General features: G+C 71.7%; 774 protein-coding genes, 11 tRNA genes, 3 rRNA genes, 1 other RNA gene, 12 pseudogenes and 3 riboswitches (2 of these 804 cut by a window edge). Of the genes and pseudogenes, 363 read left to right on the top strand and 438 right to left on the bottom strand.

Features of this window, described 5'->3' with window-relative positions; all coding sequences use genetic code 11:
• Positions 1 to 303: the 3' end of a D-2-hydroxyacid dehydrogenase family protein gene (locus tag GFH48_RS25785; RefSeq protein ID WP_153290525.1), read on the top strand. It extends 657 nt beyond the left edge of the window; the window shows 303 of its 960 coding nt (coding positions 658–960); its start codon lies off the left edge, out of view; it ends in the stop codon at positions 301 to 303.
• Between the two features lie 24 nt (positions 304 to 327).
• Here the strand turns inward: GFH48_RS25785 and GFH48_RS25780 are convergent, their stop codons facing one another.
• The gene (locus tag GFH48_RS25780) at positions 328 to 930 is read right to left on the bottom strand and encodes a DUF2087 domain-containing protein (protein ID WP_153290524.1); all 603 of its coding nucleotides are present in this window, start codon (positions 928 to 930) and stop codon (positions 328 to 330) included.
• A gap of 205 nt (positions 931 to 1,135) precedes the next feature.
• Between GFH48_RS25780 and GFH48_RS25775 the strand changes: the two genes are divergently transcribed.
• Positions 1,136 to 1,453, top strand: a complete 318-nt coding sequence (locus GFH48_RS25775) for a chaplin (RefSeq protein WP_153290523.1) — start codon at positions 1,136 to 1,138, stop codon at positions 1,451 to 1,453.
• Positions 1,454 to 1,553: 100 nt separating this feature from the next.
• Here GFH48_RS25775 and GFH48_RS25770 read toward each other — a convergent pair whose 3' ends face one another.
• The 7 genes from GFH48_RS25770 to chpG form a co-directional block, all read right to left on the bottom strand.
• Positions 1,554 to 2,420, bottom strand: coding sequence for a tyrosinase family protein (locus GFH48_RS25770; RefSeq protein WP_153290522.1), 867 nt, complete (start codon positions 2,418 to 2,420; stop codon positions 1,554 to 1,556).
• A complete protein-coding gene (locus tag GFH48_RS25765) occupies positions 2,404 to 2,829 on the bottom strand; it encodes a tyrosinase family oxidase copper chaperone (protein ID WP_153290521.1) in 426 nt (141 codons plus the stop codon). Before GFH48_RS25765 ends, GFH48_RS25770 begins: the two co-directional genes overlap by 17 nt.
• Before the next feature lie 353 nt (positions 2,830 to 3,182).
• Positions 3,183 to 3,767, bottom strand: coding sequence for a vitamin K epoxide reductase family protein (locus tag GFH48_RS25760; protein ID WP_153290520.1), 585 nt, complete (start codon positions 3,765 to 3,767; stop codon positions 3,183 to 3,185).
• Positions 3,767 to 4,264: a DUF5949 family protein gene (locus tag GFH48_RS25755; protein ID WP_153290519.1), complete on the bottom strand. Its 498-nt coding sequence runs from the start codon at positions 4,262 to 4,264 to the stop codon at positions 3,767 to 3,769. The genes GFH48_RS25760 and GFH48_RS25755 overlap by 1 nt, the downstream gene beginning before the upstream one ends.
• A gap of 289 nt (positions 4,265 to 4,553) precedes the next feature.
• Positions 4,554 to 4,676: a chaplin gene (locus GFH48_RS39765; protein WP_265590198.1), complete on the bottom strand. Its 123-nt coding sequence runs from the start codon at positions 4,674 to 4,676 to the stop codon at positions 4,554 to 4,556.
• A 202-nt stretch (positions 4,677 to 4,878) separates the two neighbouring features.
• Positions 4,879 to 5,181: a hypothetical protein gene (locus GFH48_RS25745; RefSeq protein ID WP_153290518.1), complete on the bottom strand. Its 303-nt coding sequence runs from the start codon at positions 5,179 to 5,181 to the stop codon at positions 4,879 to 4,881.
• 549 nt (positions 5,182 to 5,730) lie between these two features.
• On the bottom strand, positions 5,731 to 5,970 hold the full coding sequence (chpG, locus tag GFH48_RS25740) for a chaplin ChpG (RefSeq protein WP_153290517.1): 240 nt from the start codon (positions 5,968 to 5,970) through the stop codon (positions 5,731 to 5,733).
• 549 nt (positions 5,971 to 6,519) lie between these two features.
• Here chpG and GFH48_RS25735 point away from each other — a divergent pair.
• The 9 genes from GFH48_RS25735 (at position 6,520) to GFH48_RS25695 (ending at position 16,904) form a co-directional block, all read left to right on the top strand.
• On the top strand, positions 6,520 to 6,804 hold the full coding sequence (locus GFH48_RS25735) for a hypothetical protein (RefSeq protein WP_153290516.1): 285 nt from the start codon (positions 6,520 to 6,522) through the stop codon (positions 6,802 to 6,804).
• Positions 6,805 to 6,845: 41 nt separating this feature from the next.
• Entirely contained in the window at positions 6,846 to 8,039 is a 1,194-nt protein-coding gene (locus GFH48_RS25730; protein ID WP_153290515.1) for a glycosyltransferase, read from the top strand.
• Positions 8,036 to 9,523, top strand: a complete 1,488-nt coding sequence (locus GFH48_RS25725; RefSeq protein ID WP_153290514.1) for an exopolysaccharide biosynthesis polyprenyl glycosylphosphotransferase — start codon at positions 8,036 to 8,038, stop codon at positions 9,521 to 9,523. The genes GFH48_RS25730 and GFH48_RS25725 overlap by 4 nt, the downstream gene beginning before the upstream one ends.
• Positions 9,524 to 9,725: 202 nt before the next feature.
• Positions 9,726 to 11,234 carry an O-antigen ligase family protein gene (locus GFH48_RS25720; RefSeq protein ID WP_228121396.1) on the top strand — a complete coding sequence of 503 codons (1,509 nt, stop codon included), beginning with the start codon at positions 9,726 to 9,728 and terminating at the stop codon, positions 11,232 to 11,234.
• Positions 11,231 to 13,141, top strand: coding sequence for a murein biosynthesis integral membrane protein MurJ (murJ, locus tag GFH48_RS25715; RefSeq protein WP_228120932.1), 1,911 nt, complete (start codon positions 11,231 to 11,233; stop codon positions 13,139 to 13,141). The genes GFH48_RS25720 and murJ overlap by 4 nt, the downstream gene beginning before the upstream one ends.
• Positions 13,142 to 13,241: 100 nt before the next feature.
• On the top strand, positions 13,242 to 13,931 hold the full coding sequence (locus tag GFH48_RS25710) for a polysaccharide deacetylase family protein (RefSeq protein ID WP_228121394.1): 690 nt from the start codon (positions 13,242 to 13,244) through the stop codon (positions 13,929 to 13,931).
• Positions 13,931 to 15,064 (top strand): glycosyltransferase, encoded by a 1,134-nt coding sequence (locus tag GFH48_RS25705; RefSeq protein ID WP_153290511.1) that lies wholly within the window; start codon positions 13,931 to 13,933, stop codon positions 15,062 to 15,064. The genes GFH48_RS25710 and GFH48_RS25705 overlap by 1 nt, the downstream gene beginning before the upstream one ends.
• The gene (locus tag GFH48_RS25700) at positions 15,061 to 15,780 is read left to right on the top strand and encodes a YveK family protein (RefSeq protein ID WP_228120930.1); all 720 of its coding nucleotides are present in this window, start codon (positions 15,061 to 15,063) and stop codon (positions 15,778 to 15,780) included. The genes GFH48_RS25705 and GFH48_RS25700 overlap by 4 nt, the downstream gene beginning before the upstream one ends.
• Positions 15,777 to 16,904 (top strand): GNAT family N-acetyltransferase, encoded by a 1,128-nt coding sequence (locus tag GFH48_RS25695; protein WP_228120927.1) that lies wholly within the window; start codon positions 15,777 to 15,779, stop codon positions 16,902 to 16,904. The genes GFH48_RS25700 and GFH48_RS25695 overlap by 4 nt, the downstream gene beginning before the upstream one ends.
• Positions 16,905 to 16,943: 39 nt before the next feature.
• Here GFH48_RS25695 and GFH48_RS25690 read toward each other — a convergent pair whose 3' ends face one another.
• From GFH48_RS25690 to GFH48_RS25675, 4 genes are all read right to left on the bottom strand, one after another.
• On the bottom strand, positions 16,944 to 18,350 hold the full coding sequence (locus GFH48_RS25690; protein ID WP_194280668.1) for a glycoside hydrolase family 26 protein: 1,407 nt from the start codon (positions 18,348 to 18,350) through the stop codon (positions 16,944 to 16,946).
• Positions 18,351 to 19,013: 663 nt separating this feature from the next.
• A complete protein-coding gene (locus GFH48_RS39945; protein ID WP_322747004.1) occupies positions 19,014 to 19,928 on the bottom strand; it encodes a chaplin in 915 nt (304 codons plus the stop codon).
• Positions 19,929 to 20,047: 119 nt separating this feature from the next.
• The gene (locus GFH48_RS25680) at positions 20,048 to 20,239 is read right to left on the bottom strand and encodes a chaplin (protein WP_261995009.1); all 192 of its coding nucleotides are present in this window, start codon (positions 20,237 to 20,239) and stop codon (positions 20,048 to 20,050) included.
• Between the two features lie 334 nt (positions 20,240 to 20,573).
• Positions 20,574 to 20,987, bottom strand: coding sequence for a rodlin (locus GFH48_RS25675; protein WP_153290509.1), 414 nt, complete (start codon positions 20,985 to 20,987; stop codon positions 20,574 to 20,576).
• A 250-nt stretch (positions 20,988 to 21,237) separates the two neighbouring features.
• Between GFH48_RS25675 and GFH48_RS25670 the strand changes: the two genes are divergently transcribed.
• Together GFH48_RS25670 and GFH48_RS25665 are read left to right on the top strand one after the other, a co-directional pair.
• Entirely contained in the window at positions 21,238 to 21,648 is a 411-nt protein-coding gene (locus GFH48_RS25670) for a rodlin (RefSeq protein ID WP_153290508.1), read from the top strand.
• Positions 21,649 to 22,069: 421 nt separating this feature from the next.
• A complete protein-coding gene (locus GFH48_RS25665; RefSeq protein WP_153290507.1) occupies positions 22,070 to 22,477 on the top strand; it encodes a rodlin in 408 nt (135 codons plus the stop codon).
• 57 nt (positions 22,478 to 22,534) lie between these two features.
• On the opposite strand, the gene GFH48_RS25660 is transcribed toward GFH48_RS25665, so the two are convergent.
• The 4 genes from GFH48_RS25660 to GFH48_RS25645 form a co-directional block, all read right to left on the bottom strand.
• The gene (locus GFH48_RS25660; protein ID WP_153290506.1) at positions 22,535 to 24,454 is read right to left on the bottom strand and encodes an AMP-dependent synthetase/ligase; all 1,920 of its coding nucleotides are present in this window, start codon (positions 24,452 to 24,454) and stop codon (positions 22,535 to 22,537) included.
• Between the two features lie 177 nt (positions 24,455 to 24,631).
• Positions 24,632 to 26,353, bottom strand: coding sequence for a VWA domain-containing protein (locus GFH48_RS25655; RefSeq protein ID WP_153290505.1), 1,722 nt, complete (start codon positions 26,351 to 26,353; stop codon positions 24,632 to 24,634).
• 162 nt (positions 26,354 to 26,515) lie between these two features.
• The gene (locus GFH48_RS25650; RefSeq protein WP_153290504.1) at positions 26,516 to 27,379 is read right to left on the bottom strand and encodes an ABC transporter permease; all 864 of its coding nucleotides are present in this window, start codon (positions 27,377 to 27,379) and stop codon (positions 26,516 to 26,518) included.
• Positions 27,376 to 30,030 carry an alpha/beta fold hydrolase gene (locus GFH48_RS25645; RefSeq protein ID WP_153290503.1) on the bottom strand — a complete coding sequence of 885 codons (2,655 nt, stop codon included), beginning with the start codon at positions 30,028 to 30,030 and terminating at the stop codon, positions 27,376 to 27,378. Before GFH48_RS25645 ends, GFH48_RS25650 begins: the two co-directional genes overlap by 4 nt.
• Positions 30,031 to 30,146: 116 nt before the next feature.
• Here GFH48_RS25645 and GFH48_RS25640 point away from each other — a divergent pair, with 116 nt between their 5' ends.
• Positions 30,147 to 30,557 carry a GNAT family N-acetyltransferase gene (locus GFH48_RS25640; protein WP_153290502.1) on the top strand — a complete coding sequence of 137 codons (411 nt, stop codon included), beginning with the start codon at positions 30,147 to 30,149 and terminating at the stop codon, positions 30,555 to 30,557.
• A 3-nt stretch (positions 30,558 to 30,560) separates the two neighbouring features.
• Here GFH48_RS25640 and GFH48_RS25635 read toward each other — a convergent pair whose 3' ends face one another.
• Positions 30,561 to 31,970, bottom strand: coding sequence for an APC family permease (locus GFH48_RS25635; RefSeq protein WP_153290501.1), 1,410 nt, complete (start codon positions 31,968 to 31,970; stop codon positions 30,561 to 30,563).
• Positions 31,971 to 32,397: 427 nt separating this feature from the next.
• Between GFH48_RS25635 and GFH48_RS25630 the strand changes: the two genes are divergently transcribed.
• Positions 32,398 to 33,243: a hypothetical protein gene (locus GFH48_RS25630; protein ID WP_153290500.1), complete on the top strand. Its 846-nt coding sequence runs from the start codon at positions 32,398 to 32,400 to the stop codon at positions 33,241 to 33,243.
• A 61-nt stretch (positions 33,244 to 33,304) separates the two neighbouring features.
• On the opposite strand, the gene mmsA is transcribed toward GFH48_RS25630, so the two are convergent.
• From mmsA to iolC, 5 genes are all read right to left on the bottom strand, one after another.
• Entirely contained in the window at positions 33,305 to 34,816 is a 1,512-nt protein-coding gene (gene mmsA, locus GFH48_RS25625) for a CoA-acylating methylmalonate-semialdehyde dehydrogenase (RefSeq protein WP_153290499.1), read from the bottom strand.
• Between the two features lie 14 nt (positions 34,817 to 34,830).
• The gene (iolD, locus tag GFH48_RS25620; RefSeq protein WP_153290498.1) at positions 34,831 to 36,744 is read right to left on the bottom strand and encodes a 3D-(3,5/4)-trihydroxycyclohexane-1,2-dione acylhydrolase (decyclizing); all 1,914 of its coding nucleotides are present in this window, start codon (positions 36,742 to 36,744) and stop codon (positions 34,831 to 34,833) included.
• Complete coding sequence (gene iolB / locus GFH48_RS25615; RefSeq protein ID WP_153290497.1) at positions 36,741 to 37,565, bottom strand: 5-deoxy-glucuronate isomerase; 825 nt, start codon at positions 37,563 to 37,565, stop codon at positions 36,741 to 36,743. The genes iolD and iolB overlap by 4 nt, the downstream gene beginning before the upstream one ends.
• A 7-nt stretch (positions 37,566 to 37,572) precedes the next feature.
• Complete coding sequence (locus GFH48_RS25610) at positions 37,573 to 38,469, bottom strand: Cgl0159 family (beta/alpha)8-fold protein (protein WP_153293103.1); 897 nt, start codon at positions 38,467 to 38,469, stop codon at positions 37,573 to 37,575.
• A gap of 296 nt (positions 38,470 to 38,765) precedes the next feature.
• Positions 38,766 to 39,716 (bottom strand): 5-dehydro-2-deoxygluconokinase, encoded by a 951-nt coding sequence (gene iolC, locus GFH48_RS25605; protein WP_153290496.1) that lies wholly within the window; start codon positions 39,714 to 39,716, stop codon positions 38,766 to 38,768.
• A 122-nt stretch (positions 39,717 to 39,838) separates the two neighbouring features.
• Here iolC and GFH48_RS25600 point away from each other — a divergent pair, with 122 nt between their 5' ends.
• Complete coding sequence (locus GFH48_RS25600) at positions 39,839 to 40,768, top strand: sugar phosphate isomerase/epimerase family protein (protein WP_153290495.1); 930 nt, start codon at positions 39,839 to 39,841, stop codon at positions 40,766 to 40,768.
• A 394-nt stretch (positions 40,769 to 41,162) separates the two neighbouring features.
• Positions 41,163 to 41,363: a helix-turn-helix transcriptional regulator gene (locus GFH48_RS25595; protein WP_153290494.1), complete on the top strand. Its 201-nt coding sequence runs from the start codon at positions 41,163 to 41,165 to the stop codon at positions 41,361 to 41,363.
• A 234-nt stretch (positions 41,364 to 41,597) separates the two neighbouring features.
• Here the strand turns inward: GFH48_RS25595 and GFH48_RS25590 are convergent, their stop codons facing one another.
• Together GFH48_RS25590 and GFH48_RS25585 are read right to left on the bottom strand one after the other, a co-directional pair.
• Complete coding sequence (locus GFH48_RS25590; RefSeq protein WP_153290493.1) at positions 41,598 to 42,632, bottom strand: zinc-dependent alcohol dehydrogenase family protein; 1,035 nt, start codon at positions 42,630 to 42,632, stop codon at positions 41,598 to 41,600.
• A gap of 42 nt (positions 42,633 to 42,674) precedes the next feature.
• The gene (locus GFH48_RS25585) at positions 42,675 to 45,056 is read right to left on the bottom strand and encodes an MMPL family transporter (RefSeq protein ID WP_228120924.1); all 2,382 of its coding nucleotides are present in this window, start codon (positions 45,054 to 45,056) and stop codon (positions 42,675 to 42,677) included.
• A 348-nt stretch (positions 45,057 to 45,404) separates the two neighbouring features.
• Between GFH48_RS25585 and GFH48_RS25580 the strand changes: the two genes are divergently transcribed.
• From GFH48_RS25580 to GFH48_RS25570, 3 genes are all read left to right on the top strand, one after another.
• The gene (locus tag GFH48_RS25580; protein WP_228121392.1) at positions 45,405 to 46,004 is read left to right on the top strand and encodes a TetR family transcriptional regulator; all 600 of its coding nucleotides are present in this window, start codon (positions 45,405 to 45,407) and stop codon (positions 46,002 to 46,004) included.
• 670 nt (positions 46,005 to 46,674) lie between these two features.
• Positions 46,675 to 46,914: a heavy-metal-associated domain-containing protein gene (locus GFH48_RS25575; protein ID WP_153290491.1), complete on the top strand. Its 240-nt coding sequence runs from the start codon at positions 46,675 to 46,677 to the stop codon at positions 46,912 to 46,914.
• A 267-nt stretch (positions 46,915 to 47,181) separates the two neighbouring features.
• Positions 47,182 to 49,473, top strand: a complete 2,292-nt coding sequence (locus tag GFH48_RS25570) for a heavy metal translocating P-type ATPase (RefSeq protein ID WP_153290490.1) — start codon at positions 47,182 to 47,184, stop codon at positions 49,471 to 49,473.
• A 564-nt stretch (positions 49,474 to 50,037) separates the two neighbouring features.
• Here the strand turns inward: GFH48_RS25570 and GFH48_RS25565 are convergent.
• The 4 genes from GFH48_RS25565 to GFH48_RS25550 all read right to left on the bottom strand — a co-directional run bounded on the left by GFH48_RS25565 (position 50,038) and on the right by GFH48_RS25550 (position 54,997).
• Positions 50,038 to 51,327 (bottom strand): citrate synthase, encoded by a 1,290-nt coding sequence (locus GFH48_RS25565; RefSeq protein WP_153290489.1) that lies wholly within the window; start codon positions 51,325 to 51,327, stop codon positions 50,038 to 50,040.
• Between the two features lie 254 nt (positions 51,328 to 51,581).
• Positions 51,582 to 53,876, bottom strand: coding sequence for an SF1B family DNA helicase RecD2 (gene recD2, locus GFH48_RS25560; protein WP_153290488.1), 2,295 nt, complete (start codon positions 53,874 to 53,876; stop codon positions 51,582 to 51,584).
• A 75-nt stretch (positions 53,877 to 53,951) separates the two neighbouring features.
• The gene (locus GFH48_RS25555) at positions 53,952 to 54,152 is read right to left on the bottom strand and encodes a DUF397 domain-containing protein (protein WP_153290487.1); all 201 of its coding nucleotides are present in this window, start codon (positions 54,150 to 54,152) and stop codon (positions 53,952 to 53,954) included.
• 8 nt (positions 54,153 to 54,160) lie between these two features.
• Positions 54,161 to 54,997: a helix-turn-helix domain-containing protein gene (locus GFH48_RS25550; RefSeq protein ID WP_153290486.1), complete on the bottom strand. Its 837-nt coding sequence runs from the start codon at positions 54,995 to 54,997 to the stop codon at positions 54,161 to 54,163.
• Between the two features lie 204 nt (positions 54,998 to 55,201).
• Between GFH48_RS25550 and GFH48_RS25545 the strand changes: the two genes are divergently transcribed.
• From GFH48_RS25545 to rbsD, 6 genes are all read left to right on the top strand, one after another.
• The gene (locus GFH48_RS25545) at positions 55,202 to 55,606 is read left to right on the top strand and encodes an ATP-binding protein (protein ID WP_153290485.1); all 405 of its coding nucleotides are present in this window, start codon (positions 55,202 to 55,204) and stop codon (positions 55,604 to 55,606) included.
• Positions 55,607 to 55,820: 214 nt separating this feature from the next.
• The gene (locus GFH48_RS25540; protein ID WP_153290484.1) at positions 55,821 to 56,912 is read left to right on the top strand and encodes a LacI family DNA-binding transcriptional regulator; all 1,092 of its coding nucleotides are present in this window, start codon (positions 55,821 to 55,823) and stop codon (positions 56,910 to 56,912) included.
• A complete protein-coding gene (locus GFH48_RS25535; RefSeq protein ID WP_153290483.1) occupies positions 56,909 to 58,453 on the top strand; it encodes a sugar ABC transporter ATP-binding protein in 1,545 nt (514 codons plus the stop codon). The genes GFH48_RS25540 and GFH48_RS25535 overlap by 4 nt, the downstream gene beginning before the upstream one ends.
• On the top strand, positions 58,443 to 60,395 hold the full coding sequence (locus tag GFH48_RS25530) for an ABC transporter permease/substrate-binding protein (protein ID WP_153290482.1): 1,953 nt from the start codon (positions 58,443 to 58,445) through the stop codon (positions 60,393 to 60,395). The genes GFH48_RS25535 and GFH48_RS25530 overlap by 11 nt, the downstream gene beginning before the upstream one ends.
• A 90-nt stretch (positions 60,396 to 60,485) precedes the next feature.
• Complete coding sequence (locus GFH48_RS25525; RefSeq protein ID WP_153290481.1) at positions 60,486 to 61,385, top strand: ribokinase; 900 nt, start codon at positions 60,486 to 60,488, stop codon at positions 61,383 to 61,385.
• A complete protein-coding gene (rbsD, locus tag GFH48_RS25520; protein ID WP_153290480.1) occupies positions 61,382 to 61,771 on the top strand; it encodes a D-ribose pyranase in 390 nt (129 codons plus the stop codon). Before GFH48_RS25525 ends, rbsD begins: the two co-directional genes overlap by 4 nt.
• A 120-nt stretch (positions 61,772 to 61,891) precedes the next feature.
• Here the strand turns inward: rbsD and GFH48_RS25515 are convergent, their stop codons facing one another.
• The 3 genes from GFH48_RS25515 to GFH48_RS25505 all read right to left on the bottom strand — a co-directional run bounded on the left by GFH48_RS25515 (position 61,892) and on the right by GFH48_RS25505 (position 64,670).
• Positions 61,892 to 62,752, bottom strand: a complete 861-nt coding sequence (locus GFH48_RS25515; protein WP_153290479.1) for a hypothetical protein — start codon at positions 62,750 to 62,752, stop codon at positions 61,892 to 61,894.
• Between the two features lie 230 nt (positions 62,753 to 62,982).
• Entirely contained in the window at positions 62,983 to 63,396 is a 414-nt protein-coding gene (locus GFH48_RS25510) for a hypothetical protein (RefSeq protein ID WP_153290478.1), read from the bottom strand.
• A gap of 254 nt (positions 63,397 to 63,650) precedes the next feature.
• Positions 63,651 to 64,670, bottom strand: a complete 1,020-nt coding sequence (locus tag GFH48_RS25505; RefSeq protein WP_153290477.1) for an ArsR/SmtB family transcription factor — start codon at positions 64,668 to 64,670, stop codon at positions 63,651 to 63,653.
• A 335-nt stretch (positions 64,671 to 65,005) separates the two neighbouring features.
• Between GFH48_RS25505 and GFH48_RS25500 the strand changes: the two genes are divergently transcribed.
• On the top strand, positions 65,006 to 65,428 hold the full coding sequence (locus GFH48_RS25500) for a DUF937 domain-containing protein (RefSeq protein ID WP_153290476.1): 423 nt from the start codon (positions 65,006 to 65,008) through the stop codon (positions 65,426 to 65,428).
• An 82-nt stretch (positions 65,429 to 65,510) separates the two neighbouring features.
• Here GFH48_RS25500 and GFH48_RS25495 read toward each other — a convergent pair whose 3' ends face one another.
• The 3 genes from GFH48_RS25495 to GFH48_RS25485 are packed head-to-tail and all read right to left on the bottom strand — an operon-like array spanning position 65,511 to position 68,673.
• Complete coding sequence (locus GFH48_RS25495) at positions 65,511 to 66,314, bottom strand: sugar phosphate isomerase/epimerase family protein (RefSeq protein ID WP_153290475.1); 804 nt, start codon at positions 66,312 to 66,314, stop codon at positions 65,511 to 65,513.
• A gap of 59 nt (positions 66,315 to 66,373) precedes the next feature.
• Positions 66,374 to 67,525 carry a dihydrodipicolinate synthase family protein gene (locus GFH48_RS25490; RefSeq protein WP_153290474.1) on the bottom strand — a complete coding sequence of 384 codons (1,152 nt, stop codon included), beginning with the start codon at positions 67,523 to 67,525 and terminating at the stop codon, positions 66,374 to 66,376.
• On the bottom strand, positions 67,522 to 68,673 hold the full coding sequence (locus GFH48_RS25485) for a Gfo/Idh/MocA family protein (protein ID WP_153290473.1): 1,152 nt from the start codon (positions 68,671 to 68,673) through the stop codon (positions 67,522 to 67,524). Before GFH48_RS25485 ends, GFH48_RS25490 begins: the two co-directional genes overlap by 4 nt.
• Positions 68,674 to 68,986: 313 nt before the next feature.
• Between GFH48_RS25485 and GFH48_RS25480 the strand changes: the two genes are divergently transcribed.
• On the top strand, positions 68,987 to 70,057 hold the full coding sequence (locus GFH48_RS25480; protein WP_153290472.1) for a LacI family DNA-binding transcriptional regulator: 1,071 nt from the start codon (positions 68,987 to 68,989) through the stop codon (positions 70,055 to 70,057).
• 439 nt (positions 70,058 to 70,496) lie between these two features.
• On the opposite strand, the gene GFH48_RS25475 is transcribed toward GFH48_RS25480, so the two are convergent.
• Entirely contained in the window at positions 70,497 to 71,924 is a 1,428-nt protein-coding gene (locus GFH48_RS25475; protein ID WP_153290471.1) for an alkaline phosphatase family protein, read from the bottom strand.
• Positions 71,925 to 72,393: 469 nt separating this feature from the next.
• Here GFH48_RS25475 and GFH48_RS25470 point away from each other — a divergent pair, with 469 nt between their 5' ends.
• The 6 genes and pseudogenes from GFH48_RS25470 (at position 72,394) to GFH48_RS25445 (ending at position 78,548) form a co-directional block, all read left to right on the top strand.
• A complete protein-coding gene (locus GFH48_RS25470) occupies positions 72,394 to 73,341 on the top strand; it encodes a bifunctional helix-turn-helix transcriptional regulator/GNAT family N-acetyltransferase (protein WP_153290470.1) in 948 nt (315 codons plus the stop codon).
• 28 nt (positions 73,342 to 73,369) lie between these two features.
• Entirely contained in the window at positions 73,370 to 74,170 is an 801-nt protein-coding gene (locus GFH48_RS25465) for a sugar phosphate isomerase/epimerase family protein (protein WP_153290469.1), read from the top strand.
• A 300-nt stretch (positions 74,171 to 74,470) separates the two neighbouring features.
• Complete coding sequence (gene hemC / locus GFH48_RS25460) at positions 74,471 to 75,406, top strand: hydroxymethylbilane synthase (RefSeq protein WP_153290468.1); 936 nt, start codon at positions 74,471 to 74,473, stop codon at positions 75,404 to 75,406.
• 104 nt (positions 75,407 to 75,510) lie between these two features.
• Positions 75,511 to 75,642 (top strand): annotated as a pseudogene (locus GFH48_RS25455) (LysR family transcriptional regulator); the annotation flags it as partial.
• A 330-nt stretch (positions 75,643 to 75,972) separates the two neighbouring features.
• Positions 75,973 to 77,805 (top strand): glycoside hydrolase family 3 protein, encoded by a 1,833-nt coding sequence (locus GFH48_RS25450; protein ID WP_153290467.1) that lies wholly within the window; start codon positions 75,973 to 75,975, stop codon positions 77,803 to 77,805.
• 110 nt (positions 77,806 to 77,915) lie between these two features.
• Positions 77,916 to 78,548 carry a hypothetical protein gene (locus GFH48_RS25445; protein ID WP_153290466.1) on the top strand — a complete coding sequence of 211 codons (633 nt, stop codon included), beginning with the start codon at positions 77,916 to 77,918 and terminating at the stop codon, positions 78,546 to 78,548.
• 20 nt (positions 78,549 to 78,568) lie between these two features.
• Here the strand turns inward: GFH48_RS25445 and GFH48_RS25440 are convergent, their stop codons facing one another.
• Positions 78,569 to 80,011 (bottom strand): S28 family serine protease, encoded by a 1,443-nt coding sequence (locus GFH48_RS25440; RefSeq protein WP_153290465.1) that lies wholly within the window; start codon positions 80,009 to 80,011, stop codon positions 78,569 to 78,571.
• A 141-nt stretch (positions 80,012 to 80,152) separates the two neighbouring features.
• Positions 80,153 to 80,542 carry a hypothetical protein gene (locus GFH48_RS25435; protein ID WP_153290464.1) on the bottom strand — a complete coding sequence of 130 codons (390 nt, stop codon included), beginning with the start codon at positions 80,540 to 80,542 and terminating at the stop codon, positions 80,153 to 80,155.
• A gap of 178 nt (positions 80,543 to 80,720) precedes the next feature.
• Between GFH48_RS25435 and GFH48_RS25430 the strand changes: the two genes are divergently transcribed.
• The gene (locus GFH48_RS25430) at positions 80,721 to 81,197 is read left to right on the top strand and encodes a hypothetical protein (protein WP_153290463.1); all 477 of its coding nucleotides are present in this window, start codon (positions 80,721 to 80,723) and stop codon (positions 81,195 to 81,197) included.
• Positions 81,198 to 81,208: 11 nt separating this feature from the next.
• Here GFH48_RS25430 and GFH48_RS25425 read toward each other — a convergent pair whose 3' ends face one another.
• A complete protein-coding gene (locus tag GFH48_RS25425) occupies positions 81,209 to 84,928 on the bottom strand; it encodes an ABC transporter ATP-binding protein (protein WP_153290462.1) in 3,720 nt (1,239 codons plus the stop codon).
• 351 nt (positions 84,929 to 85,279) lie between these two features.
• Between GFH48_RS25425 and GFH48_RS25420 the strand changes: the two genes are divergently transcribed.
• Positions 85,280 to 86,215: a serine hydrolase gene (locus tag GFH48_RS25420; RefSeq protein WP_153290461.1), complete on the top strand. Its 936-nt coding sequence runs from the start codon at positions 85,280 to 85,282 to the stop codon at positions 86,213 to 86,215.
• A gap of 614 nt (positions 86,216 to 86,829) precedes the next feature.
• Positions 86,830 to 87,636, top strand: coding sequence for an endonuclease I family protein (locus tag GFH48_RS25415; RefSeq protein ID WP_153290460.1), 807 nt, complete (start codon positions 86,830 to 86,832; stop codon positions 87,634 to 87,636).
• A gap of 52 nt (positions 87,637 to 87,688) precedes the next feature.
• Here GFH48_RS25415 and GFH48_RS25410 read toward each other — a convergent pair whose 3' ends face one another.
• The 4 genes and pseudogenes from GFH48_RS25410 to GFH48_RS25395 all read right to left on the bottom strand — a co-directional run.
• Positions 87,689 to 87,850 carry a UTRA domain-containing protein gene (locus GFH48_RS25410; protein ID WP_153290459.1) on the bottom strand — a complete coding sequence of 54 codons (162 nt, stop codon included), beginning with the start codon at positions 87,848 to 87,850 and terminating at the stop codon, positions 87,689 to 87,691.
• Between the two features lie 133 nt (positions 87,851 to 87,983).
• Positions 87,984 to 89,669, bottom strand: a complete 1,686-nt coding sequence (locus GFH48_RS25405; RefSeq protein WP_153290458.1) for a thiamine pyrophosphate-binding protein — start codon at positions 89,667 to 89,669, stop codon at positions 87,984 to 87,986.
• Entirely contained in the window at positions 89,666 to 90,658 is a 993-nt protein-coding gene (gene speB / locus GFH48_RS25400; protein ID WP_153290457.1) for an agmatinase, read from the bottom strand. The genes GFH48_RS25405 and speB overlap by 4 nt, the downstream gene beginning before the upstream one ends.
• A 430-nt stretch (positions 90,659 to 91,088) precedes the next feature.
• Positions 91,089 to 91,430, bottom strand: a pseudogene (locus GFH48_RS25395) (sodium:solute symporter family transporter); the annotation flags it as partial.
• Positions 91,431 to 91,769: 339 nt separating this feature from the next.
• On the opposite strand from GFH48_RS25395, the gene GFH48_RS25390 reads away from it, so the two are divergent.
• Positions 91,770 to 93,344, top strand: a complete 1,575-nt coding sequence (locus GFH48_RS25390; RefSeq protein WP_153290456.1) for a PucR family transcriptional regulator — start codon at positions 91,770 to 91,772, stop codon at positions 93,342 to 93,344.
• A gap of 139 nt (positions 93,345 to 93,483) precedes the next feature.
• Positions 93,484 to 94,272: a phosphatase gene (locus GFH48_RS25385; protein ID WP_153290455.1), complete on the top strand. Its 789-nt coding sequence runs from the start codon at positions 93,484 to 93,486 to the stop codon at positions 94,270 to 94,272.
• 75 nt (positions 94,273 to 94,347) lie between these two features.
• Here the strand turns inward: GFH48_RS25385 and GFH48_RS25380 are convergent, their stop codons facing one another.
• The 4 genes from GFH48_RS25380 to GFH48_RS25365 all read right to left on the bottom strand — a co-directional run bounded on the left by GFH48_RS25380 (position 94,348) and on the right by GFH48_RS25365 (position 98,208).
• Entirely contained in the window at positions 94,348 to 95,319 is a 972-nt protein-coding gene (locus GFH48_RS25380) for a cation diffusion facilitator family transporter (protein ID WP_153290454.1), read from the bottom strand.
• A 42-nt stretch (positions 95,320 to 95,361) separates the two neighbouring features.
• Positions 95,362 to 96,249, bottom strand: a complete 888-nt coding sequence (tesB, locus tag GFH48_RS25375) for an acyl-CoA thioesterase II (RefSeq protein WP_153290453.1) — start codon at positions 96,247 to 96,249, stop codon at positions 95,362 to 95,364.
• A 46-nt stretch (positions 96,250 to 96,295) separates the two neighbouring features.
• Positions 96,296 to 97,453 carry an acyl-CoA dehydrogenase family protein gene (locus GFH48_RS25370; RefSeq protein WP_153293102.1) on the bottom strand — a complete coding sequence of 386 codons (1,158 nt, stop codon included), beginning with the start codon at positions 97,451 to 97,453 and terminating at the stop codon, positions 96,296 to 96,298.
• Between the two features lie 158 nt (positions 97,454 to 97,611).
• Positions 97,612 to 98,208, bottom strand: a complete 597-nt coding sequence (locus tag GFH48_RS25365) for an SACE_7040 family transcriptional regulator (protein WP_153290452.1) — start codon at positions 98,206 to 98,208, stop codon at positions 97,612 to 97,614.
• Between the two features lie 99 nt (positions 98,209 to 98,307).
• On the opposite strand from GFH48_RS25365, the gene GFH48_RS25360 reads away from it, so the two are divergent.
• From GFH48_RS25360 to GFH48_RS25315, 10 genes are all read left to right on the top strand, one after another.
• Positions 98,308 to 99,924 carry a carboxyl transferase domain-containing protein gene (locus GFH48_RS25360; protein ID WP_153290451.1) on the top strand — a complete coding sequence of 539 codons (1,617 nt, stop codon included), beginning with the start codon at positions 98,308 to 98,310 and terminating at the stop codon, positions 99,922 to 99,924.
• A gap of 13 nt (positions 99,925 to 99,937) precedes the next feature.
• Entirely contained in the window at positions 99,938 to 101,866 is a 1,929-nt protein-coding gene (locus GFH48_RS25355; RefSeq protein WP_153290450.1) for an acetyl-CoA carboxylase biotin carboxylase subunit, read from the top strand.
• On the top strand, positions 101,863 to 102,828 hold the full coding sequence (locus tag GFH48_RS25350; RefSeq protein WP_153290449.1) for a hydroxymethylglutaryl-CoA lyase: 966 nt from the start codon (positions 101,863 to 101,865) through the stop codon (positions 102,826 to 102,828). Before GFH48_RS25355 ends, GFH48_RS25350 begins: the two co-directional genes overlap by 4 nt.
• 11 nt (positions 102,829 to 102,839) lie before the next feature.
• On the top strand, positions 102,840 to 104,000 hold the full coding sequence (locus GFH48_RS25345; RefSeq protein WP_153293101.1) for an acyl-CoA dehydrogenase family protein: 1,161 nt from the start codon (positions 102,840 to 102,842) through the stop codon (positions 103,998 to 104,000).
• Between the two features lie 208 nt (positions 104,001 to 104,208).
• A complete protein-coding gene (locus GFH48_RS25340; protein ID WP_153290448.1) occupies positions 104,209 to 105,264 on the top strand; it encodes an ABC transporter substrate-binding protein in 1,056 nt (351 codons plus the stop codon).
• Positions 105,265 to 105,304: 40 nt separating this feature from the next.
• Positions 105,305 to 106,159 (top strand): siderophore-interacting protein, encoded by an 855-nt coding sequence (locus GFH48_RS25335; protein ID WP_153290447.1) that lies wholly within the window; start codon positions 105,305 to 105,307, stop codon positions 106,157 to 106,159.
• A gap of 193 nt (positions 106,160 to 106,352) precedes the next feature.
• On the top strand, positions 106,353 to 107,795 hold the full coding sequence (gene desA / locus GFH48_RS25330; protein WP_153290446.1) for a lysine decarboxylase DesA: 1,443 nt from the start codon (positions 106,353 to 106,355) through the stop codon (positions 107,793 to 107,795).
• Complete coding sequence (locus tag GFH48_RS25325; protein WP_153290445.1) at positions 107,779 to 109,071, top strand: lysine N(6)-hydroxylase/L-ornithine N(5)-oxygenase family protein; 1,293 nt, start codon at positions 107,779 to 107,781, stop codon at positions 109,069 to 109,071. The genes desA and GFH48_RS25325 overlap by 17 nt, the downstream gene beginning before the upstream one ends.
• Entirely contained in the window at positions 109,068 to 109,616 is a 549-nt protein-coding gene (locus tag GFH48_RS25320) for a GNAT family N-acetyltransferase (protein WP_153290444.1), read from the top strand. The genes GFH48_RS25325 and GFH48_RS25320 overlap by 4 nt, the downstream gene beginning before the upstream one ends.
• Positions 109,613 to 111,385: an IucA/IucC family protein gene (locus GFH48_RS25315; protein WP_153290443.1), complete on the top strand. Its 1,773-nt coding sequence runs from the start codon at positions 109,613 to 109,615 to the stop codon at positions 111,383 to 111,385. The genes GFH48_RS25320 and GFH48_RS25315 overlap by 4 nt, the downstream gene beginning before the upstream one ends.
• 56 nt (positions 111,386 to 111,441) lie before the next feature.
• Here the strand turns inward: GFH48_RS25315 and GFH48_RS25310 are convergent, their stop codons facing one another.
• A complete protein-coding gene (locus GFH48_RS25310; RefSeq protein WP_194280666.1) occupies positions 111,442 to 113,028 on the bottom strand; it encodes a beta-N-acetylhexosaminidase in 1,587 nt (528 codons plus the stop codon).
• 106 nt (positions 113,029 to 113,134) lie between these two features.
• On the opposite strand from GFH48_RS25310, the gene GFH48_RS25305 reads away from it, so the two are divergent.
• Positions 113,135 to 114,010 carry a DUF4429 domain-containing protein gene (locus GFH48_RS25305; protein ID WP_153290441.1) on the top strand — a complete coding sequence of 292 codons (876 nt, stop codon included), beginning with the start codon at positions 113,135 to 113,137 and terminating at the stop codon, positions 114,008 to 114,010.
• Positions 114,011 to 114,076: 66 nt separating this feature from the next.
• On the opposite strand, the gene GFH48_RS25300 is transcribed toward GFH48_RS25305, so the two are convergent.
• Positions 114,077 to 115,642: a purple acid phosphatase family protein gene (locus tag GFH48_RS25300; protein WP_194280885.1), complete on the bottom strand. Its 1,566-nt coding sequence runs from the start codon at positions 115,640 to 115,642 to the stop codon at positions 114,077 to 114,079.
• 164 nt (positions 115,643 to 115,806) lie between these two features.
• On the opposite strand from GFH48_RS25300, the gene GFH48_RS25295 reads away from it, so the two are divergent.
• Both GFH48_RS25295 and glmS read left to right on the top strand, forming a co-directional pair.
• A complete protein-coding gene (locus tag GFH48_RS25295; protein ID WP_148008533.1) occupies positions 115,807 to 116,064 on the top strand; it encodes a hypothetical protein in 258 nt (85 codons plus the stop codon).
• 13 nt (positions 116,065 to 116,077) lie between these two features.
• A complete protein-coding gene (gene glmS / locus GFH48_RS25290) occupies positions 116,078 to 117,895 on the top strand; it encodes a glutamine--fructose-6-phosphate transaminase (isomerizing) (protein WP_153290439.1) in 1,818 nt (605 codons plus the stop codon).
• Between the two features lie 125 nt (positions 117,896 to 118,020).
• On the opposite strand, the gene GFH48_RS25285 is transcribed toward glmS, so the two are convergent.
• Positions 118,021 to 118,590: an acetate uptake transporter gene (locus tag GFH48_RS25285; RefSeq protein ID WP_153290438.1), complete on the bottom strand. Its 570-nt coding sequence runs from the start codon at positions 118,588 to 118,590 to the stop codon at positions 118,021 to 118,023.
• Positions 118,591 to 118,801: 211 nt separating this feature from the next.
• A complete protein-coding gene (locus GFH48_RS25280; protein WP_153290437.1) occupies positions 118,802 to 119,329 on the bottom strand; it encodes a universal stress protein in 528 nt (175 codons plus the stop codon).
• A gap of 315 nt (positions 119,330 to 119,644) precedes the next feature.
• Here GFH48_RS25280 and GFH48_RS40160 point away from each other — a divergent pair, with 315 nt between their 5' ends.
• The 5 genes from GFH48_RS40160 (at position 119,645) to GFH48_RS25255 (ending at position 123,595) form a co-directional block, all read left to right on the top strand.
• Positions 119,645 to 120,295: a hypothetical protein gene (locus GFH48_RS40160; protein ID WP_407698658.1), complete on the top strand. Its 651-nt coding sequence runs from the start codon at positions 119,645 to 119,647 to the stop codon at positions 120,293 to 120,295.
• 378 nt (positions 120,296 to 120,673) lie between these two features.
• A complete protein-coding gene (locus GFH48_RS25270) occupies positions 120,674 to 121,915 on the top strand; it encodes a helix-turn-helix domain-containing protein (RefSeq protein WP_153290436.1) in 1,242 nt (413 codons plus the stop codon).
• 194 nt (positions 121,916 to 122,109) lie between these two features.
• The gene (gene orn / locus GFH48_RS25265; protein ID WP_153290435.1) at positions 122,110 to 122,712 is read left to right on the top strand and encodes an oligoribonuclease; all 603 of its coding nucleotides are present in this window, start codon (positions 122,110 to 122,112) and stop codon (positions 122,710 to 122,712) included.
• A gap of 107 nt (positions 122,713 to 122,819) precedes the next feature.
• Positions 122,820 to 122,892 (top strand) — tRNA-His (locus GFH48_RS25260).
• Between the two features lie 166 nt (positions 122,893 to 123,058).
• Positions 123,059 to 123,595, top strand: a complete 537-nt coding sequence (locus GFH48_RS25255) for a GNAT family N-acetyltransferase (RefSeq protein WP_153290434.1) — start codon at positions 123,059 to 123,061, stop codon at positions 123,593 to 123,595.
• 195 nt (positions 123,596 to 123,790) lie between these two features.
• On the opposite strand, the gene GFH48_RS25250 is transcribed toward GFH48_RS25255, so the two are convergent.
• The gene (locus tag GFH48_RS25250; RefSeq protein ID WP_153290433.1) at positions 123,791 to 124,621 is read right to left on the bottom strand and encodes a serine/threonine protein kinase; all 831 of its coding nucleotides are present in this window, start codon (positions 124,619 to 124,621) and stop codon (positions 123,791 to 123,793) included.
• 241 nt (positions 124,622 to 124,862) lie between these two features.
• A complete protein-coding gene (locus tag GFH48_RS25245) occupies positions 124,863 to 125,918 on the bottom strand; it encodes a LacI family DNA-binding transcriptional regulator (RefSeq protein WP_153290432.1) in 1,056 nt (351 codons plus the stop codon).
• 423 nt (positions 125,919 to 126,341) lie between these two features.
• Between GFH48_RS25245 and GFH48_RS25240 the strand changes: the two genes are divergently transcribed.
• The 4 genes from GFH48_RS25240 (at position 126,342) to GFH48_RS25225 (ending at position 131,143) form a co-directional block, all read left to right on the top strand.
• Positions 126,342 to 127,670, top strand: coding sequence for an ABC transporter substrate-binding protein (locus GFH48_RS25240; RefSeq protein WP_153290431.1), 1,329 nt, complete (start codon positions 126,342 to 126,344; stop codon positions 127,668 to 127,670).
• On the top strand, positions 127,667 to 128,695 hold the full coding sequence (locus GFH48_RS25235) for a carbohydrate ABC transporter permease (protein ID WP_153290430.1): 1,029 nt from the start codon (positions 127,667 to 127,669) through the stop codon (positions 128,693 to 128,695). The genes GFH48_RS25240 and GFH48_RS25235 overlap by 4 nt, the downstream gene beginning before the upstream one ends.
• Positions 128,692 to 129,603 (top strand): carbohydrate ABC transporter permease, encoded by a 912-nt coding sequence (locus GFH48_RS25230; RefSeq protein ID WP_153290429.1) that lies wholly within the window; start codon positions 128,692 to 128,694, stop codon positions 129,601 to 129,603. The genes GFH48_RS25235 and GFH48_RS25230 overlap by 4 nt, the downstream gene beginning before the upstream one ends.
• A gap of 106 nt (positions 129,604 to 129,709) precedes the next feature.
• A complete protein-coding gene (locus GFH48_RS25225; RefSeq protein ID WP_153290428.1) occupies positions 129,710 to 131,143 on the top strand; it encodes a GH1 family beta-glucosidase in 1,434 nt (477 codons plus the stop codon).
• A 222-nt stretch (positions 131,144 to 131,365) separates the two neighbouring features.
• Here the strand turns inward: GFH48_RS25225 and GFH48_RS25220 are convergent, their stop codons facing one another.
• The 3 genes from GFH48_RS25220 to GFH48_RS25210 all read right to left on the bottom strand — a co-directional run bounded on the left by GFH48_RS25220 (position 131,366) and on the right by GFH48_RS25210 (position 135,194).
• Complete coding sequence (locus tag GFH48_RS25220; RefSeq protein ID WP_153290427.1) at positions 131,366 to 132,853, bottom strand: glycoside hydrolase family 18 protein; 1,488 nt, start codon at positions 132,851 to 132,853, stop codon at positions 131,366 to 131,368.
• Between the two features lie 254 nt (positions 132,854 to 133,107).
• On the bottom strand, positions 133,108 to 134,481 hold the full coding sequence (locus GFH48_RS25215; RefSeq protein WP_153290426.1) for a sensor histidine kinase: 1,374 nt from the start codon (positions 134,479 to 134,481) through the stop codon (positions 133,108 to 133,110).
• Positions 134,478 to 135,194, bottom strand: coding sequence for a response regulator transcription factor (locus GFH48_RS25210; RefSeq protein ID WP_153290425.1), 717 nt, complete (start codon positions 135,192 to 135,194; stop codon positions 134,478 to 134,480). The genes GFH48_RS25215 and GFH48_RS25210 overlap by 4 nt, the downstream gene beginning before the upstream one ends.
• 109 nt (positions 135,195 to 135,303) lie before the next feature.
• Between GFH48_RS25210 and GFH48_RS25205 the strand changes: the two genes are divergently transcribed.
• Positions 135,304 to 135,840: a hypothetical protein gene (locus GFH48_RS25205; RefSeq protein ID WP_153290424.1), complete on the top strand. Its 537-nt coding sequence runs from the start codon at positions 135,304 to 135,306 to the stop codon at positions 135,838 to 135,840.
• 22 nt (positions 135,841 to 135,862) lie between these two features.
• On the opposite strand, the gene GFH48_RS25200 is transcribed toward GFH48_RS25205, so the two are convergent.
• Both GFH48_RS25200 and GFH48_RS25195 read right to left on the bottom strand, forming a co-directional pair.
• Entirely contained in the window at positions 135,863 to 136,732 is an 870-nt protein-coding gene (locus GFH48_RS25200) for a spermidine synthase (RefSeq protein WP_153290423.1), read from the bottom strand.
• A gap of 54 nt (positions 136,733 to 136,786) precedes the next feature.
• Positions 136,787 to 137,188, bottom strand: a complete 402-nt coding sequence (locus tag GFH48_RS25195; RefSeq protein WP_403232563.1) for a hypothetical protein — start codon at positions 137,186 to 137,188, stop codon at positions 136,787 to 136,789.
• Positions 137,189 to 137,515: 327 nt separating this feature from the next.
• On the opposite strand from GFH48_RS25195, the gene GFH48_RS25190 reads away from it, so the two are divergent.
• Positions 137,516 to 139,021 carry a hypothetical protein gene (locus GFH48_RS25190; RefSeq protein ID WP_153290422.1) on the top strand — a complete coding sequence of 502 codons (1,506 nt, stop codon included), beginning with the start codon at positions 137,516 to 137,518 and terminating at the stop codon, positions 139,019 to 139,021.
• Between the two features lie 228 nt (positions 139,022 to 139,249).
• On the opposite strand, the gene GFH48_RS25185 is transcribed toward GFH48_RS25190, so the two are convergent.
• Complete coding sequence (locus GFH48_RS25185) at positions 139,250 to 139,846, bottom strand: histidine phosphatase family protein (protein ID WP_153290421.1); 597 nt, start codon at positions 139,844 to 139,846, stop codon at positions 139,250 to 139,252.
• A 270-nt stretch (positions 139,847 to 140,116) separates the two neighbouring features.
• On the opposite strand from GFH48_RS25185, the gene GFH48_RS25180 reads away from it, so the two are divergent.
• The 7 genes from GFH48_RS25180 to GFH48_RS25145 all read left to right on the top strand — a co-directional run bounded on the left by GFH48_RS25180 (position 140,117) and on the right by GFH48_RS25145 (position 147,019).
• Positions 140,117 to 141,154 (top strand): phosphatase PAP2 family protein, encoded by a 1,038-nt coding sequence (locus tag GFH48_RS25180; RefSeq protein WP_153290420.1) that lies wholly within the window; start codon positions 140,117 to 140,119, stop codon positions 141,152 to 141,154.
• Positions 141,081 to 142,271, top strand: a complete 1,191-nt coding sequence (locus GFH48_RS25175; RefSeq protein WP_407698720.1) for a hypothetical protein — start codon at positions 141,081 to 141,083, stop codon at positions 142,269 to 142,271. Before GFH48_RS25180 ends, GFH48_RS25175 begins: the two co-directional genes overlap by 74 nt.
• Entirely contained in the window at positions 142,262 to 143,956 is a 1,695-nt protein-coding gene (locus GFH48_RS25170; protein WP_153290419.1) for a hypothetical protein, read from the top strand. Before GFH48_RS25175 ends, GFH48_RS25170 begins: the two co-directional genes overlap by 10 nt.
• Complete coding sequence (locus GFH48_RS25165; protein WP_153290418.1) at positions 143,953 to 145,287, top strand: AAA domain-containing protein; 1,335 nt, start codon at positions 143,953 to 143,955, stop codon at positions 145,285 to 145,287. Before GFH48_RS25170 ends, GFH48_RS25165 begins: the two co-directional genes overlap by 4 nt.
• A gap of 104 nt (positions 145,288 to 145,391) precedes the next feature.
• Positions 145,392 to 145,769, top strand: coding sequence for a hypothetical protein (locus GFH48_RS25160; protein ID WP_153290417.1), 378 nt, complete (start codon positions 145,392 to 145,394; stop codon positions 145,767 to 145,769).
• Positions 145,770 to 146,013: 244 nt separating this feature from the next.
• Positions 146,014 to 146,955: a bifunctional DNA primase/polymerase gene (locus tag GFH48_RS39310; RefSeq protein WP_228120921.1), complete on the top strand. Its 942-nt coding sequence runs from the start codon at positions 146,014 to 146,016 to the stop codon at positions 146,953 to 146,955.
• A tRNA-Lys gene (locus GFH48_RS25145) sits at positions 146,946 to 147,019 on the top strand. The genes GFH48_RS39310 and GFH48_RS25145 overlap by 10 nt, the downstream gene beginning before the upstream one ends.
• Before the next feature lie 68 nt (positions 147,020 to 147,087).
• On the opposite strand, the gene GFH48_RS25140 is transcribed toward GFH48_RS25145, so the two are convergent.
• Complete coding sequence (locus GFH48_RS25140; RefSeq protein ID WP_153290416.1) at positions 147,088 to 148,782, bottom strand: M6 family metalloprotease domain-containing protein; 1,695 nt, start codon at positions 148,780 to 148,782, stop codon at positions 147,088 to 147,090.
• Between the two features lie 336 nt (positions 148,783 to 149,118).
• On the opposite strand from GFH48_RS25140, the gene GFH48_RS25135 reads away from it, so the two are divergent.
• Complete coding sequence (locus tag GFH48_RS25135; RefSeq protein ID WP_153290415.1) at positions 149,119 to 151,137, top strand: putative bifunctional diguanylate cyclase/phosphodiesterase; 2,019 nt, start codon at positions 149,119 to 149,121, stop codon at positions 151,135 to 151,137.
• 14 nt (positions 151,138 to 151,151) lie between these two features.
• Here the strand turns inward: GFH48_RS25135 and GFH48_RS25130 are convergent, their stop codons facing one another.
• The 3 genes from GFH48_RS25130 to GFH48_RS25120 form a co-directional block, all read right to left on the bottom strand.
• Entirely contained in the window at positions 151,152 to 152,255 is a 1,104-nt protein-coding gene (locus tag GFH48_RS25130) for an LLM class flavin-dependent oxidoreductase (RefSeq protein WP_153290414.1), read from the bottom strand.
• A 480-nt stretch (positions 152,256 to 152,735) separates the two neighbouring features.
• Positions 152,736 to 153,467 carry a maleate cis-trans isomerase family protein gene (locus tag GFH48_RS25125; protein WP_153290413.1) on the bottom strand — a complete coding sequence of 244 codons (732 nt, stop codon included), beginning with the start codon at positions 153,465 to 153,467 and terminating at the stop codon, positions 152,736 to 152,738.
• Entirely contained in the window at positions 153,464 to 154,279 is an 816-nt protein-coding gene (locus GFH48_RS25120; RefSeq protein ID WP_456114899.1) for a maleate cis-trans isomerase family protein, read from the bottom strand. The genes GFH48_RS25125 and GFH48_RS25120 overlap by 4 nt, the downstream gene beginning before the upstream one ends.
• Positions 154,280 to 154,711: 432 nt before the next feature.
• Here GFH48_RS25120 and GFH48_RS25115 point away from each other — a divergent pair, with 432 nt between their 5' ends.
• Complete coding sequence (locus tag GFH48_RS25115) at positions 154,712 to 155,644, top strand: D-2-hydroxyacid dehydrogenase (protein ID WP_228121387.1); 933 nt, start codon at positions 154,712 to 154,714, stop codon at positions 155,642 to 155,644.
• A gap of 29 nt (positions 155,645 to 155,673) precedes the next feature.
• The gene (locus tag GFH48_RS25110; protein ID WP_153290411.1) at positions 155,674 to 157,095 is read left to right on the top strand and encodes an amidase; all 1,422 of its coding nucleotides are present in this window, start codon (positions 155,674 to 155,676) and stop codon (positions 157,093 to 157,095) included.
• Here the strand turns inward: GFH48_RS25110 and GFH48_RS25105 are convergent.
• Positions 157,076 to 157,570, bottom strand: a complete 495-nt coding sequence (locus tag GFH48_RS25105; protein WP_153293097.1) for a DUF3830 family protein — start codon at positions 157,568 to 157,570, stop codon at positions 157,076 to 157,078. The two genes, GFH48_RS25110 and GFH48_RS25105, sit on opposite strands and share 20 nt — an antisense overlap.
• Positions 157,571 to 157,679: 109 nt before the next feature.
• On the opposite strand from GFH48_RS25105, the gene ehuB reads away from it, so the two are divergent.
• The 6 genes from ehuB to GFH48_RS25075 all read left to right on the top strand — a co-directional run bounded on the left by ehuB (position 157,680) and on the right by GFH48_RS25075 (position 161,965).
• Positions 157,680 to 158,612 (top strand): ectoine/hydroxyectoine ABC transporter substrate-binding protein EhuB, encoded by a 933-nt coding sequence (gene ehuB / locus GFH48_RS25100; RefSeq protein ID WP_153290410.1) that lies wholly within the window; start codon positions 157,680 to 157,682, stop codon positions 158,610 to 158,612.
• Positions 158,609 to 159,328: an ectoine/hydroxyectoine ABC transporter permease subunit EhuC gene (ehuC, locus tag GFH48_RS25095; RefSeq protein WP_153290409.1), complete on the top strand. Its 720-nt coding sequence runs from the start codon at positions 158,609 to 158,611 to the stop codon at positions 159,326 to 159,328. The genes ehuB and ehuC overlap by 4 nt, the downstream gene beginning before the upstream one ends.
• Positions 159,329 to 159,362: 34 nt before the next feature.
• Entirely contained in the window at positions 159,363 to 160,013 is a 651-nt protein-coding gene (gene ehuD / locus GFH48_RS25090) for an ectoine/hydroxyectoine ABC transporter permease subunit EhuD (RefSeq protein WP_153290408.1), read from the top strand.
• Positions 160,003 to 160,788, top strand: coding sequence for an ectoine/hydroxyectoine ABC transporter ATP-binding protein EhuA (gene ehuA, locus GFH48_RS25085; protein ID WP_153290407.1), 786 nt, complete (start codon positions 160,003 to 160,005; stop codon positions 160,786 to 160,788). The genes ehuD and ehuA overlap by 11 nt, the downstream gene beginning before the upstream one ends.
• Positions 160,789 to 161,004: 216 nt before the next feature.
• On the top strand, positions 161,005 to 161,763 hold the full coding sequence (locus tag GFH48_RS25080; protein ID WP_153290406.1) for an IclR family transcriptional regulator: 759 nt from the start codon (positions 161,005 to 161,007) through the stop codon (positions 161,761 to 161,763).
• Positions 161,764 to 161,891: 128 nt separating this feature from the next.
• A tRNA-Lys gene (locus GFH48_RS25075) sits at positions 161,892 to 161,965 on the top strand.
• Positions 161,966 to 162,028: 63 nt separating this feature from the next.
• Here the strand turns inward: GFH48_RS25075 and GFH48_RS25070 are convergent.
• From GFH48_RS25070 to GFH48_RS25045, 6 genes are all read right to left on the bottom strand, one after another.
• A complete protein-coding gene (locus GFH48_RS25070; RefSeq protein WP_153290405.1) occupies positions 162,029 to 163,321 on the bottom strand; it encodes a M18 family aminopeptidase in 1,293 nt (430 codons plus the stop codon).
• Between the two features lie 705 nt (positions 163,322 to 164,026).
• Positions 164,027 to 165,697 (bottom strand): long-chain-fatty-acid--CoA ligase, encoded by a 1,671-nt coding sequence (locus GFH48_RS25065; protein ID WP_153290404.1) that lies wholly within the window; start codon positions 165,695 to 165,697, stop codon positions 164,027 to 164,029.
• 25 nt (positions 165,698 to 165,722) lie between these two features.
• Positions 165,723 to 166,229: a DUF3592 domain-containing protein gene (locus tag GFH48_RS25060; RefSeq protein WP_153290403.1), complete on the bottom strand. Its 507-nt coding sequence runs from the start codon at positions 166,227 to 166,229 to the stop codon at positions 165,723 to 165,725.
• Between the two features lie 134 nt (positions 166,230 to 166,363).
• Positions 166,364 to 166,987 (bottom strand): lytic polysaccharide monooxygenase auxiliary activity family 9 protein, encoded by a 624-nt coding sequence (locus GFH48_RS25055; RefSeq protein ID WP_153290402.1) that lies wholly within the window; start codon positions 166,985 to 166,987, stop codon positions 166,364 to 166,366.
• A gap of 119 nt (positions 166,988 to 167,106) precedes the next feature.
• A complete protein-coding gene (locus GFH48_RS25050; protein ID WP_153290401.1) occupies positions 167,107 to 168,297 on the bottom strand; it encodes an SPFH domain-containing protein in 1,191 nt (396 codons plus the stop codon).
• Positions 168,298 to 168,437: 140 nt separating this feature from the next.
• Positions 168,438 to 169,880, bottom strand: a complete 1,443-nt coding sequence (locus GFH48_RS25045; RefSeq protein ID WP_194280665.1) for a peptidoglycan-binding protein — start codon at positions 169,878 to 169,880, stop codon at positions 168,438 to 168,440.
• 183 nt (positions 169,881 to 170,063) lie between these two features.
• Here GFH48_RS25045 and GFH48_RS25040 point away from each other — a divergent pair.
• The 3 genes from GFH48_RS25040 (at position 170,064) to glxA (ending at position 174,470) form a co-directional block, all read left to right on the top strand.
• Positions 170,064 to 170,137 (top strand) — tRNA-Lys (locus tag GFH48_RS25040).
• 401 nt (positions 170,138 to 170,538) lie between these two features.
• Positions 170,539 to 172,536 carry a glycosyltransferase family 2 protein gene (locus GFH48_RS25035; RefSeq protein ID WP_153290399.1) on the top strand — a complete coding sequence of 666 codons (1,998 nt, stop codon included), beginning with the start codon at positions 170,539 to 170,541 and terminating at the stop codon, positions 172,534 to 172,536.
• On the top strand, positions 172,533 to 174,470 hold the full coding sequence (gene glxA / locus GFH48_RS25030) for a radical copper oxidase GlxA (protein ID WP_153290398.1): 1,938 nt from the start codon (positions 172,533 to 172,535) through the stop codon (positions 174,468 to 174,470). Before GFH48_RS25035 ends, glxA begins: the two co-directional genes overlap by 4 nt.
• Positions 174,471 to 174,561: 91 nt before the next feature.
• Here glxA and GFH48_RS25025 read toward each other — a convergent pair whose 3' ends face one another.
• Positions 174,562 to 175,578 carry a glycoside hydrolase family 6 protein gene (locus GFH48_RS25025; RefSeq protein ID WP_153293096.1) on the bottom strand — a complete coding sequence of 339 codons (1,017 nt, stop codon included), beginning with the start codon at positions 175,576 to 175,578 and terminating at the stop codon, positions 174,562 to 174,564.
• A gap of 246 nt (positions 175,579 to 175,824) precedes the next feature.
• On the opposite strand from GFH48_RS25025, the gene GFH48_RS39750 reads away from it, so the two are divergent.
• Entirely contained in the window at positions 175,825 to 175,959 is a 135-nt protein-coding gene (locus tag GFH48_RS39750) for a hypothetical protein (RefSeq protein ID WP_265590177.1), read from the top strand.
• Positions 175,960 to 176,316: 357 nt separating this feature from the next.
• Here GFH48_RS39750 and GFH48_RS25020 read toward each other — a convergent pair whose 3' ends face one another.
• The 12 genes from GFH48_RS25020 to GFH48_RS24960 form a co-directional block, all read right to left on the bottom strand.
• The gene (locus tag GFH48_RS25020; RefSeq protein ID WP_153290397.1) at positions 176,317 to 176,982 is read right to left on the bottom strand and encodes a class F sortase; all 666 of its coding nucleotides are present in this window, start codon (positions 176,980 to 176,982) and stop codon (positions 176,317 to 176,319) included.
• Between the two features lies 1 nt (position 176,983).
• Complete coding sequence (locus tag GFH48_RS25015; protein WP_153290396.1) at positions 176,984 to 177,607, bottom strand: hypothetical protein; 624 nt, start codon at positions 177,605 to 177,607, stop codon at positions 176,984 to 176,986.
• A gap of 91 nt (positions 177,608 to 177,698) precedes the next feature.
• Positions 177,699 to 178,478: an HAD-IIA family hydrolase gene (locus GFH48_RS25010; protein ID WP_153290395.1), complete on the bottom strand. Its 780-nt coding sequence runs from the start codon at positions 178,476 to 178,478 to the stop codon at positions 177,699 to 177,701.
• A gap of 313 nt (positions 178,479 to 178,791) precedes the next feature.
• Positions 178,792 to 179,874, bottom strand: a complete 1,083-nt coding sequence (locus tag GFH48_RS25005; RefSeq protein WP_153290394.1) for a 2-aminoethylphosphonate ABC transporter substrate-binding protein — start codon at positions 179,872 to 179,874, stop codon at positions 178,792 to 178,794.
• A gap of 107 nt (positions 179,875 to 179,981) precedes the next feature.
• Positions 179,982 to 180,779: an ABC transporter permease gene (locus tag GFH48_RS25000; protein WP_153290393.1), complete on the bottom strand. Its 798-nt coding sequence runs from the start codon at positions 180,777 to 180,779 to the stop codon at positions 179,982 to 179,984.
• On the bottom strand, positions 180,766 to 181,638 hold the full coding sequence (locus tag GFH48_RS24995) for a 2-aminoethylphosphonate ABC transporter permease subunit (protein ID WP_153290392.1): 873 nt from the start codon (positions 181,636 to 181,638) through the stop codon (positions 180,766 to 180,768). Before GFH48_RS24995 ends, GFH48_RS25000 begins: the two co-directional genes overlap by 14 nt.
• Positions 181,631 to 182,686, bottom strand: a complete 1,056-nt coding sequence (locus tag GFH48_RS24990; RefSeq protein ID WP_153290391.1) for an ABC transporter ATP-binding protein — start codon at positions 182,684 to 182,686, stop codon at positions 181,631 to 181,633. The genes GFH48_RS24995 and GFH48_RS24990 overlap by 8 nt, the downstream gene beginning before the upstream one ends.
• Positions 182,683 to 183,375: an HAD family hydrolase gene (locus GFH48_RS24985; RefSeq protein WP_153290390.1), complete on the bottom strand. Its 693-nt coding sequence runs from the start codon at positions 183,373 to 183,375 to the stop codon at positions 182,683 to 182,685. Before GFH48_RS24985 ends, GFH48_RS24990 begins: the two co-directional genes overlap by 4 nt.
• A gap of 5 nt (positions 183,376 to 183,380) precedes the next feature.
• Entirely contained in the window at positions 183,381 to 184,505 is a 1,125-nt protein-coding gene (locus tag GFH48_RS24980; RefSeq protein ID WP_153290389.1) for a TIGR03364 family FAD-dependent oxidoreductase, read from the bottom strand.
• Positions 184,506 to 184,648: 143 nt separating this feature from the next.
• The gene (locus GFH48_RS24975; RefSeq protein ID WP_153290388.1) at positions 184,649 to 185,407 is read right to left on the bottom strand and encodes a GntR family transcriptional regulator; all 759 of its coding nucleotides are present in this window, start codon (positions 185,405 to 185,407) and stop codon (positions 184,649 to 184,651) included.
• A 116-nt stretch (positions 185,408 to 185,523) separates the two neighbouring features.
• Positions 185,524 to 186,624: a hypothetical protein gene (locus GFH48_RS40155; protein ID WP_407698657.1), complete on the bottom strand. Its 1,101-nt coding sequence runs from the start codon at positions 186,622 to 186,624 to the stop codon at positions 185,524 to 185,526.
• A 329-nt stretch (positions 186,625 to 186,953) separates the two neighbouring features.
• Positions 186,954 to 188,372, bottom strand: a complete 1,419-nt coding sequence (locus GFH48_RS24960; protein WP_153290387.1) for an ROK family transcriptional regulator — start codon at positions 188,370 to 188,372, stop codon at positions 186,954 to 186,956.
• Here GFH48_RS24960 and GFH48_RS24955 point away from each other — a divergent pair.
• Both GFH48_RS24955 and GFH48_RS24950 read left to right on the top strand, forming a co-directional pair.
• Positions 188,371 to 189,486 carry a Gfo/Idh/MocA family oxidoreductase gene (locus tag GFH48_RS24955; RefSeq protein WP_153290386.1) on the top strand — a complete coding sequence of 372 codons (1,116 nt, stop codon included), beginning with the start codon at positions 188,371 to 188,373 and terminating at the stop codon, positions 189,484 to 189,486. The genes GFH48_RS24960 and GFH48_RS24955 overlap by 2 nt on opposite strands.
• Positions 189,483 to 189,947 (top strand): heme-degrading domain-containing protein, encoded by a 465-nt coding sequence (locus tag GFH48_RS24950; RefSeq protein ID WP_153290385.1) that lies wholly within the window; start codon positions 189,483 to 189,485, stop codon positions 189,945 to 189,947. The genes GFH48_RS24955 and GFH48_RS24950 overlap by 4 nt, the downstream gene beginning before the upstream one ends.
• A gap of 350 nt (positions 189,948 to 190,297) precedes the next feature.
• On the opposite strand, the gene GFH48_RS24945 is transcribed toward GFH48_RS24950, so the two are convergent.
• The 4 genes from GFH48_RS24945 to GFH48_RS24930 form a co-directional block, all read right to left on the bottom strand.
• Positions 190,298 to 191,155 carry a fumarylacetoacetate hydrolase family protein gene (locus GFH48_RS24945; RefSeq protein WP_153290384.1) on the bottom strand — a complete coding sequence of 286 codons (858 nt, stop codon included), beginning with the start codon at positions 191,153 to 191,155 and terminating at the stop codon, positions 190,298 to 190,300.
• A 199-nt stretch (positions 191,156 to 191,354) separates the two neighbouring features.
• Positions 191,355 to 192,065 carry a YidC/Oxa1 family membrane protein insertase gene (locus GFH48_RS24940; protein WP_153293095.1) on the bottom strand — a complete coding sequence of 237 codons (711 nt, stop codon included), beginning with the start codon at positions 192,063 to 192,065 and terminating at the stop codon, positions 191,355 to 191,357.
• Between the two features lie 132 nt (positions 192,066 to 192,197).
• A complete protein-coding gene (locus tag GFH48_RS24935; RefSeq protein ID WP_153290383.1) occupies positions 192,198 to 192,548 on the bottom strand; it encodes a DUF6412 domain-containing protein in 351 nt (116 codons plus the stop codon).
• Positions 192,549 to 192,720: 172 nt separating this feature from the next.
• Positions 192,721 to 193,506, bottom strand: a complete 786-nt coding sequence (locus GFH48_RS24930; RefSeq protein ID WP_228120919.1) for a class E sortase — start codon at positions 193,504 to 193,506, stop codon at positions 192,721 to 192,723.
• 346 nt (positions 193,507 to 193,852) lie between these two features.
• Between GFH48_RS24930 and GFH48_RS24925 the strand changes: the two genes are divergently transcribed.
• From GFH48_RS24925 to GFH48_RS24895, 7 genes are all read left to right on the top strand, one after another.
• Positions 193,853 to 195,328, top strand: coding sequence for a glycoside hydrolase (locus GFH48_RS24925; RefSeq protein WP_153290381.1), 1,476 nt, complete (start codon positions 193,853 to 193,855; stop codon positions 195,326 to 195,328).
• A gap of 124 nt (positions 195,329 to 195,452) precedes the next feature.
• Positions 195,453 to 196,472, top strand: a complete 1,020-nt coding sequence (locus tag GFH48_RS24920) for an SEC-C domain-containing protein (protein ID WP_153290380.1) — start codon at positions 195,453 to 195,455, stop codon at positions 196,470 to 196,472.
• A 177-nt stretch (positions 196,473 to 196,649) separates the two neighbouring features.
• On the top strand, positions 196,650 to 198,230 hold the full coding sequence (locus GFH48_RS24915; RefSeq protein WP_153290379.1) for an ATP-binding protein: 1,581 nt from the start codon (positions 196,650 to 196,652) through the stop codon (positions 198,228 to 198,230).
• 118 nt (positions 198,231 to 198,348) lie between these two features.
• On the top strand, positions 198,349 to 201,291 hold the full coding sequence (locus tag GFH48_RS24910; RefSeq protein WP_153293094.1) for a Z1 domain-containing protein: 2,943 nt from the start codon (positions 198,349 to 198,351) through the stop codon (positions 201,289 to 201,291).
• A 47-nt stretch (positions 201,292 to 201,338) separates the two neighbouring features.
• Positions 201,339 to 202,319, top strand: coding sequence for a NaeI family type II restriction endonuclease (locus GFH48_RS24905; protein WP_153290378.1), 981 nt, complete (start codon positions 201,339 to 201,341; stop codon positions 202,317 to 202,319).
• 2 nt (positions 202,320 to 202,321) lie between these two features.
• Positions 202,322 to 203,080: an NgoMIV family type II restriction endonuclease gene (locus GFH48_RS24900; protein ID WP_153290377.1), complete on the top strand. Its 759-nt coding sequence runs from the start codon at positions 202,322 to 202,324 to the stop codon at positions 203,078 to 203,080.
• Positions 203,081 to 203,090: 10 nt separating this feature from the next.
• Complete coding sequence (locus GFH48_RS24895; RefSeq protein ID WP_153290376.1) at positions 203,091 to 203,594, top strand: very short patch repair endonuclease; 504 nt, start codon at positions 203,091 to 203,093, stop codon at positions 203,592 to 203,594.
• Here GFH48_RS24895 and GFH48_RS24890 read toward each other — a convergent pair.
• Entirely contained in the window at positions 203,587 to 204,276 is a 690-nt protein-coding gene (locus GFH48_RS24890) for a hypothetical protein (protein WP_153290375.1), read from the bottom strand. The two genes, GFH48_RS24895 and GFH48_RS24890, sit on opposite strands and share 8 nt — an antisense overlap.
• A 218-nt stretch (positions 204,277 to 204,494) precedes the next feature.
• Between GFH48_RS24890 and GFH48_RS24885 the strand changes: the two genes are divergently transcribed.
• The 3 genes from GFH48_RS24885 (at position 204,495) to GFH48_RS24875 (ending at position 208,491) form a co-directional block, all read left to right on the top strand.
• The gene (locus GFH48_RS24885) at positions 204,495 to 205,172 is read left to right on the top strand and encodes a hypothetical protein (RefSeq protein ID WP_194280664.1); all 678 of its coding nucleotides are present in this window, start codon (positions 204,495 to 204,497) and stop codon (positions 205,170 to 205,172) included.
• Between the two features lie 77 nt (positions 205,173 to 205,249).
• Complete coding sequence (locus tag GFH48_RS24880) at positions 205,250 to 206,665, top strand: ParB N-terminal domain-containing protein (RefSeq protein ID WP_153290374.1); 1,416 nt, start codon at positions 205,250 to 205,252, stop codon at positions 206,663 to 206,665.
• Positions 206,662 to 208,491: a DEAD/DEAH box helicase gene (locus GFH48_RS24875; protein WP_153290373.1), complete on the top strand. Its 1,830-nt coding sequence runs from the start codon at positions 206,662 to 206,664 to the stop codon at positions 208,489 to 208,491. Before GFH48_RS24880 ends, GFH48_RS24875 begins: the two co-directional genes overlap by 4 nt.
• Before the next feature lie 54 nt (positions 208,492 to 208,545).
• On the opposite strand, the gene GFH48_RS24870 is transcribed toward GFH48_RS24875, so the two are convergent.
• Positions 208,546 to 209,679 carry a DNA cytosine methyltransferase gene (locus GFH48_RS24870; protein ID WP_153290372.1) on the bottom strand — a complete coding sequence of 378 codons (1,134 nt, stop codon included), beginning with the start codon at positions 209,677 to 209,679 and terminating at the stop codon, positions 208,546 to 208,548.
• A gap of 175 nt (positions 209,680 to 209,854) precedes the next feature.
• Between GFH48_RS24870 and GFH48_RS24865 the strand changes: the two genes are divergently transcribed.
• On the top strand, positions 209,855 to 210,574 hold the full coding sequence (locus tag GFH48_RS24865) for an HNH endonuclease (protein WP_228120917.1): 720 nt from the start codon (positions 209,855 to 209,857) through the stop codon (positions 210,572 to 210,574).
• Between the two features lie 11 nt (positions 210,575 to 210,585).
• Here the strand turns inward: GFH48_RS24865 and GFH48_RS24860 are convergent, their stop codons facing one another.
• Positions 210,586 to 211,218, bottom strand: coding sequence for an ATP-binding protein (locus GFH48_RS24860; RefSeq protein ID WP_153290370.1), 633 nt, complete (start codon positions 211,216 to 211,218; stop codon positions 210,586 to 210,588).
• A 217-nt stretch (positions 211,219 to 211,435) separates the two neighbouring features.
• Between GFH48_RS24860 and GFH48_RS24855 the strand changes: the two genes are divergently transcribed.
• Positions 211,436 to 212,281, top strand: coding sequence for a helix-turn-helix domain-containing protein (locus tag GFH48_RS24855; RefSeq protein WP_153290369.1), 846 nt, complete (start codon positions 211,436 to 211,438; stop codon positions 212,279 to 212,281).
• Complete coding sequence (locus GFH48_RS24850) at positions 212,282 to 212,503, top strand: DUF397 domain-containing protein (protein ID WP_153290368.1); 222 nt, start codon at positions 212,282 to 212,284, stop codon at positions 212,501 to 212,503.
• Positions 212,504 to 212,522: 19 nt separating this feature from the next.
• Here GFH48_RS24850 and GFH48_RS24845 read toward each other — a convergent pair whose 3' ends face one another.
• On the bottom strand, positions 212,523 to 213,212 hold the full coding sequence (locus GFH48_RS24845; RefSeq protein ID WP_153290367.1) for a hypothetical protein: 690 nt from the start codon (positions 213,210 to 213,212) through the stop codon (positions 212,523 to 212,525).
• 255 nt (positions 213,213 to 213,467) lie between these two features.
• Here GFH48_RS24845 and GFH48_RS24840 point away from each other — a divergent pair, with 255 nt between their 5' ends.
• On the top strand, positions 213,468 to 213,770 hold the full coding sequence (locus GFH48_RS24840; RefSeq protein WP_153290366.1) for a hypothetical protein: 303 nt from the start codon (positions 213,468 to 213,470) through the stop codon (positions 213,768 to 213,770).
• A 58-nt stretch (positions 213,771 to 213,828) separates the two neighbouring features.
• Here the strand turns inward: GFH48_RS24840 and GFH48_RS24835 are convergent, their stop codons facing one another.
• Positions 213,829 to 214,812, bottom strand: a complete 984-nt coding sequence (locus tag GFH48_RS24835) for a GlxA family transcriptional regulator (protein WP_153290365.1) — start codon at positions 214,810 to 214,812, stop codon at positions 213,829 to 213,831.
• Between the two features lie 265 nt (positions 214,813 to 215,077).
• Here GFH48_RS24835 and GFH48_RS24830 point away from each other — a divergent pair, with 265 nt between their 5' ends.
• A complete protein-coding gene (locus tag GFH48_RS24830; protein WP_153290364.1) occupies positions 215,078 to 215,545 on the top strand; it encodes a hypothetical protein in 468 nt (155 codons plus the stop codon).
• A 30-nt stretch (positions 215,546 to 215,575) separates the two neighbouring features.
• Positions 215,576 to 216,109 (top strand): levansucrase, encoded by a 534-nt coding sequence (locus GFH48_RS24825; RefSeq protein ID WP_153290363.1) that lies wholly within the window; start codon positions 215,576 to 215,578, stop codon positions 216,107 to 216,109.
• On the opposite strand, the gene GFH48_RS24820 is transcribed toward GFH48_RS24825, so the two are convergent.
• The 3 genes from GFH48_RS24820 to GFH48_RS24810 form a co-directional block, all read right to left on the bottom strand.
• Positions 216,072 to 216,557 (bottom strand): hypothetical protein, encoded by a 486-nt coding sequence (locus GFH48_RS24820; RefSeq protein ID WP_153290362.1) that lies wholly within the window; start codon positions 216,555 to 216,557, stop codon positions 216,072 to 216,074. The genes GFH48_RS24825 and GFH48_RS24820 overlap by 38 nt on opposite strands.
• Before the next feature lie 200 nt (positions 216,558 to 216,757).
• Positions 216,758 to 218,263, bottom strand: a complete 1,506-nt coding sequence (locus GFH48_RS24815; RefSeq protein ID WP_153290361.1) for an MFS transporter — start codon at positions 218,261 to 218,263, stop codon at positions 216,758 to 216,760.
• Positions 218,264 to 218,328: 65 nt separating this feature from the next.
• The gene (locus tag GFH48_RS24810) at positions 218,329 to 219,696 is read right to left on the bottom strand and encodes a DUF445 domain-containing protein (RefSeq protein ID WP_407698656.1); all 1,368 of its coding nucleotides are present in this window, start codon (positions 219,694 to 219,696) and stop codon (positions 218,329 to 218,331) included.
• Positions 219,697 to 219,937: 241 nt separating this feature from the next.
• Here GFH48_RS24810 and GFH48_RS24805 point away from each other — a divergent pair, with 241 nt between their 5' ends.
• Entirely contained in the window at positions 219,938 to 221,269 is a 1,332-nt protein-coding gene (locus tag GFH48_RS24805; RefSeq protein WP_153290360.1) for an SGNH/GDSL hydrolase family protein, read from the top strand.
• 16 nt (positions 221,270 to 221,285) lie between these two features.
• On the opposite strand, the gene GFH48_RS24800 is transcribed toward GFH48_RS24805, so the two are convergent.
• Genes GFH48_RS24800 through GFH48_RS24785 form a run of 4 tightly spaced genes read right to left on the bottom strand, consistent with a single transcriptional unit; the run spans position 221,286 to position 224,916 of the window.
• Positions 221,286 to 222,203: a DUF1707 SHOCT-like domain-containing protein gene (locus GFH48_RS24800; protein WP_153290359.1), complete on the bottom strand. Its 918-nt coding sequence runs from the start codon at positions 222,201 to 222,203 to the stop codon at positions 221,286 to 221,288.
• A 9-nt stretch (positions 222,204 to 222,212) separates the two neighbouring features.
• A complete protein-coding gene (locus GFH48_RS24795) occupies positions 222,213 to 223,202 on the bottom strand; it encodes an ABC transporter ATP-binding protein (protein ID WP_153290358.1) in 990 nt (329 codons plus the stop codon).
• 6 nt (positions 223,203 to 223,208) lie between these two features.
• Complete coding sequence (locus GFH48_RS24790; RefSeq protein WP_153293091.1) at positions 223,209 to 224,099, bottom strand: ABC transporter permease; 891 nt, start codon at positions 224,097 to 224,099, stop codon at positions 223,209 to 223,211.
• Positions 224,100 to 224,115: 16 nt separating this feature from the next.
• A complete protein-coding gene (locus tag GFH48_RS24785) occupies positions 224,116 to 224,916 on the bottom strand; it encodes an ABC transporter permease (protein ID WP_228120915.1) in 801 nt (266 codons plus the stop codon).
• 748 nt (positions 224,917 to 225,664) lie between these two features.
• On the opposite strand from GFH48_RS24785, the gene GFH48_RS24780 reads away from it, so the two are divergent.
• Entirely contained in the window at positions 225,665 to 227,938 is a 2,274-nt protein-coding gene (locus tag GFH48_RS24780; RefSeq protein WP_153290356.1) for a transglycosylase domain-containing protein, read from the top strand.
• 23 nt (positions 227,939 to 227,961) lie between these two features.
• Here the strand turns inward: GFH48_RS24780 and sugE are convergent, their stop codons facing one another.
• From sugE to GFH48_RS24765, 3 genes are all read right to left on the bottom strand, one after another.
• Positions 227,962 to 228,282 (bottom strand): quaternary ammonium compound efflux SMR transporter SugE, encoded by a 321-nt coding sequence (gene sugE, locus GFH48_RS24775; RefSeq protein ID WP_148008600.1) that lies wholly within the window; start codon positions 228,280 to 228,282, stop codon positions 227,962 to 227,964.
• Positions 228,283 to 228,312: 30 nt separating this feature from the next.
• Positions 228,313 to 228,380: riboswitch (guanidine-III (ykkC-III) riboswitch) on the bottom strand.
• Between the two features lie 49 nt (positions 228,381 to 228,429).
• Positions 228,430 to 228,732: a GroES family chaperonin gene (locus tag GFH48_RS24770; protein WP_052454563.1), complete on the bottom strand. Its 303-nt coding sequence runs from the start codon at positions 228,730 to 228,732 to the stop codon at positions 228,430 to 228,432.
• 97 nt (positions 228,733 to 228,829) lie between these two features.
• Positions 228,830 to 229,168, bottom strand: a complete 339-nt coding sequence (locus GFH48_RS24765; protein ID WP_153290354.1) for a DUF3618 domain-containing protein — start codon at positions 229,166 to 229,168, stop codon at positions 228,830 to 228,832.
• Positions 229,169 to 229,303: 135 nt separating this feature from the next.
• On the opposite strand from GFH48_RS24765, the gene bcp reads away from it, so the two are divergent.
• The 3 genes from bcp to GFH48_RS24750 all read left to right on the top strand — a co-directional run bounded on the left by bcp (position 229,304) and on the right by GFH48_RS24750 (position 231,173).
• Positions 229,304 to 229,771 carry a thioredoxin-dependent thiol peroxidase gene (gene bcp / locus GFH48_RS24760; RefSeq protein WP_153290353.1) on the top strand — a complete coding sequence of 156 codons (468 nt, stop codon included), beginning with the start codon at positions 229,304 to 229,306 and terminating at the stop codon, positions 229,769 to 229,771.
• Positions 229,772 to 229,979: 208 nt separating this feature from the next.
• Positions 229,980 to 231,032 (top strand): HNH endonuclease signature motif containing protein, encoded by a 1,053-nt coding sequence (locus GFH48_RS24755; RefSeq protein WP_228120914.1) that lies wholly within the window; start codon positions 229,980 to 229,982, stop codon positions 231,030 to 231,032.
• A gap of 54 nt (positions 231,033 to 231,086) precedes the next feature.
• Positions 231,087 to 231,173, top strand: a tRNA-Leu gene (locus GFH48_RS24750).
• A gap of 49 nt (positions 231,174 to 231,222) precedes the next feature.
• Here the strand turns inward: GFH48_RS24750 and rdgB are convergent.
• The 4 genes from rdgB to GFH48_RS24730 all read right to left on the bottom strand — a co-directional run bounded on the left by rdgB (position 231,223) and on the right by GFH48_RS24730 (position 233,431).
• Positions 231,223 to 231,825: an RdgB/HAM1 family non-canonical purine NTP pyrophosphatase gene (gene rdgB, locus GFH48_RS24745; RefSeq protein WP_153290352.1), complete on the bottom strand. Its 603-nt coding sequence runs from the start codon at positions 231,823 to 231,825 to the stop codon at positions 231,223 to 231,225.
• Between the two features lie 34 nt (positions 231,826 to 231,859).
• Positions 231,860 to 232,252, bottom strand: coding sequence for a hypothetical protein (locus GFH48_RS24740; RefSeq protein WP_153290351.1), 393 nt, complete (start codon positions 232,250 to 232,252; stop codon positions 231,860 to 231,862).
• Between the two features lie 120 nt (positions 232,253 to 232,372).
• Positions 232,373 to 233,107 (bottom strand): ribonuclease PH, encoded by a 735-nt coding sequence (gene rph, locus GFH48_RS24735; protein WP_153290350.1) that lies wholly within the window; start codon positions 233,105 to 233,107, stop codon positions 232,373 to 232,375.
• A gap of 90 nt (positions 233,108 to 233,197) precedes the next feature.
• The gene (locus GFH48_RS24730; protein ID WP_153290349.1) at positions 233,198 to 233,431 is read right to left on the bottom strand and encodes a glucose PTS transporter subunit EIIB; all 234 of its coding nucleotides are present in this window, start codon (positions 233,429 to 233,431) and stop codon (positions 233,198 to 233,200) included.
• 204 nt (positions 233,432 to 233,635) lie between these two features.
• Between GFH48_RS24730 and GFH48_RS24725 the strand changes: the two genes are divergently transcribed.
• Positions 233,636 to 234,925 (top strand): PTS transporter subunit EIIC, encoded by a 1,290-nt coding sequence (locus GFH48_RS24725; RefSeq protein ID WP_153290348.1) that lies wholly within the window; start codon positions 233,636 to 233,638, stop codon positions 234,923 to 234,925.
• Between the two features lie 221 nt (positions 234,926 to 235,146).
• Positions 235,147 to 236,412: a PTS transporter subunit EIIC gene (locus GFH48_RS24720; protein ID WP_153290347.1), complete on the top strand. Its 1,266-nt coding sequence runs from the start codon at positions 235,147 to 235,149 to the stop codon at positions 236,410 to 236,412.
• Between the two features lie 65 nt (positions 236,413 to 236,477).
• On the opposite strand, the gene GFH48_RS24715 is transcribed toward GFH48_RS24720, so the two are convergent.
• On the bottom strand, positions 236,478 to 237,230 hold the full coding sequence (locus GFH48_RS24715) for an MBL fold metallo-hydrolase (RefSeq protein ID WP_153290346.1): 753 nt from the start codon (positions 237,228 to 237,230) through the stop codon (positions 236,478 to 236,480).
• A gap of 260 nt (positions 237,231 to 237,490) precedes the next feature.
• On the opposite strand from GFH48_RS24715, the gene GFH48_RS24710 reads away from it, so the two are divergent.
• Positions 237,491 to 237,958, top strand: coding sequence for a type II toxin-antitoxin system PemK/MazF family toxin (locus GFH48_RS24710; protein WP_153290345.1), 468 nt, complete (start codon positions 237,491 to 237,493; stop codon positions 237,956 to 237,958).
• A 250-nt stretch (positions 237,959 to 238,208) separates the two neighbouring features.
• Here the strand turns inward: GFH48_RS24710 and GFH48_RS24705 are convergent, their stop codons facing one another.
• The 7 genes from GFH48_RS24705 to clpS form a co-directional block, all read right to left on the bottom strand.
• On the bottom strand, positions 238,209 to 239,159 hold the full coding sequence (locus GFH48_RS24705) for a PLP-dependent cysteine synthase family protein (RefSeq protein WP_153290344.1): 951 nt from the start codon (positions 239,157 to 239,159) through the stop codon (positions 238,209 to 238,211).
• Between the two features lie 17 nt (positions 239,160 to 239,176).
• On the bottom strand, positions 239,177 to 239,455 hold the full coding sequence (locus tag GFH48_RS24700; RefSeq protein WP_153290343.1) for a MoaD/ThiS family protein: 279 nt from the start codon (positions 239,453 to 239,455) through the stop codon (positions 239,177 to 239,179).
• A gap of 146 nt (positions 239,456 to 239,601) precedes the next feature.
• Entirely contained in the window at positions 239,602 to 239,703 is a 102-nt protein-coding gene (locus GFH48_RS39940) for a putative leader peptide (RefSeq protein ID WP_322747002.1), read from the bottom strand.
• Between the two features lie 79 nt (positions 239,704 to 239,782).
• Positions 239,783 to 240,205: a Mov34/MPN/PAD-1 family protein gene (locus GFH48_RS24695; RefSeq protein WP_153290342.1), complete on the bottom strand. Its 423-nt coding sequence runs from the start codon at positions 240,203 to 240,205 to the stop codon at positions 239,783 to 239,785.
• Positions 240,206 to 240,314: 109 nt separating this feature from the next.
• Positions 240,315 to 241,775: an amino acid permease gene (locus GFH48_RS24690; protein WP_153290341.1), complete on the bottom strand. Its 1,461-nt coding sequence runs from the start codon at positions 241,773 to 241,775 to the stop codon at positions 240,315 to 240,317.
• 323 nt (positions 241,776 to 242,098) lie between these two features.
• Positions 242,099 to 242,704, bottom strand: coding sequence for a DUF2017 domain-containing protein (locus tag GFH48_RS24685; RefSeq protein WP_153290340.1), 606 nt, complete (start codon positions 242,702 to 242,704; stop codon positions 242,099 to 242,101).
• A gap of 68 nt (positions 242,705 to 242,772) precedes the next feature.
• On the bottom strand, positions 242,773 to 243,090 hold the full coding sequence (gene clpS / locus GFH48_RS24680; RefSeq protein WP_148008615.1) for an ATP-dependent Clp protease adapter ClpS: 318 nt from the start codon (positions 243,088 to 243,090) through the stop codon (positions 242,773 to 242,775).
• Between the two features lie 173 nt (positions 243,091 to 243,263).
• Between clpS and GFH48_RS24675 the strand changes: the two genes are divergently transcribed.
• Positions 243,264 to 244,592 (top strand): nicotinate phosphoribosyltransferase, encoded by a 1,329-nt coding sequence (locus GFH48_RS24675; protein ID WP_153290339.1) that lies wholly within the window; start codon positions 243,264 to 243,266, stop codon positions 244,590 to 244,592.
• Positions 244,593 to 244,947: 355 nt separating this feature from the next.
• Positions 244,948 to 245,532 carry an isochorismatase family protein gene (locus GFH48_RS24670; protein ID WP_153290338.1) on the top strand — a complete coding sequence of 195 codons (585 nt, stop codon included), beginning with the start codon at positions 244,948 to 244,950 and terminating at the stop codon, positions 245,530 to 245,532.
• Positions 245,533 to 245,568: 36 nt separating this feature from the next.
• On the opposite strand, the gene GFH48_RS24665 is transcribed toward GFH48_RS24670, so the two are convergent.
• Positions 245,569 to 245,910 carry a hypothetical protein gene (locus GFH48_RS24665; protein WP_153290337.1) on the bottom strand — a complete coding sequence of 114 codons (342 nt, stop codon included), beginning with the start codon at positions 245,908 to 245,910 and terminating at the stop codon, positions 245,569 to 245,571.
• A 121-nt stretch (positions 245,911 to 246,031) separates the two neighbouring features.
• A complete protein-coding gene (locus GFH48_RS24660; RefSeq protein ID WP_153290336.1) occupies positions 246,032 to 248,380 on the bottom strand; it encodes an immune inhibitor A domain-containing protein in 2,349 nt (782 codons plus the stop codon).
• A gap of 532 nt (positions 248,381 to 248,912) precedes the next feature.
• Here GFH48_RS24660 and GFH48_RS24655 point away from each other — a divergent pair.
• The gene (locus GFH48_RS24655; protein ID WP_153290335.1) at positions 248,913 to 249,209 is read left to right on the top strand and encodes a hypothetical protein; all 297 of its coding nucleotides are present in this window, start codon (positions 248,913 to 248,915) and stop codon (positions 249,207 to 249,209) included.
• An 86-nt stretch (positions 249,210 to 249,295) separates the two neighbouring features.
• Here the strand turns inward: GFH48_RS24655 and GFH48_RS24650 are convergent, their stop codons facing one another.
• A complete protein-coding gene (locus GFH48_RS24650) occupies positions 249,296 to 250,078 on the bottom strand; it encodes an RDD family protein (protein ID WP_153290334.1) in 783 nt (260 codons plus the stop codon).
• Positions 250,079 to 250,172: 94 nt separating this feature from the next.
• On the bottom strand, positions 250,173 to 251,768 hold the full coding sequence (locus tag GFH48_RS24645) for an RDD family protein (protein ID WP_153290333.1): 1,596 nt from the start codon (positions 251,766 to 251,768) through the stop codon (positions 250,173 to 250,175).
• A gap of 256 nt (positions 251,769 to 252,024) precedes the next feature.
• On the opposite strand from GFH48_RS24645, the gene GFH48_RS24640 reads away from it, so the two are divergent.
• Positions 252,025 to 252,573 carry an SsgA family sporulation/cell division regulator gene (locus GFH48_RS24640; RefSeq protein WP_153290332.1) on the top strand — a complete coding sequence of 183 codons (549 nt, stop codon included), beginning with the start codon at positions 252,025 to 252,027 and terminating at the stop codon, positions 252,571 to 252,573.
• Positions 252,574 to 252,666: 93 nt separating this feature from the next.
• On the opposite strand, the gene GFH48_RS24635 is transcribed toward GFH48_RS24640, so the two are convergent.
• Complete coding sequence (locus GFH48_RS24635) at positions 252,667 to 254,073, bottom strand: FAD-binding oxidoreductase (protein ID WP_153290331.1); 1,407 nt, start codon at positions 254,071 to 254,073, stop codon at positions 252,667 to 252,669.
• A 92-nt stretch (positions 254,074 to 254,165) separates the two neighbouring features.
• Between GFH48_RS24635 and GFH48_RS24630 the strand changes: the two genes are divergently transcribed.
• Entirely contained in the window at positions 254,166 to 255,794 is a 1,629-nt protein-coding gene (locus GFH48_RS24630) for a tetratricopeptide repeat protein (protein ID WP_153290330.1), read from the top strand.
• A gap of 79 nt (positions 255,795 to 255,873) precedes the next feature.
• Here GFH48_RS24630 and hppD read toward each other — a convergent pair whose 3' ends face one another.
• Positions 255,874 to 257,028: a 4-hydroxyphenylpyruvate dioxygenase gene (hppD, locus tag GFH48_RS24625; RefSeq protein ID WP_153290329.1), complete on the bottom strand. Its 1,155-nt coding sequence runs from the start codon at positions 257,026 to 257,028 to the stop codon at positions 255,874 to 255,876.
• A 122-nt stretch (positions 257,029 to 257,150) separates the two neighbouring features.
• Here hppD and GFH48_RS24620 point away from each other — a divergent pair, with 122 nt between their 5' ends.
• The 7 genes from GFH48_RS24620 (at position 257,151) to GFH48_RS24590 (ending at position 262,591) form a co-directional block, all read left to right on the top strand.
• Entirely contained in the window at positions 257,151 to 257,621 is a 471-nt protein-coding gene (locus GFH48_RS24620) for an Lrp/AsnC family transcriptional regulator (RefSeq protein WP_153290328.1), read from the top strand.
• A gap of 15 nt (positions 257,622 to 257,636) precedes the next feature.
• The gene (locus GFH48_RS24615) at positions 257,637 to 258,284 is read left to right on the top strand and encodes an ABC transporter permease (protein ID WP_153290327.1); all 648 of its coding nucleotides are present in this window, start codon (positions 257,637 to 257,639) and stop codon (positions 258,282 to 258,284) included.
• Entirely contained in the window at positions 258,277 to 259,560 is a 1,284-nt protein-coding gene (locus tag GFH48_RS24610) for a betaine/proline/choline family ABC transporter ATP-binding protein (protein WP_153290326.1), read from the top strand. The genes GFH48_RS24615 and GFH48_RS24610 overlap by 8 nt, the downstream gene beginning before the upstream one ends.
• On the top strand, positions 259,557 to 260,453 hold the full coding sequence (locus GFH48_RS24605) for an ABC transporter permease (RefSeq protein WP_153290325.1): 897 nt from the start codon (positions 259,557 to 259,559) through the stop codon (positions 260,451 to 260,453). The genes GFH48_RS24610 and GFH48_RS24605 overlap by 4 nt, the downstream gene beginning before the upstream one ends.
• A complete protein-coding gene (locus GFH48_RS24600) occupies positions 260,450 to 261,436 on the top strand; it encodes a glycine betaine ABC transporter substrate-binding protein (RefSeq protein ID WP_153290324.1) in 987 nt (328 codons plus the stop codon). The genes GFH48_RS24605 and GFH48_RS24600 overlap by 4 nt, the downstream gene beginning before the upstream one ends.
• Before the next feature lie 205 nt (positions 261,437 to 261,641).
• A complete protein-coding gene (locus GFH48_RS24595; RefSeq protein WP_153290323.1) occupies positions 261,642 to 262,325 on the top strand; it encodes an ArsR/SmtB family transcription factor in 684 nt (227 codons plus the stop codon).
• Between the two features lie 77 nt (positions 262,326 to 262,402).
• Positions 262,403 to 262,591, top strand: coding sequence for a hypothetical protein (locus GFH48_RS24590; RefSeq protein WP_381929646.1), 189 nt, complete (start codon positions 262,403 to 262,405; stop codon positions 262,589 to 262,591).
• A gap of 44 nt (positions 262,592 to 262,635) precedes the next feature.
• Here the strand turns inward: GFH48_RS24590 and GFH48_RS24585 are convergent, their stop codons facing one another.
• From GFH48_RS24585 to GFH48_RS24565, 5 genes are all read right to left on the bottom strand, one after another.
• Positions 262,636 to 263,424: a S16 family serine protease gene (locus GFH48_RS24585; RefSeq protein WP_153290322.1), complete on the bottom strand. Its 789-nt coding sequence runs from the start codon at positions 263,422 to 263,424 to the stop codon at positions 262,636 to 262,638.
• A gap of 68 nt (positions 263,425 to 263,492) precedes the next feature.
• Positions 263,493 to 264,134, bottom strand: coding sequence for an IclR family transcriptional regulator (locus GFH48_RS24580; RefSeq protein ID WP_153290321.1), 642 nt, complete (start codon positions 264,132 to 264,134; stop codon positions 263,493 to 263,495).
• A gap of 580 nt (positions 264,135 to 264,714) precedes the next feature.
• A complete protein-coding gene (locus GFH48_RS24575; RefSeq protein WP_153290320.1) occupies positions 264,715 to 266,514 on the bottom strand; it encodes a DEAD/DEAH box helicase in 1,800 nt (599 codons plus the stop codon).
• A gap of 116 nt (positions 266,515 to 266,630) precedes the next feature.
• Positions 266,631 to 266,864, bottom strand: coding sequence for a type II toxin-antitoxin system death-on-curing family toxin (locus tag GFH48_RS24570; RefSeq protein ID WP_153290319.1), 234 nt, complete (start codon positions 266,862 to 266,864; stop codon positions 266,631 to 266,633).
• A gap of 40 nt (positions 266,865 to 266,904) precedes the next feature.
• Positions 266,905 to 268,341, bottom strand: a complete 1,437-nt coding sequence (locus tag GFH48_RS24565; protein ID WP_153290318.1) for an MFS transporter — start codon at positions 268,339 to 268,341, stop codon at positions 266,905 to 266,907.
• Positions 268,342 to 268,568: 227 nt separating this feature from the next.
• On the opposite strand from GFH48_RS24565, the gene GFH48_RS24560 reads away from it, so the two are divergent.
• The 3 genes from GFH48_RS24560 to GFH48_RS24550 all read left to right on the top strand — a co-directional run bounded on the left by GFH48_RS24560 (position 268,569) and on the right by GFH48_RS24550 (position 269,799).
• Positions 268,569 to 268,643 (top strand) — tRNA-Cys (locus tag GFH48_RS24560).
• Between the two features lie 326 nt (positions 268,644 to 268,969).
• Positions 268,970 to 269,116, top strand: a complete 147-nt coding sequence (locus GFH48_RS24555; protein WP_153290317.1) for a hypothetical protein — start codon at positions 268,970 to 268,972, stop codon at positions 269,114 to 269,116.
• 320 nt (positions 269,117 to 269,436) lie between these two features.
• Positions 269,437 to 269,799, top strand: coding sequence for a DUF6479 family protein (locus GFH48_RS24550; protein WP_194280663.1), 363 nt, complete (start codon positions 269,437 to 269,439; stop codon positions 269,797 to 269,799).
• 131 nt (positions 269,800 to 269,930) lie between these two features.
• Here GFH48_RS24550 and GFH48_RS24545 read toward each other — a convergent pair whose 3' ends face one another.
• The 11 genes from GFH48_RS24545 to GFH48_RS24495 form a co-directional block, all read right to left on the bottom strand.
• Entirely contained in the window at positions 269,931 to 271,109 is a 1,179-nt protein-coding gene (locus GFH48_RS24545; RefSeq protein WP_153290316.1) for an SUKH-4 family immunity protein, read from the bottom strand.
• A gap of 352 nt (positions 271,110 to 271,461) precedes the next feature.
• The gene (locus GFH48_RS24540) at positions 271,462 to 271,629 is read right to left on the bottom strand and encodes a hypothetical protein (RefSeq protein ID WP_153290315.1); all 168 of its coding nucleotides are present in this window, start codon (positions 271,627 to 271,629) and stop codon (positions 271,462 to 271,464) included.
• Positions 271,626 to 273,932 (bottom strand): xanthine dehydrogenase family protein molybdopterin-binding subunit, encoded by a 2,307-nt coding sequence (locus GFH48_RS24535; RefSeq protein WP_153290314.1) that lies wholly within the window; start codon positions 273,930 to 273,932, stop codon positions 271,626 to 271,628. The genes GFH48_RS24540 and GFH48_RS24535 overlap by 4 nt, the downstream gene beginning before the upstream one ends.
• Positions 273,929 to 275,488, bottom strand: a complete 1,560-nt coding sequence (locus GFH48_RS24530) for a (2Fe-2S)-binding protein (protein WP_153290313.1) — start codon at positions 275,486 to 275,488, stop codon at positions 273,929 to 273,931. The genes GFH48_RS24535 and GFH48_RS24530 overlap by 4 nt, the downstream gene beginning before the upstream one ends.
• A complete protein-coding gene (locus GFH48_RS24525) occupies positions 275,485 to 276,378 on the bottom strand; it encodes an FAD binding domain-containing protein (RefSeq protein WP_153290312.1) in 894 nt (297 codons plus the stop codon). Before GFH48_RS24525 ends, GFH48_RS24530 begins: the two co-directional genes overlap by 4 nt.
• A gap of 281 nt (positions 276,379 to 276,659) precedes the next feature.
• Positions 276,660 to 278,324: a beta-N-acetylhexosaminidase gene (locus tag GFH48_RS24520; protein ID WP_153290311.1), complete on the bottom strand. Its 1,665-nt coding sequence runs from the start codon at positions 278,322 to 278,324 to the stop codon at positions 276,660 to 276,662.
• 7 nt (positions 278,325 to 278,331) lie between these two features.
• Complete coding sequence (locus GFH48_RS24515; protein ID WP_153290310.1) at positions 278,332 to 279,177, bottom strand: carbohydrate ABC transporter permease; 846 nt, start codon at positions 279,175 to 279,177, stop codon at positions 278,332 to 278,334.
• Positions 279,174 to 280,118 (bottom strand): carbohydrate ABC transporter permease, encoded by a 945-nt coding sequence (locus GFH48_RS24510; RefSeq protein ID WP_153290309.1) that lies wholly within the window; start codon positions 280,116 to 280,118, stop codon positions 279,174 to 279,176. Before GFH48_RS24510 ends, GFH48_RS24515 begins: the two co-directional genes overlap by 4 nt.
• A gap of 4 nt (positions 280,119 to 280,122) precedes the next feature.
• Complete coding sequence (locus tag GFH48_RS24505) at positions 280,123 to 281,454, bottom strand: extracellular solute-binding protein (RefSeq protein ID WP_194280662.1); 1,332 nt, start codon at positions 281,452 to 281,454, stop codon at positions 280,123 to 280,125.
• A 234-nt stretch (positions 281,455 to 281,688) separates the two neighbouring features.
• Positions 281,689 to 281,985, bottom strand: a complete 297-nt coding sequence (locus GFH48_RS24500; protein WP_010986534.1) for a DUF3039 domain-containing protein — start codon at positions 281,983 to 281,985, stop codon at positions 281,689 to 281,691.
• Positions 281,986 to 282,145: 160 nt separating this feature from the next.
• Positions 282,146 to 282,721 (bottom strand): YqgE/AlgH family protein, encoded by a 576-nt coding sequence (locus GFH48_RS24495; protein ID WP_153290308.1) that lies wholly within the window; start codon positions 282,719 to 282,721, stop codon positions 282,146 to 282,148.
• A gap of 280 nt (positions 282,722 to 283,001) precedes the next feature.
• On the opposite strand from GFH48_RS24495, the gene murA reads away from it, so the two are divergent.
• The gene (gene murA / locus GFH48_RS24490) at positions 283,002 to 284,348 is read left to right on the top strand and encodes a UDP-N-acetylglucosamine 1-carboxyvinyltransferase (protein WP_153290307.1); all 1,347 of its coding nucleotides are present in this window, start codon (positions 283,002 to 283,004) and stop codon (positions 284,346 to 284,348) included.
• Between the two features lie 147 nt (positions 284,349 to 284,495).
• On the opposite strand, the gene GFH48_RS24485 is transcribed toward murA, so the two are convergent.
• The 6 genes from GFH48_RS24485 to GFH48_RS24460 all read right to left on the bottom strand — a co-directional run bounded on the left by GFH48_RS24485 (position 284,496) and on the right by GFH48_RS24460 (position 291,812).
• Positions 284,496 to 284,777 carry an HU family DNA-binding protein gene (locus tag GFH48_RS24485; protein ID WP_148008648.1) on the bottom strand — a complete coding sequence of 94 codons (282 nt, stop codon included), beginning with the start codon at positions 284,775 to 284,777 and terminating at the stop codon, positions 284,496 to 284,498.
• A 452-nt stretch (positions 284,778 to 285,229) separates the two neighbouring features.
• Positions 285,230 to 286,651: an NAD-dependent malic enzyme gene (locus tag GFH48_RS24480; protein WP_153290306.1), complete on the bottom strand. Its 1,422-nt coding sequence runs from the start codon at positions 286,649 to 286,651 to the stop codon at positions 285,230 to 285,232.
• A gap of 438 nt (positions 286,652 to 287,089) precedes the next feature.
• Positions 287,090 to 289,540 carry a HelD family protein gene (locus tag GFH48_RS24475; RefSeq protein ID WP_153290305.1) on the bottom strand — a complete coding sequence of 817 codons (2,451 nt, stop codon included), beginning with the start codon at positions 289,538 to 289,540 and terminating at the stop codon, positions 287,090 to 287,092.
• Between the two features lie 83 nt (positions 289,541 to 289,623).
• On the bottom strand, positions 289,624 to 290,406 hold the full coding sequence (locus GFH48_RS24470; RefSeq protein WP_153290304.1) for a zf-HC2 domain-containing protein: 783 nt from the start codon (positions 290,404 to 290,406) through the stop codon (positions 289,624 to 289,626).
• Positions 290,407 to 290,444: 38 nt separating this feature from the next.
• Entirely contained in the window at positions 290,445 to 291,041 is a 597-nt protein-coding gene (locus GFH48_RS24465; RefSeq protein WP_153290303.1) for a sigma-70 family RNA polymerase sigma factor, read from the bottom strand.
• A gap of 183 nt (positions 291,042 to 291,224) precedes the next feature.
• The gene (locus tag GFH48_RS24460; RefSeq protein ID WP_153290302.1) at positions 291,225 to 291,812 is read right to left on the bottom strand and encodes a CGNR zinc finger domain-containing protein; all 588 of its coding nucleotides are present in this window, start codon (positions 291,810 to 291,812) and stop codon (positions 291,225 to 291,227) included.
• Between the two features lie 201 nt (positions 291,813 to 292,013).
• On the opposite strand from GFH48_RS24460, the gene GFH48_RS24455 reads away from it, so the two are divergent.
• Positions 292,014 to 292,568 carry an anthrone oxygenase family protein gene (locus tag GFH48_RS24455; protein ID WP_153290301.1) on the top strand — a complete coding sequence of 185 codons (555 nt, stop codon included), beginning with the start codon at positions 292,014 to 292,016 and terminating at the stop codon, positions 292,566 to 292,568.
• On the opposite strand, the gene GFH48_RS24450 is transcribed toward GFH48_RS24455, so the two are convergent.
• From GFH48_RS24450 to GFH48_RS24425, 6 genes are all read right to left on the bottom strand, one after another.
• A complete protein-coding gene (locus GFH48_RS24450; RefSeq protein ID WP_153290300.1) occupies positions 292,517 to 293,677 on the bottom strand; it encodes a uroporphyrinogen-III synthase in 1,161 nt (386 codons plus the stop codon). The two genes, GFH48_RS24455 and GFH48_RS24450, sit on opposite strands and share 52 nt — an antisense overlap.
• A 100-nt stretch (positions 293,678 to 293,777) precedes the next feature.
• The gene (locus GFH48_RS24445; RefSeq protein ID WP_153290299.1) at positions 293,778 to 295,157 is read right to left on the bottom strand and encodes a nitrate/nitrite transporter; all 1,380 of its coding nucleotides are present in this window, start codon (positions 295,155 to 295,157) and stop codon (positions 293,778 to 293,780) included.
• A 182-nt stretch (positions 295,158 to 295,339) separates the two neighbouring features.
• Entirely contained in the window at positions 295,340 to 296,677 is a 1,338-nt protein-coding gene (locus tag GFH48_RS24440) for an acyltransferase family protein (RefSeq protein WP_153290298.1), read from the bottom strand.
• Positions 296,674 to 298,884, bottom strand: a complete 2,211-nt coding sequence (locus GFH48_RS24435; protein WP_153290297.1) for a glycosyltransferase — start codon at positions 298,882 to 298,884, stop codon at positions 296,674 to 296,676. Before GFH48_RS24435 ends, GFH48_RS24440 begins: the two co-directional genes overlap by 4 nt.
• Positions 298,884 to 299,804 carry a hypothetical protein gene (locus GFH48_RS24430; protein WP_228120912.1) on the bottom strand — a complete coding sequence of 307 codons (921 nt, stop codon included), beginning with the start codon at positions 299,802 to 299,804 and terminating at the stop codon, positions 298,884 to 298,886. Before GFH48_RS24430 ends, GFH48_RS24435 begins: the two co-directional genes overlap by 1 nt.
• 1,004 nt (positions 299,805 to 300,808) lie before the next feature.
• Positions 300,809 to 301,789, bottom strand: a complete 981-nt coding sequence (locus tag GFH48_RS24425; protein ID WP_194280661.1) for a LysR family transcriptional regulator — start codon at positions 301,787 to 301,789, stop codon at positions 300,809 to 300,811.
• A 152-nt stretch (positions 301,790 to 301,941) separates the two neighbouring features.
• On the opposite strand from GFH48_RS24425, the gene GFH48_RS24420 reads away from it, so the two are divergent.
• The 6 genes from GFH48_RS24420 to GFH48_RS24395 all read left to right on the top strand — a co-directional run bounded on the left by GFH48_RS24420 (position 301,942) and on the right by GFH48_RS24395 (position 309,921).
• Positions 301,942 to 303,363, top strand: a complete 1,422-nt coding sequence (locus tag GFH48_RS24420) for an MFS transporter (protein ID WP_228120910.1) — start codon at positions 301,942 to 301,944, stop codon at positions 303,361 to 303,363.
• A gap of 118 nt (positions 303,364 to 303,481) precedes the next feature.
• Positions 303,482 to 304,777 carry an ABC transporter substrate-binding protein gene (locus GFH48_RS24415; protein WP_153290295.1) on the top strand — a complete coding sequence of 432 codons (1,296 nt, stop codon included), beginning with the start codon at positions 303,482 to 303,484 and terminating at the stop codon, positions 304,775 to 304,777.
• Positions 304,774 to 305,742, top strand: a complete 969-nt coding sequence (locus tag GFH48_RS24410) for a carbohydrate ABC transporter permease (protein WP_153290294.1) — start codon at positions 304,774 to 304,776, stop codon at positions 305,740 to 305,742. Before GFH48_RS24415 ends, GFH48_RS24410 begins: the two co-directional genes overlap by 4 nt.
• Positions 305,739 to 306,560, top strand: coding sequence for a carbohydrate ABC transporter permease (locus GFH48_RS24405; RefSeq protein WP_153290293.1), 822 nt, complete (start codon positions 305,739 to 305,741; stop codon positions 306,558 to 306,560). The genes GFH48_RS24410 and GFH48_RS24405 overlap by 4 nt, the downstream gene beginning before the upstream one ends.
• An 11-nt stretch (positions 306,561 to 306,571) precedes the next feature.
• The gene (gene yicI, locus GFH48_RS24400; protein ID WP_153290292.1) at positions 306,572 to 308,908 is read left to right on the top strand and encodes an alpha-xylosidase; all 2,337 of its coding nucleotides are present in this window, start codon (positions 306,572 to 306,574) and stop codon (positions 308,906 to 308,908) included.
• Positions 308,908 to 309,921 carry a LacI family DNA-binding transcriptional regulator gene (locus GFH48_RS24395; RefSeq protein WP_194280660.1) on the top strand — a complete coding sequence of 338 codons (1,014 nt, stop codon included), beginning with the start codon at positions 308,908 to 308,910 and terminating at the stop codon, positions 309,919 to 309,921. Before yicI ends, GFH48_RS24395 begins: the two co-directional genes overlap by 1 nt.
• Positions 309,922 to 310,366: 445 nt before the next feature.
• On the opposite strand, the gene ssrA is transcribed toward GFH48_RS24395, so the two are convergent.
• The 5 genes from ssrA to ftsE form a co-directional block, all read right to left on the bottom strand.
• Positions 310,367 to 310,755, bottom strand: a transfer-messenger RNA (tmRNA) gene (ssrA, locus tag GFH48_RS24390).
• Positions 310,756 to 310,874: 119 nt separating this feature from the next.
• Entirely contained in the window at positions 310,875 to 311,417 is a 543-nt protein-coding gene (gene smpB / locus GFH48_RS24385) for an SsrA-binding protein SmpB (protein WP_037739423.1), read from the bottom strand.
• A gap of 102 nt (positions 311,418 to 311,519) precedes the next feature.
• The gene (locus GFH48_RS24380) at positions 311,520 to 312,686 is read right to left on the bottom strand and encodes a S41 family peptidase (RefSeq protein WP_153290290.1); all 1,167 of its coding nucleotides are present in this window, start codon (positions 312,684 to 312,686) and stop codon (positions 311,520 to 311,522) included.
• Positions 312,687 to 312,754: 68 nt separating this feature from the next.
• Positions 312,755 to 313,672, bottom strand: a complete 918-nt coding sequence (gene ftsX / locus GFH48_RS24375; RefSeq protein WP_153290289.1) for a permease-like cell division protein FtsX — start codon at positions 313,670 to 313,672, stop codon at positions 312,755 to 312,757.
• 31 nt (positions 313,673 to 313,703) lie between these two features.
• Positions 313,704 to 314,393: a cell division ATP-binding protein FtsE gene (gene ftsE / locus GFH48_RS24370; RefSeq protein WP_148008662.1), complete on the bottom strand. Its 690-nt coding sequence runs from the start codon at positions 314,391 to 314,393 to the stop codon at positions 313,704 to 313,706.
• A 251-nt stretch (positions 314,394 to 314,644) separates the two neighbouring features.
• Between ftsE and GFH48_RS24365 the strand changes: the two genes are divergently transcribed.
• Positions 314,645 to 314,836 carry a hypothetical protein gene (locus GFH48_RS24365; protein WP_153290288.1) on the top strand — a complete coding sequence of 64 codons (192 nt, stop codon included), beginning with the start codon at positions 314,645 to 314,647 and terminating at the stop codon, positions 314,834 to 314,836.
• A 130-nt stretch (positions 314,837 to 314,966) separates the two neighbouring features.
• On the opposite strand, the gene GFH48_RS24360 is transcribed toward GFH48_RS24365, so the two are convergent.
• The 4 genes from GFH48_RS24360 to GFH48_RS24345 form a co-directional block, all read right to left on the bottom strand.
• Positions 314,967 to 315,557 (bottom strand): hypothetical protein, encoded by a 591-nt coding sequence (locus tag GFH48_RS24360; protein ID WP_153290287.1) that lies wholly within the window; start codon positions 315,555 to 315,557, stop codon positions 314,967 to 314,969.
• A 305-nt stretch (positions 315,558 to 315,862) separates the two neighbouring features.
• On the bottom strand, positions 315,863 to 316,969 hold the full coding sequence (prfB, locus tag GFH48_RS24355) for a peptide chain release factor 2 (RefSeq protein WP_153290286.1): 1,107 nt from the start codon (positions 316,967 to 316,969) through the stop codon (positions 315,863 to 315,865).
• A gap of 634 nt (positions 316,970 to 317,603) precedes the next feature.
• Positions 317,604 to 318,839, bottom strand: coding sequence for a serine/threonine-protein kinase (locus tag GFH48_RS24350; protein ID WP_153290285.1), 1,236 nt, complete (start codon positions 318,837 to 318,839; stop codon positions 317,604 to 317,606).
• Between the two features lie 153 nt (positions 318,840 to 318,992).
• Positions 318,993 to 320,750, bottom strand: coding sequence for a serine/threonine-protein kinase (locus GFH48_RS24345; protein ID WP_153290284.1), 1,758 nt, complete (start codon positions 320,748 to 320,750; stop codon positions 318,993 to 318,995).
• 492 nt (positions 320,751 to 321,242) lie between these two features.
• On the opposite strand from GFH48_RS24345, the gene GFH48_RS24340 reads away from it, so the two are divergent.
• The 8 genes from GFH48_RS24340 to GFH48_RS24305 all read left to right on the top strand — a co-directional run bounded on the left by GFH48_RS24340 (position 321,243) and on the right by GFH48_RS24305 (position 337,227).
• On the top strand, positions 321,243 to 324,773 hold the full coding sequence (locus tag GFH48_RS24340) for an FHA domain-containing protein (RefSeq protein ID WP_153290283.1): 3,531 nt from the start codon (positions 321,243 to 321,245) through the stop codon (positions 324,771 to 324,773).
• Positions 324,774 to 325,276: 503 nt separating this feature from the next.
• On the top strand, positions 325,277 to 326,680 hold the full coding sequence (locus GFH48_RS24335) for an ABC transporter substrate-binding protein (protein ID WP_153290282.1): 1,404 nt from the start codon (positions 325,277 to 325,279) through the stop codon (positions 326,678 to 326,680).
• 7 nt (positions 326,681 to 326,687) lie between these two features.
• Positions 326,688 to 328,031: a carbohydrate ABC transporter permease gene (locus GFH48_RS24330; protein ID WP_153290281.1), complete on the top strand. Its 1,344-nt coding sequence runs from the start codon at positions 326,688 to 326,690 to the stop codon at positions 328,029 to 328,031.
• Positions 328,028 to 328,939 carry a carbohydrate ABC transporter permease gene (locus tag GFH48_RS24325; protein WP_153290280.1) on the top strand — a complete coding sequence of 304 codons (912 nt, stop codon included), beginning with the start codon at positions 328,028 to 328,030 and terminating at the stop codon, positions 328,937 to 328,939. The genes GFH48_RS24330 and GFH48_RS24325 overlap by 4 nt, the downstream gene beginning before the upstream one ends.
• A 161-nt stretch (positions 328,940 to 329,100) precedes the next feature.
• The gene (locus tag GFH48_RS24320) at positions 329,101 to 331,368 is read left to right on the top strand and encodes a bifunctional glycosyltransferase/CDP-glycerol:glycerophosphate glycerophosphotransferase (protein WP_153290279.1); all 2,268 of its coding nucleotides are present in this window, start codon (positions 329,101 to 329,103) and stop codon (positions 331,366 to 331,368) included.
• A 141-nt stretch (positions 331,369 to 331,509) separates the two neighbouring features.
• Positions 331,510 to 333,699 (top strand): bifunctional glycosyltransferase/CDP-glycerol:glycerophosphate glycerophosphotransferase, encoded by a 2,190-nt coding sequence (locus GFH48_RS24315; RefSeq protein WP_153290278.1) that lies wholly within the window; start codon positions 331,510 to 331,512, stop codon positions 333,697 to 333,699.
• A 1-nt stretch (position 333,700) separates the two neighbouring features.
• Positions 333,701 to 335,908, top strand: coding sequence for a bifunctional glycosyltransferase/CDP-glycerol:glycerophosphate glycerophosphotransferase (locus tag GFH48_RS24310; protein WP_153290277.1), 2,208 nt, complete (start codon positions 333,701 to 333,703; stop codon positions 335,906 to 335,908).
• Between the two features lie 8 nt (positions 335,909 to 335,916).
• Complete coding sequence (locus GFH48_RS24305) at positions 335,917 to 337,227, top strand: hypothetical protein (protein WP_153290276.1); 1,311 nt, start codon at positions 335,917 to 335,919, stop codon at positions 337,225 to 337,227.
• A gap of 112 nt (positions 337,228 to 337,339) precedes the next feature.
• Here GFH48_RS24305 and GFH48_RS24300 read toward each other — a convergent pair whose 3' ends face one another.
• Positions 337,340 to 337,753 (bottom strand): organic hydroperoxide resistance protein, encoded by a 414-nt coding sequence (locus GFH48_RS24300; RefSeq protein ID WP_148008673.1) that lies wholly within the window; start codon positions 337,751 to 337,753, stop codon positions 337,340 to 337,342.
• 124 nt (positions 337,754 to 337,877) lie between these two features.
• Here GFH48_RS24300 and GFH48_RS24295 point away from each other — a divergent pair, with 124 nt between their 5' ends.
• The 3 genes from GFH48_RS24295 (at position 337,878) to GFH48_RS24280 (ending at position 343,022) form a co-directional block, all read left to right on the top strand.
• Positions 337,878 to 338,387: a MarR family winged helix-turn-helix transcriptional regulator gene (locus GFH48_RS24295; RefSeq protein WP_153290275.1), complete on the top strand. Its 510-nt coding sequence runs from the start codon at positions 337,878 to 337,880 to the stop codon at positions 338,385 to 338,387.
• 1,716 nt (positions 338,388 to 340,103) lie between these two features.
• Entirely contained in the window at positions 340,104 to 341,372 is a 1,269-nt protein-coding gene (locus GFH48_RS24285) for a glycosyltransferase 87 family protein (protein WP_153290274.1), read from the top strand.
• Between the two features lie 54 nt (positions 341,373 to 341,426).
• A complete protein-coding gene (locus tag GFH48_RS24280) occupies positions 341,427 to 343,022 on the top strand; it encodes a glycosyltransferase family 2 protein (RefSeq protein WP_153290273.1) in 1,596 nt (531 codons plus the stop codon).
• On the opposite strand, the gene GFH48_RS24275 is transcribed toward GFH48_RS24280, so the two are convergent.
• On the bottom strand, positions 343,016 to 343,219 hold the full coding sequence (locus GFH48_RS24275) for a hypothetical protein (protein ID WP_153290272.1): 204 nt from the start codon (positions 343,217 to 343,219) through the stop codon (positions 343,016 to 343,018). The two genes, GFH48_RS24280 and GFH48_RS24275, sit on opposite strands and share 7 nt — an antisense overlap.
• On the opposite strand from GFH48_RS24275, the gene galE (GFH48_RS24270) reads away from it, so the two are divergent.
• Positions 343,218 to 344,207: a UDP-glucose 4-epimerase GalE gene (galE, locus tag GFH48_RS24270; RefSeq protein ID WP_153290271.1), complete on the top strand. Its 990-nt coding sequence runs from the start codon at positions 343,218 to 343,220 to the stop codon at positions 344,205 to 344,207. The two genes, GFH48_RS24275 and galE (GFH48_RS24270), sit on opposite strands and share 2 nt — an antisense overlap.
• A 51-nt stretch (positions 344,208 to 344,258) precedes the next feature.
• Here galE (GFH48_RS24270) and GFH48_RS24265 read toward each other — a convergent pair whose 3' ends face one another.
• Positions 344,259 to 345,212 (bottom strand): oxidoreductase, encoded by a 954-nt coding sequence (locus GFH48_RS24265; RefSeq protein WP_153290270.1) that lies wholly within the window; start codon positions 345,210 to 345,212, stop codon positions 344,259 to 344,261.
• A 100-nt stretch (positions 345,213 to 345,312) separates the two neighbouring features.
• On the opposite strand from GFH48_RS24265, the gene GFH48_RS24260 reads away from it, so the two are divergent.
• Together GFH48_RS24260 and GFH48_RS24255 are read left to right on the top strand one after the other, a co-directional pair.
• Positions 345,313 to 345,927 carry a TetR/AcrR family transcriptional regulator gene (locus GFH48_RS24260; protein WP_153290269.1) on the top strand — a complete coding sequence of 205 codons (615 nt, stop codon included), beginning with the start codon at positions 345,313 to 345,315 and terminating at the stop codon, positions 345,925 to 345,927.
• 33 nt (positions 345,928 to 345,960) lie between these two features.
• Positions 345,961 to 346,896, top strand: coding sequence for an ADP-ribosylglycohydrolase family protein (locus GFH48_RS24255; protein ID WP_153290268.1), 936 nt, complete (start codon positions 345,961 to 345,963; stop codon positions 346,894 to 346,896).
• 102 nt (positions 346,897 to 346,998) lie between these two features.
• On the opposite strand, the gene GFH48_RS24250 is transcribed toward GFH48_RS24255, so the two are convergent.
• Complete coding sequence (locus GFH48_RS24250) at positions 346,999 to 347,667, bottom strand: TetR/AcrR family transcriptional regulator (protein WP_153290267.1); 669 nt, start codon at positions 347,665 to 347,667, stop codon at positions 346,999 to 347,001.
• Positions 347,668 to 347,828: 161 nt separating this feature from the next.
• Between GFH48_RS24250 and GFH48_RS24245 the strand changes: the two genes are divergently transcribed.
• Positions 347,829 to 348,743, top strand: a complete 915-nt coding sequence (locus GFH48_RS24245; RefSeq protein ID WP_153290266.1) for an ABC transporter permease — start codon at positions 347,829 to 347,831, stop codon at positions 348,741 to 348,743.
• On the top strand, positions 348,736 to 349,560 hold the full coding sequence (locus GFH48_RS24240; protein ID WP_403248585.1) for an ABC transporter ATP-binding protein: 825 nt from the start codon (positions 348,736 to 348,738) through the stop codon (positions 349,558 to 349,560). The genes GFH48_RS24245 and GFH48_RS24240 overlap by 8 nt, the downstream gene beginning before the upstream one ends.
• A 160-nt stretch (positions 349,561 to 349,720) precedes the next feature.
• Here GFH48_RS24240 and GFH48_RS24235 read toward each other — a convergent pair whose 3' ends face one another.
• The 4 genes from GFH48_RS24235 to GFH48_RS24220 form a co-directional block, all read right to left on the bottom strand.
• Positions 349,721 to 350,872 (bottom strand): glycosyltransferase, encoded by a 1,152-nt coding sequence (locus GFH48_RS24235; RefSeq protein ID WP_153290265.1) that lies wholly within the window; start codon positions 350,870 to 350,872, stop codon positions 349,721 to 349,723.
• Positions 350,869 to 353,787, bottom strand: a complete 2,919-nt coding sequence (locus GFH48_RS24230) for a bifunctional glycosyltransferase/CDP-glycerol:glycerophosphate glycerophosphotransferase (protein WP_228121382.1) — start codon at positions 353,785 to 353,787, stop codon at positions 350,869 to 350,871. Before GFH48_RS24230 ends, GFH48_RS24235 begins: the two co-directional genes overlap by 4 nt.
• A gap of 64 nt (positions 353,788 to 353,851) precedes the next feature.
• Positions 353,852 to 354,388 carry a GtrA family protein gene (locus GFH48_RS24225; RefSeq protein WP_153290263.1) on the bottom strand — a complete coding sequence of 179 codons (537 nt, stop codon included), beginning with the start codon at positions 354,386 to 354,388 and terminating at the stop codon, positions 353,852 to 353,854.
• Between the two features lie 141 nt (positions 354,389 to 354,529).
• A complete protein-coding gene (locus tag GFH48_RS24220) occupies positions 354,530 to 359,470 on the bottom strand; it encodes an NAD-glutamate dehydrogenase (protein ID WP_153290262.1) in 4,941 nt (1,646 codons plus the stop codon).
• Positions 359,471 to 360,155: 685 nt separating this feature from the next.
• Between GFH48_RS24220 and GFH48_RS24215 the strand changes: the two genes are divergently transcribed.
• Positions 360,156 to 360,722: a DJ-1/PfpI family protein gene (locus GFH48_RS24215; protein WP_153290261.1), complete on the top strand. Its 567-nt coding sequence runs from the start codon at positions 360,156 to 360,158 to the stop codon at positions 360,720 to 360,722.
• Positions 360,723 to 360,847: 125 nt separating this feature from the next.
• Here the strand turns inward: GFH48_RS24215 and GFH48_RS24210 are convergent, their stop codons facing one another.
• A complete protein-coding gene (locus GFH48_RS24210) occupies positions 360,848 to 361,525 on the bottom strand; it encodes an HAD family hydrolase (protein WP_153290260.1) in 678 nt (225 codons plus the stop codon).
• A 136-nt stretch (positions 361,526 to 361,661) separates the two neighbouring features.
• Positions 361,662 to 362,177: a DUF6912 family protein gene (locus GFH48_RS24205; protein WP_153290259.1), complete on the bottom strand. Its 516-nt coding sequence runs from the start codon at positions 362,175 to 362,177 to the stop codon at positions 361,662 to 361,664.
• Between the two features lie 337 nt (positions 362,178 to 362,514).
• Here GFH48_RS24205 and GFH48_RS24200 point away from each other — a divergent pair, with 337 nt between their 5' ends.
• On the top strand, positions 362,515 to 363,069 hold the full coding sequence (locus tag GFH48_RS24200; RefSeq protein WP_153290258.1) for an Rv3235 family protein: 555 nt from the start codon (positions 362,515 to 362,517) through the stop codon (positions 363,067 to 363,069).
• Positions 363,070 to 363,196: 127 nt separating this feature from the next.
• On the opposite strand, the gene secA is transcribed toward GFH48_RS24200, so the two are convergent.
• Positions 363,197 to 366,007 carry a preprotein translocase subunit SecA gene (gene secA / locus GFH48_RS24195; RefSeq protein ID WP_153290257.1) on the bottom strand — a complete coding sequence of 937 codons (2,811 nt, stop codon included), beginning with the start codon at positions 366,005 to 366,007 and terminating at the stop codon, positions 363,197 to 363,199.
• A 243-nt stretch (positions 366,008 to 366,250) separates the two neighbouring features.
• On the opposite strand from secA, the gene GFH48_RS24190 reads away from it, so the two are divergent.
• Both GFH48_RS24190 and GFH48_RS24185 read left to right on the top strand, forming a co-directional pair.
• Complete coding sequence (locus GFH48_RS24190) at positions 366,251 to 366,835, top strand: GNAT family N-acetyltransferase (protein ID WP_153290256.1); 585 nt, start codon at positions 366,251 to 366,253, stop codon at positions 366,833 to 366,835.
• A 211-nt stretch (positions 366,836 to 367,046) separates the two neighbouring features.
• Positions 367,047 to 368,237: a winged helix-turn-helix domain-containing protein gene (locus GFH48_RS24185; protein ID WP_153290255.1), complete on the top strand. Its 1,191-nt coding sequence runs from the start codon at positions 367,047 to 367,049 to the stop codon at positions 368,235 to 368,237.
• 255 nt (positions 368,238 to 368,492) lie between these two features.
• Here GFH48_RS24185 and GFH48_RS24180 read toward each other — a convergent pair whose 3' ends face one another.
• From GFH48_RS24180 to mtnA, 7 genes are all read right to left on the bottom strand, one after another.
• Positions 368,493 to 369,239 carry a response regulator gene (locus tag GFH48_RS24180; protein WP_153290254.1) on the bottom strand — a complete coding sequence of 249 codons (747 nt, stop codon included), beginning with the start codon at positions 369,237 to 369,239 and terminating at the stop codon, positions 368,493 to 368,495.
• Positions 369,240 to 369,447: 208 nt separating this feature from the next.
• Positions 369,448 to 370,140, bottom strand: a complete 693-nt coding sequence (gene hpf, locus GFH48_RS24175; protein ID WP_381237079.1) for a ribosome hibernation-promoting factor, HPF/YfiA family — start codon at positions 370,138 to 370,140, stop codon at positions 369,448 to 369,450.
• Positions 370,141 to 370,455: 315 nt separating this feature from the next.
• Positions 370,456 to 371,388 (bottom strand): ComF family protein, encoded by a 933-nt coding sequence (locus GFH48_RS24170; protein ID WP_153290252.1) that lies wholly within the window; start codon positions 371,386 to 371,388, stop codon positions 370,456 to 370,458.
• 357 nt (positions 371,389 to 371,745) lie between these two features.
• The gene (locus GFH48_RS24165) at positions 371,746 to 373,590 is read right to left on the bottom strand and encodes an LpqB family beta-propeller domain-containing protein (protein ID WP_153290251.1); all 1,845 of its coding nucleotides are present in this window, start codon (positions 373,588 to 373,590) and stop codon (positions 371,746 to 371,748) included.
• Entirely contained in the window at positions 373,580 to 375,649 is a 2,070-nt protein-coding gene (gene mtrB, locus GFH48_RS24160; RefSeq protein WP_153290250.1) for an MtrAB system histidine kinase MtrB, read from the bottom strand. Before mtrB ends, GFH48_RS24165 begins: the two co-directional genes overlap by 11 nt.
• Before the next feature lies 1 nt (position 375,650).
• Positions 375,651 to 376,340 (bottom strand): two-component system response regulator MtrA, encoded by a 690-nt coding sequence (gene mtrA / locus GFH48_RS24155; RefSeq protein ID WP_015659998.1) that lies wholly within the window; start codon positions 376,338 to 376,340, stop codon positions 375,651 to 375,653.
• Positions 376,341 to 376,783: 443 nt separating this feature from the next.
• Positions 376,784 to 377,941: an S-methyl-5-thioribose-1-phosphate isomerase gene (gene mtnA, locus GFH48_RS24150; protein ID WP_153290249.1), complete on the bottom strand. Its 1,158-nt coding sequence runs from the start codon at positions 377,939 to 377,941 to the stop codon at positions 376,784 to 376,786.
• 141 nt (positions 377,942 to 378,082) lie between these two features.
• Between mtnA and GFH48_RS24145 the strand changes: the two genes are divergently transcribed.
• Genes GFH48_RS24145 through GFH48_RS24125 form a run of 5 tightly spaced genes read left to right on the top strand, consistent with a single transcriptional unit; the run spans position 378,083 to position 383,627 of the window.
• Positions 378,083 to 379,396 (top strand): glycerophosphoryl diester phosphodiesterase membrane domain-containing protein, encoded by a 1,314-nt coding sequence (locus GFH48_RS24145; protein ID WP_153290248.1) that lies wholly within the window; start codon positions 378,083 to 378,085, stop codon positions 379,394 to 379,396.
• A 4-nt stretch (positions 379,397 to 379,400) separates the two neighbouring features.
• Positions 379,401 to 380,138: a DUF4129 domain-containing protein gene (locus tag GFH48_RS24140; RefSeq protein ID WP_153290247.1), complete on the top strand. Its 738-nt coding sequence runs from the start codon at positions 379,401 to 379,403 to the stop codon at positions 380,136 to 380,138.
• Positions 380,135 to 381,328, top strand: coding sequence for a DUF4350 domain-containing protein (locus tag GFH48_RS24135; protein WP_153290246.1), 1,194 nt, complete (start codon positions 380,135 to 380,137; stop codon positions 381,326 to 381,328). The genes GFH48_RS24140 and GFH48_RS24135 overlap by 4 nt, the downstream gene beginning before the upstream one ends.
• Positions 381,328 to 382,317: an AAA family ATPase gene (locus tag GFH48_RS24130; RefSeq protein WP_153290245.1), complete on the top strand. Its 990-nt coding sequence runs from the start codon at positions 381,328 to 381,330 to the stop codon at positions 382,315 to 382,317. Before GFH48_RS24135 ends, GFH48_RS24130 begins: the two co-directional genes overlap by 1 nt.
• Entirely contained in the window at positions 382,317 to 383,627 is a 1,311-nt protein-coding gene (locus tag GFH48_RS24125) for a DUF58 domain-containing protein (protein ID WP_153290244.1), read from the top strand. The genes GFH48_RS24130 and GFH48_RS24125 overlap by 1 nt, the downstream gene beginning before the upstream one ends.
• Before the next feature lie 112 nt (positions 383,628 to 383,739).
• Here GFH48_RS24125 and rrf read toward each other — a convergent pair.
• The 4 genes from rrf to GFH48_RS24105 form a co-directional block, all read right to left on the bottom strand.
• A 5S ribosomal RNA gene (gene rrf / locus GFH48_RS24120) occupies positions 383,740 to 383,856 on the bottom strand.
• Positions 383,857 to 383,942: 86 nt separating this feature from the next.
• A 23S ribosomal RNA gene (locus GFH48_RS24115) occupies positions 383,943 to 387,064 on the bottom strand.
• A gap of 315 nt (positions 387,065 to 387,379) precedes the next feature.
• A 16S ribosomal RNA gene (locus GFH48_RS24110) occupies positions 387,380 to 388,905 on the bottom strand.
• Together the 16S, 23S and 5S rRNA genes form the textbook arrangement of a ribosomal RNA operon.
• A 684-nt stretch (positions 388,906 to 389,589) precedes the next feature.
• Positions 389,590 to 390,597, bottom strand: a complete 1,008-nt coding sequence (locus tag GFH48_RS24105) for a stage II sporulation protein M (RefSeq protein WP_153290243.1) — start codon at positions 390,595 to 390,597, stop codon at positions 389,590 to 389,592.
• 120 nt (positions 390,598 to 390,717) lie between these two features.
• Here GFH48_RS24105 and GFH48_RS24100 point away from each other — a divergent pair, with 120 nt between their 5' ends.
• Positions 390,718 to 391,725, top strand: coding sequence for an RDD family protein (locus tag GFH48_RS24100; protein ID WP_194280659.1), 1,008 nt, complete (start codon positions 390,718 to 390,720; stop codon positions 391,723 to 391,725).
• A gap of 27 nt (positions 391,726 to 391,752) precedes the next feature.
• Here the strand turns inward: GFH48_RS24100 and GFH48_RS24095 are convergent, their stop codons facing one another.
• From GFH48_RS24095 to GFH48_RS24055, 9 genes are all read right to left on the bottom strand, one after another.
• Positions 391,753 to 392,367 carry a hypothetical protein gene (locus tag GFH48_RS24095; protein WP_153290242.1) on the bottom strand — a complete coding sequence of 205 codons (615 nt, stop codon included), beginning with the start codon at positions 392,365 to 392,367 and terminating at the stop codon, positions 391,753 to 391,755.
• 101 nt (positions 392,368 to 392,468) lie between these two features.
• The gene (gene ahcY / locus GFH48_RS24090; RefSeq protein ID WP_153290241.1) at positions 392,469 to 393,926 is read right to left on the bottom strand and encodes an adenosylhomocysteinase; all 1,458 of its coding nucleotides are present in this window, start codon (positions 393,924 to 393,926) and stop codon (positions 392,469 to 392,471) included.
• A gap of 332 nt (positions 393,927 to 394,258) precedes the next feature.
• Positions 394,259 to 395,236 carry a cation diffusion facilitator family transporter gene (locus GFH48_RS24085; RefSeq protein WP_153290240.1) on the bottom strand — a complete coding sequence of 326 codons (978 nt, stop codon included), beginning with the start codon at positions 395,234 to 395,236 and terminating at the stop codon, positions 394,259 to 394,261.
• Positions 395,237 to 395,400: 164 nt separating this feature from the next.
• Positions 395,401 to 396,552: a mannose-6-phosphate isomerase, class I gene (gene manA, locus GFH48_RS24080; RefSeq protein ID WP_153290239.1), complete on the bottom strand. Its 1,152-nt coding sequence runs from the start codon at positions 396,550 to 396,552 to the stop codon at positions 395,401 to 395,403.
• Positions 396,553 to 396,641: 89 nt separating this feature from the next.
• Positions 396,642 to 397,775 carry an SIS domain-containing protein gene (locus GFH48_RS24075; RefSeq protein ID WP_153290238.1) on the bottom strand — a complete coding sequence of 378 codons (1,134 nt, stop codon included), beginning with the start codon at positions 397,773 to 397,775 and terminating at the stop codon, positions 396,642 to 396,644.
• A gap of 91 nt (positions 397,776 to 397,866) precedes the next feature.
• Entirely contained in the window at positions 397,867 to 398,037 is a 171-nt protein-coding gene (locus GFH48_RS24070) for a Trm112 family protein (protein ID WP_153290237.1), read from the bottom strand.
• A gap of 768 nt (positions 398,038 to 398,805) precedes the next feature.
• A complete protein-coding gene (locus tag GFH48_RS24065; RefSeq protein ID WP_153290236.1) occupies positions 398,806 to 400,167 on the bottom strand; it encodes a phosphomannomutase/phosphoglucomutase in 1,362 nt (453 codons plus the stop codon).
• 143 nt (positions 400,168 to 400,310) lie between these two features.
• Positions 400,311 to 401,927, bottom strand: coding sequence for an L-lactate permease (locus tag GFH48_RS24060; protein ID WP_153290235.1), 1,617 nt, complete (start codon positions 401,925 to 401,927; stop codon positions 400,311 to 400,313).
• Between the two features lie 300 nt (positions 401,928 to 402,227).
• Complete coding sequence (locus tag GFH48_RS24055; protein ID WP_194280658.1) at positions 402,228 to 402,602, bottom strand: DUF3499 domain-containing protein; 375 nt, start codon at positions 402,600 to 402,602, stop codon at positions 402,228 to 402,230.
• A gap of 352 nt (positions 402,603 to 402,954) precedes the next feature.
• On the opposite strand from GFH48_RS24055, the gene GFH48_RS24050 reads away from it, so the two are divergent.
• Positions 402,955 to 403,404, top strand: coding sequence for a metallopeptidase family protein (locus GFH48_RS24050; RefSeq protein WP_153293083.1), 450 nt, complete (start codon positions 402,955 to 402,957; stop codon positions 403,402 to 403,404).
• 60 nt (positions 403,405 to 403,464) lie between these two features.
• On the opposite strand, the gene GFH48_RS24045 is transcribed toward GFH48_RS24050, so the two are convergent.
• The 3 genes from GFH48_RS24045 to GFH48_RS24035 all read right to left on the bottom strand — a co-directional run bounded on the left by GFH48_RS24045 (position 403,465) and on the right by GFH48_RS24035 (position 409,133).
• Positions 403,465 to 404,967, bottom strand: coding sequence for a DUF5719 family protein (locus tag GFH48_RS24045; RefSeq protein ID WP_153290233.1), 1,503 nt, complete (start codon positions 404,965 to 404,967; stop codon positions 403,465 to 403,467).
• A complete protein-coding gene (locus GFH48_RS24040; RefSeq protein WP_153290232.1) occupies positions 404,964 to 408,650 on the bottom strand; it encodes a glycosyltransferase family 2 protein in 3,687 nt (1,228 codons plus the stop codon). The genes GFH48_RS24045 and GFH48_RS24040 overlap by 4 nt, the downstream gene beginning before the upstream one ends.
• Before the next feature lie 219 nt (positions 408,651 to 408,869).
• Positions 408,870 to 409,133: a WhiB family transcriptional regulator gene (locus GFH48_RS24035; RefSeq protein WP_003975777.1), complete on the bottom strand. Its 264-nt coding sequence runs from the start codon at positions 409,131 to 409,133 to the stop codon at positions 408,870 to 408,872.
• Between the two features lie 735 nt (positions 409,134 to 409,868).
• On the opposite strand from GFH48_RS24035, the gene GFH48_RS24030 reads away from it, so the two are divergent.
• The 4 genes from GFH48_RS24030 (at position 409,869) to GFH48_RS24015 (ending at position 413,929) form a co-directional block, all read left to right on the top strand.
• Positions 409,869 to 410,357 carry a cysteine dioxygenase gene (locus tag GFH48_RS24030; protein WP_153290231.1) on the top strand — a complete coding sequence of 163 codons (489 nt, stop codon included), beginning with the start codon at positions 409,869 to 409,871 and terminating at the stop codon, positions 410,355 to 410,357.
• 42 nt (positions 410,358 to 410,399) lie between these two features.
• Positions 410,400 to 411,365 carry a 2-phospho-L-lactate transferase gene (cofD, locus tag GFH48_RS24025; RefSeq protein WP_153290230.1) on the top strand — a complete coding sequence of 322 codons (966 nt, stop codon included), beginning with the start codon at positions 410,400 to 410,402 and terminating at the stop codon, positions 411,363 to 411,365.
• 38 nt (positions 411,366 to 411,403) lie between these two features.
• The gene (locus GFH48_RS24020; RefSeq protein ID WP_153293082.1) at positions 411,404 to 412,795 is read left to right on the top strand and encodes a coenzyme F420-0:L-glutamate ligase; all 1,392 of its coding nucleotides are present in this window, start codon (positions 411,404 to 411,406) and stop codon (positions 412,793 to 412,795) included.
• Between the two features lie 120 nt (positions 412,796 to 412,915).
• Positions 412,916 to 413,929: a DNA-3-methyladenine glycosylase family protein gene (locus GFH48_RS24015; RefSeq protein WP_153290229.1), complete on the top strand. Its 1,014-nt coding sequence runs from the start codon at positions 412,916 to 412,918 to the stop codon at positions 413,927 to 413,929.
• Positions 413,930 to 414,379: 450 nt separating this feature from the next.
• Here GFH48_RS24015 and manB read toward each other — a convergent pair whose 3' ends face one another.
• Entirely contained in the window at positions 414,380 to 415,462 is a 1,083-nt protein-coding gene (gene manB / locus GFH48_RS24010) for a mannose-1-phosphate guanylyltransferase (RefSeq protein WP_153290228.1), read from the bottom strand.
• Positions 415,463 to 415,638: 176 nt separating this feature from the next.
• Positions 415,639 to 417,000 carry a peptidoglycan recognition protein family protein gene (locus GFH48_RS24005; RefSeq protein WP_153290227.1) on the bottom strand — a complete coding sequence of 454 codons (1,362 nt, stop codon included), beginning with the start codon at positions 416,998 to 417,000 and terminating at the stop codon, positions 415,639 to 415,641.
• A 128-nt stretch (positions 417,001 to 417,128) separates the two neighbouring features.
• On the opposite strand from GFH48_RS24005, the gene GFH48_RS24000 reads away from it, so the two are divergent.
• From GFH48_RS24000 to GFH48_RS23985, 4 genes are all read left to right on the top strand, one after another.
• On the top strand, positions 417,129 to 417,881 hold the full coding sequence (locus GFH48_RS24000) for a TIGR03089 family protein (RefSeq protein WP_153290226.1): 753 nt from the start codon (positions 417,129 to 417,131) through the stop codon (positions 417,879 to 417,881).
• Positions 417,882 to 418,369: 488 nt separating this feature from the next.
• Entirely contained in the window at positions 418,370 to 419,626 is a 1,257-nt protein-coding gene (locus tag GFH48_RS23995) for an LCP family protein (RefSeq protein ID WP_153290225.1), read from the top strand.
• Positions 419,627 to 419,871: 245 nt separating this feature from the next.
• Complete coding sequence (locus tag GFH48_RS23990; RefSeq protein ID WP_153290224.1) at positions 419,872 to 421,620, top strand: LCP family protein; 1,749 nt, start codon at positions 419,872 to 419,874, stop codon at positions 421,618 to 421,620.
• 78 nt (positions 421,621 to 421,698) lie between these two features.
• Entirely contained in the window at positions 421,699 to 423,357 is a 1,659-nt protein-coding gene (locus GFH48_RS23985; RefSeq protein ID WP_153290223.1) for an LCP family protein, read from the top strand.
• 175 nt (positions 423,358 to 423,532) lie between these two features.
• On the opposite strand, the gene GFH48_RS23980 is transcribed toward GFH48_RS23985, so the two are convergent.
• On the bottom strand, positions 423,533 to 424,567 hold the full coding sequence (locus GFH48_RS23980; protein WP_153290222.1) for a glycosyltransferase family 2 protein: 1,035 nt from the start codon (positions 424,565 to 424,567) through the stop codon (positions 423,533 to 423,535).
• Between the two features lie 126 nt (positions 424,568 to 424,693).
• Between GFH48_RS23980 and GFH48_RS23975 the strand changes: the two genes are divergently transcribed.
• Positions 424,694 to 426,214: an LCP family protein gene (locus GFH48_RS23975; protein ID WP_456114890.1), complete on the top strand. Its 1,521-nt coding sequence runs from the start codon at positions 424,694 to 424,696 to the stop codon at positions 426,212 to 426,214.
• Positions 426,215 to 426,301: 87 nt separating this feature from the next.
• Here the strand turns inward: GFH48_RS23975 and GFH48_RS23970 are convergent, their stop codons facing one another.
• Positions 426,302 to 427,606 (bottom strand): LCP family protein, encoded by a 1,305-nt coding sequence (locus GFH48_RS23970; protein ID WP_153290221.1) that lies wholly within the window; start codon positions 427,604 to 427,606, stop codon positions 426,302 to 426,304.
• Positions 427,607 to 427,726: 120 nt separating this feature from the next.
• On the opposite strand from GFH48_RS23970, the gene GFH48_RS23965 reads away from it, so the two are divergent.
• Complete coding sequence (locus GFH48_RS23965; protein ID WP_153290220.1) at positions 427,727 to 428,275, top strand: acyl-CoA thioesterase; 549 nt, start codon at positions 427,727 to 427,729, stop codon at positions 428,273 to 428,275.
• Between the two features lie 497 nt (positions 428,276 to 428,772).
• Entirely contained in the window at positions 428,773 to 429,411 is a 639-nt protein-coding gene (locus tag GFH48_RS23960) for an HAD family hydrolase (protein WP_153290219.1), read from the top strand.
• A 99-nt stretch (positions 429,412 to 429,510) separates the two neighbouring features.
• On the opposite strand, the gene GFH48_RS23955 is transcribed toward GFH48_RS23960, so the two are convergent.
• A complete protein-coding gene (locus tag GFH48_RS23955; RefSeq protein WP_153290218.1) occupies positions 429,511 to 430,683 on the bottom strand; it encodes an acyl-CoA dehydrogenase family protein in 1,173 nt (390 codons plus the stop codon).
• Between the two features lie 176 nt (positions 430,684 to 430,859).
• Here GFH48_RS23955 and GFH48_RS23950 point away from each other — a divergent pair, with 176 nt between their 5' ends.
• The 4 genes from GFH48_RS23950 to GFH48_RS23935 all read left to right on the top strand — a co-directional run bounded on the left by GFH48_RS23950 (position 430,860) and on the right by GFH48_RS23935 (position 435,108).
• A complete protein-coding gene (locus GFH48_RS23950) occupies positions 430,860 to 432,203 on the top strand; it encodes a UDP-glucose dehydrogenase family protein (RefSeq protein WP_153290217.1) in 1,344 nt (447 codons plus the stop codon).
• Between the two features lie 356 nt (positions 432,204 to 432,559).
• The gene (locus tag GFH48_RS23945) at positions 432,560 to 433,723 is read left to right on the top strand and encodes an AI-2E family transporter (protein WP_322747000.1); all 1,164 of its coding nucleotides are present in this window, start codon (positions 432,560 to 432,562) and stop codon (positions 433,721 to 433,723) included.
• A 148-nt stretch (positions 433,724 to 433,871) separates the two neighbouring features.
• The gene (locus tag GFH48_RS23940) at positions 433,872 to 434,429 is read left to right on the top strand and encodes a hypothetical protein (protein WP_153290215.1); all 558 of its coding nucleotides are present in this window, start codon (positions 433,872 to 433,874) and stop codon (positions 434,427 to 434,429) included.
• Between the two features lie 55 nt (positions 434,430 to 434,484).
• Positions 434,485 to 435,108, top strand: a complete 624-nt coding sequence (locus GFH48_RS23935) for a hypothetical protein (protein ID WP_153290214.1) — start codon at positions 434,485 to 434,487, stop codon at positions 435,106 to 435,108.
• A 129-nt stretch (positions 435,109 to 435,237) separates the two neighbouring features.
• Here the strand turns inward: GFH48_RS23935 and GFH48_RS23930 are convergent, their stop codons facing one another.
• The gene (locus GFH48_RS23930) at positions 435,238 to 435,807 is read right to left on the bottom strand and encodes a CGNR zinc finger domain-containing protein (RefSeq protein WP_153290213.1); all 570 of its coding nucleotides are present in this window, start codon (positions 435,805 to 435,807) and stop codon (positions 435,238 to 435,240) included.
• A 114-nt stretch (positions 435,808 to 435,921) separates the two neighbouring features.
• Here GFH48_RS23930 and GFH48_RS23925 point away from each other — a divergent pair, with 114 nt between their 5' ends.
• A complete protein-coding gene (locus GFH48_RS23925) occupies positions 435,922 to 436,299 on the top strand; it encodes a VOC family protein (RefSeq protein WP_153290212.1) in 378 nt (125 codons plus the stop codon).
• A 93-nt stretch (positions 436,300 to 436,392) separates the two neighbouring features.
• Here GFH48_RS23925 and GFH48_RS23920 read toward each other — a convergent pair whose 3' ends face one another.
• From GFH48_RS23920 to GFH48_RS23905, 4 genes are all read right to left on the bottom strand, one after another.
• Positions 436,393 to 437,553, bottom strand: coding sequence for a dipeptidase (locus GFH48_RS23920; protein WP_153290211.1), 1,161 nt, complete (start codon positions 437,551 to 437,553; stop codon positions 436,393 to 436,395).
• A gap of 119 nt (positions 437,554 to 437,672) precedes the next feature.
• On the bottom strand, positions 437,673 to 438,851 hold the full coding sequence (locus tag GFH48_RS23915) for a dipeptidase (protein WP_153290210.1): 1,179 nt from the start codon (positions 438,849 to 438,851) through the stop codon (positions 437,673 to 437,675).
• A gap of 5 nt (positions 438,852 to 438,856) precedes the next feature.
• Positions 438,857 to 439,381: a 5-(carboxyamino)imidazole ribonucleotide mutase gene (gene purE, locus GFH48_RS23910; RefSeq protein ID WP_153290209.1), complete on the bottom strand. Its 525-nt coding sequence runs from the start codon at positions 439,379 to 439,381 to the stop codon at positions 438,857 to 438,859.
• On the bottom strand, positions 439,378 to 440,550 hold the full coding sequence (locus GFH48_RS23905) for a 5-(carboxyamino)imidazole ribonucleotide synthase (RefSeq protein ID WP_194280655.1): 1,173 nt from the start codon (positions 440,548 to 440,550) through the stop codon (positions 439,378 to 439,380). Before GFH48_RS23905 ends, purE begins: the two co-directional genes overlap by 4 nt.
• Positions 440,551 to 440,817: 267 nt before the next feature.
• On the opposite strand from GFH48_RS23905, the gene GFH48_RS23900 reads away from it, so the two are divergent.
• Complete coding sequence (locus GFH48_RS23900; protein WP_153290207.1) at positions 440,818 to 441,402, top strand: GtrA family protein; 585 nt, start codon at positions 440,818 to 440,820, stop codon at positions 441,400 to 441,402.
• Positions 441,403 to 441,456: 54 nt separating this feature from the next.
• Here the strand turns inward: GFH48_RS23900 and GFH48_RS23895 are convergent, their stop codons facing one another.
• Together GFH48_RS23895 and GFH48_RS23890 are read right to left on the bottom strand one after the other, a co-directional pair.
• On the bottom strand, positions 441,457 to 442,734 hold the full coding sequence (locus GFH48_RS23895; protein WP_153290206.1) for an ATP-binding protein: 1,278 nt from the start codon (positions 442,732 to 442,734) through the stop codon (positions 441,457 to 441,459).
• A gap of 291 nt (positions 442,735 to 443,025) precedes the next feature.
• Positions 443,026 to 443,703 carry a response regulator transcription factor gene (locus tag GFH48_RS23890; RefSeq protein WP_064533465.1) on the bottom strand — a complete coding sequence of 226 codons (678 nt, stop codon included), beginning with the start codon at positions 443,701 to 443,703 and terminating at the stop codon, positions 443,026 to 443,028.
• A 494-nt stretch (positions 443,704 to 444,197) separates the two neighbouring features.
• On the opposite strand from GFH48_RS23890, the gene GFH48_RS23885 reads away from it, so the two are divergent.
• Positions 444,198 to 445,694, top strand: a complete 1,497-nt coding sequence (locus GFH48_RS23885) for an oligopeptide:H+ symporter (protein WP_153290205.1) — start codon at positions 444,198 to 444,200, stop codon at positions 445,692 to 445,694.
• A 122-nt stretch (positions 445,695 to 445,816) separates the two neighbouring features.
• Here GFH48_RS23885 and GFH48_RS23880 read toward each other — a convergent pair whose 3' ends face one another.
• From GFH48_RS23880 to GFH48_RS23855, 6 genes are all read right to left on the bottom strand, one after another.
• Complete coding sequence (locus GFH48_RS23880; RefSeq protein WP_153293080.1) at positions 445,817 to 447,076, bottom strand: hypothetical protein; 1,260 nt, start codon at positions 447,074 to 447,076, stop codon at positions 445,817 to 445,819.
• A gap of 110 nt (positions 447,077 to 447,186) precedes the next feature.
• Complete coding sequence (locus GFH48_RS23875) at positions 447,187 to 448,338, bottom strand: hypothetical protein (RefSeq protein WP_407698719.1); 1,152 nt, start codon at positions 448,336 to 448,338, stop codon at positions 447,187 to 447,189.
• A gap of 65 nt (positions 448,339 to 448,403) precedes the next feature.
• On the bottom strand, positions 448,404 to 449,351 hold the full coding sequence (locus GFH48_RS23870; RefSeq protein ID WP_153290204.1) for a COG1470 family protein: 948 nt from the start codon (positions 449,349 to 449,351) through the stop codon (positions 448,404 to 448,406).
• Positions 449,352 to 449,384: 33 nt separating this feature from the next.
• Positions 449,385 to 450,152, bottom strand: coding sequence for an LPXTG cell wall anchor domain-containing protein (locus tag GFH48_RS23865; protein ID WP_153290203.1), 768 nt, complete (start codon positions 450,150 to 450,152; stop codon positions 449,385 to 449,387).
• Positions 450,153 to 450,284: 132 nt separating this feature from the next.
• On the bottom strand, positions 450,285 to 450,866 hold the full coding sequence (locus tag GFH48_RS23860; RefSeq protein ID WP_153290202.1) for an ATP-binding protein: 582 nt from the start codon (positions 450,864 to 450,866) through the stop codon (positions 450,285 to 450,287).
• A 306-nt stretch (positions 450,867 to 451,172) separates the two neighbouring features.
• Positions 451,173 to 451,541 carry an STAS domain-containing protein gene (locus tag GFH48_RS23855; RefSeq protein ID WP_153290201.1) on the bottom strand — a complete coding sequence of 123 codons (369 nt, stop codon included), beginning with the start codon at positions 451,539 to 451,541 and terminating at the stop codon, positions 451,173 to 451,175.
• Positions 451,542 to 451,790: 249 nt separating this feature from the next.
• Here GFH48_RS23855 and GFH48_RS23850 point away from each other — a divergent pair, with 249 nt between their 5' ends.
• A complete protein-coding gene (locus GFH48_RS23850) occupies positions 451,791 to 452,699 on the top strand; it encodes an RNA polymerase sigma factor SigF (protein WP_153293078.1) in 909 nt (302 codons plus the stop codon).
• A 315-nt stretch (positions 452,700 to 453,014) separates the two neighbouring features.
• A complete protein-coding gene (locus GFH48_RS23845) occupies positions 453,015 to 454,574 on the top strand; it encodes an RICIN domain-containing protein (RefSeq protein WP_153290200.1) in 1,560 nt (519 codons plus the stop codon).
• Between the two features lie 42 nt (positions 454,575 to 454,616).
• On the opposite strand, the gene hutI is transcribed toward GFH48_RS23845, so the two are convergent.
• The 4 genes from hutI to hutU form a co-directional block, all read right to left on the bottom strand.
• Positions 454,617 to 455,786, bottom strand: coding sequence for an imidazolonepropionase (gene hutI, locus GFH48_RS23840; protein WP_153290199.1), 1,170 nt, complete (start codon positions 455,784 to 455,786; stop codon positions 454,617 to 454,619).
• A 32-nt stretch (positions 455,787 to 455,818) separates the two neighbouring features.
• The gene (locus GFH48_RS23835) at positions 455,819 to 457,183 is read right to left on the bottom strand and encodes a formimidoylglutamate deiminase (protein WP_153293077.1); all 1,365 of its coding nucleotides are present in this window, start codon (positions 457,181 to 457,183) and stop codon (positions 455,819 to 455,821) included.
• Positions 457,174 to 458,376, bottom strand: coding sequence for an allantoate amidohydrolase (locus GFH48_RS23830; RefSeq protein WP_153293076.1), 1,203 nt, complete (start codon positions 458,374 to 458,376; stop codon positions 457,174 to 457,176). Before GFH48_RS23830 ends, GFH48_RS23835 begins: the two co-directional genes overlap by 10 nt.
• A 92-nt stretch (positions 458,377 to 458,468) precedes the next feature.
• Entirely contained in the window at positions 458,469 to 460,133 is a 1,665-nt protein-coding gene (gene hutU, locus GFH48_RS23825) for a urocanate hydratase (protein ID WP_153290198.1), read from the bottom strand.
• Positions 460,134 to 460,309: 176 nt separating this feature from the next.
• Between hutU and GFH48_RS23820 the strand changes: the two genes are divergently transcribed.
• The 5 genes from GFH48_RS23820 to GFH48_RS23800 all read left to right on the top strand — a co-directional run bounded on the left by GFH48_RS23820 (position 460,310) and on the right by GFH48_RS23800 (position 464,145).
• Positions 460,310 to 461,743, top strand: a complete 1,434-nt coding sequence (locus tag GFH48_RS23820) for a type III PLP-dependent enzyme domain-containing protein (protein ID WP_228120906.1) — start codon at positions 460,310 to 460,312, stop codon at positions 461,741 to 461,743.
• A gap of 229 nt (positions 461,744 to 461,972) precedes the next feature.
• Complete coding sequence (locus GFH48_RS23815) at positions 461,973 to 462,371, top strand: hypothetical protein (RefSeq protein WP_153290196.1); 399 nt, start codon at positions 461,973 to 461,975, stop codon at positions 462,369 to 462,371.
• Positions 462,368 to 463,180 carry a transcriptional regulator gene (locus GFH48_RS23810; RefSeq protein WP_153290195.1) on the top strand — a complete coding sequence of 271 codons (813 nt, stop codon included), beginning with the start codon at positions 462,368 to 462,370 and terminating at the stop codon, positions 463,178 to 463,180. Before GFH48_RS23815 ends, GFH48_RS23810 begins: the two co-directional genes overlap by 4 nt.
• Positions 463,181 to 463,244: 64 nt before the next feature.
• Positions 463,245 to 463,754 carry a roadblock/LC7 domain-containing protein gene (locus GFH48_RS23805; protein ID WP_153290194.1) on the top strand — a complete coding sequence of 170 codons (510 nt, stop codon included), beginning with the start codon at positions 463,245 to 463,247 and terminating at the stop codon, positions 463,752 to 463,754.
• Between the two features lie 16 nt (positions 463,755 to 463,770).
• Complete coding sequence (locus GFH48_RS23800) at positions 463,771 to 464,145, top strand: roadblock/LC7 domain-containing protein (protein ID WP_148008749.1); 375 nt, start codon at positions 463,771 to 463,773, stop codon at positions 464,143 to 464,145.
• A gap of 38 nt (positions 464,146 to 464,183) precedes the next feature.
• Here the strand turns inward: GFH48_RS23800 and GFH48_RS23795 are convergent, their stop codons facing one another.
• From GFH48_RS23795 to GFH48_RS23785, 3 genes are all read right to left on the bottom strand, one after another.
• On the bottom strand, positions 464,184 to 464,753 hold the full coding sequence (locus GFH48_RS23795) for a hypothetical protein (protein ID WP_153290193.1): 570 nt from the start codon (positions 464,751 to 464,753) through the stop codon (positions 464,184 to 464,186).
• 204 nt (positions 464,754 to 464,957) lie between these two features.
• Complete coding sequence (locus GFH48_RS23790; protein ID WP_153290192.1) at positions 464,958 to 465,818, bottom strand: MurR/RpiR family transcriptional regulator; 861 nt, start codon at positions 465,816 to 465,818, stop codon at positions 464,958 to 464,960.
• On the bottom strand, positions 465,815 to 467,335 hold the full coding sequence (locus GFH48_RS23785) for an aromatic amino acid ammonia-lyase (protein WP_153290191.1): 1,521 nt from the start codon (positions 467,333 to 467,335) through the stop codon (positions 465,815 to 465,817). Before GFH48_RS23785 ends, GFH48_RS23790 begins: the two co-directional genes overlap by 4 nt.
• A gap of 142 nt (positions 467,336 to 467,477) precedes the next feature.
• Here GFH48_RS23785 and GFH48_RS23780 point away from each other — a divergent pair, with 142 nt between their 5' ends.
• From GFH48_RS23780 to GFH48_RS23765, 4 genes are read left to right on the top strand one after another with little or no spacing between them, the layout of a single operon-like run.
• Complete coding sequence (locus tag GFH48_RS23780) at positions 467,478 to 468,518, top strand: ABC transporter ATP-binding protein (protein WP_194280882.1); 1,041 nt, start codon at positions 467,478 to 467,480, stop codon at positions 468,516 to 468,518.
• A complete protein-coding gene (locus GFH48_RS23775) occupies positions 468,515 to 469,156 on the top strand; it encodes an ABC transporter permease (RefSeq protein ID WP_153290189.1) in 642 nt (213 codons plus the stop codon). Before GFH48_RS23780 ends, GFH48_RS23775 begins: the two co-directional genes overlap by 4 nt.
• Before the next feature lies 1 nt (position 469,157).
• Positions 469,158 to 469,832 carry an ABC transporter permease gene (locus GFH48_RS23770; RefSeq protein WP_153290188.1) on the top strand — a complete coding sequence of 225 codons (675 nt, stop codon included), beginning with the start codon at positions 469,158 to 469,160 and terminating at the stop codon, positions 469,830 to 469,832.
• A gap of 14 nt (positions 469,833 to 469,846) precedes the next feature.
• Positions 469,847 to 470,779 carry an ABC transporter substrate-binding protein gene (locus tag GFH48_RS23765; RefSeq protein ID WP_153290187.1) on the top strand — a complete coding sequence of 311 codons (933 nt, stop codon included), beginning with the start codon at positions 469,847 to 469,849 and terminating at the stop codon, positions 470,777 to 470,779.
• 340 nt (positions 470,780 to 471,119) lie between these two features.
• Here GFH48_RS23765 and GFH48_RS23760 read toward each other — a convergent pair whose 3' ends face one another.
• Positions 471,120 to 472,124: a LacI family DNA-binding transcriptional regulator gene (locus GFH48_RS23760; protein ID WP_153290186.1), complete on the bottom strand. Its 1,005-nt coding sequence runs from the start codon at positions 472,122 to 472,124 to the stop codon at positions 471,120 to 471,122.
• A gap of 183 nt (positions 472,125 to 472,307) precedes the next feature.
• On the opposite strand from GFH48_RS23760, the gene GFH48_RS23755 reads away from it, so the two are divergent.
• The 3 genes from GFH48_RS23755 (at position 472,308) to GFH48_RS23745 (ending at position 474,254) form a co-directional block, all read left to right on the top strand.
• Complete coding sequence (locus GFH48_RS23755; protein ID WP_153290185.1) at positions 472,308 to 473,201, top strand: amidohydrolase family protein; 894 nt, start codon at positions 472,308 to 472,310, stop codon at positions 473,199 to 473,201.
• Positions 473,198 to 473,698, top strand: coding sequence for a cysteine dioxygenase (locus tag GFH48_RS23750; RefSeq protein WP_153290184.1), 501 nt, complete (start codon positions 473,198 to 473,200; stop codon positions 473,696 to 473,698). Before GFH48_RS23755 ends, GFH48_RS23750 begins: the two co-directional genes overlap by 4 nt.
• A gap of 124 nt (positions 473,699 to 473,822) precedes the next feature.
• Complete coding sequence (locus tag GFH48_RS23745; RefSeq protein ID WP_153290183.1) at positions 473,823 to 474,254, top strand: hypothetical protein; 432 nt, start codon at positions 473,823 to 473,825, stop codon at positions 474,252 to 474,254.
• Positions 474,255 to 474,765: 511 nt separating this feature from the next.
• Here the strand turns inward: GFH48_RS23745 and GFH48_RS23740 are convergent.
• Positions 474,766 to 476,160: a cystathionine beta-synthase gene (locus GFH48_RS23740; protein WP_153290182.1), complete on the bottom strand. Its 1,395-nt coding sequence runs from the start codon at positions 476,158 to 476,160 to the stop codon at positions 474,766 to 474,768.
• A gap of 142 nt (positions 476,161 to 476,302) precedes the next feature.
• Here GFH48_RS23740 and GFH48_RS23735 point away from each other — a divergent pair, with 142 nt between their 5' ends.
• From GFH48_RS23735 to GFH48_RS23725, 3 genes are all read left to right on the top strand, one after another.
• The gene (locus GFH48_RS23735) at positions 476,303 to 477,322 is read left to right on the top strand and encodes an SGNH/GDSL hydrolase family protein (RefSeq protein WP_194280654.1); all 1,020 of its coding nucleotides are present in this window, start codon (positions 476,303 to 476,305) and stop codon (positions 477,320 to 477,322) included.
• 205 nt (positions 477,323 to 477,527) lie between these two features.
• Complete coding sequence (locus tag GFH48_RS23730; protein ID WP_153290181.1) at positions 477,528 to 478,748, top strand: acetyl-CoA C-acetyltransferase; 1,221 nt, start codon at positions 477,528 to 477,530, stop codon at positions 478,746 to 478,748.
• Between the two features lie 315 nt (positions 478,749 to 479,063).
• A complete protein-coding gene (locus GFH48_RS23725; RefSeq protein WP_153290180.1) occupies positions 479,064 to 479,876 on the top strand; it encodes a hypothetical protein in 813 nt (270 codons plus the stop codon).
• 135 nt (positions 479,877 to 480,011) lie between these two features.
• On the opposite strand, the gene GFH48_RS23720 is transcribed toward GFH48_RS23725, so the two are convergent.
• Complete coding sequence (locus tag GFH48_RS23720; RefSeq protein WP_194280653.1) at positions 480,012 to 480,323, bottom strand: hypothetical protein; 312 nt, start codon at positions 480,321 to 480,323, stop codon at positions 480,012 to 480,014.
• Positions 480,324 to 480,427: 104 nt separating this feature from the next.
• Here GFH48_RS23720 and GFH48_RS23715 point away from each other — a divergent pair, with 104 nt between their 5' ends.
• On the top strand, positions 480,428 to 480,658 hold the full coding sequence (locus GFH48_RS23715; RefSeq protein WP_148008763.1) for a DUF4287 domain-containing protein: 231 nt from the start codon (positions 480,428 to 480,430) through the stop codon (positions 480,656 to 480,658).
• 137 nt (positions 480,659 to 480,795) lie between these two features.
• On the opposite strand, the gene GFH48_RS23710 is transcribed toward GFH48_RS23715, so the two are convergent.
• The 3 genes from GFH48_RS23710 to GFH48_RS23700 form a co-directional block, all read right to left on the bottom strand.
• Positions 480,796 to 481,677 carry a Bax inhibitor-1/YccA family protein gene (locus GFH48_RS23710; protein ID WP_153290179.1) on the bottom strand — a complete coding sequence of 294 codons (882 nt, stop codon included), beginning with the start codon at positions 481,675 to 481,677 and terminating at the stop codon, positions 480,796 to 480,798.
• A gap of 198 nt (positions 481,678 to 481,875) precedes the next feature.
• Complete coding sequence (locus tag GFH48_RS23705) at positions 481,876 to 483,051, bottom strand: 4-hydroxybenzoate 3-monooxygenase (protein WP_153290178.1); 1,176 nt, start codon at positions 483,049 to 483,051, stop codon at positions 481,876 to 481,878.
• A gap of 109 nt (positions 483,052 to 483,160) precedes the next feature.
• Positions 483,161 to 483,243: transfer RNA gene (locus tag GFH48_RS23700), tRNA-Leu, on the bottom strand.
• 392 nt (positions 483,244 to 483,635) lie between these two features.
• Between GFH48_RS23700 and GFH48_RS23695 the strand changes: the two genes are divergently transcribed.
• Together GFH48_RS23695 and GFH48_RS23690 are read left to right on the top strand one after the other, a co-directional pair.
• On the top strand, positions 483,636 to 484,406 hold the full coding sequence (locus tag GFH48_RS23695) for an ABC transporter ATP-binding protein (RefSeq protein ID WP_153290177.1): 771 nt from the start codon (positions 483,636 to 483,638) through the stop codon (positions 484,404 to 484,406).
• A 70-nt stretch (positions 484,407 to 484,476) separates the two neighbouring features.
• A complete protein-coding gene (locus GFH48_RS23690) occupies positions 484,477 to 487,005 on the top strand; it encodes an ABC transporter permease (RefSeq protein WP_153290176.1) in 2,529 nt (842 codons plus the stop codon).
• A gap of 115 nt (positions 487,006 to 487,120) precedes the next feature.
• On the opposite strand, the gene GFH48_RS23685 is transcribed toward GFH48_RS23690, so the two are convergent.
• The 9 genes from GFH48_RS23685 to GFH48_RS23645 form a co-directional block, all read right to left on the bottom strand.
• Positions 487,121 to 488,422, bottom strand: a complete 1,302-nt coding sequence (locus GFH48_RS23685; protein WP_153290175.1) for an SAM-dependent methyltransferase — start codon at positions 488,420 to 488,422, stop codon at positions 487,121 to 487,123.
• A 654-nt stretch (positions 488,423 to 489,076) separates the two neighbouring features.
• A complete protein-coding gene (locus GFH48_RS23680) occupies positions 489,077 to 490,474 on the bottom strand; it encodes an NAD(P)/FAD-dependent oxidoreductase (RefSeq protein ID WP_153290174.1) in 1,398 nt (465 codons plus the stop codon).
• A gap of 487 nt (positions 490,475 to 490,961) precedes the next feature.
• Positions 490,962 to 491,903 carry a Ppx/GppA phosphatase family protein gene (locus GFH48_RS23675; RefSeq protein WP_153290173.1) on the bottom strand — a complete coding sequence of 314 codons (942 nt, stop codon included), beginning with the start codon at positions 491,901 to 491,903 and terminating at the stop codon, positions 490,962 to 490,964.
• A 355-nt stretch (positions 491,904 to 492,258) separates the two neighbouring features.
• Complete coding sequence (locus GFH48_RS23670) at positions 492,259 to 492,816, bottom strand: DUF501 domain-containing protein (protein WP_153293073.1); 558 nt, start codon at positions 492,814 to 492,816, stop codon at positions 492,259 to 492,261.
• A 48-nt stretch (positions 492,817 to 492,864) separates the two neighbouring features.
• Positions 492,865 to 493,341 carry an FtsB family cell division protein gene (locus tag GFH48_RS23665; RefSeq protein WP_153290172.1) on the bottom strand — a complete coding sequence of 159 codons (477 nt, stop codon included), beginning with the start codon at positions 493,339 to 493,341 and terminating at the stop codon, positions 492,865 to 492,867.
• A 100-nt stretch (positions 493,342 to 493,441) separates the two neighbouring features.
• Positions 493,442 to 494,728, bottom strand: coding sequence for a phosphopyruvate hydratase (eno, locus tag GFH48_RS23660; RefSeq protein WP_153290171.1), 1,287 nt, complete (start codon positions 494,726 to 494,728; stop codon positions 493,442 to 493,444).
• A gap of 257 nt (positions 494,729 to 494,985) precedes the next feature.
• Entirely contained in the window at positions 494,986 to 495,678 is a 693-nt protein-coding gene (locus GFH48_RS23655; protein ID WP_153290170.1) for a LysM peptidoglycan-binding domain-containing protein, read from the bottom strand.
• A gap of 4 nt (positions 495,679 to 495,682) precedes the next feature.
• A riboswitch (cyclic di-AMP (ydaO/yuaA leader) is annotated at positions 495,683 to 495,846 on the bottom strand.
• A 183-nt stretch (positions 495,847 to 496,029) separates the two neighbouring features.
• Complete coding sequence (locus tag GFH48_RS23650; RefSeq protein WP_153290169.1) at positions 496,030 to 497,034, bottom strand: transglycosylase family protein; 1,005 nt, start codon at positions 497,032 to 497,034, stop codon at positions 496,030 to 496,032.
• A gap of 229 nt (positions 497,035 to 497,263) precedes the next feature.
• Positions 497,264 to 498,535: a cytochrome P450 family protein gene (locus GFH48_RS23645; protein ID WP_153290168.1), complete on the bottom strand. Its 1,272-nt coding sequence runs from the start codon at positions 498,533 to 498,535 to the stop codon at positions 497,264 to 497,266.
• 155 nt (positions 498,536 to 498,690) lie between these two features.
• On the opposite strand from GFH48_RS23645, the gene GFH48_RS23640 reads away from it, so the two are divergent.
• Entirely contained in the window at positions 498,691 to 499,902 is a 1,212-nt protein-coding gene (locus GFH48_RS23640; RefSeq protein WP_153290167.1) for a globin domain-containing protein, read from the top strand.
• A gap of 28 nt (positions 499,903 to 499,930) precedes the next feature.
• On the opposite strand, the gene GFH48_RS23635 is transcribed toward GFH48_RS23640, so the two are convergent.
• The 5 genes from GFH48_RS23635 to GFH48_RS23615 all read right to left on the bottom strand — a co-directional run bounded on the left by GFH48_RS23635 (position 499,931) and on the right by GFH48_RS23615 (position 504,060).
• The gene (locus tag GFH48_RS23635; RefSeq protein WP_153290166.1) at positions 499,931 to 500,950 is read right to left on the bottom strand and encodes a nucleoside triphosphate pyrophosphohydrolase; all 1,020 of its coding nucleotides are present in this window, start codon (positions 500,948 to 500,950) and stop codon (positions 499,931 to 499,933) included.
• Between the two features lie 358 nt (positions 500,951 to 501,308).
• Positions 501,309 to 501,968: a SurA N-terminal domain-containing protein gene (locus GFH48_RS23630; RefSeq protein WP_153290165.1), complete on the bottom strand. Its 660-nt coding sequence runs from the start codon at positions 501,966 to 501,968 to the stop codon at positions 501,309 to 501,311.
• Positions 501,969 to 502,136: 168 nt separating this feature from the next.
• Entirely contained in the window at positions 502,137 to 502,814 is a 678-nt protein-coding gene (locus GFH48_RS23625) for a hypothetical protein (protein ID WP_228120904.1), read from the bottom strand.
• A gap of 71 nt (positions 502,815 to 502,885) precedes the next feature.
• Entirely contained in the window at positions 502,886 to 503,203 is a 318-nt protein-coding gene (locus GFH48_RS23620; RefSeq protein ID WP_153290164.1) for a hypothetical protein, read from the bottom strand.
• A gap of 29 nt (positions 503,204 to 503,232) precedes the next feature.
• Positions 503,233 to 504,060, bottom strand: coding sequence for a glycoside hydrolase domain-containing protein (locus tag GFH48_RS23615; protein ID WP_153290163.1), 828 nt, complete (start codon positions 504,058 to 504,060; stop codon positions 503,233 to 503,235).
• A gap of 405 nt (positions 504,061 to 504,465) precedes the next feature.
• On the opposite strand from GFH48_RS23615, the gene GFH48_RS23610 reads away from it, so the two are divergent.
• Together GFH48_RS23610 and GFH48_RS23605 are read left to right on the top strand one after the other, a co-directional pair.
• Complete coding sequence (locus tag GFH48_RS23610) at positions 504,466 to 505,197, top strand: hypothetical protein (protein WP_153290162.1); 732 nt, start codon at positions 504,466 to 504,468, stop codon at positions 505,195 to 505,197.
• A gap of 80 nt (positions 505,198 to 505,277) precedes the next feature.
• Entirely contained in the window at positions 505,278 to 505,706 is a 429-nt protein-coding gene (locus GFH48_RS23605) for a hypothetical protein (protein ID WP_194280652.1), read from the top strand.
• Positions 505,707 to 505,760: 54 nt separating this feature from the next.
• Here the strand turns inward: GFH48_RS23605 and GFH48_RS23600 are convergent, their stop codons facing one another.
• Both GFH48_RS23600 and GFH48_RS23595 read right to left on the bottom strand, forming a co-directional pair.
• Positions 505,761 to 507,464 carry a peptidase M16 family protein gene (locus tag GFH48_RS23600; protein WP_153290161.1) on the bottom strand — a complete coding sequence of 568 codons (1,704 nt, stop codon included), beginning with the start codon at positions 507,462 to 507,464 and terminating at the stop codon, positions 505,761 to 505,763.
• Between the two features lie 4 nt (positions 507,465 to 507,468).
• Complete coding sequence (locus GFH48_RS23595) at positions 507,469 to 508,422, bottom strand: hypothetical protein (protein WP_153290160.1); 954 nt, start codon at positions 508,420 to 508,422, stop codon at positions 507,469 to 507,471.
• A gap of 332 nt (positions 508,423 to 508,754) precedes the next feature.
• Between GFH48_RS23595 and GFH48_RS23590 the strand changes: the two genes are divergently transcribed.
• A complete protein-coding gene (locus GFH48_RS23590; RefSeq protein ID WP_153290159.1) occupies positions 508,755 to 509,198 on the top strand; it encodes a hypothetical protein in 444 nt (147 codons plus the stop codon).
• Between the two features lie 43 nt (positions 509,199 to 509,241).
• On the opposite strand, the gene GFH48_RS23585 is transcribed toward GFH48_RS23590, so the two are convergent.
• Positions 509,242 to 509,685, bottom strand: coding sequence for an ATP-binding protein (locus GFH48_RS23585; protein ID WP_153290158.1), 444 nt, complete (start codon positions 509,683 to 509,685; stop codon positions 509,242 to 509,244).
• A gap of 139 nt (positions 509,686 to 509,824) precedes the next feature.
• Between GFH48_RS23585 and GFH48_RS23580 the strand changes: the two genes are divergently transcribed.
• Positions 509,825 to 510,007: a DUF397 domain-containing protein gene (locus tag GFH48_RS23580; protein WP_153290157.1), complete on the top strand. Its 183-nt coding sequence runs from the start codon at positions 509,825 to 509,827 to the stop codon at positions 510,005 to 510,007.
• A 187-nt stretch (positions 510,008 to 510,194) separates the two neighbouring features.
• Here GFH48_RS23580 and GFH48_RS23575 read toward each other — a convergent pair whose 3' ends face one another.
• Entirely contained in the window at positions 510,195 to 510,920 is a 726-nt protein-coding gene (locus GFH48_RS23575) for an HNH endonuclease family protein (protein ID WP_228120902.1), read from the bottom strand.
• Positions 510,921 to 511,083: 163 nt separating this feature from the next.
• On the opposite strand from GFH48_RS23575, the gene GFH48_RS23570 reads away from it, so the two are divergent.
• Positions 511,084 to 511,281: an antitoxin gene (locus tag GFH48_RS23570; RefSeq protein ID WP_153290156.1), complete on the top strand. Its 198-nt coding sequence runs from the start codon at positions 511,084 to 511,086 to the stop codon at positions 511,279 to 511,281.
• A 251-nt stretch (positions 511,282 to 511,532) separates the two neighbouring features.
• On the opposite strand, the gene GFH48_RS23565 is transcribed toward GFH48_RS23570, so the two are convergent.
• Positions 511,533 to 512,369 (bottom strand): SCO6745 family protein, encoded by an 837-nt coding sequence (locus GFH48_RS23565; RefSeq protein WP_153293070.1) that lies wholly within the window; start codon positions 512,367 to 512,369, stop codon positions 511,533 to 511,535.
• 218 nt (positions 512,370 to 512,587) lie between these two features.
• Between GFH48_RS23565 and GFH48_RS23560 the strand changes: the two genes are divergently transcribed.
• The gene (locus GFH48_RS23560) at positions 512,588 to 513,163 is read left to right on the top strand and encodes a TetR/AcrR family transcriptional regulator (protein WP_153290155.1); all 576 of its coding nucleotides are present in this window, start codon (positions 512,588 to 512,590) and stop codon (positions 513,161 to 513,163) included.
• Positions 513,164 to 513,443: 280 nt separating this feature from the next.
• On the opposite strand, the gene mfd is transcribed toward GFH48_RS23560, so the two are convergent.
• From mfd to GFH48_RS23545, 3 genes are all read right to left on the bottom strand, one after another.
• Positions 513,444 to 516,998, bottom strand: a complete 3,555-nt coding sequence (mfd, locus tag GFH48_RS23555; protein WP_153290154.1) for a transcription-repair coupling factor — start codon at positions 516,996 to 516,998, stop codon at positions 513,444 to 513,446.
• A 339-nt stretch (positions 516,999 to 517,337) separates the two neighbouring features.
• Entirely contained in the window at positions 517,338 to 519,920 is a 2,583-nt protein-coding gene (locus GFH48_RS23550) for an ABC transporter permease (protein ID WP_153290153.1), read from the bottom strand.
• A complete protein-coding gene (locus tag GFH48_RS23545; protein WP_153290152.1) occupies positions 519,917 to 520,705 on the bottom strand; it encodes an ABC transporter ATP-binding protein in 789 nt (262 codons plus the stop codon). Before GFH48_RS23545 ends, GFH48_RS23550 begins: the two co-directional genes overlap by 4 nt.
• 425 nt (positions 520,706 to 521,130) lie before the next feature.
• Here GFH48_RS23545 and GFH48_RS23540 point away from each other — a divergent pair, with 425 nt between their 5' ends.
• The 3 genes from GFH48_RS23540 to GFH48_RS23530 all read left to right on the top strand — a co-directional run bounded on the left by GFH48_RS23540 (position 521,131) and on the right by GFH48_RS23530 (position 525,294).
• Positions 521,131 to 522,666 (top strand): MFS transporter, encoded by a 1,536-nt coding sequence (locus GFH48_RS23540; RefSeq protein WP_153290151.1) that lies wholly within the window; start codon positions 521,131 to 521,133, stop codon positions 522,664 to 522,666.
• Positions 522,667 to 523,108: 442 nt separating this feature from the next.
• Positions 523,109 to 523,615, top strand: a complete 507-nt coding sequence (locus GFH48_RS23535; RefSeq protein WP_153290150.1) for a DUF485 domain-containing protein — start codon at positions 523,109 to 523,111, stop codon at positions 523,613 to 523,615.
• Positions 523,612 to 525,294 (top strand): sodium/solute symporter, encoded by a 1,683-nt coding sequence (locus tag GFH48_RS23530; RefSeq protein ID WP_153290149.1) that lies wholly within the window; start codon positions 523,612 to 523,614, stop codon positions 525,292 to 525,294. Before GFH48_RS23535 ends, GFH48_RS23530 begins: the two co-directional genes overlap by 4 nt.
• A gap of 189 nt (positions 525,295 to 525,483) precedes the next feature.
• Here GFH48_RS23530 and GFH48_RS23525 read toward each other — a convergent pair whose 3' ends face one another.
• The 3 genes from GFH48_RS23525 to GFH48_RS23515 form a co-directional block, all read right to left on the bottom strand.
• Positions 525,484 to 526,371, bottom strand: a complete 888-nt coding sequence (locus GFH48_RS23525) for a cellulose-binding protein (protein WP_153290148.1) — start codon at positions 526,369 to 526,371, stop codon at positions 525,484 to 525,486.
• Positions 526,372 to 526,584: 213 nt separating this feature from the next.
• Positions 526,585 to 529,458, bottom strand: a complete 2,874-nt coding sequence (locus GFH48_RS23520; RefSeq protein ID WP_153290147.1) for an SUKH-4 family immunity protein — start codon at positions 529,456 to 529,458, stop codon at positions 526,585 to 526,587.
• Between the two features lie 7 nt (positions 529,459 to 529,465).
• Positions 529,466 to 530,461 (bottom strand): SMI1/KNR4 family protein, encoded by a 996-nt coding sequence (locus tag GFH48_RS23515; RefSeq protein ID WP_153290146.1) that lies wholly within the window; start codon positions 530,459 to 530,461, stop codon positions 529,466 to 529,468.
• Positions 530,462 to 530,689: 228 nt separating this feature from the next.
• Between GFH48_RS23515 and GFH48_RS23510 the strand changes: the two genes are divergently transcribed.
• Entirely contained in the window at positions 530,690 to 531,196 is a 507-nt protein-coding gene (locus tag GFH48_RS23510; RefSeq protein ID WP_153290145.1) for a YwqJ-related putative deaminase, read from the top strand.
• Positions 531,197 to 531,315: 119 nt separating this feature from the next.
• Entirely contained in the window at positions 531,316 to 531,807 is a 492-nt protein-coding gene (locus tag GFH48_RS23505; RefSeq protein WP_153290144.1) for an SUKH-3 domain-containing protein, read from the top strand.
• A 325-nt stretch (positions 531,808 to 532,132) separates the two neighbouring features.
• Here GFH48_RS23505 and GFH48_RS23500 read toward each other — a convergent pair whose 3' ends face one another.
• Positions 532,133 to 533,443, bottom strand: a complete 1,311-nt coding sequence (locus GFH48_RS23500) for a sensor histidine kinase (protein ID WP_153290143.1) — start codon at positions 533,441 to 533,443, stop codon at positions 532,133 to 532,135.
• 241 nt (positions 533,444 to 533,684) lie between these two features.
• Here GFH48_RS23500 and GFH48_RS23495 point away from each other — a divergent pair.
• From GFH48_RS23495 to GFH48_RS23470, 6 genes are all read left to right on the top strand, one after another.
• A tRNA-Gln gene (locus tag GFH48_RS23495) sits at positions 533,685 to 533,759 on the top strand.
• A gap of 115 nt (positions 533,760 to 533,874) precedes the next feature.
• On the top strand, positions 533,875 to 535,323 hold the full coding sequence (gene glmU / locus GFH48_RS23490) for a bifunctional UDP-N-acetylglucosamine diphosphorylase/glucosamine-1-phosphate N-acetyltransferase GlmU (RefSeq protein WP_153290142.1): 1,449 nt from the start codon (positions 533,875 to 533,877) through the stop codon (positions 535,321 to 535,323).
• A gap of 145 nt (positions 535,324 to 535,468) precedes the next feature.
• On the top strand, positions 535,469 to 536,443 hold the full coding sequence (locus GFH48_RS23485) for a ribose-phosphate diphosphokinase (RefSeq protein WP_153290141.1): 975 nt from the start codon (positions 535,469 to 535,471) through the stop codon (positions 536,441 to 536,443).
• 172 nt (positions 536,444 to 536,615) lie between these two features.
• On the top strand, positions 536,616 to 537,200 hold the full coding sequence (locus tag GFH48_RS23480; protein WP_153290140.1) for a 50S ribosomal protein L25/general stress protein Ctc: 585 nt from the start codon (positions 536,616 to 536,618) through the stop codon (positions 537,198 to 537,200).
• 137 nt (positions 537,201 to 537,337) lie between these two features.
• Complete coding sequence (gene pth, locus GFH48_RS23475; protein ID WP_153290139.1) at positions 537,338 to 537,934, top strand: aminoacyl-tRNA hydrolase; 597 nt, start codon at positions 537,338 to 537,340, stop codon at positions 537,932 to 537,934.
• 95 nt (positions 537,935 to 538,029) lie between these two features.
• Complete coding sequence (locus tag GFH48_RS23470) at positions 538,030 to 538,527, top strand: hypothetical protein (RefSeq protein ID WP_153290138.1); 498 nt, start codon at positions 538,030 to 538,032, stop codon at positions 538,525 to 538,527.
• A gap of 134 nt (positions 538,528 to 538,661) precedes the next feature.
• Here the strand turns inward: GFH48_RS23470 and ppc are convergent, their stop codons facing one another.
• Entirely contained in the window at positions 538,662 to 541,394 is a 2,733-nt protein-coding gene (ppc, locus tag GFH48_RS23465; RefSeq protein WP_153290137.1) for a phosphoenolpyruvate carboxylase, read from the bottom strand.
• Positions 541,395 to 541,734: 340 nt separating this feature from the next.
• Between ppc and GFH48_RS23460 the strand changes: the two genes are divergently transcribed.
• The 4 genes from GFH48_RS23460 to GFH48_RS23445 are packed head-to-tail and all read left to right on the top strand — an operon-like array spanning position 541,735 to position 544,009.
• On the top strand, positions 541,735 to 542,745 hold the full coding sequence (locus GFH48_RS23460) for an acyl-CoA desaturase (protein WP_153290136.1): 1,011 nt from the start codon (positions 541,735 to 541,737) through the stop codon (positions 542,743 to 542,745).
• Positions 542,742 to 543,422 carry a TetR/AcrR family transcriptional regulator gene (locus tag GFH48_RS23455; protein WP_153290135.1) on the top strand — a complete coding sequence of 227 codons (681 nt, stop codon included), beginning with the start codon at positions 542,742 to 542,744 and terminating at the stop codon, positions 543,420 to 543,422. Before GFH48_RS23460 ends, GFH48_RS23455 begins: the two co-directional genes overlap by 4 nt.
• A 57-nt stretch (positions 543,423 to 543,479) precedes the next feature.
• The gene (locus GFH48_RS23450; RefSeq protein ID WP_153290134.1) at positions 543,480 to 543,731 is read left to right on the top strand and encodes a type II toxin-antitoxin system Phd/YefM family antitoxin; all 252 of its coding nucleotides are present in this window, start codon (positions 543,480 to 543,482) and stop codon (positions 543,729 to 543,731) included.
• A complete protein-coding gene (locus GFH48_RS23445; RefSeq protein ID WP_153290133.1) occupies positions 543,728 to 544,009 on the top strand; it encodes a type II toxin-antitoxin system RelE family toxin in 282 nt (93 codons plus the stop codon). Before GFH48_RS23450 ends, GFH48_RS23445 begins: the two co-directional genes overlap by 4 nt.
• On the opposite strand, the gene GFH48_RS23440 is transcribed toward GFH48_RS23445, so the two are convergent.
• Positions 543,984 to 544,391 carry a VOC family protein gene (locus GFH48_RS23440; protein ID WP_153290132.1) on the bottom strand — a complete coding sequence of 136 codons (408 nt, stop codon included), beginning with the start codon at positions 544,389 to 544,391 and terminating at the stop codon, positions 543,984 to 543,986. The genes GFH48_RS23445 and GFH48_RS23440 overlap by 26 nt on opposite strands.
• A gap of 2 nt (positions 544,392 to 544,393) precedes the next feature.
• Positions 544,394 to 545,200 carry a trans-aconitate 2-methyltransferase gene (locus tag GFH48_RS23435; protein ID WP_153290131.1) on the bottom strand — a complete coding sequence of 269 codons (807 nt, stop codon included), beginning with the start codon at positions 545,198 to 545,200 and terminating at the stop codon, positions 544,394 to 544,396.
• A gap of 148 nt (positions 545,201 to 545,348) precedes the next feature.
• On the opposite strand from GFH48_RS23435, the gene GFH48_RS23430 reads away from it, so the two are divergent.
• Positions 545,349 to 545,846 carry a MarR family winged helix-turn-helix transcriptional regulator gene (locus tag GFH48_RS23430; RefSeq protein WP_153290130.1) on the top strand — a complete coding sequence of 166 codons (498 nt, stop codon included), beginning with the start codon at positions 545,349 to 545,351 and terminating at the stop codon, positions 545,844 to 545,846.
• On the opposite strand, the gene GFH48_RS23425 is transcribed toward GFH48_RS23430, so the two are convergent.
• Positions 545,805 to 546,572, bottom strand: a complete 768-nt coding sequence (locus tag GFH48_RS23425) for a LuxR C-terminal-related transcriptional regulator (RefSeq protein WP_153290129.1) — start codon at positions 546,570 to 546,572, stop codon at positions 545,805 to 545,807. The genes GFH48_RS23430 and GFH48_RS23425 overlap by 42 nt on opposite strands.
• Before the next feature lie 301 nt (positions 546,573 to 546,873).
• On the opposite strand from GFH48_RS23425, the gene GFH48_RS23420 reads away from it, so the two are divergent.
• Entirely contained in the window at positions 546,874 to 547,317 is a 444-nt protein-coding gene (locus tag GFH48_RS23420; protein WP_153290128.1) for a GNAT family N-acetyltransferase, read from the top strand.
• 299 nt (positions 547,318 to 547,616) lie between these two features.
• Here GFH48_RS23420 and galK read toward each other — a convergent pair whose 3' ends face one another.
• From galK to galT, 3 genes are read right to left on the bottom strand one after another with little or no spacing between them, the layout of a single operon-like run.
• Entirely contained in the window at positions 547,617 to 548,759 is a 1,143-nt protein-coding gene (galK, locus tag GFH48_RS23415; RefSeq protein WP_153290127.1) for a galactokinase, read from the bottom strand.
• A complete protein-coding gene (gene galE, locus GFH48_RS23410; protein WP_153290126.1) occupies positions 548,760 to 549,728 on the bottom strand; it encodes a UDP-glucose 4-epimerase GalE in 969 nt (322 codons plus the stop codon).
• Positions 549,725 to 550,813 carry a galactose-1-phosphate uridylyltransferase gene (galT, locus tag GFH48_RS23405; protein WP_153290125.1) on the bottom strand — a complete coding sequence of 363 codons (1,089 nt, stop codon included), beginning with the start codon at positions 550,811 to 550,813 and terminating at the stop codon, positions 549,725 to 549,727. Before galT ends, galE (GFH48_RS23410) begins: the two co-directional genes overlap by 4 nt.
• Positions 550,814 to 550,974: 161 nt before the next feature.
• On the opposite strand from galT, the gene GFH48_RS23400 reads away from it, so the two are divergent.
• Positions 550,975 to 552,699, top strand: coding sequence for a sodium:solute symporter family protein (locus GFH48_RS23400; RefSeq protein WP_153290124.1), 1,725 nt, complete (start codon positions 550,975 to 550,977; stop codon positions 552,697 to 552,699).
• Between the two features lie 46 nt (positions 552,700 to 552,745).
• Positions 552,746 to 553,063: a hypothetical protein gene (locus GFH48_RS23395; RefSeq protein ID WP_153290123.1), complete on the top strand. Its 318-nt coding sequence runs from the start codon at positions 552,746 to 552,748 to the stop codon at positions 553,061 to 553,063.
• Between the two features lie 76 nt (positions 553,064 to 553,139).
• Here GFH48_RS23395 and GFH48_RS23390 read toward each other — a convergent pair whose 3' ends face one another.
• The 11 genes and pseudogenes from GFH48_RS23390 to rsmI all read right to left on the bottom strand — a co-directional run bounded on the left by GFH48_RS23390 (position 553,140) and on the right by rsmI (position 568,132).
• Positions 553,140 to 553,814 carry a helix-turn-helix transcriptional regulator gene (locus GFH48_RS23390; RefSeq protein ID WP_153290122.1) on the bottom strand — a complete coding sequence of 225 codons (675 nt, stop codon included), beginning with the start codon at positions 553,812 to 553,814 and terminating at the stop codon, positions 553,140 to 553,142.
• 224 nt (positions 553,815 to 554,038) lie between these two features.
• On the bottom strand, positions 554,039 to 555,835 hold the full coding sequence (locus tag GFH48_RS23385; RefSeq protein ID WP_153290121.1) for an outer membrane protein assembly factor BamB family protein: 1,797 nt from the start codon (positions 555,833 to 555,835) through the stop codon (positions 554,039 to 554,041).
• 73 nt (positions 555,836 to 555,908) lie between these two features.
• Complete coding sequence (locus GFH48_RS23380) at positions 555,909 to 557,762, bottom strand: outer membrane protein assembly factor BamB family protein (protein ID WP_153290120.1); 1,854 nt, start codon at positions 557,760 to 557,762, stop codon at positions 555,909 to 555,911.
• 261 nt (positions 557,763 to 558,023) lie between these two features.
• Positions 558,024 to 559,829, bottom strand: a complete 1,806-nt coding sequence (locus GFH48_RS23375; protein WP_153290119.1) for an ABC-F family ATP-binding cassette domain-containing protein — start codon at positions 559,827 to 559,829, stop codon at positions 558,024 to 558,026.
• Positions 559,830 to 560,137: 308 nt separating this feature from the next.
• Positions 560,138 to 561,442: pseudogene (locus tag GFH48_RS23370) on the bottom strand (acyltransferase family protein); the annotation flags it as partial.
• 107 nt (positions 561,443 to 561,549) lie between these two features.
• Positions 561,550 to 562,449, bottom strand: coding sequence for a 4-(cytidine 5'-diphospho)-2-C-methyl-D-erythritol kinase (locus GFH48_RS23365; RefSeq protein ID WP_153290118.1), 900 nt, complete (start codon positions 562,447 to 562,449; stop codon positions 561,550 to 561,552).
• Positions 562,446 to 563,345 (bottom strand): 16S rRNA (adenine(1518)-N(6)/adenine(1519)-N(6))-dimethyltransferase RsmA, encoded by a 900-nt coding sequence (gene rsmA, locus GFH48_RS23360; protein ID WP_153290117.1) that lies wholly within the window; start codon positions 563,343 to 563,345, stop codon positions 562,446 to 562,448. The genes GFH48_RS23365 and rsmA overlap by 4 nt, the downstream gene beginning before the upstream one ends.
• A gap of 498 nt (positions 563,346 to 563,843) precedes the next feature.
• A complete protein-coding gene (locus tag GFH48_RS23355) occupies positions 563,844 to 565,457 on the bottom strand; it encodes a resuscitation-promoting factor (protein ID WP_228120899.1) in 1,614 nt (537 codons plus the stop codon).
• Between the two features lie 137 nt (positions 565,458 to 565,594).
• The gene (locus GFH48_RS23350) at positions 565,595 to 566,467 is read right to left on the bottom strand and encodes a TatD family hydrolase (RefSeq protein WP_153290116.1); all 873 of its coding nucleotides are present in this window, start codon (positions 566,465 to 566,467) and stop codon (positions 565,595 to 565,597) included.
• Positions 566,468 to 566,573: 106 nt separating this feature from the next.
• Positions 566,574 to 567,044, bottom strand: a complete 471-nt coding sequence (locus tag GFH48_RS23345) for a hypothetical protein (protein WP_153290115.1) — start codon at positions 567,042 to 567,044, stop codon at positions 566,574 to 566,576.
• Between the two features lie 230 nt (positions 567,045 to 567,274).
• The gene (gene rsmI / locus GFH48_RS23340; RefSeq protein ID WP_153290114.1) at positions 567,275 to 568,132 is read right to left on the bottom strand and encodes a 16S rRNA (cytidine(1402)-2'-O)-methyltransferase; all 858 of its coding nucleotides are present in this window, start codon (positions 568,130 to 568,132) and stop codon (positions 567,275 to 567,277) included.
• Between the two features lie 95 nt (positions 568,133 to 568,227).
• On the opposite strand from rsmI, the gene GFH48_RS23335 reads away from it, so the two are divergent.
• The gene (locus tag GFH48_RS23335) at positions 568,228 to 569,967 is read left to right on the top strand and encodes a dolichyl-phosphate-mannose--protein mannosyltransferase (RefSeq protein WP_153290113.1); all 1,740 of its coding nucleotides are present in this window, start codon (positions 568,228 to 568,230) and stop codon (positions 569,965 to 569,967) included.
• Positions 569,968 to 570,381: 414 nt separating this feature from the next.
• A pseudogene (locus GFH48_RS40295) lies at positions 570,382 to 570,522 on the top strand (RRQRL motif-containing zinc-binding protein); the annotation flags it as partial.
• 51 nt (positions 570,523 to 570,573) lie between these two features.
• Here GFH48_RS40295 and GFH48_RS23325 read toward each other — a convergent pair.
• Complete coding sequence (locus GFH48_RS23325; protein ID WP_153290111.1) at positions 570,574 to 570,816, bottom strand: hypothetical protein; 243 nt, start codon at positions 570,814 to 570,816, stop codon at positions 570,574 to 570,576.
• A 78-nt stretch (positions 570,817 to 570,894) separates the two neighbouring features.
• On the opposite strand from GFH48_RS23325, the pseudogene GFH48_RS39300 reads away from it, so the two are divergent.
• Positions 570,895 to 571,188, top strand: a pseudogene (locus tag GFH48_RS39300) (hypothetical protein); the annotation flags it as partial.
• On the opposite strand, the gene GFH48_RS23315 reads toward GFH48_RS39300, so the two are convergent.
• On the bottom strand, positions 571,171 to 572,058 hold the full coding sequence (locus GFH48_RS23315; RefSeq protein ID WP_153290110.1) for a LysR family transcriptional regulator: 888 nt from the start codon (positions 572,056 to 572,058) through the stop codon (positions 571,171 to 571,173). The pseudogene GFH48_RS39300 and the gene GFH48_RS23315 overlap by 18 nt on opposite strands.
• A 93-nt stretch (positions 572,059 to 572,151) precedes the next feature.
• Here GFH48_RS23315 and GFH48_RS23310 point away from each other — a divergent pair, with 93 nt between their 5' ends.
• Positions 572,152 to 573,015 carry a PhzF family phenazine biosynthesis isomerase gene (locus GFH48_RS23310; RefSeq protein ID WP_153290109.1) on the top strand — a complete coding sequence of 288 codons (864 nt, stop codon included), beginning with the start codon at positions 572,152 to 572,154 and terminating at the stop codon, positions 573,013 to 573,015.
• Positions 573,016 to 573,132: 117 nt separating this feature from the next.
• Here GFH48_RS23310 and GFH48_RS23305 read toward each other — a convergent pair whose 3' ends face one another.
• Positions 573,133 to 573,366 (bottom strand): hypothetical protein, encoded by a 234-nt coding sequence (locus GFH48_RS23305; protein WP_153290108.1) that lies wholly within the window; start codon positions 573,364 to 573,366, stop codon positions 573,133 to 573,135.
• Positions 573,367 to 573,719: 353 nt separating this feature from the next.
• Here GFH48_RS23305 and GFH48_RS23300 point away from each other — a divergent pair, with 353 nt between their 5' ends.
• The 3 genes and pseudogenes from GFH48_RS23300 to GFH48_RS39295 all read left to right on the top strand — a co-directional run.
• Positions 573,720 to 575,342, top strand: coding sequence for a penicillin-binding transpeptidase domain-containing protein (locus GFH48_RS23300; protein WP_153290107.1), 1,623 nt, complete (start codon positions 573,720 to 573,722; stop codon positions 575,340 to 575,342).
• Positions 575,343 to 575,438: 96 nt separating this feature from the next.
• Entirely contained in the window at positions 575,439 to 577,106 is a 1,668-nt protein-coding gene (locus tag GFH48_RS23295) for a penicillin-binding transpeptidase domain-containing protein (protein WP_153290106.1), read from the top strand.
• 41 nt (positions 577,107 to 577,147) lie between these two features.
• Positions 577,148 to 577,304 (top strand): annotated as a pseudogene (locus tag GFH48_RS39295) (EamA family transporter); the annotation flags it as partial.
• Positions 577,305 to 577,309: 5 nt separating this feature from the next.
• On the opposite strand, the gene GFH48_RS23285 reads toward GFH48_RS39295, so the two are convergent.
• From GFH48_RS23285 to GFH48_RS23265, 5 genes are all read right to left on the bottom strand, one after another.
• The gene (locus GFH48_RS23285) at positions 577,310 to 578,584 is read right to left on the bottom strand and encodes a serine hydrolase domain-containing protein (RefSeq protein WP_153290105.1); all 1,275 of its coding nucleotides are present in this window, start codon (positions 578,582 to 578,584) and stop codon (positions 577,310 to 577,312) included.
• Positions 578,585 to 578,646: 62 nt separating this feature from the next.
• Positions 578,647 to 579,093, bottom strand: a complete 447-nt coding sequence (locus GFH48_RS23280; protein WP_153290104.1) for an organic hydroperoxide resistance protein — start codon at positions 579,091 to 579,093, stop codon at positions 578,647 to 578,649.
• Positions 579,094 to 579,288: 195 nt separating this feature from the next.
• Positions 579,289 to 580,056, bottom strand: coding sequence for an energy-coupling factor ABC transporter ATP-binding protein (locus GFH48_RS23275; RefSeq protein ID WP_194280651.1), 768 nt, complete (start codon positions 580,054 to 580,056; stop codon positions 579,289 to 579,291).
• Complete coding sequence (gene cbiQ / locus GFH48_RS23270; protein WP_153290102.1) at positions 580,044 to 580,805, bottom strand: cobalt ECF transporter T component CbiQ; 762 nt, start codon at positions 580,803 to 580,805, stop codon at positions 580,044 to 580,046. Before cbiQ ends, GFH48_RS23275 begins: the two co-directional genes overlap by 13 nt.
• A 1-nt stretch (position 580,806) precedes the next feature.
• Entirely contained in the window at positions 580,807 to 581,856 is a 1,050-nt protein-coding gene (locus tag GFH48_RS23265; protein ID WP_153290101.1) for an energy-coupling factor ABC transporter permease, read from the bottom strand.
• A 281-nt stretch (positions 581,857 to 582,137) separates the two neighbouring features.
• Between GFH48_RS23265 and GFH48_RS23260 the strand changes: the two genes are divergently transcribed.
• Complete coding sequence (locus GFH48_RS23260) at positions 582,138 to 582,494, top strand: SsgA family sporulation/cell division regulator (RefSeq protein WP_153290100.1); 357 nt, start codon at positions 582,138 to 582,140, stop codon at positions 582,492 to 582,494.
• A 10-nt stretch (positions 582,495 to 582,504) separates the two neighbouring features.
• Here the strand turns inward: GFH48_RS23260 and GFH48_RS23255 are convergent, their stop codons facing one another.
• Both GFH48_RS23255 and GFH48_RS23250 read right to left on the bottom strand, forming a co-directional pair.
• Positions 582,505 to 584,718: an MMPL family transporter gene (locus GFH48_RS23255; protein WP_153290099.1), complete on the bottom strand. Its 2,214-nt coding sequence runs from the start codon at positions 584,716 to 584,718 to the stop codon at positions 582,505 to 582,507.
• A 136-nt stretch (positions 584,719 to 584,854) separates the two neighbouring features.
• Positions 584,855 to 585,442, bottom strand: a complete 588-nt coding sequence (locus GFH48_RS23250; RefSeq protein ID WP_153290098.1) for a TetR/AcrR family transcriptional regulator — start codon at positions 585,440 to 585,442, stop codon at positions 584,855 to 584,857.
• Between the two features lie 230 nt (positions 585,443 to 585,672).
• On the opposite strand from GFH48_RS23250, the gene GFH48_RS23245 reads away from it, so the two are divergent.
• A complete protein-coding gene (locus GFH48_RS23245) occupies positions 585,673 to 589,194 on the top strand; it encodes a S41 family peptidase (protein ID WP_153290097.1) in 3,522 nt (1,173 codons plus the stop codon).
• A gap of 241 nt (positions 589,195 to 589,435) precedes the next feature.
• On the opposite strand, the gene GFH48_RS38640 is transcribed toward GFH48_RS23245, so the two are convergent.
• The 4 genes from GFH48_RS38640 to GFH48_RS23225 form a co-directional block, all read right to left on the bottom strand.
• Complete coding sequence (locus GFH48_RS38640) at positions 589,436 to 589,780, bottom strand: hypothetical protein (RefSeq protein WP_194280650.1); 345 nt, start codon at positions 589,778 to 589,780, stop codon at positions 589,436 to 589,438.
• Between the two features lie 116 nt (positions 589,781 to 589,896).
• Entirely contained in the window at positions 589,897 to 590,775 is an 879-nt protein-coding gene (locus GFH48_RS23235) for an SDR family oxidoreductase (RefSeq protein ID WP_153290096.1), read from the bottom strand.
• Positions 590,772 to 591,695 carry an alpha/beta fold hydrolase gene (locus tag GFH48_RS23230; protein WP_153290095.1) on the bottom strand — a complete coding sequence of 308 codons (924 nt, stop codon included), beginning with the start codon at positions 591,693 to 591,695 and terminating at the stop codon, positions 590,772 to 590,774. The genes GFH48_RS23235 and GFH48_RS23230 overlap by 4 nt, the downstream gene beginning before the upstream one ends.
• Positions 591,692 to 593,284, bottom strand: a complete 1,593-nt coding sequence (locus GFH48_RS23225) for a flavin-containing monooxygenase (protein WP_153290094.1) — start codon at positions 593,282 to 593,284, stop codon at positions 591,692 to 591,694. The genes GFH48_RS23230 and GFH48_RS23225 overlap by 4 nt, the downstream gene beginning before the upstream one ends.
• A 155-nt stretch (positions 593,285 to 593,439) precedes the next feature.
• Here GFH48_RS23225 and GFH48_RS23220 point away from each other — a divergent pair, with 155 nt between their 5' ends.
• Positions 593,440 to 594,075, top strand: a complete 636-nt coding sequence (locus GFH48_RS23220; RefSeq protein WP_153293068.1) for a MerR family transcriptional regulator — start codon at positions 593,440 to 593,442, stop codon at positions 594,073 to 594,075.
• Positions 594,076 to 594,199: 124 nt separating this feature from the next.
• Here the strand turns inward: GFH48_RS23220 and GFH48_RS23215 are convergent, their stop codons facing one another.
• Positions 594,200 to 595,003, bottom strand: coding sequence for an exodeoxyribonuclease III (locus GFH48_RS23215; protein WP_153290093.1), 804 nt, complete (start codon positions 595,001 to 595,003; stop codon positions 594,200 to 594,202).
• Between the two features lie 58 nt (positions 595,004 to 595,061).
• Here GFH48_RS23215 and GFH48_RS23210 point away from each other — a divergent pair, with 58 nt between their 5' ends.
• The gene (locus GFH48_RS23210) at positions 595,062 to 595,547 is read left to right on the top strand and encodes a GNAT family N-acetyltransferase (RefSeq protein WP_153290092.1); all 486 of its coding nucleotides are present in this window, start codon (positions 595,062 to 595,064) and stop codon (positions 595,545 to 595,547) included.
• 102 nt (positions 595,548 to 595,649) lie between these two features.
• Here GFH48_RS23210 and GFH48_RS23205 read toward each other — a convergent pair.
• The 7 genes from GFH48_RS23205 to galU form a co-directional block, all read right to left on the bottom strand.
• Positions 595,650 to 595,723: transfer RNA gene (locus tag GFH48_RS23205), tRNA-Ala, on the bottom strand.
• A gap of 130 nt (positions 595,724 to 595,853) precedes the next feature.
• Positions 595,854 to 597,107 carry a divisome protein SepX/GlpR gene (sepX, locus tag GFH48_RS23200; protein ID WP_153290091.1) on the bottom strand — a complete coding sequence of 418 codons (1,254 nt, stop codon included), beginning with the start codon at positions 597,105 to 597,107 and terminating at the stop codon, positions 595,854 to 595,856.
• A 210-nt stretch (positions 597,108 to 597,317) separates the two neighbouring features.
• Positions 597,318 to 597,926 carry a GNAT family N-acetyltransferase gene (locus tag GFH48_RS23195; RefSeq protein WP_153290090.1) on the bottom strand — a complete coding sequence of 203 codons (609 nt, stop codon included), beginning with the start codon at positions 597,924 to 597,926 and terminating at the stop codon, positions 597,318 to 597,320.
• A 26-nt stretch (positions 597,927 to 597,952) separates the two neighbouring features.
• Entirely contained in the window at positions 597,953 to 598,465 is a 513-nt protein-coding gene (locus tag GFH48_RS23190) for a MogA/MoaB family molybdenum cofactor biosynthesis protein (protein WP_153290089.1), read from the bottom strand.
• Positions 598,462 to 598,941, bottom strand: coding sequence for a cyclic pyranopterin monophosphate synthase MoaC (gene moaC / locus GFH48_RS23185; protein WP_153290088.1), 480 nt, complete (start codon positions 598,939 to 598,941; stop codon positions 598,462 to 598,464). The genes GFH48_RS23190 and moaC overlap by 4 nt, the downstream gene beginning before the upstream one ends.
• 95 nt (positions 598,942 to 599,036) lie before the next feature.
• The gene (glp, locus tag GFH48_RS23180) at positions 599,037 to 600,359 is read right to left on the bottom strand and encodes a molybdotransferase-like divisome protein Glp (RefSeq protein WP_153290087.1); all 1,323 of its coding nucleotides are present in this window, start codon (positions 600,357 to 600,359) and stop codon (positions 599,037 to 599,039) included.
• Positions 600,356 to 601,267 carry a UTP--glucose-1-phosphate uridylyltransferase GalU gene (galU, locus tag GFH48_RS23175; protein ID WP_153290086.1) on the bottom strand — a complete coding sequence of 304 codons (912 nt, stop codon included), beginning with the start codon at positions 601,265 to 601,267 and terminating at the stop codon, positions 600,356 to 600,358. Before galU ends, glp begins: the two co-directional genes overlap by 4 nt.
• 132 nt (positions 601,268 to 601,399) lie before the next feature.
• Here galU and GFH48_RS23170 point away from each other — a divergent pair, with 132 nt between their 5' ends.
• Entirely contained in the window at positions 601,400 to 601,975 is a 576-nt protein-coding gene (locus tag GFH48_RS23170; RefSeq protein ID WP_153290085.1) for a 5-formyltetrahydrofolate cyclo-ligase, read from the top strand.
• A 123-nt stretch (positions 601,976 to 602,098) separates the two neighbouring features.
• On the opposite strand, the gene GFH48_RS23165 is transcribed toward GFH48_RS23170, so the two are convergent.
• On the bottom strand, positions 602,099 to 604,870 hold the full coding sequence (locus GFH48_RS23165; RefSeq protein WP_153290084.1) for a penicillin acylase family protein: 2,772 nt from the start codon (positions 604,868 to 604,870) through the stop codon (positions 602,099 to 602,101).
• Positions 604,871 to 605,095: 225 nt separating this feature from the next.
• On the opposite strand from GFH48_RS23165, the gene GFH48_RS23160 reads away from it, so the two are divergent.
• From GFH48_RS23160 to mscL, 6 genes are all read left to right on the top strand, one after another.
• A complete protein-coding gene (locus GFH48_RS23160) occupies positions 605,096 to 606,631 on the top strand; it encodes a potassium/proton antiporter (protein WP_153290083.1) in 1,536 nt (511 codons plus the stop codon).
• A gap of 265 nt (positions 606,632 to 606,896) precedes the next feature.
• Positions 606,897 to 608,159: an MFS transporter gene (locus GFH48_RS23155; protein WP_153290082.1), complete on the top strand. Its 1,263-nt coding sequence runs from the start codon at positions 606,897 to 606,899 to the stop codon at positions 608,157 to 608,159.
• Positions 608,160 to 608,227: 68 nt separating this feature from the next.
• Positions 608,228 to 608,551: an FmdB family zinc ribbon protein gene (locus GFH48_RS23150; RefSeq protein ID WP_153290081.1), complete on the top strand. Its 324-nt coding sequence runs from the start codon at positions 608,228 to 608,230 to the stop codon at positions 608,549 to 608,551.
• Between the two features lie 121 nt (positions 608,552 to 608,672).
• Positions 608,673 to 609,551 (top strand): S-methyl-5'-thioadenosine phosphorylase, encoded by an 879-nt coding sequence (locus tag GFH48_RS23145; RefSeq protein WP_153290080.1) that lies wholly within the window; start codon positions 608,673 to 608,675, stop codon positions 609,549 to 609,551.
• Positions 609,552 to 609,836: 285 nt separating this feature from the next.
• Entirely contained in the window at positions 609,837 to 610,520 is a 684-nt protein-coding gene (locus GFH48_RS23140; RefSeq protein WP_228120897.1) for a hypothetical protein, read from the top strand.
• Positions 610,521 to 610,646: 126 nt separating this feature from the next.
• A complete protein-coding gene (gene mscL / locus GFH48_RS23135; RefSeq protein ID WP_153290079.1) occupies positions 610,647 to 611,117 on the top strand; it encodes a large conductance mechanosensitive channel protein MscL in 471 nt (156 codons plus the stop codon).
• 77 nt (positions 611,118 to 611,194) lie between these two features.
• Here mscL and GFH48_RS23130 read toward each other — a convergent pair whose 3' ends face one another.
• Positions 611,195 to 611,425, bottom strand: a complete 231-nt coding sequence (locus tag GFH48_RS23130) for a hypothetical protein (RefSeq protein ID WP_153290078.1) — start codon at positions 611,423 to 611,425, stop codon at positions 611,195 to 611,197.
• A gap of 103 nt (positions 611,426 to 611,528) precedes the next feature.
• Here GFH48_RS23130 and GFH48_RS23125 point away from each other — a divergent pair, with 103 nt between their 5' ends.
• The 4 genes from GFH48_RS23125 (at position 611,529) to GFH48_RS23110 (ending at position 616,401) form a co-directional block, all read left to right on the top strand.
• Positions 611,529 to 612,761: a low temperature requirement protein A gene (locus tag GFH48_RS23125; protein WP_153290077.1), complete on the top strand. Its 1,233-nt coding sequence runs from the start codon at positions 611,529 to 611,531 to the stop codon at positions 612,759 to 612,761.
• Between the two features lie 251 nt (positions 612,762 to 613,012).
• On the top strand, positions 613,013 to 614,044 hold the full coding sequence (locus tag GFH48_RS23120; RefSeq protein WP_153290076.1) for a P1 family peptidase: 1,032 nt from the start codon (positions 613,013 to 613,015) through the stop codon (positions 614,042 to 614,044).
• Between the two features lie 222 nt (positions 614,045 to 614,266).
• Positions 614,267 to 615,493 carry a L,D-transpeptidase gene (locus tag GFH48_RS23115; protein WP_153290075.1) on the top strand — a complete coding sequence of 409 codons (1,227 nt, stop codon included), beginning with the start codon at positions 614,267 to 614,269 and terminating at the stop codon, positions 615,491 to 615,493.
• Between the two features lie 158 nt (positions 615,494 to 615,651).
• Positions 615,652 to 616,401: a DUF6227 family protein gene (locus GFH48_RS23110; RefSeq protein ID WP_153290074.1), complete on the top strand. Its 750-nt coding sequence runs from the start codon at positions 615,652 to 615,654 to the stop codon at positions 616,399 to 616,401.
• A 312-nt stretch (positions 616,402 to 616,713) separates the two neighbouring features.
• On the opposite strand, the gene GFH48_RS23105 is transcribed toward GFH48_RS23110, so the two are convergent.
• The 5 genes from GFH48_RS23105 to GFH48_RS23085 all read right to left on the bottom strand — a co-directional run bounded on the left by GFH48_RS23105 (position 616,714) and on the right by GFH48_RS23085 (position 623,055).
• Positions 616,714 to 616,971, bottom strand: coding sequence for a hypothetical protein (locus tag GFH48_RS23105; protein ID WP_153290073.1), 258 nt, complete (start codon positions 616,969 to 616,971; stop codon positions 616,714 to 616,716).
• Between the two features lie 137 nt (positions 616,972 to 617,108).
• Complete coding sequence (locus GFH48_RS23100; protein ID WP_153290072.1) at positions 617,109 to 619,229, bottom strand: PTS fructose transporter subunit IIABC; 2,121 nt, start codon at positions 619,227 to 619,229, stop codon at positions 617,109 to 617,111.
• A gap of 220 nt (positions 619,230 to 619,449) precedes the next feature.
• Positions 619,450 to 620,403: a 1-phosphofructokinase gene (gene pfkB, locus GFH48_RS23095; protein ID WP_153290071.1), complete on the bottom strand. Its 954-nt coding sequence runs from the start codon at positions 620,401 to 620,403 to the stop codon at positions 619,450 to 619,452.
• Entirely contained in the window at positions 620,400 to 621,161 is a 762-nt protein-coding gene (locus GFH48_RS23090; protein ID WP_153293066.1) for a DeoR/GlpR family DNA-binding transcription regulator, read from the bottom strand. Before GFH48_RS23090 ends, pfkB begins: the two co-directional genes overlap by 4 nt.
• Before the next feature lie 256 nt (positions 621,162 to 621,417).
• Positions 621,418 to 623,055, bottom strand: coding sequence for an MFS transporter (locus tag GFH48_RS23085; protein ID WP_228120883.1), 1,638 nt, complete (start codon positions 623,053 to 623,055; stop codon positions 621,418 to 621,420).
• A 62-nt stretch (positions 623,056 to 623,117) separates the two neighbouring features.
• Between GFH48_RS23085 and GFH48_RS23080 the strand changes: the two genes are divergently transcribed.
• Positions 623,118 to 624,110, top strand: coding sequence for a helix-turn-helix transcriptional regulator (locus GFH48_RS23080; protein ID WP_153290070.1), 993 nt, complete (start codon positions 623,118 to 623,120; stop codon positions 624,108 to 624,110).
• Positions 624,111 to 624,293: 183 nt separating this feature from the next.
• Here the strand turns inward: GFH48_RS23080 and GFH48_RS23075 are convergent, their stop codons facing one another.
• Together GFH48_RS23075 and GFH48_RS23070 are read right to left on the bottom strand one after the other, a co-directional pair.
• Positions 624,294 to 625,262: a TetR family transcriptional regulator gene (locus GFH48_RS23075; protein WP_407698655.1), complete on the bottom strand. Its 969-nt coding sequence runs from the start codon at positions 625,260 to 625,262 to the stop codon at positions 624,294 to 624,296.
• A gap of 593 nt (positions 625,263 to 625,855) precedes the next feature.
• Positions 625,856 to 626,857 (bottom strand): sigma-70 family RNA polymerase sigma factor, encoded by a 1,002-nt coding sequence (locus GFH48_RS23070; protein ID WP_153290069.1) that lies wholly within the window; start codon positions 626,855 to 626,857, stop codon positions 625,856 to 625,858.
• Positions 626,858 to 627,065: 208 nt separating this feature from the next.
• Between GFH48_RS23070 and GFH48_RS23065 the strand changes: the two genes are divergently transcribed.
• Complete coding sequence (locus GFH48_RS23065; protein WP_153290068.1) at positions 627,066 to 627,596, top strand: GNAT family N-acetyltransferase; 531 nt, start codon at positions 627,066 to 627,068, stop codon at positions 627,594 to 627,596.
• A 76-nt stretch (positions 627,597 to 627,672) separates the two neighbouring features.
• Here the strand turns inward: GFH48_RS23065 and GFH48_RS23060 are convergent, their stop codons facing one another.
• Positions 627,673 to 628,434, bottom strand: coding sequence for a dioxygenase family protein (locus GFH48_RS23060; protein WP_153293064.1), 762 nt, complete (start codon positions 628,432 to 628,434; stop codon positions 627,673 to 627,675).
• 179 nt (positions 628,435 to 628,613) lie between these two features.
• Between GFH48_RS23060 and GFH48_RS23055 the strand changes: the two genes are divergently transcribed.
• Entirely contained in the window at positions 628,614 to 629,123 is a 510-nt protein-coding gene (locus GFH48_RS23055) for a MarR family winged helix-turn-helix transcriptional regulator (RefSeq protein WP_153290067.1), read from the top strand.
• Positions 629,124 to 629,402: 279 nt separating this feature from the next.
• Here GFH48_RS23055 and GFH48_RS23050 read toward each other — a convergent pair whose 3' ends face one another.
• Both GFH48_RS23050 and GFH48_RS23045 read right to left on the bottom strand, forming a co-directional pair.
• On the bottom strand, positions 629,403 to 630,947 hold the full coding sequence (locus tag GFH48_RS23050; protein ID WP_153290066.1) for an MFS transporter: 1,545 nt from the start codon (positions 630,945 to 630,947) through the stop codon (positions 629,403 to 629,405).
• Between the two features lie 364 nt (positions 630,948 to 631,311).
• Entirely contained in the window at positions 631,312 to 631,956 is a 645-nt protein-coding gene (locus tag GFH48_RS23045; RefSeq protein WP_153290065.1) for a TetR/AcrR family transcriptional regulator, read from the bottom strand.
• Between the two features lie 266 nt (positions 631,957 to 632,222).
• On the opposite strand from GFH48_RS23045, the gene GFH48_RS23040 reads away from it, so the two are divergent.
• The 4 genes from GFH48_RS23040 to GFH48_RS23020 all read left to right on the top strand — a co-directional run bounded on the left by GFH48_RS23040 (position 632,223) and on the right by GFH48_RS23020 (position 636,956).
• Positions 632,223 to 633,497, top strand: coding sequence for a M6 family metalloprotease domain-containing protein (locus GFH48_RS23040; RefSeq protein WP_153290064.1), 1,275 nt, complete (start codon positions 632,223 to 632,225; stop codon positions 633,495 to 633,497).
• A gap of 397 nt (positions 633,498 to 633,894) precedes the next feature.
• A complete protein-coding gene (locus GFH48_RS39290; protein WP_228120880.1) occupies positions 633,895 to 635,856 on the top strand; it encodes an IclR family transcriptional regulator domain-containing protein in 1,962 nt (653 codons plus the stop codon).
• A gap of 570 nt (positions 635,857 to 636,426) precedes the next feature.
• Positions 636,427 to 636,502: transfer RNA gene (locus tag GFH48_RS23025), tRNA-Arg, on the top strand.
• 193 nt (positions 636,503 to 636,695) lie between these two features.
• A complete protein-coding gene (locus GFH48_RS23020; protein WP_153290063.1) occupies positions 636,696 to 636,956 on the top strand; it encodes a cold-shock protein in 261 nt (86 codons plus the stop codon).
• Positions 636,957 to 637,075: 119 nt separating this feature from the next.
• Here GFH48_RS23020 and GFH48_RS23015 read toward each other — a convergent pair whose 3' ends face one another.
• On the bottom strand, positions 637,076 to 637,924 hold the full coding sequence (locus tag GFH48_RS23015) for a hypothetical protein (RefSeq protein WP_153290062.1): 849 nt from the start codon (positions 637,922 to 637,924) through the stop codon (positions 637,076 to 637,078).
• A gap of 334 nt (positions 637,925 to 638,258) precedes the next feature.
• On the opposite strand from GFH48_RS23015, the gene GFH48_RS23010 reads away from it, so the two are divergent.
• Positions 638,259 to 638,876, top strand: a complete 618-nt coding sequence (locus GFH48_RS23010) for a hypothetical protein (protein WP_153290061.1) — start codon at positions 638,259 to 638,261, stop codon at positions 638,874 to 638,876.
• A gap of 140 nt (positions 638,877 to 639,016) precedes the next feature.
• On the opposite strand, the gene GFH48_RS23005 is transcribed toward GFH48_RS23010, so the two are convergent.
• From GFH48_RS23005 to GFH48_RS22990, 4 genes are all read right to left on the bottom strand, one after another.
• Positions 639,017 to 639,661 carry a LysE family translocator gene (locus tag GFH48_RS23005; protein WP_153290060.1) on the bottom strand — a complete coding sequence of 215 codons (645 nt, stop codon included), beginning with the start codon at positions 639,659 to 639,661 and terminating at the stop codon, positions 639,017 to 639,019.
• A gap of 265 nt (positions 639,662 to 639,926) precedes the next feature.
• Complete coding sequence (locus tag GFH48_RS38635; RefSeq protein ID WP_194280649.1) at positions 639,927 to 640,643, bottom strand: hypothetical protein; 717 nt, start codon at positions 640,641 to 640,643, stop codon at positions 639,927 to 639,929.
• Positions 640,633 to 641,112, bottom strand: a complete 480-nt coding sequence (locus GFH48_RS22995; RefSeq protein WP_153290058.1) for a DUF6114 domain-containing protein — start codon at positions 641,110 to 641,112, stop codon at positions 640,633 to 640,635. Before GFH48_RS22995 ends, GFH48_RS38635 begins: the two co-directional genes overlap by 11 nt.
• 77 nt (positions 641,113 to 641,189) lie before the next feature.
• Complete coding sequence (locus tag GFH48_RS22990; protein WP_153290057.1) at positions 641,190 to 641,813, bottom strand: DUF6230 family protein; 624 nt, start codon at positions 641,811 to 641,813, stop codon at positions 641,190 to 641,192.
• Between the two features lie 262 nt (positions 641,814 to 642,075).
• On the opposite strand from GFH48_RS22990, the gene GFH48_RS22985 reads away from it, so the two are divergent.
• Positions 642,076 to 642,618: a GNAT family N-acetyltransferase gene (locus GFH48_RS22985; protein WP_153290056.1), complete on the top strand. Its 543-nt coding sequence runs from the start codon at positions 642,076 to 642,078 to the stop codon at positions 642,616 to 642,618.
• 206 nt (positions 642,619 to 642,824) lie between these two features.
• Here the strand turns inward: GFH48_RS22985 and GFH48_RS22980 are convergent, their stop codons facing one another.
• Both GFH48_RS22980 and GFH48_RS22975 read right to left on the bottom strand, forming a co-directional pair.
• Positions 642,825 to 643,562 (bottom strand): rhomboid family intramembrane serine protease, encoded by a 738-nt coding sequence (locus tag GFH48_RS22980; RefSeq protein ID WP_153290055.1) that lies wholly within the window; start codon positions 643,560 to 643,562, stop codon positions 642,825 to 642,827.
• A gap of 155 nt (positions 643,563 to 643,717) precedes the next feature.
• The gene (locus GFH48_RS22975) at positions 643,718 to 644,989 is read right to left on the bottom strand and encodes an MFS transporter (protein WP_228120878.1); all 1,272 of its coding nucleotides are present in this window, start codon (positions 644,987 to 644,989) and stop codon (positions 643,718 to 643,720) included.
• 343 nt (positions 644,990 to 645,332) lie between these two features.
• Between GFH48_RS22975 and GFH48_RS22970 the strand changes: the two genes are divergently transcribed.
• The 3 genes from GFH48_RS22970 (at position 645,333) to GFH48_RS22960 (ending at position 647,875) form a co-directional block, all read left to right on the top strand.
• Entirely contained in the window at positions 645,333 to 646,298 is a 966-nt protein-coding gene (locus tag GFH48_RS22970) for an ArsR/SmtB family transcription factor (protein ID WP_153290054.1), read from the top strand.
• Positions 646,299 to 646,335: 37 nt separating this feature from the next.
• Positions 646,336 to 646,833 carry a glutathione peroxidase gene (locus tag GFH48_RS22965; protein ID WP_153290053.1) on the top strand — a complete coding sequence of 166 codons (498 nt, stop codon included), beginning with the start codon at positions 646,336 to 646,338 and terminating at the stop codon, positions 646,831 to 646,833.
• Between the two features lie 193 nt (positions 646,834 to 647,026).
• On the top strand, positions 647,027 to 647,875 hold the full coding sequence (locus GFH48_RS22960; RefSeq protein WP_407698654.1) for a MerR family transcriptional regulator: 849 nt from the start codon (positions 647,027 to 647,029) through the stop codon (positions 647,873 to 647,875).
• A 109-nt stretch (positions 647,876 to 647,984) separates the two neighbouring features.
• Here GFH48_RS22960 and GFH48_RS22955 read toward each other — a convergent pair whose 3' ends face one another.
• Together GFH48_RS22955 and GFH48_RS22950 are read right to left on the bottom strand one after the other, a co-directional pair.
• Positions 647,985 to 649,916 (bottom strand): MFS transporter, encoded by a 1,932-nt coding sequence (locus GFH48_RS22955; RefSeq protein ID WP_153290051.1) that lies wholly within the window; start codon positions 649,914 to 649,916, stop codon positions 647,985 to 647,987.
• 237 nt (positions 649,917 to 650,153) lie between these two features.
• Entirely contained in the window at positions 650,154 to 652,886 is a 2,733-nt protein-coding gene (locus GFH48_RS22950) for a D-alanyl-D-alanine carboxypeptidase family protein (RefSeq protein ID WP_153290050.1), read from the bottom strand.
• Between the two features lie 231 nt (positions 652,887 to 653,117).
• Between GFH48_RS22950 and GFH48_RS22945 the strand changes: the two genes are divergently transcribed.
• From GFH48_RS22945 to GFH48_RS22935, 3 genes are all read left to right on the top strand, one after another.
• Positions 653,118 to 653,873, top strand: coding sequence for a GOLPH3/VPS74 family protein (locus GFH48_RS22945; protein WP_153290049.1), 756 nt, complete (start codon positions 653,118 to 653,120; stop codon positions 653,871 to 653,873).
• 431 nt (positions 653,874 to 654,304) lie between these two features.
• Positions 654,305 to 655,162, top strand: a complete 858-nt coding sequence (locus tag GFH48_RS22940) for a helix-turn-helix domain-containing protein (RefSeq protein WP_148008906.1) — start codon at positions 654,305 to 654,307, stop codon at positions 655,160 to 655,162.
• Positions 655,163 to 655,430: 268 nt separating this feature from the next.
• A complete protein-coding gene (locus GFH48_RS22935; protein ID WP_153290048.1) occupies positions 655,431 to 655,640 on the top strand; it encodes a DUF397 domain-containing protein in 210 nt (69 codons plus the stop codon).
• Between the two features lie 141 nt (positions 655,641 to 655,781).
• Here the strand turns inward: GFH48_RS22935 and GFH48_RS22930 are convergent, their stop codons facing one another.
• On the bottom strand, positions 655,782 to 656,621 hold the full coding sequence (locus GFH48_RS22930) for a hypothetical protein (protein ID WP_153290047.1): 840 nt from the start codon (positions 656,619 to 656,621) through the stop codon (positions 655,782 to 655,784).
• 168 nt (positions 656,622 to 656,789) lie between these two features.
• Here GFH48_RS22930 and GFH48_RS22925 point away from each other — a divergent pair, with 168 nt between their 5' ends.
• Entirely contained in the window at positions 656,790 to 657,575 is a 786-nt protein-coding gene (locus tag GFH48_RS22925) for an SDR family oxidoreductase (protein ID WP_153290046.1), read from the top strand.
• Between the two features lie 377 nt (positions 657,576 to 657,952).
• Complete coding sequence (locus GFH48_RS22920) at positions 657,953 to 659,524, top strand: sodium:solute symporter family protein (RefSeq protein WP_153290045.1); 1,572 nt, start codon at positions 657,953 to 657,955, stop codon at positions 659,522 to 659,524.
• Positions 659,525 to 659,695: 171 nt separating this feature from the next.
• On the opposite strand, the gene GFH48_RS22915 is transcribed toward GFH48_RS22920, so the two are convergent.
• The 4 genes from GFH48_RS22915 to GFH48_RS22900 form a co-directional block, all read right to left on the bottom strand.
• Entirely contained in the window at positions 659,696 to 660,811 is a 1,116-nt protein-coding gene (locus tag GFH48_RS22915; protein ID WP_153290044.1) for an ADP-ribosylglycohydrolase family protein, read from the bottom strand.
• Between the two features lie 243 nt (positions 660,812 to 661,054).
• Positions 661,055 to 663,736, bottom strand: a complete 2,682-nt coding sequence (locus GFH48_RS22910) for an ATP-binding protein (RefSeq protein WP_194280648.1) — start codon at positions 663,734 to 663,736, stop codon at positions 661,055 to 661,057.
• Positions 663,737 to 663,853: 117 nt separating this feature from the next.
• Complete coding sequence (locus tag GFH48_RS22905) at positions 663,854 to 664,420, bottom strand: hypothetical protein (RefSeq protein ID WP_194280647.1); 567 nt, start codon at positions 664,418 to 664,420, stop codon at positions 663,854 to 663,856.
• Positions 664,421 to 664,606: 186 nt separating this feature from the next.
• Entirely contained in the window at positions 664,607 to 667,192 is a 2,586-nt protein-coding gene (locus tag GFH48_RS22900) for a bifunctional FO biosynthesis protein CofGH (RefSeq protein ID WP_153290041.1), read from the bottom strand.
• Between the two features lie 271 nt (positions 667,193 to 667,463).
• Here GFH48_RS22900 and GFH48_RS22895 point away from each other — a divergent pair, with 271 nt between their 5' ends.
• Complete coding sequence (locus tag GFH48_RS22895) at positions 667,464 to 668,981, top strand: CehA/McbA family metallohydrolase (protein WP_153290040.1); 1,518 nt, start codon at positions 667,464 to 667,466, stop codon at positions 668,979 to 668,981.
• Positions 668,982 to 669,128: 147 nt separating this feature from the next.
• On the opposite strand, the gene GFH48_RS22890 is transcribed toward GFH48_RS22895, so the two are convergent.
• From GFH48_RS22890 to GFH48_RS22845, 10 genes are all read right to left on the bottom strand, one after another.
• Positions 669,129 to 669,458 (bottom strand): hypothetical protein, encoded by a 330-nt coding sequence (locus GFH48_RS22890; protein WP_153290039.1) that lies wholly within the window; start codon positions 669,456 to 669,458, stop codon positions 669,129 to 669,131.
• An 84-nt stretch (positions 669,459 to 669,542) separates the two neighbouring features.
• Positions 669,543 to 670,325, bottom strand: coding sequence for a TetR/AcrR family transcriptional regulator (locus tag GFH48_RS22885; protein WP_228120868.1), 783 nt, complete (start codon positions 670,323 to 670,325; stop codon positions 669,543 to 669,545).
• Positions 670,322 to 671,257 (bottom strand): SDR family NAD(P)-dependent oxidoreductase, encoded by a 936-nt coding sequence (locus GFH48_RS22880; protein ID WP_153290038.1) that lies wholly within the window; start codon positions 671,255 to 671,257, stop codon positions 670,322 to 670,324. Before GFH48_RS22880 ends, GFH48_RS22885 begins: the two co-directional genes overlap by 4 nt.
• A gap of 56 nt (positions 671,258 to 671,313) precedes the next feature.
• Positions 671,314 to 672,063, bottom strand: coding sequence for an SDR family oxidoreductase (locus tag GFH48_RS22875; protein WP_153290037.1), 750 nt, complete (start codon positions 672,061 to 672,063; stop codon positions 671,314 to 671,316).
• Positions 672,064 to 672,201: 138 nt separating this feature from the next.
• Positions 672,202 to 673,680, bottom strand: coding sequence for an aldehyde dehydrogenase family protein (locus GFH48_RS22870; protein ID WP_153290036.1), 1,479 nt, complete (start codon positions 673,678 to 673,680; stop codon positions 672,202 to 672,204).
• On the bottom strand, positions 673,677 to 675,407 hold the full coding sequence (locus tag GFH48_RS22865; protein WP_153290035.1) for an N-acyl-D-amino-acid deacylase family protein: 1,731 nt from the start codon (positions 675,405 to 675,407) through the stop codon (positions 673,677 to 673,679). The genes GFH48_RS22870 and GFH48_RS22865 overlap by 4 nt, the downstream gene beginning before the upstream one ends.
• 10 nt (positions 675,408 to 675,417) lie before the next feature.
• The gene (locus GFH48_RS22860; RefSeq protein WP_153290034.1) at positions 675,418 to 676,536 is read right to left on the bottom strand and encodes an LLM class flavin-dependent oxidoreductase; all 1,119 of its coding nucleotides are present in this window, start codon (positions 676,534 to 676,536) and stop codon (positions 675,418 to 675,420) included.
• Positions 676,537 to 676,636: 100 nt separating this feature from the next.
• The gene (locus GFH48_RS22855) at positions 676,637 to 677,422 is read right to left on the bottom strand and encodes an SDR family NAD(P)-dependent oxidoreductase (RefSeq protein WP_153290033.1); all 786 of its coding nucleotides are present in this window, start codon (positions 677,420 to 677,422) and stop codon (positions 676,637 to 676,639) included.
• Positions 677,423 to 677,521: 99 nt separating this feature from the next.
• Positions 677,522 to 678,481 (bottom strand): LLM class F420-dependent oxidoreductase, encoded by a 960-nt coding sequence (locus GFH48_RS22850; RefSeq protein ID WP_228120866.1) that lies wholly within the window; start codon positions 678,479 to 678,481, stop codon positions 677,522 to 677,524.
• Positions 678,478 to 679,737, bottom strand: coding sequence for an amidohydrolase family protein (locus tag GFH48_RS22845; RefSeq protein ID WP_153290031.1), 1,260 nt, complete (start codon positions 679,735 to 679,737; stop codon positions 678,478 to 678,480). Before GFH48_RS22845 ends, GFH48_RS22850 begins: the two co-directional genes overlap by 4 nt.
• 224 nt (positions 679,738 to 679,961) lie before the next feature.
• Between GFH48_RS22845 and GFH48_RS22840 the strand changes: the two genes are divergently transcribed.
• Both GFH48_RS22840 and GFH48_RS38630 read left to right on the top strand, forming a co-directional pair.
• Complete coding sequence (locus tag GFH48_RS22840; RefSeq protein WP_153290030.1) at positions 679,962 to 682,916, top strand: AfsR/SARP family transcriptional regulator; 2,955 nt, start codon at positions 679,962 to 679,964, stop codon at positions 682,914 to 682,916.
• A 301-nt stretch (positions 682,917 to 683,217) separates the two neighbouring features.
• Positions 683,218 to 683,388, top strand: a complete 171-nt coding sequence (locus GFH48_RS38630; protein ID WP_194280646.1) for a hypothetical protein — start codon at positions 683,218 to 683,220, stop codon at positions 683,386 to 683,388.
• A 431-nt stretch (positions 683,389 to 683,819) separates the two neighbouring features.
• On the opposite strand, the gene GFH48_RS22835 is transcribed toward GFH48_RS38630, so the two are convergent.
• Together GFH48_RS22835 and GFH48_RS22830 are read right to left on the bottom strand one after the other, a co-directional pair.
• On the bottom strand, positions 683,820 to 684,479 hold the full coding sequence (locus GFH48_RS22835) for a hypothetical protein (protein WP_228120863.1): 660 nt from the start codon (positions 684,477 to 684,479) through the stop codon (positions 683,820 to 683,822).
• Positions 684,480 to 684,493: 14 nt separating this feature from the next.
• Positions 684,494 to 689,443, bottom strand: a complete 4,950-nt coding sequence (locus tag GFH48_RS22830; protein ID WP_153290028.1) for a ricin-type beta-trefoil lectin domain protein — start codon at positions 689,441 to 689,443, stop codon at positions 684,494 to 684,496.
• A 384-nt stretch (positions 689,444 to 689,827) separates the two neighbouring features.
• On the opposite strand from GFH48_RS22830, the gene GFH48_RS39930 reads away from it, so the two are divergent.
• Positions 689,828 to 690,337 carry a DUF397 domain-containing protein gene (locus tag GFH48_RS39930; RefSeq protein WP_322747030.1) on the top strand — a complete coding sequence of 170 codons (510 nt, stop codon included), beginning with the start codon at positions 689,828 to 689,830 and terminating at the stop codon, positions 690,335 to 690,337.
• Between the two features lie 282 nt (positions 690,338 to 690,619).
• Positions 690,620 to 691,498 (top strand): hypothetical protein, encoded by an 879-nt coding sequence (locus GFH48_RS22820; RefSeq protein ID WP_228120860.1) that lies wholly within the window; start codon positions 690,620 to 690,622, stop codon positions 691,496 to 691,498.
• A gap of 2 nt (positions 691,499 to 691,500) precedes the next feature.
• Here the strand turns inward: GFH48_RS22820 and GFH48_RS22815 are convergent, their stop codons facing one another.
• Positions 691,501 to 693,105: a FadD3 family acyl-CoA ligase gene (locus GFH48_RS22815; protein ID WP_153290026.1), complete on the bottom strand. Its 1,605-nt coding sequence runs from the start codon at positions 693,103 to 693,105 to the stop codon at positions 691,501 to 691,503.
• 104 nt (positions 693,106 to 693,209) lie between these two features.
• Between GFH48_RS22815 and GFH48_RS22810 the strand changes: the two genes are divergently transcribed.
• The 3 genes from GFH48_RS22810 to GFH48_RS22800 are packed head-to-tail and all read left to right on the top strand — an operon-like array spanning position 693,210 to position 695,608.
• Positions 693,210 to 694,370 (top strand): lipid-transfer protein, encoded by a 1,161-nt coding sequence (locus GFH48_RS22810; protein ID WP_153290025.1) that lies wholly within the window; start codon positions 693,210 to 693,212, stop codon positions 694,368 to 694,370.
• A gap of 45 nt (positions 694,371 to 694,415) precedes the next feature.
• Positions 694,416 to 694,832, top strand: coding sequence for a Zn-ribbon domain-containing OB-fold protein (locus GFH48_RS22805; protein ID WP_153293061.1), 417 nt, complete (start codon positions 694,416 to 694,418; stop codon positions 694,830 to 694,832).
• A complete protein-coding gene (locus tag GFH48_RS22800; RefSeq protein ID WP_228120857.1) occupies positions 694,829 to 695,608 on the top strand; it encodes an enoyl-CoA hydratase/isomerase family protein in 780 nt (259 codons plus the stop codon). Before GFH48_RS22805 ends, GFH48_RS22800 begins: the two co-directional genes overlap by 4 nt.
• Before the next feature lie 91 nt (positions 695,609 to 695,699).
• On the opposite strand, the gene GFH48_RS22795 is transcribed toward GFH48_RS22800, so the two are convergent.
• From GFH48_RS22795 to GFH48_RS22780, 3 genes are all read right to left on the bottom strand, one after another.
• Positions 695,700 to 696,290 (bottom strand): hypothetical protein, encoded by a 591-nt coding sequence (locus GFH48_RS22795; protein ID WP_153290023.1) that lies wholly within the window; start codon positions 696,288 to 696,290, stop codon positions 695,700 to 695,702.
• A 50-nt stretch (positions 696,291 to 696,340) separates the two neighbouring features.
• Entirely contained in the window at positions 696,341 to 698,665 is a 2,325-nt protein-coding gene (locus GFH48_RS22790) for an outer membrane protein assembly factor BamB family protein (protein ID WP_153290022.1), read from the bottom strand.
• Between the two features lie 210 nt (positions 698,666 to 698,875).
• Entirely contained in the window at positions 698,876 to 699,628 is a 753-nt protein-coding gene (locus tag GFH48_RS22780; RefSeq protein ID WP_153290020.1) for a VOC family protein, read from the bottom strand.
• A gap of 165 nt (positions 699,629 to 699,793) precedes the next feature.
• Between GFH48_RS22780 and GFH48_RS22775 the strand changes: the two genes are divergently transcribed.
• Positions 699,794 to 700,441, top strand: coding sequence for a TetR family transcriptional regulator (locus tag GFH48_RS22775; RefSeq protein WP_153290019.1), 648 nt, complete (start codon positions 699,794 to 699,796; stop codon positions 700,439 to 700,441).
• Positions 700,442 to 700,695: 254 nt separating this feature from the next.
• On the opposite strand, the gene GFH48_RS22770 is transcribed toward GFH48_RS22775, so the two are convergent.
• Together GFH48_RS22770 and GFH48_RS22765 are read right to left on the bottom strand one after the other, a co-directional pair.
• On the bottom strand, positions 700,696 to 701,184 hold the full coding sequence (locus GFH48_RS22770; protein WP_153290018.1) for a nitroreductase family deazaflavin-dependent oxidoreductase: 489 nt from the start codon (positions 701,182 to 701,184) through the stop codon (positions 700,696 to 700,698).
• Entirely contained in the window at positions 701,184 to 702,374 is a 1,191-nt protein-coding gene (locus GFH48_RS22765) for an acyl-CoA dehydrogenase family protein (RefSeq protein WP_153290017.1), read from the bottom strand. The genes GFH48_RS22770 and GFH48_RS22765 overlap by 1 nt, the downstream gene beginning before the upstream one ends.
• 110 nt (positions 702,375 to 702,484) lie before the next feature.
• Here GFH48_RS22765 and GFH48_RS22760 point away from each other — a divergent pair, with 110 nt between their 5' ends.
• Positions 702,485 to 703,657: a thiolase C-terminal domain-containing protein gene (locus GFH48_RS22760; RefSeq protein ID WP_153290016.1), complete on the top strand. Its 1,173-nt coding sequence runs from the start codon at positions 702,485 to 702,487 to the stop codon at positions 703,655 to 703,657.
• Between the two features lie 31 nt (positions 703,658 to 703,688).
• Here the strand turns inward: GFH48_RS22760 and GFH48_RS40150 are convergent.
• Positions 703,689 to 703,763 (bottom strand): annotated as a pseudogene (locus tag GFH48_RS40150) (DUF397 domain-containing protein); the annotation flags it as partial.
• A 490-nt stretch (positions 703,764 to 704,253) separates the two neighbouring features.
• Here GFH48_RS40150 and GFH48_RS22750 point away from each other — a divergent pair.
• Positions 704,254 to 704,910, top strand: coding sequence for a pyridoxine/pyridoxamine 5'-phosphate oxidase (locus tag GFH48_RS22750; RefSeq protein WP_153290015.1), 657 nt, complete (start codon positions 704,254 to 704,256; stop codon positions 704,908 to 704,910).
• A gap of 175 nt (positions 704,911 to 705,085) precedes the next feature.
• Here GFH48_RS22750 and GFH48_RS22745 read toward each other — a convergent pair whose 3' ends face one another.
• From GFH48_RS22745 to GFH48_RS22725, 5 genes are all read right to left on the bottom strand, one after another.
• A complete protein-coding gene (locus GFH48_RS22745) occupies positions 705,086 to 705,982 on the bottom strand; it encodes a GNAT family N-acetyltransferase (RefSeq protein ID WP_153290014.1) in 897 nt (298 codons plus the stop codon).
• 152 nt (positions 705,983 to 706,134) lie between these two features.
• Positions 706,135 to 706,764, bottom strand: a complete 630-nt coding sequence (locus tag GFH48_RS22740) for a GNAT family N-acetyltransferase (protein WP_153290013.1) — start codon at positions 706,762 to 706,764, stop codon at positions 706,135 to 706,137.
• A 31-nt stretch (positions 706,765 to 706,795) separates the two neighbouring features.
• Positions 706,796 to 707,245 carry a Zn-ribbon domain-containing OB-fold protein gene (locus GFH48_RS22735; RefSeq protein WP_153290012.1) on the bottom strand — a complete coding sequence of 150 codons (450 nt, stop codon included), beginning with the start codon at positions 707,243 to 707,245 and terminating at the stop codon, positions 706,796 to 706,798.
• Positions 707,242 to 707,694, bottom strand: coding sequence for a DoxX family protein (locus GFH48_RS22730; RefSeq protein ID WP_153290011.1), 453 nt, complete (start codon positions 707,692 to 707,694; stop codon positions 707,242 to 707,244). Before GFH48_RS22730 ends, GFH48_RS22735 begins: the two co-directional genes overlap by 4 nt.
• A 402-nt stretch (positions 707,695 to 708,096) precedes the next feature.
• Entirely contained in the window at positions 708,097 to 709,290 is a 1,194-nt protein-coding gene (locus GFH48_RS22725) for a flavin-containing monooxygenase (protein ID WP_153290010.1), read from the bottom strand.
• A 655-nt stretch (positions 709,291 to 709,945) separates the two neighbouring features.
• On the opposite strand from GFH48_RS22725, the gene GFH48_RS22720 reads away from it, so the two are divergent.
• From GFH48_RS22720 to GFH48_RS22705, 4 genes are all read left to right on the top strand, one after another.
• Positions 709,946 to 712,171 (top strand): acetate--CoA ligase family protein, encoded by a 2,226-nt coding sequence (locus GFH48_RS22720; protein WP_153290009.1) that lies wholly within the window; start codon positions 709,946 to 709,948, stop codon positions 712,169 to 712,171.
• A gap of 166 nt (positions 712,172 to 712,337) precedes the next feature.
• Positions 712,338 to 713,117: an enoyl-CoA hydratase/isomerase family protein gene (locus GFH48_RS22715; protein WP_407698653.1), complete on the top strand. Its 780-nt coding sequence runs from the start codon at positions 712,338 to 712,340 to the stop codon at positions 713,115 to 713,117.
• A gap of 161 nt (positions 713,118 to 713,278) precedes the next feature.
• Positions 713,279 to 713,923 carry a flavin reductase family protein gene (locus tag GFH48_RS22710; protein ID WP_153290007.1) on the top strand — a complete coding sequence of 215 codons (645 nt, stop codon included), beginning with the start codon at positions 713,279 to 713,281 and terminating at the stop codon, positions 713,921 to 713,923.
• A 120-nt stretch (positions 713,924 to 714,043) separates the two neighbouring features.
• Entirely contained in the window at positions 714,044 to 714,907 is an 864-nt protein-coding gene (locus GFH48_RS22705) for a hypothetical protein (protein ID WP_228120855.1), read from the top strand.
• 2 nt (positions 714,908 to 714,909) lie between these two features.
• On the opposite strand, the pseudogene GFH48_RS22700 reads toward GFH48_RS22705, so the two are convergent.
• Positions 714,910 to 716,227 (bottom strand): annotated as a pseudogene (locus GFH48_RS22700) (MFS transporter).
• Between the two features lie 71 nt (positions 716,228 to 716,298).
• Here GFH48_RS22700 and GFH48_RS22695 point away from each other — a divergent pair.
• Positions 716,299 to 717,279, top strand: a pseudogene (locus GFH48_RS22695) (GlxA family transcriptional regulator); the annotation flags it as partial.
• Here GFH48_RS22695 and GFH48_RS22690 read toward each other — a convergent pair.
• The 4 genes from GFH48_RS22690 to GFH48_RS22675 all read right to left on the bottom strand — a co-directional run bounded on the left by GFH48_RS22690 (position 717,226) and on the right by GFH48_RS22675 (position 721,961).
• Complete coding sequence (locus tag GFH48_RS22690) at positions 717,226 to 718,653, bottom strand: MFS transporter (protein WP_228120853.1); 1,428 nt, start codon at positions 718,651 to 718,653, stop codon at positions 717,226 to 717,228. The pseudogene GFH48_RS22695 and the gene GFH48_RS22690 overlap by 54 nt on opposite strands.
• 124 nt (positions 718,654 to 718,777) lie before the next feature.
• Positions 718,778 to 719,827 carry a Zn-dependent alcohol dehydrogenase gene (locus GFH48_RS22685; RefSeq protein WP_153290006.1) on the bottom strand — a complete coding sequence of 350 codons (1,050 nt, stop codon included), beginning with the start codon at positions 719,825 to 719,827 and terminating at the stop codon, positions 718,778 to 718,780.
• 28 nt (positions 719,828 to 719,855) lie between these two features.
• Complete coding sequence (locus tag GFH48_RS22680) at positions 719,856 to 721,013, bottom strand: acyl-CoA dehydrogenase family protein (protein ID WP_153290005.1); 1,158 nt, start codon at positions 721,011 to 721,013, stop codon at positions 719,856 to 719,858.
• Between the two features lie 36 nt (positions 721,014 to 721,049).
• A complete protein-coding gene (locus tag GFH48_RS22675) occupies positions 721,050 to 721,961 on the bottom strand; it encodes an SDR family oxidoreductase (protein WP_153290004.1) in 912 nt (303 codons plus the stop codon).
• Between the two features lie 95 nt (positions 721,962 to 722,056).
• Between GFH48_RS22675 and GFH48_RS22670 the strand changes: the two genes are divergently transcribed.
• The gene (locus GFH48_RS22670; RefSeq protein WP_153290003.1) at positions 722,057 to 722,992 is read left to right on the top strand and encodes a cyclase family protein; all 936 of its coding nucleotides are present in this window, start codon (positions 722,057 to 722,059) and stop codon (positions 722,990 to 722,992) included.
• A gap of 425 nt (positions 722,993 to 723,417) precedes the next feature.
• On the opposite strand, the gene GFH48_RS22665 is transcribed toward GFH48_RS22670, so the two are convergent.
• The 4 genes from GFH48_RS22665 to GFH48_RS22650 form a co-directional block, all read right to left on the bottom strand.
• Positions 723,418 to 723,894 carry an ATP-binding protein gene (locus tag GFH48_RS22665; protein WP_153290002.1) on the bottom strand — a complete coding sequence of 159 codons (477 nt, stop codon included), beginning with the start codon at positions 723,892 to 723,894 and terminating at the stop codon, positions 723,418 to 723,420.
• Positions 723,895 to 724,370: 476 nt separating this feature from the next.
• The gene (locus tag GFH48_RS22660) at positions 724,371 to 725,357 is read right to left on the bottom strand and encodes an acyl-CoA dehydrogenase family protein (RefSeq protein WP_153290001.1); all 987 of its coding nucleotides are present in this window, start codon (positions 725,355 to 725,357) and stop codon (positions 724,371 to 724,373) included.
• A 9-nt stretch (positions 725,358 to 725,366) separates the two neighbouring features.
• The gene (locus GFH48_RS22655; protein ID WP_153290000.1) at positions 725,367 to 726,521 is read right to left on the bottom strand and encodes an acyl-CoA dehydrogenase; all 1,155 of its coding nucleotides are present in this window, start codon (positions 726,519 to 726,521) and stop codon (positions 725,367 to 725,369) included.
• Positions 726,522 to 726,528: 7 nt separating this feature from the next.
• Complete coding sequence (locus GFH48_RS22650) at positions 726,529 to 727,722, bottom strand: amidohydrolase family protein (protein ID WP_153289999.1); 1,194 nt, start codon at positions 727,720 to 727,722, stop codon at positions 726,529 to 726,531.
• A gap of 134 nt (positions 727,723 to 727,856) precedes the next feature.
• On the opposite strand from GFH48_RS22650, the gene GFH48_RS22645 reads away from it, so the two are divergent.
• Positions 727,857 to 729,389, top strand: coding sequence for a class I adenylate-forming enzyme family protein (locus tag GFH48_RS22645; protein WP_153289998.1), 1,533 nt, complete (start codon positions 727,857 to 727,859; stop codon positions 729,387 to 729,389).
• On the opposite strand, the gene GFH48_RS22640 is transcribed toward GFH48_RS22645, so the two are convergent.
• Positions 729,373 to 729,885, bottom strand: coding sequence for an EF-hand domain-containing protein (locus GFH48_RS22640; RefSeq protein ID WP_153289997.1), 513 nt, complete (start codon positions 729,883 to 729,885; stop codon positions 729,373 to 729,375). The genes GFH48_RS22645 and GFH48_RS22640 overlap by 17 nt on opposite strands.
• Before the next feature lie 192 nt (positions 729,886 to 730,077).
• Positions 730,078 to 730,452: an STAS domain-containing protein gene (locus GFH48_RS22635; protein WP_148008956.1), complete on the bottom strand. Its 375-nt coding sequence runs from the start codon at positions 730,450 to 730,452 to the stop codon at positions 730,078 to 730,080.
• A 360-nt stretch (positions 730,453 to 730,812) separates the two neighbouring features.
• On the opposite strand from GFH48_RS22635, the gene GFH48_RS22630 reads away from it, so the two are divergent.
• Both GFH48_RS22630 and GFH48_RS22625 read left to right on the top strand, forming a co-directional pair.
• Entirely contained in the window at positions 730,813 to 731,394 is a 582-nt protein-coding gene (locus GFH48_RS22630) for a sigma-70 family RNA polymerase sigma factor (RefSeq protein WP_153289996.1), read from the top strand.
• A gap of 74 nt (positions 731,395 to 731,468) precedes the next feature.
• Positions 731,469 to 732,986: a zf-HC2 domain-containing protein gene (locus GFH48_RS22625; protein ID WP_407698718.1), complete on the top strand. Its 1,518-nt coding sequence runs from the start codon at positions 731,469 to 731,471 to the stop codon at positions 732,984 to 732,986.
• Positions 732,987 to 733,186: 200 nt separating this feature from the next.
• On the opposite strand, the gene purU is transcribed toward GFH48_RS22625, so the two are convergent.
• Together purU and GFH48_RS22615 are read right to left on the bottom strand one after the other, a co-directional pair.
• Positions 733,187 to 734,080, bottom strand: a complete 894-nt coding sequence (gene purU, locus GFH48_RS22620; protein ID WP_153289995.1) for a formyltetrahydrofolate deformylase — start codon at positions 734,078 to 734,080, stop codon at positions 733,187 to 733,189.
• 70 nt (positions 734,081 to 734,150) lie between these two features.
• The gene (locus tag GFH48_RS22615) at positions 734,151 to 734,651 is read right to left on the bottom strand and encodes an SCO4402 family protein (protein ID WP_153289994.1); all 501 of its coding nucleotides are present in this window, start codon (positions 734,649 to 734,651) and stop codon (positions 734,151 to 734,153) included.
• 117 nt (positions 734,652 to 734,768) lie between these two features.
• Between GFH48_RS22615 and GFH48_RS22610 the strand changes: the two genes are divergently transcribed.
• Positions 734,769 to 736,070, top strand: coding sequence for an ABC transporter substrate-binding protein (locus GFH48_RS22610; protein WP_153289993.1), 1,302 nt, complete (start codon positions 734,769 to 734,771; stop codon positions 736,068 to 736,070).
• 54 nt (positions 736,071 to 736,124) lie between these two features.
• On the opposite strand, the gene GFH48_RS22605 is transcribed toward GFH48_RS22610, so the two are convergent.
• Both GFH48_RS22605 and GFH48_RS22600 read right to left on the bottom strand, forming a co-directional pair.
• Positions 736,125 to 737,906 carry a hypothetical protein gene (locus tag GFH48_RS22605; RefSeq protein ID WP_153289992.1) on the bottom strand — a complete coding sequence of 594 codons (1,782 nt, stop codon included), beginning with the start codon at positions 737,904 to 737,906 and terminating at the stop codon, positions 736,125 to 736,127.
• Positions 737,907 to 738,108: 202 nt separating this feature from the next.
• Complete coding sequence (locus GFH48_RS22600; RefSeq protein WP_153289991.1) at positions 738,109 to 739,494, bottom strand: transcriptional regulator; 1,386 nt, start codon at positions 739,492 to 739,494, stop codon at positions 738,109 to 738,111.
• A gap of 297 nt (positions 739,495 to 739,791) precedes the next feature.
• Between GFH48_RS22600 and GFH48_RS22595 the strand changes: the two genes are divergently transcribed.
• From GFH48_RS22595 to GFH48_RS22585, 3 genes are all read left to right on the top strand, one after another.
• On the top strand, positions 739,792 to 740,454 hold the full coding sequence (locus GFH48_RS22595) for a bifunctional DNA primase/polymerase (RefSeq protein WP_153289990.1): 663 nt from the start codon (positions 739,792 to 739,794) through the stop codon (positions 740,452 to 740,454).
• Positions 740,455 to 740,570: 116 nt separating this feature from the next.
• On the top strand, positions 740,571 to 741,347 hold the full coding sequence (locus GFH48_RS22590) for an ABC transporter ATP-binding protein (RefSeq protein WP_153289989.1): 777 nt from the start codon (positions 740,571 to 740,573) through the stop codon (positions 741,345 to 741,347).
• Complete coding sequence (locus GFH48_RS22585; protein WP_153289988.1) at positions 741,344 to 743,002, top strand: transporter; 1,659 nt, start codon at positions 741,344 to 741,346, stop codon at positions 743,000 to 743,002. The genes GFH48_RS22590 and GFH48_RS22585 overlap by 4 nt, the downstream gene beginning before the upstream one ends.
• A 267-nt stretch (positions 743,003 to 743,269) precedes the next feature.
• On the opposite strand, the gene GFH48_RS22580 is transcribed toward GFH48_RS22585, so the two are convergent.
• Entirely contained in the window at positions 743,270 to 744,136 is an 867-nt protein-coding gene (locus GFH48_RS22580) for an alpha/beta fold hydrolase (RefSeq protein WP_153289987.1), read from the bottom strand.
• Positions 744,137 to 745,015: 879 nt separating this feature from the next.
• The gene (locus GFH48_RS22575; protein WP_148008965.1) at positions 745,016 to 745,708 is read right to left on the bottom strand and encodes a metal-dependent transcriptional regulator; all 693 of its coding nucleotides are present in this window, start codon (positions 745,706 to 745,708) and stop codon (positions 745,016 to 745,018) included.
• 500 nt (positions 745,709 to 746,208) lie between these two features.
• Between GFH48_RS22575 and GFH48_RS22570 the strand changes: the two genes are divergently transcribed.
• On the top strand, positions 746,209 to 746,964 hold the full coding sequence (locus GFH48_RS22570; protein ID WP_153289986.1) for an SIS domain-containing protein: 756 nt from the start codon (positions 746,209 to 746,211) through the stop codon (positions 746,962 to 746,964).
• A gap of 245 nt (positions 746,965 to 747,209) precedes the next feature.
• Here GFH48_RS22570 and GFH48_RS22565 read toward each other — a convergent pair whose 3' ends face one another.
• Positions 747,210 to 748,592 carry a PAS domain-containing protein gene (locus GFH48_RS22565; RefSeq protein ID WP_228120851.1) on the bottom strand — a complete coding sequence of 461 codons (1,383 nt, stop codon included), beginning with the start codon at positions 748,590 to 748,592 and terminating at the stop codon, positions 747,210 to 747,212.
• A gap of 669 nt (positions 748,593 to 749,261) precedes the next feature.
• On the opposite strand from GFH48_RS22565, the gene GFH48_RS22560 reads away from it, so the two are divergent.
• Positions 749,262 to 750,290: an isopenicillin N synthase family dioxygenase gene (locus tag GFH48_RS22560; RefSeq protein ID WP_153289984.1), complete on the top strand. Its 1,029-nt coding sequence runs from the start codon at positions 749,262 to 749,264 to the stop codon at positions 750,288 to 750,290.
• A gap of 25 nt (positions 750,291 to 750,315) precedes the next feature.
• Here GFH48_RS22560 and GFH48_RS22555 read toward each other — a convergent pair whose 3' ends face one another.
• The gene (locus GFH48_RS22555; protein WP_153289983.1) at positions 750,316 to 751,416 is read right to left on the bottom strand and encodes a citrate synthase 2; all 1,101 of its coding nucleotides are present in this window, start codon (positions 751,414 to 751,416) and stop codon (positions 750,316 to 750,318) included.
• 421 nt (positions 751,417 to 751,837) lie between these two features.
• On the opposite strand from GFH48_RS22555, the gene pdxH reads away from it, so the two are divergent.
• Entirely contained in the window at positions 751,838 to 752,476 is a 639-nt protein-coding gene (gene pdxH, locus GFH48_RS22550; protein WP_153293058.1) for a pyridoxamine 5'-phosphate oxidase, read from the top strand.
• 12 nt (positions 752,477 to 752,488) lie between these two features.
• Here the strand turns inward: pdxH and GFH48_RS22545 are convergent, their stop codons facing one another.
• The 8 genes from GFH48_RS22545 to GFH48_RS22510 form a co-directional block, all read right to left on the bottom strand.
• A complete protein-coding gene (locus GFH48_RS22545; protein WP_153289982.1) occupies positions 752,489 to 753,067 on the bottom strand; it encodes a TetR/AcrR family transcriptional regulator in 579 nt (192 codons plus the stop codon).
• Positions 753,068 to 753,390: 323 nt separating this feature from the next.
• Positions 753,391 to 754,125: an enoyl-CoA hydratase family protein gene (locus tag GFH48_RS22540; RefSeq protein ID WP_153289981.1), complete on the bottom strand. Its 735-nt coding sequence runs from the start codon at positions 754,123 to 754,125 to the stop codon at positions 753,391 to 753,393.
• Positions 754,122 to 755,687 carry a 4-coumarate--CoA ligase family protein gene (locus GFH48_RS22535; protein WP_153289980.1) on the bottom strand — a complete coding sequence of 522 codons (1,566 nt, stop codon included), beginning with the start codon at positions 755,685 to 755,687 and terminating at the stop codon, positions 754,122 to 754,124. Before GFH48_RS22535 ends, GFH48_RS22540 begins: the two co-directional genes overlap by 4 nt.
• Before the next feature lie 186 nt (positions 755,688 to 755,873).
• The gene (locus GFH48_RS22530; RefSeq protein WP_153289979.1) at positions 755,874 to 757,034 is read right to left on the bottom strand and encodes an acyl-CoA dehydrogenase family protein; all 1,161 of its coding nucleotides are present in this window, start codon (positions 757,032 to 757,034) and stop codon (positions 755,874 to 755,876) included.
• Between the two features lie 63 nt (positions 757,035 to 757,097).
• Entirely contained in the window at positions 757,098 to 758,948 is a 1,851-nt protein-coding gene (locus GFH48_RS22525) for an acetyl/propionyl/methylcrotonyl-CoA carboxylase subunit alpha (protein WP_153289978.1), read from the bottom strand.
• A gap of 11 nt (positions 758,949 to 758,959) precedes the next feature.
• Positions 758,960 to 760,567, bottom strand: coding sequence for an acyl-CoA carboxylase subunit beta (locus GFH48_RS22520; protein WP_153289977.1), 1,608 nt, complete (start codon positions 760,565 to 760,567; stop codon positions 758,960 to 758,962).
• The gene (locus GFH48_RS22515; RefSeq protein WP_153289976.1) at positions 760,564 to 762,276 is read right to left on the bottom strand and encodes an acyclic terpene utilization AtuA family protein; all 1,713 of its coding nucleotides are present in this window, start codon (positions 762,274 to 762,276) and stop codon (positions 760,564 to 760,566) included. The genes GFH48_RS22520 and GFH48_RS22515 overlap by 4 nt, the downstream gene beginning before the upstream one ends.
• A complete protein-coding gene (locus GFH48_RS22510; protein WP_153289975.1) occupies positions 762,273 to 763,082 on the bottom strand; it encodes a TIGR03084 family metal-binding protein in 810 nt (269 codons plus the stop codon). The genes GFH48_RS22515 and GFH48_RS22510 overlap by 4 nt, the downstream gene beginning before the upstream one ends.
• A 375-nt stretch (positions 763,083 to 763,457) precedes the next feature.
• On the opposite strand from GFH48_RS22510, the gene GFH48_RS22505 reads away from it, so the two are divergent.
• Positions 763,458 to 764,153 carry a hypothetical protein gene (locus tag GFH48_RS22505; protein ID WP_153289974.1) on the top strand — a complete coding sequence of 232 codons (696 nt, stop codon included), beginning with the start codon at positions 763,458 to 763,460 and terminating at the stop codon, positions 764,151 to 764,153.
• A 28-nt stretch (positions 764,154 to 764,181) separates the two neighbouring features.
• On the opposite strand, the gene GFH48_RS22500 is transcribed toward GFH48_RS22505, so the two are convergent.
• The 3 genes from GFH48_RS22500 to GFH48_RS22490 form a co-directional block, all read right to left on the bottom strand.
• Positions 764,182 to 765,141 carry an EamA family transporter gene (locus tag GFH48_RS22500; RefSeq protein ID WP_153289973.1) on the bottom strand — a complete coding sequence of 320 codons (960 nt, stop codon included), beginning with the start codon at positions 765,139 to 765,141 and terminating at the stop codon, positions 764,182 to 764,184.
• Between the two features lie 147 nt (positions 765,142 to 765,288).
• Positions 765,289 to 766,410 (bottom strand): lipid II:glycine glycyltransferase FemX, encoded by a 1,122-nt coding sequence (locus GFH48_RS22495; RefSeq protein WP_153289972.1) that lies wholly within the window; start codon positions 766,408 to 766,410, stop codon positions 765,289 to 765,291.
• Positions 766,411 to 766,456: 46 nt separating this feature from the next.
• Complete coding sequence (locus tag GFH48_RS22490; protein ID WP_407698652.1) at positions 766,457 to 769,654, bottom strand: FAD-binding and (Fe-S)-binding domain-containing protein; 3,198 nt, start codon at positions 769,652 to 769,654, stop codon at positions 766,457 to 766,459.
• A gap of 190 nt (positions 769,655 to 769,844) precedes the next feature.
• Here GFH48_RS22490 and GFH48_RS22485 point away from each other — a divergent pair, with 190 nt between their 5' ends.
• From GFH48_RS22485 to serC, 7 genes are all read left to right on the top strand, one after another.
• Positions 769,845 to 771,575: an ATP-binding protein gene (locus tag GFH48_RS22485; protein WP_153289971.1), complete on the top strand. Its 1,731-nt coding sequence runs from the start codon at positions 769,845 to 769,847 to the stop codon at positions 771,573 to 771,575.
• Positions 771,572 to 771,979: a roadblock/LC7 domain-containing protein gene (locus tag GFH48_RS22480; RefSeq protein ID WP_148008979.1), complete on the top strand. Its 408-nt coding sequence runs from the start codon at positions 771,572 to 771,574 to the stop codon at positions 771,977 to 771,979. Before GFH48_RS22485 ends, GFH48_RS22480 begins: the two co-directional genes overlap by 4 nt.
• Entirely contained in the window at positions 771,976 to 772,323 is a 348-nt protein-coding gene (locus GFH48_RS22475) for a DUF742 domain-containing protein (protein ID WP_148008980.1), read from the top strand. The genes GFH48_RS22480 and GFH48_RS22475 overlap by 4 nt, the downstream gene beginning before the upstream one ends.
• Positions 772,304 to 772,951 (top strand): GTP-binding protein, encoded by a 648-nt coding sequence (locus GFH48_RS22470; protein WP_228120850.1) that lies wholly within the window; start codon positions 772,304 to 772,306, stop codon positions 772,949 to 772,951. The genes GFH48_RS22475 and GFH48_RS22470 overlap by 20 nt, the downstream gene beginning before the upstream one ends.
• Complete coding sequence (locus GFH48_RS22465) at positions 772,948 to 774,156, top strand: cytochrome P450 (RefSeq protein ID WP_153289970.1); 1,209 nt, start codon at positions 772,948 to 772,950, stop codon at positions 774,154 to 774,156. The genes GFH48_RS22470 and GFH48_RS22465 overlap by 4 nt, the downstream gene beginning before the upstream one ends.
• Positions 774,157 to 774,268: 112 nt before the next feature.
• Positions 774,269 to 775,480 carry a cytochrome P450 family protein gene (locus GFH48_RS22460; protein ID WP_153289969.1) on the top strand — a complete coding sequence of 404 codons (1,212 nt, stop codon included), beginning with the start codon at positions 774,269 to 774,271 and terminating at the stop codon, positions 775,478 to 775,480.
• Positions 775,481 to 775,598: 118 nt separating this feature from the next.
• Positions 775,599 to 776,717: a phosphoserine transaminase gene (gene serC / locus GFH48_RS22455; RefSeq protein WP_153289968.1), complete on the top strand. Its 1,119-nt coding sequence runs from the start codon at positions 775,599 to 775,601 to the stop codon at positions 776,715 to 776,717.
• A gap of 106 nt (positions 776,718 to 776,823) precedes the next feature.
• Here serC and GFH48_RS22450 read toward each other — a convergent pair whose 3' ends face one another.
• Positions 776,824 to 777,822 (bottom strand): WD40 repeat domain-containing protein, encoded by a 999-nt coding sequence (locus GFH48_RS22450; RefSeq protein ID WP_153289967.1) that lies wholly within the window; start codon positions 777,820 to 777,822, stop codon positions 776,824 to 776,826.
• Positions 777,823 to 778,063: 241 nt separating this feature from the next.
• Here GFH48_RS22450 and GFH48_RS22445 point away from each other — a divergent pair, with 241 nt between their 5' ends.
• Together GFH48_RS22445 and GFH48_RS22440 are read left to right on the top strand one after the other, a co-directional pair.
• A complete protein-coding gene (locus tag GFH48_RS22445; protein ID WP_153289966.1) occupies positions 778,064 to 778,747 on the top strand; it encodes an SGNH/GDSL hydrolase family protein in 684 nt (227 codons plus the stop codon).
• A gap of 141 nt (positions 778,748 to 778,888) precedes the next feature.
• Positions 778,889 to 779,881, top strand: a complete 993-nt coding sequence (locus GFH48_RS22440; protein ID WP_153289965.1) for an aldo/keto reductase — start codon at positions 778,889 to 778,891, stop codon at positions 779,879 to 779,881.
• A 390-nt stretch (positions 779,882 to 780,271) separates the two neighbouring features.
• Here the strand turns inward: GFH48_RS22440 and thpR are convergent, their stop codons facing one another.
• The 3 genes from thpR to GFH48_RS22420 all read right to left on the bottom strand — a co-directional run bounded on the left by thpR (position 780,272) and on the right by GFH48_RS22420 (position 782,988).
• On the bottom strand, positions 780,272 to 780,844 hold the full coding sequence (thpR, locus tag GFH48_RS22430; RefSeq protein WP_153289963.1) for an RNA 2',3'-cyclic phosphodiesterase: 573 nt from the start codon (positions 780,842 to 780,844) through the stop codon (positions 780,272 to 780,274).
• Between the two features lie 38 nt (positions 780,845 to 780,882).
• Positions 780,883 to 782,148, bottom strand: a complete 1,266-nt coding sequence (locus GFH48_RS22425; RefSeq protein ID WP_153289962.1) for an MFS transporter — start codon at positions 782,146 to 782,148, stop codon at positions 780,883 to 780,885.
• A 402-nt stretch (positions 782,149 to 782,550) separates the two neighbouring features.
• Positions 782,551 to 782,988 carry a MarR family winged helix-turn-helix transcriptional regulator gene (locus tag GFH48_RS22420; RefSeq protein WP_153289961.1) on the bottom strand — a complete coding sequence of 146 codons (438 nt, stop codon included), beginning with the start codon at positions 782,986 to 782,988 and terminating at the stop codon, positions 782,551 to 782,553.
• Between the two features lie 143 nt (positions 782,989 to 783,131).
• Here GFH48_RS22420 and GFH48_RS22415 point away from each other — a divergent pair, with 143 nt between their 5' ends.
• Complete coding sequence (locus tag GFH48_RS22415) at positions 783,132 to 783,314, top strand: ribbon-helix-helix protein, CopG family (protein ID WP_148008990.1); 183 nt, start codon at positions 783,132 to 783,134, stop codon at positions 783,312 to 783,314.
• A gap of 52 nt (positions 783,315 to 783,366) precedes the next feature.
• Here the strand turns inward: GFH48_RS22415 and GFH48_RS22410 are convergent, their stop codons facing one another.
• Positions 783,367 to 784,818, bottom strand: coding sequence for an NCS2 family permease (locus GFH48_RS22410; protein WP_153289960.1), 1,452 nt, complete (start codon positions 784,816 to 784,818; stop codon positions 783,367 to 783,369).
• A 238-nt stretch (positions 784,819 to 785,056) separates the two neighbouring features.
• Here GFH48_RS22410 and GFH48_RS22405 point away from each other — a divergent pair, with 238 nt between their 5' ends.
• Complete coding sequence (locus tag GFH48_RS22405; RefSeq protein WP_153289959.1) at positions 785,057 to 785,335, top strand: DUF2530 domain-containing protein; 279 nt, start codon at positions 785,057 to 785,059, stop codon at positions 785,333 to 785,335.
• A 165-nt stretch (positions 785,336 to 785,500) separates the two neighbouring features.
• Complete coding sequence (locus GFH48_RS22400; RefSeq protein WP_153289958.1) at positions 785,501 to 787,900, top strand: cation-translocating P-type ATPase; 2,400 nt, start codon at positions 785,501 to 785,503, stop codon at positions 787,898 to 787,900.
• Between the two features lie 59 nt (positions 787,901 to 787,959).
• On the opposite strand, the gene GFH48_RS22395 is transcribed toward GFH48_RS22400, so the two are convergent.
• The 4 genes from GFH48_RS22395 to GFH48_RS22380 all read right to left on the bottom strand — a co-directional run bounded on the left by GFH48_RS22395 (position 787,960) and on the right by GFH48_RS22380 (position 794,906).
• Positions 787,960 to 788,889, bottom strand: coding sequence for a hypothetical protein (locus tag GFH48_RS22395; RefSeq protein ID WP_153289957.1), 930 nt, complete (start codon positions 788,887 to 788,889; stop codon positions 787,960 to 787,962).
• Positions 788,890 to 789,134: 245 nt separating this feature from the next.
• Positions 789,135 to 789,980, bottom strand: coding sequence for a calcium-binding protein (locus GFH48_RS22390; protein ID WP_153289956.1), 846 nt, complete (start codon positions 789,978 to 789,980; stop codon positions 789,135 to 789,137).
• A gap of 220 nt (positions 789,981 to 790,200) precedes the next feature.
• A complete protein-coding gene (locus GFH48_RS22385; protein ID WP_153289955.1) occupies positions 790,201 to 793,377 on the bottom strand; it encodes a sacsin N-terminal ATP-binding-like domain-containing protein in 3,177 nt (1,058 codons plus the stop codon).
• A gap of 602 nt (positions 793,378 to 793,979) precedes the next feature.
• Positions 793,980 to 794,906: a DUF3027 domain-containing protein gene (locus tag GFH48_RS22380; RefSeq protein ID WP_153289954.1), complete on the bottom strand. Its 927-nt coding sequence runs from the start codon at positions 794,904 to 794,906 to the stop codon at positions 793,980 to 793,982.
• 453 nt (positions 794,907 to 795,359) lie between these two features.
• Between GFH48_RS22380 and GFH48_RS22375 the strand changes: the two genes are divergently transcribed.
• Genes GFH48_RS22375 through GFH48_RS22360 form a run of 4 tightly spaced genes read left to right on the top strand, consistent with a single transcriptional unit; the run spans position 795,360 to position 798,913 of the window.
• Complete coding sequence (locus GFH48_RS22375) at positions 795,360 to 796,784, top strand: MFS transporter (RefSeq protein WP_153289953.1); 1,425 nt, start codon at positions 795,360 to 795,362, stop codon at positions 796,782 to 796,784.
• A gap of 59 nt (positions 796,785 to 796,843) precedes the next feature.
• Entirely contained in the window at positions 796,844 to 797,329 is a 486-nt protein-coding gene (locus GFH48_RS22370) for a DUF2771 domain-containing protein (protein WP_153289952.1), read from the top strand.
• Positions 797,330 to 797,355: 26 nt separating this feature from the next.
• The gene (locus GFH48_RS22365; protein WP_153289951.1) at positions 797,356 to 798,063 is read left to right on the top strand and encodes a futalosine hydrolase; all 708 of its coding nucleotides are present in this window, start codon (positions 797,356 to 797,358) and stop codon (positions 798,061 to 798,063) included.
• Entirely contained in the window at positions 798,053 to 798,913 is an 861-nt protein-coding gene (locus tag GFH48_RS22360; RefSeq protein WP_153289950.1) for a 1,4-dihydroxy-6-naphthoate synthase, read from the top strand. Before GFH48_RS22365 ends, GFH48_RS22360 begins: the two co-directional genes overlap by 11 nt.
• Positions 798,914 to 798,961: 48 nt before the next feature.
• Here the strand turns inward: GFH48_RS22360 and GFH48_RS39925 are convergent, their stop codons facing one another.
• The gene (locus tag GFH48_RS39925; protein ID WP_153289949.1) at positions 798,962 to 799,345 is read right to left on the bottom strand and encodes a cold-shock protein; all 384 of its coding nucleotides are present in this window, start codon (positions 799,343 to 799,345) and stop codon (positions 798,962 to 798,964) included.
• Positions 799,346 to 799,562: 217 nt separating this feature from the next.
• On the opposite strand from GFH48_RS39925, the gene GFH48_RS22350 reads away from it, so the two are divergent.
• Positions 799,563 to 799,829 carry a hypothetical protein gene (locus GFH48_RS22350; protein ID WP_153289948.1) on the top strand — a complete coding sequence of 89 codons (267 nt, stop codon included), beginning with the start codon at positions 799,563 to 799,565 and terminating at the stop codon, positions 799,827 to 799,829.
• Here the strand turns inward: GFH48_RS22350 and GFH48_RS22345 are convergent.
• A complete protein-coding gene (locus GFH48_RS22345; RefSeq protein WP_194280881.1) occupies positions 799,805 to 800,431 on the bottom strand; it encodes an HAD family hydrolase in 627 nt (208 codons plus the stop codon). The two genes, GFH48_RS22350 and GFH48_RS22345, sit on opposite strands and share 25 nt — an antisense overlap.
• A gap of 151 nt (positions 800,432 to 800,582) precedes the next feature.
• Positions 800,583 to 801,665 carry a hypothetical protein gene (locus GFH48_RS22340; RefSeq protein ID WP_153289947.1) on the bottom strand — a complete coding sequence of 361 codons (1,083 nt, stop codon included), beginning with the start codon at positions 801,663 to 801,665 and terminating at the stop codon, positions 800,583 to 800,585.
• A 340-nt stretch (positions 801,666 to 802,005) separates the two neighbouring features.
• On the opposite strand from GFH48_RS22340, the gene GFH48_RS22335 reads away from it, so the two are divergent.
• Together GFH48_RS22335 and GFH48_RS22330 are read left to right on the top strand one after the other, a co-directional pair.
• Positions 802,006 to 804,657, top strand: a complete 2,652-nt coding sequence (locus tag GFH48_RS22335; RefSeq protein WP_153289946.1) for a helicase C-terminal domain-containing protein — start codon at positions 802,006 to 802,008, stop codon at positions 804,655 to 804,657.
• Between the two features lie 57 nt (positions 804,658 to 804,714).
• The gene (locus tag GFH48_RS22330) at positions 804,715 to 806,358 is read left to right on the top strand and encodes a DNA repair helicase XPB (RefSeq protein WP_153289945.1); all 1,644 of its coding nucleotides are present in this window, start codon (positions 804,715 to 804,717) and stop codon (positions 806,356 to 806,358) included.
• A 731-nt stretch (positions 806,359 to 807,089) separates the two neighbouring features.
• Here GFH48_RS22330 and GFH48_RS40145 read toward each other — a convergent pair.
• Together GFH48_RS40145 and GFH48_RS22315 are read right to left on the bottom strand one after the other, a co-directional pair.
• Positions 807,090 to 807,857: pseudogene (locus GFH48_RS40145) on the bottom strand (glycosyltransferase 87 family protein); the annotation flags it as partial.
• Positions 807,858 to 808,024: 167 nt separating this feature from the next.
• Positions 808,025 to 808,219 carry a hypothetical protein gene (locus GFH48_RS22315; RefSeq protein ID WP_153289944.1) on the bottom strand — a complete coding sequence of 65 codons (195 nt, stop codon included), beginning with the start codon at positions 808,217 to 808,219 and terminating at the stop codon, positions 808,025 to 808,027.
• Positions 808,220 to 808,560: 341 nt separating this feature from the next.
• Here GFH48_RS22315 and GFH48_RS22310 point away from each other — a divergent pair, with 341 nt between their 5' ends.
• The gene (locus GFH48_RS22310; protein ID WP_407698651.1) at positions 808,561 to 810,660 is read left to right on the top strand and encodes a HelD family protein; all 2,100 of its coding nucleotides are present in this window, start codon (positions 808,561 to 808,563) and stop codon (positions 810,658 to 810,660) included.
• A gap of 549 nt (positions 810,661 to 811,209) precedes the next feature.
• On the opposite strand, the gene GFH48_RS22305 is transcribed toward GFH48_RS22310, so the two are convergent.
• Positions 811,210 to 811,905, bottom strand: a complete 696-nt coding sequence (locus GFH48_RS22305; RefSeq protein ID WP_153289943.1) for a copper homeostasis protein CutC — start codon at positions 811,903 to 811,905, stop codon at positions 811,210 to 811,212.
• Between the two features lie 285 nt (positions 811,906 to 812,190).
• Between GFH48_RS22305 and GFH48_RS22300 the strand changes: the two genes are divergently transcribed.
• Genes GFH48_RS22300 through GFH48_RS22290 form a run of 3 tightly spaced genes read left to right on the top strand, consistent with a single transcriptional unit; the run spans position 812,191 to position 815,203 of the window.
• On the top strand, positions 812,191 to 812,856 hold the full coding sequence (locus GFH48_RS22300; protein ID WP_153289942.1) for an HD domain-containing protein: 666 nt from the start codon (positions 812,191 to 812,193) through the stop codon (positions 812,854 to 812,856).
• Between the two features lie 17 nt (positions 812,857 to 812,873).
• The gene (locus tag GFH48_RS22295) at positions 812,874 to 814,079 is read left to right on the top strand and encodes a Cmx/CmrA family chloramphenicol efflux MFS transporter (RefSeq protein ID WP_194280880.1); all 1,206 of its coding nucleotides are present in this window, start codon (positions 812,874 to 812,876) and stop codon (positions 814,077 to 814,079) included.
• A gap of 20 nt (positions 814,080 to 814,099) precedes the next feature.
• The gene (locus GFH48_RS22290; RefSeq protein ID WP_228120829.1) at positions 814,100 to 815,203 is read left to right on the top strand and encodes a GNAT family N-acetyltransferase; all 1,104 of its coding nucleotides are present in this window, start codon (positions 814,100 to 814,102) and stop codon (positions 815,201 to 815,203) included.
• A gap of 186 nt (positions 815,204 to 815,389) precedes the next feature.
• Here the strand turns inward: GFH48_RS22290 and GFH48_RS22285 are convergent, their stop codons facing one another.
• On the bottom strand, positions 815,390 to 815,674 hold the full coding sequence (locus GFH48_RS22285) for a DUF4031 domain-containing protein (protein ID WP_153289940.1): 285 nt from the start codon (positions 815,672 to 815,674) through the stop codon (positions 815,390 to 815,392).
• Complete coding sequence (locus GFH48_RS22280; protein ID WP_153289939.1) at positions 815,671 to 816,066, bottom strand: hypothetical protein; 396 nt, start codon at positions 816,064 to 816,066, stop codon at positions 815,671 to 815,673. The genes GFH48_RS22285 and GFH48_RS22280 overlap by 4 nt, the downstream gene beginning before the upstream one ends.
• Before the next feature lie 55 nt (positions 816,067 to 816,121).
• On the opposite strand from GFH48_RS22280, the gene GFH48_RS22275 reads away from it, so the two are divergent.
• The 3 genes from GFH48_RS22275 (at position 816,122) to GFH48_RS22265 (ending at position 818,880) form a co-directional block, all read left to right on the top strand.
• Positions 816,122 to 817,045: a MurR/RpiR family transcriptional regulator gene (locus GFH48_RS22275; RefSeq protein ID WP_153289938.1), complete on the top strand. Its 924-nt coding sequence runs from the start codon at positions 816,122 to 816,124 to the stop codon at positions 817,043 to 817,045.
• A 154-nt stretch (positions 817,046 to 817,199) separates the two neighbouring features.
• Positions 817,200 to 818,147: an N-acetylmuramic acid 6-phosphate etherase gene (gene murQ / locus GFH48_RS22270; protein WP_153289937.1), complete on the top strand. Its 948-nt coding sequence runs from the start codon at positions 817,200 to 817,202 to the stop codon at positions 818,145 to 818,147.
• Positions 818,148 to 818,292: 145 nt separating this feature from the next.
• Complete coding sequence (locus GFH48_RS22265; RefSeq protein WP_153289936.1) at positions 818,293 to 818,880, top strand: hypothetical protein; 588 nt, start codon at positions 818,293 to 818,295, stop codon at positions 818,878 to 818,880.
• 63 nt (positions 818,881 to 818,943) lie between these two features.
• Here the strand turns inward: GFH48_RS22265 and GFH48_RS22260 are convergent, their stop codons facing one another.
• The 6 genes from GFH48_RS22260 to thrC form a co-directional block, all read right to left on the bottom strand.
• Positions 818,944 to 820,494 (bottom strand): carboxylesterase/lipase family protein, encoded by a 1,551-nt coding sequence (locus GFH48_RS22260; RefSeq protein ID WP_153289935.1) that lies wholly within the window; start codon positions 820,492 to 820,494, stop codon positions 818,944 to 818,946.
• A gap of 405 nt (positions 820,495 to 820,899) precedes the next feature.
• Complete coding sequence (locus GFH48_RS22255; protein WP_153289934.1) at positions 820,900 to 822,021, bottom strand: NADH:flavin oxidoreductase; 1,122 nt, start codon at positions 822,019 to 822,021, stop codon at positions 820,900 to 820,902.
• 229 nt (positions 822,022 to 822,250) lie between these two features.
• Positions 822,251 to 823,873, bottom strand: coding sequence for a chaperonin GroEL (gene groL, locus GFH48_RS22250; RefSeq protein WP_153289933.1), 1,623 nt, complete (start codon positions 823,871 to 823,873; stop codon positions 822,251 to 822,253).
• A 493-nt stretch (positions 823,874 to 824,366) separates the two neighbouring features.
• Complete coding sequence (locus GFH48_RS22245) at positions 824,367 to 824,573, bottom strand: cold-shock protein (RefSeq protein WP_007493268.1); 207 nt, start codon at positions 824,571 to 824,573, stop codon at positions 824,367 to 824,369.
• Positions 824,574 to 825,027: 454 nt separating this feature from the next.
• Complete coding sequence (locus GFH48_RS22240; protein WP_153289932.1) at positions 825,028 to 825,303, bottom strand: MoaD/ThiS family protein; 276 nt, start codon at positions 825,301 to 825,303, stop codon at positions 825,028 to 825,030.
• A 127-nt stretch (positions 825,304 to 825,430) separates the two neighbouring features.
• Positions 825,431 to 826,750, bottom strand: a complete 1,320-nt coding sequence (gene thrC, locus GFH48_RS22235; protein WP_153289931.1) for a threonine synthase — start codon at positions 826,748 to 826,750, stop codon at positions 825,431 to 825,433.
• Between the two features lie 17 nt (positions 826,751 to 826,767).
• Positions 826,768 to 826,924: riboswitch (SAM riboswitch) on the bottom strand.
• A gap of 167 nt (positions 826,925 to 827,091) precedes the next feature.
• Between thrC and GFH48_RS22230 the strand changes: the two genes are divergently transcribed.
• On the top strand, positions 827,092 to 828,036 hold the full coding sequence (locus GFH48_RS22230; RefSeq protein WP_153289930.1) for a glucosyl-3-phosphoglycerate synthase: 945 nt from the start codon (positions 827,092 to 827,094) through the stop codon (positions 828,034 to 828,036).
• A gap of 126 nt (positions 828,037 to 828,162) precedes the next feature.
• The gene (locus tag GFH48_RS22225) at positions 828,163 to 829,575 is read left to right on the top strand and encodes an alpha,alpha-trehalose-phosphate synthase (UDP-forming) (RefSeq protein WP_153289929.1); all 1,413 of its coding nucleotides are present in this window, start codon (positions 828,163 to 828,165) and stop codon (positions 829,573 to 829,575) included.
• A gap of 25 nt (positions 829,576 to 829,600) precedes the next feature.
• On the opposite strand, the gene otsB is transcribed toward GFH48_RS22225, so the two are convergent.
• The 3 genes from otsB to GFH48_RS22210 all read right to left on the bottom strand — a co-directional run bounded on the left by otsB (position 829,601) and on the right by GFH48_RS22210 (position 832,088).
• Complete coding sequence (otsB, locus tag GFH48_RS22220) at positions 829,601 to 830,476, bottom strand: trehalose-phosphatase (protein ID WP_153289928.1); 876 nt, start codon at positions 830,474 to 830,476, stop codon at positions 829,601 to 829,603.
• Positions 830,477 to 830,531: 55 nt separating this feature from the next.
• Entirely contained in the window at positions 830,532 to 830,759 is a 228-nt protein-coding gene (locus GFH48_RS22215) for a DUF3263 domain-containing protein (RefSeq protein WP_153293052.1), read from the bottom strand.
• Between the two features lie 63 nt (positions 830,760 to 830,822).
• Positions 830,823 to 832,088: an ABC transporter substrate-binding protein gene (locus GFH48_RS22210; protein WP_456114889.1), complete on the bottom strand. Its 1,266-nt coding sequence runs from the start codon at positions 832,086 to 832,088 to the stop codon at positions 830,823 to 830,825.
• A gap of 138 nt (positions 832,089 to 832,226) precedes the next feature.
• Between GFH48_RS22210 and GFH48_RS22205 the strand changes: the two genes are divergently transcribed.
• From GFH48_RS22205 to GFH48_RS22190, 4 genes are all read left to right on the top strand, one after another.
• Complete coding sequence (locus GFH48_RS22205; protein ID WP_153289927.1) at positions 832,227 to 833,177, top strand: ROK family protein; 951 nt, start codon at positions 832,227 to 832,229, stop codon at positions 833,175 to 833,177.
• On the top strand, positions 833,177 to 834,322 hold the full coding sequence (nagA, locus tag GFH48_RS22200; RefSeq protein WP_153289926.1) for an N-acetylglucosamine-6-phosphate deacetylase: 1,146 nt from the start codon (positions 833,177 to 833,179) through the stop codon (positions 834,320 to 834,322). Before GFH48_RS22205 ends, nagA begins: the two co-directional genes overlap by 1 nt.
• Positions 834,323 to 834,439: 117 nt before the next feature.
• Positions 834,440 to 835,366 (top strand): 1-phosphofructokinase, encoded by a 927-nt coding sequence (locus GFH48_RS22195; RefSeq protein WP_153289925.1) that lies wholly within the window; start codon positions 834,440 to 834,442, stop codon positions 835,364 to 835,366.
• An 88-nt stretch (positions 835,367 to 835,454) separates the two neighbouring features.
• The gene (locus tag GFH48_RS22190; protein ID WP_153289924.1) at positions 835,455 to 835,835 is read left to right on the top strand and encodes an SH3 domain-containing protein; all 381 of its coding nucleotides are present in this window, start codon (positions 835,455 to 835,457) and stop codon (positions 835,833 to 835,835) included.
• A gap of 60 nt (positions 835,836 to 835,895) precedes the next feature.
• Here GFH48_RS22190 and GFH48_RS22185 read toward each other — a convergent pair whose 3' ends face one another.
• Entirely contained in the window at positions 835,896 to 836,888 is a 993-nt protein-coding gene (locus tag GFH48_RS22185; RefSeq protein WP_153289923.1) for a carbohydrate-binding protein, read from the bottom strand.
• Positions 836,889 to 837,016: 128 nt separating this feature from the next.
• Positions 837,017 to 838,708 (bottom strand): diguanylate cyclase CdgB, encoded by a 1,692-nt coding sequence (gene cdgB / locus GFH48_RS22180; protein WP_153289922.1) that lies wholly within the window; start codon positions 838,706 to 838,708, stop codon positions 837,017 to 837,019.
• Between the two features lie 372 nt (positions 838,709 to 839,080).
• Here cdgB and GFH48_RS22175 point away from each other — a divergent pair, with 372 nt between their 5' ends.
• Positions 839,081 to 839,644, top strand: a complete 564-nt coding sequence (locus GFH48_RS22175) for a flavin reductase family protein (RefSeq protein WP_153289921.1) — start codon at positions 839,081 to 839,083, stop codon at positions 839,642 to 839,644.
• Positions 839,645 to 840,015: 371 nt separating this feature from the next.
• Here the strand turns inward: GFH48_RS22175 and GFH48_RS22170 are convergent, their stop codons facing one another.
• From GFH48_RS22170 to arfB, 3 genes are all read right to left on the bottom strand, one after another.
• Positions 840,016 to 840,405: a sigma-70 family RNA polymerase sigma factor family protein gene (locus GFH48_RS22170; RefSeq protein WP_153289920.1), complete on the bottom strand. Its 390-nt coding sequence runs from the start codon at positions 840,403 to 840,405 to the stop codon at positions 840,016 to 840,018.
• Between the two features lie 435 nt (positions 840,406 to 840,840).
• Positions 840,841 to 841,122, bottom strand: a complete 282-nt coding sequence (locus GFH48_RS22165; protein WP_153289919.1) for a hypothetical protein — start codon at positions 841,120 to 841,122, stop codon at positions 840,841 to 840,843.
• A 111-nt stretch (positions 841,123 to 841,233) separates the two neighbouring features.
• Positions 841,234 to 841,659: an alternative ribosome rescue aminoacyl-tRNA hydrolase ArfB gene (gene arfB / locus GFH48_RS22160; RefSeq protein WP_153289918.1), complete on the bottom strand. Its 426-nt coding sequence runs from the start codon at positions 841,657 to 841,659 to the stop codon at positions 841,234 to 841,236.
• 207 nt (positions 841,660 to 841,866) lie between these two features.
• Here arfB and GFH48_RS22155 point away from each other — a divergent pair, with 207 nt between their 5' ends.
• Positions 841,867 to 842,442 carry a TerD family protein gene (locus GFH48_RS22155; RefSeq protein WP_153289917.1) on the top strand — a complete coding sequence of 192 codons (576 nt, stop codon included), beginning with the start codon at positions 841,867 to 841,869 and terminating at the stop codon, positions 842,440 to 842,442.
• Between the two features lie 137 nt (positions 842,443 to 842,579).
• A complete protein-coding gene (locus tag GFH48_RS22150; protein ID WP_153289916.1) occupies positions 842,580 to 843,125 on the top strand; it encodes a GNAT family N-acetyltransferase in 546 nt (181 codons plus the stop codon).
• 133 nt (positions 843,126 to 843,258) lie between these two features.
• Here GFH48_RS22150 and GFH48_RS22145 read toward each other — a convergent pair whose 3' ends face one another.
• Both GFH48_RS22145 and GFH48_RS22140 read right to left on the bottom strand, forming a co-directional pair.
• On the bottom strand, positions 843,259 to 843,633 hold the full coding sequence (locus GFH48_RS22145; protein WP_153289915.1) for a VOC family protein: 375 nt from the start codon (positions 843,631 to 843,633) through the stop codon (positions 843,259 to 843,261).
• A gap of 69 nt (positions 843,634 to 843,702) precedes the next feature.
• On the bottom strand, positions 843,703 to 845,112 hold the full coding sequence (locus GFH48_RS22140) for a M1 family metallopeptidase (protein WP_228120825.1): 1,410 nt from the start codon (positions 845,110 to 845,112) through the stop codon (positions 843,703 to 843,705).
• A 37-nt stretch (positions 845,113 to 845,149) separates the two neighbouring features.
• Between GFH48_RS22140 and GFH48_RS22135 the strand changes: the two genes are divergently transcribed.
• Positions 845,150 to 845,650, top strand: a complete 501-nt coding sequence (locus GFH48_RS22135; protein ID WP_153289914.1) for a hypothetical protein — start codon at positions 845,150 to 845,152, stop codon at positions 845,648 to 845,650.
• Between the two features lie 157 nt (positions 845,651 to 845,807).
• Here the strand turns inward: GFH48_RS22135 and GFH48_RS22130 are convergent, their stop codons facing one another.
• Entirely contained in the window at positions 845,808 to 846,524 is a 717-nt protein-coding gene (locus GFH48_RS22130) for a pentapeptide repeat-containing protein (protein WP_153289913.1), read from the bottom strand.
• 126 nt (positions 846,525 to 846,650) lie between these two features.
• On the opposite strand from GFH48_RS22130, the gene GFH48_RS22125 reads away from it, so the two are divergent.
• From GFH48_RS22125 to GFH48_RS22115, 3 genes are read left to right on the top strand one after another with little or no spacing between them, the layout of a single operon-like run.
• Entirely contained in the window at positions 846,651 to 847,817 is a 1,167-nt protein-coding gene (locus tag GFH48_RS22125) for an FAD-dependent oxidoreductase (RefSeq protein WP_153289912.1), read from the top strand.
• A gap of 47 nt (positions 847,818 to 847,864) precedes the next feature.
• Positions 847,865 to 848,845, top strand: a complete 981-nt coding sequence (locus GFH48_RS22120) for a zinc-binding dehydrogenase (protein ID WP_153289911.1) — start codon at positions 847,865 to 847,867, stop codon at positions 848,843 to 848,845.
• Positions 848,846 to 848,901: 56 nt separating this feature from the next.
• On the top strand, positions 848,902 to 850,392 hold the full coding sequence (locus GFH48_RS22115; protein ID WP_228120822.1) for an MFS transporter: 1,491 nt from the start codon (positions 848,902 to 848,904) through the stop codon (positions 850,390 to 850,392).
• On the opposite strand, the gene GFH48_RS22110 is transcribed toward GFH48_RS22115, so the two are convergent.
• The 3 genes from GFH48_RS22110 to GFH48_RS22100 all read right to left on the bottom strand — a co-directional run bounded on the left by GFH48_RS22110 (position 850,381) and on the right by GFH48_RS22100 (position 853,010).
• Positions 850,381 to 850,854 (bottom strand): GNAT family N-acetyltransferase, encoded by a 474-nt coding sequence (locus tag GFH48_RS22110; RefSeq protein WP_153289910.1) that lies wholly within the window; start codon positions 850,852 to 850,854, stop codon positions 850,381 to 850,383. The two genes, GFH48_RS22115 and GFH48_RS22110, sit on opposite strands and share 12 nt — an antisense overlap.
• Positions 850,855 to 850,945: 91 nt before the next feature.
• The gene (locus GFH48_RS22105; RefSeq protein ID WP_153289909.1) at positions 850,946 to 852,346 is read right to left on the bottom strand and encodes an NAD(P)/FAD-dependent oxidoreductase; all 1,401 of its coding nucleotides are present in this window, start codon (positions 852,344 to 852,346) and stop codon (positions 850,946 to 850,948) included.
• A gap of 10 nt (positions 852,347 to 852,356) precedes the next feature.
• Positions 852,357 to 853,010: a rhomboid-like protein gene (locus GFH48_RS22100; protein WP_194280643.1), complete on the bottom strand. Its 654-nt coding sequence runs from the start codon at positions 853,008 to 853,010 to the stop codon at positions 852,357 to 852,359.
• Here GFH48_RS22100 and GFH48_RS22095 point away from each other — a divergent pair.
• On the top strand, positions 853,009 to 854,004 hold the full coding sequence (locus GFH48_RS22095; protein WP_153289908.1) for an aminoglycoside phosphotransferase family protein: 996 nt from the start codon (positions 853,009 to 853,011) through the stop codon (positions 854,002 to 854,004). The genes GFH48_RS22100 and GFH48_RS22095 overlap by 2 nt on opposite strands.
• A gap of 209 nt (positions 854,005 to 854,213) precedes the next feature.
• On the opposite strand, the gene GFH48_RS22090 is transcribed toward GFH48_RS22095, so the two are convergent.
• Positions 854,214 to 855,956: an HEXXH motif domain-containing protein gene (locus GFH48_RS22090; protein ID WP_153289907.1), complete on the bottom strand. Its 1,743-nt coding sequence runs from the start codon at positions 855,954 to 855,956 to the stop codon at positions 854,214 to 854,216.
• A gap of 65 nt (positions 855,957 to 856,021) precedes the next feature.
• Positions 856,022 to 856,192 (bottom strand): hypothetical protein, encoded by a 171-nt coding sequence (locus GFH48_RS22085; RefSeq protein WP_153289906.1) that lies wholly within the window; start codon positions 856,190 to 856,192, stop codon positions 856,022 to 856,024.
• A gap of 250 nt (positions 856,193 to 856,442) precedes the next feature.
• Between GFH48_RS22085 and GFH48_RS22080 the strand changes: the two genes are divergently transcribed.
• The 4 genes from GFH48_RS22080 to GFH48_RS22065 all read left to right on the top strand — a co-directional run bounded on the left by GFH48_RS22080 (position 856,443) and on the right by GFH48_RS22065 (position 860,001).
• Entirely contained in the window at positions 856,443 to 856,745 is a 303-nt protein-coding gene (locus GFH48_RS22080; protein ID WP_194280642.1) for a trypco2 family protein, read from the top strand.
• Between the two features lie 3 nt (positions 856,746 to 856,748).
• Positions 856,749 to 857,864, top strand: a complete 1,116-nt coding sequence (locus GFH48_RS22075) for an effector-associated domain 2-containing protein (protein ID WP_153289905.1) — start codon at positions 856,749 to 856,751, stop codon at positions 857,862 to 857,864.
• A 131-nt stretch (positions 857,865 to 857,995) separates the two neighbouring features.
• Positions 857,996 to 858,169 (top strand): hypothetical protein, encoded by a 174-nt coding sequence (locus GFH48_RS22070; protein ID WP_153289904.1) that lies wholly within the window; start codon positions 857,996 to 857,998, stop codon positions 858,167 to 858,169.
• Between the two features lie 17 nt (positions 858,170 to 858,186).
• Entirely contained in the window at positions 858,187 to 860,001 is a 1,815-nt protein-coding gene (locus tag GFH48_RS22065) for an HEXXH motif domain-containing protein (RefSeq protein WP_153289903.1), read from the top strand.
• A gap of 48 nt (positions 860,002 to 860,049) precedes the next feature.
• Here GFH48_RS22065 and fxsT read toward each other — a convergent pair whose 3' ends face one another.
• Together fxsT and GFH48_RS22055 are read right to left on the bottom strand one after the other, a co-directional pair.
• Positions 860,050 to 863,946 (bottom strand): FxSxx-COOH system tetratricopeptide repeat protein, encoded by a 3,897-nt coding sequence (gene fxsT, locus GFH48_RS22060; protein WP_153289902.1) that lies wholly within the window; start codon positions 863,944 to 863,946, stop codon positions 860,050 to 860,052.
• A 397-nt stretch (positions 863,947 to 864,343) separates the two neighbouring features.
• Positions 864,344 to 865,765 (bottom strand): VMAP-C domain-containing protein, encoded by a 1,422-nt coding sequence (locus GFH48_RS22055; protein WP_153289901.1) that lies wholly within the window; start codon positions 865,763 to 865,765, stop codon positions 864,344 to 864,346.
• A 213-nt stretch (positions 865,766 to 865,978) separates the two neighbouring features.
• Between GFH48_RS22055 and GFH48_RS22050 the strand changes: the two genes are divergently transcribed.
• On the top strand, positions 865,979 to 866,824 hold the full coding sequence (locus tag GFH48_RS22050) for a DUF4253 domain-containing protein (protein ID WP_194280641.1): 846 nt from the start codon (positions 865,979 to 865,981) through the stop codon (positions 866,822 to 866,824).
• 93 nt (positions 866,825 to 866,917) lie between these two features.
• Here GFH48_RS22050 and GFH48_RS22045 read toward each other — a convergent pair.
• Positions 866,918 to 866,991, bottom strand: a tRNA-Thr gene (locus GFH48_RS22045).
• Between the two features lie 250 nt (positions 866,992 to 867,241).
• On the opposite strand from GFH48_RS22045, the gene GFH48_RS22040 reads away from it, so the two are divergent.
• From GFH48_RS22040 to GFH48_RS22030, 3 genes are all read left to right on the top strand, one after another.
• Entirely contained in the window at positions 867,242 to 868,378 is a 1,137-nt protein-coding gene (locus GFH48_RS22040; protein ID WP_153289899.1) for an ABC transporter ATP-binding protein, read from the top strand.
• Between the two features lie 228 nt (positions 868,379 to 868,606).
• Entirely contained in the window at positions 868,607 to 869,056 is a 450-nt protein-coding gene (locus GFH48_RS22035) for a hypothetical protein (protein WP_153289898.1), read from the top strand.
• 117 nt (positions 869,057 to 869,173) lie between these two features.
• Positions 869,174 to 869,905 carry a nucleotidyltransferase family protein gene (locus tag GFH48_RS22030; RefSeq protein ID WP_153289897.1) on the top strand — a complete coding sequence of 244 codons (732 nt, stop codon included), beginning with the start codon at positions 869,174 to 869,176 and terminating at the stop codon, positions 869,903 to 869,905.
• Between the two features lie 77 nt (positions 869,906 to 869,982).
• On the opposite strand, the gene GFH48_RS22025 is transcribed toward GFH48_RS22030, so the two are convergent.
• The 6 genes from GFH48_RS22025 to GFH48_RS22000 form a co-directional block, all read right to left on the bottom strand.
• Positions 869,983 to 871,725: a DoxX family protein gene (locus GFH48_RS22025; protein WP_153289896.1), complete on the bottom strand. Its 1,743-nt coding sequence runs from the start codon at positions 871,723 to 871,725 to the stop codon at positions 869,983 to 869,985.
• A gap of 117 nt (positions 871,726 to 871,842) precedes the next feature.
• Positions 871,843 to 872,784: a 23S rRNA (guanosine(2251)-2'-O)-methyltransferase RlmB gene (gene rlmB, locus GFH48_RS22020; RefSeq protein WP_153289895.1), complete on the bottom strand. Its 942-nt coding sequence runs from the start codon at positions 872,782 to 872,784 to the stop codon at positions 871,843 to 871,845.
• A gap of 102 nt (positions 872,785 to 872,886) precedes the next feature.
• On the bottom strand, positions 872,887 to 874,287 hold the full coding sequence (gene cysS, locus GFH48_RS22015) for a cysteine--tRNA ligase (RefSeq protein WP_153289894.1): 1,401 nt from the start codon (positions 874,285 to 874,287) through the stop codon (positions 872,887 to 872,889).
• Between the two features lie 163 nt (positions 874,288 to 874,450).
• Positions 874,451 to 874,984 (bottom strand): 2-C-methyl-D-erythritol 2,4-cyclodiphosphate synthase, encoded by a 534-nt coding sequence (ispF, locus tag GFH48_RS22010; RefSeq protein WP_153289893.1) that lies wholly within the window; start codon positions 874,982 to 874,984, stop codon positions 874,451 to 874,453.
• Positions 874,974 to 875,726, bottom strand: a complete 753-nt coding sequence (ispD, locus tag GFH48_RS22005; protein WP_153289892.1) for a 2-C-methyl-D-erythritol 4-phosphate cytidylyltransferase — start codon at positions 875,724 to 875,726, stop codon at positions 874,974 to 874,976. The genes ispF and ispD overlap by 11 nt, the downstream gene beginning before the upstream one ends.
• A 388-nt stretch (positions 875,727 to 876,114) precedes the next feature.
• A complete protein-coding gene (locus GFH48_RS22000; protein WP_003953493.1) occupies positions 876,115 to 876,597 on the bottom strand; it encodes a CarD family transcriptional regulator in 483 nt (160 codons plus the stop codon).
• Between the two features lie 644 nt (positions 876,598 to 877,241).
• On the opposite strand from GFH48_RS22000, the gene GFH48_RS21990 reads away from it, so the two are divergent.
• Positions 877,242 to 877,907: a copper chaperone PCu(A)C gene (locus GFH48_RS21990; protein ID WP_153289891.1), complete on the top strand. Its 666-nt coding sequence runs from the start codon at positions 877,242 to 877,244 to the stop codon at positions 877,905 to 877,907.
• 216 nt (positions 877,908 to 878,123) lie between these two features.
• On the opposite strand, the gene GFH48_RS21985 is transcribed toward GFH48_RS21990, so the two are convergent.
• Together GFH48_RS21985 and GFH48_RS21980 are read right to left on the bottom strand one after the other, a co-directional pair.
• A complete protein-coding gene (locus GFH48_RS21985) occupies positions 878,124 to 878,804 on the bottom strand; it encodes a response regulator transcription factor (RefSeq protein ID WP_009340348.1) in 681 nt (226 codons plus the stop codon).
• Positions 878,801 to 880,078, bottom strand: coding sequence for a sensor histidine kinase (locus tag GFH48_RS21980; protein WP_153289890.1), 1,278 nt, complete (start codon positions 880,076 to 880,078; stop codon positions 878,801 to 878,803). Before GFH48_RS21980 ends, GFH48_RS21985 begins: the two co-directional genes overlap by 4 nt.
• Positions 880,079 to 880,314: 236 nt before the next feature.
• Between GFH48_RS21980 and phoU the strand changes: the two genes are divergently transcribed.
• The 4 genes from phoU to GFH48_RS21965 all read left to right on the top strand — a co-directional run bounded on the left by phoU (position 880,315) and on the right by GFH48_RS21965 (position 882,987).
• Positions 880,315 to 881,004 carry a phosphate signaling complex protein PhoU gene (gene phoU, locus GFH48_RS21975; protein ID WP_153289889.1) on the top strand — a complete coding sequence of 230 codons (690 nt, stop codon included), beginning with the start codon at positions 880,315 to 880,317 and terminating at the stop codon, positions 881,002 to 881,004.
• A 188-nt stretch (positions 881,005 to 881,192) separates the two neighbouring features.
• The gene (locus GFH48_RS38625; protein WP_194280640.1) at positions 881,193 to 881,345 is read left to right on the top strand and encodes a hypothetical protein; all 153 of its coding nucleotides are present in this window, start codon (positions 881,193 to 881,195) and stop codon (positions 881,343 to 881,345) included.
• 341 nt (positions 881,346 to 881,686) lie between these two features.
• On the top strand, positions 881,687 to 882,220 hold the full coding sequence (locus GFH48_RS21970; protein WP_153289888.1) for an allene oxide cyclase barrel-like domain-containing protein: 534 nt from the start codon (positions 881,687 to 881,689) through the stop codon (positions 882,218 to 882,220).
• 5 nt (positions 882,221 to 882,225) lie between these two features.
• A complete protein-coding gene (locus GFH48_RS21965; protein ID WP_153289887.1) occupies positions 882,226 to 882,987 on the top strand; it encodes an SDR family oxidoreductase in 762 nt (253 codons plus the stop codon).
• A 220-nt stretch (positions 882,988 to 883,207) separates the two neighbouring features.
• On the opposite strand, the gene GFH48_RS21960 is transcribed toward GFH48_RS21965, so the two are convergent.
• Positions 883,208 to 883,927, bottom strand: coding sequence for an SDR family oxidoreductase (locus tag GFH48_RS21960; RefSeq protein ID WP_153289886.1), 720 nt, complete (start codon positions 883,925 to 883,927; stop codon positions 883,208 to 883,210).
• Between the two features lie 183 nt (positions 883,928 to 884,110).
• On the opposite strand from GFH48_RS21960, the gene GFH48_RS39275 reads away from it, so the two are divergent.
• The gene (locus GFH48_RS39275) at positions 884,111 to 884,692 is read left to right on the top strand and encodes a hypothetical protein (protein WP_228120816.1); all 582 of its coding nucleotides are present in this window, start codon (positions 884,111 to 884,113) and stop codon (positions 884,690 to 884,692) included.
• 32 nt (positions 884,693 to 884,724) lie between these two features.
• Here GFH48_RS39275 and GFH48_RS21950 read toward each other — a convergent pair whose 3' ends face one another.
• Positions 884,725 to 885,450, bottom strand: a complete 726-nt coding sequence (locus tag GFH48_RS21950; RefSeq protein WP_153289885.1) for a hypothetical protein — start codon at positions 885,448 to 885,450, stop codon at positions 884,725 to 884,727.
• 462 nt (positions 885,451 to 885,912) lie between these two features.
• Here GFH48_RS21950 and GFH48_RS21945 point away from each other — a divergent pair, with 462 nt between their 5' ends.
• From GFH48_RS21945 to GFH48_RS39265, 7 genes and pseudogenes are all read left to right on the top strand, one after another.
• Complete coding sequence (locus GFH48_RS21945) at positions 885,913 to 886,809, top strand: hypothetical protein (RefSeq protein WP_153289884.1); 897 nt, start codon at positions 885,913 to 885,915, stop codon at positions 886,807 to 886,809.
• A gap of 152 nt (positions 886,810 to 886,961) precedes the next feature.
• Entirely contained in the window at positions 886,962 to 888,230 is a 1,269-nt protein-coding gene (locus GFH48_RS21940; protein ID WP_153289883.1) for a hypothetical protein, read from the top strand.
• Between the two features lie 113 nt (positions 888,231 to 888,343).
• On the top strand, positions 888,344 to 888,757 hold the full coding sequence (locus GFH48_RS21935) for an effector-associated constant component EACC1 (protein ID WP_153289882.1): 414 nt from the start codon (positions 888,344 to 888,346) through the stop codon (positions 888,755 to 888,757).
• A complete protein-coding gene (locus tag GFH48_RS21930) occupies positions 888,754 to 889,884 on the top strand; it encodes a caspase, EACC1-associated type (RefSeq protein WP_153289881.1) in 1,131 nt (376 codons plus the stop codon). The genes GFH48_RS21935 and GFH48_RS21930 overlap by 4 nt, the downstream gene beginning before the upstream one ends.
• Positions 889,885 to 890,041: 157 nt before the next feature.
• Positions 890,042 to 891,157, top strand: coding sequence for a chromosomal replication initiator protein DnaA (locus tag GFH48_RS21925; protein WP_153289880.1), 1,116 nt, complete (start codon positions 890,042 to 890,044; stop codon positions 891,155 to 891,157).
• 146 nt (positions 891,158 to 891,303) lie between these two features.
• On the top strand, positions 891,304 to 891,576 hold the full coding sequence (locus GFH48_RS21920) for a ribosomal protein L7/L12 (protein WP_153289879.1): 273 nt from the start codon (positions 891,304 to 891,306) through the stop codon (positions 891,574 to 891,576).
• A 263-nt stretch (positions 891,577 to 891,839) separates the two neighbouring features.
• A pseudogene (locus tag GFH48_RS39265) lies at positions 891,840 to 892,013 on the top strand (site-specific integrase); the annotation flags it as partial.
• 323 nt (positions 892,014 to 892,336) lie between these two features.
• On the opposite strand, the gene GFH48_RS21910 reads toward GFH48_RS39265, so the two are convergent.
• Positions 892,337 to 892,906 carry a DUF4232 domain-containing protein gene (locus tag GFH48_RS21910; protein ID WP_153289878.1) on the bottom strand — a complete coding sequence of 190 codons (570 nt, stop codon included), beginning with the start codon at positions 892,904 to 892,906 and terminating at the stop codon, positions 892,337 to 892,339.
• Positions 892,907 to 893,943: 1,037 nt separating this feature from the next.
• Here GFH48_RS21910 and GFH48_RS21905 point away from each other — a divergent pair.
• Together GFH48_RS21905 and GFH48_RS21900 are read left to right on the top strand one after the other, a co-directional pair.
• Positions 893,944 to 894,177: a hypothetical protein gene (locus GFH48_RS21905; RefSeq protein ID WP_153289877.1), complete on the top strand. Its 234-nt coding sequence runs from the start codon at positions 893,944 to 893,946 to the stop codon at positions 894,175 to 894,177.
• A gap of 244 nt (positions 894,178 to 894,421) precedes the next feature.
• Positions 894,422 to 894,774, top strand: a pseudogene (locus tag GFH48_RS21900) (site-specific integrase); the annotation flags it as partial.
• Between the two features lie 124 nt (positions 894,775 to 894,898).
• Here the strand turns inward: GFH48_RS21900 and GFH48_RS21895 are convergent.
• Both GFH48_RS21895 and GFH48_RS21890 read right to left on the bottom strand, forming a co-directional pair.
• Positions 894,899 to 895,672, bottom strand: coding sequence for a tetratricopeptide repeat protein (locus tag GFH48_RS21895; protein ID WP_228121372.1), 774 nt, complete (start codon positions 895,670 to 895,672; stop codon positions 894,899 to 894,901).
• A 217-nt stretch (positions 895,673 to 895,889) separates the two neighbouring features.
• Positions 895,890 to 896,651, bottom strand: coding sequence for a phosphoglyceromutase (locus GFH48_RS21890; protein ID WP_153289875.1), 762 nt, complete (start codon positions 896,649 to 896,651; stop codon positions 895,890 to 895,892).
• A gap of 184 nt (positions 896,652 to 896,835) precedes the next feature.
• Here GFH48_RS21890 and GFH48_RS21885 point away from each other — a divergent pair, with 184 nt between their 5' ends.
• A complete protein-coding gene (locus GFH48_RS21885; RefSeq protein ID WP_194280639.1) occupies positions 896,836 to 898,281 on the top strand; it encodes an MDR family MFS transporter in 1,446 nt (481 codons plus the stop codon).
• A gap of 208 nt (positions 898,282 to 898,489) precedes the next feature.
• Here the strand turns inward: GFH48_RS21885 and GFH48_RS21880 are convergent, their stop codons facing one another.
• Positions 898,490 to 898,975, bottom strand: a complete 486-nt coding sequence (locus GFH48_RS21880) for a DUF2000 domain-containing protein (RefSeq protein WP_153289873.1) — start codon at positions 898,973 to 898,975, stop codon at positions 898,490 to 898,492.
• Here GFH48_RS21880 and GFH48_RS21875 point away from each other — a divergent pair.
• Complete coding sequence (locus GFH48_RS21875) at positions 898,974 to 899,786, top strand: helix-turn-helix domain-containing protein (protein WP_153289872.1); 813 nt, start codon at positions 898,974 to 898,976, stop codon at positions 899,784 to 899,786. The genes GFH48_RS21880 and GFH48_RS21875 overlap by 2 nt on opposite strands.
• A gap of 219 nt (positions 899,787 to 900,005) precedes the next feature.
• Here GFH48_RS21875 and GFH48_RS21870 read toward each other — a convergent pair whose 3' ends face one another.
• The 3 genes from GFH48_RS21870 to mshA form a co-directional block, all read right to left on the bottom strand.
• Entirely contained in the window at positions 900,006 to 901,775 is a 1,770-nt protein-coding gene (locus GFH48_RS21870) for a glycosyl hydrolase family 28-related protein (RefSeq protein WP_153289871.1), read from the bottom strand.
• A 126-nt stretch (positions 901,776 to 901,901) separates the two neighbouring features.
• Positions 901,902 to 902,393, bottom strand: coding sequence for a type III secretion system chaperone family protein (locus GFH48_RS21865; protein ID WP_153289870.1), 492 nt, complete (start codon positions 902,391 to 902,393; stop codon positions 901,902 to 901,904).
• Between the two features lie 82 nt (positions 902,394 to 902,475).
• Positions 902,476 to 903,813 (bottom strand): D-inositol-3-phosphate glycosyltransferase, encoded by a 1,338-nt coding sequence (gene mshA / locus GFH48_RS21860; protein WP_153289869.1) that lies wholly within the window; start codon positions 903,811 to 903,813, stop codon positions 902,476 to 902,478.
• A gap of 235 nt (positions 903,814 to 904,048) precedes the next feature.
• Here mshA and GFH48_RS21855 point away from each other — a divergent pair, with 235 nt between their 5' ends.
• The 3 genes from GFH48_RS21855 (at position 904,049) to GFH48_RS21845 (ending at position 908,009) form a co-directional block, all read left to right on the top strand.
• A complete protein-coding gene (locus GFH48_RS21855; RefSeq protein WP_153289868.1) occupies positions 904,049 to 904,861 on the top strand; it encodes a class I SAM-dependent methyltransferase in 813 nt (270 codons plus the stop codon).
• 264 nt (positions 904,862 to 905,125) lie between these two features.
• A complete protein-coding gene (locus tag GFH48_RS21850; protein ID WP_153289867.1) occupies positions 905,126 to 906,256 on the top strand; it encodes a C40 family peptidase in 1,131 nt (376 codons plus the stop codon).
• A gap of 400 nt (positions 906,257 to 906,656) precedes the next feature.
• Positions 906,657 to 908,009 carry a PP2C family protein-serine/threonine phosphatase gene (locus GFH48_RS21845; RefSeq protein ID WP_194280638.1) on the top strand — a complete coding sequence of 451 codons (1,353 nt, stop codon included), beginning with the start codon at positions 906,657 to 906,659 and terminating at the stop codon, positions 908,007 to 908,009.
• A gap of 54 nt (positions 908,010 to 908,063) precedes the next feature.
• On the opposite strand, the gene GFH48_RS21840 is transcribed toward GFH48_RS21845, so the two are convergent.
• The 3 genes from GFH48_RS21840 to GFH48_RS21830 all read right to left on the bottom strand — a co-directional run bounded on the left by GFH48_RS21840 (position 908,064) and on the right by GFH48_RS21830 (position 909,764).
• A complete protein-coding gene (locus GFH48_RS21840; protein ID WP_153289865.1) occupies positions 908,064 to 908,399 on the bottom strand; it encodes a DUF2516 family protein in 336 nt (111 codons plus the stop codon).
• A 140-nt stretch (positions 908,400 to 908,539) separates the two neighbouring features.
• Entirely contained in the window at positions 908,540 to 909,130 is a 591-nt protein-coding gene (locus tag GFH48_RS21835) for a hypothetical protein (protein WP_153289864.1), read from the bottom strand.
• A gap of 106 nt (positions 909,131 to 909,236) precedes the next feature.
• Positions 909,237 to 909,764: a helix-turn-helix domain-containing protein gene (locus tag GFH48_RS21830; protein ID WP_153289863.1), complete on the bottom strand. Its 528-nt coding sequence runs from the start codon at positions 909,762 to 909,764 to the stop codon at positions 909,237 to 909,239.
• A gap of 778 nt (positions 909,765 to 910,542) precedes the next feature.
• Here GFH48_RS21830 and GFH48_RS21825 point away from each other — a divergent pair.
• Positions 910,543 to 911,391: a nitroreductase/quinone reductase family protein gene (locus GFH48_RS21825; RefSeq protein ID WP_153289862.1), complete on the top strand. Its 849-nt coding sequence runs from the start codon at positions 910,543 to 910,545 to the stop codon at positions 911,389 to 911,391.
• 48 nt (positions 911,392 to 911,439) lie between these two features.
• On the opposite strand, the gene GFH48_RS21820 is transcribed toward GFH48_RS21825, so the two are convergent.
• The 3 genes from GFH48_RS21820 to GFH48_RS21810 all read right to left on the bottom strand — a co-directional run bounded on the left by GFH48_RS21820 (position 911,440) and on the right by GFH48_RS21810 (position 915,765).
• Positions 911,440 to 912,336: a hypothetical protein gene (locus tag GFH48_RS21820; RefSeq protein WP_228120812.1), complete on the bottom strand. Its 897-nt coding sequence runs from the start codon at positions 912,334 to 912,336 to the stop codon at positions 911,440 to 911,442.
• A gap of 74 nt (positions 912,337 to 912,410) precedes the next feature.
• On the bottom strand, positions 912,411 to 914,651 hold the full coding sequence (locus tag GFH48_RS21815) for a phosphotransferase (protein ID WP_407698650.1): 2,241 nt from the start codon (positions 914,649 to 914,651) through the stop codon (positions 912,411 to 912,413).
• 175 nt (positions 914,652 to 914,826) lie between these two features.
• On the bottom strand, positions 914,827 to 915,765 hold the full coding sequence (locus GFH48_RS21810; protein WP_194280637.1) for a GntR family transcriptional regulator: 939 nt from the start codon (positions 915,763 to 915,765) through the stop codon (positions 914,827 to 914,829).
• 169 nt (positions 915,766 to 915,934) lie between these two features.
• On the opposite strand from GFH48_RS21810, the gene GFH48_RS21805 reads away from it, so the two are divergent.
• Entirely contained in the window at positions 915,935 to 916,123 is a 189-nt protein-coding gene (locus GFH48_RS21805; protein ID WP_153289859.1) for a hypothetical protein, read from the top strand.
• Positions 916,124 to 916,205: 82 nt separating this feature from the next.
• Here GFH48_RS21805 and GFH48_RS21800 read toward each other — a convergent pair whose 3' ends face one another.
• Positions 916,206 to 916,883 (bottom strand): HAD family hydrolase, encoded by a 678-nt coding sequence (locus tag GFH48_RS21800; protein WP_228120809.1) that lies wholly within the window; start codon positions 916,881 to 916,883, stop codon positions 916,206 to 916,208.
• Positions 916,884 to 916,942: 59 nt separating this feature from the next.
• Positions 916,943 to 917,821 (bottom strand): GntR family transcriptional regulator, encoded by an 879-nt coding sequence (locus GFH48_RS21795; protein WP_153289857.1) that lies wholly within the window; start codon positions 917,819 to 917,821, stop codon positions 916,943 to 916,945.
• Positions 917,822 to 918,036: 215 nt separating this feature from the next.
• On the opposite strand from GFH48_RS21795, the gene GFH48_RS21790 reads away from it, so the two are divergent.
• A complete protein-coding gene (locus GFH48_RS21790; RefSeq protein WP_148009080.1) occupies positions 918,037 to 918,225 on the top strand; it encodes a hypothetical protein in 189 nt (62 codons plus the stop codon).
• Positions 918,226 to 918,243: 18 nt separating this feature from the next.
• Here the strand turns inward: GFH48_RS21790 and GFH48_RS21785 are convergent, their stop codons facing one another.
• Positions 918,244 to 919,152, bottom strand: coding sequence for a winged helix-turn-helix domain-containing protein (locus tag GFH48_RS21785; RefSeq protein WP_153289856.1), 909 nt, complete (start codon positions 919,150 to 919,152; stop codon positions 918,244 to 918,246).
• Between the two features lie 216 nt (positions 919,153 to 919,368).
• On the opposite strand from GFH48_RS21785, the gene GFH48_RS21780 reads away from it, so the two are divergent.
• Complete coding sequence (locus GFH48_RS21780; protein ID WP_153289855.1) at positions 919,369 to 919,554, top strand: hypothetical protein; 186 nt, start codon at positions 919,369 to 919,371, stop codon at positions 919,552 to 919,554.
• A gap of 340 nt (positions 919,555 to 919,894) precedes the next feature.
• Here the strand turns inward: GFH48_RS21780 and GFH48_RS21775 are convergent, their stop codons facing one another.
• The 3 genes from GFH48_RS21775 to GFH48_RS21765 form a co-directional block, all read right to left on the bottom strand.
• Positions 919,895 to 921,151: a GNAT family N-acetyltransferase gene (locus tag GFH48_RS21775; RefSeq protein ID WP_153289854.1), complete on the bottom strand. Its 1,257-nt coding sequence runs from the start codon at positions 921,149 to 921,151 to the stop codon at positions 919,895 to 919,897.
• Positions 921,152 to 921,206: 55 nt separating this feature from the next.
• Positions 921,207 to 922,283, bottom strand: coding sequence for an asparaginase (locus GFH48_RS21770; RefSeq protein WP_153289853.1), 1,077 nt, complete (start codon positions 922,281 to 922,283; stop codon positions 921,207 to 921,209).
• Between the two features lie 166 nt (positions 922,284 to 922,449).
• Positions 922,450 to 922,746 carry the 3' portion of an RsiG family protein gene (locus tag GFH48_RS21765; protein WP_153289852.1) on the bottom strand. Its footprint extends 477 nt past the window's final position, so 297 of the gene's 774 nt are visible here — the last part of the coding sequence; the start codon falls outside the window, past its right edge; it ends in the stop codon at positions 922,450 to 922,452.

Below are 922,746 nucleotides of genomic sequence, written 5' to 3'. Positions count from 1 at the left end.
GGCGCCGCCGAACTGGCCGTGCTCAAACCGACCGCCTATCTCGTCAACACCTCACGCGCGGCGATCGTCGACCAGGACGCGCTACTCGCGGCCCTGCGCGAGGGCCGGATCGCCGGGGCGGGTGTGGACGTGTTCGACGTCGAGCCGCTCCCCGCCGACCACCCCATGCGCGCGGCGCCGCGTCTTCTCGCCACCCCGCATCTGGGCTACGTGTCGCGGGCCAACTACGAGGCGTACTACGGCGGGGCGGTCGAGGACATCCGCGCGTTCCTCGCGGGCAAGCCCGTACGCCTCCTCGGCTGAGGTCGCGACGGGGGGGAGGTTCGGTCAGACCTGTGCGGGGCGCCGGTAGACGCCGTGCTCTCGGGTCAGGTGGTGCAGGTCCACGAGGTAGCGCCGCAGGGTCGCGTGATCGACCGGCGCGTCCTCGCACCACGCGCGCAGTCTCTCGTTGACGGTCCGCTCGGGGTACTCGACGTCCGGTTCGAAGGTCTGCTCGGCGATGTGCCTGAGCACGACCAGCTTGCGGTGCCACTGGGCGGGCAGCCGGATCAGGCGTCCGCCGCGTACGAAGGTCCGCAGGACGGCGTCGGTCACCTCGTCCCCGGAACCGTGGGTCTCGGCCGGTGCCCGTGTGCCGCGTGCGAGCCGCCTGAAGTGTCCGTAGGCGACGGCCAGTCCCCCGTCGTCGGTGATGACGTCCTGACCCAGGAGCCGGCGCAGCGCCGCGGTCGCGTCCCTCGGCGACAGTCCCGCCCGCTCCATGACCTTCGTGGGCGTGTCCGCGCCGAGGGCCACCGCGGCGAAGGCACGGACCCGGGTCTCCTCGGCGAACAGCCCGATCAGCGGGTCGGGCGAGGGGACGTTCGACGAGACGGTCGACGGGGTCGACGAGATCGTCGGTGGGGAGGTCGGCAGGTCGGTAGGCATGCCTGGCAGGCTAATTGCGGGAACGGTGCGAGCCGTAGTGAATTTCCGCCCGCGACGCCGTCCCGCGCACGCCCCGGCGGCGAGCGGCCCGTCCGAGAGGGGTGATCCCCCGGCGTACGCCGTGACCGGCCGCGGGCGGGCGCGTTGAAGGGGGAGTGCGGTCGCGTTCGAGCGGCCGCCCTCACCGATCCAAAGGAGAAACGTGATGTCTCGCATCGCGAAGGCCGCCGGTATCGCTCTCGGCACGGGCGCCGTGGTCCTCAGCGGGGCCGGTCTTGCCATGGCGGACGCGGGTGCCCAGGGTGCGGCCGTCGGCTCCCCCGGTGTCCTTTCGGGCAATGTCATCCAGGCCCCGATCAACGTGCCGGTCAACGTCTGTGGGAACACCATCAACGTCGTCGGTCTGCTGAACCCGGCCTTCGGCAACACCTGCGCCAACATCGGCGGCCCCACCACGGCCACCCCCGGCCCCATCACGGCCACCCCCGGCCCGAGCGGCTCCCACTCCGGCTACGGCAACTGACCGTCGCACCCACGAGGAAGGCCCCCGCAGCATGCGCTGTCGGGGGCCTCGCCATGACACGGGCAGCGCCGTTTCCCCCACGGGCGGGCAGCGGCGCGGGCTACGCGTACCGGTAGATCCGGCTGTGGTCCTCCAGCTCGTCCGGCGTGACGTCCCAGGGAGGCATCCGCTCGTACCGGGCGACGATCCGCCCGTGCTGGTCGTTGCCGGGACCCGGCGGCCGGGCGGGCAGGTAGCGGGCACCGCGGTGACGTTGCTGCCAGCGGGACCACTGGAGGTCCACGAAGGCGTGGTGCAGCCAGAAGACGGGATCGTTGACCGAGGCGCCGCCGAGCATCACGCCGCCGACCCAGCGGTGGACACGGTTGTGGTTGTGCCAGGCCGCGCTGCCGGACCCGCGCCCCCACCCTTCGAGCTTGTTACGGAATCCCTTGGTGGACGTGGAGTTCCAGGGGGCGGTGTCGTAGACGGGGTCCGCGAGCGCCGAGTCCAGTTCATGCTTCGTGGGCAGCTCGAACGGGTTCTGCCTGCGTCCCAGGTCGCGGGTGAGGTAGGCGCCGTCGGTCACCCCATCCCTGATCGTCCACTTCCCGTGGACGTAGGCGAAGGGCCCGGTCATGACCTGGCGGTCGGAGCGCCGCCCGTTGCCGCCGAGCAGGTCCGCGGTCCAGGGCACGGAGGACGGCCTCCGCTCCCGTGTCCAGTCCCAGTAGGGCACGCTCACGGCGGAGTCCACACGGCGCAGCGCCCGCTCCAGCTCCAGCAGGAACCGCCGGTGCCAGGGCAGGAACGAGGGCGCCATGTGGGCCGCGCGCAGGCTCCGGTCGCCGTCCGCCACGTAGTACTCGATGTGCGTCCGCACGAACTCGTCGTACTCGCCCCGGCGTTTGACCTCCAGCATCGCGGCGACGAACCGGCGTCGTTCCGCTCCGGTCAGCTTGCTGACGTCCTTACGCGTGTACGCCACGGTGGTCGCTCCCCTCCGCCTCCACGCCGCGAAGCTGCTCCGAGGGACTCAGTTCGTCGACGGCGGCACGCGCGGCGGCCAGTGCGGTTGGATACGACTGGTAGTGGTCCACCATGCTCAAGTAACTCCCGTCCGCCCGTCGCATCAGGTGCAGCGGCCGGCCGTCCACCGTGACGTGCCACTCACCGCCGCCGACCGCGGCACGCCCGCCCGCTCCGGTCCTGGCGCCCAGGATGTGGCGGCCGTGGTACATCTCGTCGAAGGACACGTCCTCGGAGCCGGGGAGCCTCGGGGGCCACGACGCGGCGACGACGGGGGCGAGCACCGCGGCGGCCGCCGACGCGAGCAGGCCGTGCATCACACCCCTCCGGGTCACCGGCACTCTGCTCGGCACTCTGCTGACGGACATGGTTCTCTCCTCGGCGGATTCGGTCGGTTCCAGCGGCGGTGGCCCTCACGGCCCACACCTGACGGCTCACGGTCCACAGCCCACACCTGACGGCTCACGGCTCACGGCTCGTCGTACGGCTGTCCCCCCGCGCCCATGCCCGGCTCTGCCTCCGTCCGGGCTGCGATCGCCGGTGTCGTGGCGGGGGCACCGGCCGGTGCCGCGACGCCGGTCACGACGGCGGCGGGAATTCCTCGAGTGGCCGGCTTCGTCCTGGGTGCGGTCCCTGTCAGGATTCGGGGACGCAGGGTCCGTACCGGTCGACGTCCTCGCCAACGCCTTCACCTCAGGATTCCCCCCGGCGGACCCCGTGGTCAGCTCGTCCAGAAATCCCACCACCGGGTCAGGATCAGCATGCCGATGATGCCGACGTGCAGCAGCGGAAAGACCCAGGTGAATTCACCCAGGAATCCCTTCACCCACCGAGGAGCGGGCAGAAAATCATTTCGTACGTTGAATGATGTCGCGTACCAGAACATGATGATCGTGGCGACCCAGGCCAGCGAGCACCACAGGCAAAGCGAGTTGATGCGGTACAGCGACTGGAACTGCAGCCAGGTGCAGAATCCGACACCGAAGAGGGTGCCGGCGTTGAAGGTCAGCCAGTACCAGCGCGGGAAGGTGGCCCGCGCCAGCAGGCTCACTCCGACGCAGATCACGATGCCGTACGCCACCAGGCCCAGCATCGGGTTGGGGAACCCGAAGGCCGAGGCCTGCTCGCTCTTCATGATGTTGCCGCAGGAGACGACCGGGTTCAGGCTGCACCCCGGCACGAAGTCCGGGTTCTCCAGCAGCTTGAACTTGTCGATCGTGATGACCCACGCGGCGAGCAGACCGGCCGCACCGGTGATCACCAGCATCAGGGCGAACGCACGGCTGCTCCCCGCGGTCCGTGTCATCAGCCGCGCAGGCTGCGCGCGGGCAGGAGCACGTGTGCCGCGCTGAGCAGGGTTTCCTCGTCACCGGCGAACGCGGCCAGGCTCTCGGGGGCGACGGGCCTGCCCGGTTCCGCCTCGGGCCAGGCCCGGGTGGCGAAGAGGAAGTAGGCGTAGCCGCGTTCGCCGACCGCCGCGAGCCACTCCGGTGGTACGACGCACTGCGCGTTGAGGTACGGCATGGTGACGACGGCCTGGCCGGCCTCGACGAGAAGGGTGAGCGGCAGGCTCGGCTGCCGGGAACCGTCGAGGAGCGTGTCCCCGACGGGCAGACCGTTGTTGCGCAGCAGTTCCTCGATGGCGACCGTGGAGGCCCCGGGGCCGCCCTCGCCGTCGCCCAGGGAATAGGCGAGGAGATAGGGCATGTCCCCGTCGGGGGCTTCACCGCTGAAGGCCATGACGGCGAGCGTGCCGAGATCGACGGCCCGGAAAGGGCGCGTTTCGCTTGAGGTTGAGGTCACCGCGGAACCTTATCGACGCACCCGAACGGACCTCACGCTTTCTCACCCGACCGGGCGACAAGCGGGTGGGTGACCACACGAATGAGGGACACGCCTCGAACACAATGGAGTCGGTCCATGCGAAAGGGCCGGATCCGCGGGACACGGAGCCGGCCCTTCCCCTTCACTGACAGCCCCCGCCGCGAATCTGCTGACGGTCTCCCCCGCGGACTTTGCCCACGGCTTCCGCTCCGGACCTTACCGACGGCCCCCGTCGCGGGCGCGTGACGTCAGTCGTGCGCACGAGGTGTCACTGGTCGGCGCAGGGGTTCACGAACACCGGGTTGAGCACGTCGGCGACGTCGATCGTGTCGCCGCAGAGGTTCACCGGAACATTCACGGGGACCCTGAACGACGGTGCCGGAGGCGACACCGGGGACTTGACCGCCGCCCCCTCCGCACCGGCGTCGGCGAGGGCGCTGCCGGTGCGGCACCCGCGGCCGTTCCGGCGGTGACGAAAAATGAAGAGCGGCCTTCTCGGCGGTGTTCGTCGTCCGGCCTTTCCTTGGCGATGTGCCGCAGCCCACGGATACGTCCAGAGGCCTTTCGGAAAGGACAGGCGCCGAATGGACCGATCAGCCTTGGAGCGGAAGTCCGCCGAGCAGTTGGGCGGGGCCACCGGCCGAGTTGAGCGTCTTCGTCGTGCCGTTCAGGGAGTTGAGGACCGAGCCCTTCTTCTCGCTGTCGAGCGTGTCCGACTGGTGCTGCAGGGGCTGCACGTCCTTCAGGCTGAGCGAGCGCTGGCTGGTGATGGTGTCCAGGGCGCCGTTGAGGCTGCTGGGCGTGAGGTCGGAGGCCCCGGCGGCAAAGGCGGGCGCGGCGGCACCAGCGATGACCATGGATCCGGCGACGACTGCGGCGGCCTTCAGGGACTTCATCGTGTTCCTTTCTTCGGCAACTCGCGTCACCGGCGGGAGTTTTTCACTGCGCCCTGCCTAACGAGCCCCGCACTGGACGGAAACCCCGTGTGCAGAAGATTCCTGCAGCCCACCCGAACACCCCATCCCGGAACGGCGCATCGCATTCTCATACAAGAGCCGCCGATAAACCGCCGACGCGAAACAGCCGTCGTGCCGACCGGATCGGTCGGCACGACGGCGGGCAGGCGACCGCGTCGCCTCACGCACCGCTCCCCACGCCCAGGAAGGTGGGAGACCGGTCACCGGTGTTCACATGGTTGACGTTCACCGCACAGGTGTTCACGGCGTAGGGATTGACCGGCCGTTCACGGCATGAGGGATCACCGGACGGTCCACGGCACGGGCGATCACGTCACCCTCCGCGGCACCACGGATCACGTCGCCCTCCGCGGCACCGGCGATCACCTCGCCGCTCGGGGCACCGGCGATCACCTCGCCGTTCGGGGCAAAGCGGACCGGCCGCCCTCCCCTGAGGGAGGACGGCCGGCAGAAGGGTGCGCGTCTGCGTCAGCCGTTGACGCAGGTGTTGCCGAACGCGGGGTTCAGCAGGCCGATCACGTCGATGGTGTTCCCGCAGACGTTGACCGGGATGTGGACCGGAACCTGCAGGACGTTGCCCGACAGGACGCCCGGGGACCCGACGGCCGCACCGTGCGCGTCGCTGTCGGCGGCGGCGATGCCGGCGGTGCCCGCCATGGCGGCGGCGACAACGGAGGTCAGGGCCAGGCCCTTCGCGATACGCGACATGGAGAAGTGCTCCTTGAAATCGTCACAACGGCGGGGCGGAATGCCCAGCGCAGGAATCAACGCGCGGCGCACGCGCGGGTTGTGCCTCCAAAGGGGTGATCTCGCGAACCCCTGGACGACGACTCCGGTGGCCCCGGGACTCACGCACGCCCCTGACCTCGATGAATATTCCATCATTACGACACACTTGTCAGGTTTCGACAAATAAATACAGATAACGGCTAGAGTCGGTCACCTCCCGAGGCTGCTCGGATCCAGATGCCGGAAGGCGTCGAAAGTCGAAAACCGACGGGAGAGCCAGCGCGCACCCAAGTGATCTGCGGATCTCCGTTCCTCCGCCGGTCGAGAACCTTTCCCGAAAGGGCAACGCCGGTCATGCGTCATTCCCCGGGCCCTCTGCCGCGTCGCGCGACGGTGGGCCGCTCCGCCCTCGTCGCCCACCGCACGGCGGGCGGCCCCGCGAAGGCCCACGGAGAACACGGCAGCGCCCGGGCCCCGTTGAGCCCGCCGGCCGAAAGCGATGAGCCGACCGCGCCGAGCGTGCGGACCATGCCGAGCGCGCCGACCACTCCGAGTGTGCGCACGGCGCAGCCCGCGCGGACCCACGCCACCGGCCCCCTGGGCGACGTACCCGACCCGTCGGTCACCGGGCCGGAGGACGCCCCGGCCGAACGCGTGCCCCCGTACTCGAACGCTCCCGGAAACGACTCCGATGTCCGCGGCCCGGACAAGGAATTCCGGTCCGGGGGTGACCAGTTGGGCGTCCGGCTCGTTTCGCAGCGGGACGCGGCCTGGGTCGGAGCGCTGTTCGCCGCCGTCGACGCGCAGCGGTGACACGCGCGTCAGAGCGCCGCCCGTCACTAAGGAACCCGCGCATGTCATTGCCAACGAGCGACCCCCCGCCGCGGGTCCTGCACCTCAGCCAGCCGGTCGACGGCGGAGTGGCCCGCGTGCTGACCGACCTGGTGAAGGCACAGCTCGCCGCCGGACTGCACGTCACCGCGGCCTGCCCGCAGGACAGTGGCCTCGCGCACACCCTGCGGGCGCTCGGCACCGACGTGACGCACTGGCAGGCCACGCGTGCGCCGGGTCCCCGGCTGGTCGGTGAGGTACGGCGGCTCGCCCGCGTCGTCGCCGAGGCCCGTCCGGACGTGGTGCACGCGCACAGCGCCAAGGCCGGGCTCGCCGGCCGGCTCGTCCTGCGTGGCCGGGTGCCGACCGTGTTCCAGCCGCACGCCTGGTCGTTCGAGGCCGTCGAGGGCGTCCCCGCGGACCTCGCGCTGAAGTGGGAGCGGTGGGCGGCGCGTTGGGCGTCCAGGGTGGTGTGTGTGAGTGAGGCGGAGCGGGTCACCGGGGTGCGCGCCGGGATCAGGGCCACATGGAGCGTGATCCCCAACGGTGTCGACACCGAGCGCTTCCACCCCGCGGACGCGGAGACCGTACGGACCGGGATCCCGCTGCTCGACCGGCTCGACCCGGCGGCTCCCCTGGTCGTATGCGTCGGACGGCTGTGCCGGCAGAAGGGCCAGGACGTCCTGCTGCGGGCGTGGGACACCGTACGGCGGCGGATGCCCGCGGCCCGGCTCGTGCTCGTCGGGGACGGTCCGAACGACGCGCGGCTGCGGGCCGAGGCGCCCGGAGACGTGCTGTTCGCCGGAGCCGCGGACGACGCCGTGCCCTGGTACCAGGCCGCCGATCTGGTGGTGCTGCCGTCCCGTTGGGAGGGCATGGCGCTGGCGCCGCTGGAGGCCATGGCCTGCGGACGCCCGGTCGTGATGACGGACGTGGACGGCGCCCGCGAGAGCCTGCCGCCGGGCCTCGACACCCGCTGTCTGGTGCCCTCCCAGGCGCCGGCCCCGCTGGCCCGCGCCATCTGCGACCTGCTGGCCGACGCGCCGCTGCGCGAGTCGCTAGGCAGGCAGGGGCGACGCCACGTACTGACCACGCACGACGTGCGGCGCGCGGCCGACGCGGTCGCGGAGGTCTACCGCGAGTTGCTCACCGCGAGGACCGGCGGGCGCGCCGCGTGCGGGGAACACACCGAGTGCAGGGAGCCCATCCACACGTGACTGCGGAAAGCACCGTTCCCTCCCCCGGCGGAGAGCCCCGGGAGTACGGATTCTCGCCCGTCTCGGTCATCCCTTCGCGCGGGGCCGCCGACGGCTTCAGGTTCCCCGCCGGACAGCGGCTGTCCGCCCCCCGTGCCCCGTGGCTGCCCCTGCTCGTCGCGGACGGCGGTGCGGCGCTGCTGGCGGGACTGTCCCTCGCCCAGGTCCAGCGGCATCCGCCGCTCCTCGTCGCGCTGTTGCTCGGGTTACTCGCGCTGAACGCGCACGGCGCGCTGTACCGTCCCGGGCCGATCCCCACCGCCCTCGACGACCTGCCCGCCGTGTGCGGGCGCGTCGTGGTGACGTGGTGCGCGCTCGCGGCCCTGTCGGCGGCGCTCTCCCCGGGCGCGGCGCTGTCCGCCCGGACCCTGGCCGTGGGCTGCGCGCTGCAGTCGGCGGTGAACTGCGCGGGCCGCGCCCTCGTGCACTGGCGCCGCCGACGCGCCCTGGTCCTGCGCCCCGACGCCACCCTGGTGATCGGTCCCGCGGGAACCGCCCAGCGGGTGGCCGCGGCCTTCCTGCGTCACCCGCGGTGCGGTCTGCGTCCGGTGGGTGTCGTCTCCGCCCAGACGGCCGGCGGCGAGGGGCTACCGGTCCTCACCACCGGCGAGGAGGTGCAGCGGGCCCTCATCCAGAACAGCGTGCGCGCCGTGCTCGTGGTGGAGCCGCGCGGTGAACACGGGCCGTTGCTGCGGGCGTTGAGCGAGGCGGGCTGTGTGCTGTGGCACGTCGACGCGGACTCGCCGTCGCAGGAGATCCCGTACGGAGCGCCGCGGGGCAGAAGCTACGGAGCCGCGAGCGGCAGGGCGGCCGGAAGCGGGCGGCTCGCCGGGTTCTCCTGCCGGCGGATCAACGTCTCCAGGGCTCACGGGAACCTCGGCAAGCGGCTTCTCGACGTCGCCGTCTCCGGGGCGCTGCTGCTCGTGGTCAGCCCGCTGCTGCTGGTGTGCGCGGTCGCGCTGCGGCTGAGCGACGGACCGGGCGTGGTCTTCCGGCAGGAACGCATCGGCAAGGACGGGCGGCCCTTCACCCTGCTGAAGTTCCGTACCCACCGCCCGGTCGACGCGCACGAGGCCGCGACCCGCTGGAGCGTCGCGGGCGAGCGGGAGATGAGCCGTTTCTGCCACTTCATGCGGCGCACCTCGCTCGACGAACTGCTTCAGCTGTGGAACGTCCTGTGGGGCGACATGAGCCTGGTCGGCCCGCGTCCCGAACGGCCTTACTTCGTGGCCAAGTTCAGCCAGACCTATCCGGGCTACGCGGCTCGCCACCGCATGCAGACCGGCATCACCGGCCTCGCCCAGATCCACGGGCTGCGCGGCGACACGTCGATCGAGGACCGCTGCCGGTTCGACAACGCGTACATCGACAACTGGTCGCTGTGGCAGGACGTCTGCATCCTGCTGCGCACGGCGGCCTCGCTGGTACGCCCGACGGGGAGCTGAGCCGATGAGCCGAGCCCTGCCCCACCCGCCGCGGGCCGCCTCCCACCCCCCGCGGGCCGGATCCGACCGACCGCCGGTCACCCCCCGGTCGCCGCGGGCCCCCTACGCGGCGCAGACCTCCGGCCCACCGCGGGCCACCCCCCGCTCGCCGCTGGGCTCCCTGGTGTCCGGGGCGCGCGGCGCGCTGCCGGTCCTGCCCGTCATGGCGGTGATCGCGCTGCTCGGGCTGCCGATCGCGCCGAGCGGAGAGGGCGGCGCGAGCATCGCGGACGCCATGTCCGGTCTGCTCGTGGTCGGCTGCGCGGTACGGCTCGTACGACACCGCCGGCGTCCTCTGTCCCCGGGCGCGGCGGTGGTCCTCGCGCTGCCCGTGGTCGGCATCGCGGTCGCGGCGGCCGACGCGGCGGGCCCCGGGGCCGGGATCACCGGTCTCACCCGGTATCTGCAGATCTTCGTCCTGGTGCCCGCGGCCGTGCTGCTGCTGGTCCGGGACCGCCGCGACTTCCGGCTGCTCGCCTGGTCGTTCGTCGCCCTGGCGCTGTGGCAGGGCACGGTCGGGGTGCACCAGTACGTCACCGGGACCGGTGCCTCCTACCAGGGCGAGGACGTCCGGGCCGTGGGGACCTTCGGGGCGACGGACGTGATGGGCATGGCGACGGTGGTCGCCTTCGGGCTGGTGTGCGCGGTCGCCCTGGCGCTCGGTTCGGGTACGACGCGGCAGCGGACCTCGGCCGTGGTCTGCGCCCTGGCACTGCTGCCGCCGCTCGCGCTGTCGTTCAGCCGGGGCGCGTGGATCGCCACGGCGCTGGCCTGCGGTGCGCAGCTGACGCTGGCGGGGCTGCGGCGCGCGGTCCGGGTGGGTGCCGTCGTCGCGGCCGTGGCCGTGATCCTGGTGGGCGGGCTCGGCGTCGGTACGGAGATGCTCCAGGAGCGCCTCGACAGCATCACGCGGGTCACCGACGCCCCGGACCAGTCGGTGGTGGACCGGTACACCATGTGGGCGGCGGCGGTCGACATGTGGCGCGACCACCCGCTCACCGGGGTCGGGCTCAAGGGCTTCCCCGACCAACGCGACGGTCACGCCTCGCTCGCCCTCTCCTCGGGCAGCGACATCGGGGGCGCCGGAGCCGCCTACAGCAAGCAGCCGCTGCTCTCCCCGCACAACATGTATCTGCTCGTGCTGAGCGAGCAGGGACTGATCGGGCTGCTCGCCCTCGCGGGCAGCTGGCTGGCGCTCCTGGTGTGCGCGCTGCGCGGGCTGGTCCGGGTGCGCCGGGCGCCGCCGGGCGCACCGGCGGGGCTCGGCCGCCCGGTCCGGGCCCCGTCGGGGCTCGACTGCGCGCTGGTCTCGTGCGGACTGCTCGGCTGGCAGTTGGTGGACTTCGTGTACGCGGACATCGGCGGGCCCTCGACCGTACTGACGGGTGTCTGCTTCGGTCTGGTGGCCTGGTGGGCCCTGGTGGACCCGGCGTCCCCGCTGTCCCTGGCCTCCGATGCCGGGGTGTCCCCGACGTCACCGGTCTTCGACGCCTCGGCCCGGCCGACCGCCGTGACCGAGGGCTTCCCGACCGCGCTGGGCCCCGAGGCCCAGGTGTCCCCGACCTCGCCGGTCTCCGAAGCGGCGGCGCCGCCCGTGCCCGTGTCCTCGTCGGCGTCCTCCTCCGCGTCCTCACCGACGGCGGGCGCTCCCGAGGGGGCCTCGACACGATGACGGTGCAGCCTCCGCGGGCGGCGACCGACGACGGCGACGCCGGCACCGACGACCTGTGCGCCCTCTCGCCCGCCCGCGACACCACCCCTGCCCGTACCCCGTCCGACCCGCTCGCCCTTCCCTCCTTGTCCTCCCCACCCCTCTCCTCCGTCCCGCCCGGCCCGTCCGGCCCACCCGTCCTGCCCGTCCCGCCCGTCCTGCCCGTCCTGCCCGTCCTGCCCGTCCCGCCCGGCCCGCCCGGCCCGCCCGGCCCGCTCGTCTCCGCCGCCCCCTCCCTCCCCTCTCCCCCGACGATCTCCTCAGCCCCCGCTCCCGCCCTGGAGATCCCCTCCGCAGCGCCCTCCTCCGGGGAGACCGCCTCCAACCGGTTCCTCGCCAAGGCCGCCCTCGTCACGATCGCGCTGTCGATCGCCGGAGCCCTGCTGGGCCTCGGCCGCGACCAGGCCCTCGCCCACCTGTTCGGAGCCGGCTCGGCGACGGACGCCTTCCTGGTCGCCTGGACACTGCCCGAGTTCGCCGCGACGCTGCTGATCGAGGACGGCCTGGCCTTCGTGCTCGTACCGGCGTTCAGCATGGCCGTGGCGCGGCGCGCCCAGGGCGCCGTCGGCGACCCGGTCCGCGCCCTGGTCGCCGCGACCCTGCCCCGGCTGACGCTCGCCGTCACGGCCGTCGCCGCGCTGTTGATCGCCGGGGCGCCCTACCTCGTCGAGGCCCTCGCGCCGGGCCTGCCGGACCCGAGGCTCGCGGTGGACTGCACCCGGTTGACGGCCACCTGCGTGTTCACCTTCGGACTCGCCGGGTACTGCAGCGCCGCACTGCGCGCGCACCGCCGTTTCGTCGCGCCCGCGGCGATCTACGTCGCGTACAACACCGGCATCATCACGGCGATGTTCGTCCTCGGCGGCCGCTGGGGGGTGCGTTCGGCGGCCCTCGGGGTCGCGGTGGGCGGCGCCCTGATGGTGGTCGCGCAGGCGCCCTCGCTCTGGCGTCAGCTCGGACGGCACGAGACGGTCACGGACGGGGCGGACGTCGCGGAATCCCGTCCGATGGACCTGACGCTGGTCAGCACGGTGCTGCTCTTCGCCCTGTGCCGGCAGTCGCAGGTGCTGATCGAACGGTTCCTGGCCTCGTCCCTGCCCGCCGGCGCCATCTCACACCTGAACTACGCGCAGAAGGTCGCCCAGATGCCGATGGTGCTCTCGCTGATGCTGTGCACCGTCACCTTCCCGGTGGTGGCACAGGCGATGGCCGAGGGCGACACCGAGCGGGCCCGCGTCCGGGTGGAGCGTGACCTGGCACTGGTCTCCTGCACCGTGCTCCTCGGCACCGCGGCGGTCATCGCGTGCGCGCCCCAGATCATCCAACTGCTCTTCCAGCGGGGTGCGTTCACCGCGCAGGACACCGCGGCCACCGCCTCCGTGATGCGGGTCTACGCGCTCGGGCTCCTCGGCCACACCCTGGTGGGCGCGCTCGTGCGCTCGTACTTCTCGTCGGGGCGGCCGACCTGGTACCCGCTGTTCGCGATGACCGCGGGAATCGTCGCGACCTCGTGGATCGGGGCGCTCGCCGTCGGTACCTGGGGGGTGTGCGGGATCGCCGCGGCGAACGCGGGCGGCATCACCCTCAGCGCCCTGCTCCTGCTGTGCGGCATGGGTCCGCGCAGTGTGCCGATCCGCACCCGGCGGGTGGTCGCCGAACTGGGCAAACCGGTGCGCGCGGCGCTCGTCGCGGGCGCGGTGGGGGCGCTCTGCGCGAGCCGTACGCACTCCCCCCTGGTGGGTCTCGTCCTCGGCGGCACCGTCGTGACCGCCGTCTTCGCCGTGCTGGCCTGGGCCTTGGGCGTCCAGGCCCTCGCACCCGTCCTCCGTCCCCTCAAACGAAGGCTGCCGCATGTCCGTTTCCGCTGACCGCTTCAGACGTGTCGACGCCCGCGCCGCCACCGACCCCCGCCGCCGCACCTGCTTCCACAGCGCCGCGCGGGCCGCCGACACGGTCCCCTGGGTCGCGATGTACCACTCCGTGGGCGACTGCTCCGACGACCCGTACAGCATCACCGTCTCGCCGGACCGTCTCGACCACCAGCTGGGATGGCTGCGGCGCCGCGGGCTGCGCGGTGTGAGCATGGCCGAACTGCTCGCCGCACGCGCCCGGGGAAAGAGCCGCGGTCTGGTCGGTCTCACCTTCGACGACGGATACGCCGACTTCGTCGAGACCGCCCTGCCCCTGCTGCACCGGCACGACTGCGGTGCCACCCTCTTCGTCCTGCCGGGCCGGCTGGACGGCGACAACGCCTGGGACCCGCTCGGTCCCCGCAAGCCGCTGCTCGGCGCCCGGGGCATCCGGCAGGCCGCCGCCGAGGGCGTCGAGATCGGCTCGCACGGCCTCACCCACATCGACCTGACCCAGCTCGACGACGCCCTGCTGCACTCCGAGGTCGCCGAGAGCAGAGCCGTGCTCTCGGACCTGACCGGTGCTCCCGTCGACGGCTTCTGCTACCCCTACGGAACCATCGACGCGCGAGTCGTGGACGCCGTCCGCCACGCCGGCTACGCCTACGGCTGCGGAATCGATCCCGGCCCGCTGACCGGCCCGCACGCCCTGCCGCGCGTCCACATCGGGCAGCACGACACCGCCGTACGCCTGCTGCTGAAACTCAAGCTGCACCGGCTGCGGCGGCGCCCGGTCGAGGGGGCCTGATGAAGGCCCTGCACATCATCACCGGCCTCGGTGTCGGCGGCGCGGAACAGCAACTGCGGCTGCTCCTGCGGCATCTGCCCGTCGACTGCGACGTGGTCACGCTCACCAACCCCGGCGCGGTCGCCGACGGACTCACCGACGACGGCGTACGCGTCGTCCACCTCGGCATGACCGGCAACCGGGACCTCGCCGCGCTCCCCCGGCTGACGAAGCTGATCCGCGGAGGCCGCTACGACCTCGTCCACACCCATCTCTACCGGGCGTGCGTGTACGGCCGGATCGCCGCGCGGCTGGCCGGGGTGAGGGCCGTCGTCGCCACCGAACACTCCCTGGGCGACTCGCAGATGGAAGGGCGCAGGCTGAGCACGGGTGTCCGCGCGCTCTATCTCGCCAGTGAGCGGCTCGGCCGGTCCACCGTCGCCGTCTCGCCGACCGTGGCCGACCGGCTGCGCCGCTGGGGCGTGCCCGGACCGCGCATCGAGGTCGTCCCGAACGGCATCGACGTGGAACGTTTCCGCTTCGACCCGGCGCTGCGCGCACGCACCCGTCGCCGGCTCGGACTGCCGGAGGGCGCCTACGTCGTGGGCGGTGTCGGCCGGCTCACGGCGGCCAAGCGGTTCGACGTCCTGATCCGCGCGCTGGCCGAACTGCCCCCGGATCACTGGCTGCTGCTGGTCGGGGGCGGCACCGAGGAAAGCGTGCTGCGGCGGACCGCGCAGCGGGCCGGGGTCGCGGACCGGGTGCTGTTCACCGGCGAGCGCCCCACCGGCGGCCTTCCGGGCGCCGATCTGCCGTCGCTGACCGCGGCCATGGACGTCCTCGCGTCGCCCAGCGCCGAGGAGGCCTTCGGGCTCGCGGTCGTGGAGGCGATGGCGGCCGGCCTGCCGGTCCTGTACGTCTCCTGCCCCGCCGTCGAGGACCTGCCGGCGGATGCCGCGCCCGGCGCACGCCGGGTCCAGGGGGGCGCCGACTCGTTCGTACGGGCCCTCCGGGCGGTCCGCGGAGCGGGTCCCGGGCCCCGCTCGGTACCGGACGCCGCCCACCACTACAGCATCACCCGCAGCGCCGCCCAGCTCATGGACGTGTACGCGGCCGCCGTCTCCTGCACCCCTCTGGGAGTGAGTTCCTCATGACCGACATCTCCACCAGGCAGCACCGTCCCGCCGATCCGGCACACCCCGCGGACGCGCCCGGCCCGGCCGGACCGGCCGGCACTCCCGGCCCGGCGGACACGCCCGCGGCCCGTCGCAGGGGCCTGCCGCCGTGGACCCTGCTCGTCGCGGGTGCCGTGCTGGGCGGCGCGCTCGGCGGCGCGTACGGCGTCGAGAAGCCCCCGACGTACACGGCGACGAGTTACGTCATCGCCGTGCCCACGGAGAAATCCGACCCGGCGTCGGCGCTCGGCTTCGCGCAGGCGTACGGCCGGGTCGCCACGCAGCTCGCGGTGCTCGCGAACGCGCAGGCGCGGGCCGGGGTGCCGGTGCGGACGCTCCAGCGCAGCGTGCAGACCGCGACCTCGCCCGACGCGCCGATGGTCGCCGTGTCGGCCACCTCCTCGCGGCCGGGCCTCGCGGCGGCCATGGCCAACGCCGTCTCGCGCTCGCTGACCGAACACGCCAACGCCACCCGTACCAGTACGCACGTCGAACTCCTCCAGTTCTCCCGCGCGATGAAACCGACCGCCCCCTCCTCGCCGTCGCCGAAGGTGACCGCGCTGGTCGGCGCGAGCGCCGGAGGGCTGCTGGGCGGCCTGGTCCTGCTGGTGCGTCCGCGGCGGGACAGGGACTTCGCGCGAACGGCCTCCGTACCGAACCCGGCGACCGCCGCCGACGCGCACGGACAGCTGTGAACGGCACCGCGGCCGCCGCGCTCGACAGCACCCTGCGGGCCGAGATCGTCACCGACGAGCGGGAGTTCGCCGCCCTGGCACCCGCCTGGGGACGCCTCTACGGCCGGTGTGCCGCCGCCACCCCGTTCCAGAACCACGCCTGGCTGTACTCCTGGTGGCTGTCGTACGGCACCCCCGGCCGCCTCCGTCTGGTCCTGGTCCGCGAGGGCGACGAACTCCGCGCGGCCGCGCCCCTGATGCGCGTGCACCGCCCCCTGCCCGCGCTGGTCCCCCTCGGCGGGTCCATCTCCGACTACGGCGACGTCCTCATCGACGACGACTGCGCCGACCGCGCGACGGCGACGCTCGCCGAGGGACTGTCGCTGGCCGCCCGCAGCGCGCTGATCGACTTCCGCGAGGTACGGCCCGGCGGCGCGGTGGAGCGGATCTACGAGCGCTGGCGCGGACCGCGGCGCCGGGTGCGCGACTCGGTCTGTCTGGAACTGCCCGCCCTCTCGATGGACGAACTGGTGAGCAGGCTGCCCGCCTCGAAGGCCCAGCGCGTGCGGGCCAAGCTGCGCAAACTCTCCGCGCTGGGCGTCGAGCGCAGGATCGTGCCCGCCGGGGAGGTGGACACCGCGCTGGGCCGGCTGCTGGAACTGCACCGACTGCAGTGGCAGGGGCGGAAGGTGACGTCCGAGCATCTCCAGGAGCGGTTCGCCGAGCACCTGGTCCGGTCGGTCGGACCGATGGTGAGCTCCGGGGACGCGGTGGTCACCGAGTTCCGGCTCGACGGCACCGTGATGGCGGTGGACCTCACCCTGCTGTCCCCGCGGCTGGCGGGCGGCTACCTCTACGGGGCCCATCCCGGTCTGCGCGAACGGAAGGCGGACGTCGCCGTGATGCTGCTGGACGCCTGCGCCCGGCACACCGAGGGGGACGGCCGCAGGGCGCTGAGTCTGCTGCGCGGCGACGAGCCCTACAAGCACCACTGGCGCCCGTATCCCGTCGTCAACCAGCGGCTGCTGCTGGCCCGGCGGCGGACGGCGCCGCTGCTGTCGGCGGCGGTCTGCGACGTCGTCGCGCGCAGCCGGGGCAAGGAGCTGGTGCGCCGCTGGAGGGAGCGTGGCGGCGACAGGCCGTGAACGGCATGCCGCCACCACGATCTCCCGATCAGGCTCCGGTCACCGGTTGCGCGACCACCAGTCGAAACGGAGGCAGAGCTTCCCCCCGAGCCAGTACTCCACCCAGTCACCCAGCTCGACCGGCGAACAGTCGGGAGGGCGCACCGGCGTCGGCACGGGAGTGGAAACCGGCTGGGGTACGGGTGTGGGCACGGGCGTCGGGACCGGCCCGGGCGGCACCGGCGTCGAGGCGGTGTGGCCGGAGAGCACCGTGCGGTACACCTCGGACGCCTTCGGATTGTCCGCGCACTGCCACACGCCGTGCGGGCAGTAGTCGGTCAGCGTGTTGTACAGGGGCCGGTGGTCGTCCATCCACGCGAGCATGCGCTTCATGTACGCCGCGTTGTCGCCGTTGCGGAAGAGCCCCCATTCGGGATACGAAATGGGCTTGCCGTGAGCTTTGGCGAAGTCCACGTGTTCCTGAAGGCCGTACGGCTCGTTCACCTCTTCGTCGAACGACAGTCCGCGCGGCTGGTCGTAGGAATCCATGCCGATGATGTCGACCGTGTCGTCCCCCGGATAGCACTGCGTCCAGGGAATCGCGTCCAGGCCGCGGCTCGGGGTGAAGTCGAACCGGAATTTCTGGCCCGGCACCGACCGCATGACGGTGACGATCCTGTTCCAGTACTTCTTCCACGCCTCCGGGTCCGGGCCGCAGCGGTGGGTGTAGGTGATGCCGTTCATCTCCCAGCCGAGCACGACGACGGTGTCCGGGACCTTCAGCCGGACCAGCCGCTGGGCGAGCGCGCGGAAGTGCCGGTCGAAAGCGCCGTCCGCGCCCTGCCGCAGCAGCGCCCGCACCTCGGGGTCGGAGACGTTCTCCTCGTTGCGCTCCAGCATCGGCACGTTGAGGACGAGCATCCGGTCGGCCCGCTCGCGCCGCCAGTCCGCCCAGACGTCGAGGAAGCCGGGCGGTCCCTCGATGTTGCTCCAGCGGTCACCGGGCAGGTACGTGTGCCCGACGCGCAGTTCGGTGCCGCCCAGCCATTGGCTGAGCTGGGCGATCCGGGCCACGCCCATCGGGCCGTAGTCGAGGTAGGCCCCGAAGGCCGGGCGTGCGGTGACCGGCGCGGGCGTCGCGGGCTTGGCGGGCGCCGCGGGTTTCGGCGGCGTCACGGGCGCGGCGGGTTTCGGCGGCGTCACGGGCGCGGCGGGAGCCGTCGGCACGGCCGGCTTCACGGACTCGGGTGGCACAGCCGGCGGGGAGGGCACGGCCGGTGCGGGCGGCACGGGCGTCTGCGCCTGCGGTGTCACCGACGCCGGTGCCGGTGCCGGAGGATCGGCGACGCGCACCGCCCCGGCACCCACGGCGTATCCCGGACCCGGCGCCAGGGCGATCGACGCGACGACGCCGGCCGCGACGAATGCCAGCCTTCCGCTCCGGGACCATTGCTGTTGTGGGGCCATGCCTGCTCCTCTCCGCTCTCTGCTGCTCCGGCTGCTTTCTTTCTCCTCCTCCACTGACACCCAGTCATATAAATACCCATTCCGCCAACAGGGGCGTCGTCTTTCGGGCATGCCGATCACCCGCGAGAGTGACCGAACCGAGGGAAGGTCCGGGAATTCCCTTCCGTGGACCGCGCTTTCGTCCGCGGGACGCACTCGTGGTCAGCGCCCGCCGTGGGCGGCACCGAAATCGTCCCGGCATTGCTCCGAGTGGCCGCACGTCCGTCTCGTCCGGCGGGGCTCATCCCGATGGATGACGCGAGCGCCGTGGCCCGCGCGACGGCGGGAGACGTACGGCACACCGCGTACGGCTGGAGACGGTGGGGCCGGGCGGCGGCGAGGGCGCGCCGCTGGGGCCGAACGTCACGTCGAGAGCGACGGGTTCGGGGGGCACGAGCGGCTCGGGCCGCTCGGCGGCGCACCGCGCGGCAGCCTGGCCGCGGTGTCCGGCGGCCCGCCCGCGGCGGGCCGGGAGGTCGGGTCCTCGGCGCCGGGTCTCTTCAAGACGTCATGACGGCCCCGGGAACAGATCCGGGACCGGCCCGGACGACGAGCTCGGGTGCCGGACACGGTAAGGCGTCCGGCACCCGAAGCCCCGTACGGGCATCCTGCTGGTGCCGCGTACTACCGACGCGACGTGGCTCGGCCACGCCGGTACAGGACCGCGCCGCCGATCAGCAGCGCGGCACTGGCGGCCGAGAACCCCAGCACATCCTCACTGCCCGTGTGGGCCAGGGTGGGAGGAGCGGGAGGGGTGACCGGCGGCGCCTGCGGCGGAGTGACGGGAGGCGTCACCGGCGGCGTCACCGGCGGCGTCACCGGAGGAGTGACGGGAGGCGTCACCGGCGGCGTCACCGGCGGCGGGGTGGTCGGCGGCGTCACGGGAGGCGGCGGGGTGTCGCCGTAGCCGTTCTCGCAGCCGTTGCCGAACGCCGGGTTGCCGATGCCGACCACGTTCACGGTGTCGCCGCAGGCGTTCACCGGGACGTCCACCGGGGCCTGCACGTTGTTGCCCGAGCCGAGGCCGGGCGAACCGTGTGTCTCGCCGTGCGCCCAGGCACCGGAACCGTGGAAGTCCGCGCCCGCGGAACCCGTGTCCAGGGGGCCGGAGCCGTGGGAAACCGAGGTGCCGGAGCCGTGGCCGCCGGAGCCGTGGCTGCCGGAGCCGGTGCCCACGGTGCCGCGGTCGGGGCCCGACCGGTCGTGGTAGACGTGACCGCCACCGTGGCCGGCCCGGCCCTCGTGGTGGACGGGCTGGTGCGTCACACCGCGCGAACTCCGCGTCCCCTGCGAACCCGTGCCGTTGGCGCAAGCGTTCCCGAAGGCCGGGTTGAGCGCGGCGATCACGTTGACGGTGTTGCCGCAGGCGTTCACCGGTACGTTCAGCGGAAGCTGAAGCGTGTTGCCCGATCCGACGCCGGGCGAGTCCGCCGCGCCGCCGTTCGCCTGCGCGTCCGCGAACGCGGGGGTGCCGTACAGGGACAGGATGCTCGTCGTGGCCGCGGCCATGACCATTCCCTTGCTCAGGGTCTGTCGCAATCTCTTGTCCTCCCTGTGTGAAGAAGTGAGAAGTAAGAAGTGAGGAAGGCCGACCCCGGAGCCGGAAAGGCGGTCCAGGGCCGGCCGTGACACAGCCGGGTGGCTGGTGTCCTGTCGCGTCAGTGGTTGGCGCAGGCGTTGCCGAACGCCGGGTTGAGCAGGCCGATGACGTCGATCGAGTTGCCGCACACGTTGACGGGGATGTGCACGGGAACCTGGATCACGTTGCCCGAGAGGACACCCGGGGAACCGATGGCGGCGCCCTCGGCACCAGCGTCCGCGAAGGCCGGGGCGGCCATGCCCAGGGCCATGATCGCGCCGGCGACGACAGCAGCGCTCTTCTTGTGCTTCACGTGCTTTCCCTTCATCTGCGGTCATGCCCCTATGACGGCCGAAGCCGAGCGAGCTCTACGGGAACGGCTCGCTTCATGACCTGCAGGCTGTAAACGAGGGCGGGACGCCCGAAGAAACTGCGGAACGCATGCCGTTTGGGAATTCACTCGAATTGCCCTGTTTTCATGTCAGCACCCCGGCGGCACAAGCGAAGAAACGCTTCCGCGAATTACCGGAAAGAGCAACGGACCGCCCGCGTCGAACACGACGGGCGGCCCGAGCCTCTTCGAGGCGAAGATTCAGCGGCGGCGGTCAGTGGTTGCCGACACCGTTGCCCGACACGACCGGGATGTCGTCCACCAGGTGCGACAGCGGCTCGTCACCCTTGGCCTGGGTCGAGTTCTCGGCGCACTGCTGGTTCTGCGGGGCCGACAGGACCGAAACGTCCTGGACGGCGACGGGCACGAGGACCCCGACGAGCGAACCGACGTTCGCCTTGGCCGGGAGGCCGACACAGAGCTTGTTCAGAGTGCCCTGCGCGAGGCTGAGCTGCGGGCTCATGTTGCCGCCGGTCACCGAGTTGCCGAACGACTGGGTGGCGCCGTTCCCGCTGACCGAGGTCGTGCCGTTGTCGTCACCGATGGCAAGCGCCTGGGGCGCGGCCGCCGCCGAGACACCGACGACGGAAGCGGCGACCGCCGCCGCGGCCATTGCCTTCTTGAACATTTCGCGTTCCTTTCCTGGCAGAGACAGCGTGTTCCTGCCCTGGCATCAACCCGGCGGCCTCGCATTGGTTTCGATGATTCACCCGGTTGGCCCGTTCAACGGCCGGGAATGCGTGGGAATCCACGGCACGCGCGAGCCCGGGGTCCCTCGCCGGTGTGCGCCATCGGAGTGAATGGGAGCAACCAAGGTCGTCCGCCGCAGTTGACCAGTGCGCTCCGGTGGACGGGGTTTCTCCAGAAGGGACTAGCTAGTGATCAAGAAGGTTATGGCCGCCGCCGCGGTCGCCGCTTCCGTCGTCGGCGTTTCCGCCGCGGCCGCGCCGCAGGCGCTGGCCATCGGAAACGACGGTGGCACGACGTCCACCAGCGGTAACGGTGCCATGCAGTCGTACGGCAACTCGGCGACGTACGGCAACATGAGCCCGCAGATGGCGCTCATCCAGGGCTCGCTGAACAAGCCCTGCATCGGGCTGCCCGCCAAGGCGAACCTCGGTTCGCTCATCGGCGCCGTGCCGATCGCCGTACAGGACGTCCCGATCCTGTCGGCCCCGCAGAACCAGCAGTGCGTCGAGAACTCGACCCAGGCCAAGGGCGACGAGCCGCTGTCGCACATCCTGGACGACATCCCGGTTCTCTCGGGCAACGGTGTGGGCAACCGGTAGTCCTCTTCCTGAAGTTCCCGTCAGCGGGCCGCCGAACTCTCGGCGGCCCGTCGGCGTTTCTCCAGCCCTTCCGATTCTTCACACATTCGGCTCTTCACGCATTCAACTCTTCCTGTATTCGGGTATTCGGTCGTACAGATCTCCACGCATTCCCCTCTTCACTTCTTCACCTCGTCGCTTCTTCACCTCGTCGCTTCTTCTTTCCTTCCGCTCCTCGGGCCATTGCTTTTCCCGGCCGCGCCATACTCCGTACTGAGGACGTGGTGTCTCCTTTCGAGGGAGCTCACCGGGGTACACGTGGCGAATCGAGCTCCCCGGGCGCTGCGCCGAATGGGGCACAAACCGAAACCCCCTCGCGGTTGACGCAGTTGATGATCATGCAGCTCCTCCCCCAGGAGCCCGCTTTTCGAAGGGAACGAACATGAAGAAGCTGTGGGCAACCGCCGCAGTCGCCGCTTCCGTCGCCGGCATCGCGGCCGCGGCCGCCCCCCAGGCTCTGGCGATCGGTGACGACGGTGGCACCACGTCCGTCAGTGGCAACGGGGCCACCCAGTCGTTCGGCAACTCCGCCACGTTCGGCAACATGAGCCCGCAGCTCTCGCTGGTCCAGGGTTCGCTGAACAAGCCGTGCATCGGCCTGCCCGCGAAGGTCAACGCCGGTTCGCTCATCGGCGTGATCCCGATCGCCGTGCAGGACGTCCCGATCCTGTCGGCCCCGCAGAACCAGCAGTGCGTCGAGAACTCGACGCAGGCCAAGGGCGACGAGCCGCTGTCGCACATCCTGGACCAGATCCCGGTCCTCTCGGGCAACGGCGCCAACAACGGCTGATCCCCACACCACTCGGAGCGGGCCGTCGAGCAACTCGGCGGCCCGCTCTTCGTGTGTTCAACTCCCGTACAGCGCCGCGATCTCGGCCGCGTACGCGGCCGCCACCGCTTGGCGCCTGACCTTCAGGGACGGCGTGAGCAGCCCGTTGTCCTCGGTGAACTCGCCCTCCACCAGGGCGAAGGCGCGGATGGACTCGGCCCGCGAGACCGCCCCGTTCGCGTGGTCCACGGCCTTCTGTACGTCGGCCCGCAGCCGGGGGTCCCCCACGAGTTCGGACAGCGGGGTGCCGGCGGGCCGTCCGCGGACGGCGAGCCAGTGGGCGACGGCCTCGCGGTCGAGCGTGATCAGGGCGGCGACGAAGGGCCGGTTGTCGCCGACGACGACACACTGGCCGACGGGCGGACGGCTGCGCAGCCGGTCCTCCAGGACGGCCGGGGAGACGTTCTTGCCCCCCGAGGTGACGAGAAGGTCCTTCTTGCGGCCGGTGACGGTGAGGTAGCCGTCCTCGTCGAGGACGCCGAGGTCGCCGGTCGCGAACCAGCCGTCGCGCAGGACGGCATCGGTCGCCGCCGGGTCGTTCCAGTAGGAGCCGAAGACGACACCGCCCCTGACGAGGACCTCGCCGTCGTCGGCTACACGGACCGCGGTGCCCGGGACCGGGAGGCCGACCGTGCCGGGCCGGGGGCGCAGCGGGGGCACGATCGTCGCCGCGGCCGTGGTCTCCGTCAGGCCGTACCCCTCGTAGACGATGACGCCGGCGGCGTAGAAGAACAGGTTGAGGTCGCGGTCGAGCGGGGCGCCGCCGCTGATGGCGTAGCGCATGCGGCCGCCGAGCTCCCTGCGGATACGGCGGTAGACCAGCAGGTCGTACAGCGCCCAGGCCGCGTACAGGCCGGGGCGGGGGCCCTTGCCCGTCCCCAGGAACCTGTCCAGGCACGCCTGCCCGAAGCGGACGGCGACGCGGTCGGCGCGGTCGAAGGAGGCCCCCCGGCCGATCCTCTCGGCGGTCGCCCGCCCGGTGTCGTGGATCTTCTCGAAGAGGTAGGGCACACCGACGAGGAACGTGGGGCGGAACTGCCGTAGCGCGGGCCGGAGTTCGTCCGGCTCGAGGCTGGGGCAGTGGCCCAGTTCGATCCGCGCCGTCAGACAGGCGATCTGGAGGGTACGGCCCAGGATGTGGGCGAGCGGGAGGAAGAGGAGGGTCGAGGCGGTCTGGCCGGTGACCTCCTTGAAGACCGGGTGCAGCAGCTCGACCGTGTTGGCGGCCTCGGCGTGCAGGTTGGCGTGGGTGAGGACGCAGCCCTTCGGCCGTCCGGTGGTGCCGGAGGTGTAACAGACCGTCGCGACCGTGTCCGGGGTGAGCGCGGTGCGGCGCCGGTCGAGCTCCTCGTCGGTGATGTCCCGTCCCAAGGCGGCGAGTTCGGCCATCGCTCCGGCGTCCAGTGTCCGCACGTCCGGGGGTTCGGGGTGCCGGGCGGTCCCGGTGGCGACGGTGTCCGCGTTCTCGGCGGTCTCCACGACCACCAGCCGGGCGCCCGAGTCCCTGACGATCCACTCCACCTGTTCGGCGGAGGAGGTCGCGTAGACCGGGACGGTGAGGCCGCCGGCCGCCCAGATCGCGAAGTCGAGGACCGTCCATTCGTAGCGGGTACGGGACATCACCGCGACGGGGGCGCCGGGTTCGAGGCCCGCGGCGATCAATCCCCTCGCGGTGTCGGCGACTTCACGGGCGAAGGCCGACGCGGTGACCGGGTGCCAGGTGGCGCCCTCCCTGCGGCGCAGGACCACGGCGTCGGGGGCCTCGGACGCGTTGGTGAAGGGCAGGTCGGCCGTGCTGCCGGTGGCCGGCCGGGGCGCGAGCGCGGTGGTGCGTACCTCGCGCACCACTCCGCTCCCGTCCCTGATCAGCTCGGTCTCACCGCGGGCCGCCAGGTCGGACCTCCGGCGTGCCCGTTTCAGATCCTTGCGTACGCCCATGACGGCTCCACCGGGTCGCGGGGGTCTCCTTACTCCAGGGTCAACTTACCTACTCGTAACGGAAGTTCAATGATCCGGGCGCGAGTGGTCGGGAGCGGGTGGACCGGCCGGCCCCGGCCCCCGCCGCCGGTCCGCCACTCGGCCCTCGCCGCCGGCCCTCGCCTTCAGTCCTCGCCCTCAGCCCGCCAGTCGGCTCGCCCGCTCGACCGAGTCGGCGAGGTCGCGTACCGCGCCGTCCTCCGCGGCGGAGGCCACCGTACGGGCCCGGCCCGCGAGTTCGGACAGGGGGAGGGCGCCCGGCAGCGCGCTCCCGCGGCCGCCGCCCGTGCGCAGGGCGTCGGCGAAGTACGCGGCCACCGCGTCGACCTGGAGCCGGGGCGCGGAGGTCCACAGGTCGCCGTCGAGGCCGCCGGTCTCCAACTGGCCGGACTCCTCGTGCGGGGTACGGGTGCGGGGGTCGAGCCAGCGCACGCTCGCGGTGGCGAGGTGACCGGAGGCGCCGGGCCGGGTGCGCACGGCGTAGAGCGCGGTGACGGTGTGACCGGGACCGATCTCGCCGCCGTCCACCCGGTCGTCGCGGAAGTCCTGGTCGGCCACCTGACGGTCGTCGTATCCGATGAGCCGGAACTGCCGTACGGTCCCCGGGTCGAAGGCGACCTGTGCCTTGGCGTCGCGGGCCGTGAGGTCGATGTTCGCGGGGAGTTGCTCGCAGAAGACCTTGCGGGCCTCGTCGTCGTTCGAGACGTACGTCGTGTGGCCGTCGCCCTTGTCGGCGAGGCGCTCCATGAGGGCGTCGCCGTACTCGCTGCCCACGCCGACGCCGAAGAGGGTGATGCCGTGCTCGCGGCGGGCGCCGGAGACGCGTTCCAGGATGGTGTCCGCGTCGGTCTCCCCGGTGTTGGCGAGGGCGTCCGAGATCAGGACGACACGGTTGGTGGCGCCCTCGCGCAGCCCCTTGACGGCCGTGTCGTACCCGGTGCGCACCCCCGCGCCGAGGTTGGTCGACTCGGTCGGTTCGAGGCCGCCGATCGCGTCGTGGACGCGGCCTCGGTGGTGACCGAGGCGGGTCATCGGCAGCACGGTCTCGGCCTCGTCGCTGAAGGTGACGAGGGCGACGGAGTCGTCGTCGCGCAGCCGGTCCGTCATCACGCCCAGGGAGTCCTTGGCGAGGTCGAGCCGGCCGGGTTCGCCCATGGAGCCGGAGACGTCGATGACGAAGGTGAGGGCGGCGGGCGGGCGTTCGCCGTCCGGCGCGGCCGTGCGGGTGGCGAGGCCGACACGGACCAGTGACCAGTCCTCGTCCCGGGTGCGGGCGCCGTCGACGGTGACGGAGAAGCCGTTGCCGTCGGGGCGCCGGTAGTCCTGGCGGAAGCTGTTGACGAACTCCTCGGGGCGAACGGTGGAGGGATCGGGCAGCCGTCCGTCGGCGAGGGCGCGGCGGGCGTAGCCGTACGAGGCGGTGTCGACGTCGAGGGCGAAGGTGGAGAGGTAGTCGGGGGACGGCGCGATCTCCCTGCGCGCGTCGCCGGTCTGTTCACCGTCCGGCTCGCCCTGGCCGGCGCCCGCGGTCGGGTTCGGGGCGGGCAGCGGGCCCGCGTATCCGCCGGACCCGCGCGCCGCGCCGTCCGCGGAGCTGTGGCTGCCGTCGCTCCCGCTGCACCCGGTGAGCAGCAGGCCACCCGCGAGGGTGAGGCCGAGCAGGGTGCCGCGCAGCCGCCCCCGCCGCCCGGGGCCCTCCGGTCGCCCGGGGCCCTCCGGTCGCCCGGTGCGCCCCGGCCGCCCCGGGTGTTCCGGCCGGCCGAGGTGTTCCGGCCGATCGGCGCGTTCTTGCCGTCCGGAGTGTTCCGTCCCTCCACGGCCCACCGCCCGCCGCGGTCGCCGTATGTGGTCGTTCCCCATCCGTGCCCCCTCGGTGAGTCACCCGTCGGCCCGTGTGGTGGACCGATGTCTGTGACTGTGACGTCCGAGGGGGCTCCGTCGTGCGCCACGGAGCGTTGCGGATGGATCTCGAAGCGGCCACGAAGGGCGGCCGTCGAGACCGGTAGGTGACGCTCCGGAGATCTACGACACGATGTCCTTGCGCCGGAAACCCCGGAAGGCCAGGGCGAACAGGACCAGCGCGTACGTTACCGAAATCGCCGTGCCCTTGATCATGCCCGCCCACACCAGTTGCGGCTGGACCGCGTCGGCCCACGCGAACTGCCAGTGCGCGGGCAGGAAGTCGCGCCAGTGGCCGAGAGCGGTGACGGCGTCCAGGACGTTGCCCACGATGGTCAGGCCGACCGCGCCGCCGACCGCTCCGAGGGGCGCGTCCGTCTTGGTCGACAGCCAGAACGCGAGGCCCGCCGTGACCAGTTGGGACACGAAGACGTACGCGATCACCACCAGGAGCCGCTGGGTCGCGGTGCCCGTGGAGAGCACGCCGCCGGTGGGGATCTCCAGCGGGCCCCAGCCGTAGGCCGCGGTGCCCACCGCCAGCGCGACGACCGGCAGCAGCACCATCGCGGCGAGGCTGAGGCCCAGCGCGACGGCGAGCTTGGACCACAGCAGCCGGGTGCGCGGCACCGGGGCCGCGAGCAGATAGCGCAGCGAGGACCAGCTGGCCTCGGAGGCGATGGTGTCCCCGCAGAACAGCGCGACCGGGATGACCAGCAGGAATCCGGCGGACACGAACAGGTTCACCGCGGCGAAGTTCGCGCCCGACGCCGTCGCCGTGTCCATCAGCGTGACCTGCCCGTTGCGCGAGCCGGGTTGGCCACCGATGGCGAACGCGACGACGAGCACGAAGGGCAGCACCGCCAGGATCGCCCCCATGACGAGGGTGCGGCGGCGCTTGAGCTGGCGCAGCAGTTCGACGCGCAGGGGCAGCGTGTGCCGTGGACGGTAGCCGTCCGCCGTCTCGGCCCGCTCGGCGAGCGTGCTCATGCGGCACCTCCGATCAGGGTGAGGAAGGCATCTTCCAGGCGTCGGTGCGGGCCCACCGAAGCCACCGGCACTTCGAGCCGTACGAGTTCCACGACCAGGCGTTCCGCGCTGCCGTCCGCGTCGAGGCGGACCAGCAGTCCGCCCTCGGCGGCGGCCGCCGAGGCCACGCCCGGCAGGGCGCCGATCTTCTCGACGACCGGCCCGTCCACGGGGGAGGCCGTGCCGACGAGGAGGGTGTCGCCGGAGCCGATGATCTCGCCGACCTCGCCCGCCTGCACCAGCCGTCCGCGGTCCATGACCACCAGGTGGGTGCAGGACTGCTCGACCTCCGCCAGCAGGTGGCTGGAGACGATGACGGTGCGGCCCGCCGCGGCGTAGCGGATCATCACCTCGCGCATCTCGCGGATCTGGGGCGGGTCGAGGCCGTTGGTCGGTTCGTCGAGGATCAGGAGGTCCGGCAGGCCGAGCATGGCCTGGGCGATGGCGAGGCGCTGGCGCATGCCCTGGGAGTAGGTGCGGACCGCGCGGGCCAGCGCGTCGCCCAGGCCCGCGATCTCCAGCGCCTCCGCCAGGTGCGCGTCCCCGGCCGGACGGCCTGTCGCCCGCCAGTACAGCTCCAGGTTCTCGCGGCCCGAGAGGTGCGGCAGAAAGCCGGCTCCCTCGACGAAGGCGCCGACCCGCGAGAGCACCGGCGCGCCGGGCCGGATCGCGTGCCCGAAGACGCGGATCTCGCCGCCGTCGGGCTTGATCAGGCCCATGAGCATGCGCAGGGTCGTCGTCTTGCCGGCGCCGTTCGGCCCCAGGAGTCCCAGGACCTGGCCTCTTTCGACGCGGAACGACAGCTCGCGCACCGCGTACCGGTCCGCGGACTTCGCGTACCGCTTGCTCAGGTCGGTGATCTGGAGCGGGACTTCGGCGAGTGCCGGGTCGGGTACCCCCGGCGTCATACGGCGGCGGCCGGTCAGCAGGAGCGCCAGGGCGACCAGCGCTCCGGTCAGGGGCAGCCACCACACCCAGGAGGGCAGGGGCGCGGCGGCGGTCCGCGCACCGGGGGCCGTGGGGACCTCCAGGTCGCTCCGGAGGGAGACGGTGTACGTCGCCGGGGCGGCCGGTGAGGCGTAGCCGAGGTCGGTCGAGGCGAGGACCAGCCGCAGCCGGTGCCCCTTCTGGATCTCGTGGTCGATCGCGGGCAGGACGATCGTGACGTCCTTGCCCGCCTTGGCCCCCGTCACCCGCAGCGGGGCCACCAGCTGTGCGGGCAGCACCGGCTGGGCGCCGCCCGGGCCGACGTCGTACACCTTCCCGAAGAGGACCGCGTCGTCGGTGCTCGACGTGACGTGGACCTTCACGGTCGGCGATCCCGTGACGCGCAGGCCGGCGCGGACGGGCGCGGAGTCGAAGCGCGCGTACTGGCCGGGGAAGTCGAGCGAGACGCCGACGCCGAGGGAGGAGAGCTGGGAGAGGCCGCCTGCGCCGCCGAGTCCGGGGAGGGCGGAGATCGCGGGCGGACTCGCGCCCGCCGGGTTCTGGAAGCTCCGCTCCCGGCCGGTGCCGAGCGGGACCGCGTGCCCGGTGCTCTCCAGGCCGGGGTACGTGTCGCCGCTCGCGCCCTTGAGCTGGACGGCGCCGTCGGTGGAGTCGATGCCCCCGGTGCGGGTGACGCGGAACGCGGGCCCGGTGTCGGCGTTCCCGTCGTCCTTCAGATAGCGGTCGAACCAGGAACCGACGCGGGCCTCGACCCGGTCGGTCTCCATGTCCCCGCCGTCGTGTCCGCCCGCGATCCAGTCGACGTCCACGGGCGCGCCGTTGGCCCGGATCGCCTTGGCCATGGCGTCGGCCTGGCCGAGCGGGAAGAGGGAGTCGGTCTGCCCCTGCGTGATCAGCGTGGGCACCTTGATGCGGTCGGCGACGGCGGACGGGGAGCGGGACGACAGCAGTGCCCGGGCCTCGGCGTCGGGCTTGCCGGCCTCCGCGACCCGGTTGTACATCGCGCACAGCCGCGGCTCGAAGTGGGAGCAGCCGCCGCCGGAGTTGATGAAGATTCCGGCCCAGAGCTTCTTGAAGACGCCGTTCGGGAAAAGGGCGTCCGCCAGGTTCCAGTAGGTGATCGAGGGGGCGATCGCGTCCACCCGCGGGTCGTGCCCGGCGGCCAGCAGTGAGACCGCCCCGCCGTACGAGGCGCCGGTGACGCCGACCCGCGGGTCGCCCGCCTTGTCGAGCCGGACCTCCGGGCGGGTGGCGAGCCAGTCGATGAGCTTCGAGACGTCGGCGACCTCGCCGTCGGGGTCGTTCAGTCCGATCCTGCCGCTGGATCGGCCGAAGCCGCGCGCCGACCAGGTGAGCACCGCGTACCCGTCACGGGCGAGCTTCTCGGCCTCCTGCCGCACGTCGTCCTTGCTGCCGCCGAAGCCGTGTCCGATCAGCACGGCGGGGCGGCGGCCGGAGCCCGCGGTGAAGTACGAGGTGTCGATGCGCACCCCGCCGCCCATGGCCATGACGCGGTCGGCGCGGTGGACGGCCGGCCCGTCGTCCGAGGCCACAGCCGTCCACGTACCGGCGCCGGCGAGCACGACGACGGCGGCCGCCGCGGTCGTCCACCGGCGCCGCTTCCGCGGTGCGGGCCCGCGCAGTCGGGGCAGTCGAAGATCCATGCGTCAACGGTACGGGCCGCCGCCGGCAACCGATGCCGCCGCCGGTCGGAACCCTCGCCCCTCCTGCGGGAGTAGACGTCGGCTTCGGCGTACCGCGCCCGTGGTACGAACGCCCCATGGAGATTCGCCGCGCCACCTCCATCGCCGAACTCGTAGCGGCCGAGCACCTCTTCGACCACGCCGTTCGCCCCGAGTGGGCCCTGCGTTTCCTGGACTCCCCGGGCCACCACCTGTTCCTGGCCCACGAGGGCGGCGGTCCGGTCGGATTCGTCAGCGGTGTCGAGACCGTCCACCCCGACAAGGGCGCGGAGATGTTCCTGTACGAGCTGGCGGTCGACGGGCCCTTCCGGCGTCGCGGCACCGGCCGGGCGCTGGTCCTGGCGCTCGCCGCGCTCGCCCGCGAACGCGGCTGCTACGGCATGTGGGTCGGTGTGGACACCGGGAACGACGTCGCCCTCGCCGTGTACCGCGGTGCGGGGGGCGAGGACGACGGGACGTGCACGGTGGTGACGTGGGACTTCACCTGAGGGTCAGGTCCGCTGGTCCTCGGGGATCGACACCAGCCAGCGGGTCTCGCGGCGCGGTCGCAGGTAGAAGGCCCAGTAGAGGGTGGCGACGGCCGTGATGCCGCCGGTCCACAGGAGGTAGACCGTCTCCTGCCGGCTGAGGATGTAGGCGAGGACGGCGATCAGCAGGAGCGGCACCGCGGGCCACAGCGGCATGCGCCAGGCGGGGGTGTGGGCGTGGCTGCCGCGCCGGGCGAGAAGCGCGGCGACCGCGACGAGCAGGTACATGGCCGTCACGGACACGCCCGTGACGCCGTACAGCGTGTCCAGGTTGACGAAGCAGAGGGCGGCGCCCGGGACGCCCACGAGGAGGGTGGCGACCCACGGGGAGCCGAAGCGGCCGAGCCGGGAGAGGCCCTTGTTGACCGGTCCGGGCCAGGCCTTGTCACGGGCCGAGGCGAACAGCACCCGGGAGTTCTGGATGACCATGACGATGCCCGCGTTGATGATCGCGAGGGCGACGCAGAGGCTGACGAAGGTGCCGACGGCGGAGTTGGACCAGGCGGTGACCATGGTGCTGATGTCGCCGCCGGTGAGGGCCGAGAGGTCCGGGGCGCCCATGGTGATCGCGACGACCGGGACCAGGATGATCACGGACGAGATGGCAAGGGTGGCCAGCACCGTGCGGGCGACGTTGCGGCGGGGGTTCTCCAGTTCCTCGGAGAGGTAGACCGCGGTCGAGAAGCCCTGGGTGATGAAGAGGGCGATGGCGAGTCCGGAGACCACCAGCATGGCCGTCACGGTGTCCGTGTGGCCGCCGGAACCCGTGACCTGCATCGAGACCAGGCTGTCGGCGCCGCGCCGGCTGTGGGCGAAGCCCAGGACGGCCACCACGGCCGCCGCGATGACCTCCAGGACCAGGAAGACACCGGTGATCCAGGCGTTGGCCCGCAGGTCGAGCAGGCCCGCGAGGGTGGCCAGGAGCATCACGCCCGCACCGGCCAGCGACGGGTCGAGGTGCACGATCGGCGCCAGGTAGTCCGCGGTGCCCATCGCGATCACCGGCGGCACGATCACGACGACGAGCAGGGAGAGCACGAAGACCAGCCAGCCCGCGAGCCGGCCCGCCAGCGTGGAGACCATGGCGTACTCACCGCCCGCGCTGGGGATGAGGGTGCCCAGCTCCGAGTAGCAGAACGCCACGGCGATACAGAGCAGCGAGCCGATCGCGATGGTGAGCGCGGTCGCGGTGCCGAGCGACGAGAACAGGTCGGGCACGACCACGAAGAGCGTGGAGGCGGGGGTCACGCACGAGAGCGTGAGCAGGGTTCCTCCGACGATGCCGATCGAGCGCTTGAGCTTCTGGGGGCTGTCGGACGCCGTGGAGGCGGTGTCCGGGGCAGCGGTCTCGACAGGGCGGAGCGTGTCGGTCATGGAGCGGTTCCGATCGACTCGTGCGTCAGGTGGTTCGGGCGGGAGCGCTATCGCCTCCGGCGGCTCGTCTCGTACATCTCGTCGTCCGCTCCCGCGTTGATGGAACCTTGACGGAAACCGTTGCGTCAATGGCCGTTCACCTGCGGAATCCGCAGTAGCGGAGCGCCACGCACCACATCGCTTTCCCAGGCCTTGACGCCTTCCCGTTGCAATCATCAATAACTATCGGAATGTGACCTTGTTTTCAAAGGTCATGCCGCTGACTTGCCTGCGGTACCCGTTTCATCACCGCATGGCGAGAACCGCAGTCGAGGCAGTGAAATTGACCAGGATTGGTCCGCGCTCCTGGCTTCTCCGGAGCGCGACGCTGTCGGAGCCTGCCCTTAGAGTCCTTGATCACAGAGGAAGTACGACAGGGGTGGGGAACATGGGGTACACGCGAGGCGTCGTCTGGGCCGGGGTGGCCGCGGTGGCGCTGGCCGGGACGGCCGGATGCGGTGCGGAGACGGCGAAGAGGACGGCCGAGGCGGTCGGCCACGCCGACGCGATCATGGCGGCGCTGGGGCGGGCGACGGACCGGACGGACGCCCTGGGCTCGGCCGAGGTCAAAATGACCACCGCGATGAAGGGCGGCGCCCCCATAGCCATGGAGGGCACCTACTCCTGGGGCGACGGCTTCGCGTACGACGTCGAGATGGACACCAAGGCCGCCAAGATGGAGACGCTGACGCACTCCCCGACGATCCACACGCTCCTGGTGGACGGCGCCTACTACTACGACACCGAGCCGCAGTCCTCCGGCCCGCTCAAGGGCAAGGAGTGGATGAAGGTCGACGGGTCGGCCGTGTTCGGTGAGAAGGGCGCCCAGGCGCTGACCGGAAGCTCGGGCGCCGGCAGCCCCGCGGCCAGCATGCGGGGCCTGAAGTACGCGAGCGACGTCAAGAGCCTCGGCAAGGAGACCGTCGACGGGAAGAGCGCGACCCACTACTGGGCCGTGATCGACAAGAACCACATGGGCAAGGCGAAGGACGCCCTCGCGTCCGAGGACGACACCCTCTTCAACTCGGCGACCGGCGGCGCCGACACGATCACCATGGACGTCTGGGTCGGCGCCAAGGACCTGCCGGTGCGCCTGAAGGAGGTCATCGGTGCCATGACGGTCACCATGGACTTCGAGAAGTTCGGTGCCACCGCCCATGTGAAGGCCCCGCCGGCGGCGCAGGTCGGCGACGTCACCGACCTGATGAAGAAGGCCGTCGCCCAGCAGCAGTAGCCCCGGACACGACGGTGCCCCGCCCCGCCGGAGAACGGGCGGGGCGGGGCACCGGGGTGGCTCAGTGGTTGCGCGGGAAACCCAGGTCGACGCCGGAGGGCGCCTCCGACGGGTCCGGCCAGCGGGTCGTGACGACCTTGCCGCGGGTGTAGAAGTGCGTGCCGTCGTTGCCGTAGATGTGGTGGTCCCCGAAGAGGGAGTCCTTCCAGCCGCCGAAGGAGTGGTAGCCGACGGGCACCGGGATCGGCACGTTCACGCCGACCATGCCCGCCTCGATCTCCAGCTGGAAGCGGCGGGCCGCCCCGCCGTCCCGGGTGAAGATCGCGGTGCCGTTGCCGAAGGGCGAGGCGTTGATGAGGGCGACACCCTCCTCGTACGACTCCACGCGCAGCACGCACAGCACCGGGCCGAAGATCTCGTCCCGGTACGCGTCCGCCGTCGTGGGCACCTTGTCGAGCAGCGAGAGGCCGATCCAGTGGCCGTCCTCGTGACCCTCCACGGTGTAGCCGGTGCCGTCGAGGACGACCTCGGAGCCCTGCGCGGCCGCGCCGTGGACGTAGGACGCCACCTTGTCGCGGTGCGCCGCCGTGATCAGCGGACCCATCTCGGAGGCCGGGTCGTTGCCGGGACCGATCTTGATCTTCTCGGCGCGCTCACGGATCTTCGCCACCAGTTCGTCGCCGATCGCGCCCACCGCGACGACCGCGGAGATCGCCATGCAGCGCTCACCGGCCGAGCCGTACGCGGCCGAGACCGCGGCGTCGGCGGCCGCGTCCAGGTCGGCGTCCGGCAGGACCAGCATGTGGTTCTTGGCGCCGCCCAGGGCCTGGACGCGCTTGTGGTGCGCGGCGGCGGTGGTGTGGATGTAGCGGGCGATCGGCGTCGAACCGACGAAGGACACGGCGGCGACGTCCGGGTGCTCCAGGAGCCGGTCCACGGCCACCTTGTCACCGTGCACGACGTTGAAGACACCGTCGGGCAGGCCGGCCTCGGCCAGCAGCTCGGCGAGCTTCATGGCGGCCGACGGGTCCTTCTCCGACGGCTTCAGCACGAAGGTGTTGCCGCACGCGATGGCGATCGGGAACATCCACATCGGCACCATGGCCGGGAAGTTGAACGGCGTGATGCCCGCGACGACGCCCAGCGGCTGCCGGATCGAGGCCACGTCGACCCGGGAGGCGACCTCCGTCGACAGCTCGCCCTTCAGCTGCACGGTGATCCCGCACGCCAGATCGACGATCTCCAGGCCGCGCGCGACCTCACCGAGCGCGTCCGAGTGCACCTTTCCGTGCTCGGCGGTGATCAGCTCGGCGATCGCGTCCCGGTTGGCGTCCAGCAGTGCCCGGAACTTGAAGAGGATCGTGGTCCGCTTCGCCAGCGAGGACTGGCCCCAGGTCGCGTAGGCGTCCTTCGCCGCGGCGACCGCGGCGTCCACCTCTTCCACGGTCGCGAAGGCGACCCGCGTCGTCACGGCGCCGGTCGCCGGGTCGGTGACCGGCCCGTACGTACCCGACTCGCCCGCGGCGTTTCCGACGGGCTTGCCACCGATCCAGTGGTCGACGGTCTTCGTCATGGCCAAGAACTCCTTCACAGATGGCGGCGTCGGGCGGCGACGTGCCGGTCGTACTCCTCACGTGCCTTGACCGCCGACGTTCGGGTCGCGGTCTCGGCCACGGGTACATCCCACCAGGCTTGGGCCGGGGGCGCGCCCGACACTGTGTCTGCCGTTCTGGTCTCCACGTAGACACAAGTGGGAGTGTCCGCGTCCCGCGCCTCGGCCAGAGCCGAGCGCAGGTCACGGACGGTCTTCGCACGCAGCACACGCATGCCGAGGCTGGCCGCGTTGGCGGCGAGATCGACGGGCAGCGGGGCTCCCGTGTACGTGCCGTCCTCGGAGCGGAAGCGGTACGCGGTGCCGTACCGCTCGCCGCCCACGGACTCGGAGAGGCCGCCGATCGAGGCGTAGCCGTGGTTCTGCAGGATGAGGACCTTGATCGCGACGCCCTCCTGCACGGCGGTGACGATCTCGGTCGGCATCATCAGATACGTGCCGTCGCCGACCAGCGCCCACACGGGCCGGTCCGGCGCCGCCAGCCGGACGCCGATCGCGGCCGGGATCTCGTAGCCCATGCACGAGTAGCCGTACTCGACGTGGTACTGGTCGCGCGACCGTGCCCGCCACAGTTTGTGCAGGTCACCGGGGAGCGAACCGGCCGCGTTGATCAGGATGTCGTCGTCGGTGACCAGTTCGTCGAGGACGCCGAGGACCTGCGGCTGGGTGGGCCGCAGGTCGATGTCCTCGGCCTCGAACGCCGCGTCGACCCGGTACTCCCACCGCTCCTTGTCGTCCGTGTACTCCGTGACGTACCCGGCCTCGGCACGGTGCTCGTGCAGCAGCAGCGCCTCGGTGAGGGCGACGAGCCCGGCCCGCGCGTCGGCGACCAGCGGTGTCCCGGAGAGCTTGTGGCCGTCGTAGGGCGCGATGTTGAGGTTCAGGAAGCGGACGCCCGGGGCGGTGAAGAGGGTGCCGGAGGCGGTGGTGAAGTCGGTGTAGCGGGTGCCGACGCCGATCACCAGGTCAGCCGTGCGCGCGAGCTCGTCGGCGGTCGCGGTGCCCGTGTGGCCGATGCCGCCCACGTCCTGCGGGTGGTCCCAGCGCAGCGACCCCTTGCCCGCCTGTGTGGAGGCGACCGGAATACGGGTGGCCGCGGCGAATTCCGCGAGCGCCTCCTCGGCACGGCTGTGGTGCACACCGCCGCCCGCGACGATCAGCGGGCGCCGGGCCCCGCGGACCGCCGCGACGGCGGCGGCCAGCTCGACCGCGTCGGCCGCCGGGCGGCGCACGGTCCAGGTCCGCTCCGCGAAGAACTCCACCGGCCAGTCGTACGCCTCCGCCTGCACGTCCTGCGGCAGCGCCAGGGTGACGGCGCCGGTCTCCACCGGGTCGCTGAGCACCCGCATCGCCTGCAGGGCGGCCGGGATCAGGGCCTCGGGGCGGGTCACCCGGTCGAAGTACCTCGACACCGGGCGCAGGCAGTCGTTGACCGACACATCGCCCGCGTACGGGAGTTCGAGCTGCTGGAGCACCGGGTCCGCGGGGCGGGTCGCGAAGGTGTCACCGGGCAGGAGGAGCACCGGGAGGTGGTTGATCGTCGCGAGCGCGGCGCCCGTGACGAGATTGGTCGCGCCGGGACCGATGGACGTGGTCACGGCGTGCGCCGACAGCCGGTTGCTCTGCCGCGCGTAGCCGACCGCCGCGTGGACCATGGACTGCTCGTTGCGGCCCTGGAGGTACGGCATCTCGTCGGGGTACTCGACGAGCGCCTGGCCGATCCCGGCGACGTTGCCGTGGCCGAAGATCCCCCAGGTGGCGGCGATCAGCCGCTGCCGCTCGCCGTCCCGCTCGGTGTACTGCGCGGCCAGGAACCTCACCAGCGCCTGCGCGACCGTCAGCCTGGTCGTCGTCGGCGCCTCTGACACCTTCGTCGTCGGATCCGTCATCGGTAGCCCTCTGTGCTTTCTGCGTGTCCCGGGTGGAAGCAGATCCGCCACTCCCGCTCCTCGCCCGGTCCGGCCATCACGTTCAGGTAGTACATCGCGTGGCCGGGCTGGGCGATGGACGGACCGTGCCACCCGTCGGGGACGAGCACGGCATCGCCGGTGCGGACCTCGGCGAGGACGTCGGTTCCGCCCTCACGCGAAGGAAATACGCGCTGATAGCCGAATCCGTTCGGGCCGTCGATCTCGAAGTAGTAGATCTCCTCGAGCTCGCTCTCCTCGCCCGGCCGGTACTCGTCGTGCTTGTGCGGCGGATACGAGGACCAGTGGCCGCCGGGGGTGACGACCTCGACGGCGATGAGCTTGTCGCAGTCGAAGGCGTCGGCAGAGGCGAAGTTGCGCACCTGGCGGGCGCAACTGCCGCTGCCGCGGTCTTCGACGGGAACCTCCGGCGCGGGGCCGTAGCGGGCGGGGAGTCGGCGCTCGCACTTCGCTCCTGCCAGGGCGAAGCGGCCTCCCGCGCCGGAGGCGATCTGTGCCCGGGCGTCTCGGGGCACGTACGCGAAGTCGGTTACCCCCGCGAACACGCTTTCCCGACCCAGGATTTGGAACTCTTCGTCCTCTGTGCGCACCGTACAGGCGCCGCTCAGCGGAAGCACGATCCACTCGCTGTCACCGGTGCCGAAGGTGTGGGTGCCACCCGGCTCCAGCTCCACCACGCGCAGACTGCTGTGCGTCCAGCCGGCCCGCTCGGGGCCGATGTCGACGGCGTACGGCCCTCCGGCGGCGGCACCCCTGGGGACGTACAGGTCGTTGCTCGTCATCCGATCCTCACAACAGTCCTACGGCGGTGTCCACCGCGGCGGTCACATCGCCGTCGGCCGGGTACAGCAGCGAGCGGCCGACGACCAGGCCCTGCACGGTGGGGAGCTGGAGCGCGCCGCGCCACTTCTCGTACGCGCCCTCCTGGTCCTCGCCGACATCGCCGCCGAGCAGCACGGCGGGCAGGGTGGAGGTCTCCATGACCCGGGCCATGTCGTCCGGGTTGTCGGTGACGGGGACCTTCAGCCAGGTGTACGCCGAGCTGCCGCCCAGGCCACTGGCGATGGCGATGGACTTGATCACGGCGTCGGCGCTCAGATCGTTGACGAGCCGGCCGTCCGCACGGCGACGGGAAAGGAACGGTTCCACGAAGACCGGGAGTTGACGTTCCGCCATCTCGTCTATCGCGCGGGCGGTGGACTCCAGGGTGCGCAGCGAGCCCGGGTCGTCGTAGTCGATGCGCAGCAGCAGCTTGCCCGCGTCGAAACCGAACCGTTCGATGTCCCGCGGGCGGTGGCCGGTGAAGCGGTCGTCCAGCTCGAAGGAGGCGCCCGCCAGACCGCCGCGGTTCATCGAACCGAGGACCACCTTGTGGTCCAGGGCACCGAGCAGCAGCAGGTCGTCGAGGATGTCCGCGGTGGCGAGCACTCCGTCGACGCCGGGGCGCGAGAGGGCGAGGCAGAGCCGCTCCAGCAGGTCGGCGCGGCTCGCCATGGCGAACTTGCGGTCGCCGACGGCGAGCGCCCCGCGGGCCGGGTGGTCCGCGGCGACGATCATGAGCCGGCCGGTGTCGTCGAGGAGGGGCCGGCGCGGGCGGCGCGCGGCGGCCTCCGCGACGGCCTCCGGGTGACGGGCACGCAGCTGGACGAGCGCGGCGACGTCGACGTGCGGGGGGCCCGTGCGCAGAGCGCCCGCGACGTCGGCGTGACCGGCGCGTGGGCCCGGGCCCACGGGCTGGGTGCGACCGAGGGACTGGGTGTGGCTGACGGGCTGGGTGTGGCTGTCACGCTCGGTGGGTGCGGCGGGTGTGTTCGGTGTGTCGGGCGTGTCGTGCGCGCCGCGCCCGGTGCCGCCGTCCTGGCCGTCATGTCCGTCACGGCCGGTGTCTCCGTCACGACCGTCACGACCGTCATGGCCGTCACGGCTGCCCTGATGCCCGTGCGCCGAGGGATCGCCGCCCTCGTGTCCCACGCGTCCCGCCCTCATCGGACCGCTCCCGCCGCGAGCGCGCCCTCGACCTCGTCGGGGGTCGGCATCGCGGAGGAACACTCCAGCCGGGACGCGACGATGGCGCCCGCGGCGTTCGCGTGCCGCATGATCCGCTCCAGATCCCAGCCGGACAGCAGGCCGTGGCAGAGGGAGCCGCCGAAGGCGTCGCCGGCACCGAGACCGTTGAGGACCGTCACCGGGAGGGGCGGGACCTCGGCGGACGTGCCGTCGCGGTGGACGGCCAGGACGCCCTTGGGGCCCTGCTTGACCACGGCGAGTTCGACACCGGCGTCGAGAAGGGCGCGGGCGGCCGCGTGCGGTTCGCGCTCGCCGGTGGCGATCTCGACCTCGTCGAGGTTGCCGACGGCCACGGTGGTGTGGCGCAGGGCCTCCGCGTAGAAGGGCCGGGCGGAGTCCGGGTCCTTCCAGAACATGGGACGCCAGTCGAGGTCGAAGACCGTCGTACCGGACCTGGCGCGGTGGGCGAGCGCGGCGAGCGTCGCCGTGCGGCTGGGCTCCTCGCTCAGGCCGGTTCCCGTCATCCAGAAGATGCGCGCCTCGCGGACGGCGCCCAGGTCGAGGTCGTGCGCGTCGATCTCCAGGTCCGGGGCCTTGGGCTGCCGGTAGAAGTACAGGGGGAAGTCGTCGGGCGGGAAGACCTCGCAGAACGTGACCGGTGTCGGCAGGCCGGCGACCGGGGTGACCCAGCGGTCGTCGACGCCGAAGTCGCGCAGCGCCTCGTGGAGGTACGTGCCGAAGGGATCGTCGCCCGTGCGCGTGATCACCGCCGTGTTCCGGCCCAGCCGGGCCGCCGCCACCGCGACGTTCGTCGCCGATCCGCCGAGGAACTTCCCGAAGGACGACACCCTCGCCAGCGAGACCCCCGTCTGCAACGGATACAGGTCCACGCCGATCCGTCCCATGGTGATCAGGTCGTACGCCATCGAGTTCCCTTCGCTTCGGCTTCCCCAAGGTCTAGCCCCGCGCGGGACGCCCTGTCAACGGTTTGTCCAGACATTCGGACCAGGCCTTGACACCTCACCGGGGCCGTCGGAAGCTGACGCCCATGACGTCGTTGTCACCGCAGACATCACCCCAGTCCTCACTGTCCCGCATCCGGATCGGTTCGGCTCCGGACTCCTGGGGCGTGTGGTTCCCCGACGACCCGCAACAGGTCCCCTGGCAGCGCTTCCTCGACGAGGTCTCGCAGTCCGGTTACGAGTGGATCGAGCTGGGTCCGTACGGCTATCTGCCGACCGATCCGGCCGTCCTCCGCGAGGAGACCACGCGGCGCGGGCTCACCGTGTCGGCCGGCACCGTCTTCACCGGGCTGCACCGGGGACCGGAGGTGTGGGACGCCACCTGGGCGCACGTCTCCGACATCGCGGCGCTCACCCAGGCGATGGGCGCCGAGCACCTCGTCGTGATCCCGGCCTTCTGGCGGGACGACAAGACGGGCGAGGTGCTGGAGGACAGCACCCTCACCCCCGCGCAGTGGCGTGATCTGACCTCCCAGACCGAGCGGCTCGCCCACGAGGTGCGCGAGCGCTACGGGCTGCGGATCGTCGTCCACCCGCATGCCGACACACACATCGACAGCGAGGAGAACGTCACCCGTTTCCTCGACTCGACCGACTCCTCGCTGGTGTCGCTGTGCCTCGACACCGGGCACTACGCCTACTGCGGCGGCGACAGCGTCAAGCTGATCGAGACGTACGGGGAGCGCATCGGGTACCTGCACCTCAAGCAGGTGGACCCGTCGATCCTCGCCGAGGTGCGGGCGAACGAGGTGCCGTTCGGGCCCGCCGTCGGCCGCGGCGTGATGTGCGAGCCGCCGTCCGGCGTACCAGCGCTGGAGCCGGTGCTCGCCGCCGCGCAGAAGCTCGACGTCGACCTCTTCGCGATCGTCGAGCAGGACATGTACCCGTGCCCGCCGGACAAGCCGCTGCCGATCGCCCAGCGGACCCGGGCGTTCCTCCGCTCCTGCGGGGCCTGACGGCCCGCGGGGCCCCGCGGAGCCCGTGAAGGACCCGGCGGGAACCCGCGGAACCCGCAGAACCCGCAGGGACCTCGCGGGGCTCGCGGACCGGGCCGGGAGGCGGGGATCAGGCGGTGGCGTGTGTGCGGGCCGGGGCGGCGAGTGACCCCGCGCCCGCCCGCACACACGCGACGCTCCCTCCCATTGCGTCACCTGTGTCACAAATGCCACCTTCCTGTCACACATGTCCCGTGTACGCGGGTCTTGCGTCACACCCGGTCGACAAGCACTGCCCTGCGCTCACGCCGCGTCGTTCACCGGGCACAGGCTTTGTGATCACCAGCGCAGCGCCCGGCTCCCCCGACGGCCACCCCCCGGCCGCCGCCGTGGCGCGCGCAGGGAGGTGCCACTCATGACCGACCGAAGGCTCTGGTCGTACAAGGAGATCGCGGCGCACATCAAGGTGCAGCCGGACACCGTGCGGTCGTATCGCAAGCACGGGTTACTGCCCCCTCCTGACCACGTGGAGAGCGGCAAGCCCTACTGGTACCCGGACACCGTCCGCGCCTGGGTCGCCTCCCGCCCCGGAAACCGCGGCCGCAGATCCGACTGACCCCACCCGCCGGCCCGCGGCCCCCGCCCACGGCCCTTTCCCTGCCCCTGCCCCCGTCCCCGTCCCGTCCCGTCCACGGTCTCCGTCCCGTCCGCCGTCACCGTCCTGTCCCGTCCCGCCCGGGTGCCACCGGATGGGGCGGGACACGCGAACCCCGGCCCTCTCCCCCGCTCCGCGCGGGCCCGGATCCCGCCGAGCGGGCCGTGCACCGCGGTCACCCCGCGACGGATCCGCTCAGGTCCACGGCTCGATGACCGTCACCCCGGTCCCGGGCGCCGTCCCCATCGCGGCGAGGGCGGCCGGCGCCCGGTCCAGCGCCACGGTGGAGGTGACCAGGAGGTCGGGCCGGAGGACACCCGCGCGCACCAGCTCCAGCATCCGCGGGTAGGCGTGCGCCTGCATGCCATGGCTGCCCAGCAGTTCGAGTTCGAGGCCGATCACCCGGGCCATCGGAACGACGGGGGCTTCGGGCAGCAGGCCGACCTGGACGTGACGCCCCCGGCGGCGCAGGCCGTTCACCGAGGCGGCGCAGGTGACCGGGGAGCCCAGCGCGTCCAGGGAGAGGTGGGCGCCGCCACCGGTCAGCTCGCGCACCGCCGCCGCCGTGTCCTCGGCGCGCGCGGCGTCCACGGTCTCCACCGCACCGAAGGTCCGCGCCAGTTCCAGGGCCCGCGGCGAGAGGTCGACGGCCACGACCCTCGCCCCGGCCGCCGCGGCGATCATCACCGCCGAGAGGCCCACGCCTCCGCATCCGTGCACCGCGACCCACTCCCCCGCGGCCACCCGGCCCCGCGCGACCACCGCGCGGAACGCCGTGGCGAACCGGCAGCCCAGCGACGCCGCCGTCGAGAAGGTCATCCCGTCCGGCACCGCGACCAGGTTCACATCGGCGTGCTCCAGCGCCACGTACTGCGCGAAGGAGCCCCAGTGCGTGAATCCCGGCTGGGTCTGCCGCTCGCACACCTGTTGGTCCCCCGCCGCGCAGGAGGGACAGCTCCCGCAGGCGCAGACGAACGGGACGGTGACCCGGTCGCCGGCGCGCCAGCCCGCCACCCGCGTGCCCACGGCCTCGACGACTCCGGCGAGTTCGTGGCCCGGTACATGGGGGAGGGTGATGTCCGGGTCGTGCCCCATCCATCCGTGCCAGTCGCTGCGGCACAGTCCGGTGGCCTCGACCCGCACCACCACTCCGTGGTCGGCGGGCGTCGGGTCCGCCACCTCACGGACCCCGGCCGGCTCTCCGTACCGCTCGAACACCACTGCCCGCATCCGCCCCACCCTCCGCCCGGAGATCACCGTCCGGGATGAACGCTAACCGCGCGCCTCGACCTTGTCCCGGTCCCGGTCGTCCGCCTCCTCGCCGTGGCCGCCCGCTTCGTCCGCCTCAGTGGCGGCCGGCTGCCGCGCTTCGCCCTCGCTGAGTCCGAACCGGTCGTGGAAGCGCCGCAGTGGCGCCGGCGCCCACCAGGTCGCGCGCCCAGTGAGGCGCATGACCGCCGGGACCAACAGGCTGCGCACGACCATCGCGTCCATCAGGACGGCGAGCGCGATGCCCAGTCCCAGCATCTTGGTGTTGGTCACGCGCGAGGTGCCGATCGCGACCATCACCACCGCCAGGATGACCGCGGCCGCCGTGATCAGTCCGCCGGTGCGCTGGAGGCCGAAGCGGACCGACTCCCGGTGGTCGCCCGTGCGGTCGTACTCCTCCTTCATGCGGGAGAGGAGGAAGACGCCGTAGTCCATGGACAGTCCGAAGGCCACGCAGAACATCAGCACCGGGAGGGTCGTCTCGATCGATCCCGGGCTGGTGAAGCCGAGAGGGCCGGAGAGGTGACCGTCCTGGAAGACCCAGACCACCGCGCCGAACATCGCCGTCAGGCTGAGCGCGTTGAGCAGCACCGCCTGGACCGGGATCAGGACACTGCCGGTGAGGAGGAAGACCAGCAGCAGCGTGACGATCGCGATGAAGGCCGCCGCCCAGGGGAGCCGGTCGGCTATCGCGTGCTTCGAGTCGACCAGGACCGCGGCCGTGCCGGTCACCGACGTACGGAACGGGGCGTCCGTGGCGCGCAGTTCGCGCACCAGACGCTGGGCCCCGTCGCCGACGGCCTCGCCCCTCGGCTGCACCGTGAAGTACGCGGCGCCGCCCTTCACCAGGGGACCGTCCACCCGCAGCGCCTCGGGGAGAGCGGCGATACGGCTCTTGTACGCCGCGTACTGCGCCTCGGTGGCCCGGCCCTCCGCGAGCACCTCCAGCCCGCCGCCGGGGCTGCCCGGGAAACCGTCCCGGATGTGCTGCTGGACGACGTGGGACGGCGCGCCCGAGGGCAGCTGCCGGTCGTCCGCCGTGCCGAACTTCACGCCCATGAAGGGCAGGCCGAGGACGATCAGTCCGACGGTGGTGGCCACCGCGAAGACCGGTGCCCGGCGCATGACCAGGGAGGCCATGCGTCCCCATGCCGCACCGTCGCCGGACGTGCGGGGCCCACCGCGCCGGAACAGGCGCCGCAGATCCAGGGAGTTGACCCGGTGGCCGAGCAGTACCAGGGCCGCCGGGAGCAGGATCAGGGCGGCCGCGGCGGCCAGCAGCACCACCGCGATGCCCGCGTAGGCGAAGGACCGCAGGAAGTACTGCGGGAAGAGCAGCATCGCGGCCAGCGACACGGCGACCGTGAGGGAGGAGAACAGGACCGTGCGGCCCGCCGTGCGCAGCGTGGTGGCGACGGCGGTCACCGGCTCGGCGCCGGTCGCCAGCTCCTCGCGGAACCGGCGGACGATGAACAGGGCGTAGTCGATCGCGAGGCCGAGCCCCAGGGCCGTGGTGAGGTTCATCGCGAAGACCGAGACGTCGGTGAACTCCGTGAGGCCGCGCAGCACGGCGTTCGTCCCCAGGATCGCGATGATGCCGACAGCCAGCGGCAGCAGCGCCGCGATCGCGCTGCCGAAGACCATCACCAGCAGCACGAGGGTCACCGGCAGGGCGATGAACTCGGCCCGGGTCAGGTCCTCCCGGATGGTGGTCTGCATCTCGTGCTGCACGGCGACGGGGCCGCCGACCTTGATCCCGACCGGGCCGTGCGTGCCCCGGTAGGAGGGAGCGAGACGGTCCAGGGTCTCGCTCGCCGCCTTCTCGTCGCCCGTGATCCGCGCGGCTATCAGCGCCTCGTGGCCGCCCTCGGCGCGCAGCGCCGGGGCGCCCGACTCCCAGTAAGAACCGACTCCCGTGACTCCCCGCTCGGTGGCGAGCCGTGCCGTCAGCCGCTTCGCCTCGGCCGCGACCGAGGGATCGTCGACCGAGGCCCGCCCGGAGTCGACCAGGAGCAGCAGATTGGGCTGGGAGGCGGGGAACTCCCGCTCGAGCGCCTTCGTCGCGTACGTCGACTCGGCGGTCGGGTCCTGCCAGCCGCCGCTGCCCAGCCGGTCGGCGACGCCGCTGCCGGCGACCACCGCGAGGGCGGTGAGCAACAGCGCGACGAGCAGGGACAGCCGGGGCCGCCCGGTCACGAACCGGGTCCAGCCCCCTACCCGGGGAGCGTCACCCGCCCGGGGACCGCCGCCCGCCCGCGTGCCGTCCGCGAACGCGACCTCGTCCCTGGGCGGGTCACCGTCCGCGCCGCCCTCTCCTCCTCGCGCGCCCCTCCCGCGCCCCGCGCCCCCGCCCCGTCCCTGATCTGCGCTGTTGACTTCGGTCATCGCGCGGTGTCCCCTTCACCGTGACCCCGTGTCCGTGCGTCCGCGTCCGTCCGTGCGCTCAGGCAGCATGGGTCGGTCATTGCCATAGAATCGACAAACACGAGAGATCGCTCGCGTTTCACCAGAATGCGAGCGACCGCTCGCGTTTGTCAAACACGTTCGGAGAGTTGGGGATAACTCGTGCCCGACAAGCCCGAGAAGCGGCCCACCGCCCACGAGCGGACCGCCGGGAAGCGGACCGCCGGGAGCCGGGCCACCGAGGAGCGGGCCGTCGCCGAGCCGGCCTCCGGCGACCGGACCGCCGAGGACGAGCGGCCCCGCCGACGGCAGGCCCGCGGCGAACGCCGGATCGCCCAGCTGCTGGAGGCCGCGGCCTCCGTCTTCTGCACCACCGGCTACACCGCCGCCAGCACCAACGCGATCGCCCGAGAGGCGGGCGTCTCGCCGGGCACGCTGTACCAGTTCTTCCCGAACAAGGAAGCGATCGCGATCGAGCTGGGCGACCGGCTCATGCACGAGATGCGGGCCACCTACGGCGAGGCGCTCGGCCCGGTCGCCCCCGCGACCACGCTGGAGGACGCCGTCGGCGCCGCCGTCGACCGCTTCGTCGACTTCAACTGCGAGCACCCCGTCTTCTTCGCGCTGATGCACGGACCCGACATCCCCGGCCGTATCGCCGAGGAGCACGACGCGCTGCACCTGACCCTGGTCTCCCGGGTCGAAGGACTGCTCTCCGCGTTCCTGCCCGACGCGCCCGCCGCCGGCGTCACACGTACGGCGCAGGTGTGCCTGGGCATCTACAAGGCGGGGCTCGAACTGATCCTCGCCCACGAGGGGGCCGAGCGCGCCGCGTACGTCCAGGAGCTGAAGAACGTCCTGTTCCGTTACGTCGAACCGCTGACCGACGGCAGGGCGCTCGCCACCGACGCCGTCGCCACCCGGCCCTGACACCGCGCGCCCCGCCCCAACCCCGCCGCACGCGACCCCGTCGCGCACCACTCCGCCCCGCACCACTCCGGCCGCTCCGTTCCGACCTGCGCGGCCCCACTCCGTACCGCCGGGTCCGGCCCGGTCCCACTCCGTACCGCCCGGACCCGCTCCGCCCTGCCCACCCCAGCCCGCCCCGCCCCGCCCCCGGCCGACTCACCTCGTCGGCGGGGCGGACACCGCGACGGGCGCGATCAGTACAGGCGGCGCCGTACCGCGACATCGCGACTGTCTGCCATAGGGTTCGGACAAATCGACCCGAGACCGCCGAGACCCCTCCCCCGGAACGGGCCCGGATCCGGGCCCGCCGGACCTCCGCGCCCGAGCCCGAGGGGCAAGCGGCACCCCGGAACGGCGCCCGGCGCGCCCGCGACTCGCATCCCCCCACTCGCCACCCCGCTCGACGGCCCGCCGAGACCCTGCTTGGAGAAATACCCCCTAGGGGTATAACCTGGTGACCATCGAGGGGAACCCTGAGACCTCAGGGCCCCTTCGGCCCACACGCGCCGCGGGCGTCACGCACGCGGCGCACCCCGAACGCCGTACGCACCACCGGGACCACCGGCACCACAGCCACCAGACCCGCGACCCATCCCGACCGCCCCACACACGCCTCGACGAGGAGCACGCCATGACCGCGCAGACCGAGACCCAGGGTTCCATCACGGCCGTCTACCAGGTGAGCGGCATGAGCTGCGGGCACTGCGAGGGCTCCGTCTCAGGTGAGATCTCCGGGATCGCCGGCGTCAGCTCGGTCCAGGCCGTGGCCGCGACGGGCGAGGTCACCGTGGTCTCCGTCGCGCCGCTCGACGAGGAGACCGTGCGCGCGGCGGTCGACGAGGCGGGCTTCGAGCTCGTCACCAAGGCCTGACCCTTCAGCCCCGGCCCTCCCTGCTGAAACCCCACCGGGACCCCGCCGGAACCCCACCGGGACCCCGCCGGAACCTCACCAGGACTCGCCGGTACCCCGTAGGTCCCGACGTCAGCCCCTCCCGTCGCACACCCGTCGCACCCGTCGCACCCGTCACGCCACGCCCTCCCGCGTCGCACCCCCGTTCCACCCAGCTCTCCACACCGGGCCGTACCGACCAGCTGATACTGGCTCCGTACGGCCCGGCTCATTCCCTGGAGCCGCACCATGACCACCGCAACACCCGAGTCCCCCATAGCGAAGACGCCCCCGACCGCCTCCCCGGCCGCCGCCGACCCAACCGCCATCGCCGTAGTCGAACTCTCGATCGGCGGGATGACCTGCGCGTCCTGCGCGGCCCGCGTCGAGAAGAAGCTCAACCGCATGGACGGTGTCACCGCCACGGTCAACTACGCGACGGAGAAGGCGAAGGTCTCGTACCCGGAGGGGGTACGGGTCGCCGACCTGATCGCCACCGTCGTGAAGACGGGATACACGGCCGAGGAACCCCCACCGCCGCCGACCGGCGCGCCGGAACCGGCCGCCACCGCCGCCGAGGACCCCGAACTCGCCTCCCTGCGCGAGCGGCTCGTCGTCTCCGTCCTGCTCGCGCTCCCCGTCGTCCTGATGTCGATGGTCCCCGCGCTCCAGTTCGACAACTGGCAGTGGCTCTCGCTGACGCTCGCCGCGCCCGTCGTCGTCTGGGGCGCGCTGCCGTTCCACCGGGCCGCGTTCACCAACGCGCGGCACGGCGCGGCCACCATGGACACGCTCGTCTCGGTCGGCACGCTGGCCGCGTTCGGCTGGTCGCTGTGGGCCCTGTTCTGGGGCCACGCGGGGATGCCGGGCATGCGGCACGGCTTCGAGCTCACCGTCGCCCGCACGGACGGATCGTCGACGATCTATCTCGAGGTCGCCGCCGGGGTCGTCGCGTTCATCCTGCTCGGCCGCTACCTGGAGGCCCGTTCCAAGCGGCGGGCGGGGGCGGCGCTGCGGGCGCTGATGGAACTGGGCGCCCGGGACGTGGCGGTGCTGCGGGACGGCCGCGAGGTGCGCGTCCCCGTCGAGCGGCTCACGACCGGCGACCGTTTCGTCGTACGGCCCGGCGAGAAGATCGCCACGGACGGCACCGTCGTCGAGGGCGCCTCCGCGGTGGACGCCTCCATGCTGACGGGCGAATCGGTGCCGGTCGACGTCACGGTGGGCTCGGTGGTGACGGGCGCGACCGTGAACGCCGGGGGCCGGCTCGTCGTCGAGGCGACCAGGGTCGGGGCCGACACCCAGCTCGCGCGGATGGCCCGGCTCGTCGAGGACGCGCAGAACGGCAAGGCCGAGGTGCAGCGGCTCGCCGACCGCATCTCCGGCGTCTTCGTGCCGGTGGTCCTGCTGATCGCGCTCGGCACCTTCGCGGTCTGGCTCGGCGCCACGGGCGACACGGCCGCCGCCTTCACCGCGGCCGTCGCCGTGCTGATCATCGCCTGCCCGTGCGCGCTCGGCCTGGCCACCCCGACCGCCCTGATGGTCGGTACCGGCCGCGGCGCCCAGCTCGGCATCCTCATCCGGGGCCCCGAGGTCCTGGAGTCCACCCGCCGTGTCGACACCGTCGTCCTGGACAAGACCGGCACGGTGACGACGGGGCGGATGACGCTGCGCGAGGTGTACGTCACCGCGGGCGGCGACGAGAAGGACCTCCTGCGGCTCGCAGGCGCCCTGGAACACGCCTCCGAGCATCCGGTGGCCCGGGCGATCACCGCGGGCGCCCAGGAGCGGGCTGGGGCCCTTCCCGCGGTGGAGGACTTCGAGAGCACCCCCGGGCTGGGCGTGCGCGGGCGCGTGGAGGGTCACGACGTCCGGGTGGGGCGGCCCGGTCCGGAACCGCTCCCGCGGGAGCTGGCCCGCGCGAAGGCGGCCGCCGAGGCGGACGGCCGGACGGCCGTCGTGGTCACCCGGGACGGGGAGGCGCTCGGCGTCCTGACCGTCGCCGACACGGTCAAGGAGACCAGCGCGCAGGCCGTGCGCGAACTGCGCGCCCTCGGGCTCACCCCCCTCCTGCTGACCGGTGACAACCGGGCGGTCGCGGAGTCGGTGGCGCGCGCCGTGGGCATCGACCCCGGTGACGTCGTCGCCGAGGTGCTGCCGCGGGACAAGGTCGACGTCGTCCGGCGCCTGCAGGACGAGGGGCGGACCGTGGCGATGGTCGGCGACGGGGTGAACGACGCGGCCGCGCTCGCCACCGCCGACCTCGGACTGGCGATGGGCACGGGCACGGACGCGGCGATCGAGGCGAGCGACCTGACCCTGGTCCGCGGGGATCTGCGGGTGGCGGCGGACGCGATCCGGCTCTCACGCAGGACGCTGTCCACGATCAGGGGAAATCTGGTCTGGGCCTTCGCCTACAACGTGGCGGCGCTGCCGCTCGCAGCGGCCGGACTCCTCAATCCCATGATCGCGGGGGCCGCGATGGCCTTCTCGTCCGTGTTCGTGGTGACGAACAGCCTTCGACTCAGGACATTCTCATGACGACGGAGCAAGAGTCCCCCTAGAGTCCAACGGGAGCCTCACATAAGCTCTTCACAAGGCTCGCGCATCTTCCTTACGCTTGGCCCCCGATTCCCGTTTCGGGGCTCTTGCGTATCTTCAGGACATACGCAAGAGATACAGATCACAGTGATGTGAACGTAACCAGCGAAGGGGTTCGTGAGTCTAAGTTGGCGATGCCAGAGACGTCTTGGGGGGCGTTTCTGACATCTGGGGATGTCTTGGGGGACGTTCCCGGAACTGCGTTGCCGGGGCACGTACAGCGGGGAGCTTTGAGCGGCCCTCCCGTCGGTACGCGTCCCGGCAGAGCGCACCGGAGCGCGTGCGGGAGCACGCGGTAGCACGAAGAGTTCTGCTCGTTTTGCTCGCAGCGATTCAGGCGCTGTCCACAGACGCCCGGCCGGATCCCGTGGGGGGAATCCGCACCGGGACAAGGAAAGCGCCCTGACTGCCGGCCCGTGGGGGGACCGGTAGCAGGGCGCTTTCCGTTTTGCTCAGGTTGCTCTGGTTCGCACTCTTCGCACGGCTATGCGCGTACGAAGATGATCAGCGGGCCTCGACCGGCACGAAGTCGCGCTCGACGACACCCGTGTAGATCTGCCGCGGACGGCCGATGCGGGAGCCGGGCTCCTTGATCATCTCGTGCCACTGGGCGATCCAGCCCGGAAGGCGGCCGAGGGCGAACAGGACCGTGAACATCTCGGTCGGGAAGCCCATGGCGCGGTAGATCAGGCCCGTGTAGAAGTCCACGTTCGGGTAGAGGCTGCGCGAGACGAAGTAGTCGTCCGAGAGCGCGTGCTCCTCCAGCTTGAGCGCGATGTCCAGCAGTTCGTCGGACTTGCCGAGCGCCGAGAGGACATCGTGCGCGGCCGCCTTGATGATCTTCGCCCGGGGGTCGAAGTTCTTGTAGACGCGGTGCCCGAAGCCCATCAGGCGGACGCCGTCCTCCTTGTTCTTCACCTTGCGGATGAAGGAGTCGACGTCGCCGCCGGAGGCCTGGATGCCCTCGAGCATCTCCAGCACGGACTGGTTGGCGCCACCGTGCAGCGGGCCCCAGAGGGCGGAGATGCCGGCGGAGATCGAGGCGAACATGTTCGCCTGCGAGGAGCCCACCAGACGCACGGTGGACGTCGAACAGTTCTGCTCGTGGTCCGCGTGCAGGATGAGCAGCTTGTCGAGCGCGGAGACGACGACCGGGTCGAGCTCGTACTCCTGGGCGGGGACCGAGAAGGTCATGCGCAGGAAGTTCTCGACGTACCCGAGGTCGTTGCGCGGGTAGACGAAGGGGTGGCCGATCGACTTCTTGTAGGCGTACGCCGCGATCGTCGGAAGCTTGGCGAGCAGGCGGATCGTCGAGAGGTGACGCTGCTTCTCGTCGAACGGGTTGTGGCTGTCCTGGTAGAACGTCGACAGGGCGCTGACCACCGACGACAGCATCGCCATCGGGTGGGCGTCGCGCGGGAAGCCCTGGAAGAATCGCTTGACGTCCTCGTGCAGCAGGGTGTGCTGCGTGATCTCGTTCTTGAAGGTGGAGAGCTCGTCCACGTTCGGCAGTTCGCCGTTGATCAGCAGCGAGGCCACCTCAAGGAAGGTGGAGCGCTCGGCCAGCTGCTCGATCGGGTAGCCGCGGTACCGGAGGATGCCCTGCTCACCGTCGAGATAGGTGATCGCGGATTTGTAGGCGGCGGTGTTGCCGTACCCACTGTCCAGCGTCACCAGTCCGGTCTGGGCGCGGAGCTTCCCGATGTCGACGCCCTTGTCGCCGACGCTGCTGTCGATCACCGGGTAGGTGTACTCGCCATCGCCGTACCGCAGTACTACAGAGTTGTCGCTCACGTCATCCCTCACCGACGTTGTGCCTCTTCTTCGAGGTGCCCTGACTGTCTCTACCATCCCCCATTTGGCCCTGGAGAGTGCACTCGGGGTCGACCATTGGGCCTATTGGCGGCACTGAGTGCCGCCAACCTACTCATCCTGCCCCTCTTCGCCCTGGTTCCGGAAGTGGTGTGTGACCTTTGCGACTCGTTTGATCGATCATTTTTTCGGACACCTGGCCGAACGGGCCGCACCCCGCTACCGGCGGGAACCGGTCAGGGCCGGTGGGCCGCCTCCGGAACGGGCCCCCGGGACAGGGGACGGCCCCCGAGGCGGAAGGACAGGGCCGTACAGCGCCTGCCGGCCGACACCGTGCGCACGGCCTGGCCGATCGCCTTGCGGGAGCCGACGAGGACGACCAGCTTCTTGGCCCGGGTGACCGCCGTGTAGAGGAGGTTGCGCTGGAGCATCATCCAGGCCCCCGTGGTGACCGGGATCACCACCGCGGGGTACTCGCTGCCCTGGGAGCGGTGGATCGTCACCGCGTACGCGTGGGCCAGCTCGTCCAGTTCGTCGAAGTCGTACGGAACCTCCTCGTCCTCGTCGGTCAGCACCGTCAGACGCTGTTCGACCGGATCGAGCGAGGTCACGACGCCCACCGTGCCGTTGAAGACGCCGTTCTCGCCCTTCTCGTAGTTGTTGCGGATCTGGGTGACCTTGTCGCCGACGCGGAACACCCGGCCGCCGAAGCGCTTCTCGGCGAGCTCGGGGCGCGCGGGCGTGATCGCCTGCTGGAGCAGGCCGTTGAGGGTGCCCGCGCCGGCCGGCCCCCGGTGCATCGGCGCCAGCACCTGCACGTCCCGGCGCGGGTCGAGCCCGAACTTGGCCGGAATCCGCCGGGCCACCACGTCCACCGTGAGCCGCCCGGTCTCCTCGGTGTCGTCCTCGACGAAGAGGAAGAAGTCCTTCATGCCGTCGGTGACGGGGTGCTGCCCGGAGTTGATCCGGTGCGCGTTCGTCACCACCCCGGACTGCTGGGCCTGACGGAAGATCCGGGTCAGGCGGACCGACGGAACGGGGCCGCCCTCCGCGAGCAGGTCCCGCAGGACCTCGCCCGCGCCCACGCTGGGGAGTTGGTCGACGTCTCCCACGAACAGCAGGTGGGCGCCCGGCGGCACCGCCTTGGCCAGCTTGTTGGCGAGCAGCAGATCGAGCATGGAGGCCTCGTCCACGACCACCAGGTCGGCGTCCAGGGGCCGGTCCTTGTCGTACGCCGCGTCGCCGCCCGGCTTCAGCTCCAGCAGCCGGTGCACCGTCGAGGCCTCGGCGCCCGTCAGCTCGGCGAGCCGCTTGGCCGCGCGGCCCGTGGGCGCGGCGAGGACCACCTTCGCCCGCCTGGCGCGCGCCAGTTCCACGATCGAGCGGACCGTGAACGACTTGCCGCAGCCGGGGCCCCCGGTGAGCACGGCGACCTTGCTGGTCAGCGCCAGCCGCACGGCCTCCTCCTGCTCGGGCGCCAACTCCGCGCCCGTACGCCCCTTGAGCCAGGTCAGCGCCTTGCCCCAGGCCACGTCCCGGAAACCGGGCATCCGGTCCTGGTCGGCGCGCAGCAGGCGCAACAGTTGTGCGGAGAGGGAGAGTTCGGCGCGGTGGAAGGGCACCAGATAAACCGCCGTCACCGGCTCACCGCCGTCGGGACCGGGCACCTTCTCCCGTACGACACCGGGTTCCTCGCCGTCCTCCGGGGGAGCGGCGAGTTCGGCCAGGCACTCGATGACCAGGCCCGTGTCCACCTGGAGCAGTTTCACCGCGTCCGCGATCAGCCGCTCCTCCGGGAGGTAGCAGTGCCCCTGGTCGGTGGACTGCGAAAGGGCGTACTGAAGGCCCGCCTTGACGCGCTCGGGGCTGTCGTGCGGGATGCCGACGGACTGGGCGATCCGGTCGGCGGTGAGGAAGCCGATGCCCCAGACGTCGGAGGCGAGCCGGTAGGGCTGGTTCCGCACGACGGAGATCGACGCGTCGCCGTACTTCTTGTAGATGCGGACCGCGATCGACGTCGACACCTCGACGCTCTGGAGGAAGAGCATGACCTCCTTGATCGCCTTCTGCTCCTCCCAGGCGTCGGCGATCTTCTTCGTCCGCTTCGGGCCGAGGCCGGGGACCTCGATGAGCCGCTTCGGCTCCTCCTCGATGATCCGGAGCGTGTCGAGCCCGAAGTGCTGGGTGATGCGGTCGGCGAAGACCGGGCCGATGCCCTTGACCAGGCCGGAACCGAGGTAGCGGCGGATGCCCTGGACGGTGGCCGGCAGGACCGTCGTGTAGTTCTCCACCGTGAACTGCTTGCCGTACTGCGGGTGGGAGCCCCAGCGGCCCTCCATCCGGAGCGACTCGCCGACCTGCGCGCCGAGCAGCGCGCCGACGACGGTCAGCAGGTCCCCCGCGCCGCGGCCGGTGTCGACGCGCGCGACCGTGTAGCCGCTCTCCTCGTTCGCGTAGGTGATCCGCTCCAGCACGCCTTCGAGGACGGCCTGCTGCCGTTCGCCTGTGGGAGTCCCCGCCTGGTGAGCCATGATCCGACGGTACCGGTGGGCACCGACAGGGGGGACCCGGCCCGGGACGCCGGCGGGAGGGGCGCCCCCGCCCGCTCACCGCCGCCGGGCCGGCCCCCCGGGCGCCTGCTTCAGGGATTCGAGGAAGGCGGTGAAGGTGGGGGTGGGGAAGGTGAGGGTGGCTCGGGCGGGGGCTTTCGAGTCGCGGATGGCTGTGCTGGTGGAGGTGGTCGCGATCTCCACGCACTCGTTGCCGTCACCGGGGCCCGAGTAGGACGACTTCCGCCAGTTGTCCATGGGGTTCCTCATAGCTCTTTCGTCAGCCGGTGGATGAACTCGCGCGACTGTCCGGGGTCGAGTGACGCGCCCTCCACTTTACGGAAGCTCGTTCGATAGGTGTCGAGCTGGGCTTCGGAATCGAGGAACGCCGACCCGTGCAGCGCGTCGCGGACCACTGTGTCCAGCCTGGACAAGGGACCGCCCACGTACGCCATCGTGCTCGAGGCTCCCGCGAAGCCGTCCAGGTCCAGGGGGATGACGCGCACGGTGACGTGGTCGGCCTCGGAGAACTCCACCAGTCGCGCCAGTTGGACCCTTGAGGTGGCGCGGTCGCCGACTCTGATCCGAAGCGCCGCCTCGTGGATCACCGCCTCGTACGGGATGGTGACCTGCTGACGTGCCTTTCGGTGCTGGATGCGCACCTCGATCTCGTCGCTGGTGAGTTCGGGCAGCCGGGACGAGAAGACCGCACGTGAGTAGTCCTCCGTCTGCAGCAGTCCCGGTACGTACAGGATGGCGACGTGGCGCTGAAACCGTGCGTGGTGCTCCAGCTCGGACAGGTCGAGGAATGACGTGGGGAGCAGGCCCCGGTACTCCTCCCACCAACCTCGGGTGCGGTCGATGGCCATCGCCACCAGAGCGTCGATGAACTCCTCGTCGGTACAGGCATAGTGCGAGGCGAAGCGGCGCAGCCGCTGCTCGCTCACACCCACGAGCCCCGCTTCGATCTGGCTGATCTGGACGCGACTCGTGCCGAGCAGGGCCGCCGCCTCGGTGGCGCTGAGTCCCGCTGTCTCGCGGAGCCTGCGCAGTTCGGTGGCCAGGCGCATCTGACGTGCTGTCGGTTCGCGCCTCAGGACCATCTCGCTCCTCGGTTCAACACGCTTGCTGATGCGACTCGTTCGAGGGGCAGATTACGCGATCGGCTTGCCCCGGATTAAGTGTTAGCCGTACCGTCGGTGACGCAACACACACGCAGCGGAAGCGCACCGCCCCGTCCCGCCATGACGGATGCAGCAATGCCACCGTGCGTGCATTTCCCCCACCGTCACCGGAGTTGATGACGCATGCCCGAAGCATGGGAGTACACCCTCACCATCCCCAACGACCTCCGCGCGGTCACCGTCAGCCGCCGCACCCTCCGGCTGATCCTCACCGCCCATGGGCTGATCGGCCTGGTCGACGTCGCCGAGCTGCTCGCCACCGAGCTGGTCTCCAACGCCGTACGGCACACGAAGGGACCGGCCGCCCTGCGGGTGCGCTGGGCGCCGCCGGGCACCCTGCGGCTCGGCGCGTGGGACGCGGACCCCGAACCGCCGGAGCCGCCACGGCCGTGGGACCGGTTCGCCGAACGGGAGGAGGGGCGGGGGCTGGCACTGGTGCAGGCATGCTCGGACCTGTGGGGCTGGCAGCCCTTGTCCAGGTTCGGCAATCGGGGCAAATACGTGTGGTGCGAGCTGGCCGCGGCGTGATCCCCGCCCCGCCGCCGACACGAGAGACCCGGCGAGCGGGGCACCCCTTCAAAACCCCTGCCCACAGGTGCCGCCGGCCCTCCCGCGACTCCGATGGGACCCGGGTCACGTTCATCACGATCCGGTCTCAGAAGGTCTTTGGACCCTTGCCCGAAAGCCGTGTAATCGATTCCAATCCTCCGTGTAATCGATTCCACGAGGAGGTGGGGCGGTCATGGCGAGCATCAAGGATGTCGCCGCGGAGGCGGGTGTGTCCGTCGCCACGGTCTCCCGTGTGCTGAACGACCACCCGTCGGTCAGCCCGGACGCACGTACCCGTGTGATGGCGGCCGTACAGAGGCTGGGCTACCGCCCGAACGCCGTCGCCCGTTCGCTGCGCACCGACCAGACGCGCACCCTGGGCCTGGTCATCAGCGACGTGCTCAACCCGTACTTCACCGAACTGGCCCGCTCCGTCGAGGAGGAGGCCCGCTCCCTCGGCTACAGCGTGATCATCGGCAACGCCGACGAGCGCCCCGAGATCGAGGACCACCACGTACGGACCCTGCTGGACCGGCGCATCGACGGTCTGCTGGTCTCCCCCACCGACGGCGGCTCCCCCGGGATGCTGGACGCGGCGCGCGCCGGCACCCCGATGGTCTTCGTGGACCGCTGGATCGCCGGCGTGGACGTACCCGTCGTACGGGCGGACGGACGCACGGCCGTACGTGACCTCGTCGCCCATCTGCACGGTCTCGGACACCGCCGGCTCGCCATCATCGCGGGCCCCGCGGCGACCACCACCGGCAGTGAGCGCGTGGAGGCGTTCCGGGAGGCGCTCGCCGCCCACGGTCTCGCCCTGCCGGACGCCTACATCGGGCAGGGCGACTTCCAGGCCGAGAGCGGGCGCCGCGCCACCGAACGGTTCCTCGACCTGGCCGAACCGCCCGAGGTCGTCTTCGCCGCCGACAACCTGATGGCGCTCGGCGCGCTGGACGCCGTCCGGGCGCGCGGGCTGCGGGTGCCCGAGGACATCGCGCTCGCCGCCTTCGACGACATCCCCTGGTTCGTGCACACCGATCCCCCGATCACCGCGATCGCCCAGCCGACCGGCGAGCTGGGCCGGGCCGCCGTACGCGCGCTCGTCGACCGGATCGAGGGGCGCCCCCCGCAGTCCGTCACCCTCCCCGCCCGTCTCGTCGTCCGCCGCTCGTGCGGCGAACCGCCCCCGGTGCGGACGACCCCCGTACAACCACCCCCCGAACAACCGACCCCCCCAGAGCCGACCCCCGCACAGCAGTCCCCCGTACAAAGGAGCCAGTCGTGAGCAACCAGGACGAGTTGCTGCGCATCGAGGGCATTCGCAAGACCTTCCCCGGCGTGGTCGCGCTGGACAGCGTCGACTTCGATCTGCGCCGCGGCGAGGTGCACGTGCTGCTCGGCGAGAACGGCGCCGGCAAGAGCACGCTGATCAAGATGCTCTCCGGCGCCTACCAGCCCGACTCCGGGCGCGTCCTCGTGGACCGCGAGGAGGTGCGCATCCACGGCGCGCAGGACTCCGAGCGCCTCGGGATCGCCACCATCTACCAGGAGTTCAACCTCGTTCCCGATCTGACGGTCGCCGAGAACATCTTCCTGGGACGGCAGCCGCGCCGCTACGGACTGATCGACCGCCGGACGATGGAGGCCGAGGCCGCCGCGCTGCTCGAACGGGTCGGCGTGAACGTGTCGCCCCGCGCGCGGGTGCGTGAACTCGGCATCGCGCGCCTCCAGATGGTCGAGATCGCGAAGGCGCTGAGCCTGGACGCGCGCGTCCTGATCATGGACGAGCCGACCGCGGTGCTCACCTCCGAAGAGGTCGAGAAACTCTTCGCCATCGTGCGCCAGCTGCGCGAGGACGGGGTCGGCATCGTCTTCATCACGCACCACCTGGAGGAGATCGCTGCCCTGGGGGACCGGGTCACGGTCATCCGCGACGGCAGGAGCGTCGGCCAGGTGCCCGCGACCACGCCCGAGGACGAACTGGTCCGCCTCATGGTGGGCCGTTCGATCGAGCAGCAGTATCCGCGTGAGCGCCCCGAGGCCGGGACCGCCGCCGGCCCCGCGTTGCTGGCCGTCGAGGGGCTGACCCGGGACGGTGTCTTCCACGACGTGAGCTTCGAGGTGCGGGCCGGTGAGGTCGTCGGCATCGCGGGGCTCGTGGGCGCCGGGCGTACCGAGGTCGTCCGCGCGGTCTTCGGCGCCGACCCGTACGACAAGGGCGCCGTGAAGGTCGCCGGCGCCCAGCTGCGCCGGCACGACGTGAACGCGGCGATGCGGGCCGGTATCGGGCTCGTCCCCGAGGACCGCAAGGGCCAGGGACTTCTCCTGGACGCCTCCGTCGAGGAGAACCTCGGCCTCGTCACCATGCGGACCGCCACCCACGCCGGACTCGTCGACCTCAGGGGTCAGCGGGTGGCCGCCGCGCGGATCGCCGAGCAGCTCGGCGTCCGGATGGCCGGTCTCGGCCAGCACGTACGCACCCTGTCCGGTGGCAACCAGCAGAAGGTCGTCATCGGCAAGTGGCTGCTGGCCGACACCAAGGTGCTGATCCTCGACGAGCCGACCCGCGGCATCGACGTCGGCGCCAAGGTCGAGATCTACCAGCTCGTCAACGAACTGACGGCCGCGGGCGCGGCCGTTGTGATGATCTCCAGCGATCTGCCCGAGGTGCTCGGTATGAGCGATCGGGTGCTGGTGATGGCCCAGGGCCGGATCGCGGGCGAACTGTCCGCGGCCGAAGCCACGCAGGACTCCGTGATGGCACTCGCCGTCAGCACACCGACCACCAACTCTGAAACCGCTGTGGAGGGCTCCCGTGGCCACTGACACGCTCAAGAGCACATCGGGCGCGAGTGGCGCCTCGGCGGTCCGCCGCCTCCTGCTCGACAACGGAGCGCTCACCGCGCTCATCGCCCTCGTCATCGCGATGGCGGCACTGTCCGGCGACTTCCTGACGACGGACAACCTGCTCAACATCGGCGTCCAGGCGGCCGTGACCGCCATCCTCGCCTTCGGCTCGACCTTCGTCATCGTCGCCGCCGGCATCGACCTGTCGGTCGGCTCGGTCGCCGCGCTCTCCGCCACCGTCCTCGCCTGGCTGGCGACCTCGCAGGGCGTCCCGGTCTGGTTCGCGGTGATCGTCTCGATCGCCGCCGGCATCGCCGTCGGCCTGATCAACGGCGTGATGATCGCGTACGGGAAACTGCCGCCGTTCATCGCGACGCTCGCCATGCTCTCGGTGGGCCGCGGTCTGTCCCTGGTGATCTCGCAGGGCAGCCCGATCGCCTTCCCGTCCTCGGTCTCGCACCTCGGTGACACCCTCGGCGGCTGGCTGCCCGTGCCGGTCCTCGTCATGATCGTCATGGGTCTGATCACGGCCGTGATCCTCGGTCGTACGTACATCGGCCGCTCCATGTACGCCATCGGCGGCAACGAGGAGGCGGCCCGCCTCTCCGGCCTCCGGGTGAAGAAGCAGAAGCTCGCCATCTACGCCCTGTCGGGTCTGTTCGCGGCCGCCGCCGGCATCGTGCTCGCCTCCCGGCTCTCCTCCGCGCAGCCGCAGGCCGCGCAGGGCTACGAACTCGACGCGATCGCCGCGGTCGTCATCGGCGGTGCCTCGCTCGCGGGCGGCACCGGCAAGGCGTCCGGCACCCTGATCGGCGCGCTGATCCTCGCGGTGCTGCGCAACGGCCTCAACCTGCTGTCCGTCTCCGCGTTCTGGCAGCAGGTCGTCATCGGTGTCGTGATCGCGCTGGCGGTGCTGCTCGACACGGTGCGGCGCAAGGCCGGGGCGACCCCGGTGGCCGCCGGGACCGGTTCACCGGGCAACCGGGGCAAGCAGGCGGCGACGTACCTCATCGCGGCCGTGGTCGCGGCGGCGATCGTCGGTGCGATGTCCTTCGTGCACGGCGGCTCCTCCTCGACGGCGACGAAGAAGGTGGGCCTGTCGCTCTCCACCCTGAACAACCCCTTCTTCGTCCAGATCAAGAAGGGCGCGCAGCAGGAGGCGAAGAAGCTCGGGGTGAGCCTGACGGTCACCGACGCGCAGAACGACGCCTCCCAGCAGGCCAACCAGTTGCAGAACTTCACCAGTTCGGGCCTCGGTTCGATCATCGTCAACCCGGTGGACTCGGACGCGGCGGGCCCGTCGGTCCGCTCGGCGAACAAGGCCGACATCCCCGTCATCGGTGTCGACCGGGGCGTGAACAAGGCGGAGACGGCCGCGCTCGTCGCCTCCGACAACATCGAGGGCGGCAAGCTGGGCGCCAAGGCGCTCGCCGAGAAGCTCGGCGGCAAGGGCAAGATCGTGATCCTCCAGGGCCTGGCGGGCACCTCCGCGAGCCGTGAGCGCGGCGCGGGCTTCGCCGAGGGCCTGAAGGCCTACCCCGGCATCAAGGTCGTCGCCCGGCAGCCCGCGGACTTCGACCGCACCAAGGGCCTCGACGTGATGACGAACCTGCTCCAGGCGCACCCCGACGTCCAGGGTGTCTTCGCCGAGAACGACGAGATGGCGCTCGGCGCGATCAAGGCGCTCGGTTCGAAGGCCGGCAAGTCGGTCTCGGTCATCGGCTTCGACGGCACCCCCGACGGGCTGAAGGCGGTCAAGAACGGCACGCTGTACGCCTCCGTGGCCCAGCAGCCGACGGAACTCGGCCGGATCGCGGTGGAGAACGCGCTGAAGTCCGCCGAGGGCAAGAAGGTCCAGAAGACCGTGATGGTGCCGGTGAAGGTGGTCACGGCGCAGAACGTGGCCGGGTTCACCGGCTGAGCCGACCGGCGGTGGGGGGCGGCCGGACGGTCCACACGACCGACCGGCCGCCCCGGCCCACTTCACCTCACCCATACAGGGAGACAGTTCATGTACGACTACGACCTGCTGGTCGTGGGATCGGCCAACGCGGACCTCGTCATCGGGGTCGAGCGGCGGCCCACGGCCGGCGAGACGGTGCTCGGCTCCGACCTCGTCGTCCACCCGGGCGGCAAGGGCGCCAACCAGTCGGTCGCCGCCGCCCGTCTCGGGGCCCGTACGGCCCTGCTGGCCCGGGTCGGCGACGACGCGCACGGCCGACTGCTGCTCGACTCGCAGCGGGCGGCCGGCGTCGACACCGCGGGCGTGCTCGTCGGCGGCGCACCCACCGGCGTGGCGCTGATCACGGTGGACCCGTCCGGGGACAACAGCATCGTGGTCTCACCGGGCGCGAACGGCCGGCTGACCCCGGAGGACGTCCGGGCGGCCGCGAGCCTCGTGCGGGCCTCCCGGGTGGTCTCGGCGCAGCTGGAGATCCCCTTGGAGACGGTCGTGGAGACCGTACGGACGCTCGCCCCCGGCAGCCGTTTCGTACTGAATCCGTCGCCGCCCCGGCCGTTGCCCGCCGAGGTGCTCGCGGCCTGCGACCCGCTGATCGTGAACGAGCACGAGGCCCGGGTGGTACTGGGTGACGGTGCGGGCCCTGAGCCCGAGGACTGGGCCACGGCCCTGCTCGCCCTGGGCCCGCGCTCGGTGGTCGTCACGCTGGGCGCGCGGGGCGCACTGGTGGCGGACGCGCACGGAGCCGTGCGGGTGCCGTCGGTGCGGGTGGAGACCGTGGACACCACGGGCGCGGGGGACTCGTTCACCGCGGCGCTGGCCTGGCGGCTGGGGCGCGGCGAACCGCTGTCCGCCGCCGCCGCGTACGCGGCCCGGGTGGGTGCCGTCGCCGTCACCCGCCCCGGTGCCCAGGAGTCCTTCCCGACCGCCGAGGAGGTCGAGTCGTTGTGAAGAGAGCCGGAATTCTGAACCGCCATCTCGCGGGCGCCCTGGCCGAACTGGGCCATGGGCACGGGGTGCTGGTGTGCGACGCGGGCATGCCCATACCGGAGGGGCCGCGCGTCGTGGACCTGGCCTTCCGGGCCGGGGTCCTGTCGTTCGCCGAGGTGCTCGACGGGCTGCTGGCCGAGCTGGTGGTGGAGGGCGCCACCGCCGCGCGCGAGGTCCACGGGGCGAACCCGGAGGCCTCCGCGCTGCTGACCGCCCGCTTCCCCGCCCTGGACCTGGTCCCGCACGAGGAGCTGAAGTCCCTGTCGGCGGGCGCGCGGCTGATCGTCCGCACCGGGGAGGCACGGCCGTACGCGAACGTGCTGCTGCGGTGCGGGGTGTTCTTCTAGGGTTCGCCGGAGCCCCGTCGTCCGCCCGGAGGGCATGTCGGGGCTGGTGCGGCGGGCGGGACCCGCGCCGTGCGCGGGACGCCCCGGAGGCCGGTTCCGGGCGGCGCCCCGCCGTATCGGCTAGGGGGCCGGGAAGACCAGACTCAGCCCGTGCTGCCGCGCGGCCCGGTGGAGCGACGGGACCAGGGTCGCGCGCACGGTGCGCGCCTCTGCGGCGTGGTCGGTGAGGAATCGGGCGCGCAACCGCAGTCGGGCCGGTTCGCGGACGGCCTCGACGGGGCGCATGCAGTCGGCGTACGCGCTGCCGAGGGCGCGTTCGACGGCGGGCAGCCGGTCGGGGGCGGCGGTCTGTTCCTGGGTATCGGCGACGGCGAAGAAGCCGTTCTCGTCGCGGGCCCGGATCCCGTGTCCGGCCAGGCAGCCGGGCAGGGTGCGCAGGGCCCGCAGCACGGCGGGATCGTGGCGCAGCGGGACGAGGGTGTCGAACCACCGGCCCTGGAGCGCGGCGTAGGTGTCGCGCAGCGCCGTGGCGGCGCCCGTGCCCTCGGCGAGGCAGCGGCGTACGGCGGCCGACTCGCCGGAGCCACCACCGTCACCGATCCCGCCACGCGCACCGGTACCGGTCGCCGCCGGTCCGGCCGCGGGTACCGCGGCGCTCTCGCTCAGCCCGTGGCGGGCGACGAAATCCAGGTCGGGGAGCTCGTAGTACCGGATGAACGTGACCGGGGCCCGCGCCGGAAGAGCGATCCCGTGCTCGCGCGCGCACGACGCGGCCGCGGCACGCGCCTCCTGCCGTACGAAGACGTCCAGTCCCTGCGTCCAGCGGGTCTCGGCGCCGGTCGCGGGCAGGACCATGCGGACCGGGTCGTCCGGCAGCGCGGCGCTGAGGCGGGCGGCGGACGTCCGCGCCGCCGCGGGCGGGGCCGCGTGCGGGGCGGGGCCGGCCGTACAGGCGGCGGCGAACAGCGCGAGGACGGCCACGGCCGAGACCCGCGCGGCGGTCCGGGACCGCCCCCGGTCGCGAACACGGGCTGTGGACCGGCGCCCGCGGGCCGGTCGGACCGTCCCCATCACTTCCCCCACCTCCCGCACCTCCCCTTCCGTCATCTCCCCGCCTCCCCCATGTCCCCGGCGGGGGTGCCGCCGGCCTCTGCCGACGGCACCCTGTGCGACAGGGGACGCGGGTCGGCGGACGCCCGCTCCGCCACCGGTCAGTGCGTGATCTTGACGGAGTCGCCGCCGTCGAGCTGGCTCGCCACCGTGAACGGGGTGTTGTCGGAGACGTCGGTGCACAGCCAGTACGTCGAGTCGTTGACGCTGTGACTGCCGTCCGAGGCCCAGACGTAACCCTTGGTGCAGGTGTGCCAGACGCCGCTGGAGTTGCGCAGCCGGCCGGCGTAGTAGTCCCCGTACGGGGAGGTCGAGTCGTCCGAGTAGGTGAGGTTGAGGTCGCCGCAGCTGCTGCTGGCGGACTTGTTGCGGATGGTTCCCACGCCTTCGTTGCCCCCGGTGGTGAGCGTCGAGGTCACGCAGGCCTGCGGGGCGGCGGAGGCCGCGGGAGCGAGCGTCAGACAGGTCGCGGCGGAGACGAGCGCGAGCGATCCGGCGGCGATGGCTCTGTTCATGCTTCCCCTTTTCGGTCTTCCGGTCTTCCGGTCTTCGGTCGTGCACACGACCGTGGGTCCGGACGGGCGGTGGCCGCCGCGTCCGGAGTGCACGCCGCAGACGCTCGCAGAGCGGGCCCGTGCGGACCACGACCTTCGACCGGGCTCGAAAGTCCCCGGCCGGACGGCGGAGTCCCTTGCTCCGGCGGTGACCGTGCGGCCCGTGGGTCCGCTGGGACGGACCGGGACGCGCTCGGTCCGCCGCGGGCGGTGGGTCATGACCGGAACTCGACGTGTGTGGCCGAGGGGCCTTCCGGGGCCACCGGTGTCCGGCGGAGCATCGCCGCCCCCAGCGGGGTGAGGGTGTGCAGCACGGTGTTGTGCCACCGCCGGCTGGTGATCAGACCCGCGTCGCGCAGCACCGTGGTGTGATGCGTGGCGGTGGAGGGCGAGACCCCGAGGAAGCGGGCCAGCTCCGAGGTGGTCGCGCCGAGGGCCAGGGACCGCAGGGCGGCGGCCCGGGTGCCGCCCAGCAGCGCGGCGAGGGGGGCGTCGGCGGCCGGCGCGGCGGCGGGCGGGCGGGAGGTGTGCAGGGGATAGATCAGCACCGGCCGCAAGGTGTCGTCGGCCATCGAGATCGGCGACTGCCAGCAGAAGTACGACGGGACCAGGCGCAGTCCGCGGCCGCCGAGATACAGGTCGCGGTCCTCCACGTAGTCGACGTGGAGGACCGGTGGCCGCCAGCGCATGACCGGCGACAGACCGGCGAGCAGCCCGTCGATGCCGGTGTCGAGGGTCTGGCGGGCCCGCAGCGCGCGCTCCCCCGCGATTCCCGCGCAGATGCGGTCGTGGTGCGGCGCGATGACCGCTTCGTGGTAGGCGCGCAGGGCCTTGACGAGTTCCTCACGGGTGCCGCGTTCCACCAGCCGGGGTGCCCAGGACGGGGCTCCGCTGAGCCGGTCCAGCAGGCTCACCTCGTGGGCGACGCGGGCGGCCGGGGTGTCGACGATCGCCGCCAGTCCCCGCTCCAGCCCGTCGGCGGCCTCGTACGGGGTGAGGAAGTCGGGGAGGTACAGCGCGCGCGGCAGGACCGGGACGAGCAGCCGGCGGACCACCGCGCCGAGTCCGGTGCCCGCGAGGGTGTCCCGGGTGGTGCGGTACCAGTCGGCGTACGCCCAGCGCCCGCGCGTGGTCTGGAGTCTGTGCAGGCTACAGGTGATCTCCCAGAGCGGGTCGGGAGTGCCCGCCACCCGGATACGGCTGAAGTCCTCGGGCGTGAAGTGGATGCGCAGCACGGGATCCGCCCCCCGTATCGACCGTCGTCCGGCTCAGGGAGCAGCGTGGGCGTCCGGCGTCACAGAGGCAACGGGCGGATTCGGCCGCTCCGCGCGGGTCACGGTCCATGCCCCGGTCCCGGCCATGAGCGGGGACCGGAACACTTCGAGGGGGCCCGGTCCGTCGACCTGGCCCCCTCGGGTTCCCCTCCGTATCAGAACCCCCGCGATCCCCCCGGATCCCCCTCCAGAAGTCCTGATGCCACGTACGACACACCAGGTGCGGGGAGGGTTGTACGGACTTCCCGGATTTTTTCGGCGTGCCGACCGACCGGGGTGCACGTAGCGTTTGCGGCATGAACGAGGAGCCGCTCCAGAAGGATGTGCTCGACGCGCTCGACGACGCCGGGCTCCAGGAGATCGCGGGTCTGCTCGGCACGGACGCGGCCGGGGCGCGCGAGGTCGTGGGCACGACGGTGTCGGAATTCTCGGGAGGTATCCAGGACCGCGCGGTCACGGATCCCGGTGAGGTCCAGCAGGCGTACGCGGAGGCGCAGGAGGCCCCGCTGAGCGGTGTGGCCACCCTGGGCGGCCTGGGTGGCATGGGTACCGGGGGCCTGATGGGCGGCCTGCTCGCCCGCATCAGCAGGCCGGTCGCGAACGCGGTCGCCAGGAAGACGGGGCTGCCTCCGGCGACGGTGGCGCGGGTGATCGAGCTGGTGATCCCGGTGCTGCTGTCGGTCCTGACCAAGCGGGCCGCCCGCGGAACACGGAAGTGACCTCCGCGCTCCGACGACAGGCGCGGAGCGCCCGGCACCACTGACCGGCACCGGCCGCCACCCGTCCACCACACCTGCGCGGCTACCGGTGACCGGCGTGCTCCACGAACCGCGCCACCGTCTCCGCCAGCACCTCCCGTCCGTCACGGGCCCACAGCACGTCGTTGAACAGCTCGACCTCGATGGGACCGGTGTAGCCCGCCGCCTCGACGTACCCCCGCCACTCCCGCATGTCGACGACTCCGTCGCCGATCTGGCCGCGGCCGTCGAGGACGCCCTCGGGCAACGGGGTCGTCCAGTCGGCGAGTTGGAAGGTGTGGATACGTCCGGACGCCCCCGCGCGGGCGATCTGGGCGGGGGCGGTGTCGTCCCACCAGACGTGGTAGGTGTCGACGGCGACGCCCACCTGGTCGGCGGGGAATCGCTCCGCGAGGTCCAGGGCCTGGGCGAGGGTGGAGACGACACAGCGGTCGGCGGCGTACATCGGGTGCAGGGGTTCGACGGCCAGCCGTACGCCGTGCGCGGCGGCGTACGGACCCAGCTCCGCCAGCGCGTCGGCGACGCGCTCACGGGCGCCGCGCAGGTCCTTCGAGCCGGCCGGCAGACCGCCGGAGACCAGGACCAGCGTGTCGGTGCCGAGTGTCGCGGCCTCGTCGACCGCGGCGCGGTTGTCGTCCAGGGCGCGGGCGCGTTCGGCGGGTTCGGTCGCCGTGAGGAACCCCCCGCGGCACAGTGTCGTCACCGACAGACCCGCGGCACGCACGAGCCTGGCGGTGGCCCCGGTGCCGTGGGAGCGGACCGGCTCACGCCAGAGCCCCACACCCCGGACACCCAACTCGACGCACGTGGAGACGAGTTCGGGCAACGTGAGCTGCTTTACGGTCATCTGGTTGATGCTGAACCGCTCAAGAGCGTCGCTCGTCCGGTTCACCGGGCTCTTCGGGTTCACTGGTCCACTCCGTACAGTGCGAGCAGGTTCTTCACGCGGTCCTCCGCCAGGGCCGGGTCGGGGAACAGGCCCAGCCCGTCGGCCAGTTCGTAGGCCCGCGCGAGGTGCGGGAGGGAACGGGCCGACTGGAGGCCGCCCACCATCGTGAAGTGCCGCTGGTGTCCGGCGAGCCACGCCAGGAGGACAACTCCCGTCTTGTAGAAGCGGGTCGGCGGCCGGAAGAGGTGACGGGACAGCTCGACGGTGGGATCGAGCAGCTCACGGAACCCCTTCGCGTCGCCCGTGTCGAGCACGCGCACCGCCTCGGCCGCCAGTGGTCCCAGCGGGTCGAAGACGCCCAGCAGGGCATGGCTGAAGCCCTGTTCGTCGCCCGCGATCAGTTCGGGGTAGTGGAAGTCGTCGCCCGTGTAGCAGCGGACCCCGTGCGGGAGCCTGCGGCGGAGTCCGACCTCGCGCCGGGGGTCGAGGAGGGAGACCTTGACGCCGTCGACCTTGTCGGGACGGGCCGCGACCACCTCCAGGAAGACGTCCGTGGCCGCGTCCGGATCGCTCGACCCCCAGTAGCCCTCCAGCGCCGGGTCGAACATCGGGCCCAGCCAGTGCAGGACCACCGGCCGGGAGGCCTGGCGCAGGAGATGCCCATAGACGTCGAGGTAGTCCTCGGGGCCCCGCGCGGCGGCGGTCAGCGCCCGCGAGGCCATCAGGACGGCCTGCGCGCCGGTCTCCTCGACGAGCGCGAGCTGCTCCTCGTACGCGGCGCGGACCTCCGCGAGGGAGCCGGAGGTGATCTGGTCGGTCCCCGCTCCGCACACGATCCGGCCGCCTGCCGCCTTCGCCTCCGCGGCCGACCGGCGGATGAGTTCGGCCGCGCCCGCCCAGTCCAGGCCCATCCCGCGCTGGGCGGTGTCCATCGCCTCGGCGACACCGAGCCCGTGGGACCACAGGTGGCGGCGGAAGGCGAGGGTGGCGTCCCAGTCGACGGCGGCGGGCGAGTCGGGGGACACGTCGGCGTACGGGTCGGCGACGACGTGCGCGGCCGAGAAGACCGTACGGGAGGTGAAGGGCGCCCCGGCGGTGAGGGCGAGCGGCTCGGCGCGCGGCTCGTACCGCCTCACCCCGCCCGTCGGGTCCGGCAGCCGGACGGTCACAGCGAGATCTCCGGTACGTCGAGACGGCGGCCCTCGGCCGAGGACTTGAGGCCCAGTTCCGCGAGCTGGACACCGCGGGCGCCGGCCAACAGGTCCCAGCGGTAGGGCGCGTCCGCGTAGACGTGCCGCAGGAACAACTCCCACTGGGCTTTGAAACCGTTGTCGAACTCCGTGTTGTCGGGGACCTCCTGCCACTGGTCGCGGAAGGAGTACGCGGCTGGGATGTCGGGGTTCCAGACCGGCTTGGGGGTGGCGGAGCGGTGCTGGACACGGCAGTCGCGCAGCCCGGCGACAGCAGATCCCTCCGTGCCGTCGACCTGGAACTCGACCAGTTCGTCACGGTTGACGCGCACGGCCCAGGAGGAGTTGATCTGGGCGACGGCACCGCCCTCCAGCTCGAAGACGCCGTACGCGGCGTCGTCGGCCGTCGCGTCGTACGGCTTGCCCCGCTCGTCCCACCGCTGCGGGACGTGGGTGGTAATGAGCGCCTGGACGGAGGTGACCCGGCCGAAGAGCTCGTGCAGGACGTACTCCCAGTGCGGGAACATGTCGACGACGATGCCGCCGCCGTCCTCGGCGCGGTAGTTCCAGGAGGGGCGCTGGGCCGGCTGCCAGTCGCCCTCGAAGACCCAGTAGCCGAACTCCCCCCGCACGGACAGGATCCGCCCGAAGAAGCCGCCGTCGATCAGACGCTTGAGCTTCAGCAGCCCCGGGAGGAAGAGCTTGTCCTGCACGACCCCGTGTCTGACGCCCTTCGCGCCCGCGAGCCGGGCCAGTTCCAGGGCGCCGTCCAGCCCGGTGGCGGTCGGCTTCTCGGTGTAGACGTGCTTCCCGGCCGCGACGGCCTTCCTGATGGCCTCCTCGCGGGCGGAGGTGACCTGCGCGTCGAAGTAGAGGTCGACGGCCGGGTCGGCGAGGACCGCGTCCAGGTCCGTCGACCAGTGCTCCAGCCCGTGCCGCTCGGCGAGCGCCCTCAGCGCGTGCTCGCGGCGGCCGACGAGGACCGGCTCGGGCCACAGCGTCGTGCCGTCACCCAGATCCAGGCCGCCCTGGTCGCGCAGGGCGAGAACCGAGCGGACGAGGTGCTGGCGGTACCCCATGCGTCCCGTCACGCCGTTCATGGCGATACGCACCGTCTTGCGTGTCACGTCATCCCCTTCGTACGCGGGTTCAGCGCCGCGTACGCCCCACTGACGAGCGCGACAGCAAGCGCTTTCTATCCAAGGGAGAAGCTAGCCTCTGTCCAGCCGATCGGACAAGACCACGCGGGTGACGAGATGTTCGACCGCCCGGACGGCTGGACTTGAGGGCGCGGGCACGATCGGATGGACCCGCACGTGGCGGGCGTACACGAGTGCGTGGGTGTGCGCGACGCACGGCCGTGCGCCTCGGCGCCCCGACTCCCCGCACCCGCCCGTTGCACCACGACGACAACGAGACGCGCGACCGGAGGACGACGAGATGACCGTGACCCTGGCGGACGTGGCGGCGCGTGCACAGGTCTCGCCCGCGACCGTGTCCCGGGTGCTGAACGGGAACTATCCCGTCGCGGCGTCCACGCGCGAACGGGTGCTGCGCGCGGTGGACGAGCTGGACTACGTCCTGAACGGACCCGCGAGTTCGCTGGCCGCCGCCACCTCCGACCTGGTCGGGATCCTGGTCAACGACATCGCCGACCCGTTCTTCGGGATCATGGCAGCGGCGATCCAGTCGGAGATCGAGGGTCCCGGGGGGCGTGCGGGCGGCGAGCGGCTCGGGGTGGTGTGCAACACCGGCGGCATCGCGGAGCGCGAGCTGACGTACCTCACACTGCTCCAGCGTCAGCGCGCCGCCGCAGTCGTGCTGACCGGCGGCGCCGTCGAGGACGCGCCGCACGCGGCGGCGGTCGCGGCGAAGCTGCGCAAGCTCGGGGACGCGGGGACCCAGGTGGTCCTGTGCGGGCGCCCGCCGGCGCCGGAGGCTCCCGGGGCGATCGCGCTCACCTTCGACAACCGGGGTGGCGGCCGGCAGCTCACCGAGCATCTGATCGGGCTCGGGCACCGGCGGATGGGGTACATCGCGGGGCCCGAGGAGCGGACCACGACCCGGCACCGACTCGAAGGCCACCGCGCCGCGCTCGCCGCGCACGGGATCGAGGACGATCCGCGGTGGACCGTGCACGGACGCTACGACCGTCGCTCGGGGTACGAGGCGACGGTGGAACTCCTGCGCAGGGAGCCCGGGCTGACGGCTGTCGTCGCCGCGAACGACACCGTCGCGCTCGGTGCGTGTGCGGCGTTGCGCGACGCGGGGCTGCGGATCCCGGACGAGGTGTCGGTCGCCGGGTTCGACGATCTGCCGTTCAGTGTCGACGCGGTGCCGGCGTTGACGACGGTGCGGTTGCCGTTGTCGGAGGCGGGGGCGCGGGCCGGGCGGGTGGCCATGGGCCGGGAGGAGGCTCCCCCCGGGGGGATCGCCAGGGTGCGGGGGGAGTTGATGGTGCGGGGGTCCACCGGGGCCCCCAGGGGTGAGGGCCCCCGTTCCTCCGCCTGACGCCGCCCACCCCGCTCCTCGCCCCCGCCGCCCCTACCCGACCCATCCCTGAGGGCTCCGCCCCCAGCCCCCCGCCAAGGGGCTCCGCCCCCTGGACCCCCGTCGCCCGAAGGGCTCGTCCTCAAACGCCGGACGGGCTGACCATGTGGGCCCGCGCCAGAGGGTTCCGGACGGACTGACGGTGAGCGCCCCCGCCGAAGCTGCCACCCCCACACCCGTACCCACACCCGTACCGGCGCCCCCACCCGAACCCACACCCTCCCCGAACCCGCGGCCGTGGACGCACCGGAGGGGCCGTGCCGGTGTGTCGCAAGGACGTCGCTGACGTTCGGATCGAGCAGCGGTTCGCACGCCAGACGCACGTCTGATCCAGCGGCGACGTCCTCGACACACCGGCACGGCCCCGCCCCATCACCACCGCCCACCCACCGGCAGCCGCTCAGACGCGCGGCCGACGCCCCTTCTCCTGATGCGGGAAGGACTGATCGGCACCGGGAAGCGTCGGCTTCGGCAGTGTCGCCACCTCCTCCTTCGCCTTCTCCAACTGCTCCGCCGTGTCGTCCGGCAGCCGCGGCGCGCGCGGACGGGAGTGGGAGAAACGGAACGCGGACGTGAGGTCACCGAACGCCGACCGGCGCCAGTCGCTGACGTTGGGCTCCTCGACCCCGGTGAACCGCTCCAGGAACTGCAGCGCCGACGTGTGGTCGAACGCCTCCGTCGCCACCCAGCCTCCCACCGTCCACGGCGAGACGATGATCGCGGGCACCCGGAACCCACCCCCGATCGGCAGCCCCTGCACGAACTCGCCGGCCGTCCCGTCCGCCGGCGTGGGCGGCGGCACATGGTCGAACAGGCCGTCGTTCTCGTCGTAGTTGAGGATGAACGCCGTCTTCCGCCACACCTTCGGGTTCGACGCGATCGCCTCGATCTTCGAGGCGACGAAGTCCGCACCCGCCGCGGGCAGATAGTCCGGATGCTCCGACTGGTAACTGGTCGGCATGATCCACGACACGGCCGGCAGCCGGTCGTTGCGGGCGTCGTCCTCGAACGTCCCTTCCGGCTGCGGCCGCACCCCGCGCTCGTACAGGTCGGATCCCGGCTGCGCGGCCCGGAAGTTCGCGAACTGCTCCAGCATGTTGCAGCCGTAGTCGTCGTCCTGCTGGTACACCTTCCAGCCGACCCCGGCCGCCTGAAGCCGCTCCGCGTACGTCGTCCACCGGTACGGCGTCGGCGCCTTGTTGACGAGGACGGGCCCGCCCTGCGTCCCGCCCGGGTCGATCGTCCCGGTCATCCAGTACAGCCGGTTGGGCCAGGTGGGCCCGAACACCGAGCAGAAATAGTTGTCGCAGATGGTGAACGTCTCGGCGAGCGCGAACTGGAACGGGATGTCCTCGCGCGTGTAGTACCCCATCACATACGGGCCGTTCGCCCCGTCCGCCTTGCGGTGCGCCGGCAGCCACCGGTCCATCCTGCCGCCGTTCCACGCCTCGTGCTGCACCGCCCACGCGTGGCTCGTGGAGGGGATGGCCTGGGCACTGGACGTGTGGGTGTCGAGGTGGAAGGGGAGCAGGTAGCCCTTCGGGTTCACGGCGTCGGGCTGGTAGAACACCGACCGGCCGGTGTCGAGCTCCAGCGCGTGGGGGTCGGCGAAACCCCGGACGCCCGACAACGTGCCGAAGTAGTGGTCGAAGGACCGGTTCTCCTGCATCAGCAGGACGACGTGCTCGATGTCGCGGAGCGAACCGTGCCGGGGCGGTCCGGCCGCGACGGCCTTCTGGACGCTCGGCGGGAGGAGGGAGAGTGCCGCGGCGCCGCCCAGCGCGCCGGCGGCCGAACCCAGGAGTCTACGACGCGTCAACTCGGTCATGGATACCCCTTCTTGAGACTTCGTCAGCTCTCGGGAGTCGAACCGCGGGGGCCCGCCGGGACGGCCCGCCGTTTCACTCTCCTTGGGGCGGAGGAGGGTTGGCAGAGGCGCGCGGTGAACTTGTGGACAACGCGCGGAAAGGGGTTGGCCAAGCCATGACCCGGGTCGCCGGAACGTCGCCCGGCCGTTGCCGGAGATTGGCCGCCTTCACCCGGACTCCACGAACACCGGGCACGTCCGTCCCGTGGACGCCGCCTCGCCCATCCCCGTACGCTCGACCCGTACCGCTGACTGAGTCAACCGTCCACGCCCTTCGCCCGGTACGGCCCGGACCGCTCGCCGCGCACAGCCCGAGCCGCTCCCCCGCACCGCCCGCGCCGCCTCCCGAACCCAGCCCGCCCCGACTCCCCCAGATCCACCCGCACCGATCGCCAGAGCCGACACCAAGAGCCGACATCCGGGGTTGACCATGACCGTCCAGGACATCCGCTCCTTCAACCGCTTCTACACGAACGTCATCGGCGCACTCGACTACGGCCGCCACCTCTACGCCCCGTACACCCTCACCGAGTCACGCGTGCTGTACGAGCTCGCGCACTCCCCGCGCACCGACGCCACCGACCTCCGCGGCGAACTGTCGTTGGACTCCGGATACTTGAGCCGCATCCTGAACAAGTTCGAGCAGCACGGCCTGATCGAGCGGACCCCCTCGGAGCGCGATCCGCGCCGCCGCCGGATCACGCTCACGCGGCAGGGCCGGGAGACCGCGGCCGTCCTGGACGAACGCTCCCGGGAATCCGTCGGCGCCCTGCTCGCGACCGTCCCGGCCGGCGACCGCCCCCGTCTCGCCGAGGCGATGCACACCGTGCGCACACTCCTGTCCCCCCGTCACCCCGCCCCGAGCGCGCGCCGCCACCGCGAGGACGTCGTGCTGCGCGAGCCCGTCCCCGGCGACCTCGGCTGGATCGTGCAGCGCAACGCCGCGCTGTACGCCGCCGAGTACGGCTGGAACACCGACTACGAGGGCCTGGTCGCCCGGATCGTCGCGGACTTCGCCGAGGACCACGATCCGCACCTGGAGCGGGTCTGGATCGCCGAGCTGGCCGGGCGGCCGGTGGGCTGTGTGATGTGCGTGCGGGACGACGCCCCGGGAGCGGCCCGGCTGCGTCTGCTGCTCGTCGAGCCGGACGCCCGCGGCCTGGGCATCGGCGACCGGCTGGTCGAGGCGGTCGTCGGTTTCGCGCGGGACGGCGGCTACCGGGACCTCGTCCTGTGGACCAACGACGTCCTGACCGCGGCCGGCCACGTCTACCGGCGCCACGGCTTCTCCCTGGTCGCCGAGAAACCGCACCGTTCCTTCGGCGCGGATCTCGTCGGCCAGGACTGGCGGCTCGACCTGCACGTCTCCCCCGGATGATCCGGAGTGCCGGGTAGGGTCCCGGACCATGAAGCTGGCCTTCTCCACGCTCGGCGTGCCCGCGCTCCCCGTCCCCGACGTCGTACGACTCGCCGCCACGCACGGCTATCACGGCGTGGAACTCCGCGCGCACCCCGAGGAGCCGGTGCACCCGGGGCTCGGGCCGGCCGAGCGGGCCGAGGTCGTCGCCGCGTTCGAGGCGGGCGGTGTGGAGATCATGGGTCTGGCCGGGTACGCGCGGGTGGCGGCGCCGGGCGACGACGGCCCCGTGGTCGCCGAGATCCGCGAACTCCTGGACCTGGCCCGGGACCTGTCGGCCCCCTTCGTCCGTGTCTTCCCGGGCGCGAGTGCCGAGCAGAGCTCCGAGGAGGCCGACGCGACGGCGGCCCGACGGCTCGGCACGGCCGCGGAGTACGCCGCCGACCTGGGCGTACGCATCCTGCTGGAGACCCACGACTCGCACCGCACCGGCGCGGACGCGACGCGGATCCTGGGCCTGGTCGGCCATCACCACGTGGGCGCGCTGTGGGACGTCATGCACACCTGGCTCGGCGGCGAGGAGCCGCCGTCGACGTACGCGGCCCTGTGCACGTACCTCGGCTATGTACAGGTCAAGGACATCGCGTCCGCCGAGGACACGACCCCGCTCCCGCTGGGCGCGGGCGTTCTGCCGCTCGCGGAGTGTGTGGAGCTGCTCTCCCGGGAGGGCTGGGACGGCTGGCTGTGCTGGGAGTACGAGAAGCGGTGGTACGAGGCCGCCGCGCCGCTTCCGGACCTGCTGAGTCCGGGCCGGGACCACCTCGCGCGTCTGCTGAACGAGTCGGCGTAGCCCCGACCCGCCTCCTCACGGACCCGGCACGCAACCGCCCCACACGGACCGCCACCACGCACCACGCACCGCGCACCACGCCTCGCGCACCACCCACCACTCACCACGCCTCGCGCACCACCCACCCACCACGCATCGCGCACCCGCGTCGCACCATGCCGCCGCACCCGCGTCCCACCCTTGCGCCGCACCCGCCGCCACACCCGTGACCGCGAGCCACCCGCACCGCCTCCCCGCCACCACCTGGGGCGATCGCCCTACCCCCCACCCACCCCCGGCAAACCGGCTATCGTGGTCGGCATGTCGGCCCCGGAACTGATCCGTATCGTCTCCCGCGACTCCCCCATGGCCTTGGCCCAAGTGGAGCGCGTACGCGCCGAGTTGAGCGCGCTGCATCCAGAGATCCGCACCGAGGTCGTCCCGGTGAAGACGACCGGCGACAAGTGGATGGGCGACCTCTCCAAGGTCGAGGGCAAGGGCGCGTTCACCAAGGAGGTCGACGCGGCGCTGCTGGCGGGCGAGGCCGATCTCGCGGTGCACTGCGTGAAGGACATCCCGGCGGACCGTCCGCTGCCCGCGGGAACGATGTTCGCCGCCTTCCTGGCCCGGGACGACATCCGCGACGCGCTGATCCACCCCGCCGGGCTCACCCTGGACGAGCTGCCGCAGGGCGCCCGGATCGGCACCTCCTCCGTACGGCGCGTCGCACAGCTCGCCGCCTCGCACCCGCACCTGGAGTGCGTGCCGTTCCGGGGCAACGCCAACCGCCGGCTGGAGAAGCTGGCGGCGGGTGAGGCGGACGCGCTGCTGCTCGCGGTGTCCGGGCTCGAACGCATCGGCCGTACGGACGTGATCAGCGAGGTCCTGTCGCCCGAGACGATGATGCCGCCGATCGGCGCGGGCATCCTGGCCCTCCAGTGCCGCGAGGGCGACTCGGAGCTGATCGAGACGGTCAGCGACCTCGGCGACCCGGACACGCACCGCGAGGCGACCGCGGAGCGCATGTTCCTGCACGTCCTGCAGGGCCACTGCAACTCGCCGATCGCGGGCTACGCGAAGGTCGACCGCGGTGGCGAACTGAGCCTGCGCGCCTGCGTGTTCACCCCGGACGGCAAGACGGTCCTGAACGCGCACGAGTGGGCGGGCCGGCTGGACGCCGCGACCCTCGGCACGTCGGTCGCCGTCGCCCTGCTGCGCCAGGGAGCCCGCGAGCTGATCGACGGCATCCCGCACTGACCGCGGACTCCGGCTCCGCGTCCGGCGGCGCCCCGGTCCGGTCCCGCGTCGGACCGTCCGCCGGATGGACCACCTCGCGGGCCGAGCGCGAGGGCGCCAGGGAGGTCGAGGCGATGCCCGTACGACGGCTGTACGCGCTGTGGCGCACCGCCGCCGCCCGGCGTCCGGCCATCGCGGAGACGGTCCGCGCCCTCCCGTCCCACTGGCCCTCGGCGTCCCGGCACGACGCCCCGTGAGCAGCGTGTCGACGCCTCACCGGACCCGCCCGGCACTCCCGTAACGACTTCGCCGACCGGCCGGAATCCGGGAACCCGGACCCGTGCCGGCCCGTCCAATCGGCATGCTGCCGCACGAGTCTCGCAGTGCGGTGTCGGCCTCGCCGCTGGCTGCGATCGCTGACCACCCTCTCCGCCGCCTGCGGCCGGCAGCACGCCGTCACCGGCGCGCCCCCCTCCAACTGCGCCGGTGACGGCCCCTGTCCGGCTACTGTGCACACCCTTGACTGGAAGAAACTTCCCGGATATTCGTGGTCCTCGGAAGTTTCCTTCACCAGGGAAGGAGCGCTCGTGCGCGACTCCAGCACGGGAAGCACCGCACAACCGTCCAGACGAACGGTCCTCGCCGCCACCGCCGGAACCACCGCCGCCCTCGCCCTGAGCACGGCCCCCGCGCGGGCCGCCGGTGGCCGGCATGACGAAACGTCACTCCGCGCCCTGATCTCCCGCATGACGCTGGAGGAGAAGGTCGGCCAGCTCTTCGTGATGCGGGTGTACGGCCATTCGGCCACCGCCCCCGACCAGGCCGACATCGACGCCAACCTCGCGGAACTCGGCGTCAGAACGGCCGCCGAACTGATCACCCGCTATCGCGTCGGCGGCATCATCTACTTCACGTGGGCCCACAACACCCGCGACCCGCACCAGATCGCGGCGCTGTCCAACGGCATCCAGCGGGTCTCCCTGGCCCAGCCGCGCGGCCTTCCCGTGCTGATCTCCACCGACCAGGAGCACGGCATAGTGGCCCGGGTCGGCAAACCCGCGACGCTCTTCCCGGGCGCGATGGCGCTGGGCGCGGGCCGCTCGCGGGAGGACGCCCGCACCGTGGGGCGGCTCAGCGGGACCGAACTGCGCGCGCTCGGCATCCGGCAGGACTACTCCCCGGTCGCCGACGTGAACGTCAACCCGGCCAACCCGGTCATCGGCGTACGCTCCTTCGGCGCCGACCCGGAAGCGGTGGCCGGGCTGGTGACGGCCGAGGTGCGGGGATACCGCGGCGCGGGCGTGGCGGCCACGTCCAAGCACTTCCCGGGGCACGGTGACACCGCCGTGGACAGTCACTTCGGCTTCCCGGTCATCACGCACAGCCGTGAGCTGTGGTCGGACCTCGACGCCGTGCCCTTCCGCGCCGCGATCCGGGCCGGCATCGACTCGATCATGACCGCCCACATCATGGTCCCGGCGCTCGACCCGGCCGGCGATCCGGCCACGCTCTCCCGCCCGATCCTCACCGGCATCCTGCGGGAGGAACTCGGCTACGACGGCGTCGTGGTGACGGACTCGCTCGGCATGGAGGGCGTGCGCACGAAGTACGGCGACGACCGCGTCCCCGTGCTGGCCCTGAAGGCCGGTGTCGACCAGCTCCTCAACCCGCCGTCCATCGACGTCGCCTGGCACGCCGTGCTCGACGCGGTGCGCGGCGGCGAGCTGACCGAGGCCCGCCTCGACGAGTCGATCCTGCGCGTCCTGCGCCTCAAGGCGGGGCTCGGGCTGCTGGAGGACCCGTACGTCAGCGACGCCGGGGTCGACCGCGCCGTCGGTACCCCGGCCCACCTCAGGGCGGCCGACCGGATCGCCGAACGCACGACGACCCTGCTCGTCAACCAGCGGAGCCTGCTGCCGCTCTCCCGCCGTACGCACAAGAACGTGCTCGTCGTGGGCGCCGACCCCGCCTCGCCCTCCGGCACCGACGGTCCGCCCACCACCGTCCTCGCGACCGCCCTGACCGCGCTGGGCTTCACGGCGACGGCGCTGTCCACGGGGACGACACCCACCGCCGCGGTCATCGACACGGCGGCCGCGGCCGCCGCCGGAGCGGACGCCGTGATCGTCGGAACGTACAACGTCACGGCGGCCAGCTCCCAGCGGACACTCGTCGACCGGCTGGCCGCCACCGGGGTCCCGGTCGTCGTCATCGCCCTCCGTAATCCGTACGACGTGGCCCAGCTGCCTTCCGCCGGCGCCCACTTGGCGGCGTACTCCTGGACGGACGTCGAACTGCGGGCCGCGGCACGGGTGATCGCCGGCCGGGCGAAGCCGCGGGGCAGGCTTCCGGTCGCGGTGCAGCGGGCGGACGACCCTGCTCAGGTGCTGTATCCGATCGGCTACGGAATGACGTACTAGCCCTACGCCGCGCACCGCGCGCACCACCCCCAAAGGACGCAAAGCGCCCTGGATGTCCAGCGTGACCCGCCGCGGCGGGTCACGCTGGACAGGGGTATCGGGGGGAAGACATGCGAGCCAGCTCGGTGGGTCGGCGTGGCGTCGGTCCGGTGTGCGCGCTGCTGCTGGCGACGGCCGTGCTCGCCGGCTGCGGCCACCGGTCGGACTCCGAGGACACCGGGCCCCACGCGGTGGCGACTTCGGCCGGACCCTCCGGCTACGGCGCGGTGTTCCTCGCGGTCGACGAGTGCAGTTCCTTCGGGACCACCAGCTTCACCGAGGTGCCCTGCACCAGCGAACGGGCCGCCGCGCGCGTGGTCGCCCGCCACGACGGCGGGGTCGCCGCCGGCCCGCTGTGCCCGCAGACCACGGACTTCGTCCTGCACATCGGCGCGACCCGGGCCGCCTCGGGCGGGAACGGCGACGGCGCGGTCCCCCAGGGGTACGCCTGCATGCGCAAGCTGGAGGCCCCGCACCCCGGTGACCCGGGCGGCGGCGGAGGTCCCCGCACGATCGTCGGCGACTGCGTCTACAGCACGGGCGACGGCCAGGTCCGCGAGACCGCCTGCGACGGCAAGGGCGGCAGGCCCCCGGAGTACCGGGTGACCTCGGCGGTCGCCGACCGCTCCGCATGTCCGTCCGCCACGGCCCTCTACGTCCAGCTGGGCGGCGACCGGCCGGTGGGCTGCGCCCGCCCGGTGTGACGGGCGGGCGCAGCCGCGTCTCACGGGCGCAGCGCGGGCTCGCGCTCGATGTCGCGCCGGTCGAGCCTCGCGTCGAAGCCGGCCAGCGGCCGGGCCGCCGACGGGTCGGCCTGGACGGCGGAGGAGGCGACGCCGGCCCATTGCAGGATGCGGGCCGTCGCGAGGGCCTTCTCGTCGGGGACGAGACCGGCGACGTTGGCACCGTGGTTGAGGCCGGGCGCCGTGAAGACGTACGCGTCACGGGCGCCCTTGCCGAGGCGGAAGCGCTCCGCGCCCCACGGGTCGTTCTGGCCGTAGACGTACAGCATGTGGTGGGCGTGGTGCGCGACCCAGGTGTCCACGTCCCGCATCGCCGACCGCTGGAACGTCATCGGGATGGAGCGCGGCACGAAGTTCCGCGGCGGCTGGTAGCCGTAGCGGATCAGCTTCTTCTCGATGTACGGGAAGTGGATCGTGGGCGCGCCGAGCTGCGTGCCCGCCTGGTAGCAGTAGGGCGTGTACGTCTCCAGGCCCTGGTCGGCGTAGGCCGAGAAGCCGGAGATGGTGTCGACGGAGTCCCAGATCGCGTCGTCCGTGGCGTGCGGCGCGTCGGCCGGGATGGTCGCACAGTCCGCGAGCAGGCTGTACTGCCAAAAACCCCACACGTAGTCGAGGACGACGGCCTCGTACGCCTTGTCCAGGCTGCCGATCGTGGTGAAGGTGTAGCCGTTGTCGGCGGCGTACTGGGCGTACTTCCTCTCCAGCGGCTCCCGGCGCTCCAGCGCCTCGCGCTGCACCGCGTTCAGCCGGTCGCGGCACTCCTTGGTGCCGACGTTCCTGAAGAAGCGGTCGTACGCCGAGTCCTCGTCGTTCACCACGTCGTTGGGGGCGACGTAGGCGACGACGCCGTCCATGTCGCGCGGGTAGAAGCGCTCGTAGTACGTGGCGGTCATCCCGCCCTTGGAGCCGCCCGTCGAGATCCACTTCCGCGTGTAGACCGGCTTGAGCGCCTCGAAGATGCGGTGCTGGTCACTGGCGGCCTGCCAGATGTCGAGCTTGGACCAGTCGGCCGGCGCGGGGCGGGACGGGGTGAAGAAGCGGTACTCCATCGAGACCTGGTTGCCGTCCACGATCTGGGTCGGCTCGCGGCGGCTCGGGGTCGTGGAGACGTTGTAGCCGCCGGTGTAGAAGACCGTCGGGCGCGCGGTGTCCTTGTGCAGCACCGTGATGCGCTGCTGGAACGTCCCTCTGGACGGGTGCCGGTGGTCGATCGGCTGGGTGTAGGCGAGGACGAAGAAGCGGTATCCGGTGTACGGCTTCTCCTCGATCAGGCTCATGCCCGGTATCGCGAGGAGACGGTCCTTGATGTCCCCGGTGGTCGTGCCGGTGGTGGCCTCCGGCTGGGCGGCGGTGGCCGCCCCGGCCGTGCTCAGTGTGCCTATGAGCACCGTGAGCGCCAGCAGCCATCTGAGCGCCTTGCGCATGCACCCTCCCCTGGAGTTACACAGATGTCCGCCGGAACCTAGCGGAGCAACTGACGTGACACCAGAGGGACTTGAGGGAAACCTGTGACTTTGCTGTGATTCAGCCGGGAATCGCCGGCACTCCGGCCGGGAACGCCCGGATCAGCACAGGATCCAGCCCGAGCTCACGGAACCCGAGCCGACCGAGCCCCTGATACGGACGCAGCGGTGGCCCGCGTGGACCGTGACCGGGCCCGCGTGGTGGACGAAGCGGCCCGCGTCGACCACCGGACGGTTGCCGCGCGCCTGCACGCTGACCGACATCGGCCGTTTCCGCGACTGCTGTTTCTTGGGGACCGTCATGGCACAGACGTAGCCGCCGCTCCGGTAGAGCTGCACGGAGCCGGTCGCGAAGGGGACCGTGCGCACCTTGTGTCCGGAGCAGTAGGAGGCGGCCTGCGCGCTCCCCGGGCACGCCACCGCGAGCAGCCCGGAGGCGGTCAGCACAGCCAGACCGAGCGCCACGCGCCGGCGGATCGCACCACTGTCCACAATCGCCCCTCCCCGACCATTGAACGTACTGGTGTACGGACGCAGAACATACGTCTGATGGTTGCGCGGGCCCAGCCGCCCGCCCCTCGTGACCCAGATGGGTTTTTTTCCGCTTTCGGGGCAACCGCGCCGCTTTTCCCGGTGTCCAACCGGTCAGAAAAGCGAAAGGTGGTACCCGATGTCCCGTACGTCCCGTTCCCGCGCCGTCGTCGGCGCGTTCGCCGGCGCCGCGGTCCTCGCCGCGGCCGGTGCCTCCATGCCCGCGTTCGCCGGTTCCCCCGCTCCTCCGCCCGCACGCGCCGGCGCCAACGGCCCCGCGTACGACCGGGTGGCCGACTTCTACGGCGCCTACATCGACGCCGTGACCGACCAGGGCACCGGCCGTCTCGGGCCGCAGCTGCGCGCGTTCTACCTGACCTCGGGCCTGCGCACCCGGCTGGCCGGGTGGGAGGGCCGTGAGCACGCCGACGGCGTCCTGCGCGCCCAGGACGTGCCGCGCGCCTGGAAGGTGACGGCGGGCGACAGCGGCGCGGGCCACACCTGGTCGACCGTCCGTCTGACCTGGGGCTCCGCCCAGCACCCGACGTACACCTATCTGACCGTCCAGTCGGATCTGTCGACGAAGAAGATCTCCGACATCAGGCAGAAGGGCTGAGCGGGCGGGCGTCAGGCGGTCGAGCCGACCGGCTCCTCCGGTTCCGACGCCCCCACGAAGGTCCGCCACAGCTCGGCGTACCGGCCGTCGAGGAGGAGCAGTTCGTCGTGCGTGCCGTCCTCCGCGACCCGGCCGTGGTCCATGACCACGACCCGGTCCGCGCGGGCGGCCGTCGTCAGCCGGTGGGCGACGACCAGGGTCGTACGGCGGCCCGCGAGCCGGTCGGTGGCCTGGTTGACCAGGCTCTCCGTGGCGAGGTCGAGCGCGGCGGTGGCCTCGTCGAGGAGCAGGACGTCCGGGTCGACGAGTTCGGCGCGGGCCAGCGCGATCAGCTGGCGCTGGCCCGCGGAGAGGTTGCGGCCCCGCTCGGCGACCTCGTGGAGGTAACCGCCATCCAGCGTGGCGATCATGTCGTGCGCGCCGACCGCGCGGGCGGCGGCCTCCACCTGGGCGTCGGTCGCGCCGGGCCGGCCGTAGGCGATGGCGTCACGGACCGTGCCCTGGAAGAGGTACGCCTCCTGCGGGACCACTCCGAGCCGGTGACGGTACGAGGTGATGTCGAGGGCGCGCAGGTCGGTGCCGTCGACGGTGACCCGCCCGTCCGTCGGATCGTAGAAGCGGGCGACCAGCTTCACCAGCGTCGACTTGCCGGCACCGGTCTCACCGACGAAGGCGACCGTCTGCCCGGCCGGGATGTTCAGGGAGACACCGCTGAGGGCCTCCTCGTCGTCCCCGTACGCGAAGCCGACGTCCTCGAAGGCGATGTCGCCGCGCAGGGAGAGCACCTCCAGCGGCTCGGCGGCGGCCCGCGTCGACGTCGGTTCCTGGAGCAGCTCCTGGATGCGGCCCAGCGACACCGTCGCCTGCTGGTAGCCGTCGAAGACCTGGGAGAGCTGCTGCACGGGCGCGAAGAACAGATCGATGTAGAGGAGGTAGGCGACCAGCGCGCCGGTCGTCAGTGTCCCGGCGTCGACCCGGTGCGCGCCCACCATCAGCACCGCGGCCGCCGCGACAGACGACAGCAGCTGCACGAAGGGGAAGTAGACGGAGATCAGCCACTGTCCGCGGATGCGCGCCGCGCGGTAGCCGGCGCTGCCCTCCGCGAACCGCCGGCTGCCCGAGCGCTCGCGCCGGAAGGCCTGGAGGATCAGCAGCCCCGAGACCGACTCCTGGAGGTCGGCGTTGACCGCCGAGACGCGCTCGCGGGCGAGTTCGTACGCCTTGACGCTCGCCCGGCGGAAGAAGAACGTGCCGACGACCAGCGGCGGCAGTGTCACGAACACGACCAGCGCGAGCTGGACGTCGATCACCAGCAGCGCGCCCATGATGCCGAAGAAGGTGACGACGGAGACGAACGCGGTGACCAGGCCGGTCTGCAGGAAGGTGGACAGGGCGTCGACGTCGGTCGTCATCCGGGTCATGATCCGCCCGGTCAGCTCCCGCTCGTAGTAGTCGAGTCCGAGGCGCTGGAGCTGCGCGAAGATCTTCAGGCGGAGCGAGTACAGGACCCGCTCGCCGGTCCGTCCCGTCATCCGGGTCTCGCCGATCTGCGCGGACCACTGGACGAGCACGCTGACCAGCGCCAGGGCCGCCGCGACCCAGACCGCGCCGAGGGCCATCCTGGAGACGCCCTGGTCGATGCCGTGCCGGATCAGCACGGGCAGCAGCAGGCTCATACCGGCGTCGACGGCGACCAGGCCGAGACTCACCAGGAGCGGGAGTCCGAAGCCGCGCAGCAGCCGGCGCAGTCCGTACGACTCCTCGGGCGTGACCGCTCGTGCCTCGTCGATGGCCGGGGTGTCGGTGGCCGGGGGCAGCGCCTCGACCTGGGCGAGGAGTTCGGGCGTGGCCGGCATGCCCGCCAGCGCGTTGTCCCGGGGTTCGCGGTCGCCGGTCCACAGACGCGGGGTGACACCGCGCTCGGCGTCGAACTCTGCGTCCAGCTCCGCCCGTACGGAGGTGTCCTCCGCCGCGGCCGCGGGCCGGGCGTGTCCCGGGGAGACCCCGCCCAGCTCGTCCGGGTCGGTGAGCAGCCGCCGGTACAGCGCGGAGCGGTCCTGAAGCTCCTCGTGGGTGCCGATGTCGGCGAGCCTGCCGCCGTCGAGCACGGCGATGCGGTCGGCGAGGTTGAGGGTGGAGCGGCGGTGCGCGATCAGCAGGGTCGTACGGCCCTCCATGACCTGTTTCAGCGCCTCGTGGATCTCGTGCTCGACGCGGGCGTCCACGGCGGAGGTGGCGTCGTCGAGCACGAGCAGGCGCGGGTCGGTGAGGATGGCGCGGGCGAGGGCGACACGCTGGCGCTGGCCGCCGGAGAGGGTGAGACCGTGCTCGCCGACCTTGGTGTCGTAGCCGTTGGGCAGTTCGCTGACGAAGCGGTCGGCCTGGGCGGCCCGGGCGGCCCGCTCGATCTCCTCCTGGGTGGCGTCGGGCCGGCCGTAGGCGATGTTGGCGCGGATGGTGTCGGAGAAGAGGAAGGAGTCCTCGGGGACCAGTCCGATCGCGGCGCGCAGCGACTCCTGCGTGAGCTCGCGGACGTCGTGGCCACCGACGAGGACGGCGCCGTGCGTGACGTCGTAGAAGCGGGGCATCAGCAGCGACACCGTCGACTTGCCGGACCCCGAGGAGCCGACGACGGCGAGGGTCTCGCCGGGCCGGATCTCGAAGCTGAGGCCGTTCAGCACCGGCCGGCCGTCTTCGTAGGCGAAGGACACGTCGTCGAACTCGACGGTCGCGGGCGCGTCGGCCGGGAGGGTCTTGGTGCCGTCCTGGATGGCCGGTTCGGTGTCGATCAGTTCGAGCACGCGTTCGGCACCGGCGCGGGCCTGCTGCCCGACGGTGAGGACCACCGCGAGCATCCGCACGGGCCCGACGAGCTGGGAGAGGTATGAGGAGAACGCCACGAACGTACCGAGCGTGATCTGTCCCCGTACGGCGAGCCAGCCGCCCAGCGCGAGCATCGCGACCTGACCGAGGGCGGGCACGGCCTGGAGGGCCGGGGTGTATCTGGCGTTGAACCGGATGGTCCGCATCCGTCCGGCGAAGAGCCGCCGGCCGACCTCCCGGAGCTTCCCGGTCTCCTGCTCCTCCTGTCCGAAGCCCTTGACCACGCGCACGCCGCTGACGGCGCCGTCGACGACGCCCGCCACGGCGGCGGCCTGGGCCTGCGCGTACCAGGTGGCGGGGTGCAGCCTGGAGCGGCTGCGCCTGGCGACGAACCACAGGGCGGGGGCGACGGCCAGCGCGACCAGGGTGAGCGGCAGGGAGAGCCAGGCCATGATCCCGAGCGAGATCAGGAAGAGGAGCAGGTTCCCGATGGTCATCGGGAGCATGAAGAGCAGGCCCTGGATCAGCTGGAGGTCGCTGGTGGCGCGGCCGACGACCTGTCCGGTGGACAGCTCGTCCTGCCGGCGTCCGTCGAGCCGGGTGATCGTGTCGTACATCTCGGTCCGCAGGTCGTGCTGGACGTCGAGGGCGAGACGTCCGCCGTAGTAGCGGCGGATGTAGGTGAGGACGTAGACGACGACGGCCGCCGCTATCAGCGCGCCCGCCCAGGGGGCCATGGAGCGGGTGTGGTTCCCGACGACGTCGTCGATGATCACCTTCGTGATCAGCGGGACCACCGCCAGCACGGCCATGCCGCCGAGCGCGGACCCGAGCGCGAGCAGCACGTCCTTCGGGTACCGCCACGCGTACCCGGCGAGTCGCCGTGCCCATCCCCGCTGACCTGCCACGCCGGTGCCTTCCGTAGATCTCACTCCGCCGGAAGAGACCAACGCCGAACGGAGCGGATTTCATCCCTCCGCAACAATCATCCCCTCATCCGTCCCCTCACCGCCCGTGGCGGTGAGCCACGCGGGAGGTACCGGCGGGAGGTACCGGCGGGGGGCCGTGCGCCGTCCCGGCGGGAGGTACCGGCCGGGGGCCGTGCGCCGTCCCGGCAGGAGTCGCCCCGTCCCGGCAGGAGTCGCCCTCGCACTCACGTCACACGAACACACGTACAACTTTCGGTCCTACCCGCGGGTCATGACAGTCGGGTGCGCCGCAGGCGCGCACGTACTGGTCGAAGGAGATGGGGAACCTCCATGACTCACCGGATATCCCGGCGTGCCCGGATGCTCGCAGCGAGCCTCGGCGCCGGGGTCATCGTGCCGTTCGCGGCGGCCGCGACACCGGCGTCCGCCGCCGCGGCGCCGCAGGTCAGCTGTACGTCCGCGAAGGCGGGTCTGGCCGCCAAGCTGCAGACCGACATCACCGCGGCCCTGAGAAACCGTGCCGGCACCGTCGCCGTCGGACTGTACGACCGGACGACGAAGACCACCTGCACCCTGCGCGCCACCTCCGCCTACGACTCCGCCAGCGTGGTCAAGGTCACCGTGCTGGCCACGCTGCTGTGGGACGCGAAGAAGCACAACCGGTATCTGACCGCCCGTGAGCAGACGCTCACCACGGCCATGATCACCAAGTCGGACAACGCCGCGACCACCACGCTGTGGAATCAGCTCGGCATGACCAAGGTGAAAGGTTTCCTCGCCGCCGCCGGGATGACCGAGACCAAGCCGGGCACGAACGGCTACTGGGGTCTCACCCAGATCACCGTGCGCGACGAGCAGAAACTGCTCGGGCTGCTCACCGCCAAGAACTCCGTGCTGAGCGACAACTCCCGCGCCTACGAACTGAAGCTCATGGGCAAGGTCATCTCCTCGCAGCGCTGGGGCACCCCGGCCGGAGCGCCCTCCTCGGTCGCCGTGCACGTCAAGAACGGCTGGCTGTCGCGTTCCACGCACGGCTGGCGCGTCCACAGCGTCGGCACCTTCAACGGCGCCGGTCACGACTACATGATCACCGTGCTCACCCATGGGAACAGCACCATGAGCTACGGCGTCAGCACGATCCAGGGTGTGGCCAAGGCGATTCACAAGGACCTCGTGCCGGCCACCTCCAGGAGCGGCGCGAGCATGCTGCGGTACGTGCCCACCGACACCCCGCAGGAGGCCTCGGTGCCCACGCCCACGAGCTGACGGAACGGCCGGACTCCACTGTTCCACGGCGAGTCCGCTCCCGGGCGACCATGCATCCCATGCGTCCCATGCGCCCGATGCGTCTCATAACGTCCGACGCGTCCGACTGTGACCGCGACCGCCTGAGATCCTCGCCCACCACCGTCACCACCGGGCCGGCCCGGGTCCTCGCCACGGCGGTGAAGGGGAGCGCCTACGGCAAGACCAGCGACTCGGAGGCGTTCGGCTCCGGGTTCAGGATCGGGCTCGGGCTCGGGCTCGGGCTCGGGCTCGACCGCCGACTCCGTTTCGGGGTACGGCCGTTCGGCCCGTTCCGCGCCGACGCTCCACCGCCCGGATCCGCCGGACGCCGGCTGACCGGACACCGACTTCGGCTCCGCCTCCGTCTCCGTCTCCGTCTCCGCCTCCGTCTCCGTCTCCGGCGACCGGCCTGCCGGACGACCCCCGTCCACGCTCCGGCCAGGGGCCGTCCGGTGTCCCATCTCCCCCTCACGACAGGCCTGTTGCCGGATTCCGACACGCAACCGACACGTCCTGTCCATTCCCAGGAGCGCATGTCCATGTCACGCTCCCGATTGCCCCGCAATCGACACGCGTAGAACGGACTCCCCACGATGCCCGCGACAACGCACGTACGGCGCTGGAAGACGCTGGCGCTGACCACCTCCGCCGTGCTGGTAGGCCTCACCCTGCCGGCCGTCACCGCGACCCCCGCGAGTGCCACCACGACCTCGTACGACAGCACGTACTACAAGAACGCGGTCGGCAAGACCGGCGCGAGCCTGAAGTCCTCGCTGCACACCATCATCAGCAGCCAGAGCAAGATCTCGTACGCCGCGGTCTGGAACGCGCTGAAGGTCACCGACCAGGACCCGAACAACAGCAACAACGTGATCCTGCTGTACAGCGGCGTCTCCCGCAGCAAGTCCCTCAACGGCGGCGACGTCGGCGACTGGAACCGTGAGCACACCTGGGCCAAGTCGCACGGCGACTTCGGCGAGGTGACCGGCCCCGGCACCGACCTGCACCACCTGCGTCCCGCCGACGTCCAGGTCAACGGCGTCCGCGGCAACCTCGACTTCGACAACGGCGGCGGCGCGGTGACGAACGGCGGCGGCAGCCGCGTGGACTCCGACTCCTTCGAGCCGCGCGACGCGGACAAGGGCGACGTGGCCCGCATGATCCTCTACATGGCCGTGCGCTACGACGGCGGCGACGGGTTCGCCGACCTGGAGCCGGACGAGAAGGTCAACAACGGCAGCGCCCCGTACATCGGCAAGCTGTCCGTGCTGAAGCAGTGGAACGAGCAGGACCCGCCGAGCGCCTTCGAGGAGAAGCGCAACCAGGTCATCTACGACACCTACCAGCACAACCGCAACCCGTTCATCGACCACCCGGAGTGGGTCGAAGCGATCTGGTAGGAGCGGAGAACGGCGAGCCGGGCGGATGCGGCCGGCTCGCCGCCGCCCGGCCTCAGGCGCCGAACCCGTACTCCAGGACATGGGCGGCGGAGTCAAGCACCATGTCGTTCACCTCCACGGCGACCCCACCGGCGTCGTAGGCGGTCCGGGCAACCAGCACCACCGGCACACCCGAGGGCAACGCGAGCCGCCCGGCCTCGTCCACGCTGGGCATACGGGAGCGGACGCCCTCCCGAAACCGGACCGGCTCACGCTCCAGACTCCGCGAGCCTGGCGTAGACACCGTTCCCTTACCTCTCTAGAGATGCAAGTTCGCGGAAGTCGTCCTCACTCGGTGAGTCGGCGGCTCAGCCCAGGTGCGTGGGCGCGAACATCCGCAGGACCGCCGGGAGCAGCACCACCGACGGTCCGGGGGTCGCCAGCGCCTTCGACAGGTCCGCTTCGAGTGTCCCGGGGCTCGTGCGGATCCCCGGGACACCGAAGGACTCGGCGAGCGCCACGTAGTCCGGGCGCGCCAGCTCCGTCGCCGTGGCCTGGCCGAAGGTGTCCGTCATGTACTCGCGCAGGATGCCGTAGCCGCCGTCGTCGACGATGAGCCAGGTGACGTCGAGGCCGTACTGCTTCGCCGTGGCCAGCTCGGCGATCGAGTACAGCGCTCCGCCGTCGCCGGAGACCGCGAGGACCGGGCGGGTGGGGTCGGCGGCCGCCGCTCCGAGGGCCGCCGGGAAGCCGTAGCCGAGACCGCCGGCGCCCTGGGCCGAGTGCATGGCGTTGGGCCGGCGGGGGTCGAAGGCGGACCATGCCCAGTAGGCCAGGATGGTCATGTCCCAGAAGGACGGGGAGCCGTCCGGCAGGGCGCGACGCACGGACGCCAGCACGTCCTGTTCCAGGGTGAGTTCCTGCGCGGCGATGCGCTCGCCGACCCGGGCGAGCAACGTGCGTACGCGCTCGGGCGCCGTCGGGTCGGGGCGTTCCCCGACCGTCTCCAACAGCGCGGAGAGCGCGAGCCTGGCGTCGGCGTGGATGCCGAGTGCCGGATGGTTGGACTCCAGTTTGCCGAGGTCGGCCTCGATCTGGACGACCCGGCCGCGGGGCTTGAACGTGTGGTAGTTCGAGGAGAGTTCACCGAGGCCGGAGCCGATCACCAGCAGGACGTCCGCGTCCTCCAGGAGATCGGTGGTGTGCCGGTCCTCCAGCCAGGACTGGAGGGACAACGGGTGGTTCCAGGGGAACGCGCCCTTGCCGCCGAAGGTGGTGACGACGGGGGCGTTCAGCCGCTCGGCGAGCCGCAGCAGCTTGCCGGAGGCGTCCGCCCGGACGACACCGCCGCCCGCGATGATCGCGGGGCGGGCGGCCGTGGACAGCAAGTGGGCCGCGACCGCGGTCAGTTCGGGGCGCGGGACCACTTCCTCGGGGGTCGCGTCCATCGCGGTCACGACCGGCAGGTGCGTCGGGGCGAGCAGGACGTCCTGCGGGATCTCCACCCAGACCGGGCCGTGCGGGGCCGTCAGCGCCGACTCCCAGGCCGCAGCGAGCGCCGACGGGATCTGGGACTGCGCGCGGACGGTGTGCACGGACTTCACGACACCCCTGAACGAGGCCTGCTGGTCCGGGAGTTCGTGCAGATAGCCGTGGCGTCCGCCGCCCAGTCCGGCGGTCGGGATCTGGCTGCTGATCGCGAGGACGGGGGCCGAGGCGGCGACCGCCTCCTGGAGCGCGGCGAGCGAGGTCAGCGCCCCCGGGCCGGTGGAGAGCAGCAGCGGCGCGGCCTCCCCCGTGATCCGGCCGTACGCGTCCGCCGCGAACCCGGCGTTGTTCTCGACGCGCAGCCCCACGTACTGGAGCGACGAGCGGCGCAGCGCGTCGAACATGCCCAGCGCGTGCTGGCCGGGCAGCCCGAAGACGGTGGTCGCGCCGAGACCGGAGAGGGTCTCCACGACCAGGTCCCCGCCGTTGCGGCCGGGGGGCGGGTTGAGCGCGGCCTCCGTCTGTGCCGCCGACGGACGGAGCACCAGGTCGTGGTCGTGGGTCACTTCGCTGCCTTCTCCTGCGCGATCTGACGGGACATGATCGTGGTCAGTTCGTACGCCGTGTGGGACGCGGCGACGGCGGTGATCTCGGCGTGGTCGTAGGCGGGCGCGACCTCGACCACGTCCGCGGAGACCAGGTTGCAGGAGGACAGGCCGCGCAGGATCTCCAGGAGCTCGCGCGAGGTCATGCCGCCCGCCTCCGGGGTCCCGGTGCCGGGGGCGTGCGCCGGGTCGAGGCAGTCGATGTCGATGGAGATGTAGAGCGGGCGGTCGCCGATGCGCTGGCGCAGCTGGTCGGCGACCTCGTCGGCGCCGCGGCGGTAGATGTCCGCCGAGGTGACGATGCCGAAGCCCATCTTCTCGTCGTCGGTGAGGTCCTGCTTGCCGTACAGCGGGCCGCGGGTTCCGACGTGGGAGAGGGCGGAGGTGTCGAGGATGCCCTCCTCGACGGCGCGGCGGAACGGGGTGCCGTGGGTGTACTCGGCGCCGAAGTAGGTGTCCCAGGTGTCGAGGTGCGCGTCGAAGTGGAGCAGGGCGACCGGGCCGTGCTTCTTCGCGACGGCGCGCAGCAGGGGCAGCGCGATGGTGTGGTCGCCGCCGAGGGTCATCAGCCGGGCGCCCGTGCCGAGGAGTTCGTCGGCCGCCGCCTCGACCGTCTCCACGGCCTCGTTGATGTTGAACGGGTTCGCCGCGATGTCACCGGCGTCGGCGACCTGGGCGAGGGCGAAGGGGGAGGCGTCCTGCGCCGGGTTGTACGGGCGCAGCAGGCGGGAGGCCTCGCGGATCGCGTTGCCGCCGAAGCGGGCGCCGGGCCGGTAGGAGACGCCGGAGTCGAACGGCACGCCGACGACGGCGACGTCGGCGGTGCCGACCTCGTCGAGGCGGGGCAGCCGGGCGAAGGTCGCGGGGCCGGCGTACCGCGGGACGCGGGACGAGTCGACGGGGCCGCGTGGCTGGCTGCCGCCTGCTGCCGGGTTCTCGGTGCTGCTCATCGTCGGACTCCTCCAGGTGATACCGGTGATGCGTGGTGGTACGGGTGGTACGTCTTCCAGTGTCGCGGACTCCGGCCACCGGAGTCCCCCCGGCCCGGCCGCCCCACGGCGGCCGACCCAAGTCTCTACACCCCCCTGAGCCCCACCGGGGCTCCGTCCCGCCCCCCGGAAGGCACGGCCCCCTGTCAGGGACTCGCCCCCGGAAGGCGCGACACACCCCTCAGGGACTCGCCCCCGGGGAGCGCAGCGCCCCGTCAGGGGCGCGGGGAACCGCGCGACCAGCCACGGACGGCCCGCGGCCGAACACGCTCCCCGCTCCCCCGGGGCCAGGGGAAGCGGGGCCCGGGGCCGCACCCGGAGAATCGTTCACGCCGTCGTACTCGCCGCCTCCGCCCAAGGCGCCCGCGCCGGCACCCCGCGCCCCGGCGGAGGCGGCGAGCGCCGCGGCGAGCACCAGCCCGCGCACGCCGACCGGGAGTTCGTCCTTGACGACAGCCGCGAAGGCCGCGTCGGCGCTGGGCAGCTGGGGGTCCATGACCTTGGCCGCGGTGCCGATGACGGCGCCCGCGACGGCGTACACCAGGCAGTAGGTGCCGGCGACCGTGCCGCCCCACCTCGCCGTGGTGTCGCTGCGGGCGGTGAACACGCGCTGCCGGATGTCCTGGCCGATGAGCGTGCCGAACGTGTGGATGAGCACGTAGGTGAAGACCGTCTCGCCGCCGATGCCCAGCGGGTCGAAGTACTCGGTGGGCAGCTTGGCCTTCATCTCGCTGGGGCGCGGCGCATGCCCCACCAGCCCATGGCCAGCATGCCGGGCGGACAGACGACGATCACTGTGTGGTCGACGGCCATGCGGGGCCCTCCTTCGCGCACTCTCGGTGGCGTGTCGTGCAGATGCGGACGGGGACGCGGCCGGGGCGAGCGCGGTCCGGCCGGGAAGACCGGCGGCGGATCCGCGAGCGGATTCCCGCCCGGTCGGTGCGGCAGCGGATCGCGGGGACATACGCCCGTGCCCGCGGCTGCCGACGGCACGACCCTAGGTGGCCGGAAGGCGACTCTGAAGTGTACTTTTCATCCACTGTCGCTGAACCGGATGGAGGGAATGTCCACCATGCCGGACGCATCCGCCTCGCCAGTCCCACCGACCTCGCCCGCGCCTCCGGCTCCACCGGTCCCGCACGCGCTGCCGGTCCCGCCCACTCCGCCGGTCCCGCTGAGCGCGCTGCTGGCCCGCGAGGACCTGGCCCTGCGCCGTATCGCGGGCCCCTGCGATCCGGACACGGTGATCCACTGGGCGCACGCCTCGGAGATGGCGGACCCGTACCCCTATCTGCTGGGCGGCGAGCTGCTGCTGACCGCGGGCGTGCACGTCCCGGAGGAGCCGGGCCCGTCCGGGGACACCCCCGGACGGGCGGAGACACCGCTCGCTGACTACTTCGACGGCTATGTCTCCCGCATCGTCGCGGCGGGCGGCGCGGCGCTGGGCTTCGGCGTGGCGCCGGTGCACGACACGGTTCCGCGCGCGCTGGTCGAGGCCTGCGACGCCCGCGGCCTCCCGCTGATCGAGGTCCCGCCCGAGACGACCTTCTCGGGGGTGGCCCGCGCGGTCTGGCAGCTGATGGCCCGGGCCCGCCTGGCGGAGCTGCGCCGGGTCACGGAGGGCCAGCAGAGTCTGGCCGCGGCGGCGGCCCGCCCCGACCCGGTGCCGGCGGTGCTGCGCCGGCTGGCCCAGCGGGTCTCCGGCCGGGCGGTGCTGTACGGGCCGGAGGGGGCGGAGCTGGCGGGTGCCGGACGGACCCCGGAGACACCCGCCGCACGGGCCCTCGCCGGGCTGGCGGCCGTGGTGCGCCCCGGACAGACCCAGGGCCCGACCCCCTCCTCCGCCAGCGACACCGTCCAGGGCACCCACCTCGCGGCCTACGCCCTCGGCGGCGGGCAGGGCTTCGTCCTCGGCGTGGCCGCGCCGCGCCGCGACCCCGGGGACCACACCATCGCCTCCATCGCGGCCGTGCTGCTCTCCCTGCTCACCGGCGAGCAGCAGAGCGGCAGCGGCGCGGCACGCTCGGCGGCGCTCGTCCGGCTGCTGCTCGGGGCCGCGCCGGAGACGGTCGCGCCCCTGCTGGGCGGGGAACGCTGGACCGTCGTGCACGCCCGGCCCACGGCGGACGGTCCCGCTCCGGACGCCGTCGCGGCCTCCGCGCTGGGGACGGCGCTGGGCTCGGCGCTCATCGACGCGGGCGGCGACGTGGTGCGCGTCCTCGTACCCGGCGACCTCGAACCGGCCCCCCAGCAGGGCTGGACCTGCGGGATCAGCGCGCCCGTCGGCCCGCACGAGTGGGCGCTCGCCGACACCCAGGCCGCCCGGGCGCTGGCCCGCGCGCGGGCGACCCGGACGGCGCTGGTACGCCACGCCGAGCGTCCCGCGCTCGCCGACCTCGTCCCCCCGGCCGACGCGGACGCCCACGCCCGCGCCCTGCTCGCGCCCATCGCCGCGACCCCGGCCCTCGCCGAGACCCTGCGCACCTGGCTCTCCCTGCACGGCAGTTGGGACCGCACGGCGGTGGCCCTCGCCGTCCACCGCAACACCGTGCGCCAACGGGTGGCGCGCTGCGCGACGTTGCTGGGGACCGATCTCGACGACGCCGACGTGCGCATGGAGTTGTGGTTCGCGCTGCGGGAGCGGTGAGCGTGCGCCGGGGGTGTCGTGGCGAGCGATGACCAGGCGGCGCACCACCCCGCGCCCGCGCTCCCCCGTTCCGAGTGACGCGCGTCCCAGGGCTCGGGACAGGCGTTCCCCGGACGGGACGCCCCGGCACAATGGGGGCATGCCAATATCCGGGACCCCCAACCGCACCGAGCTCGTCGACCACCTCGTACGGACGCGTATCGCGGGCGACGTCGCCACGCCCCGCGAGAACAACCTCTCCCACTACCGCAAGCTCGCGAACGGCGACCGCAACTTCTGGCTCGGCCTGGAGCTCGGTGACCGCTGGACCGACGAGCAGGACGTCCTCGCGGTGATGGCGGAGCGGTGCGGTGTGAACGACGACCCGGAGTACCGGTACGGGCAGGACACCATCGACCCCGAGCTGACGGTCGACGCCCTGGACCGGATGGCGGCGCGGCTGCGCAAGGCGGCCGCCGCGAAGGAGCGCGTGCTGTTCGCGACCGGTCACCCGGGCGGCCTGCTCGACGTGCACCGCGCGACCGCCGCCGCGCTGCGTGCCGCGGGCTGCGAGATCGTCGTCATCCCCGACGGGCTTCAGACGGACGAGGGGTACGTCTTCCAGTTCGCGGACGTCGCGGTGCTCGAACACGGTGCCACCCTCTGGCACACCCACTCGGGCGAGCCGATGCGGGCGATCCTCACCGGGCTGGAGCGTGAGGGCCGCCCGCTGCCCGGTCTGGTCGTCGCCGACCACGGCTGGGCCGGCTGCGCGGGCCAGCTCGGCGTCGACTCCATGGGCTACGCCGACTGCAACGACCCGGCCCTCTTCCTCGCCGAGTCCGAGGGCACCGTCCAGGTGACGATCCCTCTCGACGACCACGTGACGAGTCCCCGGCACTACGACCCGATGACGGCGTATCTCCTCGGCGCGGCGGGCCTCGTCTGACCCCACCGCGCCGGGGGGGGACGCGCCGCGTCCGACGCCGCGCGCCGTTCCGTCCGGGGACCGCGGGGCCGGCCGTCAGGGCCAGGGGTTCAGCCCCTCGGCCCGGCGTCGGGCGTGTCCCGGGGTCGGGTCCAGGTAGACGCGGCTCACCGCCGGGAACGCCTCCCGCAGTCGCTGTTCGGCCTGTTCGCAGGCCCACTCGATCTGGGCGGCGGTCGACATGTCGCGGAAGTCGACCTTGGCGGCGACGAGTGCCTCGCGCGGTCCCTGGACCAGGGTCGTCAGTTCCAGTACGGCCTCCACGTGCTCCACCGCGAGCAGTTCGGCCCTGATGCCGTCCCGGACGGCCTTCGGCAGCGGACGCCCGATGAGCAGTTCCGCGTTGGAACGGCCGAGGACCCAGGCGACGTACAGCAGCAGGAGGCCGATGCAGAGGGACGCGACGGCGTCCCAGACGCCGGAGCCGGTGAGCTGCCCGCCGAGCAGACCGCCCGCGGCGAGGACGAGGCCGACCAGCGCGGCCGAGTCCTCCAGGACCACGGCCTTCACGGCGGTGTCCGGGGTGTGGCGGAGGTAGCGCTTGAAGGGCGCCCCGATCCGTGCCGCCTCACCGCGTGCCTGCCGTACGCCGGTGCGCAGGGAGTAGCCCTCCAGGAGGAAGGCGACCGCGAGCACGACGTAGGAGACGAGGGGGTCGCCCAGTTCCTCGCCCGCGACGAGGGTGTGCACCCCGTCGTAGATCGAGAACACCGCGCCGCCGACGAAGGTCGCGACCGCCGCGAGCATCGCCCAGATGTAGCGCTCGGGCCCGTATCCGAGGGGGTGTTCCTCGTCGGCCGGTTTCGCGCTGCGCTTGAGCGCGGTGAGCAGCAGTACCTCGGTGACCGTGTCGGCCACCGAGTGCGCGGCCTCGGACAGCATCGCGCTCGATCCGCTGATGACGCCCGCGACCGCCTTGGCCACCGCGATCCCCAGATTGGCGAGGGCGGCGACGATCACCGTGACCGTGCTCTCGCCCGCCCCGTCGTCCCGTGCAGCTTCAGTCATGCCCCAGTCCTACCGGGGATCGGGCCTCGCCGGGGAGCGGTACTACTGGTGCCGCGGGATCCGGACCACGCCCTCCTGGATCACCGAGATGGCCAGCCGGCCGTCCTGGGTGTAGATCCGGGCCTGGCCGAGACCGCGGCCGCCGGACGCGGACGGGGACTCCTGGTCGTACAGCAGCCATTCGTCTGCGCGGAAGGGCCGGTGGAACCACATCGCGTGGTCCAGGGAGGCCCCGACGACGTCACCGGTCACCCATCCGCCGCGCCCGTGCGCGAGCAGGATGGAGTCGAGGAGCGTCATGTCGGAGACGTACGTGGCGAGGACGACGTGCAGCAGCGGTTCGTCGACGGCGCCGTCGAGTTTGCCGTTGGTGCGGAACCACACCTGGGAGTGCGGTTCACGGGGCTCGCCCACGGTGCCGTAGGGCGGCGGGTCGACGTAGCGCAGGTCGACCGACTCACGCGCCTCCAGCAGGCGTTCCACGACGACGGGGTCCTTGAGGACGTCGGCGTACCGCGGCATCAGCTCGGCGGCCGTGGGCAGCGTCTCGGGATCGGGCGCGGGCGGCATCGGGGCCTGGTGCTCCATGCCCTCCTCGTACGCCTGGAAGGACGCGGAGAGGTGGAAGATCGGCTGCCCGTGCTGGACGGCGACCACCCGGCGGGTGGTGAAGGAGCGGCCGTCGCGGATGCGGTCCACCGAGTACACGATGGGCGCGCCGGGGTCCCCCGCACGCAGGAAGTAGGCGTGCAGGGAGTGGGCGAAGCGGTCCTCGGGAACCGTGCGCCCCGCCGCGACGAGCGCCTGCGCGGCGACCTGCCCGCCGAAGACCCGGGGGACGACGGCGGAGCGGGACCGGCCGCGGAAGATGTCCTGCTCGATCCGCTCCAGGTCGAGCAGATCGAGCAGGGACTGCAGTGCCTGACTCATGCTGTCAGTTGTACCGCGCGGTTGTTTCCGGTGATCCTTCGCGGGCCTACAGGCCCATGTCCTTCGCGATGATCGACTTCATGATCTCGCTGGTGCCGCCGTAGATGCGGTTGACGCGGTTGTCCGCGTACAGGCGGGCTATCGGGTACTCGTTCATGAAGCCGTAGCCGCCGTGCAGCTGGAGGCAGCGGTCGATGACGCGGTGCGCGACCTCGGTGCAGAAGAGCTTGGCGCTGGCGGCCTCGGCCGGCGTCAGCTCGCCCTTGTCGAGGGCTTCCAGGGCGCGGTCGGCGACGGCCTGCGCGGCGTCCACCTCGGCCTGGCAGGCGGCCAGCTCGAACTTGGTGTTCTGGAAGTGCGAGACCGGCTTGCCGAAGACGGTGCGCTCCTGGACGTACTCCTTGGCGAACCGGACGGCCGCCGCGGCCTGCGCGTACGCGCCGAAGGCGATGCCCCAGCGCTCGGAGGGCAGGTTGCCGCCGAGGTAGTAGAAGCCCTTGTTCTCCTCGCCGAGCAGGTCCTCGACGGGCACCTTCACGTCGACGAACGCCAGCTCGGCGGTGTCGGAGGTCTTCAGACCGAGCTTGTCGAGCTTGCGGCCGACGGAGTAGCCCTCGGACTTGGTGTCCACGGCGAACAGGGAGATGCCGAAGCGGCGGTCCTCGGCCGTGGGCGCGGAGGTGCGGGCGCAGACGATGACCCGGTCGGCGTGGACGCCGCCGGTGATGAAGGTCTTGGCGCCGTTGAGGACGTAGTGCGTGCCGTCCTCCGAGAGCTTCGCGGTGGTCTTCATGCCCGCGAGGTCGGATCCGGTGCCCGGCTCGGTCATCGCCAGGGCCCACATCTCCTCACCGGAGACGAACTTCGGCAGCCACTTCTTCTTCTGCTCGTCGTTGGCGAGCATCTTGATGTAGGGCAGGCCGAGCAGGACGTGCACGCCGGAGCCGCCGAAGGACACGCCCGCGCGGGCGGTCTCCTCGTACATCACGGCCTCGAACTTGTACGAGTCGATGCCGGCGCCGCCGAACTCCTCGTCGACACGGATGCCGAAGACGCCGAGCTCGGCGAGCTTGTAGTAGAAGTCGCGCGGCGCCTGGCCCGCGGCGAACCACTCGTCGTAGACGGGAACGACCTCGGCCTCGATGAAGGCCCGCAGGGTCTCCCGGAACGCCTCGTGGTCCTCGTTGAACACCGTACGGCGCACCGCCGCCTCCTCCGCCTGGTTACCTGCACGCATGTCTAAGCGCTTGCTCAGACCTCAGGTTACCCGCCGGTCACGACGGCCGTCCAGAGCCATCGGCCCCCCTCGGCCCATGACGCTCGTCACGCCGGCACCCGGTCGGCCGCGCCCGGCCGCCCGGCTCACTCCGCCCCGGCCGCCGCCTCGAACGCCCCCAGGGCCATCCGGTGCAGCAGGGCCGCCGTCACCCCGCGCCCCGGCAGCACCCCGGGCCGCCCCAGGTGGGGCGTCGAGTTCAGCAGGCCGAACACCGAGTGCACCGCCGAGCGGGTGGTGGGTTCGGTGAGGGCCGGATACACCTCCCGCACGACCTCCACCCACAGCTCGACGTACTGCCGCTGGAGCTGCCGCACCAGCTTGCGGTCGCTGTCCCGCAGGCGGTCCAGTTCGCGGTCGTGCAGGGTGATCAGGGGCCGGTCGTCCAGAGCGAAGTCGATGTGCCCCTCGATGAGCGAGTCGAGCAGCGCCTGAGGGCCGCCACCGGCCTCCGCCACCCGGCGCTTGCCCCCCGTGAGCAGCTGACCGCTGATGCCGACCAGCAGCTCGGCGAGCATCGCGTCCTTGCCCGGGAAGTGCCGGTAGAGACCGGGGCCGCTGATGCCCACGGCCGCCCCTATCTCGTCCACGCCGACCCCGTGGAAACCGCGCTCGGCGAAGAGCCGGGCGGCCTCCTTGAGGATCTGCTCGCGTCGGGTGGGGGCGTCGGTTCTCGTGGCCATGAAAGCAATTCTAGACAGGAAGGTTAGCGGTCGTTAACCTGGACGACATGCGTTAACGCTCATTAACTGGTGGACCACTGGGCGAGGGGACCGCAGGACATGCACGAAGCACCGGAGCTGACGAGCGCGGCCGATCCCGCGTCGGAGGCCTGGCGGGCCAACGAGGCGGCTCATCACGCCCTCGGCGAGGAGCTGCGCGCCAAGCTCGCCGAGGCGCGGCTCGGCGGCGGCGAGCGGGCCAGACAGCGCCACACCGCACGCGGCAAGCTGCTGCCGCGCGAGCGGGTGGACCAGTTGCTGGACCCGGGATCACCGTTCCTCGAACTGGCGCCCCTGGCGGCGCACGGGATGTACGACGGACAGGCACCGGCGGCCGGGGTGATCGCCGGAATCGGCCGGGTCAGCGGCCGCGAGTGCGTGATCGTCGCCAACGACGCCACCGTCAAGGGCGGCACGTACTACCCGATGACGGTCAAGAAGCACCTGCGGGCGCAGGAGGTGGCGCTGGAGAACCGCCTCCCCTGCGTCTATCTCGTGGACTCCGGCGGAGCCTTCCTGCCCATGCAGGACGAGGTGTTCCCCGACCGCGAGCACTTCGGGCGGATCTTCTACAACCAGGCGCGGATGTCCGGAGCGGGCATCCCGCAGATCGCCGCCGTCCTCGGCTCGTGCACGGCCGGCGGCGCGTACGTCCCGGCGATGAGCGACGAGGCCGTGATCGTGCGCAATCAGGGCACGATCTTCCTCGGCGGCCCGCCCCTGGTGAAGGCCGCCACCGGCGAGGTCGTCACGGCCGAGGAGCTGGGCGGCGGCGAGGTCCACGCACGCGTGTCGGGCGTCACGGACCACCTCGCGGAGGACGACGCGCACGCGCTGCGCATCGTCCGGAACATCGCGGCCACCCTCCCCGCGCGCGGGGCCCTGCCCTGGGAGGTCGCACCGGCCTCGGAACCCAAGGTGGACCCGTACGGCATCTACGGCGCCGTGCCGGTCGACTCCCGCACCCCCTACGACGTGCGCGAGGTCATCGCGCGCGTGGTCGACGGTTCGCGCTTCGCCGAGTTCAAGGCGGAGTTCGGGCAGACCCTGGTCACCGGATTCGCCCGCATCCACGGACACCCGGTCGGCATCGTCGCCAACAACGGCATCCTCTTCTCGGAGTCCGCCCAGAAGGGCGCCCACTTCATCGAGCTGTGCGACCAGCGCGGCATCCCGCTGGTCTTCCTGCAGAACATCTCGGGCTTCATGGTCGGCCGCCAGTACGAGGCCGGCGGCATCGCCAAGCACGGCGCCAAGATGGTGACGGCGGTGGCCTGCACCCGTGTGCCGAAGCTGACCGTCGTGATCGGCGGGTCGTACGGCGCGGGCAACTACTCGATGTGCGGCCGGGCGTACTCGCCGCGCTTCCTGTGGATGTGGCCCGGCGCCAAGATCTCCGTGATGGGCGGCGAGCAGGCCGCCTCCGTCCTCGCGACCGTCAAGCGCGACCAGCTGGAGGCGCGCGGGGAGTCCTGGCCCGCCGAGGACGAGGACGCCTTCAAGGCCCCGATCCGCGCCCAGTACGAGCAGCAGGGCAGCGCCTACTACGCGACGGCCCGCCTGTGGGACGACGGCGTGATCGACCCGCTGGAGACCCGGCAGGTGCTGGGCCTCGCCCTGACCGCGTGCGCCAACGCGCCCCTGGGTGATCCCCAGTTCGGCGTCTTCCGGATGTGAGGGACCTCTGATCATGTTCGACACCGTTCTTGTGGCCAACCGCGGCGAGATCGCCGTCCGGGTCATCCGCACCCTGCGGTCCCTGGGCGTCCGCTCGGTCGCCGTCTTCTCCGACGCGGACGCCGACGCCCGGCACGTCCGCGAGGCGGACACGGCGGTACGGATCGGCCCGGCGCCGGCCGCCGAGAGCTATCTGTCGGTGGCCGCCCTCCTGGAGGCGGCGGCGCGGACCGGGGCGCGGGCCGTGCACCCGGGGTACGGGTTCCTCGCGGAGAACGCCTCGTTCGCGCGTGCCTGTGCCGAGGCCGGCCTCGTCTTCATCGGTCCGCCCGCCGACGCGATCGCGCTCATGGGCGACAAGATCCGCGCCAAGGAGACGGTCCGGGCGGCGGGCGTTCCCGTCGTCCCGGGCTCGTCCGGCAGCGGTCTCACCGACGCCCAACTGGCCGACGCGGCACGGGAGATCGGCATGCCCGTCCTGCTGAAGCCGAGCGCGGGCGGCGGCGGCAAGGGCATGCGGCTGGTGCGCGACGCCGCGGACCTGGCCGACGAGATCGCCGCCGCCCGGCGCGAGGCCCGCGCCTCCTTCGGCGACGACACCCTCCTCGTCGAGCGCTGGGTCGACCGCCCCCGTCACATCGAGATCCAGGTCCTGGCGGACGGCCACGGGAACGTGGTGCACCTGGGCGAGCGCGAGTGCTCCCTCCAGCGCCGGCACCAGAAGATCATCGAGGAGGCGCCCAGCGTGTTCCTCGACGCCGCGACCCGTGCCTCCATGGGCGAGGCGGCGGTCCAGGCGGCCCGCTCCTGCGGGTACGAGGGTGCGGGCACCGTCGAGTTCATCGTGCCCGGCTCCGACCCGTCCTCGTACTACTTCATGGAGATGAACACCCGCCTCCAGGTGGAGCACCCGGTCACCGAACTGGTCACGGGAATCGACCTGGTGGAGTGGCAGCTCCGGGTCGCCGCGGGCGAGCGGCTGCCCCACGAGCAGAAGGACATCACGCTCACCGGACACGCCGTCGAGGCGCGCGTCTGCGCGGAGGACCCCTCCCGCGGTTTCCTCCCGTCCGGCGGCACGGTGCTCTCCCTGCGCGAGCCGCGGGGCGACGGGGTGCGCACCGACTCGGGGCTGAGCGAGGGCACCGAGGTCGGCAGCCTGTACGACCCGATGCTGTCCAAGGTCATCGCGTACGGCCCGGACCGCGCGACCGCGCTGCGGAAACTGCGCGCGGCCCTCGCGGAGACGGTCACGCTCGGCGTCCAGACCAACGCGGGGTTCCTGCGCCGGCTGCTGGCCCATCCGGCGGTGGTGGCGGGCGAACTCGACACCGGCCTGGTGGAGCGCGAGGCGGACGGTCTGGTCCCCGGTGACGTACCGGAGGAGGTGTACGAGGCGGCGGCCGCCGTACGGCTCGACGCGCTGAGGCCCCGGGGCGCGGGCTGGAGCGACCCGTTCTCGGTGCCGAACGGCTGGCGGCTGGGCGGCACGCCCGCGCCCGTGGGCTTCCACCTGCGGGTGCACGACCCCGTGGACCACGTCCCGCGCGGTACCCACACGGTCACCGCCGACCAGGTCTCGGTGACCCTCGACGGCGTACGCCACACCTTCCACCGGGCCGGCGACTGGCTCGGCCGCGACGGCGACGCCTGGCACGTGCGCGACCACGACCCGGTGGCCGCGTCCCTGACCGGTGCGGCGCACTCCGGCGCCGACTCACTGACCGCGCCCATGCCCGGCACGGTGACCGTCGTCAAGGTCGCCGTCGGGGACGAGGTGACCGCGGGCCAGAGCCTGCTGGTGGTCGAGGCGATGAAGATGGAGCACGTCATCTCCGCCCCGCACGCGGGGACGGTCAGCGAACTGGACGTCACCCCGGGCACGACGGTCGCCATGGATCAGATCCTGGCCGTGATCACCCCGTACGAGGAGACGCCATGAGCACCCCGGAACTCGGCCTCCCGATGGTCGTACCCGCCCAGGGCCTGCCCGCCCGGGTGCGGATCCACGAGGTCGGCGCGCGCGACGGACTGCAGAACGAGAAGGCCACCGTGCCGACAGAGGTCAAGGCCGAGTTCATCCGGCGCCTCGCCGGCGCGGGCCTGACCACCATCGAGGCCACCAGCTTCGTCCACCCCAGGTGGGTTCCCCAACTGGCGGACTCGGAGCAGCTGTTCCCCCTGGTCAGCGACCTCGGGGGGGACGGCGGCGCGCCGGGTGTGCGGCTCCCGGTCCTCGTGCCGAACGAACGCGGTCTCGACCGGGCCCTCGCCCTCGGCGCCCGCCATGTCGCCGTCTTCGCCAGCGCGACGGAGTCCTTCGCGAAGGCCAACCTCAACCGGACCGTGGACGAGTCGCTGGCCATGTTCGAGCCGGTGGTGTCCCGGGCCAGGGCGGACCGGGCGCACGTCCGCGGCTACGTCTCGATGTGCTTCGGCGATCCCTGGGAGGGCGCCGTCCCCGTCCACCAGGTCGTACGGGTGTGCAAGGCCCTGCTCGACATGGGCTGCGACGAGCTGAGCCTGGGCGACACGATCGGCGTGGCGACGCCGGGCCACGTCCAGAACCTGCTGGCCGAGCTGAACGAGGAGGGCGTGCCGACCGACGTGCTCGGTGTGCACTTCCACGACACCTACGGCCAGGCGCTCGCCAACACCCTGGCGAGCCTGCAGCACGGGGTGACGACCGTCGACGCGTCCGCGGGCGGCCTCGGCGGCTGCCCCTACGCGAAGTCCGCGACCGGCAACCTCGCCACCGAAGATCTCGTATGGATGCTCCAGGGCCTCGGTGTCGACACCGGGGTCGACCTCGGCCGCCTCACCGCCACCAGCGTGTGGATGGCCGGACAACTGGGCCGACCCAGTCCGTCCCGCACCGTCAAAGCCCTCTCCCACCAGGAGTGAATCCCATGTCCCTGGACCACCGCCTCTCCCCCGAACTCGAGGAACTGCGCCGTACCGTCGAGGAGTTCGCGCACGACGTGGTGGCACCGAAGATCGGTGACTTCTACGAGCGGCACGAGTTCCCGTACGAGATCGTGCGAGAGATGGGCCGCATGGGCCTGTTCGGCCTGCCCTTCCCCGAGGAGTACGGCGGCATGGGCGGCGACTACCTCGCGCTCGGCGTCGCCCTGGAGGAACTCGCGCGCGTGGACTCCTCGGTGGCCATCACCCTGGAGGCCGGCGTCTCGCTCGGCGCGATGCCCATCCACCTCTTCGGCACCGCCGAGCAGAAGGCCGAGTGGCTCCCCCGTCTGTGCTCGGGCGAGATCCTGGGCGCCTTCGGTCTGACCGAGCCGGACGGCGGCTCGGACGCGGGCGCGACCCGGACGACGGCCCGGCTCGACCCGGACACGGACGAGTGGGTGATCAACGGCAGCAAGTGCTTCATCACCAACTCGGGCACGGACATCACGGGCCTGGTGACGGTCACCGCGGTCACCGGCCGCAAGCCCGACGGCAAGCCGCTGATCTCCGCGATCATCGTCCCCTCCGGCACCCCCGGCTTCACGGTCGCGGCGCCCTACTCGAAGGTCGGCTGGAACGCCTCGGACACCCGTGAGCTGTCCTTCGCCGACGTCCGCGTCCCGGCCGCGAACCTGCTGGGCGAGGAGGGCCGCGGGTACGCGCAGTTCCTGCGCATCCTGGACGAGGGCCGTGTCGCCATCTCGGCCCTGGCCACGGGACTGGCCCAGGGCTGTGTGGACGAGTCCGTGAAGTACGCCAAGGAGCGGCACGCGTTCGGCCGGAACATCGGCGCGTACCAGGCCATCCAGTTCAAGATCGCGGACATGGAGACGAGGGCCCACATGGCCCGCGTGGGCTGGCGCGACGCCGCCTCGCGACTGGTCGCCGGCGAGCCCTTCAAGAAGGAGGCGGCGATCGCGAAGCTCTACTCCTCCACGGTCGCCGTGGACAACGCCCGCGACGCCACCCAGATCCACGGCGGCTACGGCTTCATGAACGAGTACCCGGTGGCCCGCATGTGGCGCGACTCCAAGATCCTGGAGATCGGCGAGGGCACGAGCGAGGTGCAGCGGATGCTGATCGCGCGGGAGTTGGGCCTCACGGGCTGAGCCGGCGCACCGGCGGCGGGGGTCCGCACGAGACGGACCCCCGGCCGGCACGGACCCCCCGGCCGGGACGCGCCCTGTCCGCAGTGCCCGCGCGGGTCGTGCGGGCGCTGCGGGGCACCCCGGCCCTGGACAAGCACTGAGGTTAGGCTAACCTACCTTCGAACTTGTCCGGCGGGCGCTCCGCCCCGTGCCGAAAGCAGTCACTCTCATGTCCAACGCCCGTGCCACCCACCTCTCCCGCCGCGGCATTCTCGCCGCCGGCGGCGCCCTCGGCCTCGGTGCCGTCCTCGCCGCCTGTGGTGACGACGACGCGAAAAGCGGTGGCTCGGACTCGACGAAGGCCGCCGACGCCAAGTCCAAGTCCGGCCCCTGGACGTTCAAGGACGACCGCGGCACCACCGTGAAGCTCGACCGGACACCGGCGAACATCGTCGCCTTCACCGGTGTCGCCGCCGCCCTGTTCGACTACGGCATCGAGGTCAAGGGCGTCTTCGGCCCGACCACGACCAAGGACGGCAAGGCCGATGTCCAGGCCGGCGACATGGACGTCACCAAGCTGACCGTGCTCGGCAACGAGTGGGGCCAGTTCAACATCGAGAAGTACGCGGCCCTCGCGCCCGACGTGCTGATCTCCACGATGTTCGACGCCGCGGGCACCCTCTGGTACGTCCCCGAGGAGTCGAAGGACAAGATCCTCAAGCTCGCGCCGAGCGTCGGAGTCTCCGTCTACGACCGCCAGATGCCGCAGTCCCTGGAGCGCATGTACGCGCTGGCCGAGTCGCTCGGCGCGGACACCGAGTCCGCCGCGATCGCCGAGGCGAAGAAGAAGTTCGAGACGGCCGCCGAGCGCCTGCGCAAGGCCGCCAAGGCCCGCCCGGAGATCAAGGTCCTGGCCGGCTCCGCGAGCCAGGACATCTTCTACGTCTCCGGCTCCAACCTCTCCATCGACCTGGAGTACTTCAAGGCGCTCGGCGTGAACATCGTCGAGCCCTCGGCCAAGGCCCTGAAGGCAAGCGGCGGCTGGTTCGAGAACCTGAGCTGGGAGAACGTCGACAAGTACCCGGCCGACATCATCATCATGGACGACCGCACCGCGACCATCCAGCCGGCCGACATCACCGAGGCCACCTGGAAGAAGCTGCCCGCCGTCAAGGCCGGCCAGGTCATCGCCCGCACGCCCGAGGCGATCCTGTCGTACGACAAGTGCACCCCGATCATCGAGCGCCTCGCCGAGGCCATCGAGAAGGCCAAGAAGGTCGCCTGACACCCCGCCGCGACACCCTGACCACCACTCAGGAGCACCGATGACGACGGCCGTGGCCGCCCCGTTCCGTTTCTTCTCCCTCCAGGTCGTACGGACGAGGCGGCTCGGCCCGTCGCTGGTCCGGGTCTCCTTCGCGGGCCCCGACCTGGACGCCTTCGCCTCCGACGGCCGGGACCAGAGCCTCTCGCTCTTCCTGCCGCACCCCGGCCAGGCCGAACCGGCCGTCCCCTTCGAAAGGGGCGACGGATGGTGGGAGGGCTGGCGCGAACTCCCCGAGGACGTGCGGGCGGTGATGCGCTCGTACACGCTGCGGGCGCTGCGCCGCGACGCCCGGGGCCGTACGACCGGGATCGACATCGACTTCGTGCTGCACGGGGTCGAGCCCGGCGCCGAGGTCCCGGCCGGTCCGGCGTCCCGGTGGGCCTCCCGGGCGGCGGCGGGTGACCGCGTCGTCCTGCTCGGCCCGGCCGTCGAGGACAACCGGGCGATCCGCTTCCGGCCGCCGGCCGACGCCGATCTGATCGTGCTGTGGGCGGACGAGACCGCGCTGCCGGCCGCGTCCGCCATCCTGGAGTCGCTGCCGGCCGGCAGCCGGGTCCGGGCCTGGCTGGAGGTCCAGCACGGCGAGGACGTCCAGGACCTGTCCCTCGCCGCCGACGCGGAGATCACCTGGCTCGTGCGCGACAGCGGCTCCCCCATGGCCGCCGACGCGGTACGGGCCGCCCGGATGCCGTCCGCCGAGCGGCCGTACGCCTGGATCGCGGGCGAGTCCGGGTGCGTCAAGGAGATGCGCCGTCACCTCGTGCGCGAGCGCGGGATCGACCGCAGGCGCGTCACCTTCGTGGGCTACTGGCGACGCGGGCTGACGGAGGAACAGCTGCGCGAGGAGGAGTAGCGGCGCGCACCGGTGACCGGGCGTCGAACAGAGGCGTACGTCACTACGGGGACCCGAGGGACGGGGTCGCGTGATCGACTTAGGTTAGGCTAGCCTAAGTTGAAGGACGCGACCCCGTCCCTTTCTCTCGTCCGAGCCGTCCCTCTGCCGCCCCGCCCGGACGCTCCCTCTTCCCCGCACGGAGGACTCCCACATGCGCTCGCACCTGCTCAATGACACGACCGCGGAGCGGTATCGCCGTTCCGTGACCGAAGGAATCGAGCGGGTGGCGGCCAAACTCGCCACCACCGAGCGTCCGTTCACGGGAGTCACGGTCGACGCCCTCGCGCCCCGCATCGAACGCATCGACCTGGACCGCCCGCTGCACGACACCAGCGCGGTCCTCGACGAACTGGAGGAGGTCTACCTCCGGGACGCGATCTACTTCCACCACCCGCGCTACCTCGCACACCTCAACTGCCCGGTCGTCATACCGGCCGTGCTCGGCGAAGCCGTGCTGTCCGCCGTCAACTCCTCCCTGGACACCTGGGACCAGTCGGCCGGCGGCACCCTCATCGAGCGCAGGCTCATCGACTGGACCAACGAGCGCATCGGCCTCGGACCCGCCGCCGACGGCGTGTTCACCAGCGGCGGCAGCCAGTCCAACCTGCAGGCGCTGCTGCTGGCCCGCGAGGAGGCCAAGACCGACGACCTCGCCCGACTGCGCGTGTTCGCCTCCGACGTCAGCCACTTCAGCGTCAAGAAGTCGGCGAAACTCCTCGGCCTCGGCGCCGACTCCGTCGTGTCGATCCCCGTCGACCACGACAAGCGCATGCAGACGCTCGCGCTCGCCCGCGAACTGGAGCGCTGCCGGAACGAGGGCCTGGTCCCGATGGCGGTCGTCGCGACCGCGGGCACCACCGACTTCGGCTCCATCGACCCGCTGCCCGAGATCGCCGAACTGTGCGCCCGGTACGGGACCTGGATGCACGTCGACGCGGCCTACGGCTGCGGACTGCTCGCCTCCCTGAAGAACCGCGACCGCATCGACGGCATCGAGCGCGCCGACTCCGTCACCGTCGACTATCACAAGTCCTTCTTCCAGCCGGTGAGTTCGTCCGCCGTACTGGTGCGCGACGCCGCGACCCTGCGCCACGCCACCTACCACGCGGAGTATCTGAATCCGCGTCGCATGGTCGAGGAGCGCATCCCCAACCAGGTCGACAAGTCCCTGCAGACCACCCGCCGCTTCGACGCGCTCAAGCTGTGGATGACGCTGCGGGTGATGGGCGCCGACGGTATCGGCGAACTCTTCGACGAGGTCTGCGACCTGGCGCGGGAGGGCTGGCGGCTGCTGGCCACGGACCCGCGCTACGACGTGGTGGTCGAGCCCTCGCTGTCCACCCTGGTCTTCCGGTTCATCCCGGCCGCGGTCACCGACCCGGCGGAGATCGACCGCGCCAACCTGTATGCCCGCAAAGCCCTGTTCGCCTCCGGTGACGCCGTCGTGGCGGGCACCAAGGTCGGCGGACGCCATTACCTGAAGTTCACCCTGCTCAATCCCGAGACGACGGCCGACGACATCGCCGCCGTCCTCGATCTGATCGCCGGCCACGCCGAGCAGTACCTGGGAGAGTCCCTTGACCGCGCTTCCTGAATCCGTCGAAGACACCGGAAAGACATACGACTTCGTAGGGATCGGTCTCGGCCCCTTCAATCTCGGTCTCGCCTGTCTGACCGAGCCGATCGCCGAACTGGACGGCGTCTTCCTGGAGTCCAAGCCGGACTTCGAGTGGCACTCCGGGATGTTCCTGGAGGGCGCGCACCTGCAGACCCCGTTCATGTCGGACCTGGTGACCCTCGCCGACCCGACCTCTCCCTACTCCTTCCTCAACTACCTGAAGGAATCGGGCCGTCTGTACGCCTTCTACATCCGCGAGAACTTCTACCCGCTGCGCGTCGAGTACGACGACTACTGCCGCTGGGCCGCGTCGAAACTCTCCAGCGTCCGCTTCTCCACCACGGTCGCCGAGGTGACGTACGAGGACGCTGCCGGGGTCTACGCCGTACGGACCGAGGCCGGTGACACCTACCGCGGCCGCCACCTGGTCCTCGGCACCGGCACCCCGCCGTACCTCCCGGAGGCCTGCGCGGACCTCGGCGGCGACTTCATCCACAACTCCCGTTACCTCACGCACAAGAAGGAGTTGCAGGCGAAGGAGTCGATCACCCTGGTCGGCAGCGGGCAGTCCGCCGCGGAGATCTACTACGACCTCCTCAGCGAGATCGATGTCCACGGCTACCGGCTGAACTGGGTGACGCGCTCCCCGCGCTTCTTCCCGCTCGAATACACCAAGCTCACGCTGGAGATGACCTCTCCGGAGTACATCGACTACTTCCACGCGCTGCCCGAGCAGACCCGCTACCGCCTCCAGACGGAGCAGAAGGGCCTTTTCAAGGGCATCGACGGCGAGCTGATCGACGCGATCTTCGACCTGCTGTACCAGAAGAACCTCGGTGGGCCCGTCGCCACCCGGCTGCTCACCAACTCGGCGCTGAACAGCGTGCGTCACGAGGACGGCGGCTACACCCTCGGCCTGCGCCAGGAGGAGCAGGGCAAGGACTACGAGCTGCACTCCGAAGGCCTGATCCTGGCCACCGGCTACAAATACACCGAGCCCGCGTTCCTGGCGCCGGTCCGCGACCGGCTGCGCTACGACACCCGCGGCAACTTCGACGTGGCCCGCAACTACGCCGTCGACACCACCGGGCGCGGCGTCTTCCTGCAGAACGCCGGCGTGCACACGCACAGCATCACCAGTCCCGACCTGGGCATGGGCGCCTACCGCAACGCGTCCATCATCCGTGAGCTGCTCGGTACCGAGTACTACCCGGTCGAGAAGTCGATCGCGTTCCAGGAGTTCGCCGTATGAGCCGCACCGGCATAGGTGTCCTCACCGTCCGCCCGCTCGACCCGATCCAGGACTCCGGGCTGCTGCACGGCTGGGTGACGCACCCCAAGGCCGCCTTCTGGATGATGCAGGGCGCGAAACTGCACGACGTGGAGCGCGAGTACATGGCCATCGCGGCCGCCGAGCACCACCACGCGTACCTCGGGCTGCGCGACGGCGAGCCCGCGTTCCTGATGGAGAGCTACGACCCGCGCCATGTCGAACTGGTCGGCCTCTACGAGCCCGAACCCGGCGACGTCGGCATGCACTTCCTGGTCGCGCCGACCGACACACCCGTGCACGGTTTCACCCGGGCCGTGATCACCACGGTGATGAAGCACCTGTTCGCCGACCCGGCGACCCGGCGCGTCGTCGTCGAGCCCGACGTGGGCAACACGGCCGTGCACGCGCTCAACGAAGCCGTCGGCTTCGTGGCCGAGCGGGAGATCGACAAGCCCGAGAAGCGCGCGCTGCTCAGCTTCTGTACGCGGGAGCGGTTCGAGGCAGCGGTAGGAGCAGCCGTATGACCCTGTCCGACGCCGTGTCCCACCTCTCCCCCGAACGCTGGGAGCAGGCAGGCCGTCTCCTCGTCCGCAAGGCGCTCGCCGAGTTCGCGCACGAGCGGCTGATCACACCGGAGGCCACGGGTGACGGCCGATACGTCGTCCACAGCGACGACGGCCTGACCCGCTACGGGTTCACCGCGACCGTCCGCTCCCTCGATCACTGGCAGATCGACGCCGCGTCGATCACCCGTCACCGGGACGGTACCGAACTCCCGCTCGCCGCCGCGGACTTCTTCATCGAGCTGAGGAAGTCGCTCGGTCTGAGCGACGAGATCCTGCCGGTCTATCTGGAGGAGATCTCCTCCACCCTCTCGAGCACCTGCTTCAAGCTCACCAAACCGCGGGTCACCTCCGCCGAGCTCACCCGGGCGGGGTTCCAGGCGATCGAGACGGGCATGACCGAGGGCCATCCCTGCTTCGTCGCCAACAACGGGCGGCTCGGCTTCGGTGTCCACGAGTACCTGTCCTACGCGCCCGAGACCGCGAGCCCGGTCCGGCTGGTGTGGCTGGCCGCGCACCGCTCCCGGGCCGCGTTCACGGCGGGTGTGGGCATCACGTACGAGTCCTTCGTGCGTGAGGAGCTCGGCGAGCCGGCACTGGCCCGGTTCGCCGCCACGCTCACCGGACAGGGACTCGACCCGGAGGACTACCTCCTGATCCCCGTCCACCCCTGGCAGTGGTGGAACAAGCTCTCGGTGACCTTCGCGGCCGAGGTCGCCCGGCGGCACCTGGTGTGCCTGGGCGAGGGGGACGACGAGTACCTGGCCCAGCAGTCGATCCGCACGTTCTTCAACTCGTCGAGTCCCGAGAAGCACTACGTGAAGACCGCTCTGTCGGTCCTCAACATGGGCTTCATGCGGGGGCTCTCGGCCGCGTACATGGAGGCGACGCCGGCGATCAACGACTGGCTGGCCCAGCTCGTCGACAACGACCCGGTGCTCAGGTCCACCGGCCTGTCCGTCATCCGCGAGCGTGCCGCCGTCGGGTACCGCCACCTGGAGTACGAGGCGGCCACCGACCGCTACTCCCCGTACCGCAAGATGCTCGCCGCCCTGTGGCGGGAGAGCCCCGTGGCCTCCCTCCAGGAGGGCGAGACCCTGGCGACGATGGCCTCCCTGCTCCATGTCGACCACGAGGGCGCCTCCTTCGCGGGCGCGCTCATCGAGCGGTCGGGGCTGACGCCGGTGGAGTGGCTGCGGCGATATCTGCACGCCTACCTCACCCCGCTGCTGCACAGCTTCTACGCCTACGACCTCGTCTACATGCCGCACGGCGAGAACGTCATCCTGGTCCTGGCGGACGGTGCCGTGCGGCGCGCGGTCTACAAGGACATCGCGGAGGAGATCGCCGTCATGGATCCGCAGGCGGTGCTGCCGCCCGCGGTCGAGCGGATCCGCGTCGAGGTCCCCGAGGACAAGAAGCTCCTGTCGATTTTCACGGACGTCTTCGACTGCTTCTTCCGCTTCCTCGCGGCGAACCTCGCGGCCGAGGGCATCCTCGACGAGGACGTCTTCTGGCGGACGGTCGCCGAGTCGGTGCGCGCCTACCAGGACGCGACGCCCGAACTCGCCGACAGGTTCACCCAGTACGACCTGTTCGCGCCCGAGTTCGCGCTGTCCTGCCTCAACCGGCTCCAGTTGAGGGACAACCGGCAGATGGTGGACCTGACGGATCCGTCCGGTGCGCTGCAACTGGTCGGCACGCTGCGGAACCCGATCGCGGGCCGATGAGCCGGGTGGGGCTCAGGGGACGGTCCCCCTGAGCCCCACCTCCGTCGCACCCGGGATCAGACGCCGGGCCAGGGGACCTGGGGCGACTTGTAGTAGCCGATGCCCAGCGCGTCCCAGCGCGGCCCCTGCGCCGCGAGCCGCACCTTGTAGGTGTCCCAGTCGTGCGTCGAGGCGGGCGACCAGCCGAGTTCGGCCACTCCGGGCAGCCGCGGGAAGGCCATGTAGTCGATGTCCGCGCCGGTGACGATGGTCTCCGTCCACAGCGGTGCCTCGACGCCCCGGATCGCCGACGCCGGCGCGCCCGGGAGGTAGGTGCCGGGATCCCAGTCGTACGCGCGCCGCACCTCGACGAGGCCCGCCCAGTCCTGCCCGAGCGGGGTGTCCTCGGTGTACTTCATGTCGAGGTACACCCGGTCGGCCGGTGACAGCACGAGTCCCGTCCCGTTCCGCGCGGCCCGCACGACCTGCTCCTTCTCCGCGGCGTCGGTGTCGTCGAGCCCCCAGTACTGGGCGAGCGCGCCCTTCGCCGGGGTCGCCCCGGTCAGCTGGTGCCAGCCCATCACCTTCTTGCCGTACTTGGCCACGAGGGGCTGCACCTTGTCCATGAAGGTCACGTAGTCGGCGTGGCTGGTGGAGTGGGCCTCGTCGCCGCCGATGTGGAGGTACTTGCCGGGCGTGAGCGCGGCCAGCTCCCGGATCACGTCGTCCACGAAGTCGTACGTCACCGGCTTGCCCACGCACAGCGAGCTGAAGCCGACCTCGGTGCCGGTGTAGAGCGGCGGCGCGGTCCCGTCGCAGTTCAGCCGGGCGTACGAGGCGAGCGCGGCGTTGGTGTGTCCCGGCATGTCGATCTCCGGAACGACGTCCAGATAGCGCTCGGACGCGTACCGCACGATCTGCCGGTACTGGTCCTTGGTGTAGAAGCCCGCGGGTCCGCCGCCGACCTCGGTGGAGCCGCCGTGGGTGGCCAGACGCGGCCAGGAGTCGACGGCGATGCGCCAGCCCTGGTCGTCGCTCAGGTGCAGATGCAGCTTGTTGATCTTGTACAGGGCCAGCTCGTCGATGTACCGCTCGACCTGGGCGACGGTGAAGAAGTGCCGGGAGACGTCCAGCATCGCGCCGCGGTAGCCGTAGCGCGGGGTGTCCTCGATGGTGCCGCCCGCGACCAGCCAGGGGCCCGGCTGCACGGAGTCGCGTTCGACGGCGGCGGGCAGGAGCTGGCGGAGGGTCTGCACGCCGTGGAAGAGACCGGCGGGCTTGCCCGCGGTGATGGTGACGCCGTTTCTGCCGCTGTCCAGCCGGTACCCCTCGTCGCCCAGGGTCCGGTCGCCGAGCCGCAGCCGGATACCGCCGGTGCCCCGGTCGGTGACCGGCAGCCGATAGCCGGTGGAGGGCCGCAGGACGCCGGCCAGGTACGCGCCGACCCGGCGGACCTCACGCGAGTCGTCGACCCGGATCCGCGTGTCGCGGGTGATGCCGTACGGCGACCCGCCCTCGTCGACCGAGGCGGGCGCCGGGACAACCCGGCCCAGGGGGACGGCTGTTCGGCCGGCGGCGGAGGATGTCGCGCCGACGACGGAGATGCTTGCGGCCGCCACGAGCAACAGCGTACCGAGAAGGCGGGGCGTTCTGTGCTGTCTCACATGCGCTCCCTTCAGGTCCCACGAGCTGTCATGAGCCCCTACGGCTTCCCTGGGCTCAGATGGGTATAGACCACTCTGCCGCAGGGCCGGTGAAACAATCCCCCTCATGGCGGAAATCATCCAGAAGGACGGGACCTGGATCTTCGACGGCGACGCGCTGCGGCTGACCCCCGGGCGCGACAGGAACGTGAGCGTGCTCCGCAGGGCCTTGGGTGAACTGACCGTCCCGCTGGGGGCGTTGGCCGGAATATCCTTCGAGCAGGGCAAGCGCAGCGGGCGGTTGCGGCTACGGCTGCGGGACGGCGCCGACCCGCTGTTGCAGGCCACCGGCGGCAGGCTCGCCGAGCCGAACGACCCCTATCAGCTGACCGTCGAGTCCGAGCGCTACGGCGTCGCCGAGTACGTCGTGGACGAGGTCCGCAACGCGCTGCTCCTGGACCAGGTCCCGGCCGGTCCCGTCGACGGCTATCTGCTCCCCGGTCCCGCCGTGCCGCTGTCCGCCTCCGCGGGCGACGGGACGGCGAGCTTCGACGGGGAGCGGGTCCGCCTGGAGTGGAACTGGAAGACCGAGGACGCGAAGGCGTCCGCCGGCACCCGCTGCCTCGCACTGAGCGACATCACGGGCGTCGAGTGGCACCCCGCGGTCGGGCTGGAGAACGGCTGTCTGCGCTTCACCGTGCGCGGCGCCGGCACCAAGGCTCCGCCGAAGTACGACCCGCACGCGGTGGAGCTGTGGGGCTTCAAGAAGGATCCGCTGATGGCGCTGGTCGCGGCGGCCGTGCAGGCGCGACTCGGTCATCCGGCGGCGTCCTCCGGGCGGCCATCGGCGAAGGAACCTCCGGCGGTCCCGCGCCCCGCTCCGGAGGCCGACCACGACGCCCTGCTGCGGCGCCTGCGCGAACTGGGGGACCTCCACCGGTCCGGCGTCCTGACGGACGACGAGTTCGCCCTGGCCAAGCAGGCGGTCCTCAGGCGCATGTGAGCGCCGGCGGGTCGAGGACCGCCTGCGGCGCGTACGCCCGGGTCCCGGGCGTACGGGTGGTCAGGCCTACTTGGCCCGGCGGGCCACCGTGAAGCGGTCGACCTCGGCGCCGGTCTCGGCGATGCCGCGCACCGTGAGCGTGGTCAGGCGGCCCTTCGACGCGGGGGTGACGTCCACACGCAGGAACGAGTAGTTGAGGTAACGCACCCGCGACCAGGCGACCGTCTCGTTCTGCTTGCCGTCCTTCAGGTTGATGAAGGAGGCGACCGAGTCGACCTCGTGCTCGTTGCCCTCGTAGGAGTCCGGGGCGGTGAACGCGTACAGACTGCGTCCGGCCGCGCCCGCCGTCACATAGACGACGCCCTCGGTCTCCGGGTACGCGGTGCCGCCGATCGGCAGCTTCTTGCTGACCGCGTTGCCCTTGATGACGTCCGTGCGCTCGTACTGGTGGTTGTGGCCGTTGATGACCAGGTCCACCGTGTACTTCTCGAACAGCGGCACCCACTCCTGTCGCACGCCCCCCTCCGAGGCGTGCGCCGTGGAGGTGCAGTAGGCGCAGTGGTGGAAGAAGACGACCACGAAGTCGACGTCCCTGGAGGCCCGGAACTTCTTGAGCTGCCCCTCCAGCCACTTGGTCTGGGTGCCGCCGGAGATGCCGAGGTTGGCCGGGATCTCGAAGGAGATGTCGTTGGCGTCCAGCGAGATGACCGCCGTGTTGCCGTAGACGAAGGAGTACACGCCCGGGAGGTTCTTCGCGTCCGGGCCGTTGTCCGGGAGGCTCCAGCGGGCCTCTTCGCCGCCGTAGCCGTTGGGCGAGTACCAGGCCTCCATGTCGTGGTTGCCGTACGCCGGCATCCACGGGACCTGCTTGGCGACCGTTTCGGTCTGGGCGAGGAACTGGTCCCAGATGCGCGAGTCGAAGCCGGTGTCCTCCGTCTTGCCCGCGCCGGACGGGTCCGCGTAGGCGATGTCGCCGGCGTGCAGGTGGAAGGCCGGGTTCTGGCCGAGCAGCAGGGCGTCGTTGGCGAGGCCGTGGTAGCCGACACCCTCGTCGCCGAAGGCCGTGAAGGTGAACGGCTCGGCGCGGTCGGGCGCGGTGGTGAAGGTGCCCAGGGTGCCCAGCAGGTGGGGCGCGGCCGGGTCGAAGCCCGCGTGGCCGACGCCGTAGTAGTACGTCTTGCCGGGGCGCAGGTGGGTGAGCCTGGCGTGCAGGTAGTACTGGGTGTGGTCGCCGCTCGCGCCGACACCGGCCGGGGTGTAGAGCGTGCGCACCTCGGCCTCGATCTTGCGGGAGAGGTCCCAGGGGTGGGCGCCGATACGGATGTACGGCTTCTTCACCGCGGTCGGGACCTGCCAGGAGACCGTGATCTCCGTGCGCGGGTCGTTGCCGTAGGCCAGGTGACGGCCGAAGGGGGCGACGAGCGCGCCGTCGACCTTCTCGGCCGAGGGCGCGGTGGCCCTCGTGGGGGTCGCGGCCTGTGCGACGGCGCCCGGCACGAAGGCACCGCCCGCGACGGCGCCGAGGGTCACGGCCCCGCCTCTGATCATGTTGCGCCGCGAGAACTTGGCGCGGAGATACTCGTGCTGCTCGGCCATGCTCATGCGCTCGGCGAGCTTCTCCGGTACGCCCATGCGTGGAGTGTCCATGGGCTCAGAAGTTGCTCCCGGCAATCGACGCGGCGCAAGACGGAGTATGGACAGTTCGCAAACAGCGGTCCATGAGAGATTCAACAGCCACTTGCCCGATATCGGGCAGGATTCTTGCGAATCGACTCCTCGTACTTCAGGATCAACGGGTGCACGACGAACTTGCGGATCATCTGACGCGCTCCACACCCCTGAACCGGGGCGAGGCGCTGCGGGTGATCCAGGACGTGCTCGCCTACTTCGACGAGCCGACCGAGGAGTACGTCCGCCGCCGCCACCGCGAGCTCCAGGCCCAGGGCTGGGTCAACACGGCGATCTTCGAACGGATCGAGGCGGACCTGAAGTACCGGGCGGTCGCGCCGCCGGAGCTCACGCTCAGGCAGCTGCGCCGCATCGTCTACGGCTGAGGAATACGTATATATGTGCGGAATTGTCGGATACATCGGCAGGCGTGACGTGGCTCCGCTGCTGCTCGAAGGTCTGCAGCGGCTGGAGTACCGCGGCTACGACTCGGCGGGCATCGTGGTCACCACGCCGAAGGCGGCCGGCCTGAAGATGGTCAAGGCCAAGGGCCGGGTCCGCGACCTGGAGGCCAAGGTCCCCGCACGCTTCAAGGGCACCACCGGCATCGCCCACACCCGCTGGGCCACCCACGGCGCGCCCTCCGACGTCAACGCGCACCCGCACATGTCGGCCGACAACAAGGTCGCGATCGTCCACAACGGCATCATCGACAACGCCGGCGACCTGCGGAAGAAGCTGGAAGCCGACGGCGTCGAGTTCCTCTCCGAGACCGACACCGAGGTCCTCACCCACCTCATCGCCCGCTCCCAGGCCGAGACCCTGGAGGAGAAGGTCCGCCAGGCGCTGCGCGTGATCGAGGGCACCTACGGCATCGCCGTGATGCACGCCGACTTCCCCGACCGCATCGTGGTGGCCCGCAACGGCTCCCCGGTCGTGCTCGGCATCGGCGAGAAGGAGATGTTCGTCGCCTCGGACATCGCCGCCCTGGTCACCCACACGCGGCAGATAGTGACGCTGGACGACGGCGAGATGGCGACGCTCAAGGCCGACGACTTCCGCACGTACACCACCGAGGGCACCCGGACGACGGCCGAGCCGACCACCGTGGAGTGGGAGGCCGCGTCGTACGACATGGGCGGCCACGACACGTACATGCACAAGGAGATCCACGAGCAGGCCGACGCCGTGGACCGCGTGCTGCGCGGCCGCATCGACGACCGCTTCTCCACCGTGCACCTGGGCGGCCTGAACCTCGACGCCCGCGAGGCGCGTCAGATCCGCCGGGTGAAGATCCTCGGCTGCGGCACCTCGTACCACGCGGGCATGATCGGCGCCCAGATGATCGAGGAGCTGGCCCGTATCCCCGCGGACGCCGAGCCGGCCTCCGAGTTCCGTTACCGCAACGCCGTCGTCGACCCCGACACCCTGTACGTCGCGGTCTCCCAGTCCGGTGAGACGTACGACGTGCTGGCCGCCGTCCAGGAGCTGAAGCGCAAGGGCGCGCGGGTCCTCGGTGTGGTCAACGTCGTCGGCTCGGCGATCGCGCGCGAGGCGGACGGCGGCATGTACGTGCACGCGGGCCCCGAGGTCTGCGTCGTCTCCACGAAGTGCTTCACCAACACCACCGTCGCCTTCGCGCTGCTCGCGCTGCACCTCGGCCGCACCCGCGACCTGTCGGTCCGTGACGGCAAGCGGATCATCGAGGGACTGCGCAGGCTGCCCGGGCAGATCTCCGAGATCCTGGAGCGGGAGGACGAGATCAAGAAGCTGGCCGAGGAGTACGCCGAGGCCCGCTCGATGCTCTTCATCGGCCGGGTCCGCGGCTACCCGGTGGCCCGCGAGGCCTCGCTGAAGCTCAAGGAGGTCTCGTACATCCACGCCGAGGCCTACCCGGCCTCCGAGCTCAAGCACGGCCCGCTGGCACTCATCGAGCCCGCGCTGCCGACGGTCGCGATCGTCCCCGACGACGACCTGCTGGAGAAGAACCGCGCCGCCCTGGAGGAGATCAAGGCCCGCAGCGGCAAGATCCTCGCGGTCGCGCACCAGGAGCAGGAGAAGGCCGACCGGACGATCGTCGTCCCGAAGAACGAGGACGAGCTGGACCCGATCCTGCTGGGCATTCCGCTGCAACTCCTCGCCTACCACACGGCGCTGGTACTGGGCCGGGACATCGACAAGCCGCGGAACCTCGCGAAGTCGGTGACGGTCGAGTAGAACGGTCCGTCCACGCGGCCCGCTCGCGGCCGCCGGACATGAACGGCCCCCTGCGCGTGCCACCTTCGCGCGGGGGGCCGTTCCTCTGAGGGCCGGAGCCGCCTGTACCCCGGCCCGCGCCGGGCTCAGCCGGTGGCCGTCACCCCCCGGCCGGCGGCGCGTCCGGGAAGCGCGGTGGGCCAGTGGGCGAGCGCCGCCGTGGCCGCGTACCAGGCCAGCAGTCCGCCGGCCGCGGCGAACCAGCCGCCGGCCTTGGCGAGGGCGGCGCTGTCGCCGAACTGGCTGACGGCCAGCAGGACAAGGGCCACGAACAGCAGCGCGTACGTCCCCCGGGCGAGCAGCGGGGCACCGCTCGCGCCGGCGGTCAGGGTCAGCGCGACGAGCGCGAACAGGAGCAGGAAGAGGCCGGTGGCGTTGGCGGACATCCGCCCGTCGGCGGTGACGCCCCAGGTGAACCAGAACGCGCCGAGCGCCGTGAACGCCGTACCGGTGAAGGCGTCACCGTCACGGAAGGCGAACAGGCCGGCGACGAAGAGCGCGATCCCGCCGACGTACGTGGCGAGGGAGACGGAGTCGGCCGCCGTCACTCCGTCGATCACCCGGGTGTTCCCGAGACCGAAGAGCAACAGGGTCAGCCCGAGGGCGAGTTGGCCGAGAGTCGAGGTGGTGCTTCCCGAGGAGACGTCATTGTCCACGGCGGGGTCCCTTCATGCGGGTGCAGTCGTGCTGCGCGGTGCCGGCCGAGGGATGGGGCCGGTGACCGGTATGTACCCTTCACAAGGGCACAATCCACCTCGTCACAGGAGCGGATTCACCTATTTCCGGGCACCCGGCAAAGGGAGTTGACGATCCGCCAGAAAATCGACCGGATCACCCCACCTGGAACGACGGCGAGTTGACGGCCGGTCAGGGGATGACGATCACCGGGCGCTGCGCGCGTTTCGCCAGCCGCCCCGCCACCGAGCCGAAGATGCGCCCGACGATGCCGTGCGTGGAGCCGACGACGATCGCGTCCGCCTCGTACTCCCGCCCCACCTCTTCGAGTTCGTGGCAGATGTCCCCGCCCCGCTCGACGAGGATCCACGGCACCTCGGCCAGGTACTCGGCGCAGGCGAGCTCCAGTCCGAGCACCTCGGTGCGGTGGTCGGGCACGTCGACGAAGACCGGTGGTTCGCAGCCCGCCCACACCGTGGTGGGCAGCCGGTTCGCGACATGCACGATGATCAGGCCCGAGCCGGAGCGGTGGGCCATGCCGACCGCGTACGCGAGGGCACGTTCACTGGACGTCGAACCGTCGAAACCGACGACGACGCCGTGTTTGAAAGCTGGATCGCAGGACTGGCGGGGGTCTTCCGCCGCCAGGGGCTCGGCCGCCGTGGGATCGGCGAGCGGGCGCTTGCGGTCCGCGGGATCGAAGAATTCGTGACCGGCCATGGGTATCTCGGCGTTTGGATCCTCGTGGTGGGGACGACAACGATCGGCAGAGCTGTGTCCGGGAATCATCTTCCCAACCCCATACCCCCAAGGGTACGGCGGCACGCCTCCTCTGCCCAGATACCGCGCGCGCTGTGCGGCGTTCCCCGGAGCATGCATGAGAGGCGCCCGTAACGCAATGGTTGCTGCCCCGTACAGGCGGTTTGCGCAGGGTTCACCCGGAGATGCGCCCCCGCGGGACCGGCCGCCGGCGGCCGGGCAGTGACCGGCCGGTCGAACACGCGTTGAACAGGTGAGCCACCGCCATGGAGAGCAATGGAGTACCAGGCAACCAGGGAGCAGACCGTGCCCGGACCAGAGACCGTGTCCCGCCCCTCCTCCGGAGCGCGCCCCGGACCGCCCCCAGCGCCGGACGCGGCGAGCGAGGTCGCGCGCTGGGCGGCCTTCAGCTGCGTCCTCGTCCCGGTCGTCCTGGTCTGGTTCGGCACCTCGCTCGCCGGGGCGGCCGGCACGGCGCTGGGTCTGGCGGCCGTGACCGCGGCGTGCCTGGTGCTGCTGCGCCAGTCCGAACGGGGCGCCGCCCGGATGCGCGCCGAGGAGCCTGCCCCGCACCGCGCCCGGCACGGCAGGAGCGGTGCGCGCGAGCGCGGACCCCGGGAGCGCACCCATCGGGACCGGGACGGACGGGACCGGGACGGACGGAGCGGGGACGCGCGGGATCCCGCCGCCCGGGATCTCGTGACCGGCGTGCGGATTCCCGGCGTAAGGGATCGTGACGGGGGAGACCGTCCGGGGGGAGATCACGGCACGGGGGTCACCGGGCCCGCGGCCGGAGCCGCCCCGGTACCGGCCCCGGGCGCGCGAGATATGGCCGACACGCACATCATGAGCGGCTTGCCGGGCAGGAGTGGCCCGGGGGCGCACAGGGGCGGACGCCGCGGTGCGGGAAAGAAGCCGGTCGACTGACCGGTTTCCGCGCACGCCCCCGCTTCTTTTCAGCCAACTTCGGCCTCCCGGGCATCCCTTGCCGTAACAACCCCTCAACCCGCGTTCGACCTGCGCTTTAAGGCCCCCGGGGGGCTCATGCACCCTATGTGGATTGGCCACTGACACGAGGCGCACTTCCCTGCACGGCCCACGAGTGCAACGCTTCGTGATCGAATGCTTCACGCCAAGTTGCCATGTCGACATTCTGTCGAGTGTCGAAGTGGTCACCTTGGCGCGACGGGACACAGTAGATTCGATCTTGACTGTCTTACGGCGGGGGACTCGTGCAGGACCGAGGGGAAACGTGCAGGAGCGACACAACCGAGGAGCCGCGACCACCGAGGGGGGCTTAGCAGTATGAGCCACGACTCCACTGCCGCGCCGGAAGCCGCGGCCCGGAAACTCTCCGGGCGACGCCGCAAGGAGATCGTCGCGGTGCTGCTGTTCAGCGGCGGCCCCATCTTCGAGAGTTCCATACCGCTGTCGGTGTTCGGGATTGACCGCCAGGACGCCGGCGTGCCGCGCTACCGACTTCTGGTGTGCGCCGGCGAGGACGGCCCGCTGCGGACCACAGGGGGCCTGGAACTCACCGCGCCGCATGGCCTGGAGGCGATCTCGCGAGCGGGCACCGTCGTGGTGCCGGCCTGGCGCTCGATCACCTCGCCGCCACCGGAGGAAGCGCTCGACGCGCTGCGCCGGGCGCACGAGGAGGGGGCCCGCATAGTCGGACTGTGCACCGGCGCGTTCGTGCTGGCCGCCGCCGGACTGCTGGACGGCCGCCCGGCGACGACACATTGGATGTACGCGCCGACGCTGGCCAAGCGCTATCCGTCCGTACACGTCGATCCGCGCGAGCTGTTCGTCGACGACGGTGACGTACTGACATCGGCGGGCACCGCGGCCGGAATCGATCTCTGTCTGCACATCGTGCGGACGGACCACGGCAACGAGGCGGCCGGCGCGCTGGCCCGTCGGCTGGTGGTCCCGCCGCGCCGGAGCGGCGGACAGGAGCGCTACCTCGACCGGTCTTTACCGGAGGAGATCGGCGCCGACCCCCTCGCGGAGGTCGTCGCCTGGGCGCTGGAGCACCTGCACGAGCAGTTCGACGTCGAGACGCTGGCGGCACGCGCGTACATGAGCCGCCGCACGTTCGACCGCCGCTTCCGCTCGCTGACGGGGAGCGCGCCGCTGCAGTGGCTGATCACCCAGCGCGTGCTGCAGGCGCAGCGCCTGCTGGAGACGTCCGACTACTCGGTCGACGAGGTCGCCGGACGCTGCGGCTTCCGCTCGCCGGTCGCGCTGCGCGGGCACTTCCGGCGCCAGCTCGGCTCGTCCCCGGCCGCCTACCGGGCGGCGTACCGGGCGCGCCGGCCGCAGTCCGAGCGGCCGTCGGACCCGGACGGTCCCATGGGTTCGGCCGGGCAGCCACCGGTCCTGAGCCAGGAGAGTCCGGTCCCGTCGCAGACCCGTCGTACGGCGGCGGCCGGCGCCCTGAGCCCGGCCTCGTCGCTGTCGACCGCGACGGATCCCGGCAAGCCTGGCGCGGAACTGTACGCGGCGGGCCGGCCGAGCCTGCCGGGGCAGCGCAGCGCGCCCTAGCGTGCGGGGCGCCGCGGCGCCCCGGCTCCGTGACGACGTCACACCGCCCGGCCGTGGACGGCCCGGGGCCCTCGGGTCCCGGGCCGTCGCCGTGTGCGGGCGCCCGGACCGTGAGAGCCCCGGACCGTGAGAGCCCCGGGCCGCCGACGTCCCGGACCTGCCCGTGCGCCGGGGCGCGCCGTAGGGTTGGGGCCATGAACGATCGCATGGTGTGGATCGACTGCGAGATGACCGGGCTCTCGCTGTCGGAGGACGCACTCATCGAGGTGGCCGCGCTGGTCACCGACTCGGAGCTGAACGTGCTCGGCGAAGGGGTGGACATCGTGATCCGCCCGCCGGACGCGGCCCTGGAGACGATGCCGGACGTGGTGCGCCAGATGCACACGGCCTCCGGCCTCCTCTCCGAACTCGCCGCGGGCACCACCCTGGCCGACGCCGAGGAACAGGTCCTCTCCTATGTGCGTGAGCACGTCAAGGAGCCGGGCAAGGCCCCGCTGTGCGGGAACTCGGTCGGCACGGACCGGGGCTTCCTGCTCCGCGACATGCCCACCCTGGAGGGCTATCTCCACTACCGCATCGTGGACGTCTCCTCCGTCAAGGAGCTGGCCCGCCGCTGGTACCCGCGGGCGTACTTCAACAGCCCGGACAAGAACGGCAACCACCGCGCCCTCGCCGACATCCGCGAATCCATCGCCGAGCTCCGCTACTACCGCGAGGCGATCTTCGTCCCGCAGCCCGGCCCCGACTCGGACACCGCCCGCACCATCGCGGCGAAGCACGTACTGCCCGTGGAATGACGTTCGTCCGGGGTCTCCGAGGACCCCGGACAAAGTCGGGCGCGAGCACCCCTCAGAACCCTGTACACTTTTTCTCGGCCGGTCAGGGAAACCAAAACCGGTTCATGGTGGGTGTAGCTCAGCTGGTAGAGCACCTGGTTGTGGTCCAGGATGCCGCGGGTTCAAGTCCCGTCACTCACCCTGACAGACCGAGGCCCGGTCCGCGCAAGCGGACCGGGCCTCGCTCATGTGCGGATCCGGGTCGTGCCCGGATCCGGGTCGTGCGCGGATCCCGGTCCGTGTCCGGTGCCCGGTCCGTGTCCGGTGCCCGGCCGTACGCGTCAGGATCTGCCCCTAGGCTCACCGCGTGCCCCTCCACACCGACACCCTCCGCACCGCCCGCCTCGACCTGCTCCCCCTCCGCGTCGAACACGCCGAGGAACTGGCCGCGGTCCTGGCCGACCCGGAGCTGCACACCTTCACCGGTGGCGCGCCCGGCACCCCCGAATCCCTGCGGTCACGCCACGAACGTCTGGTCGCCGGCTCCCCCGACCCCGCCGTCCTCTGGTGCAACTGGGTGCTGCGGCTCCGCGGGGCCGAGGACGGCGGGCGCGACACGGGCGACGAGGGCCGCCTGGTGGGGACCGTCCAGGCGACGGTCACCGCGGGGACCGCGGAGGTCGCCTGGGTGGTCGGCACCCGCTGGCAGGGGCGCGGGTTCGCAAGTGAGGCGGCGCGCGAACTCGTCGCCCGCCTCGGCGGGGAACCGGGCGTCCGTACGGTCGTCGCCCATGTCCATCCGGACCACCGGGCGTCCGCGGCCGTCGCCGCGGCGGCCGGGCTGGCCCCCACCGGCGTCATCCACGAGGGCGAGGTCCGCTGGCAGCGACCGGTACGGGCCTGAGGACCACGACTCCGGGCGCCCGGCCCCGGACACCTGGAGCCATCTGCCGGGCCTCGGACACCTGGAGCCGGCTGCCGGACCTCCGACTCCCGAAACCCGGCGCCGGACCTCGAACACCCGAGGCCGGACGCCCGAACCCCGGACGACCGGCGTCGGACGCCCGGCCTCAGACGGGCGGCCTTCAGATGCCCGGCCTCAGTCGCCCGGCGCGGTGTCGGCCGCCCGCCACTCCTCGGCGAAACGGTGGACGTTCTCGAAGCGCTCCCCCGGATCGGTCCGGGTGGCACGGACGATGACCCTCTGCTGGGCCGGAGTGCCCCGCCAGGCGCGCTCCTCGTCGCCCGCGTCCAGCAGGAGCCGGGCGGCACGGCCCAGCGTGAAGACGGTCGTCCGGGAGTCGATCACGGCCCCGCGCACCCACTCCTCGGGGGCCATGAACCGCCGCGAGCCCGGCAGGCGTTCCTCCTCGACCACGAACGGACCCGGCCGGTACTCGTCGAGGTCGACCAGATGGGCGACGTCACGGTCGAAGTCGTACAGCAGCGCCCCGTCGTAGAAGTCGACGGCGACCTGGCCGGCGGCCTCCACCGCGAGGTGGGCGTCCAGGACCCGGTCGAAGGCGCGCAGGACCGCGTCGGAGGGCAGGGCGCGGAAGCGTGCCATCGCACTGGCCGGGTCCGTACGGTCGTGCGTCCCGCCCGCCTCCGCGGGGTACAGCACCTCACCCTCCCGCCAGGGCATCACCACCGCCCACCCGCCGTCCTGCACCGCGATGCGGTGCACCTGCGGGACGATCGCCCGGTGCCGTACCGACCGGTGGAAGGCCCAGCCGCGCTCCAGCGAGCGCCGGCCGCGATCGGTGACCGCCTCCTTGAGGAACCACCGGCCGCCGTCGAGCAGTCTCACCCCGTACGACACGCACCCCGACTCCTGCTCGCGGAACGCCCGGAACACCTCGCCCACCCGGCCCAGATAGGGCTCAACGGCGGGCACTTCATCGACTCCCAGCAGGGGATGCAGGACCATACCCGCCAGACTGCCCTACGGAACTCTTCCCGTGCGGCAACGGCGTCAACAGCGGCGGGGCGACTCCGCCGTCAGCGGTACGGAGCGGCGACCGGCCGGCCTCGGTGACATCGGCCGCTGACGGCGGCGGTGACGACGACGGCGACCATGGCCGTGACGAGGGCGACCGCGGAGGCGGCGGTCTGATCCCGCCCGCGCCGGTGGCGGACGGTGCCGGGCGGCGGCACGGCGGCGGCCGGCGTCAGGACGACGCCCGCGCCACCAGCTCGGTGGGCAGCACGACCTGACGCTTCTCCAGTTCCCGCGACACCGCCGGGCGCCGATCCGCGATCTCCCCGAGCAGAAGGTCGATCATCGCCCGGCCCATCTCCTCTATCGGCTGGCGCACGCTCGTCAGGGGCGGATCCATGTGGCGGGCGATGGCGGAGTCGTCGTAGCCGACCAGCGCCACGTCGTCCGGTGTACGGCGGCCCGCCTCGCGCAGGACCTGGCGGGCGCCGGCCGCCATCACGTCCGAACCGGCGAAGACGGCGTCCAGATCGGGGCAGCGGGCCAGCAGTTCGGTCATCGCCCGGCGCCCGCCCTCCTCCGTGAAGTCGCCGGCGACGATGAGGCCGTCGTCCACCGGACGGCCCGCGGCACGCAGACCCTCGCGATAGCCGTCGACACGACGCTGCGCGCCGAACACGTCGAGGCGCCCCGCGAGATGGACGATCCTGCGGCGCCCCCGGGCGACCAGGTGCTCGACGGCGAGGCGCCCCCCGCCGTAGTTGTCGGAGTCCACGGACGGCAGCGTCTCCTCCGCCGAACGGCGACCGCTGATCACCGCCGGGATCTCCAGCTGGGAGAGCAGGTCGGGCAGCGGGTCGTCCGCGTGCACCGAGACCAGCAGGACGCCGTCCACACGGTGCGCCGCCAGGTACTGGGCCAGGCGCTGCCGCTCCCGGTCGCTGCCCGCGAAGATCAGCAGCAGCTGCATCTCGGTGTCGGAGAGTTCCGCGCCGACACCCCGGAGCATGTCCGAGAAGTACGGTTCCGCGAAGAACCGGGTCTCCGGCTCGGGGACGACGAGCGCGATCGCGTCCGTGCGGTTGGCGGCCAGGGCGCGCGCCGCCGTGTTCGGGACATAACCGAGCTCCGCCACCGCCGCCTCGACCGCCGCGCGGGTCGCGTCGCTGACCCGCGGCGAACCGTTGATCACCCGGGACACCGTGCCGCGGCCCACACCGGCGCGCGCGGCGACCTCCTCGAGGGTCGGCCGCCCGCCGCTCCGGCCCCGCGCTCCGTGGCCTGCCATGGTCCGCCTCCCGTCGACGCCGCGCTTCTGAGCGGCTGGCCTGGAATCTAACAGTCCCGTTCATGGACAGGGACCCGGCCGCGATGGCAACCTCGCCGAGGCTGCGGTGCCGGCCTCACCGACGCCGGCGCCGGCCCCCGTGAAGTCACCTCGGCACGAGCCGCTCCACCCGTCCCCCCACCCTCGTACGCCCCGTCCCCGGAGTTAGTTAACAGGCCGATAACTGAACGCGTCTCTCCGTGTCTGCTCCCTTGACACCCCCGCGCGAACCGACGACTCTTCAACACATCACCTGTGGGAGCGCTCCCACGGTACCTGACACCTACACATCCCGCACGTTCCCCGCCCGAGCCGCAGCGAGAAAAACGGGCCCAACAATGCAGTTGGCCGGGGGGTCGGCACGTCAGGCAACAGGAGGACGCAATGCGCACGAGTACCCGCCGGTCCCGCAGGCTGGGGGCCCTCGCGGCCGTCGCCGCGCTGACCACAGGGCTGCTGGCCGGCTGCGCCAACGACTCGAACGACGGATCGTCGAACTCGGGCGACGGCGGTGGTGGCGGCAAGGGCAAGACCACGCTGACGATCGGCACCTTCGGTGTCTTCGGCTACAAGCAGGCCGGCCTCTACGACGAGTACATGAAGCTCCACCCGGACATCACGATCAAGGAGAACGTCACCACCCGTACCGACGTCTACTGGCCCAAGACGCTCACCCGCCTGCAGGCCGGCTCCGGCACCGACGACATCCAGGCGATCGAGGTCGGCAACATCACCGAGGCCGTCCAGACCCAGGCCGAGAAGTTCGTCGACCTCGGCAAGGACGTCGACAAGTCGCAGTGGCTGGACTGGAAGACGGCTCAGGCCACCACCAAGGACGGCAAGACGATCGGTATCGGCACCGACATCGGTCCGATGGCGATCTGCTACCGCAAGGACCTCTTCCAGAAGGCCGGTCTGGAGACCGACCGCACCAAGCTCGCCGCGCAGTGGAAGGGCGACTGGGCCAAGTACGTCGACCTCGGCAAGCAGTACATGAAGAAGGCGCCGAGCGGCACCAAGTTCGTGGACTCCGCCTCCTCGGTCTACAACGCGGCCCTCGGTGGCGAGAGCGAGCGGTACTACGACAAGGACGGCAACGTCATCTGGGACAAGTCCTCGGGGGTGAAGAAGTCCTGGGACGCCGCGATGACGGTGGCGACCAGCAACATGTCGGCGAAGCTGAAGCAGTTCGACCCGACGTGGGACCAGGGCTTCGCCAAGGGCTCGTTCGCGACGGTGGCCTGCCCCGCCTGGATGATGGGCTACATCCAGGAGAAGTCCGGTGACGCCGGCAAGGGCAAGTGGGACGTGGCGGCCGCGCCGACCGCGGCCAACTGGGGCGGTTCGTTCATCGGCGTGCCGACGGCCGGCAAGCACCAGAAGGACGCCATCGCGCTGGCCAAGTGGCTGACCGCGCCCGAGCAGCAGGCGAAGGTCTTCGCCAAGCAGGCCAGCTTCCCGTCGACCCCGGCGGCGTACGACAGCCTGAAGCCGGCCGCCGCGACGACGTCGTACTTCTCGGACGCGCCGATCACGCAGATCTTCGCCGACTCGGCGAAGACGATCCCCGTCCAGAACTTCGGCATCAAGGACCAGCCGATCGGCACCGCGATCACCGACATCGGCATCCTCCAGGTCGAGCAGAAGGGCAAGTCTCCCGACCAGGGCTGGAACGCGGCCAAGGCGGAGATCAAGGACGTGCTCGGCCAGTGACCAGCTCCAAGCAGGCTCTCGCGCATCCCGCGACGAGCGCCGACGCCGCGCCCGGCTCCCAGCCGGGCGCGGCCCGGGGCGCTCAGGGTCGCGGTACGCCGCCGCCGGGCCCGGATTCCTGGCGCAGCCGGCTGTACCGCTGGGACATGAAGGCGTCGCCGTACGCGTTCATCGCCCCCTTCTTCATCGTCTTCGGGGCCTTCGGGCTCGTGCCGCTGCTCTACACGGCCTGGTACTCGCTGCACAACGTGCAGCTGTCCGGTCTGGACCACCAGACCTGGGCCGGGCTGGACAACTACAAGAACCTGCTGTCCTCGGAGTTCTTCTGGAACGCCCTGGAGAACACCTTCACCATCGGCGTGATCTCCACGGTCCCGCAGCTGGTCATGGCGATCGGGATCGCCCACCTGCTCAACTACCGGCTGCGCGGCTCGACCGTGTGGCGGGTCGTGATGCTCACCCCATACGCCACCTCGGTGGCCGCGGCGACCCTCGTCTTCACGCTGCTGTACTCGTGGGACGGCGGCATGATCAACTGGCTGCTGCACTTCGTCGGGGTCGACCCGATCAACTGGCGCGAGTCCGACTGGGGCGGCCAGTTCGCCGTCTCCTCCATCGTGATCTGGCGCTGGACCGGCTACAACGCGCTGATCTACCTCGCGGCGATGCAGGCGATCCCCACCGACCTGTACGAGTCGGCGGCTCTCGACGGCGCGGGCCGCTGGCAGCAGTTCCGCCATGTGACGGTCCCCATGCTGCGGCCGACGATCCTGTTCACGGTGGTCGTGTCCACCATCGGCGCGACGCAGCTGTTCGGTGAGCCGCTCCTGTTCGGCGGGGTCAGCGGCTCGAAGGGCGGCTCCGCGCACCAGTACCAGACGCTCGGCCTCTACATGTACGACCAGGGCTGGGGCATCGGCAACCTCGGCAAGGCGTCAGCGATCGCATGGACGATGTTCCTGATCCTGCTGATCGTCGCCGCGATCAACCTGCTGATCACCCGACGGCTGAGGAAATCCCAATGACCACCACTGAACTGACTGTCCCTCAGGCAGGGGCGAAGGGAACTCCGGACGGCCGGGGCAGCGGACGCCGCCGGGTGCTCGGCGCGGGCAAGCAGCTGCACGCGGGGCCGGTCACGTATGTCGTCCTGACCGTCTTCGCTCTGGTCTCGCTCGCCCCGCTGGTCTGGACGGCCGTCGCGGCCTCCCGCAACAACGAGCGGCTGGCGCAGACCCCGCCGCCGCTGTGGTTCGGCGGGAACCTGTTCAAGAACCTCCAGGCCGCGTGGGACCAGGCCGGGCTCGGCACCGCGATGGTCAACTCCACGATCGTCGCCGGGACCATCACTGTCGGTACGGTCGTGTTCTCCACGCTCGCCGGGTTCGCCTTCGCCAAGCTGCGGTTCAGGTTCTCCGGTCTTCTGCTGCTGCTGACCATCGGCACGATGATGATCCCGCCGCAGCTGGCCGTCGTACCGCTGTATCTGTGGATGAGCGACCTCGGCTGGTCCAACCAGCTGCAGACGGTCATCCTGCCGACCCTGGTGAGTGCCTTCGGTACGTTCTTCATGCGGCAGTACCTGCTGCAGGCGCTGCCCACCGAGCTCATCGAGGCGGCGCGGGTGGACGGCGCGAGCAGTCTGCGCGTCGTGTGGCACGTCGTCTTCCCGGCGGCGCGGCCGGCGATGGCGGTCCTCGGCCTGCTGACCTTCGTGATGGCCTGGAACGACTTCCTGTGGCCGATCATCGCCCTCAACCAGCAGAACCCCACCGTGCAGGTCGCCCTCAACTCGCTCGGCACCGGTTACGTCCCCGACCAGGCCGTGATCATGGCGGGCGCGCTGCTCGGCACGCTGCCGCTGCTCATCGCCTTCCTGCTGTTCGGAAAGCAGATCGTGGGCGGCATCATGCAGGGCGCGATCAAGGGCTGACCCTCCGCACCGCCGCCCGTGGGGGCCGGGTCACCGCCGCCCCGGCCCCTTCGTCCCCTTCTGCTCAATACCGTCGTTCTCCACGACCCCCTATGGGAGCGCTTCCATGCCTGAACCCGCATCGCCCGTGACCTTTCCCCCCGCGTTCCTCTGGGGCGCGGCGACCTCCGCCTACCAGATCGAGGGGGCGGTACGGGAGGACGGCCGCACGCCCTCCATCTGGGACACCTTCAGCCACACGCCGGGAAAGACGGCCGGCGGTGAGACCGGTGACATCGCTGTCGACCACTACCACCGCTTCCGTGACGACGTGGCCCTGATGGCGGAGCTGGGCCTGTCCGCGTACCGCTTCTCGGTCTCCTGGTCCCGGGTGCAGCCGACGGGCCGGGGTCCGGCGGTCCAGCGGGGTCTGGACTTCTACCGCAACCTGGTCGACGAACTGCTGGCCCACGACATCAAGCCGGCCATCACCCTCTACCACTGGGACCTCCCCCAGGAACTGGAGGACGCGGGCGGCTGGCCCGCGCGCGACACGGCGCTGCGGTTCGCCGACTACGCCCAGATCGTGGGCGAGGCGCTGGGTGACCGGGTGGAGCAGTGGATCACCCTGAACGAGCCGTGGTGCAGCGCGTTCCTGGGCTACGGCTCGGGGGTGCACGCGCCCGGCCGCACGGACGCGGCGGCGTCGCTGAAGGCCGCCCACCACCTGAACCTGGCGCACGGCCTGGGCGCGAAGGCGCTGAGGTCCGTGATGCCGGCCCGCAACTCGGTCGCGGTGAGCCTCAACTCCTCGGTCGTCAGGCCGCTTTCGCAGAGCCCGGCGGATCTCGCGGCGGTCCGGCGCATCGACAACCTGGCCAACGGTGTCTTCCACGGCCCGATGCTGCACGGCGCCTACCCGGAGGGCCTGTTCCAGGAGACGTCCTCGATCACGGACTGGTCGTACGTCCTGGACGGCGACCTGGCGGTGATCAAGCAGCCGCTCGACGCGCTGGGGCTGAACTACTACACGCCGACGCTGGTGTCGGCGGCGGAGGCCACCGCTTCCGGTCCCCGCCCGGACGGTCACGGGGCGAGCGCGTACACGCCGTGGCCGGGCGCCGACGATGTGATGTTCCATCAGACTCCGGGCGAGCGTACGGAGATGGGCTGGACGATCGACCCGACGGGCCTGCACGACCTGATCACGCGCTACACGCGGGAGTCGCCCGGCCTGCCGCTGTACATCACCGAGAACGGCGCCGCGTACGACGACAAGCCGGACCCGGAGGGCCGCGTCCACGACCCCGAGCGCATCGCCTACCTGCACGGCCACCTGTCGGCGGTCCGCCGTGCCATCGCCGACGGCGCGGACGTCCGCGGGTACTACCTGTGGTCCCTGATGGACAACTTCGAGTGGGCGTACGGCTACGACAAGCGCTTCGGCGCGGTGTACGTCGACTACGCGACCCTGGCCCGTACGCCGAAGTCGAGCGCCCACTGGTACAGCCGTGCGGCCAGGACGGGGACGCTGCCGCCGGTGACGGCCGCGGACGAGTAGGTCGCTCCCGGGGGCGGGGGCCCGGGCGGCGGGGTTCGGCCCCGGGCCGCGGCCGGGCCTTCGTCCGGGAGCACGCGCTCCCGCCGCCCGGTTCTACGGGGGGCGGGGATGTCGGGGGACGGGGCGCGGCACCCGGAAAGGGGGGCGCGCCCCGGCCGGATGGGGGGTGTTTCCGGCCGGGACGCGTTTCCCCGTGGGGGGAGGACTCGGTGGGTGCCGGGCCTACTTGTAGGCGCCGAACGCCTTCGAGAACGCCCCCGCGTCCTGGACGACCGAACTGCAGGTGGCGTCCGCGGAGTTCTTCGCGCCGCCCGCGCACTGCTTGTCGCGGCTCGCGGACCACATCGACAGCCAGCCGAGCCCCTTGGCCTTGGCGAACGCCACCAGCTGGGCGGCGTCGTCGACCTTGAAGATCTCGGACGCCACGTCGTTGACACCGATCATCGGGGTGACGGCGACGGTCTTCCAGGCCGCGCTGTCGGAGAGTCCGAGGACGCTCTTGACCTGGGCCTGCGTGGCGGTGGCGGCCTGCTCGGCGTAGGTGCCCATGTCACCGTTGTACGAGGGCCCGTAGTCCATCGCCATGATGTTGACGGCGGAGATCCTCACGCCGTTCGACCTGGCGTCGGACAGGAGGTTCACGCCGTCCTGGGTGAGGCCCTCGGGCATGACGGGGAGCGTGAAGGACACGTCCAGGCCCGGGTGCTGCTGCTGGAGCTTCGCGATGGCCTTCGCGCGCCTCGTGTTCGCCGCGGTGTTCGGCAGCGCGCCGCCCTCGACGTCGAAGTCGACCTTCGTCAGTTTGTAGGCGTCCACGGCCTTCCCGTACACCGCCGCCAGCGCGTCCGCCGACGAGCAGGTCGTGGCCGGCTCCGACCCGGAGGCGCCGCCGAAGGAGACGCGGACGTCGCCGCCCTTCGCCCGCAGCGCGCCGATCTGCGCGGCCACCGCGTCACTGGCGAGGTCGCTCACCCCGCCCCACTTGGGCGTGCAGCCGCCGCCGTCGGTGATGAACGCGAGGTTGTAGTTCTTGACCCCGGTGGCCGCCGCGCCGCCGACCAGGTCGAAGGCCGGGTAGAGGGAGGTGTCGACGTACGGCGCGAAGCCGGCGCCGGTGGTGCCGCTGCCGGTGCTCGCCGGGGCGGAGGGCGTCGGGGTGGCGGCCGGAGTGGAGGCCGGGGTGGTCGGCGTGCTGGTGCGGGAGGCGCTCGGGCTGGGTTTCGGCGTGGCCGTGGGGGTGGCCGACCCGGTCGGACGCCCGCTCGGTTCCGGGGTCGCGCCGTCGTCCACCGAGCACTTGGCGCCGTCGATGACACAGCCCTTGGGGTCCGCGGTGCCGTTCACGACGAAGCCGACGGTGACCGACTCGCCGGCCGCCAGGCCGTCCTTGTCCCAGGACGGCGGCTTCACCGTGACGTGGTTTCCGCTCACCGCGGACTCGCCGTTCCACAGGGAGCTGAGCCGGGCGCCGGAGGGCAGGTCGAACTCCAGTGTCCAGTCGCTCTTCGCCCGGCCCGTGTCGTTCGTGATGACGTACTGCGCGGTGTAGCCCGTGGACCAGTCGCTGGTCTTCGTGTAAGCGGCGCCGACACCGGCGGCGAGCGCGGTGCCGGAGAACAGGAAGGCGCCGCCGCCGACCACGGCTGCGGCCACGACGCCGCCTATCGCCTTGTTCCTGCCACTGACCTTGCGCCGGTGCGTACTGCTCATCGCGTGCCTGCCTTCGCGGTTTCACGGGAGTTCGCTGGGGATCCCCAGGGGGTGCGGGCAGCACGCTAGCGATCCGGAATCGGGCAAACCGCTTCATCCGGACGGTGACCGGCGATCTTAGGGTGCGCTTAAGGAAGGCATCGGGGACGGTTAAAGGTCGAGACCGGTTCTGGGCCCCGGAGCGGCGGGGAGAGACACGGTGCGGCCTCGGCTCGGCTCCGGCCCGGCACGTCGCGGCCGGGATCGGTCCCGGGTCAGCTCGCGCCGACGCTGCGTCTGCGTCGCCGTACCGTCCCCCGGTGCCCGCGCCGTACCGGCGCCCGCCCGTCCAGCTGGATCCATATCCGTACCTCGGTGCCGCCCAGTACCGACGACCCCAGTCGTACGTCGCCGCCCGTCGACTCCGCGAGCCGCCGCACGATGTCCAGCCCGAGCCCGGTCGAGCCGTCGCTGCCCGAGCCCCGCCCGCGGGCCATCGCCGAGTCCGGGTCCACGATCCCCGGTCCCGCGTCCGACACCAGCACGATCACGGCGTCGTCGCTGTTGTGCACGTCGACCGCGAAGGCCGTGCCCTCCGGTGTGTGCCGGAAGACGTTGCCGAGGAGCGCGTCGAGCGCGGCCACCAGGTCGGCGCGCGCGACGGGTATGCGCACCGGACGGTCCACGCCCGCGACCCGCACCTTGCGGCCCTCGTCCTCGGCGAGCGCGGACCAGAAGTCCATCCGCTCGCGGACCACCTCGGACGCGTCGCACCCGGTGACACCGAGCGCCACCGTCTGCGGCTTGGCCTCCCGCGCCGTCCGGATGATCGTGTCGACCTCCCGCTCCAGCTGAGCCACGGCCGCCCGGGTCTGCTCGGCGGCCGGTCCGTCGCCGAGCGAGGCCGTGTTCAGCCGCAGCACGGTCAGCGGGGTGCGCAGGCGGTGCGAGAGATCCGCGGCCAGCTCCCGCTCGTTCGCGAGGAGTTGCACGACCTGGTCGGCCATCGAGTTGAACGCGACCGCCGCCAGCCGCAGTTCGGTGGGACCCTCCTCGGGGACCCGGGCTCCGAGCTTGCCCTCTCCCAGTTCGTGCGCGCCCTCGACCAGCCGCTGGGCCGGCTGCACCATGCGTACGCCCAGCCGGTCGGCGACCGCGACCGAGCCGACGACGAGCGCGACGCCGACCGCGGCGAGTACCGCCCAGGCCGTCCCCACGCCGTTGCTGACCTCGGACTCGGGGACGTACACCTCGACGACCGCGATCTCGCCGGAGCTCAGCGCGGTGGGCTGGAGCAGCGTGGAGCCGCCCGGGACCTCGGTGGTGGAGGCCCGGCCCAGTCCGCGGGTGGCGGCGATGTCCTTGGCGGCGGCCCGCTGCCGGCCGATGTCGACCGCCTTGGTGCCGTCGCTCGCCGGGATGTGCACGGCCATGCCGTCGTCGGACCCGGCGGAGACGACGACCCGCTCCAACTGGTCCCGGTCGGTGGTGATGGAGAGCGCGGGCGCGACGGCCGCGGCCTCCCGTTCGGCGTTCGAGAACGCGCGGTCCCGGGCCATCTCCTTGATGACGAGCCCGAGCGGCACCGCGAAGGCCACCACGACCATCGTGGTCACCGCCACGCACACCTTGACCAGTGCCCACCTCACAGCGGCGGCTCCGCTCGCGGGAACTCCGTCCGCGGTGGCTCCAGCTTCACGCCGACACCGCGCAGGGTGTGGAGATAACGCGGCCTCGCCGCCGTCTCGCCCAGCTTCCGCCGCAGCCAGGACAGATGGACGTCGATGGTCTGGTCGTCCCCGTACGACTGCTGCCACACCTCGGCGAGCAACTCCTTGCGGGCCACGACGACGCCGGGCCGGCCGGCGAGGAAGGCGAGCAGGTCGAACTCCCGCCGGGTGAGGTCCAGTCGGGCGCCGTCCAGCTCGGCCCGGCGGCGCAGCGGGTCGATGGCCAGGCCGCCGACCCGGATGACCGGCGACGCGGGCGTCTCCCCCACCGACCGCGAGCGGCGCAGGACGGCGGCCATCCGCGCGGACAGGTGCTCGACCGAGAACGGCTTGGTCAGATAGTCGTCCGCGCCGTCGTTCAGCAGGCGGACGATCTCCGTCTCGTCGTCCCGGGCGGTGGCGATGATCACGGGCACGTCGGTGATGCCGCGCAGCATCTTGAGCGCCTCGGCCCCGTCCAGATCGGGCAGACCGAGGTCCAGGATGACGACGTCGAAGGGGAAATGAGCGACCTCGCGCAGCGCCTCGAGCGCGGTGCCGACGCTGCGCACGGTGTGCGAGGCGTCGGTCAGATGCCGGATGAGGGCCGAGCGTACGAACTGGTCGTCCTCGACCACGAGCACACTTGCCATGGGCGGCACCGTACGCCATCCGTGCGATGCCGGTCCGGCGCCTGTGGACAACTCCGGCCGCGCGAAGGGAACGAGACACCCGTGGGGCGCGTGAGGCAGTATGGCCGCGATGCGCAGAGGACTCGTACACGTACTGGCTTGGACGCTCGCCACGGGCGCGGCGGTCACGCTGTCGTGGTGGGGTGTCCACACGGTCATGACGGGGACGGCGTACGACCCGCCGCGGGCGCTGCCCGTCACGGTGGGCGAACCCACCACGCAGAAGGCCAAGCCGCTCCCGTCCCCGACCGGCCGGACCGGGACTCCGCACGCTACGGCGGCCCCGCGGCCGGAGCGGAGCCGGCGGCCGTCCGCCGCCCCCTCGCCCTCGAAGTCGCCGTCCTCCGGGCCGGGTCCGAGCCCCTCCGCACAGGCCGGTCAGTCGGGTCGGGTCAAGAGTTACGACACCGACGGCGGGCGGGCGGTCTTCGACCTTGGCACGGCCTCCGCGACGCTCGTCTCCGCGACGCCGGGCTCGGGCTGGTCGATACAGGTGTGGAAGACCGAGTCGTGGATCCGGGTGGAGTTCACCTCGGGAGCGGATCGGGTGTCGGTGTTCTGCACGTGGCACGACGGGCCGCCGCGGGTGGAGATCGGCACCTACTAGCGTCGGATCCGGCGGGCGGGTGTCAGCGGAACACCGAGGGCGGTGGAGCCGGGGACGCCACCGCCGCCGCGTCCAGGACCGGTACCGCTCCCCCGGTGAAGTCGGCGAGCTGCCTGCCGTGTTCGACCCTTCCGGGGTGCGGGTCCGAGGCCGCGCGGCGGGTGAGTTCGGCCAGCGGCAACGGCCGGTCGCAGGCGACGAGGACGGCGTTGCCGAAGCGCTTCCCGCGCAGCACCGTCGGGTCGGCGACGAGGGCCAGCTCGGGGAAGACCGCCGCGGCGGTGGCGATCTGACCGCGCAGATGGGCCAGCGGGGGTCCGTCGGCGAGATTGGCGGCGTACAGGCCACCGGTTTTGACGACCCTGCGGACGTCGTCCAGGAACTCCACGGAGGTCAGGTGGGCCGGGGTCCGCGCGCCGCTGAACACATCGGCGATGACCAGGTCCGCCCAGCCGTCCGGCACCTTCGCGAGCCCCTCACGGGCGTCCACCGAGCGCACCCGGACACGCGCGTTGGGGTCCAAGGGGAGTTCCCGCCGGACGAGTTGGACGAGGGCACCGTCGCGTTCGACGATCTGCTGGGTGGAACGGGGGCGGGTCGCGGCGGTGTAGCGGGCGAGCGTGAAGGCTCCGCCGCCGAGGTGCACGGCGTGCACCGGCTTGCCGGGCGGCGCGACCAGGTCGATGACGTGACCGAGGCGCCGCTGGTACTCGAAGCTCAGGTGGGCGGGGTCGTCGAGGTCGACGTGGGACTGCGGGGCACCGTCGATCAGCAGGGTCCAGGCGCGCGGGCGGTCCCGGTCGGGTATCAGCTCGGCGAGCCCGCCGTCGACCGTCTCGACGAGGGGCTCGGCGGCCGCCTGGCCGCGTCGCGCGTTCTTCGACCTTCCCATGCGGCCATTATCAGGGGCTCCGGGACGGTCGGCCCAACGGCCGCCGCGGAGCGCTCAGCGACAGTTGTCCGCGGCCTCGATGAGCCGTGCGGCCTCGCCCAGCGCCGCCCGCAGGACCACCGGGTCGGTCGCGAGGTCCGCCTCCCCCGGTGGCAGCAGCCAGTCCGAGCCCTCGACGGGCGGCTCGGGCGCGGGATACGGGCCGCGGCCGACGGTCTGTGTGCAGGTGCTGCCCGGCACGTCCCAGGCGTCGGCGGTGCCCGGAGGCACCAGGAAGCCGAGGGTGTCGCAGCCGCCGTCGAGCAGGACCGGCCCGACGGATTCGCAGGCGCCCCGGCGGAGAATGTCGACCGCCTCCAGGCCCTGGCGTGCCGGAACGGTCACCAGGTCGCAGCCGGCGACGGGCTGCGGTGGGGCGCCGTACCCCGGGGACGACCCGTACGCGGCGGTCGACAGCGGTCTACGGAACTCGGTGCTCTCCAACCCGGCCTCCAACACGGAACCCCTCCTCCTGCACGAGCGGGTCGGGAGTTCGGGTGCGCTCCCGGTCCACCCGGTTCAACGCGTCAGAACGTCAACGGCTACGGCGGAACAGCGCCGCAAAGGATGGCAGTTCATGGCAGATCATGGATGAGATATCCGGTTTGTAGCCAAACCCAGCGTGGCGACGTCGTCACAGCAGGTACGTTCTTGCTCCGCCGGAGCAGGGCACCACATGGCATGACACAGGCATTTCGCCCCGCTTCCGGCATGGTTCGACGGTTCGCAAGAGAGGGCCCGGCCATGGCGTCGTCAACGATGACCTCGTCCCCGTCCCCCCGGCCACCGCGGCCGAACCTCGCCTTCCGGCGGCTGCGCGGACAGCGCTCGCCGGGCGAGTTCGCCGCGGCGGTACGGCGGGCGGCGCGCGAGATCGGCGAGCGGGTCAGCTGCGACGCGCGCTATGTCGGGCGGGTGGAGGCCGGCGAGATCCGCTGTCCCAACTACGCGTACGAGCGGGTGTTCCTGCACATGTTCCCCGGCCGCACGCTGACCGACCTGGGCTTCTCGCCCCGCTCGTCCGTGCGCGGACGAGGGGCGCGCGAAGCGGACGAAGAGCCCCCCGCGCACACCACAAGCCTTACGCGCACCACGGGTGAGACGGAAGGGGCGTGCGAGACGTATGAGACCACGCAGAATCCGCATGCCCCGCACGACCCACATGACCTGTACAACCCGCATGACCCGCACCAGCACCAGCACCATGAACAGAACCACGAGGAGAGCGACGTGCAGCGTCGCGCATTCATGACCGGAGGCACCGCCACCATGGCGGCAGCCACACTGGGCCCGTTCGCGGGCACGTTCGGCGGTACCGCCGAAGCCGCGGACCGCCGCGTCCACCGGGTGGGGACGACCGAGGCGGGCGCCCTCGAAGAGGCCGTACGAAGCATCCGGCTGCTCGACGACCGGCACGGGGCCGACGGCCTCTACCGGCGGGCCGCCGCACCCCTGCGCACCGCGTACGAACTGCTCGACGCGGGCACCACCCGTCAGCGGACCGCCGACCGGCTGTACGCGGGGGCGGGCGAACTGGCCATCTCGGTGGGCTGGTTGGCACACGACTCCGGGCGTTTCGACGACGCCCGCTCGCACTACGCCGAGGCACTGGCGACCGCGCGGATGTCGGGCGACCCGGGCCTGGAGGCACACGCCTTCTGCAACACGGCCTTCCTCGCGCGCGACGCCGGCCGCCCGCGCGAGGCGGTGCGCGCCGCGCAGGCGGCGCAGCGGGCGGCGCGCCCGCTCGGCTCCTCGCGGCTGCTCTCATTGCTCGCGCTGCGCGAGGCGGGCGGCTGGGCGGGGCTCGCCGACCGCGCGGAGTGCGAACGGGCACTCGTCCGCGCCCAGGCCCTCTTCGAGCGCGGCCCCTCGCAGAGCGATCCCGAGTGGATGACCTTCTACGGAGAGGCCGAACTGGAGGGCCTGGAGGCGCAGTGCTGGTCCACGCTGGGCGACTGGCCGCGCGCGGCCCGTCACGCCCGTCGCGCGGCACACCTCCAGGATCCGCACTTCACCCGCAACATCGCCCTCTACACCGCGGAACTCGCCGACGACCTCGCCCGCGGCGGCCGCCCCGACGAGGCCGCCGTCGCGGGGCTGCGCGTCCTCGACCTGCTGGGCGAGGTCCAGTCGTCCCGCATCCAGACCATGCTGGCGGCCACCGCGCGGGTGCTGCTGCCGCACCGCAGGGCGTCGGGCGTCCGCGCGTTCCTGGAGCGCCACGCCGGCCTGCCGCGGACCGCGTGAGCCGCCCCACCGGACGGACTCCTCTCCCCCGCGTTCCCCCGTGCCGTGTCCGCCACGTCCCGTCGGCGGGGGCACCCGGCACGGCACCGGCCTCGGAGGAGCGGACCCGACGTGAGCGCGCGGACCCGACATGAAAGGCCGGACCGACGCGAAAGGCCGGACCGACGCCAACGCGCGGACCCGACATCAACGCGACGGGCGGAGACAGCGGGAAGGGGCGGGCCCGACCTACACCGTCAGGTGTCCGAGGTCGTTCCAGGACTCGATGGCGGGCTCCCCGTAGGCCCAGCCGAGCACCGACAGGGAGGTCGGGTTGAGACGGATCCGGGCGGCGAAGTCGAGCGGGAGGCCCAGCCAGCGGGCGCCGATCGAACGCAGGATGTGGCCGTGCGCGAAGACCAGCACGTCGCGGTCCGCGGCACGGGCACGGGCCACGACCTCGTCCGCGCGCGCGGTGACCTGCTCCAGCGTCTCGCCCCCGGGCACGCCGTCGCGCCAGATGAACCAGCCCGGGCGTACGGCCTGGATCTCGGCCGGGGTCATCCCCTCGTACGTGCCGTAGTCCCACTCCATCAGCGTGTCCCAGGAGATGGCGCGCTCCCCGAATCCGGCCAGCTCGCACGTCTCACGCGCGCGTGCCAGCGGGCTGGTGAGCACCTCCGCCCCCGGGAGCCCGTCGAAGGGCGCCCGGTGCAGTCGCTCACCCAGTGTCCCGGCTCCGCGCCGGCCCTCCTCCAGCAGCGGTACGTCGGTCCTGCCGGTGTGCTTGCCGGACAGCGACCACGCCGTCTGTCCGTGCCGAGCCAGCAGGATGCGCGGTGCCATGAGGGGAAGCCTTTCCGATTCGCCGGATAAATGGGTCACTCCATCATCGCGCACCCCCGAGAGGAGCAACCCGCCGGGCGATCTCTGCGTCCTTGACGACCGGGGGCGCTTCCCAGGGCCGTTCGCATACACCGTAAAATCCGGTGCGGCCACGCATCGTCACGAACAGACTTGCGCACCGACACGCCGCGAGCGATCGCTCGCGCACCGCCGGTGCGGCCACCGGCGGGATCGCCGGGGCACTACGAGCAGATGGGGGAGGGCGATCGGATGCCGCAGACCGATGCACGGCAGACCGGGACGGCACCGCGCGCCCGGCACCGCCGGTGGACCGAGCTGCGTCCCTCCGCACCTGACCTCCGCCTGCGCTGGTGGACCGAGCTGCCGCTGATAGTCCTGGTGTACGCGTCGTACTCGGCGGGCCGGCTGCTCGCCCGGGGCAACACGGACAGCGCCGTCGGCCACGGCCTGGAGATCCTGCGTATCGAGAAGGCGCTCCACCTCAACGCCGAGCACCCGCTCAACCGACTGTTCACCCGCGAGGCCTGGCTCGGTGTGCCCGCCGACTTCTGGTACGCGTCACTGCACTACCTGGTGACGCCCGCCATCCTGATCTGGCTCTTCCGCTCCCGTGCCGTGCTGTACCGCGCGGCCCGCACGTGGCTGATGACGTCCACCCTGATCGGCCTGATCGGCTTCACCCTGATGCCGACCTGCCCGCCCCGGCTGCTCTCGGCCGGCCACGGCTTCGTCGACACGATGGCCCAGTACAGCTCGTACGGCTGGTGGGGCGGCGAGGCGAGCGCCCCACGCGGTCTGGGCGGCATGACGAACCAGTACGCGGCGATGCCGAGCCTGCACGTGGGCTGGTCGCTGTGGTGCGGGGTGATGCTGTGGCGCTACGGCCGCACCCGCGTCGTCCGGCTCGCGGGCATCGCGTACCCGCTGCTCACCACGATCGTCGTGATGGGCACGGCCAACCACTACTTCCTCGACGCCGTCGCCGGCGTCGCGGTGATGGGAGCGGGGCTGCTGCTCACGCCGTGGGTGACACGCCTCGCGGACCTCGTGAAGACACGCCTGAGCGCCCGGATCCCAGGGGCCGCGGGCGCCTCTCACGACGCGGGTTCCCCGATTGTCAGTGCCGGATGCCAGACTTCCACGGGTGAACGCATTCCCCGACAGCGCGAGTCCCGCACCGGACCGGGAGCCGACCCCGGTGTCCCTCCCACGGATGCGGGGGACGGAGCTGCGGACTGGGATCTCCCCTCCTCCAGCGAAGCCGGGAGTCTGGGGAAGACTCGCTGAGCTGCGCGGCCCCGCCGTCCCGCCCAAGGCGCTGGACGCCCGGGCCCTCGCGGCGCTCGCCGCGAACCCCGGGTGCGAGCGGCGCGCCCTGCTCGACGGCGCGGGCGTCGACAAGGCCGGGCTGGCGGAGGGGCTGGGCTCGCCGGCCTCCTTCGGCCAGTCGCAGTTCGCCTTCATGCGGGGCAACGCGTTCGAGGCGCGGGTCAAGGCGGACGGCGGCGCGGAGCTGCTGCGCCTCGTGCACGAGAATCTGGACCCGGGCGCGGAACCGCCCCGGGCCGGAACCGTCCCCGACCTGACCGCCGCCGGCCCCGAGGGCCGCACGGCCCGTACCGCGCTGGCGCTGCGCGACGCCTGCGCCGCGGGCGTCTGGACCCTGCTCGACCACCCCATGCTCGCCCTCGACGTCGCGGGCTCCCCCGCCTTCCTCGAACCGGACGCCGTCGTCGTGCACCCCGACGGGACGTGGACGGTCGTCGAGATCAAGTCCTTCCCCCTGCTGGACGGCTCGGCCGATCCGGCGAAGGTCGGGGCCGCCGCCCGCCAGTCGGCGGTGTACGTCCTCGCGCTGGAGGAGGTCGCCGCGCGCCTGGACCCGGTCCCCGACGTCCGCCACCGCGTGCTGCTGGTCTGCCCCAAGGACTTCTCCAACCTCCCGACCGCGTCCGCCGTCGACGTCCGCAAGCAGCGCGCGGTCACCCGCCGCCAGCTGGACCGACTCACCCGGGTCGAGGACATCGCGGCCGCCCTCCCCGAGGGCACCTGCTTCGCCCCCGGCCTCCCGGCGGACCGGCTGACGGCGGCGGTCGATGCCGTCCCCGCGGCCTACGCCCCCGAATGCCTGGCCGCCTGCGAGCTCGCCTTCCACTGCCGCGCCCGCTCCCGGGAGGAGGGCGCCGTGACCTCGCTGGGACGGTCACTGCGCGCGGAGCTGGGCGGTCTGACCACGGTCGACGACGTACTGGCGGCGGCCCGCGGGGATGCCGGGGACCCGGCCGATCCGGCGGTCGCCGCCCTGCGCAGAGCGGCCCTGCTGCGGGCGGAAGCCCTGCGGGGGCGCGAGCCCGCGCATCCGACCGGCCAGGCCGCGCTCCCGGAGGTGGCCCCTTGTCGCTGATCGCCACCCTCGCCCGGCTGGAAGCCGTCGAGAGCGGGCGGGCGCAGCCCGTCGCCACCGTCAGGCACCGGCATCTCTCCGACCGGCCGCTCGTCCTCGTGTCCCTGATCACCGCCGGTGAGGCGGGCGCCCCCCTCGGGGCGCTGGTCGGTACGGAGCGGGACGCGCCGCGGCTGCTGGTCGTGCCGCAGCCCCGGGACCGCGATCTGCGGTTCGCGTTCCTCGCCGATCTCGCGGACGTGGTCCTGCCGTACGTCGACTCCTACGCGGACGTGGTCGAGGCCGCGGAGCGCAGCGAGACCGATCCGGAGACCGGGAAGCGGGTCAAGGTCGAGGTCGAGCTGTGCGCGGACGCGCCCCAGCTGATCGTGCCGAGCCGGTCAGGAGTGGAGTTCGTACGGCTCCTCGGGCGCTCCATGCGGTTCCGGCGCACCGCGGAGCAGGAGCCGGAGGCACCTCACCCGGCGCCGCCCCGGGTGCCGCTGCTCGGGCGGTGGCTGACGCACTTCGGGGAGCGGGCCCGGGTGCCCGGCTCCGCCCTGCTGCTCGCTCTCAGCGACGTGTTGTCCCGGCACTGGGCCACCGGCCAGAGCAGTCTGGAGGACCAGCACCTGGGAGCGCTGCTCGCCTGGATCGATCCCCCGGCGGGCGAGTCGGGGGCGCGGGCGGCCCTGGAGGCGGAGCTGCGGCGGGATTCCGGCGGCCAGCTCGTCCGCCCGCCCGCGGGACCGGCCACCGATCCCGCCTTCGACAACAAGCTGCTGGCCCCCGCCATCGAGCGCTACGACCGCGCGCGGACGGCGCTCGCCGCCGCCGAGGACGGCCTGGAGGCGGACGACCGGCTCGGTGAACTCACCACGGCCGAAGGGGAGATCCGCGCCCTGGTGGAGCGCGTCGCCCGGCCCTCCTGGGACGCGGTGTGGCAGGGCCTCGACCTGTTGCGGACCCTGCCCGAGGGGGCGCACGCGGCCGACCGCTGGACCCGCGACCGCTGGTCGTTCACCGGTCACCGCGACCGGGTCGTCGCGGGCGAGCCGCCGCAACCGCGCCGCGACGACGCGGTCACCGCGGCCAACAAGCTGGCCACGCGCGAGCGCGAGCAGGCCCGCCTGGACGCGCAGGAGGCCCTCGACGATCCGCTCGTCATGGCCGGCCGGCGCCTGGTCGGTGAGGCCTTCACCGGCGAGGTCATCGACGTCGTCATGACCTACAGCGAGAGCAGACGCCCGAGTCCCCGCCCCCTGGTGACCGTCCGCACGGACGACCGGCCGCACCTCGGCGAGCGCACGAAGGTGTACCGGTCGCTGGACGGCAAACCGCAGGCGGCCGAATTCGTCGGACACGCGCGGGCCGCCGGACGGACGGAGACCGCCGGACACGCGGCCGGTGGTCACACGGGAGCCGCAGCACACCCGGAGGGCGTCGTCGGCCGGGGCGGACCCGAGGAGGACGGCGGTCTGCTCGTGCTGCGGATCGTCGACAAGATGGGCCGCGGCAAGGAGCCCGAGCCCGGGTCCGTGCCGGAGAAGGGCGACCTCGTCTGCTTCACGCTCTTCGAGCACGAGCAGCGCGGCGGCGCGAAGCTGCCCGACCCGGAGGAGACACCGTGGACGCACGGCGGGCCGCCGGGTGACCCCGACGCCGTACCGCAGCCGGATCCGGTGACGGAGGAGGACATCCTGTGACCACGGTCTTCGACCCCGGGGCCGCGGCCGCCCGCGCCACCGACGCGATCCTGCGCGACACCCTGCACGGCACGCACCGCGGAGTCGTCGTCGACTCCCCGCCGGGCGCCGGGAAGTCGACCCTCGTGGTGCGCGCGGCACTCGAACTCGCCGCCGCCGGACGCCCCCTGATGGTCATCGCGCAGACGAACTCCCAGGTCGACGACCTGGTGCTACGGCTCGCCGAGAAGGACTCCGAGCTGCCGGTGGGGCGCCTGCACAGCAGTGACGCCGACCCGTACGACAAGGCGCTCGACGACCTCGGGAACGTCCGCAAGTCGGCGAAGGCCACCGATCTGGCGGGCCTCCCGGTCGTCGTCTCGACCGCCGCGAAGTGGGCCCACGTCAAGAACGTCGAGCCCTGGCGGCACGCGATCGTCGACGAGGCGTACCAGATGCGCTCCGACGCGCTGCTGGCCGTGGCCGGCCTCTTCGAGCGGGCGCTGTTCGTGGGCGATCCGGGCCAACTGGATCCGTTCGCCATCGTGGGCGCGGAGCAGTGGGCGGGACTGTCGTACGACCCTTCGGCGTCCGCGGTCACGACCCTGCTCGCGCACAACCCCGAACTGCCGCAGCACCGGCTGCCGGTGTCGTGGCGGCTCCCGGCGTCCGCGGCCCCCCTGGTCTCGGACGCGTTCTACCCGTACACGCCGTTCCGCAGCGGCACGGGGCACGGTGACCGGCGGCTGAACTTCGGTGTGGCGTCGGACGGTTCGGGTCCCGACCTGGTCATCGACGAGGCGGCGGAGACGGGTTGGGGGCTCCTGGAGCTGCCGGCCCGGCACACGCCGCGCACCGACCCCGAGGCGGTACGCGCGGTGGCCCAGGTCGTGCGGCGGCTGCTGGAGCGCGGTGGCGCGGCGACCTCGGAGCGGTCGGCCGATCCGGTGCCGCTGACGGCCGACCGGATCGCCGTCGGGACGGCCCACCGCGACCAGGCGGCGGCGGTGCGGGCGGCGCTGGCCGGTCTCGGCGTCACGGACGTCACCGTCGACACGGCGAACCGGCTCCAGGGCCGCGAGTTCGACGTGACGGTGGTGCTCCACCCGCTCTCCGGGCGGCCGGACGCGACGGCGTTCCACCTGGAGACGGGACGGCTGTGCGTCCTCGCGTCCCGGCACCGGCACGCGTGCATCGTGGTCTGCCGGGCGGGGGTGACCGAGCTGCTGGACGACCACCCCTCGACCGAGCCCGTGCAGCTGGGCGTCACGGTGAAGTTCCCGGACGGCTGGGAGGCGAGTCACGCGGTGTTGTCGCACCTGGCGGAGCACCGGGTGAGATGGCGGCCCTGAACCCCGATCCGTCCCGTTCCACGGGCCCCCTTGCGCGAGCGGGGGACAATGGACGGTGGCCCACCCACGAAGCGGGCCCCTGAACCGTACGAGGAGGAGAAGACATGGCGGAGCCCACGCCGCGTCGGAACGAACCGCGGCTACGCCCCGCGCCCCTGCTCTTCGAGCCCGCGGAGGCGGCCGGTGACCCGGAGCACTTCTTCGATCTCGAGTCGATAGACGATCCGCGGGCGCTGCTGGCGCGGGCCACGGAGCTGACGCTCGCCTTCCGGGCCGCTGCCGACAGGGCGCTGGAGTTCCAGGCGATCGCCGCCGCGCAGCTCGCCGATCCCCGCCGCTTCGACCGGCTCACGACGGCCGACATCGCCGAGCGCGCCGAGTGGACCGAGGACTACGCGAAGAAGATGGTCGAGTTCGGCCGGGACCTGCTCCGGGGAGCGGAGGGGAACGGGCACGGGCACGGGGTGGGCGACCACACCTGAGCCCGGCGGTGCGACGGCCGGTGGCGTCCCCCGGCCGTCACCAGCCGTCACCAGTCCTCGCGGGCCCGCCGGCCCTCGCGGGCCCTCGCGGCTCTCGGCGGCCTCCCCGCGCGAGGTGGACGGCACCCGCACGATCTTCTGGCATAGGCCCGCGGCGGGTGACATACCCCATTCACGCCCTCCCTGTCCCGATTTTCCGCAACCCTCGGAGACGGAGCGCTCACCGACGGTAGATCTTGTCGTCATGAGCAGCACACGGAACAACGCCGGGACCTTCCCTGACGGCACCGGCGCCCCGCTGTCCGACCGGTTCGACGCCTCGGGCGTCACCGCGGACGGGGCCGCCTGGCTCGCCTCGGCAGGAACGTATCCGCGCAGCACCCTCGCTCTCTGGGAGGACCGGCCGACCGCGCCGGTCGTACTGCCCTGCGGCACGGCATTCGACGTCGTCAACGTGCCCGCGATCTTCGGTCGGCGGATGCTGGACCGCCTGTGGGACGAGGGGCCCGGCTCCGGCCCGGTGGCCGTGTTCCGCGGGCGGATGCTGCTGTTCAGCTCGCCGGGCACCGCTCAGCGGCTGCCGTCGCTCCTGGAGTGGGAGGAGTGGGGAGCCCGCGGCGCCGGGGGCTCCCGGGACACCCGGGAGCCCGGCACCCTCGGCGGCTTCGGCGCCGGAATCGGCGGCATCGACGGCGCCGGCGGTATCGATGAGATCGCCGGGTTCGACGCGATCGACGGCATCGACGAGATCGACCGGATCGACGGCTTCCGGGACCCGCGCGAGCCCCTGGGGCGGCGCGGCGGTCCGGACGACGCCCGACCGTCCGGCGGCACCGGCGGTCCGGCCTGTCCGGACGGTCTGGGACGGGTCGGCGCGATCCCTCCCCTGCTCTGCCACGGCACCGGTGACGCGGTGACCGTCCCCGCCCTGAGGGACGGCGACCCGGTCGGTGTCCGCACCCCGGGCGACAGCACCGGCGGTACCGGGCCGGACCCCGCCACCCGTCCCGAATCCCGCTGGCTGGTGGCCCCCGACACCCGGCATCCCTGGCTCCCCGGCGCCGAGATCCTGGTCTGGGCGGCCGTCCGCGCGGCCCGCGCGGCGGCCTCCGCCGCGGTGCGGATATCGATTTTTCCTCCCGCCGATCAGGGTGCTAAGGTCTACGACGTCAGCAGGCGCCGCTAGCTCAGTTGGTTAGAGCAGCTGACTCTTAATCAGCGGGTCCGGGGTTCGAGTCCCTGGCGGCGCACGCTAGCGATGGCGAGGTTTGTTCGCGGAAACGCGAACGGACCTCGCCATCGTCATGTCCACGGTGACTCAACCCGTCGTGATCTTCACCGTCCACTCCCCCGCGGCCGTCCAGTCCTCCACCTCGACGCGCACCTTCTCGCCGGGGACCGTGAAGCTCTCGCCGAGCCCCACCGGCGCGTCCGCGAGCGGCGGGTAGACCGACTCGCCCCAGCAGGACTCGGAGTGCGGGTGGGCGTCGATCACCTGGATCGGGCCGTCACCGGACGCGGCCTCGCTGCGGACGCGGTAGATGAGGATGCCCTGCGTGCAGGTCGTACCGTCGTTGCCCGCCGAGCCGCGGGCCTCGAAGGCGAGCGCGCTGTCGGGCCCCGTACGGACGACCGCCAGCTTGGTACCGCGCCCGGAGCCGAAAGCCGGTACGCCGGAGCCGACGGGCACGGGTCCGGAACCGGGGATCTGCGCACCGGAACCAGCGGTCCGCGAACCCTCCCCGGCGGTCCGCGAGCCCGCGCCGGCGCCCTCGACGCCCGACCCGGCGTCCGCCGCACCCGACCCGGCGTCCGTCCCACCCGACCCGGTGCCCTTCGCATGCGGGCCGCCACCCCCGACGACGGCCGCCCCGGCACCCTTGAGACCCGGCTCGCCGCCGTTCGAGTCCAGCCCCGGGGTCCGGCCGTCCGAGCGCGGAACACCCGTCTCCGAAGCACCGGAAGAGCCGGAAGCGCCGCGGGAAACTCCGGAAGGGTCCACCTCCGGAGCCGTGCCGACGCCCGGCGCCCCCGCGGCGCCCACACCGGCGGACACCGGCCCGGCGCCCAGCGGCTCCAGCGTCACCCGCGTGCTCCCGTGGGCGCCCACACACACCACCTGCCGCGGCTCCAGCCACCCCAGCTTCCACTTGTGCCAGCCGAACAGATCGGGCGCGAGACCGAACTGGCTGCCCATCAGGTCCCAGTCGCCGACGTACGTGTCCCAGTCGCCCTTGCCGTCGGAGGGCCGGTGGTAGAGGTCGGGCAGGTCGAACACGTGCCCCGTCTCATGGGCGAGGACGAGCCGGTCCGGCGGGTGCTTCTCGAAGACCGTGACGACGCGCCTGATGTCCTTGCCGTCGGCCCGCAGCGGGGTGTCGAGGTTGACGACCTTCGTCGCGTCGGAGTCGACGCCCGGCGCGTCCGGATCGGCGACGAAGTACACGATGTCGTAGCGCGAGAAGTCGATCCGCCGGTCCGCCACGCCCATCGCGTCGCGCAGATAGGCGGCACGGCGCGCGGTGTTCCAGTCGCGCCGCATGGCGTACGAGGTGGAGGCGTGCGGCATCCGGATCCAGTCGCGCTGGGGATGCGGACGCAGCGTGAACCTGCCGTAGGAGGCGCGTTCGAAGAAGCGGCTGGTGGAGGGGAAGTAATCGGCCGTCAGTTCGGCCGGTGTGGTGCGCGGGCGTGAGTCGGGGAAGGAGAGGAAGACGAGCACCGCGTCGAGGGGGCGGGTGGGGCGCGGGTAGGCGGCGTTCCAGACGTCCAGGCCCTCCGAGTGGTGGGCGTCGGTCCGTTTCAGGGCGCAGGGGGCGAAGAGGGGTTCGGCGAGGGCGGGGCCCGTCACCAGGGAGGTCGCCACCACGGCCGCCAGCGAGGTGAACGCGGCCGCGGTACTGCGCCAGCGCGACGCCCCTTCGGGAGCGAAGCCGCGCAGGACCCCACGGGCGAGACTCCTCAGGGGGAGCTGACGCGGCACGTCGACCTCCGGATGCGGATTTCGGGACACCGCACCCAGCTTGGGTCATTTCGTACTACTTTGCCCTCTTTGTCTGCACCGGAAGAGTGAGGGGTCGCGCGCCACCACCATCCCGGCCGACACCCCGAACACTCACGGAACGTCACATATGATCGCCGGACAAAGGATCCGGTCCAGATGCAGGCAGAAACGATCTGTCGGAACGGGTGGTTGTTCCGGGACACTGGAGAGTGGCTGCAAGGCCCCGAGGGCAGCCTCTATGATCGGCACACTTTCCTGCACGGACACGGCTTGTTCGGCCGTCCAGCACCGGCCGACCACTCCGAGAGACCCATACGAAGAACGAGTGCACTGCGGGAGCGAGCGGTGAGCGGAACGTCCGAAGGGCCGGCGCCCGCGGCAGACCTCGACCGGCCGGCCGTCACAGAGCGTCACACCACCACATCTCCTCGTACGTCCACCGGAACACCTTCCGGCCCACCCGGCGCACCCGCCCCGCCCGTGGCTCCGCGCGTCCCACCGTCCGGCTCCTCGCCCGCCGCGCCGTCCGGCTCCTCGCCCGCCGCGCCGTCCGGCTCCTCGCCCGCCGCGCCGTCCGGCACGCACGTCCCGACGGAGCGGCTTCCCGACGCGACCGGGTCGTCCGGGACGTCTCCCGGTACGTTCCGCGCCGCCTTCGCCGCGGCGCCGCTCCCGATGGCCGTCGTGGACCGGGAGGGTCTGGTCGTCACCGCCAACGAGTCGCTGGACGCGCTGCTCGGCCTCGGATCCGGCGCGCTCACCGGGCGGATCGCCGCCGATCTGGTGGACCTGGCCTCCGACGCCCGCACCTGGCACGCCTACCGGGAGGTGCTGCGCGGCCGGCAGGCCCGGCTGCGCTGCACCCGGCGGCTCAAGCACCCCGACGGGCACTCGCTGTGGGTGCAGGTGACGGTCGCGCCGCTGCCCCCGGGCGAGGAGGCGGTGCTGCTGTCCGTCACGGACCTCAGCCCCCGCCGTGAACTCCAGGCGCGGCTGCGGCACTTGCAGATGCACGACCCGGTGACCCGGCTGCCCAACCGCACCCTGTTCTTCGAACGTCTGACGACCGCGCTGGAGGCGGAGGCGTACGAGGAGGGCCGCACCGGCCGGATCGGGCTCTGCTCTCTGGACCTGGACGGGTTCAAGGCGGTCAACGACACGCTCGGCCACCGGGTGGGCGACCGGCTGCTCGCGGCCGTCGCCGAGCGGCTGACGCGGTGCGCCGACGTGGCCGGCTCTGGGCGAGCCGCCACTCCGCTGGTGGCGCGGCTGGGCGGCGACGAGTTCGCGCTGCTCGTCGAGGACTCCACGGGCACCGACCAGGTGGCGGACCTCGCCGAGTCGGTCCTGACGTCACTTCAGGCGCCGTTCGACCTCTCCGGCCGGCGCCTGTCGCTCTCCGCGTCGATCGGGGTCGTCGAGCGCCGTGCCGCCGGGACGACCGCCACCGGTCTGATGCAGGCCGCGGACACGACGCTGTACTGGGCGAAGGCGGACGGCAAGGGCCGCTGGACGCTCTTCGACCCGGAGCGCAACGCCCACCGCATGACCCGCCAGGCGCTCTCCTCCACCCTCCGGGCCGCCGTCGAGCGGAACGAATTCGCCCTGGAGTACCAGCCGTTGGTGGGCATGGAGGACGGCGGTGTGCGCGGCGTCGAGGCGCTCGTGCGCTGGAACCACCCGCAGTTCGGCACGCTGACGCCGAACAGGTTCATCGGACTGGCCGAGGAGGACGGTTCGATCGTGCAGCTCGGCCGCTGGGTGCTGGCCACCGCCTGCCGGCAGACACGCCGCTGGCAGCTGGACCATCCGGACGCGCCCCCGATCTTCGTCAGCGTCAACGTCGCCGTACGGCAGGTGTGGGACTCCGACCTGGTCGCGGACGTGGGGGCGATCCTCGCGGAGACCGGCCTCGCCCCGCACCTGCTCCAGCTGGAGCTGACCGAGTCGGCGGTGATGGGCTCGGCGGGCCGCCCGCTGCAGGCCCTTCAGTCGCTCAGCGACATGGGCGTCCGGATCGCCATCGACGACTTCGGCACCGGCTACTCGAACCTCGCCTACCTCAGCCGGCTGCCGGTCTCCGTCCTGAAACTGGACGGTTCCTTCGTCCGCGGCTTCCAGTACGAGGGCCATGACGGCGCCTCCGCCCACCCCAGCCCCGCCGACGAGGTCATCGTCGAGGCTCTCATCCAGCTCGCCCACCGGCTGGGCCTGACGGTGACCGCCGAGTGCGTGGAGACCGCCTCCCAGGCGTCCCGGCTGCGCGGCATCGGCTGCGACACCGGGCAGGGATGGCTGTACTCCCGCCCGGTGACACCGGAGCGCATCTCCGCGCTGCTGACGGCGGCCTGCGCCCAGGCCTGAGGCGGCCGGTCGCGCTACGGGGCCTTCGGCAGCCCGTAGGCGTCCGCGATCAGTTCGTACGAGCGCAGGCGTACGTCACCGCTGTGGGCGTTGCCCGTGATCATCAGCTCGTCGGCGCCGGTGCGCTTGCGGAGGTCGTCGAGACCGGCGCGGACCTCGTCGGCGGTGCCGTGGATGACGTTGGCGTTCCAGGAGGTGACGAACTCCCGCTCCATCGGCGAGAACGTGTACGCCTCCGCCTCCTCCGGGGTCGGGACCAGGCCGGGGCGGCCGGTGCGCAGGCGGACCATGTTCAGCGCGGCGGCCATCACCTGGCGGCGGGCCTCCTTCTCGTCGTCCGTGGCGAGGGCGGAGACGCCGATCAGGGCGTACGGCGAGTCCAGCAGTTCGCTCGGCCGGAAGGACTCGCGGTACAGGTCCAGGGCCGGGATCGTGTTCTGCGCCGAGAAGTGGTGGGCGAAGGCGAAGGGGAGGCCGAGGACACCGGCCAGACGCGCGCTGAAGCCGGAGGAGCCGAGGAGCCAGATCGGGGGGCGGTGCGGGGACTGGACGCCGCCGGGCGAGGTGGCCTGGACCGGGCCGGGTACGGCGTGGATACGGCCGTAGGGGTGGCCGTCGGGGAAGTCGTCGTCGAGGAAGCGGGTCAGCTCCGCGAGCTGCTGGGGGAAGTCGTCGGCGCCCTCGCCCGGGTGGTCCGTGCGGCGCAGGGCCGCCGCGGTGGCGCCGTCCGTGCCGGGGGCGCGGCCGAGGCCGAGGTCCACCCGGCCGGGAGCCATGGCCTCCAGGGTTCCGAACTGCTCCGCGATGACCAGAGGGGCGTGGTTCGGCAGCATGACGCCGCCGGAGCCGAGGCGGATGCGGGTGGTGTGGGCGGCCAGGTGGGCGAGGATCACGGCCGGTGAGGAGGAGGCGACGCCCGGCATGGAGTGGTGCTCGGCGACCCAGTAGCGGTGGAAGCCGCGGGATTCCGCGAGGCGGGAGATGGCGACGCTGGTGCGGAGGGCGTCGGTGGCGGTGCGGCCGGCGCCTACGGTGACCAGGTCCAATACGGAGAGGGGTACGGGGCCGGTGCCCTGTGCGGTGCCTCGGATCTCGTCCGTCTCGTCCCTCGCGTTCACCGGGGTGCCTCCTGATTGCGTACGTGTGCGGTCCTTCGTGCTCGAACAGGAGACAGTCCCCGCTTATTCCCGCCCGCCAGCCTTTCCTCGCCCCCTCCGCCCCTGCCCGACCCATCCCCGGGGGCTCCGCCCCCGGACCCCCGCCAAGGGCGCTGCGCCCCCTGGACCCCCGCTCGCCCGAAGGGCTCGTCCTCAAACGCCGGACGGGCTGAGAAGCATGACCTCGCCGCCCGCCTTCCAGCGCGAACCCCGCATCCCCAGCCCACCCGCAACCCTCCCGCACAGGCCCGCACTCCAGCCCGCCCGGAGCGCCGCTCAGCGCGAGCCGACACCTCCAACCCTCCAGCCCAGGCCCGCACCATCAGCCCGTCCGGCGTTCGAGGACGAGGCCGTTGAGGCCGATGCGGGGGTCCGGGGGGCGGCAGCCCCCAGGTTCGGCATGGGCCGGGTAGGGGCCGAAGAACCCGGAGTCGACCCCCGTCAGGACTGCACCAGGGGCTCCCTGGTGAAGAGCGCGCCGAGAGCCGGCGCGTTCACGCGGCGGTCCGCCAGCCGCAACGCCTCCCACACGCTGACCTGGTTGGCGGTGAGCACCGGCTTCCCCAGCTCCTTCTCCAGCGCCGTCAGATGAGCGACCGTGTGCAGCGCCGTGTCCGGCAGCAGCACCGCGTCGGCGTCGGGATGATCCCCACCCCGCGCCAGCGCGAACAGCTCCGCCTCACCCCACGTCCCGACCTCCGCCCCCGTCACGATCCCGGAAGCCCGTACCGAGACCACCTCCGCCCCGGCCTCCCGCAGGAAGTCCGCGAACAGCTCCGCCACGTCCTCCGGATACGTCGCGGCGACCGCGACCCGCCGGGCCCGGATCTCCCGTGCGGCGTGCGCGAAGGCGAAGGACGTCGAGGAGGCCGGCAGACCCGCCGCGCGGGCCAGCGACCGCACCTGGTCGTGGGCGCCCTCCCAGCCGTACACGAAACTGCCGCTGGTGCAGGCCCAGACCACCGCCTCGGCCCCCGACAGCCGCAGTTCCTCGACACCCGGCGAGAGCCGCTCCAGGGAGCCCATCCCACGCAGGGCGTCCACCCGGTGCGCGTCCTCGCCGATGTCCGTGTGGACCAACGTCAGCCGGATGTCGCTGCCCAGGAGCTGCTCGATGCGCGGGTAGTCGTCCTCGGCCGAGTGGCCCGGGTAGAGGAATCCGAGTGCGGTCATGTCCAGCCTTCCTGTTCTTCCGGCAGTACAGGAGCCCGGTGCGCCGGCTGCCCCCCGGAGCCCGGGGGGCGGGGAAGGCGTCCCCGGACCAGCCGCTGGCGCGGGCCCACTGCCCGGGTACCCAGATGACGCAGCGCCGCCCACATCGTCACCTGGTTGGCCGAGATGACCGGGATGTTCAGTTCCGTCTCCAGCCGGGCGATGACGTCGTACGTCGGCAGATTGGTGCAGCTGATGAAGAGCGCGTCCGCCGGGCCGCCGCGGACGGCGCGGTGGGCCATGTCGACCACGTCGCGGTAGGGCACCTTCCAAATATGCCTGGTCAGACCCATGAAGGCACGCCCGGTGACCTCCGCGCCCGCCTCCGCGAGGTACTCCTCCAGGGACTGGGTGACCGAGACCGTGTACGGCGTCACCAGGGCGATCCGGCGTGCGCCCAGCTCGGTGAGGGCCTCCAGCAGCGCCCCGGACGTGGTCAGCGAGGCCACCTCGCCCGCCCGCCTCATGGCCTCGCACATGGCCTGCTCGCCCGCGACACCGCCCACGAAACTGCCCGAGGCGCACGCGTACGCCACCACCTCGGGCGCGACGGCGTTCAGCGCCCGGACCGCGTCGCCGAGCGTCTCGTGCTCGGAGACCAGGCGTGCCAGGTCCAGGCTGACCTCGACCGGCACGAACGGGGTACGTGTGACGTGCAGGGATACGTCGTCCGGGACCCAGCGCCACAGCTCCCGGTCGAGGGCGAAGTCGAAGGGGGCGACGACACCCACCCCACGCTGCGGGCGGGGACCGCCCAGAAACGAGATGTCCAGGGAGACGTCCATAGACAGCACCGGCCTCACGAAGGCGAACGCGGACGACGAGGGGAGGAGCGGAAGCGGGAGCAGGAGCGGGGAGGGGCTGGGCTGGGCTGCGCTGGGCTGGGCGGAAGGCGGGACGGTACGCGGAGGCACCGACGGACAACAGACCGTGCGCGCCACCGTGTTGACGAAGGTAGGTTCGGGTGCGAGCGTGGTCAATCCGCGCATCTCAGACGGCTACGGCCCCGCCCGTGCCCCCGGCTTCGCCCCTCTCGGCCGCGTCTCGCGCCCGCTCGTCCCCGCCCGCTCGTCCCCGCAGATTCGTCCCCGCAGATTCGTCCTCCCAGAAGCGGACTCGCATTGCGAAACGGTTTCTCCCGAACGCCCCGCCCCGCGACCGCGTCCACGCGGCCGTCCGCCACCGCGTCCGGAGACCGCGCCACGCTGCTCGTCCTGGACGCCGACCCGCTGCCCCGCCTCGGCAGGCTCACCGGCCGGGTGCGGATCGAGCACGCCGACGAGTCCACGCTCGCCGAACGGCTGCCGCGCGCGGACGTGCTGCTGGTCTGGGACTTCACCTCGCGCGCGGTGCGGCGTGCCTGGCCGGGCGAGGGCCCGCGGCCGCGCTGGGTGCACACGGCGAGCGCGGGCGTCGACCATCTGCTGTGTCCCGAACTCGCCTCTTCCGACACGGTGGTGACCAACGCGCGGGGCGTCTTCGACCGGCCGATCGCCGAGTACGTCACCGCGCTGGTGCTGGCGATGGCGAAGGACCTGCCGCGGACCTGGGACCTGCAGAAGCGGCGGGAGTGGCGGCACCGGGAGTCACAGCGGGTGGCGGGCACCCGCGCCTGCGTGGTCGGGTCCGGGCCCATCGGGCGGGCGATCGTCAAGTCCCTCAAGGCACTTGAGGTGACGACGGCACTGGTGGGACGCACCCCGAGGACCGGGATCCACGGACCCGCGGAGCTCGACCGGCTGATGGCACGGGCCGACTGGGTGATCTCGGCGGCGCCGCTCACCGAGGCCACGTACGGCATGTTCGACGCCCGGCGCTTCGGGATGATGCAGCCGTCGGCCCGCTTCATCAACGTCGGGCGCGGGCCGCTCGTCGTCGAGGACGCGCTCGCCGAGGCCCTGTCGAAGCGGTGGATCGCGGGCGCCGCCCTCGATGTCTTCCAGCACGAGCCGCTCGGTCCTGACAGCCCCCTGTGGGACGTTCCCGGACTGATCGTGTCACCGCACATGAGCGGGGACACGGTCGGCTGGCGGGACGAACTCGGCGCGCAGTTCGTGGAGATGTACGAGCGCTGGGAAGCGGGCAGGCCGCTGCCGAACATGGTGGACAAGAAGCGCGGGTACGTGCCCGGACACTGAACCGCCGAACTTCCTGGAGGGGCAGGCCGATGACCGAACTCACCGAGCTGACCGCGGTCCAGCTCGTCGACGGCTACCGCAAGGGCGAGTTCGGCCCGGTGGACGCGGTGCGGGCGGCACTGCGCAGGGCCGAGGAGATCCAGCCGGCCGTGAACGCGTTCGTCCGTGTGGACGCGGACGCGGCGCTCGCGCGGGCGGCTCGGTCCGCGGACCGCTGGCGGCGGGGCGAGCCCGCGGGGCTGCTGGACGGCGTTCCGGTCTCCGTCAAGGACATCCTGCTGCTGCGCGGCGGCCCGACGCTGCGGGGCTCGCACACGGTTTCCCCGGAGGGTGGTTGGGACGAGGACGCGCCGTCGGTCGCCCGGCTGCGCGAGCACGGAGCCGTCTTCCTCGGCAAGACGACGACACCCGAGTTCGGCTGGAAGGGTGTCACCGACTCACCGCTGTCGGGGGTCACGCGCAATCCGTACGACGTCTCGCGCACGGCGGGCGGCTCCAGCGGCGGCAGCGCGGCGGCCGTCGCCCTGGGCGCGGGACCGCTGGCGCTGGGCACGGACGGTGGCGGCAGTGTGCGCATCCCGGCCGCGTTCTGCGGGATCTTCGCGCTGAAGCCGACGTACGGGAGGGTGCCGTTGTATCCGGCGAGCCCGTTCGGAACGCTCTCGCACGTGGGGCCGATGACGCGGGACGCGGCCGACGCGGCGCTGATGATGGACGTGATCAGCGGGCCCGACGCACGCGACTGGTCGGCGCTCGGGCCGGTCGGCGGTTCCTTCGTGGACGCGCTGGAGGACGGGGTGCGCGGGCTGCGGGTCGCCTACTCGCCGTCCCTCGGCGGGCAGGTCGCGGTCCACCCGGACGTCGCGGCGGCCGTACGGCGGGCGGTGGAGCGCCTGGCGGCCCTGGGCGCCTACGTGGTGGAGGCCGACCCCGACGTCAGGGACCCGGTGGACGCCTTCCACGCCCTGTGGTTCGGCGGAGCGGCCCGGGTGGTGCAGCGACTCGGCCCGCGGCAGCGGGAGTCGCTGGACCCGGGGCTCCGGGAGATCTGCCGGGAGGGCGCGCGGTTGAGCGGTCTGGACCATCTGGCCGCCGTGGACGTCCGGATGGACCTGGGCCGCCGCACGGGCCGCTTCCACGAGTCGTACGACGTGCTGGTGACGCCGACGCTGCCGATCACCGCGTTCGAGGCGGGCGCCGAGGTCCCGAAGGGCTCCGGGCACCGGCGCTGGACGGGATGGACCCCGTTCACGTACCCCTTCAACATGACGCAGCAGCCCGCGGCGACGGTCCCGGTGGGCACCGACGCCGCGGGGCTGCCCGTCGGCCTTCAGATCGTCGCCGCCCGTCACCGTGACGACCTGGTCCTGCGGACGGCGCACGCGCTGTACGAGGCGGGGGCGGTCGGAATCGCTCCGCCGCCCGGCTTCGTTACCTCCGCCGGAAGCTGAGGGTCTCCCCCAGCGCGCCCGAGCGCCACAGGTCGTTGCAGGCCTCGGCCATGGTGTCGAGACCCTCGACGATCCCGCCCCAGACGATGCCCGGCACCCAGCCCACGTCACCGTTGATCAGCAGGTTGTTGCGTTCGTAGAACAGGGCGAGGTCGACGACCGTGGTGCCCGGACGCACTTCGGTGTCGTAGCCGTACGCCTTGGTGCCGAGCTCGGTGCCCGCGAAGGCGAAGTAGCAGAGGTCGCCGGGGACGGGGGTGACCGTGGGGTTCTCCAGCGGGGGTTCGGTGGCCGCGAAGGGCGGGAACAGGGCGTAGATCTCGTTGCGCGCGTACTTGGCGTGATAGACGTCACCGGCCAGGGGGAGGGCGTTCCACACCGCCGCGCAGGTGAGGGGTGCCCGGTCGTCGAGCAGTCTGGCCGTGCAGTGGACTCCCCGCTTGACCAGGGAGACTTCGATGTACCGGTCGGTCATGCGCTCGGTCATGCGTTCCATGGTCCCGCCGGGGTCAAGGGCGCCTCGTCCACGGACGGGGCGGGCGGTGGCCGGAATGGATCGTGTGGTCCCGGGTAGCCGCGCCGCCATGGCTCCACCACTACGCAATGACGGAAGAGACGGGAACGGTGCGCGGACCCGCGGCCCGAGCCGGCGGGCGCTGCTCACGGGCGTCTCGGCGCTCGGCGCGGCAGGCGCGCTGGGCGCCGCGGGCTGCAGCCGGGTGGCCACGGCCGCGAGCGCGGACGGCGGTGATCTCCTCGGCCGGCTGAGGGCGCAGGGTGTCGTGCGGCTGGGCATCGCGGGCGAGATCCCGTTCGGCTACATCGACAGGGACGGTGAACTGACCGGAGAGGCGCCCGAGCTCGCGAAGGCGGTCTTCAAGCGGCTGGGGGTCGACCGCGTCCAGCCGGTCCCGACCGAGTTCGGCTCGCTCATCCCGGGGCTCGACTCCCAGCAGTTCGACGTCGTGTCCGCGGGGATGTACATCAACCCGCAGCGGTGCGAGCAGGTCGTCTTCTCCGACCCGGACTACCAGATGCTCGACGCCTTCGTCGTGCGCAAGGGCAATCCGAAGGGCCTGCACGGCTACCAGGACGTCGTGGCGAAGAAGGCCAGGTTCGCGACCGGCACCGGGTACGCCGAGATCCAGTACGCCGTCGAGGCCGGGTACAAGGAGAGCGACATCCTGATCGTGCCCGACCAGGTCGCCGGACTGAACGCCGTCGAGGCGGGGCGTGTCGACGTCTTCGCCGGGACCGCGCTGACCGTCCGCGAGGTGGTCCGGAAGTCCCGCAGGGCCGAGAGCACCAAGCCGTTCGCACCCCTGGTCAAGGGCAAGCCGCACGTCGACGGCGGAGGCTTCGCGTTCCGTTCCGCCGAGACGCGGCTGCGGGACGCCTTCAACGTGGAGCTGCGGAAGATGAAGAAGAGCGGCGAACTGTTCCGCATCCTGCGGCCGTTCGGCTTCACCGCGGCCGAGATGACCGACATGACCGCGAAGGAGCTCTGCCGCGGATGACCCCGGGACTCTGGGAACTCGTATTCAAGGGGATCTGGGTCACCCTCCAGCTGCTGTTCCTCGGCGCGCTGGTGGCGGGAGCCGTCTCCTTCGCGGTGGGTGTCGCGCGCACCTCCCGGCGGTGGATCGTCCGCTTCCTGGCGGGCCTCTACACCGAGGTGTTCCGCGGGACCTCCGCGCTGATCATGATCTTCTGGGTGTACTTCGTGCTGCCGCTCGCCTTCGGCTGGCAGCTCGTCCCGCTGTGGGCGGGCACGCTGGCGCTGGGACTGACGTACGGGGCGTACGGCAGCGAGATCGTGCGCGGCGCCCTGAACGCCGTCGACCCCGCCCAGCGCGAGGGCGGCATCGCGCTCAGCTTCACGCCCTGGCAGCGGATGCGGCTGATCCTGCTGCCGCAGGCGGTGCCCGAGATGATCCCGTCCTTCTGCAACCTGCTGGTCGAGCTGCTCAAGGGCACGGCCCTGGTCTCGATCATGGGCATGGGCGATCTGGCCTTCAGCGGCAACCTGGTGCGGCTCGCGCTCCAGGAGAGCGCGGAGATCTACGCGTACATCCTGTTGATCTACTTCGTGATCGCCTTCGTGATCACCCGGCTGATGCGGGTCCTGGAGCGGCGGCTGAAGGCCGGGCCGGGCAAGGTGCCCGAGCGCCGGGTCGCGGCGCGCGAGCCGAGCCCGGCCGCAGTGGGCGCGGCGAGCGGAGGTGCCTCATGACCGGGTACGGGACGGCCTACCGAGGAGGTGCCGCATGACGTGGGACTGGAGCGCGGTCGGCGACTTCATGCCGCTCTTCCGGGACGGGCTGCTGGTCACGCTGAAGGCGCTGGCCCTCGGCTCGCTGATCTCCTTCGCCCTCGGTCTCGTGTGGGCGCTGCTGATGCGGGCGCCGACCCGCTGGGTGCGCTGGCCGGTGGGCGCCGTCACGGAGTTCGTGCGCAACACCCCGCTGCTGGTGCAGCTCTTCTTCCTCTTCTACGTGCTGCCCGAGTGGAACATCACGTTCTCCGCGCTGACCACCGGGGTCGTCGCGATCGGGCTGCACTACTCGACGTACACGATGCAGGTCTACCGGGCCGGTATCGAGGGCGTGCCGACCGGTCAATGGGAAGCGGCCACGGCGCTCAACCTGCCCCTGCGGCGCACCTGGACCGCGGTGATCCTGCCGCAGGCGATCCGCCGGGTGGTGCCCGCGCTGGGCAACTACGTCATATCGATGCTCAAGGACACGCCGATGCTGATGGCGATCACGGTCCTGGAGATGCTCGGCGAGGCGCGGCTGTACTCGCAGGAGCACTTCCAGTTCACCGAGCCCCTCACGGTCATCGGCGTGGCCTTCATCCTCATTTCCTGTCCCGCTTCCCTCCTTCTGCGAGCCCTGGAGCGACGTCTTGTCCGTTGACACCGACAACCAGACCCCCGACACCGGCCACCTGCGGACCCAGGAGCTGATCCGGTTCGACAAGGTCACCAAGCGCTTCGGGGACAACACCGTCCTGGACGGGCTCGACTTCCGTGTCGAGCCCGGCAAGCACGTGACGCTGATCGGGCCCTCGGGTTCCGGCAAGACGACGATCCTGCGGCTGCTGATGACCCTGGCCAAGCCCGACGAGGGGACGATCACGGTGGCCGGGGAGCGGCTTTTCCCCGCGGAGGAGAAGCAGATACGTGAGGTCCGCAAGAAGATCGGGATGGTCTTCCAGCAGTTCAACCTGTTCCCGAACATGAAGGTGCTCCGCAACATCACCGAGGCGCCGGTCACCGTCCTCGGCCTGTCCAGGGACGAGGCCGAGGAGCGGGCCCGTGAGCTGCTCGACCTGGTGGGCCTCGCGGACAAGTGCGACGCCTATCCGGGCCAGTTGTCCGGCGGACAGCAGCAGCGGGTGGCGATCGCGCGGGCGCTGGCGATGCGGCCGCGGGTGCTGCTGCTCGACGAGGTGACGTCCGCGCTCGACCCCGAACTGGTCGCGGGAGTCCTCGACGTCCTCCGTGACATCGCCCGCACCACCGACATCACCATGCTCTGTGTGACCCACGAGATGAATTTCGCCCGTGACATCTCAGACCAGGTACTCATGTTCGATTCCGGCCATGTCATCGAGGCCGGTCCGCCGGAGCGGATGTTCGGCGATCCGGAGCACGAACGGACCCGGGAATTTCTCAGCGCGGTCCTGTGACTACAAGGAGTGAACGCGGGAAGGTGCGAGGTCCGGCCCGCGGGGCATGCCCCGCGGGCCGTGACTCTGGCATATGCCAGGGTGTCACGTCGCTGCTGAGAGCACCACGAAGGACGTACATTCTGGTCAACAGCCCCTCCTCGTCCACCGTTTGACAGTTATCGTGGAAGAGCTCAGCTGTCCGGATCGAGGGCCCAGGAAGCGCAGGGGGAAACCGTGGCGCTGATGAACGAGCCGACCGCGCCGTACCACTCGGCCCAGGACGCCCTGCGCGTCCTGGAGACGGTGGCCCGGCACTCCACCGGCATCACCGACGCCGAACTCGCCCGCAGGACGCGCCTCGGCCCGGACCGTCTGGCCGCGCTGGTGCGGATGCTGCGCCGGGAGGGGTACGTCGAGCAGCTCACCGACGGCGTGTTCGTCGCCGGCGCCGCCCTCGGACGGCTGGACTCCGCCCACGGCCGTGACCTGGCGCTGCGCGAGAAGCTCCAGCAGACCATCGACCGGCTGCGCGACTCGGTCGGCGCCGCGATCTACATCAGCCGCTACGTCGACGGCGAGGTGCGGGTCACCCAGTGCGCCGAGGGCCCGGCGACCCCCGCCGTCAACGAATGGGTCGACTTCCGTTCCTCGGCCCACGCCAGCGCCGTCGGCAAGAGCCTCCTCGGTCAACTCGACCTTGACGCCCGCCGCGACCACCTCTCCCGTCACAGGTTGGCCCGCCTCACCTCGCGCACCATCACCGACGAGCGGCTGCTGCTGTCCCGGCTCGACGCCCAGCCGCCGACGGTGCCGGTGCTCGACCTCCAGGAGTACGCGATCGGCACGGTCTGCGCGGCCGTACCCATCACCGCGGGCTCCTCGGTCGGCTGCCTGGCCCTGTCCCTCCCGGTCGAGCACGCCCACCGGCTGCGCCGGGCGGCGGACACCCTGAACCGCGGGGCGACCCGGGTGCTCGTGTCGCTCGCCCTCTAGGGTCCACCCCCTCCGTACCGCCCGCCCGGCGGCAGAGGGCGGGCCCGATCCGGGTGGTCCGCAGCACCCCGCCGGACCAGGTAGTATTTCTTTCGTCGCCGACCGCGGAAGCGGAAGGCGGGAGTCATGCGCCGCTAGCTCAGTTGGTTAGAGCAGCTGACTCTTAATCAGCGGGTCCGGGGTTCGAGTCCCTGGCGGCGCACAGAATGAAGGCCCTCCACAGCAGTGGGGGGCCTTCACGCGTGTCCGGGCGCCGGGGACGGGCTCAGCCCGCCGTGACGAACTCGGTCAGCACCCGGGCCAGCAGACCGGGGTCCTTCGCCCCGCACAGTTCGCGGGCGGAGTGCATCGACAGCCCGGGTACGCCCACGTCGACCGTGGGGACGCCGAGCCGGGCCGAGGTGATCGGTCCGATCGAGGTCCCGCACGGTATGGCGTTGTGGGAGACGAACGGCTGCCAGGGCACCGCCGCCCGCTCGCAGGCCGCGGCGAAGACGGCGACCCCGGTGCCGTCGGTGGCGTACCGCTGGTTGACGTTGACCTTGACGACGGGGCCCCCGTTGGGCAGCGGGTGGTGGTCCGGGTCGTGGCGTTCGGCGTAGTTGGGGTGGACGGCGTGCGACATGTCGGCGGAGACGCAGAAGCCGCCGGCGAGGGCCCGGTGGAAGTCCTCGGCGCTGCCGCCGCGCGCGCCGACGGACCGGCTCAGCACCCGTTCCAGCAGCGGCCCCTGGGCCCCGGACCAGGAGCCGCTGCCGACCTCCTCGTGGTCGAAGGCGGCGAGCACGGGGACGTACGCGGGCGGCCGGGCGGCGCCGGCGGCGGCGACCAGCGCGGTGATGCCCGCGTGCACGGAGATCTGGTTGTCGAGGCGGGAGGAGACGAGGAACTCCTCGTCCGCGCCGAGGTAGCCGGGCGGCTGGATGTCGTGCAGCATCAGGTCCCAGCCGAGGATGTCGGCGACGTCGGCGTCGGCCTCGTCGGCGACACGGCCGAGCAGGGCGCCGGGCCGGGCACCGCCGAGCCCCCACAGCGGGGTGAGGTGGCGCTGCGGGTCCAGCGCGACACCGTCGTTGACACCGCCGTCGAGGTGGATGGCGAGCTGCGGGACCCGTAGCAGCGGCCGGTCGACGCGGACGAGACGGCTGGAGCCGTCCCGCATCATCAGCCGCCCGGAGATGCCGAGGTCCCGGTCCAGCCAGGTGTTGAAGGGCACACCGCCGTAGACCTCCACGGCGATCTGCCGCCAGCCCGCCGTGCCGGTGTCCGGTTCGGGCTTGATCCGCAGGTTCGGGGAGTCGGTGTGGGCGCCGACGATCCGGAACGGCGTGCGGGCGGGAGCGCCCTCGGGGACGTACCAGGCGAGCAGCGCTCCCGCGCGGACGACGTACCGGCCGCCCTCGGCGCCGGCCGCCCAGTCGTCCGTCTCGCGCAGCTCCTGGAAGCCCGCCTTCTCCAGGCGCTGGGCCGCGTTCGCGACCACGTGGTAGGGCGAGGGGCTGGAGCGGACGAAGGACAGCAGATCGTCGCTGTGACTGCGGTCATGCGTGGGGGACATGGGCGCTCACGCCTTTCGGGAAGGACTGACGAGGGTTGTGGAGCGGTCGGCGGGGCCGTCCGGCCGAGTGCACGATTCGGAGGACGGAACGACGGAGGACGGAGAAGGGGGGAGGGGGGAGGGGGGAGGGGGGAGGGGGGAGCGCGAGGGGGCTCGGGTGGTCGGGGAACTCCCGGGTCGTGGCGGGGTACCGCGGACCGGCGGGCACCTGAGGGGGAGGGCGCGGTGGCCCGCGTCGGACCGCCGCGCGCGGGGCCGCGGGAGGGGTCACCGCGGGACACGGGCGGGCCGCGCTCCGGCCCCCGGCCTCGGGCGCCGAACGCTCCCGCGCCGTCGCGACGGCTGCCGTTCGCACGGCCCGCCCTCTCCCCACCCGCACCCAGGACCGCGGGCGCCGCGGCCGGCGCCCCGGTCAGCGGTGGCCCGTCCGGCACCACGATTAACAGGGGCATGACAAGAATGTGGCTGGAGTCCGCCCGCGGCATCGGTCTCCACGACCCGGGTGGGGTGACGCATGTTCCCTCTTCCCTCGGCTCTCCTCGGTGCGGCGTCGTCCTCGGCACGGGCGACACGGGTGTCCGGGTGCATCCTCCCCCTGTCGGGCGGCGGGGACTCCTCCGTCGCCCGAGACCTCCCCGCGACCCCCGCCGGCCGTGCGGACAGACCGGTACACACCGCCGGAACGAGGGGGGATCCGAGGGGACTTCAGCCCCGCGTCGTCGCCGGCAGCAGGCCCTCGCGCCCCCGTGCCCGGTACTCGGTCAGCAGTCCCCGCTCGTCCGCCGGCCCGAACCGGCGGTAGTCCGGCTCACCGGCCGGCCGCCACCACACCGGTTCATCACAGCGGAAGCCCGCGCGCCGCAGGGCCGCCCGGTGGATCTTGTTGGTGGCGGTGACCGGCATCCGCTCCACGATCCGCACGAAGCGGGGCGCCATCTTGGTCCCCAGGTCGGGCTGCCCGGCCAGGAACGCGGCGAAGGCGCGCGGGTCGAAGGGGACACCCTCGCGCGGCGCCAGCGTCGCCATCACCTGGTCCCCCGCCACCGGGTCCGGCACCGCGTAGACCGCGACGGCCGCCGCGCCCCGGTAGCGGGCGAGGATGTTCTCGATCATCGCGGCGGCGAGGTTCTCGCTGTCCACGCGCAGTCGGTCGTCCGCACGGCCCGCGAAGTAGAGGAAGCCGGCGCGGTCGCGGTAGAAGAGGTCGCCCGTCCAGTACCAGCCGTCGCGTCGCCGGGCCAGATCGGCGGCCGGGTTGCGCCAGTAGCCCTCGAAGGGGTTGGCTCCGCGGTTCACCAGTTCCCCTATCGCCGCGCTCCCGTTGAGCAGTAGGCCGTCCGGGCCGAAGACGGCCGCGGGGCATTCGGTACGGGTCTGCGGGTCGACCACGGCGAGGTCGTCGCCCGGCGCCGGCCGGCCGATCGCGCCGGCCGGGGTGCCGGGTGTGCGCTGGATCGCGGCCCCGCCCTCCGAGGAGCCGTATCCCTCCACCAGCCGCACCCCGAAGCGCTGTTCGAAGGCGGCCGCGTCGACCGCGCCGGCCTCCGTGCCGAACCCCGTCCGCAAGGGGTTGTCCCGGTCGTCGGGACGGGCGGGCGTGGCCAGCAGGTACTGCACGGCACGGCCCACGTACGTGAAGTAGGTCGCTCCGCAGGCCCGTACGTCCGGCAGGAAGCCCGAGGCCGAGAAGCGGCGCCGGAGCGCGATCCGGGCGCCCGCGGCCAGTGCGGGCGCCCAGTCGGCGATCACCGCGTTGCCGTGGAACATCGGCATGCAGATGTAGTGCGTGTCCTGCGGGCGCACCCCGAAGTGGTCGACCAGCGAGCTCCCCGCGGCGGCCAGCCGGCCCTGGGTGCAGATCGCGGCCTTGGGGGCGCCGGTCGAGCCGGAGGTGAAGTAGAGCAGCAGGCGGTCGTCCGGCGAGACCGATCCCGCTTCGGGCCGTGCCCCCTCGTAGGCCGTAAGGAGGTCGGCGTACTCCTCGGTGTCGGTCACCAGGACGCGGACACCGGGCAGTTCGAGGCCGGCCAGGAGGGGCAGGTGGATGCGCTCGGTGACCAGCACCCGGCACTCGGTGTGCAGGATGTCGCGGGCCAGTTCGGGGCCGCGGCGGGTCGGGTTGATCCCCGCGACGGCGGCCCCCGCCAGGGCCGCGGCGCTCAACCACATCGGATACTCGGGGGTGTTGTCGAGCAGGACGCCGACGTGCGGCTCGGCGCCCGTCGGCAGCAGGTCGGCGAGGAGCGCGGCGCGCGCCGCCGCGCCCGCCGTCACCTGGTGGTGGCTCAGGACCCGCCCCTCGAACCACAACCCCGGCCGGTGGTCGCCCCACCGCTCCCTCACGAGTTCCGCGACGGTGCGCCTCATGAACCCCATGGCGCGCACCATAATTGACGCCTCGTCAGAAAGGGAGTCCCGTGGCCTCGGACCACCCCTGCGCCTTCCAGGCCGAGTCCCACGCCGACGAGAACTCGTGGAAGCCCACGATGAAGCCGGCGCAGATGAGGACGACCACCGCGCAGAAGACCACGACGAAGACCGTGCCCGCCGCGAGCAGTCCCCGTTGCGGCGCGTGGGCCGTGGCCCGCTGTGGACGCTCGGCGGTGTAGTGGACGGTCACGATGTCGCCCTCGACGACCGTCGCCGGACCGTTCGACTCCTCGACACGGATCGTGCGGCCGTCGCGCGTCGTGAACTCGTACACATGGTGCAGCGTCGTGGACACGGAGGTGTCACCGCCGCCACTGATCGTCGTGTACGAGCGCAGACAGCGCGCCTCCGCGGTCAGCCCGCTGTTCCACGCCCGGCCCATGGCCCGCGACCGGTGCACCACCGTGACCGCCGTGAGGGTCGCCCCGGCCATGATCAGCGCGGGCACGACGTAGAAGACGCAGACAAGGACGTCCATGACAAACCCCCGTGTGTCAGGTTCGGCTCCACGCACGCCGTCATGGTCATGGCGACGTGCGTGGAACCTACCCGTGGGGGGTGGACCGGCGCCTCAAGGGAGGCTCAGAACATCCGGGTGGGGATTCGGTGCCTTCAGAACGTGACGTCCGCGCACGAGTAGAACGCGTTCGCGGTGTCGGCGATCGTCCACACGCCGAGGATGACGTGGTGCCCGCTCAGACCGCTGGGCAGGGTGCCGGAGTGGGAGAGGGTGGACGGCGGGCGCTGGCCGTTGTAGGGCACCGTCAGGAACGGTGTGGTGTTCAGGTCGGCCCGGGTCAGCGCGTGGTTCTGGTTCCAGCCGGGCTTGGTGACGTAGTACTTGAAGTCGGTCGTCGCGTGCACGGCCGTGAACTGCCAGCGGAAGGAGTAGTTCTGGCCGCCGGTGACCCTGGTCGTGGGCCAGGCGCCGCCCGAGGGGGTCTTGGGCTGGTCGAGCTGGCCGAAGTTGGTGTGGTTCGCGGAACAGATCCGGCCGTCGGCGGGGCCCGCCGCCGGGAAGCCCTTGGGACCCTCGACGCTCTGGGGTTCCCACTGGATGTCACCGCAGTTGGCGACGGTGCCGCCGCTGGCGCACATCTTCTGCCGGCTGAGGGGCTGGTCGGTGTAGCCATGGGCGCCGGCACTGCCGGTGGAGAGCACGAAGGTGCCCGCGGTGGCGAGGCCGACGACGGCCGCGTACCACTTGGCGTTGTTCCTGGTCGTCCGTATGCGCATGCTGCCGCTCCTGGAGGACGTGGGGGAGGTTCTCGTGAGCCGTGCGCGCGTTTTTCAGGTCTAGACCAAGTCACAGATTATTGCGCCTTCTTGAACATGTCCAGACCAATCACACACGCTCACGACGAGCCCTCCCCGCGCCCGGTGCAGAACGCCACCGTCAGGTCCTTCACCAGTGCCTTGCGTTCGTAGTCGTCGAGCTCGACCAGACCGCGCAGGGTCAGCCGGGTCACCGTGTCCTCGACCGAGTCGACCACGGAGTCGAGCACGGAGTCGCGGTGCCGGGCGTCCAGGGCGGCGATCCGGTGACGCTGCATCACGGCGGCGATCTCGGGCGCGTACTCGATCCGGGTCGGCTGCGCCGAGAACACCTCCAGCCCGACCGGTGCCGTGTCCTCGGCCACCTGCCCGGTCAGTGCCTCGGCGACCGCGTCGGTGTTGCGCAGGGTCACGTCCTTGACCACCGAGGGCGGCAGGTCCGCCGGCAGCCGCGTGAGCACCCTCGACAGCGCCGCCTCCACGCACTCACGCAGATACGTCTCATGGTCCTCGACCCCGAGCACGGCCCGCGCGGTGTCCTTGATCCGCCACACGACGAGCACCACCACCCGCAGCGCCACCCCGTTCCCGTCGACCACCGACATCGGCTCGCTGCGCCAGTGCCGCAGCCGTACGTCGGCCCGGCGCCGGATCACCAGCGGGTTGATCCACATCAGGCCGGTGCGCCGGACCGTGCCGCGGTAGCCGCCGAAGAGACCGAGCACCCAGGCCCGCCCGGTCCGGCCGCGGGCCAGACCGCCGAAGCCGAACAGGCCGAGGGCGCCCGCTCCGGCGTACGCGCCCAGCTGCGCGGGCCCGAGCCCGCCACCCGCGTGTCCGGGCAGCCCGAGCGCGTGTCCCGCGGCCGACGGCAGCGACCCCGCCCACCAGGTGGTGAGGACACATCCGGCCACCCCGCAGGCCCCGGCGAGCACCCCCGCCACCGCGGGCAGGACCCGCGCGGGCCGCTCCACCAGATCGGGATCGACCTCCGGCACCGGGCGCGCGGCCCGGCCCGAAACGAGCCGGCGCGCCCGTGACGGTTCACGCTCCCCCTTCGCCACCCGCGCCCGCAGCGGGACGGTGGTGTCCGGCGGCCGCTCCGCGGCGGAGGGCGCGAGCGGCACCGGCACCGCGTCCGCCTCGTCCCGGAAGAGCAGGTGGACCGGGATCTCGGTGGTCGCCTCGTTGTGGATGAGCCGGGCGGACCGGATGGCGCCGGTGTCCGGACCCCCCTCGGGATCCGGGGTGGGTGAAGTGGTCGAAGTCATACCTGCCTCCATGCCTCCGCGCGTGGAAGTGCGATCACGGGCCGCGTCGGGACCGCGGGCCGTGCGGCTCCGTCAGGGACCCCCGTGACGACTCGGGGACCTGCGCCGCGCCCGGGTTCCGGGCCGCTCCGGGGGCCCGCTCACGAGAAGACCCGCCGCCAGGTCTCCGGACCCGGATAGCCGTTCGCCGTACCGCCCCGCCAGCCCTGCGTTCGCTGGAAGGCCTCGACGGCGCGCCGGTCCGACTCGCCCCAGTCCGGCCCGGGGCCCGTCGTGTAGTAGGCGCCGAAACCCTTCTTGACCAGCTGCTTCCCGAGCAGGGTGACGTACGCGTTGTGCGCACCCGGCCGGAACGCCCCCCGCCCGGGAAAGCCGGGAACGACAGCGGCCGGCGCCCCACCGGCCCCCGCGGTGTTCCCTGTGATCGGAGTGCTCGCGGCGCTCACCGTGCTCGCCGTCCCCACGGTGCTCGCCGTCCCCACGGTGCTCGCCGTGCCCGTCGTGCTCGCCGTGCCCGTCGTGCTCGCCGTGCCCGCCGTGCTCGTCGTCCCCGCCGCCGGTGGAATGTCCCTGCCCTTCTTCTCCACCAGGTACGACCAGGTCAGCGGACCCGGCAGCCCGTCCGCGCCCTTCCCCTTCCAGCCCTGGGCGAGCTGGAACGCCTGGGTGGCCCGCCGGTCCGCGTTCGACCAGCGCGGCCCCGGCCCCGAGGTGTAGAAGCGGCGCCCGCCCCGGTCCACCAGGAGCCGGCCCAGCTGGGTGACGTACGCGTTGTTCGCACCGGGGCCGAAGGCGGACGTGCCCGGGAAGGGGGCGGCCTTGGTACCCGGTACCGAGGGCGCCGCGCCGCCCGCGCCGTCGGTCACCCCCTTGTGCCGGTAGGGCAGATAGTGGCTCGAGTTGCTCCAGTACGCGTACGGCGTGGACTGCCGGCGGGTGTGCGGGCGGGTCTGTTCGTAAGCGATGTAATAGGTGTGCGTGTAGTCCGTCCAGCCACCGAAAAGAACGACGTGCGAACCGTTCTGGGGATCCGCCGGATTGTGGAAGAGAAGAATGTCGCCGGGTTGCAGCTGATCGCGGGAAATACGTACGCCGAACGTGTCGAGACTGCCCGTCCATTCGTTTCCCGGAAGATTCCATGCCATCGAGACGAATCCGGAGCAGTCCTGCCGGTATCCGTCCGACCAGTACGCGCTCATGCTGTACGGCACCTGCGCGGTGATCCACTTCTTCGCCCGGTTGATGATCGCCGCGCGGGTGGTGGCGGGGGCCCCCGTCCCCTGCTTCGCCGGACCGGTGGCCTGCCCATGCAGCGGCGCCTCGCTGCCCTGCGGCGTGTCGGGCTCGCCATCTGCGGGGTCGCCCGGCCGGGCGGGTCCGTGCGCGGCGGCCAGGGCGGGCACCGACGGGACCGCGACCAGGACCGCGCCCGCCGCCGCGGCGATCACCAGGGCCTTGCGCGCCGCCGGGCGGCCGACCGGCCCCGAGGGCACGGAAGGAGTCGTAAAACGCCGTTGACGCACGCATCCGGGGCAATCGCAGTCACTCGCGGGATCGAATTCCTCGAATACCGGAGTCTTCATGCGTCGCCCCTCACACTCCAGGTAGAAATCTCCGCTTTTCTGCACAGTCGTCAGTTTCTCAACTGTCGTCCGGTGTCGCATGTTGACGGTCCGAATGATGTACGGGGCCGTCCGTGGGCGGCCGGGCGCCGCTCCACGGTCGGGAGCACCCGTTCGTATCGGGTAGAGTTTCCGGGTCAGCAGGCGCCGCTAGCTCAGTTGGTTAGAGCAGCTGACTCTTAATCAGCGGGTCCGGGGTTCGAGTCCCTGGCGGCGCACCGGCAGAAGGGCTCCTCGTCTCAAGCGAGGGGCCCTTCGTCGTACCGGAACGCCCCCGTCTTCGCACATACGTCCCAATTAGATCGTATGACCGGTTAACCGAGCGTTTCGCGCCTTGCGATCATGGCGGGCGCCGTAGAACCCTGGGCGGCAAGAGGCTGCCGTCACACGGCAGTTGGGGGATCGACCGGTTGCGTCCGTGAGGTTGGGGACCTCGTTCACGGACGGGCGCCGAGGGGGCGCCGTACGACCGGACGGGCGCGTTTCCGTGGTCTTCATGGGTGTGGATGAAGTGATGACGCCGCCTGCCAGCACGCGTCCGTGACGGTCGAGGGGGATCCGAGCGGACGACAAGGACCGACGAACACGCACACGACCGTGCGTGTGGGGGGAATGACTCATGACGTCGACGCCGACAGGCGCCCGACAGGACTTCGACGCGTCCGGGACGACCCGGCCCAGAGTGCCGTCGCAACGGACCGGTGACCCCGGGGGGATCAAGAAGACTCTGCCGAGATACGACTACGAGCACTACAGCAGGCTCGCGGGCCCTCTCACGCGTCCCGATCCGAGCAAGCCGTACAAGGTGCGGTACCGCTCCCTGCTGTCCCAGGAGCCGCACCGGCTGCGGGCCGCCCTCATGCTGGGCGCGGCGCCACTGCTCTCGCTGGTCCTGCTCGGCTGGCTGCTCCAGCCGGAGCACTGGACCGAACGCGACTACCCGGCCCACGACTTCCTGCCGGCGCTCGACACGGTGATGCTCGTCTCGATCGGCCTGATCGAGTTCTTCCGCTGCATGAACGTACTCTCGAACGCGCACGCGACCCTGGTCGCCCGCGACCCGATCCCGGTGGTACCCGAGACCGGCACCCGAGTGGCCTTCCTCACCTCCTTCGTGCCCGGCAAGGAACCGCTCGCCATGGTGACGAGGACCCTGGAGGCGGCCGTCCGGCTGCGCCACCGGGGCCTTCTGCACATCTGGCTCCTCGACGAGGGCGACGACCCCGAGGTGAAGGAGGTCTGCGAGCGCCTCGGTGTGCACCACTTCTCCCGCAAGGGCGTCGCGAAGTGGAACCAGGCCAAGGGGCCGCACCGCGCCAGGACCAAGCACGGCAACTACAACGCCTGGCTGGAGGCGCACGGCGACGCGTACGACTTCTTCGCCTCCGTCGACACCGACCACGTGCCGCTGCCCAACTATCTGGAGCGGATGCTCGGCTTCTTCCGCGACCCGGACATCGGCTTCGTGATCGGCCCGCAGGTGTACGGCAACTACGACAACCCCATCACCAAGGCCGCCGAGTCCCAGCAGTTCCTCTTCCACGCGCTGATCCAGCGGGCCGGCAACCGCTACGGCGCGCCGATGTTCGTGGGCACCTCCAACGCCGTACGCATCAGGGCGCTGAAGCAGATCGGCGGTCTGTACGACTCGATCACCGAGGACATGGCGACCGGGTTCGAGATGCACCGCCACCGGAACCCGGCCACGGGACGCAAGTGGCGCTCGGTGTACACGCCGGACGTGCTCGCGGTCGGCGAGGGCCCCAACGCCTGGACGGACTTCTTCACCCAGCAGCTGCGCTGGTCGCGGGGCACGTACGAGACGATCCTGAAGCAGTACTGGAAGGGCTTCTACTCGCTGCCGCCCAGCAAGCTCTTCAACTACACCATGATGATCATCTTCTACCCGATGTCGGCCCTCAACTGGATTCTCGCGGCGCTGAGTTGCGCGCTGTTCCTCGGCCTGGGCGCCTCGGGCGTGAACATCGACCCGACGGTGTGGCTGATGCTGTACGGCAACGCCTCCGCGCTGCAGATCGGTCTGTACCTGTGGAACCGCCGGCACAACGTCTCCCCGCACGAGCCCGAGGGCTCCGGCGGTGTGGCGGGCATGATCATGTCGGCGCTCTCGGCGCCGGTCTACGCCCGCTCGCTGATGGACGCCGTGCTGCGCCGCGGGAGCAGGTTCGTGGTGACCCCCAAGGGTGATTCGGCGAGCCCGGACACACTGTTCGGGACCTTCCGCATCCACCTGTTCTTCATCCTGGTCTTCGCCGGCTCGATCGTCGCCGGACCCCTGCTCGGGCACTCCCACCCCGCGATGATCACCTGGGCCTGCTTCGCCCTGCTGATCACCGCCTCGCCGATCCTCGCCTGGCAGTGGACTCTGCGCCGGACCGGGAAGAACCCCCCGGCCCCGCCCGGAGAGACCGCTCCCCCGCCCGCGCGGTCCTCCGTGCCCCGGCCGGAGCAGCACGCGCCGGGGCACGAGCCGCGGCACGAGCCCGGCCGGGCGGCGGCGCGCGGCGACAACGACGACGGCAGCGGCAGCGGCAGCGGCAGCGGCAGCGGCAGCGAACAGACCCTGCGGATTTCCCTTGGGGGACGCGAGAAATGAGAGACGGTGCCCGTCGCCGCCGCGTCCGCCGTCTCGCGATGGGCGGTGCGGTGGTGCTCGCTCTGACCGGGATGAACGGACCGTGGGTCTATCGCTTCAGCACGGAGAGGTACCACCAGTACACGATCGACAAGCCCGAGTACAAAGCCGCGAACGGCCACTGGGACATCGTCCGGTTCCCCGAGCGGTACCGGCTCAACACCATCCACGCGGCCCTGCTGCACACCGGCAAGATCCTGCTGGTCGCCGGTTCGGGCAACAACCAGGACAACTTCGACGCGAAGAAGTTCGACACGCGGCTCTGGGATCCGGTCGAGGGGACCGTCAGGTCGATCCCGACGCCCGCCGACCTGTTCTGCACGGGCCACACCCAGCTCGCCGACGGCAATCTGCTGATCGCCGGCGGCACCAAGCGCTACGAGACGCTGAAGGGTGACGTCACCAAGGCCGGCGGCCTGATGGTCGTCCACAACGAGAACCCCGACAAGCCGGTCACGCTGCCCGCGGGTACCCGATTCACCGGCAAGAAGAACGGCAGGACGTTCGTCTCCAAGGACCCGGTGCTCGTCCCGCGCGCGAAGAAGGTCTTCGACAGGGCGACCGGCGCGTTCCTGCGCAACGACCCCGGCCTGGGCCGGATCTACGTCGAGGCGCAGAAGAGCGGCCAGAAGTACCAGACGGGCACCCAGGACAACTACCGCGTCCGGGGCCTGGCGGGCTCGGACGCGCGCAACACGTACGGCATCGCCCAGAAACTCGCCCTCGACAAGAAGGACTTCCAGGGCATCCGCGACGCGTTCGAGTTCGATCCGGTCGCCGAGCGGTACATCAAGGTCGACCCGATGAACGAGGCCCGCTGGTACCCGACGCTGACGACCATGAGCGACGGCAGGATCCTCAGCCTCTCCGGACTCGACGAGATCGGCCAGCTGGTCCCGGGCAAGAACGAGGTCTTCGACCCGGGGACGAGGAAGTGGACCTACACCAAGGGCATCCGCCAGTTCCCGACCTATCCGGCGGTCAGCCTGACGCAGAACGGCGAGATGTTCTACTCGGGCTCGAACGCGGGCTACGGACCGGACGACGTGGGCCGCGACCCCGGCATCTGGAACGTGGCCACGAACAAGTTCACCAGACTGCCCGGTCTGAGCGATCCCACCCTGATGGAGACCTCCGGCACGGTGCTGCTGCCGCCCGCGCAGGACGAGAAGTACCTGGTGGTCGGCGGCGGCGGAGTCGGCGAGTCCAGGCTCTCCAGCAGGAGGACCCGGCTCATCGACCTCAAGGACAGGAACCCCAGGTTCGTCGACGGCCCCGAACTGGAGAAGGGCACCCGCTATCCGCAGTCCTCGATCCTGCCCGACGACACCGTCCTGGTGTCCGGCGGCTCCGAGGACTACCGCGGGCGCGGCGCCTCCGACATCCTCCAGGCACGGATCTACCGGCCCTCCTCCAACACCTTCGACCGGGTCGCCGACCCCCTGGTGGGCCGCAACTACCACTCGGGCTCGATCCTGCTGCCCGACGGCCGCGTGATGTTCTTCGGCTCCAACCCGCTCTACGCGGACAAGGCCGACACCAAGCCCGCCACCTTCGAACAGCGCATCGAGATCTACACGCCGCCGTATCTCTACCGCGGCTCCCGGCCCGCCCTGGGCGGTGGCCCGAGGACCGTCGCCCGCGGCGGCTCGGCCACCTTCACCTCCGCGCACCCCTCGTCCATCAGGACGGCGCGACTGATCCGGCCGAGCGCCTCCACCCACGTCACCGACGTCGACCAGCGCTCCGTCGCGCTGGACTTCGAGAGGACGGCGAACGGGATCACGGTGACCGTGCCGAGGAACCGGAACCTGGTGGAGTCCGGCTGGTACATGCTGTTCGTGACGGACGGCCGGGGAACGCCGTCCAGGGCCCGGTGGATCAGGGTTCCCTGATCCACCGGAACCCGCCCACGTGACCGGGGGCGCCCTCCGCTCGACGGCGGAGGGCGCCCCCGGTCACGTACCGGCCGCTCCACGCGGGCCTTTACCCCGAAGCCCTCGCCAGCCCGAGCGCGTACTCGGGCCACCAGTCGCCCGCCTTCGGACCACCTTTGCAGGTGCCGTCCGACTCGCCGGGCCGCTTCACCCACAGATAGGCGTCGACGAGTGGATCGGCGGTCTTCGTCGTCGGGCTCTCGCCCAGCGCGCGTCCCGGCGGATTGCACCAGTTCTCGTCGGCCTTGCCGGCCGTGTAGGGCCCGTTGCCGTTGCGGCTGGTGTCGACGACGAAGTGCTTGCCGCCGACCCGCGCGGACAGCCGCTTGCCGTACGCGACGGAGTCCCGCGTCGAGTAGAAGTTGGAGACGTTCACCGCGAACCCGTCGGCCAGGTCGACGCCCGCCCGTTCGAGCGGCTGGAAGATCTGGTCGGGGTGGCCCCAGCCCGCGTTGCCCGCGTCCAGGTACACCTTCGTGTTCTTCAGGGACTTGAGCTCGGTGACGGCCTCCTTCAGGAGGAAGTAGCGCTCCTCCCCCAACCGCGCCGGAGTGCACCGGTCGACCAGGTGCAGGATCGCGTCCGGTTCCAGGACCACCGTGGCGGGCCGGTCGCCGATGCCGCGGGCGACCGCGTCGATCCAGGTCCGGTAGGTGTCGCCGTCCGCGGCGCCGCCCCGCGAGAACTGGCCGCAGTCGCGGTGCGGAATGTTGTAGAGGACCAGTACGGCGGCCCGGCCCGCCCGCTCGGCGGCCTGCGTGAAACCGCGCGCCTCCCGCTCCGGGTTCTCCGGCCCGATCCACTCGCCGGTCGCCCGCTCGGCGATCTTGCGGATCTGCTCGGCGTCGTCCTTCCTGCCCGCCTTGACGTACGCGGCCACCTGCTCGGCCGCGTTGCCCGCCGGGTTGACCCAGAAGGGGCCCGGACTCCCCGGCTGCCGGGGGATCCTGGGCCCCGCGTCGTCGCCTCCGTCCCCGCCGCCCCCCGCCGAACACCCCCCCAACAGCAGGACCGCCCCCATCACCGCCATGGACGCCCGTGCCCGGGCCCCCTTGCCGCCGTACATGCAACTCCCCCTCGGGTGCACCGCCCTGAGGGGCAATCGTGACATGGGCGCCTCCTCGCCCACGGGCTGCTCCGAACCCTGTCGGCGAGCTGTTACAGGCCCGGACGCGCCGGGTAGGCGCCGCTGGACGAAGCCCGGCACAGCGAGCGGGACGCCCCCGGCGGAGACGAACAGCGAAATGGGGGAACGCCGCCCCGACCGCCGCCCGCCGGCCCGACGTCACCCGGCGGGCGCGGGGCCACGGGCGTGGACCAGGCCTTCCCGGCGCTGCGCCGGTACACGCGCCGGCACCGGCTGCCGCTCGACGAGATCGCGGCGCGGGTCGTGGCGCGCTCGACGGACCGGGACGGTCCGGACGGCGAACGGCCCCGGTCCCTATGAGGTGTTGACGGACCGTCCCGCGGAAGCGGCCGTCACCTGGTCGGATCACACAGGGCCACGACGCCGACCGACATCCGACAGCCTCTAGGCCGGAACGCCCATCCGCTCTAGAGTTGCCTCGACCGCCCCCGGCCCCCGAGCCGGTCCCGCCATGCCGGTCATCCGGATCACCGAGTTCCTCACCGTGGTGCGTGATGTCCGGAATGGTCTCAGAACCTCCCGCGCCGCCGCCGGGTTACTCCCGCAGCCCGTGCGCGCGCGGTCGAGGACCAGTCCGGCCGGTGGCCCCGGGGGGAGCGGGCCGCCGGCCGGGCCAGGTGCGCCCGCCACGGGAGTCCGCGTACGGGCTCCCCGGGCTCAGAAGCCCTTTCCGGTGAGGTACGCGGACACGACCACGTTCGCGGTGTACGTACGACGGGCCCGGTCGAAGGTGCCGCCGCAGGTGACCAGTCGCAGCTCGGCCCGCCCCGACTGCCGTGGTCCGTAAGCCTGTTGGGCGTCGAAGTGATCGCGCGGGAAGACCGCGACATCGTCCACGGTGAACTCGGCGACGGTCCCGTCGTCACGCATCACGCGGATCCGCTGGCCCGGCCGCATCGTGCTGAGCTGGTAGAAGACCGCGGGCCGGGTCTCGGTGTCGACGTGCCCCACGAACAGCGCGGTCCCGGCCGCACCCGGCTGCACTCCCGCGGCGTACCAGCCGACGACGCCCGGCTGCTCGTAGGGCGGCGGATCGATGGCGCCCTGCGTGTCGAGCCCGCGGGCCACCACCGGCGCCCGCACCCCCATCGACGGGATGTCGACGCGCTGCGGCCGTGCCCTGCCGAGCGGCTTCAGCGGCGGAGGCATCCGGACCTCCGGCGGCCGTCCCACCGCCGCCATGTCTCCCGTGGCCGGCGCCGACATTCCCAGCCGTACGTCGGTCACCTCCCTGCCCCACAGCCACAGCCCGAGCAGCAGCAGTGCCCAGGCGACGCCGGTCAGCAGCCGCCCCACGCCCGGGGAACGCTCTCTGTCCGGCATGTCACTCGGACGTGTCTCGGCCGCGACGGGCGCTGCGCAGCGCCACGGCCACCGCGGCGACACCCGCCAGGACGAGACCGATCACCGCCTGCCGGGTCCCCGGGCCGGTCGCCCGCGCGTCCACGGCCACCGTGTGCGGGCCGCTTCCGTCGGCACGGGCGGTACCGCCGCCGCCCGCGTGCACCGGGGCGACGGGCGAGGCGAGGAGCGACGCGGGGGCGGAGAGCGTGGAGAGCGGCTCCGGCTGACCGGTGACGGTCACGGTGCCCTTGACCTGCCGCGTGCCCTGCCCGCCCGCGCAGCCGACCGTGACGTCGTAGGTGCCGGGCGACAGCGAGGTGCGGACCCGGGTCTCGCCGGTGAGCACCCCGTCCGAACCCGTGAGCCGCGCGTCCGCGACGAACGCGGCGGACGCGGCGGTGCCGGTGCTTCCCGTGCAGCCCTCCGCCCGCAGGCGGATGTCACTGCCGGGGGCGGGGACCGCGGGTGTCACCGAGACGGCCGCCGCGTCGCTCCGGACAGCGGTCGCGTACGCGGTGGGAGTCAGCGCGGCCGCGTACGCGGTGGGGGCCAGCGCGACCGCCACGACCGCTCCGGTGCAGAGAGTGAGTTTCCATGAACCCATCGTGAACCTCCAGATGTCTGGAGACTCCCCCCGCGGGCCGCACGGCGCATCCGCTGACGCCCGCGACTACTCCGGACGGGTCACGAATGGTTTAGATCCGGTCGACGAGGTCCGCGATCGAATCGACGATCCTGGAGGGCCGGAACGGGTACTTCTCGATCTCGTCACGCGTGGTGAGACCGGTCAGCACGAGGTAGGTCTCCATCCCCGCCTCCAGTCCGGCCAGCACGTCGGTGTCCATGCGGTCGCCGATCATCGCGCTGGTCTCGGAGTGCGCCCCGATGGCGTTGAGGCCCGTCCGCATCATCAGCGGGTTCGGTTTGCCCGCGAAGTACGGCTGCTTTCCGGTCGCCTTGGTGATCAGCGCGGCGACGGCCCCGGTGGCGGGCAGCGGGCCCTCGGTGGACGGCCCGGTCTCGTCGGGGTTGGTCGCGATGAACCGGGCGCCGCCCTCGATCAGCCGGACCGCCTTGGTCATGGCCTCGAAGGAGTAGGTGCGGGTCTCGCCGAGGACCACGTAGTCCGGCTCGTGGTCGGTCAGGACGTACCCGATGTCGTGCAGCGCGGTGGTCAGGCCGGCCTCGCCGATGACGTAGGCGGTGCCGCCGGGGCGCTGGGCGTCCAGGAACTTGGCGGTGGCCAGAGCGGAGGTCCAGATGTTCTCCACCGGGACGTCCAGGCCCATGCGGCGGAGCCGGGCGTGCAGGTCACGGGCGGTGTAGATGGAGTTGTTGGTGAGCACCAGGAACGGCTTCCCGGACTCCCGCAGCCTTTTGACGAAGGCGTCGGCACCGGGGATCGGCACACCCTCGTGGATGAGCACACCGTCCATGTCGGTGAGCCACGACTCGATGGGCTTGCGCTCTGACATCTGCTGGGTCTCCTGCCGTCCTGGCGTTCGTACGCACTGGATCCGGGGGCGCCGGAACGACGCTGTGCCGACGCCCCCCACCCTAGTCAGGGCCGTACGATCCCGACCTGGCCAGGCCTGTTCGATCCGCACTCCGTCGATCACCCGGTACCGGTCGTCGCCGCCGGTGCGGCGGCACCGGAAACGGGCCGTCCGCGCACCGGCCGGGACCTGGAGGGTGAGCGTCTCCGTCCGGGAGGGCACCTCGGCGGAGTGCGTCTTCACCGTGACCGGCGCGCCGTCGTCGCAGGAGACGAGCGCCTCGGTGGGGGCGTCAGCTGCCCGTGGCCGACTTCCAGTCCTCGACGTACGACGTGAGGTTCTTGTCGATGTCGGTCCAGTCCGGCGCGAAGACCTCGACCCCGTCCATGAGCTTGGTCAGAGCGATGGCGTTGGCGTCGGTGGCCTTGACGTCGCCCCGCGCGGAGAAGCCGCCGCCGATCTCGCTGACCTGCTGCTGTGCCTTGGCCGAGAGCATGAAGTCGAGGAGCTTCCTGCCGTTCTCGGTGTGCGGGGCCTTGGTGACCAGGCCCGCGGCGTACGGGAGCGCGAAGGTGGTCGGCTTCCCGGCGCCGCCGGCGGCCTTGTCGGTGGCCTCGGGGAACCAGATGCCCAGGTTCGGCATGTCCCTGGACTGCGCGTAGTTCATCTGGACGTCGCCGTTGGCGACCAGCAGTTCGCCCTTGTCGACCTTGGGGGCGAGCTTGCCGGTGGAGGCGGACGGGCCGACGTTGTTGGCCTGGAGCTTCTTCAGGTAGGCGAGCGCCGCGTCCTTGCCGCCGAAGTCGTGGATCGCCTTGATGAGCACGGCGGTTCCGTCACCGGCGACACCCGGGGTGGAGTACTGGAGCTTGTTCTTGTAGGTCGCGTCGAGCAGCCCGTCCCAGCTGGTGGGGGCCTGCTTCAGCTCCTTCTTGTTGTAGACGAAGCCGAAGTAGTTGTTGACGACGGAGGTCCAGGTGCCGTCGGTGGCCTTGTCCGCGCCGCCGACCTGGTCGGAGCCCTTCGGCGCGTACTTCTGCAGCAGCCCCTTGCCGTCGGCCTGCTGGATGAACGGGGGGAGGGTGACGAGGACGTCGGCCTGCGGGTTGGTCTTCTCGCGCACGGCGCGCTGGACCACCTCGCCCGAGCCGCCCTCCACGTACTCGACCTTGATCCCGGTCTGCTTCTCGAAGTCCTTGAAGACCTGGTCGTACCAGCCGTCGCCGTTCTCGCCCTTGAGGCCGTCCGCACTGTAGACGGTGACGACCTTGGCGTCGGCGGCGGCGGAGTCACCACCGCAGGCGGTGAGCGTGGAGGCGAGGGCGAGGCCACCGAGGACGGCGGCGAGCGACTTGAGGAAGGTGTTTCTGGGCATGACGAGATGAACTCCTCGCGTGACGTGGTGAGTCAGTGGGTCAGTGGGTCGATGGGTCGATGGGACGCCGGTGGGGCGGTGCGGCCCGGCGCAGGGCCGGTGACGGGTCAGCGGTAGGCCGCCCTGGTACGGATCCGGGAGACGGCGAACAGGACGAGCACGGTGGTGGTCATGAGGACCACGGCGAGCGCGGACCCGGTGAAGAGCGCGCCGCGGTCCGTGGCGGCGTAGATCCGGACGGGAAGCGGCGTCCAGTCGGGCGGGTAGAGCATCATGGTGGCGCTCAACTCGCCCATGGACAGGGCGAAGCAGAGGCCGGCCGCGGCGGTCAGCGAGGGCAGCAGCAGCGGTAGCCGCACCCGCCACAGCACGTACGAGGGCCGGGCGCCGAGCGAGGCGGCGGCCTGTTCGTACGCCGGGTCGAGACGCGCGACGGCGGCCGACACCGACTGGTGGGCGAACGCCGTGACAAGGACGGCGTGCGCGAGGACGACGATCCACCGGGTGCCGTTGAGCAGGACCGGCGGCTTGGAGAAGGCGACGAGGACGGCCAGGCCGACGACGACCGAGGGCACGGCGACCGGCAGCATGAACAGCGCGTCGAGGAGGCGGGCGCCCCGCTTCTTGAGGGCGTGCGCGGCGAGCGCCGCCCAGGTGCCGACGACCAGCGCGAGGACGCTCGCGGTGAGCGCCGTGACCAGGCTGGTGGTCAGGGCCTGGAGCGACTCGCCGCGGGTGGCGGCCGCGTAGTGCCCGGTCGTGAAGCCGGACGGGAACGCGCTCGACCAGCTGGTGGCGAACGAGGCGGCCAGGACGACCAGGAGCGGCACGGCGAACAGGGGCAGGAAGAGCGCGAAGAACACGGCCCAGGTGGCCCACCTCCCCTTGCGGCTATGCACCAGCACGACGGCTCACCACCCGGTACAGGCCGTAGAGGCCCACGGAGATCAGGACGTTGACGACGGCGACGACACAGGCGCCCGGGTAGTCGGACTCCAGGATCGCCTTGCTGTAGACGAGCATCGGCAGGGTCGTGACGCCCTTCGCGCCGGTGAACAGGACGATCCCGAACTCGTTCAGACACAGCACCAGGACGAGACTGCCGCCGGCGGCGAGCGCGGGCAGCGCCTCGGGCAGGATCACCTGCCGCACGATCCGCGCGGGCCGCGCTCCCAGGGAGGACGCCACCTCCAGCTGGGCGGTCTCGATGCCCGAGAACGCGGCGAGCAGGGGGCGCATCACGAACGGGGTGAAGTACGTGATCTCGGCGAGCAGCACGCCCCACGGAGTGGTGAGGAACCGGAAGGGCCCCGCGGCGGCACCGGTCGCGTCCGTCCACAGTCCGTTGGCGATGCCCACGCTGCCGTAGAGGAAGAGCAGGGCGAGCGTGATGAGGAAGGACGGGAAGGACAGGAAGACGTCGATGAACCTGGCGACGGCCTTCCCTCCGGGGAACGGCACGAACGCGATGACCAGGGCGAGCGCGAACCCGAGTACGAGGCAGCCGGCCGTCGAGCCGACCGCGAGCCACACGGTGGTGCCGAGCGCGTCCCGGAAGGCGGTGGAGGCGAACACGTCGCCGTACGCCTGCGCGGAGGTGCCGCCGGTGTCGGGCTGGAAGGACTGCTGGACGACGAGGGCGAGGGGGTAGAGGAAGACGAGGCCGAGGACGGCGACGGGCGGCAGGGCCCAGGCCCACGGCGGTATCCGCCGGCGGGACCCGGCGGGTGCCGCCGCGGGGGCGGTGGCCACGGCGCTAGCCATCCGCCGTCACCCCCGCCGACAGCAGTACGGCGTCGTCGGGCGCGAAGTGCAGCGTCACCGGGTCGCCGTGGACGGGGGGTTCGCGCAGCTCGCGGACGTCCGCCATCATCCGGTGGCCCGCCACGTCGACGTACAGCCGGTGGGTGGAGCCGCGCCACTGGACCTCGCCGACGGTCCCGGCGACCTGGTTGGGTCCGGGGCCGAGGCCGACGAGGTGGGGCCGTACACACAGGGTCGCCGAGGCGCCGGGCACGGCGTCCGCGGTGTCGACCTTCAGCTCGGTCCCGGCGAGGGAGACGGTTCCGGGGCCGACGGTCACGGGCAGCAGGTTGGCGTTGCCGACGAAGGACGCCGTGAACTCGGTGCGCGGCGCCCGGTACAGCTCCCGGGGTGTTCCGCAGTCCCGCAGCCGCGCCCTGTCCATGACCGCGATCCGGTCGGCGAGGGTGAGCGCCTCGACCTGGTCGTGGGTGACGTACAGGATCGACACGTCCGGCAACTCGCGGTGCAGGCGAGCGAGTTCGGCGAGCATTCCGGAGCGCAGCTGTGCGTCGAGGGCGGACAGCGGCTCGTCGAGCAGGAGCACGCCCGGCCTGATGGCGAGCGCCCGCGCGATGGCGACGCGCTGCTGCTGTCCGCCGGACAGTTCCCGGGGATGGCGCCGGGCGTAGGACGCCATCCCGGTCATCTCCAGCGCCTCGGCGACCCGCCCGCGGATCTCGCTCCTGGCGACCTTCCGCGCCTTGAGCCCGAAGGCCACGTTGTCCTCGACGCGCAGGTGCGGGAAGAGCGCGTACTGCTGCACCACCATGCCGATCCCCCGCCGGTGGGGCGGCAGGTCGGTCACGTCCCGGTCGCCGATGAACACCCGCCCGGAGGCGGGCCGCACGAACCCGGCGACGGCCCGCAGCGCGGTGGTCTTCCCCGATCCGGAGGGCCCGAGCAGCGCCATGACCTCGCCGGGTTCGACGGTCAGGTCGAGGGCGTCGAGGACCGTGGTGCCGTCGTAGGCGACGGACACCCGGTCGAAGCGGATACCGCTGGTCATGCCCCGGCTCCGTCGAGCAGGGCGGGCAGTCCGGCGACCGAGGCGAGCACGTGCCCGGCACCGGCCGCGCGCAGCGCGGGTTCGTCGTGGGCGCCGGTCAGCACGCCGGCGACGAGCCCGGCCCCGGCGCGTACCCCGCTGAGCATGTCGTACGAGGTGTCGCCCACGACCGCGATCTGCTGGACGCCGTCGGCGGCCCCGGTCCGCAGGAAGGCCTCCAGGACCATGTCGGGGTACGGCCGTCCCCGGCCCCCCGCGTCCGCCGGGCAGAGCGTGAGCGCCACCAGGTCCCGCCAGCCCAGCGCGTCGAGGATCGCGTCCTGGGTGACGCGGGCGAACCCGGTGCTCAGCACGACGGTCCGCCCGGACCCGGTGAGCGCCTCGATCGCCTCGCGCGCTCCGGCGACCGGCGCGATGTGCCCGCCGTCGACCAGTTCCCCGTAGGCCTTCTCGAAGGCGGAGTTGGCCCGCTGGGCGAGGGGTTCCTCGCCGAACAGGTGCCGGAAGACGGAGATCTTGGACTCGCCCATGGTGGCCCGGACGTAGTCCAGCTTCTCGGTGTGGTCCGCGGATCCGGGCTCGACGCCCAGTTCGCCCGCGGCCGCGGCGAACGCCCGCTCCACGAGGCCGCCGTCGGCGACGGTGGTGCCGGCCATGTCGAGGACGACGAGCCGTGTGTCCGTGGTCATCTCTTTCACCATCCCAGTTCGTTGGCAGTGGTCTCGGCGATCGCCGGTGAACAGGTCATTCCGCGCCCGCCGGGCCCGGTGACCAGCCACACCCCGTCCCGTACACGCTGCCGGTGCACGACCCGGCCGGTGTCCGTGCACTGCGCGTACACGCCGGCCCAGCGGCGCCGGATCCTCGGCAGCGGGCGTCCGAGGAAGGACTCGACGACCTCGGTGAGGTGGTCGTAGGGGTCTTCGAGGGTGTCGAAGGCGAAGGGGTGTTCGTACTCGTGGGTGTCGCCGATGGTCAGTCCGCCGTCCGCGCGCTGCACCATGAGCAGCTGCATCCGGTGTTCGGCCGCGGTCGGGGCCTGGGGCTGGAGCGTGTTGAGCTCGTCGAGCGCGGGGCTCCGGTAGGCGGGGTAGTAGCGGAAGCTGTCGGCGTCGGCGACCGAGGTCGTGAGCGGTTCGCCGAGCGGGTCGGTCTGCATCATCTGCAGCCGTACGCGCCGCACGGGCAGTTCGGGACCGGCCAGTTCCCGTACGAGACCGCCGAGCCAGGCGCCCGTGCACAGCACGACGACGTCACCGGTGTGCACGTCCCCGTGGTCGTCGCGCACGGCGCGCTCACCGATCACGTCCCGGACCTCGCGCCCCGGCAGGAAGGTGTAGTCGGGGGACCGCGACAGCTGTTCGCGCAGGGCGAGCTGGGCGGTGCGGGGCTCGACGGCGGCGTCGCGCTCGCAGTACAGGGCGGCGTCGAACGTCCCCCGCAGGGCGGGGTTCACCGCGCGTGCCTCGTCGGGCGTGAACAGCTTGTAGCCGCGGGCTGCGGCGTCCGTGCGGGCCAGCGCGGCCTCGGCGACGGCGAGCTCGCGCTCCCCCCGTAGGGGGGTCAGCGATCCGTTGGCCCGGAAGCCGAGGCCGGGCACGCGCGCCCCGATCGACTCCCACAGCTCCCGCGCCCGCAGGGCGGTGTCGAGTTCCTCTCCTCCGGCGCGACCGCTCACCCAGATCTGCCCGAAGTTGCGCAGCGAGGCCCCGCGGGCCTCCGCCTCACGCTCGATCTGTACGACCTGGTGGCCGCGCTCCACTGCGTGCCAGGCATGCAGGGTGCCCACCACTCCGGCTCCGACAACTATCACTCTCACGACGGCAACGCTCCTCGGTACGGGGGAATCGGAAGGGTCCGGACTGCATCCGGATGGTGAACTACCCATCACGTTTGGGCTAGACCCGTTATTCTCTCGTTATAATAAAGGGCGGGCCGGAGCCCGCCCGAACATGGCTCGAATCATCCCCCGAGGTGCGCCGTGAAGGAGAAGCGGTCCCCCCGGTACAGCGTCCGCACCCGCTCCAACGGCCGCCGCCGCGTGTCCCGCGAGACACGGTGGATCAGCAGCATCGGCAGGGCGGGCGGCGTCCCGATGAGCAACGCCTCGCGCGGGGTGGCCAGCACGGTCTCGATGCGTTCGTCCGCGTCACCGAACGCGATACCGAGCCGGTCGTGGAGGTACGCGTAGAAGGACGAGTCCGGCGTGAAGTCGCGGTCGAGGTGCGGTACGCGGGCCACGGCGACGTAGGTGCTCTCCAGCCCGACCCGCTCGTCGTCCGCGAGCAGCACACGCTCCATGTGCCAGACGGGCTCGCCGCGCGTGAGCCCGGCCTCAGCGGCGAGCGTCTCGGGACAGGGGAAGCGATCGAGGCTGATCAGCGTACGGCCGGGGGTGCGCCCCTGCCGCCGGACGCCCTCGGTGTAACTCGCGAGGGAGAGCGGCTGCTCCAGTTTCGGCCCCGCGACGACCGTCCCGCGCCCCTGCCGCCGCAGTCTCCCTTCGAGCAGCAGCTCGCGCAGGGCCTGGCGTACGGTCTCGCGGGCGACCTCGTACCGCTCGGCGAGGTCGCGCTCGGTCGGCAGCAGGCCGCCTTCGCCCAACTCCTCGACCAGCAGGGCGATGTGCGCCTTCACCGCGTAGTACTTGGGGATGCGGCCGTGCTCCGGGATGCCGGAGCGGACGGGGGCGCCGGGGGCCTGGTCGTTCGGGTAGTCCACGGGTGGGATGGTCGCAGATGGGACACGCGGCCGTGCCCGCGGGAGGGCTCGACGACGTCCGGACAGGGATCCGCCGGAGGGCTCGGCGACGTCCCGACCGGCATCCGCCGGAGGGCTCAGCCGCGTCCGGACCGGGATCGGCGGGCCATGACGAACAGGGCGACGCCGGTCGCGAAGAGGCCGATCACGCCCGCCACCCCGAACCCGTGCGGCGCGCCGGGGCCGGTCTCGGCGAGCTCGTCCGCGGCGGAGTTCCCGCCCGTGCCCCCGCCGCCGTCCGTGCCTCCGCCCGTACCTCCCCCGCCGCCGCCCGTACCTCCGTCGCCGTCGTTTCCGCCGCCGTCGACGCCACCGGCGCCCGCACCCGACCCGCCGGTACGGGAGTCGGTGCCGGCACCGGTACCGGTACCGGCATCGCCCGTACCGCCGCTGCCGCCACCCTGGTCGGTGGCGGTCCCGCTCCCTCCGTCGCCCCCGCCGCTCCCCCCTCCGTCGCCGCCGCTGCCGCCTCCGTCGCCGCCGCCGCTGCCGCCCCCGCCGTCTCCACCACCGGTGCCGCCGGCGTCGGTGTGGCCGTGGTTCTCCGTGGTCCCGGGGACGTCGGGACCACCGCCGTTGATCCGGAACCGGTAGTCGTTCGACTCCCCCACCCAGTCACCGTCGTCACCGTGACGCTGGACGACCGCCGCCTTGGCGACGACGTCGTTCGGCACGGCGTCCGAGGTCACGGCCAGCCGGACCTTCACGGTGACCGTCCGGCCGGGCCCGACGGTGAACCCCGGGAACCCGTCGTCGAACGCCCCCACGTTCTCGTCCTCGTCGCTCTTCTCGAACACGACCGGGTGCGGCTTCTCGCCCTCGTAGAACTCCATCCGTGCCTGCTTCGGCCGCAGCGCCCGCCCGCCGTCCACCAGCACGACGATCGGATGGATGTTTCCGCAGGTCCGCGCCGTGGTGTTGGTCAGGTCGATGTACCAGGTCCCGAAGCCGCCGCCGGCCTCGAAGGCGCCGGGCCCCCCGTGGATCCGGGTCTTGAGGGGGAAGGCGCGGGTGTCGGGGGCGGCACAGGTGGGGAGCGGGTCCGCGGGGGCGACCAGTGCGTGCGCGGGGGCGGGCCCGAGGGCGAGACCCAGGGTGGACGCGGCGGCGGTCAGCGCGAGCGGGAGGAAGGGAGGGCGGGAGGGCGGGACGGGCGGGAGGCACGGGCGCGGTCGCATGAAAGGCCTTTGCCGATCGAGGACGGTGGGGACCAGGAGCGTCAGGCGGTTACGGGCAACGGCACGCGAGACCCTTCCACCGCCGCCCGGCGGCCCCGCGCCGCCACGCCCGTCCATGGCCCCGATCGGCCCCGGAAGTCCCCTCGAACAGCGGACCGAGGACGAGCCGAGGAAGAGCGGATGACGAGCCGCGGAAGGCGGAAGAGCGAGGAGAAGCGAGGCAGGAACGGGAGAAGAACGGGGAATCCGCGCCTCCCGCCCGGTGCGGTGCCCCGCCCCCGCGGTCCTCACCGGCCCCGAGTCCCGGCCCGCACGCGCCCGAACGGGCCTCAGCCCTCCCCCCGCCCGAACAACGGGGCCAGCAACAGCTGCGCCGCCCCCTCCGCCACCCCGCGCGCCCCGCCGGGAGCGACCAGCACCGGAACCGTGTCCGTGCCCTCCCGCCGGGCCCGCTCCCCCAGCACCGCACCGACACCCCGGACGAAGGCCTCCTGGTGAGCCGCGACCGTACGGCCGCCGAGCAGCACCAGATCGATGTCCAGCAAGCCGACCAGGTTCGCCGCCCCCGCGCCCAGCACCCGGGCTGCCTCGTCCACGGCGCCGCGCCCCACCGCGGCGAGGCAGAGCGCCTCGACGCAGCCACGGTTGCCGCAGTCGCACAGGGGACCGTCCAGCTGAATGACCTGGTGCCCGAACTCCCCCGCCCCGGTACGGGCGCCCCGGTGCACGGCCCCACCGAACACGAGCCCGGCCCCGAGCCCGGTACCGAGATGCAGATAGGCGAACGCCTCCCCGCCCGCGCGAACGCCCGCGCCGCCCCGGCCGCCCTCACCTCCGTCGCCCCGGACCCGGCCACCACCGTGGTCGCGGTCACGATCCCCACCGTGGTCCGCGCCGCGGTCGCCCGCTCCGTGGCCGTCGCCGCGACCGTCGCCGTCGCCGTCGGTGTCGTCGCCGCCGAGCCCGCCACCGAGGCCGTCCGCGCGCCCGAGTCCCGGGCCCTGCCTCGGCCCCTGCCCCCGCCCCGACGCACAGCCGCTCACCGCCAGCCCCAGCGCCGCCGCGTTGGTGTCCTTGTCCACCACCACCGGCGCTCCGAGCCGCTCCGCCAGCGCGTCCCGCAGCGGGAACCCGTCCCATTCCGGAAACCCCGTGACCCGGTGCAGCACCCCCCGCGTGTGGTCGAGCGGCCCGGGCAGTGCGACGCCGACCCCCAGGACGGAGACCCCGGCGGCCTCGATCAGCGCCTCGATCTCCCGCGCCGCGCCTTCCACGACGGCCGCCGCCCCGGCTCCCAGACCGAGCGGCACCCTCCGCTCGGCGACCACCGTGCCCGCGAGGTCGCAGAGCACCGCCGTCAGCTCGTCCCGGTCCAGGTGGAGTCCGACCGCGTGCCCTGCCTCGGGGACGAGCCGCAGCACGGTGCGCGGCTTGCCGCCCGTCGAGGCCAGGTGTCCCGCCTCCGCCGCCAGCCCGTCCGCCCGCAGCCGGGCGGTGATCTTGCTGACGGCCTGCGGGGTCAGCCCGGTGCGCTCGGCGAGTTCGAGACGGCTGATGCCCGTCGTCCCCGCCGTGCGCAGCAGGTCGAGCACGAGCGCCCCGTTGTGGGTGCGCGGGGCGAGCAGATTCGCCCCGGCCCCCTCGATCCGCCCCGGCAGGCTCACTCCCGACTCCGCGCTGGTCCTGTTCACCACGTCATTGTCCCCCGCGCTTGCACTTTGGCAACAGCGTTGCGAAAGTGGAGTCATGACAGGAAGCACGACTGACACAGGTCCTGAAGCAGGTTCCGCCCCCGGCGCCCCCCTCCGCGTGGCCCTCATCGGCTACGGGCTCGCGGGCTCCGTCTTCCACGCCCCGCTGGTCGCCGCGACCGAGGGCCTGGCCCTGGACACGATCGTCACCTCGAACCCGGAGCGCCAGGAGCAGGCCCGCGCCGAGTTCCCCCAGGTGCGTTTCGCCGCCACCCCCGACGACCTCTGGGCACGCGCCGGCGAGCTGGACCTGGTCGTCATCGCCTCTCCGAACAAGACCCACGTCCCGCTCGCGACCGCCGCCCTCCAGGCAGGCCTCCCGGTCGTCGTCGACAAGCCCCTCGCGGGCACGGCGACGGAGGCCCGGGAGCTCGCCGCCCTGGCCGACGAGCGCGGCCTCCTCCTCTCGGTCTTCCAGAACCGCCGCTGGGACAACGACTTCCTGACCGTCCGCAAACTGCTCGCCGAGGGCGACCTCGGCGACGTATGGCGCTTCGAGTCCCGTTTCGAGCGCTGGCGTCCGCAGCTCAAGGGCGGCTGGCGCGAGTCCGGCGACCCGGCAGAGATCGGAGGTCTCCTCTACGACCTCGGCAGCCACGTCGTCGACCAGGCGCTCGTCCTCTTCGGCCCCGCGGCCTCCGTGTACGCCGAGGCGGACATCCGTCGCGACGGCGCCCTGACGGACGACGACACCGTGATCGCGATCACGCACACCAGCGGCGTCCGCTCCCACCTGTACGTCTCCGCGACGACCGCGCAGCTCGGCCCGCGCTTCCGCGTCCTCGGCTCGCGGGCCGGTTACGTGAAGCACGGCCTCGATCCGCAGGAGGCGGAGCTGCGCGAGGGCGGGCGTCCCGGCACGAGCGCCGAGTGGGGTGTCGAGCCCGAGTCCCTGTGGGGCCGTGTGGGTTCCGGCGAGTCCCCGCTCACCGGAGGCGGCCGGCCCGAGCCGACACTCCCGGGCGCGTACCCGGCGTACTACGCGGCGGTGGCGGCCGCGCTGCGCGACGGCGGACCGAACCCCGTCACCGCGCACGAGGCGGCGGCGGCGCTCGACGTGCTGGAAGCGGCGCGCCGCTCCGCCCGCGAGAACACGGTGGTGGTCCTGTGAGCGCCCCGGACATCGCGGAACTGGAGGAGCAGGAGCGCCGGCTGGTGCTTCCCCGGTTCACCCACGACGACGCGTGGGCGCTGGGCACACTGCTCGTCGAGCTCGCCCGTGAGCGCGGCGCCCCCGTCGCCGTCGACATCCGGCGGGGCGGCCAGCAGCTCTTCCACGCGGCGCTGCCCGGCTCGACCCCGGACAACGACGCCTGGATCGACCGCAAGCGCCGGGTCGTCGAGCGCTACGGCTGCTCCTCGCTCCTGGTCGGCACCCGTTTCCGCGCCAAGGGCACGACCTTCGAGGAGTCCTCACGCCTCGACCCCGACACGTACGCGGCCCACGGCGGCGCGTTCCCGGTCACGGTCGAGGGCGCGGGCGTGATCGGCACCGTGGTGGTCTCGGGCCTGCCCCAACTCGACGACCACGCGATGGTCGTAGAGGCCCTGACCCACTTCCTCACCCCCTGACCCCCAAGGCGCCCGCGCCCCCTCAAGGGGCGCAGGCGCCGACAGCACGAGCCCCGCGAGGAACGCAGGCCCGGGGACTCAGGGCCCCGCAAGGGCCGCGGGCGCCCAGGGCTCCGGGCCCTGTAAGGGGCGCAAGCTCCCAGGGCTCAGGGCCCCGTAAGGGGCGCGGGCTCCCGGGGCCACAAGCCCCGTAAGGGGCGCGGGGAACTGCGCGACCAGCCCCCACCCACCCGCACCCGAACCACCACCCCGGAGGGACCGGGGCGCAGCCCCGTCCCTCCAGGCGCGTGGGGAACCCCGCGCTCACCCCCGACGGACCCGCGCCTACCGCACCTCACCCCGCGGAGCACTCACGCCTCGCCGAAGACCTGCCGCTGACGCCCCAGCCCCTCGATCTCCAGCTCCACGACATCCCCCGCCCGCAGATACGGCTTCGGCTCCGGCTGCCCGAGCGCCACCCCCGCCGGCGTACCGGTGTTGATGACGTCACCCGGGTAGAGCGTCATGAATTGGCTCACGTAGCGGACCACTTCGGCGACCGGGAAGATCTGCTCGGCCGTCGTGCCGTCCTGCTTGAGGTCACCGTTGACCCACAGCTTCAGCGACAGGTCCTGCGGGTCCGGGACCTCGTCCGCGGTCACCAGCCACGGCCCGAGCGGATTGAACGTCTCGCAGTTCTTGCCCTTGTCCCAGGTGCCCCCGCGCTCGATCTGGAACTCGCGCTCGGAGACGTCGTGCGCGACCGCGTACCCGGCGACGTGCGCGAGCGCCTCCTCGTGGGACGACAGATAGCGGGCGGTACGTCCGATCACCACCGCCAGCTCCACCTCCCAGTCGGTCTTGACCGATCCGCGCGGTACGAGCACGGTGTCGTCCGGCCCGACGACCGTGTCCGCCGCCTTGAAGAAGATCACCGGCTCGGCGGGCGGCTCGGCCCCGGTCTCCCGGGCGTGGTCGTGGTAGTTCAGGCCGATGCAGACGACCTTGCCGATACGGGCGAGCGGCGGCCCGACCCGCAGCCCCGCCGCGACCAGCACGGGCAACTCCCCGGACTCGGCGGCCGTACGGATCCGGCCGAGCGCCGCGTCGTCGGCGAGCAGCGGCCCGTCGATGTCCGGGACGACACCCGACAGGTCCCGGAGGGTTCCCCCGGCGTCGAGCAGCGCGGGCCGCTCCGATCCCGCCGTACCGACTCGCAGCAGCTTCATGATCACAGTCTCCCTCGATCGCGGGCAGCCTCCGACGGGTGCAGCCATCGGAGGACTGGTCGATCCTCCAAGCTGCACGTCCAGTCCGCAAGACCCAGTTCACGGACTGGACCCCGCCGCCCGCCCCGCTGCCCCGGCCGGGCGGCGCCACCCCGCCCCCGCCGGACCGCGCTCGACAGCGCCGTCCGGCGGGCGCCCCTCAGGGGTACAGCACCGCCCGTTCCACCGCGCTCCACGTCGTACTGGTCACCACGTACAGCGCGGCGGCCAGCGGCACCAACGCCACGGTGACGAGCGTGAAGTAGGAGAGGAACGGCATGAACGCGCTGACCGCGCCGAGCCCGGGAATCTGCTGCTCCGCGCCCGCCTCCGGCAGCGCGGCCGCCGCCGTCCGCTTCGTACGCCGGTAGTTGAAGGTCGCGACCGCCGCGACCACCACGAACAGGGCCAGGTGGACGAGTCCCTGGGCCCCGAACACCCCGCCGTCCCCGAGCGCGTCGGCGTACCGGTGGCCGAGCGGCGCGCCGAACAGCCGGTGGTCCAGCAGCCCGTTGGGGTCGCCGCCGATCGTCGTGCTGGAGAACAGGTGGTAGAGGAGCACGAAGGCCGGTATCTGCAGAAGGCCGGGGAGGCAGCCGGCCAGCGGCGACACCTTCTCCCGGGCGTGCAGTTCCAGCAGCGCCTTCTGGTACTTCTCCGGGTCGCGGCCGTGCTTCTCGCGCAGTGCGGCGACGCGCGGGCGCAGCGCGGCGCGCGTCCGCTGTCCCCGGGCCGACGCCCGTGACAGGGGGTGCACGAGCAGCCGTACGAGCGCGGTGATCAGAACGATCGCGGCGGCGGCCGCGGAGGCGTGGAACAGCGGTTGCAGCAGGTCGGCGACCTGCTCGACCAGGGTCGCGAAAACGGACATGAGTGTGGACATGGAGGAGCCCTCCGAGGGTCTCGTCGTGCCGGAGTCGAAGCAGATGTCGGCATGACGACCCGCGTGGGCCACGTCGGTCGTACGGAAAAGCACAGAGCGTACGGAGGAGGGTGCCGTGGCCTACGCGGTGGTCGCCGGGAGGGCGGACCCCGGCGCCCGGGGGCGGCTGCGCCCCGCCGCGTCGGGATCGCGCTGCGGCAGGAAGGCCGTGCGGTGCTCGCGGTCGCGCAGGGCCGTGCGGACTCGCGTGGCCGGGACGACGGGCGCGCGGCGCGCGGCGAGGACGGCGCAGACCGCGAGGGCTGCGCCGGCCGCCGTGGTGGCGGTGAGGGCGACGGCGACGGCGGCCGGGAGACCGCCGGCGTCGAGCAGGACGACCTCGGCGAGGAGGAGGACGAGGGGCAGGGCGAGGGGCAGGGCGAGGCGGAACGACGCGGCGGGCCGGCGCACGGTCACCCGGCGACGGATCATCGGCCACTCCTCCTCTCGCACATCCACGGGTCCCGCCGGGTCGGGATCGAGTCCGGGCCCGGCACCCTTTCGACGTCCGGGAGGGGCCCGATGGTTCCGCGGGCGGCGCATTGACGTCTCCTGGCAGCGGCGCCTCTCCAGCGACCCTGGTCCTACGGGGACTTGACGGGGCTCACCGCGGCTTCATCGACCGCAGCCTCCCCCACACCACCAGGCGGTACGTGGAGGTGTACTCGGGGGTGCAGGTGGTGAGGGTGATGTAGTACCCCGGCTCGGTGTATCCGTAGGACGGCCGGACGGCGCTGCGCGGCACGCGGGCGATGACACCGCCGTCCCGCGCGGAGGTCCGCGGCAGTGTCCGGTCGACGACGTACGTGAAGACGGCGGCCGCCGTCTCGACGCGGACGGTGTCCCCGGGCCGCAACCGGTTGATGTACCGGAACGGTTCCCCATGGGTGTTCCGGTGCCCGGCGAGCGCGAAGTTCCCGGCCTGGCCCGGCTGTTGGGAGCCCTTGTAGTGCCCGACGTACCCCTTGTTGAGGACGTCCCGTTTGCTGACGCCCTCGGCGACGGGGACGCGCAGGCCGAGGCGGGGGATGGTGAGGACGGCGTACGCCTGGGACCGGCCGGGCGCGCCGGCGGGGGTGCCGACGGCCCCGGACCCCCGTTCACGGGCCGGGGACCGGGCGTTCCCCTCCCCGCCTCCGGCCCGCGTCCGCGCCCCCTCGGAGGGACCGGCCGGCCCCGCCGTCCCGGGCGCGCCCCACTGCCGTTCCAGCACCCGTACCTCGCGCGCGGCGCCGTGCTGGGCCTGCCGGTTGGTCCACCACAACTGGTGGACGACGAGGAGCAGGAGGACGACGCCGACGGTGACGAGGAGTTCGCCGCCGGTCCACAGGACGCGTCTGCGCAGGGCCCGACGCCGCAGAGTGCTGTGCCGCACCACGGGAACCCGCACGCGCGTCCTCCTCTCCCCCGGCCCGTACCGCCCGGTCCCGTGAGCCCGTCGCCCCTTGCCCGCCGACCGCCCGCGCCTGTCGCCCCTGGGCCGCCGCCCCTCGCCCGCCGCCCGTACCGGGGCCCGCACCATAAGGCGTGCCTCCTCAAGTCACCAGGCCCGTACGCCTCCGCCCCTCCGAACCGCTTCCTCCAGCCGTTTTGGGAAGGGGTGTCGCAACCCTCGACAACCTCACACGCCACACCCGATGCTTCCTGAGGACGTCGGCGGGGCCGGTGCCCCCAGCCGGACAGGCCAATGCCGCCCGTGCGAAAGGCGGTTGAGCGGTACGGAGAGGTGGAGAGCCGTGATCCGACGCAGAACACTGCTGGCCGCAGCGGGCGGTACGGTCCTCGGTGGCGCCCTGGCGACAGGAACCGCGCACGCCGACGCGACCATCGCCGTCAACCCCGCCACCACGTACGGGAGATGGGACGGCTGGGGCACCTCGCTCGCCTGGTGGGCGAACGTGTTCGGGGCCCGGGACGACTTCGCGGACCTCTTCTTCACCACCAGGCCGGTCACCTACGGCGGCGCCGCGCTGCCGGGCCTCGGCCTGAACATCGCCCGCTACAACCTCGGCGCCTGCAGCACGAACAGCGTGGGCGGCGAGCGCATGGCCGCCTCCGCCGGCATCCCGGCGTACAAGCAGATCGAGGGCTACTGGCAGGACTGGAACAACGAGGATCCGACGTCGTCGGCCTGGAAGTGGACGGCGGACGCGACCCAGCGCGCCGCCCTCACCAAGGCGACCGCGCGCGGCGCGACGAGCGAACTGTTCGCCAACTCCCCGATGTGGTGGATGTGTCTGAACCACAACCCGTCGGGCGCGTCCGGCGGCGGCAACAACCTCCAGTCCTGGAACTACCGCCAGCACGCCTCCCATCTGGCCGCGGTGGCGCTGTACGCGAGGAACAACTGGGGCGTGGACTTCTCGACGGTGGAGGCCTTCAACGAGCCGTCCTCCAACTGGTGGACGGCCACCGGCACCCAGGAGGGCTGCCACCTGGACGCGTCCGTCCAGTCCGCCGTCCTGCCCCACCTGCGCGCCGAACTCGACCGGCGCGGCCTCACGGGCACCAGGATCTCGGCGTCCGACGAGACGAGCTACGACCTGGCGCGCACCACCTGGAACTCCTTCGGCCCGACGACGAAGGCGCTGGTCGACCGCGTCAACGTGCACGGCTACCAGGGGTCGGGCGGCCGCCGCGACCTCCTCCACACGGACGCCGTGACCACCGGGGGCAAGGCCCTGTGGAACTCCGAGTACGGCGACGGCGACGGCACCGGCCTCACCCTGGCGAGCAACCTCCTGCTGGACTTCCGCTGGCTGCACCCGACCGCCTGGGTCTACTGGCAGGTCATGGACCCGACGGCGGGCTGGGGCATGATCAAGTACGACGCGGGCACCCTGACGCCCGGCGCGGTCGAGACGAAGCTCTACGTGATGGCCCAGTTCAGCCGACACATCCGCCCCGGAATGACGATCGTGGACACGGGCGTGGACTACGCGGTGGCGGCGTACGACGCGCCGGCCGGACGCCTGGTGATCGTCGCTGCGAACAGGTCCACGTCCGCCCAGACCCTGACCTTCGACCTCTCCCGCTTCACCACGGTGACCGGCTCCTCCGGCGGCCTGGTCCCCCGCTGGAACACCGTCACCGGCGGTGGCGGCGACCTCTACACCCCGCACTCGGACACACGCCTGAACGGAAAATCACTGAGCGTGCCGTTCGCCGCGGGAGCGGTGCAGACGCTGCAGATCGACGGCGTGGTGACCTGAGCCGGGCGGGGCGGTCGCACGCGCGTACCCCCCGGTCCCCCGGGGCGGGTATCGGCCGCCCGCGCTCACCCTCTGGCCAGCGGATCTCTCCATTTCGTAAGGCGACGGCAGTACGGTGTCCCCCATGCGCCCCGACACGCCTGCCGAGAACGTCGACCACACCGCCGAAGCCGCACGCCTGGAGCGGACCGCCGGCCTCTACCCCGAGGACGCCGAACACCTGCTCCTGCAGGCCGCGGCCCACCTCGAACTGGCCGGCGACCGCCCCGGCGCCAGCGCACTCTACGACCGCCTCCTGGCATCCTCGACGCCCCTGGAACACCCCCACCTGGTCCGTGCCCTGAAGGCGTCGAACCTGTGGGAGTACGGCCACGAGGCGGAAGCGCGCGCGATCATCGACGGAGTGCGCGCCGCGTCCCCGCGCGACCCCGCCCCCTGGGTGATCGTCGCGGAGGCGCTGGAGTCGCACGACGAGCTGGAGGCGGCGCAGGAGACGTTCACGGAGGGCGCGACGCTGCTCCTGACGGACGTGACGGACCCGCCGTACGCGACCCGTCCCATCCTCTACGGCCGCCACCGCGTCCGCCGCATGCTGGGCGTCGCCCACGACGACTGGGACGCCCTCGCGGACACCCTCCACTCGTCGCCCGTCTCCCTCGACGAACTCCACGACCCCAAGCGGGTGTGGTCCCTCGGCTCGGAGAACCCGGCGGAGCTCCAGGCGGAGATCAGCCGCCTGCGCGCGGAGCTGGGCGCCCACCGGGAGGCCCTCTCCCGCCCGTTCCCGGTCGCGGTCCTGCACTGGCCCGCCGACGAACTGGCGGAACTCCTGGCCGCGTATCCCTCCCTCACCGCGGAGTACCCGTCCCACGAGGAGCACCTGGCGACGATAGAGGCGTCCCTCCGCGAACTCTCCGCCTCCGGCACCCCGAACCTGGGCATCGTCACCGGCACGGTCCCCTCCTACGAGGCCTTCTCCGCCTCGGAGGCGTCGTCCCCGTCCGACACGACCCTGCTCCCGCAGTACGCGACGACCCTGGCGGCCCGGGGCCGCGCGATGGCGTGGCCGCCGCAGCGGGGAGTCGTCTGCTGGTGCGGGTCGGGGCGGGGGTATGGGGAGTGTCACGGGATCCAGAACGCTTGACACCGGCGACGTCACACCCCTTGAGGTTCGCCCCTGGAACACGTCCAGGGGCATCAGGCGCATTTCTTACGATCCCACTGTTCCTTCACAACTCGCGCGCGCTAACGTCACATGTGACCAGCTGAATCGGCCTGCCCCTGCACATCCCGGACAGGTCTCTGCCCGCGAGGAACACGCATGCCGCCCTACCAGCCTTCCTCGGACTGGCAGTTCGACGTACCCACCAGCGGGAGCAAGCGGCTCCCGCCCGCAGCCCGGTCGTTCGAATCCCTCGCGCACCAGGGCTACGGCTTCGAGGCGGCCGTCGCCGACCTGATCGACAACTCGATCGACGCGGGTGCCCACGACGTCGTCGTGAGCTTCCTGCGGGACACGGGCGAGCGCGGTGGCCGCGACCGCCTCGTCGGTCTGCTCGTCATCGACGACGGCCACGGCATGGACGAGGCCGGCCTGGACACGGCGATGACCGTCGGAGGGCGCGAGAACTACGCCGCCGGTGCCCTCGGACACTTCGGCGCGGGACTGAAGGCCGCCTCCCTCTCGCACGCCGACGCGCTCACCGTGATCAGCCGGACCAAGCGCAGCCCGTCGACCGGCCGTCGCTGGCTCACCGCCCGTGCGCAGGCCGACTTCACCTGCGACATCGTCGACGCGACGTACTGCCAGGACCTGGTCGACCGCTATGACGGGATCATCGGCTGGCACGGCACGATCGTCCGCTGGGACCAGGTCCGCCCGTTCGAGACCATCACCGCGGGTCAGACCGACCGCTATCTCAACGACGCGATCGACCGGCTCGAGACCCACCTCGGCCTCCACCTCCACCGCTTCCTCGCACGCGACGGCTTCCACATAGACATCGTCGTCGAGGACGTCCACACCCGGGAGGAGCTGGACCACCGGGGAGTCGAGCCCATCGACCCGTTCGGGTACCGGGTCCCCGGCCGCCCCGGCTATCCCCGTACGTACACCGCCCCTGTGGAGGGCCTCGGAGACGTCTCGTTCACGGCGCACATATGGCCGCCCAAGTCTCCGCTGGTCGCGTACCGCGGGATCGGCCCGCTCGCCGAACGCCAGGGCTTCTACCTCTACCGCAACAACCGGCTTGTCCAGGCAGGCGGCTGGAACGACACCCGCAGTCCGGAGGGCCACCTCGCCCTCGCCAGGATCGCCCTGGACCTGCCGTCCGAGCCCAACGACGTGTTCTCCCTGACCGTCAAGAAGGACGGTGTCCAGGTCACCCCGGCGTTCGCCCGCGGTCTGGAGAAGGCGGCGAACGCCGACACCGGCCACGCGTTCACCGACTACGTCCGGGACGCGGAGACGGCCTACCGCGAAGCCGCCAAGCGGCGTACCGAGGTCAAGCGCACCGCCGTCATTCCGCCCGGCAAGGGAATCGATCCCAAGCTGAAGCGGACGCTGCGCGACGAACTGCCCCAGCTGGAGGGCGACGACCCCATCACGTTCGTCTGGGCCCAACTCGACGTGCCGGCCGGCGTCGACTCCGCCGACCTCCTCTTCACGATCGACCACAAGGAGCGTCTCGTCGTCCTCAACAGCGACTACCGGCACGCCTTCAACGGCGGCCGGCGAGGAGGCTCCAACGACGCACCGGTCCTCAAGAGCCTTCTCTACCTGATGCTCAACGAGATCTTCCAGAAGGAGCGGGTCTGGGCCAACCAGACCGACAAGGTCGCCCTGTGGAACAGCGTTCTCGTCACCGCCGTACGAGCCGAACTCGCCCGCGTTGACGACTAGTCCACCGCTCACCCCGCGACTTCCCGCACACCAGAGAGGCCACCCGACCAACGTGACCGCCGAGAACACGCCCGCTCCCGACCGCCTCACCGACCTTCACGGCGAGGTGCTCGACGCGATGAGCCGACGCGGCCCCAAGCACTTCGCCAAGCTCGCCTTCGCGCTCGCCGACAGCGAAGAGCCGGCGGACACGGACGTGGCCGGATTCCACGAGCGCATCCTGGCCGCGGCCCCTGGGGACGACCTGCTCGCCGTCTGGCGCCGCAAGCTCACCGCCTGGGATTTCGAGCAGTCCCCCTCGTGGTCGGCCACGACGGCACGCACCCCCGAGCGGCGCGCCGAGGTCTACGACAATCTCGCGCTGGACACCGATCTCCGCAAGGCGTTCGATACTGCCGTCCCCGTCCACACCGAGCCTGGTCCCGTCACCATCAGCCGTGAGTTCCAGCCCTGGTACACCCGGGAACAGGCGGCGAACCGCGCCTTCTACTGGACGTCATACGAGCGTCTGCTGCGCCGCAAGGGCTGGGGCGACGCGGCCGTCTCCGGTCTGGACGAGGCCGCCCGCGCGGTCGTGGAGCGGCTGGCCGAGCCCACCCGTGACGACCCGTACGGCGCGCGCGGCCTGGTCGTCGGCTACGTGCAGTCCGGCAAGACCGCCAACTTCACCGGCGTCACGGCCAAGGCCATCGACGCCGGATACCGGCTGGTCATCGTGCTCGGCGGCACGCTGAACCTGCTGCGCGGCCAGACCCAGCGCCGGCTCGACATGGAACTGATCGGCCGGGAGAACATCCTCGGCGCCGCAGACCCGAACGACCCGGACGCCCTCGTCGGCATCGACTACCAGGACGACGAGGACTGGCCCGCCAAGTTCGTCTCCTTCGGCGCCCGCCCCTCCGACCTCGGCGCCTTCGACATCGAGCGTCTCACCTCCCGCGACCGTGACTACATGTCCCTGGAACGCGGGATCAGCGCGCTGGAGTTCGAGAAGCCCGACCGCACCCGCCCCCTGTACGACCCGGCGAACCTGCACGCGGCCCGCGCACGGATCATGGTCGTGAAGAAGAACAAGTCGGTGCTGGAGAAGCTGGTCAAGGACCTCAAGAAGATGGGTCCGATCCTCAGCGAGATCCCGGCCCTGATCATCGACGACGAGTCGGACCAGGCCTCCGTGAACACCACGGACCCCAAGAAGTGGGAGGACGGCAAGGTCACCCGCACGGCGATCAACGGCCAGATCAGCGCCCTGCTCAAGCTGCTTCCCCGCGCCCAGTACGTCGGCTACACCGCGACCCCGTTCGCCAACGTGTTCATCGACCCGGGCGACGAGGAGGACCTGTTCCCGCGCGACTTCCTGATCTCCCTGCCGCGGCCCGCCGCATACATGGGCGTTCAGGACTTCCATGACCTGGACACGATCGACGGCGGTGAAGGCGAAGCCGAGAAGAAGCACGTCCGAGACATCTGCGACTTCACGGGCACCCCTCTCATGGAGGCGGAGTCCACGGGCGACCGTCTCCAGGAGGCCATGGACGCCTTCGTCCTCACGGGCGCTCTGAAGCTCTACCGCGAAAAGCACAGCGTCCCCTCCGGCCCGTTCCGCCACCACACGATGCTCGTGCACGAATCCGTCCGCATGGCCGAGCACGCCGTGCTCGCCGAGCGCATCCGGACGATGTGGCGCAACGCCGCCTACACGGGCCCGGCGGGCCACACCCGCCTGGCGTCCCTCTTCGACAAGGACTTCCACACCTACGCGGACAGTTCCCTGCCCACACCCGAGACGTACGCGGACCTCAAGCCCTTCATCTCGGGATCCTGCCAACTGATCAATCGGGGCGGCAGCCCCGTCATCGTCGTCAACGGCGAGAGCGAGCGCGACTACGCCCAGCCCGACCTGGACTTCGACCGTACCCCGAACGTCTGGAAGATCCTGGTCGGCGGCACCAAGCTGTCCCGCGGGTTCACGGTCGAGGGCCTGACCATCACGTACTACCGCCGCACGACACAGCAGGCCGACACCCTGATGCAGATGGGCCGCTGGTTCGGCTTCCGCCCCGGCTACCGGGACCTGGTGCGGTTGTACATCGGCCGCGAGGAGCAGCTCGGCAAGGGGCGTAACGCGAAGACGGTCGACCTGTACGAGGCCTTCGAGGCGATCTGCCGGGACGAGGAGCTGTTCCGCGCCGAACTGGCCCGCTACGCCCCGCTGGTGGACGGCCGCCCCCAGGTCACCCCCGCCCAGATCCCGCCCCTGGTGGCCCAGCACCTGCCGTGGGTGAAGCCGTCGGCCCGGAACAAGATGTTCAACGCGGAGCTGGTGGAGGTGAGGTCGCCGGGCAAGCCGATCGAGCCGGCCGCTTATCCGCAGGACGCTGTACTGACCTCGCGCAACACCGAGCGCTGGAAGTCCGTCCTCGCGGCACTCAGCGGTACCTCAGCGACCTGCGTTCTGCGGCCGGACGAGACTTCGCCCCTGCCCCGCAGCTTCCAGGCGGCAACCACGGTCGTCCCGCACGCTCAGCTCCTTTCCGTTCTGAGCTCGCTGGAGTGGGAGGACGGAAACGTTCTCACCCCGCACCTGACCTACTTGTCCCAGCTTGACGGCCGCCTGGCCAAGGTTGACGACTGGCTGGTCATCGCTCCGCAGCGAACACAACGCAACCGGATCGAGGCGACCGTGCTGGGACAGGGACCGTTCTCCCTGTCCCGCCGAAGCCGCCAGTCCGGAAAGCAGTCCTTCGGCCGTATCTCGGGCCTGGAACATCGTCTGTTCGCCCAGCAGCTGATCGAACTGCCTGACTCGGCCTCCACGGGCAGCAGTTTCCCCGCACTAGGAGCAACGCGGGGCGTAGTGCTCCTGTATCCCGTCGTAGAGGCCGCCCAGGACGATGAGGTCAAAGCCGTAGCCACGACGGGCGCTGCGGCAACTGACCGCGTCATCATGGCGTTTACCGTGATTCCACCGAAGGCAGCCATCGACACGAAGAAACTGCTTGTGCGCTTCCAAACCAAGGACTCCGCTCGTCCAGACGCGGTTATCGTCAACGCGGACTAAGGCGCGAGGGCTCCGCACGCTGCGGATCACTCACCAACGGGGAGAACATGCTTCCTTTCGAAGAGGCCGACATCAAGACCGCCGTTTCGGTCGCTCTACCGAACTTGGCGGCCGGGGTGGACCCTGAACTGGACCGGGTCTACGACCGCATCATGGCGCAGGACCCCACGGGCCGCCGGTTTGCCAGGGTCCTCCGCGACACCATCGACCAGCTGCTCAACGGCGAGGTGACCGGACGCTACGACTGGAAGGCGCTCTTCAAGACCGAGAAGACCCACGCGGGAACTCTCGTGGAGATCAATCTCCAGCGTGAGTTCAGGTTCGCCGACGGCGACGCCATGGACTACCAGATCGCCGACGTCGACGTGGACTGCAAGTACTCCCAGCAGTTCGGCGGCTGGATGATTCCTCCCGAGGCGATGGACCACCTCTGCCTGCTGGCTTGGGCGGATGACTACAAGTCCCTCTGGAGCATCGGGCTTGTCCGGATACGTCACGAGTGGCTGAACACGGGGAACAACCGTGACCTCAAGCTCACGATCAAGGCTGAACACCGCGACAAGATCCGGTGGTTGTGGCGGGATGAAGCCCTTCCCGAGAACGTACTCCTCCACATGGACACCGCGGACCGGGCCGCCGTGTTCGCGTCGGACTCAGGCCAACGCCGCTTGAACGAACTCTTCCGGCGCGCCCAGAAGCGCCGAATCGGCCGCAACGTGGTGCGCACCGTGGCCCAGCAGAAGGACTACATGAAGCGAGTCCGCGGCAATGGCGGCAGCCGGTCGGCGCTGAGGCCAGAGGGCATCCTCATCATGGGTGACTACGCCAGTCATCGCGAGATCGCCGCCCAGCTGGGGCTCCCTCTCCCCGAGGAAGGCGAGTTCGTCAGCGCCCGAGTGGTGAGCGCGCGGGCCCATCACCAGGATGCCCCCGTGGCCGTCCTGGACGGCAAGCAATGGGTTCTCGCCCAGTCAGACAACCCCGTTGAATCCGCGCCGCCCTTGCCTTCACACACCAGACAGGACTGACGATGCACGCGCCCTTCGCGACCCGCCTCCTTGGCTGGAAGAAGCTGGAGAGGACCGGGAAACTCGTCCCGAACACCGCTGACTCCGACAGCAATGCATCAAAGTTGCTCGCAGGACACATGCTTGAGGCGTTGGGGGTCGAGCCCGGTGCGGTGCTTCCCGATACCCCCGAGAGTCTTGGCCCCGCACTGGAGCACGCCGTTTGCGATCACCTGAAAACGGCGCAGCCCCTCCTGGACCCGGAGCGCTCATGGCACGTGGATCACAAGCAGAAAGTGGCCGCCTTCGCACAGTATGAGCATTTGCACAGAGTCGCCGAAGCGGTCCGCAAGAACGCCACCCTTCGTGTCGACCTGGGCCGCGATTACCTCATCAAACCTGATGTGACCATAGGCGTGACGAGCCCCGCGGCCGATGCTGCGTCCCGCCGCCATCTGCATGCTGCAGTATCCTGCAAATGGACAATCAGGTCAGATCGCGTGCAAAACGTGCGTCACGAGTTCCTTCAAATGATCAGGCACCGGCGCGGACGGCTGCCGCACCTGGTGGTGGTGACCGCGGAACCGATGCCCAGCCGGATCGCCTCGATCGCACGGGGGACTGGGGAAGCCGATGCCATTTATCACGTAGCCCTCGACGCCCTGAAGGCCGCGGTTGCCGCTGTCGGCAGCAGCAAACAGAAGGACGACCTCGACGAGATCATCGAACAAGGCCGCCTACTTCCTTACGGAACACTGCCACCAACTCTGTCCACCTGGTAAATCACCGCAGATGACAACTCACGACTCAGAACCAGATCCGTCAGGGATCACCTGGGTGCCGCCCGAGGGTTCCTGGGCTTCGTCCGCCGCGCGCCGCCGCAACATGCAGGCGATCCGGAGCCGGGACACCACTCCGGAGCGGCTTATCCGCCGGCTGGTGCACGCTCAAGGCCTGCGCTACCGAGTCGCGGCTCGCCCGCTGCCCGACCTTCGCCGCACCGCCGACATGGTCTTCCGGCCCGCGAAAGTAGCCGTTTTCGTCGACGGGTGCTACTGGCACGGCTGTCCTGAGCATTACGTTTCACCGAAGACCAATCCCGGCTACTGGTCCGACAAAGTCGCCCGGAACATGGCCCGCGACCGCGATACAAACGAGCGCTTGCGGGCAGCCGGCTGGCTTGTCCTGCGCTTCTGGGAACACGAGCCAGCGGAAGAATGCGGTGAAGCGATCCGCCAAGCGGTGGTATCCAGGCGTCCGGCCTCCCCCGCCAGCAAAGCGGACGCTCCTACATAGCCAGGAACATCCCGAGTGCGCGCTGGGCCATGGCGTTGTCTTCGATCCTCATGAACTCATAAGCAATCTCCGCAAGCTGGCGCCCATCACGTCCGGTCTGCGCGTACCGGAGAATCACGTCCGCCTCAGAACCCAGCCCGCATGCCCTGCACGCGGCCACCGCGTGAGCCACCTCCGTCGGCTCGCCCACCACACCGACGTGCCGCAGGATGCCGGCAACATCCTCGGCCCTTCTGTTCTGCTTCATGTCCAACAGGGTCAGCGCGGTGGGCCACTGCCCCTTCCCGTGTTGCCGGTCCCCTTGCGCTGAGGGGACCGGCAACACGGGGCGCTGGCAGCTCATGCACAAAGCCGCCGGCGGTTCGCATGCCTTCGCCCAGAGGTCCTCAAGCTCTTCCCAGGTGACCGGCATGGAGGCGTCGCTCGTCTGCGCGGCCGTCTCCGCCAGTTCGTAGAGCGCCCGGATCACCTCGCGCTTCGGCTTGTGGATGCGCGCGTTGAGCAAGTCGGAGAGTGCACTCGCCGAGGTGTCGCAGCCGAAGTCGCGCCGAGTCAGCTCGGCATGCGTCTGCCTCAGCGACAGGCCGACCACCTTCATCAAGGTGCGCAAGACCCTGGCCAGGGCCTTTCTCTCCTCCGGTATTCCGGCATCCAGTTCCCTGAAGCGACCCGATCGCGGCACGCCAGCTCCTTCTGTCCCACCCCACCACAGCTTTTGACGACAGTGTGCCTCCAACCACCCCCAATCGACCTGTCAACTGTGTCCGGATACTCATCTGGACACTCAGCCACTTCTCTTTCAGGCGGACTTGATGTTCCGTTGTGCTCAGCGGGCCATTGTCAGGCGCCAACTGTCCTGACATGCAGTCGGGCTGGCCCGCTCAGCGCTGCGAGGTGGAGATGAGCACGGCCTTGCCTTCATGGCAGGACAGCAAACTGGGCACGATGAAGCGCGCCGCTCTCTGGCTCGTCCAGGTGGTCGGCGAGGGGAACGTCTTCACCAAGACGGAGCTCCGCGACGCCTTTCCGGACGTGGCACAGATCGACCGTCGCATGCGGGACCTCCGCGACTTCGGGTGGAAGATCGACACCAAGCGCGAGGACATCGACCTCGACGCCAACGAACAGCGTTACGTCCAGCGCGGCGAAGCCGTCTGGGAGCCGGGGCGCGGCACTCGTCCGAAGACCGCGATCACGGTGAACCAGCGCCGGGAGCTGCTGGCCGCCTATGGCCACAAGTGCAGCTCGTGTGGTGCCACCCCCGGAGACAAATACACCGACTCGGAAATCACAGCCCAGCTCGACGTGGCCAAGCGTGAAGTCCGGCTGCCGAACGGCACGAAGGCTCAGCAGTACGTCGTCGAGTGCAACCGCTGCCGTGTCGGCGGGATCGGTTCCACGTACGACGTGCCGGCGTTGCTCTCCGAGGCTGTATCGCTGCCCTCCCTCGAACTCGACATCCTGAAGACCTGGATCAAGCAGGACGCCCGGACCTTCAGCGCTGTCGAAGACCTCTGGGCCAAGTACCGCGCCCTGCCGGCCGATGCACGCGACTTCTTCCGCGACGGTCTGAAGTAAACGCCCGATAGGGGCGGGCCGACCATTGGCACGCCTCCATCAGTCCCCAGAACTCAATCCAGTTACGAGAGGTACCCATGCCGACGGACTTCGGCTTCCCGCCGACTGCGGAGGAGAACCGCGCCCTGGTCGAGCAGCGGCTTCAGGACGCGCGCACGGGCGACGCCGTGCCTGAGACACTCCGTGTTGAGTTCCGGGGCCGGCCGATCCACGTCGAGGTCATCGACATGGACGTGGACCGGCTCTACTACAACCCCGCTACACACAGAGTCAGCGCTCAGCGCGCCCACGACCCCTTGCGGGAAAAGGAATTGGCGAAGGACGCATGGTCCGACGCCGGCCAGAGCTATCTGCACGATCTGCTGATGGCGAAGCCGTCTGACCCGCACCAGCGCGACCCGGATTTCGACAAGCTGATGGAGAGTCTGCGCGAACACCGGCAGAACGAGCCGGGACTCATCTCTCGTGAAGGCGTTCTCGTCAACGGAAACACCCGCCGGGCCGCTCTTAAGAAGCTGGGCGTCCGGACCATCCGCGTAGGTGTACTCCCCGCCAGCTGCACCTGGGACGACATCCTCACAGTCGAACTGTCGCTGCAGCTCAGGCCCGACCGTCGGCGCGAGTACTCCTACATCAACCGTCTCATGGCCGTTGAGGAGCAGATCCAGCTGGGGCTTCCCCTCGCCGCAATCTCCAAGCTGTTCCACACCACGACACCGGCGCTGGAACGTGATACCTGGGTCCTCGGACAGTTGCGTGACCTGGAGAAGCGTAGCGAGCACGGACGCAACAAACTGCGCCTGATGGACTTCGAGGACGCCCAGGAGCGCTTCGCCGAGCTGTACCGCGTCTACGTGAAGGAGAAGGCCAGGAACAAGGAGAAGGCCAACACGCTTCTTGAGTACCGTCTGGCCGCGATCGTTCTCGACATCGCCAAGACTGACATTCGGGCCATCCATACCGATTTTCGCGAGAAGTTTCTGGAGCATCGCCTGCCCGAGCGATCTCGAGCCGTGGAACCTGAGCCCCCGAAGGCGGTTTCCATCCCGGGCCTCAACCGTTCCGTTCCAGCCCCGAGTTCTGAAACGGCGCAGGCGCGCGCCCTCACGGACACGCTGCTCAGAGCCAAGGCTACGCAGAAGTCCGCGGCCACCGCGACGCCCGAGGAGATCACTGACGCCAACCAGTCGGTGAGCGTTTTGGGGACTGCGTTCGGCGAGTCGGTCCGGGCCGCTGTTGACGAGAGCCGCAAGCAGAGGAAGCGCCTTGCCGCTCCCGACCGGATCACCGCGGCAGTCGACGATCTTCAGCAGTGTGTGACCGACCTGGTGATGGCCCGCGGAAACAACAGCCTGGACGAGGGCGCTTTCGACGACGCTCTGATCACGCTCCGCCAAGCACTGACGAAGGTGTCAGCCGAGGCTTCAAGGAGCATCCAGCTTCCGGGGGAGGGCCTGACCTGGCTGCGTGAGGCCGTGGCAGGCCAGCAATGACACGCCCTGACAGCCCGTCTCTGCGCATCACGTTCGACGTCACAAGGACACGGGCTGTACTCCGGGCCAGGCCAGGCCTGGAAGGAGATTTCGGCATGCTGGCCACGCGGGTGACTCCGGGCGGCCAGCTGGGCCCGCTGACGTCGGAGACCGACATGGACAGCTTCCTGTCCGTCATCGGCGAACTGGCGGGCTGGCCCCACACTGACGTTGAGTGGGAACCCGAGCTGGCCAGCCTGGTCACCGGCGTTCTTGATGACTCTGAGACCGTGCAGTACCGGCTTGGCTCACCGTCTGCCGAGTCCCAGTCAGCGCCGCTCGCGTCGGAAGATCTCCACACGCTGCTTGGCGCGGGCTGGCAGGCAGACCTGACGTCATTCCAGCTCCGGGATATCGGGGAGCTGCTGTCCCTGGGCCATGGCGCGAACTTCAGCGTTCCTGGAGCCGGCAAGACCCGCACGACTCTCGCCGTGTTCAGCGCACTGCGGGAGCGGGGCGAGGTCCGGCGTCTGCTCGTCATCTGCCCCAAGGCGGCGTATGAGGCCTGGCGCTTCGAAGGGGACGTCTGTTTCAAGGAACCGCTGCGAACTTCCGTAATGGACAACGGATCTCTGGATCCCGAAGCTGATGTCGTCCTGGTCAACTATGAGCGGCTGTCCGGCTCTGTCAGCCGACTGTCGGAGTGGCTGCGCACGGCTCCGGCCATGTTCGTGCTTGACGAGGCGCACCGCATGAAACTCGGAGCGCGCGGCACTTACGGCTCTGCCTGTCTCTCGCTCGGGCCACTGGCCCGGCGGCGTCTCATCCTCACCGGGACGCCAGCCCCCAACAGCGCCCGGGATCTGGAAAACCTGCTCTCGTTCGTGTGGCCGGGACACGGGAAACAGCTCGTGGTCGAGGCGGTCAACGGTGGTGACCTCGCTTACGCGAGCCGGGCTCTGCGCCCGCTGTTCACCCGTACGACAAAGAAGGAACTGGGCCTCCCGCCCTTCGAACCCGTGGTCCGGTATGTCGACCTTCCTCCGCTGCACCGCGAGCTGTACAGCGCTCTCAAGGGGGACCCGTCCGCTCGGCGGGGTGATCTGGCCTCTCTCGGCAAGGCGGCGATGCGCCTGCTGATGGCCGCGATCAGCCCCTCGCTGCTGGCCCCGAGTGAAAACCCCTACGATCCACTCGCCTTTCAGCTGCCAGCGATTGATGTCCCTGACAGCGACTCTTTGCAGACGCTGCTGCGGCGGCTTCCTCGGCATGAACTCTCACCGAAGTACGCGGAGACTGTTCGCATCGTCGCGAGGAACGCACAAGACGGACGTAAGACACTGGTGTGGACCGGGTTCATCCGAAGCCAGAAAACCCTGGAGGAGCTGCTGGCACCCCATGCCCCGGCTTCCATTTACGGCGCCACCTCGGGCCCGGACCGGGAAGCTGAGCTCAGCCGCTTCCGTGAGGACCCCTCGTGCATGGTCCTGATCTCCAACCCGGCGACCCTGGGTGAGGGGATCAGCCTTCACCAGGTCTGCCATGACGCCGTGTACGTGGACCGCGACTTCATGGCTGGCCGCTTCCTCCAGAGCCTTGACCGCATTCACCGGCTGGGGCTGCCTCCAGGTACCGAGACGCGCGTGACCGTGCTGGCGGCCCGGGGCACGATCGACGAAATCGTGGCCGTGCGCCTCGAAAAGAAGCTGCACTTCCTGGGCAGCGTGCTCGATGACCCGGCGGTGCGCCAGCTAGGCGACCTCCAAGAGGAGGAGACCACGGGCTTGGGCATGGATGCCGATGACATCCATGCCCTACTCGCACACTTGAACAGCCGACTGCCCTGAAGGACGGCCAAGCTGCGACACCGCTTACGTGCGCCGCAGCTCAGCCGTCCTCAGTCACTCGCTGGCGGCGCGATTGCGGTCCGCCTTGAGCACTTCCATGATCGATTTACCGATGGCCTCGGCTACGGGCGGCGGAAACGCGTTGCCGACCTGTCGGTACTGGGCCGTCTTGCCTCCCGTGAATTCCCAGTACATCGGGAACCCCTGGATGATCGCCGCCTGGCGAACCGTGAGCATGGGCCCCCCGGGACGGAACAGATCGCGATCCTCAGTGCCGGTCGGCTTACCGTCCACCGGCGCATTGGCCACGCCCAGGCCCGAGACGCCCAGCTTTTCCCATGCCTTCTTGGCACGGCTGGGACCGAGGTCGGCGCCTCCATGCTTCTTGGAGCCGCCTACGAGCGTGGGAGCGACGGTCCCGCTGGCGGCAGCATTCTTCCATTTCTTGAGCACTTCATTGGCCTCAGCTTCCCGAGGACCGCCCTCAAACACGTCGACGCGCGCCTTCATCGTCTCCGCAAGCTTGCCCAGGACTGTTGCCGTCTCGGTACCGGGTGTCGGGGCTTCGTACTTCAGATCCTTGAGCACGTCTTTCCGGAAGGCGACGAGGATGGAGCGCGGCCGGAGCTGCGGGACACCGAACTGCTCCGCTTCGTAGACCCTCCACGCCACGACCTCGTAGCCAGGAAGCCCGTCCTCGTCAGGTTCCATGTCCTCAAGACTGGCCTGGATCCGCGACCTGTAGTCGTAGAACTTGGGGTCCATGAGGCCACGGACGTTCTCGATCATCACTGCGCGAGGGCGGATGAGTTCGGCCAGCTCCAGGATGCGCGGGAAGAGATCACGCTCGTCGTCCTCACCGAGCTGCTTGCCAGCGTGGGAGAAGGGCGGGCACGGCACACCGCCGGCAAGCAGGTCAACCTCACCCCGCTTGTAGAGACCGGCACTCTTGACCAAGTCGCGCGCGGGGTCGAACTCCGTCACGTCCTGGCAGAGGACATCGCAGTTGGCGCGCTCCCAGTCCCACTTCGGGTGCACCTCGATGTTCTCGCGCAGCGTGGCCGCCGCGTACTTGTCGATTTCGATGAGGGCAAGGTGTCTGAAACCGGCCATGTGCAGTCCGATCGCCTGCCCGCCAGCGCCGGCGCAGATCTCGATCGACGTGTAGCCCCGGTCAGTCCCCGTCATGGCCCCTCCTCTTGCATGAATACCAGTGACGCCTCATGCGGCAGCCATCACAGAGGGTGACACGACCCACTGACATTGCGTCTCGACACGGCGGCACACACCAGTGTGCGGCATCCTCTGCACTACCTCGGTCACCAGCACCATGGGCAATTTCGAATGCTCGCACGATACCGCTGTGGCGAGAATCGACTGGACTCGGGACGAGCTGGTGCTGGCCTGCGCGCTCGTTGCCGAAAACGAATGGCGAGAGCTTCGGACAACCGACCAGCAGGTGCAGGACCTGTCCCAGCTCCTCAGCCGACTGCCGCTGCACGATGGCGCGGCGGCGGATCCGAAGTTCCGCCCCCCGGGCAGCGTCAGCCTGAAGGCGGGCAACATCGTGACAGCCAGGGCCGAATACCGCGGGGCCCCCATGAAGAGCGGCCGACTGACTAGTGAGGTGGTGGCCGACTTCACAGACCGTCCCGACCAGATGCTTGCCACCGCCAAGGCCGTGCGTGCGGGTATGGCGTCGGCCGAGATCATCGGCACCCCGGCCCCGGAAGGCGAAGCGGACGCGGCACGCGAGGGGCAGCTCCTCACGCGCTGGGCCCTCCACCGTGAACGGAGCAGGCCTCTGCGCGACCGGAAGATCCGGGCGGTCCTGGAGGAGGGCGGCACTCTGCACTGTGAAGTGTGCTCGTTCGACTTCAGCACTGCCTATGGCGAGCTGGGAGCCGGGTACATCGAGGTCCACCACAGGCTGCCTCTCCACATATCGGGTGTGACGGAGACCCGGATCGCAGATCTTGCCCTGCTGTGCGCGGACTGCCACCTCATGTGCCACAAAAGCTTCCCTGGAGAATCCTGGCGCACCCCTGCCGACCTTCGAAGGCAGATGCGGAAGTCTGATTGAACGACATCCCACTAGGCGGCGTCCGCTTCAGCTTCGTATTGCATCTGCGCGCGATCGAGAATGTCGTCCGGGTCAAGGCCGCGGGCAGCGGTCCAGTGGAGCAGATCCGCGATCAGCCCCACCGCTGACTCCTCAAGACCGATATGGCTCCCACTCCCCTGAAGCCGAGCCTCTCGCCTGGAGCCCTGGTAGCTCTCCAGCGCTTCGACAGCACGCCCCATGCGTCGGCACGCCCGGCCGGGACTGATCAAGATCTCGCACCAAACCGCCTTGCCTGCCGCGGTCAACACCGTGCCCCAATCCACCGCTAACGCCGCGAGCAGATGCAGGCCCCGACCGCACTCCGAGTAACAGTCCGCCGCATTCGGTGACGGCAGGACCCGGCTCTTGTCGTGCACTTCGAGACGCAGCCGCTCGCCGCGCAACTCAATGACCAGAGTCGCCGAGGCGCCTTCGCCGACATGCTTGACCACGTTGGTCGCCAGCTCGGTAACGAGCAGTTCCGCCTCGCCGGCGGCCGTCGACATGCCCCATCGGTCCAGCTGTGACGCAGCGGCCCTCCTGAGGAGGCGCACTTCTGCCGGAGCAGCCTCAAAGGGCAGCACAGAACGGAGCCGGGGTTCGGTGACTTCACAGCCGGACATACGACCGCTCCTCTCTCTCACCACACGCATTCGACACCGAACGTGTCTGCACGGATGCCTTGTGTAGCGATCTGCAAGTGAGCATCGCATAGAGAACTCTCACTGTGTAACTTCTCATGAGAATCCATCGGGTGAATCTGATGGCCGGGCCGCGTTCGTGCTGCCCTAGCCTGTGGGGCAGTCCGGGTCTCCGCCCGGCACCTGGCGAGGGAGCCGCATGGCCGAACGAACCACCACCCGGCGACGCCAACTGGGCGCGATGATGCGCAAGTTGCGCACACGCAAGGGCCTGACCCTTGAAGAGGCCGGGCAGGCTGTCGGCGTGTCCAAGGCGACAGTGAGCCGTTATGAGACTCAGTCCGGGCCGGTCAAATGGATCGTTGTCGACGCGCTGTGCCGTCACTACGGAGCAACTGACGCTGAACGTATGGCCGTTGTCGGACTGGCCAAGAACGCCAAGCAGCAAGGCTGGTGGAGTTCATTCGCCGACTCGATCCCCGAGAGCATGAATCTGCTGCTCACGCTTGAGGACGAGGCTGTACGCGAGAGTCACTTTTCCTGCGTCTACGTTCCCGGCCTCCTGCAGACGCGCGCGTACAGCACCGCATTGCAAAAGGCGAACGAAGTGCCCCTGGAGCCAGCCGAGATCGAGCGTCTGGTCGATATCCGCATGCGACGGCAGGAGATCCTCGCCCGATCGAAGCCGTTGCAGCTGTGGGCGATCCTCGACGAGTCCGTTATCCGCCGGGTAGTCGGGTCGCCGCAGGCCATGAGGGAACAGCTCGACCGCCTGCTAGAAGCGAGCGAGTCACGGCACATAACGCTGCAAGTGCTGCCCTTCTCAAAGGGAGCTCATGCCGCCGCGCTCGGAAGCTTCGTGATCATCGGTGGCGTCGAACCGACACTCGACGTCGCGTACGTGGACTTCCATACAGGTTCCCTGTTCCTGGAAAAGGACGAGGAACTGGAGCGATACAGGCTTGCGTTCGAGTACCTGCGCGCGCAAGCGTTGGACATGGAGGCGTCCTCCGCCATGATCGATCGCGCCCGCAAGGAGTTGTGAATGTCCGTCAGCCTCCAGCCCGCTTCCGAGCCTGCCTGGTTCAAGTCGTCGTACAGCGGCGGTAACACGACCGAGTGCGTGGAAGCGTCTTTCAAGCCGAGCGCTGTCCTCATACGGGACTCCAAACACACGGGTGGCCCCATCGTCGCGGTTTCAACCGCCGTATGGCACGCCTTCATACGCCACGTGCCCGAACGAGGAGCAACGGAACCAACGAAGTGACCGCCGATGCCGCGGGGAGTCACCCCGCGGCCGGCCTCAAGTCGACGGTGAGGGGATAGCCGATCGCTTTGGCCGCCGCGATGACAGTCTCTGCGCCGACCGAAGGGTTCAGGGCAACGACGTGCCGTTGCCCGAGGGGACGCAGGTCGTAGATGTGACGTACCGCCTCGACCTCCACCGGCACCTCGTAGTAGTCCTCGGCGAACGTCCGGAACGCCTCCGGGCTGGGGTCCAGGAGGAGTTCGAAGAGCCAGTGCGAGCCGTCGGGGTCCGGGTGACCCTCGGGGGTGTTCCGGCCCGTCTGCCAGGACGGGGCGTTCGTCTCGCGCCACAGGCACGCCGTCACCACGGGGCATCCGTCCTCATCCGTGAACGCGGGCTCACCCACGTGGCGCCGGAAGACCTCGGGCACCGAGTCCAGCACTCCCGGCCAGGGCTGTGGAACGTCCTCGTGGTGGTACGGACTCAGAGGGGACTCGTGGTCGAAGCCGCGGATGTACGCGCCTTCAGGGGCGAAGACTATGTCGTACTCGTCGCCGGATCCGTTCCTCATCGAGGCCGCTTCCTCGGCTTCCGACCACTGGGCGCTGTACGAGTAGATGCACTCGCCGTCGGGGTTCAGGATCGCCTCGGCCATGGCCATCGACCGGCAGAGGTCCTTCAGGGTATCGATGTCGGGCAGGGCGGCGGCGATGTCTCCGGCTGTCATACCGCCATCCAACCGGATACCACCGACAACCGGTCCGGAGCGGTCCCGGGCCCGCGGTCCGGGGCGTCCGGAGCCGGGACCCGGGGCGTCCGGAGCCGGGACCCGGGGCGTCCGGAGCCGAGGTCCGGGACGTCCGGAGCCGAGGTCCGGGGCGATCCCGGACCCACGGTCCGATGTCACCCCGCCCGTGGTCACCCACGCGCCCGACCCGCCCCGGCAGGGCGTTAGCCTCGGGGGAAGAACAAGGAGGCAGTCATGGCGAAGGTACCGGCCGCGGCAGTGGCCGCCGGTGGGCTTGTCGGTGGGTACGGGGTGGCCCGGTGGACGAAGAAGCGGCAGCTCGGTGGGGTCGTGCTGGCCGCCGCGGGGGTCGCCGCCGCGCGGCAGTGGCGGGAGCAGGCCGGCGGGAAGGCCGCCGGGGCGCTGACCGTCGCGTACGTCACCGCCTTCGCCGGGTCCCACCCGCTGGCCAAGAAGGTGGGCGCCTGGCCCGCCGTGTTCGGGGTCGCCGGGGCCGTCGCCCTCGCCTCCTGGGCCGTGGCCGACCGCCACGCCTGACCCGGGCAGAGGAGCCACCGGCCTCGGACGGGTCGCCGGCCGTCGGCGCCCCGCGTGTCTACGGGGCCGCCGTGACCGGCGCCGGTTCTCGTCCCGCCCCCTGGAATGCCCGCCGGTACGCGTACGGGCTCGTCCCCACGACCCTCTTGAAGCGTTCGCGGAACGCCGTCGGGGAGCCGAAGCCCGCCTGGGACGCGATGCGTTCGACCGGATACGTGGTCGTCTCCAGGAGGTACTGGGCGCGGCGGACCCGGGCCCGGTGCAGCCACTGGAGCGGGGTCGTGCCGGTCTGTTCGCGGAAGCGGCGGTTGAGGGTACGGGTGCTCGTGCCGGCCCGGGCGGCGATGTCCTCCAGGGTCAGGTCCCGGTCCGCGTTCTCCTCCAGCCAGCCGAGCAGCGGCTCCATCGTCGTGCCCGCCGGTACCGGCGGCTGCGTGTGGACGATGAACTGGGCCTGTCCTCCCTCCCGTTCGAGTGGCATGACCGACAGGCGGGCGGCGTCCGCGGCGACCGCCGAACCGTGGTCCCGGCGGATCATGTGCAGGCACATGTCAAGGGCCGCGGCCGCGCCCGCCGAGGTGAGGAACTGGCCGTTGTCGACGTAGAGGACGTTCGGGTCGACGCTCACGGCGGGGTGCAGGGCCGCCAGTTCACCGGCCGCGATCCAGTGGGTGGTCGCGCGCAGTCCGTCCAGCAGGCCGGTGGCGGCGAGGATGAAGGCGCCGACACAGATCGAGGCGATCCGGGTGCCGTTCGCGGCCGCCGCGCGCAGCGCCTCGGCCACCCCCGGCGGGAGCGGCGCGGTGGGGTTCTCGGTCCCCGGCAGGATGATCGTGTCCGCCTCGGCCAGCGCCTCCAGGCCGTACGGGGCGCGCAGCGTGAACGGGCCCGCGTCGACCTCCCGGCCCGCCTCGACCGAACAGACCCTGATCCGGTAGGCCGCCCGGCCGTCCGGCAGGCGCGCCCGGCCGAAGGCGTCGATCGGGGCGGAGAGGTCGAACGGGACGACCTGGTCGAGCGCCAGTACGGCAACGGTGTGCATGGCCAGAGCGTAGGCATACGGCGGATTACCGCCAAGTTCGAACAGCGGTGGTAGTGGCCCTGCCGTTGCCGGGCGCCCGCGGTCTCGTACGGGCGCATACGCGCATACGACCTCAGTACCGTTTCGCGTACGGCCGAGTGTCGCCGCATGCGACCTGTACCGGGGGGCACTGCGGGCACACGGGGTGAAGCGGCTGGCGGGAATCCGTCGCCCCCTGGCAGAAGTGCCACTTCTGCAAGATCCGGAGCGCCCATAGCGTCGCCCCGTGACCAAGTTCCTTCTCGCTGTGCACGTACTCGCCGCGATCGTCGCGATCGGGCCCGTCACCGTCGCCGCCAGCATGTTCCCGCCCGCCGCCCGCAAGGCGCTCGCCGAGCCGGGGGACGGCCAGGCCCGGTCCACCGTCCAGCTGCTGCACCGCATCTGCCAGGTGTACGCGGTGGTCGGTGTCGTCGTCCCCGTGTTCGGGTTCGCCACCGCCCAGGCGATGGGTGTCCTCGGTGACACCTGGCTGATCGTCTCGATCGCGCTGACCGCCGTGGCCGCGGTCGTGCTCGCGGCGCTGGTGCTGCCCCGGCAGACCGCGATCGCGGAGGGCATCTGGCACGACGCCGCCACGGTGGGCCCCCGGGCGACGGTCCGGCTCGCGATGTTCACCGGCGTCTTCAACCTGCTCTGGGCAGCCGTGACCATTCTGATGATCGTCCGACCGGGGTCGACGACGGGTGCCTGAGGGCTGTCGCGTGGCCCTAGGATCCGGCTCATGACTGAACGCAGGTTCGAAGAGGCCGGGGAAGAACGGGAACCGTCGGACCCGGCGGCCTACCTCGCCGCCCTGGAGGGCCGGCTCGTGGCGGACGGCTGCTCCACCCGGTGGGAGGACTGGGCCGGGGGCCCCGTCCTGGTGGGGCGGCGGAGCGACTTCCGGCTGCGCTGGATGGCGACGAAGCTGCATCTCTTCACCGTGGGGGCGGTCGTCCCGGAGATCACCGTTCCGGTCGTCGAGGGCTTCACCGAGCAGGTGATGAAGTACGCCAAGGACACCAAGAGCGGGCTCCCCGTAGGGCTGCAGAACGGGGTCGGCGCCTTCCCCGTCCTGATCGGGGACCGCGTCGATCCGGCCGCCGTGGCCTGGGCCGAGGAGCGGCAGCGGGTGAAGTTCGCCTGCATGACGCGGCCCGTCGTCGTCGACAGCACGCGGTCGTACGTGGGGATGTACCGCGGCAGGCCCGTCCTCGGGCGCGTCTACGCCTCGCACTTCATCGAGAAGGGCTCGCGGTACTTCGACGGCCGGTGAGCAAGGAAGCGTCGGCCCGTTCCTCCGGGTCCGCCCTGAACTGCCGTGCCACCGCCGTCGCGACCAGCACCCCCGCGGCGACGACCAGCGTGAAGGACGCCCACGCCAGTGGCCAGACCGCGGCGTCCGGGGGCTCCGGGCGGGCGTGGAAGGAGGCGTACATCAGGGCGGCCGGCGGGGCCGCCACCAGCAGCAACGGCCAGGCGAGCGCGTCCCGGCGGCCGAAGTAGGCCGCCAGGAGCAGCAGGGCTCCGCCGAGGGCCACGACGCCGAGGACGGTCACCGGGGTCGTCTCGGTGAGCGACCCGGGCGTCTCGGACCGGTTGCGCAGGTCCCAGGGCAGGCAGAGGAGGTACGCCGCGCCGGAGAGGGCGGCGCCGAGCACGCGGGTCAGCCAGCGTTCCGGCCAGGGGCGCGTGCGCAGAGGGCCTAACAGCTTCTCGGTCATACGTACGAGGATTCCCGTCCGGGCGGCGGCCCGACAGAGTATGCGTACTCAGATCATCACCATCGGCAGACCGGCAGGCCGAGCCGGACCGGCAGGCCGAACCGGACCGGATCGCCGAGCCGACCCGCGACGCCGAGCCGGCCCATGGCGGCGTGGGCCGCGTACAAGAACCCGGACCGCTCGTGTCGCCGCGCCCCGCGTCAGGTCGCTCCCCGGGAGGACGTGCCGGACGTGCCGGACGACGTCGCCGACAGCGGTGTCGCGATGTCCTCCAGGGAGCGCCCCTCGGCGTTCACCGCGAGGAACGCGGCCACCAGACCCGCCGCGCACATCAGGCCCGCGCCGACCTGGAAAGCGAGCACCGTGTCGCCGACGACGCCGGACGATGTGAGGTCGGCGAAGACCAGCGGGCCGCTGATGCCGCCGGCCGCCGTTCCGAGGGCGTAGAAGAAGGCGATGGCCATCGCCCGGGTCTCCATCGGGAAGATCTCCGAGACGGTCAGATAGGCGCTGGAGGCGCCCGCCGAGGCGAAGAACAGCACGACGCACCAGCACGCGGTGAGCGTCGCCGCGTTCAGCGAGCCCTGGCCGAAGAGCCAGGCCGTGCCGAAGAGCAGCAGGCCCGACAGCAGGTACGTGGAGGAGATCATCACCTTGCGGCCGACCGTGTCGAAGAGCTTGCCGAGCAGCAGCGGGCCGATGAAGTTGCCGGCCGCGATGACGGCGAAGTAGTACCCGGTGCCGCCGGAGGGGACGTCGTAGAACGTGGTGAGGATGGCGCCGAAACCGAAGGTGATCGCGTTGTAGAGGAAGGCCTGGCCGATGAAGAGGGAGAGGCCGAGCACGGCACGCTTCGGATAGCTCCGGAAGACGGTCCGCGCGATGAGCCCGAAGCCGATGCTCTTGCGCTGCTCGATGGTGATCTCGCCCTCGGCGCGCGGCAGCGGCCGGCCCTTCTCCCGCTCGATGTCCCGCTCGACGGAGGTGACCAGCGCGTCCGCGTCGTCACCGCGGCCGTGGATGAACTGCCACCGCGGGCTCTCCGGCACATGCCGCCTGACCAGCAGGACCACCAGCCCGAGGACCACTCCGAGGGCGAAGGTGAGCCGCCAGCCGACGTCCTTGGGGAAGATGTCCGTGTTCAGCATGACGATGGACAGCAGCGCGCCGCCGACCGCGCCGAGCCAGTAGCTGCCGTTGATGATCAGGTCGACGCGGCCCCGGAACTTCGCGGGGATGAGCTCGTCGATCGCCGAGTTGATGGCCGCGTACTCGCCGCCGATACCGAAGCCGGTGAGGAAACGGAAGGTGAAGAACCACCAGGCGTCGAAGGAGAGGGCCGTCATCGCGGTCGCCCCGAGGTAGACGACGAGCGTCACCATGAAGAGCTTCTTGCGGCCGTAACGGTCGGTCAGCCAGCCGAAGAAGAGGGCCCCGGCGCAGGCTCCCGCGACATAGAGCGCCGCGGCGACGCCGGTGACCTGCGCCGAGGAGATGGACAGGCCGCTGCCGTCCTCGGAGAGCCGGCTCGCGATGTTGCCGACGGTGGTGACTTCCAGGCCGTCCAGGATCCAGACGGTTCCCAGGCCGATCACGATCATCCAGTGCCAGCGGGACCAGGGAAGCCGGTCGAGGCGGGAGGGGACACTCGTGGTGACCGTTCCCGTGGACGCGGGCACGGGGACCGGCGGGGATGGTGGGGTCATGGCTCCCTCTCCGTTCGACGGACCCTGACCGGATTCCCCGCCACGGGGTGGTCAGGCCCCCTTTCTCAGGCCCCCACCGCTCGCGACACCACGTAGATCAGCAGTCCGGCCAGTGATCCCACCACCGTGCCATTGATCCGGATGAACTGCAGGTCACGGCCGATGTGCGCCTCGATCTTCCGGGTCGTGTGCTCGGCGTCCCAGCCGGCGACCGTGTCGGTGATCAGGGAGGTGATCTCCTTGCGGTACGTCGTCACCACGTACACCGCCGCGCCCTCGACCCACCGGTCGACCTTGGCCTGGAGCTTGGGCTCGGTGGCCATCCGGGAGCCCAGCGACAGCAGCGAGGCCCGCACCCGAAGACGCAGCTCGCTGCGCTCGTCCTCCGCCGCGGAAACGATCATGGATCGTACGGCCGTCCAGGCGGAGGCGATCAGATCCTGGACCTCGCCGCGGCCGAGCACCTCGCCCTTGAGACGCTCCACCCGGGCCCGGGTGTCGGTGTCGGACTGGAGGTCGGCCGCGAAGTCGCCGAGGAAACGGTCGAGGGCGCCGCGCGCCGGGTGGGACGGCGCGTCACGCATCTCGGTGACGAAGCGGAGCAGCTCCTTGTAGACCCGCTCGCCGACCTTCTTGTCGACGAAACGCGGGGTCCAGCCGGGCGCACCGCCCTGCACCGCGTCCATGACCTGCTCGTCGTGGAGCACCAGCCAGTCGTGGGCGCGGGCGCAGATCAGGTCGACGACCCGCTTGTGACCGCCGTCCGCGACGATCTTCTCCAGCATCTTCCCTATGCCGGGCGCGATCTCCTGGGCGTCGGCGCGGCGCGTGATGGCCTCGCCGACCACCGCCTGCACGTCGGAGTCGCGCAGGACGGTCAGCGCTCCCCTCAGGGCGGTGGCCAGCTCCGCCGTCACCCGGTCCGCGTGCTCCGGTTCGGCGAGCCAGGTCCCCAGCCTGCCGCCGATGCCCACGGCGCGCAGACGCTGGCGCACGACCTCCCCGGACAGGAAGTTCTCACCGACGAACTCGCCGAGCGACACGCCCAGCTGATCCTTCTTGGTGGGGATGATCGCGGTGTGCGGGATGGGCAGGCCCAGCGGATGGCGGAAGAGGGCCGTGACCGCGAACCAGTCGGCGAGGGCGCCGACCATGCCGGCCTCGGCGGCCGCGGCGACATATCCGGCCCAGGGGCCCGCGCCCTCGTGCGACGCCCACTTGGCGAGGACGTACACCAGCGCGACCAGGAGCAGCAGGCCGGTTGCCGTCGCCTTCATCCGGCGGACCCCGCGCTGCTTCTCCTCGTCGGCGGGGCTGAACGAGGCCATCGTGCGGTTCCCGGGGCCGGGTGCCGTCGCCGTGCGGTGCGCGGCGCCGTCCGGCCTGGCATGCAGCCCCTCGGTATCCGCCGCTTCCGGTTCTGTGCGTTCCATGCGCTCCACCCGTTCGCCGACCCCGTCCGGGATCTCGTACCCATTGTCCCTTCCTGACCGACTCCTGGAACGGAACAGGAGTTCCCGGCGTCTGTGGGGACGGGGAGAAATCAGGGAGATCTCCGGGACGCCTCGGGGGTGTCCCGGAAGGGGTCCCGTCCTTCTCCCTCTACCCCATGACGCATCATGGGTTCATCACATCGGAGCCTCGGGCTCCCTCGCCCGAGGAGACACGCACCGCATGACCAAGCGTCACGGTTATGCCCTGCTGGCCGCGATCGTCGCCGTGATCGTGGTCATATCCGCAGCCATATACATAGGGGCCGCGGCCGACGACGGAGACAGCTCCCGCAGCGCCCTGGCCGGCGCGCCCGGCCCGCGCAACCCCGCGGCCCCCGCCTCCGTCGGCACCTGGGTCGGCGCCTGGTCGGCCTCGCCCGGCGGAGCCGAACCCGGCACCGAGGCCACCGGCACGGCGGGCCGCTCCGTACGCAACGTCGTGCACGCCGGCGTCGGCGGCACCGATGCCCGCATCACCCTCTCCAACCTCTACGGACAGCAGCCGCTGCGCATCACGCACGCCTCGATCGCGGTCGCCGCGGGCGAGAACGACGCAGCCGCGGCGGCCGGGACCATGAGCCGCCTCACCTTCGCCGGCAGCGCCGCGGTGGTCGTCCCCGCGGGGCAGCAGGTGATGAGCGACGGCGTGCGCATCCGGATCCCGCGCGACACCGACGTCCTCGTGACCACGTACTCCCCCACCCCGTCCGGCCCGGTCACCTACCACCAGCACGCACGGCAGATCTCGTACGTCGCCGAGGGCGACCGCACCGAGGACCCGACCGGGGCCGCCTACACCGAACAGAGCCCGTACTGGCGCTATCTGACCGCTCTCGACGTGCTGAGCAACGAGTCGGCGGGCACCGTCGTCGCCCTGGGCGACTCGCTCACCGACGGCATCACCTCCACGACGGGCGCCAACCACCGCTGGACGGACGCCCTTTCGGAGCGGCTGCACGCCGCGGCCGGTTCCGCGGACGTGCCGCGCTACAGCGTCGTCAACCAGGGGATCAGCGGCAACCAGGTCCTGACCGACGGTCTCGGCCGGCCCGCCGACAACCCGAGCGGTCTCAACCGCTTCCGCCGCGACGTGCTCGACCGCACGAACGTCAGGGCCGTCGTCATCGACCTCGGCGTCAATGACATCCTGCGCAACCCCCGCCAGGTCGACCCGCGCACGATCACCGACGGACTGCGCCGGCTGGTCCAGCAGGCACACGCCCGGGGACTGCGCGTCGTCGGCGCGACCCTGATGCCCTTCGGGGGCCACCGCGGCTACACCAGCGGCCGCGACGCGGTCCGGCGGGCCGTCAACGAAGAGATCCGCGCGGGCCTGGTGTACGACGCCGTCGTCGACTTCGACAAGGCGCTGCGCGACCCCTACGACCCGCGCAGGCTCCGCTCCGACTACGACTCGGGAGACCATCTCCACCCTAGCGACAAGGGCTACCGGCGGATGGCGGAGGTCTTCGACCTGGACGACCTGAAGGGGTCGGCCCCGGCCGAGCTGTAGCGGGGGCCGACCGGCCTCAGAAGTCGTGGTGGCGCCGGCGGTGGCGCTCCTCGCGGCGGGCCTCGTGGCGCTCACGGCGCTCGGCGTGCCGCTCACGGCGCTCGTCGTGGCGCTCACGGATCAGGTCCCGGGCCTCTTCGAGCGCCTCCCGATGGGCGTCGTACACGTCGTCGAGGCGGTCCCGCGAGCCGCTCCCCAGCGCCCCGCGGGCGGCCTTGCGGTCCAGTTTCTCCTGGCGGCGCTCCTCCCTCAGGCGCAGCCGCTCGGCGCGGGTGATCTTCCGCTCGACGCCGACCCCGCCCCAGAACGCGAAGCCCGTGACGATCACGCGCGGGGCACCCGGATCGCCGGGCCGCCCCTCCTCACGGTGGTCGAATCCGCCCATGATGCCGATGCCGCGGACGACGACCTCCACTCCGGGCGGCACCACGACGTTCACCCCGCCCATCACGGCGACGCAGTTGATGACGACCTCGCGGTCGGCGAAGTTCGCCTCGCGCAGGTCGATCTCGCCGCCGCCCATGAAGGCGAAGGAGGTGAAGCGCCGCGGAACGGTCCAGCGGCCCTTGCGCTCGAACCCGGACAGGATCGCGACCCCCCACCCGGACGACCCCTCCCCGCCGACGATCCGCGCCGCCCAACTCCCGCTCTCGGCGGGCTCTTTGACCATGTTCACCGGAGTCGCCGCGGCGGAGCCCGGCAGATCGCGGGTGAGCGGCGCCAGGTCCCGGTACGTACGGGCCTTGAACGCCGCCTCCAGCCGCTCCTCGAATTCCTCCATGTCGAGGCGCCCCTCCGCGAGGGCGTCCCTGAGCTGTTCGGCGACCCGTTCACGATCGGCGTCGGAGGCTCGCAGCTCCGGTCCCGCGGGTTCGGGAGCCCGCGGCACCGGGCGCTGGTCGTCGCTTCCCCGGGAAGGCACATCCTCGGTCATGGGCCCAGCCTACGAGAGAGCCTTCTCCTCGTACATGCGGCTGATGACCGCCTCGATGTCCGGCTCCCGCACCGAGAGGTCCACCAAGGGGTACTCGGCCGCGATCCGCGCCACCAGCTCGGCCGCCGACGCCGACGCCGGGAAGGCCAGCCACTGCCGGGGCCCCTCCACCTTCACGACCCGGGCCGACTCCACCTCGACGGGCGGCAGTTCCCGCTCCAGGTCCACCACCAGGGTCCGCTCGCTCTCCCCCACCTCGTGCAGCCCGGTCAGCGGACCGTCGTACATCAGCCGCCCGTGGTCGATGACCATCACCCGCCGGCACAACTGCTCGATGTCGGTGAGATCGTGCGTGGTGAGCAGCACCGTCGTGCCGCGCTCGGCGTTCAGATCGCGCAGGAACGAGCGGACCCTGGCCTTGCTGATCACGTCCAGGCCGATCGTCGGCTCGTCGAGATAGAGGACCTCCGGATCGTGCAGCAGCGCCGCCGCGATGTCCCCGCGCATCCGCTGGCCGAGCGACAGCTGCCGCACCGGCACGTCCAACAGCTCGCCCAGTTCCAGGAGTTCGACACAGCGGTCGAGGTTCTCACGGTAACGGGCGTCAGGGATCCGGTACATGCGGTGCATCAGCCGGTAGGAGTCGATCAGCGGGAGGTCCCACCACAGCGTCGTACGCTGCCCGAAGACGACCCCGATGCGCCGCGCGAGCCGGGTCCGCTCCCGGGACGGGTCGATGCCCGCGACCCGCAGCCGGCCGCCGCTCGGTGTGAGGATCCCGGTCAGCATCTTGATGGTGGTGGACTTCCCGGCGCCGTTCGGCCCGATGTAGCCGACCATCTCGCCGCGCGGCACGGTGAAGGAGAGGGAGTCCACCGCCCGTACCTGACGGCGCTCACTGCGCAGGAAGCCGGTCTTCTTGCGCACGTCGAAGACCTTCTCGACGCGGTCGAGTTCGATGAAGGCGTCAACCGGGTCCGCGACCAGGTCGGTTGTCATGTCGGTTCAGCTCCCCGTACTGCGATAGGAACGAAGTCCCGCCCGCCAGGCGGCTCCCGCCAGCGCGCAGCAGGCCGCCGCGACCAGCGGTGGTGCGAAGGCGACCCAGACCGGCAGATCGAGCGGATACGGCCGCCCCAGGACGTAGAGCGCGGGCAGCCAGTTCACGAAGGCGAGCGGAAGTACGAAGGTGACCCCGCGCACCAGGTCCTTGGCGAAGACGGTCGGCGGGTACTGCAGGAGCGTACTGCCGCCGTACGTGAAGGAGTTCTGCACCTCGGAGGCGTCCTGCGCGACGAACTGGAAGGCCGCGCCGGCCACGAAGACGGCCGAGAAGATCGCGGCGCCGCTCACCACCATCACCGGCACCAGCAGCACCTTCAGCGGCGTCCAGGTGATGTCGAGAGCGGTGACCGCGTACCCGAAGACCAGCAGCCCCTGGGTGATCCGGCCCAGCCTGCGCAGTGCGAAGCGGTCCGCGGCGACCTGCGCGAGCACGGGCACGGGCCGCACGAGCAGCGTGTCGAGCGTGCCGTCGCGCACCCGGCGCCCGAGCCGGTCCATGGAGCCGAGCGCCAGGTCCGTGAGCCCGAACGCGGTGGCCGACACGCCGTACAGGAAGGCGACCTCCGGCAGGCTGTAACCGCCGAGCCGGTCGATCTGCGAGTACATCAGCAGGATCGCGACGAAGTCGAGGCCGGTCGCGGCGAAGTTGCCGAAGGTGGTCATCGCGAAGGAGGCGCGGTAGGCCATCGTGGAGCGGATCCACATCGCGGCGATCATGCGGTAGGCGCTGAGTCCGTCCCGTATCCGCGCGTACGTCCCCTGCCGCGCCCACGGGTCCTCGGCCGCCCGGGGAGACCGCTCGCCCACCCGGCTTTGCACCGGGCCGTCCATCGGGCCGTCAACCGGGCTAGCCACCCTGCACCACCACCCTTCGCGTCGCCGCCGACTGGAGGAGCCGTCCGAGCGCCAGCAGCCCGACCGCCCAGGCCCCCTGGAACGCGTACGTGCCGAGCGGGTCCGCCGTGCCGAGCAGCACGTCGACGGGCGCCTGGATCAGGGACGACCAGGGCAGGGCGCGCACCACCTCGCCCAGCACACCGGGGAAGACGTTCAGCGGCAGCAGCATCCCCGAGCAGAACACACCCGCGATCATGGACATCTGCGCGGTGCCCGCCCCGTCCAGCAGCCAGAAGGCCGACAGGGCGACGAGATAGCGGAGGGAGAAGCTGACGAGCACCCCGAGGGCGACCGCGACCAGGAACGCCAGCCAGGTCACCGGGTCGGTGGGCAGCGCGAGCTCGAAACAGAGCGCGCCGAACACGAGCGGGACCACTCCCCGCCCCAGCAGATGGAACAGCGCCCGGCCCGCGTCCTGGGCCAGCCACCACAGCTGGAGGTCGGCGGGCCGGTAGAGGTCGATCGCGATGTCACCCGTACGGATGCGCTCCAGAAGCTCGTCCTCGAAGCCGCCGCCCATGGTGGCGACCACCATGAGCAGCGCCTGGGACAGCCACACGTAGGAGAGCGCCTGTGCCTGGTCGTAGCCGCCGAGGTGCGGTTTCTCGTCCCACAGCGCGCTCATGATGTACGCCAGGATGAGCCCGAAGACGGTGTTCGTGAACACACCGGCGGCCGTCGCCGTCCGGTAGGTGGCGTAGCGCCGGAACCCGCCCAGGGCGACGGCCGTGTACAACCGCCCTGTCCCCACGAGGAAGTCCTCCTTGCACCGGGAAAGCCGTTTTCGGCCGAAGCGCAGGAGCCTAGTCCCACGGCTGCGCTCGCTGCCAGGCATTTTCCGGCGAGACGCGTGCCGGAATCCGGGAACGGAACGCCGGGTGCGACAGTCTTCAAGAGGGGGCGCACAAGGCGTATGGGGTCGTACGGGTGCGTACGACGTGAAACAGGAGTCCGGCAAACAGATGAGCGACAAGCCGCAGCCGCAGCAGGACGACGAGGGCTGGGCACCCAGGGGACCCGAGCCGGCTGCCCAGGCGGCACCGAGCGGACCCGGTGAGCCGGGGAGACCGCCCGGAAACCCGGGACCTCCGCGGAAGCCGGAAGTGCCGGGGAGACCGGAGGAGCCCGGGACGCCGGGTGAACGCGCGAATCCGGAAACACCCGGGAAGCCGCAGGAACCGGCAAGGCCGAGGGAGGCCGGAAGGCCGGCAGAACGCGCGGAGTCCGAGGAGCCCGGAACACCGCGGGAACACGCGAAGCCGGAAGAAACCGGAAGCCCGAAAACACCGGGGAAGCCCCAGCAGCCCGCGCCCTCGCAGGGACACGCCGAGCCCGGACAGCCCGCCGCGCCGCAGGGACGCGCCGAGCCCGAAGCGCCCGCGACGCCGCAGGAACGCGCACACCGCGAGGAACCCGGGACGGCGGGACAGCCGGGCGAGCCGGGGAAGAAACCGCGGCGCAAGCGCACCGGCCTGCGACGGCTCATCCCCACCTGGCGCATGCTCCTCGGCACGTTCGTCGGCCTCGTACTCCTCGTGATCGGTCTCTTCGCCCTCGGCTACTACCTCGTCAAGATCCCGCCCGCGAACGCCGCCGCGACCAAGCAGAGCAACGTCTACCTCTACGCCGACGGCAGCCAGCTCGCCCGCGACGGCGAGGTCAACCGCGAGAACGTGTCGCTCGCGCAGATCTCCAAGGACGCCCAGCACGCGGCGCTCGCCGCCGAGGACCGGGACTTCTACACCGAGTCCGCCATCGACCCCAAGGCGATGATCCGCGCCGGCTGGAACACCGCCACCGGCAAGGGCAGGCAGTCCGGCTCGACGATCACCCAGCAGTACGTGAAGAACTACTACCTGGGCCAGGAGCAGACGGCCACCCGGAAGGTGAAGGAGTTCTTCATCTCCATCAAGCTCGACCGCCAGCAGAGCAAGAACGACATCCTCGAGGGCTACCTCAACACCAGCTACTACGGCCGCAACGCCTACGGCATCCAGGCCGCCGCCCAGGCGTACTACGGCGTCGACGCCCAGGACCTGACGGTCGGCCAGGGCGCCTACCTCGCCGCGCTCCTGAACGCGCCGAGCGAGTACGACGTGATCGCGCACCCCGAGAACAAGGCCGCGGCCAAGGCCCGCTGGAACTACGTCCTCGACGGCATGGTCAAGAAGCAGTGGCTGACCCCGGCCGCGCGCGCCGAGGTCACCTTCCCCGAGCCCAAGCAGTCGGTGATCGCCACCGGCATGTCGGGGCAGCGCGGCTACCTCGTCAAGGCCGTGAACGACTACCTCGTCGAACACAAGATCATCGACGAGGACACCCTGCAGACCGGCGGCTACCGCATCACGACCACCCTGCAGAAGCCCAGGCAGGACGCCTTCGTGAAGGCCGTCGACGACCAGGTGATGAACCACCTCGACAAGAAGAACCGCAAGGCCGACCGCTACGTCCGCGCCGGCGGCGTCTCCATCGACCCGGCGACCGGCAAGGTCGTCGCCATGTACGGCGGCATCGACTACACCAAGCAGTACGTGAACAACGCGACGCGCCGTGACTACCAGGTCGGCTCGACCTTCAAACCGTTCGTGTTCACCTCCGCCGTACAGAACGACTCACGCACCGAGGACGGCCGCAGGATCACCCCCAACACCTTCTACGACGGCACGGACAAGCGCCCCGTACAGGGCTGGAACGGCGGCCCGTACGCGCCCGAGAACGAGGACAACGTCTCGTACGGGCCCATCACCGTGCGCACCGCCACCGACAAGTCCGTCAACGCCGTGTACGCGCAGATGGCCGTGGACGTCGGTCCCTCCAAGGTCAAGGAGACCGCCGTCGACCTCGGTGTCCCCGCCGACACCCCGGACCTCACCGCCACCCCCTCCATCGCGCTCGGCCCGTCCACCGCCAGCGTCCTCGACATGGCACAGGCGTACGCGACCCTCGCCAACCACGGCGAGCACGGCACGTACACGCTCGTCGACAAGGTCAGCAAGGAGGGCGCGGCGGACGTGCACCTGCCCAAGCAGGCCACGAGGCAGGCGGTGACCCGGCAGGCCGCCGACACCACCACCTCCGTCCTGCGGAGCGTCGTCGAGGGCGGCACCGGCACCGCCGCGCAGGCCGCCGGACGGCCCGCCGCCGGCAAGACCGGCACTGCGGAGGAGGACCAGGCGGCCTGGTTCGCGGGCTACACCCCCGACCTCGCCACCGTCGTCGCCGTCATGGGCCAGGACCCCGACACCGGCGTCCACAAGTCCCTGTACGGCGCGCTCGGCCAGGCCCGGATCAACGGCGGCGGCTACCCGGCGCAGATCTGGGCGCAGTACACGAAGTCCGCGCTCAAGGGCACCAGCCCCAGCGACTTCGACCTGAGGCTCCAGCCGGGCGCCGAGGAACAGCAGCTCCCGAGCACCGGACCCACCGACCGGACCCCCGGCACCGGCGGCCAGAACGACGGCGGCACCACGACCGGCGGCCAGGACACCCAGAGCCCGCCGCCCGGCGACAACGCGGGCCAGACCCAGGGCCAGACGGACGGCGGCACCACCGACGGGGGCACCACCACCGACGGGTCGACCACCGGCGGCACCACGGACGGCGGCACCACCGACGGATCGGCCACCGGCGGCACCACCGACGGCGGCACCACGACCGACGGGGGCGCCACCGACGGCGGCACACCGGGCAACGGGGGCGCCACCGACGGCGGCACGACGGGCACGACCACCGGGGTGGGACCGCTGACCGGGCTCACCCCGAGAAGGCAGTAGCCGCGGACGGGCACCGCGACCGGTCAGTGGCCGGACGTGACCTTCAGCCCGACCACGGCCACCAGCAGCAGACAGACGAAGAAGATCCGGGCGGCGGTCGCCGGCTCACCGAGCACGACCATGCCGAGCACCGCCGCACCGGCCGCGCCGATCCCCACCCACACGCCGTACGCCGTACCGATGGGCAGTGACTTCGCCGCGTACGACAGCAGCACCATGCTCGCGACGACGCCCGCGCCCGTGAGCACGCTCGGCACCAGCCGCGTGAAACCGTCCGTGTACTTCATCCCGATCGACCAGCCGACCTCCAGCAGGCCGGCGACGAGCAGCAGGATCCATGCCATGACAGGCACCTCCGTCCATAAGGCAACAGGGGTGCGTCGTCTTTGCGGGGTCCCGGTACGGCGCGTCTCGTCGGGTCCTTCCAAAGTAGCAAAGCACAGGCAAAAGGGGCTGGTGACCATGGTCACCAGCCCCTCTCGGACCTCGGACTACAGATAGAGGCCGGTCGAGTCCTCGGAACCCTCGAACCGGTCCGCGGCCACGGCGTGCAGATCCCGCTCACGCATCAGCACGTACGCGGTCCCGCGCACCTCGACCTCGGCCCGGTCCTCCGGGTCGTAGAGCACACGGTCGCCCGGCTCCACCGTCCGCACGTTCTGCCCGACCGCGACGACCTCGGCCCAGGCCAGCCGCCGGCCGACCGCCGCCGTCGCGGGGATCAGGATGCCGCCGCCGGAACGCCGCTCGCCCTCGGCGGCGTCCTGCCGCACCAGCACACGGTCGTGCAGCATGCGGATGGGCAACTTGTCCTGGTGGGTGTTCTGCTTGTCCTGATTGGCGCTCACGCCCCGAACCTACCTGCCTTTGAGCCGTCCGTACGCAGCCGGGTCAGCGCTTGCGGCGCCGCGAGCCCACGGCGAGCAGTCCCACCACACCCACCACCACGAGCGCCACCGGCACGATCCGCTCCAGCCTCGGCGCGCCCTCCTCGGTGACCAGTCGGCCCTTCACATCGCCGACGACCCGGTGGACACCCACGTACGCCCGCCCGAGGGTGTGGTCGATGTTCGCGGCGACCTTGGCCTTCGCGTCCCCGACGATCGTCTTCGGGTGCACCCGCACGCCGATCTCGTCCAGCGTCTCCGCCAGGGTTTCGCGGCGGCGCTTGATGTCCGCCTCGATCTGCGCCGGAGTCCTGGTATCCGGCGTTCTCGACGTATCCGACACCGCGCTGCCTCCGTGGTCGTTTTCCGAACTCTGTGCCGCCGACAGTCTGTCAGCTCACGCTGCGGCTCACCCCTCGGCACCCCCATTACGCTCAGTCCGTAGTTCCGTAACCATCCCCGGCCACGTGAGGTACCGATGAGCGAGCGACTCCAGCCCGGCGACACCGCCCCCGCCTTCACCCTGCCCGACGCCGACGGCAACGAGGTCTCCCTCGCCGACCACAAGGGCCGCAAGGTCATCGTCTACTTCTACCCGGCCGCGCTGACCCCCGGCTGCACGAAGCAGGCCTGCGACTTCACGGACAACCTCGACGTCCTCGCGGGCGCGGGATACGACGTCATCGGCGTCTCCCCCGACAAGCCCGCGAAGCTCGCCAAGTTCCGCGAGCAGGAGTCCCTGAAGGTCACCCTGGTCGGCGACCCCGACAAGACCGTCCTGGAGGCCTACGGCGCCTTCGGCGAGAAGAAGCTGTACGGCAAGACGGTCGTCGGCGTCATCCGCTCCACGGTGGTGGTGGACGAGGAGGGCAAGGTCGAACGCGCCCTGTACAACGTGAAGGCGACGGGCCACGTGGCGAAGATCATCAAGGATCTGGGGATCTGAGGCCGTCCGGCCCTCCCGGAGCGCGATCCGCCCGCCAGGAGGCAGGCGCGCCCGCCACGGCGCCCGCCTGCCTCCTCGCCGCCCCGGCCTGCCCTGCCCCGTAAGCCGAGCTCCGACAGTCCCGGAGAACGGGCGTGACTGTCCGATGAGCGGTTCGTTACTCCGTACGAGATCACGAATGTGTGATCGGGGCGGAGGGATGTGGGGCATGGGGGATGCACGGGGACTCGAAGGCAGGACCGCGGACAAGGCCGGGGTCTCGCCCCCGGATCCTTACGCCGGAGACCGGCTCGCACGGGTCGTCGGCGAGGCCCGCGACTGGACGGACCTGATGCGGCGCCTCGGTCTCAGGCCGAGCGGCGGCCGGCGCCGCGTGCTCCAGGAGAAGGCTGTCGCGTACGGACTGGACACCAGCCACTTCGTCAGGCACACCCCGTGGCGGAAGTATCCCGACGCCTCCCTCGCCGAGGCTGTCGCTTCCTCCTCGTCGCTGCGCGAAGTGGCACTGAAGCTGGGCGCGACCCCGGCGACCGGGACTCTGTCCCACCTCCGGCGCCGTATCACGGCGGCGGGCATCGACGTCGCTCACTTCCCGGGCATCAAACGCTCCGAGCCGGATCTCCCCTTCACCATCGAGGAGTTGGAAGAAGCGGCCGCCTCGGCGAACAGTGTGCGCGGCCTGGCCCGCTCACTGGGTGTTCCGGAGGACAGCCGCTCACGCGCCGCACTGGCACGCACGGTGCGCACAGCGGGCGTCGACATCGGGCACTTCTCCCATCGGCGCCTCTCGCTGCCCGAGGACCGGCTGCGCAGCCTCGTAGAGCACTGCACGAGCTACGCCGACGTCATGCGCGGCCTTGGGCTGGAGGTCGACGACAGCAACCACAGACGAATCCGACGCGCGGTAAGCCGCATCGGCCTCGATACAAGCCACTTCAAGCGTCGGAGCTGGGGGCGGCCCGCAGGCCCCGCACCCGCGGAGAGAGCGAGCAAGGTGCTGGTCGTCCTCCCGGAACACGCGGGCCGGACCAACAGGACCCAACTGCATTGGGCCCTGACCGAAATCGGAGTGCCGTACCTGTGCGTGACCTGTGGCAACACCGGTGAGTGGTTGGGCCGGACCATCACTTTGCAGATCGACCACGTCGACGGGAACTGGCGGGACAACCGCAGAGAGAATCTGCGCTACCTGTGCCCGAACTGCCACGCGCTCACGGCCACCTGGTGCAGGAGAAGCGTCCGGGGCCGGGAATCGGCGTGACACAAAACCGCCGCTCGTCGACAAGCTCGCGGCCGGTACGATGGCAGGCGGTTGGCGGCGGTGGCGCAATGGCGACGCAGCAGACTTAGGATCTGTGGCCCGTGAAACGGCTTGAGGGTTCGAATCCCTTCCGCCGCACCACGAACGGCCTGCGAATCGAAAGATCCGCAGGCCGTTTCCGTATGCGCCCTCAGCCCAACAACTCCCGAACCACCGGCACCAGCCCCCGGAACGCCTTCCCCCGGTGGCTGATCGCGTTCTTCTCGTCGGGGGTGAGTTCCGCGCAGGTGCGGGTCTGGCCTTCCGGCTGGAGGACCGGGTCGTAGCCGAAGCCGTTCGTGCCCGCGGGGGTGTGCCGGAGGGTGCCCCTCAGCTGGCCCTCGACCACCCGTTCCGTGCCGTCGGGCAGGGCGAGCGCCGCCGCGCAGGCGAAGTGGGCGCCCCGGTGCGGTTCGTCGATGTCGGAGAGCTGGGCGAGCAGGAGGTCGAGGTTGGCCTTGTCGTCGCCGTGCCGGCCGGCCCAGCGGGCGGAGAAGATGCCGGGCGCGCCGTTCAGGACGTCGACGCAGAGGCCGGAGTCGTCGGCGACGGCGGGCAGGCCGGTGGCCCGGGCGAGGGCGTGGGCCTTGAGGAGGGCGTTCTCGGCGAAGGTGACGCCGGTCTCCCGGACGTCGGGGATCTCCGGGTAGGCCTCCGCGCCGACGAGGTCGTGGGTGAGGCCGGCGTCGGCGAGGATCGCCTTCAGCTCGGTGATCTTTCCGGCGTTGCGGGTGGCGAGGATCAGGCGGGTCATGGCCCTCAGTATCCCCAACGCCCGGGGGTGTCTCCTACGGGGTGCAGACCTTCGTCAGTTCGCCCGCGGCGTCGGTGACGGGGCTGATGTCGGGGGTGTTGTCCCCGTTCCTGACGGCCGTACGGACGTTGTCGACGGCCTTGCCCAGGTCGTCGACGGCCTTGTTGACATCTGTGTTGTCGGTCTTGTCGCCGATCTTGTCGAGGTTCTGCTCTATCGCGTTGAGGGACTGGTCGGTCTGCGTCGGGTCGTTCGCCGCGTTCTCCACGGCCTGTTGGAGGTTGGTGACGCTGTCGGCGATGGCGTCGGCCGTCTGGACGCAGTCCAGGGCCTTGTTGACGGCGTCGCAGCCGACCGCCGCCGGCAGGGCGAGAAGTGCGGCGGTGACGGCGATTGCGGCGGTGCGGCGACGGTGGCGCGCGGCCATGGAACGGTCCCTCCCCGTGGACAGGATGTGGTCGACCCGTGGTGCGGTCGGCCTGCCCCGTGGGGGGCCGGCGGGGCGTACGGCTGGACCGTACGCCCGTACCCCTTAGAACGCGAGGAGTTAACCCACGGTTGCGTCGAGCGCCGCCCGCTGGATCGCCGCGAGTTCGTCGCAGCCGGAGACGGCCAGGTCGAGCAGTGCGTTGAGTTCCTTGCGGTCGAAGGGCTCGGCCTCGGCGGTGCCCTGGACCTCGACGAAGCGGCCGTCGCCGGTGCAGACGACGTTCATGTCGGTGTCGGCCTTGACGTCCTCCTCGTAGCAGAGGTCGAGGAGGGGGACGCCGCCGACGATGCCGACGGAGACGGCGGAGACCGTGCCGGTGAGGGGCTTGCGGCCGGGCTTGACCAGCTTCTTGTTCTGCGCCCAGGTGACGGCGTCGGCGAGCGCGACGTAGGCGCCGGTGATGGCCGCCGTGCGGGTGCCGCCGTCGGCCTGCAGGACGTCGCAGTCGAGGACGATGGTGTTCTCGCCGAGCGCCTTGTAGTCGATGACGGCGCGCAGGGAGCGGCCGATCAGGCGGCTGATCTCGTGGGTGCGGCCGCCGATCCTGCCGCGGACGGACTCGCGGTCGCCGCGGGTGTTGGTGGCGCGCGGGAGCATGGAGTACTCGGCGGTGACCCAGCCTTCGCCGCTGCCCTTGCGCCAGCGCGGGACGCCTTCGGTGACGGAGGCGGTGCAGAACACCTTGGTGTCGCCGAAGGAGACGAGGACGGAGCCCTCGGCGTGCTTGCTCCAGCCGCGCTGGATGGTGATGGGGCGCAGTTGCTCAGGGGTGCGGCCGTCGATTCGAGACATGGCGCTGAGCCTAGCCGTATGCGGTTGAGGGGCTGCCTCCGATGGCGGAAGCAGCCCCTCAGGGGTGAGCCGGGCTCCGGGGAGCGTGGCTCACATCATGTCTTCGATGTCCGCGGCGATGGGGTCGGCGTCGGTGCCGATGACGACCTGGATGGCGGTGCCCATCTTGACGACGCCGTGGGCTCCGGCGGCCTTCAGGGCGGCGTCGTCCACCTTGCTCGGGTCGACGACCTCGGTGCGCAGGCGGGTGATGCAGCCTTCGACTTCTTCGATGTTGTCGATGCCGCCGAGCCCGGCGACGATCTTCTCAGCCTTGGTGGCCATGTCCTACTCCCTGATCCGAACCGCTTTGTCGCAGTAACCCACAGTTGGCCCATCTTCGCGAGCGTTCATGCGGTGTGTACCGAATGATGGCGTTCACGACAGTGCGGCCGTTCGCCGACCGGTCTTCGCCGACCAGTCCACATCCGACTGGTCTACACCAGCTGCCGGACGGTCGCCAAACCCGGCTCCGCCCAAAGGACGCCCATGAGTGCCGACAGCGCCGCCGTACCCGCGCGCGCCCGCTGGAACAACCTGTTCCAGGGGCTGCAGAAGATGGGCCGCAGCCTTCAGCTCCCCATCGCGGTGCTGCCTGCCGCGGGCATTCTCAACCGCTTCGGCCAGCCCGACATGTTCGGCTCGGACGGACTCGGCTGGGACAGCGTCTCCAAGGTCATGAAGGGCGCGGGCGGGGCGCTGCTCGACGGTTCGCTCGGGTTGCCGCTGCTGTTCTGCGTGGGTGTGTCCATCGGCATGGCGAAGAAGGCGGACGGTTCCACCGCGCTCGCGGCGGTCGCGGGGTTCCTCGTCTACTTCGGTGTGCTGCACCAGTTCCCGGAGAGCTGCGCGCAGCAGGCGAAGGTCATCCAGAACATCGGCTGCCAGTTGCCCGACACCTCCGTGACGGCGTTCACGTACCAGAATCCGGGGGTCTTCGGCGGCATCGTCATGGGGTTGCTGACCGCCTATTTCTGGCAGCGGTTCCACCGCACCCGACTGGTGGACTGGCTCGGCTTCTTCAACGGGCGGCGGCTCGTGCCGATCATCATGTCGTTCGTGGCCATCGTGTTCGCGGCGCTGTGTCTGTGGATCTGGCCGCCGATCGGGGACGGTCTGCAGACCTTCAGCGACTGGCTGGTCAGTCTGGGCGCGTGGGGTGCGGGCGTGTTCGGCGTGGCCAACCGGGCGCTGCTGGTGATCGGCCTGCACCAGTTCCTGAACGTGCCCATCTGGTTCCAGTTCGGCAGTTACACGACGCCGGACGGGACGGTGGTGCACGGTGACATCAACATGTTCCTGCAGGGGGACCCGAACGCGGGTCAGTTCACCTCGGGCTTCTTCCCCATCATGATGTTCGCGTTGCCGGCCGCCTGTCTGGCCATGACCCACTGTGCGAAGCCGCATCGCCGCAAGGAGATCGGCGGCATGATGCTCTCCCTCGCGCTGACGTCGTTCGTCACGGGCATCACCGAGCCCATCGAGTACTCGTTCGTGTTCATCGCGCCGGTGCTGTACGCCGTCCACGCGCTGCTCACCGGTGTCTCCATGGCGGTGACCTGGGGGCTGGGCGTGCACGACGGGTTCAGTTTCTCGGCCGGTCTCATCGACTACGTCATCAACTGGAACCTGGCGACGAAGCCGTGGGCGATCATCCCGATCGGGTTGTGCTTCGCCGTCGTGTACTACGTGGTCTTCCGGTTCGCGATCACCAGGTTCGACCTCAGGACGCCGGGGCGGGAGCCGGAGGAGGAGGTCGAGGACCTCACCAAGGCGTAGCTCCCCTCTGCCCGAAGGGCCCACGGACCTGCAGGTCCGTGGGCCCTTCGGCGTGAATGCGGGGGGTATTTCCGGTATGGCCGAGGCCACAAAATCCGTGGGTTCCTGATCCAGCCTTCACCGTGCTACAACAGGTCTACACCACTGAGTGGTGTAGACCACGCCGTCCCCACCCCCCCTTCCTTGTCCCCTGGGCGGCGCCTTGCCCACTGGAGGAAGTTGTGTCCACGGCCAGCGCCGCTCCCGCGGCCGCCAAGAAGAAGGGCTCCGGCGTGATGGCTGTCATGCAGCGCATCGGCCGCAGCCTGATGCTGCCGGTCGCCGTACTGCCCGCCGCCGCGCTCCTGGTGCGGCTCGGCAACACCGACATGCTCGGCCGTCCGTCCTTCCCCACATTCTTCACCAAGATCGCCGGCTTCATGGCGGCCGGTGGCAACGCGATCCTCGACAACATGGCGCTGCTGTTCGCCGTGGGCATCGCGATCGGCTTCGCGAAGAAGTCGGACGGTTCGACGGCGCTCGCGGCGGTGGTCGGCTACCTGGTCTTCAAGAACGTACTGGCGACCTTCACCGACAAGAACCTGCCGAAGGTGGCCACGGCCGTCGACGGCAAGGTGGTCATGATCGACGCGCCGGTGGACGCCAAGGTCCTGGGCGGCGTGGTGATGGGGATAGTCGTCGCCCTGCTCTACCAGAAGTTCTACCGGACCAAGCTGCCGGACTGGGCGGGCTTCTTCGGCGGCCGCCGGCTCGTCCCGATCCTCTCCGCCTTCGCGGGTCTGCTGATCGCCATCGTCTTCGGCTACATCTGGCCGGTCCTCGGCACGGGACTGCACAACTTCGGTGAGAAGCTCGTCGGGTCGGGCGCCGTCGGCGCCGGCATCTTCGGTGTCGCCAACCGTGCGCTGATCCCGATCGGCATGCACCACCTGCTGAACTCCTACCCGTGGTTCCAGGCGGGCGACTACCACGGCAAGAGCGGCGACATCGCGCGCTTCCTGGCGGGCGACCCGAGCGCCGGCCAGTTCATGACCGGCTTCTTCCCGATCATGATGTTCGGCCTGCCGGCCGCGTGCCTCGCGATCGTGCACTGTGCCCGTCCCGAGCGCCGCAAGGTCGTCGGCGGCATGATGCTCTCCATCGCGCTGACCTCGTTCGTCACGGGTGTCACCGAGCCGATCGAGTTCACCTTCATGTTCATCGCGCCGGTCCTGTACGCGGTCCACGCGCTGCTCACCGGTGTCTCCTTGGCTCTGACCTGGGCACTCGGCATGAAGGACGGCTTCGGCTTCTCGGCCGGCGCGGTCGACTTCGGTCTCAACCTCGGCATCGCGAGCAACCCGTGGGGCCTGGTCCTGGTGGGCCTCTGCTTCGCCGTCGTCTACTACGTCGTCTTCCGCTTCGCGATCACGAAGTGGAACCTGCCGACGCCGGGCCGCGAGTCCGACGAGGAACTGGCGGAACTACTCAAGGCCGAGGCCAAGTAGCACCGCCCACGACATGCGAGGGCCCCCGGAGATCACTCCGGGGGCCCTCGCTCGTCGTACCGCCGCTAGATCTCGTACGACATCCGCGGCATCGCCAGATCCGCCGGGCCCGAGTACGCCGTGCGGGCGTCGGCCAGGTTGATCCGGGGGTCCGTCCACGGCGGGATGTGGGTGAGCAGGAGCCGGCGGGCGCCGGCCCGGCTGGCCGTCTCGCCCGCCTCACGCCCGTTGAGATGCAGGTCGGGGATGTTCTCCTTGCCGTGCGTGAACGCGGCCTCGCAGAGGAACAGGTCGGTGTCGCGGGCCAGTTCGTCCAGAGTCCCGGTGACACCCGTGTCCCCGGAGTACGTCAGCGATTTCCCGCCGTGCTCGACACGGATGGCGTACGCCTCCACGGGGTGGCGGACCCGTTCCGTGTGGACGGTGAACGGGCCGATCTCGAACGAGCCCGGCTTGACCGTGTGGAAGTCGAAGACCTCGCTCATCGAGGAGGCGGTGGGAGTGTCCGCGTACGCGGTGGTCAGACGCTGCTCCGTGCCCTCGGGTCCGTAGACGGGGATCGGGTCGCAGCGGCCGCCCTCGTGGCGGTAGTAGCGCGCGACGAAGTACACGCACATGTCGATGCAGTGGTCGGCGTGCAGATGACTGAGGAAGATCGCGTCGAGGTCGTAGAGACCGCAGTGGCGCTGCAGCTCGCCAAGGGCACCATTGCCCATGTCGAGAAGCAGCCGGAAGCCGTCGGCCTCTACGAGGTAGCTCGAGCAGGCCGATTCCGCGGACGGGAACGACCCCGAGCAGCCGACGACGGTGAGCTTCATAAGAGCTGGAACCTCCGCGCTGACAGGAAGTGCAGGGAGTAAGTGCGGTAGGCAACTACTCGGAGCAGATACGGGAAACGGGGGTCGTGCGGTCCGTCGAGCGTAAGGCGCGAAAGGGCGGGTCGCTCCTCCGCCAGGGGCTGTTGTGGGCGAACTCACCTGCGCTGTCACCGGTTCGGATGGACCTTGGGACGAAGGTGGGACGGGCGCGTCGCGCGGGCGGGGGGCGCGGCGGAGTGCGCGCCGGTACCTTCTTTGGTATGGACACGTCCTGGTGGCTCGCGTTGGCGGCCGTGGTGCTGCTCGCGCTCGTCGCGACGCTGGTGGACGGCTGGGGACGCCGTGGGCGCCGGCCCGCCGCGCGAACCCGGCCGCCCGGCCGCCCCGGCCGGCGGCTCGCCGGGGTGCGGCGGGGGACGCGGCCCCGGCCGGCGGAGATCTGGTGGGCGAACGTTCCCTACGAGGACACCGCCGGGGGGAAGGACCGCCCGTGTCTGGTCCTGACGGTGCGGAGGGGACGGGCGACCGTCGCGAAGATCACGAGCAAGTACCACGACGAGCGGGCCGGGGTGATTCCGCTGCCGCCCGGGGCGGTCGGTGACGCGCACGGGCGGGCGAGTTTCCTGGAGACGGATGAGCTGCGCGAGGTGTCCGTCCGGGAGTTCCGGCGGCGGGTAGGGGTGGTCGATCCGGTCCTGTGGGACCAGGTCCGCCACCTCGCCGACTGACGGTTCTCGCCCCCGCCGCCCTTACCCGGCCCATCCCCCGGGGGCTCCGCCCCCTGGACCCTGTCGGCCTGAACGGCCTCGTCCTCGAACGCCGGACGGGCTGGAGACGCGGGCGCGCACCCTCAGCCCGTCCGGCGTTCGAGGACGAGTCCTTCGGGCGATGCGGGGGTCCAGGGGGCGGAGCCCCCAGGCAGAGGACGGGTCGGGTAGGGGTAGGGGCGGCGGGGGCGAGAAGAAGACGGGGTCACCCCTACGCCCAGAGCTGTCCCTGGAGCGTGGCGATGGCCTCCTCCGTCGTCGCGGCGGTGTAGACCCCCGTCGACAGGTACTTCCAGCCCCCGTCGGCGACGACGAAGACGATGTCGGCGCTCTCACCCGCGGCGAGCGCCTTGCGGCCGACGCCGATCGCGGCGTGCAGCGCGGCCCCGGTGGAGACGCCCGCGAAGATGCCCTCCTGCTGGAGCAGCTCCCGGGTGCGGGTGACCGCGTCGGCGGAGCCCACGGAGAAACGGGTGGTCAGGACGGACGCGTCGTACAGCTCGGGCACGAAGCCCTCGTCCAGGTTGCGCAGCCCGTACACCAGGTCGTCGTAGCGCGGCTCCGCCGCGACGATCTTCACGTCCGGTTTGTTCTCCCGGAGGAAGCGTCCGACGCCCATCAGGGTGCCGGTGGTGCCGAGGCCCGCCACGAAGTGGGTGACGGAGGGGAGGTCGGCGAGGATCTCCGGCCCGGTCGTCGCGTAGTGCGCTCCCGCGTTGTCGGGGTTCCCGTACTGGTACAGCATCACCCAGTCGGGGTGCTCGGCCGACAGTTCCTTCGCGACGCGCACGGCGGTGTTGGAGCCGCCGGCCGCGGGGCTCGGGATGATCTCCGCGCCCCACATGCCGAGCAGATCACGCCGTTCCCGCGAGGTGTTCTCGGGCATCACGCACACCATGCGGTAGCCCTTGAGCTTCGCCGCCATCGCCAGCGAGATGCCCGTGTTGCCCGAGGTCGGTTCGAGGATGGTGCAGCCGGGTGTCAGGCGGCCGTCCTTCTCCGCCTGTTCGATCATGTGCAGGGCGGGCCGGTCCTTGACCGAGCCGGTGGGGTTGCGGTCCTCCAGCTTGGCCCAGATGCGGACGTCCGCGGACGGCGAGAGCCGCGGCAGGCGCACCAGAGGGGTGTTGCCCACCGCGGCGAGCGGGGAGTCGTAGCGCATGGGTGACCAGCGGCCGATCAGGCCATGCCGCCGGCCACGGCCGGCAGGATCGTCACGTTGTCGCCGTCGGTGAGCTTGGTGTCGATGCCGTCGAGGAAGCGGACGTCCTCGTCGTTGAGATAGACGTTGACGAAGCGCCGCAGCCGGCCGTCGTCGACGATGCGTGCCTGGATGCCCGCGTGCCGGGTCTCGAGGTCGGCGAAGAGATCGGCGAGGGTCTCCCCGCCGCCCTCGACGGCCTTCTCGCCGTCGGTGTAGGTACGGAGGATGGTGGGGATGCGGACCTCGATGGCCATGGGTTCGGGCTCCTGTCGGAAGGAAGTCGGTCGGTGGGCGCGCGACAGCGCGGACAAGCATGGGGTACGCCGGTTGCGGATCCCCGAAGCCCTCGGCTTCGCTCGGGGTGGTGGCCCCGATGACTCACGGCCGTACGGCGGCGGGATCAGCGCGTACAGATGGCGCTCTGCAGCCTGCACAGATCGACGTGCAGCCGCGCCACGAGCAGCGTGCCCGGCGTCTTCTCGCTCACGTCCTGGGAAACCATGGGCTCATCGTATCGATTCCCGCCCTGGATTCCCGAGTGTGATCTCGCATTCCGGACACTTTTGGGCCGGAGAGTGAGATCAGTAGGCCTCTACGACCTTGACCTCCTCCTCGGTCACCTCGCCCTCCAGGATCCGGTACGAACGGAACTGGAAGGGGCCGGCGTCGTCGGCGTCCGCGGTCGAGACGAGGACGTAGTGCGCGCCGGGTTCGTTGGCGTAGGAGATGTCCGTGCGGGAGGGGTACGCCTCGGTCGCCGTGTGGGAGTGGTAGATGATCACCGGCTCCTCGTCGCGGTCGTCCATCTCGCGGTACAGCTTCAGCAGATCACCCGAGTCGAACTCGTAGAAGGTGGGCGAGCGGGCGGCGTTGAGCATGGGGATGAAGCGCTCGGGGCGGCCCGCGCCCGCCGGGCCCGCGACGACGCCGCACGCCTCGTCGGGGTGGTCCTGTCGCGCGTGCGCGACGATCTGGTCGACGAGGGCCTGAGTGATGGTCAGCATGTCGGCCAGGATAAGCAGACGGGCCGCCCCGTACCGAAGGGCGGTACGGGGCGGCCCGGATGCCGGACGTCCGAGCGGCGGCCCGTGCGGGCCGGACGTCCGCGGCCGGTCAGCCGACCTTCTCGAAGGTGGCCTCGCGGCGCTCGGTGACCTGCGGGTTGCGTGCCTTGAGGACGAACCAGCCCACAGCCAGCGCGACGGCCCACACGGCCATCACGTAGAGGCAGATGCGGGAGTCGGCGTCGTAGGCGATCAGGCCCGTGACGAAGAGGAGGAACACGACCGCGACCCAGCTGCACTTCGCGCCGCCCGGGGCCGGGAAGGACGAGGCCGGCAGGCGTCCGGCGTCGACCGCGCGGCGGTAGAGGATGTGGCTGACCAGGATCATCAGCCAGGTCCAGATGCCGGCCGCGGTGGCCACCGAGGTGACGTAGCCGAAGGCCTTCTCCGGGACGACGTAGTTCAGGATCACGCCGATGCCCATGAAGAGCACGGAGACCGTGATGCCGAAGGCCGGGGTCTTGGTCGAGGAGAGCTTGTTGAAGACCCTGGGCGCCTCACCGTTGTCGGCGAGGGTGCGCAGCATGCGGCCCGTGGAGTACATGCCGGAGTTGCAGGAGGACAGGGCGGCGGTGAGCACCACGAAGTTGACGATGCCCGCGCCGGCCGGGATGCCGATCTTCGCGAAGGCTTCCACGAAGGGGCTGACGCCGGGGGCGAACTCCGTCCACTTGACGACGCAGAGGATGACCGTGAGCGCGCCGACGTAGAAGAGGGCGATGCGCCACGGGAGGGTGTTGATGGCCTTGGGGAGCGTCTTCTCGGGGTTCTCGGACTCGCCCGCGGTGACGCCGACCAGCTCGACGGCGAGGTAGGCGAACATGACGCCCTGCAGGGTCATCAGGGACGAGCCGATGCCCTTGGGGAAGAAGCCGTCGAACTGCCAGAGGTTGGCGACGGAGGCGGTGTCACCGGCGGAGCTGAAGCCGAAGGTGAGCACGCCGAGGCCGATGACGATCATGCCGATCAGTGCGGTGACCTTGACCATCGAGAACCAGAACTCGATCTCGCCGAAGAGCTTCACCGAGATCAGGTTCGCCACGAAGAGGACGACCAGGAACACCAGTGCGGTCACCCATTGGGGAACCGCCGGGAACCAGTAGTGGACGTAGATCGCGGCGGCGGTCAGCTCGGACATGCCCGTGACCACCCACATCAGCCAGTACGTCCAGCCGGTGAAATAGCCGAAGAACGGGCCGAGGAACTCGCGGGAGTACTCCGCGAAGGACCCGGAGACCGGGCGGTAGAGGAGCAGCTCGCCGAGCGCGCGCATGATGAAGAAGATGATCACGCCGGCGAGGGCGTACATGAGGATGAGGCTGGGGCCGGCCTTGGCGATGTTCGCCCCGGCGACGAGGAAGAGACCGACGCCGATGGCGCCGCCGATCGCGATCATCTGGACCTGGCGGCTTCCGAGCCCTCGCTCGTACCCCTCTTCGGGCGTATCGCCGCCCACGGCCTCACTGCCGGCACGTGGCTCGTCGGTCCTGTCGACCTGCGATGACGTCATGTGTGATGCGCCTTTCTCCATTCCGTTCCGAGCCAGTCCCCCTGGCCTCGGACCGGATTCCGATCCCCCCGGATTGATGGAGCGTGTGCCTGGCCGGCGATCCGCCGGCTCGGTGGCGCACCCGACCGGACGTGGGTGGTGTCCTGTCGGGCGGTCGTGAAGATCTATCACGACCGCAACGGGCGGGGCGGGCGGCGCGTGTTGTGCACACCACAGGGAGAAGCGGACAAAAAGAGCACGGCCCGCCATTGCGGGCCGCGAGGGTGACGCGATCGTTATCCGGATTTGAGCGTCCTCTGAGCGGACGCCCATATGCGGAGGGATCAGGACATGAGGGTCTCGACGAGCGTCTCCTGGAGACCGCCCAGCCAGAGGTACGCCATCACCATCGGCTTGCGCGGGTCCTCGTCGGGAAGGCGGTAGAGGAGGTCGGTGTCCTCCTCGTCGACGACGTCGAGCCGGGCGCCGATCGCCAGCCGCAGGTCGTTGAGCGTGCGCAGCCACGACCCGGACTCCGGGACGGAGAGCTTGAGGACCGCGCCGCCGTCGCCCGCCGTGGTGAGCGCGTCGAGGCAGCGGATCACCACGAGGGCGTTCTCACGCTTGCCCGCGCGCAGGTCGTTCTCGGTGAAGCGGCGGAACTCGGAGGAGTACGCCCGCTGCTCCTCGGCCTGCTCCGGCGAGGAGGCCTCGACGTCGGGGCCGCCGTAGGCGTCCGGGAAGAGTCGCCGCAGCACCGGGTCGGAGGGCGGCTCGCTGGGGCCCTCCGCGAACAGTTCCGCGAGCGGGTCGTCGGGGGCGTCCTCCGCGGGACCGGGACCGATGAGCTCCAGGAGCTGCACGGCGAGGGAGCGGATGATGGAGATCTCGACCTCGTCGAGCGCGACGGCCGCGCCGCCGTCGGGGAGCGGTTCGAAGTGTCCTGGCATGGAGTGAGTTCGCTACTTCCGGTCCTGCTCGCGGTTTCGGGGCTTCTCGGTGGTCCGGTGTGGTCCGGCTACTTCCGGTCCTGCTGAAGGGTGGCCCACAGACCGTAGCCGTGCATCGCCTGCACGTCGCGTTCCATCTCCTCGCGCGTGCCGCTGGAGACGACCGCCCGGCCTTTGTGGTGGACGTCGAGCATGAGCTTGGTGGCCTTGTCCTTGGTGTACCCGAAGTACGTCTGGAAGACATACGTCACGTAGCTCATGAGGTTGACCGGGTCGTTGTGCACGATCGTGACCCAGGGAACGTCCGGCTCGGGCACGGCGAAGACCTCCTCCGCCGACTCGGTCTTTTCGGTCTCTAGGGGTGCGGGAGCCGTCACACGGCCCATGCTGCCACCACAAGGGGGTGCCCGCACAAACGGGCCCCGCAAACCGGACCCATAAATCGTCAGAGTGACGAGATGGGGGTACCATCCCGTGCTACGCGGCGAATCCGGGGGACGATCCCCGGCTCCCCGGCACCGTGCCGGGGACACCGAGCGATGAGTGCGAGGAGAGCACAGTGAATCCAGCGGACCTCGGACTGCCGGTGGACGTGCCCTCGACGGCGCTCTTCACCGACCAGTACGAGCTGACGATGCTGCGGGCCGCGCTGGCCGCCGGCACCGCCGAGCGGCACTCGGTCTTCGAGGTCTTCACCCGGCGGCTGCCCGAGGGGCGCCGCTACGGCGTCGTGGCGGGCACCGGGCGGGTCCTCGACGCCGTCGAGAACTTCCGTTTCGACGCCGACGTCCTCGGCTTCCTGCGCGAGCGGGCCATAGTGGACGAGCCGACCCTGGAGTGGCTCGCCTCGTACCGTTTCCGCGGGGACATCTGGGGCTATCCCGAGGGCGAGGTGTACTTCCCGGGCTCCCCCGTCCTGCGGGTCGAAGGGTCCTTCGCGGAGTGCGTGCTCCTGGAGACGGTGATCCTCTCGATCCTCAACCACGACTCGGCGATCGCGGCCGCCGCCTCCCGGATGTCCTCCGCCGCCGGCGAACGCCCGCTGATCGAGATGGGTGCCCGGCGCACCCACGAGCTGGCCGCGGTCGCCGCCGCGCGGGCCGCGTACGTGGGCGGTTTCACGACCACCTCCGACCTCGCGGCCGGATTCCGCTACGGCATCCCGACCGTGGGAACCTCCGCGCACGCCTTCACCCTCCTGCACGACCGCGAGCGGGACGCCTTCCAGGCCCAGGTGAACTCGCTCGGCCGGGGCACCACCCTGCTCGTGGACACCTACGACGTCGCCGAGGCGGTACGGACGGCCGTCGAGATCGCCGGGCCCGAGCTCGGGGCGGTACGGATCGACTCCGGGGACCTGCTGCTGGTCGCGCACCGGGTCCGGCAGCAGCTGGACGAGCTGGGAGCGACCGCGACGAAGATCGTCGTGACCTCGGACCTGGACGAGTACGCGATCGCCTCGCTGGCGGCGGCGCCGGTGGACGCGTACGGCGTCGGCACCCAGCTGGTGACCGGTTCCGGGCACCCCACCTGCTCGATGGTCTACAAACTGGTCGCCCGCGCCGAGTCGGCGGACCCGAAGGCTCCGCTGGAGCCCGTGGCCAAGAGGTCGACCGGGGGCAAGACCTCCATCGGCGGGCGCAAGTGGGCGGCGCGGCGGCGCGACGAGCGCGGGTTCGCCGAGGCCGAGGTGATCGGGACCGGACCGGTGCCCGGCGGCCTCGCCGACCAGCAGCTCCTGGTCGAGCTGGTCAAGGGCGGCCAGGTCGTCTCCCGGGAGCCGCTCGACGCGGCCCGCGACCGGCACGCCGCCGCCCGCGCCCGCCTGCCGCTCTCGGCGACCCAGCTGTCGCGCGGGGAAGCGGTCATTCCCACGGAGTACGTCTGAGCGGTCCCACGCGGTACGTCCGAGAAGGACTACGCGTGCGTCGAGAAGTCGTCCGCGCGGCGGCGTCGCCGCGACGGCGCCCGGCTCCGCCGCCGCGGACACACCCGATACGCCCAGGGTGCGCCGGGGTGTGCGCGGGCAACGCCGTGGCGGCACCCGGCTTCTTCGGCCGCCCCCGGGCAAACACGAATGAACGGGCGGTCAGCGGGAATGCAACGGCAGCACGCACGAGCACGGCCGTCGGGGCCGACAGCAGTGATCCAACCCCTCCCGCGCCGCACGTGAAGTCTCCAGGCGGGCCCGACAGGCCGGGCCCGCATCCCTCCACCGAACCCACAGTCGAAGGACACCGACCATGCGCCGCGCCTTGATCGTCGTAGACGTGCAGAACGACTTCTGCGAGGGAGGCAGCCTCGCCGTGGCCGGGGGCGCCGACGTGGCCGCCGCCATCACGGAGCTGATCGGGCAGGCGCCCGCCGGCTACCGGCATGTCGTCGCCACCCGTGACCTGCACATCGCCCCCGGCGGCCACTTCGCCGACAACCCCGACTACGTCCACTCCTGGCCCGCGCACTGCGTGGCCGGCACCGAGGGGGTGGGGTTCCATCCGAACTTCGCGCCGGTGGTCGCCTCCGGCGCGATCGACGCCGTCTTCGACAAGGGCGCGTACGCGGCGGCCTACAGCGGATTCGAGGGCGCGGACGAGAACGGGGTCTCGCTGGGCGACTGGCTGCGGGCCCGCGAGATCGACGAGGTGGACGTGGTGGGCATCGCGACCGACCACTGTGTGCGGGCCACCGCGCTGGACGCGGTGCGCGACGGTTTCCGTACGCAGGTACTGCTCGACCTCACGGCCGGGGTGTCCGAGGCGACCACGGAGCGGGCGCTGGAGGAACTGCGGGGAGCGGGTGTCGAACTGACCGGCAAGCCCGTCGTCTGAGGGCCGGGCCGCCCGGTCTTCGGGGATGTGCCTGTCTCACGCCTGGGGAGCCGGGCGTCTCAGGAGCGCTCTGATCGGGTGCCAGAGCTCCTGGGACGGGACCGGGCAGGCGACGCCGGTGTCGGGGGCCGTGCGCCATATCAGGCCGTCGGGATGGTGCAGGACGGCGGTGATCTCGTCCGGGGTGGGCGGCGCCCCGTTGCCGCGGAGGTAGACGGCCCGCAGACCCAGATTGCGCAGGCGGGTCAGGGCGCGGGCCCGGTTCTGGGCCAGCACCAGGAACCGTACGCAGCCCTGGGCCGAGCCCTGTGGGCTGGGCAGGTTCAGCGCCACCACCACACTGCCGTTCGGCAGCTTGCAGAAACCTCCTGCGGCCATGCAGTCACACCCCAGTGCGTCCCGGTGTCAATAAGAAATCCACAGGACGCACCTAAACACGATCGGCCGTAACCCGCCAGGGGGTCACGGCCGATCATGCTCTGACCTGCTAAAACGTCGCTTACTTCTTCGACGGGCCCACGAGGAGCGTGATCGTCGAGCCGTCCTTGGGCTCCTTCACGATCCTGATCTTGGTGTTGGTGTCAGTGACCTTGACACCACCCGTGGGGTTCGCCGCGTCGTAGTAGGAGTTCCGGCCGTCGTCGAAGACGGAGACCCCCTTCTGCGACTTGATCTTCAGCGCGACGTCGGCGTTGTGGAGCTTGAGCGCGTCCGTCGGGTAGGTGCTGAAGGTCGAGTCGAAGGTCTGGATCTTGTTCCGGAGGATCGTTCCGTCGGTCCACTTCAGGGCCGTCGGGTGCGCGTCCACCGGCAGGATCAGACCCGCGCCCGGGTGGGCGCTGGTGTTGTCGTCCGCCTGGGAGGTGTCCCACTTCCAGATCAGCAGACCGTTCTGGTACGGGTAGTGCTCGACCCAGTCCGGACGCGTCGTCGAGAAGCCGAAGTTGTACGGGCCGACCTGGAGGGTCTTGTCGTACGAGACGTACTGGCGGTTCTCGGCGATGTAGTACTGCGCGTACTCGTCCGAGAAGGAGGCGCCGATCCGGGAGAACCCGGCGGCGGTCCACGCGGCGTCCGCGCTCTCCGCGTTGTCGGAGAACAGCGGCGTGCCGTCGGCGGTCACGGTGATCTCGTCGGCCGTGAAGCCCTTCAACGCCACGCCACCGTCGCTCTGGTAGCGGAAGCGCAGCGAGATCTTCTTGCCCGCGTAGGCGTCGAGCGGGTACGCCAGCTTCTTGTACGCGTCCACGGAGCCGGTCAGCGCGGGCTTGCCGCTGCCGTCGCGCGGGATCGCGGCGCCGTCCACCGTACCGTCGAGAGCGGTCCAGTTGGCGCCGCCGTCGGTGGACACCTCGGTGTAGAGGTAGTCGTAGTCCTGCTCGATGTCGTACCAGCCGTCGAGCGTCAGCGTCGCCGCGGACTTCCCGGTGAGGTCGACCGAACGGGTCAGCGTGTTCTTGAGGTCGTTGCCGCTGCCGCTCCACCACTGGGTCGCGCCCTGCGCGGGCGTGACGACCGTGGTGGTGACTTCCTTGTCCGGCAGCGAGACCACGAGGGCCTGCCGGTTCTTCGTGTTGTACTCGGCGACGCCCAGCTTGTGTTCCGACGTGACGCCGGCCTTGGCCCGGTCGTAGTCGAGCCAGCCGAGCTGCAGCTTGTCCCAGGCGTTCATGTCGCCGGGCAGGTCACCGATGGCGTTCTTGCCGGTGCCGAGCCAGGAACCGGCCGACATCAGCGTCCAGAAACCGGTGCCGTTCTCGCCGCCGCCGGAGGTGTCGTACTCGTCCGGGAGGCCGAGGTCGTGCCCGTACTCGTGGGCGTAGACGCCGAGTCCGCCGTTCTCCGGCTGGATGGTGTAGTCGCCGACCCAGATGCCGGTGTCGCCGATCGCGGCGCCGCCGAGCTTGTTGCCGACCGGGCCGGTCGCGCCGGCGTCGGTGCCGAACGCGTACCAGCGGTGGGCCCAGATCGCGTCCTCGCCCTGCGCCCCGCCGCCCGCGGACTCGTCCTCACCGGCGTGCACGATCTGGAAGTGGTCGATGTAGCCGTCGGGCTCGTTGAAGTTGCCGTCGCCGTCGTAGTCGTAACGGTCCCACTGGTCGTACTGGGCGAGGTCCGCCTTGATGGCGGCGTCGGACTTGCCGGCCGCCTTCTGGTCGGCGACCCAGGCGGTGACGCCGTCCTGGACCGCGTACCAGGCGCCGGTGGACGCCTTGTTGGAGCCGTAACGGGCCTCGTTGTAGGGGACCTTGACCCAGTCGGTGACCTCGCCGTCGACCGAGTACCGGCCCGAGGACTCCTTCTCGTAGTACTTCTTCAGCGACTCGGAGTTCTTGCCGGTGCCGAAGTAGAGGTCCTGGAAGTGCTTCTGGTTGTAGTCCGCCTGCCAGGCCGTGCTGTTGTCCTTGGCACGGTCGGGCGCGGCTATCTTGTTGTGCAGCGGGCCGGCGGTGCCGCCGTAGCGGCTGTCGACCTGGTCGCCGAACTCGACGAGGATCGTGAAGATCCGGTCGGTCTTCTCGCGGCCGAGCTCGACGTACTTGCTCTTGCCCTTGTTCTTGCCCTTGAGCTGGACGACGCGCGAACCGTTGCGGTCCTGCACCTTGGCGTCGCCGGATATGACCTGGTCCAGGGCTTCTTTGCGCTGTGCGTCCTGGGTCTTGCTGAGCGGGCCGTCGAGGTCGTGGTCGACCTTGTTCCTGGCCGGCTGCGGATCGTGGCGCTCCACGGTCGCCGACGACGACGCACCGTCGGCCTGCGCAACGGCGAACGTCGAGAACGTGGCGGTGGCCGCCGCGAGGGCGACGCCCACCGCGGCTGCTCTGAACGTCCATGGTCTGCTGGTCACTTGAAATCCTCCCCCGCGTCCGTCCGCGCGGATGGGGGGATCCCGGTGTCATGGAGCTCCGCGCGCGTATACGCGTGTCAAGTGACGACATTCGACCGGAGTTACCAAAGAAAAGACAGATCTTGACTTGCACAAGTCAACTGCACTATATGGGAGCGCTCGTTCGGTATCCGAACCGCCCGAAGTGCCCCCAACGGGCGCGTCCGCACGTCCACTTGATGGACGCGATGACTCCGTGCGCCCCCTGTGCACCGGCACCGTGGGTTAGGTCACGCTTACCGGGCGTTCCAGTCGGGCATGCAGGCGAATAGAGTCGATTGGCGCGACGCCGGACCGTCCACGGATTGACAGGTCGACAGCGTTGTCGCCCCGCGATTCACCGTTCCAGCCGAGCTCGCGGCTCCACCCGGGCTCGGAGCCCCGCCCCGGTTCGCCGCACCACCCGAGTTCGCCGCACCACCCCCGTTGTTGTCCGCATCCTCCCCCATTCTCGAGAGGCACGGGGGGAGTACCCCCACCCCGAGGAATCGCCATGCCTCGTCCGACCGCCGCACAGCTCGCCTACGGTTCCTGCACCGTGATCTTCTCGACGCTCGCCATGCTGCTGCTGTCTCAGACGAGTTCGGGCCTGGGGATCACGGTGATCACCCTCTCGGCACTCGCTCTCGGACTGCTCGTCGCCGTAACGGTTCCGCTGCCGAAGCGCGTACCGTCGGCCGCCGCGGCCCCCGCCGTCCAGGCGCGGGTTCCGGTGCGGCGCGAGACCGCGTCCGTCGCCGCGTCCGTGTCCATGTCGCCCGAGCCCGTTCACGAACCGGCGGGTCCGTGACCCCACGCACGTCCGGCGGGCCCCCGAAGCACGGACCCGCCGTCCCGGTCAGCCGTCTCCCCGTGGAGTGCGGCTGATCGCGTGTGTCAGTCGGTGGCCACCACCACCGTCTTGGCCGCCTTGTCGTGCAGACCCTGCTTGTAGGGCTTGTCGAAGAAACTCCAGCCGCCCGCGATCGCCGTCCAGATGCACGCGCAGCAGAACGCGAACGGGATCCACAGCACCAGGGCGCGCACCAGCGAGGTCTGTGTGGAGGGTGTGGCGCCGTTGTCCAGGTCGGCCACCCGCATGTGGAACAGCTTCATGCCGAGGGTCTGCCCCGACCTGTGGATCAGGAAGGTGTCGTAGCCGGTGTAGAGCACCGCGGCGAGCACGGACTGCCCGATGCCCTTGCCGTACTCGATCCGGTCCGCGTTCACGTTGTACTCGCTGACCCCGAACGCCAAGGACAGCAGCCACACCACGATGCCCACGAGGATCATGTCGAGGATCCTCGCCAGCACGCGTTTGCCGCCGCCGGCGAGCGGCGGCATGCCCTCCAGCGGATCGCCCCCGTAGGGACCGCCGGAGCCGTAGGGATCGCCACCGCCCGCGCCGTAGGGGCCGCCGCCGGGGGGCGGTGGCTGCTGACCCCCGTACGGCGGGGGCTGACCGCCGGGGGGCGGGGGCTGACTCCCGTACGGCGGGGGCTGACTCCCGTACGGCGGCGTCCGGTTGTCGTGCGGGGAGTCGTACGGCGACCCCGGAGGCGGCGGGGACGAGGAACCGCCGTCCGGGGAGCCGCCGCCCTCAGCCGGCGGGGGCTGCTTCCTGAACGGGTCTTCCTCCGGTGGCTGCCCGGAGCCGGGGGGCGGCGGTTCGCTGCTCATGGCCCGAGTGGACCGCGAACCCCCCGGCTCCGCATCCCGCGGGCGGCCGTCCGGGGGACCGCGGAGACCGGCCGCCGGGCGGTCGCGCGGGCGCCTAGGCGGAGGGCGGCCGGGCGGCCACGAAGGTGTGGGCCGCCTTGTCGTGCCAGCACTGCCGCCACGGCCTGTCGAACAGGCACCACAGGACGCCCACGACACCGATGCCGAGGACGCCGGGAACGCTGTAGACGAGCCAGCGGCGCAGCGCCGGGCCGAAGGACGGGGGTTCGTGGCCCTCGATGTCACGGACCTCGATGCCGCACAGTCCCTTGCCGAGGGTGCGGCCCCAGCGGGCGGTGGGCAGCGCGTCGTAGACCACGCCGAACAGGAGCAGGACGGCGAGGCAGACGCCCAGGTAGCCGGCGGTCGTGCCGTCCAGCAGCCAGACCGTCACGGTCTGCCCGGACCGCTTGGCGGCGTCGATCTTCCCGTTGATGTGATCGATCGCCTTGGTGCCCAGCGGTACGGCGGCCACGGCGGTGACGGTGGCCAGCACCGCGGTGTCCACGATCCGGGCGACCAGCCGTCTGCCCAGGGCGGCCGGCCGTGCCGCGGAGTGGCGGCGGGCCGCGGCCTGGAACACGTCGTCGACGGGCGGCTTCCAGGGCGCGGCGGGCCCCTCGTCGCCCGCGAGCCGGTGCACCTGCTGGGCCCAGGAGGGCTGTCCGCCGCCGGCACCGCTCGACAGCGGGGTGGCGGCGGGGCCGGTGGACTGCTGGGGGACGGCCGGGGCCGGCGGCTGCTGGGCCGCGGCCGCCTTGGCCGCCTGGGCGGCGGCCTGCCCGGCGCCGAAGCCGCCCCCGGCGCCCGCCGGGCCCTCCTCGGGCGTGCCCGTCCCCGGTGCGCCGCCCGCCGGGGCCGTGCTCCCGCCCCGCGCCCCGCTCTGCTGCCCCGTGCGCGGGGAGCGCGCGCGGAAGGTCATGGTGCCCTCGGAGGGGACGGGGTCCTGGGTGCCCGGGGTGCCGGTGGCGGCGGACGGTCCCGTGGCCGCCTGCTGTCCCGGGCCGGCGAACTGCGCGCCGCTCGCCGCGGCCGGGCCCGCGTCCCCGGACCCTCCGGCGCCGGCCGCCGCGCCGGGACCCGCCGCGGGCCGGCGGCGGAAGACGAAGGTGCCGTCGGGCGCCGGGCCTTCCGGGGCGCCCGCGGGGTCCGCGGGTCCGATGGTCGCCGTGCCGTCCGTGTGCGGGGTCTCGCCGCCGGGCGGCCGGACCGCTTCGGCGGGCTCCGCCGGGCGCGCCAGACGCGGGTCGGCACCCTGGGGCGCCCCCCAGGAGACCCGCCGGTCCTGCTCGCCGCCGAAACCGGACTGCCGCGAGCGGTCGGCGCCCCACGCGGTCGCGGGCTCGGGCCTGCTGCCGTGCTGCGCCTCGGCCGGGGTCACCCGCCGCGGCTCCACGGCCGGCCCGGGGTCCTCGTCGAAGAAGTGCGGTCCCGTCTCCTCGGTGGGTGCCGGTGCCGGAGCGGGTACGGGAACCGCCGGGCGCGTGCCCGGCGGGGGCACGAGCGGCACGCCGTCGGAGGGCGCGGGACGGCTCGTGCCCGGCACCCAGGCAGCACCGTTCCAGTACCGGACATATCCAGGAATGGAGGGGTCCGGGTAATACCCTTCGCGGGGCCTGTCGTCACCGGGGGCCGGGGTTGGGGCGCTCATGTCCGTCGTCCCGTATCTGCTCGGGGGTCTTCTGGGGGCTCCACATCTACCAGACCGACGCCCTCGTCAGCGGCGCTCCCGCGGTACCCACCTCTTTAGGGCAAGGATCCGCCACTTCCGGTCACCGCCCGGCAGGTCGGCCCCGGCACCTCCGCCAAAAGATTTTCCCGAACCCGCGTAATGGTTCCGCGCCGCCGCGCTCTCCACTCGTACGGACCCGTCCTGGAGGCCCGTAGACGAAGGGAAGCGCACCGACATGCACACCGTGGTGGAACGCGAACTCGAACTGCACCTCGTCCTGTCCCCCGAGCACAGCATCCCCGTGCCGGCCCGGCTCAGCTACCGCTCCGACGACCCGTACGCCGTCCACATCACCTTCCACATCGGCTCGGACCATCCGGTCAGCTGGACCTTCGCGCGCGAACTGCTCGTCGAGGGGGTGTTCCGGCCGTGCGGGCACGGCGATGTGCGGGTGTGGCCGACGAAGGTCGCGGGACGCGGCGTCGTGCTGATGGCGCTCACGTCACCCGACGGCGACGCGCTGCTGGAGGCGCCCGCCGAGCAGGTGTCCGCCTGGCTGGAGCGCACGCTGCGGGCGGTTCCGCCGGGGGCTGAGGGCGAGCAACTCGGCATCGACGACGGTCTCGCCGAGCTGCTGGCGCCCTCCCCCAGGCTCTCGGCCTCTCCGCCGCGCTCGGCCTCCCGTGAGCGCGGGGACCTCCACGACCAGCCGGGATCCGCGTCGGCCGACGAGCTGTGGCTGCGCGACCCCTGGCCGTCGGACGAGTCGAAGGACGGGGAGTGAACCGGCGCGCGGGCACCGCGGCGCGCCCACGTCCGCCCGGCCGGATCGGGTACCGCGGCGGCCCGGCCGGATCGGATACGGCGGCGGGCGCCGCTAGAACACCTTGCCCGGGTTGAGGATCCCGAGCGGGTCGAACGCGGCCTTGACGGCGCGCTGCATCTCCACCCCGACCGGCCCGATCTCGCGGGCCAGCCACTCCTTCTTCAGGACGCCGACCCCGTGTTCGCCGGTGATCGTGCCGCCGAGTTCCAGACCGAGGGCCATGATCTCGTCGAAGGACTCGCGGGCGCGCCGGGACTCGTCGGGGTCGGTGGCGTCGAAGCAGACGGTGGGGTGGGTGTTGCCGTCGCCGGCGTGCGCGCAGACGCCGATGGTCAGGGAGTACTTCTCCGCGACGCGCTCGATGCCGTCGAGCATGTCGCCGAGCCGGGAACGCGGCACGCACACGTCGTCGATCATCGTGGTGCCCTTGACCGCTTCGAGCGCGGTGAGGGACAACCTCCGGGCCTGGAGGAGGAGTTCGGACTCCGCCGCGTCCTCCGCCGGTACCACCTGGGTGGCGCCCGCGGCCTCGCACAGCGCGCCCACGGCGGCGAGGTCGGCCGCCGGGTCGTGGGTGTCGAAGGCGGCGAGGAGAAGTGCCTCGGTGCTCTCCGGGAGTCCCATGTGGGCGAGGGCGTTGACGGCCTTCACCGTCGTCCGGTCCATCAGTTCGAGGAGCGAGGGCACATGGCCGCCCTCCATGATCCGGCAGACGGCGTCGCAGGCGGCCCGCGCCGACCCGAACTCGGCGGCCAGCACCAGCTGCTGGGGCGGCTGCGGCTTCAGGGCCAGCACCGCCCGTACGACGATGCCGAGGGAGCCCTCCGATCCGACGAGGAGGCGGGTGAGGTCGTAGCCGGCGACCCCTTTCGCGGTACGGCGGCCGGTGCTCATCAGCCGTCCGTCGGCGAGCACCACGTCCAGGCCGAGGACGTACTCGGCGGTCACCCCGTACTTCACGCAGCACAGGCCCCCGGAGGCGGTGCCGATGTTGCCGCCGATCGTGCACATCTCCCAGCTGGAGGGGTCCGGCGGGTAGTACAGGCCGTGTTCGTTGACCGCGCGCGAGAGCGTGGCGTTGACGACGCCGGGCTCGACGACGGCGATGCGGTCGACGGGACTGATCTCCAGGATCCGGTCCATCTTCACCAGGGAGAGCACGATGCAGCCGTCCGAGGCGTTCGCGGCGCCGGACAGGCCGGTGCGGGCGCCCTGCGGGACGACGGGGACCCGCAGCGCGGTCGCGGTGCGCATGACGTGCTGGACCTGTTCGACGGTGCGCGGCAGGACGACGACGGCGGGGGTGCCGGCCTCGCAGAAGCTCGCCATGTCGTTGGCGTACGAGACCGTGACGTCCGGGTCGGTGAGGACCGCCTCGCTCGGCAGGCCCGTCAGGAGACGGTCGACGAGGGTGCCGGTGACGTCGTCGCGCGGGGCTTCGATACGGCTCATGATCACAGCGTCGCACTCGGGGCCATCGGTGTGAACCCCGTCTGCCGCACCCTTCGTGTGCCGGGATGTGGTCGTCGTACTGGCGCATGGTGAGCGCCATGGAGATCGAAGAGCGACAGCGGGTCCTCACCGGGCCGGTACCCCGGGAACGGTCCGGGCGGCGCCGTTCCCGCGCGGCCCGGCGCGCGCTGATCTGCGTGGCCGGGGGCTGTGCCGTGTTCGGCGGGGTGATGGTGCTGCTGCCCTCCGGCCTGCGTCCCCCCGCGCTGCCCGCCCCCGGGCCGGTGGCCGGGGCGATGACGGCGGTGGCGGCCGGGGTGCCCGTGTCGCTGCGCGATCTGACGTTGCTCGTCGCCGACCGCGAGGCGTATCTGCGCACCCATCCGCGGGACGCCCGGTCCTGGGCGGTGCTCGGCACGGCGTACGTGGAGCAGGGGCGGCGCACCGCCACGCCCGGATACTTCCCGAAGGCCGAGCGGGCGCTGCGTACGTCGCTGGCGACCGGGCCATCGGGGAACCTGGCCGCGCTGCAGGGGCTGGCCGCGCTCGCCAACTCCCGCGCCGACTTCCGCAAGGGCCGTGAGTGGGGGGAGACGGCGCGGAAGCTGGCGCCCGGACAGTGGACGACGTATCCGCTGCTGATCGACTCCTACCGGGGTCTCGGCGACTACAAGGCGAGCCGCAAGGCCCTGGAGAAGCTGCAGAAGCTGCACTCCGGGCCGCCGGTGATGGCCCGGGCCGCCGAGGTGTACTGGGACCGGGGCTGGCGCGAGGACGCGGTGGCGTCGCTGTCGGACGCGGCGACCGGCGCGCGGACGCCGATCGAGCGGGCGGCCTGGCTCGCGGAGGCCGGCCGGCTGGCGTGGGAACGCGGGGACCGTGAGGAGTCGCTGCGCTCCTACGAGGGCGCGCTGCGCCTGGACCGGAACGAGCCGGCCGCGCTCGCCGGGCGGGGGCGCGCGCTGGCGGCGCTCGGGCGGGTGCCGGAGGCGTCGCGCGTCTACCAGGCGGCGTTCGCCGGGCGGCCCGCGCCGGGGTACGCGCTGGAGCTGGGTGAGCTGTACCAGGCGCGGGGCCTCGGCTCGGCGGCGCGGGCGCAGTACGACCTGGTGCGGACCCGGGTGCGGTCGGAGACCGCGGGCGGTGTCGACGACGCGCTGGTCCTCGGGCTGTTCGAGGCGGACCACGGGGACGCGGCGGAGGCGGTGCGGCGGCTGCGCGCGGAGTGGAAACGGCAGCCGGGCATCGGTGTCGCGGACGCGTTGGGGTGGGCGCTGCACCGGGCCGGGAAGAACAAGGAGGCCCTGAAGTTCGCGGCGCGGGCGACGGACAAGGAGCACGGTGGCGGGGTGCGCAGCGCGCTGTACGTGTATCACCGGGGGCAGATCGAACGCGGCCTCGATCTGACCGGGGCCGCCCGCCGTCATCTCGCGGAGTCCCTCCAGATCAATCCGTACTTCTCCCCGCTTCTCGCTCCCCTGGCCCGGCGGACGCTGGACACGCTGGGCGAGCCGTCGACGTCGCTGCCGAGCGAGCTGGAGGAGGAGCCGACGTTCCCGCGGCCGGAGGCCCCGGAGCCCGCCCGCTCCGCGCCGGCCGCCTCCGCGCCGTCCGTCGCCACGCCGTCCGTCCCGGCCCCGCCCGGCTCGCGGGACGAACCGGCGGCGGCACCGACGGACCCGGTGTCCGCGAGGTCCTCGGCCGGCCCGGACACGGGCGGACAGTGACCGCGGCCCACGCCGGCGCCCCGCCGTACCGCCCCGCGCCGACCGGGCGGGCGGTACGGCGGGCGGGCGGGCGGTGCCGTTACAGGTTGCCGCGCCTCTCCTGCTCGCGCTCGATCGCCTCGAACAGGGCCTTGAAGTTGCCCTTGCCGAAGCCCATCGAGCCGTGCCGCTCGATCATCTCGAAGAAGACGGTCGGACGGTCCTGGACCGGCTTGGTGAAGATCTGGAGCAGATAGCCGTCCTCGTCGCGGTCGACGAGGATCTTCAGTTCGCGCAGGGTGTCGACGGGGACGCGGGTGTCGCCGGCCCACTCGCCGAGGGTGTCGTAGTACGAGTCGGGGGTGTCGAGGAACTGGACGCCCGCCGCGCGCATGGCGCGGACGCTGCGGACGATGTCGTTCGTGTTCAGCGCGATGTGCTGGACGCCCGCGCCGCCGTAGAACTCCAGGTACTCGTCGATCTGGGACTTCTTCTTGGCGACGGCGGGCTCGTTGATCGGGAACTTGACCTTGAGCGTGCCGTCGGCGACGACCTTCGACATCAGCGCGCTGTACTCGGTCGCGATGTCGTCGCCCACGAACTCCTTCATGTTCGTGAAGCCCATGACCTTGTTGTAGAAGCCGACCCACTCGTTCATCCGGCCGAGCTCGACGTTGCCGACGCAGTGGTCGATGGCCTGGAAGGTGCGCTGGGCGGGCGGCTCGACGATCGGGGCGGCGGCCACGTACCCGGGGAGGTAGGGGCCGTCGTAGCCGGTCCGCTCGACGAGGGTGTGGCGGGTCTTGCCGTAGGTGGCGATGGCGGCGAGGACGACCGTGCCGTTCTCGTCCTTCATCTCGTACGGCTCGGCGACCGAGGTGGCGCCGTGCTCGACGGCGTACGCGAACGCGGCGCGCGCGTCCGGGACCTCGATGGCGAGGTCGACGACCCCGTCGCCGTGCGCCGCCACGTGCTCGGCCAGGAAGTGGCCCCAGGGGGTGGAGGGCTTGACCACGGAGGTGAGGACGAAGCGAGCGGAGCCGTTCTCCAGGACGTACGACGCCGTCTCGCGGCTGCCGTTCTCCGGTCCGGAGTAGGCGACCAGCCGCATGCCGAACGCGGTGGAGTAGTAGTGCGCGGCCTGCTTGGCGTTGCCCACGGCGAAGACGACGGCGTCCATTCCCTTGACCGGGAAGGGGTCGGCCTGCCGGGCGGTGTCGGGAGTCTGCTCTGGGTTCGCGTCGATGAGGGACATGGCCGCAGGCTCTCTCCCTTCCACAAGGTGCGCAATAGTTTGCGTATCGACTGGGCACTATGTTCAGCGACCCGCCGGTAGTGGCGGGCGGTCTGTACAGGATGACCACTCCGGAGGCGCGCATGGCGATCGATCACCTGGACGGCCGGCTCATCGTGCTGCTGGCGCGGGAGCCGCGGATCGGCGTGCTGGAGATGTCCCGGCGGCTGGGGGTCGCGCGCGGCACGGTGCAGGCCCGTCTGGACCGTCTTCAGTCGAATGGAGTCATCCGGGGATTCGGCCCGCAGGTGGATCCGGCCGCGCTCGGATATCCCGTGACGGCCTTCGCGACGCTGGAGATCCGGCAGGGGCAAGGCGCCGACGTACGGGCGCACTTGGCGACCGTCCCGGAGGTGCTGGAACTGCACACGACCACCGGCAGCGGGGACATGCTGTGCCGGCTGGTGGCCCGCTCGAACGCCGATCTCCAGCGTGTGATCGACCGGGTCGTCGGTTTTGATGGCATCGTCCGGGCCTCCACGGCGATCGTCATGGAGAACGCCGTACCGCTGCGGATCATCCCGCTGGTGGAACAGGCGGCGGCCGAGCACTGACCAGGGTGAGGCGGCGTGAACTTCTGGGAGTACCTGAGCGGCCGCCGTCAGCAATTGCTCATGGACGCGTACCAGCACGCCAGCGTGGTCTTCCAGTGCATGGTCGTCGCGACGCTCATCGGCGTGGTGCTCGGTGTGGTCACCTACCGCAGCGACTGGGCGGGCGGCCTCGCCACGACCACCACGTCCACGATCCTGACCGTCCCGTCGCTCGCCATGATCGGTCTGCTGGTCCCGATCGTGGGTCTGGGCGTCCCGCCCACCGTGATCGCGCTGACGCTGTACGGGCTGCTGCCGGTCGTACGCAACGCGATCGTGGGCCTGCGCGGGGTCGACCCCGCGCTGGTGGACGCCGCGAAGGGCATCGGCATGTCACGGGCGGCCCGGCTGCTGAAGGTCGAGCTGCCGCTCGCCTGGCCTCCGATCCTCACCGGTATCCGGGTCTCCACACAGATGCTGATGGGCATCGCGGCGATCGCGGCCTACGCCTCCGGGCCGGGCCTCGGCAACGAGATCTTCCGTGGCATCGGGTCCCTGGGCAGCAAGAACGCGCTCAACCAGGTGCTCGCGGGCACGGTCGGGATCATCATCCTCGCGCTGCTGTTCGACGCCGCCTACGTGCTCATCGGACGGCTGACCATCCCGAGGGGGATCCGTGTCTGAGACGACCGCAACCGGGCGGGACCGGCACGCCGCCGCTGTCGCGCACACGTCCACGACCGGCGCCACCATCGAGCTGGAGCACCTCACCAAGCGCTATCCCGGCAGTCGCGACCCCGCCGTGGACAGCGTCAACATGGAGATCAAGGCGGGTGAACTCGTCGTCTTCGTGGGCCCGTCCGGGTGCGGCAAGTCCACCACCCTCAAGATGATCAACCGTCTGATCGAACCGACCGGCGGCCGGATCCGCATCGGCGGCGAGGACGTCACCGACATGGACCCGGTGAAGCTGCGTCGCAGGATCGGGTACGCGATCCAGTCGTCCGGGCTCTTCCCGCACATGACGGTCGCCCAGAACATCGCCCTCGTCCCGAAGATGGTCGGCTGGCCGAAGTCACGGATCAGGGCGCGGGTCGAGGAGATGCTGGACCTGGTCGGCCTCGACCCGGGCGAGTTCCAGGGCCGCTATCCGCGTCAGCTCTCCGGTGGCCAGCAGCAGCGGGTGGGCGTGGCGCGGGCGCTGGCCGCCGACCCGCCCGTCCTGCTCATGGACGAGCCCTTCGGCGCCGTGGACCCGATCACCCGCGACCACCTCCAGGACGAGCTGATCCGGCTCCAGCGCGAGCTGCACAAGACGATCGTCTTCGTCACGCACGACTTCGACGAGGCGATCAAGCTGGGCGACCGGATCGCCGTCCTGCGCGAGCGCTCGCACATCGCGCAGTTCGACACCCCGGAGGCGATCCTCACCAACCCGGCCGACGACTTCGTGTCGGGGTTCGTGGGCGCGGGCGCGGCGCTCAAGCGGCTCAACCTCACCCGGGTGGGGGACGTGGAGATCACCGACTATCCGACGGTCACCGTCAACGACCGGCTCCAGGAGATCTTCAACAAGCTCCGCGGCAGCGGGACCAACGAGATCCTGATGCTCGACAAGCGGCGCCGCCCCTACAAGTGGCTGCGGCGCGGCGACCTGATGAGGGCCAAGGGTTCGCTGGCGCGGGCGGGCACCCTGGTCCACGACACGGTGACCCGGGACGCCACGCTGCGGGACGCGCTGGAGGCGGTGCTCACCGACAACACCGGCCGGGTCGCGGTGACCGGGCGGCGCGGCGAGTACATCGGTGTCGTCGACATGGAGACGCTGATGAACTCCGTGCACGAGCTGCTGGAGGAGGACCGTCTCGAGGCGATGGAGCACCAGCACGAACTGGAGGACGCGCGCGCCCAGCAGACCCACTTCGAGCAGGAGGGCCCGGGCGGGGAGGCGAAGGCGTGAGGACTCCCCCGCCCGGCCGCCGGCCCGAGGGCGAGCACGAGGTCAAGGGGCTCGCGTTCCGGGACGACGGCGCGTTCCCCGACGACGAGGCGCTCTCCGAGGACGCCGGCCTCCCGGACGAGCGGGAGGCCCCGCCGCCGCCCGCCGGGCCGCGGCGCCGGATCACCTGGCAGAAGCTGACCGTCCTGCCGGCGGTGCTGGCCGCCGTGCTGCTGGCCACCTGGCTGTGGTTCCAGCAGGCCACCCTCGACCCCATCTCCAGCAACGCGCTGTCGAACGGGCAGGTGTCGAAGGCCCTGTGGCAGCAGATCGAACTGACGGTGATCTCGACGTTCTTCGTGCTGGTCATCGCGATCCCACTGGGTGTCCTGCTCACCCGCGGGATGTTCCGGAAGGCGGCCCCGGTCGCGATGGCGCTGGCCAACATGGGGCAGGCCACCCCGGCGATCGGTCTGCTGGCGCTGCTGGTCATCTGGCTCGGCACCGGTCAGAAGGCGGCCCTGATCGGCATCACCGTCTACGCGATCCTGCCGGTCCTCTCCAACACGATCGCGGGTCTGAAGGCCAACGACCCGACGCTCCTGGAGGCCGCGCGCGGTATCGGCATGTCCCCGATGGGTGTCCTGACCCGCATCGAACTCCCGCTGGCCGTCCCGCTGATCCTGGCCGGTGTCCGCACGGCCCTGGTCCTGAACGTGGGTACGGCCACGCTGGCCACCTTCGGCGGGGGCGGCGGCCTCGGCGTCCTGATCACCACCGGCATCACCAACCAGCGGATGCCGGTCCTGGTGCTCGGTTCGGTCCTCACCGTGACGCTCGCGCTGCTCGTGGACTGGCTGGCCTCACTGGCCGAACTGCTGCTGCGGCCGCGCGGACTGGAGGCGGGCTCATGACCCCGGGGGGCGTGCTGAGACGGACGGGTCCGTGCGCGCTGCTGGCCGGGGCGCTGGTGCTGGCCGCCGGGTGCGGGCTGACCAGCGGCTCCCCCATGGTCGACGACGTCGGTCCCGGGTCCATCGGGCAGGGGCTGCCGCTCAAGGGCGCCCATCTGACGGTGACGTCGAAGGAGTTCACCGAGCAGCTGATCCTCGGCGCGATCATGGGCATCGCCTTCCAGGCGGCCGGCGCGGACGTCCTCGACCGGACCGGGATCCAGGGATCGATCGGCGCCCGGGAGGCCGTCAAGAGCGGCGACGCGGACGGCATGTACGAGTACACGGGCACCGCCTGGATCACGTATCTGGGCAACAGCAAGCCCATCCCCGACCCGCGGAAGCAGTGGCAGGCGGTGCACGACGCCGATCTGAGGAACGGGATCACCTGGCTGCCGCCGTCCGCGCTCAACAACACCTACGCGCTCGCCATGAACCAGGCCAACTTCAGGAAGTACCGCACGAAGACGCTCTCCGACGTGGCCGCGCTGTCCAGGTCGGACCCCGGCGCGGTCACGCTCTGCGTGGAGAGCGAGTTCGCCAACCGGGCCGACGGTCTGCCGGGCATGGAGAAGGCGTACGGGATGAGCGTGCCCGCGAAGAACATCACGCAGATGGACACCGGGATCATCTACACCCAGGTGGCGAAGGGAAGTTGCACGTACGGGGAGGTGTTCACCACGGACGGGCGCATCAGGTCGATGCACCTGGCCGTGATGGCGGACGACAAGAAGTTCTTCCCCAACTACAACGCGGCGCCCGCGATCAACTCCAAGGCACTCAAGAGATATCCGGCGATCGCCCAGGTCCTCGACCCGGTGACGAGGAAGCTGGACAACACGGTGGCACAGGAGTTGAACGCCAAGGTGGACGTGCAGGGGCAGGATCCGCACGAGGTGGCACTGGACTGGATGACGGCGCAGGGGTTCGTGAAGCAGCACTGAGGTCCCGGGGGCCTGGGCGCTGGGGCCAGGGCTGAGGTCAGGGGTCCGGGGTCAGGGGTCCGGGGTTCGACATGCGGCGGCCGGGCGAACGCCGCCCGGCCTCGGCGTCGGGCGTCGGGCGTCGGGCGTCGGGCGTCGGGCGTCCAAAGAAGTGGTTGCAAAGAAACCCTTGCAAGCACCTCTTTGCAACGCTACCTTTGTACACATGCAGGAGCACGGAGACCAACCCGATCCGACCGATCCGACCAACCCGTCGGATCCGACCGATCCGACGGGACCCCCCGTACCCGGAGAGTCCGTGTCCGACCCGGTCGCGCCCGGACTGACCACCCGCACCCTCGACGCCCGCTCGCTGCGCGGCATCGCCCACCCGCTGCGCATGCGGCTGCTGAACTCGCTGCGGCGCGGCGGCCCGGCCACCGCGTCCCAACTCGCGGCGAAACTGGGCGAGTCCAGCGGGGCGACCAGCTACCACCTGCGCCAGCTGGCCGCGCACGGCTTCGTCGAGGACGCCCCGGAGCACGGCAAGGGGCGGGAGCGCTGGTGGCGGGCGGCCGTTCAGTCGCTGATCTTCGACAGCGACCAACTGGAGGGCTCGGACCCGGAGGTGCGGGGTGCCACCGACCTCTTCCTGCACGAGGTCGCGACCACCCACAACCGCGAGCTGTCCACCTGGATCGCGAACCGGGACGACTGGCTCCCGGCCTGGTCGCGCGCCGCCGACATGAGCGACATGACCCTGCGGCTGACGCCGGAGCGCTCCGCGGAGCTGGTCGTCAGGATGCACGAACTCGTGGACAGCTACCGCACGGGGACTCCGGCCGAGGACGACCCCGAGAGCACCCAGGTCCGCATCCACACCCACGTCTTCCCTGTCCAGGAAGACTGAGCCCACCCCGTTCCCTTCCCGTCAGCCGTCGTCGGTCCGCCGTCGGCAGGCACCGAAAAGGACTGAGAGGTACTCCGATGATCAACGCCCAGACACACCTGGCCCTGCACCGCCTCCGCGCCGCCGACCTCCGTGCCGAGGCCGACGCCCATCGGCTCGCCGCCGCCTCCCGGGTACCGGGCGAACTGCGCACCCGCCTCGGCTGGACCCTGGTGGAGGTGGGCCTGCGCCTCGCCTCCGCGCCGAGGCCGGCCGTCGCCTCCTAGTCCGCGTCCGCCCCGTCCGGTCCGCGTCCCGCCCCGTCGCGGCGCTAGCAGCCGGGAACGGAGCCCTTCCCCTTCTCCAGGGACACCAGCGCGTCGACCGCCCCCTTGAGCGTGGTCACCGCCACCAGCCGCAGACCCTTCGGAAGCTCCGCCTTGGCGTCGGAGCACTCCGCCCTCGGAACCAGGAAGACGCTCGCGCCGTCCCGCCGCGCGGCCTGCGTCTTCAGCGCCACGCCGCCGACCGCGCCGACCTTGCCGTCGGCGTCGATCGTCCCCGTACCCGCGACGGTGCGACCGCCCGTGAGGTCGCCGCCGCTGCCGTCGCCGTCCAGCTTGTCGATGATGCCGAGCGTGAAGAGCAGGCCGGCGCTGGGGCCGCCGACGTCGGCCAGCTTGAGCGTGACCTTCACGTCGTTCTTCTCGTGCAGATAGGACAGCGCCGCCTCGGTGGCCGTGTCCTGCGACTGCCTCATCTCGTCGGCGTTGTGCTGCTCGATCTCCTTGACGCTGTTCCCGCTCGGGTACACCGCGTCCCGGGGCATCACCGCCCGGTCCTTGGCGAACCAGCTGCCGATCACGTCACCGAGCGAGACGCGCGCGTCCGGCCCGGTCGCCTCGATCGTCGTCATCCGCAGCTGCCCGCGGGTCCGGCGGACGGGAGACCCGCTGATCGTGATCACCGGATCGCCCTTGTTCTCGCCGAGGACGTTCGCCGTCAGACCCGGCTGCGCGAGGGAGAACGGCAGCGGCGCGAACACCGCCGTGGCGAGCAGCGCCACGACGGGAACGGCGCAGACGGCGACGGCCTTGGGACGTGTGAGGCGAGAGAGCACGGGATCAATCTAACGTCCGTGCCGTCCCGGATCTTCAGGGCGTCGTCCGCCGGGCCGCGGGACCGGCTTCAGCGCAAGGCGTCCGCGACCTCACGGGCCGCGTCCAGGACCCGCGGACCCACCCGCTCCGGCACGGAGTCCGCGAGCATGACGACGCCCACGCTGCCCTCGACACCGGTCACGCCGAGGAGCGGAGCCGCGGCGCCGCTCGCGCCCGCCTCCAGTTCCCCGTGCGTGAGCGTGTATCCGGGCTCGCCCACCGGTGCCTGACGGGCGGAGAGGATCGCTCGGCCCGCCGCACCCCGGTCCAGCGGGTGGCGGAACCCGGCGCGGTAGGCGACGTGGTAGTCGGTCCAGGTGGGCTCGACGACGGCGACGGCGAGTGCCTCGGTCCCGTCGACGAGCGTGAGGTGGGCGGTGGCCCCTATGTCCTCGGCCAGCGCGCGCAGCGCGGGCAGCGCGGCCTCCCGTACCAGCGGATGCACCTGCCGGCCCAGGCGCAGCACCCCGAGTCCGACCCGGGCCCGCCCGCCCAGGTCACGGCGTACCAGCGCGTGCTGCTCCAGGGTGGCGAGCAACCGGTACACGACGGTCCGGTTGACGCCCAGTTTGTTCGAGAGCTCGGTGACCGTCAGCCCGTGATCCGTGTCGGCGAGCAACTTGAGGACGCGCAGTCCCCGGTCGAGCGTCTGAGAGGTCTCCGCGGTCACGACGCCCACTCCTTAGTGGTGAGGTCGGCGGCCTGTCCCGGCGGACGCGGCACCGAGTCCCGTCGGCGACGCGCTTCAGAGGCCGCCGTCGGCTGACGACCCGGGCTCTTCCCGGGCGGAGTCGCTACACGGCTGCGCTCCGCGGCTGCGCTGCCACGGGGCGTGTGCGTAGCGTGACAGTAGCGAGCCGGTCCGCTCAGCGGAAGTCTCCGTCCAGAATCCGGGCACGGGCCGGTACGGACTCTCTCCCTTTGTCCCGTTACACGCGGCGCCCGCCACACGGCGCGCACCACCCCCGCACACCGCGCACACGCCCCGGGGCATGCGTCGTGGCGCGGACGGAAGCGCGCGCCGACCGAAGTCGGCGCGCGCTTGCGTGTGTTGATGTGTCCCTATGCGTCCCGTTACATCCGCCCATGCGCTAATGCGTCCGCGCTCGCGCCGATGCTTCCGCGCGTGTGCCGGTGCGTCAGCGTGTGTGCCGGCTGCGTGCGCCGACGCGAGCGACGTCCGCCCGTCAGGGACGGCGTCCCGGTGCACTCGGCGTCCCGGTGCGCGGAGCCTCCCCGTGCGCGCGGTGTCACCGCATCCGGGTGGCCCACTCCTGCACCTTGGCGATCCGCTGCCGCAGCTGTCCCGCGGTGGCCTCCGCGCTCGGCGGTCCGCCGCACACCCGCCGCAGTTCGGTGTGGATCACCCCGTGCGGCTTGCCGCTCTGGTGGACGTAGGCGCCGACCATGGTGTTGAGCTGCTTGCGCAGTTCCAGCATCTCCTTGTGCGAGACCACCGGGCGCCGCTCGGCGGGCAGTTCGAGGAGATCGGCCTCCTCGGCCGGCTTCTTGCGGCTGTGCGCGATCTGCCGGGCCTGCCGCTTCTGCAGCAGCATCTGCACCTGGTCGGGCTCCAGCAGTCCGGGGATGCCGAGGTAGTCCTGCTCCTCCGCACTCCCCGGGTGGGCCTGCATCCCGAACTCGGCGCCGTCGTAGAGCACCCGGTCGAAGACGGCCTCGGACTCCAGCGCCTCGAAGGAGAACTGCTCCTGCTCGCCGGTGTCCTCGTCCTGCTCCTTGTTCGCCTCGTCCATCTCCTTCTCGGACTCGGCGTACGGGTCCTCCTCACCCTCCTTCTTGGGCTTGTCGAGGACGTGGTCGCGCTCGACCTCCATCTCGTTCGCGAAGCCGAGGAGGTCGGGGACGGTCGGGAGGAAGACGGAGGCGGTCTCGCCGCGCCGTCGGGAACGGACGAAACGGCCGACGGCCTGGGCGAAGAAGAGCGGCGTCGAGATCGTGGTCGCGTACACGCCGACCGCGAGGCGCGGCACGTCGACGCCCTCGGACACCATACGGACGGCGACCATCCACCGGTCCTCGCTCGCGGCGAAGTCGTCGATGCGGTTCGAGGCGCCGGTGTCGTCGGACAGGACGAGGGTCGCCTTCGTACCGGTGATGTCGCGGATCAGCTTGGCGTAGGCACGGGCGGATTCCTGGTCGGAGGCGATGACCAGGGCACCCGCGTCCGGGATGCCCTTGCGCACCTCGGTCAGCCGCTGGTCGGCGGCGCGCAGCACACTGGGCATCCACTCGCCGCGCGGATCGAGCGCGGTGCGCCAGGCCTGGCTGATGGCGTCCTTGGTCATCGGCTCCCCGAGCCGCGCCGCGATCTCGTCGCCCGCCTTCGTGCGCCACCGCATGTTGCCGCTGTAGGAGAGGAAGATGACGGGCCGCACGACCCCGTCCCCGAGGGCGGACCCGTACCCGTAGGTGTAGTCGGCGGAGGACCGCCGGATCCCGTCGTTCCCCTCCTCGTAGGTGACGAAGGGGATCGGGTTGGTGTCCGACCGGAAGGGCGTTCCGGTGAGCGCGAGCCGCCGGGTGGCCGGCTCGAACGCTTCGAGACAGGCCTCGCCCCAGGACTTGGAGTCACCGGCGTGGTGGATCTCGTCGAGGATGACGAGGGTCTTGCGCTGCTCGGAGCGGTTGCGGTGCAGCATCGGCCGCACCCCGACACCGGCGTACGTCACGGCGACGCCCTGGTACTCCTTGCTGAGCGGGCCCGCGCTGTACTCGGGGTCCAGCTTGATCCCTATCCGGGCCGCCGCCTCCGCCCACTGCTTCTTCAGGTGCTCGGTCGGCGCGACCACGGTCACCTGCTGGACCACATGGTGGTGCAGCAGCCAGGACGCGAGGGTCAGCGCGAACGTCGTCTTGCCGGCGCCGGGGGTGGCGACGGCCAGGAAATCGCGCGGCTGCTCCTGGATGTACCTCTCCATCGCCCCCTGCTGCCAGGCGCGCAGCTTGCCCGCGGTGCCCCAGGGGGCGCGCCCGGGAAAGGCGGGTGAGAGGTGGTGCGAGGAGGAAGCGGTGGCGGCGGTGGTAGTCACGGTCTCCGTGGGGTGGTCGAGCGGCTCGGCTACGTATGACAACCGGGCCACCCTACCGGCGACCCTGAGGTGTCACCGCGCGGACGGCGCCGGGTCACCCGCGGATGCGACCCACCTCACAGAGCCCGCGGCCGGGCCGCGATCACCCCGGTCCCGCTCTCCTTGCCGGAGGCCACGTCGATGACCAGGTCGTACGCCGTCGCCTGGTCGCAGCGGCCGAGGTCGATGCCGTCGACAGCGAGGAAGGTCGCGGCCGCCGGCCAGGCCGTGCGTTTGTCGCCGTCGACGAAGGGGTGGTCGGAGGCGAGCGCGTGCAGCAGGGCCGCGGCCTGTTCGTACGGGTCGGTCACGGTGGGGCCGCCCGGCCGCCCCGGTCGACCGGTTTCACCGTCACCGCTCCCGCAGCCTGGTCGTCACCCAGGCGCCGGCCAGCGCCACCGCGGCCATCGGCAGGAACACGGCGGCGAAGGCGGCGGGGTGGGAGCCGGCCGCCGAGGTGGCCGTGTCCGTGACCGTGCCGCCGCCCAGGGAGGCGAAGGCCGCACCGCCCGCCGCGAGCAGGACTATGTTCGAGAGGGCGTCGGAGATCTGCAGCGAGGCGGAGTTCGCGCCGGCCTCCTCGGGCGCCGAGAGATGGAGCAGCAGCACGCTGGTCGAGGCGATCACCAGCCCCATCCCGAAACAGCCGAACGCCCAGGCGACCGCGACCGTCCACACCGGCACGGCGGGCACCAGCACCGCGGGCACGGCGGCGATCGCGGCGGCGACGAGCACCATCCCGAAGAACATCAGCCGGTCCCGGTACGGCTCCACCCGGGGCCTCGACTGGACGTACGAACCCAGAGCCCAGGTCCCGCCGCCCGCCGCGAGCGAGAACCCGGCGAGCGTCGGCGACAGCCCGCGCTGGGTGACCAGCATGAGCGGTACGAAGGACTCCGCGGCGACGAAGGCGCCGGCCGCGACCCCGCGCAGCAGCACCACGGAGGGCAGGCCCCGCGCGGCCCGGTAGGTACCGGCCGGCAGCAGCCGGAGGACCGCGGGGACGAGCAGCGCGGCCCCCGCGGCGGCCGGGACGAGCGACAGCCACCTCAGGTCCTGGGCGGCGTACTGGAGGAGCCCCGCGCCGAGGGCGATCCCGAGGGCCGAGCGGATGCGCCGCCCGCCGGGGAGCACGGACGCGGCGTCCGTCGTCCGTCCGTGCGTGCGCCGCCGGATCTGCGGCAGGGCGAGGGCCAGCGGGAGGACGACCAGACCGGGTATGCCGACGAAGACCCAGCGCCAGCCGAGGTGTTCGGTGACCGCGCCCGCCGCGAGCGGTCCGACGACGGAGGGCACCACCCAGGCCGCCGCGAAGCCCGCCATGATCGACGGCCGCAGCCGCTCCGGGTAGGCCTGTCCCACGACGACGTACAGCGCGACGATCACCAGGCCGCCGCCGAGCCCCTGCACCGCCCGCCCGAGCACGAACAGCCACATGCCGCCGGCCGTACCGGACAGGACGAGCCCCGCCGCGAAGGCCCCGATCCCCGCGGTCAGCGAGCCCAGCGGGCCGTCCCGGTCCGACCACTGGCCGGCGAGCACCATCCCGAACAGGCTCGTCGTGAAGTACCCCGAGAACGCGAACGCGTACAGGGCGACCCCGTCGAGTTCCCTGGCCGCCACCGGCATGGCCGTACCGACCGCCGTCGCCTCGAACGCGATCAGCAGGACGACGGAGACGATCCCGACGGTGAGCGACCGGTGGGACCGGCCCAGCACGCCTTCCGTGTCCGGGGCCCCGGCCTGCGGCCGGGCGGTTGCGGCATCCCGTGGTTCGAGTGCGGTCATGGCCGTCAGCGTAAGGGGCACAACCCGTACTGACTCCTGTCCGAAGACGGTGATCAGCTGGTTCTTTGGTCGTACGACCACCCACGCGCCCCACCCGCGAGGCGTTTCGTGAACGGCGTGTGGCAGTCCCGTTGCGGCGGGCCCGGACCGCTTGAGCCCCGCCCGCGCCCCCGCCTACGGTCGTCCCATCAGGTTCGGAACGAGTGAGCCGTGCCGCACCTGAGAACGGCCGTGTGCCCGAGTGGTTCAGGGACTCGCCTGCAAAGCGAGTTACGCGGGTTCAATTCCCGCCACGGCCTCCAGAGCCTGACCAGGCAAAAGACAAGGGCGGCACCCTCCAGAGGTGCCGCCCTTTCGTCGCCCGTCTCGGTTCGCGTCTCGGTTCCCCCCGTTCCCGTCTCGGTTCCCGTGCCAGTCCGGCCGAAAGAGACGAGACCGCCGATAAACCCTCGGGCCCCCGCGCGGAGCGGCACCGGTGAGGCCGGTAGCGCCCGTTCCACGGCCGGGAGGAAGTCGTCAGGAGCGGGTGGCCATGATCTCGCCACGTGCCAGTCGGGGCCAACGGAAGAGGTGCGAGGCCGCCGCCCGCCCTTCGTAACGCACCCTGGTCAATTCACCGTTCTCGCGCATGCCGCCACGTACCGCAGCTGGTCCTGGCCGCATTGCCCTGCCCGACGGGCTCACCCCGGGTGAGTGCGAGCAGGGCGGCGGAACAGTCAATTGGGCGAACAACACCTGCAAGGGCGGCACGTTCGACGGACAGATGGTCGACTGAACCCCACCAGGCGCCCAGCCACGCACTGCGGGGCGCTCCCGCGGGAGCGCAGCCGGGAGGATCGCAGGGTTCCGACCCGTCGGGCACGCCGGGTCCGGGTCGGCCCGGAAGCACATGGCGGGCGGAAACTCCTCGCGCCGGCTCGCGGCTCGCGGCTCGCGGCTCGTCATGATGAGCGAAGGGACAGGTCACGCCGTGTCCGGGACGAGTCACACCGTGTCGGCTGCGGCCGCGTCGCGACGGAGAACCGTCGCATCGGGTCGGAGTGGCGTGGACTCGGGGGTCCGGTTCGGGACGGCATTTGCGGGTATTTGAGTGATATGAGTACCGCATCCATACAGCTGGCAGCGCCCAGCGGCCTGCTCAGTCTCGGGCTGTTCCTGGTCGCCGTGGCCCTCGTGACACTGTTGGCCGGCAGCCTCTGGCTGGGCTGCCGCATACGAGCCCGTGAGCAACTGCCACGCCCCGAGGAGCAGCCGCAGCTGCCACCGGGCGGCGCGGTCCACGAGGTCCGTGAGTTCCGCGAGCCCGCCGAGATCCCCAAGGTCGACAAGACCGGCCACGCCCTCACCCCGTACGAGCTGGCGCACTCGGCGACCCGGCCGAGCGCGTCGCAGGAGCGGCCACGCTGGGTCGAGGGCGGAAGCGGTTCTTTCGGCAGTGGCGGCCTGGGCCCCCACTGAGACGCACGGAGACGCCCTCACCGGGACAGCCGGCCCACCGACACCGGGGCCCGCGCGGATCCGCCGCGCGCGGCGTCCGGTTCGTCCGCCTCGATGCGGGGCAGGCCCGGCCCGGCCCCGCCGCCGCAGGGCTACGCGTACAGCGTGCCGCCCGTCTGGTCCTCGAATATCTCCGGCCAGTAGCGGCGGCCGTCGTCGCCGTCCAGTGTCGGCGTCGGGTCGCAGGCGATCGGGTCGACCGCGGCGAGGGTCTGGGCCATGGTGGCGGCGAGCTGCTCGTAGGAGTCGGTGAGGTCGTACGCCGCGTCGATCGACTTCTCCCGGTGCAGCAGCCAGAGGGTGAAGGCGAGCGTGGAGATGTCGGCGTTGAGCGGGCGCAGCGTGGCGTCCGGCTCGCTCCAGGCGAGGATCGTGCCCGACGTGCCGTCCACGACGAGGCTGGTGTCCTCCAGGAGGTAGCCGAGGCGTATGAGGCGGTCCGCCGTCGCGGGCAGTTCGTCGGCGCTGAATTCCTCGGGGCGCTCGTCCGCGTAGTACTCGGTGAGGGCCGGCAGCGGCACCTCCGTGTCCAGCTGGAAGAGCAGGCCGTCCTCCGGCAGACCCGTCTCGCGCAGGAAGCGGCGGGTCGGCTCGTGCACGAGCGCGGGCGGGAAGTCGACGTCCTCGAAGCGCATGATCGCGCCCGGACCGAACTCCTCGTCCAGCAGGCGCTGCGGCAGGCCCAGCAGGAGCCCCTCGCCGGGGCCCGCGATCCGCGCGAGGGGGCGGATCAGCGCGGCCATCCGCCAGTACGCCGCCACCTCGCCGCCCGCGCCCGCATCGAAGACGTCGGTCAGCGACTCGGATGCCTCCGTGACCGCCTTCGGGCCGAAGCGGCCCCCGTGGGACGCGAACCGCCCCCGGGACGCGGTCAGTTCCTCCGTCGCCGCCGCGAAACGCAGCAGCGCCTCCAGCGACGGGGCGAGCGGGGCGAGGTCCATCAGGACGGGGTGGGAGGACAGGTGCGTCGTGGCGACCTTTCCGGTCGCCCCGTCCAGCACGATCGAATCCAGGTCCCGGTCGAAGGTCCGCAGCGCCCCGATGACCAGCTGGTCCCGGAGCTCCTCGGCGAGCTTGTCGGCGTCCGTGGCCAGCTCGGCCACCCTGCGCAGACCGTGTTCCCGCAGGCCGCCGAAGTCCAGCAGTGTCCCGTCGGACGGCAGTCCCGGACCCGTCAGCCGGTGCCGGGTGTCCGCGTGCGTGATGTACGGATCCAGCTCGCCCTCGGTCAGCGTGATCGCGCCGACGACATCGGTGTCAGTCGTGCTCATGGCTCCCCCGCGCATGTGAACGCTTGTGTGCTTCCCCCGGGGAACACCCCGCCGCCCAGCGGCTGTTCCCCACTGACCGAGAACCATACGCCGCCCCACTGACAACGCCGGAAACTTGCAGGCACACGACGGGCACGGCCGGGAAACACGCCGGTTCAAGCCACCCGCGGCAGGACCCGGCACCCGGCGCGGGCGGCCCGCCGCCACCCGTCGGGTGCGGGAAATCGACCCCCGGAACGCCGCCCCGCCGCGAGGGCACGCGCCGGCCGAACGCTGTGGCCCCCGGAACATCAGGGCACACGCCGGCCCGAGCGCTCTGGCCCCGGAACGTCAGGGCTCGCGCCCGCCGCTCTCAGGTGAAGTACACGCCGCCCAGGACGACCGCGAGGGCCGCCACGAAGAACAGCACCACCCAGATCATCAGCTTGCCGGCACTGGGCGGGGGTTCGTAGCGCGGCAGGTCCCCGTCGCCGTCCCCCGGCTGCCGGGGTCCCTCGCCCAGCGGCCCTGACGTGGTCATGCGTTCGTCACCACCGCGGCCTGCGGGCGGATCGGGAGGCGGTTGACCGGGCGCCCGGTCGCCGCCCGTACGGCGGACGCGACGGCGGCCGGGGACGTCACGACCGGCACCGCGCTGACCGCCTTGGCGCCGAAGGGCGCGACGACGTCCCGCTCCTCGACGAGCTTGACGATGCGGATGTCGGGCGCGTCCAGGGCGGTCGGGAGGGCGTAGCCGGTCAGGTCGGGGTGCCGGACCAGGCCGCGCGCGGTGCGCAGGTTCTCGCTGAGCGCCGCTCCGACGCCCTGGGTGACGCCCGCCTCGATCCGGGCGGTGAGCTGCGCCGGGTTGAGGATCCGGCCGACGTCCTGGGCGAGCGCGAGTTCGACGACCCGTACCGAGCCCAGCTCGATGTCCACGTCCACGACCGCGCGGATCGCGCAGAAGGCGAGACCCACGAAGGCGTCGCCCTGTCCCGCGGCGTCCAGCGGCTCGGTCGGGTGCGGGCGGCACTGCGCGGTGGCCCACAGCTCCTTGCCGTCCATCGCCTCGGTGACGGTCGTGGAGAGCACACCGTCGTACGACGTGATCTTGCCGTCGGTGATCTGGAGCAGCTCGGTGGACATGCCGAACTTGTGCGCCAGGGGCTGCAGCAGCTGCGTACGGACCATCTTCGCCGCGCGTTCGACCGCTCCGCCCGACACCCAGGTGTGGCGGCCCCGGCAGCTCGGTCCGGCGGGCGGCTGGTCGGTGTCGACCGCTGCCACGTGCACCTCGTCGATACCGAGCGTCTCCTGGACGATCTGCCGGGCCAGCGTGGTGAAGCCCTGGCCGGTCTCGACGGCCGCGCAGAGCACCGTGGCGACACCGTCGTGGACCTTGACCGTGGCGGTGGAGACCTCGTCCGCGCCCTCCGCGCCGAGCATGTGGACCATGCCGAGGCCGTAGCCGACTCCGCGGCGCACGGCACCGGGCTCGCCCGCGCCCTCGGGGCCGCCAGGGAGCAGCCACTCGTCCTCGGGCGTGTCCTTGGGGAGCGCGGGGAGCGGGAAGTCCCGTACGGCCTGGAGGAGTTCCGCGACCGGGGCGGGGCAGGTCACCGTCTGACCGGTCGGCAGCACGTCGCCGGTGGCCATGGCGTTGCGCAGGCGCAGCTCCGCCGGGTCGACGCCGAGCTTCTTCGCCAGCTTGTCCATCTGCGCCTCGTAGGCGGCGCAGACCTGCATGGCGCCCTCGCCGCGCACATGGCCGGAGGGCGGGTTGTTGGTGCGTACGGCCCAGCCCTCGATGAAGGCGTTCGGGACGACGTAGGGGCCGCAGGCGAAGGAGACCGCCGCGGCCAGGGACTCCGAGGACGTGTCGGCGTAGGCGCCGGCGTCGAGCAGGATCTGCGCCTCGACCTTCACCAGCTTGCCGTCGCCGTCCGCGTGGTGGCGGTAACGCAGCAGGGTGGGGTGGCGGTGGGCGTGGCCGAGGAAGGACTCCTCGCGCGTAGCGGTGAGTTTCACCGGGCAGCCGGTCTTCAGTGCCAGCAGTCCGAGCGGGAGCTGGAAGCCCTGGTCCTCGCGGTCCGCGGTGGCGCCGGGCACGCCGGTGACGACGACCTTCACGCGCTCGGGCTCCAGGCCGTAGCAGGCGGCGGCCGTGTCGCGGTCGGTGTGCGGGTCGGTGGAAGCGATGTAGAGCTCCACCCCGCCGTCGGGGCGGGGTACGGCGAGGCCGGCCTCCGCGCCGATCGGGGCCGGGTCCTGGCGGCCGATGCGGTACAGGCCCTCGACGACGACCTCGCCGGCCGCGTCGGGGTCGCCGTGGCGCAGCGGGATGTGCCGGATCAGGTTGCCGTCGGGGTGCAGCGGTTCGGCTTCGAAGGCCTGCTCCGGGTCGGTGACCGGGTCGAGGACCTCGTACTCGACGATGACGGCGGCCGCGGCCATCCGGGCGGTGTCGGGGTGGTCGGCGGCGACGGCGGCGATGGGCTCGCCGTGGTGGCGCACGACCTCGGAGGCGAAGACGGGGCGGTCGGCTCTGCCCCGGCCGTGCAGGGCGGCGCCGGGCACGTCCTCGTGGGTGATGACCGCGCGTACGCCGGGCATCTCGCGCGCGTGGCTGGTGTCGATCGACAGGATGCGCGCGTGCGGGTGGGGCGACCTGAGGACGGCCGCCCAGAGCAGGCCCTCGGCCCACAGGTCGGCCGCGTACGGGAAGGTGCCCTCCGTCTTGGCGCGGGCCTCCGCGGCGGGCAGTGACACGCCGAGCCCGTGGGGCAGCGGCTCCGGTCCCGTCTCGGTCGCCGCGGCAGCCGCGGTCACGGTCTCGTTGCTCACGACTGGCCTCCGTCCTGGCCGTACGGCTGCTCGTACGGCGCCTGGGCGTCGTACGGGGGGTGGTCCTCGTACGCCGACGGGTTGACTCCCCCGGCGCCGGGGCCCGCCTGGTGCGGGATGCGTGGTTCGTCCGCGTCCGGCACGGACTCGGCGGCGGCCGCGCTGTGCGCCTCGCGTTCGGCGACGACCTCGCGCACGGCGTTCAGGACCCCCCGGTAGCCGGAGCAGCGGCACAGGTTGCCGCAGAGCGCCTGGCGGGCCTCCAGTTCGGTGGGGGCGGGGTTGCCCTCCAGCAGGTCGTGCACGGTCATGGCCATGCCCGGTACGCAGAAACCGCACTGCACGGCGCCGCACTTGGCCAGCGCGCGCTGCACGTCCGAGGGCCGGCCGTCGGCGGCCAGGCCCTCCACGGTGCGCACCTCGCTGCCCGCGGCGGTGACGCCGGGCACCAGGCAGGACGCCACGAGCCGCCCGTCCACCTGCACGTTGCAGGCGCCGCACTCGCCCTGCGAGCAGCCGTCCTTGGCGCCCGCGAGGCCGAGCCGCTCGCGCAGCACGTAGAGCAGCGACTCGCCGATCCAGGCGTCGGTCACCGGGCGGTCGGCGCCGTTGACGCGCAGGACGTACGAGGCGAGGGGGTGTTCGTCGTGCGCGGGCGGCGGGCCGGAGGGCTCGTCCGGGGTGTCGGGGGTGGCGGCTTCGGCGTCGGTGGCCGTGGCGTCGCCCTCGCCTGAGGCGGGGCCGGACGACCGGGAGGTGTCCGGTTCGCGCGCTTCAGCGGATTCGCGGGAGACCGGGAAGTCGCTCGCGGCCGACAGGGGTCCGGCGGCCGGTCCGGGGGCCTCGTGGGCGCGCTCAGGGGCCTGCTGGGCGACCTCGGCGCGGGGGTCGGCGTGGACGGGCCGCGACGGCGCCACGGGGGCCTCAGCGGCCCCAGGGGCGGCCGACGGCGGTGCGGCGGACCAGGGTTCCCCGATGGCCTCCGTCGTCGCCCAGGGCGCGGACGCGCCGCCGGGGAGCGTGGCGGGCGGGGTGCCGCCCCACTGTTCGACCAGCGCCGAAGTGGTGAACTCGCCCGATTCGTCCGGAAGATCACCACCGGCGACCGGGATCGACCACTGTCCGGTGACGTCGTGTCCGGGCGCGCCGTCCGCGTGGTGGCCGCCGGGCGCGCCCTCCCGGGCCGCCTCCCCGAATTCCCACTGTCCGGTGGCGCCGGGGTGGTACGAGAACCCGTCGTGCGCGGTCGGGTGCCGCCCGTTGTCGTGCTGCGCGGTGTGCTGCTCGGGCCACTGGGCCGCCTCGGCCGGCGCGCCCCACGCGCCCGCGCCGCCCTGGTCCTGCGCGGGGGGTGCCACGGCGATCTCCGGTGGCACGTAGCCGTGTCCGGGCGCCGCGAGCGGGCTGTTGCGGTCCCGTTCCGCGAGGAGGGCCTCGATGCCCCCCTCGGGGAGCTTGACGAAGGCGGTGGCACCGTCGTCGTAGTCGCCCTGCGGGAGAGGGTCCCAGCGGCCCCTGCCCTGCGGAGCGCCCTCTTCGTGCTGGTCGTCGGTCACGACAGTGCCCTCCCCAGTGCTCGTCGGGCCAGCGCGGCGACGGTGCGGCGCAGATGCAGTACGGCGGGCGGAAGCGGTTGCACGGAGCCGTCCTCGGCCGGGACCGGGTCGGGGATGCAGGCGGCCGCGACGTACTCGCCGAACGCGGTGAGCGCCTCCGGGACGATCGCGCGGTTGTTGTCCCAGTCGATCAGCTGGGCGACCCATGCCTCCGCGTCCAGGGGGCGCAGCGGCATCGGCGCTATGGCACCGACGGCGCACCGCACGCCGCGCCGGGCCGGGTCGAGGACGAGCGCCACGGACGCGATCGCCCGTCCGGGGCCGGTGCGTCCGGTCGCCTTCAGGAAGACCTGCGGCGCGTGCAGCAGCGGAACGCGCACGTAGCCGATGAGTTCGCCGCCACGCAGCATCTCCATGCCCGCGAGCAGGTGCGACACCGGGATCTCCCGGCGGGACCCGCCCTGGCCCGCGATGACCAGGGTGGCCTCCAGGGCGGCCAGCACGGGCAGCGCGTCGCCGGTCGGGGCGGCCGAGGCGATGTTGCCGCCGAGGGTGCCCGCGTTGCGGATCTGCGGCGGTCCCGCGGCGCGCGCGGCGGCGGCCAGCGCGGGGATCAGGGCGGCGAAGTCGGGACGCCCCATGCGGGCGTGGGTGAGGCCGGCGCCGAGCAGCGCGTGGCCGTCCTGGTACTGCCAGCCGCGGATCTCGCTGATCCGGCCGAGGCCGACGAGCGCGGCGGGCCGCAACTGGCCGGAGTTGACCGCGGCCATGAGGTCGGTGCCGCCGGCCACCGGAACGGCGGCGGGCATGGCGGCCAGCGCCGCCACTGCCTCGTCCAGCGAGACGGGCAGCGTCACGGCCTGCGCCGCCTGCGGTGCGTGCGTGGTCAAACCGGCTGCCCCTTCCCGCTGCCCCACCTGGTCCCACCTGTGTTGCGCGTACGGTACGTGCTGACAGGGCGGACGTGGCAACTCTGGCACATCTTCCCCGGACCCCGACGCGGGGGTCCGCTAGGAGGCATTCGCCCCCCTCACCAGGGAGATGGTCCGTTTTCGTACGGCATCGCCGGTCAGTGCGAATTGCCACTCTTCGGTGACCCTTGGGGTCCTTTTTCCTCGTCGGGCCCCGGTGGCGGCCCCGGCGGCCCGGGACACGCCGCCGGGGTGCCGCCTCACACGTTTGGGGGCGCCCCCTCGATCGGGCGTCCGAGCACCCCGGGGCGCTTCTGCCACGGAAGCGGTCCGCCGGGCGGCCGGCAGGCCACTCCCAGAGCCTCAAGTCGCCCGTAGTGGACGGCCATCCGCCGTTCGAAGCCGGCGAAGTCACGCTCGGCGGGGGCCACGAGCGCGCTCCAGGCGACCTCGGCGAAGGCCGCGAGGCGGGGGAAGACCTGGTAGTCCACGCGCGCGGGGTCCTCCATCACCTCGGTCCACACGTTGGCCTGAGTACCCAGCACATGCCGTGCCTCGGCCTCGGTGAGCTCGGAGGGAACGGGCTCGAAGCGGTAGACGTCCTCCAGGGTGCGGACGTAGGCGATGGGCACCGGCTCGTCCTCGCCGGCGTCCTGGCGGTAGTCCAGGTACACGTACTGCTCGGGGCACATGACGACGTCGTGGCCCGCGCGGGCGGCCGTGACGCCGCCCTGGTACCCGCGCCACGAGGACACCGCCGCGCCGTCCGCGAGGCCGCCCTCCAGGATCTCGTCCCAGCCGATCAGCCGACGGCCGCGCGCGGAGAGCCAGTTGTCGAAATGCCGGACGAACCAGGACTGCAACTCGTCCTCGTCCGCGAGGCCCAGTTCCCCGATACGCGCCTGCGCGGCCGGCGACCGCTTCCACTGGTCCTTGGCGCACTCGTCGCCGCCGATGTGGAAGAAGTGCGAGAACGGCCCGGCGTCCGCCGGGAACAGGCCGAGGAGTTCCTCGAACACCCCCTCGTAGAAGCGCAGGGTGTGGTCGGTGGGGGCGAGTACGTTTTCGGAGACGCCCCAGGAGTCCCAGACGGTCAGGGAGGCGGTGTCGACGACGTCGGAGTTGCCCAGTTCCGGATACGCGGCGATGGCGGCCTGCGAGTGCCCGGGGATGTCTATCTCCGGCACGACACTGATATGCCGCTCGGCCGCGTACGCGACGATCTCGCGGATGTCGTCCTGGGTGTAGAAGCCCCCGTGCGGCTTCTCCTCCCACAGCGGCGAGGCGCGGTGGCCGAATTTCGTGCGCGCCCGCCAGGACCCGACCTCGGTCAGCCTCGGGAAGCGTTTGATCTGAACACGCCACCCTTGGTCGTCGGTGAGGTGGAAGTGGAAGACGTTGAGTTTGTGCGCGGCCAGCAGGTCGAGGTAACGCAGCACGCCTTCCTTCGGCATGAAGTGCCGGGACACGTCGAGCATGAGACCGCGCCAGGGAAATCGGGGGGAGTCCTCGACGGAGCCGGCGGGCACGGTCCATCGCCTGCCGGGCGCGAGGGGCGCGCGCCGGAAGGCGTCGGCGCCGAGCAGTTGACGCAGCGTCTGCGCTCCCCAGAAGACACCGGCCGGGCCCCCGCCGTGGAGGGCGACGGCGTCCGCGCCGACGTCCAGCCGGTAGCTCTCGGGGCCGGGGTGGCCCGCGCCCGGCGGGTCGATACGCAGGCGGATCGTGCCGCCGGCGCCCCCGCTGCCGGGCGGCAGCGCGAACCCCGTCACGGCGCCGAGCGTGGTCCGCAGCAGCCGCGCGGTCGCCTCCGTGCCGGGCCCGGCGTCGATCACGGTCGCCTCGCCGATGACGAAGCCGTCCGCACCGGGTACGCGCCGTACGGCACCCGGCGCCGGAATCAGTGCGGAATCCGTCGTGTCCATCAGTCCATCAGTCCTTCACCGCTCCGCCGAGGCCGGAGACAAGTCGTCGCTGTACGAGTACGAAGAAGATCAGCACGGGAATCGTCATCACCGTGGACGCCGCCATCACGCCGCCCCAGTCCGGTTCGTCGGGCTTGTAGAAGACGAGCAGGGCCATGGGCAGGGTGGACTGCGAGGTGTCGCTGATGATGAAGGACTTGGCGAACAGGAAGTCGTTCCAGGCCGAGATGAAGGAAAAGACGCTCGTGGCCACCAGTCCCGGGAAGACGAGCGGGAAAAGGATCTGCCAGAGGAATCGCGCGCGGCTCGCCCCGTCGATGTACGCGGCCTCCTCCAGGGCGTCCGGTACGGCCTTCACGAAACCCCGCAGCATCCAGATCGCGAAGGGAAGCGAGAAGGCGATGTGGGGCAGGATCAGCGAGCCCAGTGTGTTCAGCTGACCGAAGTCCCGCATGAGGAAGAAGAGGGGGATCGTCAGTGCCTCCACGGGCACCATCTGCGCGACCAGGAACATGACCAGCAGGGTGGTCCGGAAACGGAAGCGGAATCGTGTCACGGCCGTCGCCGCGAGAAACGCGATCAGCGCCGAGACGACGACCACCGAGCCCGCCACCACGAGGCTGTTGAGGAAGTAGCGGCCGAATTCCCGCTGCCCGAAGACCCGTCGGAAGGAATCCAGGGAGGGCGAAAGCGTCCAGGGCCGGGGCTCGGTGGACTCGATCTCACCGGCCGGTTCGAAGGCGCTGAGCACCATCCAGTAGAGGGGGAAGGCGACGACCACCGCGATCAGCAGCGCGGACGCCTCCGCGGCGAGCCGCCACGGCCGGCGCACGGCGATGCGCGGAAAGCTCACAGTTCCTCCCCCTGCCCGCGCAGCAGCCTCAGATACACGAGCGTGACCGCCAGCAGGATCACCAGCATGACCACTCCGATCGCCGAGCCGAGGCCGTACTGCGAGGAGGCGAACGCCTTCTGGTACGCGTAGACGTTCAGCACGAGGTTCTGTCCGGCGATGCCGCCTCCGTTCGTCATCACGTAGATCTGCGTGAAGACCTTGAAGTCCCAGATGACCGACTGGATGGTGACGACCACCAGGATCGGCCGGAGCATCGGCGCGAGCACCGAGCGCCAGATCCGCCACTGCGAGGCACCGTCCAGCGCGGCCGCCTCCAGCACCTCGGCCGGTACGGCGCGGATGCCCGCGTACACCGTCACCATCACGAACGGGAAGGAGCACCACACCACTTCGAGCAGGACGAGCGCGAAGGCGCTGTAGCGGCCGTACGTCCAGGAGTGGTCCCCGAGGCCCAGCACCCGGTCGACGGGACCGAAGTCGGGGTCGAACAGGAGCAGCCAGACGGTGGACCCGGTGACGGCCGGGGTCGCCCAGGCACCGAGCGCGGCCAGCATCAGCGCCAGCCGCGGCAGGGCCCGCACCCGGGTCAGGAGCACCGCGAGCGCGCAGCCGACGGCCAGCGTGGAGAGCACGCAGGCCGCGGCGAACACCACGGTGGCGGCCAGCACCTGCCAGAACTGGTCGTCGGCGAAGAGCGCCGTGTAGTTGCCGAAGCCCGCGAAGGTGGTCGGCTCGCCGCCGCTGACCTGCGCCTGGGTGTAGTTCAGGAGCGAGATCAGGCCGAGCTGGTAGACGGGGTAGACGAGCAGCGCGCCGAGCACGACGAGGGCGGGGGCGAGGTGGAGCCAGGGGGTCGGGCCCGCACCGCGGCGCCGGGGCCGGGCGGGCGCCCGTCCGGTCACCGGGGCCCGCTCCGCCACGGCCTCTTGCGTGGTCATCCGCTCAGCCCGCGGAGCTGAACGCGTCGTTCATCTTCTTCGCCGCGTCCTTCGAGGCCGCCTGCACGTCCTTCTTGCCGCTGATGACCTCCTGGAACATGGTCGGCAGGACGAGCGAGGCGTCGATCTGCGACCAGGCCGGCGACGCGGGCACGAACCTGGCACCCGCGGCGAGCGTCTTCACGAAGGGCGCGACGAACGGCTGCTTCCTGGCCACGTCGTCGCGTACGTCGGTGTACGTGGGCAGGAACCCCATGGCATCGAAGAGCGCGGCCTGCGTCCTCTTGCCCGCCAGCTCCTCCATCAGGCCGACCGCGAGGGTGCGGTGCGAGGTGCTCTTCAGGACGCCCAGGTTGTTGCCACCCGCGAACGCCGGGGCGATCCGGCCGGCCTTCAGCCCCGGCAGCGGTACGACGGCGTACTTGCCCTTGACCTTCCCTGCCTCGATCGCGGCGTGGCTGAAGTCGCCGCCGATGGCCATGCCCGCCTTGCCCGAGGCGAACGCGGTGACCGTGTCGTTGCCGGTCATGCCCGCGCACTTGGCGGCCGGACAGTTGTCGTCCCCGAAGAGCGAGGTGTACGTCTTGATGCCCTTCTGGGCGGCGGCGCCGTCGATGGCCGCCGCGTAGGAACCGCCCTTGCCCTCGGCGAGTTCACCGCCCCGGGACCAGACGAACGGCATCGCGCCGTAGGTGTAGGCACCGCCGACCGCGAGTCCGTACAGGTCCGGCTTCGCCGCCCGGATCTGCCGGGCCGCGGCGACCAACTCGTCCTGGGTCCGCGGAACTCGGATGCCGAGATCCCTGAAGATGTCGGTGCGGTAGTAAAGGGCGCGGACGCCGACGAAGAAGGGGGCGCCGTAGATCTTCCCGTCCACCGTCACCGACTGCCTGGCCGTCGGGTCGGTGTCCTTGGAATCGCTCCAGTCCGCGAACTCCCCGGTGACGTCGGCGAGTCCACCGTCCTTGACGTATCCGGCGGTGTCCGTGTTGCCGTACTCGATGACGTCCGGGGCGCTCTTCGGGTCGTTGAAGGCGGCCTTCACGCGCTGGGCGCGGGTCTCCACGGGGATGTACTCGATGGTGACCCTGGCGCCCTTGTGGGCCTTCTCGAAGGTGTCGACGGCGGCGTCGACGACCTTCTCCTTCGGCGCGTTGCCGACCTCCTGGAAGAGCCAGACGCGCAGCGTGCCGGTCTTCTCGTCCTTCCCGGAGGCGGAGTTGCCGGAGCTCTGGGGGGCACAGGCGGTGGCGGTGAGGGCGCCGACCGCGAGTGCCGTAGCGGCGGCGGCCGTTCGGACGGAGAGGTTCAACGAGAGATTCAGCGGGAGCTTCATCGAGCGTCCTCCGGTGGGGGTGCGTTGCAACATGCGCAATGGGGGTTTTGCTCTGCACAACACACCGGAGGCTATGGAGTACATGAACATGCCCACAAGAGGTCTCCACCACTCTGTGACCACAGGACGCACTCCACGCAACGCGCGCACGACAGGACCGCGGCACCCCGCACCGGGATGCCGCGGTCCTGCTCGCTCCACGCGGGCGAGCCGCGCCACGAGGGCGCGGGGACGCTACTTCTTGTCGCCGCCCTTGTCCTTGTCGCCACCGGCGCCCATGGACTCGTAGATCTCCTTGCACATGGGACACACGGGGTACTTCTTCGGGTCGCGGCCCGGGACCCACACCTTGCCGCAGAGGGCCACGACGGGCGTGCCGTCGAGGGCGCTCGCCATGATCTTGTCCTTCTGGACGTAGTGGGCGAAGCGCTCGTGGTCCCCGTCGCCGTGCGACACCTGCGGCGTCGGCTCCACGAGGGTCCCCGTCCCAGTGCCGCGCTGGGGCTGGGTCTCAGGCTCAAGAGTGCTCATGGGAGCAAGGGTAATCAACGACGCGCCACTACAGCGACGGGCCCGCGTCACAGATGGACAGCCGTGCGGGGAGCGACCGCGCGTTCGGGGCCCCCGACCCGTCGGGAACCCCCGCCCGGGACCGGACGAGGGGCCGGAAGGGGGGCAGGGAGCCCGGCCGTCAGTTGAGGGAGGGGTCGTCCGGGTACGTCGCCACCATCGCCAGCTCGTTGCGCTGGCGGCGCAGCACCTCGCGCCACAGGCGTTCCGGGGAGGGGGACGAGACGTCTCCGGGTTCGGACTCGACCACGTACCAGGCGCCCTCGACCAGTTCGTCCTCCAGCTGGCCGGGGCCCCAGCCCGCGTACCCGGCGAAGATCCGCAGGGAGCCGAGGGCCGAGGCGAGCAGTTCGGGCGGGGCCTCCAGGTCGACCAGGCCGATCGCGCCGTGCACACGCCGCCAGCCGAGCGGTGCGCGCTCCTCGGACGACAGGCCGCCCGGGATCACCGCGACGCCCAGCGCCGAGTCCAGCGACACCGGGCCGCCCTGGAAGACGACACCGGGCTCGCCGGCCAGGTCCGCCCAGGCCTCCAGGATGTCGCTGACGCCCACCGGGGTCGGACGGTTGAGGACGACACCGAGCGAGCCCTCCTCGTCGTGGTCGAGGAGCAGCACCACCGCGCGATCGAAGTTCGGGTCCGCCAGGGCGGGCGTGGCCACGAGCAGCCGCCCTGTGAGCGAGGACACCTCGGTCATGCCAGACATGATCCCGCATCTTCCCCGCACAGGGGGACCCAATACCCGTAACCGAGTGAATGCAGCTCAGGGCGCAGAGAAGCGCCCCCCGCGCACAGGGGCTCCGGTGACCCGGTGTGCCCGATACGAAACGGTTCGTGTTGTGGCAAAGCCATGACGATCCTGGGTGGTACTCGGGCTTACGGAAGGGGGGTGGGCGGCGATTACCCTTGCTGTTCGGCTCCCGCCCAACAGGCCTGCCGATGCGCACCCCTGCCCAACTCTTCGGATCGCGAGACACATGACCGTCAACGGCTCTGACGATGTACTGATTGTCCACGGCGGAACCCCGCTCGAGGGCGAGATCCGTGTCCGCGGTGCGAAGAACCTCGTGCCGAAGGCCATGGTCGCCGCCCTGCTGGGCAGCGCGCCGAGCCGACTGCGGAACGTCCCCGACATCCGCGACGTGCGTGTCGTGCGCGGACTGCTCCAGCTGCACGGCGTGACGGTGCGCCCGGGCGAGGAGCCGGGCGAACTGGTGCTCGACCCCTCGCACGTCGAGAGCGCGAACGTCGCGGACATCGACGCGCACGCGGGATCGTCCCGGATCCCGATCCTCTTCTGCGGCCCGCTGCTGCACCGCCTGGGCCACGCCTTCATTCCCGGCCTCGGCGGCTGCGACATCGGTGGCCGCCCCATCGACTTCCACTTCGAGGTGCTGCGGCAGTTCGGCGCGAAGATCGAGAAGCGCGAGGACGGCCAGTACCTGGAGGCCCCGCAGCGCCTGCGCGGCACCAAGATCAAGCTGCCGTACCCGTCGGTGGGCGCCACCGAACAGGTGCTGCTGACCGCCGTCCTGGCGGAGGGCGTCACGGAGCTCGCGAACGCGGCCGTGGAGCCGGAGATCGAGGACCTCATCTGCGTACTGCAGAAGATGGGCGCGATCATCGCCATGGACACCGACCGGACGATCCGCATCACCGGTGTGGACTCGCTCGGCGGCTACACCCACGCGGCCCTGCCGGACCGTCTGGAGGCCGCCTCCTGGGCGTCCGCGGCGCTGGCGACGGAAGGCAACATCTACGTCCGGGGCGCCCAGCAGCGCTCGATGATGACGTTCCTCAACACCTACCGCAAGGTGGGCGGCGCGTTCGAGATCGACGACGAGGGCATCCGCTTCTGGCACCCCGGCAGCCAGCTCAAGTCGATCGCGCTGGAGACCGACGTCCACCCGGGCTTCCAGACCGACTGGCAGCAGCCGCTGGTCGTCGCCCTGACGCAGGCCACCGGCCTGTCGATCATCCACGAGACGGTCTACGAGTCCCGCCTCGGCTTCACCTCCGCGCTCAACCAGATGGGCGCGCACATCCAGCTCTACCGCGAGTGCCTGGGCGGCTCGAACTGCCGCTTCGGGCAGCGCAACTTCCTGCACTCCGCGGTCGTTTCGGGCCCGACCAAGCTCCAGGGCGCCGACCTGGTCATCCCCGACCTGCGCGGCGGCTTCTCGTACCTGATCGCCGCTCTGGCGGCCCAGGGCACCTCCCGGGTCCACGGCATCGACCTCATCAACCGCGGCTACGAGAACTTCATGGACAAGCTCGTGGAACTCGGCGCCAAGGTGGAGCTGCCGGGCAGGGCGCTCGACTAGACACCGGCGCGCACGTCCGGCCGGAGAAGGCCGGACGCGCGCGGCCCGCCGGATCGCGGGTACGACGATGGGGCGGCCCCCGGTGAAGGGGGCCGCCCCATTGGCGTTACCGGACCTCGTGCGCCGTCCCGTGGCACACGCAGGAACCTACTTGCCCTTGGCCGCTTCCTTGAGCTTGCTGCCCGCGGAGACCTTCACGCTGTAGCCGGCCGGGATCTGGATCGGGTCGCCGGTCTGCGGGTTGCGCGCGGTGCGAGCGGCACGGTGGGTGCGCTCGAAGGTCAGGAAGCCGGGGATGGTGACCTTCTCGTCGCCCTTGGAGACGATCTCGCCGACGGTCTCGGCGAACGCGGCCAGAACGGCGTCGGCGTCCTTGCGGGTCACCTCGGCGCGGTCGGCCAGCGCGGCCACCAGCTCACTGCGGTTCATGTTGTTACTCCCGTGTTCTTCTTGCCGTTGAGGCGTGCCACGCGGCGGAGCCGCATGTCGGATGCGGCGAAGCCGATGCTGCCAGGGTCCTCGGTCGGTCCCCGGACCCGGGTCCGTAGCCAGACCCTCGCGCCCGAAGACGCATCCTGCCCCCACCTGCGGCGGGAAAGCCAATCCGGCACCCCTGGGAGTCACACGAACACCCTTGGGAGTCACACGAAAAGCGCCACTGCCTCAGTGTGGTGACGCTCCGTCCGCTCCCGGCAGCGGATCGCAGGGCCTGCGAAGGCCTGAGCCTGGCCGCCACCCTAGAGGGCGCCCGCGGGCCCCGCGTTCCACGACGCGCCGGTGCCGGACCGGCCGTGGCGATCGTCACAGCCGGTGTGCGCCCGGGCGTGTCCCGCCCCGGCGGTCCACGCGTCCGGCGCGCCCCCGGACCGGCGCGCCGGGGTCTACTCGGCGGCCGACGCCCCCGCCGCCTTCGCGGCGTTGCGCACCGCTCCGGCGACCGCGCCCGCGACCTTGTCGTTGAAGACGCTGGGGATGATGTAGTTCGGGTTCAGCTCGTCCTCGGTCACCACGCCCGCGAGGGCCGCCGCGGCGGCGAGCATCATCTCCGTGTTGACCGTGCGCGACTGAGCGTCCAGCAGGCCGCGGAAGACGCCCGGGAAGACCAGCACGTTGTTGATCTGGTTGGGGAAGTCGGAACGGCCGGTGGCGACAACTGCCGCCGTCTGGCGGGCGATTGCCGGGTCGACCTCGGGGTCGGGGTTCGCGAGCGCGAACACGATGGCGTCCTCGGCCATGGCGGCCACGTCGTCGCCGTCCAGCACGTTCGGGGCCGAGACGCCGATGAAGACGTCGGCGCCGCGCACGGCCTCCTTCAACGTGCCCGCGAGGCCCTCGGGGTTGGTGTTGTCGGCGATCCAGCGCAGGGCCGAACCGTGCGCCGCGTCGACCAGGTCCGCGCGGTCGGCGTGCACCACGCCGTGGATGTCGGCGACGACCGCGTTCTTGACGCCCGCGGCGATCAGCAGCTTGAGGATGGCCGTGCCGGCCGCGCCCGCGCCGGACATGACGACGCGGATGTCACCGATCGCCTTGCCCGCCACACGCAGCGCGTTCGTCAGGGCGGCCAGGACGACGATCGCGGTGCCGTGCTGGTCGTCGTGGAAGACGGGGATGTCGAGGGCCTCGCGCAGCCGGGCCTCGATCTCGAAGCAGCGCGGCGCGGAGATGTCCTCCAGGTTGATGCCCGCGAATCCGGGGGCGATGGCCTTGACGATCTCGACGATCGCGTCGGTGTCCTGGGTGTCCAGGCACAGCGGCCAGGCGTCGATGCCGGCGAAGCGCTTGAAGAGGGCCGCCTTGCCCTCCATGACCGGCAGCGCGGCCTTCGGACCGATGTTGCCCAGGCCCAGCACGGCCGAGCCGTCCGTCACGACCGCAACGGAGTTGCGCTTGATGGTGAGTCGGCGGGCGTCCTCGGGGTTCTCGGCGATGGCCATGCACACCCGGGCCACGCCCGGCGTGTAGATCATCGAGAGGTCGTCACGGTTGCGGATCGGGTGCTTGGACTGCATCTCGATCTTGCCGCCGAGGTGCATGAGGAACGTACGGTCCGAGACCTTGCCGAGGGTGACGCCCTCGATGTGGCGCAGCTGCTCCACGATCTCGTCGGCGTGCGAGGTGGAGGTCGCCGCGATGGTGACGTCGATCCTGAGCTTCTCGTGACCGGAGGCGGTCACGTCGAGGCCGGTCACCGAGCCTCCGTGGGACTCGACGGCCGTGGTGAGCTGGGAGACCGCGGTTCCGCTCGCGGGCACCTCCAGCCGGACCGTCATCGAGTAGGAGACGCTGGGCGCCGTTGCCATGGCCGACTTCCTCTGCTTTAACCGTGTACTGCCGTGTCGCGGGTATGCCGTCCGATCGTCGCACCTACCGCGGAGTACGTGGTAGCCGCCCCGGGTTGCGAACGTTTTGTTCGCGAGGGCGGGAACTTTTCGGAAAACGGATTCCACCGTACGAGAACCTGCCTGACGGTGGAAGGACGGACCGGGAAGGAGCACGCGCCGCGAAAATGAACTTTCGGGACGGGAATTGCCTTGCGGGGATCCTTTGTTACCGTGGACGTGACACCGGCCCGATCCAAGCCCCCGGGCCCAACCTTCGTCGCTACGAGCGACCACTTGCCGCGAGGCGAGCATGGCGGGTCGGTGTCGTGAACGCAGCGAGAGGCCCACGTCACCCCGTGACGTGGGCCTCTCGCCGTACCTCCCTCGGGCGCCCCGGCGCCCGAGGGAGGGTCTGCCTCAGTCCCGCAGCAGGTCCGGCACCCCGTCGCCGTCCGGCTCGTCCCGCTCACCGGAGACGATGGTCAGCTGCTGCGTGGCCCGGGTCAGCGCGACGTACAGGACACGCAGGCCCGCCGGCGACTCGTCGGCGATCTCCGCCGGCGAGACGACCACCGTCGCGTCGTACTCCAGCCCCTTCGCCTCCAGGCTGCCCAGCGCCACCACACGGTCGCCCAGACCGGCGAGCCAGCGGGCGGCCTCCTCGCGCCGGTTCATGGCCACGACGACGCCCACGGTGCCGTCCACCCGGTCCAGGAGGTGCGCGGCCTCGGCGCGCACGGTCTGCGCGAGCGTGTCCTTCACGACGGCGAAGCGCGGTGCCACGCCGGTGGAACGGACCGCCGACGGGGACTCGGACCCCGGCATGGCGAGCGCCAGGACCTTCGCGGCCAGCTCGGCGATCTCGGCCGGGTTGCGGTAGTTCACGGTCAGGGTGAAACGGCGCCGGGGACGGCTGCCCAGCGCCTCGTCACGGGCCTGTGCGGCCTCGTCCGGGTCGGACCAGGAGGACTGGGCGGGGTCGCCGACGACGGTCCAGGTGGCGTGCCGCCCGCGTCTGCCCACCATCCGCCACTGCATGGGCGTGATGTCCTGCGCCTCGTCGAGGATGACGTGCGCGTACTCGGTCCGCTCCTGGGCCAGCCGCTCGGCCCGCTCGCGCTGCGACTCCTCGCGCACGGGCATCAGCTCGTCGAGACCGGTGAGCTGGTCCAGCGGGTCCAGGTCACGCCGTTTCCTGGGCCGGGCGGGCGCGCCGAGGATCGCCTGGAGCTCGTCCAGCATCGCCACGTCGTGCACGGACAGACCGTCCCGCTTGAGCGAGCGTGCCACCCGGCGGACCTCGCCCGGGTTCAGGATGCGCCGCGCCCACCGTCCGAGCCGCCGCTCGTCGGCCATCGCCGCCAGCACACCGCGCGGGGTCAGCTCCGGCCACCACGCGTCCAGGAACGCGATGAAACTGTCCTCGGAGGCGACGTCCTCGTCGAACGACGAGCGCAGCTCCGCGGCCAGCTCGGGGTCCGAGTGCCGGGTACCGGCGCCGGACTGCGCCCACAGCGCGTCCAGCAGCAGCTTGCGGGCGCGCGGGCGCAGCAGGTTCACCGGGGCGGTCCCGCTCAGCGCGCTCTGCTTGACCCGGTCCAGCTCGGCGGCCTCCAGCTCCAGGCGCCGCCCGAAGGCGACGACCCGCAGCCGGACGGGCGGTCCGGCGGGGGTCTCGGGGGTGTCCGCGCCGAAGGCGAGCTGCTCCGCGGAGCCCGCGGGGCCCCGGCCGGAGCCCCGCTCGGGCCGGCGCGGGCCGGAGCCCTGCCGGAAGCCGCCGGGCGCCTCCAGCGCCCCGCGCGCCGCCTTCCGGAGCACCTTGAGCATGCGGTAGGAGCCCTTGGCGCGGGCGACGGCCGGCGAGTCGTACAGGGTGGCCTCCGCGTCGTCGACGAGGGAGCCGATGGCGCGGATGGCAACCTGGCCCTCCTCGCCGAGGGAGGGCAGCACGCCCTCGGTGTAGGCGACCAGGAGCGGGGTCGGGGAGACGATCAGGATGCCGCCCGCGTACCGGCGGCGGTCCTGGTAGAGGAGGTAGGCGGCGCGGTGCAGGGCGACGGCTGTCTTGCCGGTGCCCGGTCCGCCCTCCACGTACGTCACGGAGGCGGCGGGGGCCCGGATCACCAGGTCCTGTTCCGCCTGGATGGACGCCACGATGTCCCGCATGGTGTGGCTGCGGGCCTGGCCGAGGGCGGCCATGAGGGCGCCGTCGCCGACCACCGGGAGCGTCCGGCCGTCCAGGGTGGCCTGGAGCTCCGGCCGCATCAGGTCGTCCTCGACCCCGAGGACCCTGCGGCCCTTGGAACGGATCACCCGGCGCCGGACCACCCGGCCCGGGTCGACCGGCGTCGAACGGTAGAAGGGAGCCGCGGCGGGCGCCCGCCAGTCGATGACGAGCGGCGCGTAGTCCGCGTCCAGCACCCCGATGCGGCCGATGTGGAGCGTCTCGGCGATGGAGGCGTGCCGGCCGGTCTCGTCCTCGCGGACCGCGCCCTCGGCCGGTTCGACGGCCGTGTAGGCGCCGTCCGGCCCCTTCTTGCCGTCCTTCCCTGGCAGGAGGTCGATCCGGCCGAAGAGGAAGTCCTCGAACTCGTTGTTGAGGCGGTTGAGGTGGATTCCCGCCCGGAACACCTGGGCGTCACGCTCCGCGAGCGCTCCCGGTGTACCGACCTGGCCGCGCTGGGCGGCGTCGTTCATGAGGAACTCCGCCTCGTGGATCTTCTCCTCGAGGCGCCGGTACACCCGGTCCAGATGTTGCTGCTCGATCCCGATCTCCCGCTCCCGTACGGAGTCGTCCTTGACGGACTCCTCCGGCACGGAACCGTGGACCGGGCCGAGCGCGGTTTCCTGCTGAGCCTGAGCGGCCACCGGGCCCCCTTCTGACGTGCTGGGCAGCCGTCAACCGTACGCGAAGGGGACCCCGTGAGGCTACGTGCGCGCCCTGGCGGGGGTCACGCCTTCACCTGTACGAGCTGCTTGCCGTCGAAGGTCATGACCTCGAAGTGGTCGATCTGGTTCGGCTTGAAGGCCGCTCCGCCGTGCACGTACAGGGGGTTCTTCGCCTGTTCGGTCGTGGCGCCCGGGATGCCGTAGCCCCAGTCGGGGACCGACCAGGAGGTGACCGTCTCGCGCTCGCCGTTCTTGCCGACGGCGATCAGGGAGCACTTCAGCGGTCCCTTGACGTTCGAGAGCTGGAGGACCGCGTGGGTGCCCCAGTCCTTCGGCTCCACCGCGACGGTCGCTTTGACGCTGGTCTTCGGGTCCGTGGCCGTGACCTTGTCGGTCATCGTCTGGAACGCCGCCTTGGCCGGACTGGTGGCCATCGCGGCGGGCGTCTTCGTGCCGCCGTCGCCGCCGCTCACCGCCATCACGGTCAGCGGACCGCCGATGATCAGCGCGGCCGCCGCGGCCACCAGGTACATTCCGCGCCGGCGCTTGACGGCACGCCGTTGCGAGACCTCGTCGACCAGCCGTTCCGCGAGCCGTGGGCTCGGGCGGGCGGACAGCGACTCGCCGATGGCCGGGGTACCCTGCGCGGCGGGCAGATCCGCGAGCGCGGCGAGCATCGGCTCCATCCCGGCGAGCTCGTCGAGCTGCTGGCCGCACCACTCGCAGGTGGCGAGGTGGGCCTCGAAGGCCGTGGCCTCCGCGTCGTCGAGGATGCCGAGGGCGTAGGCGCCGACGGTCTCGTGGATGTTGTCACCGGGGTTCTGCTGTCCCCGTGGTCCCTGCATGGCTCCTGGACCGCCCGTTCCGTATCCCCCGTATGCGTTCACGCCGTCACCCCCCGCTCCTCCAGCGCCAGCTTCATCGACCGCAGGGCGTAGAACACCCGGGAACGGACGGTGCCGCTGGGTATGCCGAGCGTCTCGGCCGCCTCATTGACCGTACGCCCTTTGAAGTACGTTTCGACCAGAACCTCCCTGTGAGCAGGGGTCAGGTCGTCCAGCGCGTCCGACAGTGTCATCAGCCACAACGCCTTGTCGATCTCGTCCTCCGCGGGGATGACCTCCAGCGGTGCCGGGTCCACCTCCTGCGGCCGGGCCTGCCGGCTGCGGTGGCCGTCGATGACGATGCGCCGGGCGACCGTCACCAGCCAGGGTCGTACCGAACCGGTCGCCCGATTGAGCTGACCGGCGTTCTTCCAGGCACGGATGAGTGTTTCCTGTACGACGTCCTCGGCGCGCTGCCGGTCTCCGGCGACCAGCCGCAGCACGTATGCGAGCAAGGGACCCGCGTGCTCCCGGTACAGCGCACGCATCAGATCCTCGTCGGGTTCGCTGTTCGACGAAGCCGACGCGGACGGATTCATGCGATGTCGGGCCCTTGACCTTCGTTCATCATCAGCCACGGCCGAATCCTTGCGCACGCCTACCTCCGGTGTCCGGGGGTTCCCCCAGTCGGTCGCTCATGACGGGGTACGTGCGGGGTCGGGCCGGTGTTCAAAGGGACGGCGCATATTTCCTGGGGGAGTTGTGAAGATCTCTCCATGACCACGCCGCGCGATCGGAAGATCACGTAGGGGTGGGAAAGAGGGCTTCGGGGGGCGGATTCACGCGCGGGCGAGGGCGGCCCGTCGCCGGTGCCGGGCCACGCGCTCCCGGTTGCCGCACACCTCGCTCGAGCACCATCGTCGGCGCCTGCCTCGGGAGGTGTCGAGATAGACGATCGGGCAGTTGTCACCCGCGCATTGTCGCAGGCTCGCGCGCGCCGCCGGATCGGTGAGCAGTTCGAGGGCGTCACGGGCGATCACGGCGAGCAGGCCGGGACAGCCGGGCGGCTCGTGCAGCGCGCGCCGCAGCGAGCCGTCCTCGGTGCGTACGGCCGCGGGGGCGGGCGGGGCCGCGAGGGCGAGCGCGTTGACCCGGGCGAGCGCCGTCTCGGCGGGCCGGCCGTCCAGTTCCCCGCGGACCAACCGGGCCACTTGGCCGCGTAGTTCGCGAAAGCCCACGAGCCAGGAGGGATCGGCCGCGGACAGCGGTGTGCCCGCCGGGACGAGACCGGACCGGGTGATCCAGACCCGCAACCGGTCCACCGCGTCGAGCCGTTCCTCCGGGTGGGTGGTCGCCAGGAGGTCCAGGCAGATCCGCCCGGAGTCGAACCGCAACTCGTACGAGGCCGTGGCCATGCCCGACGCCATGTGCCTTTCACCGCCTTGGGGTTACCGCCGTGGGGGTAACCCCTACAGTGCATGCCCGCGCGCGCCGCCGGAAGACCCGGTACCGCACAGGCCGTGGACACGCGCGGGGGCCGCGGCGCGGGCCGCCGCGTGGACGTCCGCTTATGCGACCGCGCGCCTCGGCCATGTCCCCTTTCCGGCCACGCCGGTTGACTCGGAGTCATGACAGACAACAGCAGGCGGCGGCCGTCGGCCGCCGCAGGTGTCCTGGGCGCGGCCACGGTCGCGACGGGTCTGGTCGCCGGGGTCTTCTACATCTTCGCCTGCGACGTCATGCCGGCGCTGGCGCGCAGCGACGACCGCGTCTTCATCGAGGTCATGGTGAACATCAACGACGTGATCCAGAACCCGGTGTTCTTCCTGAGCTTCCTGGGCGCACCGGTCCTCACGGCCGTCTCCGCCCGGCAGTTGCGCGGATGCCCCCACCGCCGGTGGGTGTGGGTCGCCCTGGCCGCCTGCGTGCTGGCCCTCCTCGTCACCGCCGTCGTGAACGTCCCGCTCAACGACCGGCTGGCGGACGCGGGCGACCCGGCGCGGATCGCCGACCCGGCCGCCGTGCGCGAGCGCTTCGAGGACGCCTGGGTCACCTGGAACGTCGTACGGGCCCTGCTGTCGACGTGCGCCCTGGCCTGCCTCGCGCGTGCCCTGTTCCTCCACCGCGAGGCCTACCCGTCCGCGTACTTGGCGTCGGCGGCCGGGTCGAGGGCCAGCCGGTAGCCGCGCTTGACCACGGTCTGGATGAGGCCGGGAGCGCCCAGCGCGGTGCGCAGCCGGGCCATGGCCGTCTCGACGGCGTGCTCGTCCCGGCCGGCGCCCGGCAGCGCCCGCAGCAGCTCGGACCTCGCCACCACCCAGCCCGGCCGCCTCGACAGGGCCCGCAGCAGCGACATCCCGGCGGGCGGTACGGGACGCAGCGCGCGGCCGACCAGCACCGCGTGCCCGCGGATCTCCACCCGGTGTCCGGCGATCGGCAGCGTGCGGGCGCGGCCCGGGAGTTCCTGGCAGAGCAGTTGGACGAGGGGGCCGAGCCGGAAGCGCTCGGGCTGGACCGTCGCGACGCCGTGGGCCTGGAGCGGAAGCGCGGTGACCGGGCCGACGCAGGCGGGCAGCACGTCGTGGTGGAGGGCGGCGAGCAGGTCGGGGAGCAGGCCGCGGGCCTCGGCGCGGGACAGCAGGGAGGCGGCGGCGGGCGCGCTGGTGAAGGTGAGCGCGTCCAGGCCCCGGGTGACGGTGGCGTCCAGCAGCCGGTCGACGGGTCCGATGTCCTCCGGGGGCATCCACCGGTACACCGGCACGGGCACCACCTCGGCGCCCGCCGCCCGCAGCGACTCCACGAACCCGGGCAGCGGTTCACCGTGCAGCTGTACGGCGATCCGGCGGCCCTCCACGCCCTGGGCCAGGAGCCGGTCGAGCACCTCCGCCATGGACTCGGAGGACGGCGACCACTCCTCGGTCAGTCCCTGGGCCCGTATCGCGCCCTTGACCTTGGGACCGCGCGCGAGGACCTCGACCTCGCGCAGCCGTCCGAGCAGGGCCTCGCCGAGTCCCCATCCGTCGGCGGCCTCGATCCAGCCGCGGAAGCCGATGGCGGTCGTGGCCACCGCGATGTCCGGGGCCCGGTCGATCAGTTCCCCGGTGGCGGCGAGCAGTTCGCCGTCGTCGGCGAGCGGCACGATACGCAGGGCGGGGGCGTGCTGGACACAGGCGCCGCGCCGCTGGAGCAGCGCGCCGAGCTCGTCGGCCCGGCGTGCGGCCGTCACGCCCACGGTGAACCCCGAGAGGGGGCCGTGGTCCTGCGGGGCGGGTCGCTGCGGTTCCTCGTACATGGGTCTCGTCTCACGCTGGAGTCGTCGTGCGCTTGCGGCCGACCGAGCCTGTCAACGCCCCGTGACAGGCCCGGTTCCCCGTGATGTCACCCGTGTTACGTCAGACCTCGGCGTAGTCGAGCCGCGGCTTCGCCTCCGCGGCTGCGACGGTCCGGGTCCGGGGTGCGGGCCCGCGAAGGTATACGGCCCAGGTGACCGCGAAGCACAGCCCGTAGAAGGCGAGGAAGGCCACGAACGCGCCGGTGCCGGAGCCGTAGGTGAGGAAGGACTGCCGCAGGGCGAGGTTGATGCCGACGCCGCCGAGCGCGCCCACCGCGCCGATGAGTCCCATGGAGGCCCCCGACAGCCGCCGCCCGTAGGAGGCGGCCTCCTCCCCGCGCAGGCCCCGGGCGACCGCCTTGGCCCGGAAGATCCCGGGGATCATCTTGTACGTCGAGCCGTTGCCGAGCCCGGTGAGCACGAACAGCGCGATGAACGCGACCGTGAACAGCGGCAACGACCGCTGGACCGACGCGGCCACGACGGCCCCGGTCGCGCCTGCCATGGCGACGAAGTTCCACAGCGTGATCCGCGCCCCGCCGTACCGGTCGGCGAGCCGTCCGCCGACGGGCCGGATCAGCGAGCCGAGCAGCGGGCCGACGAAGGTGACGTACGCCGCCTGCAGGGGCGTACGGCCGAACTCGTTCTGCAGCACCTGCCCGAAGGCGAAGCCGTAGCCGATGAACGACCCGAAGGTGCCGATGTAGAGGAAGGCCATGATCCAGGTGTGCGCGTCCCTCGCGGCGTCCTTGGCGGCGCCGGTGTCGTTGCGCACGGACGCGATGTTGTCCATGAAGACGGCGGCCAGCACGGCGGCGACGAGGACGAGCGGGATGTAGACGCCGATCAGCACGCGGGGCCCGCCGCCGGCGCCGATGATCGCGAGCGCCACGAGCTGGATGACGGGCACGCCGATGTTGCCGCCGCCCGCGTTGAGACCGAGCGCCCAGCCCTTGCGGCGCAGCGGGAAGAACGCGTTGATGTTGGTCATGCTGGAGGCGAAGTTGCCGCCGCCGATGCCGGCGAGCAAGCCGACCAGCAGGAAGGTGGAGAACGAGGTGCCCGGTTCCATCACCACGAACGCGGCGACGGTCGGCACGAGCAGCAGGCAGGCCGAGACGATCGTCCAGTTCCTGCCGCCGAAGACCGCCACCGCGAAGGTGTAGGGCACCCGCACCAGGGCCCCGACCAGCGTCACCATCGACGTGAGCAGGAACTTGTCGGCGGGGGTGAGCCCGTACTCGGGCCCCATGAAGAGCACCATGACCGACCACAGGGTCCAGACCGAGAAGCCGATGTGCTCGGAGAGCACGGACAGGAGCAGGTTGCGCCGGGCCACCTTCGCCCCCGTCTCGTTCCAGAAGGTCTCGTCCTCCGGATCCCACTCCTCGATCCACCGGCCTCCCCTGTTCCGGGCGGGGACTGTGCTCGGGGCTGTCATGACGCCTCCACGGTTCTCCGGTGCGGTGCCCAGGCGTCGGCCGACGACCTGCTGAGTCCCGAAGGTAGGGAGGACGCGTTTCCGGGCTGTGGCCGCGAGTGACCGGAGCGGAACGTTGCTCTCACCACAGAGCGGGGGCGACGGTGAGGAATCCCCGGCGTACCGTCGCCACCCGCCCGGGTCTAGGCCCGGCGGCTGCCCCGTGCGGGTGACCCTGGCGATGACCGGGGCGGGGACTGGGGCGGGGACTGGGGCGCGATCCGGTGGTTGCCCCGTGAGGCGCCGCCCCTCGGCTTCGCTCCGTTCGGCCACAGCCGCGGGCTGCGCTTCGCCGCGATGTCCTCGATCCAGCCGAAGGCCAGGACGGCCAGGGCTGTCAGAGGCCACACCAGGACGAACGTCCACAGCGTGTACGTCGCGTCCAGGGCCCCCGTCGCACGGTCGCTGTCCATGAAGGGGAGGTCGTACATCTGGTCGAGGATCGGGACCGTGGCCATGATCAGCATGTTGTGCCACAGATAGATGGTGACCGCGCGGTTGTTGGACAGCGTCACCAGCTTGTCCCACCTGGCCAGGCGGCCCGGCAGTTCCTTCCAGGACGGGCTGTACTGGAGCAGGATCACCACGAAGCCGAAGGACCACAGCGCGTCGGCCAGCGGGATGTCGTTCAGGTCCCAGCCCTCGGAGCCCGGATGCCCCGAGGCCCACCACAGGGCGAAGGCCATCATCATCGTCGAGCACGAGATCGCGAGGTAGCGGGGGACCTTCACCAGCATCCCCTCGTGGTGGGCGAACCCGAGGACCCAGCAGCCGCCGTAGACCGCGAAGTCGGTGACGGCGTTGCCCGTCTCGCCCGGGAGGATGACCAGCCCGGTGCCGACCACCGCCGTGAGCGCGAGCGGAGCCAGCAGGGTCGTCCGGGGAACGCGGCGGAACGCCCACAGCAGAAGCGGGGACGCGACCACGAACCACAGGTAGGCGCGCAGGTACCAGAGCGGGCCCGCCGCCTGTTCCGCCCAGGTCGAGTCCAGCAGACCCGAATCGGAGCCGGCGTGCGCGGGATACGGCGGGGCGCCGACCGGGAGGATGTAGTTGAGGACGTCGGCGACTCCCTGGACGCCGCCGCCGGTGTCCGGGTCGTGCGCGGGGTTCCAGCCGCCCGCGAACATCAGGGCCAGTACGACCGCGCTGAAGGCCCAGAGCGGGGGCAGCAGACGACGCACGCGCCCCCGGATCACCCCCAGGGCCGGGCGTTCGAGCGAGCGGGCCATCAGCGAGCCCGCCAGCGCGAACATCACGCCCATGGAGGGGAACAGGATCGACAGCCACGCCCAGCCGAAGAGGTGGTAGACGACCACCCGGACCAGGGCGATCGAGCGCAGCAGATCGAGGTAGCGGTCACGGCCCGGCTTCCCGGCGGGCGCCGCGGGCGCCGGCGCGGACACCTCCGCCGGTCCGGTACTGATCTGCGGGGCGCCCAGGGGCGGGGTCGCACCCGCCGTGTACTCGTGCGTCGTCATGCGACCGGCCTCCGGTCCTTCCCGCTCCGGGCCGTCCGCTGCCGCGGGATCGCCCCCGGCGCCTCCACCACGCCCGTACGCCGGAGTTTCTGCCAGCGCAGCCGGCCTCCGGTGAGGGCGGTGATCCAGGACTGGATCAGGACCATGTACATCAACTGCCGGTAGAGGATCTGCTGGAGCGGGAGCGATATGAGGTGGGTCATGCGTTCGCGGTCCAGACGGAAGGCGTACGCCGCGCAGACCGCCTGGACGGCGAGGACACCGAGCCACGCGATGATCGTCTTCTGTGTCGGCCCGAACACCACGCCGTAGAGCAGGAAGACGTCGATCAGCGGGGCGAGCAGCGGGGCCAGCACCATGAACAGCGACACCAGCGGCAGGCCCACCCGTCCGAAGCGGCCCGAGGGTCCCTTCTCCACGACGGCCCCGCGGTGCTTCCAGATCGCCTGCATCGTGCCGTACGACCAGCGGTAGCGCTGGGACCAGAGCTGCTGCACGGACTCCGGGGCCTCGGTCCACGCGCGCGCCTTCTCCGCGTACACCACCCGCCAGCCGTCGCGGTGCAGGGCCATCGTGATGTCGGTGTCCTCGGCGAGCGTGTCGTCGCTCATGCCGCCGACCCGGTCCAGGGCGGAGCGGCGGAAGGCGCCGACCGCGCCGGGGATGGTCGGCATGCAGCGCAGGATGTCGTACATCCGGCGGTCGAGGTTGAAGCCCATCACGTACTCGATGTGCTGCCAGGCACCGATGAGGGAGTCGCGGTTGCCGACCTTCGCGTTGCCGGCGACGGCGCCGACGCCCGGGTCCGCGAAGGGCTGCACCAGTTCACCGACGGTGGCCGGTTCGAAGACGGTGTCGCCGTCCATCATCACGACGATGTCGTGCCGGGCGTTGGCCACACCCCGGTTGAGGGCCGCGGGCTTGCCCGCGTTGAGCTGGCGCACGACACGGACGTTCGGCAGCCGCAGGTCCTCGACGATCCGGGCCGTCCCGTCGCTCGAACCGTCGTCGACGACCACCACCTCGACGGGGTGCTCGCTCGCCATGAGCGAACGGACCGTGTTCTCGATGCACTTGGCCTCGTTGTACGCCGGCACGAGCACCGACACCGGTTCGGTGACCGGGACCGGTCCCCAGCGGAAGCCGTCGCGGCGCACCCGGCGGGCGTGCGCGGCGGAGAGCGCCAGCATCATGCCGAACCGGGTGAAGACCAGGACGCCGACGACGGCGATACCGGCGACCAGGACGTCGGTGACGGCGTCGGAGGCCCCCACCAGGTGGATCCACGCCTTGCCCTTCCACAGGTCGAGGCCGGTCACCGGGGTGTGCGCGCTGGGGGCGTCCAGCGCCTGGGTGAGGTTCTGGAACTCGTAGCCCCGCCGCTGGAGTCGGGGCAGGAACCTGTCGAGCGCCTCCACCGTCTGGTGCCGGTCACCGCCGGAGTCGTGCATGAGGACGATCGCGCCCTTGCCGCCCTTGGGCGTGGCGCGACGGATGATCTCGTCGACGCCGGGCTTCTGCCAGTCCTCGCTGTCGGTGTTGTTGACGACGGTGATGTAGCCACGGGTGCCGATGTACTTCGTCACCGGCCAGGACTTGTTGTCCATGGCGTCGGCGAAGGAGGAGTACGGGGGGCGGAAGAGGGAGGTCCGGATGCCCGCCGCGCCCTCCAGGGCCAGCTGGCTCTGGGACAGCTCCCAGTCGATGCGTCCCTTCGACTGGTAGGAGAGGTCGGGGTGGTTGAAGGTGTGGAGGCCGACCTCGTGCCCCTCCTCGACCATGCGCCGCACCAGCTCCGGATAGCGCGAGGCCATGGTGCCGGTGACGAAGAAGACGGCGTGCGCGTGGTGCTTCTTGAGGACGTCGAGGACCTTGGGCGTCCACTTCGGGTCCGGACCGTCGTCGAAGGTGAGGACGAGCCGGTGGTCGGGGACGCTCAGGCTGGTCGTGCGGCCACCGCGGGTGTCGATGACCGGGCCGCCGTCGAGGATCCTCTCGGGCACCTTGTCGGTGACGGCCTCGGGCTGGATGCGGTGGTCGGCGAGGATCTCGCTGTGGACGTAGCCGCGCAGCATCAGCATGGCGAGCAGGGCGACGAGGAGCAGCGAAGGCAGCAGGAAACGCATCGGCAGCCTTCGGCGCCGGGCGTGGGGAACCGGGTGCCGCGCACGGGCGGCGGACCCGTGCGCACTGGTACGGGAAGCCATCAGACGAGGTTCTCCGGGGACGGGGTGCCGGGGCTGCCGGGCGCGGTGCCTAAGGGGCGCGGGGCGAGGGGGCCGTCGGCGACGGTCCCGCTGTCACCGCCGAGCGGGCTCTGTGAGGGGCCCGCGGAGGGGTCCGCCGAGACGGTGGGGGTGGGCGAGCCGGACACCGGCGGGGACGGTTCGACGACCGGTGCCTTGGTGGTGCCGGCGCTCGGCTCCGGCTTGGTGGTGGTGGACGCCGAGGGCTTGGGGTGCGCGGAGACGCCCGACGAGGGCACGGCGCTGCCCGACGCGGCGGGCTTCGGGGCGACGCCCGCGGCCGGCGTGGTGCCGTCGCCGACCGCCGCGCCCGCGCCGGGTGCGGCGCCGCTCGCGTCGGAGGGCTTCACCGAGTCGGTGGGCAGCGGTGAGGTGTGCACCTGCCCGGCCGGCGTGTCGTCCTCCTGGCCCGGCACCGGCAGCCAGGGCGCGTCGGAGCTGCCCGACAGCAGCGTGGCGACGATGACCACGGCGTACACGGCGCAGGCGATGCCGACCAGGATGCCGAGCCGGCGGAATCTGCGGCTGCGGCGCCCCGACTCGTCGACGAAGACCGGACCGTCCGAACTGTCGGGAGCGCCGGGGACGCCCTCGGTCTCCCCGACGAGCCGGTCCTCCAGCCGTCGTCCGGTGCCGTCGAGTTGGACGGTCACCTCGTGGGGGTCGTGGGTGTGGTCCGGCTCTTCGGGCCGCTCCCAGGGGACGGAGGCGAAGGCGGCACGGGGGCCGCTCCGGGGCGGGCCGCCGGCCGCGCTCCGCGGGCTCGCGTCGGCCGGGCGGTCCGGGCCGGTCCGGCGCGCGGCCGCGAGCGGGCCGCCCGCCATCGCCGGCCATCCGGCCACGGCCCGGCCTTCGGCCTCACCGCGAGAGTCCGGACCCACCGGGCTCTCCGTCGGCACCGGACGATCCGAACCCATCCGGCTCTCCGCCGATACCGGCCGGTTCACCGACGCCGGACGATCTGTCGCCGCGGACCGAGCGGACTGATCCGCCACCGCCGAACGATCCACCGCCGCAGGTCGATCCGCCGGCATCGGGCTGTCCACCGGCATCGCGCGGTCCGTCGATGTCGGACGGTCCCCCGATACCGGGCGGTCCCCCGATGCCGGACGGTCCGTCGACACCGGACGGTCCGTCGACACCGGGCGGTCCGTCGACACCGGACGGTCCGTCGACACCGGACGGTCCTCGGACACCGCACGATCGGCCGATGCCGGGCTGTCCTCGGACATCGCACGGTCCTCATGCACCGCGCGGTCGTCGGACATCGCACGCAACGCCCAACTCGGGCGGCCCACGCCGATTCTCCGGTCCGGACCGGATCTGCGGTCCGTACCTATTCGGCGGTCCACCCCGATTCCGGGTTCCGTCCCGATCCCGGGTTCCGTCCCGAATCGGGGTTCCGTCCCGAATCGGGGTTCCGTCCCGATTCGCGGCGGCGTTGGCGCACCCCATTCCACCGCAGCTCCACGAGCTGTTTCGGCATCGTGTTCGACCTTGGTCTCAGATTCCGCTTCTGCGGCGCGCGGGACGCTGGAGCCGATTCCGGCCTGCGGCCAGGTCGACGTCGCCTCGGCCGCATCGGGCCAGACAAAAGGGGCATCAGGGCCGTCCGGCACCACGTCGCCGGCTGGTCGCCGTTCCGACGGATCAGGACGCGGACCGTCCGCGTGATCACCGTTCGAGTGATCAGGTTGGGCTTCTTTTCGCCACTTCTCCACGTGCACGTACATCCCCCCAGGGACGGATTTCGGGTGCGCGCACGAGTCCGGGCGCTATTCGCTCGCCGTTCGAAACAGGCCCCCACCCGTTCCGAGCGCCCCCTTTACCACGCTGAACCCGGAAGATGAATGTAGCGCACATAAGGGACCAGTGTGGTTATGTGTCAATCCTGCCTCGCCATGATGTCCGCGTCATTGGCCGGAATCCAACCGTCCACGGGGCGTAGCAACCAGCCTTCCTCTGCCGCGAGTTCGGCCGCCGCACGTCGTAGAGCAGCGATGCCGGGATGCTCCAGCCCCTTTCGCCACACCAGCGACACAGGAGACAGGGGAATAGGTTCGATCAAACGTTTGCGTACGGTTTCGGACATCGTCGGAAAGTCCACGACGGCCAGTACGGGATTCCGTTTCTTCGTCATGATCCGCCGGAACTCCTCGATTCCGAGGGCCACCGGCGCGGGGGGCGCCAGCGCGATCCCACGTCCCTCGAAGAGGTGACGCGCCAGGTCGGTCCACTCCAGCGTCCGGGGATTCCCCGCGCCGGCGTACACGGTCTCGCCCGCCAGCGCGTCCAGCGGCACCGCGTCCAGGGCGGCGAGGGGATGATCCTCGGGCAGGACGACGGCCATCGGCTCGTACCGCACGGGCTGCTGCGCGAGCCTGGCCCGGACCGCGGGAGCGAGGCCCGCGAACCGTCCGAACGACGCGTCCAGACGTCCGGCGAGGATCTCCTCGGCCGCGCCGGTGAGCCCGCTCTCGAAGCGGGCCATCAACTCGCAGTCCGGGGCCAGCGCGCGGGCCCGGTCGAGGACGCGTCCGCAGGTGAGCCCGGGGGAGTTGACGTCGACCAGCAGCGGCCGGTCCTGACCGTTGCCCGCGAACGCGGACAGCAGGGCCTCGTTCGCCTCCAGCACGCGCCGCGCGTACGGCAGCAGGCGCTCACCGTCGGCCGTCAGCGTCACCCGCCGGGTGGTCCGCGCGAACAGCTCCGCGCCGAGCTCCCGCTCCAGCCTCCGGACGTCGCGGCTCAGGGCCTGCTGAGCGACGTACAGCCGGGCGGCGGCCCGAGTGAAGTGCGACTCCTCGGCGACGGCCAGGAAGGCGCGCAGGAGACGGGGGTCGGGAGGGGCGGTGGGGCGGGGCACGGAAAGAGGGGCGGGACGGCGGCCGAGAGGCGCGCTGCGGGATGCGGCAGGAGGCCGTTGACCAGGCATCACGCGAATTTACAACGCGGATGCGTCAATCGCCGCCGAACAGGTGTTGGACCGTTCACCCCGTCCCCGGCGACGGTGGGCCCATGCCACGACAGCCCACCGAGCAGACACGCACGCCACCACCCACCACCACCGCCACCGCCACCGCAGCCACCACCCCCACCTCCACCGACATCCCGGCGCCCGCCGGCCCGGACCTCCGCCCGCGCCCCCCGAAAGCACCCCGACCCACCCGCACCCCCCGCCCGCCCCGCACCCCCTACCACCGGCTCTTCGCCGTCCCCGGTGCCCGTGCCTTCACTCTCGGGAACCTGCTCGCACGGCTGCCCATGGGCATGTTCAGCGTCAGCGCGGTCATCATGATCGCCGGGTCGCGCGGCTCCTACGCGCTGGCCGGCGCCGTGACGGCGACGGGCCTCGCGGCGACCGCGCTGGTCGCCCCCTGGACCGCGCGTCTCGTCGACCGCCACGGTCAGGCCCGGATCGCCGTGCCCGCCACGGCCTTCGCCCTGCTGGGAAGCCTCTCGCTGCTGCTGTGCGTGCGCTTCGGGGCGCCCGACTGGACCCTGTTCGCCGCGTACGCCGCCACCGCCACCACACCCAACACGGGCGGCATGTCCCGCGCCCGCTGGGCCCACCTCTTCCGCGGCGACCCCGATGCCGCGCACACCGCGAACTCCTTCGAACAGGCCGCGGACGAGCTGTGTTTCATGCTCGGCCCGGTGTGCGCGGCGTTCCTGTGCACCGCCCTCTTCCCGGAGGCGGGAACGCTGGTGGCCGGGGCCTTGCTGATGACCGGCGTCCTGGTCTTCGCCGCCCAGCGCTCCACGGAACCGCCGCCCCAGCGGCACCCGCGGTCCAAGTCCCCCGTCCTCGCCCCCGGAATGCCTCCGCTCCTGCTCGGTTTCCTCGCCACCGGCGCGGTGTTCGGTTCGATGGAGGTCGTCACGATCGCGTTCGCGGACGCCCACGGGCACCGGGCGGCCGCGGGCGCGGTGCTCGCCCTCCAGGCCGCCGGCTCGTGCGCGGCGGGACTGCTGTACGGAGCCCTGAAACCGGCGGGCCCCGCCGAACGGCGTCACCGGCTCGGCCTCGCCGCCATGACGGTCACGATGTCCCTGCCGCTGCTCGCCGCCTCGCTCACCGGCTCGCTCCCGGTGCTGGCGGGTGCGTTGCTCCTCGCCGGGACCGCCACCGCGCCGACCATGGTCACCGGCATGGCACTCGTCCAGCGGCGCACACCCGAGGGCCGCCTGAACGAGGGCATGACGCTGGCGGTGACGGGTCTGCTCGGCGGGATCGCCTGCGGCTCGGCAGCCGGGGGGTGGGTGGTGGAGCGCTTCTCCTCGTCGACGGGGTATGTCGTGCCGGTCGCGGCGGCGGCGACCGCGTTCGCGCTCTCGACTCTGACATCAGGTCGTTTTCGAGGCACTTCACCGTCTTTTCGAGGGAGTGCGCCGTCCGGCGGGTCGAACCCCTGCGCCAATTCCGACGCACCCCATTGACGCGCCCGGGACCCCCACATACCTTCCCCCGTCGAAGCGCTTCGACGCGATGCGTCGAAACGTTCGACGGCCGTCGAGCGACGGCTTCCCTCCCCATCCGACTCCCCGGAGGCAATGGATGTCGACGACACGAAGGCGTGTGGTGGCGACGGCGGCGGTGACCCTGACGGGCGCCCTGCTGCTGGCCTCCTGCGGCAGCTCGGACAGCGGTTCGCCGGACGGCAAGACGCTGAAGCTGTGGCACTACGAAGGGCCCGACAGTGCCATGGGCGTGGCCTGGAACGAGGCCATCAAGGAGTTCGAGAAGACCCACCCCGGCGTCAAGGTGAAGTTCGAGGAGAAGGGCTTCGAGCAGAACCAGAAGACCGCGCCGATGGTCCTGAACTCGAACGACGCGCCCGACCTCATGGAGTACAACAAGGGCAACGCGACGGCCGGACTGCTCTCCAAGCAGGGGCTCCTCACCGATCTGACCGCCGAGGCGACCAAGCGCGGCTGGGACAAGAAGCTCAGCGCGGGGGTGCGCACCACCAGCCAGTACGACACCAACGGGGTCATGGGCTCCGGCAAGTGGTACGGGGTGCCCAACTACGCCGAGTACACGATGGTGTTCTACAACAAGGACCTCTTCAAGAAGTACGGCATCGCGCAGCCCACCACCCTCGACCAGCTCACCGCCGCCATGGACACGTTCGTGTCGAAGGGCATCACTCCGCTGGCCGACGCGGGCGCCGAATACGTGGCCCAGCAGTACCTGTACCAGCTCGCCCTCTCCAGGGCCGACCGCTCGTGGGTCGACAAGTACGAGCTGTACAAGGGGAAGACGGACTTCCACGACGCCGCCTGGACGTACGCCGCCACCACCTTCGCCGACTGGGTGAAGAAGGGGTACATCAGCAAGAAGTCCACCTCGCTCAAGGCTGAGGACGCGGGCGTCTCGTTCATCCAGGGCAAGAGCCCGATCCTGTTCAGCGGCAGCTGGTGGTACGGGCGCTTCCAGACGGAGAACAAGTTCGACTGGGGCACCTTCCTGTGGCCCGGCAGCGACCTCACCCTCGGCTCCGGCGGCAACCTCTGGGTCGTCCCCAAGGGCGCGAGGAACAAGGATCTCGCCTACGACTTCATCGACATCACCATGTCGCGGAAGATCCAGAACCTGCTCGGCAACAAGGGCGGGGTCCCGGTGGGCGCCGACACCGCCGCCATCACCGACCCGAAGGCCAAGACCCTGATCGCCGACTTCAACACGCTCTCCGGCAGGGACGGCCTGGCCTTCTACCCGGACTGGCCGGTCGCCGGCTTCTACGACGTCCTCGTCTCCGAGACCCAGAAGCTGATCACGGGGAGCGAGAAGCCGGACGCCTATCTGAGCGCGCTGCAGACGGCGTACGACAAGGGCGCGCCGAAGACATGACGGCCACCGCCGAACGGGGCGGCGAGGTGGTCCGGCGGCATCACAGCCGTACGGGCCACCCGCGGCGCCCCCACTCCTCCTACGCCCTCTTCCTGCTCCCCGGCGCCCTCGCCTTCCTCACGGTCATCGTCGTCCCGTTCCTGATGAACACCGGTGTGAGCTTCACCGACTGGCAGGGCGTCGGCTCCCCGAAGTGGTCGGGGCTCGCCAACTACCGGGAGCTGATGGGCGACTCGGAGTTCTGGGCGTCCTTCCGGCACAGCCTGTTCATGGTCGTCGCGATGGCCGCCGTACCGACGGTCCTCGGGCTCGTGCTGGCCGCCGCCCTCTTCGACTTCGTCGGCAAGCACTTCGGCACCAGGATCGCCGCCGTCCTGCGCGCCTGCTTCTACCTCCCGCAGGTCCTGCCCGTCGCCGTCGCCGGCATCGTCTGGAGCTGGATCCTCGCCCCCGACAACGGCTCGCTGAACGCGCTCCTTAGGGCGGTGGGCCTCGGCTCCCTCCAGCAGGACTGGCTCGGCGACCCGGACATCGCCCTCTACAGCGTCATGGGCGTGATGGTGTGGGTCCAGCTCGGCTTCCCCCTGGTCGTCTTCATGGCGGGGCTGCAACGCGTCGACCCGCAGCTGTACGAGGCGGCAGAGCTGGACGGCGCGGGCTGGTGGCGCCGCTTCGGGCACATCACGCTGCCGCAGATCCGCCCGGAGATCTACGTCGTCCTCCTCTGGTGCACGATCGCCGCGCTCAAGGTGTTCGGCGCGGTGTACGTCCTCACCAAGGGCGGCCCCGGCGGCGCGACCGACGTGCCGTCCTACTTCTCCTTCACCACGTTCTTCGAGAAGACCCAGGTCGGCTACGGCGCGGCGATCTCCACCGTGCTGACCGTGATCATCCTCGGACTCGCGCTGGTCGGCCTGAAGCTCCAGACCCGCGCCGAGGACGCCGAGGAAGGACTCCGCGCATGACCGCCGTACGCCGCTATCCCGTCCTCGTCGCCCTGGTCGTCGCGGCCCTCTTCATGGTGCTGCCGTTCGCCATCGTCGCGATCAACGCGGTCAAGTCCCCCGCCGAGTACTCGTCGAACGGCCCCCTCAGCCTGCCGCACGGCTTCTACCTCGACGGACTCAAGGACTTCTGGCAGCGCGTCGACTACGGCCAGAAGCTGGTCAACTCGATCCTGATCTCCGGCTCGGTGGCGATCGGCGCCGCCGTGCTGTCCGTCCTGAACGCGTACGCGATCGGCATCGGCCGCGTCAGGGGCCGCACCTGGGTCCTCGCCTTCTTCGTGCTGGCGAACATGCTGCCGCAGGAGGCGCTGGTCTACCCGGTCTACTACCTGTGCAAGCAGGCGGGCCTCTACGACACCCGGCTCAGTGTGATCATCGTGTTCACCGTCGTCCAGGCGGCCTTCGGCACGTACCTCCTGTCCTCCGTCCTCGGGCAGTTCCCGCGCGAGATCATCGAGGCGGCCCGGATCGACGGGGCGAACAAGTGGCAGGTGCTGTGGCGGATCGTGGTCCCTGTCAGCCGCCCCACCATCGGCGTCCTCCTGGTCTTCTTCTTCATCTGGACCTGGAACGAGTTCCTGCTGCCGCTGGTGATGCTGATCTCCAACGACAACCAGACGGTGTCGGTGGCGCTCGGCGTCCTCCAGGGACAGCGCCTGATGGACGCGACCATGACCAACGCGGCGGCCCTCCTCGGCGTGCTCCCCGCGATCGTCTTCTTCCTCGTCTTCCAGCGGACGCTGACCCGCGGCATCGCCGTGGGCGCGGTCAAGTAAGGGGTGTGGGCGTGAAGTTCACCGACGGCTACTGGCTGCTGCGCGAAGGCGTCACCGCGGCCCACCCGGTCGAGGTCCTCGACGTGAGCGCGTCCGGCGGAACCCTGGAGATCCACGCGCCGACCCAGCCCATCCGCCACCGCGGTGACCTGCTGAAGGGACCGGTCGTGACGATCAGCGCGCACGCGCCGATGCCGGACGTCATCGGCGTCACGTTCACGCACTTCCAGGGGGAGGAGCCGCGCGGGCCCCACTTCGAACTCCACCGGAGCGCCCCGGGGTCCGCGGGGTGGCCGCTGGAGGAGCACAGCGCGCCCCTCGTGGAACACGACGACGAGCACGCGACGCTCACCGCGGGCGCCCTGTCCGTCCGGGTCGCCCGCACCGCTCCCTGGCACGTCGACTTCCTCGCCCACGGCCGCGTCCTCACCACCAGCGGCCCCAAGGGCATGGGCATCATGCGGGACGCGGCCGGCGCCCACTATCTGCGCGAGCAGCTGAACCTCGGCGTCGGCACCCAGGTCTACGGCCTCGGCGAGCGCTTCGGGCCGCTCGTCAAGAACGGCCAGGTCGTGGACATGTGGAACGCCGACGGCGGCACCGCCACCGAACAGGCCTACAAGAACGTGCCGTTCTATCTGACCGACGCGGGCTACGGCGTCTTCGTCGATCATCCGGGCCGGGTCTCCTTCGAGGTCGGCTCGGAAGCGGTGTCGAAGGTCCAGTTCAGTGCCGAGACGCAGCAGTTGACGTACTACGTGATCTACGGGCCGAGCCCCAAGGACATCCTGCGCACGTACACGCGGCTCACCGGCCGCCCGGCCCTCCCGCCCGCCTGGTCCTTCGGCCTGTGGCTGTCGACATCCTTCACCACCTCCTACGACGAGGCCACCGTCACCTCCTTCATCGACGGCATGAGGGAACGCGAACTCCCCCTCTCCGTCTTCCACTTCGACTGTTTCTGGATGCGCGAGTTCAACTGGTGCGACTTCGAGTGGGACCCCCGGGTGTTCCCCGACCCGGCGGGCATGCTGACCCGGCTGAAGGACAAGGGCCTGCGCATCTGCGTATGGATCAACCCCTACATCGCGCAGCGCTCCCCGCTCTTCGCGGAGGGCAAGGCCCTGGGCCATCTGCTCAGGAGGCCCGACGGCAGTGTGTGGCAGTGGGACCTGTGGCAGCCGGGCATGGCGCTGGTCGACTTCACCAGCCCGGCCGCCCGCGACTGGTACGCCGCCAAACTGGAGGCGCTGCTCGACCAGGGCGTCGACTGCTTCAAGACCGACTTCGGCGAGCGGGTCCCGGTCGATGTGGCGTACGCCGACGGCGCCGACCCGGAACGCATGCACAACTACTACACGTACCTCTACAACCGCACCGTCTTCGAGGTGCTGCGCAAGCACCGGGGCGAGGCGGAGGCCGTCGTCTTCGCACGCTCGGCGACCGCCGGCAGCCAGCAGTTCCCGGTGCACTGGGGCGGCGACTGCGAGGCGACGTACGCGTCGATGGCCGAGTCACTGCGCGGCGGGCTGAGCCTCGGCATGTCGGGCTTCGGTTTCTGGAGTCACGACATCGGCGGCTTCGAGGGGACACCGGCACCGGCCCTCTTCAAACGGTGGATCGCCTTCGGGCTCCTCTCCTCCCACAGCCGGCTGCACGGTTCGTCCTCCTACCGCGTGCCGTGGCTGTTCGACGAGGAGGCCGTGGACGTGCTGCGGCTGTTCACCCGGCTGAAGCTCGGCCTCATGCCCTATCTGTACGAGGCGGCCCGCGCCGCGCACGCCGAGGGGGTGCCGATGATGCGGGCGATGGTGCTGGAGTTCCCGGACGACCCGGCGTGCGCGCATCTGGAGCGGCAGTACATGCTCGGTCCCGACCTGCTGGTCGCGCCCGTCTTCAGCGACGAGGGCGACGTCTCCTACTACGTGCCGGACGGCACCTGGACCCACCTCCTCACGGGGCGGACGGTGACCGGTCCGCGCTGGGTGCGCGAACGCCACGACTTCCTGAGCGTGCCGCTGCTGGTGCGGCCGGGCGCGGTGATCCCGGTGGGCGCGGTGGACGACCGGCCCGACTACGTCCACGCGGACGGGGTCACGCTGCACGCGTACGGCCTGGAGCGCGGTGCCCGGGTGACGGTGCCGGTGGGCGGGGTGACGTTCACCGTCGTCCGTGAGGGGAGCACCCTGCGGGCCTCGTCGAGCGATCCGGCGGCGGGGTGGGGGCTGGCGGCGGGCGGGCGCGAGGTGCGGGCGACGGCGGGGACGGGCTTCCTGACCCTGGACCTGGAACCCGACCCGGAGACGCAGCCACACCCGCGGCTGGAGTCGGAGTCGGGGTCCGAGTGATGGTGAAGATCACCGATGTGGCGCGGCACGCCGGGGTCTCCCCCAGCACCGTCTCCTACGCCCTCAGCGGCAAGCGTCCCATCTCCGAGGAGACCAGGCAGCGCGTCGAGGCCAGCATCCGGCGGCTGGGCTACCGCCCGCACGCCGGGGCGCGCGCCCTCGCGAGCAGCCGGTCCAACGTGCTGGCGCTGGTGGTGCCGCTGAGGGCGGGCATCCACGTACCGGTGGTGATGCAGTTCGCGGTGTCGGTGGTGACGGCGGCGCGGCGGCACGATCACGACGTTCTGCTGCTGACCCAGGAGGAGGGTGCGGAGGGGCTGCGGCGGGTGGCGGACACCGCGCTGGTCGACGCCCTGATCGTGATGGACGTCCAGCTGCACGACCCCAGGCTGTCGCTGTTGCGCGCCCTGGACCGCCCCTCCGTCCTCATCGGGTTCCCCTCCCCGGCCGCCGGGCTCACCTGCATCGACCTGGACTTCAGGGCGGCGGGTGAGCTGTGCGTCGACAGGCTGGCGGGGCTCGGGCACCGGGTCGTGGCGCTGGTCGGGTCACCACCCGAGGTGTATGTGCGGGGGACGGCGTTCGCCCAGCGCGTGGTGGAGGGCTTCACCGCCGCAGCCGACCGCAACGCGCTCGCGTCCTCCGTCCACCCCTGCGACGCGTCGCCCGCCGCAGCACGCCGGGTCGCCGAACAGCTCCTGCGCGACCAGCCGGCGCTGACCGGCGTCGTCGTCCACAACGAACCGGTCCTGGAACCACTGATCGACGCCTTCGAGCAGCTCGGTCTGCGCGTCCCCGCCGATCTCTCCGTCACCGCGATCTGCCCGGACGAGCTCGCCGAGAACGTCCGGGTCCCCGTCACCTCCGTAGCCATCCCGTCCGCCGAGGTGGGCGCGCGGGCGGTGGAACTGCTGATGAGGAAACTGGGCGGCACCGACGTCCCCGAGGCCACCCTCCTCACGCCCCGGCTGACGGACCGCGCGAGCACCGCACCCCGCTCGCTGAACCCTTGAGGAGCCATGACCTGAGGAGAGGCGGCCGGAGAGGCGGCCGAAGGCGCGGGACGGCATCCCCGGACGGCCGAGCACCGCGAGGAAAGCGGCTCAGGTGTTGTCGCCGCCGGTGCAAAAGGCCTCCGTCGCCCGCCCGTTGAGGTACCGGGCCGCGGTCCGGTGGCATCGGCAGGGGCGGCCGGCCCGAACTGCGGCCCTTCCGCCCGGCTTTCAGCTCATCGGCTCCGTCCTTCGCCCGCTCCACTCCACTCCACTCCGGGGCAGCGAAGCAGAAGTCACCCTCGCGCTTTTGCACGTCGGAGCCGTCCATGGATCACCCCGACCGATCAAGAACATTCGGGCACCAGCCATCACGCACTACTCACCGCGCATGACAAAGGCCCCGCCGCTCGAAAGCGACGGGGCCTTGGCCCACATGGGATGTGGAGGTCCGAGGACCTCCTGATCGTGGAGATGGCGGGAATCGAACCCGCGTCCACCGGTGCAGAATCAGGGCTTCTCCGTGTGCAGTTCGCTGCGATTTTCTCGGCCCCGGTGATCACGCGAACAAGTCGCCGACGGGCCCAGTCACTGTTTGATTTCCCATCGAACCCCGTGACCGGGCTCGATGGTTTAGTTCCCTAGATTATGCCAGGGTCCGGGTCGGGAACACCCCCGGGCTGACACCCATTAAGGGTCCTTCACTCACTGCTTATTAGGCAGCGAGGGCGAAGGACTGGGAATCGCTCTTGGAATTGGCGATTATTGGTTGCGACATATGGTTAACGAGATCATTGTCGCTTCCTCGACACGCTTCCCCTGCTTCGACAGCCGCTGTCGAAACCGATCATCCCCATGTTGTTTTTTCAAGCCCCTCCGAAGAGGGTCACGCACCCGCTGTGGGGTGCAGATCCCATCGTACGTGACCGACGCACGTCGGTGCCACTGTATTCCCCGTGGCCACCGCCCCGCGGCTACTCGCCCCGCTGCTTCCGCTTCGCCGCCGCGATCGCGCGGTCCGACTCCCGGCGGTCCTGCTTCTCGCGCAGGGTCTGCCGCTTGTCGTACTCCTTCTTGCCTCGGGCGAGCGCGATCTCGGCCTTGGCCCGGCCGTCCTTGAAGTACAGGGCGAGGGGCACGATCGTGTGACCCGTCTCCTCCGACTTCGACGCCAGCTTGTCGATCTCCTCACGGTGCAGGAGCAGCTTGCGCTTGCGGCGCACCGTGTGGTTGGTCCACGTGCCCTGGCTGTACTCGGGAATGTGGGCGTTGTGCAGCCACGCCTCGTTCCCGTCGATCTGGACGAAGCCGTCGGTCAGCGAGGCGCGTCCCTGACGCAGCGACTTCACCTCGGTGCCGGTGAGCACGAGGCCGGCCTCGTAGGTGTCGATGATCGCGTAGTCGTGCCGTGCCTTCTTGTTCTGCGCGACGATCTTGCGCTTGCCGTCCTTGGCCTTCGCGGTCCCTCCGCCCTGCTTGGGCTGGGACTCCTTCGGTACGTACATTCCCTTGCTCATAGTGCTGACCATTTTCGCACCACAGGGGGGTCCGGGGGAAAGCCGATTACAGGAGCGCCGAACCGGTGGCCGCGACGGGCCGGACCGGGGACCGCGCGGTGACTACGAGGGGTCGCCGAGACCGCTGAGCACGGTCTCCGCGCGCTCCAGGGCTCCCGTGTCGGCCTCCAGGTCGGGCGTGATGCCCCGGCCGTCGACGCCACGGCCGGAGGGGGTGCGGTAGTGCCCGACGGTCAGCTCGGCGACGGAACCGCCGGGGAGGGCGCTCGGCATCTGGACCGAGCCCTTGCCGAAGGTCCTGGTGCCCACCACGACCGCGCGGCCACGGTCCTGGAGGGCGCCGGTGAGCAGTTCGGCCGCGCTCATCGTGCCGCCGTCGACGAGGGCGACCAGGGGTCTGGTGGTGTCACCGCCGGGCGCGGCGTGCAGGGCGCGCTGGTCGCCGTTGACGTCGTACGTGGCGACGAGGCCGCCGTCGAGGAAGGCGGAGGCCGTCGTGACGGCCTCGGTGACCAGTCCGCCGGAGTTGCCTCGGAGGTCGAGCACGATCCCGGCGTGCCGGGGGACCCGCCCGACGGCGGTCCGCACGGCGTCGCCCGCCCCCTTGGTGAAGGCGGCGACCTTGATCACGGTGACGCCGCCGGGGAGCTTGTGCACCGTCACGGAGTCGGTGGACAGCCTGGCCCGGCGCAGGGTCTCGCTCCACGCGCGCGTGCCGCGCTCCAGACCGAGGCGGACCTTCGTACCGGCCGCCGCGTCGTCCGCGTCCCCGCGCAGTAAGGAGACCACCTCGGTGACGGGCCTGCCGTCGACGTCCTCGCCGTCGACGCTGCGCAGCCGGTCGCCCTCGCGGATCCCGGCGGCCGCCGCGGGCGACGCGCTCCGCACCCGGGTCACCTCGATCCGGCCGTCGCGCTCGCGGCGGGCCCACAGGCCGACGCCGGTGTACTGGCCGTCGAGGGCTTCCTCGAACTCCTCGTAGTCGCCCTGGGAGTAGACCGCGCCCCAGCGGTCGCCGCTGCGGCTGACGGCGCGCTCGGCCGCCTCCATGGGGGACTTGCCGTCGGCCATCGCCTCGGCCGCCGCCGCGGCGACGTCCTTGTGGTGGGTGGCCGGCGTCGAACCCGTCGACGGGAGCGGGGATTTCCGGTCGGGGTCGCCGAACGAACCGGTCGCCGCGCCGGCGACGAGAACGCTCGCGAAAACCAATGTCAGGGCGGCCCCGCGGCCGAAGCGGCGGGGCTGGCAGAACAGGTCACGACCTGACATGGCGGTGAGTCTAGGACAACGCGACGGGCCGTACCGCCGGTTGGCAGTACGGCCCCCCTTGGCATGCGTCACACCTTCAGGTACTTGCGCAACGCGAAGAACGCGGCAAGCGCGGGCATCAGCAGGCTCGTCGCGAGGATGAGCGGCAGCTTGGTGAGCACGGCGTCCCAGCCGATGAAGTTGATCAGATTCAGCTTCTCGGACAGGGCCAGACCGTGGTCGATGATGAAGTACCGGGCGACGACCAGGAATCCGCAGGCGACACCGCCGCCGATGAGTCCGGCGACCGCGGCCTCCATGATGAACGGCGCCTGGATGTAGAACCCCGAGGCGCCGACCAGGCGCATGATCCCGGTCTCCCTGCGCCGGCTGAACGCCGAGACGCGCACCGTGTTGACGATCAGCATCAGGGCGACGACGAGCATCATCGCCATCACCGCGCGCGCGGCCCAGTTCATGCCGTTGAGCAGCCCGAAGAGGTTGTCCAGGATGCCCTTCTGGTCCTGCACGGACTGCACGCCGTCACGCCCGTCGAAGGCGGTCGCGATGACCTGGTACTTCTCCGGGTCCTTCAGCTTGATGCGGTACGACTCCTGCATCTGGTCCGGTGTCAGGGAACTGGCCAGCGGGGAGTCGCCGAACTGCTCCTTGTAGTGCTTGTAGGCCTCGTCCGCGGACTCGTACGTCACCTTCTGGACGACGGTCATCTTGCCGAGGTCGCTCTCGATCTGCTTCTTCTGCTCGGCGGTCACCGCCCCCTTGGCACAGTGGGGGTCGGACTCGGCGTCGCTCTTGTTGCAGAGGAAGACCGAGACGTTGACCTTGTCGTACCAGTAGCCCTTCATGGTGCTCACCTGGTCGCTCATCAGGAGCGAACCGCCGAACAGGGCGAGGGAGAGGGCGACCGAGACGACGACCGCGAAGGTCATCGTCAGATTGCGACGGAGACCGACACCGATCTCCGACAGAACGAACTGGGCGCGCATGGCGTCTGCTAAGCCTTTCCGTGGACCGTCGTCAGTGCTGGTAGCCGTAGACGCCGCGCGCCTGGTCGCGGACGAGACGACCCTTCTCCAGCTCGATGACGCGCTTGCGCATCTGGTCCACGATGTTCTGGTCGTGCGTCGCCATCACCACAGTCGTGCCCGTCCGGTTGATGCGGTCGAGCAGCTTCATGATGCCGACGGAGGTCTGCGGGTCGAGGTTGCCGGTCGGCTCGTCCGCGATGAGGAGCTTGGGCCGGTTCACGAAGGCTCTCGCGATGGCCACACGCTGCTGCTCACCACCGGACAGCTCACCGGGTCTGCGGTCCTCCTTGCCGCCGAGCCCGACGAGGTCGAGCACCTGGGGCACGGACTTGCGGATCTCGCCGCGGGACTTGCCGATGACCTCCTGGGCGAAGGCCACGTTCTCGGCGACCGTCTTGTTCGGCAGCAGCCGGAAGTCCTGGAAGACGGTCCCCAGCTGGCGCCGCATCTGCGGCACCTTCCAGTTGGAGATGCGCGCGAGGTCCTTGCCCAGGACGTGCACCTGACCGTGACTGCACCGCTCCTCGCGGAGGATCAGCCGCAGGAAGGTGGACTTTCCGGAGCCGGAGGACCCCACGAGGAACACGAACTCACCACGCTCGACCTCCAGGGAGACGTCCCTGAGAGCGGGATGGGTCTGCTTGGGGTAGACCTTGGAGACATTGTCGAATCGGATCACGGATGCACCACGGGTCGCCGGGGGTAGGTGTGCGTGACCATACGCGAACCGGGTGCGGGTCCGCAGTCGGCGTCCGGGGTTGCGCGACGCTTGCACGTTTTGTCACGGATCTGACGGGCTGGAAAGCGTCCGGGCGGGGCAGGATAAGGCGAGCCGCGCCGAATTCCGCGGAACCTGGCACAGTGGAGGGGGAACGGTTGCGTTCCCCGCGGCGTTACGTACGCGGAGGACGGCGCAAGGAGGGCAAGCGGATGACGTACGACCGATTGGTGTGCGCGAACTGCGCGGCGCCCGTCAGTGAAGGTCGCTGCCGTGTCTGCCGCGCGAACCGGGAGCGACTGCAGCAGGAGAGCCCCTTCGCCGGGCTGAACCCGATGGCGCTGATAGCGCTGCTGGCCGTGCTCATCACGGCGGCGGCCCTGCTGGCCCACCAGACGGTGTAGGACCCCCGAGAGGCCACCCAGGGCGTACGAACGGCCACCCAGGGCGTACGGGAAGGGCCCGGAGCAGCTCGCTCCGGGCCCTTTTCGCATGGTCACGCGCAGAGGGTGTCGCGTATCACACCGGAGCGCGTCAGGCAGCGGCGCCACGGCCGCCCATGAGGCGCGGCAGCAGACGGAAGCCGATCCCGCCGGCGATCATCGTGGCGGCGCCGACCAGCAGGAACGTGGTCTCGGCGGCACCGGTCTCGGCCAGCTCGCCGCTCTTGCCCTGGGCGGAGGTGTCCGAGCCGGTGTCGGTCAGGCCGGAGGAGCCCTTGCCCTGCTCGACGGGCTTGGAGCCGCCGTCGGGGTTGCTGTCGTTGCCGCCCGTGCCGGCTCCGTCGGTCGGGTTGTCGCTCGGCTCGTCGGTCGGGTCGCCGGGCTCGGTCGGCTCCTCGGTCGGGTCCGTCGGCTCGTCCGACGGGGCGGCGCTGGTGGGCGTGGCCGGACCGGTCGGAGTGCCCGGGTCCGTGGGCGTGGCCGGACCGGTCGGCGTGCTCGGGTCCGTGGGCAGGCCGGTCGGGATGCCCGTGTCGGTGGCGCTCGGGGTCGGGCCGTCGGCCGTGACACCGACATTGATGTCGAGAGCCGAGGCGGCACCCGCGGCGGTCAGCGAGGCACCGGCGGCGATCACCGCGCAGGCGGCTGTCCGCGCCGCGCGTATCCGCGTCTTCTTGGTCATCTGCTTGCTACCCCCAGTAGCTGATCGTCGATGGAGCAGCGCCCGGGGCCACGGCGTCACAGGGCGGATTCGCTCGGCCTCCCCGGTTCACATGCGCCCCAGAGATACGCATGCCACGCGTTACCCTTCCCAGTTTTCAAAGCACCGTCAAGGTCGTTGCGGCCGCGATGTCCAGAACAGCGCCATTTGACCGCCATGAAGACATGTGACTGTGACGTAGAACCCAGACAACCGCCACACAAAAGGCAACTGCCGCTCAAAGAGCGGCAGTTGCCTTGTCGACAAAGAGCCCCTGGGGGCCCGTACTACTTCTCCTGCTGCTTGCGCCAGCGAATTCCGGCCTCGAGGAACCCGTCGATCTCACCGTTGAAAACGGCCTCCGGGTTGCCCACTTCGAAGTCCGTCCGCAGGTCCTTGACCATCTGGTACGGGTGCAGCACGTACGAACGCATCTGGTTGCCCCAGGAGTTGCCGCCGTCGCCCTTGAGGGCGTCCATCTTGGCCTGCTCCTCCTGGCGGCGCCGCTCCAGGAGCTTGGCCTGCAGGACGTTCATCGCGCTCGCCTTGTTCTGGATCTGCGACCGCTCGTTCTGGCACGACACGACGATGCCGGTCGGCAGGTGGGTCAGACGCACCGCGGAGTCGGTGGTGTTGACGCCCTGGCCGCCCGGACCCGACGAACGGTAGACGTCCACCCGCAGCTCGGACTCGTCGATCTCGATGTGATCGGTCTGCTCGACGACCGGCAGGATCTCGACACCGGCGAACGACGTCTGCCGGCGGCCCTGGTTGTCGAAGGGCGAGATCCGCACGAGCCGGTGGGTGCCCTGTTCCACGGAGAGCGTTCCGTAGGCGTACGGGACGTGCACGGCGAAGGTGGTCGACTTGATGCCGGCCTCTTCCGCGTACGAGGTCTCGTAGAGCTCGGTCTTGTAGCCGTGCCGCTCGGCCCAGCGCAGGTACATGCGCTGGAGCTTCTCGGTGAAGTCGGAGGCGTCGACGCCGCCGGCCTCGGCGCGGATGGTGACGACCGCCTCGCGGGAGTCGTACTCCCCCGACAGCAGCGTCCGCACCTCCATCTCGTCCAGCGCCTTCTTGACGGCGGTGAGCTCGGACTCGGCCTCCGCGCGGGTGTCCGGGTCGTCCTCCTCCTCGGCCATCTCGAAGAGCACGCTCAGATCGTCGATCCGCCCGCGCAGCGCCTCGGCCTTCCTGACCTCCGCCTGGAGGTGGCTCAGCTTGCTGGTGATCTTCTGCGCCTCGTCCGGGTCGTCCCACAGGGACGGCGCGGCCGCCTGCTCCTCGAGCACGGCGACATCTGCCCTCAGCTTGTCGAGGTCCAGGACGGCCTCGATCGACTCCATGGTCGAGGAGAGGGACTTGAGCTCTTCGGATACATCGACGACTGCCACGCCTCCAGCGTAACGGCTGCGGCAAGCGGGGCTCTCACCCCTGGGGCGGCGGCCCCGGGCCTCCCCCGCCCCGGGAGCCGCGCCCTCACCCCGTCCGGGTTCTGGGGGCGGGCCCCGCGGACGAGGACAGCGGTCCAGGCGCGGGCACGCCCCCTCAGCCCGTCCGGCGCTCGGGGACGGGCCCTCCGGGCGAGCGGGGGTCCGAGGGGCGCAGTGCCCTTGGCGAGGTCCGGGGCGGAGTGCCCCTGCCGGGGCCGGGGCGGAGTCCTCGGCACGGGGACCGGGCGCGGGTCCGGGACGGAGACCCAGGTCCGAGGCTGCGCGCGGCTCCACGGACGGACCCCCGGGCACGGAGACCAGCGCGGGTCCGGGACGGAGACCCAGGTGCGAGGCTGGGCGGGGCTCCAGAGACGGAGCCCCGGGCACGGAGACCAGCGCGGGTCCGGGACGGAGCGCCGGGCGCAGGACTGGCCCCGGGTTCAGAGCCGGAACCCCGGGGACGGGACCGGGCCCAGGGCCGGGTCTGCGGGGCGGGTGCGGAGCCTGAGGGACGGGCCCAGGGCCGAGCCCGAAGGACCGGTCCGGGCCTGGGCCTGGGTGCGGGGCCGTGCCTGAGGGACGGGGCTGGGACCGGTCAGGGAGACGCCGGGGCCGAGTTCTTCGTGTCGGACGGCTGCGCCCCACCGTCGTCCCCCGAGGTGGCGAGCCAGGTCCCCACCCCCACCGCGGCGACGAGCACCACTCCCGCCGCCCCCAGCGTGATCCGGCGCCGCCGGGCGGAGGCCCGGTGCCGCGCCGACCCGGGCCGGGGCGCCCCCGCGGCGCGCGGCGCGCGCGCCGTCCCGCGCGCTCCGCCGGCCAGCTCGTCCGGCCCGGGCACCCGCATCGAGGTGTGCGTGTCCCGGTTCGAGTCCGGCGCGGCGCCCGGCACCAGCGGTACGGCCCCTCGCCGTACCCGCGACGCGGGCTCGGCCGGCTCCGCGGTCTCCTCCGAGGTCTCCTCCGCCGGTTCCCCGTCCGGCTCGTCCACGTCCAGGGGTGGCATGCCCGCCAGCAACGGCAGCTGTTCCCGCAGCCGCGCTCCCAGTTCGGACGCCCGCAGCCGTGACGCCGGCGCCTTCGCCAGGCACTGCACGAGGAGCTGCCACAGCTCCTCGGGGATCCCCGGCAGCGGCACCACCGTCTCGGTCACGTGCCGCCGCAGCACCGCACCCGGGTGCCCGCCCCCGAAGGGCGTGAACCCGGCGAGGAGCTCGTACAGGACGGTCGCCAGTGCGTAGATGTCGACGGCGGCCCGCGGCGGCAGTCCCTCGATGATCTCGGGCGCGAGGTAGTCCGGCGTGCCGATGATCTTCGTGGCCCGGGTCCGCCGCGGCGAGTCGATGAGTTTGGCCACACCGAAGTCCGTCAGCAGCGCGGGGTGCGCGCCAGCCGGCCCGAGCGGCCCCTGCATGTCGAGCAGCACGTTCTCCGGCTTGACGTCCCGGTGGACGACCCCGGCCGCGTGCGCCGCCGCCAGCCCGTCCGCGACGTCGGCCACGATCGCGACGGCGGCCTCCGGGGCCAGCCGCCGTTCCCGGTCCAGTCGGGTGCGCAGGTCCGTACCGCGTACGAGATCCATGACGAGCGCGAGGTCGTTGCCGTCCACCACGAGATCACGGACCGCGACCACATGGGGATGGTCGAGTCCGAGCAGGGCCGTGCGCTCCTGGACGAAGCGGCCCACGAGCTCCTGGTCGGACGCGAGGTCCTCGCGCAGCAGCTTGATGGCGACGGGCCCCTCGGGTCCCTCGCCCAGCCACACCGTACCGGCGCTGCCCCGCCCCAGAATCTGGTGGGCGGTGTAGCGGCTCCCGATCTTCCGTGCCAAGACTGCTCCTACCGACGCGTGTTGCCGCTAAAAGTACGCGTCCGGTGAGCCAACCTTCACGCCCGAGGCGGAAATCACCCGCTGGATGTCGACAAGTCCCCAGAGTCGGCCGCGGACCGGCCGGGTGTCGGTCGGCCGACGGCCGGGTGCGGGTCAGTTGTTGCCGGACGAGCCCGAGCCGAGATTCCCGACCCAGTCGCTGACGGTGCCGTACGTGTGCTTGATCTCGCCCCAGAAGGACCTGGTGGAGCCGATCCAGTCCTGCAGGGGACTGAACTCCCAGACCAGCCAGCCACCGACGAACAGGATGACGATCATGAACAGGCAGCCCTTGAGGCAGCCGAGCCCCGGGATCCGCATCCGGTTGGCACTGCGCTGCCTCGGTTCGCGCGACTGCCGCGGCGCGGGCGCCTCGGGCTGCTGCGGCGCGGGGGCGTACCGCTGCGGCTGGGGCTGCTGCTGAGGCGCGGGGGCGTAGCGCTGCGGCTGCTGACGCTGCGCCCGCCGGGACTGCTGCTGCTGCTGTTGCTGTTGCTGTTGCTGTTGCTGTTGCTGTTGCTGTTGCTGTTGCTGTTGGGCGTACTGCTGCTGTTGCTGTTGCTGGGCGTACTGCTGCTGGTACTGCTGGGGCTGCCCCTGCTGCGGATACCCGTATCCGGGCGGCGGCTGCTGGCCCCGCTGCTGCTCGGGCCGCTGCTGCGGCCGTGCGACCTGCCGCTGCGGACGCCGGCGCAGCGGGTCCTGGTCCGGGTCGATGTACTGGACCTGCGTCTGCTCGTTGCGGTCGCGGGCCGCCCGCAGCTGGCTCTGCCAGGGATGCGGGTCCTCCGCCTGGCCGGGCTGGTTCGGCGGCACCGGCGGCATGACGGCGGTCGGGTCGGCGGCGCCCGTGTGCGGAAGGACACTGGTCGCGCCGTTCGGGTCGTACGCCCCCGGAGCGCCGTACGGGAGCACCTGGGTGGGGTCGGCCGCGCCCGGCGTGTCCGGGACCGGCGCCGGCGCCGGGTCGGGGGCGAGCAGCGCGCCCACCCCGTCCGCCGCGGCGATCTGCGCGGAGGTGGCGTGCACGCCGACGCCCTCGGCGACCGCGCGCAGCCCGCGCGCGAGGTTCTCCGCGCTGGGCCGCTGGTCGGGGTTCTTGCGCAGACAGCGCTCTATGACCGTCCACAGCGGGTCGGGCACGGTGGAGGGCCGGCGCGGCTCGGCGCTCAGGTGCTGGTGCAGCACTTCGAGGGCGGAGTCACCGGAGAACGGCGGACGGCCGGTGACCAGCTCGTACAGCAGGATGCCCGCCCCGTAGATGTCGACGGCGGACGTCTGCGGACGTCCCTCCGCCGACTCGGGCGCGACGTACGCGGGCGTGCCCACGAACTCGTGGGTCCGGGTCAGACCCGGGGAGTCGGCGAGCCGCGCGATGCCGAAGTCGGTGAGCAGCGGGTGCATCTGGCCGCCGTCCTGCTTGAGCAGGACGTTCGCGGGCTTCAGGTCGCGGTGCACGACACCGTCGGCGTGACTGGCGGCGAGCGCGTCGGCGACCTGGGCGGTGAGGAGGGCGGCGGCGACCGGCGAGAACGGCCCGTTCTCGCGCAGGTAGCGGTGCAGGTCGGGGCCCTCGACCAGATCCATGACGAGCGCGAGCAGGTCGCCCTCGACGACGAGGTCACGGACCCGCACGATATTCGGGTGGGTCAGCCGGAGCAGGACGGACCGCTCGCGCAGGAAGCGCATCACGATGTCCGCGTCGTTGGCGAGCTCTTCCTTCAGGACCTTGATCGCCACGGTCTCGCCGGGCTGGCCGGCAACGGCCGCCTCGGCACCCGCGGTCTCCCGCTGGCGGGCTCGCCACACGGTGCCTGTGGCGCCGCGCCCCAGCGGCTCCTCAAGGAGGTACTTGCTCCCTACCGGCCGCACGTCATGCGCTCCCTGTTGCTTGCTTGCCTGGTCCGTCCGCCGTTGTCGGTTCTGCCGCGGCGGTTCCGCCCACTGTAGTGCCGAGCTGCCCGGCACCGGGCTGTCGTCCTTTGTGAGCTTCCCGTGAGCGCCTGTGGTCGGCATAAGCGCTCACATACGTGTTCCCGTCCGTGTCGGATGGCCGACGGTCGATGGAAAGACGCGCACTCGCGGCGGTTGGTTGCCGCTCGGCCCCTCTACGGGGGTGTGACGGATCCCGCGACCGAACCGAAGCGGGCACCGGTCGGGCACTGGTCAGGCACTTTTACGGGCAGAGCCGACCAATCAAGATCACTTCTGCCCGGGTGGCGGGCGTGTTGTCAGTGACAGGTGCGAGGATGCCTTCAGTACTGGCCGACGTGCCCGTGCGCGGTGGGGGATCTGCGGTGAGGGGACCGCAGCACAGCCTCGTCCTCGTCGCGGGCGCCTGCGCGGAAGGGACCCCTGACGGCGATGCAGATCCGGCTGACCGTCGTAGACCCGCTGGGCCCGCCCTCGGAGCCGCGGGGGCGTGCCGCCGCCTGCGATGTGCTGGTCACCGCCCCCGCCGGGACGGCGCTGGCCGCGGTGGCGTCGGGTCTGGCCTCGGCGGTCGGCGGGGACGGGAGCGCCGTCCCCGCCGAGCGGAGCAGGGAGCTCGGCGGTGGTCCGGTCGTGCTGTACGCGGGCGCCGAGCGGCTCGACGGGCAGCGCTGCACGCTGGGCGAGCCGCCGCTGACCGACGGCGCGGTGCTCTCCCTGGGCGCCCCCACGGAGCCCGGTCCGGACGTGGACGAGGACGCGGCCCAGCTCCATGTCGTCGCGGGCCCCGACGCGGGCGGTGTCCACCTCCTGCACGGCGGGCGGATCCACATCGGCCGCTCCGCCGAGGCCGACGTCCCGCTGGACGACCCGGACGTCTCGCGTCTGCACTGCGCGGTCACGGTCTCTCCCGAGGGCCGTGTCACGGTGGCCGACCTGGGGTCGACGAACGGTACGACGCTGAACGGCACCCGCGTCACCAGCCGCCCGGTCGGCTTCCCGCCGGGCGCGCTGCTACGCGTGGGCGAGTCCGCCCTCCGGCTGGCGCCGCCCGGCGGCCCGGACTCCGTGGGGACGGCGCCCGACGGGGAGGGACACGTCAGGGTGACCACCACGGCCGGCGCGGGAGCCCGCCCGGATCCGGCGCCCGCCCGCGCCGCGTCCGTGCCCCCGGCCCGCACAGGAGACGTCCCCGCGCCGCCCCGCGGTGAGACCCGTCACGCGTACGGATCGGCGCGGTGGGAGGCCGCCGGGGAGGTCCCCGGGCCACAGGCGACCCATGGCCGCGCGGTATCCCCCGTCACCCCTTCCGCCCCTCCTACCCCTTCTGCCTCGCCCGCCACCCCTCCTTCCTTCTCCGCCGTGCCCCCGGTCGTGCCGGAACAGGGCGGGGCGCCCGGGATCGAGAGCAGGCGGACAGAGCCGTCCGGTCCGCGCACGACGTCCGCCGGGGACCCCGCCGGGGTCCCGGGCGCTCCTGGCCAGGGCGCCAGGAAGGGCACTCCCCCGCGGGGCACCGACCTGCCGCCGGGTGTGCGCAAGCGGGGTCTCGGGGCCTGGGCGCGGCGGCTGACCGGAAGCCGGGGCGAGCCCACGGACACCGGACAGGACCCGTACGAGTACGAGTACGGGGACCACGACGAGTACGGGGGGTACGCGGAGTACGGCGAGGACCACTCCGCCGAGCCCACGGCGGACCGCGGCGCGGCACAGGCTCCGGAGAGCTGGCCCGACCCCGCGGCGCTGCTGCTCACCGCGCTGGGACCGGGGGCCCGGCTGTGGGAGCGCGGCCCGGGTCACCCCGAGTCGCTGACGGTGCGGCTGGGGACGGCCGACCGGGCGGTGCCCCACGGTTCGGGGCTGCTGCCCGCGGTGCCGGTCACGGCCGGTCTGCGGGAGGTCGGCGCGCTGGGCCTGGCGGGACCGCGGGCCCGCCTCGCGGGGCTGGCCCGCTCGGTGGTGGCGCAGCTCGCGGCGCTGCACTCGCCGGACACCCTGGAGATCGTCCTGCTCAGCACGGACCGCTCGCGCACGGTCGAGGAGCGCACCGCGGAGTGGGCCTGGCTCGGCTGGCTCCCCCATCTGCGCCCCACCCACGGCCAGGACTGCCGCCTGCTCCTCGCCTACGACCGTGAGCAGGCGACGGCCCGCACGGACGAGCTGCTGCGCCGTCTCGAGGACCACCTGGAGGAGGCGGACGCCGCTCACGGCACGCACTCCCGGGGCGCGGCCGCCACCGGCCCCGGCACCCGCCCCCGGCCCTACGACGAGGCCGACCACATCCCGCTGGACACCCGGGCGGCCGCACGGCGTCCGTCCTGGGCGCGGGACCAGGACCCGGCGGACCAGGGCGGCAACGGTGTCGGGGGCACGGAATCGGACCGGGACTTCGACGGGCCGTACACGCTGGTCCTCGTCGACGGCGACCCCGGAGGGGCCGACGTGCGGGAGGCCGTGCTGCGGCTGGCGCACGAGGGGCCCCGCGCGGGCATCCACGTGATCTGCCTCGCCGAGACCGCGGCGGCTTCTCCCGCGTCCCCGGTGACGAAGACGTACGAGGCGGCCTGTTCCGCGTCACCGGCGTTCCGGGAGTGCGGGGCCGTCGCGCTGCTCAGCGGGGACGTGGCCACGGCACTGCGGCTGACGCGGGTCGCGTCGGGCGGCCCCGTGGGGCACGGCACGGTCGCCACCGTGGACGCGGTGTCCCGGGCCTGGGCCGAGCGTTTCGCCCGCGCCCTGGCACCCCTGCGCACGGACGGCACGCACGGCGACCGGCACGCGCGCGTGTCCGCTCCGCTCCCCCAGGTCACCCGGCTGCTGGACGAGTTGGGGCTGGCCCGCGCCACCCCCGCCTCGCTGATGGCGCGTTGGGCGGACGCGGCCGATGACACGGAGTCGCTCGGCGGGCGCGGGCGGGCGGTCCTCGGCGCGGGCCCGCGTGGGCCGCTGGCCGTGGATCTTCCCGCCGAGGGCCCCCATCTGCTGATAGAGGGCCCGCCGGGCAGCGGCCGTACGGAGCTGCTCCGTTCCGTCGCCGCGTCCCTGGCCGCCGCCGAGCGGCCCGACCGGCTCGGCATCGTGCTGGTGGACGGCCGGGACGGCACCGGTGGCCATGGCGCGGCGCAGGGCGGCGAGGGGCTGCGGGTCTGCACCGACCTCCCTCATGTCACCACGCATCTCACCGCCAACGACCCCGTGCGGATGCGGGAGTTCGCCCAGTCGCTGAGCGCCGAGCTGAAGCGGCGGGCCGAGCTCCTCGGGCGGCTCGGCTTCGCGGAGTGGCACACGCACCGGGAGGTGTCGGGCCGGTTCGTCGGCCAGCGGGCGGCCCGGCCGTCCCCCGGGGGGCCGTCCGGCGCGTCCTTGGGCGCCGCCGACCTGGACACCCCGCCCAGTTCGACGCTGCGGCTGCGTCCGGCGGCCACGCGCGCGCGTGCCGAGGCCGGGCCGGCGCTCGCCCGTCTCGTCGTCGTGGTCGACGACCTGGACGCGCTGCTCTCACCCGCGCTGGGGTCGCCCGGCCGGCCGGCCGCCGGTTCGGTCGTACGGGCGCTGGAGGCCGTGGCGCGTGAGGGCGACCGGCTCGGTGTCCATCTCGTGGCGGCCGCCTCGGACGACGGGCGGGCGGCGGCCAGTGAGCCGGGGCGTTCCGCGGGGCTCCGTGTCGTCCTGGACCCGGTGTCGCCCGGGGCCGACGAACCCGCCCCGGGGCGTGGGCGGTTGTTCACGTCGGACGGCCGGGTCACGCCCTTCCAGGGGGGAAGGGTCACGGGGCGTATTCCGCGCACGGCCACGCTGCGGCCCACGGTCGTGGCCATCGAGTGGCAGCGGATGGGGGATCCGCCGGCCCGGCGTCCCGTACGGGAGTTGGGTAACGGGCCGACCGATCTGGCCCTGCTGGCCAGTGCGTTGGAGCGGGCGGCGAGGTCGGTGGCGGCCACCGGGGTTCCGTCCCTCCTCTGATCCGGTCCACTCGCCCCCGCCGCCCCGACCCGACCCGTACCTGGGGGCTCGGCCCCCGGACCCCCGCCAAGGGGCTGCCGCCCCCTGGACCCCCGCCATCGCCCGAAGGGCTCGTCCTCAGACGCCGGACGGGCTGAGAGCGCGCGCCCACACCAAAAGCGCGAACCCCCACCAAGCACGCAGGGTGCGCACCACGCCCTCCAGGGGCACGAGGAACCGCGCGCTCAACCCCCCACCGCCCCGCGCCCGAAACCCGGCCGAAGGACACCGGGGCTCAGCCCCACCCCTCCAGGGACGGGAGGAACAGCGCGACCAGCCCCCACCCACCCGCGCCCGAAACACCCCCACCCGTCACAACCAGGCCGGCAGCCCACGTCACGACCCAATCACGATCGCTCACTTGACACCGCAGGCGCTCTTGCAGCCCTTAAGCCCCCAGGCGTAGACCAGACCCGCACGGGACAGCGCCGGACGTTCGACGAGGAACGAAGAACGGGGCAGTAATGCGCAGATCGCTTCGTACAGACAGGTCGCACACGCACTCGACGCACAGGGCCGCACAGGTCGCCGCAGCCGCCGTCATCGCCGGCGCGCTCACCCTCACCGCGTGCGGCGGCAGTGACGACAAGAAGAGCGACGACGGCAAGAGCGGCGCGAGCACCGGCGACACCGCGGGCGGCGGGAGTGTCAGTCTGCCCAAGCTCGACGGCGCGAGCCTGGAGGTCGCCGCCGTGTGGACGGGGCCCGAACAGGCCAACTTCAAGAAGGTGCTGGCGGAGTTCGAGAAGCGCACCGGCGCGAAGGTCACCTTCGTCCCCGCGCAGGACCCGATCATCAACTTCCTCGGTTCGAAGATCGCGGGCGGCGCGCCGCCGGACGTCGCGATGCTCCCCCAGGTCGGCGCCATCAAGCAGGCCGTCGAGAAGAAGTGGGCCAAGCCCGTCGGCCCCGACGCCCAGGCCCAGCTCGCCAAGAACTACTCGCAGGGCTGGCAGGACCTCGGCAAGATCGACGGCAAGCAGTACGGGGTGTACTACAAGGCGGCCAACAAGTCGCTGGTCTGGTACAACACGAAGGTCTTCGAGAACGCGGGCGCGAAGGAGCCCGCCACCTGGAAGGACTTCCTCTCCACCGCGCAGACCGTCTACGACTCCGGTGTCACCCCCGTCTCCGTCGGCGGCGCGGACGGCTGGACCCTCACCGACTGGTTCGAGAACGTCTATCTCTCCCAGGCCGGTCCGGAGAAGTACGACCAGCTCGCCCAGCACAAGATCAAGTGGACGGACCCGTCCGTGAAGGACGCGCTGACCACGCTCGCCCAGCTGTGGGGCAACAAGAACTACATCGCGGGCGGCCCGGACGGCGCGCTGCAGACGGAGTTCCCGGCCTCGGTGACGCAGACGTTCACCGGCGGCGACCAGCCCAAGGCAGGCATGGTCTTCGAGGGCGACTTCGTGGGCGTCAACATCGCGGAGACGAAGGCGAAGATCGGCACGGACGCGAAGGTGTTCCCGTTCCCCGCCGTGGGCGACAAGGCCCCCGTGGTCAGCGGTGGTGACGCGGCCGTCGTCCTGAAGGACTCCAAGGCGGCCCAGGCACTGGTCACCTTCCTGGCCTCGCCGGACGCGGCGACCATCCAGGCGAAGCTCGGCGGCTACCTCTCCCCCAACAAGAGCGTGGCGAACTCCGCGTATCCGAACGCCGTGCAGCAGTCGATGGCGAAGGCGCTGATCGCCGCCGGCGACGACTTCCGTTTCGACATGTCCGACCAGGCCCCGCAGTCCTTCGGCGGTACGCCCGGCAAGGGCGAGTGGAAGGACCTGCAGGACTTCCTGAAGAACCCCAAGGACGTGGCGGGGACGCAGGCGAAGCTGGAGGCCGACGCGGCCGCGGCGTACAAGGGCTGATCCGGCGATGACGTCGGCAACGGCGGGAGGGGCCGACCCGGCCCCTCCCGCGGCAACACGGCGCAAGAGCGTGACCGGCACCCGCAGGACCGTGGCAGTGCTGTTCCTGCTGCCCTGCCTCGTGCTGCTCGGCGCGCTCGTGGTCTACCCGATCGGGTACTCGCTGGTCCGCAGCTTCCTCAACCAGTCCGGCGACGGATTCGCCGGGGTCGACAACTACAAGGCGCTGTTCACGGACGACGGCATTCGTACCGCGCTGAAGAACAACGTCATCTGGGTCGTGTTCGCGCCCACGGTCGCGACCGCGCTCGGTCTCGTCTTCGCGGTGCTCACCGAACGGGTGCGCTGGGGAACGGCGTTCAAGCTGGTCGTCTTCATGCCGATGGCGATCTCGATGCTCGCGGCGGGGATCATCTTCCGGCTGGTGTACGACCAGGACCCGGACAAGGGTGTGGCGAACGCGGTCTGGGTCGGGGTGCACGACACCTTCGCGGAGTCGTCCGCGTTCCCGAAGGCCCACCCGGGGCGGCAGTCGCCGCTCCAGCCGGACAAGGGCGGGTTCCTCACCGCTCAGCCCGTCCGGGCGGGGCAGTCCGTCGCCCTGCCGCTCGTCGGCGTCGCCCCGGACCAGATGCCCGGCAGCGCGAAGAAGGCCGTACGGGCCGCCGTCGAACCGGGCAAGGTCACCGGTACGGCCTGGCAGGACTTCACCCGCGGCAAGGGCGTCGGCAGGCTCGGGCAGGTCGACCCGAGTGAGCTGGGCTACCCGGGCATGAAGGTCGAGGCCGTCAAGGACGGCAAGGTGGTGGCCTCCACGAAGGTGCGCGACGACGGCACGTTCACGCTCCCGGCCCAGGCCGACGGGGCCCGGCTCCGGCTCCCCGCGAGCAACTTCAAGGAGCCCTACAACGGCCTCGACTGGCTCGGCCCGTCCCTGGTCACCCCGGCGATCATCGGCTCGTACATCTGGATGTGGGCCGGTTTCGCGATGGTGCTGATCGCTGCGGGGCTCGCGGGGTTGCCGCGGGAGCTGCTGGAGGCCGCCCGGGTGGACGGCGCGAACGAGTGGCAGGTCTTCAGGAGGATCACGGTGCCGCTGCTCGCACCGGTGCTCGCGGTCGTCGCCGTCACCTTGATGATCAACGTTCTGAAGGTCTTCGACCTGGTGTTCATCATCGCGCCGGGCTCGTCCCAGGACGACGCCAACGTGCTGGCCCTGGAGCTCTACCGCAAGGGCTTCTCCGAGGACCAGCCGGGCATAGCGAGCGCCATCGCGGTGTTCCTGCTGCTGCTCGTGATCCCGGTGATGCTGTTCAACATCCGACGGCTCCGACGGGAGGTACGGCGATGACCACGGACGCCGGCACGGTCACCAGGACCCCACCCGTCACCGTCCCGGAGAAGACCGGGACGTCGCTCGGCTCCCGCCTCGCGAGCGGCGTCAGCGGCGGGATCGTACGCGTCTTCCTGCTGCTGGTCGGCCTGTTCTGGCTGGTGCCGACCATCGGGCTGCTGCTGTCCTCGCTGCGCAGGCCCGAGGACATGAGCGCGAGCGGCTGGTGGAAGGTGTTCAGCGAGCCCTCGCAGCTCACCGTGGACAGCTACCAGAAGCTCCTGGAGAACAGTGACATCACCAACTCGCTGCTGAACACGGTGCTGATCACGGTGCCGGCGACCCTGCTGGTCGTGGTGATCGGCTCGCTCGCGGGCTACGCCTTCGCCTGGATGGAGTTCCCGGGCCGCGACTGGTGGTTCCTCGGCACGGTCGGCCTGCTGGTCGTTCCCGTGCAGGTGGCGCTCATCCCGATCGCCGAACTCTTCGGGAAGATCGGTATCTTCGGCACCGTCTTCGGTGTGATCCTCTTCCACGTGGGCTTCGGCCTGCCCTTCGCGGTGTTCCTGCTGCGGAACTTCTTCGCGGAGATCCCACGGGAACTGCTGGAGGCGGCCCGGCTGGACGGCGCGGGTGAACTGCGCCTGTTCGTCAAGGTCGTGATGCCGCTCGGCGGTCCCGCGATCGCCTCGCTGGGCATCTTCCAGTTCCTGTGGGTGTGGAACGACATGCTGGTCGCGCTGGTGTTCTCCGATTCGGGCAGCCAGCCGATCACGGTCGCCCTGCAGACCCAGGTACGGCAGTTCGGCAACAACATCGACGTGCTGGCGCCCGGCGCCTTCATCTCGATGGTGATCCCACTGGCCGTGTTCTTCGCGTTCCAGCGGCAGTTCGTGTCCGGTGTGATGGCGGGCGCGGTCAAGTAGCCCGGTACGGCGGGCCTGTCGAGGGGCGCCGAGGGGCGGGCCGGACACCGGCCCGCCCCTCGGCGTTCACCCGGGGTCCCCCATATGCCACATCTGGCGTAACCAAGTCACCCCTTCGGCCGTTGCCGGGCAGTATGCCCGCGCCGACCCATGGATGTCCGTTGCCCAGGTTCAGTGTCATCGTCCCCGCGTACAAGGTTCAGGCGTACCTGCACGAATGCCTCGAATCCGTGCTGGAGCAGTCCTGTCCCGACCTCGAACTGATCGCCGTCGACGACTCTTCGCCCGACGCCTGCGGCGCGATCATCGACGAGTTCGCCGACCGTGACGCCCGGGTCCGTCCCGTGCACCTGCCGCGGAACGTGGGCCTGGGACACGCCCGCAACGCGGGGCTCGAACAGGCCACCGGCGACTATCTGGTCTTCCTCGACGGCGACGACACCCTCACGCCGGACGCGCTGCACGCCATCGCCGACCGGCTGAAGGACACCGGCGAACCGGACGTCCTGGTCTACGACTACGCGCGCACGTACTGGTCGGGCGAGGCGGTCCGTAACCAGTTCGCGGCCCATCTCACCGAAGCGGGCCCGGCGCCCTTCCGGCTCGACGACCGGCCGGGGCTGCTCAAGGTCCTGATGGTGGTGTGGAACAAGGCGTACCGGCGGGAGTTCGTCGAGCGCGAGGGCTTCACCTTCCCGCCCGGCTACTACGAGGACACGCCGTGGACGTATCCGGTGCTGACCTCGGCCGGGACGATCGCCACCCTCGACCGGGTCTGTGTGCACTACCGCCAGCGCCGCCAGGGCAACATCCTCGGCACCAGCAGCCGCAAGCACTTCGACATCTTCGCCCAGTACGACCGGGTCTTCGCGCACCTCGACGCGCACCCGGAACTGGAGCACTGGCGCCCCGTCCTGTTCCGCCGCATGGTCGACCACCTCTCGACGGTGTTCACCAAGCGGGGCCGGCTGCCGCGCGGCACCCGCGCCGAGTTCCTGCGCGCCGCCCGCGCCCACTACCGCCGCCACCGCGCGCCGGGCGCCCCGGTCCCCCTGCGCACCCGCGTCCGGCACGCCCTGGTCCGGCTCGGCAACCACCGCACGTACCGGCTGCTGTCCCTGGCCTCGCGCGTCCACAAGAAGACGCTGCGCGGCACCAAGGAACTGCTCCGCGGGGCCCGCGGCGCGGCGCTCCAGTTCCACTACCGTGTGCAGCTCAGGCTCCCGCTGCGCGCCGACCGCGCCGTCTTCTCCAGCTACTGGGGGCGCGGTCACGGCTGCAACCCGGGCGCCCTGGAGTCCGCGTTCCGCGACCTCGCGCCGCACATCCGCACGGCGTGGATCGCGCATCCCGAGCACCACCACACGATCCCGCCGTCGACACGGCGGCTGCGCCCCGGCTCGGCCGGCTACTGGACGGCGCTGGCGCGCTCCAAGTACCTGGTCAACAACGTCAACTTCGACCGCAGACTGGTCAAGCGGCGCGGCCAGATCATGATCCAGACCCAGCACGGCACCCCGCTCAAGCACATGGGCCTCGATCTGCAGGACCGCCCGGCCGCCGCCCGCGGCACGGACTTCGCCGAACTGCTGCGCAGCGCCGACAAGTGGGACTACTGCCTGTCCGGCAACCGCCACTCCACCCTGGTCTGGGAGCGCGTCTTCCCGGCCGCCTTCACCACGCTGGAGTACGGCCTGCCCCGCAACGACGTGTTCCAGCGCGCGACTTCGGCGGACGTGGCCCGGCTGCGGGAGTCCCTGGGCATCCCCGAGGGCACCGTCGCGGTCCTGTACGCGCCGACGTACCGCGACTACCGGCGCACCCAGCGCCTCACCGTCGACCTGGAGCGCGTGCTGCGCCGGCTCGGCCCGCGTTTCGTCGTGCTGACCCGCGCCCACCACGCGTACGCGGGTCCCCTCACGGCCCTCCCCGGGGGCCGGCTCATCGACGTCTCCGACCACCCGAACGTCGAATCCCTCTGTCTCGCGTCGGACGCGCTGGTCACCGACTACTCGTCCCTGATGTTCGACTACGCGGTCCTCGACCGGCCGATCGTGATCCACTCGGACGACTGGGAGGCGTACGAGGCCTCCCGCGGCACCTACTTCGACGTACGCGCCTTCCCGCCCGGCGAGGTCGCGCGGAACGAGGACGAGCTGACCGACGTCTTCGCGAGCGGATCCTGGTGCGGCTCCCGTTCGGCGCGGCTGCGGGCCACGTTCCGCGAGCGTTTCTGCCCGTACGAGGACGGGTTCGCCGCGGAGCGGGTGGTACGCCACGTCGTGCTCGGCGAGAGCGGCGGGCTGCCGCGGACCCTTCCCCTCTCCGAGCGCCGGCCGGTCCCGTCGGCCGCCCGGTCCCACCCCGTGCCGCCTCTCGCCACGGTGCCCGCGCCCGGTTCCCCCGCCCCCGTCACCGAGACCCTCTGAACCGGAGCAGGCATGCCCTCCAGCCCCTCCCGGCCCACGCCGACCCGGCCCGCCACCTGGCGTCCCACCGGTCGGCCGGGGCGATGACACCCCGGCCCAGCACCCCCCGAGACCTCAGCACCCTGTGAGAGAAAGAGCAGAATGCCCCGCTTCAGCATCATCGTCCCCACCCATGGAGTCGCCGGACGGCTGGCCCTCGCACTGGACTCGGTCCTCGGCCAGTCCTTCGGCGACTTCGAGCTGATCACGGTCTGCGACGCGCCGGACTCCCCGGCGGGCGAGGTGGTCGCCGGGTACGCCGCGCGGGACTCCCGGGTCGTCCCGGTGCACTCGCCGCCGTCACAGGGGCTGAGCGCGGCACGCAACGCCGGGATCGGGGCGGCGGCCGGCACGTATCTGCTCTTCCTGGACGGTGACGACGTCCTGGTGCCGGGCGCGCTGGGAATCCTGGACGGCGGACTCCGCGAGGAGACCGACGTCCTGTACTTCGCGCACGAGCGGGTCCACTGGTGGGACGTCGAGACCAGCACGCCTCCGCTCCCGAGGACACCCGAGGGAGTCTTCGCGCCCGGCCGCGCGCCCCGGCTGACCGGTGTGCTGCTGCCGGCCTGGAGCGCGGCCTACCGGCGGGACTTCCTGCGCGAACGTCATCTCACCTTTCCCCAGGGTCACTTCACGGACCTCGGCTGGGGCGGTCTGGTGAGCGTCGCCGCCGAACGGATGGCGGTGCTGCGCGTGGTCCTCGTACGCCATCTGCTGCGCCGCCAGGGCAGCCGGCTGAACGAGCCGGGCGAGCACCAGTTCCACCTGCTCGACCAGGTCGACCTGGTGCTCGGGCGGGCGGCCGCGCGGGGGCTGTCCGAGGAGCGGTCGAGGGCGCTGTTCGGCGACCTCTTCACGACGGTGCTGAAGTCCGCGGCCCATCCGAGGCGGCTTCCGCTGAGCCGGCGCCGGGCCTTCTTCCGCCGTGCGGGCAGGCTCTACCGACTTCACCGCCCGGCCGGGTTCCGGCCTCCGGCGGGCCGGATCGGGGTGCAGCACCGGCTGCTGGCGGCCGGGGCGTACAGCGCGTTCCGTGCGCTGCGCGGCGCCAACCAGCGGCTGCCGAGAGTCTGGGCGAAGCTGCCGCGTCCCCGGTTGCTGCGCACCCGCACGCGGTACGCGGCGCAGCTGCGCCGCCCGCTGGACGCGAACCTCGCGGTGTACTGCGCCTACTGGGGACGCGGTTACGCCTGCAACCCGGCCGCGATCCACGCCAAGGCACGTGAACTCGCCCCGCACATCCGGGGGGTGTTCCTGGTCGAGGCGGACGCGGTGGACGGCCTGCCCGCGGGCGTGGACCACGCGGTGATCGGCAGCGCCCGCTCCTGGGAGGTGCTGGCCCGCGCCAAGTACCTGATCAACAACGCCAATTTCGCGGACGGCGTCGTCAAGCGACCCGGCAGCGTGCATCTGCAGACCCAGCACGGCACCCCGCTGAAGAAGATGGGCGTCGACCAGTCGACGTACCCGGTGGTGGCCGCGGCGACCGGCAGCTTCACCAAGCTGCTGGCGCGGGTGGACCGCTGGGACTACAACCTCTCCTCCAACCGGCACTCCACGGAGATGTGGGAGCGGGCCTTCCCGGGCACGTACGAGGCCCTGGAGTACGGCTATCCGCGCAACGACGTCTACTGCACGGCGACCGCCGAGGACGTGGCCCGGGTGCGCAGGGAGCTGGGCGTGCCCGAGGGCAGGACCGCCCTGCTGTACGCGCCGACGCACCGGGACCACAGCACGGGTTTCGAGTCCCGGCTGGACCTGGAGGCGTTCTGCGAGGAGATCGGCGACTCCTTCGTCGTGCTGCTGCGCGCCCACTACTTCTACGACGGGGGCGGCCGCGCGGGCAGCGGCCGGATCATCGACGTGACCCGGCACCGCTCCTCGGAGGACGTCTGTCTGGCCGCCGACGCGCTGATCACGGACTACTCGTCGATCATGTTCGACTACGCCAACCTCGACCGTCCGATCGTCGTGTACGCGGACGACTGGGAGGTGTACCAGGCGACGCGGGGTGTCTACTTCGACCTGCTCGACGCGCCGCCGGGGCCGGTGGCCCGCACCCCCGGAGAGCTCGCGCGGGTGTTCCGCGACCGCTCCTACGCGGACGACTCCTCGCGGGCCCTGCGGGCCGGCTTCCGGGAGCGGTTCTGTTCCTTCGACGACGGGCAGGCCGCCGAACGGGTCGTCCGCAGAGTGCTGCTGGGCCAGCCGCCCGAGGCGATCCCCCCGGTGATCCCGCTCGCCGAGCGCCTTCCGGCCCCCGCCGCGTCCACCCTCGTAAGGAGCTGACGTGCCCCGCTTCAGCATCATCGTCCCCGTCTTCAAGGTGCAGGGCTTTCTGCGCGAGTGCCTCGACTCGGTCCTGGAGCAGTCGTACGCCGATCTCGAGGTGATCGCCGTCGACGACTGCTCGCCGGACGGCTGCGGCGCGATCCTCGACGAGTACGCGGCCCGCGACCCGCGCGTACGGGTGCTGCACCTGCCGCGGAACGTGGGGCTCGGCCGCGCCCGGAACGCCGGAATGCCGTACGCCGAAGGGGAGTTCCTCTTCTTCCTGGACAGCGACGACACGCTCACGCCGGGCGCCCTGCGCGCGATCGCCGACCGCCTCGACGAGACCGCCGACCCCGACGTGCTCGTGTTCGACTACGCGCGCACCTACTGGTGGGGCGGGACCCGCCGCAACGTCCTCGCGCATCTGCTGTCCGAGGCGGGCGACGGCACCTTCAGCGCCGCCGGGCACCCGGAGATCCTCGAACTGCTGATGGTGGTGTGGAACAAGGTCTACCGGCGGGAGTTCGTCGAGCGGGAGGGCTTCACCTTCCCGCCCGGCTACTACGAGGACACGCCCTGGACCTTCCCGGTGATGCTCAGCGCCGGGCGGATCGCCACGCTCGACCGGATCTGTCTGAACTACCGGCAGCGGCGCCAGGGCAACATCCTGTCCACCACCAGCCGCAAGCACTTCGACATCCACGACCAGTACCAGCGGGTCTTCGCGTTCGTGGACTCCCGCCCGGAGCTGGCGCGCTGGCGCCCGTATCTGCACCGCAAGATGGGCGAGCACTGTCTCGACATCCTCGCCAAGCCGGACCGGCTGCCCGCCTGCGACAAGGGTGAGTTCTTCGCGCGGACGGCCGCGCTCTTCCGCGAGCACCGCGACGGCCCCGTGCCGCCCGAACTGCGCGCCCTGCTCGGCGGTTACGCGCGCTACCGGGCCCGGCGGCAGGCGGCCCGCGCCGGCGGGGAACTGGTCCGGCGCGGACAGCAGGCGCGCTCGGCCGCGGTCACCCGGATCAAGCGCGGCTGGTCCACGGCGCACGAACTCCGGCCACTGGATCCCGAGTTGGCCGTGTACTCGGCGTTCTCGCACCGCGGGGTGCTCGGCGACCCGGGTGCCGTCCACCGCGCGGCCCGTGAACTCGCCCCGCACATCCGGGCGGTGTGGGTGGTGCGCGCGGACCAGGTGGCGCTGCTGCCGCCCGGTGTCGAGCACGTCACCCCGGACTCGCTCGACTACCGCCGGGTGACCGCGCGGGCGACGTACTTCGTCAACAACGTCAACTGGCCCGGCTCCCTGGTCAAGCGCGAGGGCAGCGTCCACATCCACACCCACCAGGGCACGCCGCTGAAGTACATGGGCGCGGACCTGCTGGGCAAGCCCGGTGCCCGGCACGGCTTCGACGTGCCGCAGATGCTGCGCCGCGCGGACCGCTGGGACTACAGTCTGGTCGCCAACCGTCACTCCGAGCTGGCCTGGGACCGCGCCTACCCCTGCCACTTCACGTCGCTGCGCACCGGCAGCCCCCGCAACGACGTCCTCGTACGGGCGCGGCCCGGGGACGGACTGCCGGTCCGGGCGCGCCTCGGCATCCCGGCCGGCCACCGGGTGGTGCTGTACGCGCCGACGCGCCGCGACTACGTCAGGGGCGGCCACCTCGACCGGGTCGATCTCGCCCGGTTCGCCGAGGACCTCGGTGAGGGCCACACCCTCGTCGTACGTCTGCATCCCTCGCTGGCGGACGGTCCGGCGCGCGGGGCGGGGCTGTCCGAGCTGCACCGGCGCGGGGTCGTGGTCGACGCGACGGACGAGCCGCACGTCGAGGAGCTGATGCTCGCCTCCGACGTGCTGGTCACGGACTACTCGGCCCTTCTCTTCGACTACGCCAACCTGGACCGGCCGATCGTGGTGCACGCCGACGACTGGGGCGCGTACGCGGCGAGCCGGGGCGCGTACTTCGACATCACGGCCGACTCGCCGGGGCATGTGGCCCGCTCCTACCGGGAGCTGGCGCGGCTGTTCGCGTCCGGGGCGTGGCAGGACGCGGAGTCGGCGCGGCTGCGGGCCGGATTCCGGGCGCGGTTCTGCGCGTTCGACGACGGGCGGGCCGCCGAGCGGGTGGTGCGGACGCTGATGCTCGGTGAGCGGGTCGAGGGGCCGACGCCCGTCGTCCAGGTGCCCGCGCAGGCGGAGCACGACGTCCTCACCTCGTCGTGAGCGCCCCGGTGGACGTTCGCCCGGCCAGGCCCGCGCGGTTCCGGGTGATCGTCCTGGCCGCCGTCTTCGCCGCCCTGCAACTCGCGAACGTCACCGGCCGGGACAGCCCCGACAGCAAGAACTACCTCTCGTACGCGCTGAGCCTGGGTGGGGCGGGCAAGCACGACGCGGCCTCGCTCACCATCGACTACGTCTGTGCCGGCCGGGCCTCGCTCGCCCGCCGCGACCAGAGCGTCGACGTGCTGCGCTTCCACGCGCCGAGCCCCACCCGGCGGGTGTTCGAGGAGTGCCGGAGCGAGCAGTGGCGGGGGGTGTCGAAGCGGCTGCGGGCCGGGCAGACCTCGGGGCACACCGTGCCGTTCATGTCCGCGCGCTTCATGCGGATCTTCGAGGCGCGGCCCGGGTATCCGGCGCTGCTGGCCCCGTTCGTCACGGTCCTCGGGGTGAAGTGGGGGGTGTGGACGTCGAGCGTCCTCGTCACGGTGGGCGGGGGCGTGCTCGCGTTCCTCGTGCTGCGTACCCTGCGCGCCCCCACCGTCGCGGCCCTGACCGGGCAGGCGCTCTTCTATGTCCTGCCGTGCGGCACGACCGCCATGCGCCCGATGACCGAGGGCCTGCTGCTGGACCTGACGCTGGCCGCGCTGTGGGGCTGCGCGCTGGCGCTGGAGGGCCGTGCGCGGGCCGGGAGCCTGCTGGTCGGGGGCTCGCTGGCGGCGCTCTTCACGGTGAAGCACTCGCAGGCGTTGTTCCTCGGGCTGTGCCTGACGGGCGCGTGCGCGGTGATCGGCGTGCGGCACGGGAGTGCGCGCCGGCCGCTGCGCGGGCTCACGCCGCCGCTCAGGGTGGTCGGCGCGGTGGCGGCGGGCGCGGTCGTGGTCACGGTCCTCGCTGCGCGGGCGCTGCGCTACCCGTCCGAGTCGGAGAGCCTCCAGGACCTGCTCACGGGGCACTTCGCCGTCCCGGACCGCACCCGCCCGTGGCCCGAGTTCCTGCATCTCGAAGCCGACTTCTGGGTGGAGTGGCTGCGCCGGGAGCTGTGGGAGCCGTTCGCCCTCGCGGCCCTGGCGGCCGGGGCCTGGGGGGTCGGGCGGCAGCGTCCGGACTTCGCCGTCCTCCTGCTCGCGGGCGCGCTCACCGGCGTCCTCAACCAGGCCGGGCATCCCGACATCACCATCTACGGGGACCGGCTGATCGTGCTGGTGTGGGTGCTGCCGGTGGTGGGGCTGCCGCTGCTGCTGGAACAGGCGCTGCGGCCACGGGCGCGGGGTCTGGACGCGGTGCCGGGACCGCTGCGCACGGACACCAGGGTCACCCGATGAGGTGACGGGCGGCGCGTGCGGGCTGGTCCGGGCACCCCGTGCCGACGGGAGCCGGGCGCGCCGGATCCCCGTGCCTCTCGCGGGGCACGGGGATGGGCGGCACGGCGCGGTACTACTCGACGACGAGCTCGACCGGGATGTTGCCGCGGGTCGCGTTGGAGTAGGGGCAGACCTGGTGGGCCTGCTCGACCAGCTTGCGGCCGGTGGCCTGGTCCACGGAGTCGGGGAGCTCGACGCGCAGCGTGACGGCGAGGCCGAAGCCCTCGCCCTGCTTGCCGATGCCGACCTCGCCGGTCACCGAGGCCTCGCTGACGTCGACCTTCGCCGCGCGGCCGACGAGGCCGAGGGCGCTGGCGAAACAGGCGGCGTAGCCGGCGGCGAACAGCTGCTCCGGGTTGGTGCCCTGACCGCTGCCGCCCATCTCCACCGGCACGGCCAGCTGGAGGTCGAGCTTGCCGTCGGAGCTGACGGCACGACCGTCACGGCCGTGGGTGGCGGTGGCGACAGCGGTGTAGAGCGTGTCCATGAAGACCATCCCTCTCAGATGAATGTCCTGTCGGAGCGGCCGGTCCGGCCGCCTCACGGAGTTGATTAGAGCACACAACTCAATTGCGCACAACTTAATGATGGGCGAGAGCTATCCTGTCAGCATGACCGTCATGCCGACCCCGCGCCCGCAGGCCCCGTCCGACGGGGACTACCTCCGTCTCGACCAGCAGATCTGCTTCTCCCTGAACGCGGCGTCGCGCGCCTTCGGCGGCGTCTACCGGGTGATCCTCAAGGACTTCGGGCTGACCTACCCGCAGTACCTCGTGATGCTGGTGCTGTGGGAGCACGGCGAACTGCCCGTGAAGAAGGTCGGCGAACATCTGCGGCTCGACTCCGGAACCCTGTCACCGCTCCTCAAGCGGCTGGAGGCGGCCGGTCTGGTGCGGCGCGAGCGCAGCGTCCTGGACGAGCGCTCCGTGCACGTCCACCTCACGGACGAGGGCACCGCCCTGCGTGAGCGCGCCCTTCAGGTGCCGCGCCGGATCGCCGCCGCGACGGGTTTCGAACTCGGCGAGATCGTCGACCTCCAGTCCCGTCTGGACCGGCTGACGGCCGCGCTGGACGACGCGGCCCTCGAACAGGCGCCGGACCCCGGGCCGGGCCGGCACTGAGGGCCGGGCAGCACGGGACGGCCCTCGGACCGGCCGGAGGGAGGCCGGCGGGTCGCCCTGCGGCGGGTGGCGCACATACAGGCGCAGGGTGATCCCCCGGCGCGCGAGTTGCTCCCGCAGGGTGAACTCCTCGCTGATCACCGCGAGTTTGACCCGCTCGCTCGGGGTGCGGGGACGCCAGCCCGACCGCAGCGCGAACGGCGCGGCGACCAGCCACACGTGGTCGATCCCGGCGAGCCTCCGGCGCAGTTCGGCAGGGCCCTCCTCCTCGCCGTACAGCGTCCCGGAGGCCGTCGCGGAGGCCCGGAGCGCGATGTCCCGCGCCCCGCGGAAGCCCTCCGGATAGGCCAGCGCGGACCGCCGCGCGAGCGAGGGCAGGAACAGCACCGGGTCACCGGGGCGCAGTTCGCGCCCGACGGCGGCGGAGACGGCGGCGAGGTTGTCGGGACGACGGCCGGGGGTGCGGTCCTGGCACAGCAGCGGGAACTGGGCCGTGAGCGCGAGCGTGACCGCGAGGACTCCGGCGAGGGCGGCCACCGGCACCCGCGCCCTCGTCCGCGCCGTCCACGGCGACCTCGCCCCGGCCCACCGCTCCCACGGCCGCGCCAGCGCCCGCGCCAGCCGGTCCGTCCCGGCGGCGGCCAGCAGCGGCGCCCCGGCCAGGGCGTAGAGGACGTACCGCTCGTCGTACAGCGGCCAGAAGCGGGAGACCGCGATCAGCACCGCCGGCGGAAGCACCATCAGCGGCGCGGCGACCGCCGCGAGGGTCATCTCCCCGCGCGGCACCGGCCTCAGCAGCCCCAGGGCCACGAGGAACAGGTAGGGCACGAAAACCGGTTGGGTCGGCCCGGCGAACGCCCGCAGCAGCCGGTCCACGCTCGCCCAGTCCGGCTGCGTCAGCCACGCGACCTGCCCGGACTGCCCGTGCGAGACCAGGACCAGCGGTGACAGCGCCAGCACCGCCCCTCCGGCCGCGCGCCCCCAGCGCCGCCAGACCCGGCGCGGCATCCGGGCCGCGGTCAGGGTCGTGGCGTGCGCGAGCAGCAGGAGCACCGCGAACTCGTGCAGCAGACAGGTGACGGCGACCGTCGCGCCGTACGCCCACCAGACCCCGGCCCCGCCTCCGGAACCCGCCGACCGCACGCCTCTGACCAGGAGCAGCGTCGCCCCCGCCGCGCCCGCCGCGACCAGCGCGTACGACCGGCCCTCCTGTGCGAAGTGCCCGGCCATGGGCGTGACGGCGTACAGCAGCCCCGCCCACAGGCCGACCCGCGGGCGGCACAGGCGGACGCCGAGGGCGGCGACCAAGCCCGCGGCGGCCGCGGCGCCGCAGACCGACGGGAGCCGCAGTGCGACCTCACCCGGGTCGGAGGCGAGGACGGCGTGCATGAAGAGGTAGTACAGGCCGTGCACCGCGTCCACGTGGTGCAGCAGATGCCAGATCTGCGGGACCGAGCGCCGCGCGACCTGGAAGGTGGCCGCCTCGTCGCGCCACATGCCGCCGCGGTCGAGCCCCCAGAGCCCGAGCGCGAGCATGACGAGCACGGGCAGCAGGACCGCCACGACCTCCGCGACGACGACCGGACGGCCGGCTCCGGACCGCTTCATCAACACCCTCACCATGAGACCGATTTAGTACTATTAGCCAACCTTTGAAGGGTCTTGACGGCGTATCGCCGCTCCTGAGGCATTCAGGAAGCTTACGATCCGGCATTGATGAGCGTTTACCTGAGCCCCCGACACCGCCTGCTCTCCCTCGCCGCGGCCTGGGCCGTGACCCGCGCCCTCATGCTGTGGCTGCTCACGCACGACGACGCCGCCGTACTGGGGGGCGGCGGGGTCTCCCGCGAGGTCAGCCATCTGTACTTCCGCTGGTACGGCGTCCTGTCGCACGGCGCCTGTCCGGTGGGCGACCGGCTGTGGCAGTACCCACCGGGCGCGGGCGCGGTCCTGCTCTCCCCCGCGCTGCTGCCGGGCCTGACGTACGCGCGTGCCTTCGTCACCCTCACGCTCCTCGCGGACGCGGTGATCGCGGTGGCACTCGTGCGCGCGGGCTCCCGGCCGGGCCGCAGTCTGCGGGGCGCCACGCTGTGGACGCTGGGCCTGCCGCTGCTGCTGCACGTGCCGCTCGCCCGTTACGACGTGCAGGTCACGGCCTTCGCGGTGACCTCCCTGCTGGCCCTGACGCGCTCCCGGCGCGCGTGCGGCGCGCTCGCCGCGTGCGGCGCCCTGGTGAAGGTCTGGCCCGCGCTGGCCCTGCTGGGCACCCCGCGCGGCCGTACCACCCGGGAGGCCTGGACGTCGGCGGCTCTCGCGGCGGCCGCCCTGCTCGCGGTCCTGACGGCGGCCTTCAGCGGCCCCTTCGACTTCCTGCGCCAGCAGGGCGGCCGGGGCGTGCAGATCGAGTCCCTCGGCGGTACGGTCCTCGGCTTCGCGCGCCACGCGGGCTGGCGGGGCAGCGTGCGCTACCAGTACGGCGCGATGGAGTTCGTCGGCCCGCACGTCCCCACGGTCGCGGCGGCCTCGCTCGCGCTCACGCTCGTCTGCTTCGGGCTCCTGCTGCTGTGGCGGGTGCGCGCGCGGCGCTGGACGCTCGCCACCCCCTACGACGCGGCGCTCGCCGCCGTACTGCTGTTCACGGTGACCAGCCGGGTGATCAGCCCCCAGTACATGGTGTGGCTGCTCGGCCTGTCCGCCGTCTGCCTGACCTCGCGTCACACCACCCAGCGTCCGGTGGCCGCGCTGATCGTGGCGGCGACCGCGGTCAGCTCCGTGGTCTACCCCGGCCTGTACGAGGAGGTCACCCGGAGCACCTGGACCGGCTGCCTGCTGATGCTCGTACGCAACGGTCTGCTGGCGACGGCCGCCACGCTGTCCTTCACCCGGCTGTGGCGCTCCGGCCTCCCCGCTGCGGAACCGCGGCGACCCGCCGCGCCCGCCCGCGACCCACGACCGGCCCCCGCCGCCTCCCCGACCGGACACTGAACACCCCTCAACGGAAAAATGCAGCCATCACCGACGATTTCGGCCAGTGAACCCATGAAGCCTCAGCACGCGCAGGTCTCTGTCGTCGTCATCGGGTACAACGACGCCGCCCACGTGACGGACGCGGTGCGCTCGGCACTCGCACAGGGCCCGGCCGTCCGGGAGGTGATCGCGGTCGACGACCGGTCCACCGACGGGAGCACCGATCTGCTCGACCGCCTCGCCGCCACCGAGCCGCGCCTGCGGGTGGTCCGCCGCCGGGAGAACAGCGGCGGCTGCGGCAGCCCCCGCAACGACGGCATCGACGCGACGACCGCCCCGTACCTGATGTTCCTGGACAGCGACGACGTGCTGCCGCCGGGCGCGGTCGACGCGCTGCTCCGCGCGGCGGTGGAGCGGCGCGCCGAGGTCACCGCCGGCCTGTGCGTGCGCCGTGAACTGCCCTCCGGCCGCGAGACCCCGTGGCAGCGCGCGCTCTACGCCGAACCGGCCCTGCTCCCCCACCCTTCCCGGCGCCCGCGTCTGGTCCACGACACCCTCTGCGTCAACAAGCTGTACCGCGCCGACTTCCTGCGTGAGCACCACGTCCGCTTCCCCGAAGGCCGCCACCCCTACGAGGACTTCGTGTTCACCGCGCGCGTGCTGGCCGCCGGGCCGCGCGTCGCGCTGATCCCCGACACCGTGTACGTCTGGCACGTACGGCGCACCGCCGAGCGGCTGTCGATCTCGCTCGACCGCGCCGACATCGACAACTGGCGGGCCAGGACCGAGGCCGGCCGCACCGCCCACGCGATCCTTCTCGACGCCGGTGAGAAGCGCCTCGCACGCGCCTCGCACGCCCGGTTCCTCGACCACGAACTGCGCATGTACACCCGCGAGCTGGAGCTGCGCACCCCCGCGTACCGGCGTGCCTGGTGGGACCTCACGCGCGCCCATCTGGCGTCGTTCGACGCGGCCGACCTCACCGTCGACCCGACCGCACCCGGCCGCCTGATCGCCCGGGTGGTCCTGGCCGCTCCCGGCCCCCGCGACCTCCCCCGGCTCAAGGAGCTCGCCGCCCGCCCCGCCCGGCTGCGCCCGCCGTACGCGCGCGCCGCCGACGGCACACCCGTCTGGTCGCACGACCTCCCGCAGGTGACGCTGGACCACCTGCTGCTGCGGCCGGCGCGCGTGCTGCCGGCCGCCGTCGACGCCGAACTGCGGCCGCGCGCGCGTGCGGCCCTGCTGCGACTGCGTCTGCACGACCTGTACGGGCGGATCGCGCAGGCCGGCCCGGCCGCGGCGGACGTCATGTTCGCGCACCGGGAGGAGGGGCGGACGGGCCCGAGCCTGCGCATCGCCCTCACGCCGGCCCCGGACCGGGTCAGCTGGTCGGCCGAGACGCCGGTGGACCTGTCGGCGCTGGGCCACGGCACCTGGGACCTGCGGCTGCGGCTCCACTTCCGTGACGGCACGCACCGGGACGTCAGCGCGCACGCGGTCGGCGGCCCGGGTCTGCTGCGCCGCCGCGCGGTCCCGGACACCCGGCACGGTGTGCTGCTGGTGCAGCCGTACCGCACCCACGCGGGCGCGCTGGCCCTGCGGCTGGCGCCCGGTCGGCGAGGAATGACCGAGGTGGTGCGCCGTCGCCTCGACCGCCTGCTTCACTGAGGGGCGACCATGTCACCGGTCCACGACCGGCCGCCGGTCCAGGACCCGGCGGCACGGGCACACCCCCGGCCGCTCCCGGCGGCGGCACGGACCTGCGGGACCGGGGACACCTGTGCCACCAGCGGCACCGGCACCAGCGGCACCGGCACCGGCACCGGCGGCATCGCCGGTCCACCGACGAGAGGACGACCGTCCATGACCTGGCTGATCACCGGCGGTGCCGGTTACATCGGAGCGCACGTCGTGCGCGCGATGCGGGACGCGGGCGAACGGACGGTGGTCTACGACGATCTGTCCACGGGCGTCGCGGAGCGCGTGCCGGAGGGCGTACCGCTGGTGACCGGCTCGACCCTGGACGCGGGGCTGCTGGCCCGCACGCTCACGGAGCACGCCGTCACCGGCGTGGTCCATCTGGCGGGGAAGAAGCAGGTCGGCGAGTCCGTGGACCTGCCGCTGCACTACTACCGGGAGAACGTCGAGGGGCTGCGGGTCCTGCTGGAGGCCGTGACGGCGGCGTCCGTCCGCTCCTTCGTGTTCTCGTCCTCGGCCGCGGTGTACGGGATGCCGTCCGGCGCGGCCGGCGATCAGGTCACGGAGGAGACCCCGTGCGTGCCGATGAGCCCGTACGGCGAGACGAAGCTGGCCGGCGAGTGGCTGGTCCGCGCGACGGGCCGGGCGACGGGTCTGTCCACCGCCTCCCTGCGCTACTTCAACGTGGCGGGCGCGGCCACCCCCGAACTCGCCGACGTGGGCGTCTTCAACCTCGTGCCCATGGTCTTCGAGAAGCTCACGCGAGGCGAGCCGCCCCGCGTCTTCGGGGACGACTACCCGACACCGGACGGGACGTGCGTCCGTGACTACATCCACGTGGTCGACCTCGCGGAGGCCCATGTGGCCGCGGCCCGCGCGCTGGACGCCTCGCCCGGCCGGGACCTGACCCTCAACATCGGGCGCGGCGAGGGTGTCTCGGTCCGCGGGATGATCGACCTGATCAACGCGGCCACCGGTCACGACCGCCCTCCGGTGACCGCGCCGCGCCGCGCGGGTGACCCGGCCCGGGTCGTCGCCTCGGCCGACCGCATCCGCGAGGAACTGGGCTGGAAGGCACGGTACGACGTCCAGGACATGATCACTTCGGCCTGGGCGGGATGGCTGCGGCTGCACCCGCAGGCGGCACGCGCCTGACCCCGCCGCCGCCGCCTCCCCCCGCCCCCGAAGGGAAGGGGCGGCGCCTCCTCAGCCCGCCGCCGCGACCGCCCGTGCGGCCTCGCCCAGCCGGGGGAAGGTGACGCCGGTCAGCTCCTCCGAGGCCCGCCACAGACGGACGGCCGAGACCGGGTCGCTGGCCGCGGCCGAACGGCCGACGAGGGTGGGCGCGCCGCGCATCTCGCCGAACCCGTCGGGTCCGACGTAGCCGGCGCCGGGCAGGTCCTCCGTGGCCGCGTACAGCGTGGGCAGCGCGCCGGCCCGGTTGTCCTGGGCGATGAACCGGTTGCCCACCGCCATCAGGGCGCGGCGCACCACGCTGGCGTCGTGACCCTGGAGCCCGGTGGCGGCCCAGCCGGGGTGCGCGGCGAGCGCGCGTACGGACGATCCCGCCGCCGCGAGCCGGCTCTGGAGCTCCAGGGTGAACAGCAGGTTGGCCAGCTTGGACTGGCCGTAGGCGGTGATGGGCGTGTACTCGCCCGTCAGGTTCAGGTTGCCGAAGTGCATGTGCGTGCTGCCGGGCATCCGGTGGGCCCCCGAGGACACGGTGACCACACGGTCGGTGACGTGCGGCAGCAGCAGGTTGGTCAGGGCGAAGTGCCCCAGGTGGTTCGTCCCGAACTGCATCTCGAAACCGTCCTTGGTGGTGGCCTCGGGGATGTTCATGACGCCCGCGTTGTTGATCAGCAGATCGAGGTCGCCCCGCCACGACGCGGCGAACTCACGGACGGAGGCGAGGTCGGCCAGGTCCAGCCGGCGCACCTCGACACTGCCGTGGACGGTACGGGCGGCGGCCTCGCCACGCCCCGGGTCCCGCACGGCGAGGACGACATGGGCGCCGGCCCGCGCGAGGGCGTCGACCGTGGCGATGCCGAGCCCGCTGTTGGCGCCGGTGACGACGGCGGTGCGGCCGGTCTGGTCACCGATGTCGCCCGCGCCCCACTTCTTCTTGCTCTGCTCGACAGCCGAGTCCTTGGTAGCCATGTCCTCGAATGTAGGCGTCGACAACAATGATGTCAACGACAACAATGATGGCGACGCCAACAATGTAGTCGCCGGTCACATACCGGTTAGACTGCCGCCCATGCAGACCCGCCCTCGCCCCTACCACCACGGAGACCTGCGCGCCGCACTGCTGGCCCGCGCCGAGGAGACCCTCAGGGAGAAGGGGCCGGCCGCGCTCTCCCTGCGCGAGCTCGCCCGCGACCTGGGCGTCAGCCACGCCGCGCCGAGCCGCCACTTCAAGGACAAGCAGGCTCTGCTGGACGCGCTGGCCCTGACCGGCTTCGAACGCCTGGGCGCGACCCTGGCCGCGTCGCAGGAGACGGCGGGCGACTCCTTCGCCGACCGGCTCGGCGCGCTGGCCCGCAGCTACGTCGGCTTCGCCACCGCCAACGCGGAGCTCCTCGACCTGATGTTCTCCATCAAGCACGACCCCGCGGCGTCCGAGGCCCTCGTCCAGGCCTCCCAGGGCATGGCCGTGCTCGCCGCCGAACTCATCGCGGAGGGCCGCCGTACGGGCGAGGTCCGCGAGGCCCCGCTGGAGGCCATCGCCGTCCCGATGTTCAGCACCCTCCACGGTTTCGCGAGTCTCGCCGTCAGCGGCACCCTGGACGCCGACACCCTGGACGCCAACCTCGACGACGTCATCGCCCACACCCTCCGGGGCTGCGCGCCGGACCACCCGGCACCGCACTGACCCACCCATCGGGACAGCCCTTACGCTGCCCCGATGACCGGACCCCGTGAACTCCGCGCCCTCGGGAGCGTCCTCGGCTCCGCCGTGGGCGACGCGCTCGGCGCGCCCTTCGAGTTCGGCCCCGAGGGCGCGTTCTCGGCACGCTTCCCCGAACCCGGGCACGGCGGGGAGATGTGCGGCGGCGGAGGGTGGGAGCCGGGCGAGGCGACCGACGACACCCAGATGGCCGTGCTGGTCGGGGAGTCGCTGCTGGACCGGGGCGGCCTCGAACTCCCGGACGTCTTCGGGAGGTTCCAGCGGTGGGCGGCCGCGGAGCCCAAGGACATCGGGCTGCAGACCGAGGCCGTGCTGAGCAGCGGCGACCCCTGGGACCTGGCCGCCGGGCTGCACTTCCGGATCAGCCAACGGGCGGCGGGGAACGGGGCGTTGATGCGGGCCTCCACCTCCGCCGTGCACTTCGCGCGGCAGGGGAGGGCCGCCACCATGGAGGCGGCCCGGCGCATCGCCGCGCTCACCCACGGCGACCGCGCGGCCTGGGAAGGCACCGCGGTCCTCCACGAGCTGGTCCGGGTCGCGCTGGACGGCGGCGATCCGCTCGCCGCCCTGCCCACCGCCCTGCGGGCCGTGCACCCGGACCACCGGGCCCGCTACGCCACCGTCCTCGCCGGTGACTGGCATCCCGACCGGGCGACCGAGTTCAACGGCGCCGTGTGGCCCTGCCTCGGCTCCGCCGTCTGGGCGCTGCGGACCACGGACTCCTACGAGGGTGCCGTACGCGCCGCCGTCGACCTCGGCGGTGACACGGACACCGTCGCCGCGGTCACGGGCGGCCTCGCGGGGGCCGTGTACGGGGCCGACAGCATCCCCGCACGGTGGACCGAGCCGCTGCACGTGCCGCTGCCGGGGTTCGGCGGACGGGTGCTGCGGGCCCCGGAACTGGGCGCTCTCGCACGGCGGCTGACGGAGTGACACCACGCCGGGGAGCACGCGCACCGGCGCCGCGCGGACAACCTGCGCCGCGCGGACACGTACCGCGTCGCGGTCGCGTATCGCGGTCGCGGTCGGGGTCCGCTACAGCGCCCGCAGCGCCGCCGCCGTCGACCGGGCCAGGCTCGCCAGGTACCCCTTCGGCAGCTTGGCGCCGCGGACCACGACCGAGCGCCAGTACAGCGGCCCCGACATGAGATCGAGCGCGAGGTCCAGGTCGATCCCCTCGTCCAGCTCGCCCCGCGCGGCCGCCGCCGCCACGATCCCGCTCGCCACTCCCTGCTGACCCTCCCGCAGCGCCTTCTGCAGGGCCTCGGCGATGTCGGGGTTGCGCGCCGCCTCCGCCTGGAGGTCCGGGATGATCTGGCCGGCGACGGGGTGCCGCAGCGCCCGCGAGGTGACCTCGTACAGCAGGCGCAGGTCACCTTCCAGGGAGCCCGTGTCGGGAGCGGGCAGCCCCTGCACCGCTATGGCGGAGAGCAGGTCGAGGACCAGGTGCAGTTTCGAGCGCCAGCGCCGGTACACCGCCGTCTTGCCGACGCCCGCGCGACGCGCGATGCCCTCGATGGACATCCTGGCGAAACCGACGGCCGCGAGCTCCTCGAAGACGGCGGCCCGGATCGCCTCGGTCACGTCCTCCCGCAGCACGGCGGCACCCGCGGGGGCTCTACGACGCGGAGCCTTCCCGGCAGCACTCTCCGCACCCGCGGCGGCACTCGTGGTGTCGGCGTTCGTCGTCATACCGACCAGCATAGGCCGTAGCGACGAAACGGTTGCGTTCCGACGCTCCGAAGCTCTACGCTCCCGTTGCGACGATACGGTCCCGTCCCGACGTAAGCCACTGGCAAAGACAAGGTGGGGAACACGTCAAGGACGGGACCGCGCATCCCACCCCCTGAGCGAAAGCAGCGGATGTGAGCCAGGTCCTCCACACACCGCCCCCGACGCCGGTCCCCCCGGCCGACGATCCCGCGGCGCTCGCCGCCCGGTACGGCCTCAGCGTCAGCGGCGCGCGTCCGACCCTGCGCGAGTACGTCCAGCAGCTGTGGGCGCGGCGCCACTTCATCACCGCCTTCGCCACCGCCAAGCTCACCGCCCAGTACAGCCAGGCGAAGCTCGGCCAGGTCTGGCAGGTGATGAACCCGCTCCTGAACGCGGCGGTGTACTACTTCATCTTCGGTGTGCTGCTCGGCTCCAAGAAGGGTGTGCCGGACTACATCCCGTTCCTGGTCACCGGCGTCTTCATCTGGACCTTCACCCAGAGCTCGATCATGGCGGGGACCCGGGCCATCTCCGGGAACCTCGGCCTGGTGCGCGCCCTGCACTTCCCGCGGGCCGCGCTGCCGGTCTCCTTCGCCCTCCAGCAGCTCCAGCAGCTGCTGTTCTCGATGGTCGCGCTGGTCGTCATCCTGCTCTGCTTCGGCGTCCCGGTGAGCCTGTCGTGGCTGCTCGCCGTCCCCGTCCTGGTGCTGCAGTTCACCTTCAACGCGGGCGTCGCGATGGTGATGGCGCGGATGGGCGCCAAGACCCCGGACATCGCGCAGCTGATGCCGTTCATTCTGCGTACCTGGATGTACGTCTCCGGCGTCATGTGGAGCCTCGACAAGGTGCTCGGCAAGGACGATCTGCCCCGCTGGGTGATGGTCGCGCTGGAGAGCAACCCGGCCGCCGTCTACATCGACCTGATGCGCTACGCGCTGATCGACAGCTTCCACGCCCACCAACTGCCGCCGCACGTGTGGGCGGTGGCGATCGGCTGGGCCGTGGTCGCCGGGGTCGGCGGCTTCATCTACTTCTGGAAGGCCGAGGAGACGTACGGACGTGGCTGACACCCTGACGAAGGAATCCGGGCTGCCGCAGGACGCGGTCCCCGCCGAGACTCTCATCCCCACCGTCATCGCCGACGGTGTCGACATCGTCTACCGGGTCAACGGCACCGGCGCGGGGCGCGGTTCGGCCACCGCCGCGCTCAACCGCATGCTGCGCCGCAAGCAGTCCGAGAAGGCCGCGGGCGTGCGCAAGGTGCACGCCGTCAAGAACGTCTCCTTCACCGCCTACCGCGGTGAGGCGATCGGCCTGATCGGCACCAACGGCTCCGGCAAGTCCACCCTGCTCAAGGCGGTCGCCGGTCTCCTCCCGGTCGAGAACGGCAAGATCTACACCGACGGCCAGCCCTCTCTGCTCGGCGTGAACGCGGCCCTGATGAGCGACCTGACGGGCGAGCGGAACGTCTACCTCGGCGGGCTCGCGATGGGCATGTCCCGTGAGCAGATCAAGGAGCGCTACCAGGAGATCGTCGACTTCTCGGGCATCAACGAGAAGGGCGACTTCATCACGCTGCCGATGCGGACGTACTCCTCCGGCATGGCGGCGCGGCTGCGGTTCTCGATCGCGGCGGCCAAGGACCACGACGTGCTGATGATCGACGAGGCGCTGGCCACCGGCGACCGCTCCTTCCAGAAGCGCTCCGAGCAGCGGATCCGCGAGCTGCGCAAGAGCGCGGGCAGCGTCTTCCTGGTCAGCCACAACAACAAGTCGATCCGCGACACCTGCGACCGTGTGCTGTGGCTGGAGCGCGGCGAGCTGCGCATGGACGGGCCGACCGAAGAGGTCCTCAAGGAGTACGAGAAGTTCACGGGGAAGTAGACGGATCGGTTCGGCGGGGAGCCGTACGACACCGGCCGCGGGTGGCGCGCGGCCGGTGTCGTACGGCTCCCGCGGTCGTCCGGGGCCCCGGAATCCGCGGCGGCCGGCGTCCCTCGGGCCCGCGGTCCCCGGCGGCCCCTCTTGCCTCCCGGCCCCGGACTCAGCGCTCCAGGAACACGAACAGCTGCTCCCACCTGCGCACGATCTCGTCCGTCGAGTAGCGCTGGATGTTGACGCGGGCCGCCTCGCCCATACGATCGCGCAGCCCCTTGTCGGACATCAGCGTGTCGAGACGGCGGGCGAGTTCCCCGGTGTTGCCGCGGGCGGCCAGGAGACCGTCCTCGCCGTCACGGACGATCTCGTGGACGCCGGGGGCGCAGTCGAAGGCGGCGCACGGGAGGGCCGCCGCCATGGCCTCCATGACGGCGAGCGGAAAGCCCTCGCCGCGTGAGGACAGCACGAAGACGGAGCCGCCCCGCAGCGCGCCCGGCACGTCCGCGGTCGCCCCCATCCACTCCACCGAGCCGTCGAGACCGAGGGACGTGCACTGCTTCCTGAGGATCTCCTCGTCCTCCCCCGAGCCGTAGATCCGCAACCGCCAGTCGGGGTGGCGCGGCGCGACCTCGGCCCAGGTGTCGAGGAGCATGTCGATGCCCTTCTGGTCGGTCAGCCGGCCGACGCTGACGACGACCTTCGCCGTCCGGGGCGAGGGCACCTCGGGCATGAACGGGATCGGGTTCGGCATGAAGGACGCGTTGTCGAGGCCCTGCCGGATCCACAGGTCGGCGTCCTCACGGGTGAGCGTCAGCATCCGGTCCACGTCCCGGTAGTGCCGCCGCACCCGCCCGAAGCGCGAGGTCACCCGCGAGTAGGCGAAGGACTCGTGGCTCATGCCGATGACGGTCGCACCGGAGGTGTCGGCCAGTTTCACCCACTCCATCGCCCACACCTGCGTGACGATCACCACGGCCCCGGGACGCGCGGCGCGGAACAGCACGCTCAGCTTGGCGGCCTGCTCGCGCATTCCCGCGGCCCGTTCGGCACGCCGTCGGCGCTCGGCCAGGTCGAGCCGTCCCCTGATGCCGCGCGCCGGGCCGACACGCGGTGGGTGCACGTCGTACAACGTGGAGGTGGGGTACGGGAGTTCGCCGAGCTCCTGGACGACCTCGGGATCGGTGACGCCGATGACGTGCACACGGTGGCCGCGCCCGGTGAACAGGCGGGCCATCTGATGGGACCAACTGGTCACGCCGCCCAGCTCGTCGACGCTGTTGGAGACGAAGAAGATGTCACGCCGCGGGTCCGCGGTCATGTGCGCCTCCAGTGGGCGAAGAACTGGTCGACGACGCTCTGCGCCGCGTTCCCCCGGTCGAACTCGCTGAAGTCGGCCACGAACCGCTCGCGCGGGGCCGCGTACTTCACCCTCTGGTCCGCCAGCGACCCGAGGACGGCGTAGAGCTCGTCCTCGGTGCGGACGACCGGTCCGGGGGCCCGTTCCAGCAGGTCGAAGTAGGTACCGCGGTCCTCGTGCACGTACTCCTCGTAGTCGTACGCGAAGAAGAACATGGGGCGGTCCAGCAGGGAGTAGTCGAACATCACGGACGAGTAGTCGGTGATCAGGCCGTCGGCGAGGGCCAGCAGCGGGGTCACGTCGTGGTGGGCCGTGACGTCGATGACGCTGCCGCGCACGGACGGCGGGAGCACGACGTGGTTGAGGTAGTGCGAGCGGACGAGCAGGACGTACCGGTCGCCGAAGGTGTCGGCGAAGCGCTCCGCGTCGAAGGGCAGCTCGAACCGCTTCCGCTTGCCGCCGCGTTGCCGGAAGGTGGGCGCGTAGAGCAGCACCTCCTTGTCCGCGGAAATCCCCAGCTCAGCGGCCAGCACCGCCCGTTCGCGTCGCCCGCTGAAGGTCTCCGCGCGCTCCCTGGCCCGTACCAGCGCGTCGTTGCGCGGATAGCCCACCCGCAACAGGGTCCGCTCCTGGAGCCTGAACGCCCTTGCCAGGGTGCGCACATCGTGTTCGGAGCGGATCAGGAACCGGTCGAAGCGGTCGAGGGTGCGCTGCTGTGCGGCCTGCGCCGCACGGGACCTGACCTTCCACCCCGGCTCGTCGAAGCCCATGCGCTTGAGCGCGGATCCGTGCCAGGTCTGCAGGTACGTGGTCCCGGGCCGTTTGGTGAGTTTCAGCGGGTAGCTCTGGTTGTCGACCCAGAACTCGGCCTGGGCGAGCGCCCTGAGGTACGGGAGCGACCAGCGGCGCACCAGTGTGGCGTCGGCGGGGAAGCCGTCGGGACTGCCCGCGTACGCCCATACGGCCTCGAACTTCAGCCCCTGCCTGCGCATCTCCTCGTAGATGGCCTTGGGGCTGTCGCTGTACTGCCGGCCCAGGTGGCTCTCGAAGACGACGAGGCCCCTCCTGTGCGGGAGGCGGCTGAACACCTCGTGGTAGACGCGGAGTTTGGAGCGTCCCGAGGTGAGGTCCCTGCGCCGCGCCCTGGCCTTGCGGTAGCCGGACTTGACGCGCCGTGCGGCCTTGCCCTGCATCCCGCGCCGCACCAGCTCGTGGGCCTTCTTGTCCGGGACCAGCCGGAAGGAGAGGTGGCCGCGCGCGGAGACCTCCGGTTCCATCCGGTCGGCGACCAGCCGGGTGAGACGGGGCCGCACCGCCAGCCCGCCGGCCGGCGGTCCGGACCCGGTGGCGGTGAGCCGGGTCGTGGTCCGGGCGCCGTCGACGTCGAGATGGAGGCGTACGTCCCACACGGCGTCCACCACGCCGATGGGCCGCAGCCCCTTGGCCAGGGGGGCCGATGCCTCCCAGGCGATGGTCTCGCCCTCGTGCCGCACCTCGGCCACGGGGAAGCGGAAGGTCTGGAAGCGCACGCCCTTGCGGCGGGCGTAGAACTCCAGCTGGGCGAAGAGCCGGGCGCCGGGCGGGATCACGCCGAGCGGGTTGGTGATGCGGCCGGCCAGCCGCACGGTACCGGCGTGCTCCTCGTACCGGGTCAGCGCGTTGCGCAGGAACATCTTCCCGACCGGCTTGGTGTGGTGGCCCAGGTCGGTGACGTCCAGGACGTGCCGGCCGAAGGGGTCGTCCTCGATGTGCCGGGCGCACCAGTACACGCGTCCGGCGCGCTCGACGAGCGGCGAGGAGATCTTGTCGCGGTTGGTGAGCGTGTCCACGGCGGGCAGCAGGTTGTCCCAGTCGCTCTCGTGGAGGAGGTAGGCGCAGATCGCCTGGATCGGCTCGGCCTCGTCGAAGGCGGCGCGGTCGATCGACTCCAGGTACGCGCGGGCGATCTCGGCGAACTCCCGCCGGTAGGCCTCGTCCCGGAACGGCAGTTCACGCAGGTGCAGGACCAGATCGTGCTTGAGCCACTTGACGTCCTTGGCGAACTTCAGCTCCAGCAGGCCGTGCCGCGCGAGCAGCCGGTCCACCCGGCGGTGGATCTCCATGCGGTGCGCGAAGTTGGCGATCTCGTCACGCCGGTTGCTGATGGACCTCGCCGCCGCCACGTCCGGCCGGTCCACGATCCGCCAGTCGTAGACCCGGTTGGGGATGAGGGTGATCCGGCGTGCGGCCACGTACGCCCGGGCGGAGAACAGCAGGTCCTCGTAGTGGATGCCGACCGGGAACTCCAGGCCCTCGTCGAGCAGGAACTGTCTGCGGTAGCACTTGTTGGTCGACAGGGTGTCGAAGACCAGCAGGTCGGGAAGCTCGGAGACGGACTCCAGGGTGCGGGTGCGCTCGTACAGCCACGGGTACCACTTGACCTCCTTGCGCGTGCGCGAGTCGACGTGCACCCGTACGCACAGCCCGGAGACCAGGTCGGCGCCCGTGGTCTCGGCGGCCTCCAGCATGTTGCGGCAGGCGTTGCGCTCCAGGACGTCGTCGCTGTCGAGGAAGAGGACGTAGTCACCGCGGGCCTGCCGGATGCCGTGGTTGCGCGGGGCTCCGCAGCCGCCGCTGTTCTCCGGCAGCCGGAAGGCGCGGACCCGGTCCGGGTGCGCGGCGGCCAGCCGCTGCGCCGCCCGGTACGAGCCATCGGTGCTCCGGTCGTCGACGATGACGACCTCGACGCTCCGCAGCGTCTGGTCGAGGACGGAGCGTACGGCCGTGGGAAGCCTGTTCTCGTCGTTGTAGACGATCACGACCACGGACACGGCGGGTACGGCTCCGGTTCCGGCGGGCCCGGTCCCGGATGCGTCGGGCGCGCAGCGCTGATCCACTTTCACCCTGTCAAGGGTAGACATTTCCTATGAAAGTACCCAGGTGATCTGCTCCATCCGTGGGTCACCCGGGCGACCGCCGGTCGGCGGCCGCCTCCTGGAGGCCGCGTTCCGTCCGCTCGAACACCCAGGTCCGGTAGACCAGGAACCGGAAGGCCGAGGCCAGCACGATCGACAGCGCCTTGGCCAGGTTGGAGCCGAGCGGACCGCTCATTCCCAGGCCGTGGTAGCCGACGTAGAACAGCGCGCTCTCCATGACGACGCCGATGCCGCTGAAGACGAAGAACAGGAGGATCTGCCGCCGGGTGCGCGCGGCCCGGTCGCGGTAGGCGAAGAAGCGGAAGCCCAGGTAGTTGGTGCCCATGGCGACACAGCTGGCGGTGACCGTGGCGGCCATCGGGGCCCACTTCAGGCCGTGCAGAAGCAGATTGAAGACCAGGAAGTTGACCGCGACACCGCTGCCGCCGACGGCTGCGAACCTGACCGCTTCGAGGGCGATCCGACGGGTCCGGGCGAAGGGCCCGGGAGGGGGCGCGGGCGAGGGCTGGGCGGGCGCGGGGGCCCGGCGCCCTGTACGGGCCCACCCCCCGGAGAGATTCACGGTCACAATTGTCTCTTTTATCGGCAATAGGTAAAATTCAGGTCCGGTTTTTCCGTGAGGTCCATGAGAGACCGGCAAGAAAGACGGGGCGCCCCCGGCCTTGTCGGCCGGGGGCGCCCTGGAACGTCTGGAACCTGCCGCCTACGAGTGCGTCCGCAGCAGGGTCCGCATCGTGCGCATCGCCACCGACAGGTTGGCGAGGTCGAACGAGTCGGAGCCCTGGATCTCCTCCAGAGTGGTCCGGGCACGGCCCAGGATCGCCGCGTTCTTCTCCTCCCAGGCCTTGAAGCGCTGTTCGGGGGTCGAGGTGCCGTTGCCGACGGCGAGGACGTCGGCGGTGAGCGAGGCGTGGGCCGCGTACAGGTCCTCGCGGATCGAGGCGCGGGCCATGGACTGCCAGCGGTCGGCACGCGGAAGCTCGATGATGCGGTCCATGAGCTGGGTGATGCTCAGGCGGTCGGCGAGGTCGTAGTAGACCTCGGCGACGTCCATCGGGTTCCTGCCCATGCGGTCGGCCACCGCGACGATGTCCAGCGTCGGGAAGGCCGAGGAGAACCCGGCCACCCGGGTGGCCAGCTCCTCCGGCACGCCCGCGCCCGACAGCTCGTCGAAGATCTGCTGGTACCACTCCAGGTCCGCGCCGCGCAGCAGCTTGGGCAGCTCGCCCCAGACCTGCGCGACCCCCTCGCGGAAGAACGAGATGTTCTCGGCGAGCTGGAGCGGCTGCGGCCGGTTGTTGAGCAGCCAGCGCGTACCGCGCTCGACGAGCCGGCGGGAGTGCAGCCGGATCCGCGTCTGGACATCGGCGGCGACGGTGTTGTCGAGCGCCTCCACCGCGTCCCACACCGTGCTCGACTCGAAGATCGCGCGGGCCGCGGTCTGCGCCCGGACGATCTCCTCGAGGGAGGCGCCGGTCTCCTCGCGCAGCCGGTGCAGGAAGCTCGTACCGCCCGTGTTGACCGTGTCGTTGACCAGAACGGTCGTGACGATCTCGCGGCTCAGCGCGTGTCCCTCGATCTGCTCGCGGAACTTCTCCCGCAGCGCCGTCGGGAAGTACGCGAACAGCAGGCTCTGCAGATGCGGGTCGTCGGGCAGCGAGGTGGCGAGCAGTTCGTCGGAGACGGTGATCTTCGTGTACGCGAGGAGGACCGCGGTCTCCGGACCGGTCAGGCCCTGACCGGAGTTGAGCCGCTCGCGGATCTGCCGGTCGGTGGGCAGGAACTCCAGGGCCCGGTCGAGGTGGCCCTCCCGCACCAGGTGGCGCAGGAAGCGCTGCTGGGCGTGGAGCATGCTCCCGGACTGCGCGAGCGCGTTGGAGATCGCCACGTTCTGGGCGTAGTTGTTGCGCAGCACCAGACGGCCGACCTCGTCGGTCATCTGGGCGAGCAGCTTGTTGCGCTGCTTGACGGTCAGATCCCCGTTGGCCACCACGGCGTTGAGCAGGATCTTGATGTTCACCTCGTGGTCGGAGGTGTCCACGCCCGCGCTGTTGTCGATGGCGTCCGTGTTCATCCTGCCGCCGTGCTGCGCGAACTCGATCCGGCCGAGCTGCGTCAGGCCCAGGTTGCCGCCCTCACCGACGACCTTGACGCGCAGGTCGGCGCCGTCGACCCGGATCGCGTCGTTGGCCTTGTCGCCGACGTCCGCGTGCGACTCGGCCGACGCCTTGACGTAGGTACCGATGCCGCCGTTCCACAGCAGGTCGACCGGCGCCTTGAGGATCGCCTTCATCAGGTCGGCCGGGGTCATCTTCGCGACCCCGGGCTCGATGCCGAGGGCCTCGCGGACATGGGCGTTGACCGGGATCGCCTTGGCGGTCCGCGGGAACACCCCGCCGCCGGCGGAGATCAGCTCGGTGTCGTAGTCGGCCCACGAGGAGCGGGGCAGCTCGAAGAGGCGGCGGCGCTCGGCGTACGAGCTCTCCGCGACCGGGGTCGGGTCGAGGAAGATGTGCCGGTGGTCGAAGGCGGCGACCAGCCTGATGTGCTCGCTGAGCAGCATGCCGTTGCCGAACACGTCACCGGACATGTCGCCGACACCGACGACGGTGAAGTCCTCGGTCTGGGTGTTCACCCCCAGCTCCCGGAAGTGCCGTTCGACGGACTCCCAGGCGCCGCGGGCGGTGATGCCCATCTTCTTGTGGTCGTAGCCCGCCGAGCCGCCGGAGGCGAAGGCGTCCCCGAGCCAGAAGTCGTAGCTCTCGGCGACCTCGTTGGCGATGTCCGAGAAGGTGGCGGTGCCCTTGTCGGCGGCGACCACCAGGTAGGTGTCGTCCCCGTCGTGCCGGACGACGTCCGCCGGCGGCACGATCTCACCGGCGACCATGTTGTCGGTGATGTCGAGCAGCGCGGAGATGAAGGTGCGGTAGCTGCGGATGCCCTCCGCGAGCCACGCGTCGCGGTCCACGGACGGGTCGGGCAGCTGCTTGGCGACGAACCCGCCCTTGGCGCCGACCGGCACGATGACGGTGTTCTTCACCATCTGCGCCTTGACGAGACCGAGGATCTCCGTCCGGAAGTCCTCCTTGCGGTCGGACCAGCGCAGGCCGCCGCGCGCGACCTTGCCGAACCGCAGGTGCACACCCTCCACCTTCGGCGAGTACACCCAGATCTCGTACGCGGGGCGCGGCGCCGGCAGGTCCGGGATGGCCTGCGGGTCGAACTTCATGGAGACGTACTCGTGCGGCCGCTCGCCCACCGCCTTCTGGAAGAAGTTGGTGCGCAGCGTCGCCTTGATGACCGTGAGGAAGGAACGCAGGATCCGGTCCTCGTCGAGCGAGGCGACCTGGTCCAGGGCGGCGTCCAGCTCCTCCAGCAGGGCGTCCGTCAGCTCGACGCCGGCGTGCTGGCGCTCCGGCGACATCCGCGCCTCGAAGAGCGAGACGAGCAGCCGGGTGGTGTGGACGTTGTTGCGGAGGGTGTCCTCCATGTAGTCCTGGCTGAAGGTGGAACCGGCCTGACGCAGGTACTTGGCGTACGCGCGCAGCACCGTCGCCTGCCGCCAGGTCAGCCCGGCGCTCAGCACGAGCGCGTTGAACCCGTCGTTCTCGGCCTCGCCGATCCAGGTGGCGGCGAAGGCCTCCTGGAAGCGCTCGCGGCCGTCGTCGCCGAGGTAGTCGCCGTTGCCGTTGAGGAACTTGGGCAGACGCAGTCCGAAGTCGTAGATCCACGCCGTCGTACGGTCCGAGCAGCGCAGCTCGTAGGGGCGCTCGTCGGTGACCTCGACGCCGAGGCGGTTGAGGGCCGGCAGGACCGCGGAGAGCGAGACCTGCTCGCCGGTGCGGTAGATCTTGAAGCGGCGCTCGCCGGGACCGGCGCCCACCGGCTCGTACAGGCTGAGCGCGAAGTCCTTGGTGTCGTCGCCGGTGAGCTTCTCCAGGTGGACCAGGTCGGCGACGGCGGCCCGCGGCGTGTGGTCGGCCTTGTAGCCCTCGGGGAACGCACCGCCGTAGCGGCGCAGCAGTTCGGCCGCGCGCTCCTCGCCGCACTCGGCGTTCAGCGCCTCGGTGAAGCCGTCGGCCCAGGAACGGGCGGCCTCGACGAGCCGCACCTCGAGCCTGTCCCTGTCCGCGTCGCTGAGCTGTGCCAGCTCGGTGCCCTGCGGGACCCGGACCACGAAGTGCAGCCGGGAGAGGATCGACTCGGTGTTCCAGGCCGTGAAGTCGACGCTGCTGCCGCCGAGTTCCTCCTTCAGGATGTCGATGATCCGAAGGCGTACGCCGGTGGTGTACCGGTCGCGCGGCAGGTAGACGAGCGCCGAGTAGTAGCGCCCGTACTCGTCCTGGCGCAGGTAGAGCCGCAGCCGCCGCCGCTCCTGGAGGTAGAGCACGGAGGTGACGATGGAGCGCAGCTCGTCGGGGGGCGTCTGGAAGAGCTCGTCGCGGGGGTACGTCTCCAGGATCTGCAGCAGGTCGCGGCCGTCGTGGCTGTTGGGCGAGAAGCCCGCGCCCCTGAGGACCTCCTCGACCTTGCGGCGGACCACGGGAACGCGCCGTACGGACTCGGTGTAGGCGGCCGAGGAGAACAGGCCGAGGAAGCGCCGCTCGCCGACGACGTTGCCCTCGGCGTCGAACTTCTTCACACCGATGTAGTCGAGGTAGGACGGCCGGTGCACGGTGGCACGGCTGTTGGCCTTGGTGAGCACCAGGAGCTTGTGCTCGCGGGCCTTCGCGCGGGCGTCGGCGGGCAGCCGCTCGAAGGAGGGGCTGACGGGGTGGCTGTCGTCGCCGCCGTGCTGCGGGTCGGAGCGCAGGATGCCGAGGCCGGTCCCGGGCACGGCCGCCAGCACGTCGTCGTCGCGCAGCTCGTACTCGCGGTACCCGAGGAAGGTGAAGTGGTCGTCCGAGAGCCAGCGCAGCAGCTCACGGGCCTCCTCGACCTCCCGGTCGCGCAGGTCTCCGGCGGTCGGCTCGGCCGGCAGCTCCTCGGCGATGCGCAGCGAGGCGTCGCGCATCTTCTCCCAGTCCTCGACGGCCTCACGGACATCGGACAGGACACGCAGCAGATCGGCGGTGATCTGCTTCAGGTCGGCCCGGTCGGTCTCGCGGTCGATCTCGACGTGGATCCAGGACTCGACGTACGCGTCGTGCGACAGCTCGTCGGCGACGGGCCGGCCGGGCAGCACCTCGATGAGCTCACCGGTCAGGTCACGCCGTACGGCGAACTGCGGGTGGATGACGAGGTGGATGCCGCGCCCCTGCCGGGACAGCTCGTTGGTGACCGAGTCGACGAGGAAGGGCATGTCGTCGGTCACGACCTCGACGACGGAGTGGCTGGAGGTCCAGCCGTTCTCCTCGACGGTGGGCGTGTGCACGCGGACGCTGGCCGTGCCCTGGGGGCGGTTCTCGGCCAGTCGGTAGTGCGAGAAGGCGGCTCCGAAGACGTCGACCGGGTCGCGGTCGGTCATGTCCTCCGGGGCGGTGTGCAGGTAGTAGCGCTGGAGGAACGCGAGCACGGTCTCCCGGTCCGGGGTGCCCGCGCCCGTCTTCTCGGTCGGTAGGTGCCCCCCGACCGGACTGTTCTCAGCTACCCGGGCGGCCCGTTCGAGCAGCTCGGCCTTTGCTTCGTCCAGCTTGGTCTGCATTGTCCTCTGGCTCCTGTCGCGCGCCATTGCGTGACGTAGAAGGAAGTACGGTCTCTTCTCCGACGTGACGCCGTGACGCGGGGTGTCCGGTCTGGTCCGACGCTATGCCGCATGGAGAGATGAGCGGGGGGATATCGGCCATGTTCGGCACCCCCGGAGACTGTGACGCTGCTCTCGGCGACGTCCGTCCACGGGGTGTCATCGGCATACGGAGTGCGCTTGCCGCTCCGTCCCGCCCACGAAGGTCAGCGACTGACGCCCGGTCACGGATGTCGTCCGTGGTCTCCGGGCGCGGGGCAGGGGCGACGGCGCCCCCGCGAGATATCGCGCTGATCACGTCACCCAGGCTATCGCTCCTCACCCCGGACTCGTCATGAGCCGTATGTGTACAAAACCGGGGGTGGAACTTTGACACTCTGCACAGGGACGAAAGGGGCGGTACCGTGCAGTGCGGGCCATGGGGGCTGCTCGCGCGAGCCCTCGTGAGGGTGGACGCGGCCTGCGCGGCCCCTGCGGGCGGAGGGAAACCGCGCGACCGGTCCGCGGCCGGCACACCGCCCGCGGTGCCCGCGAACGGCCGCTCCGGCCGGGTTGCCGCGCGCCCCCTTGGCAAGTCCCTCCCGCGGGAGCACGTTGCCCAGGACGGCTGACGAGGACGCACCCACGGCTGACAGAGCGGAGCGACATGGCAGCGAAGATCCTGATCGTCACCGGTGACGCGGCGGAGTCACTGGAGGTCCTGTATCCCTACCAGCGCCTGCGCGAGGAGGGCTACGAGGTCCACATCGCGGCCCCGAGCCGCAAGAAGCTCCGATTCGTGATCCACGACTTCGAACCCGGCTTCGACACGTACACCGAGAAGCCCGGCTACACCTGGCCCGCCGACCTCGCCTTCAGCGAGGTCGATCCCGGCCAGTACGCCGCCCTGGTGATCCCGGGCGGCCGCGCCCCCGAGTATCTGCGGGGCGACCCCGAACTCCGCAAGATCCTCAGGTCCTTCTTCGAGGCCGACAAGCCCGTGGCCCAGATCTGCCACGGGCCGCTCCTGACGGCATCGGTCGACGCCCTGCGCGGGCGCCGCGTCACGGCGTACCCGGCGCTGGAGCCGGACATGCAGACGGCCGGCGCGACCTTCACGGACGCGGAGACGGTGGTGGACGGCACGCTCGTCTCGGCGCGCGCCTGGCCGGACCACTCGGGCTGGATGCGTGAGTTCCTCACGGTGCTGCGGGCGAAGGCACCGGTGAGCTGACGGCGGTGAGGTGACGGCGGGAACGCCGCGACGCCGGCGGGACGGGGCGCCTCCTCGTCCCGCTGTGACGAGGAGGTCCGGGGCGCCGTACCGGGCCGGCGGGGCCGCAACCGCATACGGTGGGGTCAGGCCGGCAGCCGGGCCAGTCGCTCGGCCTCCTCGACCGCCTCTGCCAGGCTGTCCACCACGGGCACGCCCACCACTTCGAGGCTGGTGCGGCCGTGCGACCCGCCGGTGTAGAGCACCGCCCGTGCCCCCACGTGCAGGGCGGCGACCGCGTCGTCGGCGGCGTCCCCGATCACGACCGTGCGCCGTGGATCCACCCCGGCGAGCGCGCCGATGTGCCGCACCATGTGCTCGGCCTTGCTGCCCCCGGACGGCCCCGTCCGCCCCTCCACCCGTACGAAGTGCGGCTCGATCCCGAATCCTCTGACCAGCGGCACCAGCTCGTCGTGGACGTACATACTCAACAGAGACTGGCTGTGTCCCGCCGACCGCCATCCGGCGAGCAGCGTCACCGCTCCCTCGGTCAGCTCGCAGGCCGTGCGGTGCTGCGCGTAGTACCGGTGGAAGGTCTCGTCCATGACCTCCCACTCGGCGTCCGTCGGCAGCCGCCCCATCAGCCGCTCGTAGAACTTGGGCACCGGGACGCAGTACAACGCCCGGTACCGCTCCAGCGTGATCGGTTCCAACCCCAGTTCGGCGAACGCCGCGTTCGTCGCGCCGATGATCGCGGCGTTGTCGTGGAACAGGGTCCCGTTCCAGTCCCACACGATGTGCGCTGCTGCTCCGTGCTTCCCCATACCAAGAACGTACCCGGCCCCACCGACATCGCCGTACCGCACCGCACCGCACCGGACGGGACGGGACGGGCAAGCGAGGCGTGTCCGGACTCGGGGCGGCCTCGGGAGGGGCGCCGGAGACGGGAGGGGCGGCGCCTCAGTCGCCGAGCCCCACCAGGTTCGGGATCTCCTGCGTCGCGAACCACAACAGCTCGTGGTCCTCGGCCCCGTCCACGACGAACTGCGCGTCGTCGTCCCCGTGATCGGCGGCCCCGAGCGCCCGCACGGCGGCCGATACGTCCTCCTCGGCGTCGTCGGCGTCGACATGCACCGCGGCGGCCTTGGCAAGCGGCACCGCCCCGGACACCCGCACCTCGCCGAGCGCCACCGGATCGAGCCCCCGGTCGGGATCGGCGACCGCCGCGCGGTCGGGGACGTCGACCGCGACGACCACCCGGCGCCGCGCGGTGTCCCGCTCCCCCGCGAGCATCCGGAGCGAGGCGAGCGCGGCCCGGTTCAGCGCCGCGTACTCGAGCTCCTCGATGTCGTCGGAGAGGTACCACTCGCGCAGGGCGGGCGTGACGGCGTACGCCACGATCGGTCCCGGTCCCAGTTCCCCCGCCTTGTGCGCCTCGGCGAGACCGGAGAGGGTCAGAGGGACGTAGACGCGCATGGTTCCGCTGCTTTCGTAGTCGGGGCTCCTGGTGGTCGGGGACCCCCGCAAGGGCTGTCCCGCGCCTCCCGGGAGGGCCTTCAGGATACGTGTGGGCGTCCTCTTTCGGGTCCCGGACCCCATCGCCCACGGCGTCCACTCCAGGCCCGGGATTCACCCGGTACACCCCTGTCACCCCAAGGCTCCCGCACCCACGGGTCACCCTGATAAGTGAATCCCACGGCGCCCGCCACGCGGGCCGGACATCCTTGCAAGCCCCCGCCCCCGCCTCGTACAAGATCCCCAACACGAAGTTACCGCCCGGTACCGACCGGGCCGCAGCGAGCGGGGACCACGCATGAACAAGGTGATGACCAGGACGCAGCGCCGCCCGGGCACCCGCCCGCCCGGCCGCCAGGACTCGCGCCGCCCGGGCACCACACCTCCCCGCGCCCCGGGCGGCGACGCTCCCCGCACGGCCCCCGCGGGCAGCCCGCCGCCGTCCGTCCCGCCCGCGACCCCGCTCGCGGTCCCCCGCTCCGGCGGAACCCGGCAGGGCCCCGCTCCGCAGCCCCGGCCCACCGACCTCTTCGCCGACCTCCTTCTCGCCGTGCTGAGCGGTCAGCGCCCCGTCCACTGCATGCTGCGCCACACCGCGGGCCGCGCCTACGACGAGCTCGCCTGGCTCGCCGAACGCGGCCGGCTGCGCACCCGGGGCACCAGGCCGGTCGTCCGCGACATCGGCTACTACGTCCCCCGGCCCGGCGCGATCGAGGCCTTCGCCCGCATCGGCGCGGGCGACCGCATCCGCGCCATGGCCTTCCGCCTGGAGCAGGGACCCGACCTCCGCTGGCGGTGCACGGCGGTGGAACTGGGCGGACCCCGCATGCCCCGCGCAGCCGACGACGGCTGAACAACGCAACGGGCCGGACAACGCGAAGGGCCGGGCACCCGGGGTGCCCGGCCCTTCGGCCGATCAGCGCGTCACGGACCGGCCCCGGCGGGCCGGTCGGCCCGCCCGGCCCTGCCGGGCGCGGCCGTCACTTCTTGCGGCGGCGGCTGCCGCTCTTCTGCTGCTTGCGGCGCTCCGCGCGCGTGAGGCCGTCCGCCTCGGAGCGCACGGGCTCGTCGTCGTTGGCGAAGTCACCCTCGACCACGCCGCCCTCACCGTCCACGGTGGGCGCGGAGAAGTGCAGACGGTCGGGACGCTGCGGGGCGTCGAGCCCCTTGGCGCGGATCTCGGGACGCGCGCCCGCGGCGACGACGTCCTCCTTCTGCAGCGACGGCGCGGCGTCCTCCACCGGAACCTCCTCGACCTGCTGCTCGACCTGGACCTCCAGGTTGAACAGGTAGCCGACGGACTCCTCCTTGATGCCGTCCATCATGGCGCCGAACATGTCGAAGCCCTCGCGCTGGTACTCGACCAGGGGGTCCTTCTGCGCCATGGCGCGCAGACCGATGCCCTCCTGGAGGTAGTCCATCTCGTAGAGGTGCTCACGCCACTTGCGGTCCAGCACCGAGAGCACGACCCGACGCTCCAGCTCGCGCATGATCTCGGAGCCGAGCTGCTCCTCGCGTGCCGCGTACTGCTCGTGGATGTCGTCCTTGACGGACTCGGAGATGAACTCGGCGGTCAGACCGGCGCGGTCACCGGCCGCCTCCTCCAGCTCGTCGACGGTGGCCTTCACCGGGTAGAGCTGCTTGAAGGCGCCCCACAGACGGTCGAGGTCCCACTCCTCGGCGAAGCCCTCGGCGGTCTCGGCCGCGATGTACGCGTCGATCGTGTCGTCCATGAAGTGCTGGATCTGCTCCTGCAGGTCCTCGCCCTCCAGGACGCGGCGGCGCTCGCCGTAGATGACCTCGCGCTGACGGTTGAGCACCTCGTCGTACTTCAGGACGTTCTTGCGGGTCTCGAAGTTCTGCTGCTCGACCTGCGACTGGGCGGACGCGATCGCGCGCGTGACCATCTTGTTCTCGATCGGCACGTCGTCCGGCACGTTCGCCATCGACATCACGCGCTCGACCATCTGGGCCTTGAACAGGCGCATCAGGTCGTCACCGAGGGAGAGGTAGAAGCGGGACTCGCCCGGGTCTCCCTGACGGCCGGAACGACCGCGCAGCTGGTTGTCGATACGCCGGGACTCGTGGCGCTCGGTGCCCAGCACATAGAGCCCGCCGAGGTCCTTGACCTGCTCGTTCTCCGCCTTGACGGCCTGCTCGGCCTTCTCCAGCGCGGCGGGCAGGGCCGCGGCCCACTCCTCGATGTGCTCCTCGGGGTCGAGGCCGCGCTGACGCAGCTCGGCCTCGGCGAGGTCCTCGGGGTTGCCACCGAGCTTGATGTCGGTGCCTCGGCCGGCCATGTTCGTGGCGACGGTCACGGCGCCCCGGCGGCCCGCCTGGGCGACGATCGTGGCCTCACGGTCGTGCTGCTTGGCGTTCAGCACCTCGTGCTGGATGCCGCGCTTGGAGAGCTGCTGCGAGAGGTACTCGGACTTCTCGACCGACGTCGTACCGACGAGGATCGGCTGCCCCTTCTCGTGCTTCTCCGCGATGTCGTCGACCACCGCGTCGAACTTGGCCACCTCGGTGCGGTAGATCAGGTCCGACTGGTCCTTGCGGACCATGGGCTTGTTGGTCGGGATCGGGACGACGCCGAGCTTGTAGATCTGGTGGAACTCGGCGGCCTCGGTCATCGCCGTACCGGTCATGCCGGAGAGCTTGCCGTAGAGGCGGAAGAAGTTCTGCAGGGTGATCGTGGCGAGGGTCTGGTTCTCGTCCTTGATGTCCACCCCTTCCTTCGCCTCGATCGCCTGGTGCATGCCCTCGTTGTAGCGGCGGCCGGCGAGGATACGGCCGGTGTGCTCGTCGACGATCATGACCTCGCCGTCGATGACGACGTAGTCCTTGTCCTTCTTGAAGAGTTCCTTGGCCTTGATGGCGTTGTTCAGGTAACCGACGAGCGGGGTGTTCACCGACTCGTACAGGTTGTCGATACCCAGCCAGTCCTCGACCTTGGCCACGCCGGGCTCGTGGATGGCGACGGTGCGCTTCTTCTCGTCGACCTCGTAGTCGCCGGTCTCCTCGATGCCCTTGAGCGGGTTGCCTGCCTCGCCCTTCTTCAGGCGGGTGACCAGCTTGGCGAAGTCGCCGTACCACTTGGTGGCCTGGTCGGCCGGGCCGGAGATGATCAGCGGCGTACGGGCCTCGTCGACGAGGATGGAGTCGACCTCGTCGACGATCGCGAAGTTGTGGCCGCGCTGGACGAGTTCGTCCTGGGCCCACGCCATGTTGTCGCGCAGGTAGTCGAAGCCGAACTCGTTGTTCGTGCCGTAGGTGATGTCGCACGCGTACTGCTCGCGGCGCTGGGCCGGCGTCATGTTGGCCAGGATGCAGCCGACGTTCAGGCCCAGGAACTTGTGGACGCGACCCATCATTTCGGAGTCGCGCTCGGCCAGGTAGTCGTTGACCGTGATGAGGTGGACGCCGTCTCCGGAGAGGGCGTTCAGATAGGCGGGCAGCGTGCCGACCAGGGTCTTGCCCTCACCGGTCTTCATCTCCGCGACGTAGCCGAGGTGGAGCGCCGCGCCACCCATCATCTGCACGTCGTAGTGACGTTGGCCGAGGACGCGCTTGGCGGCCTCGCGGACCGTGGCGAACGCCTCGGGCAGCAGGTCGTCGAGGCTCTCGCCGTCGGCGTACCGCTGCTTGTACTCATCGGTGAGGGCCCTCAGCTCGGCGTCGGAGAGGTCGACGAAGTCCTCTTCGATGGAGTTGACCTGGTCCGCGATGCGGTGCAGCTTGCGCAGGATCTTGCCTTCGCCTGCACGCATGATCTTCGAGAGGACGGACACGGGGGTTTGTCTCCTTGCCGGTCGGGCCTGGGACGGTCGGTTTGAATGGCGGTGTCAAGAGCAGCTTTAGCAACGGCCATCGTAAGCGAGGACCCCACCGCGCCGGGAGGTCTGCCCACGACAGCCACTAGGACAACGGACAGGGGTTGCGTAAGGTGCCGCGTCCACGCTGCGAAAAGTAGCCGAAGCATCACCCACGGCAAAGGAATGGCGCCCTCGCGGCAGCCCGAGCAGAATCGGCCGATGGACCCCGTCACGCTCACCACCGACCGTCTGCTCCTGCGCACCGTGGGCTCGTGCGACACCGACGCCGTGTTCGACGCCGTCCAGGATCCCGACATCCAGCGCTGGACCACGATCCCGTCGCCCTATCTCCACGAGCACGCGGCGGGTTTCACGGACCAGATGGTGCCCGACGGCTGGGCGGACGGCTCCATGTTCACCTTCGGCGTCTTCCTTCCCTCCGGGGAACTGGCGGGCATGCTCGGCATCACCATGCGTTCCCTGGGTGTCGGCGAGGTCGGCTTCTGGGCCACGAAGGAGCACCGCGGCAACGGCTACCTCACCGAGGCCACCGTCGCCGCCTCCCGCTGGGCGTTCACCAGCCTCGCCGTCGACCGTGTCGAATGGCGCGCCGAGGTCGGCAACCGGGCCTCCCGCGCGGTGGCCGAACGAGCCGGCTTCACCGTGGAGGGCACCCTGCGCTCCGCCATCAACAACAAGGGCGTACGCCGCGACTGCTGGGTCGGCTCCCTGCTCCCCTCGGACCTGGGCCTGCCCTCGACGGCGCCGTACCTCCCGGCCCCCTCCGGCGCGTCGAACCCCTGAACCCGGCACGGTCGGCGCGGCACCGGAATCGGGCACACCCCGTGCCGCACCGGCCCGTCCATCCACCGGTCGGGCCCACCGTCCACAGCCCGTCCAGCCGTCCGCCCGTCCGCCCGTTCCACCCACCGCCCAGGCCGTCTGCGGAGGGCTCCGCGGCCCCCGGACCCCGGGCTCCGGCCCCACTGTCAGTGGCACCGCCTATCGTGCGGGCATGACGAGTCTCCCGCGTCCCGCCACCGACCTCTCCGCCGACGAGGCCCGCCGCATCGCGCTGCGCGCCCAGGGCTTCCTCGGCGCGCCGGACCGCAGGTCCGGTGTCCGCGGAGTCCTTCGGCACCTGGGCGCGGTCCAGCTCGACACGATCTCGGTCCTCGCCCGCTCGCACGAACTCGTCCCGTACGCCCGGCTGGGCGCGGTGGGCCGCGGGACGGTGGACGAGGCCTACTGGACGCCGGGGGCCGACGGCGCCGCTCACGCCTTCGAGTACTGGTCCCACGCGGCCTGCATCCTCCCCATCGAGGAGTGGCCCCACTTCGCCTTCCGCCGCCGCGCCTACCGCGCCCGCCCGCACTGGAACCACGCACTGCCGGACGGCACCTACGAGCAGGTCATCAAGCAGCTCCGCACCGAAGGCCCCCTCACGGCCACGGACTTGGGCGGTGCGAAGAGGACCAGCGAGTGGTGGGACTGGTCGGGCACGAAGGTCGCCGTCGAGCGCGCGCTGATGTACGGCGAGGTGGTGTGCACCGAGCGCCGCGGCTGGAAGCGGGTGTACGACCTCGCGGAGCGCGCCGTCCCCGAAGCCCTGCTCCACGACCAGCTGGACGACACGGAGTGCCTGCGCCGCCTGGTCCGCCTGGCGGGCCAGTCCCTGGGCGTCGGCACCCGTGCGGACATCGCCGACTACCACCGCCTCAGGGGCGAGCAGGTCGACGCGGTGATCGCGGACTCGGGGCTGGTCCCGGTGGCGGTGGAGGGCTGGGGCAAGCCGGCGTGGGCCGATCCCGCGGCCCTGGAGACGGCGCCGCGCGGCCGTCACCGTACGACGCTGCTGTCCCCGTTCGACTCGCTGATCTGGGAGCGGGCCCGGACGGAGCGCGTCTTCGGCTTCACCCACCGGCTGGAGGCCTACACGCCCAAGCCGAAGCGGATCCATGGCTATTTCGCGATGCCGGTCCTCGCCGGTGGCCGGCTGGTCGGCCGGGTGGATCCCGCCCGGGAGGGCCGCACCCTGGTCGCCAAGCAGGTCACCCTGGACGGCGCCAAGGCGGTCCCCGCGGTGGCCCAGGCCCTGGTGGAGGCGGCGAGCTGGGTGGACTGCACGAACGTACGCGTGGAGCGGGTGGACGCGCCCGAGCTGCGCGACCCGCTGACGAGGGAGCTGGCGCGCGCCCTCGGGTGACGCCACCCGGACCGCCCGACCGCGCGGCGACAGCCCCGGCGGCCCGCGTCATGGTGACCGGCCGGCGGGACCATGTCGCGGTGACGGACCGAACCGGCCGACGGGACCGCGTCGTGGCGACCGGCCGATCGACCGGCCCGCGCCTGGGGCACGCACCGGTCGGTGCCGGCGCCGGACCGCCCACCTCACGCCGATCCCCGCGCCGCACCGCCCTCCGCGGCGCGGCGGGAGTCCGGTGGGGTCGGGCGCGGTGGCCTACCGGATCTCGAGGATCTTCTCCCGCATCGCGTACACCACCGCTTCCATCCTGGAGTGCAGCTGGAGCTTCTCCAGGATGTTGCGCACGTGGTTCTTCACCGTGTTCTCGGAGATGAACAACTGCTTGGCGATATCGCGGTTGTTCATCCCGGTCGCGACGAGCTTGAGGACTTCCAGTTCGCGTTCGGTGAGCCGCGGCGCGGGCACCAGCCTGCGCTCGTCGGTGCGCTGGATCATCGACTTGAACTCGGTGAGCAGTTTCGACGCCATCGAAGGGCTGATCTGCGACTGCCCGTCCGCGACCGCGCGAATGGCCGTGGCCACCTCGTCCGTGGAGATCTCCTTGAGGAGATATCCGGTCGCGCCGGCCTTGATCGCGTCGTAGAGGTCGGCCTCCTCGTCGCTGATCGTCAGCATGATGATCTTCGCACTGGGGGCCACCTCCTTGATGGAGGTGCATGCCTCGATGCCGCCCCGTTTCGGCATGCGTACGTCCATCAGCACGATGTCCGGGAGCAGGTCGGCCGCCTTGTCGACCGCCTCCGCCCCGTCACCCGCCTCGCCGACGACCTGGATGTCCTCCTCGGCCGCGAGCACGATCTCCAGACCGCGGCGGAAGAGGGCGTGGTCGTCCACGACGAGGACGCGGATGGGCTCCTTGCGCGAGGCGCCCGCGTCCGGGCTCATGCCGGCGGTCCCGCCGTCGGCGTCCTCGACACGCATCGGTCCGAAGCTGTCCGCCATCGTTCCTCCCCCTGAAGGCCGTGGCCCGTGTTCCTGTGCCATCGCCAACCCAAGGCAACGGCCCCCCGGTTGGGGCCGGTGCCGCCATGATTTCATGCCCGGGCGACAGCGGGGTGACAGAGCGGGTCGCGAAGTGGTCGCACACCGGTGCCCCTGGGGGCGCACGCGCGCACCAGGGGCACCGGCTCAGTCGTCATCGGGGCGGGTCTCAGCCGCCGAGCGCACCGCCCGGCGCGTCCGATCCGGCCTGGGTGACCATCGGGTCCGTACTGAGGTGGATGACGCCGTAGTCGTACGCGTGCCGCCGATAGACGACGCTCGGCTCCTTGGTCTCGGAGTCGACGAACAGATAGAAGTCGTGCCCGACCAGCTCCATCTCGTAGAGCGCCTGGTCGAGCGTCATCGGGGCGGCCACGTGGGTCTTCTCCCGGACCACGAGGGGCCCTTCGCCCATGACCTCCAGGGAGCCGATCTTCTTGGTCGGCACACTGTCGGGCTCGTCCTCGTGGACAACGCTCCCGTTCCCGTTCAGTGTCGCGGCACCCGGCACGTGGTCGGCGACCTCGGCCGCCGAGAGCCGGCCGTTGCCACGGCGGGTGTAGCGCTTGTCGTGCTGCTTGCGCAGTCGGGCTTCGAGCTTGTCCGCCGCCAGGTCGAGTGCTGCATACGGGTCGCTCGCCGCTGCCTCCGCCCGGATCACCGGACCGCGGGAGCGGAGCGTGATCTCCACTCGGTCACAACGGTCGGCCTGCCGGGGGTTGGGCTCCTTGGACACCTCGACGTCGAGGCTGATCACCTTGCCATCGAGCTTCTGGATCTTCTCCAGCTTCAGCTTCTCGGCCACGTGCTTGCGGAACCGCTCGGGCACCTCGGTCTTGCGGCCCTTGACGACGATGTCCACGCAGAACTCCGTTCCCGGATAGCCCCGCTCCACAGGCGGAGCATCTCCCTTTTGCACCAGATTCCGGTGAGCCCCGGAACCTCGGACTCGGTGACTTTCCACCTCCTCCTCCCCCATGGGCAAGATCTACACCCCATGGCGGGCGGGTGATTCAGAAACCCGCAGCACGGCATTCGGATTTACGAGGTGTGGCCGGCGCCACTGCCTCACAACCGAACATATCTCGCCCGGACGGATGTCGTCACCCTCTACTGCGGCGTACCTCCGTTCAGGTGAATTGACCTGGTCATTACCAGCAACGATGGAAGTTCTCAGTCAGTTCCGGTTGATTTCGAAACCATCCGGCGAGGCTGCGACCACAGCCGCACAGATCATGGCGCCGACTCCGCCGGTGTCCGTCATTCCCCGGGCTTCCGGTTTCCGGTCCTCGCGGTCTGTCGTTGCCTCGGTCATCCTTTTCCCCACTCGTCTCCGCATCCGTTTCCCCGTTGCTTCCCCGGCTCCCCTCCCGTATGCATCGGCGCCCGCCACGGCCACCCGTACGGCGCGCGCCGCCTCCGCCAGGGAGGCCCCCGTCGTCATCAGGTCGTCCACCAGCACCACCCTCCCGGCGCCCGCCAGCAGGCGCACGCCTTCCGGGACGACCTCCAGCGCGCCCGCGAGATTGCGCAGCCGCTGCCGGGAGTTGAGTCCCGCCTGGTCGGCCACGACGCGTCGCTGCCGGAGCACGGTCAGCACCCGGACCGGCGCTCCCGCGCGCCTCAGTTCACCGGCGGCCGCGAGAGCGATCCGGCGCGCCGGATCGTGGCCGCGCGCCCGCACCGCCCGCCGCGCGGACGGCACCGGAACCAGCACCACGGACCCCGGCCCACCGCGGGGGCCCAGCCACCCGCTCCCCTCGCCCACAGGCCCGTCCGAGGCCGCCGGAGGTCTGTGCGGGCCCAGGAGCAGCCGGTACCCCAAAGCCGCCCTCACAGCCCCCGCCAGGGCCGTTCCCAGTGGTGTCGCCAGTGTCAGCACCCCCCGTTCCTTGTGCGCGAGCAGTGCCGCGCGCACCTCGTCCTCGTACGGCGCCGCCGCGTGCACGACCGGTAGACCGGGCGGCGCCGGATCCGGACGCGCCCGGCGCGGTGAGGCCCCGCTCAGGGCGGCACGGCACTCGGGGCAGAGCACCGTGCGAGGTCTCCCGCAGCCTCCGCACTCGGCCGGCAGCACCAGGTCGGTGAGGTCCTGCCACCACGCCCGCATGTCCACCACTGTGCCAACACCGCGACCGACCGGCCACCCCTGTGGACAACCGCCTGTGGACAACCGGGTGGACAACGGGACGCCCGTCACCCGTGGGACCGACTCTCGAAAGGGACGCCCGCCGGACCGGCCCGCGGAGCCCCGCGGAAGCGCACGAAGCCGCGGGAAACCGCATGAATCACCCAAGCCCCCGAGACACCCCGCGGACCCCCGAGCTGCGCCGAGCTGCCCCGAGACCCCGAACACCCCGGACGCCCCCAGGAACGCGGACGGGGCCGCCCCGGAACCCCAGGACGACCCGCCGACCCCGTCTCGGCCTCCGCCTTCGACACGCAGGCGGCAGAGAACCGGACCTGCCTACCCGGGGTACACCGGCGCCGTGCCGTTCTTGACGACCTTCTGCCACTGCTCGCCGGACGACAGCCGCACGATCCCGTCCTCCTCCGAGTGCGCCACCAGCGGCAGCCTCTCGTCCTCGGACGCGGCGATCTCCTTCACCCCCGTCAGCGCGGAGGGCGCCGCGCCCACCGGTGTGGAGCCGTCGACCTGGACGTACCGCATCTGCAGCACCCCCTCGGACTCCCGCCCGACGACCACGAGCCGGCTGTCCCCGGCCCACGACATGGCCGTGACCTCCTCCAGCTGCGGTGCGACCGAGTGCAGTTCACTGACCGAGACGCTGGGCCGCTCCCCGGCCTTGACGTCCCGGTCGATACGTCCGATCTGCAGGGAACTCTTGCCGTTCTTCTCGACGATCAGCGCGATCCGTACCCCGTCGGCCGCCACCCGCACCGCCTGGACACGCCCGTCGAGTGCCGGCGTCGACACCTGCAACGGCTGGCCCGCGCCCTTCTCCAGCAGCAGCAACCGGGGGTTCGCGGGATCGCGGTCGGCCACCCACAGGTCGCCCCGCCCGTCCCAACTGGGCGTCGTCAGCCGGTCCTGGGCCGTCTTGCCCTGGCTTCGCAGCACCGCGTCCCCGAGCGAGGCGCCCGACACCAGCGAGCCGACGTACAGCGAACTCCCGTCGGCCGACACGCCGGCCGCGCTGTTCTCGTCCCGCGACACCGCGGCGGCCCGCAGTTTCCTGCCGCCCTCGCCCAGCGCGCCGGGCACCGGGTCGGGCTCCTTGTCGCCGTTGCGGCTGGACAGCCGTACGAGCCGCTGCTTCCCGTCGATGAAGTACTCGTAGCCGGGGTGTTCGGGTGTACCGCGCGAGGCGACGATCTCGGCGCGGTCCTCGCCGAGATCGCACAGCTGCGAACCGTTCGACCGCTGGAGCTCCACCTCGTCGACGCCCGTGGGCGTCAGGTCCCGGAAGGTGAGCAGGAGCTGGGCCGCCATCTTGTCGCACTGGGCCTCACCGACGTGGTCGGCCCTGTGGTTCAGCGGGACCGTCACCTTGTTGCGGTCGTCGGGCGACAGCGAGGTGACGCCCGCCTTCAGGTCCGTGCCGGACGGGAAGCTCGACGTCACCACCGGATCGAGCCAGCGGGTGGGCCCCTTCAGCAGCGCCCGGACCATCTCGGTCATCGGGTCCACCTTCTCCCGCACGTAGACCGGATCGGCGACGGTCCCCGGCTGTCCGCCCGGCCCGGAGGGCGCGTTCGAGGCGAAGTAGTACTTGTTGACGGACACGTAGTTGCGTTGGAAGTCGGAGTTGCCCATCACCACGCCCTGCGGCAGCCCGTCGATGCGCCACTGCTTGGTGTCCTTCTGCCGGGTGAGGTGCACCGTCGCGCGGTAGGCGGCCGAGTCCGGCGTGTACGCGTGCTGGTCGTTGACCGTGGCGACCTTCGTCCCGGTCAGCACGTACGCGTAGCTGCCGTCGTCGTCCTGGGAGTTCACCGACTGCTCCGACTTGGCGTCGGGCCCGTCGGTGAGGACGGTCGTGGACCCGAAGGGGTCCCAGCTCTTGCGGGCGGCCGTCGTCAGATACTTGAGCGCCGTCTTGTACTGCGCGTCGTCACTGGTCAGTGCCTCCAGGAACCCCTGCACGATCTCGGAGGGCCGGGCGTCCTCGCGCGGCGGCAGCGCGAAGACGCGGACCTGCGAGTCCTGCCGCGGCGTGGACTCGACGCCCTGCAGATCCCCGCTGTCGGGCATCGACGCGCACCCGGTCAGCAGCAGCGCGCCGCAGCCGAGGTACACCCCCACGCGTACGGGACGCAGCCGGCCGCTCCCCTCCCGGTCAGCGCCCACGTGTCTCCCCTTGTCCGAGCTCCTCGTGCTCGCCGCGGTCTTCCGCGGTCCGCTCCCCACCCGCCGCGGGTGTGTCCGGCCGCCGAACGGCCCCGGCCGGCCGCGGCACCACGCGCGCGCCGTTGCCCGGCAGCGCCGTCGGGTCCGCCGTGGGCGACACCCCGGCCATCCGCGACTCCATGGATGTGCGCGGCGGCATCGGCGGCGGCGCGTGACCGCCCGTGGACTGCGCCGGCACCGTGGCGAGCTTGCCGCCACCGCCGGACGGCAGTCCCGCCTCGCTGAGTCCGCGGTTACGCCGTGAGTCCTTGGGCTCCAGGGGTATCGGGGACCCCCGCAGCGGTTCGTCCGCGGTCCGCGGCAGCGTCAGCCGGAACTGCGAACCACCGCCCGGCTCACCCCACGCCTGGAGCCATCCGCCGTGCAGACGGGCGTCCTCCAGGGCGATCGACAGCCCGAGTCCGGTGCCGCCGGTGGTCCGCGCGCGGGCCGGGTCCGCGCGCCAGAAGCGGCTGAAGACCCGGGTCGCCTCGCCGGGCTTGAGCCCCACGCCGTAGTCACGCACCGCGATGGCGACCGCTCCGCCCGCCGCGGCCAGCTTGACCACGACCTCCCTGCCGTCGCCGTGCTCCACGGCGTTGACGACGAGATTGCGCAGCACCCGCTCCACCCGGCGGGCGTCCGCCTCGGCGATCACGGGCTGCGCGTCGCCGACGATGCGTATCGGGGAACCCTTGCGCTCGGCGAGCGGCTCGGCGCCGCTGACCACCCGGCGTACGACCTCCCTGAGGTCGATCGCGTCGGCCTCCAGCGCCGCCGCGCCCGCGTCGAACCGGCTGATCTCCAGCAGGTCCGCGAGCAGCGTCTCGAACCGGTCCAGCTGATCGGCGAGCAGTTCGGCCGACCTGGCGGTCATCGGATCGAAGTCCACGCGCGCGTCGTGGATGACGTCGGCCGCCATCCGGACGGTCGTCAGCGGCGTACGCAGCTCGTGCGACACGTCCGACACGAAGCGGCGCTGCATCCGCGACAGGTCCTCCAGCTGCTGGATCTTCAGCTGGAGGTTCTGCGCCATCTTGTTGAAGGCCTCGCCGAGCCGCGCGATGTCGTCCTCGCCGGTGACCTTCATCCGCTCCTGCAGATGCCCGGCGGACAGCCGCTCGGCGATACCCGCCGCCATCCGCACCGGCGTGACGACCTGGCGCACCACGAGCCAGGCGATGGCCCCCAGCAGCACCACGACGAACAGCCCGGCCGTCGCGAGCGTGCCCTTGACCAGGCTCAGCGACTTCTCCTCCTGCGTCAGCGGGAAGAGGTAGTACAGCTGGTACGGGTCTCCGTTGGGGTCGTTGACCTGCTTGCCGACGACCAGCGCGGGCTGCGACTGCGTGCCGTCCTTGTAGACGACACGGGTGTAGCTCTGGGCCGCCAGCGTGCTGCTGTCGACGCGGGTCCGCAGGTTCTCCGGCACGCTCAGCGTCGGATCGACGTCGCCCGAGGAGCGCGGCCCGAGCCCGGCGCCACCGGAACCGGGCGCGCCCGAACTGAGCGTCACCACGTCGAAGGCGCCCTGGCCACCGCTGGAGAGGGACACCACGAGGTCGGTCATCCACTGGCTGACGTTCTTGGACAGACGGTCGTCCGTGCCGGACCCGGCGTCACCGTTGGCCGTGGCGGTCGCGTCCGCCTTCTGCTTGGCCACCGAGAAACCGCCGGTCGCCTGGCTCTGTGACGCCTTCACCTTGGCGTCCAGCAGACCGTTGCGCACCTGCCCGATCACGACGAAGCCGAGCAGCAGGACGACGCCCAGGGACATCAGGAGCGTCGTGACGACGATCCTGAGCTGGATGTTGCGCCGCCACAGCCGCATCACCGGCAGCAGCGGACGGCGCACCCAGCGCATGAGCAGCCGGAGGATCGGGCTGCCCTTGACTCCGCCCTGGAGCAGCCCGCCCGCCATGAGCCGCTCCCAGCCGGAGCCCGTCATGTTCCGGCCGACAGGCCGCTCCGCGCGGATCCCCGGCTGTCCGGGCGCCGAAGCGGCACTGTCCCTGGACACGTCAGCTCGGTCCCGCCTTGTAACCGACGCCTCGGACGGTCACCACGATCTCCGGCCGCTCCGGGTCCTTCTCGACCTTGGAGCGCAGCCGCTGGACGTGGACGTTCACCAGCCGGGTGTCCGCCGCGTGCCGGTAACCCCACACCTGCTCCAGGAGCACCTCACGCGTGAACACCTGCCAGGGCTTGCGCGCCAGCGCCACCAGGAGGTCGAACTCCAGCGGCGTCAGCGCGATCGACTGCCCGTCCCGCTTCACGGAGTGACCGGCGACGTCGATCACGAGGTCGCCGATGGCCAGCTGCTCCGGCGCCGGCTCCTCGGAACGGCGCAGCCGCGCCCTGATCCGTGCCACCAGTTCCTTCGGCTTGAACGGCTTCACGATGTAGTCGTCGGCACCCGACTCGAGGCCCACCACGACATCGACGGTGTCGCTCTTCGCCGTGAGCATCACGATCGGTACCCCGGACTCCGCCCTGATCAGGCGGCACACCTCGATGCCGTCCCGGCCGGGAAGCATCAGGTCCAGAAGCACCAGATCGGGCTTGGTCTCACGGAAAGCGGCCAGCGCCTTGTCGCCGTCGGCTACGAAAGACGGCTCAAAACCTTCACCACGCAACACGATGCCGAGCATCTCGGCCAGTGCGGTGTCGTCATCGACGACAAGGACTCGTCCCTTCATAAACGACATCATCCCATTCTCATAACGGTGAAGGAGGTGCAGGTGAGCAGGCTCACTGACCTGTGACGATAGTCGTATGGGGCCGTCACTGTCTGCCCCTGTCCGCCGACGCCGACGTCGGCGGCGCATGTCAGCCCGCCGGCCTGTGGCAGCGCGCGGTCTTCCGGCTCGAACGCCCAGGGGCGACGACGCACGCCAACCTAGCGGGTCACGGCGCGGCCGTCACCGTCCGGCGCCACCTGCGGCGTCTCTTCGACGGACGTCCCCCTCGCAACCGGCACCGGACCGGAGTCCGTCCACCGGCTCACTTTCGACGGCAAAACCCGATCCGTTGTTCGGGTGACGAAAACCGGCCCCCCTCCCGGCCGACCGCCGGAGATGGAGGGGCCCTCTTCGTCGAACGGCTCTCGTCGGCCGGCTCTCGTCGAACGGCTCTCCCCGACCGGCGCGGGACATCATCCCATCGGCTGAATGGTCACCTGCCGCGACCTGTCACACAGCTCGGCCAGCGCCTCAGCCGTCACGGGCGAGACAACGCCCTCCTCGGTCACGATCGCCGTCACCAACTCGGGCGGCGTCACGTCGAATGCCGGGTTGTACGCCTGGGTCCCCAGGGGTGCCACCGGTATCCCGCCCCCCGCTTCCATCCCCACCACCGGCACCTGCGGCGCCGTGAGCTCGGTCACCTCATGACCGGGGCGCTGCTCGACCTCGATGGACGCTCCGTCCGGGGTGTCCGGATCCACCGTCGTCACCGGCGCCACCACGATGAACGGCACATGGTGATAGCGGGCCAGCACCGCGAGCGGGTAGCTCCCCACCTTGTTCGCCACCGAACCGTCGGCGGCGATCCGATCGGCCCCGACGAGCACCGCGTCCACCTCACCCGCCGCGAACAGCGATCCCGCCGCGTTGTCCGTGAGCAGGGTGTACGCCATTCCGTTGCGCGCCGCTTCGTAAGCCGTGAGGCGGGCACCCTGCAGCAGCGGACGCGTCTCATCCACCCACAGCCGCCGCAACTGCCCCACCCGATGCGCCGCGAGGGCCACCGCGAAAGCCGTGCCCTCCCCTCCGGACACCAGCGCCCCGGTGTTGCAGTGGGTCAGGATCCGGTGGCCACCGCCCGGCAGCAGCTCGTCCAGCAGCGCCAGCCCGTGCACGGCCATCCGGGCACTGGCCCGGGCGTCCTCCCCGTGCAGCGCCCGCGCCGCCGCGAGCGCCGCCTCCCCGGCCGCCCGCTGATCACCACCGTCCGAGAGCGCCCCCCGATACGCCGCCTGCGCCCGGCGCACACCCACGGCGAGGTTCACCGCCGTCGGCCGTGCCCCGGCCAGCGCACGCGCGGCGTCCTCGACGTCGAAGCCGCGCACGGCGGCGAGCGCGACACCGTACGCCCCCGCGATGCCGAGCACCGGCGCACCGCGCACGGCCAGCGTGCGGATCGCCTCCACCAGCGTCGAGGCATCCGTGCACACCAACTCGACTTCCTCGGCCGGCAGCCGCGTCTGGTCGAGAAGGACCACTACGGGCCCTTCAGGCGGTTCCTCCCAGCGGATCGCCGGTATCTCCATCGGCCTGTCGTGCTCGCGAGATTGAGCGTACTGATCAGCCATCCGCCCAGTCTGCCCCGTACCCGGCGGACAATTGAAGATGTGCAGCCCATACGGCGGCCGGTCCCCTGCCGGGCACACCGTGGCACGATGGCTGCCAACCTGCCGCCGCGTCCCGCGGACGGGCACCGTGAAGGAGCGACGATGAACGACTCTCCGGGCTGGGCCTCGCCCGGATCCGCCCCCTCCGACGGGCGGGAGCCCGACGGCTCCGGCACCGCGCCGCAGCCCACGGACCAGCCCCCGCAGCAGGCCGGCACCAACGAGCCGGAGCCGCCGTCGAAGTGGTCCAAGGAGCAGCCCCCGCCCGGCCAGTGGTCCGCTCCCGGCCCCCAGGGCCCCGGCCCGACCCCGCCACCCCCGCCCGGCCCCGGCGGCCCGGCGGGGCAGCGCGGCGGCTACGGAGCCTGGGGCGGCCCCGGAGGCGGACCAGGGGGTCCCACCGGCTGGGGCGGACCGCCTCCCGCCGCCAAGCCCGGTGTCATCCCGCTGCGCCCGCTCGGTGTCGGCGAGATCCTCGACGGTGCGGTCTCCACGATGCGTACGTACTGGCGCACGGTGCTGGGCATCTCGCTGACCGTCGCCGTCGTCACGCAGGTCGCGGTCATCCTGCTCCAGGGCTTCTTCCTCGACGACAACGCCGGCTCCGACGCCCTCGACGACCCGAGCGCCACCGTCGGCGAACTGAGCCACGCCCTGGGCGAGGCCGTGCTCAGCTCGGGCGTCGTCCTGCTCATCACCCTGCTCGGCACCATCGTCGCGACGGCGCTGCTCACCTCCGTCACCAGCCGCGCGGTGCTCGGCAAGCCCGTCACCGCCACCGAGGCCTGGCGTGACGCCCGGCCGCGGCTGCTGAAGCTGTTCGGCCTGACCCTCCTGCTGCCACTCCTCGCCTGCGCGATCATCGGCGTCGGTGTCCTGCCGGGCGTGCTCGTCGCGATCAGCGGCTCGGGCGGCGCCGGCGCCGCGCTCGCCGTGCTGGGCGGACTCGGCGCGGGCGTGGTGGCCCTCTGGCTGATGATCCGCTTCTCGCTCGCCTCGCCCGCGCTCATGCTGGAGAAGCAGGGCGTCTTCAAGTCGATGAGCCGCTCCGTGAAACTCGTCCGCGGCTCCTGGTGGCGGATCTTCGGCATCCAGCTGCTCGCCACGATCATCGCCAACATCGTCGCGTCGATCGTCGTCATCCCGTTCGCCGTCCTCGCCGCAGCCCTCAGTGGCGACGGCATCAGCGGCTTCCTCGACAGCAGCAGCGGCAGCCTCGGCTGGACGTTCCTCGTCATCAGCGGGATCGGCTCGATCATCGGATCCATGCTCACCTTCCCGATCACCGCGGGCGTCACCGTGCTCCTCTACATCGACCAGCGCATCCGCCGCGAGGCCCTCGACCTCGACCTGGCCCGCGCCGCCGGCGTACAGGACTACGGATCCCACGCCCCCGGCACCACTGCGGGGAGCTGACGGAGTGAGCCCGGCGGGGGGAGTTCTCACAGCGCTGCGAGCGCTGCCGCACACCGGCGCGGCGGCCGTCCTCGCACTGCCGCGCGGCGGCGACGAGCCACCGGTGACGATCCCGCGCGACCCCGCGCGGGAGGCGGCCAGGCGCGAACTGTCCAAGCGGATGTACCACGAGAACGAACCCAGCCTGGTCCAACGCGCCCTGAACGCCTTCTGGCACTGGGTCGACAAACTGTTCGGCGCCGCTTCCTCCGCGACCCCCGGCGGCACCCTCGGCCTTCTGGTGATCGTGCTGGCCGTACTCGCCGTCGTCGCCGCCCTCTGGTGGCGCCTGGGCACCCCGCACCGCACACCCACCTCCGCCGCCGCGCTCTTCGACGACCGCCCCCGCAGCGCCGCCGAACACCGCGCGGCGGCCGAGGCCCACGCCGCCCAGGGCCACTGGAACCAAGCCGTCCAGGAGCGCATGCGCGCCGTCGTCCGCTCCCTGGAGGAGCGCGCGCTCCTCGACCCGCGCCCCGGCCGCACGGCGGACGAGGCCGCCGCCGAGGCGGGCCGCACCCTGCCCGGACACACGGACCGACTGCGCGCCGCCGCCCGCGACTTCGACGACGTCACGTACGGCGGACGGCCCGCCGACGCCGGCACGTACGGCCGCCTCACCGGGCTCGACCGCGACCTGGAGCGCAGCAGACCCGTGCTGACCGGCAGCGCCCACCCCACCGGCCACGGAGCCGCCTCATGACCGAGGCCGCCCCCGCCTCCACCTCGGCCTCGCCCACCGCCCGCCAGGTGTGGACGCGCGCCCGGGGAATCACCCTCGGGGTCGTGATCCTGCTGGCGGCCGCCGTGGCGATCGCCGCGATCCGCTCCGGCGCCGAGCACGGCAGACTCGACCCGCGCTCCGCCGACCCCTACGGCAGCCGCGCCACCGCCGAACTCCTGGGCGACCAGGGCGTCTCCACCCGTGTGGTCACCACCCTGGACGAGGCACGCGCGGCGGCCGGCCCCGACACCACCCTCCTCGTCGCCGCCCCCGACCTCCTCACCGACGGCCAGCAGAGCGGCCTCCACCGGGCCACCGCGAACTCCGGCGGACGCACGATCCTGATCGCCGCCGGCGCCCCCTCCCTCGGCACCCTCGCCCCGGGCGTCACCGCCGACCCCGCGATCAGCTTCGACTCGGCGCTCTCGCCCGACTGCGACCTGCCGGCCGCCCGGCGCGCGGGCACCGCCGACACCGGCGGCATCCGCTACACCACCACCGACCTCGGCGCCGACTCCTGCTACCGCAGCGACGGCCTGCCGACCCTGCTGCGCCTCCCGGCACCTTCCGGGAAAGGCGACACCGTCGTCGTCGGCGCCCCCGACATCCTCTACAACAACCGACTCGACAAGCAGGGCAACGCCTCGCTCACCCTCCAACTGCTCGGTTCCCGCCCGCACCTGGTCTGGTACCTCCCCTCCCTCTCCGACACCTCGGCGACCGACGCGGGCGGCAAGAGCTTCCTCGACCTGCTGCCCTCGGGCTGGCTCTGGGGCACCCTGCAGCTCTTCATCGCGGCAGGCCTGGCCGCCTTCTGGCGGGCACGCCGGCTCGGACCCCTCGTACCCGAACGCCTGCCCGTCGCGATCCGCGCCTCCGAGACCGTCGAAGGCCGTGCCCGCCTCTACCGCAAGGCCAACGCCCGCGACCGCGCCGCCGGCGCCCTGCGCTCCGCCACCCGCACCCGCCTCGCCCCCCTCGTCGGTGTCTCCCCCGCCCAGGCGCACGCGCCCGAGGCCCTGCTCCCCGCCCTGTCCGCCCAGCTCCACGGCGACGGACAGTCCTCCCTGCACCCCCTGCTCTTCGGCCCGCCGCCCCGCGACGACGCGGCCCTCGTCTCCCTCGCCGACCGACTAGACGCCCTCGAAAGTGAGGTACGCCGTTCATGATGGCCCCGACCACTGACAACGCCGGGTACACCGGGGATCCGGGCGCCGCCCGCTCCTCCCTGGAAGCCCTGCGCGCCGAGATCGCCAAAGCCGTGGTCGGCCAGGACCCCGCCGTGACCGGCCTCGTCGTCGCCCTCCTGTGCCGCGGACACGTCCTGCTCGAAGGAGTCCCCGGGGTCGCCAAGACGCTGCTCGTCCGCGCCCTCGCCTCGGCCCTGGAACTCGACACCAAGCGCGTCCAGTTCACCCCCGACCTGATGCCGAGCGACATCACCGGCTCACTCGTCTACGACGCCCGCACCGCCGAGTTCTCCTTCCAGCCCGGCCCGGTCTTCACCAACCTGCTGCTGGCCGACGAGATCAACCGCACCCCGCCGAAGACGCAGTCGTCCCTCCTCGAAGCGATGGAGGAACGCCAGGTCACGGTCGACGGCACACCCCGACTGCTCCCCGAGCCCTTCCTCGTCGCCGCCACCCAGAACCCGGTCGAGTACGAGGGAACGTATCCCCTGCCGGAAGCCCAACTGGACCGCTTCCTCCTCAAGCTGACGATCCCTCTCCCCTCCCGCGAGGACGAGATCCACGTCCTCACCCGGCACGCCGAGGGATTCAACCCGCGCGACCTGCGCGCCGCCGGCGTACGCCCGGTGGCGGGCCCGGCCGACCTGGAGGCCGCGCGCGCCGCCGTCGCCAAGACCACGGTCTCCCCCGAGATCACCGGCTATGTGGTGGACATCTGCCGCGCCACCCGCGAATCTCCGTCCCTCACCCTCGGCGTCTCCCCACGCGGCGCGACGGCCCTCCTCGCGACGGCCCGCGCCTGGGCCTGGCTGACCGGCCGCGACTACGTCATCCCGGACGATGTGAAGGCCCTGGCCCTGCCCACGCTCCGCCACCGCATCCAGCTCCGCCCCGAGGCCGAGATGGAGGGCGTGACCACCGACTCGGTCATCAACGCGATCCTCGCCCACGTCCCCGTGCCCCGCTGATGGCGCTCACCGGACGCGCCGCCCTCCTGGCGGCCCTCGGCACCCTGCCCGTCGGCATCTGGGAACCGAGCTGGACGGGCATTCTCGCCGTGAACGCGCCCCTGGCACTGGCCTGTGCCTGCGACGCCGCGCTCGCCGCACCGGTACGCCGTCTCGGTCTGACCCGCTCGGGCGACACGTCCGTACGCCTGGGCGAGACCGCCGACGTCACCCTGACCGTCACCAACCCCTCGGGCCGCCCCCTGCGTGCCCGCCTGCGCGACGCCTGGCCCCCGAGCAGCTGGGAGCCCGGCTCCGAGGTGGCCGCGTCCCGGCACCGGCTGACGGTCCCGCCGGGCGAACGCCGCCGGCTCACGACCCGGCTGCGCCCCACCCGCCGCGGCGACCGGCACGCCGACCGCGTCACGGTCCGCTCGTACGGTCCGCTCGGTCTGTTCTCCCGCCAGGGCAGCCACCAGGTCCCGTGGACGGTGCGCGTCCTGCCCCCGTTCACCAGCCGCAAGCATCTCCCGTCCAAACTGGCCCGGCTCCGCGAACTCGACGGCCGCACCAGCGTCCTGACCCGCGGAGAGGGCACCGAGTTCGACAGTCTGCGCGAGTACGTCGCGGGCGACGACACCCGGTCCATCGACTGGCGTGCCACGGCCCGCCACTCCACCGTCGCCGTCCGCACCTGGCGTCCCGAACGCGACCGCCACATCCTCCTGGTCGTCGACACGGGCCGTACGTCGGCGGGCCGTGTGGGTGACGCCCCGCGCCTCGACGCCTCTCTGGACGCGGCCCTCCTCCTCGCGGCACTGGCCTCGCGGGCCGGCGACCGTGTGGACCTCCTCGCGTACGACCGCCGGGTGCGCGCCCTCGTCCAGGGCCGCTCCGCGGGCGACGTCCTGCCCTCCCTGGTCGCCGCGATGGCCACCCTGGAGCCCGAGCTCGTCGAGACCGACGCACGCGGCCTGACGGCCACCGCACTCCGTACGGCCCCACGCCGCTCCCTGATCGTCCTGCTGACGACACTCGACGCCGCCCCGGTCGAGGAGGGTCTGCTCCCCGTACTCTCCCGTCTCACACAGCGCCATACGGTCCTGGTGGCATCGGTGGCCGATCCACACATCGCCCGTATGGCGAAGGCCCGCGGAAACACCGAGGCCGTGTACGAGGCGGCCGCAGCGGCGCACGCCCAGTCGGAACGCCGTCGCACGGCCGAGCACTTGACGCGTCATGGAGTCACGGTCGTGGACGCGACCCCGGACGACCTGCCGCCCGCTCTCGCGGACGCGTATCTGGCTCTCAAAGCGGCAGGACGCCTGTAAGCCGGCACAAAAAAGGGGCCTCTTGTCTCAAGGGGCCCCACAAAACAAAACGATCCAGAACGCAGAAAACCCCCGCACCGATTTCCCGGTACGGGGGTCTCCTTCAAAATTTGTTCGGCGGCGTCCTACTCTCCCACAGGGTCCCCCCTGCAGTACCATCGGCGCTGTGAGGCTTAGCTTCCGGGTTCGGAATGTAACCGGGCGTTTCCCTCACGCTATGACCACCGAAACACTATGAAACTGTCAACCGGAGCCGTGGCAAAGCTACGACGGTTGTTCGTGGTTTCAGAACCAACACAGTGGACGCGAGCAACTGAGGACAAGCCCTCGGCCTATTAGTACCGGTCACCTCCAGCGGTTACCCGCCTTCCAGATCCGGCCTATCAACCCAGTCGTCTACTGGGAGCCTTAACCCCTCAAAGGGGGTGGGAATACTCATCTCGAAGCAGGCTTCCCGCTTAGATGCTTTCAGCGGTTATCCCTCCCGAACGTAGCCAACCAGCCATGCCCTTGGCAGGACAACTGGCACACCAGAGGTTCGTCCGTCCCGGTCCTCTCGTACTAGGGACAGCCCTTCTCAATATTCCTACGCGCACAGCGGATAGGGACCGAACTGTCTCACGACGTTCTAAACCCAGCTCGCGTACCGCTTTAATGGGCGAACAGCCCAACCCTTGGGACCGACTCCAGCCCCAGGATGCGACGAGCCGACATCGAGGTGCCAAACCATCCCGTCGATATGGACTCTTGGGGAAGATCAGCCTGTTATCCCCGGGGTACCTTTTATCCGTTGAGCGACGGCGCTTCCACAAGCCACCGCCGGATCACTAGTCCCGACTTTCGTCCCTGCTCGACCCGTCGGTCTCACAGTCAAGCTCCCTTGTGCACTTACACTCAACACCTGATTACCAACCAGGCTGAGGGAACCTTTGGGCGCCTCCGTTACTCTTTAGGAGGCAACCGCCCCAGTTAAACTACCCATCAGACACTGTCCCTGATCCGGATCACGGACCCAGGTTAGACATCCAGCACGACCAGAGTGGTATTTCAACGACGACTCCCCCTGAGCTGGCGCTCAGAGTTCAAAGTCTCCCACCTATCCTACACAAGCCGAACCGAACACCAATATCAAACTGTAGTAAAGGTCCCGGGGTCTTTCCGTCCTGCTGCGCGAAACGAGCATCTTTACTCGTAGTGCAATTTCACCGGGCCTATGGTTGAGACAGTCGAGAAGTCGTTACGCCATTCGTGCAGGTCGGAACTTACCCGACAAGGAATTTCGCTACCTTAGGATGGTTATAGTTACCACCGCCGTTTACTGGCGCTTAAGTTCTCAGCTTCGCCAAACCGAAGTTTGACTAACCGGTCCCCTTAACGTTCCAGCACCGGGCAGGCGTCAGTCCGTATACATCGCCTTACGGCTTCGCACGGACCTGTGTTTTTAGTAAACAGTCGCTTCTCGCTGGTCTCTGCGGCCACCCCCAGCTCACCGAGTAAATCGGATCACCAAAGATGGCCCCCCTTCTCCCGAAGTTACGGGGGCATTTTGCCGAGTTCCTTAACCATAGTTCACCCGAACGCCTCGGTATTCTCTACCTGACCACCTGAGTCGGTTTAGGGTACGGGCCGCCATGAAACTCGCTAGAGGCTTTTCTCGACAGCATAGGATCATCCACTTCACCACAATCGGCTCGGCATCAGGTCTCAGCCTTGATGTGTGACGGATTTGCCTATCACACGGCCTACACCCTTACCCCGGGACAACCACCGCCCGGGATGGACTACCTTCCTGCGTCACCCCATCACTCACCTACTGCAGGTCTGGTCCGTCGGCTCCACCACTCCCCTTTGCCCGAAGGCTCCAGGGCGGCTTCACGGACTTAGCATCGCCTGGTTCAATGTTTGACGCTTCACAGCGGGTACCGGAATATCAACCGGTTATCCATCGACTACGCCTGTCGGCCTCGCCTTAGGTCCCGACTTACCCTGGGCAGATCAGCTTGACCCAGGAACCCTTAGTCAATCGGCGCACACGTTTCTCACGTGTGTATCGCTACTCATGCCTGCATTCTCACTCGTGAACCGTCCACCACTGCCTTCCGGCGCGGCTTCACCCGGCACACGACGCTCCCCTACCCATCACAGCAGGCGTTGGCCCTATTGCTGCAATGACACGACTTCGGCGGTACGCTTGAGCCCCGCTACATTGTCGGCGCGGAATCACTAGACCAGTGAGCTATTACGCACTCTTTCAAGGGTGGCTGCTTCTAAGCCAACCTCCTGGTTGTCTGTGCGACTCCACATCCTTTCCCACTTAGCGTACGCTTAGGGGCCTTAGTCGATGCTCTGGGCTGTTTCCCTCTCGACCATGGAGCTTATCCCCCACAGTCTCACTGCCGCGCTCTCACTTACCGGCATTCGGAGTTTGGCTAAGGTCAGTAACCCGGTAGGGCCCATCGCCTATCCAGTGCTCTACCTCCGGCAAGAAACACACGACGCTGCACCTAAATGCATTTCGGGGAGAACCAGCTATCACGGAGTTTGATTGGCCTTTCACCCCTAACCACAGGTCATCCCCCAGGTTTTCAACCCTGGTGGGTTCGGTCCTCCACGACCTCTTACAGCCGCTTCAACCTGCCCATGGCTAGATCACTCCGCTTCGGGTCTTGAGCGCGCTACTAAATCGCCCTATTCGGACTCGCTTTCGCTACGGCTTCCCCACACGGGTTAACCTCGCAACACACCGCAAACTCGCAGGCTCATTCTTCAAAAGGCACGCAGTCACGAGATACGTGCAAGCACGTATCCGACGCTCCCACGGCTTGTAGGCACACGGTTTCAGGTACTATTTCACTCCGCTCCCGCGGTACTTTTCACCATTCCCTCACGGTACTATCCGCTATCGGTCACCAGGGAATATTTAGGCTTAGCGGGTGGTCCCGCCAGATTCACACGGGATTTCTCGGGCCCCGTGCTACTTGGGTGTTTCTCAAACGAGCCGTTGATGTTTCGACTACGGGGGTCTTACCCTCTACGCCGGACCTTTCGCATGTCCTTCGCCTACATCAACGGTTTCTGACTCGTCTCACGGCCGGCAGACCGTGAAAGAGAAATCCCACAACCCCACATACGCAACCCCTGCCGGGTCTCACACGCATATGGTTTGGCCTCATCCAGTTTCGCTCGCCACTACTCCCGGAATCACGGTTGTTTTCTCTTCCTGCGGGTACTGAGATGTTTCACTTCCCCGCGTTCCCTCCACTTGCCCTATGTGTTCAGACAAGGGTGACAGCCCATGACGACTGCCGGGTTTCCCCATTCGGAAACCCCCGGATCAAAGCCTGGTTGACGACTCCCCGGGGACTATCGTGGCCTCCCACGTCCTTCATCGGTTCCTGGTGCCAAGGCATCCACCGTGCGCCCTTAAAAACTTGGCCACAGATGCTCGCGTCCACTGTGCAGTTCTCAAACAACGACCAACCACCCATCACCCCGAACCAGTAGTTCGAGTGCACTGGGGCCGGCACTGAAGGCAGCCAACAATCGGCCGTACCTTCAGACACCCAACAGCGTGCCCGACACCCTCGCCACTCAGATCAGCTTTCCACGCCCCGAAGGACAGTACTGGCAGCCTGAGATGACTGAAAGTGCCGAATAATCAACGTTCCACCCATGAGCAACCACCGTCGAACATCTGCCGACGTAATGGCCCTGGACCACCAGGCAAGCCTGGCAGCCTAGATGCTCCTTAGAAAGGAGGTGATCCAGCCGCACCTTCCGGTACGGCTACCTTGTTACGACTTCGTCCCAATCGCCAGTCCCACCTTCGACAGCTCCCTCCCACAAGGGGTTGGGCCACCGGCTTCGGGTGTTACCGACTTTCGTGACGTGACGGGCGGTGTGTACAAGGCCCGGGAACGTATTCACCGCAGCAATGCTGATCTGCGATTACTAGCAACTCCGACTTCATGGGGTCGAGTTGCAGACCCCAATCCGAACTGAGACAGGCTTTTTGAGATTCGCTCCGCCTCACGGCTTCGCAGCTCATTGTACCTGCCATTGTAGCACGTGTGCAGCCCAAGACATAAGGGGCATGATGACTTGACGTCGTCCCCACCTTCCTCCGAGTTGACCCCGGCAGTCTCCTGTGAGTCCCCATCACCCCGAAGGGTATGCTGGCAACACAGAACAAGGGTTGCGCTCGTTGCGGGACTTAACCCAACATCTCACGACACGAGCTGACGACAGCCATGCACCACCTGTACACCGACCACAAGGGGGGCACTATCTCTAATGCTTTCCGGTGTATGTCAAGCCTTGGTAAGGTTCTTCGCGTTGCGTCGAATTAAGCCACATGCTCCGCTGCTTGTGCGGGCCCCCGTCAATTCCTTTGAGTTTTAGCCTTGCGGCCGTACTCCCCAGGCGGGGAACTTAATGCGTTAGCTGCGGCACCGACGACGTGGAATGTCGCCAACACCTAGTTCCCACCGTTTACGGCGTGGACTACCAGGGTATCTAATCCTGTTCGCTCCCCACGCTTTCGCTCCTCAGCGTCAGTAATGGCCCAGAGATCCGCCTTCGCCACCGGTGTTCCTCCTGATATCTGCGCATTTCACCGCTACACCAGGAATTCCGATCTCCCCTACCACACTCTAGCCTGCCCGTATCGACTGCAGACCCGGGGTTAAGCCCCGGGCTTTCACAACCGACGTGACAAGCCGCCTACGAGCTCTTTACGCCCAATAATTCCGGACAACGCTTGCGCCCTACGTATTACCGCGGCTGCTGGCACGTAGTTAGCCGGCGCTTCTTCTGCAGGTACCGTCACTTTCGCTTCTTCCCTGCTGAAAGAGGTTTACAACCCGAAGGCCGTCATCCCTCACGCGGCGTCGCTGCATCAGGCTTTCGCCCATTGTGCAATATTCCCCACTGCTGCCTCCCGTAGGAGTCTGGGCCGTGTCTCAGTCCCAGTGTGGCCGGTCGCCCTCTCAGGCCGGCTACCCGTCGTCGCCTTGGTGAGCCACTACCTCACCAACAAGCTGATAGGCCGCGGGCTCATCCTTCACCGCCGGAGCTTTCAACCCGCCCAGATGCCCAGGCAGGTATTATCCGGTATTAGACCCCGTTTCCAGGGCTTGTCCCAGAGTGAAGGGCAGATTGCCCACGTGTTACTCACCCGTTCGCCACTAATCCACCCCGAAGGGCTTCATCGTTCGACTTGCATGTGTTAAGCACGCCGCCAGCGTTCGTCCTGAGCCAGGATCAAACTCTCCGTGAATGTTTTCCCGTAATCGGGACGACACACACGAGAGCGGAACCAAGGGGAGGAATAATCCCCCGGTTCACAGCGTCCTCGCTGTGCGCCTGCCCCAAGGGGCAGGACTTTTTCAAAGGAACCTCGTCCCAGCCGATCGGCCGGAGACGGGGTATCAACATATCTGGCGTTGATTTTTGGCACGCTGTTGAGTTCTCAAGGAACGGACGCTTCCTTTGTACTCACCCTCTCGGGCTTTCCTCCGGGCGCTTCCCTTCGGTCTTGCGTTTCCGACTCTATCAGACCGTTTCCGTATCCGATTTCCTCGGCGCTTTCCAGGTTTCCGCTTTCGCGTTTCCCTTTCCGGCGGTCCCGACTTTACCAGATCCGTTTTCCGTTCCGTTTCCGGTCGGAATTCATTTCCAGTGGCCGTTGGATGAGCCTTCGCCTATTCGGGCCTTGCGGCTCTCTTTCGGCGAGTCCGACTTTATCAGAAGCTTTTGACCGGCCTTACCGGCCGCTCGGTCCTGACTAATCGGAAGGCGCTTCTCGGAATCGCGTTCACGAGAAGCTCGTAGATGCTAACCGCCACCGACTGGACATGTCCAGTTCTAGGCAACTGTTCGAATCTACCTCCCCATCGGCTCCATGTCAATGGCTCCTGTGGGGCGAACAGGAGACTAGCAGGTCAACGGAGGTAGTCGCACATCACGCGGCCGTCGGCAGCGTGGCGCTGCGCTCGGCGTCCACGACGTCGCCGGTCTCACCCGCCCGGACGGCGCGACCGCCCAGGACGTAGACGTACGTGAGGAAGCCGAGTTCAGCCGCGATGCCTATGCAGATACGGGCCCAGGTGGGGAGGCCGGACGGGGTGACGAAGCCTTCTATGGCGCCGGAGACGAAGAGGACCAGTGCCAGGCCGATCGCCATGCCGAGGGCGGCCCGGCCCTCTTCGGCGAGTGCCGTGCGGCGGGAGCGGGGGCCCGGATCTATCAGGGTCCAGCCCAGCCGCAGGCCCGTCCCCGCGGCCACGAAGACGGCTGTCAGTTCCAGGAGACCGTGCGGGAGGATCAGGCCGAGGAAGGTGTCGAGACGGCCGGCCGACGACATCAGGCCGATGCCGACGCCCACGTTGAGCATGTTCTGCAGGAGGATCCAGAGCACGGGTATCCCCAGGAAGACGCCCAGGACCAGACACATCGCGGCGGCCTCGGCGTTGTTCGTCCACACCTGTGCCGCGAAGGAGGCCGCCGGATGGCTCGAGTAGTAGGTCTCGTACTCGCCACCGGGACGCGTGAGGGCGCGCAGTTCGGCGGGCGCGGCGATGGAGGACTGGACCTCGGGGTGCGTGCCGATCCACCACCCCAGAACGACCGCGACGGCCGTGGACAGCAGGGCCGTGGGCACCCACCAGTGACGCGCACGGTAGACCGCCGCCGGAAAACCCTGGGTGAGGAAGCGGGTGACATCGCGCCAGGAGGCTCGGCGGGTGCCGGTCACGGCACTGCGCGCGCGGGCCACCAGCTGGCTGAGGCGCCCGGTGAGCTGCGGGTCCGGGGCGCTGGACTGGACGAGGGAGAGATGGGTGGCCGTGCGCTGGTACAGGGCGACCAGTTCGTCGGCCTCGGCCCCGGTGAGCCGGCGCCGACGGCGCAGCAGGGCGTCCAGGCGGTCCCACTCCGCGCCGTGCGCGGACACGAAGACGTCGAGGTCCATCGGTTCTGCCGCTCCTCGTCCTCTCGTACCGCGTGTCAGCTTGTCGTACCGCGGCGCGATGCTGCCCTCAGCTTGGCAGACTGGCGGTTCTCGGGGCAGGTCAGGGGAAGGACGGCGAACGTGAGTGAGCTAGTGACGGGCGAGGCGGTGGCGTTGGAGCTGCGCCCCGCGAAACTGCCGAGCCGTGCGCTGGCCGTACTGCTCGACCTGGTCGTCGCGATGGCGGCCTATCTGATCGTCACCATCGGGCTGGTGGCCGCGACGGCGGCCATGGACGAGGCGGCGCAGATCGCGGTGTCGATCGCGAGCTTCGTTCTGCTGCTGGTCGGCGGGCCGATCGCGGTCGAGACACTCAGTCACGGCCGTTCGCTGGGGAAACTGGCGTTCGGATTGCGGGTGGTGCGGGACGACGGGGGGCCGATCCGGTTCCGGCACGCGCTGGTGCGCGGTGCCATCGGAGTGGTCGAGATCCTGATGACGTTCGGGATCGTCGCGTGCGTCGCCTCGCTCGTGTCGCAGCGGGGGCGGCGCCTCGGTGACGTGTTCGCGGGGACTCTCGTCGTGCGGGAGCGGATTCCGGCCGGGCGGAGCGCCTTCGTGCCTCCCCCGCCGCCCTGGCTGGCGGGGCGGTTCTCCGGGCTCGACCTGTCGGCGGTGCCGGACGGGCTGTGGCTGGCCGTCCGGCAGTACCTGACGCGGATGCGGCAGCTGGATCCGCAGGTCGGTGCGGCGATGGCGGAGCGGCTGGCCTCCGATCTCGCCGCCCGTACGGGGGCTCCGGCGCCGCAGGGTGTCCCGGCGGCCGCCTATCTGGCGGCCGTGGTGCACGAACGTCAGGCGCGGGACGCCCGGCGGGCCTTCGGCGGTGGACCGGCCGCCGGCGTACCGGGAGGTCCTGGCGGGTTCGTCGGCGGGGTGCCGGGCGGGAGCGGCCCGGTCGGGCGGCAACCGGGATTCGTGGCGCCGGCCGGGGCGCCCGCCCCCGGTCCCGCGAGCGTGGTTCCCCCCGCGCCGCAGCCGCCGGTCGTGGACGGCGACGGATCACCGGGGCAGCACGCCGTTCGGCCCGCGGTGGCGCGGGAGCAGCCGGCCGACCGGCCCGCGACCGGATTCGCGCCGCCTGCCTGACAGCTGCCGCGGCGAGGCCGGGCGGCCTCAGGCGAACGCGGACGGTGGTGATTCGAGGTGTTCCAGTTCGATGCCGGGCGCCGCGAGGACGACGTCTCCCGCGAGGTGCACGGCGTGCTGTTCTCCCGTGTCCAGCGCTGTGACCTGGTACGCGTCCACGGTCAGGGGGCCGTTGTCAGTGGCGTGTGATTGTCTCGAGACCAGGGCCCAGGACTGGTCGAGGGTGCGCGGGGCGAGGACCGGGTCGGTGAAGGCGACGAGGCGTACGCGGGTGGCCGACGCGGAGGGGGTGAGGCGCAGGAGACGGGCGGTGGCGACGAGGAAGGCGGGGGACGTGCCGGTGAAGGCGTGGGCTTGGGCGTTGCCCTCGGTGGCCTCGGTGCCCGTGGGGTCGGTGCGGACCCAGGTGACGCCTTCGAGGGCGGCGCCCCGGACCTGCCAGCTCGCGGCGTGCAGTTCGAGCCGGATGGGGCGGCCCAGCTCGTCGAGGGCGAGGTCGACGGAGCCCGCGTGGTCGCCGGAGGGTGCCGTGAGCTGGGAGACGTAGCGCCAGCCGGAGGGGCCGGGCGCGCAGTGGAAGTGTTCTTCGGCCAGGGGGGTGTGATCGTGCGGATCGTGGAGCGAATAGCGGCCGCGTGGCATGGGCGTTCAGGTCCTCATCGGGGACAGGCCCCCGCCACGGGGGCGGGGGCCTGCTGACATCCGTACGCCGCGCGGTCGGTGCGGCCGCTCGGCGGGGGTGCTCAGTAGCGGTAGTGGTCCGACTTGTACGGGCCCTCGACCTCTACGCCGATGTAGGCGGCCTGCTCCGGACGGAGCGTCGTGAGCTTGACGCCGAGGGCGTCGAGGTGGAGGCGGGCGACCTTCTCGTCGAGGTGCTTGGGGAGCACGTAGACGTCGGTCGGGTACTCGTCGGGCTTGGTGTACAGCTCGATCTGGGCCAGCGTCTGGTCCGCGAACGAGTTGGACATCACGAACGACGGGTGACCGGTGGCGTTGCCCAGGTTCAGCAGGCGGCCCTCCGACAGCACGATGAGCACCTTGCCGTCGGGGAACTTCCAGGTGTGGACCTGCGGCTTGACCTCGTCCTTGACGATGCCCGGGATCTGCGCGAGGCCGGCCATGTCGATCTCGTTGTCGAAGTGGCCGATGTTGCCCACGATCGCCTGGTGCTTCATCTTGGCCATGTCGGCGGCCATGATGATGTCCTTGTTGCCGGTCGTGGTGACGAAGATGTCGGCCTTGTCGACGACCTCGTCGAGGGTCGCGACCTGGTAGCCGTCCATCGCCGCCTGCAGGGCGCAGATCGGGTCGATCTCGGTGATGATCACGCGGGCGCCCTGGCCGCGCAGGGACTCCGCACAGCCCTTGCCCACGTCGCCGTAGCCGCAGACGACGGCGGTCTTGCCGCCGATCAGGACGTCGGTGGCACGGTTGATGCCGTCGATCAGGGAGTGGCGGCAGCCGTACTTGTTGTCGAACTTCGACTTGGTGACGGCGTCGTTCACGTTGATCGCCGGGAACAGCAGGGTGCCGTCGCGGTGCATCTCGTAGAGACGGTGCACGCCCGTCGTGGTCTCCTCGGTCACGCCGCGGATCTCCGAGGCGAGTTGGGTCCACTTCTGGGAGCCGTCGGTGATCGTGCGGTTGAGGAGTTCGAGGACGACGCGGTGCTCGTCGTTCTCGGCGGTGTCGACCGAGGGGACCTTGCCGTCCTTCTCGTACTTGACGCCGTTGTGGACGAGGAGGGTGGCGTCACCGCCGTCGTCCAGGATCATGTTCGGGCCGCCGGTGGGGGTGTTCGGCCAGGTCAGCGCCTGCTCCGTGCACCACCAGTACTCCTCCAGGGTCTCGCCCTTCCAGGCGAAGACCGGGACGCCCTGCGGGTTGTCGGGCGTGCCGTTCGGGCCGACGGCGATGGCCGCGGCGGCGTGGTCCTGGGTGGAGAAGATGTTGCAGGACGCCCAGCGGACCTCGGCGCCGAGGGCGACGAGGGTCTCGATGAGGACGGCGGTCTGCACCGTCATGTGCAGGGAGCCGGTGACGCGGGCGCCTGCGAGGGGCTGCGCGGCCGCGTACTCCTTACGGATCGACATCAGGCCGGGCATCTCGTGCTCGGCGAGGGTGATCTCCTTGCGGCCGAAGTCGGCCAGGGAGAGATCGGCGACCTTGAAGTCCTGTCGGTTGTCGACAGTCGTCATGGGGAGCTGCTCCTCGGGGTTGTGGCGAGGTGGGTACGGCTGTTCTGCGCGACGGCGGGCACAGGGGCCCTCGGGCACGGCGTGCCCGGTGCGCGCAGCTCAGTCCGTCGGAGGCCCTCTCTCCCTCGGTCGGTCCGCGGTGGGACCGCCCGACCGCCATCAGCAGCGACGTCTGGCTCAGTCACCAAGCTACACCGGTCACCCCAGGCCTCCCCAGTCCGGCTCCGGCCAAAGTGTGCCTCGGGCGCTCCCAGGAAACCCCTAGAACCAGGGTCTGTGCGCGGGGGTGCCCGCGCCGGAGCTCCCGCCGCACCTGTCCGCGCGGTCCGGGGTCAGTGCCCGGCCGGTCGTGCCGGGCCGCCGGGGGTGGCGTCGGGGTCCGGGCCCTTGGCCGCCTCGGCCTCGCTGTAGATGTCCGGCTCCAGGTAGATGACGCGGGCGATCGGGACGGACTCCCGGATGCGGGCCTCGGCCGCGTTGATCGCGGCGGCGACCTCGCCGGCCGTGTCGTCGTGCTGGACGGCGATCTTGGCGGCGACCAGGAGTTCCTCCGGGCCGAGGTGGAGCGTGCGCATGTGGATGATGCCGGTGACCGTGTCGCCGTCGACGATCGCGGTCTCGATCTTCTTCACGTCGTCGACGCCCGCCGCCTCGCCCAGCAGCAGGGACTTGGTCTCGGCGGCCAGGACCAGCGCGATCAGGATGAGCAGGATGCCGATGCAGAGCGTGCCGATGCCGTCCCAGACGCCGTCGTCGGTGAGGAGGGCCAGGCCGACGCCGCCGAGGGCGAGGACCAGACCGATCAGCGCGCCGAAGTCCTCCAGGAGCACGACCGGGAGCTCGGGGGCCTTCGCCCGGCGGATGAACTGGGACCAGGACAGCTTCCCGCGCAGCTCGTTGGACTCCTTGATGGCCGTACGGAAGGAGAAGCCCTCGGCGATGATCGCGAACACCAGGACGCCCACCGGCCAGTACCAGTGCTCGATCTGGTGCGGGTGGTTGATCTTCTCGTAGCCCTCGTAGACGGCGAACATGCCGCCGACCGAGAAGAGGACGATCGAGACGAGGAAGGCGTAGATGTACCGTTCACGGCCGTAGCCGAAGGGGTGCTGCGGCGTCGCCTCGCGCTGGGCCTTCTTGCCGCCGATCAGGAGCAGGGCCTGGTTGCCGGAGTCGGCCAGCGAGTGGACGCCCTCGGCGAGCATCGAGGACGAACCGCTGAAGGCGAACGCGACGAACTTGGATACCGCGATCGCGAGGTTGGCGCCGAGTGCCGCCACGATCGCCCTGGTGCCGCCTGAAGCGCTCATGTGCTCCTGCTGTCCCTTCGTACGCCGTGCCGGGCCCCGTCCGTACCCTCGTACGCCGGTCCTGGCTTTGCCCGCCCTTTGCGGTGGGCCATTGTTGCAGCCCGGTCCGGCGGCGGCGCGGCTGGCCACCCTGGCGACGGGGCAGGGCGGCCGCCGTCATCCCGTCAGGCGACCACTGTCGCACGGAAGATCGTGCCGGAACCGGACACCTCGGCCTTTTCGCCGGCCGGTACGAACACCGACCGGCCGGGGGTCAGAACGCCTGCGTCCGTGTGGACCGAGCCCGCCGTGCAGAGCAGGATCTGCGGGGTCTCGCGGGTGAGGTCGTGCGGGGCGGCGCCCTCCGCGAGGACGTAGCGGGAGAGGCGGAACTCGTCGATGGGGGTCGCGTAGACCTCCTCGCCGCCGGGCGACTCCTCCGGGCGCAGGACACCGGGGTCGCTCGCCTCGAAGCGGACGATACGCAGCAGTTCGGGCACGTCGACGTGTTTGGGGGTCAGACCGCAGCGCAGGACGTTGTCGCTGTTGGCCATGATCTCGACGCCCAGGCCGTTCAGGTACGCGTGCGGGACGCCGGCGCCGAGGAACAGGGCTTCGCCGGGCTGCAGCCGGACGTGGTTGAGGAGCATGGCGGCGATGACGCCGGGGTCGCCCGGGTAGTGGTGGGCTATGTCGGCGTACGGGGCGTGCTCGCCGCCGAGGCGGTCGCAGGCGGCCGCGGCCTCGGTGACCGTGCGGGCCATCTCGCCGGGGTCCGCGCTCAGCACCGCCGTGAGGACCTCGCGCAGGGCCGCGTCCTGCGGGTGGGCGCGCAGCAGGTCGACGTACGGCTTGAGGGAGTCGACGTCCAGGGCGGCGAGGAGGGCGGCGGCCTCGTCCGGGGCGCGGAAGCCGCACAGGCCGTCGAACTCGGTGAGCGCGCAGATGAGTTCGGGCTTGTGGTTGGCGTCCTTGTAGTTGCGGTGCGGGGCGTCGACCGGGATGCCCCGGCGCTCCTCGTCCTCGTATCCCTCCCTCGCCTGTTCGAGGTTCGGGTGCACCTGGAGGGAGAGGGGGGCGCCCGCGGCGAGGATCTTCAGGAGGAAGGGCAGCCGGGGGCCGAACTTGGCGACGGCCGCGTGGCCGAGCTCCTTCTCGGGGTCCTCGCCTATGACCTCGGTGAGGGGACCGCGCGCCGTGAGCGAGGGGGCGCCGGGGTGCGCGCCCATCCACATCTCCGCCTGCGGTTCACCGGTCGGCTCGGCGCCGAGGAGCCGCGGTATGGCGGTGGTCGAGCCCCAGGCATAGGGGCGGACGGTGTTGTCGAGGCGGTCCATGTGTGCTGTTTTCTCCGTACGTACGCTGCTCTGCGGTCGTTTCCCCACCAGCCGGCGCCCGTGCGCCGGGGGGCGTCAGCCGGTGTGGGTCAAGGTCGGGCCCCCGAGGCGAGCGCCAGGTAAACGGCGGCGAAGTCCGTGACGGCGATGAGTTCGGCGAGCGTCTCGAGGTCGCCGCCCTCCTCGGGTTCGAGCTCGCTGATCGCGGTGTCGTGGCTGAGGGCCAGCTCGCGGGCGGCGGGCGCGGCGGTGAGGCCGCCGGCCGGCCGGTCGCGCAGGAGCACCACGCGCGCGTGCAGGACCTGCTGTTCCTCGACTCGGTCGCGGAAGAAGTCGTCGGGGTCGGCGGCGGCGGCCAGCGCGCCCGAGAGGAGGACGCTGTGGGCGGCGAGCGCCTCGGGGAGTTCCGCGGCGAGGGCGGGGCGGCCGGCGAGTTCGGCGAGCGCCGCGGTGAAGCGGCGGCCCGCGGGACCCGCGGAGGTGCCCTCGGTCCAGATCACCGGGAGCGCTTCGGCCAGGTCGGCGGCGAGCGTCTTGGCCGGGTTGCCGTAGGTCGCGATGGCCGGGCCGCAGCGTTCGGCCACGCGGTCGAGGCGGTCGGCGACCTTCTGCAGTGCCTCGGGCGGGGCCGAGACCAGGCCGGTGCGGTCCAGCAGCGCGAGGAGCGGGGTGAGCAGCGCCCACAGGACGCCGGGGGCGGAGGCCGCGAGCGGTGTGTTCGGCTCGTACGGGGCGGTCGCCATCGGTACGAACAGGCCGTGCGTGCCCTCCACCGCTTCCTCGATCGGGGTACCGGCGGGGGCCACCGCGACGACGGAGCTGCCGCGCCGGTACGCCTGCTCGACCAGGAGCTCCAGTCCTGGTTCGGTGCCGTCCGGGGTGGCGATCAGCACGAGGTCCACGGGGCCGGCCCAGCCGGGCAGCTCCCAGCGCAGGGCGCCTCCCGCGGGGGCGACCCCGGTGGGGGTGAGCCGGGTGACGGGGCAGCTGGCTCCGGCGAGTGTGCCGAGCAGTTCGGCCACTCCGGTGGCCGCCAGTCCGGGGCCGGCGATCAGGACCGCGCGGGGGCGGCCGTCCGGCTTCAGTTCCGGGATCCCGGCCTCGGTGGCGTGCCGGGCCGCGGTACGCACGCGGGCGCCGGCCTCGGCGGCGCCTCGGAGCAGCTCACGACGGTCGGCGCGGGCGAGCGCCTCTGGGTCGTCGAGCAGCGAGTCGTCGAGCATGGGTCGGCAGCCTCCCGATCGCCGGTGTGTCGCCTGTGTCGCTGTGGTGCGGGGTGGGCGCCCGGGGTGGTGGCGGGCGCCGGGTGTTCGCCTACGCGGGGCGGCGGGCCTCGTCGACGAGCAGTACGGGGATGCCGTCCCGGACGGGGTAGGCGAGGCCGCAGCCCTGTCCGGTGCAGACCAGCTCGCTCTCCTGCTCCTTGAGCGGGGCGTGGCAGGCCGGGCAGGCGAGGATCTCCAGGAGGCCGGCTTCGAGCGGCATGGGGTGTCCTTTCGAACAGGTGGATGCGGCCTGGTCAGAGTACCGCTGCGGGGGGCCGGGTGCCGGAGTTAGGTGGCGGGGCCGCGCCCTCCGGGGGCTCGGCAGGGGGTCGGCCCCTGGAACCCCTGCCAGGGGTGTCGTCGGGCCGCCGCCGAGGGGCTGCCGCCCGTTGGAGCCGCTTGTCGCCCGAAGGGCTCGTCCTCAAACGCCGGACGGGCTGGAGATGCGGGCCTGGGCTGGATGGTTCGGGGGGTGTGGACATGCGGGCTCGCGCCGGATGGTTCCTGGCCGGCTGAGACGCGGGACCGCGTCGGAGGTCCGAGACCAGCCGGAGGGGCGGGCCCCGTGGGAGGTGCGGCCCGCGCCGGCGGCCACGGGGCCGCGCGGGAGGTGCCTGCTCCGGTGGACGGCACCGGTGGACGGCACCGATGGACGGCACCGGTCCGCGCTGGAGGTGCCCACTGTGGCCAGGTCTTCGGGTTCGCCGTCAAACGTCGGCCGGGCCGCGGGCACGCGTCCGCGCCGGATGGTTCCCGACCGGTCGCAGATGCGGGCCCGGGCCCGCGGGGGCGGAACGGGCCGCGGGGGCGGGGCGGACCGCGGGGGCGGGGCGGACCGCGGGGGCGGGGCGGACCGCGGGCACGGAACAGACCACAAGCACGGAACCGGCCCGGTATTCAGGGGCCGTGGCAAGAGCCGCGGCCCCTGAAGGGAGCCAGGGGTACGTGGGGAGCCGGGTGGGCGGCCTCCCGTGTTGTCGGGCAGGGTTCAGCCTCGGATGAGGTCCAGGACCTCGTCGCGCACCTTCGCCACCGTCGCCTCGTCCTTGGCCTCCGCGTTGAGGCGCAGGAGGGGCTCGGTGTTGGAGGGGCGGACGTTGAACCACCAGTCGTCCGCGGTGACGGTCAGACCGTCGAGTTCGTCGATGGTGACGCCCTCACGGCCCTGGTAGGTCTCCCTGATCGCGGTGAGGCGGGCCGTCTGGTCGTCGACGGTGGAGTTGATCTCACCGGAGGCGGCGTAGCGGTCGTACGCGGCGACGAGCTCGGAGAGCGTGCCGTCCTGGCCGCCGAGCGCGGCGAGGACGTGGAGGGCGGCCAGCATGCCGGTGTCGGCGTTCCAGAAGTCGCGGAAGTAGTAGTGCGCGGAGTGCTCGCCGCCGAAGATCGCGCCGGTGCGGGCCATCTCGGCCTTGATGAAGGAGTGGCCGACGCGGGTGCGGACCGGCGTGCCGCCCTGCTCGCGGACGACCTCCGGGACCGACCAGGAGGTGATCAGGTTGTGGATGACCGTGCCGCCGCCGTGCTTGGCGAGCTCGCGGGAGGCCACCAGCGCGGTGACGGCGGATGGGGAGACCGGGTCGCCGTGCTCGTCGACGACGAAGCAGCGGTCCGCGTCGCCGTCGAAGGCGATGCCGAGGTCGGCGCCCTCCTCACGCACACGCTGCTGGAGGTCCACGATGTTCGCCGGGTCCAGCGGGTTCGCCTCGTGGTTCGGGAACGTGCCGTCCAGCTCGAAGTACATGGGGACGAGGTCCAGGGGCAGGCCCGCGAAGACGGTCGGCACGGTGTGCCCGCCCATGCCGTTGCCCGCGTCGACGACGACCTTCAGGGGGCGGATGGAGGTCAGGTCGACGAGCGAGCGCAGGTATCCCGCGTAGTCCTCCAGCGTGTCGCGCTGGGTGATCGCGCCCGGCGTGGCGTCCGAGGCCGGGGCGCCCGAGTCGATCCAGGACTCGACGAGTTCGCGGATCTCGGTGAGGCCGGTGTCCTGGCCGACGGGGGACGCGCCCGCGCGGCACATCTTGATGCCGTTGTACTTCGCGGGGTTGTGCGAGGCCGTGAACATGGCGCCGGGCAGGTCGAACGCGCCCGACGCGTAGTACAGCTGGTCGGTCGAGCAGAGCCCGATCTCGGTCACGTCGACCCCGCGCGCCGCCGCCCCGCGCGCGAAGGCCCGCGACAGGCCGGGCGACGAAGGCCGCATGTCGTGCCCGATCACGATGGCTTCCGCTCCGGTCACCTGGACGAAGGCGGCCCCGAACAGCTCCGCCAGCGACTCGTCCCACTGGTCCGGGACCACCCCGCGTACGTCGTACGCCTTCACGAGCTGCGACAGATCAGCAGTCACGGCCAACCCTCCAGAAGTCCACTTCGGTCACCCCAAGCTACCCGTCCGTGCTGACGGTCCGCTGTGCGGCCGGGGATCGGACGCGCATCCGTCACCTGGGAAGCCCCACTCGTCACCGGGGGCGGCGCGGGGAGCGGAGTCCGTCAGGGCAGCATCCACCCGAGGACGGACGTGCTCTGTCCCAGCACGATCAGGCACATGATCAGCAGCAGCCCCGCGCTCCACGGCAGCACCTTGCGCAGCAGGTCGCCCTCGCGGCCCGCGAGCCCGACCGCCGCGCACGCGATGGTCAGGTTCTGCGGCGAGATCATCTTGCCGAGGACGCCTCCCGAACTGTTGGCGGCGGCGAGCAGTTCGGGAGACAGCCCCGACTCGCGGGCCGCGCTCACCTGGAGGGCGCCGAACAGGGCGTTCGCCGAGGTGTCGGAGCCGGTGACGGCCACGCCGAACCAGCCGAGGACGGGTGACAGGAAGGCGAGTCCCGCGCCGGCCGCCGCCACGAACTGGCCGATCGTGGCGGCCTGCCCCGACAGGTTCATCACGTAGGCGAGGGCCAGCACCGACGTGACGGTGAGGATCGCGAATCTCAACTCGCGGACGGTGGCCACCCATTCCTCGGCCGCCACGCGCGCGTGCACGCCGAGAACGGCGGCCGTGCACAGTCCGGCGAGAAGCACGAGGGTGCCGCCGGTCGAGACGACCGGGAGCGTGAAGACGTTGCCGCCGACCGGCTTGCCGTCCGGGTTCACGACGTTCAGGAAGGGCCAGTCGAAGGTCCGTGTCGCTCCCGCCAGCCAGTCCTTGACCGCCGGGATCTGGGCGACCGAGAAGACGACGACGATCAGGGCGTACGGGGCGTAGGCGCGCGCGACTTCGGGCCGCGCGTCCTGCTCGTCCAGGTCCTCGCTGCGTGCGCCGGTCAGGACCGCGACACGTACCGGCTCGGCGGCCGGCCGGCGTGCCCGCGGCAGGGCGACCAGCGCCGCGGCGCCCGCCAGGGCCGCCGCGATGTCGGCGAGTTGGGCCGAGACGTAGTTGGAGGCCGCGAACTGGGCGACGGCGAAGGCGACTCCGCACGCCAGGGCGGGGCCCCATGTCTCCCGCAGCCCGCGCCGCCCGTCGACCAGCGCGACGAGCAACAGGGGCACCACGAGGGCCAGCAGGGGCGTCTGACGGCCCACCACGGAGGCCACCGAGTCCAGCGGCAGGCCGGTCACCTGGGCGAGGGTGACGACCGGTGTGCCCATCGCGCCGAAGGCGACCGGCGCGGTGTTGGCGACGAGTGCCACCACGGCCGCGCGCACCGGGTCGAAGCCGAGCGCGACCAGCATCACGGAGCAGATCGCGACGGGTGCGCCGAAGCCCGCGAGGGCCTCCAGGAGCGCGCCGAAGCAGAAGGCGACGACGAGCGCCTGGACGCGCGGGTCGTCGGAGAGGCGCCCGAAGGATCGGCGCAGGATGTCGAAGTGCCGGGTGCGGACCGTCATCCGGTACACCCACAGGGCGTTGACGACGATCCACAGGATGGGGAAGACGCCGAAGACGGCTCCCTGGGCCGCGCCGGACAGCGTCTGCCCGACGGGCATGCCGTACGCGAACAGGGCGACCAGCGCGGCGGCGAGCAGGCCGAGGAGGGCGGCCAGGTGCGCCTTCGCGCGGACGCCCCCGAGCAGCACGAGGACGATGACGAGGGGAAGGGCCGCGACGAGCGCGGACAGGCCGAGCGAGTCGGCGACGGGCTCCACTTGCTGGACGTACACGGGCGCCTCCCCGAATCCGGCCGCACGAAAGATTCCGCGATGCGGAAAGCGATTTCCCGCAGGTGCGGAAATGGTCGTGTCCGCGACAACCACCCGTCAATGGGCGTGCACTGCCCTGTGACACCCGGGAGCGAGAAACGGAGGAACTGGACGGCCTGGACGGCCTGAAGGGGCTTGAGGGGCGGGAGATCCTTGAGGGACCGGAAGGCCGGGGCGCGGGCCCTGATCACCTCGGGCAGTGACACCCGGAACGCGCGAAGCAGTGGCACCCGGAACGCGCGAAGTGGACGGCGCGGGCGCTCAGTTGTCCGGTGAGCGCAGCACCCGCAGGTGGCCCCGGCGGGCGACCTCCATCGGGTCCACGGACCGCGCGCCGCCACCGGCCTCCGCGGCGCGCTGCTGCGGACGGGCCGCCTCACGCACCGCGTTGGCGAGAGCCTCCAGGTCGTCGCCGCTGGGGCGGGAGGGGGCCGAGGCGTCGGCGAGCCGGACGACCTCCCAGCCGCGGGGGGCGGTGAGTCGCTCGGAGTGCTCGGCGCACAGGTCGTAGCAGTGGGGTTCGGCGTAGGTGGCGAGCGGGCCGAGGACCGCGGTCGAGTCGGCGTAGACGTACGTCAGCGTCGCTACGGCGGGACGGCCGCAAGCGGTTCGCGAACAGCGACGTACAGGGCTCACGAGGTTGGACGGTACCGCACTCTTGAGCGGGCCGCGACGACTCTCCCCCAGGTCACCCCACCGTGTCGTGCCGTGAGGCGGCCCACAGGGGCCTCCGGGCCCGCCGTGCCGACCTGGGACGATCCCCGCCGCGGGAAAGCCGAACGGACCTGAATCCGGTCACCACTTGACGCAAACCATGTCAATTGCCATGTGTGCGGCGGTCCAGGAGAGATACGGAATCGAGCCCAAGCTTGGCCGGAATGGTCATCCGGCGACATCCGGAACACGCGCCGGGCCCTCGCCGCGGGGCCGCGAGCGGCCGCGTGGGGGTCGGGCGCGCGGCCCTCGCGGGGACTACGCTTCGTCAGTGATGGACACCCCCGTACCGCCCCGCGCCGCAGCACCCGGGCCCCGCCGCCGTGATCGCCACGGACGGGGCATGCGCGGCCCCGTCGCGCCGCCCCAGGTGCCGCTCGCCGCGAGTCGCGCCGAGGTCTTCGCGGACCTGGTGCAGGACTCCGTGGAGCGCCTGGAGCGGCGCTGGCCGCAGCTCGCCGACATCGATTTCATGGTCCTCGAGGTGCCGCGCCTGGACGGCCCCGGAGAGAGCTGGGACGACGAGGCGGTGCCGCTGGGCGGCACGATCGCCGCGCGCGAGGGGCATCCCGCGCGCGTGGTCGTCTACCGCCGCCCGGTCGAGATCCGCACCAAGGGCCGCGACGAGCGGGCCGCGCTGGTGCACGAGATCGTCGTGGAGCAGGTCGCGGAACTGCTGGGTCTGACTCCGGAGACGGTGGACCCGCGCTACGGCGAGGAGTGAGGATCCACCGCGTCCCCGCGGGACCCGGTGGATCACCCGTACGGGATCACTCGTACGTGATCAGCTCTTGAGCAGTACCGACAGGTCCTGCTCCGCATCCGGGACCGCCACCGTCCCGCGGTCGTCCGGCAGGGTCTGGATCGTGAAACCGGGTACACCCTCCTGCGTGGAGGCGAGCGTCCGTGAGGCGTAGACCGGGCCTCCGGAGACCGACTCGACCGTCAGGGCGTACGTCCCCTTGAGGCCGCCCGGCACGGGGGCGTCGACGTCCTGGGTCGTACCGCCCTTGATCGTGTACGTCTTCGTCGCCGGTGTGCCGCCCTCGCTGCCCGCTGACGCGGTGACCTTGACCCGGGCGGTCCGGCCGGGCGCGGACAGGGCGAGCGTGGTGCCCCGGGAGCTGTTGTCGGCGACCGTCGCGCGCGCGGCGACCGGAGCCGTGGCCGGGATGAACGCCGACTCCTGCTTGTCGCCCTTGCCGCGCACCACCCGCAGGGCGGCGACGACCGGCACCGGGGTGCTGCCGGTGGGGGTGAGCACCAGGGACCCCGCCTCGCCGCGCGTGACGTCCCCGAGGTCGATCGCCGTGGTCATACCGGACTTGACGTGCAGCGTCTCGTTGCCGGCCGGGGTGATCAGCCCTGAGGGCGAGGCGAGCCGCACCTTCAGGTCGGCGTCCTGGTCGCCGGGCGCGAAGGCGACCAGTCGCACGGCGGTGGCGTCCTTCGGGATGCCCGGCAGGACGAGGCTGCCCGCCGGGTCGGTGGAGGCGCCCAACCAGTCACCGCCGGTCCGGTCGTCCAGGGCCTGGACGGCCGCGCCGACACGGCCGCTGCGGACGGTCACATGGACCGTGAGGTCGGTCTGCGGCGCGTTGGTGAGCGTGCTCAGCAGGAGCGGCTCGCTGGCGTGCGGCTGGACCGTGATGCCGTCGCCCACGGTGGACTTGAGGGTGCCGTCCTTGCCGTACAGCTCGACGTCGACGACGGCGGCCGAGTCGTCCGGGTTGGTCAGGTGCACGTAATCGGTGCGGCTGTCGGCGGTGCTGGCGCCCGGGAACCAGAACTCGGTGTCCGGAGCAGTGCAGTTGGTGCCGAGCAGGCCGCGTCCGGTGCCCGCGGCGACCTCGGTGGTCTCCTGGACCGTCCAGCCGGGCGCGAACGCGCCCTCGGCGGTGCCGACCAGGGCGGGGCCGTCGGCGCCCGAGCTGTCGCCGGTGGCCGGCTTGCCGGGTGCCTTCGGCTGCACGACGGGCTTGGGGGCCTTCTTGCCGGTCTTCCCGCCGCTCGGGGAGTCCGCCGACTCCTCGGTCGCGGGCTGCAGTTCGGCCTTGCCGCCGTCGCTGGTGCCCTGGGTGACGGGCGTGAACGACGTGTACGCCGTGTCCGCGATGTCGGACGTGCTGGGCTGGGGGCACAGCAGGCGGCTGCGCTCCACGGGCCGCTGGACGGCCGCCCTGGCGGTGCTGTCGCCGGTGGCGGCGGGTGCGTTGAGCGAGGCGAATCCGGTGACGGCGGCGAGCGCGGTCGCGCCGGCGATCAGGGACAGGGTCGTGCGGTTCACTGCTGGCTCCCGTCGGGGCGCTCACTGTCGGTGCCGTGCGGCGGCTGCGGGGGCATCGGGGGCTGCTGCGGGTCGTACGCCGTCTCGTAGCCCTGCTGGTACGTCTGGTCGTACGGCGTCGTGTTCCCGTACCCGTAGGGGTCGTACTGGCCGGTCTGGTACGGGTCCGCCTGGTACGGGTCGGCCTGGTACTGCTGTTCGTAGGTGCCCGGTGGGTACTGCTGCGTGCCCTGGTACTGCTCGCCGCCGTAGGTGCCGTAGTCGGCGCCCGCGTAGCTGGAGGCGTCCCATTCGTCGTACGCCTGCTGGTGCGGGATCGCGGCGTGAGCGTGCTCCGGGTCCTCCTCCTCGGCCGGAAGGGGGTCCGCGTCCTGGCCCGTCCGGGCCGCCTCCTCCGCCTCGGCCTCGGCCTCGGCTTCGGCCTGTGCGCGCAGGCGGCGGGCGCGACGACCGTCGCCCGTGACGTCCTGGGCGGGCAGGACCGGCTCCTCGGGGAGGTCGTCGTCGATGTCGCGGCGCCGCCCGGGCAGGGCGAGGACCACGAGGACGACGGCGAGCGCGCCCTGCGCCCACAGCCAGCCGGTGTGGCTCAGCGGGGCGTCGAAGACGACGTCCAGCCTGCCGCCGTTCGCGGGCAGTTCGAAGCCCTGCGCCCAGCCGTCGACCGTGGTGCGGGTGAGCGGCTTTCCGTCCAGGGTCGCCGTCCAGCCGGCGTCCGCCGTGTCGGCGAGGCGCAGGACGCGGCCCTCCGAGCCGGCGGGGACGGTGGTGTGCAGTTCGACGGGTCCTGCGGCGACGGGCAGCGGCTCACCGGACTTCGGGACGACCGAGGCCCGCGAGACCTCACGGTCCAGACGCCACAGGGCGCTTCCGTCCTGCTGGCTGAGCCGGGTCAGACCCGGGGTCGCGTCCAGGACGCGGCTCACCTCGCGGGGCGCGCCCTTGCGGACCAGGACGTAACGCACGGCGAATCCGCCGAGCTGGTCGGCCTGGTCGGCGCCGGAGCCCGCGACGAGGTTGGCGACGACCTTGTCGAGCCCCTTGTTCTCGCCGGCCGACGCCGCGAGTTCGCCGTCGCCCATGCGCGCGCCGGAGCCGCGCACGAGGGTGTAACCGACGCGGGCGCCGGTGTCGCTGTCGAGCACCAGGGTGCGGGCCTGGTCGCGGGTGCCGCTCTCCTCGGCGACGAACGCCGGCACCTGCACGGGGTCGCGGCGCTCCACGGGGCCGTCGGCGCCGCCGATGATCCACCCGGCGGCGACCAGCAGCGGACCCGCGGCCGAGGCGAACGCGATGAGCGCGGCGACCGGCTGGCGCCAGCCGAAGCTCTGCTCGGCCACGCGGGAGCGTGCCCCGTCCGCGCCGAGCACGGCGGCGGTCAGCAGCGCGAGGCCGTACACCAGGGTGGCGGGGCCCGCCCACACCGACTTGTTGGACAGCACGGCGAAGACCAGCGCCACCAGGGCGACGACCCAGGCGGTCCAGACCGCGCGCTGCCGCTCGCCGCGCAGCAGGGCGGCCAGCGCGGCGAGCACGATGCCGATGAGCATGAGTCCGCTGACCGTGCCGGGACCGCCGGGGCTGGCGCCGAGCAGGTCGAGCGCGGAGGCCGCGCTCTCGCCGTAGGGCAGGCCGGCCTCCTTGAAGAAGCCGAACGGAAGCAGCGTCAGCGACCAGGGCGCGAGGACCAGCAGCGGGGTGCCGAGCTGGGCCAGGAACCGCGGCCCGTACGCGGTGAGCTCCCTGCGGCGTACGGCGAGGAGCGCGATCCCGAGGACCAGCGCGAGGGGCCACACGATCGGCGTGAACGCCGTGGTGAACGTCAGCAGCAGGGCGTACGCCCAGGTCGCGCGCCAGCTGCCGCGCGCGCCTGAGGTGTGCGCGAGCCCGCTCGCCGCGACGCCCGCGCGGGCGATGAGCGGCAGCAGGATCGCGAGGAAGGCGGTGCCGACGCGGCCGCCCGCGAGCGCGCCGGCCGCGGCGGGCAGGAACGCGTACGTCACGGACGCCCAGGCGCGCAGCAGGCGCGACTCGACGAGCGGGCGGGAGGCGAAGTACGCGGCGAAGCCGGCCAGCGGCACGGAGGCCACCATGAGCACGGTGATCGCGAGCCCGGTGGAGCCGAGCAGCAGCGAGGACAGCAGCGCGACGAGCGCGAGATAGGGCGGCGCGGACTCGGTGCCGCCGGCTCCCACGGGGTGCCAGCCGTCGAGGTAGCGCGACCAGAGCTCGGAGGCGTCGGCGGGCGCGGGCAGCAGCGCGCCGCCCGCGAGCGCCCCGCCGCCGAGGAGGCCGCGGCAGGCGAGCAGGGAGACGAACAGCAGCACCAGGAAGAGCATCGGGCCGGGGTTGCGGGCGATGCGCTTGAGCCGGGCGAACTGCTCGATCTCGAGGAAGTCGGCGTCGTCGCCGCCGGGCCCCGACTCGACCGCGCCGCCGTGCCGTCCGGCGCCGGCGGTGGCCTCGGGGTCGTCGCTGCCCATGAGGTTGCCGGCGACCTGCTCGACGGTGGCCCGCACGGTCGCGCCGGGGGGCGGGAACAGCGCGCGCAGCTCGCCCTTGTCGATCTGGGGGCTGCCTCGCCTGCTGCGGCCCGCCAGGATCCGCTCGGGTCGCAGCAGGGTGCCGAGCAGACCGCGGATCTCGTCGACGGCCTGTCCGGGGACCTTGCCGACGAGGTAGGCGAGGGTGCGCAGCAGGGTGCCGAGGACGAGCCGGATCAGGATCCAGGGGAGCTGGGCCGTGCGCGCGTTGACGAGGAGGGTGTAGACGGCGCCCGCCTTGTCGACCTTGTGCGGGGAGGCCGAGGTGCGCCCCACGCAGTCGACGGCGCGGCGCTCGCGGGAGGCGGCCTCGGCGTGCCGGACGACCGCCTCGGGGGCGACCAGGACCCGGTGTCCCGCGGAGTGGGCGCGCCAGCACAGGTCGACGTCGTCACGCATCAGGGGCAGGCGCCGGTCGAAACCGCCGAGCTCCTCGAAGACGTCGCGGCGGACGAGCATGCCGGCGGTGGAGACGGCGAGCACGGGATGGACGTGGTCGTGCTGGCCCTGGTCCTGCTCGCGACGGTCCAGACCGGTCCAGCGGCGGCCGGAGTTGGCGATGGTGACGCCGACCTCCAGGAGGGCGCGCCGGTCGTACCAGCCGCGGAGCTTGGGGCCCACGACGGCGACGTCCTTGCCGAGCTCCTGCTCGTTCTCCACGACGCGGAGCATGTGGGCGAGGGCGTCGGGCTCGGGGGCGCAGTCGTCGTGCAGCAGCCAGAGCCACTGCTCGGGTTCGCCGTGCGGAAGGTCCGGCATGTCGTACGCGTCGTCGCGCCAGCTACGGGTGACGGGGTCCCAGCCACTGGGGCGCTTCAGGTACGGCAGGTCGTCCGGGGTGAGCACACCGGCGCCGCGGATGGCCTCCTCGACGGCCTGGCCGAAGCCGGTCCGGCGGGCGAGGTGCAGCACCCGGTCGGCGCCGAGCGCGTCGGTGAGCAGCTGGGCGGATTCGTCCGCGCTGCCGGTGTCGGCCGCCACCGCGTTCTGCACCGGGCGCTCCTGGCCGAGCAGGCCGGCGAGCGCGTCGGGCAGCCAGCGGGCGCCGTCGTGGGAGACGAGCACCGCGGTCACCACGTGGCGCGGGAACTCAGGAGCGGCAGCGTCTTGTTGGGCTGCCGTATGGCTGTGCACGGACATCGAGGTACGGGCCCCGGTTCGATGGACTGCGGTGGACGCCTGTGTCCGGCGGGGACAGCTGGACGTCTCGGACGAGGGCCCACACTAACGGCTGGGCAACACGGCGGCCCGCCGCCTGTGGATAACCCACCTGCGACGGGCCGTTCCTTACGTGTCGGTACGGAGAGGTGTGCGCCGTTCGGTCGGACGGCGGTGTGCTGCGGACGGTGTCGTGCGCGCTCAGACGGCGGCCTTCTTCAGACGGCGCCGCTCGCGCTCGGACAGACCGCCCCAGATGCCGAACCGCTCGTCGTTGGCGAGCGCGTATTCAAGGCACTCGGAGCGGACCTCACAGGCGAGACAGACCTTCTTGGCCTCGCGGGTGGAGCCGCCCTTCTCGGGGAAGAAGGACTCGGGGTCGGTCTGGGCGCACAGCGCGCGCTCCTGCCAGCCGAGTTCCTCGTCCGCGTCGTCGACCAGCAGTTGCTGCACCAGCTCGGTCATGTGCGCCCCTCGTCTGTCTTTCGCGTCCCCGTGATGCTGTCGTTACCGTTTTCGGCTGAACGACACGAGTGAAATTACAAGTGTGCCGATCCGGGCCAGTCAAGCCGAGATCTGCTATTGGGCCCCTTATTCACTCTGCGGAACCAAGGCTATGCGGAAAGTGTTCAAATCGGCATAAACCATGACAGCCTCAAGGGTCCGACCGGACCCCCGACCCGCTACAGGGGAGGACGTCCAGAAGTTCGATCTCGTTCCGACGCGCGCCCCGATGCGAACCGGATCACATTTGGATCACAGGATCGCGTCGAGGTTTGCGCGCCCGGTTGTGCGCCATGTGTCCGGGGCGGCTCCTGAGCAAACCTTTCGCCTCACAGATGAACCGGATGAGGTGAAACATCTCCCACATACCGGACATGAAGTTGACAGTCCGAGTGTGAACCGGTGTGCTAGTGGGCATGCTCGCGAACTTGGCACGCACCTCGACCCGCACCGCCGGGTCCCAGGGTGCTGCCCTCGCTCGCCGCAGCTGTTGTCGCTGTTCCAGCTGTTGAGCCTCACCACGCTCCGGCTGCCTCGCCGCCACTGAGGCGAATCCCCGCCCCCTTCGAGGGCGAACGCCCGCACCAGGGCACCTCTCCCCGTCCGCGACCCGGACGCAACGGCCCTCCCCCACGTTCGCGGCTCCGCGCGGACCGGGGGTCTCCCGCACTCTCCGCCGAGGAAACCACCGCACCCATGAACAGCGACAGCGACCTCCAGATCGCCGGCGACATCCTCGAAGTCCCGCACCTGCTCCAGCCGCCGCGCGAGCACCCCGCCACCGTGGCCGACTTCGTGGGCCTCGCCCGCGCCGTCCGCGCCGACCGCTCCCGGTGGGAGCACCTCGTCCGGTACGACGCCTCCTCGCGCTGGTACCACCGCCTGCAGACCGGGCCCGGCTACGAGGTGTGGCTGCTCTCCTGGGTGCCCGGACAGGGCAGCGGGCTGCACGACCACGGCGCCTCCTCCGGCGTACTCACCGTCCTGGACGGCGTGTTGACGGAGCGCACCGACCGCGGCACGCGCGCGTTGGGAGCGGGCGCGCAGCGGGTCTTCGCGCCCGGGTACGCCCACGAGGTCGTCAACGACTCCCTCGAACCGGCCGTGAGCCTGCACGTCTACTACCCGGGTCTCACCGAGATGCCGATGCACGGGGCGCGGTGCGCCGTCGCCGAGGTCCAGTAGCCGACTCACACCTTGTCCTGGCCGCCTGCGAGACTGGACACCATGCGCATTGTGGTTCTGGCAGGCGGCATCGGTGGTGCCCGGTTCCTTCGTGGTCTCCAGCAGGCGTCGCCGGACGCGGACATCACCGTCATCGGCAACACCGGCGACGACATCCACCTCTTCGGGCTGAAGGTCTGCCCGGACCTCGACACGGTGATGTACACCCTCGGCGGCGGCATCAACGAGGAACAGGGCTGGGGTCGGACCGACGAGACCTTCCACCTCAAGGAGGAGCTCGCGGCGTACGGGGTCGGGCCGGAGTGGTTCGGTCTCGGCGACCGCGACTTCGCCACGCACATCGTGCGGACGCAGATGCTGAGCGCGGGCTTTCCGCTCAGCGCGGTCACGGAGGCCCTGTGCGACCGGTGGAAGCCGGGTGTCCGGCTGATCCCCATGTCCGACGACCGCGTGGAGACCCATGTCGCCGTCACGCTGCCGGACAGCGGCGAGCGCAAGGTGATCCACTTCCAGGAGTACTGGGTGCGGCTGCGCGCCTCCGTGGCGGCCGAGGCCGTCGTGCCCGTCGGCGCCGAGCAGTCCAAGCCCGCGCCGGGGGTCCTGGAGGCCATCGCGGAGGCGGACGTGATCCTCTTCCCGCCGTCCAACCCGGTCGTGTCCGTAGGCACCATCCTCGCCGTGCCCGGCATCCGGGAGGCCATCGCGGAGGCGGGCGTGCCCGTGGTGGGCCTGTCCCCCATCGTCGGCGACGCGCCCGTGCGGGGCATGGCCGACAAGGTGCTCGCGGCGGTCGGCGTGGAGTCGAGCGCGGCGGCGGTCGCCGAGCACTACGGCTCGGGGCTGCTGGACGGCTGGCTCGTCGACACCGTGGACGCGTCCACCGTGGAGCGCGTGGAGGCGGCCGGCATCCGCTGCCGCGCCGTACCGCTGATGATGTCCGACCTCGACGCCGCCGCGCGGATGGCCGCCGAGGCGCTGACGCTGGCGGAGGAGGTGCGGGGCGCGTGAGCGGCGAACCGATCGAGGACGAGGGAGTCACGGGCGACATGAGGCCGGCGGACGGCACGGGTCGTACGGGGGGCACGGGCGATACGGACAGTGCCGCGAACGGCGTCCCCGTGGGCGACGGCGGGCCGGATGCCGCCGTCGGCTACCGGGTCTGGGCCCTGCCCGGCCTTCCGGAGGTGCAGCGGGGCGACGACCTCGCCAAGATCATCGCCGGGGCCGAACCGGGGCTGGCCGACGGGGACGTCCTGCTCGTCACCTCGAAGATCGTGTCCAAGGCCGAGGGGCGTCTGGTGGAGGCCTCCGACCGGGAGGCGGCCATCGACGCCGAGACGGTACGGGTCGTGGCGCGCCGCGGCGCACTCCGGATCGTCGAGAACCGGCAGGGGCTCGTGATGGCCGCCGCCGGGGTCGACGCCTCCAACACTCCGGCCGGGACCGTCCTGTTGCTGCCCGAGGACGCCGACGCGTCCGCCCGGACGATCCGGGACGGCCTGCGCGACACCCTCGGGGTGGACGTCGGCGTCGTGATCACCGACACCTTCGGGCGCCCCTGGCGCACCGGCCTCACCGATGTCGCCATCGGCGCGGCGGGCGTACGGGTGCTGGACGACCTGCGCGGCGGCACCGACGCGCACGGCAATCCGCTGAGCGCGACCGTCGTCGCCACCGCCGACGAACTCGCCGGCGCCGGTGACCTCGTCAAGGGCAAGGCCGCCGGGCTGCCGGTCGCCGTCGTGCGCGGGCTGCCCCACGTGGTGGCCGAGGACGACGGCGCGGGGACGCGCGCCATGGTGCGGGACGCGCACGACGACATGTTCCGGCTGGGCACGTCCGAGGCCGTACGGGAGGCGGTGACCCTGCGGCGCACCGTACGGGCCTTCACCGACGAGCCGGTCGATCCCGGCGCCGTACGGCGCGCGGTGGCCGCCGCGGTGACCGCGCCCGCGCCGCATCACACCACGCCCTGGCGGTTCGTGCTGCTGGAGTCCGCCCGGTCGCGGACGCGACTGCTCGACGCCATGCGCGAGGCGTGGATCGAGGATCTGCGCGGGGACGCGAAGAACGAGGAGTCGATCGCCAAGCGGGTACGGCGCGGCGACGTGCTGCGCGACGCGCCCTGTCTGGTGGTGCCGTGCCTGGTGACGGACGGCGCCCACACCTACGGCGACGCGCGCCGTGACGCGGCGGAGCGTGAGATGTTCGTCGTCGCCATGGGCGCGGGGGTGCAGAACTTCCTCGTCGCGCTCGCCGGGGAGCGGCTGGGCTCCGCGTGGGTGTCCTCCACGATGTTCTGCCGCGACGTCGTACGGGACGTACTGGACCTGCCGGCGGACTGGGACCCGATGGGGGCCGTCGCCGTCGGGCACGCGGCGCAGGCGCCGGCGGCACGGCCCGCGCGGGACGCCGGGGCGTTCGTCGAGGTGCGCTGACGCGGGCGGCGCGACGCGCGGGAACCGCGGCTCCCGGGGACATGGGGCGACTCGTGTGTCCCCGGCGCCAAGAGCGCCTACCCTCGTAGGGCGAACCCGAGCACCCCTAGGACCTCCTCCGTGGCTGGACGATTCTCCCCCCGGCCGACGCGTACGACCGTGCGCGGCGGGGAGGTCGGCGTGCCCGCGGGTGTCGGCGACGCCCTGCCGCGGCAGTCGGCGGGGCCCGGACTCGAACGGGCCTGGACACCGCCCGGTCCGCTCGACCTCGGGCTGGTCCTCGGGCCGCTGCGCCGGGGACCGGGCGACCCGACCTTCCGCGCGGCACCGGACGGGTCCGTGTGGCGGGCCGGCAGGACGCCCGCGGGGGCCGGCACGCTGCGGGTCGCGGTGCGGGCCGGGGTGGTGCGGGCCGAGGCGTGGGGGCCGGGCGCCCGGTGGCTGCTCGAACAACTGCCCGACCTGCTCGGCGCGTCGGACGATCCCGGCGCCTTCGAGCCGCGGCACCGGGTGGTCGCGGAGGCGCGGCACCGGCGGCCGGGGTTGCGGCTGACCCGTACCGGGCTGGTCCTGGAGTCGCTCATCCCCTCCGTGCTGGAGCAGAAGGTCACGACGGACGAGGCCTATCGGGCGTGGCGGCTGCTCGTACGGAAGTTCGGGGAACCTGCGCCGGGGCCCGCGCCGGAGCGGATGTACGTCATGCCCGCGCCCCGCACCTGGGCCCTGATCCCCTCCTGGGAGTGGCATCGGGCCGGAGTCGACAACAAGCGGGCGTCGACGATCCTGCGGGCCGTACGGGTCGCCGCCCGGCTCGAGGAGGCGACGGGCATGGACGCGGAGCGGGCGCGGGCGCGGCTGGAGCTGGTGTCCGGGATCGGGCCGTGGACCTCGGCGGAGACCGTGCAGCGCAGTCATGGGGCGGCGGACGCGGTGACGGTCGGCGACCTTCATCTGCCGGGGATCGTGGGGTATGCGTTGGCGGGGGACCGCGATGCGGACGACTCCATGATGTTGTCGCTGCTGGAGCCGTATGCCGGGCAGCGGCATCGGGCCGCTCGGTTGATCCTGTTGTCGGGGCGGACGCCGGCGCGGCGGGTGCCGCGGATGCCGCGTGGGGACATCGGGCGGTTGTGATCGTCGGGGGTGGGGGTGACCGTGCCTTCGCTCGCCCCCGCCGCCCCTACCCGTCCCATCCCCGGGGCTGCGCCCCGGACCCGCCCGGGGGCTGCGCCCCCCAACCCCCCGCGGGGCTCCGCCCCCGCACCCCGCCAAGGGGCTGCCGCCCCCTGGACCCCCGCCATCGCCCGAAGGGCTCGTCCTCAAACGCCGGACGGGCTGAAGACGCGCGCTCCCGCGCTGGGGACGACGGCCCACGCCGAAGATGCGGGCCGAAGGCGTGGACGCGAGCGTCGGCCGAAGGCGCGGGCGTCGGCCGAGGGCGTGGGCGCGGGCCGTGGGCGTGGGCCCGCGCCATGAGCAGGGGCCGGTGCCGGTGCCGGAATGTCGGGTGCGGGAGGTGTCTTTCAGGGGTGCGGGGAACTGCGCGAGCGACCCCGCCCACCCGCACCCGGCGGACGAACGGTCCTACTGGTCCGAGGAGAAGCGGAGCGCCCCCGCGGGGATGTGGGCCTCGCACCAGACGCGGACGCCCTCGCGGAGTTCGTTGTCCGGGCCGATCACCGCGCCGTCGCCGACGACCGTGCCGGACAGGACGGTGCGCTCGCCGATACGGGCGCGGGCTCCGACGAGGGAGTCGGTGATGACGGCACCGGGTTCGACGACGGCGCCGGACAGGATGGTGCTGCCCATGACGCGCGCGCCCTCGCCGACGCGCGCGCCCTCGCCGACGACCGTGCCGCCGGTCAGCTTGGCGTCGGGGGCGACCCGGGCCGTGGGCAGGACCAGACGGTCGCCGCACCGGCCGGGGACGGCCGGGGAGGGGGCTCGGCCCAGGACCAGGTCGGCGGAGCCCCGCACGAAGGCCTGGGGGGTGCCCAGATCCAGCCAGTAGGTCGAGTCCACCATGCCCTGCAGATGCGCACCCGTGGCCAGCAGTTCCGGGAACGTCTCCCGCTCCACCGAGACCGGGCGGCCGGCGGGGATCGAGTCGATGACGGAGCGCCGGAACACGTACGCCCCCGCGTTGATCTGGTCGGTGACGATCTCCGCGGGCGTCTGCGGCTTCTCCAGGAAGGCCGTCACCCGGCCCGAGGGGTCCGTCGGGACCAGGCCGTACGCCCGGGGGTCGTCGACCCGGGTCAGGTGCAGGGACACGTCCGCGCGCGTCGACTCGTGCGTCGCGACCAGCGCCTGGATGTCCAGCCCCGTCAGGATGTCCCCGTTGAAGATGAGGACCGGTTCGTCCGGGCCCGAGTGGAGGCGCGTGGCGACGTTGCGGATCGCTCCGCCCGTGCCGAGGGGTTCCTCCTCGGTGACGTACTCGATGTGCAGACCCAGCGCCGAGCCGTCACCGAAGTACGGCTCGAAGACCTCGGCCAGGTAGGAGGTCGCCAGGACGATGTGCTCGACGCCCGCCGCTCTCGCCCGCGCCAGCTGGTGCGTGAGGAAGGGCACTCCCGCCGCCGGAACCATCGGCTTGGGGGTGTTCACCGTGAGCGGGCGCAGCCGGGTGCCTCTGCCACCGACCAGGAGGATCGCTTCTGTCACCTGTCGTCTCTGCTTCCTGCCGGGACCGGCCGAAGGGTGTTCCGGCCGGTCAGTGTATGCAGTCCGCTCGATGGCGCCTTCGACAGCGGTGGGGTGTCCTCGGTGGCCGGGACCGACGACCGGGGCGGACGGCCGGGTTCGTCGGACGTGCGGCTCCGCGATGGTCTCCAGCCCTCTCAGCGGCCCTGGTAACGGGCCGCGGTCGTCCGGGCCGAGCCGAGCTTGCCGTACAGGAGCCGTCCCGGGCACTCCGTGGCGAACCCGTCCCGATGACCGGAGATCACGTCGAGTCGTACGTTCTTGCCTTTTCGGTAGAGATTGCCACCGCCGGACTTCAGGTATGTCTTGCCGCGCGGATTGACTCCGTAGAGACCGAGCTTCCACGCCGTGAGCCGCGCGATCGCCCTCAGTGCCGCGGCGGCCGGCCTCGTGGCGGCGAAGCTGCCGAGGACGGCGATCCCCATGGTGTCGCTGTTGAAACCGAGGGTGTGGGCGCCCATGACGGGCTTGCCCACGCCTCCGGCCCGGCCCTCGTAGATGGTTCCGCACTTGTCGACGAGGAAGTTGTAGCCGATGTCACGCCAGCCGCTGCTCACGACGTGGTAGCGGTAGATACTGCGGATGACCGAAGAGGCTTGTGAGCAGCGGTAGTTGTTGCCGGATGCCGTGTGGTGCACGAAGGCGGCCTTCACCTTTTCGGTGTAGACGAGACCGCGCTCGCGCAGGGCCTCGTTCGCGCCCCAGCCTCGCCGCGTGACGATGCGCGGGCGCGCGCCGATGTACGGCTGCGCACCCGGCCGCCGCTGGTGGGCGGCGAGGTACTCGCGCTCGGTGCGGGCCTTGGACAGCGCCGGGATCTCGGTGGCGCCGAGCGGCGCGAGTTCGGCGTTGGCGGCGGTCGCCTCGTGGGTGGCCTCGGCGGCGGTCGCGGAATCCTTCCCTGCGTTCGCCCCGGTGGCGCGACCGCCCGCCGTCGACGCCTCCCCGGACGGGGCCTCCGCGTCCGGGTCGACGAGTTCGAGGTGCATGCCCCTGGGGAGCGGCGACTCCCCGGGCGAGGTCGACCGTTCGTCCACCTCCGCCTGGACGCGTACCTCGACGCCGTCGGAGTCCCCGACCCACAGCGGCGCCGTGGAGCCGCGCACCCGGCCCGAGCCGCTCTCCGCGCTGTCGGGGTCGGCGCCGTGTTCGTGGTTGTGCGTCTCGATGTCCTGCCAGCCGGTCCAGTGGGTGGTGCCGGAGGCGCGGGTACGGACCTGGACCCGGCCGCGCAGTTCGGTGTCGGGGTCGTCCCAGATGACGCCGACGAGCGAGAACGACCGTACGGCCCGCCTGGTGAGCCCCTGTTCGGGCGCGGCGGCCCCGAGGGCGCGGTCGTCGCCGAGCGGGACGAGCGGGAGCGATCGGGTGCTGCCCGGGACGGCGGGGTCGGTCTTCGCCGCCCGGGTTGCGGCCTGTGCCGGGGCGGACAGCGCCAGCGGAAGGACGAGAGCGGCCGCGCAGGTGACGCCGACCGAGGAAGCAAGGAATCCACGCATGCCCCTGATCGTGGACATAGTCATACATATCTGTCCATTGGTGATGTGACGGGCCGTCTGCTGCGCTCGGCCGAACCGGTGGCACGGCCGGTCCGTCCCGCGCGCGGGGTCCGCGTACGCTTCTGCGCGTGAACGCCACCGATCGCACCCCCGCCGACCTGCTGCGATCCGCGCTCGCCGCGGACCCCGCACGCCCGCTGGTGACCTTCTACGACGACGCCACGGGTGAACGTGTCGAATTGTCCGTGGCCACCTTCGCCAATTGGGTGGCCAAGACCGCCAACCTGCTCCAGGGCGAGCTGTCCGCCGAACCCGGCGACCGGCTGGCCCTGCTGCTGCCCGCGCACTGGCAGACGGCGGTGTGGTTGCTGGCGTGTTCGTCGGTGGGGGTGGTCGCGGACGTGGGCGGTGACCCCGCGGCGGCCGACCTCGTGGTCACCGGGCCGGACACGCTGGAGGCGGCCCGCGCCTGCTCCGGGGAGCGGATCGCGCTCGCGCTGCGTCCGCTCGGCGGGCGCTTCCCGCAGACGCCGGCGGGCTTCACCGACTACGCCGTGGAGGTGCCCGGCCAGGGGGACCGTTTCGCGCCGTACGCGGTGGTGGACCCGGAGGAACCGGCGCTGGTCGTCGCCGGCGCGGAGTACACGGGGGCCGAGGTCGTGGAGCGGGCCCGGTCCGGCGCGCCCTCGCTCGGACTGACGGGACCCGGTTCACGGATCCTGTCGGGGCTCGCCTACGACACCTGGGAGGGACTGAGCGCGGGGTTGTACGCGCCGCTGTCGACCGGGGCGTCCGTGGTGCTGTGCCGACACCTGGAGCGGCTGGGCGAGGAAGGGCTGGCCAAGCGGGTGGAGAGTGAACGGGTGACGGCCGTCCGCTAGCGCGACGCTTTGGCCGGGGGCCGGGGGCCGGGGGCCGGGGGCCGGGGGCCGGGGGCCGTGATCGGTCGGGGTCGGCCGTCCGGTGCGGGTCGGTTGTGGCTGGGTGCGCCGTTCCCCGCGCCATGGAGGGGTGCGGCGCGGTGCGGGTCGAGGAGTGAGCGTCGGGTCCGGCACCCGAGGCGGGGTCGACTGTTCGGTGCCGGTCCGTCGTGGCTGCGCGCGCAGTTCCCCGCGCCCCTGGAAGGGCGCCCCCGGTGCGGGGCGACGGAAGCGTGAGCGTCGGAGGCGACACCTGGGGCCGGACCGGCTCTCCCGTGCCGGTCCGTCGTGGCTGGGGGCTCCGTTCCCCGCGTTCCTGCTGGGCTCGGGTGAAGGTGGGGTGTCGCCCGTTCGGGCTATCAGCGGGCTGCTTGCGGGGGGCGCGCGGGCCATGGTCGTAGGAACACCGCAGTGCGACACGCCCGTACGCCAGGAGGGGGTCCCCCGACGTGACCGTCAGCGCAGGGCCGGGAGCGGCGGCGTCGGCCACCGGTGCCGGGCTCGCCCGGCGGCGTCGGCGGCTGTGGCTGCGCAACTCGTCCCTGGGGGTCGCCGTCTTCGTGCTGGCCGCGAGCGGGGCCGGCTGGGCCGTGTACGAGAAGCTGAACGGGAACATCACGGCGGACGACGACGCGGCCGCCGAGCTCGCCCGGTACGAGAAGGAGCGGCCCACCGCGCTCGTGCGGGGCGCCCAGAACATCCTGCTGATCGGATCGGACTCGCGCTCGGGGAAGGGGAACCGCAAGTACGGCCGGGACTCCGGGACCGAGCGCTCCGACACCACGATCCTGCTGCACCTGGCCGCGAACCGGCACAGCGCGACCGCCGTCTCGCTGCCCCGCGACCTGATGGTGCACCTGCCGGACTGCCGCCGCCCGGACGGCACCCGCAGCCGGCCGGCGTTCGCGGTGTTCAACTCCGCCTTCGAGGTGGGCGGTTCGGCCTGCACGATCCGGACCGTCGAGAAGCTCACCGACATCCGCGTCGACCACCACATGGTCGTCGACTTCCGCGGCTTCAAGGACATGGTGGACGCCGTGGACGGCGTCCAGGTCTGCCTGAAGCAGCACATCGACGACAAGGACGCCAAACTGCGGCTGCCCGCGGGCGAGGTGACGCTCAACGGCGAACAGGCCCTCGGCTACGTACGCGCCCGCAAGAGCATCGGCGACGGCAGCGACACCGACCGGATGGACCGCCAACAGCGGTTCCTGGGGGCGCTCGTCAACAAGGTGCGCAGCAACGACGTCCTGCTGAATCCCACGAAGCTCTATCCCGTCCTCGACGCGGCCACCTCCTCGCTCACCACGGACCCGGATCTCGCCAGCCTGCGCGGCCTCTACCAGCTGGTGCGCGGCATGCGCGACATTCCCACAGAACGGGTGCAATTCCTGACGGTGCCCCGGACGTCGTACGCGTACGACGCCAATCGCGACCAACTCCGAGAACCCGGCGCCGGAAAACTCTTCGCACAACTGCGCGCGGACGCACCGGTGGTGGTCGCCGCGAACCCTCGTCACGGATCTCCCGCGGAGAACTCGTACGGAGGTCACGCCGAAGACGCGTACGACTCCGCATTCGGCTACGAAGAGGAGTCGGACGGCGACGGAATGTGGAGAGTAATGCGGACCGGTTCACCCGGCAGCACCTCTCCCCCCGCGCCGACTTTCCGGGGAAACACGGCAGCCGAGGACGCCTGCGGGTAAAGCGTGCCCCAAGGACGGGAACTGCTGAGCTAAGAAGTCTCCGAGAAATGGGGCGGATTGCCCAGTTGTAGCAAGTGGAGTTTGTCACCGTCGTCGCTCGACACTGAACTGGGCAGATAGTGTGAGCGATCCGGTGCACCCGGCCACGAGGTCTGTCCTGGGGGTCGCGCACTGTTTGACCGAGAGACCCGAGCGCCTTGAGGGGGAAGGGCGCCGCGTGGCCCCGACGGAGGATTCAGACAACCGTGGACGCGCAAGGCCGTGGGCGGGCGGACAATATCGATCCCGCAGACCAGTGGGTGCTCAACCCGAACACCGGTGAATACGAACTGCGACAGAATGCTTCCGGACCGCAGTCGGGAGTCCCGAGGCCACGTCGCGGCAACCCCGCGCCGGCGGGGTCGGGAACCAGGCCGGGACAGCGTGCGCGCACGGCGCCGGAGCGGGACAGTCCCGCGCCGCCCGGCACCGATGTGCCCGGGCCGCGCCGACGCCGTGGCGCGCCGGCCGAGCCGCCTCCGGGCCGCCGCCGGACGCGGACGAAACCCAAGAAGTCGAAGGCGAAGAAGGTCCTGCTGTGGACCGGCGGTTCGATGGCCTTCGTGCTCGTCGCCGTGTCGGTCGGCGGCTACCTCTACATCAAGCACCTCAACGACAACATCACGTCCGTGTCCGACGACGGTGCGAGCACGGGTGGCTTCAGCAAGGACCAGGCGATCAACATCCTGGTGATCGGCACCGACAAGCGCACCGGCAAGGGCAACGACGGTTACGGCGACGCGGGCAGTGTCGGACACGCCGACACCAACATCCTTCTGCACGTCTCCAAGGACCGGTCCAACGCCACCGCGCTGAGCATCCCGCGTGACCTGATCGTCGACGTCCCGGACTGTCCGACCCAGCAGGCCGACGGCACCGACAAGGTCATTCCGGGCACCCAGGGCGTCCGCTTCAACACCAGCCTCGGGCAGGACGAGCGCACGCCGAGCTGCACCATGCGCACGGTGACCGAGCTGACCGGGATCAAGCCGGACGACTTCATGGTCGCGGACTTCAACGCGGTCAAGACGCTGACGGAGGCCGTCGGCGGCGTCGACGTCTGTCTGGCCAAGGACATCAAGGACCCGGACTCGCACCTGAACCTCTCCAAGGGGACGCACAACATCTCCGGCGAGCAGGCCCTGGCGTTCGTCCGCACCCGCCACGCCGTCGGCTTCGGCGGCGACCTGAGCCGGATCACGCTGCAGCAGCAGTTCCTGAGCGCGCTGATGCGCAAGCTGAAGGGGAACTCCACGCTCTCCAGCCCGGGGAAGATGCTGAAACTGGCGGAGGCGGGCACCAAGGCGCTGACCGTCGACGACAAACTGGACAGCATCGGCAAGCTGAAGGACCTTGGCCTCGAGCTGGGCAAGCTCAACCCGAAGAACCTGACCTTCACCACGGTGCCGGTTCTGGACAACCCCGCGGAGAAGGTCAAGGCCACCGTCGTCCTCAACGACGCGAAGGCCCCCGCGGTCTTCGACGCCATCAAGAACGACGTCTCCTTCACCGAGGTGAAGGAGAAGCAGAAGGCGGCGAAGGACGCCGAGGCCGCCCGCCTCAAGGGCACCAAGTCCGACGCCTCCGAGGTCCGGGTAAGGATCCTCAACGGCGGGGCCGTCGGCGGTTCCGCCCAGAAGACCCTGGGCTGGCTGCAGATCTCCGAGGGCGTGGAGAAGTCCGAGAACGCGGGCAACGCGCCCGCCGAACTGAGCAGGACCACGCTCGAGTACGCGCCCGACCAGGCACCCCAGGCGCGCAGGCTCGCCGCCATCATGGGCCTGTCCGGATCGGCGCTGAAGCCGGGCAAGAGCGTGACCAACTCCCAGGGACTGCCCGCGATGACGCTGACCCTGGGCAAGGACTTCAAGGGTGCGGGCGTACCCCTCACCGCTCCGACAAAGGCGCCGGAGGTCGACAAGTCCACGGCGGACAAGGTGAAGTGCGCCTCGTAGGTAACCCAACGGGTCCGCCGTGCGTCTAAACGGACGCGGGGCGGACCCGTGTCAGGCGCAGGTGGGGAGGGCACGGAGTTGACACAGAGCAGTACGCGGGGGGAGGTTCCTGCGGTCGGGGACGCTACGTCGCGCACACCGCAGGCACCGGGCACGACCGACGGGGACAAGCGGCACGGCGGGGGACGGCGTGGCGGCGGGCGGAGCGGGGTCGGACCGAACGGTCACCGTCCACGGCGCAGACGGCGCGTGCTGCGCTGGTCGGCAACCGTGCTGGCGGTGCTGATACTTGGGACGGCCGGCGCCGGATACCTCTACTACCAGCACCTCAACAGCAACATCCAGAAGGGCCAGCGCAGCAGCGGTGGTTCTCCGGCGAAGAAGGCCGAGCCGAACGCCGCCGGCCAGACGCCCATGAACATCCTGCTGATCGGCTCCGACAGCCGTAACTCCGCCGAGAACGTGAAGCTCGGCGGCAGCAGGGAGAACCGCGGCAACCCGCCACTGGCCGACGTGCAGATGCTCATCCACCTCTCGGCCGACCGCAAGAGCGCCTCGGTGGTCAGCATTCCGCGCGACACCCGTGTCGACATACCCAAGTGCAAGGATCCCGACACCGGGACGAGCTATCCCGCGACCAACGCCATCATCAACGAGTCGTTGGCCCGCGGCGGCGCCGGCTGCACCCTGGCCACCTGGGAGAACCTCACCGGGATCTACATCGACCACTGGATGACGATCGACTTCGCGGGCGTGGTGAACATGGCGGACGCCATCGGCGGCGTCGACGTCTGTGTGAAGCAGAACGTGTGGGACCGTCCGCTGCCCGGTGTGTCCGGTGGCTCCGGACTGAAGATGAAGGCCGGCACGAAGAAGGTCCAGGGCAAGCAGGCGCTCCAGTGGCTGCGTACCCGGCACGCCTGGGGCAGCGACCTCCTGCGGGCCAGGGCCCAGCACATGTACATGAACTCGATGATCCGGACGCTGAAGAGCCAGAACGTCTTCACCGACACCGGGCGGCTCATGGACCTGGCCGAGGCGGCCACGAAGTCGCTGAAGGTCTCCGAGGAGATCGGTACGGTCAAGAAGCTGTACGACATGGCCATGCAGCTCAAGACCGTGCCGACGAACCGCCTCACCATGACGACGATGCCGAACGTCGCGGACCCTCAGGACGACAACCACGTCGTACCGGACGGCGCCAACGCCGAGAAGGTGTGGCGGATGATCCGTGACGACGTGCCCTTCGACGACAAGGGCACGGAGTCGGCCTCGAAGGGGACGGCGAGCCCGGCCCCGGCGACCGAGGCGCCCTCGGTCTCGTCCGGCGAACTCGGTGTGCTGGTGCAGAACGCCACCAGGACGTCGACGCGGATCGCGGTGGCCCATCGGGCGAGCGCGATCGGTCAGGTCCTCGTGGGGAAGGGCTTCACCAGGGCGGAGGCCGACACGACGGCGGCGGTGTCCGACAGCAAGACCGCCGTGCGTTACCCGAGCGCCGATCTCGAGGGTGACGCCCAGGCCGTCGCGAAGGCACTGGGGATTCCCATGAGTTCGGTGAAGAGGTCGACCGACGTGTCGGGGGTCACCGTCGTCGTGGGCGCCGACTGGCGCACGGGCGACACCTACCCGAAGGAGTCCACCCCGAAGGCCGGGGATCTGCCCGGCAACGCCGATGCCATCAACGGCTCGGACAAGGACCAGTGCATGGACGTGTACGCGCCCTACCGCTGGTAGCGGACCCGACGGTCCGTCGTCGTTCCGCACGCGAGCGCCGCCCGGTGATCCGGGCGGCGCTCGCGCGTCGCTCTCTCACGATCGAATGCTCCGGCCACCGCGGCTGACGGTCCCGGGCGGCCGTGCCCCTCCGCGAGGGGCGCCCGCCGGCACGCGTGCCGGCGGGTCCTCCGCCTCACGTAGCGGCGGACTCCCGTACGGCGGGACGCCGTGAGGCGATCACCTTTCGGGCCAGCGCGCGCGGGCTGGTCAGGAAGCCGAAGCCCCAGGACATATGCATGGTGGCGAGGGCCACGGGGATCTGCAGGCGCGCCTTGGCCGGCAGCCCCTTGCCCGCGGGCAGCGAACCCGCGGCTATCGCCGCGAGGTAGCCGCCGGGGATCAGGAAGCCCCACGGCGTCAGCGCGGCGCCCACCACGACGCCCGCCGCGATCGCGCACACCGCGGCCGGCGGCGCGAGGTAGCGCAGGTTGATGGAACCCTCGTGGTAGCGGGCGACGACGTGGCGCCAGCGCCCGTAGTCCTTGTACTGCTTGGCGAGGGCCCTGACGGAGGGCCTCGGCCGGTACGACACCCTCAGCTCGGGCGAGAACCAGATGAGGCCGCCCGCCTCCCGGATCCGGAAGTTCAGCTCCCAGTCCTGGGCGCGGATGAACTCCTCGTTGTAGCCGCCCTGCCGCTCCAGCGCCTCGCGCCGGAAGACGCCCAGGTACACGGTCTCGGCCGGGCCGGCCTCACCGCCCGTGTGGAAGGCCGCGTTGCCCACGCCGATCTTCGAGGTCATCGCGGCGGCGACGGCGTGCTCCCAGTCGTTCTCGCCCTCGGCGTGCATGATGCCGCCGACGTTCTGCGCGCCCGTCTCCTCCAGAAGGCGGACGGCGGTGGCGATGTAGTTCGGGGAGAGGATGCCGTGCCCGTCCACGCGGACGACGACGGGATGCCGGGACGCCTTGATCGCCGCGTTGAGCGCGGCGGGGGTGCGGCCGGTCGGGTTCGGCACGGTGTGCACGCGCGGGTCCTCGGCGACGAGCCGGGCCGCGATCTCGTCCGTACGGTCCGTGGACGGACCGATGGCGATCACCACCTCCATCTCGCCGTCGTACTCCTGCGCAAGGATCGCTTGGACGGCTCCGCGCAGGTGCCTCTCCTCGTTGAGGACGGGCATGATCACGGATACGGCGGGGGGCTGCACGCCAGACTTCTCGCTCATCGGACGTCACGTTACCGCGAATGGGGGACACGGGCGCGCGCCGCCCTGCCTACGGGCCGGGCAGGAGATCGTATCTGCCTACCGTGCTCACGCATCCCCACGCCCAGCCTCGCGGAGGTGTCCCCCTTGCCCACGTCGCCCCGCTCCGCCGCCCCGCCCCACGCCCCCGACCCCGCCCGTCCACGGCGTCCGCCGCTCCAGGGCCGCCCGCAGCCGTCCCGCACCCGGCGGCCCGCGGCGCGACCCCCCGTACGGAGGAAGAGGCCGCGCTGGGCCATGCGGGTCGTCACCACGCTGTCGGTGGTGGTCCTCGCCTCCGCGGGCATCGGGCACGCGGTGGTCACCAGCCTCGACGAGGACATCGCCCGGGTCGACCCCTTCAAGGACATGAAGAACCGTCCCGCCGCCGGCCACGGCATGAACGTCCTGCTGGTCGGCACCGACGGCCGCGACCGGATCACGGAGAAGGAACGGCGCGCGTACCACCTGGGCGGCACCCCCTGTCACTGCACCGACACGATCATGATCGTGCACATCGCGGCGGACAAGGAGCGCGCCAGCGTCGTCAGCCTGCCCCGCGACTCGTACGCCGAGACGCCCGTGCACACCGACCAGACCACCGGCGCGCAGCACAACCCGCACCCGATCAAGCTGAACGCGGCGTACGCGGAGGGCGGTCCGCAGCTCACCGTGCGCACCGTCGAGAACATGACCCACCTGAAGATCGACCACTATCTGGAGGTCGACTTCACCAGCTTCATGAAGACCGTGGACGTGCTCGGCGGCGTCGACATCTGCGCCACGCGGCCCCTGAAGGACTCGTACACCGGACTCGACCTGACGGCCGGCCCGCACCAGCTGAACGGCGGGCAGGCGCTGCAGTACGTGCGCTCCCGGCACGTCGACGGCGCCTCCGACCTCGGCAGGATGCAGCGCCAGCAGCGGTTCCTGGCGGCGCTGATCGGCCGGGCCACCTCCTCCGGGGTGCTGCTGAACCCGCTGAGGTTCCGCGACGTCACCCGGGCCGTGCTCGGCTCGGTCCGCGCGGACAAGGGCTTCGGCACGGACGAGCTGCTGGACCTCGGCCGGGCGATGCGCAACTTCTCCCCCTCCTCCTCCGAGTTCACGACCGTGCCGATCGGGCAGATGGGCTACGCCGTCAAGGGCATCGGCTCGACACTGAAGTGGGACGAGCCGAAGGCCGCCCAGCTCTTCCGGTCGCTGCGCGACGACAAGCCGCTCACCGCGACGCACCCGACCGTGCGCAGCGCGGCCGCCCGGGTCGAGGTGGCCCCGCAGCAGATCCATGTCCAGGTCGAGAACGCGACGTCCACCGAGGGCCTCGGCAGGCGGGTGGACGGCGCGCTCGCCGCCAGCGGTTTCCGTACGACCGGGCGGCCCGCCACCACGCAGGAGCCGGACCTGAAGCACACCGTCATCGTGTACGACCCGCGCTGGGACCGTTCCGCGCGCTCCCTTGCGGCGGCGCTGCCCGGCAGCGAGCTGCGCGCGGTCGACGGGCAGGGTCCGGTACTGAAGGTGCTCGCGGGGGCGGACTTCAAGGAGGTCAGACGGGTACGGGTCGACACTCCGTCCCCGGGGGAGTCGTCCCCCGTGCTGACCGGCGACGAGGTGCTGTGCCGGTAGGCCGGCGGGGATGAGCGGGCGGGCAGCGGACAGGGCCCCGCCGGTGTGTCCGGCGGGGCCCTGTCGTGGGTGCGGGGCGTCGGGTCCTCAGTTGCCCGAGACCGTCACCTTGTCGTCGTTCTTCAGCTCGTCGACCAGCGCCTTGACCTTGGTCTTGTCCCAGACGAGGTTGCCGCCCGTGGAGCCGGAGATCGGCATGTTCATGGACTTGCCGTCACCGCCGGTGACGCCCTTCATCGCCCAGAACATGTCCGCGAGGTCCCACAGGCTCATGTCCTTGTCGACGGTCAGCGAGTCCAGGCCCGCGCCCATCGTCGGGTAGAGCGCGAAGGGGTTCAGGACCGTGGAGGGGGTCGCGACCTGGTGGGCCAGGGCGGCCAGGAACTTCTGCTGGTTCTTGGTGCGCTCCAGGTCCGAGGCGGCGAAGGCGTGCCGGGTACGGACGAAGGCGAGGGCCTGCTCGCCGTTCAGCGTCTGCTTGCCCGCCTTGAAGTCGGCGCCGGAGTACTTGTCCTTGAAACCCTTGTCGAGGGTCATGTCGACGCCGCCGACCGCGTCCACGATCTTCGCGAAGCCGCCGAAGCCGATCTCCACGTAGTGGTCGATGCGCAGACCGGTGTTGAACTCGACGGTCCGCACGAGGAGTTCGGGGCCGTCCTCCGCGTACGCCGCGTTCAGCTTCACGTGCCGGCCCGTGCCCTGGTACGTCTTGCCGGAGTCGGAGCCCTTGTAGCTCGGTATCTCGACGTTCGAGTCACGGGGCAGCGAGACCAGCGTGGAGCCGTTGTCGCCGGTGTGCAGGATCATCATGGAGTCCGTGCGCTTGCCCTCGGCGGACCCGGTGTGCAGCTTCTTCTTGTCCTCGGCGGACATTCCGGCGCGGCTGTCGGAGCCGACGATCAGGTAGTTGGTGCCCTTGCCCGCGTCGGGACGGTCGATGACCTTCGACAGATCCACGTCACGGTGGAGCTTGGAGTCCGCCCAGAAGTACGTGCCGACGGAGACCACGACGAAGAGCGTGACCAGTGTGATCGCGGTCCACTTGATCCGGCGCCGCCAGTTCGGCGCGGGGCGCGGGTCCCGGGTGCCGGTGCCACCGGGCCCCTGCGGGCCTCCGGGGCCGTTCGGCGATCCGTAGACGTGGCCGGTGTTGTAGCCGGAGTCGTATCCGTTGTCGTAGCCGTCGCCGTACCCCTGGCCGTCCCCGTAGGACGGCTGCTGGGGCACTCCGCCGTAGGGCGGGGCGCCGGGGCCCGGACCGGGCGTCGCCGGACCACGCCGAACCTGCCGCATGACGCGGGCGCTCTCGGGCTGTGCGCCCGCGCTGCCGCGACCGTAACGGTTGCCGCCGTTGTTGCGGTTGTCGTCCCACCCGTCGGGCCAATCGTTCATGCGGACCAGTGTGCAGGGCCGCCCCATGTGCCTAACAAGAGAGGGGGGAGATCTGGGTCACGCCTGTTGCAGAGCTGATGCAAAGCGGACCGTGTCCTTACCCCGCATAGGGTGGAGGGCATGACAGACCAGGCGCCCACTCCGGAATCCGATATTCCGGGAAAGCCGACCTCAGCGTCCCGGACCACCCTCAGCCACATCATGACCCACAACGACACCAACCTTCTGGGCACGGTGCACGGTGGAGTGATCATGAAGCTCGTCGACGACGCGGCGGGCGCGGTGGCCGGACGGCACTCCGGCGGGCCCGCGGTCACCGCCTCCATGGACGAGATGGCCTTCCTGGAGCCCGTGCGCGTGGGCGACCTCGTCCATGTGAAGGCCCAGGTCAACTGGACGGGCCGGACGTCGATGGAGGTCGGCGTCCGGGTGCTCGCCGAGCGGTGGAACGAGTCCACACCACCCCAGCAGGTCGGCTCCGCCTATCTGGTCTTCGCCGCGGTCGACGCGGACGGCAAGCCGCGCCGCGTCCCGCCCGTCCTCCCGGAGACCGAGCGGGACGAGCGCCGCTGCCAGGAGGCCCAGATCCGCCGCACCCACCGTCTGGCCCGCCGCCGGGCGATCATGGAACTGCGGGAGAAGCGGGTGGCGGAGGGGTTGGACGCGTAGCGCCTCGGGCGCCGTGAGGAGGGTGGGTTCCGGGGTTCACGGGTCCCGAACACCCGCGGAACCCGGGGTGTTCGGGACACCCGAGCCCCGCGGCGTTCGGGACACCCGAGCCCCGGGTGTTCGGGACACCCGAGCCCGGGGTTACGGGGAGCACCGGATCCCGGGCCGCGAAGGACGCCCGAGTCCGAGGTCACGAAGAACCGGGGCGTCCGGGTTGTGGCGTACGAGATCGCTGGAGTTCCTGGAGTTCCCGGAGCGTACGGCCCGGGGCGTGGGTTCTTCGGGTGCGGGTGGGGTGTGGTTGCGCGCACGGTTCCCCGCGCCCCTGAAGGGGTGCCGCTGCGCCCGGTTCGGCGTGGCCCTGCGCGACCGGGAGGGCAGACGGGTCCGCGGAGCTGGAAGGCCGCCCGGTCTGGAGGGGGCCCGAGACCCGCCGGAGGGGCGTCGTCGGTGGCCCTGGTCGCGGGGTTCGCGGGGGCGGATGTCAGGGTGGCGGCATGACCCTCTCCCCCGCCTCACGCCCCACCTCGGGCGGTCGTCCCTTCGACGCGGTGCTGTGCGACGTCGACAACGTGATCCGCGTCTACGACCCGTCCCACCTGAACGCGCTGGAGCGCGCCGCCGGACTGGCCGAGGGCACCACCATGAAGCTGGCCTTCGCGCCGGACACGGTGCTGCCGCTGGTGGTGGGGCGGGTCACGCCGGACGAGTGGGCGCGGTCGGCTGTACAGGGGCTGGCCGGACTGGTGTCCGAGGCGACCGCCCGGGAGCTGGGCGAGGCACTCGTGCGGACGCCGTTCCGGGCGGACCCGGCGGTGGTGTCGCTGCTGCGCGGGGCCCGCGCCCACGTACCGCTGGTCCTCGTCACCAACACCTCGGTACAGCTGGAGGAGGACCTGGAGGTCCTGGGCCTGACGGACCTCGCCCACCACGTGGTCAGCAGCGCGCGGGTGGGCATCGCCAAGCCCGACCGGCGCATCTACGACATCGCCGTCGAGCGGGCCGGCGTCCCGGCCGGGCGCTGTCTGTTCGTGGACGACACCCAGGAGAACGTGGAGGCGGCCGCCGCGCTCGGAATGCGGGCCGTCCACTACCGCTCCCCCGAGGACCTGCGCCGCGCGCTGGGCACCCTGTGACCGCCGGCCGGCCGTGAACCGCGCCCCGGCCCCGACGACGACAGCCCCCGGCGGCGGGCCGGGGGCTGTGACGGACGTGACCGAGGTGACGTCGGGGGCTTACGGCAGGTTGCGCGCCATCACGATCCGCTGGACCTGGTTCGTGCCCTCGTAGATCTGGGTGATCTTCGCGTCGCGCATCATGCGCTCCACCGGGTAGTCGCGGGTGTAGCCGTAGCCGCCAAGCAGCTGGACGGCGTCCGTGGTGACCTCCATGGCGACGTCCGAGGCGAAGCACTTGGCCGCCGCGCCCTGGAAGGTGAGGCCGCCTTCTCCGCCTCCGGCGGAGACGCGCTCGGACTTGGCGGCGGCCGCGTACGTCAGCTGGCGGGCCGCCTCGATCTTCATGGCCATGTCGGCGAGCATGAACTGGATGCCCTGGAAGTCGGCGATCGGCTTGCCGAACTGCTTGCGCTCGCGGACATAGCCCTTGGCGTAGTCGAGAGCGCCCTGGGCGATGCCGAGGGCCTGGGCCGCGATCGTGATGCGGGTGTGGTCCAGGGTCTTCATCGCGGTGGCGAAGCCCGTGCCCTCCTCGCCGATCATGCGGTCCGCCGGGATGCGGACGTTGTCGAGGTAGACCTCGCGCGTCGGGCTGCCCTTGATGCCGAGCTTCTTCTCCGGCGCGCCGAAGGAGACGCCCTCGTCCGACTTCTCGACCACGAAGGCCGATATGCCCTTGGAGCGCTTCGTGGGGTCGGTGACGGCCATCACCGTGTAGTACTCGGACTCGCCCGCGTTGGTGATCCAGCGCTTCACGCCGTTGAGGACGTAGGAGTCGCCGTCGCGGACCGCCTTCGTCTTCATGCCCGCCGCGTCCGAGCCCGCGTCCGGCTCGGAGAGGGCGTAGGAGAACATGCCGTCGCCCGCCGCCAGGGGCGCCAGGTACTTCTGCTTCAGGGCCTCGGAACCGGAGAGGATCACCGGGAGCGAGCCGAGCTTGTTCACGGCCGGGATGAGGGACGAGCTGGCGCACACCCGCGCCACCTCCTCGATCACGATCACGGTCGCGAGCGCGTCGGCGCCCGCACCGCCGTACGTCTCCGGCACGTGCACGGCGTGCAGGTCGGACGAGACCAGGGCGTCCAGGGCCTCCTGCGGGAAACGGGCCTCCTCGTCCACCACGGCCGCGTACGGCGCGATCTTCGCCTCGGCCAGCGAACGGATCGCGTCCCGGAGCATGTCGTGCTCCTCGGAAGGGCGGTACAGGTCGAAATCAGCCGATCCGGCCAAGGTCTCTCACGCTCCAAAGACGCTAATTACCGTTAAGTAACCTAAATTTTAGGGGCCCGCCCACGGGAGGTATACGTGAGCTTGGCGACAGCGGGAAACCTGCCCGACGAGGGGCCCCGTCATGCCCCGACTATGCTCGGGCAGCGCACCCACGGCCGTATACCCCAGGAGCACGCATGGCCCTCAAGATCACCGTGATCGGCACCGGCTATCTCGGCGCCACCCACGCCGCGGCCATGGCCGAACTCGGTTTCGAGGTGCTGGGTCTCGACGTCGTCCCCGAGAAGATCGAGATGCTCCAGCGGGGCGAGGTCCCGATGTACGAGCCGGGCCTCGAGGAGTTGCTGCGCAAGCACGTGGCGGGCATCGAGGGGTCCACCGGACGCCTGCGCTTCACCATGGACTGGGCCGAGGTCGGGGAGTTCGGCGACGTCCACTTCGTCTGCGTGAACACCCCGCAGAAACACGGCGAGTACGCGTGCGACATGTCGTACGTCGACGCGGCCTTCGAGTCGCTCGCCCCGCACCTGAGGGGACCCGCCCTCGTCGTCGGCAAGTCCACCGTGCCCGTGGGCTCCGCGGAACGGCTGGCGCGGACGCTCGCCGAGCTGTCCCCCGCCGGCGAGGACGCCGAGCTCGCCTGGAACCCGGAGTTCCTGCGCGAGGGCTTCGCCGTGCAGGACACCCTGCACCCCGACCGGATCGTGGTGGGTGTGCGCGGCGAGCGGTCCGAGAAGCTGCTGCGCGAGGTGTACACGACGCCGGTCGCCGAGGGCTCGCCCTTCGTGGTGACCGACTTCCCGACCGCCGAGCTGGTGAAGACCTCCGCGAACTCCTTCCTCGCGACCAAGATCTCTTTCATCAACGCCATGGCCGAGGTCTGCGAGGCGGCCGGCGGCGACGTCGCCATGCTCGCCGAGGCCATCGGACACGACGAGCGGATCGGCAAGAAGTTCCTGCGGGCCGGGATCGGCTTCGGGGGCGGCTGTCTGCCCAAGGACATCCGCGCCTTCATGGCGCGCGCCGGGGAGCTGGGAGCCGACCAGGCGCTGACCTTCCTGCGCGAGATCGACTCCATCAACATGCGGCGGCGCGGCCAGATGGTCGAGATGGCCCGGGAGGCGCTCGGCGGCGGTTCGTTCCTCGGCAAGCGGGTCGCCGTGCTGGGCGCGACCTTCAAGCCCGACTCCGACGACGTACGGGACTCGCCGGCGCTGAACGTCGCCGGGCAGATACACCTCCAGGGCGGCCAGGTCACCGTCTACGACCCCAAGGGCATGGCGAACGCCCGGCGGCTCTTCCCGACGCTCGGGTACGCCGACTCGGCGGCCGGGGCCGTACGCGGCGCCGACGTCGTCCTGCACCTCACCGAGTGGCGCGAGTTCCGTGAGCTCGACCCCGCGGCCCTGGGTGAGGTGGCCACCGCCCGTGTGCTCCTCGACGGGCGCAACGCCCTCGACCCGGAGCTGTGGCGGCGGGCCGGCTGGACGTACCGGGCGATGGGGCGGCCCACCGCCTGACCCGCCCGCGCCGTCCGGCTTGCGGCCCTTCCCCGGAGGACCCCACGCTGTCCCTGACGCCCCTTCTGTTCGATCTGTCCCGTTGCGGCCCGGTCAGGTGATGCCACGGCGTCGACCGCAGGCGCCTCGTCGGCGACGCGCCTGCCGTCCCGACGACGGAGGGCGGTGACGCACGGGTGGCCGACGGGTCGCGTCGCGCGCACGGGCGGCCGGGTGCTCCCGGCACCGGGCCCGCGCCGCCGCCGGACGCGGGCCGCGGCTCCGGTCGCGGCGGGCGGCGGGCGCGGTACGTCGTACGGGGCAGCCGGCCCGCCGGTGGCGTGGGCGCGGCGATCCGGGCCCGTACGGCCGGGGCGGTGGCAGGGCGTGGCGGTGACCGCGACGGCGTGCCGGTGAACGTGAACGGCGGACTGCGGGTGGCCGCGGCGTACGCCTGGCGGCTGCTCGTGCTGGGCGCGGCCGCGTACGCGTGCTTCAAGATCCTGGGACGGCTGCAACTGGTCGCCGTCGCGCTGTTCCTGGCGCTGGTGGTGACCTCGGTCTTGCGTCCGGTGGCCAATCTGCTGGCCCGGTGGCTGCCCCGGGGTCCGGCGACCGCGGTGAGCCTGTTCGGGAGCCTGCTGCTGGCGCTGGGGCTGCTCTCCCTCGTCGGCGGTCTGGTCGCGGGGGAATCGGACCGGCTGGGCCAGGAGTTCGCCGGCGGCGCCGGACGGATCGAGCGGTGGCTGGAGGGATCTCCCTTCCATGTGGACCACGCGGCGCTGGCGAACCTTCAGGAGAAGGTGACGGCGTACCTCTCGGAACACCGCTCCGCACTGCTCAGCAGCGCGCTCAGTGGCGCCGGGCGGGTGCTGGAGGTGCTGACCGCCGCCGCGCTCGCGCTGTTCTGCTCCCTGTTCTTCATCCACTCCGGCGAGAGGTTCTGGCACTGGTTCCAGGCGCTGCTGCCCGAGAGCGCGCGGGACACGTGGGACCGCGCGGGGCGGGCGGCCTGGCGGACGTTCGCCGGGTACACCCGGGGCATCATCATCGTGGCCGCCACCAACGCGGTGCTGGTCGGCATCGCCCTGTTCCTGCTGGGTGTGCCGCTGGCCCTGCCGCTGACGCTGCTGGAGTTCTTCGCCGCGTTCATCCCGCTGGTGGGCTCGCCCGTCGCGCTGGCGGTGGCCACGGTCGTCGCGCTGGCCTCACGGGGTCCGGTCATCGCCCTCGTGGTGCTCTCCCTGATCGTGGTCGTCGGCCAGTTGGAGGGCCATGTGCTGCACCCGCTGGTGCTCAGCTGGGCGGTCCGGCTGCACCCCGTGGTGGTGGCCCTCTCCGTCATCGGCGGCGGTGTGCTGGCCGGGGTCATCGGCGCGGTCGTGGCCGTTCCGATGGTGTCGGTCGCCTGGTCCGTGTTCGGCGCGCTGCGCACCCCGCCGGTACCGGACCCGCGTCCCCCCGGCGAACCCGCCGGCAAGCTCTCCGGCGGACCCGCGGACGAACCCACCGTCCGGCCCTCCGGCGAGCCGCGCCGATAGCCGCGTACGGCGATGGCCGCGTGCGCCGGAGGCCGCGTACACCGAAAGCCTCATTCGGGGCATTCCGCGCATCTCGTTTCGATCCCCGGGCTGAGGGGACCCGACCTGTAGAGGCGCACACCGGGCGCCGGCGAGGAGGCTCTGCCCCATGTCAACAGGAACACTTCTGGCCATCATCATTCCTGTCGTGGTGGTGATCGCCCTGATCGCGGTGGTGGCTTCACAGCTCATGCGGCGCCGGAAGCTCCGTGAGCGCTTCGGTCCCGAGTACGAGCGGACGGTGGAGAGCGCCGACAACCGCTCGGCCGCGGAGCGTGACCTCAAGGCCCGGGAGAAGCGGCACGACTCCCTGGACATCAGGCCGTTGGACAGCGGCACCAAGGACCGGTACACCCGCGACTGGGCGGGCGTGCAGGAGGACTTCGTGGATCACCCGGAGGGCGCCGTGCACGACGCGGACCGTCTGGTGACCTCGCTGATGAACGACCGCGGCTATCCGACCCAGGACTTCGAGCAGCAGCTCAAGGACCTCTCGGTCGAGCACGGCCGCACCCTGGAGCACTACCGGGCCGCCCATGACGTGGACGCGCTCAGTGTGCGGCACCAGGCGACGACGGAGCAGCTGCGGGGGGCCATGGTGCACTACCGCGCCCTCTTCGACGAGCTGCTCTCCGACGGCGGCCGCCGCCGCCACGCGCGGGCCTGAGAGGCCCGGACGGAACGGAGAAGCGATGCACCGCCAGGACACACGAGGCCATGACATGCCGGACACCGCCACCGAGAGCGGCCTGACCACCGACGATCTCGCCCAGCCCCGCGACCGGGCCACCGAGGACACGCCGGGCCCGCCGCCCGGGGCGCCGGCGTTCCCGGGTGAGAGCACGGCCACACCGAGCGACGCGCCGGAGCGCGACGACGCCGCCGGACTCGACGACGCGGGACGCGAGGACACCCGATTCGACGACACCGGGCGCGACGGGGTCAGGGGCGAGGACGCCGGGCGCGACGCCGGAGGCCCGGACGACCGGGTCGCCGACACCGGCGCACAGGAGACGAGTTCGCGTGACCGGAGCACCGGTGGCGACACCCTGGGGACCCGGGACGCCCAGGACGACACTCCCCAACTCCTCAGCACGGAGGACGAGGACGCGTTCCGCGCACGCTGGCGGGAGGTGCAGAGCGAGTTCGTCGACGATCCGCGGGACGCCGTGCACACGGCCGACGCCCTCGTCGCGGACGTGATGCAGCGGCTCGCCGCCACCTTCGCCGAGCACAAGCAGGAACTGGAAGGGCAGTGGAACCGGGGCGAGCAGGCGGACACGGAGGATCTGCGCCTGGCGCTGCGGCACTACCGCTCGTTCTTCAACCGGCTGCTGGTCACCTGACCGGCGCGGCGCTACCCGGACGACGCCGGTCCGGCCGAGGCTCAGTCGGCCGGACCGGCGTCGCCCCACATTCTCCACCGTCGCGATGACCGGCGCGGCCGGTTGGGCCACTTCGTACGGCCGCGTCACCTACTTCGCGCGGTAGCGGCGCATCTTGGCGCGTGCCCCGCAGACCGCCATCGAGCACCACCGGCCGCGGCCGGCCGGGGAGCGGTCGTAGTACGCCCAGTGGCAGGTCGGTGCCTCGCAGGCCTTCAGCCGGGCCCAGGTGCCGTCGACGAGCGACTCGGCGATGGCCGCGGCGACGCGGGCGGCCAGGGGCGCGCCGGCGGCGGGCGACGGGGTGCCGGCGGGCGGGGCGGTGGCCGATGCCGAGGTGACGGCCGGTACCAGGGTGACGGCGGGGGTGAAGCCCGCGCCGCCGTCCCGGCCGTCGACCGTGAGGCGGAGGGGCGCCCCGGCCAGCAGCTCGCCGAGCGGGGTGACCGTCCGGTGCGGGGGATGGTCCGCGTGCGCGAGGCACACCGCGCGCAGCGACTCGCGCAGTTCGCGGGCCGCCTCCGTCCCGCCCTCCGGGAGGCCGAACGCCGCCCGGCCCTCGGCGGTGTCCAGCCGGTCCGCGCCGGATTCGAGGTCGAGGGTGTTCACCAGGGACTGGATCAGGGCCAGTCCCCCCGGCGCGGGTGCGCGGTCGTTCATGGTTGCGACGTTACCTCCTGTGCGGGAGTATGCGGTAACCGTTACCTGATGTGCGTGTCTATGGGTAACGGTTGCAGGCATCCGTGCAGTATCCGTTCCCCCGTTGGAGGAGTCATGGCTCTCGCCGAGCTCGGCGCCGTCGTCCTGGACTGTCCCGACCCGCGCGCGCTGGCCGGGTTCTACGCCGAGGTGCTGGGCGGCACCGTGGAATCCGGGGAGGGAGGCGGGCAGGACGCGGACTGGGTGGATCTGACGGTGCCCGGCGGACGGTCGCTGGCGTTCCAGGCCGCCCCCGGGCACGTACCGCCCCGGTGGCCGGCGCCCGAGGGCTCGCAGCAGTTCCACCTGGACCTGACCGTCGACGACCTGGACGCGGCGGAGAAGGGCGTGCTCGCGCTCGGCGCGCGGCCGTTGGACACCGAGGACCGCTCGCGGAGCTGGCGCGTCTACGCCGACCCCGCGGGACACCCCTTCTGCCTCTGCGCCTGCTGACCGGAGCGGCTCCGAGCCGGGTCCGGGCGGCCGCGTCCGTACGACCGAGTCCGTGTCCGCGCCGCGTCCGCGCCGCGTCCGCCACGGCCGGGATCAGCCGTCCAGTTCGGCGATCCTGGCCGTGGACGGCTCGCGGCGCTGCTGGGCCGCCCGTGCCGTGAAGTCCGCGGTGCGCACGACGCGTTGAACATTTTCCCAGGTCAGCAGGGCGAGGTCGGCCTCGGACCAGCCACGGGCGAAGAGTTCGGCGATCAGGTTCGGGTAGCACGACGCGTCGGCGAGGTCCTGCGGGTGCGCGGCCCCGGAGTCGTACGTCCCCGAGACGCCGACGCACTCCGGGCCCGCGACGGCCCTGACGTGGTCGAGGTGGTCGGCGACGTCCCGGACGGTCGGGCCCGCCTGCTCGGCGGTGAGCGGGACGAGACACACCCCCTTCGCCGCGCCCAGGCCGGCGAGCACGTCGTCGGAGAGGTTCGCCGGGTGGGGACGCAGCGCGCGGGCCGCGGAGCGGGTGAACAGGACCGGGGCCTTGGAGGCCGCCAGGGTACGGGCGATGGTGGCGTCCGAGGTCCCGGAGAGGTCGGCGATCACGCCCAGCCGGTTCATCTCGCGCAGCACCTCCTCGCCGAACCTGGTCAGACCCGCCTGGCTCGCCCAGGAGGCGCCCGCGAGGGTGAGGACCCGCAGGCCGAGCGAGCGCAGGGCCCGCAGGATGCCGAGCGAGTCGCCGAGCGCGGCGGCGCCGGCGGGACCCAGCAGGACGGCTACCCGGCCGCAGTGCCGGGCGTCGTTGACCTCGGAGGCGGTGTGCGCCATCCGCAGCCCCTCCGGGTGGGCCTGGACCACCGTGCGCACCAGGTCCAGCTGCTCCAGGGTGGCCCCGACGGCCCGGTCCCCGGCCAGCCCCTCGGGCAGGTGCAGCGACCAGAACAGAGCGCCGACACGCCCCTCCCGCAGCCGGGGGACGTCCGTGTCCACGGCGCTCTCGCCCACCTCCAGGTCGTACCAGGGCAGGTGTCGCAGCGCCCAGGGCAGACCGCTGTAGCCGTCGGCGACGGGATGACCGGCGAGGAAGCTGCGCGCCCGTTCCAGGGGATCGGCGTCCGGGACGCCCGTCCGCGCCGCCGCCGGCGCGGACTCCGGGACGTCCAGGTCCGCCGGCCCGGACTCCGGCCCGGCCCCCGCCCACACGGCGGGCCGGTCGAGCTCCGCCACCTCGGGGGTGGGGTGCAGTTCTTCCTGCAGGTCTGCCATGACGTGGCTCCGTTGGGTGGACGGTGATCGCAGTACCGTCACCGTCGCACGGGGCGCGGGGGAGCTTCCTGGTGGACGGAGCGTTCGGGGGTACGCCCGCCCACCGGGAAGCGGCCCGGTCAGCCGTCCAGCTGTCGCAGTGTCGCGTTCGACGGACCGCGCGTCGTCCGCAGGTCGCGGGCCACGTCCTCGGCCGCGCCCAGCACCCGTACCGCGTTCTGCCAGGTCAGCTTGGCGAGGTCGGCGCGGGACCAGCCGCGGGTGAGCAGCTCCGCGATCAGGTTCGGATAGCCGGAGACGTCGTCGAGGCCCTCGGGCGTGAACGCCGTGCCGTCGTAGTCGCCGCCGATGCCGAGGTGGTCGACGCCCGCGACCTCGCGCATGTGGTCGAGGTGGTCCGCCACCGTCGACACCGTGGCGACGGGCCGCGGGTGGGACTCCTCGAAGGCACGGTGGACCTTCATCCCCTCGGGGGTGGTGTCGAGGTGGTGGAGGCCGTGCGCGCGCATGTTCTCGTCGGCCGCGGCCGTCCAGTCGACCGCCGCCTGGAGCACGAACTTCGGTACGAAGGTCACCATCGCCACGCCCCCGTTGGCGGGCAGCCGCTCCAGGACGTCGTCCGGGATGTTGCGCGGGTGGTCGCAGACCGCGCGCGAGGAGGAGTGCGAGAAGATCACCGGGGCGGCCGAGGTGTCCAGCGCGTCCCGCATGGTCGTCACGGCGACGTGCGAGAGGTCGACCAGCATGCCCTCGAGGTTCATCTCCCGCACGACCTCACGGCCGAAGGCCGACAGGCCGCCGGCGGCGGGGACGTCCGTGGCCGAGTCCGCCCACGCGATGTTGTCGTTGTGGGTGAGCGTCATGTAGCGCACGCCCAGCGCGTACAACCCCCGCAGCGCGCCGAGGGAGTTGTCGATGGAGTGACCGCCCTCCGCGCCCATGAGGGAGGCGATACGGCCCTCGGCCCGCGCCGCCGTCATGTCCGCCGCCGTCAGCGCGGCGCGCAGGTCCGCCGGGTGACGGTCGATCAACTGCCGTACGCAGTCGATCTGTTCGAGCGTCATGGTGAGCGGGTCGGGCAGGTCCGAGCGGACGTACACCGACCAGTACTGCGCGCCGACGCCGCCCGCGCGCAGTCGCGCCAGGTCGGTGTGGAGATGGGCGCTCTGGTCGCCGGCGATGTCACGGGCGCCGAGGTCGTAGCGGACCTGCTCGCGCAGTGCCCACGGGAGGTCGTTGTGCCCGTCGACCACGGGGAACTCCCGCAGCAGGTCCCGGGCTTCGTCGAGGGAGGTCATCCGCGTCACTTCCCGAAGCCGAAGCCGCCGGCGGCGCCCTCGACCTTGGCCCGCAGCCGTTTGCCCTTCTCGGTGGCCTGGTCGTTCAGCTCCTGCTGGAAGTCCCGCATACGGGTGAGGAGTTCCTCGTCGTGCGCGGCGAGGATCCGGGCAGCCAGCAGACCCGCGTTGCGCGCGCCGCCGACGGAGACGGTCGCGACGGGGACGCCGGCCGGCATCTGCACGATCGACAGCAGCGAGTCCATGCCGTCGAGGTACTTCAGCGGGACCGGTACGCCGATGACGGGCAGCGGGGTGACCGAGGCGAGCATGCCGGGCAGGTGGGCGGCGCCGCCGGCACCCGCGATGATCGCCTTGAGCCCACGCCCCGCGGCCTGCTCGCCGTACGCGATCATCTCGTGCGGCATCCGGTGCGCGGAGACGACGTCGACCTCGTAGGGGATCTCGAACTCGTCGAGGGCCTGGGCGGCGGCCTCCATGACGGGCCAGTCGGAGTCCGACCCCATGACGATGCCTACAACTGGGCTCATTCGGTGATCGTGCCTCTCAGGTAACCGGCTGCGTGGCGGGCGCGATCGAGGACGTCGTCCAGGTCGTCGCCGTAGGTGTTGACGTGGCCGACCTTGCGGCCGGGCTTCACGTCCTTGCCGTACATGTGGATCTTCAGCTGGGGATCGCGGGCCATGCAGTGCAGGTACGCGGAGTACATGTCCGGGTAGTCGCCGCCGAGGACGTTGACCATGACCGTCCACCGGGCGCGCGGACGCGGGTCGCCGAGGGGCAGGTCGAGGACCGCGCGGACGTGGTTGGCGAACTGGGAGGTGATCGCGCCGTCCTGGCTCCAGTGGCCGGAGTTGTGCGGGCGCATGGCCAGTTCGTTGACGAGGATGCCGGGCGTCCCGTCGGGTTCGCGGATCTCGAACAGTTCGACGGCCAGGTGGCCCACGACGCCGAGTTCCTTCGCGATGCGCAGGGCGAGCTCCTCGGCCCTGAGGGCCAGCTCGTCCGAGATCCCGGGCGCGGGGGCGATCACCGTGTCGCAGACGCCGCCGACCTGCTGGGACTCGACGACCGGGTACGCGACCGCCTGACCGTGCGGTGAGCGGACGACGTTCGCCGCCAGTTCCCGTACGAAGTCGACCTTCTCCTCGGCCAGCACGGGGACGCCGGCGCGGAAGGGTTCGGCCGCCTCCTCCAGGGAGCGTACGAACCAGACGCCCTTGCCGTCGTAGCCGCCGCGGACGGTCTTCAGGATCACCGGGAAGCCGTCGCCCTCGGCGCCGGGCGCGAGGCCCTCGGCCGCGAACGCGGCGACGTCGTCGGCGTCGCTCACGATCCGGTGCCGCGGGCAGGGCACGCCGAGCGCGTCGAGCTTCGCGCGCATCACACCCTTGTCCTGGGCGTGCACGAGCGCGTCAGGTCCCGGGCGGACGGGAACGCCGTCCGCCTCCAGGGCGCGCAGATGCTCGCCGGGTACGTGTTCGTGATCGAAGGTGATCACGTCGCAGCCCCGCGCGAAGTCGCGCAGCGTGTCGAGGTCGCGATAGTCGCCGATGACGACATCGCCCACCACCTGCGCCGCGGACTCCTGGGGGGTGTCACTGAGGAGCTTGAACCTGATGCCGAGCGGGATGCCAGCCTCGTGCGTCATACGAGCGAGCTGACCCCCGCCGACCATGCCGACTACCGGGAATGTCACGCTCCAAGAGTATCGGCCGCGCCGGGGGACCGGATTCCGCTCTCCGCGACCCCGTCCCGGCCGCCGCGCGGCCCGCCCGCCCACCCTCCCACAGGCCCTCTCGTACGCCCTCCCTCACGCCCTGCGCCCGCCGCCGCCGGTGGCCCGCTTTTTCCACACCCGTGAGCCTGCCCACAGGCAGGACAGGGAGCCGCTGGTTAGCATGGCCGGGTTGAAATAACCGAACGACGACCGACCGATGACCGATCGACGGGGGCTGGCGACACCATGGGCAGTGCTTCTTCGGGGCTTCGCACGAGGCCTCGCGGCGCGGTTCGCCGCCGGTTCGACCAGCTCCTGCGTGAGGTCGCCAAGTTCGGCGCGGTCGGCGGAGCGGGCCTGCTCGTCAACCTGGTGACCTTCAACCTGGTCCGGCACGCGACCGGTCTGCAGGTCGTACGGGCCAGCGTCATCGCCACGATCGTCGCCATCGTCTTCAACTACGTCGGGTTCCGCTACTTCACCTACCGGGACCGCGACCGCGGCGGCCGTACCCGGGAGATGACCCTCTTCGTGCTGTTCAGCGCGGTGGGACTGGTCATCGAGAACGGCGTCCTGTACGTGGCGACGTACGGCTTCGGCTGGGACAGCCAGCTCCAGAGCAACGTCTTCAAGTTCGTCGGCATCGGCGTCGCGACCCTGTTCCGCTTCTGGTCGTACCGCACGTGGGTGTTCCGCACCCTGCCGGATGAGGAGCCCTCCGCCGAGGAGCCCGCGGCCGGGCAGCCCGAACCCGAGGCGGTGCTGCGGACCCGGGACGTCGTCGACGCCGCGAAGGCGCGGGCCCGCCACGAGCGGGCGCGGGCCAACTAGCCGACGCCTCTCCCGGCACGCCCGCGGGGCCTTCCGCCACGCCGGAGCCGCGCGCTACCGGACCGTGGGTTCCTCGTCGTCCACCAGTGGCGGCCGTTTCAGCGGCGTACGCGACAGGAACAGGCCGAAGACCGGCGGCTGCGCCTGGAGCATCTCCAGACGGCCCCCGTCGGCCTCCGCGAGGTCACGGGCGACCGCGAGACCGATACCGGTGGAGTTGCGGCCGCTGATCGTGCGCTCGAAGATGCGGGCGCCCAGGTCGGTGGGCACCCCGGGGCCCTCGTCCGTGACCTCGACGACGGCCTGGTTGCCGGTGACGCGGGTCCGCAGGGCGACGGTGCCGCCGCCGTGCATGAGCGAGTTCTCGATGAGCGCCGCCAGTACCTGGGCGACCGCGCCCGGGGTACCGACCGCCCGCAGGTGCCGCTTGCCCGAGCTGACGATGGCACGGCCCGCGCTGCGGTAGGCCGGCCGCCACTCCTCCAGCTGCTGCTTGATGACCTCGTCGAGGTCGAAGGAGACGGCGGAGCCCGTACGGGGGTCGCGGGCGTTGGTCAGCAGCCGCTCCACGACGTCCGTGAGCCGCTCGACCTGGGTGAGCGCGATCGTCGCCTCCTCCTTCACGATGTCCGGATCATCCGTGAGGGTGATTTCCTCCAGCCGCATCGACAGGGCGGTGAGGGGCGTACGGAGCTGGTGGGAGGCGTCGGCGGCCAGGCGGCGCTCGGCGGTCAGCATGCGCGCGATGCGCTCCGCGCTGCCGTCCAGGACGTCCGCGACACGGTCCAGCTCCGGGACGCCGTAGCGCTTGTGGCGGGGGCGTGGGTCGCCGGAGCCGAGCCGCTCGGCGGTCTCCGCGAGGTCGGTGAGCGGGGAGGCCAGGCGGTTGGCCTGGCGTACGGCGAGCAGGACGGCGGCGATGATCGCGAGCAGGGCGACCGCCGCGATGATCAGGAGCGTGCGGCCGACCTCGCGGGTCACGGCCGAGCGGGGCTCCTCGACGACGACCGTCTCGCCCTCCTCGCCCTTGGCCGTGGAGTGGATGACGTCGCCGGTGGGCTCGATCCCCAGCTCGACGGGGGCCTGGCCGGGGACGCGGATCACCGCGTAGCGGTTCTCCGCGACCTGGTTCTTGAGGATCTCGGCGTTGATGTGTTCCTCGCCGAGGATGCGGCTGTCCACGATGCTGGCGAGGCGCAGGGCCTCGGAGTCCACGCGTTCCTGGGCGCTGTTGCTGATGGTGCGGGTCTCGACGATCACGAGGGAGACGCCGAAGACGGCGATCACCACGAGGACTACGGCGAGGGTGGACTGGATGAGGCGGCGACGCACGGGGTCCTCCGGGCGGGTGGCTGAACGTGGACCAGTGTGCACTGTTGTGGTGGCGGGCGGGATTTCTCGCCCCCGCCGCCCCTACCCGGCCCGTCCCTGGGGGCTACGCCCCCGGACCCCCGCCAAGAAGCTGCCGCCCCCTGGACCCCGGCCATCGCCCGAAGGGCTCGTCCTCAAACGCCGGACGGGCTGAGGGTGCGGGTCCGCGTCAAAAGGCTGCCGACCGGCTGGAGGTGCGCGCCCGCGCCGAATGGGTCGGGCGCGGCCCGGGGGCGGCAGCCCCCGGCGGCGTCAGCTCTTCTCGAAGCGGAAACCGACACCCCGTACCGTCGCGATGTACCGAGGGTTCGCCGCGTCGTCACCGAGCTTCTTGCGCAGCCAGGAGATGTGCATGTCGAGGGTCTTGGTGGACGACCACCATGTGGTGTCCCAGACCTCGCGCATGAGCTGGTCCCGGGTGACGACCCGCCCCGCGTCCCGCACCAGCACCCTCAGCAGGTCGAACTCCTTGGCCGTGAGCTGGAGTTCCTCGTCACCCATCCACGCACGGTGCGACTCGACGTCGATCCGCACCCCGTGCGTGGCGGGCGGCTGCTGGGGCTCCGCGGCCCCGCGCCGCAGGAGCGCCCGGACGCGGGCGAGCAGTTCGGCGAGACGGAACGGCTTGGTCACGTAGTCGTCGGCGCCCGCGTCGAGACCGACGACGGTGTCCACCTCGTCGGCGCGCGCGGTCAGGATGAGGATGGGGACGGCGTGGCCTTCGGCACGGAGGCGGCGGGCCACTTCCAGGCCGTCCATTCCGGGCAGCCCCAGGTCCAGGACGACCAGATCGACGCCGCCCTGCATTCCTGCGTCGAGCGCGGTGGGTCCGTCCTCGCGCACTTCGACCTCGTAACCCTCCCGGCGCAGGGCACGGGCCAGCGGCTCCGAGATGGACGCGTCGTCCTCGGCGAGCAGTACACGGGTCATGGGGTGATGGTAGTCCGCCTCGGACAGCGCCTGTGGTGTGATCGGCGACCGGGATTCTTACCTATGACCGGGCGGAGGGCCGCCTTCGGCTGTGGGGCGAGATCTTGAACAGGACCTTCGAATGCGCGTCCGTGGTTCCATTATTACCTGTGATCCATCTCTCAAGTCCTTTCATATGCCGCATTGACATGTCGTATGGTGACCAGACGCCTGTAGCACCACACGGGGACCTTTGGCGCGTTACGTGACGCTGAGGGTCTCTTTTGTGTGCGGGCCGGCGCTCTCGCCGGCCTCGAAAGGAATGACCTGTGGCCGGGCCCGAGCGCATCGACGCGTGTCGGGCGTGGATCCCGGTGGTCGCCGTCCACCGCTTCGCAGCCCGGAGCGGACTCCCCGTGGGCGTGGGGTGGACGGGTCGGACCTCGCCGGTGCCGGCCGCCCCCCACCGGGCGCGCGACGCTCAAGCAGCGCGTCCCGACCAGCAAGGAACGACCATGGCGTCCAGCCTGACGAAGGACTCGGTCTCACCGGGCACCCCCGGTTCCGAGAAGACCTTCTTCGGCCACCCCCGCGGACTGGCCACCCTCTTCATGACCGAGATGTGGGAGCGTTTCTCCTACTACGGCATGAAGGCTCTGCTCCCGCTGTACCTGGTGGCACCGGGCGGCCTGCACATGAGCGCGGCCAGCGCGACCGCGATCTACTCCGTGTACCTGTCTCTGGTGTACCTGCTCGCCCTGCCGGGCGGCTGGTTCGCCGACCGTGTCCTCGGCCCCCGCAAGACGGTCGCCGTCGCGGGTCTGATCATCATGCTGGGCCACCTCACGCTGGCCCTGCCCACCTCCGGCACCTTCTTCGCGGGCCTCGGCCTCGTGGCCATAGGTTCCGGTCTGCTCAAGGCCAACATCTCCACGATGGTCGGCCACCTCTACGACGGCCCGGACGACCCGCGCCGTGACGGTGGCTTCACGCTCTTCTACATCGGCATCAACCTGGGCGCCTTCATCGCGCCGCTGGTGATCGGCACCGTCGGTGAGAACGTGAACTGGCACCTGGGCTTCGCGCTCGCCGCGCTCGGCATGGCCCTGGGTCTGGCCCAGTACCTGCTCGGCGGCCGGCACCTGAGCCCCCGCTCGCAGGAGGTCCCCACACCCCTGTCGGCCGAGGAGAAGTCCGCGACGCTGCGCAAGTCGGCGTTCTGGGCGGCCGTCGCCGTCGTCTTCTACGCGATCGTCGGCTTCTCGGGCCACTACACGCTGAACTGGCTGCTGGTCCCGATCACGGTCGCCGGTCTGGTCATCCCGGTCCTGGTCATCGGCCGCATCAAGCGGGACAAGAGCCTGAACCGCGCCGAGCAGTCGAAGATGTCCGCGTACATCTGGTTCTTCGTCGCCGCGGCCGTCTTCTGGATGATCTACGACCAGGGCGGCTCGACCATGTCGATCTTCGCCGACTCGTCCGCCAAGAACACCATCTTCGGGTGGGACTTCCCGGTCTCCTGGTACCAGTCGGTCAACCCGGTCATGATCATGGCGCTGGCCCCGGTCTTCGCCTGGGCGTGGCTGGCGCTGAACAAGCGCGGCAAGGAGCCGAGCACGGCCACGAAGTTCGCCTCGGGTCTGATCCTGGTCGGCGCGTCGTTCTTCCTCTTCCTGGCCCCGCTGACGATCGCCGAGGGCGGTCACAAGGCGGCGGCGATGTGGCTGGTGGCGATCTACTTCGTACAGACCGTCGGCGAGCTGACGCTCTCTCCGGTGGGTCTGTCGGTCACGACGAAGATGGCTCCCGCGAAGTACGCCTCCCAGATGATGGGTGTCTGGTTCCTGGCGGTCACCGCCGGTGACGCCACGACCGGCATCCTCTCCATCGCCGAGGTCGACCTCAACAAGACCGGCATCGTCGCCCTGGAGGCCACGCTCGCCGTGGTCGCCGGTATCGCGGTCTGGATGTACCGCAAGCGGGTCAAGGAACTGATGGGCGACGTCAACTGACGTAACCCCGCAGGGACTTCCCCGAGTCGACACCTTGCGCCCGGAGGGCCACCGCACCACATCGGCGCGGTGGCCCTCCGGCGTTCGCGCGCACCGCGCGGGGACGCTCGGTGCGGGGACGCTCAGTGCGGGTGGCGGCGGGGCAGGAACGTGAAGACCGCTCCGCCGAGCAGGATCACCGTTCCCGCGACCAGTCCCAGCGCCCTGAGCGAGCCGTGGGTGTCGGAGCCCGTCTCCGCGAGGCCGCCGGACGTCGACGTGGACCCGGACGAGGTGCCACCGGACGTGGAGGAGGACCCTCCGCCGCCCGACGCCCCGCCCTCCTGCCGCGTGGTGTCCAGGGTCAGCGAGACCTCCGACGTCGCCGGGGTGCAGGTCGTCGTGGTGCCGAGGGCCTTCACCGTCAGCACACCGGGCGCCAGGGTGGACTCCCCGCTCGCGCCGGGCTTGTACGTGCCCGTGAGATCGGGAACCTCGATCGGGTCGCCGGACTTGATCGGCTGGGCGTTGGCCGGCCCCTCGACATGGACCGTGCCCTTGTCCGCACCGCCCAGGACCACCTCCATCGACGGCTTGACCGAGTCCGCGGGGATGTCGGCCGGGCTGTCCATCACGGACTTCTCGAACCGGACCGTGAGATCGAAGCTCCCGCCGTTCTTCTTCGCGTCGATCTGCACGGGAGAGGTGGCGTTCTTGTCCCCGATCGGCGTCTTGCACGCGTAGGCGACCGAGACCTCCTTGCCGGTGAAGTCGGTCTGTCCCCCGCTGTCGCTCGGGCTCGCCGACGCCGATCCGGTGGGCCCTGTCGACGCCGTGCCGGAGGGAGTGGCCGAGGGCGTCGTCGTCGGTGTCACCGAGGGTGTCGTCGTCGGCGTCGCCGAGGACCCCGTCACCTCGATCGTCGCCGCCTGTCCGACCGTCTCGGTCGGTGCGCACTTCGTGTCCGTCGAGAAGGCGTTGATGCTGTAGGCGTCCGGTGTCAGTGTGACCGTGCCGGGCGCCGTCAGCTTCAGGGTCCCCTTCATGTCGGAGAGCACCATGGCCCCGCCCTTGGGTATGGCCGGGTTCTCACGGGGTCCCCGCATCGCCAGGTCCGCGGTCTGCGCGCCGGCCGCCTTGAGGGTGCCGCTCGGCTGGACCGAGTCGGCCGGGAGGTCGATGAGGTCGGGGTTCTTCGACGCGGCCTGCGTGAACTTCCAGACCACCTCGACCTCGTCGCCCACGCTCGCCGTCGCGGGCGCGGTGATCCGCACCTCGGTGGTGCCCTCGACGGGGTCGAGGCCGGAGGCCGCGGGCGGAACGCATCGGGTCGCGTAGGACACCGCGGCGGCCTGTGCGGGGCCCGCCGTCACTCCCACCAGAAGGCCCGCGCCGGCCAGCATCAGCGCGAAACCGGCCGCGCTCGCCCGCCGGTCGTTCCGGGACACCGTGCTCCGACCGGCCGGGGGGGCGCCTCCGCGCCTTCCCGCGGGCCCAACTCTCCATCGCGTACTCACGTGTTCCCCTTCGTCGTCGGACTGTTCCCTTGCGGTGCGGAGAGCTGACCGTCCGCCGCGCCACCCGGATCGCTGTCCGGCGTGAACCACGGCAGGGTCGGGGTCGTGGAGGTCTTCGGCGCGCGGTTCCCGGCCGCAGCGGCCTTCGCCGCCCGCGGCACGGATCCCGGCGCGGGTACGGACGGCGGGGCGGGGGTACCGCCCCGCCGTCGCAGCCGGAGGATGACGCCGGCCGGCCGCAGGCCCCGGTGACGGCGGGTGCGGCGCGCCGACCCTCGTGGCCGCACCCGGTCCACCACGGCCATCCCGATCCGGAACACCGCGGCCGGGACGACCACGGCCAGCAGGATCCAGAACAGCGTCACCCCCCAGGGGCGGCCCACGCCCCACGGCTGTTCGGCGAGCACCTTCCCGTCGTACCTCAACGAGACCGTGTAGTCGCCGTGCGCCCCGGCCGCGAGCTCGACCGGAAGGCTGATCAGCGCCTTCCTGCCGGGCGCGACCGTGCCGCGCCACTGCTGTTCCTCCCACTGCGGCGCGAACACCCCGTGCGAGGTGCCGACCTGGAAGACGGGGTCCTTGACGGGGGCGGTGCCGACGTTGCCGACGGTGAGGACGAGTTTCCGGGCGGGTGGCGCGCCGAACCAGGTGAGCAGTCCGCCGGAGCCGTCCAGCCGGGTGTCGGTGAGCACCGAGAGCCGTCCGCCGCCCGACTCCTTCGGCAGCGGTTCGACCGGGTGGCCCGCGACCATGAAAACGGTGTCGACCGCCGCCTGTTCACCGGTGACCGTGGCGACGTGGACGACGCACGGACACGGCTTGGGCGGCTCGGTGACCGGCAGTTTCCTCTCGAAGTTCCCCTGCGCGTCGGTCGTGACGGCCCGGCCCTCCGCGTTGGCGCAGGAGTTGGTGCCGCCGATCACCCCGCGGGACGGCACGGACTGCCCGCAGACCAGCATCATCAGCAGCGTCCTCGGCCGCCATCCGCTGCCGGTCACGGTGACCGAACCACCCGTCCCCGCCTCGGAGGTGGACAGTTCCACCCCCGGTTTCCCGGCCGCGGACACGACGGACACCGCCGACACGACCGATCCGGCCGGCACGGGGGGCGCGGCGGCCGCGACGGACACGGCGGCCGTCCCTGTCAGGGGGACCAGGAGCAGCGCGACCGCCGCCGCCCGCACCGCCGCGCATGCCCTGTCACCGACGAAGCTCACGACACCGCTCCCGTCCACTCCGCTTCCGTACGCGCCGAGGCGCACGCCCTGTCGTCCCTCGTACCGCGCCCGCGCCGCCGTAGGACGAGGAGCGCGGCGACCGCCACGAGACCGCACCCGGCGCCCGCCACCGCGCCCCAGGGCACGAACCGCACCGGCGTGGAGGCGGTGGCGCGCGCCCCGCCCGCCGCCGTCACCGTGAGCCGTACGTCGACCGCGTCCAGTGCCGGCGGGTCGCGCCACGGTTCGGTGAGCGTCACGCGGCGGCCCGGCGGGAGCTCGACGGGCAGGGCTCTCGGGGGACGGTCGAGGACCCTGCCGAGGACACCGTCCGCGCGTACCGCGAGCCTCGGGCCGAGCACGGTGTTGCCGCGGTTGACCAGCTCGTAGGAGACGCGTCCGCCGTGGTAGGTGACGTGCTCGACCGTGAGCGCCGGCAGTGCCGGTCCGCCGACCCGGAGCCGTACCCGCACCGCCGCGGAGCGGCCGCCGGCGCTCGCGACGATCGCTCCCGGATGGTCGCCGGGCGTCGCGCCCGGCGGAACGCTCACGCTGAACGGCACGTCGGCGCGGGTGCGGGCGGGTATCCGCACGGACACCGCGCCGGCCGGCTCCCGGTGTCCCCCGCGTTCCTCGGCGAAGGCGATCCAGGCGCCCGTGTCCGTGGCCCTGCCGGTGGTACGGACGGTGAAGCCGCCGCGCGCGGTGCTGTCGGCGTCCGCGCCGCGCAGCCGGACCGTCAGCGGCCTCGCCGCCGGGTTGAGCACGGACACGGTGTCCTGGAGGACCGTGCCGGGCGTTCCCTCCGCGTAGACGTACGGCCGTGCGGTGCCCGTGCCCGCGGACGGCACGACGGACCAGTCGTCCTCCGCCGCGGCGGCCGGAGGTGCGGTCAGCGACAGCAGCGCGCCGACGGCACAGCACAGAACACGGGCGTACGGCATCGGCGGCTCCTGGTCGTCGTACGGGTCAACGCGTCAGCGGCGTGCCGCCTGGTGCCGGCGCGTCAGCCACAGCGCGCCCGCGGCGCCCGCGAGGAGCACGGTGCCGCCGAGCGTGCCGAGGGCGAGCGCCGAGTCGGCCGGGCCGGTCTGCGGGAGCTGCCCGCCGGAGTCGGAGCCGGTCTGCGAACCCGACCCGCCGGACCCGCCGGACCCGCCGGACCCGCCCGATCCGGACCCGCCGCCCGCGGCCGTGACGTCGAGGGTCAGCGAGGGCCCCGGATTGTCGGTGGGCGTGCAGGTGGTCGTCGTACCGAGCGCCTTGATGGTCAGCACGCCCGCCGTGAAGGTGACCTTGCCGCTCTTGGACGGGGTGTACGTCCCGCTCAGGTCACTGATCTTGATGGGGGTGTTGGCGGGGATCGCGGCCGCGTTGGCCGGGCCGCTCACCGCGACCGTGCCGCTGTCGGCGCCGCCCACCCTGATGACCGCGCTCGGGCTCATCGCGCCCTTGCCCAGCTCGACCGGGCTGGACGAGACGCCCTTCTGCCAGGACATGGTGAGCTTGTAGGCGCTGCCGCTCCTGACGCCCTTGATGTCGATGGGCGACACGGCGCTCTTGTCGCCGATCGGTGTCTTGCACTGGTAGTTGACGTTCACCACGGCGGCCTCGGCGGCGGGGGCGGCCGTCAGCACCGCCGAGCCGGCCAGGGCCGCGGCGAGCGCGAACGCGGCGGTTCGTTTCTGGTACGTCCGGTTCGGCACGGCCTGCCCCTCACTCCCGACAGATTTCTGACGGAACATCAGATCGGCCGTCAAGGTACGCCCGGGGCCTTGTGGAGGGAAGACAAAGCGCGCGCCGGATCTGTGCAGATCCGACGCGCGTGCGGCAGCGTGCGGTGAAGCGTGATGACCGCGGGTAACTCCAGGTGGGCGTCAGGCAGGTGCGCCGAGTTCCGCCCATACGGTCTTGCCGGCGACGCCGGGAGCACGGACGACTCCCCAGTCCAGGCACAGTCGCTGCACGATGAACATGCCGTGACCGCCGGGCCGTCCGGCGCGGTGCGGGGTGCGCGGGGCGGGCTGCCCGGCGCCCCGGTCGGAGACCTCGACGCGCAGCACCTTGTTGTCGCAGCTGATCCGGAGTTCCTCCGGACCTTCCGCGTGCAGGCAGGCGTTGGTGACCAGCTCGGAGACGACCAGCAGGACGTCCTCGGCGGCGGCTCGCCGGTCGGCTCCCGCGGCGGGCAGCCAGCCCCACGCGTGCAGCGCCTGACGGGCGAAGTCGCGGGCGAGCGGCACGACGCCGCTCTCGCCCGCGAAACTCAGCCTGCGGGCGGACCGGCCGGCGGACAGGACGCCCGCGTCGCCGGCGGACACCGTCACGGACACGCCGTCGGCGGTCGGGGCCACCGGGCGCCCGGACACGCTCACGCCGTCTCCCGACACCCCGGAAGCGCCGCCGTCGCCCGACTCGGGGCCGCGGTCGCCCGGCGAGTAGGGCCGGGTGGTGCTCATCAGCGCTTCACCTCACCGATTCACCAGTATCACGATTCAAGACTCACTACTCAGCATGTAGTACGCACACCAGGGGTTTCCGCACTCAGGACATCCGGACACTTCCGCGTCCAGGATCCCCGGGACGAATATCTGCAGCGCTTCTCTCCGACGTTCCCACCGATTGTCGCCGACACGGTCAGAATGTCTCCTGCCCGACTGTCGCGCCGGAACACCCCTCCGCCCGGCCGGGAATGTGTGACGGCCGTGACGCGGCGGCCGTCCGAGGGGGCCGGGGCGCCGTGGAGCGGCGCCCGAACGCCCCGCCTAGTCGGCCAGCGCCGCATCGAGCGTCTCGTGAACGGTGAAGACGGCCTCCGCCCCGGTGATCTCGAAGACCCGCGCCACCACCGGCAGCATCCCCGCCAGATGGACCCCGCCGCCCGCGGCCTCGGCCTTGAGCCGGGCGCCGAGCAGTACGTTGAGTCCGGTGGAGTCGCAGAACTCGAGCCGTGAACAGTCGACGACGAGCCGGGAGTATCCCTTTTCGAGACAGGCTTCGAGTGGCTCACGCAACAATTCGGCCGTGTGGTGATCCAACTCACCCGCGGGGGTCACGACGGCACTGGAGCCCTCTTCCCGCACCTCGACAAGAAGCCGGCCAGACTGTGCGCTGCCGACTGTCCCGCGGTCCATGCCGTCTCTCTCCCGAGTGTCGTGAGTCCTGGTTACACACTCGAACACTACGCCTTCCCCACGATCTCCGACACCCGAACAACCCCCCGAAAACGGACATTTAGCAAGGAAAGGCACTTGCGACGGATACGCGAAAGCGGGTAGGGCTAGTAGGGACAGCTATTCGCCACGGCCGGCCACGGAGGCGCCGCACACCGCAGTGCACGTATTGGCATCGGCGGCCATATGCCGAGAACGATGGAGGACACCATGTCACCCCGGCTCGACGCATCGCAGACCCAGAGGGCGACGTCGGCACCCTCTACGGAACACCCGGACCACGATCCCGCCGGCCACGGCGCGGACCTCGCGGGTCTGGAAGGGCTTCCGGAGATCCCCCCGTACGACGAGGTGGGGCCGGTGGACGCACGAGCCCTGTCCAAGACGCTCTTCGAGCGCCTGGAGTCCCTCGAAGAGGGCACCCACGACTACTCGTACGTCCGCAACACGCTCGTCGAACTCAACCTCGCGCTGGTGAAGTTCGCCGCCTCCCGCTTCCGCTCCCGCAGCGAGCCGATGGAGGACATCATCCAGGTCGGCACGATCGGCCTGATCAAGGCGATCGACCGCTTCGAGCTGAGCCGCGGCGTCGAATTCCCCACCTTCGCCATGCCGACCATCATCGGCGAGATCAAGCGCTTCTTCCGCGACACCTCCTGGTCCGTGCGCGTGCCGCGCAGGCTGCAGGAACTCCGGCTCGACCTGGCCAAGGCGGGCGACGAACTCGCCCAGCGGCTCGACCGGTCACCCACCGTGGGCGAGTTGGCGGAGCGCCTGGGCATCACCGACGACGAGGTCGTCGAGGGCATGGCCGCCTCGAACGCCTACACGGCGAGCTCGCTGGACGCCCAGCCCGAGGAGGACGACTCCGAGGGCGCGCTCGCGGACCGCATCGGCTACGAGGACCACGGGCTCGAGGGCATCGAGTACGTGGAGTCCCTCAAGCCCCTGATCGCCGGCCTGCCGCCGCGCGACCGGCAGATCCTGTCGCTGCGCTTCGTCGCCAACATGACCCAGTCCGAGATCGGCGACGAACTCGGCATCTCGCAGATGCACGTGTCACGGCTGCTGTCGCGGACGCTGGTGCGGCTGCGCAAGGGCCTGACGGTCGAGGAGTGACGGGGACCCTCCCCCCACACGCACACGAGCGGTCCCAGAACTCCCCCACGCACTCCCGCCACCCCCACGAGCGGTACGGGAACTCCCCCGCGTGGTCCCGGCGGAAAGCGGTCCGGCCCTGACGGCGCCGGGCCGCTTCTCTCCGCTTCATCCGGTTCCCACCGCGCGGTTCCCCGTCCCCGGCGGAAGTTACCCGGGGAAACCTCATCTCCACCCCTTTCCCCAGGGGGTCACCCCTGTCACTGTGGGCACCCCAAACTGGCCGGTACGTCAGCACGGGGCGAGCGACCGCGCGGGGGACGAGGAGGCGGAGGGATGGCTCAGGGCGATCCGGCCGGCAAGGACGACGAGACCGGGGCCGAGGGCGGCGGCGTCCACGCGCAGACGCCCGACGCGCGTCTGACCGAGCTGCTGCGCGCCGCCACCCCCACCGCGTACCCGGCACTGCAGGAACTCCGCGGCCGCCACCGCGCGTCGGTCCTCGCCTACGCCCGCCTGTGCACCACGAGCGAGTCCGTGGCACGCCAGCTCGCGGCGCAGGCCTTCACCCTCGCGGCCCGGGAGACGGCCCGCGGCAGCGACCCCGGCGTCCCGTGGCGGCACCGGCTCCTCCTGCTGACCTCACGGGTGGCCGCGTCCTGGGCCGCCGACGAGCGGGCCGCCGGCCTCGACTCCGGGCTGCTCCTGGTCCTGAACACGGCGGGCCCCGAGGGTCCCGTCCCGCGGATGCTCCCGGCGTTCCACTCCCTCCCGTCCCGTGCCCAGGGCCTGATCTGGTACGGACTGGTGGAGCGGGAGCCCGGGGAGCGGACGGCGGTACTGCTCGGCCTCACCCGTGAGGACGTGACGTACGGCACGCGGCAGGCGCTCCAGGCCCTGGGCCAGGCCTGTCTGAAGGCGCGGCTGGCCGCCTCCGACGACCCTGCCTGCGGGGACTTCCGGCGGCTGATCGAGGAGTCGCTGCGACCCGACAACCCCCGCTTCAGTTCCGACCTGGACGCGCACATGGCGCGCTGCGCGCACTGCACGACGGCGTACGAGGAGCTGTCCGTCCTGCGCGACCACCCGCGCACCACCCTGGCCGAGGGCCTGCTGCCCTGGGCCGGCACGGCGTACACCATGACCGGCGCCGATGACCCGCCGCCCGAGGTCCGGGCGCCGTCCGGGCCCTGGCCGCCGTCCCGCCGCCTGGTGCTGGCGTCCGCGGCCCTCGGGGTCGCCCTGGCGCCGCTGCTGCTCCTCCTGCCGTCGTCCGGTGGCTCACCGGCCCAGGACGCGGTGGGCGCGGTCGGCACTCCCGCGAACCCGCCGTCGGTGACGGTCACCGCGACGGTCTCGGCGACCCCCTCCCCCTCGCCGTCCGGCGCGTCGCCCTCGGCGACCGGCGCGTCCGCCTCCCCGACGGCGCCCGCGTCCCCGTCGAGGTCCACGCGCCCGAAGCCGTCCCCCACTCCCACCCCGGCCGCTCCGCCGGGCGGCGCGTACGCCCAGGTGGTGAACGCCGCGTCGGGCCGGTGCCTGGACATCCGTGACGGCGACCTGGAAAAGGGAACGGACGTCGTCACGGCCCCCTGCGACTCCTCCTCCACCCAGCGATGGCGCGTCGACGCCTCCCTCGGCGTCCTCCGGTCGTACGCCGACGACGACTTCTGCCTGGACAGCCGCGGCTCCGTCGACAACGGCGTCGGCATCTGGGAGTGCTCGTCGGCCGAGGGCCGGCACGCCCAGAACCTGCGGTTCACCGTCGGCGACGACGGCGTGATCCGCCCGGCCGTCGCGATCGAGACCGGGCTCACCCCGGACGGCGGCGACGGCCTGGCGCTGCTCCCGCTGAACGGGAGCGGGGAACAGCGGTGGCGGGCCGGGGCGTCCTGACCGCACCGGACGGCGGGGCGGCCGGGACGGGGGCCGGGAGGGTCAGACCTCGCGTACGCCGCGCCGCCAGACACCGGTGACCAGCGGCACGCCGGGCCGGTAGGCGAGGTGCACGTGGCTGGGCGCGTCCAGGAGGGTCAGGTCCGCGCGGGCGCCGACGGTGAGGCGGCCGACGTCCTCGCGCCGCAGGGCCGCGGCGCCGCCCGCCGTCGCCGACCACACCGCCTCGTCCGGGGTCATCCCCATGTCCCGCACCGCGAGCGCGATGCAGAACGGGACGGACGAGGTGAAGGACGAGCCCGGGTTGCAGTCGGTGGACAGGGCGACGGTGACGCCCGCGTCGAGCAGCCGGCGGGCGTCCGGCCACGCGGCGCGGGTGGAGAACTCGGCGCCGGGAAGCAGGGTCGCCACGGTGTTCCCGTCCGCGAGCGCCGCCACGTCGGCGTCGGTCAGGTGCGTGCAGTGGTCGGCGCTCGCCGCGTCCAGTTCGACGGCGAGCTGGACGCCGGGGCCGTAGGTGAGCTGGTTGGCGTGGACGCGCGGGTGCAGGCCCTTCGCCCTGCCCGCGGTGAGGATCGCGCGGGCCTGGTCGCCGTCGAAGGCGCCCTTCTCGCAGAAGACGTCGATCCAACGGGCGTAGGGGGCGCAGGCGTCGAGCATCTCGCCGGTCACCAGGGCGACGTACGCGGCCGGGTCGTCGGCGTGATCGGGGGAGACGATGTGCGCGCCGAGGTAGGTGACCTCCTCGGTGTGCCGGGCCGCGATCCGCAGGGCGCGTGCCTCGTCCTCGACGGTGAGCCCGTAGCCCGACTTCGTCTCGAAGGTCGTGGTGCCCTGCCGCAGCGCCTCGCCGAGGTAGTGGGTGAGGTTGCGCTCCAGGTCCTCGTCGCTCGCGGCGCGGGTCGCGGCGACGGTGGTGCGGATGCCGCCCGCCGTGTAACCGCGTCCGGACATCCGGGCGTTGAACTCCTCGGTGCGGTCGCCGGCGAAGACGAGGTGCGAGTGGGAGTCCACGAAGCCGGGGAGCACGGCCCGGCCTCCGGCGTCGACCCGGTGGTCGGTGGCGGGTGCCCCGCTCGATCCACCGATCCACGCGATGCGGTCGCCGTCGATGACGACGGCCGCGTCCCGGATCAGTCCGAGCGGGGAACCGTCCCCGACGGAGGGGTCGTTGGTGACCAGACCGGCGATGTTGGTGATGACGGTGCTCATGGCGTCCTTAGTCGGTGGGCCGGGGACGGGTTTCAGGCGCGCAGCGCCTCGACGGCCTCCGCGAGGGCCTTCGGCACATCCGGTACGAGGGTGTGCGCGCCGTCGCGTACGACGGGGCGGCCCGCCACGACCGTGTGGCGCACGTCGGCGGCCGTCGCGGCGAACACGGCCGTCTCGGCGCCGAGTCGCGGCAGTGTCCCGGCCGTTCTGACGGAGTCGAGGGCGATCGTCGTGAAGTCGGCGCGCGCGCCGACTTCGAGGAGGCCCGCGTCGTCCCAGCCCAGGGCCGCGTGACCGTCCGCGGAGGCGGCGCGCAGCAGGGCGGCGGCCGTCCAGTGGCCGCGGGTGCGGGTGCGCAGGCGTTCGTTCAGCTCCATAGCGCGGGCCTCTTCGAGGAGGTCGATGACGGCGTGGCTGTCGGAGCCGAGGGAGAGGGGTGAGCCCGCGCGCTGCAGGGCGGCGGCGGGGCCGATGCCGTCCGCGAGGTCGCGTTCGGTGGTGGGGCACATGCAGGTGCCGGTCGAGGAGTCGCCCAGCAGGGCGATGTCCTCGTCGGTGAGGTGCGTGTTGTGGACGCCCGTGGTGCGCGGGCCGAGGACACCGTGGTCGGCGAGCAGCCGGGTGGGTGTGCGGCCGTGGTGCCGCAGGCAGGCGTCGTTCTCCGCGGTCTGCTCGGACAGGTGGACGTGGAGCGGGGCCCGGCGTTCCTCGGCCCAGCGCGCCACCGTCGCCAGCTGCGCGGCGGGCACGGCCCGTACGGAGTGGACGGCCGCGCCGATCCGTGCGTGGTCGCGCTCCTTGAGCAGGGCGGCGCGTTCGGCCCAGGCGTCCGCGTCGCCGTCGCAGAAGCGCAGCTGGTGGCGGTTCGGCGGCTGTCCGAAGCCGGACGAGACGTACGCCGTGTCGAGCAGCGTGATCCTGATCCCGGCGTCCCGCGCGGCCTCGATCAGGGCCTCGCCCATCGCGTTCGGGTCGGCGTAGGGGGTGCCGCCCGGGGCGTGGTGGAGGTAGTGGAACTCGCCGACGGCCGTGACGCCCGCGAGCGCCATCTCGGCGTACACCGCGCGGGCGAGCGCGTGGTAGGTCTCCGGGGTCAGCCGGTCGGCGACGGAGTACATGATCTCGCGCCAGGTCCAGAAGGTGCCGGAGCCCACCTGGACGGTGCCGCGCAGGGCTCGGTGGAAGGCGTGCGAGTGCGCGTTGGCGAGCCCGGGGAGGGTGAGTCCGCGCAGGATCTCGGCGCCCGGGGGCGGGGTGTGAACATCCGTGCGCAGGGAGGTGATGCGGCCGTCCGTGCCGTCGGCGGAGCCGCCGGCCGACACGGTCAGGGCGACGCCCGGCTCGACGTGGGTGTCGAGCCAGGCGTGTTCCAGCCAGTACGTCTGCGTCACCTGCAGGCCAGCCCTTCGAGTACGTCGGCGAGTGCGGTCACCCCGGCCACGCAGTCGTCCTCGGCGGCGTACTCGGCCGGGGAGTGCGAGACACCCGTGGGGTTGCGTACGAACAGCATGGCGGTCGGGACGGTCCCGGAGAGGATTCCGGCGTCGTGTCCGGCGCCCGTCCCCAGCACGGGGACGGTGAGGTCGGCCGCGGTGGTGAGGATGCGGGCGAGTTCGTCGCGCAGGGCGTGCCCGAACTCGACGACGGGGGTGAACGACTCGCGTACGACGTCGAGTTCGACGCCGTGGGCCTGCGCGTACTCCCGGGCCGCCTTCTCGACGCCGGCGACGACGGTGTCGAGGGTCGGCTGGTCGGCGGCGCGGGAGTCCAGCCAGCCGCGCACCAGGGACGGGATGGCGTTCACGCCGTTCGGCTCGACGGAGATCTTGCCGAAGGTGGCGACGGCGCCCGTGACGCGGGCCTCGCGCCGGGCCGCGAGCACGGTCTCGGCGTACGGGAGCATCGGGTCGTGGCGGTCCACGAGGCGGGTGGTGCCCGCGTGGTTGGCCTCGCCCCGGAAGTCGAAGCGCCAGCGGCCGTGCGGCCAGATGGCGCTGGCGATGCCGATCCGGTCGCCGGAGAGGTCGAGGGCCCGGCCCTGTTCGACGTGGAGTTCGACGAAGGCGCCGATGCGGGCGAGGCGTTCCGGGTCCGGTCCGATGGTGTCGGGGTCGTGACCGGCCCGTTCCATCGCCTGGGGCAGGGTGACGCCGTCGGCGTCCGTGAGCCGGTGCGCCTGTTCGACGGTGAGCTGCCCGGCGGCCAGCCGGGAGCCGACGCAGGCGAGTCCGAACCGGGCGCCCTCCTCGTCGCCGAAGTTGACGACGGCGAGCGGCCTGGTGAACCGGACCTGTCTGCCGCGCAGTTCGTCGAGGGCGGCGAAGGAGGACACGACGCCGAGCGGCCCGTCGAAGGCACCGCCGTCGGGCACGGAGTCCAGGTGGGATCCGGTGACCACGGCGTCGCCCGCGGCGGGGTCGCCGAGCCAGGCCCACTGGTTGCCGTTGCGGTCCAGCTCGTAGCGCAGCCCGCGGGACTCGGCCTGCGCCCGGAACCACGCCCGGCAGTCGGTGTCGGCCCCGGTCCAGGCGAACCGGCGGTATCCGCCGCTGTCCGCGTGACGTCCGAGGGGTTCGAGCTCCCGCCACATGGTGTGGAAGGAGGCCGGCGCGGAGCCGCCCGGTGCCGCGGACGCGCCCGGGGCGGCCGGGGACACGGCCCCCGGCCCACCGTCGTGCTGGGTCACGCGGTCTCGCCTTCCCGCATCGGGACGCGCACGCCGCGCTCGGCGGCGACGGACTCGGCGATGTCGTAGCCGGCGTCGACGTGCCGGATGACGCCCATGCCGGGGTCGTTGGTCAGGACGCGGCGGATCTTCTCGCCGGCCAGCGCGGTGCCGTCGGCGACGGTGACCTGGCCGGCGTGGATGGAGCGGCCCATGCCGACGCCGCCGCCGTGGTGGATGGAGACCCAGGAGGCGCCGGAGGCCACGTTCACCATGGCGTTGAGCAGCGGCCAGTCGGCGATCGCGTCGGAGCCGTCGAGCATGGCCTCGGTCTCGCGGTACGGGGAGGCGACGGAACCGCAGTCGAGGTGGTCGCGGCCGATGGCGAGGGGCGCGGCGAGTTCGCCGGAGGCCACCATGTCGTTGAAGCGCTCGCCGGCCTTGTCGCGCTCGCCGTAGCCGAGCCAGCAGATACGGGCGGGCAGGCCCTGGAAGTGGACGCGCTCGCCGGCCAGCTTGATCCAGCGGTGCAGGGACTCGTTCTCCGGGAAGAGGTCGAGGATCGCCTTGTCGGTCTTGTGGATGTCGGAGGCCTCGCCGGACAGGGCGGCCCAGCGGAAGGGGCCCTTGCCCTCGGAGAAGAGCGGGCGGATGTAGGCGGGGACGAAGCCGGGGAAGGCGAACGCCCGCTCGTACCCGGCGAGCTGGGCCTCGCCGCGGATCGAGTTGCCGTAGTCGAAGACCTCGGCGCCGGCGTCCATGAAGCCGACCATGGCCTCGACGTGCCGGGCCATGGACTCGCGGGCGCGGGTGGTGAAGCCGGCCGGGTCCTTGGCCGCGTAGGAGGCCATATCGTCGAAGTCGACGCCGACGGGGAGGTAGGCGAGCGGGTCGTGGGCCGAGGTCTGGTCGGTCACGATGTCGACGGGGGCGCCCTCGGCGAGCATCCGCGGCAGCAGGTCGGCGGCGTTGCCCAGCAGGCCGATGGAGAGCGGCCTGCGCTGGTCGCGGGCCTCGACGGCGAGCTGGAGGGCGTGCTCCAGGGAGTCGGCCCGCACGTCGAGGTAGCGGTGCTCGATGCGGCGCTCGATGGCGCGCGGGTCGACGTCGATGCAGATCGCGACGCCGTCGTTCATCGTCACGGCGAGGGGCTGGGCGCCGCCCATGCCGCCGAGGCCGGCGGTCAGCGTGATGGTCCCGGCGAGCGTGCCGTTGAACTTCTTCGCGGCGACCGCGGCGAAGGTCTCGTAGGTGCCCTGGAGGATGCCCTGGGTGCCGATGTAGATCCAGGAGCCGGCCGTCATCTGGCCGTACATGGTGAGACCGAGGGCCTCCAGGCGCCGGAACTCCTCCCAGTTGGCCCAGTCGCCGACCAGGTTGGAGTTGGCGATGAGGACGCGCGGGGCCCATTCGTGGGTCTGCATGACACCGACGGGACGGCCGGACTGGACGAGCATCGTCTCGTCCTGCTTCAGGGTCCGCAGGGTGCGCACCATGGCGTCGAAGGAGCGCCAGTCACGGGCGGCCTTGCCGGTGCCGCCGTAGACGACGAGCTTGTCGGGGTGTTCGGCCACCTCGGGGTCGAGGTTGTTCTGCAGCATCCGCAGCGCGGCTTCCTGCTGCCATCCCAGGGCACTCAGTTCCGTACCGCGCGGCGCTCGGACGGGGCGGGGTCCTGACATGGTCTGCCTCCTGTGCGGAACTGTTCCGGCTGACGCTGCGGCGAACTGTTGCAGCAGATATTCACATCTTGGCTTCATGAATAGAGCTAGTCAATAGAGGAGTGGGCCAGCGCGGGCGCGCCGTGGGTGTTTGGCTGGGACGTATGGGTTCGGACAGGGACAGGCCGGGAGATCCGATGAGCGACGGGACGGGCGGGAACAGCGTGCCGCCCGAGGGCCGCGGCGGGCCTGCCGCGGGCGGGCCCGGGCCGGACTCCGACCGGGTGGCGCGACGCGACGAAGCGGTCCGGGCCGCCGTGGAACAGGGGCTGCTGGGACCCGGGTCCCCCATCATCGCGCTGCTCGACGTTCCCGGCATCAGGGCCTCGGCGGCGGCGCTGCGGGCGGCCTTCGACGCCGTGACGGCGCCCGGCACGCCCGTCCTGCACGCCTTCGCGGTGAAGGCGACCCCGCTCGTGCCCGTACTGCGACTGCTGCACGAGCACGGCATCGGCGCCGAGGTGGCGAGCCCGGGGGAGCTGGCCCTCGCCCGGGCGGCCGGGGTACCGCCGTCCCGGACCGTGCTCGACTCCCCGGCCAAGACGACCGCCGAGCTGCGCGAGGCGCTGACGCTGGGCATCGCCGTCAACGCGGACAACCCGCAGGAGCTGGGGCGCCTCGACGCCCTGGTCGGCACCACGAACCCCGCCTCGCCTCTCGGGATCCGGGTGAACCCGCAGGTCGGCGGCGGTTCCATCGAGGCGCTCTCGACCGCGACGGCCACCTCGAAGTTCGGCGTCGCGCTGCGCGACGAGGGCGCCCGGGAGTGGATCGTCCGGGCGTACGCCGACCGCCCCTGGCTGACCCGGCTGCACGCGCACACCGGATCGCAGGGAATCCCGCTCTCGCTGATGGCCCGGGGGATCGCCGAGACGTACGCGCTCGCCGAGGAGATCAACCGGCACATCGGACGGCGGCAGATCGACACCCTCGACATCGGCGGCGGACTGCCGGTCAACTTCGGCTCCGACACCACGTCCCCGACCTACGCGCAGTACGCGCGACTGCTCGCCGAGGCCGTGCCGGGGCTCTTCGACGGGCGGTACGGACTGGTCACCGAGTTCGGACGGTCGCTGCTGGCCAAGCACGGAACCGTGGTCGCGCGGGTCGAGTACGCGAAGTCCGCCGGCGGCCGGCCCGTCGCGGTCACGCACGCCGGGGTCCAGATCGCGGCCCGCACGGTGTACGCGCCCGCGTCCTGGCCGCTGCGCATCGCCGCGTACGACGCGAAGGGGCGGCCCAAGCCCGGACCCGACGTGGTGCAGGACGTCGCGGGCCCCGCCTGTTTCGCGGGCGACCTGCTCGCCGAGGGGCTCGCGCTGCCGTTGCTCGAACAGGGCGACTACGCGGCCGCGCTGGACACGGGCGCGTACTACTTCGCGCACCACTACGCGTACAACTCCCTGGCCCGTCCGGGCATCCACGGCTACGCACCGGCCGGCGACGGCCGGGACGCGGACGGACGAGGGAACCCGGGGATGCGTTTCGCGGTCGTACGGGAGCCGCAGACCGTCGCCGAGATCGTCGCGGAGTCGGGCGGGGCCCAGCCGTCCGCGCTCTCGGGACTGTAGGGCCGGACAGCAGCGCGCGCGGGCCCGCCGCGCGCCCCGGCGGGCTCACGGACGCCCCCCGGGAGGTCTTCGAGCGGACGCCCGCCCGCCGGAAAATGTAGTCAGTCGACCCACCTTAGTCACCAGCGGGCATGTTCCACAGGAAAATGCCATTTCCATCACTCGCCACGCACACGTTGCGTAACTTCGTCGTCACTCGGCCGAACCCTTTGGCGGGAGGGGATAGACGGTGCCCGGAATCGACGAGTGCCTGCTGGAAGCCATGCGACTGCCTGGTGCCCGGGGTGCCGCGGTGGTCGACTGGACCAGCGGGCTGGCCCTGGGCACGGTCGGGGACGCACCGGGCGGTGACCACGAGACGACCGCGGCCGAGGCCGCCGAGCTCGCCCGGCTCGCCGCCGAGCACAAGGCGTTCGCCCCGGCCGACGGTTCCGACTGGTCCGAGCAGGAGACACCGGTCGAGGACCTGATCATCAGCAACCGCGACAGCTACCACCTGCTGCGCTTCGTCAGGACCACCTTCGACAGCAGCGTCTTCCTGCACCTGTGGCTGGACCGGGCGGACGGCAATCTCGCGCTGGCCAGGATCAGGCTCGGCGAGATGGCCGGACGGCTGGTACTGGGATGACCACGGTCAGAACACCGCCCCCGCTCGAACTGCCGGTGCGCGAGAAGGGGGTGGATCCCGTCGGCGCCGTCTCTCCGATGCTCAGCCGGCTCGCCGCCGAGCGCGCCACCGGCGTACTGGTGCGCGAGCGCGGTGTGCTCTACCTCTGCGACGGAGACGTCGTGCACGCCGAGAGCCCCGCCACCCCCTCGCTCGACGTCCTGCTCACCGCGCGCGGAGTGGTGGAGGCGGAGGCCTGGCGGGAGGCGGTCGCGGAGGCCGGCGCGCGACGCCGGGTCGGCCGGTTCCTGGTGGAACGCGGCCGGATCGCCGAGGGCGCGCTCGAACTGTGCCACCTCGGGGCGCTGTACGACGCGGCGTACTTCGTGCTGGGGCCGAGCAGCACCCCGGCCCGGTTCCGGTACGGGGCCGCGCACTGGCTCGGTCCGGTACGCCCCGTACCGGTGGCCGCGCTGGAGCGCGAGACGGTGCGCCGCCGTCAGCTGCTGCACCGCCTCTGGCCCGACCCCGCGACGGACACCGCGCCGCTGGCGCGCTCCCGGCGCGCCTGCGAGCCGTCGGTCCCGCTCAGGCAGTGGGCCGTGCTCGGTCGGGTGGACGGCCTGCGTACGGCCTCGGACATCTCGCTCGCCCTGGGGCGGCCGGCCTTCCACACCCTGGTCGACGTCCGCCGGCTGGCCGCCGCCGGAGTCCTGACGGCGGCGAACCCGCCGGAGCGGGCCCCGGTACCCACTGTGCTCACCCAGTCCTCCGCCGATCCCGACGTCGCCCTGCTGCGCCGGCTGCGAGACGCGCTGGAGGCGCTGTGACCCCGGAACGACGGGAGGCCCTGTGATCCGCGCGCTGCGACAGCGTGCCGAGAGGAGACTGCTGATGGCGGCGGAACCCGAAGTCCTCGACGAGCTGCACCGGTTGAGGGCCCGCGTGCCCCAGCTGACCGGTGCTCTGGCGGCCAGCGTCGACGGTCTCGTGCTCGCCCACGACACGCCGGGAGTGGAGCCCGAGGGCATGGCCGCGCTCACCGCGGCCGCGCTGGGGGTCGCCGTGCGGATGGCGGACGCCACCGGGCAGGGCGACTTCCGCGAGCTGCTGGTACGCGGCGTCGACGGCTATGTGGCGACGTACGCGGCGGGTACCTCCGCCGTCCTCACGCTGCTGGCCCAGGACCGGGTCAACGTCGGCCGGCTCCATCTGGAGGGGCGGCGCTCCGGCAGCCGGATCGGCGAGCTCGTGGAGGCCGCGACGGCGCGCGGCGAGCCGGTCACCCCGGCGAGGGCTCCCACCCGGACCACGTCGCTGCCCACGCGCGCCCGCCCCGCGCGCGGCACGTCCCGTACATCGACCACTCCTACACCCAACACCCCACGCACATCGGAAAGCTGAGAGGGAGAACCACACCATGACCAACACCGAAACCGCGCTGAAAGAGGCGCTGGCGTCCATCGAGGGTGCGACCGGAGCCGCTCTCGTCGACTACACCAGCGGCATGGCGCTGGGCACGATCGGCGGCAGCAAGGGCTTCGACCTCACCGTCGCGGCGGCCGGCAACACCGACGTCGTCCGCGCGAAACTGCGCACCATGGAGCACCTCGGCCTGAAGGGCGAGATCGAGGACATCCTGATCACGCTGTCCGACCAGTACCACCTGATCCGGCTGATGAAGGGGCGCGGCGGCAACGGGCTCTTCCTGTACCTGGTGCTCGACGCGAAGCGTGCCAACCTGGCGATGGCCAGGCACCAGCTGAAGAGGATCGAGGCGGACCTCGAGGTGTAGACGGCCGGGCCGGTGTAGACGGCCGGGCCGGTATCCGGTCAGCGACGTCGCGCTCCTCCGGGCGCGGCGTCGCCGGCCGCCACACCGGTGGCCCGGCAGGCCTTGACCGGCTTGCCCGCGGGGGCGCCGTAGCCCCGGCCGAGCCAGTCGACCCGTACCCAGATCAACGCCTCACCGGCGCGTTCGCGGCGCCCGAGCCAGCCGGCCTTCAGCCACAGGCCGGTGCCCGCGCCGGCCAGCAGCATGCCGCCCGCCGCGGGCAGGGCGAAGGAGCTGCCCAGCGCGGCCACGAAGGCGAGCAGCAGCCACCAGCGGTGACCGCGGCGCCAGTTGCGTATCGTCACGGCCCGGTCCTGCAGCACGTCGTGCTTGCCCGCACGGGCCGCGGAGCGCACCAGCGCGGCGTACCGCTTCCTGCGGGCGCACGCGACCGCGGCGGCGGTCACGACGAACAGCGCGGCGCCTGCCAGGACGCCGATACGCCGTCCGGTCAGGCCCGGTACCAGCACTCCGCCACCCGCCGCGAACACTCCGCACCACCACAGCGGTGCCGCCCCCGCCCTCACGACGACGGCCGTCCGAGCCAGTCCCTGCCCTCCGTGCGCCACCTTCCGCCTCCCTTTCGTCCGCCGTCAGCGTCTCAGGGCGGGCACGCTAACGAGCGAAGGTGAGACGAGTCTGAGAACAGCGGCCGCTCACCTCCGGACCCTCCCCAGGGGGCCCCACGCGCCCAGGGCCCCGCCAAAGGGACCGGGCCGAGCCGCGGACGCGGGGCCTCACCCGGCGGCCGGGCCCCACCAGGACCACGTCGGCTATTCGACGAACAGCCCGCGGGCCGAGGCGCGGGTGTCGAACTCCTCCAGCCGTGCCTGGGCGTCCGGCAGGTCGTCGCACATCGCCTCCAGCAGCACGCGGCCGAGCAGCATGGGGGCGCAGGCCGTGTCGAAGGCGAGGCCGGTGCCGACGGCGGCGGGCAGCAGCAGGTCCGACACCTTGGCCACCGGCGCGAAGGCGGAGTCCGCGACCGTGACGACCGTCAGGCCCGCCTCCTTCGCGTAGCCGAGGGAGTCCACGACCTCACGCGGGTGGCGGGGCAGCGCGAAACAGAGCAGGGCGGTCGCCCCGGCGCGCACGGCCGCGTCGACGCGGTCGTGCAGCATGGTGCCGCCCTCGTGCAGCAGCCGTACGTCGGGGTGGACCTTGGCGGCGAAGTACGCGAAGCCGTACGCCTGGGAGGCCGCGGCCCGCAGCCCGAGCACGGGCAGCGGACGGGAGGCGGCCAGCAGGCGCCCCGCACGCTGCACCGGGCGCGGGTCGGCGAGCACCGCGGCGAGGTGCTTCAGATTCTCGATCTCCGCCTCGACGGCCTGCTGGTACTCGTTGTACGAGCCCGGGGCCGCCGCCTGTTCGGTGGGCGCGACCTCGCGCAGGTGCCGGCGCAGCGCCGGGTAGCCGTCGAAGCCGAGCGCGACCGCGAAACGGGTCACGGACGGCTGGCTGACGCCCGCGAGTTCGGCGAGTTCGACGCTCGACAGGAACGGCACGTCGGCGGCGCGCCGCACCATGCTGTGCGCGATGCGCCGCTGGGTCGGTGTCAGCCGGTGCCCCTCGAAGAGCGCCTGAAGGCGCCCGGCCGGGCTGTCCGTCACGTTCATGTCCCTGTCCACGCTCATGATCCGCTCCCCCTCCAGATGTCCGTGAACCGGTCGAGCAGCGCGGCCGCCGCCGTCACGTCGTCGGTGAGCGGCCGGTCGGCCTGGTCGGGGCCGAGCACCGACTCGGCCAGTTCCAGCGCCCGTCCGGCCGGCAGCTCCGGGTCGGGCCGCAGGTCGCGCTGGCGCAGCGCCCGTACGGCGGCGACCAGTTCACAGCCGACGACGAGACGGTAGGCACCGCACGCCCGCAGTGTCTGCCGTGCGGCGAGCGAGGCGAAACTCGCCTGTTCCTCGACGCCCCGGGAGAGTACAGCGTGGCCGAGCGAGGCGGGCGCGGAGAAGGCCCGCAGGTCACCGAGGGCGGCGCCGGCGGCATATTCCAGGATCATCACCCCGGAGGACGCGGGCTCGTTGTCGGCGAGGAAGGGGCGCAGCCGGGTGTAGGCGGGTTCGTTGAGGGTGGACAGGCGCGAGGTGGACAGCCGTGCCACCTGGGTGACCGCCAGCCTGAAGTGGTCCAGCGCGAGGGCGAGTTGGGCCTGATAGAAGCCGCCGTGGTGGTAGGCGGCCATGTCCTCGGCGGAGATCAGGGGGTTCTCGGCGGCGGCGTTGATCTCGATCCGGAGGACGTCGTCGAGCGCGTCCGCGGCGTCGTGCGCGGGCCCGTGGATCTGCGGGACGCACCGGAAGCCGTACGGGTCCTGGATCCGCCCGAGCGGCGGGGTGGGCCGGTCGGCGGCACCGATCAGCTCCCGCATCCGCCGGGCCACCTCGCCGGACCCGTGGTGCGGTCGCGCGGCGTGCACCGGGGCGGCGTACGCCTCGTGCGAACCGTCCACGGCCAGCAGCGACAGCGCGGCGACGACCTGGGTGGCGCCGATCAGCCCGCGCAGCTCGTGCAGGGCGAGGGCGGACTGTCCGAGGGTGAGCGCGTTGCTGCTGATCAGCGCGAGCGCGTCGTTGTTGTCGAGGGGCTGGGGTCGCGGAGCGCCCGTTCCCCTCCACCGGTGCTCCCCCACCAGCGCCAGTCCGAGCTGGGCCAGCGCCGCGATGTCCCCGGTGCCGACCGATCCGAACTCGTTCACCACGGGGTACGCCCCGGCCTCCAGCGCCTCGCACAGGGCGGTGACGACGGTGGGCCGCAGGCCCGCTCCGCCCGCCAGCACCTGGTTGGCGCGGACGGCGAGCATGGCCCGTATCTGCCGGGCGGGGAGCTCCTCGCCGATCGCGCCGGCGTGGCTGCGCAGCAGCCGCAGACCGTGCTCGGCGGCGGCCTCGGTCGGCACGTCCTCGTTCCGGTTGGCACCGACGCCGGTGGAGCGGCCGTAGACCCGGCCGGTCGCGGCGATCTGCCGGGCGGCGTCCCAGGACAGCTCGACGCGCTTCATCGCCTCGGTGCCGGGAACCGGGTGCGCGGTGCCGTCGGCGAGCCGGACGATGTCCGCGACACCGGCGCCGCACCCGTCAAGGACCACGAGCCCGGCCGGGACCGGTGCGTCCACCGCGTCGAACGTGTCCACATTCCGAGACGACATAGAGCCCGAACTCCCCTCAATCCCGACATTGAATCTTGCCTGGCGGCCACAAGTAACCAGTGATTAACGCCGGACCGTTGACAACCTATTCAGGTACAGAGAACTCTGCATGACGATATGCAGACCGGGCAAGGGACACCTCATGATCCAGTTCGACACGGTCCACAAGCGCTTCCCCAACGGCACCACCGCAGTCCACGACCTCTCTCTGGAAATGCCGGAAGGTGGCGTGACCGTCCTCGTCGGATCCTCCGGTTGCGGTAAGACCACCACGCTGAGGATGATCAACCGGATGGTCGATCCGACCTCCGGCACCATCCGTGTCGGCGGCAAGGACGTCCTGGAGCGGGACGCCGCCGAACTGCGCCGTTCCATCGGTTACGTCATCCAGCAGTCCGGCCTCTTCCCGCACCGCACGGTGCTCGACAACATCGCCACCGTGCCGCTGCTGCTGGGCTGGGGCCGTAGGAAGGCCCGCGCCCGGGCGGCCGAACTGCTGGAGACGGTCGGTCTGGCCGCCGACGCCGGCAAGCGCTACCCGCACCAGCTCTCCGGCGGCCAGCAGCAGCGCGTCGGCGTCGCCCGCGCACTCGCCGCCGACCCGCCCGTCCTGCTCATGGACGAACCCTTCGGCGCGGTCGACCCGGTGGTGCGCACCCAGCTCCAGGACGAACTGCTGCGGTTGCAGAAGGAGTTGAACAAGACCATCGTCTTCGTCACGCACGACGTCGACGAGGCCGTCCGGCTCGGCGACCAGATCGCGATCTTCCGGACCGGCGGCCACCTGGTGCAGTGCGCGAGCCCCGCCGAACTGCTCGCCCGCCCGGCGGACGACTTCGTCGCCGACTTCCTCGGTGCCGAGCGGGGCCTGAAGCTCCTCTCGCTGGAGAACCTCGCCGACGTCCCGCAGGGCCCGGCCCCCGAGGGCGGTGCCTGGACCCTCGTACTCGACGAGGACCGCCACCCGCGGAGCTGGCGCTCCACGTCCGGGGACACCACCTTCCCCGTGCGGCCGCTGCGGGACGGGGATTCCCTGCTCGCCGCCCTGAACGAGTCGATCGCCTCGCCGACCGGTCTGGTGGCGCGGGTCGACGCACAGGGCGCGCTGACCGGCGTCACGTCCCGCGACGACATCCACGAGCACGCCGCCAGGGCCCACGGCACCGCGGACGTCGCCATATGACCATCGACTGGTCCTGGCTGGGCGACCACACCGACGACCTGGCCTCCCTGACCCTCTCGCACCTGCAGGCCGCACTCTCCGCCGTCTTCCTCGGACTGCTGATCTCCCTCCCGCTGGCCGTCGTGGCCCACCGGGTGCGCGCCCTGCGCGGGGTGCTCCTCGGCCTCTCGAACGTCCTCTTCACGATCCCCTCGATCGCGATCTTCGTCCTCCTGCTCCCGGTGAGCGGCCTGACCCGCACCACCACGGTCATCGGCCTGACGGTCTACTCCCTCGTCGTCCTGCTGCGGAACACCGTCGAAGGACTCGACTCGGTCCCCGTGAAGACCAAGGAGGCCGCGAAGGCCATGGGCACCCGCCCGCTGCGCACCCTCCTCACCGTCGAACTCCCGCTCGCCCTCCCGGTGATCATGGCGGGCGTCCGCATCGCGACGGTGATGTCGATCTCCCTGGTCTCCGTCGCCACCTACATCGGCGACGGCGGACTCGGCCAGCTCTTCACGGACGGCTTCCAGCGCAACTTCCCGACGCCGGTGATCGTCGGCGTCGTGCTGACCCTGCTGCTGGCCCTGGTCGCGGACGCGCTGCTGGTCGCGGTCCAGTACGTACTCACCCCCTGGACGAGGCGGCGAGCCTGACATGTACGAACTCTTCGAGAACCTCGCCAAGTGGCTGGTCAGCGGCGACCAGTGGGCCGGCACCGACGGCATCGCGCACCGGATCGCCGAGCACCTGGAGTACTCCCTGTTCGCCACGCTCATCGCGGCCGCGATCGCGCTGCCGCTCGGGCTGCTGATCGGTCACACCGGCAGGGGCGCGTTCCTCGCCATCAACCTGTCCTCCTTCGGCCGCGCGCTGCCCACCGTGGGCCTGGTCGTCCTGGTCTTCCTGATCAGCGGCCTGTCGCTGTGGTCGGTGTACGTGGCCCTGGTCGTCCTCGCCGTACCGGCCATCGTCACCAACACCTACGCGGGCATGAGCGCCGTCGACCCGGAGGTCAAGGACGCGGCCCGCGGCCAGGGCATGCGCGGTCACCAGGTCCTCTTCCAGGTGGAGATCCCGCTGGCCCTCCCCCTGATCATGACGGGCCTGCGTCTCTCCCTCATCCAGGTGGTGTCCACCGCCACGATCGCCGCGTACGTCAGCTTCGGCGGCCTGGGCCGGTACGTCTTCGACGGCCTGGCGCAGCGCGACCTCGTCCAGGTCCTCGGCGGCGCGGTCCTGGTGGCGGTCGTCGCCGTGGTGCTCGACCTCGCGCTGGCCGGACTCCAGCGCTACCTCTTCCGTCATCTCCGTACCGCCGCCGCCCACTGAGGAGCCGAAGAACCATGAACCGTAGGACTCTGCTCGGGGGCCTGTTCGCCGCGGCCTCCGTCCCCGCCCTGGCCGCCTGCGGCAGCGGCATCACCTCGCTCGACAACCCGGGCGGCGGCAGCGGCGGCGGCTCCGGATCCAGCGCGGGCGGCCTGACCATCGGCACCGCCAACTTCACCGAGAACCAGATCCTCGGCTACCTGTACGCGGGTGTCCTCTCGGCCGCGGGCATCAGCGCGAAGGTCCGCCCCAACCTGGGCTCGCGCGAGATCGTCGTGCCCGCGCTGGAGGGCGGCGACATCGACCTGCTCCCCGAGTACCAGGGCAGCCTGCTCCTCTACCTGGACCAGAAGGCCACGGACACCGAGGCCGGCGCCATGCAGAACACGCTGACGACCGTGCTGCCCGCCGGCCTGGAGGTCCTGCCGTACGCGGCGGCCGAGGACCGCGACAGTTTCGCGGTCACCCGGGAGACCGCCGACAAGTACGGTCTGAAGAGCCTCGCCGACCTGCGCAAGGCCAACGGGAAGCTGGTCCTGGGCGCCGCGGCCGAGATGAAGAAGCGGGTCGTCGGCGCGGTGGGCCTCAAGGACCGCTACGGCGTCGAGTTCAAGGAGTTCAAGTCCCTCGACTCCTCCGGGCCGCTGGTCAAGGGCGCCCTGAAGAAGGGGGACATCGACGTCGCGAACGTCTTCACCACGGACGTGGACGTCATCGAGAACGGCTGGGTCGTCCTCACCGACCCGCTGAACCTGATCCCGTCCCAGCACATCGTCCCGCTCATCGCCTCCCGCAAGGCCGACGCCAAGGTCCGCAAGGCGCTGGCGTCCCTCGGCAACGTCCTCACCTCCGAGGAGCTGACCACGCTCAACCGCCTGGTGGACAAGGAGAAGAAGGACCCGGACGAGGTCGCGGACGCATGGCTGAAATCCAAGAAACTGAGCTGACCGGCCCTTTTTTCGCCCCCGTCGCCCCCGTCGCCCCCGTCGCCCCTGACCGACCCTTCCCCGCCCTGGAGGCTGCCGCCCCCAGACCCCCGCGTCGGCCTTGAGTGCCCTGCGCCGGACGGGCTTGGTGGTGCGGGCCTGGGCTGGAGATTTTCAGCCCGTCCGGCGCTTGAGGACGAGCCCTTCGGGCGATGGCGGGGTCCAGGGGGCGCAGCGCCCCCTGGCGGGGGGCTGGGGGCGGAGCCCTCAGGTACGGGACGATGGGGGTCCCCCCTGCTCGAGCGAAGCCGAGAGCTTGGGGGAGGGTAGGGGCGGCGGGGGCGAGAAAACCCCCGTGGGACTACACCCGTACGGCCGACCCCCGTTCACTCATCCGAGGCGCACAGAGAATCCTCTTCCTCCGCACCCGCTTCCCCTCGATCGCCGCGACGGTCAACCTCGCAGCCTCCGCGGCGATCTCCGACAACCCCCAGTCCACCGTGGTCAACGGCGGCGTGAGCACCCGCGAGACGGGATGGTCGTCGAACCCCACCACGGACACGTCCCGCCCGACCACCAGCGAGGCCTCGGCCGCCGCCGCGTACACCCCGTAGGCCAGCGAGTCGGAGAAGCAGAACACGGCGGTCGCGGGCCGGGGCCCGTCCAGCAGCCGGCGCGCCACCACCGTCGCCTCCCCCAACTCCTGCGCACACGGCACCAGTTCGGCCCGCAACCCGAGCCGCTCGGCCGCCTCGCCCACATACACGTCGGCGGGCCGGTCCGGCGTGCTCGGCCGGGTCGGCGTCAGCACCGTCACCCGGCGGTGGCCGAGACCGTGCAGATACTCCAGCACGGCGTCGATACCGGCCCGGTTGTCGAAGATGACCTGCCCCGCCGTACGGGCCGCGCTGAGCGAGTCCCCGACGGCCACCACCGGCAACGCGTCGGCGATCGCCGCCCACCCCTCGGCCGAGGGGTTCACCGGCGACACCAGCAGCGCGTCCACCCGCTGGTCACGCAACTGCTTGGCGAGCACCAGCTCGCGGTCGGGATCCCCGCCGGCGTCCAGGATCAGCGCGTAACGGTCACCGGCCAGCAACTCCCGGCCGATCGCCGCCATCAGCTGCTGCTGCCACAGGTCCTGAAGGTCCCCCGCGAGGACGCCGACCATGCTGGTACGACCGCTGGCCAGCGCGCGGGCGATGGGATCCGCCTCGTAACCGAGCTCGGCCGCGGCCTTGCGCACCCGCTCCTCGGTCTCCTTCGAGACGTGCTTGCCGCGCAGGGCGTAGGAGACGGCGGCGGTGGAGAGACCCGTGGCCTCGGCCACCTCCCGGAGGGTGGTGCGCTTATTGGGCCTGGCCATGCCGGAAAGCCTACCGGGAGGCGTCCGCGCCGCGGGCGCATGCTTGACACGACACCTTGTTAACCGCTTAAGTTAAGCGCATAAGTGAAGCGGTTAACTTGACTCGGACCCACCTCTTCCCGAGCCACGCCCGCGCCTTGCCCCTCCCGCCCCTCCTCCAGGACTCCTTCCAAGGACCGCCGCGTGCCCACCGACGTCCACCAGCACATATGGCCGCCCGCGTTCACCGAGCTGCTGCGCGCCCGCACCGCACCCCCGCGCCTCGACGGCTGGACCCTGCATCTGACGGGCGAACCGCCCTACGAGGTCGACCCGGCCGACCACGACCTCACCGCCCGTACCGCGCTCGCCCACGCCGACGGCCTCGACCTGGCCCTGGTCTCCCTCTCCAGCCCTCTCGGCATCGAGTTCCTGCCTCCCGCCGACGCCGCGCCCCTGCTCGCCGCCTTCCACGACGGCGCGCTCGCCCTCCCCGCACCCTTCGGCGTCTGGGCCTCCCCCTGTCTGTCCGCGCCTGACCCCGAGGCGGTCGAACGGGAACTCCGCCGCGGCTGCGCCGGCCTCCAACTCCCCGCCACCGCACTGCTGGACGCGGCCGGCTGGGAGCGCCACGCACCGCTCCTCGACGTCCTGGCCCGCGAGGACAAACCGCTGTTCGTGCACCCGGGCGCGGCGCCACCGACCCCGCACGCCCCGCCCTGGTGGCCGGCGCTGGTGCCCTACCTCCACCAGATGCACGCGGCCTGGTTCGCCTTCCGCGCCTTCGGCCGCGCCCGCCACCCCCGGCTGCGTGTCTGCTTCGCCGCCCTCGCGGGCCTCGCCCCGCTGCACGGCGAGCGGCTCGCGGCCCGCGGCGGCGGGCGCGGCGAGATCGACTTCGACGTCTTCTACGAGACCTCCTCCTACGGAACCCGCGCGGTGGACGCGCTCGTCCGGGCCGTCGGCATCGACGTGGTCGTCAGCGGCAGCGACCGCCCCTACGCGACCCCCGTCGTCCCCGACCTCGGCGCGGACGCCGCCGTCCACGCCCTGCGCACCGCCAACCCCGACCGCATGCTGAAGGGAGCCACCCCATGACGTACCAGGCCCTGCCGGACCGCACGCTCGACAAGCGCGAACTCCAGGCCCTCGTCGACGATCTCGCGACCCGCCCCGACCGCTGGCGCGAACAGGTCGCGTTCTCCGACGAGGAGCGGCACTACGCCTCGCTGTACCGCGACGAGTACGTCGACGTCTGGCTGCTGTGCTGGACCCGGCAGAACGACACCGGGTGGCACGACCACGACATCTCCTCGGGCGCCGTCGCCGTCGTCCAGGGCGGGCTGAACGAGACCAACCCGCGCATAGGCGGCAGCCATCCGTCCGTCACGGTCGGCGCGGGCGAGTCCTTCTGCTTCGGCCCCGAGCACATCCACCGCCTCACCGGCGCCACCGACGACGCGGTCTCGCTGCACGCGTACTCGCCGCCCCTGTGGCGGCTGGGCCAGTACGACATCACCGAGGACGGTCTGATGCGCCGGATCTCCGTCTCGTACGCGGACGAGCTGCGCCCGCTGGACCTTCCCGCCGCCTGAACGGGCAACCGGCGCGGAGCCGACCGGGATCGCCCGGGATCACCCCGTACGGGGGTGCGGCCCCTCCCCAAGAGGGGGGCTATCCCCAGTGCCACGGGGGCTTCCGCTCCCTACCGTGAACACCATGACCGGTAGGGAAGCGGGCGGCGACGCCGAACTGAAGAAGGAACTCGACGCCACTCTGCACGCGCGCAGGGAGTTGGGCGACGAGTACGAATCCGCGCTCGTCGACTCCTTCCTGGAGAAGGTCGAGCAGCGACTCGACGGGGCGGTCGACCGAAGGGTGCGGCGACAGCTCGCCGAGCAGCAGATGGTGGTGGCCCGCGGCGCGCGCTCACCACAGGGGACCGATTCGTGGGGCGAACGCTTCGGCTTCGGCATCGTCTCGCTGGTCCTGGCGGTCCCGCTGTCCGCGATCGGCGGCGGGATCGCCCACCTGCCCGGACTGCTCGTCGCCTGGATCGGCATCGTGGGGGTCAACGTGGTGCAGGCCGCGCGTGTCTCCCCGGGCTTCTTCGGCCGCCGCCGCAAGGAGACGTCGGACTGGGAGGACTGACCCGGGCGAGGGGCACCGGACACGAGGAACGGGTCCTGCCCCGGGCACACGGGCACACGAGGAAACGGCGAGGCGGAGGAAACGGAAGGGCCCGGCACCCTCGGGGGTGCCGGGCCCTTCCGACGTATTGCGCGGGGACCGCCGCACCCCCGTTGCCGGGGGGCGGGACGACGGCGGTCCCCGCGAGGGACGCGGGCCGGGTCAGGGCCGGGCTTGCGCGTCCTTGGCGTCCATGGAGGTCCGGGAGCCGCTCCGGAGGTCCTTGGCGCCGTTTTGGTGCCGGCCGGGGCGGGGAGCCGCTCCCGCCCTGCCGACATCCACCAATGTGCCGGACGTGTGTTAAGCGGGTGCTGCGCGGACGTGACACGCTCGTACCACTTCCGCGAAGTCCTCGGGGAAAGACCGGAAGATCCCTCCCAGGAGGGGAACTTCCGGAGATTTCCCCCCGGTCACCTGCGGAAACCCTTCCGGCCGGGGCGTTGTCGCCCAGGCCGGGCGCTCCGGACCGTCCCTACTGTCGGGCGCCGCCCTTGGCGAGGAAGGACAGCAGGTCCTGGCGGCTGACCACGCCGGTGGGCTTGCCCTCGACCAGCACGATGGCGGCGTCGGCGGTGCCGAGCACGGACATCAGGTCGCCGACCGGCTCACCGGAGCCGACCTGCGGCAGAGGCGCCGACATGTGCTTCTCCAGCGGGTCCTGCAGCGAGGCGCGCTGGGTGAACAGCGCGTCGAGCAGCTCGCGTTCGACCACGGACCCGACGACCTCGGCGGCCATCACGTCCGGGTGGCCGGCGCCCGGCTTGACGATCGGCATCTGCGAGACGCCGTACTCACGCAGCACCTCGATGGCCTCGCCGACCGTCTCGTCCGGGTGCATGTGGACGAGCGAGGGGATGGTGCCGCCCGCCTTGTCGCTCAGCACGTCGCAGACCCGCGCGCTCGGGCCCGTGTCCTCCAGGAACCCGTAGTCCGCCATCCACTCGTCGTTGAAGATCTTGCTGAGGTAGCCGCGCCCGCTGTCGGGCAGCAGGACGACCACGACGTCGTCGGGTCCGAGCCGCTCGGCCACGCGCAGCGCGGCCACCACGGCCATGCCGCAGGACCCGCCCACGAGCAGGCCCTCCTCCTTCGCGAGCCGCCGCGTCATCTGGAAGGAGTCCTTGTCGGACACGGCGACGATCTCGTCCGCGACCGTCCGGTCGTACGCCGTCGGCCAGAAGTCCTCACCGACGCCCTCGACGAGGTACGGCCGCCCGGAGCCGCCCGAGTACACGGACCCCTCGGGGTCGGCGCCGACGACCTGCACCTTGCCGTCGCTCGCGTCCTTCAGGTACCGCCCGGTGCCGGAGATCGTCCCGCCGGTGCCCACGCCCGCGACGAAATGGGTGATCCGCCCGTCCGTCTGCTCCCACAGCTCGGGGCCGGTGGAGTGATAGTGCGAGAGCGGGTTGTGCGGGTTGGAGTACTGGTCCGGCTTCCAGGCGCCGGGCGTCTCACGGACGAGCCGGTCGGACACGTTGTAGTACGAATCCGGGTGCTCCGGGTCGACGGCCGTCGGGCAGACGACGACCTCGGCGCCGTACGCCCGCAGCACGTTGATCTTGTCGGTGGAGACCTTGTCAGGGCAGACGAAGATGCACTTGTAGCCCTTCTGCTGGGCCACGATCGCCAGTCCGACCCCGGTGTTTCCGCTGGTGGGCTCGACGATCGTGCCGCCGGGCTTGAGGGCGCCGCTCTCCTCCGCGGCCTCGATCATGCGCAGGGCGATGCGGTCCTTGACGGATCCGCCCGGGTTGAAGTACTCAACCTTCGCCAGGACGGTCGCCTGGATGCCCGCGGTCACGTTGTTGAGCCTCACCAGCGGGGTGTTGCCGACGAGACTGATCATCGAGTCGTGGAATTGCACCGTTGTCTCCGGAGCTGCGTTCTAAAGGGATGGTCCCGTCAGCCTAAGGCCCCACGTGGGCGTTCACGTGTCGTTGAGATTGGCCGACCCGTTCCACGGGGCAAGCAGTGGTTGTACGGCTACGAGGAGGTGGCGGCGACGCATGACGAGCTTGTCGAGGGCGAGGGTGGCACGGCGGATCGCGGCGGGCGCGGCGTACGGCGGCGGCGGGATCGGTCTGGTGGGCGCCGCCGCGATCGGTGTCGTCCTGGCCGAGGTGCAGCTGGCGAAGCGCCATGTGGGCAACGGGCACGGTCAGGCGCCCCGCGCGAACGGTCTGTACGGGTACGCGTACGCGACGCAGGACGGCCCGCCGCTGCGGCTCGCGATGCTCGGTGACTCCACCGCGGCGGGGCAGGGAGTGCACCGGCCCCGCCAGACACCCGGCGCGCTGCTGGCCTCCGGGCTCGCGGCGGTGGCCGAACGCCCTGTCGAGCTCTGCAACGTCGCGCTGCCGGGCGCCCAGTCCGACGACCTCGACCGGCAGGTGGCGCTCGCCCTCACGGACACCGCGCGGGTGCCCGACATCTGCGTGATCATGATCGGCGCGAACGACGTCACCCACCGGATGCCGCCGACGCGATCCGTGCGTCACCTGTCCGCGGCGGTACGCCGGCTGCGCACCGCCGGCGCCGAGGTCGTGGTCGGCACCTGTCCCGACCTGGGCACCGTCGAGCAGGTCCAGCAGCCGCTGCGCTGGCTGGCCCGACGGGCCTCCCGGCAGCTCGCCGCCGCGCAGACCATCGGGACGGTCGAGCAGGGCGGGCGGACGGTGTCACTGGGTGATCTGCTGGGCCCCGAGTTCGAGGCGAACCCGCGCGAGCTCTTCGGTCCCGACAACTACCACCCTTCCGCCGAGGGGTACGCGACCGCGGCGATGGCGGTACTGCCCACGGTGTGCGCGGCGCTCGGCCTGTGGCCGGCCGAGGAGGAACGGCCGGACGTCTCCCGCCGCGAAGGGTTCCTGCCGGTGGCGCGGGCGGCCGCGGAGGCGGCGTCCGAGGCCGGTACGGAGGTCACGGCGGCCATGCCCACGGGGCCGCGCGGACCATGGGCCCTCCTCAAACGCCGCCGGCGCCGGCGGGTCCCCGCCACGGACCCCGCGCCGACGCCCTCGGCCTGAGCCGGCCCGTCCCCTGGGTGCTGCCGCCCCCGGGTACGGGACGGGTCGGGCAGGGGCGGCGGGGGCGAGGAAGGTCCGCCAGAAAAAGCAAGCGCTTAGAAAAGTGCGGCCGGAGTCACACGACCGGAGCGGTGACCTGGCCGGTACGGACGGGTAACTTCCCAAGCAGTCCCGCCCGTCCACCCCGAGTGCCCATGGAGCCGTGATGCCCGAAGCCGTGATCGTCTCAGCCGCCCGCTCCCCGATCGGCCGCGCCTTCAAGGGCTCCCTGAAGGACATCCGCCCCGACGACCTGACCGCCACGATCATCCAGGCCGCCCTCGCCAAGGTCCCCGAGCTGGACCCGAAGGACATCGAGGACCTGATGCTCGGCTGCGGCCTCCCCGGCGGCGAGCAGGGCAACAACCTCGGCCGCATCGTCGCCGTGCAGATGGGCATGGACCACCTCCCGGGCTGCACGATCACCCGTTACTGTTCCTCGTCCCTCCAGACCAGCCGCATGGCCCTGCACGCCATCAAGGCCGGCGAGGGCGACGTCTTCATCTCGGCCGGCGTCGAGCTGGTCTCCCGCTTCACCAAGGGCAACTCCGACTCCCTGCCCGACACGCGCAACCCCTTCTTCGCCGAGGCCGAGGCCCGCACGAAGGCCGTCGCCGAGTCCGAGGGCTCGACCTGGCACGACCCCCGCGAGGACGGCCTCGTCCCGGACGCGTACATCGCGATGGGCCAGACCGCCGAGAACCTGGCCCGGATCAAGGGCGTCACCCGCCAGGACATGGACGAGTTCGGCGTCCGCTCGCAGAACCTCGCCGAGGAAGCCATCAAGAACGGCTTCTGGGAGCGCGAGATCACCCCGGTCACGACCCCCGACGGCACGGTCGTCAGCAAGGACGACGGCCCGCGCGCCGGCGTCACCCTGGAGGGCGTGCAGGGCCTCAAGCCCGTCTTCCGCCCGGACGGACTCGTCACCGCCGGAAACTGCTGCCCGCTCAACGACGGCGCCGCCGCCCTCGTGATCATGTCCGACACGAAGGCCCGCGAGCTCGGCCTCACCCCGCTCGCCCGCATCGTGTCCACCGGTGTCACCGGCCTCTCCCCCGAGATCATGGGCCTCGGCCCGGTCGAGGCCAGCAGGCAGGCGCTGCGGCGCGCCGGCCTCACCGTCGACGACATCGACCTGTTCGAGATCAACGAGGCCTTCGCCGCCCAGGTGATCCCGTCCTACCGCGACCTGGACATCCCGCTGGACAAGCTGAACGTGAACGGCGGCGCCATCGCCGTCGGCCACCCCTTCGGCATGACCGGCGCCCGCATCACCGGCACGCTCATCAACTCCCTCCAGTTCCACGACAAGCAGTTCGGCCTGGAGACGATGTGCGTCGGCGGCGGCCAGGGCATGGCGATGGTCATCGAACGCCTCAGCTGATCCACGATCGTCCACGCCGGGGCCGCGCATCATCCTTACGAGTGACCGCGGTTGGACCCAGCGTGATCGGATCGGCCCGGATCCCGGTCGCCACCGGGACTCCGGGCCGATTTGTGATCCAATCCCCTCCAAGATGTGACCTATCTCCCCCTGGAGAGCGATTCACGCAGGTCAGAGCCGTTGCGTAGGCAAACCCGTGGCCCAAAGCCCTGTCCTATTCGTGACGTTACGCACTGACAGCTCGGTAGTCCGGCCTTCAAGCTGATGTAGGAAGTCGGGGGTCGACTTTGAACCGGGAGTACGTCAGTGAGCGCCATGCCGATTGCTTTGCTGCTCACCACCGCCGCGACCGCGGCCGTGGGCGTCGCCGTTCTGCGCACCCTGCTGGGTCTGCGCCGGCAGGTAGCAGCCTTGCGCAACGAACTCGCCGAGAACCGCGCCGGTGTCGCGCACGGTCTCGTGCCCGCCGCCCGCTCGGCCGCGGACACCGACGAGATACGCGCCGCGGTGACCGAGGCACTCGCCGAGGAGCGGGAACGGGAACTCGCCGAGGCCCGTGCCTTCTGGGCCGCCCAGGAGGCACGTGACGCCTCGGACGCGCCCTCGCTGCTCGGTCTGACCGACAGCGAACTCTTCACGGCCCGCCCCTCGGACTTCGTGGGACTGGAGTACCTGGAGACGGTCACCGAGCCCGACCTGGACGCCGAGGAGTTCTCCCCCAAGGACTTCACGCAGGGAGGCGCCACCGGGGACTCTCCCGAACTGGCCGCCGCCCGCCGCCGTCATCCCTCGCACCCGGACTTCGTACCGGTCCAGTCACCCGTCGCGAACGACCACGAACGCACGGTGGCCTGCCTGGAGGAACTCGCCGAGTCCCGCACCGAACTGGCGGACGTCCGTCCGGGCCCGCTCGGCACCCTCGACGTCTACGTCTTCACGGACGGGACGACGCTCTGCATGACCCCGGGCCACCGCGAGACCGCGGAGCGGCTGGCCGCGGCCCTGCGCGCGGGCGAGACGCCGGTGCTGCTGGGCGGCTCGGGCGTCTCGGGCGCGTACGCGCTCACGTTCGCGTGCGGCGAGGAGAACGTCTACATCCTGGCGGACCGCGTCATAGCGTCGCTGTAGCGCCGCCGCCTCCCGCCGGGCGGAGCGACGGCCGCCCGCACACCTCACCGCCCGCCCGGGTCACCGCCCGCGCGGGACATCGCCCCGAAAGGCACCGTCCAGGCAGGTCCGACCCGCGACAGCCGCTCGCGCGGGTCAGACCCCGGCCCTCTTCTGGGCCTCCTCCACCAGCGCCACCGCCTCGGCGAGTTCCGCCTCGTTCCTCAGTACGAGTGCCAAATCGTGCGCCGCGACCGTGATTTGGTCCGCGGCGGCGAACATCCCCGCCTCGGGCATCTCCCTGGGCTCCCCGGAGGGGTCCTCCACCCGCTGGGCACGCAGTGCCAACTCCCTGGCCAGCCCCAGTGCCTCGGCAGCCGCCCCCCGCTGCAGCCGGCTCTGCGGGGCGGCCCGCAACCGGTCGGCGAAGTGGTCCACGGCTCGGTTCAGCGACGTCGTATCAAGCACGCCGCGAGACTACGCGCCGCGACGGGACTGTTGCCAACAACCCAACCCTCAGGCACGGTGGCGTGAAGGACCGGCTTACATCCCCTTTGCGTCCGGAGGCGCCGATGTCCCAAGTGTTCTCGCAGGAGACCCACCGGAATCTGCTCGCCCGCATCCCCCACTGCACCGGTCGTGAGATCTCCGACTGGCTGCGCACCGTCGACGAAGGCCCCGCTCTCTTCCGTTTCGAGGAGAAGGTCAGCTGGCTCCGCGCCGAGCACGACCTCGCGTACGGCCACGCCAAGGCGATCATTCACGAGTACGACCTGAGGAGGGCCGCGCGCAAACTTCTCTGAGCGCGCACCACCGGCACCACCGGTTTCCGACTGACGTCCCGACAGGCATCCGCGAACAGCGAAGGGCCCGCGAACCGATGGTTCGCGGGCCCTTCGGACACCTGCCGCCGGCCTCGCCGGCGACGCCGTCCGTGTCGCTAGTCGTTGCTGCTGAAGATGGCGACCAGCCGCAGCATCTCGACGTAGATCCACACGAGGGTCATGGTCAGGCCGAACGCGGCCAGCCAGGCCTCCTCACGCGGCGCGCCGTACGCGATGCCGTCCTCGATCTGCTTGAAGTCGAGGGTCAGGAAGAACGCGCCGATGAGGATCGCCAGGATGCCGACGATCGCGCCCAGCGGGCCCATGCTGCGCAGTCCGCCGTCCCCGGCCACACCGAAGGCGACGAGCAGCAGGTTGACCGCCATGACGACCACGAAGGCGATGGCGATGGCCATGCCGATGCGCGCGTACCGCGCGGTCACACGGATCCAGCCCGCCTTGTAGACGAGCAGGGTCGCGCCGGCCACCGCCATGGTGCCGAGGACCGCCTGGAAGGGAGCGCCGCTCCACCGCTCGTTGTACATCTCGCTGATGACCCCGAGGAAGACGCCCTCGAAGGCGGCGTAACCGAGGATCAGCGCGGGCGAGGCCTTGCGCTTGAAGGACTGCACCATCGCCAGGACGAACGCCACGAGGGCGGAGCCGATGGCGAGGCCGTAGCTGGTGGACGACACGGGCAGCAGCGCCCACGCCAGGACGGCGCCGACGGTGACGGTGCCGAGCGTCATGGCGGAGCGCATGACGACGTCGTCCATCGTCATCCGGCCGGTGGTGACCGGGGCCTGCGGCGGGGCGCCGTACTGCTGGCCCTGCTGCGCGTAGGGATTCTGCGCGTAGGGGTTGCCGCCCTGCTGCGCGTACGGGTTGGCCTGCGTGCCGACAGCGGGTCCCCCGGCCTGCGGCGCCGCGTTGAATCCCGCGTAGCCGTTGTCGCGGCTGAACCCCCGTCGCGAGAAGACCGGGTTGCTGCTCCTCATTTCACTCCTCCATGGCCACCCTGCGCGGCCTTGGCCTCAAGGGTAATAGGTAGGCAAAGGATCGACCCTACTGCTTGGGGAGGATCTTTCCCTCGTCCTGCCAAGGTACGCGTGTGTTCCCTGGCCTGCGAGCACTGGTACCAAGCCGTGACAGGCCCCGCCCGCGGCGCCCGTCCGGCCCTCTCGGCCCCGGCTCCCTCACTCCAGCGGAAACCCGGTGTACCCCTCCGCCAGATCCGTCTCCGCCGCCCGCGAGGTGGCCACCCTGCGCAGCCGGGCGAGCTGGATGCGGTCCTCGAAGGGGCTCGCGCCGGGGGCGCGGTGCAGCAGGGTCGTCATGTCGTACGAGAACCGCTCGGCCTGCCAGACGCGGCGCAGACAGGTCTCGGAATAGGAGTCCAGGCGTTCGGCCGAACCGGTGTCGCCGAGGTGTTCGAGGGCACGGGCGAACGTCACGACGTCGCCGACGGCGAGGTTGAGCCCCTTGGCCCCGGTCGGCGGGACGATGTGGGCGGCGTCCCCGGCGAGGAAGAGCCGCCCGTACCGCATGGGCTCGTGGACGTAGCTGCGCATGGGGGTGACGGACTTCGAGGTGACCGGCCCGCGCTCCAGCCGCCAGTCGTCACCGGTCTCGAAACGCCGCTCCAGCTCGTCCCAGATCTCCCCGTCCGCCCAGGCCCCGGCCTCCGTGCCCTCGGGCACCTGGAGATAGAGCCGGGAGACGGCCGGCGAGCGCATGCTGAGCAGGGCGAAGCCGCGCTCGTGGCGGGCGTAGACCAGTTCGTCGTGGGAGGGCGCCACATCGGCGAGTATCCCGAGCCAGCCGAAGGGGTACGTCCGTTCGAACACGCGGGAGAGCCCGGCCGGCACGGCCTTGCGGGCCACGCCCCAGAACCCGTCGCAGCCGACCACGTAGTCGCAGTCGAGCACGTCCTCGCGCCCCTCGTGCCGGAAGCGGACCAGGGGCCGGTCGCTCCGCGCCCCCTCGACCGCCAGCGCCTCGGCCCCGAAGAGCAGCGGGCCGCCCTCCTTCAGCTGGAGCGCGATCAGGTCCTTGCAGACCTCCGTCTGGGCGTACACCAGCACGGAGCTGCCTCCGGTGCGGGCCGGGAAGTCGACGCGGTGGCGTTCCCGCTCGAAGCGCAGCTCGATCCCGTCGTGCCTGAGCCCCTCCCGGTCCATCCGCTCGCCGGCCCCTGCGGCCCGCAGGACGTCGGCGGTCCCCTGTTCCAGGATCCCGGCGCGCTGCCGCCGCTCCACGTACGTCCGGTCGTGGCTCTCCAGCACCACGGAGTCGATCCCCGCGTTGCGCAGCAGCCGCGCCAGCAGCAGTCCGGCCGGTCCGGCCCCGATGATCCCGACGGTGGTACGCATCCGGCACGCCCCTTCGCGTTCCCCTACGCCTTGCTCGCCGTGCTCGCCGCACTCCTGTGTTCGCCTGGTGAAATGTGCTTCACCATTTTCGAACGGAAGAGGTCGGAGGTGCCCGGAACCGGACTTGAACCGGTACGCCCGCGAGGGGCAGCGAGGTTTAAGCTCGCCGTGTCTGCATTCCACCATCCGGGCAGGCCATGGGCTCCGCGTCGAGATTCCGAGCCTATCGGGGCCCGCTCCTCGAACAGCGGCCGGGCGAACCGATGTTGTCTTATTTTATTGACGTCTGAGGGTGCATCAGCCACCGGTACGGGCCATCAGCACTTGCCAATAGCCTTTCGGACCGCGCGGAGACGCGTATACGGAATGACGGAATTTCACCGTCCGAACGGACGCGCCCGCGCGGCCGTACCCGGACGCGGCTCAGGGAACACCGTCATCCCCAGGTATGACTCCGCCGCTCGCGGTCCGACCGGAGGCTGCCCCGGGAACCGGAACAGCGGCTGACTACACGGCGCCGAACGGCCGCGACGATGGGACACGTCCCCCCTTGAACGCCGTCGTCCCGACAGGAGCACCCTCCCGTGACCACCACGCCCCTTGCCGACCGGACCACCACGGTGGCCGCCCGCGCCACGGAACTGTCCAAGGTCTACGGACAGGGCGAGACCCAGGTGGTCGCCCTCGACCGGGTCTCCGTCGACTTCCGCCAGGCCGAGTTCACCGCGATCATGGGCCCCTCGGGTTCGGGCAAGTCCACGCTGATGCACTGCGTGGCGGGTCTCGACTCGTTCTCCTCCGGCTCCGTGCGCATCGGGGAGACCGAGCTGGGCTCCCTCAAGGACAAGCAGCTCACGAAGTTGCGCCGGGACAAGATCGGCTTCATCTTCCAGGCGTTCAACCTGCTGCCCACCCTGACGGCGCTGGAGAACATCACCCTCCCGGTGGACATCGCCGGCCGCAAGCCGGACCGGGAGTGGCTGGACAAGGTCATCACGATGATCGGCCTCGCCGACCGCCTCCGCCACCGCCCCTCCCAGCTCTCCGGCGGCCAGCAGCAGCGTGTCGCCGTCGCCCGGGCGCTGGCCTCCCGGCCCGACATCATCTTCGGCGACGAGCCGACCGGGAACCTCGACTCGCGCTCGGGCGCGGAGGTGCTGGGCTTCCTGCGCAACTCGGTACGGGAGCTGGGGCAGACCGTCGTCATGGTCACCCACGACCCGGTCGCCGCCGCCTACGCCGACCGCGTGGTCTTCCTCGCCGACGGCCGCATCGTCGACGAGGTGCACGGGCCGACCGCGGACTCCGTCCTGGACCGCATGAAGCGGTTCGACGCCAAGGGCCGCACCAGCTGACCCCCGGTCGGCTCGCCCCCGGACCCCGCACCGTCCCGCACCGCCTCACCCTCCTGGACTGAGAAACCCCATGTTCCGTACCGCCCTGCGCAACGTGCTCGCGCACAAGGCCAGGCTCCTGATGACCGTCCTCGCCGTGATGCTCGGCGTCGCGTTCGTGTCCGGGACCCTCGTCTTCACCAACACCATCTCGGACGCGTACCAGAAGAGCTCCGCCAAGGGCTTCGGCCAGGTCGACGTCGCCATCCGGCCGGAGGGCCGCAAGGACGCCGGCGACACCATCGGCAAGGACCCGAAGCTCACCCAGGCCCTGCTGGACAAGGCGAGCAAGGCCCCCGGCGCCGGTTCCGCCATCGGCGTCGTGAACGGCTTCACCGCCGTCGCCGGCAAGAACGGCAAGCTCGTCGGCAACGGCTTCCAGTCGCAGGGCGGCAACTACTGGGGCACCGAGGACCCCCGGTACCCGCTGACGAGCGGTCACGCGCCCCGGGGCGCGAACGAGGTCGCCATCGACTCCAGGACCGCCGCACGCGCGGGCTACAAGGTCGGCGACACCGTACGGCTCTCGGTCGACGGCCCGGTCCTGACCCCCACCGTCGCGGGCGTCTTCACCACCGACGACGGCAACGTCGCGGCCGGCGGCAGCCTCGCCCTCTTCGACACGGCGACCGCCCAGCGGCTCTTCCACCGGGTCGGCGAGTTCGACGAGATCGACGTGAAGGCGGCGCCGGGCACCAGCCAGACCGCCCTGCGCGGCGCCCTCGACCAGGTCGTCCCGAAGGACGTCGCCTCCACCACCACGGGCCGGCGGCTCGCCGACGACCAGGCCACCCAGATCGCCTCGGCGATGAGCGGGATGAAGACGGGCCTGCTGGTCTTCGCCGGCATCGCGCTGTTCGTCGGTACGTTCATCATCGCCAACACCTTCACCATGCTGGTCGCCCAGCGCACCAAGGAACTGGCCCTGTTGCGCGCCGTCGGCGCCTCCCGCCGCCAGGTCACCCGGTCCGTCCTCGTCGAGGCGTTCTTCGTCGGCGCGGTCGCGGCGGTGACGGGCCTGGTCGCGGGCATCGGCATCGGCGCGGCGATGCGCTCGCTCATGGGCACCCTCGGCGCCACCGTCCCGGACGGCCCGCTGGTGATCTCGCCCGGCACCGTCGCCACCGCCCTGCTCGTCGGCGTCCTCATCACCATGCTCGCCGCCTGGCTGCCCGGCCGTCGCGCCGCCAGGATCCCGCCGGTCGCCGCGATGAGCAGTGTGCACGCGCAGGCCACCACCAAGTCCCTCGTCGTACGGAACGCGCTCGGCGCCCTGTTCGCCGCCGCGGGCGTCGCCGTGGCCCTGTACGCGACGACCATGAGCGGCTCGGACGGGCAGGCCCCCATGGGTCTGGGCGCGGTCCTGCTCATCATCGGTGTCTTCGTCCTCACCCCGCTGCTGTCCCGCCCCCTGATCGCGGCGGCCGCTCCGGTCCTGCGGATCTTCGGGGTGTCCGGCAAGCTGGCCCGCCAGAACTCGGTCCGCAACCCGCGCCGGACCGCCGCGACCGCCTCCGCCCTGATGATCGGCCTCACGCTGATCACCGGGATGACGGTGATGGCCGGCAGCCTGCAGAAGTCGATCGACAAGATGGCCAGCTCCGCGATCAAGGCGGACTACGTCGTCTCGATGGCGAACGGCAACTCCCTCTCCCCCGACGTCGCGAAGACGCTGTCCGGCCTCGACGGGGTCACCGCCACCAGCCCCCTGCGCAACGCGCCCTCGCGGATCGACGGCGAGACCGAGTACCTGACGGGCGTCAACGGCGCGTCCATCGCCCGCCTCACCGATCTCAAGGTCGACGAAGGCGCGTTCGAGGTCGGCGGCGCCCGGGTCGTCGTCGACAAGGACACCGCCGACTCGCACCACTGGAAGGCCGGTTCCGGCTTCACGGTCGCCTACGAGGACGGCGCGAAGAAGCGGCTCACGGTCGCCGGTGTGTACGAGGGCAACCAGATGATCAACGGCATCATCCTGGACGCCGCCACGCTCGCGCCGCACCAGGACGACGCCTCCGACATGCAGGTCATGCTGAAGACGTCGAGCGGCACGTCCGACGCCACCAAGGCCCGGCTGGAGAAGGCCCTCGGCGACAACCCGGCCATCCAGGTACAGGACAAGAAGGACATCTCCAACGGCATCGCCCAGATGTTCACCCTGCTCCTGAACATGCTCTACGGCCTGCTCGCGATGGCGGTGATCGTCGCCGTCCTCGGGGTCATCAACACCCTCGCCATGTCGGTCTTCGAGCGCTCGCAGGAGATCGGGATGCTGCGCGCGATCGGCCTCGACCGCAAGGGCATCAAGCGCATGGTCCGCCTGGAGTCCCTCGTCATCTCGCTCTTCGGCGGTGTGCTCGGCATCGGTCTGGGCGTGTTCTTCGGCTGGGCGGCCGGCGAGCTCGTCGGCAGCAGGATGGCGACGTACGAACTGGTCCTGCCCTGGGCCAGGATGGCCCTCTTCCTGCTGCTCGCGGCGACGGTCGGCGTCCTGGCGGCGCTGTGGCCGGCCCGGCGGGCGGCGCGTCTGAACATGCTGACGGCGATCAAGTCCGAGTAGCCGCGGCAGCGGCACGCGAAGGGCCCCGTTCCGGACCGGAACGGGGCCCTTGCGCGGTCGGAATCCCACCGGAGCCCGGCGGGGTTCCGACCGTGCGACACGACCGGCCGGGAGCCTACGGAACGACGGGGTTCCAGGTTCTCGCCCGCAGCGGCAGCCCGGAGGCGCCGGAGGGCTCCGGTGTCCTGACCGCCAGCACCTGGTTGACGCCGATGCGGTTGCGCTCGAAGGCGAGCGCGGAGGCCGCCATGTAGAGGCGCCAGACGCGGGCCCGGCCGGGGCTGGTGAGCTGCACCGCCCGTGGCCACTGCGCCTCCAGGTTGGCGACCCAGTGCCGCAGCGTGAGGGCGTAGTGCTCGCGGATCGACTCGACGTCACGGACCTCGAAACCGGCGCGCTCCAGCTGCGTCACGGTCGTGCCCACCGGGGCCAGTTCACCGTCCGGGAAGACGTACGCGTCGATGAACTCGTCGACCGAGTACGCCGATTCGTCGCGCTGCGGCCGCCGCCCGATCTGGTGGTTGAGCAGCCGCCCGCCCGGCGCGAGAAGCCGGTACAGCACCTCCGCGTACTCCAGGTAGCGCTCGGCGCCCACGTGTTCGGCCATGCCGATGGAGGAGATCGCGTCGTACGGCCCGTCCGTGACGTCCCGGTAGTCCTGGACCCGGATCTCCACCCGGTCGGTCAGTCCCTCGTCCGCGACCCTCTTACGGGCGTACGCGGCCTGCTCCTGCGAGAGCGTCACCCCGACGACGCTCACACCGTGCTCGCGGGCGGCGTGGATGGCCATCGAGCCCCAGCCGCAGCCGACGTCGAGGAGCCGCGTCCCCGGCCGCAGTGCGAGCTTGCGGGCGATGAGTTCGAGCTTGTCGCGCTGCGCGCCCTCCAGGGTGCCCTCGTCCTCCCAGTAGGCGCACGAGTAGACCATGGAGGGGCCGAGGACGATCTCGTAGAAGTCGTTGCCCACGTCGTAGTGGTGGCTGATCGCGCGCTGGTCGCTGCGTTTGGTGTGCAGGTGACGGCGTCTGCGCACCTCCTCGCGGGGCGGGGCGGGCGGCAGCGGGGACCCGGCCATCCTGACCAGTCCCCGGGCGGCGGCGCGGACCTCGGGGTCGCGCAGCGCCTCCACGAGGCCCCGTGCGTCCTCGCCCCGGTCCCAGATGAGCCCCGACACCCGGTCCAGGGCGGTGTAGAGGTCGCCCTCCACGGCGAGGTCGCCGGAGACCCAGGCGCGGGCGAGCCCCACCTCGCCCGGTTTCCACAGCAGCCGGCGCAGGGCGCGCCGGTTGCGCACCACGAGAACGGGGGTCCCGGGCGGGCCCGCCTCCGAACCGTCCCAGGCGCGAACACGCACCGGCAACGGGGCACCCAGCAACTGCTCGACAAGGCTCTTCAGCCGCGGCGCGGCGTCCTGCATGGCGTACACCTCCGAGACAACACTCCCGAACGCTCCAACACCACGTAAACACCAACCGGCCTCGTGCGCAGTCCCCCTTCCGCGTTACAGCTCAGCAAAATAGCTGTAGCCGCCACGCTTCTCGCACCCGCCGCCCCTGCCCGACCCGTCCCTCCCCTGGGGGCTCGGCCCCCAGACCCCCACCAGGGGCGCCGTGCTCCCTGGACCCCGCTCGCCCGAAGGGCTCGTCCTCAAACGCCGGACGGGCTGAAGAGCATGCCCTCGCCGCCCGCCTTCCAGCGCGAACCCCGCATCCCCAACCCACCCGCAACCCTCCAGCCCGGGCCGGCACCATCAGCCCGTCCGGCGATTGACGACGAGGCCGTTCAGGCCGATGCGGGGGTCCGGGGGCGGCAGCCCCCAGGAGGCGGGTCGGGCGCGCGCCGTGCGGCACAGGTCCACATCCCCCGCCCGTCCGGCGCTTGAGGACAAGTCCGTCCGGGCCGAAGCCGGGATCCGGGATCCGGGATCCGGGATCCGGGGCAGAGCCTCCGGGGAACACCCGGCCCCTACGGCGCACGCCGAAGGGGCCTCCCGCACCACGGATGGCGGGAGGCCCCTTCGGGCTGAACAGGCTGAACAGGTGGAGCAGGTGGACCAGTGGCCGACCGCGGGTCAGGAGGCCTTGGCCCGCTCCTCGGTCTTGGCGCCCGCGTGAGCGGCCGCGGCGGCAGCCGGCGCCGGCTTCGCCGCCTCGTAGAACTCCTCACGCGGAGTCTCCATGGCACCGAGCGAGACGACCTCACGCTTCAGGAACGTGGCGAGCGTCCAGTCCGCGAAGACGCGGATCTTCCGGTTCCACGTCGGCATGGCGAGACCGTGGTAGCCACGGTGCATGTACCACGCCAGGCGACCCTTGAGCTTGATCTTCGTCTTGCCCATGACGATCATCGCGACGCCCTTGTGGAGGCCGAGGCCCGCGACAGCACCCTTGTTGGAGTGGCTGTAGTCCTTCTGCGGGAAGCCCCGCATACCGGAGATCACGTTGTCGCCGAGCAGCTTGGCCTGACGAAGCGCGTGCTGCGCGTTCGGCGGGCACCAGGCGTTCTCCACACCGGCCTTGCGGGCGGCGAGGTCCGGCACCTGGGCGTTGTCGCCCGCGGCCCAGATGTAGTCCGTACCCTGCACCTGCAGCGTGGTCTGCGTGTCCACGTGGCCGCGCGGGCCGAGCGGCAGACCGAACCGCGAGAGGACCGGGTTCGGCTTGACGCCCGCCGTCCACACGATCGTGTCGGAGTCGACCTCGAGGCCGTTCTTCAGCACGACGTGACCGTCGACGCAGGAGTCCATGGAGGTCGAGAGGTAGATCTCGACCCCGCGCGACTCCAGGTGCTCCTTGCCGTACTGGCCGAGCTTGGGGCCGACCTCGGGAAGGATCTTGTCCGCGGCGTCGACGAGGATGAAGCGCATGTCCTCACGGGACACGTTGCCGTAGTACTTCGACGCGTCGCGGGCCATGTCCTCGACCTCGCCGATGGTCTCCGCACCGGCGAAGCCACCGCCGACGAAGACGAAGGTCAGCGCCTTGCGGCGGACCTCCTCGTCGGTGGTCGAGTCGGCCTTGTCCAACTGCTCGAGAACGTGGTTGCGCAGGCCGATGGCCTCCTCGATGCCCTTCATGCCGATGCCCTGCTCGGCGAGTCCGGGAATCGGGAAGGTGCGGGAGACCGCGCCCATCGCGATGACGAGGTAGTCGAAAGGCAGCTCGTACGCCTCACCCACGAGGGGGGCGATCGTGGCGACCTTGCGGTCCTGGTCGATGGTGGTGACCCGACCGGTCAGAACCTCCGCCTTGGGCAGCACGCGTCGCAGTGGGACGACGACATGCCGCGGGGAGATGCTGCCGGCGGCGGCTTCGGGGAGGAAGGGCTGGTAGGTCATGTACGACCGGGGGTCGACGACCGTGACGGTCGCCTCTCCGTAGCGCATCTTCTTGAGAATGCGCCGAGCTGCGTACAGGCCTACGTACCCACCGCCTACTACGAGGATCCTGGGACGCTCCGTGGTGCTCATGCCATCGAGTATCCACCCGCCCCTCGGGGGTCGCTCGTGCGCCCCTTCACAAGCTTGGGTGCCCCCTCTGCTACACTGCGCGGCTCACGTGACACAGGTCATGTCCCCACGGGGGAACCAGCGTTCGGGCCGGACCGTTGTCAAGAGCCCGTGAGCTGCCACTCCGCGCGTTCGAGTACATCGAACCACTGCCCGACTTCACCTGCCGGAAACACTCCCGGAACGCTCCGGTGAGCATCGCCCCGAGACCGGCGAGCACCCCCGCGGCACCCGAGTGGCCCAGTCGTCGCCCATCAGGGCCGAATTCCTTGTGAAGAACTTCACGAAGTTTTCCGACGGCGTGTCGCAGAGAGGGCCCGAATGGCCCCTTGCGCCCGCTCATACGTTATCGGGCCTGCTCAGGGGAGGCTACCAGCGAGTAGCCGACGTTCCCGGACCCCAGGTCAGCGGCCGGTGGTCGGCCGTCGGCGGTCGGCGGTCGGCGCGGTCAGGCGACGGACCACGCGATCCCGTCGAGGATGTCGTGCTCACTGACGACGACCTCCTCCGCGCCGGTCCGCTCCATGATCGCGAGCAGGACGAGGGCGCCCGCGGCGATGACGTCGACCCGCCCGGGGTGCATCGAGGGGATCGCGGCCCGTTCGGCGTGGGTGGAGCGCAGCAGCCGTTCGGTGATCTCGCGGACCTTCTCGCGCGGGACGCGGGAGTGGTGGATGGCGGCCGAGTCGTACGCGGGGAGGTCCAGCGCGATGGCCGCGACCGTGGTGACCGAACCGGCGAGCCCGACCAGGGTGCGGGCCTCGCCCAGCGGGACCGTCCGGGCCGCGAGGTCCAGCGCGGCCTCGATGTCGGCGCGGATCGCGTCGGCCTCCGCGGGCGCCGGGGGGTCGCTCACCACGCCGGCGTGCACCAGGTGGCGCTCGGTCATCCGTACGCAGCCGATGTCCACGGAGCGGGCGGCGCCTACGTGGTCGTCGCCGACGACGAACTCGGTGGAGCCGCCGCCGATGTCCACGACCAGGTACGGCTTGGCGAGGTCGTCCCGGCCGCCGAGTTCCTTCGTCGCTCCCGTGAAGGAGAACTCGGCCTCCTGATCACCGGTGATCACCTCGGGCTCGACGCCCAGGATGTCGAGGACGCCGCGTACGAACTCGTCCCTGTTCTCGGCGTCGCGGGAGGCTGAGGTCGCGACGAAGCGGACTCGCTCCGCGCCGTGTTCCTTGATGACCGCGGCGTACTCGCGGCAGGCCGCGAAGGTGCGGTCCAGGGCTTCGGGGGCGAGGCGGCCGGTGCGGTCGACTCCCTGGCCGAGCCGGACGATCGTCATGCGGCGGTCCAGGTCGACGAGTTCGCCTGTCGCCGGGTTCGCGTCGGCGACGAGGAGACGGATGGAGTTGGTACCGCAGTCGATGGCGGCGACCCTGGTCATGAGCTGTGGTCTCCTGTGGTGGTTTCCGATTCCGGCGTCGAGCCGTCCCAGCCTATTTCGCCCCCGCCGCCCCTACCCGTCCCATCCCCGGGGCTCCGCCCCGGACCCCCGCCAGGGGCGCCGCGCCCCCTGGACCCCCGCTCGCCCGAAGGGCTCGTCCTCAAAACGCCGGACGGGCTGAAATGCACGGCCCGCACCCGCAGCTCGCCCGGAACACCGCTCAGCCCGAGCCGACCTCTCCAGCCCGCCCGCAACCTTCCGGCACCGGCCCGCACCCTCAGCCCGTCCGGCGATCGAGGACAAGGCCCTCAAGGCCGGCCGGGGTTCTGGTGGCGGAGCCCCCTGGTAGGGATGGTCAGGCCCCGGCCGGGGACTCCTCGGGACCGCCGGACGCGGCCCCCGAGGGAACGACACACGCACCCTTGCGCCACCACTCCGGCAACATCGCGATCGCCTCGTCGCCCAGCGGGTTCACCCCGGGACCCGCGGCCAGGGAGTGCGCCACCAGGACGTGCAGGCACTTCACCCGGTCCGGCATGCCCCCCGCGCTCGGGAACCCGGCGAGCACCTCGATGGCGTCGCGGCGCGCGATGTAGTCCTCGTGGGCGGCCCGGTACGCCGCGGCCAGCTCGGGGTCGGTGGCGAGACGGTCCGTCATCTCCTTCATGACGCCGTTGGCCTCCAGCGTGCCGATCGCGGAGGCCGCGCGGGGGCACGTCAGGTAGTACGTCGTCGGGAACGGCGTCCCGTCGGGAAGCCGGGGCGCCGTCTCCACCACGTCCGGCTCACCGCAGGGACAGCGGTGCGCGATCGCGCGCAGCCCGCGCGGCGGACGGCCGAGCTGCTGTTTGAAGGCCTCGACGTCCGCGTCGGTCGGTTCGGTCCGCGGGGTGGGCGGCGGGGGCGTTTCCATGCCTGTGCTCAAGTCACTTTCTCTGTCGTTTCACCGGTCCGTGCCGGCTCACCGGTCGGCGCGGTCGGACTTGTCGACGCCGTCCCAGACGTTGGCGTACCAGGGGCGGGCCGCCGCCCCCCGGTCCGTCCGCGACTGCTTCGCCGCGTCCGGGTCGATCACGACGTATCCGGTCTCACCCGGCATCACATAGTGCAGCCGTTCCCGGATCCGCTGCTCCGCGTACGCGTCGTCCTGCCAGCGTGCCTTCAGGTCCCGCAGCTGTTCGACCCGGGCGCGGGCCTGTTCCTGCTGCCGCTGGAGGTCGGCGATCTCGGCGCGCTGGGACACGTACTGCCTTATGGGGTACGCGAGGGCCACGATCAGGGAGCAGACGACGAGCGCCAGCAGCGCGGCCCGGCCCGTCAGCCGCGAGCGCCGGGCCTGACGCTTGGTCTGGGAGCGGTAGACCCGGGCCGCCGTCTGCTCGCCGAGCAGCCGCAGCCGGGTCGCGGTGGAGAACCGGTCCCGGTCCTTCACGGCCATGTCCCCGCCTCCCCTTCACACGTGCGTACGTCCCCGCACACGGTACGGGACCGGGTACGAGGACGTACGTGCGACTGGCTAAGCCTTAACCCTGCCGGGGTCAGCCCTTGAAGCGCGGGAAGGCCGAGCGGCCCGCGTACACCGCGGCGTCGTCGAGGATCTCCTCGATGCGCAGCAGCTGGTTGTACTTGGCGACGCGGTCCGAGCGGGCCGGGGCGCCGGTCTTGATCTGGCCGCAGTTCACCGCGACGGCCAGGTCGGCGATGGTGACGTCCTCGGTCTCACCGGAGCGGTGGGACATCATGCACTTGAAGCCGTTGCGCTGGGCCATCTCGACGGCGTCCAGGGTCTCGGTCAGCGAGCCGATCTGGTTCACCTTGACGAGCAGGGCGTTCGCGGAGCCCTCCTCGATGCCGCGGGCGAGGCGCTCGGGGTTGGTGACGAAGAGGTCGTCGCCGACGATCTGGACCTTCGCGCCGAGCTTCTGGGTGATGACGTTCCAGCCGGCCCAGTCGTCCTCGTACAGCGGGTCCTCGATGGAGACGAGCGGGTACGCGGAGACGAGCTCCTCGTAGTACTCGGTCATCTCGGCGGCCGAGCGGGACTTGCCCTCGAACTCGTACTTGCCGTCCTTGTAGAACTCGGACGCGGCGACGTCGAGCGCGAGCGCGATCTGCTCACCGGGGACGTAACCGGCCTGCTTGATGGCCTCGAGGATGAGGTCGAGCGCGGCGCGGTTCGACTCCAGGTTCGGGGCGAAGCCGCCCTCGTCGCCGAGGCCGGTGGACAGGCCCTTGGACTTCAGGACGGACTTGAGGGTGTGGTAGACCTCGGCGCCCCAGCGCAGCGCCTCGGAGAAGGACTCCGCGCCGATCGGGGCGATCATGAACTCCTGGATGTCCACGTTCGAGTCGGCGTGCGACCCGCCGTTCAGGATGTTCATCATCGGGACGGGCAGCAGGTGCGCGTTCGGGCCGCCCAGGTAGCGGAAGAGCGGGAGGTCGGACGCCTCGGAGGCGGCGTGCGCGACGGCCAGCGAGACGCCGAGGATGGCGTTGGCGCCCAGCGAGCCCTTGTTGTCGGTCGCGTCCAGGTCGAACATGGCCTGGTCGATCAGGCGCTGCTCGGTGGCGTCGTAGCCGACGAGCTCCGGGCCGATCTGCTCGATGACGGCGAGGACGGCCTTCTCGACACCCTTGCCCTGGTAACGGTTGGGGTCACCGTCACGGAGCTCGATGGCCTCGAAGGCACCCGTGGAGGCGCCGGACGGGACGGCGGCACGACCCGTGCTGCCGTCGTCGAGGCCGACCTCGACCTCGACCGTGGGGTTGCCTCGGGAGTCCAGGATTTCCCGGGCTACGACGACGTCGATGGACGGCACGAGCATCTCCTTCTGGGATGTGACGCGGGTACGCGGGCCCGCGGGGCCCGCACTGCACGGGGCCGCGTTCGGCTCCGCGGGATGAGCCTAACCGGCTCGGGGCGATCGGCCAGCCGCTCGACCACCCCTTGAGCAGAACTGAGGGTAAATATTGTTCCCCTCTGAAACAAAAAGCCCCGCTCCGGTGCGTACGGGGGAAGACGCACCGGAGCGGGAGCCCGTGGGGACGGGGGTGGCCCCTCACATCCGAGGGGCGTGCCGCCTCAGCCGAGGTGGAGCTGCTGCCCCGGGTAGATGAAGTCCGCGTCGTCGACGATGTCCTTGTTCAGCTTGAACAGGTGCTGCCAGCCGCCCTTGACCTTCTTCTTCTCGGCGATCGAGCTGAGGGTGTCACCCTTGACGACCTTGTACTCGCCGTCACCCTTCTTGACCTTCTTGCCGGTCGGGGTGGAGACGGTCTTCTTCGCCGCCGGACGCTCGGAGGAACGGGAGGCGGCGGTGTCCGACGAGTGGGTGTCGGTGGAGGTGGACGGCTTGGCCGGGGCGGCAGGCTTGGCCGGGGCGGCCGCACCACCGGTGTACGCGGCGCCGGACAGGCCCGTGCCGCAGGTCGGCCAGGCACCCTTGCCCTGCGCGGCGAGGACCTTCTCGCCGACGGTGATCTGCTGGGACTTGGAGGCCTTGTCCGCGGTGGAGGCGTAGGCGGTGCCGCCGTACGCGGCCCAGGTGGAGGCCGAGAACTGCAGGCCGCCGTAGTAACCGTTGCCGGTGTTGATCGACCAGTTGCCGCCGGACTCGCACTGGGCGACGGCGTCCCACTCGGACGCGGTGGCGGCGGAGGCGCTGCCGGCCGCCATCAGCGGAGCGGCGATGGCGACACCGGTGACCCCGGCGAGCGTGGCGACACGGGTGGCCTTGGACGGACGGCGGTGCTTGCCCTTGCTGGAAAACAGCATCGAGTGATCCCCTCACCGACGCCTGCGAGGTGAGCTGTCGGGTTCGGGCGGGTGAGTGCCCGGCCGTGCGCCGTCGGCGCACGTCTTCACCCCAAGCCGCTCCCGGTCAACTACCGGGCCCGGCGCTTACCTTGGGTCCCCCGCTCCTGCCTACGGCGCTTGACGCGTCGACTGTTCCCGTACGGCCGCTGGCAGGATTCGGCGTTGCGACCGTCGGGGCCCGCTGTGGCGAGCGGTGATGACCGTAAGCAGTCGATCGGCCGAATTTCAAAGACGATCAGGGCCTTTGAGATCCATCTCTCACTTCCGCCAAACCGGACATTACCCGGCGAACCGTGACGTGAACTCCCGCTACTTTTCGCCCGATTCGGCATCAACTGCAAGGCTCTGACCGGGGAGGATGAGGTCCGGGTCGACACCGACCGTCTTCTCGTTGCCGGCGTAGAGCCCGGCCCATCCGCCTTCGAGGTCAAGGGCGTCGGCGATCGCCGAGAGGCTGTCTCCGGTGCGGACGACGTACGAGCCGTCGATGACGTCACGAGAGGCGTCGGAGTCGCGTGAGGCGTGCCGGCCGGCGGAGTCGTCGCCGCGGCCCTCCGCCGTGTCGCCCGCGGAGTTCTCGGCGGCACCGCCGCCGCGGTGACGCCCGGCGCCGCTCGCGGTCCCCTCGGGTGTCGCCGAAGCGTCGCCACCCTGGCCCGAGTTGCCCGATTCGCCACCCTTCGTCGACCTCGCGCCCGCACTGTCCGTCTCACCGGCGCTGCCGGACCCCTCGCCCGAGAAGGTGTCCGACTCCGTTCTGTTCCCGGTCCCACCCGAGGACGAATCGGTCGAGGGTGAGTCGGACCGGGAGGAGTCGGACGAAGAGGCCCCGATCCCCAGCGAGTCCGACAGGGAGTCGGACTCATCGGATGAAGTGGATGAATCGGATGAACTGGACGAGTCGCCGGCCACGCCCGTGTCGACCGAGACGCCGCCCGAACCCTTGCTGAGTCCGGAGAGCGGGCCACAGGTCGGCCAGGCGGCCAGGCCCTGGTCGGCCAGGACCCGCTCGGCGACGGCTATCTGCTGCGACCGGCTGGCCTCGTCGGCGCTCGGCGCGTACATGCGGCCGCCGTAGCTCTGCCAGTTCTCCTGGGTCAACTGCAGCCCGCCGTAGTACCCGTTGCCGTCGTCGGCGCTCCACTGACCGCCGCTCTCGCACTCGGCGACCCGGTCCCACGTGGTGCCGTCGGCCGCGTTCGCGCTGGCGGCGCCGAGCAACGGGATGGCGATGGCCGATCCCGTCACCCCTGCCGCGACGATGAGGGCCGGAGCCTGACGGGGGCGACGATGGCGGCCGTTCCCGGAGAGCATGCGAGAGCCTTTCACGTGACAGCGGGTGACTACGCGGCTGATGAGCCGCGTTGATGGGTGAACGTAGCCGCACCCGATCACTTGTCACAAGTAGATGCAGCGCAGATCACGTGAAGATCACAGAGTTGAGGGATCGTCACCTTTTCGCGGCCGGACCCTCCATACTCTGCCGCCACCACCGCGGCACACCACGACAGCCGCCTCGCGAGCACGTACGACTGCCGCATGGCTACCGACCAGGCGTGAACTCCACCGGAAGTGTGCGCAATCCACGCATAATGAGGCCACCGCGCCATCGCAAATCAGCCGAATCGACCGCGAGTTGGAGGTCGGGGAGCCGGGTGAGGAGCGCGGCCAGCGCGGTCTGCCCCTCCAGCCGGGCCAGCGGCGCGCCGAGGCAGTAGTGGATGCCGTGGCCGTATCCGACGTGCTGGTTGTCACGTCGGGAGAGATCCAGCGTGTCGGGCCGCGCGAACCGGGCCGGGTCACGGTCCGCGGCCGCGAGGACGACGAGCACGGGGTCGCCGGGCGCGATGTCCTGTCCGCCGATGCGCACCGCCTCGGTCGCAAACCGCCAGGTGGCCAGCTCCACCGGGCCGTCGTAGCGCAGGAGTTCCTCGACTCCCGTCTCCAGCAGGCCCCGCTCGCCGGCGGCGAGGGAGGTCTGCAGCCGCGCCCGCTCCCCGGGATGGGTGAGGAGCGCGTACATGCCGTTGCCGATCAGGTTCACCGTCGTCTCGAACCCGGCGAAGAGCAGGATGAACGCCATCGCGGCGGCCTCGTTCTCGGTGAGGTGCTCGCCGTGGTCGGAGGCGCGGATGAGACCGGAGATGAGGTCCTCGCCGGGCGCGGGCACGTCGGGAAGGGCCTCGCGCTTCTTGTGGATGAGCTCGCCCAGATACCCGCGCATCTTCTTGACGGACCGTCCGACCCCGCCCCGCGGCCCTCCGCCGTGCCGGATCATCATCCCCGCCCAGTCCCGGAAGTCGTCCTGGTCCTCACGGGGAACGCCCAGCAGGTCGCAGATGGCGTAGATGGGGAGCGGGAAGGCGAACTCGTGGATGAGGTCGGCGGAGCCCCTCTCCCAAAACCGGTCGATGAGCTGGTCGGTGAGCTCCTGCACCCGCGGCGCGAACTCGGCGACCCGCCGCGGGGTGAACGCCTTGCTGACGAGCCGTCGCAGCCGGGTGTGGTCCGGCGGGTCGATGTTGAGCAGATGGGTCATCAGCTCGGCCTTGCGCTCCCCCGGGATGCCCGTCTTGCCCTTCGCGTGCGCGGGTTCGTCGTGGTGAGCGGGGTTCTTGCTGAGCCGTCCGTCCGCGAGCGCCTGCTTCGCGTCCGCGTACCGGGTGACCAGCCAGGCCTCCACCCCACTGGGCAGCCGCGTCCGGTGCACGGGCGCGTGCTCGCGCAGCCAGGCGTACGCCGGATAGGGATCGGTGGCGAACTCCCAGGTGAAGAGTTCGGGGGCGGGGCTGAGCGGCGGGGGCTGGTCGGTCACTCCCCGACGGTATCCGGCGGCCGGATCACCGGCGTCCGCAGGGCGCGCGGGCCCTGGCGCGGCACGGCGCGGGCGCCGTGCGGACTTCACCCCGGACTGTCCGTAAATCACCTGCCGTTTGACTCCGCGGCTCGACGACTCTCTACATTCGCGCCGTGGACCCCGAAATACTCAGATCCAGCTTCGCGGTCGTCGAGAGACGGGCCGAGTTCGCGGTCAAGTACTTCTACTCGCACCTCTTCCGGCACAACCCGGACGTGCGCGAGCTCTTCCCGCTGGACCACCCGCAGGACATGGAGCGGCAGCGGGACCGTCTGTTCGCGGCGCTCACGTATGTACTGGAACGGCTGGAGGACCCCGCTCTGCCGGGGTACCTGCGGGAACTGGGGCGCGATCACCGCAAATACCTGGCCGAACCGGAGCACTACGCGGCGGTGGGGGCGAGTCTCATCGCGGCGTTCGCCGTCGTCGCCGGGTCGGCGTGGAACGCGGAGGCGGAGAAGGCCTGGGGCGAGGCGTACGGGGCGATCGCGAACGTCATGCTCCAGGGCGCTTGGGAGGCGCAGCACGCGGGCGAACCGCCCTGGTGGGACGCCGAGGTCGTGTCCCGGACGCGGCACGGCGACGACCTCGTCGTCCTCACCCTGCGACCGCACCGGCGGATCCGCTACCTTCCCGGCCAGTACGTCAGCGTCAACGTCCCGTATCTGCCGGGCGTCTGGCGGCCGTACTCCATCGGCAACGCGCCCCGCGCCGACCTCACCCTCGACCTGCACGTCAGCCGGGTGGAGGACGGGGTGCTCTCCACCGCCCTCGTGCGGCGGACCCGGGAGGGCGACGTCCTGCGGCTCGGCGCACCCGGCGGCGGACTGATCCTGCGGACGCCGGTGGAGCGGCCGCTGACCTTCATCGCGGCCGGCACCGGGTGGGCGCCGGTCAAGGCGCTGCTCCAGCAGCTCGACGCCACGCACGAGGCCCGGCTGTTCCTCGTCGCCCGTGACACCTCGTACCTCTACGACCGGTCGGCCGTGGAGCGTCTGCAGGCACGGCTGCCCCGGCTGGGCGTCACCTTCATCACCCCGGCGCCCGGCCGCCCCAGGACCCAGGCGACCGAGCGGCTGCTGACCGCGCTGGGCAACCGGGCGGGCTGGGCCCGGCACGACGTCTATCTGACCGGTCCGCCCCAGCTCGTCGAGGAGGTCGGCGAGGCCCTCCCCGCCCTCGGCACCCCGTACGACCGGCTCTTCCGCGACCTCCTGCCGCCCGGCCCGGAGGCCCGCGGTCGGCCGCTGGGCGCGGCGGAATGGCTGCTCGACCGGCCCCGGCCGAACTGGCACAACCCGTCGGCCCGCGCACCGGGCGCGTGATCCCGGTGCCGGTGGAGCCGCCCGGGCCTCAGCCGTCGAGCGCCGGAGAACCCTCCTCGGCACGGATCGCGTCCCGGTAGGCCCGCGCCGCCGCGCGCAGTGCCGTCTCCGGGTCCACGCCCTCGGCCTCGGCCCGCGCGGCCACGGCCAGCAGCTCGTACCCGACGCCCTCGCCGTGCGGCAGTTCGACCTCGAGTCCCGCCGTGCGCGCCCGTGAGGCGAGCTTGGCCGCGAGCGCCAGACCCGGCTGGCCCAGCGGTATCCCCTCGGTCACCGACGTCCGGCGCTTCTCCTCGGCCTTGGTGCGCAGCCAGTGCTCCTTGACCTCTTCGGGGGTCGTGGCCGTCTCGTCGCCGAACACGTGCGGGTGGCGGTGGATCAGCTTGGCCACGATGCCGCCCGCCACGTCGTCGATCGAGAAGGGCTCGGCACCGTCCTCCGGGCGGCCCTCCTCAGCGATCCGGGAGTGGAAGACCACCTGGAGAAGGACGTCGCCGAGCTCCTCCCTGAGTTCGTCCCGGTCGCCCTCCTCGATCGCCTCGACCAGTTCGTACGCCTCCTCGATCCCGTACTTCGCCAGGCCCTCGTGGGTCTGCCGGGACGACCAGGGGCACTCGACGCGGATGCGGTCCATGACCTGGACGAGGTCGAGGAGACGGGCGCCCGGCAGGTCGTACGAGGCGGGGAGCAGCTCCAGCTCCGGCATGTGGACCCGGCCGGAGCCGGCCAGCCGGGCCAGGCCGTCGGTGAGGCGCGGCTCGCCCTCGCCGGTGGCCACGACCACCACCGTGCGTCCGCCGGCACAGGCGTCCACCAGCTCCTGCGCGCCGGGCGAGGTCTCGTCCACGGTGACGCCGGCCTCACGCAGGTAGGGCAGCTGCGGATGAGCGCCGTCCGCGCACAGCACCTGGTCGGCGCCGCGCAGCGCCTGCCAGGCGGGCCAGGACAGCAGTCCGGGCGCGACGCGGTGGCTGGTGGTGAGCAGGACGATACGGCCGGGGGCGGTGGGGCCGGCCTGGGCGGCTGCGTCGGAGCTGGTTGCGTTCACCCCTCGAACGTAACCCACGCCGCCGACACCTCCGGAGTTGTCCACAGGTTCGGCGGGACCGGATGCCGCGGCGGCTCCCGCGCGCGCTCCACGGCCGTCGCCCGTGCCGTGACCCGGTGCCGCCGACGGCCGTTGTCCGCCGTCCCGCAGCGTCTGCCGGGCCCCGCCCGCGTGGCTGGGCACCGCTCCTGCCGCCGGACCCGCATCGCAGGGCGCGGCCCCTCACCGCCGGGCCCGCCTTCGTGGCGGGGCGTCGGCCTTGCCGCCGGGGACCCGTGCTCACGCCTGCCGCCGGGTTCCCCGTTCCCGCCCCTGCCGCCGGGTCCCGGCTCCTAGCTGTATCGCCGGGTCCCCGTCGTCACGCCGACTGCGGGGTTCCCGCCGGTGTGACCTCCCGCAGCCACGGCGTCTTCGCGTCGACGCGGCCGCTCTTCTGCACGTCCCAGGCGCCGTAGCGAGGGTTCAGGTCGATGTGCAGTTCCTTGGACGCCTCGGACATGGCCTTCCAGAACGTGGCCTTGCCGTCGGCGGTGTTCATGTCGGCGCCGAGCGAGGCCGCCACCTTCTGCGCCTCGATCTCGGTGCGGAGGTTCTCGTCGAGGCGGGCCGGCGCGATGCCGTACTGCTGGAGCCAGACCGTCTCCAGTCCGTGCGCGCCGCCCGCCTGCTGTTCCAGGGACCCTCGCAGCTGCTGGACGTCCTTGCGGGTGACGCCGACGCCCGCGTCCTTCGCGGCCCGGTCGAGGACGCGGTCGAGGACCATGCCGTGCAGGGTGTCCCGGGTGAGGCTGCCGCTCTTGGCGATGGCCTGCTCGTACTGGGCCTCGTCCTTGGTGGCGGCCCGCTGGGCCGACCGCACCTCGTTCACCCGGCCCTCCAGCTGGGCGACGGTGATCCGCTGGCCCCCGACGACGGCCGCGGCGCCCGGATGGGCCCCGCTGCCGCACGCGGTGAGCAGGGGGGCCGCGGCGACGATCGCTGCGGACAGGACGGACGCGGTGCGACGGCGGCGGTGCAAGGAAACCTCCCGAGGAGATTGTGCGACGGTGCACAAAGTCTTGCGGTGATCGATGTTAGGCAGTGGTCCGGCTCTCGGCCAGCCATTCGACCAACGATTCGCGGAGAGTTCGGGTACCACCGCGCACCCGTGCGGTCCGCGTCACCCGCCCCGGGCCCCGCGGCGCCGTCAACCGCGCGCGCCGACCTGTCGCTCGACCGCGTCCGCGACCTCGGCGCGCAGACCGTCGCCGGGGCGCGCGAAGGTGACGTTTCCGGAGCTTTCGCCGCTCCCGGCGTGCCGGGCGCTCCCGGTGTCCCGCGAACCGCTCCCGCTGTCGCCGACGAGGACGAAGCCGACCGTCCGGTGCAGCGGTGCGGCCCGCTCGGCGGCCTCGACCTCGGGGCTTCCGGCCGCGAGCACCACGTCGCAGGAGCGCTGGAGCAGACCGTCGAGGTAGGGCCCCGCGTTGGCCGCTGACTGTTCCCCGGTCACCGGTACGTAGCTCACGCGCGCGTGGGTCCTCAGGGACGCGTCCCGCATGCCCCGCCAGACGTCGGCCGCCGTGGTCCCGGCCGTGATCCCGTCCTCGCCGGTGAGCAGACAGGCGTCGACGTCCTTGTGGGACCGGGCCCCGGTGTCGGGCAGCCGCCGTCCGGTGTCCGTGCGGGAGAGGAAGTACCCGGTGACGGCGACGGCCGCCACCACGACCACCGCGACCGCCAGCAGGGCGATCGTGCGCCCGCCCAGTTCCTGGAGCCACAGCCGCGCGGACCGGGCGGCCGCGGCGAACCATGACCACGGCGGCGTGCCGCGCATCGCCTTCGCGCGCCGCGCCGGCGGTACCTGCCTGACCCGCTTGACCACTGGTTGTCTCGTGCTCTCTGTCGTACCCGCTGCCCGCTGCCCGCTGCCGTCCGTCGCCCGCCGTGGCGTGTCTACGGACGGGCCGGCCGGCGGGGCCACACCTCCCGGGCACGCGCCGAGGCGGCCACCACCGACAGCGGGATCAGCGGCGCGTGGGCCGCGAACTCACCACCGCGCGTGGTGTCGGGCGTCGGCGCGATTCCCATGAGCCGTGCCGCGTGGCCCAGCCGGAAGGCGCCGAAGACGCCCCGGTCCGCGCGGCCGCCCCGGCGCAGCGCGATCACGAGGGAGGGAACGGGGCAACGCGGTCCCGGGCCGACGACGGGAACCGCCGCGAGCCCGGCCCGCACGGCTGGCTGCCGCGGTACCCGTACCGGCGCGATCCCCATGCCCCGCCCCTTCGTCCTCGTCGGCGGGCTCAGCCGGTGATGGCGACCGGCGCGTCCCAGGCGTCCCGGTCCACGGTGATGGTGTAACCGCCGTACGTTTCCTTGCTGTTGACCATGTACTGGTGGGCACGGCTGTGGTTGGTCCACCGGTCGGCGGCGAACGGCCAGTCCGCGGTCGTGGTGTTCTGCTTGTCCCACAGCGCGTACCAGAGGTTGCCCGGCAGGTTCGTGCGGTCGGTGGCCTCGGCGACGGCCTTCGCGCTGGAGCTGCGGAAGCCGTAGAAGCCCGCGCGGTAGGTCTTGGCGTTGAGGGTCTTGTCGAAGGCCCGGATGTACGTCAGCGTCGCGGTGTTGCACGACGTGTTCGTGATGTCGTACGACTCCATGTCCAGGTAGATCGGGCTGCCGGCCTTCATCCCCAGCGCGGACGCCTTGGCCACCGCGTCGGCGGCGTCGGTGGCGCCGAGCGAGGCGGCGTTGGCGGTGGTGAGCTTCTCCGGGTTGGAGCCCGTCTGGCAGGAGGGCTGCGCACCGACGTACAGCGGTATGAGCTTCCAGCCCAGCGCGCTGACCGACTTCACCCAGGACGCGGTGAGGTTGGGTTGGCCGCAACCGCGGTTCTTGCCACCGACGTACACGGCGGCCGCCCCGTACATGCCGGTGTGCCAGGCCTTCATCGCGTTCAGCGAGGGCGCGGCGCAGGTGTCGAACGCACGTCCCGTGAAGGTCCGTTGGGCGGGCCAGGTGGTGGCCGCCATCGACGTCTGCGCCGCGATCCCGGCGCCCGCGACCACGGCGGCGCCCGCCGTCGCCCAGGCGATGTAACGGCCCTTCTTGGACATCCGGTGGCTGGACATCCCCACCCCACTTCATGACACGCGCGGATCGCGGCACGCGTGAACACGTGCGATCCGCGAACAGTTGAGAACAGCGAAGAAAGCCCCTGCGGCGGCGCCCATCCCCGGCACACCGGCGAACGGTGTCGGCCCCTCGGCGCCGGGGGCGGATCGCACCCTAACCGACGCCACCCCCGCCACCGGGAAACGCCTGATCCCGATCACCACAAGATTCCCTCAAGTCACAGCAAAGAGAGCCGGGTCGACGGCGATCGCGGCCCTGCCCCCGCTCCCGTCGGGGATCTTTGGCACGCGCATACCTGTGCATGACCTGTACATGACCCATGCATGGCTTGTGCATGGTCCGCGCGCCCTACAGTCCGCTCGGCTTTATCGCCCCACCTCACAAAGGACACAGAGATCCAGATGCGTCACCCGTCCCCGTACCGCCCCGCCAGAACGCTGCTCGCCGCCGCGGTGCTCCCGCTGGCCCTGGCGGCCTGTTCCGCCGGCACCTCCGACACCTCCGGCCGCCCCTCCGCCGCCCCGACGAAGGCGGCCAAGGACCCCGACGCCGGTCTGCTGACGGGCGCCCAGCTCAAGAAGGCGCTGGCGCCCGCGTCCTTCTTCGCCTCCGGCTTCGCGGTCGACCCCGACGGTGCCCGGGACTCGGGGGCGACGTACACCGCGCCCTCCGCGTCCGCGGTGCCGAAGCCCGACTGCTCCCTGCTCGGCGGCACCAGCTGGATATCCGTCACCGGCGTCTCCGGGGTGTCCTTCGCGCAGAACGACTACGTCAGCAGGACCACGTCCCAGGACATCGCCCAGGAGATCGACACCTTCCGCGGCACGACCGCGGCCGAGGTGCTGAAGGACCTGGAGAAGACCGTCACCGCCTGCGCGGCCTTCACCGACTCGCAGACCCACAGCCAGGTGAAGGTCACCGGTGCGGCCACCCCCGGACTGGGCGACACCGCGTACACCATCACCCTGACCGACAGTGCCTGGCAGAACGGCACGACTCTGATCGCCGTGCGCTCCGGGACCGACGTCGTCAGCGTCTTCTCCACCGACGGGCACGACAACGGGGCGGCCACGGCCGGGAAGCTCGCGGCGCGGATCGTCACGTCCGTGCGGGGCGAACACCAGCGCGCATGACCTCCTGGATGGGAACATGACGGCTCGGAGGGTGTCCCCTGGGTGTCTCGGGGCGGCTCCGGTACGTCTCGGGGGTCTTGATGGACAAACGCCTGGAAGCCGGCTGGCTCCAGCGGATCGCGTGGTCGGTTCTGGCCGTGGGGTCGCTGGGTCTGCTGGTCTGGGTGCCGTTCCTGTACGTGGCGATCCGCCGCGGCCGGGGCTCGGACTGGGGCGCCTTCGCCGCGTTCCTGCTGTACGAGCTGGTGACGCTGCCGTGGGCGACCACCGATCAGAGCGACTCGGGTGATCCCATCCTCGGCGTGGTCGCGCTGATCAGCATCGGCATGGCCGTGGGCATGCTGCTGTTCGCGGTGTTCGACAAACGGCAGCCGAAGTACGCGCCGGCCGGCCGGGGTCCGGGGTCCGGCCCGATGCCGGGCCAGGTGCGAGGCCCCGTACAGGGCCCGGCGCAGGGCCCGGCCCACGGGCAGGGCGGCCCGGTGCAGGGCAACCCGTACCTGCGCTAGACGACCGGCCGGTGACCGGCGCCCGCGATCGGGCGCCGGTCACCTCCCGGGGCCTCAGCCGCGCCGGGTGCCCCGCAGGACCCGTACGGCGGGCCAGGCCAGCAGGGCGCCGACCGCCCAGAGGAAGACGGTGAGCGCCGCCCATTCGCCGGTGGTGGTCTCGGGGTCCGAGAAGCCGAAGACGGTGTAGGAGAGCGCCAACAGGGACCACAGTCCCGCGAGGACACCGAAGAGGACGAGCAGCGCGGTCTGGCCGCCGGTACGCCGTGCCGGTGCCGCCTTCCCCGACGGACCGGTCCCCGCACTCCCGTCCGCCTCCGGCCGTGGCTGCCGCTGCCGGGGCGGCAGCCGGACCACCTCGCTCGGGTGCACCGCCGCGTCGATGGTCGCCATCGTGTGCGCGTCGATCCCGTAGGCCCCGGGCTCCACCTCCACGGACAGTCCGTCGTGACCGATGAACCTGCGCCCGCCGTCGGGCCAGTTCAGTACGGCCGCGCACGCGCGGTAGAGCACGGTGGCCGTCTGGCCGCCCGCCGTGACGCTGACGCCCTCGCTTCCGACGATCAGCGACGGACCGCCCGCGCGCCGGGAGCCGAACGTGGTCCCCGTGACCGCGTACGACGACCCGGTCGGCGCCTGCGCGTACCCGGCCCAGTCGGCACTGTGGCCCGCGGGCGCCTGCAGCAGGGCGGTCCCGGCGGCCTCCAGCGCGACCCCGTACAGATGCTGCGGGGTGACCGCCCACAGCTCGGACCGCAGGTCGTCGAACCCGCGCGGCGGACGGTGGGCCAGCAGGTCCTCCGCCGCGCCGGGCAGCCGCCGTACCGCCGCGTCCGACGCGGTCAGCGACGCGTCGGCGTGGGCGCGTACGGCGTCCAGGTCGCCCTGCGCGATCCGACCGGCCTGGAGCCCCGCGAGCACGTCCACGAAGCCGCCGAGCACCGCGTCCTGCTTCGCCGGCAGCGCGTCCGCGAAGGCGGTGACGAGCGCGAAGCCGTCCCGCCGTGACGTGTAGTCGGTGGCCGCCGTGTAGGAGTAGCCGCCCTCCTGCCGCAGCGCCCGCGACAACTCCCGCTCCAGTACGCCCGCGTACAGCCGCGCGGCGGTGCTGTCGCCGACCACGCTGTCCAGCAGAACGCCGCCCTTGCCGTCGGAGAAGTAGGCGGGGGCGGTGGGCAGGGCCGAGGTGACGACGGGCATCGCGCGCCGCTGACCGGCGGGCAGCTTGAGCGAGAGCCCGGCCGGCAGGCGCTCCCCCGCGATCCACAGCACGGCGTTGTCCCGGGTGAACCAGCTCCCCGCCCACTGCCGCAGGTCGTCCTGGCGCAGGTCCCGTACGCCCCACTCCGGGTAGCTGACGAGCCCGTACCCCTGGGCACCGTAGCGCCACAGCGGCAGTTGACCGGGTTCCCGCCGCGCCTCCTCGGTGCGCAGGATCTCCTTCTCCGTCTCCAGCCGCTCCATGGGCAGGTCGGTCAGGGAGGCGCACACACCCTCCAGGTGGGCGACGATCTCGTGCTCGGCGCCCTCCGCGTGGAAGTGGGTGAACGCGCCCTTGGTCGCGCCGTTGAAGTGGTAGTCGGCCAGGCCCTGGCGGTGCAGGGCCAGGTGCTCGACCAGGTGCGTGATGCCGGACCGGGCGAGGGTCTCGTCGGCGACACCGACGCGGAAGACCAGTCCGGCGCGCATCGGTCCGGTGGCGTACGCGAAGAGGGTCGGTATGCCGTCGACCTCGGTGTGGTGCAGGGTCTGGCTCATCGGCTCAGCCTCTCCCGAACGCGGCGGAACGGTGTTTGACGTACGCGTCCGCGGGCTTCCCGAGATAGTCCCAGGGGGACTCGGAGGCGAGGTTGCCCAGCGCGCGGAAGTGCGCGGCGGCGCGGGCGGTGTCCCCGATCAGCGAGAAGAGCGCCGCGAAGTTGCCCTGCACGGTGACCCATCCGTACACCGGCCGGTAGTGCGGGTGCAGCACGGACCCTTCGGCGGCCTCGACGAGTTCGGCGTGGACGTGCGCCTGGCGCAGATACGCGGTCCGCTCCTGCCCGGCGGGACGGTCGAGCCAGTGCTCCAGGTGCGCCTCCGCCACCAGACCGCCGCTGAGCGTCCCCCCGGGCGCGTTCAGCAGGCACTCACGGGCGAACCCGTGCGCCGCCTCCCAGTTTCCGCTCCACTTGGGGCACAGCTGCTGGAGCAACCGGGACTGTCCGCTGTAGTGGTGCGGGTGATGGACGGCCAGCCGGTCGTAGCGGCGCCGCGCCTCGTTCTGCCCGAGCTGCAGTCCCATGGCCGTGGTCAGACGCGAGGCCCAGGCCGCGTCGTACGCCGGGTCGAGCGCGGTGGCGCGGATGAGCAGCTGCTCGGCCTGCCGCAGATGCGCGTGCAGCCCCGCGAACTGCTCCCGGCTGACGTCCTTGGCACGCGCGCTGCTCCGGATCTCCCAGCCCAGCATCACTTCACGCGTCCCGAGCAGCGTCAGGGCCAGTACGTCGTGGGGGGCGGCGGCGACCATCTCGCGCAGCGGGTGTTCCACCCCGGGGATGTCGGCGATCACGCCGACGAGGAACGACCGGTTGACGCCCCGCGGGAGCCCGTCCGCGTACTGCCTGATCCCGGCCCAGTCCCCCGCGGCGACGGCCTGCCGCAACCAGCCGGCCTCGGGAAAGGCCGAGGCGAGTTCGAAATCGGGGGGTGGGAGGGGCGGTGCTTCGGGTGACATGGCGCGGATCTTAAGCGAGTCCTGTGACAACAGGACAAGCGGATGGCGGGAGCCCAAGAATTACACGGTGCGCCCCTGCCCGCCGTGGGCGACTTCCCTTGTCGTACCGCGATCCGGGACGCCCGGGGCTACACATGTTTCCTTCGGCACCTATATGCTTCGCGCGGCAAATCTGCCGTGCAGCGCTCGAATGCTCCCCCATTCCGCAGCGCGCCCCCACGCACTCGCTCACTCGCCCGTCGGCACCACTGTGCGTTCTTTTGCTCTGTCATTGCGCTTTCTTTGCATGGCGCACCCCTTTCCAAATCTTGCCCAAATACCAAGGAGCCCTCATGGCCCTCAACGCACGCCGCCGACGTCAACTGCTGGAGGCCACCGGCCCCTTGCTGCTCCAGGGCGAACGGGTCGAACTGACCACGCTGGCGGCGGTCGGCACGGTGTCCGTACGCAGGCAGGCCCTCACCGCGGCCGTGGTGGGGGTACTCACCGCCGGAATGGTGATGGCAACGGTCAAACCGCGCCCGCTGTACATCGCCCTGACCGATCAGCGCCTGATGTTCTTCGACGGGAACAACGGAGGAAAGCCCGGAAAACTCCTGATGAACCTCCCCCGCCCCTATGTCTCCGTCGGTTCGACGAAGAAGGGTCTCTTCGGCCTCACCCTGATAACCCGGCTGTCCGTCGTGGAACAGGAACAGGACCTCAAGCTGGCCTTCCCCGTCCAACATCGCGCGGACGGAGCCCGGTTCGTGTCCCTTCTTCCCGTCACGCGCTGACACCCGCATTTCCGTTCCGCACGAAGGACGGCCGCCGAACCGATCACGCGACGGCCGCCTCCGCCTCCCCCAGGGGCGGGCCCGGCTCGCACCAGAGGAGTTTCCCGCCCCCACTGAAGACGTCGTCGCCCAGCGGACAGCCGCCCCACGCGTCCGCGTAAGGGCATACGGGGAACAGCGCGCGCCCTCCGTCGGCCTCGGCCGGGACGGGACGAAGGGGGCCGGAGCGCCTGTCGAACGGCGGCGGGATGTGCGGGTCGGCGTCCTGGACACTCACCCTCAGCCGGCCACCCGCCAGGGCGCGGAGGCGAAGGGCCACCGACCCGGTGGAGTACCGGTAGGCGTTGGTGACGAGTTCCGAGGTCAACAGCTCGGCGGCGTCGAGGAGTCGGGTCATGCCGTGCCCGGCGAGCACGGCACGGAGGGTGACGCGGGCGACGCGTGGCGCGCGCGGGCCCTGGACACCGCCGAGGTCGACACTGCTCATGGCAGCGAACTCGGCGATGGGTCGGGCCAGTTGGAGAAATATCGTTTGGTCCTGGACAGGATGGAGGAAGCCGCCTTGGCCCCCGCGCCGTCCCGTGACCTCATCCGTCACATCGCCCGAGACCTCCGAGGAAGCCCCGATGCCCGAACTCCACTGGCAGAAGTCGACCCACAGCCGGGAAGCCTCCGCCTGCGTATATGTGGCCGCCACCCTTGCCGGAACGATCCTCCTCCGGGAGAGAGACGACCCCGAGGTCATCCTCACCACCGGCCCGCGCCAACTCGGCACCCTGATGGCCGCGCTGCGCTCCCCCCACCGCTGACCGAGCGCGGCGCCTGTGGCTTCCGCCCTGTCGAGCGGCGGGCTTGTGCGGGTGGTGGGCGGCGCGTTCACCCTTCCCCTTGCCGGGCTCCCGGCCCACAACGCGCTACGCGTCGGTCGTCCCGGCGGGGAGTGGTGCGACGACGGCAGTGCCGGCGGCCACGCCGGCCGGGTCCGTCAGGCCCGGGTCAGTTCGCGTGGAACCGCTTCGGAGCCTGCGTCGGGTTGCCGCCCGCGGGAAGTTTCTGGCCGGGGCAGCCGGAGAGCGTCTTCTTCATCGCGGTCTTCTCCCCGTCGGTGACCCACAACCCGTACTTCTTCTTCACGGCCACCTGGGCGGCCACGTACGCGCAGCGGTACGTCTTGTTGGGCGGCAGCCAGGTCGCGGTGTCACCGTCCCCCTTGCTGCGGTTGGTGCTCGCGTCGACGGACAGCAGGTTGAGCGGATCGTTGGCCAGCGCTATCCGCTTGCTCGCGTCCCAGTACTTGGCGCCCTTCTGCCAGGCGTCCGACAGCGCGACGAGGTGGTCGATGTCCACCAGACTGCGGCCCCGCTTGTACGTCACCTGCTTGCCGGAGTACGGGTCGGGGTCGAGCGTGCCGGAGGCAACCCGGCAGGTGCCGCTGGTGAACTTCACGTCCTTCAGGTCCCGCTTGAGGATGTCGTCGCGGGTGTCGCACTTGTTCGAATCGGTGTCGGCCCAGGCCGTACCGAACCGCTCCCTGCTGTACCCCGTCTTGGGCGCACGCCCCTTGACGGTCAGCGAGTCCACCGCGCTGAGCGCGGCGCCACCGGCCGCGGAACCCTTCGGCCCCTCGGCGCCACCCATGTCCTCCTTGCAGCCGCTGACTCCGGCACCGACGGCGAACACCATCAGCGCGGCCACGGCCGCCCCACCCCTCAGACGCACCACTACGCCCCTCCCCTTGCCTCCCCGGGTCCGCCCTGTACGGGCGCATCTCCCCTGGTGCCCACGGTAGCCGCCGGTATGCCATGGCCATACCAGCCTCCAACGGGCAATTGGCGCACGCCGGGCGTATCGTCGGAGGTGAGGCACCTCCGGAAGGAGTTCCCGCATGGGCATCTTCGACAGGTTCAAGGACCACGCGAGGTCCAAGGGCAAGGACATGTCCGACACCGCGGAACGCGGTGTCAACGAGAAGACGGGCAACAAGTACACCGGCCAGGTCGACGACGCCCAGCAGCGGATCGAGGGCACGACGGGCCTGAAGGGTGACCGGCCCGACCGTCCGGACCGGCCCGACCAGCGGTAGCCCCCCGCCGGGCCGTTGGTCCGGCGGCACCACTCGCCCGGGCATGCCGCTCCGTCCACCGATCGACCGTGACACCGAGGCCGTCCGCGAAGCACGACTTCCGCGGGCGGCTTCTTCTCGTCCCAGCGCCGCCCCGCCCGTATCACTCAGCCCGCTCCGCGCCGGGTCACCCCTCCCGGGACCACCTGGCACTGCACCCTGCCGCCCTTGCACCCCCTCCCGCGGTCCCGTGCCACGCGGGCGCCCGCGTGTCACACCCGCCCGATCCCCAGCGTCGACTCCGAGGGCAGCAGCCCCGAGCCCAGTACCGCGACCCAGAACTCGCCGAGCAGTTCGACGAGATGGGCGCGGTCGGCCGCGGCGAGGACCTTCCACGGCGCGGCGGCGAGTACGTCCGTGCGCCGCTCGACCTCGGCGCGGAGGTCCCGTCCCGCGGGGGTCGCGGCACCGGAATCCGTCAACAGGCCGCGCGCGACCAGCCGTTGTCCCGCCGCGCTCCACTCCTCGGCACTCCAGCCCCGGCTCTCGAAACGCTCGACGGAGGCCGCCCCGACCGCCGCGAACGAGACCAGCGCCTCAACGGGGTCGAGTCCGGCGACCAGCAGCGCCGCGAGGTGACCGTCGCCGCGGTGTTCGCGCAGGATCGTCGCCGCGTGCCACAACTGGAGGTGCGGGGCCTCCGGCCACGGCAACTCCGCGTTCGCGGCGGCCATGGGACGGCCCCCGGTGTTCGCCGCCTCGGCGACGCGGCGCAGCAGGGCGGCGGACTCGGCCAGTTCGGGGCTTGTGGCGCGGTCGCCGAATATCGCGCCGTACGCACGGTCCATCCCCCGCTCCCTCGCCCTCAGCACGTCCGCCGGACGCGCCGTGGCCCATGCGGAGTCCATGTGCGCGGCGACCCTTCTCGGGCTGAAGCTGTAGAAGGCGGACGCCACCCGCTCGCCGCCGGCCGCTCCGAGGGGCGCGGCGCGGAAGGGGAAGTACGACGGCCAGCGCTCATCCGTCCCGTACCCGAGCGCGGCCGCCTCCTCGAAGACCTGCGGCGCGTAGTAGAGCACCGCGTGCAGGGGCTCCAGCAGATGCCACATCCGGCGCGCCTCCCCGGGATCGACCTCGCCACCGCCCCGGACCGCCTCCCGCACGGCGCCGTCCTCCCCGGCCCCGCCGATCCCGCTGTCGACACCACTGCCGTCCCGCGTCATGACGTCATCCCCCCGTCCCGTGCCCACCCGACAACTTGACACTGACAAGATTGCCCGGTCCGGCCGAACTTGTCAATGACTAGATTCCGCGTACGCTGGCGGCCATGGAGACCACCAGCCCTCGCCCCTACCACCACGGCGATCTACGGCGCGCCATCCTGAGCGCCGCTCTGGACGTCATCGCCGCCGAGGGCCCCTCCGCGCTCAGCCTGCGCGACCTGGCCCGTCGGGCGGGCGTCTCGCACGCGGCGCCGGCCCACCACTTCAAGGACCGCACGGGCCTGCTGACGGCGATCGCGGCCGAGGGACACGGACTGCTGGCCGCCACGCTCACCGAGGCCGCGGACCTGCGCGAGGCGGGCGTCCACTACGTGAGGTTCGCGCGCGAGCACCCCGCGCACTTCCAGGTGATGTTCACACCGGAGCTCCTGCGGGCGGACGACGTGGAGCTCACGACCGCCCGGGCCCTGACGGCCGAGAGCCTGCGCCGGGCCGTCGCAGCCCGGCGCCCGGGCCCTGACGTCGATCCCCGCCTCGCCTCGGTCGCCGCCTGGTCCCTGGCCCACGGCTTCGCGACCCTGCTCCTCGGCCACAACCTGGACGGCCCGGTCGGCGACCAGGACCCCGAGGAGGTCTTCCGTGTCCTGACGGGAATGCTGTTCACGCCACCGCCGGCGTGACCCGGGCATCACCGGCCTGACCCGGGCACCACCGGCGCGACCCCCGATCACCTGCGGGGCCCGCACGCCACCGGCGCGAACCCGGAACGCCTGCGCGACGCGCACGACCCCGAAACGCCTGCGCGACGCGCACGACCCCGGAGCGCCTGCGCGTCCCGCACACCCCCGCCCGGCCCCGGATCACCCGCGCCCCCGCACGCCACCGGCGGGGCCCCCGTCACCTCCCGGGCGACCAGGGCCCCGCCACCGCTGTTCCCCTCCGGAGCGCCGGAACTCGCCCCTACGACCCGAGCACTGTCGCCAGGAACTCCCCGGTCCACCCCAGCAGCTCCCGTCCGACCAGCGGCTTCCCGCCCACCTTCGCCGTCTTCGGGCGGGGGACCAGAAGCTGGTGGGCGGCCGGCTTGATGACCGTGCCCGGGTACAGCCGCCGCAGGCGCAGTTCCTGCGACTCCCGCAGCTCGGCAGGTGCGAACCGGATGTTGTTGCCCTGGAGCACGACCTCGCCGACCCCGCACGCCCGCGCGAGCATCCGCAGCCCTGCGACCAGCAGGAGGTTCTCCACCGGCTCGGGCAACTTGCCGTAGCGGTCGACGAGTTCCTCCCGTACGGCCTTCACGTCCTCCTCCGTGTTGGCGGAGGCGATGGCACGGTAGGCCTGCAGACGCAGCCGCTCGCCCGGCGCGTAGTCGTGCGGGACGTGCGCGTCGACCGGCAGCTCGATCTTGACCTCCAGCGGCGGCTCCTCCTCCGCACCGCCCTCCAGCTGTGCGCGGTAGTCGGCGACCGCCTCGCCGACCATGCGGACGTACAGGTCGAAGCCGACGCCCGCGATGTGGCCGGACTGCTCGCCGCCGAGCAGGTTTCCGGCGCCGCGGATCTCCAGGTCCTTCATCGCCACGTACATGCCCGCGCCCATCTCGGTGTGCTGGGCGATGGTCGCGAGCCGCTCGTGCGCCGTCTCGGTGAGGGGCTTCTCCGGCGGGTAGAGGAAGTACGCGTAGCCGCGCTCCCGGCCTCGTCCGACCCGGCCGCGCAGCTGGTGCAGCTGGGAGAGGCCGAAGTTGTCGCCGCGCTCCACGATCAGCGTGTTGGCGTTGGAGATGTCGATGCCGGACTCGACGATCGTCGTCGAGACGAGCACGTCGAACCTCTTCTCCCAGAAGTCGACGACGACCTGCTCCAGGGACTGTTCCGACATCTGCCCGTGGGCCGTGGCGATGCGCGCCTCGGGGACGATCTCGCGCAGCCGGGCCGCCGCGCGGTCGATGGACTCGACGCGGTTGTGGATGTAGAACACCTGGCCCTCGCGGAGCAGTTCACGCCGGATGGCGGCGCCGATCTGCTTCTCCTCGTAGGGGCCGACGAAGGTCAGCACCGGGTGCCGCTCCTCCGGCGGGGTGGTGATCGTGGACATCTCGCGGATGCCCGTGACCGCCATCTCCAGGGTGCGCGGGATCGGGGTCGCGGACATCGTCAGGACGTCGACGTTGGCGCGCAGTTTCTTCAGCTGCTCCTTGTGCTCGACGCCGAAGCGCTGCTCCTCGTCGACGATGACCAGGCCCAGGTCCTTGAACTTCGTCTCCGAGGAGAACAGGCGGTGGGTGCCGATGACGACGTCCACGGAGCCCTCGCGCAGCCCCTCCAGGACCGCCTTCGCCTCCGTGTCCGTCTGGAAGCGCGACAGCGCCCGGACGTTGACCGGGAACTGCGAGTAGCGCTCGCCGAAGGTGCCGAAGTGCTGCTGCACGAGAAGCGTCGTCGGTACGAGCACGGCGACCTGTTTGCCGTCCTGCACGGCCTTGAACGCGGCGCGGACGGCGATCTCCGTCTTGCCGTATCCCACGTCGCCGCAGACCAGGCGGTCCATCGGGACCGTCTTCTCCATGTCCTCCTTGACCTCGGCGATGGTGGTGAGCTGGTCGGGGGTCTCCGCGTACGGGAAGGCGTCCTCCAGCTCGCGCTGCCAGGGCGTGTCGGAGCCGAAGGCGTGTCCCGGGGCCGCCATGCGCGCGCTGTACAGCTTGATCAGGTCCGCGGCGATCTCCTTGACCGCCTTCTTGGCGCGGGCCTTGGTCTTCGTCCAGTCGGCGCCGCCGAGACGGTGCAGGGTCGGTGCCTCGCCGCCGACGTACTTGGTGATCTGCTCCAACTGGTCGGTCGGGATGTAGAGGCGGTCGCCGGGCTGGCCGCGCTTGGCCGGCGCGTACTCCACGACCAGGTACTCGCGGGTCGCGCCCTGCACGGTCCGCTGGACCATCTCGATGTAGCGGCCGACACCGTGCTGCTCGTGCACGATGTAGTCGCCGGCTTCGAGGGTCAGCGGGTCGATGGTCTTGCGGCGGCGGGCCGGCATGCGCGCGCCGTCCTTGCCGGCCGCCTTCTGGCCGGAGAGGTCGGTCTCGGTGAGGACGGCGAGCTTGAGCGCCGGGTCGACGAAGCCGTAGTCGATCGAGCCGCAGGAGACGTGCACGACGGACGGCCCGATGTCCGCCAGGTCGGTTTCGAGGCGGGCCGCGATGCCCTCTCCGCCGAGCACCTCGACGGTACGGGCGGCGGGGCCGTGCGCCTCGGTGACGTACACCGTGCGCCAGCCCTCGGCGAGCCAGCCCTTGGTGTCGGCGAGGGCGCGGGCGGTGTCGCCCCGGTAGGTCTCGGGGGCGTGCATGCCGAGCTTGAGGGTGTCGGCGTCGCCGCCTCCGCCGAAGCTCTCGGTGAACGACTCGTCGGCCGCGAACGGCGACACCGACCACCACATCATGTCCAGCTCGCGCGCGCGCTCCCGGACGTCCGCGATGGACCACAGGGAGGCCGCGTCCACGTCGATGGGGGCCTCGCCGCCGCCGGCGGTCGCCGCCCAGGACGCCTGGAGGAACTCCTGCGAGGTCGCCACCAGGTCCGCGGCCCGGGTCCGTACCCGCTCCGGGTCGCACACGACGGCCATGGAGCCCTTGGGCAGCACGTCGAGCAGCAGCTCCATGTCGTCGACCAGGACCGGGGCCAGGGACTCCATGCCCTCCACGGCGATGCCCTCGGCGATCTTGCCGAGCAGTTCGCCCAGCTCGGGGTGCTCCTCGGCCAGCCGGGCGGCCCGCCGCCGTACGTCGTCGGTGAGCAGCAGCTCGCGGCACGGCGGTGCCCACAGCCCGTGCTCGGCGACCTCCAGGGAGCGCTGGTCGGCGACCTTGAAGTAGCGGATCTCCTCGACGTCGTCGCCCCAGAACTCCACCCGGAGCGGATGCTCCTCGGTGGGCGGGAAGACGTCGAGGATGCCGCCGCGGACCGCGAACTCGCCGCGCTTCTCGACCAGTTCGACGCGGGCGTAGGCGGCTGCCGCGAGGGCCTCGACGACGCCCCCGAGGTCGGCGCTCTGGCCGGTGCGCAGCGCGACCGGTTCCAGGTCACCGAGGCCCTTGACCTGAGGCTGGAGCACGGAGCGGACGGGGGCGACGACGACGGACACCGGGCCGGTCTCGGGGTCGTCGGGGCGGGGATGGGCGAGGCGCCGCAGGACGGCGAGGCGGCGGCCGACCGTGTCGGAGCGGGGCGAGAGCCGTTCGTGCGGAAGCGTCTCCCACGAGGGGTACTCCGCGACCGTGTCGGCGGGCAGGAGCGACCTCAGCGCCGCGGCCAGGTCCTCGGCCTCCCGTCCCGTCGCCGTGACCGCCAGTACGGTCCGGCCGGCCTCGCGGGCTAGGGCGGCCACCGCGAAGGGGCGGGCGGCGGGCGGTCCCACCAGGTCGACGTGCATCCGGACCTGGCCGGTCGCGGCCTTCACCGCTTCCGCGAGAGCGGCGTCCTTGACGACGGCGTCGAGCAGACCGTGCAGGCTCATGAAGGCCTTCCATCCGGAGAGTGGGCAACGCGAAGGGCCCGACACGTCGCCACGGGCCGGGGATCTCCAGCCTACGACGACGCGCTCCCTCACGCCGGGCCTGTGGATAACGCCCGCGGCCGGGGCCGGGTACCACGAAGGGCCCGGCCGGGGAGGTGGTCACCTCTCCGGTCGGGCCCTTTTCCCCCGCGACCCCCGTGCGCGGTGGCCTTCGGGTCGCTCCGCGGTCGTCGTCCGTGGCTGTCGGTCGCCGGGCCGTCTCCGGGCGGTCCGCGGCCGGCCGGCCGCCGATCACCGGGCGGGCCACGGCCGGCCGTGCGGCCGGCGGACGGTCGGCCGTCAGTCGGTCGCGATCGCGTTCAGGACGTTCATCCGGCCCGCCCGGAACGCCGGGATCAGGGCGGCGAACAGGCCCACGAACGCCGAGCCGACGAAGACCGCGATGATGGTGCCCCACGGGATCTCCAGGACCTTCAGGCCCTCCAGGGCCAGCAGCTTCTGGGCGGTGGCTCCCCAGGCCATGCCCAGGCCGAGGCCGAGCAGCGCTCCGAAGAGGGCGATGACGACCGACTCCAGGCGGATCATGCGGCGCAGCTGGCGGCGGGAGAGACCGATGGCCCGCATCAGGCCGATCTCACGGGTCCGCTCCACCACCGACAGGGCCAGCGTGTTGACCACGCCGAGGACCGCCACGACGATCGCGAGGGCGAGCAGACCGTAGACCATGTTCAGGAGCTGGCCGATCTGGTCCTTCAGTTCCTGCTTGTAGTCGGTCTGGTCACGGACCTGGTACTGCGGGTAGCCGGCCAGCGACTTCTTGAGGGCCGCGTAGGCGGTCTTCTCCTGGCCGTCCTTGGCGGTGGCGAACATGATCTGGTCCGGCGGGATCCGGTCGGCCGGAAGGTACTTCCGCATGGTCTCGGTGCTGACGTACCGCGCGCCCTGGTCGATGGCCACGTCGTCGTCGGTGATCGCGGCGACCTTGAGCCTGGCCGAGCTGCCACCCTTGAAGGCGACGGTCAGGGTGTCCCCGGGCTTGACGTGGTGCTTGGTGGCGAAGTCGGAGCCGACGGACATGGAGTCCTTGCCGTAGGCGGCGGTCAGTTCACCGGCCGTCGTCTTGCGGTGCAGGTCCTGCGCGTAGGTGGGGTCGGCGGCCGTGACGCCGTCGCTGTCCGAGGAACCGTCGGGGGCGGTGAGCGTGGCCTCGATGTCCCGGTAGTGCGTGACGTGCGACAGGCCGGGCGTGGCCTCGATGGCCTTCGCGGCCTGCGGGACGACCCGCTGGTTGCCCTGGATGATGAAGTCGGTGCCGACGGTCCTGTCGAGTTCGTCGGTCGCGGAGGCGACCATCGAGGAGCCGACGACGGAGAGGCAGGCGACCAGCGCGAGGCCGATCATGAGGGCCGCGCCGGTGGCGCCGGTGCGGCGCGGGTTGCGCAGGGCGTTGCGCTCCGCCATCCGTCCGACCGGGCCGAAGAAGCGCAGCAGCACCGCGCTGATGACGCGGACCACGCCGCCGGCGAGCAGCGGGCCGATGATGACGAACCCGATCAGGGTCAGGACGACACCGGCGCCCAGCACCAGCGAACCGTCGCTCGCCTTGTCCGCGCCGGCCGCCGTGTACAGCGCGAAGGCTCCGGCGCCGGTGAGGACCAGGCCGATGATGCCGCGGACGAGACCGGCCCGGCCGTCGGCGGGGGTCCCGGCGTCGCGCAGCGCGGCCATCGGGGAGACCTTGCCGGCCCGGCGGGCGGGCAGGTAGGCGGCGAGGACGGTGACGACGACGCCGAGGAGGAGCCCGATGGCCGGGGTGCTCGCCTTCACGGTCAGATCGTGTGTCGACAGGTCCATGCCCGCCGCCGACATGAGTTTCATCAGGCCGACCGCGAGGCCGACGCCCGCGCCGACGCCGAGGACGGAGCCGAAGACGCCGAGCAGTGTCGCCTCGATGAGCACGGACCGGTTGACCTGCTTGCGGGAGGAGCCGATCGCCCGCATCAGGCCGATCTCCCGGGTGCGCTGGGCGACCAGCATCGAGAAGGTGTTGATGATCAGGAAGATGCCGACCAGGAAGGCGATGCCCGCGAAGCCGAGCATGGCGTACTTGATGACGTTCATGAAGGAGCCGACACCGGAGCGGTTCTCGTCCGCGTTCTCCTTCTGCGTCTGCACCTTGTAGGGCGTCTTGGCGGTGGTGTCCGCGGCGAGCGTGGCGGTGACGTTCCGCTTGAGCCGCGCGTCGGTGACGCCGGTCGCCGCGGAGACGTTGATCTGGGTGAACCGGCCGGTGGTGCCGAGCAGTTCGCGCTGGGCGGTGGCGGTGTCGAAGTAGACGACGGCGGCACCGGGGTTGGTCACCTTGAAGGTGGCGACGCCGACGATCCGGGCCTTGAAGTCACCGGTGACGGCGATGGTGCGCAGCTCGTCGCCGATCTTGAGGTGGTGCTTCTCGGCGGTGTCGGAGTCGACCATCGTCTCGGTCGGCCCGCGCGGGGCGTGCCCGGCGGTGATCTCCATCGAACGCAGGTCGTTGCGCGTCCAGTTGCCCGCGATGGTCGGGGCGCCGTTGCTGGAGCCCATGTTCTCGTTGGCGCTGTTCACGACGGTCACGTTCATCGAACTGACCGCGCCCTCGGCGTACTTGACGCCGTCGGCCTTCTCGGCCCGGGTCAGCACGGAGGCGGGCAGCGATTCCGGCCTGCCGTTCTGCGGGGTGTCGTCGGACTTGGCGGCCTTCGGCGAGACCGTCACGTCGGACGAGGTCGCGGCGAAGAGCTTGTCGAAGGTCGTGTTCATGGTGTCGGTGAACACCAGGGTGCCGCAGACGAAGGCGACGGACAGCAGGACCGCGACGGCGGAGAGGGCCATCCGTCCCTTGTGCGCGAAGAAGTTGCGCATCGAGGTCTTCAGGACGGTCATGACGTACGCCCCCGGGCGTCGAAGTCCTTCATGCGGTCGAGCACCTGGTCGGCCGTCGGCTGGTGCATCTCGTCGACGATCCGGCCGTCCGCGAGGTACAGGACGCGGTCCGCGTACGAGGCGGCCACCGGGTCGTGCGTGACCATCACGATGGTCTGGCCGAGCGAGTCCACGGAGCGGCGCAGGAAGCCCAGTACCTCGGCGCCGGCCCGGGAGTCGAGGTTGCCGGTCGGCTCGTCCCCGAAGATGATCTCGGGCCGGGCGGCGAGTGCCCGGGCCACCGCGACGCGCTGCTGCTGGCCGCCGGAGAGCTGGGTCGGCCGGTGCCTCAGCCGGTCGGAGAGCCCGACGGTCTCGACGACCTGGCTCAGCCAGGCCTTGTCCGGCTTGCGGCCCGCGATGTCCATCGGGAGCGTGATGTTCTCCAGCGCGTTCAGCGTCGGCAACAGGTTGAACGCCTGGAAGATGAAGCCGATCCGGTCGCGGCGCAGTTGCGTGAGCTTCTTGTCCTTGAGGCCGGTGATCTCGGTCTCGTCGAGGTGGATCTGTCCGCTCGTCACGGTGTCGAGCCCGGCGAGACAGTGCATCAGCGTGGACTTGCCGGACCCCGAGGGGCCCATGATCGCGGTGAACCGCCCCCGCGCTATGTCCACGTCGATGTGGTCCAGGGCGACGACGCGGGTCTCTCCGGACCCGTACGCCTTCACGACCTGCCGCGCCCGTGCGGCAACGGCCGTACGCCCTCCAGTGCCCCCGTGCCTGGGAATGGTTACAGCCGATGTCACGGTAAGTCTCCTATGTCGGTCTACGGATGGGCCGGTCGGTCCGCGGATGCGGTGTTGCCGGGTGGATGCGCCGTTCTTGGCTACGTCGGTAAGTCTGGCGGCGGGAGGTGCTGCGGCGCGCTGGTGCCCAGCGCAGTCTTTTGCTGGGGAAAACCCCACCCCCGGGAGTGCGGTCCGTACGACCCCCGTACGTCCCGACCGCTTCCCGGCCGCTCGTCAGCGGCGTAAAGCCAGGTTAAGGACGTGTACCGCGCCCTCTCCTCCTCCGGCGGTACGAACCCTCCCCGAGCCGCAGTACGGAGGTACCCCTAGGGGCTGTCCCCTTTCCGGCGGAGTCCTTCTCGGGGTCGGCTCCACCCTCACGCCGCGACCGGCTTCCACCCTGCCGAGGCGTAAGGGTCGAGTGAGAGGGTGGCCGGAGGCGGATGGATGCAAGGGGAAGGAATCCCGTGGATCAGGGGGACACCGAGATACGCACCGCGGGGGCCGTACGTCCGGGGGCTCCACCCGACCGCAGGGGCGCGGTCGTCGCGGCGCTCATGCTCTCCATGGCGCTCGCCGCGCTGGACTCCACCGTCGTGTCGACCGCCGTGCCGCAGATCGTCGGCGACCTCGGCGGTTTCTCGGTCTTCTCCTGGCTGTTCTCCGGCTATCTGCTCGCGGTGACGGTCACGCTGCCGGTGTACGGAAAGCTGTCGGACACCTTCGGCCGCAAGCCGGTGCTGATCACGGGCGCCGTCGTCTTCCTCGTCGGCTCCCTGCTGTGCGCGACCGCCTGGAACATGGCCGCGCTCATCGTCTTCCGCGTCGTCCAGGGGCTGGGCGGCGGCGCGCTCCAGGGCACGGTGCAGACGCTCGCCGCCGACCTCTACCCGCTCAAGGAGCGCCCCAGGATCCAGGCGAAGCTGTCCACGGTGTGGGCGACCTCGGCGGTCGCGGGCCCGGGTCTCGGCGGTGTGCTCGCCGCGTACGCGGACTGGCGCTGGATCTTCCTCATCAACCTGCCGATCGGGGCGGTCGCCCTGTGGCTGATCGTCCGTCATCTGCACGAACCGGTACGGGAGTCCTCCGGGCGGGCGCGCGTCGACTGGGCGGGCGCGCTCGCCGTCTTCGCGTGCGGCGGCGTCCTGCTGACCGCGCTGGTGCAGGGCGGGGTGGCCTGGGACTGGCTGTCGGCCCCCTCGCTCTCCCTGTTCGCCGCGGGACTCGCGCTGATCGGGGCGGTCGTGGTGATCGAGCGCCGGGCGGCCGAGCCGATCATCCCCGGGTGGGTGTGGCGGCGGCGCACGATCGCCGCGGTGAATCTGGCGCTGGGCGCGCTGGGGCTGCTCATGGTCGCCCCCTCGGTGTTCCTGCCCACCTACGCGCAGTCGGTCCTCGGCCTGGCCCCGGTCACCGCCGGATTCGTGCTGTCCGTGTGGACGCTGAGCTGGCCGGTGTCCGCGGCGCTGAGCCAGCACGTGTACCGGCGGATCGGTTTCCGCAACACCGCGATGGCCGGCATCGGCGCGGCGGCCCTGATCCTGCTCGCCTTCCCGTTCCTCCCCTATCCGGGCGCGCCCTGGCAACCGACCCTGCTGATGCTGCTGCTGGGGGGCACCCTGGGCCTCTTCCAGCTCCCTCTGATCATCGGTGTCCAGTCGACCGTCGGCTGGGACGAACGCGGTACGGCCACCGCGTCCGTCCTCTTCTGCCGTCAGACCGGCCAGACCGTCGGAGCGACCCTGTTCGGGGCGATCGCCAACGGGGTGCTGGCCGCGCGACTCGGCGGCGCCGGGGACCTGGACGCGGTGACGCGGGCGCTGGACTCGGGGGCGCCGGACGAGCGGTTGCGGCACGCGGTCGCCGACGCGGTCCACGCCGTGTACCTCGGCGCCGCGTGTGCCGCCGTACTCGCCTTCCTGGTGCTGCTGTTCGTGGCGCCGAGACGCTTCCCGGTCCTCGACGACCCCACGGACTGAGGACGAGGGCCGCGGACACGGGCTTGAGCACACGGGCCGCGTACGCGGGACGAGTACGCCGGACTACGACGCGGGACGACGACGCCGGCTCGCGACGCGGGTCGACGACCTGGGCCGGGGCGCGGGACGACGACCTGGGCCGGGGGCCTCGCCCCTGCCGCCGGGTACCCGTCGCGGTGGGAGTGGAGTCTGTCAGTGGGGTACGCGGGGGAGGCACACCGTTGCGAACACCCCCCACCTCAGGTGCCACTCTCCTCCCTCTACACACTTCCGCCACAGGGGTAGACCCGGGTAACACCCCAGGTCAGCGAAGTAAGCGCATACCGACCGATCAGTTCGGCGAAACCCGCGCCCACGGGGGCTACCTGCGAGTAGCGTGCCTCGCTCCACCCCCTGCTCCCTGCGGTCCGCACCGGACCCGAGCCACGCAAGGAGAACCGGGATGCCAGACGCGTTCTCGTCCCCCGAGCACCAGACGCCGCACCGACAACCCCCGTACCCGCCCCCGAATCCGCAGCACTCCCCGCCCCCGTACCCGGAGTTCCGGAACGAACCCGCCGCGCACTCCCCCGCGTACGCCACCTACCCCTGGCAGCCGCGGCCCCCCGAGCCTCCGAGAAGGCGACGGCCCCGGCATCACGCGCTGGGGCAGCACAGCGACATCCGGCTGCTGCGCGGCGCCTATCGCCGGCAGCGGCGGGTGGCGACGCTCACGGCGCTCGGGTACTTCACCCTCTTCCTGCTCCTGTCGGCGTTCGCGCCGGGCCTGATGGCGAGCACGGTGTCCGGCGGACTGCCGATGGGGCTGCTCCTCGGGCTGTTGCAGGTACCCGTGACCTGTCTGGCGATCGGCGTGTACGAGTACACGGCCCGCCGGGGCGTCGACCCGGTCGCGGACCGGATCCGGAGGCAGAGCGAGCTGGACGCGAAGCGGGAGGCGGCCCGATGACCGGGGCGATCGAGACGGGCGGAACCGGGTTCAGCAGTTCCGCGCAGACCATGTCACTGATGGCGTTCACCGCGGTCACCACGGTCACGCTGCTGCTGTGCGTGATGACCGGGCCGGACCGCGACGACCTCGACGAGTTCTACACGGGGTACGGATCGCTGTCGCCGATACGCAACGGCCTCGCCATAGCCGGTGACTACATCTCGGCGGCGACGGTGCTCGGCACCGGCGGGGTCATCGCGCTCACCGGGTACGACGGGGTCGTGCTCGCGCTGAGCACGGCGCTCTCCCTGATGCTGCTGATGTTCCTGCTGGCCGAACCGCTGCGCAACGCGGGCCGGTTCACCATGGGCGACGCGCTCGCGCGCCGGATGCCCGGCCGGGCCGTACGCGCCACCGCGTGCGCCGCGACCATCGTCGCCCTGCTGCCCCTGATGCTGGTCCAACTGGCGGGCACCGGCGACCTGCTGGCGTTCATCCTCGGCTTCTCCGGCGACTCGCTGAAGACCGGCTGCATCATCGGCCTCGGCACGCTGATGATCGGCTACGCGGCGATCGGGGGCATGAAGGGCACGGCCCTCATCCAGATCCTGAAGATCGTGATGCTGCTCGGCTCGGGCACCGTGGTCGCCCTGCTCATCCTGAACCGCTTCGACTGGGACCCGGGGGCGCTCTCCCGGGCGGCCGCCGACCACAGCGGTGTCGGCGCCGCGTTCCTCCACTCCGGTCTGCAGTTCTCCGGCGGCCCCAGCCCCCGCCTCGACATGATCACTTCGGAGCTGACGGTCGTCCTGGGCGGCGCCTGCCTCCCGCACGTCACCATGCGCATGTACACCGCCGGCAGCGCCCGTCAGGTACGCCGCTCGCTGTCCTGGGCGGTACCGTGCGTGGCCCTCTTCGTCCTGGTCATCACGGTCGTCGGCTTCGGGGCCACGGCGCTGATCGGACGCGGCGTCATCGCGCGCGCCGATCCGCAGGGCAACACGGCGTATCTGCTGGGCTCGCGCGCCGCGTTCGGGCCGGACGTCTCGACGGCCGAGACGCTCCTGTTCACCACCGTCACCACGGCGATCTTCCTGACCGTGCTCGCCTCCGTCGCCGGAATGATCCTGGCCTGCGCCAACTCCCTGGCGCACGACGTGTTCGCGCACGCCCGGCTCTTCCGGGGACGCCGGCGCGACGACGAGCTGTCCCCCCGCCGCGAGATGCTCCTCGCCCGGCTGTCGGCCCTCGCGGTCGGCGCGCCGGCGATCCTGCTGGCCACCCTCGTCCAGCACCGCAGCCTGCAGCCGCTGATCACGCTCTCGTTCTGCCTGGGTGCCTCGGCACTGGCGCCCGCGCTGGTCTACGGACTGTTCTGGCGCCGCTACACCCGCACCGGCCTGCTGTGCACCCTCATCGGGGGCACGCTCACGGTCCTGGTCCTGATGACCGGCACCAACCTGGTCTCCGGCTCACCCACCGCCGCGTTCCCCGAGGCCGACTTCAACTGGTTCCCGTTCACGACGACCGGGCTGGTGTCGATCCCGCTGGGCTTCGCGTACGGATGGCTCGGGACCGTGCTGTCGGGGCGCCGGAAGTCGGAGGAACAGCGCAGGCAGTACGAGGCGGTGGAGGGCTGGATCCTGGCGGGGGCGGTCCGGTCACCGGGCCGTACGACGTCTCGCGGCGCGCGCTGATCCGGCGGCGGCCGGTCCCCGGCCGGACCCCGCGGCGCCGGTCGCACCACGGTCGCGACACGGGTCACGGCGCGCGGGGCGTGCGCCGCGGGTCGCCTCCCGGCGCGGGATTCCTGCCGACGTCGGACCACGGCCGGGGTGGGACCACGGCCCGGGTGGTGCAACAGGGGGTGCGGCGCGCCGGGGTGGTCACTCCACCGGTGCGCGGCCCGTCAGGGTCATGAGGCTCGACCGTACGTGGTCCATGTGCGCCCGTACGTCGTCCCACCGCTCGCCGTGCTCACGCAGCACCCGCTCGGTCTCCCGGACGATCCGTTCCTCCCGCACCCGCGCCTCGGCGATCAGTTCCGCGGCCCGCGCCACCGCGTCCTCCTGTCCGTGCCGGGCCGACTCCTCGGCCTGGGCACAGGCACTCCGGGCCCCGGCGAGGGCGGCCTCGGCGCGGGCCACCCGCTGTTCGTGGTGTGCCTCGAACGCGGCCACCCGCTCGGCCTCCGCGCGCTCCGCCTCCTCCCGGCGCCCGGCGTGCTCCTGCTCGTGCTCGACGAGGAGCCCCTCCGCTCGCCGACGCGCCTCGCGCAGCACGGCCAGTACCTCCCCGCGGTTCTCCTTGATCTCCCGGCGGGCGGCGATCCGCGCTTCGTCGGCCTCGGCGCGGGCGGCGAGCAGCCGCTGCCGGGCGCGCTCCTCGGCCTCGGCGCGCACCCCGTCGGCGTACTCCTGGGCGGTGTCGCGGGCCTGCCGCCCCGCCGCCTCGGCCGCGTCGACGGCGTGCCGGGCCTCGCGGCGCGCGCTCTCGCGCACGGCCCCGGCCTCCTCCTCGCCGAGCTCGAAGAGCCGGCGGGCGCGTTCGCCGAGGGTGTCGTACGTCTGCGGAGCGAGCCGCGTCACGGCCTCGCGCAGCCGCCGCGCCTCCCCGTCCATCTCCTTGGCCAGGACGGTCAGCCGGGCGGCCCGCTCCCAGGCGGCGTCGCGGTCCCGCGAGAGACCGGCGGTGTACGCGTCGACCTGCTCGGGACGGTAACCGCGCCCCCGTACAGCCCGGAAGCCGTGCGGCGACACCGATGCGCTGCTCATCCCTGAACCCCTCTCCGATGTGCGCCCTGCGACATGATTCGTCGACATCATGTGGCGCATATCCTGATGGATGAGGAGTAAGTGTTCATAACGCGACACTCCGCCCGCCGGTTCCGGTCGAGGGAAGTAAAAAATGGGTTGAACCCGGTCATGTGTACCGGGTTCAACCCATGGGTGGCGTTCCGCGCGGAAGCCGGGAGGCTCAGCGGGAGGTCACAGCAGGCCGTCCCACATCTGTTCCAGCAGGACCGACCACCAGCTCTCCGGCGAGCCGAGCGCCGCCGGGTCGAGAGAGGCGAGCTGGGCCTGGAAGTCGACGGTCCAGCGGCCCGCCTGCTCCTGGTTGAGCCCGAACCGCAGCCGCCACATCCGGCCGAGCAGCGCCAGACAGCGCGCGAACTCGGGCAGGCCCGTGTTCACGAACTGGGGCGGCACCGGGGCGCCGCCGGGCCCCGCCTCCACCGGCACGGCCACGATGTTCGCCGTGCCGTACTGGACACAGATCGCCTTGCCGAAGTCGCTGCCCATGACCAGGTACGAACCCGCGTCCGGCGCCGGGTGCACCCCGCGCTCCTGCGCCAGTTCGGCGAGCGTCGGCACCGGACGGCCGGGCTGCGCCTGCGCCCAGAAGAACGGGCCCATGTCGACGGGGAGTCCGGCCACCACCAGGGTGTGCGCCACGATGTTCGGCACACCCTGACGGGAGACCGCGACCTGGTCGAACCGGAACACGCCCGGCCCGAACGCCGCCGCCAGTTCGTGCCCGATCGCCTCCGGCGGGACCGGCGGCACGGGCTGCACCGGCGGGATCGGCGACCGCACCGGCGCCGGGCGCGCCGGACCGTCCGCCACCTGGTGCAATTCGCCCTGGTGCGCGAGCAGTTCGTGCATGCCCTGCTGACGGCTCGCGTGGTCCGTACCGTACGGGGCGATGCTCGTGATCCGGGCCTGCGGCCAGGTCTCCCGGATCATCCTCGCGCAGTACGCGCCCGGCAGCTCGCACGACTCCAACTCGGTGTGCAGTTCCAGGACTTGCTGCGGCGGCACGTTCATCGCCCGCAGCTCGTGCAGCATCTGCCACTCCGGGTGCGGGGTGCCCGGCGCCGAACGCCGGATCAGCTGCTGCTCCGAGCCGTCCTGCGCACGGTAGCGCAGGACGGCCTGGTAACCGGGGCCGACGGTCGGCTGACCGGTCGGGGGGTATCCGTACGCCGGGGGCTGCTGCCCAGGAGGCATGGGCATCCCCGGGACCGGACCTCCCATCGGCTGACCGGGCAGGGGCTGACCGGGGATCGGCTGACCGGACATGGGCCGGCCCGGCATGGGCTGACCGGGCATGGGCTGACCGGGCATCGGCTGACCGGGCATCGGCTGCGGCACGCCGGGCGCCTGCGGGGGCGGCGGTGCGCCGGGGCCCCCGGACTGCGGACCCGCCAGCACCGTGGCGGCGTGGTGGACACCGCCGGGAGGCGTACCGCCCGGAGGCTGCGGAGCACCCGGCGTACCGGGCGGCTGGGGCGCGCCGGGGCCACCGGCGGCGGGACCCGCCAGCATCGTCGCGGCGTGGTGGACACCGCCGGGAGGCGTACCGCCCGGAGGCTGCGGAGCACCCGGCGTACCCGGAACTCCAGGGGGCTGGGGCGCACCGGGTGCGGCGGGCGCGCCGGGGACGCCCGGTGCCGCCGGGACCCCGGGGCCACCCGGGCCCAACTGGGAGACGAGTTGCGTGGGCACGTACCCGCCCGCCGGGCTGCCCGGAGCACCGGGCCCGGACGGCGCGGGCGCGCTGCCCGGCCGTACGCCCGGAGCGCCAGGGGCGCTCGGCGGAGGAGGCGCGCTCGGGCCGTTGCCCCGCGCGCCTCGCGGCGGCTGCGCCTTGCTGGTCGCCGCGTCGGCGATGTCACCGGCGTTCGGGGGCAGCGGCCGGGGAGGCGCCACGGGGGCACCCGGACCGGCGGGCGGCTGCGGGACGTTCGGCGCCTGCGGGTAGCCGTACCCGGGCGCACCCGCGGAAGGCGTGCCCTGCGGCCCGCCGGGAGCGGAGGCACCGGGCGGCGGAGGCGGCGGGGTGCCCGGAGCAGCGGCGGAGCCCTGCGGGAACCCGTAGGCGGACGGCGCGGCCGGAGGCGGTGTGCCCGGCACCGCCGGACCCCCCGGGTGACCGTACGGCGGCGCGGCCGGCGCGGGCTCGCCGAGCGCGGGTGTGACCGCCGTGCGCGGAAGAGCGCTGCCGCCGGAGATCAGAGCCGTCTTGGCGTCCGCGATCGCGCCAGGCGGCGGCGTGCCGGTGTCGTCGGCGTCGGTCAGCGGCGGTGCGAACACCGTCGCCGGCAGCGGTACGGAACGGTCCTCGCCGGCGTCGGCGTTGGTGTCCGTCCCCGCCCACGGCGTCGCCGACGCGGGCACCCCCCGCGCTCCCACGGCGTCCTGGGGACCGGTGTCCGGCTCGTCACCGGCCGCGGCGGCCGGCCACGACGTGGCTCCGCCGGAGACCCCGGGACCACCGGAAACCGCCGGGACCCCGGCCGCGGTGCGCGGTCCGGCTCCGAAGGGCCCTTTGTGCGGCACCGCGTCCTCCGGCTCGCCCGGCGCCGCGGCCGGCGGACCGCCGCCCGCGGAAGCCGGGCCCTGCCCCGGGGCCGGGACCGCGGCGGGACGGGCTCCCGTCCCGTCGGAGCCAGGACCTCCGGACGCCCCCGGACGCCGGTCCGGAATCCCCAGCTTGTCCGCGGCCTCCTGCAGCCACTCCGGGGGACTCAGCAGGAACGACGTCTGGTTGAGGTCGACCCGGGCCGGAGGCGCCGGCGCCGGTTCGGGAGACCCGTCCTTCACCCCGTACTCCTCCTCGTAGCGGCGGACGACCTCACCGACCGGCAGTCCGGGCCACAGAGTCGCCTCGCCGCTGTCCCGGGCGATGACGAGGCGCTGCGCGCCGCCGTCCGAGCGCGGACCGTCGGCCCGGTCCTCCGCCCAGACGACGAAGCCGAGTTCGAACTCCCGCACCCGGACCTCACGGTGCTGGTAGCCGGGCACATCGCCGTTGATCCACTCTTCCGCGCGCTCCTGCGCCTGCGCGAAGGTCACCATCGGACGTTCACTCCCCCACCGAAGACACGGAAGAGACGGGAACGGCGTGCGCGAAGCCGCCGTCCACCATCAGGTTCGCCACCGTCTCCAGCTCCGGCGGATTGCCCGCGAGCCGGGACAGGAACTGGTCGAAGTCGGCGCCGCAGGACAGCAGCAGCCGCCGCACCCGCTCGGCCGGAGGCCACGCGTCCTGGTCGCGGGCGTCGTCGTACGCGCAGAACCACACCGACCCGATCGCGTCGCCCTTCACCTTCACGGCGAGCAGGCCGCCCTGCACGAAACCGACGCACAGGTAGTCCTTGGTCAGATGGTCGCGCAGGCACTTGTTGATGTAGACGAGGTCGTTGACCGCGGCCTCTTCCCGCACCGTGAAGAAGGGCTGGTCGAGCAGGAGTCCGAGCTCCGCGTCGAGCACGGCGCCGACCGGCGCGCAGCCTCCCGCCGCCTTCAGGAAGGACCGGTAGGCGCCCGGCAGCCGGTAGCCGAGATCCTCCTCGACCGCGAGCACCTGTTGCTCCGTCACCGCGACCGAGGACTTCGGCAGCGCGAAGTGCGCGGGCCGCGTCTCCTGCAACGGCCGCGTCCCGCGCTTGGTGTGGTCGACAGCCGTGGTCGCGATGCCGCCGTGGTGCCGCAGCAGGGCTTTCACCTCGACGGGGACGAGCTCCAACCGCCGGGTACCGGCCACGTGGTGCCAGGTCCAGCCGTGCGGTGTGGACACGGACGGGATCGTGTCCCACAGCTCGTGGCCGGTCGCGGCGAGCGCCGCGTTCGCGGACACGTAGTCCGTCAGGCGCAGTTCGTCGACGCCGAAACCCTCCGGGGGTTCGGCGATCTCCGCGGCGGCACGCGCGTACGCCGAGAAGTCGGGGTGGCCGTGCGCGTCGACCCGTACACCCCTGGGGTGGCGAGCGGCCCGGACCGGATCCGGGAAGTGCACGACCTGCCCGGCGTAGGCCGCGTTCGGCGGCGCGGCTTGCTGCCCGAGCCGACCTGTCGTCATCGCTGTTGCCCCCTGCGGCGTTCTCAATAGCTGTATGGATCGCGGATGTCGACAGCCTATGCGGTTGAACGACACCGGTCACCGGGCCTCCGGTTACGTGACCTGCCGTCACCTCGCCGTGACGGTGCGACGAAGCCCGGGCGTGTCGCGCGCCCCAGCTTCCCCACCCGCCGCGCCGTTTGGCAGTCTGTAGCCGCATCGGGGGATGCACGGGAGGGAAGAGCGATCATGAACGCGACGCATACAGGCACGTCCGGGGACCCGCGCGTCGGCTGGAGCAGCTCCGAGGCACCGCACACCCCCACCCTCCTGCACCGCCGGGACGGCATACTTCCGACCGTCGCCGCCGCCCTCTCGGTGCGCGGGGCGACCCTCACGGGCACCGCGGCCCGCGGCGACCAGCCGCCCGCTCTTCACCCCCTGGTCCAGGACTTCCTCGACACCCTCACCAGCGCGCAGCGCGACCGCTTCACCGGCCGCTGCGCCGAGGCGATCCTGATCTCCCGGCACATCACCGGCCTCGACGCCGCGCGCAGCAAGCGGGCCGCGCGCAAGCCGATGACCAACGGCGAGGCGCGCAGGGCCCTCAAACAGGCCAAGCTCACCGCCCGTCGTATCCGTGAGGACGGTGACCCCCTGCACGGGGGCTTCGCGGCGCCGTGTCGTGCCTGCACGGCGCTCAGCGACCACTTCGGTGTCCGCGTCGTCGATCCGACGGTGCCCGCCGGCGACTGAACCCAGCGACTCGCGCACACGTACGTACGACGGCGCCCCTACTTCTCCTGCCGCTCCGCCGCGCCGCGCCGCCGGTCCCTTGTCCCCCCACCCCATGTCGCTCGACGAACGAAGGGCAGATGCACGCCGACCGCACCTCCACACGCTTCTCCGTCCCCGTGGACGCCGCACTCCGCTCCGCGGGGTGGCAGCCCGGACGCTGGGACATAAAGCAGGCCGAGTACTGGGCCGACGCACTGCGGGAGCACGAGTCGCCCGCCGGGCACCGGCACGCCGTGTTTCCGGCCGCGGTGGAGGCGTGGGCGGAGTTCGGGGGGCTGCGGGTCGTGCCGTCCGGGCCCGGCCGTCAACTCGCCCCGGTCGCGCTCGACCTCGACCCGTTGCACGGGCTGCACATGGCTCGCACGCTGGGTGATCTCGGGCGGGCGCTGGATGCGGAGGTGTGTCCGCTGGGGGAGGAGTCCGACTCCCGGGCGTTGCTCGCCATCGACAGCGAGGGGCGGGTGTACGCGCTCGATCACACCGGTGACTGGTATCTCGGGCCGGATATCGACACGGCCCTGACGACGCTCGTGTCCGGCGTCGAGCCGGCACGTCTGACCGCCGGCTGACCGGACGGGTTTCTTCGCCCCCGCCGCCCCTACCCGACCCATCCCGTACCTGGGCGCTCCGCCCCAGACCCCCGCCAAGGGCCTCCGCCCCCTGGACCCCCGTCGCCCGAAGGGCTCGTCCTCGAACGCCGGACGGGCTGGGGGGTGCGGGCCCGCGCTGAAAGGGACCGGACGGACGGTTCCGGGTGGGGGCATGTCCTTCAGCCCGTCCGGCGTTCGAGCGCGAGGCCGTTCAGGCCGATGCGGGGGTCCGGGGGCGGCAGTCCCCGGGTACGGATGCCACCGCCGGGGGTGGCGAAGGTACCCGGGGTCGCAGCGGCAGCGTTCAGGGCTTGGACGGGAGTACCGCCGACACGCGGAAACCCCCCGCGTCCGTGGGGCCGGAGACGAACACCCCGCCGAGCGCGGCGACACGTTCCTTCATCCCCAGCAGCCCGTTGCCCCCGCTGGGAAGCCGCACGGCGGACACCGCCCCCGGCTCGGGCGGGCACTCGTTCTCGACCTGCATGGCGATCTCGGACACCCGGTGAGCGAGCCGCACGTACGTCTTCGCGCCCGCCGCGTGCTTGTGGACGTTGGTCAGCGCCTCCTGGACGACCCGGTAGGCGGTCTGTTCGATCTCCGGCGCGTACGGCCGCGTATCGCCCTCCACCGAGAGGGCGACCACCATCCCGGCCGCCGCCGACTGCCCGACCAGCTCGTCCAGTTCCGCGAGGCTGGGCCCCTCTCCCGGATCGTCGGCCGCGCGCGACGCCGCCGCGGCCGCCGCCATGCCCACCGCGGCCAGCGGCACCGGCTGGGGCCGCGAGGCCAGCCCGTCCCCCGTGCGCAGCACGCCCAGCATCTCGCGCAGCTCGGTCAGCGCCTGCCGTCCCATGTCGCCGACCAGCGCCGCGTTCCGTACGGCCTTCTCGGGATCCTTCCGGGCCACGGCCTGGAGCGCCGCCGCGTGCACCACCATCAAGGACACCCGGTGCGCGACCACGTCGTGCATCTCCCGCGCGATCCGTGTGCGCTCCTCGTTGCGCGCCCACTCCGCCCGCTCCTCGGCCCGCTCGGCCAGCAGCTGCAACTCCCGCTCCAGCGAGTCGGCGCGTTCGCGCAAGCTCTCCATCAGGCGGCGCCGTGCCCCTACGTACAGGCCGAGCAGGACGGGCGGGGCGGTCATGCCGATGGCGGTCGTGATGGAGACGAAGGGGACGAACCAGTCCCCCATGGTCACGTCGCCGCGGACCATGCCCTGATGGGCCCGGACGAACGTGACGATCAGCATCCCGGCGAAGGACATCCCCGCGAGCGCCGCGATGATCCGGCGCGGCAGCTCGGACGCGGCGAGCGTGTACAGCCCGACGAGTCCCATCGCGAAGCCCATCTGCGCGGGCGTGATCGCGATGGACACCAGTACGACGGCGATCGGCCACTTGCGCCGCAGCAGCAGTACGGACCCGGCGAGCAGACCGAACACCGCGCCCACCGCGGCCGGCAGGCCCGCGTCGTGTGCGAACGGGATTCCCTCTGTCGCGCACTCGGCCGCCGACATGAGCGCCAGGCCCACGTCGAGCGCGGCACCGCGCCACCTGACCCACCACCACGGCCCTGTCCCGGCCGCGGTGTGCTCTTCCCCCGTCGTGGTCATGCCTCCAGCCTACGTTTGCACCGCATCCCTTTTCCGGTGAGTTTCGCCTCCTCCACGACACCGTGCTCCGCCGTCGAAGGGGCGCGAAACCCGCCGGTGTCCCTCGAACTGCAGAATCGCTCATCGTTCGACCCCGGAAGCCCGCTCGCATCAGTACCGTCGCGTCGAAGGCGCCCGGTACGGCATAGTGTTGGGTGCCCACTCGGCGACCTGACCAAATGTCCGGTCCGGGCGAGAGTGATCCCCCGTGGTGTAATTGGCAGCACTGTGGCTTTTGGTGCCATCTGTCCGGGTTCGAGTCCTGGCGGGGGAGCCATGACCGATTCGGGCCCTGACAGTTCCGTCAGGGCCCGCTCTCATGTCACTCCTGATACGCCCCGGTATCCTGCGGTTGTCCACACCCCAGTCATCCGTAGCCGAAGGGCATTCCCGTGAGCGCCAATCGCCCGGCAGCCGTCGTCGTTCTCGCAGCGGGTGAGGGCACCCGTATGAAGTCGGCCACACCCAAGGTCCTGCACGAACTGTGCGGCCGTTCCCTGGTGGGCCATGTACTGGCGGCCGCCCGCGCGTTGGAGCCGGAGAACCTGGTCGTCGTCGTGGGCCACGCCCGCGAGCAGGTCACCGCGCACCTCGCCCAGTCCGACCCGACGGTCCGCACCGCCGTCCAGGCCGAGCAGAACGGCACCGGGCACGCCGTCCGCATGGCGCTCGAGGAGCTCGGCGGCGGCATCGACGGAACCGTCGTCGTGGTCTGCGGCGACACCCCGCTGCTCAGCGGCGAGACCCTGCGCCGGCTCGCCGCGACCCACGACAGCGACGGCAACGCCGTCACCGTGCTCACCGCCGAGGTCCCCGACGCCACCGGCTACGGCCGTATCGTCCGGGACGGGGCCAGCGGCGCCGTCACCGCGATCGTCGAGCACAAGGACGCCACCGAGTCGCAGCGGGCGATCCGGGAGATCAACTCCGGGGTGTTCGCCTTCGACGGGCAGCTGCTGGCGGACGCGCTCGGCAAGGTGCGGACCGACAACAGCCAGGGCGAGGAGTACCTCACCGACGTCCTGGGCATCCTGCGCGAGGCCGGGCACCGGGTCGGCGCCTCCGTCTCCGCCGACCACCGCGAGATCGCCGGGATCAACAACCGCGTCCAGCTGGCCGCGGCCCGCCGCACCCTCAACGACCGGCTGCTGGAGCGGGCCATGCTCGCCGGCGTCACCGTCGTCGACCCGGCCTCGACCTGGGTCGACGTCACCGTCACCTTCGAGCAGGACGCGATCGTGCACCCCGGCACCCAGCTGCAGGGCGCCACGCATCTCGCCGAGGGCGCCGAGGTCGGACCCAACTGCCGCCTGAAGGACACCAGGGTGGGGGCGGGGGCGCGGGTCGACACCACGGTCGCCAACAGCGCCGAGGTCGGCCCCGAAGCCGTCGTCGGCCCGTTCGCGTACCTGCGCCCCGGCACCCGCCTCGGCCTCAAGGCCAAGATCGGCACGTACGTCGAGACGAAGAACTCCACGATCGGCGAGGGCACGAAGATCCCCCATCTCTCGTACGTGGGCGACGCGACGATCGGCGACCACTCGAACATCGGTGCCGCCAGCGTCTTCGTGAACTACGACGGGCAGGAGAAGCACCACACCACCGTGGGCTCCCACTGCCGCACCGGTTCGGACAACATGTTTGTGGCTCCCGTCACGGTGGGGGACGGCGCGTACACCGCCGCGGGCTCCGTCATCACCAAGGACGTACCGCCCGGTTCGCTGGCCGTGGCCCGTGGCCAGCAGCGGAATATCGAGGGTTGGGTGGCCCGCAAGCGTCCGGGAAGCGCGGCCGCGAAGGCCGCCGAGGCGGCCTCCCGGGAGCCGGAAGGCGAAGCCTGACCGGAAACAGGTGCGTCTGACACGGCGTACCGTGATAAGTGCACACCCGCACCGTGCACCCGCACCCCCAGCTGAGACGGCCTCCCGCGCCCAGCGGAGATGTCCTCTCACCACCCAGCTGAGACACCTCTGAGGAGACAGTGCTGTGACCGGGATCAAGACGACCGGCAAGAAGAAGATGATGTTCTTCTCCGGCCGCGCCCACCCCGAGCTTGCCGAGGAGGTCGCCCACAAGCTGGGTGTCGGGGTAGTCCCGACGAAGGCCTTCGACTTCGCGAACGGCGAGATCTACATCCGTTACCAGGAGTCCGCCCGCGGCGCCGACTGCTTCCTGATGCAGAGCCACACGGCTCCCATCAACAAGTGGATCATGGAGCAGCTGATCATGATCGACGCCCTGAAGCGGGCGTCCGCGCGCAGCATCACGGTGATCGTGCCGTTCTACGGTTACGCCCGGCAGGACAAGAAGCACCGCGGACGTGAACCGATCTCGGCGCGTCTGATCGCGGACCTGATGAAGACGGCGGGCGCCGACCGCATCCTCACCGTCGATCTGCACACCGACCAGATCCAGGGCTTCTTCGACGGCCCGGTCGACCACCTCTTCGCGCTGCCGATCCTGGCGGACTACGTGGGCGCCAAGGTCGACAGGTCGAAGCTCACCGTCGTCTCCCCCGACGCGGGCCGCGTGCGCGTCGCCGACCGCTGGTGCGACCGGCTGGACGCCCCGCTGGCGATCGTGCACAAGCGCCGCGACAAGGACGTCGCCAACAAGGTCACCGTCCACGAGGTCGTCGGCGACGTGAAGGGCCGCGTCTGTGTCCTCGTCGACGACATGATCGACACGGGTGGCACGATCTGCGCCGCCGCCGACGCCCTCTTCGCGCACGGCGCCGAGGACGTCATCGTCACGGCCACGCACGGCGTGCTCTCCGGTCCGGCCGCCGACCGTCTGAAGAACTCCAAGGTCAGCGAGTTCGTCTTCACGGACACCCTGCCGACCCCGGGCGAGCTGGAGCTGGACAAGATCACGGTGCTCTCCATCGCGCCGACGATCGCCAACGCGGTGCGTGAGGTCTTCGAGGACGGCTCGGTGACGAGCCTGTTCGAGGAGCAGTAGAGATCCTTTTGGGTGTGGCCTTCCCGCCGAGTAGACTGCGCGAGTTGCTCGGCGAGGGAGGCCACACTTCTGTGTGGCGGTCCGTTATCGACGCGCTCTTCGTAGCAGGCCGATGTTCGGCCGGGTGACCTCATCCCCAGGCCCTTCGGGTCCGTTACTACGAGGAGTGCACATGTCCGACGTCAAGCTCGCCGCCGAGACCCGTACCGAGTTCGGCAAGGGCGCCGCCCGCCGCATCCGCCGTGAGAACAAGGTCCCCGCGGTCGTCTACGGCCACGGTGTCGACCCCGTCCACATCGCGCTGCCGGGCCACGAGCTGCAGCTCGCCCTGCGCACCCCGAACGTCCTGCTCACCCTGGACATCGAGGGCAAGACCGAGCTCGCGATCCCGAAGGCCGTCCAGCGCGACGCCATCAGGGGCAGCCTCGAGCACGTCGACCTGCTCCTCGTGAAGCGCGGCGAGAAGGTCAACGTCGAGGTCTACGTCCACACCGAGGGCGAGCTGGCCCCGGGTGCCTTCCTGCTCGAGCACGTGCTCAGCACGCTGACGGTCGAGGCCGAGGCCACCCACATCCCGGAGTCGGTCACCGTCTCCATCCAGGGCCTGGAGGCCGGCGCCGCCATCCTCGCCAAGGACATCCCGCTCCCCAAGGGCACCACGCTGGCGATCGACGAGGACGCGGTCGTCCTCCAGGTCCTCGCCGCGCAGGCGGAGGAGGCCCCGGCGGACGCCGAGGCCGAGAACACCGAGGCCTGATTCCCCGCGGAATCTCCTGTGCCGGCCGCCGCTCCCTCCCGGGGCGGCGGCCGGCGCGTTGTCAAGGACCCAGGCACATCAGGCAACCCGGTGCGTCGGACGACCCGGCGCATCAAGGACCCGTGGGAGACACGGACGTGACGACGGACGCAGGCGCCCCCTGGCTGATCGTGGGCCTGGGCAATCCCGGCCCCGAGTACGCCATGAACCGGCACAACGTGGGCTTCATGGTGGCCGACCTCCTGGCGGAGCGGATCGGCGGCAGGTTCAAGCGGGCCGGGAAGGCCCAGGCGCAGGTGATCGAGGGCCGTATCGGCCCGCCCGGTCCCGCCGGCCGCCGGGTGATCCTGGCCAAGCCGATGTCGTACATGAACCTGTCCGGCGGCCCGGTGAACGCGCTGCGCGACTTCTACAAGGTGCCGCTCGCGCACGTCGTCGCGGTCCATGACGAGCTGGACATCGACTACGGGGTGCTGCGGCTCAAGCTGGGCGGCGGCGACAACGGCCACAACGGGCTGAAGTCCATGACGAAGGCGATGGGCCCCGACTACCACCGGGTGCGCTTCGGCATCGGCCGGCCCCCGGGCCGGATGCAGGTCGCCGACTTCGTACTCAAGGACTTCGCGTCGGCCGAGCGCAAGGAACTGGGCTACTTCGTGGACCGGGCCACGGACGCGGTGGAATGCCTCGTCATCGACGGGCTGGAGCGGGCGCAGGGCACGTACAACTCCTGAGCCGCGGCCGGGTCCCATCGACGTACTCGTACAACTGCGGACTTGTCCCCCGGCCGAGTTGACCGGACGTAGGGCCATGGCCAAGGATCGCCGCCATGCCCGCCGCCACCTCACGCAAGCGCCCCCGGAAGAACGCGCGGACGGCGCTGCGGTTCGGGCGGCTCGCGGCGATGGGGACGGTCACGGCACTGATCCTGATCGCGGGTGTCCGGGGCTCCTGGGGCACGGCTCAGCACGTGATGCTGGGCAAGGGCCGGGAGCAGGGGACCATGACCGTGACGGCGTGCTCGGAGGAACGGTGCACCGGTCCGTACCGGCCGGTGTCCGCGGGTTCCCGGGCGCGGGCCCGCGTCACGATCGGGGAGCCGGCCGCCGTGCGCAAGGGGCGCACGTACGCGGTCACGGTGAAGCCCGGCAGCGGTGAGGTGGTCCGCAGCGGCCCGGCCGGACTGCTCTACGCGTGGATTCCGCTGGGCGGCGCGCTGCTGCTGGCCTCGGTGGTGGTCGCGGGCGGTCTGCGGCTGACCCGGGCGGCCTGGGTGATGGCGGGCGCGGGGCTCGCGCTGCTGACGGCGGCCTTCCTCGCCCTCTGAAGACTTCCGGCCCCGCGAACACGACGACGGCCGGCCTTCCCGGCCCCGTGAGAACGACAGCGGCCGTCCTCGCCCGGTGAGGACCGACGGCGGTGCCCCCGGGTCCGGGGGCACCGCCGTCGGTCCGTCGGTGATCAGCCGGTGTTGCGCAGGCCCGCCGCCACGCCGTTGACGGTCAGCAGCAGGGCCCGGGACAGCAGCGGGTCGGGTTCCGCGCCGGCCGCGGCCTCGTCGCGCTGGCGCTTGAGCAGGGCGACCTGGAGGTAGGAGATCGGGTCCAGGTAGGCGTCGCGGATCGAGAAGGTCTGCTGGAGCACGGGGTTGGTGTCCAGCAGCTTCTCGCCACCGGTCACGCGCAGCACTTCGCTGACGGTGAGCCGGTGCTCGGCCTCGATGGTGGAGAACACGTGCTTCAGCTCGTCCGGGACGAGGCTGTCGACGTAGTGCCGGGCGATCCGCAGGTCCGTCTTCGCGAGCGTCATCTCGACGTTGGAGAGGAAGTTGCGGAAGAAGTGCCACTGCTCGTGCATCTCGTCGAGCACGGTGTCGAGACCGGCTTCGCGCAGGGCCTTCAGACCGGAGCCGACGCCGAACCAGCCCGGAACGATCTGCCGGGACTGGGTCCAGCCGAAGACCCAGGGGATGGCGCGCAGTCCGTCGAGCGAGACGCCCGAGCCGGGGCGGCGGGAGGGCCGCGAGCCCAGGTGCAGGTCGGCGAGCTGGTCGACCGGCGTGGAGGCGAGGAAGTACGTCGGCAGGTCGGGGTCCTCGACGAGCCTGCGGTAGGCGGAGTGGGCGGCGTCCGACACGACGTCCATCGCCGCGTCCCAGCGGCCGAGCGCCTCGTCGGACTGGCGGGGCGCGGTGTGCAGGGCGGACGCCTGGAGGGTGGCGGCGACCGTCAGTTCCAGGTTCTCCCGGGCCAGCGAGGGCACGAGGTACTTGTCGGAGATGACCTCGCCCTGCTCGGTCACCTTGATCTCGCCCTCCAGGGTGCCCCAGGGCTGCGCGAGGATCGCGTCGTGGGAGGGGCCGCCGCCGCGGCCGACGGTGCCGCCGCGGCCGTGGAAGAGGCGCAGACGCACGCCGTACCGGTGGGCGACGTCACGCAGACGCCGCTGGGCGCGGTGGATCTCCCACTGGGAGGTCGTGATGCCGCCGAACTTCGACGAGTCGGAGTATCCGAGCATGACCTCCTGGACGTCTCCGCGCAGCGCCACGAGGCGGCGGTAGGAGGGGTCGGCGAGCATGTCGTCCAGGATCACGTCGGCGGCGCGCAGCTCGTCGGTGGTCTCCAGGAGCGGCACGATGCCGATCTTCGCCCAGCCGCCGTGCAGGTCCAGCAGACCCGCCTCGCGGGCGAGGACGGCGGCGGCGAACACGTCGTCGGCACCCTGGCACATCGAGATGATGTAGGACTCGATGACCTCGGGTCCGAAGACCGCCAGGGCCCGCTTCACCGTCTGGAAGACGCCGATGGTCTTCTCGCCGGCGGCGTCGACGGGTGCCGGGGTCGGGGCCAGCGGGCGCCGGGAGCGCAGTTCCTTGGCGAGGAGCTTGGCACGGTACTCGCGGGGCATGTCGGCGTAGCGCCACGACTCCTCGCCGAGCCGGTCGAAGAGCTGGCCGAGGGCGTGGTGGTGGGCGTCCGCGTGTTCGCGTACGTCCATGGTGGCGAGCTGGAGACCGAAGGCGGCCAGCGTGCGGATGGTGCGGTTCATGCGGCCGTCGGCGAACAGCGCGCCGCGGTGCTCGCGCAGCGAGCTCTGGATCAGGGTGAGGTCGCGCAGCAGCTCGGCGGTGCCGAGGTAGTCGCGGCCGGCCTCGTGCGGGATGCCCCTGGCGAGGCGCTGCTTGGTGTTCTCCAGCTTCTGGCGGATGCAGGTGGCCTTGAGCCGGTAGGGCTCCTCGGCGTTCAGCCGCTTGTAGCGGGGGCTGATCTCCGGCAGCAGTTCCAGGTCGGCCCGGAGGGAGTCCAGCAGTTCCTCGGTCGCGCCGGTGTACCGGATCGAGTTCGACAGGAAGCCGCGCAGTTCGTCGATCATCTCCAGCGCGTCGTTGATGCCGTGCTCGTGCTGGAGGATCAGGACGTCCCAGGTGACGTCGGGGGTGACGTTCGGGTTGCCGTCGCGGTCGCCGCCGATCCAGGTGCCGAAGGTCAGCGGCCGGGTCTCGTCGGGCACCTTCACCCCGACGCGCTCCAGTTCGGCGGTGAGGTCCTCCAGTACGTCCCCGACGGCGCCGGCGTGCAGCTCGTCCAGGTAGTAGATGGCGTTGCGGGCCTCGTCGGCGGGCTCGGGGCGGACCACGCGCAGCTCGTCGGTCTGCCACACCAGGTCGATGTTCTCCGCCAGCCGGGTGTCGTAGCGGCGGCGGTCGGCCTCGATGACGGGGGTTTCGAGGAGGGCGGCGATACGGCGCAGCTTGTTGAGGACCGAGCGGCGGGCCGCCTCCGTCGGGTGGGCGGTGAAGACCGGGCGGACGTTGAGGTTCTTGACCGTCTGGCGCAGGTGCTCCGGGTCGGCGTCCTTGAGCCGGTCGGCGGTCCGGGAGAGCAGTCCGCCCTCGGCGGCCCGCTTGGCGCGCAGCTCACGGCCGCGGTGCACCTGCTCGGTGACGTTCGCCAGATGGAAGTAGGTCGAGAACGCGCGGACCAGCTTGGCGGCGGTCTCCAGCTCGGTGCCGCGCAGCAGCTCGGCGGCGGCCTCGCCGTCCTCGCGGGTCAGGCGGCGGACCTTCTCGACCAGTTCCAGGAGCTCGGGGCCCTCCTGGCGGACGAGGGTCTCCCCCAGCAGGTCACCCAGGCGGCGGATGTCGGCGCGCAGCTCGCTGCTGGTCGTCGTGGTCTGGTCGTCGGCACTGCTCACAGGTGCGGCTCCTTGCAGTGTGGAAGCTCGGCTGAAGAGTGTGGAAGCTCGTCTGAAGCTCGTCAGGGAGGGAACCCGGGTGACGACCGCGCGGCGGCTGCCGCTTAGGGACGTGGCATCCGGGAATAAAGCAGAACGGACCGCGCTGTCCGACCGACTCCAAGGATAGGTGTCCAGGTGGACGCGCAGGGTCTCGGGCTGTTGCCGCCCGGCAGCGCGCTGCCATACTTACGATGCCGTAGGTTACGGAAGCGTAGGGATTCCCGTCAGACAACGGGAGCACCCTGGGAGCCCGTACCCGGCCACTCCTCCCCACCCTCGAATCCCACAGGGGACGCCCATGAGCACGAGCTCCGATGTGATCGACGATGCCCCGGGGGCGGACGGCGATCCCTCGCTCCCCCCTGCCACGCTGGGCGGAGAGAAGAAGGGGTCACTCGAACAGCTCACGCTCCTCCTCTTCATCATCGTCCCGTTCCTCGCGCTGCTCGCGGCGGTACCGCTGGTCTGGGGCTGGGGAGTGAGCTGGCTGGATCTCGGCCTGCTGGTCTTCTTCTACTACCTCGGCTGTCACGGTGTGACGATCGGCTATCACCGCTATTTCACGCATGGGTCCTTCAAGGCGAAACGCCCGCTGCGGATCGCGGTCGCGATCGCGGGGTCGATGGCGGTCGAGGGCCCGGTGGTCCGCTGGGTCGCCGACCACCGCAAGCACCACAAGTTCTCCGACGCCGAGGGTGACCCGCATTCGCCGTGGCGGTACGGCGAGACGGTTCCGGCGCTGATGAAGGGCCTGTGGTGGGCGCATATCGGCTGGATGTTCGATGAGGAGCGGACCTCGCAGGAGAAGTACGCTCCCGACCTGATCAAGGACCCGGCGATTCGTGCGATCTCGCGCCAGTTCATCTACTGGACGCTGCTCTCGCTCGCGCTGCCGCCCCTGATCGGCGGTCTGGCGACGATGTCCTGGTGGGGCGCGTTCACCGGCTTCTTCTGGGGCTCACTCGTCCGGGTGGCCCTGCTGCACCACGTGACCTGGTCGATCAACTCGATCTGCCACGCGGTGGGCAAGCGCCCGTTCAAGTCGCGTGACCGCTCGGGCAATGTGTGGTGGCTGGCGGTGCTGTCCTGCGGCGAGTCCTGGCACAACCTGCACCACGCCGACCCGACGTCGGCCCGGCACGGGGTGGAGCGCGGCCAGCTGGACTCCTCGGCCCGGATCATCCGCTGGTGCGAGCAACTGGGCTGGGCCTACGACGTGCGCTGGCCGTCACGCTCGCGTATCGATTCCAAGCGTGACACCGACGGGTCCGATGCCCGGCGCAAGACGGAAGCCCCCGACCCGGCATGATTGACGGCGTGGCGACCGACTCCAGCAGCACCCCAGGCAGCAACGAAAAGCCGCGGCGTGCGCGTCGCACCCGTATGACCGGTGCCGAGCGCCGTCAGCAGCTGCTGGAGATCGGCCGCACCCTGTTCGCCGCGAAGGGTTTCGAGGGCACGTCGGTGGAGGAGATCGCGGCCAGGGCGGGCGTCTCCAAGCCGGTGGTCTACGAGCACTTCGGCGGCAAGGAGGGCCTGTACGCGGTGGTGGTGGACCGTGAGATGCGCCGGCTGCTGGACATGGTCACCGGCTCCCTGACCGCGGGCCATCCGCGTGAACTGTGCGAGCAGGCCGCCTTCGCCCTCCTGGACTACATCGAGGAGTACACGGACGGCTTCCGCATCCTGGTCCGCGACTCCCCCATCCCCCAGTCCACGGGCTCCTTCGCCTCGCTCATCTCCGACATCGCCACCCAGGTGGAGGACATCCTGGGACGCGAGTTCAAGAACCGCGGTTTCGACTCGAAGCTCGCCCCGCTCTACGCGCAGGCGCTGGTCGGCATGGTCGCGCTGACCGGCCAGTGGTGGCTGGACGTCCGCAAGCCCCGCAAGGCCGAGGTCGCCGCGCATCTGGTGAACCTGGCCTGGCACGGTCTGGACGGTCTGGAGCCGAAGCCCCGGCTGATAGGGCACCGCAAGAGCTGAGTGCGCGGTCGGGATTCGATATGGACCACAAAATCAGCCCTGTGAAACCGTCCGCGCATGACTGAGATCGCGATCAGCGCGGCCCGCTCCCAGCTCGGAGGTCTTGTCCGCCGGGCGGCCCACGGCCGGGAGACCATCGCCCTCACGGACCACGGTCATGTGGCCGCGCTCCTCGTCTCCCCTCAGGTCATAGAGGATCTCGAAGGCGCCCTCGCGGTCGCCGACTATCAGCGGCGCAAGGCCGAGGGCACGCTGGGCGAAGTCATCCCCCAAGAGGAAGTCGGGCGGATCCTGGGGCTGCGTCCGTGACCTACCGCATCACGTGGGAACCGGAAGCCACGAACACGGCAGTACGGGTTCTCAAGGACGACCCCACGGGACTCGCCGCGGTCCACGAAGCAGACCCCACGGGACTCGCCGCGGTCCGCGAAGCCGTCGACACGCTCACCGAAGCCCCGCGGCCCGGCAACTCCACCCCCTACGGCCCTCAGATCAGGCGTCTACGCGTCGGCGACTGTCGGATCCTCTACCTGATCGACGACGAGGTCGTCCGCATCCTGGTCATGAACCTGGGCCGTACGCCCTGACCACCGGCTCCAGGAACTCCAGCCGGTTGCCGACGGGGTCCTCGGAGTAGAAGCGGCGGTGGCCGGGCAGGTCGTCGTCCCAGGTGACCTCGGCCCCGTGGGCCTCCAGCCGGGCGGCGAACGTCTCGATGTCCGTGACCAGCAGCCCGGGATGCGCCTTCTTCGCGGGCCGGAACCGTCCCGGCCCTTCGTCCCCCGGAGCGCCCTCGATCCCCAGGTGCAGGTGCACGGCCCCCGCCCGGAACCAGCAGCCTCCGCGCGCGGCCGGCACGGGCGGCTTGGGGATCTCGGTCATCCCGAGGGCGCCGGCGTAGTAGCGGCGCAGCAGGTCCTCGGACCCCGGCGGGGCGGCGAGCTGGACGTGGTCCACGGCGGTGAGCATCCTCAGGCCTCCTTCCGTGCGACGGCGAAGACACGGCGGAAGGGGAACACGGTGCCGTGTCCGGTCGCCGGGTACGCCTCGCGCAGCGCGTCCCGGTACTCGGCGACGAAGGACTCCGCGTCCGCCCCCAGCTCGGTGAGGACCGGCCGCAGCCCGGTTCCCTTCACCCAGTCCAGGACGGCGTCCTCGCCCTGGAGGAGGTGCAGGTACGTCGTCTCCCAGACGTCGGTCGCGCAGCCGAGGGCGGTGAGCTGCTCCAGGTAGACGGCCGGGGCGTGTACGGCGTCGTCGTGACGCAGCGCCCCGGCCAGCCGGTCCTTCCAGCGGGGGGAGTGGGCGAGTTCGCGCATCAGGCGGTGGCTCGGGGCGTCGAAGTTGCCGGGGACCTGGAAGGCGAAGGTGCCGCCGGGGGCGAGGCCCGTCACCCACTCGGGGAAGCGGGTGACGTGTCCGGGCACCCACTGCAGGGTCGCGTTGCTGATCAGCAGGTCGTACGGTTCCGCGGGCGTCCAGGTCCTGGCGTCCGCCGGGGCGAAGCCGAGAGTGCCGCCGCCCGGGGTGGGACCCGCGAGCGCCTCGGCCCGTGCCAGCATCTCCGGGGAGTTGTCCAGGCCGGTGATCCGCGCGGTGGGCCAGCGTTCGGCCAGCCCGACCGTCATGTTCCCGGGGCCGCAGCCCAGGTCGGCGATGCGGGCCGGGTCACGCGGCGGCTCCGGGACCCGGGCGAGGAGGTCGGCGAAGGGGCGTGCACGGTGGTCCGCGTGACGCAGGTACTGACCCGGGTCCCAGATGGGGGCGGTGGCAGACATGGGCGGGTCTCCTCGAAAGTCGCGTACGGACATGATGTCCAGCCGGGTCTCCACCCTCACACCGAAGTATCTCGACGTCAAGAGACTTCAGATCAAGAGGCTCCACATCAAGAGACTTCACGTCGACACAACCATTACACTGATCGTCATGGAGGACGAGGTCGATCGGCTGGTCGGAGCGTGGCGCCGGGAGCGCCCTGACCTCGACGTGGAACCGCTCGAGGTACTCAGCAGGGTCAGCAGGCTGGCCCGGCATCTGGACCGCGCCCGCCGGCTGGCGTTCTCCGAGCACAGCCTGGAGCCCTGGGAGTTCGACGTCCTGACCGCGCTGCGGCGCGCCGGGTCCCCGTACCAGCTCTCACCCGGCCAGCTGCTCACGCAGACCCTCGTCACCTCCGGCACGATGACCAACCGCATCGACCGGCTGACGCAGAAGGGCCTGGTGGAGCGCCTCCCGGACCCGAGCGACCGCCGGGGCGTCCTGGTACGCCTCACCGACGAGGGCCGCGACCGCGCCGACCAGGCGCTGGCCGGACTCCTCGACCAGGAGCGGGCGATCCTGGCGGAACTCAGCCGGGCCCAGCGCGGCGAACTCGCCTCGCTGCTACGCCAGTTGACCGCCCCGTTCGACAACATCCCCGGCTAGGTCGACGGGCCCGACCCCGGCACGCCGGGCGAGCGCCACGGCGGCGAGCGTCGAGTGCACGCCGAGCTTCCCGAGCACGTTCTGCATGTGTGTCCGGACGGTGTGGGGCGAGAGGAACAGCCGCTCGGCGACGGCCTTGCGCCCCAGTCCCGCGACCATGCACCGCAGCACCTCCCGCTCCCGGGGCGTCAGCGACTCCACGAGCCGCTCGCTCTCGGTGCGGTGCTTGCGCGCGGCCGTCAACTCCCGCAGTACACCGGTGAGCAGGGCGGGCGGGAGATGCGTCTCGTCCCGCAGCACACCCCGTATGACGGTGAGGAGCCGCGACAGCGAACAGTCCTTGGCGACCCAGCCCGAGGCACCGGCCTGCAGGGCGAGGGCGGCCCGGCGCGGGTCGTCCTTCTCGGCGAGCACGACGATGCGCACGCCGGGCTGACCCGCGCGGACGCCCGCGACCAGCGAGATGCCGTCGACCAGCCCGTCCTCGTTGCTCTCCTGCACCGGGACGGCGGGCCGCGCGCCCGGCACGTTCCCGCCGAGGTCGGCGTCCACGAGCAGCACGTCGAACCTGCGGCCCTCCGCCGCCGCCCGTTCCAGGCAGCGCAGTGCCGCGGGACCGCTGCCGGCGGCGGACACGTCGACATCGGGCTCGGCCGCCAGAGCCGCGGCGAGCGACTCGGCGAAGATGCGGTGGTCGTCGACGACCAGGACTCGGATGCGAACCACAGAAACCCCCTTCCCCACGCTCCTGAGGAGCGGGGGATACCCCATTGTCGGGGGACGACCCGCGCAGGTACGACACCCGGAGAGAACCCGAACCGGTCTCCGGCTCGGAGAACGGGGCGCCGCAGCCGCACGGCCGCCGCCGTGCTGGAAGTGCTACCCCCACTCCGGGTGTCGTACCCGGCTGTCTCGCCCCCTGATCAGCACCGGCCCCCACCGGTGCTGTTCATCAGGGTACGGCCGGGGGCCGGGAGCGGAAGGTGATTTGCAGAACTGGTTGGCCGGGGCGTTTAGGGTGAGTCGCATGTTTCGTATGGAGACAGAAGTCGACAAAGGCCGACGCGAACTGCTCCGCCGGCGGCTGCTCGACACCAACACGGCGGCATCTCCCGTCCTGCGCGCGCTGCGCGGGACGCCCGCCGAGCGGGAACTTCCGCTCCATGTCTGGGCCCTGGACTCCGCCGGTGATCTCGCGGGCGGGCTCGTGGGGCACACCTGGACGACATGGCTGCACGTGACGTATCTGTGGGTGGACGGCGTCCACCGGGGCTCCGGTCTCGGGTCCCGTCTCCTCGCGGAGGGGGAGCGGGTGGCGCGGGAGGAGCGCGGCTGTCTGGCCGTCCGGCTGGAGACGTGGGACTTCCAGGCGCCCGGGTTCTACGAGAAGCAGGGGTACGAGGTGGTGTGCGTGGTCCCGGACTATCCGCCGGGGGCCACGGAGTACACGCTGACCAAGCGTCTGGGGTGACCCCGGGGGTCCCTCGCCCCCGCCGCCCCTACCCGACCCCTCCCCGGGGGCTCCGCCCCCGGACCCCCGCCAAGGGCGCTGCGCCCCCTGGACCCCCGCTCGCCCGAAGGGCTCGTCCTCAAACGCCGGACGGGCTGGAAAGCATGGCCTCGCCGCCCGCCTTCCAGCGCGAACCCCGCATCCCCAACCCACCCGCAACCCTCCCGCACAGGCCCGCACTCCAGCCCGTCCGGCGCTTGAGGACGAGGCCGTTCAGGCCGATGCGGGGTCCGAGGGCGGCGGGGGTGAGGAGAGGCGGGTCAGTGCAGCCGGCGCGCGCCCGCCGAAGGGACCGCCGGGAACACCCGCGGCGCGGTGTACCCGGCCTCCGCGAACGCCTCCGTCACGGCCTTGCCGACGGAGTCCACGTCGGCCGACTCGACCAGCACGATCACCGACCCCCCGAAGCCACCCCCCGTCATCCGCGCCCCCAGCGCACCCGCGGCGTTCGCCGTGGCGACGACCAGGTCCAGCTCCTCGCAGGAGATCCGCAGATCGTCCCGCAGCGAGGCGTGTCCGTCCGTGAGGACGGGCCCGATGGCCCGTACGTCCCCCGCGTCCAGCAGCGCGATGACCCGCTCCACCCGGTGGTCGTCGGAGACGACATGGCGCACGTACCGGCGCACCCGCTCGTCGGACAACCGGGCGAGCGCCACGTCGAGTTCCTCGTGGCGGACGTCCCGCAGATGGGAGACTCCCAGCTGCCGCGCGCCCTCCTCGCACCCTTCACGCCGCTCGGCGTACGCCCCGTCGCCCAGGGCGTGCTTCACCCGGGTGTCGACGACCAGCAGTTCCAGGCCCTGGGAGGCCAGGTCGAAGGGGACCTGACGGATCGACAGGTCCCGGCAGTCCAGGTGCAGGGCGTGTCCCTCGGTGCAGCACGCCGACGCCGTCTGGTCCATGATCCCGCAGGGCACGCCGACGAAGTCGTTCTCGGCGCGCTGCGCGAGGCGGGCCAGACCGGGCCGGGTGAGCCCGAGTTCGTACAGGTCGTCGAGGGCGAGCGCCGTCACGACCTCGAGGGCGGCCGAGGACGACAGCCCCGCCCCGGTGGGCACGGTCGAGGCGAGATGGATGTCGGCGCCCGTCACGGCGTGCCCCGCCTCGCGCAGCGCCCACACCACACCCGCCGGGTACGCGGCCCAGCTGGTGTTCGTCAACGGCGTCAGTTCGTCGACGCGCAGCTCGACGACCGGTCCCCCGATGTCGGCCGAGTGCAGCCGCAGCACCCCGTCGTCGCGACGCGACACCGCGGCGACCGCGGTGTGCGGCAGCGCGAGGGGCATCACGAACCCCTCGTTGAAGTCCGTGTACTCGCCGATCAGGTTGACCCGGCCCGGCGCCGCCCAGACGCCCTCGGGCGCGGTGCCGTACAGCTCCTCGAAATCCTCGCGAACCCCCACCTACTGCTCCCTTGCGATGTTCTGCGCGAACGCCCACGCGTCCGCGACGATACCGGCGAGGTCCGCGCGGGACGGGGTCCAGCCGAGCCGCTCGCGCGCGGTCTCCGCCGAGGCGACCAGTACGGCCGGGTCCCCGGCGCGGCGCTCCGCCATGACCTCGGGGATCGGGTGCCCGGTCACCTGGCGGACGGTCTCGACGACCTCGCGGACCGAGAACCCGTTGCCGTTGCCGAGGTTGCAGATGAGGTGTTCACCGGGAACGGCGGCCTTCAGCGCCAGCAGATGGGCGTCCGCCAGGTCCGCGACGTGGATGTAGTCGCGCACGCAGGTGCCGTCCGGCGTCGGATAGTCGTCGCCGTACACGGAGATCGCCTCGCGGCGTCCCTGCGCGACCTGGAGCACCAGCGGGATCAGGTGCGACTCGGGGTCGTGCCGCTCGCCCTGCGCGCCGTAGGCGCCGGCCACGTTGAAGTAGCGCAGCGACACCGCGCCCAGCCCGTGCGCCGCGGCCTCCCCGGTGATCATGTGGTCGACGGCGAGCTTGGAGGCGCCGTAGGGGTTGGTGGGCCTGGTCGGCGCGGTCTCGACGATGGGCGTGGTCTCCGGCTCGCCGTACGTCGCGGCGGTGGACGAGAAGACCAGCCTACGCACGCCCGCCTCGCGCATGGCCGCGAGCAGCGCCATCGTGCCGCCGACGTTGTTGTCCCAGTACTTCTCGGGCTTGACGACGGACTCGCCGACCTGCGAGAACGCGGCGAAGTGCAGGACGGCGTCGTAGGTGGCGTCCAGCCACTTGGCCGCGTCGCGGATGTCGCCCTCGATGAAGGAGGCCCCGGCCGGGACGCCCTCGCGGAAGCCGGTGGAGAGGTTGTCGAGGACGGTGACCTCGTGGCCGGCTTCGATCAGGTGCTGCGCGACCACACTGCCGACATATCCGGCGCCACCGGTGACCAGGTACTTCCCACTCATGTACTCGCTACCTCTCGCAGTCGCTGAGCCGCGGCCTCCGGCGGCACGTCGTTGATGAACACACTCATGCCGGACTCGGAACCCGCGAGGAACTTCAGCTTGCCGGAAGTGCGGCGAATGGTGAAAAGCTCGAGGTGGAGCGCGAAGTCGTCGCGGTTGACGCCTTCGAACTCCTCCAGCGGGCCGAACGGCGCCTGGTGCCAGGCGGCGATGTACGGCGTCGGAGGCTCCCCCGCCCCTTCCTTCTCTCCACCCGGCCCGTCGAAGATCCGGTCGAAGCGCTTCAAGAGTTCCAGATAGACCTGAGGGAATTCCCTGCGTGCGCCCTCGTCGAGGCCGAGCAGGTCGGGCACCCTGTGCCTGGGGTAGAGGTGGACCTCGTAGGGCCAGTGCGCGGCGTACGGCACGAAGGCGACCCAGTGCTCGGTCTCCAGGACGATCCGTTCCCCCTCCGCCAGCTCGCGCGCGACGACGTCGTCGAAGAGGTTCCCGCCGTCGGTCGCCTCCTTGTGCGCGGCCACGGAGCGCAGCATCAGTGCCGTGCGCGGGGTGGTGAACGGGTACGCGTAGATCTGCCCGTGCGGGTGGCCGAGCGTGACGCCGATCTCGGCGCCGCGGTTCTCGAAACAGAAGACCTGTTCGACGGAGGGGAGATGGGACAGCTCCGCCGTCCGGTCCGTCCATGCCTCCAGGACGAGCCCCGCCTGCTCCTCGGTCAGGTCCGCGAAGGACGAGTCGTGGTCGGAGGTGAAACAGACGACCTCGCAGCGGCCGGAGTCGCCGGCCAGGGAGGGGAAACGATTCTCGAAGACCACGACGTCGTACGAGGAGTCGGGGATCTCGCTCAGCCGGTCGCCCTGGGAGGGACACAGGGGGCATTCGTCGGCCGGCGGGTGGTAGGTGCGGCCCTGACGGTGCGAGGCGATCGCCACCGCGTCACCGAGGAGCGGGTCACGGCGCACCTGGGAGCTGGTGACGGTCGGCTCCAGCGGACGCCGGTCCACCGCGTCGCGCACCGTGTCGTCGCGTGAGTCGTAGTAGATCAACTCACGGCCGTCGGCAAGCCGGGTCGAGGTCTTCTTCACCGCTGGACTCCTCATCCGCACCGCTTCGAACCAGCAAAGCCATCCAACAGAACCCAACACAACAAATCACAATGCAACAGTAACGTCAATGCCTGTGCGGGTTTGGGGGGTCTCTGTGAAGCTTGGGCGGCCTCTGGGGCGCACGGGGCATAGATACCGGCATGCCTACCCCCACCCACCTGGCCGCCGGGGCCCTCCACCTGGCCTCCGGCCCCACCAACCACCTGGCCGAAGGGCTCCGGCTCCCCACGAACGGGCTCGACTACACGATCCTCGGGATCTACTTCGTCGTCGTCCTCGGCATCGGCTTCGCCGCCAAACGCTCGGTCAGGACCAGCCTCGACTTCTTCCTCTCCGGGCGCTCACTGCCCGCCTGGGTCACCGGCCTCGCGTTCATCTCCGCCAACCTGGGCGCCACCGAGATCCTGGGCATGGCCGCGAACAGCGCGCAGTACGGCGTCTACACCGTGCACTGGTACTGGATCGGCGCCATCCCCGCCATGGTCTTCCTCGGCCTGGTGATGATGCCGTTCTACTACGGCTCGAAGGTCCGCTCGGTTCCCGAGTTCCTTCTGCTGCGTTTCGACAAATGGGCACACCTGCTGAGTTCGATCCTGTTCGCCTTCGCGGCGATCCTGATCGCTGGCGTCAACCTCTACTCCCTCGCGATCGTCGTCGAGGCCCTGCTCGGCTGGCCGCAGTGGGTGGCGATCGTGGTCGCCGGCTTCTTCGTCCTCGCCTACATCACACTCGGCGGCCTGTCGTCCGCGATCTACAACGAGGTGCTGCAGTTCTTCGTCATCCTCGCCGCGCTGATCCCGATCGCGGTGCTGGGCCTGCACCGGGTCGGCGGCTGGAACGGTCTGACGGACTCGCTCGACAAGTCCCACGGCAGCCACTTCACCACGGCGTGGGGCGGCACCGGTATCGGCAGCGACAACCCGCTCGGCGCCAACTGGCTGACCATCGTGCTCGGCCTCGGCTTCGTGCTCTCCTTCGGCTACTGGACGACGAACTTCGCGGAGGTGCAGCGCGCGCTGTCGGCCAAGAACCTGAGCGCGGCCCGGCGCACCCCGCTCATCGCCGCGTACCCGAAGATCTTCATCGTCTTCCTGGTGATGATCCCGGGCCTGGTGGCCGCCGTCCTGGTCCCGAAGATCGGCACGAGCGGCTCGGGCCTCCAGTACAACGACGCGATCCCGTACCTGATGCAGGAACTGCTGCCCAACGGCGTGCTCGGCATCGCGGTGACCGGTCTCCTCGCGGCCTTCATGGCGGGCATGGCGGCCAACGTCTCGTCCTTCAACACCGTGTTCACCACCGACATCTGGGCGAAGTACGTGGTCACGGACCGGGAGGACGCCTACTACATCCGCTTCGGCCGTCTGATCACGGTGATCGGCGTCCTCGCGTCGATCGGCACGGCCTTCCTCGCGTCGTCCTTCTCCAACATCATGAGCTACCTCCAGACGCTCTTCTCCTTCTTCAACGTGCCGATGTTCGTGGTCTTCATCGTCGGCATGTTCTGGAAGCGGGCGTCCGTGAAGTCGGGCTTCTGGGGCCTGCTGGCGGGCACCACCGCCGCGATGGTCAACTACTTCGTCATCTACAAGCAGGGCATCATCGGCATCCCCTCCGACCAGGGCGCGAACTTCGTGTCGGCGATCGCGGGCTTCGTGGCCGGTGCCGTGGTGATGGTCGCGGTCTCCCTCTTCACCGCGCCCAAGCCGGCGGAGGACCTCCAGGGCCTGGTCTACGGCACCCGCTCACCCGGCACGGCCGAGCCCCCCGCCGCCGGCGACGACGCCTGGTACCGCAGGCCCGCCCTGCTGGGCTGGGGCGCGCTGATCCTGGCGGCGGCCTGCTACATCCCGTTCTCGCTCTGATCCCGCGCCCGCCCCCACGACGTAGAGAAAGGCCCAGGAGGAAACCATGTCCGACCACTATTCGGACCGCGACGTCCAGCGCGAGGTCACGGAGCTGGAGAGGAAGTCCGCGACCGCGGCCCGCCTCTTCGACATCCGCCGCATCATCGGCGGCCTGTTCGTCGTCTACGGCGTCATCGTCACCGTCGCCGGTCTGACCGCCTCGGACGCCGACCGCGCCAAGACGCAGGGCATCAACATCAACCTCTGGACCGGCCTGGGCATGCTGGCCCTGGGCCTCTTCTTCCTGGTCTGGCTGTGGCTGCGCCCGCTGGCACCGCCGGTACCACCACCGGCCTCCGGCGAGGAGGGGCCGGCCGAGTAACCGGCCGGCGACCGCCGCGCACGGGTCCGGACCTCACCGCCCGAGGTCCGGACCCGTGCACGGCGTCAGGGCCCGGCTACGTCGCCACCGGCCCCGCCCGGTCCAGCAGACCCGTCCGTGCCGCCAGCGCCGCCGCCTCCAGCCTCGACCCCACACCCAGCTTCATCAGCACCCGCTGGACATGGGTCCGGGCCGTGGAGGGCGCGATGCCCATCCCCGCCGCGATCAGCCGGGTGTCCTCGCCGTCGGCGACCCGGACCAGCACCTCGACCTCCCTGGGCGTCAGCATCTGGAGCAGTCGCTGACCCTCGTCGTCCGGCTGGGCCGCGGGGTTGAGCAGCTCGCTGAAAGCACCCTGGAGCAGGCCCGGGGCCACCGCCGCCTCACCCGCCCTCGCCTTCATGATCGCCCGCTCGACGCCCTCTATGCGCTCGTCATGGCGTACGTATCCCGAGGCGCCCGCGGCGAACGCGGCGGCTATGCCACGCGGGTTCGGCACCGGCCCCAGCACCAGGACCGCCACCTGCGGACGCTCCCGCTTGATCTTGACCACCGGGTCGAACATCCCCGGCTCGGCGGGTGTCGCCGTACCGATCAGGCACACCTCGGGTGCCCTCGTGATCACCAGTTCCGCCGCTCCCGCGGCGGGCGCCGCCGCCGCGAGCACCCGGTGCCCGCGCAGCTTCAACGCCGAGGCCAGCGCCTCGGCGAGCAGCCGGTGGTCGTCGACCACCATGAGCCGCACTCCCATCGAGCAACCCCCCAGTCCCCCCAAGCATCCCCACTGGTTCCCCGTGGATTAGGAGCCCCCCGGCTCTCCATCCCCCGGAAGCTACACGCTTGTTCGACGTTGCGCTTCCCCTACCGGCGAGAAGCGCCCCGGAATACCGAAATTCCCCGCATTCGGGAATGCCGAGGGGTAAGCGCGCGGCCCCGCCCCTGAGCAGGGACGGGGCCGTGGTGACGTCGTGCCGGTCAGCGCGCGCCGAACGCGATCGCCAGGTACTCCTTGTCGTCCGCGCCGGTCGGCTTGTGGGCGTAGACCGCGGACATGTAGAGACGGCCGCCGCCGTAGAGGATCTCCGCGTAGTCCGGGAGCATGCTCGTCTCCGCGTCGCGGACCGATCGGGTCGCCGGGTTCTCCAGGAGCTTGGTCTCCTTGAAGGTGGTGCCGTCGATGCTGACGATCTGACCGCCCTTGTCGTACGGCGGCCGCTTGTACGCCAGGATGCTGGTGCCGTCCATGCGCAGCGGGGAGATCGTGTAGCCGTCGCCCGCGTTGGCGCGCTGACCGGTCTGCTTCCCGGTGCCGAGGTCGAAGGCGACGATCTCGTTGGTCTGGCTGTACTGGCCGGTGCCGTCGTGTTCCTCGGTCGGGATGTAGAGCTTGTCGTTGCCGACCGCCAGCATCGTGCAGGCCTCGGTCTTGCTGATGCCGTCGCACTTGGCCGCGTACGTCTTTCCGGGCGCCGAGATCCTGATGCGCAGCCGGCCGGTCCGGTTGTCGATCGAGAAGAAGTCGGAGATGCCGCTGCCGTCCCCGGCGCTGTCGCCGACGTCGGCGGCGACCACCAGCGGGTTGGTCGACACGACACTCGCGTACTCGATGCCGGGCGACATCTTGTACTCGGAGATCACCTTCCCGGACTTCGGGTCGATGGTCTGGATGTGCAGCTGACGCGCGCTGACGTACGCGCCGCACTTGCGCACGGCGACCAGCTTGTCGCCGCCGGCGTACCCGGCGTCGTAGCAGCTGTCCGTGGGCTTCGGGGACCACAGCGCCTTGCCGGTGGAGATGTCGAACGCGGCGCCGCCGCTGGTGCTGCCCGTGGCGACCGTGTCGCCGCTGACGGTGACGTTGTCCAGGCTGATCTTCTGGTCGCCGGACTTGACGGACTTGGCCCACAGCTCCTTGCCGGCGGCGAGGTCGAGCGCGGCGACCTCGCTGCAGCCGTGCGAGGGCTGGGACTTGGTCGGCATGGCGGGCTCGTAGACGATCGCGGTCCGGCCGGCGTCGGTGACGTGCCGGCTGGCCGAACACACCGGGCCGGGGAGTTTGATCGTCCACAGCTTGGCGCCGGAGTCGGGGTCGTAGCCGTCGACCTCGGCGTTGCCGCTCTTGGCGTACACCTTGCCGGTGAGCCACGAGCCGACGGTGGTCACGCTGCTCCCGGCGGCCACGGACGGCGCGGGGACCTGGAAGAGGACCTTGGAGCTGGTGTCGGCCGGCACCTTCTCCGCACCGTTCGAACCGGTGGTGCCGCCGCCACCCGTACCGCCCTTGTCCTTCTTCCCGCCGGTGCCGCCGGTGCCGCCCGAGGAGTTGTTCCCGCCGTCGTCCTTGCCGGAGGAGGTCGCGTACAGCACACCGCCGCCGATGATCAGGGCGACGGCCACGACGGCCGCCACGATGATGACCGCCTGGCCGCTCATCCTGCGCCCGCCGCCCCGCTGGGGAGCCTGCGGCTGCATGGGGTAGGTCGGCGGCTGCTGCGGATGGCCGTAACCGTACGGCGGCTGCGCGGACTGCTGACCCGGGTAGCCGTAGCCCGGCTGGGACGGGGGCGGGGACGTCTGCGGGTAACCGTAACCGGGGCCCTGCGGAGGCTGCGGGGCGCCGAAACCGCCGGGCGGCGGTGCCTGCGGGGCGCCGAAACCGCCGGGCGGCGGCTCCTGGGGCGCACCGAACCCACCCGGCGGCGGCTCCTGGGGCGCACCGAACCCTTCCTTCGGGGGCTCGTTGGGCGGCGGCGGGGGCGGCGGCTGGCTCATGATGTGTGTACCTCGGATACTGATGCGTGGGGGACGTGGACGGAGAAGGTGCCGAAGGCGGCGTGAGCGCGCCTCACTTGCCGTACGCCAGCATCAGCTTCTCCCTCGACTGGTCGTTGCCCGTCAGACGGGTGGTGGAGATGTAGAAGCGCCCGTCCACGTAGGCGACGGCCTTCGAGTAGAACCCGTTCTCGATCGACGCCGTGCCCTGCGGGTTCTGCAGCAGCTTCGCCGGTGTGTGGCCACTGCCCGTGGTCGGTATCGACACGACCTGACCGCCGGCGTCGTAGGACGGCTCGACGTACGCGATCAGCCGGGTGCCGTCCATCTTCAGCGGCAGCATCGACTCGTCCGCCGGGGACTTGACGCGCCACCTCTCCTTGCCGGTCGCCAGGTTGAACGCGACGACCTCGTTGGCGCCGGTCTTCGCCTCGGTCGGCAGGTAGAGGGTGTTCGCGTCGGCTACGGCGCCGAAACAGCCCGGCAGGTCACGGTCGATGATGGCGAACCCGCACTCGGGCGCGAAGGAGTCCTTGCTCGACAGCTGCGAGCGGACACCCCCGTCGTCCTTGAGGGTGGTGACGTTGACCGTCTTCTTGTCGTCGTTGGTCATGTAGAGGACGACGGGGTCGACGGAGTAGGCGCGCACGACCCGCCAGCCCTTGGGGATCTTCGTGGTCCATTCGGCCTTGCCGGTGGCCGGGTCCAGCTCCTGCACCTCGTCGTGCTGGGTGGTGCTGCCGGCCCCGCAGGACGCGACGGACAGCAGTTTGGCGCCGCCCGCGAAGGCGGCCGGATAACAGGCCGGGCCGTAGTTCTTCTTGTCCCAGAGCTTCTTGCCGGTGGTGGCGTCGTAGGCCGTGCCGGACTGCGAGCGGCCGACCATCAACGTCTTCCCGGTGAGGGACAGTTCGACGCTGAGCGTGCTGTCGAAGAGCGCGCCGTCGGCGACCTTCCCGTTCCAGCCCTTGGCTCCGGTCGCGAGATCGATCTGCTGGAGCTGGTTGCACTTGGCGCCGTCGCCCGCGCCGCTCATGTACGCCACGACGACCTTGTCGTCGGACGTCTTCTGCGGGGTGACCGCGCAGATCTTCTGCGGAAACGTGATCGGGGCCCAAGTGGGCTTTCCGTCACCGACGTTGTAGGCGAACACCTGCTTGTACGCGGCCTTCACGGCGGCCTTGCCGGTGATCCACAGACCGGGGGCGTCGGCACCCGAACCGGGCGCGTCCGGCGCCTGCTTGTACCAGAGCACCTTCGCCTCACCGGCCTTGCGGCCGTCGTTGAGGTTCTCCGGGTCCCCGCCACCGTCGCCGCTGCCGTCACCCGGGTTGACCGGGTCCTGCGACGCGGTCTCCTTGCCCCCCTTGCCGTCCTTGCTGTGCTCGGCGACCGGCTTCTTCCCGTCGTCACCACCGTCGCCGCTGACGGCCCAGACCGTCCCGCCGATGACGAGCAGCGCGGCCACGACCGCTCCGATGATCACCGCGGGCCGTCCCTTGAAGGGGTTCCCGGAACCGCCGGGTATGCCGGGCGGCGGAGTACCGGGCGGGCCCGGGTAGGGCGCCTGTCCGGGATGGCCGTACCCGGGCCCGTACCCCTGCCCCTGTGCGGGCGCCTGCCCGTATCCCGGCTGCTGGGCGTACGGACCGGGCTGACCGTAGGGGCCCGGCTGCTGGGCGTAGGGACCGGGCTGGGCGTACGGCCCCGGCTGCGCGTACGGGCCGGGCTGCTGCGGGTAGCCGTAGCCCGGCTGCGGCGGTCCGGCCGGCGCGCCCTGCGGGGGCGGCGGCGCCTGGGGCGGCTGCGCGGGCGGCGGCGGTGTCGCCTGCCGGGGATCCTGGGGCGGGCCGAAACCCTCCGCCGGTGGCTGGTCCTGCGGTGCTCCGAAGCCACCCCGCGGCGGCTCGTTCGGCGGCTGACTCATCAGCGCGTCCCCCTCATTCACTGATGTGGCACCCCACCGGCGGCGTCGGCGGCCCGACCTCGCACGGGGCTCGGCCGCACCTCCGTCTCGCGCCACGCCGGTGGTTCTCAGACTGTTCTCAGACGGCCCTTTGTATCACTCCGCGCCCCTCGTACGAGGGGCCGGTCGTTCCCCTGTTCCCAAGGGAGGACCGGCCCGTGATGCCCTCGTTACGCGCCTTCACGCCCCCTTCACGGGACGTGCGCGCCGCCCGACCGGGGCTTACGCGTCCTCCGCGAGCTCCAGCCAGCGCAGCTCCAGTTCCTCGCGCTCACCGGTCAACCCCCGCAGTTCGGCGTCGAGTTCGGCGACCTTCCCGAAGTCCGTCGCGTTGTCGGCGATTTGGGTGTGCAGCTTGGTCTCCCGCTCGGAGATCTTGTCGAGCTGCCGCTCGATCTTCTGCAGTTCCTTCTTGGCGGCGCGCGCGTCGGCGGCCGAGGCGGCCTTGGCGGGCGCCGGGGCGGCGGCGAGCACGGCGGCCGCGGCGACCTCCTCGATCCGCTTGCGCCGCTCCAGGTACTCGTCGATCCCGCGCGGCAGCATGCGCAGCGTGGCGTCGCCGAGCAGGGCGAACACGTTGTCCGTGGTCCGCTCGACGAAGAACCGGTCGTGGGAGATCACGACCATGGAACCGGGCCAGCCGTCGAGCAGGTCCTCCAGCTGGGTCAGCGTCTCGATGTCGAGGTCGTTGGTCGGCTCGTCGAGGAAGAGCACGTTGGGCTCGTCCATGAGCAGCCGCAGCAGCTGGAGCCGCCGTCGCTCACCACCGCTCAGGTCGCCGACCGGCGTCCACTGCTTCTCCTTGTTGAAACCGAACGTCTCGCACAGCTGCCCGGCGGTCAGCTCGCGGCCCGTGCCGAGGTCGACGCGGTCACGCACCGCCTGGACGGCCTGGAGCACCCGCCAGGTCGGGTCGAGCTCGGCGACCTCCTGGGAGAGGTAGGCGAGCTTGACGGTCTTGCCGGTGACGATCCGGCCGGCGGCGGGCTGCCGCTCGCCCTCGCTGCGGGCCGCCTCGGCCATGGCGCGCAGCAGCGAGGTCTTTCCGGCGCCGTTCACGCCCACCAGCCCGACCCGGTCGCCGGGGCCGAGGTGCCAGGTCAGGTGCTTGAGCAGCACCTTGGGTCCGGCCTGGACGGTCACGTCCTCCAGGTCGAAGACGGTTCTGCCGAGCCGGGAGCTGGCGAACTTCATCAGCTCGCTCTTGTCGCGGGGCGGCGGCACGTCCGCGATCAGCTCGTTGGCGGCCTCGACGCGGAAGCGGGGCTTGGAGGTACGGGCGGGGGCGCCGCGGCGCAGCCAGGCGAGCTCCTTGCGGACCAGGTTCTGCCGCTTGACCTCCTCGGTGGCGGCGATGCGCTCACGCTCGGCCCGTGCGAAGACGTAGTCGGAGTAGCCGCCCTCGTACTCGTACACCGAGCCCTTCTGCACGTCCCACATCCGGGTGCAGACCTGGTCGAGGAACCACCGGTCGTGGGTGACGCACACCAGCGCGGAGCGGCGCTCCCGCAGGTGCCGGGCGAGCCAGGCGATGCCCTCCACGTCCAGGTGGTTGGTGGGCTCGTCGAGGATGATCAGGTCCTGCTCCTCGATGAGCAGCTTGGCGAGGGCGATACGGCGGCGCTCACCTCCGGAGAGGGGGCCGATGACGGTGTCCAGTCCCTGCGGGAACCCGGGCAGGTCCAGTCCGCCGAAGAGTCCGGTCAGCACGTCCCGGATCTTGGAGTTCCCCGCCCACTCGTGGTCGGCGAGGTCGCGGATGACCTCGTGGCGGACGGTGGCCGTGGGGTCGAGCGAGTCGTGCTGCGTCAGCACCCCCAGGTGCAGGCCACCGGAGTGCGTGACGCGTCCGGTGTCGGCCTCCTCCAGCTTGGCCAGCATGCGGATGAGGGTGGTCTTGCCGTCGCCGTTCCGCCCGACCACACCGATCCGGTCGCCCTCGCTGACGCCGAGGGAGACTCCGTCGAGCAGGGCACGGGTGCCGTACACCTTGCTGACGGACTCGACATTGACCAGGTTGACGGCCATTTCTCTCCTGCCAAGGGGGACGATCGACCCTCAAGAGTAGTCCGGCCGACCCCGCACCCGATCCACCCCTTTCCTCGCCCCCGCCACGGCTGCGCGTCACGTACCTGGGGCTCCGCCCGGCTTGAGCGTCTTGTCCTCAAGCGCCGGACCGGCTGTCTCAGTCCGTCCGGCGTTTGAGGACGAGCTCTTCGGGCGATGCGGGGGTCCAGGGGGCGCGGCGCCCCCGGCGGGGTCCGGGGCGGAGCCCCGGGGACGGGACGGGTAGGGGCGGCGGGGGCGGGGACACCCCGGTCACGTGCGGCCCGTACCAGCGTCATGGCGACGGCGACCGGCGCCGTCACCCGCACTGCGACCAGCACCGCCGTGCGCCCGTCCAGCATCCCCCCGAAACCGACCAGCGACAGCCCGAGCACACCGAACAGACACAGGACGACGCCCACGGCGGCACCCACCCGCCCACTCCCGGACGCCCCCCGCGCCCCCTTCACCACGGAGGGCCGCTCGAAGCCCCGGAACACGGCGACGAGCCCCGCGGTCACCACCCCGGCGACCACCCCCCGTACCGGCACCTGCGCCCACCACTCCCCCGTCGCCGGCTCCGGCAGCCGTACCCCCAGCCCCAGCAGCACCCCGTACACCCCGAGCATCGCGGTGAGGTGCCATAGGAAGGCGGTCATGGAGACCCCGTTGGCCGCGACGACCAGCCGCCACACCCGCGGCCTGCGCAGCCACCGCCCCGCGGCAGCGCGCAGCAGCTCGACCCCGCCGACCAGCCACAGTCCGTGGCACAGCAGCGCGAAGGTCGGCGGCGCCATGTTCGAGATCCGCTCGCCGGGCATGCCGACCATGGAGAGCGGATACGGCCCGCAGGCCACCAGGAGCACCGCCCCGCCGAGCCCGGCACCCGCGAGGACGTACGGCCGGCGCAGTCGCCCGTCCGCGCGCAGGAATCCGAGCTGATGGACCGCGAGCCAGACGAAGGCGAAGTTGAGGAACCCGGCGTACGGGACACCGAAGCCGAACCGCAGGACGTCCACGCAGCCGGCCGCGGCGACGAGTCCGCCGAACGCGCCCCATCCCCATCGCTCGTGGAGCCGGAGCAGCGGCGGCGTGCAGGCCACCATCGCCAGATAAATGCCTATGAACCACAGCGGCTGGGCGACCAGACGCAGGGACACGTCCAGGAGTCCGCCGCTCGCGCCGGCGAGCTGCAGCAGGAGAGCCGCCGACCCCCACACCCCGATGAACACCATGGTCGGCCGCAGCAGCCGCTGGAGCCGCGCGCGCAGGAAGACGGCGTAGAGCGCCCTCTCCCCCGCCGTGTCCGCTCGCTCCGCCCCGCGCCGCAGCGAGCGGTACGACAGGGCGTGCGAGAACCCGCCGACGAAGAAGAAGACGGGCATGACCTGGAGCATCCAGGTGAGCAGTTGCAGCCGGGGCTGTACGGCGAGCAGGTTCCCGACCCCGACCCGTCCGTCGTCGCCCACGGAGACGGCTGCCATCAGCCAGTGCCCCAGCACCACCGTGCCGAGCGAGGCGACCCGTAGGAGGTCGATGTACTTGTCGCGCGTGGCGGGGGTGGCCGCGGCGAGGTCACGAGCGCTTGATCCCATAGGGGTACGGTCGCGCCGCGGGGCGGCCCGGCATCAGCGCGCCCGTACTCAACTCACCTCTGAGTACGGGCCGATTCCGTGCGGACGGGTCACACGGGTCACAGGGGTCAGATGATGGTGGCGCCCTGCGCGGGGCCGTCGGTGACCCTCACCGTCCGGCAGGTTCCGGAGGCGCGCAGTGCCCCGGCCACCGTCCGCGCGGACTCGGCGTCGGCCGCGAGGAAGCCGGTGGTCGGCCCCGAGCCGGAGACCAGCGCGGCGAGGGCTCCCGAGGAGCGGCCCGCGGTGAGGGTGTCGGCGAGGGCCGGGAAGAGGGAGAGGGCGGCGGGCTGGAGGTCGTTGGAGACCGTGGCCGCGAGGGCGGCGGCGTCGCCCTTCGCCAGAGCGTCGAACAGCTCCTGCGAGGCGACCGGTTCGGGGATCCGCACCCCTTCGTTGAGCCGGTCGAACTCCCGGAAGACCGCCGGGGTCGACAGCCCGCGCTCGGCGACGGCGAAGACCCAGTGGAAGGTCCCGCCGACGTCCAGCGTGCGCAGCCGTTCGCCGCGTCCGATGCCGAGAGCCGCCCCGCCGACCAGACTGAACGGCACGTCGCTGCCCAACTCGGCGCAGATGTCGAGGAGTTCCGCGCGCGAGGCGCCGGTTCCCCACAGGGCGTCGCAGGCGAGCAGCGCACCGGCGCCGTCGGCACTGCCGCCCGCCATGCCGCCCGCGACGGGGATGTCCTTGGCGATGTGGAGGTGCACGGCGGGTTCGATGCCGTGGCGGCGGGCGAGTTCGAGTGCGGCGCGGGCCGCGAGGTTCGTACGGTCCAGGGGGACCTGGTCGGCGTCGGGGCCCGAGCAGGTGACGCGCAGCTCGTCCGCCGGCGTCACCGTGACCTCGTCGTACAGGCCGACCGCGAGAAACACGTTGGCCAGGTCGTGGAACCCGTCGGGGCGGGCGCCGCCGACGGAGAGCTGGACGTTGACCTTGGCAGGGACGCGTACCGTCACCGTCTGCGTCACGGCTGGACCGGCTCCTTGTTCTCGGCGGCGTTCCCGGCGTCGCGGTTCTCCGCGATGCGGGCGAACTCCTCGACGGTGAGGGACTCGCCGCGGGCCTGCGGCGAGACCCCGGCGGCGACGAGCGCGGCCTCGGCCGCGACGGGGGATCCCGCCCAGCCGGCCAGGGCGGCACGCAGGGTCTTGCGGCGCTGGGCGAAGGCGGCGTCGACGACGGCGAAGACCTCGCGCCTGGAGGCGGTCGTCGCCACGGGCTCGGCGCGCCGGGTGAGGGCCACGAGGCCGCTGTCGACGTTCGGGGCGGGCCAGAAGACGTTGCGGCCGATCGAGCCGGCGCGCTTGACCTCGGCGTACCAGTTGGCCTTGACGCTCGGCACGCCGTACACCTTCGAGCCCGGGTCGGCGGCGAGCCGGTCGGCGACCTCCGCCTGCACCATGACGAGGGTGCGCTCGATGGTCGGGAAGGTGTCGAGCATGTGCAGCAGCACGGGTACGGCGACGTTGTACGGGAGGTTGGCCACGAGCGCGGTGGGCCCGGGGCCCGGGAGCTCGGTCACCTGCATGGCGTCGGAGTGCACGAGCGCGAACCGGTCGGCGCGGGCCGGCATGCGGGCCGTGACGGTCGCGGGGAGCGCGCCCGCGAGGACGTCGTCGATCTCGACGGCGACCACCCGGTCGGCCGCCTCCAGCAGCGCGAGGGTCAGCGAGCCGAGGCCGGGGCCCACCTCGACGACCACGTCGTCCTCCCGGACGCCGGCGGTGCGCACGATGCGGCGCACGGTGTTGGCGTCGATCACGAAGTTCTGGCCGCGCTGCTTGGTGGGCCGGACGCCGAGCGCGCCCGCGAGTTCGCGGACCTCGGCGGGGCCCAGGAGGGCGTCGGGGGTGGGGCTGTTCACGCAGCCAGGGTACGGGGGTGACGGGCCTGGCCGGTTCCACCGGCCCTCTGCGACGGGCTTCGCCATGGACCGGGGGTGGGTGGGGGCCGGTCGCGCAGTTCCCCGCGCCCCCTAAAAACACCTGCGCACCCGGCACCCTCGCGGACCCCACCTGCGGCTTCGCCCTCGGCTGCGGGCACGCGGGGGCTGATCGCGCCGTTCCCCGCGCCCCCTCAGGGCGCCTGCGGCACCCTGCGCACCCGGCACCCTCGCGGACCCCACCTGCGGCTTCGCTCTCGGCTGCGGGCACGCGAGGGCCGGTCGCGCAGTTCCCCGCGCCCCTTAGGGGCGCATGCGGCACCCGGTGTCCTTTCAGCCCGTCCGGCGTCTGAGGACGAGGCCGTTCAGGCCGACTCAGCCCGTCCGGCGATTGAGGACGAGGCCGTTCAGGCCGACTCAGCCCGTCCGGCGTCTGAGGACGAGGCCGTTCAGGCCGAGCGGGGCCGGAAACACCGGAGGTCAGCCGTGGAGGTGTGCGCCGCAGTGGGGCCACGGGGTCGCGCCCCGCCGCACGTACAGCTTCTTCGCCCGCATGGTCTGCTCCGTGGCGGGCGCGTCCTGGGGCCGTCCCGACCCCCCGAGGCTGTGCCAGGTGTGGGTGTCGAACTGGTAGAGGCCCCCGTAGGTCCCGGAGGCGTCGACGGCGGAGGGCCGCCCCCCGGACTCGCACGACGCCAGCCCGGACCAGTTCAGGTGGTCGGCCCCCTTCACGGAGTCCGGCCGCGGCTTGGTACCGACCCGCACGACCTGCGCCCGCGGTTCCCGCACCACCTCCGCCCCCATCCGCCGGGGCCGCTCCTTGACCCCGTTGACGGTCCGCAGCAGGTACAGGACCCGCCGGGTCCCCGGTTCACCGGCCCGGTCGACGACCTCCGTACCGCGGAAGAGCGAAGGATCGTGCGTCCGCCTCACCTCGTAGGGGATCGCCTCCTCGCGGATCTCCCTGGACCCGGTGATCCGCATCACGCTGACCGTCTGCCCGTCCCGCGGGAAGTTCCCGGACGGTACGGACGTCGTGTCCTGGTTGCGCAGCGTGATCCCGGCCTCCTCGACGGCCTCCGCCACGGTCGCCGCGTTCGTCCGGATGGTCCGCGCCCGGCCGTCGGCCATGATCGTCACCGAGCGCTCGGTGCGGACGTCGAGCGCGAGGCCCTCCCGCCCGATGGGCCGGGAGCGCGAGGTCGACACGTACGCCCCCTCGGCCCGCACCCCGAGCTGCTCCAGCGCCCCGTCCACGGTGCCCGCCGTCGTCCACACCCTGCGGCGCTGCCCGTCGAGAGTGAGGTGCACGGGCCGCCCGTAGCGGACCGCGACCTCGTCGCCGCTGGTCAACGGGGTGCCGGGGGCGGGCGCGACGACGTCGTGCGGGCCCACCCGCACGCCCTCGCGGGCGAGGAGTTCGCTCACGTCGTCCGCGAAGGTGTGCAGGGTGCGCGGCTTCCCGTCGACGGTCAGCTCGATGGCCTTGTCGCTGGCGACGAAGGCGGAGGTGCCGCCGGCCAGGAAGGCGACGACCAGCGCCTGCGGGAGCAGCCGGCGGAGCGGATCGGCGCGTTCGGTGGTCCCCCGCCGCCGGGGCGCGCGCCGGGCGGCTCGCCGCGCCTCCGCCCGCCCACCGGTCCGGGCCTCCGCCGCAGCGGCCCCGGCCTCCACCGGGACCGCCGGTGCCACCACCGGCCCCTGCACCCCTTCTACCCCCTGCACGTACTGCTGGCGGGGCAGGAGGGGCTCCGTGGGCGCCTGGGACAGCAAGGTGGTCTGTGACACCTGGGTCGTCCGGTCGGCCAGAGCCTCGTACGCGGGCCGGTAGGTGTCGCCCCCGAAGCCGCCCGGCGAACCGGCGGAAGCGTCCGCGTGGGCGTCCGGAGGACCGTCCGGACCGCCGTCACCGTACGGCTCGGGGTTCCCGTACGCCTCACCGGACCCGTACGCCTCACCGGACCCGTAAGTCCCGTAGGACTCATGGGTCACGTACGGCCCGTACGGCTCATACGGCTCATACGGCTCATACGGCCCGGACGTCTCGTACGGCGTCGCGGTCAGGCCGGCCGTCTCGTACTGCGAGTTGCTCACGACGACACGCTCCAGGGTCCGGATCGGGCGACCAGAACCTAGCGGAGCGGCCGTCACTCTCCCAAGCAACGCGGCTACGCTGTGTCGCGACACTGCCCCCGGCCGAGCCCCCGGAAAACGCCTGCGAGCGTTATCGCTCAGTAATCGAAAGCGCGCGCGGTGTTCGCCGAGAGCGCCGTCGCCAGCACGTCCTCGTCGAGGGAGCGCACGGCAGCCATGGCGCGGACCGTGACCGGAATGAGATACGGCGCGTTGGGCCGTCCGCGGTACGGCACGGGCGTCAGGAAGGGCGCGTCGGTCTCGACGAGGAGCAGTTCCAGCGGCGCGACCGCGATCGCGTCGCGCAGCGGCTGGGCGTTCTTGAAGGTCATGTTGCCGGCGAAGGACATGAAGTAGCCCGCGCGGGCGCAGATCCCGGCCATCTCGGCGTCGCCGGAGTAGCAGTGGAAGACGGTCCGCTCGGGAGCGCCCTCCTCCTTGAGGATGCGCAGCACATCGGCGTGGGCGTCGCGGTCGTGGATGACCAGCGCCTTTCCGTGCCGCTTGGCGATCTCTATGTGCGCGCGGAAGGACCGTTCCTGGGCGGCTTCGCCCCCGGGACCCGTACGGAAGTAGTCGAGCCCGGTCTCACCGACGCCCTTGACCTGCGCGAGCGCGGCGAGCCGGTCGATCTCGGCGAGGGCCTCGTCGAGGGCGTCGTCGCCGCCGGGCCGCCGCGCGCCCTGGCGGGACCAGCCGTCGGGGTCGCCGTGCACGATACGGGGCGCTTCGTTGGGGTGCAGCGCGACGGTCGCGTGGACGGCCTCGTACGCGGCGGCGGTCTCGGCCGCCCAGCGCGAGCCGTTCAGGTCGCAGCCGACCTGGACGACCGTCGTCACACCCACCGAAGCGGCCTTGGCGAGACCTTCCTCGACCGTGCCGGACTGCATGTCGAGGTGGGTGTGCGAGTCGGCGACGGGCACCCGCAGCGGTGCGGGGAGCGGGGGCGCTTCGGTCTTGTCGGAAGGCATGCCCCGATCCTACGAAAGGGGCATGCCCCGTCTCACCCGAGAGGCGCCGGTCTCGTCCCGGAGGCACCGGTCCCTCCCGGGAAACGCGCCGGAGGGACGCCGGTCGTCAGCTCGCCCTGCGGTGATGGAAGGGGTGCAGCAGGTCGGAGAGCTGCCAGTGGTGCGGTTCCCCGGGCGCCATCGACCGTTCGGCGTCCTGGTCCGGGGCCTCGCCGTGCGTCTTCGCGGGGCGGGGCAGCGGGCGCTCCGGGTGGTGCGGGCGGTGCATGGAGTTCTGGACGGAGGACACCTGGCCGGCGCGCATGATGCGCACCACGTGACCGTCGCAGTTCTGGCAGGAGGGGCGGCTCAGCGGCGACGGCACGACACGGCCGTCCGCCACGTACTTCACGAACTCGCCGCCCTCGGCGTCGTGGTGGTGCTCTATCTCGTACGACTGCTCCCAGCCGTGCCCGCAGCGCATGCAGGCGAAGGAGTACGACTCGTTGACGACGGCGGTCGCCGTGCCTCGATGGCCCGTGCGCTGCCCGGTGACCGGGCCTTCGACACGGCCGGTCCGTCCCGCGATCTCACTCATGCCAGTGCTCCTCTTGCCCGCTGGACAAGCGCCTTCGCCGCAGGGATTCCCCCTGAATTCCTCCGGCCTTTCGAAGACTGGGGACCGATGCGTCCCTTCAACCAGTGGACGCTTCTCCGAGCGCGAACGCATCCGGCCTGTCGAGTGTTGGAGCCGTCTTGGCCTTTCCTTGTCGGAACGGTCTCGGAACACGGTCCGAGCTTTGCTTTTGGTGACCACCCTTTGCCCTTCTATGGGGCGGTGTGTGCCGCGTTCTTTGCCGCGACGACCGCATCGAAGACATCGCGCTTGGGAATTCCGGCCTCGGCGGCGACCGCGGCGATGGCCTCCTTGCGGCGCTCGCCCGCCTCCTCGCGCACCCGCACGCGGCGCACGAGCTCCTCCGCGTCCAGTTCCCCGGCGCCCTTGGCGGGCGCGCCCTCGACGACGACGGTGATCTCCCCGCGCACGCCCTCGGCGGCCCAGGCGGCCAGCTCGCCCAGTGGCCCGCGCCTGATCTCCTCGTACGTCTTGGTCAGTTCACGGCAGACGGCGGCCCGCCGGGTGTCCCCGAAGACCTCGGCCATCGCGGCGAGGGTGTCGTCGAGCCGGTGCGGCGCCTCGAAATAGACCATCGTCCGGCGCTCGTCGGCGACCTCCCGCAGCCGCGACAGCCGCTCGCCCGCCTTGCGGGGCAGGAACCCCTCGAAGCAGAAGCGGTCGACGGGCAGTCCGGACAGCGCGAGCGCGGTGAGCACGGCCGACGGACCGGGTACGGCGGTGACCTTGATGTCCTTCTCGACGGCCGCCGCGACCAGCCGGTAGCCGGGGTCGGAGACCGACGGCATACCCGCGTCGGTCACCAGCAGCACCCGGGCGCCGCCCGTCAGCGCCTCGACCAGCTCAGGGGTCCGGGCCGCCTCGTTGCCCTCGAAGTACGACACGACCCGCCCGGTGGGCTGCACCCCCAGCGCCTGGGTGAGCCGGCGCAGTCTGCGGGTGTCCTCGGCCGCGACGACGTCCGCGCTCTCCAGCTCCTGGGCGAGCCGGGGCGGGGCGTCGGCCGTGTCGCCGATCGGGGTGCCTGCCAAAACAAGGGTTCCTGTCACGGATCCATCCTCGCAGGGGCGATCCGCGGCAGCCTCATCCACCCATTAAGGCCCGTGCACGGGACTCCCACAGACCTGTTCCCTACGATGGCGCGGTGACCAGTACCGCGTCCTCCACGGACACCCGGCAGAGCCAGGCCGCCGAAGCGCAGCAGCCGTCGTGGCAGCAGCGGCTGCGCCGCTTCGGATACACGGCGCCGCCGAGAACCGATGTGCGCGACCGGCTCGTGCCGCCGTACGCCGAACCGAGCCCACGGCTCTGGGCCACGCTCGGCCTGCGCCACCAGGTCGCCGACCGCCTCACGCGCTGGTCGGGCTGGGGAGGACCGCTTCTGGTGACGCTGCTCGCCGGGCTGATGCGGTTCTGGAACCTGGGCAGTCCGAAGGCGGTGATATTCGACGAGACGTACTACGCCAAGGACGCGTGGGCGCTGATCCACCGCGGGTACGAGGTCAACTGGGACAAGAACGCCAACGACCTGGTCCTCCAGCACAACGGACACGTCTCGGTCCCCACCGACGCCGCCTACGTCGTCCATCCCCCGGTCGGCAAGTACATCATCGGAATCGGCGAATGGATGTTCGGGTTCAATCCGTTCGGCTGGCGCTTCATGACGGCGCTCCTGGGCACGCTGTCGGTGCTGCTGCTGTGCCGGATCGGGCGCCGGATGTTCCGCTCGACCTTCCTGGGCTGTCTGGCGGGCGCGCTGATGGCGGTGGACGGGCTGCACTTCGTGATGAGCCGCACCTCGCTCCTCGACGGCGTGCTGATGTTCTTCGTCCTGGCGGCCTTCGGCTGCCTGGTCGTGGACCGGGACCGGGCGAGGGCACGGCTGGCGGCCGCGCTGCCGGCCGACGCGGACGGGGTCGTCCGCCCGGACGCGCACACCGCCGAGACGACCCGCCTCGGCATGCGGCCCTGGCGCTGGACGGCGGGCCTGATGCTCGGGCTGGCGCTCGGCACCAAATGGAGCGGCCTCTACGTCCTCGCCGCGTTCTGTGTGATGTCCGTGCTGTGGGACGTCGGCGCGCGCCGCACCGCGGGTGCCCGGCACCCGTACGCCGCCACCCTGAAGCACGACACGGGCTTCGCGTTCCTGGCCACGGTCCCGGTGGCGATCGTCACGTACCTCGTCTCCTGGACCGGCTGGATCCTCTCGCCGGACAACGGCAAGGGCGGCTACTTCCGCAACTGGGCCGTGACCGACGGCAAGGGCGGCAACTGGACCTTCCTGCCCGACTGGCTGCGCAGCCTGTGGCACTACGAGCACGAGGTGTACAACTTCCACGTCCACCTCTCGTCGCCGCACACCTACCAGTCGAACCCGTGGAGCTGGCTCGTCCTGGGCCGCCCGGTCTCCTTCTTCTACGAGTCCCCGCTGCCCGGCAAGGACGGCTGCCCGTCCGACGCGGGCGACAAGTGCGCCCGCGAGGTGCTCGCACTGGGCACCCCGATCCTGTGGTGGGCCGCCTGCTTCGCGGTCGTCTTCCTGCTGTGGCGCTGGGCGTTCCGCCGCGACTGGCGCGCGGGCGCGATCGCCTGCGGCATCGCGGCCGGCTACCTGCCCTGGTTCCAGTACCAGGAACGGACGATCTTCTTCTTCTACGCGGTGATCTTCGTCCCGTTCCTGTGCCTGGCCGTCGCCATGATGATCGGCGCGATCCTCGGCCCCCCCGGCTCCACGGAACGCCGCCGCGTCATCGGCGCGGCGAGCGCGGGCATCCTGGTCCTGCTGATCGCCTGGAACTTCATCTACTTCTGGCCGCTGTACACGGGCACGTCGATCCCGATAGAGCAGTGGCGGTCGCGGATGTGGCTGGATACGTGGGTCTAGCCGGGCGGACGTAGCGAGGGGGCGCGGCAATCTGCCGGGCCCCCTTGGCCGTTGCCGGCCGTTGGCGGTTGTCGTTGGCCGCCCTCGGACGGCCCGAGGACGGCCCGGGAGGGTGAGCTGTCCCGCAACGGACGAGCTGTCGTCGGCGGGGGTGTCCGATATCTCCCGCCTGACCGGCCCGTTCTCCCGTCATCAGGCATCGAACCCTGCTTGTCGAACACGGCCAAGCCGTCCCCCACCCCCATGGGGCCGCATGGTCCCCATGACCACGGCCCCTGCAGCCAAGCAGCTTATGCCTGCCATCAGGTGCACCGTTCAGCAGATGCGGTTCGTTTCTGCTGGTCCGCTCTCCTTCACCCTGCTCCCGCGTGCCTACCGCCTTGCTCCCGCGTGCCTACCGCCTTGCTCCCGCGTGCCTACCGCTACCGCGTCGATCTCGCCCGACCGGTCCGACCGATGACGCCGGGCCGGTGGCGGGCTCACGCGGCGATGATGCGCGCCCGCCGCACCTGCCCGGCCTGTCGGCGCGACACCGGATACGTCATCCCCGCCTGACTCGGCACCTGCGTGCCCTGCGCCGGCCCGGCCGGGTGAGGCGGGACCGCCTCACTTCCCGAGGCCGAGCCACGAATACGCGTGCACGGCGAAACGCGCAAGCAACAGAAAGAAGTGCAGGCCCAGCCGGTCCGCCGCCACCGCCAGGAAAACCGCCGCGCCCGCTATCTGCCCGGCGAGACGGCGCCATGAGGATCCGTCCTCAGTGCTCGGTGCCTTCGGCGGCTCGGCACTTCCCTCGGACGTGCTGTTTTCACCTGTGACGGCGCCGTGCGCCTCGAACTCCCCACTCATGCGCGGACCTTACCGCTCCCGCGGAAACGACAGCTCTGCCCGCCCACCCCAACTCCCGTCCCACGAAGGCAATCCAGCATGGGCAACGCCGACACCCCACGCCTCGATCGCGAGATCCACAAGACGATGCGGAAGCTCGAAGCGGTCCGCCGTGGCGAGACGTGGCCGCTCACCGGTTCCGAGCGCCGTGCCGCCCTGCGTGCGCTCGCCGGCGCCTCCTACCGGGTCGCCCGCGGCAAGAGCCCCTCCCGCGCGAAACAGCGGCTGGAGTCCGTCTCCAGTGCTGCGGGGACGCGGCTGAACGCGGAGTTGTCCGCGCTGCACGGCGAGCGGCAGCGGCTCATCACCGCCCGGCTACGCGTCGAAGTGGCGTACCACCTGGGCCGCGACAGCGCGTGCCGCGCGGGAGGGACGGCGGCGGCTGTGGCGGGCCAGCTGGACGGAGACGTCGGGGAGGGAAGGGCCGGGTACCGCCGTCAGACGGCCGGCGCGCAGTGATCCGGCCACGTTCGCGTGAGGGAAGACGGTGAGGCCGAGCCCGGCTTCGACACAGGACCGGGTGGCCTCGATGCTGCCGAACCGCGTCAGCCGGGGCTGCGCTCCGGGAACCGCCCGGAGGTGCTGAGCGAGCCGGTCGCTGTAGGAGCAGCCTTGCTCGTGGAGGAAGAAGTCCTCGCGCGCGAGCTCCCGCCACGTCACCGGCTGTTCGCGGCCGGCCAGGTGGTGGCCGGGGGCGCACAGCAGGACCAGGGGCTGGCCGGCGACGCGCTCGGCCGTGACGTCCGGGAACGCGACGTGCTCCTCCAGCAGGAGAGCGCAGTCGAGTCTTCCCGCCCGCAGCCCTTCTACGGCGTCGGTGGTGCCGCACGGCTCCAGCCGCACCTCCACGTCCGGGTGGAGGCCGCGCAGCGCGACGATCACGTCCGGCAGGTGGGCCGAGCACAGGGTCTCGCCCGCGCCCACCACCACCGTCCCGGCGACCGGGCCGTCCTCGGTGGCCGCCGCGAACAACCGCGACTCGGCCTCCAGGACGTCCTCGGCCAGGGTGAGCAACCGCCGCCCCGCCTCGGTGAGCAGCGCGCCCCTGGCCAGTCGGTCGAAGAGCTGGGTGCCCAACGCCTTCTCGAGGGTTCTGATCTGCACGGTGACCGTGGACTGTGCGAGCTGGAGTTCGCCGGCGGCGCCGGTGAAGCTTCCCGCCCTGGCCAGCGCGGTGAAGGTCTGCAACAACCGGGTGTCCATGACCCGAACCCTAACAAGCCATCGGGAAAGTCGATCGATGCCATGAAAAACCATCGTTGGCAATAATGCGGCCGGGATGGAACCGTGAAGGGCATGACTTCTTCGACGGCAACCCCGGTCCTGCGCTACACGGCGTTCACCTCCCACCCCGACGGCGGAAACCGGGCCGGGGTCGTCCTCGACGCCTCGCGACTCGACGAACGGCGGATGCTGGCGATCGCCGCCGATGTCGGGTACTCCGAGACCGCGTTCGTCACCGCCCGGGACGACCGGCGGCGCCGGTTCGCGCTCCGCTACTTCAGCCCCCTCGCCGAGGTCGCCTTCTGCGGCCACGCCACTGTCGCCGCGTCGGTGGCGCTCGCCGAACGCATGGGCCCCGGCGCCCTGGTCTTCGACACGCCCGCGGGTGAGATCGGCGTCGAGACCGTGACCGACGCCCGCGGAAGTGTGCGGGCGACGCTCACCAGCGTCCCCACCCGGTCCCGTCCGGCGCGGGCCGTGGAGGTGGACGCCGCGCTCTCGGCCCTGCGGTGGGAAAGGGACGACCTCGACCCGGCGCTGCCTCCGCACGTCGCCTTCGCCGGCAACGAACACCTCGTGCTCGCGGCCGGCTCCCGTGCCCGACTGGCCGACCTGGACTACGACTTCGAGGCCCTCACCGGTGTCATGCGCCGCCACGGCTGGACGACGGTGCACCTGGTCTGGCGCGAGAGCGACGACCGCTTCCACGCGCGAGACCCGTTCCCCGTGGGCGGCGTCGTCGAAGACCCGGCCACCGGAGCGGCGGCCGCGGCCTTCGGCGGGTACCTGCGCGCGCTCGGCCTCGTGGCCACGGCGAGCGTGATCGCCCTTCGCCAGGGCGAGGACATGGGACGGCCGAGCGATCTGACCATCGAGGTGGACCCGCACGACCCGCGGGTGCGCGTCACCGGCCAGGCCGTGCCGATCGCCGGATGACCACGACCGGAGCGCTGCGCGGATCCGGGCAGCCGAGAGGGCGCGGCACGCCGCCGCGCCCTCTCGTTCGCCCCTGACCGGCCGCCGTGCGGGCGTGTGCCGTGCACGCGGGCCGTGTCACGGGAACAGGGCGATCCCGACGAGGATCAGCAGGATGATGCCGGCGACGAGGGCGACGGTCGCCCATGTCCCCCGGTGGTGCAGCGGTGTCGCGGGGCTGCCGCCGCGCGGCCGGTCCTCCGGCAGCAGCGGGTCGGCCGGGCGGCCGTGCGCGTAGAACTGTTCGTCGGTCGGATAGACGTTGCGCGGGTCGCTCAAGGCGCGCGGATCGATCTCGTGTGGACTGGTCATCTCGACTCCCGGCACGGCGCCTCGGCGGGGCCGGGGGCCGGGGACGCCTGGGCTCGCGCCAGGGACGGTGACTCACCGCCTCCCGGACGCGCAGTCCTTCGGGAAGACGCCGCACGGGCTCTCGCCCCGCTCGCCGCGCACTCTTCGATCGTATACCCGGGCCGTCCACGCGGCCTGGGCTGCGGATACCTCATCCGTGACCATTGTTCAAGGATGTGACCGAAGCCTGGTCTAACGATTCGGAAAATGTAGACCCCACGCGTCCCCCCTCCCGCATACAGTGCTACGCAGGCCGATTTTTCTGAACGCGTTCAGAAGTTTGGGGGAGCGGTCCACGGGGAGGGTTTCGCGCGATGCGCAAGGGGGCAAAGGCCGCCATCATCGGCAGTGTGTTCGCCGTGATGGTGGGGGGCGCCGGATACGGCGCGTTCAACGTGGTGACCGCGCTCGACGGGAACGACAGCGCGGGCGGGCCCGCGCCGGTGAAGACCGGTCCGCCGAGCGGGGCGGAGGTCAAGGAGACCTCCGCGAAGTTCCTCGCGGCCTGGGAGAAGGGCGACGCCGCCAAGGCCGCGACGTACACGAACTACGCGAGCCAGGCCGAGGGTCTGCTGGCCGGCTACCGCGCCGACGCCCACCTCACCGGCGTGCGGATCACACCAGGCACCCCGTCCGGCGCGTCCGTGCCGTTCTCGGTGAAGGCCACGGTGTCCTTCGAGGGGAAGTCCAAGCCCCTCGCGTACGACTCGGAGCTGACCGTCGTACGCGGCCAGACCACCGGCAAGGCGCTGGTCGACTGGAAGCCGTCGGTCGTCCATCCCGACCTGAAGGAGGGCGACACCCTGGTCACCGGCGAGTCGGCGAGCCCCCCGATCGAGGCCGTGGACCGGAACAACGTTGTCCTGGCCAAGGACAAGTACCCCTCGCTGGGCCCGATCCTCGACGCGCTGCGCGAGAAGTACGGCGACGACGCGGGCGGTACGGCGGGCATCGAGCTGGCGATCCATCACGCGAGCGAGGGCGCCGGGGACACCACCCTGCTGACCCTCGCCCAGGGGAAGCCGGGCAAGCTGCGCACGACGCTCAGCGCGAGCGCGCAGTCCGCCGCGGAGAAGGCGGTCGCGCGCTACGCCGAATCGTCCGTGGTCGCGGTCAAGCCCAGCACCGGTGAGGTGCTGGCGGTCGCCAACCACCGCGCGGACGGCTTCAACGCGGCCTTCCTCGGCAAGCTCGCCCCCGGCTCCACCATGAAGATCATCAGCGCGGCCACGTTCATCGACAACGGCATCACCACGGCGAGCGGCCCCGCGACCTGCCCGGACAGCGCGGTCTCGGAGAGCCAGACCTTCCACAACCTGCCGGGCATGGCACCCCAGTTGAACGCGACGCTCTCCGACAGCTTCTCGCGCTCCTGCAACACGGCGTTCGTGAAGTACGCGGACACGGTGAAGGTCGACTCGCTCACCAACGAGGCCGAGCAGCGCTTCGGTCTCGGCCGGAACAACTGGAAGACCGGCATCGAGTCCTTCGACGGCTCCGTCCCGGCCTCCGGCGGCCCCGACACGGCCGCCAACCTGATCGGCCAGGGCCAGGTCCAGATGTGCCCGCTGAACATGGCGTCGGTGACCGCGACCGCGATGACCGGTGTCTTCCGGCAGCCGGTCATCGTCTCGCCCGGCCTCGACCACCGTGAGATCGCCACCGCCAAGGGGCTGCCGCCGGGCACGGTCGCCCAGCTGCGCACGATGATGAACCGGACCGCGGTCAGCGGTACCGCCGCTCAGGTGATGGCCGGTCTGACCGGCAGGATCGGCGCCAAGACCGGCTCCGCCGAGGTCGACGCGCAGTCCCGGTCGAACAGCTGGTTCACGGGCTACCGCAACGACATCGCGGCCGCCGCGATGACCCAGCAGGGCGGCCACGGCGTCGACGCGGCCGGTCCGATCGTCGCAGCTGTGCTACGAACCGGCGCCTGAAGTCACCCTTCACAGGGCGGGACCCTAGGCTGGGACCCCTCGTTGAGCAGCGTGAGGGCACCGGGGGCCAGGGGAAGCAGCGGAGGATCGGGAACCGTGGGGAAGAGAAGGCGCGTCGCCGAACAACGGAAGACGAAGCCCGCCGTGATCGGCGGGCTGATCGCCGTGGCCGTCGTCGGCGGGGCGTTCGGCGCCTACAGCCTGTACGGCGGCGGCGCGTCGGCCGAGGACCGGTCGACGACCGCCGGCCGCAAGGCCGTGAAGACCGGTCCGCCGACCGCCGCCGAGGTCACCGCCCTGTCCACGCGGTTCCTCACCGCCTGGCAGGGCGGTCAGGTCGCGAAGGCTGCCGGCGCCACCACCGACGCCGGGGCCGCGACGGCCGCGCTGACCGGCTACACCAAGGACGCGCACATCAGCGGCGTCACGGTCACCGCGGGCAAGCCGTCGGGAGCCTCCGTCCCGTTCTCCGTCAAGGCCACGGTCACCTACAAGGGCAAGAGCCGGCCGCTGGCGTACGAGTCGAAGCTGACCGTCGCCCGGCGGGCCGAGGACGGCGTCGCGCTGGTCGACTGGAAGCCGTCCGTCGTGCACCCGGACCTCCAGGACGGCGACCGTCTGGTCACCGGCGCGGCGGGCACTGCGCCCATCACGGCGCTGGACCGCGCCGGCGGTGAACTGACCACGACCAAATACCCCTCACTGGGCACGGTCCTGGACGGGCTGCGCGAGAAGTACGGCAAGACCGCCGGCGGCACGGCGGGCATCGAGCTGCGGGTGGTCCGCAAGGCCGCGGCGAAGGGCGCCCAGAAGTCGCCCGACAAGACGCTGGTGACCCTCAGCGAGGGCACCCCGGGCACGGTGAGGACGACGCTCAGCGCGACCCTCCAGGCGGACGCCGAGCAGCAGGTCGCCAAGAAGACGCGGGCGTCGGTCGTCGTGATGCGTCCCTCGACCGGCGAGATCCTCGCGGTCGCCAACCAGAGCCACGGTTTCAACACCGCCCTCCAGGGTTCCCTGGCCCCCGGCTCCACGATGAAGGTCATCACCTCGTCGCTGCTGATCGACAAGAAGCTCGCCTCGGCGGACAAGCCGCACCCGTGCCCGAAGTACGTGACGTACGGCGGGTGGAAGTTCCAGAACGACGACAAGTTCGAGATCAAGGGCGGCACGTTCAAGGCGAGCTTCGCGCGGTCCTGCAACACGGCCTTCATCAGCCAGGCGAAGAAACTGCAGAACGACGACCTGACGCGCCAGGCCCAGCAGGTCTTCGGGCTGAGCATGAACAACTGGGCCATCGGCGTCCCCACCTTCGACGGCTCGGTGCCCGTCCAGTCGGCGGCCCAGATGGCGGCCTCGCTGATCGGCCAGGGCGGCGTCCGTATGAACCCGCTGAACATGGCGTCGGTCGCCTCGACGGTCAAGTCGGGCATGTTCCACCAGCCGTACCTCGTGTCGCCGGACGTGGACCACCGCAAGCTGGCGACCGCCTCCCGCACCCTCTCCGCGGGCACGCTCTCCCAGCTCCGCGAACTCATGCGGTACACGGCGGGGTACGGTACGGCCGCCGAGGCGATGTCCGGGCTCGGCCCCGACTACGGCGCGAAGACGGGCTCCGCCGAGGTCGACAACCAGAAGAAGCCGAACGGCTGGTTCACCGCGTGGAAGGGCGACCTCGCCGCGGCGGGCGTGGTCCAGCAGGGCGGCCACGGCGGCGACACCGCGGGCCCGATCGTGGCGGCGCTCCTGAAGGCGGGGAGCTAGGCCGGGGACGGCACACCGGTGCGCGTACGCGAGTGGGGCCGGTGACCCCACAGGTCACCGCGGCGGTGCTTGTTCGCCGCGCTCACCCACGCCGGCTGGAACGCCATCGCGCACCGCGTCACCGACAAGCCGGCCGGCTTCGCCCTGATCGCGGACGGCGGCCTGCTGATCGGTCTGGCGTCCGTCCCGTTCGTGGCCCCGCGTCACCCCCCGATCGCCGCCCGCACCGCCCGGACCAGTGCCTGCGCCCGCGGGTCGGCCGTCACGCTCTTGCGGAAGCCGTTCGTCACGTACCCGAAGGCGATCCCCGACTCCGGGTCGGCGAACCCGAGGGACCCACCGCGTCCGGGGTGTCCGAAGGAGCCGTCGCCCAGCAGCGGGGACGCGCTGCCGTGCAGCATGTATCCGAGGCCGAAGCGGGTGTGCACGACCAGGACCCGGTCGGGCCCCGCGGACTGTTCGGCGCGGGCCAGACCGGTGCTCTCCGGCGTGAACAGCCGTACGCCGTCCACCTCCCCGATCAGCGACGCGTAGAAGCGGGCCAGGCCGTCCGCCGTCGCGACACCGTTGGAGGCGGGCAGGACGGCGGCCCGGTAGGCCGGATCGTTCTCGTCCGGCTGCGGGGTGATCGCGCCGAAGGCGCGGCGGGTGAGCGACGAGGGGTCCGCGTACGCCTCGGAGACCGCCCGCTTCGGACGCAGCCGCGGGCCGCCGCCCCCCGCCGGGGCCTCGATCTGGGCGACTCGGCCCACCCGGCCCGCCTCCGCCGCCGGCAGCCCGACCCACAGGTCGAGTCCCAGCGGCCCGGCGATCTCCTCGGCGATCCAGGTGCCGATCGAACGCCCGGTGACCCGGCGCACCAGCTCGGCCGTCAGCCAGCCGTACGTCTGCGCGTGGTACCCGTGGTCGCTCCCCGGCTCCCAGGCCGGCGTCTGCGCTGCCACGGCGGCGGCGGTCACGTCCGGGTCCGCCGCCTCGGCCGGGGTGAGCGGACGGTCGAGGACGGGCACCCCGGCCCGGTGCGCGAGCACGTGCCGGACCAGGGCGCGCTCCTTGCCGCGCGCCTTGAACTCGGGCCAGTAGTGACCCACCGGGGCGTCGAGGTCCAGTTCCCCCCGCTGGGCGAGCAGCAGCAGGACGGCGGCGGCCACGCCCTTCGTCGCCGAGCGCACGATCTGCGCGGTGCCGTGCTCCCAGGGCGCCGCGTCAGCGTCAGCCCTGTCGGCCGCGTCAGCCGTGCCAACCGTGCCAACCGCGGAGCCGGTGTCCCCTGCGCCCCCGGTACCCCCGGTGCCCCCGGTGCCGTCCGCGCCGGCCGCCCCGGTCGCGTTCTTCGTGCCGCCCCACAGGTCGACGACCTTGCGCCCCTCCCGGTACACGGTGACCGCCGCGCCCTGGTCCCCGAGCGTCTCGAAGTTGCGCAGGAACGCCTCTCCGACCGGCTCGAAGCCCTCGGCCACTGTGCCGTTCACGTTCACGTCCGCACTCCGTCCACTCGCCTGCGACAGTGGCTCCAACACTCGTGCGAAGGTCCGGATTCCTAGCCCAGCAGGATCGTGACCTCGATGTTGTCCCGGGTCGCGTTCGAGTACGGGCACACCTCGTGGGCCGCGGCCACCAGCTTCGTCGCGACTTCCCGCTCCACGACGGGCAGCGAGACGCTCAGGGCGACCGCGAGACCGTATCCGCGCTGCTTGTTGGGCCCGATGCCGACCTTCGCCGCGACCGTCGACCCGGACAGGTCGTAGCCCGCCCGGCGGCCCACCAGGACCAGCGCGTTGTGGAAGCAGGCGCTGTAGCCGGCGGCGAAGAGCTGCTCGGGGTTGGTCCCGTTGCCGTCGCCGCCGAGCGCGGGCGGCATCGCTACCTTCAGCTCGATCTGGCCGTCCTGGCTGGTGACGTAGCCGTCACGGCCGCCGTGCGCGGTCGCCTCGGCGACGTACATGATCTTCGTCGGACGGCTGTCGACAGCGGTGCCATCGGTCATGGCGGACCTCCCCCAGGGCGGGAAACACAGGAGTGCGCAAGTGCATCGCGCACAAGATACCGACCGGTACGTAACCCTGGACCGGCAGGGGGCGGAGACCGCCGGTAACCCCTCGCGCCGGAACGAGGCAGGTCAGCGGCCCCGTCCGGCGACGTACTGGCGCGTCACGCGCCGGTCGTCAGGGAGCGCAGGGCGTCACGGGGTGCCGATGGCCACGGAACGCGGGTCGAACCCGAAGGGCAGTTCCAGCCGGTGGGTGCGCATCAGGGCGTCATCGGAGAGGAGTTCACCGGTCGTGCCGTCGGCCGCGATGACACCGTCGCTCAGGATCAGTGCCCGGGGACACAGTTCGAGCGCGTAGGGCAGGTCGTGCGTGACCATGAGGACGGTGACGTCCAAGGACCGCAGGATGTCGGCGAGTTCGCGGCGCGAGGCCGGGTCCAGGTTGGACGAGGGTTCGTCCAGGACCAGGATCTCCGGCTCCATGGCCAGGACGGTGGCCACCGCCACCCGCCGCCGCTGGCCGAACGAGAGGTGGTGCGGGGGCCGGTCGGCGAAGGCGTCCATGCCGACCTGTTCCAGGGCCGTACGGACGCGTTCCTCCAGCGCGGCGCCCTTCATCCCGGCCGCGGCCGGTCCGAAGGCGACGTCCTCGCGCACGGTCGGCATGAAGAGCTGGTCGTCCGGATCCTGGAACACGATGCCGACCTTGCGCCGGACCTCGGCCATGTGCCGCTTGTCCACCGGCAGTCCGGCCACCGTGACGGTCCCGGCGCCGCCGGTCAGGATGCCGTTGAGGTGCAATACGAGGGTGGTCTTGCCGGCGCCGTTCGGACCCAGCAGCGCGACGCGTTCGCCGCGGCCGACGGTGAAGTCGACGCCGAAGAGGGCCTGGTGCCCGTCCGGGTAGGCGAAGGCCAGTCCGGCCACTTCCAGTGAGGGTGCGGAGATCACAGGGTCCATCCCAACAGGCAGACGAGCAGGGCGGCGAGGGGGAGGGCGAGAGCGTACGACCACTGCGCCCGGGACGCGGTCACCTCGTCGATGACCGGCATCGAACCGGCGTATCCGCGGCTCACCATGGCGAGATGCACGCGCTCGCCGCGTTCGTAGGAGCGGATGAACAGGGCGCCCGCCGACTTGGCGAGGACGCCCCAGTGCCGTACTCCGCTCGCCTCGAAGCCGCGCGACTCCCGGGCGATCCGCATCCGCCGCATCTCGTCCGTGATGACGTCGCCGTACCGGATCATGAAGGACGCGATCTGCACGAGGAGGGGAGGCAGCCTCAACCGCTGGAGTCCGAGGAGCAGTTCGCGCAGTTCGGTGGTCGAGGCGAGCAGCACGGAGGCCGCCACGCCCAGCGTGCCCTTGGCCAGCACGTTCCACGCGCCCCACAGGCCGTTGACGCTGAGGGACAGGCCGAGGACGTCCACCCGCTCGCCCTCGGCGACGAACGGCATCAGCACCGCGAAGGCCACGAACGGGACCTCGATCAGCAGCCGTTTGAGCAGGAACCCGGCCGGTACCCGGGCCCGCCACGCGACCGTCGCGAGCAGCACGGCGTAGAGCGCGAAGGCCCACATCGCCTCGCGCGGGGTCGAGACGACCACGACCACGAAGGCGAAGACCGCGGCGAGTTTGGTGTGCGGGGGCAGCGAGTGCACCGGTGAGTGCCCGTGCCGGTAGAGGCGGTGTGCGTGGCCCGCGCCCACCTCAGACGCCTTCGGGGAGGGAGGCGGGTGACGTGTCGGCCGTACGGCGCCTGCGCAGCGCCCAGAAGACGCCGGTGCCCGCGACGATCGTGACGCCCACGCCGATCACGCCCGCGAGGCCGCCGGAGATACGGGCGTCGGAGATGTCCTTGACGCCGTACCCGGCGAGCGGGGAGTCCTCGGTGTGGTGCTTCTTGGCGCGCTGGTCGATGCCCTGGTCCTTGGCGACCTTCTCCAGGCCGTCGGGGCTGGCGGAGGCGTAGAAGCTGACGAAGCCCGCGAGGACGAGGGAGGTGGCGAGGCCGGTGATCCACACCTTGCGGCGGGAGACCGGCGCGGCGGCGGGCGCGACGGGGGCGGCCGCGTCGACCAGTTCGCCGCCCACCCGCAGCTTGAGCCGCTGCTGGAGGCCGCGCGCTCCGTACACGAGGTCCGGCCGTACGGCGATGACCGCGCCGACCGTGAGGGCGGTGATCGCGGCTTCGCCGATGCCGATGAGGACATGGACGCCGATCATCGCGGTGGCGACCTTGCCGATCGCGACGTCGGTGGTGCCGCCGAGCGCGTAGATGAGGGTGAAGGCGACGGCGGCGGCCGGGACGGACAGCAGCGCGGACACGAAGGCGGCCACGGTGATCGAGCGCCGTCTCCTCGGGAGCACCCTCAGCAGGCCGCGGAAGACGGCGTAGGAGACGACGGTGGTGACGATCGCCATGTCGGTGATGTTCACGCCGAGCGCGGTGAGGCCCCCGTCGGCGAAGAGGATGCCCTGCATCAGCAGGACCACGGAGACGCACAGGACCCCGGTGAAGGGGCCGACGAGTATCGCCGCCAGCGCGCCGCCGAGCAGATGACCGCTGGTCCCGGCCGCGACCGGGAAGTTCAGCATCTGTACGGCGAAGATGAAGGCGGCGACCAGGCCGGCGAGCGGCGCGGTCCTCTCGTCGAGTTCGCGGCGGGCGCCTCGCAGGCTCACCGCGACGGCGCCGGCGGCGACCAGTCCGGTGGCGGCGGAGACCGGGGCGTTGATGAATCCGTCAGGCACATGCACCGTTCGATGATAGTGCCTTGTTGCGAATGGCTTGCAAGAGCGATGCGCCTATGAATAGCGATACACCTATGAACAGTCGGGGGTGCGGCGAGCCGCGCACACGAGGAACCGCCGGGCGCCCCGCCGCACGTCCCGTCACGTGTCGTGCCCCACAGGGCCGTGTCGCGAGGGCCCCACCGGGGTACCCGGAGTCCAAGAGCGGAATCGACGGAATGTGCGACATTGGAAAGGTGACGGTTTCATAGATTCCGCACAGGTCACGCAGCGTAAGGAGTCGGTTCATGTCTGCCGTCGAACAGTACGCACGCGCCCATATCGTCACGGACACGGCCGACTCCCCCGAGGACGAAGGCAGAGCTGTTCCGGTGGCCTTCCACTACGACGCCGAGGCCGACTCCCGTCAGGTGCGCATCACCCTGCCCGGCCCGCACGAGTGGGTCTTCCCCCGTGAGCTGCTGGAGCAGGGCCTGCGGGTCCCCGTCAGCAACGGCGACGTACGCGTCTGGCCCTGCGGCCGGGTGCAGGCGGTCATGGAGTTCCACTCGGCCAAAGGGGTGGCGGTCGTGCAGGTCGACTCGAAAGCCCTGACGCGCTTCCTGCGCCGTACCTACATGGCCGCCACCCCGGTGACTCACTGACGTCGGACGGTCAGACCCGCACCAGCTCGCGGTCGTCGTCGTTCTTGCGACCGTCACCCAGCTTGCGCAGCCCCTCGCCCTCGACGTCCACGTTCGGCAGTGCCCGGTCCAGCCACCTCGGCAGCCACCAGGCCTTCTTGCCGAGCAGCGCCAGGACCGCCGGGACGAGCGCCATGCGGACGACGAACGCGTCGAAGAAGACGGCGATCGCGAGACCGAAGCCGATCATCTTGATCATCGACTCGCTGGAACCGATGAAGCCGGAGAACACCGCGATCATGATGACGGCCGCGGCCGTCACCACCCGTGCGCCGTGCTTGAAGCCGGTCACGATGGCCTGGCCGGGCTTCCCCCCGTGCACGTACGCCTCGCGCATCCGGGTCACGAGGAAGACCTCGTAGTCCATCGCGAGGCCGAAGACGACACCCACCATGAAGATCGGCATCATCGACATGATCGGGCCGGTCTGCTCGACACCGATGAGGTTCGCGAGCCAGCCCCACTGGAAGACCGCGACCACCGCGCCGAGCGCGGCCATCACGCTCAGCAGGAAGCCGAGTGCCGCCTTCAGCGGGACCAGGATCGAGCGGAAGACCACGATCAGGAGCAGGAAGGCGAGGCCGACCACCAGCGCCAGATACGGGATCAGCGCGTCGTTGAGCTTCTGCGAGAAGTCGATGTTCATCGCCGTGCTGCCGGTGACCAGCACCTCGGCGTCGGTGCCCGCCTTGATGCCGCCGCCCGCGTCGCGGATGGCGTGCACCAGGTTCTCGGTCTTCACCGAGGACGGATTCGAGTTGGCGATCACGGTGATCATCGCGGTGTCCCCGGGCTTGTTGTACGTCGCCGGAGTCACCGAGACGACACCCTTGAGGTCCTTGACCGTGTCGTGGACCCGGGCGACCGCGCCCTTCGGGTCGTCGCTCGCCTTGGCGTCCACGACCAGCATCAGGGGACCGTTGAAGCCGGGACCGAAACCGTCGGACAGCAGGTCGTAGGCCCTGCGCTGGGTGGTCGAGGCCGGCTGCGAACCGTCGTCGGGCAGGCCCAGTTCCAGCGAGGCCGCGGGCACGGCGGCGGCGCCGAGACCGACCACACCGAGCAGCAGCACGGCGAGCGGGCGACGGACGACGAAGCTCGCCCAGCGGGTGCCCATGTTGGGCCGGCCCGCGTTCTTCGCGGCCCGGCCGCCGCCCAGCAGCCTGCTCTTCCGGCCGGCCGGCTGGACCTTGCGGCCCGCGTAACCCAGCAGGGCCGGGATCAGCGTGAGCGCGATCAGGACCGCGATGGCGACCGTACCGGCCGCCGCGACACCCATCTTCGTCAGCATCGGGATGTTCACGACCGACAGGCCGACGAGCGCGATCACGACCGTCAGGCCGGCGAAGACCACCGCGGAGCCCGCCGTGCCGACGGCCCGTCCGGCCGCCTCCTCGCGCTCGCGGCCCTCGGCGAGTTCGGCGCGGTAGCGCGAGACGATGAACAGCGCGTAGTCGATGCCGACCGCGAGGCCGATCATCATCGCGAGCGTGGAGGTGGTGGTGCCCAGGTCGAGCGCGTTGGCGAGGGCGGTGATGGTCGAGACGCCGATGCCGACGCCGATCAGCGCGGTCAGCAGCGGCAGCCCGGCGGCGATCAGCGAACCGAAGGTGATGACGAGGACGACCGCGGCGATCGCGATACCGATGACCTCGGTGGAACCGGTCTCCGGCGTGGCCTGGAGCGCGTCACCGCCCACCTCGACGGTCAGCCCGGCGTCCCGCGCCTGCTGCGCGGCCGCCTCCAGGGCGTCCTTCGATGAGTCCTTCAGCTCCATTCCGGAGACCTTGTACTTCACCGACGCGTAGGCGATCGAACCGTTCTTGCTGACGGCCTCGGCCTTGAACGGGTCGGTGACGGAGGTGACCTCCGAGCCGTCCCCGAGCGCCTTGACGGTCTTCTCGACGGTCGCCTTGTTGGCCTTGTCCGCCATCTTCTCGCCGCTGGGCGCCTTGAAGACGACGCGCGCGGTCGCTCCGTCGGCGCTCATGCCGGGGAAGCGCTGTTCCAGCAGGTCGAAGGCCTTCTGCGCCTCGGTGCCGGGTATGGAGAACGAGCTGGCGCCGGCGGCGGGCGCGTTGGCGGCGCCGACTCCCGCGAGCGTCAGCAGCGCCACCCAGATCAGGGCGACGAAATGCCGTCGCCGGAAGGCGAATCGGCCGAGTTTGTAGAGGAATGTGGCCACGAGGGCGTACTCCCGGTCAGGTCGTGGGACGGCAGGGGCTGGTGAGGTCACCCGGTGGGGGCAGGGGAGATCAGCCCGACGACGTGAGCGGTCGCGTCAGGTACGGATACAGGGGGCGTCCCGGAGGTGTCCGGGATCAGGCGCCGAGTGCGGGGAGGATCACGGCATCCACGTACGAGGTGAGGAAGGCACGGGTCGGTGGCCGTTGGTCGATGACACCGCGCACCGCGAAGGCACCGATCAGCATGTGCAACACGTACTCCTGCGCGGGGTTGTCCGGACGGATCTCGCCCCGGGCGACGGCACGCTCCAGTACGCGGCGCAGCTCAACGGTCTCCGGTTCGATGATCAGTTCCCGGAAGGCCTTCAGAAGGTCGGGGTTCCCGTGCAGCGCCATGGCCAGACCCCGCATCAGCGCGGAATTCTGCTCCATACGGCAGTCGTCCTCACGCATCACCAACGCGTGGAAGTCGCCTGCCAGGGATCCCGTGTCGACGTCGCCGGCACTCGGCTTCTCGTGCCGCAGCGCCTTCACGACCAGCTCGGCCTTGCCGCCCCACTGGCGATAGAGGGTGGCCTTGCTGGACTTGGTGCGAGCGGCGACGGCGTCCATGGTCAGGGCGTCGTAGCCGACCTCCCTGAGCAGGTCGAGCACGGCCCGGTACAGCTCGGCCTCGCGCTCGGGCGTGATCCGACTGCGACGCACCGTTGCGGCTTCAGTCATCCCACTCACCATCTCCCGCTCAGAACGACCCGGTTCTGTACGTCATCGTCGTACGGCGTCTTCTTCGTCTTCGTACGTTTTTCAAGATACCCCGACCATCAGCGAAACGAAACCGTTTCGTACGTGTGCTGGGTCACGCACGCCGTCGGGCGCACCCTCACGCGCACCCCGCGCCGAACGCGTCCCCCGCACAAGTTGCCGGGGCCCTCCGAGGGGAAAAGCATGGGGAGGTGAGCGACGAGTACGAGAAGGCGACCGCGGACAAGGACACCACCGACCACACCGCCGGATACCTGCGCCTCCCGCACCTGAGCGGCGACCGGCTGTGCTTCGTGACCGAGGACGATCTGTGGGTGGCACCGCTGGACGGGCCGGGACGGGCCTGGCGGCTCACCGTGGACCGCACCAAGGCCGGACACCCCCGCTTCTCCCCCGACGGGAGAGACATCGCGTACACGAGCTGGCGCAGCCTGGTGCCGGAGATCCATCTGGCACCGGTCGACGGCGGCCCGGGCCGCCGCCTCACCTACTGGGGCAGCGCGGACACCCGGGTCTGCGGCTGGTCCCCCGACGGCGACATCCTCGCCGTCGCCTCGCACGGGCAGCCCTTCTCCTACTTCACCTGGGCCCACAGCGTCCCGACCGACGGCGACCCCGGCGGCAACCTGCCCTGGGGACCGGTCTCGGACATCGCGGTCGCCGACATCGACGGCGAACGCAGGACCCTGCTGCTCACCGGCACCCCGCCGCACGATCCCGCCTCCTGGAAGCGTTACCGGGGCGGCGCCATGGGCCGGCTGTGGCTGCACGGACGGCGTCTGCTCGCCGACATCGACGGCCACCTCGACTCCCCCATGTTCGTCGGCGGCCGGATCGCGTTCCTCTCCGACCACGAGGGCATCGGCAACCTGTACTCGTGCGCGTACGACGGTTCCGACCTGCGCCGGCACACCGACCACGACGCGTTCTACGCGCGCAACGCCTCCAGCGACGGCAGCCGGGTCGTGTACCAGTGCGCCGGGGACCTGTGGATCGTCGACGACCTGTCCCCCGACTCGCTGCCGCGCCGGCTCGACGTCCGCCTCGGCGGGCAGCGCGCGGGACGGCGCCCCTACCAGGTGCCCGCGGCCCAGCACGTGGACGCCATCTCCGTGGACGAGACCGGGCGGGCCGGCGCCGTCGTCGTCCGCGGCAGCCTGTACTGGCTCACCCACCGCGACGGGCCCGCCCGCACCATCGCCGACACCCCGGGGGTACGGGTCCGGCTCCCCGAGATGCTCGGCTCGGGCGGCCAGGTCGCCTATGTGACGGACGCGGACGGAGAGGACGCCGTCGAGATCGCCTATCTGCCGCGGGCCTCCGGCGCCCGCGAGCCACGCCGTCTGGCCTCCGGCGAGCTGGGCTGCGTCCTGGAGCTGGTCTCGGACCCCCAGGGCGAACGGCTCGCCATCGCCTCGAACGACGGACGGCTGCTGCTCCTCGACGCGACGGAGGACGCGGGAGAAACGGACGGGGCAGCGGAGGGGACGACGGAGGGGGCCGGAGAAACAAAGGAGACAGAAGAGGTAGGGGGGACAGGAGAAGCAGGAGCGACGCAGGAGACGGACGCGGCGGAGGCCGCGGAAGAGGCCACCGGGACGACGGCGGGCACTGCGGGCACTGCGGCGGAGGAGGGCAAGGGCGCCGAGGAGGCCGAGGAGGCGGGGGAATCCCGCGGGACCGGCCGGGCGGAACACGGGGGCGGCGAGGTCACGGAGCTGATCCGCTCCCTCAACGGACCGGTCCGGGATCTCGCGTTCTCCCCGGACGGAGCCTGGCTGACCTGGTCGCACCCGGGGGTGGGACGGTCCCTGCGCCAGATCAAGATGGCGCGGATAAAGGACCGGCTCGTCGTCGACGTCACCAACGGGCGCTTCGAGGACGAGAACCCGGTCTTCACCAGGGACGGCCGCTATCTGGCCTTCCTCTCCTGGCGCGGCTTCGACCCCGTCTACGACGTCCACACCGGCGACCTCTCCTTCCCGCTGGGCTGCCGCCCGTATCTCGTCCCCCTGTCCTCCGCCACCCCCTCGCCCTTCGCCCTGAACCCCGACGGACGGCCGGTCGCCGGAGGCCTGGACCCGGTCGAGGACGAGGGCGCCGACGGCGCCGTCAGCGTCGAACTGGAGGGCCTGGAGAGCCGGGTCACCCCCTTCCCCGTCACCGCCTCCAAGTACTCGGCGCTCCACCCGGTCGCGGGCGGCGGCCTGGTCTGGCTGCGCTGGCCGATCTCCGGCGCGCTCGGCGAGACCTTCGCCAACCCCGACGACACCTCGGGGCGTCCGACCCTGGAGTACTTCAACATCTGCAAGGCGAAGAAGTCCGAACTCGTCGGCCACCTGGACTGGTTCGCGGTCAGCGGCGACGGCTCCCGGCTGGTCGTGGTCGACGAGGGCGATCTGCGCGCCGTCCCCTCGACCGAGCCCGGAGACAGCGACTCGACGGTCTGGATCGACCTGCGCCGCATCCTCCACGAGGTGGACCCGCCCGCCGAGTGGCGCCAGGCGTACGACGAGGCGGGCCGCATCATCCGCGCCTACTTCTGGGAACCCCACATGTGCGGCATCGACTGGGACGCCGTGCTCGCCCAGTACCGCCCGCTGGTCGAACGGGTCGCGTCGCCGGACGAGTTCGCCGACCTGCTGCGTGAGGTCCTCGGCGAACTGGGCACCTCCCACGCCTACGTCGCCGCCGCCCGCCGCAACGAGGGACCCGGTCACTACCAGCGCTGGCAGGGCCTGCTGGGCGCCAACTTCGTCCGCCGGGACGGCTGCTGGACACTGAAGCGGATCCTGCCGGGCGACTCGTCCGACTCCAAGGCCCGCTCACCACTGGCCGGCACCGGCATCCGCGAGGGCTCGGTGCTCACCCACATCGACGGCCGCCCGGTGGACCCGGTGACGGGCCCGTACCCGCTGCTCGCGGGCGCGGGCGGTACGACGGTGGAGCTGACGTTCGTCCCGTCGTCGGGCGAGGGACCCTCGCGCCGGGTGGCGGTGGTGCCGCTGATCGACGAACGGCCGCTGCGCTACCAGGACTGGGTGGCCAAACGCCGTGAGGTGGTCAGGGAGTTGAGCGGCGGCCGCTGCGGCTACCTCCACATCCCGGACATGGGCGGCTCGGGCTGGGCGCAGTTCAACCGTGATCTGCGTCTGGAGGTCTCGCGCCCGGCGCTCCTCGTCGACGTACGCGGCAACGCGGGCGGCCACATCAGCGAACTCGTCGTCGAGAAGCTGACGCGCAGGATCCTGGGCTGGGACCTGACGCGCAACGCCCAGCCGGTGTCGTACGCCTCGAACGCCCCGCGCGGCCCGGTGGTCGCCCTCGCCGACGAGGCGACCTCCTCCGACGGCGACATGATCACGGCCGTCTTCAAGCTGCTCGGGCTCGGTCCGGTGGTCGGCCAGCGCACCTGGGGCGGGGTCGTCGGCATGACCGGCCGGCACCAGCTCGGCGACGGCACGGTGATCACGGTCCCGATGAACGCGGCCTGGTTCGACGCGTACGGCTGGTCCGTCGAGAACCGGGGTGTCGCCCCGGACCTGGAGGTCCTGCGCACCCCGCTGGACTGGGCCGAGGGCCGTCACGCCGAGATGGACACCGCGATCCAACTCGCCCTGGACCTGCTGAGCACCCACCCGGCGGCCTCGCCGCCCGACCTCTCGGACGTACCGGACCGCACCCGCCCGAAGCTGCCGCCGCGCACCCGCTGACCGGCCACCGTCCACCGTCCACCGGCCACCGGCCACCGGCCACCGGCCATCGACCGACGCCTTCGCCCCTTCACCGGCGTCCGGCCACCGGCCGACACCAGCCCACGGACCGGCTTCATGCCCGCCGGCCGACACCCGCCCGCAGACCGGCTTCTGGTCGCCGAACGACGCGCAGCCGAATGGGGCGCCCCGAAGTCGGGGCGCCCCACTCAGACTTCAAGCTTCAAGCAGACCTCTGACGTCAGGCGTCGTAGTCCTGGTCGAAGCGGTCCTGCGCCTCACGGCGCACGCGCTCGTTCTCCGGCATGGAGCGGTCACGCTCCTGGGCCGAACCCTGCGTGGAACGCTGGGCCGAACCCTGGGCGGAACCCTGGGCCGAACCCTGCGCCGAACGCTGGCCCGCCGCCTGCGGCGAACGCTGGGCCGAGCCCTCCTGCGGGGCCCGGTGGCCCGTCCCCTGGGGAGAGTGCTGGCCGGACTGCTGCGGAGAACGCCGTCCCGGCTCGCTGATCTCCTGGTCCATCTTCTTCTTGCCCTGCTGCTTCATGTGCTCCGCCTTGTTCTGCATCTGGTCCTTCTTGCCCATGCTGTTTCACTCCCATGTTGTGGGTGAGGGGATCGGGCTCGACCAGACTTACACGGGGACACTACGCACGCATTTCGATCAGTAACCCACAGTGATGCGGGGCGAATAACCCGAGGTCAGGTGCCCTGTTCTCGTCCGTCGTCGGCTGCCCCGCCGGCTCCTACGAGTCCTTTGCCGACGCTCCCCAGCCGTGGCTCGAACCGCCGCATCTCCCGTTGTCCGACCGCCCCGATGACCCCGGGCAGGTAACCGCGGAGGCCCTGCACGCCGCGCAGCCACCACTGCGCGTACACATGGCTCGACCGCCGCTCGATCCCGGCGACGACCCGGTCGACGGCCGGTCCGAGCGGATAGGTCTTGTTGGACGGCCAGGGCAGCCGCTGCCGCAGTTCGCGCATCACGTCGTCCTGGTCGGCCCCGCGCACCATGTCGGTGTCGGTCCAGGACAGATACCCGACGCCGACGCGCACCCCCTTGTGGCCGACCTCCGCGCGCAGGCTGTGCGCGTACGCCTCGACACCCGACTTGGAGGCGCAGTACGCGGTCATCATGGGCGCCGGCGTCATCGCCGCGAGCGACGCGATCTGCAGCAAGTACCCCCGGCTTTCCATGAGTACGGGCAGGAACGCACGGGCGGTGACGGCCGAGCCGATGAGGTTGACCTCGATGACCCGGCGCCAGGCGACCGGATCGGAGTCCACGAACGGACCGCCGTTCGCGACACCGGCGTTGGCGACGACGATGTCCACCTTCCCGAACCGTTCCTTCACCTCGCCCGCGACCCGGGTCATCGCCTCGTGGTCGGTGACATCGGCGTACCAGTGGTCGCTCTCGCCGAGCAGCCGCTCCGAGACCTGCTTGAGCACGTCCGGTTCCAGGCCGACGAGCGCGACCTTGGCGCCCCGCGCGGACAGCTTGCGGGCGAGAAGCTCACCGACCCCCCGCGCGGCCCCCGTGACGACCGCGACCTGTCCCTCCAGGCTCACCCTGCTCATGCGCCCTCCTTGATCTGTGCGTAGTCGGCGACGAGTTCACGTATCCGTCCGGTCACCACGTCCGGAGCCTCCACGGGTGTCATGTGCCCGAGTCCGGTCAGCTCGGTGAGGCCGACACAGTTCGGCAGCGTCGCGACCAGGGCGCGCGCGTGCGCCAGGGGCGTCAGCCGGTCCGCCGTCCCCGCCACCACCGCCGTCGGCACCGTCAGCTCCCGCACCCCGTGGTCGAGGTCGAGCAGATCGAGCACCTGCGACCAGGCGTGCCGCACCGCGCGCGGACAGGCGTGCACGATCCGCGCACACGCCTCGACCATGCCCGGCGACGAACCGGGGCCCATGGTCGCGTACTTGAGGATCGCGCGGGCGACCGGCGTGATAGGCCCGAGCGGCGCCCGCGACCCGAGGACCCGTTTGGTGATCCCGGTACGCAGCCGCCCCGCGGGAAGCGGCAGCACGCGCGCCTCGGCCACCAGCCGTGAACTGCCCGTGCTGCACAGCAGGGCCGCCACCGCGTGCTCCCGGAACCGCGGTCGCGTCGCGGCGGCCATCAGTGTCATCCCGCCCATGGAGTGCCCCACCAGCACCGCCTTCTCGCCCGGCCGGAGGGTCGCGGCGAGCACGGCCTCCAGGTCGTCGGCGAGCGCGTCCGTGCCGCACGCGTCGCTCGCGGGGCTGCGCCCGTGCCCGCGCTGGTCGTACGCGATCACCCGGTGGTCGGCGGCGAGGTCCCGTATCTGCGCCGCCCAGAACGCGGTCGAGCAGGTCCACCCGTGTGCGAGAACCACGGTGGGCACCGTGGCGTCCGCGGGTCCGTGCACCTCGACGTGCAGCCGGGCGCCGTCGGCGGAGACCGCGGTCAGCTCGCGGGCGGGGGCGGGCGGCGCGTAGGGGCCGCTCGTCACATGCGTCGGTCGGCTCACGCCCCGGCCTCCGCCTTCGTCTGGTTCCCCGGCCGCTCGCCCTGCCGCCGCCCCTGTTCCCCCGGCCGCTCCTGCCCGGCGTCGTCGTCGCGCCCGGCGCCACCCGCCGGGCGCGGTCCCGGGGCCCGCAGCACCTCGTACTCCCCCAGGTCCAACCGGCGCGTGGCCGTGCGGAACTCGGTCGTCGTGCCCGGCCAGACCGTCGTGTTGCGGCCCTGCGCGTCGAGGTACCAGCTGGTGCAGCCGCCGGTGTTCCACACCGTGCGCTTCATGCGCTCCTGGACCTTGCGGTTCCAGTCCGCCACCGCGGCGGGCCGCGCGTCGAGGGCCACCCGTCCGCCGAGCACGCCCAACTGCCGTACGAAGTCGGCCATGTAGTTCAGCTGGGACTCGATCATCAGGATCATGCTGGAGTTCCCGAGACCGGTGTTGGGCCCGATGATCGTCATCCAGTTGGGGAAGCCGGCCGCGGAAGCTCCGCGCAGGGCGCTCATCCCGCCCTGCCACGCCTCGGCGAGGGTCCTGCCCTCCGCGCCCACCACCCGGTCGGCGATCGGCATGTCCGTGACGTGGAAGCCCGTACCGAAGACGATCGCGTCGACCTCGGCCGTGCTGCCGTCGGCCGCGACGAGCGTGGACCCCTCGATCCGGTCGAGCCCGGAGGCCACCACGTCCACGTTGGGGCGGGTGAGCGCGGGGTAGTAGGCGTTGGAGAGCAGGATCCGCTTGCAGCCGATCCGGTAGTCCGGCGTCAGCTTCGCGCGCAGCTCCGGGTCCTTGACGGCCCGCGCCATGTTGCGCCTGGCCAGCCGCTCGATCAGGCCCAGTTCGTCGGGCCGCTTGGTGAACGCCTGGACCTGAAGCTCACGGATGCCCCAGAGAACTCCGCGACGGGCCTGGGCGGTGAACGGGAGTACGCGGTGCAGTCCGCGTTCGAGTCCGCTGATGGCACGGTCGACGCGGGGCATCACCCAGGGCGGGGTGCGCTGGAAGAGGGTGAGGCGCGCGACCTCGGGCTGGACGGCGGGCACGATCTGGATGGCCGAGGCGCCGGTCCCGACCATCGCCACGCGCTTGCCGCGCAGGTCGTAGTCGTGGTCCCAGCGGGCCGAGTGGAAGACCTTGCCGGGGAAGGAGTCGATCCCCGGGATGTCCGGGATCCTGGGATCGGAGAGCGGTCCGGTGGCGGACACGACGAGGTCGGCGCTGAGGGACCCGCTGCTGGTCTCGATGTCCCACCGCAGCTTCTCGCCGTCCCACGTCATCCGCTTCACCTCGGAGTCGAGGCGCAGGTGGGGGCGGAGCCCGAAGACGTCGGTGACGTGCTCCAGATAGGCGCGGATGTGTTCCTGCCCGGAGAAGGTGCGGGGCCAGTCGGGGTTCGGCGCGAACGAGAACGAGTACAGATGGGACGGTACGTCGCAGGCGCACCCGGGGTAGCTGTTGTCCCGCCAGGTGCCGCCCACGCCGCCGGCCCGTTCCAGGACGACGAAGTCGGTGATGCCTTCACGGCGCAGTCGCACCGCCGCCCCCAGCCCACCGAACCCGGACCCGATCACCGCCACGCGTACATGTTCGTGCTCGGTCATCCCGACGCCTCCCTAGCCCGCACGACCCCGCCAGTGAACACTGGCGCAATGGGGAGCGTAGAGCAGCTCCGTACTGATGGGTAGGGGTCGCGACCGGGAAAGTTACCGGGGGTACGACGTAGGGTGCGCACGTGGCGGAGAAGCGTGAGTACCGGATGGAGGAGCTGGCCGAGGAAGCCGGCATCACGGTGCGCACCCTGCGCTTCTACCGGGAGCGCAAGCTGATACCGCCGCCCCGCCGCGAGGGCCGCATCGCCTGGTACGACGACACCCACCTGGCCCGTCTGCGCACGATCTCGGCGCTGCTGGAGCGCGGCCACACGCTCAACGGCATCGCGGAACTGGCCGAGGCCTTCGACCACGGCCGCGACGTGGGCGAGCTCCTCGGCCTGGGTGAGCCCACCGAGGAGACCCCGGTCCGCCTCTCCCCCGAGGAACTGGCCGACGTCTTCGCGGGCCAGGCCACTCCGGAGAACCTCGCCGCCGCCCTCGACCTCGGCTACCTCGGCACCGACGGCGGCGAGATCGTCCACATCAGCCGCCGTCTGCTCGACGTCTCGGCGGCCCTGGTCCGCGAGGGCATCCCGCTCGCCGACGTCCTGACCACGGCCCGCCGCGTCCGCGACCACGCCGAGGCGCTCGCCGACCTCTTCGCCGGCATCGTCCTGAGCGAGAACCGCACGACGGAGGACCTGACCCGGCTGCGCCCCCTGGCGAAGAGCGTGGTGGAGGCGGAACTGTCGATGGCCCTGGACCGGCGGCTACGGGACCAGCGGGACCAGCGGCCCTAGTCCACCGTCACGAGCCGCACCCCCGACCACCGGTCGTGGACCACTACTACAGGCCGCAGACCATGGGCGGCGACCGAAGAACCACGGTCATCGGTCGAAGACCGCGTTCAGCCGCCGACCACGGTCACCGGTCGTAGACCACGGTCACCGGCGCATGGTCCGACCAGCGCTCCGCGTGAGTGGCCGCCCGCTCCACGAAGCCCTTCACCGCCCTGTCGGCGAGTCCCCGGGTCGCGATCTGATAATCGATGCGCCATCCGCTGTCGTTGTCGAAGGCCCGCCCCCGGTACGACCACCACGAGTACGGACCCTCGGTGTCCGGGTGCAGAGCCCGTACGACGTCGACGTATCCGCCGTCGGACGCGTCCAGGACCCGGCCCAGCCACTCGCGCTCCTCGGGCAGGAAACCGGAGTTCTTCTTGTTCGCCCGCCAGTTCTTGAGGTCGGCCTCCCGGTGGGCGATGTTCCAGTCGCCGCACACCACGACCTCGCGCCCGTCGGCGGCCGCACGCTCGCGCAGGCCCTTCAGGTGGGTGAGGAACTCGCCCATGAACCGCGTCTTCTCGTCCTGCCGCTCGGTGCCGACCTCCCCCGAGGGCAGGTAGAGGCTGGCCACGGTGACGCCCGGGAGGTCCACCTCGACGTACCGGCCGGAGGTGTCGAACTCCTCGGAGCCGAATCCGACCTGGACCCGGTCGGGTTCGCGGCGGGTGTACAGGGACACGCCCGCGCGGCCCTTGGCGGCGGCCGGGGCGTGCACGACGTGCCACCCTTCGGGCGCCCGCACCTCCTCGGGCAGCTGTCCGGGCTCCGCCCGCACCTCCTGGAGGCACAGGACATCCGCGGAGGTCTCCGCGAGCCACTCCACGAAACCCTTCTTCGCGGCGGCCCGGAGCCCGTTCACATTCACAGAGGTGACAGTCAGCACCCGGGCACGATACTTAATCCGTTCCGCTCCCCGCATGCATACATGTACGATCTTTAGTATGCATATCCACCCGGTCCCTTTCGACCACCCCGACGCCGTCAAGCTCAACGACCAGGTGCAGGCCGAATACGCCGAGCGCTACGGAGACGAGGGCGATGTCACACCGCTGGACGCGTCGATGTTCAAGCCGCCGCTCGGCCTGTACCTCCTCGCGTACGACGAGCGGGACCGCCCGGTCGCGACGGGCGGCTGGCGCGGTCAGGACGAGAACGACGAGGGGTACACGGACGGCGACGCCGAGCTCAAGCGCATGTACGTCGTCCCGCAGGCCCGCGGTCTCGGCCTCGCCCGCCGCATCCTGGCCGCCCTGGAGGACGACGCCCGCGCGGCCGGCCGCACCCGGATGGTCCTGGAGACCGGCGCCAAGCAGCCCGAGGCGGTCGCCCTCTACACCTCCAGCGGCTACGCGCCCTGCGTCAAGTTCGGCTACTACCGGTTCCACGACCTGAGCATGTGCTTCGCCAAACCGCTGTCCACGTCCTGAGCCGGGGCGCCGGGGTCGCGCCGAAGCATCCGCGACATCCCGCGGCATCCCGAACACGCGGAAACCCCGCCGGACGAATCCGGCGGGGTTTCTGAATTGCGGTGGACCTGTGGGGATTTGAACCCCAGACCCCCTCGATGCGAACGAGGTGCGCTACCAGACTGCGCCACAGGCCCTTGCAACGAGTGAAACTCTAGCATCCTCATCCGGGTGCTTGGAAATCCGTTCCTGGCTGGTCAGCCGGGGCTCCCGAACAGACGGTCACCGCGGGCCGCGCGCCCGGGGCCGCGCGGCCCGCGCCCGGGGTCACTCGTTGGCGGCGCGCGGCCGCTCGCCGTCCTCGTACTGGTCGAACAGCGGGGTGCGTCCGCGCTCGCGGGCCCGCCGGGCGGACGCGGCGCGCCGCGCGTCGCTGCGACCGTCGCCGTCGGCCTCGGCCCCTTCGGCGGCCTCGGCTGGTCCGCCCTCCTCTGCGGGCTCACCCTCCGGCTCGGCCGGCTCGACCGCGCTGGAGCGCGCGGAGCTCCACGTGTCCGGCGCCCCCAGGTCGACGCTGGAGGTGGCCCGCGGTGCGACGGGCGCGGTCACGTACGTCGGCAGCGGTACCGGCACCGGGTCCCAGCTGTCACCGCGGCCGGGGCCACGCCGGCGCTCGCGCTGCTGGTCGACCCACTCGGCGTGGTCGGTCTGCTCGACGAGGGCGCGGCGGTCGGCCGCGAGCGCGGACAGACCGGGGTCGGTCTCCGGCTCGGGGCCCTCGTCCTGGTCGTCGACGCCCGCGTCGAGGACGGCGCGCCGGCGGGGCTGCCGCTCGCGCAGCCGCTGCGCGGCGACCTCGGCCCGGCGGCGGTCCATGACATAGGTGAAGCGTCGCCGCTCCTGGGCCCGCAGATAGACGATGTACGAGCTCAGCATCACGGCGGGCACGCCGGGAGCCCACAGGAACGCGAGTCCCCCGACGGCCGCCACGATCGCGCCGCAGGTGAAGGCGAGGAAGATCATGACGGTCGTGCGCCGCCGGCGCGCGAGCACCTTCGAGCGCCGGGCGCGTGCTGCGGCCTCCGCCGCGGAGACCCTCCGCTCGGCGGCGACCCGCGAGGCCGCGGCCGCGCCGGAGGCCGACGGCGACGATGCCGCGGGCAGGGGTTCGGGGTGCGCCGGCTGCTGCGGCACCGGTCTGGCGGTCGCGGCGGAGCCCTGCGGGGCGCTCTGCCGGGCGGCCGGCTGCGGTGCCTGCTGGGGCTCCGGCTCGGCGGACTGCGGGAGTTGGGCCTTGGTGTGTTCCCGGGCCGGAGGCATGGCGAAGGCCCGGACGTCCACCGAATCGGTGGCGCCGCCCGGGGCTGCGCTGGGCTCCCCCTCTTCGGTGGAGCGCGTCCGCAGGTCCTTGGCGTACCGGCGCTCCATCCCCGCCCGTCCGGACAGCAGCCGGATGGCGGTGCTGAAGCGTTCCGTCGGACGGGCTTCGTTCAGCTCGTCCTGCCTACGGAGCCACATCGGCACCAAGTAGGCGGCCCAGGCCCCGACGATGACTGCGTAGATGAGGCCGCTGCTGCTCACGCCTCACACGGTAGAGGGGTTTGCGTGAGGCCATCTGCCAATTGAGTCGGTGTGTCGCACGATCTGGCTGATATTTCGAGCTTTTTTTGTGACCGATGCGATCAGCAGGCCGCCGGGACGCGTGAATTTAATGCCGTGGGACGACTCCGAGAGGCACCGAGATGGTTCCGAGGTGATCGCCGACCGATCAATTTCGAACACGCATTTCATTTACTGGGTACTCGGCCTGCTCCGGTTCTGTGAGCGTGCCCGCTGCCAGCGTCCGAGAAGCCCCTCGGGCACCTCTTCCGCGGTGAGCGCGAAGACGAGATGGTCGCGCCAGGCCCCGTCGATGTGGAGATAACGCGGCCGGAGCCCTTCCTCGCGGAATCCGAGTTTCTCCACGACGCGGCGGCTGGGTCCGTTCTCCGGGCGAATGCAGACCTCGATACGGTGCAGTCCCACCGTGCGGAAGCAGTGGTCGGTCGCCAGCGCCACGGCCGTCGGCATCACCCCGCGCCCCGCCACCGCCTGGTCCACCCAGTAGCCGACGTGCCCCGAGCACATCGAGCCCCAGGTGATCCCGGCGACGGTCAGCTGGCCCACCAGACGGCCCTGGTACTCGATCACGAAGGGCAGCATCCGGCCCGCGTTCGCCTCGGCGCGCAGATGGCGGACCATCTGCCGGTAGGTCGGCCGGTGCGCTATCGGCCCGCTGGGGGTGGGGGGCGGAATGGTCGCCTCCCAGGGCCGCAGCCAGTCGCGGTTGCGCCGGTTCACCTCGCGCCATGCCCGCTGGTCGCGCACCTTTATCGGCCGGAGGACGACGTCGCCGTCCACCAGTTCGACGGGCCAGGACGGGCTGTTCAGCTCGCACCCCCACTGCCGCTGGGTCTGGGGTGGTCGCCGCCGCGGATCTGCTCCACGGCGTGGACCAACAGGGGCTCCAGGACGGCCAGACCGTCCTTCACCCCGCCGGTGGAACCCGGCAGGTTGACGATCAGCGTCCGTCCCGCGACTCCGGCGAGCCCCCGGGACAGCGCCGCCGTCGCGACCTTCTCTCTTCCGAACGCCCTGATGGCCTCAGGAATGCCCGGCACCTCGTGATCCACTACCCGCCGGGTCGCCTCGGGCGTCCGGTCGGTGGGCGAGATCCCCGTGCCACCGGTGGTCACGATGACGTCGTACCCGGCTTCCACGCCGGAGCGCAGCGCCGCCTCCACGGGGTCGCCGTCGGGCACGACCCGGGGGCCGTCGACGGTGAAGCCGTACGCCGTGAGCCCCTCCGCGACCAGGGGCCCGCCCCGGTCCGCGTAGACACCCGCGGCGGCCCGGTTGGAGGCGGTGACCACGAGGGCGCGGTACGACGGTGACGTCATGCCCGGCTCCAGTCGCCCGACTTCCCGCCGGTCTTCTCCTCGACCCGTACGTCCGTGATGACCGCCCCCTTGTCGACCGCCTTGACCATGTCGATCACGGTCAGGGCCGCCACACTCACCGCGGTGAGGGCCTCCATCTCGACGCCCGTACGGTCGGTGGTCCGCACGGTGGCGAGGATCTCGACGGCGTCGTCCGCGACCGACAGGTCGATCTTGACACCCGACACCGACAACGGGTGGCACAGCGGGATGAGATCCGGGGTGCGCTTGGCGCCCATGATGCCCGCGATGCGCGCGGTCGCCAGGGCGTCGCCCTTGGGCACTCCCCCGCCGCGCAGCAGTTCGACCACACGGGGGGAGACCAGGACACGGCCGCTCGCGCGGGCGGTGCGCGCGGTCACGTCCTTCCCGGAGACGTCGACCATGCGGGCGGCGCCCGCCTCGTCGATGTGGGTCAGTCGGTCCTGCGTACTCATGTGCGGCAGCGCTCCCGGTCGGGCCTGTTGTGCGCGACACGGTACCGCCAACTCGGGGCGGGCAGCCGGGCAGGACCCTCCGGGGCCGCGGCCGGTCAGCCGAGCAGAACCACTTCGACCTCGGTGCCGGGCTCGACCGAGGTGGTGTCCTCGGGCACGACGATCAGCGCGTCGGCGTGCGCGAGGGCCGCGACCAGGTGGGATCCGGCGCCGCCGATGGGTGTCACCCTGCCGTCCTCGTACGTCCCCCGCAGGAACTGCCGGCGGCCCGAGGGCGAGGTCAGCGCCTTCTCGGTCTCCAGGGTCGCTCTGGCGGTGGGACGGTGGACGTCGTCCACGCCCATGAGCGTGCGGATCGCGGGGCGGACGAACAGTTCGAAGGAGACGTACGACGACACGGGGTTGCCTGGCAGGGCGAGCAGCGGGGTGTGGTCGGGGCCGATGGAGCCGAAGCCCTGGGGCTTGCCCGGCTGCATGGCGAGCTTGCGGAAGTCGACGCCGGCGCCCTCCTCGTCCTCGTCGCCCACCGAGGACAGGGCCTCCTTGACGACGTCGTACGCGCCGACGCTCACACCGCCGGTCGTGACCACCAGGTCGGCGCGGATGAGCTGGTCCTCGATGGTGGAGCGGAGCGTCTCGGCGTCGTCGGCGACCGCGCCCACGCGGTAGGCGATGGCCCCGGCGTCGCGGGCGGCGGCGCACAGGGCGAAGCTGTTCGAGTCGTAGATCTGGCCGGTGTCCAACGGCTCGCCCGGCTGGACCAGTTCACTGCCGGTGGACAGGACGACCACGCGCGGGCGGGGGCGCACGCGGACGGTGCCGCGGCCGATCGCGGCCAGCAGGCCGAGCTGCGGGGGGCCGAGGACCGTGCCCGCTCCGAGAGCGAGGTCGCCCGCCCGCACGTCGCTGCCCTTCGCGCGCACGTGGGCGCGTGCTTCGGCCGGTCGGTGCACCCGCACCTGGCCGGAGGCGCCCTCGGGGGCGGCGCTGTGGGCGCGCATCCCGGAGACCGGGCCCTCGCCGAGCCCTCCGTCGGTCCATTCCACCGGGACGACGGCTTCGGCGCCGGGCGGCAGCGGGGCACCGGTCATGATGCGGGCGGCCTGCCCGGGACCCACGTGCGGCAGCTCGCCCACGCCAGCCGCGACATCGCCGACGACGGTGAGCACCGCCGGGTACTCCTCGCCGGCGCCCGAGACATCCGCGACCCGCACCGCGTACCCGTCCATCGAGCTGTTGTCGAACGGCGGCAGGGAGACCGGCACCGTGACGTCCTCGACCAGGACGCAGCCCTGGGCGTCGAGGAGTTGCAGCTCGATGGGTTCGAGGGGGCGGACGGTCGCGAGGATGTCCTCCAGGTGGTCGTCCACCGACCAGAGGCGGTCCTGGCCGGTGGTGCGGGCGGCGGCGCTGCTCAAGATCCCTGCATCTCCTCGGCTACGTAACTGCGAAGCCAGGTCCGGAAGTCCGGGCCCAGGTCTTCACGTTCGCACGCGAGTCTGACAATGGCACGCAGGTAGTCGCCGCGGTCCCCGGTGTCATAGCGGCGGCCCTTGAAGACGACGCCGTGCACCGGACCGCCGACCTTCTCGTCGGCGGCGAGCTGCTGGAGGGCGTCGGTGAGCTGGATCTCGCCGCCGCGGCCCGGCTCGGTCTTGCGCAGTATGTCGAAGATGTGGGGGTCGAGGACATAGCGTCCGATGATCGCGTAGTTGCTGGGCGCGTCCACCGGGTCCGGCTTCTCGACCAGGCCGGTGACCTTGACCAGGTCGCTCTCACCGGTGCTCTCGACGGCGGCGGAGCCGTAGAGGTGGATCTGCTCGGGCTCGACCTCCATCAACGCGATGACACTGCCGCCGTGCTGCTCCTGGACCTCGACCATGCGGGCCAGCAGGGGGTCGCGGGGGTCGATCAGGTCGTCGCCGAGGAGCACCGCGAAGGGCTCGTGACCGACGTGCGGGGCGGCGCACAGAACCGCGTGACCGAGACCCCTGGGGTCGCCCTGGCGCACGTAGTGCATGGTCGCGAGGTCGCTGGACTCCTGGACCTTGGCGAGCCGGCTGGCGTCGCCCTTCTTCTGGAGGGCCGACTCCAGCTCGTAGTTGCGGTCGAAGTGGTCCTCGAGGGGGCGCTTGTTGCGGCCCGTGATCATCAGGACGTCGTCGAGACCCGCCGACACGGCCTCTTCGACCACGTACTGGATCGCCGGCTTGTCGACGACCGGCAGCATCTCCTTGGGAGTGGCCTTGGTGGCAGGCAGGAACCGCGTGCCGAGGCCTGCTGCGGGGATGACAGCCTTGCTGATCCTGGGGTGCGACTCAGTCATGCCCGTAACCATATCCGGTGGCTATGAGCAGAATCTGTGGCTCCGGTCAGTTGGCTCTCATATGAGCAGATAAAGAACCACGGGGAGCGATCTGTGCATCACGCCGGACGTGAGGCCGAGCCTGACAAGCGAATGTTGCGCCAAGGATTCCTGGCGGTGAGAAGCAGGTTGACAGCCGGTGACCTGCGGGAGACGGCCGAAGCCCTGGCCGTGCGCGCGCTGGAGCTGCCGGAGTTGGCGCAGGCGCGCACGGTGGCGGCATACGTATCCATGGGGAGTGAGCCGGGCACCCGCGCGCTCCTGGACGCCCTGCACGCCCGCGGCGTGCGTGTCCTGCTGCCGGTCCTCATGGCCGACAACGACCTGGACTGGGGCGCGTACACGGGCGAGGGCTCTCTCACCCGGGTCCAACACGGTGGGCGGATGGCCCTCTTGGAGCCCGCGGGTGAGCGCCTGGGCCCCGAGTCCGTCCAGGAGGCCGACGCCGTCCTGCTGCCCGGCCTCGCGGTGGACCGGCGCGGACTGCGTCTGGGGCGCGGCGGCGGCTCGTACGACCGCGTACTGGCCCGTCTGGAGCGCGCGGGGGCCGATCCGGCCCTGGTGGTGCTCCTGTACGACACCGAGGTCGTCGAGGACGTCCCGCGCGATCCGCACGACCGTCCGGTGCACGCGGTGGTGACGCCTTCGGGGGTTCGGCGCTTCCGGTGACGTGCCCCGTGACGTGCCCCGTGGCGGCCCGGCCGGGTGCGGGCGGCCCGGCGGGCCCGCGGGACGCGCGAAGGGCCCTCCACGCGTGCGTGGAGGGCCCTTCGCGCTGATGCCGTCAGCGCCTCACGGCTTGAGCACCAGGGTGTCGCTCGTGCTCTTGTCGACCGCCTTCGCCGAGAAGGCCCACGGCAGCAGCTCACCCTCCGCCCACTTTTCCGTCTGGTCGGTGTAGTGCGCGCTGTAGGCGTGCCCGGACGCCCCGGAGAGGTTGATCCACTTCGACTTGTCGAGGTCGTCGAGGTTGACCACCATGCGCATCGACGGCACCCAGACCACTCCGTAGCCGCCCGCGGCGTTCCAGCCGGTCGCGTTGACCGTCGCCTCGCCGCCGCTGAGCTTCCAGGGGCCGCGGTTGAGCATGTACTTAAGGAAGGCGGGTCCCTCGGTGCCCAGGGTCTGGTTCTTCAGGAACAGGCGGTGCAGCCGGCCCCAGCTCCAGGTGTCGAGGTCCTTGCCTAGCTTGGCGGTCAGCTCCCAGCGGGCGTCCTTCATGGCCCGCACGAACAGCTCGTCACGGGTGTCGATCGCCCTGTCGAGGCGCGTCTTGGGCGCCTTCCACCAGTCGTTGTGCTCATCGTCGATGATCTTGCGGACCACCTCGAACCAGCGGTCGCCGCCGTCCGGCTGCGCCTGGTCGGCGTCACGCTGACCGCATTCCAGGACCTTACGGTCGTCGTCCGCGGGACCGGTGTTGTCGACCGGGTCGACGTACAGGCACTGGCCCTTGACCCGCAGCTCCTTGGGCAGCTTGTTGCCGAAGGCCAGCTTGAGGATGTTGCGCCAGACCGCGTTGAAGTAGGCGGCCGCCGCGGAGTCGGCGTCCTGGGTGTAGTCCCAGCCCTCCAGGAGCTTCTGCGCCTCACGGACGTTCTTGTCGGCGATGTCCAGCTTGAGCAGCTTGGGCACGATCAGCTTCGCGATCTCGCTGCTGTTGTCCAGCTGCATCTGCCGCATGTCGTCGGTGGAGATCTTGCCGCCACCGCCGGTCTTCGTCGTGATCAGATCGGTGATCCGCTGGCTGCGCGCGCCGTAGCCCCAGTCCGTGGTGAGCGTGTACGGGTACTTGTCCTTGTCGACGACGGCCTGGTTGGCGGTGACGATGTAGCCGCGCCTCGGGTCGTACTCGTAGGGCAGTTCGGCCTGCTTGATGTAGCCGGTCCACCTGTACTTGGGGTCCCAGCCGGGCGAGGGGAGCGAACCGTCGTCGCCCTTGGGGCGGGTCGGGATCTTGCCGGGCAGCTGGTAGCCGATGTGGCCCTTGGGGCCCTTTCCGTCGGCGTAGACCAGGTTCTGCGAGGGCACCTCGAAGGACTCGGCCGCCTTGCGGAACTCGTTCCAGTCCGCCGCCTTGTCGATCCGGAAGACGGCGTCCATGGAGGTGCCGGGGTCCAGCGCGGTCCAGCGCAGCGCGATGGCGTAGCCGTCGCCGCGGTCGGGCGCCGCGGAGTCGACGGTGGCCTTCTTGCCGACCTTGACCAGTTCGTCGTCACGGTCGGACAGGAGGGGTCCGTTGTTGGTGGTGCGCACGACGATCGTCTTGCTGCCGCCGCCCGCGATCCTGATCGTTTCCTTGCGGGTGGTGAAGGGCTTCACCTTGCCGTCGTACTGGTACCCGTCGCCGGTGATCTTCTCCAGGTACAGGTCGGTGACGTCGACCCCGGAGTTGGTCATGCCCCAGGCGATGTTCTGGTTGTGGCCGATTATCACGCCGGGCATGCCGGCGAACGTGTAGCCGGAGACGTCGTACGAGCACTTGCTGGAGACCGCGGTGCAGTGCAGGCCCATCTGGTACCAGACGGAGGGCAGCGAGGCCGACAGGTGCGGGTCGTTGGCCAGCAGCGGCTTGCCGGTGATGGTGTGCTCGCCGGACACGACCCAGGAGTTGGAGCCGATGCCGTTGCCGCTGACGCCGACGGCCGTGGGCACGTCGTCTAGGACGTCGTAGAGCTTGGAGAGCTGGCTCTGCAGACCGCCCGGCGCCGTCGTGTCGCCGGCCAGCCCGGTGCCCGCCACCGACTGGCCGGTACCACCGGTGCCCGCCGAGCCGCCCTGGACGTACGACTGCGTGACGCTGTCGTACGCGCCGTTCTGCGTGATCGTCTTGTTCCGGTCGTACGGGTACTCCGGGTACAGGTCGGCGATCTGCTTCGGGCCCAGGCGGCTGGTCATCAGGGAGCGGTCGATCTCCTCCTGCATGTTGCCGCGCAGGTCCCACGCCATCGCCTTGAGCCAGGCCACCGAGTCGACCGGGGTCCACGCCTCGGGCGCGTAGTCGTTGGTGAAACCGAGGGCCGCGTACTCCAGGGAGATGTCCTTGCCGTCCTTGCCCTTCAGGTAGGCGTTGACTCCCTTGGCGTACGCCTGGAGGTACTTCTTCGTGGAGGCCGACAGCTTCGTGTCGTACTCCTCCTTAGCGACCCGGTTCCAGCCCAGCGTGCGCAGGAACTCGTCGTTCTTGACCTGGCCCTTGCCGAACATCTCGGACAGCCGGCCCGAGGTCATGTGGCGGCGCACGTCCATCTCGTAGAACCGGTCCTGCGCCTGGACGTAGCCCTGGGCCATGAACAGGTCCTCGTCGGAGGACGCGTAGATCTGCGGGATCCCGTAGCCGTCCCGCTTCACGTCGACGGGCCCGGAGAGCCCTTCGAGCGTGAGGGAGCCCTTGGTCTGCGGGAAGGAGGCACGGACGGTGCTGACTCCCCAGTACCCCCCGTAGGCCACGCCTCCGATCAGGGCCAGAACCAGGACGATCAGGATCAGACGGGCTCGGCGCCCCTTCTTCCTGCCGGACTTGCCGGGCTTTTGGCCGGAAGAGGCGGTGGTGTTCGGGGGCATCGCTGTCCTTGCTGTCCTAACGCGAGCGGCAGGCGGTCCTGGAGTGCTGGAGCAACCATAGGCGCAGGGCCCACCGCGCCTTGACGCGGAGTCGGGTACCCGGACGGCCGAGCGTTTGATCTCGGCCTCAGGAGCGTCAAGAAAGCGTCAAGAGTTAGGTAAGGTAACGAAGTACTTGGACCGCTGTACCGACTTCCGGCGTTCGGATCGACAAGCTCGGATCCCGTGCCCGGATCGGCGAGAAGGGAACGGCCGCTGACTGTCCACCACCTCAACCAGCTCCTGCTCGTCTGCTCGCTCGTCCTGCTCGTCGCGGTGGCAGCGGTTCGGATCTCCTCGCGCAGCGGGCTCCCCAGCCTGCTCGTCTACCTGGGCATCGGCATGGCCATGGGCCAGGACGGCGTCGGCGACATCCACTTCAGCAACGCCGAGCTGACCCAGGTCATCGGATACGCGGCCCTGGTCGTGATCCTGGCCGAGGGCGGCCTCGGCACGAAGTGGAAGGAGATCAAGCCGGTCCTTCCGGCCGCCGCCTCGCTGGCACTGGTCGGCGTCGCGGCGAGCGTGGGCGTCACGGCCGCCGCCGCCCACTATCTGATCGACCTGGAGTGGCGGCAGGCGCTCATCATCGGCGCGGTGGTGTCCTCGACGGACGCCGCGGCGGTCTTCTCGGTGCTGCGCAAAATCCCCCTCCCCTCCCGCGTGACGGCCGTCCTGGAGGCCGAGTCGGGCTTCAACGACGCCCCGGTGGTCATCCTCGTCGTCGCGTTCAGCACGGCCGGCCCCGTCGAGCACTGGTACGTACTGGTGGGAGAGATAGCCCTGGAGCTGGCCATCGGCGCGGCCATGGGCCTCGCGGTCGGCTGGCTCGGCTCCTGGGGGCTGCGGCACGTGGCGCTGCCCGCCTCCGGCCTCTACCCGATCGCCGTGATGGCGATCGCCGTCACCGCCTACGCGGCCGGCGCCCTCGCGCACGGCAGCGGCTTCCTCGCCGTCTACCTGGCCTCGATGATGCTCGGCAACGCCAAGCTGCCGCACTGGCCCGCCACCCGGGGCTTCGCCGAGGGACTCGGCTGGATCGCCCAGATCGGCATGTTCGTCCTGCTCGGCCTGCTGGTCACACCGCACGAGATGGGCGACGACATCTGGCCCGCGCTCGTCATCGGCCTGGCGCTGACCGTGGTGGCCCGGCCCCTGAGCGTCTTCGCCGCCCTGCTGCCCTTCCGCATCCCCTGGCAGGAACAGACGCTGATGTCCTGGGCGGGGCTGCGCGGCGCCGTGCCCATCATCCTGGCGACCATCCCGATGGTGAGCGGCATCGAGGAGAGCCGCCGGATCTTCAACATCGTCTTCGTCCTGGTCGTCGTCTACACCCTCGTCCAGGGCCCCACGCTGCCCTGGCTGGCCCGCACGCTGCGGCTGGGCGAGTCCACGGGCCCCGCCGACCTGGGCATCGAATCCGCGCCCCTGGAGCGACTGCGGGGGCACCTGCTGTCCGTGGCGATCCCCAAGGGGTCGCGCATGCACGGCGTCGAGGTCGCCGAGCTGCGCCTGCCCGCGGGCGCGGCCGTCACCCTCGTCGTACGCGAGGGGACCTCCTTCGTACCGATGCCCACGACGGTGCTGCGGCGCGGCGACGAACTGCTGGTGGTGGCCACCGACCCGGTCCGCGACGCGGCCGAACGGCGGCTGCGCGCGGTGGGCCAGGGCGGCAAGCTCGCGGACTGGCTGGGCCCCCTGGGCGGCGGCAGCGGACGCTGAGACGCCGGGAATCCACCCCGTTGCGCATTCACAGGCGAGCGGCACGGTGGTGCTCGCTTTCACAGGTACCGCACGCATCTCCCCCTGTACCATGAAGGCATACTTTGATCGAACCAACTCTGCCTGACGCAGAGCTGGCGCGACCGTATGGCGGTCGCGGTGCCCTCGCAGTGGGCGGCGCGGCATCTACCGCAGTTCCGCGCAAGAGGACAGCTCTCGGCGCCCCCGCACGGGCGCGCTACCAGGCGGCAGAAAGGCACGGGCCGTGGCATCCACGGTCACCTCCCGCCCCGGGTACGGACAGCTGCTGCGCACCCGCGGCGCCTGGACGTTCCTGCTTCCCGGCTTCGCGGCGCGCCAGCCGTTCGCGATGCTGACCATCTCCCTCGTGCTCCTCGTCCAGCACACCACCGGCTCGTACGGGGCCGCCGGCGCCGTCGCCGCGGCCACCGGTGTCTCCATGGCGCTGTTCGCGCCCTTCACGGGCCGTCTCGCCGACCGCCACGGACAGCGGGCCGTCCTGCTGCCCGGCGTGCTGGTGCACGTGCTGGCCGCCCTCTGCCTGACGGCCCTGGCCCTGTCGGACGCCCCCCTGTGGGCCCTCTTCCTCGCCGCCGTGCCGACCGGCGCCTCGGTGCCGCAGATCGGGCCCATGATGCGCGCCCGCTGGGGCGTGAAGCTCCACGACTCGCCCCTGATGAGCACCGCGGCGGCCTTCGAGTCCGTCACGGACGAGCTGACCTTCGTCCTGGGCCCGCTGCTCGCGACCGCCCTGTGCACCACCGTGCACCCGGCGGCGGGCCTGCTGACCGAGGCCACGCTCACCCTGGTCGGCGGCCTCCTGTTCGCCGCGCAGAAGAGCACCCAGCCCGCCACCGCCCGCGAGGGCCACGCGCGCGTGGAGCACGGTTCCGCGCTGCGGATCCCCGGGGTGCGCGTACTGATCGTGACCTTCCTGGGCATCGGTTCCGTCTTCGGCGGCATGCAGGTCTCGCTCGCCGCGTTCAGCGAGTCCATCGGCGAGCCCGGTATGAACGGCGTCCTGTACGGCGTCTTCGCCGCGGGCAACATGCTGTCGGGCGTCGTCTGCGGCGCCATCGCCTGGAAGGTGGCCCCCCGCAGGCGCCTGGTCGTCGGCTACGCAGCCCTCACGCTCACCGCGTCCGGACTGTGGGCCGCCCACTCCGTGGCCACGCTCGTCGGCATCGGACTCCTGGTCGGCATGTGCATCGCTCCGGCCCTGATCACCGGCTACACACTGGTCGAGGGGCTGGTGCCGGCCGGCGCCCGCACCGAGGCCTTCACCTGGCTGACCGGCGCCGTCGCCCTCGGCCAGGCCGCTGCCGTCACGGTGGCCGGGCAGATGGAGGACCGCCTGTGGGACGGCGCCGGATTCCTGGTGCCGATGGGCGGTACGGCCCTGGCGCTGATCACCCTGCTGGCCCTGCGCTCACGGCTCGCGACACGACCCGCCGGCCGCACCGTCGCACGTGGCGTCGGTCACCGAGTGCCGGTGACAGTGGACTGATCTCTCGGAATACGTCAGTATGGACCGTCGTTAGCACTCACTGAGTGAGAGTGCCAGGAGGAAGACAAGTGCCGACCTACCAGTACCAGTGCACCGAGTGCGGCGAGGGCCTCGAGGCGGTGCAGAAGTTCACCGACGATGCCCTGACCGAGTGCCCCAACTGCGGTGGCCGCCTGAAGAAGGTGTTCTCGGCCGTCGGCATTGTCTTCAAGGGCTCCGGTTTCTACCGCAATGACAGCCGCGGCTCCTCGTCGACGAGCTCGCCGGCGTCCAAGCCGTCGACGTCCTCACCGGCGTCGTCCTCTTCGTCCTCGTCCTCGTCTTCGACGACCTCGTCGTCCTCGGAGTCGAAGTCGTCGGGCAGCGGTTCGTCCAGCAGCTCCGCCGCTTAGTCCGCCACGCGGGACGCGGTGCGGTCCGCCACGCGGGACGCGATTTCCACCAGGCCCTGCCGTCAGCCGACGGCGGGGTCTTCGGTGTGCCCCGGCCCCGGCCCCGGCTAGGGTGCGGTTCATGGCGAACACGGAGAACCCACTGAACCCGGCCGGGGAGCAGCAGCCGGCCGCGGCTGAGATCGGCGTCATCGGCGGCTCGGGCTTCTACTCCTTCCTCGACGACGTGACCGAGATACAGGTGGACACCCCCTACGGGCCGCCCAGCGACTCCCTGTTCCTCGGCGAGATCGCCGGGCGACGGGTGGCCTTCCTGCCGCGCCACGGCCGCGGCCACCATCTGCCGCCGCACCGCATCAACTACCGGGCCAACCTGTGGGCGCTGCGCTCCGTCGGCGCCCGGCAGATCCTCGGGCCCTGCGCGGTGGGCGGTCTGCGCCCCGAGTACGGGCCGGGGACGCTGCTCGTGCCGGACCAGCTGGTCGACCGGACGAAGGCGCGCGCGCAGACGTACTTCGACGGACTGCCGCTGCCGGACGGCACGGTGCCGAACGTGGTGCACGTGTCGATGGCCGACCCCTACTGCCCTGTCGGCCGCGAGGCCGCTCTGGTGGCGGCGCGCGGGCGGGACTGGGAGCCGGTGGACGGCGGCACGCTCGTGGTGGTCGAGGGGCCGCGGTTCTCCACCCGCGCCGAGTCGCTGTGGCATCAGGCGCAGGGCTGGTCGGTGGTGGGCATGACCGGCCATCCCGAGGCCGCGCTCGCTCGTGAACTCGAGCTCTGCTACACGTCGTTGACCCTGGTCACCGACCTGGACGCGGGCGCGGAGGCCGGCGAGGGCGTCTCGCACGACGACGTCCTCAAGGTGTTCGCCGCCAACGTGGACCGGCTGCGGGACGTGCTGTTCGACGTGGTGGCGGGGCTGCCGGAGAACGGGACGCGGGACTGCCTGTGCACGACGGCGATGGGCGGCATGGATCCGGGGTTCGACCTGCCGTGACGGTCGGCGCGCGGGGAGGAGCCGGGGGGACGGGCCGGTGAGGACGAACCGGTGGAGAGGCTGGTGGAGAAGCCGGTCAAGAAGCCGGTGCGGAGGCTGGCGCGGATGCCGGTGAAGGGGCTTGGAGGGACTGGTCGGGAGACCCGTCCGGACGGGTGGAACTCCTCGTTCGGGTGAGGGAGTTGTCCACAACTCGTCGGGGATCCACCGGCTCCGACGGGATCCGCCGCGAGGCCTCATCGTGGGATCGCAAGCCCGGTCCCTCGTCGCAGGTGGTGGTTCCCCATGGCCCAGCTCTCTCCTTCCGTCCGGCCGCTCCCCACGGCTCCCGTCCTCCCCTGGGACGCGGTGGTCCCCTCGGGCCCGCCCGACCCCTATGACGTGTACGAGCAGCGTCCGCCCAGCGTGGACGCGCCCCCGACCTGCGAAGTGCCGCAGTTCCCGCCCGTTCGCGTACGCGGCGGGCGGTACGGGCTGCGGCGCCTCACCCGGCACCGGCGGCGGGCGGTGGCCGCTGGTCTCGCGGTCACCGCGGCGGCCCTCGTGGCGGCCGGCCCCCGAGCCGTGGAGCGGGCGCGCGGTCACCCGGCGTCCCCGGCCTCCGCCTCGCCGTCGGCCCCACCCGCGTCCGCTTCCTCCTCCGCTTCCTCGTCGTTCCCCTCCTCACCCTCCCGTTCCGCCTCCGGTGCCGTACGGGGAACCGGCGGGGGCGAGATGGTGGCGGCGCCGGTGCGGATCGCCGACGCGGCCACGGTGCGGCTGCTCAGGCCGGGGGACCGCGTCGACGTGGTCGCGTCGGACGGCCGCGGTCAGGGGCGCGTGGTCGCGGCAGGGGCCCGGGTGAGCGCGGTGCCGGACTCCGGAAGTACCGAACCCGGTGCGCTGGTCGTGCTGTCCGTACCCCGGCCCGCCGGGGCACGGCTGGCGGGCGCGGGCATCACCTCACGGCTGGCGGTGACACTGTGCTGAGGACTCCGCCTGATATCGAATCAGTGTCAAGTCCCACACCGGAGCTACGGAATTGGACAGCTCCCGCATGTCCTGCCGTAGGTTGCGGAGCTGTTTGTTCCGCAACTTGTGCAGAGGGGCCTCTTGGTGAGCGAGAAGCAGCAACCCGGCGTCTGGGAGGGTTTCAAAACCTTCCTCATGCGGGGCAATGTCATCGATCTGGCCGTCGCGGTGGTCATCGGAGCCGCCTTCACCAACATCGTCAACTCGGTGGTGAAGGGCATCATCAACCCCTTGGTGAGCGCGGTCGGCACGAAGAACCTGGACAGTTACACCTCCTGTCTGAAGGGGCCGTGCCACGGCAGCGGGGACACCGCCACGGGCGTCCGCATGATGTGGGGTTCGGTGCTGGGCGCCACGCTCAGCTTCGTGATCACCGCGGCCGTCGTCTACTTCCTGATGGTCCTGCCGATGTCGAAGTTCCTGGCCCGGCAGGCCGCCCGCCAGAAGGCGAAGGAGGGCACGCAGGAGGTCATCGAGGTGTCCGAGCTGGAGGTGCTCAAGGAGATCCGCGACGCCTTGCTGGCTCAGCGCGGTTCGGGGCAGCGGCCCGACTAGTTCACGAAGCCGCGGGGACCGGCGGGGGGCCGGTCCCGACGGGGCGGGGGCCGCTGTCGGCGGCCCCACTGCCCGGCTCAGATGTGGTGGGGCGGCTTCTCGTCGAGGAAGCGCTTCAGGTCCGCCGCGCTGTCGCCGTCGCCGCCCGACCGCTCGCCCCACCCCTGGTCCGTGTCGTCGGAGGACTGCTGGCTCAGCGGGTCGTCGAAGACCAGCGTCGGCTTCCGCGGCGCGGGACGTGCCTCCCCGGACGACTCGGTGCGCGGTTCCGGGGTGTCGCGCGGTTCGGGCGCGGGGGTGCCACTCATGCCTTCAGGGTACGCCGAGGGCGTGCCGGCCCCGCACGCCACGATCGGGAGATCAGGCCCCCCACGTGGGCGTTCCGGGTTCTTTTCTGCTGTGCTTGGCCGCATGACGTCCAGTTCCGCTTCCGAACCCGCACCGACGCCCGACACGTCCCGGCTCGGGCCCCTGCGCAGGATGACCGCCCGAGGGCGGGACGAGACGCACCGGGTCGCGACGCCGCTCGAGCTCTTCTTCGACCTGTGCTTCGTCGTGGCGATCGCCCAGGCCGGTGCCGAGCTGATGCACTCCATGGCCGGGGGCCACGCGGGCGAGGGCATCCTCAACTACGTGATGATCTTCTTCGCCATCTGGTGGGCGTGGATGAACTTCACATGGTTCGCCTCGGCGTACGACAACGACGACGTGCTCTTCCGAGTGGTCACGCTGGTGCAGATCGCCGGTGTGCTGGTGCTCGCCGCCGGGGTGTCGCGAGCATTCGAGGACCACGTCTTCCTGGCTGTCTGGCTCGGCTACGTGATCATGCGGTTGGCGCTGATCACCGAGTGGCTGCGAGTGGCTCGCTCCGCCGGGGGCGCCGAGCGCACGATGGCACTGCGGTACGCGGTCGGCGTGCTGCTGTGCCAGGTCGGCTGGCTCGGGCTGCTGGTCCTGCCGGACTCCGGCCGCGCCTGGGTGTTCCTGGTGATGGCACCCTTGGAGATGTGCGTCCCGCTGTACGCGGAGAAGGACTTCGTCACCTCGTGGCACGCGCACCACATCTCCGAGCGGTTCGGCCTGTTCACGATCATCGTGCTCGGCGAGTCGATCTCCGCGGCCACGGTCGCGGTGAAGACGGGCGTGGACGAGCACGACGCGCTGGGCCACCTGCTCCCGATCGCCGTGGGTGGACTGCTGATCGTCTTCGCCGCGTGGTGGATCTACTTCGCGGTGCCCATCCACGGCTTCCTGCGGTCCAACAGGCAGTCGTTCCTGTGGGGGTACGGCCACTACCTGATCTTCTCGTCGGCGGCCGCGATCGGCGCGGGCCTGGAGGTCGCGGTGGAGGAGGCGGTCGGCAAGGCGCACATCTCGACACTCGCCGCGTCCGCGACGGTGACACTGCCGGCGGCGCTGTACTTCCTCATGGTGTGGCTCCTGCACGCACGCCACTTCAAGGTGGGCACCGCTCAGCAAGTGGTGCTGCCGACAGCCGCGTTGCTGATGATCCTGTGCACCTTCCTCGGCGAGTGGGCGGTGCTCGTGGCCGGAATCGCGGCGACCCTGGCGGTGGCGGTGGGAGTGGTTCTGGCCACGCGGACGAGCACGCCGGAGAAGCGGGAGACGGCGGGGGCCGCGTAGGGGCCGGGCGGGCATCACGGGCACGAGCGCGGGCGGGCGGACGGGCGGGGAGAGTCGGACTCGGGCAGAGGCAGGCGAAGGACAGAGGCAGACGGCCGGATAGAGGCGGACGCAGGCAGAAGCAGGTCCAGGCAAAGACAGACACAGGCGGGCGGCGAGTAGGGGAGGCGGCCACACGCGGATGGTAGGCGCGCGGTGAGCGCCGGACGGGGAGGGGGCGTCGAGGGCGGGGCGGTGGAAAGACTGGGCCCATGACAGTTGACGCTCTGACAGACGTCGCGGGGCTGCGCGTGGGGCACGCGACACGCACCGGCGGCGGTTGGCTCACCGGTACCACCGTGGTGCTCGCTCCCCCGGGCGGCGCCGTCGCGGCCGTCGACGTGCGCGGCGGTGGACCCGGCACCAAGGAGACCGACGCGCTCGACCCGCGCAACCTGGTGCAGAAGGTCGAGGCGGTCGTCCTGACCGGCGGCAGCGCGTACGGGTTGGACTCCGCGTCGGGGGTGATGGCCTGGCTGGAGGAGCGGGGCCGTGGCGTGCGGGTGGGTGTCGATCCGGCACACGTCGTACCGGTGGTGCCCGCCGCCTGCGTCTTCGACCTGGGCCGCGGCGGCGACTTCCGGGCGCGGCCGGACGCGGCCACGGGCCGGGACGCGGTCGAGGCGGCCGACGCGAGCGGGCCGGGAGCCCCGGTGGCGGAGGGGTGCGTGGGCGCCGGTACGGGGGCGACGGTCGGGGCGGTCAAGGGCGGGGTCGGATCGGCGAGCAGCGTGCTCGACTCGGGGATCACGGTGGCCGCGCTGGTGGTGGCCAACGCCGCGGGATCGGCGATGGATCCGGAGACGGGAGCGCTGTACGGGGAGTTGCTGGGGGGCGGCCGGGCGAAGTATCCCGGGGCCGGGGTCCACGAGGTGGCTCGAAGGCGGCTCGCCGCGGCCGCCGCGAGGAACACGCCGCCGCCGCTGAACACCACGCTCGCCGTCGTCGCGACCGACGCCGTCCTCACCCGGGCACAGGCGCACAAACTCGCCGGGACGGCACACGACGGCATCGCCCGCGCGGTGCGGCCGGTGCATCTGCTCAACGACGGGGACACGGTGTTCGCGCTGGCCACCGGCGTCCGGCCGCTCACCGCCGGGGACCCGCTCGCGCTCAACGAGATTCTGGCGGCCGGCGCGGACCTGGTGACACGGGCGATCGTGCGGGCGGTGCGGGCGGCCGGGTCGGTGGACGGTCCCGGCGGGACGTGGCCGTCGTACGAGGAGTTGTACGGGAGTCGGTAGGCGACTGTCGGTGGTCAGTGGGGTGGTCGGCAACCGGTGGCCGGTGACGGTGGTCGACAACCCGTGGCCGGTGGTCCGGGGGTGCCCACGAAGGGGGCGATTGTCCGGGTTCTGTCACCGGATGGCGTCAGACGGAGATCGCGGGAACCCATCTCCGCACCGCTCGCTCTTTCTCCACGCACCGGAGCGGATCACCCACATCACAAGGAACTGGAGAAGCCCGTGAATACGCCGAACTCAGCAGCGCGGCGCGCACTGGGGGCCTGTGCCGCCCTGATGGTCGGCGCCCTCGCCCTCACCGCCTGCGGCGGCAACGCCAGTGCCGACACCGACCGCAAGGGCGGCAAGAGCGGCAGCGGCTCGGCCAGGACGTCCACGGCGAAGATCGCCATCTCGGCCAAGGACGGTTCGACGAGCGCGTCCATCAACGCGACCGGCGTGAAGGTCAGCGACGGCAAGCTGACGGACGTGAGGATGACGGTGTCGGGGAGCGGGGCCGCCGTGCCGGGGGCGATAGCCGCGGACGGCGGCAGCTGGCGGTCGAAGGCACAGCTGGAGCGCGGGACGAAGTACGAGATCTCGGCGACCGCGAAGGACACGAGCGGGCGCACGGCGGCCGCCAACTCCATTTTCACGACGGTCTCTTCGGGCAACAGCTTCATCGGTACGTACACGCCCGACGACGGCAGCACGGTCGGCGTCGGGATGCCGGTCTCCTTCACCTTCGACAAGGCGATCAACAAGCAGAATGCCGTGCAGTCGCACATCAGCGTCACGTCCAGCAGCGGGCAGCGGGTGGTCGGGCACTGGTTCGGCGCGCAGCGGCTCGACTTCCGGCCCGAGGAGTACTGGAAGGCCGGCTCCAAGGTGACGATGAAGATCGACCTGGACGGCGTCGAGGGCGCGAACGGCGTCTACGGCGTCCAGAAGAAGACGGTCGCCTTCACCATCGGCCGCTCGCAGGTCTCGACGGTCGACGTCAACACGCAGACCATGACGGTGGTGCGGGACGGCAAGACCCTCAAGGCGGTGCCGATCTCGGCCGGCAGCCCGGAGCACACCACGTACAACGGGCAGATGGTGATCTCGGAGAAGTTCGCGCAGACGCGGATGAACGGCTCGACGGTGGGCTACGGCGGCGAGTACGACATCCCGGACGTGCCGCACGCGATGCGCCTGACGTCGTCGGGGACGTTCGTCCACGGCAACTACTGGTACAACCGCGGGAATCCGCCCTTCGGCCGGCAGGGCACCAGCCACGGCTGCGTGGGAATGGCCGATGTGCAGGGCGCGCAGGGGGACACGACCGCCAAGTGGTTCTACGACAACTCCCTGGTCGGGGACGTCGTGACGGTGAGGAACTCGCCCGACAAGACGGTCGCGCCCGACAACGGGCTGAACGGCTGGAACATGTCGTGGAGCGCGTGGACCGCGGGAAGTGCCGCGTGACGCGGGGCCGTTGACGCCCGAGCGGGCCGTGTGGGAACTTGCCGCGCGGCCCGCTCGTTTTTGTGTGCGTACGTTTTCTCGGTTCCCAGGAATGATGTCGGACCGAGGGGCTACGGTATGCACCCACAAGGTGACATGCAGCAACGCCGGGAGAAACCTTGAGCGTTCCGTACGAGACAGCAGCGTACGAACCACCCGAGTCGCCCGAGTCTCCGGAGGAGCACCTCGCGCGACTCCTCGGCCGTGCCCTGAACTCCTTCGAGCTGCCCGACGAGGCGATACGACGGCTCGACTGCGCGCTGGCGCACGACAGTTCCCTGCACTCCGCGCACCACAGCGCGGGACTGCACCGGGAGACGTACCGGCACAGCTGGCTGCTCGCCGACGGCTCCGCGGTCACGCTGTGGGAGCTCGTGCACAACACGGCGCCGGGAAGCGAGCCGCAGCACGAGGTGTATGTGGACGAGGAGGAGCTGCGTGCCGCCACGGCGCGGCTGCCGCTGCCGCCGGACGCGCCGGACTTCGAACTGCCGGTGACGGTCGGTCTGCCGCCGGTCCCCGAGCCGCGGCACGCGTACGTGCCCGACGATTCGGCGGATCACGCGCGGCGTCTGCTGCGGCGCGCGGAGAACGCGGACCGGCCGGGTCCCGACCTCGCGAGGCTGCTGCTGCGGACCGCGTTCGCGCACCAGATCACCCAGGCCTTCGGCCGCCCCTGCCGGGCCGGCCAGGTGGGCCTGTGCTTCTCGCTCTACGAGCACGCGTTCCTGCTCCGTGACGGCCGGGAGATCTCCCTGTGGGAGGTCGAGCACACGGCGACGCCGGACGGCCGGCACATGTGCGAGGTCTATCCGACGGAGGACGCGGCCCGCGCCGCGATGGAACGCCGGGCAGCACGGCTCGGCTGACGCGGGATGCCTGCGACGGCCCGGACGGGTACGACGCGCCCACGGCCCGGTCGGTGTCACGGACGCGCGGGTGGGCCCGGGGCCGCGAACACCGGCATTGGCGTGCAGCTCTCCGCTCCTGTCGCACGGACACGCAGGTGCGGGGCGATGGTCGCGGACGTACGGGCAGGGCCCGGGGGTCGGGGACACCCGCGTACGGCCCGGTGGTCGCGGACACGGCCATGCGGCTCGGCGGTCACGGACGTACGGGTGGGTGTGGACCAGGTGCCGCAGGGGGCGCCGACCCGGTGCGGCGACGCGGGACGTGCGTGACTACGGGCGGCTGTCGCTGAACTGGCGTACCAGGCCCGCGAACGCGGCACGTTCCTCGGGCGTGAGCTGGACGGACTCGACGACGGGACCGGAGCGGCGCTGGTCGGGCATCGCCCGCAGCACGGCTCCGCGGGGACGCAGAAGTCCCGCGGCACGGGCCCGTCGCGCCAGACGGATCAGACCGATGGCCCAGATGACGGTCACGAGGGCGAGGACGGCCACGCCTATCAGCTGGGAGATCGAGACATGCTCAGGCATACGCACCAGTAGACACCACGGTCCGGGGCTTGGCCCCGGACCGTGACGTATATCGCAGATGCCGCGAAGGCGCAGATCTGTCGCAGGTGCGGTGAACGGCTCACCACCGCCCCAATCGGGCGGACGGCGGCGCGTGCTCAGGCCGCGACCGGCTCCGTGGTACCGGCCTTCGGCGCTATGGGAGCGTCCGCGACACCCTCCCCCGCGCCACGGTCGGCGGAAGCCTGCTTCCGCATGCCCTTCAGGACGACCACCAGGGCGGTGGTGACACAGACGCCGGCCGCGATGGCGATCAGATAGAGGAACGGGTTGCCGATCAGCGGGACCACGAAGATGCCACCGTGCGGGGCCCGCAGCGTGGCGCCGAAGGTCATCGACAGGGCGCCGGTGACCGCACCGCCCGCCATGGCGGAGGGAATGACGCGCAGCGGGTCGGCGGCCGCGAACGGGATCGCGCCCTCCGAGATGAAGGAGGCGCCCAGGACCCAGGCCGCCTTGCCGTTCTCGCGCTCGGTCGCGGTGAAGAGCCTGCCGCGCACCGTCGTGGCGAGGGCCATGGCGAGCGGCGGGACCATACCGGCCGCCATCACGGCCGCCATGATCTTCATGGCCGAGTCGCTGGGGCTCGCGACCGCGATACCGGCGGTGGCGAAGGTGTACGCGACCTTGTTGACCGGGCCGCCGAGGTCGAAGCACATCATCAGGCCGAGCAGCGCGCCGAGCAGGACGGCGTTGGAGCCGGTGAGGCCGTTGAGCCAGTCGGTCATGCCCTTCTGGGCGGAGGCGATGGGCTTGCCGATGACCACGAACATCAGGAACCCGACGATCGCCGCGGAGATCAGCGGGATCACCACCACCGGCATGATGCCGCGCAGGGCCGCCGGGATCCTCACCTTCTGGATCCCGATCACCACACCACCGGCGATGAGACCGGCCGCCAGGCCGCCGAGGAACCCGGCGTTGATGGTGAGGGAGATCGCCCCGCCGACGAAGCCGGGCACGATACCCGGCCGGTCCGCCATGCCGTAGGCGATGTAGCCGGCCAGCACCGGGACGAGGAACCCGAAGGCGACGCCGCCGATCTGGAAGAGCAGCGCGCCCCAGCTGTCGGCCTGGGTCCACACGAAGTGGTCCATCACCGACGGCGCCTTGTTGATCTGGTAGCCGCCGATCGCGAACCCGAGGGCGATCAGCAGACCGCCGGCCGCGACGAACGGGACCATGTAACTCACGCCGGACATGAGCCACTTGCGGAGCATGGTGCCGTAGCCCTCACCGGAGGTGCCGGACCGCTCCACCGGTGTGCCGGGGGCGGCGCCCGCGGTGACCTCGCCGCGCTCCGCCTTGCCGCGGACCTCGGAGATCAGCTCGGTGGGCCGGTTGATGCCGGCCTTCACACCGACGTCGACGGTCGGCTTCCCGGCGAACCGGTCCTTGTCCCGTACGGGCACGTCGTGCGCGAAGATCACGCCGTCCGCGGCCGCGACGACCGCCGGGTCGAGCCGGGTGAATCCGGCCGAGCCCTGGGTCTCCACGACGAGTTCGACACCCGCCGCACGGCCCGCGTTCTCCAGCGACTCGGCGGCCATGTAGGTGTGCGCGATACCGGTGGGGCAGGAGGTGACGGCGACGATACGGAACGGACGCTCGCCGGTGGTGCCCGTGGCGGTGTCGGCGGAGGCCGCCGCCGACACCGCCACGGAGTCCTGGGAGTCCTGGGAGTCCTCGGCCGCCGCTGCCGCCCCGGTCGCGGACGTCACGCCGGTCGCGGTCGTCGCCGGGGGCGCGGCCGCGCTCGTGGCCCCGGCCACCGGGGACTCGTCGCCGCGGATGAGCGCGGCCGCTGCCGTCGCGTCGTCCACCGCCCGCAGCGCGGAGGTGAATTCGGCGTTCATGAGCTGGCGGGCCAGCGACGACAGGATCGTCAGATGCGCGTCGTCGGCACCCGCCGGAGCGGCGATCAGGAAGATCAGGTCGGCGGGCCCGTCGGGCGCCCCGAAGTCGATCCCGGCGGCGCTGCGTCCGAAGGCGAGCGTCGGCTCGGTGACGTGTTCGCTCCGGCAGTGCGGGATGCCGATGCCGCCGTCGAGACCGGTCGGCATCTGCGCCTCGCGGGCGGCCACGTCGGCGAGGAAGCCGTCGAGGTCGGTGACCCGGCCCTTGGCTGCCATGCGCTCGGCGAGGGCGCGTGCCGCCGCCTCTTTGGTCTCGGCGGACAGGTCGAGATCGACCAGGTCCGCGGTGATCATCTCGCTCATCGCGGGCTCCTTCGCACGCGTATCGCCCGTGGGGAGTGGGCGGGGGTGGGGACGGGGGTGCCGCACGCGGAGGGCTCCGGTGGTGCGGGGTCTGCGGGGGTGGCGGCGGAGGCGGGGCCGGGGAAACCCCGCCTCTTCAGAGCCGGTTCGGGGGGCGCTTTCACGGCCGGTCCGGGGAGCGTGCCCCGGCGCGCGGCCGGGCACGGCGCGGCGGTGTCCGTCATGACACCGGCTCCGTGAGGACACGGTCCACGGGGATCCGCGTCGTGACGGTCACGCCGGAGGGGTCGAGGTCGGCCGGTCCCGGCATGACACTGCCGGGCAACTGCACGGCGGCGGCACCGTGCGCGACGGCGGAGGCGAGGGCGTCCGGGCCGCGGCCGCCGGCGATCAGGAATCCGGCGAGCGAGGAGTCACCGGCGCCCACGTTGCTGCGTACGGCGTCCACCTGGGCGCTGCCGAACCAGGCTCCGGAGCCGTCCACGAGCAGCTGCCCGTCCGCGCCGAGGCTCGCGAGCACGGCGCCCGCGCCCATCTCGCGCAGCTCCTCGGCGGCCTTGACCGCGTCGCCCACGGTCGTCAGGGGGCGCCCGACGGCTTCCGCGAGTTCCTCGGCGTTGGGCTTCACCACGTCGGGCCGCTCGCGCAACGCCGCGAGCAGCGCCGGTCCCGAGGTGTCCAGGGCGATCCGGGCACGCGCCGCGTGGGCGCGGGCGACGAGGTCGGCGTACCAGGAGGGGCCGAGTCCGCGCGGCAGGCTGCCGCAGCAGGCGATCCAGTCGGTGTCGCCGGAACGATACTGCTGACGCACTGTCTCCAGCAGCGACTCGGCCTCGGCGGAGGAGAGTTCGGGGCCGGGAGCGTTGATCTTCGTCAGGGTGCCGTCGGGCTCGGCGACCGAGATGTTCGACCGGGTGGCTCCCGCGACCGGGACCGGGGCGACCTCGATGCCCTGCGCGTCGAGCAGCTCGGCGACGAGTGCGCCGGGCGCGCCGCCCAGGGGCAGTACGGCGATCGTGCGCCGCCCGGCCGCGGCGACGGCGCGCGAGACGTTCACGCCCTTGCCGCCCGGGTCCACGCGCTCGCCGGTGGCCCGGTTGACCTCGCCGCGATCGAGCGAGGGGACCTCGTACGTACGGTCGAGGGAGGGGTTCGGGGTGACGGTGAGGATCATGCGCGTACCACTTCCGTGCCACCGCGCTCGATGTCGGTGGCGTCTTCCGGGCTCAGACCGGTGTCGGTGATCAGCAGGTCCACGTCACTCAGGTCACCGAAGCGGGCGAAGTGCTCCTGGCCGTGCTTGGAGGAGTCCGCGAGCAGCACCACCCGGCGCGCCGCCCGCACCGCCGCACGCTTCACGGCGGCCTCGGCGAGGTCGGGGGTGGTCAGTCCGTGCTCGGCGGAGAAACCGTTGGCGGCGATGAACAGGACGTCGGCGCGGATCTCGCCGTACGCCCGCAGTGCCCAGGCGTCCACGGCGGCGCGCGTACGGTGCCGGACGCGTCCGCCGACCAGGTGGAGCTGGATGCCGGGATGGTCCGCGAGGCGGGCCGCGATCGGCAGGCTGTGCGTGACGACGGTGAGTGTCGCCTCCAGCGGGAGGTCGCCGGCGAGACGGGCGACCGTGCTGCCCGCGTCGAGGATCACCGTGCCCTCGCCGGGCAGTTCGGCGACGGCCGCCTGGGCGATCCGGTCCTTCTCGTCGGCCGCGGTGGACTCGCGCTCGGCGAGATCGGGCTCGAAGTCCAGACGCCCGGCGGGTATGGCCCCGCCGTGCACCCGGCGTACGAGACCCGCGCGATCGAGGGTCTTCAGGTCGCGCCGGATGGTCTCCGCAGTCACCTGGAACTCCTCGGCCAGCGACAGGACGTCCACCCGGCCGCCGTCACGGGCCAGCCGGAGGATCTCCTGCTGCCGCTCCGGTGCGTACATGTCCGTTCGCCTCCGACTCATGCCCGAATCTGTGGTTTCAGTCGGAGGCTACGCCCGGATTTCCAGAAAGTAAACAGGTTCGGGCGCAAGACAGACACAAACAGGCATCCGATCTTCCCGAGGACGGCTTGGGAAGGCCGGTGGGTGGTCCGAGACCGCGGGGGAAACGCCCTGTGCCCGCCCTCCGCCGACGGAGAACGGGCACATGACCTGGGCGCCGGCCCTCAGGGGCCGCTCGCTGCCGGACCTCGGGGGATCAGCCCGTCAGCACCGACTCACCGTCGGACACCGCCGTGCCCCCCGCCGAGCGCACGCCCTCGCTCCCGGCGGACGGGGACCCCTCCCCCACGGAGTCCTTCCCCACGGAGTCCTCTGCCACGGAATCCGACGTCACGGACTCCTCCACCGCACCCTCCACATGCTGCGCCGGCCGCTTCGGCAGCGCGAACATCAGGAGGAAGATGCCCGCCATGACCGCCGCGACCCAGACCAGCGCGTACTGGAAGGCGTTCACGAAGGACGGGCCCACCTGGGCCGGGGTGAGCCGGTCGGCGATCCGGCCGAAGAAGAGCACGGAGACCAGCCCGAGGCCGAGCGCGTTGCCCATCTGCTGCACGGTGTTGATGAGCCCGGACGCCGAACCGGAGTGCTCGCGCGGCACCTCCGACAGCACCGCGTCGGTCAGCGGCGCCACGATGAAGCCCATGCCCGCGCCCATGACGACCAGCGGAAGGGCCATCTGCCAGGAGGCGATGGACATGCCGTACCGGTCGGACTCCCAGATGTAGAGCAGTACGCCGACCGCCATGATCAGCGCGCCCGCCTGGAGCACCTTGCGTCCGAAACGCGGGACGAGCAGCTGAACCGACATACCCGCCGCGGCCGAGACCGCGATCGAGAACGGCACCCCGGTCAGCCCCGCCCGCAGCGCGCTCCACCCCAGACCGACCTGCATGTACAGCGTCCAGACCAGGAAGAAGATGCCGAGGCCGACCCCGAAGACGGTCTGCACGGCGATACCCGCCGCGAAGCTCTTCACCCTGAACAGCGACAGCTCGACCAGCGGCGAACCGTCCCGCGCGGCCTTCCGCCTCTCGTACGCCACCAGCCCCGCGAAGACGACGAGGGAGCCGGCCATCGACACGTACCCCCACAGCGGCCACTGCAGCTCACGTCCGCGGGTCAGCGGGTAGAGCAGCATCAGCAGGGCCAGCGTCACGAGAGCCACGCCGACGAGGTCGAGTTTGAGGGCCTTAGGGGCCTTGGACTCGCTGATGAAGCGCCGTCCCAGGATCAGCGCGGCGACACCCACCGGCAGGTTGATGAGGAAGATCGGCCTCCACTCCAGGCCGAACAGGTTCCACTGGGTGAGCAGCGCGCCGAGGAGCGGACCGGACACGGCTCCCAGACCGATGATCGCGCCGAAGAGCCCGAAGACCTTGCCCCGCTCGTGCGCAGGGAAGGTGGCGTGCACGATCGACAGCACCTGCGGCACCATCATCGCGGCCATTCCGCCCTGGAGGATCCGTGAGGCGACGAGCATCTCCGGGTTCGCGGCGAAGCCGCACAGCGCCGAGGCGACCGTGAATCCCCCTATGCCGAGGAGGAAGACCCGCTTGCGGCCGTGGATGTCACCGAGCCGCCCACCCGTGATGAGCCCGGCGGCGAAGGCCAGCGCGTAGCCGGCCGTGATCCATTGGATCTGGCTGAACGAGGCGCCCTCGTCCCGCTGGATCGACGGGATGGCGATGTTGACGATCGTCACGTCGACCAGGTCCATGAAGGCCGCGGTCATCACGATGGCCAGTGCGAACCAGCGCCGCCGGTCGGCCGCGCCGGCCGGGCCGCGCGCCTGCTCGGCGGTGCCGATGGGAGGGGTGTCGGTGGAGGTCATGGGAGAAAAGTAGGCCACCATTAGGTCAGTTCATGTCCTAGATGTGCGGCACTCTGGAAAACATGACGACGGACACACCGGCCCGGCTTCTCCAGTTGCTCTCCCTCCTCCAGACGCCCCGCGAATGGCCCGGCGGTGAGCTGTCCGAGCGGCTCGGTGTCTCCCGGCGCACCGTCCGCCGCGACATCGACCGGCTCCGCGAGCTGGGCTACCCGGTGCAGGCGACGAAGGGCTCCGACGGCGGGTACCGGCTGGTGGCGGGCAAGGCGATGCCCCCGCTGGTGCTCGACGACGAGGAGGCGGTGGCCATCGCGGTGGGTCTGCGCGCGGGCGCAGGGCACGCGGTCGAGGGCGTGGACGAGGCCTCCGTACGGGCCCTCGCCAAACTGGAGCAGGTGCTGCCGTCCCGGCTACGGCACCGCGTATCCACCCTGCAGGCCGCGACCACCCCGCTGACCAGCGGTGACGGGGCGACCATCGCACCCGAGACACTGACCGTGATCGCCTCCTCGGTGGCCGGCCGCGAGCGGCTGCGGTTCGCCTACCGCTCCGGGGACGGAACACCCTCCCGGCGCCAGGCCGAGCCCTACCGGCTCGTCTCCACCGGCCGCCGCTGGTACCTGGTGGCGTACGACCTCGACCGCGCCGACTGGCGCACGTTCCGCGTCGACCGCGTCACCGAACCCCTCTCGACGGGCGTGCGTTTCACACCGCGCGAGCTGCCGACGGGGAACGCGGCGGAGTATCTGCGCCAGTCGATGTACCGACGCCAGGAGACGTACGACTTCGAGGTCACCTTCGACGCCCCCGCCGCGTTCGTCGCGGCCCGGTTGCCCAACTGGCTCGGCGCGCCCGAACCGATCGACGAGCACAGTTGCCGGCTGCGGTCCTCCGCCGGTGACTCGGTGGAGTGGCTGGCCGTGCGGATCGCCCTGGTCGACTGCGAGTTCACGGTCCATCGGCCGCCGGAACTTATCGGCTACATAAGAGAGTTGGGAGAGCGCCTGACGCGCGCGACGGGGGGAACGGAGGGCTTCGGCACCGTCATCGGGTGACGTACGCCGGGGGTCGCGTCGGCGCGCAGGCTCCTCGGACTCCGCCGATTCCACAGATCCCGCAGATCCCGCAGATCCCGCAGATCCCGTAGATCCCGTAGATCCCGCGGGCACGGCCCACCGCTCCCGCCGTCCACCGGCCCCGCTCGCCGGTCCGGCCGCTCCGTCGAAACGGCGCGTCGTTCAGGCGGTGCCCCAGGGGAAATCACGTAGCGCTTCGAGGTGGCTCAGCGCGCGCGGTACCGGTCCGGCGGGACCGTCGGCCGGATCGTCCCCGGCGGCCCAGGTCTCCACCGCGACGCGCACCGCCGCGCCGGCGACCGCGGCACTGAGCCGGATCCCGGAAGCCGTCACGTGCCGCGACCCGACACCACCCGCCGCACCACCACGATCGGCACGACCACCACCCGCCGCACCACCACGATCGGCACGACCACCACCCGCCGCACCACCACACGACTCCTCATCACCCGGCTCTCCGACGCCCGGCTCGCCGTCCCGCGACTCCCCACCGCGCGGCGCACCATCGCCCGCGACCTCAGCCCGGTGGGAGAGCCGCGCCGCGAGCACCCCCTCCAGTGTCCGTTCCGCGCCCTGACACGCCTCGCCCCACACTCTGAGCAGGGCGGGGCTCCCTTCGGCCAGGCGGAGCAGGGAGCGGACCCACTCCATCGACTCCGGCCGCACCCCTGCACCCGGCGTGAGGGTCTGGACGACGGCGTGGCGCAACGCGTCGGGGACGGAGAGGCCGGCCGGCGCGTCGCGTACCGCCTCGGCCCATTTCTCGACACCCGCCGAGAAGAGCGGACCGAGGGCCTCCTCCTTGCCCGCGAAGTAGCGGTAGAAGGTGCGCGGCGCGACCCCGGCCGCGCGGGCGATGTCCTCGGCGCGGGTGGCCCGCAGACCGTGCTTCATGAAGAGCTCCGCCGCGGCGCGGGCGATCTCCATCCGGGTGGCGGCCTTCCGCCGCTCGGTCAGCGAGGGACCGGCGACGGCGGCGGAATCCGTAACGGCCCCCGGTCCGGCACCGGTGCCGGTACGGACAGCCGGTCCGGCGCCGGCGTCGTCGCCGGTGCGCCGCGCCGGGGAATTCCCCGCGTGGGCGGCAGAGGCACGGGCGGCGGCGCGGGCCGTGCGTTCGGGACCGGTCACGGTCGGCAGGTTATGCCGTTGTGGCAGACTCTGCCATCCGGGTCACCCCGGGGTTCAGGTACGGGGTGGCCCGTCGGCCTGCCCGGAATCCGAACCCATCCGGCTCCCCGTCACCTCCCCGGACGAAGACGCCGGACGAAGACGCCGGACGAGGGCTCCGAAAACGAGGACAAAAAGGAGCCGAGCCCCGGCGCCAGGGGGGGGAAGGCGCCGAAGCTCGGCTCTGGAAGAGTCCCGGCGCGGGGGGGGGAGTGCGTCGGGACTCGGTTCTGGGGGGTCTGGGGCCTTCGCCCCGGGACCCTGAACCCTGGGCCCTGAAGTCTTGTGCCCAGAGCTCAGCATTTTGAAGCGGCGTTACATGGCCATGTGCGGTCGAGTTATGGCCGACCTCAAGCGAATACGGATCAGCCGCACCGTCCGGACGTACCGGACGGGTGCTTCGGATCCCTACGAACCATACGCGGAGCGGAACGGTATGAACCGCACGAACCGCGCGAATCGCGCCTACTCATTACGTCGTCCTCGTCACGTCGCCCTCGTCACATCGCCGCCGTCACCCGGTCTCGTCGCCCGGTCTCGTCACGCGGACCGCGTCACGCCGCCGCGTCGAAGCCGGTGTCGCGCGCCAGCTTCTTCAGTTCGAGCAGAGCGTGCTTCTCGATCTGGCGGATGCGCTCACGGGTGAGGCCGTGCTCCTTGCCGACCTCGGTGAGCGTGCGCTCGCGGCCGTCGTCGATGCCGTACCGCATCTTGATGATCGAGGCCGTGCGCTGGTCGAGGCGGCCGATGAGGTCGTCCAGTTCCTCACTGCGCAGCAGCGTCAGCACCGACTGCTCCGGCGAGACGGCGGAGGTGTCCTCCAGCAGGTCACCGAACTGGGTGTCGCCCGCGTCGTCCACCGCCATGTTCAGCGAGACCGGGTCGCGGGCCCAGTCCAGGACGTCACCGACGCGCGCCGGGGTCGAGTCCAGCTCGGCGGCGATCTCCGCGTGCTCGGGCTCGCGGCCGTTCTTCCGGTTGAACTCGCGCTGCACACGGCGGATCCGGCCCAGCTCCTCGACGAGGTGCACGGGGAGGCGGATCGTGCGCGACTGGTCGGCTATGGAACGGGTGATGGCCTGGCGGATCCACCACGTCGCGTACGTGGAGAACTTGAAGCCCTTGCGGTAGTCGAACTTCTCGACCGCGCGCACCAGGCCCGCGTTGCCCTCCTGGATCAGGTCCAGCAGCGGGAGGCCGCTGCGGGGGTAGCGGCGCGCCACGGCGACGACCAGCCGCAGGTTCGAGCGGATGAAGACGTCCTTGGCCCGCTCGCCCTCGGTGATGAGCGCCTCTAGTTCCTCACGGGTCGCTTCCGCCTGGGGGGCATCCACCTCGCCGTCGATGATCTGCCGCGCGAACACACCCGCCTCGATGGTCTGGGACAGCTCGACTTCCTTGGCGGCGTCGAGCAGGGGTGTGCGCGCGATCTCGTCGAGGTACATGCCGACCAGGTCGCGGTCGGCGATTTCGCCGCCTACGGCGCGAACACTGCGTGCCGCGTCGCTGGTCTCGCCGGTGGCGGACTGACGACGGGCGACGGCACGGGTTGCCATGCGTGCTCCCTTGCGTATGGAGGTGCCCCCTGCTCGGGCCGGAGCCGAGAGCTCGGGGAGGGCTTGCGGGTCCTGGTGGCGGCTCGGCCACTCATCCGAGTGCCCGGCATCCGAAGGAAACAACGACTGGAATCCGGACAGAATTCCCAACCCGTTCCCCTATTTTTCTGATCATGCAGTACCCTGTGCCGCCACAGCAGGGGGTCAGATGACGTCAGAACGTACAGATGTGCAGGTCAGGGCCGGAGTCGAGAGCGATCTCGGTTTCCTCACCGAGATCTACAACCACTACGTGCGTGAGACGCCCCTCACATTCGACACCGTGGTCCTCACTCCGGAGGAGCGCCGTCCGTGGCTGCTCGCCCACCTGCAAGACGGCCCGCACCGCCTGATGGTTGCCACGGACACGGACCCGGAACCGGGGGCCGGTCGGATTCTGGGATACGCCACGTCCAGCGGCTTCCGCCCGAAGGCCGCCTACGCCACCTCGGTCGAGGTCTCCGTCTACCTCGCCCCCGACGCGGGCGGCCGCGGCATCGGCACGCTTCTCTACGAGGCACTCTTCGAGGCCCTGGCCGGCGAGGACCTGCACCGCGCGTACGCGGGCGTCGCCCAGCCCAACGAAGCGTCCGTGCGACTGCACGAACGCTTCGGGTTCCGGCATGTCGGCACGTACCGGGAGGTGGGCCGGAAGTTCGGCCGCTACTGGGATGTCGCCTGGTACGAGAAGGAACTCTGACCCGACAGCCGCCAGGCTCCCACCGTCCGGCTCCGCCCGGCCCCGCCGCCCGGCTCCGTCCGCCGGGCGAGGGGACTCAGCCGAACTGCACCGACCGCTTCGCCAGCCCCATCCAGAAGCCGTCGATCACGGTCTTCTGCCCGTCGAGCTCGCCCGTGGCGTCCGCCGCGCCCATCGTCACGAACAGCGGGGCGAAGTGCTCGGTACGGGGGTGGGCCAGCAGCCCGGCCGGCGACTTGCGGGTGAAGTCGAGCAGGGCGTCCCAGTCGTGGGCGTCCAGGGCCCGGCGACCCCAGTCGTCGAACTCGGCCGACCAGGACGGCACGCCACCCTGCCGCAGCGCCGCCAGATTGTGCGTGAAGAATCCGGAGCCCACGATCAGGACGCCCTCATCACGGAGGGGGGCCAGTTTGCGTCCGATGTCCATCAGCTTCACCGGATCGAGCGTCGGCATCGAGATCTGCAGGACGGGGATGTCGGCCTCGGGGAACATCTCGACCAGGGGCACGTAGGCGCCGTGGTCGAGGCCGCGGTCCGGGATGTCCTGGACGGGGATGCCGGGTGCGCGCAGCAGCTTCCGTACGGACTCGGCGAGCCGGGGGGCGCCGGGGGCCGCGTACCGCACCTGGTAGTAGTGCTCGGGGAAGCCCCAGAAGTCGTACACCAGCGGCACGGTCTCCACCGCGCCGAGGGCCAGTGGGGCCTCCTCCCAGTGGGCGGAGACCATCAGGATCGCCTTGGGGCGGGGCAGTTCGGCGGACCAGGCGGCCAGCTGGCCGGGCCAGACCGGGTCGTCGGCCAGCGGCGGGGCGCCATGACCGAGATAGAGAGCGGGCATGCGCTCCGTGGGGGCACGCCCCTCGGTGACGTCAGGCAGGGCGACAGACATGGCGGCTTCTCCCTCCGAGGGATTCATCGTAGGACCGATCAGCCAGTTATTTGAAGTCTCAAGCTCTATTCGACGACTCTACCCCCGACTTGTTTAATCTTCAAGGAGAGGCTCGTACAGTGGAGTACATGAACACGGCATCCGCACCCGCTGAAGAGCCGCGCTGGCTCACCGACGAGGAACAGCGCACCTGGCGTGCGTACATGCACGCTGCCACCCTCCTCGAGGACCATCTCGACCGTCAGCTGCAGCGCGACGCGGGCATGCCGCACGTCTACTACGGGCTGCTCGTCCAACTCGTGGAGGCACCGCGCCGCCGCCTGCGGATGACCGAGCTGGCCATGAACGCCAAGATCACCCGCTCCCGTCTCTCGCACGCGATCGCCCGCCTGGAGAAGAACGGGTGGGTGCGCCGGGAGGACTGCCCCTCCGACAAGCGGGGCCAGTTCGCGGTGCTCACCGACCAGGGCCACCAGATGCTGAGCAAAGCCGCTCCGGGCCATGTCAGCGCCGTGCGCCAGGCCTTCTTCGACCGGCTCACCCCCGAACAGCACCAGGCCCTCGGCGACGCCATGCGCGTCATCGCCGAGGGCCTCCAGCCGAAGGACGCGGGCGCGGACCTGCCCTGGCTGCGGTAGCGCTCCGCGGGTCTGCGGGTCTGCGGGTCTGCGGGTCTGCGGGTCTGCGGGGGGATCGTGACCGTGGGCCGGCGCGTGTGACAGCAAAGGCCGCGGTCCGCGCGGGTGCGGACGCGGACGGCGCGGCAGTGAACGCGGACGGCGCCGGTGCGGACGCGGACGGCGGACGCGGGTCCGCCCCGGCTCCGATGACGTCGGAACCGGGGCGGACCCTGGGATTCGTACGGGCGAGGCGTCCCCACCCCGCGCCCGTACGCGAAGTACCCGTGACGCGGGTGATCAGTGGGCGATCACCGGCACCTTGATCTCGTCCTCGGCGCCCTCGCCCGCGCCGGAGGTCGAGGACATGTCCGGACGGCCGGTGTTGACGAGGGTCATGGCGATCACCGAGGCGAGCACCAGGATGCCGACGGCGAACCAGATGGCGTTGGTGTAGCCGTTCACCAGGCCCTGCAGCTGGACCAGCTGCTGCTGCGGCTTGGAGGCGGCACCACCGATGTGGTCCGCGATGTACGAGGTGGTCGCCGAGGCGGCGATCGTGTTCAGCAGAGCCGTACCGATCGCGCCGCCGACCTGCTGCGAGGTGTTGACCATCGCGGAGGCGACACCGGCGTCCTGCGGCTGGACACCGTACGTGGCCAGGGACATGGCCGGCATGAACGCGCTACCCATGCCGAGGCCGAGCAGCAGCTGGGCCGGGAGCAGCAGACCGGCGTACGAGGAACCGATCTCCATCTGGGTCAGCAGCAGCATGCCGATCGCGGCGGTCAGGAAGCCGGGGGCCATGAGCAGCCGCGGCGGGACCCGGGTCATCAGGCGGGCACCGATCTGCGTGGAGCCCGTGATCATGCCCGCGATCATCGGCAGGAAGGCGAAGCCGGTCTTGACCGGCGAGTAGCCCTTCACGATCTGCAGGTAGTAGGTCAGGAAGAGGAACAGGCCGAACATCGCGATGATCGCGAGGCCGAGCGAGAGGTAGACACCGCCGCGGTTGCGCTCGGTGATCACGCGCAGGGGCAGCAGCGGAGCCTTGACCTTGGACTCGACGAGGACGAAGGAGGCGAGCAGCACCGCGGAGGCGACGAACAGGCCGATCGTGCTGGAGTCGCTCCAGCCGGCGGACTCGGCGCGGGTGAAGCCGTAGACGAGGGAGACCAGACCGAGGGTGGACAGGACGACGCCCGGGATGTCGAGCGGCGAGCGGTTGCGGCCACCGGCCGGCTCACGGATGACGAAGTACGCGCCGAGGGCGGCGATGATGGCGAACGGGATGTTCACGAAGAACGTCCAGCGCCAGTTCAGGTACTCGGTGAGGAATCCGCCCAGGATCAGACCCACGGCACCGCCACCACCGGCGATCGCACCGTAGATGCCGAAGGCCTTGGCGCGCTCCTTGGCGTCCGTGAACATCACGGCGAGCAGGGAGAGCGCGGCGGGCGCGAGCAGCGCGCCGAACGCGCCCTGAAGGGCACGGGCTCCGAGCAGGAGAGCCTCGCCCTGTGCGGCGCCGCCGAGGGCGGAGGCGCCGGCGAAGCCGATCAGGCCGGTGACGAAGGTGCGCTTGCGGCCCCACAGGTCGGCGATGCGGCCGCCGAAGAGGAGCAGGCCACCGAAGGCGAGGGCGTAGGCCGTGATGACCCACTGCCGGTTGCCGTCCGATATCCCCAGGTCACGCTGGGCGGAGGGCAGCGCGATGTTCACGATGGTCGCGTCGAGGACGACCATCAGCTGGGCGAGCGCGATGAAGGCGAGGGCCTTCCAGCGGTTGGAATGCGCGTCGGCCGCTTCCGCCGCCGTCGCTGTCGGTGTTGCTGATGAAGACATGGGGATACCCACTCCGGTACTTCGCAGTGAAAAAGGTGAGGGAAAGAAACGGCTCGTCCTCGTCGACGGCCGAAGGCTTGGGGGGTCCGGAACCCGGAATCCGACGTCCGGCACCCACGGTCCGTACACCGGCACCGTGCGCGGTACACAGTGCACAGTGCGCCGCGCGGATGACGGGTGGCCGACCACGAGATGGCCGACTACGGATGCCGGGTCACTGACTACGGGTCACTGACTACGGATCACAGGTCGCGGATGTCGGATTGCGGATCACGGGCTACGGATCACGGGCTGCGGACTACGGGCCGGCTGTCGGACTGTGGACCGGCGCCGGGCGCCGGACCCATCGCCCGGTACTGATCGGTCAGGCTGTTCTCAGGCCCTCCACGGTGGCCGCCACTCCGGGCAGTACGGAGCGGGCCGGTGCCCGCAGACCGTCCAGGAACAGCTGCAGATGACGGTGTACGAACCGGTCGATGCCCTGACACGCGGTGCCGGGCAGCGGCCGGGTGAGCTGGCTGACGGCGACCATCAGGTCGCCGGACTCGACGTCGGAGCGCAACTGGCCGGCCTCGCGGGCACGCCTCATCAGCGCTTCGATCAGGTCCATGGTCCGTTCGCGCGCCGCGTACAGATCCGGATGGTTCTGGTCGAAGGCCGCGGAGAGCATGGGACACAGGGCGCCGATCCGCTCGTCCGCCGAGAAGTGCACGAAGCGGCTCAGTGCGTCGAAGGCGTCGCCGCCCTCGACCAGTGCCGCCTCGATCCACTCCGACGTGCGGTCCATGACCGAACAGACGACCTCCCGCGCGAGCGCGTCGCGGTCGGGGAAGTTGCGGTACACCGTGGCGTTGCCGACACCGGCGCGGCGGGCGATCTCGTCGAACGGCACCTCGGGGCCGAACTCGACGAACATCTCGCGCGCGGCGGCGACGATCCGCTCCCGGTTGCGCAGCGCATCGGCTCGGGGCCGGGGCATCCGACGCTTCACGGGGGTGGCGGTCTCCACGGCGTGCTCCTCGGAAGTAGGTGAAGGCTCTGGTGCGATCCGGGGATTCCCTCCCCGTTTCGCTCGGACACCTATGCCAAACGGGGAAACCATCCCCGGTTATTTCCCCGACTCCTCTTCATTTCCTGTGACCCGCATCACACCTTCCTTGCCGAGAAACCCACGATCGGGCTCTTCCAGCGAGCGTCCGCGCATCCATCGACACAGGGTGATCGCACAGGGTGCAGTCGGTGACCGGGCGGCTGCCGTGAGCGAAGGACCCCTGCATGCAGCCGACCAGCCACCGGATACGCCGGCGCCGCGTGGCCGCCCTCGCCACGGTTGCCCTCCTTACGCTGGCGGTCAGCACCTCCGCCGGTACCGGTCACCTCACGCTGGGCTCCACGGGGGCGGGCTCCACCGCGCTGGCCCGCTCGACGGCGCTGGGTCCCTGCATGATCAGCGGTCCGAAGGGCGTACAGATGGGGGAAGGGATACCCACCCTGCCCGGATACGCCCGGTCCACCGGCACGGTCCGGGCCCTCACCTTGATGGTCGACTTCTCCGACGCCCCCGGTCAGGGCAGCGCGCTCGACCGGCTGGGCGAGTTCTTCCCCCAGACCCAGAACTGGTTCCGCACCAGTTCCTACGGCCGCCTCGACTACCGCCCCGAGACCCCCATACGCCACTGGCTGCGCATGCCGAAGACCTTCAGCGCGTACGGCATAGAACGCGGCGCCCCCTTCGACCCCGGGTACCGCGGTCTGGTCCAGGACATCGTGGCCGCGGCCGACCCCGAGGTGGACTTCCACTCGTACGACCTTCTGAACGTTCTGGTGACGCCGAACGCCGGGCCCTCCGCCCTGGACACCGTCCTGTCCGTCACCTTCGCCGGCAACGCCGAGGCCCCGGTCGCCGACGGTGTCCCGGTCTCCAACGCGTCCTTCGTCTACAGCCGCCAGGACGACGGATCCGGCTCCTACCCCGACACCGGTTTCCGGGTCCTCCCCCACGAGAACGGGCACACCTTCGGTCTGCCCGACCTCTACACCCAGGACGGCGGCGGCTCGGTCGGCCACTGGGACATCATGAGCGAGGACTGGGGCGCCGACAACGACCTGCTCGGCTGGCACAAATGGAAGCTGGGCTGGCTCGACGACTCGCAGGTCAGTTGTGCCGCGCTGCCCGGGACCACGCGGTACACGCTCACCCCGCTGTCCCGGCCCGGCGGCGCCAAGCTCGTCTTCGTCCCCACCGGCGCCCGGACGGGCTTCGCCCTCGAACTGCGCACCCACGGGGGCAACGACACCACGATCTGCCGCCCCGGCATCCTCGTCTACAAGGTCGACGCGGGCGTCGACACCGGGAGCGGACCCATCACCGTCTACGACTCCCACAGGAACAGCGGCGGCTGCACGCGCAGCCCCAACGTCCACGCGGAACTGTCCGACGCGCCCTTCGCCCCCGGCGAGTCCTTCAAGGACCCCGCGACCGGCGTCACGATCGCGGTCACGGGAACGGATTCCGCGGGGGACTACCAGGTGTCCGTGACACGGCGCTGACCTCCCCGCGCCGTCCCCCTCCCCCGGAACCGGCCTCTCGCCGCCCCCGGGCGCGGACGCCGCCGACCTGCTGAGCACACCGGGTAAGCACTACCGTGTCTCTTCCGGGTCCCTGCCGACGGAGAGCCCCGAGGGTCCCTTCCGCATCCCGTCCACCTCGCACCTCTTCCGAACCCGTAGTTCCCTCCCCGACCTCGTGTTCTTTCCGGGCCTCATGCTCCTTTTCCTTCCGGACTCCTCGTTCCCTTCCCGCCTCCTCGTTCTCTTCCGAACCCCCTGTCAGATCCCGACCGATTCCCTGCCGAGGGCCGCAATGAGCGAATCTTCCCCGCGAGTCGAGCCGAGTTCCGGGTGGGAGTCGCGAGGGGCCGCCACCGAGAGCCGCAACGGAGGGCACATGCCATCGAACGTCGGGGCGGCCCCGGGCAGCGGGACCGGCAGCGAGCAGGCCGGGCGGCCGGGAGACGAGGGTGGGGGCGAGGGCGGGGCCGAGGGCGGCGTGCCCGTCGAGGCCGTCACCCCGCTGATCCGCGGTATCGCGGTGCTGCGGCGGCTGACCGAGTCCGACGGTGTGTCCAGCCTCAGCGGCCTGGAGCGCTCCACCGGACTCGCGCGCTCCACCGTCGACCGCATCACGGCGACCCTGGCGCGCGGGGGGTACGTACGTCTCGACGGCCGGGACGCGGTACTGGCTCCCCGCCTGATGGAACTCGGCAACGCCTACCTGGCCGCCCTGCGCCTGCCCCGCCTGCTCGACGCGCACGCCGACGCCCTCGCCGACGCCCTCGACGAGTCGGTGTCCCTCGCGGTCGGCGACCAGGACGGCGTCCGCTTCATCCACCAGGCGACCCGGCGCCGCGCCATGTCGCTGAGTTTCCGCATCGGCGACCTGCTGCCCGCCGAGCGCACCGCGCCGGGACCGCTGTTCGCCACCGAGTGGGGCGAACGCGAGTGGGCACGTTGGCGGGAGCGGCGTGCCGCGGATCCCGAGGACCGCGGCTTTCCGGCCGTCCCGGCGCGCAGCCGCCCGATCGAGGCCGACCCGGAGCGACGGGACGGCTCCGGCGCGCCGTATGCCGACCGGGTCCCCGGAACGCCCCCGGTCCTCACCCCCGGCGGGAACGACGGCCACCGGCCCTCCACCACGGACGACGGCCGGCGCACCGCCACGGACGGCGGCGGGATCGTCCCACTGGTCCCACCTGTCCCAGCGGTGGGACCGGTGGGACCGGACGCCGGTCGACCCCCCGTCCCGGAGAGGGGCCCGCTCACCACGCTCGGCGACGACTTCGAGACACGTACGGCCGAGGCACGGGAGGACGGCTGGGCACTGGACGACCAGCTGATCGAACCGGGCCTGGTCGCCATCGCCATGCCCGTACGGGAGGCGGGCCGGATCGCCTGCGTGGTGAGCGTGGTGAGCCACACCAGCCGGCACACCGCGGCCGATCTGCGCGACACCCTGCTGCCACGGCTGCGGACGGCCGTCACCGCGATGGAACGGGAGCTGAGCGAGACCCCGCCCGACGCACCCGCCGTGACGGCCACGCCTTCCGGCCTCGCCGTCTGGACCGGCGCCTGCAAACAGGAGCTGGGCCGGGAGTTCGTCGAGTCGCTGGCCCGCGGTCTCATGGTGATCACCGCCTTCGGCGAGGGCCGCTCCGCGCTGACCCTCACCGACGTCGCGCGGGCCACCGGGCTGGCCCGCGCGACCGCCCGCCGCGCGCTGATCACCCTGGAACACCTCGGATACGTCACCGCGCACGCCCACGTCTTCCGGCTCACCCCCCGCGTGCTGGGCCTCGGCTTCCCGCCGCTCTCCCGGACCTCCCTCCCCGAGATCGCGGCCCCGCACCTCACCGGGCTCTCGCAGCGCCTGCACGAGTCGGTGTCCCTGGCGGTGCTGACCGGCGACGAGATCCAGTACACGGCCCGCATCGCCACCAGCCGCATCCTGAGCGTCCACATCAGCGTCGGCACCCGCCTGCCCGCGTACGCGACCTCGCTGGGCCGGGTGATGCTGGCGGACCTGCCCGAACCCCCGCCCACCGAACTGCGCCCCCTGACCCCGCGCACGATCACGGACCCCGGCCGGCTGAAGGCGGTCCTGGACCGCGTACGGGAGGACGGGTACGCCTTCGTCGACGCGGAGTTGGAGGAGGGGCTGCGCTCGATCGCCGTCCCGGTGCGGGAGCGGGGCGGGCGGGTGGTGGCCGCCGTCAACGTCGCGATGCACAGCAGCCGTCGTACGTCCGCGCAGTGTGTCGACGAGGTCCTGCCGGAGCTGCTGGCCACGGCGGGGAGCATCGAGGCGGATCTACGGGTCGCGGGGCGATTCCGGCAGGTACCGGGTATGTGAGGGAACGGCCCGGCCGGGTTCCGAGTCCGTGAGGGAACGGGTGGGCGGGTTCACCCCCGTACGCACGCGACCACGTGAAACGCCCGTGCCCGGCCACGGGAGGTGGTCCGGACACGGGCGGGTGAGTCTGCGGGGCGGGACGAGGGCGGCAGGCGTCGCGCGGGACCGTCACCGATTCACACCGGCGGATTCACGTCACCGGCTCACGTCACCGGTTCACGTCACCCGTTCACGTCACCGGTTCACGCCGTTGTCAGCGGTTCGCGTCCGCGCCGGGCGCCCGGCGCGGAGGGGACGGCCCGCTCCACCTACGGCCGGACCGAACAGGAGTGGGTCGACCACGTCCGGCCCACCGTCGAAGAGGCCACTGAGTCCCACCCCCACCTCCGCGACGGCTACGCCGAACAACGCGGCAAGGACCCACGCGCGTCCCGCGACACGAACTTCCGGTACGACCCGGACCGCGTCCTGGACGGCCTGGAAACCCGAATCACCCACTGACCGGACGCCCCGACCCACGCCCGCCCGCATCCGCTAGGCTAGTCGCCGGACCTCACAGAGATCCGTCCCGCCTTCGTAGCTCAGGGGATAGAGCACCGCTCTCCTAAAGCGGGTGTCGCAGGTTCGAATCCTGCCGGGGGCACCAGGGCAAAGGCCACCTAGGAACGTTCCTAGGTGGCCTTTGGCATCCACTTCTGTCATCAACGAGCACGGTCGCCGACGGCCGGGGCGCTTCCTGGGCAGCCAGTCCATGTGGCTCATGGTCTCGCGCCGGCGGACCGTGCCGACCTGGGCGGTCAGGCCTGTGTGACCTGTGGGATGGATGAGGGGAGAGACGGATGAGTCGCCGCAGAGAGGCCCGTAAGGTCGCCACGGTCGTGACCGCGACTGTGCGTGAGTGGAGCGACGAGGAGGGCTGGGGTGTCCTCGACTCGCCTCAAACTCCCGGAGGGTGCTTCGGCCACTACGCCGACATCCAGGCGCCCGGCTTCCGCACACTGTCACCAGGGCAGCGGGTCGATCTCATCTGGGAAGCGCCCGGCTTCAAGCAAGACGGGTACGACTACCGCGCGGTGAGCATCGTCCCCCGGTCCGTCTGACATCCCCACCTGACATCAGCCGCCACGACCGGACCGCCGACGAGCCGTTCAAGGCCGTTCCAGCACCCTTCACCGCGCGGTGATCGAACTCCTTGACGCGGGTGTCAGGAAGGGTCTCCTCACGGGGTGGACCGGACGGCGTAGCTGTCGACGAGGGAGAAGGCGGCCACGTAGCGGTGCGCGGTGTGGGCGGAGCGGCTCACCGTGTCGGTCGACAGGGGGTGCCAGGCGAGGTAGACGGTTCCGTCGACCGTGAACTTCTCCGGTGTGCCGCCCATCTGGAGGTCGCCGGTATCCGCGCTGGGCGTGCACGGAAGCTCCGCCACCGCCACTCGCAGCCGGACTCCGGGCCCGCCGTGCGGAATGTCGTGCTTCCGCGTGGCCGGGCCGTACGTCGTGGACAGGCAGATCGGCCGCGAACCCGGAGGTTCGGTGCTTCCCCGCCGCGACGCGGCCGGGGACGGGTCACCGCCGGCCTGACTCATCCAGGTCGCCATCCCGGTCAGCGTGTTCGGGGACGAACCCGAGCCCACCCACTCCTGCTCGGCCAGCACCGCGTCGAGTTGGTGGAGGTGCGTGCGGATGTCCCCGTCGAACGCGACGTAGAGGACGCTGCTGCGGACGCAGTTGATCGGTGCCCAGCGCGCTGGGCCGATGAACGGGTTCTGGTCCTCCGTCCGGCAGGAGTCCGCCACCGATGTGCCGAGCGCAACGGCCCAGGGCAGCGCCGACATCAGGCTCGTCAGGCGCGCGGAACTCGTCCGCGCTGCGGCCGCGTCGGCGGTCCGGGTGGTGGCGGCGTGTGCGAAGGCGCCGACATCGGGCGGCGTGCGGTCCAAGGTGCGGTGAATCTGCCACAGCGCGCAGAGCACCAGAGCGCACACCACGCCGACCGCGACCAGCACGGCCCCCACGCATCCGCGTGCCGGCGTCCCCGCCCCGCCACGTCCGCCCGTTGGATGATCCATGTCCGCATGGTCGCGGGCCGACACCGGGTTCGGGACAACGGACCGGTCTCCTTACAGTCTCGCCGACCGGAACAGCCCCTGCCCAGAGGGGAATTGTCCGCCCTGAGCGGAGGACGGCGATGGAGACCCCGCCCCGAGGCATGTCCCTTCCGGAAGGGCACTGGGGGCCGGCGGACAGCCAGAGGTCGGATCAGCGGCGGCGCCGCAGATGTCGCGCCCGGCAAGGGCCTCAACGCCCCCTGGAAATCGCTGCTTTCGCCATGGCCGACACACCTTGTCGTCGGATAGCCTGCCGCTTCATCCGCCCGGAGCGGGAAACACAGTGATGGGAACCATGAACGTCCGCCTCCACATACACTTCTTGATCACGATTGCCATCGGCCTCGGCCTGTTGTTCACCGGCCTGGAGTCGGGCGGGATGCCGCTCGGCCTGCTGTACCTGCTGATCTTCTTCATTGTCCTTGATCCGTTGGTGCGGGCACTGCTTCCGGCCTCCTTCCTCCCGGCTCCGCGAGGGGCGCAGGCGACCTGTGCCTCGTACCGTGGCTGGGCCGGAAAGCTGGTCAACCGCTTCGGACTGAAAGCCTCCCGCACTGTCGAGGCCGACGCCGAGCGGCTTCGGCGAGGAGCGCGTCTCGGCATGCTCTCGTACGGCGTGCGCGACGGTAGTCAGACCCTCGGCCACGTGCTCCTCCACCAGTCTCCGGAAGGCGAGGTCGGGCTGGCCTGGCGCAAGCGCGGGAAGGGCGGTACCGACCAGCCGATCGACCTTCAGGTCCCGGTGGCCGTACGTCAGGAGCGCCGGCAGCAGAATGCCGCCCAGGCCCGAATGGGATTCACCGCAGCCGTGGATCTCGGCACCGAGATCTACTGGCTGCGCCCCCACGACACCGCCCTGCTCCAACTCCTCCTCGGCGACGGCGCGTCCGTTGCCCCTGAGGCCTCCATCTGACGTCGGCGGGCGCGTACGCCGGAGGTCGCGACGACTTCCGAAGTCGTGCCCGATCGGCCGTGACCGACATTCACAGGTGCCGTCGACGTCCCCGTATCGGCGCTCACAGGAGGACCGGCGTCACGACGACGCGGGCCGGCTCAGGTGGAGACAGGAGTGCGGGACAGGGCGGTGCGCAGCGCGAAGGCGCCGAGCAGGCCGCCGGCCGTGAACCGCTGGGCGGTCATGGCGCGGGGCCTGGTGGCCAGGAACCCCGACACCCGTGCCGCGCTCAGCATGATCAGAGCGTTCACGGAGATCCCCACGATGATCTGCGCACCGCCGAGCTGGAGCAGTTGCCCCCAGGCCGGACCTGCCTGCGGGTCCAGGAACTGGGGCAGCAGGGCGGCATACACAAGAGCGATCTTGGGGTTGAGTAGGTTGGTCAGCAGCCCCATCGAGAACAGGCGGGCGTCGGAGACCGGAGGCAGATCCCGGGCCGGGGCGAAGGGTGAGCGGCCGCCGGGCTTGAGCATGCCCCAGGCGAGGTGGGCCAGGTAGGCGGCCCCGGCGAGCTTGACCACCATGAACGCCACCGGCACGGCGGCGAACAACGCGGACAGGCCCGCGGCCGCGGCCAGTAGGTAACACACGAATCCCACGGCGGTCCCGCTGAGGCTCACCAGGCCCGCCCTGCGGCCCTGGGTGATCGCACGGGAGGCGAGGTGGATCATGTTCGGCCCCGGAGTCAGGGCCATGCCCAGTTCGACCGAGGCCACCCCTCCGACTGCGGCCAGAGTGATCACCGGTCAACCTCCTGGTCGTTCGTCGGGCACCCGATGCGGGACGGGTCGACCAGTCGCAACGGACCGCTACGACGCATCAGCGGCGCCGGTCTCGCCTGCCGCACCCTACGGCCCTGCCGCTCGGTGTCTTCATGGCCCCCCGGCCTCGTTCCCGGCCCGCCGACGACACCAAGTGCCGGCCCGCGGCTGAAGCGACGCCGGTCACCTGGAAGTCGGCGACGACGCCCGAGCCGACCGGGTGCGCCGCGCGGCAGGCACCCCGCCGTCACCCGGCCGAGACGCCGAGGGGCGGGCCCGTGACGGTCATGTCGCCGCTGAGCCGGGTGGCTTGGGAAACGGTGACGTTCTCGAAGGTGATCGTCCGGGACGGCCTGGCGGGATGGGGGAGCCAGGCGGGCAGCGCGTCGGGCGTGACGGTGACGGTGCGGTCCGCCGGGAGCGGGGCGCCACCCAGGCCGACGAGCGTGCCGCGCAGCTTCTGGGTGTACAGGGTCACCACGCCCTCGTCCTTGAGCGTGGACGTGGTCGCGGGCCCGGCCCGTACGCGCGCGGCGGTACGGCCGCGGCCCGCTGTCAGGTCGAGGCCCGCGAAGTCCAGTGACCGCGCGGTGAACTTCAGAACCCGTACGGGTCCGGTCGCGGTTCTGACGACGACCACGCCTCGGAAGGTACTGCCGTGGAGCACCAGCCTGTCGGCGCGCAGCACCCAGGGGACGTCCGCCGGACGGTCCGGTATGTGGGCGGCCGGCGCGCCGGCGCCTGCTGGTGGCTCGGGCGCGTGAACACCACCAGGGGCCGGCAGCGTCTTCAAGGCCGCCGGTGTGGCGACTTGCAGCACCAAGGACAGGGCGGCCACCGCCGGCGCGCAGGCGAGGGGCCTCAGTACGCGGACGGCCGGGCGGCTCGCCACCGCACCGGCCGGACGGCAGGGCGCGGGCTCGGGTCCGCCCCCCGCACAGCCGGTCAGGGCGTCACTCGCCACCGTGGTCCTCGCCCACGGAGGCCGGGGCCGGCGCACGGTCCGTTGCGGGCTGCGGCTCGGGAGCGTTGGTCGGGGGGATCCAGGCGCAGGCCAGGGATCCGCCGATCAGGCCGGAGATCAGCCCGATGAGCAGACCCCCGAGATTGGCCAGGGGGAACGAGACGAGGGAGAGCAGGATGACCGTGATCCCCGCGAACACGCGCGTCTGCCGCTGGAACCAGAGGGTGACGCCGAGGGTCATGAGCAGGACCCCGATGATCAGCGACCCGGCGCCGGCCGAGGTCGACAGTGCCAGCGGGATGGCGCCGAAGGTGAGGTGCGCGTACGGGAAGTAGATGACGGGCAGGCTCGCCCCGAAGGTGAACAGTCCTGCCCAGAAGGGGCGTTCGCCCCGCCAGGTCCTGAATCGCCGTCGGGCGTCGGTGGCGACGCGCAAGCTTTCGCGTCCGCCGCTTCGCTGGAGGAACACGTGAGCTCTCCGTGGTGTTCGGCGGGCGGGAGTACGTGGTGAGCGGGCGCGGCGGACGCGTGTCTCGTGCCGATCGATCAGAAGCACTCGTGGCGGCCCTGCCTGACTCGCAGATCGAGGTCGGGGACGTTGAACGTGGCGGCCGAGACCGCGACCGTGGTGAAGCGCACGTCTCGCAGCAGGGCTGAATCCGCCTGCTGGGCAAAGCCGTTGGGGTCGAAGAAGCGGGAGTTCCTGTCGCCCGGGCTGATCGGGCCCTTGCTGACCGCTCCCGCCGCGACGCCGATCTCCAGGTCGTTGAAGTTCGCCTGTCCGCTCGTCAAGGTCGTCGCGTCGAGGAACAGGTTCCTCGCCTCGATGTGCCGGCGTCCGCCGCCGGTGACCCTCAGTGTGTACGGGCCCAGGACCGGGATCGGGACCACCAGGGACTGGCACAGCCCGCTGATCTCCGCGCGGCGGGCCCCGGTGACGGCGACCGGCACGAGGGTGCCCTGCCGGGTCACGTCCACCGTGCTGTAGATGCTCAGGCCCCGGACTTCCAGGGTGTCCAGGGCGACCTGGAACTTCTGCCCGGAGATGAGGAACGACGCGGCCAGTGCTCCCTGCGCCATGCCGATACCGAGGGCCGCGGCGGCCAGGACACTCGGGACGAGAACACGGGCGAAGCGCTTCCAGGAGGTCCTGCCGGCGCGGTGCAGCATCCCGTCTCCTCCGGTCATGACGTGGGCTCGCCGATGCCAGACAGGGGTAGGCGACGTCTCTCTTCTAGTGGCGGATCCTAGGCTTCCGGGCGCGGCTGCCGATGGCACGTCAGGTCGGCCGGACGGGTGAGTCGGCTTCCGTTGCTCCATCCGGATGACAGGCGGCAAGGCTTCGCGGGTGCCCGGACGCCGTCGCGGGTCCGTGCGCGCCCGGGGGTTTATCCGTTTGCCGCCGGCCGGCCCGGTCGGATAGGAAACTCGCATGCTAAAGGGCGGCAAGGTCGGGCTCAGGGCCCGGCACGAGGACGACATCCCGATCCTGCAGACCGAGCTCTACGACGACGTGGTCAACCACTCGCGGTCGGACGTGCGGCCCTGGCGGCCGGTCACGCCCGGCTCGAAGGACTCGCGGCTGATCGTGGACGACAAGGAGGAACGGCACGTCCCGTTCTCCGTGGTGGAGCTGGACGGCGGCACGCTGGTCGGTACCGCGGTGCTGTGGAACATCGACAACCACAACCGGTCCGCGCACATCGGGCTGGGGCTGCTGCCGTCGTCCCGCGGTCAGGGGTACGGCACCGACGTGGTCGCGGTCCTGTGCCACTACGGTTTCGTCGTGCGCGGCCTGCACCGGCTGCAGATCGAGACGCTGTCGGACAACGCGGCGATGCTGCGCTCCGCCGAGCGCAACGGCTTCGTCCGCGAGGGCGTGCTGCGCTCCTCGGCCTGGGTGATGGGCGAGTTCCTGGACGAGGTACTGCTCGGGCTGCTGGTCCAGGACTGGAAGCCGGACACGAGGGGCTGAGGCCTGCCGTCCGGACGGGGCCGGGGTGAGGAGCGACCGGCCGATGGCGGTTTCGGCGGTCCGGACGGGGCGCCCCACGCGGGCGGCGCACCGCCCGCCCCGCCGATGCGCCGGGGCCCCGGAACCGGGGACGACCACGAGTGCCGACGGCACACGGCCGGCCTCGGCCGGAGCCGCGACGGGGCGAACGCTGGCCGGCGCGGCCCCTAGAGGAGGCCGAGGTCGCCGAGTTCCTTGTGCAGGTCCGCGCGCGGGCTGTCGGCGCCCGCCCGGGGTGCGCGGCGGACGGTTCCCCCGCCGGCGCCGCCGGAGGGGGCCGTCGGGAGGGACCCCCGGCGCCGGTCCCGGAAGAGCCAGGCCCCGAGCAGGCCGCCGATCAGACCCCCGAGGTGACCGAGCCAGCTCACCCCCGGCGTCCCGGGTACGGCCACGGTGAGCAGGTAGGCGAAGGAGGCCGCCATGACGATGCCGATCAACGTGTCGATCAGGTGCCGGTCGAAGATCCCGCGGACGACGACGTAACCGAAGTACCCGAAGATCAGACCGCTGGCGCCCACCGTGTCGACGCCGCCCCCTTCGAAGAACCACACCGTGAGTCCACTGGTCACCGCCACGAGCAGGCTCAGCCCGAGAAAGCGGACGACGCCCCGGTACGCCGCGAGGAATCCGAACACGAACAATGGCCCGGAGTTGCTCTCGATGTGTGCCCAACTCCAGTGCAGGAAAGGTGCGCTGAGGATGTCGGGGAGTGTCCCGAGGTCGCCGGAGACGACTCCGTAGTCTCGTGAAAGCGCGTAGTGACCGGTCGAGTTGGCCAACTGCACCAGCCAGATGACCGCGAGGAACCCGAACATCACGAAGAACGCCTTGCGTGCCTCCGCGATCACCTGCTCGGGGTCCACCGGCCCTCTGTCCACCCGCTCCTGATCCGGCTTGCCGCCCATGCCACGTCCCCCTCCCCGGCGGATCCGTATCCGCGTCACCGCGAACTCTATGAAGTCCGGGCGTGACCGCCCAGGGGGAGGCGGAGTACCGAGTGGGGTGTGCAGTGGCGCGCAGTACGGAGTACGCCGTACGGGGCTGGTCCCGGTCCCCGCTCCTACGAAAGGGGCTTCGCCTGGTGCGGCGTCGACTCCGGCGTGGATCCGGGGACACTCCCCCGGTCACCCGTCCCCGTCCCGGTCCCCGTCTCCGTTCCTGAACCAGACCCCGACCCAGACCCCGACCCCGCCAGCGTGACCGCCGCCGTCACGGCGATCGATGCCGTCGCCATCACCGTCATCGCGGCGCCGGGTGAGGTCAGTTGGGCGACCGAGCCCGCCACGGCCGCGCTCGCCCCCTGCAACGTCAGCATCCCGGAGGAGTGCAGACCGAGGGCGTGGCCGCCGAGTTCGTCGGGGGTCAGCGCCATCAGCCGTTCCTGCTGGATCAGGCTCGACCCGAAACCGACGGAGGCGACGGCCGCGCAGGCCGCCGACACCGCGATGCCCGGGTGGAGGGCGAACAGGAGGTACGGCGTGGCCAGGAGCAGGAGGAACGGGACGCCCAGCCGTGCCCGGACGCGCGGTGCGAGGAGGCGGCCGGTGGTCACGTCGCCCACCAGCATGCCGAAGGCCGCGGAGGCGAAGAGAACACCCGCGTGCTCGGGAGCGTACGGGACGAAGAGGGATTCGCAGCCGACGATCAGGCCGTTGGGGATCCAGAGGAGCAGATAGACGGTGCGGCGGGGGCCGTACGACCACAGGAGGGCGTTCGTGCGCCAGGTCCGGCCGATCGACGGGCGGCCGGAGGCACGGGGCGCGCGGCGCGTCAGGCCGAGCCGGGTGCCGGCCGCCGCCGCCAGGTACAGCGCCGCCGCCGTCAGGAGTCCGACGCGGGGGGACACGACGGCCACCAGGACACCGCCTGCCGCGTACCCCGTGACCTGGGTGATCCCGCTCATCATGTTGAAGACGGAGCGGCCCAGCAGATAACCGTCCCGGGGGAGGATCTCGTTGAGGAGGCCCCAGCGGACCCCGCCGCCCAGGGAGGCGACCAGGCCGAGCGCGAAGAGGATGCCGAAGATCGCGGCCACCGGGAGACCCGGCAGCGCGACCGCCGCCGTACCGAGGGCGAAGGCGAGGGCGATGCCCGTCGTCGTCGCGCGCGGCGGCAGCCGGTCCGCCGCGGACAGGAGCGTGGTCGCGCCCAGCACCTGGGCGAGGGACGGCCCGAACATGCTCAGGGCGGAGAGCAGGGGCGAGTCCGTCGCCCGGTAGACCAGGGTGCCCAGGGCCAGGCCGCCCACCGTCGAGGCCGCTCCCTGGAGCGCCGACGTCAGGAAGAGGGGAGTGAACTCCGGGGTACGGAAGAGGTCGGAGTAGCTGCGCATGGGCGCAGTGTCGGACGGCGTACGGGGCCGTCGTTATTGTTTCGCGGGGTGGCGAAAGCGAGGGCGGTCCGGGGCGGCCGGGCGGGGGATCCGCTGGGGTGACCCGTGGCCCGGACCTCCGGGGACCAGCAGGAATGCCGGGACCGGAGGGGTGCGGGAGCGGCCACGTGGGCAGGAGCAGGCCCGGAGGGACATCCCCGGGGCGGGAACAGGAGCAGGGCATCCCCGGGGACGGGCCCGGGGACAGGGAGCAGGCAGGAAGAGGCCCGGGGCCGGAGCGGATGCCGGGGTGGACACCGGCGTGGACGCCGGGCGGGCGTGGCGGAAGGGACGGGGTGCGGTCATGGGGTGGTGGCAGGTCAATGCCGACACCCTCGCCGGCAGCCGCTTCGTGCTCTCGCCGCTCGCCGAGACCTTCGCCAGTCTCAAGGTGCTGCAGTCGGGCACGGCCGCGCACCCCGGCGAACGTGTCTGGCTCGACGCCCACCTGCCCGCGTACCGCCGCCGGCTGGCCGGGGATCCGGTCACCGCGCTGCTCATCCGGTCCGGGCTCGGCCGGGAGTGGATCGCGGACTTCCTGACGCCCACACCACGTGGCGAGGCCGACTTCGAGGAGGAGGTCGCGCGGGTCAGGGAGGTGCCGGCCGCCGACGCCCGCGCCCATCTCACCGTCGCTCTGCGCGGGCCCCTGCCCGCCGCCCTGCACCGCGAGGACCTGCCGGAGCGTGCCGCCGATCTCCTCACCGACGTCTGGACCGAGACCGTACGTCCCTACTGGGCCCGGCGCCGGCGCGTCCTGGAGGCCGATGTCGTCGCCCGGAGCGCGCAGCTGAGCCAGGGTGGCTGGGCGACGGCCCTCGACGCGCTGCGGCCCGGAATGCGCTGGCTCGGCGACAACCGGCTGCAGGTCAACCATCACGAGTATCCGCCGCGCGAGATCTCGGGTGCCGAGCTGTACTTCGTACCGGTCACACCGCAGAGCCACGGTTGGGTGTCGTGGGAGGAGCCGCACCGGTACGCGGTGGTCTACCCGTGTGTCGGGGCGCTCGCCCACGCCGGGCCCCAGGCCGTGCCGGAGAGCCTGGGCGCGCTGCTCGGTCCGGCCCGCGCCGGTGTCCTCGTCCTCCTCGGTTCGCCGCTGAGCACGACCCAGCTGGTGGCGCTGACCGGGCAGGGGCTGGGCTCGGTCGGCCGGCATCTGAGGGTGCTGCTGGACGCCCGGCTGATCCAGCGGCGGCGGGCCGGACGGTCGGTGCTGTACTCCCGTACGGCCGCCGGCGAGGTGCTCGTGAAGGCTCAGGGCGGCTGAGTCCGGCGGCCGTGACGGGCGGAGTTAGCATCCGTTCATGACTACTGACAACTCTGTGTTCGATGTCCGGATCGATTCCCTGCAGGGCGGCTCCGCGGATCTCGGGCAGTACCGCGGCCAGACCGTGCTCGTGGTGAACGTGGCCTCCAAGTGCGGGCTGACCCCGCAGTACGCGGGTCTTGAGCGGCTGCACGAGCGGTACGCCGCCCAGGGCTTCACCGTGCTCGGTGTGCCCTGCAACCAGTTCATGGGGCAGGAGCCCGGTACCTCCGAGGAGATCGCCGAGTTCTGCTCCGCGACCTACGGGGTGACCTTCCCGATGACCGAGAAGGTCGAGGTGAACGGGGACGCGCGGCACGAGCTGTACCAGCGGCTGGTGGACACCGCCGACGGTGAGGGCCACACCGGTGACATCCGCTGGAACTTCGAGAAGTTCCTGATCGGTCCGGGTGGAGATGTGGTGGCCCGGTTCTCGCCGCAGGTCGAGCCGGAGTCGGTGGAGGTCGTGGCGGCGGTGGAGAAGTCGCTCGCGTAGTTCTTGCGGACCGCGGTTCCGGTCCGGTTTCCGGTTCCGGTCCGTTTTCCGGTTCCGGTTCCGGTCCGTTTTCCGGTTCCGGTTCCGGTCTCAGTTCCGGTTCCCGGTTCCGGGGGTTTGACCTTGCCCCTGGGGCAGGGACCAGCGTTCTTCGTCACCGGGCGGACCTCGTCCGGTGACGGAGGATGGGCTCGTGCACCAGGAACTGCTCACGATCGGCGCGTTCGCCGCCCGCGCGCGGCTCTCGCCGAAGGCGCTTCGGCTGTACGACCGGCTCGGGCTGCTCGCCCCGGCGTACGTCGACGGGGCCAGCGGCTACCGCTACTACCGCGCCGACCAGGTCGAACGCGCCCGCATGGTCGCGCTCCTGCGCCGGCTCGACATGCCGCTCGCGCGGATCGCGGAGGTGGTGGAGGCCGAAGGGGCCTCCGGTGCCGCTCTGCTCGCCGCCTACTGGGCGGACGCCGAGACCCGGTTCGCTTCGCAGCGGACGCTGGCCGCATACCTCCGTGGACGGCTGTCGGGAAGGAGTTCCGAGATGTACGGGACATTCGTGGTCGAGACGGTGGACGTGCCGGAGCGGGTGGTGCTGACGGAGAAGCGGCACACGCTGGCGGACGAGCTGCCGGTGTGGATTCCCGCCTCGCTCGGGCGGCTGGAGGAGGGGGCGCGGGAGTGCGGGGGGACGGCCGGTGCGCCCTTCGTCGTCTACTACGCCGAGGTCAGCATGGAGAGCGACGGGCCCGCCGAGTCGTGTGTGCCCGTCGCCGACGGGGAGGCCGCGCGGGGCTGGGCCGAGCGGTGGGGGCGTGGGTCGGGGGTGGGGGTGCGGGTCGAGCCGGCGCGGCGGCTGGCGTACGCGCGGATCTCCAAGGCGCAGGTGGCTCATCCGCAGATCGTTGCCGCGTTCGAGGCTGTGGAGGCGTGGGTCCGGGAGCGGGGGCTCTTGGTCGACGGGCCCTGTCGGGAGGTGTACTTCGGGGACTGGGATGCGGCGGGGCCGGAGGACGCGGTGTGCGACGTGGCGTTTCCGGTGAGGTGAGTGGGGGTGCGCCGGGGGGTCTCGCCCCCGGCGCCCCTACCCGACCCGTCCTCTCCCTGGGGGCGCAGCCTCCAGGAGTGTGGCCCCCGGGAGTCCGGCCCCCAGGGGGTCAGCGGAGTTCCTCCGGGCAGGGGGTGCCCCGGGGGAGTTGGTAGGGGGCCGCCAGGCGGTAGACCCCGGGGGCCGGCGCCAGGAGTTCCGTCCATTTGTCGCCGGAGGCGTTCTCCTGGGTCTCCATGAGGCAGCCGTTGAGGTTGTCGTACGTCTTCGGGGCGCCCTCGGCCCGGTGGTGCTTGGACTTCTCCGTTTCCTGGGGCGGCTTCACGCTCTTGCCCTCGGCGTCGACCAGGCCCAGCCACGGCGAGTACGGGACGCGGATGAGAACGCGGCCCGCCTTCTTCACCTCGATGGTCAGCTCGCCCTGCTCGGCACGGTCGACGACGGCCGGCGGGTCGGCGAGCGGCGTCGGATCCGTCACCGAGAAGAGCTGCCAGTTCGCGTCGCCCCAGATCTGCCGGAGATAGGGCATGCCGCGCTGGACCAGCTGGCGTTCGCGTTCACCGCCGTTGCCGTCCGGCTCCCCCTTGGGCAGCACCACGTAGTGGACGGCCCAGCGCTGGAGCCACTCGTGGTAGTTCGCGGAGTTGAGCGTGTCGTCGTAGAAGAGCGGGTTGCGCTCCATGTCGGCCTGCCGGTTCCAGCCCCGGGCGAGGTTCACGTACGGCGCGAGCGCGGACGCCTCGCGGTGGGAGCGGGCCGGGACGACCTCGACGCGGCCCTTCTCGGCACCGACGACCTGGAGCTGGTTCACGAGCGGGGCGAGCTCCCGCGCCCAGGACGCCGCCGGTGTCGTGTGCACGATGTCGTCGACGGACTTGAATCCGATCCACCCGGTGAATCCGACGAAGGCGATGACGGTCACGTACCACTTGCGCGTCCTCGGCACCGTGAACGGCAGCGCCGCCAGCAGCGCCACCCCCGCGAACAGCATCGCCAGCCGCGTGATGTTGGAGCCGATCTGCGAGCTGATCAGCCAGACGAGGAGGACACCGAGGCCGTACACCGCCGCCGTGATCCGTACCGTCTTCCACTCCTTGGGCACGAGCGCGAAGACCAGCACGGAGTAGATCAGCGGCAGCGAGGCCGAGCCCAGGGACATCGGCTGGGTCCCGGAGAAGGGGAACAGCCAGGCGGAGGCGGCGACGACGAGTGTCGGCGCGATCCCGAGCGCGTACGCCCCCGGGCGCCGCTTCTGGAGGAAGAGGGCCGCCGCGACCAGGCCGACGAACAGCCCGGCCACCGGCGACGCGGCGGTGGCGAGCGCGGCGAGCGGCGCCGCGCACAGGGCCTTCGCCCAGCGTTTGTGACGCCAGCGGTAGGGCCAGCAGAACACGACCGCGGCGGCGGCGAGGGCGAACACCATGCCCAGGCCGTACGTGACACGGCCCGACGCCGCGTTGCACAGCAGCGCGAAGACTCCCGCGAGGGCGGGCCACAGCGGCTCGCGCACCGCGCGGCTGCGGATCAGGATCATCGTCAGCAGCCCGGCGGAGATCGTCCCCGCGATCATCATCGTGGTCCGGACGCCGAGCACGGACATCAGATACGGCGACACCACGCTGTACGAGACCGGGTGCATACCGCCGTACCAGGCGAGGTTGTACGCGGAGTCCGGGTGCCGACCGACGAACTCCGCCCACGCGTCCTGCGCCGCGAGGTCCCCGCCACTGTTCGCGAACGAGAAGAACCACGCGAGGTGGAGCAGTCCGGCCAGCGCGGTGACGACCGCGACGGGGTGCCGGTGCAGGAAGCCGTTCAGCCGGGCGGCACGGGTCCTCGGCTCCTCGGCGGCGCCGTTCGGCCCGCCGGCCTCGGCGGCGCCGTTCGGTCCGCCGGCGCCGTTCCGCGCCTCGGCGCCGTCCGGGGGGTCAGGGTCTTTCGGCCCGTCGGCGTCGGCGGGACGTGCGGGTAGCCGTATTCGCGAGCCCGCCCCGGGGTCCGGATCGGCGTCGTCGGCGTGTGTCGGCTCCGCTGTCGCCACTACAAGGCACTCCTGTGTCCCGTTTTCTCGCGCTCGCCCCGGGACCCGCGGCCCGCGACCTGCCCCGATCTCGCGACGCTAGCACGCACCCCGCCGGGGAGCGCCCGGGTGGGGCGTCTCCGGCGGGGTGCGGCCCGTTCGCGTGGCGCTCACGGCACGTTCAGATGGTGTTCCGGGGCGCGCTCGCGGCGCTCGCGGGGCGCGCGCACCGCGTGCGCGCCCCGCGAGGACATCCGCTCAGCTCACGCGGGTCAGCTTGGCGCCGAAGCCCGGCTCGGCCAGGTCCTTCTGGAGCGCGACGGGGATCTTGACGGCGTGGCTGGAGCCGTCGCCGACCGTCAGCACGCCGACGGTCGTGCCCGCCTTGCCCGTGTGCGGGACCGTCCGGCCGTCCTCACCGATCGACAGCTTCGTCTTCAGACCGGGCCAGCCGACCGCCGTCATGTTCTTGGTGGCGACGACCGGGGTCCGGCCGCCGAGCTGGTCGTCCACGTACCCGACGACGTCGCCCTTCTTCACCACCGTGGCGGAGGTCAGACCCTTCTGGACCTTGTCGATCAGCTTCTGGCTGTTGCTGAGGGCGAGCTGGAGGCTGTCCCAGACCTTGCCGGTCCCGGCGTTCTGGCCGAGGACCGCGCCGTAGATCGTCTGCTGCTTGCCGTTCACCGTCTTGGTGGCGGCCCACACCAGGTTGCCGCCGGCGGGCGTCGACGAGCCGGTCTTCAGGCCGATCACACCGACCTGCTTCACCAGCAGGTCGTTGTTGTTGTAGATCTTGCTGTCGAGGCCGGGGACCTGGGCGCTGGCCATCCCTACGATGCCGCGGAACACGTCGTCCTGCATGACCCGCTCGGCCAGCTTCAGCTGGTCGGTCGCGGTGCTCATCGTCGTCTTCTGCAGCCCGCTCGGGTCCGTGTACGTCGAGTTCGTCATGCCGAGCTTCTTGGCGGCGGCGTTCATCTTGGCGACGAAGGACTTGTTGTCGGAGTCCCAACGGGCGAGCAGCCGCGCCGCGTTGTTGCCGGACGGGATCATCAGCATCTGGAGCATCTGGCGCTCCGTGAACTGCTGCCCCTTCGACATGGCGGCCGTCGACTCGTCGGGCAGCTTCGACTCGTCCTCGGCCTGCTGGTCGACGGTGATCTTCTCGCCGCCCTCGTTCCCCTTCAGCGGGTGCTCCTGGAGGATCACGTACGCCGTCATGATCTTGGCGACGCTCGCGATGGGGGCGGGTGTCTGCTTGCCGTCCGTGCCGAGGCTGCCGACGCCCTGGACCTCTATGGCCGACTGTCCCTTGCCCGGCCAGGGCAGGTCGAGGGTGCCGCCCTCGAAGGTGTACGTGGCGTCGGCGGTGAGCGCGAGGGTCGCGCTCGGCAGCGGACGTACGGCCTGCGCGATCGCAAAGATCACCACGAGCAGCAGGGCCAGCGGGGTCCAGATCTTGACCCGGCGCACCAGCGTGCGTACCGGGGTCTGCGGGGGCGGCGGAGTGTTCGTCAGCTCGGCGAGCAGGTCCAGCGGCGGCTTCGGCGGAAGCGGCTGCTGGGTGGTGCGCTCGGGGCCGACCTGGGGCAGGGCGGCGGTGGCGTCGGCGGGCGCCGGCCTCGGCTTCGCCGGTGCCGGCTCGTCCAGGGGCCTGAGCGCGACGAATCTGCTGGTGCGTTCGGCCTCGGCCTCGGCCTTGGCCGCTGCCCCGGCCTTCGGCTGCGACTTCGGCTTCGGCGCGCTCCCGGGCTTCGCGTCGGTCTTCGGCTCGGGCTTCGGTCCGGGCTTGTCCGAGGGGGTTCCGGCGGCGGGCTTGTCCGTGGCCGGCTTCGCGTCGGTCTTCGCGCCCGGCCTCACGTCGCCCAGCTTGAGCATGGTGGTGGGCTGGTCCACGGCCGGGCGCCTCGGCGTCTTGAAGACGGCGGTGGGCTGGTCCACGGGGGGCTTCGAGGCCACGGGGCTCGCGGCGGCCGCCGACTCCTCGGAGCGGTCGGAGCGGTCGGAGCCGTCTGAGTCGTCGGAGCCGTCGGAGCCGTCCCGCGAGTCCTTGGGCGAGCCCTCCGAGGAATCCTCCGGACCCGGCTTCCCTGCGGGCTTCGCGTCGGGCTTCGCGTCGGCGTTCCCGGCGGGCTTCGCGTCCTCGACCCGGTCGCCGCCCGCAGCGGACGCGCCATCGGAACCGGAGTGAACATCGGCGTCCGGCTCGGTCCCGGCCTCGCCGCCGTCGCCACCGGCCTCCGCGGTCTTCGTCCCGTCCGCGGCCGTCTCCTCGTCCGCGGCCACGGGCTCGGTGTCCGACGGATCGGCGTCCTTCTCCGACTCGACGTCGGCACCGGCGTCCACATACGTGTCCGCGCCGGCCCCGTCCGTCACCGCGCGATCGGTCGCGGCGGCGGACCCGCCGTCGTCGCCACCGGCCCCGGCTCCGGCCTCGTCCTCGCTCCCGGCATCGTTGTCGTCCGCGGATTCCTCAGCCGACGCTCCGTCAGCCGCGCCTCCGGCACTGCCGGCGTCCCCGTCGACCGTCCCCGGGTCCTCCGCGGCCGTCTCCGCGCCCTCCGCGGCCGAGGCGGGCTTCCCCGCCTCCTCGGCGCCCGCGGCCCCGCTCCCGGCTTCCTGCGGAATCTGGGGCTCCTCCTCGTCCACGCCCGACACCCACGCGGCCACCACGGCCCGCAGCCGGGCGTCCCCGCCGGGAGACTTCTCCCCGGACCCGCCGGAGGTCTTCTCCCCGACCCCCGCGGAAACCTTCTCCCCGGACGCGGCGGACGGTTCCGCCGGCGTCCTCGTCGAGAACACCGCGGTGGCCTGGTCCACCCGCACCGTGGCGGCCCGCTCGCGGGCCACCGCCAGACGGGGGTCCGCCGCCCCGGCCGCGGCGGACCGGACCGGCCCCGGAACCGCGGCCGGGGTCCCCGACGTCGCTTCTGCCGACGACGCCGACGACTCGTGCTGCTTCGACCTGTCGGGGGACTCGCCCGCCACCGATGCCTCCTCCGTGCGCCACCCACCGGGCGCCCAACGAACCGTGAAACCCTTGACCCGCTGCCCGGACATCGCTGTCCGAACCATGTACCAGTGTCCTGTGTGCGGGCTTAACCCCTGCGGTAGACGAGAACGACATACCTGCCGGTTCCACTACGAACCGGTCACGCACTCTCGACAGACCATTGTGAGAGGGGTCACCCTGTCATTCATCCACGCGGGGAGGCATGGATGGGCAGGAGCCGCAGAACACTTCCGGAGGAGCTTCTGCTGCTGGCGTTGGACCCGACCACGGGTACCACCGCACAGCCGCAGTCGCTCGACCTCGGTCTGGCCGGAGCACAGCTAGTAGAGCTGGCGCTGGCCGGACGGATAGCCCCAGACGGGGATCGTATCGCCGTGGTGGCACCACGGCCGACTGGAGATCCAACACTGGACTGTGCGTTGGAACTGCTTCGCCGGCGCGGAGCACCCGTACGCGCGGTCAACTGGATTGGCGGGCCCCGACTGGGACTTCGCCAGACCTACCTCTCGCATCTGGAGAGGTGCGGCATGGTGCATGCCGTGGCCGGCCAGATGTGCGGGGTGCTTCCGACGACTCGCTACCAAGCGACGGACACGGAGATCAGCCGGGAGATCAGGTCCCGGCTGGACAGCGCGATCCGCACCGGCGTACCGCCGGACCCGCGGACCGCGGCGCTCGCCGCGCTGGCCCATGCGGTCGGTCTCGGCAAGCACCTGTATCCGGGTAATGAGGGACGCTCGTCCCGCTCCCGGCTGCGGGACCTGATCAGACACGACCCCATGGGCGGCCTCGTGGCCCACGCGGTCATGGACGTTCAGAACGGCGCGGTCGCACAGCCGCGTCGCAGCCCGGCACCGGCAAGCCGTCCGGCCACCGCCGGAGTCCGGACCGCACCGGAACCCGCCCGCGGTGTTCCGATGCAACCGCGCCACGATTCCATGGCGCGCGCCGTGGTCCACTGAGCCGCAGTCCCACGGCACGCACCGGCAGACACCGTGGCACCAGCCGCACCGCGTTCATCACGCGGAGCACGCACCACCCGCAGTACCCAGCACCGCCGGCAGCACCCCGGCATCACCCAGCGCCGCACCGCAGTCCCCAGGATCCGGTTCGGGAGCCGCTGGCTCGCGCGGGGCGGTGGGCCGTACGTCCGGACGACGACACGGCACCGCCGCCCCGCGCGGCCGCGTTCAGGGGTGGGGCGCATATGCGTGCGGTATGCGCCGACGGGCCGCGCGGGAGTGCGGAAGGCGCCGAGGTACGCGCCGAATTCCCGAACTGGCCCGTACCCAGCGCATATCCGCTGTTTCCCAGCGGTAGAAAGCACCTTGGTGGCAATCTGCTCAACAGCAGATACGCAAAGTAGAGGTCCGCAGCCGGAGGTGCACGTCCCGTGGCGTCAAGTGTCAATCCCACCGTCCGGCGGCGCCGGCTGGGCCAGGAGCTGCGCCGGCTCCGCGAGCTCAAGGGCATGACGGCCGAAGAGGTCGCCGAGCGCCTGCTGGTCTCGCAGTCGAAGATCAGCCGGCTGGAGAACGGGCGGCGCAGCATCAGCCAGCGTGACGTCCGCGACCTGTGCGGGGTCTACGAGGTCGAGGACCACCGGATCGTCGACTCGCTGATGCAGATGGCCAAGGACTCGCGCCAGCAGGGCTGGTGGCACTCCTTCGGCGACATCCCGTACAGCGTCTACATCGGCCTGGAGACCGACGCGGCGAGCCTGCGCGTGTACGACCCCCAGGTCGTCCCCGGCCTGCTCCAGACCCGGCCGTACGCCGAGGCGCTGATCGCCGGCGCGCTGCCGGAGACCGCGCCCGCCGACATCGACAAGCGCGTCCAGGTACGTCTGCGCCGACAGGAACGTATCTCCGCCCCGGACAACCCGCTGCGCCTGTGGACCGTCCTCGACGAGTCCGCGCTGCGCCGGGTCGTGGGGAACCGCTCCCTCATGCGCGACCAGTTGGAGCACCTGGTGGAGCAGTCCCAGTTCCCGCACGTCACGGTGCAGGTGATCCCGTTCGACATGGGCGCGCACCCGGGTCTCAACGGCCAGTACGCGATCCTGGAGTTCCCCGACGCGGCCGACTCCAGCGTCGTCTACATCGAGGGTGTCACCAGCGACCTGTACCTGGAGAAGGCGAACGACGTCCAGAAGTACAGCGTGATGTACGAGCATCTGCGGGCGCAGGCGCTGAACGTGGAGCAGTCGCGGCAGCTCATCGCGGACATCGCGAAGGAGTACGCGCGCTGAGAGGGAGTACGTGTCCGGGGCGTGTTCCTGCGCTCCGAACGCACCCCTGATGAAGAAGTGGGGCACCATACACTCCCCCTATGCCAGGGCGGAAGACCCCACTGGAATATGCCACCCGGTCGAGTGAATAGTCGCTTCGCTCGTCGATGTTGGCGAGTAGCGTCGATCACGCCATCAAGCAACAACGTTGGCGTAAACCGCACCGCGAGTTCCGTAGCGAATCCGCGGTGCGGTGACAGCAACTCGACGACTGGCTATCGGAGCAATCATGGCAATCCAGCAAGGCGCCACGGACACGTGGACCAAATCCTCGTACTCGACCGGCAACGGCGCATGTGTCGAGGTCAAGTCCCCGGTTCTCGCGGCGATGGCCGTTCGGGACTCCAAGGTCCCCGAGGGCCCCACGCTGGCGTTCCCCGCGAACTCGTGGAACTCCTTCGTGGCAGAGGTGAGCCGGGGGGCTTTCGACCTCGCCTGATGCATCGACATCTTCGCCGACACCCACAACTGCACCGACAAACCGCATACGCACCACAGACAGAGCCCTCTCGACTGGCCCGCCGTCCCGGCCGAGGGGGCTCGGCCCTTTCCCGGAGACACTCCCGCGGGTGCCGCCGGTTCAGCGCAGGCGGTCCACGTACCGGTCCGTCCCCGGCACCGTGGGAATGAAGGGCGCCACCAACTCGACCCTCCCCAGGCCGCCTTCGGCCACCTCCGCCTCCCGCCCGGCGAAGTGCCGGGCCCAGCACTCCCTCGGATCCGTCTCCAGGAACCACAGCAGGGTCAGCCGCGTGTCCACACCCTCGACCTGCTTCACGTACGTCATGCGGTCGCCGGGGAGCGGGGTGGGGCGGAAGACCGTGACCATGGCGGCCGGGGAGTGCGCGAGCCGGCCGGGGAGGTGGCGGGAACGCAGCCACTCCAGCAACTCGGCGCGCTGCTGCGGCCCTTCGGCGTCGATCACCTCCAGCACCAGCCCGGCGTAGGGGTGGTCGAGGGCGTGGAGGTCGCGGGGGCCCGCGGCGCCGTCCCGGTACACCGTCGCCTCGTGGTCCTGGAAGGCCGTGAAGACATGGGTCCGGTCCTGGTACACCCGGCCGTCGCGATTCAGCCGCCTGTTGATCCCCACGGTCCACTTCATGTGGTCGTCGTAACGGCCCTCGGTGACCCAGTACGTCGAGAGGTAGCACCCAGCGGTGACGGGCTGTGCGATCGCCGACTTCTCGGGCAGGCGCAGGAGTTGGAGGTCGCGGGTGGCGACCCAGCGGCGGCCCGCGTACATCCAGGGCATGGCCATCGCGCCGGCGTAGTAGTGGTCGTCCTCGTACCAGCGGTTGTACGCGTACTCGTGACCCGGGTGCGGCTCGACCATGGTGATCAGCGCGTGGCCCGGACGGACCCCGTAAGGGCCGAGGGCGGCCAGTTGTGCGTACGTGTCGCTGCGGGTCTCCTCCGACATGACGATCCCCTTCCCCGGCGGAACGCGCACGGGACTTCCTTCCGGCACCGGACGCCCATACTCTGACGCCCCGTCAGCTATTTCGCCAGAGCCGTGCGCGGCGAGTGGGCCGGCACCGGCTCCAGCGCCCCGGAGGCGAACCGGGCCGCAAGAGGAGGGGAGGCCGCGATGTCACAGCTCGCGGGCAGGACCGTGGTCGTTTCGGGGGTCGGCGCCGGACTCGGCCACCAGGTCGCGGCGGCCGTGGTGCGCGAAGGAGGGAACGCCGTGCTGGGGGCGCGCACGGAGGCCAATCTGGCCAAGTCCGCGGCCGATCTCGACCCGGACGGCGCGCACACCGCGTACCGGGCGACGGACATCACGGACGAGGCGCAGTGCGAGGCGCTGGCCGCGCTGGCGACGGAGCGGTTCGGACGGATCGACGCGATCGTCCATGTCGCCGCCTGGGACAGCTACTTCGGCGGCCTGGAGGACGCGGACTTCACCACGTGGCAGTCGGTCATCGATGTGAACCTGCTGGGCACCCTGCGGATGACCCGCGCCTGCCTGCCCGCGCTGAAGGCGTGCGGCGGCTCGGTCGTCATCATCGGGACGCAGTCGTCGGTGGCCGCCCCGTCACAGGTGCGGCAGGCGGCGTACGCGGCCTCGAAGGGCGCGCTGACGAGCGCGATGTACTCCATGGCACGGGAGCTCGGACCGCACCGGATCCGGGTCAACACCGTGCTGCCGGGCTGGATGTGGGGCCCGCCGGTGGAGGCGTACGTCCAGTTCACCGCGTACACCGAGGGCGTACCGGAGGCGGACGTCCTGAAGCGGCTCACCGAACGGATGGCCCTGCCCGAGCTGGCCACGGACGGGGATGTCGCGGACGCCGCGGTGTTCCTGGCCTCCGACCGGGCGCGGGCGATCACCGGGCAGTCCCTGCTCGTGAACGCCGGCGAGATCATGCGGTAGCCGTACCGGTCCCGCCTCCCCTTCCCAGCCGTACGGGACCCGCATCCCGTACGCCTGTCGTCACCTAGGTCGTCCTGTCGATGTGCTGGCGAAGTGCCCGCTCATGGTGTGGCCCCCGTCACGGACACGACAACAGCCCGGAAGGTAAAGTGGAAGCAAAATCGTTCTGCTTTCTGATCTGCGTTCATATGTATGACCGCGAAGGGTCTTGACCGCTCCCTCCGAACGGCGGTTCAATCCCCGAAGTCCCCGCTCCCGCACGGGGGCGCCGCCCTCCCCGAGCTCGTGGCTTCACACGAGCAGGGGGACCCCACGCGTACTGGCGAAGTGCCGTCCGGTATCTGCAGGTTCACAAGGCGGACCCCTGGAGGGGGCACATGAACGGTCTCGACTGGGCCGTCCTGGTCGCGTACTTCGGCGTCATGACCGCGATCGGCTTCTGGTCCCACAAACGCGTCGACGACGTCAGCGACTTCTTCACCGCGGGCGGCAAGATGCCGTGGTGGCTGTCCGGCATCTCGCACCACATGTCGGGCTACAGCGCGGTGATGTTCACCGGGTACGCCGGCATCGCGTACACCTACGGCATCACGTCGTACGTCACCTGGGCCCTGCCCATCGCCATCGGCGTGCTGCTCGGCGCCAAGCTCTTCGCGCCCCGGCTGAACCGCCTGCGGTCCCGGCTGCACGTGGCCTCACCGCTCGAATATCTCAAGGACCGCTACAACGTCCCGACCCAGCAGGCGCTCGCCTGGTCCGGCATGCTGCTGAAGATCGTGGACGTCGGCGCGAAGTGGGCGGCCATCGCCACCCTGCTGAGCGTCTTCACCGGGGTCACGCTCACCCAGGGCATCCTGATCACCGGTGGCATCACGGCCGTGTACTGCACGATCGGTGGACTGTGGGCCGACGCGCTCACCGAACTCGGCCAGTTCGTCATCCAGTTGCTGGCCGGTCTCTCGATGCTGATCATCGCGCTGAACAAGATCTCCGACCAGGGGGGCCTGTCCAAGGCGCTGGACTCGCCGAAGCTGCACGGCCACGCGAACGGCTTCGCGGGTCCCTACCTGACCGTGTTCTTCATCGCGTACCTCTTCATCAAGCTCTTCGAGTACAACGGCGGCATGTGGAACCAGGCCCAGCGCTACATGGCGACGGGCAGCGCGAAGCAGGCCACGAAGTCGGCCTTCCTCTCCGCGGGACTGTGGTTCGTCTGGCCGGTGATCCTCTTCATCCCCATGTGGCTGTCGCCGCTGCTCGTCACGGCGCAGAAGCCGGACGGCTCCGACGCGTACGGCCTGATGACCGAACAGCTGCTCCCGCACGGGCTGTTGGGTCTGGTCGTCGTCGGGTTCTTCTCGCACACGATGGCCATGTGCTCCTCGGACGCCAACGCCATCGCCGCCGTGTTCACCCGGGACGTCGCACCGGTCCTCTCGAAGACCGCGCGGGCCTGGGACAACCGGGCCGGACTGATCGCCGGACGCGTCACGACCGTCGCGTTCCTCGGTCTGTCGATGGCGGTGGCCACCCAGGTCAACTCGCCCACCTTCAAGGACATCATCACGGTGGTCATCAAGTGGGTGGCCGGTCTGATGGGTCCGATCGCGATCCCGTTCATCCTGGGACTGCTGCGGCCGTTCCGGAAGTCCGGACCGACGGCGGCCCTCACCAGCTGGGCCTGCGGTCTGCTCGCGTTCTTCTTCGTCAACTACCACCTGGACTTCTCGCAGCGCACGGACGTGAAGCTGGAGTACCAGGTCTCCCTCCCGATGGTCGTCTCCCTCGTCCTGTACATCCTCATCGGCCTGATCAGGCCCGAGGACACACCGGAACGGGACGCGATCATCGAGAAGATCAACACGGACGACGACGGGGACGGGGCGGCTGCCGCCGCGGCGGTCCCGGCCCAGGCGGACGGAGCCCCGGCCAGCCCGTCGGGCGTCTGAGGGCACGCCTTCCGGAGCCCGCGCACGCTTCGTGAGGTCCGTCCCCGGGGACTGCGTTCCGGTACGGCTTCCGGTACGTTCCCGGGCACGGCTTCCGGTACGTGCCCGGGCACGGCCTCCGGTACGTCCCCGGGCACGGCCTCCGGCAGGTCTCCCGGGACGGCTTCCGGTCTAGGCCCGCGGATAGCGGGCGAGCCAACCGGGGGACGACGCTCCGGGGCCGTGCAGCGCGGGCCCCTGCGTCATCTCCATCGCGAAGTCGTCCGCGAGGACCAGCATCGTGGGACGGCCCTCCAGCTCGGCCAGCCAGGCCGGCGGGAGGGCCGTCTCGCCGTGCAGGGCGCCCAGCAGACCCCCCGTCAGGGCCCCCGCCACCGCGGAGCGCCCGCCGTGGTTCACCGCCAGGCACAGCCCGTGCCGGATGTCCTCCCCGACCAGCGCGCAGTACACCGCGACCGCGAGCAGCCGTTCGGCCGTACCCTCCCCCGCCAGATCCTCCACCCGGGCCGGCGACGGCATCCCCTGCCGTACGGCCCCCAGCGCGTGCTGGAGGGCGTCACTGACGGGCTCCTGCCCCGGCCGCGCGGCCAGGATCGCGAGCGCCCGCTGCACGGCGCTGTCGAGGCTCTCACCGCGTGCCAGCGCGTGCACGATGACGGCGTACGCGCCCGCCGCGAGATACGCCGTGGGGTGCCCGTGCGTCTGCGCGGCGCACTCGACGGCGAGTTGCAGCACCAGCTGCGGCTCCCAGCCGACGAGCAGTCCGAAGGGCGCGGAGCGCGCGGCGGCCTCGGGCCCCGGCTCGCCGGGGTTCTTGGGCGCGTCCAGCGTGCCCATGGTCTCGTCGCCGAAGCCGGTCAGACAGGCCCGTGCCGGGTCGCGCCGGGCGTACAGCCACTCCTCGCGGGCCAGCCAGCCGTCGTCCTTGCGGCGCTCGTCCGGACCCCAGTCGCTCTGGGTCGCCGCCCAGCGGCGGTACGCGCGGTGCAGGTCGGTCGGCGGATGCCAGGCGCCGGTGTCACGGCGCACCTGGGCGCGGACGAGACCGTCGAGGGTGAAGAGCGTGAGCTGGGTGAGGTGGGTGACGGCGCCGCGGCGGTCGCGCCCGACGGCGAGGTCGTTCAGCCCCTCCGCGCCGTACTCCTGACGGATCTCCGCCAGGGTGAGCCCGTCGAGCGGTGTGCCCAGGGCGTCGCCGACAGCGGTGCCCAGCAGGGTCCCGCGGACCCTGCTGCGGAAGTCCTGCTGTTCGGCACGGCCCCAGACGGCACCGGCTGTCGCACCCACCGAGACCTCCCCAGGCACCGTCCGTACGTCCGACAGCTCAGCACTGTAATCGACTGGGAACGGTCCGTTCAGGGCCGGGAACGGTATGCGAAGTGTGACCCGACTGAACCAAGTGATCACTTATGGACGTCGTTCGGGGTGCTTCTCCCGGACCGCTCGACGGGCGTCCGGACGGCTCGGCCCGCGTCCGGACGGCTCGGCGGGCGAACAGGGCGGTCGGGTCGGCCGGGGGGGCGGGGCGGGTCAGTCGGCGGGCGGGGCGGACCGCGCGGCCCGCGCCGCGGCGACCCGTTCGGCGAGCGGGGCGAGACGGTCCCGGTCGGCGCCGGGCGCACGCAGCAGGGCCTCGAACGTGCCGGACAGGTCGTCGAGGGCCCGTCCGCTCAGCCGGTCGCCGGAGTCCGGTTCGAGGGCGCGGTCCAGGTCGGGTCGGGCCTCGTCGTGCCGCCCCAGCGCGATCAGGGCGCGCACGCGGCACAGCAGGACCGGTGCGTCACCGGGCCGCAGGGTCTTCGCGCGGTCGGCGTCGGACAGGGCCAGGGCGGGGGCGCCCAGCCGGAGACGGAGCTCCGCCCGCTGCCGCAGCGCCCAGGGGTACTCGGGCAGCAGGGCGATGGCCCGGTCCAGGTCCGCGAGGGCCTCGGCCGACCGGCCGAGGTCACCGTGACAGACGCCCCGGCTCGCGTACGCCGACGCGTACGCGCCGTCGATGCCGATGGCCCGGTCGTAGTCGGCCAGCGCCTCCTCGTGGCGGCCCGCCGCGCGGAGCGCGTCCCCGCGCTCGCAGTGGCCCCAGCCCCAGTCGGGCAGCAGGCGCAGCCCGAGGTCGAGATCGGCCAGCTGCCGGGCGGGCTCACCCAGTCCCCGCCACACCCGGGCCCGGCGGCCCAGCGCCCAGGGGTAGTCGGGCTTGAGTTCCAGCGCGTGGTTCAGATCCGCGAGGGCCTTGGTCAGTTGTCCGAGCCGCTGCCGGACCGCTCCCCTGGACGCCCAGGCGAAGTGGTACGAGGGGTCGAGTTCGATCGCGCGGTCCAGATCCCTGATCGCCTCGTCGTCGTGTCCCAGGATGCGGTGGTACTCACCGCGTACGGAGATCGTCTCGGCATCGTCCGGCGCGAGCGCGTCGGCCCGGTCCAGATCGGCGATGCCGTTCTCGTACTCCCCCGGCCCGTAGCGGCCGAGGGCTCTGCCGCGGTAGGCGCGGGCCAGTCGCGGATCGAGGGCGATGGCCCGGTCGTACTCCGCCAGCGCCTCCTCGTACGCGCCGGCGTGCCGCAGCGCGCTCCCCCGGATCACCCGGGCCAGGGCCTGTCGCCGCTCGTCCAGTCCGCCGCGGTCCAGCAGCACCCCGAGCGCGGCCGCCACCCCGCCGTCGCCGAACGCCTCCGACAGCGACCGCCCCCACGTCCGTACGGGCTCCGCGTCCGCGTCCTCTCCGGCCTCGGCCAGGACGCGGGCCCAGCGCCGGGCGGCGACGTCACCGCCGTCGCAGGCGTCGACGAAGTCCCGCAGCGCGGCGGGCAGCGCGGTCCGGGCGTTCGCGCACAGCAGGTGGTAGGTCTCCGCCAGCCGCAGTTCGCGCCAGCCCTCGTCCGCCCACGGTTCGCCGGTGTCCCGGCCGTCCTGGGTCTCCGTCTCCGCCCGCCACCGCCCGAACGTCTCCGCGAGCCGGGCGTGCCGCCGCGCCCACCCCCGTGGCGAGCGCAGCCGTTGCAGGCGCAGCATCGGGGCGCGTACGACGTCGTGGTACTGGACGCGGTCCCCGCGGTCGCTGACGAAGGGGAGGCCGCGCAACCAGCCGAAGAGCGCGTCGGCCTCGTCCTCGGGGCAGTGCGCGGCGGCTCTGAAGACATCGGCGTCCAGCCTCCTGGGCAGGGCGCAGGCCAGGGCGGCGGCGCGGCGGACGGGGTCATGCTCCCACTTCAGGAAGCGCTCCACCGCCGTCGCGCTGGGATCGCCCACGTCGTCCGGTCCGGTGGGCCGTCCGGCGGCCAGGGTGGACACCAGCACCGGCAGTCCGCCGGTGAGCCGCAGCACCTCCTCGACGACCGGTTCGGCCACCACACCCTTGCCGGCGAGCAGGGCCCGCGCCTCGGCCTCCGTGAAGGGCGCCAGTGGCACGTCGGCCACGAAGTCGGCGAAGCCGCCCCAGCGGGCGGTGTCGAAGGGGCGCTGTCCCGCGGTGACGACCACGACGTTCGCCGGCAGGGCGCCGTGGCGGTCGGTCGTCATCACCTCGTGCAGCCAGCCGTCCAGGAAGGGCGCGGTCCGCTCGTAGGTGTCGAAGAGCAGGACGAGCCAGGGGGCCTCCGCGGCGACCGAGGCCAGCTCGTCGAGCAGGACCGGGGTGAGGACCCGCTCCGGTGACTGGACCAGCCGCACGTCCTCCTGGCTGCGCAGCCGGGCGCCGATCCCGGAACGCAACCAGTCCGCCCCGAGGGCGAGTTGGTTCGGGTCGAGAGCTCCCGCGAAGGCGCCGACACCGGGCAGCAGGCCGAGCCCGACCAGGCTCGCGCGGGCGGCGGCCAGGCTCGCGGGCGAGGGCGGGGACACCGGGGGTTCCGGCGTCTCCAGCGCCGCCGCCTCGGCTTCGTGACGGCGCTCCCGATGGGTGGCCAGCAGCCGGTCGAGGTCCTTGAACCGGTGCCCCTGCCGGGCGAAGCGCTCGCTGACCGCCGCCATCGCCTCGGGCACGCTGCCCACGCCCTCGTCGACGTACGCGGTAAGCGCCCCGCGCTCCCGGGCGAGCTGCTCCAACTCCCGTACCAGGAAGGTCTTTCCGACGCCCGCGTTCCCGTGCACATGGAACAGGAACCGGTGCCGCTCGTCCTCCGGCGGCAGTTCGAGATTCTCCCGGAAAGCGGCCCGTTCGGCGCCGCGCCCCACGAAACCCTGCCGTCTGCGCTGCCGGATCAGCTCCTGCATCGACGGCCGCCCCCGCACCATCCGCCCGTTCCCTCCGTCACCGCCCGCTCGGACCGGGCTCCAGTCTGGCGCAAGCCGTCGGCATCGGCGTGGGTCCGGTTCCGGCGGGCGACGCCGTCACCCGACCACCGAGACGGGCGTTCCCTTGGTGCCGAACTTCCAGACGGCGTCCCCGTCGGCGCTGTGCATCCGGATCGCCCCGGTCCTCGCTCCGGGCGAGGGCTGGGGCGAGGAGCCGTCCTGGGCGTTGGAGAAGGCGATGAAGACGCCCGACCGCACGGTGAAGTAGACGATGTTCTCGACCTTCGTCCCGTCCGTCCCGGTGGTGGAGGGGTCGGTGGACGACACCGCGTAGCGGCCCGGCGCCGGGCTCACCGTGCCCGGCCACACCGTGAAGGTACGGCTCGCGGCGCCGGTCGCGTCGACGAGCCAGACACGGCGCTGGGCGAGGGAGTAGACGATGCGGCGGCCCGTTCCGGAGCCGCCGGGGACCGCGGCCGGCGCGCTCTTCCGGGGCGAGGCGGAGGGGTGCGGGCTCGCCGAGGCGGAGGACTTCGGCCGCTTGGCCTGGGCGACCGGGTGGGCGCCCTGGTCGGCCTGTGCGGCCAGGGCGGTGACGCCGACGAGCGCCGCCGCGGTCAGACCGGTGACCCAGACCCAGGAGGGAAGCCGTCGGGCAGGCACGGACACGCAACTCCTCAGCTCATGAAGCTTCCGGCTGGCGAAGCTTCCGACCCTCGACCGAGGGTCGGATCATCGTACTGCGAGCCGCCGAGCGCGGACGCCGACGGCCCCGCCGGCCCGGCCCCCGAGGGACGCGCACCGGCACACCGGCCCCGGAACCGGTTCACCGCCACCGCGCCGGTTCCCTCACTCCAGCACGGGAAGCAGTTCCGGCAGGTGGCCGTCCGACGCCGCCGCCGCGCGCCGCCGCTCCTCGGAGACCTCGCCGTACAGGGTCGTCCGCGGCCTCGCCGGGCGTCCCGCCGCCTCCGCGACCGCGACGAGGTCCTTGACGGACTTGTAGGAGCCGTACGAGGAGCCCGCCATCCGGGAGATGGTCTCCTCCATCAGCGTGCCGCCGAGGTCGTTGGCCCCGGAGCGGAGCATCTCCGCCGCGCCCTCGGCGCCCAGCTTCACCCAGCTGGTCTGGATGTTGGGGATGTGCGGGTGGAGCAGCAGGCGGGCCATGGCGGTCACCGCGCGGTTGTCGCGGACCGTCGGACCCGGCCGGGAGATGCCCGCCAGGTAGACGGGCGCGTTGGTGTGGATGAAGGGGAGCGTCACGAACTCCGTGAAGCCGCCGGTCCGCTGCTGGATGCGGGACAGGGTGCGGAAGTGGCCGAGCCAGTGCCGGGGCTGGTCCACATGGCCGTACATCATCGTCGAGGACGAGCGGATGCCCAGCTCGTGCGCGGTCGTCACGACCTCGATCCAGGTCGCCGCGGGCAGCTTCCCCTTGGTCAGGATCCAGCGGACCTCGTCGTCCAGGATCTCCGCGGCGGTGCCGGGGATGGTGTCCAGGCCCGCCTCCTTGGCCGCGGTCAGCCATTCGCGCACCGACATCCCGGTGCGGGTCGCGCCGTTCACCACCTCCATGGGCGAGAAGGCGTGCACGTGCATGCCGGGGACCCGCTCCTTGACCGCCTTCGCGATGTCGAAGTACGCGGTGCCGGGCAGGTCGGGATGGATGCCGCCCTGCATGCAGACCTCGACCGCCCCCACGTCCCAGGCCTGGGCGGCCCGGTCGGCCACCTGGTCCAGGGACAGGGTGTAGGCGTCGGCGTCCGTACGGCGCTGGGCGAAGGCGCAGAAGCGGCAGCCGGTGTAGCAGACGTTGGTGAAGTTGATGTTCCTGGTGACGATGTACGTGACGTCGTCACCGACGGCGGACCTGCGGACGTCGTCCGCGATGCGGCACAGCGCGTCCAGCGCCGGTCCGTCCGCGTGCAGCAGCGCGAGCGCCTCGTCGTCGGTCAGCCGCGTCGGGTCGTCGGCGGCCGTCGCGAGCGCGGCCCGGACGTCCGTGTCGATGCGGGAGGGCACCATGCCGGGGGCCGCGGCCTCGCGCAGCGCCTCCCAGTCGCCGTAGACGAGGTCGAAGTCCTCGCGGCGGTCGCCGGTGCGTCCCTCGGTGTCGATCGACGTGTGCAGGTCCGTACGCCCCGACCCCGTGAACGCCTCCTCGGGTTCCTGCCAGGGGTGCCCCTCGACGACGGCGTCCGGCAGCGCCAGGCCCGTCTCCGGGTCCGCCAGCGCCCGTACGTGCGGCAGCAGCCGCGGGTCCAGCCAGGGCTCGCCGCGCCGGACGAACTCCGGGTACACACACAGCCGTTCGCGCAGTTCGAAGCCGGCCGCCCGGGACCGCTCGGCCAGCTGCTCGATCCGCGGCCACGGCCGTTCGGGGTTGACGTGGTCGATGGTCAGCGGGGACACCCCGCCCCAGTCGTCGATCCCCGCGCCGATCAGCCGCCCGTACTCGGAGTCCACCAGGTTGGGCGGCGCCTGGAGGCAGGCAGCCGGTCCCATGATGTGCCGGGCCACGGCCACCGCGGCGACCAGCTCGTCCAGTTCCGCGTCCGGCATCCCGCGCATCGCGGTGTCCGGCTTGGCGCGGAAGTTCTGGATGATCAGTTCCTGGATGCCGTGGTAGGCGCGGGAGACCCGGCGGAGCGCGAAGAGGGAGTCGGCGCGCTCCTCGTACGTCTCGCCGATGCCGATCAGCAGCCCGCTGGTGAAGGGGACCGAGGAGCGGCCCGCGTCCTCCAGGACCCGCAACCGCACGGCGGGTTCCTTGTCCGGGGAGCCGTGGTGCGGTCCGCCGGGCTCGCTCCACAGCCGGGTGGCCGTCGTCTCCAGCATCATGCCCATGCTCGGCGCGACGGGCTTGAGCCGCTGGAAGTCGGTCCACGACATGACGCCCGGGTTGAGGTGCGGGAGCAGTCCCGTCTCCTCCAGGATGCGGATGGAGATGGCCCGCACGTAGGCGATCGTGTCGTCGTAGCCGTGCGCGTCCAGCCACTCCCGGGCTTCGGGCCAGCGGTCCTCGGGCTTGTCCCCGAGGGTGATGAGGGCTTCCTTGCAGCCGAGTTCGGCACCGCGCCGGGCGATGTCGAGGACCTCGTCCGGGGACATGAACATCCCGTGACCGGCCCGGCGCAGCTTGCCCGGGACGGTCACGAAGGTGCAGTAGTGGCACTTGTCCCGGCACAGCCGGGTGAGCGGGACGAACACGCTCTTGGAGTACGTGATGACGCCGGGGCGGCCCGCGGCGTCGAGGCCCGCGTCACGCACCCGCGCGGCGGACGCGGCGAGGTCGTCGAGGTCCTCGCCGCGCGCCTGGAGCAGTACGGCCGCCTCGGTCACGTCGAGCGCGACGCCGTCCCGCGCGCGCCTGAGCGCTCGCCGCATGGAGTTCGCCGTCGGCCCGGTCCCGGGAGTCGCGGAAGTCGTCATCCTTCGAGCATACGATCGCCGTGATCAGGCATTCGAGGGCGCGGGCCGGTTCCTCCGGCCGGGCGGCCCGGGGCCGGTCCGGCCACCGGCGGCGTGCGGGACCCGTTCCCGGGCGCCGGAGCGGTTCCCGGTCCGGCGCTCCGTTTCACCGAGAGCCGGCGATCCCCTTGTGCCGCACCATCGTTCACGTCCGGACACCAGGGTGGAGGGGGACACACCCGCACCACCCCCGCACCACCCATGCCGGCGACGGCACACCGGGAGCGGCAGCATGTGCGAGGACGAGCACGGCGACGGCATGGCCAGGCGCGCGCTGTTCGTGACGGGAGCGGCCGCGGCGCTTACGTTGGGAAGCGTGACCTTCGCGAGCGGCGCCGGAGCGGCCGGCCGTACCGAGACCCGGACGGTGTCGGGCACCCTGCCCGTCGGCGCGCCGGACTTCGTGTACCTCCCGGTCGAGGTGCCGCACGGGGTGCGGGAGATCCATGTCGCGTACACCTACGACAGGCCGTCGGTCCCGGCGGGCACCGCGGGCAACGCGCTCGACATCGGTCTCTTCGACGAGCGCGGCACGGAACTGGGCGGCGAGGGCTTCCGCGGCTGGTCGGGCGGGGCGCGTACGGAGTTCTTCGTCCGGGCGGACGACGCGACCCCGGGATACGTCCCCGGCCGGATCGGCCCCGGCACCTGGCACGTCGCGCTCGGCCCGTACACGGTGGCACCGCAGGGCCTGTCGTACGAGGTCACCGTGACGCTCGCCCACGGGGAGCAGGCCGCGACGCCGGCCCCGGTGTACCCGCCGCCCCGCGCGAGGGGCCGCGGGCGGGCCTGGTACCGGGGCGACTGCCACCTGCACTCCTGGTACTCGGACGGCCGCCGCACCCCGGCGGAGATCGCGGCACTGGCCCGGGCGGCGGGCCTGGACTTCATCAACAGCTCGGACCACAACACGCACTCCTCGCATCCGCACTGGGCGGACCAGGCGGGCGACGACCTGCTGATCATGCTCGGTGAGGAGGTCACCACCCGCAACGGCCATGTGCTGGCGCTCGGCACGGAACCGGGCACGTTCGTCGACTGGCGCTACCGTGCCCGCGACCACCGGTTCGGCCGTTTCGCCCGCGGGATCCGCCGCGCGGGCGGCCTGGTCGTCCCGGCGCATCCGCACGCCACCTGCGTCGGCTGCGGCTGGAAGTTCGGGTTCGGGGAGGCGGACGCGGTCGAGGTGTGGAACGGCCCGTACACGCCGGACGACGAGGTGGCCCTGGCCGAGTGGGACAACACGCTGGTCGCGTCCGTCCGTTCGCGGTCGCGGTCCTGGCTGCCGGCGATGGGCAACAGCGACGCCCATCGCGACCCGGACGCGGTCGGTACACCCCAGACGGTCGTCCTCGCCGACGACCTGACCCGGGAGGCCGTCCAGGACGGCATCCGCGCGGGCCGCAGTTACGTGGCGGAGTCCAAGTCGGTGGTGCTGGCCTTCACCGCGTCCGGTCCCGGCGGTGAACACGCGGGGATCGGGGGCCGGTTGACGGTGGCGGCGGACGCTCCGGTCACGGTCCGCCTGGAGGTCTGCGGCGCTCCGCGCTGCACGGTCCGCCTCGTCACCGACGAGGGTGTCCTGTTCACCAGCGACGTCCTGCCGGTCTCCGGCTCGGGCACGGTGGAGTGGCGGACGACCCCTCAGTACGCGGCCTACGTACGGGCCGAACTGCGGCACGAGACGGCGGCGGGTCCCGTCCCGGGGGCGTTGGCGGCGTTCACCAACCCGATCTTCCTGGGCACCTGACAGCGGCCGCCCGCCGGACGGCCTCCCCCGGCAGCGGGTGGCACGCCCGACAGCCCCCGCCACCCGGCAGCGGGCCGCACGCCCGGCAGTTCCCCGCCACCCGGCAGCGGGCCGCACGCCTGACGGGCGTCCGCCCCAGCGGCCGGCTCACGTCCGACCGAGGACCAGCAGGGTCACCATGAGGACCGCCAGCACGCCCAGGCCGGTGCCGGCCGCCTTCGCGCCGCCCCGGGGATGGAGGATCCCGGCGACGGTCGCCGCCGTGACGAGCGGCACGCCGGTCCGGGCGACCAGGACGAGCGTGTCCGCGGAGTCCGTCGCGCGCACGCCGTCCGGGCAGGTGTCGCAGGCGACGGCGAGCAGCGGGCCGAGGGTCGCGACGATTCCGCCGGTGATGAGCACCAGGATCGCGAGGACGCTCAGGGCGGCCCACTCGGAGGGAGTGCGCCGGGGTCGGGTGGTGCCGGTGTCCGCCATGCCGCCGACGCTACGGACCGCGGAGGACGGCCCGCATCCGTCGTCGTACCCGGGCCGCCGCCGTCCGGGACCTGAGTAGCGTCGCTACGGCCGTTCCGGCGCCGTGTTGGAGAGCCGGTCCAGCCACTCCCCCAGCAGCGCGGACTCGGCGGGGGTGAAGACCGTTCCGGGGGCCTGCCGGAGGAGCGCGCCGAGGCGGGTGGCGACGGCGGGTACCTGCGCCTCGTCGCCGCCGGAGGTCGTGGTGCCGGACGTCCCGGTGCCGGACGTCCCGGTGCCGGGGGCGGTGTCCGCCATCACCTCCGGTACGAAGACCGCGGTGTGCACGGCGTCCCGTACCCGGCGCGACAGGGTCATGTCGTCGAAGGTGGCCGGGCGGGAGACCAGCATCAGGCAGACGCCCACGTTGGCCGACATGATCATCTGTGCGGCCAGTTCGGGGGCCAGGCGCAGCTTGCCCTGTTCGGCAGCGCGCCGGAGGTCCTCGGTGAGGATGCGGTGGGACTCCAGGGCCGCGGCGGGCGGGGTGCGCATCGCCGGGGAGTTCATCAGCCGGTAGAGGTTGGGGTTGCGCAGGGCGAAGTCCGTGTGGGTGTCCCAGCCGTCGCGCAGGTCCCGCACGGGATCCGTGCCGGGGCCGCGCCCGCGCTTGGTCGCCAGGTACTGGTCGAAGCCGTGGTCGACGACCGCCGAGAGCAGGCCTTCCTTGTCCCCGAAGTGGCGGTAGAGCGCCGGGGCGCCGACCCCGGCGGCCTCGCACACCGCCCGGGTCGAGACGTCACCGTCCGGCGACCGGGCGACCAGGGCCGCCGCCACGTCGAGGATCCGCGCCTTCGTGTTCCCGGGCGCGGTGTCGGCCGGGCTCACGCGACCCCCTCGCGCGCGGCCGGACGCGGGCTCAGCAGGTCGTCCAGGCCGATCCGGGTCAGGAACTCGGAGCGGACGCGGTCCGCGACCCGGCTGACCTCCTCCGAGCCGTCGTCGGCGGGGTCCACGTGTACCCGGAAGGGCCGCTCGCCGTCCGGTGCGCCGACCACGTCGACGATGGCGTCGGCGACGAGGGACGCGTCCGCGTCGGCGGGCGCGAGGGCCGCGAGGCGCTGGGCGACCTGGTCCACGAGGCCCGCGTAGCGTTCCTCGTACGCCCGGATCACCGCGGTGTCGGCGGGGTGGCCGCCGGTCGCGAAGTGCTCGGTGCCGGAGGTGAAGGCACCGGGCACCACGATGCTGGTCTCGATGCCGAAGCGGGCCAGTTCGGCGGCGTACGACACGGCGAGCGCGTCCATCGCGGCCTTGGCGGCGAAGTACGGCGCCAGGTAGGGCGGGGTGCCGCCGCGTGAGGAGGTCGAGCCGACCCACACCAGCAGGCCGTGCCCCTGGGCGCGCAGGTGTGGCAGCGCGGCCCGGTTGACCCGCTGGGTGCCGAGCACGTTCGTGTCGTGGACCGCGGCCAGTTCTTCCGGGGTGAAGGCCTCCGCCGGACCGGTCACCATGTGGCCGGCGTTGTGGACGAGCACGTCCAGGGTGCCGGTCCGCGCCAGCACCTCGGCGATCGCGGCGTCGGCCGACTCCTGGGAGAGTACGTCGAGTTCGACCGTGCGCAGGTCCACCCCGTGTGCCGCGGCGTACTCCTCGGCGCGGGCGACCCGCTCCGCGTTGCGGCCGGCGGTGTCGCGCATCGCCGCGTACACGGTGTGACCGGCGCGGGCGAGGGCACGGGCGGACAGTGCGCCGAAACCCGAACCGGCACCGGTGATGACGATCGTCCGGGGCGGGACGGAACGCGGACGGGTGTCCATGGCTGTACTCCTTCGAGGGGCGAGGGGGGAGTGGGGCGACGGCGGCCGCGCGGGGGTCAGATGACGCCGCCGTTGGCGCGGAGCACCTGGCCGTTGACCCAGCGGCCGTCCGGGCCCGCGAGGAAGGACACGACCCCGGCGATGTCCCCGGGGGTGCCCAGGCGCTCCAGCGGGGGCTGCGCGGCCGCCCGGGCGATGGTCTCCTCGTCCTTGCCGTCCAGGTACAGCGCGGTGGCGGTGGGGCCGGGGGCCACCACGTTGACGGTGACGTCCCGCCCGCGCATCTCGCGGGCGACGATCAGGGTCATGGCCTCGACGGCGCCCTTGGTGGCGGCGTAGCCGCTGTACCCGGGGATGGCCAGCCCCAGCACGGAGCTGGAGAAGTTGATGAGGGCGCCGCCGGCGCGCAGCCGGCGCACGGCCTGCTGTCCGACGACGAACGTGCCGCGGACGTTGGTGCGGTGCATCCGGTCCAGGGCGTCGAGGTCGAGGTCGGCCAGCGGCGCGAGGGTCATGACGCCGGCGGCGTGGACGACGACGTCGACTCCGCCGAAGCGGGCCTCCACCGTGTCGAAGAGGTCCGCCATCGCGGTCTCGTCGGCGACGTCCGCGCGCAGGGCGAGGGCCTCGCCGCCCGCCGCGGTGATCGCGGCGACGACCTTGTCGGCCTCCGCCTGGTTGCCCGCGTAGTCGACCACCACGGCGTATCCGTCGGCGGCCAGCCGTTCGGCGGTCTCGCGGCCGATCCCGCGCGATCCGCCGGTGACGATCGCGACGCGCGGGGAGGTGCCGGTCCGCTCGCTCATGACGTTGCTCCTCGACCTTCGGGGGTGGCGGCGTTCGCCACCCGACGAGAGCAACGCTAACACTGGTTCGGTAGCAACGCTACCCCGCTCGGGCGGCGCCGTCACGGTGACGGCCCGGACACCTCCCCCGCGGCCGGGTCACCCCGGCCAGACGAGGGACTGCACCTCGCTGTAGGCGTGCAGGGCGAAGGAGCCCACGTCCCGCCCGACACCACTCTTCTTGAAGCCGCCGAAGGGCGCCTCCATGTTGCGGCCGACGGTGTTGATCCCGACCCCGCCGGCCCTGAGCCGCCGGGCGACACGGAAGGCGCGGGCCACGTCGCCCGACCAGACGTAGTCGATCAGCCCGTAGTCGCTGTCGTTGGCGAGCGCGATCCCCTCCTCCTCGTCGTCGAAGGGCACGACCACGACGACGGGCCCGAAGATCTCCTCGCGCACCACCCGCATGTCCGCCGTGCAGTCCGCGAGCAGCGTGGGCGCGACATAGAAACCCCGCTCGTACGGCGGCCGTTCGCCGCCCGCGACCACCCGCGCGCCCTCCTTCCGGCCGAGTTCGACGTACGCCTCGACCCGGTCCCGGTGGGACGCCGAGATGACCGGCCCGACCACCGTCCCCGGCTCCCGCGGATCGCCGACCGTCAACCGCCCGGCGTATGCCGCGAGTTCGCTCACCAGCCGGTCGTACACGCCCCGCTGCGCGATCACCCGGGTGGGCGCCGTGCAGATCTGTCCGCTGTAGAACGAGTACGTGGTGCCGATCCCGGACACCGCCGAACCGAGGTCGGCGTCGTCGAAGACGACCGCCGCCCCCTTCCCGCCCAGCTCCATCAGCTGACGCTTCATCCCGCGTCCGCACACCTCGGCGATACGCCGGCCGACGGCCGTCGAGCCGGTGAAGCTGACCATGTCCACGTCCTCGCAGTCCACGGCCGCCTCCCCGGCCTCCGCACGCGAACCGCTCACCACGTTGAGCACACCCGGTGGCACGCCCGCCGCCTCCAGCGCCTCCGCCATCCGGTACACGGACAGCGGATCCTGCGGGGCGGGCTTGACGACCACCGTGTTGCCCATGGCGAGCGCGGGGGCGATCTTGCCCGCCGGATTGGCCCAGGGGTTGTTGTACGAGGTGATGCAGGTGACCACGCCGACGGGCTGGCGTACCGCCAGGGCGCCCATGACGGCCGCCCCGCCGAACGGCCCCGCCTCGTTGATCTGCGGGGGCAGCGGCTGCTCGGCGGGCTCGACCCGGGCGTAACGCCGGAACCGGGCGGCGCCCACCCCCACCTGCATCCCGCGGGCGGTCGCCGTCGTGGCACCGCTCTCGGCCGCGGCGAGTTCGGCGTACGGCAGGAAGCGCCGCTGGATGACGTCGGCCGCCCGGCCGAGCACCGCGGCACGCTCCTCCGGAGGCGTCCGGGACCAGGGCCCGAAGGCCTCGCGGGCGGCGGCCGCCGCCGCCCGCACCTGGTCCCGGGAGGCCTCCGGAGCCCACCCGACGAGCCCCTCGGTCGCCGGGTCGGTCACCTCGTAGTGCCCGTCGTCGGGCGCGACCCACGAGCCGCCGATGAACAGCCGCTGCGCCTCGGTCCCCGGGCCGCTCCCGGTGTCCGCGCTCACCGCGTGCTCACCGTCCTCGTGTCCCGCCCGGAGCGGAGCACCTTCCCGGGGACGGCCCCGGTCACCGTGTCGTCGCGGATCGCCTCGACCCCGTTGACCCACACCGCCCGGACGCCGATCGCCTTCGAGTCCAGCCGCGGGCTGTCACCCGGCAGGTCGTGGACCAGGGTGGCCTTGCCCGCGTCGATCCGCTCCGGGTCGAAGAGCACGAGGTCCGCGTGGAACCCCTCGACGACCCGCCCGCGCTCGCGCAGCCCGAAGAGCCGCGCCGGGTCGTCCGTCAGCATCCGCACGGCCCGCTCCAGCGGCACCAGTCTCCGGCCGCGCAGACAGTCCCCGAGGAACCGGGTCGTGTACGGGGCCCCGCACATGCGGTCCAGATGGGCGCCCGCGTCCGAGCCGCCGAGCAGCACGTCCGGGTGCTGCCAGGTCTCGGCGCGCAGCGACCAGGAGTCGGGATCGTTGTCGGAGGGCATGGGCCACAGCACGGTCCGCAGCCCGTCGGCGGCGCAGATCTCGACCAGGCACTCGAAGGGCTCCTGGCCGCGCTCGGCCGCGATGTCCCCGACCACGCGTCCGGTGAGCCCCTCGTTCGCGGCGCTGTAGGTGTCGCCGATGACGTACCGCCCGAAGTGGGCGAGCCGCCGGAAGACACCGGCTTCCTTCGAGCCGGCCCGGCGCAGCATCTCGGCCCGTACGTCCGCGTCGCGCAGCCGCGCGACGCGCTCCGGCACGGGCAGCGCGAGGACCGGCCCCCAGCCGGGGATCAGGTTCAGCGCGCAGAAGGTGCCCAGCGACATGTTCATGGGGGTGAGGATCGGCATGGTGAGGGCCACCACCCGGCCGCCCGCCTTGCGTGCCCGTTCGCTCGCCAGCAACTGCCTGGGCACCCGTTCGGGCACGGCGGCGTCGATCGTCAGGACGTTCCAGTTCAGCGGGCGCCCCGCCGCCGCGCTCATCTCGGCGAAGAGGTCGATCTCCGCGTCGCTGAACTGGTCGAGGCATCCGGCCGTGATCGCCTCGATCTGGGTGCCCTCGTGCTCCCCCACCGCACGGCTGAGCGCCAGCAGTTCGGCCGGGCGCGCGTGCCGTGAGGCGACCGGATTCCCGTCGCCGTCGGAGTGGGTGGAGGACTGGGTGGTGGACAGGCCCCAGGCACCGGCGTCCATCGCCTCGTGGAACAGCGTGAGCATCCGCGCCAGCTGCTCCCCGGTCGGCTGTCCGCCCACCGCGTCCGCGCCCATCACGTACCGTCGCAGCGCGCAGTGGCCCACCATGAAACCGGCGTTGACGGCGATCCGCCCCTCCAGGGCGTCCAGGTACTCGCCGAAGGTGTGCCAGTTCCAGGGCGCGCCCTCCTCCAGGGCCACCAGGGACATGCCCTCGACCTTGGACATCATCCGCCGGGTGTAGTCGGCGTCCTCGGGCCGCTCGGGATGGAGCGGGGCGAGGGTGAAGCCGCAGTTGCCGCCCGCGACGGTGGTGACCCCGTGGTTCAGGGACGGGGTCGCGTACGGGTCCCAGAAGAGCTGGGCGTCGTAGTGGGTGTGCGGGTCGACGAAGCCGGGGGCGAGGACGAGACCCGTGGCGTCCTCGCTCGTGCGGCACGGCTGCGTGACCGTGCCGATCACGGCGATCCGGCCGTCCCGGACGCCTACGTCGGCCCGGCGGCCGGGCGCGCCCGTGCCGTCCACGACGGTCGCGCCCCTGATGACGTGGTCGAGCATGGCCGCCCCCTCAGGAAGCCTGGCGGAACCGGGTGGTCCGGTGCACCGGGTCCGTGTCGATCTTCGGGATCACGTGCCGGCCGATCAGCTCGATGGTCTGGAGCGTGTACTCGCGCGAGACCCCGACCGGCAGGCCGAAGGAGAGCTGGTCGGCGCCCGCCTGCTCCCACCGCTTGCACTGGGTGAGCACCTCGTCCGGGTCGCCGCAGATCAGCAGTTCCTCGGCGATCAGCAGCTCGATGAACTCCTCGTTGTACTCGGGGAGGGTCTCGGGCCAGACGGGGAAGCCCTCGGGGCGCGGGAAGGTGTCGTGGTAGCGGAAGACGAGGGAGGGCAGGTAGTGCAGGCCGCCGCTGACCGCGATCCGGATGGCCTCCTCGTGCGTGGGCGCGCAGATCGCGGTGGTCGTCACCATCACGTTGTCGTTGACGAAGTCCCCGACGGGTTCCGCCTCGACGACGGCCGTCTTGTACTGCTCCAGGACCCATTCCATGTCGGAGACCTTCTGCACGCTGAAGCCGAGCACGCCGAGCCCCTTGCGGGCGGCCATGGCGTACGAGGGCGGCGACCCGGCGGCGTACCACATGGCGGGGTGCGACTTCCCGTACGGCTTGGGCAGGATCTTGCGCGGCGGGAGCTGCCAGTGCTTGCCCTGGAAGCCCACGTACTCGTCCTGGAGCCACATCTTCGGGAACTCGGCGATGGTCTCCTCCCAGATCTCCTTGGTGTAGTTCATGTCGGTGACGCCGGGGATGAAGCCGAGGATCTCGTGGCTGCCGGCGCCCCGGCCGCTGCCGAACTCGAAGCGGTTGCCGGTGAGGTGGTCGAGCATGGCGACCTTCTCGGCGACCTTGACCGGGTGGTTGACCTGGGCGAGCGGGTTGAAGATGCCCGACCCCAGATGGATCCGCTCGGTCGCGTGCGCCAGATACCCGAGGTAGACGTCGTTGGCCGAGAGGTGCGAGTACTCCTCCAGGAAGTGGTGCTCGGACGCCCAGGCGTACTTGAAGCCGGACCTGTCCGCCTGGATGACGTACTCGGTCTCCTCCATCAGCGCCTTGTGTTCCGCGAGCGGGTCGGTCTCGGCGCGCTTGCCCACGTATCCCTGTACAAAGAGCCCGAATTCCAAGGAGGTTCACCGTCCCCACATCTTTATCTGACGTGCCGTCAGATCTACTGTCCGCCGACTGTCGCACCGGCCCTCCGAGGCGTCAATAGCTGACGGCACGTCAGATGACACTGACGCCCGCCAGCCAGCCCCCGTCGATCACGAACGGCTGGCCCGTGATGTACGAGGAGTCGTCGCCGGTGAGGAAGAGGGCGAGGCGGGCCACCTCCTCCGGCCGCCCGATCCGGCCGAGCGGCACGAGCTTGCGGTACAGCTCGTCCAGTGCCCGGGAGGTCCTCTCGCTGTCGGCGGGGTCGGCGTCCGGATCGAGCTGGGCGGGGTTGCTCATCGCCGTGTCGATGGCGCCCGGACAGACCGCGTTGACCCTGATCCCCTTGGCTGCCAGCTCCAGGGCCGCCACCCGCGTCAGACCGACGATGGCGTGCTTGGTCGCCGCGTAGGCACCCACCCAGGCCATCCCGGTGAGACCCGCGTACGAGGCCGTGTTGACGATCGTGCCGCCGCCCGCGCTCGCGATCTCCGGCGCGACGGTCCTGATCCCGAGGAAGACCCCCACCTGATTGACCTGCACGACCTGCTGGAACTCCTCCAGCGGGGTGTCGACCAGCTCGTTGAAACGCAGGATGCCCGCGTTGTTGACCAGCCCGTCGATCCGCCCGTACGCCTCCTTGGCGACGGCCACCGCCGCACGCCAGTCGTCCTCCCCCCGCACGTCGAGGTGGACGTAGCGCGCGCCGATCTCCTTGGCCAGCGCCTCCCCCTGGTCGTCGAGCACGTCCGCGAGGACCACCCTGGCGCCCTCCCGCACGAAGAGCCGCGCCTCCTGCTCGCCCTGTCCGCGCGCCGCGCCGGTGATGAGGACGACACGTCCGTCCAGCTTGCCCATGCCTGGTCTCCCTGTCTGCCTGGCCGGGGGGCGAGGCCCCCCGAAGTCCGTGCGCTCTCCGCGGCGGCCCGTGCCGGGCCGCCGCCCGCGGGAGAGCCGTCAGCCGAGATGCGGTGCCACGTCCGCGCCGAACGCGGCCATCTGGTCGACGAGTTCGCCGCTGCCACGCGACCGGAACCGCACCTGGATCTGGTCCACGCCCATCGCGTGGTACGCCCGCAGCGACTCGGCGAGGGCCTCGGGCGGCCCGCTGAGCGTGCGGCGCCCGACCTCCCAGCCGGGCTCACCCACGTACAGGGGCTCGGTGATGGCGCCGACGGTGAGCGGGCCGCGGACGCCCGCCTCCGCGCGCAGCCGCCGCAGCGTGGCGATCTGTTCCGGCAGCCGCTCGCGCGGGTCGCCCTGCGGCAGCCAGCCGTCCGCCTTCAGCGCGGCCCTGCGCACGGCGGCGGGCGAGGAGCCGCCGACCCACAGGGGCACGCTCGCCTGCGCCGGCCGGGGCCGCTGGCCGAGCCCCTCGAAGTCGTAGAGCTTCCCGTGGTGCTCGGGGAACTCGTCCCGCCCCAGCGCCGCCCGCAGCGCGTCGATCGACTCGTCGAGCACGGCGCCCCGGCGCGGGAAGTCGGCCCCCACCGCCTCGAACTCCTCCCGCACGTGACCGGCGCCGACCCCGAGGATCAGCCGTCCGCCGCTGAGGTGGTCGAGAGTGGCGTACTGCTTGGCCGTGACAAGCGGGTGCCGCAGCCCGACGACCGCGACGTGACTGAGCAGCCGTACGCGCTCGGTCACCCCGGCCAGGAACGCGAGCGTGGCCACCGGGTCGTACCAGACCGTGCTCATGGCCTCCGCGAGTCTGCGCGGGACGGCGACGTGGTCGCAGCACGCGATGTACGCGAAGCCGCACCGGTCGGCGGTACGGGCGATCTCGACGAGTTCGGCCGGACCCGCGTCCGCCTCCCACCTCTCGGCGTACAGCGTGCTCTGCGACTGGACCGGGAGCTGGACGCCGTAGCTCAGCGGCCCGTCCGCGGACCCCGGCCGCAGCCCCTCCCCGGTCACCGGGCACCCCCCGGACCCGCCCACAGCCCGTCCTCCGTCAGCCCGAGCAGCTCGATGGCGTTGCCCCGTACGATCCGTTCGACCACGTCCGGGTCGAGGTGTCCCATCTGGGCCTCGCCGACCTCGCGGGACTTCGGCCAGGTGGAGTCGGAGTGCGGATAGTCGGTCTCGTAAAGAACGTTCGCGACGCCGATGGAGTCCAGGTTCCTGAGCCCGAAGGCGTCGTCGAAGAAGCAGCCGTAGACATGGCCGGCGAAGAGCTCGGACGGCGGACGGTGGACCTTGTCGGCGACACCGCCCCAGCCGCGGTTCTCCTCCCAGACCACGTCGGCGCGTTCGAGGATGTAGGGGATCCAGCCGATCTGGCCCTCGGCGTACATCACCCGCAGGTTCGGGAAGCGCTCGAACTTGCCGCTCATCAGCCAGTCCACCATCGAGAAGCAGCAGTTGGCGAAGGTGATGGTGGAACCGACGGCGGGCGGGGCGTCGGCCGAGGTCGACGGCATCCGGCTGCTGGAGCCGATGTGCATGGCGATGACCGTGCCGGTCTCGTCGCAGGCCGCGAGGAAGGGGTCCCAGTCGTCGGTGTGCACGGAGGGCAGCCCCAGATGCGGCGGGATCTCGGAGAAGGCGACCGCGCGTACGCCGCGGGCGGCGTTGCGGCGCACCTCGTCCGCCGCGAGCGCGGGATCCCACAGGGGGATGAGGGTGAGCGGGACGAGACGCCCGGCGGCCGCCGGACCGCACCACTCCTCCACCATCCAGTCGTTGTAGGCCCGCACCGAGAGCAGCCCGAGCTCACGGTCCTTGGCCTCGGTGAACGTCTGTCCGCAAAAACGCGGGAAGGTGGGGAAGCACAGCGCGGACTGGACGTGGTTGACGTCCATGTCGGCGAGCCGTTGCGGGACGTCGTACGAGCCGGGCCGCATCTGCTCGTACGTGATGACCTCCAGGCGTATCTCGTCCCTGTCGTACCCGACGGCGGTGTCGAGGCGGGTGAGCGGCCGGTGGAGGTCCTCGTACACCCACCAGTCCCCGACCGGCCCGTCGTCGCCCGGCCTGCCCATCACCGGCGCGAACCTGCCGCCGAGGAAGGTCATCTCCTTCAGTGGCGCGCGGACTATGCGGGGACCGGTGTCCCGGTACCTCGACGGCAGGCGGTCCCGCCAGACGCCCGGCGGTTCCACGGTGTGGTCGTCCACCGAGATGATCCGGGGGAAGGCGGGGACGGTCGCGGGGGTCCTGGTGGTCTCCATACGGCCCACGGTAGCGCTGATCTGACGACCCGTCAGCTGCCTGGAAGCGCTCCCGGTGACCCGCGACTCTGTGCGAACGTGTGCGGAGACGGTGTGAGGGAGATGTGATCTTCCGCGTCCGCCCCGTGCGCGCGGCTGTGATCGCCGTCTCGCACGGCTGACGCATCCGCCATGAACAAGGCAAACTGGCCTCGTTGCACTGACGGTTCGGCAGGGGGACAGCGATGGACGGTGTACCGCGAGTGCGGGAGCAGCGCCGCCCCGGGGAACCGGCGGCGTTGCGCTTCAGCGTGCTCGGACCGGTGCGCGCCTGGCGCGGCGGGGAATCACTGCCCACCGGGTCACCACAGCAACGCGCCCTGCTGGCCGCGCTGTTGCTGCGGGAGGGCCGGACCGCCACGTCCGGCGAGCTGATCGACGCCCTGTGGGGCGAGGAACCCCCCTCGCAGGCGCTCGCCGCCGTCCGCACGTACGCCTCCCGGCTCCGCAAGGCGCTCGACCCCGGTGTGCTGATCAGCGAGTCGGGCGGCTACGCGATCCGGCTCTCCGACGGCGCGGGCACGCTGGACCTCGCCGAGGCCCAGGAGCTGTCCGCCGACGCGGAGAAGGCGAAGCACTCCGGAGACCTGTCCCTCGCCCGCGAACTGCTGAGCGGGGCGCTGGCGCTGTGGGACGGCGAACCCCTGGCGAGCGTGCCGGGGCCGTACGCGGACACCCAGCGGGCACGTCTGGAGGAATGGCGCCTCCAGCTCCTGGAGTCCAGGCTCGACATGGACCTGGAGCAGGGCTGCCACGCCGAGGCGGTGTCCGAACTCACCGCGCTCACGGCGGCGCACCCCCTGCGGGAGCGGCTGCGTGAGCTGCTCATGCTGGCGCTCTACCGCAGCGGGCGGCAGGCCGAGGCCCTCGCCGTCTACGCCGACACCCGCCGGCTGCTCGCCGACGAACTGGGCGTCGACCCGCGCGCGGGCCTGAAGGAACTCCAGCAGCGCATCCTGCAGGCGGACCCGGGCCTCGCGGAGCCGTCCGCCCCGGCGGCCGAACCCGCGGCGGCGCCGGTCCGCCCGGCCCAGCTCCCGGCCACGGTCACGGACTTCACGGGCCGCTCCTCCTTCGTCCAGGAACTCAGCGACGTGCTCGCCGCCGCCTCCACCGAGGAGGGCCGGGTGATGGCGGTCTCCGCGCTCGCGGGCATCGGCGGCGTGGGCAAGACGACCCTCGCCGTGCACGTCGCCCACCAGGCGCGGGCCGCATTCCCCGACGGACAGCTCTACGTCGACCTCCAGGGCACCGGGCCGCGGGCGGCGGAGCCGGAGACGGTGCTCGGCGCCTTCCTGCGCGCCCTCGGCCACCCGTCCTCCTCCATCCCCGACTCGCTGGAGGAACGCGCGGCGCTCTACCGCTCGGTCCTCGACGGCCGCCGCATCCTGGTGCTGCTGGACAACGCCCGGGACGCCGCCCAGGTGCGCCCCCTGCTCCCCGGCATGGAGGGCTGCGCGGCCCTGGTGACGTCCCGGGCGCGGATGGTGGACCTGGCCGGCGCCCATCTGGTGGACCTCGACGTGATGTCCCCCGAGGAGGCCCTCCAGCTCTTCACCAGGATCGTCGGGCAGGAGCGGGTCGCGTCGGAACGCGAAGCGGCCCTCGACGTGGTCGCGGCCTGCGGCTTCCTCCCGCTCGCGATCCGTATAGCCGCCTCCCGGCTGGCCGCCCGCCGCACCTGGACGGTGTCGGTACTGGCGGCGAAGCTCGGTGACGAGCGCCGCCGCCTCGACGAACTCCAGGCCGGTGACCTCGCCGTCAAGGCCACCTTCGAACTCGGCTACGGCCAGCTGGAGCCCGCCCAGGCCCGCGCCTTCCGTCTGCTGGGCCTCGCGGACGGCCCGGACATCTCGCTGGCCGCCGCAGCGGCCGTCCTGGACCTCCCGGTCGACGACACCGAGGACCTCCTGGAATCCCTCGTCGACACCTCGCTCCTGGAGTCCGCCGCCCCCGGCCGCTACCGCTACCACGACCTGGTCCGCCTCTACGCGCGCGCCTGCGCCGAACGCGACGAACAGCCGCCCGGCGAGAGGGACGCGGCGCTGTCGCGGCTGCTGGACTTCTATCTGGCCACGACCGCCGGGGTCTACGCGATCGACCGGCCCGGGGACCGGCTGGTGGAGCACCTGGAGCCGACGGAGTATCCGGGCCTGGTGTTCGAGGACCGGCACCGGGCCCAGGACTGGCTGTACGCCGAGGCGGTCTGCACGCTGGCCTGCGTACGGCAGTCGATGGGCCCGGGGACCCTGGCGCGCGCCGTCGACCTGCTGTGGGCCGCCTGCGACCTGGCCGAGTCGGGCGCGAACTCCAAGGAGTACGAGGCCGTCGCCGGGGCCGCGGACGCCGCCGCGCAGGAGGCAGGCGCGCCCCGGGCGCAGGGCCGGGCCCTGACGACGCTGGCCTTCGTGCACCACATCACCGGCCGCTTCGACCCGGCGGACCGGGCCGCCACCCGCGCCCTGAAGCTGGCGCTGGCCTCCTCCGACCCGCTGACCAGTTGCTGGTCGTCCAACATCCTCGGCGTGATCGCGATCTACCAGAACCGCCATGAGGACGGGGAGGCGCACCTGACGCGCGCCATCGAGAACTTCCGCGCCTGCGAGGACCGCCCCGGCGAGGCGAGCGCCCTGTGCAACCTGTCCCGTATCCATCTCGCCACCGGACGGACCGCGAGCGCGGTGGCCCTGGCGGAGCAGGGCACGGCCATGTACGACGACATGGACCACGCCCTGAAGGGTGCCAACGGACGGTACGCGCTGGGCCTGGCGCTCACCCAGAGCGGCCAGCTCTCGCAGGCCGTCGGCCGCCTCCAGGAAGCCCTCGCGGTGTTCCGGGACAGCCGCCAGCGGCTCTGGGAGGGCATGACCCTCTTCCGGCTGGCCGAGGCCGACGTCGCCGCCCGGCGGCCCGCGCAGGCCGCGGCCAACGCCGAGCTGGCGCTGACCGTGCTGCGCGGCATCGGCGGCGACTGGCGGCGCGGCAACGTCCTGACGGTGCTCGGCCGCGCCCTGAGCGCGATCGGCCAGTCGGGCCGCGCGCAGGTCTGCTGGCGGGAGGCGCTGGACATCTTCGAGGCGATGGAGGCACCGGAGGCCGCCGAGGTGCGGTCGCTGCTCAAGCCGCTCGCCGTCGCCTGAGGGCAGGACCCGGACCTGAGGGCACGGGGCGCCGCCCGGCGCCCGGCCCCGTCCGGCCGTCCCCCGTATCGGCGCGTCCATGCCCGGCTTCTCCCGCCGTGCGCCTGCGCGTTCATCATTCGTTTATCGCCACACGCCACTCTCAACGAGTCGATCCGTCGCGTCGGGGGGCAGGCGGGATGACAGCAGGCCGGGCCTCTAGGGTGAACCGGCCACGAAGTGCCCGTCCGGCGGCCCTCGGGGGAGTTGCCGGACGGGCGCTTTCCGCCCAACGCATCGAAGAACCACAGGGGAGCCAGTCATGAGTGACACCAACAGCACCGACAACGTCCACGCCACCGACGAGCCGACGGCCGGGACGGACAACGTGCACGCGACCACCGAGCCGCTCAAGGGCAAGAACCCGATCGCCCCGGGCGAGACCGGTGACGCCGGCACGGACAACGTCCACGCCACGGACGAGCCCGCCTGACACCAGGACCGCACGGGGGACCGCACGGGGGACCGCACGGGGGATCGGCGGGACCACGGGGGGACAACGGGGGAACGGGGCCCACGGGGGGAACGGGGGCCCATCGGGGGAACGGGACCGACGGGGGATCCGCGGTCCCGCACCACACGGGGATCGGCCGCGGCGGCGCGGAGGGGGAGCCGCCGCGGCCGATGTGTGTCCGGGGCATGGTTCAGGCCAATGCGTGGCGGGAGCCGTTCGGCCCTCTCGAACAATCGCCCCCGCGGACACCGGCGTCACTTGGAGTTCGGAACTCCCCGCCCCTACTGAACAACGTCCGTTCATCGCCCGGACGTGCCCTCTGAAGCCGCCCTGTGCTCCCACGTGGGCACGCACAAGGAAACCCCGCCAGGAATTACCTGGCGGGGTTCGACCTCATCGATCTGTCGAGATCACTCTTCGTTCAAGGCAGCTCGCAGGTAGGCGATCAGATCACCGGCCGGCACCTCGACCCAGCCGGCCCCGGGCACCCCTACGCGTATGACCTCATAAAGTTCCCCGTTCACCTCGTCCACCAGAACCTGACGGCTCCTTGCGTCCATCGCATCCACGCACAGGCGCACGGCACCGTGCGAGACGGTCGGGAACATGTCCCGCAGTACCTCATCCGCACGGAGGCGGCGCAGGAGGTTCCATTGGCGCCGGTTGAAGTCGGACGACAGGAGTTCGGTCCACTGCGAAGAGGTGGGCTCTCCGCGTTCGAGCGCCCCGACGAATTCGTCGAGCTCCATGAACTCGAATCTCTCCTGCAGCTTGTCGAGCGGTATGCCTTCCCGCCATGCGGCGACCGCTTCCACAAGCAGTCCAAGATCCTCCGTAGAGCCGATCTCCCAGTCGAACCCGGGAATGCCGACACTCAACCGGAAAAGGCGTTCCTCGGTCGCAGGGTCGACCGACAGGAAACCCCTCGCCGTTTGGATGCTGACGACGTCGACGGCCCACGGTCCCAGCCCGGTGTCGCACCCGCGCAGCTGTGCTGCCTCTCGCATGGCCGGTCCCAGGCCACCCGAAGCGGTCACGTCCGGGTACAGGTCTTTCCGGTGGGTGTACATATTCATCGGATTCCTTAGCAGTGGTGGCAGTAGTTGAATTTGCCCCCGTCTACGGGCTCAAGTTTCCCCAACTTTGACAGATCCGGCATGTCTATCTTTCTGAGTTCCACGACGTCACCGGCACCCGTCGGATAATAGAACCTCACCGAACTCCATGCGCGTTGACCATTGGCGACGGCTCTCGCGATCAAGGACATCTCGTAGTCTGTGGCACGACCGGCTTCACCAGCCAGCAGGCCGCGCTTGGCAGCGTCCATGAAGTCTCCGAATCGTTCCAGTCCCGTCATGTTGACGTGCAGCTCCACGTTCGGGTCGGCGATGGCCTTCCTCGCCAGCGGAGCGAAATCCTGCGCGCGCGCGATGGAGAAGGTGGTGAACTTGTTCCCGGGAAGCCGAGCCCACGCGTCGAGCGCCCCATCTCTCTGCCAGCCCAAGGCGACCTTGCAGTTGTGAACAAGGATCGGGGTGGCGCCCGCGAGCACGAAGAACGTGTGCAGGTCGTCGACGGTGAGGTCGTAGACCGTACGCGGAGTCAGGCCCGAGCGGTCGAGGAGGGCGGTCACCGGGTGGACCGAGCCGTCCGGTGTGCGCAGCCGGTCGCCGACGTGCAGGTCGGAAACCAGCGTCCACCCGCGGTTCACCACATAGAACCTGTGGCCGGCGGTGCTGGCCAGCTTCCCCCCGTCGGCGACGGTGATGTCCACCAGCCGCTGGGTGTCGTGCTTGAAGGTGTCGCTGACCTGCCGCGTCTGCAGCCGGCCGGTGACCGGATCCATGGACTTGAGACGGTCTCCCACACCCACCCGACTGATGGCACGGCGTGAGCCGTCCGCCATGAGCACCTCGGTGGAGCCGGGGAAGCTGTTGGTCTCACAGGCGACGCGGAACTCCTCGGAGATGCGCGCCGACCGCTCGATACCCGCCAACGCGTCTGCGTCGATGCGCAGCGTGCGCAACGCCTTCAGCGCGTCGGCAACTCCGATGCCGGTGCGCAGGGCGGCATCCACGGCGAGCACCGCGTCGGCGATCGGCCGAACGATTTTGCCCGCGAACAGGGAGGCCACGTCGAGGGCGGCCCAGCCGCATCCGCCCCAGTTTCCTCCACTGCCCGAGATCTTGAGCATCGAGCCGATCTTCTTGCCGCAGTCGATCCAGCTGCCGAAGAGGATGTCGATCGGGTCGATGTTCGCGTTGAACTCCGCGATCGTGATGGTGTGTGTGACCTCTTGGGTCATCTTCTCGGACGGCTGCTGGCCGAGGTACACCGCCGACTCGGAGGGGCAGATGTTGTACGCCGGGTTGAGGTCATCCGCGGTGCACAGGTACAGGTCGAGGATCGCCTTGTAGGTGATTCGCGCCTTGATGGTGCAGTCGCCCGTGTAGACGATCCTGCTTTTCCAGTCGTCGCAGGCCGGCGTCTTGGACAGGGTCTCCGGGTCGCCGATGTTCTCGTAGTGGTCGACGACATAGAACACGTTGCCGATGTGGCCCTCGGCGTCGAGGATCGTTCCGGTCTGGATCTGCTCCCCGTTCTTCTTGTCCTCGGTATGTTCGGCGGCCTGTTGCGCCTCTTTGGCGTACTTGTCGGCGTCCTTGGCGGCTTGTTCGGCTTCGGTGGCGGCGGCGTCGGCTCGGTCGGCGGCGCTGCGGGCCTCCTTGGCGTCCTGTTCGGCCTGGGTGGCGGCGGAGCGGGCGGCGGAGGCGTCGAGTTCGGCGGCGTCGGCGCTGTCGCGGGCGTCCTTGGCGTAGCCCTCGGCGTTGCCTGCGGCCTTGTCGGCGGCGGCTGCGTCGGTGGTGGCCTGCTGGTCGTAGTCGATGGTGCGGGCCAGGGACGCTGAGGCTGCCGCCGCGGCCTTGGCGGCGTCGGCGGCGTAGCCGAGGGCGTCCTTGGAGTAGGTGCGGGCGTCGGCGGCGTACTGGGCGGCGTTGGCCGCGTGCTGGTAGGCCTCCTTGGCATCGCCCTTGGCCTGGTCGGCGATGTTCTTGGCGGCCTGGGCCTCGGCGGCGGCGTTCTTGGCGTGGGCGTCGGCGACGGCCCGCTGCTGTTCGGCGATCGTCTTGGAGTTCTGTCCGGTCAGGACGACGAGGCCGGCGGCGGAGTCGGTGTCGACGTAGGAAGAGCCGAGCTGGATCGCGTCGTTGGCGGGATCGGCGACCTGCTGGGCCGCTTCGCCCGCGTCCACGGCCGCCTGGGCGGTGACGTGCGCGAACCCGGCCGCCTTCGCCGCGGCCGCGAGTGCCTTGCCCGCTTCTGTGTTCGCCGCGTTCGCCTGGGTCTTGGCGTCCTCGGCGTGCTGCTGGGCCTCGTCGGCGAGCTTGACCGCGGCTCTGGCCTCGGCGGAGGCGTCCTGGGAGGCCTTGATGGCGTCGGCGACGGCGCTGGTGGCGGTCTTCACCGCGGCGTCGGCCTTCAGCTTGGCCGCCTGTGCGGCGTCCGCGTCGGAGCGGGCCCGTGTGGCGGCGGCCTCGGCACGGGTGGCCGCGGCGTCCGCGTCGGCTGCCGCCCGGGTGGCGGCGTCGGCCTCGGAGCGCGCCTTGGCCGCTGCCGTTTCGGCGTCGTCGGCCGCCTTGTCCGCGTCGTTGGCGGCGGCCCTGGCGGCGGTCGCCGCGTCACCGGAGTCGAGGGAGTCGGCATAGGCATCCTTGGCGTCCGCCTTGGCGCGCGCGGTGTCAGCCTTCTGCTGGGCGTCCCACGCGTCGTCGCGCATCGCCTTGGCATGGTTCTTGGCCGCGACGGCGTCGTCGCGCCGGTCCCCGGCGGTCTTCTCGGAGGCTTCCGCCTTGTCCTTGGCGTCCTTCGCCTTCGTCGCCTCGGACTCGGCGTTCTTGCGGTGCTCGGCGGCCTCGGCGCGGCTGGCGGCGGCGTTGTCCTTCTCCGCCTTGGCCGTCTTCTCCTCGGCCTCGGCGGCGAGCCGCTTGGCGTGCGCGTCGGCGGCGGCCGCCTTGGCGTCCCCCTCGGCCTTCAGCGCGTCGGTGAGCTTCGCCTCCGCGGTTTCCTTGTCCTTCTTGGCGTTGTCGCGGTGCACCTTCGCGGCATCGGCAGCGGCCTTCGCCTGCAACTCGGCCGTCTCGGCGGCCCTCTTGCGGAACTCCGCCTTCACCTGGGCGGCCTGCGCGAGCGCGCGCTCCGCGATGGTCTGGCTGTCGCCGCCGGAGGCGCGGGTGGCGGCCTCGGCGGTCTCGCCGGCCCTCACCATCGCCTCGAGCGCGGCCGCCGCACCCTGGGTGACCTGAGCCTTCTGCTGCCCGACCAACAGACCGCGCCCCCGCGGCGCGCCGTTGGTGTCGGCGATGGCGTAGGAGGCCCGCTCGGCGGTGTCCGAGGCGGTGGCGGCCTTCTTCACGGCGGCGAGCTGGGCCTTGAGGACGTCGAGCTGCTTCTTCGCCGCCGTCTGAACGGCCGTGATGCCGGCCTTCGCCTTGTCGAACTGGGCCTTGGGCGGCACAGTGCCGGTGTGCCCGGAGGGCGTGACGTCGAACTGCTGCGGCCCCGTCCCGTTGCACGTGTACAGCCACGAGTTGAAGCCGTTCGTGTACTCGTGCAGGTCGAGGCACTTGTCGGTGCCGACGTTGCGCAGGCTGCCGGTGGCGCGGAGGTTGAACTCCCACGTCTGCGCCGGGGAGCCGACACACGACCAGATCTGGATCTTCGTGCCGTTGGCCGGGTTGTTGTTCGAAACGTCCAGACACTTCTGGGAGTTGACGTTCTGCAGGTGCAGTCCCCGGTCGTCGCCGTAGACCTTCCACTCCTGCGCCGCCGAACCGTTGCACGTGTACAGCTGGACGGGGGTGCCGTTGTCCTTCTTCGCACCCTCGACGTCGAGGCACTTGCCCTGCGCGGCGTGCACCTCGATCACCGCCGGCGCGTCGCCGACCCAGCCGGCCCCGCCCGCGGACCAGTAGTCCTGCCAGCGCGCGAGGTGGTCGGCGACCCACGAATTGCCCAGCAGGTCACCCAGCGCCTTGGCGCCGGCCGCCAGGGACTTGGTGGCGTCCTTGTTGGCAGAGAGGATCTGGTTGCGTTGCGTGGCCTGAGAGGCGATCTCCTGCTGCCACTCCGTGGCGGCCGTGCCGGAGACGTCGCCCAGGACGTTGTCGGGATCGATCGGGTCACGCCACGCGCACGCGGCGAACCGGGACTTCAGGTCCTCGACCGCGATGCGGTACTCCGCCGTGCCCGGCTGCGGGGCGCTGCGGGGAAATCCCCCCGCCGCCAGGAACATACGGGCGTTGTCCGCGCCCGCGTTCTCCCCCGGAGCCCCGTGCAGCCATCTGAACGCGTCCCGCTCGGCGAGGGCCCGGTTCCACTCGCCGCCCGGCAGCCCGACCGGGTCTGGGTCCTTGCCGTACAGAGGGCTACCCAGGTCGTCGACGGCCCTGAGGGTCGCCGCGTCCGCCTTGGGCGTGGAGTCGGCGTAGAAGTCGCCGTCGTTCTTCCAGAACCGGTCGGCGGTCCACTTCGTCAGACCGGTCTGGCCGTAGAAATCCTCCTTGCCGTCTCCCGGGGACCCCGGAGGCCAGTGGAAGTCGGTTTCGGTGAAACCGGCCGGTGTCGTCAGACCGACGACAGGCTTCTGCCATCCGTCCCGGAGAGCATGGAGGGCGTCCAGCTCCTTGCCCGCCGTGTCCCGGTCCGCCTGGTACGCGGTGGCGAGCGGGGTCTTCTCCCAGCTCTTGCGGTCGGCGAGCGTATGAAGCTTGTCCGCGGGCTGGTTCAGGCCGTCCTGCGCGGTCGTGGCCATGGACGGGCCACCCAGCCGCAGCACATCGGCCATGAGGCACTGGTCCTGCCGCAACTGCTCGGCAGCCGTGTCCACATTCCAGTCGTACGAGGCTGCCGCCGGGTCGGCGTCCGCTCCACGGCCGAGCAGGTCGGGCTGGACAGCCAGCCCGCCGAGGACGGCCAGCGCGGCCACGGACGTGACGACGGGGGTGAAGAATCCGGATCTTCGTGATCCGGGCATACGGAACCACGGTCTGGGGCGCAACAGAGGATCTCCTTCTTCGTTCAAGGGGGGCGGGCGTAGTCAGGCCCGGTCGAAGACAAGGGGAGAACAGCGGTCCTGGGCGGGAGTCAGGGGCGCACAGCGCAGGATGGAGCAGCGTGCGCAGACGGCCGGTATGACGGCATGACGAAGCAACCCCTCCCCGTGGGCGACGGTGTTCCCCCGGCCGCCGAATGACAGACGCGTGTGTCCGGACTGGTCAAGATCCACCACACGCGGCGCTCACCATAGACACAGAACACATGAACACAACAGGGAAAAATTAGGGCCTACAGGCACACTCACACGCCGCTTCGGGGAGACGACACCCGTTCCGGAATACGTCGTTCACGTGTGCACTCCATGCAAGACCTGTGTCGTTTCTGTGAAACGGAACGAACGTTGAAGCCTCCGACGCTTCCCGAAACAAGCCACCAGGTGATACAAGTCACGACACAAAAGCGGACAGCGATTCACTCGCAGGAGCCGGCGGCCCTGAAAGGCGAACGGGCACCGACCCTCGTTCAGCACCACAGGCTGTGTTGGCCACGGCTCAGGTCTCGAACAGCGCTTCAGCCTGCGTCAAACCGCCACCACCCATCCGTTCATGATGGGCATGACCAAGGTCATGCCCATCGCGGACGCGCCTCCGGTGGTGTACATGGAGAGTGTGCACGGCTGGCAAGCCACGAGATTGACCTGAGCACCGCACTGTGGCGCAAGAGCAGCAACGGCACCGGCGGCGACTGCGTCGAGATCGCCGCCGGCCTCTCGGGAGTCGTCCCCATCCGGGACGCAAAGCTCCAGGACAGCCCCGTCCTACTGGTCCAAGCCACGTCCTGGTCCACCTTCCTCGCAAATCCGAAGCCCTAACCCCGCCACCAACTGGGCGTTTGGCAGATTTTGGCCCCCTATGCAGCCCGATCACCGCCAGACCACCCCACCGCAGCAGCCCCACGTTGGCCCAATTCCGCCAATCCCCACCTCACCGAACACGCCCGAACCCGGTCGGCCTCGGTTATCCACAGAAGGAAACGGTTGGGGCGCCGCTCCGGAATCCTCGGGGGTGTGGAGCTGAGGGAGCTGGCCGAAGGGGGCGTGTTGCTCACCTCGCGTGCCCGGGAGGCCGGGTGGGCGCGGAGGTCGCTTTTTCGGGTGCTCGGGAGAGAGGGGTGGACCCGGGTTCAGGCCGGGGCCTGGATCGAGCCGGGCCGGGATGTGGACCTCGCCACCCGGCTGCGGGCCGTGCAACTCCTCAAGCCGCGGCTCGTCGTGAGTCACCGTTCGGCGACCGCGCTCTGGCGGATCGAGACGCTCGCCCCGAGGGGCGAAGGGACCCTGGAGTTCATCGATCTCGACCTCACTCTCCGCAGCGGTGGGAAGGGCGTGCTCGTACACCGCATGACTCTCGACGAGGCAGACGTGGTCCGGCGTGAGGGCCTGCGCGTCACGAGCGCCGACCGTACGCTCGCCGACCTCCTCCGGGCCGGCCCCCGCGACGAGGCTCTCGTGGCCGTCGAGTCGGCCCTGACCTGGCGGAGGGTCGGAGGCATCCGCCGCGCGCCCGTCACGACCGCCGCCCTGCTCTCCCTCGCACTCGAAGCGCCCATGCGCGGAGCGGAAAGCGGCCGCCGGCGGCTGAAGCTCGCCGATCCGAACTCCGGCTCCCCCGCCGAGACCGTCGCGCGCCTGCACATGCATGACGCCGGCCTCCACCCTGAGAGCCAGGCCGAACTCCGTACGCCCGACGGCCGCCACCGCTACCTGGACTTCCTGTTCCGGGTGGAGGGGCCGGCCGTCGAGATCGAGGGGTACGCGTACCACGGCTCACGCGCGGCGCACCGCCAGGATGTCGCCCGCTTCAACAAGGTCCTCCAGCGCCCAGAGGTGCGTCTCCTCCTCCGCTGCACCGCGGCGGATGCCTTCCACCGTCACGCGATGATGATCGAGGAGGTCCGCGCCGCCCTTTCCCGGCTCCGCGAGCGCGAGCGTGATCGCGAGCGCAGGCGTGACTCAGGAACCCTCGCGCCGTAGCCTCAGAAGGTCCCGGACCGCAACTCCCCCTTCACCACCTTCCCGCTCGCGTTCCGTGGGAGTCCGGTCACGAACTCGACCGTGCGGGGGACCTTGTAGTTGGCCATCTCGCGGCGCGACCAGGCGATCAGGTCGTCGCTGGTCAGAGCCGCTCCGGGGCGCCGTACGACGTACGCCCTGCCGACCTCTCCCAGCCGCCCGTCGGGCACGCCGATCACCGCCACGTCCGCGACGTCCGGATGGAGGCCGAGGAGCTGCTCTATCTCGGCGGGGTAGGCGTTGAAGCCTCCGACGATGAACATGTCCTTGATCCGGTCGGTGATGCGCAGGTTCCCGGCCGCGTCGAGGACGCCCACGTCACCGGTGCGCAGCCAGCCGTCCGGGGCCAGGACCGCCGCCGTGGCCGCCGGGTCCTCGAAGTAGCCCCGCATCACGTGGAAGCCGCGGACCAGCACCTCGCCCGGGGTGCCGGGGGCGAGGGGCGCCCCGGTCGCGTCCGCCACCCGGATCTCCGTGTCCGGGATCGCGCGCCCCGACGTGGAGGCGATCACGGCCGGCGCGTCTCCCCGGCGGCACATGGTGACGATCCCGCTCGCCTCGGAGAGCCCGTACGCGGTGAGTACGGTGCCGATCCTCAGCTCCGACCTCAGCCGTTCCACCAGCCTCAGGGGAACCACGGCCGCCCCCGTCACCACCAGCCTCAGCGCGGACAGGTCGTACGCGTCCCGGGACGGGTGGTCCAGGAGGGACTGGTGGAGCGTGGGCGGGCCGGGCAGGACCGAGATGCGCTCCGCCGCCACGTTCGCCAGCACCGTGTCCACGTCGAACACGGGCTGCGGGACCATCGTCGCGCCGCGCATCAGACAGGCCAGCACCCCGGCCTTGTAGCCGAAGGTGTGGAAGAAGGGGTTCACGATCAGATAGCGGTCGCCCGCGCGCAGCCCGGCCAGCTCGCTCCAGATCGCGTAGCCCCGCAGGCTCTGCGCGTGGGTGATCACCGCGCCCTTGGGCCGTCCCGTCGTCCCCGACGTGAAGACGATGTCGGACGGCGCGGTGCCCGCCACGGACTCCGCGCGTTCCCGGGTCGCCGCCGCCCCGACCGCGTCCCCGGCCGCCAGGAAGTCCTTCCAGGTACGGAAGCCGGCGGGGGCGTCGTCCGACAGCACCACCACCTGTTCCAGGTGCGGGAGTCCGGGCAACGGGCCGGCGCCGTCCCCCTCACCGGCCGCCCGGCGCAGCGACGCCACGTACGAGGTCCCCAGGAACGTTCCCGTCACGAAGAGCAGCCGCGCCCTGCTCCGGGACAGCACGTACGCCGCCTCGGCGCCCTTGAAGCGGGTGTTGAGGGGGACCAGGACGGCGCCCGCCGAGACCGCGCCGAGCGCGCAGACGATCCAGTCGAGGGTGTTCGGCGCCCAGACGGCCACCCGGTCGCCCGTGCGCACCCCTTCGGCCAGGCAGGCCGCCGCGGCGCGTTCCACGCGGGCGCCCAGCTCCGCGTAGGTGATGCGCGTCCGGCCCTCGACGACGGCCTCCCGGTCCGCGAACCGCCGCGCCGCCGACCGGATCAGCCCCGCGACGCTCCGCCACTCCAAGTCACCGCGCACAGCGGGCCTCCCCTATGACCGACGACAGCTAGCTGACTACCCGTCAGATTAGCTGTAGCCTGACGCACTGTCAGCAGCCCCGGTTCGCAGGGAGGCGCGCGCCCATGACACGGAGCACGGCGGGGATCAAGGACGCCACGGCCGTCGTCGGCATCGGTCAGACCCCCTTCGCCAAGCAACTCCCCGAGCCCGAGAAGACCTTGGCCTGTCGTGCGATTCTCGCCGCCCTCGACGACGCGGGGATCGCCCCCTCGGAGGTCGACGGGCTGGCCTCCTACACCATGGAGGAGACCGACGAGGTCGAGGTCGCCAAGGCCCTCGGCTTCGGCGACCTCACCTTCTTCAGCAAAGTCGGCTACGGGGGCGGCGGTTCGTGCGCGACCGTCGCCCATCTCGCCGCCGCCGTCGCCACCGGGCAGGCCACGGTCGGGGTCGCCTGGCGGTCGCGCAAGCGGGGCAGCGGCCCCAGGCCCTGGAAGAACACGGTCGCCCAGCTCCCCACCCCGGCACAGTGGACCCGCCCCTTCGGACTGCTCAGGCCCGCCGACGAGATCGGCATGCTGGCACGGCGCTACATGCACGAGTACGGCGCCACCCGCGACCACCTCTTCAACGTGGCGCTCGCCTGCCGCAACCGGGCCAACCAGAACCCCGCCGCGATGATGTACGACCGCCCGCTCACCCGCGAGATGTACATGACCTCCCGCTGGATCAGCGAACCCCTCTGTCTCTTCGACAACTGTCTGGAGACGGACGGCGCGCTGGCGTGCGTGGTCGTGTCGGCCGAGCGCGCCCGGGACTGCCGGCGGCGGCCCGTGTACGTCCACTCGGTCGCCCAGGGCCTGCCCGCGCAGCACCACGGCATGGTCAACTACTGGAACGACGACCCGCTCACCGGCCCCGCCTGGACCGCCGCCCGGCATCTGTGGAAGAACGCCGACTTCACGCCGGACGACGTCGACGTGGCCCAGATCTACGACGCCTTCACGCCCCTCATACCGCTCTCCCTGGAGGGCTACGGCTTCTGCGGCCGCGGCGAGGGCGCCGCCTTCACCGAGGGCGGCGCGCTGGAGATCGGCGGACGGCTGCCCCTCAACACGGGCGGGGGCGGACTCAGCGAGGCGTACGTCCACGGCTTCAACCTCATCACCGAGGGCGTGAAGCAGCTGCGCGGGACCAGCACCGCGCAGGTTCCCGGAGCCGCCACCTGTCTGGTCACGGCCGGGGAGGGCGTCCCCACCTCCGCGGTCCTGCTGCGAACCTGAGGAGCCGAGATGACCCCATCCCCCGCCCCGGACGCCGTCCAAGGGCTGCTCTCGCCGGTCGTGGACGACGACGGCGCGCCCTTCTGGGAGTACGCCGCCCGGGGCGAGCTGCGGATCCAGGCCTGCGCCGACTGCGGCGAGCCGCGCTTCCCGCCCCGGCCCTGCTGCCCGCGGTGCCGGTCCTTCGGCAGCGAGTGGCGCCTGATGAGCGGGCTGGGCCGCGTCTGGTCGTACGTCGTCCCGCATCCGCCCCTGCTGCCCGCGTACGCGGCCCGGGTGCCGTACAACGCGGCCGTCGTCGAACTCGCGGACGCCCCGCGCATCCGCCTGGTCGGCAACCTGGTCGCCGGACCCGGCGCCCCGCTGGGCTCCCTCGCCCCCGAACGGATCCGGATCGGCGCACGGGTGCGGGTCGTGTTCGGCGCCGACCGGCTGCCGCAGTGGGTTCTGGAGCGGTCGTGAGCGGCGGTCTGCGGATCTCCTGCGACAAGGACACCGGGGTCGCCGTCCTCACCCTGGACCGGCCGGCCAGACTCAACGCGATCGATCTCGCCACCGCGTCCGAACTCGCCTCCGCCTGGCGGGCGTTCCGGTTCGACGACTCCGTGCGCGCCGTCGTCGTCACCGGGGCGGGCGAGCGGGCCTTCTGCACCGGGCTCGACCGTACGGCCGAAGTCCCGCAGCCCGGCTCACCCTTCATGGTGGACGATCCGCTCCTGCGCGTCGGCCCCAAGGCCAACGACTGCTGGAAACCGGTCGTGGCCGCCGTGCGCGGGATGGCCTGCGGGGGCGCCTTCTACCTGCTCGGGGAGGCGGAGTTCGTCGTCGCCGACGAGACCGCCACCTTCTTCGACCCGCACACGACGTACGGCATGGTCAGCGCCTACGAGTCCGTCTACATGGCGCACCGGATGCCGTACGGGGAGGCCGCGCGGATGGCGCTGATGGGGAACGCCGAGCGGATGTCCGCGCGGCGTGCGTACGACCTCGGGCTGGTGTCCGAAGTCACCCCGCCCGGAGGGGCGTTGGCGGCCGCCGTGCGGTGTGCCGAGGTCGTCGCCTCCTACCCGCCCGAGGGGGTGCAGGGCACCGTGCGCGCCCTGTGGACGGCCCACGAGACGGCCCGCGCCCACGCCTTCGCCCAGTCCCCCCACCTCATCGCCCTGGGCAATCTGCCCCCGGCCCGGCAGGCGGAACTGTTCTCCGGCCGGCGCCCGGACGGGTTCCGCACACGCTGAGCCCGGTCGGGTTGCGCACACGCCCGGCCCGGACGGGTTCCGCACACGCCCGGCCCGGACGGGTTCCGCACACGCCGGGCCGGGCGGGACGTCAGTTCTCGGGGGTGGCCCGCGGCTCGACCCGGCAGTGGTCGACGGAGCCGGCGAGACCCGCGCTGACCAGGGGGACCCGGACGGTCGCCCGGCCGTTCGCGGACACCCGCACCCGCCCGGAGCCGCCGACGACGGTGACGTCCTCGCGGTCCTTGAAGGCGACCGACACGACGAAGCCGCCCGCGCGGCCGTTCGGGTTCCGGACCTCGACCGTCGCGTAGGGGGTCTTCTCGGACGCGCAGCTCACGAGGGTCGCGGTCCCGCTCTCCAGGGTCCGGCCGCTGCCGCCCGTGGCGGACGAGGTCGGTGTGGAACGGCGGGTGGGCCGCGACCGGTAGGTGCCGCCGGTGCCGTCGTCGGTCGAACCGGAGCCGTACGAGGCGCCGCCGGACGAACCGCTGCCGTACGAGCCGCCGCCCGAGGTCGACGACGAACTGTCGTGGTCCTGGCGGGAGCTGCTGCAGCCGCCCCCGCTCCCGCCCCCGCTGTGGCGGCTGTGCCCGTGCCGGCCGGTGGAGAACCCGGTCAGGGCCAGCACCACCATCGCCGACACCGCTGTGAACCTGAGTCTGCGCCCCCGCGTCTGCATGCCGTCACCCTATCGACGGCGACCGCACCCGCCGGGCGGGCCCTCGCCGCTCACACCGTTCGCGCCGTCCCCGTGCCCTTCTCCGCGTCCAGGGCGTACACACAGCGGTCCTTGCTGCAGGCGTACACGACACCGTCCTTGACGACGGGGGCGCCGGTGATCTCGCCGCCGGTCGCCAGCTTCCAGCGCAGACGCCCGTCGTCGGCCTTCAGCGTGTACAGCAGATGGTCCGTGGAGCCGAAGTGGATGCGCCCCTCGGCCACCGCGGGCGCGCCCACGATGTCGCCGCCCGCCTGGAAACGCCACTTCGGCGTACCGGTGACGGCGTCCAGGGTGTACAGACCCTTTCCGCTGCCCACGTGCACGTGCCCGGCGGCGACGAGCACCGGATCGATGGAGGCACGGGCCTCGGTCGCGATCCGCCACCGGTCGCGTCCGTCGGTGGCGTCGAGCGCGTACACCGTGCCGAGGTAGTCGGCGAGGTACACCCCGCCCCCGGCGACCGCGGGCCCCGGCACGAAGGTCGGCGGGCACAGGAAGACCGCCGGCGCCTCGAAGTGCCAGCGGACGTGACCGCTCGCCACGTCGACGGCGAGCACCCGGGTGCCCGCCGAGATGTAGACGTAGCCGTCGTCGGCCCGGGTCATCCGGACCGGCACGCCGCCGCACGACGCCGCGTCGCCGATCGGGTACGACCAGCGCTCCTCACCCGTACGGGCCTCCAGCGCACGCAGCCGCGCGTCCTTCCACACGAACACCGTGCCGTCGTGCACGGCGGGCCCGGCCTCCGGGGACTCGAAGTCGCTCTGGGCGCCGGTGACCTCCCAGAGTTTCTGGCCGTTGGAGGCCTCCCAGGCCTGCACACCGCCCCCGCGTGTCCCGGTGACGACGGTCCCCCGCTCGGCCTTCAGGGAGTAGACCCAGGCGTCCGTCGCCAGCCGCCACAGATCGGCGCCCTCCCGGGCGTCCAGCGCGAACAGCGTCGGACCGTCGGAGGCGTGGATACGGCCGTCCGCGACCGCCATCGACCAGGCCACGTCCCGCGTCTTGAAGCTGCGGCGGCCGGTCGCCACGTCCAGCGCGTGGACCTCGAAGGACGTGACGTAGACGAGGTCGCCGGCGACCGTGGGCGTACCCCAGACGTCGTTCGACATACGGAATCGCCAGGGACGCCAGCCGGACGGGGAGTCCGGCGGGGGCGGCGGCGCGACCGCCGGCACGGGGTCGGCGCCGTTGACACCGACGCGCGGCCGGGACCAGGACGCGGCGAGGCCCGCCTCTGGAGGAGGGGCCTTCACGGCGGCGGCACGGGCGTCGGCGACCCGCGGTCCCGGGCCGATGGGCACCTTGCCGCCGGCGAGCCGCACCGGACCGGTGTCGGGCGCGCCGACGGCCGCGGGAGCGTGCGCGGGCGGCGGAGGCACCACCGGGCGTCCGCCACCGCTGCGGCCCCCGGACGGCGGGGCCTTCACCGGCGGACGGCCCCCGCGGCGCGACTCGATCAGGCCCACCGCCCGCTCGGGCAGCCAGGCCGACGCCGTACCGCTGTCGTCCGACCCGGAACCGAACAGATGGGGAGCCAACTGCGCCTGGAGGTCGGCGGGATTGGGGCGGCCGGCCGCCTCCATCTGCATACAGGACTCGATCAGCGGCCTCAGCTCGTCCGGGAGGCCCTCGAGGTCGGGGCCCTCCCGGAGCAGCATGAAGACCGTCTCGACCGGGTTCGCGCCGTGGAAGGGGGCGTGCCCGGTCGCGGCGAAGACGAGCATGGAACCGAGCGAGAAGACATCGCTCGCGCCCGTCACGCTGCGCGAGTCCTTCGCCTGCTCGGGTGACATGTACGCGGGTGTACCGACGGCGACGTTCGTCATCGTCAGACGGGTGTTCGACACGCCGGACGCGATACCGAAGTCGATGACCCGCGGCCCGTCCTCGACCACCAGGACGTTCGAGGGTTTCAGGTCGCGGTGGACGAGCCCCGCGCCGTGGATGGACTGCAGGGCCTCCGCGACACCCGCGGCCAGCCAGCGCACCGCCTGGGCCGGCATCGGCCCGCACTCGTTCACTATCTCCTCGAGGGAGGGCGCCGGGACGTACGCGGTGGCCAGCCACGGCACCGCGGCGCGCGGGTCCGCGTCGACCACGGCCGCGGTGTAGAAGCCGGAGACCGCGCGCGCGGCCTCGACCTCACGCGTGAAGCGCACCCGGAACAGCTGGTCCTCGGCGAGCTCCGTCCTGACCGTCTTGATCGCCACGCGCCGGCCGGAGGCCGAGCGCGCGAGATAGACCAGCCCCATGCCGCCGGCACCCAGCCGCCCCAGCACCTCGAACGGCCCGATCCGACGCGGATCGTGCTGCGTCAGCTGATCCACCACTTGCCTGCCACCTCCCCGTACGAGCCACGTCATCCACGTATGAACGCAGCCCCGTGCAGCGTCTCACCACCGCACCGCCTTGGCGGCACGCACCCCGATTCTTCCTGTCCGCGCCACCGGTTGCGAACCCGGGGGCGGAACGGGGTGTCTCGGGATATAACGGCTTCTCCCCACCGGTGGACGGAGCTTCACCGTCACCGGACGGGCCGTTCACCGCTGGATGACGGCGAACGACGCCCCTTGATTGTCGGTGACGACGGCCACTTTTCCGTACGAGGTGTCGAAGGCGGGCACCTGGACGCGGCCGCCGAGCCGGTTCACCGTGGCGAGTACCGCCTCGACGCTCTCGACCCCGAAATGGACCAGGAAGTGCGGGGGCATCTCCGCCGGGAAGACGTCGAGGACGGGGGCCCGGCCCACGTCGGGGGACGCGTCGGCGCCGAAGAGGGCGTCGTGGAAGAGGGCCCCGTAGAACGCGTCGACGACCCAGGTGTCCCGTGCGTACAACTCCGCCCAGCAGAAGGAGCCCGGCGCGTGCCGCTTCCCGAAGCCCGGATGGTCGCCCGCCTGCCAGAGACCGAACACCGCGCCCTCGGGGTCGGTGGCGAGGGCCGTCGTGCCGAAGGAGCCGACCGGTGTCGGGGCGGTGATCAGCCGGCCGCCCGCCGTGGTGATCCGGGCGGCCAGCGCGGCGGCGTCCGGGGTGGCGAAGTACACCGTCCAGACGGTGGGCATCCGCCCGTCCCCCTTGGGCACCAGGGCGGCGACGAGCTCACCGTGGTGGCGTGCCCACACCTCGGTCCCGGGCGGCCCGGACCCCTCGCCGAAGGTCCAGCCGAACAGCTCACCGTAGAAGCGCCGGCCCGCCTCCACGTCGGGAAGCTGCGCTTCCACCCAGCAGGGGACGCCTTCGGGGAAGGCACCGGACGCGTCGGGCGCGCCGGATGCCGGGGATACGGCCATGCGGCCAAGTTAATGGCGTTTCCCCCACCTCGCGCGGTGGCCGGAAGCGCCCGCGGACCCGCCCGGCGCCCATCTCACACCTCACCCACGCCCCACAACACCCCACCGCACCCCATTTGCAGTCGGCCGAATCGCGCTCCGATCACCCCTCGGTAAGCTGACGGCATGACAGGACAAGTGCGTACCGTCGACGGCCGCGTGGCCGGTCGGCGTGGGCAGGCGACCAGGCAGAAGCTGCTCGACTGCCTCAGTGAAATGCTCAGCTCCTCGCCCTACCGGGACGTCAAAGTCATTGATGTCGCCCGTAAGGCAGGCACTTCACCGGCGACTTTCTACCAGTACTTTCCGGACGTCGAAGGCGCCGTCCTGGAGATCGCGGAGCAAATGGCCGCGGAGGGCGCCGGGTTGACCGAACTGCTCGACGGGCGCTCCTGGGCGGGCAAGGCCGGCTGGCAGACGGCGCAGGAACTCGTCGACGGGTTCCTGGAGTTCTGGCGGAAGAACGACGCCATTCTCCGCGTGGTCGACCTGGGTGCCGCCGAGGGCGACAAGCGGTTCTACAAGATCCGCATGAAGATCCTGAATTCGGTGAACAACTCCCTTACGGACACGGTCACCGAGCTCCAGGCCAAGGGCAGGGTCGACAAGGACGTGAACCCCGCGGCGATGGCCGGCTCCCTCGTCGCGATGCTCGCGGCGGTGGCCTCGCACCAGAAAGGTTTCCAGACATGGGGTGTCAAACAGGCTGAACTCAAGCCCAATCTCGCACTGTTGGTGCACCTCGGCGTGACCGGGAAGAAGCCGACCAAGTAGGAGTCGCTTCCCTTCTGTTTCCCCTTGCCCCCACCTCCTGTCACGCAGGCGGCAGCCCCACGCCGGACGGACCGTTCCGGCGGGCTGCCGCCTGCCGCGCTGTGCGGACGCCCCGCCTCGCCTCTCCGTTTCCCTGCGCGCCCCTCCTTGCCCCTCCTCTGCCTCCCCTGCCCCGCCGCACCTCCCCACGCGCCCCGACGCGTCCCCACCCGTCCCGACGCTCCCCGGCGGCCGTGGCCGGGCGGCACCGGCCCTCAGCGCCGGGTGATCCGGAACAGCCGGATCTCACGGTCGATCCGCGCCTGGTACGTGGCGTACGGCGGCCAGAAAGCCAGCGCCGCCCGCCAGGCCGCGTCCCGCTCCTCCCCCGCCAGCAGCCGGGCCGTCACCGGGATGTCCGTGCCCTTCCAGCTCACCTCGGCGTCCGGGTGGGCGAGCAGATTGGCGGTCCACGCCGGATGCTCCGCGCGCCCGAAGTTCGAGCCGACGAGGAGCCAGCTCGCCGCCCCGGCCCCCTCCGGCACACAGGCCAGCGGCGTCCGCCGGACCAGCCCGCTCCGCGCGCCGCGCGCCGTGAGGACGACACCCGGCAGCATCCGCGCGCTCAGCAGCACCCTGCCGCGGGTCAGCCGGTGCACCGCGCGGTCCACGGCGGGGACGAGATGCGGCGCGACGCGGGCGAAGGTCCGGGTGGCGGACACCTTCTGCACGAGCCGGACCCCGGGGAGCGCTCCGCGGGCCATCAGACCACCACCTCCCCGCCCTCGAAGAGCCGCGCGTCGTCGGCCGCGTGCGCCCGCAGCCGGTGCACGGGCCCGAAGAGCAGTTCGTCGCCGGACGCCCGCTTGAAGTACAGGTGGGCCTCGTGCTCCCAGGTGAAGCCGATGCCCCCGTGCAACTGGATCCCCTCGGCCGAGGCCGAGCGCAGCGCCTCCAGGGCCTGGGCGAGCGCGAGCCCTCCGACCCGTTCGCGACCGCCGCCGTCGCCGGCGGCCCAGGCCGCGTAGTAGGCGGCCGAGCGCGCCGCCTCCACCCGTACGTACACGTCCGCGAGGCGGTGCTTGACCGCCTGGAAGGTCCCGATGGCCCGCCCGAACTGCTCCCGCTGCCGGACGTACTCGACGGTCCGTTCCAGTGCCCGGTCGGCGGCGCCCACGGCCTCCGCGGCGAGTACGGCGGCGGCACTGCGGCCGAGGCCGGCGAGCGCGCCGAGCACGTCGCCGCCGTCCCCCAGCGGCTCGGCCGCCACGTCCCGCAGCTCCACCCGGGCCTGCGGCCTCGTCTCGTCCAGCGAGGTCTGCCGTACCCGTACGAGCCCCTCGGCGTCCTCCCGTACGAGGAACAGCGACGTCCGCGACCTCGCGAAGCCTCCGGTGTGCGCGGCCACCACCAGGAGCCGCGCACTGTGTCCGTCGAGCACATGGGCCGCCTGCCCATAGAGCCGCCAGCCACCGTCGGCCCGCCGCGCCTGCACCCCGCCCGCGCGCCCGCCGCCCGCCCAGTCCCCGCGGTGGTCGCCGACCAGCCCGAGGGCGGTGGGCAGCCCGGCACCCGGCACCGCGAGCGCCGCGGTCAGTTCGCCGCCCGCGATCCGGGGCAGCAGCTCGGCGCGCTGGTCCCCGGTGCCCAGGGCCAGGATCAGCGGCGCGGCCAGGACCGCCGTGGAGATCAGCGGCGACGGCGCCAGGGCCCGCCCCGACTCCTCGCAGGCGAGGGCGAGTTCGGTGACCGAGCAGCCGGTTCCGCCGTACCGTTCGGGAAGGGCGAGCCCCGGCAGACCGAGCTGCCGGGCGAGCGTGTCCCAGAGTCCGGTGTCGTGTCCGGCGGCGGTCCGCACGGCCGCCCGCACCTCGTCCGGGCCGCACCGCTTGAGCAGGACTTCCCGGAGGGTGCGGCGGATCTCGTCCTGTTCGGGGGTGAAACGGGCGTCCATGGGCAGGCCCCTCCTGATCTGACGGGCCGTCATATTAGGTCGAGGGAAGGGAGATGCACAGAGGTGCGACGACCTCCCCCGCACTCACTGTCTGATGTACCGTCAGATCTATGATTCCGCGGAAGCGCAAGGTGGCCGTGGTGGGCGTGGCCCTCTCCGACTGCGGCCGGGTGGACGACGCCACGCCTTACGCCCTGCACGCGCAGGCCGCCCGCCGGGCCCTCGCGGACGCGGGCCTGGACAGGTCGCGGATCGACGGCTTCGCCTCGGCGGGCCTGGGCACGCTCCCCCCGGCCGAGGTGGCCGAATACCTCGGACTGCGTCCCGACTGGGTCGACTCGACCGCCGTCGGCGGCTCCACCTGGGAGGTCATGGCGGCGCACGCGGCCGACGCGATCACGGCCGGCCACGCCCGCGCCGTCCTGCTCGTGTACGGATCGACGGCCCGCGCGGACATCAGGGCGGGCCGCCGCACCGGCGACCTCTCCTTCGGCGCCCGGGGCCCGCTCCAGTTCGAGGTCCCCTACGGCCATACGCTCATCGCCAAGTACGCGATGGCCGCGCGCCGCCACATGCACCAGTACGGCACGACGCTCGAACAGCTCGCCTCGGTCGCCGTCCAGGCCCGCGCGAACGCGGCACTGAACCCGGAGGCCATGTTCCGCGCCCCGATCACGGTCGACGACGTCCTGTCCGGCCCGATGATCGCCGACCCCTTCACCAAGCTGCACTGCTGCCTGCGTTCCGACGGCGGCGCGGCGGTGCTGCTGGTGGCCGAGGAGTACGTACGGGACTGCCGTACGGCCCCGGTGTGGGTCCTCGGCACCGGGGAGCACGTCTCCCACACGACGATGTCCGAGTGGGCCGACTTCACGGTGTCCCCGGCGGCGGTCAGCGGACGTCTCGCCTTCGGGCGGGCCGGGGTGCGCCCGGACGAGATCGACGTGGCCGAGATCTACGACGCCTTCACCTACATGACGCTCGTGACGCTGGAGGACCTGGGCTTCTGCGCGAAGGGCGAGGGCGGCGCGTTCGTGGACGCCGCGAAGGGGCGGCTCCTGGTGGACGGGGAGCTGCCCGTGAACACCGACGGGGGCGGCCTCTCGGCCCAGCATCCCGGGATGCGGGGCCTGTTCCTGCTGGTGGAGGCGGTGCGGCAGCTGCGTGGCGAGGCGGACGGGCGCCAGGTCCGGCGACGGGACGGCGCACCGCCCCAGCTGGCCGTGGCGTCCGGCACCGGGGGGTGGTTCTGCTCGTCCGGCACCGTGGTACTCGGGCGATAGGGCCACGCCGGCCGCCTCGCCGGACGGTACGAAGGAAGGCCGTCCAGGTGGCGGGGGTGACGGCGAGGGTGGGGGCGGCGCCCTCCGGGTCCTCGGAGTCGCGGATGTGGACGATGGTGGGGCGGGGGCTACTTCGACGCGCGCCTCACCTTCGTTGTTGCTGTAGCCGGACTTGGACCAGGCCGGTTCCGTCGTGTTCACAGTCGCCCCGCCTTCCTCTCGATGAGCTCCACGGACTCCTCGGGATGGAACGCCTGGACTCGCGACATCCCGAAGAGGTCAAACGCAGCTGCACCACCTCAGCGAACTGACCGACGGACGCCCCGGACCTGTCGTACGGGAGAGGAGCGGCTGCCGGTGGACATACTTCCTGCCGGCTCCCGGGGAGAGCGCGGAGCACGACTGGCCGCCGGGGGCCCGCCGGTTCGCCCGGTGCGGACAGGACGAGTACATCGGGGTCCCCGCGCCGGAGGGCAGCGCCTACCCGCTCGGCTGGGGCGCCGGCGCACCCGAGGACGGGGAGTTCGTGGACGCCGAACTGCTGCGCGGAGTGCTGACGGCGCAGCTCTGCCGACCACCCGAGTGATACTCGGGGCATGGGAACGGATCTTCACGAACTGCTGAGGTCACTGCGGGTGTGGGACGTCGAGCTGCCGGACTTCGACCCGATGGCCGCGCCCGCCGCGCCCCTGGCCCTGTTCACGGAGTGGCTCGCGCAGGCGGCCGCGGCGGGTCAGACCGAGCCGCACACGATGTCGCTGGCGACGGTGGACGAGGACGGTCTGCCGGACGTACGGATCGTGATGCTGCACGGCGCGGACGCGGACGGATGGGCGTTCGCGAGCCACACCACCAGCCGCAAGGGACGTCAGCTCGCCGTCCGCCCCTACGCGGCGCTCGACTTCTACTGGCCCGCACAGGGCCGTCAGATCCGGCTGCGCGGCCCGGTGGCGGTCGCTCCGCCGGAGGAGGGGCAGGCGGACCTGCACGCCCGCTCGACGGGCGCGCTGGCCGCCGCCCTGGTCGGCAGGCAGAGCGAAGTGCTCGGCTCGGTCGAGGAGTTGGCGCGCGCTTCGGACGCCGCCTGGCAGCGCGCGGGGCGCGAGCCGGACGCGGCGGCGCCGACCTGGACCCTCTACCGCCTCCAGCCGGAGGAGGTGGAGTTCTTCCAGGGCGACGCGCGACGCCGGCACGTGCGACTCGTCTACCGCCGTACGGGGGCGGAGTGGCGCACGGAACTGCTGTGGCCCTGAGTGGCTGAGGCGCCGGGCCGGGGACGCGGCCCGCGTCCTCCTGGGGGCGCGGGGACCTGCTCGACCGGCCCCCGCCCACCCGCGGCCCGGAGAACGACGCACGGTGAACGGTGAACGGAGGACGGAGGACGGAGGACGTTGGACGGAGGACGTTGGACGCGACCGCCCGTCACCCTCAGGCCGACGCTCCCGCGGGACGCGGCGCGTCCTCGAAGTCGTACACGTCGAAGTCGGCCACGGGCCGGTAGCCGATCCGCTGGTAGAGGCCGTTGCTGGTGGGGTTGGAGAGGTCCGTGAAGAGCAGGACCTCGTCGACTCCGGAGGCCAGCGCGGCCCGGCCGACCTCGACGGTGGCGGCCCCCGCATAGCCTCGGCCGCGGAACGGGGCCGGGGTGTACACGGGGCCGACACGCACCTGACCGGCGATCCGCGGGGTCGCGCCGGCCATCGCGACCGGGGTGCCGCCCGGCGTCTCCCAGAGGGTGATGCCGCCGTAGGCGATCCGCGCGGCGGCCCAGTCGCCGGCGTCACGCGAGGTCCGCTCACCGACCGCTTCGGCGAACTCGCCGTACCACCGGGCGAGCAGCGCCCGGTCGCCCTCCCCGGCGGCCTGCGGCCGGCCGGGCGGGACGGGCCCGGGCACGGCCGGGGTGTCCAGCCGGTACAGCCGGTCGTGGCGGTGCAGCGGGGCACTCGTCCCGGTGCGGAGCCGCTGCCAGGCCTCGGCGAAGGCCGCGGCGGTGGTCCGGTCGGCGGTGACGCCCGGCAGGTCGTGCCCGAGGCCCGCCAGGCGCGCGGCGAGGGAGTCGGCGTCCTCCTCGGACAGGGAGGTGACGTTCAGCCGGTGGGGTGGCGTGCGGAAGAAGGCCGCGCGCACGTCCCCGTCCCGCTCCAGCAGGCCGAACACCGGCGCCTGCGCCCCGAACGTGTTCGGACCCCGGGTGCGCAGCGCGTGGGTCACCGTCAGCGGCACGGTGTGCAGAGCGGGCCGCGAACGGAGGAAGTCCCCCGCACGCGCGAGGAAGGCGTCCACGTCGTGGGTGACCGCCCAGGCATAAGACTCACGAGGCATGCCGTCATGATCCCGCCTGCCGCCCGTCCGCCGCCTCCGGATTTCCGGCGGGGCTCTTCCGGTACGGCTCCTCGGGCACGGCCCATCCGGCACGGCGACAGGCCGGGAAGCGGGACGGACCCGACGACGGGACCTCACAGGGCGTGAGACGGCTAGGCCGGGTCCGGGTCCGGGTCCGGGTCCGGCAGCACCGGCATCGGGTCGGTCGCGACCCGCGCGTGCAGATGGACGTCCCGGAACGCGTCGTGCCGTCCGGCTTGGAACATCGCGCCTCTGAGCGTCCCCTCGTAACGGAACCCGCAGCGCTCGGCGACCCGGCAGGAGGCCTCGTGGCCGAGGGCGTGTCCCAGTTCCAGCCGGTGCAGACGAATCGCTCCGAAGGCGAAGCGGGAGGCCAGGGCGAGGGCCCGGGTGGCGACCTGGTGGCCGCGGGCCTCCGGCAGGACCCAGTACCCGACGCGGGCGACGCGCATGACGTGGTCGATCTCGTTGATGCCGATGTGCCCCAGTGCCGTACCGCCCGACTCGGCCATGACGCAGAAGGAGACGCCTGTGCCGTCGGCGGCGCTCTCGGTGCGCGAGCGGAGCGACTCGCGGGCGCTGTCGATGTCCCGGACGGGCCGGAGCGGGGTGTTCCAGCGCTGGAACTCCGGATCGGACACGCCGCGCAGCCAGGCCGCGACGTCGACGTCGGAATCCGCGTCCCAGGGCCGCAGCAACAGACCGTGGCCGTGCAGCTCGGGAAAGGGCTCGGCGGAGGACTTCACGTGGAAACCGGACATCCAGCCATTGAAACGCGTCGGCGGCCCGAACTCACACCCGGGGCGCCCGAGGCGCCGGGGGACCGTGGGGGTGCGCGGGCGCGGCGGCGGCGGGTCGGGGGCGGAAGACGGGCGTGCCGTCGCGGAAGGTCACCCGGAGTTCCATGCCGATCCGCAGGGCGGCCGGCGCGCACTCCACCACCTCGGTCATCATCCGCGGCCCCTCGGCGAGATCGACGACGGCCGCGACGTACGGCACACGGCCGCCGAACGGCGGGAGGTCGTTGCGGTGCACGACGGACCACGTGTAGAGCGTCGCGCGGCCGCTCGCGGGCCGCCAGCGCACGTCCTCGCTCCAGCAGTGCGGACAGAACTCGCGGGGGTAGTGATGCGGCCGCCCGCAGGCGTCGCAGTGGCGCAGCAGCAGCCGGCCCGCCGCGGCCGCGTCCCAGTACGGCCGGGTGAAGGCGTCGGTCTCGGGCACGTCGAACCGGGCGCTCACCGGAAGAGCCCGATCGCGTCGTCCAGCGACCACGTCTGCCAGGACATCCCGAACAGGGCGACGGCCGAGATCAGCGCCATCATCGCGTTCTGTCCCTGCTCGGCCCAGTCGTGGATCATGAGCGTGAAGTACAGGACGTTGAGCAGCAGCCCCCCGGCCAGGGCGACCGGGGTCAGCAGTCCGGCCACCAGGCCCAGCCCGAGGGCGAGTTCCGCGTGGACGACGACGTAGGCCATCGCCTTCGGACGCGGCGCCACAATCGTCTCGAAGCCGGAACGCACGGCGCTCCACCGGTGTTTGGCCGCCACGTCCGCGGCCCACGCGATCCCGGTCCCCCGCTCGAACCAGCCCGCCTTGTCCTTGTGCCGCCAGCTCTCCAGCCACCACAGACCGAGCCCGATCCGCAGCACGGCCAGCCATTGCGCCCCGTCGAGCCAGATCGTGTCCATGGCCGAACCTCCTGCCGTCGCCGCCATCTGACGGTACGTCAGTTCAGCGGACGAAGGCACCCTCGCGCAAGGGACGCGGGGACACGAACCCACCCGTCGAGCACCCCCGGCGCCACGGGACCGGCCTGCCGGGAGAACACCGCCGCCGGCGGTTCCACCGCGGGACTCGGGGTCACGCGCGGGTCGGGCCCTGCTTGTCTGCGGTCGTGCCGGTGTCCGCGTGAGCGCGTGAGCGGTCCTGCGCGTGAGCGGTCCAGCGTGGGGACCCGCCCCGCCCGTGATTGGTCCCGCCCGTGTCCTGTCCCGCCCGTGTCCGGTGCTGATCTCGTGCCGCCCGGCTTGGGCCCGGTTCGCGCCGAGCGGACTAGGGCCTGCGGATCCGGCGCGCCCCGCGGGACCGGCTCAGTTCGCGGTGCCGGCCCGTCCCGCGGCGCGTGCCACGGCCTTCGCCGTCTTCCGCGCGTCCAGGGCGAGTTCGCGGAACATGCCGCTGATGGGGTTGGTGAAACCGGTGAAGTACAGACCGGGCGCGTTCTTCGGGGTGCGTCCGCCGTGCACGACCGGGCGGCCGCGCGCGTCCAGCACGCCGAGGTGTCCGACCATGCCCTCCAGGGCGCGCTCGTACCCGGTCGCGGCGATCACAGCGTCGGGGCCGATCCGGGTGCCGTCGGCGAGGACGACCTTGCCCTCCTCGAAGCCCTCCACCGCGGCCACGATCTCGACCCGCCCCTTGCGCACGGCGTCGATCAGGCCGACGTCCTGGACGGGGATCGAGCCCTCCTTGACCCGCGAGTAGAGGCCGGTGGCGGGGCGCGGCAGCCCCTGCGCCGACAGGTCGGGGACGCTCACCCTGGCCATCGGCCCGGCGAGGGCGTCGACAAGACGCACCGGCAGCCGGCGGACGAGGATGCCGGTGAACTGGGCCGCCCAGCCGGCCGTGGAGCGCCGCACGATGTGCGGGGCGGTGCGCACCGCGAGCCGCACCCGCCCGGCGCCGCCCTCGACCAGGTCCACGGCGATCTCGGCGCCCGTGTTGCCGACGCCGACGACCAGGACGTCCCGTCCGGCGTAGGGGGCCGGGTTGCGGTACTCGCCGGCGTGCAGGAGTTCGCCGCTGTACGCGTCGCGGCCGGGCCAGTCCGGCACGCGGGGCGTGTGGTTGTGGCCGGTGGCGACGACGACCGCGCTGCCGGTCAGTTCGCGGCCCCCGGTGGCGAGCAGCAGCCAGGAGTCGCCGGCGCGTTCGACGCGGGAGACCTCGACCCCCGTGACGATCTCCAGCTGGTGGTGCTCGGCGTACTTCTCCAGATAGCGCACCACGTTGTCGCGCGAGACCCAGCGCCCGAACGCACGGGGCATCGCGAGTCCCGGGAGGGCGGACAGCCGCCGCGTCGTGTGCAGGTGCAGCCGGTCGTAGTGACGCCGCCAGGAGGCCCCGACCCGGTCGGACTTCTCCAGTACGACGGCCCGTACGCCCTGGGCGCGCAACGCGTACGCCGTCGCGAGGCCGCCGGGGCCGCCGCCGATCACGTACACGGGGCGGTCCTCGTGTGACGGTACCGGGTGGAGTGTGGAGGAAGCAGTCGAGTCGGCCATGAGCGCGAGCGTAATCACGTCATCAATTGATAGGTCTCGGTCAAGCCCGGAATCGGTTGCGAACTGATCACGACTGTAGGAGTGGTGCGTGCGGATGGTGGCGTAGGTCACTTGGAACCCGCGTGGTCGTCGAAGTGCGCGATTGAGCTGGGGACTTGTCGGCGCGTCACTCCGGGCCGGCTGTCCGTCCCTCGCCCGGCCGCTTCGGCGCCGCGGGCTTCGGTGACGCGCCGGGCGCCGGGGCGGCCCGAGGTGACGTACCGCTGATCGGGCCCGACGAACTGTACGGGCGGGCGAGGTCCGTCGGGACGCCGTACACGGCCGAGGGCGCGCGAGGACCAGCCCCGGGACACCGGAACCCGTCGTCGGGTTCGGGCCGTGACACCGGAACCCGACGACGGGTTCCGGGCCCCGTACCGCGGGGTACGAACCAGGTGCCCGTCGCGCCCGTCCACGCAACCGCCGCCCGTCTGCCGCACAACCGCCACACGCCTGCCACGCACCGCACGAGCTGTCGCCCGTGTTGCCCACGGCGGCGCACGGCCCTCACCGCACGTACGCGGCTTTGCCTGCACGACTGTTCCTGACAGGCCGTCAGTTAAGTAATCTGACAGAGCGTCAGTTAATTGGCTGTCACACAGGAGCGGGCGGACCGATGCTTGGATCAACCCACGGCACCCTCACCACCGACTCCCGCCGGGCCCGGGTCATCGCCTGCGGCGAGCAGCCCTCACCCGTCGTGCACGGCCGGCCGGCCGATGTCGACGACTTCGACGTCAGCGGGCGCCCGCTGTACGCCGACGTGCCCGATCTGGACCGCTTCTTCCGTCCCGAGTCGGTGGCCGTCGTCGGCGCCTCGGACACCGAGGGACGGCCGAACACCGGCATCACCCGGCAGCTGATCTCCTGGGCCGAGCGGGTCGGGGCCCGGCTGCACCCGGTGCACCCCACCCGCCGGACCGTCTTCGGTCTGCCCTGCTTCCCGTCCGTCGCGGACCTGCCCGAGCAGGTCGATCTGGCCGCGCTGCTGGTCGGCGACCCGCTCGGCGTGATCGGCGAACTGGGCGAGGCCAAGGTGAAGTTCGCGGTCGCCTTCGCCTCCGGGTTCGCCGAGACCGGCGCCGAGGGCGCGGCCGCGCAGACCCGGCTCGCCGCCGCCGTCCGCCGCTCCGGCCTGCGACTGCTGGGCCCCAACACCAACCTCAACGCCTTCGAACGGTTCCGCGACGACCTCGACGGTCCCGCCGTCGCCCTCATCACCCAGTCCGGCCACCAGGGGCGTCCGGTCTTCGCGATGCAGGAACTGGGCGTACGCCTCTCCCACTGGGCGCCCACCGGCAACGAGGCCGACCTGGAGACCGCCGACTTCATCTCCTACTTCTCCGAGCGGCCCGAGGTCGGCGCCATCGCCTGCTACGTCGAGGGGCTCAAGGACGGCCGTTCCTTCCTGCTCGCCGCCGACCGCGCCGCCCGGCGCGGGGTGCCCGTCGTCGCCGTCAAGGTCGGCCGCACCGAGACCGGCGCCCGCACCGCCGCCTCCCACACCGGCAAGCTGACCGGCGCCGACACGGTGGTGGACGCCGCGATGCGGCAGTACGGCGTGATCCGCGTCGACGGGCTCGACGAACTCCAGGACACCGCCGCGCTGCTGGCCCGCGCGCGCCCCCCGCTGGCCGACGGGGTCGCCGTCTGTTCGATCTCCGGCGGCACGGGCGCGCACTTCGCCGACCTGGCGACGGCGGCGGGGCTGCGCCTGCCGGACCTCTCGGCGGCCAAGCAGGCCGAGCTGCACCAGTGGATACCCGAGTACCTGAACGTGGCCAACCCCGTCGACAACGGGGGACACCCGGTCGGCGACCGGCGCGGTCGCAAGATCATCGACGCCCTCCTCGCCGATCCGGAGATCGGGGTGCTGATCTGTCCGATCACCGGCCCCTTCCCGCCGATGAGCGACAGGCTCGCGCAGGACCTGGTGGACGCGGCGGAGGGGACGGACAAGCTGGTGTGCGTGGTGTGGGGGTCGCCGGTCGGCACCGAGGCCGCCTACCGCGAGACGCTGCTCGGGTCGTCGCGGGTCGCCACCTTCCGTACGTTCGCCAACTGCATCACCGCCGTGCGGGCCCATCTGGAGCACCACCGGTTCGTCGGCGCGTACCGCTCGCCCTTCGACGAGGCTCCCCGCACCCCCTCGCCCTCCTTCCGCAAGGCCCAGGCACTGATGCGGCCGGGCCGGCAACTGAGCGAGCACGCGGCGAAACAGCTGCTGCGCGCGTACGGGATCCGGGTGCCGCGCGAGCAGTTGGTGACCAGCGCGGCGGCTGCCGTGCGCGCGGCCGGCCTGGTGGGCTACCCCGTGGTCATGAAGGCCTCCGGCGCGCAGATCGCCCACAAGACCGAACTCGGCCTGGTGAAGATCGGGCTGACCTCCGCGAGCCAGGTCAGGGACGCCTACCGCGAACTGACCGACATCGCGCGCTACGAGGGGATCTCGCTGGACGGGGTGCTGGTGTGCCAGATGGTCGAGCGGGGCGTCGAGATGGTCGTGGGGGTCACGCACGACCGGCTGTTCGGGCCGACCGTGGCCGTCGGGCTCGGTGGCGTCCTCGTCGAGGTGCTGCGGGACACGGCCGTCCGTGTGCCGCCCTTCGGTGAGGACCAGGCCCGGGGGATGCTCCGCGAGCTGCGCGGCCGGGCGCTCCTGGACGGCGTGCGGGGGGCGCCGCCGGTGGATGTGGACGCGCTCGTCGAGGTCGTCCTGCGTGTCCAGCGGATGGCCCTGGAGCTCGGTGACGACATCGCCGAGCTCGACATCAACCCGCTGATGGTGCTGCCCAGAGGGCAGGGCGCGGTGGCGCTGGACGCCCTGGTGGTGTGCCGCTGACCGGCCGCGCCACCGACCGCCGACCACGTCCCGTACGAACTGGAGCACCCTCATGCCCGCCTCCCCCCGCCCGTCGGCCGAATCCGGTGAATCCGATGAATCCGCCGAATCACGGAAAACAGATGAATCCATTCGATCTCCTGACAAGCCCGCCCCTCTCGACTCATTGATACGTCACGCCACTGACAACGCCGTCTCGTGGATCACCCTCGACCGCCCCCAGACGATGAACGCCCTCACCTGGGACCAGCGCGAACGCGTGATCGCGCTGCTCGCGTCGGCGTCCGCGGATCCGGACGTCCGGGCCGTGGTGATCACCGCGACGGGCCGCGGTTTCTGCGCGGGCGCGGACCTGAGGGGGGCGCCCGCGGCGGGCGAGCGGATCACCGGCGACGTCGCCCGCACGCTCCGGCTCGGCGCCCAGCGGCTCGTCGCGGCGGTCCTCGACTGCGAGAAGCCGGTGATCGCGGCGGTCAACGGCACCGCGGCCGGTCTCGGCGCCCATCTCGCCCTCGCCTGCGACCTCGTACTCGCCGCCGAACCGGCCCGGTTCATCGAGGTGTTCGTGCGTCGCGGACTGGTCCCCGACGGCGGAGGAGCGTATCTGCTGCCGCGTCTCATCGGGCCGCAGCGCGCGAAGGAGCTGATGTTCTTCGGCGACGCGCTCACGGCCAGAGACGCCGAACGCCTCGGTCTCGTCAACCGCGTCGTCCCGCCCGAGGACCTGGAGAAGACCGCACGCGAGTGGGCCGAACGCCTGGCCACGGGGCCGACGCGCGCCCTGGCCCTCACCAAACAGCTGGTCAACGCCTCCCTCGACACCGACCGCACCGCCGCGTTCGCCGCGGAGGCGGCCGCCCAGGAGATCAACATGACGACGGCGGACGCGAAGGAAGGGGTGGCGAGCTTCGTGGAGCGGCGGGCGGCCGAGTACCGGGGCCGGTGAGAGACCGTGACAGCCGGTCGGCTCCGCCTCGCGATCCGCGGGCCGTCCGACGCGTCCGGCGCGTCCGGTGGAGTCCTCGCCGCCCTCCTCCCCTCGCTCCGCGCTCCGCGCTCCCCGCCCCCTTCCTATCTGACGGCACGTCAGGTTCAATGGCTGGCGTGATGGGACACGCAGGAATGGCGGCGGCCGCCGTGCGCTATCTCCGGTCGGCCGGGGCCCCCACCGTCGCGGGGCCGGTCGAGATGCTGCCGCGGCCCGAACTGCGCGCGGTCGGCGAGGACGAGCGGGCGCCGGTCGATCCGGGCGAGTTCCGGCGGGTACTGGGGAACTTCGCGACCGGTGTGACCGTCGTCACCGCGCCGGAGGGACCCGCGGAGGCGGCGGGGGCGGGGCCCGCCGGTTTCGCCTGCCAGTCGTTCTCCTCCCTCTCCCTGGACCCACCGCTGGTCTGTTTCATGGTCGGCCGCACGTCGGCGACCTGGCCACGGATCGCCCGCGCCGGCGTCTTCTGCGTGAACGTGCTGGGCGCGCATCAGGGCGACCTGTGCCGTGGGTTCGCGGTGAGCGGGGCGGACAAGTTCGCGGGGGTCGGGTACGACGCGGCGCCCGTCTCCGGCTCCCCCCGTCTCGCGGGGGCCGCGGCCTGGATCGACTGCACGATCCACGCGGTGCACACGGGCGGGGACCATCTCATCGTGGTCGGACGGGTGGACGCGCTCGGGACGGGAGACGGTGGCGGTGGCGAGGGCGTCGCGCCGTTGCTGTTCCACCGGGGGCGCTTCGTCCAGGCCGGTTCGTCCAGGTGATCGGGGAGTCCGGTCCCTGAAACTCGGGGACGAACCCTGACGTGAGGTCAGGGACGGTTCAGGGTAGGGCGAGGGGCTTCCCGGTGGCTGCCCAGGGGTGCCCGGCGGCAGGCTGAAGGCATGGAGATCACCGCTGAGAAGCGCCACCCGGCCGTTCGCCGCGGGGCCGCCGGGCTCGCCGTCGCCGTCGTCCTCGCCACCACGATCACCGCCACGGCCGGCTCCTCCGCCGTCGCCGCCACCGTCGCCGTGGACACCACCCCCGTCGTCGCCACGAACACCTCGACCACCGCCACCGTCGCCACCACCGTCGCCCCCACCTCCGCCGCCGCGACCGCCGCTCCGCCCGCCGGCCCGTACGACTTCGGTGACTGCCCCGCCATCCCGGCCGGTGTCGACGCGGCCCGCTGGAAGTGCGAAGTCCTCATGGCCACCGGTTCGTTGACCCTCGGCAGCCGGACCGTTCCCGAGCTGGCGCCGATGACCCTCACCCATGCCGAGGGCCCGTTGCCGGACGGCAGCGACGGGCAGGTCTGGGGCGCGCTGCGCAGCGCCTCGACCCCCGTCCCCGGCGGCCTGCTCGGCACCGGCACCGCCGGTCACGGCCCCCTGCTGCCCCTGGCCCTGCGTCCCGAGTACGGCGGCAGGTCCGACTTCTACTCCACCGGGAACAGCCTGGGCCTGTTCACCCTGCGCTTCCGCGCCCTGAGCCCCCTCCTGCCGCACGGCTGCGTCATAGGCGGCGACGCCCCCATCGAGCTCCGTCTTCAGCGCGCGGGCGACTCCGAGTGGGAGTCCCAGGACCCGCCGGTCATCAGGTTCGACGCGTACGACGACACCTTCACCGCCCCGGCCCCCGTGGGCTGCGGCCCGCTGGGCCGGCTCGTCGACGACCGGCTCGGTCTGCCGCGAACGGCCGGGAACGCGATCACCCTGTCCGCGCGGTACACCTTCAAGACGTACGACCGGCTTCCGGCGCGCTGACCTCAGACGGCCGTCCGCACGGCCAGCACGGGGACGGCCGGTCGCCGCCTGATGACCAGCGCCATCATCGCCGCCACCGCGCACAGCGCGCCCGAGGCCACCCACACCATGTCGTACGAACCGAACGCGTCCCGCGCGACACCGCCGAGGAAGGCGACGAGGGCGGCGCCGATCTGGTGGGAGGCCAGTACCCAGCCGAAGACGATGGCGCTGTCCTCGCCGTACTGCTCACGGCACAGGGCCAGGGTGGGCGGGACCGTGGCCACCCAGTCGAGACCGTAGAAGACGATGAAGAAGATCATCGGGGGGGTGCACGGTCGAGGACATGAGCATGGGGAGGAAGAGGAGCGAGACACCGCGCAGCGCGTAGTAGACCGCGAGCAGCCGGCGCGGTTCGAAGCGGTCGGTGAACCAGCCGGAGGCGATCGTTCCGGCCACGTCGAAGACCCCGATGACCGCGAGCAGCGAGGCCGCCGCCGTGATCGGCATCCCGTGGTCGTGGGCGGCGGGTACGAAGTGCGTCTGGATCAGGCCGTTGGTCGAGGCGCCGCAGATCGCGAAGGTGCCGGCCAGCAGCCAGAAGGGGCCGGTGCGGACCGCGGAGAGGAGGACGGTCACGGCACGCCGGGCCGCGCCCTGCACCGGCGCGGGCTTCGGCACGAACTCGGCCGCGCCGTAGGCCTTCAGACCGACGTCCGCCGGATGGTCGCGCAGCAGCAGCCAGACGAAGGGGACGACCGCGAGCGCCGCGAGGGCGACCGTCACCGCGGCCGGGCGCCAGTCGTGCTCCGTGACGATCCAGGAGAGCACCGGCAGGAAGATCAGCTGACCGGAGGCCGAGGCCGCCGTCAGGATGCCGGTCACCAGGCCCTTGCGCGTCGTGAACCAGCGGTTGGTGACCGTCGCCGCGAAGGCCAGGGCCATCGAGCCGGAGCCCAGCCCCACCAGCAGGCCCCAGCAGAGCAGCAGTTGCCAGGCCGCCGTCATCCACACGGTCAGCCCGGAGCCGAGCGCGATCACCATCAGGGCGACCGCGACCACGCGCCGGATGCCGAAACGGTCCATCAGCGCGGCCGCGAAGGGCGCCGTCAGCCCGTACAGCGCGAGGTTGATCGACACCGCCGCGCCGATCGTGCCGCGCGACCAGTGGAACTCCTGGTGCAGGGGGTCGATCAGCAGGCCCGGCAGCGAACGGAAGGCCGCGGCGCCGATGATCGTCACAAAGGTGACGGCGGCGACGAACCAGGCACGGTGGATTCGGGTCCGCCCGGGGGCGGAGGACATCTGGGCGGCGTCCACGGCGTCGGTTGTCTGGGTCACGACATAGAGCTTCGGGCTTTCGGCCTTCCCGAACGAGTGGCCCGAAGGACATCATTCGCTAGGATCGGGCCATGGGTACTCGGAGTACGTTCCGCCGCCACCGCGTCGTCGTGCTCGCTCTCGACGGGCTGCTGCCCTTCGAACTCGGCATCCCCCAGCGGATCTTCGGCAAGTCACGGGACGCCGGGGGACGCTCCCTGTACGAGGTCGTCACCTGCTCGGTCCGGGCGCCGGGCCCCGTCGCCACCGACGCCGACTTCGCCGTCCTCGTCGCCAACGGGCCGGAGGCACTCGCCACCGCCGACACCGTCGTCGTCCCCGCCTCCTACGAACTCGGCCCGGTCCACGAGGAGGGCGCCCTGACCCCCGAACTGGCCGCCGCCCTCGCCCACATCCGCCCCGGCACCCGGCTCGTCTCCATCTGCACCGGTGGATACGTCCTCGCCGCCGCCGGGTACCTCGACGGCCGCCCCGCCACCACCCACTGGTCCCACGCCGAGCACTTCCAGCGGCTCTTCCCCAAGGTCAGGGTCGACGCCGACGTGCTCTTCGTCGACGACGGGGACGTCCTCACCTCCGCGGGCGTCGCCGCCGGAATCGACCTGTGCCTCCATATCGTCCGCCGGGACCACGGGACGGCCGTCGCCAACGACGTGGCCCGCCGGACCGTCGTACCGCCGCACCGCGACGGCGGTCAGGCGCAGTACGTCCAAAGGCCCGTCCCCGAACCGCAGGCGGCCACCACGACCGCGGCCCGTGCCTGGGCGCTCGACCGCCTCGGTGAGCCGATCCAGCTGCGCGACATGGCCGGGCAGGAGTCCATGTCCGTGCGCACCTTCACGCGCCGTTTCCGCGAGGAGGTCGGCGTCAGCCCCGGACAGTGGCTCACCCTGCAACGCGTCGAACGGGCCCGGCAGCTGCTGGAGTCCAGCGATCTGTCCGTCGACCAGGTGGCGCGGGACGCCGGCTTCGGCACGGCCCAGTCGATGCGGCAGCACCTACAGGCGGTGCTCGGGGTCACCCCCACCACGTACCGCCGTACCTTCCGTTCCTCCAACCGGGAGGTCACGGGCGGCGGGCTGGACGGGGATGCCGGCCACCCCCTCACGGACCTCCGGCCCGCGGACGGCACCGTCGCGGACAGCCCCCTCGCGGACCTCCCGCCCCGAGCCACCCCGCCCGCCGGCACCCCGCCCCGTGGCACCCGAGTCGGTGGCACCCGGTCCGGCGGCTCCCGGGTCGGCGCCGGCTGAGCGGTCCCCGGCGCTCGCCGTGCGGTCGCGTTCGCCCCACGCGCCCACGAGCGTGAGCAGCAGGGTGAGGCCGACGCCGGCGAGGATCGCGGTCGAGGGGGCGACGAAGGGGAGCAGGGCGCCCGCCAGTGAGCCCGTCGCCGCGTACCCCGCGCCCACCGCCGCGTACATCACCGAGTATCCCGCCGCCAGCGCGCTCGGCGGGAGCATCTCGCGCAGCGACAGATTGCGGGTGAGCATCGCGCCCGCCTGCAGGACACCCGCGAACACCAGGGCGCAGGCCATCCAGGCGAGGTCGGGTATCAGCGCGACCAGCGCGAGGCACGCCGCCATACCGCAGGTCAGCACCGTGCTCCGGGTGCTCAGCCGGCCCGGCCAGGAGCGCAGCCCGTACAGGAAAGCGCCCACCGCCGCGCCCAGCGACAGCCCTGTGAGCAGCGGGCCCGCCCACCCGACGCCCGCGCCGCGCTGCTCCAGAAGGGCGGGCAGCACGAGCTCGGCCAGGGCGAGCAGGGAGAGGCCGGCGGCGCCCATGACGTACGCGGGCCAGGCCCTGGCCAGGATGCGGGGCATCGACTCTCCCGCGCGGTCCGTCTCGTCCGCGTCCCAGCCCGCGGGCAGCGTCCACAGGCCCGGGACGGACGAGGCCATCAGGGCGGCGGCGAGCAGCAGCGGGACCCTGGGGGCGGCTTCCAGCGCGAGGCCGGTGACCACCGCCGGGGTCAGCGACCATATGCCGAAGGTCAGCATCGACTCCGCGGACAGTGCCTGGGCTACGGCCCGCTTCGGGACGAGGCCGGTCAGCAGGGCGCGGAGGCCGCCGGGGGCCGCGGCGGGGGCGGCGCCGGCCAGAGCGGCGCAGGCGGCGAGGACCGCCGGGTGCGCGTGCGGGAACGCGCCCAGGCCCGTGAAACCGAGGGCGCCGGCCGAGAGGCCCAGGGCCAGTTGGCGGCGGGCGCGGTGCGGACGCATGCGGGTGCCGAGGACGGGAGCGGCGACGATCTCACCGATCACGTACGCCGCGGCCAGGGCCGCGCCGAGGGTGTAGCCACCGGGGCGCTCACGGACCAGGAAGACCAGGGCCAGCGGCGCCATGGCGACCGGCATCCGGGCGCCGACGGCCACGACGGCCCAGGCCAGGGCCTGTCGGGAGGCGAGGTCTCGGTAGCTCATGCGACGACGTTAGGGGACCGCACCGACACCGCCCCAGCGGATTTCCCCGGCCTGTGGACAACCGCCCCGACAACCGCACCGGCAACCGCACCGGCAGTCGCCTCGGCAACCGCCTCAGCGCTCCCTAGAACGTCAGTACCGCCCGAGCCACCCTCCCCTCGTGCGCGTCGTGCGCCGCCTTGTCGAACTCCTCCACCGGGTAGGTCCTGGTGACCAGTTCGTCGAGCAGCAGGCGGCCCTCGCGGTAGAGGTCCGCGTAGCGGGCGATGTCGCGCTGCGGTCGCGACGAACCGTAGCGGCAGCCGAGGATCGACTTGTCCAGGTACATCGCGGAGACGAGGAAGGACGCCTCGGCGGTGGCGGGCGGTACGCCGAGGAGCACCGCCTGGCCGTGGCGGTCCAGCAGGTCGATCGCCTGGCGGATGAGTTCGACCCGGCCGACGCACTCGAAGGCGTGGTCCGCGCCCGTGGGGAGGATCTCCCGGACGGCCTCGGTGGAGGTGAGGAAGTGGGTGGCGCCGAACCGGCGGGCCACCGTCTCCTTGGCCGGGTTGGAGTCGACCGCGACGATCTTCAGGGCGCCCGCGATCCGCGCCCCCTGGATCACGTTGAGCCCGATGCCGCCCGTGCCGATCACGAGGACGCTCTCGCCGTGGTCCACCCGCGCGCGGTTCAGTACGGCGCCCACGCCCGTCAGCACCCCGCAGCCGATCAGCGCGGCGGACGGCAGCGGGATGTCCCCCGGGATCCGGACGGCCTGGACGGCCTTCACCACCGTCCGTTCCGCGAAGGCCGAGTTGGAGGCGAACTGGTACAGCGGTCGCCCGCCCCGCTCGAACGGCTGTCCGGGCATGCCGATCGCCTTGCGGCACATCGTCGGCCGTCCCCGGTCGCACTCCGCGCACGCGCCGCAGTTGGCGAGTGTCGACAGCGCGACATGGTCTCCGGGCCGGACGTGGGTGACGCCCGCGCCCACCGACTCGACGACCCCGGCACCCTCGTGGCCCAGCACCACCGGAACGGGGAACGGTATGGTCCCGTCCACCACCGAGAGGTCGCTGTGGCAGAGTCCGGCCGCGGCGACGGCGACCCGCACCTCGCCGGGTCCCGGATCGCGTACCTCCAGGTCGTCCACGACCTGGGTCTGCTTGCCGTCGAAGATCACGCCTCGCATCGCACCGGCTCCCCTCTCGTCCCCGGGGCTATCCCCTGGGTTCCTTCGGCAGACCGAGCACGCGCTCGGCGATGATCGTGCGCTGGATCTCGTCCGAGCCGCCGTAGATGGTGTCGGCCCGGCTGAACAGGAACAGGTGCTGGAGTGGGTCGAGTTCGTACGGCGCCGCGGCCGACCAGTCCAGTGGGCCGGTCGACGCCTCAGCTCCCCGTACCCGCACCGCGAGGTCACCGAGCCGCTGGTGCCAGCCTCCCCACAGCAGCTTGGCGACGCTCGGCGCGCCCACGTCGCCCGAACCGCCCAGTGTCCGCAGGGCGTTCCAGCGCATGGTGCGCAGTTCCGCCCACAGCCGCACCAGACCGTCGCGGACGACCGGATCGTCGGCCGCGCCCGTCGAGACGGCCGTCTCGACGACACGTCGCAGCTCCGCGGCGAAGCCGACCTGCTGGGCGAGTGTCGAGACGCCGCGCTCGTGTCCGAGCAGGCTCATGGCCACCCGCCAGCCGTTGCCCTCGCCGCCGACGACATGCTCGGCCCGCGCCCGCGCCCCGTCGAAGAAGACCTCGTTGAACTCGCTGGTGCCGGTGAGCTGGCGGATCGGCCGGACCTCGACGCGGCCCGGCTGGTCCATCGGGACGAGGAGCAGGGACAGGCCGTGGTGGCGCTGCGCGTCCGGCCGGGTGCGGGCCAGGACGAAGCACCAGTCCGCCTCGTGGGCGAGCGAGGTCCAGATCTTCTGGCCGCTGACGCGGTACGTCCGGGCGGCCGCGGAACCCTCCTCCGGTACGGCGGTCGTCGTGATGCCCGCGAGGTCGGAGCCCGCACCGGGCTCGCTGTAGCCCTGGCACCAGAGTTCCTCGCCGCGGGCGATCGGGGGCAGGAAGCGGGCCTTCTGCTCAGCCGTGCCATGGCCGATGAGGGTGGGGGCGAGGAGTTTCTCGCCGATGTGACCCGAGCGCGCGGGGGCCCCCGAACGGGCGTACTCCTCGGCCCAGACGACCTGCTGGGTCAGGGTCGCGCGCCGGTTCCCGTACCCGTCCTCCGGCCATCCGAGGCCGATCCAGCCGTCCCGTCCGAGCTCCCGTTCCCAGTCCCGGCGGCCCGGGTCTCCCGTATGGTGCGCCGCAAGCCAGTCCCGTGCCGTACGCCGGAAGACCTCGTCCTCGGCGTCGAATCCGAACTCCATGTGTCGTCCTCCCACTCGGCCGGCACCACGGCACCCTCACGCGTTCGGCCGCGCCTTCTCCGCCGCCGCCCGCGCCATCGCCTCCACCCGCTCCAGCAGTGGCATCGGATCCACCCCCACCGTGCCCGGCAGGAAGTCCGCGATCCGCTCCGGGGTCCAGGCGCCCTCCGCGTACCCGGCCCGCAGTTCCCGCGGCTGCGCCCACACCGCGATCTTCGGCCCGGCGATCGTGTACACCTGCCCGGTGATCCGTTCCCGCCGGGCGCGGTCCGACAGCAGGTAGACCACCAGCGCGGCGACGTCCTCCGGTTCGCCGATCTCCGCCAGTTCCATGGGGACGCCCGCGGACATGCGGGTACGGGCGACCGGAGCGACCGCGTTCGCCGTCACCCCGTACTTGTGCAGGCCGAGTGCCGCGCTGCGGACCAGCGAGATGATCCCGCCCTTGGCCGCGCTGTAGTTGGCCTGCGCCACGGAACCCTGGTGATTGCCGCTGGTGAAACCGATGAGCGTTCCCGAGCCCTGTGCGCGCATGACGGCCGAGGCCGCCCGGAAGACCGTGAACGTGCCCTTCAGATGGGTGGCCACGACCGAGTCCCACTCCTGCTCGGACATGTTGAACAGCATCCGCTCGCGCAGGATGCCGGCCACGCACACGACTCCGTCGATCCGCCCGTACGCCGTCAGCGCCGTGTCGACGACGTGCTGTCCGCCCGCCATCGTGGAGATGTCGTCGGCCACCGCGACGGCTTCCCCGCCTGCCGCCTCGATCTCCTTGACCACGGCGTCGGCGACCGAACTCGTGGGCTCGGCGCCCTCGACAGACACCCCGTAGTCGTTGACGACGACGCGCGCCCCTTCCCCGGCCGCGGCGAGCGCGACGGCGCGGCCGATGCCCCGGCCCGCCCCCGTCACGGCGACGACCTGGCCCGCCAAGAAGTTCCCCACGTCCGGCCCCTTCCCGCAGTTTCTGACGGTCCGTTAGATTCAACTGGATTCTACGACCCGTCAGATACCCGGAGACAAGCCCTCGGGGAGGACTCATGTCACTGCCGACGCTCCACCCGGCCTTCCACGAGATCGCCAAGCGCGTGAACAACTGGGGCCGTTGGGGTGCCGACGACGAGATCGGGACCCTGAACCTCATCACCGACGAGGTGGTGCGCCGGGCCGCGGCGGGCGTCCGCTCGGGCCGCCGCGTCCCCCTCGCACTCCCCCTCGAGCAGGACGGGGTGCAGACCGGCATGATCCCCGGGCGGGTCAATCCGCTGCACGTCATGGTGCAGATCAACCAGGAGATCTTCGGCCCCGGCACCGTCGCGTGCAGCGACGACGCCGTGACCCTGGGACTGCAGGCGGCGACCCACTGGGACGCGCTGACGCACGTCTCGCACTCGGGGATGCTCTACAACGGCCGCCCGGCCGGCACGATCACCCCGCACGGCGGCGCAGCGTTCGGCGGCATCGACAAGCCCCGGCACATCGTCTCGCGGGGCGTACTGCTGGACGTCGCCCGCGCCCGGGGCGTCGGCCGCCTCGACGGCGGGCACGCGGTGACCCCCGAGGACCTGGACGCCGCCGAGGAGCTGGCCGGCACCCGGGTGCGGGCGGGGGACATCGTGCTCGTACGCACCGGTCAGATCCAGGTCTATCTGGCGGGCGACAAGCACGGGTACGGATATCCGTCGCCGGGACTGTCCGTCCACACGCCGGAGTGGTTCCACGCGCGTGAGGTCGCGGCCGTCGCGAACGACACCCTCACCTTCGAGATCTTCCCTCCCGAGATCGAGGACCTCTGGCTGCCCGTGCACGCGCTCGACCTGGTCGAGATGGGGATGCTGCAGGGCCAGAACTGGAATCTCGAAGAGTTGTCCACAGCCTGTGGAGAAGAAGGCCGCTACTCCTTCCTGCTGTCGGCGATGCCCGAACCCTTCGTGGGCGGTACGGGCACACCGGTCGCCCCCGTCGCCCTGCTGTAGGCACCACAGGGACACCTGGAGGCGCAGGGGCACGGGGACGCACAGAAGGAACCGGAGGAAATCAGCGGAAGGCGACGGAAGGAGTCGACTGGCGGCGCGTCACTGCTCGCCCCGAGCACGGCAACGCGCGCCGCCATCCGGCTCCGGCGCAGCCGCCCTGCCCCTTGGGACCCCGAAGGAGCCGACGCCGAATCACGATCCGCACTCGCCGAGGGTTCCCGTCACCGGAACCCTCGCCGTCCCCTCGCGGCGCATCGCTGTCCATAAGCGTGATCAAACGGACACGTCACGTCAACACCCGTTCGGGGGATTATCACTTATGGGCCCTTTGTGACGGCGCGCAGAGAAGCACGACCCGGCGCATTCGGCCCGGCCCACCGCCGGAGAGCCGCGATCCGTGCATACATGCACGAATCGCGTACGCGTCAGACGGCCTCGTACGCCTCGTAGGCGAAGCCCTGATAGGTCACGTACGCCGCCGGGGCCTTCGCGGCGGACGTACAGCGGTCCACCTCGCACCAGATGCTCTTGCCGACACCCTCGGGGTTCCAGCCCCAGCGGTCCGCGAGTCCGTCGACCAGTTCCAGGCCGCGGCCGTTGGTCTCGTCGCCCTCGGCGTGCCGGGGCCGCGGGGGGCAGTCGCTGGAGTCGGCCACCTCCAGGCGGACCGTGCCCAGCGACTCACCGGGGACACCCGGCAGGGACAGCCGCAGGACGGCCGGACACCCGGTGTGCACCACGGCGTTGGTGACGAGCTCGGAGACGAGCAGGATCAGTGTCTCGGCGAGCGGCTCGTCGGTCTCTATGCCTGATCCGGCGAGCCGCGACCGGGCCCATCTCCGGGCTCGCCCCACCTCCGCGGGGTCGGGCCGGATCTCCAGCTGCACTTGAAGCACCTGCACCGCTCACACCATCCGAACCGGCGGACACATCGCCTCGCGCCTCACGAGGGCCACGATCGTGGCCATGACCCGCATGACCAGAACCAGAATCACAGAACGTGATTCCCTTGAGAGACAGCATGGTTGACGTACAGTCACCCCAACAAGCGCTTCGGGCATATTCCAGCGCGAAGGAGTACGCCTGCGGGATACTGTGCGACGCTCGCCACGGGGAGTCGAACAGACGGTCACGGGGTCCCGGACCGCCTCACGAACGGCGAGCATCGCCGGATCCGGCGCGGCCTCAGGGGCAACACCGGGATGGCTCAGTCTCGGAACCACTCGCATCCCACACAAGGTACCCGAGCCCGACGCCGACTCCAGGCCGTGACAAGTCACGCAAAGGACACAACCCGATATCGACGCTCCGTGATGCCGAAATGCCACGATCCGTGACATTCGGCGCGGCCCGTCCCGGAGCCTGCCTGGACAGGGCCTCACCGGCCCGCTCCGGCCAGCAGATCGGCCGCCAACAGCTCCTCACTCTCCGTGACAGTCCCGCCTCGCCGGGTCCGCACCCATGCCCGCTTGAGATACAGATGGACGTCGGACTCCCAGGTGAAGCCCATACCGCCGTGCACCTGGAGGCAGTCACGGGCGCCGCGCACGGCGGCGTCGTCGGCGAGCAGCCGGGCCGCCGCGATGTCCATGGGGTCCGCGGTCACGGCGGCCGCGTAGACCGCGGCCCGGGCCAGCTCCACCCGCACCAGCATCTGCGCGCACAGGTGTTTGACCGCCTGGAAGGCCCCGATCGGCTGCCCGAACTGCTCACGGGTCCGGGCGTGTTGCACCGCCGTCTCACAGGTCCGGGCGGCGTTGCCGAGCTGCTCGGCGGCGGTGAGGAGCGTGACGAGGGGATCCGGGGGGCGGGGAGGGCCGGTGGGGGCGGGGGAACCGACGGGACCTGCTCGGCCGGCGGGACCTGCTCGGCCGGTGGGGCCGGTGGGGAGGTTCCCGGGCACTCGGTGCAGCGGTGTCAGCGGGTCCACGGAGGTGAGCGGTACGGCATCCGCCGCGCCGCCCGCGGCAGGGCCCCAGGCGCCGTCCCGTACGGCGTCGGACTCGTCCAGCCATTCCACCAGCCCGCCGTACACGGCGGTGACCACGGTCTCGCCGGTCGCCGCCCCGGGCACCTCACCGGCCGCGAGATGCGTCGCGACCAGGGGGCCCGGGAGCAGCACGCGGCCCGCCTCCTCGAACGCCAGTACCGCCTCGGGCAGTCCGAGTCCGGCGCCGCCGTCCGCCTCCGGCAGCCGCAGCGAGAAGAAGCCCGCCTCGCCCAGCTCGCGCCACAGCGCCCGGTCGAGACCCCGGCCGCCGCGGGCCACCGCCGCCCGCAGTGGCTCCGGCCCGAAACGGCCCGCCAGCAGCGCCCGTACGCCGTCCCGCAAGGCGCGTTGGTCCTCGGTGAGTTGGAAGTCCACGGGGTGAGCTCACCGCCCTTTCGGCAGACCCAGGATGCGTTCGGCGACGATGTTGCGCTGGATCTGCGAGGTGCCGGCCGCGATGGTGTACGAGAGGGACATCAGGCGGTCGCGGGTCCACTCCCGGTCCAGGTCCAGCGCCTCGGGGCCGAGGACCTCGGCGGCGGCGTCGTACAGCTCCTGGCGCGCGTGCGAGTACCGCAGCTTGAAGACCGAGCCGCCGACGCCCGGCACTCCGCCCGTCCGCCCGGCCTCGCTCACGTTCCACTGGGTGAGCCGCCACAGCGCGCGGAACTCGGCGTTGAGCCTGCCCAGCCACCGTCGCAGCACGGGATCGTCCCAGCGCCCGTTGCCGCGCGCCGCGTGGGCGAGTTCGCCCAGGACCCGCCGGCACGCCACGACCTCGCCGACGAAGGCGGTCCCGCGTTCGTACGACAACGTCACCATCGTCACGCGCCAGCCGTCGTTCTCGGCGCCGACGCGGTGGGCGACCGGTATCCGCACCTCGTCGAGGAAGACCTCGGCGAACTCGGCCGGCCCGGCGAGCGTGCGCAGCGGACGGACGGTGATCCCGGGAGCGTCCATGGGCATCGCGAGCCAGGAGATGCCGCGGTGTTTCGGCGCGGCCGGGTCGGTGCGCACCAGCAGCTCGCACCAGTCGGCGACCTCGGCGTGGGACGTCCAGATCTTGGACCCGCTCACCACGTAGTCGTCGCCGTCCCGCCACGCGCGCGTGCGCAGCGCCGCGAGGTCCGAGCCCGCGTCCGGTTCGCTGAACCCCTGGCACCAGACCTCCTCGCCGCGCAGCACCGGCGGCAGCCAGCGCGCCCGCTGCCCGGCGGTCCCTTCGGCGGCGATCGTCGGTCCGGCGTGCAGCAGCCCGACGAAATTGGCCCCCACGTAGGGGGCGCCCGCCTTCTCGGTCTCCTCCAGGTAGATGAGGTGCTGGACCGGCGTCGCGCCCCGGCCTCCGGCGTCGAGGGGCCAGTGCAGTCCGGCGTACCCGGCGTCGTACAGGGTCCGCTGCCACCCGAGGTCGTAGGCGCGGCGGCCTGGCCAGTCGTCCGGGGAGGGTTTCGGGGGCAGCGCCGGGAGCGCCTTGGCGAGCCACTCGCGCAGCCCGGCCCGGAACTCCTCCTCCTCGGCCGTGTACGTGAGGTCCACGGGCCGGCTACCTGTCGAGGTCCAGGTCCAGCATGCGGATCGCGTTGCCGCGCATCAGCTTGTGGACCGTCTCGTCGTCGAGGCCCTTCACATGGTCGAGGGCGACCTCCTTGGTGTGCGGGAAGGTCGAGTCGACGTGCGGGTAGTCGGTCTCGAAGGTGGCGTTGTCGCGGCCCACGACGTCCAGGGACGCGACGCCGTGCTTGTCGCGGAAGAAGCAGCAGAAGATCTGGCGGTAGTAGTACGTCGACGGGGGCTCGGGGACGAGGTCCTTGACGCCGCCCCAGGCGCGGTGTTCCTCCCAGACGTCGTCGGCGCGCTCCAGGGCGTACGGGATCCAGCCCATCTGTCCCTCGGAGTAGGCGAGTTTGAGGCGCGGGAACTTCACCAGGACGCCGCTGAAGAGGAAGTCCATCATCGAGGCCATCGCGTTGTTGAAGGACAGCGACGCCTGGACGGCGGGAGGCGCGTCCGGGGAGGCCGCGGGCATCTGGCTGCTGCTCCCGATGTGCATGTTCACGACCGTGCCGGTCTCCTGGCAGATCGCGAAGAACGGGTCCCAGTGGCCGGAGTGGATGGAGGGCAGGCCCAGGTGGGTGGGGATCTCGGAGAAGGTCACCGCGCGCACGCCGCGGGCCGCGTTGCGCCGGATCTCCACGACGGCCAGGTCGATGTCCCACAGCGGGATGAGGCAGAGCGGGATCAGCCGGCCGCCGCTGTCACCGCACCACTCCTCGACCATCCAGTCGTTGTAGGCGCGTACGCAGGCCAGGGCCACCTCCTTGTCGTGCGCCTCGGCGAAGGTCTGGCCGCAGAAGCGCGGGAAGGTCGGGAAGCAGAGGCTGGCCTCGACGTGGTTGAGGTCCATGTCCTTGAGGCGCTCGGCGGGGTCCCAGCAGCCGGGCCGCATCTCCGCGCGGGTGATGCCCTCCAGGGTCATCTCGTCGCGGTCGAAGCCGACGGCGGCGATGTTGCGCTTGTACGGGAACTTGAGGTCCTCGTAGATCCACCAGTCGGTGGGCGGGCCGTCCGGGTCCATCGTGATGCGGTACTTGCCGCCGACGTAGGCGAGCTCGCCGATGCCGGCCGTGAGGGGCTTGGGCCCGCGGTCGCGGTACTTCGCGGGCAGCCAGGTCTCGAAGAGGTGCGCGGGCTCGATCACGTGGTCGTCGACGCTGACGATCCGCGGCAGTTCCGTCATGAGTGGCCTCCGCCTGGCATACCTATCTGATGACCCGTCAGATAGCAGGCTAGCTCCGCGCCTATGGACCGACAAGGCGGTGCGGCCTACGCTCCCGCTTGAATCTGACAATCCGTCAGCTACAGGGGGCCGTCGTGAACGACACCGCACACGCTCTGGGCGCCTCGCGCACCCTCTGGGAACTGGTCGACCGCCGCGCCGACCTCACCCCCGACCGGCCCGTCCTCCTCCAGGGCGACCGCTCCCTGAGCTTCGGCGCCCTGCGGGAGCGGGCCGAGCGGGTGGCGGCGGGCCTGTACGACAGGGGCGTACGCCCCGGCACGGTGGTCGCCTGGCAGCTGCCCACTCGCATCGAGACCGCCGTGCTGTCCTTCGCGCTGGCGCGGCTGGGCGCCGTCCAGTCCCCCGTGATCCCCTTCTACCGCGACCGCGAGGTCGGTTTCGCGCTGCGGGAGTCCAGGGCCGAGTACTTCGCCGTACCGGGCGAGTGGCGGGACTTCGACCACACGGCGATGGCACGGCGGCTCGGCGCGAAGGGCGTCTTCGAGGCGTACGGCGTACTGCCGGACGGTGACCCCGGCGTCCTCCCGCCCCCGCCGGCCGACGGCACCTCCGTGCGCTGGATCTACTGGACCTCGGGCACGACCTCCGACCCCAAGGGCGTCCTGCACACGGACCGCTCACTGATCGCGGGCGGCTCCTGCCTGGCGCACGCGCTGCGGCTGTCGGCCGGCGACGTGGGTTCGATGGCCTTCCCGTACGCGCACATCGCCGGGCCCGACTACACCGTGATGCTGCTCCTGTACGGATTCCCCGCGGTGATGTTCGAGCACTTCGCGCTGCCCGCCGCGCTGGAGGACTACCGCGCGCACGGGGTGACGGTGGCGGGCGGTTCGACGGCCTTCTACTCGATGTTCCTCGCCGAGCAGCGCAAGCGGCCGGGACGGCCGGTGATCCCCACGCTGCGGCTGCTCGCGGGCGGCGGAGCGCCCAAGCCGCCCGAGGTCTACCACCGTGTCGTGCGGGAGATGGGCGTGCAGCTCACCCACGGGTACGGGATGACCGAGGTCCCGATGATCACCATGGGGGCGCCGGACGACACCGCCGAGAACCTGGCGACGACGGAGGGCCGGCCTCCGGAGGGCATGGAGATAAAAATCGTGGACGGGGAGGTACGGCTGCGCGGGGAGGCCGTCTGCCAGGGATACCTCGATCCGGCGCAGACCGCCGAGGCCTTCGACGCGGACGGGTTCCTGATCACGGGTGACGTGGGACACCTGACGGACAGCGGGCACCTCGTCCTGACCGGGCGCCTGAAGGACGTCATCATCCGCAAGGGCGAGAACATCTCGGCGAAGGAGATCGAGGATCTGCTGCACCGGCACCCGGCCGTCGGTGACGTCGCGGTGATCGGGCTGCCGGACGCCGACCGCGGGGAACGGGTCTGCGCGGTGGTCGAACAGCCGGCCGGGGCGGCTGCGCTGACGCTCGCGGCCGCGGTCGCGTACCTGCGCGCGGAAGGGCTCTCCGTGCACAAACTGCCGGAGCAGCTGGAGGTGGTGGAGGCCCTTCCGCGCAACGAGACGCTGCGCAAGGTACTGAAGTACCGGCTCCGGGAGCGGTTCTCGGGGCCGGCCGGGTCCGCGGAGGCTACTCCGGCACCGTGAAGTAGCGGGCGAACGCGGTCACGACCTCCGACTCGCCGATCCGGCCGTCGGCGTCCGTGTCGAGGGCCCCGGCCGCCAGGGCGGCGATCTCGTCGCTCACGCCCAGGGCCCTGAGCACGCGCTCGGCGTCCTCGACCGTGGCCGCTCCGTCCCCGTCGGTGTCCGCGACGGCGAGGGCCGCGTGCAGGAAGGGGCGGGCGATCTCCCCGAACCGGTCGGGGTTGTCCCGCAGCCGCTTCACGGCGCCGTTCACGAACTCGTCCCGGTTGATGCGCTGGTCCCCGTCGCGGTCCGCTATGCCCGCCATGCCCTGCCAGAACGCCTCCGCGCCCACGTACAGGGCCTGGCCCTTGTCGGACCGGGCCGCCGTACCGAACTCGGCAAGGACGGACTTCGCCGCCGCGTTGAAGTCCTCCCGGTCGATGTAGCCGTTGCCGTCCTGGTCGAAGCCCGCGAAACGGGCGGCAATCCTGCGTTCGTACTCGGTACTGACCATGGCCTTCTCGGACCGCCTTACAACTCAGCCGGACTCTGTGCCGGACTGCGGGTTCATCTGGCAGGGAGCGTACGACGACCCGGCGGCGAAGGGAGCCGGAAAACGACGCTTGTACCAAGACCGCAGGAATTCTTGGACAACTCCGCGGCGCACCGCGGAGCCGATCGGACAGGGGGCGCGGCCGGTGGCACCTCACGCCGAGAGCGGGCTCGACTCCTCGTCGACGGCCGTGAGGGCGTCCGGGTAGACGTCGAAGAGACGGCGGACGCCGAGGGCCGCGAGGACCCGGTTGACGTGCGAACCGTCGGCGGCGCCCTGGGCCGGCAGGATCAGCCGCAGCCGGCCCTGGCAGGAGCGGACCAGCCGGCGGGTGGCGATCAGGACGCCGACACCGCTGGAGTCGCAGAAGAGCACTTCGGAGAGGTCGAGGACCAGGCTGCGGCGGCCTTCCGCCACCGCGTCGTGCACCCGCTGGCGCAGCACCGGTGACGTCGCGAGATCCATCTCGCCCGACACCCGGAGCACGGCCCATCCGCCCAGTTCGCCGTCGGTCACCTTGAGCGTCACCGCGTCGCCTCTCGCTCGCCTCGCCCACCAGGAAACGGAAGCAGTTCCTACGCTTCCTTTCAGCGCGGCTGCCCAACCGTCGTTCCATGAAACACCGGACCGCGATCGATGAAACGTCGGTCTACGGTCGAAATTGCTGGACGAGCGAACTGTTTCGGTCGCATGTCGGTCACGTACGGTCCCATTCGATCGGATGTGCGGGGCGAGTGAGGGGCTTTTACCATTCCCGGCCCGCCCAGGGGCGCACGTTGGCGTAAAGGGGCGTGCGCTGTCCTACGTGCCGACTACATTCGAGACAGCGATGCGCACAGGCTGGACACGGACAGACCGACCGGGCACGAGCAGGGGTGAGGGGGCCGTATGGCGGCGAAGGACGCACCGCCCCGCTGGGACCGCAAGATGCAGCAGCGGCTCGCGCGCGGGGAGGCGGCGGCGCTCGGTGAGCTCTACGACCGGTTCGCCTCGCTGGTGCACGGCCTCGCGCACCGCGTGCTCGGCGACGAGCGGGCCGCCGACGGGATCACCCGCGAGGTGTTCGTCCACGTCTGGGAGAACCCCGAGTCGTACGACCCGAAGCAGGGTCCGCTGCGCACCTGGGTCGCCACACTGACCCATCGGCTCGCCGTGCAGCGACTGCGCGCGACCGAGACCGCCGCGCTCGCCCTGGCGGGCGGGGGCACCACCGAGGAGCTGGAGAGCAAGGTGCGCAGTGCGTCCGTCGCCGCCCGCGCTGACTACATCGTCACGTCCATGCCCACCCCGCTGCGGGCCGCGCTGGAGCTGGCGTACTTCCAGCGCCGCGACTACCGCCAGGCCGCCGCCGACCTCGGCGTCACCGAGGACGAGGCCCGGCGCCGGCTCCGGCTCGGCCTCCAGCTGCTGTCCACCGCCCACGACGCCGGTCCCTCCGGCGCGCCGCCCGGGTTCGGGGGTGCGCGGTGACGGAAGGAGCGGACCGGCCCGGCGTCTTCGACGAGCACGGGGGCGGCGAAGGGACCCAGGAGCACGTGGATCACGTGGAGCCCGAGGAGCACGTGGAGCACGTGGAGTCCCAGGAGCACGTGGAGCGCGAGGACAAGGAGCCCGGGGAGCGGGAAGCGGAACGCGAGACGTCGTACGAGGGGAAGGGCCGTGGTCCCGCTGGTTCCGAAGGCGGTGACAGCGATGTCGGCGATGTCGGCGAAGGCCTCGGCGCCGGTGGCGGGGGTGCCGGGAGTGACGGGGACCGCGGCGGCCCGGACGGTTCCGTGGCCATCGGCCGGCCCTCGCGCGTACCGCCGCCGCGTACGTCCGTCGAGGACGGCGGACTGCCGCTGCCCGTACCCGTACCCGTGCCCGTGCCCGTGCCCGCGACGCTCGCCCTGGAGCACCGGGTGCTGAAGTCACTGCTCGGCGCGTGGGCACTGGCCGCGTGCTCGGGGGAGGAGACCGCCGCGGTCGAGGAGCACCTCGGGGAATGCGGTGCCTGCGCCGACGAGGCGCTGCGGCTGCGCGGGGCGGTCGGGCTGCTGCACCGGCCGGAGAGCCTCGACCTCGACCCGGCGCTGCGCACCCGGGTCCTGGAGAGCTGTCTCGACCGGCGTCCGCCGCGCATCCCGGTACCCGAGTGGGCGGCGCCCTACGACGCGGAGACCGCGCGGCTCGACGCGTTGCTGCAGGACATAGCGGACGCGGAGTGGCATGCGCCGGTCCGTCTGCGCTGGTTCGAGGACGACGGGCCCGTGAGCCGCCGGACGACGGTCGCCGGGGTGATCGCGCACCTGCTCAGCGTGGACGGTCTGGTCGGGGTCGCGCTGGGCCTGGACGACCCGCTCGGCGGGGCCGCCGAGCGGGTACGGGCCGAGGCCGACGCGGCCGCCGCGACCGGGGTCCCGCCGGGGACGGAGCAACCCGCGCCGGAGGCCACGACGCCCACCGGGCGCACCGAGGCCTACTGGCGTGCCTCGCACTTCCCGCCCACCCGGGCCGTGCGCGCGCCCTGGCGGGAGCAGAGCCACCATCTCGTGCGGACGGTGGCGTTCGCGGGCGGCGGCTCAGGGCGGCTCGCCGTGTCCTACGGCGGCTTCGCGCTGCCGCTCCGGGACTCGATGCTGGACCGGGCCTTCGAGTGCTGGGTGCACGCCGGGGACATCGCGGACGCGGTGGACTATCCGTACGAGCCGCCGGCGCCGCGCCATCTGCACCGGATGATCGATCTCGCGGCGCGGATGCTGCCGGTGTCGCTGGACGAGCGGCGACGGGCGGGACGGGCGGCTCCGGCGGGGCGTCATCTGGTCGCGGCGGGGGCACCCGGCCGCAGTCTCCGGCTGGAGATCGAAGGGGCCGGGGGCGGGGAGTGGCTGATTCCGCTCGACTCACCGGCCGCGGTGGCGTCCGCCGAACGCGAGGTCGCCCATGTCGCCCTGGACGGAGTGGAGTTCTGCCGGCTGGCCGCCGGGCACGTGTCGCCGGAGGAGGCCGCGGCGGGGCAGGTCGGCGACCGGGAGGCGATCAGGGATGTGCTGTTCGCCGCGGCGGCGTTGAGCCGTATGTAGGTGGGCGGGGGGCGTCTCCCGTCCCCCGCCGCCCCTGCGGCCCGTCCGCCGCCCGGGGGCTCCGCCAAAAGGCTGCCGCCCCCCTGGACCCCCGCCGTTGCCCGAAGGGCCCGTCCTCACACGCCGGACGGGCTGGAGGACATGACCCCGGCGCCGGCCTCCCGGCGCACGCCCGCACCCCCGGGCACGGGCGAGCCGGGCTACGCGAAGATGACCGTGCGGCGGCCGTTCAGGAGGATGCGGCGTTCCGCGTGCCACTTCACCGCACGCGCCAGCGCCCGGCACTCCACGTCCCGGCCCAGAGCGACGAGCTGGTCGGGCGTCACGCCGTGGGCGACCCGCTCGACCTCCTGCTCGATGATCGGGCCCTCGTCGAGGTCCGCGGTGACGTAGTGCGCGGTGGCCCCGATGAGCTTGACGCCCCTGGCGTGCGCCTGGTGGTACGGCTTGGCGCCCTTGAAGCTCGGCAGGAAGGAGTGGTGGATGTTGATGATCCGGCCGCTCAGCTGCTTGCACAGGTCGTCGGAGAGCACCTGCATGTAGCGGGCCAGGACGACCAGTTCGACGTCCTCGGCCCTGACCAGTTCCAACAGCTCCGCCTCGGCCTGCGCCTTGGTGTCCCTGGTCACCGGAATATGACGGAACGGGATGTTGTACGAGTCCACAAGCTCGGCAAAGTCCGTGTGGTTGGACACCACAGCCGCGATCTCGACGGGCAGCGCCCCGGTCCGCGCCCGGAACAGCAGGTCGTTCAGGCAGTGGCCGAACCTGCTGACCATGAGGACGATGCGCATCTTGTCCTCGGCCCGGTTGATCTGCCAGTCCATGTGGAAGGAGTCGCCGATGGCCGCGAAGGTCGCCCGCAGCTTGTCCACGGTCACCGGCGACTCCGCCGAGAAGTGGACGCGCATGAAGAACAGGCCCGTGTCGTGGTCGCCGAACTGCTGACTGTCCTCGATGTTGCAGCCGGTCATGAAGAGGTAGCTCGACACGGCGTGCACGATCCCCTTCTTGTCCGGGCAGAAGAGGGTCAGGACGTACTGCTCGGCGGGCTCGGCGGCGGGTTCGGCGGCGCGCACGGACTGCTCGTTCATGCGGCACAGGGTCCCATACGGGGCCTCCGCGACGGACGACCGTCCCGCCACCCGGACGCCCGCGCCGGGGCTACGCCGAGCGCGTCATGATCCGCAGCAGCTCCAGCGTACGCGGCGGGACGTCGGGGTCCTCGCCGTCGCTCGCGGCCAGCCGCACATGCGCGTCACGCGCCGCCCGCACCGCCTCCGGCCAGGCGGCGTGGTCGACGTACGCGGAGACGGGAGCGTCCGGTCCGACCTGGTGCACGATCCGCAGGACGCGGAGCACCGCGGTGTCGACGAGGGCCGCCTCCTGGGAGTCCCGGAAGATCGTGCCGACGTACTTCTCGGCGGACCAGTTGTCCAGCCAGGTGTCCTCCACCAGCCGGTACACGGCGTCGGTGACGTCCCCGTATCCGTCGACGCCGGCGAGCCAGACGTCACGCTGGAAGGCGGGGTCGGAGAGCATGTGCAGCGCGGAGCGCACATTGCTGCGCCAGCGCCACCAGGGCATGTCGTTCAGTGGCATGCCGCCCATGGTGGGGGAGCGACGGCCGCGACGGGAAGAGTTCTCCGAACCTTGCACGGTCACCGATCGTACGTTCCCCGCGAAAAGCAGATCATCCACCCCTCTAATTCACCTCTATGTCACCCCCTGTTGACCACGGGTCACACATGGGTTTGTGATGTGGGGGAATCGTGCGTGTCCATGACCGGCAGGCGACGTACCCGCACCACCTCACCCGTTCACCCCCGACCCGCCAGGACCAGACTGCTGTCCGCCGCCGCGCTGGCCGCGTGCGCGTCGGTCGCCGTCGGCTGCGGTGTCGTGCCCGGTGTCATGGGGGGTTCCGGGGACGACACCATCAAGGTGATGACCTGGGCCCCCCAGGACACCGCCGCGACCAACAAGCCCGGCATGCCCGCCATGGCCCAGGCCTACGCCCGCTGGGTGAACGCCCACGGCGGCATCAAGGGCCACAAGCTCGACGTCCTGACCTGCAACGACCACAACGACACCGTGGGTGCCGCGCAGTGCGCACGGCGCGCGGCCAAGGAGAACGTGGTCGCCGTCGTCGGCTCGTACAGCCAGCACGGCCGCTCGTTCCTGGCTCCGCTGGAGGCCGCCGGCATCCCGTACATCGGCGGCTACGGCGTCACCGACGACGAGTTCACGAGCCCCCTCTCCTACCCGGTCAACGGCGGCGCGCCCGCGCTGCTGGCCGGTCTCGGGGAACAGCTCGGCAAGAAGTGCGGCCCGGTGTCGCTGATCCGTCCCGACACCGTCGCGGGCGACCAGCTCCCGGTGCTGCTCGACGCGGGTCTGAAGAGGGAGCACCACCCGGCCGCCGCCGACCAGCGGGCCGCCGAGGACGCGACCGAGTACGCCGGGCAGGCCAAGCAGGCTCTCGACCGCGCGACCGCGAACCCGCAGAGCACCGGGTGCGTGGTGACCGCGCTCGGGGACCGCACGGACACCTTCATGGACTCCTTCCGGCGCAGCCGCACGGACTACCGGAAGGTGGGGACCGGAACGGTGCTCGGCAGCATCGACCAGTCACGGATCGACGCCAGCGGCGGGAAGTCGGGCCCGTACGAGGGCGCCTACGTCACCGGCTGGTACCCGGTGGCCAGTGACCCCCTCTGGGACCCGATGCGCAAGGTCATCAAGGAGCAGGCCTTCGGCGACAACCGGATCGATCCCGCGGACGCCGGGGTGCAGACCACCTGGATCGCCTACAACGTGTTCAAGAAGGTCGTGGAGGCGCTCGGGGGCGATGTGACCTCGAACGCGATCCGGCAGACCCTCGACAACGGCCTCAAGGTGACCACGGACGGGCTCACGCCGCCGCTCAGCTGGCGCTTCGAGGACCTGATCGCGGCCGTCGACTTCCCGCGCCTGGTCAACGCCAATGTCACGTTCCAGGTGGTGCGCGGCGGCCAGCTCGTCTCGGCACTCGACGGCTTCCAGGACGAGTCGAAGACCCTGGAGAGCGCGGACCAGCACTGAACCACCGAAGGCCCGCCCCACCGGATGATCCGGCGGGGCGGGCCTTCTGGGTGTTCACAGCTGGATCGGGGTCCGCTTCGTCAGCCCGTACTTCGCCGCGATCGCGTTCCACAGCCCGGCGGCCTTCGCCTTCTGCGCACTCGCGGTGCCACTGGCCGCGTTGGCCGCCTGGGTCTGGCCGGTGGTGCGGGCGTGGCCGCCCTTGCAGCCCTTCTTGCCGCCCACCTGCTCGGCCCAGGCCGCGTAGTGGTTGTCGGCCGACGCGGAGGCCTGCCACGCGTTGTTCAGCGCGGCGGTCAGCGCGGCGTGGTTCGGGAGCTTGTCGACCGAGAGGGCGGAGAGCCGGGTGACGAGCCCGGCGCGCTGCTTGGCCGCGCCCCGCAGATCGCCGGCCGCCTGGCCCAGGTTGTTGCAGGCCTTCACGTTCTCGACGGCCTTGACGACCGAGTCACGGCTGTTGTTGCTGTCCGCGAGGAGCTTGTCGAGCTCGACGGCCTGGGCCTTGGCGGGGTCGGCACCCGCGGACGCCGAGCCGTCGGTGGCCCCGGCCGTCGCCGATACGTTCTTGCTGCCGCCGTCCGCGCCGCCGCCCCCACCACCGCCGCCGCCGCCGCTGAGCAGGGCACCGGCGCCGACACCGAGCACGACGATGCCGATACCGACGGCGGCGATCAGCGGGACACGTGAGCGGCTGCGCCCGCCACCGCCCTCGGGGGCCGCGCCACGCCGGGTGGCGGCCCGTCCGCCCGGTCCACCGGGCATCCCCGGGGCCTGCGCGCCATAGGGGGCCTGAGGGGCGTACGGGGCCTGTGGGGTGTGCGGGGCCTGTGGGGTGTGCGGGGCCTCCGCTTCGAAGCGCGGAAGCTGCTGCGTGGACGCGGGCCCCTCCGGTGCGCTCGACTCGGAGCGGAAGAGGTTGTCGAACTCCGCGGGCGGCTGCCGGTCCTCCGGGCCGCCCGGGCGTATCCCGTACGTCCCCCCGGACGGGTCCGCGGGCACCGGGGCGATGAACTGCGTGGGCTCGGCGTCCGGGTTCGCGGCCGCGGACGGCGATCCGGCGCCGGGCATGCCCTGGGGCGCGTGCCCCGGGAACCGGGCTCCGCCCCCGCTCACCTCGGGCGGAAGGGCGCCGGGACCGATCGGCGGCAGGAACTGGGTCGCGCCCTCGTCGGCGGCCGGGACGGGCGGGATGTACTGCGTGGCGCCCTCGTCGGCGACGGGAGGCAGGGCACCGGGGGCGACGGCGTGCGGCAGCGGCGCGGCCTGGCCGCCCTGGGCACCGTACGCCTGGGCCTGTCCGTCCCCGTACGAGCCGTTCTCGTACGGGCCGCTCCCGTAGGAGCCGTTCTCGTACGAGGACGTCCCGTGGCCGCCGTACGACGGTGACTGCTGCCCGCCGAACTGCTGCGCCTGCGCGCCCTCGGCCGGGAGCGGCCCGGCGCCCGGCGCCTGCTGCGGCGCCTGTGCGCCCTGCTGGGCGGAGGCGCCCCAGTGCGCGTCCGGGGCCTGGTCCGGCCCCGCGGACCAGCCGGCGGAACCCTGGGACGGCCCGTCGTGGGCGCCCCAGTCCGGGCCCGCGGCGGCGGGCTGTCCCGCACCGGGTTCGCCCCAGGTCTGGGTGCCGTTCACCGGCTGCCCCCAGCCCTCACCGGGCTGCGGGGCGGGCGCGGCCGCGGGGTCGGGACCCCACGGCCGGTCCCAGGACCGGCCTCCGGCCGGAACGGCCTGGTCGCCCGTCATGCCCGGCAGCAGCGGCTCGCCACCGTCGGAGGGCAGCACGATGCCTTCACGCGCGGGTCGCGCCGAGGGCTGCTCGCCCTGTCCACTCTGCGTCACCGGGACTCCTACTTATGGGGGACCTTCGGAATCGTCGACTCACGCTACCGGGTCCCCATGAGCCCGTGCCACGCAGCACAGGTCATCACCCCTGCCCGCGGTGACCGGGGTAACGAATACGCCCCGCCGTGCGCTGTATCTCCCCCCTGTCCCGCGGAGCGCCGTCGTTTTCCCGCCGTTCACACCCCCGTCCGCAAAACGTTCACGCCGCCGCCTGGAGCTCCAGCCTCGCCCCGAACTCCCTCACCACCGGCTCCTCCCGGTACGGATCGAGGCGCTGTTGCAGGTCCTCCAGGTACTCGGCCCCCCGGTTGGAGCGCAGCGTGCCCAGCAACTCGACCGCGCGCAGGCCCGTATGACACGCCTGCTCCACCTCGCGCTGCTGGACCTGCGCGGTGGCGAGCAGCACATAGCCGATGGCCCGGCGGCGGGCCCGCGACTCCGGATGCCCGGCGAGCGACTCCTCCGCGCACCGCGCGGCCGCCTCGGCCTGCCCCAGGTCCCGGTGGCAGTGCGCCAACTCGTCGGCGAGATACGCCTCGTCGAAGTGCGCGATCCACGCCGGGTCGTCGCCCGAGGCCCCGTCGGCGGACTCCAGGGCAGTGACCGCGCGCCCCGACGCAACCTGGGCGGCGCGCGCGTCGCCCATCAGCGCGTGCCCGCGCGCCTCGGCGGCGTGGAACATCGACTCCGCGCGCGGTGTCACCCGTCCCCGTGCGCCCTCCTGGGCGGCACGCGCCAACTGCGCGATCTCGCGCGGGTTCCCGAGCTGCGCCGCCAAGTGGCTCATGGACGCGGCGAGCACGTAGCCGCCGTACCCCCGGTCACCGGCCGCCTGGGCGAGTCTCAGCGCCTGGATGTAGTAGCGCTGGGCGAGCCCCGGTTGACCGGTGTCGATGGCCATGTAGCCGGCGAGCTCCGTCAACCGGGAGACGGCTGCGAAGAGTTCACGCCCGACCGCCTCCCGGTAGGAGCCCGCGAGCAGGCCGGAGACCACGCTGTTGAGGTAGTGCACGACGACCGGGCGCACATGGCCACTGCCGTACTGGTGGTCGAGGTCCACCAGCGCCTGGGTCATCGCGCGCACCGCCGCCACGTCGGAGACCCCGACCCGCGGGCCCGCCGCGCGCGCCACCTGGGAGTCCGGCGCGGAGATCAGCCAGTCACGGCTGGGCTCGACGAGCGCGGAGGCGGCGACGGACGAGCCGGACAGGAAGTCCCTGCGTCCGACGTCGCTCCGCCACAGCTCACACACCTGCTCGATGGCGCCCAGGACGGTCGGCGAGAACTGCAGGCCGACGCCGGACGCGAGGTTCTTGCCGTTGGCCATGCCGATCTCGTCGATCGTGACCGTACGGCCGAGCTTGCGGCCCAGCGCCTCCGCGATGATCGCGGGCGCCCGTCCCCGCGGCTGCTGGCCACGCAGCCAGCGGGCCACGGACGTCTTGTCGTAGCGCAGGTCGAGGCCGTGCTCCGCGCCGCACATGTTGACCCGGCGGGCCAGCCCGGCGTTGGAACAGCCCGCTTCCTGGATGAGCGCCTGCAGTCGTTCGTTCGGCTGCCGCGCGACGAGCGGCCTTGCGGCCATGGCGTACCCCCTGTGGCTGTGGTGCCTGCCCACGCACCGATGTGACGTGTCCTCATCGGCCGACGACATGGAGCGAGGCCGGCCATGAAGATCAATGCCCCGCAGACATACCGAAGATGCGGGACATGTGAGGATTGCCGGGGTAAGGGCGGTTGCCCGACCCCTCCCCTGGTTACCCACCCCCCGCTGCCGTTCCCCACGCGCGCCCCCACCCGTGCATCCATGCGCCCCACGTGCGGGAACGATGCCCCTCCCCCGCGCACGGCACGCCCGTAACCCCCCGTGGTCACCGGAGTTGTGTTCATCGTGGAAGAGACCATCGCGGGGCCCGAGGCCGCCCAGATCCCGAAGCAGCGCGGCGAATCGCTGCTGGACACCGCCGTGCGATATGCCGAGGAACGCCACTGGGACGTGTTCCCGGGTACCTGGCTGGAAGCCGTCGACGGCACACAGCGTTGCTCCTGCGGCGACGGCCGGTGCTCCGCGCCCGGCGCGCATCCGGCGCGCGAGGACTGGGCGGCCCAGGTGACCGGCAGCGTGACCGTCGCCCGCCGCATGTGGTCGAAGCAGCCCACTGCGTCGATCCTGCTGCCCACCGGGCGTACGTTCGACGCGATCGACGTGCCCGAGTCGGCCGGCTTCCTCGCGCTCGCCCGTATGGAGCGGATGGAGCTGACGCTCGGCCCGGTGACCTGCACCCCGGACCGGCGCATGCACTTCTTCGTGCTCCCCGGCGCCGCCGCGAAGGTCCCCGACCTCGTACGGAAGCTCGGCTGGACGCCGGCCTCGCTCGACCTCGTCGCGCTCGGCGAGGGTTCGTACGTCGCCGCCCCGCCGACCCGGTTCGGGTCCCGGGGGTCCGTGCAGTGGGCCCGCCGCCCCACGCCCGCCAACCGCTGGCTGCCGGACGTGGAGGAGCTGATCTCACCGCTCGCCTACGCGTGCGGACGCGACCGGTAGCCGGCGGGGCCGGGGCGCCGCAGGACGGCGGGTCCGGTCCGGCTCGGTTCCGTCGCGGCCGGTCGCGCGCTTCCCCGCCCCCTCGGAACAAGGCCGCTCACCCGTAGGGTGCCTACATGACCCAGGGAGCAGCCGTACACGTGCAAGGGCTCTGGAAACGGTTCGGGGAGCAGGTCGCCGTCGGCGGGATCGACCTGGAACTGCCCGCGGGCCGGTTCATCGGGCTCGTCGGCCCGAACGGGGCCGGGAAGACCACCACCCTCTCGATGGTGACCGGGCTGCTCAGGCCCGACCAGGGCACCGTCGAGATCGTGGGCCGTGACGTGTGGCGCGACCCGGCGGCGGTGAAGGCCCGGATCGGCGTCCTGCCCGAGGGCCTGCGGCTGTTCGAGCGGCTCTCCGGGCGTGAACTCCTCGCCTACACCGGCCGGTTGCGCGGCCTGCCCGGGCCCGAGGTGGACAAGCGCGCCACTCAGCTCCTCGACGTCCTCGACCTCGCGGGCGCCCAGCACAAGCTCGTCGTCGACTACTCGACGGGCATGCGCAAGAAGATCGGGCTCGCCGCCGCCCTCCTCCACAACCCCGAAGTCCTCTTCCTCGACGAGCCGTTCGAGGGCGTCGACCCCGTATCCGCGCAGACCATCCGCGGCGTCCTGGAGCGGTACACGGGGTCGGGCGCCACGGTCGTCTTCTCCTCGCACGTGATGGAACTCGTCGAGTCGCTGTGCGACTGGGTGGCCGTCATGGTCGCGGGGCGCATCCGCGCCCACGGCCCGCTCGCGGAGGTCCGCGGCGACGCTCCCTCGCTCCAGCAGGCGTTCCTCGAACTCGTCGGCGCGCGCGGCCGCACGCCCGGGGCCGACCTGGACTGGCTGGGCGGCGGCGCCCGGTGAGCACGCCGGCGAGCGTCCCCGCGAGCACCGCCCCGGGCACCCCGGCGGCCCCTTCCCCACCCGGCTCCACCGCGTCCCTCACTCCCGTCGTCGTACGGCTGAAGCTGTCGCTCCTGCGCAACGGGCTGCGCCGGTCGGGCGGGCGACGGGCCGCGTACCTCACCTCGGTCGTCCTCGTCCTCCTCGTCGCCGCCCTCCAGCTGCTGGGCCTGATCGCGCTGCGCGGCAACCCGCACGCCGTCTCCGTCACCGTGCCGCTGGTGGTGGTGCTGGCGCTCGGCTGGGCCGTGATGCCGCTGTTCTTCCCCAGCGGCGACGAGACGCTCGACCCGACGCGGCTGGTCATGCTGCCGCTGCGGCCGCGCCCGCTCGTCAGGGCGCTGCTGGCGGCCTCGCTGGTCGGCATCGGACCGCTGTTCACGCTCTGTCTGCTCGTCGGGTCCGTCGTCTCGGTGGCGCGCGGCACGGCGGCGTACGTCACCGCCGTCGTCGCCGTGGTCGTGGCCCTGCTCGTCTGCGTGGCCCTCGCGCGTGCCGTCGCCGCCGCCAACATCCGGCTGCTGTCCAGCCGCAAGGGCCGCGATCTCGCGGTGCTCAGCGGGCTGGTGATCGCGGTCGGCGCGCAGCTGGTCAACTTCGGTGTGCAGCGCCTGGGTTCGGCGGGCGGCCTCGCGGAACTCGACCCGGTGGCCGACGTGCTGCGGTGGGTGCCGCCGGGGTCGGCGATCGGTGCCGTGGACTCGGTGAGCGAGGGCTCGTACGGGGCCGGGGCCGTGCAACTGGCGTTGGGCGTGGCCGCGCTGGCGGGGCTGCTGGCGCTGTGGTCGCGGCATCTGACCCGCCTGATGACCTCACCGGACGGCTCGACCCTGCGGACCGCGGAGCCCACCCGGGAGCGGGGCCCTTCGGGGCTCGGCCGGCTGCTGCCGCCGGGACGCACCGGGACGGTCATGGAGCGCAGTCTGCGGTACGTGTGGCGGGACCCGAAGACGAAGGCCGCGTGGGTGACCTCGCTGGCCATCGGGCTGATCGTGCCGGTGTTCAACGCGCTGCAGGGCACCGGCTCGGTCTATTTCGCGTGCTTCGCGGCCGGGATGCTCGGGATCCAGATGTACAACCAGTTCGGGCAGGACACGTCCGCGTTCTGGACGGTCGCGATGACGATCTCGTCCCCGCGGGACGCGTATGTCGAACTGCGCGGACGGGCGCTGGCCCTGCTGGTCATCACCCTGCCGTACGCGACGCTCGTGACCGCCCTGACGACCGCCCTGCTCGGCGACTGGGGGCGGCTGCCCGAGGTGCTGGGGCTGTCCTTCGCGCTGCTCGGCGCGATGCTGGCCACCGGAGCCTGGTCGTCGGCCCGCTTCCCGTACTCGATCCCGCAGGAGGGGTACAAGAACGTGGCCCCCGGGCAGGCGGGGCTCGCCTGGATCTCCATCTTCGGCGGCATGGTCTCGGCGGCCCTGCTGAGCGCCCCCGTGATCGTCCTCACGATCTGGGTGAACGTGGCGGCGGACGGAGACCGGTGGAGCTGGCTGCTGCTGCCGCTCGGGGCGGGATACGGGGCGCTGATCGCGCTGCTGGGGCTGCGGATGGCCGCGCCCCGCACGGCCCGGCGGCTCCCGGAGATCCTGGCGGCGGTGAGCAAGGGCTGAGCCAGGGCCCCCGTCGTGCGGTCGGGTGGCGCCGGTACGCGGTTTCTCGTCGGTCGGGGCGGGGCGAGCGGGGGCGAGGTGCGTGCGGTCGCGGGACGGAGGGGGCGCCGACGGGACGGGCCTCCCACGCGAGCGTGGGAGGGGTCGGCGAGCGGCGACGACACGGCGGACGCGCGTGCCCTGCCCCGCGTCCCGCCGCCTGATCCGGACGACATGATCCGGACGACGGGTCCAGGGGCGCGCGGGCCGGGTCTCCGGGGTTCCCGGTCAGCCGGTGAGGACGCCGTCGAGGAACGGCTCGATCGCGGTGCGCCAGGCCTGCGGCCGGTCGTAGTGGACGAGGTGGCCGGCGTCGGCCACCTCCGCGTACCGGCCGTGCGGCAGGACCCGGACCATCTCCTGGGACTCGGCCCGGCCGAGCTCGCCGTCCAGGCCCCTGACGACCAGGGCGGGGCACCTGACCTGGGCGAGCTCCTCCCAGTGGGCGTCATACACCCAGGTCTCGCGGGACTTCAGCATCTGCTCGGGTTCGAAGACGGGACGCCAGCCGTCGGACGTCTCGTGCATCACCTCGGCGTAGAACTCGCCGCGGGACGGATTGGGGCGCTCCACCCAGGGGTCGTCCTCGCCGAACCACTTCCGTACGTCGGCGAGCGAGGCGAACGGCATCGGCCAGGCCTTGAACCAGTGCTCCCACTCCCGCTGCGACGCGGCCCCTAACGCCGAGGCCCTCATGTCGCAGACGACCAGCCCGCGGACCAGGTCGGGGCGTTTGGCGGCGAGCTGCCAGGCGGTCAGCGCGCCCATGGCGTGACCGACGACGACGGCCGGCCCGAGACCAAGCTGTTCGAGGGCGGCCTCGGCGTCCTCGACGTACGCCTCGCGGGTGTAGCCCTCCTGCGGCGCCCTGTCGCTCTGCCCGTGGCCGCGCTGGTCGAGCGCGACCGCCCGGTGCCGTTCGGAGAGCCAGCGGGCGGTGGAGGCCCAGTGCGAGGCGCGGCCCATGAGGCCGTGCAGCAACAGCACCCCGGGGGCCTGCGGGCCCGACGGGGGATCGTTCTCGGGATGACCGGCGAACTCCCACGCGGCCAGGCGTAGGCCGCCCGCGCCTGTCACGTCGATGCGCCGCACCATAGGTCTGGCACCCCCCTAGCTCGCTCGGACCGCTCGCTCCCACTCGAGCCCGCCGGTCCCTCGTACCGCTCTCCGCCGCTGCTGCCACCGCTGTGCCGCTACCGCCGGCGTGCCGCTCCGTGTGCCGCTCTACGTGTACCCGGTACGCCCGCCGTACGCCCCCAGATTATCGAATAGGCATTCGAAAATAGCCCGCTCGGCGACAACACCCCTCGTTCGAGTGACCACGACCGGGGATTGACCGGCGCTGCCGAGGGGAGATCTTCAGCGGGAGGCGGACCGCTCGGGGACAACGGTCCGAAGGGGATGACCCTGGGAGCTCGGGGCTCCGGGTCAGCACAGGGGAGGACAGGCCCCGGCGCCATCTGGCGCCGGGGCCATCCCCCTGTCTGCGGCACACCATCCCCGTCCCCTCCCCGACCGCGCGACATCCCTCTCGGACACGGTCAAGAGCCCTCAGGTCATATGCCTCACGCGACAGCCTCGCACGCAAATGGTCTCGCCGCTGCGATTCGGCACACTGAATCTTGGTTTCGGCGAGGCGGCGCAGGCATCGCAACTACCTCTCCCGCCCCAGGAGTTGACATGACCGGACCGACCGGACGGGGGGCCGCCGCACGGTCCCGAGGGCGCCCGGCCGCGCGTGGGCCGCGGTTCCGGCCCTGTCCGGCGGGCTCCCGGGAGCGGACCCCGGGGTCCGGCCGAAGCCGGGCCCCGCGGCCCGCGCCCGGGGGCTGCCCCTCGCGGGCTCAGGACCGGGGGACGCGCACCGGGATGCCGCGTCCGCCCACGCGCACCGGACGCCGGCGCCCCGTCCGGAACGCGCACCGTCCACGGGTGCCGGCCGGCCGACCGGCGGCCACCGGCGCCCGTGGCGCGTCAGCGCTTCGCGACGAACACGTGGGACGCGACGTCCGACTCCAGCTCCGCCGCCTCGCCGCCGCTGCCGACGAGCACGCCGCCCGCCGACTCCGTCACGCTCACCACGGAACCGGGCTGCACACCCGCCCGGCGCAGGGTGTACATCAGCTGCGCGTCCGTCTGGATGGGCTCACCGATCCGGCGTACGACGACGGTCTTGCCGTCCAGACCCGGGTCGAGCTCGGCCAGCGACACCATGCCCTCGTCCAGGAACGGGTCGGCGCCGTCCTTCTCGCCGAGCTCCTCCAGGCCGGGGATCGGGTTGCCGTACGGCGACTCGGTCGGGTGGCGCAGCAGTTCCAGAACGCGCCGCTCGACGGCCTCGCTCATCACGTGCTCCCAGCGGCAGGCCTCGGCGTGCACCTGCTCCCACTCCAGGCCGATCACGTCGACGAGCAGGCACTCGGCCAGGCGGTGCTTGCGCATCACCCGGGTGGCCAGGCGGCGGCCCTCGTCGGTGAGCTCCAGGTGCCGGTCGCTGGCGACCGCCACCAGGCCGTCGCGCTCCATGCGCGCCACCGTCTGGCTGACCGTCGGTCCGCTCTGGTCGAGCCGCTCGGCGATCCGGGCGCGCATGGGGACCACGCCTTCCTCCTCCAGCTCGAGGATGGTGCGGAGATACATCTCCGTGGTGTCGATCAGTCCGGACATACGTGCCCCTCGATTAGCTCTGCCGGAGGCTCGGTGGCTCACCGGCTTGTGCGCTGGCCCTGAACTCAATTCTGACGCATACCACCGACAACCGTGCCTCGCCGGGGGAACCACACGATGACGAGTGCCTCCGGGGCGACGCGGGCCCGGCCCCGGCCGGACCGGATACGACCGGAACCCGAACGCCCGTCCGAGGTCGGGCGCGTGTCCGAGGTCGGGCAGGCGCCCGGCGTCCGGCGTCGGAGGCCGGACGTCCGGGGTCGGACGTCGGCCACAGGTGGTGCGGCGCCCCTGCGGGCGGCTGGTGCCCTCGGCCGGGCGGCTCCGCCGCCGGGCCGCGCACCGGCGGCCCTCCGCCCAGTGTCGCTCCCGCGGGCCGTATTGACAGGGCACTGGTCCAGACCGCAACGTGATCCGCGACACGACGGGAGTACGGCTGTGCCGGGCCGCCGGTCCGCTCGCCGGCCCTGTGCCGACGCGACTTCTAAGGGGCTTCGCCGATGAGCGACAGCAAGCTGGCCGGGCAGTTCTTCGACGCCGCGATCGGCCTGCTGCAGCGGGTGCGGGACGAGTGCGCCGAGGACGTCGAGGCGGCCGGCGCCCTGATCGCCGACACCGTCGCGGAAGGCGGCCGGCTCTTCGCCTTCGGCGCCGGGCACTCCTCGCTCGCCGCGCAGGACGTCGTCTACCGCGCGGGCGGTCTCGCCCTGATGAACCTGCTCGCCGTGCCGGGCGTGGTCGGCGTCGACGTCATGCCGGCGACGCTGGGTTCCGCCCTGGAGCGGGTGGACGGTCTCGCGGGCGCGGTGCTGGACTGCAGTCCCCTCCGCTCCGGGGACCTGCTCGTGATCATCTCCCTGTCGGGCCGCAACGCGCTCCCCGTCGAGATGGCCATGAACGCCCGCGCGCTGGGCGTGAAGGTCATCGGGGTCACCTCGGTCGCCTACGCCTCGGAGACGACCTCCCGGCACGTCTCGGGGACGTATCTGAAGGACCACTGCGACATCGTCCTCGACTCGAAGATCGCGGTCGGAGACGCGGAACTGACCCTGGACGCCATCGAGGCCCCCTTCGCCCCCGCCTCCACGGTCGTCACGTCGGCCCTGCTCCAGGCCGTCATGGCCACCGCCGCCGGCGCGCTGGCCGGCCGTGGCATCGAGCCGCCGCTGCTGCGCTCGGGCAACGTGGACGGCGGCCACGAGTGGAACGGCCGTGTGATGACGGAGTACGGCGACCGGATCTTCTACCGGCGCTGAACCGCCCGGCCCGGACACCGGCGCGGGCCGTCAGGGTCGGCACACCCCGCCCGCCCCGGACACCGGCGCGGGCTCATCACCCCGGGCCGGACACCGACGCGGAGTCACATCCGCCCGGGACGCACCGCCGGGGCCGGGACTCACCGCCGGGGCCCGGGCACGCGTCCGGTCCCGGCAGACGCGTCCGGTCCCGGCAGACGCGTCCGCCCGGTCCCGGGGCGCGCCCCGAGGTCGTCGCGCCGCGCCTACGGCCGCTCCACCAGCCCCTTCAGGTCCAGCGCCATGGCGATCCGCGCGGCCACGTCCTCCGCGTACATGGCGTCCGCGCGCTCGAACCGGCTGCGCCCCGCCCCGCGCAGAAACGTCACGACACCCAGCGTCCGGCCGCGGCTGCGCAGCACCGCGCACAGGGCGTGCACCGAGTCCGCCGGCCACTGACGGGCCAGGGCCCACTCGCGCGTCCGCTCGGGCGTGCTCTCACCGGAGCCGGCCCGCACGGACCCGGCCCGCTCCACGCACTGCAGCGCGGGGTGCCCCTCGGCGTACCGCACGGGCAGTCCGGCCTTCCCGGTGAGCAGGCTCGGCCCCGGCGCCCCGGCCGGCGTGGCGACGGCCCGTACGAGCCGCACGGGCCCCTCACCGTCCGCCACCGGGCCGCCGGCCACGCGGTCGATCAGCGCATGGTCGGCGAATCCGGCGAGCGAGAAGTCCAGGTGGACGGTGGCCGCCTCGCCCGGGTCCTCGCACTCGGCCGCGGCCCGGGCCGCCCGGTGCAGTTGATTGGCCCGGAACCGCAGCAGCGCCGCCTCCTGCTCGGTCTGCCTGGCCTCCGTCACGTCCTGGAAGAGCCACCCGACACCGAGCGGGACCGGTTCCTCCGTGAGCGGCGAGGCCAGCCGCACGAAGCCGCTGCGCCAGCACCGCCGCTTCTCGCCCTCCGCCGAGCGCACGCTCACCCACATCTCGGCGGGCGCGGGCGGCGCTCCCTCGGCGAGCACGTGGGTGAGCGCGCTCTCCAGCTCCTCGACACCCTGCGACAGCAACTCCCCGAGGGGCCGCCCGAGCACCGCCGTGCGGCCCATGCCCAGGGCGCGGGCCGCGTGGGCGTTGACCACGGCGGGCCGCAGGTCCGCGTCGACGAGCACCACACCCCAGCTGGCGTCCGCGAACAGCGCCTCGCTCAGGGCGATGGACCGCTCCAGGTCGATCTGCGCGTGCACCTCGCTGAAGGCGCAGTACACCCCCGCCGGCTTGCCGTCGGGGCCGCGCACCGCGGCGGACTGGGTCCGGACGAGCACCCGCCCGCCCTCCTTGGTCAGCAGCGCGAACTCGTTCACCTGCCGGCCCGGGGCCTCCATGGCGGACAGCAGGCGCCCCTCGACCTCCTCGGCGTCCGCGGTCCGCACGGCCCACCCGGCGAATCCGGGCCGCCCCACGGCCTCGGCCGCGGTCCAGCCGAGAATCCGCTCGGCCTCACGGTTCCAATGGGTGACGACCCCGTCCGCGTCGAACGCGCACAGGGCGGCGTCCATCCCGTCCAGCAGCGCGGCAAGCAGATCCGAACCATCCGGCTCGGGCTCGTCCGGCCCCAGCTCATCGGTGGTCCCACTACGCCGGGAAGCACTCACCTGGACCCCCTGCAGGCTGCGTCCGCACGTACGGCGAGACAGTTCACTCACTGGCATTCATTCAACTCGAACGTGACCCAGCCCACACCTGATTCCCCGAAGATTGGACGAAATCGTTGCGCGCGGGAATTCCGCCCCACCCGTCCCGCGGACCACGGACCGCTCGAAAAAAAACAGTTGAGCCGTTCGCGATCCGTTCCTAAGGTGTGGTGCACACGAGAGAGGAGGTGGTTCGGCAGATGTATCCCAACCGGACGCGTGAGGTGGCTGCGGGCTAGAGGCCCGTCACCACATCCAGTGCGGTGCCGGACCCGCGCGTGAAGCAGCGCGCAGCCGGCCCAATCTCCAGCAGTCACCCGACCCGCGAGTTCGCCGGTACGTCCGGCCGGCTCCTCCGCCGCGAGGCTGAGGGACCCGAACTCGCGGGTCGCCTGCGTTGTGCGGCATGTGTGAGGTGGGGCACATACGTTTGTGAGGGTCCGCAGTACTCTTGGGCCATGCTTCCGATGCTCGTCCGACGCCGACACGTGGACTACGTGCGCGTCACGAGCATGGGCTGTCGGCCCAGCGCCTGACCTCGGCCCTCACCTCTCTCCTCCGGCACCCGTGGCCCCCGCCCCATCCCCGGCGGCCCGCCCGGGCACCCCGTACACCCCGCGGACGCACCCCATGACGACGTACCCGTCCTCCTCGCCGTTCCAGCAGCTTCCGATCATCGACCTCTCCGCGGCCGACCGCGGTCCCCAGGCCCGTGCCCTGCTGCACGCGCAGCTGCACAGCGCCGCCCACGACGTGGGCTTCTTCCAGCTCGTCGGGCACGGGGTGAGCGCGGCCGAGACCAGCGCCCTGCTCGACGCCATGCACCGCTTCTTCGCACTGCCCGAGGCCGACCGGCTCGCCCTCGACAACATCGGCTCGCCGCACTTCCGCGGTTACACGCGCACCGGCGACGAACGCACGGGCGGCAGCCGGGACTGGCGCGACCAGCTCGACATAGGCGCCGAGCGGCCCGCCCGCAGGCCCGGCGCGGACGAGCCCGCCTACTGGTGGCTGCAGGGCCCGAACCAGTGGCCCGCCGCGCTGCCGGAGCTGCGGACCGCCGCCCTGGCCTGGATCGACCGCCTCGGCTCGGTCGCGGCACGGCTGCTGCGCGAGCTGCTCACCGCCATCGGGGCGCCCGCCGACTTCTACGAGCCGGCGTTCGGGGAGTGGGCCCACCCGCATCTCAAGCTCGTGCGGTATCCGGGGAGCGCGGGGGACGGCGCCGGTCAGGGCGTGGGGGCGCACAAGGACTACGGGTTCCTGACGCTGCTGCTCCAGGACACCGTGGGCGGGCTCCAGGTGCAGCGGGCGGACGGCCTCTTCCACGACGTGCCACCGCTGCCGGGGGCGTTCGTCGTCAACCTCGGCGAGCTGCTGGAGGTCGCCACCGACGGCTACCTGCTCGCCACGAACCACCGGGTCGTGAGTCCACCCGGAGCCACCGAGCGGTTCTCCGTGCCCTTCTTCTACAACCCGCGCCTGGACGCCCGGATCGAACCGCTGGTCTTCCCGCACGCGTCCGCCGCGCCCGGGATCACCGACGACCCGACGAACCCGCTCTTCGCCGAGTACGGGTTCAACGAGCTGAAGGGCAAGCTGCGCGCCCATCCGCTGGTCGCCGCCCGCCATCACGCGGAGCTGCTCACGCCCGCGTGATGACCGGCGGCCCCGGCGGGCGGCCTCAGTGGGCGATGCGCTCGTACCCCTTGATCTCCTGCGGACCGCGCGGCCCGGGACCCACGTACTGCGCGGACGGCCGGACGAGCCGTCCCGTGCGCTTCTGCTCCAGGATGTGCGCCGACCAGCCGGCCGTGCGGGCGCAGCTGAACATCGAGGTGAACATGTGCGCCGGGACCTCGGCGAAGTCGAGGACGATGGCGGCCCAGAACTCGACGTTCGTCGCCAGGACCCGGTCCGGGCGGCGGGCGTGCAGCTCCGCCAGAGCGGCCTTCTCCAGCGCCTCGGCGACCTCGAAGCGGGGGGCGCCCAGATCACGGGCGGTGCGGCGCAGGACCCGCGCGCGCGGGTCCTCGGCCCGGTAGACCCGGTGGCCGAAGCCCATCAGGCGTTCACCCTGGTCCAGTGCCTGCCTGACGTACGCCTCGGCGTCCCCGGTGCGCTCGATCTCCTCGATCATGCCGAGGACACGGGAGGGGGCGCCGCCGTGCAGCGGGCCCGACATCGCGCCCACGGCTCCGGAGAGCGCCGCCGCGACGTCCGCGCCGGTCGACGCGATGACGCGGGCGGTGAAGGTGGAGGCGTTCATGCCGTGCTCGGCGGCGGACGTCCAGTAGGCGTCCACGGCGGCCACGTGCTTGGGGTCCGGCTCGCCGCGCCAGCGGATCATGAAGCGTTCCGCGATCGAGTGCGCCTTGTCGATCTCGCTCTGCGGGACCATGGGGCGGCCCTGCCCGCGGGCGGACTGGGCGACGTACGAGAGGGCCATGACGGCGGCGCGGGCGAGGTCCTCACGGGCCTGTGACTCGTCGATGTCGAGGAGGGGCTTGAGGCCCCAGACGGGCGCGAGCATGGCGAGCGCGGACTGGACGTCGACGCGGATGTCACCCGAGTGGACGGGGATCGGGAACGGCTCGGCGGGCGGCAGGCCGGGGTTGAACGCGCCGTCGACGAGGAGTCCCCAGACGTTTCCGAAGGAGACGTGACCGACCAGATCCTCGATGTCGACGCCCCGGTACCGGAGTGCGCCGCCCTCCTTGTCCGGTTCGGCGATCTCCGTCTCGAACGCGACGACTCCTTCGAGTCCGGGTACGAAGTCGGACATCAGGCGGCTCCTCATGATGTGGGCGACGGGGGTCTGCGGGCGGGTGGTGCGATGGACCGTGCCGTGGGAAACCATGCGCCAGTGACGGGTGGTCGACGTCCGGTTCCACGGTCGGCTCGTGGACTCGTGGTCCGGTACGTCATCCCGGTGATGCCCCGTGCGGCCGACGGTCACCCACCGGAACGGCAGCAGCACGATATCCCCGGGTGCCACCTTTGGGGAGAGCGCACGGCACTCAGTGCCACGCAGTGATGAACCCCACTCCCGCCGAGTGGGGGTCGAAGTACGGCAAGATGACCGCGTGAACGACCGTTACCCGGATGAATCCGCCGAGCCCCTCGTCCAGCGCGCGGCCGAGGCCGCCGCGAAAGAACAGGCCGCGGAAGGAGTCGCCGCGGAACCCGGCACCGACCCCGCCGCGATGCGCGCCCACTACCGCGCCGAGGGCCTCGTGGAGTCCGATCTCGCCCCGCATCCCATGGACCAGTTCGCCCGCTGGTTCAAACAGGCCGCGCAGGCCGCCGTGCAGGGCGTGGTGTACGAGCCGAACGCGATGGTCGTGGGCACGGCGGACCCCGACGGGCGGCCCAGCTCCCGCACGGTGCTGCTCAAGCAGTACGACGGTCAGGGCTTCGTCTTCTACACCAACTACGACTCGCGCAAGGCCCGGGAGCTGGCCGCCAACCCGTACGTGTCGCTGCTCTTCCCCTGGCACCCGATGGCCCGCCAGGTCATCGTCACCGGGACGGCCCGCCGCACCGGCCGCGACGAGACGGCCGCGTACTTCCGTACCCGCCCGCACGGCTCCCAGCTCGGCGCCTGGGCCAGCGCCCAGTCCTCGGTCGTCCCCTCCCGCACCACGCTCGACTCCTCCTACGCGGAACTGAGCGCCCGCTACCCCGAGGGCGAGCAGGTCCCGGTCCCCCCGAACTGGGGCGGCTTCCGCGTCGCCCCGCGGACGGTCGAGTTCTGGCAGGGCCGCGAGAACCGCCTCCACGACCGGCTGCGGTACACGGCACAACCGGACGGCGGCTGGAAGGTGGAGCGGCTCAGCCCGTGACGCCGGCCCGGCTCAGTCCAGCACGCCGTTCAGGATCTCGCCCCACTGCGCGACCACCCGCTGCCGGCGCGCCGCGTCGTCCGTGAGGAGATTGGCGAGGCCCAGACCGCGGGACATGTCGAGGAAACCCTGGACGGTCTCACGTACCCCCGGGCGGGACTCGTCGGCGGCCAGCAGGTCCACGGCGATCCGGTGGGTCTCGCGGCCGACACGGGCCTCCAGTTCGGTGACCCTGAGACGGAGCTGCTCCTCGTCGGACGCGGCGACCCACAGGTGGAGGGCGGCGCGGAAGAGCGGGCCGGTGAAGAGGTCGACGAGGGCCGCGACGACGGCGCGCCGGTCGGCGGCACCCTCCGGGAAGAGGGCGCGCAGGGCCGTGGAGCGCTCCTCGGCGACGTACTCCACCGCCGCCGTGAACAGGTCCTCGCGGGTCGGGAAGTGGTGCTGGGCGGCGCCCCGGGAGACACCGGCGCGTTCCGCGACGACGGCGACCGTGGAGCCCGCCCAGCCGTGTTCGGCTAGACAGGCCACGGCGGCCGCCAGGAGTCGCTGCCGGGTGGCCCGGCTGCGGTCCTGCTTCGGGACGTGCACGGGGCGGGAGCCGCGCGAGCCCTGGGCGACGCCACGCCCGGCATGGCGCGCGTGGCCGGCGGAGTCGGCGTGGCCCGGGGAGTCGGCGCGGCCCGGGGAGTCGGCATGGCCCGGGGGCCCGGCGGGCTCCGCGGGGCCCGCAGACCCGGTGGGGTCCGCGGGGCCCGCAGTGCCCGCAGTGCCCGCGACCGTCCTCCCGGCATCCACCGTGTCCGCCGCGGTGGACACATCCGTCGTGGCTGCCGGAGTCGCCGTGGCGGCCGTGTGTTCCGGGGCTGCCGCGGCTGCCGCGCGTGTCGTGTCGTCCGAGGCTTCCGCCGTGCTCACACCACCCATGCGGGATCCCGTCGTTCGAGGAAGGCCGTCATCCCCTCACGGGCCTGTACGGAGGAGAACAGCTCGGCCGAGAGCGCCGTCAGGGCGACCGCGTCCCGGTCGAAGGCCTCCAGCACCTTAGCCGTGAGCAGCCGTTTCGTCTCGGCGAGGCCCTGCGGGGAGGCCCGGCGCAGGCCGTCCAGGACGGGGGCGAGGACCACGTCGACGTCCTCGCCCGCAGCGGTCAGCAGTCCCGTCCGTACCGCCTCCGCCGCGTCGAAGCGTTCGCCGGTGAGGTAGTGGCGGGCGAGGGCGCGGGGGTCCGTGCGGGACAGCAGCGGGAGGGAGATGACAGCGGGCGCGACACCGATGCGGACCTCCGTGAAGGCGAACGTGGCCGCGCCGGAGGAGACCGCGATGTCGCAGGCGCCCAGCAGCCCCAGGCCGCCCGCCCGGACGTGCCCGCTCACCCGGGCCACCACCGGTTTGGGCAGCTCGACGATCCGCCGCAGCAGACCGACGAGCGCGTCCGGGTCCGGCGGGTCACGCAGGTCCGCGCCGGCGCAGAACGTGTTGCCGGTGTGGGTGAGGACGACCGCGCGGACGTCGTCGTCCCCGCCGCACCGCGTGAGCTCCTGGGCCAGTTCGCCCACGAGCGCGGACGACAGGGCGTTGCGGTTGGCGGGCGAGTCGAGGGTGAGGGTGGCGACGGCGCGGTCGAGGTCCGCGTGGACGAGGGTCACGACCGGCCCCGCAGTTCCCGCCGCAGGATCTTCCCGGAGGCCGCCCGGGGCACCTCGTCGACGAAGGTGACGCCCCGGACCCGTTTGTACGGGGCGACGCGCTCGGCGACGTACATCATGACCTCGCCCTCGGACAGTTCGGTGGCGGACCGCTGGCGCACCACGTGGGCGTGCGGGACCTCGTTGTTGTCCTCGTTGTAGACCCCGACGACGGCGGCGTCCGCGATGCCCGGGTGGGTCAGCAGGAGTGCCTCCAGTTCGGCGGGGGCGACCTGGAAGCCCTTGTACTTGATGAGTTCCTTGACCCGGTCGACGACGAACAGCCAGCCGTCCGCGTCCACGTATCCGACGTCCCCGGTGTGCAGCCAGCCGTCCGGTTCGATCATCTCTGCGGTGGCGTCGGGACGCCCCAGGTAACCCTTCATCACCTGGGGGCCGCGGATGACGATCTCACCGGCCTCGCCGACACCGAGTTCCTTGCCCGGGTCGTCGAGCGAGAGGATCCGCATCTCGGTGCCCGCGACGAGCCTGCCCACCGTCCCCGGGGGCGCGTCGGCCGCGTCCAGCGGTACCAGGTGGGTGCACGGGGACAGCTCCGTCATGCCGTAGCCCTGGCCGATGGGCGGGAGGCCGAGCCGCTCGGCGCAGGCCACCGCGAGCTGCGCGTCCAGGGGCGCGGCGGAGGAGATGACGTACTTCAGGGACGACAGGTCGTAGCCCGCGACGGCCGGGTGCTTGGCGAGCGCGAGCACGATCGGCGGCGCCACGAACAGGCCCGTGATGCGGTGCCGCTCGATGGCCGTGAGGAACGTGTCGAGGTCGAAGCGGGGCAGCACGACGACGGTGGCGCCCTGCCGCAGGGGCGCGTTCATCAAGGCCGTCAGCCCGTAGATGTGGAAGAAGGGCAGCACCGCGAGGATGCGCTCCCCCTCGTCCATCGGAACCGAGCGTGCCAGCTGCGCCAGGTTGGTGGCGATGGACCGGTGGGTGAGCATCACGCCCTTGGGCGTGCCGGTGGTCCCGGAGGAGTACGGGAGGGCCGCGACGTCCGTCACGGGGTCGATGTCGATCCGTGGCTCGGGTGCCGTCGAGCCGAGCAGGTCGATCAGCGACCGGTGCCCCGGAGCGGTGTCGCAGACGAATATCTCCCGTATCCCGCCCGCCAGTCGCGCGGCCTCTCGTGCCGTCTCCAGAAGCGGTGAGACGGTCACGATCCAGCTCGTGGCGCTGTCCCGCAGCTGCTTGGCGAACTCCCCCGCGGTGGCGAGCGGGTGCACGGTCGTGACCGACGCCCCCGCGCGCGTGGCGCCGTAGAACACCGTCGGGAACGCGATGGTGTTCGGGCTGTGCAGGGCGAGCACGTCGCCCTTGCGGACGCCCGCGTCGGCGAACGCGGCGGCCAGCCGGCGGTGGAACCGGTCGAGTTGGCCGTAGGTGAGCGTGGTGCCGTCGACGCCGTCGACCAGCGCGGGTGTGTCCGCGCGTTCGGCGGCCCGGCCGAGGACGGCCTCGTGGATGGGTTCCTCGACGGCCGGGACATCGGCGTACTCGCTGCGGAACACGGGTCCTCCTTGAGCGGCTCGCGGGTAGGACTGGCCGGTGGGTTCCCCGGTGGGAGGACCCACCGGTGGCGCCCGGGTGGTGCGGCCGGCCGGTGGGCCACTTCACCGGCAGGGCCTGCCGGTGGGCTTCTCGGACGGCGGGGCGGACCGTCGGGCCTCCTCGGTGGGGCCCTTCGGCGCGCTCTCTCAGTACGACTTGGGCAGGCCCAGGGTCTGGTGGGAGACGTAGTTGAGGATCATCTCCCGGCTGACCGGGGCGATACGGGCCACCCGTGACGCCGTGATCAACGAGGCGAGGCCGAACTCGCGGGTGAGTCCGTTGCCGCCCAGGGTGTGCACGGCCTGGTCGACCGCTCTCACACAGGCCTCACCGGCCGCGTACTTGGCCATGTTGGCGGCCTCACCGGCGGCGACGTCGTCCCCGGAGTCGTACAGGTGGGCCGCCTTCTGCATCATCAGGCGGGCGAGTTCGAGTTCTATGTGGGCCTGTGCGAGCGGGTGGGCGATGGCCTGGTGGGCGCCGATGGGGGCCTTCCAGACGGTGCGCTCACGGGCGTACTCGACGGCCCGGGAGAGGGCGAAGCGGCCCATGCCGATCGCGAACGCGGCCGTCATCACCCGCTCGGGGTTGAGCCCGGCGAAGAGCTGGAGCAGGCCCGCGTCCTCGTCTCCGACGAGCGCCTCGGCGGGCAGCCTGACGTCGTCGAGGGCCAGCTCGAACTGCTTCTCCGCGCTCTGGAGTTCCATGTCGATCTGCCGTCGGCCGAAGCCGTCCGCGTCGCGCGGGACGATGAAGAGGCAGGGCTTGAGGCTGCCGGTGCGGGCGTCCTCGGTACGGCCCACGACGAGGGTGGCGTCGGCGATGTCGACGCCGGAGATGAACACCTTGCGGCCGCTCAGCACCCAGTCCGCGCCGTCCCGGCGGGCCGTGGTGGTGATCCGGTGCGAATTGGAGCCGGCGTCGGGTTCGGTGATGCCGAAGGCCATGGTGCGGGTGCCGTCGGCGAGGCCGGGCAGCCACGCCCGCTTCTGCTCCTCCGTGCCGAAGCGGGCGATGACGGTGCCGCAGATCGCGGGCGACACGACCATCATCAGCAGCGGACAGCCGGCCGCGCCCAACTCCTCAAGGACTATGGACAGTTCGGCTATGCCACCGCCCCCGCCGCCGTACTCCTCCGGCAGGTTCACGCCCAGGTAGCCGAGCTTGCCCGCCTCCGACCACAGTTCGGTGGGGTGGCGGTCCTCCCGGAGGGCGCTGGTGAGGTAGTCGCGGCCGTAACGCCTGCCGAGGGCGGCGACGGCGGCGCGGAGGGCTTGGTGCTCTTCGGTCTCTGTTGCGGGGCTCATCGGGCCTCCTGAGTACGGAAGGTGCGGGTCGGTCATGGCGGAGCGCGCGGTCGCCCGCGGCCCCTATCCGGGCACGTCGTCCTCGACGACCGCCAGCAGGGCCCCCATCTCCACCTGCTGGCCCGGGACCACGTGCAGGGCGGTGAGGGTGCCGTCGGCCGGGGCGGAGATCCTGTGCTCCATCTTCATCGCCTCCAGCCACAGCAGGGGCCGGCCGGCCTCCACCCGGACTCCTTCGGCGAGGCCCTCGGCCACCCGGACGACCGTGCCGGGCATCGGCGCGAGCAGGGAGCCGGGGACGTGCTCGGCGGTGGGGTCGGGGAAGCGGGGCAGCGCGGTGAGGGCGGTGGAGTTCACGTACACCTGGTCGCCGTGGCGTGCCACCCGGAACCGCTCGCGCACACCGTCCACTTCGAGGACGACGAGACCGGCGTCGGCGCGCACCACGTGGACGCCGTCGGCGGTCAGACCCTCCCGGGTGTGCCGGTAGCGGACCTCGTGCTCCTCCCCCGCCACGAGGTAGTGCCTGACCTGCGGCTGGGAGGGCAGGTTGCGCCAGCCGCCGAACCGGGAACGGCCGTGCGCGTCGGCGAGTGCCGCGGCCAGCGGCGCGTACGGGTCGGCGGCGGACGCCGTGAGCACGGCGAGGTGGCGGTCGTAGAACCCGGTGTCCATGCGGCCCTCGGCGAACTCCGGGTGCCGCAGGGACCGTACGAGCAGATCCCGGTTGGTGACCGGGCCGTGGATGTCCGCCCGCTCCAGGGCGCCCGACAGCGTGCGCAGTGCCTGCGCGCGCGTGGGGGCGTGGGCGACGGCCTTGGCGAGCATCGGGTCGTAGTGCACGCCGATCCGGTCGCCGTCTGCGTAGCCGGTGTCCAGGCGGACCTCGTCCGGCACGGCGAGGCGGTGCAGGGTCCCGGTCTGCGGGGCCCAGCCGCCGGCCGGGTCCTCGGCGTACAGACGGGCCTCGACCGCGTGCCCGCGCGCGGGGGGCGGAGCGTCGTCGAGCGCGGCGCCCTCGGCGACCTGGATCTGCAGCGCGACGAGGTCGATCCCGAAGACCGCCTCGGTGACGGGGTGTTCGACCTGGAGACGGGTGTTCATCTCCAGGAAGTGGGCGGTGCCGTCCGCGATCAGGAACTCGACCGTCCCGGCGCCCACGTAGTCGACGGCCCGTGCGGCGCGTACGGACAGGTCGTACAGCGTGTCGGTGAGCGACTGCCCGAGACCGGGGGCCGGGGCCTCCTCGATCACCTTCTGATGGCGCCGCTGGAGCGAGCAGTCGCGCGTGCCGAGCGCCCAGACCGTGCCGTGCGTGTCGGCGAGGATCTGCACCTCGACGTGCCGGCCGCCCTCCACGTACGGCTCGACGAAGACCTCGCCGTCGCCGAAGGCGCTGAGGGCCTCGGCCCGCGCCCCCTCCAGCTCCGCTTCCAGACAGGCCAGTTCGCGCACGATGCGCATACCGCGCCCGCCGCCGCCCGCCGCCGCCTTGACCAGCACCGGCAGGTCGTCCGCGGTGACCTCCACCAGGGGGGCGAGGCCCATCAGCTTCTTGGCGCGGGTCTTGGACGCCATCGCCTCGATCGCCTCGGGCGGCGGCCCGATCCAGACCAGACCCGCGTCGAGGACGGCCCGCGCGAAGTCCGCGTTCTCGGAGAGGAAGCCGTACCCGGGGTGCACGGCGTCCGCTCCGGCGTTCAGGGCCGCCTTCACGACCAGGTCGCCGCGGAGGTACGTCTGGGCGGGTGTCGAGCCCGGCAGCCGCACCGCCGCGTCGGCCTCCCGCACGTGCAGGGCGTCCTCGTCGGCGTCCGAGTGCACGGCGACGGTCCGGATCCCGGCCTCCCGGCAGGTGCGGAAGACACGGCAGGCGATCTCGCCGCGGTTGGCCACGAGTATCGAACTGATCATGGTGTGGGACCTCACATCCGGAAGACGCCGAAGCCGCCGCGCGCGCCCTCGAAGGGCGCGGTGTGGATCGCGGACAGGCACAGGCCGAGGACGGTGCGGGTGTCACGGGGGTCGATCACCCCGTCGTCGTACAGCCGCCCGGACAGGAACATCGGCAGGGACTCCGACTCGATCTGCTGCTCCACCATGGCGCGCAGGGCCGCGTCGGACTCGTCGTCGTAGGGACGGCCCCTGGCCGCCGCCGACTGCCGGGCCACGATGGACAGGACGCCCGCGAGCTGCTGGGGGCCCATCACGGCGGACTTGGCGCTGGGCCAGGCGAACAGGAAGCGCGGGTCGTAGGCGCGTCCGCACATGCCGTAGTGGCCGGCCCCGTAGGAGGCGCCCATCAGGACGGACAGGTGCGGGACACGGCTGTTGCTCACCGCGTTGATCATCATCGCGCCGTGCTTGATGATGCCGCCCTGCTCGTACTCCCTGCCGACCATGTAGCCGGTGGTGTTGTGCAGGAAGAGGAGGGGGATGTCGCGCTGGTTGGCGAGCTGGATGAACTGGGCGGCCTTCTGCGACTCGGCGCTGAACAGCACCCCCTGGGCGTTGGCCAGCACCCCGACCGGGTAGCCGTGCAGCGTCGCCCAGCCCGTCGTGAGGCTGGTCCCGTAGAGGGGCTTGAACTCGTCGAAGTCCGAGCCGTCGACGATCCGGGCGATGACCTCGCGCGGGTCGAAGGGGTGCTTGAGGTCACCGGGCACGATCCCCAGCAGTTCGTCCTCGTCGTACTCGGGCGGGGCCGCCGGTCCCGGGTCCGGGTACGCCTTGCGGTGGTTGAGCCGGGCGACGACGCGCCGGGCCTGCCTCAGGGCGTCCCGTTCGTCGACGGCGAAGTGGTCCGCGAGACCCGACACCCGGGCGTGCATCTCGGCGCCGCCCAGGGACTCGTCGTCGCTCTCCTCGCCGGTGGCCATCTTCACCAGCGGCGGACCGCCCAGGAAGACCTTCGCCCGCTCCTTGACCATGATCACGTGGTCGGACATGCCGGGGACGTACGCGCCCCCCGCGGTGGAGTTCCCGAAGACGACGGCCACGGTCGGGATGCCCGCCGCCGACAGCCGGGTCAGGTCGCGGAAGATCGCGCCCCCGGGGATGAAGATCTCCTTCTGGGACGGCAGGTCGGCGCCGCCCGACTCGACGAGGCTGATGCAGGGCAGCCGGTTGGCGAGGGCGATGTCGTTGGCCCGCAGCGCCTTCTTCAGGCTCCACGGGTTGCTGGCACCGCCGCGCACCGTCGGGTCGTTGGCGGTGATCAGGCACTCCACGCCCTCGACCACCCCGATCCCGGTGACGAGCGAGGCCCCCACCGCGTACGCGGGCGCGTCACTCCCCCAGGCCGCCAGCGGCGACAGCTCCAGGAAGGGGGTGTCGGGGTCGAGCAGCAGCTCGATGCGTTCGCGGGCGAGCAGTTTGCCGCGCGCCCGGTGCCGGGCGACGTACTTCTCGCCGCCGCCCGCGAGCGCCTTGGCGTGCTCGGCGTCCAGCACGGCGAGTCTGGCGAGCATGACGTCGCGATTGGCGGTGTGTTCGGGGCTGTGGGCGTCCAGGGCGGACGCGAGGACGGTCACAGGAGTGCCTCCGGTATGTCCAGGTGGCGGGAGCGGAGCCATTCGCCGAGGCCCTTGGCCTGGGGGTCGAAGCGGTGCTGGGCGGCGACCCCCTCGCCGAGGATTCCCGCGACGACGAAGTTGAGGGCGCGGAGGTTGGGCAGCGGATGGCGGGTGACGTCGAGATGCCGGCTCTCCGGGATCAGGCTCCGGAACCGTTCGGCCGTCAGCTCGTGGGCGAGCCAGCGCCAGGCGTCGTCCGTGCGGGCCCAGACGCCGACGTTGGCGTCGCCGCCCTTGTCCCCGCTGCGGGCGCCCGCCACCAGGCCGAGGGGGGCGCGCCGCGTCGGCCCGGCGGGCGGCGGCTCGGGCAGGGCGGGCCGCGGCGCCGGTTCCAGGACGAGGGTGTCGCGGGGCGCGGCCACCGGGATCCGGCGGCCGTCCGGGAGGACCGCCACCTGCTCCACGGCGTCCTGGGGGACGCGGGAGTCCTCGAACACCCCGTACGGCGAGCCCTTTCCCGGCGGCGCCAGGACGTGGAAGCCCGGATAGCTCGCCAGGGCCAGTTCGACGGCCGCCCCGCCGAGCGTCCGGCCGACCGTGTCCTGGTCGGGGTCCCGTACGACGAGACGGAGCAGGGCGCTCGCGGTCTCCTCGGTGGGGGCGTCCGGCCGGTCGGTCCGGGCCAGCTCCCAGCGGACCTCGGCCGGACGGGACTTGGCGGCGTCGAGCGCGGTCTCCATCTGGTCCCGTACGAGGTCGGCCTTCGCCTCGATGTCGAGCCCGGTCAGGACGAAGACGACCTCGTTGCGGAAGCCGCCGAGGCGGTTGAGGCCGACCTTGAGGGTGGGCGGGGGCGCCTCGCCCCGGACGCCCGTGATCCGGACCCGGTCGGGGCCCTCCCGGGTGAGCGTCACCGAGTCGAGGCGGGCGGTGACGTCGGGGCCCGCGTACCGGGCGCCGGACGTCTCGTACAGGAGCTGCGCGGTGACCGTACCGATGTCCACGACGCCGCCCGTGCCGTCGTGCTTGGTGATGACGCTCGTGCCGTCCTCGTGGAGTTCGGCGAGCGGGAAGCCGGGACGGCGCAGCAGCCGCGCGGGACGGTCGCCGAAGAACGCGTAGTTGCCGCCGGTCGCCTGCGTGCCGCACTCCAGGACGTGCCCGGCGACGACGGCGCCCGCGAGACGGTCGTACGCGTCCGGGGCCCACCCGAAGTGGGCGACGGCAGGACCGGTGACCAGTGCGGCGTCCGTGACCCGGCCGGTCACGACGATGTCCGCGCCCTCGCGCAGACAGGCGGCGATCCCGGCGCCGCCGAGGTAGGCGTGCGCGGCGAGCGTGCCGGGGTGGCCGCGGGTGAGGTCGTCGCCCTCGACGTGGGCGACGCGTACGGGGATGCCCAGTCGCCCGGCCAGTTCCCTTACGGCGTCGGCGAGTCCGGCGGGGTTGAGGCCGCCGGCGTTCGCCACGACCCGGACGCCCCGCTCGTGCGCGAGGCCGAGGCACTCCTCCAGTTGCCGCAGGAAGGTGCGCGCGTAGCCGCCCGCCGGGTTCTTCAGACGGTCCCGGCCGAGGATGAGCATCGTCAGTTCGGCGAGGTAGTCACCGGTGAGGACGTCCAGGGGGCCGCCGGTGAGCATCTCGCGCATCGCGTCGAAGCGGTCGCCGTAGAAACCGGAGGCGTTGCCTATGCGCAGGGGACCCGGGGAGGGGAGGGAGCCGCTCACCGGCCCGGCTCCGCGGGCCGCGCCGCCCCGGGCCGCCGTCCGTCTCCCGGTGGCCCCGCGAAGGCCTGGGCGATGTCGAGCCAGTGGTCGGCGTCGGGGCCCTGCGCGCGTACGGCGAGGTCGGCGCGGTGCGCGCGCTGGGTGACCAGGAGACAGAAGTCGAGGGCGGGGCCGGTGACCCGCTGGGCAGCGTCCTCGGGTCCGTACGTCCACGACTCCCCGGTGGGACTCTCCAGTTCGACGCGGAACTCGCCGTCCGGCGGGGTGAGTCCGCGCACCCCGAAGGCGAAGTCCCGTGCCCGGACGCCGATCCGCACCACGTGCCGGAGGCGGTCCGTGGGGGTGCGGGTCACTCCCAGCGCGTCCGCCACGTCCTGACCGTGGGCCCAGGTCTCCATCAGCCGGCCGGTGGCCACGGAGGCGACCGACATGGGCGGCCCGTACCAGGGGAAGCGGGTTCCGGCGGGGGCCGCGCGGAGGGAGTCCTCCAGGGCCCCGCGCCCCGCGCGCCAGTCGGCGAGCAGCGCGGCGGCCGGCCGGGCCGCACCCTCCTCGGCGCCCTCGTCCACGAATCCGCCGGGTGAGGCGATCGCCTTCTCGACCTCCTTCGCGAAGGCCTCGGCGTCCGTGACGGCGAGCAGCGCGGAGCGGTCCGTCCAGGCCAGGTGGGCGATCTGATGGGCGACGGTCCAGCCCGGGGCCGGGGTGGCGAGCCGCCAGCCCTCCTCATCCAACCCGCCTACCAGCAGGTCGAGTTCCTCGCTCTCCTGATGGAGATCGTCGATCACGGAGGACGGGTCGGACACGATGGCGCTCCCTCGGGGCACGACGGTGTGCGGGGCGGTACGGGGTCCTGCGCGGTGCGATCTGGAGCATGGCAGCGGCCGGAGAAACAAGCAAGCGTGCTTGCATTGATCGAGCGCCCCGATGTCGGCGGGGCGGCGGGGCAGGGGCGGGGGCCGCCCGGATCCGGGCGGCGGGGACGCCCGGCGGGCGGCGCGCCGCCGTGCCCCGTGGGGACCGCCGGGTCGCGACGGACAGGACGTCACAGAAGAGCCGATTGAGGAGTGTTCCAGGCATTGCCGGGCACTTCGGCCGGAGGGCAGCATGCGGCGTACGGCGGGGCCGCACGTCGCGGGTCACCCCGCCCCGGCACTCGACGGGACGACAGAGAGGGCTTCATGACCACTCACCCGATTCCCCTGCGCCGCCTGGCCCTGGACCGGCTCGTCAAGGACGCCGGGGGCAGCGCGCTGCCCGACGACGTGCCCGACGAGCCGCACTTCTCCGAGCTGCTCGACGAATGCGCCGGGCTGCTGAACGCGATCACCTTCACGAAGAAGACCGACGGAGCGGTGGCGCAGGCGACGTTCGGCGCCCATCCGCTGGTCACCTACGATCCGGCGCACTCGTCCCAGCGGCCCACCACGGACGACGCGCCGTTCCGCACCGCCAGCATCCTGCACGAGATCATGCACGTCAGCGTGGACCTGCTCTACCGCAAGCCGGACGACCCGACCGAGGCGGTGTACTGGCGGTCGGTCAACTTCCACCACTCCACCGCGCCCGCCGCCGCATTCGCCCGGCAGACCACGACCGTGTGCGCCAACCTGGAGAAGATCGCCGCCCGCGCCACCGCGGACCCCAAGGTGGACGCCGCGCTGCGCGCTCACGTCGACCGGCGGATCGAATACGGCCTCGCCACCCCGAACGTCCACTACGACACGGTCCTGCTGGACCTCCTCGTCTATCTGCGGCTCAAGGGCCACACCGGGAAGGACACGCTCTTCGGCTACCTGACCAGGCTGTCGCAGGAGGCGCTGGACCGCCGTACGGATCCGAAGGGCGGCCCCGTGCCTGCCGCCGCGGCGACCTGAGGGCCACGGGTCCCCGGCCGGCGGCGCCCTACCCGGCGTCCTTCGCCCGTCCGCGCCCCACCTGGGTCCGTACCGCGCCCATGCTCGCCGCGATGACGAGGGCGATCGCGAGGGCCTCGGTGGCGGAGAGCGCCTGGTGCAGGACGAGGAAGCCGGCGGTCGCGGCGACGGCCGGCTCCAGGCTCATCAGGATGGCGAAGGTGGAGGCGGGAAGGCGGCGCAGGGCGAGGAGTTCGAGGGTGTAGGGGAGGACGGAGGACAGGACGGCGACCGCGGCCCCGAGCGCCGCGGTCGTCGGGTCGAGCAGCCGGGTCCCGGACTCGGCGATCCCCAGCGGCAGGAACGCCACCGCCGCGACCACCATGGCGAGCGCGAGCCCGTCGGCCTGCGGGAAGCGCCGGCCCGTGCGGGCGCTGAAGACGATGTACGCGGCCCACATCGCGCCGGCCGACAGGGCGAAGGCGACGCCCGCCCCGTCGAGGCTGCCGAAGCCTCCGCCGCCGAGCAGGAAGACCCCGCCGAGGGCGAGGCCCGCCCAGAGGAGGTTCAGGGCGCGGCGGGAGGCGACCACCGAGAGCACCAGCGGGCCGAGCACCTCGAGCGTGACGGCGGGGCCCAGCGGGATGCGGGCCACCGACTGGTAGAAGAGGCCGTTCATCGCGGCCATCGTCAGCCCGAAGAGGACGACCGTGAGCCAGTCGGCCCGGGAGTGCCCGCGCACCTTCGGCCGGCAGATCACCATCAGCACGATCGCGGCCACCAGCAGCCGCAGGGTCACCACTCCGAGCGCCCCGGTGCGCGGCATCAGGGTCACCGCCAGCGCTCCGCCGAACTGCACGGAGACACCCCCGGCGAGGACCAGGCCGACGGGCCCGAGGCCGCCGCGCCGGGCCGGGGAGCCGCCGCCCGTTCCGGGCAGGGGTGCCATCACCGGGGCGACCGGGGTCACGGACGCCGGGGAGGACGGGACGGCGCTGGGGGTGTTCACGGTGCCTTCCAGGGGCTCGACTCGGGATGCGTGCATCACGCTGCACTTGCGGGTCCAGAGTAATGGACCCGGTCAGGCGCGTGAACCCTTGACGGCCCTGTCTCGTTCCTCACAGCGGCCGTCCCCGCCCTCGCGGACCCCCGGCCCTCAGCGGCGGGACATGTACAGGTTGAGGGCGCGGTGGAGCACACGGTTGAGCGGGAAGTCCCACTCGCCGAGGTACTCGACGGCCTCGCCGCCCGCGCCGGCCTTGAAGCGGAGCAGGCCGAGGAGATGGTCGGACTCCTCCAGGGTGTCGGTGATGCCGCGGAAGTCATAGACGGCGGCGCCCAGTTCGTGGGCGTCGGACATCATGCGCCACTGGATGGCGTTGTTGGGCTGGACCTCGCGCCTGCGGCTGGTGGAGGCGCCGTAGGAGTACCAGACGTGGGTGCCGACCGTCAGCATCGTGGCCGCGGCGAGGACGTCGCCGTCGTGGTGCGCGAGATAGAGCCGCATGCGGTCCGGGTCCTCGGCGGTCAGAGCGGTCCACATGCGCTGGAAGTACGGCAGCGGGCGGGGGACGAAGCGGTCGCGCGCGGCGGTCTCGGCGTAGAGCCCGTAGAAGACGGGCAGGTCCTCGTAACCGCCGCGCACGACCTTCACACCGGCCCTGTCGGCCTTCTTGATGTTGCGTCGCCACTGCTGGTTGAGGCCGCTGTGGATGTCCTCCAGCGGCCTTCCGCCGAAAGGGACCTGGCAGACGTAGCGCGGCTGACCGGCCGCGAACCCGTCCTCCGCGCCCGCCTCGGCCTGCCGCCAGCCCCCTTTCCGCAGCCGCTCGGCGACCCCGGCGGCGGCCGGCTCGTACGCCGTCGGCGCCACGTCCCCGAGCCGGCGCGCCGCCGGGTCGGCGATCGCCGCCTTGACGGCGTCGGCGCTCCACCGGCGTACGACCACGGGCGGCCCCATCTTCACCGAGAACGCGCCCCGCCCCTTCAGATACGCGAGCATCGGGTCGAGCCAGCGCTCCACGAGATCGGCCGCGTACCAGTCGACGACCGGTCCCTCCGGGAGGTAGGCGAGGTACCGCCGCACCTTCGGCAGCGGCCGCAGCAGCACCAGCCCCACCCCGACGAGCCGCTCCCCGTCGAACCACCCGAGGCTCTCCGCCCGCCAGTCCGGCTTCACCTCGCCCCAGGACGGCACCTGCATATGGCTGACCGAGGCCCGCGTCGCGACGAACGCCAGATGCTCTTCACGGGTGATGACCTGCAGGCGGAGCCTCATGCGCGGCACTCCTCGGTGAGGGAGGTGGCTGGGATCGTCAGCACACTCAGGACATTTCGCCATTCTCGTGCCCGTGGCCGCGGTCCGCCCCTCGGCCGGGGCCGTCGAGCGCCTCCGCCAGCACCTCCGCCAGGTGCCTTCCCCCGCGGCCCGTCAGCTGCTCCAGCTGGGTGCGGCAGGAGTAGCCGTCCGCGAGGAGCACCGTGTCGTCGCCCGCCGCCGCCACCGCCGGGAGGAGCTGTTCCTCCGCACAGGACACGGACACGCCGTAGTGGCCCTTCTCGAAGCCGAAATCGCCCGCGAGGCCGCAGCAGCCGCCCACGAGGGAGCCGGTCAGTCCCGCCGCGGCGCGCAGCCGGCGGTCGGCCGCGTCGCCGAGGACGGCGTGCTGGTGGCAGTGGGTCTGGCCGACGACGGGGCGGTCCAGCGCGGGCGGCGACCAGTCCGGTGCCAGCCGTTCCAGTGCCTCGGCGAACGTCAGCACCGCCGAGGCCAGGCGCGCCGCGCGCGGGTCGTCGTGGAGGAGCTCCGGGAGGTCCGTGCGCAGCGCGGCGGCACAGCTCGGTTCGAGGACGACGACGGCGGGGGGCCGCGGGTGGACGTCCGGATCCAGGAAGACCCCCATCAGGTCGAGGGTGCGGCGCATCACCGCGCGGGCGAGGTCGAGCTGGCCCGTGGAGACATAGGTCAGACCGCAGCAGACGCGGCCCGCGCGGCCCACCGCCCACGGCGCCGGTCCGTCCGGCGCGCCGCCCACGCCCGGCACCCCGGCCACCGTCCCGGGCACCCCTTTCCTGCCGTCCCTCCCGGCCCTCCTGCCGCCCGTCCCCTCCGTCCCGCCGGCCTGACCTTTCCCGCCGCCCCTCCCCTTCCCGGCGCTCCTCGCCGGACTCCCCAGCTTCCGCATCGCCACCGTCGGCGTGAGCATCACCTCCACACCGGCCGCCTCCAGCACCCGTACGGCCGCCCGCCCCACCGAGGGCGAGAGGTGCTCCGTGAAGGTGTCCGGCCACAGGAAGGCCACCTCGGCCGGGGCGGCACCGTTCCCGTCGACGCCGTTCCCACCGACGCCGTACCCCTCGACGCCGGTCCCACCGCCCCCGTGCACCCCCTCGCGCAACATCCGCCGCACCCGGTCCTTGAACCGCCGCTGCCACCACCGGCTGAACGTCTCGGGCGCCAGGCGCGGGATCTTCCGCTCGGGGGCGATCCCGGCCAGCCGCTTGGCCACCGCGGCGAGCGGCCGCAGCGAGGACAGGGCGTTGAGGAGCCCGGCGGTCCTGGTCCGGGCGACCAGTCCGAGCCACACGGGCAGCCGTCCCAGGGCGTAGTGCACCGCGGGGCGGCGCCGCCCCGCGTAGTGGTGGTGCAGGAACTCCGCCTTGTACGTGGCCATGTCGACGCCGACCGGGCAGTCCGAGCGGCAGCCCTTGCAGGACAGGCACAGGTCCAGCGCGTCACGGACCTCCGTCGACCGCCATCCGCCGGTGACCACCTCGCCCGCGAGCATCTCGTGCAGCAGCCGGGCCCGTCCCCGGGTGGAGTGCTCCTCCTCGCCCGTCACCCGGAACGACGGGCACATGACACCCGTGTCCGCGGGCGTCGTCGTACGGCACTTGGCGACCCCCACGCACCGGCGCACCGCCGCGGAGAAGTCCCCGCCGTCCGCCGGATATCCGAACGTCACGTCCACCGGCTCGCGCGGCAGCACCGCGAACCGCAGGTTTTCGTCCAGCCGGTGCGGCCGCACCAGCATTCCGGGGTTGAGCAGGCCGTCCGGGTCCCAGAGGTCCTTCGCCCGCTCGAAGAGGCCCACCAGTTCGGGGCCGTACATGAGGGGCAGCAGCTCGGCACGGGCCTGCCCGTCGCCGTGCTCGCCGGACAGTGAACCCCCGTGCGAGACCACCAGTTCGGCCAGTTCCCGCGAGAAGTCGCGGAAGCGCCCGATCCCCTCACTCGTCAGCAGGTCGAAGTCGATGCGGACGTGGACGCAGCCGTCCCCGAAGTGTCCGTACGGTGTCCCGCGCAGCCCGTGGGCCGCCAACAGGCCCCGGAAGTCGCGCAGATAGGCCCCGAGCCGGGCCGGCGGCACCGCGCAGTCCTCCCAGCCGGGCCACGCCTCTCCCCCGTCGCCGGGCATCCGGGTCGCCGTGCCGCTCGCGTCCTCGCGCAGTCGCCACAGGGCGCGCTGTCCGGCCGGGTCGGTGACCACGGCGGCGTCGAGGGCGTCGGCGGCGCGCACGATCGCTTCGCCGCGCGCGCGGGCCTCCCCGGCGTCGGCGCCTCCCGTCTCGACGAACAGCCAGGCCCCGCCCCGCGGCAGTCCCGCGCCGGGCGGTACGAGGTCCGCGGCCATCCCCTCCACGGTGAGCGGCCCGAGCGGCAGCAGCCCGGCGGCGGCCTCCGCCGCCGCGCCCTCGTCCGCGTACCCGAGGACGGCCAGCGCCGTCGCCCGCGGCGCCTCGACCAGTCCAACGACCGCTTCGGTCAGGATGCCCAGCGTGCCCTCGGATCCGCAGAAGGAGCGGGCGACGTCCGCGCCCCTCTCGGGGAGCAGGGCGTCCAGCGCGTAGCCGGAGATACGGCGGGGCAGATCCGGGAAGCCGATGCGCAGCCGGGCCAACTCGGCTTCCACCAGGGCGCGGAGGCCGGGCGGGGCGCCGCGCCAGTCCCGGCCGAGCGTGCGGACCTCCCCCCGGGCGGTGAGCACCGACAGCTCGCGCACGCTGTCCGCGGTCGTGCCCCAGGCCACCGAGTGCGACCCGCACGCGTTGTTCCCGATCATTCCGCCCAGGGTGCAGCGGCTGTGGGTGGAGGGGTCGGGGCCGAAGCGCAGGCCGTGCGGGGCGGCGGCCTCCTGGAGGCGGTCCAGGACGACGCCGGGCTCCACGACGGCGGTGCCCGCCCCGGGGTCCAGCGCGACGACGCGGTTCATGTGCCGGGTGAAGTCGAGGACGACACCGGTGCCGGTGGCCTGGCCGGCGATCGAGGTGCCGCCGCCGCGCGCGACGACCGGCACCGCGAGCGCGCGGCACACGGACAGCACGGCCGCCACGTCGTCGCTGTCACGCGGGGCCACCACACCGAGCGGGACGCGCCGGTAGTTGGACGCGTCCATGCTGTTCAGCGCACGTGCGGTGGCGTCGAAGGAGACCTCGCCGCGCACGTGCCCGGCGAGCCGGGCACGCAGTGCGGCCCGTAGTTCCCGAAACTCCGCCGGTCCCCGCTCGCCAAGATCCGTCATGCCTCCAGGATGGCCCCGCACGGCGGTTCCGGGCGGTACCCCGGGCACCCGAATCGCCGTCCGATGACGGGAGCGGTTCCAGAACCTTCCCAACACGATCACGAACTCTCATATAGTGACCGCGAATTGAGTATCAGGTGTCGCCTCTCGCCCAGGAAACGACCGAGGACACGGACCGAGGACAGGATTCATGACCGCGCCCAGCCCCTCCGGCGAACGACCCACCCTCCGCGCCACAGCGCCCGCGCCCCTGCTCACCGCCGCTCTGGCGGCACTCGCGGTGGTCGGCGCGGTGGCGACCGTACCGAACTCCGCACGGGTGCCCGTCGCATGGGTCACCGGGACGGCCGCCGTGCTGCTCTGCGCGGCCGTCGTGGTCGCCACCCGGGCCGCCAGGACCGCGCAACTCGCACGCCGCCGCCTCGACACCGTGAGCCAGGACGCCGACCGGCTCCTCCAGGAACGGGCGCGCCAGGCCGAGGAGTTCCACCAGGAACGGACCCGCCTCGCGGAGGAGTCCGCCCGCGACCGGACCCGGGCGGCCGACGCCGCGGCCCGCGAACGCACGCTTCTCACCGAGGACTTCGACGCCGAACGGCAGCGGCTCGGCGCCGACATCGCCGAGGAGCAGCGGCGGTCGGCCGAACTCGCCGCGGACAGGACGCGCGTCGCCGAGCAGCTCCGGCAGGCCACGAGCGACCGCGCCGCCGCGATCTCGGCCACCGCCAACGCGGCCGGCCGCATGCAGGCCCTCTCCACGGCCATGCTCGCCGACCTGCGCGCCATGGAGGAGAAACACTCCGACGAGGAGGTCCTCGCCGACCTCCTGCACCTCGACCACCGCACCGCGCAGGCCGGCCGGCTCGCCGACTCCGTCGCCGTCCTCGCGGGCGCCCGCTCCGGCCGCCGCTGGGCACGGCCCATCGTCATGGAGTCGATCCTGCGCGGCGCCATGGGGCGCATCGGCGGCTACCAGCGGGTGCGCATGCACTCCTCCAGCGACGCCGCCGTCGCCGGACACGCCGCCGAGGGCGTCATGCACGCGCTCGCCGAACTCCTCGACAACGCGGCGAATTTCTCGCCGCCGACCGCCGAGGTCCATGTGTACGTCGAGGAGGTCCCGGCCGGGGTCATCGTCTCCGTCGAGGACAGCGGACTCGTCATGGGCGACGTCCAGCTGCGCCGCGCCGAGCGCGCCGTCGCCGGAGACGGCGCCGAACTCGGCGGCCTCACCGGTACCCGGCTCGGTCTCGCGGTGGTCGGCCGGCTCGCCCGCAAGCACGGCCTGAAGGTCTCCTTCCGGCCCTCCGCGCGCGGCGGCACCGGCGTCCTGGTCCTCATCCCCCAGGACCTGCTGTCCCAGCCGCAGGCGTCCGCGCCGACGGCGCCCCGGACCGAGCCCGCGGCGATGCCCTCCCCGGCACCCGCCCCCACCGCCCCCGTACCCGCCGAGGACCGGTCCGCCCCGGCCGAGGACCCCACCCCCACCGAGGACCGTCCCGCCGCCGAGCCGGCGCCCCAGGCGTCGTACGCCGCCGCCCGCGCCGCCGGGGACCTCGACCCGGACCCGGTCCCCACCCACGACTCTCCCCGGCACGCGGACGCCGGGCCCGCCTCCGGCAGCCTGCCCAAGCGCCGTCGCGGCCGCACCCTCGCGGACGCCGAGCGCGGCCGCGCCCGCGTCACCGACCAGGCCGCCGACCCCGAACCCCGCGCCACCGACTCCAAGGTCACCGCCGCCCGGTTCAGCAGCTTCCGCCAGGCCGTCCGCGGCACGGCACCGGACCAGGCCGCGGTCCAGGGAACCGTGCCCGACGACTCCGTACGCGCCCCGGCGTACACCCCCGAGAACGCCGTACGCGACGAACAGGCCGTACGGGACACCAACCCCCCGCACCCGGAAGGCGACACCACTTCATGACCGGCACCACCACCGCCGACGAGAAGCTCTCCTGGCTCATCGAGGGCCTCCTCGAGCGCACCCCCGGCGCCCGGCACGCCCTCGTGCTCTCCCGCGACGGACTGAAGCTGTGCCGCACCCCGGAACTCACCGTCGACCGGGCCGACCAGCTCGCCGCGATCGCCGCGGGCATCCAGTCGCTGTCCCACGGCGCGTCCGTGGAGTTCGGCGACGGCAGCGGCGGCGTGCGCTCGGCCATGACCGAGTTCTACGGCGGCGTCCTGTTCATCGTGGAGGCCGGTGACGGCGCCCACCTCGCCGTGGTCACCGCCGAGGACGCGGACGCCGGCCTGGTCGGGCACAACATGAGCGAGCTGGTGGAGCAACTCGGCGAACACCTGAGCGCGCAGCCCCGGACGTCATGAGCCGTCCGGGCAGGGACGACGCGCCCGACCGGTTGTACACCCTCACCGGGGGGCGCAGCCGTTCCGGGCCGGACACCCCGTTCGACCTCGTGACGCTCGTGGTCGCCGAGTGCGACCCGGTCCTGGGCATGCAGTCGGAGCACGCCGCGATCCTGCGGCTGTGCGAGCGGCCGACGGCGGTCGTGGAGATCGCCGCCGTGCTCAAACTGCCGGTGTCCATCACCCGGGTCCTGCTCTCCGACCTGCTCGCCGCGGGCCGGGTCAGCGCCCGCCACCCGCAGAAGGCAGCACTACCCGATCCCGACATCCTGGAGCAGGTGCTCGTTGGACTACGCAACCTCTGACGCGAGGACCCCGCTGGGCGCCAGCGCCGACAACGGTCTGAAGATCGTGGTCGTCGGCGGTTTCGGCGTCGGCAAGACGACCCTGGTCCGCTCCGTGAGCGAGATCCGTCCCCTCAACACCGAGGAGACGATGACCCGGGCCGGTGAGGCGATCGACGACATCAGCGAGGTCCGCGGCAAGTCCGCGACCACCGTCGCCTTCGACTTCGGCCGCATCACGCTCGACGCCCGCAACGTGCTGTACCTGTTCGGCGCGCCCGGCCAGGAACGCTTCTGGTTCCTCTGGGACCGCCTCTTCTCCGGCACCCTCGGCGCGGTCGTCCTCGTCGACACCCGGCGCATCGACGACTCCTGGTACGCGATCGACCGCCTGGAGCACCACGGCACGCCGTTCATCGTCGCCTGCAACGACTTCGGCGGCCCGGGACACACCCCCGCCGAGATCCGCGAGGCACTCGACCTCGACCCGCACGTCCCGCTCATCGACTGCGACGCCCGCTCCCGGGAGTCCAGCAAGCGGGTGCTGATCACCCTGGTCGAACACCTGAAGACCGTGTACGCCGCCTCGGCCGGAGCCACCGCCCCGGCCGCCGAAGAAGTCACCAAGTCCCCGGAGCTGGCCCTGTGACCTCCGCCCCCGTGCCCCTCAGCGGGCCCCGGTTCCAGACCGAACCGGCCGAGCTGTACCGGGAGATGCGGCGCGACCACGGCTCGGTGGCGTCCGTCGTGCTGGACGGCGACATCCCGGCGTGGCTGGTGCTCGGCTACCGCGAGCTGCACCAGGTCACCGGCGACCCCGTGCTGTTCAGCCGGGACTCCGACCTGTGGAACCAGTGGGACCGCATCCCCGACGACTGGCCACTGCTGCCGATGATCGGCCGCAAACAGCCCTCCATCCTCTACACGGTCGGCGAACGCCACCGTGAGCGCGCCGCCATGATCAGCGAGGCGCTGGAAGCCGTCGACCCCTTCGAACTGCGCACCCACGCGGAGCGGTTCGCCGACGAGCTCATCGACGCGGCCTGCGCCGAGGGCGAGATCGACCTCGTCGGGGACTACGCCGCACTGCTGCCCGTACGGGTCCTCGCGACGCTCTACGGCTTCTCCGAGGAACAGGGACCCGGCCTGGTCACCGCCCTCAACGACATGATCAACGGCCGGGCGGGGGCACTCGCCGGGCAGCAGCACCTCGCCGGCTCCATGGCGCGGCTGCTGGCCGACCGCAAGGCCGGCCCCGCGAACGACGTCGTCTCCCGGATGCTCGCCGACACCTCCGGCTTCACCGACGAGGAGATCATCCAGGACCTGATGGTCATGATGGCCGCGGGCCACCAGCCCACGGCGGACTGGATCGGCAACTCGCTGCGCCTGATGCTCACGGACGACCGTTTCGCCGCCTCCCTCTTCGGGGGCCGCAACAGCGTCGCCGAGGCCATGAACGAGGTCCTCTGGGAGGACACCCCCACCCAGAACGTGGCCGGCCGCTGGGCCTCCCGCGACACCCAGCTCGGCGGCCACCGCGTCCGCGCCGGCGACCTGCTGCTGCTCGGCCTCCAGGGCGCGAACTCCGACCCGCAGGTCCGCACCGACGGCTCCGCCCTCACCGGCGGCAACAACGCGCACTTCTCCTTCGGACACGGCGAGCACCGCTGCCCGTTCCCGGCCCAGGAGGTCGCCGAGGTCATCGCGCGGACGGGCATCGAGGTCGTACTGGACCGGCTGCCCGACATCGACCTGACGGTACCCGCCGAATCCCTCACCCGCCGGCCCTCACCCTGGCTGCGCGGTCTCACCGAACTCCCGGTGCGTTTCACCCCCGTACCCGCACTGTGAGACTCCACCGCGTCCGGCCGGCCCGCGTGTCCGGCCGGGGGCCGCGGCGGCATGCGCCGCCGCCCCCGCGACGACGCGGCATCCCCACCCCGGCTCCTGGAGGCATCCCCGCATGACCGCACGTATCGCCCTCGACCCGTTCGTGACCGACCTGGACGGTGAGAGCGCCCGGCTGCGCGAAGCCGGTCCGCTGGCCGCCGTGGAACTGCCCGGCGGCGTGCCCGTCTGGGCGGTCACGCACCACGCGGAGGCCCGCGCACTGCTCACGGACCCCCGGCTGGTGAAGGACATCAACGTGTGGGGCGCCTGGCAGCGCGGCGAGATAGCCCCCGACTGGCCGCTGATCGGGCTCGCCAACCCCGGCCGTTCCATGCTGACCGTCGACGGCGCGGACCACCGCAGGATGCGCACACTGGTGGCGCAGGCGCTGACGCCCCGCCGGGTGGAGCAGATGCGGGAGCGGATCACCAAGCTGACGCAGGGCCTGCTCGACCAGCTCTCCGCGGACGCCGGTGTCGTCGACCTGAAGGCCGACTTCGCCTACCCGCTGCCCATGTACGTCGTCGCCGACCTCATGGGTATCGAGGAATCCCGGCTCCCCCGGCTCAAGGAGCTCTTCGAGAAGTTCTTCTCCACGCAGACCCCGCCGGCCGAGGTCATCGCCACGCTCACCGAGCTGGCCGGGATCATGGCCGACACCGTCGCGGCCAAACGCGCCGAGCCCGGCGACGACCTGACCAGCGCCCTGATCCTCGCCTCCGAGGACGGCGACCACCTCACCGACGAGGAGATCGTCTCCACCCTCCAGCTGATGGTGGCGGCGGGGCACGAGACGACCATCTCCCTCATCGTCAACGCGGTGGTCGGTCTGTCCGCCCATCCGGAGCAGCGCGCCCTCGTCCTTTCCGGTGAGGTGGACTGGTCGGCGGTGGTGGAGGAGACGCTGCGCCACTCCACCCCCACCTCGCACGTCCTGATCCGCTTCGCGACGGAGGACGTGCCGGTCGGGGACAAGGTCATCCCCGCGGGTGACGCGCTGATCGTGTCGTACGGCGCGATCGGGCGCGACGAGAACGCCCACGGCCCGACGGCCGGGGACTTCGACATCACCCGCACCACGGCGAACCGTCACATCTCGTTCGGCCACGGCCCGCACGTCTGCCCGGGTGCGGCCCTGTCCCGGCTGGAGGCCGGCGTCGCGCTCCCGGCGCTGTACGAGCGCTTCCCCGGCCTCGATCTGGCGGTCCCCGCCGGGGAGTTGCGCAACAAGCCCGTGGTGACCCAGAACGACCTGTACGAACTGCCGGTCCGGCTGGCCCCGTAGCCCTTCCGCCGGGGGCGGGCGCAGCGCCGCGCGCCCCCGGCTGCCACCGGCCGGCCGGGTCGTCTCATCGAACGGACACGCTTCCGTCCGGTTTCACCGAAGAGATACCCTCCGGCTCGTGGCTGACATCCAGATCCCCGCTGACATCAAGCCCGCCGACGGACGATTCGGCGCCGGCCCCTCCAAGGTGCGGACGGAGGCACTGGACGCGCTGGCGGCGACCGGCAGTTCCCTGCTCGGTACGTCCCACCGCCAGGCGCCGGTCAAGAACCTGGTCGGGAGGGTCCGCGAGGGTGTGCGCGAGCTGTTCTCGCTGCCCGACGGGTACGAGGTCGTCCTCGGCAACGGCGGCTCCACCGCGTTCTGGGACGTGGCGACCCACGGCCTGATCGAGAACAAGTCGCAGCACCTCACCTTCGGTGAGTTCAGCTCCAAGTTCGCGAAGGCGGCGAAGCTCGCCCCGTGGCTCGCCGAACCCACCGTGATCGCGTCCGACCCGGGCACCCACCCCGAGCCCTCGGCCGAGGCCGGCGTCGACGTGTACGCCTTCACCCACAACGAGACCTCCACCGGTGTCGCCGCCCCCGTCAGGCGGGTCGCGGGCGCCGACGAGGGCTCCCTCGTCCTCGTGGACGCCACCTCCGGCGCCGGCGGCCTGCCGGTCGACATCGCCGAGACGGACGTCTACTACTTCGCCCCGCAGAAGTCCTTCGCCTCCGACGGCGGCCTGTGGATCGGTGTCTTCTCCCCGGCCGCGATCGAGCGCGCCGAGCGCGTCCACGCGTCGGGCCGCCATGTGCCGGAGTTCTTCTCGCTCCCCACCGCGATCGACAACTCCCGCAAGAACCAGACGTACAACACCCCGGCCCTCGCCACGCTCTTCCTGCTCAACGAGCAGCTGGAGTGGATCAACGGCCAGGGCGGCCTGGCCTGGTCCACGGCTCGCACCAAGGACTCCTCGACCCGCCTGTACACCTGGGCCGAGGACTCCAAGTACGCCACCCCGTTCGTCACCGACGCGGCCAAGCGCTCGCAGGTCATCGGCACGATCGACTTCGACGACGAGATCGACGCCGCCGCCGCCGCCAAGGTCCTGCGCGCCAACGGCATCGTCGACACCGAGCCCTACCGCAAGCTCGGCCGCAACCAGCTGCGCATCGCGATGTTCCCGGCGATCGACCCGGCGGACGTCGAGGCGCTGACGAAGTGCGTCGACCACGTCATCGAGAAGCTCTGACCTCACCCGCCGTACCAGGAAGGGGCGTCCGGCACTCGCCGGGCGCCCCTTCCCGCTGTCTCCGTACACGTCCCCCGGACCTGCGGGACGCGCGGCTCCCGGCGCGCTAGGACCTGCGCAGCAGCCGCCTCACCCCGAAGACCACGACCAGCACGGCGCCGACCGCCAGCGCCCCCTTGGCGCCGGTGCTCAGACCCCCGCCGCCTTCACCGTCAGCCGACGCCGAACGGCCGCTCTCCGAGGGCGACTTGGCGCCGGCGCCGCCCCCCGGAACCGAACCGGCCTGCACCGGGCTGTCCTTGCCCTCGCTCCCGTACATCAGCCCGGACCCGTCGGGCGTGTACGTGACGGACTCGCCCTGCCCCTGCAGAGGAACGTTCAGCCGCCCCTGCCGCTTGGGCTTCCCGTCGTTCCAGGTGTACGCGATCCCGCCGAAGTACCCCCGCAGCGCCAGCTGTCGGCCGTCCGGCGAGAAGGCTCCGTCGGTGACCCAGAGGTCGATGGTGGCGACCGGGCGGAACACGTTCGTGCCGGAGGGGGAGAGCCGTGCGGGGCCCTCGTACAGGTGGCCGCCGTCCTCGTTCTTGTCCGCGATGTAGACCCGCCCGGTCTTCGGATGCACCATCAGCGCCTCCGCGTTGCGGGGGCCGTCCGCGTACTTCACGACGTACTGGGTGGCCCGGATCGTCTGGTCCTTGAGCACCTTCGGCTCGGGCAGCTTGTAGATCCAGACGTGGTTCCAGGTGCCGCCGAGGTTGTCGCCGATGTCACCGACGTAGAGATCGCCGTCCGGACCCAGGGAGATGGCCTCGACGTCACGCGGGGCGCCGACCCCGCTCATCGTGACGGTGGCGACGGTCTCGCCGGTCCTGCTGTCGACGGCGTAGAGGTACGGGCCGTCGTCGCTGTCGTTGTGCGTCCAGTAGATGCCGGGGTGCAGGTGCGAGGCGGCGAGTCCGCTGGACTCGGTGATCCGGGGGTCCTTGATCGTGAATCCGCCGTCCCCGCTGTCGGCGACGGCCGGCGTCGACAGCGCGACGACGAGGGCGGCTCCGGCGGCCGATCGGACGGCGGCTCCGGCGAGGTACGAGGGCGATCGGCGCATGGTCCAAGCCTGCCATCTCGAACGGGCTTTCAGATCGATCTCCACCACCGGCCTGACGATCTCGGCCACCGGCCGCCCGATCTCCGCTCCTCGGTCCCCGCCGGCCGGTCCTCCCCGGTCTTTCTCCACCACTCGGCCTCTCACCGGCACCCGGACATCTCCCACGGCCCGTCCGCACGGCGTGTCCAGCCTCACACCCCCGGCGGTCATCCCCTCCGTACCGATCGTCCATGATGAGCGGATGCTCAGGTTCATGCCCGTCGGCGACTCCCAGACGATCGGGAGCGCGGGGGAACACACGTGGCGTTACCGGATGTGGCAGCACCTGCGCACGACCTACCCGGGTCCCTTCCGGATCGTCGGCCCCCGCGAGACGCTGTACGACAAGGCGACGGAGTCCCCCGACTCGTACGAGTACGCGGAGCCGGACTTCCCGCGGGCCCATCTCGCCGGCTGGGGCGAGGGCTGGATCCACATGGTCCCGCTGATCCAGGAGGCGGTCCGCGCGCACCGCGCAGACGTGCTCCTGGTCTCCCTGGGCCTGATCGACCTGGGTTTCTACACGAACGCGGAGCAGACGGCCGAGAACGCCCGGGCCTTCGTCGCCGAGGCCCGCGCGGCGAACCCGCGGATCCGGATGGCCGTCCTGCCGGTGATACCGAACGTCCGCGCCCAGTCCGACGCGCCCTTCGCCGCCGCGGTGACGTCCTTCAACGACTTCCTCGCGAAGACGGTCGCCGACCTCGACGAACCACGCTCCCCCCTGCTGCTCGTCTCCCCGCCTCCCGGGTACGACATCCACCTCGACACGTACGACGGCACCCACCCGAACGAGAGCGGCGAACACAGGATCGCGGAGGCCTTCGCGGAGGCGATGTACCAGGCGTGGGACCTCGGGGAACCGTACGCGGCCGAAAGCGCCTGACCGGATCCCCCGCACACCCGGACCGCCGGAGGATGCTGACGGTGGGTCTGCCCGCCGTGCCGGCCGGCCTCGGCCAGGCGCACGACAGCCCACGTGCCCCGTCTTGCCTAGAGCGCACTCCACGCCGTTGGGTGGGGAGTCATGAAGTACACGCAGCTCGGACGCACGGGACTCAAGGTCAGCCGGCTCGTCCTCGGCACCATGAACTTCGGTCCGCAGACCGACGAGGCCGACAGTCACGCGATCATGGACGTGGCACTGGCCTCAGGGATCAACTACTTCGACACCGCGAACGTGTACGGCTGGGGCGAGAACAAGGGCCGTACGGAAGAGATCATCGGCAACTGGTTCGCGCGGGGCGGCGAGCGGCGCGACAAGGTCGTGCTCGCCACCAAGGTGTACGGCAACATGGCCGCCGACGGCGACGCGTGGCCGAACCACGACAAGCTCTCCGCGCTCAACATACGGCGTGCGGTCGACGCCAGCCTCAAGCGGCTCCAGACCGACTACATCGACGTCTACCAGTTCCACCACGTCGACCGCGGCACCCCCTTCGACGAGATCTGGCAGGCGATCGACGTCCTGGTCCAGCAGGGCAAGATCCTCTACGTCGGCTCCAGCAACTTCCCCGGTTACAAGATCGCCCAGGCCAACGAAGCCGCCGCCCGCCGCGGCGGCACCATCGGCCTCGTCAGCGAGCAGTGCCTCTACAACCTGGCCGAACGGCGCGCCGAGATGGAGGTCATCCCGGCCGCGCAGGAGTACGGGCTCGGGGTCATCCCCTGGTCGCCGCTGCACGGCGGGCTGCTCGGCGGGGTCATCCGCAAGGAGACCGAGGGCGGGCGCAGGGCGAGCGGTCGGGCCGCCGATTCCCTGGCCAACACCTCCATCCGCGCGCAGATCCAGTCGTACGAGGACCTGCTCGACAAGCACGGGATCGAACCCGGCGAGGCGGCGCTGGCCTGGCTGCTGACCCGGCCCGGCGTCACCGGACCCATCGTCGGCCCGCGCACGGCGCAGCAGCTCGACTCCGCCCTGCGCGCCGTCGAGCTGGAGCTGTCACAGGAGTTGCTGTCCGCGCTGGACGAGATCTTCCCGGGCCCGGGCCCCTCGCCGGAGGCCTTCGCCTGGTAGCACGCCCCCGAGGGCATCGTCAGGGGTGCGGGAACCACGTGTCCGGTCCCACGGACCGGGCCCGACGGTTCCCGCGCCACCGGGCGGCCGCTCCGGGTCTCCGGGCGGCTGTTCCGGGTCTCCGGGCGGCTGTTCCGGAGCAGCCGGCGGCGGCTCGTCCGCGTCGCCCGGGCGACTTCTCCAGCTCGCCCGGCGACCTCTCCGGTTCTTCCGACGGCTCTCCGGCTCTCCGGCTCTCCGTCGGAGCGCGCCGGTCGCGGGCGCGCCGTCTACTTGACCGCCGCCGCCAGCGCCACCACGACGAACATCAGCACGAGCACACCGGCCATGATTTGGTTTCGGGTCTTGGGATTCACGCCATTGAGATTAACCGGCGTCCCCCGGCCCTCTTCAGCCGCCCGCCCCCGCCAGCGCCCACCGCGCCACCGTCTCATAGCGCGGCTGCTCCCCCGGGACCCCCGACCTCGGCAGATTGCTGCGTACGAGACACAGCTCGGACGCCGTCCAGGGGCGCCCGGCGAACGCGTCCAGGGCGGTGACGTACGCCTCGAAGTCCGCGGCCTGCCTGCTGCGGGCCACCGTCAGATGCGGGCGGTAGCGGCGGTGCTCCCCCATCGGGACGCCCGCCTTGCGCGCCGCCGCCTCCGCGCGGTCGGCGAGCAGGCGCAGCGTGGTGAGGTCTCCCGACACCCCGGCCCACAGGGCCCGCCCGCCGAAGTGGCCGCCGCCCCGGAGGGCGAGCGGGACGGGTGGCGTACGCCGGGCGGCCCGGGACAGCCGGTCGGCGAGGGGGCCGGTGACCTCCTCGTCGACCTCGCCGTAGAAGGCGAGCGTGAAGTGCCATCCCGGGCGGCCCGTCCACCTCAGGCCGCCCGCGCCCGGCAGCCGGTGCAACCCGTCCACCGCCACGCCCAGTTCACGTACCGCTTCCTCGGGTGGCAGCACGGCCGCGAAGAGTCTCATGCCGCCACTCTCCCAGGGACGGGGGCCACGGTTCCCGGTCAGACCGCGGTCGCCAGCCGTTCCTTGGGGACGAAGCGCACCCGCGGATGGCCGCGGTGCCAGCCGACCGACAGACGCAGCCCGCCGACGCGGGCCAGGACCAGGCCGACGGCCGTCGCGGCGGCGGCCGAGACCAGGCCACCGAGCGCGAAGCCGACCCGCGGGCCGTAGGCGTCGGTGACCCAGCCGACCAGCGGCGCGCCCAGTGGCGTGCCGCCCACGAAGACCATCATGAACAGCGCCATGACACGGCCGCGCATGGCGGGGTCGGTGGCCATCTGGACCGAGGTGTTCGCCGTGACGTTGACCGTCAGGCCGAAGACTCCGATCGGGACCATGAGCAGCGAGAAGAGCCACAGCGACGGCACCACGGCCGCCACCGCCTCCAGCAGGCCGAAGGCCAGGGCCGCCGCGATCAGCACGCGCAGCCGGGCCGTGCCGCGACGGGCGGCGAGCAGCGCGCCGGCCACCGAGCCGACCGCAATCAGCGTGTTGAAGAGGCTGTACGCGCCGGCGCCCGCGTCGAAGACGTCGTCCGCGTAGGCGGAGAGCCAGACCGGGAAGTTGAAGCCGAAGGTGCCGATGAAGCCGACGAGGACGATCGGCCAGACCAGGTCGGGACGGCCGGCGACGTAGCGCAGGCCTTCGCGGAGCTGGCCCTTGCCGCGGGGCGCACGCTCGACCGTGTGCAGGTCGCGGGCGCGCATCAGCAGCAGCCCGGCGATGGGGGCCACGAAGGACAGCCCGTTGAACAGGAACGCCCAGCCGGTGCCCACGCCGGTGATCAGCACGCCCGCGACGGCGGGGCCGACGAGGCGGGCGGACTGGAAGTTGGCGGAGTTGAGGCTGACCGCGTTCTGCAGCTGGCCCGGGCCGACCATCTCGGAGACGAAGGACTGGCGGGCCGGGTTGTCGACGACCGTGGCGAGGCCGACGCCGAAGGCAGCCAGGTAGACGTGCCAGACCTGGACGTGGCCGGAGAGGGTCAGGAAGGCGAGCACGAGCCCGGTGACGCCCATGGCCGTCTGGGTGGCCAGCAGGGTGGGGCGCTTGGGAAGGCGGTCGACCAGGACACCGCCGTACAGCCCGAAGAGCAGCATCGGCAGGAACTGCAGCGCGGTGGTGATACCGACCGCGGCGGAGGAGCCGGTGAGGCTCAGGACCAGCCAGTCCTGGGCGATGCGCTGCATCCAGGTGCCGGTGTTGGAGACGACCTGTCCGAGGAAGAACAGCCGGTAGTTCCGGATCTTCAGGGAACTGAACATCGATGACGATGACGACGCCGATGACGACGCCGACGGCACAGACGGTGAAGGGGCCGGCCGGGCGGCCGGGGCCGCCGAGGTCGTGGGGGCCGGCGGCACAGGCGACGGGGATGCCGCCGCGGGGGCCGTGACCGGGAGGACCGAGGGGGCCGAGGGGGCCGAGGGGGCCGAGGGGGCCGAGGGGGCCGAGGGGGCCGAGGTCGGGCGGGTCCGGGATCCGGGTGTGCGGGACGGGTGGGTGACACCGTCAGGGGCGGGCGGGGAGTCGTGGGTGGCTGGTGCGGGGGCGGAGTCTGCTCCGGGTCCCGAACTCAAAAGGGCTCGCCTCCTTGGGGGCACGGACGGCGGTGTCCGGGGTGAGGGCGTGCCGGCCGGACCTCGGTCGGCACGCCGGGCGGTGCGTCAGATCTGTGCGAGTTTCTCCAGGACGGGAGCGGCCTCGCGGAGCTTGGCCCACTCGTCCTCGTCCAGGGCCTCGACCAGGCCGGCCAGCCACGCGTTCCGCCGGCGGCGGCTCTCTTCGAGCATCGCCTCGGCCTTGTCGGTCTGCGTGACGACCTTCTGTCGCCGGTCCTCGGGGTGAGGCTCCAGCCTGACCAGGGCCTTGGCTTCGAGCAACGCGACGATGCGGGTCATCGAGGGCGGCTGCACATGCTCCTTGCGGGCGAGTTCACCCGGCGTGGCGGAGCCACAGCGGGCCAGGGTGCCGAGCACCGACATCTCGGTCGGACTCAGCGACTCGTCGACCCGCTGGTGCTTGAGTCGACGCGACAGCCGCATCACTGCGGAGCGCAGGGCGTTCACGGCGGCAGCGTCGTCGCCATGGGTGAGGTCAGGCATGTATTTAGCTTAACTCATTACTCTCGCTAAGGAGCATCGGGGTGCCCGTGACACGGACCACTGCATCCTCACGTCACTCGTACGAGTGACTCCATCGCGAAAAGTGACCCATCGCGCGCCGAAGTCCGGCGACCCTCGACTCCATGGGGACCAGTGTGCTCAGCCTGCGGATAGACGGGGAGCTGCTCGACCGGCTCCGGGACCATGCCGCCAAACGCGGAATGAGCGTCCAGGACTATGTCGTCCGGACGCTCATTCGCGATGACTTCGACGAGCGGTTCCAGACCGCCGTCGACGAGACGGAGAAGTTCTACGGGGTCACGTGAGCCCGGGAGCCTCCGGGGGACCCCGGAGGCCGGGGTCGCGTGACCCCACCCGTCAGGTGAGGCCGAGGGCCGGCATCAGGTAGTAGAAGGCGAAGACCGCCGACACCACGTACATCGCGACCGGGATGTCGCGGCCCCGGCCGGCCGCGAGACGCAGCACCACGAAGGTGATGAAGCCCATGCCGATGCCGTTCGTGATCGAGTAGGTGAACGGCATCATCACCATCGTCACGAAGGCCGGGATCGCGATCGTGTGGTCGGCCCAGTCGATCTCGCGGACCGAGCCGGACAGGATCAGGAAGCCGACCGCGAGCAGCGCGGGGGTGGCGGCCTGGGACGGGACCATCGTGGCGATGGGGGTCAGGAAGAGCGCGATCGCGAAGAGCGCGCCGGTGACGACGTTCGCGAAGCCGGTGCGCGCACCCTCACCGACGCCCGCCGTGGACTCCACGAAGCAGGTGGTGGCCGAGGAGGAGCTGGCGCCGCCCGCGGCGACCGCGATGCCGTCGACGAAGAGGACCTTGTTGATGCCGGGCATGTTGCCCTGCGCGTCGGTCAGCTTGGCCTCGTCGCTGACACCCATGATCGTGCCCATCGCGTCGAAGAAGCACGACAGCAGCACGGTGAAGACGAAGAGGATGCCGGTCAGCACACCGACCTTGCCGAACCCGCCGAAGAGGCTGACCTTGCCGACGAGCCCGAAGTCCGGGGTGGCGACCGGGTTGCCCGGCCACTTCGGGGTGGTCAGGCCCCAGGAGGGGACCTTGGCGACGGCGTTGACGATCACCGCGAGGACCGTCATGGTGACGATCGAGATGAGGATCGAGCCCGGCACCTTGCGCACGATCAGCGCGAGCGTGAGCAGCGTGCCGAGGACGAAGACCAGCACCGGCCAGCCGTTGAGGTGACCGTCGGCGCCGAGCTGCAGCGGCACGGTGGTCTGGGCGACGTCCGGGATGCGGGAGACGAAGCCGGAGTCGACCAGGCCGATCAGCATGATGAACAGGCCGATACCGATCGAGATGCCCTTGCGCAGCCCCAGCGGCACCGCGTTCATGACGCGCTCGCGCAGCCCGGTGGCGACCAGCAGCATCACGATGAAGCCGGCCAGCACGACCATGCCCATGGCGTCCGGCCAGGACATCCGCGGGGCGAGCTGGAGCGCGACGACCGTGTTCACACCGAGGCCGGCCGCGAGCGCGATCGGCACGTTGCCGATGACACCCATGAGGAGCGTCGTGAAGGCCGCGGTCAGGGCGGTCGCGGTGACCAGCTGACCGTTGTCCAGGTGGTGCCCGTACATGTCCTTCGCGCTGCCCAGGATGATCGGGTTCAGCACGATGATGTAGGCCATCGCGAAGAAGGTGGCGAGACCGCCGCGGATCTCGCGCGGGACGCTGGAGCCCCGTTCGGAGATCTTGAAGTAGCGGTCGAGGGCGCTCCGCGCGGGCCGGGACTCCGGCTCCTGCGGGGCGGGGGCCTTGGTGGCGGCCGAGGTGGACATGCGGGTCCTCAAGCGTGCGGGGGGACGGTGAACATGATCGAGTCCGGCCGGCGGTCGGTCACCCACGGGATTCCCCAGGCCCTGTTGGTGCTTTCCTACGAATACAACTGGCCAGACTCGGACTGTTTCAGTATGAACATATGAATCCGAAATCGCTATCTCCGCGCGTAGACCGTTGGTGCGCACCGGGAACACGGGTGCGAGCACCGGCCGGTCCACGGCCTCGTAAGCTGTGCCCATGGCGAAGTGGACCCCCAAGCACGAGGCGCCGGAGCCCCTGGAGGGCCCCGTCGTCGCCACCATCACGGGCGGCACGATCCTCTGGTTCGTCCTCTTCCTGGTGCAGCTGCCGTTCTACGGCTGGTACGACGACCACGGGCACACCTGGTGGCTGTGGACCTGTCTGGCCGGCGCCGGCCTCGGACTCATCGGCGTCTGGTATGTCCGCGGGCGCGACGCCGCGATCAAGCGGGCCGCGGCGGCGGGCACCGGGCCGTCGTCCACGGCAGCGGAGTAACCGGCTCCCCGGGCGTATCTCCGGCCCAGGGCCGTCCCCGACCCCAGGCTTCCCGCCTCCGGCCTCCAACCAGGGCATCACAACCCGCCGCCCCCGTCCTCCCCTGGTCGGATCTTCGGGGCACTCGGCAGGTGAAGCCCCGGTACCGCACGTACCGTCGAATGCATGACGCACATCGACGCGGGCGCGGAACTCGATCCTGTGCACCCCGTACCCCTCCCCGCTCTCGGGCGGGCCAGGGGGCTGTCCGCCGCCGAAGTGGCCGAAAGGGTGGCACGCGGCGAGGTCAACGACGTCCCGGTGCGCAGCAGCCGCTCGCTGGGCGAGATCGTCCGCGCGAACGTCTTCACCCGGTTCAACGCGATCATCGGTGTGCTCTGGCTGATCATGCTGTCCGTGGCCCCGTTCCAGGACAGCCTGTTCGGATACGTGATCATCGCCAACACCGGGATCGGCATCATCCAGGAGTGGCGGGCCAAGAAGACCCTGGACTCGCTCGCGGTGATCGGCGAGGCGAAGCCGACGGTGCGCAGGGACGGGGTCGCCGCCGAGGTCAGCACCTCGCGGATCGTGCTCGGGGACGTGATCGAGATCGGCCCCGGGGACAAGATCGTCGTCGACGGCACCTGCGTGGAGGCCGACGGCCTGGAGATCGACGAGTCACTGCTCACCGGCGAGGCCGACCCAGTGGTCAAACGCCGCGGGGCCGAGGTGATGTCGGGCAGTTTCGTGGTCGCGGGCGGCGGCGCGTTCACCGCGACGAAGGTGGGCCGCGAGGCGTACGCGGCCCAGCTCGCCGAGGAGGCGTCACGGTTCACGCTCGTCCACTCCGAGCTGCGCAGCGGTATCTCCACGATCCTCAAGTACGTGACCTGGATGATGATCCCGACCGCGATCGGACTGGTCATCAGCCAACTCGTGGTCAAGCAGCACGGCTTCAAGGACTCCGTCGCGCGGACGGTCGGCGGGATCGTGCCGATGGTCCCCGAGGGTCTGGTCCTCCTCACCTCCGTCGCCTTCGCGATCGGCGTCATCAGACTTGGCCGGAAACAGTGCCTCGTGCAGGAACTTCCGGCCATCGAGGGCCTCGCCCGCATCGACACCGTCTGCCTCGACAAGACCGGCACCCTCACCGAGGGCGGCATGGACGTCACCGAGCTGCGGCCACTGGGGGGTGCCGACGAGTCGTACGTGCGCAAGGTCCTCGGCGCGCTCGGCGAGTCCGACCCACGGCCCAACCCCTCCCTCCGGGCGATCATCGACGCCTACCCGGACAGCGAGGACTGGCGCTGCGTCGAGTCGCTGCCCTTCTCCTCGGCCCGCAAGTACAGCGGGGCGTCCTTCAGCGAGGGCGACGGCGAGGCCGGCACCTGGCTGCTCGGCGCCCCCGACGTGCTGCTGCCCCCCGACGACCCGGCGCTCGCCGAGACCGAGCGGCTGAACGAGGAGGGGCTGCGGGTCCTGCTGCTCGTCCGGGCCACCAGGGACCTCGACGATCCCGAGGTGAAGAAGGGCGCGCGGCCGACCGCGCTGGTCGTACTGGAGCAGCGGCTGCGCCCGGACGCGGCGGACACCCTGCGCTACTTCGCCGAGCAGGACGTCCGGGCGAAGGTCCTGTCCGGCGACAACGCGGTCTCGGTCGGCGCGGTGGCCGGCAAGCTCGGTCTGAGCGGCGAGGTCGTGGACGCGCGCAGGCTTCCCGACGAGCGGGAGGAGATGGCGAAGTCGCTGGACAAGGGCACGGTGTTCGGGCGGGTCACCCCGCAGCAGAAGCGCGACATGGTGGGCGCGCTGCAGTCGCGCGGCCACACGGTGGCGATGACGGGCGACGGTGTGAACGACGTCCTGGCCCTCAAGGACGCCGACATCGGCGTCTCCATGGGGTCGGGTTCGGAGGCGACCCGGGCGGTCGCCCAGATCGTGCTGCTCAACAACAGCTTCTCGACGCTGCCCTCGGTGGTCGCGGAGGGCCGCCGGGTCATCGGCAACATCACCCGGGTCGCGACCCTGTTCCTGGTGAAGACCGTCTATTCGGTGCTGCTCGCGGTGCTGGTGGTGTGCTGGCGGGTCGAATACCCCTTCCTTCCCCGGCACCTGACCCTGCTCTCCACCCTGACGATCGGCATCCCGGCGTTCTTCCTCGCGCTCGCCCCCAACACGGAGCGGGCGAGACCGCACTTCGTGCGCCGGGTCATGCGCTACTCGATCCCCGGCGGTGTCGTCGCCGGCGTCGCCACCTTCGTGACCTATCTGGTGGCCCGTCATCACTACACCGGGCCGGGCGAGTTGGACGCGGAGACCAGCGCCGCGACGCTGACGCTGTTCCTGATCTCGATGTGGGTGCTGGCGATCATCGCCCGGCCGTACACCTGGTGGCGCGTCGCCCTGGTGGCCTCGATGGGGCTGGCGTTCGTCGTCGTGCTGATCGTGCCGTGGCTCCAGCACTTCTTCGCCCTGAAGCTGGTGGGCGTGGAGATGCCGTGGATCGCGGTGGGCATCTCGGTGGTCGCGGCGGCCGCCCTGGAACTCCTGTGGAGAGGGGTGGACCGCCGCTTTCCCGCGTGAACGACGCGGTCCCCGCGCCCCCGGCGGGGGCGCGGGGACCGGTGGGTGGCTCGGGTCGGCTACTGGACGTCGACGTAGTCGCCCGCGGCCTTGACGGCCGGGGTGGTCGAGGTGCCCACGAAGCTGTAGCGGTAGTAACCGTCGACGGACGCCGTGGTGGTCGTCTTCAGGTTGCCGGTGCCGTCCGTCTTGACCGTCTTCACGGTCGTGTACGTGGTGCTGCTCTTCTTGCGGAACTGCAGCTGCACCGACTGGCCGGTGTAGCCCGCGTACTTGTTCGTCTCCCAGTTGGCGCGGGACAGCTTGCCCGTGACCGTGATGGTCTTGCCCTTCTTCACCGGCTCCGGGGCGGCGTTGACCGTCAGCTTGGAGTAGCGCTGCACGTTCGGGGACGTGAAGCCGCCCTGGTCGGCGACGCCGACCTTGCTGATGTCGAAGGTGGGGCTGTCCGGGTTCTGGCCGTTGTACGCGATGGCCAGACCGGCGGCCTTCCAGGCACCCGCGTCCGAGTTGATGAGGTCGCCCTCGGCCGGGTAGACGTCGATGTTGCCCTTGCAGGAGGCGGTGGTCGACGAGGTGGCGGTGCACTTCGCCGGGTCGACGCCGAAGAGCGCGTTGTCCGGGCTGGTGAAGCTGCCCTTGTAGAGGTACGGGCCCGTCAGGAAGTCGGCGGCGGTGATGTCGACCTCGGCGCCGTGGGTCAGGGTGTAGGTGACCGGAACAGCGACGTGGTTGGTGGTGCCGACCGCGAAGGCCTTGCCGCCGTTCACCTTGATGCCGGAGAAGCTGACGTTGAGGGCGTACGGCGCGTCGTCGGCGGTGGTGGCGGTGAACGCGGTCTTTCCGGACGCGGAGTGCGCGGCTTCCAGGACCTTCGCGACGTCCGCACGGTAGGAGGAGCCGGAGTCGGCGGCGTGCGCGGCCGGCACGACAAACGCGGAGAGGGCCAGGGCACCGGTAACGGCAGCCACAGTGGCTCGAATGCGCATGCGATCCCCAAGTGGAGAAAGGGGCCCCTGCGGTGGTCGTTCCTCACGGCTCGTCGTCACTCGGGGCCCAAGTGATGTGGAGTCTCTTGACTCGGATGATCAGATCCGCGACAGGGGCGAATGGTTGTACGCGTGGTGAAATCTTTGTGCGTACATGACCAAAACTGCCGCCCGCGGCGGCCCGGGCTCTCCCGGCACCGCCGCGGACCGTCGAGGCGGTCTGCTCCCCGCGACGAACCGCCCTGCTACTGCACGTCGACGGAGTCACCCGTGGCGCTGACGCCCGGGGTGGTCGTCGTGCCCGCGAAGGAGTAGCGGTAGGCGCCGTCGACGGACGCCGTGACCGTCGTCTTCAGCGCGCCGGCCGTGGTCGTCTTGATCGTCTTGACCGTGGTGTAGGTGGTGGCGCCCTTCTTCTTGAACTGGAGCTTCACGGACTGGCCGGTGTAGCCCAGGTACTTGCCGGAGTTCCAGCTGGCGCGCGTCAGAGCGCCGGTGACCGTGATGGTCTTGCCCTTCTTCACCGGCTCCGGGGCCGCGTTGACCGTCAGCTTGGACAGGCGCTGGATCTGGAAGCCCTTGACGTTGTCCTTCTGGACGTAGTCGGCGTCGGTGCCCTGGGCGATCGCCCAGACCTTCCAACCGCCGGCCAGGCTGTCGACGAGGTCGACGTCCGCCTTGACGGTGAAGGCCGCCTTGCAGTTCGACGTGGTGGCGTTGACCTTGGTGCAGGCGGCGCGGCCGTCGGACGAGTCGGCCACGGCGCCGCCGTCCAGGTTGTCGAAGTTCGCGCCGTGCCACAGGATCGCCTGCGCCCACTTGACGCCCGAGTTGTCCTTCGCGGTGAAGGAGACGGTGAAGGTCTTCTTCGTGGTGGTGCCGAGAACGATGTCCTTGCCGCCGTTCACCACGACGTTCGAGATCGCGGTGTCGCCGTGCGACTCGTCGGCGGGAGTCTTCACCGCGTCGGCCACGACGGAGCGGGCGACCGAGGTGGCGCCGGGCCCCTCGGCGGCCTGCGCCGCCGGAGCGGCCAGGGCGGAGAGGGCCAGCGCGCCGGTAGCGGCGGCCACGGTGACTCGAATGCGCATGCAGTCCCCAACTGGGAAAGGGGCCCCGACGCCGGTCGTCCGCACGGCTCGTCGTCACTCGGGGCCCGAGTGATGTGGAGTCTCTTGACTCGGATGATCAGATCCGTGACAGGAGTGAATGGTTGTACGCGTGGTGAGGATTTTGTGCGTACATGACCAAGACCCTCTCGTGGGGCCGGGGCGGACGGTCGCCGCGCACCGTCCGACCCGGCCGCCCGCCTCAGTCGAACCAGCGGTCCCGGGCCATCTCCCCGGTGCGGGACGGGTCCTCCAGGAGGGCGGCGACCTCGAAGCGGCGCGGCCACTGACCGGCCGCCCAGGCGAGGCCCGCCGCGACGCCCTCCAGGGTGGAGGCGTGCAGCACCCCGTCCCGGGTGCGGCGCCAGTCCAGTTCGGTGCCGTCCACGACGAGTTCCCCGTGTTCGACGTAGGACGCGAGGGCCGAGGGGCCCAGCAGGACCCGTACGGACTCCGGCACGTCGTGCTCGGTGCCCTCGGAGGTCACCTCGCCGGTCACCGACTCGCTCAGGCGCCGCACCTGGAACAGCTCGGCGAGGTCGGCGGCGCGGGACGGGCGGACGGGGAGCAGGGGCATGCCGCCGGTGAAGGGCAGCAGGTCCGGCGAATCGACGACCACGGCGTCGGCCGCGTCCACGACGGTGACCCGTCCGTCCAGCACGGCGCGCAGCTCGTCCGGCAGGGTCACGCGCTCGGGATCCAGCTCGGCCAGAGCGCCGTACAGGGCGTGCAGTTGGGCGCCTGAGACCTCGCGGTCGGGGTCGGCGAGACGTTCCAGGAGCTCGGCGGCGCCCCCGGGCTCGTCCAGCAGCGCGGCGACGGACGTGCGGACGCCCAGCGCCCGCAGCACCTGCTCGTCGTCGAAACCGGTCGCGTCGGCCTCGTCGTACAGCCCGCGCAGGAGCGGGTCGCCGCCCGCGGCGAGCAGCCCGGCCGGGTGGCGCCCGTCCAGGACGGGATGGCCGCGCAGCCACCAGGCGGAGTACGGCCGGACGATCTCGTGGGTGCCGTCCGGGAGCAGGACGCGCACCGGCTGGGTCAGCGCGTCGCGCAGCGGCGGCCGGGACAGCAGCGCGAGCGCCTGCGGCCACCGCTCGTCGTCCACCAGGTCCAGGTCCCGTACCGCGACGATCTCGGTGGCGACGGGCGGTACGGGGGTGTCGGGCAGCCGGTCGAGGACGTCCTCGCACCACACGTCGACGGCGTCCAGCAGCCCCGCGTCGTCGGGTTCGGCGAAGTCGGAGTCGCGGGGCTCCAGTTCGTCCGGGTCGAGCACCACGTCGGTGGCGCGCACCAGGGTGAAGTTGGCCAGCACACCACAGGCGGCGAGCGGCTGCTCACCCCACCGCTCGGCCAACTCCGAGTCGACGAAAGCGAGTTCGTCCTCGCGCATGACCTGCGCGAACGGGCTTCCGGGCAGCACCAGTTCACCGGCGGGAGCGAGTTCACCCTCCTCGTCCGGCAGGGCGAGGGCGCCGAGCCACGGCTCGTCGCCGGGTTCGAGCGCGGCGTCGCGGACCAGGGCGAGGACCAGTTCCGCCACCTCCTCGGTGTCCGGTGCCTCCTCGTCCCAGCCGCTCCCCTCGTCGTCGAGCGAGGCGGCGACGGCCGCGCGCACCTGCGGGGTGGTGAGGACCGCGCGGGGAGTGGCCGGGAGGGCACCGAGCTTCTCCAGCAGCGGGTGGGCGGCGTCCGGGTGGGCGACCTTGAGGCCGAGGCGGGCGAGGGTGTCGGGGGCGGCGGCCCGCATGTCGTCGGAGCCCGGCAGCAGGATCTGCCGGGGCCCCACCGCCGTCCGGCCGTCGGCGAGCGGCACCGGCAGCCCGGACAGCCGGTCCGGGTCGACCCCGGCCAGGCTCTCGTACAGCCGCCACCACCAGCCCGGGTCCTTCTCCAGTCCGGCCAGCCGGTCCACGGCATCGGCGAGCGGTACGCGGACGACGCCCAGCGTCCGGAGCTCCACCCGGCGCTCCAGGCCGGCGGGCAGCAGGCTGGGCAGCACCTCGGCGAGCACCCGGACGGTCTCGGCGCCGGCGCCCTCGACGACCTCGGCGTCACGGGGCCGCAGGGCCGCCGGGTGCTCCGCCGCGCTGCTCTCGGGCCAGTCGGCTTCGGCGTCCGGGCCGCCGCTCTCCGGCGGGGCGGCCGGCGGCAGGAAGGCGGTGCGCGGCAGCCGGTCGAGGATCGCGCGGCGCAGGACTCCGTCCAGCTCTCCCTTGCCGAGCGGGCCCGGCACCAGGTCGATGATCCCCGAGTCCACCGGGCTCCAGGCGGCGAGCAGTTCCGCGTACGCGTCCGCCGCGCGCTCCACCAGGAAGTCGGTGAGGGGGCCCGGGGCGGCGTGGCGCCGGCTGGTGTCGAGCGGCAGGGAGGCGATCAGCAGGGCGGGGACGCCGAGGGGCTCGTCGCTGGGGGTCGGCGCGTGCACGACCGGGCTGGTGCGGGGGCGGCCCGGGGTGCCGTCGGTGTCGACCGGGACGGCCCAGGTCACCGACCAGTGCGGACGCAGCCGCTCCTCGACCGGACGATCGGCGAGGAGGGCGGGGTCCAGGGGGCCGTGGTGGGAGACCGTGCGCCAGCGGGTGGTGCCGTCCCGGGAGTCCTCCAGGGTGACCCCGTGCTCCTCGGTCCTGCGGCGCAGCGTCCGTACCTCGGCGCCGCCCGTGCCGGCGTCGCCGATCTCCACGACCACCTCCGCCAGGCCGGGCAGGGCGAGCAGGAGCGCGTCGTCGAGCCCGCGCAGCAGGCGTTCGGCGAGATCCTCGGCGGCGGTGTCCCGCAGCGGCAGGATGACGGCGGTGTCGTACGGGTCGGGGGCGGTGCCCTCGGCCGCGAACGGCAGCCGCAGCAGTGGCACATGGCCGTCACGGCGGCGGATCTCGTCGCCCAGTCCCGGGCTGTGGCGGGCGGTGTCCGCCGCCAGTTCGCGGGCCTCGGCGAGGGACCAGCGGATTCCGCCGTGGCGGCCGACCACGGCGGGCTCGTCGGTGACCGCGACGACCGCGGCGAAGCCGACGCCGAAGCGGCCGACGGCGGTGTCGTGCGCGTCGCGCTTGGCGGAGGCGCGGAGGGTGGAGAGCGACTCGACGCCGGTCGCGTCGAGGGGGGCGCCGGTGTTGGCGGCGACGAGGACCCCGTCGCGCAGGGTGAGCCGCAGGCGGCCGGGCACCCCGGCGCGGGCGGCCGCGTCGGCGGCGTTCTGGGCCAGCTCGACGAGGAGGCGGTCGCGGTATCCGCCGAGGACGAGGTCCTCCTCGGCGTTGGCGTCCTCGCGGAACCGGGCCGGGCTGGTGGCCCAGGCGTCCACCACGCCGCGGCGCAGGCGGGCCGTGCCGAACGGGTCCGCGCCCTCGGGTGCCGGTTGCACGAACTTGCTCACGGTTCACTCTCCCTCTCGCTTCGCGCGACCGCGAGCGCTGGGCTCGGTCGCGGCACGAAGGTACCGTGCGGGGCGGTGATGGTCGGTCGCGCAGTTCCCCGTGGGACTTCATGGGGGCCGCCCTCAGCACACGTGGTGTGGGCGGTGTGGGCGGTGGCGGACCGCGCCGTGTTTTCCGCCGCGCGCCGGTGGGGGCTGGGCGCGCAGTTCCCCGCACCCCTACAGGGCGTCATCCCCACGAGATGTGGCACGCGCCCGGCACGCGGTGACAGACCGCGCGATGTCCCTTCGCCGCGCGCCCGTGGACGCTGGGCGCGCAGTTCCCCGCGCCCCTACAGGGCGTCATCCCCACGAGATGTGGCACGCGCCCGGCACGCGGTGACGCGCCCTGCCGTGTCCCTGTCGCCGCGCGCCCGTGGACGCTGGGCGCGCAGTTCCCCGCGCCCCCTCGGGGGCGTCGGCCCTGGGCGCTCGTCCCCAGGGGGTTTCGGCGGGGGCTCCGGGGCGTCGGGGGGTTCAGCCCGTCCGGCGTTTGAGGACGAGGCCGTTCAGGCCGATGCGGGGGTCCGGGGGCGGCAGCCCCCGGAGACGGGACACCGGGGTTACGAGTGGCCCAGTTCAGACGACGGCTCGTCCGGGGCGATCGAGACCGAACCGGAATCCGGCGCGGGCCGGAGCGGGAAGGGATCGACCCGGGTCTCGTCGATGACCGGCGGGGCCGGACGCGGCGGCGTCGGCATGACCGCGGCCTCGGAGTGCCCCCCGCACCCGTACGAGAGCGCCACGACCCGCCCGTCCGCCGGCGAGAACTCATTCGCACAGACACCGAACGCCTGTCCGAGTGAGCCGCCGATCGGGTTCAGGAAGCCACAACTGACGCACGACGCGGGCGCCGCCTGCGCCATCGCCGTCTTGGGCCCGTACGACTCCTCCCACCGGTCGGCCGCGACATGCAGCCCGTACCGGGAGAGCACCCGCGCCCGGCGCAGTCCGAGCTCCTCCGCCACCGCCGCGATCGAACCGCGGCGCGGCGCGAACGGAAGGTCCGCGGGGCTGCCCCCCGTCACCTCGGCGTCCTCCGCCTCCACCAGCTCGGCCATGTCCTGCGAGACGGCGGAGTTCGGCGCGGGCTCGTCCTCACCGGAGAAACCGGGTTCGAGCCGCAGGTCCTCGGCGTCGGTGGGCAGCAGGTCACCGGGGCCCATGTCCCCCGGCCGCAGGCGCTCGCTCCACGGCACCCACTCGGGCGCGAGAAGCGCGTCCGTGCCGGGCAGCAGCACCGTCTCGTCCAGGGTGACGATCTTCGCCCGGGAGGCACGGGCGACCGTCACGGCCCAGCGCCAGCCCCGGTAGCCGAAGTCCTTGCACTCGAAGTAGTGCGTGACGACACGGTCCCCCTCGGAGACCAGCCCCACGTGTTCACCGACGACGCCGGGGGCGGCTGCCTCCTCGGCGGCGGCGCGCGCGAGGTCGACGGCCTCGGCGCACAGACGGTCGGGGGTGCGGCTTCGCGTGGTCGCTGCGCTCACAGGTATCGCTTCTCTCCTACGCCGTCTCACGGGTGCGCCCTTCCTCGGCGGCGGTGCGGACGGAGCGGACCGGTGGGCCGCGTCGACGTCCGCGCCCGATCGCGCTCGGGCGCACCTACGTCATCCATTCTGCGGGATGACCGAGAGGCGCGCGGCCGAGAACAACCGCCGCAGGCGCGTTACGCACGCTACCTTCTCCTGAGCCCTGGGCCCACACCGGCGGGGCGCTTCCGCACTCCGCGCCGGTGTTCTTCGCCGTCCCGAGGCGCCGTTTTCCCACCGTCCGCCCGTTCTCGGCCGCACCGGAGGGGCCTCGCCGCGCCGCTCCCGGTCGGCCGAAAACCGCCCGCGGCCCCTTCACGGCGGCCCGGCACGGCCCCGCACCGGCCCCACTCGGCCCCTATACGCGCGGTAACCGCACTACCCACGCCATTCTCGGGGCACTATTGCGGAGTGGCAGCCGCGAGGTCGCCCCAGGGAGCCGCCGGAATCGACGGCACCAGGGGGAACATCCGAAGTGGCGGATCGGGCCGGATGAGCGGGTCCGTCCGCGCGGTCGGCCGTGCCCTGCACTTCCCGTTCACCGGTACGGCCCGAGGAATCCGCAAGGCGACCCACGCGCACGGGGCGGGCGAGTCCGGCCTCGGCAAACTGATCGAACTGCACGCGGTCAACGGCGCCGGCGACGTCATGATCACCATCGCCCTCGCCTCCACCGTCTTCTTCTCCGTGCCCACCGACGAGGCCCGCGGGCGCGTCGCCCTGTACCTCGCCATCACCATGGCGCCCTTCACCCTCCTCGCCCCGGTGATCGGCCCGCTCCTGGACCGCCTGCCGCACGGCCGCCGGGCCGCGATGGCGGGCGCGATGCTCGCCCGCGCGATGCTCGCGCTGCTGCTGTCGGGCGCGGTCGTCAGCGGCAGCCTGGAGCTGTATCCCGCCGCGCTCGGTGTGCTCGTCGCGTCCAAGGCGTACGGAGTGGTGCGCAGCGCCGTCGTGCCCCGGCTGCTCCCGCCCGGGTTCTCCCTGGTGAAGGCGAACTCGCGGGTCACCCTCGGCGGCCTCCTCGCCACCGGCGTCGCCGCGCCCGTGGGAGCCGGACTGCAGGCCCTCGGCCCGCGCTATCCGCTCTACGGCGCCTTCGCGATCTTCGTCGTGGGGACGTTCCTGTCGTTCACCCTGCCGCCGAAGGTCGACTCGGCCAAGGGCGAGGACAGGGCGCTGCTGGCCGCGGACGAGGAACACGTGCGCAGGCCCCGGCGGGGGAAGACACCCCGTCCCGGGCTGCGCACCGTCGGTACGGGGGTCACCCACGCCCTCGCCGCCAACGCGGCCCTGCGCTGCCTCTCCGGCTTCCTGATCTTCTTCCTCGCCTTCCTGCTGCGCGAGCACCCGCTCACCGGCGAGAGCGCGGCCGTCTCGCTCGGGATCGTGGGCGTCTCGGCCGGCGCGGGCAACGCGCTCGGCACCGCGGTCGGGGCCTGGCTGAAATCCCGCGCCCCCGAGATCATCATCGTGACCGTGGTGGCGTGCGTCCTGGGTGCCGCGATCACCGCCGCCCTCTTCTTCGGGGCCGTTCTGGTGGCCTGTCTCACGGCGGTCGCCGGGTTCTCGCAGGCGCTCGCCAAGCTGTCCCTGGACGCGCTGATCCAGCGGGACGTGCCGGAACTCGTGCGGACCTCCGCCTTCGCGCGCTCCGAGACACTGCTGCAGGTGGCCTGGGTGTTCGGCGGCGCGATCGGCATCGTGCTGCCCCTCAACGGCACGCTGGGCCTGGCCGTGGCGGCCGCGATCGTCGCGGTCGGGTGGCTCACCACCGTCCGGGGGCTGATCGGCGCCGCCCGGCACGGAGGCACGGCGCGTCCACGCGTGGCATGACTGCGGCACGCCGTACCCCACGTGGGGAGAGCGGTGGACGTGCCCGATAGCCTTCGACCATGACCTCCCTGCCCCGCGGCAGAGCCGCCAATGGACATCACCGTCGCGCCGTTGCCGCTCTCGGCGCCGTTTCCGCCGGACTTCTCGTCCTGTCCGCCTGTGACAAGCCGACGCCGCTGGCCACGATCACGGTCGGCAAGAGCTCGGTGAGCTCCGAGACCGACTGCTACAACGACGGCAAGGCGGTGAGCAGCGCGGACCTGGCCAAGTGCCTCAAGGCCAAGGACATCAAGTCCATCAAGGTCGACCCCGACGACACCGTGCGGTTCGGCGTGGACCCGGAGATCGCGGACAACGGCTGGACGATCCTGATGAACGGTCAGCCGCTGACCGACTCCAGCAAGAAGACGTACCGGACGATTCCGGGAAGCGTGTTCTTCAACGCCCAGTACGGAGCCAGCGGCAACTCGACGCTCGTCTCCATCAAGGAGGGCGACAAGACGGTGACCGGACTGTGGTCGTTCAAGCTCAAGAAGGACGCCTGATCGCTGCCGCTGGACCGAAGGTGCTGGTGGCCACCGCGGTTCCGCTCGAACGGGACGCGGTGGCCGGGGCGTTCGCGGGCCCGCGCCATGAGGTGCGGCTTCCCGGGGTGACCCTCCACCGGCTGTCCCCCGCCACCGGGCCGGCCCTCGATCTGCTGGCGGCCGGTGTCGGCCCCGCCCTCGCCGCCTCCTCCGTCGCCGCCGCGCTCACCGCGGGCGCCCTCGAAGGCGCCCCCTACGACCTGGTCGTCTCCGCGGGCATCGGCGGCGGTTTCCAGCCGGACGCGCCCGTCGGGTCCCTCGTCGTCGCCGACGAGATCACCGCCGCGGATCTGGGCGCCGAGACCCCGGACGGGTTCCTCCCGGTGACGGAACTCGGCTTCGGCACCGTCACCCACCGTCCGCCGGGAGCACTCGTACGAGCGCTCGTGGCGGTCACGGGCGCACGGGCCGGAGCCGTACTGACCGTGTCCACCGTGACCGGCACCGCCGGGCGCACCGCCGCACTGCGCGCCCGGCACCCCCGCGCCCTCGCCGAGGCCATGGAGGGCTTCGGTGTGGCCGAGGCCGCCGCCGCCCACGGCGTGCCCGTACTGGAGCTGCGCGCGGTGTCGAACGCCGTCGGCCCGCGCGACCGCGCCGCCTGGCGCATCGGCGAGGCTCTCGCGGCCCTCACCGAGGGTTTCGGGAAGCTCGCGCCCGTCCTGGAGAGTTGGAACCCACATGAGCCCTGAGAAGCTGCCCGAGCCGCTGCGGATCGCGTACTCGCCCTGCCCGAACGACACCTTCGTCTTCGACGCCTGGGCCCACGGCCGCGTCCCCGGCGCGCCCGCCCTGGACGTGACCTTCGCGGACATCGACGTCACCAACGGCATGGCCGAACGCGGTGAGTTCGACGTACTGAAGGTGTCGTACGCCGTGCTGCCGTACGTCCTCGACGAGTACGCGCTGCTGCCCTGCGGCGGAGCTCTGGGCCGGGGCTGCGGCCCGCTGGTGCTGACCCGGGAGCCGGACGCCGACCTGACGGGGCGCACGATCGCCGTGCCGAGCGAACGGTCGACGGCGTACCTGCTCTTCCGGCTGTGGGCCGCCGACACGGTGCCGGGCGGTGTCGGCGAGATCGTCGTGATGCCGTTCCACGAGATCATGCCCGCCGTGCGGGACGGCAAGGTGGACGCCGGACTCGTCATCCACGAGGCCCGTTTCACGTACCAGAACTACGGGCTCCACAAGCTCGCCGACATGGGTGAGCACTGGGAGCTGACCACCGGGCTGCCCATCCCGCTCGGCGCGATCATCGCCAAGCGGTCGCTGGGTCAGGAGCGCCTGACGGCCCTCGCCGAGGCGGCCCGCACCTCGGTCCGCGCCGCCTGGGACGACCCCGAGGCCTCCCGCCCGTACGTCCTCGCGCACGCCCAGGAGATGGACCCCGCCGTCGCCGACCAGCACATCGGCCTGTACGTCAACGAGTTCACCGCCGACCTCGGCGAGGACGGCTACGCGGCGGTCCGCGGCCTGCTCACGCGTGCCGCGGCCGAGGGACTGGTGCCGCCTCTCGGCCCGGACGCGCTGACGTTCCCGTAGCCCGCGTGGCCAGGGGTTTCCCTGGCCGGGGGTTCGCGTGGCGGGGGGCTACACGTCGAGTTGGTCGGCGACCGCCCGCAGCAGGCCCGCGATCTTCTTCCCGGAGGTCTTCTCCGGGTATCGGCCCCTCTCCAGCATCGGTGTGATGTTCTCCAGGAGGGTCGTCAGGTCCTGCACGATGGAGGCCAGTTCGTCGGGCTTACGGCGCTGGGCGGCCGCGACGGAGGGGGTCGGGTCCAGGATGGTCACCGAGAGCGCCTGGTCGCCGCGCTGACCGGCGACGACACCGAACTCCACACGCTGGCCGGGCTTGAGAGCGTCGACTCCGGCGGGCAGGACCGAGGAATGGACGAAGACGTCGCCGCCGTCGTCACGGGAGAGAAAGCCGAAGCCCTTCTCACTGTTGAACCACTTGACCTGGCCGGTAGGCACGTCTGTCCTCGTCCTCGTACTCGTCGGGAACCGCTCTGAAAACTGCTCGGGCACTCGCGTCGGAAGTTGCTCCGGCAACGCCGGGCAACCACTGGAAATCCGCTCCGGACAGCACTGCGGCGTGCCGTCCGACCCGCCGGTCCAAGGCTAATGGTCCGGGGGCCGCTGACAAGACGTCGCCTGACTGTTCCTTCGCGCTGGGAACTACCCTGGTCCGGTGCGTGACAAAACCCAACCGAATTCCGCGGAACCGGGTGACCGGCTGATCCGCGCCGGTGCCCTCGTGTTCTTCGCGGGTGCCCTGGCCACACTCGTCACCGTGACCCCACTGCTTCTCGACACCAAACCCTTTCCGACCTACATGTTCGGATTGAGCATGCTCATGGGCGTCGGCTTCCTGATCGCCGGGGCCGGGGTGTTCCGGTCGGTCGCGGCCGGCCGCCGCCGGGCCCGCGCGGTTCAGGCGGGCGTGGCCTCGCGGTAGCCGCCCAGCCAGGCCGGGAACTGCGTCAGGTCGGCGAGGACGACGTCCGCGCCCGCCGCGCGCAGTTCCGCCGCGTCGCACGGCCCGGTGGCCACGGCGACGGAGTACGCGTCCGCCGTGCGCGCCCCGCGGACGTCGCCGGTGTGGTCACCGACGTACACGCTCGCGCCGTACGCGCGCAGGGCCTCCGCCTTCCGCTCGGCCCACAGGTCACCGACGACCGCGTCCGCGCCGATCCCCAGGTGCCGGAGGTGCAGTTCGGCGTTGGGCTGCCACTTCGCCGTGACGACGACGGCCCGCCCGCCCGCCGCCCGCACCGCCTCGACGGCCTCGTGGGCACCCGGCATGGCGAGCGTGCCGGTGATCGCGTACTCGGGATACAGCTCCCGGTAGAGGCCGGCGACGGCCGGGACCCGCTCCGCCGGGAACCAGTTGACGAGCTCCTCCTCCAGCGGCGGCCCGAGCCGGGTGACGACGAGATCGCAGTCGATGTACGTGTCCGTGCGGGCCGAGAGCGCCCGGTAACAGGCGTGGATGCCGGGGCGGGAGTCGATCAGGGTCATGTCGAGGTCGAAGCCGACGGTCAGCCCGCGCGAGGGCATCGGTGCGATATGCATATGGACCATTGTGCCCAGGGGGTCACGGAGTGGTCCGGGGCGGTCCGGTGGACGCCCCGGGGCGTCCTGGAGCGGGGCCGGGGCGTTCCGGGACCGGGGGTGGGGCGTTCCGGGACCGCGGGTGGCGCGGGGTGCCTCAGCGGCGGCGCTGGGAGCGCCACACCAGGTACAGCGCCGAGGCGACCGCCGCCCCGCGCACCACCCACGGCCAGGTCTCCGCGAGCGCCTCGTCCATGTGCCCCTCGGCGATCGGGTCGCCCCAGCGGCCGTCCGTACGGCCCCACAGCCAGACGATGCCGGCCACGGCCACCAGGCCCGGCATGCCGAGGACGGCCCACTTCGACTCGTGGGGGCTCAGCCGGCGGGACCCGTAGGCGATGAGCCAGCCGAGCCCGAGGGCGAACCAGTTGCCGAGGGCGGCGCCCGCGACGAGGAGCACGGCGGCGAGCAGGAGCAGCGGGTTGCTCCACGTACGCAGCCGGGGGAGCCGTACCCGGGGCGCCCGGCCCCCGTCCTCGGTGACGGGGGCCGTCTTCCCGGCCTTGGGCGTACGCGTCGTCCTGACCGGTTCGGCCCGTGCCCGCCGTTGCCACCACGATGTGGCCGGTTCCGGTACGGGGCCCGCCTCTTCGCGGTCACCGGCATCGGTGTCGGAATCGGTGTCGGACTCGGCCTTCCGGGGCCTGGGCGGTGGTTTGAGGAGTCCGGGGATCTCCACGCCGCCGACGAAACCCGGCACGCCGTCCCCGAGTTCGAGCACGTCGCCGTCCACGCGCCACCAGTCCGGTGGGGTGGAGGTGTCGCCCGGTTCGTAGGAACCGGCGTGGTGCGGTGGTGCGGGGTGGTCACCGGCGGCGGTCTCGCCGTCGTTGGCGTCGGAGGTGCGCCGCGGCCTCGGGACGACCCTGCGCAGCCCCTTCGGGCGGGCCTCCGGCTCACCGGCGCGCTGGGTGGGCACCGCGGCCCGGGTGTCCGCGCCCGGCCCGGGCGCCCCCTGACGGGCCGACGTGACGATCTCGTCCGGTGTGCCCAGCCGGGACAGGATGCGGCGGACCGCGGCCGGGTTGTCGACGGGAGCCTTCGACCGGCGGCGGTCGATCTCGTTGCGCAGCTCCGAGACGAGTCGCATACGGGTGGCCGAGGGCAGCTGGCTCTGCTGGGCCAGGTCGCCGACACGGCTCAGATAGTCGAATACGAGCTGGTCGCTCTCGATCCCCACGAAGTCCCCTCCGGGGCGCGTGCGTTGGATACCCCGTGGCCACGACGGTACCGCGTCGGGCCCGGTTCCCGGGGGCTGCCGCCCCGGACCCCCGCATCGGCCCGGACGGCCTCGTCGTCAAGCGCCGGACGGGCGGCGGACGCGGGCCCGCGTCGAAAGGGTGCGGAAGGCCGACGCCCGGGGTCATGTCTTCCAGCCCGTCCGGCGTTTGAGGACGAGCCCTTCGGGCGACGGCGGGGTCCAGGGGGCGCAGCCCTTTGGCGGGGTCCGGGGCGGAGCCCAGGCGATGGGACGGGTCGGGTAGGGGCGGAGGGGGCGAGGAACCACTACCGTTGAGCGGATGAGGACAGAGGAGCAGCGCGACCCGGACCCCGCCCCGGCGGGCACCCCCCCGCGCTCACTGGCGGAAGCCCTCCGCACGAGGGACGACACCTCCCTGTCGGCCCTCCTCCGCATCCGCCCGGATCTCATCACCCCCGTCCCCACCGACCTGACGCAACTCGCCACCCGCGCCGGCACCCGCGCCTCGGTCGTGCGGGCCCTGGAGCGCCTCGACCGGTTCGCCCTGCAGACGGCGGAGGCCCTCGCGGTGGCGTCGGACCCGGCGACGTACGACGAACTGCTGGGCCTGATGGCGGGCGACGACCGCGACCCGGCGGTCACGGCGGCGTTCCCGTACACGCTCACCACCCTGCGCGAGCAGGCCCTCGTATGGGGCACCGACGACCGGCTCCGGCTGGTGCGCACGGCGCGTGAGCTGCTCGCCCCGGGCCCCCAGCACCCCTCCCCCACCGGCCTCGGCCCGACGGTCGCCGAGGCCACGGCGGGCATGTCCCCGGGACGCGTCCAGGAGATCGTGGCCGCCTGCGGTCTGCCGACCACCCACGACGCCGTCTCCGCGGTCGCCTCGCTGACCGCCCTGTTCACCGACCGGGAGCGGATGCCGGCGCTGCTGGACACGGCACCCCCCGAGTCGCTGGAGGTGCTGTCCCGGCTGGTGTGGGGACCGCCGTACGGCCAGGTGACGGCCGATCCGGCGCGCCATCTGCGCTGGTTGATCGACCGCGCGCTGCTGCTGCCCACGGCACCGGGCACGGTCGTCCTGCCCCGTGAGGCGGCCCTGCATCTGCGGGCGGGCCGCGCCCACCGGCAGACGGACCCGGTGGCACCGGCCCTCGAAACGGCCCGGACGCACCGTCCGCAGATGGTGGACACGACGGCGGCCGGGCAGGCCTACACCGCGCTGGCCACCGTCGAGGAACTGCTCAAGGACTGGCACGAGGGCGGGCCGTCCGTGCTGCGCGCCGGCGGTCTGAGCGTGCGGGACCTGAAGCGGACGGCGGTGGCCCTGGACGTGGTGGAACCGGTGGCCGCGTTCTGGGTCGAGCTCGCCTACGCGGCGGGCCTGCTGGCCTCCGACGGCGAGGCCGAGGAACGGTACGCGGCGACGCCCGGCTACGACGAGTGGCTGGAACTGGCCGCCGCTGAACGCTGGGCCAAGCTCGCCTCGGCGTGGCTGGCCGCGACCCGCACGGCGGGCCTGGTCGGCGGACGGGACGCGAAGGACCGTACGTTGTCGGCGCTGGGGCCGGGCCTGGACCGCTCCGCGGCCCCCGAGGTCCGCCACCGGGTCCTCGCCCTGCTCGCCGGCCTCCCGGAGGGCTCCTCCGCCGTCCCTGACTCCGTCATCGCCCGGCTCCACTGGGAGCGTCCCCCGCGCGGCCCCCGGACCGCCGCCGGCGACGACCTGCGCGGCCGGCTCGCCCGCTGGACCCTGTCCGAGGCCGAGCTGCTGGGGGTCACCGGCCGGGGCGCGCTGTCGGCGCAGGGGCGGGCCCTGCTGGGGTTGCCGCCCGCGCCGGTTCACGAGACCGCGCCCGAAGCCGCTTCCGGGTCCGGGTCGGTCGGAACGGGCGCCGGCAGAGGTGCCGGTGCCGGGGCCGGTGCCGGTGCCGGTGCCGGTGCCAAGCTTCCCGTCCACCGGCACCTCCGCCCCGCCGTCGAACCGGCGGCCCTCCTGCCGCGTACCCCGGCCGAACAGGCCGCCGCCGCCGCTCGGGCCGCCCGGATCCTCGGGCCGCTGCTCCCCGAACCCCTCGACCACGTCCTCCTCCAGGCCGACCTGACCGCCGTCGCGCCCGGCCCCCTGCGACGCCCCCTGGCCGACACCCTCGGCGTGCTCGCGGACGTCGAGTCGAAGGGCGGGGCGACGGTCTACCGCTTCACCCCGGGGTCGGTGCGAAGGGCCCTGGACGCGGGCCGTTCGGCCTCCGACCTCCAGGCCTTCCTCACGGCGCACTCCCGGACACCGGTTCCGCAGCCGCTCGCCTATCTGATCGACGACGTGGCCCGCAGACACGGCCATCTGCGGATCGGCGCGGCGTCGGCGTACGTCCGCTGCGACGACGACGCCGTGCTGAACGAGATCCTCGCCGACAAGCGCTCCCAGGGCCTGCGGCTCAGACGGCTCGCGCCCACCGTGCTCGCCGCGCAGGCCGACCCGGCCGCCCTCCTGGACGGTCTGCGCTCGATGGGGTTCGCGCCGGCCGCCGAGTCCGCCGAGGGGGATGTGCTGATCACCCGCGCCCACGCCCACCGCACCCCGCCGCGCGCAGCCCCCGAGCCCGTCCCGGACGGGCCGCCGGTGCCCGACGCCACCCTGCTGGGCGCCGCGATCCGTGCCGTCCGGGCGGGTGACCTGGCCTCCACGACCCCGCGCAAGGCGGCCCAGGCCGGTCTGCCGGGCACCGGTGAGCTGCCCCGCACCAGCTCCGCCGAGACCCTCGCCACCATGCAGGCCGCCGTCATGACCGGCACCACCGTGTGGATCGGGTACGTCAACGCCGAGGGCGCCGCGAGCCAGCGAGTGATCGCCCCGATCCGCGTCGAGGGCGGCTTCGTGACGGCGTACGACCACACGGCCGACGAGGTCCGCACCTATCCGCTGCACCGCGTCACCGGGGTCGCGGAACTGGCGGACGACCAGCAGTGATCACCCGTTCGTAAGGCACACTTGAGGTTTGGCCGTGCGGAAGGGATAGGTACGTACGTGAACGGTCCCCTCATCGTCCAGTCCGACAAGACCCTGCTCCTGGAGGTCGACCACGAGCGGGCCGACGCCTGCCGCCGGGTCATCGCGCCGTTCGCGGAGCTGGAGCGGGCGCCCGAGCACATCCACACCTACCGGGTGACGCCGCTCGGGCTGTGGAACGCGCGCGCCGCGGGCCACGACGCCGAACAGGTCGTCGACGCGCTCGTCGAGTTCAGCCGCTACCCGGTGCCGCACGCGCTGCTCGTCGACATCGCCGAGACGATGGACCGCTACGGGAGGCTCACGCTCAGCAAGCACCCGACGCACGGACTCGTCCTGACCAGCACCGACCGGCCCGTCCTCGAAGAGGTGCTGCGGTCGAAGCGGATCGCGCCGCTGGTCGGCGCCCGGATCGACCCCGACACCGTGGCCGTGCACCCCTCCGAGCGGGGGCAGATCAAGCAGACGCTGCTGAAGCTGGGCTGGCCGGCCGAGGACCTCGCCGGGTACGTGGACGGCGAGGCGCACCCCATCGGGCTGGCCGAGGACGGCTGGGCGCTGCGGCCGTACCAGAAGCAGGCCGTGGAGAACTTCTGGCACGGCGGGTCCGGGGTCGTGGTGCTGCCCTGCGGTGCCGGCAAGACGCTCGTCGGCGCCGGGGCCATGGCGCAGGCCAAGGCCACCACCCTCATCCTCGTCACCAACACCGTCTCCGCCCGGCAGTGGAAGCACGAGCTGGTGAAGCGGACCTCGCTGACCGAGGACGAGATCGGCGAGTACAGCGGGACGCGCAAGGAGATCCGCCCGGTCACCATCGCGACCTACCAGGTGCTGACGACGAAGCGGAAGGGTGTCTACCCGCACCTCGAACTCTTCGACTCCCGCGACTGGGGTCTGATCGTCTACGACGAGGTGCACCTGCTGCCCGCGCCGGTCTTCAAGTTCACCGCGGACCTGCAGGCGCGGCGCAGGCTGGGGCTCACCGCCACCCTGGTCCGTGAGGACGGGCGCGAGTCGGACGTCTTCTCGCTCATCGGACCCAAGCGGTTCGACGCGCCCTGGAAGGAGATCGAGGCGCAGGGTTACATCGCGCCCGCGGACTGTGTCGAGGTGCGGGTCAATCTGACCGACTCCGAACGGCTCGCGTACGCCACCGCGGAGGCCGAGGAGAAGTACCGCTTCTGCGCGACGACCGCGACCAAGCGGAAGGTGACGGAGGCGCTGGTACGGAGGTTCGCCGGGCAGCAGATCCTGGTGATCGGCCAGTACATCGACCAGCTCGACGAGCTGGGCGAGCATCTGGACGCGCCCGTCATCAAGGGCGAGACGAGCAACGCGCAGCGCGAGAAGCTGTTCGACGCGTTCCGCGAGGGCGAGATCAGCGTGCTCGTGGTGTCCAAGGTCGCCAACTTCTCCATCGACCTGCCGGAGGCGACCGTCGCCATCCAGGTGTCGGGCACCTTCGGGTCGCGCCAGGAGGAGGCCCAGCGGCTCGGCCGGGTGCTGCGCCCGAAGGCCGACGGCCACCAGGCCCACTTCTACTCGGTCGTCGCCCGCGACACCATCGACCAGGACTTCGCCGCCCACCGGCAGCGGTTCCTGGCCGAGCAGGGGTACGCCTACCGGATCCTGGACGCGGACGAGCTGCTGGCCGACAGCTGAGCCAGCACCAGCAGCCCGAGCAGCGGGTACGGCGAGGCCAGCGGCTGCTGCCACCAGGGCAGCCGGAGGTCCAGGTCTCCCTGGTGCGGGACCAGCCACAGGGTGCGGGCCGTGAAGACCGCGGCGACGGCGGCGGCCGTACGCGGTCCGGGTCCGGCGTACAGCACGGCGATCAGCGGAACGCACCACACCCAGTGGTGCGACCAGCTGATGGGTGAGACGAGAAGAGCCGTGAACGCGGTGCCGAGCACTCCCCAGCGGTCGGGATGCGGACCGGCGTCCGGGGCGGGCCGCCCGGCGCGCGCGAGGAGACGGTCCTGGGCGTGCGCGGTCCTCGACGCGTAGGTGGTCCGCGGGGCGGGGGCGGTCCGCGGGGCGTGGGTCGCCTGCGGGGCGTGAGGTGTCTTCGACGCGTGGGTGGTGCCGGACGCGCGGGTCGTCCTCGTCACGTGGGTCGCCGTGGGGACGCGTGTGGTCTCCGAGACGCCCGCCGTCCCGGAGGCACGCGCGGCCTCGGACACGCCCGCCGTCCCGGAGACGCCCGGGACCTCGCAGACCCGCGCCGCCCCGGAGACGCGCAGAACCTCGGGGACGCGCCGGGCCTCGAAGACCCGTGGGGTCACGGAGACGCGCGCGGCCTTCCCGGGGTACGGGGCCCGAGCGGCGTGCGGGATCTTCTTGACGTACGGGATCCTCTCGGCGTACCGGATCCCCGTGGCGGTGCGGGTGCAGGACAGCCAGAGGCCCGCGCAGCCGACCGCGGCGGCCGGCAGGGCCCAGGCCGGGCCCGGTGACGGCTCCCCCAGCACACGGGCGATCAATCCCTGCAGCGACTGGTTGTCGACGATCCACGGCTTGCCGACGCGGCCGGTCTCGTAGAGCCGCCGGGTCCAGAAGTCCACGCTCGCGGCGGGCAGCACGAGCGCGCCCAGCAGCACGGTCCCGGCGAAGGCGCCCACGGCCGTGCCCGCCTCCCGCAGGCGACCCGTGAACAGCAGGTACGCGATGAACGCGACGGGTGTCAGTTTCACCCCGGCGGCGATCCCGAGCGCGACACCCCTGCCGGGGGCCCCGGGCGGACGGGTCAGGTCCCACAGGACCAGACAGGCGAGGGCGAGATTGATCTGGCCGAAAAGGACGCTCTGGAAGACGGGTTCGAGCCACAGGCCGAGCGCGGTGGCGGCACAGACCACGGGGAGCCGGGCGGGCAGGCCCGCGAGTCGGCACGAGAGCCTCACGAGTACCGCGAGCAACGCCGCGTTCCCGAGGACGAAGACCACTTTCAGCGTGGGCGGAGCGAGCCAGGCGGCCGGGACGAACAGGAGCGCCGCGAAGGGCGGGTACGTGGCGGGCAGCCGCCACTCGGTGACGGTGAACCCGTAGAGGTCCGTGCCGTGCGCGACGGCGGCACCCTCGGCCCGGTAGACGAGCGCGTCGGCCATGGGGGCGCGCTGGAGGACGCAGAGCGCGGCGAAGGCGGCGAGGGACACGGCGAGCAGGGCGGCCGCGGCGGCGGTCACGAGCGGACGGCCGGCGTCGACTCCGATGGGTGATCGCGTGGTCACGTTCCGCTGAAGCACGGAGTGACCCTAGTGCCGGGGCGCTTCGCTCCGGCGGACGGCTCACCGCGGTGGGCCGGGCGTACGACCGCGGCGGTGGCCGCGGCTCAGTGGCGCCGTACGCCCGCCTCCTCGCCGTACTCGCCGAGGACGACCACGTCGAGGGCCGCGCCCGCGAAGACCTTGACGGCGCGCAGGGCGTCGCCGAGGAGGTGCCGGTGGTGGCCGACGGAGAAGGCGGTCGCGCCGCGGGCGGCGGGACCGTGCTGGGCTGGACCTGGGGTGAAAGTGGCTGCGCTCATGTATCCATCATGCGAGCCTGCGCCCCTTATGGCGTCGGTCCATGGACCGAACCTCGGCGGCCCCTCGTACACCCGCGGGCCTCCCGGTGTACGCCTCACGACGGACGGCGCCCCCTAGGGATCCGGGGCCCGCGACCCTGACGCCGGCCACCCCGCACCCCCGCCGCCCGGGGACCCGCGCCCCCGGCACCGCGAAAACCGATTGGCCCGCGCCCGCCCCCTGACCTAGAATCTCCGCTCTTGCCCGCCTCCCTCGACGGAGTGCCGCCGCCCGGACGGAAACCGGCCGGCCCAGGAACACCCAGGATCCAGTCACGCCGCAGGTCTCCGGAGGCAACCCCGTGTCCACCCCGCCCGCCGACCCCACCGACCACGCCGACCGGACCGACCTCGCCGGTCGCGGGCCGGACACCCCGGACGACCCCCTGCTGCGCGAACGGACCCACCTCGGGGAGTCCCGTGCCGCACTGCGCGCGATGCGCGAGGACGTGGAGAACCTCGACATCCGCGACGTCACCGCGAACTGGGTCAACGCCGCGGTGCTCCAGCGCCAGATGGACGAGCGGATCAAGGCCCTCGCCGATCTCAGCCACACTCCCCTGTTCTTCGGCCGTCTCGACTATCTGCACGCGCCCGGCGCCGACAGGGCTGAGGGCGCCGAGGGTGAGCGTTTCTACATCGGCCGGCGGCACGTGCACGACGCCGCGGGCGACCCGATGGTCATCGACTGGCGTGCGCCGGTGTCGCAGCCCTTCTACCGGGCCTCGAAGAAGGACCCGATGGACGTCGGGCTGCGCCGCCGCTTCGGGTACACCGCCGGCGACCTCACCGCGTACGAGGACGAGCACCTCTCCGACCCCTCCGAGACCGCCGCCACCAGCAAGCTGCTCCAGCAGGAGATCGAGCGGCCGCGCGTCGGCCCGATGCGCGACATCGTGGCGACCATCCAGCCCGAGCAGGACGAGATCGTCCGCAGCGGGCTGAGCGGAAGCGTGTGCGTCCAGGGGGGTCCCGGCACCGGGAAGACCGCCGTCGGCCTGCACCGTGTCGCCTACCTCCTCTACGCCCACCGGGAGCGGCTGGCCCGCACCGGCACCCTCGTCATCGGGCCGAACAAGTCCTTCCTGCACTACATCGAGCAGGTGCTGCCCGCCCTGGGCGAGCTGGAGGTCAAGCAGGCCACGGTCGACGACCTCGTCGCCCATGTGGAGGTGCGCGGAGCCGACACGGCCTCCGCCGCCGTCATCAAGGGCGACGCGCGGATGGCCGAGGTGCTGCGGCGCGCGGTCCGCGCGCACGTGACGCTCCCGGGCGAGCCGGTCGTCGTCGTGCGCGGCTCCCGGCGCTGGCGGGTTCCGGCGTACGAACTGGAGCAGATCGTGCGGGAGTTGCTGGACCGCGACATCCGGTACGGCGCCGCCCGCGAGGCCCTTCCGCAACGGATCGCGCACGTCGTGCTGGTGCAGATGGAGCGGGCCGGAGAAGCACCGGACGACCGGGTGCAGGACGCCGTCGCCCGCAACGGCGCGGTGAAGGCGGCGGTCAAGGCGATCTGGCCGCCCGTCGACCCGGCCCGGCTGGTCCTGCGGCTGCTCACCGACGCGGACTTCCTCGCCGTGCACGCCGAGGGTGTCCTCGACGAGGGCGAGCAGAAGGAGATCCTCTGGGCGAAGCCGGCCCGGTCCGTGAAGGCCGCCAGATGGTCCCCGGCGGACACCGTGCTGATCGACGAGGCGACCGACCTCGTACAGCGCACGCACTCCCTCGGACACGTGGTGCTCGACGAGGCGCAGGACCTCTCGCCGATGCAGTACCGCGCGGTCGGCCGCCGTTGCACCACGGGTTCGGCGACCGTGCTGGGCGACCTCGCGCAGGGCACCACGCCCTGGGCGACCCGGAGCTGGGGCGAGGCCCTCGCCCACCTCGGCAAGGAGGAGGCCGTCGTCGAGGAACTGACGGCCGGTTTCCGTGTCCCCACCGACGTCATCACCTACGCCTCCCGGCTGCTCCCGCACATCGCGCCGGGGCTGACCCCGGTGGCGTCGGTCCGTGAGAACCCGGGCTCCTTCGACCTGCGGGCCACCACGACGGATCCCGAAGTGGTCGACGCCTGCCGGGAGTTGCTTCGCCAGGAGGGCTCGGTCGGGCTGATCGCCGCCGATGCCCGCGTGCCGGTGCTCGCCGAGGCGCTGGCCGCCGCCGGTCTGACGTACCTCGGTCCGGGCGAGGAGACGACACCGGACACCCGGCTGACGCTCGTCCCCGCCTCCCTGGCCAAGGGCCTGGAGTACGACTACGTGGTCCTGGACGAGCCGCGGGCCGTGGTCGACGGCGAACCGGACGAACGGACCGGGCTGCGCCGCCTGTACGTGGCGCTGACCCGCGCGGTCTCGGGACTGATCGTGACCCACGCGGCGCCGCTGCCGCCCCAACTGGACTGACCCGGAAGCCACTCGGGACGGGACCGGCGGGACCCGGGAGCGGGAGGACCCCGGACGGGACCGGCGGGACCCGGGAGCGGGAGGACCCCGGACGGGACCGGCGGGACCCGGGAGCGGGAGGACCCCGGACGGGACCGGCGGGACCCGGGAGCGGGAGGACCCCGGACGGGACCGGCGGGACCCGGGAGCGGGAGGACCCCGGACGGGACCGGCGGGACCCGGGAGCGGGAGGACCCCGGACGGCTCGACCCGGGAACCGCACGGCTCCGCAGCGGCGGGGCGAGCGTCCGGGGAGCCGCCCCTGCCCCGCCCGGCCCGGGATCGGCCCGGCCCGGGCGGCGGCCACGCCCGGCGGGACACCGGCAGGACACCAGTCGGACCCCGGCCGGGACATACGGGTCCCTGCGCGTACCCGGCAAGGCGTGCGGGTCCGTGCACGTCCAGCGGGCGTGCGGGCCTGTCCCGTACCCGGCGGGGCGTGCGGTTCCCCGTGCGTCCGATGCCGGCCGGGGACCGGACCCCGTCGTGCGCGACCGGGGAAACGGACCCCTATGTGTCCAGCGCGATCCGCCACTGCCGTACCGCGTCCGCGGTCACCGGCCCGGCCCACCCGCCGGGCCGGGCCGCACCACCGATGTGGAAGGCGTCCACACCCGCGGCGCGCAGCCGGGGCACGTGGTCGAGGCGCAGCCCGCCGCCGACCATGACGAGCGGCTCGTAGCCGGGTTCGCCGCCACGGGCGGTCTCGGCGAGGAGGGTGGGGAACCCGTCGTCCACGCCGTCCGGGGAACCCGCCGTCAGATAGGCGTCCAGGCCGGGCAGGTCGGCGAGCTGCTTGCGCAGTGAGTCGCGGTCGGCGGCGCGGTCGATGGCGCGGTGGAAGGTCCAGGGGCAGCCGTCGAGTTCGACGACGAGCCGCTCCACGGCGGACAGGTCGGGCCCGCCCTGCTCGTCGAGGAACCCGAGGACGAACTCGTCGGCCCCCGCGGTCCGCATCTCGCCGGCCGCGCGGACGAGCGCGCCGACGTCCCCGGCCGCGAACCCGTCGGCCAGCCTGAGCATCACGCGCAGCGAGATGTCGACGGCGGCACGGATCCCGGCGAAGGTCTCCACCGTCGGGGTCAGTCCGTCGGCGGCCATGTCGGTGACCAGCTCCAGCCGGTCCGCGCCTCCGTCCTGGGCGGCGACGGCGTCCTCCACGCCGAGGGCGATCACCTCCAGGACTGCACGCCTGCGCTCACTCATAGGACCTCTTCCCTCGGACGGCTACTACAGGTCTAGTCCAATCCCAAGCCTACGCCGGGAACGGCCACCGCCGCGAGAAGATCCCCCAGGCGTCGTCCGGCCCGAACCCCGCCCGACACCACCGGTCCGCTCCGGTCCGCGCCGGATCCCGGTCCGCCCCCGCACCACGAACCCGTCCACGCCGCGACCCGCACCGGCGATGGCGACGGCACCGGCACCGGCACCGGCCGGGAGTTCCCCGCCCACACCCTGTGGTCCGCCGCCCCGGCGCGGGACAATGCCCGCATGCCCGACCTCGACGCGCTGCGCGCCCGCTGGACCCATGCCCTGGAAGGCGTCCGCCCGCCCGGCGGACCCGACCCCGCCCCGTACGCGGACAATCTCCTCGCCCGCTGGCAGGAGCCGCAGCGCCGGTACCACTCCGTCACGCACCTCACGGCGGTCCTCGACCACATCGATCTGCTGGAGAAGCACGCGGACGGTCCGGACCTGGTACGGCTGGCCGCCTGGTTCCACGACGCCGTCTATCACCCCGACCGCTCCGAGAACGAGGAGCGCTCCGCCCGCCTCGCCGAACGCGCCCTCGCCGAACTGGGCACCGGCCCGTCGCACACGCGGCAGGTCGCCCGCCTGGTCCGCCTCACCGTCACCCACGACCCCGCCCCCGACGACCGTGACGGCGCGGTCCTCTGCGACGCCGACCTCGCCGTCCTGGCCTCGCCGCCGGACGCCTACGCCGCCTACACCGCCGCCGTCCGCGAGGAGTACGCCTTCGTCCCCGACGAGGCCTTCCGCGCGGGCCGGGCGGCGGTGCTGCGCGAACTCCTGGACCTGCCTCGGCTGTTCCGGACGCCGTACGGACAGCGGGAGTGGGAGGAGCGGGCCCGGCACAACGTCGGGCACGAACTGGGCCTGCTGGACCCGACCGCGCCCGGTGGGGCCGGCGCATGACCGGCGAACGCACCCGTATGCCCCTCGCCGTCCACATCCTCGCCCTGTCCGTCTTCGCCCTCGGGACCAGTGAGTTCATGCTCTCGGGGCTGCTGCCGCCGATAGCCGACGACATGGGCGTCACCATCCCGCGGGCGGGCCTGCTGATATCGGCGTTCGCCGTCGGAATGGTCGTCGGGGCGCCGCTGCTCGCCGTGGCCACCCTGCGGCTGCCTCGCCGCACCACCCTCGTCGCACTCATCGCCGTCTTCGGGCTGGGGCAGATCGCGGGGGCGCTCGCCCCGACGTACACCGTGCTCTTCGCCTCCCGCGTGGTGAGCGCGCTGGCCTGCGCGGGCTTCTGGGCGGTGGGCGCGGCGGTGGCGATAGCGATGGTCCCGCAGACCTCCCGGGCCCGCGCGCTCTCGGTGATGATCGGCGGCCTGTCCATCGCGAACGTGCTGGGCGTCCCGGCCGGCGCCTTCCTCGGGGAGCACCTGGGCTGGCGCTCCGCGTTCTGGGCCGTCGGCGCCGCCTCGGCGATCGCCCTGGCCGGCGTCGTCACCCTGATCCCGCGCATCCCGCCGCCGGCCGAGAAGCCACGGCTGCGGCGGGAGGCGGCCATCTACCGCGATCCGCAGGTCTGGCTCGCCGTCACCGTCGTGATGCTCTCCGCGGGCGGCGTCTTCTGCGCGTTCAGTTACCTCTCGCCGCTGCTCACCGACGTCGCCGGGCTCGACGACGGCTGGGTGCCCGGCGTCCTGGCGCTGTTCGGGGTCGGCGCGTTCATCGGTACGACGATCGGCGGCCGTATCGCCGACGCGCACCTGTTCGGAGTGCTCCTCACCGGGATCGCCGCCTCGACCGCCGTCCTCGTCGCGCTCGCCCTGCTCGGGCGGTACGCCGTCGCCGCCGTCGCCCTCTCCTTCCTGCTCGGCGTCGCCTGCTTCTGCACCGCCCCGGCGCTCAACGCCCGCCTGTTCAACCTCGCCGGTGCCGCCCCCACCCTGGCCGGCGCGACCGTCACGGCCGCCTTCAACCTCGGCAACGCCGGGGGCCCCTGGGTCGGCGGCGCGGTCATCGACGGGGGCTTCGGGTACGCCGGGACGGCCTGGGCGGGGGCCGCCATGACGGTGGCCGGGATGGCCGTGGCGGCGGTCTCGCTGCGGCTGCACCGGCGCGGTGGTCCGTCCCGCGTGGTGGCGGCCAAGAACGCGAACAATCCAGTACGCACACAGGCGTGAGCGCGCCTATCCTCACCGGCATGCGAGACATGGGTGGGGACCGGGTGCAGGAAGCCGTCACCGGGGCCGTGGCACTGCTGCGGACGGTGACCGGACGGGACTGGGACGGGGCGCGGGCGGGCCGTCTGGAGTGGAGCTGCCGGAGGACGGCCGAGCACATCGCGTCCGACCTCATCGCGTACGCGGGCCAGTTGGCGGGCCGCGCGAGCGACGCCTATCTGCCCTTCGAGATCGTCATGGACGACGGCACCGGCACGGCGGACGTCGTCGACGTGATCGAGGCGACCGGCGCCCTGCTCGCCGCCGCCGTCCGTACGGCACCGCGCGAGCTGCGCGCCTTCCACCCCTACCCGTTCCGCAGCGCCGGCCGTGAGGGCTTCGCCGCGATGGGCGTCACCGAGGTGCTGCTGCACACGCACGACATCGCACAGGGGCTGGGGGTCGCCTACGAGCCCCCGGCCGAGCTGTGCGAGGACGTCCTCGCCCGGATCTTCCCGCACGTGCGGCCCGGCCACGCCCCCTGGCCCACCCTGCTGTGGGCGACCGGCCGCGGCGAACTGCCGGACCGCGCCCCGCTCACCGAGTGGCGCTGGAACAACGACCTGGTGATCGAGGCCGAACGGCTCACCCTCGCGGGCGTCACACCCGCGGCCGCCGCCGATCTGCTCGCGGGCGGCACGGGCGGCTTCCGGTGGATCGAGGGCGGCCCCTTCGAGGGCACCCGGGACGCCGCCGGGATGATCGTGAAGGCGTACGAGGCGGGCGCGCACCGCCCGGAGTGGGGCATGTTCGTACTCGTACGGACCGCGGACGGTGCGGCCGTCGGCGCCCTGGGCTTCCACGGCGCACCCGACGAGGAGGGCCGCGCCGAGGTCGGCTACGACCTCGCGGAAGGCGCCCGCGGCCACGGCTACGCGACCGAGGCGCTCGGCGCCCTCGCCGCCCGGTACCTCGCCCGCGACGATGTGAAGGTCCTCTTCGCGGTCATAGACCGGGACAACGCCGCCTCCCAACGGGTCGTCGCGCGCGCCGGTTTCACCCGGGTGAGCGAGGACGCCGACCAGTTCGCGTACGAGCTGACCGGTCCGGACCCGGCCCTGCGGGTGTACGCCCGCGAGGACTGACCCGCGCCCGCGGGGCCCACGCCGCCCGCCGCGTCCGTCCCGCCCCGCCCACGCCGCCCGGCCCCCGCCGTCCGTCCCGCCCCGCCCACGCCGCCCGGCCCCCGCCGTCCGTCCCGCCCGCTTACGGCCGGCCCGCGCTTCTCCATGGCGCCGGGGCCGCGACGGGGGCGGCCGGTGACCGCCGGCTCACGCCGGTCCCGGCGCTCCCCGGCCCGGATGCTTGCGCCGGCGCAACCCCGCCCCGTACAGCAGCCGCACCACCTCACGGCTGCCGACCTCCACCGCCCCGGCGCGCACGGCGTCCGCGTAACGGTGGGCCGGGAGGTCGTAGTGGTCGCGCTCGAAGGCGCGCGTCGGGACGCCGAGGCCGGCCGCGAACCGGTGCAGTTCGTCGTACGACCTGTCGCTGATCAGGTGGGACCACAGGCGGCCGTGCCCCGGCCAGGTGGGCGGGTCGATGTAGACGGTCACGAGGACGGGGTGTCGCCGGAGGCCGATGCCAGGGTGCCCACCGACGCGACCTTCACACCGGCCTTGTGGCACACCCAGTGCGGGTCGGGCCCCAACTCCGGCTCGACGTCGAGCGCGTGCGGGTCCCCGGAGCCGCAGACCGGGCACAGCGGCCACCGTCCGTACCGCTCCAGGAGCGCGTCCTGGACGTCCTGGGCGACCAGTCCGGCGACATAACCGGCACCCTCCGGCCACTGCTCGACCCACCAGCGGCGCTGCACCACCGAGTCCTCGACGAGCGAGACGACGTCCGCCTCGGCCACCTCCCCGGCGACCAGGTCGGCCAGGACGAGGGCACGAGCCGCGTGCAACGCCTGCTCCAGAGGGCTGATGGGATCACTGTGGGGGGCCATGCACCCATTGTGCGCACCCTTGACCGGATACCCCAGCAGAAAATATCTTTCAGAGGTGACCCGAGAAGTGAAGGAAATTTTCGCCGGTGAGGCCCCGCCCGCTCCGGCCGCCCTCGCGGCCAAGGTGCGGACGCTGGCTCCGTCGATGACCCGTTCCATGCAGCGGGTCGCCGAGGCCGTCGCCGCCGACCCGGCCGGCTGCGCGTCCCTCACGGTCACCGGCCTCGCCGAGCTCACCGGCACCAGCGAGGCGACGGTCGTGCGCACCGCCCGCCTCCTGGGCTACCCCGGCTACCGCGACCTGCGCCTCGCGCTCGCGGGCCTCGCCGCCCAGCAGCAGTCGGGCCGCGCCCCCGCGGTCACCGCCGACATAGCGGTCGACGACCCCATCGCCGACGTCGTCGCCAAGCTCGCCTACGACGAGCAGCAGACCCTCGCCGACACCGCGGCCGCGCTCGACACGGTCCAGCTCGGCGCTGCCGTCGCCGCGCTCGCCACCGCCCGCCGCGTCGACATCTACGGGGTCGGCGCGTCCGGGCTCGTCGCCCAGGACCTCGCCCAGAAGCTCCTGCGCATCGGACTCATAGCCCACCCGCACAGCGACCCGCACCTCGCCGTCACCAACGCGGTGCAACTGCGCGCCAAGGACGTGGCCGTCGCGATCACCCACTCCGGCGCCACCGGCGACGTCATCGAGCCGCTCCGGGTCGCCTTCGAGCGCGGGGCCACCACGATCGCGATCACCGGCCGCCCGGACGGGCCCGTGACGCAGTACGCGGACCACATCCTCACCACCTCCACGGCCCGCGAGAGCGAGCTGCGCCCGGCGGCGATGTCCTCCCGCACCAGCCAGCTGCTGGTGGTCGACTGCCTGTTCGTGGGGGTCGCGCAGCGGACGTACGAGACGGCGGCGCCCGCGCTGGCCGCGTCGTACGAGGCGCTGGCACACCGGCACGCCCCCCGGAGGCGTACGCGGTAGCGCACCGCCACGGGCCGAAAGAGGCCGGAGACCGTACGAGAACACCGGGCCGCTCCCGCCCGGCCCGCCCACGCGACCGGACCGCACCGGTCCCACCCCAGCGCCCCCGATAGGGCACACCCTTGTCACCCCGCACCGGAAAGAGCCGCTCCACATGACCTCCACCGCCGACGCCTCCTCCAACCACCGCGATCTGCGTGCCGAGCTGGAGACGCTGACCACCGAGGCGTTCCGCCCCGAACTCTCCGAGATCGACCGGCTGCCGACGCTGGAGATCACGAAGCTCATGAACGCCGAGGACGCGACCGTGCCGGCGGCCGTCGCGGAGCGGCTCCCCGTCATCGCCGCCGCGATCGACGACATCGCGGAGCGGATGTCCCGCGGCGGCCGGCTGATCTACGCGGGCGCGGGCACCGCGGGCCGCCTCGGAATCCTGGACGCCTCCGAGTGCCCGCCGACCTTCAACACCGACCCCTCCGAGGTCGTGGGCCTCATCGCGGGCGGCCCCGGCGCCATGGTCACCTCGGTCGAGGGCGCCGAGGACTCCAGGGAACTGGCGGCGGCCGACCTGGAGGCACTCTCCCTGACCCCCGACGACACGGTGGTCGGCATCTCCGCCTCCGGCCGCACCCCGTACGCCGTCGGCGCCGTCGAACACGCCCGCGCACACGGCGCGTTGACCATCGGCCTGTCCTGCAACGCGGACAGCGCGCTCGCGGCCGCCGCCGAGCACGGCATCGAGATCGTCGTCGGCCCCGAGCTGCTGACCGGCTCCACCCGCCTGAAGGCGGGCACGGCCCAGAAACTCGTCCTCAACATGTTCTCGACGATCACGATGATCCGGCTCGGCAAGACGTACGGGAACCTGATGGTCGACGTCCGGGCCTCGAACGAGAAACTCCGCGCCCGCTCCCGGCGCATCGTCGCGCTCGCGACCGGCGCCTCGGACGAGGAGATCGAGCAGGCCCTCACGGCCACCGGCGGAGAGGTCAAGAACGCCATCCTCGCCCTCCTCGGCGGGGTGGACGGACCGACGGCGGCCCGCCTCCTGGAGGAGAACGACGGCCACCTGCGCGCGGCACTCGCGACGGCACCCCGCTGACCGGCACGCCCGCGGCGTACGCCCGCGGCCGGGGCGCGTGCGGGGAACGGTCTCGCACGCCCGGCCGCCGCGCACGACGGTCCCTCCGGGCGGCCCCTCTCCCCGGCCCCGCCGGGTTGTCGGTGCGGCGTGGCAGGGTGGACGCATGAACCACGCACAGCTGACCGCCCTCGGCCGGGCCCTGCGCGTCCTCGGCGAGCACGGCGACGCGCTGAACGCCGACACGCCCGACGCGAAGCTGCACGAGGTCAAGGCCGACCTCAAGCGGGCCCTGGACCTGCTGGAGGAGACGGTCACCACGGCGGTGCCCACGACCCGCTGCGCCGAGCACCCGAACGGCCCGGTGGACGCGGCCGCCGCCGACCTCTGCCTGCTCTGTGAGACGCGCCGTCGCGCAGCCCGCCGCACCGAGGTCAACGACGCCTACGCGCACGCCCGCCCCACCGGCCCGGACGAGTCCCCCGAGCGCGCGATGTCCCGGTACGGCGTGCGCGCCGACCGCCCCCAGCCCCAGCAGCGCTGGCTCCCGGAGGTGTGGACGGGACAGGCCTGGGCGCTGTGCGGCACCCCGCGCCGCGACCGCCAGGAGGCCGAGCGCTATCTCGCCGCGGAGCGCCGCACGCCCCGGCCGGGGATGGCCTACCGCCTGGTCCACGAGTTCACCGACTACGAGGTGCTGCGCATCTGGGGCACACCGGTCAAGGTCGACATCGAACCGATGGGAAACCTGTAGCCCGGGTCCCCGGCCACCAGACCGGCAGACGGTACGGAGGCGGGCCCCGCCGGCCCCCGTCCCTCACCCCGCCAGCGGCAGCGCCGGGAAGTCGTATCCCTCCCAGAGCCTCCGCGCCGTCTCCCGCGGGTAGCCGGTGACCACGGGGTCGGCGTCGAGGACCTGCGTCAGGCGTCGCCCGGTCTCGTACGCCGGCCAGCCCGGATCGCCCGACGTCGCGAACGCCGTCCAGGACGCGCGCAGCCGGGACGACAACGCCTCCGCCTCGGGCGTGGGCCCGGCACCCGCGAACACCAGCGCGCCGAGGTCCGCGCCGAACGTACCGAACAGCAGCGGGACGTCCAGGCCGTGGCAGGCGCCCAGGACACCGCCGCCGCCCGGGGCCGGCCAGGTCAGCTCGTAGACGTGCGCACGGCCGCCGCCGGTGATCTGCGCCTCGGCCAGGTGCAGGGAGGGCATGGCGAACAGCCAGTCGGTGTGGACGCGTTCGTACAGCTCGCCCGGCGAGGCGTCGGGGAAGGCGGCTCGGTAGGCCCGTTCGCCGTCCGGACCCGGTGCGAACCTGCGCAGGGCGGCCGTCGCGTCCTCGTCGGTGATCTGCCCGAGCGAGCCGCCGAGCGCCATGAACAGCCGGAACTCGTCCCGGTTGTGCCCGGTGATCAGCTCCACGTCCCGTGCCGCGCCGGCCGCCAGCGCCTGCCAGGGCGTGGTCGGCAGCACCTCGCCGTCGACGACCGGTGAGAAGGGCGTCATCGTGTGGGCGACCGGTCCCCACCGCTCCTGGTGGGCGCGCATGCCGGCCCCCACCGCGGCCCCCGCCTCGGGCAGCCGGCGTGGATCGACGGTGGCCAGGTCGGCGGCGGTCGGGCGCAGTCCCGCCTCGGCGGCGATGGCGGACGCGATGTCCCGGGCCAGCTCGTCCGAGAAGAACGGGCCCGGCACGGACTGCGCGATCGCCCGCCGGAACAGTCCGGCGGCCCGCGGCATGGCCAGCAGCGACGCCACCGAACCGGCACCGGCCGACTCGCCGAAGACGGTGACCTGTCCGGGATCGCCGCCGAACGCCGTGATGTTCTCGCGCACCCATTCCAGGGCGGCGACCTGGTCGAGCAGGCCCCGGTTGGCGGGCGCCCCCTCGATCCTGGCGAAACCCTCGACGCCGACGCGGTAGTTGAGGGTGACGACGACGAGATCGCCGTCGCGGGCGATGAGCCGGGCGTCGTAACCGGGGCTGCCGGAGTGGCCGAGCTTGTAGGCGCCGCCGTAGATCCACACCATCACCGGGCGGCGGGCGGCCGGATCCGGGTCGGGCGTCCAGACGTTCACCGTCAGCCAGTCGTCGCCCGCCGGGGCGGCCGGCGCACCGGTACGGCCCTGGAGCCCCGTCTCCTGCGGGGGCGGCGGCCCGAAGGAGTACGCGTCCCGTGTCCCGTCCCAGGCACGCGGGGGTCGCGGCGCGGCGAACCGCGCCTCCCCCACCGGCGGCCGCGCGAACGGGATGCCCCGGAAGACGGCGAGGCCGTCCTCCCGGCGTCCGCGCACCGCACCGCTCGCGGTCCGCACCACCGGCCCGGCGAACCCGGCGGCCTGCTCACGGGACTCGGCTGTCGTCATGGGTGACCCCTCACTGGTGGCTCGGCGCAGCGACACCACCACGGTACGGATCCGCACCGCGCCGGCTCACACCCGCGCGCGAGTGTTCACCGGCCACACCGACGACAACCACCCGCACACCCGCCCGCCGCTCACCCACGAACCCATCGGGTCGGCCCGGGACCTGAACCCCGGCCCCGCCCCCGACCCCGAACGAAACGATTCCGGACCGCACGCGACCCGGGCCGAGCACAGCCGGACCGAGGCCAAGATCGGGCCGGTGCCGGGCAAGGGCCAGGCCCGGGCAAGAGCCAGGCCCGGGCAAGAGCCAGGCCCAAGGCTGAACCCGGGCCGGGCAAGAGCCAGGCCCAAGGCTGAACCCGGGCCGGGTTCAGCCTTGGGCCTCGGCCCCGCCCCGGGCGGCGGTCAGCTGAGCGTGCGCAGCGCCGCCGCGTCGTACGCCTTCAGCTCGTCGAAGCGGCCGGCGAGGACCTTCGCCGCCCACTCCGGGTCCTGGAGCAGCGCGCGGCCGACGGCGACGAGGTCGAACTCGTCGCGCTCCAGACGGTCGAGGAGGTCGTCGATGCCCCGGACGGAGGAACCCTCACCCTGGAAGGCCTTCAGGAACTCGCCGTCGAGGCCGACCGAACCGACACTGATGACCGGCTTGCCCGTCAGCTTCTTCGTCCAGCCCGCCAGGTTGAGGTCGGAGCCGTCGAACTCGGGGAGCCAGTAGCGGCGGGTGGAGGCGTGGAAGACGTCCACGCCGGCCTCGGCCAGCGGGGCCAGGATCGCCTCCAGCTCCTCCGGGGTCTCGGCGAGCCGGGCCTCGTACGCCTGCTGCTTCCACTGCGAGTAGCGGAATATGACCGGGAAGTCCGGCGAGACCGCGTCGCGGACGGCGGCCGCGATCTCCGCCGAGAACCTGGCCCGTGCCACGGGGTCGCCGCCGTACGCGTCGGTGCGGCGGTTGGTGCCCGACCACAGGAACTGGTCGAGCAGGTAGCCGTGCGCGCCGTGCAGCTCGACGCCGTCGAAGCCGATGCGCTCGGCGTCGGCCGCCGCCTTCGCGAACGCCTCGATGACGTCGTCCAGGTCCCGCTGGGTCATGGCCCTGCCGGTGACCTCGGCGCCCTCGGCGGTCAGACCGGACGGCCCGACCGGCGGGGCGTCGGCGAACGGCGGCTGGCCCGCCTCACGCACCATGCCGATGTGCCACAGCTGGGGCACGATCGTGCCGCCCGCCGCGTGCACCGCGTCCGCGACCTTCGTCCAGCCCGCGAGCTGCTCCTCGCCGTGGAAGCGCGGGACGCGGTCGCTCTGCCCGGCCGACTCGTGGCCGACGTAGGTGCCCTCGGTGACGATGAGGCCGACGCCCGCGGCGGCACGGCGGGCGTAGTACCCGACGACGTTCTCGCCCGGCACGCCGCCCGGCGAGAACTGCCGGGTCATCGGTGCCATCACGATCCGGTTCGGGACGGTCAGGCCGTTCAGGGCGACGGGGCGGGAGAGGATCTCGGCGGCGCGGGAGGCGGCGTTGGCAGTCACGTACGGGACTCCTCGGAGAGGTCGGTCGGTCAGCAGACGGGCGACTGACACGCATTCCGCACGGTATGTGCATGCGCATCAACCACCCGTCCCCTCAACGGCCGGGCCCGGCGCCGCATTCCGGCACCCACCGGGACCCTTCTGTGACCCCGGACACGCCCGAGGGCGGCACCCCTGGGAACAGGGGTACCGCCCTCGGAACGTCAGGACAGTGATCAGCCGGAGCGGATCAGAAGTCCATGTCACCGCCCGGCATGCCGCCCGGAGCGGCCGCGGAGGCCTTCTCCGGCTTGTCGGCGATGACGGCCTCGGTGGTGAGGAACAGCGCGGCGATGGAGGCGGCGTTCTGCAGCGCGGAACGGGTCACCTTCGCCGGGTCGATGATGCCTTCGGCGATCATGTCGACGTACTCACCGGTCGCGGCGTTGAGGCCGTGGCCGACGGGCAGGTTGCGCACCTTCTCGACGATGACGCCACCCTCGAGACCACCGTTGACGGCGATCTGCTTGAGCGGGGCCTCCAGGGCGAGCTTCACGGCGTTGGCGCCGGTCGCCTCGTCACCCGTGAGTTCGAGCTTCTCGAAGACCGAGGAAGCCTGGAGCAGGGCCACGCCACCACCGGCGACGATGCCCTCCTCGACGGCCGCCTTCGCGTTGCGAACGGCGTCCTCGATGCGGTGCTTGCGCTCCTTGAGCTCGACCTCGGTGGCGGCACCGGCCTTGATGACGGCCACGCCGCCGGCCAGCTTCGCCAGGCGCTCCTGGAGCTTCTCGCGGTCGTAGTCCGAGTCCGAGTTCTCGATCTCGGCGCGGATCTGGTTGACCCGGCCGGCGACCTGGTCGGCGGAGCCGGCGCCGTCGACGATCGTGGTCTCGTCCTTGGTGATGACGACCTTGCGGGCGCGGCCGAGCAGGTCGATGCCCGCGTTCTCCAGCTTGAGGCCGACCTCCTCGGAGATGACCTCGCCGCCCGTGAGGATGGCGATGTCGCCGAGCATGGCCTTGCGGCGGTCACCGAAGCCCGGCGCCTTGACGGCGACGGACTTGAAGGTGCCACGGATCTTGTTGACGACCAGGGTCGACAGGGCCTCGCCCTCGACGTCCTCGGCGATGATCAGCAGCGGCTTGCCCGACTGCATGACCTTCTCCAGGAGCGGGAGCAGGTCCTTGACGTTGCCGATCTTGGAGTTGGCGATGAGGATGTAGGGGTCGTCGAGCGACGCCTCCATCCGCTCCATGTCGGTGGCGAAGTACGCCGAGATGTAGCCCTTGTCGAAGCGCATACCCTCGGTGAGCTCGAGCTCCAGACCGAAGGTCTGGGACTCCTCGACGGTGATGACGCCTTCCTTGCCGACCTTGTCCATCGCCTCGGCGATGAGCTCGCCGATCTGGGTGTCGGCGGCGGAGATGGAGGCCGTGGAAGCGATCTGCTCCTTGGTCTCGACATCCTTGGCCTGCTCGAGCAGGGCACCGGAGACGGCCTCGACGGCCTTCTCGATACCGCGCTTGAGGGCCATCGGGTTGGCGCCGGCGGCCACGTTGCGCAGGCCCTCACGGACGAGCGCCTGGGCGAGAACGGTCGCGGTGGTCGTGCCGTCACCGGCGACGTCGTCCGTCTTCTTGGCGACTTCCTTGACCAGCTCGGCGCCGATCTTCTCGTACGGGTCCTCGAGCTCGATCTCCTTGGCGATGGAAACACCATCGTTGGTGATCGTGGGGGCGCCCCACTTCTTCTCGAGGACGACGTTGCGGCCCTTGGGGCCAAGGGTGACCTTGACGGCGTCGGCGAGCTGGTTCATCCCGCGCTCGAGACCGCGCCGTGCCTCCTCGTCGAACGCGATGATCTTGGCCATGTGAAGTGGTCCTCCCAGGACGGATGGGGGTCCCCCCTGCCCGAGCGGAGTCGAGCGCTGGGGGAGGTGCTCCGGACCGCGCTGGCGCCCGCGACGGACGGCCTGCCTGCCCCGTGGTTCCTTGCACCACCTGGCCTGCGGGCCTCACCGACCCGGTCCTTCGTTATCACTCTCACCTTCAGAGTGCTAACGCAATGATTAGCACTCGCCCCTGCCGAGTGCAAGCGACTCGGGTGGATCCCCAGGTGAACACGGGAGCCGGGACCGCCCCCCGGAGGGGGTCGCGCGAGCGCCCCGAAGAGGTCGCGCGGATGTCCCGGGAGAGGCCAGGCACAGCCCCCGCAGGACTCCCGGACCGGCTCCGGAGGGTTCACGGACCGGCCGCGGAGGGCTCACGGGCGGGCCCCCGACCGGCCCACGGGCATACCGAAGGGCTCGCACCCCAGAGGGATACGAGCCCTTCGTCACGTCGAACAGTCAGTCGGCGCGTGCTTCAGCCGGTCGCGAGCCGGACCATGTCCGCCTGCGGCCCCTTCTGGCCCTGCGAGATCTCGAAATCGACCCGCTGACCCTCTTCCAGGGTGCGGTAGCCGTCCATCTGAATCGCGCTGTAGTGGACGAAAACATCCGCACCACCGTCGACCGCGATGAAGCCGTACCCCTTCTCCGCGTTGAACCACTTGACGGTGCCCTGAGCCATGCCTAACTCCCCTATTACTGGCCCTTGCACAGGACCGCACTTCGCGGGCCCGGGTCAGACCTCCACCCCCCAACGGATTGGGGGTGTGCGCCGGAACGCGTCGACCGCGGCTGAATGTATCTGTCCAACTGCCGTCTGCAACAGGTCAATCGGACGAGAATTCTGGGCACGGCCGATCGGGAATATAGGGAGAATTCGCGAATATTTAGGGCAACTCGGGCCCTATAAAGGCCGCATAAGGCTCAAAAACGCCGGGCATTTTGGCTACTTCTTGCCGCAGGCCGGACGTGAACTCATATGCACCCGGCATGGAAAACGAAGCCGGTTCCCCAACTGTACCGTGCTCAACCATACAGAATTGCCCCCTCCGCTTCTCTCGCGGAGGGGGCAATTCGATGAACTCTCGGTGATTGGCATTACCCACGGTAATGATCTCACCGTGGGTAACCGCCCGTCAGCCTCCGGCGACGGCCGGGATGATCGACACGCCGGCGCCGTCCGGCGTCGCCGTCTCCAGGCCCTGCTCGAAGCGGACGTCGTCGTCGTTGACGTACACGTTGACGAACCGGCGCAGCTTGCCCTCGTCGTCCAGCACGCGCGCGGCGATGCCCGTGTGGTTCTTCTCCAGGTCGGAGATCACCTCGCCGAGGTTCCCTCCCTCGGCGGTCACCTCGGACCGGCCGCCGGTGTAGGTGCGCAGGATGGTGGGGATGCGGACGTTGACGCTCATGCGATGACCTCCCGGTCGGATTCTGGGGTACGGCTGGGGAGCGCCCCGGCAGGGGCACGGCGCGCGAAGCAGCGCGCCCGGCTTCCCACGGGCCCGTGGCCGGAGAACGACCTCCCCGGCCGGGCGGCTACGCGAGGCCGGCCTCGCGGAAGGAGTCCAGGCTGGGGCGGATGGTCGCGGTCAGTCCCGTACCGGCCACCGCGTCCAGCGTCTTGAGGCCGTCACCGGTGTTCAGCACGACCGTGGTGAGCGTCGGGTCGAGCAGTCCGTTCTCGATCAGCTTCTTGGCCACGCCCACCGTCACCCCACCGGCGGTCTCGGCGAAGATCCCCTCGGTGCGCGCCAGCAGCCTGATCGCGTCGACCACCTGCTCGTCGTTCACGTCCTCCACCGCCCCGCCCGTCCGCCGCGCGATGTCCAGCACGTACGGGCCGTCCGCGGGGTTGCCGATGGCGAGCGACTTGGCGATGGTGTTCGGCTTCTGCGGCCGTACGACGTCGTGACCGGCCTTGTAGGCGACGGACACCGGCGAACAGCCCTCGGCCTGCGCACCGAAGATCTTGTAGGGCTTGTCCTCGACGAGACCGAGCTTGATCAGCTCCTGGAGCCCCTTGTCGACCTTGGTCAGCTGGGAGCCCGAGGCGATCGGCACGACGAGCTGGTCGGGCAGCCGCCAGCCGAGCTGCTCGCAGATCTCGTACGCGAGGGTCTTGGACCCCTCCGCGTAGTACGGCCGCAGGTTGACGTTGACGAAGCCCCAGCCCTCACCGGCCGGGTCGCCGATCAGCTCGGAGCAGAAGCGGTTCACGTCGTCGTAGTTGCCCTCGATGCCGATGAGCTCGCCGCCGTAGACCGCGGCCATGACGACCTTGCCCTGCTCCAGGTCGTGCGGGATGAACACGCAGGAGCGGAAGCCGGCGCGGGCGGCGGCGGCACCCACCGCGCCGGCGAGGTTGCCGGTCGAGGAGCAGGAGAGGGTGGTGAAGCCGAAGGCACGGGCCGCCTCGATGGCCTGGGCGACGACGCGATCCTTGAAGGAGTGCGTCGGGTTGCCCGAGTCGTCCTTGACGAAGAGCCGGCCGGGGTCGACACCCAGCTCGCGGGCGAGGTTGTCCGCCTGGACGAGCCTGGTCCAGCCCGGGTTGATGTTCGGCTTGCCGGCGACGTCGGCCGGGACGGGGAGCAGCGGCGCGTAACGCCAGATGTTCGCGGGGCCCGCCTCGATGCGCGCCCGCAGTTCCTCGGTTTCGTAGGCCGAGAAGTCGTAGGCGATCTCCAGCGGTCCGAAACACTCCTCGCAGGCGAAGACCGGGCCGAGCGGCACCCGGTGGCCGCACTCGCGGCAGGTGAGCGCGGCGGCGGGACCCAGATCGACGGATCGCGCGGAATCGGCCGGGTTCGCGGAGGTCACGGTGTCCGGAGTGCTTGCAACAGTCTGCGCAGCCATGGAGGCGAGGCCCTTTCTCCTCATCTTCCTCACGACGCACTTCGCCGTGAGACGGATTTGGCACCTTCCCGAGCCGGGAGCCCCGCGACGCGATCAGCGATGATCGGTACGAGACCGGCTGGAGGGTTGCCGGGGCTTCATCGGGCCGTATCCCTCTGCCCCTCTGGATGAGCGGTATTCGGTTGTTGGTCTTCAATTCGGGATGATCTACGACATGCGATGGTCATCCGCGTTGTTCAAGACTGTAACCGAAGGCCAGGACAGTTGAGATAGTCGTCCGAACCGCGAGATGGATCACACCGGGGGACACCGGGTGATCAGACAGTGAGGAGCCGCAGACTGTGCTGAAGGAAGTCGAGCGCTGGCTGAGCACACGCTCCTGGTCCGTGGCCGATCGTCCGCTGCACGGAATCATGTCCGCCAAACGCGCCTCGGGCTCCACGGTGAGCGTCGTGCTGCCCGCGCTGAACGAGGAGGAGACGGTCGGCGAGATCGTCGCCGTCATCCGCGACGACCTGATGCGTCAGGTGCCCCTCGTCGACGAGATCGTCGTCGTCGACTCGGGTTCGACCGACCGCACGTCGGAGGTCGCCGCCGCGGCGGGCGCGCGCGTCGTGCACCGGGACGAGATCCTGCCCCGCATCCCGGCCGTGCCCGGCAAGGGCGAGGTCCTGTGGCGGTCGCTCCTCGTGACGAGCGGGGACATCGTCTGTTTCATCGACGCGGACCTGAGGGAGTTCTCGTCGGACTTCGTCTCCGGGATCGTGGGTCCGCTGCTCACCGAGCCGGACGTGGACCTCGTCAAGGGGATGTACGACCGTCCGCTGGCCGGCGCCGCGGGCCAGGGCGGTCGCGTCACGGAACTCATGGCCCGCCCGCTGCTGAACATGCACTGGCCCCAGCTGGCCGGCTTCGTCCAGCCGCTCGGCGGTGAGTACGCGGCCCGCCGCTCGCTGCTGGAACAGCTGCCCTTCCCCGTCGGCTACGGCGTCGAACTGGGCATGCTCGTCGACGCCCTGCACCTGGTGGGCCTCGACGCGCTCGCCCAGGTCGACGTCGGCGAGCGCAAGCACCGTCACCAGGACGGGCAGGCGCTGGGCCGGATGTCCGCCGCGATCTACCGCACGGCGCAGCTCCGGCTGGCCCGCGGGCATCTCATCCGGCCGTCCCTCACCCAGTTCGAGCGGGGCGAGGACGGTTTCGAGCCGCGTACGTACTCGGTGGACACGGAGGAACGCCCCCCGATGGCCGAAATCTCCGAGTACGTGAAGCGCAGGGCCGCGTGAGCCCGGCCCCTGGTGAGGGGCCGGCGGGCGGCGCGACCGGCCCCGCCGTCCCGCGGTCCGTGTCCTTCGTCGCATACGGCCGACGGGAACGTTTGAGCGTTTCGGTGCCGGGCTAGGTTTCGAGGCATGGCTTCGACGGCTTCATCGCACGGCACCCACCGGATCCTCGTCGCGTCCAACCGCGGTCCGATCTCCTACGAGGTGCTGGAGGACGGCTCGCTCCAGGCCCGGCGCGGCGGGGGCGGGCTGGTCTCGGGCCTCTCCGCGATCGGGCCGGACGCGGGGGCCCTGTGGGTGTGCTCGGCGCTCGGCGAAGGCGACCGCGAGGCGGTCCGGCGCGGAGTGGGCGAGGACGGCGTGCGGATGCTGGACATCGACGCCGCGGTGCACGCGGACGCGTACAACGGCATCGCGAACTCGGTGCTGTGGTTCGTCCACCACATGCTGTACCAGACACCGCTGGAGCCGGTCTTCGACCAGGAGTTCCGCCGCCGGTGGGCGTCCTACGAGGCCTACAACCGCGCGTTCGCGCGGGCCCTGGCGGACGAGGCGGCCGAGGGCGCCGTCGTGATCGTGCAGGACTACCACCTGACCCTGGTCCCGGGCATGCTCCGCGAGCTCCGCCCCGACCTGCGGATCGGCCACTTCTCGCACACCCCGTGGGCGCCGGTCGACTACTTCCGGATGCTGCCCGACGACATCGCCGGGCAGGTGCTGCGCGGCATGCTCGGCGCGGACCGGCTGGGCTTCCTGACGCACCGCTGGGCGGACGCGTTCACCGCCTGCTGCGAGGCGCTCGTCGGCGGGCTCGGCACCACCCGGGTCGGTGTGCACGGACTCGGCGCGGACGCGGACTTCCTGCGCGGGCGCTCCCACGAGGCGGACGTCACGGAGCGGATGGCCGCGCTGCGCGAGCAGATCGGCGAGGGCCCCGACGGCCGCGCCCGCCGGGCGATCGTGCGGGTGGACCGCACCGAACTGTCGAAGAACATCGTGCGGGGTCTGCTGGCCTACCGGCAGCTCCTGGAGGACCGGCCGGAGTGGCGCGAGCGGGTGGTCCACGTGGCCTTCGCCTACCCCTCCCGCCAGGACCTGGCGGTCTACCGGGACTACACGGCCGCCGTGCGGACCCTGGCGGACGAGATCAACTCCGAGTACGGGACGCCGGGTTGGACGCCGGTCGTGCTGCACGTCAAGGACGACTTCGCCCGCTCGCTGGCCGCCTACCGGCTCGCCGACGTCGCCCTCGTCAACCCCATCCGGGACGGCATGAACCTCGTCGCCAAGGAGGTGCCCGTCGTCTCCGACGAGGGGTGCGTGCTGGTGCTGTCCCGGGAGGCCGGGGCGTACGAGGAGCTGGGCGAGGACGCGGTCGCGGTGAACCCGTACGACGTGGTCGGCACCGCGCGGGCGCTGCACGAGGCCCTGTCCCTGCCGGCCGGTGAGCGGGCCGAGCGCACGAAGCGGCTCGCCGCGGCGGCGACGGCCCTGCCTCCGGCGCAGTGGTTCCTGGAGCAGCTGCGCGCGCTGGAGGCGTGAGGCCGTCGCACCACGGCCCGCCGGGCTACCGGTCCATCAGGCCGGCCAGCGACCTCAGCAGGTGGACGACTCCGGCCGGACCGTCCACGACCAGGTCGGCGCGTTCCGCGAGTTCCGTGACCTCCGGGCTGCCGCTGCACACCAGCAGGCCCGGGACGCCGTCCGAGCGGAGTTTGTCGACGGCCGCGAAGGCGGGGAGGTCGCCGAGGTCGTCGCCCGCGTAGAGGACGGCTTCGGCGCCGACCTCGCGGACGTACTCCAGGAGGGCGACGCCCTTGTCCATGCCCGGCGGGCGCAGTTCCAGGACCATCCGGCCCGGTTCGACGATCAGGCCGTGCCGGGTGGCGAGGTCGGCGAGGGGTTCGCGCAGGGACTCGAAGGCGGCCTGCGGGTCCGTGGCGCGGCGCGTGTGGACGGCGAGGGCGCGGCCCTTCTCCTCGATCCACGTGCCCTGCCAGACCCCGATCCGGTCGAGGAATCCCGGCAGCTCCGCGCGGACGGAGGCCACACCCGGGTGCGGTGCGGGGGCGCTGACGGTGCCCGTGCGGGCGTCCCAGCGTTCGGCGCCGTAGTGGCCGAGGACGACGAGGTGGTCGAGGCCCGGGACGCCCGCGAAGCCGCCGTGGCGCACCGCGACGCCGGCGGGCCGGCCGGTGACGACCGCGACGGAGGCGACCTTCGGGGCGAGGGCCGCGAGGGCGGGGACCGCGGCGGGGTGGGCACGGGCCTGTTCGGGGTCGGGGACGATGGGGGCGAGGGTTCCGTCGAAGTCGAGTGCGATCACGGTGCGGGCGGGCCGCGCGAGGATGGCCTGCAGCCCCTCCGCTCCCGCGGTGGTCGCCGGTGTCGGAACGGTGTCCGTGGTCTCGGGGTGTTCCGGGAATTCCGCATGACTGCCCATGGGCCGACCCTATCGGCGCCGCCCCGAACCCACCCGGACTTCCTCCGCCCCCGGGTCAGCGGTCCTCGCGACGCCCCGCCCTGATCCGGCGCAGCCGGTTCACCGTGATCGGATCGTGGGCCAGCGCCCGCGGATCGTCGAGAAGGGCGTTCAGGAGCTGGTAATACCGCACGGGCGCCAGCCCGAGCTGCTCCCTTATCGCCCGCTCCTTCGCCCCCGGCCCGGCGAATCCCCGCCGCTCCAGGGCGAGAACCGCCCGCTCCCGCGCCCCGAGCTCCTCCATGGACGTCATGGAAAGCACCGTAACCCCGCCCACCGACACCCGCGCCGCCGGTCCGCGCCGCCCTCAGTCCGTGCTGTCCCTGATGGTCGCCGTCCGCTGCAGCGCGCCGAGGACCCCGGCCGGGCTTCCGCCGGGACCGACCGCCTTGCCGATGTCCTGCTTGATGTCCGCGCTGACGGACGCCCAGGAGGTCTTGCCGACCGGATAGAGCTGCGAGGTGGGCAGCTCGCCGAGGAACGGGGCGAACTCCTTGTCGTGCGTGTCGGCGCTCATCGCCTGGGACGCGGACGTCGTCACCGGCAGCAGGTCGTACTCGTGGGAGAAGGCGAGCACGTTCTTCTCGCTGTACACGTAGTCCAGGAACGACCCGATCTGCTCCCGGTGGCCGTTGTGCTTGAACGCCATCATCCAGTCGGCGACACCCATCGTCGCCTTGGCCCTGCCGTTGACGCCCGGCATCGGCACCATGCCGAACCGCACGCCCTTGTCGGCCGCCGCCTTCATCAGAGTGGGGTGCCCGTTGAGCATCCCGACCTCACCCCGGGCGAACGCCGCGAAAGCGTCCGCACGGTTGAGCTTGGCAGGTGCGACGGGTCCGGTGAGCCCCTTACCGACCAGTTCGTTCTTGAGCCAGGTGAGGGTGTCGACGTTCTCCGTCGAGTCGAGGTGGTACGTGCCGACGTCGTCGGTGTAGCTGTCGCCGCCGCTCAGCAGCCACTGCATGGTCTCCGCCTGCGCCTCCTCCGGGCCCAGCGGCAGCGCGTAGGGGAACTTCACGCCCCGCGCCTTGAGCGCCGCCGCGTCGGCCGCGAGCTCGCTCCAGCTCCGCGGCGGCGTGAGGCCGGCGTCCGCGAAGAGCTTCTTGTTGAAGAACAGCAGTCGCGTGGAGGCCGCGAAGGGCATGCCGTACTGCACCCGGTTCATCTGCCCCGCCTCGGTGAGCTGGGAGACGAAGTCGGCCTGGACGGGGATGGAAAGCACCTGATCGGCGCTGTAGAGCCCGCCCTTGGCGGCGTAGTCGGCGTACGCGCCGATCTGCGCCATGTCGGGCGCCCGGCCCGCCGCCACCCGCTCGGCGACCTTGCGGTCGACATCGGTCCACGGGTACACGGTGACCTCGACACGCACACCCGGGTGGGCGGTCTCGTACCCCTTGACCACCGTGTCCCAGTACTTCTGGGAGCTGTTGGCCCTGGAGTCGCCGTAGTCGGCCGCCACGAGTTCGAGGGTCACGTCTCCGGACCCGTCCGAGCTGCCGCAGCCCGCGAGGGTCGCCGTCATGCCCAGCGCGGACATCACCGCGACCAGTCCAGTCCTACGTCGCTGCACCCTGTCGTCTCCCACCCCTGCGCCGTGTTGCCGTCTTTGCTTCTGCGTCCATTGCATCCGTCTCGGAATGCGGATACAAGGTCTACACCACGTGAGTGGACTAGACCTCTCCTGGGGTAAGGGGCGACACTGTCCCCCGTGAGACATGTCATCGCCCTCGATGTGGGCGGCACCGGGATGAAGGCCGCCCTGGTCGGGCCGGCGGGCGAGTTGCTCCACCAGGCCCGCCACGCCACCGGCCGGGAACGCGGCCCGGACGCCGTGGTCGGCACGATCCTCGACTTCGCGGCCGAACTGCGCGCGCACGGCGAGCGGCTCTTCGGCACACCCGCCGCCGCCGCCGGGGTCGCCGTTCCCGGCATCGTGGACGCCGGCAGCGGCACCGCCGTCTACTCGGCCAACCTCGGCTGGCGCGACGTACCGATGCGCCGGCTGCTCGGCGAGCGGCTGGGCGGGGTGCCGGTGGCGCTCGGGCACGACGTGCGCACCGGCGGCCTCGCGGAGGGCCGGATCGGCGCGGGGCAGGGGGCCGACCGCTTCCTGTTCGTCCCCCTCGGCACCGGCATCGCGGGCGCCATCGGCATCGACGGCGGGGTGGAGGCGGGCGCGCACGGCTTCGCCGGCGAGATCGGCCACATCGTCGTACGCCCCGGGGGCACCGCGTGCCCGTGCGGACAGCACGGCTGTCTGGAGCGGTACGCGTCCGCGGCGGCCGTCAGCCAGGCCTGGGCCGAGACCTCCGGGTCACCCGACGCCGACGCGGCGGACTGCGCGCAGGCCGTGGCGGCGGGGGACGCGCGGGCCGTACGGGTCTGGCAGGACGCCGTCGACGCGCTCGCCGACGGACTCGTCACCGCGCTCACCCTGCTGGACCCGCGCACCCTGATCATCGGTGGCGGTCTCGCCGAGGCCGGGGAGACCCTGTTCACACCCCTGCGGGCCGCGGTGGAGCGACGCGTCACCTTCCAGAAGCTGCCGTCGATCGTCCCGGCGGCCCTCGGGGACACGGCCGGCTGCCTGGGCGCGGGCCTGCTGGCCTGGGACCTGCTCGAAACTTCCCACACCGACCGCTCGGAGGTAACCATCTGATGGCCCCTAGCAAGGTTCTCTCCGGTGCCAGGGTGGTCCTGCCCACCGGGGTCGTCGACGGCGGACGCGTGATCGTCGACGGCACGCGCATCGCCGGGAGCGCGGCCGACGACACCCCGGCCACCGATCTGTCGGGCCACTGGCTCGTCCCCGGCTTCGTCGACCTGCACAACCACGGCGGCGGCGGCGCCTCCTTCACCTCCGGCACCGTCGAGGAGGTCCTGCGGGGCGTGCACACGCACCGGCTGCACGGCACCACCACCGTCGTCGCCTCGACCGTCACCGGTGACATGGACGGCCTGGCGCAGCGCGCCGGACTGCTCTCCGAGCTGGCCGAGCAGGGCGACATCGCGGGCATCCACTTCGAGGGCCCGTTCATCTCGCCGTGCCGCAAGGGCGCGCACTCCGAGGAACTGCTGCGCGACCCGGACCCGGCCGAGGTCCGCAAGCTGATCGACGCCGCGCGCGGCCGGGCCCGCATGGTCACCCTCGCCACGGAACTGCCGGGCGGCCTCGACTCCGTGCGCCTGCTGGCGGAGCACGGGGTGATCGCGGCGATCGGGCACACGGACGCGACGTACGAGCAGACGGTGGAGGCCATCGACGCGGGCGCGACCGTGGCCACGCACCTGTTCAACGCGATGCCCCCGCTCGGCCACCGCACGCCGGGGCCCATCACCGCCCTCCTGGAGGACGAGCGGATCACCGTCGAGCTGATCAACGACGGGACCCATCTCCACCCGGCCGCCCTCCAGCTGGCGTTCCATCACGCGGGCGCTGACCGGGTGGCGTTCATCACGGACGCCATGGACGCGGCGGGCTTCGGTGACGGCCGCTATCTGCTCGGCCCGCTGGAGGTCGAGGTCAGCGAGGGTGTCGCGCGGCTGGTGGAGGGCGGCTCGATCGCGGGCTCCACCCTCACCCTGGACCGCGCCTTCCAGCGGGCGGTCACGGTCGACCGGCTGCCGGTCGAGGCCGTCGTCGCGGCCCTGTCCGCCAACCCGGCCAAGCTGCTCGGCGCGTACGACAGGGTCGGCTCGCTGGAGCCGGGCAAGGACGCCGACCTGGTGGTTCTCGACGCGGAGTTCGCGCTCAAGGGCGTGATGCGCAAGGGCGAGTGGGTGGTCGATCCCCAACTGGGCTGATTCATCCGTTTGTTGCCGTACGGCGGTCGGCCCGGGGGACTGGGCCGACCGCCGTCGCGTTTGGCATGATCGTGCCTCCGGAACTGTCGGCAAGCGCATCGGGGGAGGTCGGCCCAGGTGATCCTCACGGTCACACTGAACACCGCGGTCGACATCACCTACCGCGTACGGTCCCTGCGTCCGCACACCTCGCACCGGATCACCGAGGTCACCGAACGCCCCGGCGGCAAGGGGCTGAACGTGGCGCGGGTGCTCGCCGCCCTCGGCCACCGGGTGACGGTCACGGGCTTCGCCGGCGGCGCCACCGGCCGTTCCCTGCGGGAGCAACTCACCGGCAGCCCCGGCCTGGTGGATGCGCTGGTGCCGGTGTCCGGCCCGACGCGCCGCACGATAGCCGTGGTCGACACGACGACGGGTGACACCACTCAGCTCAACGAGCCGGGTCCGCAGACAACCCCGGCGGAGTGGGCGGCCTTCCAGGAGACGTACGAGCATCTGCTGCGCTCCGCCTCGGCGGTGGCCCTGTGCGGCAGCCTGCCGCCGGGGGTGCCGGTGGGCGCGTACGCGGGGCTGATCCGCGCGGCCCGCGCGACGGCCGTCCCGGTCCTCCTGGACACCAGCGGCGAACCGCTGCGCCGGGGGGTCGCCGCCCGCCCCGACATCGTCAAGCCGAACGCCGACGAACTGGCCGAACTCACCGGCTCCCACGAGCCGTTGCAGGCGACCCGTGACGCCCGCAGGCGCGGGGCGCACGCCGTGGTGGCCTCCCTGGGCGACCAGGGACTGCTCGCCCACACGCCGGAGGGCCTCTGGCGGGCCACCCCGCCCCGCCGGGTGCACGGCAATCCGACGGGCGCGGGCGACTCGGTGGTCGCGGGCCTGCTGTCGGGACTGGTGGAACATCTGCCGTGGCCGGAGCGCCTGGCACGGGCCGCCGCCCTGGCCACGGCGACCGTACTGGCCCCGGTAGCCGGCGAGTTCGACCGGGAAGCGTACGAGGAACTGCTCGGGAGGGTACCTGTCATGGTCGGCCAGCCGGTGTAGCCCTTACTGGCCGAAAATGCTCTACCGATATCGCATTTTTCCACCAAAGATCATCTGTGACCGTAAGATCAGTCTTGTTGGGGGAAAAATGAGCAGAACGGCTATGGCCGCACGGCTCGCGGCTGTCGGAATCGCCTCGCTGGGTCTCGTCGCCACCATGAACTCCGCGGCCTCGGCGGCCCCGGAGGCCGGCAGGGTCTCCGCCACCGCCCAGGAGTGGGGCGGCGGGTGGAACGACACCCGCGACGTCACCATCCGGGAGAAGCCCAGCACCACCGCACGGAAGGTCGGCACCCTGAAGAAGGGCGACCGGGTCAAGTGCTGGGTCTCCGGATGCAGCAGCGTCACGGGGGGCACCTACAAGTGCACCAGCGGTTCGCCGACCGAGAAGCAGTGGCACGAAGTCCGCTGGGCGGGCAGGAAGGCCTACGCGGCGACCCGCTGCCTCGAGTGGGGCCGCGTCGAGTGAGCTGACCCGCGACGACGGCGCGAGGGCCCTGCCCCTGTCCCGGGGAGGGCCCTCGCGTTCCTACTTGAGCTTGCTGAGCCCGACCTGGTCGAGATACGCCTCGCACTGGTTTCCCGTGGCGCAGGTGATCTCGATGACGTTCGTCCCCTTGTTCAGGTTGACCTGGGCCCAGGTCGTCTGCCAGCCCTTCTCCCAGTTGCCCTTCGGAGCCTGCGCCTCGCCCACGAAGTTCTTCATGTTCAGCGGCTGCGTGTTGGCCTTGCCGTTGACCACCAGCGTCGCGTTGGCGTCGACGCCCGGGATGCCATAGGCCACATCCAGCCGGTACGCGCCCGCCTTGTCGATGCCGTTGACGGTCCAGACGGCCTTGGCGCCCACCTGGTTGAAACCGTTCACGTACACGCCGCCGGCCGCCTTCGCGCCCTTGACGTCGGAAGCCGTCGTGGTACCGCCCTCGAGCCGCAGCGCCTTCGCGTCCGACTTCGGCAGTTCGCCCGCCGCCGCGGGCGAACTGGTCTCGGCGCTCGCCGACGCGCTCGTCGACGGCGTGGAGCCGGCCTGGTCGCCGCCCTTGTCCTTGTCGCCGCTCGAGTCGCCGCCCATCATGGCGATGCCGATGCCGATGACGACGGCCGCGACCACGGCGATCGCGCCGATCAGCAGACCCTTGGTGTTCGGGCCGCGACCGCGGCCGCCACCGCCGGACGACTGACGGGAGGTCGTCGCACCGCCGGGGCCCGTCTCGGGTGCCGCGTAGTGCGCGTTCGGCTGGCCGTAGCCGGGCTGCTGCTGACCGGGCTGACCGTAGGTCCCCTGCTGCGGGACCTGGCCGTAGGGCGCGGTGGGGGCGGCGGCCTGCTGCTGACCGTAGCCGGGCTGCTGCTGACCGTACTGGCGTTCGCCGACCGCCCGCACCCGGTTGACCGAGCCCGGGTAGCCGTAGCCGCCACCTCCGCTGGGCGGGGTGGCGCCGTTGGCCTGACCGTCGGCGTACAGGTAGCCGAACGGGTCGTCGTCCTCGGGCGTGCTCGCGCCGTTGTTGCCGGGCGTCATCCCTAGGTACTCCTCAACAGGTGCGGTACAGATGCGGTACACGAAATGAAGCACGTGGAGGGCGAGCCTACCCGCTCCCAGGGGGCCAAACGGGTGGCCTTCACCGCATCAACCCACTGACCTGTGACTTATCCGGCACGCCGATGCTGTTTGGGACGAGACCGTTTCTCCACGTACATCCGTTCGTCAGCGGATTTCAAGACCTCGTCCGCCGTCATGCCGCAGTGCGCCCATCCGATGCCGAAGCTGGCGCCCACCCGGACCGCCCGGCCGTCGACCCGGATCGGCGGGATGATCGCGTTCCGCAGCCGTACGGCGAGGTCCGCCGCGTCCGCCCGGCCGAGGCCGTCGGCGAGCACCACGAACTCGTCACCGCCGAGCCGGGCGACCGTGTCACCGTCCCGGACGCCGTTGGTCAGGCGCCGGGCGACCTCGATGAGTACGGCGTCGCCCGCGTTGTGGCCGAACCGGTCGTTGATCGACTTGAAGCCGTCGAGGTCACAGAAGAGCACCGCGAGCCCCTTGGCGCCGTCGTCCGTCTCCCCCTCGGGCGCGATGGTGTGCACATGGTGGTCGAAGGCGTCGTACGCCGCCGCGCCCGGCCCGAAGTCGAAGCCGTGTGCGGCCGCGTGCCCGTCGAAGCCGCTGTGCTCGGCGGCCTGCTCCGCGTACGGCCCGTGTCCGTAGGCGGCGTCCAGCGACTCGACCGCGCCGGGCTGGAGGGCCTGTGGGCGCTGGCACAGCCGGGAGCCGAGGCGGGAGCGCAGCTCCGCCGAGTTCGGCAGGCCGGTGAGCGAGTCGTGCGAGGCGCGGTGCGCGAGCTGGAGCTCGCGGCGCTTGCGCTCCTCTATGTCCTCGACGTGTGTGAGCAGGAAGCGCGGTCCGTCGGCGGCGTCCGCGACGACGGAGTTGCGCAGCGAGACCCAGACATAGGTGCCGTCGCGGCGTCCGAGCCTGAGCTCCGCGCGGCCGCCCTCGGCCGAGGTGCGCAGCAGGGTGCCGATGTCCTCGGGGTGCACGAGGTCGGAGAAGGAGTAGCGGCGCATCGCGGAGGCGGGACGGCCGAGCAGGCGGCACAGGGCGTCGTTGGTGCGCAGGATGCGTCCGTGCTGGTCGCCGCCCATTTCGGCGATGGCCATGCCGGAGGGCGCGTACTCGAAGGCCTGGCGGAAGCTCTCCTCGCTGGCGCGCAGGGCCTGTTGCTCGCGCTCCAGGCGGACCAGGGCGCGCTGCATGTTGGCCCGCAGACGTGCGTTGCTGATCGCGATGGCGGCCTGGAAGGCGTACATCTGCAGGGCCTCACGGCCCCAGGCGCCGGGCTGCCGTCCGTTGCGCGGCCGGTCCACGGACAGGACACCGATGAGTTCGCCCGTGTTGCCGCCGACGCCGGGGGTGTACATCGGCGCGAAGAGGCGGTCGGAGGGGTGCCACTCGTCCTCGAAGCGCGGCGCGGGACCGTCGGTGTACCACTGCGGTACGTCGTCGTCGTCGAGGACCCAGCCCTCGGTGTGCGGTATGAAACGCAGGTCGCCCCAGGCCTCGCCCATGTTCAGCCGGCGGTCCCAGGAGGTACGGGAGCCGACCCGGCCGGTGATCAGCGCCTCGGCCGCGGAGTTGCCGGCGAGCGCGGCGACCACCAGGTCGCCGTCGGGGCGTACGAGGTTGACACACGCCAGCTCGTAGCCGAGGCCCGTGACCACGCCGTCGGCGACGGTCTGCAGCGTGTCCGCCAGGCTCCGCGCGGTGTTCATGTCCGCCATCACCTGATGCAGCTGCCGCAGGGTCGCAAGACGGACGTAGGGCTCCGACTCGGTCTCCATTCGCCCTCCCCTCGAGACCTCGCAGCAACTCCAGGGTTGTCTTCGGCGTTCCTGGTTCTCTGTACCGGTTCTCTGTACCTGAGTTCTCTTACGCGTACTGGTTGGTAGCTTCTCGTGCAGCTTCCCCGCCACTGAATCACAGCGCGCTGCCCACTCGGTACACAGGGTCAACAAAATATGGCCCCTGTGACTCAAGTCACAGCGTAAGATGAACAATTGAGTGGGGTTTCTGCATTTTCCCCGTGTGTTAACTGAACACATATTTAGATGCCGTGCAGACACTGTGAGCGGTTGTGTCCGTCCTGGGACCTAGGACCCGGCTCGGACCGAGGTCCGATGTGGACGCCCCGGGTCGGAGACTAGCGTTTCGGCGTGCTGAACACTCCCCCTGCCGTTCCTTCCACCCCCTCCGTGCATGCTGAGGGGGTGAGCAACGACGAGTTCCGCGCCGCCATGTCCCGGCTGGCCGCGGGTGTGGTCCTGGTGACCGCGCACGAGCCCGCGCTGGACCCGGAAGGACCCGGCGGCGAGGACGTCGGCATGACGGCGACGGCGTTCGTGTCCGTGTCCCTGGACCCGCCGCTGGTCATGGTCAGCCTGCGCGAGGGCTCCCGTATGGACGACCTCCTCGACGAACAGCCCCTGTGGGGCGTCTCCGTGCTCGCCGAGAGCCAGCGCCACATCGCCGGCCGCTTCGCCATGAAGGGCCGCATCAGCGACCGTCTGCTCTTCGAGGACATCCCGTACGTCCGCGGCGAGGCGGCCGGGGCACCCCTGGTGGGCGGCGCCCTGGCGACCCTGGAGTGCCGCACCGAGCAGCGGGTCACCGCGGGCGACCACACGCTCGTCGTCGGGCGGGTGCTGACGGCGTCGGTGCCGAGCGCGGACGGGGGGCCACTGGTGCATTTCAAGGGGCGCTACCGGCAGCTGGGCTGACACTCCGCGAGCAGACGCCCCGGGAGCCGGGCCGCCGGGAACCGGGCCGCCGGAAGCAGGACCATCGGGAGCAGGACCATCGGAAACCGGCGTCCGCGGAGGTAGGGGGCCGCCGGCCGTGGTGATCGAGGAGGGACGTCCGTCGGTGTCCTCGCGTTCACGGCCGTCCGGGGGAGGAACGCGGTGACCGGCGCCCTCGGCGATCCGCGCCGGCCGGTGGCGGTGGGGGTGGCGGTGGACGGCACGGCCCTCGACCAGTGGCCCGAGCCCGCGGCCGACCCCCGCGGCGCCGTTGCCGAAGGCGGCCCGCACGGCACGGGCCGCACGGGCGAATCGGCTCGCTTCGAGTCCACATTCACCACGCCAGGTCGTCACCCCGCACTGGGACCGCGCCACCACATCCGGGTCGAACACCACGTCCGGGGCCGTGAGGTCGCTCTCCGGCGCCGCGCGCGGGGCGGCGCCCCGGCAGCCGATCCGGGGCCGGCCGGCGAGCGGCCGGGAGGCCGCCGGATACGGCCCGCGATGGGCGCGATCTCGTCGAAGAGCACCGCGAACAGGCCGTACGGCACGAAGGCGAGCCGTTCGGCGGGCGTCAGCGTCTCCGGGACCGCCGGCGGCGCGGGACCCGCCGAGCGGGCGAGCAGCGACCGCCGTTCGGGGTCGACGCCGCCGAAGGGGCCGAGCACCGGCTCGGGCACGCGGACCCCGGGCGCCTCCTCCGGCGGCTCCGCGCCGCGGGTCCCCCGGAAGCGGAGCATGCCGAGACGGACCCGACGCACGAACGACGGCGGTCGTCAGCCGGCCGCCGGGACGGCCGGCCGGGCCGGCGTCCGCGCGGCTGAGCCCGAGCCGGGCCTCCGGCACGGCGTCAGCGGCCTCCGTGAGCGAGCGGGCACGCGGTGGGCGACGGCGCGCGGACGGCCGCGACGCGATGCGAAACGCTCGGCGAGGAATTCGTTCCCGTTCCCCGAGCAGTTCCGTGAGCCGTTCCCCGGGACGTTCCCGGGGCCGCCCCGCGCCATTGCCGTAATGATTCGCTTTCGCATTTCCGGACGTGTTCCTGCCCGCGTTCCCACCGTTGTCATGGTTCTCGTTCAGAAATTCACTGTCGCCCATCCGTCACATCTCCCCGTCGGGCCCGCGGTCCTTCGTCCGTCGGCGGATTGACGGACCGCGGGCCCGGTGATGTGGCGTCAGACCTCCGGCACGGCGCTCAGCCGCAGCCGGCCGGGGTCGCCCGCCCGCTCCACCTCGACCTCCGTCACGGAATCGTCGCCGAAGCGGAGGGTGAAGTACGGGCTGGCCTCGATCAGGAACTGCATGTCCTCCCGCGCGCCCCTGTCCAGCGGCGGCGAGACGACGGCGTCCCAGGCCCGGGAGCCGGGCCCGGCGGCCAGCCGGACGGGGATCCGTGCCAGGCAGCTCGATCGGTTGGCCCACCACTCCAGATGCGCTTTGTCCTCATTTCCGTCCATTGTCCGAGCGTAGCCACGAGTGGCCGACTCGGCCCGTCGCTCAATACGCGTACGGTGCCGGGCGTTTCGCACGGCACCCGCGGAGCCCCGGTGTCCGGAACGGGACGGCCCTCAGCCCCAGTCCCGCCCGGACCGGCCGCGCTTGGTGTCCCCGCGCTGCTTCTTCTCACGCAGCCGCCGCTCGTTGATGCCCCTGGGGATACGGGTGGCCCGGCGCGGCTTGGGCGGCACCGTCGCCTCGGCGAGGAGCGAGGCCAGCCGTACGGCCGCGGTCTCCCGGTTGCGCCACTGCGAACGGTGCTCGGAGGAGCGCACGCTGATCACGCCGTCGACGAGCCGCCCGGCGAGCTTGGCGAGCGCCCGCTCCTTCCAGACAGGGGGCAGCGCCTCGGTCTTCGCGAGGTCGAACCGCAGCTCGACCTGCGAGTCGGTGGTGTTGACATGCTGTCCGCCCGGTCCGCTGGACCGCGAGAAACGCCACAGGAGCTCGGCCTCGGGCAGGGAGACGGAGCCGCGGATGACATAGGGACCGGACATGAGGTCCATGGTCCCCCGGATGTCCGGTCCACGTCACCCGTTTTTCGCGCGGCGACCCGTCCGACGCGAAGGTAAAGAGAGTAAAGACAGCCGGAACCTTCGGCACCCCTCTTGGCGTTCTTAGGGGTAGCTGTAGCTTCGTGGCCGTACGAAGCCCAACCGTACGGGCACACCGCACGTACGCAACGAGGGAAGGGACTCCCAACAATGGCTGTAAGCCTGTCCAAGGGTGGCAACGTCTCGCTCACCAAGGAGGCTCCGGGCCTGACCGCCGTCACCGTGGGCCTCGGCTGGGACGTCCGCAGCACCACGGGCACCGACTTCGACCTCGACGCCTCGGCCATCGCGGTCAACCAGCAGGGCAAGGTCTACTCGGACGCGCACTTCGTGTTCTTCAACAACAAGCAGACCCCGGACCAGACGATCGTCCACACCGGTGACAACCGCACCGGCGAGGGCGCGGGCGACGACGAGGCGATCAACGTCAACCTGGCGGGCCTCCCCGCCGACATCGACAAGATCGTCTTCCCGGTCTCCATCTACGACGCGGAGACCCGCTCGCAGAACTTCGGCCAGGTCCGCAACGCCTACATCCGCATCGTCAACCAGGCCGGCGGCACGGAGATCGCCCGCTACGACCTGTCCGAGGACGCGGCGACGGAGACGGCGATGGTCTTCGGCGAGCTCTACCGCAACGGCGCGGAGTGGAAGTTCCGCGCGGTCGGCCAGGGCTACGCCTCGGGCCTGACGGGCATCGCCCAGGACTTCGGCGTCAACGTCTGATCCGTACGCGCGAGTCGACAGAGCCTCTGACCCGGCAACCCGGGCCAGGGGCTCTTCGCATGGGCTCGGGTGCGGCCTGACGGGGTCCGGGACGGCGGAGCCGTCCTCGGCCGGTCCCGGCCATTAGCCTGCACCGCGTGATCCTCGAATCCCTGCCCCTCGCCCCCGACCACGACATCCCGGGCCCGCTCCTGACCGAACTCACCGCCCTGCACGTCTCCAACCGTGAATTCAACGCCCTGAGCGGCGACTTCCCCGACCCGGACGACATCCGCCCGGAGCAGGTCGCGGAGGCGCTCGCGGAGGAGGCCGCCCAGCCGGGAGTGGAGTTGCTGCTCGCCCGTGGCGGAGGACGGCTCGTCGGCTTCGCCATCACGCTGGCGCGCCATCCCGACCCGGCGGATCCGGACCCGTGGATCGGCCTGCTCCTCGTGGACGCCCGCGAGCACGGCAGGGGATACGGCAGGGCGCTGGCGGCCGGGGTCGAGGAGCGGTTCCGGGCCACCGGCCGCACCGGCGTGCGCCTCGCGGTCCTCGACAACAACCCCAAGGGCCTCGCCTTCTGGACCGCCCTCGGGTACGAGGTGATCGACCACCGCGAGGACCGGCGGCTGGGCCGTCCGTGCGCGGTCCTGCGCAAGACCCTGGACTCCTCCGGCCCCGAGCGGGCCGACACCGTCTAGGACCGTGTCGCGGGGGTCCCGCCGTCCACCCGGAGAGCGGGCCGGGCGTCGCGAGGCGGGCCGGCGGACGGACACGCCGGGCGAGCGGGCGAGCGGGCGAGCGAGGCGGGACTCCCGCGGCACGCCCGGCCGTTCAGGCCCCCGGGACGAAGAGGCAGAACAGGTGGCCGTGCGGATCGCGCAGGACTCGTACGTCCTTCTGGGGCTGGTACTCCTCCAGCGTCGCGCCCAGGGCGCGGGCCCGCTCGGTCTCCGCCTCCAGGTCGTCGACCTGGAGGTCCAGGTGGGCCTGCATCTGCTGGGTGCCCGGCCGTTGCGGCCACACGGGAGCGGTGTGGCCGGTCTCCAGCTGGAAGCTGAGGCCGGGGCGTTCCTGTCCGGGAGCCCGCAGCCGCACCCACGCCGGTTCGCGGTCGACTTCCTGCCAGCCCAGCAGGGCCCGGTAGAAGTCGGCCAGCGCGGGCGGATCCGGAGTACCGAGGACAAAGGAACCGAGCGTCGTCGTCATGCCCCCACCCTGCCCCCGGCGCTCGCCCCCACGCGTCCGCCCGCGCACGGCGGGGGCCCGGGCCGGGCCTCAGGGCCGGGCCGGTCTGCCGTCGCCGTACAGCCAGTCCTTCCAGATACCGCCGAAGTCCTTGTCCGGCGCCTTCTTCTCGACGTACGCGGTGAAGTCGGCGGTCGTCGCGTTGCCGTGGCGGTGGGTGGCGGCCCAGCCCTGGATGATGTCGTAGAAGGTGTCGTCGCCGACGGTCCTGCGGATCTTGTGGAGGACCATGGCGCCGCGTTCGTAGACGGGACTGTTGGAGATGTGGGCCGCGCCGGAGGGCTTGGCGGGCGGGAAGTCCCAGATCGCCCGGCCGGCGGCGACGTCGTCGTAGTAGTCGCCCCGGTAGAGGGCGTCGAAGATCTGGTCGGCCGTGTCGCCGTCGTGGTCCTCCTGCCAGAGCCACTCCGCGTACGTGGCGAAGCCCTCGTTGAGCCACATGTCCTGCCAGGACGCGGGGGTGACGGAGTCTCCGTACCATTCGTGGGCCAGTTCGTGGACCAGCGTCTCGATGTCGGGGGCACCGGGGAAGACGGGGCGGTTCTGGGTCTCGAGCGCGTAGTCGGCGACGCCGGCGCGCTCGACGATCGCGCCGGTGGACGAGAACGGGTACGGGCCGAAGTTGTACGTCTCCCACTCCATGATCTCCGGAATGCGGGCCAGCACCTTCGCGCTCGCGGCGGTCTGTGCCGGGTCGACGGCGACGTACACGGGCAGACCGCTCTTCGTCACGCCGCGGGTGATGTCGTACGCCCCGACGGCGAGCGTCGCGACGTAACTCGCCATCGGTTCGGCGGTGTGCCAGGCGAAGGTCCTGCGGCCGTCGGCGGCCGTCGTCTCGCTCCTCAGCTCCCCGTTGGAGACCGCGCTCAGCCCCTTGGGGACCGTGATCGTGATGTCGTACGACGCCTTGTCGGAGGGGTGGTGGTTACCGGGGAACCAGGTCATCGAGCCGACGGGTTCGCCGAGGGCGAGCGCGCCGCGCGCCGTGGGCAGCCAGCCCTCCCGCGAGCCGTCCGGGTCCGTGAGTGTCTCCGGCGTGCCCGCGTAGCGGACCGTGACGCGGAACGTCCCGCCCTTGCCGAGGGCCGTGCGCGGGCGCACCGTCAGCTCCTGGCCCGCCCTGCTCCAGCGGGCGTCCCGGCCACCGACCAGGACGCCGGTGACGTCCAGGCCCTTCAGGTCGAGGTTGAAGGCGTCGAGGCTCCGGGTCGCCCGCGCGGTGATCCGGGCGGTGCCCCGCAGCCGTTTGCCACCGGGGTCGTAGGAGAGGGTCAGGCCGTAGTGCGAGACGTCGTAGCCGCCGTTGCCCATCTTCGGGAAATAGGGGTCGCGCAGGCCCGGGGCGCCTGCCGAGCCGTCCCCGCCGCCGCACGCGGTGAGCGCGCAGGTGAGGGTGAGAACCAGGGCACAGGGGACGATCACGGAAGATCGGGGCACGTCCGCGATCCTACGAGCCCATGACACCATCACGTACGTGCTCGACATCGGCTACGCCCTCTCCAACCGGTTCCCCGACCCCCCGCAGACCGACTACCGCCGCGCGGACGTCCACGCCCTGCGGCACGACCTGTTCTGCGGCGACGTGTATCTCGCCGACACCAAGGCGGACCGGGAGGTGTCCACGGCGTGGGGATGGGTGCCGGTGCTCGACTTCGCGTGGGCGCTGTGCGACATCGTGGAGCAGCTGGACCGGGACCCGCACGGCAGCCGGGCCTCCCGCCCCCAGCACGCCGAGCTCGACTTCACCGAGTCGACGGACCGCATGCTCTTCGAACGCCGCTTCGGCTGGGTCGACATCGAGGCCGACTGGATGCACCGTGACGAGGAGCCGCTGACCTTCGCGCACTCCGCGCTGCGCCGGGAGGCCCGCGACTTCCTGCACGACCTGATCGCGGACCTCACCGACCTGCACGAGGACCTCGCGGAGAACCCGGCCCTGTGGACCCTCCAGGCCCGCTTCCCCCGCGTGACCTGATCCCCCCGCGGGCCTCCTCCCCCGCCTCGGTCCCCCTCTCCGAGCCGCCCCGTGCCCCTCGGGCGGACCCCCTCCGCCTCGGGCCGCCCTTCCCCTTCGCACCGCCCTCTCCCCTGGGGCCGCCCTTCCCCCCTCGGACGCCACCCGCCTCCCCCTCTCAGATCTCACCCACCTCGCCGAGCACCCGCACGCCCAGCGCGGCCGCCAGCACCGGTGCCAGGTCGAGCAACTGGGCCGGGCTGATCACCGCGCCCGCCATCCGGTCCACGCCCCGCGCGACGTCCAGTTCCGCGGCGCGGCGCAGATCCACGTCGACCAGAGTCGCCGCGGTGAGGTCGGCGCCCTTGACGACACAGTCCACGAATTCCACGCGCTCCAGCCGGGCACCGCCGAAGTCCGGCTCCACCAGCACACAGCCCTCGAAGACGACGTCCTTGAGGCGGGCCCTGCGCAGGTTCAGATAGTCGATCTTGCCGCCGCGGATCAGCACGCGCTCCAGCACGGAACCGTGCAGCTGCACCCCGCCCAGACGGGCGTCGACCAGCTCGACGTCGCGCAACGCCGACTCGGCCAGATCGGTGCCCACGCCCCGTACGCCCGTCAGGACCGAGTCCAGCACCCGCGCGTGGTGCAGCCGCGTCTCGTCCAGCGCGCACCCCGTCAGCGCGCAGTCCATGAAACGCGCGCCCCCGCCGTCCTGCCCGGCGAAGTCCCTCTCCCGGAACTCCAGCCCGTCGTAGTCCCCGTCCGGCTCCAGCGCTGAGCCCTCGTGGGGCTCCAGCGGCGGCAGCCGCACCTCCGGCCGCCGCGCCCCCTTCACCGGACCGCCCGCCCTGCCCGGACCGCCCGCCCTGCCCGCCGCTCTCCGCACCATGACCCCATCCTGCACTCCCCCACTGACAAGGCCTCCGACCTGCGGTCCTGTCCCCCGGTGTCACATTCCGGGCCCGCGGACAGTCGTACCCGGCAAGACGACCCCGACCGCAGGGAGAGGCCAACCATGGACCACCTGACCGTCATCGGCGGCGGCCTCGCCGGACTCACCGCCGCGATCACCGCCGCCGAGGCGGGTGCCAGGGTCACGCTGTACGAGGCCCATCACACGCTCGGCGGCCGGGCCCGCACCGCCCACGGCCCGTACCGGACGGACAACGGCCCGCACACGCTGTACGGCGGCGGCCCGCACTGGACCTGGCTCAAGCAGCGCGGCCTCACCGGACCGCTCGCCCCCGTACCGGCCCGCGAGAGCGCGCGGCTGCGCCTGCACCACCGGGGTGTCCTGCGCCGCACCCCGCCCCGCTCCCTGTTCAGGCTGCTGCGCCGGGATGCCCGGCAGGCGCCCGTGGACGCCGACTTCCTGAGCTGGGCGAGCGCGTGGACGGACGAGGAGGGCGCCCGCGCCGCCGCCCACTACTCGGCGGTCACCCTGTTCCACCACGATCCCGGCTCGCTCTCCGCGGCCTTCGTGCAGGAACGGCTGCGCAGGGCCGTCCGGATGCCCGCGGAGGCACGTCATCCGCGCGGTGGCTGGTCGACCGTCGTCGACCGCATGGCCGCCCGCGCCTGGAACCTCGGCGTCCGGGTGGAGACCCTCTCCCGCGTCGACGCGCTCCCCGACCGTCACGGCCCGGTCGTCGTCGCCACCTCCCTCGACTCCGCCCGCCGTCTCCTGCGGGACGACTCCCTCATCTGGACCGGCGGCCGGACCGCCCTCGTCGACCTGGCCCTGCGCACCCGGCGCGGCGATCCCCGCTCCCTCTCCGACCTGGACGCACCCGGCCGGCTCGACCGTCCCACGGCGTGGGACCGCACCCTCGCCCCGGCCGGGGAGCAACTCGTCCAGGGGCAGTTCCCGATCGCCGCCGACGAGTCACGCGGCGACGGCGCCGTCCGCGCCGAACACCTCCTCGACCTCGCCTTCAAGGGCTGGCGCGAGCGCGTGACCTGGCGGCGGGACGGGGTGGCGCTGGGACGCACGGGAGCGGTCGACCCGCCGGGCACCACCTGGCGCGACCGCCCCGCGCTCGACCGCGGCGACGGCGTCTACCTCGCGGGCGACCAGGTGGCCGCCCCCGGCATGCTCTCGGAGGTCTCCTTCAACAGCGCGCTCGAAGCCGTCGCGCTGGCCTTCGGCATCCGGGAACGTCTTGACCTCAAGCGTGCTTGAGGTCGAAGGCTGGGCTCATCACCGCCCGCACCCGAGGAGCCCTCCGCATGCACGCCGTCCGTCTGCACGCCTTCGGCCCGGCCGAGAACCTCGTCCACGAGAGGACCGAGGACCCCGAGCCGGGTCCCGGCCAGGTCCGCGTCGCCGTGGCCGCGGCCGGTGTCCACCTCCTGGACACCGCCCTGCGCGAAGGGGCCCGGGGTCCCGCGCCCGCTCCCGCCCCGCTCCCCACCGTCCCCGGCCGCGAGGTCGCCGGCACCGTCGAGTCGCTCGGCGAGGGCGTCCCCGGTCACTGGCTCGGCAGCCGGGTCGTCGCCCACCTCGGCTTCGCGCCCGGCGGATACGCCGAACTGGCCGTGACCGACGCGGCCCGCCTGCACGGGATACCGGACAACCTCGGCTTCGCCCAGGCCGTCGCCATGATCGGAACGGGCCGTACGGCGATGGGGATCGTGCAGTTCACCGAGTGGGGCCCGGACACCGTCGCCGTGATCCCCGCCGCCGCGGGCGGCATCGGCACCCTTCTCGTGCAGTACGCCAAGCACGCGGGCGCCATCGTGATCGGCGTCGCGGGCGGCCCGGAGAAGGTGGCCCTGGTCCGGGAGAACGGCGCCGACCTGGCCGTCGACCGCCGGGACGGCACCTGGCCGGCCCAGGTCCGCGACCACCTCGGCCCCCGTACCGCGACCGTCGTCCTCGACGGTGTCGGCGGAGCCACCGCCCGCGCCGCCGTGGACCTGCTCGGCCCCGGAGGCAGACATCTCGTCTTCGGCTGGTCCGCCGAGGGCATCCGGGACGGCGGCCCGCTGATCGTGCCGGGCGTGACCGAGCAGGTGCTCGGCCCCGCGATGATGCGCAGGGCGGGCGGCCCCGACCCCCTGCGCACCCTGGAGCTGCGGGCCCTCGCCGAAGCCGCCGCCGGCCGCCTCACCCCGGCCCTGACCCGCTTCCCGCTCGCCTCGGCGGCCGCCGCCCACCGCGCGCTGGAGGCCGGCGCCACCGTCGGCAAGGTGGTACTGGAACCCTGAGCGGGAGGGCTCCGCCGAAAGGTGCGGCACCCACCGATCCATGGTCTTCTGGGCAGGTGAGTGTCACCCGAACAGGTGAACCCTCCGACGCCGATCCGCACCGCTGGTGGGGTCTGGTGATCATCGCTCTCGCCCAGCTGATGGTCGTCCTGGACGCGACCATCGTGAACATCGCGCTCCCCTCCGCACAGCGTGACCTGGGCATGTCCGACGGCAACCGTCAGTGGGTCATCACCGCGTACACCCTGGCCTTCGGCGGCCTGCTCCTGCTCGGCGGCCGGATCGCCGACCTGGTCGGCCGCAAACGCACCTTCGTCATCGGGCTCATCGGCTTCGCGGCCGCCTCCGCGCTCGGCGGCGGTGCCACCACGCCCACCATGCTCTACGGCGCCCGCGCCCTGCAGGGCGCCTTTGCCGCCCTCCTCGCCCCGTCCGCGCTCAGCCTGCTGACCACCGCCTTCACCGACCCGAGGGAACGCGGGAAGGCCTTCGGCATCTACGGCGCCCTGGCGGGCAGCGGCTCGGCGATCGGACTGCTCGCGGGCGGACTGCTGACCGAGTACCTGAACTGGCGCTGGTGCCTCTACGTCAACGTCCCCGTCGCGATCGTCGCGGTCGTCGGCGCGGCCGCCCTGCTGCGCGACCGCCCCGGCCACCGGGGCGCCCGCCTCGACGTCCCGGGTGCGGTGCTCGGCTGCGGCGGCCTCGTCGCCATCGTCTACGGCTTCAGCGAGGCGCAGCCGCGGGGCTGGACGGACCCGTCGGTCCTCGCCCTGCTCGCGGCCGGCGTCGCCCTGCTCATGGCCTTCGTGTGGTGGCAGCGGCGGGCCCCGAGCCCCCTGCTGCCCCTGCACGTCGTCAAGGACCGCAATCGCGCCGGCTGCTTCCTGACCATGGCACTCGCCGTCATCGGCCTGTTCGGCATGTTCCTGTTCCTGACCTACTACCTACAGGTCGTCCTCGGCTACTCGCCGGTGCGGACGGGCCTGGCCTTCCTGCCGCTGACGGTCGCCATCGTCGTCGGCTCGACGCAGATCTCCGCGCGGCTGCTGCAACACGTGGCCCCGCGTGTGCTGATGGTCCCCGGCACACTCCTCGCGGCGGCCGGCATGCTCGTCTTCACCCGGCTGAGCGTGCACTCCGACTACACGGGCCTGATGCTGCCCGGCATGCTCCTGACGGGGCTCGGCATGGGCCTGATCTTCATGCCGATCTTCGCCACGGCCACCGCCGGGGTCTCCCCGCAGGACTCGGGCGTGACCTCCGCGACCGTCAACACCTCGCAGCAGGTCGGCGGTTCGATCGGCACGGCCTTGCTCAACACGGTCGCCACCACCAGCGGCGCCACCTACATCGCCGCGCACCTCACCGGCCCGGCCCACAGGGCGCTGGTCGTCCGCGAGGGCATCGTGCACGGCTACACGACCGCCATCTGGTGGGCCTGCGGCATCATGCTCCTGGCCGGTCTGATCGCCGGCCTGCTGGTCACCGCGAAGGCCCCCAAGCACGCGCTCGGCACCGCCCCCGTGCCCGAGTCAGTCCCGTGAACCCAGCTCCCGCAGCGCCCCGTCGGTCAGCCGGTACACCGTCCACTCGTCCTGCGGGCGCGCGCCGAGCGCCTCGTAGAACTCGATGGACGGCCGGTTCCAGTCCAGTACCGACCACTCCAGCCGCTCGTACCCGCGCGCCACGCAGATCCGCGCCAGTTCGGTGAGCAGCGCCCTGCCGTGCCCGCCGCCCCGCGCCTGCGGACGCACGTAGAGGTCCTCCAGGTAGATGCCGTGCACTCCGCGCCAGGTCGAGAAGTTCAGGAACCACAGCGCGAACCCGACCACCTCGCCGGCCTCCTCCGCGAGGTGCGCGAACGCCGCGGGGTGCTCGCCGAACAGCGCCTCGCGCAGCTGCGCCGGGGTCGCCCGGGCCTCGTCCGGCACCTTCTCGTACTCGGCCAGTTCACGGACCATCGCGTGGATGACGGGAACGTCTGCGGGGGTGGCGGTGCGAATCATGGGCGCAGTGTCACACACCCCTCGCACGGCGCGGCCGGGCGTGTTCCCGTCCGTCCCGCCCTGCCGGCGGCGCCCCGCCGGGCCCGCCCTGTCAGTGCCGCCCGGCCACCCGGTCCGCCAGCCGCGCCAGCCGGGACGACTCGGCGCTGTGCGTGGTCAGTTCGCGGCGGTCCGCGCTGCGGTAGGTCGCGTACATGCCGTGCACCCCGATCCAGCGGAACGGCTCCGGCTCCCACTTGCGTACCTTGTGGCCGACCCAGGGCAGGCCGGTCAGCCCGGTCGGGCCCGCCTGACCCGAGTCGAGGCGGACGAGGTCGCGCAGGGTGCGGGCGGCGAGGTTGGTGGTGGCGACGCCGGAGCCGACGTAACCGCCGGCCCAGCCGAGGCCGGTCGCGCGGTCCAGGGTGACCGTGGCGCACCAGTCGCGCGGCACACCGAGGACACCCGACCACGCGTGCTCCACCCGGACGCCGGCCAGGGACGGGAAGAAGCGGACCAGGATCCCGTACAGGGCGTCGACGGTCGCCTGCCGCGTGCCGCCGTCGTGGTCGGTGCGCGAGCCGAAGCGGTAGGGGACACCCCGGCCGCCGAGCGCGATGCGGTCGTCGGCGGTGCGCTGCGCGTACATGTAGGCGTGCGCCATGTCGCCGAGCGTCTCGCGGCCCTCCCAGCCGATCCGCGCCCACTGCTCGGGCGACAGCCGCTGCGTCGCGATCATCGACGAGTTCATGGGCAGCCAGGTGCGCCGTTGGCCCTTCAGCGAGGCGGTGAAGCCCTCCGTGCAGCGCAGGACGTAGGGGGCGCGGACCGTTCCGTACGGTGTCACCGCGTGCCCGGGACGGATCTCCGTGACCGGCGTCCGCTCGTGGATCGTCACCCCGAGCGCCTCGGCGGCCGCCGCCAGACCCTTCACCAGTTTCACCGGGTGCAGACGCGCCCCGTGCGGCGTCCAGGCCGAACCGACGGCGCCCGCGACCCGGACCCGCTCGGCGGTCTCGCGCGCGCCGTACAACTCGCGGTCCCGCTCCCCGTACGACAGCTCGTGCTCGTGGAAGGCCTTCAGGCGGGCCAGCTGCGCGGGCGTGTACGCCACCTCCAGGACGCCGCCCTGGTGGACGTCCGCCTCGATGCCCTCCCGCGCGGCGACCCGGACGACCTCGTCGACCGTCTCGTTCATCGCCCTCTGCAGCCGGACGGCGGCCTCGTGGCCGTGCAGCCTCGCGTACCGGTCGCGGCCCGCGACACCGTTGTAGAGCCAGCCGCCGTTGCGTCCCGACGCGCCGTACCCGCAGAACCTCTGCTCCAGGACGGTGACGCGCAGCGAGGGCGCCGCCTCCTTCAGGTAGTACGCGGTCCACAGACCCGTGTAGCCGCCCCCGACGATCACGACATCGGCGCTCGCGTCGCCCGGCAGGGGCTCGCGCGGGACGGGCAGCCCGTCGTCCGCGTACCAGAAGGAGATGCCGCCGTTGACGGTGCCGCTGCTGCTCATGGCCGGGACGTTAACCCCTGGGAGTGGCCAGTGTCTCCTTCGGATTCCGTGTTTTTCCACGGCCTCTGACCAGCGGATAGCAGCCCAGACCGATCACCACGGAGAGGAAATGCCCGCATTGGGTGAGGGTGGGATCACCGAGGACCGGCAGCCCGTAGAAGACCAGGACCGCCGCCAGATACGGATACCGCCAGGGCGCCGCGATCCGGTACGTGAGCACGGCGATCACCCCCGCCAGTGAGTAACTCACCCCGATGTCGAGGGTGTTCACGGCGGACTCCGGTGCCAGCCCGCGCCGTACCGCCCCCAGCAGCGCCCCCTCGCTGGCGAGCGTCGCCAGCACGTGCGAGGCCACGCACACGATCAGCCAGCGCACGGTGCCGAGCCAGCGCTCCGCCTGCGCGAGGAACACCGTGAAGAGAAAGGCGTACGGGAACCAGTAGCCGCCGTCGATCCACATCGCGCTGGAGATCAGCACCCGCAGCGGGTCGTTCGACAGTTCGTGGATGTTGGTGGACCGCTGCCGCAGGAACTCCTCCTCGAAGTCCGGCGACATGTGGTGCAGGGCCACGGTGGTGAAGAAGAGGACGCCCAGCCAGGTGTAGGTCCCGGGGGCGCTGCGTATGTAGCTCCGCGCGGAGCGCAGGATCCGGTCAACGCGCATGGGCCGCCGCTCCCCCGCGCGTAGGGTCGGCCGGGTGATCGACGTACCGGACGCCCTGGCCGCCTCGCAGCACCGGTACAACGGAGCGGCGGGGCGTGCCTTCGTCGCCGCGCTCCCGCGGCAAGCGGCCCACTTCCTGGACCGCTGGGAGCTGCGCCTCGACGGCCCCTCGATGCACGGCGTGGGGGCGCTGGTGCTGCCGGTGCGCCGGGCCGACGCGACCCCGGCCGTGCTGAAGCTCCAGCTTCTCGACGAGGAGAACGCGGGTGAGCCGCTCGCGCTGCGCGCCTGGGCCGGCGGCGGCGCCGTACGGCTTCTCGACCACGACAGGGCCACCTGCACCCTGCTGCTCGAACGGCTCGACCACACCCGTATGTTGACGCACCTTCCCGACACGCGCGAGGCCGCCCTCGTCGTCGCGCGGCTGCTGGCCCGGCTGACGGCCGTGGCGGCGCCGGAGGGCGTGCGGCGGCTCGGGGACATCGCGGCGGACATGCTGGAGCGGGTACCGGGCGCGCTCCGGCGGATTCCGGACCCGTCCGACCGGCGGCTCGTCGGGGACTGCGCCGCGGCGGTGCGCGAGGTGGTGACCGAGCCGGGCGACCGTCTCCTCCACTGGGACCTCCACTACGACAATGTCCTGCGCGGCCTCCACCACGACGACTCCGACGAACACCACGACGACGACAACGACAACGGCGACCACGACCATGGCCAGGTCGCCGGACGCGCGCCCTGGGTCGCCATCGACCCCAAGCCGCTCGCGGGCGACCCCGGATTCGAGCTCTGTCCCGCGCTCCGCAACCGCTTCGAGCCCGCCGAGATCCGCCGGCGCTTCGACGCGATGACCGACGTCATGGGTCTGGAGCGCGCGCGGGCCCGCGCCTGGACCCTCGGCCGTGTCCTACAGAACACTCTGTGGGAGATCGAGGGCGGCCGCCCGCTGGAGCCGGTCGACCTGGAGATCGCCCGCCGGTTGCGGGCGGTCACGTAGTCCGCGTGTCCGCCATTCGTGTCACGGGCCCACCGGCGCGGCCGGCGCCGGGAGTGCCCGTGGGCCGGGCCCGGCCCAACGCCTCACACCTGATGGCCCACGCCTCACGCCCGAGGGCTCACGCCTCACGCCCGAGGGCTCACGGCTGAGCGCTCACGGCTGAGCGCTCACGGCTGAGCGCTCACGGCTCACACCGGACAGCTCATGGCTCACACCCCACACACGGGAGCCAGGGCGCGCCCCAGTTCCAGCGGGTCGGCTCGCCCGTCCAGCGCGGTGTGCAGGGCCATCGCGAGTTCGGGGTGGGCCAGCAGGCCCTCGCCGGCCAGGTCCGCGCCGGCCCGCGCCGCCAGCCCGAGGCCCACCCAGGCGTCGGGGTCACCACCGCGGACCGCACGCTCGTGGAACGCCTGGAGCGCCTCCGCCGTACGGCCCTCCACCAGCGCGACGTCCTCGTCGAGGGCGCCCGCGACCACGGCGCCGGGATCGTCGCGCAGTGCCGCGAAACCCGCCGGGTCGGCCAGCAGCCAGCGCAGGAGCACCGCCCGTGTGTCGAACCCGCGGCGCGGGCTGCCGTAGGAGCCGCCGGGGACGGGCGCCGGGTCCACGGCGAGCGGGAGCGGTTCGCCGAGGGACCAGGCCGCCGCGTGCGCGCGGACCGTCTCCGCCGCGGGCCGCAGATGGTGGGCGCGCCAGCTCGCCCGGTGGTCCGCGACGGCCAGGGCGGCCGCGCCCCTGGCCCGCACGTCGACCGGTTCGTCCAGCCAGGGTTCGACGCGCCGCGTCAGTTCGGCCACCAGTCGCCGCCCCAGCTCGTCGAGGCCGTCCGACGAGCCGATCGCGCGCAGCGCGTGCGCCGTCTGGCAGCGCCACAGGGCGAACTCGAACTGCCCGAGCACATGGACGCGCCGCCGCCAGAACGCGGTGACGCCGAAGAAGGCGTACACGCCCTGGAGGAGGCCGCCCAGCGGTCGTGGATCGTCGCGCCAGGGGGCGTAGTGCAGCCGGTCGTCCCGGTCGTCGTACAGGGTGAACAGGTGCATGAACGCACTGAGTTTGTTGTGCTGGAACTCGTGCACCAGCGTCGCCGCGAACTGTTCGGCGTCGTCCGGCGCCGAGGCCAGGGCGCCGCCGAAGGCCTCGCCCGACGACGCGCTGTGCGGCCGGAACCGCTCGGCGCGCGGGCGGGGCACCACCGACACCAGCCCGCCCGCCAGCGCCCGCGCCGCCTCGGTGTCGGTGCGCCGGAGGATGTCCCAGGCCGGGGCGAAGAGTTCCTGCCACTCACCGGCAGCGGCGACCGGTTCCACCCGGCTCGGTCTCCGCAGGTCACGGTAGGGGTCGGTGTCGTCGAGGAGCAGGGTGCAGCCGGCGGCGCGCAGCTCCGTCAGGGCGTGCCAGTCCGGTCCCTCCAGCGGGCGTCCGGCGATCCGCACGCGTCCGGCGGAGGCGGAGACCTCGGCCACGTCCCAGTCGGCGGGGCCGGGTACCCGCATCGCCCCGAGCGCGGGCAGCACCGCCCATCCGTGCCGGACCGGGATCTCGGCGCGGAACTCAAGGCCGGCGCGGACGGCCGCGGCCGCCGCGATGGCGTGGAGGTGTCCGGTGTCCGCCCAGAGGGGCGTGTCGTCCTGGGCGGTCCCGCGCAGCCGGCGCAGCGTGTGCGCGGCCCACACGCCGACCGCCGGATATCCGAGCAGCCGTTCCACCGCCTCCCGCGCCTCCTCGGACGCGGCCCAGGCGCGGGACAGCAGCCGCCAGCCCTCCGCCAAGGGGGGCAGTGGGCCGGGCGGCGCCGTCGCCGCCGAGTCGAGCAGGGCCCGTACGACGAGCAGCCGCCAGCTCCGCTCGCTCCTGCGCAGCATGTCGACCGTCGCGGGGCCGCCCCCGCCGCCCAGCAGCTCGTCGAACGACCGCGGTGAAAGGACGTGGGGTCGGGCCGTCTGGTGCATGGGGGAGCCTGTTCGTTGCTGCTGGGGAGGGTGCGGCGACGCCTTCGGGCGGTCGCCTCCGGCGGCTATGCCTCGCGCTGCGGGTTGTAGCCGCCGAGGCTGCTGGCCGGGTCGTCGATGCGGCTGAGCAGCCGGCGCATGGAGCCCGACGCGGACGGCAGGTCGAGAAGGGGCCACGCGTCCAGCGGAACGTCGCTGAGGTCGATCAGCTCGGACTCGACTCCGGACTTCTCCATGGCGGCGCCCCTGTGCGGTGAAGGTGTGCGATCGGGTCTGTGATGCGCGATCCGCGTGCGGAATCCGTGCACGGGATCTGCGATCAATGCCCTATGTACCACTGAAATATGGCTTTCCATCGGATTTCAGACCGCTTGAGTGACTCTAGTGCATCGGAGGGGTCACACAGAGCCACACCGCACGATCGTCCCGGATCGGGTGACGGCCCCGGACCGAGTGGCGCGTGGGCGGTTCGGGTAGGGACCAGGTGTGATTGAACTCGCTGAACTGATCGAGGAGTTGCGCAGGGAACTGACCGCGGCCCGGACGGCGGCGGAGGGGGAGGATCTGTACTTCGAGGTGGGTCCGGTGGAACTGGAGGCGGCCGTGGTCGTGGAGCGGTCGGCGGCGGCGGGCGGGAAGATCCGTTTCTGGGTGGTGGAGGCGGGCGCGGACGGACGCGTGGCCGACAGCGTCACGCACCGGGTGAAGCTGACGCTCGATCCGCGCACCCACAGCGGCGGCGGACGGGCGCCGTGGGTGGGCGGGGCCGAGGCCGACCGGGAGCGCTGAGCCGTGCCGGGGCACGACCCGCGCCGCGGACTGGATCCGGTCCGGGTGGCGGAGGTGATGGTGCGTCCGCTGGCGGGCCGGGGTCCCGGGCGGCGCGGTTCCGGGTACCGGGTCGGGCTCCGCTGGGTACTCACCGCGGCGCACGTGGTCCGCGGCGCGGAGGGGGGAACCGCGGGCGTACGGTTCGAGGCGGACCGCGCCGCGGAGTGGACGGCGACCGCGCGGGTGGTCCTGGCCTCCGACAAGGCGGACGTGGCGCTCCTGGAGATCGCCGGGTCCGTGCCGCTGGACGGGCACGCGACCGGACCCGAACCGCCCTCCTACGGCGCGGTCCCCGACGCGGACGTCGTCCTGCCGTGCAGCGCGATGGGCTTTCCGCGGTTCAAGCTGCGCGAGGACCGGATGCGGCTGCTCGACGACGGCTCGGCCTCCCAGTACCGCGACTCCTGCCACGCCACGGGCATCACCTCGGTGCTGTCCAACCGCCGCGAGGGCACCCTCGAACTCGCGGTCACCCCACCGGAGTCGGACGCCGAACCGGACCGGTCGCCCTGGGAGGGCATGTCGGGCGCCGCCGTCTGGCACGACGGCACGCTCGTCGGCCTGGTCAGCGCCCACCACCGCACGGACGGGCTGGGCCGGCTGGCCGCGGTGCGCGTGGAACGCTGGTACGGGCTGCTGACCGGGACCGAACTGGCCGTGCTGCGCGAGTGCGCCGGCCTTCCCGCCTCGGCGTCCGGGCTGGTCCGGCTCCCCTGTCCCGGGACCGCCACGCCGGGCCCGGCCGCCCTGACTCACCTCCCCGACCGGCTGCCCCTGCGTGAACTCAACGGGCTGGTGGGCGCGTTGACCGACCTGCCGGCGGTGCGCAACCCCGCGTCCCTGGCCCTGCTCCTGGACAGCGTCGACCCGGTGGTCTCGGCGATGAGCCCCCGGTCACCGGCCCTGCGGCCGGACCTGTTCGGGATCCTCGGCACCTGTCTGCGCTATCCGGGAACCCTGGACCAACTGCTGGAAGCGATACGGTTGTTGGAGGGCGACTCCGCCGGGGTGGCCCGAATGGACCAGGAGGCGGTGGAGTTGTCCCGGCGCCACCGCCGAGCCGATGGAAACCGCTGACCTGATATGGCGGGGCCGCGCGGACACGGGGTTTCATCCCCGGTGCGGCGGGCCATTATCAGGAGGATGTGAGCAGCCCGTATCCACATCTGTAGCCGGGGGGAAGGGGTTTGGCCGTCATGGAGCCGTCTGTGGCCGCCGTCGAGTCCAATCTTGTCGATCTCGCGGGGGTGTCCCTTGAAACGCTGCGCTCCATGGACGGTCGGGATCTCGCCATATCCCTGGAGGAGCTGCTGCAGAGGATCGATCACACCCTCGCCAGCGTCAACGGCTTCGGCGGTGGCGAGGCGGAACGTTTCGATTGACGACGCCGAGGCCGCCCGTGCGCGCTGAGCCCTCTCTGCCGCGTCATCGCCTGCCGCCCGGCAGTCTGGCCGAACTGGCCCGCGGTGAAGGAGGACCGGCCACCGTCGAGCTCATCCTCGGAGCCGAACGAAGCCGCCGCCTGCTGCTGTTGCGGCTCCTCGACGACGCGACCGGCCTCGGTCCCGCCTGGGACCTCCTCAGCGAAGCCCAGCGTGCCTCCCCGTCCGTCGTCGACGACGTCCTGATGTATCCGCAGACAGGCATGTGGCTCGCCGGGACGCTGCGCAGACTGCGCGCCACGGTGCCGCGGGACGAGCCCCCCCTGTGGGTCGATACCGGTCATGTCTGCGCCCTCGCCGCCGCCGCGGGACTGCTCGCCGGCCTGGACTTCACCATCGAGGTCCCCGTGCGGCACGGCCGGGTGCCGCTGCCGACCCTGGGCTGCGCGGTGCTGCCCGCGACCGGGCCGTGGACGACGGCCACGGTACGGGCCGAGGCCGGACACGCCGTGGTGGAGACGCCCGGCGCGACGGTCCCGGTGCCCCTCCCGCCCGGCACGCCGGGACCGGGGTGGCACGCCGTGCGCCGGCTCACGGTGGGGCCGGCGGACCGACGGCTCGCGGTGGTACTAGACGACGTGGACCCGTACCGCACGTACCCCCGCCCGACGGAGCCGCGTCCGCTCTCCGAGGAGGCCGCCGCGCAGTGGCGGCACGTGCTGGAGCGGGCCTGGACGGTACTGCTGCGGGAGCAGCCCGCGACGGCCGAGGCCATGCGGCGGGGCGTGTTCTCCCTCAGCCCCACCTCCGCGAGGGAAAGGTTCCGGCCGCGCAGCGTGACGTCGGGGGACGCGTTCGGCGGTATCGAGCTCTCGGAGCCGGACGACGCCGTCCAGCTGGCCGTGACGCTCGTGCACGAGTTCCAGCACACCAAGCTGGGCGGACTGCTGCACCTGACGCCGCTCCTGGACCGCCGTGCCGACGGCGGTACCGAGCGGTGGTACGCGCCCTGGCGGGACGACCCCCGACCGCTCCAGGGACTGCTCCAGGGCATCTACGCGTTCATGGGAATCACCCGCTTCTGGCACGCCCACCGCGAGGGCGCCGGGGCCCACCGGAGCATGGCGCACTTCGAGTTCGCGCTGTGGCGGGCCCACGTCGCGACCGCGATGGACCAGGTCCACGGCCATCCGCACCTCACCCCGCTCGGTGCCGGCCTGCTGGACACCCTGCGCGACCTGTGCGCCCGGTGGCTGGCGGATCCGGTCCCCGAGGAACCGCTCGCCCTGGCCCGGCTGTGCGCCGCCGACCACGCGACCCGCTGGCGGGCCCACCATCTGCGGCCCGCCGCACCGGCGGTGGACGAGGCCGTGCGCGCCTGGCTCCGGGGGGACAGCGCACCGCCGGCCGCCCTGGCCGCCACGCCCGACGTGGTGTTCGACCCCTCCGCGCGCTGGCTGGACAGCCTGGCGATGCTCGTCCGTCACCACCTCGCCGGCCGGGACGACGACCGCCGCTCCCCCGAGGAACCCGAGAAGACCGCCGCCCGGGTCACCGGTGCCCTGACCGGCGACGCCCTGCTGGCCGTGGGCGACGCCACGGCCGCCCGCCACGCGTACGTGGCACAACTGGCCCTGGATCCCGGGCGGGCCGGAGCCTGGGCCGGTCTGGGCCGGGCGCTGGAGATGGCCGGCACGGACCGGGCGGCGGCCCGGCTGCTGTGCCGCCACCCCGAACGGGCGCGGGCCGTGCAGTCGGCGCTCTCCGGTTCCGCGGGCACGCCCGCGGAACCGGTCCGCCTCGCCGCGTGGCTCGGCTCGTCCCTCCCCTGACCGGCCCGACCGCCCGGGGTCGGCCCCGCGGAGCCGACCGCCCCCGGGTCACAGCTGCATCGGGTCGATGTCGCAGTCGCAGCGCTCCCCGGAACGGGCCTGTTCGGTGGCGGGGTGCGGGGTGAGCTGGGCCGCGCTCAGCCGCGGCGCGTCCAGCACGCGCTCCATGCGCTCCAGGACGTCCGCGCGCAGTGCCTCTCCCTCCGCCTCCTCGCCGACGGCGACGAGGTCGAGGGAGAGGTTGGCCGCGCACACCAGCGTGGTGGGGTGATCCTCGCCCTGGCGGGCCCGGCACGACGCCAGCGTGCTCTCGCCCAGTTCCCGGGCCTCCGCGGTCCGCCCCAGCGCGCTCAGGTCGCTCGCCAGGTTGATGGCACAGACCAGCACGGTCGGATGGTTCGCCCCGAGCCGCGCGGTCAGCGACTCCAGCGCCGCCTCGTCCCGCTGCCTGGCCTCCTCCACCCGGCCGAGCAGCCGCAGCGTGACCGCGAGGTCGATGTCGGCCGCCAGGACGTGCGGGTGATCGGACCGGAAGATCTTGCGGAACCGCTCGCAGGCCTTCTCCCCGCGGTCGCGGGCCGCTTCCAGCTCGCCGTTGTGCCGCAGGGCCACCGACAGGGCGAGGGCCGCCATCAGCGCCTCGGGGTGCGTGTCCCCGTAGCGGCGGGTCAGCTGATTGAACGCCTCGCGCGCCAGCTCCAGCGCGGTGGCGTGGTCACCCTCCTTGCGGCAGGCCTCGCTCAGCTGCCGGACGGCCTGCAGGGTCGAGGGGTTGCCCGCACCCAGGACAGCCTGATAGCCGTCGGCGACGGCCTGCTGGAGGGACCGCGCGCCGACGTAGTCGCCCGTCTCGCGGACGTCGATGGCGATGCTCGCCTCGGTCATCAGCGACTGCGTGTGATCACGGCCGTACAGCCGCGCCTTCATCGCGTGCGTGTGCCGGTCCAGCTCCAGAGCGCGCTGGAAGTCGCCGACCATGCGCAGGCTCACGCCGAGGTTGTGGGCGGTGACCAGGGTCGTGGGGTCGTCCTCGCCGAAAGCCCGCCGGGCCCGCTCGTAGGCCATCTCGTCCAGCTCGGCGCCGGCGGCGAAGTCGCCCTCCACGCGGCGCACCGCGGCTTCCAGGTTGATCGTCTCCAGGGCGTCCTCGCGGGTGTCCTCCCGGTCCGCCGGCGCGGTGCGGGCGTAGACGTCCTTGAGCTGGGCCACCACCCGGGCCGCGTCGTCGTGGCTGCCGACCTTCAGATACAGGAAGCACAGCCACCAGCCCATCAGCCGTGTCTGCTGGTCCTCGTCGCCGTACAGCCGCTGCCAGGTCCGCCACGCCTGCTCGGAGAACTCGACGGCGACCTTGTGGTCGCCCCAGTACCAGAGGTACCTGGCCACGTTCCGCACCAGCTCGCGCACCCACGGCTGATCGGACTCGATGGCACCCGACGCGATGACATGCCCGTACAACTCGGCGTAGCGCGGCCAGTTGGCCGCCTGGTTGGGCCCCTTGGGGTCGGCGGCGGCCAACAGCGTGTGGGCGCCGTTGCGCATGCGGTTCTGCTCCTCGGGCGTCATCCGGTTGATCAGCACCGCCTGGACCAGGCGGTGCATCTCGATCGAGTTCGTACGGTGGTCGATACGGGCCAGCGAATAGCGGTTGATCTCCCGTATGGCACGCGCGAGCCGCATGGGGTCGTTGAGGGCACGGTCGAGTTCGGTGTCGATGCTGCTGCCGCCGAGGCCGGAGAAGATGGAGCGGGAGATGGGGTCCGGCGCGAAGTAGGAGCAGAGCTGGAGCAGCCGCAGGGCGGTGAGGCTGCGGGTCTCCAGGTGGTCGAGGGAGACGTTCCACGCGGCCGCGACCGGGAGCTGGTAGTCCGGGGGCGGCGACACCTCGAGCAGCTCACTGCGCTTGTGTTCGAACAGACGCAGATACTCCGAGACGGGCATCCCGGTCTCCGCCCGCCAGGCGGCGGCCTGTTCCAGCGCGAGCGGAAGGTCACCGAGAGCCTCGGCCAGCCGGTCCGCCTCGGCGTCGGCGAGATCCTCTCCGTAGGCGCTGGAACGGCGCAACAGCTCCTTGCTCTCCGCCCTGGTGAAGACGTCGACCTCCAGGGAGGGGCCGACGACGCTCCAGCGCCGGTTGCGGGAGGTGACGAGGATGGTGCCGCTGCCGCCCGTGGGGAAGTAGTCCCGGACGCGTTCCGGACTGTCCGCGTTGTCGAAGATCAGCAGCCAGCGGGAGTACGGCCGGCCCTCGCGCAGCGCCTCGCGCACCGCGGGCCCGGCGATGTTGGCCTCGGCGCTGGTGCCGAGCCCGAGCCTCTGGGCGAGTTCCACCAGGGCCTGGCCGATCTGGCCGGGACGCTCCGCCGGGATCCACCAGACGATGTCGTACTCCGACTGGTGGCGGTAGGCGTACTCGATCGCCAGCTGGGTCTTGCCGACACCGCCCATGCCGTGGATCGCCTCGGGCAGCACGGTGGTCGTGCCCTCCCGCCGCAGACGGTCGCTCAACTGCTCAAGGAGGTCCACGCGGCCGGTGAAGTTGGGATTGCGCGGAGGGATGTTCCCCCAGATGCGCGGCTGCGCCGAACGCGCGTTCTCCACCGTGGGCTGCTGCGTGGTGGCCATGGTCGTGGCTCCTTCTGAAGTTGTCTCGGGCCCCCTCGGGGCGTCTGCGGCGTCCCGGTTCGCCCGGCCGGCCGGAGGCCGGGGCCGGGCGCGGGTGCCCGCGTCCTTGCGCAGATCGACGGTGTTCTGCCGGTCGTACTCCCGCACGGCCCGCGCCAGACGCTCGGCCCGGGGCAGGAAACGTCCGGACAGGGCGCGCAGCGCGGTCAGTTCGACGCGCAGGAACGCCACGTTGCGTGGGGTCACGGGCGGCACACCGGTCGCCTCGACGGGTTCGTCCGGGGCGGGCAGGACCGGCTCGGAGTCCTCCGGAGCGGCCGCCATCAGCACCCGTACGTCGTGCAGCACCCGGGCGGTGTCCCGGCGCCGGGCCAACGCCAGTAACTCCTGGCGGATGTTCGGGCCGAAGGCGAAGACCATCTCGGCCGCGCGCTCGGTCTCCGCACCGGCCGGCCGTACCAGACCGCTCATCAGCAGCTCGGTGACATGGGCCGGTCCGGCGCCCGGCACCGACGCCGTCAGGGCGCTCATCACGCGCAGCGTCAGCGGTGCCGCGGCGAGACGGGTGGCCAGGGCGAACGCGGTGGGCGACGCGGCGGCCCGGAACTCCGAGACCCGCTCCCACGGCGGCACCGCGCTGGCGGGGTCGGGAACGTCGTCGACCCACGGGACGGCACGGGCGGCGTCCGGCCGCCGCTTCCAGTCCCGGGCCCGGACGCCCGACATCTCCACCCAGTCCCCGGCGCGGGCCGCCACCAGGTCCGCCCAGTCGGAGAGCGAGTGGTCGGTCCGCTCCAGGACGGGGACCGGCACCACACCGGAGCGCGCCGCCGGATCGTCGTCCACGGGTTCGAGGGGGGAGGTGCGCAGCTCCCATCGCAGGGAGTCGTTCGGCGCCCAGGGACGCCCGGACTTCAGCCGCATGCGGTGCACGTCGAGACCGGTGCGGAACCAGAGCCGCTGCGGCAGCAGGTGGAACACCGCGAGGGGTTCGGAGCGGCCCAGTTCCCTGAGCAGCGGCAGCACCGCGTCCGACCGCCAGCCCGCCGCCAGCCCGTCGGTCAGCACCAGCACCACCCGGTGTTCACCCACGGGCGGGGGAAGGTGCTCCAGCCGGATACGGCCGGGCTCGGTGTCGTCGGATCCCAGCAGCCGTAAGCGTGTGACCGGGCCGAGCGCTCCGTGGCCGGCGAGCTCGTCGGCCAGCCGGCCGGCCGTCTCGTCCCAGACCCGCATGGTCACGTAGTCGTCCACGACGAGCAGGACGGACGGACGGTCCGCGGACCCGGCGGCCTCCAGGCCCCGCAGAGCATGCGCCACCGCGCACGGTGACGCGTCGCCAGAAGCCCGCGCCGATGGTGGTCGTGGGCCGTCGTCACGCTGCATAAGCGCCCTCAGAGCGTCCGGTCATGCCCGACGACGGAGGGAGCACCGAGGAGGAGTCCCGCAGTCCGCGGGCATGCGTGACATCCACGTGCCAAGCCTGGCAGTGGTCTGCGTGCGGTGCAAGACGGCAGGCCACAGGGGGCGGCAGGACCGACCGAAACTCAATCGCCGGGCGGTACCCACCCGTTCGGCGGAACCCACCCCCTGTGGACAGCCGGTGAGTCTGTCTCGGCACCAGCGTGGCACTCGGCGATGGCGCGTGCAAGACCACGGGGTACCCGCCTCCGTGCGCCGGTCGGAGGTCCCCTCCGGGCCGCGGGGGCACGACGCCCTACACCGGTCCGGGCGGGCTCGGCTTGCGCTCGGGGTCGTCGAGCAGAATGGCCAGATGGCGACCGACGTGGCCGTCCCAGGCCGCGGGACCGAGGGCCAGTGCCTCCCGGCGCCACTCCCCGACCCGTTCCGCCAGACTGCCCAGCCCCCGGTCCTGGAGGATCTCGCCGATGGCGTCCTTGAACTTCGGGTCCGCGCAGTCGCTGCGGTGCCAGATCATCGCGGGCACCCCGGCCCGCAACCCGGCCAGGACCTCACGCCGGCCGGTGCCCGAGTCGTCACCCGGCGGCTGGCTGAGCACCAGGCACACCGCGTGCTGGTCCTCCTTCAGCTCGCGTTCCAGGTGGAAGAAGTACGTCCCGTCCCGCTCCGGGCTGCTCCAGTGCGGATGGCTGTCCGCCGGGCGCTCCCGCAGCTGCCGCCACTTGTGGTGCCAGGGCCGGTGCCAGGCGGCACGCTGCAACCGCTCGATGCTGCGCACCACCACCGGATAGTCCAGGACCAGCGGGGTCGGGGACCCGGACCCGGACTCCTTCGACCACCACTCCACCGGCTCGTTGAGCAGCTCCCACGGCAGTATGAACTCGAGGATCACCGGCTGCCGCAGGTCGGCCCACTTCTCCTCGGCCTCCTCGATCAGCCGCTCCACCGCGCCGGGGAGCTCCTCCCGGCCCAGATGGGCGGTCTCGCCGCGTACGGGATGCCAGCCCTCGGAGTCGGACTGACGCCAGTGCGACAGGTAGTAGCGGTCCGCCTCGATCCGGTCCGGCTCGAACTGGATCATGAGGTAGGCGGGGACGAGGGACGGCTCGGGGTGCGGGAAGTCCGCCTGCTGCCGTTCCGCCAGCACGCTCTCCACGCCCAGGGCCGCGGCCTGGCCACGGTTGAAGCGGCGCAGCACCTCGGCGGCCTCCGCCTGGCCGTCCTCCACCAGCCGGTCGGCCGACAGCGCGAGGAAGGCCATGCTGGGCGGGAGTTCACCGGCCGGGGAGTTCTCGCCCGCCAGCCGCAGGAAGACCTGCCACCCCGTCCGGCACCACACGGGCAGCTCCTGCACCCGGGACCGGCTGGAGCGACGCGCCATGACGGCCAGGTCCGAGGAGCCCATCGAGAGCAGGACGGGCCGCAGATGGCCGAGGTCCGCGTTGTTGAAGAAGTCGACGGCCTCCCACTCGTCCACGAGCGGCCACAGCTCCACGACCGTCGCCGACTGCTGCTCCACGTACTCCAGCGACCGCACCAGGCAGGCCAGGCCGTCACCGACGGCGGTGCACGCCTTCACCACCTGTAGCAGCCAGGGCCGCAGCCGGTCCCCGCCGAAGGGTTCCACGGGCGAGGCCAGCTCACCGGCCAGCATCTCCCGCCAGATCTCACGGCTGCCGGCCTGGCTCACCGTGGCCGAGTTCTGCAGTGCGTCCACGATGGAGACGATGAGCTCGTTGCGGACCCGATCCGGACTGCGCCCTTTCACCCCGTTACCTCCACAGCTGGCGCGGCTCCCTGATGGTGCCCAACAGGGTAAGGCCGCACCACGGGGCGTGGCAGCGAAAAGCACGGGCAACGGCGCCGGATGCCCCTTCCCGGGGCCGGGATCGTCAACTCGCTGTCACACCCGGGCAATAGCCTCCGCTTCGTGACTCCCGCGAACGTTCCCGAAGCCTTGCGCCGACTGCCTGCGGGACTGCCCGCCGGACGGCTCCTCTCGCCGCATGGGGACGGACTTCCACGCGTCGGCCCTCCGCGGTCCCCGGTGCTGTGGATCAGTGACGAACCGCTGGACGACGCGGACGTGTGGTGGGAGAGCCTCTACCGGGACCGGCTGACGACGGGCCTGCATCCCGTCCTGTTCGAGTACCCCGACGACGCACTGCGCCCGGGGGACACCCGGGACGGATCCGGGACGGAGGCCGGACACCACCTCCTGGAGGAGTGGCGCACCTACCGTCGGCGCAGAGCGGAACGGGAGGCCCTGCCGCCCGTGCCCTCGTCTCCCGAGGAGGACGAGAAGGACGACGAGGAGTGCGACTGGCCCGACGGCAGCCCGACCTTCGACGCCTGGCCCGGCCTGGCGGTGGCACCCGCAAGGGAAGCCGGACCCGACGAGAGTGCCGCCGCGGCGGCGGCACATCTCGTACGGAAGGAGTCGCTTCGCCATCTCGCCCTGGTACCGGCGGCGCGCAGTGCCGACATACCGGCCGCGATCGGATGGACCGGCATGGCCGACCGCCTGTCCGCCGGCGACCTGTCCGCGGTACTGCGCTCCTGGGAGGACCGGTTCGGCGCGCGGCTCGTCGGCCTCGGCCACGCGACCGCCTTCGTCTCGGTCGCGGCCAGGCCGGCCGACCTCGATCAGGCGCACGTGCTCGCCCTGGAGCACTACCTCACCTGCCCCGACACCGTCGAGCAGGGAATGTGCACGTTCCCCGAATACGCCGGCGACCTGCTGGAGCGGTCGGTCTGGCGCTTCTGGTGGGACTGACGGCGGCGCCGCCGACCGAGACCGCCGTCACATTCGGCCGTCGACGCCCCCACGGTCCAAGATCGCGGGGGCGTCGGCAACGGTGAGCGGCGGAGCCCCCTGTCGGATTCGAACCGACGACCTTCGCTTTACAAGAGCGGCGCTCTGACCAGCTGAGCTAAGGAGGCCTGACACGCGCGCGTGCGGCGTGCCTGCCGCGTGCGTGCCCGTGCAGTGTACCCACGTCACAGCGGGCCCCTGTCGAAAATTATCGCGAAGTTCACAGGGCTGCGGGTACTGACAGAGCACGTGAACTGCGGGTACCGTCCAGAAACCAGTTCACTCCTGTGGACTACACCACCGCGGAGGTTCGCGGTGGACACCACCTTTACAACGGATCGTCCGGCACGTTCCTGCCGGTGAAGGGGGCCCCTCACCATGGCCACTGTCTCGTTCAACAAGGCGACCCGCATCTACCCGGGTGGCGACAAGCCCGCCGTCGACCAGCTCGAGCTCGACGTCGCGGACGGCGAGTTCCTCGTCCTCGTCGGTCCCTCCGGCTGCGGAAAGTCCACCTCCCTGCGCATGCTCGCGGGTCTCGAGGACGTCAACGGCGGTTCCATCCACATCGGCGACCGCGACGTCACGCACCTGCCGCCCAAGGACCGGGACATCGCCATGGTGTTCCAGAACTACGCGCTGTACCCGCACATGACCGTCGCCGACAACATGGGCTTCGCGCTCAAGATCGCCGGCGTCAACAAGGCCGAGATCCGCCAGAAGGTCGAGGACGCGGCGAAGATCCTCGACCTCACCGAGTACCTCGGCCGCAAGCCGAAGGCCCTCTCCGGCGGTCAGCGCCAGCGCGTCGCGATGGGCCGCGCCATCGTGCGTGAGCCCCAGGTCTTCCTCATGGACGAGCCGCTGTCGAACCTCGACGCCAAGCTCCGCGTCTCCACCCGTACGCAGATCGCCTCGCTGCAGCGCCGCCTCGGCATCACGACGGTGTACGTCACCCACGACCAGGTCGAGGCCATGACCATGGGCGACCGGGTCGCCGTCCTCAAGGACGGTCTGCTCCAGCAGGTCGACTCGCCGCGCAACATGTACGACCGCCCCGCGAACCTCTTCGTCGCCGGGTTCATCGGCTCCCCGGCCATGAACCTCGTCGAGGTCCCGATCACGGACGGCGGCGTGAAGTTCGGCAACTCCGTCGTGCCGGTCAACCGCGAGGCCCTGAAGGCCGCCGCCGACAAGGGCGACCGCACGGTGACGGTCGGTGTCCGCCCCGAGCACTTCGACATCGTCGAGCACAACGGCGAAGCCGCCAAGTCGCTGTCGAAGGACACCGAGGACGCCCCGGCCGGCCTCGCCGTCACGGTGAACGTCGTCGAGGAGCTCGGCGCCGACGGTTACGTCTACGGCAGCGCCAAGGTCGACGACACCCTCACCGACCTGGTCGTCCGCGTCAGCGGCCGCGCCGTCCCGGACAAGGGCGCCACGCTGCACGTCGTGCCGCGGCCGGGCGAGACCCACGTGTTCTCGACCTCCACGGGCGAGCGCCTCTCCGACTGAGGCAACCCGCACGGCTCCGACACCCCCGGAGCGGGTGAATTCACCCAAGTTGACGACGAGGGCCCCGCAGCAGGCTGCGGGGCCCTCGTCGTTGTCGACAAATACCCCGGCAAGCCGGTCATTTCGATACGTGTACGTCAACGCGCCACCGGGAAACCATCACTTCCCCATCCCCCGAACCGGTGACTAAATGTCGCCAAATCATCACCCCGCGCTACCCTCACTCGCGTGAAGCACTCCACCACTAACCAACGGACCCGGCGTGGCCGTGGCCCCGCCCGCCGGATCGGCCGCACCCTCGCCCTCGTTCTGCCTGTCGTCCTGGTGCTCTCCGGGACCCTCGCGGTCACCCGAGTCAACTGGTCGGGGAACTCCTCGGAGTCGGTGCTCACCGCCTCCTCCTCGGACGTCTCCGCACGCGCCGTCTCCCGCGCCCCGCAGGACGTCCTGCGCGACCGGCTCCTGCTCGAACTCCAGGAGAAGGACCCGGGAACCGCCCTCACCCACCTCCAGGAGGCGGTGAACGGGCGCCCGTCCCTCGCGAAGCACTGCGTCTCCATCGCCCGCGCCCTCGGCCGCGCCGCGGTCCGCGCGTACGGCCCGACGCGCGCCCAGGCGTTCGCGCGCCCGGTCTGCGACACGTCCTTCGCATCGGGGGTCGCGGCCACCCACCTCTGAACCCGCGGGGGCCTCTTCCGAGGCCGGAAAGGCCCCTTCCCGCACGCCAGGTAACAGCTGCTTAAGGGAACGGTTGCCGACAGAAACCCCCAGCGGGGCGCCACGTACAGTTCGGACATGACCGATCCGAACGCCGCGTCGCGCCCCGTTCAAGCCGTTGTCCTGGCCGGTGGTCAGGGGTCCCGACTGCGCCCCTACACCGACGACCGGCCCAAGCCGATGGTCGAGATCCCCGGCACCGGGACCCCGATCATCGGCCACCAGCTGACCTGGCTCGCCGAAGAGGGCGTGACCGACGTCGTCGTCTCCTGCGGCCACCTCGCCGAGGTCCTCCAGGACTGGCTGGACTCGGCCCGCCTCCCGGTCAACGTCATAACGGTCGTGGAGAAGGAACCCCTGGGCCGGGGCGGCGGCCTCAAGTACGCCGCCGCGCACCTCCCCCACCCGGACCGGCCCTGGTACGCGACCAACGGTGACATCTGGACCCGTTTCTCGCTGCGCGACATGGCGGACTTCCACACCGAGCGCGACGCCGTCGCCACCCTCGCCCTCGCCCGCCCCCGAATCCCGTGGGGCGCCGTCGAGACGGACGACTTCGGCCGGGTGACGGACTTCATCGAGTCACCGCCGACCACCTACGAGATCAACGCGGGCGTCTACGTCTTCTCCGCCGAGTTCGCCGGTCTGCTCCCCGAGCGCGGCGACCACGAGCGCACCACGTTCCCGCACCTGGCCCGCGAACGCCGCCTGGCCGGCTTCTCCCTCCCGCAGGGTGCCTACTGGCGCGCCATCGACACGGCGAAGGACCTCACGGAGGCCGCCAAGGAGCTCGCCGCGCTCGGGCGCTGAACGGCTTCCGGGCACACGTGACGACGGGGCCCCGCACACCGGATGTGCGGGGCCCCGTCGTCGTACCGTCCGGGAACCTACCCGAGCAGACCGCCGACCAGCTTGTCCGAGCCGCCGGTCGTACCGCCGCCGGAGCTCGAACCACCGGACGTCCCGCCCGTGCCGGCGCCCGTGGAGCCGCCGCTGCCGCTGCCACCGCCGCTGCCACCGGTGGACGTCGGGCCCGCGCTCGTGCTGGGGGCCCGGTGCACCGGGGCGGAATGCTGCGGGGGCGCCTGACCGCCGCCCTGGGTCCGGCTGGGGCCGCTGCTGACCGTGCCGCCCGTCGCGCGGGTCGCGCCCGGGGTGGTGGCCGGACCCGACGGCGAGGAGGAACCGCCGTGGGTGGGCACCTTGGCGGAGGCCGACGGGCTGGTGGTCTTCCGCTGGGGCGTACCGGGCTCCTGGGGAAGCGGGGTGCCGGGCAGTTCGTTGCGCGGGGCCTCGCCCGGTCCCGGCACGACCACCCGGTCGGCGTCGCGGACGGCGCCGCCCAGCAGCGAGCCGACCAGCAGCGTGAGCCCGATGACGACGGCCGAGACCAGCGCGCCGCGGCGCAGCACACGCCGGCGCAGGTCCCAGATGTCGGCGCGCGGCCCGAGGGTGCGCCAGGCCTCACCCGCCAGGCGTCCGTCCACCGAGTAGACGGGAGCGCCCGCGATGATCAACGGGGACCAGGCGGCGAGGTAGATGATGTCCGGCGCGTCGTACGCGGGGACGGTCTTCCAGCTGACGGTGACGATGAGCGCGGCCGACAGCATCGCGCCGACCACCGCGGCCACCCGCTGCCACAGGCCGAGCACCGTGAGCACGCCCACGATGACCTGGAGGAAGGCGATGACGAGTCCGGAGCCGACCGGGTGCTGGAGCGCGAACTGCCGCAGCGGTTCGGCCACGTCCCAGGGGTGCAGCGTGTTCAGCCACTTCACCATGGAGCCGCGCTTGCCGCCGTCGAAGTAGACGGGATCGCAGAGCTTGCCCATGCCGGCGTAGATGGAGATGAACCCGAGGAAGACGCGGAGCGGAAGCAGCACCACGCCGAGGTTCATCCGCCGGCCGGGGTAGTACGCGTGCCGCAGCGAGTCCGTGGCGTGCCGTCTGACCGGCAGTTCGGCGGCCTCGTCCTCGTAGCCGTAGACGTAGCCGTCGTCGCCCTCGCCGTCCGCGAACTCCCCGCCTCCGTAGCGCGGTTCGTCGTACGCGCTGTCGACGCTGCGCATGTTCGGCAGCAGCCGGCCCTCGCCGGCGAGGGAGGTCCCTCCGGTCCGGCCGGAGTCGAAGCCGGACGAGGAGGGGGTGCGCTGGCTGCCGACGAGCGGCGTCTCGACCGTCTCGACGGTCATGTCGCCCTCGTAGCCGCGGTGTTCGTCGAAACGCGGGATGACCTGCGTCGCGCCTGCGTCGCCCACCGGGGCCACCCCGGCGTGGCGGACGCTCGTGCTCCGCACGGCCTGCAGCAGTCGGTGCGCGCCTGTGTCGTCCGGCGCGGACTTCCCGCTCCAGACGACGGGCGCGCGCCGACGGGTACCGGCGGCGCCCGCTCTGCCCGCCGTACCGCCGGCGGGCATCCGCCCGGGGGCGCCACCGGCGTTCAAGTGCCGTGCGACGCGCGAGGATTGGGGTCGCGACGCAGCGCCCAGCTGCACGCGGAAACTCGCATGATTGACGATGACCTGCGCCGGATCGCTCGGCACCTTCACCATGCTCAGCGCGGGAGCGTCGTCGAATCCCGACGAGCGGTCCCCCGTGGGTGTGCGGGGTGTTCTGGTGTCCACACTCATCTAACCGAGTGACGTGTGTTTAGGACACTGCTTTGACCTCGCCGATGTGTCCGGACCGCGTCAAGGCCGTCCGGACCATCCCGATCACCCCACGGGGGTGACGGCACGCACACCTGTTCAGGCGCGTCGCCGGGCCGCCTCGTACAGCACCACTCCCGCCGCCACACCGGCGTTCAGCGACTCCGCGCCACCGGGCATCGGAATCCGCACCCGGAAGTCGCAGGTCTCCCCGACGAGCCGGGACAGCCCCTTGCCCTCGCTGCCGACGACGATGACGACGGGGCCGCCGAGGGCCTCCAGGTCACCGACCTCGACCTCGCCGTCCGCGGCGAGTCCGACCACGACGAGGCCGGCCTTCTTGTACGCCTCCAGGGCCCGCGTCAGGTTGGAGGCGCGCGCGACGGGCGTACGGGCGGCGGCGCCGGCCGAGGTCTTCCAGGCACCGGCGGTCATCCCGGCCGCGCGCCGCTCGGGCACGACGACACCGTGGCCGCCGAAGGCGGAGGTGGAGCGGACCACCGCGCCCAGGTTCCGCGGGTCGGTCACCCCGTCGAGCGCGACGATCAGCGGGTCCTGGCCCTCGTCGTACGCGGCGGCGGCGAGGTCCTCCGGGTGCGCGTACTCGTACGGCGGGACCTGGAGGACGAGACCCTGGTGGTTGAGCCCGTTGGTCATACGGTCCAGCTCCGGACGCGGAGCCTCCATGAGGTGGATGCCACCGCGCTCGCCCGCCAGCTGGAGGGCCTCCCGCACCCGCTCGTCGTTGTCGATGAACTGCTGCACGTACAGCATCGACGCCGGCACGCCCTCGCGCAGCGCCTCGACCACGGGGTTGCGTCCGACGACCATCTCGGACGTGCCCTTGCCGCCACGCCCGCGCGCCACGGGACGGCGGGCGGTCTGCTTCGCCTTGACGTTGGCGACGCGGTTCTTCTTGTGTCCCTTGCGCATCTCGGCCGGCGGGGTCGGGCCCTTGCCCTCGAGGCCCCGGCGTCGCTGGCCGCCACTGCCGACCTGCGCGCCCTTCTTGCCGGACATGCGGCGGTTGTTAGCGGCCATGACCTACCTGTTCTGTGTGAGGTGTGCAGACGCTTCGCGTGCACGTTCGTCTATGCAGTGTGCCGCCCGGAGAGCCGGGCGGCACACTCGATCAAGAAACCGTCAGCGCGGGCCGAGGGTCCACCGGGGTCCCTGCGGCCCGTCCTCGATGACGAGACCCGACTGGTTGAGCTGGTCGCGGATGGCGTCCGCGGTGGCCCAGTCCTTGCGGCCCCGCGCCGCCTCGCGCTGCTGGAGCACCAGGCCCACGAGGGTGTCGACGACCCCGTGCAGGTCCTCGCCGCGGTCGCCCTCGACGGCCCACGCCGGGTCGAGCGGGTCGAGACCGAGAACGCCGAGCATGGCCCGGACCTCGGCCAGCCGTGCCACGGCGGCTTCCTTGTCGTCGGCGGCCAGGGCGGAGTTGCCCTGCCGCACGGTGGTGTGCACCACGGCGAGCGCCTGCGGCACACCCAGGTCGTCGTCCATGGCCTCGGCGAACGCGGGCGGTACCTCGGCGGCGGGCTCGACGACGCCCCCCGCCATCTCCGTCACCCGCTGTACGAAGCCCTCGATCCGCCCGAAGGCCGACTCGGCCTCCCGCAGGGCCTCTTCGCTGTACTCGATCATCGAGCGGTAGTGCGGGGTGCCGAGGTAGTAGCGCAGCACGACCGGGCGCCACTGCTTGACCATCTCGCTCACCAGTACGGAGTTGCCCAGGGACTTGGACATCTTCTCGCCGCTCATGGTGACCCAGGCGTTGTGCACCCAGTACTTGGCGAACTCGTCGCCGAAGGCCTTGGCCTGCGCGATCTCGTTCTCGTGGTGCGGGAAGATCAGATCCAGCCCGCCGCCGTGGATGTCGAACGCGCTGCCCAGGTACTTGTGCGCCATGGCGCTGCACTCCAGGTGCCAGCCGGGCCGGCCGCGCCCCCACGGGGTCTCCCAGGTCGGCTCACCGGGCTTGGCGGCCTTCCACATGGCGAAGTCACGCGGGTCCCGCTTGCCCGTCTCGCCCTCGCCGGAGGGCTGGAGCAGGTTGTCGAGCTCCTGGTTGGACAGCTCCAGGTAGTCCGGGAAGGAGCGTACGTCGAAGTAGACGTTGCCCTCGGACTCGTACGCGTGACCGCGCTCGATGAGGCCGCGCATCATCTCGACCATCTCGGTCACGTGCCCGGTCGCCCGCGGCTCGTAGCTGGGCGGAAGGCAGCCCAGCGCGTCGTAGCCGTCGTTGAAGGCCCGCTCGTTCTCGTACCCGATCGCCCACCAAGGGCGGCCCTGCTCGCCCGACTTGGTGATGATCTTGTCGTCGATGTCGGTCACGTTGCGGATGAACGTGACGTCGTATCCGCGGTACTCGAACCAGCGGCGCATGATGTCGAAGTTGAGACCCGAGCGGATGTGCCCGATGTGCGGGGCGGCCTGCACGGTGGCACCGCAGAGGTAGATCGAGACACAACCCGGCTTGAGCGGGGAGAAGTCACGGATCTGCCGGGCGCTGGTGTCGTACAGGCGAATGGTCACGCCTCCAGGGTAGTGGCCCCTGGGTAGTGCCCCGCGACCCTTCCCGCGCAAGGGGCACGTATTCGTGACATACGACCCTCACGGGTGCCACCTGCGTCCCGGGCGCCCCCTCGGCACCGGCCCGCTCCCGGGGACTGACGCTCCCCGGACGGGTCACGCGCCCTCAGGACGCGCGGGCCACCAGTGCCGTCGCCACCGCCATCAACCCCTCGTCCCGGCCCGGGAACCCCAGCCCGTCCGTGGTGGCCCCGGACACCGACACCGGCGCCCCCACCGCCTCGGACAGAACCTTCTGCGCCTCGTCCCGCCGCTTCCCGATCTTCGGCCTGGGCCCGACCACCTGGACGGCGACGTTGCCGATGACGAAGCCGGCCGCCCGCACGATCCGCGCGGCCTCGGTCAGCAGGGTCACCCCGGACGCACCGGACCACTCGGGCCGTCCGGTGCCGAAGTGCGCGCCGAGGTCGCCGAGCCCGGCCGCGGAGAAGAGGGCGTTGCAGGCGGCGTGCGCGACCACGTCGGCGTCGGAGTGTCCGGCGAGACCGGGCCCCTCCCCTTCCCACAGCAGCCCCGCACACCACAGTTCCCGGCCGTCCTCGAAGGCGTGGATGTCGGTACCCACACCGACCTGCGGCAGCGACGGCGCGGCGGCGGCCGGCGTCCCGGCGGCAGCCGTCCCGGACACCTCAGAACCCATCGTTCGCCCTCCTGCGCGCGAGGACCGCCTCCGCGAGGACCAGGTCCAGGGGACGCGTCACCTTGAATGCCTCCTCGTGCCCCGGCACCACCACGACGCGCTCCCCGAGCCGCTCGACCATGCTCGCGTCGTCGGTCACGTCGTCGGTGACAGTGTCGTGGGCCCGTACGAGGGTGTCCCGGTCGAAGCCCTGCGGGGTCTGCACGGCCCGCAGCCGCGCCCGCTCGGGTGTGCCGACGACGGGCTCCGGCGTCCCCGGCACGCTCGCCGGTTCGACCTGCTTGACGGTGTCCGCGAGCGGCAGCGCCGGTACGACGGCGGGCGCGCCGTCCCGTACCGCCTCGATGACCGCGTCGACCGTGTCCACCGGCACCAGCGGCCTGGCCGCGTCGTGCACGAGGACGATGTCGATCCCGGGCGGCAGCGCGTCGAGGCCGTACTTCACGGATACCTGCCGGCTGTCACCGCCGGCGACGACCAGGAAGTCGGTGCGCTCGGGCAGCGCGTGCGCGTCGAGCAGGGTCTTGACCTCGGCCGTCCCGTCGGGCGGCGCCACGACGACGACCAGCGAGACGGCACGGGAGGCGGCCATCGCCCGCACCGCGTGGATGAGCATCGGCGTGCCGTTCAGCGCCCGGAGCGCCTTGGGGGCGCCCGGACCTAGGCGCACGCCCCTTCCGGCGGCCGGAATCACGGCCGCGACGGGGGTCCCGGACGGCGAAGGGCGCGAATCGTCAGACATCGGTTCCTGTCAGGTTTGTGTACTCGGCCTGCTTGGGTATGGCCCTGGCGTGCCTCCCGCTCGCGGCGCGTGGGGGAGCGCTCGGCGCGACGTCCTGACCGGACCCTTCCGTGACATCCGGTCGAGTCGGCCGTCCGGGCCCGGCACATAAGGTATCGGGGCATCAAGTTATCGGGGCGGGGACGTCGGGGAGACCCGGCTTCCCGAGAAGATGCGGGTACGAACATGCCGCAGCGCCCGGCGACAGCAATTCCCATTGCGTCATCGGGCACCGCGGCATTTCATTGCACAACTGCGCGGCCTTGTGCTTACGTCAAAACGACTACCGTCCGAACGACAGAAGAACCGGCCCATCGTCCGAACGACCACCGTCTGGGCGCTGTATGCGTCAGGACGCGAGAACCTCGTCGAGCAGAGCCTCGGCCTTGTCCTCGTTCGTGTTCTCCGCGAGGGCGAGTTCGCTCACCAGGATCTGCCTGGCCTTGGCGAGCATCCGCTTCTCACCTGCGGAGAGTCCGCGCTCGCGCTCACGACGCCACAGGTCACGCACGACTTCCGCGACCTTGATGACGTCGCCGGAGGCGAGCTTCTCCAGATTTGCCTTGTAACGACGCGACCAGTTCGTGGGCTCCTCGGCGTACGGCGCACGCAGCACCTCGAAGACCCGGTCCAGCCCGTCCTGACCGACCACATCACGCACGCCGACGAACTCCGCATTGTCCGCTGGCACACGTACCGTCAGGTCGCCCTGGGCGACCTTCAGCACCAAGTAGGTCTTGTCCACGCCTTTGATCTGGCGAGTTTCGATAGCCTCGATCAGCGCGGCCCCGTGATGGGGATAGACCACGGTGTCGCCAACCTTGAACGTCATGTGACAGGTACCCCTTCCGTGGCTATCCAGGGTAACACGGAAACTGCGTCTTCTGAATGGCGTTTTCGCAGGTCAGAGCATATCTCGGGGCTTGACAACCGCGACAGGAACGTGCTGCGAGGGGCGAGCGGAAGAGGGTATTCGCAGGTGGGAGCGGCTGTCCAGGGCAAGTGAAACGCGTACGGTACACACACCTGTAGACCCTGACCAGGGTCCGAACATCCCGGTTTGTCCTGCTCCAGTAGCTCGACTTCCGCTACTCCGTTCGGTTGCCGGAGTCGGGTACGAGACGAATCCGGAATTGATCACGCTCCTCACCGAACTGCCGATGATCCATTTTCCGGTCCGCCACGGATTCCATACCCGAAAATCCCGAGCGGATCTCATGGCCACTTATGTGAATGGCGGACGAGCGGACGGCCAAAGGGGCCGACGGGGCGGCTCCGAACGGCGCGCGGGACGGCGTACGGGCGGCGTGCGCGGACGGCGCGACGAGGCCCGGCCGGGGCTCGAGGGGGCGAAGGGGCGGGTCGGGTGCGGTGGCACGGGAACGGCTCGGTAACCTAAGGCCGCTGACAGACCCTTAGGGCGGCTTTACACAGGAGTCGCCCTGCTTCGCCCACGTTCAAGGAGTTGCCGCCGCCGTGAGCAGCAGCCTTCGACGCGGCGCCCTCGCCGCCGCCGCCATTGCGTTCTCGCTCGCCTCGCTCGCCGCGTGCGCTGCCGGTAACGACGCACAGACGCTGGAGGTCAAGCCGGACAACGCGGCGACCAGCGTCGGCGACATCAAGATCCAGAACGCCCTCGTCATCACCCAGCCCGACACGACGTCCACGGGCCCGGCGGTGATCTCCGCGACCCTGTTCAACAACGGCCGCACCGCACAGACCCTGGACTCCGTCAGCATCGCCGGCGCCACCGCCCAGATCACCCCCGCCGGGGGCAAGGGCAAGCTGACCGTCCCGGCCGGCGGCGCCGTCATCCTCGGCGGCAAGGGCAACGCCTCCGCGGCGCTGACCTCCCCGGGGACGGCCGTCAAGGACGGCAACGCGCAGAAGGTCACCTTCACCTTCAGCAAGACCGGTGCGGTGAACCTGCGCGCGTTCGTCGTCCCGGCCGCGAGCTACTTCACCAAGTGGGGTCCGAGCGACATCCCGGCGGCGCCCGGCGCGACGGCGACCGGCTCCGCGACCGGCGAGCCGGACGCTTCCGGCTCGCCGTCCGACTCCGTGCCGGGCGCGCCGTCGGACTCGGCCTCGTCCAGCGCGACCGCCACGGGGACGGCCACGGAGTCCGCTTCCGGCCAGTGACCGGCGTCCCGGCGCACGCCGGGACGGGCAGCACCGTACGACGCCTCCACGACGTCCGCACCACGCCGAAGGGCGGTACCCCCGGTCAGGGGTACCGCCCTTCGGCGTGGTCCGGCAGACGCGCGCGGCGGCCGGTGGAGGGCCGGCCCGCGGAGGGCCGGCGTGTCCCGTTCCCGGGCGCCGGATCTCCGGGCGCCCGTTCCCCGGAGGGCCGGTTTACGGCTCGAACTTGTAGCCGAGCCCCCGTACCGTCACCAGGTACCGCGGCGCGCCCGGGTCCGGCTCGATCTTCGCGCGCAGGCGCTTGACGTGGACGTCGAGGGTCTTGGTGTCACCGACGTAGTCGGCGCCCCAGACCCGGTCGATGAGCTGCATACGGGTCAGCACGCGGCCCGCGTTGCGCAGCAGCATCTCCAGGAGGTCGAACTCCTTGAGCGGCAGGTCGACCTTGGAACCGGAGACGGTGACCACGTGGCGGTCGACGTCCATCCGGACCGGACCGGCCTCCAGCGCGGCCGGGGTGACCTCCTCGGGCTCGCCCCGGCGGCGCAGGACGGCCCGGATACGGGCGACCAGTTCGCGGGACGAGAAGGGCTTGGTGACGTAGTCGTCGGCTCCTATTTCCAGCCCGACGACCTTGTCGATCTCGCTGTCCTTGGCGGTGACCATGATCACCGGAACGTTGGAGCGGCCGCGCAGCTGACGGCACACCTCCGTGCCGGGCAGCCCCGGCAGCATCAGGTCGAGGAGGACGAGGTCGGCGCCGTTGCGCTCGAACTCGTCGAGTCCGTCGGGCCCGGTGGTCGCGATGGCGACCTCGAAGCCCTCCTTGCGGAGCATGTACGACAGGGCGTCGGAGAAGGACTCCTCGTCCTCGACGACGAGCACTCGGGTCACGGAAGGACCTCCGGGGCAGGAAGCGGTTCATACGGGGATGAGACGGTGGTCGTCCCGTCGGGCTGCTCGGTCTCGTCGTCTTCGTCGAGTCCGGGCATGTGGTGATCGGTCACGCGGTCGCGGGCCGCACCCGCCTCCGGCAGCCTCAGGGTGAACGTGGAGCCCTGACCCTCGGAGCTCCACACCGTGACCTCCCCGCCGTGCGAGGCGGCCACGTGCTTGACGATCGCGAGGCCCAGGCCCGTACCGCCGGTCTGGCGGGAACGGGCCGGGTCGACGCGGTAGAAGCGCTCGAAGACGCGCTCCCGGTCCTTCTCGGAGATGCCGATGCCCTGATCGGTCACGGCGATCTCGATGAGGTCTCCGCCGGGCGCGGTCACCCGGCGCGCGGCTATGCCCACCCGGGTGCGGGCGGGCGAGTAGTTGACGGCGTTCTCGACGAGGTTGCCCAGGGCGGCGGCCAGCTGGCCGCGGTTTCCCCAGATGCTCAGCTCGGCGGTACCACCGGCGGCCATGGTGATCTGTTTGGTGCCGGCCTGGTGGCGGCACCGGTCGACGGCCTCGGCGACGAGTTCGCCGACCCGCACGGGCTCGGCGTCCTCCAGGGGGTCGTCGTTCTGCACTCTCGACAGGTCGATGAGCTCCTGCACGAGATTGGTGAGCCGGGTGGCTTCGATCTGCATGCGCCCGGCGAAACGCTCCACGGCCTCCGGGTCGTCCGAGGCGTCCATCACGGCCTCGGAGAGCAGGGAGAGCGCGCCGACGGGGGTCTTCAGCTCATGGCTCACGTTGGCGACGAAGTCGCGGCGTACGGCCTCGATGCGCCGCGCCTCGGTGAGGTCCTCGACCAGCAGCAGTACGAGTCGGGAGCCCAGCGGCGCGACGCGCGCGGAGACGGCCAGCGCCTCACCGCGCCCCGTGCCCCTTCTCGGCAGATCCAGTTCGACCTGGCGTATCTCGCCGTCCCGGCGGGTGTCACGCGCCATCTGCAGCATCGGCTCGACGGCGAGCTTGCCCCCGCGGACCAGCCCGAGGGCGTACGCGGCGGAGCTGGCCTTGACGACGGCGTCGGCCTCGTCGAGCACCACGGCGGAGGAGCGGAGCACGGAGAGAACCGTGTCGACACCTGGCGGAAGCACTGGGTCCGTGTGGAGGGAGGTGCGGGTGGGGCGTTTCTGGTCGCGCTCGCTCCAGCGGAACGCCAGCATGGCGATGACACCGGTGAGCACTCCGGCGATCGCTGCCGCTGCGGCGACCGCCGCGTTCACGTCCATGCCTCCAGGTTAGGCATGTCGTCACGCCAGGCCACAGCCATCCGAGTGCGACCTCGAACACTCGTCGCCCAGAGTTCACTCAGGAGCCAGGGGTGGTTCATTTGGGATGCCGGAAACGGACGCGTACGAGCCGGAACGTGGGAGCGTGGGGTTCACGGGGCCCGTCCGGCGGTCAGCAGACGCCCGGGGCCCGGCCCCAAGGCCCCCAAAAGGTGACGTAGGAGAGGGACAACACGATGCGTGACGCGTACCACGAGGAACTTGACTCGATCGGCGAGGGTCTGGTCGAGATGGCCCGGCTCGTCGGGTCGGCGATCGGACGCGCCACGACGGCCATCCTCGACGCCGACCTGAAGCTCGCCGAGAGCGTGATCGCGGCCGACCAGAAGGTCGACGATCTCCAGCACGAGCTGGAGGCCCGCGCGATAGCCCTGCTGGCCCGCCAGCAGCCGGTGGCGACGGACCTGCGCATCGTGGTCACGTCCCTGCGCATGTCGGCGGACCTGGAGCGCGCCGGCGACCTGGCCCAGCACGTCGCGAAGCTGGCCCGGCTGCGCTTCCCCGAGCGCGGGGTCCCGCACGACCTGCACGCCACGATCCTGGAGATGGGCCAGCTCGCCCAGCGCCTGATGGCCAAGGCCGCCGAGGTCGTCATCACCAAGGACGTCGACCTCGCGCTCCAGCTGGAGCAGGACGACGACGACATGGACCTCCTCCACCGCACGCTCTTCCAGCACCTCCTCGACGACCGCTGGAAGCACGGCATCGAGACGGCCGTCGACGTGACCCTGCTCGGCCGCTACTACGAGCGCTTCGCCGACCACGCGGTGTCGGTGGCCAAGCGCGTGGTGTACCTGGTGACGGGTGAGCACGCGGACGAGATCCAGGCGGACATCCACCCCGCGACGGGGGCGGAAGGGGTCTGAGAGCCCGGGCGGGGAGATCGGGACCCGGGCGGCGGGAACGGAGACCGGGCGCGAGGGGCCTGCTCCCGGGCTCCGGGGGCGCTCGTGAGCCTCAGTGCGCCGTTGATGCGCCCATCGGAACGGGCATGGAATAGGCGTAGGCACCCATGCCTCGATGCCTCACTGAGGCCCCGCTGAGGGAGGACCCCATGGCCGAATCCCCCGCCACGCCCGACCCGACCCAGGACCGGGACACCGAACAGCCCGCCGACATCAAAAGCCTCACCCTGTTCGGCGCCTGCGGCTGCGGCTCCGGCTGCGGGTGCGGCTGCCAGTCCGGCAACCCCTGCCAGTGCGGCTGACCGGACACCCCGGCCCGCCAGGGCGCGCGGATCCAGAAGGGCCCCGTCACCACGACGGGGCCCTTTCCCCGTTTCTCCGTGTCCTGACGAACATCCGTGGCCGCCGAGGCTCTCCCCCGGTCACCGGCGAGGTCCTCCCCTCGGTCACGGCCGGACTCTCCTCCCTGCCACGACGGGGCTTCACCCCCCGGTCACGGCGGGACCCTTCCTCCTGCCACCAGCGGGACCGCCTGCCCTGGACCGGTCGCGCGGCCGGGTGAAGGGGCGTCGAGCACCGGATCGTACCGAACGGTAAAATAAGGCGCGAAAGGCACCTCTCCGCGGCACAGGGGAGACGTTCCATGCGCAAGTTCCGTCCCAGCAGTCTGAGCGCGGCCGCGGGTCTGGCCGCCGTCCTCCTCTGTACCGCCCCAGCGGTCTCGGCCCGCGCGTCGGCCTCCGACACCGGCCCCCGCATTCGCCAGCACACGGAAATCATCCAGCTGGTGGCCAAGCAGACCCGTTCCGAGAACGTCGACGTGGGCAAGAAGGGGCTCAGCCCGGGAGACGGGATCGTCATCGCCGAGGACCTGTACCGCGACGGCAAGAAGATCGGCGACCACAGTGTCGTGTGCACGTACATCCTGACCAAGCCGGGCGAACTCCAGTGTCTCGGCACCTTCGCCCTGCCCCAGGGGCAGATCACCTCACAGGCCCTGCTGCACCTGCCGGCCGCCGCCTCGGTCGACATCGCCGTCACGGGCGGTACGGGCGACTACCGCTCGGCCCGGGGCTTCGTGCACACCGTCCCCGCGGGCACTCACACCGTCCCGGCGGCCGTGACGGAACGGCGGCTCACCTTCCACATCATCGTGGACGACCAGCAGGAGGGCTAGCGACCATGTCCGGCCCGCCCGACGCCCCAAAACCCCACCGGCCGTACGACCTCACCGGCCGGACCGTCGTGGTGATCGGCGGCAGCGCGGGCATCGGACTCGAGACCGCCCGCCGGGTACGCGCGGACGGCGGTCAGGTGATCCTGGTGGGCCGGGACCCCGAGCGGCTGCGGCAGGCGGCACGGGCACTCGAACCGCTCGACACGGCCGCGTTCGACGCCGGCGACACCGAGCGGCTGAAGCGGTTCTTCGACGGCCTTCCCGGACCGGTCGACCACGTGATGGTCACCGCCGGCGGCCCGTTCTACATGCCCTTGGCGGACATGGACCCCGCGGTGGCCGGTCGCCACATGGGCGAGCGGCTCGCCATGACGCTCGGGGTCGGCGTCCACAGCCGGGGCAAGGTCCGGGCCGGAGGCACCCTGTTGTTCGTCGGCGGCACCGGCGGCCGGCGGCCCGGCATCGGCATGTCCGTCGCCTCGACCCTCACCGCGGCGCTGCCCGCCCTCGTCGCCAACCTGGCACTCGAACTGGCGCCGGTCCGGGTCAACCTCATCGCCGCCGGATTCGTCGACACACCCCTGTCGGCCACGCTCCTCGACGACCGACTGGAGGCCCGGCGTGCGGAGTTGCGGGCCACACTGCCCATCCGGCGGGTCGTCGGCCCGGCCGACGTGGCCGCCCTCGCCGTACACATCATGGGCAATGACGCGCTGACCGGCGGCACGTACGACATCGACGGCGGCCAGCAACTTGTGGCGCGCTGAGGACACTTGGCCAACTCGTGGTGAGCTGCCAACTAGTGGTGAGCTGCCGACACTTGGCGGACGGCGGACGCAGAGGACGCGGTCGGACGAACGACGGGACGCTCGGCGGCCTCGCCTCGGGGCTGCCTCGCCCCGGGCCGCCTGACGTCCGGGCCACTTGACGGACGCTTGATCGATGGACTCCCGGGAGCTCGGATCAGCCCCGGCCGCCCGTCCAGTTTCAGATCAGCCCCGGTCGCCCGTCCAGCTGGGGAAACAGCGCCCCCGGCCCCTCGGACAGCGCCGCCTGGGCCTGCCTGCTGGCTTCGTCGGCGAGCACCTCGTACAGTCCGGCCTCGACACCGTCGAGCGCCGCACGGGCCACCGCGACCGGATCGGCCTTCGGACCCGCCACGCTCGCGGCCATGTCCGTCGCCATGTAACTGACGTGCAGGGCGGTGACCTGCGTGCCCTGTTCCGCGAGAGCCAGCCGCAAGGAGTTGGTCACCGACCACTCGGCGGCCTTGGCGGCGGCGTAACCGGCGCTGGCCGTGACCGACAGCCAGGACAGCACGGACAGCACGTTGACGATCGCGCCGCCCCCGTTGCGTCCGAGGGCGGGGGCGAAGGCCCTGCACATGGCGAGGGTGCCGAGAACGTGCGTCTCGAACTCGGTGCGGAACGAGTCCAGACCGGCCGTCAGCACGTCGGCCCGGGTCGTCGAACCCGCGTTGTTGACCAGCAGCGTCACGTCCTGGGCCAGCTCGGCCGCCGCGCGCACGGATTCCGGGTCGGTGATGTCCACGGCGACCGGCACCACCCCGGGCACCGTGACCTTCCCGGGATCGCGGGCTCCCGCGTAGACCTTGGCCGCTCCGGCGGCGACCAGCTCCCGCGCGAAGTGCTCACCGAGCCCGCGGTTCGCTCCGGTGACGAAGGCGATCGACTCCTGGATCCTCATGGGGGCACCTCACGGCGTGGGTTGCGGGGCCGAGACCGACGCCGCGACCAGGCACGACAGCGCGACGCCACCCCCTCTTCGAACGTATACCGCCCCGCCTGCCGTCACCACCCGAAGCCGAGGGGCCCGGCTTGAGTAGACGTACTCATGACGCGCGCCGCGGCCCGGAGGATGATCGCGGACATGACACTGATCAGGACGACGGGGGTCCGGCTCGCGACGGTACCGATGGTGGTGCCGGCCGTACTGGCCGTGCTCGCGGTGGGGTGCGGGACGCATCGGCCGGGGGACGACGCCGGTGCGGGCACACCGTCACGGGCCGCGGCGACACCGAGCGCGCCGGTGGACTTCCGGTGCCCCGGCGAGAGCCCCACACCGACACCGTCGGAGGTCCGGAGCTCCGCACCGGCCACGCCGCCCACCGACCACTACGCCGAGAACCACGGCTTCATGGTGCCCTTCCCGCTGCACGGCCGGCAGCGGTGCGAGGGGCTCGCTGCCATCGCGCGGATCAAGGGCGCGCTCGAACCTCTGCGAGAGCGGGCCGACTTCACGCCGAACAGCACCCTCGACGCGCTCACCGGCCTCGGCTATCCCGCCGAGAAGATCCGGTCGTACCAGGACGGCCCCACCGGGATCGGATTCCTCATCGACACCTACCCGCTGTGCGTGGAGGGCACGATGGGCCGCGACGGCACCCAGGCGGACGCCTTCGGCGGCTATCCCGACCACGCCGCCTGCGACCGGCCGAGCGGCGGCCACTGACCCCGGCCGCCGCCCGTGCCCCGGCAGGTCGCCTAGGTCAACGGGGGTGGTGAGCAGCGCGGCGGGAGCGTGACCGTGCCGGGCTTGTGCTCGAACGTGTCCATCACGAGCCACTCGTCCAGCGCGGGGTCGTAGAGATTCTGGATGCCGAACTGCAGCACCTGCCAGAACGTGCCCCGATCCTTCTGGTCGACGTAGATGTCGCCCAGCGCGAGGGGCACCCGCAGGAATTTCCCCGGCGGCAGCTTCGGCAGGACGACCCCGACCCGCCAGTGGTTCACATACCGGTCCGGTTTCCGCTGGAGGATCTCCCGGCCCACGAACCGCGCGCCTCGGAACGCCTGGTTCAACCGGTCGAGGTCGAAGCCCGGGATCTGTGAGCACGGATGGTCGGTCAGGCCGGGCCACTTGTAGGTCAGCGTGTACAGGCTGCCGTGGTGGATCAGGTTGGTGAACCAGATCGGGTACTGCGGGCCGCCCGCGATCATCTGGCTGTCGCCGCCGCGCCCCTCCCAGGTGAACGGGACCGTGACGCCCAGGTCCCGGACGATCCATCTGCCCTTCCCGCGAAAGTCCCGCGGGAGACGAGGGGGGCGCGGCGCGGGCGAGCCGGCCCGTTCCTCCGCCACGGTCGCGTTCGACGGCGCGGCCCCGGTCCGTGTTCCGGCATGGGCCGGCGGCAGCGTCGCCGGGACGACGCCGATCGCTCCCGCGAGAGCCGCCGAGGCTGCCGCCCGACGTGTGCGTGTCCAGCCCATGGGTCTCCCTCTGCTGTCGTGTCAGGTGCCGTCGTGTCAGGTGCCGTCGTGTCAGGTGCCGTGGCGTCGGATGCCGTGGCGTCGGATGCCGTGGCGCGGGGTTCGAACACCGGACGGGGTTCGAACGCCTGGATGCCACTCGTGCGCCCTTCTCAGGGACAAGAGCGCACCAAGTGGAACATTCCCTATCAGAAAGCGGCGGAATTAACGGTCCGGCGGGCCGCACACCCCGGTCCGACCCCCGCACTTTCCTCTTTACGGCCCTTCACGACTCTTTACGGCCCTTCGCGGCGGCCGATCGGACCGGGTCGCCGACGAGACACTTCAACGCGTCCCGCTCAAATCCGCACTCGCTCCATCCAGTTGGATTGTCACACTTTCGAGACCTTTGGAGCCGTGTGACCATCCATCGACGGTGGGTAATCCTCGCTACCTCGGATGCGTGACCGCTTGGGGGGACCGATGAACGAGAACGGATTCACGAACCTGCCCGGCTGGAGAGGCGGCGACGCCAACGCCGCGTATCTCGACAAGAGCCTGCTGCACAGACCGGTGGAGACCGACCTCGACGACTCGGTCGGCTGGCGGCTGCTTCTCCAACTGTTCGTCTACGCCGTCCTCGCCTCGTTCCTGGCGTTCCTGCCGCTCCTCTTCTTCGGGCTCATCCTCCTGGTCGCGGGGAGCGGCGGCGGATTCGCGGCCATGATCGTGCTGGCGTACGTCGCCTCGGGCGTCGCCTTCTGGGTGGTTCTGCTCGGGGTGCGTCTGGTCGAACCGATCGCCGAATGGCGGGTCCTGCTGGCCGACCGGAGCGGATCCCTCGACTCGGCGTACATCTCCATCGCGGGTACGCTCGCGCACCGCCTCATCCCCGTCACCCGCGCCGAACGCGTCATCGCCACCGGGCTGGGCCGGGATCAGGTCCGCAGTCGCCTGGTGCTCTCGGAGGGCAAGTGCCAGGTCTACGTCTCGGTCTTCTCGTACGGTACGAGCCTCTACCTGGGGTGGCAGATGTGGCGCTCGCGCCGCGGGTACGCCCTGATCGGCGGGTTCGTGTCGGACCTGATCGCGTCGGTCATGGGCCGTCTGGGACCCGAGCGGATCATGATGCGCACCGAGGGCGTGCGGGCCATGCGGGAGGCGGTGCACGCGGCGTGCCGGGAGGGGCTCGCGACCGCGGTGGACCAGCTCGTGGTGCCCGTCACCTACGCCTTCCCCCAAGGACTGCCTCCGGTGCAGGCCGACCCCGCGAAGTCCGCGCCGATACCGGGCCTCAACCCCACGCCCGGCTGGGGCCAGCCCGCGGGTGGCACCCAGGCCGGCGGCACCCAGACGGGCGGTGCGCAACCCCGGCCGTGAGGCACCCCGGTCGCCGGCTCGCCCCGCCGCGCGCGACGCGAGCCGGCGACCGGTCGTGGGGGGGCGGGAGGGCCCGGGAGGAACGACGGGGCCTCTACAGGCGGAACTGACGGCACGGGGACGGCCGTTGGGACCAGGGGAGGGAAGAGCAGATGGCCGAAGCCGCTCCGGAGGGCGCGCGGGGCGTTCTGCTGCGCGGTGCCCCCGGCGGGGAGAGCTGGGCCTACATCGCCTTCTCGCTGAGTCCCGTCCCCCTGCCCGGGGGCCTCTACCCGGAGTTCTCCGAGGCCCGGCGCCGAGCCGACCGCGTCGCCGCCGAGCGGACCTGGCTGGCGGCCCTGTGGACGGATCGCACCACCGCCCGCTGGGACCTGCGGTTCATCAGCGATCCGGCGAGCGGACGGATCGAAACCGTCGTCATCGCCCAGTTGTACGGCGCCGACCCGGCAGCCGCGGTCCGGGCCGCGCGGGACGCGCTTCCCACGCTCGCGCGGTTGCCCGCGCACGTGACGGGAGTCCGGATCGAAGACACCGCGGAGATCGCGCGTGTGCTCGCCCCGTTCGTACCGGGGTGGGGCGCGATCGCCGAGATCCGCAAACGCATCACCTGCCGGACCCTGACCCGCCTCTGGGGAGCCGAACGCATCGCGACCGCGGTCTCCCGGTTCGACGCCCGTGACCCGTCCTGGGAGCGGATCTGGTCCCAACTGGCCGCGGAACCGCGACGGACGGTGGTCAGCGTGTGCCTGGAACCGTGCTCCGCCCCGGCCGGACTCGCCGAGAGCCTGACGATGAGAGCGCAGGCGTTCGGGACACTCGCCGCGCCGGGACCACCCGACCCCTTGTACGGCGGTCCCGTGCCGGGCGACCCCTTCGCCCGGGAGGCGCACGCTCTGTACGACGCGGCCTCGCGGCGCTACACCGGGCGGCTGCACCGGGCGCGGATCTCGGTCGCCGTCGAGGGCGAGGCCCCGGTGTCCGACGTCCTGACCGGCCTCATCGGCCACACCGTGGCGCCGGCGGGCTCCGGGGCGGTCGCCGTCCGCCCGGGGAGCGGTGAGGAACACCAGGTGGCCTGCGGCAACCTGCTGGGCGTCAACCGGGACTGGCAGCGCGAGGCGTACTGGCAGGAGGTCCCCGCGTTCCTGCGGGCACCGTCCCGGGGACAACTGTGGCTGAGCGATCCGGGCACGGTGACGGCGCTCGCCGATCTCGTGGACGCCGACGAGGCGGCCGCCGTCTTCCGCCTGCCCCACGAGGAGCCCGGCGATCCCGAACTCTTCGCGCTCAGCCGGCGACAGCCGGACACCCGCCCCGACGGAGCATCCGCCGGAGACGCCGGCACTGGGCCCGGCACCGGCACCGGCACGGGTGCCGGCACCGGTTGGGCCGACTGGGCCGACCTGGGCCCCGGCGGCTGACCGCCGCATCCCGCTCCCGCACCTGCTTCTGTTTCCGCTCCCGCACCCGCACCCACACCCACACCCGCACTCACTCCCGCACCGATCCGACCGACGAACAGGAGCCACCGGACATGCCCGAAGCACCCGCGTCCCAGGCGCCGGAGAACGCGCTCACCTTCACCTTCCCGGGAGCGCAGGCTCGGGCCGACGCCCTGAACCGGAACCTGGCGGAGTGGATCAACGCCACGGACCAGCTGGGCGGCAGGGCGAACCTGCGCACCTCGCCGCCCGCCCCCGGTGAACAGGGCGATGTCGCCGTCGCCGTGGACATCATCAACGCCTCCGCCGCGGTGGTCGCCGCGGTCACCAACGCGTTCTTCCTCTGGCTGCAGCAACGGCGTCCGTCCTACCGGCGGATCGAGTTCGAGGCGGTGCGACCGGACGGCACCCGGGTCAGTGGCACGGTCGACGACGAGGCCCAACTGCCCGCGGTCATGGCCCAGCTCTCCGCGTTCGCCGTCGCCCCGCCCGGAGCGGATGGATGACCTGGGCCGCGTGGCGCCCCGCCCCCGCCGCCTCGTACGCGCTGCTCGTCGGCACCGGTCTGCACGTCCGCCCCAGCGCCCTGTCCCGCATGCCCCAGGCCGGGGCCTCGGTCCGGGCGCTCGGGGCCGCCCTCAGCGGCGACCGGGGGGTGTTCGACGCGCGGCGGACCACGGTGGTCCCGGAGCCCGCCGACACCCGTCAGGTGCTGGACCCCCTGGGCCGCATGGTCCGGGAACCGGACGCCGACCTGCTGCTCTTCGTCTACTGCGGGCACGGGCTGCTCGGCCGGGACGACCGTCTGTGCCTGGCGCTCACCCCCTCCGGTCAGAACGGCGCGGGGGGCGATCCGAACCCGTCCCTGCCGTTCACCGAGGTCGCCAGTCTGCTGCGGGAGTCGCCCGCGAGGCACAAGGTCGCGATTCTCGACTGCTGCTTCTCCGGCCGCGCCCTCGGTCCCGACGGCCACGGCATCCACCTGCTCACCGCGTGCGGCCGTACCCAGAAGGCCCTGTTCCCGCCCGGGGGAACGCATACCGGCTTCACCGGGGAACTGCTCAGGATCCTCGACGAGGGCATACCCGACGGGCCCCGCCATCTCGGTCTCTCCGCCCTCTACGACCGGCTGGCGGTGGTCCTGCCGACCACCCCGGCACCCCGGACGGGAATCTTCCCCGCCGGATATCCCGCGCCCCACCAGCAGACGGTCGACGGCTCGGGTCACATCGCACTGGCGGTCAACCCGGCCCACGGCACCCGGCGGACGCCGGCGGGACTGCGTGCCCGGGGCGCCTTCGCCCAGCGCCTCAAGAATCTCACCGAGCCCTCACCCGGCACCCCCGTCCCCGACCCGGCGGTACTCGCGCAACTGGTCCACGTCCTGGCCGGCCTCGCCCGGGACGCCTCCGAAGTCCTGGGCCCGCTGGACGACTTCAGTATCGACGTCCGCCGCAACCACGCCGTCACGACCGGTGCCGCCGGCTCCCCCGGACAGGCCGCGGCGCTGCTGTCCGCCCTGGTCGACGCCGTCCGCGCGACGGCGCCCGGCCACCGGGCCCTTCCCGGAACGGAGCGTGCCCTGGCCCACTGGAGCCGGGAGCTCTCCCGCGGCGGGCCCACGGGAGCGTGACCGCGGCCGGCGTCTACCCATCGATCCTGCCCCGGATCCCTTCGGCGATGCTTGGCCCCAGCGCCGAGGGGGCCGCCCGGCGACAGGTGGCGACACAGCCGAGATTTCATCCATACACAGTTGATCATTCACCCATGTGCGCGTTCTGATGCCGATCATGTCGACGCACCCGCCCTCGCCGTGGGGCGATTCCGCTGATCCTTACGGGCAGCCGCACCAGGACCCGTACGGGCAGCCGCACCCCGGCCCGCGCGGGCAGCCCCAGAATCAGCCGTACGAAATGCCGTACGACCGGCAGGACCAGGTTCCGCACGGACAGCCGTACCCGGATCCGCACGGACAGCCGTACCCGGGTCCTGGTCCTGAGCGACCTCCGTACGGGTGGCCCGAGGGCCAGTCGTACGAAACGGGGCAGTCGTACCCGAGTCCGAACGGGCGATCGGGCCAAGCGCCGTACGGGCAGCCCTACGCGCATCCGCGCAGGCAGCCGGAGCGACCGCTGCGGCCCGACCCGTACGCCGAACTGGGCCGGCTCGACGAGCAGCACGCGCCGTACGAGCGACCTCGTCGACCCGACCCCTACGCCGAACTCGGACACCTCGACGGGGACTACGCGTCATCTCCCCACACCCCGACGGCGGCCCCGGCCCACCCGGCCGCCCCTGATCCGGCCCCCGAGAAGCCGCGCCGCCGAAGACGCCTGCTCGGGTGTCTGGGCGCGGTCGCCGTCCTGGTCGTCGGTGCCGTGGGCGTGGTCGCCTACATCGGCATGACCACGGTCACCGAGGCGGGCCAGTACAAACTGGCTCCGCCGGAAAGCTTCCAGGGGCTTTCGTCGGACCCGTCCAACGCGCTGGCCAAGGATCTCGCGAAGAGCAACGACGAGATCGCCAAGGAGGGCGCCACTCCCGCGCAGGCGGCGTACTCCACCCACCTCGGCGACCGCATGCCACAGATGGTCGTGATGGGCGGGTACGGCAAAATCCTCGCCCCCGGCACCGAGGTGGCGTCCGCGTGGGCCGCGTTCGACCGGAGCGGCGGTGCCGTCAAGGACAAGACGGACGAGCCCAGCGGACAACTCGGCGGCACGACCCAGTGCGCTGTCACCACCGCGGGGCCCGCCCAGATGCCCGTCTGCATCTGGGCCGACCACAGCACCATCGCGATCGTCCTCTTCACCGGACAGACGAGCCGGACCGTACCCCACCCCGACTTCGCGGCACTCGACCAGCGACTGCTCGCCCTGCGCGCCGCCTCCGAAGTGAAGAAATAGCCGGCGGGACACCGCGGTCGGTCCAGACGTCGAGCAGCCCGAGGGGCCGTTCTGTCAGCCGCGCCTCCGCCGGCCGGCGATCTCCGATCCCGCTGACCCGCGGAGGCAGACTAAGCCCACGGCTCCGAAGGGACGGGAGGGCGACGATGACAGGCGAGTACTTCCTACTGGTGTGTGACGACATCCCCCATGACGTCGTGCTCACCGACCCCGGCGTCCAGGTGCTGGACGTCGCTCAGGTCGTACGACGGCTGACCGGGCTGAGTCTCTGGCGCAGCAAGGTCCTGGCAACGCGGGTACCCGCGACAATTCTCGACGGCATACCTGAAGAAGCCGCCGAGGCGGCAGTCACGGCCCTGCGCGCTGCGGGAGCACAGGCGGAGGCGAGGGAGCAGCCGGAGCCGGACTTCCTGAGGTGAGCCGGAGTCCCTGGCCGGCGGAGTGCGCGCCCCAACTGACTCGTTTTCGAGCGGTCATCGGCCGTCGTTGCCTGTCAGCGTTGGCCGCCCTGGGAGGACCCGGAGAGGGCCCGGATCGCCTTGCTAGTACCGCCACTCATCCAGCAGGAAGGCCACGAATATGAACACCGGAATCGCGAAGCCGACGGCCAACCCGGCAAGGGCTCCCCATATGGTCAGTCTCACACTGTTTCTCGCGTAGTCATCGCTCTTCGACATGCCCGCACTTCCGCACGTCGGTTCTGTCGGACGCAGGAGAGAGCATCAAGGCAGTCGGTGAGCACCTGGGGCACTCCGATCCGGGGCTGACGCCGAAGGTGTACGCACACCTCATGCCGAGCAGCCTGGCCCGGGCCCGGGCCCGGAAGACCCTCCGGCCGCAAGATCACACCGACTGAGGTTCCAGGGAGGTTCCACAGCATGAAAACGCCTCCGATCTGCGCAGTTAACGCAGGTCGGAGGCGCGATCACGGAACCTACTTCTTCTTGCCCTGGGTCTTGCCGGAGATCTTGGTGACCTGCTGCTTCCCTGCTCAGGGGCGGTGGGCTCGTGCGCCTGGTGGTCGTCGTTGGTCGTCCTCGGCCGCTGTTGAGCAACCTCGGACGGCCCAGAGACGGCCCAGCTTCAGCCCGCTCGACCGAGAGTCGGCACCTTCGACACGCCCCGTCGGAACCTCAGCGCGATCGTCATGCAGGCTGCTCGTTTTGTGGGGACGGGGGGTCAGGAAGGCTTGACCGCCGAGACCGGGGTGACGGTCACCTTGTTGTCGCACTCGGCCCACCACCCGTCGTTCAGGGCGACCTGGTGCTTCCCGGAGTGCGGCAGCCCGATGACCATCGTCGGATACACCGCCGGGGTCTTGCCCGACACGCAGTAGCCGTCGCCCTCCCCCTGGACCTGGACGAAGGTCAGCTTCACCCACGCCTTGCCGTGCGGCCGGACCGTCACGGTGGCCGCCCTGCCGGTGGGGGTGACCTTGAGCGGGGTGTTGTGGGCGGGGGAGCCGTTGCCGGCGCCCGCGACCGTCGGATGGCCCTTCAGGACGCACGTCTTCCGGGAGACGTTGGTGAACTGCACGACCGCCGCCCCGGTCCCGGTCCCGACGGGCGGGTGGGCGGCCTGCCGGGCGCTGACCTGGAGGGCGGAGGCGGGGCAGGCGGGCGGCGGGGCCGAGGTGGTGGTGCTCGCCGCCATGGCGGTGCCGGGCAGGATGCCGGTCGCCGCCAAGGCGACGGCCGTGACCGCCGTCGTCGCCAGAGCCGCCCTGCGAATGCCGTTGCTGTGCCGCATGCTGTCGTCCCCCTGAGTCGCCTCGTCCGCGGGTTTCGGTCGTCGGTTGTTGTCCCGCGGTACGCGTGGTCGTGGTACGTGAGTGCAGACAGGGCGGGAGAGCGGCAGGGTTCCGTGCGGCGACTGCTTGTGACGGAACGGTGACGACAGGCTGCACCCGTGCAGATGGCCGTTGCTGACACACCGAAGGCAACACGCCCTGGAAACAAGGGCGATGCGGCCACTCGATGTGCACCCGTCACGCTCTCAGCTTGGGAAGCTGCGGGCATTCGGGGCCGGTTCGGGCGCTGACCTGGGCGAACAGCGCGTCTGCGGCCTCGTTGGAATGGGCCGCGTTCACCTTGGTTCCCCGCTGTTCCCTGCTGGATCTGGTGCGGTTGTGGTGCGAGCTCCCGGGCGTGGCTTTCTGGCAGCCATCAGTCCCAGCCCAACGATGATGACGGTCGGCGCGAGGCTCAACACTTCGGACAGGGCCACGATCGGGAACGGGGCGCTTAGAGCTCGGGGGAGCTTGCCCAGTGCTGCGACACCGAAGACGAGGGGAAGCCAGACTCGGAAGAGGCGGAAGCGAAAGGCGTCTGCTCCGCGGCGTACCCGTTCTTGTTCCATGAAGCGCCAATACATGGCCGCGACGATGAAGAGGGCGCCGATGCCCACGATGCCTCAGGTCAGTGCTGCCACGATTCCCCCACCACGCCGTATGCGCCACGCTGCTGATCGCAGGTGCTCTGCCCGATGCTCACACGGGGTGCCGCGGGTACGAGAGCAGTGTGCACGCTTTCCAACTGTGGTGGTGGGGCCTGGGGCTTCGAGCGGGGCCGTTCACCTGCGTTCATGGACGTTCAGCCGTGAGAGCGGCCACCAGCTTCGGTCTCGTCTGAACGACCGTGAACGGCGCTGAATGAGACGGAAACTGAGACGGCAGGAGACTGCTCCGACCGGGTGACATGCAGCCTGTTTGACCTAGGTGGCGACCCGGGCTCCCCTACGGTGCGTTTCGCTCTTGCATCCTCAGTTCACCAAGGAGTCGACGCAGCATGGCGACACCGCCAGGTCAGCAGCCTGCCCAGCCGTACGGGCAGCCGACGATCATCATCAACAACAGCAGTTCCGCCGCGGCATCTTCCGCATCGTTCGTTGGCGGGGCGAGTCTGAGGCGTCGGCGTCAGTCGTTGTGGGTCCACTTCTGGCTGTTCATGTTCACCGCGGGTATCGGCAATGTCCTCTACGGGATGCACGTGAGCCGCTGGAACCGGGATCGAGGCCTCTGAGCACCAGCAGAGGGGCTTAGAGGGCCCTCTGCCCGACTGTCCGCATTCGGGCCCTGGCCTGGGCAATCACTCGCCCGACGACGGCTTGCCACCCGACTTCGACAGGTATTCCACACGGCCCGGATTTGGCTGCTGCGCGCTGATGCCGTCCGGGCCCGTTGATGTCAGCGTGGGATGTCAGCGGAAAAGTACAGGAAATGGGACAGACCGTCAGGGCACGTCCGGTTGGTCAGCCGAACGCCACGGTCAGCCCGTGACCAAACGCCTGATCTTCACCGGGCCCAACGGCGGCCACATCTGGCGTACCTCACTGAATGAGGACCACTGGAAGCCCGCTCTAGCGTCCGTGGGCGTCATCCCGAAGGCCAAGAGCGGGAGCACACCGCCGCGCGCGAGCACGGCATGCACGCCCTGAGGCACTTCTACGCGTCAGTGCTGCTGGACGCGGGCGAGAGCATCAAGGCCTTCAGCGAGTACCTCGGGCACTCCGACCCGGGACTCACGCTGAAGGTGTACGCGCACCTCATGCCGAGCAGCCGGGACCGAGCCCGGAAGGCTCTCGGGCAAGCTCTCCGGCCGCAAAACCACACAGGCTGAGATTCCAAAGAGATTCCACAGCAGGAAGCATCTTCCGCCCGCGCCGTACGCGCCGGCGGGAGGGGGGCCGCCATTCCTACTTCTTCCCATGCTGCCATTAGCCCAGCCACTAACAGTATCCAATTCACCGAATTTTAGCATACGAAATAAACGCTTGAGTCCAATCATCGACCTTTGACCAGGCAATTGCTTTCAGGATCTGCTCAGCGGTTAGTTCACTCGCGATAGTGCGACTATCTTCAAGCCCCCCACGATCACCGAGTTCTGCCGTTTTCAGAGCGCCCCCCAGCGCCTTGACCTTGTCAACAGGGCCACCTATCCCGTGATAACACATCGCGGAATAGTTCTTTGCCGACAAGGGGGGAATCTCTCCGTCCGGTACAATTCTTTCGAGGATTTCCCTGGCCCCCTCATAGTCATCGACCGCCCCCTTCATGTCTGCCAACTGCGCTGCCGCGACACCCAAGCCAGAAATCGATGCTTCCTCTAGCAGCCGGGTTCCCTTTTCTTCAGATTCCGGGACCCCCTCTCCATGCAGACACATGTTGGCCAGATTGTATTTCGCAAATGGGTCACCCGCTTCCGCCGCCTCACGAAAAAGGGCTGCCGACATCTCAAGATCCTTTTCGACACCCAGACCTAGGGCCAACATGTGACCTAGACCTCGCTGAGCGGATGGGATTCTGGCGTCAGCCGCAAGCTTTAGGTACCGATACGCTTTCGGGTAGTCCTTTTCGATTTCCAGGGACGCCGCTCCTACCATCTCCTGGAAATACGGGTTCCCGGAATCAGCAAGCTCCCGAATCTGAGGGAGCATCATATTCAACACATCAACCTCCTCTTCCTGGATGGCCGAAAAGGCCTTTCCAAGAAGTTCTTGCAATTCGCCTTCAATCATCGCCACCTCATCTCATCGCATTCGGGCACTCCGGCCCGGGTCTGACCCTCAGGGTCACGTACGCCTCATGCCCGGCGGTTGGGAGCGTGCTCGTAAGGCTCTAGGCCGGGCTCTCCGACCGCTGGATGAGGAGGGTGCAGGGCCCAGAGTGGTCCCAGCGCACGAAAATGCCTCCCACCCGCGCCGTATGCGCAGGTGGGAGGCATGATCAGAAAACCTACTTCTTCTTGCCCTGGTTCTTGACCGCCTCGATCGCCGCCGCGGCAGCGTCCGCGTCGAGGTACGTGCCGCCCGGGTTGAGGGGCTTGAAGTCGGCGTCCAGTTCGTAGGAGAGCGGGATGCCGGTGGGGATGTTCAGGCCCGCGATGTCGGCGTCGGAGATGCCGTCGAGGTGCTTGACGAGGGCGCGCAGCGAGTTGCCGTGGGCCGCGACCAGGACCGTACGGCCGGTCAGCAGGTCGGGGACGATGGCGTCGAACCAGTACGGCAGCATGCGTACGACGACGTCCTTGAGGCACTCCGTCTGCGGGCGCAGCTCCGGCGGGAGCGTCGCGTAGCGCGGGTCGTCGAACTGCGAGTACTCGGCGTCGCGGGCGAGCGGCGGCGGCGGGGTGTCGTACGAACGGCGCCACAGCATGAACTGGTCCTCGCCGAACTCGGCGAGGGTCTGGGCCTTGTCCTTGCCCTGGAGCGCGCCGTAGTGCCGCTCGTTCAGGCGCCAGGAGCGGTGGACCGGGATCCAGTGGCGGTCCGCGGCCTCCAGCGCGAGCTGGGCGGTGCGGATCGCGCGCTTCTGGAGCGAGGTGTGGACCACGTCGGGCAGCAGGCCGGCGTCCTTGAGCAGCTCACCGCCGCGGACTGCCTCCTTCTCGCCCTTCTCGTTGAGATTGACGTCCACCCAACCGGTGAACAGGTTCTTCGCGTTCCATTCACTCTCGCCGTGGCGGAGGAGGATCAGCTTGTACGGTGCGTCGGCCATGCCGTCGAGCGTAATGGAACGGGTTGACGGGCCGCTCCCCCGGTCGGCAGACGGACACCGACGCTCAGGCGAACGTCCGCCGGTTGACGGCATCTGTTAATCGAGTGGCCCTCCCCGGCCGGACTCTCGTAAGTTGTGACCACCGCCCGAGCCGCTTACGCGCCTGTCTGACCTGGGGTCCGCCATGCCACTAGTCGTGATGAGACGTGCCGTCCGAGAGACCGTCTCAGGGCTCCCCCGTGAGTTCTGGTGGCTGTGGACGAGCACCCTGATCAACCGGCTCGGGGCCTTCGTGGCCACCTTCATGGCGCTGTACCTGACGCTGGACCGCGGCTACTCCGCCTCGTACGCGGGCCTGGTCGCGTCCCTGCACGGCCTCGGCGGGGTCGTCTCCTCGCTCGGCGCGGGGGTGATGACCGACCGGTTCGGGCGGCGGCCCACCCTTCTCATCGCGCAGTCGTCGACGGCGGTCTCCGTCGCGCTGCTCGGCTTCATGCACGACCCGGTGAGCATCGCCGCCGTCGCCTTCCTCGTCGGCATGGCCAGCAACGCCTCCCGGCCCGCCGTGCAGGCGATGATGGCCGACATCGTGCGGCCCGAGGACCGGGTCCGGGCGTTCTCCCTCAACTACTGGGCGATCAACCTCGGGTTCGCGGTCTCCTCGATGGCCGCCGGGTTCATCGCCGAGTTCAGCTACCTCGCGGGCTTCCTCATCGAGGCCGGGATGACGCTGGGCTGCGCGCTGGTCGTGTTCGCGAAGCTGCCGGAGTCCCGGCCGGTGCGCACCGCCAAGGAGGCCGCGGTCGAGGCCGGTCTCGGCGCCGTGCTGCGCGACCGGCGCTTCATGAGCGTCGTCGGACTGTCCTTCCTGGTCAGCCTGGTCTTCCAGCAGGGGTCCGTGGGGCTCCCGGTCGCGATGGGCGAGGCCGGGTTCACCCCGGCCGACTACGGCCTGGCGATCGCTGTGAACGGTGTCCTCATCGTGGCCCTGCAGATCCCGGTCACCCGCTTCATCCAGCACCGGGATCCACGGCGGCTGCTGGTGATCTCGTCGCTCCTCGCCGGGTACGGGTTCGGGCTCACCGCCTTCGCCGGATCGGTCGGCGTCTTCGCGCTCACCGTGTGCGTGTGGACCCTGGCGGAGATCGTCAACGCGCCCACGCAGACGGGGCTGGTCATGCTGCTCTCCCCCACGCACGGCCGCGGCCGGTACCAGGGCATGTACACCCTCTCCTGGTCGCTCGCCGCGCTCGTCGCGCCCCTGATGTCCGGCGTCGTCATCGACCGGCTCGGCGCGGAGTGGCTGTGGGGGCTGTGCGCGATGGTCGGCACGGCCGCGGGGCTCGGCTACGCGATGCTGATGAGCCGTCTCCCGGCGGAGGAGCCCGCCCCGCAGACACCGCCCCTGCGGGTGCCGGCCACACAAGCACCCGCCGCACAGGTGTCCGCCGCACAAGCGCCCGCCGTGCAGGTGCCGGCCGCACCAGCGACCCGCACGCAGGCGGCAGCCGTACAAGCGCCCGGCGCACAGGCACCCGCGGTGGAGACGCCCATGGCGAAGGCACCGACTGTGAAGGCGCCCGCGCTGCAGGCAGGACCGGCTGCCGGAGAGACCCCGGTGGAGGCCTAGCCGGTGGAGGCATAGCCGACGGCGGACGGTCGCCGGCGACGGACAGTCGCCGGATCAGGTGATGGCGCCTGCCCCGACAGGCCGGGCGACGGCGGTGACAGGCCTCCAGCGGTGGCGGGATCCCGGACCGACACGGCGGCGCCCGGCGCGCGCCGTGCGGCCCGACGCGTCCCGGGTCACCACCCGGCGCACGACCGGCCGCCCGGTCTCAGGGATGCATCCGCGCCCCCTTGAACACCTTGTCCACCCCGTTCCGCGGCCCGTACACCGCGAGCCCGACCAGGTCCAGTTCGGCGGTCGGCACGGCCCGTACGGCCGCCCGGTTGTCCCGGTCGTTGCCCGTGACGAACAGGTCGGACGTGAAGACCGCCCGCGGGAGCGCCCGGACCAGCGCGCGGCCGTGCGCGGCGGTCAGCGTCTCCTTGCCGCCCTCGAAGATCATGACCGGCTGGCGGAACATCGGCAGATACGGGACACCGTCCGCGTCGGCATACGTCTCGCCGACCACCTCGGGGACGGTCGCGCCGAGGCCGCTGACCAGGAAGGCGGTCACGTTGAGCCGCTGCCAGGGCTCCAGGTCGTCCCTCAGCAGCACGGCGATCTTGGTGTCGAAACGGAGGGGCTCGTTGTCCGGTGTGCTCATGCCTCGAGACTGCCGACCGCCGTACGACGTCGTCTTGTACGTTGTTTGCATGGCGGCCCAGCGGGAGATCTCCGCGTGGCGCCCGCGGATCCCGGGCGTCGTGGAGGTCTTCCACGCCCACTACACCGAGTACGCGTACCCGATGCACGTCCATGACGCGTGGACGCTGCTGATCGTCGACGACGGCGCCGTGCGCTACGACCTCGACCGGCACGAGCACGGCACCCCGCACGACACGGTCTCGCTGCTGCCGCCGCACGTCCCCCACAACGGTTCCCCGGTCACCGAGGACGGATTCCGCAAACGCGTCCTGTATCTCGACCTGAGCCGTCTCGACGAGAGTCTCATCGGCCCGGCGGTGGACGGTCCCGACCTGCGCGACCCCCTGCTGCGCCGACGCGTCGGGCAGTTGCACACCGCCCTCGCGCACCCCGGTGACGAGCTGGAGGCGGAGAGCAGGCTGACGCTGGTGGCCGAGCGGTTGCGCGGCCATCTGCGGCCGCGCTTCGCCGAGGAGACGCGTTCCGAACCCTCGCTCGCCGACCGGCTGCGCGAGCTGCTGGACGCGCGCCTCGTCGAGGGCGTTTCCCTCGACGAGGCCGCCCGGCTCCTGCACGCCCATCCCGCCCACCTCGTACGGGCGTTCAGCGGCGCGTTCGGGATCGCGCCGCACCAGTACCTGATGTCGCGGCGCGTCGACCGCGCCCGCCGGCTGCTCCTGGACGGCGGCAGACCGGCCGAGGTGGCCACCACGACCGGTTTCTACGACCAGTCCCACCTCACCCGCCAGTTCAAGCGGCTGGTCGGAGTCGCCCCGGGGCGCTACCGCGGCGGGGCCCGGCGGGACCCACCGACCCGATGAGCGCCAGCGGCACGGCGGGCCCGAAAGGTCCCGCAGGTCCCGCAGATCTCACGGTTCCCGTAGATCTCACAGGTCCTGCAGGGTCCGAAAGGTCCCGCAGATCTCACGGTTCCCGTAGATCTCACAGGTCCCGCAGGTCCCACCGGCGCGGCATGTCCCACCGGCGCGACAGGGCCGACCGGCACGTCAGGGCCGACCGGCACGACCGGGCCCCGTGCCTCAGAGGTCGCGCTGTGCCTCGTACAGGTTCCGCGGGTGTACGACGTCCGTCGTCCCGTACAGCTCCAGGCGGGTGCGCAGGTCGCCGGTGAAGTCGGGTACGTCGATCTGGTCGAACTCCGTGCAGGTGCTGATCCCGACCGTGGCGCTGTACGGCGCGAGCCCGTCGATCTTGACGAGGCCGGCGCGGCTGTTGGTGACGCGGACGTTCCAGTGGGTGAAGCGGGCGCCGAAGAGGGGTCCGGCGGAGGCGTCGCCGCCGTGCCGGCCGTTGTTGTTCACGGTGATGTCGGTGCGGACGTTGGCGAAGGGCATCCCGCGGTGGGAGTCGAAGGTGCCCATCCGCATGTCGCCGCGCGACCAGACGTTGTGGGAGGAGAGCCCCTCCACGTTGATGCCGTGGAGCTGGGTGTCCGCCGGGGCCGGGACCGTGCGCTGCTCGATGGTGAAGTCCTCGACGAGGTTGTCGTGCGAGCCCTCGCGGCAGAAGTACGGGTGGTGCGAGCCGCGGCCGGCCACGCGGGTGCGGCGCAGGGTGCAGGCGGAGGCGGCCACGAGTCCGAAGCCGTTGTCCACGTGGCGTACGACGACGTCGTCGGCCCAGCAGTCGTACGCGCACTGGAACACGACCCCGTTGTAGCCCTTGTCCAGGAGGTGCGGGGACTGCGGGGTCTCGACGGCCTCCAGGGTGAGACCTTCGACGCCCGAGCCCGTCAGCGGCTCCACGTGGGTGGTCAGGCGCGGGTCCCACTCGGGGCGGATGTCGAGCGGGAGGGGGCGTTCCAGGGTGACCTTCCGGCCCCGGACGCGGGTGATGCGCACGGGCCACTCGTAGGGGACGTAGCTGGTCAGCTTCGTCTTGTCGTCCCAGTAGTACGCCTCGGGGCCGGGGCCGCCGCCCGCCATGTGCTCCAGCAGGGTGTGTCCCGCGTCGTCGGCGAGGCGGAGCAGGACGAGCCGGCCCGCCCTCAGCCGGCTCGGATCGGTGACCGTCACCGTCCATGAACCCCGGGGGGCGGGTGCCACCGTCGTCAGCGTCTCCCACTCGTCGCGACGGTTGCCCGTCCAGCCCTCGAAGGGCCAGGCCTTCGCCCGGACGGCGGCGACCAGGGAGTCCAGGCGGGCCGTGGGGGCGAGCCAGATGAGGCCGCCCGCCCAGGACCAGGAGGACTTGTCGCCGCCGTAGCGGGAGCCGTAGACGCCGATCAGTTCGGTGAGGTTCCTGGTCGCGTACAGCTTCGTACGGTCGCTGCCGGCGCCTCGCAGGACGACGTTCGAGTGGCCGACGCGGATCAGGTCGTCGATGCGGAAGGTGCCGGGCGGGATGAGAACCGTGCCACCGCCGGCCCTGCCGGCAGCAGCGATGGCACGGTTGATCGCGGGGGCGCAGTCCGTCACGCCGTCGTCCGCCACGGCACCGAAACGGCGTACGTCGGCCACGACGGGACGGCGGGGCAGGCGCGCCGTCCCGCCCCGGAAGCCGGCTCGGCCCACGTACGGGATCTGCGGGTGGGTGAAGGGGGATCGGGTGAACTCCCGCCAGAGTCCGGGCACCCGGCCGTGCGCCTCCGACCGGGCGGCTCCCGTGGCCGCCGAAGCGGCTCCCGTGCCCGTCGCCGCGGCTTCCGCGGGCGGCCCTGCGGCGGCCGCGTCCGGTCGTCCGGCCGCCGCCGCAGGTCCGCCGGTCACGGCGGCGGCCGCCACGGCCACGGCGCTGCCGATCAGGCCCCGCCGGCCGATGCCCACCTGCTCCTCATGCTCCTCGCCCATGACCGCCCGCCCTCCATCGCATCCATAGATGTGAATGACGTTCAGATCTGCGTCGGCGGTGAGCATGCCATTACGAACGCCCTCCCGGAAGGGGGCGTGCAAGGATTAGTTGGACTGGACCATGAGTCAGCTGGTCGGACGCTGGGTCAGATGGGTGAACGCGTCCAGGTTGCGGGTCGACTCCCCACGGGACACCCGCCAGGTGTACTCCTTGCGGATCGCGGAGGCGAAACCGAGCTCGAGGAGGGTGTTGAAAGAGCCGTCGGCGGCCTCCAGGACCGAACCGAGCAGCCGGTCGATCTCGTCCGGCGTGACCGCGGCGAGCGGCAGCTTGCCGACCAGGTACACGTCCCCCAGGGGGTCGACCGCGTAACTCACGCCGTAGAGCTTGAGGTTGCGCTCCAGGAGCCAGCGGTGGACGCCTTCCTCGTTCTCGTCGGGATGGCGGACCACGAAGGCGTTCAGCGACAGGGAGTGTCTGCCGACGATCAGTGAGACCGTCGTCGAGAGCTTGCGGGTGCCGGGCAGTTTCACGACGTACGAACCCGTCGCGGGACTCTCCCACTCCAGCTCGGCCTCGGTGAGGGTCCGCTCGACGATCGACGCTGCGTCAGCCATGGGGCGAGCGTACGTCAGCCGTCCGACAAGGGCCGGGTCAGCCGTCCGGCACCGCGCGGGTCAACCCTGGTGGGCGGGTCAGTCAGCCCTGGTGGCCGCGGACCTTGCGGCGGTGGGTCTGCGTCGCCTCCGCGTACACGTCCGCCGTGGCCGCCGCCGCGGTGTCCCAGCCGAAGCGCTGCGCGTGCCGGGCCGCGGCCTCGCCCATCCGGGCCGGGAGCGTCCGGTCGTCGGCGAAATCGCGCAGCACGCGCGCGTAGGCGCCGGGATCGTGCCCGGGGACGAGGAAGCCGGTCTCCCGGTCGCACACGGCGACGGGCAGCCCGCCGACCGCGGCCGCCAGCACCGGCGTGCCGGCCGCCTGCGCCTCGATGGCCACCAGCCCGAACGACTCGCTGTACGAGGGCATGACCAGCACCGACGCGGCCCGGAACCAGTCCGCGAGCTGCTCCTGGTCGACGGGCGGCCTGAAGCACACGACATCGGCGATACCGAGCCGGGCGGCGAGCTTCTGCAGGCCCTCGGGCTTGGCGAGACCGCTGCCGCTGGGGCCGCCCACCACGGGGACGACGATGTTGCTGCGCAGCTCGGGACGTTCGTCGAGCAGGACGGCGACCGCGCGCAGCAGTACGTCGGGGGCCTTCAGGGGCTGTATCCGGCCCGCGAACAGCGGGATCAGGGCGTCCTGCGGGAGTCCGAGACGGGCGCGGGCCGCGGCGCGGCCGTCGGCCGGACGGAAGCGGTCGAGGTTCACGCCCGGGTGGACGACGGCGACCTTGCCGGACTCGGCCTCGTAGTGGCGGACGAGTTCGCCGGCCTCTTCCGCGGTGTTGGCGATGAGACGGTCGGCGGCGCGCACGATCTGGGTCTCGCCGATGACACGGGCGGCCGGCTCGGGGCTGTCGCCCTCGGCGAGCGCGGCGTTCTTGACCTTGGCCATGGTGTGCATGGCGTGCACCAGGGGCGCGCCCCAGCGCTCGGCGGCGAGCCACCCGACGTGGCCGGAGAGCCAGTAGTGGGAGTGCACCAGGTCGTAGTAGCCGGGGCGGTGCCCGGCCCAGGCCTGCATGACGCCGTGCGTGAAGGCGCACAGCTGGGCGGGCAGGTCCTCCTTGGCGAGGCCTTCGTAGGGGCCCGCGTCGACGTGCCGGACGAGGACTCCGGGGGCCAGCTCCACGGTGGGCGGGAGGGCGGCGGTCGTGGACCGCGTGAAGATCTCGACCTCGATGTTGATCGCGGCGAGGCGCTGGGCGAGCTCCACGATGTAGACGTTCATGCCGCCCGCGTCGCCCGTGCCGGGCTGGTGCAGCGGGGAGGTGTGCACGGAGAGCATCGCGACGCGACGGGGCCTTCGGTTCAGCCTGAGCCGTGACGACGCCGCCGGGGAGCGCCGCCCGAGCCTGCTGACGTACTGGCTCACGTGGCGTTCCTCCTCGCTGCGGGCATGCCTGCCGGAGGGCGCGGCGCTCCCTCCAATCCTGGGGAACGCCGGAGCAGGCCGCTCCATTTCCCCTTTGCCGAATCATTGCCAAGTGTCGCTCAACCGTTCGATAGTGAGTTGCGTACGCGGCCTTTTGTCCACAGGACCCGGAGGCGGAGCGGAGGTTGTCCACAGGCGGGCACGGCGTCGCGTACGGCCGCCTACTCTCATACGCATGACAGCCCGCGCCGCGTCCCGCCCCGTGGGAACGGTGACGCGCGGGACGACGAACCCCAACCGCCTGCGCCGGATGGACCGCTGGATCGCGGCCGCCCACGGCGCCGAGTTGCGCCGGAGCGCCGATCCGGTGGCGGTCGACCTCGGGTACGGGGCGGCTCCCTGGACCGCGGTCGAGCTGCTGACGCGTCTGCGTACGGTCGCCCCGCACACCCGCGTGGTGGGCGTGGAGATCGAGCCGGCCAGGGTCGCGGCGGCGCGGCCGTACGAGCGGGACGGGCTCACCTTCCGGCACGGCGGCTTCGAGGTCCCGGTCGACGGCAGACCGGCACTCATCCGAGCGGCGAACGTGCTGCGCCAGTACGACGAGGAGCAGGTCGCGGCCGTCTGGCAGCGCCTGTGCGCGCGTCTGGCGCCGGCGGGGCCCGGCTCCCCGGGCGGTCTGCTCGTCGAGGGCACCTGTGACGAGATCGGCCGCCGGCACGTCTGGGTCGCGCTCGGCCCCGAGGGCCCTCGTACGGTCACCTTCGCCACCCGGCTGGGCTCCCTGGACCACCCGTCCGACCTCGCCGAGCGCCTGCCGAAGGCCTTGATCCACCGCAATGTCCCGGGCGAACCCGTCCACGCGTTCCTACGCGACTTCGACCGCGCCTGGGCGGCCGCCGCCCCCTACGCCTCGTACGGCGCGCGGCAGCGCTGGATCCGCACGGTCCGCGACCTGGCGGCCGACTGGCCCGTGACCGACGCGATATCGCGCTGGCGCCAGGGCGAAGTCACGGTGAGCTGGGAGGCCTTGGCGCCGGTGAGGTGACGGACGGCGGCGTGCCGGCCAAAGGTGCGGCCGGGGTCCGGTGCGCGGGCGCGCCTCGGTGAACGGTCGCGGACCTCGTACGCCCACGCCCCTCACGGAACGAACTCCATGAGTGGTTCGTCACACAGGCCGGGAGATCGTCTTGCGGAAGCGCGGCGGAGGGAAGGGAGTTCTCGCCCGCCTCTGTCGCCTTGCGCGCCGACATGGCACGATCCCCCAGGCGTCCATAAGTTACTGACGGTAAATCAGTTTGGGGGCGGAGCAATGGGATCCGGCAAGCGGAGCCTGACCACGGCGGCCATGGTCCTGGCGTGCGCCTGCGCGGTGCTGTCGGCACCAGGCGTGGCGTACGCGAGTCCGACACCGGGATCCACGCCGACACCCAGCCCGTCGGGCAGTACGGCCGGCGCGGGCGGCACGGGCGGAGCGGCCGCCCAGGATCCACAGGCGGTCCGCAAGAAGAAGGATCTCCAGGCGATCCGCAAGAAGCTGGACGATCTGTACCACGACGCGGCGGTCGCCACGGACGCGTACAACGCCGCCGAGGAGAAGGCCCGCCGGCAGTCCGCCCAGATCGTCGACCTGGCCCAGGAGATCGTCAAGGGCCAGGAGAAGCTCGACCGGCTGAAGGACCTGGCGGGCGCCGCGGCCCGGGCGCAGTACCGGGGCGGCGGCCTGCCCCCCGAGGCACAACTCTGGCTGAGCAGGAACCCCCAGGAGTACCTGGACGGCGCGGGCAGGGTCCGCCAGGGCGAGCACGCCACCAAGGGTCTGCTCGACGAGATGGCCCGCACGCAGCAGGACTTGGAGCAGTACGCGAAGGACGCCTCCGCCCAGTGGCAGAAGCTGGAGGCCAACCGCGAGGCCAAGGCCGAGGCCCAGAAGGAGATCACGAAGCGGATCGCCGCCGCCGAGAAGCTGGAGTCCCAGCTGGAGAAGGAGGAGAAGGAGCGGCTGGCGAAGCTGGAGGAGGAGGCCGCCTACAAGGCGCAGACGGCCTGGCTCAGCTCCGGCGTCCTCGCGGAGATCGGCGCCAAGGCGTCCGCGCGGGGCAAGCGGGCCGTGGAGTACGCCACCGACCAGATCGGCAAGCCGTACGTGTGGGGCGCCGAGGGCCCGAAGTCGTACGACTGCTCGGGGCTGACCTCCCAGGCCTGGCTCTCCGCCGGCGTCGGCATTCCCCGCACCTCGCAGGAACAGTGGAAGCAGCTCCCCCACGTCGACGTCAAGGACATGCGCCCCGGGGACCTGATCATCTACTTCGACGACGCCAGCCATGTCGCGATGTACATCGGGGACGGCGCGATCGTTCACGCGCCCCGGCCGGGGCGGACGGTGACCGTCGCGGGCGCGGGATCGATGCCGATACTGGGGGTCGTACGGCCGGACGCGTGAGGCCTGGACCCCGGGTGCCGGCCCGAAGCGTCGGGCCCGGGACGTCGGACGGCCCGGGGCATCCGGCCGGAGGTCTCGGGCTGGGACCGCCCGGTCACCGGTCCCCGTGCCGCCGCCCGGTCACCGGTCCCCGCACGTCGCGCCACCGCCGTGACCCACCGCACGTGACCTGCCCCACGGGGCCGGACACCTCCCCCGTCCGGGGACGTGACGTTCGTCATCTTCGGCCACCCGGCATCCTGTCCAAGTGCGGTACAGGATGCGGCATATGCCGCTGGCCGATTGCCGGGCGCCCCGTCGTACACCATTCCCCCCCGGCGCCCGCTACCGCTATGGTCCCCGTCGGTGGGTCGAGGACCTTCGCCCCACCACGCCCTCGGGGGGAGGGAAGGAACAGACGATGCCCGTACCCATACCGCGGCAGAGAGCGATCCCGGCCGTGGAAAGTGGTCAGGCTGACGCCGCGTTCTCACCCGGCGGCCCATCCGGAGAGTCAGCCGGCGGCCCCGCCGGACACGCGAGCGGCGGCCCGGCCGAAGCCACGACGGCGCCCCGCGCCACGACCCCGGCCGGCAGCACCACCAACCTGACCCTGCTCGTCATCGAGGACGACCCGGCCGGTTCGCTGAGCGTGCCCGAAATGCTCGACGCGGCCGGCAAGCCGATCCGTATCCGTACCGCCCGCAACCTCACCGAGGCCGAGCGGCTGCTCACGGACGACGTCCACTGCATCCTGCTCGACCTCGCGCTGCCGGCGCAGGGCCGGGCCGCCGAGTCCGACGACGAGCTGGCCACGCTCAAGCACGTGCTGCGGCTCGCGCCCCGGCACGCCGTCCTCGCGCTCACCGCGTCGGGCGACGCCGAGCGCGGCGCCGAAGCGGTACGCGTCGGCGCCCAGGACTACCTGTTCCGCGACGAGCTGGACGGCCGGCTGCTGAGCCGCGCGATCCGGTACGCGGTGGAGCGGAAACGTTCCGACAAGGCCGAACGACGACTCACCGAGTCCAGGCTGCGCGCCCAGGAGAACGCCCGCCTGGAACGCGGCCTGCTGCCGACCCCGCTCCTGGAGGGCTCCTCGCTGCGGTTCGCCGCGCGCTACCGCCCCGGTCGTTCCCGGGCTCTGCTCGGCGGCGACTTCTACGACACGGTCCGTACGGCCGACGGCACCGTGCACGCCATGATCGGCGACGTCTGCGGGCACGGACCCGACGAGGCGGCGCTCGGCGTGGAGCTGCGCATCGCCTGGCGGGCGCTGACGTTCGCGGGGATGTGCGGCGACGAGCTGCTCTCGACGCTCCAGCAGGTCCTGGAGCACGAACGTGAGAACGACGAGATCTTCGCGACGCTGTGCACGGTCGACATCGCGCCGGACGGCCGCCGCGCCGGGCTCTGCCTGGCCGGTCACCCGTCCCCGCTGATAGCCCGCCCCGGCCGCCCGGCCGAGCTGCTGCCGTACGAGAACGGCGGCCCGGCGCTCGGTCTGCTGCCCGGCGCCCGCTGGCCCCGCCAGCAGGTGGAGCTGGGCGGCGAGTGGAGTCTGATGCTCTACACGGACGGTCTGATCGAGGGCCGGGTCGGCGAGGGCAACCAGCGGCTCGGCCAGGACGGCATGGTGGACATGGTCCGCCGCCAGCTCGCCGAGGGCCTGCGGGGCGAGGATCTGCTGCGGGCGGCCGTGAGCGAGGTGCGCGAACTCAACGGCGGAGAGCTGACGGACGACGTCGCGGTCCTGTTGCTGGACCGCACGCCGTAGCGCCGTGGCTCGGCGGGCCGACCGGAGCGCCGTGCCCGTGTGCGTGCGAGGTGGTCAACGACCGCCGTTGTAGGGACCGTAGGGGCCGTCGCTGCTGCTTCCGCCGCGGCGGCCTCCGCCTCCGGAGACCTGACGGAGCGCGGGGCGTACGTCCACGAAGAAGACGATCGTGGCGACCAGCCCGGCGATCTGCAGGAAGATCATCGGAACCAGCAGGTTCACGGCCACCGTGATGCCCAGGATGATCAGCCAGAACATCTTGCTCTGCTTGTCCGCCGCGCGGTACGCGTCCTCGCGGGCGATCGCGGCCATGCCCAGCGCCACCACGGCGAGCACCAGCATGGCCAGGAAGATCAGCGACATGAAGCCGCCGAATGCCGTCAACAGCACTGCGCCCACCACCCGGATCGAATCATCTCTACGGTCACCGTACCCGGAGAACGGGCCGGGAACTCTGAGAGTGCCCGGCCCGTCCCCACGTCACTACGCCGTTCGCCCGCCACATCCGTCGGCGGGCTCGCGGCATCCACTCACTTCGCGGGCGGCGTCGTCTTCTTGGCGGCGGGCTTGCGCAGCGGAGCCTTCTTCGGCGCGGTCTTCCGGGCCGCGGCCGGCTCGGTGGCGGCCGCGGCCGGCTTCGGCTCTTCCTTGATCTGCACGGGCTGCGCGTCCGGCTCGACGACCACGGCCAGTTCCTCGATGCCGTCGGCCGCCTCGCCGCGCCAGGTCCGCACGGTCTGCTCGCCGTGCTCGGCGACCTTCTCGTACGTCTCGCGGGCCTTCACGGCGTACTCGGCGGCCACGCCGACACCGCGCAGGGCGAGGTCCTGGGCGGACTCGCCGAGCTTCTTGAGGTCGGTGTCGAGGGTGCTGATGAAGTCCGTCACCCGGGTCTGGATCGTCTCCTGCGCCTCCTTGGCACGGGAGGCGGCCTTCTCCTGGACGGTGTTCGCGTCCATGTTCTTCACGGTCTCGATGCGCGCCGGAGCCTCGGCGCGGATCTGCTCCACGATGCCGGGGACCTTCCTGGCCTGCTGGACGGCCAGGTCGGCGGTGCCGGCCAGGAAGTACAGCGGGGTCGGGTCCGTGGCGGCCTTACGGATGTCGTCGGTGATGGCCATGGCGATGATCCTCCCGGAGTCGCTTTCAGCTGAGGGTTTTGGGTGGTCCGCCGCGAAAACCGCCGGTCCGCACCGGTAGCGGCGGCACTGCCGCCGCCGGTACGGGTCAACCGGCGTTCTGCTGCGGATCGGCATCGCTGCCGTCGGCCGTGCGGGGGCTACGGACAGCGGTGTCCGGCGATTGCTGGGTGTCCGATATGTTCTGCGCCGGGTCCTGCACCATCTCCTGGACCACGCCTTCGGCCATGTCCCGCGTTCTGCCCTGGACCATGTCCGGCGTGATCTCGAATCCGTTCTCCTTGCGGAAGGACTCGTAGATCTGGAGCAGTACCTGCTTCTGCCGGTCGTTCAGTGTGGGATCGGCGAGGATGACGGCACGTGTCTCCACCTCGTCCCGGTCCCGCTCGGCGTCGAGGATGCCGGCCCGCACGTACAGCGTCTCGGCGGAGATCCGCAGCGCCTTGGCGACCTGCTGCAGCACCTCCGCGCTCGGCTTGCGCAGCCCGCGCTCGATCTGGCTCAGATACGGATTGGACACCCCGGCGGCGTCGGCGAGCTGCCGCAGTGACAGCTGCGCGTTGCGCCGCTGGTCACGCAGATACTCACCGAGATTGCCGACGTTGAGCGATGCCATGGCTCCACCTTGCCGCACCTCCGCTAACAATTGCAAGCACCCGCTTGCAAAAGTGCGCTGCGCCACGCCGAAAGCCCCCGGTCGGACGCGCCGGGCTGCCCGAGAGAGGTTCCCGGTGGCTCCGGTGGCTCCGGTGGCTCCGGTGGCTCCGGCGTACCGCCTCGCGGGGGTACGCCGGAGCCGGCACCCGCCACGGAGCGGAGCGGGGCGGGTGCCGGCGCGGACGGGGCGGCTGGGCCGACACGGCCTCGCCCGTCCCGACGACACGGCGTTCCCCACGACTCCGCGTTCCCGACCACTGCGCGTTCCCCACGACTCCGCGTTCCCGACCACTGCGCGTTCCCCACGAATCGGCTCTCCGACGCTCACCGATCCCGGCGAGTTCCGACGAGTACCGGGGAACACCGAGTAATGCCGGGAAACGCCGGGGAACATCTCGTCCTGCGGGGAACGTCTCCGTAAACCGGCGCACGTCTCGGCAATAGGGAATCTCTGGATACGGATTGCCCCGGAGCAAGCCCGGCACTACCGTTGCGGCCATGACTGCCGGGTCGGCCTCGTGCCGTGAGCGAGTGGGTTGCCCGGCCTCCGAGTGAGGCCGGAGCGGTGCAGGGCACCGCCCACCCCTTTCTTCCTCGCGCGCTCCGGAACGCGGAGTATCGCGCGCCTTCCTCTCCCCCTGATTTCGTAACGCGGGCTTCGCGTGCCCTCGCACGCACATGGCGCCGCGGCGATTCCCCCTGCCCGAAAACGGCCTGAAGACAGCAGAAAGCAGAGCATGCCCAACGCCTTCAACCAGCAGATCATCGATGAATTCCGCGCCCGTCACGGGAAAGTCGGCGGCCCTTTCGAAGGAGCCCGGCTCCTCCTGCTGACCACCACCGGGGCGCGCACCGGAACCCCGCACACCACCCCCCTCGGCTACTACCCCGACGGCGGCGGCCGGGTCCTCGTCATCGCCTCCGCGGGAGGCGCGCCCGGGCACCCGGACTGGTTCCGCAACCTCGTCGCCGACCCGTGCGTACGCGTCGAGAGCGGGGTCTTCACCTACGACGCGCGGGCCGTCGTCCTGGAGGGCGCCGAGCGGGACCGGCTCTTCGCCCGGGCGGTGGAGGCCGATCCGGGATGGGCCGACTACCAGGCGAAGACGGACCGCGTGATCCCCGTCGTCGCGCTCCAGGAGATCGCCCAGGACGGCCCGCCGCGTTTGAACGCCGGCTCCGTGAGCGAGGCACTGAAGGTCGTCCACGATGCCTTCCGGCGCGAACTGGCCCTGATCAGAACGGAGTTCGAGACCTCGGGCTCCCGGCTGGGTGCACAGCTCCGCGTCAACTGCCTCACCCTCTGCCAGGGCCTGCACCAGCACCACACCGGCGAGGACATCGGCCTCTTCCGTGTACTGGCCGACCGCCACCCCGAACACGCACCGCTGCTGGACCGGTTGCGCGACGAGTACGGGCGGATCGCCGAACTGGCCGGGGAACTGCGCCGTGTCGTCGGCGAGCAGCACGCCGACCCGGCCCTCGTGCTCCCCGAGGTGATACGCCTCACGGACGCACTCGAAGCCCATCTCACCTATGAAGAGGCCCAGTTGATTCCGCTCCTGGACGCGGCGACCACCGGCTGATCCGCGAGCGACGGAAGCGGCGGGGCGAGTCGGAGGGAGGCGAAGGGGCTACCGGGGTGGAGGCCCGGGAGGGGTTCGAGGAGCAGGCCGAGTCGGACGCGTGAGTACGTGCCAGCTCGGCGGTGACGACAGTCGCCACAGGTCGTCGAGGTGTTTGTTCCACGTAGCTATGACGGACTTGGAATCGTCGCCTCCCGCGCGGGACCAGACGTTGAGATCGGTGCGGTAGCCCTTGGGGTCGTAGAACTCGGGCTCCGAGCTGCCCTGAACGGTCCGGGCAACCACGTCGTAGAGACCGTGCAGCACCTGTTCCCGGTTGAAGATGCAGATCTTGTCCTTCGGTATGCCGGGATACAGGCGGTACTCGCATTCCGCCGTCACCCGTCCTCCTGTGGTGAGGCGCTCCGCGATCCCTGACAACGTCTGGTCGTACTCCTGGCACTTGAGTTCCAGGCGCTTCCGGTAGTCCGGGTCGTCCACCGGCGTCACACCGTCTTCCCCGACCCTGGAAGGAACGATCATCGGCTGTCCGAAGTCCGGGATCAGCACTCTGACGGACACGTGCCGGGTCGGTCCGGGATCGTCCAGGAGCCCTTCCAGACGGTGATAGAGCTCGTTGTAGAGCGTCTCTCCCGTGTAGCCGAGGAAACGAATCTCCACCGTGCGGGCCCGGAACGCCTCGCTCACGAAGCTGCCCAGCTCCGGCGAGCCGACCTGGGCCCGCACGGGCAGCCTGAGCGACGCGGCCAAGTCCTTCACCGTGTCGTACAGCACATACCCGACGAGGCTGAGCAGCGCGCCGCCGAGGAACGCCTTGTCCTGCAGAGCGTCTCCGACAGGTTTCACGAACTGGGCGGTCACTCCGGTGAAAAAGATCGTCAAGAGCAGGATGCGCGTGAACATCGGCTCGTACCGACCCTGGAATCGCTTCAGGCGTTCGCCCATGCCGCCGTCGGTCGTTCTGCCCGACCCACCGGACATCCGCTGTCCCCTCCCCCGTGCCGAAGCCCGCCGGAAGGTCAGAAATCCGCGGAGACCCCAGCTGTCCGTTGGACTCCATGGTGTCCGTGCGGCAGCGCCCGGGCAAGGTAGGGGTTCGCCATAGGTTTGCCCGGCAGGCCCAGCGCCGCGATGGCCCCGGCCAGAGTCATCGCGTAACTGTCCACCGCCCGGCGGACGTTCGGCGCGTCCAGGCTGTCGCCCATCACCAAGCGGTCGAGATCCACGTACGCCGAGCGGACCACTTCCATCCACCGATAGACCCGCCAGTCCTCGTACCAGCCCTTCGTGCACTCCTCCGGCAGCACACGGGCCCAGCGGGCGAACAGACGCTCACGGATCTCAGGCCGGGTGGGCGTCAGATGCATGTGGCGGACCAGGTCGTACAGGGGGTCGCCTATGAGAGCCATCTCCCAGTCGATGAGGACCAACCCTCTATCGGCGCGCACCAGATTCCATGGGTTGAGGTCGCCGTGCAGGAGTACGGGTCGACGCGGTACCAGGGTCTGGGTGTGGCGGTCGAAGATCTCGCCGAGGCGGTAGCCGTTGGGGAGCCCGAGTTCTCGCATCAGGTCCCGGGTCGACTTGGGCAATTCGTTCACCATGCGAACCAGCTCGTCACGGAGTCCGGGGTAGAAGTTCAATCCCCTCATGTCCTGATCCAACTCGTCACAGTCCACGAAGGTCAGGGCCAGCAGTTGGTCCACGAGATCGTCCGCCTCGTACGGGCGCAGACCGTCCACGGGGTGATCCGGTGGCCGGAGCCCGTCCGCCGGCCCTTCGTACGAGTGGATGGTGAACTGTTCCGTCAGGCCGCTGGTCCCCAGAGCCAACACGCGCGGCGCACGCACCGAAACGCTCGACCGCTCGATGGCTCCGAGGACGACATGCTCGTGGAGGAACCTGCGCTCCCGCGCGTTCGCCGTGCCGACCTTCCGGCGGACCATGACGGGAAAGGGCACGCCGGACACCCGTACCGCCGTGTTGAGATGAGCCGTTCCTTTGAACACCCGGTCCGCGGACGCGGCCCCCTCCTCGAACAGGGCCTCACTCACAGCCGTCTTGGGAAAACACGGGTGCGGAAGGATTCTCTCGTCGGCCCTCCAAACGATCGGCTGACGGGACCAGTGACGTTCGTACCGGCCTCCGTGTGACTCGTTCCACCTGAAGAGGATCCGCTCGATCGCAGTCTCGTCCGGCACTCTCGCGAGCCTCAGTGGTTCCTCGGCCGCCAGCAGTGCCCGGTGCACCGCACCGGTCGCGGCGTCCAGTTCCTGCCGCCTGGTGGAGTCACCCAGCGACATCGCGGCGCGGATCACGTCCGGGTAGACGGACTGGGCACGCTCGAAGGCGACGTAGTGCCTGAGGTCGCGGTCGAGCCCGTGCACCGCCGCGGGACGCCGTCGGCCCATCGCCTCACGCCATGCCTCGATCACCTCGGGCCACTGGTAGTCGGGATAACGCATCCGCACGAGGTGCGTGGCAAGGTCGTGCAACGGGTCGCCGTAGCTCGCAAGCTCCCAGTCGACGCAGATCAGGGGCGGGTCACCGTCGTAGGAGACGATCACGTTGTCCCGGTGCAGGTCGGTGTGGAGCAGACTGAAGGGGCGGCTGATCAGCGCCGGCACTCTCTCGGCGAATCGCACTAGCGCGTCCTCGGGAATGCCCAGCATCGCGAAAAGGCCGCCGAATTCGCCCCAATTGCGCTGTCTGATCTGCTCCTCCGCCGCGAACGCCAACGTCCGCAGAAAGGCTCTGCTGTCACGGCTGGAGCGGGGCCAGGACGGTGGCAGCGGAGGCAGATGCTGTCTGCGCACCTGCGTCATGTCCGCCAGGAGATCCGCGAGTGCCAGAACCAAGCCGGAGTCCAGCGGATTGTCGTTCGGGCAGATGCGCGACAGCGGCATGCCCTCCACATAGCTGAGAATCGTCAGATCACGGTGCTTGACCAGGCATCGCGGAACGTGCGGCAGCACGTCCCAGATCGTGTTGAGGATCTCCGCCTCGTCCTGCCAGGTCCTGATGACCACGGGCAGCGCCGAGGGGATACGTTCCCGCACCGTCACCGGCGCGCCGTCGTCGCACGCCACCAGCCGGGAGTCACGTTCCGTGAGCGGCCTCACCATGTAGTTCAGGTTGTGGTGACCCCGGCCGAACGATCCGAATGCCTTGGCATAGCGGACGAAGTCGCGGTACGCCGTGTCCGCCGCCTCTTCCAGGGCCGGAGGGCCGGGCGGGCCGGGCATCAGCGGAACGCCCACGGGTCACTCCTGAATGGCTGTGCGTGATCGCTGATGTTCATGCATCGCGACGAGGGTGAGGACACACAGTAATGCCCGCCCGCGGGCGGGGATGGGAAATCGCTCCGCACTTGAGGAAGAGTTCTAATTCCAGGAGGCACCTCGCTCCTGGAGGCCCGGTGGACCCGGTGTCGTCTCAGGCCGGTCGCGCGAGAAGATTCCAGCAGGAATCGAACCAGGCACACATGCTCTCCACGAACACCGAACCGGAGGAGTCCGGATCACCCTCGTCGTTGACATGGCGGGTGAGTGTCGACCCCAGGCCGAGCACGTCGATGGCGTCGACCTCGGTCTCGTCGTCCATGAGGATCGAACGTTCCACCACCTCGTACGGGCCGAACAAGGCCTCGGCACCCGGGCGCAGATACAGCTTGAACGCGGGTGTGAGCGGCACGTGCCGAACCTCCACCTGTACGGAGGGCACCAGTCCCTCCGTCTTCAGGTCCCGCAGCGCCGAGCGCAACGAGATCGCGTGCCGCCGGGTGATGGCGTGCAGGCGGTCCTGGAGCCGTCCGTTCAACTGGTCCAGTTGCCCGGCCTCCGCCTCGGACGCCCCCTCGGGCTCCGCCTCTCCCTCACTCGCAGGGTGTTTCGCGCGGGGGTACGGAAGTTCCAGTGACGTAGCGGGCAACAGCATGCGCAACTCGATGCGCTCAGGTGTCACCCCGCCGAGGCGGATGCGCTCGGCCTGCAGCCGGATGTGGGCGTCCAGGGATTCGGACGTGAGGGTGAACACGTCCAATCGGACGACCGGCTGGGCGAAGGCACGGGCGATGAACGTACCCAGCGCCGCGCGCACCCGGGGCGCCTCCTGCTGAGGCTTGCCGAGGTGTATGGGGCTCTTCACTACGCGTGAGCCGCTGCCCTGCCGGGACTCGATCCAGCCTTCGCTCTGCAGTGCCCTCAGGGCCCGCTGCACGGTGTCCCGTGAGACTCCCAGCTCGTCGGCCAGGGCTCGCTGGGCCGGCAGCGAGCTGCCCAGCGGGTAGACGCCGTTGCCCAGCCGGGCGCGCAGCTCCTCCAGGACACGCCAGAACTCCCTGCCGCCCCCCTCGGTGGTCTGCTCGTCGTCCACACGGCGACCGTACCTCTTTCGGCTGACAAGCAAACCAGTTCCAGTCAAGCAGCGGTCGCCGCGGGGACCCGGTTAAGGGATCAGCTCGGCCGGGAAAACCAATCCCAAGTCAACCAGTCCAATTGGACGGGTAGTTGATCGACTCGCGGAAGTGGACGGGGTGGGGCACATGGTCTTCTTTCAACTGGTCGTCGCCGCGCTGGAGTTCGGCGCGGCGCAGCTGGTCCGGTCGAGGCTCGGAGTGGCCGGTCTGCTCCTGCTGACCTGTCTGGTGGTGGGCATACGCGCGGACAGTGCCCGGCTGGTCTGGTGGTCGGCGGGGCTCTTCTTCCTGCTGACCCTGCAGATGCAGGCCTGAGGCCTCCGGTCGGACGCGGTTCGGCACCCTCGCCTGGGCCCGCGCGTGCGCCCGCGACCGCAGTCGTCGGTCCAGGGCACCGTCAGCCCTGCCCCCGAAGCACTCTCAGCACCGGCTCCAGTGAGGTCACCACGGTCTCGGCGCCCGCGGCGCGCAGCAGTTTCTCCTTGTACGCGTTGCGCGCGTAGCCGAGGAAGGGGACGCCGGCCCGTTGGGCGGCCTCGTGGTCGGAGGGGGCGTCGCCGATCATCAGGGCGGCGGAGGGGGCGGCGCCCATGGCGTTCAGCGCGCGGTTGAGGCAGTGCGGGTGCGGCTTGAGCTGGTTCAGGTCCTGCGTGCGGCCGTAGAGGTTGCGGGCGAAGCAGTCGGTCAGGCCACGGCTTTCGAGGTAGCCCGACACCGTACGGGCCGAGTTGTTGGTCGCGATGGCCAGCCGCGCCCCCACCGCGCTCCAGGTCCGGATCAGCGGATCCGCGTACGGGGTCGGCCAGGCGGAGGGCACCGCCTTCAGCTCCTGCTGGGTGAGGCGCTCCTCCAGCTCGCTCACCAGGTCGCTGTGCGGATGACGCCGGTGCACGGCGTACAGGACGACCATCGGGTCCGGGTGGACCTGCTCCTCCTCCGTCAGCAGTCCCCGCATGCCCTGGTGTTCGAGCCACTCCACCAGGTCCTTCGCGACGTTCTCCGCCAGATGCCCCGCGAACAGCCGGCAGATCGGCCCGTCGAAGTCGAAGAGCACGAAGCGAGCACGTTCGATCATTTCTCGCAGGTTCTCGGTCTCCGCTGTCACCAGTTCGGTCTGCCTCGTATCAGAAGTCACTAAGAGAGTGTCAGGTCCGTGGTGATGGTTTCCCAGAGGGCGTCGAACCACTTCTGGGATTGCTCCACGAACGCGGCGTCCCGCTGCCCGGACCGCTTCTCGAAGGAGAAGAGGAGGGAGTCCGACCCCAGGGCGTCGTACATGTCCAGCATCACGTCGGCCATCTCCTCCTCCCGCCGGGTGACCATGTAGTACGCGAGCAGGGCCTCGGCCTCGTTGAGAAGGTACAGCTTCACGGGCGGGGTGAAGGGGAGGGCCCGGAACGTCACCCGCACGTCGACACCGTGCGAGGAGCGCAGGGCGCGGAGGTTGTGCTGGAGGACGTGGACCTGGGCGTTGCGCTGGGCCAGCCAGCGCCCGTGGACCGGGTCGTCGTCGGCCCGGCCGTCGACGGAGACCGGGAACGCCAGGTTGATGTCCCGGGACGGAAGCAGGATGCGGACGTCGATCGACTCGGGACACAGGCGGCCTTCGTGGATCAGGCGGACGGGTTCGCCGAGCGCCAGCATGAGCGTCTCCGCGGTCAGGCAGGCCGCGTCGATGCGGACGTGCGGCGCCGAGAACGCCTGCGCCAGTCGGGGCGCCAGGCCGACCATCGTCGTCTGGGGCTCGCCCTGTGCCGGGGCCTGCTCCGCGATCCGGGGCGGACTCCCCTTGCTGACGTTGCTGAGCAGGCCGTCGTCCTGAAGGGCGCGCAGAGCCTGCCGGACGGTCCCCCGCTCGACACCGAACTCCTCCGCCAGCTCGGCCTGCGTGGGCAGGCGGTCTCCCGCCTTGAGGTCCCCGGCCCGGATCCGATCCCTCAGGACGTCGGCGATCTCCTGCGGCGAAAGCCTTCTGCTGCCGTTCACTGCAACGTTCTCCTGGGTCACGACCAAACGTTACAACTCCTGCCCATCTACGGGGAGTTGTTTCAAAGTTGTTTATGACTGGCGGCCAAGTGGGGACAACCTAATCAGAGTTGGCAGCCAACTTGGTCGAGTTGGCGGAAGTTTTGCCTCCCCCACCGAGCCAGGCATCTCCAGCTCCCCTGACTCACCCCCGCACACCCCAGAGGAACCACCACGCCACAGTAGAAGCAGGAGAACCGCCCATGCCCGCCATCGCCCTTCTCTCCGCCCTCTTCGTCGTCGGCTTCGACCAGTTCGTCCAGTGGCAGTACGGCACGACCGGCGTCGTCGGTCTGCTGCTGCTCACCATCGGCGTCAAGGCGAAGAGCCCCACCTGCAGCTCCATCGGGGCGGTCGTCCTCGCCCTGCTGGTGGCCGGCCCCGCCCTGTGAGCCCCGGCCGGGAGACGGTCAGCCCGAGAGCAGCAGTTTCGAGCTGATGGTCTCCCACAGCGCGTCGAACCACAGATGGGACTGCTCCACGAAGGTGGTGTCCCGCTGCCCGGCTCCGTGCGCGAACGGGAACAGCATCGACTGGGTGCCCTGGACGTCGTACATCTCCAGGTACTCGTGGTCGACCTCCTCCTCGCGCCTGGCCAGCGTGTAGTACGCGAAGAGCGCCTCGGTCCCGTTCAGCAGGTACAGCTTCACGGGCGGGGTGAAGGGCAGCGCGCGGAAGGACACGTTGACGTCGATGCCGTGCGTGGCGCGCAGGGCGAGCAGGTTGTGGCGCAGCACCTGACCCTGGGCGTTGCGGTTGATGAGCCAGTTGCGCTGGAGCCGCCCCGCGGCGGAAGCGTCCACCGGGGCCGGGAAGGCCAGGTCGATGTCACTGCTGGGGAGCAGGACGCGCACGTCCACCCTGGCTGGTTCTATGCGGCCCGCGTGAATTTGCCGGAGGGGTTCGCCCATGGCAAGGGTGAGCGAAATCGAGGTCAGGCACAGCGCGTCGATCTGCACGTGCCGGGCCCCGAAGGCGGCCGTGATCCGGCCGCCCAGTGCCACCGTGGTGGGCTGCGGTGAGGCTTCGGGGCCGGTCGGAGCCCGTTCCAGGGTGTCGGCGACGGTGGCCGGGCTCCCCTTGGACACGTTGACGAGCAGGTGCTCCGACTGCAGGATGCGCAGCGCCTGACGGACGGCCCCGCGCTCGACACCGAACTCGTCGGCCAGCTTGGCCTGCGTGGGCATGCGCTGGCCCGGCCGCAGCCTGCCGGACCTGATCCGGCTGCGCAGCTCGTCGGCCACCTCACGGTGTGAGCTCTGTGGCCGTGGTGACCTGTTCCGCCCATTGGCGGCGACGTGTTCCGGCTCCACGACCAAACACTACAACTTCACGCCATCTTTGGGCAGTTGATGGATAGGTGGTTATGAGTCGACCCAACGAGGAGATAACTATCAATGAGTTGGTTGCCAACTTCAGCAACATGGTCAAACTTCCCGAGGGGTTGGCCGCCAGAGTCGCCCAGGCGCACGTTCTGTCGACCAGGTGGACGGTCCCAGCGGGGTCCGCCTCGCCGTCCCGAAGGAGGGACCCTAATGCCGCTCATCGCCCTCGCCGTCGCCGCCCTCGCCATCGGATTCGAACAGATCATCCAGTGGAGGTACGGGCCGATGGGCCTCATCGCCTTCGCCGTGCTGACCGTCGGCCTCAAGGCCAAGAACACCACCATGAGCGGCATCGGGGCCGTGATCCTCGTCCTGCTGCTCTCCCAGTCCGGCTGATCGGGCACCACCGTCCGGCAGTCCGGCTGACCGGGCTCTCCTCCGGAGGGGAGCCGGGAGCTCGGTCAGTCCGCACGACGCACCACCGCAGGTCGCACAACAACCACAACCGCAGTGCTACGGATACACGATCACGTACGGGAACGATCACGCACGCAGTACACGGACCGCGGAACCCGGGAACCCGAACACGGGAACCGGAACACGAAAACCGGGGCAGGGGCACGAATGCCCTGTTCAGGGTTGCGCGGCCGGCCACAGAGAGGAGCAGCAGGAGGAACAGGAACAAGAGGCAGGACCAGCAGCAGGTTCAGAAGCAGGACCGGCAGTGACTCAGGACTCAGAAGATGTCCGGGCACCAAGGTCGCCTGGACGTGCGGAGCAGGGCGTCGGCCACAAAGGCGGCGCCCTCTCGTTCTTCCCGCACCCGGCCGAGCGCGGCGAGCCGCACCGCCGACGCCTCGCCGAGCCACAGGGCCGACAGCTCGCGCACGTCCAGCGTGAGGTCGGCGCTCTGCCCGGCAGGGACGCACACCGCGCCGTCCGGACCCGCGTCCAGCCGGTAGCGGCCGGCGGAGAGCCCGTCCCGGTCGGTGACGTCCAGGACGAGGGTCCCCGAGCCCGCGTACGTACGCGCCTCCATCGCCCGTACGACATCCAGGATCCGGACCCACAGCCAGTCCGCCTGGCTGGTGATCCGGGCGGCGCGCGGATCCGGCAGGAGGTCCGGCAGCAGGTCGTCGGGGGCCCGCCAGTCGGTACTGACCCGGGTGATCCAGTCGATCGAGCAGAGGTAGTGCCACAGGGCCCGCTCGGCGGCGGGGGTCACGCCGATCAGCCACTTCACGGTCGCGGTGTTCAGCGGCTGCTTCGCGTCGCCCCAGTTGTCGTCCGACTCGTAGGCGACCATGCCCTCGACCGTGCCGTCCGCCGAGCGGTACACCGCGTAGAACGGCTCCGTCCACGTGCCGGGGTCCGCCGTCAGCGCGCCGGTGTCCTTCTGCCACCAGCGCTCCGTACGGCTGACCACGCCCGGCTGGGTACGGCTGAGCCGGGCGTGCAGTTCCGGTCCGGTCTTCCGCACCTCCTCGCCGTCCACCAGGTCGATACGGCCGCCGTCGGCGGGGCCCGACCAGCGGCGGTCGAGCCCGGTCCTCGGGACGTCGACGGTCCACCGGGTGGCGGTGGTGGCCGGTCCGAAGCCGTACCGCCCGTAGATCGGGTACTCCGCGGCGATCAGCGTGGCGACCACGTCGCCCCGCTCCTTCGCGGCCGGGAGGGCGGTGTCCATCATCCGGGTGAGGAGGCCGCGGCGGCGGTGGGTGGCGGTGACGGAGACGTTCGTGATCGCCTCGGCGGGGACGAGGGCGCCGCCCACGGTGGTGAGCCGCTGCGGGAACGAACGGAAGGTCGCGACGCAGCGGTCGGTGTCGAAGGCGCCGAGTGTGCGTGGCAGGTGCATGTAGGAGCCGCGGTCGGCCGTCTCCTGCTCCGAGACGGCCGGGGAGCGTAGGAATCCCGTGTTCAGGGCGCGGGTCCAGTCCGGGATCTCGGTCTCGGTGATGGGTCGTACGGCTATTCCATCGCGGCGGCTCATGGGGGCACGGTAGGTGTACGGGCGTGAGGCTGTCGCGGGTTTTTTCGCCCCCGGGTCAGAACGTCGCGCGGATCTCGCCGACCTCCGTGCTCCCGCCCATCAGGGGAGCGTGTCCGATCCTGGACACGACCGGCGCGTCCAGGCCCAGACGGGTCAGCGTGCGGGCCAGGACGGGGCCCAGCGCCCGTACACCGCCGTCGTCGATCTTGAAGGCGAACGCACGGCCGTCGGGCAGGGCCACCGCCTGGACGGCCTCCGCACCCATCTTGGACAGCACCCCGGGCACCTCCCGCATCAGCCACGTGTCGGGCCGCCGCGTACCGGCGACGTACTCGGGATGCGTCCGCATCGCATCGGCCACCCGCCGCTCCGCGGAACCCGGCGCGGCGACGACGAAGGAGCGGAAGGCCCGCGCCAGCCCGGTGAGGGTGAGGGCCATCAACGGCGCCCCGCACCCGTCCGTGCCGACCGCCGCCACCCGCTCCCCCGCCGCCTCCTCGACCACGGTGTGGATGAGCCGCTGAAGGGGGTGTCCGGGGTCGAGGTAGGACTCCAGCGGCCAGCCCCGCTGTACGCACACGGCGAGCATCGCCGCGTGCTTGCCGGAACAGTTCATGGTGACCCGGTCGCGGGCGCCACCGGCGGCGAGATACGTCTCCGCCTCCACCGGGTCCAGCGGCAGATCCGGCGGGCACCGCAACAGCCCGGCGCTCAGGCCGTGCTCGTCCAGCATCTTCCGTACGAGATCGAGGTGGAAGGTCTCCCCGGAGTGGCTCGCGGCGGCGAGGGCCAGCCGTTCACCGGCCAGGTCGAGACCGGCCCGCAGCACCCCGGCCGCCTGCATCGGCTTGTTCGACGAACGCGGGAAGACGGGTGTCTCCACGTCGCCGAGCGCCCATTCGACCGACCCGTCCGCGGCCAGTACCACCAGACTGCCCCGATGGTGCCCCTCGACGAATCCCGAACGGACGACCTCGGCCAGGACGGGAAGATTTCCGGGGGTCGTCCGGACCGGCTGGGGGGCCCGGAGTCCTTGCCGGGCCTCACCGGTCGCGCCCCCCGGAGGGACCGGCGGGACCGAGGAGGCCGAGGATGACGCGGGTATGGACGGGTCTGCGGGTGCGGCGGACATCGGCGGTGGCCTTCCGGGACGGGGACCCGCGCGTGATCGGACCGGGACGCCGCACCGGGGATGTCCCGGATGCCGCCGGCCGAGCGCCGCGACCGCGTGTCCGGGCCGTTCCCGGTGCGGCCGCAGCGACCACCGCACACCCCCGGGATCACCGGGGGCCACCGCGTCACATGAGCAGGTCGTCTACTTGTGCTTCCCCATCACGGTACCTGCGGGCGATCTCGGCGCTGCAATCGTCGGCCGTCCGCTGCAACCGCTGGCGGCGACGGGAGACCTGCTGCTCATAGCGCACGAGCCGCCCCATTCCCTCGACCAGTTCCTCGTCCGTACGGGCCTCCAGGTCCGACAGCTCCACCTCGGAGAGCATGTCGGAGGCGAGCCTGCGGTACTCCTCGCCGTGCGGTGTGCCGACGGTCACATGGCGGGCCGAGGACCGGTACCGGGCCGGCGCGTCCGTCAGGAT

Source organism: Streptomyces fagopyri (genome assembly GCF_009498275.1).
Taxonomy (GTDB): Bacteria; Actinomycetota; Actinomycetes; order Streptomycetales; family Streptomycetaceae; genus Streptomyces; species Streptomyces fagopyri.
The sequence above is the reverse complement of the archived record's forward strand: the minus strand, read 5'-3'. Positions and strand labels throughout refer to the sequence as shown.

Coding starts and splice junctions, on each gene's coding strand:
- GFH48_RS25780 (WP_153290524.1), bottom strand. CDS start 930: ATGCCTACCGACCTGCCGACCTCCCCACCGACGATCTCGTCGACCCCG.
- GFH48_RS25775 (WP_153290523.1), top strand. CDS start 1,136: ATGTCTCGCATCGCGAAGGCCGCCGGTATCGCTCTCGGCACGGGCGCC.
- GFH48_RS25765 (WP_153290521.1), bottom strand. CDS start 2,829: ATGTCCGTCAGCAGAGTGCCGAGCAGAGTGCCGGTGACCCGGAGGGGT.
- GFH48_RS25760 (WP_153290520.1), bottom strand. CDS start 3,767: ATGACACGGACCGCGGGGAGCAGCCGTGCGTTCGCCCTGATGCTGGTG.
- GFH48_RS25745 (WP_153290518.1), bottom strand. CDS start 5,181: ATGAAGTCCCTGAAGGCCGCCGCAGTCGTCGCCGGATCCATGGTCATC.
- chpG (WP_153290517.1), bottom strand. CDS start 5,970: ATGTCGCGTATCGCGAAGGGCCTGGCCCTGACCTCCGTTGTCGCCGCC.
- GFH48_RS25735 (WP_153290516.1), top strand. CDS start 6,520: ATGCCGAGCGCGCCGACCACTCCGAGTGTGCGCACGGCGCAGCCCGCG.
- GFH48_RS25730 (WP_153290515.1), top strand. CDS start 6,846: ATGTCATTGCCAACGAGCGACCCCCCGCCGCGGGTCCTGCACCTCAGC.
- GFH48_RS25720 (WP_228121396.1), top strand. CDS start 9,726: ATGGCGGTGATCGCGCTGCTCGGGCTGCCGATCGCGCCGAGCGGAGAG.
- murJ (WP_228120932.1), top strand. CDS start 11,231: ATGACGGTGCAGCCTCCGCGGGCGGCGACCGACGACGGCGACGCCGGC.
- GFH48_RS25710 (WP_228121394.1), top strand. CDS start 13,242: ATGTACCACTCCGTGGGCGACTGCTCCGACGACCCGTACAGCATCACC.
- GFH48_RS25705 (WP_153290511.1), top strand. CDS start 13,931: ATGAAGGCCCTGCACATCATCACCGGCCTCGGTGTCGGCGGCGCGGAA.
- GFH48_RS25700 (WP_228120930.1), top strand. CDS start 15,061: ATGACCGACATCTCCACCAGGCAGCACCGTCCCGCCGATCCGGCACAC.
- GFH48_RS25690 (WP_194280668.1), bottom strand. CDS start 18,350: ATGGCCCCACAACAGCAATGGTCCCGGAGCGGAAGGCTGGCATTCGTC.
- GFH48_RS25680 (WP_261995009.1), bottom strand. CDS start 20,239: ATGGCCCTGGGCATGGCCGCCCCGGCCTTCGCGGACGCTGGTGCCGAG.
- GFH48_RS25675 (WP_153290509.1), bottom strand. CDS start 20,987: ATGTTCAAGAAGGCAATGGCCGCGGCGGCGGTCGCCGCTTCCGTCGTC.
- GFH48_RS25665 (WP_153290507.1), top strand. CDS start 22,070: ATGAAGAAGCTGTGGGCAACCGCCGCAGTCGCCGCTTCCGTCGCCGGC.
- GFH48_RS25660 (WP_153290506.1), bottom strand. CDS start 24,454: ATGGGCGTACGCAAGGATCTGAAACGGGCACGCCGGAGGTCCGACCTG.
- GFH48_RS25655 (WP_153290505.1), bottom strand. CDS start 26,353: ATGGGGAACGACCACATACGGCGACCGCGGCGGGCGGTGGGCCGTGGA.
- GFH48_RS25650 (WP_153290504.1), bottom strand. CDS start 27,379: ATGAGCACGCTCGCCGAGCGGGCCGAGACGGCGGACGGCTACCGTCCA.
- GFH48_RS25645 (WP_153290503.1), bottom strand. CDS start 30,030: ATGGATCTTCGACTGCCCCGACTGCGCGGGCCCGCACCGCGGAAGCGG.
- GFH48_RS25640 (WP_153290502.1), top strand. CDS start 30,147: ATGGAGATTCGCCGCGCCACCTCCATCGCCGAACTCGTAGCGGCCGAG.
- GFH48_RS25635 (WP_153290501.1), bottom strand. CDS start 31,970: ATGACCGACACGCTCCGCCCTGTCGAGACCGCTGCCCCGGACACCGCC.
- GFH48_RS25630 (WP_153290500.1), top strand. CDS start 32,398: ATGGGGTACACGCGAGGCGTCGTCTGGGCCGGGGTGGCCGCGGTGGCG.
- mmsA (WP_153290499.1), bottom strand. CDS start 34,816: ATGACGAAGACCGTCGACCACTGGATCGGTGGCAAGCCCGTCGGAAAC.
- iolD (WP_153290498.1), bottom strand. CDS start 36,744: ATGACGGATCCGACGACGAAGGTGTCAGAGGCGCCGACGACGACCAGG.
- iolB (WP_153290497.1), bottom strand. CDS start 37,565: ATGACGAGCAACGACCTGTACGTCCCCAGGGGTGCCGCCGCCGGAGGG.
- iolC (WP_153290496.1), bottom strand. CDS start 39,716: ATGGCGTACGACCTGATCACCATGGGACGGATCGGCGTGGACCTGTAT.
- GFH48_RS25600 (WP_153290495.1), top strand. CDS start 39,839: ATGACGTCGTTGTCACCGCAGACATCACCCCAGTCCTCACTGTCCCGC.
- GFH48_RS25595 (WP_153290494.1), top strand. CDS start 41,163: ATGACCGACCGAAGGCTCTGGTCGTACAAGGAGATCGCGGCGCACATC.
- GFH48_RS25590 (WP_153290493.1), bottom strand. CDS start 42,632: ATGCGGGCAGTGGTGTTCGAGCGGTACGGAGAGCCGGCCGGGGTCCGT.
- GFH48_RS25585 (WP_228120924.1), bottom strand. CDS start 45,056: ATGACCGAAGTCAACAGCGCAGATCAGGGACGGGGCGGGGGCGCGGGG.
- GFH48_RS25575 (WP_153290491.1), top strand. CDS start 46,675: ATGACCGCGCAGACCGAGACCCAGGGTTCCATCACGGCCGTCTACCAG.
- GFH48_RS25570 (WP_153290490.1), top strand. CDS start 47,182: ATGACCACCGCAACACCCGAGTCCCCCATAGCGAAGACGCCCCCGACC.
- recD2 (WP_153290488.1), bottom strand. CDS start 53,876: ATGGCTCACCAGGCGGGGACTCCCACAGGCGAACGGCAGCAGGCCGTC.
- GFH48_RS25555 (WP_153290487.1), bottom strand. CDS start 54,152: ATGGACAACTGGCGGAAGTCGTCCTACTCGGGCCCCGGTGACGGCAAC.
- GFH48_RS25550 (WP_153290486.1), bottom strand. CDS start 54,997: ATGGTCCTGAGGCGCGAACCGACAGCACGTCAGATGCGCCTGGCCACC.
- GFH48_RS25545 (WP_153290485.1), top strand. CDS start 55,202: ATGCCCGAAGCATGGGAGTACACCCTCACCATCCCCAACGACCTCCGC.
- GFH48_RS25540 (WP_153290484.1), top strand. CDS start 55,821: ATGGCGAGCATCAAGGATGTCGCCGCGGAGGCGGGTGTGTCCGTCGCC.
- GFH48_RS25525 (WP_153290481.1), top strand. CDS start 60,486: ATGTACGACTACGACCTGCTGGTCGTGGGATCGGCCAACGCGGACCTC.
- GFH48_RS25510 (WP_153290478.1), bottom strand. CDS start 63,396: ATGAACAGAGCCATCGCCGCCGGATCGCTCGCGCTCGTCTCCGCCGCG.
- GFH48_RS25500 (WP_153290476.1), top strand. CDS start 65,006: ATGAACGAGGAGCCGCTCCAGAAGGATGTGCTCGACGCGCTCGACGAC.
- GFH48_RS25495 (WP_153290475.1), bottom strand. CDS start 66,314: ATGACCGTAAAGCAGCTCACGTTGCCCGAACTCGTCTCCACGTGCGTC.
- GFH48_RS25480 (WP_153290472.1), top strand. CDS start 68,987: ATGACCGTGACCCTGGCGGACGTGGCGGCGCGTGCACAGGTCTCGCCC.
- GFH48_RS25475 (WP_153290471.1), bottom strand. CDS start 71,924: ATGACCGAGTTGACGCGTCGTAGACTCCTGGGTTCGGCCGCCGGCGCG.
- GFH48_RS25470 (WP_153290470.1), top strand. CDS start 72,394: ATGACCGTCCAGGACATCCGCTCCTTCAACCGCTTCTACACGAACGTC.
- GFH48_RS25465 (WP_153290469.1), top strand. CDS start 73,370: ATGAAGCTGGCCTTCTCCACGCTCGGCGTGCCCGCGCTCCCCGTCCCC.
- hemC (WP_153290468.1), top strand. CDS start 74,471: ATGTCGGCCCCGGAACTGATCCGTATCGTCTCCCGCGACTCCCCCATG.
- GFH48_RS25445 (WP_153290466.1), top strand. CDS start 77,916: ATGCGAGCCAGCTCGGTGGGTCGGCGTGGCGTCGGTCCGGTGTGCGCG.
- GFH48_RS25440 (WP_153290465.1), bottom strand. CDS start 80,011: ATGCGCAAGGCGCTCAGATGGCTGCTGGCGCTCACGGTGCTCATAGGC.
- GFH48_RS25430 (WP_153290463.1), top strand. CDS start 80,721: ATGTCCCGTACGTCCCGTTCCCGCGCCGTCGTCGGCGCGTTCGCCGGC.
- GFH48_RS25420 (WP_153290461.1), top strand. CDS start 85,280: ATGACTCACCGGATATCCCGGCGTGCCCGGATGCTCGCAGCGAGCCTC.
- GFH48_RS25415 (WP_153290460.1), top strand. CDS start 86,830: ATGCCCGCGACAACGCACGTACGGCGCTGGAAGACGCTGGCGCTGACC.
- GFH48_RS25410 (WP_153290459.1), bottom strand. CDS start 87,850: ATGCCCAGCGTGGACGAGGCCGGGCGGCTCGCGTTGCCCTCGGGTGTG.
- speB (WP_153290457.1), bottom strand. CDS start 90,658: ATGAGCAGCACCGAGAACCCGGCAGCAGGCGGCAGCCAGCCACGCGGC.
- GFH48_RS25390 (WP_153290456.1), top strand. CDS start 91,770: ATGCCGGACGCATCCGCCTCGCCAGTCCCACCGACCTCGCCCGCGCCT.
- GFH48_RS25385 (WP_153290455.1), top strand. CDS start 93,484: ATGCCAATATCCGGGACCCCCAACCGCACCGAGCTCGTCGACCACCTC.
- GFH48_RS25380 (WP_153290454.1), bottom strand. CDS start 95,319: ATGACTGAAGCTGCACGGGACGACGGGGCGGGCGAGAGCACGGTCACG.
- tesB (WP_153290453.1), bottom strand. CDS start 96,249: ATGAGTCAGGCACTGCAGTCCCTGCTCGATCTGCTCGACCTGGAGCGG.
- GFH48_RS25365 (WP_153290452.1), bottom strand. CDS start 98,208: ATGGCCACGAGAACCGACGCCCCCACCCGACGCGAGCAGATCCTCAAG.
- GFH48_RS25360 (WP_153290451.1), top strand. CDS start 98,308: ATGCACGAAGCACCGGAGCTGACGAGCGCGGCCGATCCCGCGTCGGAG.
- GFH48_RS25355 (WP_153290450.1), top strand. CDS start 99,938: ATGTTCGACACCGTTCTTGTGGCCAACCGCGGCGAGATCGCCGTCCGG.
- GFH48_RS25350 (WP_153290449.1), top strand. CDS start 101,863: ATGAGCACCCCGGAACTCGGCCTCCCGATGGTCGTACCCGCCCAGGGC.
- GFH48_RS25340 (WP_153290448.1), top strand. CDS start 104,209: ATGTCCAACGCCCGTGCCACCCACCTCTCCCGCCGCGGCATTCTCGCC.
- GFH48_RS25335 (WP_153290447.1), top strand. CDS start 105,305: ATGACGACGGCCGTGGCCGCCCCGTTCCGTTTCTTCTCCCTCCAGGTC.
- desA (WP_153290446.1), top strand. CDS start 106,353: ATGCGCTCGCACCTGCTCAATGACACGACCGCGGAGCGGTATCGCCGT.
- GFH48_RS25320 (WP_153290444.1), top strand. CDS start 109,068: ATGAGCCGCACCGGCATAGGTGTCCTCACCGTCCGCCCGCTCGACCCG.
- GFH48_RS25315 (WP_153290443.1), top strand. CDS start 109,613: ATGACCCTGTCCGACGCCGTGTCCCACCTCTCCCCCGAACGCTGGGAG.
- GFH48_RS25305 (WP_153290441.1), top strand. CDS start 113,135: ATGGCGGAAATCATCCAGAAGGACGGGACCTGGATCTTCGACGGCGAC.
- GFH48_RS25300 (WP_194280885.1), bottom strand. CDS start 115,642: ATGGGCGTACCGGAGAAGCTCGCCGAGCGCATGAGCATGGCCGAGCAG.
- glmS (WP_153290439.1), top strand. CDS start 116,078: ATGTGCGGAATTGTCGGATACATCGGCAGGCGTGACGTGGCTCCGCTG.
- GFH48_RS25280 (WP_153290437.1), bottom strand. CDS start 119,329: ATGGCCGGTCACGAATTCTTCGATCCCGCGGACCGCAAGCGCCCGCTC.
- GFH48_RS40160 (WP_407698658.1), top strand. CDS start 119,645: ATGGAGTACCAGGCAACCAGGGAGCAGACCGTGCCCGGACCAGAGACC.
- GFH48_RS25270 (WP_153290436.1), top strand. CDS start 120,674: ATGAGCCACGACTCCACTGCCGCGCCGGAAGCCGCGGCCCGGAAACTC.
- orn (WP_153290435.1), top strand. CDS start 122,110: ATGAACGATCGCATGGTGTGGATCGACTGCGAGATGACCGGGCTCTCG.
- GFH48_RS25250 (WP_153290433.1), bottom strand. CDS start 124,621: ATGGTCCTGCATCCCCTGCTGGGAGTCGATGAAGTGCCCGCCGTTGAG.
- GFH48_RS25245 (WP_153290432.1), bottom strand. CDS start 125,918: ATGGCAGGCCACGGAGCGCGGGGCCGGAGCGGCGGGCGGCCGACCCTC.
- GFH48_RS25240 (WP_153290431.1), top strand. CDS start 126,342: ATGCGCACGAGTACCCGCCGGTCCCGCAGGCTGGGGGCCCTCGCGGCC.
- GFH48_RS25230 (WP_153290429.1), top strand. CDS start 128,692: ATGACCACCACTGAACTGACTGTCCCTCAGGCAGGGGCGAAGGGAACT.
- GFH48_RS25225 (WP_153290428.1), top strand. CDS start 129,710: ATGCCTGAACCCGCATCGCCCGTGACCTTTCCCCCCGCGTTCCTCTGG.
- GFH48_RS25220 (WP_153290427.1), bottom strand. CDS start 132,853: ATGAGCAGTACGCACCGGCGCAAGGTCAGTGGCAGGAACAAGGCGATA.
- GFH48_RS25210 (WP_153290425.1), bottom strand. CDS start 135,194: ATGGCAAGTGTGCTCGTGGTCGAGGACGACCAGTTCGTACGCTCGGCC.
- GFH48_RS25205 (WP_153290424.1), top strand. CDS start 135,304: ATGCGCAGAGGACTCGTACACGTACTGGCTTGGACGCTCGCCACGGGC.
- GFH48_RS25200 (WP_153290423.1), bottom strand. CDS start 136,732: ATGGGAAGGTCGAAGAACGCGCGACGCGGCCAGGCGGCCGCCGAGCCC.
- GFH48_RS25190 (WP_153290422.1), top strand. CDS start 137,516: ATGGCGTCGTCAACGATGACCTCGTCCCCGTCCCCCCGGCCACCGCGG.
- GFH48_RS25185 (WP_153290421.1), bottom strand. CDS start 139,846: ATGGCACCGCGCATCCTGCTGGCTCGGCACGGACAGACGGCGTGGTCG.
- GFH48_RS25180 (WP_153290420.1), top strand. CDS start 140,117: ATGCCGCAGACCGATGCACGGCAGACCGGGACGGCACCGCGCGCCCGG.
- GFH48_RS25175 (WP_407698720.1), top strand. CDS start 141,081: ATGCGGGGGACGGAGCTGCGGACTGGGATCTCCCCTCCTCCAGCGAAG.
- GFH48_RS25160 (WP_153290417.1), top strand. CDS start 145,392: ATGGCGGAGCCCACGCCGCGTCGGAACGAACCGCGGCTACGCCCCGCG.
- GFH48_RS39310 (WP_228120921.1), top strand. CDS start 146,014: ATGAGCAGCACACGGAACAACGCCGGGACCTTCCCTGACGGCACCGGC.
- GFH48_RS25125 (WP_153290413.1), bottom strand. CDS start 153,467: ATGACCGCACTCGGATTCCTCTACCCGGGCCACTCGGCCGAGGACGAC.
- GFH48_RS25110 (WP_153290411.1), top strand. CDS start 155,674: ATGACCGAACTCACCGAGCTGACCGCGGTCCAGCTCGTCGACGGCTAC.
- GFH48_RS25105 (WP_153293097.1), bottom strand. CDS start 157,570: ATGACCGACCGGTACATCGAAGTCTCCCTGGTCAAGCGGGGAGTCCAC.
- ehuB (WP_153290410.1), top strand. CDS start 157,680: ATGGCTCCACCACTACGCAATGACGGAAGAGACGGGAACGGTGCGCGG.
- ehuC (WP_153290409.1), top strand. CDS start 158,609: ATGACCCCGGGACTCTGGGAACTCGTATTCAAGGGGATCTGGGTCACC.
- ehuD (WP_153290408.1), top strand. CDS start 159,363: ATGACGTGGGACTGGAGCGCGGTCGGCGACTTCATGCCGCTCTTCCGG.
- GFH48_RS25070 (WP_153290405.1), bottom strand. CDS start 163,321: ATGTCCCCCACGCATGACCGCAGTCACAGCGACGATCTGCTGTCCTTC.
- GFH48_RS25065 (WP_153290404.1), bottom strand. CDS start 165,697: ATGGGGTTCATGAGGCGCACCGTCGCGGAACTCGTGAGGGAGCGGTGG.
- GFH48_RS25060 (WP_153290403.1), bottom strand. CDS start 166,229: ATGGACGTCCTTGTCTGCGTCTTCTACGTCGTGCCCGCGCTGATCATG.
- GFH48_RS25055 (WP_153290402.1), bottom strand. CDS start 166,987: ATGCGCATACGGACGACCAGGAACAACGCCAAGTGGTACGCGGCCGTC.
- GFH48_RS25050 (WP_153290401.1), bottom strand. CDS start 168,297: ATGACTTCGACCACTTCACCCACCCCGGATCCCGAGGGGGGTCCGGAC.
- GFH48_RS25045 (WP_194280665.1), bottom strand. CDS start 169,880: ATGAAGACTCCGGTATTCGAGGAATTCGATCCCGCGAGTGACTGCGAT.
- GFH48_RS25035 (WP_153290399.1), top strand. CDS start 170,539: ATGACGTCGACGCCGACAGGCGCCCGACAGGACTTCGACGCGTCCGGG.
- glxA (WP_153290398.1), top strand. CDS start 172,533: ATGAGAGACGGTGCCCGTCGCCGCCGCGTCCGCCGTCTCGCGATGGGC.
- GFH48_RS25025 (WP_153293096.1), bottom strand. CDS start 175,578: ATGTACGGCGGCAAGGGGGCCCGGGCACGGGCGTCCATGGCGGTGATG.
- GFH48_RS25020 (WP_153290397.1), bottom strand. CDS start 176,982: ATGCCGGACAGAGAGCGTTCCCCGGGCGTGGGGCGGCTGCTGACCGGC.
- GFH48_RS25015 (WP_153290396.1), bottom strand. CDS start 177,607: ATGGGTTCATGGAAACTCACTCTCTGCACCGGAGCGGTCGTGGCGGTC.
- GFH48_RS25010 (WP_153290395.1), bottom strand. CDS start 178,478: ATGTCAGAGCGCAAGCCCATCGAGTCGTGGCTCACCGACATGGACGGT.
- GFH48_RS25005 (WP_153290394.1), bottom strand. CDS start 179,874: ATGCCCAGAAACACCTTCCTCAAGTCGCTCGCCGCCGTCCTCGGTGGC.
- GFH48_RS24995 (WP_153290392.1), bottom strand. CDS start 181,638: ATGGCTAGCGCCGTGGCCACCGCCCCCGCGGCGGCACCCGCCGGGTCC.
- GFH48_RS24990 (WP_153290391.1), bottom strand. CDS start 182,686: ATGACCAGCGGTATCCGCTTCGACCGGGTGTCCGTCGCCTACGACGGC.
- GFH48_RS24985 (WP_153290390.1), bottom strand. CDS start 183,375: ATGACCACGGACACACGGCTCGTCGTCCTCGACATGGCCGGCACCACC.
- GFH48_RS40155 (WP_407698657.1), bottom strand. CDS start 186,624: ATGCGACCGCGCCCGTGCCTCCCGCCCGTCCCGCCCTCCCGCCCTCCC.
- GFH48_RS24955 (WP_153290386.1), top strand. CDS start 188,371: ATGACAGGAAGCACGACTGACACAGGTCCTGAAGCAGGTTCCGCCCCC.
- GFH48_RS24960 (WP_153290387.1), bottom strand. CDS start 188,372: ATGACTCCACTTTCGCAACGCTGTTGCCAAAGTGCAAGCGCGGGGGAC.
- GFH48_RS24945 (WP_153290384.1), bottom strand. CDS start 191,155: ATGAAGCTGCTGCGAGTCGGTACGGCGGGATCGGAGCGGCCCGCGCTG.
- GFH48_RS24940 (WP_153293095.1), bottom strand. CDS start 192,065: ATGTCCGTTTTCGCGACCCTGGTCGAGCAGGTCGCCGACCTGCTGCAA.
- GFH48_RS24935 (WP_153290383.1), bottom strand. CDS start 192,548: ATGATCCGTCGCCGGGTGACCGTGCGCCGGCCCGCCGCGTCGTTCCGC.
- GFH48_RS24920 (WP_153290380.1), top strand. CDS start 195,453: ATGCGCCCCGACACGCCTGCCGAGAACGTCGACCACACCGCCGAAGCC.
- GFH48_RS24915 (WP_153290379.1), top strand. CDS start 196,650: ATGCCGCCCTACCAGCCTTCCTCGGACTGGCAGTTCGACGTACCCACC.
- GFH48_RS24910 (WP_153293094.1), top strand. CDS start 198,349: ATGAGCCGACGCGGCCCCAAGCACTTCGCCAAGCTCGCCTTCGCGCTC.
- GFH48_RS24905 (WP_153290378.1), top strand. CDS start 201,339: ATGCTTCCTTTCGAAGAGGCCGACATCAAGACCGCCGTTTCGGTCGCT.
- GFH48_RS24900 (WP_153290377.1), top strand. CDS start 202,322: ATGCACGCGCCCTTCGCGACCCGCCTCCTTGGCTGGAAGAAGCTGGAG.
- GFH48_RS24895 (WP_153290376.1), top strand. CDS start 203,091: ATGACAACTCACGACTCAGAACCAGATCCGTCAGGGATCACCTGGGTG.
- GFH48_RS24885 (WP_194280664.1), top strand. CDS start 204,495: ATGAGCACGGCCTTGCCTTCATGGCAGGACAGCAAACTGGGCACGATG.
- GFH48_RS24880 (WP_153290374.1), top strand. CDS start 205,250: ATGCCGACGGACTTCGGCTTCCCGCCGACTGCGGAGGAGAACCGCGCC.
- GFH48_RS24875 (WP_153290373.1), top strand. CDS start 206,662: ATGACACGCCCTGACAGCCCGTCTCTGCGCATCACGTTCGACGTCACA.
- GFH48_RS24870 (WP_153290372.1), bottom strand. CDS start 209,679: ATGACGGGGACTGACCGGGGCTACACGTCGATCGAGATCTGCGCCGGC.
- GFH48_RS24860 (WP_153290370.1), bottom strand. CDS start 211,218: ATGTCCGGCTGTGAAGTCACCGAACCCCGGCTCCGTTCTGTGCTGCCC.
- GFH48_RS24855 (WP_153290369.1), top strand. CDS start 211,436: ATGGCCGAACGAACCACCACCCGGCGACGCCAACTGGGCGCGATGATG.
- GFH48_RS24850 (WP_153290368.1), top strand. CDS start 212,282: ATGTCCGTCAGCCTCCAGCCCGCTTCCGAGCCTGCCTGGTTCAAGTCG.
- GFH48_RS24845 (WP_153290367.1), bottom strand. CDS start 213,212: ATGACAGCCGGAGACATCGCCGCCGCCCTGCCCGACATCGATACCCTG.
- GFH48_RS24840 (WP_153290366.1), top strand. CDS start 213,468: ATGGCGAAGGTACCGGCCGCGGCAGTGGCCGCCGGTGGGCTTGTCGGT.
- GFH48_RS24835 (WP_153290365.1), bottom strand. CDS start 214,812: ATGCACACCGTTGCCGTACTGGCGCTCGACCAGGTCGTCCCGTTCGAC.
- GFH48_RS24825 (WP_153290363.1), top strand. CDS start 215,576: ATGACTGAACGCAGGTTCGAAGAGGCCGGGGAAGAACGGGAACCGTCG.
- GFH48_RS24820 (WP_153290362.1), bottom strand. CDS start 216,557: ATGACCGAGAAGCTGTTAGGCCCTCTGCGCACGCGCCCCTGGCCGGAA.
- GFH48_RS24815 (WP_153290361.1), bottom strand. CDS start 218,263: ATGACCCCACCATCCCCGCCGGTCCCCGTGCCCGCGTCCACGGGAACG.
- GFH48_RS24810 (WP_407698656.1), bottom strand. CDS start 219,696: ATGGAACGCACAGAACCGGAAGCGGCGGATACCGAGGGGCTGCATGCC.
- GFH48_RS24805 (WP_153290360.1), top strand. CDS start 219,938: ATGACCAAGCGTCACGGTTATGCCCTGCTGGCCGCGATCGTCGCCGTG.
- GFH48_RS24800 (WP_153290359.1), bottom strand. CDS start 222,203: ATGACCGAGGATGTGCCTTCCCGGGGAAGCGACGACCAGCGCCCGGTG.
- GFH48_RS24795 (WP_153290358.1), bottom strand. CDS start 223,202: ATGACAACCGACCTGGTCGCGGACCCGGTTGACGCCTTCATCGAACTC.
- GFH48_RS24790 (WP_153293091.1), bottom strand. CDS start 224,099: ATGGACGGCCCGGTGCAAAGCCGGGTGGGCGAGCGGTCTCCCCGGGCG.
- GFH48_RS24780 (WP_153290356.1), top strand. CDS start 225,665: ATGCTCCTCGGCACGTTCGTCGGCCTCGTACTCCTCGTGATCGGTCTC.
- sugE (WP_148008600.1), bottom strand. CDS start 228,282: ATGGCATGGATCCTGCTGCTCGTCGCCGGCCTGCTGGAGGTCGGCTGG.
- GFH48_RS24770 (WP_052454563.1), bottom strand. CDS start 228,732: ATGCTGCACGACCGTGTGCTGGTGCGGCAGGACGCCGCCGAGGGCGAG.
- bcp (WP_153290353.1), top strand. CDS start 229,304: ATGAGCGAGCGACTCCAGCCCGGCGACACCGCCCCCGCCTTCACCCTG.
- GFH48_RS24755 (WP_228120914.1), top strand. CDS start 229,980: ATGGGGGATGCACGGGGACTCGAAGGCAGGACCGCGGACAAGGCCGGG.
- rdgB (WP_153290352.1), bottom strand. CDS start 231,825: ATGACCCGCCTGATCCTCGCCACCCGCAACGCCGGAAAGATCACCGAG.
- GFH48_RS24740 (WP_153290351.1), bottom strand. CDS start 232,252: ATGGCCGCGCGCCACCGTCGCCGCACCGCCGCAATCGCCGTCACCGCC.
- rph (WP_153290350.1), bottom strand. CDS start 233,107: ATGTCTCGAATCGACGGCCGCACCCCTGAGCAACTGCGCCCCATCACC.
- GFH48_RS24730 (WP_153290349.1), bottom strand. CDS start 233,431: ATGGCCACCAAGGCTGAGAAGATCGTCGCCGGGCTCGGCGGCATCGAC.
- GFH48_RS24725 (WP_153290348.1), top strand. CDS start 233,636: ATGAGTGCCGACAGCGCCGCCGTACCCGCGCGCGCCCGCTGGAACAAC.
- GFH48_RS24715 (WP_153290346.1), bottom strand. CDS start 237,230: ATGAAGCTCACCGTCGTCGGCTGCTCGGGGTCGTTCCCGTCCGCGGAA.
- GFH48_RS24710 (WP_153290345.1), top strand. CDS start 237,491: ATGGACACGTCCTGGTGGCTCGCGTTGGCGGCCGTGGTGCTGCTCGCG.
- GFH48_RS24705 (WP_153290344.1), bottom strand. CDS start 239,159: ATGCGCTACGACTCCCCGCTCGCCGCGGTGGGCAACACCCCTCTGGTG.
- GFH48_RS24700 (WP_153290343.1), bottom strand. CDS start 239,455: ATGGCCATCGAGGTCCGCATCCCCACCATCCTCCGTACCTACACCGAC.
- GFH48_RS39940 (WP_322747002.1), bottom strand. CDS start 239,703: ATGGTTTCCCAGGACGTGAGCGAGAAGACGCCGGGCACGCTGCTCGTG.
- GFH48_RS24695 (WP_153290342.1), bottom strand. CDS start 240,205: ATGCTGACCATCACTCAGGCCCTCGTCGACCAGATCGTCGCGCACGCG.
- GFH48_RS24690 (WP_153290341.1), bottom strand. CDS start 241,775: ATGACGTCATCGCAGGTCGACAGGACCGACGAGCCACGTGCCGGCAGT.
- GFH48_RS24685 (WP_153290340.1), bottom strand. CDS start 242,704: ATGCCAGGACACTTCGAACCGCTCCCCGACGGCGGCGCGGCCGTCGCG.
- clpS (WP_148008615.1), bottom strand. CDS start 243,090: ATGGGCCGTGTGACGGCTCCCGCACCCCTAGAGACCGAAAAGACCGAG.
- GFH48_RS24670 (WP_153290338.1), top strand. CDS start 244,948: ATGCGCCGCGCCTTGATCGTCGTAGACGTGCAGAACGACTTCTGCGAG.
- GFH48_RS24665 (WP_153290337.1), bottom strand. CDS start 245,910: ATGGCCGCAGGAGGTTTCTGCAAGCTGCCGAACGGCAGTGTGGTGGTG.
- GFH48_RS24655 (WP_153290335.1), top strand. CDS start 248,913: ATGCCTCGTCCGACCGCCGCACAGCTCGCCTACGGTTCCTGCACCGTG.
- GFH48_RS24650 (WP_153290334.1), bottom strand. CDS start 250,078: ATGAGCAGCGAACCGCCGCCCCCCGGCTCCGGGCAGCCACCGGAGGAA.
- GFH48_RS24645 (WP_153290333.1), bottom strand. CDS start 251,768: ATGAGCGCCCCAACCCCGGCCCCCGGTGACGACAGGCCCCGCGAAGGG.
- GFH48_RS24640 (WP_153290332.1), top strand. CDS start 252,025: ATGCACACCGTGGTGGAACGCGAACTCGAACTGCACCTCGTCCTGTCC.
- GFH48_RS24630 (WP_153290330.1), top strand. CDS start 254,166: ATGGAGATCGAAGAGCGACAGCGGGTCCTCACCGGGCCGGTACCCCGG.
- hppD (WP_153290329.1), bottom strand. CDS start 257,028: ATGTCCCTCATCGACGCGAACCCAGAGCAGACTCCCGACACCGCCCGG.
- GFH48_RS24620 (WP_153290328.1), top strand. CDS start 257,151: ATGGCGATCGATCACCTGGACGGCCGGCTCATCGTGCTGCTGGCGCGG.
- GFH48_RS24600 (WP_153290324.1), top strand. CDS start 260,450: ATGACCCCGGGGGGCGTGCTGAGACGGACGGGTCCGTGCGCGCTGCTG.
- GFH48_RS24595 (WP_153290323.1), top strand. CDS start 261,642: ATGCAGGAGCACGGAGACCAACCCGATCCGACCGATCCGACCAACCCG.
- GFH48_RS24590 (WP_381929646.1), top strand. CDS start 262,403: ATGATCAACGCCCAGACACACCTGGCCCTGCACCGCCTCCGCGCCGCC.
- GFH48_RS24565 (WP_153290318.1), bottom strand. CDS start 268,341: ATGACCGCACTCGAACCACGGGATGCCGCAACCGCCCGGCCGCAGGCC.
- GFH48_RS24555 (WP_153290317.1), top strand. CDS start 268,970: ATGCCGCCACGTACCGCAGCTGGTCCTGGCCGCATTGCCCTGCCCGAC.
- GFH48_RS24550 (WP_194280663.1), top strand. CDS start 269,437: ATGAGTACCGCATCCATACAGCTGGCAGCGCCCAGCGGCCTGCTCAGT.
- GFH48_RS24545 (WP_153290316.1), bottom strand. CDS start 271,109: ATGAGCACGACTGACACCGATGTCGTCGGCGCGATCACGCTGACCGAG.
- GFH48_RS24540 (WP_153290315.1), bottom strand. CDS start 271,629: ATGACCACGTCAGGGCCGCTGGGCGAGGGACCCCGGCAGCCGGGGGAC.
- GFH48_RS24520 (WP_153290311.1), bottom strand. CDS start 278,324: ATGGACACGACGGATTCCGCACTGATTCCGGCGCCGGGTGCCGTACGG.
- GFH48_RS24510 (WP_153290309.1), bottom strand. CDS start 280,118: ATGACCACGCAAGAGGCCGTGGCGGAGCGGGCCCCGGTGACCGGACGG.
- GFH48_RS24505 (WP_194280662.1), bottom strand. CDS start 281,454: ATGAAGCTCCCGCTGAATCTCTCGTTGAACCTCTCCGTCCGAACGGCC.
- GFH48_RS24500 (WP_010986534.1), bottom strand. CDS start 281,985: ATGAGCACTCTTGAGCCTGAGACCCAGCCCCAGCGCGGCACTGGGACG.
- GFH48_RS24495 (WP_153290308.1), bottom strand. CDS start 282,721: ATGACCGAGGTGTCCTCGCTCACAGGGCGGCTGCTCGTGGCCACGCCC.
- murA (WP_153290307.1), top strand. CDS start 283,002: ATGACCGTCAACGGCTCTGACGATGTACTGATTGTCCACGGCGGAACC.
- GFH48_RS24485 (WP_148008648.1), bottom strand. CDS start 284,777: ATGAACCGCAGTGAGCTGGTGGCCGCGCTGGCCGACCGCGCCGAGGTG.
- GFH48_RS24480 (WP_153290306.1), bottom strand. CDS start 286,651: ATGGCAACGGCGCCCAGCGTCTCCTACTCGATGACGGTCCGGCTGGAG.
- GFH48_RS24470 (WP_153290304.1), bottom strand. CDS start 290,406: ATGCAGGGACCACGGGGACAGCAGAACCCCGGTGACAACATCCACGAG.
- GFH48_RS24460 (WP_153290302.1), bottom strand. CDS start 291,812: ATGGCGTCGGGCATGGCCACGGCCTCGTACGAGTTGCGGTTCGACTCC.
- GFH48_RS24455 (WP_153290301.1), top strand. CDS start 292,014: ATGACAGACAACAGCAGGCGGCGGCCGTCGGCCGCCGCAGGTGTCCTG.
- GFH48_RS24450 (WP_153290300.1), bottom strand. CDS start 293,677: ATGTACGAGGAACCGCAGCGACCCGCCCCGCAGGACCACGGCCCCCTC.
- GFH48_RS24445 (WP_153290299.1), bottom strand. CDS start 295,157: ATGACAGCCCCGAGCACAGTCCCCGCCCGGAACAGGGGAGGCCGGTGG.
- GFH48_RS24440 (WP_153290298.1), bottom strand. CDS start 296,677: ATGACGACGCACGAGTACACGGCGGGTGCGACCCCGCCCCTGGGCGCC.
- GFH48_RS24435 (WP_153290297.1), bottom strand. CDS start 298,884: ATGGCTTCCCGTACCAGTGCGCACGGGTCCGCCGCCCGTGCGCGGCAC.
- GFH48_RS24420 (WP_228120910.1), top strand. CDS start 301,942: ATGCCACGACAGCCCACCGAGCAGACACGCACGCCACCACCCACCACC.
- GFH48_RS24415 (WP_153290295.1), top strand. CDS start 303,482: ATGTCGACGACACGAAGGCGTGTGGTGGCGACGGCGGCGGTGACCCTG.
- GFH48_RS24410 (WP_153290294.1), top strand. CDS start 304,774: ATGACGGCCACCGCCGAACGGGGCGGCGAGGTGGTCCGGCGGCATCAC.
- GFH48_RS24405 (WP_153290293.1), top strand. CDS start 305,739: ATGACCGCCGTACGCCGCTATCCCGTCCTCGTCGCCCTGGTCGTCGCG.
- GFH48_RS24395 (WP_194280660.1), top strand. CDS start 308,908: ATGGTGAAGATCACCGATGTGGCGCGGCACGCCGGGGTCTCCCCCAGC.
- smpB (WP_037739423.1), bottom strand. CDS start 311,417: ATGAGCAAGGGAATGTACGTACCGAAGGAGTCCCAGCCCAAGCAGGGC.
- GFH48_RS24380 (WP_153290290.1), bottom strand. CDS start 312,686: ATGTCAGGTCGTGACCTGTTCTGCCAGCCCCGCCGCTTCGGCCGCGGG.
- ftsX (WP_153290289.1), bottom strand. CDS start 313,672: ATGCGCGCCCAGTTCGTTCTGTCGGAGATCGGTGTCGGTCTCCGTCGC.
- GFH48_RS24365 (WP_153290288.1), top strand. CDS start 314,645: ATGACGTACGACCGATTGGTGTGCGCGAACTGCGCGGCGCCCGTCAGT.
- GFH48_RS24360 (WP_153290287.1), bottom strand. CDS start 315,557: ATGACCAAGAAGACGCGGATACGCGCGGCGCGGACAGCCGCCTGCGCG.
- GFH48_RS24340 (WP_153290283.1), top strand. CDS start 321,243: ATGCAGATCCGGCTGACCGTCGTAGACCCGCTGGGCCCGCCCTCGGAG.
- GFH48_RS24335 (WP_153290282.1), top strand. CDS start 325,277: ATGCGCAGATCGCTTCGTACAGACAGGTCGCACACGCACTCGACGCAC.
- GFH48_RS24330 (WP_153290281.1), top strand. CDS start 326,688: ATGACGTCGGCAACGGCGGGAGGGGCCGACCCGGCCCCTCCCGCGGCA.
- GFH48_RS24325 (WP_153290280.1), top strand. CDS start 328,028: ATGACCACGGACGCCGGCACGGTCACCAGGACCCCACCCGTCACCGTC.
- GFH48_RS24315 (WP_153290278.1), top strand. CDS start 331,510: ATGCCCCGCTTCAGCATCATCGTCCCCACCCATGGAGTCGCCGGACGG.
- GFH48_RS24300 (WP_148008673.1), bottom strand. CDS start 337,753: ATGGACACGCTCTACACCGCTGTCGCCACCGCCACCCACGGCCGTGAC.
- GFH48_RS24295 (WP_153290275.1), top strand. CDS start 337,878: ATGACCGTCATGCCGACCCCGCGCCCGCAGGCCCCGTCCGACGGGGAC.
- GFH48_RS24285 (WP_153290274.1), top strand. CDS start 340,104: ATGAGCGTTTACCTGAGCCCCCGACACCGCCTGCTCTCCCTCGCCGCG.
- GFH48_RS24280 (WP_153290273.1), top strand. CDS start 341,427: ATGAAGCCTCAGCACGCGCAGGTCTCTGTCGTCGTCATCGGGTACAAC.
- galE (WP_153290271.1), top strand. CDS start 343,218: ATGACCTGGCTGATCACCGGCGGTGCCGGTTACATCGGAGCGCACGTC.
- GFH48_RS24275 (WP_153290272.1), bottom strand. CDS start 343,219: ATGGACGGTCGTCCTCTCGTCGGTGGACCGGCGATGCCGCCGGTGCCG.
- GFH48_RS24265 (WP_153290270.1), bottom strand. CDS start 345,212: ATGGCTACCAAGGACTCGGCTGTCGAGCAGAGCAAGAAGAAGTGGGGC.
- GFH48_RS24260 (WP_153290269.1), top strand. CDS start 345,313: ATGCAGACCCGCCCTCGCCCCTACCACCACGGAGACCTGCGCGCCGCA.
- GFH48_RS24255 (WP_153290268.1), top strand. CDS start 345,961: ATGACCGGACCCCGTGAACTCCGCGCCCTCGGGAGCGTCCTCGGCTCC.
- GFH48_RS24250 (WP_153290267.1), bottom strand. CDS start 347,667: ATGCTGGTCGGTATGACGACGAACGCCGACACCACGAGTGCCGCCGCG.
- GFH48_RS24235 (WP_153290265.1), bottom strand. CDS start 350,872: ATGACCGCGGACCCGCGGCGTGACATCTTCTTCGTCTCCAACAGCGTC.
- GFH48_RS24220 (WP_153290262.1), bottom strand. CDS start 359,470: ATGCAGACCAAGCTGGACGAAGCAAAGGCCGAGCTGCTCGAACGGGCC.
- GFH48_RS24215 (WP_153290261.1), top strand. CDS start 360,156: ATGGCAGCGAAGATCCTGATCGTCACCGGTGACGCGGCGGAGTCACTG.
- GFH48_RS24210 (WP_153290260.1), bottom strand. CDS start 361,525: ATGGGGAAGCACGGAGCAGCAGCGCACATCGTGTGGGACTGGAACGGG.
- GFH48_RS24205 (WP_153290259.1), bottom strand. CDS start 362,177: ATGCGCGTCTACGTCCCTCTGACCCTCTCCGGTCTCGCCGAGGCGCAC.
- GFH48_RS24200 (WP_153290258.1), top strand. CDS start 362,515: ATGAACAAGGTGATGACCAGGACGCAGCGCCGCCCGGGCACCCGCCCG.
- GFH48_RS24190 (WP_153290256.1), top strand. CDS start 366,251: ATGGACCCCGTCACGCTCACCACCGACCGTCTGCTCCTGCGCACCGTG.
- GFH48_RS24185 (WP_153290255.1), top strand. CDS start 367,047: ATGACGAGTCTCCCGCGTCCCGCCACCGACCTCTCCGCCGACGAGGCC.
- GFH48_RS24180 (WP_153290254.1), bottom strand. CDS start 369,239: ATGGCGGACAGCTTCGGACCGATGCGTGTCGAGGACGCCGACGGCGGG.
- GFH48_RS24170 (WP_153290252.1), bottom strand. CDS start 371,388: ATGCGGGCGTGGTGGCAGGACCTCACCGACCTGGTGCTGCCGGCCGAG.
- mtrA (WP_015659998.1), bottom strand. CDS start 376,340: ATGATGTCGTTTATGAAGGGACGAGTCCTTGTCGTCGATGACGACACC.
- mtnA (WP_153290249.1), bottom strand. CDS start 377,941: ATGGCTGATCAGTACGCTCAATCTCGCGAGCACGACAGGCCGATGGAG.
- GFH48_RS24145 (WP_153290248.1), top strand. CDS start 378,083: ATGAACGACTCTCCGGGCTGGGCCTCGCCCGGATCCGCCCCCTCCGAC.
- GFH48_RS24135 (WP_153290246.1), top strand. CDS start 380,135: ATGACCGAGGCCGCCCCCGCCTCCACCTCGGCCTCGCCCACCGCCCGC.
- GFH48_RS24130 (WP_153290245.1), top strand. CDS start 381,328: ATGGCCCCGACCACTGACAACGCCGGGTACACCGGGGATCCGGGCGCC.
- GFH48_RS24125 (WP_153290244.1), top strand. CDS start 382,317: ATGGCGCTCACCGGACGCGCCGCCCTCCTGGCGGCCCTCGGCACCCTG.
- GFH48_RS24105 (WP_153290243.1), bottom strand. CDS start 390,597: ATGGACCTCGACGTCTTCGTGTCCGCGCACGGCGCGGAGTGGGACCGC.
- GFH48_RS24095 (WP_153290242.1), bottom strand. CDS start 392,367: ATGCCACGCGGCCGCTATTCGCTCCACGATCCGCACGATCACACCCCC.
- ahcY (WP_153290241.1), bottom strand. CDS start 393,926: ATGACGACTGTCGACAACCGACAGGACTTCAAGGTCGCCGATCTCTCC.
- GFH48_RS24085 (WP_153290240.1), bottom strand. CDS start 395,236: ATGAGCGCTTCAGGCGGCACCAGGGCGATCGTGGCGGCACTCGGCGCC.
- manA (WP_153290239.1), bottom strand. CDS start 396,552: ATGGACCGCCTCGACAACACCGTCCGCCCCTATGCCTGGGGCTCGACC.
- GFH48_RS24075 (WP_153290238.1), bottom strand. CDS start 397,775: ATGCTCGACGACTCGCTGCTCGACGACCCAGAGGCGCTCGCCCGCGCC.
- GFH48_RS24070 (WP_153290237.1), bottom strand. CDS start 398,037: ATGCCGCTCGAAGCCGGCCTCCTGGAGATCCTCGCCTGCCCGGCCTGC.
- GFH48_RS24050 (WP_153293083.1), top strand. CDS start 402,955: ATGGACACCCCCGTACCGCCCCGCGCCGCAGCACCCGGGCCCCGCCGC.
- GFH48_RS24040 (WP_153290232.1), bottom strand. CDS start 408,650: ATGTCCGTGCACAGCCATACGGCAGCCCAACAAGACGCTGCCGCTCCT.
- GFH48_RS24035 (WP_003975777.1), bottom strand. CDS start 409,133: ATGACCGAGCTGGTGCAGCAACTGCTGGTCGACGACGCGGACGAGGAA.
- GFH48_RS24030 (WP_153290231.1), top strand. CDS start 409,869: ATGAACAGCGACAGCGACCTCCAGATCGCCGGCGACATCCTCGAAGTC.
- cofD (WP_153290230.1), top strand. CDS start 410,400: ATGCGCATTGTGGTTCTGGCAGGCGGCATCGGTGGTGCCCGGTTCCTT.
- GFH48_RS24020 (WP_153293082.1), top strand. CDS start 411,404: ATGAGGCCGGCGGACGGCACGGGTCGTACGGGGGGCACGGGCGATACG.
- GFH48_RS24005 (WP_153290227.1), bottom strand. CDS start 417,000: ATGCGTGGATTCCTTGCTTCCTCGGTCGGCGTCACCTGCGCGGCCGCT.
- GFH48_RS23980 (WP_153290222.1), bottom strand. CDS start 424,567: ATGAGCGAGAAGTCTGGCGTGCAGCCCCCCGCCGTATCCGTGATCATG.
- GFH48_RS23970 (WP_153290221.1), bottom strand. CDS start 427,606: ATGAACGATTGGCCCGACGGGTGGGACGACAACCGCAACAACGGCGGC.
- GFH48_RS23965 (WP_153290220.1), top strand. CDS start 427,727: ATGACAGACCAGGCGCCCACTCCGGAATCCGATATTCCGGGAAAGCCG.
- GFH48_RS23960 (WP_153290219.1), top strand. CDS start 428,773: ATGACCCTCTCCCCCGCCTCACGCCCCACCTCGGGCGGTCGTCCCTTC.
- GFH48_RS23950 (WP_153290217.1), top strand. CDS start 430,860: ATGGCCCTCAAGATCACCGTGATCGGCACCGGCTATCTCGGCGCCACC.
- GFH48_RS23940 (WP_153290215.1), top strand. CDS start 433,872: ATGTCAACAGGAACACTTCTGGCCATCATCATTCCTGTCGTGGTGGTG.
- GFH48_RS23935 (WP_153290214.1), top strand. CDS start 434,485: ATGCCGGACACCGCCACCGAGAGCGGCCTGACCACCGACGATCTCGCC.
- GFH48_RS23930 (WP_153290213.1), bottom strand. CDS start 435,807: ATGAACGACCGCGCACCCGCGCCGGGGGGACTGGCCCTGATCCAGTCC.
- GFH48_RS23925 (WP_153290212.1), top strand. CDS start 435,922: ATGGCTCTCGCCGAGCTCGGCGCCGTCGTCCTGGACTGTCCCGACCCG.
- GFH48_RS23920 (WP_153290211.1), bottom strand. CDS start 437,553: ATGGCAGACCTGCAGGAAGAACTGCACCCCACCCCCGAGGTGGCGGAG.
- GFH48_RS23915 (WP_153290210.1), bottom strand. CDS start 438,851: ATGACCTCCCTCGACGAAGCCCGGGACCTGCTGCGGGAGTTCCCCGTG.
- purE (WP_153290209.1), bottom strand. CDS start 439,381: ATGAGCCCAGTTGTAGGCATCGTCATGGGGTCGGACTCCGACTGGCCC.
- GFH48_RS23900 (WP_153290207.1), top strand. CDS start 440,818: ATGGGCAGTGCTTCTTCGGGGCTTCGCACGAGGCCTCGCGGCGCGGTT.
- GFH48_RS23890 (WP_064533465.1), bottom strand. CDS start 443,703: ATGACCCGTGTACTGCTCGCCGAGGACGACGCGTCCATCTCGGAGCCG.
- GFH48_RS23885 (WP_153290205.1), top strand. CDS start 444,198: ATGGCGTCCAGCCTGACGAAGGACTCGGTCTCACCGGGCACCCCCGGT.
- GFH48_RS23880 (WP_153293080.1), bottom strand. CDS start 447,076: ATGCTGGCCGGCGCGGGCCTTCTGGTGGGAGTGACGGCGGGCCCCGCA.
- GFH48_RS23870 (WP_153290204.1), bottom strand. CDS start 449,351: ATGCCGTACGCCCGTGTTCTGTGCTGTGCCGTCGGCGCGCTGCTGTCG.
- GFH48_RS23865 (WP_153290203.1), bottom strand. CDS start 450,152: ATGTTCCGTCAGAAATCTGTCGGGAGTGAGGGGCAGGCCGTGCCGAAC.
- GFH48_RS23860 (WP_153290202.1), bottom strand. CDS start 450,866: ATGAGCACCACCCGGCCCTACTCGCCGGGCGACCGCGGCCCCGAGTCG.
- GFH48_RS23855 (WP_153290201.1), bottom strand. CDS start 451,541: ATGGACCGCGGGACAGTCGGCAGCGCACAGTCTGGCCGGCTTCTTGTC.
- GFH48_RS23850 (WP_153293078.1), top strand. CDS start 451,791: ATGTCACCCCGGCTCGACGCATCGCAGACCCAGAGGGCGACGTCGGCA.
- GFH48_RS23845 (WP_153290200.1), top strand. CDS start 453,015: ATGGCTCAGGGCGATCCGGCCGGCAAGGACGACGAGACCGGGGCCGAG.
- hutI (WP_153290199.1), bottom strand. CDS start 455,786: ATGAGCACCGTCATCACCAACATCGCCGGTCTGGTCACCAACGACCCC.
- GFH48_RS23830 (WP_153293076.1), bottom strand. CDS start 458,376: ATGTGGCGGGAGCTCGAACCCCTCGGACGTCACGCGGACAGCGGCGGA.
- hutU (WP_153290198.1), bottom strand. CDS start 460,133: ATGTCAGGACCCCGCCCCGTCCGAGCGCCGCGCGGTACGGAACTGAGT.
- GFH48_RS23820 (WP_228120906.1), top strand. CDS start 460,310: ATGAGCGACGGGACGGGCGGGAACAGCGTGCCGCCCGAGGGCCGCGGC.
- GFH48_RS23810 (WP_153290195.1), top strand. CDS start 462,368: ATGACCACGGTCAGAACACCGCCCCCGCTCGAACTGCCGGTGCGCGAG.
- GFH48_RS23805 (WP_153290194.1), top strand. CDS start 463,245: ATGGCGGCGGAACCCGAAGTCCTCGACGAGCTGCACCGGTTGAGGGCC.
- GFH48_RS23800 (WP_148008749.1), top strand. CDS start 463,771: ATGACCAACACCGAAACCGCGCTGAAAGAGGCGCTGGCGTCCATCGAG.
- GFH48_RS23790 (WP_153290192.1), bottom strand. CDS start 465,818: ATGAGCGTGGACAGGGACATGAACGTGACGGACAGCCCGGCCGGGCGC.
- GFH48_RS23785 (WP_153290191.1), bottom strand. CDS start 467,335: ATGTCGTCTCGGAATGTGGACACGTTCGACGCGGTGGACGCACCGGTC.
- GFH48_RS23780 (WP_194280882.1), top strand. CDS start 467,478: ATGATCCAGTTCGACACGGTCCACAAGCGCTTCCCCAACGGCACCACC.
- GFH48_RS23775 (WP_153290189.1), top strand. CDS start 468,515: ATGACCATCGACTGGTCCTGGCTGGGCGACCACACCGACGACCTGGCC.
- GFH48_RS23770 (WP_153290188.1), top strand. CDS start 469,158: ATGTACGAACTCTTCGAGAACCTCGCCAAGTGGCTGGTCAGCGGCGAC.
- GFH48_RS23765 (WP_153290187.1), top strand. CDS start 469,847: ATGAACCGTAGGACTCTGCTCGGGGGCCTGTTCGCCGCGGCCTCCGTC.
- GFH48_RS23760 (WP_153290186.1), bottom strand. CDS start 472,124: ATGGCCAGGCCCAATAAGCGCACCACCCTCCGGGAGGTGGCCGAGGCC.
- GFH48_RS23750 (WP_153290184.1), top strand. CDS start 473,198: ATGACGTACCAGGCCCTGCCGGACCGCACGCTCGACAAGCGCGAACTC.
- GFH48_RS23745 (WP_153290183.1), top strand. CDS start 473,823: ATGACCGGTAGGGAAGCGGGCGGCGACGCCGAACTGAAGAAGGAACTC.
- GFH48_RS23735 (WP_194280654.1), top strand. CDS start 476,303: ATGACGAGCTTGTCGAGGGCGAGGGTGGCACGGCGGATCGCGGCGGGC.
- GFH48_RS23730 (WP_153290181.1), top strand. CDS start 477,528: ATGCCCGAAGCCGTGATCGTCTCAGCCGCCCGCTCCCCGATCGGCCGC.
- GFH48_RS23725 (WP_153290180.1), top strand. CDS start 479,064: ATGCCGATTGCTTTGCTGCTCACCACCGCCGCGACCGCGGCCGTGGGC.
- GFH48_RS23715 (WP_148008763.1), top strand. CDS start 480,428: ATGTCCCAAGTGTTCTCGCAGGAGACCCACCGGAATCTGCTCGCCCGC.
- GFH48_RS23710 (WP_153290179.1), bottom strand. CDS start 481,677: ATGAGGAGCAGCAACCCGGTCTTCTCGCGACGGGGGTTCAGCCGCGAC.
- GFH48_RS23705 (WP_153290178.1), bottom strand. CDS start 483,051: ATGCGTACCACCGTCGGGATCATCGGGGCCGGACCGGCCGGACTGCTG.
- GFH48_RS23690 (WP_153290176.1), top strand. CDS start 484,477: ATGTTCCGTACCGCCCTGCGCAACGTGCTCGCGCACAAGGCCAGGCTC.
- GFH48_RS23685 (WP_153290175.1), bottom strand. CDS start 488,422: ATGCAGGACGCCGCGCCGCGGCTGAAGAGCCTTGTCGAGCAGTTGCTG.
- GFH48_RS23680 (WP_153290174.1), bottom strand. CDS start 490,474: ATGAGCACCACGGAGCGTCCCAGGATCCTCGTAGTAGGCGGTGGGTAC.
- GFH48_RS23675 (WP_153290173.1), bottom strand. CDS start 491,903: ATGACCAGGGTCGCCGCCATCGACTGCGGTACCAACTCCATCCGTCTC.
- GFH48_RS23670 (WP_153293073.1), bottom strand. CDS start 492,816: ATGGAAACGCCCCCGCCGCCCACCCCGCGGACCGAACCGACCGACGCG.
- GFH48_RS23665 (WP_153290172.1), bottom strand. CDS start 493,341: ATGGCCGTGAAGGACCGGGACCGGTTCTCCACCGCGACCCGGCTGCGG.
- eno (WP_153290171.1), bottom strand. CDS start 494,728: ATGCTCGTGCCGTCCATCGACGTCGTCGTAGCCCGGGAAATCCTGGAC.
- GFH48_RS23655 (WP_153290170.1), bottom strand. CDS start 495,678: ATGCTGTTTTCCAGCAAGGGCAAGCACCGCCGTCCGTCCAAGGCCACC.
- GFH48_RS23650 (WP_153290169.1), bottom strand. CDS start 497,034: ATGCTCTCCGGGAACGGCCGCCATCGTCGCCCCCGTCAGGCTCCGGCC.
- GFH48_RS23620 (WP_153290164.1), bottom strand. CDS start 503,203: ATGGGGATCGCGCCGGTACGGGTACCGCGGCAGCCAGCCGTGCGGGCC.
- GFH48_RS23615 (WP_153290163.1), bottom strand. CDS start 504,060: ATGTCCAGCCACCGGATGTCCAAGAAGGGCCGTTACATCGCCTGGGCG.
- GFH48_RS23610 (WP_153290162.1), top strand. CDS start 504,466: ATGCGTCACCCGTCCCCGTACCGCCCCGCCAGAACGCTGCTCGCCGCC.
- GFH48_RS23605 (WP_194280652.1), top strand. CDS start 505,278: ATGGACAAACGCCTGGAAGCCGGCTGGCTCCAGCGGATCGCGTGGTCG.
- GFH48_RS23600 (WP_153290161.1), bottom strand. CDS start 507,464: ATGAGCCAGACCCTGCACCACACCGAGGTCGACGGCATACCGACCCTC.
- GFH48_RS23595 (WP_153290160.1), bottom strand. CDS start 508,422: ATGTCACCCGAAGCACCGCCCCTCCCACCCCCCGATTTCGAACTCGCC.
- GFH48_RS23590 (WP_153290159.1), top strand. CDS start 508,755: ATGGCCCTCAACGCACGCCGCCGACGTCAACTGCTGGAGGCCACCGGC.
- GFH48_RS23585 (WP_153290158.1), bottom strand. CDS start 509,685: ATGAGCAGTGTCGACCTCGGCGGTGTCCAGGGCCCGCGCGCGCCACGC.
- GFH48_RS23580 (WP_153290157.1), top strand. CDS start 509,825: ATGCCCGAACTCCACTGGCAGAAGTCGACCCACAGCCGGGAAGCCTCC.
- GFH48_RS23570 (WP_153290156.1), top strand. CDS start 511,084: ATGGGCATCTTCGACAGGTTCAAGGACCACGCGAGGTCCAAGGGCAAG.
- GFH48_RS23565 (WP_153293070.1), bottom strand. CDS start 512,369: ATGTGGCATCTGCTGGAGCCCCTGCACGCGGTGCTCTACTACGCGCCG.
- GFH48_RS23560 (WP_153290155.1), top strand. CDS start 512,588: ATGGAGACCACCAGCCCTCGCCCCTACCACCACGGCGATCTACGGCGC.
- mfd (WP_153290154.1), bottom strand. CDS start 516,998: ATGAGCCTGCACGGTCTGCTCGACGCCGTCGTCAAGGACGCCGCTCTC.
- GFH48_RS23550 (WP_153290153.1), bottom strand. CDS start 519,920: ATGACCGTCCTGAAGACCTCGATGCGCAACTTCTTCGCGCACAAGGGA.
- GFH48_RS23540 (WP_153290151.1), top strand. CDS start 521,131: ATGGATGCAAGGGGAAGGAATCCCGTGGATCAGGGGGACACCGAGATA.
- GFH48_RS23535 (WP_153290150.1), top strand. CDS start 523,109: ATGCCAGACGCGTTCTCGTCCCCCGAGCACCAGACGCCGCACCGACAA.
- GFH48_RS23530 (WP_153290149.1), top strand. CDS start 523,612: ATGACCGGGGCGATCGAGACGGGCGGAACCGGGTTCAGCAGTTCCGCG.
- GFH48_RS23525 (WP_153290148.1), bottom strand. CDS start 526,371: ATGAGCAGCGCATCGGTGTCGCCGCACGGCTTCCGGGCTGTACGGGGG.
- GFH48_RS23520 (WP_153290147.1), bottom strand. CDS start 529,458: ATGGTGACCTTCGCGCAGGCGCAGGAGCGCGCGGAAGAGTGGATCAAC.
- GFH48_RS23515 (WP_153290146.1), bottom strand. CDS start 530,461: ATGACGACAGGTCGGCTCGGGCAGCAAGCCGCGCCGCCGAACGCGGCC.
- GFH48_RS23510 (WP_153290145.1), top strand. CDS start 530,690: ATGAACGCGACGCATACAGGCACGTCCGGGGACCCGCGCGTCGGCTGG.
- GFH48_RS23505 (WP_153290144.1), top strand. CDS start 531,316: ATGCACGCCGACCGCACCTCCACACGCTTCTCCGTCCCCGTGGACGCC.
- GFH48_RS23500 (WP_153290143.1), bottom strand. CDS start 533,443: ATGACCACGACGGGGGAAGAGCACACCGCGGCCGGGACAGGGCCGTGG.
- GFH48_RS23480 (WP_153290140.1), top strand. CDS start 536,616: ATGTCCGACGTCAAGCTCGCCGCCGAGACCCGTACCGAGTTCGGCAAG.
- GFH48_RS23470 (WP_153290138.1), top strand. CDS start 538,030: ATGCCCGCCGCCACCTCACGCAAGCGCCCCCGGAAGAACGCGCGGACG.
- GFH48_RS23460 (WP_153290136.1), top strand. CDS start 541,735: ATGAGCACGAGCTCCGATGTGATCGACGATGCCCCGGGGGCGGACGGC.
- GFH48_RS23455 (WP_153290135.1), top strand. CDS start 542,742: ATGATTGACGGCGTGGCGACCGACTCCAGCAGCACCCCAGGCAGCAAC.
- GFH48_RS23450 (WP_153290134.1), top strand. CDS start 543,480: ATGACTGAGATCGCGATCAGCGCGGCCCGCTCCCAGCTCGGAGGTCTT.
- GFH48_RS23440 (WP_153290132.1), bottom strand. CDS start 544,391: ATGCTCACCGCCGTGGACCACGTCCAGCTCGCCGCCCCGCCGGGGTCC.
- GFH48_RS23435 (WP_153290131.1), bottom strand. CDS start 545,200: ATGTCTGCCACCGCCCCCATCTGGGACCCGGGTCAGTACCTGCGTCAC.
- GFH48_RS23430 (WP_153290130.1), top strand. CDS start 545,349: ATGGAGGACGAGGTCGATCGGCTGGTCGGAGCGTGGCGCCGGGAGCGC.
- GFH48_RS23420 (WP_153290128.1), top strand. CDS start 546,874: ATGTTTCGTATGGAGACAGAAGTCGACAAAGGCCGACGCGAACTGCTC.
- galE (WP_153290126.1), bottom strand. CDS start 549,728: ATGAGTGGGAAGTACCTGGTCACCGGTGGCGCCGGATATGTCGGCAGT.
- GFH48_RS23400 (WP_153290124.1), top strand. CDS start 550,975: ATGCCTACCCCCACCCACCTGGCCGCCGGGGCCCTCCACCTGGCCTCC.
- GFH48_RS23395 (WP_153290123.1), top strand. CDS start 552,746: ATGTCCGACCACTATTCGGACCGCGACGTCCAGCGCGAGGTCACGGAG.
- GFH48_RS23390 (WP_153290122.1), bottom strand. CDS start 553,814: ATGGGAGTGCGGCTCATGGTGGTCGACGACCACCGGCTGCTCGCCGAG.
- GFH48_RS23385 (WP_153290121.1), bottom strand. CDS start 555,835: ATGAGCCAGCCGCCGCCCCCGCCGCCGCCCAACGAGCCCCCGAAGGAA.
- GFH48_RS23380 (WP_153290120.1), bottom strand. CDS start 557,762: ATGAGTCAGCCGCCGAACGAGCCGCCGCGGGGTGGCTTCGGAGCACCG.
- GFH48_RS23375 (WP_153290119.1), bottom strand. CDS start 559,829: ATGGCCGTCAACCTGGTCAATGTCGAGTCCGTCAGCAAGGTGTACGGC.
- GFH48_RS23350 (WP_153290116.1), bottom strand. CDS start 566,467: ATGCCTTCCGACAAGACCGAAGCGCCCCCGCTCCCCGCACCGCTGCGG.
- GFH48_RS23345 (WP_153290115.1), bottom strand. CDS start 567,044: ATGAGTGAGATCGCGGGACGGACCGGCCGTGTCGAAGGCCCGGTCACC.
- GFH48_RS23325 (WP_153290111.1), bottom strand. CDS start 570,816: ATGAGTGGGGAGTTCGAGGCGCACGGCGCCGTCACAGGTGAAAACAGC.
- GFH48_RS23315 (WP_153290110.1), bottom strand. CDS start 572,058: ATGGACACCCGGTTGTTGCAGACCTTCACCGCGCTGGCCAGGGCGGGA.
- GFH48_RS23310 (WP_153290109.1), top strand. CDS start 572,152: ATGACTTCTTCGACGGCAACCCCGGTCCTGCGCTACACGGCGTTCACC.
- GFH48_RS23305 (WP_153290108.1), bottom strand. CDS start 573,366: ATGACCAGTCCACACGAGATCGATCCGCGCGCCTTGAGCGACCCGCGC.
- GFH48_RS23300 (WP_153290107.1), top strand. CDS start 573,720: ATGCGCAAGGGGGCAAAGGCCGCCATCATCGGCAGTGTGTTCGCCGTG.
- GFH48_RS23280 (WP_153290104.1), bottom strand. CDS start 579,093: ATGACCGATGGCACCGCTGTCGACAGCCGTCCGACGAAGATCATGTAC.
- GFH48_RS23275 (WP_194280651.1), bottom strand. CDS start 580,056: ATGGACCCTGTGATCTCCGCACCCTCACTGGAAGTGGCCGGACTGGCC.
- GFH48_RS23260 (WP_153290100.1), top strand. CDS start 582,138: ATGTCTGCCGTCGAACAGTACGCACGCGCCCATATCGTCACGGACACG.
- GFH48_RS23250 (WP_153290098.1), bottom strand. CDS start 585,442: ATGACTGAAGCCGCAACGGTGCGTCGCAGTCGGATCACGCCCGAGCGC.
- GFH48_RS38640 (WP_194280650.1), bottom strand. CDS start 589,780: ATGGGCAAGAAGGACCAGATGCAGAACAAGGCGGAGCACATGAAGCAG.
- GFH48_RS23235 (WP_153290096.1), bottom strand. CDS start 590,775: ATGAGCAGGGTGAGCCTGGAGGGACAGGTCGCGGTCGTCACGGGGGCC.
- GFH48_RS23225 (WP_153290094.1), bottom strand. CDS start 593,284: ATGACCGAGCACGAACATGTACGCGTGGCGGTGATCGGGTCCGGGTTC.
- GFH48_RS23220 (WP_153293068.1), top strand. CDS start 593,440: ATGGAGGAGCTGGCCGAGGAAGCCGGCATCACGGTGCGCACCCTGCGC.
- GFH48_RS23210 (WP_153290092.1), top strand. CDS start 595,062: ATGCATATCCACCCGGTCCCTTTCGACCACCCCGACGCCGTCAAGCTC.
- GFH48_RS23190 (WP_153290089.1), bottom strand. CDS start 598,465: ATGACGTCACCGTCGTACCGCGCCCTCGTGGTCACCGCCTCCAACCGG.
- moaC (WP_153290088.1), bottom strand. CDS start 598,941: ATGAGTACGCAGGACCGACTGACCCACATCGACGAGGCGGGCGCCGCC.
- galU (WP_153290086.1), bottom strand. CDS start 601,267: ATGACTGAGTCGCACCCCAGGATCAGCAAGGCTGTCATCCCCGCAGCA.
- GFH48_RS23170 (WP_153290085.1), top strand. CDS start 601,400: ATGTTGCGCCAAGGATTCCTGGCGGTGAGAAGCAGGTTGACAGCCGGT.
- GFH48_RS23165 (WP_153290084.1), bottom strand. CDS start 604,870: ATGCCCCCGAACACCACCGCCTCTTCCGGCCAAAAGCCCGGCAAGTCC.
- GFH48_RS23145 (WP_153290080.1), top strand. CDS start 608,673: ATGGCGAACACGGAGAACCCACTGAACCCGGCCGGGGAGCAGCAGCCG.
- GFH48_RS23140 (WP_228120897.1), top strand. CDS start 609,837: ATGGCCCAGCTCTCTCCTTCCGTCCGGCCGCTCCCCACGGCTCCCGTC.
- GFH48_RS23130 (WP_153290078.1), bottom strand. CDS start 611,425: ATGAGTGGCACCCCCGCGCCCGAACCGCGCGACACCCCGGAACCGCGC.
- GFH48_RS23125 (WP_153290077.1), top strand. CDS start 611,529: ATGACGTCCAGTTCCGCTTCCGAACCCGCACCGACGCCCGACACGTCC.
- GFH48_RS23120 (WP_153290076.1), top strand. CDS start 613,013: ATGACAGTTGACGCTCTGACAGACGTCGCGGGGCTGCGCGTGGGGCAC.
- GFH48_RS23105 (WP_153290073.1), bottom strand. CDS start 616,971: ATGCCTGAGCATGTCTCGATCTCCCAGCTGATAGGCGTGGCCGTCCTC.
- GFH48_RS23100 (WP_153290072.1), bottom strand. CDS start 619,229: ATGAGCGAGATGATCACCGCGGACCTGGTCGATCTCGACCTGTCCGCC.
- pfkB (WP_153290071.1), bottom strand. CDS start 620,403: ATGATCCTCACCGTCACCCCGAACCCCTCCCTCGACCGTACGTACGAG.
- GFH48_RS23090 (WP_153293066.1), bottom strand. CDS start 621,161: ATGTACGCACCGGAGCGGCAGCAGGAGATCCTCCGGCTGGCCCGTGAC.
- GFH48_RS23085 (WP_228120883.1), bottom strand. CDS start 623,055: ATGACCTCCACCGACACCCCTCCCATCGGCACCGCCGAGCAGGCGCGC.
- GFH48_RS23080 (WP_153290070.1), top strand. CDS start 623,118: ATGACGACGGACACACCGGCCCGGCTTCTCCAGTTGCTCTCCCTCCTC.
- GFH48_RS23070 (WP_153290069.1), bottom strand. CDS start 626,857: ATGGCAACCCGTGCCGTCGCCCGTCGTCAGTCCGCCACCGGCGAGACC.
- GFH48_RS23065 (WP_153290068.1), top strand. CDS start 627,066: ATGACGTCAGAACGTACAGATGTGCAGGTCAGGGCCGGAGTCGAGAGC.
- GFH48_RS23060 (WP_153293064.1), bottom strand. CDS start 628,434: ATGCCCGCTCTCTATCTCGGTCATGGCGCCCCGCCGCTGGCCGACGAC.
- GFH48_RS23055 (WP_153290067.1), top strand. CDS start 628,614: ATGAACACGGCATCCGCACCCGCTGAAGAGCCGCGCTGGCTCACCGAC.
- GFH48_RS23050 (WP_153290066.1), bottom strand. CDS start 630,947: ATGTCTTCATCAGCAACACCGACAGCGACGGCGGCGGAAGCGGCCGAC.
- GFH48_RS23040 (WP_153290064.1), top strand. CDS start 632,223: ATGCAGCCGACCAGCCACCGGATACGCCGGCGCCGCGTGGCCGCCCTC.
- GFH48_RS39290 (WP_228120880.1), top strand. CDS start 633,895: ATGCCATCGAACGTCGGGGCGGCCCCGGGCAGCGGGACCGGCAGCGAG.
- GFH48_RS23020 (WP_153290063.1), top strand. CDS start 636,696: ATGAGTCGCCGCAGAGAGGCCCGTAAGGTCGCCACGGTCGTGACCGCG.
- GFH48_RS23015 (WP_153290062.1), bottom strand. CDS start 637,924: ATGGATCATCCAACGGGCGGACGTGGCGGGGCGGGGACGCCGGCACGC.
- GFH48_RS23010 (WP_153290061.1), top strand. CDS start 638,259: ATGAACGTCCGCCTCCACATACACTTCTTGATCACGATTGCCATCGGC.
- GFH48_RS22990 (WP_153290057.1), bottom strand. CDS start 641,813: ATGCTGCACCGCGCCGGCAGGACCTCCTGGAAGCGCTTCGCCCGTGTT.
- GFH48_RS22985 (WP_153290056.1), top strand. CDS start 642,076: ATGCTAAAGGGCGGCAAGGTCGGGCTCAGGGCCCGGCACGAGGACGAC.
- GFH48_RS22980 (WP_153290055.1), bottom strand. CDS start 643,562: ATGGGCGGCAAGCCGGATCAGGAGCGGGTGGACAGAGGGCCGGTGGAC.
- GFH48_RS22975 (WP_228120878.1), bottom strand. CDS start 644,989: ATGCGCAGCTACTCCGACCTCTTCCGTACCCCGGAGTTCACTCCCCTC.
- GFH48_RS22970 (WP_153290054.1), top strand. CDS start 645,333: ATGGGGTGGTGGCAGGTCAATGCCGACACCCTCGCCGGCAGCCGCTTC.
- GFH48_RS22965 (WP_153290053.1), top strand. CDS start 646,336: ATGACTACTGACAACTCTGTGTTCGATGTCCGGATCGATTCCCTGCAG.
- GFH48_RS22945 (WP_153290049.1), top strand. CDS start 653,118: ATGGGCAGGAGCCGCAGAACACTTCCGGAGGAGCTTCTGCTGCTGGCG.
- GFH48_RS22935 (WP_153290048.1), top strand. CDS start 655,431: ATGGCAATCCAGCAAGGCGCCACGGACACGTGGACCAAATCCTCGTAC.
- GFH48_RS22930 (WP_153290047.1), bottom strand. CDS start 656,621: ATGTCGGAGGAGACCCGCAGCGACACGTACGCACAACTGGCCGCCCTC.
- GFH48_RS22925 (WP_153290046.1), top strand. CDS start 656,790: ATGTCACAGCTCGCGGGCAGGACCGTGGTCGTTTCGGGGGTCGGCGCC.
- GFH48_RS22920 (WP_153290045.1), top strand. CDS start 657,953: ATGAACGGTCTCGACTGGGCCGTCCTGGTCGCGTACTTCGGCGTCATG.
- GFH48_RS22910 (WP_194280648.1), bottom strand. CDS start 663,736: ATGCAGGAGCTGATCCGGCAGCGCAGACGGCAGGGTTTCGTGGGGCGC.
- GFH48_RS22900 (WP_153290041.1), bottom strand. CDS start 667,192: ATGACGACTTCCGCGACTCCCGGGACCGGGCCGACGGCGAACTCCATG.
- GFH48_RS22895 (WP_153290040.1), top strand. CDS start 667,464: ATGTGCGAGGACGAGCACGGCGACGGCATGGCCAGGCGCGCGCTGTTC.
- GFH48_RS22890 (WP_153290039.1), bottom strand. CDS start 669,458: ATGGCGGACACCGGCACCACCCGACCCCGGCGCACTCCCTCCGAGTGG.
- GFH48_RS22880 (WP_153290038.1), bottom strand. CDS start 671,257: ATGGACACCCGTCCGCGTTCCGTCCCGCCCCGGACGATCGTCATCACC.
- GFH48_RS22875 (WP_153290037.1), bottom strand. CDS start 672,063: ATGAGCGAGCGGACCGGCACCTCCCCGCGCGTCGCGATCGTCACCGGC.
- GFH48_RS22865 (WP_153290035.1), bottom strand. CDS start 675,407: ATGCTCGACCACGTCATCAGGGGCGCGACCGTCGTGGACGGCACGGGC.
- GFH48_RS22855 (WP_153290033.1), bottom strand. CDS start 677,422: ATGGGCAAGCTGGACGGACGTGTCGTCCTCATCACCGGCGCGGCGCGC.
- GFH48_RS22845 (WP_153290031.1), bottom strand. CDS start 679,737: ATGGAGACCACCAGGACCCCCGCGACCGTCCCCGCCTTCCCCCGGATC.
- GFH48_RS22840 (WP_153290030.1), top strand. CDS start 679,962: ATGGACGGTGTACCGCGAGTGCGGGAGCAGCGCCGCCCCGGGGAACCG.
- GFH48_RS38630 (WP_194280646.1), top strand. CDS start 683,218: ATGAGTGACACCAACAGCACCGACAACGTCCACGCCACCGACGAGCCG.
- GFH48_RS22835 (WP_228120863.1), bottom strand. CDS start 684,479: ATGTACACCCACCGGAAAGACCTGTACCCGGACGTGACCGCTTCGGGT.
- GFH48_RS22830 (WP_153290028.1), bottom strand. CDS start 689,443: ATGCCCGGATCACGAAGATCCGGATTCTTCACCCCCGTCGTCACGTCC.
- GFH48_RS39930 (WP_322747030.1), top strand. CDS start 689,828: ATGCAAGACCTGTGTCGTTTCTGTGAAACGGAACGAACGTTGAAGCCT.
- GFH48_RS22810 (WP_153290025.1), top strand. CDS start 693,210: ATGACACGGAGCACGGCGGGGATCAAGGACGCCACGGCCGTCGTCGGC.
- GFH48_RS22795 (WP_153290023.1), bottom strand. CDS start 696,290: ATGCAGACGCGGGGGCGCAGACTCAGGTTCACAGCGGTGTCGGCGATG.
- GFH48_RS22780 (WP_153290020.1), bottom strand. CDS start 699,628: ATGGCCGTATCCCCGGCATCCGGCGCGCCCGACGCGTCCGGTGCCTTC.
- GFH48_RS22775 (WP_153290019.1), top strand. CDS start 699,794: ATGACAGGACAAGTGCGTACCGTCGACGGCCGCGTGGCCGGTCGGCGT.
- GFH48_RS22770 (WP_153290018.1), bottom strand. CDS start 701,184: ATGGCCCGCGGAGCGCTCCCCGGGGTCCGGCTCGTGCAGAAGGTGTCC.
- GFH48_RS22765 (WP_153290017.1), bottom strand. CDS start 702,374: ATGGACGCCCGTTTCACCCCCGAACAGGACGAGATCCGCCGCACCCTC.
- GFH48_RS22760 (WP_153290016.1), top strand. CDS start 702,485: ATGATTCCGCGGAAGCGCAAGGTGGCCGTGGTGGGCGTGGCCCTCTCC.
- GFH48_RS22750 (WP_153290015.1), top strand. CDS start 704,254: ATGGGAACGGATCTTCACGAACTGCTGAGGTCACTGCGGGTGTGGGAC.
- GFH48_RS22745 (WP_153290014.1), bottom strand. CDS start 705,982: ATGCCTCGTGAGTCTTATGCCTGGGCGGTCACCCACGACGTGGACGCC.
- GFH48_RS22740 (WP_153290013.1), bottom strand. CDS start 706,764: ATGTCCGGTTTCCACGTGAAGTCCTCCGCCGAGCCCTTTCCCGAGCTG.
- GFH48_RS22730 (WP_153290011.1), bottom strand. CDS start 707,694: ATGGACACGATCTGGCTCGACGGGGCGCAATGGCTGGCCGTGCTGCGG.
- GFH48_RS22725 (WP_153290010.1), bottom strand. CDS start 709,290: ATGGCCGACTCGACTGCTTCCTCCACACTCCACCCGGTACCGTCACAC.
- GFH48_RS22720 (WP_153290009.1), top strand. CDS start 709,946: ATGCTTGGATCAACCCACGGCACCCTCACCACCGACTCCCGCCGGGCC.
- GFH48_RS22710 (WP_153290007.1), top strand. CDS start 713,279: ATGGGACACGCAGGAATGGCGGCGGCCGCCGTGCGCTATCTCCGGTCG.
- GFH48_RS22705 (WP_228120855.1), top strand. CDS start 714,044: ATGGAGATCACCGCTGAGAAGCGCCACCCGGCCGTTCGCCGCGGGGCC.
- GFH48_RS22690 (WP_228120853.1), bottom strand. CDS start 718,653: ATGAGCTACCGAGACCTCGCCTCCCGACAGGCCCTGGCCTGGGCCGTC.
- GFH48_RS22685 (WP_153290006.1), bottom strand. CDS start 719,827: ATGCGAGGCGTGATCTTCGACGGCAAGCAGACCCAGGTCGTGGACGAC.
- GFH48_RS22680 (WP_153290005.1), bottom strand. CDS start 721,013: ATGGAGTTCGGATTCGACGCCGAGGACGAGGTCTTCCGGCGTACGGCA.
- GFH48_RS22670 (WP_153290003.1), top strand. CDS start 722,057: ATGTCACTGCCGACGCTCCACCCGGCCTTCCACGAGATCGCCAAGCGC.
- GFH48_RS22650 (WP_153289999.1), bottom strand. CDS start 727,722: ATGACGGAACTGCCGCGGATCGTCAGCGTCGACGACCACGTGATCGAG.
- GFH48_RS22640 (WP_153289997.1), bottom strand. CDS start 729,885: ATGGTCAGTACCGAGTACGAACGCAGGATTGCCGCCCGTTTCGCGGGC.
- GFH48_RS22630 (WP_153289996.1), top strand. CDS start 730,813: ATGGCGGCGAAGGACGCACCGCCCCGCTGGGACCGCAAGATGCAGCAG.
- purU (WP_153289995.1), bottom strand. CDS start 734,080: ATGAACGAGCAGTCCGTGCGCGCCGCCGAACCCGCCGCCGAGCCCGCC.
- GFH48_RS22610 (WP_153289993.1), top strand. CDS start 734,769: ATGACCGGCAGGCGACGTACCCGCACCACCTCACCCGTTCACCCCCGA.
- GFH48_RS22600 (WP_153289991.1), bottom strand. CDS start 739,494: ATGGCCGCAAGGCCGCTCGTCGCGCGGCAGCCGAACGAACGACTGCAG.
- GFH48_RS22590 (WP_153289989.1), top strand. CDS start 740,571: ATGACCCAGGGAGCAGCCGTACACGTGCAAGGGCTCTGGAAACGGTTC.
- GFH48_RS22580 (WP_153289987.1), bottom strand. CDS start 744,136: ATGGTGCGGCGCATCGACGTGACAGGCGCGGGCGGCCTACGCCTGGCC.
- GFH48_RS22575 (WP_148008965.1), bottom strand. CDS start 745,708: ATGTCCGGACTGATCGACACCACGGAGATGTATCTCCGCACCATCCTC.
- GFH48_RS22570 (WP_153289986.1), top strand. CDS start 746,209: ATGAGCGACAGCAAGCTGGCCGGGCAGTTCTTCGACGCCGCGATCGGC.
- GFH48_RS22560 (WP_153289984.1), top strand. CDS start 749,262: ATGACGACGTACCCGTCCTCCTCGCCGTTCCAGCAGCTTCCGATCATC.
- GFH48_RS22555 (WP_153289983.1), bottom strand. CDS start 751,416: ATGTCCGACTTCGTACCCGGACTCGAAGGAGTCGTCGCGTTCGAGACG.
- pdxH (WP_153293058.1), top strand. CDS start 751,838: ATGCGCGCCCACTACCGCGCCGAGGGCCTCGTGGAGTCCGATCTCGCC.
- GFH48_RS22530 (WP_153289979.1), bottom strand. CDS start 757,034: ATGAGCCCCGCAACAGAGACCGAAGAGCACCAAGCCCTCCGCGCCGCC.
- GFH48_RS22525 (WP_153289978.1), bottom strand. CDS start 758,948: ATGATCAGTTCGATACTCGTGGCCAACCGCGGCGAGATCGCCTGCCGT.
- GFH48_RS22505 (WP_153289974.1), top strand. CDS start 763,458: ATGACCACTCACCCGATTCCCCTGCGCCGCCTGGCCCTGGACCGGCTC.
- GFH48_RS22495 (WP_153289972.1), bottom strand. CDS start 766,410: ATGAGGCTCCGCCTGCAGGTCATCACCCGTGAAGAGCATCTGGCGTTC.
- GFH48_RS22490 (WP_407698652.1), bottom strand. CDS start 769,654: ATGACGGATCTTGGCGAGCGGGGACCGGCGGAGTTTCGGGAACTACGG.
- GFH48_RS22485 (WP_153289971.1), top strand. CDS start 769,845: ATGACCGCGCCCAGCCCCTCCGGCGAACGACCCACCCTCCGCGCCACA.
- GFH48_RS22480 (WP_148008979.1), top strand. CDS start 771,572: ATGACCGGCACCACCACCGCCGACGAGAAGCTCTCCTGGCTCATCGAG.
- GFH48_RS22475 (WP_148008980.1), top strand. CDS start 771,976: ATGAGCCGTCCGGGCAGGGACGACGCGCCCGACCGGTTGTACACCCTC.
- GFH48_RS22460 (WP_153289969.1), top strand. CDS start 774,269: ATGACCGCACGTATCGCCCTCGACCCGTTCGTGACCGACCTGGACGGT.
- GFH48_RS22450 (WP_153289967.1), bottom strand. CDS start 777,822: ATGCGCCGATCGCCCTCGTACCTCGCCGGAGCCGCCGTCCGATCGGCC.
- GFH48_RS22445 (WP_153289966.1), top strand. CDS start 778,064: ATGCTCAGGTTCATGCCCGTCGGCGACTCCCAGACGATCGGGAGCGCG.
- GFH48_RS22440 (WP_153289965.1), top strand. CDS start 778,889: ATGAAGTACACGCAGCTCGGACGCACGGGACTCAAGGTCAGCCGGCTC.
- thpR (WP_153289963.1), bottom strand. CDS start 780,844: ATGAGACTCTTCGCGGCCGTGCTGCCACCCGAGGAAGCGGTACGTGAA.
- GFH48_RS22425 (WP_153289962.1), bottom strand. CDS start 782,148: ATGTTCAGTTCCCTGAAGATCCGGAACTACCGGCTGTTCTTCCTCGGA.
- GFH48_RS22420 (WP_153289961.1), bottom strand. CDS start 782,988: ATGCCTGACCTCACCCATGGCGACGACGCTGCCGCCGTGAACGCCCTG.
- GFH48_RS22415 (WP_148008990.1), top strand. CDS start 783,132: ATGGGGACCAGTGTGCTCAGCCTGCGGATAGACGGGGAGCTGCTCGAC.
- GFH48_RS22410 (WP_153289960.1), bottom strand. CDS start 784,818: ATGTCCACCTCGGCCGCCACCAAGGCCCCCGCCCCGCAGGAGCCGGAG.
- GFH48_RS22405 (WP_153289959.1), top strand. CDS start 785,057: ATGGCGAAGTGGACCCCCAAGCACGAGGCGCCGGAGCCCCTGGAGGGC.
- GFH48_RS22400 (WP_153289958.1), top strand. CDS start 785,501: ATGACGCACATCGACGCGGGCGCGGAACTCGATCCTGTGCACCCCGTA.
- GFH48_RS22395 (WP_153289957.1), bottom strand. CDS start 788,889: ATGCGCATTCGAGCCACTGTGGCTGCCGTTACCGGTGCCCTGGCCCTC.
- GFH48_RS22390 (WP_153289956.1), bottom strand. CDS start 789,980: ATGCGCATTCGAGTCACCGTGGCCGCCGCTACCGGCGCGCTGGCCCTC.
- GFH48_RS22370 (WP_153289952.1), top strand. CDS start 796,844: ATGACCTCCCTGCCCCGCGGCAGAGCCGCCAATGGACATCACCGTCGC.
- GFH48_RS22360 (WP_153289950.1), top strand. CDS start 798,053: ATGAGCCCTGAGAAGCTGCCCGAGCCGCTGCGGATCGCGTACTCGCCC.
- GFH48_RS22345 (WP_194280881.1), bottom strand. CDS start 800,431: ATGCCCTCGCGCGGGCTGACCGTCGGCTTCGACCTCGACATGACCCTG.
- GFH48_RS22335 (WP_153289946.1), top strand. CDS start 802,006: ATGAGGACAGAGGAGCAGCGCGACCCGGACCCCGCCCCGGCGGGCACC.
- GFH48_RS22315 (WP_153289944.1), bottom strand. CDS start 808,219: ATGAGCGCAGCCACTTTCACCCCAGGTCCAGCCCAGCACGGTCCCGCC.
- GFH48_RS22305 (WP_153289943.1), bottom strand. CDS start 811,905: ATGAGTGAGCGCAGGCGTGCAGTCCTGGAGGTGATCGCCCTCGGCGTG.
- GFH48_RS22300 (WP_153289942.1), top strand. CDS start 812,191: ATGCCCGACCTCGACGCGCTGCGCGCCCGCTGGACCCATGCCCTGGAA.
- GFH48_RS22295 (WP_194280880.1), top strand. CDS start 812,874: ATGCCCCTCGCCGTCCACATCCTCGCCCTGTCCGTCTTCGCCCTCGGG.
- GFH48_RS22290 (WP_228120829.1), top strand. CDS start 814,100: ATGCGAGACATGGGTGGGGACCGGGTGCAGGAAGCCGTCACCGGGGCC.
- GFH48_RS22280 (WP_153289939.1), bottom strand. CDS start 816,066: ATGGCCCCCCACAGTGATCCCATCAGCCCTCTGGAGCAGGCGTTGCAC.
- murQ (WP_153289937.1), top strand. CDS start 817,200: ATGACCTCCACCGCCGACGCCTCCTCCAACCACCGCGATCTGCGTGCC.
- GFH48_RS22265 (WP_153289936.1), top strand. CDS start 818,293: ATGAACCACGCACAGCTGACCGCCCTCGGCCGGGCCCTGCGCGTCCTC.
- GFH48_RS22260 (WP_153289935.1), bottom strand. CDS start 820,494: ATGACGACAGCCGAGTCCCGTGAGCAGGCCGCCGGGTTCGCCGGGCCG.
- groL (WP_153289933.1), bottom strand. CDS start 823,873: ATGGCCAAGATCATCGCGTTCGACGAGGAGGCACGGCGCGGTCTCGAG.
- GFH48_RS22245 (WP_007493268.1), bottom strand. CDS start 824,573: ATGGCTCAGGGCACCGTCAAGTGGTTCAACGCGGAGAAGGGGTACGGC.
- GFH48_RS22240 (WP_153289932.1), bottom strand. CDS start 825,303: ATGAGCGTCAACGTCCGCATCCCCACCATCCTGCGCACCTACACCGGC.
- thrC (WP_153289931.1), bottom strand. CDS start 826,750: ATGGCTGCGCAGACTGTTGCAAGCACTCCGGACACCGTGACCTCCGCG.
- GFH48_RS22225 (WP_153289929.1), top strand. CDS start 828,163: ATGGCTTCGACGGCTTCATCGCACGGCACCCACCGGATCCTCGTCGCG.
- otsB (WP_153289928.1), bottom strand. CDS start 830,476: ATGGGCAGTCATGCGGAATTCCCGGAACACCCCGAGACCACGGACACC.
- GFH48_RS22215 (WP_153293052.1), bottom strand. CDS start 830,759: ATGGAGGAGCTCGGGGCGCGGGAGCGGGCGGTTCTCGCCCTGGAGCGG.
- nagA (WP_153289926.1), top strand. CDS start 833,177: ATGGCCCCTAGCAAGGTTCTCTCCGGTGCCAGGGTGGTCCTGCCCACC.
- GFH48_RS22190 (WP_153289924.1), top strand. CDS start 835,455: ATGAGCAGAACGGCTATGGCCGCACGGCTCGCGGCTGTCGGAATCGCC.
- GFH48_RS22185 (WP_153289923.1), bottom strand. CDS start 836,888: ATGACGCCCGGCAACAACGGCGCGAGCACGCCCGAGGACGACGACCCG.
- cdgB (WP_153289922.1), bottom strand. CDS start 838,708: ATGGAGACCGAGTCGGAGCCCTACGTCCGTCTTGCGACCCTGCGGCAG.
- GFH48_RS22170 (WP_153289920.1), bottom strand. CDS start 840,405: ATGCTCCGCTTCCGGGGGACCCGCGGCGCGGAGCCGCCGGAGGAGGCG.
- GFH48_RS22165 (WP_153289919.1), bottom strand. CDS start 841,122: ATGGACGGAAATGAGGACAAAGCGCATCTGGAGTGGTGGGCCAACCGA.
- arfB (WP_153289918.1), bottom strand. CDS start 841,659: ATGTCCGGTCCCTATGTCATCCGCGGCTCCGTCTCCCTGCCCGAGGCC.
- GFH48_RS22155 (WP_153289917.1), top strand. CDS start 841,867: ATGGCTGTAAGCCTGTCCAAGGGTGGCAACGTCTCGCTCACCAAGGAG.
- GFH48_RS22145 (WP_153289915.1), bottom strand. CDS start 843,633: ATGACGACGACGCTCGGTTCCTTTGTCCTCGGTACTCCGGATCCGCCC.
- GFH48_RS22130 (WP_153289913.1), bottom strand. CDS start 846,524: ATGGTGCGGAGAGCGGCGGGCAGGGCGGGCGGTCCGGGCAGGGCGGGC.
- GFH48_RS22125 (WP_153289912.1), top strand. CDS start 846,651: ATGGACCACCTGACCGTCATCGGCGGCGGCCTCGCCGGACTCACCGCC.
- GFH48_RS22120 (WP_153289911.1), top strand. CDS start 847,865: ATGCACGCCGTCCGTCTGCACGCCTTCGGCCCGGCCGAGAACCTCGTC.
- GFH48_RS22110 (WP_153289910.1), bottom strand. CDS start 850,854: ATGATTCGCACCGCCACCCCCGCAGACGTTCCCGTCATCCACGCGATG.
- GFH48_RS22105 (WP_153289909.1), bottom strand. CDS start 852,346: ATGAGCAGCAGCGGCACCGTCAACGGCGGCATCTCCTTCTGGTACGCG.
- GFH48_RS22095 (WP_153289908.1), top strand. CDS start 853,009: ATGGGCCGCCGCTCCCCCGCGCGTAGGGTCGGCCGGGTGATCGACGTA.
- GFH48_RS22100 (WP_194280643.1), bottom strand. CDS start 853,010: ATGCGCGTTGACCGGATCCTGCGCTCCGCGCGGAGCTACATACGCAGC.
- GFH48_RS22090 (WP_153289907.1), bottom strand. CDS start 855,956: ATGCACCAGACGGCCCGACCCCACGTCCTTTCACCGCGGTCGTTCGAC.
- GFH48_RS22085 (WP_153289906.1), bottom strand. CDS start 856,192: ATGGAGAAGTCCGGAGTCGAGTCCGAGCTGATCGACCTCAGCGACGTT.
- GFH48_RS22040 (WP_153289899.1), top strand. CDS start 867,242: ATGGCCACTGTCTCGTTCAACAAGGCGACCCGCATCTACCCGGGTGGC.
- GFH48_RS22030 (WP_153289897.1), top strand. CDS start 869,174: ATGACCGATCCGAACGCCGCGTCGCGCCCCGTTCAAGCCGTTGTCCTG.
- GFH48_RS22025 (WP_153289896.1), bottom strand. CDS start 871,725: ATGAGTGTGGACACCAGAACACCCCGCACACCCACGGGGGACCGCTCG.
- rlmB (WP_153289895.1), bottom strand. CDS start 872,784: ATGGCCGCTAACAACCGCCGCATGTCCGGCAAGAAGGGCGCGCAGGTC.
- ispF (WP_153289893.1), bottom strand. CDS start 874,984: ATGGGTTCTGAGGTGTCCGGGACGGCTGCCGCCGGGACGCCGGCCGCC.
- ispD (WP_153289892.1), bottom strand. CDS start 875,726: ATGTCTGACGATTCGCGCCCTTCGCCGTCCGGGACCCCCGTCGCGGCC.
- GFH48_RS22000 (WP_003953493.1), bottom strand. CDS start 876,597: ATGACGTTCAAGGTTGGCGACACCGTGGTCTATCCCCATCACGGGGCC.
- GFH48_RS21980 (WP_153289890.1), bottom strand. CDS start 880,078: ATGGACGTGAACGCGGCGGTCGCCGCAGCGGCAGCGATCGCCGGAGTG.
- phoU (WP_153289889.1), top strand. CDS start 880,315: ATGCGTGACGCGTACCACGAGGAACTTGACTCGATCGGCGAGGGTCTG.
- GFH48_RS38625 (WP_194280640.1), top strand. CDS start 881,193: ATGGCCGAATCCCCCGCCACGCCCGACCCGACCCAGGACCGGGACACC.
- GFH48_RS21970 (WP_153289888.1), top strand. CDS start 881,687: ATGCGCAAGTTCCGTCCCAGCAGTCTGAGCGCGGCCGCGGGTCTGGCC.
- GFH48_RS21965 (WP_153289887.1), top strand. CDS start 882,226: ATGTCCGGCCCGCCCGACGCCCCAAAACCCCACCGGCCGTACGACCTC.
- GFH48_RS21960 (WP_153289886.1), bottom strand. CDS start 883,927: ATGAGGATCCAGGAGTCGATCGCCTTCGTCACCGGAGCGAACCGCGGG.
- GFH48_RS39275 (WP_228120816.1), top strand. CDS start 884,111: ATGACACTGATCAGGACGACGGGGGTCCGGCTCGCGACGGTACCGATG.
- GFH48_RS21950 (WP_153289885.1), bottom strand. CDS start 885,450: ATGGGCTGGACACGCACACGTCGGGCGGCAGCCTCGGCGGCTCTCGCG.
- GFH48_RS21945 (WP_153289884.1), top strand. CDS start 885,913: ATGAACGAGAACGGATTCACGAACCTGCCCGGCTGGAGAGGCGGCGAC.
- GFH48_RS21940 (WP_153289883.1), top strand. CDS start 886,962: ATGGCCGAAGCCGCTCCGGAGGGCGCGCGGGGCGTTCTGCTGCGCGGT.
- GFH48_RS21935 (WP_153289882.1), top strand. CDS start 888,344: ATGCCCGAAGCACCCGCGTCCCAGGCGCCGGAGAACGCGCTCACCTTC.
- GFH48_RS21930 (WP_153289881.1), top strand. CDS start 888,754: ATGACCTGGGCCGCGTGGCGCCCCGCCCCCGCCGCCTCGTACGCGCTG.
- GFH48_RS21925 (WP_153289880.1), top strand. CDS start 890,042: ATGTCGACGCACCCGCCCTCGCCGTGGGGCGATTCCGCTGATCCTTAC.
- GFH48_RS21920 (WP_153289879.1), top strand. CDS start 891,304: ATGACAGGCGAGTACTTCCTACTGGTGTGTGACGACATCCCCCATGAC.
- GFH48_RS21910 (WP_153289878.1), bottom strand. CDS start 892,906: ATGCGGCACAGCAACGGCATTCGCAGGGCGGCTCTGGCGACGACGGCG.
- GFH48_RS21905 (WP_153289877.1), top strand. CDS start 893,944: ATGGCGACACCGCCAGGTCAGCAGCCTGCCCAGCCGTACGGGCAGCCG.
- GFH48_RS21895 (WP_228121372.1), bottom strand. CDS start 895,672: ATGATTGAAGGCGAATTGCAAGAACTTCTTGGAAAGGCCTTTTCGGCC.
- GFH48_RS21890 (WP_153289875.1), bottom strand. CDS start 896,651: ATGGCCGACGCACCGTACAAGCTGATCCTCCTCCGCCACGGCGAGAGT.
- GFH48_RS21885 (WP_194280639.1), top strand. CDS start 896,836: ATGCCACTAGTCGTGATGAGACGTGCCGTCCGAGAGACCGTCTCAGGG.
- GFH48_RS21875 (WP_153289872.1), top strand. CDS start 898,974: ATGGCGGCCCAGCGGGAGATCTCCGCGTGGCGCCCGCGGATCCCGGGC.
- GFH48_RS21880 (WP_153289873.1), bottom strand. CDS start 898,975: ATGCAAACAACGTACAAGACGACGTCGTACGGCGGTCGGCAGTCTCGA.
- GFH48_RS21870 (WP_153289871.1), bottom strand. CDS start 901,775: ATGGGCGAGGAGCATGAGGAGCAGGTGGGCATCGGCCGGCGGGGCCTG.
- GFH48_RS21865 (WP_153289870.1), bottom strand. CDS start 902,393: ATGGCTGACGCAGCGTCGATCGTCGAGCGGACCCTCACCGAGGCCGAG.
- GFH48_RS21855 (WP_153289868.1), top strand. CDS start 904,049: ATGACAGCCCGCGCCGCGTCCCGCCCCGTGGGAACGGTGACGCGCGGG.
- GFH48_RS21850 (WP_153289867.1), top strand. CDS start 905,126: ATGGGATCCGGCAAGCGGAGCCTGACCACGGCGGCCATGGTCCTGGCG.
- GFH48_RS21845 (WP_194280638.1), top strand. CDS start 906,657: ATGCCCGTACCCATACCGCGGCAGAGAGCGATCCCGGCCGTGGAAAGT.
- GFH48_RS21835 (WP_153289864.1), bottom strand. CDS start 909,130: ATGGCCATCACCGACGACATCCGTAAGGCCGCCACGGACCCGACCCCG.
- GFH48_RS21830 (WP_153289863.1), bottom strand. CDS start 909,764: ATGGCATCGCTCAACGTCGGCAATCTCGGTGAGTATCTGCGTGACCAG.
- GFH48_RS21825 (WP_153289862.1), top strand. CDS start 910,543: ATGCCCAACGCCTTCAACCAGCAGATCATCGATGAATTCCGCGCCCGT.
- GFH48_RS21820 (WP_228120812.1), bottom strand. CDS start 912,336: ATGGGCGAACGCCTGAAGCGATTCCAGGGTCGGTACGAGCCGATGTTC.
- GFH48_RS21805 (WP_153289859.1), top strand. CDS start 915,935: ATGGTCTTCTTTCAACTGGTCGTCGCCGCGCTGGAGTTCGGCGCGGCG.
- GFH48_RS21800 (WP_228120809.1), bottom strand. CDS start 916,883: ATGATCGAACGTGCTCGCTTCGTGCTCTTCGACTTCGACGGGCCGATC.
- GFH48_RS21790 (WP_148009080.1), top strand. CDS start 918,037: ATGCCCGCCATCGCCCTTCTCTCCGCCCTCTTCGTCGTCGGCTTCGAC.
- GFH48_RS21780 (WP_153289855.1), top strand. CDS start 919,369: ATGCCGCTCATCGCCCTCGCCGTCGCCGCCCTCGCCATCGGATTCGAA.
- GFH48_RS21775 (WP_153289854.1), bottom strand. CDS start 921,151: ATGAGCCGCCGCGATGGAATAGCCGTACGACCCATCACCGAGACCGAG.
- GFH48_RS21770 (WP_153289853.1), bottom strand. CDS start 922,283: ATGTCCGCCGCACCCGCAGACCCGTCCATACCCGCGTCATCCTCGGCC.